This is a genomic window from Halorussus limi (genome assembly GCF_023238205.1).
GTDB lineage: Archaea > Halobacteriota > Halobacteria > Halobacteriales > Haladaptataceae > Halorussus > Halorussus limi.
Genome location: NZ_CP096659.1, coordinates 1,218,907 through 2,111,749, shown reverse-complemented (window position 1 = coordinate 2,111,749; position 892,843 = coordinate 1,218,907). Strand labels below are relative to the sequence as shown.

The 892,843-nt window shown below is 65.9% G+C and carries 896 protein-coding genes, 18 tRNA genes, 3 rRNA genes, 1 other RNA gene and 3 pseudogenes (2 of these 921 running past the window's edge); 463 read left to right on the top strand and 458 right to left on the bottom strand.

Going from position 1 to position 892,843, the window contains the following annotated elements; all coding sequences use genetic code 11:
* Positions 1-212, bottom strand: the beginning of a protein-coding gene (locus M0R89_RS10870; protein WP_248649110.1) for an extracellular solute-binding protein. The gene continues 1,261 nt to the left of window position 1, outside the view; 212 of the gene's 1,473 nt are visible here — the first part of the coding sequence; the start codon lies at positions 210-212; its stop codon lies off the left edge, out of view.
* A gap of 293 nt (positions 213-505) precedes the next feature.
* Here M0R89_RS10870 and M0R89_RS10865 point away from each other — a divergent pair, with 293 nt between their 5' ends.
* The gene (locus tag M0R89_RS10865) at positions 506-2,188 is read left to right on the top strand and encodes an acyl-CoA mutase large subunit family protein (protein WP_248649109.1); all 1,683 of its coding nucleotides are present in this window, start codon (positions 506-508) and stop codon (positions 2,186-2,188) included.
* A 21-nt stretch (positions 2,189-2,209) separates the two neighbouring features.
* On the opposite strand, the gene M0R89_RS10860 is transcribed toward M0R89_RS10865, so the two are convergent.
* The 4 genes from M0R89_RS10860 to M0R89_RS10845 form a co-directional block, all read right to left on the bottom strand.
* Complete coding sequence (locus M0R89_RS10860) at positions 2,210-3,115, bottom strand: halocarboxylic acid dehydrogenase DehI family protein (RefSeq protein WP_248649108.1); 906 nt, start codon at positions 3,113-3,115, stop codon at positions 2,210-2,212.
* An 89-nt stretch (positions 3,116-3,204) separates the two neighbouring features.
* A complete protein-coding gene (locus M0R89_RS10855) occupies positions 3,205-4,326 on the bottom strand; it encodes an aminotransferase class V-fold PLP-dependent enzyme (protein WP_248649107.1) in 1,122 nt (373 codons plus the stop codon).
* Between the two features lie 111 nt (positions 4,327-4,437).
* The gene (locus M0R89_RS10850; RefSeq protein WP_248649106.1) at positions 4,438-4,878 is read right to left on the bottom strand and encodes a hypothetical protein; all 441 of its coding nucleotides are present in this window, start codon (positions 4,876-4,878) and stop codon (positions 4,438-4,440) included.
* 108 nt (positions 4,879-4,986) lie between these two features.
* A complete protein-coding gene (locus M0R89_RS10845) occupies positions 4,987-6,141 on the bottom strand; it encodes an acyl-CoA dehydrogenase family protein (RefSeq protein ID WP_248649105.1) in 1,155 nt (384 codons plus the stop codon).
* 200 nt (positions 6,142-6,341) lie between these two features.
* Here M0R89_RS10845 and M0R89_RS10840 point away from each other — a divergent pair, with 200 nt between their 5' ends.
* Positions 6,342-7,100, top strand: a complete 759-nt coding sequence (locus tag M0R89_RS10840; protein WP_248649104.1) for a PHP-associated domain-containing protein — start codon at positions 6,342-6,344, stop codon at positions 7,098-7,100.
* Positions 7,101-7,127: 27 nt separating this feature from the next.
* Here M0R89_RS10840 and M0R89_RS10835 read toward each other — a convergent pair whose 3' ends face one another.
* Complete coding sequence (locus M0R89_RS10835) at positions 7,128-7,610, bottom strand: metal-dependent hydrolase (RefSeq protein WP_248649103.1); 483 nt, start codon at positions 7,608-7,610, stop codon at positions 7,128-7,130.
* Between the two features lie 144 nt (positions 7,611-7,754).
* Positions 7,755-8,276: a CinA family protein gene (locus M0R89_RS10830; protein ID WP_248649102.1), complete on the bottom strand. Its 522-nt coding sequence runs from the start codon at positions 8,274-8,276 to the stop codon at positions 7,755-7,757.
* 123 nt (positions 8,277-8,399) lie between these two features.
* Here M0R89_RS10830 and M0R89_RS10825 point away from each other — a divergent pair, with 123 nt between their 5' ends.
* On the top strand, positions 8,400-9,320 hold the full coding sequence (locus tag M0R89_RS10825; protein ID WP_248649101.1) for an aminotransferase class IV: 921 nt from the start codon (positions 8,400-8,402) through the stop codon (positions 9,318-9,320).
* 30 nt (positions 9,321-9,350) lie between these two features.
* Here the strand turns inward: M0R89_RS10825 and M0R89_RS10820 are convergent, their stop codons facing one another.
* The gene (locus M0R89_RS10820) at positions 9,351-10,739 is read right to left on the bottom strand and encodes a UDP-N-acetyl glucosamine 2-epimerase (protein WP_248649100.1); all 1,389 of its coding nucleotides are present in this window, start codon (positions 10,737-10,739) and stop codon (positions 9,351-9,353) included.
* A gap of 90 nt (positions 10,740-10,829) precedes the next feature.
* Between M0R89_RS10820 and M0R89_RS10815 the strand changes: the two genes are divergently transcribed.
* A complete protein-coding gene (locus M0R89_RS10815) occupies positions 10,830-11,243 on the top strand; it encodes a Rieske (2Fe-2S) protein (RefSeq protein ID WP_248649099.1) in 414 nt (137 codons plus the stop codon).
* Positions 11,244-11,503: 260 nt separating this feature from the next.
* Here the strand turns inward: M0R89_RS10815 and M0R89_RS10810 are convergent, their stop codons facing one another.
* The gene (locus M0R89_RS10810; protein ID WP_248649098.1) at positions 11,504-11,794 is read right to left on the bottom strand and encodes a transcriptional regulator; all 291 of its coding nucleotides are present in this window, start codon (positions 11,792-11,794) and stop codon (positions 11,504-11,506) included.
* Between the two features lie 89 nt (positions 11,795-11,883).
* Here M0R89_RS10810 and M0R89_RS10805 point away from each other — a divergent pair, with 89 nt between their 5' ends.
* From M0R89_RS10805 to M0R89_RS10795, 3 genes are all read left to right on the top strand, one after another.
* On the top strand, positions 11,884-13,512 hold the full coding sequence (locus tag M0R89_RS10805) for a bacterio-opsin activator domain-containing protein (protein WP_248649097.1): 1,629 nt from the start codon (positions 11,884-11,886) through the stop codon (positions 13,510-13,512).
* A 101-nt stretch (positions 13,513-13,613) separates the two neighbouring features.
* Positions 13,614-13,967, top strand: a complete 354-nt coding sequence (locus M0R89_RS10800) for a DUF7344 domain-containing protein (RefSeq protein ID WP_248649096.1) — start codon at positions 13,614-13,616, stop codon at positions 13,965-13,967.
* A 126-nt stretch (positions 13,968-14,093) separates the two neighbouring features.
* A complete protein-coding gene (locus M0R89_RS10795; protein ID WP_248649095.1) occupies positions 14,094-15,062 on the top strand; it encodes a nucleotidyltransferase family protein in 969 nt (322 codons plus the stop codon).
* A gap of 18 nt (positions 15,063-15,080) precedes the next feature.
* On the opposite strand, the gene M0R89_RS10790 is transcribed toward M0R89_RS10795, so the two are convergent.
* The 4 genes from M0R89_RS10790 to M0R89_RS10775 all read right to left on the bottom strand — a co-directional run bounded on the left by M0R89_RS10790 (position 15,081) and on the right by M0R89_RS10775 (position 18,680).
* Complete coding sequence (locus M0R89_RS10790) at positions 15,081-15,644, bottom strand: hypothetical protein (RefSeq protein WP_248649094.1); 564 nt, start codon at positions 15,642-15,644, stop codon at positions 15,081-15,083.
* A gap of 67 nt (positions 15,645-15,711) precedes the next feature.
* The gene (locus tag M0R89_RS10785) at positions 15,712-16,470 is read right to left on the bottom strand and encodes a diphthine--ammonia ligase (RefSeq protein WP_248649093.1); all 759 of its coding nucleotides are present in this window, start codon (positions 16,468-16,470) and stop codon (positions 15,712-15,714) included.
* Positions 16,471-16,605: 135 nt separating this feature from the next.
* On the bottom strand, positions 16,606-17,763 hold the full coding sequence (locus M0R89_RS10780; protein ID WP_248649092.1) for a DUF373 family protein: 1,158 nt from the start codon (positions 17,761-17,763) through the stop codon (positions 16,606-16,608).
* 197 nt (positions 17,764-17,960) lie between these two features.
* On the bottom strand, positions 17,961-18,680 hold the full coding sequence (locus M0R89_RS10775; RefSeq protein ID WP_248649091.1) for a PHP domain-containing protein: 720 nt from the start codon (positions 18,678-18,680) through the stop codon (positions 17,961-17,963).
* A 61-nt stretch (positions 18,681-18,741) separates the two neighbouring features.
* Here M0R89_RS10775 and M0R89_RS10770 point away from each other — a divergent pair, with 61 nt between their 5' ends.
* Complete coding sequence (locus M0R89_RS10770) at positions 18,742-19,143, top strand: hypothetical protein (protein ID WP_248649090.1); 402 nt, start codon at positions 18,742-18,744, stop codon at positions 19,141-19,143.
* Here the strand turns inward: M0R89_RS10770 and M0R89_RS10765 are convergent.
* The 3 genes from M0R89_RS10765 to M0R89_RS10755 all read right to left on the bottom strand — a co-directional run bounded on the left by M0R89_RS10765 (position 19,140) and on the right by M0R89_RS10755 (position 20,868).
* The gene (locus M0R89_RS10765) at positions 19,140-19,997 is read right to left on the bottom strand and encodes an endonuclease III domain-containing protein (protein WP_248649089.1); all 858 of its coding nucleotides are present in this window, start codon (positions 19,995-19,997) and stop codon (positions 19,140-19,142) included. The genes M0R89_RS10770 and M0R89_RS10765 overlap by 4 nt on opposite strands.
* A gap of 110 nt (positions 19,998-20,107) precedes the next feature.
* Entirely contained in the window at positions 20,108-20,530 is a 423-nt protein-coding gene (locus M0R89_RS10760) for a DUF371 domain-containing protein (RefSeq protein WP_248649088.1), read from the bottom strand.
* 185 nt (positions 20,531-20,715) lie between these two features.
* On the bottom strand, positions 20,716-20,868 hold the full coding sequence (locus M0R89_RS10755; RefSeq protein WP_248649087.1) for a hypothetical protein: 153 nt from the start codon (positions 20,866-20,868) through the stop codon (positions 20,716-20,718).
* A gap of 112 nt (positions 20,869-20,980) precedes the next feature.
* Between M0R89_RS10755 and M0R89_RS10750 the strand changes: the two genes are divergently transcribed.
* From M0R89_RS10750 to metG, 3 genes are all read left to right on the top strand, one after another.
* Positions 20,981-22,876 carry a glycoside hydrolase family 2 protein gene (locus tag M0R89_RS10750; RefSeq protein ID WP_248649086.1) on the top strand — a complete coding sequence of 632 codons (1,896 nt, stop codon included), beginning with the start codon at positions 20,981-20,983 and terminating at the stop codon, positions 22,874-22,876.
* A 396-nt stretch (positions 22,877-23,272) separates the two neighbouring features.
* Positions 23,273-24,136, top strand: a complete 864-nt coding sequence (locus M0R89_RS10745) for a coiled-coil protein (RefSeq protein ID WP_248649085.1) — start codon at positions 23,273-23,275, stop codon at positions 24,134-24,136.
* A gap of 467 nt (positions 24,137-24,603) precedes the next feature.
* Positions 24,604-26,742: a methionine--tRNA ligase gene (metG, locus tag M0R89_RS10740; RefSeq protein WP_248649084.1), complete on the top strand. Its 2,139-nt coding sequence runs from the start codon at positions 24,604-24,606 to the stop codon at positions 26,740-26,742.
* Between the two features lie 249 nt (positions 26,743-26,991).
* On the opposite strand, the gene M0R89_RS10735 is transcribed toward metG, so the two are convergent.
* The gene (locus tag M0R89_RS10735) at positions 26,992-27,276 is read right to left on the bottom strand and encodes a GYD domain-containing protein (RefSeq protein WP_248649083.1); all 285 of its coding nucleotides are present in this window, start codon (positions 27,274-27,276) and stop codon (positions 26,992-26,994) included.
* 200 nt (positions 27,277-27,476) lie between these two features.
* Here M0R89_RS10735 and pyk point away from each other — a divergent pair, with 200 nt between their 5' ends.
* The 6 genes from pyk to M0R89_RS10705 all read left to right on the top strand — a co-directional run bounded on the left by pyk (position 27,477) and on the right by M0R89_RS10705 (position 33,456).
* On the top strand, positions 27,477-29,240 hold the full coding sequence (gene pyk / locus M0R89_RS10730) for a pyruvate kinase (RefSeq protein WP_248649082.1): 1,764 nt from the start codon (positions 27,477-27,479) through the stop codon (positions 29,238-29,240).
* Positions 29,241-29,326: 86 nt separating this feature from the next.
* Complete coding sequence (locus tag M0R89_RS10725) at positions 29,327-29,509, top strand: DUF7312 domain-containing protein (RefSeq protein WP_248649081.1); 183 nt, start codon at positions 29,327-29,329, stop codon at positions 29,507-29,509.
* Positions 29,510-29,605: 96 nt separating this feature from the next.
* A complete protein-coding gene (locus M0R89_RS10720) occupies positions 29,606-30,157 on the top strand; it encodes an NfeD family protein (protein ID WP_248649080.1) in 552 nt (183 codons plus the stop codon).
* Positions 30,158-30,268: 111 nt separating this feature from the next.
* Positions 30,269-31,426, top strand: a complete 1,158-nt coding sequence (locus M0R89_RS10715; RefSeq protein WP_248649079.1) for an SPFH domain-containing protein — start codon at positions 30,269-30,271, stop codon at positions 31,424-31,426.
* Positions 31,427-31,940: 514 nt separating this feature from the next.
* Complete coding sequence (locus M0R89_RS10710) at positions 31,941-32,552, top strand: winged helix-turn-helix transcriptional regulator (RefSeq protein ID WP_248649078.1); 612 nt, start codon at positions 31,941-31,943, stop codon at positions 32,550-32,552.
* Positions 32,553-32,583: 31 nt separating this feature from the next.
* Positions 32,584-33,456, top strand: a complete 873-nt coding sequence (locus M0R89_RS10705; protein WP_248649077.1) for an NAD-dependent epimerase/dehydratase family protein — start codon at positions 32,584-32,586, stop codon at positions 33,454-33,456.
* Positions 33,457-33,573: 117 nt separating this feature from the next.
* Here M0R89_RS10705 and M0R89_RS10700 read toward each other — a convergent pair whose 3' ends face one another.
* Positions 33,574-33,816: a DUF7123 family protein gene (locus M0R89_RS10700; RefSeq protein WP_248649076.1), complete on the bottom strand. Its 243-nt coding sequence runs from the start codon at positions 33,814-33,816 to the stop codon at positions 33,574-33,576.
* A gap of 412 nt (positions 33,817-34,228) precedes the next feature.
* Here M0R89_RS10700 and M0R89_RS10695 point away from each other — a divergent pair, with 412 nt between their 5' ends.
* Positions 34,229-36,082, top strand: a complete 1,854-nt coding sequence (locus tag M0R89_RS10695) for a flippase-like domain-containing protein (RefSeq protein WP_248649075.1) — start codon at positions 34,229-34,231, stop codon at positions 36,080-36,082.
* Between the two features lie 18 nt (positions 36,083-36,100).
* On the opposite strand, the gene M0R89_RS10690 is transcribed toward M0R89_RS10695, so the two are convergent.
* Positions 36,101-36,313, bottom strand: a complete 213-nt coding sequence (locus M0R89_RS10690; RefSeq protein WP_248649074.1) for a hypothetical protein — start codon at positions 36,311-36,313, stop codon at positions 36,101-36,103.
* Complete coding sequence (gene yjjX / locus M0R89_RS10685) at positions 36,310-36,828, bottom strand: inosine/xanthosine triphosphatase (protein WP_256478312.1); 519 nt, start codon at positions 36,826-36,828, stop codon at positions 36,310-36,312. The genes M0R89_RS10690 and yjjX overlap by 4 nt, the downstream gene beginning before the upstream one ends.
* A gap of 96 nt (positions 36,829-36,924) precedes the next feature.
* On the opposite strand from yjjX, the gene M0R89_RS10680 reads away from it, so the two are divergent.
* On the top strand, positions 36,925-37,422 hold the full coding sequence (locus tag M0R89_RS10680; RefSeq protein ID WP_248649072.1) for a hypothetical protein: 498 nt from the start codon (positions 36,925-36,927) through the stop codon (positions 37,420-37,422).
* Between the two features lie 35 nt (positions 37,423-37,457).
* Here the strand turns inward: M0R89_RS10680 and M0R89_RS10675 are convergent, their stop codons facing one another.
* Complete coding sequence (locus tag M0R89_RS10675) at positions 37,458-38,261, bottom strand: cobalamin-binding protein (RefSeq protein ID WP_248649071.1); 804 nt, start codon at positions 38,259-38,261, stop codon at positions 37,458-37,460.
* A gap of 259 nt (positions 38,262-38,520) precedes the next feature.
* Between M0R89_RS10675 and M0R89_RS10670 the strand changes: the two genes are divergently transcribed.
* The 4 genes from M0R89_RS10670 to M0R89_RS10655 all read left to right on the top strand — a co-directional run bounded on the left by M0R89_RS10670 (position 38,521) and on the right by M0R89_RS10655 (position 41,907).
* The gene (locus M0R89_RS10670) at positions 38,521-39,489 is read left to right on the top strand and encodes a transcription initiation factor IIB (RefSeq protein WP_248649070.1); all 969 of its coding nucleotides are present in this window, start codon (positions 38,521-38,523) and stop codon (positions 39,487-39,489) included.
* A gap of 118 nt (positions 39,490-39,607) precedes the next feature.
* Positions 39,608-40,639, top strand: a complete 1,032-nt coding sequence (locus M0R89_RS10665) for a DNA-methyltransferase (RefSeq protein ID WP_248649069.1) — start codon at positions 39,608-39,610, stop codon at positions 40,637-40,639.
* Positions 40,640-40,712: 73 nt separating this feature from the next.
* Entirely contained in the window at positions 40,713-41,384 is a 672-nt protein-coding gene (locus tag M0R89_RS10660; RefSeq protein WP_248649068.1) for a type I 3-dehydroquinate dehydratase, read from the top strand.
* 73 nt (positions 41,385-41,457) lie between these two features.
* Positions 41,458-41,907, top strand: coding sequence for a zinc ribbon domain-containing protein (locus tag M0R89_RS10655; protein WP_248649067.1), 450 nt, complete (start codon positions 41,458-41,460; stop codon positions 41,905-41,907).
* Between the two features lie 34 nt (positions 41,908-41,941).
* Here the strand turns inward: M0R89_RS10655 and M0R89_RS10650 are convergent, their stop codons facing one another.
* The 3 genes from M0R89_RS10650 to ppsA all read right to left on the bottom strand — a co-directional run bounded on the left by M0R89_RS10650 (position 41,942) and on the right by ppsA (position 46,966).
* On the bottom strand, positions 41,942-43,108 hold the full coding sequence (locus M0R89_RS10650) for a 3-dehydroquinate synthase II (protein WP_248649066.1): 1,167 nt from the start codon (positions 43,106-43,108) through the stop codon (positions 41,942-41,944).
* Between the two features lie 188 nt (positions 43,109-43,296).
* Entirely contained in the window at positions 43,297-44,283 is a 987-nt protein-coding gene (locus M0R89_RS10645; RefSeq protein WP_248649065.1) for a hypothetical protein, read from the bottom strand.
* A 304-nt stretch (positions 44,284-44,587) separates the two neighbouring features.
* Positions 44,588-46,966, bottom strand: a complete 2,379-nt coding sequence (gene ppsA, locus M0R89_RS10640; RefSeq protein ID WP_248649064.1) for a phosphoenolpyruvate synthase — start codon at positions 46,964-46,966, stop codon at positions 44,588-44,590.
* Between the two features lie 338 nt (positions 46,967-47,304).
* Here ppsA and M0R89_RS10635 point away from each other — a divergent pair, with 338 nt between their 5' ends.
* Positions 47,305-47,736, top strand: coding sequence for a hypothetical protein (locus M0R89_RS10635; protein WP_248649063.1), 432 nt, complete (start codon positions 47,305-47,307; stop codon positions 47,734-47,736).
* A 230-nt stretch (positions 47,737-47,966) separates the two neighbouring features.
* Positions 47,967-49,244, top strand: a complete 1,278-nt coding sequence (locus M0R89_RS10630) for a phosphotransferase family protein (RefSeq protein ID WP_248649062.1) — start codon at positions 47,967-47,969, stop codon at positions 49,242-49,244.
* Positions 49,245-49,289: 45 nt separating this feature from the next.
* Here the strand turns inward: M0R89_RS10630 and M0R89_RS10625 are convergent, their stop codons facing one another.
* Positions 49,290-50,198, bottom strand: a complete 909-nt coding sequence (locus M0R89_RS10625; RefSeq protein WP_248649061.1) for a PhzF family phenazine biosynthesis protein — start codon at positions 50,196-50,198, stop codon at positions 49,290-49,292.
* A gap of 127 nt (positions 50,199-50,325) precedes the next feature.
* Here M0R89_RS10625 and M0R89_RS10620 point away from each other — a divergent pair, with 127 nt between their 5' ends.
* The 3 genes from M0R89_RS10620 to mtnP all read left to right on the top strand — a co-directional run bounded on the left by M0R89_RS10620 (position 50,326) and on the right by mtnP (position 52,435).
* Positions 50,326-51,039 (top strand): phosphoribosyltransferase, encoded by a 714-nt coding sequence (locus M0R89_RS10620; protein WP_248649060.1) that lies wholly within the window; start codon positions 50,326-50,328, stop codon positions 51,037-51,039.
* Positions 51,040-51,134: 95 nt separating this feature from the next.
* Positions 51,135-51,473 carry a DMT family transporter gene (locus M0R89_RS10615; protein ID WP_248649059.1) on the top strand — a complete coding sequence of 113 codons (339 nt, stop codon included), beginning with the start codon at positions 51,135-51,137 and terminating at the stop codon, positions 51,471-51,473.
* 107 nt (positions 51,474-51,580) lie between these two features.
* Positions 51,581-52,435 carry an S-methyl-5'-thioadenosine phosphorylase gene (mtnP, locus tag M0R89_RS10610; RefSeq protein WP_248649058.1) on the top strand — a complete coding sequence of 285 codons (855 nt, stop codon included), beginning with the start codon at positions 51,581-51,583 and terminating at the stop codon, positions 52,433-52,435.
* A 148-nt stretch (positions 52,436-52,583) separates the two neighbouring features.
* Here the strand turns inward: mtnP and M0R89_RS10605 are convergent, their stop codons facing one another.
* Genes M0R89_RS10605 through M0R89_RS10595 form a run of 3 tightly spaced genes read right to left on the bottom strand, consistent with a single transcriptional unit; the run spans position 52,584 to position 57,610 of the window.
* Entirely contained in the window at positions 52,584-53,729 is a 1,146-nt protein-coding gene (locus M0R89_RS10605) for a segregation and condensation protein A (RefSeq protein WP_248649057.1), read from the bottom strand.
* Positions 53,722-57,303 carry a chromosome segregation protein SMC gene (gene smc, locus M0R89_RS10600; protein ID WP_248649056.1) on the bottom strand — a complete coding sequence of 1,194 codons (3,582 nt, stop codon included), beginning with the start codon at positions 57,301-57,303 and terminating at the stop codon, positions 53,722-53,724. Before smc ends, M0R89_RS10605 begins: the two co-directional genes overlap by 8 nt.
* A gap of 25 nt (positions 57,304-57,328) precedes the next feature.
* Positions 57,329-57,610, bottom strand: coding sequence for a DUF7518 family protein (locus M0R89_RS10595; RefSeq protein WP_248649055.1), 282 nt, complete (start codon positions 57,608-57,610; stop codon positions 57,329-57,331).
* 149 nt (positions 57,611-57,759) lie between these two features.
* On the opposite strand from M0R89_RS10595, the gene M0R89_RS10590 reads away from it, so the two are divergent.
* On the top strand, positions 57,760-59,439 hold the full coding sequence (locus M0R89_RS10590) for a PGF-pre-PGF domain-containing protein (RefSeq protein ID WP_248649054.1): 1,680 nt from the start codon (positions 57,760-57,762) through the stop codon (positions 59,437-59,439).
* 32 nt (positions 59,440-59,471) lie between these two features.
* On the opposite strand, the gene M0R89_RS10585 is transcribed toward M0R89_RS10590, so the two are convergent.
* On the bottom strand, positions 59,472-61,115 hold the full coding sequence (locus M0R89_RS10585; protein WP_248649053.1) for a sensor histidine kinase: 1,644 nt from the start codon (positions 61,113-61,115) through the stop codon (positions 59,472-59,474).
* 79 nt (positions 61,116-61,194) lie between these two features.
* On the opposite strand from M0R89_RS10585, the gene gatB reads away from it, so the two are divergent.
* The gene (gatB, locus tag M0R89_RS10580; RefSeq protein WP_248649052.1) at positions 61,195-62,682 is read left to right on the top strand and encodes an Asp-tRNA(Asn)/Glu-tRNA(Gln) amidotransferase subunit GatB; all 1,488 of its coding nucleotides are present in this window, start codon (positions 61,195-61,197) and stop codon (positions 62,680-62,682) included.
* Between the two features lie 81 nt (positions 62,683-62,763).
* On the opposite strand, the gene M0R89_RS10575 is transcribed toward gatB, so the two are convergent.
* A complete protein-coding gene (locus tag M0R89_RS10575) occupies positions 62,764-63,336 on the bottom strand; it encodes a response regulator (protein WP_248649051.1) in 573 nt (190 codons plus the stop codon).
* Between the two features lie 684 nt (positions 63,337-64,020).
* Here M0R89_RS10575 and M0R89_RS10570 point away from each other — a divergent pair.
* The 4 genes from M0R89_RS10570 to M0R89_RS10555 all read left to right on the top strand — a co-directional run bounded on the left by M0R89_RS10570 (position 64,021) and on the right by M0R89_RS10555 (position 69,395).
* Positions 64,021-66,522, top strand: a complete 2,502-nt coding sequence (locus M0R89_RS10570) for a DNA topoisomerase I (protein ID WP_248649050.1) — start codon at positions 64,021-64,023, stop codon at positions 66,520-66,522.
* 278 nt (positions 66,523-66,800) lie between these two features.
* A complete protein-coding gene (locus M0R89_RS10565) occupies positions 66,801-67,523 on the top strand; it encodes a phosphoglycerol geranylgeranyltransferase (RefSeq protein ID WP_248649049.1) in 723 nt (240 codons plus the stop codon).
* Between the two features lie 134 nt (positions 67,524-67,657).
* On the top strand, positions 67,658-68,605 hold the full coding sequence (locus M0R89_RS10560) for an ABC transporter ATP-binding protein (protein ID WP_248649048.1): 948 nt from the start codon (positions 67,658-67,660) through the stop codon (positions 68,603-68,605).
* A complete protein-coding gene (locus M0R89_RS10555) occupies positions 68,598-69,395 on the top strand; it encodes an ABC transporter permease subunit (protein WP_248649047.1) in 798 nt (265 codons plus the stop codon). Before M0R89_RS10560 ends, M0R89_RS10555 begins: the two co-directional genes overlap by 8 nt.
* 176 nt (positions 69,396-69,571) lie before the next feature.
* Here the strand turns inward: M0R89_RS10555 and M0R89_RS10550 are convergent, their stop codons facing one another.
* Positions 69,572-70,423: a formate/nitrite transporter family protein gene (locus M0R89_RS10550; protein ID WP_248649046.1), complete on the bottom strand. Its 852-nt coding sequence runs from the start codon at positions 70,421-70,423 to the stop codon at positions 69,572-69,574.
* 98 nt (positions 70,424-70,521) lie between these two features.
* On the opposite strand from M0R89_RS10550, the gene M0R89_RS10545 reads away from it, so the two are divergent.
* From M0R89_RS10545 to M0R89_RS10535, 3 genes are read left to right on the top strand one after another with little or no spacing between them, the layout of a single operon-like run.
* Complete coding sequence (locus tag M0R89_RS10545) at positions 70,522-71,358, top strand: pantoate kinase (protein WP_248649045.1); 837 nt, start codon at positions 70,522-70,524, stop codon at positions 71,356-71,358.
* Between the two features lie 30 nt (positions 71,359-71,388).
* Positions 71,389-72,138, top strand: coding sequence for a 4-phosphopantoate--beta-alanine ligase (locus M0R89_RS10540; RefSeq protein WP_248649044.1), 750 nt, complete (start codon positions 71,389-71,391; stop codon positions 72,136-72,138).
* A gap of 54 nt (positions 72,139-72,192) precedes the next feature.
* Positions 72,193-72,438 carry a hypothetical protein gene (locus tag M0R89_RS10535; RefSeq protein WP_248649043.1) on the top strand — a complete coding sequence of 82 codons (246 nt, stop codon included), beginning with the start codon at positions 72,193-72,195 and terminating at the stop codon, positions 72,436-72,438.
* A 133-nt stretch (positions 72,439-72,571) separates the two neighbouring features.
* Here the strand turns inward: M0R89_RS10535 and M0R89_RS10530 are convergent, their stop codons facing one another.
* Positions 72,572-72,766 carry a cold-shock protein gene (locus M0R89_RS10530; RefSeq protein WP_135826496.1) on the bottom strand — a complete coding sequence of 65 codons (195 nt, stop codon included), beginning with the start codon at positions 72,764-72,766 and terminating at the stop codon, positions 72,572-72,574.
* A gap of 333 nt (positions 72,767-73,099) precedes the next feature.
* Here M0R89_RS10530 and M0R89_RS10525 point away from each other — a divergent pair, with 333 nt between their 5' ends.
* Positions 73,100-74,029 (top strand): sulfide-dependent adenosine diphosphate thiazole synthase, encoded by a 930-nt coding sequence (locus tag M0R89_RS10525; RefSeq protein ID WP_248649042.1) that lies wholly within the window; start codon positions 73,100-73,102, stop codon positions 74,027-74,029.
* Between the two features lie 153 nt (positions 74,030-74,182).
* On the opposite strand, the gene M0R89_RS10520 is transcribed toward M0R89_RS10525, so the two are convergent.
* The gene (locus M0R89_RS10520) at positions 74,183-75,226 is read right to left on the bottom strand and encodes a SagB/ThcOx family dehydrogenase (protein ID WP_248649041.1); all 1,044 of its coding nucleotides are present in this window, start codon (positions 75,224-75,226) and stop codon (positions 74,183-74,185) included.
* A gap of 18 nt (positions 75,227-75,244) precedes the next feature.
* Between M0R89_RS10520 and M0R89_RS10515 the strand changes: the two genes are divergently transcribed.
* The 5 genes from M0R89_RS10515 (at position 75,245) to M0R89_RS10495 (ending at position 81,003) form a co-directional block, all read left to right on the top strand.
* Positions 75,245-76,633 carry a tyrosine-type recombinase/integrase gene (locus M0R89_RS10515; protein WP_248649040.1) on the top strand — a complete coding sequence of 463 codons (1,389 nt, stop codon included), beginning with the start codon at positions 75,245-75,247 and terminating at the stop codon, positions 76,631-76,633.
* 276 nt (positions 76,634-76,909) lie between these two features.
* On the top strand, positions 76,910-77,242 hold the full coding sequence (locus M0R89_RS10510) for a hypothetical protein (protein ID WP_248649039.1): 333 nt from the start codon (positions 76,910-76,912) through the stop codon (positions 77,240-77,242).
* Positions 77,243-78,745: 1,503 nt separating this feature from the next.
* Positions 78,746-80,443 carry a hypothetical protein gene (locus tag M0R89_RS10505; RefSeq protein ID WP_248649038.1) on the top strand — a complete coding sequence of 566 codons (1,698 nt, stop codon included), beginning with the start codon at positions 78,746-78,748 and terminating at the stop codon, positions 80,441-80,443.
* The gene (locus M0R89_RS10500; RefSeq protein WP_248649037.1) at positions 80,440-80,742 is read left to right on the top strand and encodes a hypothetical protein; all 303 of its coding nucleotides are present in this window, start codon (positions 80,440-80,442) and stop codon (positions 80,740-80,742) included. Before M0R89_RS10505 ends, M0R89_RS10500 begins: the two co-directional genes overlap by 4 nt.
* Entirely contained in the window at positions 80,743-81,003 is a 261-nt protein-coding gene (locus M0R89_RS10495) for a hypothetical protein (protein ID WP_248649036.1), read from the top strand.
* Here M0R89_RS10495 and M0R89_RS10490 read toward each other — a convergent pair whose 3' ends face one another.
* The 4 genes and pseudogenes from M0R89_RS10490 to M0R89_RS10480 form a co-directional block, all read right to left on the bottom strand.
* The gene (locus M0R89_RS10490; protein WP_248649035.1) at positions 81,004-81,897 is read right to left on the bottom strand and encodes a CAP domain-containing protein; all 894 of its coding nucleotides are present in this window, start codon (positions 81,895-81,897) and stop codon (positions 81,004-81,006) included.
* Positions 81,898-81,999: 102 nt separating this feature from the next.
* Positions 82,000-82,104 (bottom strand): annotated as a pseudogene (locus M0R89_RS23435) (AN1-type zinc finger domain-containing protein); the annotation flags it as partial.
* A 190-nt stretch (positions 82,105-82,294) separates the two neighbouring features.
* Entirely contained in the window at positions 82,295-82,702 is a 408-nt protein-coding gene (locus M0R89_RS10485; protein ID WP_248649034.1) for a hypothetical protein, read from the bottom strand.
* A gap of 93 nt (positions 82,703-82,795) precedes the next feature.
* A complete protein-coding gene (locus M0R89_RS10480) occupies positions 82,796-83,296 on the bottom strand; it encodes a hypothetical protein (RefSeq protein ID WP_248649033.1) in 501 nt (166 codons plus the stop codon).
* Between M0R89_RS10480 and M0R89_RS10475 the strand changes: the two genes are divergently transcribed.
* Positions 83,286-83,984 carry a hypothetical protein gene (locus tag M0R89_RS10475; RefSeq protein WP_248649032.1) on the top strand — a complete coding sequence of 233 codons (699 nt, stop codon included), beginning with the start codon at positions 83,286-83,288 and terminating at the stop codon, positions 83,982-83,984. The two genes, M0R89_RS10480 and M0R89_RS10475, sit on opposite strands and share 11 nt — an antisense overlap.
* A 697-nt stretch (positions 83,985-84,681) precedes the next feature.
* Entirely contained in the window at positions 84,682-84,963 is a 282-nt protein-coding gene (locus M0R89_RS10470) for a hypothetical protein (RefSeq protein ID WP_248649031.1), read from the top strand.
* Here M0R89_RS10470 and M0R89_RS10465 read toward each other — a convergent pair.
* From M0R89_RS10465 to M0R89_RS10450, 4 genes are read right to left on the bottom strand one after another with little or no spacing between them, the layout of a single operon-like run.
* A complete protein-coding gene (locus tag M0R89_RS10465; protein ID WP_248649030.1) occupies positions 84,960-85,151 on the bottom strand; it encodes a hypothetical protein in 192 nt (63 codons plus the stop codon). The genes M0R89_RS10470 and M0R89_RS10465 overlap by 4 nt on opposite strands.
* Entirely contained in the window at positions 85,148-85,717 is a 570-nt protein-coding gene (locus M0R89_RS10460; protein ID WP_248649029.1) for a hypothetical protein, read from the bottom strand. Before M0R89_RS10460 ends, M0R89_RS10465 begins: the two co-directional genes overlap by 4 nt.
* 2 nt (positions 85,718-85,719) lie before the next feature.
* Positions 85,720-86,247, bottom strand: coding sequence for a hypothetical protein (locus M0R89_RS10455; protein WP_248649028.1), 528 nt, complete (start codon positions 86,245-86,247; stop codon positions 85,720-85,722).
* The gene (locus tag M0R89_RS10450; RefSeq protein ID WP_248649027.1) at positions 86,244-86,477 is read right to left on the bottom strand and encodes a hypothetical protein; all 234 of its coding nucleotides are present in this window, start codon (positions 86,475-86,477) and stop codon (positions 86,244-86,246) included. The genes M0R89_RS10455 and M0R89_RS10450 overlap by 4 nt, the downstream gene beginning before the upstream one ends.
* Before the next feature lie 504 nt (positions 86,478-86,981).
* On the opposite strand from M0R89_RS10450, the gene M0R89_RS10445 reads away from it, so the two are divergent.
* The 6 genes from M0R89_RS10445 to M0R89_RS10425 all read left to right on the top strand — a co-directional run bounded on the left by M0R89_RS10445 (position 86,982) and on the right by M0R89_RS10425 (position 92,545).
* A complete protein-coding gene (locus M0R89_RS10445) occupies positions 86,982-87,191 on the top strand; it encodes a hypothetical protein (protein ID WP_248649026.1) in 210 nt (69 codons plus the stop codon).
* Complete coding sequence (locus M0R89_RS10440) at positions 87,192-87,386, top strand: hypothetical protein (protein ID WP_248649025.1); 195 nt, start codon at positions 87,192-87,194, stop codon at positions 87,384-87,386.
* Positions 87,383-87,529 (top strand): DUF7563 family protein, encoded by a 147-nt coding sequence (locus M0R89_RS23555; protein WP_438267665.1) that lies wholly within the window; start codon positions 87,383-87,385, stop codon positions 87,527-87,529. The genes M0R89_RS10440 and M0R89_RS23555 overlap by 4 nt, the downstream gene beginning before the upstream one ends.
* A 316-nt stretch (positions 87,530-87,845) precedes the next feature.
* The gene (locus M0R89_RS10435; protein WP_248649024.1) at positions 87,846-88,964 is read left to right on the top strand and encodes a hypothetical protein; all 1,119 of its coding nucleotides are present in this window, start codon (positions 87,846-87,848) and stop codon (positions 88,962-88,964) included.
* Positions 88,965-90,827 carry a UvrD-helicase domain-containing protein gene (locus M0R89_RS10430; protein WP_248649023.1) on the top strand — a complete coding sequence of 621 codons (1,863 nt, stop codon included), beginning with the start codon at positions 88,965-88,967 and terminating at the stop codon, positions 90,825-90,827.
* Positions 90,824-92,545: a hypothetical protein gene (locus M0R89_RS10425; RefSeq protein ID WP_248649022.1), complete on the top strand. Its 1,722-nt coding sequence runs from the start codon at positions 90,824-90,826 to the stop codon at positions 92,543-92,545. Before M0R89_RS10430 ends, M0R89_RS10425 begins: the two co-directional genes overlap by 4 nt.
* Before the next feature lie 315 nt (positions 92,546-92,860).
* Here M0R89_RS10425 and M0R89_RS10420 read toward each other — a convergent pair whose 3' ends face one another.
* Positions 92,861-93,433, bottom strand: coding sequence for a nitroreductase family protein (locus M0R89_RS10420; protein WP_248649021.1), 573 nt, complete (start codon positions 93,431-93,433; stop codon positions 92,861-92,863).
* An 88-nt stretch (positions 93,434-93,521) separates the two neighbouring features.
* On the opposite strand from M0R89_RS10420, the gene M0R89_RS10415 reads away from it, so the two are divergent.
* Positions 93,522-94,277 (top strand): DUF7001 family protein, encoded by a 756-nt coding sequence (locus tag M0R89_RS10415; protein WP_248649020.1) that lies wholly within the window; start codon positions 93,522-93,524, stop codon positions 94,275-94,277.
* Between the two features lie 226 nt (positions 94,278-94,503).
* Here the strand turns inward: M0R89_RS10415 and M0R89_RS10410 are convergent, their stop codons facing one another.
* A complete protein-coding gene (locus M0R89_RS10410) occupies positions 94,504-95,181 on the bottom strand; it encodes a class I SAM-dependent methyltransferase (protein WP_248649019.1) in 678 nt (225 codons plus the stop codon).
* A gap of 110 nt (positions 95,182-95,291) precedes the next feature.
* Between M0R89_RS10410 and M0R89_RS10405 the strand changes: the two genes are divergently transcribed.
* Together M0R89_RS10405 and M0R89_RS10400 are read left to right on the top strand one after the other, a co-directional pair.
* Positions 95,292-95,534: a DUF8593 domain-containing protein gene (locus M0R89_RS10405; RefSeq protein WP_248649018.1), complete on the top strand. Its 243-nt coding sequence runs from the start codon at positions 95,292-95,294 to the stop codon at positions 95,532-95,534.
* Between the two features lie 280 nt (positions 95,535-95,814).
* Positions 95,815-96,063, top strand: coding sequence for a DUF8593 domain-containing protein (locus tag M0R89_RS10400; protein ID WP_248649017.1), 249 nt, complete (start codon positions 95,815-95,817; stop codon positions 96,061-96,063).
* A 16-nt stretch (positions 96,064-96,079) separates the two neighbouring features.
* Here the strand turns inward: M0R89_RS10400 and M0R89_RS10395 are convergent, their stop codons facing one another.
* From M0R89_RS10395 to M0R89_RS10385, 3 genes are all read right to left on the bottom strand, one after another.
* Complete coding sequence (locus tag M0R89_RS10395) at positions 96,080-96,979, bottom strand: thiamine-phosphate synthase family protein (protein WP_248649016.1); 900 nt, start codon at positions 96,977-96,979, stop codon at positions 96,080-96,082.
* Positions 96,979-97,614 (bottom strand): dCTP deaminase, encoded by a 636-nt coding sequence (gene dcd, locus M0R89_RS10390; protein ID WP_248649015.1) that lies wholly within the window; start codon positions 97,612-97,614, stop codon positions 96,979-96,981. The genes M0R89_RS10395 and dcd overlap by 1 nt, the downstream gene beginning before the upstream one ends.
* Positions 97,615-98,043: 429 nt before the next feature.
* Positions 98,044-98,325 carry a hypothetical protein gene (locus tag M0R89_RS10385; protein WP_248649014.1) on the bottom strand — a complete coding sequence of 94 codons (282 nt, stop codon included), beginning with the start codon at positions 98,323-98,325 and terminating at the stop codon, positions 98,044-98,046.
* A gap of 463 nt (positions 98,326-98,788) precedes the next feature.
* Here M0R89_RS10385 and pth2 point away from each other — a divergent pair, with 463 nt between their 5' ends.
* The 12 genes from pth2 (at position 98,789) to M0R89_RS10325 (ending at position 105,681) form a co-directional block, all read left to right on the top strand.
* The gene (pth2, locus tag M0R89_RS10380; protein ID WP_248649013.1) at positions 98,789-99,127 is read left to right on the top strand and encodes a peptidyl-tRNA hydrolase Pth2; all 339 of its coding nucleotides are present in this window, start codon (positions 98,789-98,791) and stop codon (positions 99,125-99,127) included.
* Positions 99,128-99,280: 153 nt separating this feature from the next.
* Positions 99,281-100,618, top strand: coding sequence for a tRNA pseudouridine(13) synthase TruD (gene truD / locus M0R89_RS10375; RefSeq protein WP_248649012.1), 1,338 nt, complete (start codon positions 99,281-99,283; stop codon positions 100,616-100,618).
* Positions 100,619-100,671: 53 nt separating this feature from the next.
* Positions 100,672-101,052, top strand: coding sequence for a zinc ribbon domain-containing protein (locus tag M0R89_RS10370; RefSeq protein WP_248649011.1), 381 nt, complete (start codon positions 100,672-100,674; stop codon positions 101,050-101,052).
* Between the two features lie 62 nt (positions 101,053-101,114).
* Positions 101,115-101,852, top strand: coding sequence for a DUF2103 domain-containing protein (locus M0R89_RS10365; protein ID WP_248649010.1), 738 nt, complete (start codon positions 101,115-101,117; stop codon positions 101,850-101,852).
* 252 nt (positions 101,853-102,104) lie between these two features.
* Entirely contained in the window at positions 102,105-102,272 is a 168-nt protein-coding gene (locus tag M0R89_RS10360) for a DUF8015 family protein (protein ID WP_248649009.1), read from the top strand.
* A gap of 163 nt (positions 102,273-102,435) precedes the next feature.
* On the top strand, positions 102,436-102,717 hold the full coding sequence (locus M0R89_RS10355) for a 50S ribosomal protein L37ae (RefSeq protein ID WP_248649008.1): 282 nt from the start codon (positions 102,436-102,438) through the stop codon (positions 102,715-102,717).
* Positions 102,714-102,848 carry a DNA-directed RNA polymerase subunit P gene (locus tag M0R89_RS10350; RefSeq protein WP_248649007.1) on the top strand — a complete coding sequence of 45 codons (135 nt, stop codon included), beginning with the start codon at positions 102,714-102,716 and terminating at the stop codon, positions 102,846-102,848. Before M0R89_RS10355 ends, M0R89_RS10350 begins: the two co-directional genes overlap by 4 nt.
* Before the next feature lie 13 nt (positions 102,849-102,861).
* Positions 102,862-103,131, top strand: a complete 270-nt coding sequence (locus tag M0R89_RS10345) for a KEOPS complex subunit Pcc1 (RefSeq protein WP_248649006.1) — start codon at positions 102,862-102,864, stop codon at positions 103,129-103,131.
* A gap of 146 nt (positions 103,132-103,277) precedes the next feature.
* The gene (locus M0R89_RS10340; RefSeq protein WP_248649005.1) at positions 103,278-103,679 is read left to right on the top strand and encodes a prefoldin subunit beta; all 402 of its coding nucleotides are present in this window, start codon (positions 103,278-103,280) and stop codon (positions 103,677-103,679) included.
* Positions 103,680-103,922, top strand: a complete 243-nt coding sequence (locus M0R89_RS10335) for a DUF3194 domain-containing protein (RefSeq protein WP_248649004.1) — start codon at positions 103,680-103,682, stop codon at positions 103,920-103,922.
* A gap of 403 nt (positions 103,923-104,325) precedes the next feature.
* Positions 104,326-104,973, top strand: coding sequence for a helix-turn-helix domain-containing protein (locus M0R89_RS10330; protein ID WP_248649003.1), 648 nt, complete (start codon positions 104,326-104,328; stop codon positions 104,971-104,973).
* 60 nt (positions 104,974-105,033) lie between these two features.
* The gene (locus M0R89_RS10325; RefSeq protein WP_248649002.1) at positions 105,034-105,681 is read left to right on the top strand and encodes a helix-turn-helix domain-containing protein; all 648 of its coding nucleotides are present in this window, start codon (positions 105,034-105,036) and stop codon (positions 105,679-105,681) included.
* A 286-nt stretch (positions 105,682-105,967) separates the two neighbouring features.
* Here M0R89_RS10325 and M0R89_RS10320 read toward each other — a convergent pair whose 3' ends face one another.
* Positions 105,968-107,731, bottom strand: a complete 1,764-nt coding sequence (locus M0R89_RS10320) for a transposase (RefSeq protein ID WP_248649001.1) — start codon at positions 107,729-107,731, stop codon at positions 105,968-105,970.
* Positions 107,732-108,431: 700 nt separating this feature from the next.
* On the opposite strand from M0R89_RS10320, the gene M0R89_RS10315 reads away from it, so the two are divergent.
* The 3 genes from M0R89_RS10315 to M0R89_RS10305 all read left to right on the top strand — a co-directional run bounded on the left by M0R89_RS10315 (position 108,432) and on the right by M0R89_RS10305 (position 113,995).
* On the top strand, positions 108,432-109,436 hold the full coding sequence (locus M0R89_RS10315; protein ID WP_248649000.1) for a Cdc6/Cdc18 family protein: 1,005 nt from the start codon (positions 108,432-108,434) through the stop codon (positions 109,434-109,436).
* Between the two features lie 64 nt (positions 109,437-109,500).
* Entirely contained in the window at positions 109,501-110,163 is a 663-nt protein-coding gene (locus tag M0R89_RS10310; RefSeq protein WP_248648999.1) for a rhomboid family intramembrane serine protease, read from the top strand.
* Between the two features lie 244 nt (positions 110,164-110,407).
* Positions 110,408-113,995 carry an Eco57I restriction-modification methylase domain-containing protein gene (locus tag M0R89_RS10305; protein WP_248648998.1) on the top strand — a complete coding sequence of 1,196 codons (3,588 nt, stop codon included), beginning with the start codon at positions 110,408-110,410 and terminating at the stop codon, positions 113,993-113,995.
* A 42-nt stretch (positions 113,996-114,037) separates the two neighbouring features.
* On the opposite strand, the gene M0R89_RS10300 is transcribed toward M0R89_RS10305, so the two are convergent.
* Positions 114,038-117,832, bottom strand: a complete 3,795-nt coding sequence (locus tag M0R89_RS10300) for a helicase-related protein (protein ID WP_248648997.1) — start codon at positions 117,830-117,832, stop codon at positions 114,038-114,040.
* Positions 117,833-118,051: 219 nt separating this feature from the next.
* Here M0R89_RS10300 and M0R89_RS10295 point away from each other — a divergent pair, with 219 nt between their 5' ends.
* Positions 118,052-118,786 carry a hypothetical protein gene (locus M0R89_RS10295; protein WP_248648996.1) on the top strand — a complete coding sequence of 245 codons (735 nt, stop codon included), beginning with the start codon at positions 118,052-118,054 and terminating at the stop codon, positions 118,784-118,786.
* A 103-nt stretch (positions 118,787-118,889) separates the two neighbouring features.
* Positions 118,890-119,507 carry a hypothetical protein gene (locus tag M0R89_RS10290; RefSeq protein ID WP_248648995.1) on the top strand — a complete coding sequence of 206 codons (618 nt, stop codon included), beginning with the start codon at positions 118,890-118,892 and terminating at the stop codon, positions 119,505-119,507.
* Positions 119,508-119,565: 58 nt separating this feature from the next.
* On the opposite strand, the gene M0R89_RS10285 is transcribed toward M0R89_RS10290, so the two are convergent.
* Positions 119,566-120,591 (bottom strand): hypothetical protein, encoded by a 1,026-nt coding sequence (locus tag M0R89_RS10285; protein WP_248648994.1) that lies wholly within the window; start codon positions 120,589-120,591, stop codon positions 119,566-119,568.
* A gap of 131 nt (positions 120,592-120,722) precedes the next feature.
* On the bottom strand, positions 120,723-121,418 hold the full coding sequence (locus tag M0R89_RS10280; RefSeq protein WP_248648993.1) for a hypothetical protein: 696 nt from the start codon (positions 121,416-121,418) through the stop codon (positions 120,723-120,725).
* Between the two features lie 295 nt (positions 121,419-121,713).
* On the opposite strand from M0R89_RS10280, the gene M0R89_RS10275 reads away from it, so the two are divergent.
* Positions 121,714-122,730, top strand: a complete 1,017-nt coding sequence (locus tag M0R89_RS10275; RefSeq protein ID WP_248648992.1) for a diacylglycerol/lipid kinase family protein — start codon at positions 121,714-121,716, stop codon at positions 122,728-122,730.
* 65 nt (positions 122,731-122,795) lie between these two features.
* On the opposite strand, the gene M0R89_RS10270 is transcribed toward M0R89_RS10275, so the two are convergent.
* The 7 genes from M0R89_RS10270 to M0R89_RS10240 form a co-directional block, all read right to left on the bottom strand.
* The gene (locus M0R89_RS10270; RefSeq protein WP_248648991.1) at positions 122,796-123,290 is read right to left on the bottom strand and encodes a hypothetical protein; all 495 of its coding nucleotides are present in this window, start codon (positions 123,288-123,290) and stop codon (positions 122,796-122,798) included.
* Between the two features lie 168 nt (positions 123,291-123,458).
* Complete coding sequence (locus tag M0R89_RS10265) at positions 123,459-125,423, bottom strand: DUF2070 family protein (protein WP_248648990.1); 1,965 nt, start codon at positions 125,421-125,423, stop codon at positions 123,459-123,461.
* A gap of 64 nt (positions 125,424-125,487) precedes the next feature.
* Positions 125,488-125,817 carry a putative quinol monooxygenase gene (locus tag M0R89_RS10260; protein ID WP_248648989.1) on the bottom strand — a complete coding sequence of 110 codons (330 nt, stop codon included), beginning with the start codon at positions 125,815-125,817 and terminating at the stop codon, positions 125,488-125,490.
* 76 nt (positions 125,818-125,893) lie between these two features.
* Positions 125,894-126,442, bottom strand: coding sequence for a GMP synthase subunit A (locus M0R89_RS10255; RefSeq protein WP_248648988.1), 549 nt, complete (start codon positions 126,440-126,442; stop codon positions 125,894-125,896).
* Between the two features lie 79 nt (positions 126,443-126,521).
* Positions 126,522-126,962, bottom strand: a complete 441-nt coding sequence (locus M0R89_RS10250; protein WP_248648987.1) for a VOC family protein — start codon at positions 126,960-126,962, stop codon at positions 126,522-126,524.
* Positions 126,963-127,043: 81 nt separating this feature from the next.
* Positions 127,044-127,634: a DUF7097 family protein gene (locus M0R89_RS10245; protein ID WP_248648986.1), complete on the bottom strand. Its 591-nt coding sequence runs from the start codon at positions 127,632-127,634 to the stop codon at positions 127,044-127,046.
* A gap of 87 nt (positions 127,635-127,721) precedes the next feature.
* On the bottom strand, positions 127,722-128,045 hold the full coding sequence (locus M0R89_RS10240) for a hypothetical protein (protein WP_248648985.1): 324 nt from the start codon (positions 128,043-128,045) through the stop codon (positions 127,722-127,724).
* Positions 128,046-128,431: 386 nt separating this feature from the next.
* Between M0R89_RS10240 and M0R89_RS10235 the strand changes: the two genes are divergently transcribed.
* On the top strand, positions 128,432-128,779 hold the full coding sequence (locus tag M0R89_RS10235; protein ID WP_248648984.1) for a DUF192 domain-containing protein: 348 nt from the start codon (positions 128,432-128,434) through the stop codon (positions 128,777-128,779).
* Between the two features lie 32 nt (positions 128,780-128,811).
* Here M0R89_RS10235 and M0R89_RS10230 read toward each other — a convergent pair whose 3' ends face one another.
* Positions 128,812-129,369, bottom strand: a complete 558-nt coding sequence (locus M0R89_RS10230; RefSeq protein WP_248648983.1) for a sugar O-acetyltransferase — start codon at positions 129,367-129,369, stop codon at positions 128,812-128,814.
* Positions 129,370-129,643: 274 nt separating this feature from the next.
* On the opposite strand from M0R89_RS10230, the gene M0R89_RS10225 reads away from it, so the two are divergent.
* The gene (locus M0R89_RS10225) at positions 129,644-131,152 is read left to right on the top strand and encodes a hydroxymethylglutaryl-CoA lyase-like TIM-barrel protein (protein WP_248652260.1); all 1,509 of its coding nucleotides are present in this window, start codon (positions 129,644-129,646) and stop codon (positions 131,150-131,152) included.
* A gap of 101 nt (positions 131,153-131,253) precedes the next feature.
* Here M0R89_RS10225 and M0R89_RS10220 read toward each other — a convergent pair whose 3' ends face one another.
* Positions 131,254-131,535, bottom strand: coding sequence for a hypothetical protein (locus M0R89_RS10220; RefSeq protein ID WP_248648982.1), 282 nt, complete (start codon positions 131,533-131,535; stop codon positions 131,254-131,256).
* Between the two features lie 118 nt (positions 131,536-131,653).
* Here M0R89_RS10220 and M0R89_RS10215 point away from each other — a divergent pair, with 118 nt between their 5' ends.
* Positions 131,654-132,160, top strand: a complete 507-nt coding sequence (locus M0R89_RS10215) for a TspO/MBR family protein (protein ID WP_248648981.1) — start codon at positions 131,654-131,656, stop codon at positions 132,158-132,160.
* 216 nt (positions 132,161-132,376) lie between these two features.
* A complete protein-coding gene (locus M0R89_RS10210; RefSeq protein ID WP_248648980.1) occupies positions 132,377-132,772 on the top strand; it encodes a hypothetical protein in 396 nt (131 codons plus the stop codon).
* A gap of 111 nt (positions 132,773-132,883) precedes the next feature.
* On the opposite strand, the gene M0R89_RS10205 is transcribed toward M0R89_RS10210, so the two are convergent.
* Positions 132,884-132,969 (bottom strand) — tRNA-Ser (locus M0R89_RS10205).
* 102 nt (positions 132,970-133,071) lie between these two features.
* Here M0R89_RS10205 and M0R89_RS10200 point away from each other — a divergent pair.
* The 3 genes from M0R89_RS10200 (at position 133,072) to M0R89_RS10190 (ending at position 134,712) form a co-directional block, all read left to right on the top strand.
* On the top strand, positions 133,072-134,022 hold the full coding sequence (locus M0R89_RS10200; protein ID WP_248648979.1) for an AAA family ATPase: 951 nt from the start codon (positions 133,072-133,074) through the stop codon (positions 134,020-134,022).
* Between the two features lie 8 nt (positions 134,023-134,030).
* A complete protein-coding gene (locus M0R89_RS10195) occupies positions 134,031-134,492 on the top strand; it encodes a hypothetical protein (RefSeq protein ID WP_248648978.1) in 462 nt (153 codons plus the stop codon).
* 61 nt (positions 134,493-134,553) lie between these two features.
* On the top strand, positions 134,554-134,712 hold the full coding sequence (locus M0R89_RS10190) for a hypothetical protein (protein ID WP_248648977.1): 159 nt from the start codon (positions 134,554-134,556) through the stop codon (positions 134,710-134,712).
* 137 nt (positions 134,713-134,849) lie between these two features.
* Here the strand turns inward: M0R89_RS10190 and M0R89_RS10185 are convergent, their stop codons facing one another.
* From M0R89_RS10185 to M0R89_RS10155, 7 genes are all read right to left on the bottom strand, one after another.
* The gene (locus M0R89_RS10185) at positions 134,850-135,350 is read right to left on the bottom strand and encodes a DUF7519 family protein (protein ID WP_248648976.1); all 501 of its coding nucleotides are present in this window, start codon (positions 135,348-135,350) and stop codon (positions 134,850-134,852) included.
* Positions 135,347-136,624: a DUF58 domain-containing protein gene (locus M0R89_RS10180; protein ID WP_248648975.1), complete on the bottom strand. Its 1,278-nt coding sequence runs from the start codon at positions 136,622-136,624 to the stop codon at positions 135,347-135,349. Before M0R89_RS10180 ends, M0R89_RS10185 begins: the two co-directional genes overlap by 4 nt.
* Complete coding sequence (locus M0R89_RS10175; protein ID WP_248648974.1) at positions 136,621-137,463, bottom strand: DUF7269 family protein; 843 nt, start codon at positions 137,461-137,463, stop codon at positions 136,621-136,623. Before M0R89_RS10175 ends, M0R89_RS10180 begins: the two co-directional genes overlap by 4 nt.
* The gene (locus tag M0R89_RS10170; protein WP_248648973.1) at positions 137,460-138,497 is read right to left on the bottom strand and encodes a DUF4129 domain-containing protein; all 1,038 of its coding nucleotides are present in this window, start codon (positions 138,495-138,497) and stop codon (positions 137,460-137,462) included. The genes M0R89_RS10175 and M0R89_RS10170 overlap by 4 nt, the downstream gene beginning before the upstream one ends.
* A gap of 219 nt (positions 138,498-138,716) precedes the next feature.
* A complete protein-coding gene (locus tag M0R89_RS10165; RefSeq protein ID WP_248648972.1) occupies positions 138,717-139,556 on the bottom strand; it encodes an ABC transporter permease subunit in 840 nt (279 codons plus the stop codon).
* On the bottom strand, positions 139,553-140,470 hold the full coding sequence (locus M0R89_RS10160; protein WP_248648971.1) for an ABC transporter ATP-binding protein: 918 nt from the start codon (positions 140,468-140,470) through the stop codon (positions 139,553-139,555). The genes M0R89_RS10165 and M0R89_RS10160 overlap by 4 nt, the downstream gene beginning before the upstream one ends.
* Before the next feature lie 135 nt (positions 140,471-140,605).
* Positions 140,606-140,854 (bottom strand): hypothetical protein, encoded by a 249-nt coding sequence (locus tag M0R89_RS10155; protein ID WP_248648970.1) that lies wholly within the window; start codon positions 140,852-140,854, stop codon positions 140,606-140,608.
* 149 nt (positions 140,855-141,003) lie between these two features.
* Between M0R89_RS10155 and M0R89_RS10150 the strand changes: the two genes are divergently transcribed.
* The 9 genes from M0R89_RS10150 (at position 141,004) to M0R89_RS10110 (ending at position 152,681) form a co-directional block, all read left to right on the top strand.
* Complete coding sequence (locus tag M0R89_RS10150; RefSeq protein ID WP_248648969.1) at positions 141,004-143,226, top strand: type II/IV secretion system ATPase subunit; 2,223 nt, start codon at positions 141,004-141,006, stop codon at positions 143,224-143,226.
* Between the two features lie 218 nt (positions 143,227-143,444).
* Positions 143,445-144,374 carry a glycoside hydrolase family 16 protein gene (locus tag M0R89_RS10145; protein ID WP_248648968.1) on the top strand — a complete coding sequence of 310 codons (930 nt, stop codon included), beginning with the start codon at positions 143,445-143,447 and terminating at the stop codon, positions 144,372-144,374.
* A 193-nt stretch (positions 144,375-144,567) separates the two neighbouring features.
* Complete coding sequence (locus M0R89_RS10140) at positions 144,568-147,564, top strand: glycosyl hydrolase (RefSeq protein ID WP_248648967.1); 2,997 nt, start codon at positions 144,568-144,570, stop codon at positions 147,562-147,564.
* 339 nt (positions 147,565-147,903) lie between these two features.
* Positions 147,904-149,799, top strand: a complete 1,896-nt coding sequence (locus tag M0R89_RS10135) for a type II secretion system F family protein (protein WP_368408869.1) — start codon at positions 147,904-147,906, stop codon at positions 149,797-149,799.
* A complete protein-coding gene (locus M0R89_RS10130) occupies positions 149,796-150,548 on the top strand; it encodes a DUF7289 family protein (RefSeq protein ID WP_248648965.1) in 753 nt (250 codons plus the stop codon). Before M0R89_RS10135 ends, M0R89_RS10130 begins: the two co-directional genes overlap by 4 nt.
* A complete protein-coding gene (locus tag M0R89_RS10125; RefSeq protein ID WP_248648964.1) occupies positions 150,541-151,029 on the top strand; it encodes a DUF7266 family protein in 489 nt (162 codons plus the stop codon). Before M0R89_RS10130 ends, M0R89_RS10125 begins: the two co-directional genes overlap by 8 nt.
* Positions 151,026-151,703 carry a DUF7263 family protein gene (locus tag M0R89_RS10120; RefSeq protein ID WP_248648963.1) on the top strand — a complete coding sequence of 226 codons (678 nt, stop codon included), beginning with the start codon at positions 151,026-151,028 and terminating at the stop codon, positions 151,701-151,703. Before M0R89_RS10125 ends, M0R89_RS10120 begins: the two co-directional genes overlap by 4 nt.
* On the top strand, positions 151,696-152,121 hold the full coding sequence (locus M0R89_RS10115; RefSeq protein WP_248648962.1) for a DUF7262 family protein: 426 nt from the start codon (positions 151,696-151,698) through the stop codon (positions 152,119-152,121). Before M0R89_RS10120 ends, M0R89_RS10115 begins: the two co-directional genes overlap by 8 nt.
* Positions 152,109-152,681, top strand: a complete 573-nt coding sequence (locus M0R89_RS10110; RefSeq protein WP_248648961.1) for a DUF7261 family protein — start codon at positions 152,109-152,111, stop codon at positions 152,679-152,681. The genes M0R89_RS10115 and M0R89_RS10110 overlap by 13 nt, the downstream gene beginning before the upstream one ends.
* A gap of 8 nt (positions 152,682-152,689) precedes the next feature.
* Here M0R89_RS10110 and M0R89_RS10105 read toward each other — a convergent pair whose 3' ends face one another.
* The 3 genes from M0R89_RS10105 to M0R89_RS10095 form a co-directional block, all read right to left on the bottom strand.
* The gene (locus tag M0R89_RS10105) at positions 152,690-153,760 is read right to left on the bottom strand and encodes a TrmB family transcriptional regulator (RefSeq protein WP_248648960.1); all 1,071 of its coding nucleotides are present in this window, start codon (positions 153,758-153,760) and stop codon (positions 152,690-152,692) included.
* A 195-nt stretch (positions 153,761-153,955) separates the two neighbouring features.
* Positions 153,956-154,621: a DUF8054 family protein gene (locus tag M0R89_RS10100; protein ID WP_248648959.1), complete on the bottom strand. Its 666-nt coding sequence runs from the start codon at positions 154,619-154,621 to the stop codon at positions 153,956-153,958.
* Complete coding sequence (locus tag M0R89_RS10095) at positions 154,618-155,391, bottom strand: nucleotide-binding protein (RefSeq protein ID WP_248648958.1); 774 nt, start codon at positions 155,389-155,391, stop codon at positions 154,618-154,620. Before M0R89_RS10095 ends, M0R89_RS10100 begins: the two co-directional genes overlap by 4 nt.
* A 293-nt stretch (positions 155,392-155,684) precedes the next feature.
* Here M0R89_RS10095 and M0R89_RS10090 point away from each other — a divergent pair, with 293 nt between their 5' ends.
* From M0R89_RS10090 to M0R89_RS10050, 9 genes are all read left to right on the top strand, one after another.
* Positions 155,685-156,953, top strand: coding sequence for an ABC transporter substrate-binding protein (locus M0R89_RS10090; protein ID WP_248648957.1), 1,269 nt, complete (start codon positions 155,685-155,687; stop codon positions 156,951-156,953).
* 24 nt (positions 156,954-156,977) lie between these two features.
* Positions 156,978-157,844: a branched-chain amino acid ABC transporter permease gene (locus M0R89_RS10085; RefSeq protein WP_248648956.1), complete on the top strand. Its 867-nt coding sequence runs from the start codon at positions 156,978-156,980 to the stop codon at positions 157,842-157,844.
* A gap of 2 nt (positions 157,845-157,846) precedes the next feature.
* Positions 157,847-159,103, top strand: coding sequence for a branched-chain amino acid ABC transporter permease (locus M0R89_RS10080; protein WP_248648955.1), 1,257 nt, complete (start codon positions 157,847-157,849; stop codon positions 159,101-159,103).
* Complete coding sequence (locus M0R89_RS10075) at positions 159,100-159,906, top strand: ABC transporter ATP-binding protein (RefSeq protein WP_248648954.1); 807 nt, start codon at positions 159,100-159,102, stop codon at positions 159,904-159,906. Before M0R89_RS10080 ends, M0R89_RS10075 begins: the two co-directional genes overlap by 4 nt.
* Positions 159,903-160,733: an ABC transporter ATP-binding protein gene (locus M0R89_RS10070; protein WP_248648953.1), complete on the top strand. Its 831-nt coding sequence runs from the start codon at positions 159,903-159,905 to the stop codon at positions 160,731-160,733. The genes M0R89_RS10075 and M0R89_RS10070 overlap by 4 nt, the downstream gene beginning before the upstream one ends.
* Before the next feature lie 131 nt (positions 160,734-160,864).
* Positions 160,865-162,466, top strand: a complete 1,602-nt coding sequence (locus tag M0R89_RS10065) for a long-chain-fatty-acid--CoA ligase (protein WP_248648952.1) — start codon at positions 160,865-160,867, stop codon at positions 162,464-162,466.
* Positions 162,463-163,257 (top strand): enoyl-CoA hydratase/isomerase family protein, encoded by a 795-nt coding sequence (locus M0R89_RS10060; RefSeq protein WP_248648951.1) that lies wholly within the window; start codon positions 162,463-162,465, stop codon positions 163,255-163,257. The genes M0R89_RS10065 and M0R89_RS10060 overlap by 4 nt, the downstream gene beginning before the upstream one ends.
* A gap of 1 nt (position 163,258) precedes the next feature.
* The gene (locus M0R89_RS10055; RefSeq protein ID WP_248648950.1) at positions 163,259-163,711 is read left to right on the top strand and encodes a thioesterase family protein; all 453 of its coding nucleotides are present in this window, start codon (positions 163,259-163,261) and stop codon (positions 163,709-163,711) included.
* A 181-nt stretch (positions 163,712-163,892) separates the two neighbouring features.
* Positions 163,893-164,072, top strand: coding sequence for a hypothetical protein (locus M0R89_RS10050; protein WP_248648949.1), 180 nt, complete (start codon positions 163,893-163,895; stop codon positions 164,070-164,072).
* 13 nt (positions 164,073-164,085) lie between these two features.
* Here the strand turns inward: M0R89_RS10050 and M0R89_RS10045 are convergent, their stop codons facing one another.
* Entirely contained in the window at positions 164,086-165,147 is a 1,062-nt protein-coding gene (locus M0R89_RS10045) for a zinc-dependent alcohol dehydrogenase family protein (RefSeq protein ID WP_248648948.1), read from the bottom strand.
* A gap of 125 nt (positions 165,148-165,272) precedes the next feature.
* Between M0R89_RS10045 and M0R89_RS10040 the strand changes: the two genes are divergently transcribed.
* The 4 genes from M0R89_RS10040 to M0R89_RS10025 all read left to right on the top strand — a co-directional run bounded on the left by M0R89_RS10040 (position 165,273) and on the right by M0R89_RS10025 (position 171,404).
* Entirely contained in the window at positions 165,273-166,412 is a 1,140-nt protein-coding gene (locus tag M0R89_RS10040; RefSeq protein WP_248648947.1) for an acyl-CoA dehydrogenase family protein, read from the top strand.
* Positions 166,412-167,320, top strand: a complete 909-nt coding sequence (locus tag M0R89_RS10035) for an alpha/beta fold hydrolase (RefSeq protein ID WP_248648946.1) — start codon at positions 166,412-166,414, stop codon at positions 167,318-167,320. Before M0R89_RS10040 ends, M0R89_RS10035 begins: the two co-directional genes overlap by 1 nt.
* Before the next feature lie 26 nt (positions 167,321-167,346).
* Positions 167,347-167,874, top strand: a complete 528-nt coding sequence (locus M0R89_RS10030) for an Lrp/AsnC family transcriptional regulator (protein ID WP_248648945.1) — start codon at positions 167,347-167,349, stop codon at positions 167,872-167,874.
* Between the two features lie 140 nt (positions 167,875-168,014).
* The gene (locus tag M0R89_RS10025) at positions 168,015-171,404 is read left to right on the top strand and encodes an MEDS domain-containing protein (protein ID WP_248648944.1); all 3,390 of its coding nucleotides are present in this window, start codon (positions 168,015-168,017) and stop codon (positions 171,402-171,404) included.
* Positions 171,405-171,477: 73 nt separating this feature from the next.
* Here M0R89_RS10025 and M0R89_RS10020 read toward each other — a convergent pair whose 3' ends face one another.
* From M0R89_RS10020 to M0R89_RS10005, 4 genes are all read right to left on the bottom strand, one after another.
* Positions 171,478-171,915, bottom strand: a complete 438-nt coding sequence (locus M0R89_RS10020) for a MaoC/PaaZ C-terminal domain-containing protein (RefSeq protein WP_248648943.1) — start codon at positions 171,913-171,915, stop codon at positions 171,478-171,480.
* Positions 171,912-172,391 (bottom strand): PaaI family thioesterase, encoded by a 480-nt coding sequence (locus M0R89_RS10015; protein ID WP_248648942.1) that lies wholly within the window; start codon positions 172,389-172,391, stop codon positions 171,912-171,914. The genes M0R89_RS10020 and M0R89_RS10015 overlap by 4 nt, the downstream gene beginning before the upstream one ends.
* 1 nt (position 172,392) lies before the next feature.
* Positions 172,393-174,357: a 3-hydroxyacyl-CoA dehydrogenase/enoyl-CoA hydratase family protein gene (locus tag M0R89_RS10010; RefSeq protein WP_248648941.1), complete on the bottom strand. Its 1,965-nt coding sequence runs from the start codon at positions 174,355-174,357 to the stop codon at positions 172,393-172,395.
* Positions 174,358-174,570: 213 nt separating this feature from the next.
* Positions 174,571-175,749, bottom strand: a complete 1,179-nt coding sequence (locus tag M0R89_RS10005) for a phosphotransferase family protein (protein ID WP_248648940.1) — start codon at positions 175,747-175,749, stop codon at positions 174,571-174,573.
* A 163-nt stretch (positions 175,750-175,912) separates the two neighbouring features.
* Between M0R89_RS10005 and M0R89_RS10000 the strand changes: the two genes are divergently transcribed.
* Complete coding sequence (locus M0R89_RS10000) at positions 175,913-177,130, top strand: acyl-CoA dehydrogenase family protein (RefSeq protein WP_248648939.1); 1,218 nt, start codon at positions 175,913-175,915, stop codon at positions 177,128-177,130.
* Positions 177,131-177,151: 21 nt separating this feature from the next.
* Here M0R89_RS10000 and M0R89_RS09995 read toward each other — a convergent pair whose 3' ends face one another.
* On the bottom strand, positions 177,152-177,862 hold the full coding sequence (locus tag M0R89_RS09995) for an HAD family hydrolase (RefSeq protein WP_248648938.1): 711 nt from the start codon (positions 177,860-177,862) through the stop codon (positions 177,152-177,154).
* Positions 177,863-177,864: 2 nt separating this feature from the next.
* On the bottom strand, positions 177,865-179,424 hold the full coding sequence (locus tag M0R89_RS09990) for a class I adenylate-forming enzyme family protein (protein WP_248648937.1): 1,560 nt from the start codon (positions 179,422-179,424) through the stop codon (positions 177,865-177,867).
* 140 nt (positions 179,425-179,564) lie between these two features.
* On the opposite strand from M0R89_RS09990, the gene M0R89_RS09985 reads away from it, so the two are divergent.
* Positions 179,565-180,341 (top strand): SDR family NAD(P)-dependent oxidoreductase, encoded by a 777-nt coding sequence (locus M0R89_RS09985; RefSeq protein ID WP_248648936.1) that lies wholly within the window; start codon positions 179,565-179,567, stop codon positions 180,339-180,341.
* A 212-nt stretch (positions 180,342-180,553) separates the two neighbouring features.
* Positions 180,554-183,082, top strand: a complete 2,529-nt coding sequence (locus M0R89_RS09980) for an MMPL family transporter (protein ID WP_248648935.1) — start codon at positions 180,554-180,556, stop codon at positions 183,080-183,082.
* A gap of 49 nt (positions 183,083-183,131) precedes the next feature.
* Here M0R89_RS09980 and M0R89_RS09975 read toward each other — a convergent pair whose 3' ends face one another.
* The 10 genes from M0R89_RS09975 to M0R89_RS09930 all read right to left on the bottom strand — a co-directional run bounded on the left by M0R89_RS09975 (position 183,132) and on the right by M0R89_RS09930 (position 191,889).
* A complete protein-coding gene (locus M0R89_RS09975; protein WP_248648934.1) occupies positions 183,132-184,016 on the bottom strand; it encodes a hypothetical protein in 885 nt (294 codons plus the stop codon).
* Positions 184,017-184,041: 25 nt separating this feature from the next.
* Positions 184,042-184,644, bottom strand: a complete 603-nt coding sequence (locus M0R89_RS09970) for a cob(I)yrinic acid a,c-diamide adenosyltransferase (protein WP_248648933.1) — start codon at positions 184,642-184,644, stop codon at positions 184,042-184,044.
* A gap of 35 nt (positions 184,645-184,679) precedes the next feature.
* Positions 184,680-185,498, bottom strand: coding sequence for an adenosylcobinamide amidohydrolase (locus M0R89_RS09965; protein WP_368408826.1), 819 nt, complete (start codon positions 185,496-185,498; stop codon positions 184,680-184,682).
* On the bottom strand, positions 185,491-186,501 hold the full coding sequence (locus M0R89_RS09960; protein WP_248648932.1) for an aminotransferase class I/II-fold pyridoxal phosphate-dependent enzyme: 1,011 nt from the start codon (positions 186,499-186,501) through the stop codon (positions 185,491-185,493). The genes M0R89_RS09965 and M0R89_RS09960 overlap by 8 nt, the downstream gene beginning before the upstream one ends.
* A complete protein-coding gene (cobT, locus tag M0R89_RS09955; protein WP_248648931.1) occupies positions 186,488-187,513 on the bottom strand; it encodes a nicotinate mononucleotide-dependent phosphoribosyltransferase CobT in 1,026 nt (341 codons plus the stop codon). Before cobT ends, M0R89_RS09960 begins: the two co-directional genes overlap by 14 nt.
* A complete protein-coding gene (locus M0R89_RS09950) occupies positions 187,510-188,088 on the bottom strand; it encodes an NTP transferase domain-containing protein (protein WP_248652258.1) in 579 nt (192 codons plus the stop codon). Before M0R89_RS09950 ends, cobT begins: the two co-directional genes overlap by 4 nt.
* Complete coding sequence (gene cobS / locus M0R89_RS09945; protein ID WP_248648930.1) at positions 188,088-188,909, bottom strand: adenosylcobinamide-GDP ribazoletransferase; 822 nt, start codon at positions 188,907-188,909, stop codon at positions 188,088-188,090. Before cobS ends, M0R89_RS09950 begins: the two co-directional genes overlap by 1 nt.
* The gene (gene cbiB / locus M0R89_RS09940; protein WP_248648929.1) at positions 188,900-189,862 is read right to left on the bottom strand and encodes an adenosylcobinamide-phosphate synthase CbiB; all 963 of its coding nucleotides are present in this window, start codon (positions 189,860-189,862) and stop codon (positions 188,900-188,902) included. Before cbiB ends, cobS begins: the two co-directional genes overlap by 10 nt.
* Positions 189,859-190,482 (bottom strand): HAD family hydrolase, encoded by a 624-nt coding sequence (locus M0R89_RS09935; RefSeq protein ID WP_248648928.1) that lies wholly within the window; start codon positions 190,480-190,482, stop codon positions 189,859-189,861. The genes cbiB and M0R89_RS09935 overlap by 4 nt, the downstream gene beginning before the upstream one ends.
* Positions 190,483-190,686: 204 nt before the next feature.
* Entirely contained in the window at positions 190,687-191,889 is a 1,203-nt protein-coding gene (locus tag M0R89_RS09930) for a M24 family metallopeptidase (protein ID WP_248648927.1), read from the bottom strand.
* A gap of 145 nt (positions 191,890-192,034) precedes the next feature.
* Between M0R89_RS09930 and M0R89_RS09925 the strand changes: the two genes are divergently transcribed.
* From M0R89_RS09925 to M0R89_RS09915, 3 genes are read left to right on the top strand one after another with little or no spacing between them, the layout of a single operon-like run.
* Positions 192,035-192,232, top strand: coding sequence for a hypothetical protein (locus M0R89_RS09925; RefSeq protein ID WP_248648926.1), 198 nt, complete (start codon positions 192,035-192,037; stop codon positions 192,230-192,232).
* Positions 192,229-193,110, top strand: coding sequence for a hypothetical protein (locus M0R89_RS09920; protein WP_248648925.1), 882 nt, complete (start codon positions 192,229-192,231; stop codon positions 193,108-193,110). Before M0R89_RS09925 ends, M0R89_RS09920 begins: the two co-directional genes overlap by 4 nt.
* The gene (locus M0R89_RS09915) at positions 193,107-194,267 is read left to right on the top strand and encodes an outer membrane protein assembly factor BamB family protein (protein ID WP_248648924.1); all 1,161 of its coding nucleotides are present in this window, start codon (positions 193,107-193,109) and stop codon (positions 194,265-194,267) included. Before M0R89_RS09920 ends, M0R89_RS09915 begins: the two co-directional genes overlap by 4 nt.
* 32 nt (positions 194,268-194,299) lie before the next feature.
* On the opposite strand, the gene M0R89_RS09910 is transcribed toward M0R89_RS09915, so the two are convergent.
* On the bottom strand, positions 194,300-194,641 hold the full coding sequence (locus tag M0R89_RS09910; protein ID WP_248648923.1) for a hypothetical protein: 342 nt from the start codon (positions 194,639-194,641) through the stop codon (positions 194,300-194,302).
* A 98-nt stretch (positions 194,642-194,739) separates the two neighbouring features.
* On the opposite strand from M0R89_RS09910, the gene M0R89_RS09905 reads away from it, so the two are divergent.
* Positions 194,740-195,273 carry a redoxin domain-containing protein gene (locus M0R89_RS09905; protein ID WP_248648922.1) on the top strand — a complete coding sequence of 178 codons (534 nt, stop codon included), beginning with the start codon at positions 194,740-194,742 and terminating at the stop codon, positions 195,271-195,273.
* A gap of 27 nt (positions 195,274-195,300) precedes the next feature.
* Here the strand turns inward: M0R89_RS09905 and M0R89_RS09900 are convergent, their stop codons facing one another.
* The 3 genes from M0R89_RS09900 to M0R89_RS09890 form a co-directional block, all read right to left on the bottom strand.
* Positions 195,301-195,531: a YgaP family membrane protein gene (locus M0R89_RS09900; RefSeq protein WP_248648921.1), complete on the bottom strand. Its 231-nt coding sequence runs from the start codon at positions 195,529-195,531 to the stop codon at positions 195,301-195,303.
* 324 nt (positions 195,532-195,855) lie between these two features.
* Positions 195,856-196,806: an alkaline phosphatase family protein gene (locus M0R89_RS09895; protein WP_248648920.1), complete on the bottom strand. Its 951-nt coding sequence runs from the start codon at positions 196,804-196,806 to the stop codon at positions 195,856-195,858.
* Between the two features lie 412 nt (positions 196,807-197,218).
* Positions 197,219-197,292, bottom strand: a tRNA-Tyr gene (locus M0R89_RS09890).
* Between the two features lie 304 nt (positions 197,293-197,596).
* On the opposite strand from M0R89_RS09890, the gene M0R89_RS09885 reads away from it, so the two are divergent.
* From M0R89_RS09885 to ftsZ, 3 genes are all read left to right on the top strand, one after another.
* Entirely contained in the window at positions 197,597-198,229 is a 633-nt protein-coding gene (locus M0R89_RS09885; protein WP_248648919.1) for a double zinc ribbon domain-containing protein, read from the top strand.
* 185 nt (positions 198,230-198,414) lie between these two features.
* Entirely contained in the window at positions 198,415-198,597 is a 183-nt protein-coding gene (gene cdrS, locus M0R89_RS09880) for a transcriptional regulator CdrS (RefSeq protein WP_248648918.1), read from the top strand.
* A 3-nt stretch (positions 198,598-198,600) separates the two neighbouring features.
* Complete coding sequence (gene ftsZ / locus M0R89_RS09875) at positions 198,601-199,836, top strand: cell division protein FtsZ (protein ID WP_248648917.1); 1,236 nt, start codon at positions 198,601-198,603, stop codon at positions 199,834-199,836.
* 191 nt (positions 199,837-200,027) lie between these two features.
* On the opposite strand, the gene ncsA is transcribed toward ftsZ, so the two are convergent.
* The gene (gene ncsA, locus M0R89_RS09870; protein ID WP_248648916.1) at positions 200,028-200,999 is read right to left on the bottom strand and encodes a tRNA 2-thiolation protein NcsA; all 972 of its coding nucleotides are present in this window, start codon (positions 200,997-200,999) and stop codon (positions 200,028-200,030) included.
* A gap of 250 nt (positions 201,000-201,249) precedes the next feature.
* Here ncsA and M0R89_RS09865 point away from each other — a divergent pair, with 250 nt between their 5' ends.
* A complete protein-coding gene (locus M0R89_RS09865; RefSeq protein ID WP_248648915.1) occupies positions 201,250-201,465 on the top strand; it encodes a DUF8027 family protein in 216 nt (71 codons plus the stop codon).
* Here M0R89_RS09865 and M0R89_RS09860 read toward each other — a convergent pair.
* Together M0R89_RS09860 and M0R89_RS09855 are read right to left on the bottom strand one after the other, a co-directional pair.
* The gene (locus M0R89_RS09860; RefSeq protein ID WP_248648914.1) at positions 201,462-202,541 is read right to left on the bottom strand and encodes a Brp/Blh family beta-carotene 15,15'-dioxygenase; all 1,080 of its coding nucleotides are present in this window, start codon (positions 202,539-202,541) and stop codon (positions 201,462-201,464) included. The two genes, M0R89_RS09865 and M0R89_RS09860, sit on opposite strands and share 4 nt — an antisense overlap.
* Entirely contained in the window at positions 202,532-203,380 is an 849-nt protein-coding gene (locus tag M0R89_RS09855) for a lycopene cyclase domain-containing protein (protein WP_248648913.1), read from the bottom strand. Before M0R89_RS09855 ends, M0R89_RS09860 begins: the two co-directional genes overlap by 10 nt.
* 179 nt (positions 203,381-203,559) lie before the next feature.
* Between M0R89_RS09855 and M0R89_RS09850 the strand changes: the two genes are divergently transcribed.
* The 6 genes from M0R89_RS09850 (at position 203,560) to M0R89_RS09825 (ending at position 208,086) form a co-directional block, all read left to right on the top strand.
* The gene (locus M0R89_RS09850; protein ID WP_248648912.1) at positions 203,560-204,156 is read left to right on the top strand and encodes a hypothetical protein; all 597 of its coding nucleotides are present in this window, start codon (positions 203,560-203,562) and stop codon (positions 204,154-204,156) included.
* A 111-nt stretch (positions 204,157-204,267) separates the two neighbouring features.
* A complete protein-coding gene (locus M0R89_RS09845) occupies positions 204,268-205,323 on the top strand; it encodes a zinc-dependent alcohol dehydrogenase (RefSeq protein WP_248648911.1) in 1,056 nt (351 codons plus the stop codon).
* Between the two features lie 48 nt (positions 205,324-205,371).
* Positions 205,372-205,557 carry a hypothetical protein gene (locus M0R89_RS09840; protein ID WP_248648910.1) on the top strand — a complete coding sequence of 62 codons (186 nt, stop codon included), beginning with the start codon at positions 205,372-205,374 and terminating at the stop codon, positions 205,555-205,557.
* A 189-nt stretch (positions 205,558-205,746) separates the two neighbouring features.
* Entirely contained in the window at positions 205,747-206,124 is a 378-nt protein-coding gene (locus M0R89_RS09835; protein WP_248648909.1) for a 6-pyruvoyl trahydropterin synthase family protein, read from the top strand.
* A gap of 1 nt (position 206,125) precedes the next feature.
* The gene (locus tag M0R89_RS09830; RefSeq protein WP_248648908.1) at positions 206,126-207,208 is read left to right on the top strand and encodes a glycosyltransferase family 4 protein; all 1,083 of its coding nucleotides are present in this window, start codon (positions 206,126-206,128) and stop codon (positions 207,206-207,208) included.
* Positions 207,205-208,086: a class I SAM-dependent methyltransferase gene (locus tag M0R89_RS09825; protein ID WP_248648907.1), complete on the top strand. Its 882-nt coding sequence runs from the start codon at positions 207,205-207,207 to the stop codon at positions 208,084-208,086. Before M0R89_RS09830 ends, M0R89_RS09825 begins: the two co-directional genes overlap by 4 nt.
* A gap of 181 nt (positions 208,087-208,267) precedes the next feature.
* Here M0R89_RS09825 and M0R89_RS09820 read toward each other — a convergent pair whose 3' ends face one another.
* From M0R89_RS09820 to M0R89_RS09805, 4 genes are all read right to left on the bottom strand, one after another.
* Positions 208,268-208,456 carry a hypothetical protein gene (locus tag M0R89_RS09820; protein ID WP_248648906.1) on the bottom strand — a complete coding sequence of 63 codons (189 nt, stop codon included), beginning with the start codon at positions 208,454-208,456 and terminating at the stop codon, positions 208,268-208,270.
* Complete coding sequence (locus tag M0R89_RS09815) at positions 208,405-208,554, bottom strand: rhodanese-like domain-containing protein (protein ID WP_248648905.1); 150 nt, start codon at positions 208,552-208,554, stop codon at positions 208,405-208,407. The genes M0R89_RS09820 and M0R89_RS09815 overlap by 52 nt, the downstream gene beginning before the upstream one ends.
* A gap of 111 nt (positions 208,555-208,665) precedes the next feature.
* The gene (locus M0R89_RS09810) at positions 208,666-209,250 is read right to left on the bottom strand and encodes a DsrE/DsrF/DrsH-like family protein (protein WP_248648904.1); all 585 of its coding nucleotides are present in this window, start codon (positions 209,248-209,250) and stop codon (positions 208,666-208,668) included.
* A gap of 1 nt (position 209,251) precedes the next feature.
* A complete protein-coding gene (locus M0R89_RS09805) occupies positions 209,252-209,509 on the bottom strand; it encodes a sulfurtransferase TusA family protein (protein WP_248648903.1) in 258 nt (85 codons plus the stop codon).
* A 271-nt stretch (positions 209,510-209,780) separates the two neighbouring features.
* Here M0R89_RS09805 and M0R89_RS09800 point away from each other — a divergent pair, with 271 nt between their 5' ends.
* The 7 genes from M0R89_RS09800 (at position 209,781) to M0R89_RS09770 (ending at position 214,501) form a co-directional block, all read left to right on the top strand.
* Positions 209,781-210,980, top strand: a complete 1,200-nt coding sequence (locus tag M0R89_RS09800; RefSeq protein WP_248648902.1) for an MBL fold metallo-hydrolase — start codon at positions 209,781-209,783, stop codon at positions 210,978-210,980.
* A gap of 9 nt (positions 210,981-210,989) precedes the next feature.
* A complete protein-coding gene (locus M0R89_RS09795; RefSeq protein ID WP_248648901.1) occupies positions 210,990-211,475 on the top strand; it encodes a YeeE/YedE family protein in 486 nt (161 codons plus the stop codon).
* Positions 211,472-211,954: a DUF6691 family protein gene (locus M0R89_RS09790; RefSeq protein WP_248648900.1), complete on the top strand. Its 483-nt coding sequence runs from the start codon at positions 211,472-211,474 to the stop codon at positions 211,952-211,954. The genes M0R89_RS09795 and M0R89_RS09790 overlap by 4 nt, the downstream gene beginning before the upstream one ends.
* A gap of 134 nt (positions 211,955-212,088) precedes the next feature.
* Positions 212,089-212,238: a DUF7512 family protein gene (locus tag M0R89_RS09785; protein ID WP_248648899.1), complete on the top strand. Its 150-nt coding sequence runs from the start codon at positions 212,089-212,091 to the stop codon at positions 212,236-212,238.
* Between the two features lie 2 nt (positions 212,239-212,240).
* Positions 212,241-213,209, top strand: coding sequence for a sulfite exporter TauE/SafE family protein (locus tag M0R89_RS09780; RefSeq protein WP_248648898.1), 969 nt, complete (start codon positions 212,241-212,243; stop codon positions 213,207-213,209).
* A gap of 95 nt (positions 213,210-213,304) precedes the next feature.
* Entirely contained in the window at positions 213,305-213,700 is a 396-nt protein-coding gene (locus M0R89_RS09775) for a helix-turn-helix domain-containing protein (RefSeq protein ID WP_248648897.1), read from the top strand.
* Positions 213,701-213,853: 153 nt separating this feature from the next.
* On the top strand, positions 213,854-214,501 hold the full coding sequence (locus tag M0R89_RS09770; protein WP_248648896.1) for a DUF7095 family protein: 648 nt from the start codon (positions 213,854-213,856) through the stop codon (positions 214,499-214,501).
* 352 nt (positions 214,502-214,853) lie between these two features.
* Here M0R89_RS09770 and M0R89_RS09765 read toward each other — a convergent pair whose 3' ends face one another.
* The 3 genes from M0R89_RS09765 to M0R89_RS09755 form a co-directional block, all read right to left on the bottom strand.
* Positions 214,854-215,954, bottom strand: coding sequence for an aminopeptidase (locus tag M0R89_RS09765; protein WP_248648895.1), 1,101 nt, complete (start codon positions 215,952-215,954; stop codon positions 214,854-214,856).
* A 116-nt stretch (positions 215,955-216,070) separates the two neighbouring features.
* Positions 216,071-216,934: a universal stress protein gene (locus M0R89_RS09760; RefSeq protein WP_248648894.1), complete on the bottom strand. Its 864-nt coding sequence runs from the start codon at positions 216,932-216,934 to the stop codon at positions 216,071-216,073.
* Between the two features lie 54 nt (positions 216,935-216,988).
* A complete protein-coding gene (locus tag M0R89_RS09755) occupies positions 216,989-217,789 on the bottom strand; it encodes a class I SAM-dependent methyltransferase (RefSeq protein ID WP_248648893.1) in 801 nt (266 codons plus the stop codon).
* A gap of 221 nt (positions 217,790-218,010) precedes the next feature.
* Here M0R89_RS09755 and M0R89_RS09750 point away from each other — a divergent pair, with 221 nt between their 5' ends.
* Positions 218,011-218,691, top strand: coding sequence for an AzlC family ABC transporter permease (locus M0R89_RS09750; protein WP_248648892.1), 681 nt, complete (start codon positions 218,011-218,013; stop codon positions 218,689-218,691).
* The gene (locus M0R89_RS09745) at positions 218,692-219,033 is read left to right on the top strand and encodes an AzlD domain-containing protein (protein ID WP_248648891.1); all 342 of its coding nucleotides are present in this window, start codon (positions 218,692-218,694) and stop codon (positions 219,031-219,033) included.
* 83 nt (positions 219,034-219,116) lie between these two features.
* Here M0R89_RS09745 and M0R89_RS09740 read toward each other — a convergent pair whose 3' ends face one another.
* Both M0R89_RS09740 and M0R89_RS09735 read right to left on the bottom strand, forming a co-directional pair.
* The gene (locus tag M0R89_RS09740; RefSeq protein WP_248648890.1) at positions 219,117-219,809 is read right to left on the bottom strand and encodes a CPBP family intramembrane glutamic endopeptidase; all 693 of its coding nucleotides are present in this window, start codon (positions 219,807-219,809) and stop codon (positions 219,117-219,119) included.
* Positions 219,810-220,069: 260 nt separating this feature from the next.
* A complete protein-coding gene (locus tag M0R89_RS09735) occupies positions 220,070-220,900 on the bottom strand; it encodes a deoxyribonuclease IV (protein WP_248648889.1) in 831 nt (276 codons plus the stop codon).
* A 137-nt stretch (positions 220,901-221,037) separates the two neighbouring features.
* Here M0R89_RS09735 and M0R89_RS09730 point away from each other — a divergent pair, with 137 nt between their 5' ends.
* A complete protein-coding gene (locus tag M0R89_RS09730; RefSeq protein ID WP_248648888.1) occupies positions 221,038-221,349 on the top strand; it encodes a hypothetical protein in 312 nt (103 codons plus the stop codon).
* 58 nt (positions 221,350-221,407) lie between these two features.
* Here the strand turns inward: M0R89_RS09730 and M0R89_RS09725 are convergent, their stop codons facing one another.
* Positions 221,408-222,229, bottom strand: coding sequence for a lipoate--protein ligase family protein (locus M0R89_RS09725; RefSeq protein ID WP_248648887.1), 822 nt, complete (start codon positions 222,227-222,229; stop codon positions 221,408-221,410).
* Between the two features lie 328 nt (positions 222,230-222,557).
* Positions 222,558-224,405: an ABC transporter substrate-binding protein gene (locus M0R89_RS09720; RefSeq protein ID WP_248648886.1), complete on the bottom strand. Its 1,848-nt coding sequence runs from the start codon at positions 224,403-224,405 to the stop codon at positions 222,558-222,560.
* Positions 224,406-224,737: 332 nt separating this feature from the next.
* On the opposite strand from M0R89_RS09720, the gene M0R89_RS09715 reads away from it, so the two are divergent.
* The gene (locus M0R89_RS09715; protein ID WP_248648885.1) at positions 224,738-225,655 is read left to right on the top strand and encodes a serine/threonine-protein kinase RIO2; all 918 of its coding nucleotides are present in this window, start codon (positions 224,738-224,740) and stop codon (positions 225,653-225,655) included.
* A gap of 19 nt (positions 225,656-225,674) precedes the next feature.
* On the opposite strand, the gene M0R89_RS09710 is transcribed toward M0R89_RS09715, so the two are convergent.
* The gene (locus M0R89_RS09710) at positions 225,675-225,821 is read right to left on the bottom strand and encodes a DUF1328 family protein (protein ID WP_368408868.1); all 147 of its coding nucleotides are present in this window, start codon (positions 225,819-225,821) and stop codon (positions 225,675-225,677) included.
* 273 nt (positions 225,822-226,094) lie between these two features.
* Here M0R89_RS09710 and M0R89_RS09705 point away from each other — a divergent pair, with 273 nt between their 5' ends.
* From M0R89_RS09705 to M0R89_RS09690, 4 genes are all read left to right on the top strand, one after another.
* A complete protein-coding gene (locus M0R89_RS09705; protein ID WP_248648883.1) occupies positions 226,095-227,642 on the top strand; it encodes an Hvo_1808 family surface protein in 1,548 nt (515 codons plus the stop codon).
* Between the two features lie 177 nt (positions 227,643-227,819).
* Positions 227,820-228,410 carry a 50S ribosomal protein L15e gene (locus tag M0R89_RS09700; protein ID WP_248648882.1) on the top strand — a complete coding sequence of 197 codons (591 nt, stop codon included), beginning with the start codon at positions 227,820-227,822 and terminating at the stop codon, positions 228,408-228,410.
* Positions 228,411-228,548: 138 nt separating this feature from the next.
* On the top strand, positions 228,549-229,364 hold the full coding sequence (gene ubaA, locus M0R89_RS09695) for an SAMP-activating enzyme E1 (RefSeq protein WP_248648881.1): 816 nt from the start codon (positions 228,549-228,551) through the stop codon (positions 229,362-229,364).
* A gap of 131 nt (positions 229,365-229,495) precedes the next feature.
* Positions 229,496-230,062 (top strand): DoxX family protein, encoded by a 567-nt coding sequence (locus M0R89_RS09690; RefSeq protein ID WP_248648880.1) that lies wholly within the window; start codon positions 229,496-229,498, stop codon positions 230,060-230,062.
* 69 nt (positions 230,063-230,131) lie between these two features.
* Here M0R89_RS09690 and M0R89_RS09685 read toward each other — a convergent pair whose 3' ends face one another.
* Positions 230,132-230,857, bottom strand: coding sequence for a class I SAM-dependent DNA methyltransferase (locus tag M0R89_RS09685; protein ID WP_248648879.1), 726 nt, complete (start codon positions 230,855-230,857; stop codon positions 230,132-230,134).
* A 163-nt stretch (positions 230,858-231,020) separates the two neighbouring features.
* Positions 231,021-232,106, bottom strand: coding sequence for a D-xylose 1-dehydrogenase Gfo6 (gene gfo6, locus M0R89_RS09680; protein WP_248648878.1), 1,086 nt, complete (start codon positions 232,104-232,106; stop codon positions 231,021-231,023).
* A 235-nt stretch (positions 232,107-232,341) separates the two neighbouring features.
* Here gfo6 and M0R89_RS09675 point away from each other — a divergent pair, with 235 nt between their 5' ends.
* The 3 genes from M0R89_RS09675 to M0R89_RS09665 all read left to right on the top strand — a co-directional run bounded on the left by M0R89_RS09675 (position 232,342) and on the right by M0R89_RS09665 (position 235,745).
* Positions 232,342-233,658 carry an alpha-amylase domain-containing protein gene (locus tag M0R89_RS09675; RefSeq protein WP_248648877.1) on the top strand — a complete coding sequence of 439 codons (1,317 nt, stop codon included), beginning with the start codon at positions 232,342-232,344 and terminating at the stop codon, positions 233,656-233,658.
* A 96-nt stretch (positions 233,659-233,754) separates the two neighbouring features.
* Entirely contained in the window at positions 233,755-234,516 is a 762-nt protein-coding gene (locus tag M0R89_RS09670) for an FAD-dependent oxidoreductase (RefSeq protein ID WP_248648876.1), read from the top strand.
* A gap of 113 nt (positions 234,517-234,629) precedes the next feature.
* Positions 234,630-235,745: a hypothetical protein gene (locus M0R89_RS09665; protein WP_248648875.1), complete on the top strand. Its 1,116-nt coding sequence runs from the start codon at positions 234,630-234,632 to the stop codon at positions 235,743-235,745.
* 37 nt (positions 235,746-235,782) lie between these two features.
* On the opposite strand, the pseudogene M0R89_RS09660 reads toward M0R89_RS09665, so the two are convergent.
* From M0R89_RS09660 to M0R89_RS23430, 3 genes and pseudogenes are all read right to left on the bottom strand, one after another.
* A pseudogene (locus M0R89_RS09660) lies at positions 235,783-236,361 on the bottom strand (DsbA family oxidoreductase); the annotation flags it as partial.
* Positions 236,362-236,498: 137 nt separating this feature from the next.
* The gene (locus M0R89_RS09655; RefSeq protein WP_248648873.1) at positions 236,499-236,822 is read right to left on the bottom strand and encodes a hypothetical protein; all 324 of its coding nucleotides are present in this window, start codon (positions 236,820-236,822) and stop codon (positions 236,499-236,501) included.
* Positions 236,823-237,200: 378 nt separating this feature from the next.
* Positions 237,201-237,344, bottom strand: a complete 144-nt coding sequence (locus tag M0R89_RS23430; protein ID WP_368408824.1) for a hypothetical protein — start codon at positions 237,342-237,344, stop codon at positions 237,201-237,203.
* Positions 237,345-237,616: 272 nt separating this feature from the next.
* Between M0R89_RS23430 and M0R89_RS09650 the strand changes: the two genes are divergently transcribed.
* Together M0R89_RS09650 and M0R89_RS09645 are read left to right on the top strand one after the other, a co-directional pair.
* Positions 237,617-238,006, top strand: a complete 390-nt coding sequence (locus M0R89_RS09650) for a DUF7344 domain-containing protein (protein ID WP_248648872.1) — start codon at positions 237,617-237,619, stop codon at positions 238,004-238,006.
* A gap of 177 nt (positions 238,007-238,183) precedes the next feature.
* Positions 238,184-238,546 carry a DUF7344 domain-containing protein gene (locus M0R89_RS09645; RefSeq protein ID WP_248648871.1) on the top strand — a complete coding sequence of 121 codons (363 nt, stop codon included), beginning with the start codon at positions 238,184-238,186 and terminating at the stop codon, positions 238,544-238,546.
* 424 nt (positions 238,547-238,970) lie between these two features.
* On the opposite strand, the gene M0R89_RS09640 is transcribed toward M0R89_RS09645, so the two are convergent.
* Positions 238,971-239,276 carry a hypothetical protein gene (locus M0R89_RS09640; protein WP_248648870.1) on the bottom strand — a complete coding sequence of 102 codons (306 nt, stop codon included), beginning with the start codon at positions 239,274-239,276 and terminating at the stop codon, positions 238,971-238,973.
* Between the two features lie 231 nt (positions 239,277-239,507).
* Positions 239,508-239,876: a thioredoxin family protein gene (locus M0R89_RS09635; protein WP_248648869.1), complete on the bottom strand. Its 369-nt coding sequence runs from the start codon at positions 239,874-239,876 to the stop codon at positions 239,508-239,510.
* A gap of 157 nt (positions 239,877-240,033) precedes the next feature.
* Between M0R89_RS09635 and mutS (M0R89_RS09630) the strand changes: the two genes are divergently transcribed.
* Positions 240,034-242,745 carry a DNA mismatch repair protein MutS gene (gene mutS / locus M0R89_RS09630; protein ID WP_248648868.1) on the top strand — a complete coding sequence of 904 codons (2,712 nt, stop codon included), beginning with the start codon at positions 240,034-240,036 and terminating at the stop codon, positions 242,743-242,745.
* Positions 242,746-242,778: 33 nt separating this feature from the next.
* Here the strand turns inward: mutS (M0R89_RS09630) and M0R89_RS09625 are convergent, their stop codons facing one another.
* A complete protein-coding gene (locus M0R89_RS09625) occupies positions 242,779-243,585 on the bottom strand; it encodes a DNA polymerase sliding clamp (protein ID WP_248648867.1) in 807 nt (268 codons plus the stop codon).
* Between the two features lie 120 nt (positions 243,586-243,705).
* Here M0R89_RS09625 and M0R89_RS09620 point away from each other — a divergent pair, with 120 nt between their 5' ends.
* On the top strand, positions 243,706-244,275 hold the full coding sequence (locus tag M0R89_RS09620; protein WP_248648866.1) for a DUF8102 family protein: 570 nt from the start codon (positions 243,706-243,708) through the stop codon (positions 244,273-244,275).
* A gap of 16 nt (positions 244,276-244,291) precedes the next feature.
* Here M0R89_RS09620 and nucS read toward each other — a convergent pair whose 3' ends face one another.
* The 6 genes from nucS to M0R89_RS09590 form a co-directional block, all read right to left on the bottom strand.
* Positions 244,292-245,035, bottom strand: coding sequence for an endonuclease NucS (gene nucS / locus M0R89_RS09615; RefSeq protein ID WP_256478304.1), 744 nt, complete (start codon positions 245,033-245,035; stop codon positions 244,292-244,294).
* 72 nt (positions 245,036-245,107) lie between these two features.
* On the bottom strand, positions 245,108-245,689 hold the full coding sequence (locus M0R89_RS09610) for a DUF6735 family protein (RefSeq protein WP_248648865.1): 582 nt from the start codon (positions 245,687-245,689) through the stop codon (positions 245,108-245,110).
* Between the two features lie 339 nt (positions 245,690-246,028).
* On the bottom strand, positions 246,029-246,403 hold the full coding sequence (locus M0R89_RS09605; protein WP_248648864.1) for a winged helix-turn-helix transcriptional regulator: 375 nt from the start codon (positions 246,401-246,403) through the stop codon (positions 246,029-246,031).
* 122 nt (positions 246,404-246,525) lie between these two features.
* On the bottom strand, positions 246,526-246,891 hold the full coding sequence (locus M0R89_RS09600; RefSeq protein ID WP_248648863.1) for a DUF5518 domain-containing protein: 366 nt from the start codon (positions 246,889-246,891) through the stop codon (positions 246,526-246,528).
* Between the two features lie 27 nt (positions 246,892-246,918).
* On the bottom strand, positions 246,919-247,323 hold the full coding sequence (locus M0R89_RS09595; RefSeq protein WP_248648862.1) for a DUF7994 family protein: 405 nt from the start codon (positions 247,321-247,323) through the stop codon (positions 246,919-246,921).
* Between the two features lie 52 nt (positions 247,324-247,375).
* Complete coding sequence (locus M0R89_RS09590; protein WP_248648861.1) at positions 247,376-248,395, bottom strand: AIR synthase family protein; 1,020 nt, start codon at positions 248,393-248,395, stop codon at positions 247,376-247,378.
* Between the two features lie 123 nt (positions 248,396-248,518).
* Here M0R89_RS09590 and M0R89_RS09585 point away from each other — a divergent pair, with 123 nt between their 5' ends.
* Entirely contained in the window at positions 248,519-248,836 is a 318-nt protein-coding gene (locus M0R89_RS09585; RefSeq protein WP_248648860.1) for an ASCH domain-containing protein, read from the top strand.
* A gap of 136 nt (positions 248,837-248,972) precedes the next feature.
* Here the strand turns inward: M0R89_RS09585 and hisE are convergent, their stop codons facing one another.
* The 5 genes from hisE to M0R89_RS09560 form a co-directional block, all read right to left on the bottom strand.
* Positions 248,973-249,302 carry a phosphoribosyl-ATP diphosphatase gene (gene hisE / locus M0R89_RS09580; RefSeq protein WP_248648859.1) on the bottom strand — a complete coding sequence of 110 codons (330 nt, stop codon included), beginning with the start codon at positions 249,300-249,302 and terminating at the stop codon, positions 248,973-248,975.
* Positions 249,299-249,751 (bottom strand): bifunctional nuclease family protein, encoded by a 453-nt coding sequence (locus tag M0R89_RS09575; RefSeq protein WP_248648858.1) that lies wholly within the window; start codon positions 249,749-249,751, stop codon positions 249,299-249,301. Before M0R89_RS09575 ends, hisE begins: the two co-directional genes overlap by 4 nt.
* 36 nt (positions 249,752-249,787) lie before the next feature.
* On the bottom strand, positions 249,788-250,411 hold the full coding sequence (gene pdxT, locus M0R89_RS09570) for a pyridoxal 5'-phosphate synthase glutaminase subunit PdxT (protein ID WP_248648857.1): 624 nt from the start codon (positions 250,409-250,411) through the stop codon (positions 249,788-249,790).
* Positions 250,412-250,513: 102 nt separating this feature from the next.
* Entirely contained in the window at positions 250,514-251,038 is a 525-nt protein-coding gene (locus tag M0R89_RS09565; protein ID WP_248648856.1) for a hypothetical protein, read from the bottom strand.
* A gap of 54 nt (positions 251,039-251,092) precedes the next feature.
* The gene (locus M0R89_RS09560) at positions 251,093-251,257 is read right to left on the bottom strand and encodes a preprotein translocase subunit Sec61beta (protein ID WP_248648855.1); all 165 of its coding nucleotides are present in this window, start codon (positions 251,255-251,257) and stop codon (positions 251,093-251,095) included.
* Positions 251,258-251,390: 133 nt separating this feature from the next.
* On the opposite strand from M0R89_RS09560, the gene trxA reads away from it, so the two are divergent.
* Entirely contained in the window at positions 251,391-251,660 is a 270-nt protein-coding gene (gene trxA, locus M0R89_RS09555; RefSeq protein WP_248648854.1) for a thioredoxin, read from the top strand.
* Between the two features lie 259 nt (positions 251,661-251,919).
* Here the strand turns inward: trxA and M0R89_RS09550 are convergent, their stop codons facing one another.
* Positions 251,920-253,401 carry a carboxypeptidase M32 gene (locus tag M0R89_RS09550; protein WP_248648853.1) on the bottom strand — a complete coding sequence of 494 codons (1,482 nt, stop codon included), beginning with the start codon at positions 253,399-253,401 and terminating at the stop codon, positions 251,920-251,922.
* A gap of 30 nt (positions 253,402-253,431) precedes the next feature.
* Between M0R89_RS09550 and M0R89_RS09545 the strand changes: the two genes are divergently transcribed.
* Positions 253,432-253,638 carry a hypothetical protein gene (locus tag M0R89_RS09545; RefSeq protein ID WP_248648852.1) on the top strand — a complete coding sequence of 69 codons (207 nt, stop codon included), beginning with the start codon at positions 253,432-253,434 and terminating at the stop codon, positions 253,636-253,638.
* Between the two features lie 6 nt (positions 253,639-253,644).
* Here M0R89_RS09545 and M0R89_RS09540 read toward each other — a convergent pair whose 3' ends face one another.
* The 3 genes from M0R89_RS09540 to M0R89_RS09530 form a co-directional block, all read right to left on the bottom strand.
* A complete protein-coding gene (locus M0R89_RS09540) occupies positions 253,645-255,177 on the bottom strand; it encodes a carboxypeptidase M32 (protein ID WP_248648851.1) in 1,533 nt (510 codons plus the stop codon).
* 85 nt (positions 255,178-255,262) lie between these two features.
* Positions 255,263-256,399, bottom strand: a complete 1,137-nt coding sequence (locus tag M0R89_RS09535) for a M20 family metallopeptidase (protein ID WP_248648850.1) — start codon at positions 256,397-256,399, stop codon at positions 255,263-255,265.
* A gap of 85 nt (positions 256,400-256,484) precedes the next feature.
* Positions 256,485-256,748, bottom strand: a complete 264-nt coding sequence (locus M0R89_RS09530; RefSeq protein ID WP_248648849.1) for a DUF7553 family protein — start codon at positions 256,746-256,748, stop codon at positions 256,485-256,487.
* A 197-nt stretch (positions 256,749-256,945) separates the two neighbouring features.
* Here M0R89_RS09530 and M0R89_RS09525 point away from each other — a divergent pair, with 197 nt between their 5' ends.
* Complete coding sequence (locus tag M0R89_RS09525; protein ID WP_248648848.1) at positions 256,946-258,148, top strand: pentapeptide repeat-containing protein; 1,203 nt, start codon at positions 256,946-256,948, stop codon at positions 258,146-258,148.
* Between the two features lie 138 nt (positions 258,149-258,286).
* Here the strand turns inward: M0R89_RS09525 and M0R89_RS09520 are convergent, their stop codons facing one another.
* The 3 genes from M0R89_RS09520 to M0R89_RS09510 form a co-directional block, all read right to left on the bottom strand.
* The gene (locus tag M0R89_RS09520; protein WP_248648847.1) at positions 258,287-258,664 is read right to left on the bottom strand and encodes a hypothetical protein; all 378 of its coding nucleotides are present in this window, start codon (positions 258,662-258,664) and stop codon (positions 258,287-258,289) included.
* Positions 258,665-258,754: 90 nt separating this feature from the next.
* Entirely contained in the window at positions 258,755-259,390 is a 636-nt protein-coding gene (locus tag M0R89_RS09515; protein ID WP_248648846.1) for a DUF2238 domain-containing protein, read from the bottom strand.
* Entirely contained in the window at positions 259,387-259,971 is a 585-nt protein-coding gene (locus M0R89_RS09510; RefSeq protein WP_248648845.1) for a hypothetical protein, read from the bottom strand. Before M0R89_RS09510 ends, M0R89_RS09515 begins: the two co-directional genes overlap by 4 nt.
* 254 nt (positions 259,972-260,225) lie before the next feature.
* Between M0R89_RS09510 and M0R89_RS09505 the strand changes: the two genes are divergently transcribed.
* A complete protein-coding gene (locus M0R89_RS09505; protein ID WP_248648844.1) occupies positions 260,226-262,097 on the top strand; it encodes a PINc/VapC family ATPase in 1,872 nt (623 codons plus the stop codon).
* A gap of 187 nt (positions 262,098-262,284) precedes the next feature.
* Here the strand turns inward: M0R89_RS09505 and M0R89_RS09500 are convergent, their stop codons facing one another.
* Positions 262,285-262,566, bottom strand: coding sequence for a winged helix-turn-helix transcriptional regulator (locus tag M0R89_RS09500; RefSeq protein ID WP_248648843.1), 282 nt, complete (start codon positions 262,564-262,566; stop codon positions 262,285-262,287).
* A gap of 147 nt (positions 262,567-262,713) precedes the next feature.
* Here M0R89_RS09500 and M0R89_RS09495 point away from each other — a divergent pair, with 147 nt between their 5' ends.
* The 3 genes from M0R89_RS09495 to M0R89_RS09485 all read left to right on the top strand — a co-directional run bounded on the left by M0R89_RS09495 (position 262,714) and on the right by M0R89_RS09485 (position 266,263).
* Positions 262,714-263,022 carry an EMC6-like membrane protein gene (locus M0R89_RS09495; protein ID WP_248648842.1) on the top strand — a complete coding sequence of 103 codons (309 nt, stop codon included), beginning with the start codon at positions 262,714-262,716 and terminating at the stop codon, positions 263,020-263,022.
* 2 nt (positions 263,023-263,024) lie between these two features.
* Positions 263,025-264,839, top strand: a complete 1,815-nt coding sequence (locus M0R89_RS09490; RefSeq protein WP_248648841.1) for a ribosome biogenesis/translation initiation ATPase RLI — start codon at positions 263,025-263,027, stop codon at positions 264,837-264,839.
* Positions 264,840-264,919: 80 nt separating this feature from the next.
* Complete coding sequence (locus M0R89_RS09485) at positions 264,920-266,263, top strand: hypothetical protein (protein WP_248648840.1); 1,344 nt, start codon at positions 264,920-264,922, stop codon at positions 266,261-266,263.
* A 99-nt stretch (positions 266,264-266,362) separates the two neighbouring features.
* Here the strand turns inward: M0R89_RS09485 and M0R89_RS09480 are convergent, their stop codons facing one another.
* Positions 266,363-266,884: an archaemetzincin family Zn-dependent metalloprotease gene (locus M0R89_RS09480; protein ID WP_248648839.1), complete on the bottom strand. Its 522-nt coding sequence runs from the start codon at positions 266,882-266,884 to the stop codon at positions 266,363-266,365.
* Between the two features lie 39 nt (positions 266,885-266,923).
* Between M0R89_RS09480 and M0R89_RS09475 the strand changes: the two genes are divergently transcribed.
* The 12 genes from M0R89_RS09475 to M0R89_RS09420 all read left to right on the top strand — a co-directional run bounded on the left by M0R89_RS09475 (position 266,924) and on the right by M0R89_RS09420 (position 277,212).
* Positions 266,924-267,313 carry a UPF0146 family protein gene (locus tag M0R89_RS09475; protein WP_248648838.1) on the top strand — a complete coding sequence of 130 codons (390 nt, stop codon included), beginning with the start codon at positions 266,924-266,926 and terminating at the stop codon, positions 267,311-267,313.
* Between the two features lie 134 nt (positions 267,314-267,447).
* A complete protein-coding gene (locus M0R89_RS09470) occupies positions 267,448-268,236 on the top strand; it encodes a formate/nitrite transporter family protein (protein ID WP_248648837.1) in 789 nt (262 codons plus the stop codon).
* Positions 268,237-268,333: 97 nt separating this feature from the next.
* Positions 268,334-269,224, top strand: coding sequence for a TIGR01548 family HAD-type hydrolase (locus M0R89_RS09465; protein WP_248648836.1), 891 nt, complete (start codon positions 268,334-268,336; stop codon positions 269,222-269,224).
* Positions 269,225-269,259: 35 nt separating this feature from the next.
* A complete protein-coding gene (locus tag M0R89_RS09460; protein ID WP_248648835.1) occupies positions 269,260-269,634 on the top strand; it encodes a DUF7534 family protein in 375 nt (124 codons plus the stop codon).
* Positions 269,631-269,774: a hypothetical protein gene (locus M0R89_RS09455; RefSeq protein WP_248648834.1), complete on the top strand. Its 144-nt coding sequence runs from the start codon at positions 269,631-269,633 to the stop codon at positions 269,772-269,774. Before M0R89_RS09460 ends, M0R89_RS09455 begins: the two co-directional genes overlap by 4 nt.
* A 62-nt stretch (positions 269,775-269,836) precedes the next feature.
* Positions 269,837-270,034: a hypothetical protein gene (locus M0R89_RS09450; protein ID WP_248648833.1), complete on the top strand. Its 198-nt coding sequence runs from the start codon at positions 269,837-269,839 to the stop codon at positions 270,032-270,034.
* A gap of 35 nt (positions 270,035-270,069) precedes the next feature.
* The gene (npdG, locus tag M0R89_RS09445; protein ID WP_248648832.1) at positions 270,070-270,738 is read left to right on the top strand and encodes an NADPH-dependent F420 reductase; all 669 of its coding nucleotides are present in this window, start codon (positions 270,070-270,072) and stop codon (positions 270,736-270,738) included.
* A gap of 180 nt (positions 270,739-270,918) precedes the next feature.
* Entirely contained in the window at positions 270,919-271,095 is a 177-nt protein-coding gene (locus tag M0R89_RS09440; RefSeq protein WP_248648831.1) for an HVO_0416 family zinc finger protein, read from the top strand.
* A gap of 117 nt (positions 271,096-271,212) precedes the next feature.
* Positions 271,213-271,341 (top strand): transporter, encoded by a 129-nt coding sequence (locus M0R89_RS09435; protein WP_248648830.1) that lies wholly within the window; start codon positions 271,213-271,215, stop codon positions 271,339-271,341.
* Between the two features lie 260 nt (positions 271,342-271,601).
* Positions 271,602-271,763 (top strand): DUF7563 family protein, encoded by a 162-nt coding sequence (locus tag M0R89_RS09430; protein WP_248648829.1) that lies wholly within the window; start codon positions 271,602-271,604, stop codon positions 271,761-271,763.
* Positions 271,764-271,871: 108 nt separating this feature from the next.
* Complete coding sequence (locus M0R89_RS09425; RefSeq protein WP_248648828.1) at positions 271,872-273,698, top strand: UvrD-helicase domain-containing protein; 1,827 nt, start codon at positions 271,872-271,874, stop codon at positions 273,696-273,698.
* Between the two features lie 304 nt (positions 273,699-274,002).
* Positions 274,003-277,212 carry a methyl-accepting chemotaxis protein gene (locus M0R89_RS09420; protein ID WP_248648827.1) on the top strand — a complete coding sequence of 1,070 codons (3,210 nt, stop codon included), beginning with the start codon at positions 274,003-274,005 and terminating at the stop codon, positions 277,210-277,212.
* Between the two features lie 122 nt (positions 277,213-277,334).
* On the opposite strand, the gene M0R89_RS09415 is transcribed toward M0R89_RS09420, so the two are convergent.
* Positions 277,335-277,580: a DUF7533 family protein gene (locus M0R89_RS09415; RefSeq protein WP_248648826.1), complete on the bottom strand. Its 246-nt coding sequence runs from the start codon at positions 277,578-277,580 to the stop codon at positions 277,335-277,337.
* Positions 277,581-277,855: 275 nt separating this feature from the next.
* Between M0R89_RS09415 and M0R89_RS09410 the strand changes: the two genes are divergently transcribed.
* Positions 277,856-278,539: a riboflavin synthase gene (locus M0R89_RS09410; protein ID WP_248648825.1), complete on the top strand. Its 684-nt coding sequence runs from the start codon at positions 277,856-277,858 to the stop codon at positions 278,537-278,539.
* Between the two features lie 172 nt (positions 278,540-278,711).
* Complete coding sequence (locus tag M0R89_RS09405) at positions 278,712-279,320, top strand: hypothetical protein (RefSeq protein ID WP_248648824.1); 609 nt, start codon at positions 278,712-278,714, stop codon at positions 279,318-279,320.
* Positions 279,321-279,345: 25 nt separating this feature from the next.
* Here the strand turns inward: M0R89_RS09405 and M0R89_RS09400 are convergent, their stop codons facing one another.
* The gene (locus M0R89_RS09400; RefSeq protein ID WP_248648823.1) at positions 279,346-280,503 is read right to left on the bottom strand and encodes a PrsW family intramembrane metalloprotease; all 1,158 of its coding nucleotides are present in this window, start codon (positions 280,501-280,503) and stop codon (positions 279,346-279,348) included.
* A 163-nt stretch (positions 280,504-280,666) separates the two neighbouring features.
* On the opposite strand from M0R89_RS09400, the gene M0R89_RS09395 reads away from it, so the two are divergent.
* From M0R89_RS09395 to M0R89_RS09385, 3 genes are all read left to right on the top strand, one after another.
* Complete coding sequence (locus M0R89_RS09395; protein ID WP_248648822.1) at positions 280,667-280,819, top strand: hypothetical protein; 153 nt, start codon at positions 280,667-280,669, stop codon at positions 280,817-280,819.
* A 202-nt stretch (positions 280,820-281,021) separates the two neighbouring features.
* On the top strand, positions 281,022-281,396 hold the full coding sequence (locus tag M0R89_RS09390) for a DUF7532 family protein (RefSeq protein ID WP_248648821.1): 375 nt from the start codon (positions 281,022-281,024) through the stop codon (positions 281,394-281,396).
* Positions 281,393-282,844 (top strand): ribonuclease FAU-1 family protein, encoded by a 1,452-nt coding sequence (locus tag M0R89_RS09385; RefSeq protein ID WP_248648820.1) that lies wholly within the window; start codon positions 281,393-281,395, stop codon positions 282,842-282,844. The genes M0R89_RS09390 and M0R89_RS09385 overlap by 4 nt, the downstream gene beginning before the upstream one ends.
* A 24-nt stretch (positions 282,845-282,868) precedes the next feature.
* On the opposite strand, the gene M0R89_RS09380 is transcribed toward M0R89_RS09385, so the two are convergent.
* Positions 282,869-283,225, bottom strand: a complete 357-nt coding sequence (locus tag M0R89_RS09380) for a cell division protein SepF (RefSeq protein ID WP_128477400.1) — start codon at positions 283,223-283,225, stop codon at positions 282,869-282,871.
* Between the two features lie 248 nt (positions 283,226-283,473).
* Between M0R89_RS09380 and M0R89_RS09375 the strand changes: the two genes are divergently transcribed.
* Entirely contained in the window at positions 283,474-284,259 is a 786-nt protein-coding gene (locus M0R89_RS09375; protein ID WP_248648819.1) for a DUF1028 domain-containing protein, read from the top strand.
* 4 nt (positions 284,260-284,263) lie between these two features.
* A complete protein-coding gene (locus M0R89_RS09370) occupies positions 284,264-284,866 on the top strand; it encodes a hypothetical protein (protein ID WP_248648818.1) in 603 nt (200 codons plus the stop codon).
* Here M0R89_RS09370 and M0R89_RS09365 read toward each other — a convergent pair.
* On the bottom strand, positions 284,856-285,335 hold the full coding sequence (locus M0R89_RS09365; RefSeq protein ID WP_248648817.1) for an RNA-binding protein: 480 nt from the start codon (positions 285,333-285,335) through the stop codon (positions 284,856-284,858). The genes M0R89_RS09370 and M0R89_RS09365 overlap by 11 nt on opposite strands.
* A 122-nt stretch (positions 285,336-285,457) precedes the next feature.
* Here M0R89_RS09365 and M0R89_RS09360 point away from each other — a divergent pair, with 122 nt between their 5' ends.
* Positions 285,458-285,757: a DUF6432 family protein gene (locus M0R89_RS09360; RefSeq protein WP_248648816.1), complete on the top strand. Its 300-nt coding sequence runs from the start codon at positions 285,458-285,460 to the stop codon at positions 285,755-285,757.
* Between the two features lie 120 nt (positions 285,758-285,877).
* Positions 285,878-286,993, top strand: coding sequence for a CAF17-like 4Fe-4S cluster assembly/insertion protein YgfZ (gene ygfZ / locus M0R89_RS09355; protein ID WP_248648815.1), 1,116 nt, complete (start codon positions 285,878-285,880; stop codon positions 286,991-286,993).
* Between the two features lie 96 nt (positions 286,994-287,089).
* Here ygfZ and M0R89_RS09350 read toward each other — a convergent pair whose 3' ends face one another.
* The 3 genes from M0R89_RS09350 to M0R89_RS09340 all read right to left on the bottom strand — a co-directional run bounded on the left by M0R89_RS09350 (position 287,090) and on the right by M0R89_RS09340 (position 289,663).
* The gene (locus M0R89_RS09350; protein ID WP_248648814.1) at positions 287,090-287,659 is read right to left on the bottom strand and encodes an LURP-one-related/scramblase family protein; all 570 of its coding nucleotides are present in this window, start codon (positions 287,657-287,659) and stop codon (positions 287,090-287,092) included.
* Between the two features lie 147 nt (positions 287,660-287,806).
* Positions 287,807-288,781 (bottom strand): AI-2E family transporter, encoded by a 975-nt coding sequence (locus M0R89_RS09345; protein WP_248648813.1) that lies wholly within the window; start codon positions 288,779-288,781, stop codon positions 287,807-287,809.
* An 87-nt stretch (positions 288,782-288,868) separates the two neighbouring features.
* A complete protein-coding gene (locus tag M0R89_RS09340; protein ID WP_248648812.1) occupies positions 288,869-289,663 on the bottom strand; it encodes an Lrp/AsnC family transcriptional regulator in 795 nt (264 codons plus the stop codon).
* Between the two features lie 240 nt (positions 289,664-289,903).
* Between M0R89_RS09340 and uvrA the strand changes: the two genes are divergently transcribed.
* The 3 genes from uvrA to M0R89_RS09325 all read left to right on the top strand — a co-directional run bounded on the left by uvrA (position 289,904) and on the right by M0R89_RS09325 (position 294,804).
* Positions 289,904-292,855 carry an excinuclease ABC subunit UvrA gene (uvrA, locus tag M0R89_RS09335; RefSeq protein WP_248648811.1) on the top strand — a complete coding sequence of 984 codons (2,952 nt, stop codon included), beginning with the start codon at positions 289,904-289,906 and terminating at the stop codon, positions 292,853-292,855.
* A 209-nt stretch (positions 292,856-293,064) separates the two neighbouring features.
* Positions 293,065-293,619 carry a DUF7344 domain-containing protein gene (locus tag M0R89_RS09330; protein ID WP_248648810.1) on the top strand — a complete coding sequence of 185 codons (555 nt, stop codon included), beginning with the start codon at positions 293,065-293,067 and terminating at the stop codon, positions 293,617-293,619.
* Between the two features lie 93 nt (positions 293,620-293,712).
* Positions 293,713-294,804: a geranylgeranyl reductase family protein gene (locus M0R89_RS09325; RefSeq protein ID WP_248648809.1), complete on the top strand. Its 1,092-nt coding sequence runs from the start codon at positions 293,713-293,715 to the stop codon at positions 294,802-294,804.
* 61 nt (positions 294,805-294,865) lie between these two features.
* Here the strand turns inward: M0R89_RS09325 and M0R89_RS09320 are convergent, their stop codons facing one another.
* Positions 294,866-295,468 (bottom strand): DUF7282 domain-containing protein, encoded by a 603-nt coding sequence (locus M0R89_RS09320; RefSeq protein ID WP_248648808.1) that lies wholly within the window; start codon positions 295,466-295,468, stop codon positions 294,866-294,868.
* Positions 295,469-295,625: 157 nt separating this feature from the next.
* Positions 295,626-296,366 (bottom strand): SDR family NAD(P)-dependent oxidoreductase, encoded by a 741-nt coding sequence (locus M0R89_RS09315; RefSeq protein WP_248648807.1) that lies wholly within the window; start codon positions 296,364-296,366, stop codon positions 295,626-295,628.
* Positions 296,367-296,527: 161 nt separating this feature from the next.
* Here M0R89_RS09315 and M0R89_RS09310 point away from each other — a divergent pair, with 161 nt between their 5' ends.
* From M0R89_RS09310 to M0R89_RS09295, 4 genes are all read left to right on the top strand, one after another.
* Positions 296,528-296,977, top strand: coding sequence for a universal stress protein (locus M0R89_RS09310; protein WP_248648806.1), 450 nt, complete (start codon positions 296,528-296,530; stop codon positions 296,975-296,977).
* A gap of 119 nt (positions 296,978-297,096) precedes the next feature.
* Entirely contained in the window at positions 297,097-298,074 is a 978-nt protein-coding gene (locus tag M0R89_RS09305) for an ROK family protein (protein WP_248648805.1), read from the top strand.
* A gap of 48 nt (positions 298,075-298,122) precedes the next feature.
* Positions 298,123-299,622 (top strand): LVIVD repeat-containing protein, encoded by a 1,500-nt coding sequence (locus tag M0R89_RS09300; protein WP_248648804.1) that lies wholly within the window; start codon positions 298,123-298,125, stop codon positions 299,620-299,622.
* A gap of 41 nt (positions 299,623-299,663) precedes the next feature.
* Positions 299,664-300,023: a NifU family protein gene (locus tag M0R89_RS09295; protein WP_248648803.1), complete on the top strand. Its 360-nt coding sequence runs from the start codon at positions 299,664-299,666 to the stop codon at positions 300,021-300,023.
* A gap of 33 nt (positions 300,024-300,056) precedes the next feature.
* On the opposite strand, the gene M0R89_RS09290 is transcribed toward M0R89_RS09295, so the two are convergent.
* The 3 genes from M0R89_RS09290 to M0R89_RS09280 all read right to left on the bottom strand — a co-directional run bounded on the left by M0R89_RS09290 (position 300,057) and on the right by M0R89_RS09280 (position 302,066).
* Positions 300,057-300,470 carry a GNAT family N-acetyltransferase gene (locus M0R89_RS09290; protein WP_248648802.1) on the bottom strand — a complete coding sequence of 138 codons (414 nt, stop codon included), beginning with the start codon at positions 300,468-300,470 and terminating at the stop codon, positions 300,057-300,059.
* Positions 300,471-300,542: 72 nt separating this feature from the next.
* The gene (locus M0R89_RS09285; RefSeq protein WP_248648801.1) at positions 300,543-300,938 is read right to left on the bottom strand and encodes a DUF5611 family protein; all 396 of its coding nucleotides are present in this window, start codon (positions 300,936-300,938) and stop codon (positions 300,543-300,545) included.
* Between the two features lie 90 nt (positions 300,939-301,028).
* Complete coding sequence (locus tag M0R89_RS09280; RefSeq protein ID WP_248648800.1) at positions 301,029-302,066, bottom strand: DUF7093 family protein; 1,038 nt, start codon at positions 302,064-302,066, stop codon at positions 301,029-301,031.
* 296 nt (positions 302,067-302,362) lie between these two features.
* On the opposite strand from M0R89_RS09280, the gene M0R89_RS09275 reads away from it, so the two are divergent.
* On the top strand, positions 302,363-304,822 hold the full coding sequence (locus M0R89_RS09275) for a glycoside hydrolase family 3 N-terminal domain-containing protein (protein WP_438267683.1): 2,460 nt from the start codon (positions 302,363-302,365) through the stop codon (positions 304,820-304,822).
* A gap of 52 nt (positions 304,823-304,874) precedes the next feature.
* Here M0R89_RS09275 and M0R89_RS09270 read toward each other — a convergent pair whose 3' ends face one another.
* On the bottom strand, positions 304,875-305,333 hold the full coding sequence (locus M0R89_RS09270; RefSeq protein ID WP_248648798.1) for a hypothetical protein: 459 nt from the start codon (positions 305,331-305,333) through the stop codon (positions 304,875-304,877).
* Between the two features lie 498 nt (positions 305,334-305,831).
* On the opposite strand from M0R89_RS09270, the gene M0R89_RS09265 reads away from it, so the two are divergent.
* The gene (locus M0R89_RS09265) at positions 305,832-306,833 is read left to right on the top strand and encodes a tyrosine-type recombinase/integrase (protein WP_248648797.1); all 1,002 of its coding nucleotides are present in this window, start codon (positions 305,832-305,834) and stop codon (positions 306,831-306,833) included.
* Between the two features lie 190 nt (positions 306,834-307,023).
* Here M0R89_RS09265 and M0R89_RS09260 read toward each other — a convergent pair whose 3' ends face one another.
* Both M0R89_RS09260 and M0R89_RS09255 read right to left on the bottom strand, forming a co-directional pair.
* Complete coding sequence (locus tag M0R89_RS09260) at positions 307,024-307,614, bottom strand: hypothetical protein (RefSeq protein ID WP_248648796.1); 591 nt, start codon at positions 307,612-307,614, stop codon at positions 307,024-307,026.
* A complete protein-coding gene (locus tag M0R89_RS09255) occupies positions 307,607-308,488 on the bottom strand; it encodes a hypothetical protein (RefSeq protein ID WP_248648795.1) in 882 nt (293 codons plus the stop codon). The genes M0R89_RS09260 and M0R89_RS09255 overlap by 8 nt, the downstream gene beginning before the upstream one ends.
* Positions 308,489-308,679: 191 nt before the next feature.
* Between M0R89_RS09255 and M0R89_RS09250 the strand changes: the two genes are divergently transcribed.
* On the top strand, positions 308,680-308,826 hold the full coding sequence (locus M0R89_RS09250) for a hypothetical protein (protein ID WP_248648794.1): 147 nt from the start codon (positions 308,680-308,682) through the stop codon (positions 308,824-308,826).
* A gap of 66 nt (positions 308,827-308,892) precedes the next feature.
* On the opposite strand, the gene M0R89_RS09245 is transcribed toward M0R89_RS09250, so the two are convergent.
* Complete coding sequence (locus tag M0R89_RS09245; RefSeq protein ID WP_248648793.1) at positions 308,893-309,273, bottom strand: hypothetical protein; 381 nt, start codon at positions 309,271-309,273, stop codon at positions 308,893-308,895.
* Between the two features lie 195 nt (positions 309,274-309,468).
* Here M0R89_RS09245 and M0R89_RS09240 point away from each other — a divergent pair, with 195 nt between their 5' ends.
* The 3 genes from M0R89_RS09240 (at position 309,469) to M0R89_RS09230 (ending at position 312,746) form a co-directional block, all read left to right on the top strand.
* A complete protein-coding gene (locus M0R89_RS09240) occupies positions 309,469-309,963 on the top strand; it encodes an LAGLIDADG family homing endonuclease (protein WP_248648792.1) in 495 nt (164 codons plus the stop codon).
* 489 nt (positions 309,964-310,452) lie between these two features.
* Positions 310,453-310,740, top strand: coding sequence for a hypothetical protein (locus M0R89_RS09235; protein WP_248648791.1), 288 nt, complete (start codon positions 310,453-310,455; stop codon positions 310,738-310,740).
* On the top strand, positions 310,740-312,746 hold the full coding sequence (locus tag M0R89_RS09230; protein WP_248648790.1) for a hypothetical protein: 2,007 nt from the start codon (positions 310,740-310,742) through the stop codon (positions 312,744-312,746). The genes M0R89_RS09235 and M0R89_RS09230 overlap by 1 nt, the downstream gene beginning before the upstream one ends.
* Positions 312,747-313,056: 310 nt before the next feature.
* Here the strand turns inward: M0R89_RS09230 and M0R89_RS09225 are convergent, their stop codons facing one another.
* Positions 313,057-314,553, bottom strand: a complete 1,497-nt coding sequence (locus tag M0R89_RS09225) for an AlbA family DNA-binding domain-containing protein (protein WP_248648789.1) — start codon at positions 314,551-314,553, stop codon at positions 313,057-313,059.
* A 169-nt stretch (positions 314,554-314,722) separates the two neighbouring features.
* On the opposite strand from M0R89_RS09225, the gene M0R89_RS09220 reads away from it, so the two are divergent.
* On the top strand, positions 314,723-315,007 hold the full coding sequence (locus tag M0R89_RS09220) for a hypothetical protein (protein ID WP_248648788.1): 285 nt from the start codon (positions 314,723-314,725) through the stop codon (positions 315,005-315,007).
* 1 nt (position 315,008) lies between these two features.
* Here M0R89_RS09220 and M0R89_RS23425 read toward each other — a convergent pair whose 3' ends face one another.
* Entirely contained in the window at positions 315,009-315,386 is a 378-nt protein-coding gene (locus tag M0R89_RS23425) for a group I intron-associated PD-(D/E)XK endonuclease (RefSeq protein WP_368408867.1), read from the bottom strand.
* Positions 315,387-315,549: 163 nt separating this feature from the next.
* Here M0R89_RS23425 and M0R89_RS09215 point away from each other — a divergent pair, with 163 nt between their 5' ends.
* Both M0R89_RS09215 and M0R89_RS09210 read left to right on the top strand, forming a co-directional pair.
* Positions 315,550-316,122, top strand: coding sequence for a DUF8593 domain-containing protein (locus M0R89_RS09215; protein ID WP_248648787.1), 573 nt, complete (start codon positions 315,550-315,552; stop codon positions 316,120-316,122).
* Positions 316,103-316,486 carry a hypothetical protein gene (locus M0R89_RS09210; RefSeq protein ID WP_248648786.1) on the top strand — a complete coding sequence of 128 codons (384 nt, stop codon included), beginning with the start codon at positions 316,103-316,105 and terminating at the stop codon, positions 316,484-316,486. Before M0R89_RS09215 ends, M0R89_RS09210 begins: the two co-directional genes overlap by 20 nt.
* Positions 316,487-316,528: 42 nt before the next feature.
* Here M0R89_RS09210 and M0R89_RS09205 read toward each other — a convergent pair whose 3' ends face one another.
* Positions 316,529-317,161: a M48 family metalloprotease gene (locus tag M0R89_RS09205; RefSeq protein ID WP_248648785.1), complete on the bottom strand. Its 633-nt coding sequence runs from the start codon at positions 317,159-317,161 to the stop codon at positions 316,529-316,531.
* 397 nt (positions 317,162-317,558) lie between these two features.
* On the opposite strand from M0R89_RS09205, the gene M0R89_RS09200 reads away from it, so the two are divergent.
* Together M0R89_RS09200 and M0R89_RS09195 are read left to right on the top strand one after the other, a co-directional pair.
* Positions 317,559-317,747 carry a hypothetical protein gene (locus tag M0R89_RS09200; RefSeq protein ID WP_248648784.1) on the top strand — a complete coding sequence of 63 codons (189 nt, stop codon included), beginning with the start codon at positions 317,559-317,561 and terminating at the stop codon, positions 317,745-317,747.
* A gap of 155 nt (positions 317,748-317,902) precedes the next feature.
* Positions 317,903-318,853, top strand: coding sequence for a DUF4268 domain-containing protein (locus M0R89_RS09195; RefSeq protein ID WP_248648783.1), 951 nt, complete (start codon positions 317,903-317,905; stop codon positions 318,851-318,853).
* A gap of 2 nt (positions 318,854-318,855) precedes the next feature.
* Here M0R89_RS09195 and M0R89_RS09190 read toward each other — a convergent pair whose 3' ends face one another.
* From M0R89_RS09190 to M0R89_RS09180, 3 genes are all read right to left on the bottom strand, one after another.
* Positions 318,856-319,920 carry an endonuclease NucS domain-containing protein gene (locus M0R89_RS09190; protein WP_248648782.1) on the bottom strand — a complete coding sequence of 355 codons (1,065 nt, stop codon included), beginning with the start codon at positions 319,918-319,920 and terminating at the stop codon, positions 318,856-318,858.
* A 336-nt stretch (positions 319,921-320,256) separates the two neighbouring features.
* A complete protein-coding gene (locus M0R89_RS09185; protein ID WP_248648781.1) occupies positions 320,257-321,099 on the bottom strand; it encodes a hypothetical protein in 843 nt (280 codons plus the stop codon).
* Between the two features lie 221 nt (positions 321,100-321,320).
* Positions 321,321-322,406, bottom strand: coding sequence for a DUF8606 domain-containing protein (locus tag M0R89_RS09180; protein WP_248652240.1), 1,086 nt, complete (start codon positions 322,404-322,406; stop codon positions 321,321-321,323).
* 281 nt (positions 322,407-322,687) lie between these two features.
* On the opposite strand from M0R89_RS09180, the gene M0R89_RS09170 reads away from it, so the two are divergent.
* From M0R89_RS09170 to M0R89_RS09155, 4 genes are read left to right on the top strand one after another with little or no spacing between them, the layout of a single operon-like run.
* A complete protein-coding gene (locus M0R89_RS09170; RefSeq protein WP_438267682.1) occupies positions 322,688-324,304 on the top strand; it encodes an N-6 DNA methylase in 1,617 nt (538 codons plus the stop codon).
* A complete protein-coding gene (locus tag M0R89_RS09165; protein ID WP_248652237.1) occupies positions 324,301-325,497 on the top strand; it encodes a restriction endonuclease subunit S in 1,197 nt (398 codons plus the stop codon). Before M0R89_RS09170 ends, M0R89_RS09165 begins: the two co-directional genes overlap by 4 nt.
* 2 nt (positions 325,498-325,499) lie before the next feature.
* A complete protein-coding gene (locus M0R89_RS09160) occupies positions 325,500-328,460 on the top strand; it encodes a type I restriction endonuclease subunit R (RefSeq protein ID WP_248652236.1) in 2,961 nt (986 codons plus the stop codon).
* Positions 328,457-329,200, top strand: coding sequence for a M48 family metallopeptidase (locus M0R89_RS09155; protein ID WP_256478554.1), 744 nt, complete (start codon positions 328,457-328,459; stop codon positions 329,198-329,200). The genes M0R89_RS09160 and M0R89_RS09155 overlap by 4 nt, the downstream gene beginning before the upstream one ends.
* 260 nt (positions 329,201-329,460) lie before the next feature.
* Here M0R89_RS09155 and M0R89_RS09150 read toward each other — a convergent pair whose 3' ends face one another.
* The 11 genes from M0R89_RS09150 to M0R89_RS09100 form a co-directional block, all read right to left on the bottom strand.
* On the bottom strand, positions 329,461-329,619 hold the full coding sequence (locus tag M0R89_RS09150; RefSeq protein WP_248652234.1) for a hypothetical protein: 159 nt from the start codon (positions 329,617-329,619) through the stop codon (positions 329,461-329,463).
* Positions 329,620-329,779: 160 nt separating this feature from the next.
* A complete protein-coding gene (locus tag M0R89_RS09145; protein WP_248652233.1) occupies positions 329,780-331,024 on the bottom strand; it encodes a hypothetical protein in 1,245 nt (414 codons plus the stop codon).
* Positions 331,008-331,820: a hypothetical protein gene (locus tag M0R89_RS09140; protein ID WP_248652232.1), complete on the bottom strand. Its 813-nt coding sequence runs from the start codon at positions 331,818-331,820 to the stop codon at positions 331,008-331,010. Before M0R89_RS09140 ends, M0R89_RS09145 begins: the two co-directional genes overlap by 17 nt.
* Positions 331,813-332,520, bottom strand: a complete 708-nt coding sequence (locus tag M0R89_RS09135) for a hypothetical protein (protein WP_248652231.1) — start codon at positions 332,518-332,520, stop codon at positions 331,813-331,815. The genes M0R89_RS09140 and M0R89_RS09135 overlap by 8 nt, the downstream gene beginning before the upstream one ends.
* Positions 332,517-332,912, bottom strand: coding sequence for a hypothetical protein (locus M0R89_RS09130; RefSeq protein WP_248652230.1), 396 nt, complete (start codon positions 332,910-332,912; stop codon positions 332,517-332,519). The genes M0R89_RS09135 and M0R89_RS09130 overlap by 4 nt, the downstream gene beginning before the upstream one ends.
* A 1,060-nt stretch (positions 332,913-333,972) precedes the next feature.
* Positions 333,973-334,044, bottom strand: a tRNA-Ala gene (locus tag M0R89_RS09125).
* A gap of 112 nt (positions 334,045-334,156) precedes the next feature.
* Complete coding sequence (locus tag M0R89_RS09120; RefSeq protein WP_248652229.1) at positions 334,157-334,783, bottom strand: rhomboid family intramembrane serine protease; 627 nt, start codon at positions 334,781-334,783, stop codon at positions 334,157-334,159.
* Positions 334,784-335,016: 233 nt separating this feature from the next.
* Positions 335,017-335,325, bottom strand: a complete 309-nt coding sequence (gene rpsJ / locus M0R89_RS09115) for a 30S ribosomal protein S10 (protein WP_115864703.1) — start codon at positions 335,323-335,325, stop codon at positions 335,017-335,019.
* Positions 335,326-335,328: 3 nt separating this feature from the next.
* Positions 335,329-336,597 carry a translation elongation factor EF-1 subunit alpha gene (tuf, locus tag M0R89_RS09110; protein ID WP_248652228.1) on the bottom strand — a complete coding sequence of 423 codons (1,269 nt, stop codon included), beginning with the start codon at positions 336,595-336,597 and terminating at the stop codon, positions 335,329-335,331.
* Positions 336,598-336,777: 180 nt separating this feature from the next.
* Entirely contained in the window at positions 336,778-337,722 is a 945-nt protein-coding gene (locus M0R89_RS09105) for a homoserine dehydrogenase (RefSeq protein WP_248652227.1), read from the bottom strand.
* Entirely contained in the window at positions 337,719-338,261 is a 543-nt protein-coding gene (locus M0R89_RS09100) for an amino acid-binding protein (RefSeq protein WP_248652226.1), read from the bottom strand. Before M0R89_RS09100 ends, M0R89_RS09105 begins: the two co-directional genes overlap by 4 nt.
* A gap of 153 nt (positions 338,262-338,414) precedes the next feature.
* Between M0R89_RS09100 and M0R89_RS09095 the strand changes: the two genes are divergently transcribed.
* The gene (locus tag M0R89_RS09095; RefSeq protein WP_248652225.1) at positions 338,415-338,573 is read left to right on the top strand and encodes a hypothetical protein; all 159 of its coding nucleotides are present in this window, start codon (positions 338,415-338,417) and stop codon (positions 338,571-338,573) included.
* Between the two features lie 161 nt (positions 338,574-338,734).
* On the opposite strand, the gene M0R89_RS09090 is transcribed toward M0R89_RS09095, so the two are convergent.
* Complete coding sequence (locus M0R89_RS09090) at positions 338,735-338,872, bottom strand: hypothetical protein (RefSeq protein WP_248652224.1); 138 nt, start codon at positions 338,870-338,872, stop codon at positions 338,735-338,737.
* A gap of 160 nt (positions 338,873-339,032) precedes the next feature.
* Positions 339,033-341,219 (bottom strand): elongation factor EF-2, encoded by a 2,187-nt coding sequence (locus tag M0R89_RS09085; protein ID WP_248652223.1) that lies wholly within the window; start codon positions 341,217-341,219, stop codon positions 339,033-339,035.
* Between the two features lie 200 nt (positions 341,220-341,419).
* On the opposite strand from M0R89_RS09085, the gene M0R89_RS09080 reads away from it, so the two are divergent.
* Both M0R89_RS09080 and M0R89_RS09075 read left to right on the top strand, forming a co-directional pair.
* Entirely contained in the window at positions 341,420-342,190 is a 771-nt protein-coding gene (locus M0R89_RS09080) for a DUF5781 family protein (RefSeq protein ID WP_248652222.1), read from the top strand.
* Between the two features lie 189 nt (positions 342,191-342,379).
* Positions 342,380-342,709, top strand: coding sequence for a cupin domain-containing protein (locus tag M0R89_RS09075; RefSeq protein ID WP_248652221.1), 330 nt, complete (start codon positions 342,380-342,382; stop codon positions 342,707-342,709).
* A 96-nt stretch (positions 342,710-342,805) separates the two neighbouring features.
* Here the strand turns inward: M0R89_RS09075 and M0R89_RS09070 are convergent, their stop codons facing one another.
* The 10 genes from M0R89_RS09070 to M0R89_RS09025 all read right to left on the bottom strand — a co-directional run bounded on the left by M0R89_RS09070 (position 342,806) and on the right by M0R89_RS09025 (position 355,161).
* Positions 342,806-343,423: a 30S ribosomal protein S7 gene (locus tag M0R89_RS09070; RefSeq protein ID WP_248652220.1), complete on the bottom strand. Its 618-nt coding sequence runs from the start codon at positions 343,421-343,423 to the stop codon at positions 342,806-342,808.
* A 2-nt stretch (positions 343,424-343,425) separates the two neighbouring features.
* The gene (locus tag M0R89_RS09065) at positions 343,426-343,854 is read right to left on the bottom strand and encodes a 30S ribosomal protein S12 (protein WP_115794757.1); all 429 of its coding nucleotides are present in this window, start codon (positions 343,852-343,854) and stop codon (positions 343,426-343,428) included.
* A gap of 184 nt (positions 343,855-344,038) precedes the next feature.
* The gene (locus tag M0R89_RS09060) at positions 344,039-345,742 is read right to left on the bottom strand and encodes a pyrroloquinoline quinone-dependent dehydrogenase (protein WP_248652219.1); all 1,704 of its coding nucleotides are present in this window, start codon (positions 345,740-345,742) and stop codon (positions 344,039-344,041) included.
* Positions 345,739-346,668: a hypothetical protein gene (locus M0R89_RS09055; protein ID WP_248652218.1), complete on the bottom strand. Its 930-nt coding sequence runs from the start codon at positions 346,666-346,668 to the stop codon at positions 345,739-345,741. The genes M0R89_RS09060 and M0R89_RS09055 overlap by 4 nt, the downstream gene beginning before the upstream one ends.
* Before the next feature lie 276 nt (positions 346,669-346,944).
* Positions 346,945-347,382, bottom strand: coding sequence for a NusA-like transcription termination signal-binding factor (locus M0R89_RS09050; protein WP_248652217.1), 438 nt, complete (start codon positions 347,380-347,382; stop codon positions 346,945-346,947).
* A 2-nt stretch (positions 347,383-347,384) separates the two neighbouring features.
* Positions 347,385-348,569, bottom strand: coding sequence for a DNA-directed RNA polymerase subunit A'' (gene rpoA2, locus M0R89_RS09045; protein WP_248652216.1), 1,185 nt, complete (start codon positions 348,567-348,569; stop codon positions 347,385-347,387).
* Positions 348,570-348,620: 51 nt separating this feature from the next.
* On the bottom strand, positions 348,621-351,536 hold the full coding sequence (locus tag M0R89_RS09040; protein WP_248652215.1) for a DNA-directed RNA polymerase subunit A': 2,916 nt from the start codon (positions 351,534-351,536) through the stop codon (positions 348,621-348,623).
* A 1-nt stretch (position 351,537) separates the two neighbouring features.
* The gene (gene rpoB / locus M0R89_RS09035) at positions 351,538-353,364 is read right to left on the bottom strand and encodes a DNA-directed RNA polymerase subunit B (protein WP_248652214.1); all 1,827 of its coding nucleotides are present in this window, start codon (positions 353,362-353,364) and stop codon (positions 351,538-351,540) included.
* A gap of 1 nt (position 353,365) precedes the next feature.
* Positions 353,366-354,931, bottom strand: a complete 1,566-nt coding sequence (locus M0R89_RS09030) for a DNA-directed RNA polymerase subunit B'' (protein ID WP_248652213.1) — start codon at positions 354,929-354,931, stop codon at positions 353,366-353,368.
* Between the two features lie 2 nt (positions 354,932-354,933).
* Positions 354,934-355,161: a DNA-directed RNA polymerase subunit H gene (locus M0R89_RS09025; RefSeq protein ID WP_248652212.1), complete on the bottom strand. Its 228-nt coding sequence runs from the start codon at positions 355,159-355,161 to the stop codon at positions 354,934-354,936.
* Between the two features lie 292 nt (positions 355,162-355,453).
* Here M0R89_RS09025 and M0R89_RS09020 point away from each other — a divergent pair.
* From M0R89_RS09020 to M0R89_RS09005, 4 genes are all read left to right on the top strand, one after another.
* A tRNA-Asp gene (locus M0R89_RS09020) sits at positions 355,454-355,526 on the top strand.
* 108 nt (positions 355,527-355,634) lie between these two features.
* The gene (locus M0R89_RS09015) at positions 355,635-356,054 is read left to right on the top strand and encodes a group I intron-associated PD-(D/E)XK endonuclease (RefSeq protein WP_248652211.1); all 420 of its coding nucleotides are present in this window, start codon (positions 355,635-355,637) and stop codon (positions 356,052-356,054) included.
* Between the two features lie 89 nt (positions 356,055-356,143).
* Positions 356,144-356,216 (top strand) — tRNA-Asp (locus M0R89_RS09010).
* Positions 356,217-356,331: 115 nt separating this feature from the next.
* Positions 356,332-356,511: a hypothetical protein gene (locus M0R89_RS09005; protein ID WP_248652210.1), complete on the top strand. Its 180-nt coding sequence runs from the start codon at positions 356,332-356,334 to the stop codon at positions 356,509-356,511.
* Between the two features lie 7 nt (positions 356,512-356,518).
* Here M0R89_RS09005 and M0R89_RS09000 read toward each other — a convergent pair whose 3' ends face one another.
* From M0R89_RS09000 to M0R89_RS08990, 3 genes are read right to left on the bottom strand one after another with little or no spacing between them, the layout of a single operon-like run.
* Entirely contained in the window at positions 356,519-356,866 is a 348-nt protein-coding gene (locus M0R89_RS09000; protein WP_248652209.1) for a fluoride efflux transporter FluC, read from the bottom strand.
* On the bottom strand, positions 356,863-357,321 hold the full coding sequence (locus M0R89_RS08995) for a fluoride efflux transporter FluC (protein WP_248652208.1): 459 nt from the start codon (positions 357,319-357,321) through the stop codon (positions 356,863-356,865). The genes M0R89_RS09000 and M0R89_RS08995 overlap by 4 nt, the downstream gene beginning before the upstream one ends.
* Positions 357,322-357,375: 54 nt before the next feature.
* Entirely contained in the window at positions 357,376-358,518 is a 1,143-nt protein-coding gene (locus M0R89_RS08990) for an ATP-binding protein (RefSeq protein ID WP_438267681.1), read from the bottom strand.
* Between the two features lie 174 nt (positions 358,519-358,692).
* Between M0R89_RS08990 and M0R89_RS08985 the strand changes: the two genes are divergently transcribed.
* Positions 358,693-359,106, top strand: a complete 414-nt coding sequence (locus tag M0R89_RS08985) for an Ig-like domain-containing protein (RefSeq protein WP_248652255.1) — start codon at positions 358,693-358,695, stop codon at positions 359,104-359,106.
* Positions 359,107-359,169: 63 nt separating this feature from the next.
* Here M0R89_RS08985 and M0R89_RS08980 read toward each other — a convergent pair whose 3' ends face one another.
* The 6 genes from M0R89_RS08980 to M0R89_RS08955 all read right to left on the bottom strand — a co-directional run bounded on the left by M0R89_RS08980 (position 359,170) and on the right by M0R89_RS08955 (position 364,082).
* Complete coding sequence (locus M0R89_RS08980; RefSeq protein WP_248652207.1) at positions 359,170-359,934, bottom strand: protein-L-isoaspartate O-methyltransferase family protein; 765 nt, start codon at positions 359,932-359,934, stop codon at positions 359,170-359,172.
* Positions 359,935-359,959: 25 nt separating this feature from the next.
* Entirely contained in the window at positions 359,960-360,925 is a 966-nt protein-coding gene (locus tag M0R89_RS08975; protein WP_248652206.1) for a class I SAM-dependent methyltransferase, read from the bottom strand.
* Positions 360,926-360,950: 25 nt separating this feature from the next.
* Complete coding sequence (locus M0R89_RS08970; RefSeq protein ID WP_248652205.1) at positions 360,951-361,625, bottom strand: protein-L-isoaspartate(D-aspartate) O-methyltransferase; 675 nt, start codon at positions 361,623-361,625, stop codon at positions 360,951-360,953.
* A gap of 22 nt (positions 361,626-361,647) precedes the next feature.
* Positions 361,648-362,301, bottom strand: coding sequence for an HVO_0476 family zinc finger protein (locus M0R89_RS08965; protein ID WP_248652204.1), 654 nt, complete (start codon positions 362,299-362,301; stop codon positions 361,648-361,650).
* A gap of 132 nt (positions 362,302-362,433) precedes the next feature.
* Positions 362,434-362,838 carry an Hsp20/alpha crystallin family protein gene (locus M0R89_RS08960; RefSeq protein ID WP_248652203.1) on the bottom strand — a complete coding sequence of 135 codons (405 nt, stop codon included), beginning with the start codon at positions 362,836-362,838 and terminating at the stop codon, positions 362,434-362,436.
* A gap of 230 nt (positions 362,839-363,068) precedes the next feature.
* Positions 363,069-364,082, bottom strand: a complete 1,014-nt coding sequence (locus M0R89_RS08955) for a type II glyceraldehyde-3-phosphate dehydrogenase (protein ID WP_248652202.1) — start codon at positions 364,080-364,082, stop codon at positions 363,069-363,071.
* 146 nt (positions 364,083-364,228) lie between these two features.
* Between M0R89_RS08955 and M0R89_RS08950 the strand changes: the two genes are divergently transcribed.
* The 4 genes from M0R89_RS08950 to M0R89_RS08935 all read left to right on the top strand — a co-directional run bounded on the left by M0R89_RS08950 (position 364,229) and on the right by M0R89_RS08935 (position 367,151).
* The gene (locus M0R89_RS08950; RefSeq protein ID WP_248652201.1) at positions 364,229-364,900 is read left to right on the top strand and encodes an ABC transporter ATP-binding protein; all 672 of its coding nucleotides are present in this window, start codon (positions 364,229-364,231) and stop codon (positions 364,898-364,900) included.
* Positions 364,897-365,727 (top strand): ABC transporter permease, encoded by an 831-nt coding sequence (locus M0R89_RS08945; RefSeq protein WP_248652200.1) that lies wholly within the window; start codon positions 364,897-364,899, stop codon positions 365,725-365,727. Before M0R89_RS08950 ends, M0R89_RS08945 begins: the two co-directional genes overlap by 4 nt.
* A 95-nt stretch (positions 365,728-365,822) precedes the next feature.
* On the top strand, positions 365,823-366,767 hold the full coding sequence (locus tag M0R89_RS08940) for an aminopeptidase (protein WP_248652199.1): 945 nt from the start codon (positions 365,823-365,825) through the stop codon (positions 366,765-366,767).
* Between the two features lie 45 nt (positions 366,768-366,812).
* Positions 366,813-367,151, top strand: a complete 339-nt coding sequence (locus M0R89_RS08935; protein ID WP_248652198.1) for a CHY zinc finger protein — start codon at positions 366,813-366,815, stop codon at positions 367,149-367,151.
* A 232-nt stretch (positions 367,152-367,383) separates the two neighbouring features.
* On the opposite strand, the gene M0R89_RS08930 is transcribed toward M0R89_RS08935, so the two are convergent.
* From M0R89_RS08930 to M0R89_RS08910, 5 genes are all read right to left on the bottom strand, one after another.
* Entirely contained in the window at positions 367,384-368,259 is an 876-nt protein-coding gene (locus M0R89_RS08930; RefSeq protein WP_248652197.1) for an ATP-grasp domain-containing protein, read from the bottom strand.
* Between the two features lie 53 nt (positions 368,260-368,312).
* Positions 368,313-368,651, bottom strand: a complete 339-nt coding sequence (locus M0R89_RS08925; RefSeq protein ID WP_248652196.1) for a VOC family protein — start codon at positions 368,649-368,651, stop codon at positions 368,313-368,315.
* Between the two features lie 186 nt (positions 368,652-368,837).
* Complete coding sequence (locus M0R89_RS08920) at positions 368,838-369,368, bottom strand: 50S ribosomal protein L16 (RefSeq protein WP_248652195.1); 531 nt, start codon at positions 369,366-369,368, stop codon at positions 368,838-368,840.
* A 119-nt stretch (positions 369,369-369,487) separates the two neighbouring features.
* Positions 369,488-370,078 (bottom strand): metal-dependent hydrolase, encoded by a 591-nt coding sequence (locus tag M0R89_RS08915; protein WP_248652194.1) that lies wholly within the window; start codon positions 370,076-370,078, stop codon positions 369,488-369,490.
* Between the two features lie 212 nt (positions 370,079-370,290).
* Positions 370,291-371,154, bottom strand: a complete 864-nt coding sequence (locus M0R89_RS08910) for a hypothetical protein (RefSeq protein ID WP_248652193.1) — start codon at positions 371,152-371,154, stop codon at positions 370,291-370,293.
* A 184-nt stretch (positions 371,155-371,338) separates the two neighbouring features.
* On the opposite strand from M0R89_RS08910, the gene M0R89_RS08905 reads away from it, so the two are divergent.
* The gene (locus M0R89_RS08905) at positions 371,339-372,187 is read left to right on the top strand and encodes an aldo/keto reductase (RefSeq protein WP_248652192.1); all 849 of its coding nucleotides are present in this window, start codon (positions 371,339-371,341) and stop codon (positions 372,185-372,187) included.
* A gap of 385 nt (positions 372,188-372,572) precedes the next feature.
* Here M0R89_RS08905 and M0R89_RS08900 read toward each other — a convergent pair whose 3' ends face one another.
* The 3 genes from M0R89_RS08900 to fer form a co-directional block, all read right to left on the bottom strand.
* Positions 372,573-372,767, bottom strand: a complete 195-nt coding sequence (locus tag M0R89_RS08900) for a cold-shock protein (RefSeq protein ID WP_128477337.1) — start codon at positions 372,765-372,767, stop codon at positions 372,573-372,575.
* Between the two features lie 129 nt (positions 372,768-372,896).
* Positions 372,897-373,565, bottom strand: a complete 669-nt coding sequence (locus M0R89_RS08895; RefSeq protein ID WP_248652191.1) for a hypothetical protein — start codon at positions 373,563-373,565, stop codon at positions 372,897-372,899.
* Between the two features lie 67 nt (positions 373,566-373,632).
* Entirely contained in the window at positions 373,633-374,337 is a 705-nt protein-coding gene (fer, locus tag M0R89_RS08890) for a ferredoxin Fer (RefSeq protein WP_248652190.1), read from the bottom strand.
* A 322-nt stretch (positions 374,338-374,659) separates the two neighbouring features.
* Here fer and M0R89_RS08885 point away from each other — a divergent pair, with 322 nt between their 5' ends.
* Positions 374,660-374,977: a DUF2892 domain-containing protein gene (locus M0R89_RS08885; protein WP_248652189.1), complete on the top strand. Its 318-nt coding sequence runs from the start codon at positions 374,660-374,662 to the stop codon at positions 374,975-374,977.
* 275 nt (positions 374,978-375,252) lie between these two features.
* On the opposite strand, the gene M0R89_RS08880 is transcribed toward M0R89_RS08885, so the two are convergent.
* A tRNA-Phe gene (locus tag M0R89_RS08880) sits at positions 375,253-375,326 on the bottom strand.
* A gap of 100 nt (positions 375,327-375,426) precedes the next feature.
* Between M0R89_RS08880 and M0R89_RS23385 the strand changes: the two genes are divergently transcribed.
* Positions 375,427-375,534: a zinc ribbon domain-containing protein gene (locus tag M0R89_RS23385; protein ID WP_303657514.1), complete on the top strand. Its 108-nt coding sequence runs from the start codon at positions 375,427-375,429 to the stop codon at positions 375,532-375,534.
* On the opposite strand, the gene M0R89_RS08875 is transcribed toward M0R89_RS23385, so the two are convergent.
* The gene (locus M0R89_RS08875; RefSeq protein WP_248652188.1) at positions 375,531-376,079 is read right to left on the bottom strand and encodes a hypothetical protein; all 549 of its coding nucleotides are present in this window, start codon (positions 376,077-376,079) and stop codon (positions 375,531-375,533) included. The genes M0R89_RS23385 and M0R89_RS08875 overlap by 4 nt on opposite strands.
* A 373-nt stretch (positions 376,080-376,452) precedes the next feature.
* Between M0R89_RS08875 and M0R89_RS08870 the strand changes: the two genes are divergently transcribed.
* A complete protein-coding gene (locus M0R89_RS08870) occupies positions 376,453-376,866 on the top strand; it encodes an ABC transporter permease subunit (protein ID WP_248652187.1) in 414 nt (137 codons plus the stop codon).
* A gap of 160 nt (positions 376,867-377,026) precedes the next feature.
* Here M0R89_RS08870 and M0R89_RS08865 read toward each other — a convergent pair whose 3' ends face one another.
* Positions 377,027-378,226: a Cdc6/Cdc18 family protein gene (locus tag M0R89_RS08865; protein WP_248652186.1), complete on the bottom strand. Its 1,200-nt coding sequence runs from the start codon at positions 378,224-378,226 to the stop codon at positions 377,027-377,029.
* An 840-nt stretch (positions 378,227-379,066) separates the two neighbouring features.
* Here M0R89_RS08865 and M0R89_RS08860 point away from each other — a divergent pair.
* On the top strand, positions 379,067-380,338 hold the full coding sequence (locus M0R89_RS08860; RefSeq protein ID WP_248652185.1) for an outer membrane protein assembly factor BamB family protein: 1,272 nt from the start codon (positions 379,067-379,069) through the stop codon (positions 380,336-380,338).
* A gap of 195 nt (positions 380,339-380,533) precedes the next feature.
* On the opposite strand, the gene M0R89_RS08855 is transcribed toward M0R89_RS08860, so the two are convergent.
* Positions 380,534-380,607 (bottom strand) — tRNA-Val (locus M0R89_RS08855).
* 92 nt (positions 380,608-380,699) lie between these two features.
* Here M0R89_RS08855 and M0R89_RS08850 point away from each other — a divergent pair.
* Both M0R89_RS08850 and M0R89_RS08845 read left to right on the top strand, forming a co-directional pair.
* Positions 380,700-380,969, top strand: a complete 270-nt coding sequence (locus M0R89_RS08850) for a DUF7538 family protein (RefSeq protein ID WP_248652184.1) — start codon at positions 380,700-380,702, stop codon at positions 380,967-380,969.
* Positions 380,970-381,174: 205 nt separating this feature from the next.
* Entirely contained in the window at positions 381,175-383,139 is a 1,965-nt protein-coding gene (locus tag M0R89_RS08845) for an ABC transporter ATP-binding protein (RefSeq protein WP_248652183.1), read from the top strand.
* Between the two features lie 102 nt (positions 383,140-383,241).
* Here the strand turns inward: M0R89_RS08845 and M0R89_RS08840 are convergent, their stop codons facing one another.
* From M0R89_RS08840 to M0R89_RS08825, 4 genes are all read right to left on the bottom strand, one after another.
* Entirely contained in the window at positions 383,242-383,973 is a 732-nt protein-coding gene (locus tag M0R89_RS08840) for a hypothetical protein (protein ID WP_248652182.1), read from the bottom strand.
* A 150-nt stretch (positions 383,974-384,123) separates the two neighbouring features.
* Positions 384,124-385,059: a trehalose-phosphatase gene (gene otsB, locus M0R89_RS08835; protein WP_248652181.1), complete on the bottom strand. Its 936-nt coding sequence runs from the start codon at positions 385,057-385,059 to the stop codon at positions 384,124-384,126.
* Positions 385,060-385,098: 39 nt separating this feature from the next.
* Entirely contained in the window at positions 385,099-386,643 is a 1,545-nt protein-coding gene (locus M0R89_RS08830) for an alpha,alpha-trehalose-phosphate synthase (UDP-forming) (protein WP_248652180.1), read from the bottom strand.
* A gap of 375 nt (positions 386,644-387,018) precedes the next feature.
* Positions 387,019-387,318, bottom strand: a complete 300-nt coding sequence (locus tag M0R89_RS08825) for a DUF5789 family protein (protein ID WP_248652179.1) — start codon at positions 387,316-387,318, stop codon at positions 387,019-387,021.
* A 327-nt stretch (positions 387,319-387,645) separates the two neighbouring features.
* Here M0R89_RS08825 and M0R89_RS08820 point away from each other — a divergent pair, with 327 nt between their 5' ends.
* Positions 387,646-388,863 carry an NAD(P)/FAD-dependent oxidoreductase gene (locus M0R89_RS08820; RefSeq protein WP_248652178.1) on the top strand — a complete coding sequence of 406 codons (1,218 nt, stop codon included), beginning with the start codon at positions 387,646-387,648 and terminating at the stop codon, positions 388,861-388,863.
* A gap of 7 nt (positions 388,864-388,870) precedes the next feature.
* Here the strand turns inward: M0R89_RS08820 and M0R89_RS08815 are convergent, their stop codons facing one another.
* Positions 388,871-389,263 (bottom strand): hypothetical protein, encoded by a 393-nt coding sequence (locus M0R89_RS08815; protein WP_248652177.1) that lies wholly within the window; start codon positions 389,261-389,263, stop codon positions 388,871-388,873.
* Positions 389,264-389,358: 95 nt separating this feature from the next.
* Here M0R89_RS08815 and trpB point away from each other — a divergent pair, with 95 nt between their 5' ends.
* Positions 389,359-390,531 carry a tryptophan synthase subunit beta gene (gene trpB, locus M0R89_RS08810; protein WP_248652176.1) on the top strand — a complete coding sequence of 391 codons (1,173 nt, stop codon included), beginning with the start codon at positions 389,359-389,361 and terminating at the stop codon, positions 390,529-390,531.
* A 156-nt stretch (positions 390,532-390,687) separates the two neighbouring features.
* Here the strand turns inward: trpB and M0R89_RS08805 are convergent, their stop codons facing one another.
* Together M0R89_RS08805 and M0R89_RS08800 are read right to left on the bottom strand one after the other, a co-directional pair.
* A complete protein-coding gene (locus tag M0R89_RS08805; RefSeq protein WP_248652175.1) occupies positions 390,688-392,448 on the bottom strand; it encodes a S8 family serine peptidase in 1,761 nt (586 codons plus the stop codon).
* Between the two features lie 183 nt (positions 392,449-392,631).
* Complete coding sequence (locus M0R89_RS08800; protein ID WP_248652174.1) at positions 392,632-393,126, bottom strand: deoxyuridine 5'-triphosphate nucleotidohydrolase; 495 nt, start codon at positions 393,124-393,126, stop codon at positions 392,632-392,634.
* Between the two features lie 167 nt (positions 393,127-393,293).
* Here M0R89_RS08800 and M0R89_RS08795 point away from each other — a divergent pair, with 167 nt between their 5' ends.
* The gene (locus M0R89_RS08795; protein WP_248652173.1) at positions 393,294-395,270 is read left to right on the top strand and encodes an aconitate hydratase; all 1,977 of its coding nucleotides are present in this window, start codon (positions 393,294-393,296) and stop codon (positions 395,268-395,270) included.
* 49 nt (positions 395,271-395,319) lie between these two features.
* Here the strand turns inward: M0R89_RS08795 and M0R89_RS23625 are convergent, their stop codons facing one another.
* Together M0R89_RS23625 and M0R89_RS08790 are read right to left on the bottom strand one after the other, a co-directional pair.
* Positions 395,320-395,532, bottom strand: coding sequence for a DUF6199 family natural product biosynthesis protein (locus M0R89_RS23625; RefSeq protein ID WP_497007466.1), 213 nt, complete (start codon positions 395,530-395,532; stop codon positions 395,320-395,322).
* Positions 395,533-395,587: 55 nt separating this feature from the next.
* Entirely contained in the window at positions 395,588-396,217 is a 630-nt protein-coding gene (locus M0R89_RS08790) for a hypothetical protein (RefSeq protein WP_248652172.1), read from the bottom strand.
* 682 nt (positions 396,218-396,899) lie between these two features.
* On the opposite strand from M0R89_RS08790, the gene rimI reads away from it, so the two are divergent.
* Positions 396,900-397,412, top strand: a complete 513-nt coding sequence (gene rimI, locus M0R89_RS08785; RefSeq protein ID WP_248652171.1) for a ribosomal protein S18-alanine N-acetyltransferase — start codon at positions 396,900-396,902, stop codon at positions 397,410-397,412.
* A 110-nt stretch (positions 397,413-397,522) separates the two neighbouring features.
* Positions 397,523-398,026, top strand: coding sequence for a DUF5810 domain-containing protein (locus tag M0R89_RS08780; RefSeq protein WP_248652170.1), 504 nt, complete (start codon positions 397,523-397,525; stop codon positions 398,024-398,026).
* 16 nt (positions 398,027-398,042) lie between these two features.
* On the opposite strand, the gene M0R89_RS08775 is transcribed toward M0R89_RS08780, so the two are convergent.
* Complete coding sequence (locus tag M0R89_RS08775; RefSeq protein WP_248652169.1) at positions 398,043-398,432, bottom strand: rhodanese-like domain-containing protein; 390 nt, start codon at positions 398,430-398,432, stop codon at positions 398,043-398,045.
* 214 nt (positions 398,433-398,646) lie between these two features.
* On the opposite strand from M0R89_RS08775, the gene M0R89_RS08770 reads away from it, so the two are divergent.
* Positions 398,647-398,946: a DUF7562 family protein gene (locus M0R89_RS08770; protein WP_248652168.1), complete on the top strand. Its 300-nt coding sequence runs from the start codon at positions 398,647-398,649 to the stop codon at positions 398,944-398,946.
* A 128-nt stretch (positions 398,947-399,074) separates the two neighbouring features.
* Complete coding sequence (locus M0R89_RS08765; RefSeq protein WP_248652167.1) at positions 399,075-400,382, top strand: RNB domain-containing ribonuclease; 1,308 nt, start codon at positions 399,075-399,077, stop codon at positions 400,380-400,382.
* Here M0R89_RS08765 and M0R89_RS08760 read toward each other — a convergent pair whose 3' ends face one another.
* Complete coding sequence (locus M0R89_RS08760) at positions 400,383-400,919, bottom strand: GNAT family N-acetyltransferase (protein ID WP_248652166.1); 537 nt, start codon at positions 400,917-400,919, stop codon at positions 400,383-400,385.
* 78 nt (positions 400,920-400,997) lie between these two features.
* Here M0R89_RS08760 and M0R89_RS08755 point away from each other — a divergent pair, with 78 nt between their 5' ends.
* Together M0R89_RS08755 and M0R89_RS08750 are read left to right on the top strand one after the other, a co-directional pair.
* Complete coding sequence (locus M0R89_RS08755) at positions 400,998-401,732, top strand: uracil-DNA glycosylase (RefSeq protein ID WP_248652165.1); 735 nt, start codon at positions 400,998-401,000, stop codon at positions 401,730-401,732.
* A 60-nt stretch (positions 401,733-401,792) separates the two neighbouring features.
* Complete coding sequence (locus M0R89_RS08750) at positions 401,793-402,440, top strand: helix-turn-helix domain-containing protein (RefSeq protein ID WP_248652164.1); 648 nt, start codon at positions 401,793-401,795, stop codon at positions 402,438-402,440.
* A 39-nt stretch (positions 402,441-402,479) separates the two neighbouring features.
* Here M0R89_RS08750 and M0R89_RS08745 read toward each other — a convergent pair whose 3' ends face one another.
* A complete protein-coding gene (locus tag M0R89_RS08745; protein WP_248652163.1) occupies positions 402,480-403,010 on the bottom strand; it encodes an NUDIX hydrolase in 531 nt (176 codons plus the stop codon).
* 184 nt (positions 403,011-403,194) lie between these two features.
* On the opposite strand from M0R89_RS08745, the gene M0R89_RS08740 reads away from it, so the two are divergent.
* A complete protein-coding gene (locus M0R89_RS08740; protein WP_248652162.1) occupies positions 403,195-403,680 on the top strand; it encodes a metal-dependent transcriptional regulator in 486 nt (161 codons plus the stop codon).
* A gap of 8 nt (positions 403,681-403,688) precedes the next feature.
* On the opposite strand, the gene M0R89_RS08735 is transcribed toward M0R89_RS08740, so the two are convergent.
* The 5 genes from M0R89_RS08735 to M0R89_RS08715 form a co-directional block, all read right to left on the bottom strand.
* Positions 403,689-404,099, bottom strand: a complete 411-nt coding sequence (locus tag M0R89_RS08735) for a DUF5809 family protein (RefSeq protein WP_248652161.1) — start codon at positions 404,097-404,099, stop codon at positions 403,689-403,691.
* A 228-nt stretch (positions 404,100-404,327) separates the two neighbouring features.
* Positions 404,328-404,621, bottom strand: coding sequence for a stress response translation initiation inhibitor YciH (gene yciH / locus M0R89_RS08730; protein WP_113276842.1), 294 nt, complete (start codon positions 404,619-404,621; stop codon positions 404,328-404,330).
* A 159-nt stretch (positions 404,622-404,780) separates the two neighbouring features.
* A complete protein-coding gene (locus M0R89_RS08725) occupies positions 404,781-407,051 on the bottom strand; it encodes a transglutaminase TgpA family protein (RefSeq protein ID WP_248652160.1) in 2,271 nt (756 codons plus the stop codon).
* Positions 407,048-408,160 (bottom strand): DUF58 domain-containing protein, encoded by a 1,113-nt coding sequence (locus M0R89_RS08720; protein ID WP_248652159.1) that lies wholly within the window; start codon positions 408,158-408,160, stop codon positions 407,048-407,050. The genes M0R89_RS08725 and M0R89_RS08720 overlap by 4 nt, the downstream gene beginning before the upstream one ends.
* 1 nt (position 408,161) lies before the next feature.
* Positions 408,162-409,136, bottom strand: coding sequence for an AAA family ATPase (locus M0R89_RS08715; RefSeq protein ID WP_248652158.1), 975 nt, complete (start codon positions 409,134-409,136; stop codon positions 408,162-408,164).
* Positions 409,137-409,498: 362 nt separating this feature from the next.
* Here M0R89_RS08715 and M0R89_RS08710 point away from each other — a divergent pair, with 362 nt between their 5' ends.
* Positions 409,499-410,107 carry a TetR/AcrR family transcriptional regulator gene (locus M0R89_RS08710; RefSeq protein ID WP_248652157.1) on the top strand — a complete coding sequence of 203 codons (609 nt, stop codon included), beginning with the start codon at positions 409,499-409,501 and terminating at the stop codon, positions 410,105-410,107.
* A gap of 30 nt (positions 410,108-410,137) precedes the next feature.
* Here the strand turns inward: M0R89_RS08710 and M0R89_RS08705 are convergent, their stop codons facing one another.
* Positions 410,138-410,539, bottom strand: coding sequence for a DUF7573 domain-containing protein (locus M0R89_RS08705; protein ID WP_248652156.1), 402 nt, complete (start codon positions 410,537-410,539; stop codon positions 410,138-410,140).
* Between the two features lie 121 nt (positions 410,540-410,660).
* Between M0R89_RS08705 and M0R89_RS08700 the strand changes: the two genes are divergently transcribed.
* The gene (locus M0R89_RS08700) at positions 410,661-410,867 is read left to right on the top strand and encodes a DUF8024 family protein (RefSeq protein ID WP_248652155.1); all 207 of its coding nucleotides are present in this window, start codon (positions 410,661-410,663) and stop codon (positions 410,865-410,867) included.
* A 10-nt stretch (positions 410,868-410,877) separates the two neighbouring features.
* Here M0R89_RS08700 and M0R89_RS08695 read toward each other — a convergent pair whose 3' ends face one another.
* From M0R89_RS08695 to M0R89_RS08685, 3 genes are all read right to left on the bottom strand, one after another.
* A complete protein-coding gene (locus M0R89_RS08695; RefSeq protein WP_248652154.1) occupies positions 410,878-411,867 on the bottom strand; it encodes a 5,10-methylenetetrahydromethanopterin reductase in 990 nt (329 codons plus the stop codon).
* Positions 411,854-412,621 carry a coenzyme F420-0:L-glutamate ligase gene (locus M0R89_RS08690; protein WP_248652153.1) on the bottom strand — a complete coding sequence of 256 codons (768 nt, stop codon included), beginning with the start codon at positions 412,619-412,621 and terminating at the stop codon, positions 411,854-411,856. The genes M0R89_RS08695 and M0R89_RS08690 overlap by 14 nt, the downstream gene beginning before the upstream one ends.
* Positions 412,622-412,705: 84 nt before the next feature.
* Positions 412,706-413,245, bottom strand: a complete 540-nt coding sequence (locus M0R89_RS08685) for a metallophosphoesterase family protein (RefSeq protein ID WP_248652152.1) — start codon at positions 413,243-413,245, stop codon at positions 412,706-412,708.
* A gap of 153 nt (positions 413,246-413,398) precedes the next feature.
* On the opposite strand from M0R89_RS08685, the gene M0R89_RS08680 reads away from it, so the two are divergent.
* The 3 genes from M0R89_RS08680 (at position 413,399) to ddh (ending at position 417,447) form a co-directional block, all read left to right on the top strand.
* The gene (locus M0R89_RS08680) at positions 413,399-414,979 is read left to right on the top strand and encodes an Hvo_1808 family surface protein (RefSeq protein ID WP_248652151.1); all 1,581 of its coding nucleotides are present in this window, start codon (positions 413,399-413,401) and stop codon (positions 414,977-414,979) included.
* Positions 414,980-415,024: 45 nt separating this feature from the next.
* Entirely contained in the window at positions 415,025-416,314 is a 1,290-nt protein-coding gene (locus M0R89_RS08675; RefSeq protein WP_248652150.1) for an eIF2B alpha/beta/delta subunit family protein, read from the top strand.
* Positions 416,315-416,517: 203 nt separating this feature from the next.
* A complete protein-coding gene (gene ddh, locus M0R89_RS08670) occupies positions 416,518-417,447 on the top strand; it encodes a D-2-hydroxyacid dehydrogenase (protein WP_248652149.1) in 930 nt (309 codons plus the stop codon).
* Between the two features lie 46 nt (positions 417,448-417,493).
* On the opposite strand, the gene M0R89_RS08665 is transcribed toward ddh, so the two are convergent.
* The 3 genes from M0R89_RS08665 to M0R89_RS08655 form a co-directional block, all read right to left on the bottom strand.
* Positions 417,494-418,744: a M20 family metallopeptidase gene (locus M0R89_RS08665; protein WP_248652148.1), complete on the bottom strand. Its 1,251-nt coding sequence runs from the start codon at positions 418,742-418,744 to the stop codon at positions 417,494-417,496.
* Positions 418,737-420,215: an APC family permease gene (locus tag M0R89_RS08660; protein WP_248652147.1), complete on the bottom strand. Its 1,479-nt coding sequence runs from the start codon at positions 420,213-420,215 to the stop codon at positions 418,737-418,739. The genes M0R89_RS08665 and M0R89_RS08660 overlap by 8 nt, the downstream gene beginning before the upstream one ends.
* Positions 420,216-420,396: 181 nt before the next feature.
* On the bottom strand, positions 420,397-421,092 hold the full coding sequence (locus tag M0R89_RS08655) for a helix-turn-helix domain-containing protein (RefSeq protein ID WP_248652146.1): 696 nt from the start codon (positions 421,090-421,092) through the stop codon (positions 420,397-420,399).
* 101 nt (positions 421,093-421,193) lie between these two features.
* Here M0R89_RS08655 and M0R89_RS08650 point away from each other — a divergent pair, with 101 nt between their 5' ends.
* Positions 421,194-422,243, top strand: coding sequence for an N-acetyltransferase DgcN family protein (locus M0R89_RS08650; RefSeq protein WP_248652145.1), 1,050 nt, complete (start codon positions 421,194-421,196; stop codon positions 422,241-422,243).
* 75 nt (positions 422,244-422,318) lie between these two features.
* On the opposite strand, the gene M0R89_RS08645 is transcribed toward M0R89_RS08650, so the two are convergent.
* From M0R89_RS08645 to engB, 3 genes are all read right to left on the bottom strand, one after another.
* Entirely contained in the window at positions 422,319-422,807 is a 489-nt protein-coding gene (locus M0R89_RS08645) for a hypothetical protein (protein ID WP_248652144.1), read from the bottom strand.
* Positions 422,808-422,853: 46 nt separating this feature from the next.
* Positions 422,854-424,089, bottom strand: coding sequence for an NAD(P)/FAD-dependent oxidoreductase (locus M0R89_RS08640; RefSeq protein ID WP_368408864.1), 1,236 nt, complete (start codon positions 424,087-424,089; stop codon positions 422,854-422,856).
* A gap of 164 nt (positions 424,090-424,253) precedes the next feature.
* Entirely contained in the window at positions 424,254-424,874 is a 621-nt protein-coding gene (gene engB, locus M0R89_RS08635; protein WP_248652143.1) for a GTP-binding protein EngB, read from the bottom strand.
* Positions 424,875-425,013: 139 nt separating this feature from the next.
* Here engB and M0R89_RS08630 point away from each other — a divergent pair, with 139 nt between their 5' ends.
* From M0R89_RS08630 to M0R89_RS08620, 3 genes are all read left to right on the top strand, one after another.
* Positions 425,014-426,351, top strand: coding sequence for a TIGR00341 family protein (locus tag M0R89_RS08630; RefSeq protein WP_248652142.1), 1,338 nt, complete (start codon positions 425,014-425,016; stop codon positions 426,349-426,351).
* A gap of 60 nt (positions 426,352-426,411) precedes the next feature.
* Positions 426,412-427,164, top strand: coding sequence for an SIMPL domain-containing protein (locus M0R89_RS08625; protein WP_248652141.1), 753 nt, complete (start codon positions 426,412-426,414; stop codon positions 427,162-427,164).
* A 64-nt stretch (positions 427,165-427,228) separates the two neighbouring features.
* Positions 427,229-428,635: a TIGR00341 family protein gene (locus M0R89_RS08620; RefSeq protein WP_248652140.1), complete on the top strand. Its 1,407-nt coding sequence runs from the start codon at positions 427,229-427,231 to the stop codon at positions 428,633-428,635.
* On the opposite strand, the gene M0R89_RS08615 is transcribed toward M0R89_RS08620, so the two are convergent.
* The gene (locus M0R89_RS08615; protein ID WP_248652139.1) at positions 428,599-429,564 is read right to left on the bottom strand and encodes an NOG1 family protein; all 966 of its coding nucleotides are present in this window, start codon (positions 429,562-429,564) and stop codon (positions 428,599-428,601) included. The genes M0R89_RS08620 and M0R89_RS08615 overlap by 37 nt on opposite strands.
* Before the next feature lie 191 nt (positions 429,565-429,755).
* On the opposite strand from M0R89_RS08615, the gene thiD reads away from it, so the two are divergent.
* Together thiD and M0R89_RS08605 are read left to right on the top strand one after the other, a co-directional pair.
* On the top strand, positions 429,756-431,189 hold the full coding sequence (thiD, locus tag M0R89_RS08610) for a bifunctional hydroxymethylpyrimidine kinase/phosphomethylpyrimidine kinase (RefSeq protein WP_248652138.1): 1,434 nt from the start codon (positions 429,756-429,758) through the stop codon (positions 431,187-431,189).
* Positions 431,190-431,245: 56 nt separating this feature from the next.
* The gene (locus M0R89_RS08605) at positions 431,246-431,539 is read left to right on the top strand and encodes a DUF8152 family protein (protein ID WP_248652137.1); all 294 of its coding nucleotides are present in this window, start codon (positions 431,246-431,248) and stop codon (positions 431,537-431,539) included.
* Here the strand turns inward: M0R89_RS08605 and M0R89_RS08600 are convergent.
* Both M0R89_RS08600 and M0R89_RS08595 read right to left on the bottom strand, forming a co-directional pair.
* Positions 431,536-431,886, bottom strand: a complete 351-nt coding sequence (locus M0R89_RS08600) for a four-helix bundle copper-binding protein (protein WP_248652136.1) — start codon at positions 431,884-431,886, stop codon at positions 431,536-431,538. The genes M0R89_RS08605 and M0R89_RS08600 overlap by 4 nt on opposite strands.
* Before the next feature lie 88 nt (positions 431,887-431,974).
* Positions 431,975-432,652, bottom strand: a complete 678-nt coding sequence (locus M0R89_RS08595; RefSeq protein WP_248652135.1) for a DUF4396 domain-containing protein — start codon at positions 432,650-432,652, stop codon at positions 431,975-431,977.
* 184 nt (positions 432,653-432,836) lie between these two features.
* On the opposite strand from M0R89_RS08595, the gene M0R89_RS08590 reads away from it, so the two are divergent.
* The 9 genes from M0R89_RS08590 (at position 432,837) to M0R89_RS08550 (ending at position 445,220) form a co-directional block, all read left to right on the top strand.
* Entirely contained in the window at positions 432,837-433,034 is a 198-nt protein-coding gene (locus M0R89_RS08590; RefSeq protein ID WP_248652134.1) for a heavy-metal-associated domain-containing protein, read from the top strand.
* 191 nt (positions 433,035-433,225) lie between these two features.
* Complete coding sequence (mutS, locus tag M0R89_RS08585; RefSeq protein WP_438267680.1) at positions 433,226-436,015, top strand: DNA mismatch repair protein MutS; 2,790 nt, start codon at positions 433,226-433,228, stop codon at positions 436,013-436,015.
* Between the two features lie 91 nt (positions 436,016-436,106).
* Entirely contained in the window at positions 436,107-438,053 is a 1,947-nt protein-coding gene (gene acs, locus M0R89_RS08580) for an acetate--CoA ligase (protein WP_248652132.1), read from the top strand.
* Positions 438,054-438,291: 238 nt separating this feature from the next.
* The gene (locus M0R89_RS08575) at positions 438,292-440,106 is read left to right on the top strand and encodes a bacterio-opsin activator domain-containing protein (protein WP_248652131.1); all 1,815 of its coding nucleotides are present in this window, start codon (positions 438,292-438,294) and stop codon (positions 440,104-440,106) included.
* A 161-nt stretch (positions 440,107-440,267) separates the two neighbouring features.
* Positions 440,268-442,259, top strand: coding sequence for an acetate--CoA ligase (gene acs / locus M0R89_RS08570; RefSeq protein WP_248652130.1), 1,992 nt, complete (start codon positions 440,268-440,270; stop codon positions 442,257-442,259).
* Positions 442,260-442,344: 85 nt separating this feature from the next.
* The gene (locus M0R89_RS08565; RefSeq protein WP_248652129.1) at positions 442,345-442,872 is read left to right on the top strand and encodes a DUF4212 domain-containing protein; all 528 of its coding nucleotides are present in this window, start codon (positions 442,345-442,347) and stop codon (positions 442,870-442,872) included.
* On the top strand, positions 442,869-444,512 hold the full coding sequence (locus M0R89_RS08560) for a VC_2705 family sodium/solute symporter (RefSeq protein ID WP_368408863.1): 1,644 nt from the start codon (positions 442,869-442,871) through the stop codon (positions 444,510-444,512). Before M0R89_RS08565 ends, M0R89_RS08560 begins: the two co-directional genes overlap by 4 nt.
* 1 nt (position 444,513) lies before the next feature.
* On the top strand, positions 444,514-444,978 hold the full coding sequence (locus M0R89_RS08555; protein WP_248652128.1) for a universal stress protein: 465 nt from the start codon (positions 444,514-444,516) through the stop codon (positions 444,976-444,978).
* Entirely contained in the window at positions 444,975-445,220 is a 246-nt protein-coding gene (locus M0R89_RS08550) for a DUF8119 family protein (protein ID WP_248652333.1), read from the top strand. The genes M0R89_RS08555 and M0R89_RS08550 overlap by 4 nt, the downstream gene beginning before the upstream one ends.
* Positions 445,221-445,384: 164 nt before the next feature.
* Here the strand turns inward: M0R89_RS08550 and M0R89_RS08545 are convergent, their stop codons facing one another.
* Positions 445,385-445,678, bottom strand: coding sequence for a hypothetical protein (locus M0R89_RS08545; protein ID WP_248652127.1), 294 nt, complete (start codon positions 445,676-445,678; stop codon positions 445,385-445,387).
* 203 nt (positions 445,679-445,881) lie between these two features.
* Positions 445,882-446,175 carry a hypothetical protein gene (locus M0R89_RS08540; RefSeq protein ID WP_248652126.1) on the bottom strand — a complete coding sequence of 98 codons (294 nt, stop codon included), beginning with the start codon at positions 446,173-446,175 and terminating at the stop codon, positions 445,882-445,884.
* Positions 446,176-446,363: 188 nt separating this feature from the next.
* Here M0R89_RS08540 and mutL point away from each other — a divergent pair, with 188 nt between their 5' ends.
* Positions 446,364-448,664 carry a DNA mismatch repair endonuclease MutL gene (gene mutL, locus M0R89_RS08535; protein WP_248652125.1) on the top strand — a complete coding sequence of 767 codons (2,301 nt, stop codon included), beginning with the start codon at positions 446,364-446,366 and terminating at the stop codon, positions 448,662-448,664.
* A 16-nt stretch (positions 448,665-448,680) separates the two neighbouring features.
* Here the strand turns inward: mutL and M0R89_RS08530 are convergent, their stop codons facing one another.
* From M0R89_RS08530 to M0R89_RS08520, 3 genes are all read right to left on the bottom strand, one after another.
* Entirely contained in the window at positions 448,681-449,973 is a 1,293-nt protein-coding gene (locus M0R89_RS08530; RefSeq protein ID WP_248652124.1) for an O-acetylhomoserine aminocarboxypropyltransferase/cysteine synthase family protein, read from the bottom strand.
* 115 nt (positions 449,974-450,088) lie between these two features.
* Entirely contained in the window at positions 450,089-450,838 is a 750-nt protein-coding gene (locus tag M0R89_RS08525) for an NAD-dependent deacylase (RefSeq protein WP_248652123.1), read from the bottom strand.
* Positions 450,839-450,895: 57 nt separating this feature from the next.
* Positions 450,896-451,870 carry an oxidoreductase gene (locus tag M0R89_RS08520; protein WP_248652122.1) on the bottom strand — a complete coding sequence of 325 codons (975 nt, stop codon included), beginning with the start codon at positions 451,868-451,870 and terminating at the stop codon, positions 450,896-450,898.
* 130 nt (positions 451,871-452,000) lie between these two features.
* On the opposite strand from M0R89_RS08520, the gene M0R89_RS08515 reads away from it, so the two are divergent.
* Positions 452,001-452,468, top strand: a complete 468-nt coding sequence (locus M0R89_RS08515; protein ID WP_368408862.1) for a hypothetical protein — start codon at positions 452,001-452,003, stop codon at positions 452,466-452,468.
* Here the strand turns inward: M0R89_RS08515 and M0R89_RS08510 are convergent, their stop codons facing one another.
* Positions 452,469-452,615, bottom strand: a complete 147-nt coding sequence (locus M0R89_RS08510; RefSeq protein WP_248652121.1) for a hypothetical protein — start codon at positions 452,613-452,615, stop codon at positions 452,469-452,471.
* Between the two features lie 135 nt (positions 452,616-452,750).
* On the opposite strand from M0R89_RS08510, the gene M0R89_RS08505 reads away from it, so the two are divergent.
* Complete coding sequence (locus M0R89_RS08505; RefSeq protein ID WP_248652120.1) at positions 452,751-453,485, top strand: DUF7119 family protein; 735 nt, start codon at positions 452,751-452,753, stop codon at positions 453,483-453,485.
* A 1-nt stretch (position 453,486) separates the two neighbouring features.
* Here the strand turns inward: M0R89_RS08505 and M0R89_RS08500 are convergent, their stop codons facing one another.
* Complete coding sequence (locus tag M0R89_RS08500; RefSeq protein WP_248652119.1) at positions 453,487-454,818, bottom strand: M20/M25/M40 family metallo-hydrolase; 1,332 nt, start codon at positions 454,816-454,818, stop codon at positions 453,487-453,489.
* Positions 454,819-454,901: 83 nt separating this feature from the next.
* Between M0R89_RS08500 and M0R89_RS08495 the strand changes: the two genes are divergently transcribed.
* Positions 454,902-455,014 (top strand) — tRNA-Lys (locus tag M0R89_RS08495).
* A 239-nt stretch (positions 455,015-455,253) separates the two neighbouring features.
* A complete protein-coding gene (locus tag M0R89_RS08490; RefSeq protein ID WP_248652118.1) occupies positions 455,254-455,697 on the top strand; it encodes a group I intron-associated PD-(D/E)XK endonuclease in 444 nt (147 codons plus the stop codon).
* A 356-nt stretch (positions 455,698-456,053) separates the two neighbouring features.
* Here the strand turns inward: M0R89_RS08490 and M0R89_RS08485 are convergent, their stop codons facing one another.
* Both M0R89_RS08485 and M0R89_RS08480 read right to left on the bottom strand, forming a co-directional pair.
* Entirely contained in the window at positions 456,054-456,641 is a 588-nt protein-coding gene (locus M0R89_RS08485; protein ID WP_248652117.1) for a DUF7090 family protein, read from the bottom strand.
* Positions 456,642-456,734: 93 nt separating this feature from the next.
* Positions 456,735-457,175 carry a DUF2391 family protein gene (locus tag M0R89_RS08480; protein ID WP_248652116.1) on the bottom strand — a complete coding sequence of 147 codons (441 nt, stop codon included), beginning with the start codon at positions 457,173-457,175 and terminating at the stop codon, positions 456,735-456,737.
* A 182-nt stretch (positions 457,176-457,357) separates the two neighbouring features.
* Between M0R89_RS08480 and M0R89_RS08475 the strand changes: the two genes are divergently transcribed.
* Positions 457,358-458,038 (top strand): class I SAM-dependent methyltransferase, encoded by a 681-nt coding sequence (locus M0R89_RS08475; protein ID WP_248652115.1) that lies wholly within the window; start codon positions 457,358-457,360, stop codon positions 458,036-458,038.
* Between the two features lie 99 nt (positions 458,039-458,137).
* Positions 458,138-459,220, top strand: a complete 1,083-nt coding sequence (locus tag M0R89_RS08470) for an ATP-binding protein (RefSeq protein WP_248652114.1) — start codon at positions 458,138-458,140, stop codon at positions 459,218-459,220.
* Between the two features lie 127 nt (positions 459,221-459,347).
* Here M0R89_RS08470 and M0R89_RS08465 read toward each other — a convergent pair whose 3' ends face one another.
* Positions 459,348-459,923, bottom strand: a complete 576-nt coding sequence (locus tag M0R89_RS08465) for a DUF1684 domain-containing protein (RefSeq protein ID WP_248652113.1) — start codon at positions 459,921-459,923, stop codon at positions 459,348-459,350.
* A gap of 148 nt (positions 459,924-460,071) precedes the next feature.
* Here M0R89_RS08465 and M0R89_RS08460 point away from each other — a divergent pair, with 148 nt between their 5' ends.
* From M0R89_RS08460 to M0R89_RS08450, 3 genes are all read left to right on the top strand, one after another.
* Positions 460,072-460,494 carry a DUF5807 family protein gene (locus tag M0R89_RS08460; RefSeq protein WP_248652112.1) on the top strand — a complete coding sequence of 141 codons (423 nt, stop codon included), beginning with the start codon at positions 460,072-460,074 and terminating at the stop codon, positions 460,492-460,494.
* Positions 460,495-460,600: 106 nt separating this feature from the next.
* Entirely contained in the window at positions 460,601-460,882 is a 282-nt protein-coding gene (locus tag M0R89_RS08455) for a hypothetical protein (protein ID WP_248652111.1), read from the top strand.
* 58 nt (positions 460,883-460,940) lie between these two features.
* A complete protein-coding gene (locus M0R89_RS08450) occupies positions 460,941-461,912 on the top strand; it encodes a carbohydrate kinase family protein (protein ID WP_248652110.1) in 972 nt (323 codons plus the stop codon).
* Between the two features lie 9 nt (positions 461,913-461,921).
* Here the strand turns inward: M0R89_RS08450 and M0R89_RS08445 are convergent, their stop codons facing one another.
* The 3 genes from M0R89_RS08445 to M0R89_RS08435 form a co-directional block, all read right to left on the bottom strand.
* The gene (locus M0R89_RS08445) at positions 461,922-462,737 is read right to left on the bottom strand and encodes a BtpA/SgcQ family protein (RefSeq protein ID WP_248652109.1); all 816 of its coding nucleotides are present in this window, start codon (positions 462,735-462,737) and stop codon (positions 461,922-461,924) included.
* The gene (locus M0R89_RS08440; RefSeq protein ID WP_248652108.1) at positions 462,734-463,882 is read right to left on the bottom strand and encodes a DHH family phosphoesterase; all 1,149 of its coding nucleotides are present in this window, start codon (positions 463,880-463,882) and stop codon (positions 462,734-462,736) included. The genes M0R89_RS08445 and M0R89_RS08440 overlap by 4 nt, the downstream gene beginning before the upstream one ends.
* Before the next feature lie 74 nt (positions 463,883-463,956).
* Positions 463,957-464,388, bottom strand: coding sequence for a universal stress protein (locus M0R89_RS08435; RefSeq protein ID WP_248652107.1), 432 nt, complete (start codon positions 464,386-464,388; stop codon positions 463,957-463,959).
* A 215-nt stretch (positions 464,389-464,603) separates the two neighbouring features.
* Between M0R89_RS08435 and M0R89_RS08430 the strand changes: the two genes are divergently transcribed.
* From M0R89_RS08430 to M0R89_RS08400, 7 genes are all read left to right on the top strand, one after another.
* Positions 464,604-467,105 carry an ABC transporter ATP-binding protein gene (locus M0R89_RS08430; protein ID WP_248652106.1) on the top strand — a complete coding sequence of 834 codons (2,502 nt, stop codon included), beginning with the start codon at positions 464,604-464,606 and terminating at the stop codon, positions 467,103-467,105.
* Between the two features lie 151 nt (positions 467,106-467,256).
* On the top strand, positions 467,257-468,924 hold the full coding sequence (locus M0R89_RS08425; protein ID WP_248652105.1) for an ABC transporter substrate-binding protein: 1,668 nt from the start codon (positions 467,257-467,259) through the stop codon (positions 468,922-468,924).
* Between the two features lie 114 nt (positions 468,925-469,038).
* Complete coding sequence (locus M0R89_RS08420; protein ID WP_248652104.1) at positions 469,039-470,739, top strand: ABC transporter substrate-binding protein; 1,701 nt, start codon at positions 469,039-469,041, stop codon at positions 470,737-470,739.
* 92 nt (positions 470,740-470,831) lie between these two features.
* On the top strand, positions 470,832-471,845 hold the full coding sequence (locus M0R89_RS08415) for an ABC transporter permease (protein WP_248652103.1): 1,014 nt from the start codon (positions 470,832-470,834) through the stop codon (positions 471,843-471,845).
* Positions 471,846-471,847: 2 nt separating this feature from the next.
* Positions 471,848-472,804, top strand: coding sequence for an ABC transporter permease (locus tag M0R89_RS08410; RefSeq protein WP_248652102.1), 957 nt, complete (start codon positions 471,848-471,850; stop codon positions 472,802-472,804).
* 3 nt (positions 472,805-472,807) lie between these two features.
* Positions 472,808-473,170 (top strand): DUF7268 family protein, encoded by a 363-nt coding sequence (locus M0R89_RS08405; RefSeq protein WP_248652101.1) that lies wholly within the window; start codon positions 472,808-472,810, stop codon positions 473,168-473,170.
* A gap of 48 nt (positions 473,171-473,218) precedes the next feature.
* The gene (locus M0R89_RS08400; protein ID WP_248652100.1) at positions 473,219-473,380 is read left to right on the top strand and encodes a hypothetical protein; all 162 of its coding nucleotides are present in this window, start codon (positions 473,219-473,221) and stop codon (positions 473,378-473,380) included.
* Positions 473,381-473,826: 446 nt separating this feature from the next.
* Here M0R89_RS08400 and M0R89_RS08395 read toward each other — a convergent pair whose 3' ends face one another.
* A complete protein-coding gene (locus M0R89_RS08395) occupies positions 473,827-475,137 on the bottom strand; it encodes a dihydroorotase (protein WP_248652099.1) in 1,311 nt (436 codons plus the stop codon).
* A gap of 101 nt (positions 475,138-475,238) precedes the next feature.
* Positions 475,239-475,943 carry a lipoate--protein ligase family protein gene (locus M0R89_RS08390; protein WP_248652098.1) on the bottom strand — a complete coding sequence of 235 codons (705 nt, stop codon included), beginning with the start codon at positions 475,941-475,943 and terminating at the stop codon, positions 475,239-475,241.
* 55 nt (positions 475,944-475,998) lie between these two features.
* Between M0R89_RS08390 and M0R89_RS08385 the strand changes: the two genes are divergently transcribed.
* Entirely contained in the window at positions 475,999-476,877 is an 879-nt protein-coding gene (locus M0R89_RS08385; protein WP_248652097.1) for a DUF8155 domain-containing protein, read from the top strand.
* Positions 476,878-477,053: 176 nt separating this feature from the next.
* The gene (locus M0R89_RS08380; RefSeq protein WP_248652096.1) at positions 477,054-477,557 is read left to right on the top strand and encodes a DUF7344 domain-containing protein; all 504 of its coding nucleotides are present in this window, start codon (positions 477,054-477,056) and stop codon (positions 477,555-477,557) included.
* Positions 477,558-477,624: 67 nt separating this feature from the next.
* On the opposite strand, the gene M0R89_RS08375 is transcribed toward M0R89_RS08380, so the two are convergent.
* Entirely contained in the window at positions 477,625-478,200 is a 576-nt protein-coding gene (locus M0R89_RS08375) for a cysteine hydrolase family protein (protein ID WP_248652095.1), read from the bottom strand.
* A 146-nt stretch (positions 478,201-478,346) separates the two neighbouring features.
* On the opposite strand from M0R89_RS08375, the gene M0R89_RS08370 reads away from it, so the two are divergent.
* Entirely contained in the window at positions 478,347-479,855 is a 1,509-nt protein-coding gene (locus tag M0R89_RS08370; RefSeq protein WP_248652094.1) for an Hvo_1808 family surface protein, read from the top strand.
* Between the two features lie 222 nt (positions 479,856-480,077).
* Positions 480,078-481,229, top strand: a complete 1,152-nt coding sequence (locus tag M0R89_RS08365; protein ID WP_248652093.1) for a nicotinate phosphoribosyltransferase — start codon at positions 480,078-480,080, stop codon at positions 481,227-481,229.
* 95 nt (positions 481,230-481,324) lie between these two features.
* Here M0R89_RS08365 and M0R89_RS08360 read toward each other — a convergent pair whose 3' ends face one another.
* Complete coding sequence (locus tag M0R89_RS08360; RefSeq protein ID WP_248652092.1) at positions 481,325-481,927, bottom strand: TIGR00296 family protein; 603 nt, start codon at positions 481,925-481,927, stop codon at positions 481,325-481,327.
* A gap of 186 nt (positions 481,928-482,113) precedes the next feature.
* On the opposite strand from M0R89_RS08360, the gene rnpB reads away from it, so the two are divergent.
* Both rnpB and M0R89_RS08350 read left to right on the top strand, forming a co-directional pair.
* An RNA gene (gene rnpB / locus M0R89_RS08355) (RNase P RNA component) lies at positions 482,114-482,520 on the top strand.
* 418 nt (positions 482,521-482,938) lie between these two features.
* Positions 482,939-485,494, top strand: a complete 2,556-nt coding sequence (locus M0R89_RS08350; RefSeq protein ID WP_248652091.1) for a heavy metal translocating P-type ATPase — start codon at positions 482,939-482,941, stop codon at positions 485,492-485,494.
* Between the two features lie 51 nt (positions 485,495-485,545).
* On the opposite strand, the gene M0R89_RS08345 is transcribed toward M0R89_RS08350, so the two are convergent.
* From M0R89_RS08345 to M0R89_RS08325, 4 genes are all read right to left on the bottom strand, one after another.
* Positions 485,546-486,565: a histone deacetylase family protein gene (locus M0R89_RS08345; protein WP_248652090.1), complete on the bottom strand. Its 1,020-nt coding sequence runs from the start codon at positions 486,563-486,565 to the stop codon at positions 485,546-485,548.
* Positions 486,566-486,725: 160 nt separating this feature from the next.
* Entirely contained in the window at positions 486,726-487,157 is a 432-nt protein-coding gene (locus M0R89_RS23380) for a histone family protein (protein WP_303657513.1), read from the bottom strand.
* Between the two features lie 262 nt (positions 487,158-487,419).
* Positions 487,420-488,862, bottom strand: coding sequence for a single-stranded DNA binding protein (locus tag M0R89_RS08330; protein WP_248652089.1), 1,443 nt, complete (start codon positions 488,860-488,862; stop codon positions 487,420-487,422).
* 199 nt (positions 488,863-489,061) lie between these two features.
* Positions 489,062-489,646 (bottom strand): hypothetical protein, encoded by a 585-nt coding sequence (locus tag M0R89_RS08325; RefSeq protein ID WP_248652088.1) that lies wholly within the window; start codon positions 489,644-489,646, stop codon positions 489,062-489,064.
* Positions 489,647-489,775: 129 nt separating this feature from the next.
* Between M0R89_RS08325 and M0R89_RS08320 the strand changes: the two genes are divergently transcribed.
* Together M0R89_RS08320 and M0R89_RS08315 are read left to right on the top strand one after the other, a co-directional pair.
* Positions 489,776-489,848, top strand: a tRNA-Arg gene (locus M0R89_RS08320).
* Positions 489,849-490,244: 396 nt separating this feature from the next.
* The gene (locus M0R89_RS08315) at positions 490,245-490,865 is read left to right on the top strand and encodes a DUF309 domain-containing protein (RefSeq protein ID WP_248652087.1); all 621 of its coding nucleotides are present in this window, start codon (positions 490,245-490,247) and stop codon (positions 490,863-490,865) included.
* A gap of 6 nt (positions 490,866-490,871) precedes the next feature.
* Here the strand turns inward: M0R89_RS08315 and azf are convergent, their stop codons facing one another.
* Together azf and M0R89_RS08305 are read right to left on the bottom strand one after the other, a co-directional pair.
* The gene (gene azf / locus M0R89_RS08310) at positions 490,872-491,627 is read right to left on the bottom strand and encodes an NAD-dependent glucose-6-phosphate dehydrogenase Azf (protein WP_248652086.1); all 756 of its coding nucleotides are present in this window, start codon (positions 491,625-491,627) and stop codon (positions 490,872-490,874) included.
* 83 nt (positions 491,628-491,710) lie between these two features.
* On the bottom strand, positions 491,711-491,944 hold the full coding sequence (locus tag M0R89_RS08305) for a DUF8151 family protein (protein WP_248652085.1): 234 nt from the start codon (positions 491,942-491,944) through the stop codon (positions 491,711-491,713).
* A 90-nt stretch (positions 491,945-492,034) separates the two neighbouring features.
* Here M0R89_RS08305 and M0R89_RS08300 point away from each other — a divergent pair, with 90 nt between their 5' ends.
* Positions 492,035-492,262: a DUF7860 family protein gene (locus M0R89_RS08300; protein ID WP_248652084.1), complete on the top strand. Its 228-nt coding sequence runs from the start codon at positions 492,035-492,037 to the stop codon at positions 492,260-492,262.
* Positions 492,263-492,337: 75 nt separating this feature from the next.
* On the opposite strand, the gene M0R89_RS08295 is transcribed toward M0R89_RS08300, so the two are convergent.
* Positions 492,338-492,946, bottom strand: a complete 609-nt coding sequence (locus tag M0R89_RS08295) for a translation initiation factor IF-2 subunit beta (protein ID WP_248652083.1) — start codon at positions 492,944-492,946, stop codon at positions 492,338-492,340.
* 94 nt (positions 492,947-493,040) lie between these two features.
* Here M0R89_RS08295 and M0R89_RS08290 point away from each other — a divergent pair, with 94 nt between their 5' ends.
* Positions 493,041-493,391, top strand: a complete 351-nt coding sequence (locus M0R89_RS08290; protein WP_248652082.1) for a dihydroneopterin aldolase family protein — start codon at positions 493,041-493,043, stop codon at positions 493,389-493,391.
* A 400-nt stretch (positions 493,392-493,791) separates the two neighbouring features.
* Here M0R89_RS08290 and M0R89_RS08285 read toward each other — a convergent pair whose 3' ends face one another.
* Positions 493,792-494,196, bottom strand: a complete 405-nt coding sequence (locus M0R89_RS08285; RefSeq protein WP_248652081.1) for a CBS domain-containing protein — start codon at positions 494,194-494,196, stop codon at positions 493,792-493,794.
* A 194-nt stretch (positions 494,197-494,390) separates the two neighbouring features.
* On the opposite strand from M0R89_RS08285, the gene M0R89_RS08280 reads away from it, so the two are divergent.
* Positions 494,391-494,909 (top strand): DUF5790 family protein, encoded by a 519-nt coding sequence (locus M0R89_RS08280; RefSeq protein WP_248652080.1) that lies wholly within the window; start codon positions 494,391-494,393, stop codon positions 494,907-494,909.
* 25 nt (positions 494,910-494,934) lie between these two features.
* Here M0R89_RS08280 and M0R89_RS08275 read toward each other — a convergent pair whose 3' ends face one another.
* Positions 494,935-495,672 (bottom strand): creatininase family protein, encoded by a 738-nt coding sequence (locus tag M0R89_RS08275; protein WP_248652079.1) that lies wholly within the window; start codon positions 495,670-495,672, stop codon positions 494,935-494,937.
* 179 nt (positions 495,673-495,851) lie between these two features.
* On the opposite strand from M0R89_RS08275, the gene M0R89_RS08270 reads away from it, so the two are divergent.
* Positions 495,852-496,169 carry a DUF5789 family protein gene (locus tag M0R89_RS08270; RefSeq protein WP_248652078.1) on the top strand — a complete coding sequence of 106 codons (318 nt, stop codon included), beginning with the start codon at positions 495,852-495,854 and terminating at the stop codon, positions 496,167-496,169.
* A 77-nt stretch (positions 496,170-496,246) separates the two neighbouring features.
* Complete coding sequence (locus M0R89_RS08265) at positions 496,247-497,221, top strand: ornithine cyclodeaminase family protein (protein ID WP_248652077.1); 975 nt, start codon at positions 496,247-496,249, stop codon at positions 497,219-497,221.
* A gap of 11 nt (positions 497,222-497,232) precedes the next feature.
* Here M0R89_RS08265 and M0R89_RS08260 read toward each other — a convergent pair whose 3' ends face one another.
* The 3 genes from M0R89_RS08260 to M0R89_RS08250 all read right to left on the bottom strand — a co-directional run bounded on the left by M0R89_RS08260 (position 497,233) and on the right by M0R89_RS08250 (position 500,931).
* Entirely contained in the window at positions 497,233-498,741 is a 1,509-nt protein-coding gene (locus M0R89_RS08260; protein WP_248652076.1) for an MATE family efflux transporter, read from the bottom strand.
* A 211-nt stretch (positions 498,742-498,952) separates the two neighbouring features.
* Positions 498,953-499,852, bottom strand: a complete 900-nt coding sequence (locus tag M0R89_RS08255; protein ID WP_248652075.1) for a serine hydrolase — start codon at positions 499,850-499,852, stop codon at positions 498,953-498,955.
* Positions 499,849-500,931 carry a M42 family metallopeptidase gene (locus tag M0R89_RS08250; RefSeq protein WP_248652074.1) on the bottom strand — a complete coding sequence of 361 codons (1,083 nt, stop codon included), beginning with the start codon at positions 500,929-500,931 and terminating at the stop codon, positions 499,849-499,851. The genes M0R89_RS08255 and M0R89_RS08250 overlap by 4 nt, the downstream gene beginning before the upstream one ends.
* Positions 500,932-501,059: 128 nt before the next feature.
* Here M0R89_RS08250 and lysA point away from each other — a divergent pair, with 128 nt between their 5' ends.
* The 8 genes from lysA (at position 501,060) to dacB (ending at position 510,537) form a co-directional block, all read left to right on the top strand.
* On the top strand, positions 501,060-502,355 hold the full coding sequence (lysA, locus tag M0R89_RS08245) for a diaminopimelate decarboxylase (RefSeq protein ID WP_248652073.1): 1,296 nt from the start codon (positions 501,060-501,062) through the stop codon (positions 502,353-502,355).
* 26 nt (positions 502,356-502,381) lie between these two features.
* Positions 502,382-502,858: a DUF7974 family protein gene (locus M0R89_RS08240; protein ID WP_248652072.1), complete on the top strand. Its 477-nt coding sequence runs from the start codon at positions 502,382-502,384 to the stop codon at positions 502,856-502,858.
* A 78-nt stretch (positions 502,859-502,936) separates the two neighbouring features.
* Entirely contained in the window at positions 502,937-504,661 is a 1,725-nt protein-coding gene (locus tag M0R89_RS08235; protein ID WP_248652071.1) for an ABC transporter substrate-binding protein, read from the top strand.
* A gap of 82 nt (positions 504,662-504,743) precedes the next feature.
* Positions 504,744-505,694 (top strand): ABC transporter permease, encoded by a 951-nt coding sequence (locus M0R89_RS08230; protein ID WP_248652070.1) that lies wholly within the window; start codon positions 504,744-504,746, stop codon positions 505,692-505,694.
* 1 nt (position 505,695) lies between these two features.
* Positions 505,696-506,745: an ABC transporter permease gene (locus tag M0R89_RS08225; RefSeq protein ID WP_248652069.1), complete on the top strand. Its 1,050-nt coding sequence runs from the start codon at positions 505,696-505,698 to the stop codon at positions 506,743-506,745.
* Positions 506,745-507,803: an ABC transporter ATP-binding protein gene (locus M0R89_RS08220; RefSeq protein ID WP_248652068.1), complete on the top strand. Its 1,059-nt coding sequence runs from the start codon at positions 506,745-506,747 to the stop codon at positions 507,801-507,803. The genes M0R89_RS08225 and M0R89_RS08220 overlap by 1 nt, the downstream gene beginning before the upstream one ends.
* Positions 507,800-509,185: an ABC transporter ATP-binding protein gene (locus tag M0R89_RS08215; RefSeq protein ID WP_248652067.1), complete on the top strand. Its 1,386-nt coding sequence runs from the start codon at positions 507,800-507,802 to the stop codon at positions 509,183-509,185. Before M0R89_RS08220 ends, M0R89_RS08215 begins: the two co-directional genes overlap by 4 nt.
* Entirely contained in the window at positions 509,182-510,537 is a 1,356-nt protein-coding gene (dacB, locus tag M0R89_RS08210) for a D-alanyl-D-alanine carboxypeptidase/D-alanyl-D-alanine endopeptidase (RefSeq protein WP_248652066.1), read from the top strand. The genes M0R89_RS08215 and dacB overlap by 4 nt, the downstream gene beginning before the upstream one ends.
* 236 nt (positions 510,538-510,773) lie before the next feature.
* Here the strand turns inward: dacB and M0R89_RS08205 are convergent, their stop codons facing one another.
* The 6 genes from M0R89_RS08205 to M0R89_RS08180 all read right to left on the bottom strand — a co-directional run bounded on the left by M0R89_RS08205 (position 510,774) and on the right by M0R89_RS08180 (position 517,944).
* On the bottom strand, positions 510,774-512,771 hold the full coding sequence (locus M0R89_RS08205) for a S9 family peptidase (protein WP_248652065.1): 1,998 nt from the start codon (positions 512,769-512,771) through the stop codon (positions 510,774-510,776).
* On the bottom strand, positions 512,768-513,502 hold the full coding sequence (locus tag M0R89_RS08200) for a helix-turn-helix domain-containing protein (protein WP_248652064.1): 735 nt from the start codon (positions 513,500-513,502) through the stop codon (positions 512,768-512,770). The genes M0R89_RS08205 and M0R89_RS08200 overlap by 4 nt, the downstream gene beginning before the upstream one ends.
* 54 nt (positions 513,503-513,556) lie before the next feature.
* On the bottom strand, positions 513,557-514,615 hold the full coding sequence (locus M0R89_RS08195) for a dipeptide epimerase (protein WP_368408866.1): 1,059 nt from the start codon (positions 514,613-514,615) through the stop codon (positions 513,557-513,559).
* Between the two features lie 17 nt (positions 514,616-514,632).
* Entirely contained in the window at positions 514,633-515,676 is a 1,044-nt protein-coding gene (locus M0R89_RS08190) for an N-acetyltransferase DgcN family protein (protein WP_248652062.1), read from the bottom strand.
* Positions 515,677-515,751: 75 nt separating this feature from the next.
* Positions 515,752-516,825: a C40 family peptidase gene (locus M0R89_RS08185; protein WP_248652061.1), complete on the bottom strand. Its 1,074-nt coding sequence runs from the start codon at positions 516,823-516,825 to the stop codon at positions 515,752-515,754.
* 243 nt (positions 516,826-517,068) lie between these two features.
* Positions 517,069-517,944: an ABC transporter ATP-binding protein gene (locus M0R89_RS08180; RefSeq protein WP_248652060.1), complete on the bottom strand. Its 876-nt coding sequence runs from the start codon at positions 517,942-517,944 to the stop codon at positions 517,069-517,071.
* Between the two features lie 372 nt (positions 517,945-518,316).
* Here M0R89_RS08180 and M0R89_RS08175 point away from each other — a divergent pair, with 372 nt between their 5' ends.
* The 3 genes from M0R89_RS08175 to M0R89_RS08165 are packed head-to-tail and all read left to right on the top strand — an operon-like array spanning position 518,317 to position 520,150.
* Positions 518,317-518,976, top strand: a complete 660-nt coding sequence (locus M0R89_RS08175) for a nucleotidyltransferase domain-containing protein (protein WP_248652059.1) — start codon at positions 518,317-518,319, stop codon at positions 518,974-518,976.
* Positions 518,973-519,455, top strand: a complete 483-nt coding sequence (locus M0R89_RS08170) for a DUF8154 family protein (protein ID WP_248652058.1) — start codon at positions 518,973-518,975, stop codon at positions 519,453-519,455. Before M0R89_RS08175 ends, M0R89_RS08170 begins: the two co-directional genes overlap by 4 nt.
* 47 nt (positions 519,456-519,502) lie before the next feature.
* Positions 519,503-520,150 (top strand): iron-sulfur binding domain-containing protein, encoded by a 648-nt coding sequence (locus tag M0R89_RS08165; RefSeq protein WP_248652057.1) that lies wholly within the window; start codon positions 519,503-519,505, stop codon positions 520,148-520,150.
* Positions 520,151-520,362: 212 nt separating this feature from the next.
* Here M0R89_RS08165 and M0R89_RS08160 read toward each other — a convergent pair.
* The 3 genes from M0R89_RS08160 to M0R89_RS08150 all read right to left on the bottom strand — a co-directional run bounded on the left by M0R89_RS08160 (position 520,363) and on the right by M0R89_RS08150 (position 522,638).
* Positions 520,363-520,435, bottom strand: a tRNA-Arg gene (locus M0R89_RS08160).
* 49 nt (positions 520,436-520,484) lie between these two features.
* Positions 520,485-521,945 (bottom strand): MATE family efflux transporter, encoded by a 1,461-nt coding sequence (locus tag M0R89_RS08155; RefSeq protein ID WP_248652056.1) that lies wholly within the window; start codon positions 521,943-521,945, stop codon positions 520,485-520,487.
* 117 nt (positions 521,946-522,062) lie between these two features.
* Positions 522,063-522,638, bottom strand: coding sequence for a 2Fe-2S iron-sulfur cluster-binding protein (locus tag M0R89_RS08150; RefSeq protein WP_248652055.1), 576 nt, complete (start codon positions 522,636-522,638; stop codon positions 522,063-522,065).
* Between the two features lie 132 nt (positions 522,639-522,770).
* Between M0R89_RS08150 and M0R89_RS08145 the strand changes: the two genes are divergently transcribed.
* Positions 522,771-523,388 carry a DJ-1/PfpI family protein gene (locus M0R89_RS08145; protein ID WP_248652054.1) on the top strand — a complete coding sequence of 206 codons (618 nt, stop codon included), beginning with the start codon at positions 522,771-522,773 and terminating at the stop codon, positions 523,386-523,388.
* Positions 523,389-523,391: 3 nt separating this feature from the next.
* Here M0R89_RS08145 and M0R89_RS08140 read toward each other — a convergent pair whose 3' ends face one another.
* Together M0R89_RS08140 and gnd are read right to left on the bottom strand one after the other, a co-directional pair.
* Positions 523,392-524,192, bottom strand: a complete 801-nt coding sequence (locus tag M0R89_RS08140) for a hypothetical protein (RefSeq protein WP_248652053.1) — start codon at positions 524,190-524,192, stop codon at positions 523,392-523,394.
* A 125-nt stretch (positions 524,193-524,317) separates the two neighbouring features.
* Entirely contained in the window at positions 524,318-525,220 is a 903-nt protein-coding gene (gene gnd / locus M0R89_RS08135; protein WP_248652052.1) for a phosphogluconate dehydrogenase (NAD(+)-dependent, decarboxylating), read from the bottom strand.
* Positions 525,221-525,455: 235 nt separating this feature from the next.
* Between gnd and M0R89_RS08130 the strand changes: the two genes are divergently transcribed.
* Together M0R89_RS08130 and M0R89_RS08125 are read left to right on the top strand one after the other, a co-directional pair.
* On the top strand, positions 525,456-528,086 hold the full coding sequence (locus tag M0R89_RS08130; RefSeq protein WP_248652051.1) for a valine--tRNA ligase: 2,631 nt from the start codon (positions 525,456-525,458) through the stop codon (positions 528,084-528,086).
* 72 nt (positions 528,087-528,158) lie between these two features.
* Positions 528,159-528,917 carry a proteasome assembly chaperone family protein gene (locus tag M0R89_RS08125; protein ID WP_248652050.1) on the top strand — a complete coding sequence of 253 codons (759 nt, stop codon included), beginning with the start codon at positions 528,159-528,161 and terminating at the stop codon, positions 528,915-528,917.
* Between the two features lie 21 nt (positions 528,918-528,938).
* On the opposite strand, the gene M0R89_RS08120 is transcribed toward M0R89_RS08125, so the two are convergent.
* On the bottom strand, positions 528,939-529,430 hold the full coding sequence (locus M0R89_RS08120; protein WP_248652049.1) for an Lrp/AsnC family transcriptional regulator: 492 nt from the start codon (positions 529,428-529,430) through the stop codon (positions 528,939-528,941).
* A 174-nt stretch (positions 529,431-529,604) separates the two neighbouring features.
* Between M0R89_RS08120 and M0R89_RS08115 the strand changes: the two genes are divergently transcribed.
* Complete coding sequence (locus M0R89_RS08115; RefSeq protein WP_248652250.1) at positions 529,605-530,687, top strand: CNNM domain-containing protein; 1,083 nt, start codon at positions 529,605-529,607, stop codon at positions 530,685-530,687.
* 77 nt (positions 530,688-530,764) lie between these two features.
* Complete coding sequence (locus M0R89_RS08110) at positions 530,765-531,862, top strand: aminopeptidase (RefSeq protein ID WP_248652048.1); 1,098 nt, start codon at positions 530,765-530,767, stop codon at positions 531,860-531,862.
* A gap of 138 nt (positions 531,863-532,000) precedes the next feature.
* On the opposite strand, the gene M0R89_RS08105 is transcribed toward M0R89_RS08110, so the two are convergent.
* Complete coding sequence (locus tag M0R89_RS08105; protein WP_248652047.1) at positions 532,001-532,180, bottom strand: hypothetical protein; 180 nt, start codon at positions 532,178-532,180, stop codon at positions 532,001-532,003.
* 69 nt (positions 532,181-532,249) lie between these two features.
* On the opposite strand from M0R89_RS08105, the gene M0R89_RS08100 reads away from it, so the two are divergent.
* Positions 532,250-532,705, top strand: coding sequence for a hypothetical protein (locus tag M0R89_RS08100; RefSeq protein ID WP_248652046.1), 456 nt, complete (start codon positions 532,250-532,252; stop codon positions 532,703-532,705).
* A gap of 13 nt (positions 532,706-532,718) precedes the next feature.
* Here M0R89_RS08100 and M0R89_RS08095 read toward each other — a convergent pair whose 3' ends face one another.
* Positions 532,719-533,738 carry a matrixin family metalloprotease gene (locus tag M0R89_RS08095; RefSeq protein ID WP_248652045.1) on the bottom strand — a complete coding sequence of 340 codons (1,020 nt, stop codon included), beginning with the start codon at positions 533,736-533,738 and terminating at the stop codon, positions 532,719-532,721.
* A gap of 202 nt (positions 533,739-533,940) precedes the next feature.
* On the opposite strand from M0R89_RS08095, the gene M0R89_RS08090 reads away from it, so the two are divergent.
* Entirely contained in the window at positions 533,941-534,384 is a 444-nt protein-coding gene (locus M0R89_RS08090) for a RidA family protein (RefSeq protein WP_248652044.1), read from the top strand.
* A 131-nt stretch (positions 534,385-534,515) separates the two neighbouring features.
* On the opposite strand, the gene cca is transcribed toward M0R89_RS08090, so the two are convergent.
* Complete coding sequence (cca, locus tag M0R89_RS08085; RefSeq protein ID WP_248652043.1) at positions 534,516-535,934, bottom strand: CCA tRNA nucleotidyltransferase; 1,419 nt, start codon at positions 535,932-535,934, stop codon at positions 534,516-534,518.
* 124 nt (positions 535,935-536,058) lie between these two features.
* On the opposite strand from cca, the gene M0R89_RS08080 reads away from it, so the two are divergent.
* A tRNA-Asn gene (locus M0R89_RS08080) sits at positions 536,059-536,131 on the top strand.
* Between the two features lie 143 nt (positions 536,132-536,274).
* A tRNA-Ile gene (locus tag M0R89_RS08075) sits at positions 536,275-536,349 on the top strand.
* Between the two features lie 176 nt (positions 536,350-536,525).
* Here the strand turns inward: M0R89_RS08075 and M0R89_RS08070 are convergent.
* The 3 genes from M0R89_RS08070 to M0R89_RS08060 form a co-directional block, all read right to left on the bottom strand.
* Entirely contained in the window at positions 536,526-539,726 is a 3,201-nt protein-coding gene (locus tag M0R89_RS08070; protein ID WP_248652042.1) for a PAS domain S-box protein, read from the bottom strand.
* Positions 539,727-539,856: 130 nt separating this feature from the next.
* Positions 539,857-540,336 carry a FlaD/FlaE family flagellar protein gene (locus M0R89_RS08065; RefSeq protein ID WP_248652041.1) on the bottom strand — a complete coding sequence of 160 codons (480 nt, stop codon included), beginning with the start codon at positions 540,334-540,336 and terminating at the stop codon, positions 539,857-539,859.
* Between the two features lie 312 nt (positions 540,337-540,648).
* Entirely contained in the window at positions 540,649-541,065 is a 417-nt protein-coding gene (locus M0R89_RS08060; protein ID WP_248652040.1) for a hypothetical protein, read from the bottom strand.
* A 217-nt stretch (positions 541,066-541,282) separates the two neighbouring features.
* Here M0R89_RS08060 and M0R89_RS08055 point away from each other — a divergent pair, with 217 nt between their 5' ends.
* Positions 541,283-541,456, top strand: a complete 174-nt coding sequence (locus tag M0R89_RS08055; protein WP_248652039.1) for a YHS domain-containing protein — start codon at positions 541,283-541,285, stop codon at positions 541,454-541,456.
* On the opposite strand, the gene M0R89_RS08050 is transcribed toward M0R89_RS08055, so the two are convergent.
* The 4 genes from M0R89_RS08050 to M0R89_RS08035 all read right to left on the bottom strand — a co-directional run bounded on the left by M0R89_RS08050 (position 541,453) and on the right by M0R89_RS08035 (position 546,384).
* The gene (locus M0R89_RS08050; protein WP_248652038.1) at positions 541,453-542,865 is read right to left on the bottom strand and encodes a dihydrolipoyl dehydrogenase family protein; all 1,413 of its coding nucleotides are present in this window, start codon (positions 542,863-542,865) and stop codon (positions 541,453-541,455) included. The genes M0R89_RS08055 and M0R89_RS08050 overlap by 4 nt on opposite strands.
* Before the next feature lie 107 nt (positions 542,866-542,972).
* Entirely contained in the window at positions 542,973-544,256 is a 1,284-nt protein-coding gene (locus tag M0R89_RS08045) for a PGF-CTERM sorting domain-containing protein (protein WP_248652037.1), read from the bottom strand.
* A 200-nt stretch (positions 544,257-544,456) separates the two neighbouring features.
* Entirely contained in the window at positions 544,457-545,410 is a 954-nt protein-coding gene (gene kdgK1 / locus M0R89_RS08040) for a bifunctional 2-dehydro-3-deoxygluconokinase/2-dehydro-3-deoxygalactonokinase (RefSeq protein WP_248652036.1), read from the bottom strand.
* Positions 545,411-545,796: 386 nt separating this feature from the next.
* On the bottom strand, positions 545,797-546,384 hold the full coding sequence (locus M0R89_RS08035) for a hypothetical protein (protein ID WP_248652035.1): 588 nt from the start codon (positions 546,382-546,384) through the stop codon (positions 545,797-545,799).
* 134 nt (positions 546,385-546,518) lie between these two features.
* Between M0R89_RS08035 and M0R89_RS08030 the strand changes: the two genes are divergently transcribed.
* The 4 genes from M0R89_RS08030 to M0R89_RS08015 all read left to right on the top strand — a co-directional run bounded on the left by M0R89_RS08030 (position 546,519) and on the right by M0R89_RS08015 (position 551,217).
* On the top strand, positions 546,519-547,820 hold the full coding sequence (locus tag M0R89_RS08030; RefSeq protein WP_248652034.1) for a 5'-deoxyadenosine deaminase: 1,302 nt from the start codon (positions 546,519-546,521) through the stop codon (positions 547,818-547,820).
* A 43-nt stretch (positions 547,821-547,863) separates the two neighbouring features.
* Positions 547,864-549,447, top strand: coding sequence for a pentapeptide repeat-containing protein (locus tag M0R89_RS08025; RefSeq protein WP_368408861.1), 1,584 nt, complete (start codon positions 547,864-547,866; stop codon positions 549,445-549,447).
* Between the two features lie 191 nt (positions 549,448-549,638).
* Positions 549,639-550,916 (top strand): ornithine cyclodeaminase, nickel-pincer nucleotide-dependent, encoded by a 1,278-nt coding sequence (locus M0R89_RS08020; protein ID WP_248652032.1) that lies wholly within the window; start codon positions 549,639-549,641, stop codon positions 550,914-550,916.
* Between the two features lie 76 nt (positions 550,917-550,992).
* Positions 550,993-551,217, top strand: coding sequence for a hypothetical protein (locus M0R89_RS08015; protein ID WP_248652031.1), 225 nt, complete (start codon positions 550,993-550,995; stop codon positions 551,215-551,217).
* Here M0R89_RS08015 and M0R89_RS08010 read toward each other — a convergent pair.
* Positions 551,214-552,458 carry an MBL fold metallo-hydrolase gene (locus M0R89_RS08010; protein WP_248652030.1) on the bottom strand — a complete coding sequence of 415 codons (1,245 nt, stop codon included), beginning with the start codon at positions 552,456-552,458 and terminating at the stop codon, positions 551,214-551,216. The two genes, M0R89_RS08015 and M0R89_RS08010, sit on opposite strands and share 4 nt — an antisense overlap.
* Positions 552,459-552,621: 163 nt before the next feature.
* On the opposite strand from M0R89_RS08010, the gene M0R89_RS08005 reads away from it, so the two are divergent.
* The 4 genes from M0R89_RS08005 to M0R89_RS07990 all read left to right on the top strand — a co-directional run bounded on the left by M0R89_RS08005 (position 552,622) and on the right by M0R89_RS07990 (position 556,522).
* The gene (locus M0R89_RS08005) at positions 552,622-553,533 is read left to right on the top strand and encodes an ABC transporter ATP-binding protein (RefSeq protein ID WP_248652029.1); all 912 of its coding nucleotides are present in this window, start codon (positions 552,622-552,624) and stop codon (positions 553,531-553,533) included.
* Entirely contained in the window at positions 553,530-554,507 is a 978-nt protein-coding gene (locus M0R89_RS08000) for an ABC transporter permease subunit (RefSeq protein ID WP_248652028.1), read from the top strand. The genes M0R89_RS08005 and M0R89_RS08000 overlap by 4 nt, the downstream gene beginning before the upstream one ends.
* A 190-nt stretch (positions 554,508-554,697) precedes the next feature.
* Positions 554,698-556,056 (top strand): GNAT family N-acetyltransferase, encoded by a 1,359-nt coding sequence (locus M0R89_RS07995; RefSeq protein ID WP_248652027.1) that lies wholly within the window; start codon positions 554,698-554,700, stop codon positions 556,054-556,056.
* A gap of 88 nt (positions 556,057-556,144) precedes the next feature.
* The gene (locus M0R89_RS07990) at positions 556,145-556,522 is read left to right on the top strand and encodes a hypothetical protein (protein WP_248652026.1); all 378 of its coding nucleotides are present in this window, start codon (positions 556,145-556,147) and stop codon (positions 556,520-556,522) included.
* A gap of 17 nt (positions 556,523-556,539) precedes the next feature.
* Here M0R89_RS07990 and M0R89_RS07985 read toward each other — a convergent pair whose 3' ends face one another.
* The 3 genes from M0R89_RS07985 to M0R89_RS07975 all read right to left on the bottom strand — a co-directional run bounded on the left by M0R89_RS07985 (position 556,540) and on the right by M0R89_RS07975 (position 559,344).
* The gene (locus M0R89_RS07985) at positions 556,540-557,382 is read right to left on the bottom strand and encodes an RNA ligase family protein (RefSeq protein ID WP_248652025.1); all 843 of its coding nucleotides are present in this window, start codon (positions 557,380-557,382) and stop codon (positions 556,540-556,542) included.
* 112 nt (positions 557,383-557,494) lie between these two features.
* Entirely contained in the window at positions 557,495-558,448 is a 954-nt protein-coding gene (locus M0R89_RS07980; protein ID WP_248652024.1) for a LolA family protein, read from the bottom strand.
* Between the two features lie 158 nt (positions 558,449-558,606).
* Positions 558,607-559,344, bottom strand: coding sequence for a sporulation protein (locus tag M0R89_RS07975; protein WP_248652023.1), 738 nt, complete (start codon positions 559,342-559,344; stop codon positions 558,607-558,609).
* A 199-nt stretch (positions 559,345-559,543) separates the two neighbouring features.
* Between M0R89_RS07975 and M0R89_RS07970 the strand changes: the two genes are divergently transcribed.
* The 3 genes from M0R89_RS07970 (at position 559,544) to M0R89_RS07960 (ending at position 562,435) form a co-directional block, all read left to right on the top strand.
* Positions 559,544-561,019, top strand: a complete 1,476-nt coding sequence (locus tag M0R89_RS07970) for an aldehyde dehydrogenase family protein (RefSeq protein ID WP_248652022.1) — start codon at positions 559,544-559,546, stop codon at positions 561,017-561,019.
* A gap of 347 nt (positions 561,020-561,366) precedes the next feature.
* Entirely contained in the window at positions 561,367-561,582 is a 216-nt protein-coding gene (locus M0R89_RS07965; RefSeq protein ID WP_248652021.1) for a hypothetical protein, read from the top strand.
* A gap of 115 nt (positions 561,583-561,697) precedes the next feature.
* Entirely contained in the window at positions 561,698-562,435 is a 738-nt protein-coding gene (locus M0R89_RS07960) for a DUF8081 domain-containing protein (RefSeq protein ID WP_248652020.1), read from the top strand.
* Positions 562,436-562,475: 40 nt separating this feature from the next.
* Here M0R89_RS07960 and M0R89_RS07955 read toward each other — a convergent pair whose 3' ends face one another.
* The gene (locus tag M0R89_RS07955) at positions 562,476-563,156 is read right to left on the bottom strand and encodes an SOUL family heme-binding protein (RefSeq protein WP_248652019.1); all 681 of its coding nucleotides are present in this window, start codon (positions 563,154-563,156) and stop codon (positions 562,476-562,478) included.
* Between the two features lie 131 nt (positions 563,157-563,287).
* On the opposite strand from M0R89_RS07955, the gene M0R89_RS07950 reads away from it, so the two are divergent.
* The 4 genes from M0R89_RS07950 (at position 563,288) to M0R89_RS07935 (ending at position 566,211) form a co-directional block, all read left to right on the top strand.
* Positions 563,288-563,695, top strand: coding sequence for a 30S ribosomal protein S6e (locus tag M0R89_RS07950; RefSeq protein WP_248652018.1), 408 nt, complete (start codon positions 563,288-563,290; stop codon positions 563,693-563,695).
* Between the two features lie 61 nt (positions 563,696-563,756).
* Positions 563,757-564,197, top strand: coding sequence for a DUF7112 family protein (locus M0R89_RS07945; protein WP_248652017.1), 441 nt, complete (start codon positions 563,757-563,759; stop codon positions 564,195-564,197).
* Positions 564,198-564,452: 255 nt separating this feature from the next.
* Positions 564,453-565,082 carry a DUF7529 family protein gene (locus M0R89_RS07940; RefSeq protein WP_248652016.1) on the top strand — a complete coding sequence of 210 codons (630 nt, stop codon included), beginning with the start codon at positions 564,453-564,455 and terminating at the stop codon, positions 565,080-565,082.
* Positions 565,083-565,164: 82 nt separating this feature from the next.
* Positions 565,165-566,211, top strand: coding sequence for a DUF7972 family membrane protein (locus M0R89_RS07935; protein WP_248652015.1), 1,047 nt, complete (start codon positions 565,165-565,167; stop codon positions 566,209-566,211).
* A gap of 22 nt (positions 566,212-566,233) precedes the next feature.
* Here the strand turns inward: M0R89_RS07935 and M0R89_RS07930 are convergent, their stop codons facing one another.
* Positions 566,234-567,136: a DUF5806 family protein gene (locus tag M0R89_RS07930; RefSeq protein WP_248652014.1), complete on the bottom strand. Its 903-nt coding sequence runs from the start codon at positions 567,134-567,136 to the stop codon at positions 566,234-566,236.
* Between the two features lie 149 nt (positions 567,137-567,285).
* Here M0R89_RS07930 and M0R89_RS07925 point away from each other — a divergent pair, with 149 nt between their 5' ends.
* Both M0R89_RS07925 and M0R89_RS07920 read left to right on the top strand, forming a co-directional pair.
* Complete coding sequence (locus tag M0R89_RS07925; RefSeq protein WP_248652013.1) at positions 567,286-567,654, top strand: universal stress protein; 369 nt, start codon at positions 567,286-567,288, stop codon at positions 567,652-567,654.
* Positions 567,651-568,172 carry a GNAT family N-acetyltransferase gene (locus M0R89_RS07920; protein ID WP_248652012.1) on the top strand — a complete coding sequence of 174 codons (522 nt, stop codon included), beginning with the start codon at positions 567,651-567,653 and terminating at the stop codon, positions 568,170-568,172. Before M0R89_RS07925 ends, M0R89_RS07920 begins: the two co-directional genes overlap by 4 nt.
* A gap of 51 nt (positions 568,173-568,223) precedes the next feature.
* Here the strand turns inward: M0R89_RS07920 and M0R89_RS07915 are convergent, their stop codons facing one another.
* Complete coding sequence (locus M0R89_RS07915) at positions 568,224-568,679, bottom strand: universal stress protein (protein ID WP_248652011.1); 456 nt, start codon at positions 568,677-568,679, stop codon at positions 568,224-568,226.
* A gap of 310 nt (positions 568,680-568,989) precedes the next feature.
* Here M0R89_RS07915 and M0R89_RS07910 point away from each other — a divergent pair, with 310 nt between their 5' ends.
* Positions 568,990-571,449, top strand: coding sequence for an ATP-dependent DNA helicase (locus tag M0R89_RS07910; protein WP_248652010.1), 2,460 nt, complete (start codon positions 568,990-568,992; stop codon positions 571,447-571,449).
* Positions 571,450-571,571: 122 nt separating this feature from the next.
* Here M0R89_RS07910 and M0R89_RS07905 read toward each other — a convergent pair whose 3' ends face one another.
* On the bottom strand, positions 571,572-571,805 hold the full coding sequence (locus M0R89_RS07905) for a hypothetical protein (protein WP_248652009.1): 234 nt from the start codon (positions 571,803-571,805) through the stop codon (positions 571,572-571,574).
* Positions 571,806-571,986: 181 nt separating this feature from the next.
* Here M0R89_RS07905 and M0R89_RS07900 point away from each other — a divergent pair, with 181 nt between their 5' ends.
* Together M0R89_RS07900 and M0R89_RS07895 are read left to right on the top strand one after the other, a co-directional pair.
* Positions 571,987-572,154: a hypothetical protein gene (locus tag M0R89_RS07900; protein ID WP_248652008.1), complete on the top strand. Its 168-nt coding sequence runs from the start codon at positions 571,987-571,989 to the stop codon at positions 572,152-572,154.
* On the top strand, positions 572,151-572,411 hold the full coding sequence (locus M0R89_RS07895) for a hypothetical protein (protein ID WP_248652007.1): 261 nt from the start codon (positions 572,151-572,153) through the stop codon (positions 572,409-572,411). Before M0R89_RS07900 ends, M0R89_RS07895 begins: the two co-directional genes overlap by 4 nt.
* A gap of 1 nt (position 572,412) precedes the next feature.
* Here the strand turns inward: M0R89_RS07895 and M0R89_RS07890 are convergent, their stop codons facing one another.
* From M0R89_RS07890 to M0R89_RS07880, 3 genes are read right to left on the bottom strand one after another with little or no spacing between them, the layout of a single operon-like run.
* Entirely contained in the window at positions 572,413-573,507 is a 1,095-nt protein-coding gene (locus tag M0R89_RS07890; RefSeq protein WP_248652006.1) for an ABC transporter ATP-binding protein, read from the bottom strand.
* Positions 573,504-575,330, bottom strand: a complete 1,827-nt coding sequence (locus tag M0R89_RS07885) for an ABC transporter permease (protein WP_438267679.1) — start codon at positions 575,328-575,330, stop codon at positions 573,504-573,506. Before M0R89_RS07885 ends, M0R89_RS07890 begins: the two co-directional genes overlap by 4 nt.
* 7 nt (positions 575,331-575,337) lie before the next feature.
* A complete protein-coding gene (locus M0R89_RS07880) occupies positions 575,338-576,492 on the bottom strand; it encodes a thiamine ABC transporter substrate-binding protein (RefSeq protein ID WP_248652005.1) in 1,155 nt (384 codons plus the stop codon).
* Between the two features lie 133 nt (positions 576,493-576,625).
* On the opposite strand from M0R89_RS07880, the gene M0R89_RS07875 reads away from it, so the two are divergent.
* Complete coding sequence (locus M0R89_RS07875; protein ID WP_248652004.1) at positions 576,626-577,615, top strand: AI-2E family transporter; 990 nt, start codon at positions 576,626-576,628, stop codon at positions 577,613-577,615.
* A gap of 189 nt (positions 577,616-577,804) precedes the next feature.
* A complete protein-coding gene (locus M0R89_RS07870; protein WP_248652003.1) occupies positions 577,805-578,467 on the top strand; it encodes a PepSY domain-containing protein in 663 nt (220 codons plus the stop codon).
* A 27-nt stretch (positions 578,468-578,494) separates the two neighbouring features.
* Here the strand turns inward: M0R89_RS07870 and M0R89_RS07865 are convergent, their stop codons facing one another.
* Together M0R89_RS07865 and M0R89_RS07860 are read right to left on the bottom strand one after the other, a co-directional pair.
* Positions 578,495-581,776: a right-handed parallel beta-helix repeat-containing protein gene (locus M0R89_RS07865; RefSeq protein WP_248652002.1), complete on the bottom strand. Its 3,282-nt coding sequence runs from the start codon at positions 581,774-581,776 to the stop codon at positions 578,495-578,497.
* Between the two features lie 89 nt (positions 581,777-581,865).
* Entirely contained in the window at positions 581,866-582,684 is an 819-nt protein-coding gene (locus M0R89_RS07860; RefSeq protein ID WP_248652001.1) for a sulfurtransferase, read from the bottom strand.
* Positions 582,685-582,918: 234 nt separating this feature from the next.
* Between M0R89_RS07860 and M0R89_RS07855 the strand changes: the two genes are divergently transcribed.
* The 3 genes from M0R89_RS07855 to M0R89_RS07845 all read left to right on the top strand — a co-directional run bounded on the left by M0R89_RS07855 (position 582,919) and on the right by M0R89_RS07845 (position 585,655).
* A complete protein-coding gene (locus M0R89_RS07855; RefSeq protein ID WP_248652000.1) occupies positions 582,919-583,785 on the top strand; it encodes a sulfurtransferase in 867 nt (288 codons plus the stop codon).
* 218 nt (positions 583,786-584,003) lie between these two features.
* Complete coding sequence (locus M0R89_RS07850; protein WP_248651999.1) at positions 584,004-584,819, top strand: DUF7537 family lipoprotein; 816 nt, start codon at positions 584,004-584,006, stop codon at positions 584,817-584,819.
* Between the two features lie 203 nt (positions 584,820-585,022).
* A complete protein-coding gene (locus M0R89_RS07845) occupies positions 585,023-585,655 on the top strand; it encodes a rubrerythrin family protein (protein ID WP_248651998.1) in 633 nt (210 codons plus the stop codon).
* A 5-nt stretch (positions 585,656-585,660) separates the two neighbouring features.
* Here M0R89_RS07845 and M0R89_RS07840 read toward each other — a convergent pair whose 3' ends face one another.
* The gene (locus M0R89_RS07840; RefSeq protein WP_248651997.1) at positions 585,661-586,425 is read right to left on the bottom strand and encodes a HEAT repeat domain-containing protein; all 765 of its coding nucleotides are present in this window, start codon (positions 586,423-586,425) and stop codon (positions 585,661-585,663) included.
* 140 nt (positions 586,426-586,565) lie between these two features.
* Here M0R89_RS07840 and uvrB point away from each other — a divergent pair, with 140 nt between their 5' ends.
* From uvrB to M0R89_RS07825, 3 genes are all read left to right on the top strand, one after another.
* Positions 586,566-588,629 carry an excinuclease ABC subunit UvrB gene (gene uvrB, locus M0R89_RS07835; protein ID WP_248651996.1) on the top strand — a complete coding sequence of 688 codons (2,064 nt, stop codon included), beginning with the start codon at positions 586,566-586,568 and terminating at the stop codon, positions 588,627-588,629.
* Positions 588,630-588,752: 123 nt separating this feature from the next.
* Positions 588,753-589,178, top strand: a complete 426-nt coding sequence (locus M0R89_RS07830; RefSeq protein WP_248651995.1) for a universal stress protein — start codon at positions 588,753-588,755, stop codon at positions 589,176-589,178.
* A 50-nt stretch (positions 589,179-589,228) separates the two neighbouring features.
* Positions 589,229-590,509, top strand: coding sequence for a chloride channel protein (locus M0R89_RS07825; RefSeq protein WP_248651994.1), 1,281 nt, complete (start codon positions 589,229-589,231; stop codon positions 590,507-590,509).
* Between the two features lie 80 nt (positions 590,510-590,589).
* On the opposite strand, the gene M0R89_RS07820 is transcribed toward M0R89_RS07825, so the two are convergent.
* Positions 590,590-591,645 (bottom strand): SPFH domain-containing protein, encoded by a 1,056-nt coding sequence (locus M0R89_RS07820; RefSeq protein ID WP_248652248.1) that lies wholly within the window; start codon positions 591,643-591,645, stop codon positions 590,590-590,592.
* 172 nt (positions 591,646-591,817) lie between these two features.
* Here M0R89_RS07820 and M0R89_RS07815 point away from each other — a divergent pair, with 172 nt between their 5' ends.
* On the top strand, positions 591,818-592,150 hold the full coding sequence (locus M0R89_RS07815; protein WP_248651993.1) for a hypothetical protein: 333 nt from the start codon (positions 591,818-591,820) through the stop codon (positions 592,148-592,150).
* A gap of 10 nt (positions 592,151-592,160) precedes the next feature.
* On the opposite strand, the gene M0R89_RS07810 is transcribed toward M0R89_RS07815, so the two are convergent.
* Positions 592,161-593,987 (bottom strand): excinuclease ABC subunit C, encoded by a 1,827-nt coding sequence (locus M0R89_RS07810; protein WP_248651992.1) that lies wholly within the window; start codon positions 593,985-593,987, stop codon positions 592,161-592,163.
* 9 nt (positions 593,988-593,996) lie between these two features.
* Positions 593,997-594,611 (bottom strand): hypothetical protein, encoded by a 615-nt coding sequence (locus tag M0R89_RS07805; protein ID WP_248651991.1) that lies wholly within the window; start codon positions 594,609-594,611, stop codon positions 593,997-593,999.
* A gap of 246 nt (positions 594,612-594,857) precedes the next feature.
* Between M0R89_RS07805 and M0R89_RS07800 the strand changes: the two genes are divergently transcribed.
* Positions 594,858-595,118 (top strand): DUF7967 family protein, encoded by a 261-nt coding sequence (locus M0R89_RS07800; RefSeq protein ID WP_248651990.1) that lies wholly within the window; start codon positions 594,858-594,860, stop codon positions 595,116-595,118.
* 56 nt (positions 595,119-595,174) lie between these two features.
* Here M0R89_RS07800 and M0R89_RS07795 read toward each other — a convergent pair whose 3' ends face one another.
* A complete protein-coding gene (locus M0R89_RS07795) occupies positions 595,175-596,095 on the bottom strand; it encodes a lamin tail domain-containing protein (protein ID WP_248651989.1) in 921 nt (306 codons plus the stop codon).
* 154 nt (positions 596,096-596,249) lie between these two features.
* Between M0R89_RS07795 and M0R89_RS07790 the strand changes: the two genes are divergently transcribed.
* Both M0R89_RS07790 and M0R89_RS07785 read left to right on the top strand, forming a co-directional pair.
* The gene (locus tag M0R89_RS07790) at positions 596,250-597,176 is read left to right on the top strand and encodes an ABC transporter ATP-binding protein (protein WP_248651988.1); all 927 of its coding nucleotides are present in this window, start codon (positions 596,250-596,252) and stop codon (positions 597,174-597,176) included.
* Complete coding sequence (locus M0R89_RS07785; RefSeq protein WP_248651987.1) at positions 597,173-598,057, top strand: ABC transporter permease subunit; 885 nt, start codon at positions 597,173-597,175, stop codon at positions 598,055-598,057. Before M0R89_RS07790 ends, M0R89_RS07785 begins: the two co-directional genes overlap by 4 nt.
* 22 nt (positions 598,058-598,079) lie before the next feature.
* Here the strand turns inward: M0R89_RS07785 and ligA are convergent, their stop codons facing one another.
* Complete coding sequence (ligA, locus tag M0R89_RS07780) at positions 598,080-600,152, bottom strand: NAD-dependent DNA ligase LigA (RefSeq protein ID WP_248651986.1); 2,073 nt, start codon at positions 600,150-600,152, stop codon at positions 598,080-598,082.
* A 190-nt stretch (positions 600,153-600,342) separates the two neighbouring features.
* Here ligA and M0R89_RS07775 point away from each other — a divergent pair, with 190 nt between their 5' ends.
* On the top strand, positions 600,343-601,191 hold the full coding sequence (locus tag M0R89_RS07775; protein WP_248651985.1) for a hypothetical protein: 849 nt from the start codon (positions 600,343-600,345) through the stop codon (positions 601,189-601,191).
* 50 nt (positions 601,192-601,241) lie between these two features.
* Here M0R89_RS07775 and M0R89_RS07770 read toward each other — a convergent pair whose 3' ends face one another.
* Positions 601,242-601,478, bottom strand: coding sequence for a DUF8593 domain-containing protein (locus M0R89_RS07770; RefSeq protein ID WP_248651984.1), 237 nt, complete (start codon positions 601,476-601,478; stop codon positions 601,242-601,244).
* Between the two features lie 190 nt (positions 601,479-601,668).
* Here M0R89_RS07770 and M0R89_RS07765 point away from each other — a divergent pair, with 190 nt between their 5' ends.
* The 3 genes from M0R89_RS07765 to M0R89_RS07760 all read left to right on the top strand — a co-directional run bounded on the left by M0R89_RS07765 (position 601,669) and on the right by M0R89_RS07760 (position 603,383).
* Positions 601,669-602,856: a pyridoxal-phosphate-dependent aminotransferase family protein gene (locus M0R89_RS07765; protein WP_248651983.1), complete on the top strand. Its 1,188-nt coding sequence runs from the start codon at positions 601,669-601,671 to the stop codon at positions 602,854-602,856.
* 126 nt (positions 602,857-602,982) lie between these two features.
* Positions 602,983-603,114, top strand: a complete 132-nt coding sequence (locus M0R89_RS23300) for a hypothetical protein (RefSeq protein WP_256478531.1) — start codon at positions 602,983-602,985, stop codon at positions 603,112-603,114.
* A gap of 77 nt (positions 603,115-603,191) precedes the next feature.
* Positions 603,192-603,383: a hypothetical protein gene (locus M0R89_RS07760; RefSeq protein ID WP_248651982.1), complete on the top strand. Its 192-nt coding sequence runs from the start codon at positions 603,192-603,194 to the stop codon at positions 603,381-603,383.
* A 25-nt stretch (positions 603,384-603,408) separates the two neighbouring features.
* On the opposite strand, the gene M0R89_RS07755 is transcribed toward M0R89_RS07760, so the two are convergent.
* The gene (locus M0R89_RS07755) at positions 603,409-604,611 is read right to left on the bottom strand and encodes an MFS transporter (RefSeq protein WP_248651981.1); all 1,203 of its coding nucleotides are present in this window, start codon (positions 604,609-604,611) and stop codon (positions 603,409-603,411) included.
* Positions 604,612-604,662: 51 nt separating this feature from the next.
* The gene (locus M0R89_RS07750; protein ID WP_248651980.1) at positions 604,663-605,727 is read right to left on the bottom strand and encodes a S66 family peptidase; all 1,065 of its coding nucleotides are present in this window, start codon (positions 605,725-605,727) and stop codon (positions 604,663-604,665) included.
* 103 nt (positions 605,728-605,830) lie between these two features.
* On the opposite strand from M0R89_RS07750, the gene M0R89_RS07745 reads away from it, so the two are divergent.
* Together M0R89_RS07745 and M0R89_RS07740 are read left to right on the top strand one after the other, a co-directional pair.
* The gene (locus M0R89_RS07745; protein ID WP_248651979.1) at positions 605,831-606,076 is read left to right on the top strand and encodes a hypothetical protein; all 246 of its coding nucleotides are present in this window, start codon (positions 605,831-605,833) and stop codon (positions 606,074-606,076) included.
* Positions 606,076-606,363 carry a hypothetical protein gene (locus M0R89_RS07740; RefSeq protein ID WP_248651978.1) on the top strand — a complete coding sequence of 96 codons (288 nt, stop codon included), beginning with the start codon at positions 606,076-606,078 and terminating at the stop codon, positions 606,361-606,363. Before M0R89_RS07745 ends, M0R89_RS07740 begins: the two co-directional genes overlap by 1 nt.
* Here the strand turns inward: M0R89_RS07740 and M0R89_RS07735 are convergent.
* Positions 606,347-607,444 (bottom strand): family 43 glycosylhydrolase, encoded by a 1,098-nt coding sequence (locus tag M0R89_RS07735; RefSeq protein ID WP_248651977.1) that lies wholly within the window; start codon positions 607,442-607,444, stop codon positions 606,347-606,349. The two genes, M0R89_RS07740 and M0R89_RS07735, sit on opposite strands and share 17 nt — an antisense overlap.
* Positions 607,445-607,567: 123 nt before the next feature.
* Between M0R89_RS07735 and M0R89_RS07730 the strand changes: the two genes are divergently transcribed.
* The 3 genes from M0R89_RS07730 to M0R89_RS07720 are packed head-to-tail and all read left to right on the top strand — an operon-like array spanning position 607,568 to position 611,507.
* The gene (locus M0R89_RS07730) at positions 607,568-608,947 is read left to right on the top strand and encodes an O-acetylhomoserine aminocarboxypropyltransferase/cysteine synthase family protein (protein ID WP_248651976.1); all 1,380 of its coding nucleotides are present in this window, start codon (positions 607,568-607,570) and stop codon (positions 608,945-608,947) included.
* On the top strand, positions 608,944-610,167 hold the full coding sequence (gene metX / locus M0R89_RS07725) for a homoserine O-acetyltransferase MetX (protein ID WP_248651975.1): 1,224 nt from the start codon (positions 608,944-608,946) through the stop codon (positions 610,165-610,167). Before M0R89_RS07730 ends, metX begins: the two co-directional genes overlap by 4 nt.
* Before the next feature lie 53 nt (positions 610,168-610,220).
* Positions 610,221-611,507 (top strand): S1C family serine protease, encoded by a 1,287-nt coding sequence (locus M0R89_RS07720; protein WP_248651974.1) that lies wholly within the window; start codon positions 610,221-610,223, stop codon positions 611,505-611,507.
* A gap of 5 nt (positions 611,508-611,512) precedes the next feature.
* Here the strand turns inward: M0R89_RS07720 and M0R89_RS07715 are convergent, their stop codons facing one another.
* Entirely contained in the window at positions 611,513-611,794 is a 282-nt protein-coding gene (locus tag M0R89_RS07715; RefSeq protein WP_248651973.1) for a DUF7964 domain-containing protein, read from the bottom strand.
* A 282-nt stretch (positions 611,795-612,076) separates the two neighbouring features.
* Here M0R89_RS07715 and M0R89_RS07710 point away from each other — a divergent pair, with 282 nt between their 5' ends.
* Positions 612,077-612,916: a DUF7530 family protein gene (locus M0R89_RS07710; RefSeq protein WP_248651972.1), complete on the top strand. Its 840-nt coding sequence runs from the start codon at positions 612,077-612,079 to the stop codon at positions 612,914-612,916.
* Here M0R89_RS07710 and M0R89_RS07705 read toward each other — a convergent pair.
* On the bottom strand, positions 612,913-613,956 hold the full coding sequence (locus M0R89_RS07705; RefSeq protein WP_248651971.1) for an NAD(P)/FAD-dependent oxidoreductase: 1,044 nt from the start codon (positions 613,954-613,956) through the stop codon (positions 612,913-612,915). The genes M0R89_RS07710 and M0R89_RS07705 overlap by 4 nt on opposite strands.
* A 244-nt stretch (positions 613,957-614,200) precedes the next feature.
* Here M0R89_RS07705 and M0R89_RS07700 point away from each other — a divergent pair, with 244 nt between their 5' ends.
* The gene (locus tag M0R89_RS07700; protein ID WP_248651970.1) at positions 614,201-614,470 is read left to right on the top strand and encodes a DUF7571 family protein; all 270 of its coding nucleotides are present in this window, start codon (positions 614,201-614,203) and stop codon (positions 614,468-614,470) included.
* 45 nt (positions 614,471-614,515) lie between these two features.
* Here the strand turns inward: M0R89_RS07700 and serB are convergent, their stop codons facing one another.
* The gene (gene serB / locus M0R89_RS07695) at positions 614,516-615,154 is read right to left on the bottom strand and encodes a phosphoserine phosphatase SerB (protein WP_248651969.1); all 639 of its coding nucleotides are present in this window, start codon (positions 615,152-615,154) and stop codon (positions 614,516-614,518) included.
* 87 nt (positions 615,155-615,241) lie between these two features.
* Entirely contained in the window at positions 615,242-615,649 is a 408-nt protein-coding gene (locus M0R89_RS07690; protein WP_248651968.1) for a DUF7994 family protein, read from the bottom strand.
* A 111-nt stretch (positions 615,650-615,760) separates the two neighbouring features.
* Between M0R89_RS07690 and hisA the strand changes: the two genes are divergently transcribed.
* On the top strand, positions 615,761-616,489 hold the full coding sequence (hisA, locus tag M0R89_RS07685; RefSeq protein WP_248651967.1) for a 1-(5-phosphoribosyl)-5-[(5-phosphoribosylamino)methylideneamino]imidazole-4-carboxamide isomerase: 729 nt from the start codon (positions 615,761-615,763) through the stop codon (positions 616,487-616,489).
* A 32-nt stretch (positions 616,490-616,521) separates the two neighbouring features.
* Here the strand turns inward: hisA and M0R89_RS07680 are convergent, their stop codons facing one another.
* A complete protein-coding gene (locus M0R89_RS07680) occupies positions 616,522-616,701 on the bottom strand; it encodes a hypothetical protein (protein ID WP_248651966.1) in 180 nt (59 codons plus the stop codon).
* 105 nt (positions 616,702-616,806) lie between these two features.
* On the opposite strand from M0R89_RS07680, the gene hisB reads away from it, so the two are divergent.
* Positions 616,807-617,394, top strand: coding sequence for an imidazoleglycerol-phosphate dehydratase HisB (gene hisB, locus M0R89_RS07675; RefSeq protein ID WP_248651965.1), 588 nt, complete (start codon positions 616,807-616,809; stop codon positions 617,392-617,394).
* Positions 617,395-617,431: 37 nt separating this feature from the next.
* Here hisB and M0R89_RS07670 read toward each other — a convergent pair whose 3' ends face one another.
* Together M0R89_RS07670 and M0R89_RS07665 are read right to left on the bottom strand one after the other, a co-directional pair.
* Positions 617,432-617,653 (bottom strand): hypothetical protein, encoded by a 222-nt coding sequence (locus M0R89_RS07670; protein ID WP_248651964.1) that lies wholly within the window; start codon positions 617,651-617,653, stop codon positions 617,432-617,434.
* Positions 617,654-617,761: 108 nt separating this feature from the next.
* Positions 617,762-619,084 carry a hypothetical protein gene (locus M0R89_RS07665; protein ID WP_248651963.1) on the bottom strand — a complete coding sequence of 441 codons (1,323 nt, stop codon included), beginning with the start codon at positions 619,082-619,084 and terminating at the stop codon, positions 617,762-617,764.
* 83 nt (positions 619,085-619,167) lie between these two features.
* On the opposite strand from M0R89_RS07665, the gene trpY reads away from it, so the two are divergent.
* The 4 genes from trpY (at position 619,168) to M0R89_RS07645 (ending at position 623,176) form a co-directional block, all read left to right on the top strand.
* Complete coding sequence (gene trpY / locus M0R89_RS07660; RefSeq protein WP_248651962.1) at positions 619,168-619,671, top strand: TrpY family transcription regulator; 504 nt, start codon at positions 619,168-619,170, stop codon at positions 619,669-619,671.
* 95 nt (positions 619,672-619,766) lie between these two features.
* Entirely contained in the window at positions 619,767-621,146 is a 1,380-nt protein-coding gene (locus M0R89_RS07655) for a PQQ-dependent sugar dehydrogenase (protein WP_248651961.1), read from the top strand.
* Between the two features lie 126 nt (positions 621,147-621,272).
* The gene (locus tag M0R89_RS07650) at positions 621,273-622,493 is read left to right on the top strand and encodes an AI-2E family transporter (protein WP_248651960.1); all 1,221 of its coding nucleotides are present in this window, start codon (positions 621,273-621,275) and stop codon (positions 622,491-622,493) included.
* Positions 622,490-623,176, top strand: a complete 687-nt coding sequence (locus M0R89_RS07645; RefSeq protein ID WP_248651959.1) for an IMPACT family protein — start codon at positions 622,490-622,492, stop codon at positions 623,174-623,176. The genes M0R89_RS07650 and M0R89_RS07645 overlap by 4 nt, the downstream gene beginning before the upstream one ends.
* Positions 623,177-623,211: 35 nt before the next feature.
* Here the strand turns inward: M0R89_RS07645 and M0R89_RS07640 are convergent, their stop codons facing one another.
* A complete protein-coding gene (locus M0R89_RS07640) occupies positions 623,212-624,495 on the bottom strand; it encodes a sodium:calcium antiporter (protein WP_248651958.1) in 1,284 nt (427 codons plus the stop codon).
* A 198-nt stretch (positions 624,496-624,693) separates the two neighbouring features.
* Between M0R89_RS07640 and hisI the strand changes: the two genes are divergently transcribed.
* The gene (gene hisI, locus M0R89_RS07635; protein ID WP_248651957.1) at positions 624,694-625,125 is read left to right on the top strand and encodes a phosphoribosyl-AMP cyclohydrolase; all 432 of its coding nucleotides are present in this window, start codon (positions 624,694-624,696) and stop codon (positions 625,123-625,125) included.
* Complete coding sequence (locus tag M0R89_RS07630) at positions 625,118-626,266, top strand: DUF7118 family protein (protein WP_248651956.1); 1,149 nt, start codon at positions 625,118-625,120, stop codon at positions 626,264-626,266. The genes hisI and M0R89_RS07630 overlap by 8 nt, the downstream gene beginning before the upstream one ends.
* 112 nt (positions 626,267-626,378) lie before the next feature.
* On the opposite strand, the gene glmM is transcribed toward M0R89_RS07630, so the two are convergent.
* Positions 626,379-627,743: a phosphoglucosamine mutase gene (glmM, locus tag M0R89_RS07625; RefSeq protein WP_248651955.1), complete on the bottom strand. Its 1,365-nt coding sequence runs from the start codon at positions 627,741-627,743 to the stop codon at positions 626,379-626,381.
* A gap of 400 nt (positions 627,744-628,143) precedes the next feature.
* Between glmM and M0R89_RS07620 the strand changes: the two genes are divergently transcribed.
* The 3 genes from M0R89_RS07620 (at position 628,144) to M0R89_RS07610 (ending at position 630,267) form a co-directional block, all read left to right on the top strand.
* Entirely contained in the window at positions 628,144-628,992 is an 849-nt protein-coding gene (locus M0R89_RS07620; RefSeq protein ID WP_248651954.1) for an HVO_0234 family beta-propeller protein, read from the top strand.
* Positions 628,993-629,151: 159 nt separating this feature from the next.
* A complete protein-coding gene (locus M0R89_RS07615; RefSeq protein ID WP_248651953.1) occupies positions 629,152-630,009 on the top strand; it encodes a ribose-phosphate diphosphokinase in 858 nt (285 codons plus the stop codon).
* Between the two features lie 108 nt (positions 630,010-630,117).
* Positions 630,118-630,267 (top strand): hypothetical protein, encoded by a 150-nt coding sequence (locus tag M0R89_RS07610; protein ID WP_248651952.1) that lies wholly within the window; start codon positions 630,118-630,120, stop codon positions 630,265-630,267.
* A gap of 203 nt (positions 630,268-630,470) precedes the next feature.
* Here the strand turns inward: M0R89_RS07610 and ileS are convergent, their stop codons facing one another.
* A complete protein-coding gene (gene ileS, locus M0R89_RS07605) occupies positions 630,471-633,713 on the bottom strand; it encodes an isoleucine--tRNA ligase (RefSeq protein WP_248651951.1) in 3,243 nt (1,080 codons plus the stop codon).
* A gap of 131 nt (positions 633,714-633,844) precedes the next feature.
* Here ileS and M0R89_RS07600 point away from each other — a divergent pair, with 131 nt between their 5' ends.
* Complete coding sequence (locus tag M0R89_RS07600; protein WP_248651950.1) at positions 633,845-634,267, top strand: SHOCT domain-containing protein; 423 nt, start codon at positions 633,845-633,847, stop codon at positions 634,265-634,267.
* A gap of 99 nt (positions 634,268-634,366) precedes the next feature.
* Here the strand turns inward: M0R89_RS07600 and M0R89_RS07595 are convergent, their stop codons facing one another.
* Positions 634,367-635,035, bottom strand: coding sequence for an HAD family hydrolase (locus tag M0R89_RS07595; RefSeq protein ID WP_248651949.1), 669 nt, complete (start codon positions 635,033-635,035; stop codon positions 634,367-634,369).
* A 131-nt stretch (positions 635,036-635,166) separates the two neighbouring features.
* Here M0R89_RS07595 and M0R89_RS07590 point away from each other — a divergent pair, with 131 nt between their 5' ends.
* The 5 genes from M0R89_RS07590 (at position 635,167) to M0R89_RS07570 (ending at position 638,819) form a co-directional block, all read left to right on the top strand.
* Entirely contained in the window at positions 635,167-635,949 is a 783-nt protein-coding gene (locus tag M0R89_RS07590; protein WP_248651948.1) for a helix-turn-helix transcriptional regulator, read from the top strand.
* A 112-nt stretch (positions 635,950-636,061) separates the two neighbouring features.
* Positions 636,062-636,493, top strand: a complete 432-nt coding sequence (locus M0R89_RS07585) for an HIT family protein (protein WP_248651947.1) — start codon at positions 636,062-636,064, stop codon at positions 636,491-636,493.
* Between the two features lie 67 nt (positions 636,494-636,560).
* The gene (locus M0R89_RS07580; RefSeq protein WP_248651946.1) at positions 636,561-637,331 is read left to right on the top strand and encodes an AAA family ATPase; all 771 of its coding nucleotides are present in this window, start codon (positions 636,561-636,563) and stop codon (positions 637,329-637,331) included.
* 177 nt (positions 637,332-637,508) lie between these two features.
* Entirely contained in the window at positions 637,509-638,309 is an 801-nt protein-coding gene (locus M0R89_RS07575; RefSeq protein ID WP_248651945.1) for a hypothetical protein, read from the top strand.
* 84 nt (positions 638,310-638,393) lie between these two features.
* Positions 638,394-638,819 (top strand): hypothetical protein, encoded by a 426-nt coding sequence (locus tag M0R89_RS07570; RefSeq protein WP_248651944.1) that lies wholly within the window; start codon positions 638,394-638,396, stop codon positions 638,817-638,819.
* A gap of 42 nt (positions 638,820-638,861) precedes the next feature.
* Here the strand turns inward: M0R89_RS07570 and M0R89_RS07565 are convergent, their stop codons facing one another.
* Complete coding sequence (locus M0R89_RS07565; protein ID WP_248651943.1) at positions 638,862-639,365, bottom strand: DUF7858 family protein; 504 nt, start codon at positions 639,363-639,365, stop codon at positions 638,862-638,864.
* A 172-nt stretch (positions 639,366-639,537) separates the two neighbouring features.
* Between M0R89_RS07565 and M0R89_RS07560 the strand changes: the two genes are divergently transcribed.
* Positions 639,538-640,413 (top strand): transcription initiation factor IIB, encoded by an 876-nt coding sequence (locus M0R89_RS07560; RefSeq protein ID WP_248651942.1) that lies wholly within the window; start codon positions 639,538-639,540, stop codon positions 640,411-640,413.
* A gap of 53 nt (positions 640,414-640,466) precedes the next feature.
* On the opposite strand, the gene M0R89_RS07555 is transcribed toward M0R89_RS07560, so the two are convergent.
* The 7 genes from M0R89_RS07555 to M0R89_RS07525 all read right to left on the bottom strand — a co-directional run bounded on the left by M0R89_RS07555 (position 640,467) and on the right by M0R89_RS07525 (position 646,223).
* On the bottom strand, positions 640,467-641,147 hold the full coding sequence (locus tag M0R89_RS07555; protein WP_248651941.1) for a nucleotide-binding protein: 681 nt from the start codon (positions 641,145-641,147) through the stop codon (positions 640,467-640,469).
* On the bottom strand, positions 641,144-641,806 hold the full coding sequence (locus M0R89_RS07550; RefSeq protein ID WP_248651940.1) for a DUF7857 domain-containing protein: 663 nt from the start codon (positions 641,804-641,806) through the stop codon (positions 641,144-641,146). Before M0R89_RS07550 ends, M0R89_RS07555 begins: the two co-directional genes overlap by 4 nt.
* Before the next feature lie 64 nt (positions 641,807-641,870).
* Complete coding sequence (locus M0R89_RS07545; RefSeq protein WP_248651939.1) at positions 641,871-642,716, bottom strand: DUF7856 family protein; 846 nt, start codon at positions 642,714-642,716, stop codon at positions 641,871-641,873.
* Positions 642,713-643,051: a DUF7855 family protein gene (locus M0R89_RS07540; RefSeq protein ID WP_248651938.1), complete on the bottom strand. Its 339-nt coding sequence runs from the start codon at positions 643,049-643,051 to the stop codon at positions 642,713-642,715. Before M0R89_RS07540 ends, M0R89_RS07545 begins: the two co-directional genes overlap by 4 nt.
* A 36-nt stretch (positions 643,052-643,087) precedes the next feature.
* Positions 643,088-643,732: a DUF7504 family protein gene (locus M0R89_RS07535; RefSeq protein ID WP_248651937.1), complete on the bottom strand. Its 645-nt coding sequence runs from the start codon at positions 643,730-643,732 to the stop codon at positions 643,088-643,090.
* A 114-nt stretch (positions 643,733-643,846) separates the two neighbouring features.
* Positions 643,847-644,125: a DUF7854 family protein gene (locus M0R89_RS07530; protein WP_248651936.1), complete on the bottom strand. Its 279-nt coding sequence runs from the start codon at positions 644,123-644,125 to the stop codon at positions 643,847-643,849.
* Between the two features lies 1 nt (position 644,126).
* The gene (locus tag M0R89_RS07525; RefSeq protein WP_248651935.1) at positions 644,127-646,223 is read right to left on the bottom strand and encodes a minichromosome maintenance protein MCM; all 2,097 of its coding nucleotides are present in this window, start codon (positions 646,221-646,223) and stop codon (positions 644,127-644,129) included.
* A gap of 174 nt (positions 646,224-646,397) precedes the next feature.
* Here M0R89_RS07525 and M0R89_RS07520 point away from each other — a divergent pair, with 174 nt between their 5' ends.
* The 6 genes and pseudogenes from M0R89_RS07520 to M0R89_RS07495 all read left to right on the top strand — a co-directional run bounded on the left by M0R89_RS07520 (position 646,398) and on the right by M0R89_RS07495 (position 654,826).
* Complete coding sequence (locus M0R89_RS07520) at positions 646,398-649,043, top strand: sensor histidine kinase (protein WP_248651934.1); 2,646 nt, start codon at positions 646,398-646,400, stop codon at positions 649,041-649,043.
* Positions 649,044-649,834: 791 nt separating this feature from the next.
* A complete protein-coding gene (locus tag M0R89_RS07515) occupies positions 649,835-650,992 on the top strand; it encodes a sugar ABC transporter substrate-binding protein (protein WP_248651933.1) in 1,158 nt (385 codons plus the stop codon).
* A 17-nt stretch (positions 650,993-651,009) separates the two neighbouring features.
* On the top strand, positions 651,010-652,029 hold the full coding sequence (locus M0R89_RS07510) for an ABC transporter permease (RefSeq protein ID WP_248651932.1): 1,020 nt from the start codon (positions 651,010-651,012) through the stop codon (positions 652,027-652,029).
* A complete protein-coding gene (locus M0R89_RS07505) occupies positions 652,019-652,864 on the top strand; it encodes an ATP-binding cassette domain-containing protein (protein ID WP_248651931.1) in 846 nt (281 codons plus the stop codon). Before M0R89_RS07510 ends, M0R89_RS07505 begins: the two co-directional genes overlap by 11 nt.
* Positions 652,865-652,950: 86 nt before the next feature.
* Positions 652,951-654,447, top strand: coding sequence for an aldehyde dehydrogenase family protein (locus tag M0R89_RS07500; protein ID WP_248651930.1), 1,497 nt, complete (start codon positions 652,951-652,953; stop codon positions 654,445-654,447).
* Positions 654,448-654,454: 7 nt separating this feature from the next.
* Positions 654,455-654,826 (top strand): annotated as a pseudogene (locus M0R89_RS07495) (Rid family detoxifying hydrolase).
* Here M0R89_RS07495 and M0R89_RS23550 read toward each other — a convergent pair.
* The 6 genes from M0R89_RS23550 to M0R89_RS07470 all read right to left on the bottom strand — a co-directional run bounded on the left by M0R89_RS23550 (position 654,776) and on the right by M0R89_RS07470 (position 658,238).
* Positions 654,776-654,973 (bottom strand): DUF7563 family protein, encoded by a 198-nt coding sequence (locus M0R89_RS23550; RefSeq protein WP_438267678.1) that lies wholly within the window; start codon positions 654,971-654,973, stop codon positions 654,776-654,778. The pseudogene M0R89_RS07495 and the gene M0R89_RS23550 overlap by 51 nt on opposite strands.
* A gap of 180 nt (positions 654,974-655,153) precedes the next feature.
* Positions 655,154-656,179, bottom strand: coding sequence for a tyrosine-type recombinase/integrase (locus M0R89_RS07490; protein ID WP_248651929.1), 1,026 nt, complete (start codon positions 656,177-656,179; stop codon positions 655,154-655,156).
* Positions 656,176-656,793 (bottom strand): DnaJ domain-containing protein, encoded by a 618-nt coding sequence (locus M0R89_RS07485; RefSeq protein ID WP_248651928.1) that lies wholly within the window; start codon positions 656,791-656,793, stop codon positions 656,176-656,178. The genes M0R89_RS07490 and M0R89_RS07485 overlap by 4 nt, the downstream gene beginning before the upstream one ends.
* On the bottom strand, positions 656,790-657,116 hold the full coding sequence (locus M0R89_RS07480) for a hypothetical protein (RefSeq protein ID WP_248651927.1): 327 nt from the start codon (positions 657,114-657,116) through the stop codon (positions 656,790-656,792). The genes M0R89_RS07485 and M0R89_RS07480 overlap by 4 nt, the downstream gene beginning before the upstream one ends.
* Positions 657,113-657,736 (bottom strand): hypothetical protein, encoded by a 624-nt coding sequence (locus M0R89_RS07475; RefSeq protein WP_248651926.1) that lies wholly within the window; start codon positions 657,734-657,736, stop codon positions 657,113-657,115. The genes M0R89_RS07480 and M0R89_RS07475 overlap by 4 nt, the downstream gene beginning before the upstream one ends.
* Positions 657,737-657,884: 148 nt before the next feature.
* Positions 657,885-658,238: a helix-turn-helix transcriptional regulator gene (locus M0R89_RS07470; protein ID WP_248651925.1), complete on the bottom strand. Its 354-nt coding sequence runs from the start codon at positions 658,236-658,238 to the stop codon at positions 657,885-657,887.
* A gap of 305 nt (positions 658,239-658,543) precedes the next feature.
* On the opposite strand from M0R89_RS07470, the gene M0R89_RS07465 reads away from it, so the two are divergent.
* The gene (locus M0R89_RS07465) at positions 658,544-658,825 is read left to right on the top strand and encodes a winged helix-turn-helix domain-containing protein (protein WP_248651924.1); all 282 of its coding nucleotides are present in this window, start codon (positions 658,544-658,546) and stop codon (positions 658,823-658,825) included.
* A gap of 207 nt (positions 658,826-659,032) precedes the next feature.
* Complete coding sequence (locus M0R89_RS07460) at positions 659,033-660,163, top strand: hypothetical protein (RefSeq protein WP_248651923.1); 1,131 nt, start codon at positions 659,033-659,035, stop codon at positions 660,161-660,163.
* Positions 660,164-660,166: 3 nt separating this feature from the next.
* On the opposite strand, the gene M0R89_RS07455 is transcribed toward M0R89_RS07460, so the two are convergent.
* On the bottom strand, positions 660,167-661,063 hold the full coding sequence (locus M0R89_RS07455) for a hypothetical protein (protein ID WP_248651922.1): 897 nt from the start codon (positions 661,061-661,063) through the stop codon (positions 660,167-660,169).
* Positions 661,064-661,913: 850 nt separating this feature from the next.
* Here M0R89_RS07455 and M0R89_RS07450 point away from each other — a divergent pair.
* From M0R89_RS07450 to M0R89_RS07420, 8 genes are all read left to right on the top strand, one after another.
* Complete coding sequence (locus tag M0R89_RS07450; protein WP_248651921.1) at positions 661,914-662,135, top strand: hypothetical protein; 222 nt, start codon at positions 661,914-661,916, stop codon at positions 662,133-662,135.
* The gene (locus M0R89_RS07445; RefSeq protein ID WP_248651920.1) at positions 662,122-662,535 is read left to right on the top strand and encodes an E2/UBC family protein; all 414 of its coding nucleotides are present in this window, start codon (positions 662,122-662,124) and stop codon (positions 662,533-662,535) included. The genes M0R89_RS07450 and M0R89_RS07445 overlap by 14 nt, the downstream gene beginning before the upstream one ends.
* Positions 662,535-663,959 (top strand): ThiF family adenylyltransferase, encoded by a 1,425-nt coding sequence (locus M0R89_RS07440; protein ID WP_248651919.1) that lies wholly within the window; start codon positions 662,535-662,537, stop codon positions 663,957-663,959. The genes M0R89_RS07445 and M0R89_RS07440 overlap by 1 nt, the downstream gene beginning before the upstream one ends.
* Positions 663,960-664,465: 506 nt before the next feature.
* Positions 664,466-665,167 carry a DUF3800 domain-containing protein gene (locus M0R89_RS23420; protein WP_368408860.1) on the top strand — a complete coding sequence of 234 codons (702 nt, stop codon included), beginning with the start codon at positions 664,466-664,468 and terminating at the stop codon, positions 665,165-665,167.
* Positions 665,168-665,665: 498 nt separating this feature from the next.
* Positions 665,666-665,926, top strand: a complete 261-nt coding sequence (locus tag M0R89_RS07435; protein WP_248651918.1) for a hypothetical protein — start codon at positions 665,666-665,668, stop codon at positions 665,924-665,926.
* A gap of 111 nt (positions 665,927-666,037) precedes the next feature.
* The gene (locus tag M0R89_RS07430; RefSeq protein WP_248651917.1) at positions 666,038-667,006 is read left to right on the top strand and encodes a hypothetical protein; all 969 of its coding nucleotides are present in this window, start codon (positions 666,038-666,040) and stop codon (positions 667,004-667,006) included.
* Between the two features lie 324 nt (positions 667,007-667,330).
* The gene (locus M0R89_RS07425) at positions 667,331-667,528 is read left to right on the top strand and encodes an AbrB/MazE/SpoVT family DNA-binding domain-containing protein (RefSeq protein WP_248651916.1); all 198 of its coding nucleotides are present in this window, start codon (positions 667,331-667,333) and stop codon (positions 667,526-667,528) included.
* The gene (locus M0R89_RS07420; RefSeq protein WP_248651915.1) at positions 667,521-668,075 is read left to right on the top strand and encodes a hypothetical protein; all 555 of its coding nucleotides are present in this window, start codon (positions 667,521-667,523) and stop codon (positions 668,073-668,075) included. The genes M0R89_RS07425 and M0R89_RS07420 overlap by 8 nt, the downstream gene beginning before the upstream one ends.
* Before the next feature lie 606 nt (positions 668,076-668,681).
* On the opposite strand, the gene M0R89_RS07415 is transcribed toward M0R89_RS07420, so the two are convergent.
* The 9 genes from M0R89_RS07415 to M0R89_RS07375 all read right to left on the bottom strand — a co-directional run bounded on the left by M0R89_RS07415 (position 668,682) and on the right by M0R89_RS07375 (position 676,588).
* Positions 668,682-670,343 (bottom strand): DUF7845 domain-containing protein, encoded by a 1,662-nt coding sequence (locus tag M0R89_RS07415; protein ID WP_248651914.1) that lies wholly within the window; start codon positions 670,341-670,343, stop codon positions 668,682-668,684.
* Complete coding sequence (locus tag M0R89_RS07410) at positions 670,340-670,576, bottom strand: hypothetical protein (RefSeq protein ID WP_248651913.1); 237 nt, start codon at positions 670,574-670,576, stop codon at positions 670,340-670,342. Before M0R89_RS07410 ends, M0R89_RS07415 begins: the two co-directional genes overlap by 4 nt.
* Positions 670,573-671,088: a DUF488 domain-containing protein gene (locus tag M0R89_RS07405; RefSeq protein WP_248651912.1), complete on the bottom strand. Its 516-nt coding sequence runs from the start codon at positions 671,086-671,088 to the stop codon at positions 670,573-670,575. The genes M0R89_RS07410 and M0R89_RS07405 overlap by 4 nt, the downstream gene beginning before the upstream one ends.
* Complete coding sequence (locus tag M0R89_RS07400; RefSeq protein ID WP_248651911.1) at positions 671,085-671,699, bottom strand: hypothetical protein; 615 nt, start codon at positions 671,697-671,699, stop codon at positions 671,085-671,087. The genes M0R89_RS07405 and M0R89_RS07400 overlap by 4 nt, the downstream gene beginning before the upstream one ends.
* Positions 671,696-671,962 (bottom strand): DUF7563 family protein, encoded by a 267-nt coding sequence (locus tag M0R89_RS07395; protein WP_248651910.1) that lies wholly within the window; start codon positions 671,960-671,962, stop codon positions 671,696-671,698. Before M0R89_RS07395 ends, M0R89_RS07400 begins: the two co-directional genes overlap by 4 nt.
* Positions 671,963-672,059: 97 nt before the next feature.
* Positions 672,060-672,132 (bottom strand) — tRNA-Pro (locus M0R89_RS07390).
* Positions 672,133-672,210: 78 nt separating this feature from the next.
* Positions 672,211-674,022 carry an SLC13 family permease gene (locus M0R89_RS07385; protein ID WP_248652246.1) on the bottom strand — a complete coding sequence of 604 codons (1,812 nt, stop codon included), beginning with the start codon at positions 674,020-674,022 and terminating at the stop codon, positions 672,211-672,213.
* Positions 674,023-674,128: 106 nt separating this feature from the next.
* Positions 674,129-674,380 (bottom strand): HalOD1 output domain-containing protein, encoded by a 252-nt coding sequence (locus M0R89_RS07380; RefSeq protein ID WP_248651909.1) that lies wholly within the window; start codon positions 674,378-674,380, stop codon positions 674,129-674,131.
* A 153-nt stretch (positions 674,381-674,533) separates the two neighbouring features.
* Complete coding sequence (locus M0R89_RS07375) at positions 674,534-676,588, bottom strand: DEAD/DEAH box helicase (RefSeq protein WP_248652245.1); 2,055 nt, start codon at positions 676,586-676,588, stop codon at positions 674,534-674,536.
* A 248-nt stretch (positions 676,589-676,836) separates the two neighbouring features.
* Here M0R89_RS07375 and M0R89_RS07370 point away from each other — a divergent pair, with 248 nt between their 5' ends.
* Complete coding sequence (locus M0R89_RS07370; RefSeq protein WP_248651908.1) at positions 676,837-677,013, top strand: hypothetical protein; 177 nt, start codon at positions 676,837-676,839, stop codon at positions 677,011-677,013.
* Between the two features lie 3 nt (positions 677,014-677,016).
* Here the strand turns inward: M0R89_RS07370 and M0R89_RS07365 are convergent, their stop codons facing one another.
* The gene (locus M0R89_RS07365) at positions 677,017-677,406 is read right to left on the bottom strand and encodes a cupin domain-containing protein (RefSeq protein ID WP_248651907.1); all 390 of its coding nucleotides are present in this window, start codon (positions 677,404-677,406) and stop codon (positions 677,017-677,019) included.
* Positions 677,407-677,466: 60 nt separating this feature from the next.
* Positions 677,467-678,678 carry an RNA-guided endonuclease InsQ/TnpB family protein gene (locus tag M0R89_RS07360; protein ID WP_438267677.1) on the bottom strand — a complete coding sequence of 404 codons (1,212 nt, stop codon included), beginning with the start codon at positions 678,676-678,678 and terminating at the stop codon, positions 677,467-677,469.
* 188 nt (positions 678,679-678,866) lie between these two features.
* Between M0R89_RS07360 and M0R89_RS07355 the strand changes: the two genes are divergently transcribed.
* The gene (locus M0R89_RS07355) at positions 678,867-680,051 is read left to right on the top strand and encodes a CBS domain-containing protein (RefSeq protein ID WP_248651905.1); all 1,185 of its coding nucleotides are present in this window, start codon (positions 678,867-678,869) and stop codon (positions 680,049-680,051) included.
* Between the two features lie 135 nt (positions 680,052-680,186).
* Positions 680,187-680,867: an SOS response-associated peptidase gene (locus tag M0R89_RS07350; protein WP_248651904.1), complete on the top strand. Its 681-nt coding sequence runs from the start codon at positions 680,187-680,189 to the stop codon at positions 680,865-680,867.
* Between the two features lie 531 nt (positions 680,868-681,398).
* Here the strand turns inward: M0R89_RS07350 and M0R89_RS07345 are convergent.
* Positions 681,399-681,471, bottom strand: a tRNA-His gene (locus tag M0R89_RS07345).
* A 141-nt stretch (positions 681,472-681,612) separates the two neighbouring features.
* Here M0R89_RS07345 and M0R89_RS07340 point away from each other — a divergent pair.
* Positions 681,613-682,068, top strand: a complete 456-nt coding sequence (locus M0R89_RS07340) for a DUF5814 domain-containing protein (protein WP_248651903.1) — start codon at positions 681,613-681,615, stop codon at positions 682,066-682,068.
* A gap of 33 nt (positions 682,069-682,101) precedes the next feature.
* Here the strand turns inward: M0R89_RS07340 and M0R89_RS07335 are convergent, their stop codons facing one another.
* On the bottom strand, positions 682,102-682,512 hold the full coding sequence (locus M0R89_RS07335) for a DUF8146 domain-containing protein (RefSeq protein WP_248651902.1): 411 nt from the start codon (positions 682,510-682,512) through the stop codon (positions 682,102-682,104).
* Between the two features lie 254 nt (positions 682,513-682,766).
* Here M0R89_RS07335 and M0R89_RS07330 point away from each other — a divergent pair, with 254 nt between their 5' ends.
* The 3 genes from M0R89_RS07330 to M0R89_RS07320 are packed head-to-tail and all read left to right on the top strand — an operon-like array spanning position 682,767 to position 686,121.
* Positions 682,767-684,212 carry a cytochrome ubiquinol oxidase subunit I gene (locus M0R89_RS07330; protein WP_248651901.1) on the top strand — a complete coding sequence of 482 codons (1,446 nt, stop codon included), beginning with the start codon at positions 682,767-682,769 and terminating at the stop codon, positions 684,210-684,212.
* Positions 684,205-685,260, top strand: coding sequence for a cytochrome d ubiquinol oxidase subunit II (locus M0R89_RS07325; protein WP_248651900.1), 1,056 nt, complete (start codon positions 684,205-684,207; stop codon positions 685,258-685,260). The genes M0R89_RS07330 and M0R89_RS07325 overlap by 8 nt, the downstream gene beginning before the upstream one ends.
* Positions 685,261-685,302: 42 nt before the next feature.
* Positions 685,303-686,121 (top strand): mechanosensitive ion channel family protein, encoded by an 819-nt coding sequence (locus M0R89_RS07320; protein WP_248651899.1) that lies wholly within the window; start codon positions 685,303-685,305, stop codon positions 686,119-686,121.
* Positions 686,122-686,163: 42 nt separating this feature from the next.
* On the opposite strand, the gene M0R89_RS07315 is transcribed toward M0R89_RS07320, so the two are convergent.
* Complete coding sequence (locus M0R89_RS07315; protein ID WP_248651898.1) at positions 686,164-686,808, bottom strand: helix-turn-helix domain-containing protein; 645 nt, start codon at positions 686,806-686,808, stop codon at positions 686,164-686,166.
* 88 nt (positions 686,809-686,896) lie between these two features.
* Here M0R89_RS07315 and hutU point away from each other — a divergent pair, with 88 nt between their 5' ends.
* The 4 genes from hutU to hutH are packed head-to-tail and all read left to right on the top strand — an operon-like array spanning position 686,897 to position 692,661.
* Entirely contained in the window at positions 686,897-688,699 is a 1,803-nt protein-coding gene (gene hutU / locus M0R89_RS07310) for a urocanate hydratase (RefSeq protein ID WP_248651897.1), read from the top strand.
* Positions 688,696-689,727 (top strand): formimidoylglutamase, encoded by a 1,032-nt coding sequence (hutG, locus tag M0R89_RS07305; RefSeq protein WP_248651896.1) that lies wholly within the window; start codon positions 688,696-688,698, stop codon positions 689,725-689,727. The genes hutU and hutG overlap by 4 nt, the downstream gene beginning before the upstream one ends.
* A complete protein-coding gene (gene hutI / locus M0R89_RS07300; RefSeq protein WP_248651895.1) occupies positions 689,724-691,025 on the top strand; it encodes an imidazolonepropionase in 1,302 nt (433 codons plus the stop codon). The genes hutG and hutI overlap by 4 nt, the downstream gene beginning before the upstream one ends.
* On the top strand, positions 691,018-692,661 hold the full coding sequence (gene hutH / locus M0R89_RS07295; RefSeq protein WP_256478528.1) for a histidine ammonia-lyase: 1,644 nt from the start codon (positions 691,018-691,020) through the stop codon (positions 692,659-692,661). The genes hutI and hutH overlap by 8 nt, the downstream gene beginning before the upstream one ends.
* A gap of 56 nt (positions 692,662-692,717) precedes the next feature.
* On the opposite strand, the gene M0R89_RS07290 is transcribed toward hutH, so the two are convergent.
* The 5 genes from M0R89_RS07290 to M0R89_RS07270 form a co-directional block, all read right to left on the bottom strand.
* Positions 692,718-693,029: a hypothetical protein gene (locus M0R89_RS07290; RefSeq protein ID WP_248651894.1), complete on the bottom strand. Its 312-nt coding sequence runs from the start codon at positions 693,027-693,029 to the stop codon at positions 692,718-692,720.
* Positions 693,022-693,348, bottom strand: a complete 327-nt coding sequence (locus M0R89_RS07285) for a DUF8118 domain-containing protein (RefSeq protein ID WP_248651893.1) — start codon at positions 693,346-693,348, stop codon at positions 693,022-693,024. Before M0R89_RS07285 ends, M0R89_RS07290 begins: the two co-directional genes overlap by 8 nt.
* Positions 693,349-693,534: 186 nt before the next feature.
* On the bottom strand, positions 693,535-694,251 hold the full coding sequence (locus M0R89_RS07280; RefSeq protein ID WP_248651892.1) for an RPA family protein: 717 nt from the start codon (positions 694,249-694,251) through the stop codon (positions 693,535-693,537).
* Between the two features lies 1 nt (position 694,252).
* Positions 694,253-695,188, bottom strand: coding sequence for a replication factor A (locus M0R89_RS07275; protein WP_248652243.1), 936 nt, complete (start codon positions 695,186-695,188; stop codon positions 694,253-694,255).
* 132 nt (positions 695,189-695,320) lie between these two features.
* Complete coding sequence (locus M0R89_RS07270; protein ID WP_248651891.1) at positions 695,321-696,007, bottom strand: LysE family translocator; 687 nt, start codon at positions 696,005-696,007, stop codon at positions 695,321-695,323.
* 211 nt (positions 696,008-696,218) lie between these two features.
* On the opposite strand from M0R89_RS07270, the gene M0R89_RS07265 reads away from it, so the two are divergent.
* The 3 genes from M0R89_RS07265 to M0R89_RS07255 are packed head-to-tail and all read left to right on the top strand — an operon-like array spanning position 696,219 to position 697,872.
* Positions 696,219-696,497, top strand: coding sequence for a DUF7091 family protein (locus tag M0R89_RS07265; RefSeq protein WP_248651890.1), 279 nt, complete (start codon positions 696,219-696,221; stop codon positions 696,495-696,497).
* A gap of 2 nt (positions 696,498-696,499) precedes the next feature.
* A complete protein-coding gene (locus M0R89_RS07260; protein WP_248651889.1) occupies positions 696,500-697,552 on the top strand; it encodes a mannose-1-phosphate guanylyltransferase in 1,053 nt (350 codons plus the stop codon).
* Positions 697,553-697,602: 50 nt separating this feature from the next.
* Complete coding sequence (locus M0R89_RS07255; protein ID WP_248651888.1) at positions 697,603-697,872, top strand: hypothetical protein; 270 nt, start codon at positions 697,603-697,605, stop codon at positions 697,870-697,872.
* 46 nt (positions 697,873-697,918) lie between these two features.
* On the opposite strand, the gene M0R89_RS07250 is transcribed toward M0R89_RS07255, so the two are convergent.
* The 17 genes from M0R89_RS07250 to ahaH all read right to left on the bottom strand — a co-directional run bounded on the left by M0R89_RS07250 (position 697,919) and on the right by ahaH (position 711,653).
* Positions 697,919-698,662 carry a Dph6-related ATP pyrophosphatase gene (locus tag M0R89_RS07250; RefSeq protein WP_248651887.1) on the bottom strand — a complete coding sequence of 248 codons (744 nt, stop codon included), beginning with the start codon at positions 698,660-698,662 and terminating at the stop codon, positions 697,919-697,921.
* Positions 698,663-698,665: 3 nt separating this feature from the next.
* On the bottom strand, positions 698,666-699,451 hold the full coding sequence (locus M0R89_RS07245) for an SDR family oxidoreductase (protein ID WP_248651886.1): 786 nt from the start codon (positions 699,449-699,451) through the stop codon (positions 698,666-698,668).
* Between the two features lie 169 nt (positions 699,452-699,620).
* The gene (locus tag M0R89_RS07240) at positions 699,621-700,160 is read right to left on the bottom strand and encodes a hypothetical protein (RefSeq protein WP_248651885.1); all 540 of its coding nucleotides are present in this window, start codon (positions 700,158-700,160) and stop codon (positions 699,621-699,623) included.
* Between the two features lie 146 nt (positions 700,161-700,306).
* Positions 700,307-700,789: a Tfx family DNA-binding protein gene (locus tag M0R89_RS07235; protein WP_248651884.1), complete on the bottom strand. Its 483-nt coding sequence runs from the start codon at positions 700,787-700,789 to the stop codon at positions 700,307-700,309.
* 213 nt (positions 700,790-701,002) lie between these two features.
* Complete coding sequence (locus M0R89_RS07230) at positions 701,003-701,473, bottom strand: TRAM domain-containing protein (RefSeq protein WP_248651883.1); 471 nt, start codon at positions 701,471-701,473, stop codon at positions 701,003-701,005.
* 90 nt (positions 701,474-701,563) lie between these two features.
* Complete coding sequence (locus tag M0R89_RS07225) at positions 701,564-701,743, bottom strand: hypothetical protein (RefSeq protein ID WP_248651882.1); 180 nt, start codon at positions 701,741-701,743, stop codon at positions 701,564-701,566.
* A 107-nt stretch (positions 701,744-701,850) separates the two neighbouring features.
* Complete coding sequence (locus M0R89_RS07220; RefSeq protein ID WP_248651881.1) at positions 701,851-702,060, bottom strand: DUF6684 family protein; 210 nt, start codon at positions 702,058-702,060, stop codon at positions 701,851-701,853.
* Between the two features lie 77 nt (positions 702,061-702,137).
* A complete protein-coding gene (locus M0R89_RS07215) occupies positions 702,138-702,533 on the bottom strand; it encodes a DUF6276 family protein (protein WP_248651880.1) in 396 nt (131 codons plus the stop codon).
* A gap of 73 nt (positions 702,534-702,606) precedes the next feature.
* Positions 702,607-703,305, bottom strand: coding sequence for a V-type ATP synthase subunit D (locus M0R89_RS07210; protein WP_248651879.1), 699 nt, complete (start codon positions 703,303-703,305; stop codon positions 702,607-702,609).
* A 199-nt stretch (positions 703,306-703,504) separates the two neighbouring features.
* Entirely contained in the window at positions 703,505-704,920 is a 1,416-nt protein-coding gene (locus M0R89_RS07205) for an ATP synthase subunit B (RefSeq protein WP_248651878.1), read from the bottom strand.
* A 4-nt stretch (positions 704,921-704,924) separates the two neighbouring features.
* Positions 704,925-706,691, bottom strand: coding sequence for an ATP synthase subunit A (locus M0R89_RS07200; protein WP_248651877.1), 1,767 nt, complete (start codon positions 706,689-706,691; stop codon positions 704,925-704,927).
* Positions 706,688-707,029 carry a V-type ATP synthase subunit F gene (locus M0R89_RS07195; RefSeq protein WP_248651876.1) on the bottom strand — a complete coding sequence of 114 codons (342 nt, stop codon included), beginning with the start codon at positions 707,027-707,029 and terminating at the stop codon, positions 706,688-706,690. The genes M0R89_RS07200 and M0R89_RS07195 overlap by 4 nt, the downstream gene beginning before the upstream one ends.
* Positions 707,026-708,087 (bottom strand): V-type ATP synthase subunit C, encoded by a 1,062-nt coding sequence (locus M0R89_RS07190; RefSeq protein ID WP_248651875.1) that lies wholly within the window; start codon positions 708,085-708,087, stop codon positions 707,026-707,028. Before M0R89_RS07190 ends, M0R89_RS07195 begins: the two co-directional genes overlap by 4 nt.
* Positions 708,084-708,665, bottom strand: a complete 582-nt coding sequence (locus M0R89_RS07185; RefSeq protein WP_248651874.1) for a V-type ATP synthase subunit E — start codon at positions 708,663-708,665, stop codon at positions 708,084-708,086. Before M0R89_RS07185 ends, M0R89_RS07190 begins: the two co-directional genes overlap by 4 nt.
* A gap of 23 nt (positions 708,666-708,688) precedes the next feature.
* Positions 708,689-708,964, bottom strand: coding sequence for an ATP synthase subunit C-like protein (locus tag M0R89_RS07180; RefSeq protein WP_248651873.1), 276 nt, complete (start codon positions 708,962-708,964; stop codon positions 708,689-708,691).
* 198 nt (positions 708,965-709,162) lie between these two features.
* Positions 709,163-711,334: a V-type ATP synthase subunit I gene (locus M0R89_RS07175; RefSeq protein WP_248651872.1), complete on the bottom strand. Its 2,172-nt coding sequence runs from the start codon at positions 711,332-711,334 to the stop codon at positions 709,163-709,165.
* Positions 711,321-711,653 carry an ATP synthase archaeal subunit H gene (gene ahaH / locus M0R89_RS07170; RefSeq protein ID WP_248651871.1) on the bottom strand — a complete coding sequence of 111 codons (333 nt, stop codon included), beginning with the start codon at positions 711,651-711,653 and terminating at the stop codon, positions 711,321-711,323. The genes M0R89_RS07175 and ahaH overlap by 14 nt, the downstream gene beginning before the upstream one ends.
* Positions 711,654-711,933: 280 nt before the next feature.
* Here ahaH and M0R89_RS07165 point away from each other — a divergent pair, with 280 nt between their 5' ends.
* Positions 711,934-712,560, top strand: a complete 627-nt coding sequence (locus M0R89_RS07165; RefSeq protein ID WP_248651870.1) for a methyltransferase domain-containing protein — start codon at positions 711,934-711,936, stop codon at positions 712,558-712,560.
* A gap of 38 nt (positions 712,561-712,598) precedes the next feature.
* Here M0R89_RS07165 and M0R89_RS07160 read toward each other — a convergent pair whose 3' ends face one another.
* Both M0R89_RS07160 and M0R89_RS07155 read right to left on the bottom strand, forming a co-directional pair.
* Positions 712,599-713,084: a type IV pilin domain-containing protein gene (locus M0R89_RS07160; RefSeq protein ID WP_248651869.1), complete on the bottom strand. Its 486-nt coding sequence runs from the start codon at positions 713,082-713,084 to the stop codon at positions 712,599-712,601.
* Between the two features lie 163 nt (positions 713,085-713,247).
* The gene (locus tag M0R89_RS07155) at positions 713,248-714,513 is read right to left on the bottom strand and encodes a DUF7094 domain-containing protein (protein WP_248651868.1); all 1,266 of its coding nucleotides are present in this window, start codon (positions 714,511-714,513) and stop codon (positions 713,248-713,250) included.
* Between the two features lie 154 nt (positions 714,514-714,667).
* On the opposite strand from M0R89_RS07155, the gene M0R89_RS07150 reads away from it, so the two are divergent.
* The 5 genes from M0R89_RS07150 to M0R89_RS07130 all read left to right on the top strand — a co-directional run bounded on the left by M0R89_RS07150 (position 714,668) and on the right by M0R89_RS07130 (position 719,797).
* Entirely contained in the window at positions 714,668-715,861 is a 1,194-nt protein-coding gene (locus M0R89_RS07150) for a helix-turn-helix transcriptional regulator (RefSeq protein ID WP_248651867.1), read from the top strand.
* A gap of 78 nt (positions 715,862-715,939) precedes the next feature.
* Positions 715,940-716,731, top strand: a complete 792-nt coding sequence (locus M0R89_RS07145; protein ID WP_248651866.1) for an electron transfer flavoprotein subunit beta/FixA family protein — start codon at positions 715,940-715,942, stop codon at positions 716,729-716,731.
* Positions 716,728-717,678 carry an electron transfer flavoprotein subunit alpha/FixB family protein gene (locus M0R89_RS07140; protein ID WP_248651865.1) on the top strand — a complete coding sequence of 317 codons (951 nt, stop codon included), beginning with the start codon at positions 716,728-716,730 and terminating at the stop codon, positions 717,676-717,678. The genes M0R89_RS07145 and M0R89_RS07140 overlap by 4 nt, the downstream gene beginning before the upstream one ends.
* A 146-nt stretch (positions 717,679-717,824) precedes the next feature.
* Positions 717,825-719,114 carry a S8 family serine peptidase gene (locus M0R89_RS07135; RefSeq protein ID WP_248651864.1) on the top strand — a complete coding sequence of 430 codons (1,290 nt, stop codon included), beginning with the start codon at positions 717,825-717,827 and terminating at the stop codon, positions 719,112-719,114.
* Positions 719,115-719,182: 68 nt separating this feature from the next.
* Positions 719,183-719,797 (top strand): ArsR/SmtB family transcription factor, encoded by a 615-nt coding sequence (locus M0R89_RS07130; protein WP_248651863.1) that lies wholly within the window; start codon positions 719,183-719,185, stop codon positions 719,795-719,797.
* Positions 719,798-719,870: 73 nt separating this feature from the next.
* Here the strand turns inward: M0R89_RS07130 and M0R89_RS07125 are convergent, their stop codons facing one another.
* A complete protein-coding gene (locus M0R89_RS07125) occupies positions 719,871-720,485 on the bottom strand; it encodes a BGTF surface domain-containing protein (RefSeq protein WP_248651862.1) in 615 nt (204 codons plus the stop codon).
* Positions 720,486-720,705: 220 nt separating this feature from the next.
* Between M0R89_RS07125 and M0R89_RS07120 the strand changes: the two genes are divergently transcribed.
* Together M0R89_RS07120 and M0R89_RS07115 are read left to right on the top strand one after the other, a co-directional pair.
* Positions 720,706-721,548: a polyprenyl synthetase family protein gene (locus tag M0R89_RS07120; RefSeq protein ID WP_248651861.1), complete on the top strand. Its 843-nt coding sequence runs from the start codon at positions 720,706-720,708 to the stop codon at positions 721,546-721,548.
* Positions 721,549-721,664: 116 nt separating this feature from the next.
* The gene (locus tag M0R89_RS07115; RefSeq protein ID WP_248651860.1) at positions 721,665-722,156 is read left to right on the top strand and encodes a hypothetical protein; all 492 of its coding nucleotides are present in this window, start codon (positions 721,665-721,667) and stop codon (positions 722,154-722,156) included.
* Here M0R89_RS07115 and M0R89_RS07110 read toward each other — a convergent pair.
* Positions 722,153-723,259, bottom strand: a complete 1,107-nt coding sequence (locus M0R89_RS07110) for a DUF373 family protein (protein ID WP_248651859.1) — start codon at positions 723,257-723,259, stop codon at positions 722,153-722,155. The two genes, M0R89_RS07115 and M0R89_RS07110, sit on opposite strands and share 4 nt — an antisense overlap.
* A gap of 127 nt (positions 723,260-723,386) precedes the next feature.
* Between M0R89_RS07110 and M0R89_RS07105 the strand changes: the two genes are divergently transcribed.
* From M0R89_RS07105 to M0R89_RS07090, 4 genes are all read left to right on the top strand, one after another.
* Positions 723,387-724,379: a radical SAM protein gene (locus M0R89_RS07105; RefSeq protein ID WP_248651858.1), complete on the top strand. Its 993-nt coding sequence runs from the start codon at positions 723,387-723,389 to the stop codon at positions 724,377-724,379.
* A gap of 157 nt (positions 724,380-724,536) precedes the next feature.
* The gene (locus M0R89_RS07100) at positions 724,537-725,064 is read left to right on the top strand and encodes an HVO_2922 family protein (RefSeq protein ID WP_248651857.1); all 528 of its coding nucleotides are present in this window, start codon (positions 724,537-724,539) and stop codon (positions 725,062-725,064) included.
* A 354-nt stretch (positions 725,065-725,418) separates the two neighbouring features.
* A complete protein-coding gene (locus M0R89_RS07095) occupies positions 725,419-725,976 on the top strand; it encodes a hypothetical protein (RefSeq protein ID WP_248651856.1) in 558 nt (185 codons plus the stop codon).
* 18 nt (positions 725,977-725,994) lie between these two features.
* The gene (locus tag M0R89_RS07090) at positions 725,995-726,579 is read left to right on the top strand and encodes an NUDIX domain-containing protein (protein WP_248651855.1); all 585 of its coding nucleotides are present in this window, start codon (positions 725,995-725,997) and stop codon (positions 726,577-726,579) included.
* Positions 726,580-726,602: 23 nt separating this feature from the next.
* Here the strand turns inward: M0R89_RS07090 and prf1 are convergent, their stop codons facing one another.
* Positions 726,603-727,844: a peptide chain release factor aRF-1 gene (prf1, locus tag M0R89_RS07085; RefSeq protein WP_248651854.1), complete on the bottom strand. Its 1,242-nt coding sequence runs from the start codon at positions 727,842-727,844 to the stop codon at positions 726,603-726,605.
* Between the two features lie 267 nt (positions 727,845-728,111).
* On the opposite strand from prf1, the gene minD reads away from it, so the two are divergent.
* Together minD and M0R89_RS07075 are read left to right on the top strand one after the other, a co-directional pair.
* Positions 728,112-729,791 (top strand): cell division ATPase MinD, encoded by a 1,680-nt coding sequence (minD, locus tag M0R89_RS07080; RefSeq protein ID WP_248651853.1) that lies wholly within the window; start codon positions 728,112-728,114, stop codon positions 729,789-729,791.
* A 42-nt stretch (positions 729,792-729,833) separates the two neighbouring features.
* Positions 729,834-729,971 (top strand): hypothetical protein, encoded by a 138-nt coding sequence (locus M0R89_RS07075; protein WP_248651852.1) that lies wholly within the window; start codon positions 729,834-729,836, stop codon positions 729,969-729,971.
* On the opposite strand, the gene argS is transcribed toward M0R89_RS07075, so the two are convergent.
* The 3 genes from argS to M0R89_RS07060 all read right to left on the bottom strand — a co-directional run bounded on the left by argS (position 729,972) and on the right by M0R89_RS07060 (position 735,738).
* Positions 729,972-731,747 (bottom strand): arginine--tRNA ligase, encoded by a 1,776-nt coding sequence (argS, locus tag M0R89_RS07070; RefSeq protein WP_248651851.1) that lies wholly within the window; start codon positions 731,745-731,747, stop codon positions 729,972-729,974. It abuts the gene before it with no gap.
* Positions 731,748-731,940: 193 nt separating this feature from the next.
* Positions 731,941-734,013: an outer membrane protein assembly factor BamB family protein gene (locus tag M0R89_RS07065; protein ID WP_248651850.1), complete on the bottom strand. Its 2,073-nt coding sequence runs from the start codon at positions 734,011-734,013 to the stop codon at positions 731,941-731,943.
* A 162-nt stretch (positions 734,014-734,175) separates the two neighbouring features.
* Entirely contained in the window at positions 734,176-735,738 is a 1,563-nt protein-coding gene (locus tag M0R89_RS07060) for a Na+/H+ antiporter NhaC family protein (protein WP_248651849.1), read from the bottom strand.
* A gap of 313 nt (positions 735,739-736,051) precedes the next feature.
* Here M0R89_RS07060 and M0R89_RS07055 point away from each other — a divergent pair, with 313 nt between their 5' ends.
* The 3 genes from M0R89_RS07055 to twy1 all read left to right on the top strand — a co-directional run bounded on the left by M0R89_RS07055 (position 736,052) and on the right by twy1 (position 740,728).
* Positions 736,052-736,195, top strand: a complete 144-nt coding sequence (locus M0R89_RS07055; protein ID WP_248651848.1) for a hypothetical protein — start codon at positions 736,052-736,054, stop codon at positions 736,193-736,195.
* A 366-nt stretch (positions 736,196-736,561) separates the two neighbouring features.
* Positions 736,562-739,696 carry a type 2 lanthipeptide synthetase LanM family protein gene (locus M0R89_RS07050; protein ID WP_248651847.1) on the top strand — a complete coding sequence of 1,045 codons (3,135 nt, stop codon included), beginning with the start codon at positions 736,562-736,564 and terminating at the stop codon, positions 739,694-739,696.
* Positions 739,697-739,750: 54 nt separating this feature from the next.
* Complete coding sequence (gene twy1, locus M0R89_RS07045; RefSeq protein ID WP_248651846.1) at positions 739,751-740,728, top strand: 4-demethylwyosine synthase TYW1; 978 nt, start codon at positions 739,751-739,753, stop codon at positions 740,726-740,728.
* A 3-nt stretch (positions 740,729-740,731) separates the two neighbouring features.
* On the opposite strand, the gene M0R89_RS07040 is transcribed toward twy1, so the two are convergent.
* Positions 740,732-741,103, bottom strand: coding sequence for a cupin domain-containing protein (locus tag M0R89_RS07040; protein ID WP_248651845.1), 372 nt, complete (start codon positions 741,101-741,103; stop codon positions 740,732-740,734).
* 67 nt (positions 741,104-741,170) lie between these two features.
* Complete coding sequence (locus M0R89_RS07035; RefSeq protein ID WP_248651844.1) at positions 741,171-741,614, bottom strand: ArsR family transcriptional regulator; 444 nt, start codon at positions 741,612-741,614, stop codon at positions 741,171-741,173.
* A gap of 131 nt (positions 741,615-741,745) precedes the next feature.
* Here M0R89_RS07035 and M0R89_RS07030 point away from each other — a divergent pair, with 131 nt between their 5' ends.
* The 4 genes from M0R89_RS07030 to M0R89_RS07015 all read left to right on the top strand — a co-directional run bounded on the left by M0R89_RS07030 (position 741,746) and on the right by M0R89_RS07015 (position 744,943).
* Positions 741,746-742,369, top strand: coding sequence for a DUF8170 family protein (locus M0R89_RS07030; RefSeq protein ID WP_248651843.1), 624 nt, complete (start codon positions 741,746-741,748; stop codon positions 742,367-742,369).
* Between the two features lie 100 nt (positions 742,370-742,469).
* Entirely contained in the window at positions 742,470-743,177 is a 708-nt protein-coding gene (locus M0R89_RS07025; protein WP_248651842.1) for a DUF120 domain-containing protein, read from the top strand.
* Positions 743,174-743,830, top strand: a complete 657-nt coding sequence (gene ribB / locus M0R89_RS07020) for a 3,4-dihydroxy-2-butanone-4-phosphate synthase (RefSeq protein WP_248651841.1) — start codon at positions 743,174-743,176, stop codon at positions 743,828-743,830. The genes M0R89_RS07025 and ribB overlap by 4 nt, the downstream gene beginning before the upstream one ends.
* A gap of 177 nt (positions 743,831-744,007) precedes the next feature.
* A complete protein-coding gene (locus M0R89_RS07015) occupies positions 744,008-744,943 on the top strand; it encodes a branched-chain amino acid transaminase (protein WP_248651840.1) in 936 nt (311 codons plus the stop codon).
* Between the two features lie 27 nt (positions 744,944-744,970).
* Here M0R89_RS07015 and M0R89_RS07010 read toward each other — a convergent pair whose 3' ends face one another.
* From M0R89_RS07010 to M0R89_RS06985, 6 genes are all read right to left on the bottom strand, one after another.
* Positions 744,971-745,579 carry a DUF502 domain-containing protein gene (locus M0R89_RS07010; RefSeq protein WP_248651839.1) on the bottom strand — a complete coding sequence of 203 codons (609 nt, stop codon included), beginning with the start codon at positions 745,577-745,579 and terminating at the stop codon, positions 744,971-744,973.
* A gap of 331 nt (positions 745,580-745,910) precedes the next feature.
* Positions 745,911-746,747: a proline dehydrogenase family protein gene (locus M0R89_RS07005; RefSeq protein ID WP_248651838.1), complete on the bottom strand. Its 837-nt coding sequence runs from the start codon at positions 746,745-746,747 to the stop codon at positions 745,911-745,913.
* 95 nt (positions 746,748-746,842) lie between these two features.
* Positions 746,843-747,436, bottom strand: a complete 594-nt coding sequence (locus M0R89_RS07000) for a hypothetical protein (protein WP_248651837.1) — start codon at positions 747,434-747,436, stop codon at positions 746,843-746,845.
* 100 nt (positions 747,437-747,536) lie between these two features.
* Positions 747,537-747,941, bottom strand: coding sequence for a hypothetical protein (locus tag M0R89_RS06995; protein WP_248651836.1), 405 nt, complete (start codon positions 747,939-747,941; stop codon positions 747,537-747,539).
* 147 nt (positions 747,942-748,088) lie between these two features.
* Complete coding sequence (locus M0R89_RS06990; protein WP_248651835.1) at positions 748,089-748,595, bottom strand: metal-dependent hydrolase; 507 nt, start codon at positions 748,593-748,595, stop codon at positions 748,089-748,091.
* Between the two features lie 56 nt (positions 748,596-748,651).
* Positions 748,652-748,855 (bottom strand): hypothetical protein, encoded by a 204-nt coding sequence (locus M0R89_RS06985; protein WP_248651834.1) that lies wholly within the window; start codon positions 748,853-748,855, stop codon positions 748,652-748,654.
* Between the two features lie 93 nt (positions 748,856-748,948).
* On the opposite strand from M0R89_RS06985, the gene M0R89_RS06980 reads away from it, so the two are divergent.
* The 9 genes from M0R89_RS06980 (at position 748,949) to M0R89_RS06940 (ending at position 757,115) form a co-directional block, all read left to right on the top strand.
* The gene (locus M0R89_RS06980; protein WP_248651833.1) at positions 748,949-749,494 is read left to right on the top strand and encodes a CDP-2,3-bis-(O-geranylgeranyl)-sn-glycerol synthase; all 546 of its coding nucleotides are present in this window, start codon (positions 748,949-748,951) and stop codon (positions 749,492-749,494) included.
* 502 nt (positions 749,495-749,996) lie between these two features.
* Positions 749,997-750,356: a winged helix-turn-helix transcriptional regulator gene (locus tag M0R89_RS06975; RefSeq protein WP_248651832.1), complete on the top strand. Its 360-nt coding sequence runs from the start codon at positions 749,997-749,999 to the stop codon at positions 750,354-750,356.
* 76 nt (positions 750,357-750,432) lie between these two features.
* On the top strand, positions 750,433-750,954 hold the full coding sequence (pyrE, locus tag M0R89_RS06970) for an orotate phosphoribosyltransferase (RefSeq protein ID WP_248651831.1): 522 nt from the start codon (positions 750,433-750,435) through the stop codon (positions 750,952-750,954).
* A gap of 154 nt (positions 750,955-751,108) precedes the next feature.
* The gene (locus M0R89_RS06965) at positions 751,109-751,825 is read left to right on the top strand and encodes a phosphoribosyltransferase family protein (protein ID WP_248651830.1); all 717 of its coding nucleotides are present in this window, start codon (positions 751,109-751,111) and stop codon (positions 751,823-751,825) included.
* Positions 751,826-751,913: 88 nt separating this feature from the next.
* Positions 751,914-753,326: an NCS2 family permease gene (locus M0R89_RS06960; protein ID WP_248651829.1), complete on the top strand. Its 1,413-nt coding sequence runs from the start codon at positions 751,914-751,916 to the stop codon at positions 753,324-753,326.
* Between the two features lie 129 nt (positions 753,327-753,455).
* On the top strand, positions 753,456-754,877 hold the full coding sequence (locus tag M0R89_RS06955; RefSeq protein WP_248651828.1) for an NCS2 family permease: 1,422 nt from the start codon (positions 753,456-753,458) through the stop codon (positions 754,875-754,877).
* Positions 754,878-754,973: 96 nt separating this feature from the next.
* Positions 754,974-755,267: a hypothetical protein gene (locus M0R89_RS06950; protein ID WP_248651827.1), complete on the top strand. Its 294-nt coding sequence runs from the start codon at positions 754,974-754,976 to the stop codon at positions 755,265-755,267.
* 41 nt (positions 755,268-755,308) lie between these two features.
* Positions 755,309-756,745: an arylsulfotransferase family protein gene (locus tag M0R89_RS06945; RefSeq protein ID WP_248651826.1), complete on the top strand. Its 1,437-nt coding sequence runs from the start codon at positions 755,309-755,311 to the stop codon at positions 756,743-756,745.
* A 112-nt stretch (positions 756,746-756,857) separates the two neighbouring features.
* Entirely contained in the window at positions 756,858-757,115 is a 258-nt protein-coding gene (locus M0R89_RS06940; protein ID WP_248651825.1) for a glutathione S-transferase N-terminal domain-containing protein, read from the top strand.
* Between the two features lie 60 nt (positions 757,116-757,175).
* Here the strand turns inward: M0R89_RS06940 and M0R89_RS06935 are convergent, their stop codons facing one another.
* Positions 757,176-758,135 (bottom strand): transcriptional regulator, encoded by a 960-nt coding sequence (locus tag M0R89_RS06935; RefSeq protein ID WP_248651824.1) that lies wholly within the window; start codon positions 758,133-758,135, stop codon positions 757,176-757,178.
* A 150-nt stretch (positions 758,136-758,285) separates the two neighbouring features.
* On the opposite strand from M0R89_RS06935, the gene M0R89_RS06930 reads away from it, so the two are divergent.
* A complete protein-coding gene (locus M0R89_RS06930; RefSeq protein WP_248651823.1) occupies positions 758,286-759,578 on the top strand; it encodes a tRNA(Ile)(2)-agmatinylcytidine synthase in 1,293 nt (430 codons plus the stop codon).
* Positions 759,579-759,705: 127 nt separating this feature from the next.
* On the opposite strand, the gene M0R89_RS06925 is transcribed toward M0R89_RS06930, so the two are convergent.
* The 3 genes from M0R89_RS06925 to M0R89_RS06915 are packed head-to-tail and all read right to left on the bottom strand — an operon-like array spanning position 759,706 to position 762,368.
* The gene (locus M0R89_RS06925; protein WP_248651822.1) at positions 759,706-760,230 is read right to left on the bottom strand and encodes an NUDIX hydrolase; all 525 of its coding nucleotides are present in this window, start codon (positions 760,228-760,230) and stop codon (positions 759,706-759,708) included.
* Between the two features lie 16 nt (positions 760,231-760,246).
* Complete coding sequence (locus M0R89_RS06920) at positions 760,247-761,410, bottom strand: threonine synthase (RefSeq protein WP_248651821.1); 1,164 nt, start codon at positions 761,408-761,410, stop codon at positions 760,247-760,249.
* A gap of 1 nt (position 761,411) precedes the next feature.
* On the bottom strand, positions 761,412-762,368 hold the full coding sequence (locus M0R89_RS06915; protein WP_248651820.1) for a succinylglutamate desuccinylase/aspartoacylase family protein: 957 nt from the start codon (positions 762,366-762,368) through the stop codon (positions 761,412-761,414).
* A gap of 173 nt (positions 762,369-762,541) precedes the next feature.
* Between M0R89_RS06915 and M0R89_RS06910 the strand changes: the two genes are divergently transcribed.
* A complete protein-coding gene (locus tag M0R89_RS06910; protein WP_248651819.1) occupies positions 762,542-763,870 on the top strand; it encodes an MFS transporter in 1,329 nt (442 codons plus the stop codon).
* Positions 763,871-763,893: 23 nt separating this feature from the next.
* Here the strand turns inward: M0R89_RS06910 and M0R89_RS06905 are convergent, their stop codons facing one another.
* The gene (locus M0R89_RS06905) at positions 763,894-764,934 is read right to left on the bottom strand and encodes an NAD(P)H-dependent flavin oxidoreductase (RefSeq protein WP_248651818.1); all 1,041 of its coding nucleotides are present in this window, start codon (positions 764,932-764,934) and stop codon (positions 763,894-763,896) included.
* Between M0R89_RS06905 and M0R89_RS06900 the strand changes: the two genes are divergently transcribed.
* Positions 764,933-766,363 carry an MFS transporter gene (locus M0R89_RS06900; RefSeq protein ID WP_248651817.1) on the top strand — a complete coding sequence of 477 codons (1,431 nt, stop codon included), beginning with the start codon at positions 764,933-764,935 and terminating at the stop codon, positions 766,361-766,363. The two genes, M0R89_RS06905 and M0R89_RS06900, sit on opposite strands and share 2 nt — an antisense overlap.
* On the opposite strand, the gene M0R89_RS06895 is transcribed toward M0R89_RS06900, so the two are convergent.
* The gene (locus M0R89_RS06895) at positions 766,336-766,572 is read right to left on the bottom strand and encodes a hypothetical protein (RefSeq protein WP_248651816.1); all 237 of its coding nucleotides are present in this window, start codon (positions 766,570-766,572) and stop codon (positions 766,336-766,338) included. The genes M0R89_RS06900 and M0R89_RS06895 overlap by 28 nt on opposite strands.
* A 128-nt stretch (positions 766,573-766,700) precedes the next feature.
* Between M0R89_RS06895 and M0R89_RS06890 the strand changes: the two genes are divergently transcribed.
* Entirely contained in the window at positions 766,701-766,967 is a 267-nt protein-coding gene (locus tag M0R89_RS06890) for a DUF7536 family protein (RefSeq protein ID WP_248651815.1), read from the top strand.
* 57 nt (positions 766,968-767,024) lie between these two features.
* Here M0R89_RS06890 and M0R89_RS06885 read toward each other — a convergent pair whose 3' ends face one another.
* Positions 767,025-768,242: a potassium channel family protein gene (locus M0R89_RS06885; protein ID WP_248651814.1), complete on the bottom strand. Its 1,218-nt coding sequence runs from the start codon at positions 768,240-768,242 to the stop codon at positions 767,025-767,027.
* 115 nt (positions 768,243-768,357) lie between these two features.
* Here M0R89_RS06885 and citZ point away from each other — a divergent pair, with 115 nt between their 5' ends.
* The gene (gene citZ / locus M0R89_RS06880) at positions 768,358-769,497 is read left to right on the top strand and encodes a citrate synthase (RefSeq protein WP_248651813.1); all 1,140 of its coding nucleotides are present in this window, start codon (positions 768,358-768,360) and stop codon (positions 769,495-769,497) included.
* A gap of 296 nt (positions 769,498-769,793) precedes the next feature.
* Here citZ and M0R89_RS06875 read toward each other — a convergent pair whose 3' ends face one another.
* A complete protein-coding gene (locus M0R89_RS06875; RefSeq protein WP_368408865.1) occupies positions 769,794-771,158 on the bottom strand; it encodes an MATE family efflux transporter in 1,365 nt (454 codons plus the stop codon).
* Between the two features lie 252 nt (positions 771,159-771,410).
* Here M0R89_RS06875 and M0R89_RS06870 point away from each other — a divergent pair, with 252 nt between their 5' ends.
* The 5 genes from M0R89_RS06870 (at position 771,411) to M0R89_RS06850 (ending at position 774,106) form a co-directional block, all read left to right on the top strand.
* Positions 771,411-771,818 carry a gamma-glutamylcyclotransferase family protein gene (locus tag M0R89_RS06870; protein ID WP_248651811.1) on the top strand — a complete coding sequence of 136 codons (408 nt, stop codon included), beginning with the start codon at positions 771,411-771,413 and terminating at the stop codon, positions 771,816-771,818.
* 287 nt (positions 771,819-772,105) lie between these two features.
* A complete protein-coding gene (ilvA, locus tag M0R89_RS06865) occupies positions 772,106-773,317 on the top strand; it encodes a threonine ammonia-lyase (protein WP_248651810.1) in 1,212 nt (403 codons plus the stop codon).
* A gap of 45 nt (positions 773,318-773,362) precedes the next feature.
* Positions 773,363-773,743 carry a Rid family detoxifying hydrolase gene (locus M0R89_RS06860; protein WP_248651809.1) on the top strand — a complete coding sequence of 127 codons (381 nt, stop codon included), beginning with the start codon at positions 773,363-773,365 and terminating at the stop codon, positions 773,741-773,743.
* 1 nt (position 773,744) lies between these two features.
* Complete coding sequence (locus M0R89_RS06855; RefSeq protein ID WP_248651808.1) at positions 773,745-773,957, top strand: DUF7981 family protein; 213 nt, start codon at positions 773,745-773,747, stop codon at positions 773,955-773,957.
* Positions 773,958-774,024: 67 nt separating this feature from the next.
* Positions 774,025-774,106, top strand: a tRNA-Ser gene (locus M0R89_RS06850).
* 52 nt (positions 774,107-774,158) lie between these two features.
* Here M0R89_RS06850 and M0R89_RS06845 read toward each other — a convergent pair.
* Positions 774,159-774,500, bottom strand: a complete 342-nt coding sequence (locus M0R89_RS06845) for a DUF8070 family membrane protein (RefSeq protein WP_248651807.1) — start codon at positions 774,498-774,500, stop codon at positions 774,159-774,161.
* 295 nt (positions 774,501-774,795) lie between these two features.
* Between M0R89_RS06845 and thsB the strand changes: the two genes are divergently transcribed.
* Entirely contained in the window at positions 774,796-776,451 is a 1,656-nt protein-coding gene (thsB, locus tag M0R89_RS06840) for a thermosome subunit beta (protein WP_368408859.1), read from the top strand.
* Between the two features lie 148 nt (positions 776,452-776,599).
* On the opposite strand, the gene M0R89_RS06835 is transcribed toward thsB, so the two are convergent.
* Complete coding sequence (locus M0R89_RS06835) at positions 776,600-777,364, bottom strand: hypothetical protein (protein ID WP_248651806.1); 765 nt, start codon at positions 777,362-777,364, stop codon at positions 776,600-776,602.
* 239 nt (positions 777,365-777,603) lie between these two features.
* Here M0R89_RS06835 and M0R89_RS06830 point away from each other — a divergent pair, with 239 nt between their 5' ends.
* Positions 777,604-778,599, top strand: a complete 996-nt coding sequence (locus tag M0R89_RS06830; RefSeq protein WP_248651805.1) for an ornithine cyclodeaminase family protein — start codon at positions 777,604-777,606, stop codon at positions 778,597-778,599.
* A 56-nt stretch (positions 778,600-778,655) separates the two neighbouring features.
* Here M0R89_RS06830 and M0R89_RS06825 read toward each other — a convergent pair whose 3' ends face one another.
* The 15 genes from M0R89_RS06825 to lipA all read right to left on the bottom strand — a co-directional run bounded on the left by M0R89_RS06825 (position 778,656) and on the right by lipA (position 792,553).
* Positions 778,656-778,907, bottom strand: coding sequence for a DUF7535 family protein (locus tag M0R89_RS06825; protein ID WP_248651804.1), 252 nt, complete (start codon positions 778,905-778,907; stop codon positions 778,656-778,658).
* 154 nt (positions 778,908-779,061) lie between these two features.
* On the bottom strand, positions 779,062-779,667 hold the full coding sequence (locus M0R89_RS06820; protein WP_248651803.1) for an OsmC family protein: 606 nt from the start codon (positions 779,665-779,667) through the stop codon (positions 779,062-779,064).
* 226 nt (positions 779,668-779,893) lie between these two features.
* Positions 779,894-780,397: a hypothetical protein gene (locus M0R89_RS06815; protein ID WP_248651802.1), complete on the bottom strand. Its 504-nt coding sequence runs from the start codon at positions 780,395-780,397 to the stop codon at positions 779,894-779,896.
* An 84-nt stretch (positions 780,398-780,481) separates the two neighbouring features.
* Positions 780,482-780,934 carry a peroxiredoxin gene (locus M0R89_RS06810; protein ID WP_248651801.1) on the bottom strand — a complete coding sequence of 151 codons (453 nt, stop codon included), beginning with the start codon at positions 780,932-780,934 and terminating at the stop codon, positions 780,482-780,484.
* Between the two features lie 63 nt (positions 780,935-780,997).
* Positions 780,998-781,441, bottom strand: a complete 444-nt coding sequence (locus M0R89_RS06805) for an Hsp20/alpha crystallin family protein (RefSeq protein WP_248651800.1) — start codon at positions 781,439-781,441, stop codon at positions 780,998-781,000.
* 334 nt (positions 781,442-781,775) lie between these two features.
* A complete protein-coding gene (pheA, locus tag M0R89_RS06800) occupies positions 781,776-782,588 on the bottom strand; it encodes a prephenate dehydratase (protein WP_248651799.1) in 813 nt (270 codons plus the stop codon).
* Between the two features lie 402 nt (positions 782,589-782,990).
* A complete protein-coding gene (locus tag M0R89_RS06795; protein WP_248651798.1) occupies positions 782,991-783,206 on the bottom strand; it encodes a hypothetical protein in 216 nt (71 codons plus the stop codon).
* Between the two features lie 99 nt (positions 783,207-783,305).
* On the bottom strand, positions 783,306-783,515 hold the full coding sequence (locus M0R89_RS06790; RefSeq protein ID WP_248651797.1) for an HVO_0649 family zinc finger protein: 210 nt from the start codon (positions 783,513-783,515) through the stop codon (positions 783,306-783,308).
* A 119-nt stretch (positions 783,516-783,634) separates the two neighbouring features.
* Positions 783,635-785,059, bottom strand: a complete 1,425-nt coding sequence (lpdA, locus tag M0R89_RS06785; RefSeq protein WP_248651796.1) for a dihydrolipoyl dehydrogenase — start codon at positions 785,057-785,059, stop codon at positions 783,635-783,637.
* A 70-nt stretch (positions 785,060-785,129) separates the two neighbouring features.
* Complete coding sequence (locus tag M0R89_RS06780; protein WP_248651795.1) at positions 785,130-786,266, bottom strand: acyl-CoA dehydrogenase family protein; 1,137 nt, start codon at positions 786,264-786,266, stop codon at positions 785,130-785,132.
* Positions 786,267-786,336: 70 nt separating this feature from the next.
* The gene (gene ilvA, locus M0R89_RS06775; RefSeq protein ID WP_248651794.1) at positions 786,337-787,554 is read right to left on the bottom strand and encodes a threonine ammonia-lyase; all 1,218 of its coding nucleotides are present in this window, start codon (positions 787,552-787,554) and stop codon (positions 786,337-786,339) included.
* An 86-nt stretch (positions 787,555-787,640) separates the two neighbouring features.
* Positions 787,641-789,215, bottom strand: coding sequence for a dihydrolipoamide acetyltransferase family protein (locus M0R89_RS06770; RefSeq protein ID WP_248651793.1), 1,575 nt, complete (start codon positions 789,213-789,215; stop codon positions 787,641-787,643).
* A gap of 3 nt (positions 789,216-789,218) precedes the next feature.
* Positions 789,219-790,220 (bottom strand): alpha-ketoacid dehydrogenase subunit beta, encoded by a 1,002-nt coding sequence (locus M0R89_RS06765; protein ID WP_256478522.1) that lies wholly within the window; start codon positions 790,218-790,220, stop codon positions 789,219-789,221.
* 3 nt (positions 790,221-790,223) lie between these two features.
* Positions 790,224-791,345, bottom strand: coding sequence for a pyruvate dehydrogenase (acetyl-transferring) E1 component subunit alpha (gene pdhA, locus M0R89_RS06760; RefSeq protein WP_438267676.1), 1,122 nt, complete (start codon positions 791,343-791,345; stop codon positions 790,224-790,226).
* Positions 791,346-791,605: 260 nt separating this feature from the next.
* Positions 791,606-792,553 carry a lipoyl synthase gene (gene lipA, locus M0R89_RS06755; RefSeq protein ID WP_248651791.1) on the bottom strand — a complete coding sequence of 316 codons (948 nt, stop codon included), beginning with the start codon at positions 792,551-792,553 and terminating at the stop codon, positions 791,606-791,608.
* Between the two features lie 333 nt (positions 792,554-792,886).
* Here lipA and M0R89_RS06750 point away from each other — a divergent pair, with 333 nt between their 5' ends.
* A complete protein-coding gene (locus M0R89_RS06750; protein WP_248651790.1) occupies positions 792,887-793,228 on the top strand; it encodes a DUF378 domain-containing protein in 342 nt (113 codons plus the stop codon).
* 91 nt (positions 793,229-793,319) lie between these two features.
* On the opposite strand, the gene M0R89_RS06745 is transcribed toward M0R89_RS06750, so the two are convergent.
* On the bottom strand, positions 793,320-793,955 hold the full coding sequence (locus tag M0R89_RS06745) for a ribulose-1-phosphate aldolase (RefSeq protein ID WP_248651789.1): 636 nt from the start codon (positions 793,953-793,955) through the stop codon (positions 793,320-793,322).
* 160 nt (positions 793,956-794,115) lie between these two features.
* On the opposite strand from M0R89_RS06745, the gene M0R89_RS06740 reads away from it, so the two are divergent.
* Entirely contained in the window at positions 794,116-795,513 is a 1,398-nt protein-coding gene (locus M0R89_RS06740; protein WP_248651788.1) for an MATE family efflux transporter, read from the top strand.
* A gap of 54 nt (positions 795,514-795,567) precedes the next feature.
* Here the strand turns inward: M0R89_RS06740 and M0R89_RS06735 are convergent, their stop codons facing one another.
* The 3 genes from M0R89_RS06735 to M0R89_RS06725 form a co-directional block, all read right to left on the bottom strand.
* Complete coding sequence (locus M0R89_RS06735) at positions 795,568-797,928, bottom strand: DEAD/DEAH box helicase (protein ID WP_248651787.1); 2,361 nt, start codon at positions 797,926-797,928, stop codon at positions 795,568-795,570.
* 62 nt (positions 797,929-797,990) lie between these two features.
* A complete protein-coding gene (locus M0R89_RS06730; protein WP_248651786.1) occupies positions 797,991-799,193 on the bottom strand; it encodes an iron-containing alcohol dehydrogenase family protein in 1,203 nt (400 codons plus the stop codon).
* 47 nt (positions 799,194-799,240) lie between these two features.
* On the bottom strand, positions 799,241-799,891 hold the full coding sequence (locus M0R89_RS06725) for an HAD family hydrolase (protein WP_248651785.1): 651 nt from the start codon (positions 799,889-799,891) through the stop codon (positions 799,241-799,243).
* A 133-nt stretch (positions 799,892-800,024) separates the two neighbouring features.
* Here M0R89_RS06725 and M0R89_RS06720 point away from each other — a divergent pair, with 133 nt between their 5' ends.
* The 4 genes from M0R89_RS06720 (at position 800,025) to M0R89_RS06705 (ending at position 803,911) form a co-directional block, all read left to right on the top strand.
* Positions 800,025-800,849, top strand: coding sequence for a topoisomerase DNA-binding C4 zinc finger domain-containing protein (locus M0R89_RS06720; RefSeq protein WP_248651784.1), 825 nt, complete (start codon positions 800,025-800,027; stop codon positions 800,847-800,849).
* A gap of 23 nt (positions 800,850-800,872) precedes the next feature.
* Positions 800,873-801,946, top strand: a complete 1,074-nt coding sequence (gene endA / locus M0R89_RS06715) for a tRNA-intron lyase (RefSeq protein ID WP_248651783.1) — start codon at positions 800,873-800,875, stop codon at positions 801,944-801,946.
* Between the two features lie 13 nt (positions 801,947-801,959).
* Positions 801,960-803,597, top strand: a complete 1,638-nt coding sequence (locus tag M0R89_RS06710) for a tryptophan--tRNA ligase (RefSeq protein WP_248651782.1) — start codon at positions 801,960-801,962, stop codon at positions 803,595-803,597.
* 113 nt (positions 803,598-803,710) lie between these two features.
* Positions 803,711-803,911 carry a DUF8123 family protein gene (locus tag M0R89_RS06705; RefSeq protein ID WP_248651781.1) on the top strand — a complete coding sequence of 67 codons (201 nt, stop codon included), beginning with the start codon at positions 803,711-803,713 and terminating at the stop codon, positions 803,909-803,911.
* 76 nt (positions 803,912-803,987) lie between these two features.
* On the opposite strand, the gene M0R89_RS06700 is transcribed toward M0R89_RS06705, so the two are convergent.
* Positions 803,988-804,818 carry a DUF8231 family protein gene (locus M0R89_RS06700; RefSeq protein ID WP_248651780.1) on the bottom strand — a complete coding sequence of 277 codons (831 nt, stop codon included), beginning with the start codon at positions 804,816-804,818 and terminating at the stop codon, positions 803,988-803,990.
* A gap of 257 nt (positions 804,819-805,075) precedes the next feature.
* Between M0R89_RS06700 and M0R89_RS06695 the strand changes: the two genes are divergently transcribed.
* The 3 genes from M0R89_RS06695 to M0R89_RS06685 are packed head-to-tail and all read left to right on the top strand — an operon-like array spanning position 805,076 to position 807,696.
* Positions 805,076-806,089 carry an ABC transporter ATP-binding protein gene (locus tag M0R89_RS06695; protein ID WP_248651779.1) on the top strand — a complete coding sequence of 338 codons (1,014 nt, stop codon included), beginning with the start codon at positions 805,076-805,078 and terminating at the stop codon, positions 806,087-806,089.
* Positions 806,086-806,943 (top strand): ABC transporter permease, encoded by an 858-nt coding sequence (locus tag M0R89_RS06690; protein WP_248651778.1) that lies wholly within the window; start codon positions 806,086-806,088, stop codon positions 806,941-806,943. The genes M0R89_RS06695 and M0R89_RS06690 overlap by 4 nt, the downstream gene beginning before the upstream one ends.
* A gap of 42 nt (positions 806,944-806,985) precedes the next feature.
* Complete coding sequence (locus M0R89_RS06685; RefSeq protein WP_248651777.1) at positions 806,986-807,696, top strand: 5-formyltetrahydrofolate cyclo-ligase; 711 nt, start codon at positions 806,986-806,988, stop codon at positions 807,694-807,696.
* Positions 807,697-807,884: 188 nt separating this feature from the next.
* On the opposite strand, the gene M0R89_RS06680 is transcribed toward M0R89_RS06685, so the two are convergent.
* The 6 genes from M0R89_RS06680 to M0R89_RS06655 form a co-directional block, all read right to left on the bottom strand.
* Positions 807,885-807,960 (bottom strand) — tRNA-Cys (locus M0R89_RS06680).
* 118 nt (positions 807,961-808,078) lie between these two features.
* Positions 808,079-808,200 (bottom strand): 5S ribosomal RNA (gene rrf / locus M0R89_RS06675).
* A 139-nt stretch (positions 808,201-808,339) separates the two neighbouring features.
* A 23S ribosomal RNA gene (locus M0R89_RS06670) occupies positions 808,340-811,260 on the bottom strand.
* Positions 811,261-811,488: 228 nt separating this feature from the next.
* Positions 811,489-811,560, bottom strand: a tRNA-Ala gene (locus M0R89_RS06665).
* A gap of 158 nt (positions 811,561-811,718) precedes the next feature.
* Positions 811,719-813,190 (bottom strand): 16S ribosomal RNA (locus M0R89_RS06660).
* The 16S, 23S and 5S rRNA genes sit together here with 2 tRNA genes alongside, the layout of an rRNA operon.
* A gap of 884 nt (positions 813,191-814,074) precedes the next feature.
* Complete coding sequence (locus tag M0R89_RS06655; RefSeq protein ID WP_248651776.1) at positions 814,075-814,383, bottom strand: non-histone chromosomal MC1 family protein; 309 nt, start codon at positions 814,381-814,383, stop codon at positions 814,075-814,077.
* 240 nt (positions 814,384-814,623) lie between these two features.
* Here M0R89_RS06655 and M0R89_RS06650 point away from each other — a divergent pair, with 240 nt between their 5' ends.
* Both M0R89_RS06650 and M0R89_RS06645 read left to right on the top strand, forming a co-directional pair.
* Positions 814,624-814,821 carry a hypothetical protein gene (locus M0R89_RS06650; RefSeq protein WP_115798291.1) on the top strand — a complete coding sequence of 66 codons (198 nt, stop codon included), beginning with the start codon at positions 814,624-814,626 and terminating at the stop codon, positions 814,819-814,821.
* 45 nt (positions 814,822-814,866) lie between these two features.
* The gene (locus M0R89_RS06645; protein WP_248651775.1) at positions 814,867-815,922 is read left to right on the top strand and encodes a quinone-dependent dihydroorotate dehydrogenase; all 1,056 of its coding nucleotides are present in this window, start codon (positions 814,867-814,869) and stop codon (positions 815,920-815,922) included.
* Between the two features lie 29 nt (positions 815,923-815,951).
* On the opposite strand, the gene pheT is transcribed toward M0R89_RS06645, so the two are convergent.
* The 4 genes from pheT to M0R89_RS06625 form a co-directional block, all read right to left on the bottom strand.
* On the bottom strand, positions 815,952-817,703 hold the full coding sequence (gene pheT / locus M0R89_RS06640) for a phenylalanine--tRNA ligase subunit beta (protein ID WP_248651774.1): 1,752 nt from the start codon (positions 817,701-817,703) through the stop codon (positions 815,952-815,954).
* Complete coding sequence (gene pheS / locus M0R89_RS06635; protein WP_248651773.1) at positions 817,703-819,211, bottom strand: phenylalanine--tRNA ligase subunit alpha; 1,509 nt, start codon at positions 819,209-819,211, stop codon at positions 817,703-817,705. Before pheS ends, pheT begins: the two co-directional genes overlap by 1 nt.
* Before the next feature lie 328 nt (positions 819,212-819,539).
* The gene (locus tag M0R89_RS06630; protein WP_248651772.1) at positions 819,540-820,724 is read right to left on the bottom strand and encodes an aspartate kinase; all 1,185 of its coding nucleotides are present in this window, start codon (positions 820,722-820,724) and stop codon (positions 819,540-819,542) included.
* Positions 820,725-820,844: 120 nt separating this feature from the next.
* Positions 820,845-821,945 (bottom strand): ATPase domain-containing protein, encoded by a 1,101-nt coding sequence (locus M0R89_RS06625; protein ID WP_248651771.1) that lies wholly within the window; start codon positions 821,943-821,945, stop codon positions 820,845-820,847.
* A gap of 159 nt (positions 821,946-822,104) precedes the next feature.
* On the opposite strand from M0R89_RS06625, the gene M0R89_RS06620 reads away from it, so the two are divergent.
* Positions 822,105-822,656 carry a hypothetical protein gene (locus tag M0R89_RS06620; protein WP_368408858.1) on the top strand — a complete coding sequence of 184 codons (552 nt, stop codon included), beginning with the start codon at positions 822,105-822,107 and terminating at the stop codon, positions 822,654-822,656.
* A 110-nt stretch (positions 822,657-822,766) separates the two neighbouring features.
* Here the strand turns inward: M0R89_RS06620 and M0R89_RS06615 are convergent, their stop codons facing one another.
* Positions 822,767-824,377 (bottom strand): DNA-directed DNA polymerase II small subunit, encoded by a 1,611-nt coding sequence (locus M0R89_RS06615; protein ID WP_248651770.1) that lies wholly within the window; start codon positions 824,375-824,377, stop codon positions 822,767-822,769.
* A gap of 245 nt (positions 824,378-824,622) precedes the next feature.
* Between M0R89_RS06615 and M0R89_RS06610 the strand changes: the two genes are divergently transcribed.
* Positions 824,623-825,414: a S24/S26 family peptidase gene (locus M0R89_RS06610; RefSeq protein WP_248651769.1), complete on the top strand. Its 792-nt coding sequence runs from the start codon at positions 824,623-824,625 to the stop codon at positions 825,412-825,414.
* Between the two features lie 51 nt (positions 825,415-825,465).
* Here M0R89_RS06610 and M0R89_RS06605 read toward each other — a convergent pair whose 3' ends face one another.
* Entirely contained in the window at positions 825,466-826,956 is a 1,491-nt protein-coding gene (locus M0R89_RS06605; RefSeq protein WP_248651768.1) for a Cdc6/Cdc18 family protein, read from the bottom strand.
* Between the two features lie 1,483 nt (positions 826,957-828,439).
* On the opposite strand from M0R89_RS06605, the gene M0R89_RS06600 reads away from it, so the two are divergent.
* The 5 genes from M0R89_RS06600 (at position 828,440) to M0R89_RS06580 (ending at position 832,866) form a co-directional block, all read left to right on the top strand.
* Complete coding sequence (locus M0R89_RS06600) at positions 828,440-829,081, top strand: Era-like GTP-binding protein (protein WP_248651767.1); 642 nt, start codon at positions 828,440-828,442, stop codon at positions 829,079-829,081.
* Positions 829,082-829,085: 4 nt separating this feature from the next.
* Entirely contained in the window at positions 829,086-829,475 is a 390-nt protein-coding gene (locus M0R89_RS06595) for a DUF2073 domain-containing protein (protein WP_248651766.1), read from the top strand.
* Positions 829,475-830,341 (top strand): Zn-ribbon domain-containing protein, encoded by an 867-nt coding sequence (locus M0R89_RS06590; protein WP_248651765.1) that lies wholly within the window; start codon positions 829,475-829,477, stop codon positions 830,339-830,341. Before M0R89_RS06595 ends, M0R89_RS06590 begins: the two co-directional genes overlap by 1 nt.
* A gap of 141 nt (positions 830,342-830,482) precedes the next feature.
* Positions 830,483-831,964 carry an MATE family efflux transporter gene (locus M0R89_RS06585; protein WP_248651764.1) on the top strand — a complete coding sequence of 494 codons (1,482 nt, stop codon included), beginning with the start codon at positions 830,483-830,485 and terminating at the stop codon, positions 831,962-831,964.
* 131 nt (positions 831,965-832,095) lie between these two features.
* Positions 832,096-832,866, top strand: a complete 771-nt coding sequence (locus M0R89_RS06580) for a DUF7089 family protein (protein ID WP_248651763.1) — start codon at positions 832,096-832,098, stop codon at positions 832,864-832,866.
* 433 nt (positions 832,867-833,299) lie between these two features.
* On the opposite strand, the gene M0R89_RS06575 is transcribed toward M0R89_RS06580, so the two are convergent.
* Complete coding sequence (locus M0R89_RS06575) at positions 833,300-833,545, bottom strand: ferredoxin (protein ID WP_248651762.1); 246 nt, start codon at positions 833,543-833,545, stop codon at positions 833,300-833,302.
* 223 nt (positions 833,546-833,768) lie between these two features.
* Between M0R89_RS06575 and M0R89_RS06570 the strand changes: the two genes are divergently transcribed.
* The 3 genes from M0R89_RS06570 to M0R89_RS06560 are packed head-to-tail and all read left to right on the top strand — an operon-like array spanning position 833,769 to position 836,998.
* Positions 833,769-836,015 carry an ATP-dependent DNA helicase gene (locus M0R89_RS06570; protein WP_248651761.1) on the top strand — a complete coding sequence of 749 codons (2,247 nt, stop codon included), beginning with the start codon at positions 833,769-833,771 and terminating at the stop codon, positions 836,013-836,015.
* 34 nt (positions 836,016-836,049) lie between these two features.
* Entirely contained in the window at positions 836,050-836,565 is a 516-nt protein-coding gene (gene cgi121 / locus M0R89_RS06565) for a KEOPS complex subunit Cgi121 (RefSeq protein WP_248651760.1), read from the top strand.
* Between the two features lie 55 nt (positions 836,566-836,620).
* Positions 836,621-836,998, top strand: a complete 378-nt coding sequence (locus tag M0R89_RS06560) for a DUF5789 family protein (protein WP_248651759.1) — start codon at positions 836,621-836,623, stop codon at positions 836,996-836,998.
* A 499-nt stretch (positions 836,999-837,497) separates the two neighbouring features.
* On the opposite strand, the gene M0R89_RS06555 is transcribed toward M0R89_RS06560, so the two are convergent.
* Together M0R89_RS06555 and M0R89_RS06550 are read right to left on the bottom strand one after the other, a co-directional pair.
* On the bottom strand, positions 837,498-838,613 hold the full coding sequence (locus M0R89_RS06555; protein WP_248651758.1) for an ATP-binding protein: 1,116 nt from the start codon (positions 838,611-838,613) through the stop codon (positions 837,498-837,500).
* An 87-nt stretch (positions 838,614-838,700) separates the two neighbouring features.
* A tRNA-Gln gene (locus M0R89_RS06550) sits at positions 838,701-838,773 on the bottom strand.
* Between the two features lie 171 nt (positions 838,774-838,944).
* On the opposite strand from M0R89_RS06550, the gene M0R89_RS06545 reads away from it, so the two are divergent.
* Together M0R89_RS06545 and M0R89_RS06540 are read left to right on the top strand one after the other, a co-directional pair.
* On the top strand, positions 838,945-839,523 hold the full coding sequence (locus M0R89_RS06545) for an IMP cyclohydrolase (RefSeq protein ID WP_248651757.1): 579 nt from the start codon (positions 838,945-838,947) through the stop codon (positions 839,521-839,523).
* A 51-nt stretch (positions 839,524-839,574) separates the two neighbouring features.
* Positions 839,575-840,234 (top strand): metallophosphoesterase family protein, encoded by a 660-nt coding sequence (locus M0R89_RS06540; RefSeq protein WP_248651756.1) that lies wholly within the window; start codon positions 839,575-839,577, stop codon positions 840,232-840,234.
* Positions 840,235-840,414: 180 nt separating this feature from the next.
* On the opposite strand, the gene mdh is transcribed toward M0R89_RS06540, so the two are convergent.
* Entirely contained in the window at positions 840,415-841,329 is a 915-nt protein-coding gene (gene mdh, locus M0R89_RS06535; protein WP_248651755.1) for a malate dehydrogenase, read from the bottom strand.
* A 190-nt stretch (positions 841,330-841,519) separates the two neighbouring features.
* Between mdh and M0R89_RS06530 the strand changes: the two genes are divergently transcribed.
* From M0R89_RS06530 to M0R89_RS06520, 3 genes are read left to right on the top strand one after another with little or no spacing between them, the layout of a single operon-like run.
* Entirely contained in the window at positions 841,520-843,484 is a 1,965-nt protein-coding gene (locus tag M0R89_RS06530) for a BGTF surface domain-containing protein (protein WP_248651754.1), read from the top strand.
* A 56-nt stretch (positions 843,485-843,540) separates the two neighbouring features.
* Positions 843,541-844,371 (top strand): Sjogren's syndrome/scleroderma autoantigen 1 family protein, encoded by an 831-nt coding sequence (locus tag M0R89_RS06525; protein ID WP_248651753.1) that lies wholly within the window; start codon positions 843,541-843,543, stop codon positions 844,369-844,371.
* Between the two features lie 26 nt (positions 844,372-844,397).
* A complete protein-coding gene (locus M0R89_RS06520; RefSeq protein WP_248651752.1) occupies positions 844,398-844,790 on the top strand; it encodes a universal stress protein in 393 nt (130 codons plus the stop codon).
* Here the strand turns inward: M0R89_RS06520 and M0R89_RS06515 are convergent.
* From M0R89_RS06515 to M0R89_RS06450, 14 genes are all read right to left on the bottom strand, one after another.
* A complete protein-coding gene (locus M0R89_RS06515) occupies positions 844,777-845,082 on the bottom strand; it encodes a hypothetical protein (RefSeq protein ID WP_248651751.1) in 306 nt (101 codons plus the stop codon). The genes M0R89_RS06520 and M0R89_RS06515 overlap by 14 nt on opposite strands.
* A 208-nt stretch (positions 845,083-845,290) precedes the next feature.
* Positions 845,291-847,735, bottom strand: coding sequence for a DEAD/DEAH box helicase (locus M0R89_RS06510; protein ID WP_248651750.1), 2,445 nt, complete (start codon positions 847,733-847,735; stop codon positions 845,291-845,293).
* Positions 847,736-847,798: 63 nt separating this feature from the next.
* Positions 847,799-848,863 (bottom strand): DUF7972 family membrane protein, encoded by a 1,065-nt coding sequence (locus M0R89_RS06505; RefSeq protein ID WP_248651749.1) that lies wholly within the window; start codon positions 848,861-848,863, stop codon positions 847,799-847,801.
* A gap of 93 nt (positions 848,864-848,956) precedes the next feature.
* Positions 848,957-849,541: a dolichol kinase gene (locus tag M0R89_RS06500; RefSeq protein ID WP_248651748.1), complete on the bottom strand. Its 585-nt coding sequence runs from the start codon at positions 849,539-849,541 to the stop codon at positions 848,957-848,959.
* A gap of 2 nt (positions 849,542-849,543) precedes the next feature.
* Positions 849,544-851,295, bottom strand: a complete 1,752-nt coding sequence (glyS, locus tag M0R89_RS06495) for a glycine--tRNA ligase (protein ID WP_248651747.1) — start codon at positions 851,293-851,295, stop codon at positions 849,544-849,546.
* Positions 851,292-852,140, bottom strand: a complete 849-nt coding sequence (locus M0R89_RS06490; protein WP_248651746.1) for a CBS domain-containing protein — start codon at positions 852,138-852,140, stop codon at positions 851,292-851,294. The genes glyS and M0R89_RS06490 overlap by 4 nt, the downstream gene beginning before the upstream one ends.
* Before the next feature lie 112 nt (positions 852,141-852,252).
* The gene (locus M0R89_RS06485; RefSeq protein WP_248651745.1) at positions 852,253-852,786 is read right to left on the bottom strand and encodes a GrpB family protein; all 534 of its coding nucleotides are present in this window, start codon (positions 852,784-852,786) and stop codon (positions 852,253-852,255) included.
* Positions 852,787-852,882: 96 nt separating this feature from the next.
* On the bottom strand, positions 852,883-853,470 hold the full coding sequence (locus tag M0R89_RS06480) for a DUF7529 family protein (protein ID WP_248651744.1): 588 nt from the start codon (positions 853,468-853,470) through the stop codon (positions 852,883-852,885).
* Positions 853,471-853,553: 83 nt separating this feature from the next.
* Positions 853,554-854,021: a DUF7555 family protein gene (locus M0R89_RS06475; protein WP_248651743.1), complete on the bottom strand. Its 468-nt coding sequence runs from the start codon at positions 854,019-854,021 to the stop codon at positions 853,554-853,556.
* On the bottom strand, positions 854,022-855,353 hold the full coding sequence (locus M0R89_RS06470; protein WP_248651742.1) for an ABC transporter ATP-binding protein: 1,332 nt from the start codon (positions 855,351-855,353) through the stop codon (positions 854,022-854,024).
* Complete coding sequence (locus M0R89_RS06465; RefSeq protein ID WP_248651741.1) at positions 855,350-856,432, bottom strand: ABC transporter ATP-binding protein; 1,083 nt, start codon at positions 856,430-856,432, stop codon at positions 855,350-855,352. Before M0R89_RS06465 ends, M0R89_RS06470 begins: the two co-directional genes overlap by 4 nt.
* Positions 856,432-857,826, bottom strand: coding sequence for an ABC transporter permease (locus tag M0R89_RS06460; protein ID WP_248651740.1), 1,395 nt, complete (start codon positions 857,824-857,826; stop codon positions 856,432-856,434). The genes M0R89_RS06465 and M0R89_RS06460 overlap by 1 nt, the downstream gene beginning before the upstream one ends.
* 1 nt (position 857,827) lies before the next feature.
* Entirely contained in the window at positions 857,828-858,844 is a 1,017-nt protein-coding gene (locus M0R89_RS06455) for an ABC transporter permease (protein WP_248651739.1), read from the bottom strand.
* A 217-nt stretch (positions 858,845-859,061) separates the two neighbouring features.
* Complete coding sequence (locus M0R89_RS06450) at positions 859,062-860,942, bottom strand: ABC transporter substrate-binding protein (RefSeq protein ID WP_248651738.1); 1,881 nt, start codon at positions 860,940-860,942, stop codon at positions 859,062-859,064.
* Between the two features lie 296 nt (positions 860,943-861,238).
* On the opposite strand from M0R89_RS06450, the gene M0R89_RS06445 reads away from it, so the two are divergent.
* The 6 genes from M0R89_RS06445 (at position 861,239) to M0R89_RS06420 (ending at position 868,036) form a co-directional block, all read left to right on the top strand.
* Positions 861,239-861,409 (top strand): DUF7556 family protein, encoded by a 171-nt coding sequence (locus M0R89_RS06445; RefSeq protein ID WP_248651737.1) that lies wholly within the window; start codon positions 861,239-861,241, stop codon positions 861,407-861,409.
* Between the two features lie 100 nt (positions 861,410-861,509).
* The gene (locus M0R89_RS06440; protein ID WP_248651736.1) at positions 861,510-861,929 is read left to right on the top strand and encodes a PPC domain-containing DNA-binding protein; all 420 of its coding nucleotides are present in this window, start codon (positions 861,510-861,512) and stop codon (positions 861,927-861,929) included.
* Between the two features lies 1 nt (position 861,930).
* Positions 861,931-865,467 (top strand): DNA polymerase II large subunit, encoded by a 3,537-nt coding sequence (locus tag M0R89_RS06435; RefSeq protein ID WP_248651735.1) that lies wholly within the window; start codon positions 861,931-861,933, stop codon positions 865,465-865,467.
* A 137-nt stretch (positions 865,468-865,604) separates the two neighbouring features.
* The gene (locus tag M0R89_RS06430) at positions 865,605-865,946 is read left to right on the top strand and encodes a DUF7130 family rubredoxin-like protein (RefSeq protein ID WP_248651734.1); all 342 of its coding nucleotides are present in this window, start codon (positions 865,605-865,607) and stop codon (positions 865,944-865,946) included.
* Between the two features lie 49 nt (positions 865,947-865,995).
* Positions 865,996-866,895 carry a ketopantoate reductase family protein gene (locus M0R89_RS06425; protein WP_248651733.1) on the top strand — a complete coding sequence of 300 codons (900 nt, stop codon included), beginning with the start codon at positions 865,996-865,998 and terminating at the stop codon, positions 866,893-866,895.
* 115 nt (positions 866,896-867,010) lie between these two features.
* Positions 867,011-868,036: a lysylphosphatidylglycerol synthase transmembrane domain-containing protein gene (locus M0R89_RS06420; RefSeq protein ID WP_248651732.1), complete on the top strand. Its 1,026-nt coding sequence runs from the start codon at positions 867,011-867,013 to the stop codon at positions 868,034-868,036.
* 72 nt (positions 868,037-868,108) lie between these two features.
* Here the strand turns inward: M0R89_RS06420 and M0R89_RS06415 are convergent, their stop codons facing one another.
* The 10 genes from M0R89_RS06415 to M0R89_RS06370 form a co-directional block, all read right to left on the bottom strand.
* On the bottom strand, positions 868,109-869,647 hold the full coding sequence (locus M0R89_RS06415) for a sulfatase (RefSeq protein ID WP_248651731.1): 1,539 nt from the start codon (positions 869,645-869,647) through the stop codon (positions 868,109-868,111).
* A 94-nt stretch (positions 869,648-869,741) separates the two neighbouring features.
* Positions 869,742-870,101: a NifU family protein gene (locus tag M0R89_RS06410; RefSeq protein WP_248651730.1), complete on the bottom strand. Its 360-nt coding sequence runs from the start codon at positions 870,099-870,101 to the stop codon at positions 869,742-869,744.
* Between the two features lie 116 nt (positions 870,102-870,217).
* Complete coding sequence (locus tag M0R89_RS06405; RefSeq protein ID WP_248651729.1) at positions 870,218-871,462, bottom strand: ABC transporter substrate-binding protein; 1,245 nt, start codon at positions 871,460-871,462, stop codon at positions 870,218-870,220.
* Positions 871,463-871,688: 226 nt separating this feature from the next.
* Complete coding sequence (locus M0R89_RS06400) at positions 871,689-872,021, bottom strand: DUF5783 family protein (RefSeq protein ID WP_248651728.1); 333 nt, start codon at positions 872,019-872,021, stop codon at positions 871,689-871,691.
* A 114-nt stretch (positions 872,022-872,135) separates the two neighbouring features.
* The gene (aspS, locus tag M0R89_RS06395; protein ID WP_248651727.1) at positions 872,136-873,446 is read right to left on the bottom strand and encodes an aspartate--tRNA(Asn) ligase; all 1,311 of its coding nucleotides are present in this window, start codon (positions 873,444-873,446) and stop codon (positions 872,136-872,138) included.
* 372 nt (positions 873,447-873,818) lie between these two features.
* Positions 873,819-875,282 (bottom strand): RecJ family nuclease, encoded by a 1,464-nt coding sequence (gene recJ / locus M0R89_RS06390; RefSeq protein WP_248651726.1) that lies wholly within the window; start codon positions 875,280-875,282, stop codon positions 873,819-873,821.
* A gap of 328 nt (positions 875,283-875,610) precedes the next feature.
* A complete protein-coding gene (locus tag M0R89_RS06385; protein ID WP_248651725.1) occupies positions 875,611-876,282 on the bottom strand; it encodes an RNA 2'-phosphotransferase in 672 nt (223 codons plus the stop codon).
* Positions 876,283-876,384: 102 nt separating this feature from the next.
* Positions 876,385-877,173: a uroporphyrinogen-III synthase gene (locus M0R89_RS06380; protein ID WP_248651724.1), complete on the bottom strand. Its 789-nt coding sequence runs from the start codon at positions 877,171-877,173 to the stop codon at positions 876,385-876,387.
* Positions 877,170-878,324 (bottom strand): hydroxymethylbilane synthase, encoded by a 1,155-nt coding sequence (hemC, locus tag M0R89_RS06375; RefSeq protein WP_248651723.1) that lies wholly within the window; start codon positions 878,322-878,324, stop codon positions 877,170-877,172. Before hemC ends, M0R89_RS06380 begins: the two co-directional genes overlap by 4 nt.
* 130 nt (positions 878,325-878,454) lie before the next feature.
* Positions 878,455-878,925 (bottom strand): hypothetical protein, encoded by a 471-nt coding sequence (locus M0R89_RS06370; RefSeq protein WP_248651722.1) that lies wholly within the window; start codon positions 878,923-878,925, stop codon positions 878,455-878,457.
* Positions 878,926-879,023: 98 nt separating this feature from the next.
* Between M0R89_RS06370 and M0R89_RS06365 the strand changes: the two genes are divergently transcribed.
* On the top strand, positions 879,024-879,221 hold the full coding sequence (locus M0R89_RS06365) for a hypothetical protein (RefSeq protein WP_248651721.1): 198 nt from the start codon (positions 879,024-879,026) through the stop codon (positions 879,219-879,221).
* A gap of 21 nt (positions 879,222-879,242) precedes the next feature.
* Here M0R89_RS06365 and hemL read toward each other — a convergent pair whose 3' ends face one another.
* Positions 879,243-880,583: a glutamate-1-semialdehyde 2,1-aminomutase gene (gene hemL / locus M0R89_RS06360; protein WP_248651720.1), complete on the bottom strand. Its 1,341-nt coding sequence runs from the start codon at positions 880,581-880,583 to the stop codon at positions 879,243-879,245.
* Positions 880,584-880,705: 122 nt separating this feature from the next.
* Between hemL and M0R89_RS06355 the strand changes: the two genes are divergently transcribed.
* Complete coding sequence (locus M0R89_RS06355) at positions 880,706-881,590, top strand: hypothetical protein (RefSeq protein ID WP_248651719.1); 885 nt, start codon at positions 880,706-880,708, stop codon at positions 881,588-881,590.
* Complete coding sequence (locus M0R89_RS06350) at positions 881,590-882,609, top strand: hypothetical protein (RefSeq protein ID WP_248651718.1); 1,020 nt, start codon at positions 881,590-881,592, stop codon at positions 882,607-882,609. The genes M0R89_RS06355 and M0R89_RS06350 overlap by 1 nt, the downstream gene beginning before the upstream one ends.
* A gap of 46 nt (positions 882,610-882,655) precedes the next feature.
* On the opposite strand, the gene M0R89_RS06345 is transcribed toward M0R89_RS06350, so the two are convergent.
* Both M0R89_RS06345 and M0R89_RS06340 read right to left on the bottom strand, forming a co-directional pair.
* Positions 882,656-883,072, bottom strand: a complete 417-nt coding sequence (locus M0R89_RS06345) for a DUF5518 domain-containing protein (RefSeq protein WP_248651717.1) — start codon at positions 883,070-883,072, stop codon at positions 882,656-882,658.
* A gap of 108 nt (positions 883,073-883,180) precedes the next feature.
* On the bottom strand, positions 883,181-884,860 hold the full coding sequence (locus M0R89_RS06340) for an ammonium transporter (RefSeq protein ID WP_248651716.1): 1,680 nt from the start codon (positions 884,858-884,860) through the stop codon (positions 883,181-883,183).
* 438 nt (positions 884,861-885,298) lie between these two features.
* On the opposite strand from M0R89_RS06340, the gene M0R89_RS06335 reads away from it, so the two are divergent.
* The 3 genes from M0R89_RS06335 to M0R89_RS06325 all read left to right on the top strand — a co-directional run bounded on the left by M0R89_RS06335 (position 885,299) and on the right by M0R89_RS06325 (position 887,358).
* On the top strand, positions 885,299-885,793 hold the full coding sequence (locus M0R89_RS06335; protein WP_248651715.1) for a cupin domain-containing protein: 495 nt from the start codon (positions 885,299-885,301) through the stop codon (positions 885,791-885,793).
* Positions 885,794-885,969: 176 nt separating this feature from the next.
* On the top strand, positions 885,970-886,767 hold the full coding sequence (locus M0R89_RS06330) for a TrmB family transcriptional regulator (protein ID WP_248651714.1): 798 nt from the start codon (positions 885,970-885,972) through the stop codon (positions 886,765-886,767).
* 108 nt (positions 886,768-886,875) lie between these two features.
* Positions 886,876-887,358: a hypothetical protein gene (locus M0R89_RS06325; protein WP_248651713.1), complete on the top strand. Its 483-nt coding sequence runs from the start codon at positions 886,876-886,878 to the stop codon at positions 887,356-887,358.
* Positions 887,359-887,372: 14 nt separating this feature from the next.
* Here M0R89_RS06325 and hemB read toward each other — a convergent pair whose 3' ends face one another.
* Positions 887,373-888,356 (bottom strand): porphobilinogen synthase, encoded by a 984-nt coding sequence (gene hemB, locus M0R89_RS06320; protein ID WP_248651712.1) that lies wholly within the window; start codon positions 888,354-888,356, stop codon positions 887,373-887,375.
* Between the two features lie 314 nt (positions 888,357-888,670).
* On the opposite strand from hemB, the gene M0R89_RS06315 reads away from it, so the two are divergent.
* Positions 888,671-889,213: a DedA family protein gene (locus M0R89_RS06315; protein WP_248652329.1), complete on the top strand. Its 543-nt coding sequence runs from the start codon at positions 888,671-888,673 to the stop codon at positions 889,211-889,213.
* Between the two features lie 373 nt (positions 889,214-889,586).
* On the opposite strand, the gene M0R89_RS06310 is transcribed toward M0R89_RS06315, so the two are convergent.
* On the bottom strand, positions 889,587-890,882 hold the full coding sequence (locus tag M0R89_RS06310; protein WP_248651711.1) for an MFS transporter: 1,296 nt from the start codon (positions 890,880-890,882) through the stop codon (positions 889,587-889,589).
* Positions 890,883-891,268: 386 nt separating this feature from the next.
* A protein-coding gene (locus M0R89_RS06305) for a heterodisulfide reductase-related iron-sulfur binding cluster (protein WP_248651710.1) crosses the window boundary here: on the bottom strand, positions 891,269-892,843 show its 3' portion. The gene runs 612 nt beyond the window's last position; the window shows 1,575 of its 2,187 coding nt (coding positions 613-2,187); its start codon lies off the right edge, out of view; it ends in the stop codon at positions 891,269-891,271.

Genomic DNA, 892,843 nt, shown 5'->3' with positions numbered 1-892,843 from the left:
GATTTGACCGCCTTCAGGTCGGCGTCGGTGGCTATCTGGACCGTCGTCTTGCCACCGCCGTCGCCCGACGAGGTAGTCGTCGCGGTCGAGTCGCCGCCGTTACCGCCCGTACAACCCGCGAGACTCAGGGCCGTACCGGTCGCTCCGGCCGCTTCGACGAAGCGTCGTCGTGAAACTGAACTAACTCGGCTGGTGGATTGGTCGTCCGCCATAGGTAGAGTTACACAAACACGGGGGATAAATAATTTTGGTCTCTTTACTACAAGTGTTGTAGCCGTACGTGGATGATAGTACGCATATTGTCACATGCAAAACTACTTTGACATATCAAAAGGGTTTCCTTTCATTCGAAACGAAATGCTTTGCCCCGCGTCCGCCGGAAACTGAGGCCGGTTTCGGTCTCGCGCGCGGTCCGATCGAGTCGCGCGCGGTCCGACGGACGCCCTCCCGCGCGACCGGGACAATCCGCCAATCGTTAAGACCGGGCCGCCCGTCAGTCTACACAATGTTCGACGCCGACGACCTCGAAGAGATACGCGAGGCGCGCGAGGAGTGGGAGGAGGAGACGGTCGGTCCCACGGTCGAGCGGTTCGGCGAGCGCAAGGAGGAGTTCACGACCGACACGGGCGGCCAAGAGGTAAAGCGCCTCTACACCCCGGACGACGTGGCCGACCTCGACTACGAGGAGGACCTGAGCTTCCCCGGCGAGGAACCCTACACCCGTGGACCGTACTCCACGATGCACCGCGGGCGACTCTGGACGATGCGTCAGTACGCCGGGTTCGGGACGCCCGAGGAGACCAACGAGCGATTCGAGTACCTCATCGAGAACGGGTCGTCGGGGCTCTCGATGGCGTTCGACCTGCCGACCCAGATGGGCTACGACTCCGACGCCGACATGGCCGCGGGCGAGGTCGGCAAGTCCGGCGTCGCCATCGACTCGCTCGACGACATGGAGACGGTCTTCGACGGTATCCCGCTCGACGAGGTGTCCACGTCGATGACCATCAACGCGCCGGCGTCGGTTCTACTGGCGATGTACATCGCGGTCGGCGACAAACAGGGCGTCGATAGGGCGGAGCTTCGGGGAACCATCCAGAACGACCTCCTCAAGGAGTACATCGCGCGGAACACCTACATCTACCCGCCCGAACCCTCGATGCGCATCATCACGGACATCTTCGAGTTCTGCGCCGAGGAGACCCCGAAGTTCAACACCATCTCCATCTCGGGCTACCACGTCCGGGAGGCGGGCGCGACGGCCGCACAGGAACTAGCGTTCACGCTCGGTAACGGCATCGAGTACGTCGAGGCCGCGATGGACGCCGGACTCGACGTGGACGACTTCGCGCCTCAGCTATCCTTCTTCTTCAACGCTCACAACAACATTTTGGAGGAGGTCGCCAAGTTCCGGGCGGCCCGCCGGATGTGGGCGAAGATTATGGAGGAACGGTTCGGCGCGGAGAACCCCAAGTCCAAGCAACTGAAGTTCCACACCCAGACCGCCGGGTCGACCCTGACCGCCCAGCAGGTGGACAACAACATCGTCCGCGTGGCGTATCAGGCGCTCGCGGCGGTCCTCGGCGGGACCCAGAGCCTCCACACCAACGGGAAGGACGAGGCGCTCGCGCTCCCCACCGAGGAGAGCGTCCGGACCGCCCTGCGGACCCAGCAGATTCTGGCCCACGAGTCGGGCGCGGCCGACACCATCGACCCGCTCGCGGGGAGTTACTACGTCGAGAGCCTGACCGACGGCGTCGAGGAGGACGCCTTCGACATCCTCGACACGGTGGACGAGAAGGGCGGCATGTTGCAGGCCATCGAGGACCAGTGGGTCCAGCGCCAGATTCAGGACGTGGCCTACGAGCGCCAGCGCGAAATCGAGGAGAAAGAGCGCGTCATCGTCGGCGTCAACGAGTTCGAGGTGGACGAGGACCCCGAGGTCGACATTCAGGAAGTGACCGAGGAGGACGAACAGCGCCAGATAGACCGCCTGAACGACGTGAAAGACGACCGCGACGACGAGGAGGTCGAGGCGAAACTCGACGCCCTCCGGGAGGCCGCCGAGGGCGACGGCAACGTGATGCCGTACATCGTGGACGCCGTGAAGGCCTACGCGACGGTCGGCGAAATCTGCGGCGTGATGCGCGACGTGTTCGGGGAGTACAAGCCCGGCGCGGCGGTGTGAGTCGGCCGCCACGACCGCTCGTCAGCCCATTTCTCGCCGACCCTCGACGTTCAGCATCGCCGCGTACATGTGTAGCGCCGGCAGCACCGTCCCTATCGGCCCGCGGTTGAACGTCTCGAACAGTTCCCGCAGTTCGCTCACCGCCTCGTCGTCCACACCCCACGAGCGCAGGTCGTCTGGCGAGAGTCGGGGCGCGTACGGAATCGAATCGACAAACGCGTCCGTCTCCTCGTCCGCGCGCTCGCAGGCCCGGTCGAACGCCGCCGACTCCAGCGTCGGTTCGAGGTCGTCCCACGCGGTCCGGAGGTACGGGGGCCACTGCGCGAGACACCGGTAGATGCTCGGCAGATTGTCGTCTAGTCCGTGGAACGTCCGGATTCGCTCGACGGTGTCGCCCAACTCGTCGGGAGGCGCGTCCACCATCGTTGGCGAGACCCCGCGGTCACGGTCGAGCCACGAGGGCAGAGGTTGGGTCGCCCCCGCGTCGTCGACCTCCGCCGAACCGACCGATTCGTCTTGCAACGACCGGTCTACCACCTCGAACAGCGCGGCGAGACGCGGGGCGACCACGTCGAAGGTCGCCACTTGTCCACGGAGTTCGCGGAACTCGGCGGGGCGCAGGTCGAGGTCGGCGCGGCGGTACGCCGGAAGTTCGGAGCCGTCCGAATCGTGTTCGTCTTCGGCTTCCGCTTTGACCGCCGAAAGAACCTCGTCGCGGTACGCGACCGAGTACCTGCCGAAGGCTCGCGTCTCGAACGTGGGCTTGACCTGCCCCCAGAGATACCGCGTGAAGTCCGGGTCGTTGGCCATCAGCGTCCGGAATATCCAGTTGACCACCGGCGCGCGTAGCGTCGCCTGGATATCGTCGTACACGCCGCGCTGTCGCCCGGTCGCGTCGCTCTCGTACAGTTGCCTGTCGGTGTCCATAGAGCGTGTGCGACGAGCAGGTTCATCAGGTTCCCGGCCTCGGCTTTCGGAGAGTCGCAGGCGACCGCTAGAACGACGAAACCCCCGATTCAGAGCCACTCGACCAACTCGTCCACGTCCGCTTCCGAATTGAAGACGTGAACCGACGCCCGGACCGCGTTCTCCGGAAAGGGGAGCGACCGAATCCGAACCCCGTCGTCGGCCAGTTCCTCCACGAACGCCTCGGGGTCGGGGTCGTCGATTGCGAACGTGACGAGACCCGACTCGTACTCGCGCGGACTCAGCAGGCGCGCAGTTTCGGAGTTCACGATACCCTCCTTGAGCCGGTCGGTTAGGTCTTCGACACGGCTCTGAATCGCCTGGTACCCCACGCTCTCGATGGTCTCGATGGCTTCCGACAGGCCCGCGTACGGCGCGGGCGAGACCGTCCCGACCTCCAGTCGGTGAGCGCCGGGTTCGTAGGCGTACTCTTCGGCGTTGGGGTCCTCGACGCTCCGGTAGCCGATGTGGGCCGGGTCGAGGTGCGTCTCCGCGCCCGGAGCGACGTGGACGAATCCCGCGCCGAAGGGACCGAGCAGCCACTTGTGGCCCGCGCCAGCCACGAAGTCAGCGCCCCACTCGCGCACGTCCACCGGCATCTGGCCGGGGCACTGGACGGCGTCCACGAGGACCAGCGCGCCCGCGTCGTGGGCCGTCTCGACTATCTCGCGGACGGGCAGGCGCGTGCCGTGACTCCACGTCAGCGAACTCAGACAGACGAGTTTCGCGTCGCGCACGGCGGACTTCGTCTCGTCCGTATCGAGGCGTCCCCCGTCGCTCTCGACCACCTCGACTTCGACGCCCCGGCGCTTCAGGCGCTTCCACGGCAGGATTCCGGAGGAGTGTTCGAGGTCGGTCCGAACCACGGTGTCGCCCCGCTCCCAGTCGAGGGCGGCGGCGATGCGATTGATGCCGTCGGTCGTGCTCTGGGTGAGCGCGATTTCGTCGCTGTCCACGTCGAAGTGGCTCGCTATCGTCTCGCGGGTCTCGTCGAACACGTCGAACGCGGCGGGGTACATCCCCTCCGCGGCGGGCGACTCGTACTCGTGGCACTCGACGCAGGACTCGACGGCCTCGACCACGTTCGTCGGACTCGGCCCCGCGGCCCCGGTGTTCAGATAAATCGTGCGGTCGAGCGCGGGCATCGCGGCCCGGAGTTCGGTGGGAGTCACGCCTGCTGCCACGACGGAGAGCGGGATAAATGTCACCGGCGAACGGCTATAGAACCGCTTCCCATAGATTGGAAACACCGCTACGGGCGGGGCGTTCCCATCGTTGCCCCCTCACGGCCGGTCGTCCAGACGCCGCCGGGCGTACATCAGCGGCACGCCCGCGATGCCTGAGACCGCGAGCAGGAACAGGACCAGCACTCCGGCCCACAGAAGCAGTCCCAACTCCCAGACGAACAGCGCCCAGAGAGCCCAGAGGAGAACCGTGAACGCCGCCGTCAGCAGTCCGACGGCCCCGCCGACGAGGTACGAACGGGCGTCCCGTCGCTCGACCACCGCCCACCAGACGACGACCCCGACGACCGGAATCGGCCCCGCGAGTACGAGCGCCGGGAAGTCGGTCGGCGCCGCCAGTACGCTCGCCACCGTGCGGGCGACGGGTCCGAGGAGCAACAGCAGGACGGTGCCACAGAGGAAGGCGTAGGCGCCCGCGTACATCGACCACTTCGCCGCGGGGGCGAGTCCGGACGCGGGCCGGGGACCGGCAGTATCCATGGTCGAGTTACCGAGGCGTTAGACATAATTTTTGGCGTCGCAGTCTGTGTCCGAACGGGGTGAGTACGCTCGGTCTACGGGAAACCCCCTCGGGGACCACCGTCGTCGCTACGACTGCCGGTAGATGAGATTGCGCTGAATCTCGTTGGCCCCTTCGTACACGACCGGGATGCGCACGTCGCGGTACACCCGCGCGATGCGGCGGTCGGTCAGAATCGAGCGCCCGCCGTGGAACTGCATCCCCTGTTCGGCGCAGTCGGTCGCGACCTCGGTCGCCTTCGTCTTGGCCATCGCGGCCCACAGGCCCGCGTTGTCCCCGTCGCGGACCTTCTCGGCGGCGCGGTAGGTCAGCGCGCGGGCCGACTCGAACTCCATGCGCATGTCGGCGAGGCCGTGCTGGACCGCCTGAAAGTCCGAAATCGTGCGCCCGAACCCCTCGCGGTCGTGGACGAACTCCCACGCCTCCTCGATGGCGGCCGCGGCGAGACCGAGACCGTGCCCGGCCACGACCGTCCGGCCGTGGTTGAAGAACTCCGCGAGGAGCATGAAGCCAGCGCCCTCGTAGCCCACCAGATTCTCGTCGGGAATCCGGCAGTCGTCGAAGACGATGTGGGCCTGCTTGCTCGCTCGCATCCCCATCTTCTCGGGGATGTGTTCGGCGTCGTACCCCTCGATGTCGGTCGGCACGATGAACAGCGAGTGGTTGCCGTAGCGGTTGTCCGGGTCGTCGCCGGTCCGGGCGTAGACGGTGAGCCAGTCGCCCTCGACGCCGTTCCCTATCCAGTACTTCTCGCCGTTCAGCACCCACTCGTCGGTCTCCTCGTCTCTCTCCGCCGTGGTCTGCATCCCCGACAGGTCGCTTCCCGTGTCGGGTTCCGAGACGGCGAGGCCGGTTATCTGGTCGCCCTCGGCGACCGGTCGGAGGTACTCCTCTTTCTGCTCTTCGGTCCCGTGTTCCTCTACGATTTCCGCGCCGAAACTGGCGAGTTGGAGCGTGAGCGCGATGCCGGCGTCGGCGCGGAACCACTCCTCGGCCAGCGCGAGCATCTGGACCACGTCGAGGCCGCGGCCGCCCCACTCCTCGCCGATGTCCTGAGCGACGAGTCCGGCGTCCTGACCGGCTTGGAGGATGTCCTCGGGATACTCGGCCTCGCGGAAGCACTCCTCGGCGTTAGGCGCGATGCGTTCCTCGGCGAACTCTCGCGCTTCGTGCTTGACTTCGCGGGCGTACTCCGGAACGATATCGTCTGCGAGGAGTTCCATACGGACGGAAAGGACTCCGAGAGGATATACTTCGGGGCTGACGCGAGGGGCGCGGATGGCCGCGTGCTGGGAGTCGGGGCAAAGCGGTCCCCCGGATTCGACGTCAGCGTTGCGCCACCTCGGTCGTCGTTCTGCTTTCCCAACCAACGTTCTAGAAATCAGAATCGTTAACCGCCGGGTGTAGCAATCGTCAGGTAGTCGTGACAGAGGGCGAGTCGTTCCGCGTCGACATGCACGCCAAAGTGCTCGACCAGCGAGTGGTCGAGCGAGCGAAGGCCAGAGGTCTGGACGCGCTGGTGTACGCGCCCCACTTCAAGCGCCTCCCGGACGTCCGTGAGGAGGCCGAGCAGTACTCGGACGAGGACCTGCTCGTGGTGCCCGCCCGCGAGGTATTCACCGGGAGTTGGCGCAATCGCAAGCACCTGCTCGTCCTCGGACTGGACGAACCGGTCCCGGACTTCGTCTCCTTCGACGACGCGATGGACGAGTTCGAGCGACAGGGCGCGGCGGTCCTCGCGCCCCACCCCGAGTTCCTCAACGTCAGCGTCTCGCGCGAGGACCTCGCCGCGTACGCCGACCGCATCGACGCCGTGGAGACGTACAACCCGAAACACTGGCCTCACCAGAACGAGCGCGCCCGGTCCATCGCCGCCGAGTTCGACCTGCCGTCGTTCACCTCCTCGTACGCCCACCTCCGGAGTACGGTCGGCGAGGCGTGGACCGAGTTCGACCGAGCGCTCGACTCGGCCGCCGAACTGGTCGCCGCGCTCAAGGAGGGCGCGCCGCGCAGAATCGTCCGCCGGTCGGGGTGGCGACACGAACTCCGGTGCGCCGCGGAGTTCGCCCACCTCGGGTGGGAGAACTCCTACGAGAAGATAGACCGCCTCTTTCTCTCGGGGACGGAACCGACTCACCCCGACCACATCGCCTACGACGACCGGTTCGACGGCGTGTACTAGAGTCGCGTCCGGCCCGTCGCCGAATCGCTACACGAGTCCCGCGACCGTAGTCGTGAGGTCCTGAACCGGGAGTTGGTAGTGGACGACCGCCGCGACGAGCGCGACCTCCGCAATCGAGATGAGGACCGTGACGAGGGTGGCGCGCTCGCTGGAGACTGTAACCCCGACCGGCAGGCCGTACTCCTTCGTGTAGGGGTAGAACAGCGCGATTCCCCGCTTGCTCCCCACCACGTCCAGCACGTAGTGAGTCGCCACGCCTATCCAGACGAAGTGGAGGTTGTTGAAGTAGACCGTGTAGGCGTAGACTATCGCCAGCACGGGCAAGTTGTGGAGCGTCTTGCGGTGCTTGCCGAACGCGGTGTCCACGTCGGGGAACAGCGCACCGAGGACGATGGGGACGAACATCTCTGCGATGGCCCGGAACGTCGGCACGTCGCCCGACGGGTGGAAGACGTACCCCAGACCGATACTCAGCAGCACGGCGTTCAGAACGTGGCCCTCCTTGTTCATGGCTCCTCGGTCACGTCCGACTCCTTATCCGGCCGCGACTCAAGCGTTTCCCTCCCGTGTCTGACGCGCGTCTTGCGATTTTCGACGCGGGGTCCGAAAACAGGCTCCCACTCGCCGACCCCAACCCGATTCCAAGTTCACCAACTACGACACAGATTCCGACTCCATCTCACTCAGAACGTCCAGCAGCGCCCGCCGAGCGATTTGAGCCTTTATCTCCCGTCTGTCGCCGTCGAACTCGTACCGGGAGACCGCGGCGTACGACTCTTGGGTTCCCCACTCGCCGGCGTACGCCACGCCGACGAACACCGTTCCGACCGGTTTCTCGTCGCTCCCGCCGGTCGGGCCGGCGATGCCCGTGGTCGCCACGCCCCACGTCGTCCCTGCCGCGTCGCGGACACCGCGGGCCATCTGGCGCGCGACGGGTTCGCTGACTGCGCCGTGTTCGTCCAACGCCTCGCGGGCGACGCCGAGGTCCTGCAACTTGGCGTCGTAGGAGTAAGTCACGAACCCGCGGTCGAAGTAGTCGCTCGACCCCGGCACGTCGGTCAGCATCGACCCGACGAGACCGCCCGTGCAGGACTCGGCGACCGCGACCGTCTCGTCGCGTTCGCGCAGGGCGTCTCCGATTCGCTCCTCGACCGGGGTGTCCTCGTCGTCGGCCATACTCGGACGCAGGAGGTGCAGGCGAAAGAAGGTAGGGGAAGACGCCGAGAGAGTCGCGGGGCGACCGCCGCCGAGAGAGGACGCCAGCGTAAAACCAAAGCCCTCGCCCCCGAATGCCGAACCATGCAGTACCACGTGGACGGCGACCTGGTGCCCGCCGACGAGGCCACCGTCAGCGTCCGGGACCGCGGGTTCATGTACGGCGACGCCGCCTTCGAGACCCTCCGGGCCTACGGCGGTCGGGTCTTCGAGTGGGAGGCCCACGCCGACCGCCTCCGGCGGACCTGTCGCGCCCTCTCGCTCGACCACGGCCTCTCGGACGAGGAGTTGCGAGGCCGAATCCGCGAGACGCTCGCGGCGAACGACCTCGACGACGCCTACGTCAAACTCTCGATTTCGCGGGGCGTTCAACCGGGCAAACTCTCGCCCGGTCCGGTCGAGGTCCCCACCGTGGTCGTCTACGTCGCGGACCTCCCGCGGGGCGGACGGCCCGACCGCGGCGGCGAACCGGTCTGGGACGGCCCGGCAACCGCCGCGGTGGTCGAGACCCGACGGATTCCCGACGCCGCCCTCCCGGCCGGCGCCAAGACCCACAACTACCTGAACGGGATTCTGGCGCGTCTCGAACTCCGCGACCGAAACGCTAGCGGGTCCGGCGGGGCCGAGCGGGCGGCCCCCGACGAGGCCATCGTGCGCGACGCCGACGGAAACCTCGCGGAGGGCGCGACCAGCAACCTGTTCTTCGTCAGCGACGGCGTCCTTCACACGCCGAGTCTCGACGGGCCGATTCTGCCGGGGGTCACGCGCCGAGTCGTCCTCGAACTCGCAGAGAGCGAGGATATTCCCGTGGAGGAGGGCACCTACGGTCCCGCCGACCTCCGGGACGCCGACGAGGCGTTCCTGACGAACTCGACGTGGGAGATTCGACCGCTCGCGGCGGTCGAGGGGCCGGACGGAGAGACCGCAAAGTTCGGCGCGGGTCCGATTACTGACCGACTTGCCGACGCCTTCGACGCCCGCGTTGAACGTGACCACTACGAGTGAGCGCGGGCCGGGGGACCCCGCGGGCGAACGTCACAGGTAGTCGAACTCGCGGTCGGCGTCGTCGGCGTACCCCTGTCGCTCGTGGGCCCACTCGAAGGGGTCCTCGTCGCGTCGCTCGGCGAGGAAGTCCACGATGCGCTCGCCCACGTCGCTCCCGTAGAGGTCCGGCCCCTCGGTCATCCGCTCGCGGGTCCGGTCGTCCTCGTAGACGTACTCGACCGTCTCGCGCACGAACTCGCCCGAGACGGGCGGGACGAGCAGGTTGGTGTTCGCCTCGAACACCGTCTCGGGCCGGTCGGTGTTGAACCGGGCGGTGAGACAGAGCGCCTCGTCGATGTGGTTGAGTTCCTCCTGCATGCTCCCGGAGTCGGTGAACTCGGCGAAACACTGGCCGGATTCGAGGAACTCGTAGACGTGGGCGTGCTTCTTCCAGAGGCCGGTGAACAGGAAGTTGTCGTTCTCGTCGGCCAGTCGGACGAGTTTCTCGCGGAGACCGTACTCCCGGAGGGCGACTTCGGTCGCGTTCAGTTCCACGAAGTTGACGTTGTGACCGTCCTCCACGAGGCCGACCACCCCGTCCACGATGCTCTCAAACCGCTCGGAAAGGAGGTTGGCGCGCCGGTGGATGTCCACCCGAATCCAGTCGTCGCGTTCCTCCAGCGCGGGATACACGTCGAAGACGCTCTCGTCTAGGTCGGCGTCCTTCTTCATCTCGATGGCGTCCACCACGGAGTTGCCGACGACCGGGATTCGCTCGCGGCCGCCGACCGCCTCCGGGTAGCCCTCGTCGCGGAGGTGCTGTCGATTGAGTTCGGTCGGGGCGAAGTGGTACAGCGACGCCGCCGACCCCACGAACGTGTCGTACTGCTCGGGGAACGGTTCGGCCCGGTTGCGCTCCCACTCGCCGTCCCACTGCCGGGCGACGACGGTCTCGGGGTCGGCGTCCGGGTCGAACGAGACCGGGGCCATCCCCCGGAGTCCCGCCTCGTTGTGCGCGACCAGTTGGTTCGTGGCGAACATCCACGCCTGCGGGACGACGCCCGCCGCCAGCGTGTCGCCGTGGACGATAGGGAGGACGGTCGTCTCCGGGTAGCGGTCCTCCAGCACCTCGGCGAACCGCTTTATCCGGGTCATCACCTGCGCGGTCTTCTCCGAGAGGTCGCGCCGAATCCCGAGGTCCACGGCGACCCGGTCCTCGATGCCGTACTCCGCGAGGCCGTGGCCCAGCAGGTCGTCGTAGTGCTGGCCCGTGTGGAGGACGAAGCAGGGCAGGTCACGCTGGTCGGCGGCGGGGACCAGCGGGGCCTGCTTGTAGAAGTCGGGTTTGGTAGCGGTCACGACCGCGAGGACGTAGTCGCCGCGTTCCATCTGGGCGGCGAGGCGGTCGTCGTGTATCTCCATCTCGGTCGGTTCGCTCATTCGTGGCCGGGCGTACAGCCGACACCGGTTAGTAGCTTCTCATCTTCGAACGGAAGCGTTCATACGCGACGACCGATTACGCCGGAGCAAATGGACGAGGACAGCCGCATCGCCGACGCCTCCGAGGTCCCCGCCGACTCGACGCTCCTGTTCACGGTCCGCGACGGCCTCGACGAGCGCGAGGCCATCCTGACCAAGAACGGCGACGACGAGGTGGCGGCGTTCGAGAACTACTGCCAGCACTGGACCGACGTGCGCCTCGACAAGGGCAGCGGCGCGACGAAGCGCGACGGCGAACTCGTCTGCGGCAAGCACGGCGCGCTCTTCGAGGCAGATTCCGGCTGTTGCACCTACGGCCCCTGCGAGGGCGCGGTCCTCGAAGACATCGGAGTGACTATCGAGGACGGTGCGGTCTACCTCACGGACGACGACTACGAGTTCGTGCAGGTCGGTTCCTCGATGGAGTACGACCTGTCGTCGAATCGGTCGCTGGGATTCGACTGAAACTTTTGCTGCGGTCGAAATCGCGGCGGAGCCGCGATTTCTCCCTGGAAAACTTCCATGAAAAAGCTGCGGTCGTCTCGCCGTTCGCGCCGCTCACTTTGGTCCTACCTTGGTCCACTCGCTCGGTCACTCCGTTCCCTCGCTCGCGGTCGGAACGCTGGTACTCACAACACCGCAAACCGCAAACCACGTTACCACCGCAAGCCACCACAAACCGCAAGCCACCACAAACCGCAAACCGCCACAAACCGCAACGCTTGCTACGCGATTCTGAACTCCGGGTCCTCCACCGACTCACTCTTGCACTCCGGGCACCGAGAGGGCCGGTTCGCAGGGTCGTCGAAGTCGCTGAAGCCGCAGTCGCGACACTCCGGCGGCGCGACGAGCAACTGCTCGTCGCTGGCGGACAGCGACTCGGCGACGTGACGGACGTGGTCGATGGCGGCGCCCGCGGTTACGTCGAACTCCACGGCCAGCGCGCTCGGCGAGGCGGCCGTCTCGCGGAGGTGGGCGGCGATTCGCTCGCGGGTCGTCTGGTCGGCCTCTCGCATGTCTCTCCGTCGCCGCCGGCGAGACATAACCCTTTCCCGCGGAGGTGGTTTTATGTGTCCGGGGTGAGTCACTCTCTCCGAATCGCCGGATGAGAGACACAGACACACAAACGACACGCCCGGAGTACACCCGGCAGTTAGAGGCCATCGTCGAGAGCAGTACCGACGCCATCCTCGTCAAGGACACCGAGGGTCGGTATCAGTTCGCCAACGAGGCCGCCGCGTCGTTCCTCGACCGCGAAGTCGACGATATGCTCGGCCGGACCGACCGCGAACTGTTCGGGGCGGAGGTCGCGCGAGAACTCCGGGACCGCGAGCGCCGCGTCCTCGACGACGAGACGACCGCGACGTTCGAGGAGGCGCTCCCGGTAGACGACGGCGAGCGCGTGTTCGAGACGACGTGTTCGCCGTACTACGATTCGTCGGGCGACCTCGCGGGGACCGTCTCCATCTGCCGGGACGTGACCGAGCGCGAGGTCCGCGAGCGCACGCTGAAGGACCAACGCGACGAGTTGGCGACCCTCGACCGCATCAACGAGGTCGCCCAAGAGGTCGTCAGGACGCTCATCGGCGAACCGAGTCGCGAGGAGATAGAGCGGGCGGTCTGCGACCGACTCGTGGAGACCGAACTCTACAAGACGGCGTGGGTCGGCGAACCCGACCCCGCCGACGAGAAGATGACCGAGCTCGTCGGCGCGGGGCTGAACGACGCGGTCCACTCGCTCGTCGAGATTATCGACGTGAGCGAGGAGAGCGCGGGACCCGCGGCCCGCGCCTACCACGGGGGAGAACCGCAGGTCATCGACGACGTGGGGAACGACGAGACGCTCCCGGCGGAGATGCAAGCGGGGCTGCTGGACCTCGGCTATAACTCCGGCATCGTCGTCCCGATTCGGTACGGCGACACGACCTACGGTCTGCTCGGCGTCGGGACCGAGCGACAGTCGGCGTTCAGCCAGCGCGAGGTGGACGCCTTCGACGTGTTGGGCGAGGTCATCGGGTTCGCCATCGGCGCGGTCAAACACCGGCGACTCGCGCTGTCGGACACGGTCGTCGAGTTGACCTTCCGACTCACCGACCGCGACTCGTTCTACGTCGCCGCCTCCGAGCAGTTAGACTGTACGGTCCGACTCGAAGGGATGACGGCGGGACCGGCGGGGCGCCTCCTGTTCTACGACGCGGTCTCCGGGACGGACCCCGACGCCATCTTCGAGTTCGCCGAGGACTGGGACGGAGTCGAGAACGTCCGCCTCGTCAGCGAGCACGGCGACGAGGCGCTGTTCGAGTTCACGATGTCGGGGTCGTCGCTCGTGCTGACCCTCTCGGAACACGGGGCCAAGACCAAGGCGGCGACCAGCGAGAACGGCGAGGGTACCGTCGTGGCGGAACTCCCCTCGGACGCCGACGTCCGGAGCGTGGTCGAACGCGTCCGCGCGAAGTACCCGGGCGTCGAACTCGCCGCCAAGCGCGAGACCGAGCGCGACCTCCAGACCGCCCGGGAGTTCCGGCGGGACTTGGACCAGCGACTCACCGACGCGCAGCGGACCGCGCTCCGGGCCTCCTACTTCGCGGGCTACTACGAGTGGCCGCGCGACAGCACCGCCGAGGAGGTGGCGGAAGCGCTCGGCATCTCGTCGCCGACGTTCCACCAGCACATCCGGAAGGCCCAGCAGGAACTTCTCGCCGCGTTCTTCGACCGCAACGGCGACCGACCCTAGCTGTTTAGGTCCACTGTTCTTTGTGGTTCGGTAGAAAGTGTTCGTCGGCGCGCCGCAACATGAGCAACGAACACGCACCGACGGGAGGAGAGGGGGCAACGATGGACGGTGACCCGTCCGTTTTCGACCAACAGACGGCGGAGGTAGATCTCGACGACCTCTTCGAGGTCCTCGCAGACGGGCAGCGTCGTCAACTGCTCGCCTATCTCGATAGCACCGACGACGACGTTGCGGCGTTTTCAGAACTGGTCGACCACGTCGCCGAGGAGTCAGGCGCGGTATCGAACGACGACGACGAGCGGGTCGCGGTGAACCTCCACCACAATCACCTGCCGAAACTCGAAGACGCGAACGTCGTGGAGTACGACCCGCGCAGCGAGACGGTCCGGTACCGTGGCGGTCCGGTCGTCAGCGACTGGGTCGAGATGGCCCGCACGTACGAATCCGACCACTAGTTGTAGTTCCGTTTCGACGCCGACCGTCGTTCTCGCTGTCGTCCTCACCGAGCGACTGCTCGACCGCCGTGGCGGGGTATCTCGAAAATGAAAAAGGACTTACCGCGCCGGGTCGACGCTCGTCGTATGAAAGCCGTCGTTCTTGCGGGCGGGTACGCGACTCGACTCTGGCCGATTACCAAGCACCGCCCCAAGATGTTCCTGCCGGTCGGTGACTCGACGGTCATCGACCAGATATTCGCGGAACTGGAAGCCGACGAGCGCATCGACGAGGTGTACGTCTCGACCAACGAGCGGTTCGCCGACGACTTCCGGACTCACCTCGCCGAGAGCGAGTTCGACAAGCCTCGCCTCACGGTCGAGGACACCACCGAGGAAGACGAGAAGTTCGGCGTCGTCGGGGCGCTGGCCCAACTGTTCGACCGGGAGAACATCACCGACGACACGCTCGTCATCGCCGGGGACAACCTCATCAGCTTCGGCGTCAGCGACTTCGTGGACTTCTTCCAAGCGAAGGACTCGCCGACGCTGGCGGCCTACGACGTGGGGTCCCGCGAGCGGGCGAAGTCCTACGGACTGGTCGAACTCGACGGCGACGAGGTCGTGGACTTCCAAGAGAAGCCCGAAGACCCCAAGAGCACGCTGGTGTCCATCGCCTGTTACGCCTTCACCGCCGAGACAATCCCGCTGCTGGACGAGTACCTCGAGAGCGGCAACAACCCCGACGAACCGGGCTGGTTCGTCCAGTGGCTCCAGCAGCGCGACTCGGTGTACGCCTACACCTTCGACGAGGCGTGGTTCGACATCGGCACGCCCGAGAGCTATCTGGAGGCGGTCGGCTGGAAACTCGACGGCGAGAACGAGATCGCCGACTCCGCCACGGTCGAGAACACCACGCTCGGCGACAACGTCCACGTCATGCCGGGCGCGGAGGTCATAAACTCCAGCGTCAACAACTCCATCGTCTTCCCGAACGCGACGATTCAGGACTGCGACATCCGCGACTCCATCATCGACGAGAAAACCCGCGTCGAGAACATGGACCTCTCGGGCGCGCTCATCGGGGCGCACACCCAGATTCTGAACGGCGAGTAGCGCGGCGTCCGGTTTACTCTATTCTCGCACGCCGAGATACGCCTCTTGGCCTTCGAACTCGCCGCCGCGCAGGAGGTGGAGGACGTGGGCCACCGCGCGGTGATTCCCGTCGGCGACGTACGCCGGGTCGTCGCCCTCCTCGACCACGACGAGGCGGCCCTGCGGTCCCTCCCGGTCGATGGCGTCGGCGAGTTCGACGACCTCCCGGAGGTCCTTGCCGGTCTCGGACCCCAGCGCGTCCACGTCGTCGGTCTCGTGGATGCGCTCGGCGATGCTCTCGATTCGGTCGTCGTCGGTCAGCGCGCGCCACCCCTGCTCGGGTTCGCCGACGACGACCCGGAGGTCACGGAGCGCGTCCTCCGAGAGGTCGGCGAGGTACCAGTCGGCCGGTTCGGGCGTGAACACGTGTTCGGCGATGGGCTTGCGCTCGAACAGTTCCTCCCGGAGCGCGGGTTCGGTGCCGATGGCGTCGGGGTTCGGGGCGCCGTCCTCGTCCTCGACTTCCTGACCGAGCCAGTAGCGCATCACCCGCTCCGGCGAGACCGGTTCGGGGTCGCCGCGGAGGCGGTCTTCGATGGTCATGGGGTTCGATTCGAAGGCGGCCCACGGTCAGAAGAGTTACGGCAATCGGTCGGCGCGCTCCTCGGACCTACTCGCCCAGCCACGCGTCCGTAATCTGCAGGGTCCCGCGCGTCCCGTCCCACTCGGTCTCGTACTCCAGTTCGATGGGCCGCTCCATGTGCGGGCCGTCGGTCACCAGCGTCTCGAACTCGCCGCCCTCGCCGAGGATGTGGACGCCGTGGCTCTCGTTCAGGTCCTCCAACTCGGCGATGGCTTCCCCGTCCAGCGTCCGCCCGAGCCACGACTCGTCGAGTCCGTAGGCCGCGACCCGGATGACGGTAATCTCGAAGCCCGCGTCGAGCATCGCATCGGCGAGTTCGCGTGGGTCTTCCTGCCAGAGCGGCGCGAACACCTCGGCGTCGAGTCGGTCGGCCATCGCCTCGATGCGGGAGGTCTGGTACTCGCTCTCGACGGCGCCCGCCGTGACGCCCGCGACGCCGTCGGGAAGTTCCGAGTCGAGTTCGCCCAGCGCGGCTTCGAGCGGTCGGAGTTCCGCGTCGCCCTGCGCGCCCGACTCCTCGGCGTCGGCGGCCTCGAAGTCGTCGGGTTCGACCTCCACGAGCGGAACGCCGACGCTCTCGGCCGCGAGCGAGGCGAGGCGCGTCGCCGGAACGTGGTACATGTAGGAGTCGCCCTCCGGGTGAACGGTGACGAGGCGAGACACGTCGAGTCCCTCCTCCAGCGCGCGGTAGAGCGCCCACGACGAGTCCTTGCCGCCCGAGAAGAGGCTGACCCACGACCCGTCGCTCGCGGCGGCGTCGTCGGCCGCGGCGGAATATTCGGTCATGGCGGTGAGTCGGAGAGCGGCGGATTTAGGTGCGGCGAATCGGCGCGTCCGCGTGACGGCGAACCGCCACCTGAGGCCACCTCGAAGGAACAGAATCCTCGAAGACTCTCGTTCGGAGAGTCGCGGCGAGCGCCGTCAGTCCACCAGTTCCTCGTCCTCGAACTCCTCGCCGAGCGACGACCCGGTGACGTACGTCGAGACGCGCACTCCGAGGAGACTCACCACGATGCCGGCGACGACGAACAGCGCCATCCGCGTCCCGGGGTCGAGTTCGATGCGCTCGACCGCGAGACTCCCCAGTTCCATGGCGGGGACGACCAGCGGTTCGACGTACGCCTCACGCTGGAGGAAGTACGCCGAGAAACCCCGGACGACCAGTCCGACCGCGAGGACGCCGAACGGGAGGTTGAGATAGGAGTTGCGCAGGTTGTCGTTGCGGATGACCTCGTCCAGCAGTCGGCCGGTCGAGGCCGCCAGCGCCGCCGCGGCCAACCACGGCACGCTGGCGAACGCGAACGCCATCGCGGGCATCAGGACGCCCTCTGTGGGCGCGGAGGGGTCCGAGACCCGGAGCGCTCCGGCGAAGACGCCGATGAGCGAGAGACCCGCCGCGACGACGTAGGTCACGATGGAGACGCGCCCGGAGTAGAGCGCGTCCTTGGCCTCGGCGGGCATGTCGGCCACGTAGTCGTCGACGCCCAGTCCCTTGTAGAGGACGAACAGGCCGATGACCGCGGTGATGGAGGCGACCGCCATCGCGGGACCGAACGCCATCAGCAGGATGGGAAAGGCCAGCATGGCGACCCCGACCGGGACGAGGACGGTCTGGCGCAACTCCTCGTCGGCGAGAAACTGCTTGAGCAGGTAGTAGGTCGACTCGATGTCGCGGGCCTGCCGGACGACCACGCGGTCCACCGCGTCGACCCGCACCCGACTCTCGATGATGGGGACCAGTCGCTCGTCCTGCGCGCTGTCGATGACGACCACCGCCGAGTCGGGGTCGTACTCGGCGATGAGCGAGTCCATCTGTTCGGCGACCGCTCGGTCGCGCCCGACCATCGTCTCGGCCGCGCCCGAGATGACCGCCACCGAGACCTCCTCGTCGCCGTCCCGCAGGTCGCGGGCCACGCGCAGGGATTCGAGCAGACAGTTGACGCTGGCGTCTTCGGGGTCCGCGAGACCGACCTCGGTCACGAGCGACCGGACCGCTTCCCACCCCGAGACGGGGGTGTCGAGGCCGGTCTTGGTCCCGATGTCGTCGTCGCGGTCGACGCACACTACCAGCGTACTCATGTCGCGTATCTGAATCCAGACGGTCGCGCGTTAAAAACCCTCCTGCTTACCGAAATCTGACCGGAGGCAGCGACGCGGCGCGCGAGAACGCCGCGACAACCCGTCGAAATCGGTCGCCGAGCGTCCCGACGATAGTAACGACGCGTTCCGCCGAGAACGATGCGTTCCGACGATGGCAACGACGACGCTCTCGGGGGTTACAGCCGAGCGAGATTCGCGACGTTCGCGGCGACGCCGTGGCCGACCTTCCGGCCGGCGCCCCGAGCGTAGTGTTGCACGCTCCGGTGGAACGGCTGGCGCCGACCGTGGACCTCGGCGTCGCCGTTCGCCAGCGCGCTCACGATGCGGTCGCGGTCGAGGTCGCGCTTCGAGGACGCCTCGACCGTGAGTTCGGTGTACGCGCGGCCGATGTACTTCGCGGAGTGAGCGTCGCTGGCCGCGACGCCGGGGTAGTCGTTGCGGGCCGCGAACTGCCGGGCCCGGCGGTTCCGGTAGCCGGTGAAAATCCACGCGTTGTACACCTCGATGGCGTCGCAGTCGGTGATGCGCCCCCGGCGGACGCCGTGGCGAGTCCGCTGGAACGGGTGGGGAACGATTGCGACGCCGCCCGCGTCACGGACCTCCGCGACCGTCTCGTCGAGCGGTCGGTGGGGTTCCGGGCGCTCCGTGACGCCGATAGCCAGCAGGTGGCCCGCGGCGGTCGAGACTTCGACACCCGGAATCCCGACCAGTCCGTACTCGGGCGCGAGTTCGGCCGCCCGGAGCGACTCGCGGATGGTGTCGTGGTCGGTCACGACGATGCCGTCGAGTCCGATGTCGCTGGCCTGCGCCAACAGCATCTCGACCGGTTCGTGACCGTCGTACGACCCCTCGGAGTGGACGTGGGGGTCTATCGTCACCGTTACCTCTGGGGCCATTTTCACCTTCTAGCGCCCGAAACGCCAAAAGTGCGGCCATCGAAGAGTTGACAGTACGACGATGGATGAGACGACGCGGGTGACGCTCGAGGCCGAGGAGTGGTACGTCCTGACGAACTGGCTCCGCGAGCGCGAGAACCGACTCCAGTACGCGCTCCGGTCGAAGTCCGACGAGTGGGCGTTCGTCCACGACCTCCGGCGGGAAATCGAGCGGCGGCGCGACGACGGGTCCGAGCGCACTGGCGAGGAAACCTCGGGCGACGCCGAAACCGCGGGCGTCACGGAGACCCTCGCGCTCACCGACCGGCAGGTGGCGTACCTCTCGTCGTTCCTCCGCAAGCGCGCGCGGAAACTCCGCCTCCTGCCGTGGCGCGACCGGGAGCGCCGGGACGTGTTGCACCTCCGAGACCACCTGCGCGCGGAGGTCGAGCGCGAGGCGAGCAGGAGGAACGGGGACCGCTAATCGGCGTCCGCGGGGTCCAAGACCGCACCCGTCTCGACATCGACGCCCACCCTATCGCAGATGTCTGACAGCGGGCACTCGTCCAGTCCGTCGAGACACGCCGGCTTTCGCGCGGAACAGAACTCCCGGCCGAACTGGATGCTCGCTGTGTGGCCGAACCCGCACTTCTCGGCGGGCACGTCGCGCTCCAGCACCGCCCGGACCGCCTCGTGGTCGGCGTCGGCGGGCGCGACGCCGAGTCGCCGGTAGATGCGGTGGACGTGGGTGTCGACCGGGAAGACGCCCGCCTGCCCGCCGGCGAACAGCAGGACGCAGTCGGCGGTCTTGGGACCGACTCCGTCCATGTCGAGGAGCGCGGACCGGACCTCGGCGGGGTCGCCCTCCCTGACGAAGTCGTCGAACGCGGCCGCGCTCCCGTACTCCTCCAGCACGCGGTCGGCGACCGCGACCAGTACCTCGGACTTCCGGTTGTAGAGGCCCGCGGGCCGAATCGCGTCCGCGAGTTCGTCGAGTCGAGCGTCTGCGAGCGCCGAAGCGAGGTCTGCACCGCCGTACCGTTCCATCAGCGCGTCGTGGGCGGGTTGGCTCGCCAGGTCGCTGGTGTTCTGGCTCAAGATAGTCCGGACCAGACACTCGAAGGCGTCCTGCCCGCCGTAGGTCTTCTGCCAGTACAGGTCGCCGAGGCGGTCCACGACGGCCTCTGCGCGCGTCCCGGCTTCGCCGGGGGAGAACTCCGCGACCGAACTCGCCTCGGCGTCGCCGCCGCTGATGTTCTCCGCGGGTTCGGCGCGTTCGGCGGGGGCGACGCTCTCGCCTCGCCCGGCGTCTCCGCTCGCGTCGGACTCCTCGGTCATGGTCGGAACTGGGGACGCGACCGGATTAAAACGGTCGGCTACTCGCTCGGGTCGCCCGCGATCGACCGCCACGCCCGCGACCCGTCGCTCGGCCGACCACGCACGAAGAATCAGTCCTCGCGCTCGACGGTCAACGTCACGGTCAGGTCGGCCCCGTTCGCCAGCGCATCGACCAACTCGCGGTCGAATCCCTCGGCCGCGAACTCGGCCCCGACGAGAATCGTCCGGTCGTCGACGTAGTCGCTGGTCCGACCCACGGCGCTCCGGTCGTTCTCGAACGCGAGGTCGGGGTGGCCGCGCCCGACCACGGTCTCGGCGTGGCCGTCGGTCTCGAACGTCGCGGTGATAGTGGCGTCGGCGTGCCGGCAGGCCGCGATGAACTCGGGGTCGAAGTCGGCCGGGGCGCGGTCGGCCTCGACCCCGAGGATGCAGTCGCCCGCAGGTGTGAGGTAGTCGTCGGTCGTGACCTCGAAGGTGCTGGCGTGGGCGGCCGAGACGTTCTCGTGGCCGCGCGCGTGGATGACTTCTTCCATGCGGGGCGATTTCGCCAGCAGGCACTTCAGGGTCGCCTTTCGGCACGACGGTCTCCGACGAGGCGGGGTGGCCGTCCTTGGCGAGGCGGAGTTTTCGTCTTCGTGGAGGCGCGGAGTGGCCGTTCTCGGTCGGCCGGAGCGACCGTCTCAGGGCGGGAGTGGCGGAGTCGGCGTTCCGGAGGGGGCTACCGCACCACCGTCACCGTGACCGCGCCGCAGGCGCACTCGTAGGCGCGGCGCTCGCCTGCGTCGGTCGTCATCCGGAGCATCAACTCGGTCTCGCTGAGGGTACGCTCGCAGTTCCGGCCGTCGCAGACGCACTGCAGGTCTTCGAGCATAACAGTCGGTGGTCCCGCCACCCTACTTAAATTGTGCCAAGGGCGGGGTGAAAGTGAAAGTGGTCGCCGACGGGACGTAAAACCTATCTGGTGTGGGTTTCGTTCCCCGAGTATGTCTCTGACCGACTGGACGGGCGCCGCGGTCGAACCGTCCGCGGGTGACGGGCCGCCCTCCCCCGACGAGTGGCACCCCGTGGACGTGCCCGGCCGCCCCGAGCGCTTCGCGGACGCCGACGCCGTCGCCTACCGGACCGAGTTCGGCGACCCCCGCGACGGCGACGAGCGCGCGACTCTCGAACTCCGCGGCCTGTTCGCACACGCCCGGATCTGGCTGAACGGTGACCTGCTGGACGAACACGATGCCCACTTCGTCCCCGCGAGATACGAACTGAACCTCGACTCGGACAACGAGTTAGTCGTCGAGTGTCGCGCCCCCGAGGCGTTCGGCGGCGTCTACGCGACCGACCGAGTCCCCGACGAGCGCGCGGTCCCCGGCATCTGGTGGGCCGCGGACCTCGAAACGCACCCCCGGACGTTCGTCGACCGACTCTCGCTGACGCCGCGTCGGACGGAGAACGGCGCGGTCATCGACGCCGAACTCGCCGTCGAGGCGGGCGAATCGCTGGACGACCGCGTCTCGCTGTCGGTTCGCCCGCAGGGGTTCCGAGGCGGCGGCGTGATGGAGCGCGCCCGAGTCGAGGCCGACGCCGGAGAGCGCGCGACGGTCGAGAAGACCCTCGAACTCCGGGACCCGGCCTACTGGTGGCCCAACGGGTTCGGTCCCCAGCACCAGTACGAGGTTCGGGCGAAACTGGGCGATTCGGAGCGCGTCGTCCAGACCGGTCTCTGTGAGGTCGAGACCGCTGGAGCGACGGACGGCGCGGGCGACGACGCGCTGGTCGTCAACGGCCAGCGAGTTCCGGCCCGCGGGTTCTCGCTGCTCCCCACCGGCGACCCGACGTGGGACGTGGAACGGGCCGCGAACGCCAACGCGAACCTCGTCCGGGCGTACGGTCACGTCCCGCCTATGGAGTTCTACGAGGCCGCGGCCGACGCCGGCCTGCTGGTCTGGCAGGACCTCCCGCTGGTCGGACGGGCCGAGGCCGACCCCGACGCCGCGAAATCGCTGGCCGAGACGGTCGCCGCCTCGGTCGAGCGCCACCCCTGCGTGGCCGCGTTCGGCGTCCGCTCCGACCCGACCGACCACCTCGCGGGCGTCGGTCCCTCACGGGTCGCGCGCTACAAGTTCCGGTGGCGGGCGTGGCGCGCGAGGTACGACGGTGACGCGGACCGAGAACTCGCCGACGCGCTCCCCGAAGGCGCTCCGGTCTTTCCCGTCTCGGGCGGGCCGGGCATCGGCGCCGACGCGACCCACCTCTATCCCGGTTGGGAGTTCGGCACGCCCGCCGACACCGAGTGGGCGCTGGACAAGTACGACTGCGGCGGCGCGGTCGGGGCGTTCGGTGCGGGGTCGCTCGTCGGCGAGGACGGCCACGACGCGGCCGGATTCGACGCCGGCGCCCACGCCGCGTACGTCGAGGCGGGCGTCGAGTCCGACGAGTCGGCGGTCGAAGCCTCTCAAGCGTATCAGGCCCGCGTCCTGAAGGACGTGACCGAGACGCTCCGGCGGCGGGGAAGCGGCCTGCTCGCGGCCGACGCGCTCCGAGACATCGACGAAGGCGCGGGCATGGGCGTGCTGTCGGCCGACGGGAGCGAGAAGGCGGGCTACGAGGCGATTGCGGCCTCGCTGGAACCCGTGCAGGTCGTCCTAGACGAGTACCCCGCGGCCGGAGAGACCAGAGAGCTCACGGTCGTCAACGACACGCCAGAGGCGGTCTCGGGCACCGTCTCGTGGACCGCGGGCGGCCAGACCGGCGAGAGCGACGCGGAGGTCGGTCCACTCGACCGCGAGCGGGCGGGCACGCTGACCGTGCCGTCAGACGCCGAGACAGTCGAACTGTCGTTCGGACGCGCCGACGGAGCGGTGCAGAACGTGTATCCGCTGTAAGTTCGGCGTCGTCCGCTCGGCGCTGGTCGGTTCGGTGAGACGTCGTCGGTCGCGCTCGATTCACCGGTCTCGCTCGTCGCGGTGCGACCGTGACGGCGGGCGATTTACTCGCGACCCTCGCGGCAGTTCTTTATATCCCCCCGCACAGTGTGGGAACGGCTTACACGGCCGTTAGCGGGCGTGTGAACCGTTTCCATTAGCCAACTATACGGAACATTTATATAGCCACAGCGAATATTTGTTGATACCAGAACGCCACGAGCGTTCGGCAAGCATCGTGCGACAAATGACATGGGACTATTGTCACCGGTCGATTGCCAGTTGCATACAGCGGTTGCTGTCGCTCACTGGACTGCCGAACGCCACGGCGGGCATGGAATCGAGGTTTAATTAAGCATGGTAAGTGTAACAGAAGAGGAACTTCAGAACAAGTCGAAAGGCGAACTAATCAAACTCGCAGGACAGCTCCGAGACCGACGAAACGAGCTGAACCAGAAGGCTAGCAAGCGAGCGTCCAAGCGCGACGACCTCAACGCCGAGACGCGCGAGAAGGTCGACGAGGCTCAGGAACACCGCGAGAAGCGCGACGAGCTCAACGAGCAGGTTCAGGAACACAAGGAACAGCGCAACGAGCTCAACGCCAAGGCCAACGAGCTGTTCGACGAAGTCGAGCAGAAGAAGTCCGACCTCGAACTCGACGAGGGCAAGGACATCGAGGAACTCGAATCCGAAATCGAAGACCTCGAGTTCAAGCAGCAGACCGAGGTTCTCTCGACCGAGGACGAGCGCGAACTCATCGAGAAGATCGAGGAGAAGCGCGAGAAGCTTCAAGAGCGAAAGGAGAAGCTCGACGACAGCGAGAACCTCGACGAACTCGTCGAGGAAGCCGAGGAGGTCCGCGCCGAAGCGAGCCGTCACCACGAGAAGGTCACGGAACTCGCCGACAAGGCCCAAGAGCATCACAACCAGATGATCGAGGCCTACCGCGAAGCCGACGAAATCCGCGACGAGGCCGACGAGATGCACGAGAGCTTCGTGGAGGCCCAGGAGGCCGCCGACCAGCACCACGAGGACTTCGTCCGCGTCCAGAAGCGCCTGCGCGAACTCGACAAGCAGGAAGAGGAAGAGCGCAAGTCCGAGAAGGAGAAGGAGCGCGAAGAGGCCAAGGAGGAGGCCGAGGAGATCTACCAGCAGTTCAAGGAAGGCGAGACCCTCGACACCGAGGACCTCATGAAGCTCCAGAAGACGGGTCTGCTGTAAGTTCGTAGTTCTGCGACTCTGTTTCTCAGTTCTTCGGTAGCGAGTAGCGGTAGCGTCGCGAGTCGTGAGCGTTCGGTGGGGCTATCGCGTCGAAGTCCAGTCGGAACGAGCTATCGCCAACGCTCGTCGCAGTCCGCCAGTTGACCGTAGAGACGCCGACTGCGTACCGGTGGCGAACCGGACCAACGTTTAAATACCGAGGCGCCAAACTCGGACTCGTGTCACTCGCGGTCCGAGACCTCACGCGGTCACAAGCACCTGCCCGCGCTATGCGTATGCGCACCCGAAGCAACGCGTAGCGTCGGGAGGACCCGCCCGGACCGCGGCCCGCGGACGGTTTTTGCGGTGGCGAAACCCGACCGGTCGGTCGAATCGCCAGCCAGTTACGTTCGGAAACCGCGCGACGATACCCATGCACGAACACGGAAATCGGCGGGTTTTACACCCGCCACGAAGGATTGGATAGTATGAGCCACGACGACTTCCCCACGGAGAAGCCAGCGGTGGTGACCTGCGGGTTGCCGTACGCCAACGGCGACCTGCACATCGGCCACCTCCGGACGTACGTCAGCGGCGACGCCTACGCTCGCTCGCTGGAGAAACTCGGCCAGCGCACCGCGTTCGTCTCCGGGTCCGACATGCACGGCACCCCGGTGGCGGTCAACGCCGAGGAGGCGGGCGTCTCCCCCGAGGAGTTCGCCCTCGAACACCACGAGAAGTACGCCGAGACGTTCCCCCGATTCAACGTCGAGTTCGACAACTACGGCCACACCCACGACGAGACCAACACCGAACTCACCCAGGAGTTCGTCCGGTCGTGGATTGACAACGACCACGTCTTCGAGAAGGAGATTCAGGTGGCGTGGGACCCCGAGGCCGACACGCCCCTGCCCGACCGCTACGTCGAGGGCACCTGCCCGTACTGCGGCGCGAAGGCCCGGGGCGACGAGTGCGACGAGGGATGTCAGCGCCACCTCGAACCCGGCGAAATCGAGGACCCGCGCTCGACCCTGACCGGCAACCCCGCGGAGTACCGCGCGCGCGAACACGAGTTCCTGCGACTCTCCGACTTTCAGGAGTACCTCGCTGGCTTCATCGACCGACTCGAAGGCACCTCCAACGCCCGCAACCAGCCCCGCGAGTGGATAGAGGGCGAACTGCAGGACCTCTGTATCACCCGGGACATGGACTGGGGAATCGACTACCCGGGCGAAGGGAAGGAGGACCTCGTCCTCTACGTCTGGGTGGACGCCCCCATCGAGTACGTCGCCTCGACCAAGCAGTACACCGAGCGCGTCGGCGAGGACGTGTTCGACTGGGAGGAAGTCTGGAAGGACGGCGCGCCCGAAGCGGGGAGCGAGGGCGATGCCGACGACGAGACGTGGGAGGCCGCCGACACCGGCGAAATCGTCCACGTCGTCGGTCGCGACATCATCCAGCACCACACCGTCTTCTGGCCGTCGATGCTCCGGGGCGCAGGCTACAACGAACCCCGCGCCGTCATGGCCAGCGGCTTCGTCAACCTCGACGGACAGGCGTTCTCGACCAGTCGCAACCGCGCGGTCTGGGCCGACGACTACCTCGACGAGGGGTTCCACCCGGACCTCGTGCGCTACTACCTGACCACGACCGGCGGCTTTCAGCAGGACGTGGACTTCTCGTGGGAGAAGTTCCAAGAGCGCGTCAACGGCGAGTTGGTCGGCACGCTCGGTAACTTCGCCTACCGGAGTCTGCTGTTCGCGGCCCGGAACTACGAGGGCACGCCCGAGGCCGACGCCTCCGACGAAGTGGCCGAGCGCATCGAGGAGGCCGTCGCGGACTTCGAGGCCGCGGTCAACGACTACTCGCTCAAAGAGGCGGGCGAGGCCGCGGTCTCGCTCGCCGGATTCGGCAACGAGTACATCCAGCGCAACGAACCGTGGAACCTGACCGACGACGACCCCGACCGGGCCGAACAGGTCATCTACGACTGCGTCCAGTTGGCGAAGGCGGTCGCGGTCCTCTCGGCGCCCATCCTCCCCGGCAAGGCCCAGCGACTCTGGGAGCAGTTGGGCGAGGAGGGGTCGGTCCACGACGCCGCGCTCGACGCCTGCCTCGAACCCCCGGCCGACGAGTTCGGCGAACCCGACGAACTGTTCGAGAAGATAGCGGACGAGCGCGTCGAGGAACTCAACGAGAAGTTGCAGGAGCGAGTCGAAGCGGCTACGGAGGACGGCGACGAAGGCACGGCCGAGACCGAGGAAGACGAATCCATGAGCGACGACACCGACATCGAACCCATCGACGAAGACCGCATCAGCTTCGAAGAATTCCAGGACCTCGACGTTCGCGTCGGCGAAATCGAGGTCGCCGAACCCATCGAGGGGGCCGACGACCTCGCGCGCCTCGAAGTGGACATCGGGGTCGAGACCCGCCAAATCGTCGCGGGCATCAAGCAACTCCACGACCTCGAGAAACTGCCGGGAACGAAGGTCGTCGTCGTGGCCAACCTCGAACAGGCCGAACTGTTCGGCGTCGAGAGCAACGGGATGGTCCTCGCGGCGGGCGAGGACGCCGACCTGCTGACGACCCACGGCGACAGCGGTCCGGGCACGAAAGTCAAGTGACGGCGGGGAGAGCGCAGTTCCCTCCCGCCGGAAGTAACTATCAAAAATTATTTGTTCGCCAACTCTAAATCGCCGTTGCGGTGGACGCAGCGGTCGTACCTCCGTCACGCGAATCGCCGGCACCGGAGAACCGCTCCGCCGTGGATTGCCGGGATGGCAGTTATCGCGTGAGTTATCCCTCACGCCATCTCGGGTTCCCCTGTCGATTTCCGTCGCAACGCCGAAACGTCGCGCAGTAGCGAGGCCGATTCAGAGGTCGTCCACGACCTGAGCGAGTTCCTCCGTCGGGATTATCTCCATCGTCTGGGCGTCTAGGCCGTGGCGCTCCAGTGCGACTCCGGCCTGATACGCCGCGTCCCGGTCGGGGGCCTCCATGACCACGAGGAAGTCGTACTCGCCGAGGATGGCGTAGGTGTGTTTCAGGTCGGCCTTCTGGTCTTCGAGGTCCGACCGGATGTCGCCCCACACCGACGTGAGTTCCTGCGCGTTCTGGAAGTCCGTGCGCACGTCCACGAGGGAGGCGTACTCTGGCATATCTATTCCATTCGAGTGCGATGCAATAAGGGATTGTGGCTACCGAAACGACGGGACGTCCGCGGGGCGAATCGGAACCGGCGAGGCGAATCGAGAGCGGATTGACGAGACGACTCGGGGCCGCCGGCGGTAACTCGTCGGCGAGTCAATCTTGGCGGAATCTCCGTGGGTTTTTAGCGCGGTCGAACCTACCCGAACGCATGAGAAACGCGAAAATCGTCTGCACGTTAGGTCCGGCCTCGGACTCTCGACGGACAATCCGGGAGTTGGCCGACGCCGGGATGTCCGTCGCACGACTCAACGCCAGTCACGGCACGCGGGAGGACCGCGCCGAACTCGTCGACCACGTCCGGCGCGTGGACGAGACCACCGAAGACCCCCTCGCGGTGATGGTCGACCTGCAGGGCCCCGAGATTCGGACCGCCGAGGTCGAGGAACCGGTCCACCTCGAAACCGACTCGACGGTCCGGTTCGTGAAGGGCGACACCGCCACCCCCGAGGAAGTCGGTCTGAGTTACTCCATCACCAACGTCGAACCCGGCGACACGGTGCTGTTGGACGACGGTCGCATCGAGACCGTGGTCGAGGAAGTCGAGGAAGACGGCGACGGCGAGGGCGTCGTCGTCGCTCACGTCGTGAGCGGCGGCGACCTGAGCAGTCGGAAGGGCGTCAACGTCCCCGGCGTGGACCTCGACCTCGACGTCGTGACCGAGAAGGACCGCCGGGACCTCGAACTCGCCGCGGAGAAGGGGGCCGACTTCGTGGCCGCGAGTTTCGTCCGGAGCGCAGAGGACGTGCTGGCGGTCAACGGGGTGCTGGAGAGTCTGGGGGCGGACATCCCCATCGTCGCCAAGATAGAGCGCCGCGGCGCGGTGGAGAACCTCGACGAAATCGTGGACGCCGCCTACGGCGTGATGGTCGCGCGCGGAGACCTCGGCGTCGAGTGCCCGCTCGAAGACGTGCCGATGATTCAAAAGCGCATCATCCGGAAGTGCCAGCAGACCGGCACGCCGGTCATCACCGCGACCGAGATGCTGGACTCGATGGTCCACGCCCGCAGGCCAACGCGCGCAGAGGCCTCCGACGTGGCGAACGCGGTCCTCGACGGCACCGACGCGGTGATGCTGTCTGGCGAGACTGCCATCGGTGACGACCCCGTCCGGGTCGTGGAGACGATGGACCGCATCGTCCGTCAGGTCGAGGCGAGCGGCGAGTACGACGAGTTCCGCGAACAGCGCGTCCCGTCGGCCGAGGACGCCCGGACCGACGCGCTGGCGCGGTCGGCCCGTTACCTCGCGCGAGACATCGGCGCGTCGGCCATCGTCGCGGCGAGCGAATCGGGGTACACCGCGCTCAAGGTCGCGAAGTTCCGGCCGCAGGTCCCGGTCGTCGCCACGACGCCCAACGACGAGGTGCGCCGCCAACTCGCGCTCTCGTGGGGCGTCAACGCTCAGTACACGCCGCTGTCCGAGGGCGTGGACAACGTCATCGAGGACGCCGTGCAGGCCGCGCTCGATGCCGACGTGGCCGAGAGCGGCGACACGGTGGTCGTCCTCTCCGGGATGATGTCCGAACTAGAGGGAACGTCCACGACGAACACGCTCAAGGTCCACGTCGCGGCCGAGACCATCGGCACGGGCCGGAGCGTCGTCCGCGGGCGCGTCGCCGGTCCCGTCGCGCGGACCACCGACGGCGACCTGTCGGACGTGTCCGAGGGGGCGATTCTGGCGCTCGAACCCGAGTTCGACGGCGAGTTCGACGGCGACGCCTCGAAGCTCCGTGGCATCGTTGACGCCCGGCCGGGCATGACGGGCTACCCCGCGATGGTAGCGCGCGAACTCGACATCCCGATGGTCAGCGGCGCGCCGCTGGACCCCACCGTCCGAGACGGCGACGTTATCACCCTCGACGCCGAGCGCGGCGTGGTCTACGACGGCGACGTGACCCACGAGGAGCGACCCTGAGCGGAATCTGACGCCGTCGGCCGCCGACTCTCCGACCGCCCGCGTCCGGAGCCAACCTTTTCCCGGTGGCACTCCTACGCTCGGCCATGTCGGACTGGAAGTACGACACCGACGAAGTCGGCGAAGACGGCTACGAACCCGAGGAACCCGACGACCTCGACCCGATAGAACCGGGGTCGCCGACGATGGAGAACGCCTTCTTCGTCGCGCTCGGGGTGGCCTCGATGCTGTTCGTCTTCGCTCGCGTGATTCTGCTGGCCGGCGGGTAGTCCGTCGGCGCGCCCGCGGGAGCGTCGACTCCGATAGCCGCCGATTCGTCTCCGAAACTGCAAAACGTTAACCGGTCCGAATCCCAAGACGTTGCTATGGCACCGCTGTTGGACTCGCTCCCGCTGTTGCTCCTCGTCGCTGGCATCGGTCTCGCCATCGCCGAGGCGCTGATACCGGGCGCGCACTTCGTCGTCCTCGGCGTCGCGCTCGTCCTCGCGGGACTCGTCGGCTTACTGCTCGGACCGGCCGCGTCGCCGCTGATACTGGCTGCGCTGGTGTTGGGGTTCGGCGCGGCGTCGCTGTACGCGTACCGCGAGCTGGACCTCTACGGCGGGAAGGGCGTCGCGCGCACCCGCGACTCCGACTCGCTGAAGGGCGAGACCGGCCGCGTGACCGAACGGGTCACGCCCGAGGAGGGCCAGATAAAACTCCACGAGGGCGGGTTCAACCCCTACTACGCCGCTCGGACCGTCCGGGGTGAGATTCCCGAGGGGACCGAAGTGATGGTAGTCGACCCCGGCGGCGGCAACGTCGTCAAGGTCGAGGCACTGGAGGCCATCGAGGACCCCATCGACCGCGAACTGGCGAAGGGACGGGACGGCGACGCGCCCGCCCGAGAGCGCGAGACCGACACCGAGGAGATTTGAGTCCGGAGCGTTCGACCGGACGCCGCGTCCCCGAGCGGTGACAAAATTTCGTCGCCGTCCCACCGACGGTGAGGGGAACGCTTAACATTCATTCTTGCTAACAGTCCGAGTATGTTGGTTCCACTACAGGCCGCCGCAGTAGGTGGCTTCACGATAGTCGCCCTGTTGGTCCTCGCGCTGGCAGTAATCACCATCTGGCAGTCGGTCGAAATCGTCGACGCGACCGAGAAGCGCGCGCTGACCGTCTTCGGTGAGTACCGGAAACTCCTCGAACCCGGTATCAACTTCGTGCCGCCGTTCGTGAGCGCGACCCACCGCTTCGACATGCGGACCCAGACGTTGGACGTGCCACGACAGGAAGCCATCACCCGCGACAACTCGCCGGTGACCGCCGACGCCGTGGTCTACATCAAGGTCATGGACGCCAAGAAGGCGTTCCTCGAAGTCGAGGACTACAAGCGCGCCGTCTCGAACCTCGCCCAGACCACCCTGCGGGCCGTGCTGGGCGACATGGAACTCGACGACACGCTCAACAAGCGCCAGGAGATAAACGCCAAAATCCGGCGCGAACTCGACGAACCCACCGACGAGTGGGGTATCCGCGTCGAGAGCGTCGAAGTTCGGGAGGTCAACCCGAGCAAGGACGTCCAGCAGGCGATGGAGCAACAGACCTCCGCGGAGCGCAAGCGCCGCGCCATGATTCTGGAGGCGCAGGGTGAGCGCCGGAGTGCCATCGAGACCGCAGAGGGTGACAAGCAGTCGAACATCATCCGCGCGCAGGGTGAGAAGCAGAGCCAGATTCTTGAGGCGCAGGGTGACGCAGTTTCGACCGTCCTCCGCGCGAAGTCCGCCGAGTCGATGGGCGAGCGCGCGGTCATCGACAAGGGGATGGAGACGCTCGAATCCATCGGTCAGGGAGAGTCCACGACCTTCGTCCTCCCGCAGGAACTCTCCTCGATGCTCGGCCGCTACGGCAAGCATCTGACCGGGAGCGACGTGAAGGAGGACAACGGCGAACTCGATAGCCTCGACTTCGACGAGGAGACCCGCGAACTCATCGGTCTCGACAACATCGAGGAGATTCTCGGCCAGATAGACGAGGAGGCCGAGATGGACGTCGAAGCGATGGAACAGGAGGCCCAGGCCATCAAGGAGGGCGAGGACCCCGCGAACATCAAGAGCGCCGACGAGGTCATCGAGGAGATGGACGAGGAGTCCCCCGACATCGAGGACGTGGAAGCCGAGATGGACGCCGAAGTCGAGAAGTAATCCCCGACGATTTACTCCACTTTTCCGACAATTCGCTCCGAATCCGACGTATTTCCTTGGATTCCTTCGGAAACGTATTAGTACGCGTGCGGAGAGTGTACAGTTGCGCGGCGGTACCGAGTTGCGCCGGTCCGTTACCGCCGCCACGCGTTCTGGCGTGCGGGTACATCCGAGAAATCGACCGTAGAGCGGCGCGGGGCGTCCGCAAGAAATTCCGAAATCTTCTGTCCCGAGAGCGTCGGGACCCACGTCCGGATTCGTTCGAGGCACCCACCCGGGACCGACCGAAGCGTAGCGTACACCCGTAGAGTGCGACGCTACGCCTCCGACGCGGACTGTCGGCGTCGGAGGCCGTTTCCGACCGAATCGTGGCTGGCGCTCGAAACGACGACCGGCCGGCCGTCCCCAGACCGCCGCCACAGTCGCTGTCAGGTCGTATTCCGACCTCTCAGCTGTGCGACCGACTCGCAAGCCGAAGACGTTTTAATCCTCCGCACCGACCCTACAGTTGTAGATGGTTGAGCGCTCCGAAGTGGATGAAAATAAGCGGGCGACCCTCCGCCGGTTCGCGGTCTTGGGGGCCGCGACGCCGCTCGCCAAGTTTCGCGACGACGGCGAGAGCGGCGAGAGCGAGGCCCGCGACGCGATTGCGGGCTACGTCGCCACCACGCCGGGCGCGCACTTCTCGAAGGTCCGTGACGACCTCAAACTGGGAACGGGAGAGGCTCAACACCACCTCCGACAGTTGCTCGAGGCGGGCGTGGTCGAGAGCCGACGGGACGGTGACTACCGCCGATTCTATCCGGCCGAGCAGTTCTCCTCGTTCGAGCAGGTCGCACTGGGCTACCTCCGCAGGGACACCCCGCGGGGGATGCTCGTCGAGTTACTGCGCGACCCGTCGGCGACCGGTAGCGACCTCGCCGACGCGCTGGACGTGTCGAGACCGACCGTGAGCAAGTACGCCGCCGACCTCGAAGACGCCGGTCTGTTGGACCGCGAGGACGGCTACGCGGTCCGGAACCCCGAGACGGTCATCACCCTGCTGGTCAGGTACGCCGACTCGTTCGGCGAGACCGCCGCGACGTTCGCGGCCGAGGCCGACGGGTTCATCTCGTTCGACCCGTAGTTTTTCGGTCGCCCGCAGTCCGTCTTTCTTCATGGACACCGTCGCAGTCACCGGCGGGAACGGCGAGTTAGGCACCGCGTTACTCTCGGCGCTCGCCGAGCGCGGCTATCGGACAGTCAACCTGAGCAGGGGCGACCGGCGCGAGCGAGTCGCCGACCGGTATCTCCGGACCGACCTGCTGGACCCCGGCGAGGTGTACGGGTCGCTCGCCAGCGCCGACCCCGACGCCGTCGCCCACTTCGGGACGATTCCGCGCCCGGACGAGACGCCCGGCCACGTCACCTTCCGGAGCAACGCCCAGACGCCGTACCACGTGCTGGAGGCCGCCGAGGCGCTCGGCATCGAGACGGTGGTATTCGCGTCTAGCCTCTCGGCGATGGGCGGGGGCTTCGAAGACGAGGTGCGCGTCGAGTACCTCCCGGTGGACGAGTCCCACCCGCTGACGCCCTCGAACGCCTACGGACTGGGCAAGCAGGTCGCCGAAGTCGTCGCCGACGGGTTCGGCCGCCGCGAGGGGAGGCCGACAACGCTCGCGTCGCTCCGGTTCCCGCTCGTCGTGACCGACGAGGAACTCCGGACCGTCTTCGCCGAGCGCGACCGGTCGCTGGACGGGATTCGAGACGCCGGGTTCTACGAGAAGGCGCGCAAGACGCTGTTCGGGTACCTTCACATCGCGGACGCCGCGGACCTCGCGGTCCGAGCGCTGGAGGCGGGCTTCGCGGGTCACGAGGTCTTCTTCGGGGCCGCCGAGGACACGACTGTCGACGCGCCGAGCGCGGAACTCGCGGACCTGTACGACGCGGAAGTCCGCGAGTCGCCGACTGGGTACGAACGGCTAATCGACGCGAGCAAGGCCGAGCGACTGCTCGACTGGTCGGCCGAACGGTCGTGGCGCAGGCGGTGACGGAAAAAGACGAAACGGGAACCGAGCGGACGGCGGAAAACCCACACTCCCCGAGCACGTGCCAGCAGCGTTCGCGTCTCGGGCGTCGTATCGAACGTCGCGTTCCGGACGTCCGCGTTACGTCGTAACCTTCCACGTGGTCGAAGAGGAGTATCCCCACTTCTCGACGTCCACGTCGAACTCGCCCTCTGCGATGGCAGTCATGTTCGCGCCGACCTCCTTGGCGGTCATTCCGAGTTCGTCGCCGATGAGTCGGGACTTGAAGTAGGTCTTCATCTGTCCCTTCTCGCGGAGGTACTGGAGGATGCGCTGTTGTTTGTCGGTCAGGGTGGTCGTGCCAGCAGTTGCGGTCGTGCTCATGCCTTACTCTCTCCTTGGACGGAAACCGCCTTAGGGGATTTGGTACGTGGAGTTAACACCGGGCCCTCGTGCGATTTCATCGCTATTTTCTTTGAACTAAACCACCCCCGAGGGGGGTGTTGGTACGGCTGGTTAATCTGGAGTTTCCAGAGAACGTTCCGCGGAGTCGCCCGCGACGACTCGGCGAGCGTCGGCACCGCGAGCGGCCTCCGGTGGCCCCCGACGGACGACCAGTTCGAATTTCAGGCCTCCGTAAGCGCGGATTACCGAGCGTAACGACGGCGCGACTCGGTTCCACGAGGGGTTTCGGCGTGAACGTACGTGAACGACGACGCAAGGCCCGGCTTAGGGGCGTGTACTGGATGGAACGGAGCAGAAGGTACTTACGCGGCGCGGCAGACTCTCTTCGATAATGAGCGGTCGTGGAGTCGAGGTGAGCGTCGTCCTTCCGGCCTACAACGAGGAGGCGACCATAGAGAACACGGTCGAGACGACACTCGCCACGTTAGACGAATTCCTCCCCGCAGGAACCTTCGAGGTCATCGTAGCCGAGGACGGGTGCGACGACCGAACGCCCGAAATCGCCGACAGGATGGCGGCCGAGGACGAACGGGTCCGCCACTACCACAGCGACGAGCGGTTGGGGCGGGGCGGAGCTTTGAATCGAGCCTTCGAGGCCGCGGACGGCGACACGCTGGTGTACTTCGACACCGATCTCGCCACCGACATGCGACACCTCGAAGAACTGGTCGAGAGCGTCCGGTCGGGCGAGTACGACTTCGCCACCGGGTCGCGCTGGATGCCGGGCGAGACGGCCGACCGACCCGCCAAGCGCGATGTCGCGAGTCGAGGGTTCAACGGGCTTACCCGGACCTTCCTCGGGTCGGAGATGCGCGACCACCAGTGCGGGTTCAAGGCGTTCGACAGGACCGCGCTCTTCGACGTGCTGAACGAGGTCGAGGACGAACACTGGTTCTGGGACACCGAAGTCCTCGTGCGCGCGCAGCGCCGGGGCTACGACGTCAAGGAGTTCGCGGTGGATTGGGAACCCAAGGGCGACTCGAAGGTCGACATCGTCCGGGACGTGTTCGGGATGGGAAGCCAGATAATGCGCTGTTGGTGGGAGTTCTCGGTCCAACCGCGCATCACCAAGCGCGTCTCCATCGCGGCGGGGGTCTTCCTGACCGTCGTCGCGGTGCTGTTGATGCGCGAGTACCTCCCGCTCGGCGAAGTCGTCGAGCAGATGAGTCAGGCCGACCCGATGCTGGTCGGTCTCGCGGCGCTCGTCTACATGATTTCGTGGCCCCTGCGCGGAGCGCGCTACCGCGACATCCTCGAAGAGTTGGGCTACACCGAGGACGCGAACTTCCTGACGGGGGCGATATTCGTCAGTCAGACCGGTAACCTCGTGTTCCCCGCGCGGGCGGGCGACGCGGTCCGGGCCTACGTCGTGAAGGCCCGGCGGTCGATTCCGTATCCGACGGGGTTCGCCTCGCTGGCGGTCGAGCGCGTCTTCGACCTGCTGACCATCACGATGCTCGCGGGCGTAGTCCTCATCGGTCTGGCGCTGACCGGCGCGACCGGCGGCCTCGAATCGACCCTGTTCGGGTCGACACCCTCGGGGGCCGAATCCGCCAGCGAGTACGGCGCGGCCGGACAGACCGCGCTCTACGTCGCCGGCGGGGTCGGTCTCGCGGCCATCCTCGCGGTCGGGGTCATCGTGTTGAGCGCCCGGTCGGACCGCAACCTCGTCCGCGGTGTCGTCTCCGGCCTCAGCAACGACTCCTACGCCGACTACGTGGCGGGCGTCATCGAGCGGTTCACGGGCGACGTCCAGACGGTCGCGGGCAATCGGAACGCCTTCCTCACGGTGGGCGCGAGCAGCCTCGCCATCTGGACGCTCGACGTGTTGACCGCCCTGCTCGTGCTGGCCGCGTTCCCGAGCGTCGCGCTCCCGATTCCGATGCTCGCGGCGGTGTGTTTCTTCGCGGTCAGCGTGGGCAACCTCGCGAAGGTCCTCCCGCTGTCGCCCGGCGGCGTCGGTCTCTACGAGGGCGCGTTCACCCTGCTCGTGGTCGGCCTGACTCCCGTCGGATGGAGCATCGCGCTCGGCGCGGCCATTCTCGACCACGCGGTGAAGAACATCGTCACGCTCGTCGGCGGCGTCGCCTCGATGTTCGTGCTGAACGTCTCGCTGACCACGGCCGTCGAGGAGAGCAAGGACGCGCGGGCCGCGGCCGACCCGGCCGAACCGACCGACGACTGACGATGGCCGACCTCGCTTCTACGCCGCCTCGACCAGTAGTCTGACCGCGTCGGCGACCAGTTCGAGCGTCCGCCCGACGACGGCGGGTCGGAGCGCGAACACGGCACCGAAGACGACCATCGGGACGCCCACGGGCGGAGACTGCGTAGAAACGAACGCACCGAACAGCGCGACGCCTATCCCGAACGGTCTGGCGAACGTGCTGAGCGCGCGCCGAACGGTCTCCTTCACTCGTACAGTTCGGTCACGAACGGACCGAGCGCGCCCGCCAGCGCCTGTTCCAAGGCGCCCTCGCGGTCGATGACGTGACCGGTCAGCGCGCCCGCCGCGCCCTGCTTTTTCGCCACGTTCTCCATATCGAGGACGTCGTCCATGACCGGGCCTAACTCCTCGCCGTCGCGGACCCGACCTGCGATGGACTCGGGCAGGCGGAGTCGGGGACCCGCGCCGCGGCCGACTCGCTCGCCGTCGGTCGCGGCCGCCCACATGACCAGAAAGAGTCCCTCGGCGCCCTCGACTTCGGCGACGCCGCCCTCCAGTCCGACGCCGAGGTCGTAGTCGCCGGCGTCGAGCGCGTTCCGGGCGCGATTCTCCGCGCCCGCGACGGTCTCTCGCTCGCCGACCGGTTGCTCGCTCACGCCCGACTCGACGGCGACCGACTCGACGGTCGCGCCGGGGAAGTCGGTCAGGGCGGACTCAGTCGCGTCACGCTTCACTGGGTTTGTGCTTCCGACGCCGACTCGCATGTGCGGGGGGAGACGCCCGGCCGACTTGGCAATTGCGCTCCGGTGGAAGAGCGCGCCGGACACCAACATTATTAGAAAACAGACACGTCGTCCGATATGGACAACGGAACCGTCTTCGCCGCCGGACTCACGGCGACGACCGGACTGGCCTTCGTCGCGGCCGCCCTCCACGCGTTGCGACCCGGGAGTCCCGTTCGGGGCTGGTTCGGTGTGGACCCCGCGGACGACGCGGCGGTCCGGTCGAACGCCGCCGTCGTCGGAGCGAGCGGCGTCGGACTGGTGGCGCTCGCGACGGCGGTCGGCGTCGGCGTCTCGGAGCGAGCCATCGGAACCGCGTCCGTCCTCGCCGGGGGCGGAGCGTGCGCGACGCTCGGGTGGTTGATTCGCTACCGCGACCGTCGGGACCTCCTGACGACGCCCGGCGCGAGTCGGAAGACGGCCCGGCGACTGGGCGCGGCGGCGATGCTCTGTGGTTTCCTCGTCCTCCCGCTCGCTCCGGCCATCTGGTTCGGCGCGAGCGCCGCCCTCGTCGTCGGTCTCGCGGTCGGCGGGGCGCTCGGCAGTCTCGTCGCCGTCGGAGTCGCGTACCGGTAGTCGGCCGGAGAACCGCGTGATTTTCCCGTAGTCGATTACGCGTCGAGCGCGTCGGGGTGAAGCAGGGCCGCGAGTCGTTCGACGCCCTCCACGAGTTTCGGACTCGGCTGATTCAGCAGCGAGTCGTCCACGACGTGTACGTCGTCGCGGGCTATCGCCGAGAGGTCCCAGTCGCGGTCGGTGACGGTCTCGGGGTCGGCGCAGGCTCCGTGACCGCAGACGTGGAGGACGACGTGGTCCGGGTCGGCGGCCTCGACCTCGGCGGTCGAGACCTCTCTGGAGCGTTCGCCGGGGTCGAGGAACGGGTAGCGCCCGCCCGCGACTTCGACCACCTCGGGCACCCAGTTGCCCGCGACCATCGGCGGTTCGGACCACTCCTCGCAGTAGACCACCGGCCGGGCGCTACCGTCACGGTCGTCGTTCTGGCGACCGCCCTCGCCGGGAACGAGTCGCCGGACCCTGTCGAGGCGACTCCGCGCGCGGCGGGCGAGCGCCTCGCCCTCGTCGGGGAGGCCCACCGCCGCCCCGAGGTCGGCGAACGACTCGACCACCTCGTCGAGCGTGTTCGGCGTGGCGTGGAACACGTCGTGGCCGCGCTCGCGGAGGTCGGCGGCCACGTCGGCCTGTAAATCGTCGGCGGTCAACACGAGGTCGGGGTCCCGGTCGGCGACGGCCTCGTAGTCGGGGTTGAGCCACCCTCCGACTGCCGGCGCCTCGGTCTCGCAGTGGTGGGTCGCGCCGACGAGGCGGTCGGTCGCACCGAGCGCCCGGAGAGTCTCGGTCGCGCTCGGTGCCAAGGAGACGACTCGGGCCGTAACGCGGTCGGTCTGGACTGCCATCGCCGGTGGTTTCGAAGCCCGGTGGGTTAAATCGTCCGACACCCGCGCTCGAACCGACGGGTCGTAACTTAAATTTTCCCGACGGCGAACCGAGTCCGGCGTCTCGGAGTGGTGTGGCACCCGTTCACGAGACTCGGTAAATCGAGTTCCGAAAATATTAAATAGCTTTCGGAAGAAGCCAACGTCAAGGAATTGAGGCCGGGTTTTTCAGGTTCTCCCTGCCCGGTAGCCCGCGCCATCTCCGCAACGAGGAGCCACAATGTCAGACGTAACTACGCGAGTCAAGCGAACGGAAGCAGAGGAAGAGGTCGAAGAAGAAACCGACGAGTCAACCGCCTGCCCCGAGTGCAACGGGAATCTCATCTCGGACACCGAACACGGCGAGACGGTCTGCGAGGAGTGCGGACTGGTCGTCGACGAGGACCAGGTCGACCGCGGGCCGGAGTGGCGCGCGTTCGACTCCAAGGAGAAGAACGAGAAGTCCCGCGTCGGCGCGCCGACGACGAACACGATGCACGACAAGGGCCTCTCGACCAACATCGACTGGCGGAACAAGGACGCCTACGGCAACTCGCTGGGGTCGCGCCAGCGCGAGAAGATGCAGCGGCTTCGCAAGTGGAACGAGCGGTTCCGCACCCGCGACAGCAAGGAGCGCAACCTCAAGCAGGCGCTCGGCGAAATCGACCGCATGGCCTCCGCGCTCGGCCTCCCGAACAACGTCCGTGAGACCGCGTCGGTCATCTACCGCCGCGCACTCGACGAGGACCTCCTGCCCGGCCGCTCCATCGAGGGCGTCTCGACGGCCTGCGTCTACGCCGCCGCGCGGCAGGCGGGCGTCCCGCGGAGTCTGGACGAAATCGCCGACGTGAGTCGAGTCGAGAAGAGCGAGGTCGCACGGACCTACCGCTACGTGGTACGGGAACTCAACCTCGAAGTCAAGCCCGCGGACCCCGAGAGCTACGTCCCGCGGTTCGCCTCCGGACTCGACCTCTCGGACGAGGCCGAACACCGCGCCCGCGAACTGCTCCAGACCGCCAAGGAGAAGGGCGTCCACAGCGGCAAGTCGCCGGTCGGACTCGCCGCCGCCGCGGTCTACGCCGCCGCCCTCCTGACCAACGAGAAGACCACGCAGGCAGAGGTCAGCGAGGTCGCCGACATCAGCGAAGTCACTATCCGAAACCGCTACCACGAACTGCTGGAGGCCGAAGAGGCCCCCGCGATGGCCTGAACCGGCGACGCCGCTCACCCGGTCGGCCCGACGCCGGGCGACGCCGCTCCTTTCTAGTTACATACGGTTTGAAACCGAAAGAGAATTGTACGGCCCCCAGAGACGGCTTACCGAGCGGATGGAGACCGAACACCGGATTCACGTCGGCGACGCCCGGGAGATGACCGCGCTGGGCGACGACTCCGTCGAACTCGTCGTGACCTCGCCGCCGTACCCCATGATAGCGATGTGGGACGACCTGTTCGCGGAGTTGGACCCCGAAATCGAGGCGTTGCTGGCGGAAGGCGACGCCGAGGCCGCCTTCGAGGCGATGCACGCCGCGCTGAACCCCGTCTGGGACGAACTCGCGCGGGTCCTCGTGGACGGCGGCGTCGCCGCGGTCAACGTCGGCGACGCCACCCGGAGCGTCGGCGACGGCTTCCAACTCTACCCGAACCACGCCGAACTCATCACCAGATTTCGCGAGCGGGGCTTCGACCTCCTGCCGGACGTGCTGTGGCGCAAGCCGGTCAACAGCCTCACCAAGTTCATGGGGTCGGGGATGGTGCCGCCCAACGCCTACGCGACCCTCGAACACGAATACGTCCTCCTCTTTCGGAACGGCGGCGAGCGCCGGTCGTTCGAGACCGGGGCCGAGCGCCGGTACGAGGCCGCCTACTTCTGGGAGGAGCGCAACGACTGGTTCTCGGACCTCTGGACCGACGTGCAGGGCGAGGGCCAGCGACTCGACCACGACGAACTCCGGACGCGCTCGGCCGCGTTCCCCTTCGAGGTCCCCTATCGACTCGTCAACATGTATTCGGTGTACGGCGACACGGTGCTGGACCCCTTCTGGGGCACGGGCACCACCAGTCTCGCGGCGATGGTCGCGGGGCGCAACTCGGCGGGCTACGAACTCAGCACGGAGTTCCGCGAGGTGTTCGACGACCGCCTCGCGGCCGTCGAGGAGTTCGCCGACGAGAAGAACCGCGAGCGACTCGACGCCCACCGCGAGTTCGCGGAGGGGAGGGACCTCGGCTACGACGCCGAGAACTACGACTTCGAGGTCAAGACCAAACAGGAACGCGAGTTGCAGTTGTACACGGTCGAGGATTACGAGCGCGACGGCGACCGCTACGTCGTTTCCCACCGGCCGTTCGACGGCGGATGACCGATACGTCGTCGACCGAGTCCCGGTCGGAGCAACGAGTACACTTTTCCACGCTCCCGACCGACACCCACGCATGAACTTCGAGGAGTTCGTCCTCGCGGCCAGCCTCGCCGACCTCGACGCCGAGGCCCGCGCTCGCCGACACGCCGACGCCGTGGAGTTCCGGATGGATCTCGCCAGCGACCCGCTCGCCGCGTTAGAATCGTACGACGGCGAACTGCCCGTCCTCGCCACCAATCGCGCGGCGTGGGAAGGAGGCGAGGCCGAGGACGACGAGACCCGCCTCGCCGAGTTGGCCGAAGCCGCGGAACTGGCCTGCGTCGGCGCGGTGGACGTGGAACTGGAGAGCCTCACCGCGGGCGAGGGCGAGCGAGTCGCCGAGCGCGCGCGCCGGGCCGGCACGACGGTGGTCGCCTCGGTTCACGACTTCGAGCGCACGCCGTCGAGACCCGACCTCCGCGACGCCCTCGAAACCGCGACCGAGCGTGCCGACGTGGGGAAACTCGCAGTCACGGCCGAGAGTCGGAGCGACGTGCTGGACCTGCTGGCGGTCACCCGCGAGTTCGACGCCGCGGGAGAGCGCGTGGCGACGATGGCGATGGGCGCGCCCGGCCGCCACTCTCGGGCGGTCGCGCCCCTTTACGGGTCCCGAATCGGGTACGCGCCGGTTGACCCCGCAGATGCAACCGCGCCTGGTCAGTACGACCTCGAAACGCTGGCCCGCCTCGTAGAAGACTTAAAATAGAGCGTCTGTATTGACGGATGCCGCCGGTCTCGTGGGACAGCATTTATTAGCGTCGGTCGGTTAGCGCCGGGTAGTGACTCGCACGAACTCCGAAAAGCGTCCGTGGCTGGGCGCACTGCTCTCGTTTTTCCTCCCCGGGCTCGGACACGTCTACCTCCGAGAGTGGCTTCGCTCGGCGATGTGGTTCGCGTTCGCGGTCAGCGCGGTGTTGCTGTTCGTCTCGCCGCCCGAGACCGTAGCGGCCTCGAGCAGCGTCTCGGCCGCGTTCGACGCCGCCATGGAGGCGACGCGGGGTCTCGGCTGGCAGGAACTGCTCCCGATTTGGGTCGTGCGCCTGTTCAGCGCCGTCGACGCCTACTGGCTGGCGCTCCAACACGAACCCGCCGAGGAGGCGGCTGAGCAGTGCCCCTACTGCGGCAAGCCCGTGGACGAGGACCTCGACTTCTGTCAGTGGTGTACGACGCCGCTTCCGGAGCGCGAGGGTCCCAACGGGCCGACCGAAGGAAACGCGGTTTCGCGGTAAACGAGCAGTTCTCAACGCGACCGGCCCGGACGGACTACTTCTCGATGATGCTCTCTTCGACCGCTTCGCCGAAGTGCCGAGCGCCGCCCTCGCGGAAGACCCGGAGTTCGTCGCCCGCTTCGAGGTCGGTGACCGCCTTCCGGCCCTCGGCGGTGGCGACCTTGATGGTCTCGGCGTTCTGGAGCAGCGTCTCGACCCGGTCGCCGTCGTCGAACTCGGCCACCACGCGGAACATCGGGCGCTTCTCTATCTTGACCCGGCCGACCGTCGCCTCGCGGGTGTGGCCGTCGGTGTCCACGACCTGCACCTCGTCGCCGGACTGCAACTCCGCGAGGTACTTCGTGCCGCCGTCGGGCGTCCGGACGTAGGCGTGGACCGCGCCCGCGTTCACTCGGAACGGCCGGGAGGCGACGTACGGCGACTCGGCGGTCTCGGCGTGGACGAAGAAGAGTCCGCGGGACATCGACCCGACGAGCATCCCCTCGTCGTGGTCCATCAGGCTCCCCGTATCGACGCAGACGCGGTCGGCGCTCCCGGTTCGCTCGATGGTCACGACCTCCGCCCAGTCTAGATCGAGGGTCTCGCGCTCGGCCTCGTCGCGGACCGCGACGGTCTCCCGAATCTCGTCGGGGTCGTCGGTGTCGAGCAGGACCGCGTCGCTCCCGATTTCGAGCGTCTCGAACGCGGTCTTGGCCTCTTCGGCGGTCGTGACGCCCGCGACGAGTTCGGTCTCCTCGCCGATGCGCGCGATGAGGTTCTCGAGCGGGATGATGGTCCAGTCCTCGCCGACGACGACGGTGTAGTCGGCCTCCGTCGCGGCCGCCTCGGCGAACGCCTCGTAGTCCTCGTCGAGGATGCGGACGTACGCGCCGTTCGCCCGGTCGTCGTCGCGCCGGAGCGTCGAGAGGTCCGCCGACCCGGAGAAGTCGTTGGGCAGGTCCACGGTCCCGTCGCCCTCGCCGTCCTTGCCGACGATGTACGCGTCGGCCTCCGCGCGCGATTCGGCCTCGTCGATTACCTGCGCGTCGCCGTGGGAGAACGCCGCGACGTTCACGTCGCCGAGTTCGCGAACGCGTTCCACGTCGGCGGCGTCGACCAGCACCCAGTCGACGCCCGCTTCGAGTCCCGCCGTGATTCGCTTCCGGCGGTCGTCCCAGTCGCCGACCGCGTCGTCGGCCTTGAGCCAGACAGAGCGTGTCATATTCCCACGCTTGCAGCGGGACGGCTTGAACGTGGCGGATGTGACGAATCGTGCGCGGTCCAGAGCGGACGTTCGCTGTGGCACTGCGTAGAAAGGCGAGAGGCGCGACGAGCGTCTATCGGTGGTCGGTCTCGGCGAGCGCGTTGTCGAGAGTCGGTCGGCGGGCGCGACGCCGGAGAGAGACGGTCTCAGCGGTCCGTAGTTGTGGTCGCGGTCTCCGCTTTCGCCGTGGTCGCGTTCCCCGCCGCCGTCGCGGTTTCGTTCTCCGTCGTGGTCGGGGGCGTCGCGGCCCCGACCCACGACGGTCGCTCGACCGACGCGTTGCCGACCTCGGTCAACTCGAAATCGTAGTGAATCCGGGTCTCGTTGTCGCCCTCGTAGGTCGCGGTCAGCGACAGCGAGTGGACCCGGCCCGCCGAGTCCACGCGGAGCGTCGACCGCAGGTCGGTGTAGTTCGCGGCGGCGACCGGGTCGGTCGCTCGGAGGACCGTCATCGTCCGATTGTCGGCGCGTTCGGTCCGGACGCGCTCGTACTCTCCGGCGGTCAGCGCGAGTTCGAGGAGCCACGACTGAGTGACCTGCGAGTCGAGGTCGGCCCGCGGCAGGTGCGCCCACGTCTCGTCGGCCAGATTGCCGCCCGACCGGTTGTAGCGTCGGAGTTCGGTCCTGTTCTCGCCGCGGTACCGGACGACCACGGCCGTCCCGTTCGCCCAGAGGTCGGTCGACACCGAGGAGGTGCCGTCTTCGAACCGGCGCACGCTGTTCGAGTGGACGACCAGCGGCGAGAGGCCCTCGCCGACGGTTCCGCGCTGGAGGGTCCACTGGCTGGCGGGACCGACCGAGACGTTCGCCCGGAACCGGAACGCGAAGCTGGTGTTGTTGAGCGCGCGCCGGTGAGCGCCGACCAGCGCCTCGGCGTCCTCGACGCCCGTGGCGTTGACCCCCGGCGGCAGCGAGGCGTTCGCCGACGAGTCGTTCGGGGTCGACGTACTCGTCGCGATACCGCTCGCGGTTGTCGCGGTTGTCGCGGTCGTCCCGGTCGTCTTCGAGTCGACTGTCGGCGCGTCCGTCGTGGGAGTCGCGGCCGTGGTCGTGGCTGGGCCGCCGTCGCTCCCGGCGCACCCGGCGAGGACGACGAGAAGCACGACGACGAGCGCGGCGCTGCGTGACGCCATTTGGTTCGACTCCGACGCCCGCGCCCATAAACTGAGGGTATCGTGCCGGGTCGTTTTCCGGATTAGCTACCACTTGTGCGGACTAATCGGGGCCTAATCGGCCGCCGTCCGCGAAAAATCGCCCGCAGCGAAACGCCCGGACAGCGCGTCAGCAGGCCGCCAGATGGCCTACTGGCGGGCCGCCAGTAGTGTATCGGGTTCGTCGGTGCGTCGGGACGGTCGGTGCGTCGGGACGGTCGGTGCGTCGGGACGGTCGGTGCGTCGGGACGGGTGGCGCACCGAATCGGTCCGCGTGCCGACCCGGTCAGCGCACCGAGTCGAGGATGAGGCTCTGCTCGACGCGCTTGACCTCGTGTTGCACGTCGCGAACCGCGTCGATGTTGGCCGAGATGGAACTGACGCCCTCGTCGACGAGGTGCTGGACCATCTTGGGCTTGGACCCCGCCTGCCCGCAGATGGAGGTGTCCACGTCGTGCTCGCGGCAGGTCTCGATGGTCTGGCTGATGAGTTGCAGGACCGAGGGGTGGAGTTCGTCGAACCGGTCGGCCACGTTCTCGTTGTTCCGGTCCACCGCGAGGGTGTACTGGGTAAGGTCGTTGGTGCCGAACGAGGCGAAGTCGATGCCCTGCTCGGCCATCTGCTCGACGCCGAGCGCCGAGGCCGGCGTCTCTATCATCACGCCCCACGTCCGCTTGTCGGGGTCGATGCCCGACTCCTCCATGAGGTTGCGCGCCCGAATCACGTCCTCGGCGTCGTTGACCAGCGGGAACATGATTTCGACGTTGTCGTAGCCCATCTCGTAGAGGCGGGCGAACGCTTCGAGTTCGTGCTTGAACACGTCCGGCCTGTCGAGGCTCCGCCGGATGCCCCGGTAGCCGAGCATCGGGTTGTGCTCGTCGGGTTCGTCCTCGCCGCCCTGCAGTTGGCGGAACTCGTCGGTGGGCGCGTCGAGCGTCCGGACCCGGACCGGTCGGGGGTAGAACTCGTCGGCGACGCCGCGGACGCCCTCCACGATTTCGTTGACGTAGGCGTCGACGCCGTGGTCGTCGATGTACTTGGCGGGCGTCTTGTTCGTGGAGAGTATCATGTGTTCCATCCGGAGCAGACCCACGCCGTCGGCGCCCGTGGCGGCGGCGCGCTCGGCGGCCTCCGGGATGGAGACGTTGACCTTCACCTCGGTCGCCGTCATCGGCTTGACCGGGGTCTTCGGGCGGGCCTCCTCGATGGGTTCGCGCTCCTCGGTCGTCTCCGTTCGGCCCTGCGTGACGGTTCCCTTGTCGCCGTCGATGGTGATGCGCTGGTCGTCGGTCAGCGTCGCGGTGGCGTCGGTCGAACCGACGACCGCCGGGACGCCGAGTTCCCGGGAGACGATGGCGGCGTGGCTGGTCATCCCGCCCTCGTCGGTGACGATGCCCGCCGCCCGCTTCATCGCGGGCACCATGTCGGGCGTGGTCATCTCGGTGACGATGATGTCGCCGTCGCTGACCTTGTCGAGTTGGTCGAGTTGGTCGACGATGCGGACCGCGCCCGAGGCCATGCCCGGACTCGCGCCGAGTCCGGAGACGAGCACGTCGCCGTTGGCGCCCGCGCCGGCGTCACCTGCGCCGCCCGCGGCCTCGACCGCACCGCTCCCGTCGGCGATGCCGTCGGCCCCCGCGGCGGTCGCGCTCGCGCCGTTGGCGTCCGCGCTCGCGCCGTTGGCGCTCGCCCCGTCGTCGGTCTCGATTTCGGTCTCGCCGTCGTCGATGGTCGTGATGGGACGCGACTGGAGCATGAAGACCTCGCCGTCGACGATGGCCCACTCCACGTCCTGAGGCGTCCCGTAGTGGTCCTCGACTCGTTCACCGAGTTCCACGAGGCGCTCGATGTCGCGCTCGTCCAGGACTTGGGCCTCGCGCAGGTCGTCGGGGACCTCGCGCTCGACCGTCTCGCCGGTCGCCTCGTCTTTCTCCATCATCGTCTTCTTGTCGGCGACGGTTACCTCTTCGACCGCGCCCGAGTCGCGGTCCACGACGTAGTTGTCGGGCGAGACCGACCCGGAGACGACCGCCTCCCCGAGTCCCCACGCGGCCTCGATGATGATGCGCGACGCGCCGGTCGAGGGGTGGCTCGTGAACATCACGCCGGACTTCTCGGCGTCGACCATGCGCTGGACGACGACCGCGATGTCGACTTTGTCGTGGGCGAAGCCCTTCTCTTGGCGGTAGTAGATGGCTCGCTGGGTGAACAGCGACGCCCAGCACCGCTTGACGCGGTCCACGAGGTCCTCACGGGTGACGTTGAGGAACGTCTCCTGCTGCCCGGCGAACGAGGCGTCGGGCAGGTCCTCGGCGGTCGCCGACGAGCGGACCGCGACGAAGTCGTCGCCGTCCCCCATCTCGTCGTAGGAGTCGTATATCTCCTGGCGAATCTCCTCGGGCATCTCGGTTTCGAGAACGAGTTCCTTGGCCCGAGACTGGGCCTCCGCGAGCGCCTTCGAGTCCTCCGTGTCCACGTCCACGGTCTCGAACAGTTCCTCGTCGATTCCCGTCTCCTCGATGAACGAGCGGTAGGTGCCGGCCGAAACCACGAACCCCGAGGGGACCGGCAGGCCGGCGCCGGTGAGTTCCCCCAGCGACGCGCCCTTCCCGCCGACCAGTTCGAGGTCGTCCGCGGTGATTTCGTCCAGCCAGAGTACAGCCATTGGTGCATGTGAGAGAACAAGAAGGCGAATAAAGAATGTTCCGACCGGTTAGCTCCCTGAATATTAACTCGAAACCGGATTTAGTTTTGGAACTCTCGACTCCCGGCGCGGTCGGTGACATTTCTTGCCGAAACGCGCTCGGCCCGGTGGGACGCTCGGCCCGGCGGGACGCCCGACGACGCGGACCGCCGTCGCGCTGGAGCGACTCGCGTCTCGCAGGTCTCGCTCCTCGGTTCACCGGACCTGGCCTCCGCACCTCTCGGCTTCCCGCCGCGACTCCTACATTCTCCGACACGAAAACGGATGAGTTTATACGTCTCCGTTCGTCTCACCCACGCATGGACGCGAGTCGTTCGCTTCGGTGGGCAGTCTACTACGTCGTCCTCGCCGGAATCGCCACCGCGGTCGGTGGCGCACTCGTCGGCGGCGGGGTCGTCTTGGGCATCGCAGACGGGTACGAACAGTTGGCCGAGGGCGCGGCGCTGACGACGGCGCTGACGACCGCCGCGCCCGGTCTCGTCCTCGCGTTCCTCGGCGTCGTCCTCTGGGCCGTCGGGAGCGTCACGGCGTTCGTGCGGGTGTTCACCGCCGCCGTCGAGGAGCAGATGCGCGAGCGCTTCGACAGCGAGAAGGTCAAGAGCGAGATCCTGTCGGTGCTCGACGAGCGCCTCTCGGAGGTCGAACACGACGTGTCGGAGACCCGCCGCCAGATGTCGGAACTCAAGCGCGAGGAGACCGCAGACGAGTTCCAGTTCGGCGAACAGCAGTAGTCGAGACCGAATCGGGTCCGCGTCGGTTGCAGGTGCAACGACGGGAACGGAGTTCGCGAACGGCGAAATGGGGCGGGAACAGCGAGGAGATTCACCGGGTGTGTTCTGAGAACGATTTATAATTCCGAAGAGCGCATTTTTATTTTCTAAAGCAAGGTCTACCTTCCTCGACCGCCAATCGTTGACACAGGAGGGCAACCTTTCTACGGCGCGCCCCCGAGACACCAGGCATGGACGACGCCGAGGTATCGAGCGCACACGACGCCGAGAGCGAGGACCGCGCGGACCCAGACCGCGACGGAAACGACGAACCCGCCGACGGAGACGGAGCGGACACCGACGACCTCGCGGCGGTCGTCGCCGACGCCGACCGCGAACTCTCCGCCGAGACCGTCGAGGCGATGGTCCGCGAGATTCGCCCGGCGTGGTCGGTCCGCGAGGCGACGCCCGCCGCGGAGGGGACCGACGTGGTCTACTTCGTCACCGCCGAGACGCCCGACGGTCCCCGCGAGTGCGTCCTGAAGGCCTGCGAGTTCCTCGACCCGCGCGCGTTCCGGCCCGAACCGTACCTGATGGCGGTCGTCGGCCGTCGGACCTCGATTCCCGTGCCGGACGTCGTCGGCGCGGTGGACGACCACCCGGACCTGCCCGCGCCGTTCTACCTGATGGAGCGCTGCGACGGCGAGGTCCGGGAGGACGAGGTCCGCGACCTGCCCGCCGACGCGACGGAGCGTCTCGCCCGCGACGCCGGGCGCTATCTGGCCGACCTCCACGCGCTCGGGGACTTCGAGGCGTTCGGCACCGTCGTCCTCGCGCGCGACGCCGACGCTCGCGGGGCGGGACCGACCGCGGACGACTCCGCCCTCGTCACCGACGCCGCCGTCCGCGTCACCGACCGAGCGGCCGCTCCGACCGCCGGCCGAACGGCCGCCCTGACCACCGACGAGGCGGCCACCGACTCGTGGCGCGCGCGAGTCGAGCGAACGGTCGCCGACAACTTGGGCGACTTCCACGACCGGTTCGCCGACCTCGAAGCCGACCTCTGGAAGTTCATAGACTCGCGCCTCGACGCCCTCCACGGCGACTTCGACCCAGTCTTCGGCGACGACGACTACCGACTCGGCAACCTGCTGGTCGACCCCGCGACCGGCGAGACGCGGGCGGTCCTCGACTGGGGGAACGCCTCCACGCTCGAACCGCAGTACAACCTCGTGGTGACCGAGCAACACCTCAGCGGGTGGGCGCGCCACGACGACCCGCTCCGCGAGCGGGTCCGCGCGGCGCTCCGCGAGGGGTACCGTGAGCGGAGCGAGCGCGGCGCGTCGAGCGCGCCCGACGACCTCGGATTCGGTCCCGACGCGGAGCGCCGTCGGGAACTGTATCTGGGGGTGACGCGCCTCCTCCCGCTGGTTTGGTTCTCGCTCTGGTACGACGGGCGGACCGACGCCGGGCGCGAGGCGGCCGCCGAGATGCACCGCCGAGCGGTCCGGGAACTGGTCGAACGATAGCCGGTCTACGCACCCGCTCGAAAGCCGAGAGTCGCCGCCGACCGCTCAGGCCTCGATGATGTCGTCGCCGTCGTCCAGTTCCGGAACTCGCAACTCGCCGTCGAGCGCCGTGGCGGCCTGCCCGCCGACCCGGACCTCCTCGCCGACGCGCACGCGGACGCGCCCCGGCCGGTCCACGAAGTGGCCCTGCTCGAACACCATCTCGTCCGGAACCCCCTCGCCGTCGAACGCCTCGACCTCGCGGAGGTAGGCGCCCGTCGCACCGCTCGCGGTTCCCGTCACGGGGTCCTCCGGGACGCCAGCGGCGGGCGCGAACATCCGGCCGTGGAGCGTCGAGTCGGCCCCGAGCGCGTCGAAACTGAAGGCGTAGACGCCGGTCGCATCGACCTCCTCGCTGATGGCATCGATTTCGCCGAAGTCGGGGTCCATCGCCGAGACGTGTTCGAGGAAGTTGACCGGCACGACGAGGAAGGGGAGACCGGTCGAGGCCACCGCCAGCGGGAGGTCCGCGCCCACGTCCTCCAGCGCGGCGTGGTCGATGCCGAGCGCGTCGCCGATGCGCTCGTAGTCGAGGTCCACCTCTCGGACCTCGGGGGCGTCCTGCGTCATCCAGACGGTGCCGTCCTCCGTGACCTCGATTTCGAGGACGCCGACGTTGGTTTCGAGGCTGTGAGTGCCGGGGGCGATGACGCCGTCTTCGAGCAGGTGGGCGTGGGAGGCGATGGTCGCGTGGCCACAGAGGTCCACCTCGGTCGTCGGCGTGAAGTAGCGGACCCGCCGGTCGGCCTCGTCGCTCTCCCGGAAGAAGGCGGTCTCGCTGACCGCGAGTTCGTTCGCGATGGCCTGCATCTGGCTCTCGGTGAGGTCGGCGGCGTCGGGGACCACTCCCGCCGCGTTTCCGGCGAACGGTTCGTCGGCGAAGGCGTCTACCTGTAGGGCGCGTCGCGTCTCCATGGTCGCATCCAGTGGCGGAGACCCCTTATGCGTTCGTGAGACGGAATCGACGGCCGACGCCGACGGGACCGCCGCGAGACGCGCCTGTAAACCGTTAAGTGTGCAGGAGTGCGAGTCCCGAGGTGGTATGAGCGAACTCCCCGACGAGTTCAAGTGCACGATTACGAACTGGGAGTACATCTACGGTCTCTGCCGCGACGTCAGCGACCAGGTGAAGCGGGACTCCTTCGAACCGGACGTGGTGGTCGCGCTGGCCCGCGGCGGGTGGTTCGCGGGGCGGTGTATCTGTGACTTCCTCGGAATGGACGACCTGACGAGTCTCAAGATGGAACACTACGTCGGGACCGCCGAGAAGGCCGACGAACCCGAGGTGCGCTATCCGATGCCGGAGGGGAGCGTCGAGGGCAAGGACGTACTCATCATCGACGACATCGCCGACACCGGCGGGTCCATCGAGCGCGCCGAGGAGTACGTCACGGACCGGGACGCCGGCGAGGTCCGGACCGCGACCCTCCAACTCCTCCAGACCAGCGAGTTCGAACCGGACTACATCGGGGAGCGACTCGACGAGTGGGCGTGGATAGTCTACCCGTGGAACTTCATCGAGGACATGATAGACATCACCAGCGGCGTGATGGACAAGGCCGACGGCGATAGCTTCACGACCGAGGAGATTCGCCACCTGCTCAGCGAGTTCCACGACGTCGAGCGCATCGAGATGGAAATCGCCCAACCCGACCGCATGGACGAGGTGTTGAACGAGATGGTTCGCCGGGACGTGCTGGCCGACGAGGGCGAGACGTGGCGTCTGGTCGAGAACGAGAACGGCGTGGGTGCCTGAGGCGACTCGCCGCGTTCGGACTCCGCTCTCCGTTCCGAGCGCCGATGCTATCGGATTTCTGAACTTTTAACGCGGTGGGCGAACGACGGGAGTACATGCGAGAATACCTCTACCTCGGCGGCGCCATCGCGGCCGAGGTGACCGGCACCGCGGCGCTCAAGTTCTCGGACGGGTTCGCGAACGTCGTTCCGTCGCTCGTTGTCGTCGCCGGCTACGTCGGGTCCTTCTACCTCCTGAGTCTCACCCTTCAGGAGCTACCGATAGGACTAGTGTACGCGACGTGGTCGGCGGTCGGAATCGTGGCCGCGGCGCTCCTCGGCGTCGTCGTATTCGACGAGTCGCTCGACGCCGCGGGCGTCGTCGGGATGGCGCTCATCGTCGGCGGCGTCGTCGTCCTGAACCTCTTCTCCGACGCGTACAGTCCCGCCCACTGACGGCCGACGCCCTCTGCGGGAAGTCGACGGTTTCGACCCGAGGGGGCGACCGTCGATCGTGACGCCGAAGGGTAGCCGTTTAGTACCCGCCGACGCGAGTCTACCCCATGACGATCGGCTTCATCGGCGGAAGTGGAATCTACGAGGCCCTGCCGCTGGAAGACACCCGCGAAGAAGAGATTTCGACCCCGTTCGGCGACCCGTCCGCGCCCGTCACCATCGGCGAGTTGGCCGGCGAGGAGGTCGCGTTCCTGCCGCGCCACGGCCCGGACCACCAACACACGCCGACCAACGCGCCGTACAAGGCCAACATCCACGCGCTGAAGCAGGTCGGCGTCGAGCGCGTGCTGTCGAGCAACGCGGTCGGGAGTCTGCGCGAGGACCTGCCGCCCCAGAGTCTCCTCGTGCCCGACCAGATTTTCGACCGGACCAAGCACCGGGACTCGACGTTCTTCGGCGACGGCATCGTGGTCCACATGCCGTTCGCGGACCCCTACTGCCCGCACATGGTCGAGCATCTGGCCGACTCGTGCGAGACCGCGACCGACGCCGAATCCGAGGAGGGCGGCACCTACGTCTGCATCGAGGGACCGCAGTACTCGACCCGGGCCGAGAGCGAGTTCTACCGCGACCAGGGCTGGGACGTCATCGGGATGACGACGATTCCGGAGGCGAAACTCGCCCGCGAGGCCGAGATGTGCTACGCCACGGTTACGGGCGTCACCGACTACGACGTGTGGAAGGAGGACAGCGAGGTCACGCTCCAAGAGGTGCTCGACAACGCCGCGGAGAACGAGGAGGCCATCAAGGAAGTCGTGGAACACGCGGTCCGGAACATGCCCGACGAGCGCGAGTGCGACTGCGGCCACGCGCTCGAAGGGACCATCAACACGCCGACCGAGGCGATTCCCGACGAGACCCGCGAGCGCGTCGAACCCTTCGTCGGCGAGTACCTGAACTGACCGACTGTCGGCCGTCGTTTCGAGCGTTTTTCTTTGGTAGTGTACGGGAGCAGGTGAAACGGCCGAGAAGCTAGCTCAGATTCGAGCCACGAAGCCACCGCTCGGAAGAAGTAGTGGCGAACGAACCGCGACCGGAAATCCGGGAGAACTAGTCCGCAATCGCGGGCGCTTCGGGTTCCTCGGCAGTTTCAGCGTCCTCGACCCACAGGTCGCCGAACATGTCGTCCTGCTCCAGCGTCACGGTCCCGCGGTGCGAGAGGAACAGGAGCGCGAGGAACGTCTGGATGCGCGACCCGCCGATGGAGTCGATTTCGGCGTACAGCACCTCCGACCGGCCCTTGTCGTAGTGGCTCCGCAACTCCTCGCGCACGTCGTCGATGACCGCCTCGATGTCCTCCTCGTGGGCCGTGCCCGTCACGTCGTCCGCGGAGGGTTCCTCGTCCACGCGCATGTCGTCGTCCATGCGGTAGTCGAGCGTCTGGGTCCCGCGCTGGAACCCGGAGGGCGAGTCGGTGGTGTCGTAGCTTCTGGACTCCTTCCACCACGACCCGCGCTCGCGCTCCCGGAGTTCGCGGACGAGTTCGTCCAGCGTCTCGGGCGACCCGCGCGCGCTCTTGCGTTCGAGTCGGCGGTCCATCTCGTCTTCCAACTGCTCGACCGGGTCGAAGTCGGGGAACTCGCCGTCGGCGTCGGGGTCCATCGGCGCGTCCGGGCCGGGTCCCCACTCGTCCCACGGGTCCTCGGGTTCGGTCTCCTCCTCGTCGTCGTCGGCCAGCATCGCGTCGCTCTTCATGCGCAGGAGGACGCTGGCGTAGAACAGCGCCCGGCCCGAGGTCCGGAGGTCGGCCCCGTCGAGTCGGTCGAGGAACTTGTCGGTGACCGTGACGATGTCGATGTCCCACGGCTCGATTTCGCCCTCCTCGGCGAGTTGGACGAGGAGTTCGACGGGTTCGGCCTCGTCGTCCTCGGGGTCCGGGTTCACGTCGAGTTCCTCGCTAATGATGCTCTCCGATTCGTCGCCGTCGGCGGACGCCTCCCCGGCGTCCGCTTCGGAGTCACTGTCACCGCCGAACGGGTCCGACGCCTCGGCTTGGCGCTCGCGCTTCTCTTCCTCGTGGCCCGCGATGTTGAGCGGAACGTCACCGCCGCCGTCCGCTCGCAGGTCGTCGCTTCGGTCCTCGCTGCTCGCGGGTCGCTCCGCTCCCCGCTCGTCTGTCCGATTCTCCTCCGGGGAATCGCTGTTCGCGGCTTCGCCGCTCACGTCTTTCGAGGAGCTTCGCTCCTCGCTAGTCATCCGCGGGCACCTCCTCGTCGCCGTCACCCAACTGGATTCCCGTCACGGTACTCACGTTGTCGCCCTGCATCGTGACGCCGATGGCGCGCTCGGAGCGCTCCATCATCGCCGAACGGTGCGAGACCACGACGAACTGGGCGTCGCCCGCGAGTTCGTCCACCATCTCGCCGACTCGCTCGGCGTTCGCTGCGTCGAGGAAGGCGTCGACCTCGTCCAGCGCGTAGAACGGCGCGGGGTTGTACCGCTGGATGGCGAAGATGAACGCCAGCGCGGTCAGACTCTTCTCGCCGCCCGACATCGCGTCGAGACGCTGGATGGGCTTGTCGCCCGGTTGGGCCTTCATCGTCAGACCGCCGTCGAAGGGGTCCTCGTCGTCTTCGAGGTGGAGCGTCCCGGTCCCGTTCGAGAGGCGCTCGAATATCTCCTCGAACTGGTCGTCGATGGCCTCGTAGGCGTCCATGAACGTCGCTCGCTTCTGGTCCTCGTAGGAGTCGATGCGCTCGCGGATTCCCTCACGCTCCTCGACGAGGACCGATTTGCGCTCCTCCAAATCGTCGAGGTCGGATTTCACGTCGTCGTACTCCTCGATGGCCAGCATGTTGACCGGTTCCAACTCCTCCATCTGGCGTTCGAGGCGCTCGATGTTCTGCTCGACCTCCTTCAGGTCGGGAATCTCGTCGGCGTCGTACTCGCCGACCTGCTCGCGGAGTTCCTCGATGTCCTCTTCCAGTCGGTCGGCGCTCCGGTGCAGACTCTCGAGGCGGTTCTCGACGGTCTCGACCTCGGACTTCTTGTCGTCGCGCTCCTGCTGGGCCTCTCGGAGGTCGGCCTTCACGTCCTTGCGCTCGTCTTTGAGGTCCGCGAGTTCGTCTTCGAGTTCCGCGACGGCCTCGCGCTTCTCCTCCAGCAGGGCCTCTTGGTCCTCGATTTTGCCCTCCAACTCCGCTATCGTCTCCTCCTGCTCGGCCTTCCGGTTCTGGGCCTGCTCGATGTCGTCGTGGAGGTCCTCGATGGCCTCCTCGGCGTACTGCTTTTCGAGTTGGAGTTCGTTGAGTTCGCCGTCCAACTCGTCCATCTGGTCCTCCAACTCGTCGATTTCGGCCTCGATGTCCTCGGCCTCCGCGGTGAGTTCCGGAATCCGGGAGTCTTCGAGTTCGGTTTCGAGGTCCGCGATGGCGTCCTCGACGTCGTCGATGGCCGCCTCGCGCTCGTCTATCTCGTCCTCTATCTCCTCCATCTGCTCGTTGACGGCCTCGCGCTCGGCCTCCATCGCGACGAGTTCGTCTTCGATGTCCTCGATGCGCGCTTTCACGGACTCCAGTTCGTCCTCGGTCGATTCGATGGTCGACTCGATGGACCGCACTTGGTCGGTGGCGTCGCTCTTGCGGTCGCGGGCGTCGTCGAGTCGGCCCTCCACGTCCCGGATGTCCTCGCGAATCGACTTGCGTTCGTCCTCCAACTCGTTGATTCGCTGGGCGACCCGCTCCAACTGGCCCTTGCCGGACTTCGAGAAGGAGTAGCGCGACCCCGACTTCGACCCGCCGGTCATCGCGCCGCTCTTCTCGACCAGTTCGCCCGAGAGGGTCACGAGTCGGTAGTCGCCCATCAGGTCGCGCGCGGTCTCCATGTCCTCGACCACCAGCGTGTCGCCGAGGACGTAGGCGAACACGCCCGCGTACTGCGAGTCGAAGTCCACGAGGTTGTACGCGAAGTCCACGACGCCCGGCGCGTTGGGCGCGCTCGGGAGGTTCCGCGTGTGCATCTCGGTCAGCGGCAGGAAGGTCGCGCGCCCGGCGTTCCGGGACTTCAGATACTCGATGCACGACTGGCCCACGCCGTCGTCGTCCACCACGACGTGCGCCATCCGACCGCCGGCCGCGGTCTCGCAGGCGGTCGCGTACTTCTGGTTCACGCCGCCCAACTGGCCGACCGTGCCGTGGACGCCCGGCTTTTCGGCGTTCAGGATGGTCGAGACCGCCCGCCCGTACGAGGAGTCGCCGCTCTGGCCGGCCTTGGCTTCGAGTTCGGCGTACTCCTGCTGTTTGGCCTGAATCTCGTCCTCGACCGAGTCGAGGTCGTCCTGTAGCTCTCGTTTCTCCTGCTTGAGGTCCTCGACCACGTCGTCTATCTGAGCGCGGTTGCGCTCGGCCTTGGCCAACTCGTCTTCCAAGTCGTCGAGTTTGGTCTCTAACTCGGGAATCTTCTCGCGGGCCTCGTCGAGTTCCTGTTCCTTCTCGCTCTCGGCGTTCGACCGGCGTCTCGACTCGTCGATGAGGCGGTCTTTCTCGCGCTGGAGGTCGTTTCGCTCGCTCTTGTGTTCCTCCAGCACCTCCTTCTTCTCGGCGAGTTCGGCCTTCACCTCGTCGTACTCGGTGTCGATGGCCTCGATTTCGGCCTCGACCTCCTCCAACTCGGCCTCCTTCTGCTGTACGTCGGCCTTCACGGAGGACTTCTCTATCTTGATGTCGCGGATGTCCGACTCGAACTCCTCGACGTTCTCCTGCTTGCGGTCGATTTCGACGAACGCCTGTCGTCGGGTGTTCTCGGCGTCCTGAATCTTCTCCTCGGCCGACTCGATGGCGTCTTCGAGGCGCGAAATCTCGCCTTTGACCTCCTCGATTTCGCTCTTGATGCGCAACTGCTCGTCTTCGCCCTTCCGCTCGATTTCGGCGTTGAGTTCCTCCAACTCGTCTTCGAGGCGGATGACCGCGCCCTGCTTCTCGTCGAGTTCGGCCTGCAGGTCGGCCAACTCCTCCTCGCGGTCCTCGATGTCCTCCCGGGTGTGCGCGAGGTCCTCGCGCTTCTCCTCCAACTCGGCGGCCTTGAGGTGGCCCTCGTACTCCTGCTTCTCGTCGCGCAGGCCCTGATACTCGAGGGCTGTCTCTCGCTCGTCGGCCAACTGGTCGAGTCGGTCCTGTTTCTCTCCGATGCGGAGTTCGGCCTCGCTGATGCGCTCTTTGACCGTCTCCAGTTCTTCGAGCGCGTCGGCCTTCTTGGCGTCGAACTCCGCGACCCCCGCGATTTCGTCGATAATCTGGCGACGCTCGTGGGGCGTCATGTTGATTATCTCGGTCACGTCACCCTGCATGACGACGTTGTACCCCTCGGGCGTCACCCCGGCCTGCGCCAGCAGGTCCTGAATGTCCGAGAGGTTGACCGACCGGCCGTTGAGGTAGTAGTAGGAGTAGTAGTTGTCCTCGGTCTCCTTGACCCGGCGCTTGATGGTTATCTCGTCCACGTCGCCGACGTTCTCCGACCCGGCGGCGTTGACGACCTGCGCCCGGTCCAAGGTGCCGTCGCCGTTGTCCAACACGACCTCCACGATGGCCTCCCGCGGGCCGCTCGACTCCTCGCTCCCGTCGGCGTGGCCGGGGTTGTAGATGAGGTCGGTCAGTTTCTCGGCGCGGATGCCCCGCGTCCGCGCCAGTCCGAGCGCGAACAGGACGCTGTCGATGATGTTACTCTTCCCGGAGCCGTTCGGACCGCTGACAGTGGTGAAATCCTCGTAGAACGGGATTTCGGTCCGCCGTCCGAAACTCTTGAAATTGTCCAAGACGAGCTTTTTGATGTGCATGGTTGCTCGTACGTGGGGACCCCCGTTACGCGACGATGATGTCGTCGCCTAACCCGGAATCTTCCCCCGTCTCGTCTTCTTTCTTGGACTCTTGGCTTTTAGCCTCGTCGCTTTCCTCGCTTTCGGTCTCGCCGACGTCGGACTCCGGCGTCGGACTCGGCGTCGTCGCCTCGGAGGCCCCGCTCTCTTCGAGCGTTTCCAGTCGGTCGTGAACCTCGACTAACTCCTCGGTGAGTCCCTGAATCGTCGCTTCGAGTCGCTCGACCTTCGATTCGAGTTCCTCGACGCGATCGCCTTGGTCGCTCATGTCCGTGTTGGCCCACGGCAGGACCATAAACGTACGTCAGACACGCGTCAGAAATCCGCCATCAAACCGAGCGAGAGTTCGACACGAACGCGCTTGTTCTATCGGAGCGTATAAGTATTCGCTGCCGAGAGGTTCGATAATCTGAACGGATGACCGGAGGTACCGATTCGAAGCCGCGGCGCTCGCCGTCGACCCCGAAGCAGACGCTTGTAGCGCTCGCCGTCGTCGGTCTCGTCGCGGCCGCTCTCGCCCCGGCCGTCGGCGTCGCGTTCGCCGACGGCGGTGAGTCCAGCGAGAGTCTCCTCCCGACGACCGGCGCGACGGTCTCGAACCCTCCGAGCGCGACCGGCGAGGAGACGACCGACTCGGCCGCCGAACTGCTTCCGACCCCGGGGACCGCGCACCCGGGTGGCGGAGTCGGCGACCCGCCCGCGAGCGGACCCCCGTCCGGGACGACGACCCGTGAATCTTCCGAGCGCGATACCACGACTCGGGACTCGTCGAGCGAGGCGCGGAATCCCGGTCGGGGACGGGGGAAGGACCCCGCCGCGTCCCCCGGCTCGGGGCGGCCCGCCGACGGGCCGGACGAGCCGAACGGTCCCGGCCGAGCGCCCGGTCGAACACCCGACCACGCGCCGCCTACCGGGAACGAAACGCAAGACGACGACCGAACGCCCGGCGCGGGTGGTCGGCCCGGCGCCGAGCATCCGCCCGGACTCGGCGGACCACCGAACGCGACCGGACCGCAGGAGCGTCGAAGCGGTCCGCCGGGAGACCGGGCCGGGCCGCCGACGAACCGGACCGGAACGCCGGGGAACGGAACCGCGTTCCCCGGTACCGGGGCGGTTTCCGGAAACCGAACGCTCCCGCCGAACGCGACCGAGCGCGGACGACCCGTTCGCGCCGCGGTCGCACCGACCGTCAACGTCACCGTCGAGAACGCCTCGGCGAACGAACCGGTGGCGGTGAACGTCTCGACGCCCGGCAACCGCAGTCGGAACGTCTCGTTCTCGACCGTCGAGGTGACGCCGGCGCGGGACTCGAGTTTCACGCTGAACGTCACCGCGAGCGACCGGCCCATCGCCGAGAAGACCCCCGAAGAGCGCCTCTCGAACGGGACGCAACCGCTGGCGTTCCTGAGCGTCGACCACTCCATCTCCGACCGGAACATCAGCAACGTCACTTTCACGTTCCGAGTCCGGAGAGACCGCGTGAACGCCTCCGAGCGCGGCGAAATCGCTCTCTACCGCTACCACGGCGAGTCGTGGAACGAACTCCCGACGACGCTGGTCGAGACCACCGAGAGCCACTACGTCTACCGGGTGCGCTCGCCCGGCCTCTCGGAGTTCGCGGCCGGGAAACAGCGCCCGCAGTTCGAGATTACCGACGCCACGGTCGAACTATCGACCATCTCGGTCGGCGACGCGCTCGAAGTGCAGGTCCGAATCGCGAACGAGGGCGACGCCGACGGCACCTTCACCGCGGAACTCGTCCTCGGCGACCAGTCGGTCGCGCGCCGCCAACTCACCATCGCGGCGGGCGGCATGCGACAGACCACCTTCGAGCGCACGGTGGCCGACCCCGGTATCTACGAGGTGTACGTCAACGAGTTCCGGGTCGGCAACGTGGTCGTGAACGGGACCGCGAGGCCGGCAACAGACGGTGTGACGAACGCGGAAGCGACCGGCGGTGCGGCCACCGACCGCGGGAACGGAGGGACCGACGCGCTGCCCGACGCCGAGACGACTGCTAACGCTCCGGGCCTCGGCGTCGGTGCCGGTGTCGTCTCCGTACTCGGCTTCCTGCTCGGGGCGCGCTGGCGGAGTTAACGCGCCTCGCCTGCCGGTTCCGGGACCCGTTCTCAGACGTCGTCCGCGGGCCGCAGGTCCATCCGGACGACCGACCCTGACGGGTCGTTCTCGGTGAACGACAGTCGGCCGCCCGACCGCTCGACGACCCAGTGAGTCAACCAGAGGCCGAGACCGCTCCCGTGGTCGAGGTCGGTCTCCTCGCCGTCGGTCAGGACGGCGCGCTCGTGGTCCGGAATGCCGGGGCCGTCGTCGGCGACCGCCACGCGAATCCACTCCCCGTCGTCGTCGGTCGTCGACTCGACCGAAACCGACACCGCGGGGTCGGCCGCGTCGTTGTGTTCGACCGCGTTCTCGCAGACGTTCTCGACCGCCGCGTCGAACGCGGGGACGGCCGCCGCCAACTGCCGGTCGGGAACGTCGACCGACACCTCGGCGTCCGGGTACTCCTCGCTGACCGCGGACGCGGCGTCGGCCGCGACCGCCGCCACGTCGATTTCGACCGGTTCGGTGCCCTCGCCCTCCATTCCGGCCCCGAGGCGGCGCGCCTTCTCGCTCAGGTCCACGAGGTCCCACCCGCGAGTCGCGATTTTCTCGGCCGCGCCCCGGACTTCTGGGTCGTCGGACTCCTCGGCGACGAACTCGGCGTAGTTGACCACGACGGTCATGTCGTTGCGGAGGTTGTGGCGCAGGACGCGGTTGAACACCTGAATCCGCTGCTCGCGCTCCCGGAGTTCGTTCTCTCGCGTGGCCAGCGAGTCGGCGAGGTCGGTAAAGCCCTCACGTATTTGGCTCCACTCCTCGCCCGAGGAGAGACCGGGCGTGTGGTCGTAGTCGCCGTCGCGGAGCGCGCGGAAGCCGTCGAGGAGTTTCTCCGCCTGACGGATGTTGGCGTTGTACTCCCAGACCGCCAAGCCGATGACGAGCGACAGGACGAGTGCGAGACTCCCCGCCTGTAGTATCGCCATCTCGCGGAGGCGGGCGTCCAGCGTCGCCCGGTTCCGACTGACCCGCACCGTCCACCCCGTCGAGGAGACTGTCGCGGTGCTGGAGACGCCGTCGGTGAACGACCGTCGGGACTCGTGAAGCGTCTGATTCCCCATCCCGACCGAGACCGTCCGCACGTCGGTCTCCAGCGGTTTGACCATCGTGAGGAACGTGAACTCGTTGACCGGGAACGCGGCCGCGAGGACGCCGGTTATCTCGCCGTCCTCGAAGATGGGCGCGCTGATTATCACGATGTGCTGGTCACTGTCCGCGACGCGTTCGGGGTCGGTGACGTGTATCTCGCCCGTCCGGGCCGGCCGCTCGAAGTACGTCCGATTCTCGATGCCGTCGCCGACGGTCTGTCGGCGCACCTCGGGAGCCACGTCGCCCTCGAAGGCGACGACGGTGCCGTTGGCAGCGACCACCTGTCCGGCGAACACGTACGGGTTGGTCAGGAACCCGCGGAGGAACTCGCCGGAGCGACTGAAGTTGCTGGCTCGCGGCCGCGACGCGTGGAACCCGACGTAGTCCTTCTGCTGGCGGATTTGGGCGTCTATCTGCTCGGCGGTCCGAATCGCGGTCTGGTCGACGTTCTCGCGCATCTGGGCGACCGACCGGTCCTTGGCCAGTTCGAGTTGGCCGTAGACCACTCCGCTCAGCGCGAGCGTGACGACCAGCATCAGCACCGCGAACTTCGTCCGGACCTTCATTTTTCCTCCACCTGCTCGCTCGGGGGTAATGAACCTTCGTTCGTTAGTCTTTAGCGGCCCGACCGCAAACTGGCGGGTAATGACTGCACAGGCTGTCCAGCGGGAGGACCTCGCGGTCGTCATCGGACTGGAGGTCCACGTTCAACTGGAGACGGACACGAAGATCTTCTGTGGCTGTTCGACCGACGTGGCCGACGCCGAACCGAACACCCACACCTGCCCGGTGTGTCTCGGCCTGCCGGGCGCGCTCCCGGTGCTGAACGAGGCCGCCGTGGAGTCGGCGGTCAAGGTGGGGAAGGCCATCGACGCCGACATCCCCGAGGAGACGACGTTCCACCGGAAGAACTACTTCTACCCCGACCTGCCGAAGGGGTTCCAGATAACCCAGTACGACGCGCCGGTCTGTCAGGATGGCGAACTCGACGTGGAGGTCGACGGCGAGCGACGCACGGTGGGCATCCAGCGCGCGCACCTCGAAGAGGACCCCGGGAGCCTCCAGCACGAGGGCGGGAGCATCGACCGCGCAGACTACACGCTCGTCAACTACAACCGCGCCGGAGTACCGCTGATGGAAATCGTGACCGACCCAGACTTCCGCGGCGCGGAGGAGGTCCGGGCCTTCCTCGCGAAACTGGAGGAGGTCCTCGAGTATCTCGGCGTGTTCGACAGCCAGCGCGACGGGAGCCTCCGCATCGACGCCAACCTCAGCGTGGTCCCTGCCGACGAAGTCGGCGAGAACGGCGAAATCAGCGAGGAGGCGCTCGAAGACGCCAATCGGACCGAGGTCAAGAACATCTCCAGCCACAGGGGCGCCGAGAAGGCGCTGTCCTACGAGGCGACCCGCCAGAAGAACGCGGTCAAGCGCGGCCGGGAAATCCAGCAGGAGACCCGCCACTGGGACGAGGGCCGGGGCGTCACCGTCTCGATGCGCTCGAAGGAGGAGGAGAAGGACTACCGCTACTTCCGGGAGGCCGACCTGCCGCCGCTGCAGGTCAGCGACTGGAAGCAGAAACTCGACATCCCGGAACTCCCCGACGCCCGCCGCGAGCGATTCCGCGACGAGTACGGCCTGAGCGAGGAGGCCGCGAGCAAACTCACCTCCACGAAACAGGTCGCGGACTTCTACGAGGACGTGGCCGGCGAGTACGCCCCCGACCTCGCGGCGACGTGGGTCGCCGACAACCTGCTCGGCGAACTCAACTACCGCGACATGGCGATTACGGACGTGGAAGGTCGTCTCGACGAGTTCATGCGCCTCATCGAGTTGGTGGCCGACGGCGAGATTACCACCAAGAACGCCGAAGAGGTCGTCCTCCGCGAGATGTTAGACGAGGGCGAGGACCCCGAGACGGTCATCGACCGCGAGGGTCTCGGCAAGGCCGACGAGGGCGCCGTCGAGGGCGCCGTCGAGGAGGCCATCGAGGAGAACCCCGACGCGGTCGAGGACTACCACGACGGCGAGGGCGGCGCGCTCAACTTCCTCGTCGGGCAGGTCATGCAGAAGACCGGCGGGAGCGCCGACCCCGGTTCGGTGAACCAACTGCTCCGCGAGCGACTGGACGAGTAGGCCGTCCGGCAGTGCGGGACTGATTTTCGCGGGTGTCGTTCGGCGAGGGGACGCTCCGCCTCGGACCTCGACCTCCGGCGATCAGGTCGCTCCGCGGGTCGCTTCGAGGAGGAGGCTCTGGAACTCCTCGTGGTCGTCGAACGTGGCCGACTCTGTCAGTTCGCGCTCGACCTCTCGGAGTTCGGCTTCGAGTTCGGCGAACGCCTCGCTCTCCCGCAGTCCCGCGGCTGATCGCTCGTCGGTCAGCGCGGCGTGCTTCGCGGCGAGCGTGTAGTATCGGTCGAGCACGTCGGCGTACTCGGCCCGTTCGAGCAGCGCCTCGACCGTCCCCCGAATCGTCTCGGCCGAGACCGGCTTGGTCACGTAGTCGTCGAACGGCATGCTCACGATGTCGTCGCTCGGAGCGACCGCAGTTATCATCGCGACCCGGCACTCGACGTTCCGCTCCTCGATGTCCGAGAGGACCTCGTCGCCGCTCCTGCCGGGCATCCGCCTGTCGAGGAGAGCGACGTCGATGTCGTCGCCGCGGCGGTCCAGTATCTCCGTGGCCTCCGAACCGCCGTGGGCGACGAGGCACTCGTACTCCGACAGCCACCGCTCGTACATGTTCGTGAGAGCCGGTTCGTCGTCGGCTATCAACACGGTCGTCGTCATTCGGCACCTCCGTCGACGCGGAGCCTCCCGGCGGAGCCGGCAGACCCGTTGCGGCCGCCGAACCCGGACGACGAACGACGCAAGACCGGCGCGCGCGGTGCGCGGCAGAGGAGGGTAGCTACCGCCAGAATCCGAAAGAGCCGTCTCGGTGACGCCTCGCCGTACCGTCCGCCGATACCGGCGAGGTGAGACCCCACTATCGGGGCGAGAGCTCCGAGGCCCGACACTGTCACGGTAACGATAAGGACACCGATAGAGTTCATTTAGTATTCGTCGGGAATCATAATCGGCGTGGTATAATCGTTTCCCCGGTTATCTGGTTTGATAACACAAAAATAGTAACTTATACGCGACCCGGTTAATTCAACCGTCGCGACCGAAATAGAGCGAACTGTCGGGCTTCACCCGGGGTCCCACTGCTCCGAACCGTCGCTCGCGGCCTTTCCCCCGCGGGACTCGCGACCCCTCCTCATAGACTCCTCACGGACCCGACTTCGGGCACCCACACGCACGACGCACGCGCCTTGTGCCACCGCCTTCCGGCGGTTTTGGCCGTCGAAAGCTTTACCAATTCACTTGTCCTAGCGGGGACACGATGGACGACGAGCGACTCCCGAGCGGCGGCGGACTTCCCCGAGAGCGACCCCGCCACGCCGGGCACTCCCCGGAAGTCGGAGGTGAGGTATGGAGCTGATAATCACCGAGAAGGACAACGCGGCCAGACGCATCGCCGACATACTGAGCGGCGAGTCCGCCGAGGCCGAGCGCAAGAACGGCGTCAACGTCTACAAGTGGGGCGGGCGACGGTGCATCGGCCTGTCGGGCCACGTGGTGGGCGTGGACTTCCCCGACGAGTACAACGACTGGCGCGACGTGGAACCGGTCGAACTCATCGACGCGCCCATCGAGAAGAAGGCCACGAAGGAGAACATCGTCTCTACCCTGCGAGTGCTGGCCCGGAAGGCAGACACCGTGACCATCGCGACGGACTACGACCGCGAGGGCGAACTCATCGGCAAGGAGGCGTGGGAACTCGTCCGCGACGTGAACGACGAGGTGCCGATTCGCCGGGTCCGGTTCTCCTCCATCACGGAGAACGAGGTCACCGACGCCTTCGAGAACCCCGACGACTTGGACTTCGACCTCGCGGCCGCGGGCGAAGCGCGCCAGGAGATAGACCTCATCTGGGGCGCGGCCCTGACGCGGTTCCTCTCGCTGTCCTCTCGCCAGTTGGGCGACGACTTCATCTCGGTCGGACGGGTGCAGTCGCCGACCCTCAAACTCATCGTGGACCGCGAGCGCGAAATCGAGGCGTTCGACCCCGAAGACTACTGGGAACTGTTCGCCGACCTGTTGAAGGAGACCGACGACGAGACGACCGAGTTCGAGTCCCAGTACTTCTACCGCGACGAGGACGACAACGAGGCCGAACGCGTCTGGGACGAGGAGACCGCCGAGGCCGTCTTCGAGGCGCTCGACTCGGCCGCGGCCGCGACCGTCGAACGCGTCAACCGGCGGACCCGGACCGACGACCCGCCCGCGCCGTTCAACACCACCCAGTTCATCCGGGCCGCCGGGAGTCTGGGCTACTCGGCCCAGCAGGCCATGAGCATCGCCGAGGACCTCTACACCGCCGGGTACATGACCTACCCCCGGACCGACAACACGGTCTACCCCGACGACTTGGACCCCGAGGAGTTGCTCGACGCGTTCTCGGGCGACTATCACTTCGGCGACGACGCCGACGACCTGCTCGACCTCGACGACCTCGAACCGACCGAGGGCGACGAGGAGACCACCGACCACCCGCCGATTCACCCGACCGAGGACATCCCGACCAAGGGCGAGTTGAGCGACGACGAGTGGGAGATATACGAACTCGTCGTCCGGCGCTTCTTCGCCACGGTGGCCGAGTCCGCGACGTGGGAACACCTCAAAGTCGTCGCGGGCGTGGACGAGCACAAACTCAAGTCCAACGGCAAGCGCCTCGTGAAAGAGGGCTACCACGCGGTCTACCCCTACTTCAACACCTCCGAGAACTACGTCCCCGACGTGACCGAGGGCGAGGAGTTGGCGGTCACGGAGGCCCGCATCGAGGACAAGCAGACCCAACCGCCCCGCCGGTACGGCCAGTCGCGACTCATCGAGACGATGGAGAAGATGGGCATCGGGACGAAGTCGACTCGCCACAACACCATCGAGAAACTCTACGACCGGGGCTACGTCGAGGGCGACCCGCCCCGACCCACGCAACTGGCCGACGCCGTGGTCACGGCCGCCGAGGAGTTCGCTGAACTCGTGGTCAGCGAGGAGATGACCCGGGAGTTGGAGGAAGACATGACCGCCATCGCGGAGGGCGAGGCCGACCTGAGCGAGGTGGCCGACGAGTCCCGCGAGTACCTCCAGCAGGTGTTCGACGAGTTGCGCGACTCCCGCGAAGAGGTCGCCGACCTGTTGCAGGAGTCGCTGAAGGCCGACAAGAAACTCGGCCCCTGCCCCGAGTCGGACCACGAACTGCTGGTCCGCCAGAGCCGAAACGGCTCGTACTTCGTCGGGTGTGACGGCTACCCCGACTGCGAGTACACCCTGCCGCTCCCGAACACGGGCAAGCCCCTGATTCTCGACGAGGAGTGCGAGGACCACGGTCTGCGCCACGTCAAGATGCTCGCCGGGCGCCAGACGTTCGTCCACGGCTGTCCGCTCTGCAAGGCCGAGGAGGCCGAGGAGCAGGAGGACGAAGTCATCGGCGTCTGTCCCGACTGCGGCGAGGAACACGGCGGAGAACTCGCCATCAAACACCTCCAGAACGGTTCGCGACTCGTCGGCTGTACCCGGTATCCCGACTGCGACTACTCGCTCCCGCTCCCGCGGCGGGGCGACATCGAAGTCACCGACGAGCGCTGCGAGGAACACGACCTGCCGGAACTCGTCGTCCACAACGGCGACGAACCGTGGGAACTGGGCTGTCCCATCTGTAACTACCGGGAGTTTCAGGCCCGCGAGAGCGAGTCGGGCAGCGACCTCGAATCGCTCGACGGCATCGGGTCGAAGACCGCCGAGAAGCTCTCTGAGGCGGGCATCGAGAGCATCGACGACCTGAAATCCGCGGAGGTCGAGACGGTGGCCTCCGAGGTACAGGGCGTCAGCGAGGACAGACTGAGAGGCTGGCAGGCGAAAGCCGACTAAACGGTCGGCGGATTCCCGGTCGCTCCACTTTTTCACGTCGCGCCGAGACCCTCACTCGCCACGCCGCGGGCCAGCGACGAGTACCGCGAGCGAACGGACGTGAGCGAGCGGACCAAGCGACGACGAACGCGGGCGGAAGCGAGCGACGGGAGGAGTGCCGCGTTTTTCGTCGACGTTTTACCAGCGAAGAACCGCGGCAGCGCCGCGGTTCTGGGCGCAGTAAAAGGTCGTGGTCGGTTCCGAAGGGGTTTTAGCGCACCCTAAGGTTTACACGAACAATGAGTACATCGTGGACCGAGTGGGACCACATCGTCAAGTTGGACCCGGACAAGACGCTCGCCGAGGGCGAGACCTTCGAGGACGTGTGCCGGACCGGCACCGACGCCCTCGAAATCGGCGGCACCCTCGACGTGACCACCGAGAAGATGCAGCGGGTCATCGACGCCTGTGCGAAGTACGACGTGCCGCTATATCAGGAACCGAGCAACCCCGCGGTCGTGGTCGACGACGACGACCTCGACGGCTACCTCGTGCCGGTCGTGCTGAACGCCGGAGCGGTGTCGTGGATTACCGGCGCGCACAAGGAGTGGGTCAGGATGGACGACGTGGACTGGGAACGCACGACGACCGAGGCGTACATCATCCTCAACCCCGACGCCAGCGTCGCCGAACTCACCGAGGCCGACTGCGACCAGTCGCCCGAGGAGGTGGCGGCCTACGCCGAGGTCGCCGAGGAGATGTTCGGGCAGGAAATCGTCTACGTCGAGTACTCGGGCACCTTCGGCGACCCCGACGTGGTCGAGGCGGCCGCTGACGCGCTGGACGAGGCGACCCTCTTCTACGGCGGCGGCATCCGCGACTACGATTCCGCGTACACGATGGCCCAACACGCCGACACCGTGGTCGTCGGCGACCTCGTCCACGACGAGGGCTGTGAGGCCGTCCGCGAGACCGTCGAGGGCGCGAAGGACGCCAAGAAGACGCCCGCAGAATCGGCCTGAACTCTCCTCCTCGCGATTCGGCTTCTCCGGACCGAGAGTGCGGCGTCTCCGGAGCGTAGCGTCCGACTCGGCGGTCGCGAGCGCGGGACCGAACTGTTCACCTGCTCACAGCACCAACTCCCCGACTATCGAGCATGAGCGCCATCGAGACCACCGGCCTGACGAAGTACTACGGCGACACTCGGGGCATCGACGACCTCTCGTTCTCGGTCGCGGAGGGCGAGGTGTTCGGCTTCCTCGGTCCGAACGGCGCGGGCAAGACCACGACCATCCGGACTCTGCTGGGGTTCGTCGCCCCGACCGGCGGGTCCGCGACCCTGCTCGGCCGAGACGTGACCGACGAGGCGGCGCTCGTCGAGGCCAAGCGTCACGTCGGCTACCTGCCGAGCAACCCGGGCTTGGACGAGGGCGTCACCGGGCGGCGACTGATTCGGTACCACGCCGCCCTGAAGGGCGACGAGCGGAGCGACGAACTGCTCGAACGCTTCGACCCGCCCGTCGAGCGAGAGGTCGGCGACTACTCGACCGGGAACAAGCAGAAACTCGCGCTCGTGCTGGCGTTCATGCACGACCCCGACCTCGTAATCATGGACGAACCTACCTCGGGGTTGGACCCGCTGATGCAGGAGCGCCTCTACGAGTTCATCGAGGACGAGCGGTCCCGCGGGACGACGTTCTTCTTCTCCAGCCACGTCCTGAGCGAGGTCCGGAAGGTCTGTGACCGCGTGGGCATCGTTCGGGACGGCCGACTCGTCGCGATGGAGGACGTCGAGGAACTGCTCGACCGGTCCGGCAAGCGCGTCCGCGTCGCCGTCGAGGAGGCGCTCGACCCCGCTGACTTCGAAATCGCGGGCGTCCACGACCTCGACGCGGGCGACGGCGACGCCTCGTTCATGTTCACCGGCGAGTACGACGCCCTGCTCGACCACCTCCGCGAGTACACGGTTCGGGACCTCGAAATCGAGGAAGCGCCGCTCGAAGACGTGTTCATGAAGTTCTACGACCACGCCCCGGCGGAGCGGCCAGCGAGTTCCCCGCCGACGGAGACGGCCGCGTCCGCTGGAGGCGAGACCGATGTTTGAGGTCGCCGCCTACGAGTCCGAGCGCCGGATTCGGGGTGCGCTCGTCTTGGCGGTCCTGCTCGCCCTGCTGTCCGCGCTCTTCGTCGCGCTGTTCCCGTCCATCGCCAGTTCGGGCGCGGACCTGGACGCCTACATGGAGAGCCTACCGCCCGCGATGCAGGCCGCGTTCGGCGCGACCGGCGCGTTCTCCATCGCCACCATCGAGGGCTTTCTCGCGGTCGAACTCTACCAGTTCTTCTGGGTGCTGCTGTTGGGAATCTACACGGCTTACGTCGCGGGCGGCCTCGTGGCGGGCGACGTCGAGCGCGGCCGGATGGACGTGTTGCTCGCCGCGCCCGTCACCCGGCGGCGCGTCGTGGTCGAGAAGTTCGCCTCCCTGATTCCGGTCGTGGTCGCGGTCAATCTCGTCGTCGGCGCGGCGGTGTACGCCGCCGTTCTCGCCGTCGGCGAGACGATTCCTGTCGCCGACCTCGTCGCGGTCCACCTGCTGTCGATTCCGTACCTGCTCGCGTGCGGCGGCATCGGCCTGCTGCTGTCGGTCGTCGTGGACGACTCGGACGTCGCCAAGCGCGGCGGTCTGGGGTCCATCTTCGGCCTGTTCCTGCTGGAGACTGTCAGCCAGTCGGCCGACGTGGGATGGTTGGGCGCAGTTAGCCCGACCCGCTACTACGACCCGACCGCGATACTGGTCGGCGGCGAGTACGACTGGGCGGGCGCGCTCGTCCTGCTGGCCGAGACCGCGGCGCTCGTCGCGGTCAGCGCGTGGTGGTTCCGGAGGCGAGACGTCTGATGAACGATTCCCCGCGGACGACCGCCTGATTCGAAGTTTCGACGACGAGCAGCGCGAGCGCCTCGTTACCGAGATGCTCGGAGTGGAAAACATCCGCGAGACAGTGCTGTTCCCGCGAGACCGACAGCGTCTGTCGCCGTAAGCGGACCTTTTTCGCAGTCGGACCGTGCGGGCCGTCACCCCGACTTCTGGTCGGCGGTTTCCTCTTCGACGTCCACGTCGATATCCTCGGGGTCGGTCCCGCCGCGGATGCCGTGGCCGTACTTGAGCAGGCCGACGAAGACGGACCCGCCGATTACGTTGCCCACAGTGGACCACAGCAGGAAGTGCGCGAAATCGAGGACGGTGATACCCTGCCGGGCGAACATGCCGAGCATGACCTCGACGCTCCCCGCGATGGAGTGGGGGAGGTGGGCCAACCCGATGACCGCCGCGACCAACCACACGAAGAACGCCTGACTGATGGTGTTCTGTCCGGCGGCGACCAGCCACGTCATCAGTCCCATCAGCCATCCGGCGAGGACGGCCGCCAGCACGGTGGTGGACCACGAGTACTTCACCAGTCCGTGGGCGATTTCGCCGAAGGCCGACATCTCGACGGTCGCTAACTCCGGTCCGACCTGAACCGCGAGGAGCGAGAACAGCGCCCCGCCGGCGAGGTTCGAGACGTAGATGATGCCCCACAGTCGGGCGAGTTCGGTCACGGACGCCTGTCCGTTGAGGACCGGCACGACCGCGAGCGACGTGTGTTCGGTGAACAGTTCCGACCGGCCGAGGACGACGAAGATGAAGCCGACGGCGTACGCGTTCGCCACCAGCAGTCCCGTCAGGGGGTCGGAGAACGCGCCGGAACTCATCGTGAAAACGACCGCCATCAGGAAGGGACCGAAGCCGATGTCCAATCCGGCCGAGAGTCCCGATAGCATCAGTCCGGTGTTCGAGCGCTGTAACTGGCTCAGCCCCTCCTCGATCTCGAGGCCCAGAATCTCCCGATAGGACGTCGGTGACGGGTCGCTGTCGCTACTCATTGGCTGATACGAACACGCTAGCCGAGGGCGCCGGAAGTCGCTGTCGGCACCCGACCGGGATTATAAAGATTATACGGCCCGACTCGCAAGACGAGCACATGACAGGCGACTCGTCGCGGGCGTTCGTGCCGGGCCACGTCACCGGCTTCTTCAGCGTCCACGAGGCCGACGACCCCGAGCAGGCAGGCTCCCGAGGCGCGGGCCTGACCCTCTCGGAGGGCGTGACCGTGGAGGTCGAACCCGCCGCCGAGACTTCGATGCAACTGAACGACGAACCGGCCGCAGTCGAGGCGGTGACGCGAGTGCTCTCGGACCTCGGCGTGGAGGCCCGCGTGACTGCCACGACCGACCTCCCCGTGGGCGCTGGCTTCGGCGTCTCCGGAGCGGCCGCACTCGGGACCGCGCTGGCCGCGAACCGGAGCTTCGAGTGCGGGCGCTCGGAGAACGAACTGGTCGCCATCGCCCACGCCGCGGAGGTCGAGGCCGGGACCGGTCTCGGCGACGTGGTCGCGCAGGCCCGCGGCGGCGTCCCGGTCCGACTCGACCCCGGCGCGCCCGAGTACGGCCGCATGGACGGCGTGCCCGCCCGGACCCGCGTCGAGTACCTGACGCTCGGCGAGCGCTCGACCTCGGAAGTCCTCGCCGGCAACACCGACCGACTCTCGGAGGTCGGCGTCGACAAACTCGTCCGCCTCGTGGAGGAACCGACACTGCCGACGCTGATGGCCGCCTCCCGGGAGTTCGCCCGCGAGGCCGACCTGCTCACGCCCGAGATAGCGGGCGTCCTGTCGGAGGTCGAGGAGGCGGGCGGCGAGGCCGCGATGGCGATGCTCGGCGAGACCGTCTTCGCGCTGGGCAACGGTCTCTCGCGGGCGGGCTACGACCCCGAGACCTGCGAGACCCACCCCTCGGGCGCGACGCTGAAGATGGACTGATTTTTCCCGACTCGACTCCGAGGCGGAGGTATGACCGAGATTCCCGACGACCACCCCCGCGCCGAGTCGCTCCGGACCCGCCACCGAATCGAGGAGGGCGTGGAGAAGGGCATCACGAGCAAGCAGGGTCTCATCGCGCAGGGCCGCGGCGAGGCCTACGACTACCTCCTGGGCGAGGAGACCATCCCGAGCGCCGACGAGGCGGCGCGCGCGGCCGCCGCCCGGTTGCTCCTCGCCGACCACCCCGTCCTCTCGGTGAACGGGAACGTCGCGGCGCTCGTCCCCGGCGAGATGGTCGAGTTGGCCGAGGCCGTGGACGCGGACCTCGAAGTCAACCTGTTCAATCGCACCGACGAGCGCATGGAAGCCATCGCCGACCACCTGCGCGACCACGGCGCGGAGGACGTGAAGGGTCTCGCGGCCGACGCCCGGATTCCCGGCCTCGACCACGAGCGCGCTAAGGTGGACGGAGACGGCATCTACTCCGCCGACGTGGTGGTGGTTCCGCTGGAGGACGGCGACCGGGCGGAGGCGCTGGCCGAGATGGGCAAAGTCGAGATAGTTATCGACTTGAACCCGATGTCTCGGTCGGCCCAGACCGCCGCGGTTCCAATAATCGACAACATCGTCCGTGCCGTGCCGAACGTGACGAAGCATGCGCGAGAGTTGCGAGAGCAGGGTGCGAGTCGCGAGGAACTGGAAGCCATCGTCGAGGGATTCGACCGCGAGGCGGCGCTGGCGGAGGCAGAACGCGCGATTCGCCGGGGAGAGTTGGACTGACCGACCGCCGCGGTTCCACTAACTTTTTGTCGTTCCGACGGAACTACGCGACGATTGCATGACATCTCCGAGTTCGCTCGCGCGCGGGACGACGCCGTGACCGAGTACGAAGTGCGGTACGTGGACCGGACGCTCCCCGGCCCCGACGCCGTCCGGGCCGCACTCCGGGACGACGGGACGGTCGACACCGACCGACTGCGCTCGGCGTTAGCCACCGTCGGCAAGAGCGTCGCCGACTGGAACGAACGGGGGCGCTACGCCGACAGCGAGTACGGGTCCGACCTCCGGACCGTCCGCTGACGGTCGCGGTGCGGCGGAACGTGTCTCGCCGTCGAGCGACGAGCGTCTCGCCGTCGGACGAGCGTTTCGCTGTCGAGCGTAGTTTCCGTAAAAATCGCAGTATAGCGTCGCGCTATGCGACGTGTCTTCCGACTTACGCGCGGACGACGTTCGTCGCGCGCGGGCCCTTGGGGGCGTCTTCGATGTCGAATTCGATGTCCGTTCCCTCTTCGAGGTCGGGGCCGCCAACGTCCTCCATGTGGAAGAACACGTCGTCGTCCGCGTCGTCGGTAGAGATGAAACCGTAGCCGCCAGTGTCGTTGAAGAAATCAACAGTTCCGTTTGCCATTGCAACTATAGAGAGACCCCCGCTACGGATAACGCTTCCGAGGGTCGCGGTATCACGGGTATCGGCGCTCTGAAGCCTGATTTTCGCTGGATACGCGTGACGCAGGACTCGCGTCGGTGGTTTCGCCGATTTCGCGGAAACGGGTCGAAAGTGACGAGAGGCGACCGAGTGCCGAGGCCGGAACGCCGCGGCGTTCCGACCTGTCGCCAGTTTTCGCCTGCGTAGGCGGACGCACCGCTGCTGCATGGTAACATCGCGCCGCCGGACCGGTCGAGAGTTCCGAAGACCGATTCCGCAACGCCTTTCAACAACCTTGTGGTATTACCGGGTTGTATGAGCGAATTCGAACAGTTCAGCGACGTCGGCGAAGCGGACGTGACCCGAGCTATCGGACAGGAGTGGACCGAGGAGTTCATGGACTTCAGCGACTCGGACGTCATCATCGTCGGGGGCGGTCCCTCCGGCCTGATGGCCGCGAAGGAACTCTCCGAGCGCGGAGTCAAGACGATGGTCGTCGAGAAGAACAACTATCTCGGCGGCGGATTCTGGCTCGGCGGGTTCCTGATGAACAAGGTGACGGTCCGAGACCCCGCACAGCGCGTGTTGGACGACCTCGACGTGGACTTCAAGCGGTCGCAGGACAGCGAGGGCCTCTACGTCGCCAACGGTCCCCACGCCTGCTCGGCGCTCATCAAGGCCGCCTGCGACGCGGGCGCGAAGATGCAGAACATGACCGAGTTCACCGACATCGTCATCCGGGAGGACCACCGGGTCGGCGGCATCGTGATGAACTGGACGCCGGTCCACGCCCTGCCCCGCGAGATAACCTGCGTCGACCCCATCGCGGTGGAGGCCGACCTCGTCATCGACGCGACCGGCCACGACGCGATGGCGGTCTCGAAACTCGACGAGCGAGGCGTCCTCGACGCGCCCGGAATCGGCGACGCGAAGGAGAACGCCACCGGCATGGACCAGACCGGCGACGACTCCTACGGCGCGCCCGGCCACGACTCGCCGGGTCACGACTCGATGTGGGTCGGCGAGAGCGAGGACGCCGTCGTCGAACACACCGGTCTCGTCCACGACGGTCTCGTCGCGACCGGCATGGCGACCGCGACGACCTACGGCCTCCCGCGCATGGGGCCGACGTTCGGCGCGATGCTCGTCTCGGGCAAGCGCGCGGCCCAAGTCGCCCTCGACGAACTCGGCGTCGACGCCGACCCGGTGGACATGACCACGCGGACCGCCTCGGCGGACGACTAGCCACTTTTTACTTCGTCGGGTGGGCTCGCTTCGCTCGCCCACCGCTCCTCGTAAAAACGTGGGGAAAAACCTCCCGGACGCTCGCTTCGCTCGCGTCCGGTGAACCGCGCGCCGTCGGCGCGCGGATGCTTCGACGGACCAGTTGGTCGATATCTACTCCGCGACGCCCATCGCGTACAGCGTCATCGGCGTCTGCTCTGCCGCGCGGGGCGAGAGGAAGTCGGTCACTTCGTCGTCGAAGAACGTCAGGCCCGTCCCGCCGAGCGGACGGTGGGCGTAGGTCGCCAGATACAGTCGCCCGAGCGTGACGCCCGCCTCCAGTTGGGCCAGACGGTATCCCCGGTCCCCCGCGTTCTCGACCACCGCACCGACGTCCGTCATGCAGTAGACGTTGACGTGGGCGTCGCCGGCCCACTCCTGTCCGAGCGCCAGTCGAGTCTGGTCGGCGCTGGTCGCGTCGCCGAGTCGCTCCAGCGCGGCCTCCTCGGGATGGAACTGGTAGCGCCCGTCCGGGACGCCCTCGACGTCGGTCGCCAGCACGTACACGTCGTTGAACTGCAATCCCGGCGCGGTCCCGCCGTTCCAGTCGCCCGGTACGCCGCGAGTGGCCCGGTCGAGGACGGTCCCGAGTTTGCGGCGACTCAGCGGTTCGTCGGCGAACGCCCGGCACGAGCGGCGACGCTCGGCGGCACTCCGGAGCGGCCGCGCCACCTCGGTCTCGTACCCGACGGGGTCCAGCGGGACGCGCTCGCCGTCGCCAGCGGGCGTCTTGCCGACCGGCGCGGCCTCGCGGACCCGCTCGCGCCACGCCGTCGCCGCCACGCCGCCGGAGAGTTCGCTGGTCGCCCACGCCTCGCGGGGCAGGTCGTGTTCGCGGTCGTGTTCCGGGTGCGGTTCGGTCGCAGGGTCGAGCGCGTCCGGCGGCGAGTCGCTCTCGGACGAATCACCGACCGGCGAACCCTCACCGACCGGGACGAGTTCGAGCGGAGCCTCGGTCTCGGGAGCCACCCCGAGCAGGTCGGCGACGGCGCGGTCGTCGAACCCGGCGACGACCGACGCGGGCAGGTCGAAGGCGTGGGCGGTCCCGAGCAGGTTGGCGAGGACGGTCCCGGAGTCCCAGAAGGCGTGGCGGTAGGTGCGCTCGCGGTACTTCCACGCGTTTCCCGTTAGGAGTGGTGGGGAAACTACAAGTACCATCGGATTATTTGTCGGAATATGGTAACGCGGACTCCCAAAGAAAAGTACGAGCGCGACATGGCCCGGCTACTCGGCGAGACGCCCCACTACAAATGCAAGAACAAGGACTGTGGGACCGGATTTGACACGGACCCGGACACCTGCCCCGAGTGTGGCACCGAGACGATGAAACACCGACGCGACGACGCGCTCTACGGCGAAGACCTGCGCGACGAAGACCAAGACCTAATCGAAGAGTTCGCCCGCGCACACAACCCGAACGATCCGACCGTCCCGACCGCCGACGGCAAATCCTACAACACGGTCGCTAGGTACATCACGAACCTGATTCGCGTCTCGAAACACACGGACCTGTCCACCGCCACCCACGACGAGATAAACCACGCTACCCACGAACTCGTCCAAGAGGGTCGGAAGAAATCGACTGTCCGGCAGGTGCAAATGACACTCCGGACCTTCTATCGGTATCACGACGACCTAGACGTTGACGCCGAGAAAATCAACACCTTCGAGCGTCCGGACACGCAAATTGACGACCGCGACATGCTCACGCGGGAGGAAATCGAAGAGCTAGAGGCGGCTATCGACCACCCGCGCGACCTGTGCATCTTCCACCTGTTCATCTACACGGGCCAACGCGCCGGGGCGATTCGGACGCTCCGCGTGAAAGACGTGGAACCCTCCGACGGCCCTACGGGACGGTACTGGTTGAACACCGACGCGGACGGACTCAAGAACGCCGACAAGAACGGTGGCGCGCGCCCGCTACTCGGCGCGAAGACGGCAGTCCGCGATTGGCTCAAGTACCACCCTGCGAGTGACGATCCCGACGCCTACCTCATTACTCCGAAGCCGAAATACAACAGCGTAGACCCGCACGAACCCGTCACGAACGAACTCTTCCGCAAGCTCTTCAAGAAACTCAAGAAGGAAACGGGCGTCTCGAAGCCGCTCCATCCCCACGCACTCCGGCACAACTTCGTGACTATCTGTAAGCGGGACTACGACATGGCGGACGAAGACGTGAAATACCTAATCGGCCACGCGCCGGACTCTCGCGTCATGGAAACGACGTATTCGCACTTGAGCGACCAAGACCATATCGACCGCGCGGAAGCGTCGGCAGGATACACCGAGAGGGAGAGTGAATCACCGCTCTCGCGGGAGCAATGCGACGTGTGTGGAAACCACCTGTCCAAGAACGCGCGGGCGTGTGACCGCTGTGGGGCCGTGTTCACGCCGGACGCCAAGAGCGCGCAGGACCAAATTCAGGACCAGATGAAGAAGTCGTACCGAGAAGCCGACCCCACCGACGCCGACAAGATGGAGATGATTGACGCCTTTGACGACCTTCTCGAAGACCCCGCGGTCAAACAGCGACTCATTGAGAAGTTGGCCGACGAGTAACCCCCTAACGTTCACCCCTTTTATTACAGCGGTCCCTATGCTCACTTGGATAATGGCGCACTATCAGCATCCGCCTGTGGCGCGAAGTCCGGCGTCTAGCGCCCAAGAGCGCCATTATCCCCATCCACAGGTTTGGGCGGGCATAGCCGCCGTGAACAGCCAAAGTCTTGCCAACTTCGGGGAGTCTGCCATCAATCGAGTTCCTGCGTTCGTCCGCCGCCTTCGTGGCACCGCCGACGTTCTATCTTAAACCTTCTCTCGCACGTTTTCGGCAATATGGCTTGTTCAGACAAAGACAAACTGTGGGAGTTTCTCGCGTCGTTCGACGGCAATCACCCCGTAGACGCCGTGACGTGTAGTTATACTTCGGATATGGGGGCAGGTATGGGTATGCCGATTTTTGCGCTACTCGTCTTTGCGGGAATCGGTTTGGCCTACGCCATTTACCATCAGTCGGTCGCACCGCTGTTCGTCGCGGCGATCTTCGCCGGGCCGGTCTTCATGTTCCTGATTCCGAGTGGTGCCGTCCGTATCGTCGTGTTCTTCGCCGTGTTGGCAATGACAGTTGCGGGCTACACCATCTACCAGCGGGCGCAAACGTCGCTCTAGACCGGGCGACGTTTCCCGCTTTTATGGGTATAGTGGGTATCTTCCCGTATGGCACGATTTGGCCCGCGACGACGCGCTACTCTCGGTGGCGGGGGTGGCGGGTCGTCCGGCAGTTCGTCCGACTCGTCTGACTCGGACGACGAAGACAACGACTCGAACAGCTCCGGTGGCGGTGGCGGTCGTAACCGCCGACGCCGCTACCTGCATGGGGGACTCGTCGGGCCGTCGGACAACACTTCCGGCGGTGGCGGTGCGCCCGATCCGACGGACATAGTTGACCCTGAACCTGAACCGTCCGGAGGTAGCGGCGGTTCCGGCGGTGGCGGGGGAAACTCGTCGTCTGGAGGCGGGTCTTCCGGCGGCAACTCCGGGGGTTCGACCGGAGGAAATCAGTCTTCTCGGGGTTCGTCTAGCGACAATTCCGGCGGTAGCGGTGGTTCATCAAGCGCGACGGACCTACCCGACGACATAACAAGTCCTTCGAGTCCGACGCCCGAACCGGCTAGCGGCGGTAGCCCGTCCGGTGGTAGCACGGGCGGCGGTGGTAGCCCCGACGACTCGGTTCCGTCGGACGTAGAAAGCGACATGAACGGGCCGACGCCGACGCAGGGCGGTTCGTCGGTAGATAACGGTGGTTCGTTGGGAAGCGACCCGTTCGACGGCACACAGACCGGGAGTGACGTTTACCGTCCGGGTAGCGGCGGTTCGTCCGGCGGTGGGAGTTCGTCGGGTGGAGGTAGTGACGGATCTAGTTCAGCGCTACCCGACGACGTGGCAGGGCCGAACAGTCCGACACCCGAACCCGTCTCGGGCGGCGGCAGTCCCGATGAACCGCTCTCCGACGACGTGGAGAACGCCAACGACCGGGGTGCGCTTGGTAGCCCTGTTGAAACCGGCGGTTCGTCCGGTGGCCGGACAGATACGCGGCAGAAATACCGGAACATCGAAGACGACCTTACCGGCGGGCCGGGTAGCGGTTCGTCCGGGTCCGGCGGTGGCGGTGGTTCCACGACGACCCCGACGACGCCGACCGAGGACTCGGGTTCGGACTCGTCTACACCGCCGACCGCCACAACGCCAACCGGCGACGGTTCAGATTCGTCCGAGAGCGACGGAAACGCCCCGCCGACAGCTACAACCCCGACCGGCGATACAAACCGCGACTCGGACAACTGGGACGGGTTTGTAGGGGAGATAGAGGAGGAGTATAATCAGACGGTAGAAGCGGGTGAATACGTTGCGAGCGGCACGGTGGACGCGGTGGAAGACGCAAACTCCGCGTTCATGGACCACCGAGAGCGCGTCTACGACACAAAGAGTACCGGGGCGCGTCTGTTCGGGACGCAACAGCGGGACAAAGCCTTCGAGGAGGCGGCGAAGGACGGCAATTTCTTCGCCAACCTTTACGTCACGGGCGAACAGGCCGAACTCGCAGGAACGGACGCGACGAAGTTCCTGAACAAGCACGTCCCGAACGCCGACCAACCTATCAAGGTCGAAGGGGTGAACCTGAACCCGCGAATCGGGATCGGCGGCGAACAGGGGAAGCCAGTAATTCAACAGCTACGGAACGCGGCGGTGGAAGCCCCGCAAGACGCGGGTTTCGTCGCAGGGTCGGCAGGGAAGGCTCTCGGAGACATAGGGATTCAGACCGAGGGACACCTACACGACACGGCAATCAACGAAGACAAAGCCTATCAGGACGCCGAGGAGGTTCAGAACGCCGCCGAGACGGGCGGCGAGACGCTAGCAACCGCCGTGAAAGAGGAACCTGTCGGGTTCGCGGCGGAAATCGTCGCTCCGGGCGCACCCGGTCGCGTGAAAGCCGGTGCGACGAAGGGCGCGTCGGCGGCGAAGGCCGCGCCCTCGAAGGCCGCCGAAGCGCCGGGACGGGTCAAATCCGGCGTTCAGCAAGGCGCGTCGAAAGCGTCCGATCTGCCTTCCGAGATAGAAGCCACAATCAACCGCGCCCGCTTCGAGGCGCGGCAACGCGGCGAGTCGGCAAAGTCTCGCGTGAAGAACGCGCCGGAAGAACTCCGCATCCGAAAAGACGTGGCGAAGTATAACGCCGAACAGCGGCTACGTCAGACGCGACAGGACGCGAGTCTTCGCTTCGAGCGGGCGAAGCGGGACGTGTCCGACCTACCGGCGGAAGCGAAGCTAAAGTCGAAGCAAAAGGCCGGAGAGATAGAGAACCGCGTGAACAGGGTGAAGCAAGAGGCAGACCTACGGTTCAAGCGGTTCCAACGGGACGTGTCCGATCTCCCTGCCGACCTAGCTCTCACGCGGGCGCGGCTCGAAGGTGAGATAGCGAACAAGTTGAAGTTCGGACGCGGCGACGGCGGCAACACCGGGTCTACGAGCGGTGTCCAAATCGACATAGAAGGCGACGGTCTAGACTTCGACTTCAACGACGGGAAGACTCGCACGGACGGCGATACAAAGAGCGACGGCAACACAGGATCGAAAGGCGACGGTGGCGGTAGCGACGTGGACGTGGACGTGCGGAACCGCAACGACGGCGGTGGGCAAGATACTATCGTCAAACAGCGGAAGAAGACTGGCGACTCGGGGAAGGGCGGTGAGACAGGGCCGAAGACCCGGACTCGTCCCGGCGAATCCGACGTGCCGACCCGTCCCGGTGAGAGCGACGTGCCGGGTCGCACGCCCGACGCCGACACTCGGACACCGGACGGACGCTTCCGAGACGCGGTTGGGCCGATACTCGGACCCGTGGAAACCGATCTTCCGGGTGCAGACCGTGGGGGTAGGACGGACATGGGGCCGGACATAGACGACTATCTCCGCCCCGACGACACCGTGGGGCGCGACTACGACGACGACCTCCGTAATCCGCCGATTGAACGGAACCCGCCGAACACGGACACGCCACCGGACCAACGAACGCCGACAGACATTGACCTGCGAACGCCGACCGACCTACGGCTAGACCAACCGCCGGAGCAGGACTACAAGATGGACACCCCCGGTCGCACGCCGCGTAAGCCCCGGACGCCGGATCTAGACTTAGAGTTCGACGGACGGGTGAACGAAGACGACGACCGCCGACGCCGCGACGGGACTTTCGCGTGGACCAACCCCGTCGCAAGTGCTGAAACGATCCTCTCCGGTGGGATTGAAGCCGAAGCGGATGTGGGGAACGTCGAAGCCGACATGGACCTGAATTTGGAGGGACTATGACGGACGCAGAAACTACCGGGAATGAGCCGCCGGGAGAGGTGCGCGCGGGACTCGCGTTCCGTATCATCGGGTTCTTCGGGGCTATCATCGTCGGCGCGATGTTCTTCGCTATCCTCTCGCCGGGGGTCGAAATGGTCTTAGACCACACTTCGAGCATGGTGGATTCGGGCGGCGCGGCGTCCGAGAGCGTCAGCAACACCCGCATGGTGTGGAGTAACATCTTGTTCTATGTGGCGTTCGTATCGCTACTCGGGCTTCTCGCCGGAGCGGTCTACGAGCGACAGGGAGGGCGATTATAGATGCCGATGTGGAAAACCGTCGTAACGGTCCTACTGTTCATCTTTACGATGGTCATGGTCCAAGCCGCCGCCGGACCCGCGCTCGAATCCACGGGTGAGAAGATAAAAAGTGCAAACGACCTAGACACCCGACATTGGGACGGTGAGAGCCTAATCGACGGCATGATATCGTCGTTCTTTGACGGTATCATGGTCGCTATCTTCGGTATTCTAATATGGGGTGTTGCGTATAGCGTGCGGAAGGAGAGATATCTAAAGTAATCAGCAGAAGTTTTGAGTGGCGTAGACCCGTGTCTTTCCGTCTATTTCGATAATATAGATGCCGATACCTTCGTTTTCCCAATACGGTTTCAGGATGTTTTTCCGGTGGCCGGTTGAGTTCATCCAGCCGTTGACGAGTCCTTGCGCGATTTCCTTCTCGGTTGTGTAGTACGCTGTCTCTCCATTCTCACGAGCGATGTTCTCGTAGGCGTAGGTGTAGGCGATGTTCTCCGCGCCCGTTGCGTACTGGTTCCCACTCGTATCTACGCGGCAGTCGTACCCGAACTTGTCGTAGCGGTCGGCCATTGTCTCACCGGACGGCGATTCGTGTGCGAAATACTGGTTCTCGCCCATGTCCTTGCTGTGGTAGCGAGCGATCTGCCGTAGCTCCTTGTCGAACTGGATTGGCCGCAGATCATGCGCGCGCCTTCGCTCGTTGATTTCTTTGTGAACCAGATACTCTATCTTCGTCCGGTTCAGTTCGTCGTCACTCAGAAATCCACCGTCGGAAGAGCCGTTTGTCGAATTAGCATCCGAGTCGGTAACGTTGGCGACTGCACCGCCTGCATCGTCTATCGCAGATTCTGCCGGGGATGTGTCCACTGGGAACCCCGGTACGCCGACGAGTCCGAGTTGCCCAACCGTCGCCACGCCGAGAATGAGAATCAATAACGCCCGAAGAGAGAAGAACCACCGGAAGAGAACTACGCCGATAGCGAAAGGATAGACGACGGCGTTGATAATGTGGTCGAAGATTGAGTTTTTCTGTTTCTCCCGAATTTCGTCTAGCTCGTCGTCTAGATCCTCGTCAGACTTCGTTTGGACAGGGGGACTCGAATCGAGGTTTTCGACCGCTTCTTCCGTCCCGTAGGTTCTAACCTTGCCGTTGTCCATCGGTTCGGGCGAGTTTGATTCGGAATCAGAATTGTCTACCGAATCGTCAAACGCGCTCTCGAAGTGCTTTCCTGCGTCATTTGCAGGGCGGGCAGACGGACAATTATGTTTCTCCGGAAGTGTGTGGGAAGAACAGACCTTACGACCGCAGTAGTTGCACGTCCGCGTTAGGCCGTCTGACTCCCCACAGATCGAACACTTACCCATTACCCAACCCCTCAAACTGTCCTAAGTTAATTATTTTGCTCCGATGTATCAGAGAGGGGAGTTGAACCGGGTTCTACGGGAGTGGGATCAATCAAGCACAAATAGCCTATATCGCTTTTCGCGGGCGTGTGAACGAGTCCGACGAACTTAGGAGTCTCTGAACACAGTCCTAGGTTCCACAGCTATGATGTTAGGAAAGGAGATTCCGAAGTCGGGTTAACACGCCCGGTGAAGAGGACTCAGGGACTCGACTTAGGCGGTCTTGGACTTTGGCTCTGATTTCTGGATGGGATTTGAGGTACTCATCTACTAGCCATTGAGAACCAGTCCCGCCATATTTGAACAGGCAATCTACCCCAAGCTCTTCGGCTACCTTTTTCCCGCGTGCGAGTGCATCAACTTGATTCGATTCCTTCCCACTTGCAAAATCAGCGGACGCCGGGGGAATAATGCGATATCCGTTGTTTGGGCCGAGTGATTCGATTACGACCCCGTTTTGTTGAACCTTCTCAAAATCGTCCAGACAGCCATCACAGTAATGATACTGGTCTTCGGCGGGGTTGTCGGTGAAATCCCCGCATCGGGCGCACTCGGGCATATCGCGGCTGTTGAAATCCTACATCTATAAAACTATGTCTGAAGAAATATCGGATAGATTTGGATGTAGCAAATTCTGGTTTCTATACCCGAGTTACACCGGCACAAAGATGGCCCATGCGACTCCATCAATCTGTTCCACCTCTTCATCCAACCTCTGTATCCACCCGGACACGATTTGAGCAGTCATGCCATCTGCGGCTTCCACGACGGGATAGTCCCGATATGGGAGTTCAGTAGTATATTCTCCGGGCGAGTGAACCGTGTAAAACGAGGATTTGAGTTCTGAGAACCGGTCACTCTCTTGTGCTTTGATGTATGATTTCCGTTCGAGCTTTTCCATCATTGAGCGAACTTCATCAGTACGCGAACCCATTAGCAGAATCCTCATACTGAAACCTGATAATTCATTCCCCCTCCGTTTACTTTCCTTGAAACTCAAACGTGTTTCTCCCGGCCTGCTCTTTAAATACCCACTACTGCGTTTCTCGGCACAGTCGAAGAGTATGTCATAACCTAGCATCGGCAAAGACTTTACTCCTTCATAACAAAACCTGCAAACAGGTTGATTAACATGACCAGTGATGAAGTTCAAGATCGAACTGACTGACGAGAAAGTCAAAATCATAGCCAACGAACGGTCGTTTGTCTTCGAGACGACAAGCGACGGTGTGACCGTCGGCCCCGATTTCACCGAATCGAACCGCCACGCTACAATCCTTCCCGGAGGAAAAAAGAACGGCAAGTGGGGCGACTATGGCATTCATGTCACAGAACCAAACGACGAAGGTGAGAACGAGTCAATTACCGATTCAACCTATTGGCGTGACGACTTAGAGACAGAAGCGTACTTGTTCACCCGGACACTCGGCACTGCGCGAAATGCAATGGAGTTTGACGGTGATTCCATAGCCTTGGTCAACTTCGAGAAGGTGTTTGATTGGGCGAGACATTGGGGGATTATCGCTACCGAAGGCGATGCCGAAGTAATCCGACTGAGCGAGGTATTAGCTGGGTTGATAGACGCGAGTGAGAAAGAGCGGAAATCCTTCGTTCAGGATACAACCTTCGAGGTAGATATCAAAGAGGCATACGCGCACGGCGCACAGTTCGCTTTCAACCGTTCTAACGGGAAACTCATGCTCCTACACGCGGATGGCATCGTAAACGAGCTAACGATAGACACCTTACTGAAAGGCAACCGAGAGCGAATGAGGAAACACGAACCCTTCCGCGAGTGGATCGACTTCCTCAACTGTCTATTTGAGGAAGACGAAGAGTAGCAGAATAGCGAAAACGAGGTTGTCTGCAACCGATCCACTTCTCGGACTTGTCCTCCCGCCCTCGAAGCCGGGGTATGGATGCCCGAAACACCCTCATAGGACGCTGAATCACGCGGAAACGCGAAGAAAACCGGAAGGCCACCGGAACCGATAGCGCGAGCGGCACGGAATCTTCATGGGATTAATATAGATATTGCATAGGGGGAGGGGTTGTGTGTGTCTGTGAGCGGCCTGCCTCTCCGAGCGCCGCCACGAAGCCCACAGGATAGGGGCGAAGGACCACGGCGAAGCCAACGGACTGACGACTGCCTACGGACGGCTCTCGCGCACGCATGGACAACGTGGCCCCTGTGCCGTCCCGTCCGGAGGGCGACGACCGGCTAGCTAGCGAGACGACCACTGTTCTTCGCACGGTACTGGTACGAACCCCCGACTCGGACGGGTCCGACCGCGCTTGAAATCCGGTAGTAAACCAACGAAAACAAACGACCGCTACATGCCCGTGTCACCAGCGGAGGGAGAAAATCTGTCTAAGCGCGTTAGCATATACAGTATAGGCGCGTCCCGTCTGTTTGTGGTGCGCCATTCCAGCGTTGTATGGCGATTTTCTATGCTCTCTCACCAACGCGATCCAACCGCGAAATGGGCATGTACCCTACGTACACCGTTTATACTCCCGTGTCTGCAACTATGAGACATGGCAGATGAAGACTACCGGCGGCTAGCCATCTACGCCGACACGGAAGAACGAGTGAACGAGATAATCCGCCGAAGTCATAACGTCCGAGAGGGACCGCTGTTTAGTGAGGACACGCTTTCGGACGTTGGTTTTGATAAGAGACTCGGCATGGCCCTAGACGCTCTCGAAGACGAGATAGAGCAACTGCAACAGGGACAGCACTCGGGGACCGCCGGAGCGGGACAACAGGCACAGACCGACGTTCAGATACCGGAGCTTCCCCGAGAGCTACGCCGCTAATCCCCACCGCCGATATAGCCGCCGAAGGCGACCAACACGGCGAACATGAACACGACGAACGGCAGACCGCCGCCCGTGTTCTCGAAGGCTTCACCTACGGTCATTATCCCGAGAACGAGAGTTGCCACGCCACCCGCCGCAACTCCGAATATTCCCGCCGTGCCGACGAGTTGCGCGACTGCCCTCATGAGAAGATACCCCGCATTAGGTCGTCATCGTCGTCTTCATCGGGGTTCCGGACTTCGGACACGGTGATGGATTCGACCATTTTCTCTTGCTGGAAGCCTTCTTTCGACCGACTCACGTAGACGGATATCCCGATTATCATTTGGGCGATAATCGTTTTCTGCTCGTCGGTGAGATACGTCCGATTTTGGTCGGCGTCGTCAAAGAAGAACGCCCGCACCGGCCCCTGCATTTGGGAGTTCTTCGGCGGGAAGAGCGCGCAGATACGCAGATACATCGTGTGCATCCGCCACTTTATCTCGTTGATTTCGGCGTCGTTGAGGTAGCCGAGTACGAACGTCCGATCCACCATGTTATCCAGCAGGTTGATGGAAGCGTCGGACATGTCCGTCTGCGCCAACCTCTCAAGCCACTCGGCCTTCTCCGCGGCTAGTCCGGCGGTCTGCATACCACGTTGGAAATTACCGCGGTGTTGCGACCACTCCCGTTCAGTCTCGCGGGCTTCCCTCTGTCGCTCTATCGCGTCTTTCTGCGCTTCTTTCGGTTGGTCGTCACGGGACAGGCTCATGGTTACAACCCTTCGAGGATGTCGTCTTCAACCGCGCCAAGGTCGGGTAACGTAGCCTCGATGTTCACTCCCGGTTGGCGGTCGGTCGTCCCCGTCTCGCGCTCGTATAGAGACGCTTCTACGAACCCGTGTAGCCGTGTATCGGCTTCGACCTGAACCGCCGGGTCGTCGTCTCGGACTTGCGCGGTCGCCGGGTCTACGTCGAACTCCGTTACCGGGTCACGTTCGCGTTCGGTGCGCGGGTCTAGCCCGTGTTCCGGGCCGGGTTCCCCGGCCCATCTGACGCGATCCGCCGGGTCAGGTCCGGCGAGTTCTTCGTCTACCTTCGCCATTTGGCCGATGAACACCGGGTCTGCTCCGAGAGGATCGGCCTGCTCTCGTCGCTCCGCTTCCGTGTAGCCGCCGGAGTGAGCGGTTTCGCGGGCCTTCTCGTATTGGTGGTGGCGGCGGGTTCGCTTCAATGCCCGCCGTCTCTCGCGGTCCCGCTTCGTGTTTCGCAGGTGTTCAGGTAGCGATATTTGGTTGGTCATGCTTTCGCTTTCTCGGGGTCCGTCGGTTCGGACTCGGTGTGACTTTCGGGCAGGTAGAACGCTGTTGCCTTGCCGATTTTGACGGTTTCAAGCTCTCCTGCCTCGGCCAACGCTAAACAGTAGTTCCGGATAGTCACATGGCTGGCAGGTAGCGCGTCGGTAAGGTGCGCGACCGACATGACGGGGCGGTCGCTTTCGGCGAGTGCCGTTTTGATATCGCTCTTTGTCATTTCCATATATCGTGTTTGGGCGGGTTGAGCCTTAGTTTATTCGGGATTTTCAAATACACATTCACAAGTATAGATATGTGTTACAAAGTAGTAAACACAAACCGTGAGGAAACACCACTCATACCTAAAAATTGTTAATACGGGTGCGGTTACTCGGTTAGGATAGAACGCGACGAACCTACGAACCACCCTCTCGCGGGGGTGGGTACACGGGACGTGCCTTCAACACGTCCCGTTGAAAACCGGTACGGATGCCGATGGCGTCTACCCAAATCCGTACAGTACCTTGTACGGCAAGGGCAGACTTCAAGCCTCTGGTTTGTGTCTGCCCGTTGTTACGTCGGCTCTGTACCGCGGTTTCGAGCGTTCATGGACAGAAACCATGACACGGAACCCGCGGAAATCCGAGAAGACGGAACAGGACCATAGCTACTGGCAGTCGGCGCGGAATATGTCCCCGTCCGAGTTTGACGAACTCATAGCTGAAAAGCGGGGGGAGGACCAATGACGGGGTGGGACGACGAGAACCACACTTGCCCGGAGTGCGACGGCCACCTGCGCGACGGCCCCGGCGAGAAGTACGTTTGCGGAGATTGCGACGAGGAAATTCCTGCGAAAATCGCGGAGAACGCCGACCTGCTCCGAGATTTGGCCGCTACCGACCTGCCGTGCGCCGAACTTGCGGCCCTTCTAGTCGGAGGAGGTGAGCGCTAGATGGCGCACGCCGACGAGAGCGCCGGATGGCGCGAAGTCTACCGCGCGATGGCGTGCGACCCCGATATGCACGAAGAGCCGCCGGAAGAGGCGCGCGCCGCGCTCGGCGTTCGACCTGCGGCTTTCGTCGTCGCCTTCGCTCTCATACTCGCACTCGCGGCGGTCGCCTTCGCTCTCGGGGGGATCGGCGCATGATGGAGTGCGACTACTGTGGGTCGCCCGTGACCGACGAGTTCCATCGGGTCTTCGAGGTTGACGGGCGGCTCTTAGCCTGTATCGAGTGTTGCACAGGGGGCAACGTCATGTACGCTATCCAGCAACGGAGGGATAGCCGATGATGGCGGTGCCAATCACCCGTGGCGTTCTGCCCTTCTATTATAGGGGGCCACTCGGGAGGGGTGCGATTTCAGTCCGTGATTTATATACCCCCCTCGAACAACCCCTTACGGACCAATCTACACACACAACAGCACAAGAGAACAACCACCGTGCCAACACCAACAAGACAAAACTAACGTTGGGATTACCGGACCAAAGTTGCTATCTAAAGCCGACCCCTTCGGTCCACCTCCCCGACGGGGGTTGCGTTGAACTCGCACCCCTCCCGAGTGACCCTCCCTGTATAGAGACGCGGCGAACGGGGGTGAGTGCCTGATGGCCGACGACCTTCGCGGGATGGTCGCCGACGCCCGAGACGAAGCGTTGGCGCAAATCGAATCGGTCGCCGACGCTAGCCCCGCCGAGAAGGGGGCGGGCGAAGAAGAAGCCGTCCACACGTTCGCAGATACCGTCGCCGACGCCCTGCTCGAAGGGTTCGGCGAATCGAGTACCGGCGTCCATGTCTCGGCGATAGCCGATACTGCCGATTACTTCAACAAGACGGATGTTCAGGGCGTGATTCAAGAGAAGGTCGAAGCGAAGAAACAGGCCGACCGCCGCCCGTTCAATGAAGTTCTAGAGACGGAGCTAGAGGAAGTCGTCACGGTGAAAACCACCGACCACAAACAAGACGCGACGTATCGGTGGGACTTCGGCACGGCGACCGTCGAAACGCAGTCCGGCAAAGACGGGCGCGGTCACTTTTCGTGGCCCGACTTCCGGGATATGTACCTCGAAGCGACCGGCAACGACGCCGCGAAGCCCGTAAAAGACCTGCGCTCCGGCGATACGTGGCGACAGTTCGTGGTCGAACAGATGGAGACGAAAGAGCGCGTGGTCGAAACGAAAGGCCCGCGCACCGCCGCCGTCGAAGAACTCCAGAACCACATCCGGAACGCCACGGGCTACCCGACTCTCGGGGACATGATAGACCGGAACGGGGTCTACGTGGACGTGAAACAGGCGGATACGCCCGAGTGGTGGGCGGCGTTCGGTAGCGACGACGGCGAAATTGAACCGACGACCGACAACGTGCGCCGGATCGGGATTCAAAGCCAACTCGCCCAACGGGTCGCCGAGAACAACGGCATATCTACCCGTGCCCTGCAACTAGAGTTGGATGGGCGCGACTACACGACGGGCTACGACGGGTCCGTTTCCGCACAGAAATACTACGGACAGACTGTTCACAGTTATTGGGAACTCTCGGCGGAACTCGCGCTACCCAACGAGTACGAACCGGCCCCCGAGACGGCGACCGAAGCGACCGAACGCGAGCTAGAGGAAATGACCACGGACACCGACGGCGAGACGCCGGAAGCCACCGCCGACGGTGGCGACGACGGCGACGATGGCGGCATGGGAACCGTCGGTGGACTCGGGGGTGAACTCTAGATGGTGGACCTAGAGTTAGACGACGTGAATCTGACAGGTATCGACGAGTACCCGCCGGACTCGTCGGTGAAACTGAACGGCCCGCCGGGGACCGGAAAGACCACCCAATCGGCGGGGCGCGTCGGGCGACTACTCCGAGACTACGACTACGAGATAGACGACGTGGCGTGGGTCACGTACCGCAAGAGCTTGGCGAAGGACACGTTGACCCGTCTCGCGGCATGGGGACTCGTTGATTCGTCGGAACTCGCCAACCCATCTGAGGGGCCGACGCGGTACATCGGGACGTTTCACGCGGTCGCCAACCGGGTCGCCGGGGGCGACGTGGACGTGGCGGGCTACTACGACCAGCAGGACTTCTGTAAGAAGTGGAATATCCGGTTCCAAAAGCGTAGCCCGTGGGACGAACCGCCGGGCGAACTCCTGTTTGACACGTTCTACTACTGCGCGAATAACCTGCTGAACCCGACGAAAACGAAAGACCTGAACAAAGCCCCCATGATTGACGACCTTCGGAACAAGTGGCAGGGCGACATAGCGAAAGTGTGGCAGGATTGGCAGGACTACAAAGAGACGAAGGGCCTGATAGACTACTACGAGATGCTGTTGCGGCCAATCACGAAGCAACAGACGCCGAACCGGGATATTCTCGTCGTAGACGAGTACCACGACGCCACGCCCCTTATGGCGAAACTCGCCGAGTATTGGGCCGACGACGCCGAAGTGGTGATCTTCGCGGGCGACCCGCACCAAGTCGTCAACTCCTACGCGGGCGCGGACCCCGACTTCTACGAGCGCGTGGACCTGCCGGAAGTGCTGTTGGACAAGACCTACCGCGTGCCCTACGAGCATTGGTCTGTCGCGGAGCGTGTGCTGAATCAGGCGCATGACCCGCCACAGGTCGAACGCACTACCACCGGGTCGTTCTCGGACGGTACGAGTCCGAGTTTCCGGTACTCCCGCGACAACGGGTGGGACGTGCCGGAACCGTCGGAAGAACGGTCGCCGGTCTGGTTTGTGGAAAAGGTCGGGAAGGACACCATGTTCCTTACCCGGACGCGCAAGCAGGCCGACGGCGTAGCGAAGGCCCTCGAAAAAGCGGGCGTGCTGTATCAGACACAGAACAGCATGAAGCGCGACGGGTGGCAGGCGGGCGACCGGGGCGAGATGAACACACGCACGGCGGTCTACAACGCCTTACAGAAAATTGAGGGGCTACGCCCCGGCGACTTCAACGGCCACGGACTCGGCGAATACACGGACACGTCGCGGTCCACGAACATCAAGTTGGACCCGCCGGAAGCGGCGGCGTTGCTCCGGCATACGCGGGTGGACAATCTCGCACAGTCGCGGGACGAAACCACGGAAATCGCGCAAGAAATCAGGGAACTAGAGGAAAAGACGACGGTTGGTGAACTCCGGCAGTACGTCGAAGACGAGTTTTGGACCACCTACACTACGGGTGCGCGGGCGGTGGGTGAGCTAGCGAAGAACCCGGCGGGGCGGTCGTCGTTGGACACCCGCGACCTAGAGGCGTTGAAGCCCGCGCTTCGACGGAACGACGGCCCTGTGGGACAGGTGGAAACACTCGTCTACACCGTCCACGCCTCGAAGGGGACGGAAGCCGCCAACGTAATCGTCTACGACGGTATCACGGGGCAGATACAAGACGAGATAAGCCGAGACGCCGACGCACGCGCCAACGAGTGTCGGACGTGGTACGTGGCTCTCACGCGGGCGTCAAAGCGTCTCGTCGTGCTACGCGACGGCTTCGAGTGGATGCACAGTTACCTGCCGAACAACCTGTTGGACATGGCCCGCGACGGCTACGAACAGGCGAAGAACGCGGGGGTGGCGGCATGACGGCGGCTACCACCGAGTCGGTCGGGAAAGACCGGATCGACCGCCACTACGAGAACGCGGCGGCGGTCTACCGCGAACTCGGGCGGATGGACGGTCTGTTCTGTCCGGCCACCGCCGACTTCCAGCGGTGGTACGCAACGAAGCCCGACGCGCCGGACGGGTACGCCGGACGCAAACGCCCGCACGCTCTTGGGGCCGACTACCAACAGATACGAGAGAAGCTAGAGCGCGTGCTGTATTCGACGGTCAACTACGCCGAACAGGACTTCTACATGGGCGCGTGGAAGCCCTTCAACTACGCCGACGACGGCGGCTTCGTGTGGCCGGACGGCGAGAGTCCGAATCCGGACTACGGCGACCTACGCGCCTACGCGCCGTTCGCAGACGTGGACCTAGCCGACGACGTGAAACACGACAGGCCGGACGGCGAGATACCGAAGGACGCGATAGAAGACGCCCTAGACCGCTACATCGGAGCGTTCGCGGAACTCGCGGGCGACAGGGACGCCGTGTTCGCTCTAGATTCGGTCGGCGGGGCCTACGTCATGGTTGCCCCGTCGGTGGCCGCTCCTATCGCCGACGAGTTCGACCGCGACGACCGGGCGCGTCTCATGCAGGAACTCCCGGCGCGGGTCAACGAGTGGCTAGAAAACGTGTCCGACCGCGTGACGGGCGAAGTCCCCGAGACGGAAGGGGTGTTTGAACCGGACCACGGCGTGAACCACAAGAACCGGGCCTACAAGGCTCCGTTGTCGTTGCACGCGAGTATGGACGGCGTGGTGACACCGATAGATACGGACACGCCCGCCTACGACTACACGCCGCTCTCGGCGGTCGGACAGGCCGAACGTGACGCCGCGAAGGAATGGGCGGCCCGATACACGTCTGACTACTCCGACCGCGTGGGCGCGCTCGTGGCGGCCCTGTGGCCCGACTACTCCGACAACGCCGAGACGTGGCGGGACGCCCTCGAAGCGTGGCTAGCTGATACCGAGTCCGACGACGCCAACGAGAGCGACCCTGCCGACGCCGACGTTGCCGAGAACGCGCCGAGCGGATCGGTCGGGAATTGGAACGAAGTCTACCGGGCGTTGGACTCGTTGGACGCTACGCGGGTCGCCGAGAAGACTATCGTTTCGTCGTGGAACGAGAACGCCACGTCCGGTAAGGGCAAGGGCTTCTATCCGACGTGGGGACCGAACAGCAACGGGACGGCGAACTACGTCACCGACGACATTTGGCACGACACCGGGAAAGACGGCGGCTACGGGACAGTCATAGAGATGGCCCTGATAGGTGCGAACAAGTTGAACCACGCGGGCGCAACGCCCGTGAACGGGAAAAAGTGGTTCGACGGCTACCGCGAACTCCTACGTCTCGGGTTCGACCTGCCGTTGCTCAAAACCGGGTGCGACGACGACATGAGCGACTACTACGCCTACGACCTGAAAGCCGTCGCGGTCGAACACGGTCTAGACGAGAGCGCGGTCTATTCCGACCCCGAGACGCTACTGAAAGCCTGTCTGTTGGCCCGCGACGAGTACGACACGGACCTATCGGACGCAAAGCCCCCGTACAAAGCACTCGTTGGCGTGGCGGAACAGGCCGGGTTGCGGATGGAAGACCCCGACGACGGGATTCTCGGTGAGAACACCCACAGTCTCGCCCAGTCGGTCTACGCCGATATGAACCCGTCCGACGTTGAGGTGGGACAATGACGGACACGCCCGACTACGACCGGGAGAATCAACGGCGCTACGCGGAAGAATTAGAGGATATGACGCCCGCGCAATTCGAGTGGCAGGTGGCCCGGCAGACAGGTGAATCGCCTGCCGATTGCCCGGAGTGCGGCGGTTCCCTCCGACCGACGGACCTTTCGGCGCTCTTCGAGTGTCGGGATTGCGGCGAACCCGCGACTCTCTCGCGGCTTCGGTCGTAGACCTGCGCGCTCTTTTTCGTGTTGTCTCAAGTCGTCGTTACCGGCGGGTATCGTGACAGTATAGTATCGCGTTGTTTGTTTCCCCGCGAGTCAATTAGGACTTCCACGCGTTGCGCCACCACTCGGAGGTGAGCGCGAGGGTGACCGGCGCGTCCGCGACGCCGGTGTCGTCGCCCGTGGCCGCCGCGAGGACGCCGCGGTGGTCGCCCTCTCGGAGGACGTCCAGCGAGAACGTCGCGGGGTCGAAGTGGTAGACGCCGGCGTCGAGACCGTCGAGGTCGGCGCAGACCGCGTAGACGTCGATGTGGTGGAGGTTGCCCGTGCAGGACGCCATCCGGTAGTACGTCGGGTGGCCGACCTCGCCGGCCGGGTGGTCGCGCTCGCCCTTGACGCCTGCGGCGTAGTAGCACAGCGAGGCGACCGTCTCGGCGTCGACGCGGTCGCGGGCCGTCTGGTCGGTGTCCGCGAGCGGGTCGGCCCCGGACTCGGCGACCGCGGAGAGCGCCGGTCGGACCGGTGCCGTCGCTGCGGAGAGGTCCACCGACGGGTGGTCGCGGTAGGTCTTGAACGGCCGCGGAAGCGTTTCGAAGTCGAGTTCGAAGTCGACGTTCTCGAAATCGCTCGGAGCGTGCTTCGTGCGTTCGTGGTACTCGGGAGCGCCCACCATCGGCAACCTGTTCGCTGAGACGACACTTATGGGTTGCCGTGGTGTGCCGAACCGCAACGTGTTTCTCCCAGTGGTACAACCCCATAATATGGCGGTAACGCTCTACCGCACCCCGACGACCGCCGCGGACGCCGACGAGATAGCCGACTGGCTCCGCGACCGAATCGACGAGTCGGTCGCGGTGCGCGACCGGTTTCTGGACGAACACCGCACCGACGAGTTGCCCGAGCGGTTCGCGGAGGCCCGCGTCCTCTCGCCGTTCGAGCGTGAGACCGGCAACGCGATGCTCGGCGTCGTCCGGTACGAGGAGCGGGCGCTCGACCACCCCGAGCGCGCTGGCGGCGTCCTCTACGACGGCGCGGCGCTCCAGCGCGCGCTCAACCCTGCGATTCCCGACGGCGAACGCGCGCTCGACCACCTCCACGTCGCCCTGCTGGACAGGGCCGTCGGGACGTGGGGCGACCACGACGGCCGGTGGCACAAGCGCGTGAACGTCCTCGGCCAACCCGCGCTCGTCTCGATTCCGGGCCTCTACGAAGCGCCCGCCAAGCCCGAGGCGTACTACGAGGCCAAGCGGAAGACGGCGTTGCTCTCGGGCGACGCGCCGCCCCGCGAGGTGCTGGAGAACGAAGTCGAGGGCGAGTTTCTGGTCGAAGGCGACCCCCGGACGACCGAGGCGCTGAAGGGCTACGTCCTGCAGACGGTCCACTGCTGGCGCACGGGCGAGGGGTTCTGCGACGAGTCGGGGTGTCGGCTCTCGAACCCGCACCGACAACCGGGCGTGGTCGCGGCCCAACTGCGCGACCCCGAGTTCTGCGAGCGACACGCCGAACTCTACGGGTAGCCCGGCCGCTCAGTCCGTCGGCCCTCCGCTCACGGCCCCAGTTCTCGATTCGGGCGCGGTCTGACAGACGCCGAGTGTCCGATGGGACCGGTTTATTCGCGTCGCGCACCCAACTCGAACCGGCGACACTGCGACTCTGGCCAGTCAGTACTGTCGTCCGGGGCTGGTATCCCCGACCACTACCCGACTGGACCCTTCTGGCGGCGAGACCCGATTGGAGGCCCGATTAGCTCACGCGCCCGGCCGTGATTCGGACCACTCCGAGCGCGTGTTCGCTGTGCGTCGTCTCGTCGGTACACTTTCGGAGCGCCCGCCGGGCCGCCGCGACCCGGCCGTCCAGCACCGTCCACGGCGGGGCGTCGTAGGCGTCCGTCCCGCTGGGCGACGAGGCGACGACGAGGCCGCGGAACGCCTGATTGACCGGCCAGCCGAACCACCGAGTCGTCTGGGCCGCGTCGAGCAGCGCGAGTCGGCCGCCGGGCGCGAGGCGGTCGGCCCACCGCTCGACCGCTCCGGCGGGGTCCGCGAGCATCCCGACGACGAAGGTGGCGAGGACGGCGTCCGGGGCTTCGCAGAACTCGACTTCGGTGGCGTCGGCCCGGACGCAGTGGACGTTCCGCCAGCCCTCTCGCTGGACCCGGTCGCGGGCGCGCGCGAGCATCTCCTGCGTGAAGTCCACGCCGACGACCCGGCCGGACGGTCCCACCCGCTCGCGGAGGTGCGGGAAGTTCGCGCCCGTGCCACACCCCATCTCGACCACGGTGTCGCCGGGGCCGAGCGCCAGCGCGTCGGCCGCCCGCGCCCGGAGGTCCCCGAGGCCGGGCGTCGAGCGGGCGAGGAGGTCGTAGAAGTCGGCCCACCGGCCGTAGAACTGCTGTGCCGCCGCGGTCGCGTCGCGTGACATGTCGGAGCGTACGACAGCAGGGGACTAAACCGATGGGGCGCTCGGTCTCTGCGGTCGCCGATAGCCCGCGGCCACCGACCTGAAGGACCGCGACGCCGTACTCCGTCACCATGACAGTCGCGCTCACCGAGGACGACGTGGACAAGACGGTCGTGGACGCCGAGGGAGAGGAGGTCGGCACCGTGGTCGACGTTCACCACGGCGCGGCCCACGTCAGCGCCGACGAGGAGACCGTAGAGGAGATGCAGACGCGACTCCCGCAGGGTGGCATCGACGAGCGAACGTACGCGGTCCACGACGAGAGCGTCGCCGACATCACCGACGACCGACTCGTTCTCGACGTGAAGTCGTAGCCGCCGCGGGTCGGCGGACTCCGTTCTCGCTGGTCGGAAGCACGATATAGAAGCCCCTGCCAAATAAATTTCTGTTTCAGAGAAATATATACGTTTCTTCCGAAGTACCGCCGACGGCTGCGACCGAACTCCGCGGCGGTCGGAACCCCGCCGCGAGAACTTCCGGGCGAATCTCCGCGGCGAAGGCTCCCGGTCGAATCTCCGCCACGTGCGGCCGGAGTCGCCCGGATTCGTCCGCGTGGCCGTAGCCGTCTTCCCCGAGGGCGTCGAACGCGGGGGTATGGAGTTCACCGAAGCAGACGAGGGCGCGTCCGTGTTCGACGCCGACCGGCAGAAAATCGGCGTCGTGACCGAGGTCCGGGACGGCGACGCGTACGTCGAACCCGACCCCAGTCTGGGCGAGGAACTGAAGGCCAAACTCGACTGGGGGAGCCACGAGGCCGACGACGACGCCTTCTCGCTCCAGTCGGAGTGGGTGGACGAGCGAGACGACGGCGAGATTCTCCTGCGGAATCGGCCGCTGGAGTAGTACGGCGAGCGCCGGATTAGAGGAGGTTGCGCGCCATCTCCGCGACCGCCTCGGCGTCGTCGCCGAGCAGGTAGACGATGGGTTCGACGCCGTAGCCGCCGGTGTGGTAGAGGACCGTGGCGTCGGGCGTCGCGTCGAGGGCCGCCGCGACCACCGCGCCGATGTCGTCGTACTCGGCCTCGAACTCGGCGGTGACGTGGCCCGCGTCTTCGAGCGCCGCCACGATGTCCGGGTCGTACCGGACGTTCAGCGCGGCGTTGGCGTCGCTCCCGTTCCGGCGCGCGGCCAGCAGGAGCGAGGCGACGTGTTCGCTCACGCCGAACTCGGGTTCGGAGGGGATGGTCGCCTGCCCCTTCACGTCGAAGATGCGGCCGGGGACGCCGGCCACGTCGTCGATGCCGTCGGCGTCGGGCGTACACTCACAGAGGTTCGACCCCACCGCGGGGATGAGCGACGCGAATCCGCTCGAACTCTCGACGATGGTCAGGCCCCGGCGGAGCGACGACCGGACGCGCTCGGTCGTCCGGAGGTCGCCCTCGGGGTCGTGAACGTCGAAGTCGCCGCCGTGGCCCGCGAGTTCCGGCATCTCGGCCTCGTGAATCTCGGCGATGAGGTCGCGGTTCTCGAGTCGCCGAATCAGAATCTCGATTTCGACCAGCGCCTCGACCCTGCTCGTCGTCCCCTCGGCCAGTCCCTCGCCGAGTCGGCCGACGAGGTTCACGACGCGCTCGTCGGCGAGGATGCGCTCGTTGCGCTCGACCTCCCCGTTGGCGTACTTCGACACCGCGCTCTGACTGATGCCCAGCAGGTCCGCCACCTCGCTCTGGGTCAGTCCCCGGTCGCGCAGGTCCTCGGCCAGCATCGACCGGACCGTCGGGAGGAACTCCTCGACCACTATCTCCTCGGCGAACCGCATCAGTTCTCACCCGACTCCCGTCGGTCGGCGGGGTCGGCCGCGCCCGACTTCTGGTCGCCGCCGAACTCGTGGTCGCTCTGGATGCGCGAGGCCTGCGGGCCGGACTGGCCCTGATACTTCGACCCGCGGTCCTCGCCGTACGGGCGGTCCGCCGGCGTCTTGAGTTCTGTGAACGTCAACTGGGACACGCGCATGCCGGGTTCGAGCGCGACCGGCGCGGTGCCCAGATTCGAGAGTTCGAGGGTTATCTGGCCCTCGTAGCCGGGGTCGCAGAGGCCGGCGGTGGCGTGGACGACGACGGCGAGGCGACCGAGCGACGACCGACCCTCGACGTGGGCGATGAGGTCTGCCGGAATCTCGACCCGTTCTTTGGTCGTCCCCAGCACGAAGTCGCCGGGGTGGAGGATGAAGTCGTCGCCCTCCTCGACGACGGTCTCGGTGACGTACTCCGAGACCTCCTGCTCGCTCGTCGGGTGGATGCAGGGGATGTTGGTGCGCTGGAACTCCAAGAACTCGCGACCGAGGCGGAGGTCCACGCTCGCCGGCTGAATCTGGAGTTCGGGGTCGTCGAGCGGTTCGACCACGAGGTCGCCTGCCGCCATCCGGTCGAGGATGTCGGCGTCCGAGAGTATCATACTCGTAGCAGAGGGTGGCGGGAGGTAAAGCGTGGCGGTCCGATTTCGGCGGCGGTGGCGAAACACTCAGTGTGTGATGGAATCGCGTCCTGAATACAGAGAATGTGTTTGTCACAGTCGGTGAGTGGGAGGTTAGCAATACGGAGCGTGTAGCAATTGGGGGAGGATTATTGGCGAGACGTCTGGTTACCGCCAGTCTGTTCGTCGTCAGTTAAGCGCCTGTTTGATCTGCGCCTGTAGCAGGTTAAGTTCCGGGCTCAAGACTTTGGCCTGCGGGGTGAATTGATACGCGTTGTCTTTTTGGAGCGACTGCTTCGAGAAGATCATCGCGAAAATCCCGCCTTGGCCAGCGCCGCCCTGCGTCTGTCCTTGGGAGGCGAACCGATACCTGACGACGTAGCCGTTGTAGGACCCGGGCTGTGGGATGGCCTAGATTCCTTGGTCCTGCACGCCGTCGAGTATGTCCTGCGTCAGTGGGCCGGGGAGCTGTCCCTCGACGGTGAACGTGGTCCCCGGGTAGTAGTTGTACGAGAAGACCAAGGCCTGAATGCCGCCCTGTGTCGATGTCGTCGTCGTCTCTTGCGCCGCGGCGGAGTCGATCGCGCTACCGCCGAGGGCCAGCGCCCCCGACGCGAGTGCGCCTTTCTTCAGGAAGGACCGCCGGGCTTCGTCTGTACGTTGCTCGTCTGTTTCTGTCTCTTCGTCGCTCATAGTTCGTCTCTCCGCCCGGTCGTCTCCGGGCCGGTAATCGCTCACTCCAGTTTTCAATAAACGACGAGGATTGTTCCGACGATTTCAATGGAAGTCACAAATTGACCCACTGCGCTCAAAATAACCGAGGGATGGTCATTGTTCCACGAATGTTACCTAACAAGACGCTGTTAACCGACTACTCTCCGTCGACCGTTCTCTCAGCGGTCGGGTCCACTCCTCGGCGTGGGCGAGCGTACGTCTGGTCATGGAAAACGTCGAATGAACAGCAGTACAGGACGATTGATTTGCACTACTAACTCGTCAGTCTGTTCGTAACCAATGGACAGATACACGTCCTGTATCCAGCACATCCGCCAAAACCCATCGTGTAGTGAGGGTTACGACGGAGCCACGACGAGGGAGAAAAAGCCCATTTCCGCGTATCACTACTTCTATACGCGTCCCACCCGGACTCGGTCGTATGAAACAGACCATCGTCGCCCGCGCCGACCTCGGCATGGGCCAAGGAAAGCTGGCCGCGCAGGTCGCCCACGCCTCGCTGTCGGCTTACGAGGACACCGGAACGAAGGCCCGAAAGGAGTGGAAGGGCGGAGGTCAGAAGAAGGTCGTCGTGAAGGGCAACGGCGAGAACGAACTCTTCGAACTCGCCGAGAAGGCCCGCGCCGAGGGGATTCCCCACGCCATCGTCCGCGACGCGGGCCACACTCAACTCGACCCGGGCACGGTCACGGCGCTGGCGGTCGGTCCGGCCGACGACGACATCGTGGACAAGGTGACGGGCCACCTCTCGCTGTACTGAATTTTCGTCGAAGCACGCCGATTAGTCCACCGAGTGGCGGGGACTTTCCGAGACCAAGTAGTCCTTCCGGCGAGGACAGTCCGGTTCGAGAATCTAATCCGTACCCGTCGCAGGAAGTCAGATACAAGCGCCCCGACCACCAAGCACGGTCGAATGCGCGAGGCGTACCCAGTCGAGCGGGCGGTCGGCATCGAATCCTTCGTCAGCGACGCGGACGGCGTCGGCGGTCGGCTCAGGGCCTCTCCCGAGGACTTCCGGGTCCGCGAAATCGAGCGGTTCGACGCCGAACCCGCCGACGCCGACCCCGGGTCGTACCCCCACCTCGTCGTCCGGGCGACCCTCCGGGAGTGGGACACCAACGACTTCGCAAAGCGACTCGCCGACGCGCTGGGAATCAGCCGCGAGCGCGTCTCGTGGGCCGGAACCAAGGACAAGTACGCCGTCACGACCCAGCTTTTCACCCTCCGGAAGGTCGACGAGTCGGACCTCGCGGACGTGTCCGTCTACGACGCCGATATCGAAGTGTTGGGCCGCGCGGGGCGCGGACTCCAGTTCGGTGACCTCGCGGGCAACGAGTTCGAGATTGCGGTCAGTGACCCCGAGCGTCCCGAGAACGCCGGGGAGATTCGCGAGGAGCTAGCGGAGTGGGCCGACGAGTCTCCGGGCGCGGTCGGCGTCCCCAACTTCTTCGGCCAGCAGCGGTTCGGGAGTCGCCGCCCCGTCACCCACGAGGTGGGTCTCCGCGTCGTCCGCGGCGAGTGGGAGGAGGCGGTCCGGGCCTACGTCGCCGACCCATACGAGACCGAACCCGAGGACAGCCAGCGCGCCCGGCGCGAGGCCGCCGCCGCCTTCGAGGAGCGCGACTGGCAGGCCGCGCTCGACGCTATCCCCGCGCGACTCGGCTTCGAGCGCGCGATGGCGAACCGGTTGGTCGAGTCGGGCGGCGACCGGCCCGAGGACTTCCGGGCGGCGCTCGAAGCCGTGCCCTCGAACCTCCAACGCCTGTTCGTCAACGCGGCCCAGTCGTACGCCTTCAACAGAATCCTGAGCGAGCGACTCTCTCGCGGGCTTCCGTTCCACCGCCCGGTGGCGGGCGACGTGGCCTGCTTCGCCGAGACGGTCGACGGCGTCGAACTCCCCGACCCCGACCGCGAGCAGCGCGTGACCGAGCGCCGGGTCGAGACGGTCGCACGCCACTGCGAGCGCGGCCGAGCGTTCGTGACCGCGCCGCTCGTGGGGACTGAGACCGAACTTGCGGAGGGCGAACCCGGAGAAATCGAGCGCGAGGTGCTGGAGGAGTTGGCCCTCGAATCGGACGACTTCGACCTGCCGGGCGAGTTCCACTCGACGGGCACCCGGCGTGCAGTTCTGGTCCGGACCGACCTCGGAATCGAGCGCGACCCCCTGACCTTCGAGTTCACGCTCCCGAAGGGGTCGTACGCCACGGTCGTCCTCCGGGAGTTCCTGAAGACCGACCCCGCCGAGGAGTGAGTCCGCGCCGGGGCCTCAAACGATATCCCCGAAGCCGTCGTATCCGGTCGGAGATGAGTTACGCCAACAGAAGCGAGAACCTCCAGCGCGAAATCGACGACGCCATCGCTCGCGGCTGGAAGATAGAGTCGGAGACGCCCGAGCGAGTCGTCCTCGTCAAACGCAACGTCGGGAACCTCGCCGTCCATCTGATTCTGGCCGTCCTCACGGGATGGTGGTCGTTCGGTCTCGTCAACCTCGTCTACGGCGGGTACAAGTACCTGAACGACGCCCAGCGCCGGGTCGTGCGCGAGGGCACCGCCTGTCCGGAGTGCGGGGCGTCGGTGTCGCCCGACGCGAGTTACTGCCAGAACTGCGGGACCGAACTCCCCGGCCCGCCGGTCGAGGCCGAGGCCGAGACCGGGACGGAGTCCGAGACCACGCGGGCGAGCTAACTCCTGTCGGTCGATGTGGGGAAAGCAAGGGAGTTAAATCCGCATCCGAGTTAGGTCCGGACATGGAGTGTCGGCAGTGCGCGTCTCGCCTCGAACGACCGGGCGACTACTGTCTGGTCTGTCGGACGCCCAACGCCGACGCCGTGGTGCTGGAACTCGACCGGGACCGCGCGACGCTGACGATGCTCGACGACGAGGAAGTGGTCGGCGAGACCCACGTCACGACCACGCCCGAGGACGGCGGCGAGGCGGGCGTCGTGGAACTCCGGAACTTCGCGGGCCGGGTCGCCGACGAGGTGCGGCGCAAGCGCCCCGACGAGGTGTACGCCGCGGGCGACCGCGACGTGCTTCGGGCGACCCGGAGCCAACTCCACCACTCGTTCTACCGCATCGGCGACGGCGGGGAGGGCGACGGCGCGGTCGAAACCGTCCTCGCGCGCCGGAACGACCGGGCGTTAGAGGTCGTGGAGGCGACTCCGGCCGAGAAACTGGGCGGGAGTCACTCCACGCTCATCGGCGACCGGGCGGGCCGGACCGCCATCCAGACCGTCGCGGGCCACCCCCACGTCAAGAAGATAATCCCCGGTCCCATCGACGCCGGCGGGTCCGGCAGTCGGACCGGAGTCCGGGCGAAGGCGACCCGGGCCGACGAGAACGGCAACGTCCGCATGCTCCTGCGCGACGGGTCGAGCGTGCAGGAGAACCGGGTCGTCACGACCGCGATGGACCGCGAGCGCGGCGAACAGGTCCGGGCGGACCTCAACGACGCGCTGGCCGAGGCGGGTCTTCAGTCGGGATAAACACTCCGAGGAGTCGAGTCTCCGGAGAACTTAGTCGAGAAGAACGGAGTCGCCGAGGAGCGGGCGCAGAGACGGGGAGACGACGCTGAGACGGGAAACCGACGGTAAGCCGGACGTGTTCCGCGGCACCATTTTCGAGTCCGAGTACGGCCCCTGTAGCTTTGGGGCCGGCGCGCGTAGGACTCCCGACGAAAACGGCCCGAATCGAAGGCCCCAACCTTCTTGTGGGTGGTAATTATATCTAATTACGCAATGGTCAGCCACTACGACGCGGTCCTCGCGGCTATCCCGTTGCTCTCGGGGGGAGGGTTTCTGGTCGGTCAGTTCACGGGGCTTCCGGGCGCGATTGCCGGGATGCTCGTCTCGCTCGCGGTCATCGGCCACGAACTGTTCAACCCGCCCGCCGACATCGGGGAGTGACCGCCACGTTCGAAAGTGGAGCGAACCGTCCCGTTCGGGGGTGAACCGACTGTTCGCTCGGGGTGGACCGACCGGCGGCGAGGCGCCAGCGACCACGACGGTCGCCCGACCGTCGTCTCGACTCAAAGGCTTTATCAGCGCGCCGGGACAAATCCGCAGTACTATGGCCGAAAACACGAAGAGCCGAACCGGTAGCGCCGGTCGCTTCGGTGCGCGATACGGCCGCGTCTCCCGCAAGCGCGTCGCCGACATCGAGAGCGACATGAACGCCGACCACACCTGTCCCGAGTGCGATGCCGACGACGTGGACCGTCAGGGCACCGGCATCTGGCAGTGCAGCAGTTGCGGCTACAAGTACGCGGGCGGCACCTACCGCCCCGAGACGCCCGCGGGCCGGACGGTCAAACGCTCCATCCGTGCCGCGCTCGGCGAAGACGAAGAATGAGCTACAAGTGTTCGCGGTGTAAGCGCGACGTGGAACTCGACGAGTACGGCGGCGTCCGCTGTCCGTACTGCGGACACCGCGTCCTCCTGAAGGAGCGGAGCCGCGACGTGAAGGAAGTCGAAGTCCAGTAACTCGCCTCTCTTCATGGGCGACTCTTCTGACGCGACCGTTCGACCGCACGACGCGACGCTTCGGTTCGAGTACGACTCATCCGCGCGCGCTCGCGCCGTCGCCTGCGCCGTCGCCCAAGAGGTCGGCGAAATCGACGGCGACCGCTCGGCCGCGACGGTCGACCGCGACGACGCCGCGGTGGTGGTCCGGGTCGTCGCCGACGACCTCGTGGCGCTCCGCGCGGGGTGTAACACGTGGGGGTCGCTGGTCGAGGTCGCGGAGCGAACCTCGGGACTCGCGTGACCGCTCGGTGTTCCGAACGGCCGAATCGCGAGCCACGTTCCGGGAGAACGCCCCGCCCGCTCCGGAACTGAGATGTTTCCGAACGCCCGACCGCGACGAAAAACCGAAAGCGGGGGTTTTTCTGTCCGGGTCGCATTTCCGTAGGTATGCAGGGTAACCTACCACCAGAAGCACAGGAGAAACTCGAAGAGCTGCAGGACCTACAGGAGACCGCACAGCAGGTCGCCATGCAGAAGAATCAGGCCGAGACCCAGCTCAACGAGGCCCAGACCGCCCTCGACGAACTCGACGACATCGACGAGGACACCACGATGTACCGCGAGGTCGGCGAACTGTTCGTCAAGACCGGCTACGACGAGGCCCAGGACGACCTCGAGGAGAAGGTCGACAGCCTCGAAATCCGCGTCGAGACCCTCGAAAAGCAGGAGGAGCGCGTGCAGGACCAGTTCGAGAGCCTCCAGTCCGAGCTTCAGAACATGCTCGGCGGCGGTGGCGGCCCCGGCGGCCCGCAAGGACCGGGCATGGGCGGCGGCGCTGGCGGCGCATAGATGCCGACCGACGACGAAGTCGTCCAGACGGCCGCAGAGGCGGCCGAGGGACTGATATTCTCTCGGCTGAAGAACTCCACGGTCAGGGACTTCGACGTGACCGTCGAGTTCGAGGACGGCGTTCTCGACGTGGACGTCTACCTCAACGCGCCCGAGGCCGACGACGAGGACGAAATCGCCGAAGACGCCGCGCTCGCGGCCCGTTCGGCGGTGGACGAGTTGTTCGACGAAGCCGAGGACTGACTTCGGACGCGCCGCTTTCGCGGTCATTTCTCGATGGCTACTACTTCGCGAGCGGCGTCGCCGCGCCCTCGACACCGCGACCCGTTCAAATACCACAAGACCTATTTATAACGCCCGAAATGCGGTGAACACCGCGGGTAGGGGTACCTTGCGGTGTTCTTTCGACGCCGATTCGGGAGTCGCGTCGCTCGGTTCGGCGACTCCGAGAGTCGCGATACGTTACTCGTGCGAGAATTCGCCCTCTCCTCGCGCGACAGTCCGTCGTCCTCGACGCCATAGTCCGGCACCTGTCGCCGCCCTCATTACTCCGCCACTGCCACTGCCGCGCCACCGTCGCGACGGAGCGCCACCGATGTTCAACGAAATCGAGTAATTAATACGTGGTGCGACGGAGATGGTAGCAGTGAGCGTGTTAGCTGCGTTTACCGTGACGAGCGACGATTTCCTGCTGGCGTGGACGCTCGAACGCGTACCCGAGATGCGGATCGAGATCGAACGAGTCGCGGTCGAGGACGAGAGCGTGACGCCCTACTTCTGGGCCTCGGGCGAAGACTTCGAGGGCTTCGAGGCCGCGCTGGACGACGACCCGACCATCGAAGGGAGCGTCACGCTGGAGGACCACGGCGACCAGCGCCTCTATCAGGTCACGTGGAAGCGCAACGCGAGGGGCATCGTCTACGCCGTCTCGGAGGTCGACGCGACGATTCTTCAGGCGACCAGCGACGGCACCGACTGGTCGGTCGAACTGCTCTTTCCCGACGACGGGGCGGTGTCGGCGTTTCAGGACTACGCCGCGACCCACGACCTCTCCTTCGAACTCCGGTGGCTCCACGACTCGGCCCACCCCGAAGCGTTCGGCCAGTACGAAGTGACCGACGAACAGCGCGAGGCGCTCGTGACCGCCTACCGACAGGGCTACTTCTCGGTGCCCGGCGAGGTGTCGCTCGGGGAACTCGCCGACGAACTCGATATCTCGAAGAACGCCGCCTCGGCCCGCCTCCACCGAGGGTACGCCAACCTCGTGGAGAACACGTTAATTCACGACGAGTGACGGGCGCGTCGCGAACGGGTACACTTACCGCTGGCGACCACGTACTCGATACCGAAACGAATGGGAATAATCACAGAGTTCGTGGTCTCCGCCGACGATTTCCTGCTGGCGCGGACGCTCGAGGCCGTACCGGGCGCCCACGCCGAAATCGAACGGGTCGCGGTCGAGGACGAGAGCGTGACGCCGTTCCTCTGGGTCAGCGGCGTCGACTTCGAGGCGTTCGAGGCCGCGCTGGACGACGACCCCTCCGTCGAGGACCCCTCCGTCATCGAGACCCACGACGACCAGCGCCTCTACTACGTCCGGTGGGAGTGCAACACCGGTGGCATCGTCTACGCCGTCTCGGACGCCGGCGCGACGGTGCTGAGAGCGACCAGTGACGGCACGGACTGGACCGTCGAGATACTGTTCCCGGACGCCGAGAACCTCTCGGCGTTTCAGGACTACGCCGCGGCCCACGGCCTGTCGTTCGACCTCAAGCGACTCGACAAGTCGGCCCACCCCGAGGCGCTCGGCAAGTACGGCGTCACGGACGAACAGTACGAGGCGCTCGTGACCGCCTACCGACAGGGGTACTTCTCGGTGCCGAGAGAGACCGACCTCGAAGGACTCGCCGACGAACTCGGCATCTCGAAGAACGCCGCCTCGGCCCGCCTCCACCGGGGATACGAGAACCTCGTTGGGAACACGCTGATTCACGACGAGTGACGGGCGCGTCGAATCGACCCACGAACGGCGGTGACTTCCCGACGGGTCGCCCGTCGATGTCGCCATCGGTCGTCGACGTCGCCGCCGGCCGATGTCGGGTTACGAATGCCCCCGAAAACGTTCAGGGGATTTCCTACTTTTCGCGTGTTCACTCCTCAGATTCGCCGGATCAGCACAGCCAAACCCATCAGTAAGGCGAACTTTATACCTCCTGTGCTGAACGGGCGCTGAAAATAGCAGAAATGCTGAGAGTTGTCACTCGCGGCGGGCACACCCAGAACGAGAATTAAACGAGCGTGACCAACTCCCTCTCTAACCAGCCTAAGAACCGCTGTAACGTGATCCGGGGCTTCTTCCGCGTGTCAATCACCCCAATGCGGTCCTGCGTGAGAAAATCCACCAGCAACCACATATTATATACAATACACCCAAATCCAAAATGAAACCACCGGACCTCGAACTCCTTCGACGTCGTCCACGCGGCCGCATCCTTAATCGACGAGTACGAGTTCTCGATTGCTCCCCGATCATTGTACTTCTCCATTTGCTCTGCCGCCCACCGCCGGTCCGCCGGAATCTCGTCGTCCACGTCCAAATTCGTCAAGAACGGCTGTGGCGACCCATCTTCGTGGGTGTCATCGTCCTCATCCGGTGGGAGGACCACGAGATTCGTGTACACTTTGGCGTTCGAGACGTCGTGCTTGACCGATCCATGCATCGGAAAGTCCGTCTTGACATGGAGCGGCGTGTCGTAGTCTACGTCATCGTACCCGCGCTTTAACTGATTGAACCGGGCACAAATCGGTCCGATTCGGTCTTTGTCTTTCCTTGCTGGAATGACATAGTTGAGGTCGTTGGATTCGAGCGTGTACACGACGTCCGCGGCGTGGAACTCGCGGTCGGCGTACACCATGCGGATGCTGACATATTGGTTCGCAATCGAGAGTAGTCGGCGAGCCACATCACCAACATAGTATGATCGGTCTTTGCCCGAATACGCGTGCGTGTCGGCGTATTCCGTACTCCCCAGCGGACACACGCCAATGATGAAATGCGTGTTCTCCCCGACGATAACGGCTGTGGCAAATTTATGACACCATGAGTAGCTTTTGTCATCAGGTGCGCCCTGCATCCATTCCATTTCATCTCTATCCCCATAGTAAGCAACATATGTGATATCAAGCGCAATTTTGGCCCGCGCCCCAAACCGCGACCCATTGTCGTTCTCAAGCTCTTGGAGGCGAGGCTTAGCGCGAGTATACGACTTCCGTAGGCCAAAGTTCATCACCTCCGCAATCTTGTCGACCGACATCTGTTTAATCGCCTCCACTAACGTCTCACCTGACGGACCATCTTCGTAGAACGGATCATCCAAATCCGGATCGGGATTCTTCTTGTCCCCCATTATCTCACCGCCCCCGTTTGCCCCTAGCTGTGCAATCGCCGCAATCGCCTCAAGCACCAGCAACTCGTCCTTGTCATACACCGGGTCGTCTGGCCGCGGTACCTCCATCGACGGGATAACAGCGGTCTTTAACTCGTTGAGGACTTCCTTACCCTTCTTCCGTAACAGGCGTTGGACCGTCCGGTTCGACGGTTCCGAGTCGTCGTCACCCGACTTGATAGTGCCAAGATCGTACCCGATGGGTGCGCCGCGCTCGGCTCCCAGATTCCGGATACGCTCAGCACTGATCTTGGCCGTTGATTGCAGGTCTTCGAACCGGTTGTTGAGCCGCACTGGTCTGCAGGTACTCTCCGAAGGTAGACTGTCCGGGTCAAACCCGAAGGCTACCGCCAGTTCGGGATTGTCTTCCAAGCGACCCGGGATACCTGTCAGTGATTCATCTTCGACGAGCGCCCACAAGTATGCTAGAAACATCGGGCGGAACGGCGTTCCATCATGCCACTCCGGGTGGGTATCCCGGTGCTGGTACCGACTGACGTCCAATTGCTCAGCGAGTTCCGTCCAGCCCGTCTCGTCATCGATGATGTCATCGGCTTGGTCTGCTAACGGCGTTGAAACCGAGTCTAATCGCTCCTCGTCCCTCACGACCCCATCACCCCCGGAGCGTCCCTCCGAACCTGTGGGGGGTTCATGGGTCGACAGGAACCGGAGATTTGCTGGGCCAGAGGAACGTAGCCCAGCGTCATCTCAGCGTAGTCTCGCCCCCGGCCGGTCTACAGACCGTCTAACGTCGATATTGACGGTGCTATCTTCTCTGACACCGTATACGATGATTCGGTGTCTCCACGAGTCGTGATCTGCGTCTTGTGCGACTGGAGGTTTTCTCACGTCGTTTCCACTCCCCCAATACGGGGTTCGGGTGGTGTCGATTGCGACAGTTACCGGATGGTGTGGTGGTTCGATAACCGGTTGGGTAGAGATATCACTCATGGTGGCTCAAACACCTCTATCTCGTGGGAGTAGCGTCTCTCCCCCAGTTGTTGGTGGTTATGTACCCTCATAAACATTTTAGATTTTTGGATATAATTATACAACCCAAATAATTGGAATCAACACCCACCAACTTAAAACTCGATGGTAGATTCTGTAGTGGTCTGGCGCACGTCCCCGCCGATCCCCCGAACCCTGCTTGCCGAGACAAGTGTTGAGCGACCATACCAGTATGATGGCGAAATACTGACAAAGGGCTCGGGGTGGACTTTCCAGAAGCTCCAGAGACCCTCTGGAAACCCCGGAAATTCCACACCTGCACTTTTCACGACAAGCGTCGCAGGGCCCGCAAACCATGATCACGGATGCCCGCGTGCTCGACCCGACGTTTGTGCCCGCCGAAACCCAGCACCGCGACGCCGAACTCAACACCCTATCAGCCGCACTCAACCCGATTACGCGAGGCGAACCCGCTGAAACCGCACTCTTGTTCGGGCCGTCGGGTGTGGGCAAGACGTGCATCGCCAAATTTGCAGTCGACCAACTCAATGACACCGTGGCCAACTTCAACCACGCCTACATCAATTGCTGGCAGAATTACTCTCGGTTTCAAACGCTCTATCGGGTGCTGGAGGGGATTGGCCAGTCACTCGATATTCACCGTGAGTCCACGCCGACCGACAAATTGCTCGACCGGCTGCGCGATTACGACGGCCCACCTTACGTCATCATCCTCGATGAGGTCGACCAGCATGAGGACACCAGCGTCCTCTACGACCTGTATCGTGTGCGCGAGGTGTCGATGGTGTTGATCGCCAATCGGGAAGTGGAGTTGTTCACCCAGCTCGATGACCGGGTGGCAAGTCGTCTTACTGCCGCGATGCGCATCCACTTCGATCGCTACGGGGTTGCGGAACTCGTCTCAATCCTCGAAGACCGAGTCCGGTGGGGCCTGCGTGAAGACGCTATCACGACCGACCAACTCGAACGGATTGCTGATGCAGCAGCAGGTGACGCTCGTGTCGCAATCAGCACCCTACGGACGGCCGCCCGCAACGCGGTCGAGCAAGGCCGGAACCAGATTACGGACGCACTCATCGAGGAAGCAGAGCCAAAAGCAATGGCTGAAATTCAGCAGAAAACTGTCCAGAAACTCACTGAGCACCAACGTCTTGTCTATGACATTATCAACGACTACGGTGAGATCGAACCGGGCGAACTCTACGCCGAGTACCGGGATCAGGCTGATAATCCCCGAACAGAGCGGACGATTCGGAACTACCTCCGGAAACTCTGCCATTACAATCTCGTGCAGGCCGAGGGTGAGGGACGGAGACGGGTATACAGAATAATTTCCTAATGCGGTCGATTCGCTGCTCGTCGCACCGTATATTTATACTATACTTGGGTTAATACGATGACAGATGCTTCGCAAAGCACGCGAATTCCTTAACCAGAACCCGCTGACGCCCAGTATCGCAGTCGCAGTAACGGTTCTGCTAGTCGTTCAAATCTACGTTGCTGCGGCCTCAACGTCTCTATTCGAGTTCCTCTTTGTGGCGCAAGCACAACTCACCCCGGGGCTCCTCTTAGCTCCGTATTCGCACGGGAGCGTCGCCCATCTCATCACCAACGTTGGGTTGTTGTTCCTGTTTGGTTGGTTGTGCGAGGCCGAAATGACCTCCCGTGAGTTCCTCGGCTTCGTGGTGGCAGTCGCGTACGCGTCAACGGTTGCGCAGGTGGTCATTGATGCTGTGCTGTCAGGGTCAGCAGGCACTCTTGGACTAAGTGGAGTAGCGTACGCCCTTCCACCTCTTTACGCTGTTATTCGACTGCCGGAAATCCGCGATAAGGGCACTAACGCTTCGTTCATAGAGATGTGGGGTAGTGCCGTCGTACTCTCGGTACTTATTCCGTTCATCATGGCAGGCATTGTCCCTCTGAATCTCAGTAGTTACATGGGGGCGGAACCGGCGAAGGTCACGCATTCATTCGGGTTTCTTGCTGGGCTGCTTTACGGGACAGTCAAAATCACGTCTCGACCGAGTCGACGTAGCGAATCGCGCCGATCTGCTGACGCGGATTAGTAACCGTCAGTTCCTCTGCGGTCGGTCATCTTGCCACTCTTGCTTTTAGTACCAGTACTGGGGTAGGAACACGAAACAATTATGTTGGTTTCGTGATTTGCCCCGCGTACCTCCAAATTATGGCTGTTCACCCGGTACACCAACGATTCAGTCACCCAACCAATAGCACAGGTCAAACTTGTTCAAATTCTTATCTGCAGAGCCAGAACAGTATGATAATTGACTGCTATTTGCAGGTTGAAGCATGACCCTCCAACAGATTACCGCCGACGATATCGCCAATTGGGACTCGCTACAGGACATCGCAACCACGTTCGAGAAACGAAATCTCAAACCCCGACCGGGCCTCGGTGATGAGAACACGCTCGTTCTCCAACTCTCCGACGATGAGTTCATCGAGGTCGTCAAGGCTGGTCCCGGCGAATCAGTCCAAGACTTCAAACCTGATAGCCGGAATCGGCACACGAATCTCGTTGCCACCCAAGATTTTGAGGAATTCACGTTCATTACACGGGTTCGGAGTGTCGATGGACAGCAACACGGACGAATCACTCACCAAAAACTCTCGTTCACCAAAAACCAGTTCCAACGAGATAGCGGGCAGAAGAACACCATCCTTCAGAAACTCAATTCAATCGAATACGGGTCCTCAGCGGCGATTTACAACGAACTCTACAGTACCCGGCAGGTCGTTGAGGACTTCTACGAGGACTTCGAAGATTTACGAACCGACCTTGTGCAAGAGGTAGTCGGCGTTCCTGATGACCGAGGCGACGCGAAACAGCGGTATGTACAGGTCATTCTCGACCGCCTTATTTTCCTGTATTTCATTCAAGAGAAACGGCTACTCGACCGGAAAAAAGACTACCTTCGCCGCCACCACGACCGAGTGATTCGTGAAGAGGGTGGAGACGTCTATGAGGACTTCTACGAACCGCTCTTCTTCGAAGCACTTGCAAAGGACAAACAGGTAGAGGATTTGAAAAGCCTCCCATACCTAAACGGCGGTCTCTTCAGCCAGAACCCAGTTGAGGAGGAGTTCCCGGACGCAAAACTAGGAGACTCATCGGAACGGACAAACGAACTTTTCGAGGAGATTCTGGACTTCCTCTCCGAGTGGAATTGGAACGTCGATGAACGTCTCGACGTGGTCGACCCGAAGAATCTCTCCCCGGCCATCCTCGGGCACATCTTCGAGCAGACAGTCAATCAAAAAGAGATGGGCGCATACTACACGCCCGAAGAGATCACCGGATTCATGGCCCGGCGGAGTATCCACCCCTACCTCCTCGACCAATTGAACGAGGCCATTGACACAGAATACGACGAAATCGACGATGTCTTCGGCTTCTCTCAAGCCGACGGTGGAAGTGGTGCAGAGGCGATTGCTGATGGAGGGATGGTAACGCCCCAGACACCGACTGACACTGTCGAAACAAAACACGTCGAGACACTTTACCACGACGTTCTCAAGGAAGCCCGCATTATTGACCCTGCCGTTGGTAGTGGGGCCTTCCTTCTCGCCGCACAGGATGTCCTGCTGGACATCTATATGCAGTGCATCGAGTTCTTCCAGCAACTCGATAAAGAAGGGCGAGGCTGGGAACTCGACAGCCGAACGCGAGACGAACTGGAGACGATAAACTCACGGAACGGAAGTGCATCACTCTACGCAAAACGGTTGATCATCCTCAACAACCTCTATGGGGTCGACATCGATCAAGGCGCGGTCGAAATCTGCAAACTTCGTCTCTGGTTGTCGATGGTCGCCGACATTGAGGATGAACCCAGAGAAGTAGAGCCACTCCCGAACATTGACTTCAATATCCGGCAGGGGAACTCGCTGGTGGGCTTTACACAGGCCCTCAATCCGAAAGAGTCCGGTGATACCGACCTCACCGATTGGAATGTCTACGAACGGTATCAGGACATCATCGAGGCGGTAGAGAACCACCAAGAGGCAACCGATGCTGCTGAAGCAACGAAATGGCGGAAAATCGCAGAAGAACGCATCGAAGAACATCGTCCGCAGTTTGATGAAGCCCTAGCTGAAGAGTTCGAAGATGCCGGGATTGACATTGAGACCTCAGAAGTCGTAGAGGATTATACACCACTCCATTGGCCTCTCGAATTCGCTCAAGTCTGGCGTGATGATGGGTTCGATATTGTCATTGGAAATCCTCCATGGGAGGTCCTCACGTCGGATCGTGAAGAATACTTCACGAACCACGACCCAGAGTTCAGAAAACGGTCTGATTCAGAAAAAGACGCGAAACAGGAGGAATTGTTGGAGGACGAGGAGATCGCTAAGGGCTGGGAACAGCATCAGGAGAGTCGACAAACACTCTCCCAATTCGTCACGGATAGTGTCTTCTTCCAGATGCAAAGTCCAGATATTGGGGGACAAGGTAAACATGATCTTTCAGCCCTTTTCTTGGAGCGCATCTTTGAGCTAGGCCATGACGATACCTACATCTCTCAGATTCTCCCTAACAAGATATTCGTAGGTACGAATGCACGTGACCTCCGTGATCACTTACTCTCTGAAACGGACATCCGGGACATAATCACATTCGAGAACAACGGAATCTTCGACATCCATGGCCAGCAGAAATTCGGCATCCTCACGTTCAAGAACTCTGGTGACACTGGAGACCTTCGTGGGAAGTTCCTTCAGGATGATACCGAGGTTCTACGGAATATCGATGAAACTGCGTTTAATATCCCTCAAGACACACTCAAGCAGTACTCGCCACGCGTGCGGATTTTCCCGCAAGTCCAGTCGGAGTACGAACTGGGCTTAATCGAGAAGATTACGCAGCACCAGAGCATGAGCCAAGAAGACGAAGAAGCGTGGTACATCGACATCTACAAGGAGGAACTCAATCGTTCGAGAGACTCCGACCGCTTCGTCGAGTCTGAGGAAGAAGGTGACTACCCCGTCTACGGAGGTGGGAATTTCTGGCAGTTTGAGCACAATAACTCTCTTCGAGAGGACCTGAGTAGCCCCTCGCTCTGGAGTGTTGATGAAGACAAAAACCCAGATAAGAGTGCGAAACGGCGGATTCGAGAGAAGGACAAAAAGCGACTCAAATCAGAGATTTACTACAGCTTCGACGGGTCTGGATCGCAGGTGCAGTTCGTTGACGAGCTCTTAGAGGAACATGGTCGAGGCCCACTCTCGCACGACGATGTTCTCCTTGACTGCTCACGCTACCGACTCGCATTCCGTGAAATCGCAAACACGACCAACGAACGTAGTTTCATCGCGTCAGTCCTCCCACCGGGAATCGTCTGCCATCACAAGGCCCCTGTCATCCGGCCTCACGAAATCGACCCTCAAGAAGACGACTTGGACGAAGAACCACTTCACAGCGTCTACAAACGGATTTTCACGGACAAGGAACTGTTCGTCGCGGTCGGACTCCTGAACAGTACTCCATTCGACTATCTCATCAGAACCAAACTCGATACGAGTATGTCGATGCACGTAATCGAGGAAGCACAACTCCCTCGACTCACCGACGGTGATGATTGGTTCGAGTACATCGCCTCCCGAGCGGCCCGACTGAATTGCTACGGCGAGGAATTCGCAGAGATGCGTGACCGACTCGGCGGAATCGAACCAGTCACCGATGACGATAAACGCCGTGAACTGCAGGCTGAAATCGACGCGGCGGCCTTCCACGCCTACGGTCTCGACCGAGAAGAAACCGAGTTCGTCCTCAACGACTTCTATCGTGTAACTGGTCCACGCATCATGACGGATGAGTACTTCGACCTCATCCTCGAAAAGTACGACCAGCTCAAACAGGAAGGCCCCCACCCGTAAGCACCGTACGCGCACGCTCAACGGGTGTCGACACCGGCTCAACTATCTCCCGATTACACCCCAGCAGACGAGTCGTGCCTGCACCTCACTCTCACCGACCAAGGTGTCCTGAAACTCTGTGGACGCTTCGATGTTCTCTTCGATGAATCCATCAAGTTCTTCGAGGAACTCTGCAGGTGGCCAGTCAGCGAACGAGTCGTACTGGTCGTTGTGCCGGAACGTCTCCCGGAGAATCCGGTCTTCATCGGTGTTTTCCAACTTGACGTTCTTCAACTCGTCACGCAGTACCTCGGCCCACTCACCAAGCGTGTCGTACTCGTCGACCGGAGCTGTCTCGTCACCATAGTTCGGTTTGATATGGTAGTCAATGCAGTCCAAGATCGTCTCCTGTTCCTTCGAGAAGTCTTCACCTTGCTGAAAGGCAGTCTTGACCTGTCCTTCTCGGATTCTTTCAAGGCGGTCGTCAAGGACGTCTTGGATGTCCTCCCGATTCGCTAGCACGTTCTCGGTGTTCCCGGTGATCGGTTCACCGTCGACGTCCGGCGTAATCCCAAGGGTCCGAACGGGCCGCTCCTTGACGTCATCAGTGAACGGTTTATAGTAGAACGCCCGGCGAACACGTCCTAAGGGGGCATCCTCACTGTCATCATCGAACCAGAGGTGAGCGAGACCGAACACGCCGGGGCGTGGCCCTGTTTCATGTCCAGTGGCGTTCGTGTAGAGCAGTTCCCGCTCCTCTGGTGGTGTCTCGAAGAAGTCCTCTGCAAACTCGAAGTCATCGGTACTCAGGCCGTACTCCTCGTTCAATTCTTGTTTGAGCAGATACCGTTCGAACGCGGCGTCCTCGTCACTTCCAGCGTTCCGCAAGAGCGGATTCTTACTGGTGTCGTCCAGCTCGTTGTAGTCGTCCACTTCACGGGATTTACGGAGTGATTCCTCGATTTCGTCCACTTCGAGCTCGCCAATCGTCTTGTCCGTCTCGACACCGGCTTTTTCGAGAATCTGGTCCTCGTTCGGGTCGAGGATGTTGTTCTCCTTCCCGACAATGAGGGCGATGTCGTTGATTTTCGCCTGCAATCGTTCAAGGAGCTTGATCGCGGCCTCGATGTCACCGTCCGGATAGAAGTTGTGGACGTACTTGTCGGCCGTACTTCCGATGCGGTCGATGCGACCCACGCGCTGGACGATTCGCATTGGGTTCCATGGGAGGTCGTAGTTCACGACCACGTGGATGTCCTGTAGGTTCACCCCCTCGCTCAGGGTGTCCGTGGCGACGACGTACTGAAGTTCGGTCTCATCGGATTCGGCGAGCGTCTCCTGATAATCGGACGCCTCTGGAGCGAACCGCTTGATGATGTCCTGCTTGTTATCATCTCCGCCCTTGACGACTGCACTGTTGGCCTCGGTCAAGGGCGACTTCGGGTTATCCCGTAATGCTCGGTGTACGTAATCTGCGGTAGCGCGGTACTGGGTGAAGATGAGGACCTTCTTATCGTACTCGTTGAGCACGTCAGCCAACCGGTCGATCTTGGGATCGCGGAACTCGCGGAGCGTGAATACGGATTCGTAGAAGTCACGCGTTGCCGAATCAGCGTCACTTAGATCGCGTCCCAGATACAGGATGGGATGCTCTTCTTCCTCTGGGACGTCCGGGAGGACACCGGCATCGTGGTCGTTGAGCCATTGCCGGACCTCGACCGAGTGGTCGTTAACGTCGCCAGCATTCCGGGCAACGTCGCTGATGAACTGGGTGAGGAAGTACGCGAGTAGCGTGAGGTCCTCTCGAATATAGGTGATGACATCACCAACGGTCGCATCGGCAATCTCATCACTGCCGTCCTCATCGTCAGCCCGCACGACCGTTGTATCGAACCCGAACTCTTCGAGCGTTTCTTCCAACTCGTCGACCGCATCTTCTCCCTCGACGAAATCCTCTAGCGATGTGGCACTCTCGGCATTCTGTGCCGACCGGAGTACACCGATTTCCTCGTCTTCAGGCATCTCTTCAAGCAGACCGAGGAGATTCCGCTCACTCTCGTGAAGCGTTTCGAGTGATTGGACGAAGGCGTAGGTCGAGGACTCCAATCGTTTCAGCAGATTGAGTTTGTACAGGGCCTTGAGTGTCCCACCCGCTTCTGGATTCTTGATGGTGATGTGGGGCAGGTGGAGGGCATCCATCACGTCAGGAAGCATTCGATAGATGGGTTGGTACGCCGGAGGCAACGAGTACTGTTCCTTGCTGAGTTCCGGCGGTTTGAAACTCATATCGAAGTCCTCGCTGTCCTGTATCTTCTCCTTGACGTGCTTCCGCGTCCGAAGTACCATCACCTCGTTCAGGATATCCGAGATTTCTCGGGAGTGGCGTTGGAGTTGTTCGGTAATCCGTTTCTCTTCGGCGTCGCTCACTTCCTCGTTGCCTGCCGCAATGTCTTTTCGTGTTTGCGCGAGTTCGATGTACTGGTCGAACGCGTTAAAGTTGAGACTCGCCTTATTCTGGAGTTCCTCGGCGCTGGTGAACAGGCTGATCAGGTTCTTCAAGTCGGTTGCACTGTTGTTGATCGGCGTCGCGGTCAGCATGATCATCGTCTTGCCACGCAACTGTCGGAGGTTGGCGTGGCGACGCGTCCCCTTGTAGTCATCCTCATCTTCGGGGGTTGGCCGCCACTTGCCATGATTCCGGAACCGGTGGGCCTCATCGATGAGCAGGACATCGAACTCGTCGCGGAGGTCCTGCACCTCTTCATAGGCGAGGTTTTGGAACTTGCTGATGCTCATCACATCGAGGTGGATCCCGTCGACCTCGAGCCCAAAATACAGATTCCCGTCTTCGTCGGTGTCCTCTTCGAGGAGTTTCTCCCATTGGTCGGTGAGGTTTGCGGGGACGATGAGCAGGCAACGGTCGCCGCGCTGGCGGTAGTCGTGGAGGAGTTCACCCCCGATGAAGGACTTGCCGAGGCCGACGGAGTCTGAGATGATACAGCCGTTATACTGTGAGAGTTTCTCTTTGGCGCTCTCGTACCCGAGTTTCTGGAAGTAGTAAAGCGGGCTATCACGAACACTGACGTTGCCACCCAGTTCGTCGTAGGCGAGGAGTTTGTAGAGCTCAAATGGTTCGAGGTACGTACCCAACTCTTCGTCGGGAGTGTCGTCCCCGGTCTCGCCGTCCTGTTTATCCTTCCACTCTTGATACCGGCCGCTGTTCTCGATGATTTGGACGATCTCGTCGCTGAATTCCTCAGCATTTGCCCAATGGTTGTCGTACCACTCTTCGAATGCCTCCGCTTTGTGCGGGTCGCGGGTCGTCAAATTCAGCTCGATATTGTTCCGGTGACCGCTTTCGGAGAAGTTCGACGAGCCAGCGACCGTCACGGAGGGGCGCTCGTCGGTTCCGTCCTCATCGATGTCGTCGATTGATCCGGCGCGGAAGCACGCTCCCTTGGCGTGGAAGTATCCGTTTTCAGGGTCGCGCACGCGGACTTCGACCTTGTTCTCCGCAATGAAGTCGCGGAGACGGTCGAGGCGCTCGATTTGGGCGTTGTTCAGGTCCTCAATATCATTTTTGAGGTTTTCGCGGAACTGGTTACGGAGGTTCTGGCCTTCGCCGATTTCGTCTGCCGTCTGTCGGTTTGTTTGTCGCCCCATCAGAATCCGGAGTGGAGCCCGGCCGAGGTCGTCAGGGTCGGCGAGGTTCGTGAGGTCCTCGCGGTAGAGGTTGAATCCCGAGAGGTAGAAGTAGCCCGTGGCGATCCGGGCCTCCGATACTTCGGGGAGGACATCCTTGTACACGTCTTCGAGGCTTTTCTCCGTGTTATCGACGAGCGGGGGTAGAGATAACATCTAATTATTGGGTCTTGTTGTTTCGGCAACTTATTTGCCTCGCTGTTCGAGCGATAAATGCTCTACTATGTGATAACGTGGTTTTCGTCATCACAGTAGAACAATACTATTGTAATAGTTGTGGTAGTCACTGGCCGTCATCGGATCGCGGAAACCGGAAATCCCACCCCCATCCCTTTCTTGGACTCCCATGTCGACTCGGACTGGGGAGACACGGGTATGATTGACCGCGACAACGACCGGAAGCAGATTTCGTGGGACTTGGAGACGACCGGGTTTGCATGGAACGCTAAAATCACCGTCTCAGGGTTCTGGTTTCCGAGTGAGAACGGGACTGTTGAACTCGTTCTGAACACCAGCGATACAGAAATCGATGTTGACCAGTACGAAACCCACCTCGAGAACATTAGTGGCGCGACGGTCACCGTCACCCCAGCCGACGGTGAAGCCGCCTTGCTGGAGGTGCTCCAACGTGTCGTGTTCGACCGATTCGACCGGGAGTATAACCGCCTAACGGCGTTTCACGGTGATTCGTGGAAGGGTGGGTTCGACTTGCCGTTCCTCCGAACCCGATGCATCGACCACGGGATCGACTGGGTGTTCGACAATGTGATGTACTGCGATGTGTGGGACCCGGTGAAAAAGCGGTTGAACACGACCGCTAAATACTGGGGCACGCACGACGATGTGAACTCGCTCGATGCAGCCCACGACATCCTCTTCGGCGACGACGTCCCGCCGGTACTGGCCGAGGCCGCTCCCGACCATCAGTGGTACGCCAACCGGGAGTATGATCCGTTTGCAAGCTCGAGGTCGGCGTCGTACTGTTACGAGCGCGGTGAACTCCTCCCTGTAGCCCAGCACAACCTCGCCGACCTCCACCGGACATGGGAGTTAGCAGAGCTCGTTCGAGCGTACATCCCGAATACGGATATTACCGAAAAGAAGCTCTAGGGGTGTAGAGAGGGTTCGTGCCCAATCGTAATCGAGAGGTCTGAGTCTTACACTTATGTTGGTAATCGGTATTATTTTGTTCGGTGATATGCTACTTTCGAACATGGTTTCGGAGTCGTTTGGAGAATTCTATAACACACTGAGTGGTGGATTAATCGTCGTTCTATTGGTTGTGTGTCTTGATGTCGTTCGGAACCACCTCACCGAATCTGGTGACCGTTATTTCAGGATACCCATCCTTGATGAGGGTTTTACTGGCAAACGCGAGCGTGCTCTCGTATATGTAGTATTCACACTCGTCAGTGCGTTTGGAGTCGGAATTATCAAAACCTCACTCGTTGGTGCGATTGCGTCTGATCCACGCCTCTTAGTATCCTGTTTCGGAGCATTGCTGTTCCTCGGTCCATTCGTAATAAACGACCGGAAGAACTGGAATATCAATGACGGCGGCCTCTATGGTACTGGCTTGCTCGTCATTGGGACCTTGATTGCACTTGGTCCGTGGCTCGGTCCTCCTTTGCTGGACTATCTGCTAAGAGTAGCTACTTCGATTATAAACGGAGTTACCAGCTATATTGTCGGCGGTGTAACGTCAACAGTGAACCGGGTTATAGAGAGTATTGTCGGCGGTATCACCGGGTTCATTGATTCACTCCCGAAAGAACAAATCGGGGTTGGAGTGATGCTCCTTGTGGTTCTTGTTCTGTTATTTCGTCAATAGAACGATATGCCTGTAGACCGGATTTCACGGCCGATTATCGAAGACCGATACTGAAGGTTTATCCGGGCACCCAAGGCCTATCGTCTTTCCCGTTCCCCCATTCTGACAGGCTCGGGAGGTCGAACAACTTGCCCCCATCGTCATCCAGAATGTCGTCTGATGAATCTTCGTCGTCGAACCGATCTCTTTCGTTGGTTTGGCGTTGCAACTGCTTTTTGTCTGTCTGGTCGTAGCCGACTTCAAGGAACTCTGATTCGTTGTAATCGATGTCGACACCTTCCAACGTCGTTTCGGTTTCATCGATCTCCTCGGCGATGAGGCTGGGTGAATTCTCCACTGTTCCGTGAACGAGCCAGTAGACGGTTTTCATGACGATGGAATACGCATCAAATCCGATTAGGCTGCGGATTCTCACCAACAGCGTGTTCGCAATTTTCCGTGTGCCCCGGAAAGCAATCTTGTAGGTGCCACCGGTGTAGATGAGGAGGAGATCAAGAAGTAGCATGACGGCGCAAATCAGGAAGTCCTCCTTTGCTTCTTCTGCTTTATCTTCTTTCTCCTGCTCGGCAAATCGGTCGTAGGCACACCCGTTCTCAACCATCCCGAAGAGGCTTCCCGCCACCGGGACGAGAGACGAGATGCTTCTGAGGGCGTTGTCGAAACTGCTGAGCGCGTCTTCAAGTGTTGAAGCAATGCTCGAGACTGGGTTATCCGCAATCCTGATACCTACGGTGTCTTCGAGTGGGGAGAGATCGAGACCGAGTGTGTCTTGGAGAACGTGGAGGACGTCCGCCGTAGTGCGGGCAACGTAGCGAAGTAGGGAGTTGTTCGAGCTGAGGGTTCGGAATTCGGTCTTTGCCTTTTCTGCGAAGCTACTGTACGAGGAACACATCTTGTCGATTGATTTCTTAACATCGACCTTCTCGAAGTCGGTGTTCTCTCGAATCGCGTCGACCGTGTTGATAATCGTCGCGGATACATCCGGCCCCAATTCCGACTGTGCTTGGACAAGTTGTGTCGTGTGACTACTCTGGAGGCCGAAAAGAGAGACGGCGCTGAAGCGGAGGAATTCTCGTCTTCGCATCTACACTAGTTTAGCACACCATGTCACTTAATAGTAAAGTATGGAAGGTCTGTTCTATGAAGAGATGGGTTAGTCATTGAATATGGTCGGAACAGTTATTGTTGCGCGTGGACGTGAGTTCGCGCCTAAGATCAGTTAGAAAGCCGTTCCATACCGAACTCGTCGTGAATCACGCTCATCACAGCGTCGAATTCGAAGGCAGAGAAGCCGTCCACGTCGATCTGGTTCCGAACTTTGTGCGGCCGATACGAGTCAATGGCCATATTGCGTGTTCTCACCATCTTGAGCGAGTCGCGTAGACTGGCCTTTGCATAGGGATTCTCCAGTTCCTCGATTGTGTGATTCCGTGGTCGAACCCAGAGCTCCCAGTCAAACCCGTCAGAAAGGATTGCGACCGCGTGAATATCCAAGTCACTGTCGAGGTACTCTTCCATGTCATCGTGTGCTCGCTCGATCTTCTTCGGCGGTTTCACCTCGCCGAAGAACCGAAGATCGTTCTGCATCGCCACGTCGACCGGAATCGAGGTGACGCAGAAATCTGGGATACCGCCGCTTTTCGGCCAGCGAGGCGCGTACTGCTTCGGTCGCGGGCGAAGCGAGTACCCGAGTGCCTGTTTGAGAATTGGGAAGACTAAGTAGTCCTCGATAAACCGCTCTGGTTCTTGGGTGAGGTGCTTGCCCTTGAGGTAGAAGTTTCCGTCCACGACCTTATCGAAGTGCCCGGTACATTCGCGGTCGCCGATTTCGTCGATGAAGTCCTGTAGTACGCGGAGAATATTATTGGCGAGAGGGTCGTGATCATCGATTGTTGTTGGTCGGTCAGACATTTCGCCTGATTTGGGGTATCACCCCGTTTCAGATAAAACCTCGTGAAAACTTCGATCCCCCGTCTACCTTACTAATTCCTGACCAATACTGGGTCCTAGGTTGCAACGAACCCGGATGCGAACACAACTCGTGAACGTTTTGTGTCGTTCGTAACTTGACGCCGATGTCGCCGCCGGCCACACGAGTCGGAAGCGAATCGCCGACCGACCGGAGTGTGGACCGGTCGCCGGACCTATCGCCTCCCGGGACGACTCCGGCCTCCGAGCATTTAGGGAACGCGAGCGTAGTCGACGTATGAACCGCGAGAGTGGCGCGGACGGTGCGAGCCACGGCGACGCCCGGGCTGACGACACGCCCGATGCCCGGACGGACGCCAACCGGGAGACCGACACCGCGCCCGACGGCGGGACCGACGCCCGCCGACTGATTCTGAACCCGACCAGCGGCGGCGGAACCCACGTCGAGCGCGTCCGTGACCTCGCCGACGACTACGGGTTCACCGTCGCGGAGACCGAGCACGCGGGCCACGGTACCGACCTCGCCGAACGGGCCGCCGCCGACGGCGTGGAGACGCTGGCGGTCTGCGGCGGCGACGGTACGCTCCACGAAGTCGTGCAGGGTCTCGTCCGGGCCGACGCACTCGACGCGGTGACGCTCTGCGTGGTGCCCGCGGGGACCGAGAACTTCTTCGCCCGCGGCCTCGGCGTCGAAACCCTCGCGGAGGGCTTCGAGGTCGCGGCGGACGGAGAGACCCGCGCCCTCGACCTCGGAGTCGCGGGCGACGAACCGTTCGTCCTCTCGGCCATCGCCGGCCTGCCCGCCGACGCGAGCGCCGCCGCGACCCACAATCGGAAGAACAGCCTCGGCCCGGTCGCGTTCGTGGTCGCGGGCATCGAGGAAGCGCTCGACTTCGACGGTCTCCAAGTGAGAATCGACGCCGTGGAGGACGACGGGACCGAGACCGAGTGGGCGGGCGAGGCCGAGGCCGTCCTCGTGGGCAACGTCCGGAAGTTCGCCGAGGAGGGCGGACAGGCCGACGCCGAAGACGGACTGCTGGAGGTCACCATCATCGAACGACTCGCGGCCCACGACGCGGTCGTGGAGTACCTCGAACAGCGGGTCCTCGAACGCGACACCCCGCACGTCACGGAACTCCACGCCAGACGACTCGACTTCGAGAGCCTCGACGGCGACTCGGTCACGTTCAGTCTCGACGGCGAGATTCGGGAGTTCGAGCGCGTGACAATCGACACGCGACCGGGCGCACTCCGGGTGAAAGTCGGGGACGACTACGAACCGAATCCGGAGTGAACGGGACTGGTGGCCCTCCCGAATCTCGGTCTGATTGAATCCGTAACGGGGCCGTCTCGGTAGCCCTACGTTCGTAACGACGGGGGCGTCGACTCGTCGCCTTCTTCGACGGGCGTTCGGAATTTCGACGTCGCGATACCAGCACCTACGAGCAATAGCCCGCCACCGGCGACCAGAAACGGCTCTGCACCGAGGACGAACACGACCGTCTCTCCCTCGAAGCCGGGTGCCCGAGGCGAGAACTCTCGATAGAGCGGTCGCCTCGATGACCGAAACCAAGAGAACACCGCTCGGAACGCGTAGAACACGACGATACCGCCCGTCGCGAATGGGACGGTCGCGAGCCGTTTCCGCCAAAGCGCGGCAACCGCACCACCGACGCCGACGGCACCCAACTGTACGAGCAGCACTTCCTCGTGACTCAGGTCTCCGTCCCACCCCGACACGATAGTCCCCTCGTAGCCCGGCGCGACGTGGACCAGTCCCTGATACACGCCGATTACGATGGCCACGCACCCCGCAACAGCCATCACCACCGGAACGAGCAGATTGTTTTCCATGTCTCGGATTCGTTTAACTAACCGTTAAATGTTACTCTCGATTTTATGAATATCGGCGTGCCGTTCCGGCTTACAGCACGGCGGTCTGTTCCTCGTATCGACGCCTCGAACCGCATCGGTTGTACCGACCGAGAAGGGGTCGACGAGCGGCCACAATCGAACCCCGACTCACGACGACGCGATGAAGAAGATGAGCAGACTCACGGCCATCGCGGCCATGACGACCGTCGCGGCCAGCGCCGCGCCCATCGAGATGACCGCGTTGGCGTGGCTGGCGAGCGTCTCGGTCCGGTCGTTGCCGAACACCGTCACCTCTGCGCGCTCGCTGGCCATGCCCGCCTCGACCGGTTCGAGGTCCTCGGTCGCCTCGCCGACGAGGCGCTCGACGACCGCGACGAGTTCGTCCTGGTCGATGGCCTCACCGACCTGATTCGAGGCCTCGACCTGATTCACGACGTGGGTGTCGGTGGTCATCACTTCGGCCTCGTCGACGACGGGAAGCGCCGCGCCGTCGGCCGCCACCGTCGCCGACTCCTCGGCGGCCTTCACGCCGGACGACTCGCCCGCGCTCGCCGCCCCGTCCTCGCCCGTCAGTCGCGCGACGATGCGGTCGCGCAGGCCGGGTTCCATGTTGTTGCCGTCCACGAGGACGTAGGCCGTGCGGTGGTCGCCGACCTCCAGAATCGAGACCCGGACCCCGAGCGGGCCGATGCCGTCGAGGGGTTCCCACTCGGTCTCGTCCCACGCCACGCCCATCCTGACGGGGGCCTGCTCGGCGTCGGCCAGTCTGTCGCCGGTCTCGCCCGCGGCCTGCATCATCTCGAACGAGCGCTCGCTGCCGGGGTATACGTGGCCGAGGTCGGGCCCCTGCAGTCCGTTGTTGCAGTTGTGGGCGTCCACGAGCATCACGTCCTCGACGCCCGCCGACCGGGCCTCCGCCGCGGCCGAGAGACCGACCGCGTACTCCACGTCGTCGGCGAACTCCGGCGAGTAGGTCGCCACCAGCAGGGCGTCGCCGCCGAACGCCTGACCGACCACCTTGGCGTCGCCCTCTTGGACGCGGACCGCGGGGGTCGCGGTGTCGTGGTACTCGATGTTCTCGAAGGCGTCGTTCGCCGTCTCGATGAGGGTCTCGACCTCGCGTTCGGTCACGAGGTTGAAGTCGTGGCCCGCGGTGGCGTGGGGCGGGAACGCGATGCCCTCGGCCGACTCGGCGACGCGTTCGGGGAGGTTGCCGCCGCCGATTTCGCCCATCGGTCCGGGGTGAATCATCGGCAGGACGAACCGGGCCTTCTCCGCGCCGTCGTCGGCGCTCCGGAACGCGAGAACCGTCACGGGCACCACGGCCTCCTCGCCGATGTCCTCGAAGAACCCCTCCAGTTCGTTGGTCCCCTCGGCGATGTGGCCGATGAATCCACGGATGAAGTCGAGGACGCTCACGCCGAGACTGCGCTTCCACGGCCGGTCGATGAACTGGACGAACGCCCAGACCGCAGAGCCGTAGATGAGACACATCACGCCCAGCAGCGCGAAATCGACGGGGACGATGACGCCGAGTTCCGGCGGCGCCTCGTCGGCCCGCATGAACACGACCTCGACCAGCGGACCGCCGCCGACGTAGAGGTACTTCATCGTCCCGCTGTAGATGAAAAACAGCAGGGCGGCCGCGGCGGTCTGGAGGCTCGCGGGAATCGCGGCGACGAGGACCGACCGACCCGAGACCGCCATCACGACCAGCAGGCGGAGCGCGAACACCGAGGCCAGACCGACGATGAGCGAGTCGAAGACGAACTGCTGGCCGAGGTGCGGGGTGAGCGCGGCTATCGCTCCCGCCGCGGCCATGATGGCGACGATGATGGCCTCGCAGGTCAGCGCCAGCAGCGACGACCGGTTGTAGGTCAACTGGCCGCCGAGCGAGCGGTCGACCGGCGTGGTCAGCAGGCTGGCGGCGACGGTCGGGACGCCGATGAAGAACACGCCCTGCCACGCGTCCTCCAGCACGAACTGCGAGTCGAACGCGCCGACGCCCGCGACCGCCGCGATGAGGAGCGCGAACGTCACGCTGGCGTACCACCGCGGCGCGCGGAAGATGTACCGCGACAGACTGGCGAGGTCGCCCTGCGTCGCTGTCATACACGGGTCTTTCGGCGGGGAAGGTTAAAAGGTGGTACTCCGGAGCGACCGACTGCGACCGGGGTTACTCGCGGTCGACGTCCGCGTTCGGGTCGAACGCCTCGTCCACGACGAACTGCGTCACGTCGAGGTCCTCGACGTCGCCGTCGAGTTGGTCGGGCAGCGCCTCGACCCACTCCCGGTAGTGGTCGGTCCGCTGGTGGGCGTCGAGCGCCTCCTCGTCCTCGTACCACTCGAAGAATCGCACCACGTTCGGGTCCGAGACGTCCGTCGTCGCCGCGTAGTCGAGGACGCCCTCCTCGGCCCGCGTCCGTTCCGCGAGGTCGCGAGCGCTGTCGAGCGCCTCCTCGCGCCGGTCCGGGTCGATGGGAACGCTGGCGTGAACGACTATCATCACCAAACACCTCACACACCGGACGCAAAAGTGTTGGGTCGGGAACAGGAGCGGCGGGGACCCGGTACGCCGCGAGTTACTCGCAGACGGCCCGGAAGTTCTCGAACACTTCCTCGCCCTCCTCGGTGTGGGCGACTTCGGGGTGCCACTGGACGCCGTAGAGGTCGCGGTCGGGGTCGGCCATCGCTTCGACGCCGCAGACGTCGCTCTTGGCGGTCCGCGCGAAGCCCTCGGGGACCTCCTTGACCTCGTCGGCGTGGCTCGCCCAGACGCGGGTCTCGGGCGCAAGCGACCCGACGAGCGGGTCGTCGTCGTCCAGAATCTCGACGGTCACGTCGGCGTAGCCGCCGTACTCGCCCTCGCCGACCCGGCCGCCCAGTTCGTCGGCGATGACCTGCATGCCCAGACAGATGCCCAGCACGGGCACGTCGAGGTCGAGGTAGTCGGCGCAGTTGCCGATGTCGTCGATGTCGGGACCCCCGGAGAGGACGAGTCCGTCGGCGTCGATTTCCTCCGCGGGCGTCGTGTTCTCGACGATTTCGGTCTCGACGCCCATGTCGCGGAGCGCGCGATGTTCGAGGTGCGTGAACTGCCCGTGGTTGTCAACCACGACGATACGAGTCATTGCCGAATCGTAGTTAACAGCCCTACTAAAGCCGTTCGATGACGGGGAGTCGCGCGCCGGTGCGACGACCGACTCGCGGTCACTCCCCGAGCGACTCCGGGTCGAACTGCGCGTTCTCGCCGCGCCACTCCGTGCGGTCGTTCCCCTCACGGGTGTCGAGGTACACCTCCAGACCGTTCCCGTCGGGGTCCTCGAAGTACAGCGCCTTGCTGATACCGTGGTCCACCGGAGAGACGGCGACCCCGCGCTCGCGGAGTCGTCGGTGCGTCTCGCGGAGCGCGTCGGCGCTCGGAACCTCGAACGCGGCGTGGTACAGTCCGACGCCGCGGCCGGGACCCTCGGCGTCCGGGCCGAGACCTTGGAGCGCGACGTCGTGGTGGCGCTCGCCGAACGAGAGGAAGGCGAAGTTACCGACTCGCTCGGTCACGTCGAGTCCCAGCACGTCGCGGTAGAACGCCACTGCTCGGTCCACGTCGCGGACCTTGAGGTGGACGTGCCCGAGTTCGGTCGCGTTGTCCATAACAGTGAAATCGGGCCCGAAGACGAAATAGCCGAGGAATCGCCGGCCCGGCAGTTCGGGGACGCGTAGAGACTCCGACCGCTACGTCTCGTCGTCCAAGTCGAACCGCTCGGCGGCCGACTCGAACCCGGCCTCGGACTGCTCGCGCGACCGCCTGCCCTCCTTCTCGGCGATGGCCTCGGGGTCGGGGTTCACGTCGTCGTCGATGCGCGCCCACGACTTGTGGACCTTGGCGTGGCACCAGCGACAGAGGAAGACCGTAATCTCGTGGCTCAGCGTCTCGCCCTCGCCCGCGTACGAGAGGTGATGCTCTTCGAGCAGGGGGCGCTCGTCGGAGTGGGCCATCCGGCGCTCTCCGAGGCCGCACCGGACGCACTCGCGGTTCCGGTTCCGACACCGGTAGTGGGGGCAGTCCTCCCAGTTCCAGTCCCCGTCTCGCGGGTCGCTTCGCTCTCCGCTCGACCGTTTCGAGGCGCATAGCGCCTCGCTGTCGGGGTCGACGGCGGGACACCGCAGGTCGTCGCGTCTGCGCTCGCGGGCGAACTCCGGGTCCTGCTCGGGGTTCTCGAAGGCGAACCGGCACTTGCCCTCGTCGGTGAGGTGGTCGCAGACGCCCGCGTGGTCGTAGGGGTCGTCCACGCCGACCGGGGTTCCGGTGGGCGTCTCCTTCATGCTCTCGTCACTGTCTCGAACGCCGTCGGATAAAAACGGTCGGACTCCGGCGGCCTCGCTGTCGAACGGGTTCGCGGAGAAACGGCGTCAGTCGGCGTGCGGGGCGGCGTTCGTCGTCGAGTTCGCCGAGTCGTTCGAAGAAGAGGCGGAGTCCGAACGCGTCGTGGAGTTGTAGGGATGGGGCGAGCGAAGCGCGGCGATGAGACTCCACATGACGCCCGTGAGGAGCGACCCGACGGCGGACATCGTCATGCCGAGAGTGAGAAACGCCGTCCCGTAGATGAACCCGATAGTCGCGGAGGGAAGGGCGGTTCCTAACGGGACGTTGGCCATCGAATCGCGGAGGGTCGGGACGAGGACGACGAGCGAGAAGACGCTTCCCGCGAGGAAGACGAAGTCCTGCCACATCATCGTTCACGCTCCGTTTCGGTGGGGGAGTGAGTCGGGGTTTCCGTCATCGACTCAATGTAGACGGTGGAATTTTAAAAGGTTTACTCACTTCCGAGTAAGCAATTCGTTACAGTTCGGAGTGGTATCACGACCCGCGGTTCAAGCACTCACGAACCTCCGCAACCGTTCCGCGTTCCGGGTGTATTCGAGCGTTATCGCCACCGAAACGGCCGGACAATCGAGTGGCCAAAACTCCGGATTCAGGGCCTGAAAGTCGAGTATTCCGTCCATTACCGCCCCGATTTCGCGCCGAGTTCGGACGGTTGCGACGCTCCCGGACCGTTCGACCGGTCGCCGCGAACGCGGCGACGGAAACGCTTTTCTCACCGGACCGAACACTCCCGTCCGTGCGACTGGTACGCGACGACGGCCGGACCGAGCAGGTCATCGCCACCGAGGTCGAGACCGCCGACTCGTTTCTTTCGCAGGCCCGGGGCCTGATGTTCCGGCGGTCGATTCCCGACGAATACGCGCTCGTCTTCCGGTTCGACGAGGCGGCGAGCAGAGACGTTCACATGGTGTTCGTCCCCTTCCCCCTGGACGTGCTGTGGCTTCGGGACGACGAGGTCCAGCGGAAAGAGCGCCTCTCGGCGTGGACCGGACTGGCGGAGGCCGAGGCCGACCGGTTAATCGAACTCCCGGCGGGGAGCGCGGACGCTGTGTCGGTCGGCGACGAGGTCCGCCTCGAACGCTAAGCCGGTCGTCCTGAAACGACGCTTCGGCGCCGTCAGTCGAGTTCCTTGACGACGGTCGCCGGGTTCCCCTGCACCACGACGCCGTCGGGAACGTCGTCCGTCACGACGGCCCCGGAACCGACGACGGCGTCGTCGCCGACCGTCACCCCCGGATTGAGAACGGCCCGTCCGCCTATCCAGACGTTGTCGCCCACCGTAACCGGTTTCCCGTACTCGGGGCCTTCGATTCGGTCCGCCGCCTTCAGCGGGTGGGTCGCCGTGTAGACGTGGACGCCCGGCCCGACTTGGCAGTTGTCTCCGAACTCCACTCGACGCACGTCCAGAACGACGCAGTCGAAGTTCGCGTAGAAGTTCTCGCCGACGTGGACGTTGTACCCGTAGTCGCACCGGAACGGCGGTTCTATCTCGCACTCGTCGCCGAGCGACCCCAGCAGTTCTTCGAGTATCTGCCGCCGCGTCTCCCGGTCGTCGGCCCCCGTCCGGTTGTAGCGCCGCGTGAGTTCCCGCGCGCGCTCTCGCTCGGCGCGGAGTTCGGGAGCGTCGGCGTCGTACAGTTCGCCGTTCAGCATCTTCTCCTTCTCGGAGCCCATGGCCGTCGTCACTTTTCCGACATTGAAAAACGTACGGTAGGGCGTCGGTCCGAGCGTCGCCGGTCTGGGTTCGTCGTCCGACCTCGATCGAGCGTGGCCGGGTCCGACAGACCGTCCTGTCACAAAGCCCCGCTTAACTGTACCCCGGTGAAAGGGACGGCGTGGTCAATCATGGCCAGTGAACGATTTATTCGGGGGTCCCCCGAATAACACACCTCCCTCAGACGGCGACGAACAGGACGACGAACGCGACCGACGGCTCTCGGACCGCGACGTGCGGCTTCTGGACACCACGCTCCGGGACGGCGAGCAGGCGCCGGGCGTCTCGCTGACTCCCGAGGAGAAAGCCGAGATAGCGACCGCGCTCGACCGCGCGGGCGTCTCGGTCGTGGAGGCCGGGAGCGCCTGCACCGGCGACGGCGAGCGCGAGACCATCGAGCGCGTGGCCGACCTCGGTCTGGACGCCCGCGTGACCAGTTTCGCGCGCGGCGTCCGCAACGATATCGACCTCGCGCTCGACTGCGGCGTGGACGGCGTGAACCTCGTCGTGCCCGCCAGCGACCGCCACGTCGAGGGGAAGGTCGGCACCTCGCGCGACGAGGTGGTCGAGACGACCGCCGACCTCGTGACCCACGCCCGCGACCACGGTCTCTGGGTCGAAGTCATCGGCGAGGACGGGTCGCGCGCCGACCTGGACTTCCTCGAACGCCTCGCCGCGGCCGCCCACGACGCCGGGGCCGACCGGTTCTGCTTCGCCGACACGGTGGGCCACACCGGTCCGGAGCGCGCCTACGAGGCGGTCTCCCGACTGACCGAACTCGGACCGACCAGCACCCACACCCACGACGACCTCGGTCTGGCGGTCACCAACGCGCTCGCCAGCGTGGCCGCGGGCGCGGACCTCGTCCACGCCACGGTCAACGGCGTCGGCGAGCGCGCAGGTAACGTCGCGCTCGAAGAGGTCGCCATCGCGCTCGACCACTGCTACGGGGTCGAGACGGTCGAGACGACCGAACTCTACGACCTCGCGCGAGTCGTGGCCGACGCGACCGACGTGGCGCTCGCGCCGAACAAGGCGGTCGTCGGCGAGAACGCCTTCGCCCACGAGTCGGGCATCCACACCGACGGCACGCTCAAGGACGAGCGCATGTACGAACCCTACCCGCCCGAGACGGTCGGCCGGGAGCGTCGCCTCGTCCTCGGCAAGCACACCGGTCGGGCGGGCGCGAAGGCCGCGCTCGCCGAACACGGCGTCGAGGTCAGCGACGACGAACTCGCGGAGGTCGTCGCGCGCGTCCAGCGACTCGCCGAGCAGAACAAGCGCGTGACCGATGCCGACCTGCTCGCCATCGCCGACGACGTGCGGGGCCGCGAGCGGGACCGGCGCATCGCGCTGCTGGAACTCACCGCGACCAGCGGCGGTCCCCGACCGACTGCGAGCGTCCGCCTCGACGTGGACGGCGAGGAGCAGGTCGCCAGCGGCACCGGCGACGGTCCGGTGGACGCCGCGGTCAGCGCGGTCCGCGAGGCCGTCTCCGGGTCGCGCGACTCGGCGGCGGTCGCGGCCGATGCCGCGCTCGAATCGTACCACGTGGACGCGATTACGGGCGGCACCGACGCGGTCGTGACGGTCGAGGTCGAGATGTCGCGGGGCGACCGCTCGGTGACGGTCCGGGCGAGCGACGGCGACATCACCCGCGCCAGCGTCACCGCGATGGTGGACGCGCTCGACCGCCTCCTCGTCGCGGACGGCGAGACCGACCCCGCGACCGCCGACGACTGAGCAACCTTCTCCGTCCTTTACGCACGGCAGAGGTTGCTATACCCGCCGACAGCGCACCGCTTCGGACTCACGCTCGACAGTCCTCTCGCGGCACTTCTGCATCACTCCTGGTCCCGAAGCGCCTCGGCGATGGCTTCGAGGTCCGCCTTCCGAAACGAACGCGGGGCGTCTTCGGGGTCGTCGTCGTCCAGTTCGCCGATTCTCCAGAGAATACCCGCGCGCATCTGCGATTTCGAGGGGAGGCGGTTCGCGTCGATGTCGTAGCCGACCGCCTCACAGATTGCCGCGAGCGCCTCTTTCGTGAACCCGGTCGATTCGACCCGTTCGTACCTGCCAACGGCAGTCCGAATCTCGTTCCGGAGGTCGTCTACGGTCGGTGACATACGAACGGGAACGGGGAGACCGGTTCTGAAAGTTGCGGTCGGCGCGTCGAGTTGCGGGTCGCCGACCGGCGTCCGCTCGACCCTCCACCTCTTTGCCCGTCGCCGACCTACGAGTCGTATGAACGTCACGGAGACGCTGGGAGGCGGCGACGGCGAGGGCGTCGACTGGCCGGTCCTGCTGGGGAGCGTCCTCCTCTGCGAACTCGCGGGCGTCGTCCCGTCGCTGCTGACCGCCAACGAGGTGGCGACGTGGTATCCGACGCTGGCCAAACCCGGGTTCACGCCGCCCAGTTGGCTGTTCGGCCCGGTCTGGACCGCGCTCTACCTGCTGATGGGCGTGGCGCTCTACCTGGTCTGGCGGAGCGACGGCGGGCGACTCCGGCGGGTGGCGCTCGCGGCCTTCGGCGTCCAACTCGTCCTGAACGCCGCGTGGACCTTGGTCTTCTTCGGCACGCAGGCCATCTTCGGCGGCCTCGTCGTCATCCTCGTCCTGCTGGCGGCCATCCTCGCGACGATTGGAGCGTTCGCCCGCATCGACCGCCGGGCGGCCGCGCTCCTCGTGCCCTACCTGCTGTGGGTCGGGTTCGCTACCGCGCTCAATCTCCAGATTTGGCGACTCAACTGAGTCGGCCGAGCGGTCCGCGCGGCGACTCGTCTACTCGTGCGCTGTGGCTCAACTGCCGGAGTGTAATATCTCGTCTGCTCGAACCGAGGAAAGCGGAGTATCGGGTCGTTACTGGCCGCTCCGTGCTGACAACCGCCGCCTGACGCTCCGTTGGTTCGCGATTACCCCGGGCGTTTGCGGTCTATAACAAAGGCCGACGGTGGCGTTGACGGTGTCGTGTCGAACAGTTCGACCTCGTACGCCGTCGGCGGCGGTCGCTTCGCGGTCGGCGCGGACCGACTCACCCTGCTCGCGGTGCTGGTCGTCGGGAAGATGCTCGATGCGGTCAGCACCGTGACCGTCCTCTCGCTCCGCGAGGACGTCTACGAGTCGATGTGGTTGACTCGCACGCTGATGAACGAGTTGGGCATGGTCGAGGGCGTCCTCGTCACGGTGGTCCTCGCCGTGGTCGGCGTGGCGCTCCTCGCCGAGAGCGGCGCGGTCGTCGCCCGACTGGTCCCCGACGGGTGGGCGCCCGACGAGTATCCGACCGCGTTCCGAGTCGTGACCTACTGCTCTGCGGGCGTCTGGTACGGGTTTCTGGGCGTCCACAACTTCTCGTTCCTGTTCTGACTGTCTCGTTCCTGTTCTGACTGGCGAGAAACGTCGTCGGTTCTTCGAGAGACCGCCGAATTAGCCGGACAAAGTCGAAACTAGTCGGGTGAACGTCGGAAAACGGTGGAGCGCCGAGGAGGCGATTTGAACGCCTGAGTCCGTGAAGGACAGTTGCTCTCGAAGCAACCGCCTTGGCCAGGCTAGGCTACCTCGGCTCGCTTCGTCCTACTGCCCTCTCCGACTTAGTGATTTCGATTCCCGACGCTTAGTTCAGCGGACCGTCACCTTGAAGCGGGCGGCCCGCCACCGGGTAGGGTATGGACGTAACCGAGGCCAACGAGCAGTGTGAAGCCGTCCTCGACACCATCGGAAACGCCGTCATCGCCGACCGGGAGTTCCTCGAAACCGTGCTCCTCGGCGCGATGGCGGGCGGACACGCCCTGCTGGAGGACGTGCCGGGGACGGGCAAGACGCTGACCGCGCGGAGTTTCGCGTCGGCGCTCGGCCTCTCGTTCTCGCGAGTCCAGTTCACGCCCGACCTCCTGCCCGCGGACGTGACCGGGACCCACGTGTTCAACGAGCAGGACCGCGAGTTCGAGTTCAACGAGGGTCCCATCTTCGCCAACGTGGTCCTCGCCGACGAGATAAATCGGGCACCGCCGAAGACGCAGGCCGCCCTGCTCGAAGCGATGGAGGAGGGACAGGTCACGGTGGACGGCGACACCCACGAGTTGCCGAAGCCGTTCTTCGTCATCGCCACGCAGAACCCCGTCGAGCAGGAGGGCACCTTCCCGCTGCCGGAGGCACAAGTCGACCGCTTCGCCGTCAAGTCCTCCATCGGCTACCCCGAAGTCGAGGGCGAGTACGAACTCCTCCGGCGGCGCGCCGGGCGCTCCGACCAGAGTCCGTCGGTCGGAACCGTGCTGGACGAGCGACTCGTGACGGAACTCCGCGAGGTGCCCGAGACGGTCCGGGTGGACGACGACCTGCTGGAGTACATGGCGAACGTCGCCCGCGAGACCCGCGAGGACCGCCGCGTGCAGGTCGGCGTCTCGCCCCGCGGGACTCAGCGTCTCTTCGAGGCGACCCGGGCCTACGCCGCGATGAAGGGCCGGGAGTTCGTCACCCCGGACGACGTGAAGCGCGTGGCCCAACCGGTGCTGGCCCACAGAGTCGTCCTGACGCCCGACGCGCAGGTCAACAACGTCTCGAAGTCCTCCATCGTGGACCGCGTGCTGGACGACGTGCCCGTGCCGACGGTCGAGTAGCCCGACCGATGCCCTCCAGACGCTCGGTGCTGGTGGCCGGAGCCGCCGGCCTGTTCGCCGCCGGTGCTGGATGTACCGGCGTCCTCGACCGGTCGACCGCCGAACCCGAGTTGCGGGCCATTGCGCTCCGCAACACCGACGACGAGGCTCACGCGCTCGCGCTCCGACTCTCTCACGAGGGAGAAACGATTCTCGACCGGACCTACGAACTCGGTCCGCGAACGTTCGACGGCGAGGACGCCGACACCGAAACCGGAGAGACCGACCACGTCGTCGCTATCGAAGACGCGTGGGACTCGCCCGCCGGCGAGTTCCGGGCCGCGGTCCGAGTGGACGGCGAGCGCCGGGCGAAGTTCCGGCTCGACGACGACGTTCGTCCGCCGACGCCCTACCGGTACGAAATCCGCGTCGAGCGGGACGGCGGCGTGTCCTCGTGGGTCACGAAACTGGAATCGACCGCGACGAAGTAGCCAGTTTCACTTTCACTCCGCTTGGCTCGCTTTTACGTCAGTTCCGCGACCAGCCCGAAGTATGGACGAAGACGCCGAGGGGGAGACGAGCGACGAGTCGGAGGCCGACGACGCGGCGGACGAGGAGACTGAACTCTCGGACCTCGACCCGAACGCCGAGAAGCAGGCCCGGCGCGTAGAGCGACAGTTGCGACGGCTTCGCCGCGAGATGCGCGGATAGGCGCTCGCGCTTCGGCGCCGTTTTCGGACTCGTTCGCACACGCCGGTGCAGAACACCGTCGATATCGGGAGTGTCATCGCCTCAGTCACCGGATAGGGGACGAAAATTGCCAGTCACCGAACCGCGGAGACCAATTTTCAGTTCCTGAGCGCCGACGTGAGCACGACCGCGGCCAGCAACAGGAACACGAGCGCGGGCACCGGCTGACCGCCGGAGGCGACCAGATAGATGCCGTAGCCGAGCGCGCCAGCGCCGACGCCGACCACCGTGCTGGCCGCGGCGTGGGTCACCTCCAGTTGCGTCGTGTCGGCCTCGCGACCCAACTGCTCGCCGACGTTGATGGCCTGCTCGGCGAAGTCCCACGCCAGCACTGTGGCGATGACGCCCGGCAGGAGGAAGTACGGCGCACCCGAGAACAGGCCGCCGACCAGCGCACCGACGAGCAGGACAGTCGCGCCGAGCGTGATGGCCCGCCGGGAGCCGCGAACCACGCCGAGAGCGACCACGGCGAACCCGGCGACGCCGAGCGCGAGTCCGGTGCTGGTCGTGAGTGCGCTGGTGCCCGCCGCGAGGGCGGCCGCGCTGACCGCGAGCGCCGACGAGAGGCGCGCGGGCGAGCGGTCGATTTCGCGGGTCACGCGACACCTCCTATCACTCGGGCCGTCCGAGCCAACGCGACGCCCAACTTCTCGTCGGTGTCCCAGTCAACGACGCGGACTCCGGCCTGCCGGAGCTTCGAGACCCGGTGCTTGCGCTGGGTCCGGGCGAACCGCTGGCCCGGGGTGTCGGTCGCGGTGGGGTCCGGGCTGACGACGGTCACGAGGTGCCCCTCGGCGTCGAGCCTTCGGGCGACCTCCGGACCGAAGTCGTCGCACAGCGGCGTGACGAACACGACCTGCGTCGAGGCGGGCAGGCGCTTGCGGAGCTGTTTGAGCCGCGTCGTCGGGTAGAACGTCTCCCCGGAGGGCGTCGGGGCGAACGCGGGGTGGGTCGCCAGTAGCTCCCGAGCGCGGGCCTGATGGTCGTGGCCGGCGCCGGGCGCGAGCCAGCAGGACTCCGGCCCGAGCGAGGCCAGTCCCACCCGGTCGCCCGCGTCGAGGAGCTTCGTGACGACTTTGCCCGCGGCGTCCACGCCGTACTGGACCGCGTTGCGCGACTCGTCGTCGCGGGCCAGATACGCCTTCTCGCGGGTGTCGACGAGGACGACCACGCTCGCGGCCCGCTCCTCGCGGAAGTCGATGGTTGTGACCTCGCCCGTGCGCGCGAGGCGGTTCCAGTCCACCCGCGAGAGCGGGTCGCCCGGCCGGTACTCGCGGGTCGCGTGGAACTCGACGCCCGACCCGCCTACGTCGGTCGTGACCCGGCCGGTGTACTGGGTGGTCTGGGCGCGCAGCGGCACGTCCACGGTGCTCCCGAGTTTCGGCACGCACCGGAGCGTCGTCTTGCTCTCGACCTCCTGCTCGACCTCTATCGCGCCGCTGAAGTCCCGGACGATGACCGTCGCGGGGTCGAACTCGTGGTCGCCGCGCTCGGCCTCCACCGAGTAGGTCAGCGTCGCCGACTTGCCGGGCCGGAGCGCGGTCCCGAGGCGGGCCGACCCCGAGACGACCGGCAGGGCGTCGGGCACGCCGTCCACGACCCGGAGGTCCGAGAGCATCGCGTCCCCGACGTTCTCGACGGTGAGTCGAACCCGCACCTCGTCGCCGGGCAGGGGTTCGTCGTCGCTGACGGTTCGGGTCACGTCGAGGTCGGGGTCGGGCGTGCCCGCGGTCCGAGCGTAGGCCGCGAACGCGACCCCGACGACGCCCGACAGCAGGACCAGCGGCCGACTGAACAGGACGCCCAGCGCGCCCGCGAGCAGGGCGACGCCGCTGATGCCGCGCCACCGGTTCGTGCGACGAATCGACTTCACGCTCCGGCCTCCGTTCGGTCGGACTCGTCGGCCCGTTCGCCGACGGCCTGCTCGGCGTCGTCGGTCGGGTCGGCGCTCGCGCGCTCGTCCGACGCGCCGCGGGCCGCGTCCCCGCCGGCCCGTCCGTTGGTCCCTGCGGCGTCGGTCGCTCCGGCGTCGGTTCCGCCGCCCGGTCTTCCGTCGGCTCTCGGCTCTCCGTCGTCCGGTTCGCTGCCGTTCGCGGCCGCTCCGGCGTCGTCGCCCGCGCCCCCGGACACGTCTCCGGGTTCGACGCCCGCCGTCCGGGCGACCGCGTCGGCGGTCCGTCGAATCCGGTACTGGAACGGCGACTCGGTGCTCGCCGCGATTTTCACGCGGTCGAACAGGGGCGGCGACGGGGCGTCGGCCCCGCCGAGGAACGCCGCGGCGTGGGGGTCGTCGGTCCACGCTCCCGTCTCGACGCGTTCGCGGGCCTGCTCGCGCGAGCAGTTCTCCCGGTCCGCGACGGCGGTCACCGCCGCGTTTTCGAGGGCGTCGCGGAGGTCGGCCCGCTCGCGGATGAGGACCCGGCGCGGTCCCGACCGCAACTCGGCGACCGTCCGGTCGAACTCGTCGCCGGGGGTCGGCATCGCTTCGACGGTCTCGACGTCGGCGGTCTCGGCGGCGCGCAACTCGGTCGCCATCCGGGCGCGACCGACGCGCAGCGCCTGCACCAGCGCGAGGAGACCGACGATAGTGACCGCGGCGTAGCCGGTACCGATGGCGGCCGCGAAACCGGGCACGAACATCATCAGCAGGCCGACCGCGACCGCGACGACGCCGACGACCGTCAGAATCGGATGGCCGCCGTCGTCGCTCATTCGGCGTCACCTCCGGACGCGTCCGACCGGTCGTCGTCGACTCCGTCGTCGGCCCGACCCCCGCGGTCGGCGGTGTCGTCGCGGAACATCTCCGCTCGTCCCGCGTACTCGCGTTCGATGCGCCGGAGGGCGTCGAGCGCCTGCTCTTCGCGTTGCTCGGTCGGCGACTCGCCGCCGTAGCGCACCTCCTCGAACAGCGTGGTGAGTCGGTCCACGTCCTCGCGGGCCATGCCCGCCTCCACCGCGGCGGCCGCGAACTCCGACGGCGTGCTGGAGCGGGGGTTGGCCACGTCGAGGTGGTCGGTCATCTCGCGCCACGCGCGGAACACCTCGTTGTCCACGTCGGTCGCGGTCTCGATGCGGTCGGCGGCCTCGCCCGCGGCCCGGCCGACCGCGCGCACGTCGGTCCCGTCGTCGGGTTGTGCGAACGACTCGTCGTCCTCCGGTTCGTCGCCGCTGGAGGAGACGAACAGGAGCGCGACGGCCGCGAGGAGCGCGACGCCGAGTCCGGCCATCAGGAGGACCGACGGGTCGGTGATGTTCGTCCCGGTCGAACCGCCGGGCGCGCCGCTCCCGCCCTCGGGGACGATGGAGACGTTACCCTTCTCGAAGAGCGAACTGCTCGCGTCCGCCGCGGGTTCGCTACAGACGGTCAGCATGGCGTGGGCGAACAATAGCGGGATACCCACCGGCCCGGCGTACGCGACGACGCCGAGACCGCCGAGTCGCCGGTAGGCGACGTACGCGCCGCCAGAGAATCCAGCGAGGATGAGTGCGATGGCCCACCACTCGTCGAGGAAGGGGTAACACGGGAGGTCGATGGGCGAGGCCACCGTGCCGCCGGAGGACTGGTTTCCTAACTCGAAACTGGGCTGACTGCCGTTCTGGGACCCCGCGTCGGAACTCGGCGGGCCGACGCCGAACCCGCCGGACCCGTCGGTGACGACGGCGGAGTTCAGCGTCGCGGCGGCGACCCCGATAGCGACGACCGCCAGCAGCGCGAGTACGACAGGGCGTACGGTATCACGGTCCACGGAGGTAGGTAGGCGTATTGATAACTTAGTGGTTCTGCCTTCTTTCCGGCAGTCGGGCGTTAGTTCGCACAGTTCGAGGACGGAACTGGGACATTTGAACGGCGATTCAGGCCGAACGAGACACTCTCGTCGGCGTGGATACCGCGAACCCCGTCGAGACAGACGAGAGGAGATTTAGATGACTTTAGCTATGTTTAAGAAAGGTGTAGTGGTGTCTGCTCACCCGATGTCCGCGCGCTCGAACCGCCAGTAGCCGAGCAGCACCGGAACGACCAGCCAGACGACCAGAATCACCAGTCCGAACCAGTTCTGGACGTAGAACGGCACCGACGACCCGGCCAGCGCCTCCGCGGGGACGATGGGTCCGGCGCCCGAGAACACGAGGTCGGCGGCCTGCGAGTAAGCGTTGTTGGGATTGAGCACCTGAACCAGATAGTACCACGCCGGAATCGCGCTCGTCGCGGTGGGCAGACCGCCCTCGACGAGGTAGTAGACGCCCAACGGGACGAGGTTCCAGAGCACTTGGAAGAGGAAGAACGCCCCGACGGCCAGCGCCATCGCGCGGGACCGAGTCGCCGCGAACGACGACGCACCGATGGCGATACCCACGTACGTGAGACCGAACAGGACGGTCACGAGCGTCAACAGCAGGAAGTCCACGACCGCGAGTTCGCCGAACAGCACGAACAGGGTGATTGCCGCCCCCGCGAACGCCACGAAGATGCCGGCCGTGACGACCAGCGTCCGGCCGACCAACTTGCCGAACACCACGTCGGCGCGGGTGTGGGGCAGACCGAGCAGAATCTTGATGCTCCCGGACTCACGCTCGCCAGCGATGGCGAGGTACGCCACCACCAGCGCCGTGAGCGGGATGACGAGGCTCGACGGTGAGGTCAGGAACTGCGTGGCGTCGGGAAGTCCCGGCGCGTCGCCGATAACCGCCTTCCGGACGTAGACCGCGCCGACGGTGAACAGCAGGAACACGGCGGTGATGGCCCAGAGCATGCGCGAGCGCACCGCGTCCTCGAAGTCCTTGCGCGCGACGACCGACCAACTCACGCCGTCACCCCCTCGGTGGTGTAGGCCGCGAACAGGTCCTCCAGCGAGGCCTGCTGGGTCGAGATGTCGGTGACCGTCGCGCCCTGCTCCTCGACGCGATTGATGATTCGGGACTTCGCGCTCGGGTCGCTGACCGTCACCCGAATGAGCGTCCCGCTGGCGGTCACGTCGCCGACCGCCTCGATGCCGTCGAGAGAGAGGTCGTCGGGCACGCGGTCCACCGCGAGTTCGAGCGTCGACCCCGACCCCACCGACTCGCGGAGTCCCTCGATGGTGTCCTCGGCGACGAGGCGACCGCCGCTCATGATGCCGACGCGGTCACAGACGGCCTCGACCTGCCCGAGGATGTGGCTGGAGAAGAAGACGGTCGTGCCACGACTGGCCTCCTCGCGGACCAACTCGCGCATCTGGCGCGCGCCGTTCGGGTCGAGACCGGACGACGGTTCGTCCAGAATCAGCAGGTCGGGGTCGCCGACCAGCGCCATTCCGAGCGCGAGGCGCTGGGCCATCCCGGTCGAGTAGCCGCCGGCCTTGCGGTCGGCCGCCTCCGGTTCGAGTCCCACCCGGTCGAGAATCTCGCCGGGGTCGTCGCCGGTCTCCTTCGAGTTCACCGCGAACTCGACGTGCTTGCGCCCGGTGAGGCGGTCGTAGAGGTCGAACCCCTCGGGCAGGATGCCGATGCGCTCGTGAATCTTCTGGGTCTCGTCCTGCGCGTCGTGGCCCAGCACCTCCGCGGACCCCTCGGTCGGCCGGATGTAGTCGAGCAGGACGTTGATGGTCGTGGACTTGCCCGCGCCGTTCGGGCCGAGGTAGCCGAACACCTCGCCCTCCTCGACGGTGAGGTCCAAGTCCTCGACCGCAGTCACGCCCTCACCGAACCGTTTGGTGAGGTTCCGGGTTCGTATCGCTGGCATAGTTCCATGCTCGACAGCCACCCGTTTAGTGTTTCCGTAGGAACAGGTTCGGGCGAGACGCAGCGTGCCCGGTCTCTCCTTCCTTTCCTCTCTCCTCGCTCTCTCTTCTCCTTCGATAGACGGCCGAGTCTTCTCTCACTCGTCGTTAGCTACGAGACCGAGGGCTCTGATGAGTTGGCCCTCTAAACGAAACTCCTCGGCGCTGTCGCAGTCCCGGAGCGTCTCCTTCGCGGTGTCCACCAACTGAATCGGCGGCGCTCCGCCAGCATCGGTCGTCGTGGGTTCGACCTCGGCGATGTATCGGCGTATGTCGCTGACCGCACGCCGATACTCGGATATCGTACTCGCTTCCCGGACCTGTTGCTGTAGGCTACGAGCGTCCATGACATCTCGACTTCGGATTCAGTCACGTAATCATCTTTCGTTCTTTCGATTCTGGCGGGAAGTAGCCACTGCACGACGACGGGACGTAGCTGAAAGCGACACCGAACGAGTCTGAAAATTTAAATACTGGTGGGGGTAGAACAAGGGGTATGACCGAGACCGCGCGGGCGAACGCCGGGGAGGCAGGCGGCGAGGCGAGCGAAGTCTCGCCGCAGATTCCGCCGCCGAAACCGCCCGACGACCCCGAAGCGTGGTACGCGCCGGAGGTACGCGACCAGTACGAACTCCACCCCGGCGTGGTCGCTACGATCGCCGAAACTGACGCAGGATTCGATTATCGCGTCCGAGAGCCGTCGCTCTCGCCCGCGGGCCTCGACGCGCTCGACGCCGTGGCTGACCACTTCGCCGACGCGAACCTCGCCCGGCCGCTGACCCGCGAGGGCGCCCGAGAGCGGATGGCCGCCGGGTTCGACCCGAAGTACCGGCGCATCGTGGACCGCCTGACCGACCTGCCGCCCGAGGCCCGGCGGCGCGTCGAGTACCGCGCGCTCAGGGACCTGCGGTGTCTCGGGGAACTCACCCCGCTGGCGCTGGACGAGGGCATCGAGGTGGCCGACACCGCGGGCGAGCGACTGGTCGTCCACACCGACGACTACGCGCCCGCCGACACCGACCGCCCGGCCGACGCCCGGTTTCTGGAGCGGTTCGCCAGCGAGCGAGTCGAGACTCACACCGTCGGGTTCCGGGAGTTTCAGGTCCCAGTCGTCGTCTACCGCGAACACCTGCTGGCCAACGACTCGTTCACGACGAAGTACGCCGTGCTGGAACCCGACCTCCTGCCGGGCGACGAGGAGTTGATTCGAGAGTGCAAGGACCGAATTTGGGAGACCAACGTCGACGGCGTGGTCGAGGACCGCGCGGGGTTCGTCCGCGAGCGCGCCCGAACCTTCCTCTCGCGGCGACTCACCGCGCGCAACACCAGAGCGTGGCTCGACGCCGCACGGTACCGGGTCCGGACCGCCTTGGCGGAGTACGACCTCGCGGTTCCGCCCGTCAACCACCGGTTTTCGACCGACAGGCTCTCCGATTTGGTCTACTACGTGATGCGGGACTTCGTGGGTCACGGCAAGTTGACCGTGCCGATTCGGGACGACCTGCTGGAAGACATCGAGGCGAACCGGGTCGGCGAGCGCATCAAAGTCGTGCCGCGGGGCCGCGAAATCGGCCACGGCGAGCGCGCCCCGACCAACCTCACCTTCGAGGACGAGGAGACGTTCGCGAACGTCGTCACGCAGATGGCCGCGTCCGACGGCACCGAACTCAACGCCTCGAACCCGAGCGCGAAGGTCAACCTCCAACCCGAGGGCGTCCCCGAGGAGGTCACGATACGGGCGGCGGTGGCGCTCGGAGTCATCAGCGAGGACGGCCCTCACATCTCCATCCGGAAGCAGGCGCCCGAGGCGATGACGCCCGTCGATTTGCTCGACTCCGACAGCCTCTCGACCGAAATCGTGACGCTGCTCTGGCAGGCCTACGAACACCAAGGCGTCGTCCTCTTTTCGGGGCCGACCGGCACGGGGAAGACGACGCTGATGAACTCTCACATGCCGTTCATCCCTTACCGCGACCGGCCCATCTCCATCGACGAGGGCTCTCGGGAGGTCCGCCTGCCCCACGAGACGGGCGTCTCGCTCACCACGCGGGACCACGAGAGCGACTACAAGCGCGTCTCGATGGCCGACCTGATGACCGAGTGCAATTACCTGAATCCGGACGTAGAGGTCATCGCGGAGATAAACACGCCCGCGAGTTTCCAGACGTTCGCGGAGAGTCTCAACACCGGCCACGGCATCATCGGCACCACGCACGCCGAGGACGTGGAGAAGTTGGTGAACCGCGTCATAGAGCAGGGACTCCCGCCCTACCTGCTCCGGGAACTCGACCTCGTGGTCTTCCCCCGACGCGTGGACGGCGAGCGCTACGTCGGCGAGGTGGTGGAACTGCTCACCGAGTCGGAGTTCGCGGACCTCGACACCCGCGGAGCGCGCTGCGGCGCGATAGAGAAAGAGGGGACCACGGTCTACTGGAATACGGTCGCGTGGCGCGACACCGACGGCGAGTTCCATCTGGCGGGCGACGCGATGTCGGGTGAGGACGGCGACGCGCGTCAGTTCCGATTCCTCGACAGACTGGCCGAGCGAACCGACCGGCCGGTCGAAGAAGTCGAGGCCGAGTTCCACCGCAAACATCGGTACGTCCAGTACATGGCCCGTGAGGGCATGGACGACTTCGAGGAGTTGTTCGCGTTCCTCGCGGACCTGCGCAACGACGAGGCCGCGACCGTCGAGCGGGTGAAACGGGAAGTGGCCTGAACCGTCCGGTTCGACCGACTGCCGGCCGACGAGACCCGGGCCGTCGCTCGCGCCATCGAGTTACGGCGACGCGAACATCCCACCAAATTAAACAATTACTTTCCTAGTAATTAATTTTATATCTCCAAAAAATAAAATAAACTGCGTCGGTCCGATTCGGCGTCTCTCCGAGTATCGTGCGGGAAGCGCCCGGCGACGACCGACGCGAGGTGACAACCATGACCGACGACAGTTCGCTCGAACGGACGGGAGACGAATCGACCGGCAAACGACTCCGCCGCAGAGGTTTCCTAAGCACCGCGGCGGCGACGCTCGGCGGCACGTTCGCCGCTTCGACTGCAAGCGCGGCGACAGACGGTGTGGACGCGGGTTCCCAACGAGTCCCCACCGCGGCGTTCGACGGCAACCAGTGGTCGCTGAGTTGGAGCGACGAGTTCGACTTAGGGTACATCGACGAGTCGGTCTGGAGTTTCGAGACCGGCAACGGCCACGCCCAGGGCATCCCCGGATGGGGCAACAACGAACTCCAGTACTACCAGCGCGAGAACGCGTGGGTCGAGAACAATCACCTCGTCATCGAGGCCCGCGAGGAGCAGGTTTCGGACCAGTACGGTTCCTACGACTACACCTCGGCCCGCATGAAGACCCAAGGCGGGTACGACAAGCAGTACGGCCGCGTCGACGTGCGCGCTCGCCTGCCGGAGGGTCAGGGACTCTGGCCCGCAATCTGGGCGCTCGGTTCCGACATCGACTCCGTCGGGTGGCCGGACTGCGGCGAGATAGACATCATGGAACTCACCGGCGACGACACCGACACCGTCCACGGCACCGTCCACGGTCCCGGCTACTCCGGCGGGAACAGCATCGGGGGAACCTACAACAACGGGTCGTTCGCCGACTCCTACCACACCTTCCAACTGACGTGGTACCCCGACGCGGTCAAGTTCTTCGTGGACGGCCAGCACTACTTCACCGTCACTCTCTACGAGGTGGAGGACGCCGGCAACGAGTGGGTCTTCGACGACGGACCGTTCTTCTTCCTCCTCAACGTCGCGGTCGGCGGCAACCTCCCCGGCAACCCCGACGCCAGTACGCAGTTCCCCCAGCGCATGGAGGTCGATTACGTCAGAGTCTACGACTGGGTGTAGCGGACCGCACGGGTCTCCTTGTGTACTGACTCCTTCGATAACGTCCGACCGGCGTCATCGGGGGACCGTCTCGCGTCTCGATGCTCCGTGTCTGTCCAACTGCCGAAGACGCACTCTGCCCGTAGAAAAATTCACTAAACCTAGAATAAATTTATTCTATTCCGTGTTCTAAATATTCCTGCAGTTCGTTACCATGAACGAAAGCCCAGAGGAAGCCGATAGCGACCGGCAGAGCGAGCGAGACGAATCGCACGAATCGAACGACGCGCTGTCGCTGTCGCGGCGTACCTACTTCGAGGCGCTCGGCGTCGCTGGCTTGGCGGGCCTCGCGTCGGTCCCGGAACCGACCTTGGCGTCGAGCGGCATCCACAGCGTCGGCAACGGGAGCTACACACACGAAAAGCCATCCGGCGAGGGCGAACCGCCGGCGACCCGATACACGACCGGGAACGTCGGCGCGCCGCTTCCGTCCAACGACTGGTGGTCGTCGGCGCTCGCGACCCAGTACTCGGAGAACCTCTTCTTCCACCCCGGGTTCGCGCTGGCCAACGACACCGGTCTGAAGGTCGGCCATCCGACGACGTGGAACTACCCCAACGAGGACGCGAAGATGAACGTCCAGCGCGACTTCACGCTGGGTCACACCGCGACCACGTTCTCGGATACGCGAGTCGATGGGCACAGCGACTGGTCGGTTACGCTGAAGTGGGGGAGCGGAACGGCGACGACCCTCACCGCGTCGCTGACGAAGGGGTCGCCCTACGTCTTCTGCGAGTTCGAGGGCGGCGGCGCCGAACTCGGATTCCGGACCGCGCCGACCGTCTGGGCGGACCGCGGGAACGTCCTCGGACTGACCCACGAGGGCAACCACTACGGACTGTTCGCGCCGTCGGGCGACGACTGGTCGGGCGTCGGTTCGGCCACGCTGACCAACGGTCTCTCCGGCGGATACCTGACGATTGCAATCCTCCCCGACGGTACGTCGTCCACGCTCGACACGTTCGAGCGGTACGCGTACAACTTCATCACCGACACCGGCGCGGGCGATGCGACTCGCGTCAGTCCGACCTACGACCGGGACGCCGGCGAGGTCCGCACCACCTACTCGTTCAACACGACCAACAAGCCCGAGAGTCAGGTCGGCGGCGACGCGACGATTACGGGGCTGTACCCCCACCAGCACAAGTACACCGACGAGTCCCTACTCGGGTACACCTACGAGTGTCCGCGGGGGACGATGGAGACGGTGAGCGGAGCGTCGTTCACGACGACCCATCCCTTCCGGGGCGTGCTTCCGTTCCTGCCCGACCGAGGGAGCTACGACGACTCGGAACTGGCGTCCTACGTCGGCGACGTGACGGCGGGGTACGACAACGGACAGGGGAGCGGCACCTACTGGACCGGCAAGGACTTCGGCCGAATGTCGGAGGCGGCACCCATCGCCGACCAGGTCGGGAACGCCGGGAAGCGCGACGCCCTGCACGACGCCATCCGGACGGAACTGGAGAACTGGCTGACCGCCGACGGCGGCGAGAGCCAGAACCTCTTCTACTACAACGACCAGTGGGGGACACTCATCGGCTACCCCGACTCGTACGGCGCGGCGGGCGACCTCAACGACCACCACTTCCACTACGGCTACTTCGTCCGGGCCGCCGCCGAACTCGCGCGCACCGACGAGTCGTGGGGCGACGACGGCAACTGGGGCGGGATGGTCGACCTGCTCGTCCGCGACTACGCGAACTGGGAGCGACCGAACAGGGCCAACGCACAGGAACCCGCCGACAGCCCCGCCGACTCGTTCCCCTTCCTGCGGAACTTCAGTCCGTACGGCGGCCACTCGTGGGCCGCCGGGACCGCGGAGTTCGCTGGAGGCAACAACCAAGAGTCGTCGTCTGAGGCCATCCACGCCTACGCGGCGATGCTCCAGTGGGCGGTCTTCACGGGGAACGACGAGATGCTGAACTGGGCGGCGTACCTCTATACTCACGAGGTGTGTTCGGCCATGGAGTACTGGTTCGACGTGGACGACCAGAACCATCCCGACGAGTGGGGCCACGACACCGCGGGCATCGTCTGGGGCATCAAGTACTCCTACTCGACGTGGTTCTCGGCGGACGCCGAGGCGATTCACGGCATCAACTACCTGCCGTTCGGCGGTCACTCGCTGTACCTCGGCTGGGACTCCCAACTGGCCGAACGCAACTACAGCGAAGCGGTAGCCAACGACGACAACGGCGGCGACTGGGACTACTGGCAGGACATCATGTGGAACTACCGGGCGTTCTCGGACGTGAGCGACGCCAAGAGCATGTTCCAGTCCGCGAAAGGAAGTTACACTCCGGAGGCCGGTGAGACGAAAGCCCACACCTACCACTGGATTTACAATATCGACGCGATGGGGAACCCCGACCCCTCGGTGACGGCGGACTACCCGCTCGCCTACGCCTTCGACGACGGCAGCGAGACGACCTACGTCGCCTACAACGGCGAGAACTCCTCGATTACGGTGACCTTCTCGGACGGAACCGCACTCAGCGTCCCGGCCAACTCGATGGAGTCGAGTACAGGCGGCGACGGTGGCGGGTCGTCCGACGAGACGCCGCCGACGGCGCCGTCGAACCTCCGGTCGCCGGGACACACCGACTCGTCGGTGGACCTCGCGTGGGACGCCGCGAGCGACAGCGGCGGGTCCGGAGTGGACCACTACGCCGTGTACGTGGACGAGACGCGGAGCCAACAGGTCCCGGCGGGCACCACCTCGACGACCGTCTCGGGCCTCGCCAGCGGGACGACGTACGAGTTCTCCGTGACGGCCGTGGACGGCGCGGGCAACGAATCGAGCGCGTCGAACGCGGTCGGCGTCACCACCGACGCGTCGGGCGGCGGCGACTTCAGCCAGCGCGTCACCCGAATCGACGGGTCCGACGGCGACACCGCCACCGACGAACTCTCGTTCGAGTTCGTCTCGAACGTCGGTTCGGACTGGGTGGACGTCCACTACACGGTCAACGGCGGCACGCAGTACAACTACCGGATGAACAACCCGAGCGGCGACACTCACACGCTCGAAACGAGTCCGGACTACGTCGTCGGCGACTTCTCCTCGGGCGACCGCATCGAGTACTACTTCACCTACCAGCACGACGGCACCGCGAGCGATACGGGGTGGTTCAGCCTCACCTACTAGGCCGCTCGCACCATCTCCGTCCGCAACGCGGCACCCACTGAATCACCACGTCCGAAAACATTACCGCTACTTCCGTCAGTACTGTCCACCCGTCCGACTCCCCGGCCGATGTCCCCGGACGACCCTTCCGCCCCGTCCTCGCCAGTGTGACCGTGTAGTTCCGGCGTTACCTTCCGCCGGAGTTCGTCCCGAGAATCAGATATTACTAGCTCTTAAATACCAGAAAGAATAGAGGAACGGGCATGAACGCGATTCGAGGAGGGCGACACGGTGAACGCGGCCGGTGAGGGAGGACACCCGACCGCCGACGAGAGCGAGCGAGTCGCAACTACCGACGGGGTGCAAACGACCGAAACGACCGGCATCCCAACGCTCTCGGTCCTCGACCGGGCGCTCTACGCGCTGTTCTCCCGGCACGCCGACCGGGCGCGCCACGACGCCGACCGCAAGCACTACCGCGCGACCGGCGTGACCGCGAGTTTCGACGTCTACCTCGCGCGGACCTACGGCCTGTCGTGGCTGGCCCTCGCGCTACTGACTGCGTGGACGTTCGTCGTCGTAGTCGCGCTCCCCGACGCCACGCTGGCGGCCGCCGCGGACTTCCTCCGACGGGGAGTCCCCGGTCTCGAAGCCGTCGGCGTCCCGGCCGTCTCGCGGACCGCCGCGGCGGTCGGGGCCGGACTCGGAGTCGGTCTCGCCGGCAAGCGCGCGACCGTCGCGCTCGGCGGGCGCTACCTCGAATGGACCGCGAGCGCCCGGCGGTCGAACATCGAACGCACGCTCCCCGGTGCGGTCCGGTACCTCCACGCGCTCTCGTCGGGCAACGAGGACGGCGCGGCGATGCTCCGGAAGGTCGCCGACCGCGAGGAAGCTTACGGCGAGACCGCGGTGGCGTTCCGGAAGGCGCTGAACAAGGCGACGCTGACCGGCAGTCTCGGCGAGGGTCTGCGCGTGGTGGCCCGAGACACGCCCTCCCGGGACGCGCTCGCTCCGTTTCTCGTGAAGTTCCGCGAACACGCGGAGCAGGGGCCGGACGCGCTCGCCCAGTACCTCCGGATGGAGAGTCGAATGTTGTCGAACCGACAGGACAGAAGTCGCGAGCAGGCCAGCGACTTCCTCGAACTCATCGCGGAGATGTTCGTCGTGCTGCTCGTGCTTCCGGCCCTGCTCATCATCGTCGTGACCGTGATGAGCGTCCTCGCGCCCGGACTGAGCGCCGAGACCGCGACCCCGTTCGGACGGGTCACGGTCCGCGCGCTCCTCGTCTACGGGAGCGCGGGGTTCATCCTCGTCGTCGGCGGCGTCGCCGCCGCGGTGGTCGCCGCGCTCCGCCCGCCCGACCAGTCGGGCCGGGACTACGAGCGTCCGGACGGCGCACTCCCCGTCCTCGCCAGCGCGCTCCGGAATCCCGCGAGCGCGCTGGTGGCGTTCACACCGCTCGCTGTCGGGGTCGCCGCCGCGCTTGGGACGCTCGGCTACTCGCCGGTCAACGTCGCGTTGCTCGGTTACGTCGCGGCCGCCCTCCCGGTGGGTCTGGTCGCGCTCAGGCGGGCGAATCTGGACGACGCGAAGGACCGCGAAATCAAGGACTTCGTCCACGCCGTCTCGGGCCACGTCAGCCTGGGTCGGCCGTTCTCGGAGGCGGTAGAGCGAGTCGCCCGCGACGTGGACCTCGGCGCGCTCGACGGCGACGTGTCCGACCTCGCGTTCAACGCGAACCTGACCACGCGCGGGGGCGACCTGCAGGCGGCCGCGCTCTCGCGGTTCGTGGACCGAGTCGGCACCCCGCTGGCCGACCAGACCATCGGACTCGTCACGGGCGCGCTCGACGCCGGCGGGGACGCCGAGGCGGTCTTCGAGACCCTGCAGGTCGAAATCGGGCGGTTGTACCACGAGCGCAAGGCGCTTCGCTCGAACATGCTCGTCTACGTCGCGGTCGGGTGGACCACGGCCCTGCTGGTCGTCGGCATCATGGTCGCGGTCAACGTCTACGTCCTCGATAGCTTCGCGCAACTCTCGTCCATCTCGACCGCCGACGCGGGCATCGCGCTCGACGCCGACGCCGTGCAACCGGCCCGCGACAGGCGGCGCTTCTACGTCGTGACGCAGGCGACGATGCTCGCCTGCGGGTGGTTCGCCGGGTACGCGAGTCGCGGGCGCTACGAGGCGTTGCTCCACTCGGGCGCGTTGGTCGGCGTCGCGTACTTCGTGTTCGCGGGGGTCGGGATGATATGAACGGACCGACACCGGTCTCCGACCGGGCGCAGTCCAACGTCGTCGGCGTCGCCGTGCTGCTCGGCGTGGTCGTCGTCGCGCTCGGGTCGCTGACCGCGGGCATCGGCGCTATCGTCGAGGAGAACGCCGCGGCGGCCGACTCGGCCCGCGTGGCCGCCGACTTCGACGCGGCGCTCGACCCGGTGGAAGCGACCGGCGTCCACCGCGGTCGAGTCTCGTTCACCGACGGCGAGTTGCGGATCGTCGAGCGCGACCTCCGCGTCTTGAACGAGTCGGGCGTGGTCCGGCGCGTCCGGACCGACGCGCTGGTGTTCACCGCGGGCGAGCGCCGAGTCGCGTTCCTCGCGGGGGCCGTCGTCCGCGGCCCGCCGAACAACGCCAACGTCCGGACGCCGCCGCCGATAACCGCGTCGCGGAACGGCGACGACGGAGACGGCCGCGGCGTCCTCGTCGTCGGCGCGCCCGCGCTGAACGGGTCGGTCGCGGTCTCGGGGTCCGGCGGTTCGTCGGTCGTGGTCCGAACGACGGTCTCTCACCGGCGGACCGCTCTCGGCAACGGCACCTACCGCGTCGCGGTCGAGACCGCGCCCCCAGGCGCGTGGCGGCGGCACTTCGAGCGCCGGAACGCCAGCGTCACGACCCGCGACTTCGACGGCGACGGCCCGCGGAGCGTCGTGGCCGCCTACCCCGGCGAGCGCGTGGCCTACCTCGTGGTCCACGAGATGGAACTGGAGGTCCGAAATGCCTGAAATCAGTGACGCTCGCGCCGCCTCGCCGGTCGTCGGCAAGGCGCTGGAGGCCGGTATCGTCGTCCTCTACGTCGGCCTCCTGTCGGCGACGCTCTACGGCGGCGTCGTCCCCGAGTACCGGACCGCGGCGGGAGCGGAGGTCGGCGAGCGCGTGCTGGCCCAGTCGGCCGAGCGCGTCCAGCAGGCGGTGCCGACCGACGCTCGCGCGGTCCGGGTCCGGGCCGCGGTGTCGCTCCCCCGGACCGTCCGCGGCCGGGCCTACGCGGTCCGGGCCGAGAACCGGACGCTGGTCCTCGACCACCCCGCCGACCGGGTCGGCGGCCGGGTCGCGCTCGCGCTCCCCGAGACGGTCGCGTCGGTGTCGGGCAACTGGTCGAGTCGCGACCCCGCCTTCGTCGTGGTCCGAAGCGGCGACGCGGGCGGACTCGCGGTCCGTCTCGAATCGGGCGACGGGCGAGGACGCGAGGGAGGCCGGGCATGAACCGCGGCCAGATGAACATGCCTGCACTGGCGGTCGCGCTCCTCGTCGTGACCTCGGTGACGGTCGTGAGTCTCGGGTTGGCCGACCGGGCGTATCTCAGCGCCGAACGCGACGCCGACCAGCGGCGGGTCGCGGTCGCGCTCTCGGAGCGACTCGTCGCGCCCGACTCGCCGGTCACGACGCGCACGAACGTCCTCGAAGACGACGCGCTGACGGGGCTGAACGCTACCCGCCTCCAGGAACAGTTCGCCGTGACCGACGGCTACGACGTGGAAGTCCGACTCGGCGACCGGACGCTCGCGGCCGCGGGCGACCCGACCGGCGGGACGACCGTCCGGCGAATCGTGCTGGTCGAGAACCGAACCGCGGCGTCGCTGACGCCGGACCTCTCGGCGAGCGACCCGACCGTGACGCTCCCTCGGCGTTCGCCGCGGGTCGAAATCGGACTGTCTCCGCCGGAAGGGAGCAAGGTAAAAGTTGTGAAAGCAAACGAGAATATCGTTCTCCGAAACGAGTCCGGTCTCGAAGGCCGGTTCGAGGTTCGACTCTCGCGGTTCGAAACCACCGCGCTGACCTTCGAGACCGACGGCCCGCTCCCCTCCGGGAGCGTCGAACTGACCTACTATCCCGCCGAGACGAGCAAGGCGATGCTGGCGGTGACCGTCGATGGCTGAGGAGAATCGCACGGCGGACAGAGGACAGCTCTCGCTGTCGGTAGTGGAGGCGGGCGTCGGGGTCGTGCTGATTCTCGCGGTGGCGATGGGGTTCGCGCTCGGCGTCTCCCCGCCGGACGACCGGGCCGCGCAACTCGACCTCTACGCCGAGGACGCCGCGACGGTCCTCGCCGGCGAACCGCCGCGACACGGCGGCGCGACCCGACTCTCGGAGGTCGTGCGCTCCTCGGAGGCCTTCGAGCGCGAACGCGCGGCGCTCAGGCGGCGGGTCGCGCGCATCCTCCCCGACAACCTCATGTTTCGCCTCCGGACGCCCCACGGCGCGGTCGGCTTCCGGAAACCGGCGGGCGTGGCGGTCGGGTCCGCGAGCGTGACGACCCAGTTCGGCGACGTGACGATTTGGGTGTGGTACGCGTGAGCGGGACCGACGCGGGGGCGGACGAACCGCCGACCCGAGAGCGCGCCCAACTCGTCCTCGCGGCGGCCGCGCTGGTCGCCGTGGCGCTCGCACCGGTCGTCGTCGCGTACCTCCAGTTGGGCTATCACGCCGACGTGACCGCCACCTCGGAGTACGACGCCCCCGACCGGAACGCCGAGCGCCTGCTCTCGCGAGCGGTCCACGACGCCGCGGCCGGCGCGACCGGCGAGTTCGCGTGGAGCGAGCGAACTGCGGCCGTGACCGCGGTTCGTTCGGCGCTACAGCCGAGGCTGGACGCGCTTCGTTCCTCGCGGGTCGAGGAGGGAACGGTGTATCAGGTCGGCTACAACCAGACTGCGGCCGAGGCGTGGCGACAGTCGAACTGCCCCGGCGGGCCGAACCGACGGTTCGGCAACTGTGAGGCCCATCGGGGCGTCGTCGTGCAAGAGCGGGCGGGCGAGACGCACGTGCTGGCGGTCGCGTTCGACGTGCGCGTGACGACCGACGAGTCGGAGATGAAGCTGACACTGGTCGTGCCCGCAGTCGAAGACGCGACGTGACGGCCCACTCACTCGATGTCGGTAATTACGACCCGCGTCGCCTCTACGTCCTCGATGATGGCGTCGAACCCGCCGACGGTGTAGGTCTCGTCGCCAGTGTCGATGGTGAGGCGCGCGTCGGTGAACATCTGGAGGGGCGTGGCCGACTCGCCCTCCTCGAAGCCCGGATAGTCGATGGTCAGAATCGTACCCGAAAGCTCACAGCGCCGACCGCTCTCGACCCACGTGCCCTCGATTTCGGCGGTGAGAGTTCGCCCGTCGCGCACGAGCGGTTCCACGACGTGCAGACAGTCACGGAGCGCGCCGAACCGGAGCGGCGGTTCGTAGGGCGTGGCGGTGTAGTGCTCCTCGGCCGCGAACCGGAGGTGCATCATGTAGTTCCACACCATGTTCTCGTGGGCGCTGTCGTCGATGTAGATGCCGTACTCGTCGTCGGTCGCGGGGTACCACGAGTAGCAGGCGCGCTCGCGGTCCACGAGTGCGCCGAAGGGGTCCGACCGGAGCGGCCGCCGGAGGACGCGGGCGTGGGTGCAGAGTTCCGAGAAGTCGTACTCCGCGAGCGACTCGCCGTCGGCCACGTCGTACAGCGTCACGTCCACGAACACGTCGCGCTCGTGGGCGGCCGTCAGCGTCGGCCGGAGCGATTCGAGGTGGTCGGTCTTGCAGACGAGTTGGGCGTGGTCGGCCGCCCGGTCGAGTTCGTCGCGGGCCTTCTCGAAGACGGTCCGACCGCGCTGGACCAGGCTCACGGTGTGTTCCTTGACCGCCGGCTGTTGCCACCGGTCGGTAATCTCCTCGGCGGCGGCTTCGAGTTCCGCGGCGCGCTCCCGGACGGTTTCGAGGGCCTCGTCGGGGTCCAACGCCTGCACGTAGAGTTTGTCCTGTTCGTAGGTCGTGACGAACCCTTCCGACTCCAAGTCTCGGAGGATGTCGTACACGCGCGGTTGCGGAACGGAACTGGCGTCGGCGACCTCTTGGGCGGCCATCGTCCCTCGCTCGACCACGGTGACGTACGCCGCCGCCTGATACGGCGAGAGACCGTACCGTTCCAGCGTCTCGACGAGTTCGGACGAGTCCATACGTTTGCTTCCGCTGGCGACCTCAATAACTTTCCCGCATGCCCGGTCCGGTCGTTAGACCGGACGAGAACCTCGGGACGCGACCGTGGAGCGATTCGCCGGCAGAACCAGACGGTAGGGCGGTCGCCCGTGGCACCACCCGCGACTCGGTCGGTGTCGCTACCGGGCCGACCCGGGAGTCGGCGCGGAAAGAAATTACTGCAGTTCGCCTTCCAGTCCCCACTCCTCGGCCCGCTCTCTGGCCTCCTCGCGGGCGCGGTCCCGAATCGCGTCTATCTTCTCCTCGTCGTCTAGAAACGCCTCGACCGCGCTCGGCGACCCGCTATCGCTCGCCGGCCCCCTGTCGCTCTCCGACCCACTGTCGCTCGCCGACCCTTTGTCCGACGTCTCGACTCCCGCGTCGTCGTCAGCGCCACCGGCGTCGTGCCACTCGGAGGGCGCGACCGCCCGCGTCCGCTCGGCGAGGTCCGGGTCGCCCGCGAGGCGGTCGGCGACCAGACCCGGCGACACGCGCAGGTCCCTCCGGTCGAGCGCTGCGACGGCCGCCAGCGCGTCGGGGGCCCTCCGGAGCGCAACGTCGTAGGGACCCGGCACCGCGAGGTCGGCCAGCGCCGCCGGACCGCCGCGGCCCGTGCCGGTGTGGTACGCGAAGCGGGGCACGCCCGCCTCGAAGGCGACCACGCCCGCGCCCTCGGCGTCCAGCAGGAGCGCGTCTTGCGGTTCGAGGACGGCGTAGCCCGTCAGTTCGCGGTCGAGCGCCGCGGCCAGCGGCGCGGTCAGGTCGGACTCGACCCGCGAGCGGACGAGAGTCCCGTTGGGCAAGTCCGGCAGGTCCGAGTCGAGAGAGCAGACGGGAGTCATGGCGAGTCCGGAATCACGGCGCTCCGGAAGCGGTCGGCCACGGCGTCCGACTCGCCCGCGCGCACGTCCAGTTTTCCGGCGGCCTCGCGGTAGGCGCGGGCCGCCTCGCTGTCCGGCGCGTGCGCCAGCAGCGGGACGCCGTCGCGCCGGGCCGCGCGGGCGGCGTCGGCGTCGGGGACGCTCGCCAGCGTCGGGCCGTCGAAGTAGCGCTCGGTCTTCTCGGCGACTCCCGCGGCCTCCTCGGGGTCGTGAACCTTGTTGAAGAGGACGCCCGCGGTGGCGGTCCCGTAGGAGTGGGCGTACTCCTGAACTTTCAGGCCGTCGCTGAGCGCCGGTATCGTGGGCTGGAGGACGACGACCACGCGGTCGGCGAGGACGACCGGCAGGACCGCGCTCTTGGACCCGAGCGCCGCGGGCGAGTCGAGCAGGAGAACGTCGGCGTCGGCGGCGAGTTCGGCGACCACCTCGCGGAGTCGGTCGGGGTCGGCGTCCTCGAACGCCGCGAGACTGGTTCCGCAGGGGACGACGGACATGCCGAACCGGTCGTAGACCGCCTCGGACACGTCTGCGTCGGCGTCCTCGACGAGGAGGTCGTGGAGCGTGGTGTCGGCGTCGGTCAGGCCGGTGTGAAAGAGGAGGTTGGCCATCCCGGTGTCGGCGTCCACGACGGTCACGTCGTACTCCTCGGCCAGCGCCATCCCGAGCGCCACCGTCGTCGTGGTCTTGCCGGTTCCGCCCTTCCCGCTCGCGACCGCGAACGCCTCGACCATTACGCCGGAATTACGCACGATGTGTTAAAAATCCACGCCTCTGAAACGAACCTCCTCGGACCGGCCTCGTCGGTATCGGCGCGTCGAGACCGACGCGGAGTTCGACCGCGGAGCGTCACCGGAGCGAGCGTCGAGGACTGTGTTATCACCCCACATGTTTATATGGATAGTTATGGAAACGGTACCACGGGACAATGGTTAACGATGGTAACGGATGTGAGGGTGAGAAGGCGAGTGGAAAGAGAGCGAGAGATACGCGAAACAATGATAAGAAATCGCCGGGCGGGTCGGTCGTGGACCGTCGTCGGTTCCTGCAGTTCGCCGGGACCGGCGTCGCGACGGCGTCGCTCGCCGGATGCATGGGCGGGAGCAAGTCGAAAGACGCGAACCAGCAGCTCGACGGGCCGATAAAGATCGGCGTGCTCGCGCCCGAACCGGGCAACAACCCGATCGGCGCGTCGATGGCCAACTCCGCGAAGCTCGCGGCCAAACAGCTCAACGACAACGGTGGCGTTCTCGGCTCGGACGTGAACGTTGTCGTGAAGGACACCAAGGAGGACCCCGCGACCGGGAAGCGGAAGTATCAGGAGTTGACCGTGGGCGAGCAGGTCGACCTCACGACCGGCGTGTTCACCAGCGAGGTCCAGCTGAACTTGATGTCCTCGATAGCCCAACAACAGACGCTCCACCTGAACACCGGGGCGGCCTCGCCCGAGACGACCCGGAAGGTCGCGGAGAACTACGACCGGTTCAAGTACTACTTCCGGACGGGTCCGGTCAACTCACACTACCTCGGCCAGAACATGGTCGACTTCGCCAAGGCCAACTTCGAGTCGATGGGGTGGAACTCGGTCGCCATCCTCGCCGAGGACTACACGTGGACCGAACCCATCTCCAAGGCGCTCAACGGGTCGCTCTCCGAGGCGGGCATCGACGTGCCGGTCAACAAGCGCTACGCCGGCGGGACGGAGAACTTCTCGCCAATCTACGACGACGTGGCGAACGCGGGCGTCGACGCGGCGTACGTCGTCATGGCCCACACCGGAACCTCGGCGGTGGTCCAGTGGGCGAAACAGCAGCGGCCGTTCGGCTTCGGCGGCATCCACGTGCCGATGCAACTGCCGTCGTACTACGGGTCGGTCAACGGCGCGTGCCGGTACGCCGTGACCCAGAACTCCGCGACGCCCCAGAGCGAGATAACCAGCAAGACGGTGCCGTACGCGAACGCCTACCAGAAGGCCAACGGGAAGTACCCCGTCTACACCGGTTACATCACCTTCGACGCGGTGAAGATGTACGCCGAGGCCGTCAAGCAGGCCGGGAGCAAGGAGTCGGGGAAGGTCATCCCCAAACTGGAGAACATGTCGTACACCGGCACCACGGCCGAGGCGGTGGAGTACTACGGCCGAGACCACCAGTACCCCCACGACGTGAAGTACGGGAAGAAGTACGCGTGGCCGGTCTGGCTACAGTGGCGCGAGACCGAGGGGAGCGGGAGTCAGGAGGTCATCTGGCCCGACAACCTCTCGACGACCAAGTATCAGTCCCCGCCGTGGGTCTGACCGCCGTTCACTCACTCCCCAATTATGGTAGACGTTCTCACTACGGTCGTCAACGCCGTCACGATTAGCGCACTGTACGCACTCGTCGCCATCGGATTCACGCTGATATTCGGCGTCGGCGGCGTGTTGAATCTCGCTCACGGCGCGATTCTCACTATCGGCGCGTTCACGGCGTACTACGCCACGAGCGCGCTCGGTCTCGGCATCTGGACCGGTGCGGCCGCCGCGCTGGTAGTCGCCGCGGTGTTCAGCGCGGTGCTGTACCTCGGGATGATTCGTTGGGTGCAGGACGAGCCGATACTGGTCATGATACTGACGCTCGTGACTTCCATCGCCATCGAGCAGTTCTTCGTCGTCACCGTCGGGACCCAGTCGAAGGCGGTCCCCTCCCTGCTACCGGGACAACTGACGCTCGCCGGAATCAGCGTCCAGACGAATCAGGCGCTGACGTTCGTCCTCTCGTGGGTGCTCATCGGCGGGTTGATAGTGGCGGTCAACTACACCCAGACCGGCAAGGCCATCCTCGCGACAAGCATGACCAAGAAGGGGGCCGCGCTCGTCGGCATCGAGAGCGACCGCATGTACCTCTACACGTGGTTGCTCGCGGGCGCGCTCGCCGGCGTCGCCGGCGTCTTCCTCGCGTCGTACCGGACCGCGAGTTACACGATGGGACGCGGACCGCTCATCCTCTCGTTCTCCATCGTGGTGCTGGGCGGCATCGGTTCCATCCGCGGGAGCGTCGTGGGCGCGTACCTCATCGGGTTCCTCGAAGTGTTCACGGTGTCGTACGTGGATTCGAGCCTGAGCGGCCTCGCGTCGCTGGTCGTCCTCGTCGTCGTGCTGCTGGTCAGACCCGAGGGACTGTTCGGCCGCGAACTCACGGAGGCCTGACCATGTCCGGGGAAACAACCAGCGACCCGGCGTCCTACCGCGACCTGCTCGACCCGTCGTCGCTGGCGCTCCGCCACCGACTGGGTCTGGTCGGACTGGTGGCGCTCGGCCTGCTCCCGTTCACGAACGACCTCGCCGGACTACTCGGTCTGGGCGCGCTCGGCGTGGACCGCCTGATGGTCCTGAAACTCACGGGCGCGCTCTACTTCGCGGTGTTCGCCATGAGTTGGGACGCCGTCTCGGGCTACACCGGCCAGATAAGCTTCGGCCACGGCCTGTTCTTCGCGGTCGGAGGCTACACGTCGGCGCTGCTCAACCTGAACTGGGGCGTCGACCCCGCCATCGCGATAGTCGTCGGGATGGTGTTCGCGGCGCTCGCCGGCGTCGTCGTCGGCGTGCCCGCGCTCCGGTTGGAGGGGCCGTACCTCTCGCTGGTGACGCTCGTCGCGCCGCTCATCCTGCTCCAGTTGTTCATCGTGTTCAGCGACACCTTCGGCGGCGAACTCGGCCTGTCGAGTCCCGAGAACCTGCTCGCGTTCGAGAGCTTCGAGACGGCCATCACGGCCAACTACTACCTCGCGTTCGGCCTGTTCGTCTTCGTGCTGGTGTTGTTGCTCGCGGTCACGCGCTCGGACGCCGGGTCGGTGTTCACCGCCATCCGCGAGGACGAGGACGCGGTCGCCGCGGCGGGCCTCGACCCGGCGAAGTTCAAGGTGTTCGCGTTCGTGCTGAGCGCCGCGGTCGGCGGTCTCGCCGGGGCGATGTTCGTCCACACGCCCGTCGGCAACCCCCAACCCAGCCAACTGCTCGTTCTCACCGTCAGCATCGAGGTGATAATCGCGAGCGTGCTGGGCGGCATGGGGACCATCGTCGGCCCGGCGGTCGGCGGCCTGTTCTACTACATGTTCCGGGACTACCTCAGCGGCGTCTCGTGGACCGTGCCGGTGGCCGACGTGCCGGTGTCGGAACTCGACCTGCTGTTGTTCTCGCTGATCACGCTCGCGCTCCTGTTCTTCCTCCCGGGCGGCATCGTCCGGTGGACGATTCGGAACGGGCGGCGGGCGCTGCGGCGCGGCGGCCGGAACGGCGGCGAGCGCGCCGTCCCGGACGGCGGGACCGACCCGTCCGACGGGGACGACACGAACGCCGGCGGCGAACCCGAAACCGGGACCAGTCCGCTCGAACGGACGCTGGCCGCGTACCGGGAGGCGTTCGACGACGAATCGACCGACGACCGAACCGACGGAGGACGACGATGAGTACCGACAGTTCCACGACCGACGACGCGACGACGACCGACGCGGCGACCGAATCGTACGGCCCGGACGACGGCGTTCTCGTGCTGGACGGCCTGACCAAGCGGTTCGGGGGTCTGACCGCGGTGGACGACCTCTCGTTCGCGGTCGAGGACGGCGAGATACTCGGGTTCATCGGGCCGAACGGCGCGGGCAAGTCCACGACGTTCAACTGCGTGACCGGCACCTACCCCCCGACCGAGGGGACGGTCTGGTACCGCGGCGAGGACGTGACCGGCGAACCCGCCCACGAAATGGTCAAGCGCGGGATGGCCCGGACGTTCCAGTCGTTCCGACCGCTGGAGGACCGGTCCATCGTCCGGAACGTCGCGCTCGCGCTGGTACCCGACAAAATCGCGTCGCTGTCGGGTCTCCGCGGGGAGACGCGCCGGCGCGCGACCGAAATCTGCGAGCGGGTCGGGTTGGGCGACCGACTCACCCAACTCCCGGACGAACTGCCCCACGCGGGGCTGTTACGGCTGGAACTCGGCCGCGCGCTCGCGACCGACCCCGACCTGCTGCTGGTGGACGAACCGTTCGCCGGACTCTCGAATCAGGAGGTCGCCGAAATCTCTGACCTGCTGGAGTCGCTGCGCGACGACGGCATCACGCTGGTCGTCGTGGACCACAACATGCGGGGCCTGCTCTCGCTCATCGACCGGGCGGTCGTCATCCAGTTCGGGTCGAAGATAGCCGAGGGGCGACCCGAGGAGATAAAGCGCGACCCCGCGGTGCAGGAGGCGTATCTGGGAGGTGACACGCTATGAGTACCGACTCCGGTTCCGGGAGCGACGAGGCCTCGACGCGAGACGACGCGGCATCGTCCCGGGACGATGCCGCGTTCTCCGGCGACGTGCCCGATTCGTCCGGAGACGCGACGCCCGACCGCGGCGAGGCGATACTGCGCGCCGAGGGCCTGCAGGTCTCGTACGGCGAGGTGGCCGCGCTCCGCGGACTCGACTTCCGGGTCGCCGACGGCGAAATCGTCGCCATCATCGGGCCGAACGGCGCGGGCAAGTCCACGCTCGCCGACGCGGTGTCGGGCCACGTCGCCTACGAGGGCAGCGTCACCTACCGCGGCCGAGAGGTCGCCGACGCGAGCGCGAGCGACCTCGTCTCGCAGGGCCTGATTCACTGCACCGAGACCCGCGACCTGTTCGGCTACATGACCGTGGCCGACAACCTCGACCTCGGGGCGTACCGCCACCGCGACGACGTGGACGAGCGCCGCGAGTTCGTCTACGACCTGTTCCCGACGCTCGAAGACCGGGCCGACCAGAACGCCCGGACCATGAGCGGCGGCGAACAGCAGATGCTCGCCATCGGCCGGGCGCTGATGAGCGACCCCGACCTGCTGTTGCTCGACGAACCGACGCTCGGTCTCGCGCCGGTGATTCTGGAAGACATCAGCGACGGCATCGAGGAAATTCGGGACGCCGGCGTGACCGTGGTGCTGTGCGAGCAGAACGTCACGTTCGCCATGGACCACGCCGACCGGGTGTACCTGCTGGAGAACGGCCGGTTCGAGCGGGAAGGCTCCCCCGAGACGCTCCGTGGCGACGAGTACATCCGCGAGGCCTACCTCGGCGGATAGCCCGCGCCCTTTTCCACCGTAAGGGTTGAGGGACAGTTGCCCTTCATCTGTTAGCACATCGAAGTTACTGGCTCAAAATTGGTTCCGGCCGGGGCAAATCTTTAGGGGGTGTGATACGATACCTATCCTGTATGGCAAATCTTGTCAGTGACGTGCGTGCCGTCGCGGAGGAGCATCCGGACGAGACCGCGCTCTCCTACCGGGGTCGAGACCAGACGTACGGCGAGTTCTGGGAGCGAACGGGGCGGTTCGCCGCCGAACTCGCCGACCGCGGCATCGGCGCGGACGACCGGGTGGCCGTCTACCTCCCCAACCTCCCGCAGTTCGTGACCGCGTTCCACGGCACGCTCCGGGCGGGCGGCGTCGTCGTACCGATGAACCCCCAGTACAAGTCGCGCGAGATTCGCCACCTGCTGGCCGACAGCGGCGCGCAGGCCGTGGTCACGCTCTCGGACCTCGTGCCGTTCGTCGAGGAAGTGCGCGAGGACACCGACGTGGAACACGTCGTCACCGTGGGCGAGGACGCCGACGCGGGCACCGACTTCGAGGCGTTCCTCGCCGACGACGACGACGCGCTCGCTGACCGCGCCGAGAACGCCGCGTTCGTCGACCGCGACGACGACCACGTGGCGGTCCAACCGTACACCAGCGGAACGACCGGCCAACCGAAGGGCGTGCAGTTGACCCACCGAAACCTCGCGTCGAACGCCCAGACCGCGGCGGGGTTGGTCCCGGACGGCATCCGGACCGACGACCGGCAGTTGGGCGTCCTCCCGCTGTTCCACATCTACGGCATGACCGTGGTGATGAACGCGACGCTGTTCAACGGCGGGGCCTACTACCCGCTGCCCGAGTGGGACGCCCAAGAGGCGGTCTCGCTCATCGAGGACGAGGACCTCACTCTGATGCACGGCGTTCCGGCGATGTACAACGACATCATCAACCAACCGAACGCCGAGGAGTTCGACTTCTCGTCGCTCCGGATGGCGGGCGTCGGCGGGTCGGGCATCCCGGTCGAGGTGCTCCGTCGGTTCGAGGAACTGTACGACGTGAAGATATACGAGGGGTACGGCCTGACCGAGACCAGTCCGGTGACTCACTTCAACAGTCCCGAGTCGGGCCGCCGGGTCGGGAGCATCGGCAAGTCGCTGCCCGGCGTCGACGCGAAAATCGTGGACGGCAACTTCGAGGAGCGACCCCGAGTCCCCGAGGGACCGGTCGACGAGGAGGAGACCGACCTCGACGAGATAACCGGCGAACTCGTCGTCGCCGGGCCGAACGTGATGAAGGGGTACGCCGGACTGCCCGACGCCAACGAGGGCGCGTTCACCGAACAGGACGGCAAGCGCTGGTTCCACACCGGCGACATCGGCTACTGGGACGAGGACGGGTTCTTCTACGTCGTCGACCGGAAGAAGCACATGATAAACACGGCGGGCTACAACGTCTACCCGCGCGAGGTCGAGGAGTTGCTCTTCGAACACGAGGACGTGGCCGACGTCGCGGTGGTCGGCGTCGAGGACGAGCGCCGAGGCGAGACGGTCAAGGCGTTCGTCGTACCGACGCCCGACGCCGAGGCGACGCCCGAGGACCTCAAACAGTTCTGTCTGGACAACCTCGCGGAGTACAAACACCCCCGCGAGGTCGAGTTCGTCGAGGAACTGCCCCGGACCACGACTGGCAAGGTCCAGAAGTTCGAACTCCGTGAGAAGGAGTCGGAGGCGGCCGAGTGACCGGGGAGTCGGTCACGCTCGACGTCGCCGACGGCGTGGCGACGGTCACCCTGAACGAACCGGACCGGCGCAACGCGCTCTCGACCGAGATGTCGGCGGGGGTGCGCGACGCGCTGGCCGACATCGCCGAGAGCGACGCCCGGTGCGTCGCCGTCGAGGGCGCGGGCGACGCGTTCTCGGCGGGCGGGGACATCGCCGCGATGCGCGAGCGGTTCGAGTCCGACGAATCTCTCGACGAGCAGGTCCGGCGACTCGAACGGACTACCAGCGAGACCGTCGCCCGCCTCGCCACCTTCCCGCTCCCGACGATTGCGAAGATAGACGGAGCGGCGTTCGGCGCGGGCGCGAACCTCGCCATCGCCTGCGACGTGCAACTCGCCAGCGACGACGCCTCGGTCGGGTTCGGCTTCCGGCAGGTCGGTCTCTCCATCGACGCCGGGACCTCCTACCTGCTCCCCCGAATCGTCGGCGAGAACGTCGCCAAGGAACTGGTGTTCACCGGCGAACTCGTCGGCGCCGAACGGGCGCTCGACCTCGGACTGGTCAACCACGTCTACCCGGCCGAGGAGTTCGACGAACGGGCCGACGAGTTCGTCGAGCGCGTCGCGACCGGTCCGACGGTGGCGCTCCGCCACGCCAAGCGCCTGCTCGGCGAGGGCCTCGACAAGTCGGTCCAGCGCGCGATGACCGACGAGGCGACCGCTCAGGGCATCGTCTTCGAGACCGACGACCACGAGGAGGGCGTACAGGCCTTCCTCGACGGCCGCGACCCGGAGTTCGAGGGGCAGTGACGTGACCGACGACAGCGACGACACCGACGACCCTCTCGCGGGGGTCGAACCGGGATTCGAGTACGAATCGACGCGAGAGGTCGGCGAGATAGAACCCCAGACGGTCGCCGACGGCGTCGAAGTCGCCGCCACGCCCGAGATAATCGGCGCGATGGAGCAGACCGTCTACGACGGGGTGGTGCCGAACCTCCCCGCGGGCCACCGCATCGTCGGCGTCCGCGTCGAGTGCGACCACCGCGCGCCCACGCCCGCCGGCGAGGAGATTCGCGTCCGAATCGAGGTCGAGGAGGTCGACGCCGAGCGCGGTCAGATAACCTCCAGCGCGACGGTCGAGGACGAGGACGGCGTGGCCGCCACCGGCCGAATGCGCCACGCGGTCGTGAACCGCGAGGCGTTCGCCGAGCGAGTCCGAGAGCGCGTCGACGGCGAGTTCGAGAACGCGAACGCGGAGTGACTGTCGCCGACCCGGACGTATTTTTGTTTCTCAAACACAGGAGTAGGAACTTGAGAAGACTGTATATGTTTCTCTCATCCGGATACGCAATCGGGCAGCGTTCTCCGGTCCGCCACCGGGAAACGACTCCTGCGTTCGGCGCCTCCAAACGGCTTATTGCGTTCGACGCCTTGGCACGACTATGACTGCCGACTGTACCTACTGCGGGAGCGACGTGAACGACCACGACCCCGTCTTCGTGGCCGAACGGCGCGGCGACGGGCGCGAATCGGCCGGGCGGTTCTGCAACTACGCCTGTCTGTCGGCGCACATCGACGAGGCGAACTTGGTCGACGGGGCGTGCTGTACCGTCGACCTCTGACTCGCGACGACGCTCAGAACTCGTCCACGACCGGGATGCCCATCGTCTCGAAGTCGCTCATCGCGGCGAGGCGGTCGGGCACGTCGTCGAGCGTCACCGTCTCGGAGACGACCGCGCTCGGGTCGAGCGTCCCCGCCTCGACCATGCGGAATATCTCGTCGTAGCGCGGGGGTTGCATCCCGAACGACCCGATGAACTCGGCCTCCTGCATCACCATCGCGTCGGTCGGGAGTTCGACGGTCCCCTGCTCCTCCTCGGAGGTCAACCCGATTTGGACGTGCTGGCCCCGGCGGCGGAGGCTCTGGACCGAGTTGCGACACGTCTCGGCGATGCCGAGCGCGTCCACCGAGACGTGCGCTCCGCCGTCGGTGACTCCCATCACGGCCCGCGGGACGTTGTCGCTCTCGGCGGCGTTGACCGTCGCGTCCGCGCCCAGTTCCTCGGCCTTCGCCAGTTTCTCGTCGGTGAGGTCCACCGCGACGACGTTCGCGCCGATAGCGTCGGCGATGTGGACCGCCGAGAGGCCGACCCCGCCGCACCCGTGGACCGCGACCCAGTCGCCCGCGTCCACGTCCGCCCGGTGGACCAGCGCGTGGAACGCGGTGACGAACCGACAGCCGAGTCCGGCCATCGCGACGGGCGAGACGCCGTCGGGGAGCGCCACCGCGTTCTGGTCGGCGACCGGGACGTGGACCTCCTCGGCGAACGCGCCCGGCGCGGCCTCGGAGAATCCCAGCGGCAGGACGTTCTCGCAGACGTTCGAGTGGCCGGTCTGGCACATCGGACAGGTGCCGTCGCTGAGGTTGAACGGGACGGCCACGTTGTCGCCCTCGCTGAGGCGGGTCACGTCCTCGCCGACCGAGATGACCGTGCCCGCGGGTTCGTGGCCCAGAATCTGGCCCTTCGGCGGTTTCGCGCCTATCCAGTCCCAGTCGCCCTGCCACGCGTGCCAGTCGCTCCGGCAGATGCCACAGGCCTCGGTCTCTATCACGACGCCGTCCGGGTCGGGCTCTGGTCGGTCAACGTCCTCGATTTCGAGGGGTTCGCCGTACTCACGTAACACTGCGGCGCGCATAGTCGGTAGCTTGCGTCACGGTACCACATAAAACTATGGCAGAGATGTAACCGACACCCGGGTGTTTGGTTAACAGTTTTCCAATCCCACCAAAAATACTTTTTATTGGAAGGTGAAGTGGGGATATGGCATTTCGATTGTCAGACGAACAGCGGGCTATCCGCGAGGCGGTCCGGACGTTCGGCGAGGAGGAGATACGGCCGGTCGCGAGAGAACACGACGAGGAGAAGAAGTACCCCGCCGACCTCGTCCGGAAGGCGGCGGAACTCGACTTCGTGGCCCCGTCCATCCCGGTGGAGTACGGCGGCGCGGGGATGGACACGCTGTCGGCCATCGTCGTCACCGAGGAACTCTGGCGGGCCGACCCCGGCATCGGAAGCGCCATCGGAAGCCGCGGGTTCGGGTCGAACATGATTCGCAAGTACGGCGACGAGTGGATGAAAGAGGAGTGGCTGACCCGCATCGCGTCGGGCGAATCGGCGTGCTGTAGCTGTATCTCCGAACCCGCCCACGGGTCGAACGTCGCGGGCATCGAGACGCGGGCGGAGAAGGACGGCGACGAGTACGTCATCAACGGCAACAAGATGTGGATTACCAACGGCACCGTCGCCGACGTGGCCGTGGTGATGACCAAGACGTCTCCCGACGAGGGCCACCGCGGCATCACCGCGTTCCTCGTCCCGACCGACGCGGAGGGGTTCCGGACCGAGAAGATAAACAACAAACTCGGCATCCGGGCCTCCGACCTCGCGGAGGTCATCCTCGACGACGTGCGGGTCCCCGAGGAGAACGTCATCGGCGAAGTCGACAAGGGGTTCTACCAACTGATGGACTTCTTCGCCAGCGGGCGAACCAGCGTCGCGGCCCAAGCGGTCGGCACCGCGCAGGCCGCCCTCGACGCCGCGCTCGACTACGCCGACGAGCGCGAGCAGTTCGGCCAGAAAATCGGCGACTTTCAGGCCATCGAGCACAAACTCGCGGAGATGGCGACCAACGTCGAGGCGGCCCGGTCGCTCACCTACCGGGCGGCGTCGTACGTCGAGGGCGGCGACGACCAGATGGCCACGCAGTTCGCCAGCATGGCCAAGCTATTCGCCAGCGAACACGCGGTGGACGTGGCAGACGAGGCGATTCAGGTCCACGGCGGCGCCGGTTTCGTCACCGACCACCCCGTCGAGCGCTACTACCGCGACGCCCGCATCACGAAGATATACGAGGGGACCAGCGAGATTCAGAAGAACATCATCTCGGACAACCTCCAGTAATGCCGGGACACGAGGAGTGGAGCGACCGACAGGAGTCCGCGACCGTGACCGTGGACGGTCACGAGTTGGAGGTGGCGTACTACGATAGCGAATCCGGCGGCGCCTCGGAGAACGCGAGCGGCGAACGCCGCGAAGACGCCGGTGAGTCGAACGACGGCAAACCGCCGGTCGTGTTCGTCCACGGCATCCCGACGTGGTCGTTCCTCTGGCGCGATATCGCTCCCGAAATCGCCGAGGACCGGCGCGTCATCGCGCCCGACCTGCTCGGCTACGGCAACTCCGCGATGGCCGACGGGTTCGACCGGTCGATACGCGCCCAAGAGGCGATGCTGGAGGACCTGTTCGACGAACTCGGCGTCGAGACATTCTCGCTGGTGGCCCACGACATCGGCGGCGGGGTCGCGCTCCGGTACGCGAGTCACAGTCCGGACGCGGTGGACCAGTTGGTGCTGTCGAACGCGGTCTGCTACGACTCGTGGCCCGTCGAGTTCGTCAGCGAACTCGGTCTCCCCTCGACCGCCGACCTCTCCGACGAGGAACTCGACGCGAAACTCGACTTCGCGTTCGCCGACGGCCTCTACGACGACGAGGGCCACGAGGAGTTCGTGGCGGGGATGAAAGCGCCGTGGCAGTCCGAGGCGGGGAAACTGTCGCTCTCGCGGAACGCGGTGGCGACCAACACCAACCACACCACGGAACTCGACTACGGAGCCATCACCGCCGAGACGCTGCTGCTGTGGGGCGGCGACGACGTGCTCCAACCGGTCTCGTACGCCGAACGCCTCGAAGACGACCTACAGGACGCGGACCTGTCGGTGCTGGACCGGGCCTACCACTGGGTCGTCGAGGACCGTCCGGAGGCGTACCGCGACCGACTCGCGTCCTTCCTGAGCGAAGGAGAACCCTGATAAAGCAGTCGCGGAAAGCCAAGACCATGACCGACGGAACGCAATCACCCAACTGGAACTTCAAGGACCGCGACGTCGCGATTCTGCGGGAGTTGACGCGGGACCCGCAACTGTCGTCGCGAGAACTCACCAGCATCCTCGCCGAGGAGTACGGCATCGAGGTGTCTCACGTTACGGTCAGCGAGTCCATCCGGGAGATGCGCAACGAGGGCGTGTTCCGGGAGGCCATCATCCCCAACGAGGAGTACTACATCTTCGGCCTGTTCGAGTTCAAGTTCAACCCCGAGAACTTCGAGGAGGGGTGGCGCGACGCGATGGAGTACATCCGCGACGACCCGCACACCCTGTTCTACTTCCTCTCGGACGGCGAGTACCAGTGGAAGACGGTGATGATGTTCCCCTCGCGACAGGACGAGTCGCGGTGGATACACGAGTGCTACAAGGAACACGGCGACGTCATCGCCAACATCCGCAATTCGGTCATCCACAACGTGCTGAAGTTCGGCACCGACCCCGAGATTTTCGACAGCCTGAACGGCGAACACGTCGAGTAGTCTCGTCGCCTTCTCGATGTTCCGTGATAACGAATCACTCGGGTCTGCAGTATCTTTTTCCCCGCTGAACCACTGTTCGTTCCTATGAGAACGACACTGTGGTCGGGGACGTTTCGCCAGACGGGGAGGGGGACGGCGACGTGAGCGAGCACGTATCTCCGAACGCCACAGCGGACCTCTCTCGGACCCTCGAAACCGAGTTCGACGCGTTTCAGTCGAGTCCAGCGCTCGACGGTCCCGTCGAGCGACTCGACGACCACGCCTGCAACGACCACTTCGCGCACATCTACGAGACGGACGACGAGCGGTTCGCCGCCGCCGTCCCGTTCGTCCGTCAGGGCCTCGAACGCGGCGAGCGCGTCATGTTCATCGTCGACGAAACCGACGAAGCCGAGGTCCGGGCGGCGGTGCGGGACGCCGGACTCGACGTCGATAACGCGCTCGATTCGGGAGCGCTCTCGTTCCACACGGTGCAGGAGACGTATCTCCGCGACGGGGCGTTCTCCCCGAACGAGATGCTGGAGTTCTACGCCGACACCGTCGCGGCCGCTACCGAGGAGTTCGAGGCGCTCCGTATCGTCGCCGGGACGACGTGGCTCCGGGACGACACCGCGACCGTCGAGCAGTTCATGGAGTACGAGTCGAAGGTCAACGACCTCTTCGCCGACGAGGCCTGCCTCGCGCTCTGCCAGTACGACCGCGGGAAGTTCGGGCCGGAGACCGTCCGGAACGTTATCCGGACTCATCCCCATCTCGTCTACGACGGGGAGGTCTGTCACAACTTCTACTACACGCCGCCCGAGGAGTTCTTCGGGCCGGACGCGCCCGTCAGCGAGAACGAACGGATGCTCCGGACGCTCCGGGACCGAACCGTGGCGGAGGCAACGCTCCGCCGGCGCGAGCGCGACCAACGAGAGTTCTACGAGATAACGTCCGACTCGACCCGGTCGTTCGAGGAGAAGATACGTCGTCTGCTCGAATTCGGGACCGAGCGGTTCGACCTCGAAATCGGCTACTTCACTCGCACCGACGGCGACGACACGTTCACCATCGTCGACGCCGTCGGCCCCAGCGAGCAGATTCGGCCGGGCGTCACGGACTCCATCTGCGACACGTACTGCGAGAAACTGCTCGCCTCGCCCGGTTCAATAGCCGTCCGAGACGCCGCGAACGTCGGGTGGAAGGACGACCCGGCCTACGAACGGTTCGGACTGGACGCCTACTTCGGGACCACCGTCCACGCCGGCGGCGAGGAGTACGGGACGCTGTGTTTCGCGTCCGAGACGCCCCGCGAGGAGCAGTACACCCGCGGAGAGCGGGCGTTCCTCGACCTGATAGGCCAGTGGATGGGCAACGAACTCGAGCGCCAACAGCGCGAGGCGTTCCTGCGCGAGAGCTACGAGATAACCTCCGACGGTAGTCGGTCGTTCGAGGCGAAACTCGACGCGCTGTGTGACCTCGGGTGCGAGCAGTTCGGTCTCGACCTCGGCGGACTGGCCAAGATAGACCCCGGCACGGACTTCTTCGAGATAGAGTTGGTCAGCGGCGACCACGACCACCTCGTCCCCGGAGCGCGCGCCAACCTCTCGGACACCTACTGCCGGGTGGTCGCCGAGGACGGCGCGGCGACCGCCGACGCCGAACCAGTCGCGGTCACCGACCCCGTGGCCGACGGCTTCGAGGGCGAACTGTGTTACGAGGAGTTCGGCGTGCGGACGTACTTCGGCACGTACCTCGAAATCGACGGGGACGTAGACCGGACGTTCTGGTTCGTCTCGAACGAACCGCGAGACGAACCGTTCACCGACACCGAGCGGACGTTCCTCGACCTCATCAGCCAGTGGGTGAAGTACGAACTCGAACGCCGCCAGCGCGAGGCGTTCCTGCGCGAGAGCTACGAGATAACCTCCGACCCCAACCTGTCGTTCGAGGAGAAACTCGAACGGCTGTTCGAGTTGGGACGCGAGCGGTTCGGTCTCGAGATGGCGGGACTGAACCACCTCCCGTCGTGGGACGGCGAGTTCCGGTTGGAGAAGGGGGTCGGTCTCGGCGTCGCCGACGACGAGGAACTCTGGTCGGACCCGGGGTACGGCTGTTTCTGTCGCCAGACCATCGAGAGCGAGGACCCGGTCAGCATGGCGGACGTGGCCGGCACTGACTGGGTCGAAGACCCGATTCATCAGGAGTTCGGACTGACGAGCTATCTCGGCACGAAGGTGTCGAGCGGAACCTCCCCGTACGGGACGCTCTGGTTCGGGAGCACGGAGGCGCGCGACCGCGAGTTCTCCGAGACCGAGCGCACCTTCGTCGAACTGATGGGCCAGTGGGTGAGCTACGAACTCGAACAGCGCGAACACGAGCAGTCCCAGCGAGAACTCTACGAGATTACGGCCGACAACGAGCTATCGACCGACGAGAAGTTCCAGCGACTGCTGGAGTTGGGGTGCGAACACCTCGACCTCCCCGTGGGGATGGTGACCCGCGAGCGGGAGGAGGCGTTCGAGATAAAGCAGATGCACGGCAGCCACCCCGACCTCGGAGAAGGGTCGCTCACGCCGCCGCTGACGGACAACTACTGCCGGAAGGTCGTCGATACGGGGAGTCCGGTCAGCGTCGCCGACGCCGAGGCCGCCGGGTGGGAGGGCGACGCCCTCTACCACGAGTTCGGCCTCGCGTGTTACGCCGGGGTGCAACTGACGGTGGGCGACGACGCCTACGGCACTATCTGTTTCACGGACCTCTCGCCGCGGGACGCGGCGTTCACCGACGCCGAACAGACGTTCCTCGAACTGATGGGCCAGTGCATGAGCTACGAACTCGAACGCACCCACCGCGAGGAGGAACTCGAACGGAAGAACGGTCGGCTCGAAAACTTCGCCAGCATGCTCGCCCACGAGCTCCGGAATCCGACCATGATCGGCCAGATTTACAGCCAACAACTACCCGACGAATCCGACTCCGAAGCGGTCGAGTACGTCACCGAAGCCTTCGACCGCATCGAGGACATGGTCGACGTGATGCTGGTGCTGACCCGGGGGCGCGAAGCGGTCGGCGAGCGCGCGCCGGTCGACCTCTCGGCCGTCGCCGAACGGGCGTGGGCGGACGTGGACGCGCCCGACGCCGAACTCGACTCCGAAATCGGCGACGTAATCGAAGCCGACGAGACGTACGTCGAACACCTGTTCCGGAATCTCCTCGAAAACGCCGTGGAGCACGGCGGGGCCGACGTGACGGTCACGGTCGGTCACCTCCCCGACGACTCCGCGAGCGAAGCGAGTGGAGCCTCGACGGACGAGTCCGTCGGTGGCTTCTACGTCGCCGACGACGGGGAGGGCATCCCGGCCGAGGACAGGGACGCGGTGTTCGAAGAGGGGTTCACGACGAGCGCGGACAGCGGCGGGAGCGGAATCGGGTTGGCGTTCGTCCGGAAACTCGCGGCGGTGTACGGGTGGGAGTACGCCGTCACCGAGAGCGAGGCCGGCGGCGCGCGATTCGAGTTCACGGGCGTCCAGTCCGCCTCTCAGGAGTGAGCGCGGGGAGAACAAGCCGGTGAGCGCCGCGCGGCCGTCTCGAACGGTCGTCCCGCGGCGCTTCCGCCGTCGCCTACTTCACCAGCGAGAGCAGTTCGCACGACAGCACCGTCTCGTCGCGCTGGTTCAGCACCTCGGCGTCGTACCGGACGACGCCGCTCGCGGTCGGATGGTCCTTCGGGTCCTTCTCGACCAGTTCCATCTCGACGCGAATCGTGTCGCCGAACTCGACCGGCGCGGTGAACCGGAGTCGGTCCACGCCGTAGAACGCCACCACGTCGGCGCGCCGGTCGCTGGCGCGGCGCGCCAGTCCGGTCATCATCGAGAACACGAGCGCGCCGTGGGCCACGCGCCCGCCGAAGTCGGACGCCTCGGCCTCGGTCCGACTCGTGTGGAGGGGGTTGAAGTCGCCGCTCACGCCCGCGAAGTTGGTCACGTCGGCCTCGGTGACGGTCCGGGACGGGGTGGTAATCCGGCGGCCCACGTCGAGTTCGTCGAACGACAGCGTCACGTCTCTCCCTCCCGGAACAGCCGATAGCTCGCGCGTCCGACCGCGACTTCGGTCGCCCCCTCGCCGTCGGGTCGCTCGCTCGTGACGGTGACTTCGGTCACGCCCATCGACCCGCCGGCCCGCACCACCTCGGCCTCGGCCCGCAGGTCGCCCGTCGCGGGTCGGAGGTACGAGACGTTCAGGTCGGTGGTCGTGAGCGCGGCCTCGGCCGGGTCCTCGAACGTGGTCCGCAGTGCGAACCCGCTGGCGGTGTCCACCAGCGTCGCGGCGATGCCGCCGTGGACGACGGGGGTGCCGTCGGGGTCGGGGTTGACCAACTTCTCGTCGTACGGGACCGACATGACGAGTCGGCCGCGCTCGACCGACTCGACCGTCACTCCGAGCCACGAGAGGTAGCCGTGGCGGTCCACGAACGCCTGCATCTCGGCCGTCGCGTCCGCGGGCGAGTCGCCGCCCGCGGCGAACTCCTCGCTCATCTCACTCCCCGGTGAACTCGGGGTCGCGGTCGTCGCGGAACGCCGCGGTCCCCTCGCGCACGTCGTCGGTGCTCATCAGCAGGCCGAAGCCCTGACTCTCCATGGCGAGCGCGGCGTCGAGGCTGGCGTCCGCGCCCTCGTTCATCACCTTCTTGGCGACCTTCAGGCCGACCGGCGGCCCCTCCAGCACGTCCTCGACGAACGCCGAGACGGTGTCCTCGAACTCCGATTCGGGGACGGCCCGGTTGACCAGTCCCCACTCCTCGGCGCGGTCGGCGTCGATGCGGTTGCCCCGGAACACGAGTTCCTTCGCCCGGGTCTCGCCGAGCAGTCGGAGCAGGCGCTGCGTGCCGCCGCCGCCAGGGATGAGGCCGAGACCGATCTCGGGCGACCCGAACTGGGAGTCCTCGGTCGCGATGCGGAGGTCGCAGGCCAGCGCGAGTTCCAACCCCGCGCCGAGGCAGTAGCCGTCCACCTTGGCGATTACCGGGCGCTCGAAGTCGTTGACCGTCTCGAACGCGGGGGTCACGTCCATCGCGTCGGTCGGGTCCATGTCCGCGAACCCGCCGATGTCGGCCCCGGCGCTGAACGCCCGGTCGCCCGCGCCCTCGAAGGTGACGCACCGCACCTCGTCGGTGTCGACCGACGAGAGTAGGTCGTCTATCTCGCCCAGCAAGTCGCCCGAGAGCGCGTTCATGCGCTCCGGGCGGTCGAGTTCGACTGCGAGCAGGCCGTCCTCCGATAGGTCGTAGTTCAGCAGACGGTAGTCGCCCGGTCCGTCGCCGCCCGAACCGCCGTACTCGTGGAAGCCAGCGCCCGCTTCCTCGCCGGTCCGGCCCTGTTCGACCAGTTCCACGAGGTAGTCGTCCGGGTCGAATCGGTCCTCGCCGGTCTCCTCGCGGAGGGTCCGGAGTTTGTCGAGGACCGCGTCGAGACCGATTTTGTCCGCGCGCCGGCAGATGCCCTCCGGGAAGCCGAGACCGAGTTTGACTCCGGTGTCTATCTCCTCGGGCGTCGCCACGTCGTCGCCGACGAGTCGCGCGGCCTCGTTTATCATCCGGGCCTCGACGCGCAGGGTGTCGAACTCCTCGCCGTCGCCGGGTTCGTAGTTCACGCCCTCCCCGTCCTCGTACTCGTAGAAGCCCCGGCCGGACTTCCGGCCGAGTTCGTCGTTCTCGACTTTCTCCTCGGTAATCGGCGGAATCGGTCGGCCCGCCTCCTTCCGGACGTGGTAGCCCACGTCGATGCCGGTGAGGTCCGCGAGTTCGAAGGGACCCATCGGGTAGCCCCGGCGGTGGACCATCGCGGCGTCGGCCTCCCGAATCGTCGCCTCGCCGTTCGAGACCATCCACGCCGACTCGTCGGTGAACGGCCCGAGGACCGTGTTGACCACGAAGCCGTTGACGTCCTTCCGGACGTAGATGGGCGTCTTGCCGAGCGACTCCACGAACTCGTAGGCGGTCTCGGCGGTGTCGTCGGCGGTCTCCTCGCCGTAGATGACCTCCACGAGGTCCATCTTCACCGGCGGGTTGAAGAAGTGCATCCCGACCACTCGCTCGGGCCGCGAGGTAGCGGTCGCCATCTCGGTGATGCTCAGACTCGACGTGTTCGACGCGAGTATCGCGTCGTCGGGCGCGAACTCGTCGAGGTCGCCGAAGATGTCCTTCTTGAGGTCCATGCGCTCGGGCGCGGCCTCGACCACGAGGTCGGTGTCGGCTACCGCCTCCTCCAAGTCGGTCGTCGTCTCGATGCGGTCGAGTACCGCCTCGGCGGACTCGTCGAGGCGGCCCTTCTCGGCCAACTTCTCCAGACTCCACCGGATGTCCTCGTAGCCGTCGGCCACGAGGTCGGCCTCGATGTCGCGCATCGTCACGTCGTACCCCGCCATCGCGGCGACCTCGGTGATTCCGTGTCCCATGTTCCCCGCTCCGAGAACGGTCACGCGCTGGATGTCAGGAACTGTCATACGATACTCCGTTTCGTGACATGCCGCCTTAACTCCACCGGGAGAAAGTTATCTCTGTAAACCCATATTTGGAAAAGTCGAACAACGGTGGGGATAGAGATTTTAGAGCAGTGTTTGTTAACTACTGGCGGCCCGGGAGTCGATTCGCCGGTCGGTCGGTTCGCCGGTCGGTCGGTTCGCCGGTTTGTCGGTTCGCCGGTTCGCGCGGCGAGGTCACAGCGGTTCGTCGCCGTCGATGATGCGCTCGGCGCGCCGGGCGAGGTCCGGCACCCGGTGTTCCATCTTCGGATACATCGGGTCGTCGCTGTTTCCTTCGAGGTAGCGCCGGTAGAACATCTCGCCGAGCGCGGCCAGTTTGTACACCGCGAGCGCCCGGTAGAACCGGTCGTTCTCGTACTCGATGCCGGTCGCCCGCTCGTAGCGCTCGACGAGTTCCCGCCGGGTCGGGTAGCCCTCGGCCGCCATGAACGTCGCGGTCAGTTCGGGCGTGGCCGGGTCGGGGTCGCCGGGGTCGCGCCAGTACGACAGCATCCACCCGAGGTCCGCCAGCGGGTCGCCGAGCGTCGCCATCTCCCAGTCGAACACCGCGGCCAGTTCCGGCGGCGCGCCCGGCGCGAACAGCACGTTGTCGAGTTTGTAGTCGCCGTGGACCAGCGTCCGCTCGTGGTCGGTCGGGCACTCCTCGGCGAGCCAATCCCCGACCTCCCGGAGTTTCGGCACCGTCCGCTCGTCGGCGGTCCGTTCGAACGCCCACTCCAGCTGCTTGGTCCAGCGTTCGACCTGCCGCCGGGTGTAGCCCTCCGGGCGGCCGAACTCGCCGAGACCCACCGCCTCGTAGTCGACGGCGTGGACGGCCGCGAGCGTGTCGACCAACTCCTCGCCGACCCGCTGGCGGGCCGCCGGCGTCCCGAAGCGGTCGGGTTCGGCGTGGCGGAGGACGTCGCCCTCGACGCGCTCCATCACGTAGAAGTCGCTGCCGACGACCGAGTGGTCCTCGCAGGCCAGCACGGTCCCGGGGAGCGGGACCGCGGTGTCCTGAAGCGCGTCCATCACCCGGTACTCCCGAAGCACGTCGTGGGCGGTGTCGGCCGTCTCGCCCGGCGGCGGCCGCCGGACGACGAGTTCGCGGTCGCCCCACGTCACGAACAGCGTCTCGTTGGAGTGGCCCTCCGCGTGGTGGCTGACGGCGAACTCGTCGGCGTCCCCGAGACGGTCGGCGAGGTAGTCCCGGAGCGCGGGCCGGTCCACGAGTCGCTCGAAGTAGTCGCGTTCGGCGTCGGTCGCGTGACCGTCGTCTGTCGCGGAGTCGTCGTCGGTCGCGTGACCGGTCCCGGTCGCAGAGTCGTCGCGTTCGTCCTCGGTCGTGGCGTCGTCGTATTCTTCACCTGTCATGAGTTCGTCCTTCGCGTTCGGTCGGTGGCGGTTCCGACGGACCGCGCGCCGTCGCATCGGTCCGGCGTTTTCACGACGATTGTACGCGCAACTCCGGTAAAGAACTTACGAGGGTAATAGAATCGGGGAAATACTTTTACATCGTTGCGGAGAGGTTGGGCACATGAAGTACGACGACCCCGAGCGAGGCCGAGAGGTCGCCGAGCGCGTCCGAGAGTTCGTCCGAGAGGAGGTCGTTCCGGTCGAGCGCGAGTACCTCGGCGACGGGCCGGTTCCCCGCGACGATGTCCGCCGACTCCGCGAGACGGCGCGGGAGTACGACGTGTACGGCCCACAGATTCCCGAGGAGTACGGCGGTCTGGGGATGGACTTCCGCGAGATGCTGCCGGTCTTCGAGGCGGCCGGGCGGAGCCTCCTCGGCGCGACGGCCGTCCGGGCGAACGCGCCCGACGAGGGCAACATGCACACCCTCGAACTGGTGGGCACCGACGACCAGAAGGAGGAGTGGCTCCGACCGCTGGCCGAGGGCGAGGCCCGGTCGGGGTTCTCGATGACTGAACCCATGCAGGGCGCGGGGTCGGACCCGAAGATGATTCGCACGAGTGCGGAGAAAGACGGCGACGAGTGGGTCATCGACGGCCACAAGTGGTGGACCACGCAGGGGAGCGAGGCCGACGTACTGTTGGTGATGGCCCGGACCGACGAGGACGCCCACCCGTATCAGGGCTGTTCCATCTTCCTCGTGCCCGCCGACACGCCGGGCGTCGAAATCGTGCGCGACATCCCGCACCTCGGCGGCGGCCTCACCGGCGCGAGTCACGCCGAGATTCGGTACGAGGACGTCCGCGTGCCCGAGGAGAACCTGCTCGGCGAGGAGAACGCCGGGTTCGCCATCGCCCAGCAGCGCCTCGGCCCGGCGCGCCTGACCCACTGCATGCGCTTCTCGGGGATGGCCGAGCGCGCCCTCGACGTGGCGAAGGCCTACGCCGAGGAGCGCCGCGCGTTCGACGGGACGCTCTCGGACAAGCAGGCGCTCCGGTTCGAAATCGCCGAGGCCGAGACCCGCCTCCACGCGGTCCGCTCGATGGTCCGCCACGCCGCCCGTCAGATAGCCGCCGGCAACGAGGCCCGCATCGAGGTGGCGATGAGCAAGACGTTCGCGGCGAACGTCACGCAGGACGCCATCGACACCGCGGTCCAGATTTGCGGCGGCAACGGCATCGGCAAGGACCTGCCGCTCGCGGACTTCTACGAGAACGTCCGCCAGTTCCGCATCATCGACGGCGCGGACGAGGTCCACAAGCGCGTCATCGCGCGAAACGCCTTCGAGGACACCGACCGGAGCGAGGTCGAACACCTGCTCCGGTTCGACGACGAGTAAGAGCGCGCTGAGACCGGTCCCTCACGTTTTCCGACTCGCGCCGACGATGTCCAGTACCTCGCGGAGGTCCTCCACGCGGTAATCGACCGCCGGGCCGTCGTCGGCCCCGTACGCGACCGTCGCGAGTCCGACCTCCTTCGCGCCCGCCACGTCGTGGTCGTACCGGTCGCCTATCATGACCGCCTCGGCCGGCGCGGCGTCGGCTTCCTGCAGGGCGGTCTCGAACATCCGGCGGTCGGGTTTCGTCCGGCCGACCATCTGGGAGGTGGTTATCGAGTCGAACCGGTCACGGACCCCGAACGTCTCCAGAATCCGGAGTCCCTCCGCGGTGTCCACGTCGCTGACGACGCCGACGTGCAACTCGCTGTCGGCCAGTCGCTCGACGGCCTCGACCGCGCCGGGTTCGGGCCGCAAAATCTCGGTGGTCACCGCCTCGAACAGCGGTCGCCACTCGGACTCCGGTATCGACTGCCCGGCTATCTCGGCGACGGCGCGGTCGTAGGCGGTCCGGGCCGACCGGAACTCGGTCCCGTCGCGCTCCCGGAAGTACGACCCGACCGCGCGACGCCACGTCTCTACCGCGTCCTCGGGCGAGCGTTCGGGGGCGTACTCCTCGACCAGTCTCCCGACGAACGCCTCGTGGGCCTCCCGGACCGAGTCCGGGTCGAGGACGACGCCGCCGATGTCCCAGAACACCGCCCGGTAGTCCGTCGCCGGTTCGTCGCCCGGCACGGTCAGCGCTCCTCGCCCTCGACCAGTTTGAACTTCTGGACCTTGCCGCTCGCGGTCCGGGGCAGTTCCTCGACGAACTCGACTTCGCGGGGGTGTTTGTACTCCGCGAGGTTGTCCAGACAGAACTGCTTGAGGTCCTCGGGCGTCGCCTCGGTGTCCGGGGCGGGAACGACGAACGCCTTGACCGTCTCGCCCCGGCGCTCGTCCGGGACACCGACCACGGCGGCGTCCGCGACGCCATCGTGTTCGAAGAGCAACTCCTCGACCTCGCTCGGGTAGACGTTGTACCCCGCGGTGTTTATCATGTGCTTCTTCCGGTCGATTATCTCGTAGTAGTTGTCCCCGTCGCGCCGCGCGACGTCGCCGGTCCGGAAGTACCCCGCCTCGGTGAACGCCGCGTCGTTCGCCTCGGGCAGGTCGTGGTACCCCTTCATCACCTGCGGGCCGCGGACCAGCAGTTCGCCCTCCTCGCCCGGCGGGACCTCCTCGCCGCTCTCGTCTACTATCTTGCAGTCGGTCATCCGGAGCGGTTGGCCGATGGTGCCCAGTCTGTGCCCGAACGTCGTCGCCGCGCCGGTGTGGGTCGCCGCCGTCGTCTCGGTGAGGCCGTACCCCTCCCACGTGTCAACGCCCGCGACAGACTCGAACTCCTGCTGGACCGCGACCGGCATCTTCGCGCCGCCCTGTCCGGTCTCGCGGAGACTCGACAGGTCGTACTCGCCGAACGCCTCGTGGTTGACGAGGTCCACGTACATCGCCGCGACGCCGATGAACCCCGTGATGCTCTCCTGCTCGATGGTCCGCATGGCGTCCTCGGCGTCCCACTCGGCGGGGTTTCGCACGTACACCGCGCCGCCCCGAATCAGCGTCTGCCACGTCGAGTGGACGAAACCGGTGATGTGGTACAGCGGTAGGACGGCGAGACTCCGGTCCTCGTCCGGTTCCACGTCGACCAACTCGAACCCCGAGAACGCCTGCGCTCGGAGGTTGCGGTGGGTGAGCAGGACGCCCTTCGGTTGGCCGGTCGTCCCGCTGGTGTACGGTTGGAGTGCGACGTCGTTGCTCTCGCGTTCGACGGTGGTCGGGTCGCCATCCACGTCCTCGAACGCCACGTCGCCGTCCGAGATATCGTCGGGGTCGCCGACCGTGACGACGGTCGGACTCCGGTCTGTCTCCCGGAGGGCCTCGGTCAGGTGGTCTCGGAGCGCGACGTGGGTGACGACGACCGACGCCCCGGTGTCGGCGAGTTGGTGACCGATTTCGCGGGCCTTGTACTGGGGGTTCATCGGCGACGCGACCGCACCGGCCTTGAGCGTCCCGAGCGCGGCGACGACGTACTCGGGGCAGTTCGGCAGGTAGAGGAGGACTCGGTCGCCCGCGTCGGCCCCGAGTTCGCCGAGTCCGCCCGCGAACCGGGCCGTGCGGTCCCGAAGTCGACCGTGAGTGATTTCAGCGCCGTGCATCTCCAGCGCTAGTTCGTCGGCGTGGCGCTCCGCCGTCTCGTCGTGGAGGCGCGCGACGTTGCCCGAACGTGCGTCCTCGCCGAACGCGGACTTGTCCATGAGAGCTAATGACTAGCAACCTAAATCAATATAACGATTGCAAAACCGCGCCCACATTTATTAACGGCGGGCGAGTATTCGCTGTCGTAGTTAACAATGGTAAGGAACGCTATTGGCCGACGGACCGCGGAGGGTCGCGAATGAGAGATCAGTTCGGCGTCGGCGACGCCACCGCGATCGTCACGGGCGCGAGTTCCGGCATCGGTCGGACCATCGCCGAGCGGTTCGCGGCCGACGGCGCGGACGTGGTGGTCTGCTCGCGCGAGCAGGAGAACGTCGAACCGGTCGCGGAGGGCATCGAGGACAGCGACCGCGAGGGGAGCGCGCTCGCGGTGGAGTGCGACGTGACCGACCGCGACGCCGTCGAGGCGCTGGTGGACGCGACCGTAGAGGAGTTCGGCGGCATCGACGTGCTGGTGAACAACGCGGGCGCGAGTTTCATGGCCCCGTTCGCCGACATCAGCGAGAACGGATGGGAGACCATCGTGGACATCAACCTCCACGGGACGTTCCACTGCACGCAGGTCGCGGGCGAACACATGCGCGAGGACGGCGGCGGCGCGGTCATCAACCTCGCCAGCGTCGCGGGCCAGAAGGGGTCGCCCCACATGAGCCACTACGGCGCGGCCAAGGCGGGCGTCATCAACCTCACCTCGACGCTCGCGTTCGAGTGGGCGGGCGACGACGTGCGGGTCAACTGCATCGCGCCCGGGTTCGTCGCCACGCCGGGCGTCGAGAGCCAGATGGGCGTCAGCGCCGACGACATCGACCGCGAGGAGGTCGAGCGGCGAATCGGCACGACCGAGGAGATAGCCGACCTCGCCCAGTTCCTCGCAAGTCCCGCCGCGTCGTACCTCGTCGGCGAGACCATCACCGCGGCGGGCGTCCCCCGCATCATGGAGACTCCCGACGTGTAACGCCGCACGGGCATCGCGGCGGCGCCTGCGTCGAGGTAGATAAATCTTTCCCGCAGTTGCGCCGTCGGCAGTTCTGGGTGTTTTTATACGGGAATCGGGGGCGTAGCCCGCAGTGTACCGATGAGTCACGACATACGACACGACACGGACCCGCCTCGCGCCGACGGAGCGAGGCGGCAGTACCGACGCGTAGCCGACGGCGGAGGTAGACCATGAAACGCCTCTTCGAGAGGCCGGCCCGATTCGTCACCGAACACAGCCTCGTCGTCGTCGTCCTGATGCTCCTGCTGACGGCCGGCGTGGGCGCCGGCGTCACGAAACTCCAACTCTCCAGCGAGGCGACGGGGAGCGACGCGTTCGGCGACACGGAGGTCGCACAGAAGCAACTCTACATTCAGGACAACTACGCCCAGCGAAACGACAGCGGCGGGTCGCCGACCCCCGTCTACGTCCGCGACACGGACGGAAACGTCCTCTCGAAGTCGTCGCTGCTCGACTCGCTCCGGTACCAGAAGGCGGTCCGGAGCAACGAGTCGGTCGCCGGGGCGCTCCCCGACCGGGGCGGCGTCGTCGGCGTCTCGAACCTCGTCGCCAAGCGACTGGCCGGGAGCCAGTCCGCGTCGCTGAGCGACCAAATCGCGGCGCTCGAATCGGCCGGCGAAGCCGAAGTCGAGAGGACCGTGAAACAGACGCTCTCGGAGGGGTCGCCCGCGCTCGAACTCCTGCCGAAGGACTACGAACCGGGCACCGCGAGCGCGACGAGTCGCCGGATGGTCTTCCGGTTCCGGACCGCGGGCGAGGACGGTCAGCGGGCGCAGGGGACGCCCGCGACTCGCGTTCTCTACGAGCAGGCCGACGAGGCGGACGGTCACTTCACCACGGGCCCCCACGCCCAGAGCGTCTACCGCAAGCAGACTCAGCAGGACACCTTCGAGTTGATACTCCCCGCCGCGCTCGCGGCCATCTTGGCCGTCCTCGCGTTCTCCTATCGGGACCTCGTGGACGTGGTCGTCGGCTTCGTGGGAGTCGTCCTGTCGGTCGTCTGGATGTTCGGCATCCTCGGCTGGCTTCAGATTCCGGCCGGGTTCACGCTCATCATCGGTCCGGTCCTCATCGTCGGACTCAGCGTCGACTACGGGCTTCACGTCTTCATGCGCTACCGCGAGGAGCGCGGCGAAGGCGACGACATCCGCGGGCCGATGAGTCGGTCGCTGTCGTCGGTCGCCGTCGCGGTCGGTCTCGTCACGGTGACGACCGCGGTCGGCTTCATGTCGAACGTCACCAACGAGTTCGACCTCATCAAGGACCTCTCGGTCGGCATCACCCTCGGCGTCGTCTCGGCGTTCGTCATCTTCGTGACCATCGTCCCGGCGCTGAAGGTGAGCGTCGACAGTCTGCTCGAGCGAGTCGGTCTCGACCGACGAAAGCGACCGCTCGGCAAGACCAGACTCCTCGAACCCCTGCTGGGAAGCGGCGCCGACCTCGCGCGGAGGGCCGCGCCGGCCGTCGTCGTCGTCGCGCTCGTGGCGGGCGCGGCGAGCGGTCTCGCGTGGACGGAACTCGACCGCAAGGCGTTCCAGCAGGGCGACGACGGCGTCGCCGAGTGGAAACAGGACCTCCCCGAACCGCTCGCGTGGGAGGTCACGGAGTACGAGAAGAACAGCGCGTTCGTGGACGAGCGCTACCGGTCGGCCGACGAGAGCGACCGCCGAATCTCCCAGATTCTCGTCGAGGGCGACGTGACAGACCCGAAGACGCTCGAACGCCTCCGCGAGGGCCGCCAGCGCGCCGCCGACAGCGAGGTCGTCTTCGAGCGGTCGGGGTCGGTGCCGTTCGTCTCGCCGCTGACCGTCATGGAGTCGGTGGCCGCCCGCGACGAGGCGTTCGCCGAGACGTTCCGCGAGGCCGACACCGACGGCGACAGCGTGCCCGACCGGAATCTCCGAAAAGTCTACGCCGCGCTCTACGACGCCGCCCCCGAGGAGGCAAGCCGCGTAATCGAGCGGACTGCGAGCGGCGAGTTCCGGTCGCTCAGGATGGTCGTACCCATCCAACCAGACGCGAAGTACGGGACGCAGGCCGACGAGATGCGCGCCGTCGCGGCCGCGGTCGACGACGACGGCGACGCGCTGACCGCGACCGCAGTCGGCGCGGCGACCGTCAGCGAGGCGGAGTCGTCCCAGACCGCCGACAGCATCCTGACCACGCTGGTAATCGCGCTCGCCGCGGTGTTCGTCATGCTGATGGTCGTCTACCGAATCGCCGAGGGGAGCGCCTCGCTCGGCGCGATTACGGTGGTCCCCATCGCGCTCGTCACCGCGCTCGTCGTCGGCGGCATGTACCTGCTGGACGTGCCGCTGACCCTGCTCACGTCGCTGCTGATGAGTCTGGTCATCGGCCTCGGCATCGACTACAACATCCACATCAGCGACCGGTTCGCGCAGGAACTCGACGCGGGCCGGGACGCTTACCGCGCGCTCCGCGAGGCCGTGACGGGCACGGGCGGCGCGCTGTTCGGCAGCACGCTGACCTCGACCGGCGCGTTCAGCGCGCTCCTGCTGTCGCCCTCGCCCCAACTCAGGAGCTTCGGGACGCTGGTCGTCCTCGCGCTGTCGCTGTCGTTCGTCGTGGCCATCTTCGTCCTCCCGAGTCTGCTGTTGCTCTGGACGCGCTACGTCCACGCGACTCCCGAAGCGGTCACGGAGTCGCCGTCCGGCACCCCGGCCGGACGGCAGGACTGAGCCGCTCTCTTCTCCGCTTTCGCGGCCTTCTCCGTTTTCGACCGACGGGCTACGACCGGTCTCCGTCCCGCGCGTTCCGACCAGTGTACCGAATCGTCAGGAACCGCCGCCCGAACGCCCACATCTCGTGAGTCGCCTCGACGCCGGCGGCGTCGGGCGCCTCCTCCCGAGGCCGGACTCGGAATCGCTGGTCGAGCGGCAGGGCGAGGTTGCCGAGCGGCGTCGCCAGAAACAGCCCTTCGTCGCCGTCGGTCTCGTCGGACGACCCGCCGAGCGTGGTCAGTTCGAGGCCGTCGGTTCCGTCGGCCAGATTCTCGGGGCGGAGGACCGTGCTCAGGTTCGCGCCGGGGAGCGGGACGGCGATGTTGACGTACCGGGTGCCGCCGCGCTCGTGGTGGGCGTATATCGCCACGAAGACGGCGGTCCCGTCCCCGCGGGTCCGGACCCAGGCCCGCGCACCCGACCGGGGGTCGACGTCCGGGTCCACGCGAGCGAATCGGCTGTCGAGTTCCCGGACGCCGGACTCGCCGGGACCGGGGAGGTTCAACTGCTCGACGCGACCCGTCAGTCCGGCGGCGAGCGCCGCGCCGAGTCGGAACGGGCGGTGCCAGCGCACCTCGTAGGCGAGTTCGTAGTCGGCGGTGCGCTCGTAGAAGTTCCGGACCGCGGGGTGGACCGCGCCGGGGTCGAAGTCGGGCCCGGCGAACTCCCGCAGGTCGTCCATCTCACCCCGCACCTCGCCGTCCGCGACGATGCCCCGGCGCTCGGGGTAGTCCGCGCCGACGCGCCGCCCGGCGGTGAGCGGACTCAGCGGGACGCCGCGGGCGCGCGCCGCCGCGCGGCGGAGCGCGAACGCGAGGGCGGCGAACAGCACAAGTGCGACGGCGAACGGCGCGAGGGCCGACCGACGGAGGAGCGAATCGCGGAGAGCCATACCGGACGTTCGACCCGGCGACGGGTCAGTACTCGGTTCCCTTCCGCGCGCCCTGTCCGTCCTCGATGGGGTGGCGCTCCTTCTCGACGCGGGTCACGAGGTCCGCGAGGTCGGTGACGTACTCGGGGCGGTCGTGACCCCCGGTCAGGACGAGTTCGAGGTCGTCGGGCTTCGATTCGACCAACTCGCGCACGTCGTCCGGTTCGACCAGTCCTCGGTTGGCGGCGTACAGCACCTCGTCGAGAATCAGCATGTGGTAGCCCTCGTCGGCGGCCTCGCGGGCGCGAGCGAGCGCCGCCCGCGCCCGAGCGGCGTGTTCGTCGTCGTCGCTCCCGTCCGAGAAGCCGTGCCACCCGTACTCGCCGGTCGTCTCGTAGGTGAACGTCGGCAGGGCCTCGATGGCGGCGTACTCGCCGCGCGAGTCCTCGACGCTGTCCGCGCCGCCCTTCATGAACTGGAGCAGGTGGACCCGGTAGCCGTGGCCCGCCGCCCGGAACCCCATGCCGAGCGCCGCCGTAGTCTTTCCCTTGCCGTCGCCCCACCAGACCTGTACGAGACCGAACTCGTCGGGGTCGGCCGGTTCGATGCTATCGCCGTCGTCGGAGTCGGTTTTCTCTGTCTCTGGCATGTGTATATGTTCGTTAAAGCATCAAATTTCAGTCTCTACGCGTCGTCTCGTTCGCGTTCCGCCGGACGGAACACCGCCGCACGTCGGTCGGTCGCGACGCCGTACTCCGCGTCGGCGACCGACTCGGGAACCGTCGCGCCGGTGCCCTCGCCGTACCGCGAGTCGAGGCTCGCGCGCACCGCCTCGCGGACGCAGGCCCGCGCGCAGGCCCCGACCTCGGTGGCGCTCCCCGAGAAGGCGACCCGCTCGCCCGCCGGGTCGCAGGCCGCGACGGCCGCGTCGCTTGTCGTGCCCGGAAAGCCGGTCTCCGCGAGCAGGGTCGCGGTCTTGGCCTCGACTGCGACCGCGAGCAGGTTCGCCAACGCGCCGTCGGCCAGCGACCGCTCGGTGCCGACGACGACGTTGACGGTGCCGACCTCGGGCGTCTCCGACCCGTCCGGACCGGCGGCGTCCGCCGACGCGTCGGCGGGACCGCACGACTGCTCGGCGCGCTCGCCCGACCGGTCGGCGCGCGCGTCCTCGGGGTCGGTCGGGAGCGCGGCCGGGTTCGAGACGCCGGCGGTCGCCACCGCCGCGACCGGCCCCAGTCGCGCGCCGCGGGCGTGGCGCAACTCGACGCCGGTGAGAAGCGCGGGTCCCGAACCCTCGAACCCCGCCGCCCGCCGGCGCTCGGCGATGTACGCGTCGAGGTCCGTGCGGTCGAACCCCTCCGGGACCGAGACGTTGTCGGCCGCGTCGGCGCGACACTCGCCGCCCGCCCACCCGGTCGAGAGCCACCGCGCGCCCTCCCGGCGGACCCGGAGGACGCCCTCGCTGACGGTGGTCTCGAACACGCCCGAGGAGTCCTCAGACATCGCCGAGGACCTCCAGCAGGCGGTCGTTCTCGCCGGGCGTCCGGACCGCGACCCGGACGTGGGAGTCGAGTCCCCGGAACGTCGTGGCGTCGCGGACCGCGACGCCACGTTCGCGGGCGCGCCGGACGATTTCCGCGGGGTCGCGCTCCCCTGCGTCGAGCAGGAGGAAGGGGGACTCGGATGGGTGGACCTCGAACTCCTCGCCGAGGGCGTCGGTCATCCGGGCGCGCTCCCGGCGGACGCGCTCGCGGGTCTCGGCCACGAACTCGTCCGCTCGGAGGCAGTGCGCGCCGACGCGGGCCGCCGGGGTCCCGCAACTCCACGCCCGCCGTGCGGTAGCGAGGTCCGCGCCGACCTCGCCGGTCGCAACCGCGAACCCGGCCCGGAGACCCGGGAGGCCGAAGAGTTTGGTCAGCGAGCGCGCGACGGCGACGCCCGGCGTGCCCGCGAGCGAGGGGCGGTCGGTGAACCCGAGGAACGCCTCGTCGGCGACGAGCAGGGCGTCGCTCTCTCGGCACTCGGCCGCGAACTCGCGGAGCGCGCCGGGGTCGTAGGCGTCGCCGGTCGGGTTGTTCGGGTTGCAGACCACGACCGCGGCGTGGTCCCGGGGGTCGGCGTCAAGCAGTTCGTCGTGGGGTACGAACTCCGGTCGCCCGCCCTGCAGGCGAATCTCGCGGGCGTACTCGCCGAAACTGGGAAACGGGACCAGCACCGAGTCGCCGGGCGAGACGCTCACGGCGAACGCGAGTCGGAGCGCCGCCAGACCGCCCGGCGTGGGGACGACCGCGTCGGGGTCGCAGTCCGCGAAGTCGGCGGCCGCCGCCCGGAACTCGGGGTAGTCGTCGTTCGGATACGACCGGGACGCGTCGAGGGCGTCGGCGTAGACCTCGCGGGTCCCGGGCGGCGTCCGCGGGTTGGTGTTCGCGCTGAAGTCGAGCAGGTCGGGGTCGTCGCTCCCGCCGTGGGGCACTCGGCCGACCTCCCGGACGCTATCGCGGTCCATCGTCGCGTCCCGCGGGGGCCGGTTCGCCCTCGACCAGTTCGTCGTACAGCGTCCGAATCCGGTCGCGGACGCGGGCCATCTCGATTCCCTCTCGCTCGGCGAGCGCCAAGGCCCCGCCCATCCCGACGCCTTCCTTGGCCTCTCCGGCGACGTATCTCGCCATCGCGGGGTGGTCCGACTCCTCGAACCCGGGGTCGGCGACGGTCAGGTCGAGGTCGAAGTCGGCGGCCGCGCCCCGGAGGTCGGCGGCGGGGTCGTCGGCGACGAACGTCGTCGTCGCGAGCGCGAGCGGTCGCTCGACCCCGGCGTGGCGCGCGAGGGCGGCGACGGCGAGCATCTGGGTGCCGCCGGCCAGCGTCACCGCGGTGCCGGTCCGGGCGGCCCCGACGACGAACCCCGCGGCGCTCGCCAGCACCGGGTCGCCCGCGCGCCGGACCGCCGACCGGGGGTCGCCCGCGGCGTCGCCCGACTCCAATCCGCTGGCGTCGAGCGCCTCCGCGACCACCTCGCGCTTTCGCTCGATGGGGTTGTCGGGGAGCGACGACGAGACGCCCCGCTCCTCGCCCAGCGCGGTCAGGACCCCGAGCGCGGTGGTCGTGCCGCCGGGAATCGTCTCGGCGACCGTGACCTCGTCGTCGGGAAACTGTCGGCCGAACTGCCGGGCGGCGGCGTAGGCACCCGGCGCGGTCGGCACGGGGTCGGACTCGCGCACGTCCTCGCCGGGGCGCGCGCCGACCGAGACGGTGGGCGCGGCGGTGGGTTCGGCGAGTCCGGCGTCCACTACGCCGGTCTCGAAGTCGGCGAGTTCTCGGACCGCGCGGGTCGCGAGCGCGGGCGTCGGACACCCCGTGGGACTGACCGGGACCTCGGGCGCGCGGACCGGTTCGCCGTACTCCAGAATCTCGGCGTCGGCGCTCGGCGTCCACACCATCGCCTCGGGGTCGGCCCCCGCGGCGCTTATCCCGTCGATTTCGGCGGTCCGGGTGGTCCCGGCGAACAGGAGCAGTCTCACAGCAGACCCTCCGCGAGGTCGGCGTCTGCGAGTCGGTTCACGTTCACGGCCAGTCGCGCGTCGTAAGTCTCGTACATGGTTTCTCTCTCCGTTTCGGCGACGACGTTCACTCCGGTCGGTGCGAGTTCCCGGCCGTCGCGCTCGAAGGCGGTGTCGAGGCTCGCGCCGAGAGCGCGCTTGAGTTGGGCCGGGACGCAGACCGTCGTGGAGGGCCGGCCGCCGTCGTCTCGACGGTCGGTCTCCGTGTCGGAGGCGTCGAGGACCGCGTTCACGGCGTCGGCGTCGAGCAGGGGCAGGTCGGCGGCGACGGTCAGGACCGGCGGTTCGACCGCCTCCAGCGCGACCTGTAGGTCGGCGACGTAGCCCTCGCCCGGCGTCTCGACGGTGGCGAGGTCGTCGCGGCCGTCCGCGAATTTCCGGGTCTCGGGCGCGTGAGGCGAGACGACCGCGCGGACGCTCTCGACTCGGCTCTCGGCGAGGGCGTCGGCGACGCGGGCGACCATCGGCCGCCCGCCGACCTCGAACAGCGGTTTCTCGGTCGGAGCGTCGAGGCGGGTGCCCCGGCCGCCGCACATCACGAGAGCGTCCACGCGACCACCCCCAGATGCAGGCCCGCGAGGCGGGCGAGTTCGTTGGCCGCGCCGAAGGCGTCGCCGTTGACCCCGCCGAGGTTGGTCCGCGACCACCGGAGGACGCCGAGCGCGGCCGCCAGCGCCCCGCCGAGCGCCGCGACCGCCGGGACGCCCAGCAGGGCGACCGGGGCCGCGACGACGACCGGCGCGACCAGCGCGGCCGGGGCGTTGTCGGTGAACGCCGACCCCAGTCCCTCGAAGGCGGGGTCGCCGAGGCAAGCCAGCGCGGCCATCCCGAGTTTCGCGCCGACCTCCGCGGCGACGGCGATAGCGACTGCGCCGGAGACGCCGACCGCGGCGGTCCGGGGCGCGGCCGCGGGCAGTCCCGCCAGCGCCAGCGCGGCCAGCGCGAGACCCGCGAGGACGAGCGAGAGCGCCAGCACCGCGCCGACGCCGACCTCTGTGTCCTTCAGGACCGCGCGGCGTCGCTCCGGGTCGCCGTGGACGACCGCGGCGTCGCCGAGGTCGGCGACGCCGTCGGCGTGGTTGATGCCGGTGACGGCGTAGAGCGCGAGCAGGTAGCCGAACGCGACGGTCGGGGCCGGGAGCGCCCGGAACTGCGCGGCGACCAACGGGGTCGCGGCCAGCGCGCCCGCGACCCACCCGGCCGCCGGGAAGGCGGCAGGGGTCTCGCTGAACGCGGTCCACGCCGCCTCGCTCCGGCCGGTCGGCAGGCGGGTGAGGAAGCCGAGCGCGCCCCGAACCGCCGTCAGACGCCGTCCGACGAGTTCCCGAGTGCGACTCGGGACCGCGGTCAGAGCCACGCGACCACCTCCGGCGCGAACGCGTATCCGACCCCCGCGAGGAGCGCCGCGAGCAGGAAGGCGAGGACGCCCGCGGCCCGGACGACCCGGACCCCGGCACGCGAGGTTTCGACCGAAGGGAGCGCGGCGTCGGGGTTCAGGACGTAGACGCCCGGCTTTTCGAGGCGTGCGTCGACGACCGCCGCGAGCGTCGCCATCGGCCATCCGGAGTTGGGCGAGGGCGGGGCCGCGGCCCACCGGCGGGCGGCCGACAGCGACGCGAGGCGGCGACGCGCGCCCGCGCCGGACAGGGGTACGAGCGCCGCGACCGCGAGCAGTCCCGCGCTCACGCGGGCGGGAATCCACATGACCGCGTCGTCGAGGCGGGCGCTCGCGGTGCCGTGTGCCTTGTCGGGGTAGCCCAACATCGAGTCGAGGGTGTTGACCGCCTTGACCCACACCGCGGCCGCGGCCCCGGCGGGCAGTGAGACCGGGGCCAACAGGGCGAACGCGAGCAGGGCCGCCACCGCGCCGTCGGCGAGGTTCTCGGCCGCGCTCTCGACCGCGGCGCTCCGGACCTCGGCGGCCGAGAGGTCGGCGGCGTCCCGGCCCGCCAACCACCGGAGGCGCTCGCGGGCGGCCGAGAGGTCGGTCTCGGTCGCGGCGACGACCTCGGTCGCCGTCTCCGTGAGCATGCGGAGACTGGTCGCGGCGAAGACGACGATTCCGGCCGCGAGCGCGCCCGCGACGGGGTGTAGCCGGACCGCCACTTCGACCGCGAGCGCGACCGTCGCGGCCGCCAGCAGGGGGAGCGCGGCGGCGACGGCGAGACCCGCAATTCGGGGCCGGGACCACTCGCGGTCGAAGACGGCGACCAGCGACCCGAACAGCGCCACGGGGTGGAGTCGGCGCGGGGGTTCCGCGATTGCGGCGTCGAGGGCGAGCGCGATTGCGACGGGGACCGCAGCGTTCATCGCCGACCCTCCAGCCACTCGGGAAACGCGGTGAGTGGAACGTCCGACAGGAGGACGGCCTCGCCGCCGCAGTCGTCGAGGCCGCCGTCGGTTCGGGGGTCGTCGCCGACGTGGATTAGCTCGGCGACCGAGACGCCGAGTCGGTCGGCGCAGGTCTCGAACGCCCGGCGGTCGGGCTTGCGCCACCCGGAGGCGACGCTGGTGACGACCGCGTCGAAGCTCTCGCGGTCGAGAGCCGAGCGAATCAGCGCTTTCCGCGCGAGTTGGGGCACCGCGCAGTTCGACAGCACCGCGACCGGGCCGCGCTCGCTCGCGGCCGCGACGGCGTCGAGCGCGCCCTCGCGGGTCTCGACCTCGGGGTCGAACGCGGCGACGACCGCCCGGCGCGCGGCGTTTCCCGGCGCTTCGACGCCTCGACTCGCCAGCGCCGCGCTGACGTGGGCCATCAGCGGAACCTCCGCGCCTTCGGGCGCGTCGACGTGGACCTCCCGGTAGGCCGCGGCCCAGTCGTCGGGGACCGCCACGCCCCGCGAGTCGAGTTCCGCGGCGACGGCGCTCGCGGGGTCGTCGGGTCGGTCGGCGTCCACGAGGGTTCCGAAGAGGTCGAACGAGACTGCCACTACGTCGGTGTTAGTGCAAATGAACTTGAATCGCTCGGAGTCGGGGAACCGTGCCAGCGCCCGGCGCTGGCGGAGCGAACCGCGTCCGCCGAACTCGCCTCGCGCAAGGACGGACGAAGTTCGAGCGAGCGGACGGACAGCGTTCCGAAAAATACCCAGAGACGAGAGAATCCGCCGCGAAACCGCCGCGAGACCGTCGACCGGCTACTCCGCGCGAATCGTGTTCGACTCCAGGTCCCGCGGGAAGTAAGTCAGCCAGTCCACGCCGTCCTCGGTGATGGCGATGGTGTCGGAGTGGCGGTAGCCGTACTCGTCGGTGTAGATGCCGGGTTCGATGGTGTAGATGTGGCCGGGTTCCATCTCGGCGTCGCGGTCCTCGCGGCCGTCCTGCTCGGCGCAGTGAGTCGTCCACCCGCGGTCGATGTACGGCGGTTCGTGCGCGCCGAGGCCGATGTTGTGGCCGACGTGGTGTCGCGCGAGGTCGGCGACGCCCTGTTCCTCGAAGAAGTCCCAGACCTGCTCGTCCACGTACGACAGTTCGACGCCCGGTCCGAGCGCGTCGATGGCGACGGTCTGGGCCTCCAGCATGAGTTCGAAGTAGTGGGCCTGCTCGTCGTCCGGTTCGCCGAGGAACATGGTCCGTTCGAGTTCCGAGCGGTAGCCGTCCACGTCGGCGCTCGCGCCCGTCACCAGCACGTCGCCCTCCTGCAGGCGGCGGTTCGCGGTGTGGCCGTGGGGCAGGGCGGTCTGCTCGCCCGTGATGAACCCCGCCATCGCCGGACCGTCGCCGCGCGTGCGCGGGACGTACTCGTCGCCCAGCGCGTCTAGCATCGCCCGCGAGGCCTCCAGCGAGGCGCGCTGGCTCACGGTCGCGGGGTGTTCGCCTACCTCGGTGAAGTCGGCGAGGTAGCGGTGTGCGAGGTTGCCCCACCGGGCCGACTCGCGGACCAGTTCGACCTCCGCGTCGGACTTGGCCCACCGCATCCGACTCACCCAGTTCTGGCTCTCGACCTCGACGAACGACGAGAGTTTCGGTCCCTCGTAGCCCATCACGCCCGGCGCGCCGTCGGCGTCGGCGGCGACCGACTCGACGCCCAACTCCGAGAGCATCCCGGCCGCGGTCTCGACGGGGTCGCCGCCGGGGTAGTCGAAGTAGTGATGGACCGCGTCGATGCGCGGGTTGGTCTCGACCCGTTCGACTTCGAGGCGGGGCACCGTGACCGCGACGCGGTCGTCGGTCACCGCGAGCACGACCGGGCGCTCGGTCTGGATGTGGTCGAAGCCGGTCAGATACTCGATGCTCGTCGCGCCGAACCAGACGCCGGCGTCGGCGCCCGCGTCGTCGATGCGGTCGCGGACGGCGGCGAGTCGGTCCTGAAACTCGCTGTCGGGAACTCGCGTCGGCATATAGACCGACTCACGCAACCCGGCGGGTTAAACGTTCACGTGGGGGCAACCCGGCGGTCGTCGGCGAGACCCCGGACCGCCGACGAAATCGCGGGACGGAGCGGAAATCGGGACGTATATACGGGACTGCTTTTACAGTGGCGGTATGCCGGAGTTTACGCTACAGTCTTCGCGTGCGGACGCCCGGGTCCCCGCGGAGGCCACCTTCGAGCGGACGGAGGAGGTCGAGATACGTTGCGAGACCGGGAGTCGAATCGCGGGCAAGACGGGCGGCGGACGGGTCGGCGACGGCGGGTCGGTGACGGCCGCGTTCGCCACCCCCGTACCGGTGGCGACGCCATGAACCTCAAGCGAACGCTGGGCGTCGGACTGGTCGGTCTCGGCGTCCTGCTGACGCTCGCCGGACTGGCGATGCCGGCCACCCGGACCGAGACGGCCCGGACGTGCTACGACTCGGTGGTTCAGTACGGACAGAACTGCGTGGAGACCAGCTATCAGGCCCCGACCGGAAAAGGGGCGGTTCTGGGCGGGGGCTTCGCCTCGCTACTCATCGGTGCCGTCCTCTGGCACGTCGGTCGCGACACCGCGACGGGTCGGGACTCCCGCCGGACGACCGGAGACCGGTCCGCGCCGACGGACGGCCAGAGCGGCGAGCGGCGGTCGCCTCGGTCGGACATGTCGCCCCGCAGCGAACTGACGCCCGACCGACGGGACGGTCGGGTCGACGCCGAGACGCTCGCCGAGCAGGTCGAACGACACGACTCCGGGGAGAGGCCGGCCGACGACACATCGTCACGGGCCGCCGAGTCTCGGCACCGGACTGACGAGTCCCCATCGCGGACTGACGAGTCCCCGTCGTGGACTGACGAGTCCCCGGGACGGGCCGCGACCGCCGCGGAGGCGGACGGGGCGACCCGGGAAGAACTGACCCCGAACTCGGCGGAGTCGAATCGGCCCGCGCCCGCCTCGCAGGACGGTCGGCAGAGCGAACCGTCCGGTTCGGACTCGACTCGGGCCACGCTCGCCGTCGCCGGGCAGTCGGCCGGCGTCGCGGTCGTCGGCGGACTGTCGGTGAACAGCGTCGTCGGCCTGCTCGTCGGCACCGCACCGGGCGGCGTCGCGTGGCTGGCGTACGTCGCGAGCGGACTCGGCGCCGTCGCCCTCTGGCGTCGCCGCACCGACGAATCGACTGCGAACGCTTCCCCGTCCAACGACCAATGACACGACGACGCACCATCCTTCAGTACGGCACCGGCGCTATCGCCAGCGGCATCGCGGGTCTCACGGGCCTGAACCCGCTCCTCGGTCGGTCCGACCCGTCTGACGACCGGCGGTCGCCGTCGGAGTCCCCGACGGAGACGCCCGCGCCGACCACGACGACGGAGACGCCGGAACCGACCCCGGTACGCTGGGAGACCCGAACCGGCGACCTGTCCGTCGGACCGGTCGGAACCGAGCGAGGCGTGCTGGTCGGACGCTACCGAAAGCTCACTCTCCTCGACGGCGAGACCGGCGACGCCGCGTGGAGCTACGAGACCGACGACGAACTTCGAGACAGTCTCGCCGTCGCCGACGGAACGGTGTTCGGGACGAGCGAGGCGGGCGACGCCTTCGCCGTGGGCCTCGACTCCGGCGACGAGCGGTGGGAGACTGAACTCGACGTCACGTACCCCCGGGACGTCGCCGTCCGGAACGGCTCCGCGTTCGTCGGCGGCTACGCCGTCTACCGGCTCGCGGTCGGCGACGGAGCGGTCCAACAGCACTGGAGCCTCGGCGGCGACGGACTCAGCGGTTCGATGGCGCTCGACTCCGAGCGGGCGTATCTCCCCCGGAGCAACGCGCCGCTGACCGCCGTCTCTATACGGACGGGCAAGACGGCGTGGCAGTTCGAGACCTCGGATACATACAGCGGCCCGGAGATGACGAGCGCCGCGACGGCGAACGGGCGGGTCTTCGCCGGGAGCAGGAACGGGACCGTGTACGCGCTCGACACCGCAACGGGCGAGAAGCAGTGGGAGGCGAACGTCGGGAACCGCGCCACCGTGTACGGCGTCGCCGGCGACCACTTGCTGGTCGAGTCCTACGACATGAGTCGCGAGGAGAGCGCGCTTTTCAGCCTCGCTCCCGCGTCCGGCGCTCGGAACTGGCGGCTGGAACGCGACGAACACGTGCTGGGAGCGCCGGTGGTCGACGGGGACACCGTGTTCGTGACCGACGACACCGGAACCGTCTACCGCCTCGCCATCGCGGACGCGACCGAGGAGCAGTCCCACCGAGTGGGGTCCGGGGGCGTCGGACTCGCCCTCGGCTCAGACCGGCTTTACTGTCTCGACGACGGCGTGGTATACGCGCTCACGAAGTCACTCACGCCGGCGTAGTCCATCGACCTCGCACACGTCGGCGTAGCTCCTCACCCCCGAGGCAGGCGGAACCCGACCCGGAGCAAAATCGCGTAGAGAGCGATCCCCAACCGGAAACAGAGGCCGAACGCGACCGCGAACAGCAGACCGAGACCGACCGCGGTCGCGGTCGCACCGGCGGGGTCGGAACGCAGCGGCGACACCTCCGCCGCGACCGTCGCCAGCGCCAACAGCGCCCCGACGCCGCCCGCGACGTAGGCCGCGAGCGACAGGCCGAGTCCGAGTCGGGGGTCGAGGAACTCGGCGGTCGCGCCGAGGTCGTGGGCGAGACCGGCGTAGAAGCCGGCCAGCGCCACGACCACGAGCGCGTCGGCGACGAGAGCGGAAATCACGGGCCGTCGTTGCTATTCCGACCTAATAAATGGGTCGGAACTCCCGGTTCGACGTACCCTGCCAAAATTTAAATCAGCCCGGAGAGATACCGAAAACGATGGTAGATTCGGGCGCTCCGACCGAGGGTTCGCAGGCGCCGGAGTTCACCGCGCCGCTGGCGACCCCCGACGGGTCGGTGTCGGAGGTGTCGCTGTCGTCGCTGCGCTCGGACGGGGCGGTGTTGCTGGTGTTTCAGCCGACCGACTTCGACGTCGGGTCGTTCGCCGAACGCCACGCGCTGGGCGAGTACGACTGGTTCACGGCCGACGACCGCCTCCGGGTGGTCGGCGTCAACCGCGCCCGACCGCGAACTAACCGGGAGTTCGCCGACTACCTCGAGGTGACCTACCCGTTCTGCTCGGACCGCGACCTCTCGATAGCCGACGCCTACGGCGTGACCTACCGGGCGTTCGGCGTCGCCCGGCGAGCGCGCCCGGCCTGCTTCTTCGTGGACCGCGAGGGAACGATTCGGTACCGATGGGTCGGCGACCGAAACCGAAGCGGTCGCGTCCGGCCTCGAATCAGCGACCTCTACGAGGTCGTGATGGACGTCCTCGGCCGGCCCGAGACCGAGAGTTTCGGGTTCGCCTGAGCCGTTCCGCCCTTCCCGCCGACTGTCCTACTGGCTCTCCGTCGATTCGTCCGCGGTCGTGTCGATACCGAGCAACGCGTTACCGCCGCAGTGTTGGGCTTGGGCGTTCCGGAGCAGTCCCGCGCCCGCGATGGCCGCGGTCGCGGCGGTCACGCGCTTCTCGTCGAGGAACGCGCTGATGGCGACTGCGATCAGCCAGGTGCCGAGAACGCCCCGAACGATTCGGTCGATGCCGCCGACGTTCTTCTGGTAGTCCATACGACACGATACGGGCAGGTTCGATAAATAGCTCTAGGTGGCGGCCGCTCCGACCCGTACTCAGCGAAGGGACTCCCCACGCTTCGTCTCAATTAAGCCGTGTAAGAAGAGTGAACCAACTTCGACCTCAGCATGGGACGCCCACATTACTGTGGGTCGTGTGCTAAATCACTCAGCCACTCGAACGGCGTCTCACGAACGGTCGGACCGAAAGACCGGCTGTTTTGACAGTATCTACCGACACCGACCGATTGTCTACGTGACGAAGAGCGCGGTCTGAAAGGCGGCACGTAATCGAAAGAGGCCACCGCCTCGGATCTACAACTACGTTCGATACCCTAACGCCCGGAGTTTTTCGTCAACATCCTCCGACGCCCTCGGTTCGGTTGTCGACACGTCAGGGTCGTGGGACCCAGTGTCGGTTGCGTCAGTCACTATCCACGGAACCTCCCGGAGAACGTTGAGCGGCATCCCGTCGGGGTGACTGTAGACGAACCGCTCGCCGAGTGCTTGACCGTGGTCAGCCGAGACGACGAACGTGTCGGCGGCGATGTTCTCCCGCAACAGGGCTACGTCCTCCAAAACGTATTCGAGGTTCTGGACGTGCGCTTCCCACGCTTCCCGGCGTGAGATGTGGCCCATCCGGAGCGCCTTGCCGAACGTGACGCCGTCCCGTTCAACGTCCGGCGGGGTCATCCCGCCACCCGCGATGGTGTCGTCGTAACCGACGAATGGGGCGTGCGGTTGCATGTAGTGGACGATGAGTCGGTCGAACTCCCTGTTTCGGCCGACGGAGATTGCTCTGTCTGTCACCGTGCGCGGGAGGACAGTGCGCTCTCGTCCGTCCCAGCCGTATCGCCACACCTCTTTGATGTCTTTCAGCCAGTCCTGGTTCTTGATTTCCGGGGAGTGCGAATTGGCAGTGACGTATATAGTCTCGGCCATCTCTTCTTCGTACTCATCGACGAATGTGTTCGCTATCCATTCAGAAGACGAGCTACCAACAGACGTGAGTGTGTTCGAGTCGTCGAGGAAGTCGTAATCGCCGGAGATGTCCGCGAATAAGTCCGGGCGTGCACAATCGAGGAGAACTAGAACGTCCCAGTCCTTCTCGAAGACGTTCGTCCCGTCCGGACCGGGGACCGACCGTAGGGTTCGTCGAACGACGCGACGGCGTCCCTCGACGTAGAACTCCCGGGCCGACATCTTAACGCCGTCCCATCCGTTGCGCCGAATCCGTTCCGAACTTTCCCCTATCCACTCCTGAAGGCTCATTGGCTCCCAGTTTCGGATGAGCAGGTGAAAAGCCCTACCATTTGTATCACAGTCCGAATAGGTTTGAGAGTCGAAGCGACGAAACGTTTGTGCTGGCTGATCGTCGTTTGTAAATTTCCTACTGGGAGCGGTTGAGGAGTCCTTCGATGTGAACGAGTGTCAATACTCCGTACGTCCAACAAGGTGTCTGAATCACCTCCAACAGCGCTTTTCTTCAAGATATGAGTTCGTTCTGTTCGTTGTTTTCGGGTCCGAGTAGTCTGCCCTTCCTGATTCGAACTCGCCGAGACGGGCCGGGCGTGCGGCGCGAAGCGCCGTTCCGGGCCTTCGACTCGTCTATTCAAATCGTCACGGTTCGCCTCTCAACGTTCACGGCGCTCGCTCCACTCGCGGGTTGCGAACGGCGAAGAAGTCCGCCCTCCCCGATTTGAACGGGGGGCAAGTCGATCTACAGTCGACTGCTCTACCAGTCTGAGCTAAGGGCGGGCACGCAGTTTCACGTAGGAGCCCTACCGGACTTAAGGGTTATTATTCGGCGAGACCGTGCCACGGGCCAGCGAACTGCGCTCCGAGCGACAACGAAGGGAGACGGACGAGTCGAAACTCCTGTCGTTTTTCAGTACTTTCCTCGCCGACCGGTTCCTGTCCGACGCGAGACGGCGCCGCACCGAAGGTGAGACCGACGACAGAGCCGCTGTAGCTCCCAGTCTCGACACCCCTCCATACGGTGTCAGACGTGTGTCCGAAGATTAAAATACGATGGGTGTGACAGTTGGAGTCGAACCGGCACATGAGCAAGATAACCTTCCGCGCGGACGAGGAACTGGTCGAGCGCATCGAGGCCCGCGACGCCTCCAAGAGCGAGATCATGCGCGAAGCGCTCCGCGAGTACCTCGACGCGAGCGACCGGCGCGCCGACCGCGGCCGCAACCCGGAGCGCGCGACGCCGTCAGACACCGGCCGCGAAGACGCTCACCGCGAATCCGGGAGCGCCGCCAGCCTCGACGCCGTCCTCGCCGAGCGCGTGGACGAACTCGTGACCGAGCGACTCGCCGCGTGGGAGGCGCGCAACCGTGCCACCGAGCGTCCGCAGGACGTGAACGTCAACGTGACGCTCGAACGCGACGCGCGCGTGCAGGACGACGCAGATGCCGGTCGTCCCGCGCGCACGTCCGACAGCGCGTCAGACGAAACCGCCACCGACTCAGACCGGCGGGCGGACGAGCGTGCCGACGACCGCGAAACCGCCTGTGGGCAGTGTGGCGAGACGCTGTCGGACGACCACGTGTACTGTCCTAACTGCGGAGAGAAGGCGTCTCGACGGGTCTTTTGCGAGTGCGGCGACGAAGTGCGTTCAGACTGGGGGTTCTGCCCCGGCTGTGGCCGCCGAACGCCCGCTGCAGACGTTCTCGACCGGTCGTAAGACGTTGTTTTACAATCGCCGTTAACTATTTAAGTTTTGACTTTGTGGGTATGGCCGCGTAAGACGGTCGTCTTACACCGGGCCGGTGAACGGGCTTCTCGCCCGCGTTAACCGGTTACACGGTGTAAGACAGGACGTGCAAGAAACTGCGCGCCGTCTTACTCTACCACAGGGGAATACAAAACATGGAGCGTGTGACACTTCGCATTCCGAAGCAGCAGATCGAGGAAGTCGAACAGATGGTCGAGACCGGCGAGTTTCCGAACCGCAGCGAAGCGATTCGGGCCGCGGTTCGAGACATGTTGAACGAACACGAAGACGAAACGACCGAACAGACCACGAACAAGCGGTCGTGGGCCAAGGTGTAGACAATGCAGGATATCGTTCAGGACGCGCTGGAGAACGCCGAAGAAGAGAGCCGCGAGATGGACGCCACCACGAACGGTGACGAGTTCGGCGACCCCCGAATCGTCATCGTCGGCTGTGGCGGCGCCGGAAACAACACCGTCAACCGACTCTACAACATCGGCGTCGAAGGCGCGGACACCGTCGCAATCAACACCGACAAGCAGCACCTCAAGATGATCGAGGCCGACACGAAGATTCTGGTCGGCAAGTCCCTGACCAACGGACTCGGCGCGGGCGGCGACCCCTCGATGGGCGAGCGCGCCACCGAGATGGCTCAGGGCACCATCAAGGAGGTACTGGGAGACGCAGACCTCGTGTTCGTCACAGCGGGCATGGGCGGCGGCACGGGCACCGGCGCGGCCCCGGTCGTCTCGAAAATCGCCAAAGAGCAGGGCGCTATCGTCGTCGGGATGGTCTCGACACCGTTCAACGTCGAGCGCGCCCGCACGGTGAAGGCAGAGGAAGGTCTCGAAAAACTCCGCAACGAGGCCGACTCCATCATCGTGCTCGACAACAACCGACTGCTCGACTACGTCCCGAACCTGCCCATCGGTAAGGCGTTCTCGGTGATGGACCAGATTATCGCCGAGACCGTGAAGGGCATCTCCGAGACCATCACCCAGCCCTCGCTCATCAACCTCGACTACGCCGACATGACTTCCATCATGAATCAGGGCGGGGTCGCGGTCATGCTGGTCGGCGAGACGCAGGACAAGAACAAGACCGAGGAGGTCGTCCGCGACGCGATGAATCACCCGCTGCTCGACGTGGACTACCGCGGCGCGTCGGGCGGACTGGTCCACATCACGGGCGGCCCGGACCTCACGCTCAAGGAGGCCGAATCCATCGCGAGCAACATCACCGAGCGCCTCGAAGCCAGCGCGAACGTCATCTGGGGCGCGCGGATTCAGGACAACTACAAGGGGAAGGTCCGGGTCATGGCCATTATGACCGGCGTCCAGAGCGCGCAGGTCCTCGGCCCGAGCACCCAGAAGCAGGCCGACAAGTCCCGCCAGGAGATGCGCGACGTGGACGCCCAGTCGTTCGACGCCAGCCAGAACGTCGAAGGCATCGACGGCCTCGGCGATTCCGGCGGTACCCGGGAGACGACCGGCAAATCGTCCGACTCGTGGAGCGCCCAGAGCGACGGCGGACAGGACCCGGTCGAGAAGAGCAACGGTCTCGACGTCATTCGCTGACGACGCCTCGATTTTCCCGTTCGTCGCCGTCGGGTTTTCGCGGTTTCCGATCGTTTTCGGTACGACTGTTGTGATTTCCGGCAGTCTCTACTGTCGCTCTCCGAGTCGGAGACCGAGTCGAGCGTCGCCTTCGAGACCTACCGCCCGACCCCGGTCGGCGGCCTCAGTCAGAGCCGAGAGAAGTCGCCGGGTCAGACAGCGTGGATGGATTCTAACAGCGAACACTTCCGGCAGATGTCACGCGTCGTCGACGCGCCGCACTGCTCGCACTCGCCGAGTTCGGTGTCGCCGCCGTCGCGCGCGCCGAACTCCTCGGCGGCCAACGCGGCCAGTTCCTCGTACCCCGACATGATAGAGTGGCGCGTTCCGGGGTGGTTCTCTTCGAGTTGGTAGAGCAGTTTCTGAATCTCGCCGCGATACGCTTCCTCGGCGTGGGGGCACTCCGTGATGTGTGCCGGGAGGTCCTTAACGTGGGCATAGAGCGCGACTTCCTTCTCGGGCACGTCGCGGAGCGGTTTCGCCCGCGGCACGAAGTCGTCCTGCTCGCCGCGCTCCTCGAAGTTGCCGAGGCTGGCGTCGAAGTGCTTGGCGATTTGGGCCACGTCGCCCTCCAGAAAGTTCATCAGCGCGGTCTCGGCCTCGTCGTCCAGATTGTGTCCGGTGAGGAGTTTGTCGGCGTCGAACCGCTCGGCGTACTTCGAGAGCAGGTCCCGGCGGAACACCCCGCAGTAGGCGCAGGCGGCCATCCCCTCGGGGTCCTTCTCGACCACGTCGTCCATGCGCACGTCGAACTCGTCCTCGTAGGTCACGAGTTCGTGGCGGATTCCCAACTCGTCGGTCAACTCCTCGCAGGCGTCCACGCTCTCGTCGCGGTAGCCCTCGATGCCCTCGTGAATCGTAAGCGCGACGAGTTCGATGCGAGGGTCCTTCTCGAAGGTCCGGTGGAGGATGTCGGTCAGCACGACGCTGTCCTTCCCGCCCGAGAGACCGACGACCCACGTCTGGGGGTTCTCCGGGGTGGCGTCGCTCGGCACGAGGTCGTCCTCCCGGATGCGACGCCGGACTCGCTTGTCCACGGAGGCGACGAAGTGGTCTTCGCAGAGGTGCAACCCCGAGTACGCGGCGTGCATGACCGACTCGCGGCCGCATTTGTCGCAGTCCATCGCTCGTGAGGTGGGGTTCCGGGCGTTTGTCGGTTTCGCCTCGGACTGATAAACTTATTCTCGGTATATCAAATTCGGGTTACGGCGGAAATCGGGGACTGCTTTTCTCGGTACGAGAAAGCACGTGTCGTAGTAAGAAAGCCATCCTGAGAGCCTAAAACGGCCGAATGAACGGCCGAGCGCGACTCTCGACGGCGTATCCGGTGACTGTCCCCGAACAGCCAAGGGAGTTCGTCCCGTCTACGGACCCATGCCTGTGGGTGGGTACGACCCCGAGGACCTCGACGACGCGCTCGAACGCCGGATGGAAGCCAAACACCGCGACCCGTCGAACTGGCTGACCGACGAGGAGATAGCCGAGTGGGAGGACGGCGGGAGTCTGGTGGACCTCTTGAGCGAGGAGGACATCCACGAACTGCTCCGGAAAGACGAGGAGGGAGCGAGCGACGAGGACGCCGCGAGCTAACTCGCCGACTCCGATTCGACCGACCAGACGCCCTCGCGCCAGTCCATCCACGTGACGACCGCGGCGTGGGGGAGCGTCAGCACCGCCAACAGCACCAGATACAGCGCGAGCAGCGACAGGAACCCGCCCTCGGGAGGTGCGAGGACCGCGAGTCCGCCGAGTACGACGAGCGCGCCGACCGTATTGGGAAGCGCGTCCCGCGCGAACCCGGCCAGTCCGACCCCGAGACGACCCGGCGCAAGCGACCTACCGCCGTCCTCGACCGCGAGGAGTCTGACGACGTGGCGCACCGAGTGCCAGAGACAGAAGTAGAGACCGACCGCCAGTATCGGCGGGACTAGAAGGAAGTACGCCCACAGCAGGCCGGTTTCGAGCGCGTCGACTCGCCAGCCGCGACTGGCCAAACCGCCGCGGACGCCCCCGAGCACCAGCGCCGCCAGCGATAGCGCGGCTAGTCCGCCCCCGACCGCGACGCGGACCGCGGGCCCGAACGCGACGTCGAGAGCGGTGACGGTGACGCCGCCGGAGTCGAACAGTCGAACCGTCGCGGCGGCGACCGACCGGTAGACCTCCGGAAACGCGACCAGCGGGACGACCATGGGAATCCCGCCCCGGACCGCGAGCGCGAGCAGGCGCTGCCCCCGCGTCCGGAGGTGGTCGCCGACCGCGAGCAGGACGTAGAGGTCGCCCTGTCCCCAGTGGTACCACGTGAGCAGGACGAACGAGACGAAGCCGAGCGCGGGCGCGGCCAGCCACGCGGCGAGGAACAGCGCGCCCCCGACGAGGTAGGCCGCGCCGACTGCGACCAGCGGGCGACGCCCGCCGAGTCGCTCGACTGCGAGGTGGTCGGCCGCGCCGTGGGGGAGTCCGAAGACGACGAGGCTGGCGAGAAACGGGAGGTAGCGCACGACAGTCGGCAGGTCGGCACCGACGCCGAGCGCCGCCGTGACCGCGACCGCCGTGAGGGCGAGCCACGCCGGGACGACCGCGATTCGGAACAGTTCCCCGCCGAAGCCGGCGGGCGGGCCACCGCCGCCACCGGCCCCGTCCGAATCGCGCTCGCCGCTCACTGCCATCGGCGGCGCACCTCCGCGACGCCCGGAACGCGGGCCGAGAGCGACCCGGCCAGCGACGCGACCGACGGCGGCACCAGACCCGCGACCGCGTGGGCCGTACCGCGCTCGGCGGCCCGGGCGGTCACCCAGTCGAACAGCAAGAGCCCCTGCACGACGAGGAGGTTCGTCAGGGCGAAGAAAATCGCCTCCTCGACCGGCAGTCCCGCGACGTGGAGGCCGGTCGAGTAGTCGGGCGATATCGTCCAGAGGCCCGTCCCGATGGCGAACCGGTCGGCGGCCCAGAGGTACGCCGACGGGACCGCGACCGCGGCCGCGACGAGTCGGCGGTAGCGCCAGACGACCGGGCCGCCGACCGCCCAGAGGAACGCGACGACCGGCCCGGCCCAGACGAGTATCATCCCGAGGTAGTAGGTCCGGGTCGCGGTCGCGGTGAGAACCGCCCCGACCGCCGCGAGCGCCAGCCACGCGACGGCGCCGACGGTCCGGGCGTCGCTTCTGCCGGGGGCGTCCCGGCCGGGAACTCCGGGGTCCACCCGGGGCGCGAGCAGGTGATACCAGAGTCCGGTCGTGACGGTCTGGAGGACGAAGAACAGCCACTCGCCGAGGGGGACGCGAGCGAATCGGGCCGCGACCACGCCCTCGCCGTAGGTCCAGACGCCGCGACCGACGAGATAGCTGTCCCACGGCGCGGTGTAGGTCACCGCGATGCAGACCAGCGCGGCCACGCCCGCGAGGACGCGCCGGTGGTCGTCGGTCTTCCGAGCGACCGCGACTGCCAGCGCCGCGACCGGCACTCCGAGGAAGGCGAGCAGGAACTCGACGTAGGTGAGCGTGGACACGAGTGCTGTCCCTCGATTCGTGCGCGTTCGCGGGAGTTTGAAGTCGGCCTTGAAAACCGGTTCGGTGCCGGCAGACGCGTCTCGGTTCGTCCCTGCCGCGAGCCGGTCGGGGGAACGACACCCCGGGCCGCACGAGTCGGGGAACGGAATTGAGTGACTTCGGCGCGTAGGACCGACGAATGCGCCGCGTAGCCCAAATCGAAGTCCTCCGGGAGTGGCTCAGGGTGGAGCGAAGCCACCCCGAGGTGGACTGGTTCCCCGTGGAATCGCTGGACGAGCGAGCGGCGCTGGACGAACTGCTCGACCGCAAACCCGGCGCGGCCGCGTTCGTCTGGCGGGACGCCCCCGTACGGTGGTACGAGACGACCCTCGTCCGCGAGGACTTCGCGGACCTCCGGGTGGTGGAGGGACCGCGGAATCTCCGGTGGCGCAAACTCTCGCCCGACGGGACGATTCGCGGCGCGGCCGACAGAATCGCCAGCGGCGACCCCGAAGAACTGACCGACGAGACGGGCGTGGACGTGGGGACCGTCCTCGACTTCGTGGACGAGATGCCGGCGGGACCGCTGGTCCTCTCGACGCGGGAGGGGTGCGTTCCGCGATACGTGGCCGACGGCAACCACCGCGCGGTGGCGCTGGCGCTCCGGATGCGCTCGGGGGAGTTCTCCCCCCAGCGCGCCTACGTCGGCGTCGGCGCGAACCGCGTAGTTCGACCCCTGCGACAGCGCATCTGCGGGGCGGTCGAGGATGCGCTCGACGGCTACTTCGGGAGATAGTTCCCCGAACAGTTTCCGGGTGCTGGAACGTTCTCGCGTCGGTTCGGGGCCAAAGAGGCATAAGTCGGCCTGTCGTAAGCCCGTCGGACGGCCGAGCGCCGTCGGGGGAGCATGCCAGCACGGTCACTCTACTTCACGGGGGACGGAGCGGTGGAGGTGCGCGAGCGAGAGGTCCCTGACCCGGACGAGGGGGAAGTCCGGGTCCGGACCGAGCGGTCGGCGGTCAGTCCCGGCACGGAGCTACTGGTCTACCGCGGCGAGGTGCCGACCGGGATGGCCGCCGACGCGACCATCGACGCGCTCGCGGGCACCTTCGAGTTCCCGCTCCGGTACGGCTACGCCGCCGTCGGCCGGGTCGAGGCGGTCGGGCCGGGCGTCGATTCGTCGTGGCTCGACCGCCGCGTGTTCGGGTTCAACCCCCACGAGAGCCACTTCTGTGCGCCCGTCGGGGACGTGCTGGCGGTCCCCGACGGCTGTTCGGCGACCGAGGCCACGTTCTTGCCGAACGTCGAGACCGCAGTCAACCTCGTGCAGGACGGCGCGCCCCGACTCGGCGAGCGCGCGGTCGTCTTCGGACAGGGCGTGGTCGGCCTGCTCACGGCGGCGCTCCTCGGGCGATTCCCGCTCGCGGACCTCGTGACGCTCGACCGCTACCCCGCGCGGCGCGAGCGGTCGCTCGAACTGGGGGCCGACGCGGCGCTCGCGCCCGACGGCGACGTCGGTGAGCGCGTCCGGGACCAATTAGAAGATGGCGAGGGTGACGGGGAAGACGGCGACGGCGACGCCGTCGACACCGCGGGCGCGGACCTGACCTACGAACTCTCGGGGTGTCCGGACGCGCTCGACTCGGCCATCTCGGCGACGGGGTACGACGGCCGGGTCGTGGTCGGGTCGTGGTACGGGACGAAACCCGCGGAGTTGGACCTCAGCGGGCGGTTCCACCGGAGTCGCGTCAGCGTCGAGAGCAGTCAGGTCAGCACCATCGCCCCCGAACTCCGGGGCCGGTGGTCGAAGGACCGCCGGTTGGACGTGGCGTGGGACCGCCTCCGCGAGGTGAGTCCCGAGCGGTTCGTGACCCACGAGTTCGACGTTTCGGACGCCGCCGAGGCGTACGAACTGCTGGACGAGAATCCGGGCGAGGCGCTCGGGGTCGTCTTCGAGTACTGAGTTCGTTTCGCCCGTAGCTTTATCGACCAGCCGTCGGTGGACTTGCGCATGGGAACGTTCGAGGAAATCGCGGTTCTCGACCTGAAGTTCCGGGCCGTCATCGTCGCGGCGGTGATGACGTTCGTCGGCGTCTCGATGCCGATACTCGTCGTCTTTCGCTCGGAACTCGGTCTGGTGTTCGGCGCAATCGCGGCGGTCGTCGCGGGGTATCTCACCGCGAAGCGTGTCTCTTGACGGCTCTCGGGTCGCTCGATTACGCGACGGACGAGAGACCTTCACCGCCGAGAACGTCGAGAGGAAGCGACCGACTGTTGGCGGCCGAGGATACGCTCCGGTTCGTGAATCCACGTCGGTCTCCGAGGGGCCGTTTCCTTCGCCGTCAGCCCCGACTTTCATACCGGTCGGCGTCGTGTCACTGGTGGCATGTACACGGTCACGGTCCGGCGCGACTTCGTGGCGCAGCACTTCCTGACGGTCCCCGACCCCGGACCCGAGGGCGAGCGCCACTCCCACCACTACACCGCGACGGTCGAACTCGCGGGCGAGGAGTTGAACCGGTACGGCTACCTCGCGGACATCGACGCGCTGAACGAGCGAATCGACGCCGCGGTGGCCCGCTACCGGGACGCGACGCTGAACGACCTGCCCGCGTTCGAGGGACTCAATCCGAGTCTCGAACACTTCGCGCGCATCTTCGGCGAGCGATTCTGTCGGGACCTCGACGCCCCCGAAGTCGACGCCGTGACCGTGACGCTGCGGGAGGACGACGTGGCGTGGGCCTCCCACCGCCGCGAGGTCTGAGATGCGCGTCGGACTCGTGGCGTACGGCGACCTCGAAACCACGACCGGCGGGTTCCTCTACGACCGGAGACTCGCGGGCGCGCTCCGCGAGGCGGGCCACCGGGTCGGCGTCGTCTCGCTCCCGTGGCGCGACTACCCGCGGGCGCTCGCCGACTCGCTCGACCCCCGAGTCCGACGCCGACTCCGGGGATTCGACCTGCTGGTCGAGGACGAACTCTGCCACCCCTCGCTGGTCGGACACAACCGCGCCGTCGAGGTCCCCGTCGTGGCCGTCGTCCACCACCTCCGAGTCAGCGAGCGGTGGCCCGCGTGGCAGGAGCCCGTCTACCGCGCCGTAGAACGCCGCTACCTCCGGTCCGTCGACGCCGCCATCTACGCCAGCGAGGCGACTCGCCGGGCGGCCGAGCGACTCGCCGGGCCCCGGCGCTCGGTCGTCGCTCGACCCGCGGGCGACCGGTTCGACCCCGAACTCGGCCCGACCGAAATCGCGGCGCGCGCCGAACGCGACCCGCTCGAAGTCGTCTTCGTCGGGAACCTCGTCCCGCGGAAGGGTCTGCACGTCCTGCTCGACGGACTGGCCCGGGTCGCGGGCGACTGGCGACTCTCGGTCGTCGGGAGCGCGACCGACGAGGAGTACGCCCGGAGCGTCCGGAGGCGGGCCGTGGACCTCGAAATAGCCGACAGAGTCCAGTTCGAGGGTCGGCTGTCGGACGCCGCGCTCGCCGACCGCCTCGCCGGGAGTCACCTGCTCGCGGTCCCCTCGCTGTTCGAGGGCTACGGCATCGTCTACTTGGAGGGGATGGGGTTCGGCCTGCCCGCGGTCGCGACCAGCGCGGGGGGCGCGACCGAACTCGTGACCCACGGCGAAGACGGGTTCCTCGTCCCGTCCGGCGACGACGCCGCGGTCGCCGAGGCCGTGGAGACCCTGCTCTCGGACCGCGAGCGCCTGCGGGAGATGAGTCTCGCCGCCCGCCGACGCTTCGAGCGCCACCCCGGATGGGACGAGTCGATGGCAACTGCCCGACGCTTCCTCGAAGCCGTCGCCGAAGCGCCGACCGCCCCGCGACGGGAGGCGGTCACGTGAACTTCCAGCGCTACCTCTCGGCCAAGCGGAGCGTGGACGACCGCGCGCTCGACCGGCGAGTCGAGGGCAGACTCGCCGAGGAAATCGAGGAGCGGTTCGACACCGCCGGCGACCCCCTGCGCGTACTGGAGGTCGGCGCGGGAATCGGTTCGACCGTCGCGCGACTGCTCGGCCGACCGTGGTTTCCCGACCGGGTGGACTACACCGCGCTCGACATCGAACCCGAGAACGTCGCGGCCGCGCGCGAGCGCCTGCCCGCGTGGGCCGCCCCGCGAGGGTTCGCGGTCCGGCGCGCGGGCGACCGGTTCGTCCTCACACGAGGCCGGACCCGCGCCGAAGTCCGGTTCCGGGCCGCCGACGCCTTCGACGTTCTCGCCGACGCCGACCGCGAGTTCGACCTCGTGGTCGCCCACGCCTTCGTGGACCTCGCGGACCCCGCCGACGCGCTCGCCGCTTTCCGACGCAACCTCGCGCCCGACGGTCTCGCGTACTGCCCAATCACGTTCGACGGCGGGACGGGCTTCGAACCCACGACCGACCCCGACTTCGAGCAGCGACTCGTCGACGCCTTCCACCGCCATCTGGACGAGTCGGGCGACAGCAGGGCCGGGCGACACCTGCTCGCGGAGGCCAGCGCGACCGGCGAGGTCCTCGCGGCGGCCGGGTCGGACTGGGTCGTCCATCCGCGGGACGGCGGCTACCCCGCCGACGAGGCGTACTTCCTCGACTGCATCGTAGAGATGGTCGCCGGGGCGGTGCGAAAGGAGGGCGGAATCGAGGAGCGGCGAATCGCGGCGTGGGCCGCGCGCCGCCGCGACCAGATAGCGGACGCGCAACTCGTCTACTGCGCACACCAACTCGACCTCTTGGTTCGGTGAGGCCCGTCTACGGCCGGTTTTCGGACGATTCGGGACCGCTTCGAGGTCGCCGCGCGAGCCGACGAATCGCGGGCGGAGCAGTATTCTGTATCGCTTTATCTGATTTATGGCCGTCGCGAGAGGGAGAGTAGTGTGACTACGCCAGAGCGGAGAACGGAGCGGGCGGCCTTCTACCGCGGCCTCAGGCCGAACAGCGGTTCGGTCCCGTCTCCAGTTCGGTCGCCCCCTCCGCCTCGACGGACTCGGTACCGCGATTGACGGCGACGATTCGCTCCGCTCCGTCGAGGAGGCCGTCGAGTTCCGACTTCCGGTCGTCGGTCAGGTCCTCGTCGGCGTGAAGGGGAACTGCGTCGCGCCCCGGACGTGCCACGACTCGTAGCTCTCGTCGCCGCGCGTGTCGAGGAGGGCGAAGTCCTCGCCCGAGTCGAGCATGTCCGCCAACCGCCGCGGAGTCACTTTCGCTGGCATGGTCCCACCGGAAATCCGGTCGCAGGCGGCTTAATCCTGGTTGCCAGTGTAAATACAGTGCAAGACTAGTTCGGGTCGGCGGCGACGCGAACGGAAAATCGAGTCGGGAAGTTAGACGAGCAACTGGATGTCGGCGTCGGCCATGTGTTCGAGCGCAGTGGCCGCGCCCACGCCGGTCGTCACGTCGTCGTAAAACGCGTCCTCGTCGTAGTCCATCAGTTCCATCGTCATCTGGCAGGCCTGCAACTCCACGCCGGTGTCGAGCGACAACTCGACCAGTTCGCCGATGGTCGCGGTGCCCTGCTCGTCGATTCTCCGCTCCATCAGCTTGGTCGCCACCGAATCCATGAACGGCAGGGCGGCGACGGCGTTGGGCATCGACACGTTCGGGTTGCCGACCGCGCTAAGTTTGAGGTTCTCGGACTTCTCCTCGTGGAGGATGTCCAGCCCCCAGAACGTGTGGAAGACCACCACGTCCCAGCCGAAAGCGGCCGCAGTGCTGGCGAGGATGAGCGGCGGGTACGCCATGTCGAAAGTACCCTTCGTGGCGACGATGGTCATCTTCTTCGGAGCGTCGCCGCCCGCCGACTCGACCGCCGATAGCTCCTCCTCCAACTCCTCGACGCGGGCGCGCAGGTCCGCCACGTCCTCCGCACTCGCCGCGGCGTCCGTGGCCTGTTGAGTGTTCGCGCTCATCTCACTCGGTCTTGCGCACGTAGTGCTTGTAGACCGATTCGCCGCCCTCCTCGGTCTCCCGCTGGTCGAGGAGTTCGACGCCGTCGGTCGTGTTCGCCCACCCCTCGATGTCGCTCACGCTCCCGAAGTCGGTCGCGGTCACTTCCAGCACCTCGCCGGCGTCGAGTCCGTCGGTCGCCTGCTTGGACTTGACGACGGGCATCGGGCAGGACTGTCCCTTCACGTCTAGCGTCTCGGTAACGTCGTATGCTTCACTCATGATTACACCAGTGGTTTATCTTGTGTGTACCGAGCAATATTCCGTTCGAGGGTAAAGGTTTGTTGGTTCTTGGGAAGAGTAGGAATTTCTGCCCGCTTCGTTCGCTGGCATAGAGCGGTCTGCGTGATACAGATTCACAATTCAAGGTCTGACGGCACAGTTTCCACCCCATTGCGGTCTGAGAGCCGGGGAACCGCCGATAAGGTATTGTTGGTATTGCGCAATTCTTTGCAAACCCTTATGAAGGAGCGCCCGATTAGGATAACTCGTAATGAGCGAACCAGAGTTTCCGACGCCGGACGCCGACGTCGAACGCATCGACCCCGAAGCGCTGAGAGACCGCATCGAGGGCGGCGAGGAGGTGTTCGTCCTCGACACGCGCGCCCCCGACGACGCAGAGGAGTGGGCCATCGACGGCGAGAACGTCGAGAGCCTCAACGTCCCGTACTTCGAATTCCTCGCCGGCGACCCCGACGAAGCGGTCTTCGAGCGGTTGCCCGACGGCCGCGAGATTACCGTCGTCTGCGCGAAGGGCCACGCCAGCGAGTACGTCGCCGGCGAGCTAATCGAACGAGGCTACGACGCTCGCACCCTCGCGGACGGGATGCAGGGCTGGGCGCGCATCTTCGAGTACACGGAAATCGACGCGGCCACCGACGCCACCGTGGCGCAGTACCAGCGTCCCTCCAGCGGCTGTATGAGCTACCTCGTCGTCTCCGGCGACGAGGCCGCGGTCGTCGACCCCCTGCGGGCGTTCACCGACACCTACCGGCGTGACGCCCGCTCGCTCGGTGCCGACCTGAAGTACGCAATCGACACGCACGTCCACGCCGACCACGTCTCGGGCGTCCGGGCGCTCGCCGACGAGGCCGGTGCCGAGGGCGTCCTCCCGGCGGCCGCCATCGACCGCGGCGTCACCTACGGCGACGAGGTCACGCGGGCCGAGGACGGCGACGCGTTCCGAGTCGGCGACGCGGAAATCGAGGCGGTGTTCACGCCCGGTCACACCTCGGGCATGACCTCCTACCTCGTGGACGACGCCGTCCTCCTGACGGGCGACGGCCTGTTCGCCGAGAGCGTCGCCCGGCCGGACTTGGAGGACGGCGACGAGGGCGCTCCCGACGCGGCCCGCCAACTCTACGAGTCCCTGCAGGAGCGCGTCCTCGCGCTCAACGACGACGTGGTCGTGGGCGGCGCGCACTTCAGCGACGCGGCCGACACCCGCGAGGACGGCACCTACACCGACACTATCGGTAATCTGACGGAGAAGATGGACGCGCTCACGATGGACGAAGACGAGTTCGTCGAACTCGTCCTGTCGGACATGCCTCCGCGCCCCGCCAACTACGAGGAGGTCATCGCGACCAACCTCGGGCGGGAGGAACGGACCGACGAAGAGGCGTTCGAGCTGGAACTCGGGCCGAACAACTGCGCGGCCAGTTCGGACGCGATGACCAGCGACCAAAGATAAGCGAGACACATGGAACCACTCGTAACGTTCGGGGAACTGTTCCCCTACGGAATCTGGCGGTACGCGGTCGGCGGGGCGCTCATCGGACTGGGCACCGCCGCCATCTACCTCGGCACCGCCGTCCCGGCGGGGGCGAGCACGTTCTTCGAGTCCACGCTGTCGTACGTGTCGGACCTGCCGCGGTTCAACCGCGCGAAGTACGTCGCGTCCCGCGACTGGCGGGTCGCGTTCACGCTGAGCATCGTCGCCGGGGCGGCCGTCTACGCCGTCGGCTTCGGCGACTTCGGCTGGACCACTCGGGTCTCTTGGTGGCGGCTCCTCGGCGGGGGCTTCCTCGTCGGCGTCGGCACCCGAATCGGGAAGGGATGCACCTCCGGTCACGGCATCTGCGGCGTCGGATCGGTGGCACCGACCTCGCTGGTCAACGTCGCCACCTTCCTCGGCGTCGCTATCGTGACCGCCCAGATACTGCAATCGCTGGGGGTGTCGCCGTGAGCCGGAACGCGGAGCCCGAGCGGGACCGCCATCCCCTGTTCGTGCCCCTCGTCGTGGCGGGCGGGCTGCTGTTCGGCTTCGGCCTCGGCCTTAGCCGCATGGCCCGGCCGGAGGTCGTGCTGGACTTCCTCCAGTTCGAGGACTTCGGCCTGCTGTTCGTGCTGGGCACCGGCTCGCTCGTCGCGGGGGTCGCGTTCGCGATCGGGGTCAACTTCCTCGACAGCGCGCCCCTGACCGGCCGGAGCTACGCCAGACGCCTCAAATCGTTCGACCGGAACGTCCTCGCGGGCGGGGTCGTCTTCGGCGTCGGCTGGGGTATCTCGGGCATCTGTCCGGGCGCGGCCTACGCCAGCCTCGGTATCGGGAACTACCCGATTCTGCTCGCCATCGCAGGGATGTTCCTCGGCGCGTACGCCCAAGGCATCTGGCGGACGTATCGAAGCGAAAACGACGCCACGGCGGCGGTAAACGCCGACTAACCTCCTCGATGTACTTCACACGTCACGAACTGAAGCTGCTGGAAATAGTATTGTATGATATACCCAATTAAGAGAATAACCATGACGCACGCACAGTCGACCGAACGAACTCGCGGACCCGAAGGGACGTAACCGTGTTCGGGATCGAAACCCTCTCCGGAAACGCGCAGGCCGCGGCCATCGTGGGGGCCGTCATCGGCGAGGCGCTCACACTAAACGCGGTGTACACGGCGCTCGAACGAATCGCCGGCCCGGCGTTGACCGAGGCGGTGACGGGGGCCTGAGCATGGACCCGTTCGGAATCACCGTCTTCGTCGGGTTCGGCCTGCTCATCGGAGTCCTATTCGGATTCTTCGGGATGGGCGGGTCGTTCCTCGTGACGCCCGCGCTGCTGGTGATGGGCTACAGTTCCCAGACGGCGGTCGGGTCCGGCCTCGCGTTCGTCTTCGGGACCTCGTTCATCGCGGCGCTCAAGCACCGCGACCACGGGCAGGTCGATTACAAGCTCGGCGGTATCATGATACTGGGAATGACCGCCGGCATCGAGGTCGGTAAGACCTTCGTGGACGCCCTGAGCGAACTCGGCTTCGCCGACACGGTCGTCAGCGCCGCCTACGTCCTCATGCTCGGTACGGTCGGAATCTTCGTCCTCCGCGACGCGCGCACCGAGGACATCGACGAACGCCACCCGGTCGCCCGGAGGGTTCGGAACTTCGACGCGCCGCCCCGCATCTCGCTGACGGACGGCGGCGACGTGTCGCTGTGGCTGACGATGGCCATCGCGCTGTTCGTCGGCGTGCTGTCGGGCTTCCTCGGAGTCGGCGGAGGGTTCCTGCTGATGCCCGCGATGATGTACGGCCTCGGCGTGCCCGCGGCGGTGGCGGTCGGAACCGACGTGTTTCAGATCACCGTCTCGGGCGGGTTCGGTGCCTTCCGGTACGCCCAAGCCGGTAACGTCGCGCTCCCGGTCGTGGCCTCGCTCCTCGCGGGGAGCACGCTCGGCGCTCGCGTCGGGTCGGCCGCGACCAACGTCGTCGAGGAGGGCGACATCAAGGGCTACTTCGCCGCGATGCTCCTCGGCGGGAGCGTCGCAGTCGCCGCGAAGGAAGTGGGAAGCGCCTACGGTATCGAGGCGCTGAACACGGTGAGTATCGTGCTCGTCTTCGGGTCGGCGCTGCTGGTAGCGGGGGCCGTCGTCTACACGACGGTTTCGGAACTCCGCCGCGAGAGGGCCATCGCCGCGGCGGGCGACTGACGCCCGCCGCCGCCGAGTCAAGAGCCGTAACCCGTAGTCGTGTGCAAATCATGCAAATCCTTTTACGGGCGTAGTTCTTACCGACCACTAAGAAAATGGCAGACTCGATGGCCGAATACCTGCAGAAGGACATGGAATGTGAGGGACTACTCGAGTGCATCCACGGCCTGAAGGAACTCGACCGGGACTGCTTTCAGGTGCTGGTGGAGACCGAAGAGCCGTTGACCATCGACGAAGTGGCCGAACGAGTCGACCGCGAGCGCTCGACCGCCTACCGGGCCATCCAGCGCCTCCTCCAGTCCGGGTTCGTCCAGAAGGAGCAGGTCAACTACGAGCAGGGCGGCTACTACCACGTCTACCGGCCGACCGACCCCGACGAGGTGGCCGACGACATGCAGCGGATGCTCAACGACTGGTACGCCAAGATGGGCCAGTTGCTCCAAGAGTTCCGCGACAAGTACGACCAACAGCCGGTCGCGGCCGAGAACTGACCCGAGACGCGACCGAGTTTCGGTTTCTATTCGACGACTTCGAGGCGTCGCCATCGGTCCGTGCGTAGTGGCCCGACGCTCGGTGGACGCGCTGACCCTATTTCGAATCCCGACACGCCACCGTTAACCCGCCCGGCCACCAACACGCGAGCAATGAACCGAGACGAGGCCATCGAGCGGGTCGAAGCCATCCTCGACACCGTCGAGAACGAGACGATGCCCGTGCCGGTCCGCGAGTTGTGGGTCTACGGCGACGCGGCGCTCGGACTCGACCCGGTCGAGCGACTGGACGTGTACGTCACCAAGGACATCCTCCTGCGGGGCGACGACGGCGACGCCGCCGAGGAGTTCCGGAAGTCCCACGGCGTCGAGGGCGTCGGCAAGACCGTCCGGGCCGAGTGGGCCGAGCAGTTCCCCGAGCACATCCGCGCCAACGACAGCGGTCACGTCGCGCCGGAGAAGTGTCTGGCCGCCCACCTCCTGCCCGACGACGAACCGGTCCACCTCGAAGTCTGCAACTCCAGTTTCGAGGACAACGTGACCCAGCGTCTGCAGGGGGCCATCCAGCGCGAGTCCTACGAGCAGATTCTGGACCCGCGAGGCGTCTGCCTCTGGGCGGAGGGCCAGCGGAGCGACGACGCCCTGCGCAAACTCCGGGAGAGCGAACTCGCCTTCCCGACGCTTCCCGACGCGCTGGAGATGCTCGGCATGGACGAGGAGAAGACCGACGAGGCCGCAGAAGCGGTCGAGTCCTACCGGAAGCGCCAAGAGGGCGCGACGGTCCGCGGCGACGTGGTGTGAGTTCGCTCTCGGTTGAGCGGACGCCGTAGCGCGGCTTGCGAATAGGCTGTGTTAGTGTTCGCGCGGGAGTCCACAGCGCAACCGCCTCGACCGCCCGCGCGGCAGTTCTCAGGTCACGGATGGGGTTGGTCCGGGCCTCACAGTTAAAATCTCGCGACGCGACCCGCGGGTCGCGCCGCGAAGCGTAGCGTGACGCCCGAAGAATATTCTTGAGTTCCTAAGAACGAAGAAGTCGTCTCTTAGAATTATATTTCGTTCTCTACGGTCGAGTCCGGACCAGTCGCCTCACTCCTCGAAGCCGTCCTCTACGGGTCGTCACGCTCCCCGCTTCGGTTCGAGGCCTTCGCTCCGCTCAGGCCTCGCTCTCCTCGAAGCCGTCTTCAAATCTAAACGTGCCGTCGCGCTGGACGATTTCGCCGTCCACTTCGATGTAGGAGTCCTCGCTCATGTCCACTATCATGTCGGTGTGGACCGCGCTCTCGTTGCGCGGTTGGCCCTCGGGCACCGTCTCCGCGATGGCCTTTCCGACGGCCATGTGAACCGTGTCGCCCATCTTCTCGTCGAAGAGCATGTTGTAGGTGAACCGGTCGATGTCGCGGTTCATCCCGATGCCGAGTTCGCCGAGGCGGCGCGCGCCCTCGTCGGTGTCGAGGATGCTGGCGAGCAGGCCGGCGTTCTTCGAGGCGTCGTGGTCCACGACTTCGCCGTCCTCGAATCGGAGGTACGCGTCGTGTATCTCCCGACCGTGGCGCAAGAGCGGTTTGTCGAACAGGACCTCGCCCTCCACCGAGTCGGGGACCGGCGCGGTGAACACCTCGCCGCCGGGGAGGTTCTTCTCGCCGTAGTCGTTGACCGTCTTCATGCCCTCGACGCTCATGCGGAGGTCGGTCGTGTCGCCCGAGACGATGCGGACCTCGTCGGCGGGGTCGAGAATCTCGACCATCTGGCGCTGGTGTTCGCGCTGGGCGTCCCAGTCCTTGTCGACCGCGTCGTAGACGAACTCCTCGTACGCCGCGGTACTCATCTCTGCCTTCTGGGCGTTGCCCGGCGCGGGGAACTGCGTGCCGACCCAGCGTTTGCCCATGCGGGCCTCCTGCAGCGGTTGGAGCGCCCGGCGGAAGGCCGCGAGCGTCTCGGAGGGGACGTCGCTCATCTCGGCGGTGTTCCGGTCGCCTTTGATGAGGACGAACGCGTCGGCCGCCTCCATCATCGCCAGTCGATGCTCGGGCGTCTCGAAGTCGTCGGGGTCGCTGGCCCGGAGGTACGCCTGCGTCGCGCGCTCGCTCTGTAGCGAAATCGAGGGATTTGCGCCCACCTCGCCGACTCGCTCGGCGACGGCGACCGCGAGGTCCTCGGCGACGGGCGGGGCCTGAACGACCACGTCGTCGCTCGGGTCGAGGTCGGTGCAGTGGTCGACGAGAATGTCGGCGTGATTTCGGATTCGCGGGTCCATACGAACACCGACGCCGACCGGACCGATATGTCTTTTCGAGTCGCTCACCCGCCGCCTCGCGGTCTCGCTACCGACGAAACGGCAAGACAGTCTACCGACGAAATAGCAGGACGGACTTACCGACGCACCGTCAGCACGGGCACCGGCGACGTGCGGACGAGTCGCTCGGTGACGCTCCCGAGGAGGATTCGGTCGGTGCCGCCCCTGCCGCGGGTTCCCGCGACGATTAGGTCCACGTCCTCGTCGTCGGCGTAGTCGAGAATCGCTCGATGGACGCGCCCCCGGAGGAGTTCCTCCCGGACGCGCTCGACGCCCGCCTCGTCGGCGGTGGCGGCCACGTCGGCTATCGCGTCCTCGGCGGTCGCCCGGAGTTCGTCGGTGGCGGCCGCCGAGCGCACGTCGAATCCGAGCGACGCGTCGTCCACGACCGAGACGGCGTGGAGGGTGGCGTCTAGGGCCGCCGCGAGGGACGCCGCGCGGTCGGCGGCCGCGTTCGCGGCCTCGCTCCCGTCGGTCGCCGCCAAGACGTTCTCGTAGGGGAACGACGTGCGGGCCTCCTCGTGGGTCCGAATCGTGACGACCGGCACGTCCGAGAGGCGGACGACCTTCTCGGTCACGCTCCCCAGCAGGTACCGCGAGAGACCCGTCCGGCCGTGGGTCGCCATCGCCACGAGGTCCATCTCCCGCGAGTCGGCGTAGTCGGCGATGGCCGTGGCGGGGTCGCCCTGCACGACCTCCGACTCGCACGCGACGCCGCGCTCTCGGAGGTCCTCGGCCGCGGCGTCTACGATGTCGCCGCCTTCGCGCTCCAAGGCGTCCACTACGTCACTCCCGACCACGGTCACGCTGTCGCGGTTCGTGCTGGCGACGAACAGGACGTGAACGGTCGCCTCGAACCGTTCGGCGACGTCGGCGGCGTGTCCGACCGCGGCGTCGGCCCCGTCGCTCCCGTCGACAGGAACCAGAATGTCCTCGAACATGGCGTTCGAACGTCGGCGAGAGAGACCAAAGAGGTTGGCACGGCGGACCGACCTTCAGACCGACCCGACGGTCACGTAGAAGGGGACGACCTCGGCCCGGCGGTACTCGCCCGCGCTCATCTGCTCGACGACGGCCCGGCCCATCTCGCGCCAGTCGGTCCGGAGGTCGTCGTACTCGGCGGCCGAGAGGTCGCCCGCCAGCAGGGTCGCCCGGTCGTCGGCCAGTCCCTCGCCGCTGGCCTTCCGGCGGGCCGCGCGCAGGTCGCGTTCGGCGTAGGGCGGTTCGACCGTCCGGGCGTGGACGTGGCGGCGAGTCGCGGCGTCCGAGAGTCCGGCCGCGGCGAACGCCTCGCGGGTGCCCGACCCGCCCAGCGTCACGTCGGTCTCGACGCCGTCGAGGTAGGCCCGGCGCGCGCGGGCCGCGAGGTCGCTCTCGGTCTCGACGGTGGACTCGACCGCCACCGCGGCGTTGTCGGGTTCGACCGCGGCCACGAGGTCCGAGGAGACCCGTCGGAACTCCCGGACCGCGGCGGCAGGGTCGGGGAGGTTGATGAGCAGGGCCTGACAGACCACGAGGTCGAAGCAGTCGTCGGGGAAGGGCAGGCGGAGGGCGTCGCCGGCGACCGTCTCGACGCCGGCCTGCTCGCGCGCCACCGCGAGGAGGTCGGGGTCGGCGTCCGCCCCGATTACCTCGCCCGGCGTCTCCTCGGCGAGGACGCGGGAGAGTTCGCCCGTGCCGCATCCCGCGTCGAGGACGCGCTCTCTGGAGTCGAGTCGCAGGTCGGCCAGCGCCTCGCGGTCGTCCCACATCCCGCGGCGCGTATCTCGGAGGTAGTCGGCGGAGAACTGTCGCACGGCTGATTCTGGTCGGGTTTGGAGGCGGTCGGTGAAAAGCGGGGCGGTCCCGGCGAGCGAGTCGCCGGGCGAGTCCGCCGGGGGCATTCGGTCTGCGCTTCGCCGGGCGTTCGGTCTACGCTTCGCCGGGCGTTCGGTCTGCGCTTCGCCGGGGAGGTTCGGTCCGAACGCCTCGCCGGAAAAACAAGGATGATACCCCTCGGTGCGCCTACGAACGGACAGTGACATCTCCACGTGCAGATTTCCGTTCGGGCGTTCGCGTCGCCCTCCCGATTCTCCTCGGTATCGTTCCGTTCGGAATGGTGGCGGGCGTGGCCGCGGTCAACGCGGGCATCCCAGCGGTCGAGGCTGTCGCGATGTCGGTCGTCATCTTCGCCGGGGCCTCGCAACTCGCGGCGGCCGAACTCGTCGGCCGGAACGCGCCGGCCGTCGTGGTCGTGTTCACCGTCCTCGTCATCAACCTCCGGATGATGATGTACAGCGCCTCCATCGCGCCGTACTTCCAGCGCGAGTCGGCCCGGTGGAAGGGCGCGCTGGCGTACCTGCTCACCGACCAAGCCTACGCGGTGTCGCTGTTGCGGTTCGAGAACGACGAGGACGTCTCCCGGCGGTGGTACTACCTCGGCGTCGCGAGCGCGCTCTGGGTGACGTGGCAACTCGCCACGGTCGTCGGCATCGTCCTCGGCGCGAGCGTCCCCGACAGTTGGCGACTGGAGTTCGCGGTCCCGCTGGTGTTCCTCGCGGTGCTGGTCCCGGCGGTCACCGACCGCGCGACCGGTATCGCCGCGCTCGTCGGGGGGTCGGTCGGGGTCGCCGCCAACGGACTCCCGTTCAATCTGGGACTGATAACCGCCGCCGTCGTCGGCATCGCGGCCGGACTACTGGCCGAGGAGGTGGCGTAGATGGCGACCGACTACGGGTCGGTGACGCTGTGGCTGGTCATCCTCGCGGCGGGCGTCGGGACCTTCCTCATCCGGTTCTCGTTCATCGGTCTGTTCGGCCTCCTCGACGACGTGCCGGCGGTGGTCGAGCGCGCGCTCCGATTCGTCCCCGCGGCGGTGCTGGCGGCGCTGGTCGCGCCCCAACTTGTCGTCGTAGACGGGTCGGTCGCGCTCTCGTCCGCGAACCCGCGACTGCTGGCGGGCGCGCTCGCGGCGCTGGTGGCGTGGCGGACCGAGGACGTTCTGGCGACGCTCGTCGCCGGGATGGCGAGCCTGTGGCTCCTGACGTTCTTCTTCAGGTAGCGGAGCGACGAGCGCCCTCGCCGGTTCACCGCACGCGTTAACCCCTTCCCGAAGGCTACGCTCCTCGTTCGAGGAGGACGCCCTCACCACGAGACGCCCGCGGCGATGACGTCGAACTCGATCAGGAGGTACGCCGATGCGAAAATAGAGGCGTTGTAGAGGCCGTGAACGGCCATCGCGACGGGGAGCGAATCGGTGGACGCGTACAGCCATCCGAAGGCGAGACCGACGAGGAGGATGACGAAGAGGGTAACCGCGATACCGAGTGCGGACGGCACGACCACCAGCGTCGGCAGATGAATCGCGGCGAAGAGGACGCCCGCGCCGAAGACCGCACCGCGGACAGAGAACGCCCCGGCGAGGTATCGCTGGACGACGCCTCGGAACAACAACTCCTCGGAGGGACCGATTACGAGGACGGAGAGCGGAATCATCGCCAACAGGAGCGACTGCGTATCGACCGACGATTGCAGGATGCTCGGGGGAGCGAGGGGGACGCCCGCCAGTGACGCCACCCCGACGACAGCCGACCGTAGCGCGAACAACGCCGCGGTCGCGCCGAGGACGTACTTCGCGAGCGTTCGGGAATCGGGAACGGAGAGGTCGAGGAAGTCCAGTCCCCGCCCGGTCAACGTCAGAAATCCCGCACCGACGACGGCGAACGCCACCTCGCCGAGAACCGTCACTCCGAGGGTCCGCTCGATACCGGTCAACCAGAAGAGTGCGGGCAGCGTGAAGATGCCGTTCACCACGACGGCGACTACCGTCAGGCCCACGGCAACTAGTCCACGTTTCCATCGCGCTCCGCTCGGAGACTTGGGGTCCGCTGCGACTGCGTCGCTTTGCTCGTGATCCGACAGTTCCATACCTATGACAGGTATGATAAATTACTTAGTAGTTGTCATTCAGCGGCTGGTCTCGTGAGCTGTAACGCTCGAAAACAGGGCGTAGTGGCCTCGTATCCGTACATACTGACATCGCAGTTCCTCGAAGAAACCGCGTTCCGACCGACCGGCGTACGAGGCCGAGCGACCGTTCAGTCCTCGCGCAGTTCCTTCACGCGCTCGATGTTCCACGCGAAGCCCTTGCCGTCCTCGTGGGGCGTTTCGAGGACGAGAGGCACGTCTTCGAGGTCCGGGTGGTTGATGAACGCGCGCATGCCCTCCTCGCCGATGAGTCCCTCGCCGATGTGGGCGTGTTCGTCCTTGTTCGTGCCGCACTCGTGTTTCGAGTCGTTGAGGTGGACGCACTTTAGATGCTCCAGTCCGACCACGTCGTCGAACTCGGCGATGGTGTCGTGGACACCCTCCTCGGTCGAAAGGTCGTAGCCCGCGGCGAAGGCGTGGGCGGTGTCGACGCACACGTCGAGGTCCTGCTCGGAGCGGTCCAGCACCTCGGCGAGATGCTCGAAGTCGCCGCCCAACTTCGTGCCCGACCCGGCGTCGCTCTCGATGAGGACGGTGACGCCCTCCGGAATGTCCAACTCGTCCAGCGCGGACGCGGCGTTGTCGAGGCCGCCGTCGACGCCGGCCCCGGTGTGCGCGCCGAGGTGGACGTTGACGTACGGAATGTCGAGTTTGGCCGCCGCGTCGACCTCCTTCTGCATCGAGTCGACGGACTTCGCGCGGAGGTCCGCCTTCGGCGTGCAGAGGTTCACGAGGTACGACGAGTGAATGACCCACGGTCCCACGTCGTTCTCGGCCGACAGCGTGCGGAACTGCTCGGCCTCGTCGTCGCCGATGTTCGGGTCCTGCCACACCTGCGGGGAGTGAGTGAATATCTGTCCGCAGTTACCGCCGTCCTCTATCTGTTCGTCTACGGCGTTGTAGACGCCGCCAGCGATGGATTCGTGCGCGCCAACTCTCATGTATCCGGGCAGGGATGGAGGGGTGAAAGGCGCTTCGGAACCGACGGCGGAGTTCCGGGGAGTCGGCGATTCGGGGCCCGACCGCGCGGCGTTCTCTCGGGCCACACCCTTATTGGAATCCGGGGCCTACGCCGGGTGTGCCTATCAGCATCGACGCCTTCGAGGAAGGGAGCGAGCGCTACTCCATCGAGGAGCGAATCGTCCAGTTCCTGCACGAACACGACAAGCAGGCGTACAACGTTCGGGAGGTAACCGAGGCAGTGATGGAGACGGGGTGGTCGGAGGCCAACGTGGCCCACGCCGAGGACGGCGACCTCATCGGCTGTATCATCGACGTGGCGACCGTGAGTTCGATTCTGGACCGACTCGTGGACCACGGTGCGCTGGAGCGCAGGATCATCGACACCGGGGACGGCGAGCGGAGTTACTACCGGACGAGAGCGACGTAGCGTCGAGAAATCCCGTTCCGGTGACGCCCGGCGGTGTGGGAGTCCGAGCGGTTGCGACTCACTCCGTCGGGTCTTCGCGGTCCCGAACCCACGCCTCGCTCTCGAACTTCGCTTCCGCGCGCTCCTCGGCGCGCGCCAGTTCGTCGTCGGTCCAACTCCCTTCGTCGGCGTCGGCCCACTCGCGGAGGGCCTCCTCGACTGCTTCGACCGCCTCCTCGCGGGTCAGTCTCGCCTGCCCCGTCTGCTCCGCCATCGTCGTCACGCGCTCGCGGAACTCCTCGGGCGTGGTGTCGGGGTCGGCGAACGTCGAGAGGTGGCGGTCGGCGTCGACGTCGAACTTCAGCGACCCGTGCTGGATGACCGCGTCCTTCCGGCGGTACTGGGCGTTGCCGCTGATTTTCCGACCGTCGCCCGCGACCACGTCGTGGGCCGGGTGGAGTTCTCGGAGATAGCAGGCCGGTTGGTGGATTTCGGGGAGTTTCTCGTCGGTGAACCGCGCGTCGACGCCGAGTCGCTCGAAGGCGTCGAAGACGGGTTCGCAGAGCAGTTCGTAGGTCTCCATCAGGTCGCCCGGCAGTTCGTCGGCGGGCGCGACGATGGAGTAGGAGATGTCGCCGTGGCGGTCGTGGTAGATACCGCCGCCGCCGGTGGGTCTGCGGGTGACGGTGATGCCCTCGCGGTCGCAGTAGTCCCACGCCACGGTGTCGGAGTCCTGCCGGTAGCCCAGCGAGAGCGTGCTGGGGTCCCACTGGTAGACCCGGACGGTCCGAACTCCCTCCTCGGCCGCGGTCGCCGCGGCTATCTCGTCCAAGGCCATGTTGAGGGGGCCGCGTCGGGACTCCTCGCGAATCACTCGCCACTCCCGGTCGGACAGCGCCATGCCCGAGCGTTCGCGCGAGGGCACCAAGTGGATTGCGAACCGGCGTTCGGGTCCCAAGCGGAACCGGGGAACCGAGCAGAAGGGTTAAGTGGTTTAGGGTGGCCTAAACTAGATATGGACCTGACCCGACTCGGCAACAAGCGGTCGAAGCGGACCGAAGCGTGGGCGGCGGTGTGCGCCGGACTGTTCGGCGGCCCGTCCGGCGACGAACGCGACGACGCGCGGTAGCGAGGCGACTCCTCGCGGGGTCGTCACTGCTTCTGGTCCGAGAGTCGAACCGACTCGTCCGGGTCGAGCGGACCCGACCGAGTCGAACGTCGACCGAACCTCAGTTCGACCCGCCGCCACCGCCGCCGTTCGGTTCGTTCAGCGTCACTCCGTTGAACATCTGACGGCTGGTTCCGGCCGCGCCGAACTTCGGAATCTGGGCGTAGTCGTACCAGAACCGCTGGTCGGTCTCGTGGTAGACGTTGAGGAAGACGTTGTCCTGCCAGTTGGCCTCCTCCATCTCGATGTACGCCTGATTCCGGAGTCGCTCGGCCTTGTCGGTCGGCGCGGGGTTGTTCTGGATAGTGGTCCACGCCTGCCTCGCCCGCTGGGACGCCTCGGTTCCCGACCAGTTGACGTACGAGATGGGCGCGCTCTGGGAGGTGTCGGTCAGCGGCGGGTTGAGCAGTTGCAGGAAGTTGTCGGGCGCGGGCCAGTCCATGACCCACCCGAGCGAGTACGCCTGCAGGTTCCCCTCGCGGCCCCGCTGGAGCAGGGTCGAGAACGGCGCTGTCTCGATGGTCATGTCGATGTGCGCGCTGGAGAGTTTGTCCCGCAGGAGTTGGCCCACCTGCGGCCACGTGTTCGACCGCTGGTAGACCGTGAACGTGAAGCTGTACCGGTTGTTCGGGCCGTATCCTGCCTCCTCCATCACCTGCCGGGCCTGCGCGATGTCGGTCTGGCGGTAGCTGTAGGGGTACTCCTCCTGGGCGTGCTTCTGATAGGCGTCGTTACCGCCGGGGTAGATGGCCGGCGGCGTGAAGTGGTAGGCCGGTCTGCCGCGGCCCTTGAACACCTGTTCGACCAGTTGTTCCTTGTTCATCACGTACGCCGCGGCCTTCCTGGCGGCCGTCTCGACCTGATTCGTGTTGAACCCGATGTAGAACGTGTTGATGGTCGGAACCGCGAGGAAGTTCAGCGTCTCGCCGTTCCGAACCGGCCCGTAGGTCCCCACCTTCCGTCCCCGGTTGTCGGTCGTCGTCACGGTGACGTCGTTGGGGTTGTAGAACTGGGTCGGGATGGAGAACGCGTCGGCGTTCTTGTTCATCGCGTAGGTGAACCGAGCGTTCGCGTCGGACATTATCCGCCAGTGAACCCGGTCCACCTCGGCCTTCTTCCCGTAGTAGTTGTCGAACCGCGTTACCGCCGCCTCGGTGTTCGACTCCCACGTCTCGAACTCGAAGGGACCGCACCCGACGGGCGCGCTCGTGGAGAACTCCTGATAGCTGAGTTCGCCGTCGTACCCGTTGATGTCGCCGACGATGCCTTCGGGCACGGCGGCGAACGAGGTGTACGCCAGCATTTCGAGCGTGGCGTGGAACGGTTCCTCCAGTTGTATCCGGAGCGTGCGGTCGTTCTGGGCCGTGACCCCCAGCGTGTCCGGTTGGTAGTTCCCGTCCGCGTCGGTCGAGTGCTTGACGCCGATGGACTGGAGGATGAAGTACGACCGTCGGGAGTTGTCCGACTGCGCGAGTCGCTCGAACGAGTAGACGAAGTCCTGCGCCGTGACCTGGGACCCGTCGTGGAACGTTGCGCCCTCCCGAATCGTGAAGGTGTACGTCGTGAAGTCGTCGGAGACCTCGTAGCTCTTCGCCAGGAGGGGTTGGACCTCGATGTTCCCGTTCGGGTAATTCATCAGAGCGTCGAAGACCTGCTGGATGACCTCACCGGAGGCGGTGTCGGTCGCCTTGATGGGGTCCAGCGTACTCATCGTCGAGTTGATGAGATTGAGCGTTCCGCCGCTCCGCTGGCCCTGCCCTTGCCCGGTCTGCGTCCCCTGTTCACCCCCTTCGGTCGTCGTCTCTTGTGCAGCGCTGGCCCCCACGAATCCGCTCCCGAGTGCGACTGCCGACGCCGCACCTCCGGTCGCTCTCAAGAAGGAGCGACGAGTCGTGTCTTGTTCAGACATAGCACTCTAGTTCAATACGTTCGGCTCTATTTATGTACGTGTCTGTGAGTGTATACGACAGCGTTAGTAAAACCGCCGCTAGGAACGTATTTCGAGTCCGGTTCGGCGAAAATGGCAGTTTCGTCGCCACCGCGATTTAGTATATCAGTACTTAGTTTATTATCTTCGAGACGGGGAGCTAGCGAGTCGCTACGTCATCTGGGACGCGCCGGCCCAGTTCTCGTCTGATACCCGGAGATGGCGTAGGGGTGAGGTCCGATTTCGGTTCCCACTTCGAGAATCATCTCTCGCTTGCGCGGGGCTTTTATCCGCCGGGCGACTACGTGACCGTGATGGTTCAGAACGTCGCGGGCATGCTGACGGAGTTGGAACCCGAGGACTTCCACCTGCTGTCGGGCATCGAGCAGGGGATGCGGTTCTCGGAGTGGGTCGCCCGCGAGAAGATTCCCGAGTTCTCGCGGCTGACCGCCGAGGAGGTCGACTACCGACTCGACCGGTGTCTCGACCGCGAACTCGTCGAGCGCCAGACGATACAGTACGAGGGCTACCGGCTCAAGTTCGAGGGGTACGACGCGCTGGCGCTCCACACCTTCGCGGAGCGCGACAGCGTGGAGGGGTTCGGGTCGCCCCTCGGCGTCGGCAAGGAGAGCGACGTCTACGAGGTCCAGTCGTACAAACCGCTCGCGCTGAAGTACCACCGCGAGGGGTACACCAACTTCCGAGAGGTGATGAAAGAGCGCGATTACACGTCCGACCGCGAACACGTCTCGTGGCTCTACACCGCCCGGAAAGCCGCCGAGCGCGAGTACGAGGCCCTCGAAGCGCTCTACCCCGACGTGACGGTTCCCCGACCGGTGGACCACAACCGTCACGCCATCGTGATGGAGAAGATAGACGGCGTGGAACTCTCCCGGACGAAACTCGAAGACGAGCAGGTGGTCCCGATTCTCGACCTCGTCCTCTCGGAGATGGCCGACGCCTACGCCGAGGGCTACGTCCACGCCGACATGAGCGAGTACAACGTCTTCGTCAACACCGAGGGCATCACCATCTTCGACTGGCCCCAAGCGACGCCGACAGACCACGAGAACGCCGAGGAGTTCCTCCGACGCGACGTGGACAACGTGGTCGGCTACTTCCGACGGAAGTACCCCCAACTCGTCCCCGACGACGTCGACACCGACGCGCTGGCGGACGCTATCGCCGACGGCGACTTCGAGTCGGTGCGCGACTACGCGCCCGACGAGTGACCCCGATTGCCGACCGGGGTCAGATGACCAACGAGACGACGGCCAGCACGAGGAAGGCGATGACCAGCCACTTGGCGATGTCCATCGAGAGTCCCGCGACGCCGCCCGCACCGAGCGCCCCCGCGATTATCGCGAGAACCGCGAAAGCGATGGCGAGTTCGAGAATCGCCATGTTATCGACCACCCGGGACGACGGTCTGTGAATCGGTCGCGCTCGCCTCTTGGATTGCTCCGAACATGGTCGTTCATCGGGCCTCCGGGCGCTTAGTTATCAGGTGGCTAATTTCTCCGGGCGAATCGCGGGTCGAACGGGCGACGTGAAACGGTCTGCAACGGTAGCGATAATCCGAGGTTTCCCCGTCTCAGCGGCCCGAAGCGGTTTCTGGCCCGCGAACGGCCCGAAGTCACTTCCGCCTCACGAAGGTACGGATGCGTAGTCATGCGAAAGGAGCTAACGCTCGCACTCCTCGTGGTGGCGGCGGGGGTCACGACCTTCGCCGCGGTTCCGGCGGCTGCCGCAGGTGCTGACGGCGTCGCGGACGCCGACGGTGCCGCGCGCGCCGACGCGCCGAGAGACCGAGGCGGTGTGTCGTCCGCGCAAGACGGTGCGCCACCGGACCCCGAGACCGACGTACTGGGGTGGGAGAACGGCTACTGGTACAACGAATCGCTCTCCGTGTCTCAGCAAAATGGTCTGAACAAGTCCGAGCGACGGAAGACGGTGTCGCTGGCGATGGCTCGCGTCGAGCGCATCCGGCAGTTGGAGTTCCGGAAGCGCGTGCCGGTCAGCGTGATATCGAGAGAGCGGTTCAGGCAGTCGAGCGGTGGCGGAACCGTCTCGGCCGCGAGCAGGACGTTCGACAACGCGAAGTACGAGGCGATGTTCCTCATCAACGAGTCCGCCGACTCGATCGCCGTGCAGGAGCGCAACTCCGGCAGTTCGATCGGCGGCTTCTACACGCCGACCGAGGACCGAATCGTGGTCATCTCGGACGCGGCGGGGGCGCCGCGGATAGACGAACTCACGCTGGCCCACGAACTCGTTCACGCGCTACAGGACCAGCACTTCGACCTCTCGGAGTTCGAGCGCCCGACGCGAGAACAGCACAACGCCATCGACGGACTGGTCGAGGGCGACGCGAACTACGTCCAGTACCGCTACCAGCAACGGTGCGGCGATAACTGGACCTGTTACGGGACCGAGCAGGGTCGCCCCGGCGGCGGGAGCGGAAGCCTCGCCAACGTGGGCGCGTACCTGCTGAAGTACCAACCGTACAGCGACGGCCCGCCGTTCGTCGCCTCGGTGCGGAACGCGTCGGGATGGGAGGGCGTGAACGCGCTGTACGAGGACCCGCCCGAGAGCACCGAGCAGATAATCCACCCCGAACTGTACGGGGAGGACCGACCGTCCCGGGTCACCGTCCGCGACCGGAGCAACGACGAGTGGGAGAAACTCACCGTGAAGGGGAGCGTCGACTACGCCGAACTCGGCGAGGCGGGGTTGTTCACGACGCTCGTCTACCCCGGAATCGCCTCACAAGGTAACCAGTCGGTGATTCCGCCCGAATCGTTCTTCGGGAGCGCCGCCGAGTCGAACGCGACGACCCTCGACGGCTACAACTACAGTCACCCGTACACCGCGGGGTGGGACGGCGACAAACTCGTCGTCTACACCAACGAGGCGACGCCCGACGGCGAGACGGGGTACGTCTGGAAGTCGGCGTGGGACTCGTCGGCGGACGCTAAAGAGTTCGTTCGAGCCTACCGGGACCTGCTCCGGATTCACGGCGCTGACCGGGTCGAAGGCCGGAACAACGCGTGGGTCATCCCCGAGGGCCGCGAGTTCTCCGACGCCTTCTACGTCGAACGCCGCGGGGACAAGGTCGTAATCGCGAACGCGCCGACGGTCGAACAGCTTTCGGGCGTGTACGGGCCCGCGGCCAACGAATCGTCGTCGTCCGCGCTCGGGCCAATCCGAAGTTCTTAAACCCCGACGACGAGAATTCCCGCGTAACTCGCTGGGAGACGGGCACCAGCGGGCACCTGTGGGCCGGCGGCGATGTCCGTGGCTTCGCGCCGCGCATCGCCCGGCCGCGGGACGGAATGTGGCCTGCGAATCGTCGGGATTCGTTGGCTGAACCACGCAACGCCCGTGGTGATAACCATGGCAAAGAGCTTCTACTCACACATCAAGGACGCGTGGAAGGACCCCGGCGACGGCGATCTCGCCGAGCTCCAGTGGCAGCGAAAGCAGGAATGGCGCGACCAAGGCGCTATCGAGCGCATCGAGCGCCCGACCCGCCTCGACAAGGCCCGCGAACTGGGCTACAAGGCGAAGCAGGGCGTCGTCGTCGCTCGCGTCAGCGTGCGCAAGGGGTCGGCCCGCAAGGAGCGGTTCAAGGCCGGCCGACGCTCGAAGCGGCAGGGTGTCAACCGCATCTACCGACGCAAGAACCTCCAGCGCATCGGCGAGGAGCGCGCCAGTCGGAAGTTCAAGAACCTGCGCGTGCTCAACTCCTACTGGGTCGGCGAAGACGGCAGCCAGAAGTGGTTCGAAGTGATTCTGCTGGACCCCGAGCATCCGGCCATCGAGAACGACGACGACCTCAACTGGATCTGCGACGACTCCCACAAGGGTCGGGCCTTCCGCGGCCTCACCAGCGCGGGCCAGAGCAACCGCGGTCTCCAGCAGCGCGGTAAGGGCACCGAGCACAACCGCCCGAGCAACAACGGCGGTCAGGGTCGCGCGAAGTAGCGCGGATTTTCCGCGAAGTAGCGCGGATACGTCGCACGCTTCGCACCCGCGAAAACGTCACTTTTTATCCGAGGAACCGACCGCACAGCGGAGTCGTTCGACCGCGGATTTAAGCACGCGACCGCCCAACTCCCGGCCATGAGCCTCTCGCTCGACTCGACCCAACTCGACCGCTACTCGCGGCACATCATCATGGACGAGGTGGGTCCCGACGGACAGCAGGCCCTGCTCGACGCCGCCGTGCTGGTAATCGGCGCGGGCGGACTCGGCGCACCGGCCATCCAGTACCTCGCCGCCGCGGGCGTGGGCACCCTCGGCGTCGCCGACGACGACGAGGTGGAGTTGAGCAACCTCCAGCGCCAGATAATCCACGGTAACGACGACGTCGGCCGGCCGAAAGTCGAGTCGGCGGCCGACTTCGTGGCCGACCTGAACCCCGACGTGGACGTTCGAACCCACGAGGTCCGGGTCGAACCCGAGAACGCCGAGGACCTCGTCGCGGACTACGACTTCGTGGTGGACGCGACCGACAACTTCCGGACGCGCTACCTCGTCAACGACGCCTGCACGCTCTCGGGGACGCCGTTCTCCCACGGTGCCATCTACAAGTTCGAGGGGCAGGTCACGACGTTCACCACGGAGGGGCCGTGCTACCGGTGTCTGTTCCCCGAAGCTCCGCCGGAGGGGATGGTCGCCGACTGCGCGAGCACCGGCGTCCTCGGCGTGCTTCCCGGCACGCTCGGCTGTATTCAGGCGACCGAGACGGTGAAGTACCTCCTCGGCGCGGGCGAGGTCCTCGACGGTCGGATGGTGTTCTACGACGCGATGGACATGACCTTCGAGGAGGTCGAGTTCCGAGAGAACCCCGAGTGTCCGGTCTGTGGCGACGACCCCATCGACTCGCTGTCGCGGGTCGAGTACGCCGACGAGTCGTGCCCCGTGAACGCCGACTGACGGCGCGCAGCGACGAGAGCGCCGTCCGGACAGAACGCGTTCGTCGTCGGACTCTTATTCCCGGAACGTGAGAACCACTACCCGCTTATATGCCTTCTCCGGCCGTCTATTCGAGTGTAAGGTGAACGACGATGACCACTAACGACATCAACACCCGAGCGAACGAGTTCGAGAGCACGATCGGCGGCGTCACGGTCCACGGACGGGCACACAGCCTGAGCGCGTGGTTCGTCGTCGCGCTTCGCCTGATGATGGGCTACGCCTTCCTCTACTCGGGGTGGGACAAGCTCACGGCGGCCGAACCGTTCAGCGCCGCGGGCTACCTCACCCACGTCACGGCGGCTAGCCCGCTCTCGGGCCTGTTCCACTGGATGGGCCAGACCCCGTGGTTCGTGGAGTTCGTCAACCTCGCGGTCCCGTGGGGCGAATTCCTCATCGGTCTCGGCCTGCTGGTGGGCGCGCTGACCCGCCTCGCGGCGTTCTTCGGCGCGTTCATGATGCTGATGTTCTACTTCGGCAACTGGGAGGTCGCCCACGGGTTCATCAACGGTGACTTCGCGTACATGCTCGTGTTCCTCGCGGTGGCGGCGTTCGGCGCGGGCCGCATCCTCGGACTCGACGCAGTCATCGAACAGTACGAAATCGACGGCGAGGCGCTGGTCGAGCGCTACCCCAAACTCGGCTACGTCCTCGGCTGAACGCTCTTTTATCGTCGGCCCGGCGCGACCGACGCCCCGTCCGACCGGCGAGAGAGACGAGCGCCGCGCTCACCCGACGTACTCGGCGACGAATATCGAAATCTGTTCCTGCGTCTCGGTCGCCTCGCCGTAGTCCGTCCGATACGTGAACTCGAACCCGTGACTGTCGAGGACGTCGCCGACGTACTCGTCGTCGTACAGCGCGAGGGTCACGTTGTCCACGAAGAAACCCGAGGGCGCGGCCTCCGAGAAGACTATCGAGTTCCATCGGGCCCGGTTTTCGCCCGCGGGTCGCATCTGGACGAGACGCGCGTGGTCGCCCTCGCCGGCGGTCTCCGACTGGAGATACATCGTCCCCTCGTCGGGGACCGTCGCGGTGTCGAAGACGAGGACGCCGCCGTGCGCTATCGCGTCCTCGACCGTCGCTATCGTCGGTTCGAGGTCGCCGTACTCCAGGTAGTTGACGATGTTGAACGGCAGGAGGACGAGGTCGTAGGCGTCGGAGGCGAGTTCGACGTCGGGGAGTTCGCCGACGCGAAACTCCGCGTCGGACCGGGTCCGCGCGGTCTCGACCATCGGTTCGCTCCTGTCGATTCCGGTCACGTCGAACCCGCGCTCCGAGAGGTGCTTCGCGTGACGGCCCGTGCCGCATCCCAGAATCAGGCAGTTCTCGCCCGTCGCTGACCCTCGCTCGGCGAACGTCTCGGCGAAGAACTGGCTCTCGCCGCGGTAATCCTTCGTGCCGTACAGCGCGTCGTACACCTCCGGGTACGATTCGAACAACTGGCTTCCCATCCTTACACAACATCCTCTTCGTTTTGTAATAAATATTGGCTGTGTCGGCCCTCAGGCGCCGGCGGTCCGCGTTTCGGTCGTGTCTCCGAAGCCAGCGGACCGCATTTCGGTCGCGTTGGGCGACGAGTCGGACTCCTATGGAGAAGTCAATCCCCGGAGGAAGTCAGTCCTCGGCGAGGACGGTCACCGCCGACCCGCTCTCGGCGCTCTCGTAGATGGCGTGCAGGGCCTCGATGTCCACGAGACCGTGGCGGCCGTCGGCGTGGAAGTCGCCGCCGGTCCGGACCTGATGGGCGAAGTAGTCGAACTCTTCGAGCATCTGGTCGACCTGTTCGTAATCGACGTTCGCGCGGGTGCCGTCGACTTCGAGCGCGAACTGCCGGTCTTGGCGGTCGAAGAACGCGGGTTCGATGCTGACCTCACCCTCGGTGCCGACGACCCTGAGGTGACTCGACCGGACGGCGTGTTGACTGGCCGAGCAGGCCGCGAGCGTGCCGTCGTCGAACCGGACCTCGAAGGTGGCGGCCTCGTCGGGCACGTCGGAGAACGCCTCGCCCTCCGAGCGAGCGAACGCCGAGACCTCGACGGGGTCGGCGCCGAGGACGAACCGCGCGGTGTTCAGCGGGTAGATGCCCAAGTCCATCACCGACGCGCCGGGGCCCGAGAGGTCGGGGTCGAGTCGCCACTGGTCCGGGTTCGAGAATATCTCCAGCAGGTCTTGGGACATGCTTCCGTGGACGAGTACGGGGTCGCCGATGGCCCCGTCGGCGACGAGTTCGCGCGCCCGGCGGACGACGGGTTCGGTGTGCATGCGGTAGGCGACCATCAGCGGCACCTCGCCCTCGCAGCGCTCGACCATCTGGCGGGCGCGTTCGGGGGTCGCCTCCATCGGTTTCTCGCAGAGGACGGCCTTGCCGAACTCGGCGGCCGACTCCGCGAATTCGAGGTGCTTGGCGTTCGGCGTGGCGACGTAGACGGCGTCGTACTCGTCGGTCGCCTCGCCGTCGTGGAACTCGTCGTAGGTCAGCGCGACATCCGCGTTCGCGGACGCCTCGGCAACGTCCTCGGCCTTGTCGCGGTCGCCGCTGACGACCACGGTAGTCTCGCATCGGTCGCTCTCCTCGGTCGCGGGGATGGCCTCCTCGCGGGTCCACCATCCCAGTCCTATCATGGCGAACCGGACGGGGTCGTGGTCGGTTTCGGTCTCCCAGTCGCGGCGAGCGAACTCCGAGAGGGCGTTCAGGTCCATAGCGGACGGTCGTGGTCCACTCTGACGTAGCTTTCGACACGGGCAAACCGCCGCCGGTAGTCGTCCCGCCCGAACGAGAACCGATTCGCTCGGAGAGCGACCGTCTCCACGCCCGAAAGTAGTTCTCGCCGGGCACTCCGCCGGGAGGCGGTAGGTAATATAAATATATCCCAGAGTGGAAATTTAAGCGAGCCTGAGAAAATGTTATACTATTTCGTCACACGTTCACAGACGGATGCCAAGAATAACCAAGGGAGACGGTGACAGTATCCCCCGGAGGAACGTGCTGAAAGGAATCGGTGCGCTCGGTGCGGCCGCCGCGGGCGCGAAGTTCGCCACGGGCGACGCGGCCGCGGTCGGGTCGGGCGCGGCGTACCAGTACTACCACACCGACTGGGCGACCATCGAGAGCGACCTCTCGACGATTGCCGGTCAGGGCTACGACGCGATACAGGTCCCGCCCGCCCAGTTCAGTCGGGTCTACAAGCACGAACGGGAGTACACGGGCGAGAAGTACGACCCGCCGCTGGGCTACCAGCCAATCGACCTCCTGAACTTCGACAGCGAGTTCGGCACCGAGTCGGAGTACCGGTCGATGGTCGACGAGGCCCACAATCAGGGACTGGACGTCATCGCCGACGCCGTCGTCAACCACATGGCCGCGGGCGGCGACACCTTCGAGCGGAAGGTGACGCTCGACGATATCCCGCAGTTCGGCAGCGACGACTTCCACCCGAAGTGCGACATCGACTACTCCAGCGACTACTCGGTCGAGGGGTGCTGGCTCGTCGGCCTGCGCGACCTGAAACACGAGTCGTCGTACGTCCGGGGCGAGTTGAAGAAGTACGTGGACAAGTACCGCGACGTCGGCGTGGACGGTATCCGTTGGGACGCCGCCAAACACGTCCCCGAGTCGTTCTTCGCCGACTACGCCAACCACTGGGCGAGCGACGTCTACACCGTCGGCGAGGTCATCCCCGAATCGTACGACGGCAAGTCGAAACTGGACTACCTGCAGGGGTACGCCGACACCGGAATGTCCGTCACCGACTACAAACTCTACCACGTGATGAAAAACGAGGTGTTCTACGGACCCGGCGGCGACATGAGCAAGTTGGCCGGGGCCGGGTTCGTCAACCGCGACCCGTACAGCGCGCTGACCTTCGCGGGCAACCACGACAGTCCCGACCCGGCCCAGTCGCTGCTGGCGCACGCGTTCATTCTCACCTACGAGGGGTATCCCCGCGTCTACAGCGAGGACTACGGCGTCGGCGACGACGCCATCGGGAACCTGCTCTGGATTCGGAACAACCTCGCCGGCGGCGCGGCCTACGACCGCGTCACCGACTCGAACGTGTACGTCTTCGAGCGGTACAACAACGTCCTCGTCGGCATCAACAACTCGACGAGTTGGCAGACGCGCTCGGCCTACACCAGTTGGCGGAACAGGGACCTCAACGACTACACCGGTGACCAGAACAGTCGCGCCGACGGGAACGGCTACGCCGAAGTCTCAATCCCGCCGGAGGGCTACGTTGCGCTCGCACCGTAGTCGGACGTCGTGGTCGAACGCCACCGGCGTCCTCCGGAGAGCGACCCTCTATCGAATACGCTATTGGCCTCCCGCGCCGAGGCGACTCCGAGAACCATGCCAGACAACACGTACGACGTGGTCGTCGTGGGCGGCGGTGTCGCCGGCCGGTCGGCGGGCATCTACACGGCGCGGAACGGCCTCGAAACGCTAATTCTCGACGCTGGCGGCTCCATCCTCCGGCGGAACGCTCGACTGGAGAACTACCCGGGGTTCCCGGCGGGAGTGGACGCCCGCCTCCTGCTCGACGCGATGGCCGACCAGGCCGAGCGCGCCGGGTGCGAGTTCCGGGAAGCCGAGGTGACGCGCGTGAGCAGGGCCGACGACGGTGGAACGGCCGCGAGCGACGATCGCTTCCGAATCGAGACCGGAGACGGCGACGAGTATCGGTCGCGGTACGTCGTCGCGGCGACGAAGAACGCGACCGACTACCTCGACTCGCTCGACGCGCTGGAACTGGTCGAGCGGGGCAAGACGTTCGTCTCGACCGACGAGCGCGGCCGGAGCAGCGTCGAAGGGCTGTACGCCGCCGGGCGACTCGCGGGCAAGCCCCATCAGGCAATCGTGGCCGCCGGCCACGGGGCCGAAGTCGGGGTGACGCTCCTCGAAGACGACGACCGGCCGTTCTACCACGATTGGGTCGCTCCCGAGCGGTACTTCACCGGCCGCGGCCGGGACGTGCCGCCGGGGTGCGAGGAGATAGGCGACGACGAGCGCGAGCGCCGCGAGGCCGAGTCGTTGGACGCGATGGGCGAGTACTTCGACGAACCGCGCGACGACGAACCGGAGATGCACCCGAGCGTGGCCGACGACGAGTAACGGCCGAATCGGCACGGTTCGGAGCAGACGGCTCCCGTCCGGGACCGCGAGCGAGACGGGGCGGTCCGGGCGGATGCAACGCATACATACCGTCCCGAAACCGACGATGGAGTATGCACACTCGTTCGACAGCGCGCGGCGCGACGGTGGTCGCCGCGCTCGCGGCGGTCCCGGTCGCGTCTGCTCACGGCGGCGAGGCGGCCCCGCCGATGCCCCAGTGGCTCGCGCTGGCGGTCCTCCTCGTCGGCGTCGCGGCGGCGGTCGGGAGCGCCTACGCCCGGCGCCGGACCTCGGCGACCGTCGCGCTCGGCGGCGCGTTCGCCGGACTGGCGGTGGCCGCGACCGGCGCGGTCGGATTGGTCCAACTCTCGCCGGTCGAGACGCTGGCGGCGAGCCAACCCGCCATCTCGCGGGCGTGGTTCGGACCGCTGACGCTCGGCATCGGCCTCGCAATCGTGGTCGGGAGCCTCGTCGTCGGTCGGATGCGGTGGCCCGACAGACCGCGGTACGCCGCGCTCGGGATGCTGCTGGGCCTGTGGGTCGCGTACCCCGTCATCGTGCCGGGGTCGCTGACGAACCCGGTCGGCTACCTGCTGGCCGCGGCGGTGCTTGCGACCGTCGGCTACGTCGTCTGGCGCGACGCGAGCGGCCTGCTCGGTCGCGCGCTGGCCGACCGCCCGAGCAGGTGGTTCGGCGCCGGTACGGGCACCATTGCGGGCCTGTTCTTCGCGTTCTCGATGGGGATGTTGACCTTCGTGCCCGAACCCGGCGGTGGCGTTGACCTGAGCGAGGACTTCGTCACGACCGCGCGGGTCGCCAACCCGCTGGTCTACTGGCCCGGCGTCGAGTTCCACTTCCACGACTTCCTCGGGACGACGCCGCTGAGCGGCGTCCTCTCGGTCGGGATGGTCGGGATGGTCGGCACCGTCGCGGTGCTGGTCGGCCTGAACGCCGCGCTGTTGGCGTACCAGTGGCGCGCGAACGACGCGACCGGGAGCGCGGAAGTCACCACGGGTACCGCGGCGGTGGCCGCGCCGAACGCCTGCTGTTGCTGTGGTCCGGTCGTCGCGGAACTGGCGGTCGTCTCGGTCGGTCCGGCCGCGGCCGCGCCGCTCTACTGGCTGTTCGTGGACCTCGCGTCGCCGGTCGGCGCGCTGTTCTTCGTGACCAGCGTGGCTCTGCTGGCCGGAAATCTAGCGCGGGCGGGACGGCGGAGTCTGCACTCGTAGCGGACGGCGAGGAGAACGAGAACCGGAATCAGCGCGACTACGCTCCGCCTTTGACCAGTCGCTCGAACTGTTCGGGCGGAATCGCGCCTCTGGCGGCGTGGCCCTCGTAGACGAAGGTCGGGATGCCCGACACGCCGGCCTGCTGGGCCTGTTTGAACCGCTCGCGGAGTTCGGCTTCGAGCGTCTCGTCCTCTGTCGCGTCCCGAATTTCGCCCCCGGCGAGACCCACGTCCTCGGCGATTTCGGCCAGCACCTCCGGGTCGCCGATGTCCCGACCGTCCTGCCAGAGCGCCTCGAAGACCGCCTCGTGGAACGTCAGGAAGGTCTCCTCGCCCTCGGTCTGTCGGACGTAGAGCGCGGCCTGCTGGGCGTTCCACGAGTCCACGTCCTTCGAGAAGTCGAGGTCCATCTCCACGTCGTACCGGTCTTTCAGGCGCTCGACGTTCTCCCGGACCTGCGCGAAGTAGTCGTCGTCCTTGCCGTCGTCGACGTCGTGGTTGATGCTCCCGTCGGGCGCGCGCTTGTACCCCCGGAGGTCGTAGAATCGCCACTCTACCGCCGGAGCGTCGTCGTTCTGTTCGATGTACTCTTCCATCGCGGCCTTCCCGAGGTAGCAGGGAAGTAGGAATCCTCTAGTACGTCAGGACTAGTGGAAGCCCGGGAATGTGATTACGGCCCTTTTGAAACTTTCTGGACTTGATAGTAACTGAAATCATCAATGTGTGGTGCGTACTATTCAGTGAACCCCTCCGGTCAGTCCCCACTGTCTCGAAGACGGCGTTGTTCCGCTCCCGTTTGCAAACCGATAAGACTGACTCCGATGAGCATACTGAATATCCCAAGGAGGGCGAACCCCAATGCCACCGTCGCGGTAGTCGTTGCGGTGGCAAACATGAGTTCTACGACAACGATAGCACCGCCAATGAGAAACAGTCCCATCCCGGCGGTCGTTATCGGTACTGCCCAGTACGTATACGGCATCTCGGATTCGACCATTATCTGCAGGAGAATGGCGAATGCAGGAAGCGAGAGCGCCACTAACTGTAGGAAGGTGAATACGAGTTGCCTCTCAACCATACCCGCATTATCAGCGCAACGGAAATCGGTCTATCGGTCAATTCACGCTCTGAATTGCTCATCACCTACTCACTCTCAGTAGCGGAAGGTTTCAACAGAGCCGTCTGAGGCAATGTTTCAATCTTGTTGCAATCTGTTCGTATTTAGGCTTCCACGTCCATTAGAGCGTCCTGCACACGTTCGTCCTCTGTCTTACCCTCAATGTACCATTCCCGCCGATTGTCGTCTTGATAGATTTTCGCAAGCGTCTGCCGGGTAATGTTGGTGGGGTTGAGGCCGTCTTGTTGTACGACTCCCCAGCTTCAACACGCTCTAATGCATCTACCACGTCGAAAAACCCGGTCTCTCCATTATCGTAGTTCGGGGTTAGATTCGGCTTCAGATACCCAGAGTCCGAACGAATCCTATCGGGACCTGCCCCAGCCACTTCCCTTCTTCTCGGGCGCGTCTCTGTCCCGATTCTGTCCGACGAATAAGCTGACGCCGCTCCTCGGCGGCAACGCTCGCAATGATGTCTGCCACTAGACGGCCAGTTCCGTCGATCTTTCGAACGGAACCGTTCGTCACATGAATCGTCAGTCGCTTACAACCAACCGTCTAGACAAGGTGGGTTCCTGTCGAGGCTTCCCTTCCGTTCACTCAGGGTACTGAGACATGACCGGAGTTCCGATGAGAAGTTCGTGGTATGAGTTTCGGATTGCGGCTACGACCGCCCGTGTTGTAGCCAGCATTAAAAGTGAGGTATGGCACCACCCCACACATTTTAGGTCATAGTCCTCTAACTTCCTAGAAGGATGTCTGACGATGAGTTCAACCAAGGGAGACAACAAGAAACCCCGGTCGTCAGCGACGGTGGCACATCGCTCCCGACTCGAATCTTTGGAGCGCTTGCCCACCAACGACGGCGGTGCGTCCTCTACTATTTACGTGACCACGAACAGGCCTCTATCGATGACCTCGCCAGTCACCTCACCGTGTTCGAGCAGGACATCCCACGAAACGAGATGACGCCGGAGGCCATTAAACAGGTCAAGACAACCCTCGTCCAGATTCATCTCCCGAAACTCGATGACTACGGCCTCATTGACTATGACCGACGAAGTGAGACCGTCTGTTGTACCTATGCACCGGACCTCCTTGATGACGCCCTCGACATCGCGGCGACTATCGATAACTACCCATAACAGTAGTTGGTAATACGGTTTCTTTATTCAGTAGATAGTCCGTAACTGGCTTGCCGGTTCCGCTCAATTGGTGGTGTGTATTGGCCGGTCAACGGTGTTGGTTCACCCACTTAATCAAAAAGGAAAGAAGAGTGAAAACCTTGTGACTATTTCTATCTAAAGAGCCAAGTGTAGAGTATGTCTAATACTGATTCTGACGCCGAGATGTATGAATGGAACGGTGGGCCAAACCTCGGTACGATGAACGACTCCACGTTGAATCAAGCGTTCGACCTACTCAGGAATCAACGGCGGCGCTACGTTCTCAAAACGCTTCACACGGAACCTGAAACAGTGTTCTCGGTCGATAAGATTGCCGACAATGTACTCACGCACGACCCCGAGGCTGGCGACCGTGACTCCGTACTGGTCGACCTTCACCACAAGATACTGCCGCGATTAGCAGACGAGAGTATCATCGACTTTGACGCACGAACCGGCACCGTTCGGTATCGCGGCGGCGAACTCGTTGACGACCTCTTGGTCACGCTCACCGAGTAACCCGTCTTCACGAAATGACGTGGCAATGCAGGAGTGTTGAGGGAGTCCCAACGAGACCAGTCATTACTGCTGGCTGGTCTCACTCCCTCACATTGATGATGGAGGCGACTAACAGATAACTCTATTGTGGGGGATACGTGCGAGTTCATCACCCTTTATATCGCTCAACCCACGCTCTAAATCGCGTGGCGATTACACAGACGGTTCTGAATAAAGAAACCGTGCTACCAACTACTGGTAAACAAAGGGAGACCCTACTTCGCTGCCAAGCAAGGGGAGCTACTCTTCTAGAAGATTCCTACTTCCGTAGCAGAACGGGCAGACGTAATCGGAGTAGACGACCAACTCGTCGGCTGATTGCTGGCTCATACCGCGTGTTGGCGTCGAAGCCTCAAAAGTCACCCACCGACGGCCGGGATTTCCGCTATCGGTCCCGGCGGCGGTAGGCGTACGCCGCCCCAAGCGCGAGGACGAGGACGACCAGCGGGACGTGCCACTCGTCGGTGACTATCGGCGGCGCGAGCACCGAGAGACCGAGCGAGACGACGATGCCCACCACGGCCGCGGTCCGAAACGGACGCAGGTCCACGTCGCCGTCGTAGAGGACCGCGAAGGCGACGGCTATCAGCCCGATTCCCAGCGCAATCCACTCGTCGCGCGACGACAGGATGCCGTGGGGCACGCCGAAGATACCTTCGTTCGAGGCGAGCGCGAGCAGTGCGTCATTCATCGCGGGTCGGTCTCCAGAGACGGCACCCCTGAAGGTTCACGCCACGGCGTCAAAAGCCCATCTGCGGCACCGGCCAGCGAAGTTTCAACACCGGCGTCCGACGAGTAGCTATGGCCCAACGTTCCGGACGGAGGTGGACGTTCGCGCTGCTCGTGCTCGCTGGCGTCGCCGCGCTCGCGGTCCGCTAAGCGGTCGAAGAGACCGGGGAGACACCGAAGCCGAACTGCAAGACTACTCGTCCGACTGCTCGGTCGTCCGCCCGCGCGACTCCACGAACTCCACGACCGACTCGGTCCCCTGAAACCCCTCGGCCATCCTGCCCACTAGTTCGCCGTCCTCGAACAGCAGGAGCGTCGGCACGCTCCGCACGTCGTGGGCCTCGACGAGCGAGAGGTCGTCGCGGGGGTTGAGCATCCCCACCGCGGCGTCGGTCGCGCGGGCGACGTTGCCCACCACGGGTTCGATGGCCTGACAGAGCGAACAGCCCTTCGTGTAGAAGTCGACCAGCGCGAGGTCGTGTTCGGCGACGAAGGCGTCCAACTCCGCTTCGTCGGCGAGGTGAACCGGCTTCTCGCGGGTGATTGCGTCGGTGTCGGTCACGCCGAGTCCTACTCGCTTGCGAAGGTTAGCCCTTCCGCCACCGGCGCGTTCGCGGGGTATCCGGTCGGTCGCGAGCGGACCGACGAGACACGTTGCGGGCCCGTGCCGTCGCTCGGTTCCGAGGGGTATTTCGGTCCGCAGTCCGTGTACTCTACCCATGGACGCGGCGTTGGGGCCACCCGAGAAGATGGCCGAAAACGAGGACGAGCTGACGCCGATGATGAGTCAGTACTTCGAGCTCTGTCGGCAGTACGACGACTCGCTCGTGCTGTTTCAGGTCGGAGATTTCTACGAAACATTTTGTGAGGCCGCCGAGCGGACCGCCCGACTGCTCGAAATCGCGCTGACCCAGCGCGAGGACTCGACCGGCACCTACCCGATGGCGGGCATCCCAATCGACAGCGCCGAGTCGTACATCGAGACCCTGCTCGACGCGGGCTACCGGGTCGCGGTCGCCGACCAAGTGCAGGACCCCGAGGAGACCACGAGCGTCGTGGACCGCGCGGTGACTCGCATCGTGACGCCGGGCACGCTGACCGAGGACGAACTGCTCGACACCGACGACAACAACTTCGTGGCCTGCCTGACCGAGGACTACGAGCGCTACGGGCTCGCCCTGCTCGACGTCTCGACCGGCGACTTCTACGCGACCAGCGCCCGCCGGGAGGAGGCCATCGCCGACGAGGTGAGTCGGTTCGCGCCGGCGGAGGCCATCGTGGAACCGACCGCCGAGGCCACCGCGGACCTCTTCGACGCCGACTGCATGGTCTCGCCCTACGATTCGGCCGCCTTCGACTCTGAGGCGGCCCGCGAGCGCGTCTCGGAGTACTTCGGGTCCCCCGACACGCTGCTCGCGCACGACGCAGAAGTGCGGGCCTGCGGTGCCCTGTTGGCCTACGCCGAGTACACCCGCGGGGGCGTGGAAGGTAGCGAGGACAGGGTCGGAAATGAGGACAGTGACGGAAGCGAGGGCGGCAAAGGAAAAGAAGACTGCGACGAGGGAAGCGAGACCGGCCCGGCCGAGCGGGGCCGCCTCGACTACCTCAACCACCTGACTCGCTACGAACCGCGCGAGTACATGCTTCTAGACCGGGTGGCGCTCTCCAGTCTCGAACTGTTCGAGCGCCGGACGGTCCACGGCGACGCCGACGTGACCCTGCTCGGCGTGTTGGACGAGACCGCCTGCGCGCTCGGGAGTCGGAAACTCAAAGACTGGCTCCGGCGGCCCCTGTTGGACGCCGACCGCATCGAGGCGAGACTCGACGCGGTCGAGGAGTGGACTCACGACGTGCAGGCCCGCGAGGAGGCCCGCGAGCAGTTGCGGGACGTGTACGACATCGAGCGCCTCATCGCTCGCATCTCGCGGGGCCGGGCCAACGCCCGGGACCTGCGGTCGCTGAAAGCCACCTTGGACGTGGTTCCCGACCTGAAGGCCGCGATGGCCGACTTCGAGTCCGAGCGACTGGTCGAACTCCGCGAGGACTTGGACGAACTCGCGGACGTGCGGGACCTGATAGACCGCGCGATTCGCGAGGACCCGCCGAGAGAAATCACGGAGGGCGAGGTGATTCGCCGGGGGTACGACGACGAACTCGACGAACTGCGCGACACCGAGCGCGAGGGCAAGGCGTGGATAGACGACCTCGAAGCCAGAGAGCGCGAGCGGACCGGCATCGACTCGCTGAAAGTCGGGCACAACTCGGTCCACGGCTACTACATCGAGGTGACGAACCCGAACCTCGACGCGGTGCCCGACGACTACAACCGCAGACAGACCCTGAAGAACTCCGAGCGGTTCTACACGCCGGAACTCAAGGAGCGCGAGGACGAGATTCTGCGGGCCGAGAACCGGGCCGACGACCTCGAACACGAGTTGTTCCGGGAGGTCCGGGCGACGGTCGCCGCCGAGTCCGAGCGAGTGCAGGCCGTCGCCGACGCGCTCGCCCGCCTCGACGTGTTGGCCGCGCTGGCGGAGGTGGCCGCCACCCGCGACTACGCCCGACCCGAAATCGGCGGCGACGGGATTCACATCGAGGGCGGTCGCCACCCCGTCGTCGAGCGTACCCAGCAGTCGTTCGTGCCCAACGACGCCCACCTCGATTCCGACGAGTCGTTCGCGGTCATCACCGGCCCGAACATGTCGGGCAAATCGACGTACATGCGGCAGGTCGCGCTCGTCACGGTCCTCGCCCAGACCGGGAGTTTCGTCCCGGCGGCGAGCGCCCGCATCGCGCCGGTGGACCGCGTGTTCACCCGCGTCGGCGCGAGCGACGACATCGCCGGGGGTCGCTCGACGTTCATGGTCGAGATGACCGAACTCGCCGCGATTCTGGAGGGCGCGACCGACGAGTCGCTGGTCCTGCTGGACGAGGTGGGTAGAGGCACCAGCACGACCGACGGTTTGGCCATCGCCCGCGCCGTGACCGAACACGTCCACGACGAGGTGGGCGCGCTGACCCTCTTCGCGACCCACCACCACGAACTCACCGAGACCGCGGCCGACCTGCCGCGGGCGTTCAACCTCCACTTCGCGGCCGAGGGGACCGACGAGGAGGTGGTCTTCGACCACGACGTGCGCCGGGGCGCGGCCACCGCCTCGTACGGCGTGCAGGTCGCCCGCGAGGCCGGGGTGCCCGACGAGGTGGTCGGGCGGGCGCGGGAACTGCTCGCGGAGGCGGAGGCGGCAGACGTGGACGTCGAGGACGGGACCGAGGAGTCCGAAGGAGAAGCCCCCGAACCAGCACCGAAGGCCATCGCCGACGGCGCGACCGACGAACTCGCCGAGCGACTCCGAGACGTGGACGTGGCGACGATGACGCCGCTGGAGGCGATGAACGAACTGGCGGAACTGAAACGCGAAGTGGAGTAACCGCCACCGGAAAGCGGACGGTCCGTCGGAGAGTCAGTGCGAGGAGATTCGCGGCGCGACGACGTACTCGACCGACCCCGCGCCGTCGGCGAACTCGTACGCGATAGTGGCCGGTTGCTCGATTCCGAGGCGGAGCCGAATTTCTGCGTCCGTGGGCATCGCGCGGTCGATGGCAGTCAGATAGTCGAGCGAGAACAGCGAGTGGGCCTCGCCCGTGGTCAGGTCCGCGAGGTCTTCGGCGGGGAGCGCCAGCGACACGTCGTCGGTGTCGCCCGTCGCCTCGACGTAAAAGGCGTCCTCGTCGTCGTCGATGCCGAGCGCGAGGTGGTTCGAGACCATGTCCGCGGCCCGGACGGCCCGGTCGAAGTCGTCGGCGTCCGCGACCACCTCTCCGGCGAAGTCGAATCCGCCGCTCGGACTATCGGGCGGCCGTCGAATCGTCTCCGGGTCGAGCAGCGCGAGCGTGTACTCTAGGCCGTCGATGTGGATTTCGAGCGTGCGCGTCTCTGACGCGAGGTCGAACTCCACGAGTTGACCGCTGTCGGCCATCTGAACCACGTCCCCGAGGCGAGAGAGGTCCACACCGGTGTGGACGCCGGTAGTCTCGTACGACTCGAACGCGGCGCGTCCGAGGGTGAGTTCGACCGAAGCGACCGTCGCCGGGTCGACGCCAGCCATTCTGAGGCCCTCCGCTTCCAAACGGAGGTGACACTCGTCGAACAGCGCGTCGACCAACTCGACGGCCATCTGTATCGCGTCGGCGTCCACGATAGCACGGAACGGTCGCGTCGGTGCGTCGGCCGCGTCGCTGGAATTCGTGTCCGGAGCTGATTCGCTCATGATTGGGCGTCGGTAGAGTCAGAGAGCAGACATATAAGCATTAGGTGTATAAACAGATACATAATCAGAAACCAGTTATATTTTTATCCCTATAATCGAGGCTATAACCCAATACGGAGTATGAGTGGAGATGAGCGAGACCGCGGTATCTTGAGTAAGGCCGACCGAGCGTACCTACGCGGCGAGACGGAGTTCGCAAGCGTCCAATCCGAGCGGAATGCACGGGCGAGAATTCGCGAACGTATTCACGACGCGATTCTCGACTTCGAGGTGCTCGTAGAGTGTCTCTCGGAGCGAGACCGGCGACTCGTCGTAGAGAATCAGTTCGAGAGCGCGGACGGTACCGAAGCGTTCGACGCGCTGGTGTCCGCCGTCGCCTTCCTCTACCGAGTAACCAAGGACACCGACCTCGAGTTCGAGACGGTCCTTAGCGAGGCGGTCAACCTCGCGGAGGCGAGTGACGACCGGGCCGCGACGGTGCGACTCGACCTGACGTTCCAGTCGCTCACCGCCGAACAGTTGCGACACAAGCTAGAGCGGGGAGAGAGCCTGTCACTCACCGAAATAGCGTTCCTCCACGAGAGCGACGAAGTGCGGATGGACGAGTTGGCCCGGTACTTCCGAGACGCCGACGACTCCACGCCGGAGGTCGACGACGGGCGGATTCAGTCGAAGGTGACCAACTTCTGAGCGTCGGGTCGGAGGCTCACTCCGGCGGCCCCAACGACACGAACTCCAACCCCTTCTCGCCGAGTAGCGTCCTCGCGCGTTCCGTCACCGAGGGCGAGACGAGAATCCCGCGAATCTCGGCGTCGGCGTGCAGGTCCCGCTCCAGCGCCTCGACGTACCGGTCGAGTTGGCCCACCGCGTCCGGGCCGACGCGCTTGCGCTTGAGTTCCACGACGACCGTCGCGCCCTCGCGGTCCTTGCCGTAGATGTCGACCGCTCCGGCGGGCGTCTCGCGCTCGGTGGCGAGGGGTTCGAATCCCTCCTCGACGAGGCCCGGGTCGTCCAGAATCCGCTGGCGGAGGTCCTCCTCGGTGCCCGACAGCGAGAGGTCGCGCTCGTCGGTCACGTCGAACGTCGAGACCTGCTCGACCCGCTCGAAGGCGACCGTCAGTTCCTCCTCCGGGCCGGTCCGGCGGCTCTCGATTCGGACCTCGCCGTCGGCGAGGCGGACCTCGTGGGCGCACCCCGGCGGTTGCCAGTTGACCGGCTTTTGGCCCTCGTCGGTGTGGACCAGCGCGGTGCCGTCGGGTTTGAGGACGACCAGTCTGTCGCCCGGCCCGAGGTGGCTGGCGGCCCGGCCCTCGTACTCGACCGTACAGCGTCCGAAGACGGTTATCATGTCGGCGCGGTCGATGGCGGTCGCGATGCGCTGGCGGGCCGTCTCGGGGTCGGGCCGGTGGAGCGCGTCGGCCGCCGCGGGGTCGCCGTCTGCGAGTGTCACTGGCAGTAGGTAGGCGGCGAGCGCACTAAAGCGGCGCGTGTCGGTCGGGTGGCAGGACCGTCCGAGCGCGGATTAGCCGGGGAGAATCACCTCCCGGTCGTCGGTCCACGAGCGAACGCGGTCGGCGAGGTAATCGGCGGCCGCGCCGCGGCCGAGCGCCCCGCGGTCCACCATCTCCCCGACGACCGCCTTCGTCCCCCGGACCCACCCGCGGAAGTAGTTCGCGTCTTCGGGGACCGCTTCGACCAGCGCGCCGTGTCCGACCGTCTCACTCCGCTCGACGGTATCGCTGTCGACTTCCAGACCGAACCAGACCGGGTGGAACGCGGTGGGCCGGTAGTCCGCGGAGACGCGGTAGAACGCCTCGTGGTGGAGGAAATCGAGGTGGTTCGCCGCAGCGTCGGCCAGCGAGCGAGCGGTCGCTATCGGCTCGGGGTCCACCGCGAATCGCGTGTCGGCGGCGTAAGGCGCGTCGGCCGAGATGCGGTCGAGGAGTGCGAACTCAGCGCCGCCCCAGTGCGAGCGGTGGAGGTCGTAGGCGGCGTCGGGAGGGTCGGCGGAGTCGCCGCGTTCGGCCGCGGAATCGCCTGCGTCGTCAGTCGAGCGGTCGGTCGCGTCGTCGCGTCGATAGGCGAGGAGTGCGCGGTGTCCCATCGAGCGAGGTTCGTCACTTTCTCCGGTTTAAACGTACGCGAGGTCGGGGACCGCGGAGTCGGCGTCCTCTCGACTTCGCGCCCGGCACCGTCTCCCCCTCGACCCGGCGCGCGAACCCGCGATAAATCATTTGTTGCGATATGAAATCAGGTATTTCCGGCGAGAAGGGGCGACTCAGAGGCGGTTGCTCGTCGCGTTGGCCGGATTCGTCGCTCGTCGAACCATCAGACTCCTCACCTCTGTTTCGGACAGAAAACTAGCAACCGCTCTCGGACCGTAAATCGGCAGTTTCCCCGAGTGTCGGTTCGGCGAAGGAGTTCGACCGCTATCGCGTCGAAGTCACGAGATGGCGCCGTCCTTCTCGTCGGCCGGAGTGAGGTGTTCGGCACCCCAGTCGTGCATCTCCTCGATGAGCGATTCGAGCGACTCGCCGCGCTCGGTCAGCGAGTATTGCACTCGAACCGGTTTCTCGCTCACGATTTCGCGGTTTACCAGTCGCTTCTCTTCGAGGTCGTCGAGGCTGTCCGAGAGGACCTTGCTGGAGATGCCGTCCACGTCGTCTTTGAGTTCGTTGAACCCCATCGGGCCGCCCTGAAGGAGTCGGTGGACGACCACGGGGTGCCACTTCTTCCCGATCAACGTCGCGGTCGAGGTGATGGGACACCAGTCCTTTCCGGCGCACCACACCGAGAGTCGCTCGTCGGCGTCGCTCATGGGCGCAGGTACTCGGCCCGCCGTCTAAAAGTTACCCGTACCAATCTAGTTACCGAGGGTAACTGCTCGCGGAAAATCTGGGCGTCGCCGGTCCCCCGATTCCTCGGCCCCTTTCCGGTGACTCACTCCTCGGCTATCCACCCGCCGAGCGCCCCGGCGAGCGCGCTCTCCAGTCCCATCACGAGCGCGACGAGAAGGACGACGAGGAACGCCCCGCCGCCGAGGAGCGACCCGAAGGGACCGAACCCGGCCACGCCGGCGGCGGTGACCGCGACGCCGAGGACGGCCGCGACGAAGATTCCCCCGAGCGACCCCGCGAGCAGGCCGTGCCACGCCCCGCGTCCGGCCCCGCCCGCGGCCACGTACCCGGCGACGAACCCGCCGACCAGTCCCGCGGTGAGTTGGCCGAGTCCCGGGACGGCGAGACCGACTATGCCGACCACGCTCATGACGACGAATCCGACGCCGACCGCGTACCAGTTCGTCATACCGGTCCGCATACGTTCTCCGCGCGGTTAAGCGTTGGTCGGCGACTCCTCGAACGCCGAGAGGTCGAAGTGGCGACCGCCGCGGAACCAGTCGAGACCGATGTACGCCAGCGTCAGGCCGCCCACTCCCCCGGCGAGCGCGGCGAGTAGAGGTTCGAAGTCGCCGGACACTCCGGCCAGTTCGGAGGGCACCCGCACGACCATCTGGAGGCCGAGACAGACGTTCCCGAGACCGACAGACTGGTACCACCGGAGGTCCCCGACCGGGGCGTCGAGACCGCCGAGGACGTACAGCGCCGACGCGCCGAACCAGAGCGCGAGCGTCGCCAGCGCGGTCGGGTCCGCCAGCGATTCGACGCCGAACGCTGCGAGGAACCCGACGCCGAAGAGGGCGAAAAAGACGCCGACGACCGCGAACCAGACGCGTTTCACGTCCGCGAGTACGTCGATGTCCCCGATAAATCCCGGTGCCCACCGACCGCGCTCACTCCAAGCCGACTTTCTCTGCGTACTCCTCGAAGACCGCCCACGAGGGGTCGGACTCGGGTTTCCGGGCGCGCTCGCCGTCCACGAAGACGCCCTCTCCCTCCCGGACCTCGCCGATTTCGGCCGCCGGGATACCCTCGGATTCGAGGGCGTCCAGCACGTCCGCCGCGCCGCCGGACTCGACCGTCAGCAGGAGCGTCCCCTCGCTCGTCGCGGCCCACGGGTCGATGCCGAAGAAGTCGCACGACTCCGCGACGCCCGGCAAGACGGGTACCGCCGACGAGTTCACGTCGAGGCGGACGCCGCCCGCCTCGGCGAGTTCGACCAGCGCGCCCCGGAGGCCGCCCTCGGTCGCGTCGTGCATCGCGGTGACGGGACCGGCGGCCGCGGCGGTCAGCGCGTCCCGGACCGGGCTCATGTCCCAGAACCGCTCCTTGGCCGCCTCGACGGTCGAATCGGGGAGGTCCACCGCGTCCTCGAACAGCGTGACCAGAAAACCAGCGACTTCGACCGCGGGACCCTTCGTCACGAGGAGGCGGTCGCCCGGCGTCGCGCCGTCGGGCCGGACCACCTCCTCGGGGTCGCCGACCGCCAGCGTGGTCGCGCCGCCGACCCACGGGTACCGACACCCGCCGTAGCGGGCGGTGTGGCCCGTCACGACGCTGACCCCGAGTTCGCTGGCCTCGCGGTCGAACGCCTCCCAGACCGCGCCGAACTCCTCGTCGGTCATCTCGGGCGGGAGCGTGAACGTGACCGAGAGGTGCGAGGGCGGGATTCCGGAGACCGCGGCGTCCGAGAGCGCGACGTGGACCGCGAACCACCCGGCCTTCTCGAACCCCAGCGCCGGGACGAGCGAGAGGGGGTCGCTCGCGAGGACGACCGCCCGTCCGCCGACCTCCACGACGCCGAAGTCCACGCCGTGTTGCGGTCCGAGCGCCACGTCGTCGCGGTCGGCCCCGAGGTTGGGGTAGATGTACCGGTCGAAGAACGCGCGGTCTACCTTGCCGAGGTCGGTCATTGGCGGGGGTTGTGTCGGCGCGGACTAATCGGTGCTGGTTCCGAAGCGCGCGAGTCCGAGCGAGCGGGCCGGGCGACTCGAACGGACCGAACCACTTTCCCGGTCCGGTCCGAACGCACGACCATGGCCGAAATCGAAGCCGACACACTGCTCCCGAACGACCGAATGCGAAGCGGCGCGAGAGACGGCGAGATAACACAGATTCACCGCGGACGCCAGTACGCCGAGGAGGGCGACCGGTTCGAGGCGGACGGCGAGGCCTTCGAGGTCGTGGAAGTCCGCGAGCGGACGCTCGGCGACCTGACCGACGAAGACGCCCGGAAGGAGGGCATGCGGGACTTGGAGCAGTACCGCGAGATACTGAACCGGGCGCACGACGATTTCCAGTGGGACGACGACAGCGACGTCGTGTTGCACCGGTTCGAGAAGGTGGAGTCGTAGATTTCGGAGTCGTTCTCGTTCGGCGTGATTGCCAATTCTGGCGGAGTACGAGCGAGTCACCGACCACTGGCGAACGGTAGGAAAGTCGAAACGCGAGAAACCGAACGCCAGAGAATCGAGTCGAAACCCGACCGCGTTACCGACGCTCGCGCAGTTCCGCGCGCAGGTCGGCGAGGTCCATCTCCTTCATCGACAGCAGGACGAGCAGGTGATACACGATGTCGGCGCTCTCGTGGGCTATCTCCTCGCGGTCGTCGTCCTTCGCGGCCAGCAGGAGTTCGGTGGTCTCCTCGCCCAGTTTCTCCAGCACCGCGTTCTCGCCCTTCTCGTGGGTGAACAGCGAGGCGGTGTACGACTCGTCGGGCAGGGTCTCCTTGCGGTCCTCCACGACCGCGAACAGTTCGTCGAGGACGGCCGCGGTGTCCTCGGCGTCGTCGGCCGACTCGCCGGTCGGTCCGCCGGTCATGGTCCCAACTCCGCCACGTCTTGGATGTCCTGTAACTCGTCGAACTCCGCGGGGTCGCGCCGTCCGGACTCGAACACGTCGTCGGCGACCTCGATGGGCGCGTTGGTCCGGGCCGCGAGCGCCAGCGAGTCGCTCGGCCGGGCGTCGATTTCGGCCTCGCCGCGCGGCGTGTCGATGTGGAGGTCGGCGATGTAGGTGTTGTCCTCCAGCGCCGAGACCACGACCCGGGTGACCCGCCCGCCGAGTTCCTCCACGAGGTCGAGGGTGAGGTCGTGGGTCAGCGGTCGGCCGATGTCCTCGGCCTCCACGCCGCGAGCGATGCTGACGGCCTCCTCGAACCCGATGAAGATGGGAAGTACGCCGCCGTCGTCGTCCGGCGCGAGGACGACGACCGGTACCGGCCCCTCGTCGGTCATCGCGACTCGCACTGCGTCGATGTCGACGTCCATGCGCCTACCGACGGGTGCCAGAAAGAAAAGTCTGCCCTACTGGTCGGGGGTCGGTCGCTCGGGGAGGGTCACGCCGTCGTTCTCGAAGAACGCCAGTCCGTGAATCCGCGAGTCGGGTGTGAGTTCGGGGTGGAACGAGGTGGCGACCACCGGACCGTCCCGAATCGCGACCGGGCGGCCGTCCCACTCGGCCAGTACCTCGACGCCCTCGCCCACCGCGTCGATGAGCGGTGCGCGGATGAAGACGGCGGGGAACGGTTCGTCCAGTCCCTCGACCGCCAGCGGAGCCTCGAAACTGTCCTTCTGGCGGCCGAAGGCGTTGCGCTCGACGGTCGCGTCCACGAGGTCGAGGGTCCGAACGCGGTCGTCGCCCGCGTCGGTGGCGGCGACGATGAGGCCGGCGCAGGTCGCCAACACCGGCTTGCCCGCCTCGACGTGGGCGACTATCTCCGCGGCGATGCCCTCGTCGCGGAGCAGGCGCGAGATGGTGGTCGATTCCCCGCCGGGCAGAACGAGCAGGTCGCACTCGGGCGCGAGGCCGCTGTCGCGAATCTCCACGACTTCGGTCTCGCGGCCGTGGGCCTCGCCCGCGCGCCGGACGGCCTCGGCGTGTTCGCTCACGTCGCCCTGCACTCCGACGACGCCCGCTTTGAGAGTCATGTCGGCGAGTACGGAGTCGGTCTTCAAAAGTTGCGCGTCTCGGCAATCGGCTACGTGCGGTCGCTTGACCGCGACCTTACTTACGGTCACTCGACCGTGACCCTACTCCCCATCGCTCGACCGCGACCCCACCCACGTCCCGAGCGTCAGACCGTAGACGACGTGGCCGACGTGGAACACCAGCGACTCGTCGGGGTCGGGGTCCATGCCGAGCAGTCGCCGGAGGACGACTCGCTCGCCGAACATCGAGAGCGCGAGGGCGTAGCCGACGCCCGCGAGCAGACCGACCTCCTCGCGGCGGGCCTCCGTGTCGGGGTCGTCCGACGGCGTCACGTCGAGGAGCGCGCCCATCGCGCCGAACGCCGCGCCGCCGATAGTGCCGTAGAGCAGGTGGAGGACGAGCGCCTGCACCGGGTAGTCGTCCTCGTCGCCGCCGCCGACGTAGGTCGCCCAGAAGCGCGCGGTCGGCGGGAGCGACCGCGAAATCGGAAGCCGATACGCGGTCATGACGAGCGTCGCGACGAACCCGCCGACCGCTCCCTCGCGGACTCGTTCCAAGCGCGGCGAGGCCGACGAGGAGTCAGACGGGCGGTCGCGCTCGGTGTCGGTTTCTGGAAGGAGACGCATCTCACGCCGACTACGAGAACGGTACCGATAGAACTGGCGGCCCCGGAGGTACCGTTACAGTCCGAGGATGTTCACGACTTCGATGAGGACGCCGAAGAGGACGCCGAAAGCGACGACGGTCTTGGGGTCGATGCGGACGGCGTTGCGGTCCTCGGCGTCGAAGTATCGGACGAGTCCGGCGCTGGACATCAGTCCGCCGGAGTTCTGGCCACTGCTCATGTACGGTCGTCCGGTCGCCCCTCGCGTAAACCTTTCGGAGCGTCGTCCGGGGCGGCGACGAATCGAACGCGGCAAAGCGACGCGGGTGGGAAACCCTTATGCGCGAGGCGAAGATAGTTCCGCCAGAACACCGATGACTGTCACGCTGAAGGACTTTTACGCGGACTGGTGTGGACCCTGCAAGACCCAAGACCCCATCCTCGAAGAGATGGAGGAAGACTGGGACGAGAGCGTCGAGTTCGAGAAAATCGACGTGGACGAGCATCAGGACGTGGCCAACGAGTATCAGGTTCGCTCGATTCCGACCATCGTGGTCGAGAACGACGACGGCGTCGTCGAGCGGTTCGTCGGCGTCACCCAGCGCGAGGAACTCGAAGACGCGCTTCAGGAAGCGGGCGCGTAGGCGACTCGTCACCACCGAACCGGTTTTTTCTTCGAGCGGAACGACGCACACCGACGGGTAGCGCTGGTTGACGCAGTCTGTTGGCTACCGTATTCTGCTGGCGGTCGCGCCAGCGGCGGGACTTCCAGCGCGCTCGTGCCGTCTCAGTAAGACCGCTATAGTTATCCCTGAAACTCCTATAGACAAGTGAAAGGTTGAAACTTATGTCTAAAAGAAAGAAAGTTGTTTCTCTTTGCGTGGCGCGTCGGCCGCCGACACGCTACAGTCCGTAGATTTCGCCGAACTTCTCCTCGGCGTAGTCGAGGAAGTAGTCGGCGGTCAGGTCCTCGCCGGTCGCCTCCCGAATCAGTTCGTCGGTGGTGTACCGCGAGCCGTGACGGTGGACGTTCTCGGTCAGCCAATCGCGGATGGGCCCGAAGTCGCCCGCCGCAATCAGACCGCGGGGGTCGTCGAGTTCCTCCTCGATGGTCGCCCAGAGTTGGGCCGCGAGGACGCTCCCGACCGTGTAGTTCTGGAAACTGGCGAACCCGCCGGTCCAGTGGATGTCCTGCAGGCAGCCCTCCGAATCGGAGTCGGGCCGAACGCCCAGATACCGCTCCATCTTGTCGTCCCACGCGGCCGGAATCTCGCTCACCGCGAGGTCGCCCGAGACGAACTCGCGCTCTATCTCCGACCGGAGGATGATGTGCATGTGGTAGGTGAGTTCGTCGGCCTCGGTCCGAATCAGGCTGCCCGACTCGATTCGGTTGGCGGTCCGGTAGGCCTCCTCGGGCGTCACGTCCGAGACCTGCGGGAACCGGTCTTTCACGGTCGGCAGGACGAGTTCCCAGAACTCCCGGGTCCGCCCGACGTGGTTCTCCCAGAAGCGCGACTGGGACTCGTGGACGCCGCTGGAGCGCGGTTGGCCGAGCGGCGACCCGTAGGCGTCGTCGCGGAGGCCGAGCGCGTAGGTCGCGTGGCCGAACTCGTGGACGGTCGAACTGACCGCCCCGAGGAGGTCTGTCTCGTCGAACCGGGTCGTGATGCGGGCGTCGAACTGGTTGCCCGACATGAACGGGTGAGCCGAGGTGTCGAGGCGGCCCCGGTCCCAGTCGTAGTCCAGCAGGTCCAGCACGTCGCGCGAGAGAGACTCCTGAGCGTCCACGTCGAAGGTCCCGTCGAAGGCGTCGGGTATCTCCTCGCTGGCCCGAATATCATCGATAAGCGGGACGAGACCGTCCTTCAACTCCTCGAAGATTCGCTCGACGGTGTCGAGTTCGAGGTAGGGTTCGCGGTCCTCGAACATCACCTCGTAGGGGTCCCGGTCGGGGTCGATGTGCTCGGCACGCTCGACCCGGAGGTCGAGCAGGTCCGAGAGAATCGGCTCGAACGCCGAGAAGTCGTCGTCGGCCTTCGCCTCGCGCCAGTCGTCCTGCGCCTCGGACTGGAGGCGACTGTGCTCTTCGACCAGTCGCTCGGGCACCTGCGTCGCCCGGTCGTACTCGCGGCGGAGTTCCCGGACGACCGCCGCCTGCTCGTCGGTCAGGTCCTCGTCCTCGGCGGCGTCGAGGAGTCGCTCGGTCTCGTCGGCGGTCAGTTGCTCGTGGGTGACCGCCGAGAGCGCCGACAGTTGCTCCGAGCGGGCGGGCGTCCCGCCCTCGGGCATCATCACTTGCTGGTCCCAGTAGAGAACTCCGCTCCCGTCCTGAAGCGCGTTGATTCGCTCGTATCGGTCGAGTAAGTCGTCGTACGCGTCGGCCATACCCTCGCGTCGCTTGCCCGACGTATCAAGATGAGGGTGGCGGCGAAAGCGTGGGGTTCGTCACCACACCTCCGGCGTCGCCGAACGTTCTTCGAGACCGAGATGCGCTGCGAGGCGGACCTCGAACCGGGCTTGGCTCACAGTATCGAGTCAGGCGAGTGGAGCCGCGAGTTCCCGTTTCGAGTGCGCGAACGCGGGACGGCCAGAGAAGCGAAGAAGGCGCTCGAACGGGGCTGAGGCGCGCTACTGGTAGTCGTCGAGTTCGTACAACTCGCCGTACTTCGACTTCACGTAGTCGAGGAAGTAGTCGGCGGTGTACTCCTCGCCGGTCGCCTCCCGAATCAGGTCGTCGGTGGTGTAGCGACTCCCGTGGCGGTGAATCTCCTCGGTCAGCCAGTCGTGGAGCGGTTCGAAGTCGCCCTCCGCGACCTTCTCGTCCAGATTCTCGATGTCGTCCTCCGCGGCGTCGAACAGTTGGGCCGCGAGGACGCTCCCGAGCGAGTAGGTCGGGAAGTAGCCGAAGTCGCCGTGGCTCCAGTGGATGTCCTGCAGACAGCCCTCGGCGTCGGAGTCGGGCCGGATGCCCAGATACTCCTCGTACTTGTCGTTCCAGACCTCGGGCACGTCCTCCACGTCGAGGTCGCCCCGAATCAGGTCGCGCTCGATTTCGAACCGGACCACGATGTGCATGTGGTAGGTGAGTTCGTCGGCCTCGACCCGGATGAGGTTGTCCTCGTAGACCTCGTTGGCGGCCTCGTACACGTCGTCGACGCTCGCGTCGTCGAGTTTGTCGGGGAAGCGCTCTTTCACCTTCGGCAGGAAGCGCTCCCAGAAGGCGCGCGACCGGCCGACGTGGTTCTCCCAGAGCCGCGACTGGGACTCGTGGACGGTCATGTCGCGCGAGTCGCCCAACGGCGTGCCGTAGTCCTCTCGGGGGAGTCCGAGCGTGTAGGTCGCGTGGCCGAACTCGTGGACCGTCGCCATCAGCGCGCCGAGCGGTTCGTCGGGACTGAACCGGGTCGTGACGCGGGCGTCGAACTGGTTGCCCGACGAGAACGGGTGCGGGGCGGTGTCGAGGCGGCCGTGGTCCCAGTCGTAGCCGAGCGTGTCCAGCACGTCGCGGGCCAGTTCCTCCTGCGTGTCGGTGTCGAACTCGCCGGAGAACGTCTCGGTGGCGAGGTCGGCGTCGGACTCCCGAATCGCGTCGATGAGCGGGACGAGTTCCTCGCGGAGTCGGTCGAGGACGCGCTCGGCGGTCTCGACGCCGAGGTAGGGTTCGTAGTCCTCGAACAGCACCTCGTAGGGGTCCCGGTCGGGGTCGATGTGTTCGGCCTGCTCGCGCTTGAGTTCGACCAGTCGTTCGAGCGTCGGCGCGAACGTCGAGAAGTCGTCCTCCTCGCGGGCCTCCTTCCAGACGGGCATCGCTTCGGAGGAGACCTGCGAAATCTCCTCCACGAGGTCCTGTGGCACTCGGGCGGCCCGGTCGTGCTTGCGCCGGACCTCGCGGACGACCGCCTCCTGCTCGTCGGTCAGGTCCTCGTCCTCCAGTTCGTCGAGCAACTCGGCCATCTCGTCGGACGTGAGAATCTCGTGGGTCACCGTCGAGAGCGCCGAGCGCTGCTTCGACCGGGCGGGCGTCCCGCCTTCGGGCATCATCACCTCTTGGTCCCAACCGAGGACGCCCCCGGCGTGCCCGAGGTTCGTCAGTCGCTCTACCTTGTCGATGAACTCCGAGTAGGTGTCGGACGCCTCGTCGGCGGCGGCTTCGCTTGCCATCGGACGGTCGTAAGGTGGCACGCGTTATCAAAAGTCGGGTTTCGACTCGAAACGGTCTCGGCGCGACGCACCGACGCCGGCCGCTTCAGAACGACTCCGCGACCCCGCGGTAAATCTCGTAACAGCGCTCCAGCACTTCGACGCTCGCGCTCTCGGTGTCGGTGTGGGCCTCGCCGGGTTCGGCCGCGCCGCAGACCACGCAGGTCGTCCCGGTCTCGGCCAGCCATCCCGCGTCGGTCGCGTGGGGTTTCGAGACGAGTTCCGGCGCGCGGTCCCGTCCTTCCTGCGCCTCACGCGCGGACGTCAGCACCGTCTCGGCGAAGTCCGCATCGTCGCACCGCATCGGCGGGAGGTCTTGGTCGACGGTCCACTCGACGCCCTCGATTTCCTCGACGCGCTCCAGCGGCGCGCGCTCGCCGGGGACGGTGCGCTCGTCAACCGTCACCTCGCACTCCTCGGGAACGACGTTCCACGCGCTCCCGCCGTCGATTCCCGTGACGGCGACGCTTCCGCGGACCGCCTCGCCGAGGACTTCGACCGCGGGAAATTCGAGGTCCCGAATCGCGTCCACCGCGTCGCAGGCCCGGTAGACCGCGTTCTCGCCCGACTCGGGTTCGCTGGCGTGGGCCGCCGCGCCGCGGGCGGTGACGGTGCTTCCCCGGCGGCCCTTGTGCGCGACCGCCACGTCGGTGACGCCCGGCGCGGAGTACCCGGTCGAGCCTTCGCCGACGACGGCGTAGTCGGGCGTGAAGCCATCCTCGATGGCCGCCCGCGCGCCGATACCGCCCTGCTCCTCGCCGACGAAACTGGCGAAAACGAGTTCCGGAGCGGATTCGTCGGCGGGGTCGTCGTCGGACTGCGTCCGACCGCTCACGGTGTCGCCCACCGCGGCGTCTCGGAACGCCAGCATGGCGGCCGCCACCGAACCCTTCATGTCGGCGGTCCCGCGGCCGTAGAGGCGGCCGTCGCGCTCCTCGACTGTGTACGCACCGTCGGCGGTGGTCTGAGAGTCGGCCGGCGGCACCACGTCGTGGTGGCCGACCAGCGCGAGCGATTCGCCGCCGGAACCGCGTCGGGCGAGGACGTTCCCGGTCGGGTCTCGCGTCACGTCGGCGTCGGTCTCTTCGCGGAGCCAGTTCTCGACGAAGTCGCCCGCCTCGGTCTCGTCCTCGTGGGACGGAATCGAGACGAGTTCGCGGGTCAACTCGGTGAGTTCGCTCATGGCAGTGGTGTGGTCCGCTAGCCGCTTGAAATCGCGGGTCGCGGAACGTCGACGCGCGGACGCCGGACCGACGCACCGACGCGGACTACAGTTGCTCGCGCTCGTACTCCCGGACTTGCTCCTGCAGGCGGTCGAGTTCGGCGGCGACTTCGGGGTCGGCGTCGTCGCTCAGGCGGTCGATTTCCGCCCGAAGCTCCTTGATGCGGTCGGGATACGGCGGGTCCTCGCCCGACTCCATCGCTCCCAGCGACTCCTCGATGGAGTCGAGCGTCAGGCGCACGCCGCGGTCGGCGTCGGTGTCCTCGCGGATGCGCCGGATTTCCTCGTGAATCGCGTCGAGTTCGGCCATGTCCGACTCGACGTGCCCCGCGAGAAAAGGCGTGATGGCTCTCTCGGAGCCAGTAGCGTGACACAGCATCTCTGCCCGTCTTCCGAACGTAGCGCCGGCCAGAAGGTGCGAAATCGGCGCATTGCCGGTCGTCCTCGGTCGAGAGTGCTTGACAAATCGGGCACAAGCCGAAAAAGGGTGGCTCTGTTACATCGTCCATGTCTGGGGAGATGCGGTCTACGACGGACGAATCCGGAGATGACGCCGAGGGACCGCCGGCGAACATCTCCGACGAGCAGGCCGAGGGCGTCACGACCGAGCGACCGACGACTGCGGAGGGGCGGTGTGGCTACACACACGAAGCGAGCGCCGTCACCAATCTCGGCGGCGTCTGTTGCTGGCGGCCGGTCTGGGGCGAGACCGACCGGTGTATCTGGCACGCCGACGTGGCCCAGAAGCCCTCGCGCGAGTTGGAGAACGCCGCGCCGACCGTCGGCGACCGCCTCGACGGGGCTATCTTCCGCGACGTGGAGCTTTCGGGGAGCGATTGGCTCGCTGACCGGACCATCACCGACGCGCGCTTCGTCAACTGCAACCTCGAAGATACCGACGTGAGCGGGTCCGACCTCCGGTACTCCCACTTCGAGGGCGTGGACGCCCAGTCGGTGAACCTCCGGGGAGCGAACCTCGAACACACCGAGTTCCACCGGACCGACCTCCGGGGGGCCGACCTCTGCGGCGCGCGCCTCCACTACGCCGTCTTCGACAACGCCCGCGTCGACGAGTCCACGAACTTCGGCGACAACGTCGTCTACGAGGACGAACTGCTCGACGCCGAGGACGACGGTATCACGTCGCTGCGCATCCGACGCCAGCACGACGGCGACGGAAGCCGCATGACCCGCTACGAGGCGGCCCACTGGACGTACAAGGAACTCCAGCGACTCACCGAGGAGAACGGGCTGACCGCGGCCTCGCGGAACTACTACATCCAGCAGAAGGACGTTCGCAGGCGCGAGGCGTGGGAGTACGGCTCCTACCCCCGCGCGCTGGGCAAGGAGACGTGGCGCTGGACGACCGGTTACGGGTCGAACCCGTGGCGAGTCATCGCCACGGCCGCCGTCGTCATCGTCGTCTGTGCGATTCTGTTCCCGCTGGTCGGCCAGATACACGACGGGACGCCGAGCGGCGTGCCGGTCAAGTACTACTTCGACCCCGGCAGCGGCCTCTACTACAACGTCGTCGTGTTCTTCCAGAGCCTCTACTTCAGCGTCGTCACGTTCGCCACGCTCGGCTACGGCGACATGCAACCGGTGTTCATCTGGGCGCGAGCGGTCGCCGCCGCGGAGGCGCTCTTCGGCCAACTGCTGATGGCCCTGCTCGTGTTCGTCCTGACGCGAAACGTGACGTGGTCGGAGTGAAGCGAGTCGCGGGGAACCGATTCGAGGGGCGGCGATTCTGCTGGCTTTCGCTCGACGTGGATTCTCCCGGCTTTCGCCCGACGTAGACCGGTCGGCGACGGCGGGCCGACCGGTGTCGCCGCGGTACCGCCGAGCGTGTCAGATACCGCAGTCGTCCACGTACTCGAATCCCTCGTCGTAGTCGTCGTCCGCGTCGTCGGACTCGGCGCGGTCGAAGGTGGCGTCGCCGGCGTCCGAGCGGTCGGGACCGCCGCGGCCGAAGTGAGAACGGTCGGAGTCGTCGCGGTCACTGTCGGAGTCGCCGCCGGACTCGCCCGCCCCGGATTCGGCGGTCGCGGCCGCGTCTCCGAACGCGGCCTCGGCGTCGGACGCCGGGGTCTCGGCGCGCTCGTCGTCTAACTTCCGCTCGATGGCGTCGGCGACCCACGCCTCCAGCGACTCGCCGCCGTCGAGTCGGTCGTCGATGCGCGACTTCGTCTCGGCCTCGACCGTGACTACGAGGTGTTCGTGACGCATGGACCGCGATTACGAGACTCGCGCGGATAAGTTAGTCGTCCGTTCGGGTGGTCCGTCCGCCGGTGCGAGTCGAAGGCACGGCCGGGTCGGTCAGTCGTCAACCGCCTCGGCGGCCTCCTCTGCCGCGCCGTTCGGGCGGGCCATATCGAACGCGGCGACGGCGAGCGCGCCGACCTGATTGAACACGAGGTCGTTGACGATGTCGTCGACGCCGTACTGGACCAGCGGCGCCTTCCCGCCGAGGAGCGAGGCCAGTTTCTCGGTTCCGAACTCCAGAATCTCCCAGAAGACGCCGAACGCCATGACGAAGACGAGGATGAACGCGAACTGGAGTTCGCTCGGGAGCGTCGTCCGGTCGGACTCGCGGTCGATGGCCTTGACGGTGGCGTAGCCAGCGCCCGCGACGATGGACGCGGAGAGGGCGTGGGCGACCGAGTCGTACCACGGCACGTTCCGGTAGGGCCCGAGGAACCCGGCCGCGTGGACGAACACCGCGGTCGAAATCCAGAGGACGTAGCTCACGTCCAGCGAGATGCCCGCGTCCCGGCGCAGGACCGCCGGGACGAACGTGACCCCCAGCGAGACGCCGGCGTTGACCGCGACCCCGGTTTTGCCGCGGGCGAGGCCGTAGAAGACGAGACCGGCCAGTCCCGCCTGTAGCAGGCGGACCAGCCAGCGTTCGCGCTCCTCGTTCAGCAGGTCAGAGTCGGCCGGTCGGCCGGTCATCCGCGCTCGCCCCCCGAGAGGTCCGACGCCCGCCGGTCGGTCGGGTCGAGATACGCGAAGTGGACCTCGAAGACGAGCGCCGCGGCGACCCCGGCGACGGTCGCACGGACGAACTCCCACATTACGGCGTCTATCGTCGGCAGGAGGTCGGTTCCGAGCCATAAGTCGGAGTAGAACTGGAGGACCACCCAGACGCCGATGGCGGCCATCGTCGCCATGACCACCGTCGCGTCGGCGAACCACGGGGCCATCTCGGCGTCGGTGAACACCGCCAGTTCGACCACGACCGCCAGCGCCACCGCGGCGACCCCGACGTAGACCGCGTAGTCGGTCAGCCACGGGAGGTCGAACGCCCGCGTCGCCGCGGGCAGGGCCGCCAGCGCGGTCACGGACGGCGGCAGGACGGTTCCCAAGTCCTCGGTGAGGAGCGGCGGCAGGACCAGAATCACGAGCGTCAGATCGAGGAACGCGGCCCACACGAGGTCGTGGCTCGCGACGCTCTCGACTATCGCCACGACGAGAAGTCCCACGAAGAGCCAACTGAGGCGGTCGGCCCGCTCCCCCGACAGCGAATCGAGCATGGTTCCGTCGGAAACAGGTCGTCCACGTGATTGAAGCTTGTTGCCCTCGCGTCGCCTGCACCGCTCCGCCCTCGCACGCCGCGCCCGCACCGCCCGCGTCCGACCAGACTTGCTTCCGACCGGACTCGCTCTCACCGGACTCACGCCCGACCGAAGTTGCGCCCGCCCGTGACCGCGGCGTCGAAGCGAAGTTCCCGACGTTCCGGGGGTGTCGAAGCATACCCCTTATGGGCGCGCCGACCCAAGACGGGTACATGAACGTTCTACCGGACACGAGCGTCGTTATCGACGGGCGAATCTCCGAGCGCGTCGAGAGCGGCGAGTTCGCCGACGCGACGGTGCTGATTCCGGAGGCAGTCGTCGCCGAACTCGAAGCGCAGGCCAACCGCGGCCAAGAGAGCGGATGGGACGGCCTCTCGGAACTCCAGCGACTCGCGGACCTCGCCGACGACGGCGACATCGAGGTCGAGTACGTCGGCGAGCGCCCGGACCCCGAGGCCGCGGGTCGCGCCTACGAGGGCGAAATCGACGCCCACATTCGGGAGTTGGCCGCCGACCACGACGCCACGTTCGTCACCAGCGACAGCGTGCAGGCCGAGGTGGCGAAGGCGAAGGGCCTCGACGTGGAGTACATCGCGCCCAAGACCGACGACACGGAAATCGACCGCCTCGCCATCGAGGAGTTCTTCGACGACCAGACGATGAGCCTCCACCTCCGGGCCGGGGTCGCGCCGATGGCCAAGCGGGGCGAAATCGGCGAGATGCACTACCAGCAGATTCGCGACGACGTCTCGACAGAGGAGCAACTCAAGGAGTACGCCAACGAGATAATCGACAGCGCCAAGCGGTCCAACGAGGGCTTCATCGAACTCTCCGAAGAGGGGATGACCATCGTCCAGTTCCGCGACTACCGAATCGCGGTCGCGGAACCGCCGTTCGCCGACGCGTGGGAGATTACCGCGGTCCGACCCATCGTCAAGACCGACATGGAGGACTACGAGTTCGCCGACGAACTCAAAGACCGCCTGCTCGAACACCAGCGCGGCGTCCTCATCTCGGGGTCGCCCGGCGCGGGGAAGTCCACGTTCGCGCAGGCGGTCGGCGAGTTCCTCGCGGACAACGACTTCGCGGTCAAGACGATGGAGAAGCCCCGCGACCTGCAGGTCGGCCCGGAAATCACCCAGTACACCGAACTGAGCGGCGAGATGGAGAAGACCGCCGACTCGCTGCTGATGGTCCGGCCCGACTACACCATCTACGACGAGGTCCGCAAGACCGACGACTTCGAGGTGTTCGCCGACATGCGACTCGCGGGCGTCGGGATGATAGGCGTCGTCCACGCGACCCGGGCCATCGACGCGCTCCAGCGCCTCGTCGGCCGGGTCGAACTCGGCATGATTCCCCAAATCGTGGACACCGTCGTCTACATCGAGGCCGGGAAGGTCGAGAAGGTCTACGACGTGACCACGCAGGTCAAGGTGCCCGAGGGCCTGATGGAGGAGGACCTCGCCCGCCCGGTCATCATGATTCAGGACTTCGAGACCGGCCGCCCCGAGTACGAAATCTACACGTTCAACCGGCAGGTCGTCACCGTGCCGCTGAACGAGGGCGAACGCGAGGAGAGCGGCGTCTCGAAACTGGCCAAGCAGGAAATCGAGCGGGAGATTCAGTCGGTCGCCCGCGGCGCGGTGGACGTGGAGGTGCAGGGCCAGAACCGCGCCACCGTCTACGTCACCGAGGACGACATCTCCTACGTCATCGGGAAGGGCGGCGGCCGCATCGAGGACATCGAGAACCGCCTCGGCATCGACATCGACGTGCGGACCCACGACGAGAAACCGCAGTCGGTGTCAGGTGCGAGTAGCGCTGGCGGCGCGGGCGGCGCGGCCGACGCCGGCGGCGCGCGCGGCGAAGTCGTGACCCCCGAAATCACCTCCCGGCACATCGTCCTTCCGACCGACGGTCACGCGGGCGAGACGGTCGAGGTGGAGGCCGACGGCGAGTACCTGTTCACCGCGACGGTGGGCCGCGGCGGCGACATTCAGGTCTCGCGAGGCAGTGCGATCGCGGAGGAACTGGAGCGGGCAATCGACCGCGAGCAGGCGATTACGGTCGTCGGGGCGTAAGTCGGAGTCCGATCCGCCTCGACGCACCCCGACTCGCAGTCGGTCTCGAACGCGCTCGGCGTGACTGTTTCTGTTTCGACTACTTCGACGGTAACGTTCGAGAGCGGCGCGTGAAGGTCGGCCCCAGTACTCCCGGCGCGGACGCGGAAAAACGGTCTCGCTCTCGCCCACGGCGGCGGTCGGACGCTCAGTCGGCGCAGTTCTTCGCGTCGGCGGAGTCGGCCGACGTGTCGCACGAGACGTCGATTTCGTAGAGGTTCTGGCGCGCGTCGGCGAAGTACACGTCCTCCTCGACTACCTCCAACTCCTCGAGTCGTTCGAGGGCGTACCGGACGGTCCGGGCCGACAGCATCGACTCCTCGACTATCTCTTTTTGGGTCAGCGCACCCTTGTATTCGAGTACCTTGAAGACTAACTTCGCACTCGGCGGTAGGTCGTCGATGTCCTCTAACTCGGACTGAGTTGCCATCGTTACGAATCGAAACACGCGACCAGTATAAAAGTATTGAGAACGTCTGGCACTGTCCCGCGGCGGGGACCCGGTCGGGAAACGCGAGGCGTCGAGTCTCCCGCACGTAACAAAAAGGCCTTCAACTCGGGTCCCCCAACGTCTCGCATGGCGACCGAACAGGTATCCGAGCGGCGGTCCTCCCACGTCCGGGGCGTGACGGTGACGGCAGTTGCCACGCTCGCGGGCATCGCGGCGGCGTTCGTCTCCGCCGCGTTTCTCGGGACCGCGGCCAAAGACCAACTAGGACTGGCCATCGTGGCCGGATTCGTCTTCGTCCAGTTGCCGGTCCTGCAAGTGATGGGCATCGACGTGGAGGACTTCTCCACGAAAGACCACCTCTACGTGCTGTTCATGACGTTCTCGATGTGGTTCGTGACGTGGACCATTCTGCTGACGAACGGAGTCACCTTCTAACGATGGCAGACGACAGTATCGCAGTCGTGGACCTCGAACGGTGTCAACCCGACCGGTGCAACTACGAGTGTAAGAACTACTGTCCGCCGAACCGCACCGGCAAGGAGTGCATCACACTCCGGGGCGACGACGCCGACGAGGGCGAACCCGACCAAGTACACATCAGCGAAGAGATCTGCCTCGGGGAGACCTGCGGCATCTGCGTCGAGAAGTGTCCGTTCGACGCGATAGAGATAATCAACCTCCCCCAGGAGTTGGAGGACGACCCGGTCCACCGGTACGGCGAGAACGCCTTCTCGCTGTACGGCCTGCCGGTCCCGCTGGAAGGGCAGGTCACCGGCATCCTCGGCCCGAACGGTATCGGGAAGACCACGGCGGTCAAGGCGCTGGCCGGCGAACTCGCGCCCAACCTCGGCCGGCACGCCGACCCGCCGGGGTGGGACGCGGTGCTGGACGCCTACCGGGGGACCGAACTCCAAGACTACCTCGCCGACGTGCGAGACGGCGAGGTCAGCGTCGCGCGCAAGCCCCAGTACGTGGACAAGATTCCCGACCAGTTCGACGGGTCGACCGAGCAACTGCTGGAGAACGTGGACGAGCGAGGCGTGCTGGACGACCTGCTCGAACGCCTCGACATCGAACACGTCCGCGAGCAGGACATCGACAGCCTGTCGGGCGGCGAACTCCAGCGGGTCGCGCTGGTGGCGTGTCTGGCCCGCGACGTGGACTTCTACTTCATCGACGAGATTACGCCGTACCTCGACATCAGCCAGCGCGTGAAGGCCGCGCGCCTGATTCAGGAGATGGCCGAGGAACACGGCAAGTCGATGCTCGTGGTCGAACACGACCTCGCCATCCTCGACCTCGTGGCCGACAACCTCCACGTGGCGTACGGTGAACCCGGCGCGTACGGCGTCATTACCTCGCCGAAGTCGGTCCGGAACGGCATCAACGAGTACCTCAAGGGGTATCTCGACAACGAGAACATGCGCATCCGGCCGAACGCCATCGAGTTCGAGGAACACGCGCCGCGGCAGGTGTCGCGAGCCGACACGCTGGTCGAGTACCCCGACATCTCCAAATCCTACGGCGAGGGCGAGTTCTCCCTTGACGTGGAGGGCGGGACGATTCGGGAGAACGAGGTGCTGGGCATCGTCGGGCCGAACGGCATCGGGAAGTCCACCTTCGCGCAACTGCTGGCGGGTCGCCTCGAACCCGACGAGGGCGAGGCCGACTTCGACCTCGACATCGCGTACAAGCCCCAGTACATCGAAATCGACCAGCCGATGCGGACCGACAGTTTCCTGCGCTCTATCACCGACCGCGTGGGGTCGTCGTACTGGAACACCGAAATCGCCCAACCGCTCCAGTTGGACCGCATCATGGAGCAACAGCTCACCGACCTCTCGGGCGGCGAGCGCCAGCGGGTCGCCATCGCGGCCTGCCTCTCGGAGACCGCCGACCTCTACCTACTGGACGAACCGTCGGCGTATCTCGACGTCGAACAGCGGGTCCGCGCGACCAACGCCATCCGCCGGTTCGCCGAACAGCAGGACGCCACCGTGATGGTCATCGACCACGACATCTACATGATAGACCTGCTGGCCGACCGCCTGATGGTGTTCGACGGCGAACCCGCGGTCCACGGCCGCGCCAGCGAACCCAAGGGGATGCGCGACGGCATGAACGACTTCCTCGCCAACCTCGACATCACCTTCCGGCGCGACGAGAACGTCGGCCGCCCCCGCATCAACAAGCCGGGGAGCCAACTCGACAAGGAACAGAAGAAGCAAGGCGAGTACTACTACTCGCTCTGAGGGCCGACCGCTCGCGGACGCGATTTCTTTTCGGACGGAGAACCGAACGGTTTTCGTCAATCGACGCATAGCCCCACTCAGTGACACGTCTCCCCGACTGGCTCGGAACCGGTTGCGAGCGCCGCGCCAAACTGTTCGCGTGTCTCGCGGTTCTCAGCCTTGCGGTCGCGACGGTCGGCGTGCTGGCCGCCCCCGACCAACCGCGCGTGACCGTCGCCGAGGAATCGCCCGAGAACAACACCCTCGTCGCGCTACAGGGCTACAAACACGAGGGGAAGGCGGTCGAACTCGACCCCGAGGGCGAGGTCGTCTGGGAGTACGCCGCCCCCGACGACGTGTTCGACGTGGAGGCGCTCGGACCCGACCGCGTGCAGGTGTCGTCCGCCGACGAGATTCCGGACTCGAAGTGTCCGGACCGCTACCGCAACGACGGGTTCAAGGACTGCGTGCGCAACGCCCTCCGCATCGTCGAGCAGTCGAGCAACGAAGTCGTCTGGGAGTACGCGTGGTACGACGCGGAACTCCACGAACACGAACTCCACGACGCCGACCACTACACCGTTCGGGCTAACGGAAGCGGGGCCGACGGCCGCGCCGACCGGTGGGTCATGGTGGACATGGGCAACGACCGCGTGTTCGCCGTGAACCGCCAGCAGGAGGTCGTCTGGCAGTGGAACGCCACCGACACCTACGACCGGCCCGACCGCATGGGACCGGAGAGCGACTGGACCCACATGAACGACGTGGACCGCCTGCGTCCGGGCGTGTTTCAGGTCAGCCTCCGGAACTTCGACACCGTCGTCGAACTCCGCGTCGAGAACGGGACCGGTCCGGGCGAGCGGAACGTCAGCGTCTCCCCCGTCGTCGGGCCGAACCAGTTCGCGGGCAAGGGCGGCGTGCTGTACGAGCAACACAACCCCGACCGCCTCGCAGACGACCACCTGCTGGTCGCCGACAGCGAACACGACCGCGTGGTCGAACTGAACCGGTCGGGCGAAATCGTCTGGTCGTTCGGCGGGAGCGCGACCCTCGACTGGCCCCGCGACGCCGACCGCCAGCCAAACGGTCACACGCTGGTCGCCGACTCGTACAACGACCGCGTCGTGGAGGTCAGCGAGGACGGCGAAATCGTCTGGGCGGTCGAGACCGGCGCGCTCCCCTACGAGGCCGACCGACTTCCGGCCGAGTGGAGCGACGGCGCGCGCGCCGAGGGGTCCAGCGACCGCCCGACCGCGCCCGAGGCGAACTTGGCCGACGGCGGCCGGGAGTCGATGGTCGAGCGGTACCTCGGCTACGTCGTCGCCATCTCGAAGTACGTCCTGCCCACGTGGGTCGGCAGACAGGTCCTCTGGCTAGTCGTCGCCGCCGTCTCGCTGGCCGGTGCGACGATAGAGGGCGTCCGGTGGCGCGGGATTCGAGGATAGGCGGTCGAGTCCGAATCGCGACCGGACAGCGAACGCGGTTACGCCGTCAGACTCCCAATATCGGCGCGGACCACCCGGAGAAGAAAGAGGCGTCGGAAACTACAGTACGTTTCGCTGGCACGACCCGCAGAGGTTCTCCTCCTTCACGTCCACCTCGCGGACGGTCGGCGAGAAGTTCATGACGCAGCGCTTGTTGTCGCAGTGTTCCAGTCCGAGCGTGTGGCCGATTTCGTGGACGACCTCCTTGCGGACTCGGTCCGAGAAGATTTCGCCGGCGCTACGGTTCGAGAAGCCCCCGTCGCTGGAAGTCTGGAGTCGGTAGGTCGAGATGACGCTCCCGTTGCCGTCGAGGTAGGCGAGACCGAAGACGTAGTTCCGGCGGCGGTAGAAGAGGTCCTTGGGCGTGATGGCGATGTTCTTCTCGCCGGAGCCGACTCGGCCGGCGAGTTCGATGAACTCCTCGGCGCGGTACTGGTCGCGCTTGTCGTCGTGTGCCCCGTTCGGGACCGGCTGAGAGTCGTGGATAGTAACGTCGCAGTCGTAGACGGAACGCAGGGCGGTCGAAGCCTGCCGCTTGACTTTTGCAGAGAGGTCCCCGACCGGAACAACGTCAACGAGCATGGGAAACACTATGGGGGACCGACCCATAAACTTCCCGCCGTGCGTCCCCCAACCCGTCGTGCCATCGTCGGCCGATTATCCGGCTTCGAGCGGGTCGTAGAGGTCGGTATCGGCAACCGGACCGACGTGGCCGCCGCGCTGGCCGACGCCGGAGTCGCCGTGACCGCGACCGACGTGCGTCCCCGGGAGGTGCCCGCCGGGGTCGCGTTCGCGGAGGACGACGTTCTCGACCCCGACCCAGCGCGCTACCGGGACGCCGACGCCGTCTACGCGCTGAACCTCCCGCCGGAACTCCACCGGCCGACGCTCGAGGTGGCCCGCCGCCACGACGCCGCGTTCCTGTTCACGACGCTGGGCGGCGACCCGCCCGCGGTTCCGGTCGAACGCGAGACCGTGCCGGGCGAGACGATTTTCGTCGCGCGCGAATGACCGCGGCGGGGCGAAAGAGTCCCCCGTAGTCGGACGGAGACGTTCGCCGCAGCGGGTCGAAAACGTTCGATTGCGGCGGTTAGGGACCGACTACTGCCGAGACGCTTAACATCGCATCGAACGACGACCGAGGCGTGGCCGTCGCACCCGACCCGTCAGAGATTTTCGACCGAGCGGTCGAGGAGGGCGAGCGCCGCCTCGACCAGTCGATGCTCGAACTGGTCTCGACCAGTTTCATCGCGGGGTTCACCGTCGTCTTCGGGATGATCGCGCTCGGCATCGTCGAAGGCGCGTTCGAGCCGCGATTCCCCGAACTCGCCAAGATAGCGGGAGCCATCGCGTTCGGTCCCGCGCTCGTGTTCCTCGTCGTCGGACGGACCGAACTGTTCAACGAGAACTTCTTCGACCCGGTCGCGAAGGCGGTCGACGCGGACGACTCGTGGATGGTCGGGCCGCTGGTCCGCCTCTGGGTCGTGACCTTCGTCCTCAACCTCGTCGGCGGCGGTCTCTTCATCACCCTGCTGTCCGTGGAGGGAGCGCTGACGCCGGGCGCGGTCCACGTGCTGACGCGGACCGCAGAGGAGATAATCCACCGGCGGGTCGCCGCCGAGCTCGTCAAGGCCGTCACGGGCGGGGCGCTCGTCGCCCTGCTCTCGTTCCTGCTGGAGGCCGTCGACAGCGTCGGGAGTCGCATCCCGCTGGCGTACGTCGTCGGCGTCCTGCTGACGCTCGGCCCCTTCGACCACGTCATCGTCACGATACTCCACGTCTTCTTCGGCATGCTCCTCGGCGCGAAAATCGGTCTCTCCGAGTTGGCGGTCACGACCGCCGTCGTCACGGCGGGGAACCTCGGCGGCGGTCTCGGACTGGTCACGCTGAGCCACGTCGCGCAGGTGAAGGGCGCGGAGGAGTCCGAGGGGTGAGTCGCCCGGCGAACGTGTCGCTGGCCGGGTTCCGACGGGCGTCTCGGACCGGACTCGCGTCGCAAGCCCCTTGAACGCCGGTTCACTACCCCCTCGCATGCAAGCAGACGCGGTCGTGCTGGACATCGACGGGGTAGTCGTGGACGTGGCCGACTCCTACCGACGCGCCATCGTGGAGTCGATAGAGCGCGTCCACGGCGACACCATCGAGAAGGACGCCATTCAGTCGTTCAAGGACGCCGGCGGGTTCAACAACGACTGGGAACTGACCTACGCCGCGGCCCTGTTCGTCCTCGCGCGCCGAGAGGGGATGGAACTCGACGTGGAGACCTTCACCGACCGAATCGCGGCGCACCGAGCGGAGTCGGACGACGCCGAATCGGCCGACGGCCTCGACGCCGCCGAGGCGGTGGTGGACGACGCACTCGGCGAGGCGGCCCGCGAGAGCGCCCGGGCCGAGTGGGACCCCGAGCGCCTCCGCGAGGTGTTCCAGCAGCTCTACCTCGGCGCGGACCTGTACGCCGACATCGAGGGCGCGGACCCGGACCTCGACGCACCCGGCTTCATCCACGACGAGCCGATTCTGCTCGAATCCGCGACCCTCGACGCGCTGGGCGACCGTTCGCTCGGAATCGTCACCGGCCGCCCGGCAGACGAGGCCGACATCGCCCAGCGCCGGGCGGGTCTCGACGTGCCCGAGGACCGGCGGTTCACGATGGACGACTGGGAGGAGGGCAAGCCTCACCCGCACGCACTCGTCACGCTCGCGGAGCGATTCGACGCCCGTTCGGTCGTCTTCGTCGGCGACACGCTGGACGACGTGCGGACCGCGCGCAACGCCGCCGACGAGGACCCCGGCCGCGAGTACTTCGGCGTCGGCGTGCTGACCGGCGGTCTGACCGGCGAAGAAGGCCGCCGGAAGTACGAGGAGGCCGGCGCGGACGCCGTCATCGACTCGGTGAACGACCTGCCGGACTTGTTGGAGTAGGGGGACTTTTGGGGTTCGGGTCCGGCGAGTCCGACATGGACTGGTCCCGACTCGGAAGTGCGGTGCCCGACGCCCTCGTGATTTCGTTCGCGCTCGGCGCTCTTCTCACTCCGCCGGACCCCTTCACGCAGTTGCTGTACGCTGTCCCGGCGTTTCTCGTGGCACTCTCGACGCTCTGGCTCTACGGTGACCCGTCGGTCACGCCGTGGTGGCGTCGCTACCTCCTGTTCGTCGGCGTAATCGTCGTCGTCGGACTCGCGTGGCAAGCGACGGCGTTCGCGGTCGGTCTCGAATCCGCCTCCGGCGTCCGCTCCGCGTTCACGCTGGCGGGTGTCGTTTTCGCCGCGTGGATGGCGTACTTCGGCGGACTCGAACGACTCCGCGACCGCGAGGCGGTGAGCGAGTCGTGAGGCTTCGCACCGTCGAGCGCGCGGCGTGGACGCTCGGCATCGGCGGCTTTCTGAGTTACCTGCTCGGCGCGCTCCTCGCGCCGAACCCCACCCGGATACTCCCCGCCGTCGTCGGCGCGTCGGTCCTCGGGTTCCGATAGCCTACTGGTACGTCGGGCAGCAACTCGGCGACTTTCCGAGCGAGAGCGCCGGGCGACTGACGATGTTCTTCTGCACGCTGTTCGTCGTCTCGTACTTCGGAATGGAGGCGACGGAGGTCGTGGCCGCGCCCGATTCGACCGCCGAGACGGTCGGGCAGGCCGCCGCGGTGCTGGTCGGTCTCTCGGCGGGCCGTCGAGTCGCGAACCGGGGTCACGACCGGATTCGGGGCGCACTCGGCGGCGAACGCCCGCCGGAGTGAGAATCTTTAATCCGGGCCCGGCCCCACTGTGGGGTATGCGAATCGCACTCCTCGGCGGAACCGGCGACATCGGACAGGCCCTCGCGCTCCGGTGGGCGCGAGACACCGACCACGAGATTCTCGTCGGGTCCCGGGACCCCGAGAGGGCACGCGGGAAGGCCGACGAGTACGAGACCGAACTCGACAGCGTCGGCGTCGAGCGCGAAGTCAAGGGGTTCGCCAACGAGATGGCGGCCGACCGGGCCGACGTGGTGGTGCTGGCAGTGCCCGCGTTCCACGTCCGGGACCTCGTGGAATCGATCGCCGACCGCATCGAGGACGCCGACGTGTTGGTCTCCCCCGCGGTCGGGATGGACCGCGACGACGAGGGGTTCCACTACAAGCCCCCGAAGGCCGGGAGCGTCACGAAACTCGTCGCCGACGCCGCGCCCGAAGGCGTGCCGGTAGTCGGCGCCTTCCACAACCTCTCGGCCGACCGCCTCGCGAACCTCGACGTGGAACTCGACCTCGACACGCTAGTCGTCGGCGACGACGAGGACGCGGTCGGAACGGTGGTCCAGTTGGCCGACCAAATCGACGGTCTCCGGGCACTGAAGGCGGGCGGCGTCGCCAACGCGGCCGAAGTCGAGAGCCTGACGCCCCTGCTAATCAACATCGCCGTCGAGAACGAGGGGATGCACGACGTGGGCGTGACCTTCGAGTAGCGGTCGGCGACGCGGCGCGGTCGAACCTCCTTCTGGCGGTCGATTCTCCCTCTCGGCGTTAAGCCCATCTTACCCGGTTCGACAGGCAGAGCCACGCGAGAAATCAGCGGTTTCGTTACCTCGATACGCCGCCTGTTACACCAACACGGTTATATAGTGGTGTGTATTAGCATACCATGTATGGCGACCGCACCGACCGGCGACGACGACGTTTTCGACGAATTCCTGTCCGAGCGTGGCCACGAGACGGAGACAGTCGGCTGGCAAGAGGACCACAACAAGAAACAGTGTCCGGAGTGTAGCGGGCTTCACGATACGTCGGCCAGCGAGTGCTCGGTATGCGGTTGGCGACCGTAGACTCGGCCGGCCCCTCCTCGGTGCAGCGTACCGCTTCAGACGACCGACGCTTTTTTCGGCGCGCGACCGCGCGCAGACCGTGACAACCGATTTCCGACTCGGAGTCGTACGGCGCGTATGGTCCGATTCTCGACGCTCGTCATCCTCGCGGGAGTCGTCCTGCTGTTCGTCCCGATTCCGCCGGTCGCCACGATTCTCGGCGTCCTCACCATCGGGGTAGGCATCGTGATGCGGTTGCTCGGGTGACGCTCGGGCGACCACCTCGTGCGACCGGTCGCCGCGCGACGGCCGTTCGGAGGACGCAGAGCGCCGGCAGTCGTGCTACATCAACCGGTCCCACGTCTGGGGTGAACCCGGACTAGTCCGGAAACAGTAATTACAGTATTTTCATCCAGTCTCGCGGAAACCGCCGCGAGGGGGCAAGAGGCGCTTAATCGCGGTAACGAGACGTTGCGTTCGGTGTCGATAGAAATATAGTGTAAGATTTCCGTAGTGGAACAAGAGAAATGCCTGAGTGCCAGAACTGCGGTTCGTTCGTGACCGAAGCGTACGCGCGAGTGTTCACGCCGCGAGAGGTCGACAATCCGCGAGTCTGCCCCGAATGCGAGGACAAGATTCGAGACGGTAGCGAAGTGCGCGAGGCCCGGTCGCCGCGCAACACCTCCTAGCGGGTTTTCGGCCGCGCGACCCCCGCCGAGCGGCCGCGCCGTAGTCGATTTCGACCGCCGGTTCGATTCACATCGTTTTATGAGTACGGGGCTCTTGGGATTGTGGTAATGAGCCAAGATACGGAAGAACGAGTGACCCGTCTGTTCGGTGGCCCCGGTAGCGGGAAGACCACCGAACTGCTCGACAGGGTCGAAGGTCTGCTCGACCAAGAGGGCGTCGGCGTCAACGACATTCTGCTGGTCTCGTACACTCGCGCGGCCGCCAACGAGGTTCGGGAGCGCCTCGCCGAGCGCCGCGACTTGAACCCCCGGTCGCTGCAGGGGTCGGTCTGCACGATGCACGCGAAGGCCTACGAACTGCTGGACCTCTCTCGGAACGACGTGGTCGGCGAGTCCGACAAGAAGGAGTTCTGCGAGGACTTCGGCATCGAGTTCGAGGACGAGTACAGCGGCGCGGGCCGCCGGACCGCGCGTTCGACCACGCTCGGCAACAAGATTATCGCCACGAGCCAGTGGCTCCAGCGGACCCGCCGCGACGTGGCCGACTGGTACGACGTGCCCTTCCAGTGGAACGACGAGGAGGTCCGCCTGCCGCCGGACATCGACCCGAACTCCCAAGAGGGGAACAAGTACACCCCGACGTGGCCCAGCGACGACGACCGACTCGACGTGCCCGAGGCCATCCGTGGGTGGCGAAACTACAAGGGCGAGAACGACCTCGTCGGCTTCGCGGACATGCTCCAGCGCGTGCGCCAGCGGTCGCTCCTCCCGAACGTCGACTACCTCGTCATCGACGAGTTTCAGGACATCACCAGCCTCCAGTACGACGTGTACGAGGAGTGGAAGCCCCACATGGAGAAGGTCCTCATCGCGGGCGACGACGACCAGGTCGTCTACGCGTGGCAGGGCGCGGACCCGGGCCTGCTGCTCGAAGAGGGCGGCGACGACGTGATTTTGGACACCTCCCACCGACTCCCCTCCGAGATTCTGCGGGTCGTCCAGCAGGAGGTCCACCACATCGAGAAACGCCAAGAGAAGAACCTCTCGCCGCGCAAGCAGGGCGGCACCGTCGAACAGGTCGATAGCCCCTCGATGCTCGAACTCGTCCGGAACGTCCGGTACACCATCGAAGAACACGACGGCACCCTGATGTTGCTGTTCCGGGCGCGCTACCAGATGTTCCGGTTCATCGACGAGTTCATCGACGAGGGCATCCCGTTCAAGTGCCTGACCGACCAGCGCATGTGGACCGACCGCCTCCAGCAGTACGTCGACGCGGTCGAGAAGATAGACGACGAGGAGCCGATTACCGGCCTTCAGGCCCGGCGACTCGCCGACATGCTTCAGGACTCGGCGTTCGGCACCAGCGAGCGAGACGACCTCTTCGACGCCATCGACGAGCGAAAGGAGGAGGCAGACACCGACGACCTCGCCGAAATCGAGGTCGACCCCGACTTCGTGACCGACTTCGCCCCGTTCATGCCCGGTCCGGCCTCGGCCGCCGACATGGTTCGAAAGGTCACGAGTTTCCAGAAGAACTCGATGCGGGCCTACTTCGGCGGCGACTACGAGGGAATGGAGGCCGACCGCGTCCGCATCGGCACCATCCACTCCGCGAAGGGTCGCGAGGCCGACCACGTCTTCGTCGCCACGGACCTGACCGAGAAGGTGGTCGAGCAGATGGCCGCCACGGTGGACGGTCCGGTGGACGGCGAGGAGTTCAACTCCACGACCGACCCCGTGCCGGTCCTGACCGACAACGAGCGCCGCGTGTTCTACGTCGGCATGTCCCGCGCCCGCGAGCGCCTCGTCGTCATGGAGAATCTGGTCGGCGGCGCGCCGACCCTGCCCATCGACGTGCTGCTCTACAACGAGCGCAACGGAAAGGGCGTCGCGGACGTGCTGGAAGAAGTCTCGGAACCGCCCGCCCAGTAAGTCGGTCGCCGGTTCCGGTCGTCGCTGTTTCTCGAATTTCGACGAGCCGACCCCGACGACGTGAGCCGGGGGCGATGTCTAATATATTATAATTATGCTATACAATAAGTTGGGTAATTAAATCTGAGGTTATCGCACCTAAAAATCTGAGGCCAACGTTTAAATGAACGGTTTTTGCTGGTACTCCTATGGGAACGTTTAGTGAGACACACGTTGACAAAATCCGGGGCCGGGGCGGTCTGCCCATCGGTCGACAGAACCACCGCGTCGAGAGACCTGACCCGTCTCGGACGGAGGGGAGACGATGAAGATACGGACGAAACTCATCGTGCTGTTGCTGGTCATCTCGCTCGTCCCGGTTTCGGTGGTCGGGATGGCCGGACTCCAGAACATGCAGGACATCGGGTCGTACGCGCAGGACCAGAGTTCGAAGCACCTCGAAGACCAGATAACGAAGGACCTGAACGGCACCGTCGAAGCCAGAACCGAGGAGTTCGAGAACCTGCTCAACGTGCGGCGGGTGGACGCGCGCTCGCTGGCGGAGTCCACCTCGGTGCAGAACTACGAGGCCGCGAGCGCGGGTGAGATGGAACTCATCCAGCGACAGAGTCAGAGGCAGGTCGGGTACACCGCGCTCCAGATGCACGACACCATCGAGACGACGAAGCAGACGGTTCTCGAAGAGGAGTACGGCGGCCGTAACTGGGAGGACCTCTCGTCGGCCGAACAGCAACAGGTAGAGAACAGGGTCGAGACTATACTCGTGGGAACGACCGCGAGCGGAACTCGTCCGAGCGGCACGCTGTCCGAGATGTTCCAACCGGGGTACATCGGCGACACCGGCTACGCGTACGTGACCGACCTCGATTCGAACATCGTCGCCCACCACAGCCTCGAAGACGGGTTCAACCTCAAGAACGACGCCTCGTTGACCGTCTTCGACGACATCCGGTCGAACGTCGAGTCGAGCCCCGCTATCCGGAACGGGACGAAGTGGGGCATCGCCGAGTACGACTGGGAGGACACCACCCAGAAGGGGAACCCGAAGGAGCGCAAGTTCATCGCCTACACCTACCACGAGGACTTCGACTGGGTGCTCGCGCCCAGCGTCTACTACTACGAACTCCAGACCGCCGCCGTGCAGAACGCGCGTGACGGAATCAACGAGTCGTTCCGGAGTTATCTCAACACCAGAACCGTCTCGGTCGGCGGCGAGTCGGTGCGGGCCTACGACGAGATTATCCTGACCGACGAGGAGGGGCAGGGCGTCCTCCGAGCGCAAACCAGCGGGGACGAGGTCACGACCGAGTCGGTCGCCGGTACCTCGTACGCCGACACCGCCTGGTTCAATCGGACGAAGTCCCTGGAGAAAGGGGCAGTCCACTTCGGCGACGTCCGGTCGGTCGGCGGCAAGCAAGTGGCGTACATTACGACGCCGGTGTATCACGACGGCGAGTTCGCGGGAACCGTCGCACTCAGGTTCAACTACAGCATCCTCACCGCGATGACGAACCACGTCACGGTCGGCGAAACCGGCCACCTGACTGTCGTGAACGACGAGGGTCGGGTGCTGAGCCACCCCGACCAGTCGGTGATCGATTCGGGCGCGAACATCGACGACGAGTCCTACGCGGGGTCGCTGGCCACGCTGGCCGACGAGCGAATACTGGCGGGCGAGACCGGACTGAACACGTACACGCGAACCGAGGGCGGTACCGAGAGTCGGTACTACGTGTCCTACACTCCGCTCCAGTTCGGGGACAGACAGTTCGCGCTACTGGGAACGGTTCCCGAGAGCGACGTGAAAGCGCCGGCCGCCGCGCTGAGAGAGGACCTTCGCGACCGGACGACCTCCGCCCGGAACTTCGTCCTCCTGCTCGTCGCCGGTCTCATCGTGGCCGTCGTCGGACTGGGGTACAAGGCGGCGGAGTACTTCTCGACGCCGATAGAGCAGATTCGGGACCGAGCGACCGCGCTCGCCCAAGGGCGCTTCGACGAGGAGACCGACATCGACGCGTCCGACGACGAAATCGGGGAACTCGTCGAGGCGTTCGACGAGATGCAGGGGAACCTCCGAACGCAGGTCGCGGAACTGCAGGCCGTCAGCGAGAACCTCGGCGAGGGGACGCTAGACCAGGAGGTCGACACCGACCTCCCCGGCGAGTACGGCGCGATAATGACCGACATCGACGAGGGCATCGAGAAGCTACAGGTCGGGTTCGACGAGATTCGCCGGACCAGCCAGCAGATACGGGAGGGTCGCCTCGACCAGACCGTCGATACCGACCTCCCCGGCGAGTACGGTGCGGTCCTCGCGGACCTCGAAACCGGCGTCGAACAACTCGGGGCGAGTTTCGACCGGATTCAGGACGCCAGCGAGCAGTTGCGCGAGGGAACGCTCGACCAGGACGTGGACGCGGAACTGCCGGGCCAGTACGGCGAGGTGATGGCGGATCTGGACGCCGGACTCACCGAAATCGAGAGCAGTCTGGCCGAGGTCAAGGACTTCGCCGACCGCTTCGCACGCGTGAGCGACGAGACAGCGACCAGCGCCCAGCAGATAGAGGCCGCGAGTCAGGAGACCGCCGAGTCCGTCGAGGAAATCGCGTTCGGGGCCGAACAGCAGACCGAACAGCTACAGGCCGCGGCGAGCGAGATGAACGACCTGTCGGCCACCATCGAGGAGGTCGCCTCGTCGGCCGACGGCGTGGTCGAGACCGCCAACGAGGCGGCGGAACTCGCCGACCGGGGCCGCGAACACGCCGCCGACGCGACCGCGGAGATTTCGGCCATCGAATCGGAGGCCGACACCGCCGTCGAGCAGGTCGAGAGCCTGGAGAGCCAGATAGAGGAGATAAACGACATCGTCCAGTTGATCACGGACATCGCCGAGCAGACCAACCTCCTCGCGCTCAACGCCTCCATCGAGGCCGCACGGGCGGGCGAGGCCGGCGAGGGGTTCGCGGTCGTGGCCAACGAGATCAAATCGCTGGCGAGCGAGGCCGGCGACGCGACCGAAGAGGTCGAGAGCCTCATCGACGAGATTCAGGCCCACACCGACGACACCGTCGGCGACATGCGCTCGATGCAGGAGCGAGTCGAGACCGGTTCCGAGACCATCGGAGACGCCATCGAGATGTTCGACGACATCGCCGGGGCGGTACAGGAAGCCGAACACGGCGTCGAGGAGATTTCCGAGGCCGCCGAAGACCAGGCGGTCTCCACGGAGGAAGTCGTGGCGATGGTGGACGAGGTGTCCAGCGTGAGCCAACAGACCGCCGCCGAAGCGAGTTCCGTCTCGTCGGCGACGCAGGAGCAGACTGCGGCAATCAACGACGTCTCGCGGAACGTCGAGACGGTCTCGGACTCCGCGGACGCCCTCAAGGAACTGGTCGACGAGTTCGACGTGGACGACGACGCGGGCTCGACCGACCGGCAGTTCGGCGCGGAATCGGAGTTCCAGTCGAAGCCCACGGTCACCGACGGCGGTGATAGCGAGCCGACTGACACGTAGTCGTCACGTCACCGCTTCTCGCCGCCGTCGAACCGACCGTTGGCCGCCTTCCGTCGCACTACATCGTCTCGACTGCGTTACGTCGTACCCCGTCACCCCGCACGAGAGGACGCTCCGCTCCGTCACTCCTCGTCGTCGGGCGTCTTGGCGACTTTCCCGACCGTCTTCTCGGCCACTGCGCCCGGGACGTCGGTCGGCGTCGTCAGATACTCCTCCAGCACGACCATCAGGACCGCCACGGCGACGAATCCGCCGCCGAGCAGGACCTCGCCGTTCGCGAGGAACTGGACGCCGAGAAGACCGACGGGGAGCGCGAACACGAGCGTCGCCGCGAGTTGAAGCGTACCGAGGATGCCCCGTTTACTCATCACCCGGTGGTTCCGGGCGGGCCGTCAAAAATCCCGCGGGCGCGGGCCGACGACCGGCCACGACGGATGAGGTATCTCTACCAATTATAGATATTTGTTTAGAACAGATAAATACGTCCGGGTGGTAGTACGTTGGTGGTTGCGATTACGCAACGCGAGCGACGACGGACGCACGCCACTGACGTACCCCCGCGGAGTGCGTCTCCGACGAGTCTGCGGGCCGAACTACCCCAACTCCGGAACGCTTTTCACCCGACCGGCGCCACAAATCTGGTATGTTTACCGGAATCGTTGAGGAGGCCGGCGAGGTTCGCGACGTGACCGTGACCGAGGAGGGCCGACGCCTCCGCATCGCGGGCGAGGACGTGACTCGAAACCTCGACCGCGGCCAGAGCATCAGCGTCAGCGGGGTCTGTCTCACCGTCGAGGAGTTCGAAGACGACTGGTTCGAGGTGTTCCTCGCCAGCGAGACCGTGGACAAGACCTATCTCGGCGAGGTCGAGGCGGGCGACGCGGTGAACCTCGAACGCGCGATGCCCGCCGACGGACGCTTCGACGGCCACATCGTGCAGGGCCACGTCGACGCGACCGCCGAAATCACCGACATCGAGGAGGTCGGCGAGGACTGGACGTACGAGTTCGCCGTCCCCGAGGGCTTCGGTAAGTACGTGGTGGACAAGGGGTCGGTCACGGTGGACGGCATCAGCCTCACCGTCGCCGAGCGAAAGCCCGCAAGCGGAAACTCCGCAGGGTCCGACGACGCCGAGAGCGGCGGAGACCGCTTCTCGGTCGCCGTCATCCCGGAGACGCGAAAGATTACCAACCTCTCGACGAAGTCGGTCGGCGACCCGGTCCACCTCGAAGTCGACGTTATCGCGAAGTACGCCGAGCGCCTGCTGGAGGACGCGGGCGTCGAGACAAACGGTGAGAAGAGCGTTCTCGACGCGATAGAGCAGTAGGAGCCTCGACCGGGCCGGTATCGCGGTCCAGCGGTCGAGACCGGTCGGGAGCGGTTCGGCGACCGAGCCTCGATGTCGAACGATAGCCCACCCGCCGCTTCGGACTACGTTTCTACATTCCGAGGCGCGTCTGACGTAGCTTTTTCATCTCCGAGCGGAGAATCGGGACCGAATGCGAAGCGTCGGACTCCTCCTCGGACTGGTCGTCGCGGGTGCGGCCGCGGCGGGCGCGTCGGCGCTCGCGCCCGGCCCGGACCCGACGCTCGTGACCGCCGGTGCGGGGCTTCTCGGGAGCGGCATCGTCGGACTGGCCGTCCTCGGCATCGACCGCGCGGTCGAGCGCCGCCGAATCGCCGCGCCGTTCGGTCGCGGGCGCGCGGACGGCCTCTCGAACGCCGACCGACTCGCGGTCGCGCTGGGGTCGGCCGCGGTGTTCGTCCGCGTGGGCCTGCTCCACGTCGTCGCCGACCCGCTCCGAATCGACGGCGCGGTCCTGACCGCGCTCGCCGTCTCGACCATCGGCGTCGCGTTGGGCTACCGGACCGCGAGCAGTCGCCTCGACGGACTCCGCCACGGCGCGCTGGCCTGCGGACTCGGCGGCGCGCTCTGCGTCTCGCTGGCGGCCTACGACGCCGAGAAGGTCGGGAGCGGCGCGTTCGACGCGCTGGTCGCCGGGAGCGGCGTCGTCCTCCCGGTGTCGTTCGGTCTGTTCGGCGGTCTCTCGGGGGTCGCCGGGTGGTGGCTGGCCGACTGGCTCTCGGGCGCGGACCCGCTGGCGTAGCAGTCGACCGACGCTCGGGCGAGGGTTACAGCGAGTCGCGGTCGGACGAACGCGAGTCGGCGGCGTCGCCGTCGGCGCGCTGGCTCTCGGTGCGCCGGTCCTCGGCGCGCCGGTTCTCGGCGAACTCCTCGGAGGTCTCGAAGTCGCCCGCGCCGTCGGCCGACTCCTCGAAGTCGGCGCGGTCGCGGGCCACCTCCTCGTCCTCGAAGCTGACGCTCGTGCCCATGTTGACCTGCCGGTAGGCGCTCCGGTAGCGCGAAATCTTCCGGTAGAGCAGGTAGCCGAACACGCCGTCGTAGACGAAGACGAAGCCGAGGAACGCGACGCCCGGCGCGACTGCGAGGCCTGCGAACGCGAGAATGTCGCTCAGGTACGTCACCAGAGAGTTGTAGGTCGCGTGGATGAACGCCGCGATGAGCAGGCCCTTGACCACGATGGGGCCCGCGTTCTCGCGGTTGAACTTCGCCAGTCCGAGGTAGTAGCCCGCGAACGCCGAGTAGATGACGTGGCCCGGCCCCGCCAGCAGGCGGACCGCGGCGGTCTGGCCCGCCGAGGTGATTTGCTGGGAACCGATGGTGGAGACTTCGCTGATGCCCTGCGTGATGTAGATGGCGTTCTCGATGGTGGCGAATCCGAGTCCCGCCATCGCGCCGTACACCGCGCCGTCGATGACCGCGTCGAAGCGGTCGCTCCGGAAGGCGTAGAGTCGGATGGCGAGCCACTTCACCGTCTCCTCGACCGGCGCGACGACCAGATAGAAGAACAGGACCATGCCGACGACCGGGACCAGCGTAATCGCGCCGGCCAGCGTGTTGATGATGGCGGCGAAACCGGCGAACAGCACGCCGAGAAGGAAGGTCCCGACCAACAGCGAGAGCGGTTCGGAGGTCGTCACGTCGGCGTACCAGATGTAGGCCGCCAGTCCGAACGCCGGGACGACAGACATCAGGACGAACGCGCCGATGACGGGGTCGCTGACCGCCGCCAGTCCGGTCAGCGCGAACTGGGCGCCGAGGATGGCCAGCGCGAGGACCACGACGATGACCCGGCCGAGTCGCCGAATCCCGCCGTAGACCCCGCCCGATAGCCTGTCCAGCCAACTCCTCGGCTCCCACGTCGCGATGTCGTAGAGATCTGCCGAATCGGTCGCACCTTCCTCTATCGGGTCGCGTGGAGCGTCCATCGTCGGGGCGTAAGGACCCCAGTACCAATTATCTGGCTCCGGCCGGCCCTTCCATACCTTAAATGTGATTATACACCGTTAAGACTCGCAGGGGAACCCTTATCAATCAGAGTCGACCTCAACTTTCGACAAGATGACGTACCGAAGCGCGAGCCGAGGAATCATGTACACAGCCCCGCCGAGCGGGGACGACGAACAGAGCGAGGAGACACCGGAGACCGAAACCGCCGACGCGGACCGCGAGATGCAGGACCTCGAATCCGCGTCCGCGACGACCGACGCCAACTGGACCGGCACCGTCCCGGCCGACGACTGAGAACGCGGTCGTCGAATCGCACGTCCGGCACCGATTGCCGCCCGACCCACCGACCGCGCCGCGCGGTCCCCGCGAATCGGCCGGCCGCCGCCGAACTGCGTTTCGACCGTCGGACTGCTTTTCGACCGCCGCCCGCCGAACCCGCGGCCCGGCGTTCGCTCGAATCGCTACACCGAAGGCACCGCCGCCCGAGGCTTACGGTATGAGCTTCGACACTCGCATCCGCCGGGCGCTCCGCGAAGCGGGCGTCTCCGAGGAGACGCTCCGGGAGGCGTCGGACGCCGCGGCGTCCGACGCCGAGCGCACGGCCGAACAGGTCGAGTCGTTCTTCGAGGACCGCGAGGTCGTCTACTCGGACATGGACCTGACTCACAGCACTGCCCAGTTTCCCGAACACGCCGTCGAGTACGCCGACTGTTTCACGCACAGCGACGACGTGCGCGGGTGGCTCAGGTTCGACTCGTGGGGCGTCTACGTCGAGGGCGCTCGGGTGCTGAGCGACGAAGTCGTCGAGTTGACGCTCGGTCCGACGGTCCACGAACGAGTCCGGTTCGCCACCGCCCGCGAGGAGTTATGAGTCGGGTCAGGATTCGCGGTATCTACACCACCGCGCTGACCGAGCGCTTCCGCGAGGACCTGTCGGTCGTGCAGGCCTCGCCGCCCATCCGACGGCGCTTCGACGCGGAGTTCCCCGTCGAGGAGTACGACGCCAGCGTCGAGACCACCGACGACCGGCAGGGCGCGGGGGTCGTCGGCGACTCCGAGACCGTCGAGCGAGTCGCCGACGACCTCGCCTCGCTGGGCGTGGACGCCTTCCGGTGGACCGACCCGGCCCCGCGCGGTGCCGTCTTCGACGCCGCCGTGACCGACACGCTCGGCGGCGGCGCAGTCGTGGACCTCGGCGACCGGGAGGGCTACCTCTCGTTCGGGAGAGTGGACCGCCGAATCGACGAGGGCGACCGCGTCCGGGTGCAGGTCCACGACCCCGCACCGCCGTGGGCCGACCACCGGCCGGTCCTCGGCACCGAGTTGCGGGCGTTCGGCGGGATTGCAAGCCTCTCGACCGGCGTCGACAAGGTGGTCGCCTCCGGCGACGACGCGACCCGGACCGAACTCGCCCGGACGACCGAGATGCTCCCGACCGAGGTGCCCGACGACTGGGGCGTCCGCTGGGAGTACGCCGCCGAGGACGCGGGGATGGACGCGATGGACGACGCGCTCGGCCGGGCCGTGGGACTGGCCGAGGCAATCGACGCCGGACTCGCAGACGCGCCCGACTCCCCGGCAGACGCCGACCGAGGCGACATGCCCCGGCGACTCGCCGCGCCCGAGGCGACCGAGTGGTGCTGGTTCGGCCGCGAGTCCCGGTTCGCGCTCGACGCCGAGCGCCGCGCGGTGACGACCACGATGCCGGGCCACCACCGCGTCAAGGCCGCCCGCGAGTCGGCCAGCGCCGCGGTGGACTTCGTGGAGGACCTCTGGACCGAGACCGACGCGCTCGGCGGCGGAGACGGCGCGGGCGAGTTCCCGACGGGCGCGGCTCTCCGGCAGTTCGGCCCCGCGGCGGGCGACCGCCTCGAAATCAGGCACGGCAAGCCCGACGGCCGGTGCTTCTCGCTCGGCCGCGGCGAGGTCACGGAGTGCGCGCCCGACGAGGGGAAGGTGACGGTCCGCCGGGAGATGTCCGGGCGAGGAACCTACGACGCGCTGGGCACGCCCCGCGAGTCGGGCGACGCTGCCGTCACGAAGTTCCGGGAGGGCCGATGGTGGTACCCCACGGTCTACCGGGGCGACGACGGCGAGTCGAAGGGCACCTACGTCAACGTCTGTACGCCCGTCGAACTGTTCCCCGACGCCGCCCGGTACGTGGACCTCCACGTGGACGTGGTGAAGTACCCGGACGGCGAAGTCGAGCGCGTGGACGACGACGAACTCGACGCCGCGGTGGAGTCGGGGAACGTCTCGGAACCGCTCGCCGAGAAGGCCCGGAGCGTCGCGAGTAGCGTCGAACGCGCGTTGAAGTAGAAGACGAGACCGGCAGTCGAGTCGTCAGCGCGTGAGTTTCTCCCGACTGACCTTCACGCCTGTCGGGGTCACGAGAATCTGGTCGTCGCCCTTCTGGACGATGTCGCCGTCGACCTCGCGGGCGACCTGCTGGAGTTCGTTGGTGATGCGCTCTACGGTGGTGTCCTCGGTCCGGAGACGGGTGATGTCCGCGACCACGAGGTCGCCGTCGTAGATGGCGTCCTTGATGGCGATGACGTCCTGCTGGCCCTGTATCTCGGCGATGTGGACCTGCATCGCGGCGTCGCCCGACGCCGTGTCGAAGTCGTCGAGGTTGAGTTCCACGTAGTCCTCGGCGGTGTGCGCGTCCCTGTCACCGAGAATTTTGCTCATGAAGCCCATAGGGACATGGGCCGAGCGAAACGGTATAGTTCTTACGTCAGACGGAGGGCGACTCCGACGGCCGAATCCGGTGAAAACGGCGGTCACGAACGTTATTTCGCTTACATGAATCGCTGAATTACCCCCTCGGTACCGCGTACGAGATAGCTGATTCCGACGACGATGGCTCGCGGCGTGGCCTCCAAGCCGGCGCGTTCTGGCCTTCCGCAAAACAGACCTTTTTGCTCGCCGCCTCCGTTGGTCGGTCCGTGACTTTCAGTATCTGTGTTCGCGAGGAGTACGAGGACGACGACGGCGACGACCAGACCAGATTCGGCGTCGCGGTGACGACCCGACTGCCCGCGGTCGGGACGCTCTGCCCGTTCGCCAGCGAGAACGGCGCGGTCGCGACCCAGAGCCTCGTCAACGTGGAACTCGGCCGGAAGGGCGTCGAGTACCTCGACGACGGTCTGGCGGTCGAAGACGCCCTGCAGGCCCTGCTCAACGCCGACGAGGGCGCGCCCCAGCGCCAACTCCACGGCGTCGATTCGGAGGGGACGTTCGCCTTCTCCGGCGAGGAGTGCAAGGGCTGGTACGGCCACGTCGAGGGCGACGGCTACACCGTCGCCGGGAACCTGCTGACCGGCGAGTCCGTCGTCGAGGAAACCGCGAGCGCGTACGAAGAGAACCGGGACGACAGCGACGCACCGCTCGCCGAGCGACTGGTCGATGCGCTCTCCGCGGGCCACGCCGAGGGCGGCGACAAGCGCGAGGACCTCCGCGTCCAGAGCGCGGCCCTGCTCGTGGAGACCACCGAGGACCGCGAGATGGAACCGTACTACGACGACCTGCGCGTCGACGCGACCGAGACCCCGATAGCCGACCTGCGCGAGACCTACGAACTGGCGAAGGAGGGGTTCGAGGCGGCGGTCGAACGCTACGAGGAGGCGTACGAGGACGACGAACTGGAGGCGTCCGACGACCAGACAGAAGCGTCAGACGGCGAGACCGACCCGGAGGAGTCGGCGGACCCGACGGTCGAGTCCCCGGAGTAGGCCCGTGTCTCGGTTCGGGTCTCACGCCGGCCTGCGCGCCGCGGGACTCGCGGGGGTCGCGGGCGGCCTCGGGTGGGCGCTACTCTCGGTGGGGGCGTTCGCGGCGGGTCGGGGAGTCTCGCCGCTGGGCTACGGTTTCCTCGACGCGCTCACGCCGGTCGCGCTCGCGCTGGCGACTGCAGGTGTCGCGGGGTATCGCGCCCGGTCGGCGAGCGAGTGGGGCGCGCTGGGAAGGCTCGGCTACGTCGCCGTCCTCGCGGGACTGGTCGGCGCGTGCGTCGGGTCGGCAGTGTACGTCGTGTTCGGTCGACTCGACGGGTGGACGGTGTCGGTGTGGGCGTACCTGCTCGCGGTGGTCGGCGCGCCGGTCCTCGGCGTCGGTCTGCTCCGGGCTGGGGCCGCGCCGCGCGCGGGCGGCGCTCTGCTCGCCGGGACGCCGGCGGGAGTCGCGGCGTCGTTCGGTCTCGCGGCGCTGGTCGGCGACGAGACGCTGGTGTCGGTCGGACTCGCGGTCTGGTTGGGCGGCGCAATCGCGACGCTCGGCGGGTGGGTCTGGAGCGAAACGAAAGCAGAGGCGACCGATTCGGGGTCCGGTCTCAGACGGTGAACTCGTAGAGTTCGTCGCCGACGTGGTGGACCGACGAAACGACCTTCCCCTCGTCGCCGACCATGTCGTCGCCGTCGGTCTTCGCGCGGCCGACCGCCAGCACCTTGCCGTGGGACTCCTCGGCGATGGCCACGAGGTCGCCCGCCGCGATGTCGTCGTCGGCCTCGGTGATGCCGGGACGCATCACGTCCGCGCCGTCGCTGACGAACGACACCGCCCCCGCGTCCACGGTGACGACCCGAGTCTGGGGTTCGTACTGGTTGGCCCCCCGGACGGTCAGGAACGGTTCCTCCTCGAAGTAGAGAACGGCGGGGTCGCCGTCGACGAGAACGAGGTCGAACTCCGAGTCCTCCAGTTCCACGAGTTCGTAGCTGTCGGCGTCCAACTCGACGCCGAGTCGGTCGGCGAGTCGCTGCTCTATCTCACGCACCTCGTCGCTCCGGAGGTGGTGGCGAGACTTGACTTCCATACACACACCTGTGTCGCTTCGGGGCTTAATACTCTCGCCTTCCGCCGAACGGCGGACGACTCGAACGAACCCCGAGCGGCTCTTCAGATAAAGGTAAGAACCCGCCGGTCATACTGTCACGTATGAAGGCAAAGCGTGAGTACCGGAACCGCGAAGAGGTCGAGGTTGCGGTACTCGACGCACTCGTCGACCGGAACGACGACGGGATGACGGTCTTCGAAATCCGGTCGCGCGTCGACGCCGACATCGACGACCTCGAAACCGCGCTCGCCAACCTCAAGGAGGACGGTCTCATCTCTGCCAACGAGGGCGACCACCGGACGCTCATCACGCCCGACGACCGCGTGATTCCCGACCCCGAGGACGACGAAGTCGAGGAACCGTCGTTCGTGGACCGGATTATCGAACGCTTACCGCTGTAGGGCTGTTTTCGGAGCGGTTCGAGAGTCGCCAGCGCACGGTCGATAATCCGGAGCGGCGGGCGCTCCGGGAGGCCGGATTCCGACCTTTTAACCGCGTTCCAACCCGACTCCGACGTAGAGATGACTGTCATCGAGGACCAGCAGGCCGACCTCGGAGCGGAGTGGACCGTAGTCGGCGACCGAGAGGTTCCCGCCGACTACGGCCGACCCGACCGCGCGCACGTCGCGGTCCGGAACGTCGTCGGCGTCACCGAGATGCCCTACGGCGTGGTCACGGTCGGCGGCGACGACCGGGTGGAGTACGTGGACAACGTGGTGTCGAACGACGTGCCGACCGCGGACGGCGAGGGGGCGTACGCGCTCCTGCTCGACCCGCAGGGCGGCGTCGAGTTGGACATGTACGTCTACAACGCCGGCGAGCAACTGCTGCTGTTCGTCCCGCCGGGCGAGGCCGCCGCGCTGGCCGACGAGTGGCGTGAGAAGGTGTTCATTCAGGACGTGGAGATTTCTGTCGCGACCGACGACTTCGCGGTGTTCGGCGTCCACGGCCCGAAGGCGACCGAGAAGATAGCCAGCGTCCTCAACGGCGCGTCCTCGCCCGCCGAACACCTCTCGTTCGTTCGCGGGCGAATCGCCTCGGTCGGCGTCACCGTGATTCGGACCGACGCGCTGACCGGCGAGGAGGGGTTCGAGGTGGTCTGTACCACCGGCACGACCGTCAACGAGACCGGAAACGAGCGCGAGAACGCCGAGTTGGTCTTCGACACGCTCCTGAATCAGGGGCTGAACGCCGCGCCGTTCGGCAGGACGACGTGGGAGTCGCTGACGCTCGAAGCCGGGACGCCGCTGTTCGAGTCGGAGCTACGAGGTCGGATTCCGAACGTCGTCGGTCTCCGGAACGCGGTGGACTTCGAGAAGGGGTGTTTCGTCGGCCAAGAGGTCGTCTCGCGCGTCGAGAACCGCGGTCAGCCGAGTCAGCGACTCGTCGGACTTCGACCCGAGGCGGTGCCCGACTCCGGCGCGGCGGTGTTCAGCGGCGACGAGGCGGTCGGCGAGGTGACGCGAGCGGTCGAGAGTCCCACCGAGGGCGACCCCGTCGCCTTCGCCGTGGTGGACTTCGAGATGGACGAATCTGAGTTGAGCGTCCGCGTCGGCGGCGAGGAGGTCTCCGCCGAAGTCGGGACGCTCCCGTTCGTGGAGGGGAGCGACCGCTCGGCCCGAATTCCGCAGTACTAGTCCGCGCCTCGCCGTCGAGGGATTCGAGCGTGTGCTAATATCGGCGGAAGAGTGTTCAGAATTCTTCGCGTTCTGTCGTCGTCACTCCATCGACCGTCAGTTCCCCTCGATAGCGTCGACCACCATCGCGGCCGCGACGATGGCCTCCTTGGGCACGTCGCTGGCGTCGTCGATGGTCACGTCGTACGTGTCCTTGAGCGAGAACTTGCCGTCGATGGTGCCGACGTGGTCGCCGTCCGCGTCGCTGATTTCGTAGGCGTGGGGAATGAGTCCGGCGACCCCGATGAAGTGCCGGAGGACCGAAATCAGCGTGCTCTTCGACTCGATGGTGGCGATGAGCGCCTCGGTGTCGGGGTCCCGAATCTTCCACGTGTCGGTGAACAGCGAGTAGTTCTGGTCGAGGACGACGACCGCCTCGTCGGTCTCGTCGTCTATCAGCGTGTAGTCGCCCGCGATGTCGAGGATACCGCCCGCCTTGACCGTGAACGCGGCGTTCCCGTCGGCGTCGGTGAACGGGAACTCCTCTTTCATCTTGAGCATCTTCTGCTTGCCCCGGAGGACGACGTTCCCGTCGGCGTCGGTCGCTTTGTACTTGTTACGAATCAGCGACTGGACGACCGTGTACTCGTCGTCGGTCAGGTCGAGAGCGGCGATGTCGTTGACCATGGCCCGGAGTTGTCGGCTATCGTTTAAATAACTACGTGAACGCGCAACTAAAACGCGGTGACGAGGTCTCGAAATCTGACCATCAGGGGGCACCCGGCGACTCGGACCGCGAGGAGGCCCGCACGGCGACGCGCCCTCGGCGGTAACTCAGGCGTACTCGTCGGCGACCACCGCGACGATGGTCTTCGTGAACCCGAGGACGATGGGACCGACGAAGATGCCTGTGAACCCGAAGACCACCAGACCGCCGAAGATGCCGACGACGAGGATAGCGGGGTTCAGGTTGGCGCTCCGGCCGCCGATTACCGGTCGGAGGTAGTTGTCGGTGAGGTTGATGACGCCGAACCCGTAGACGAGCAGGGCCGCCCCGCGGAACGGACGCCCCGTCCCGATCAACAGGAGCGCGGCCGGAATCCAGATGAACATCGACCCGACGAACGGGAGCAGACCCAGAACGACCGCGAACACCGTCCAGAAGAGGACGTTCGAGAACCCGAGCGCGAACAGGCCGAGACCTGTCAAGACCGCCTGCACGACCGCGATGACGCCCTGTGTGATGAGGACCGCGTAGGTCAGGCGGTCGAGTTCCGCGAGGAGGCGGTCCTGCACGTCGGCCGGGAGCGGCGTCATCTCCCGGAACCACGCCACCGCGTCGTCGCCCGCGACCAGCAGGTAGTAGAGCAGAAAGCCCAGAATCGTCATGCCGACCGCGACCGTCGAGGCCCCGCCGACCACGCTGACCGACTCCTCCAGCACCCGGCCCGCGCCCGACTGGGCCGCGTCGAGGACGTCTCGCCAGAGGTCGCTGGCCAGAAACTCCTCCAGCAGTTCCACGTCGATTTCGCCGGACTGGACCCGCTCGACCACCGAGAGCGCCTGCTGGAGGACGACCTGAAACATCAGGACGAACGGGAGGACGAACAGGACCGTGGCCGCGACCATGAGGACGACAGCGGCCTTCCGCGGGCCGATTCGGGGCGCGAGGCGGCGCTGGAGGGGAAAGAGCGCGTAGGCCAGAAACACCGCGAGCGCGACGTAGGTGAAGAAGGGCCAGACGACCAACAGCGACGCGTAGAGCGCGACCGCCAGCAGGGCGAGCGCGAACGCCTTCTCCTCGTCCATGACGACGTGTACGACGACCGAGAGGAAAAGGTCCGTGGCGGTCGGACCGCTCGTACGTCGGAATCGGAGTTTCCTCGGACCGACTGCTCACTCGTCTGAATCGGCCGTTCGACCGCCGGAGTCGGCCGCCCGTCCCCCGGATTGGGTCTCGAACGCCTCGACGGTGTCGTCCGGAACCGACTCGGGGGCGAACAGCGTGACCACGTCGCCCGCCTCGACGGCGGTGTCCCCGCGCGGCGTCAGCACCGCGTCGCCGCGTTCGATGCTGATGACGAGCGAGTCGCCGTCGATGATGCCCGACTCGTTGGCCGCTTCGAGGGTCTCGCCGGTGATGGCGGCGTCCTCGGGGACGGTGAACTCGATGACTTCGGCACCGCCGGTCAGGTTCTGCACGTCGGCGAACGACTGACTGGGCGAGTCGTCGTCCGCGCCGAAGGGGTGGTAGGGGTGGAACAGTTCGTCCTGCACGATGTCCTCGCGTTCGAGTTCGAGACCGAGGTTCGACAGTTCCCGGGCGATGCGGGTCACGTCGTCGGTTCCGGTGCCGACCGCGGTCACGACGAGGTTCTCGCGCCCGGCCATCAGTTTCCGGACGTTCACGACGCCCGAGACCTTCAGCGCCGCCTGCGCGAGTCGGTGGCGGTCCGCGACCGGCGCGGTGCAGGTGAACTGGTTGACGATGCGGCCGTCGGTCCGCTCGTAGTCGATGTCGGCGTGGTATCCCTCGACGATGCCCTCTTCCTCCATCTGACGGATGCGGTGGCGAATCGTGGCCGGGGTCACGTCCACCTCCTCGGCGATGGTCGGGGCCGACGTGTTCCGGGCGTCGGCCGCGAGATGGTAGAGGATGCGTTTGTCTATCTCGTCGATGCGATAGCTCATACCCCCGTCTACTGCCGGACTCGGTAAAAGCCCGGTCTTTCGACACGGTTCGGCCAATCTCGGACGCTGACCGTGCGAGCGAACCGGCGCGTCGGCGACGGTGACTGTCTGGGGGCGCGGTGAGTCCGTCGGCTGAGACTTTCCGATTACAGTCCCGTTAAGTGGCCTGAATCCCTGTTATCTCTTGATGAACGAGACGGCACAGCGAACGGAGACACATTCTCTCGGGACGCGAAAACGATGAGCAAGGACTACATCGACGTGAAGGGCGCGGAGGAACACAACCTCAAGGACCTCGACGTCTCCATCCCGCGCGAGAAGTTCAACGTGGTGACGGGACTGTCGGGGTCGGGGAAGTCGTCGCTCGCGTTCGAGACGGTGTACGCCGAGGGCCAGCGCCGGTACATCGAGAGCCTGTCGGCGTACGCCCGCAACTTCCTCGGGCAGATGGACAAGCCGCAGGTCGAGAACGTCGAGGGCCTCTCGCCCGCCATCTCCATCGACCAGAAGAACGCCGCCAACAACCCCCGCTCGACGGTCGGGACCGTCACGGAACTCCACGACTACTTCCGCCTGCTGTACGCCCGCATCGGGACTCCCCACTGTCCGGAGTGCGGACGCGAGGTTGGCGAGCAGAGCGCCCAGAACATGGTCCGGCGCGTCCTCGAACTCCCGGAGGGAACCCGCGCGAAAATCGCGGCCCCCGTGGTCCGCGACCAGAAGGGAGCCTTCGAGGACCTCTTCGACGACCTCGTCTCGGACGGCTACAGTCGCGTCGAGGTCGACGGCGAGGAGTTCGACCTCACGACGAACCGGCCGGACCTCGACAAGAACTACGACCACGACGTGGACGTAATCGTGGACCGGGTGAAGGTCTCCCCGGAGGCCCGAAGCCGAATCACCGACAGCGTCGAGACCGCACTGGAGGAGGCCGACGGCGCGCTGAAGGTCGTCCTGCCCGACCCGCCCGAGGAGGCCGGCGACGACATCGGCGGCGCGACGGCGCGCTCGACCGGCGACCTCGCGGGCGAAGACGACGACCGGCTCGTCGTGGAGTTCTCCGAGGACTTGGCCTGCACCCACTGCGGCATCGACTTCCGGGAGATAGAGACACGGAGCTTCTCGTTCAACAGTCCCCACGGCGCGTGTCCGGAGTGTGAGGGCATCGGCGAGACCAAGGAGGTCGACGAGGACCTCGTGGTGCAGGACACCTCCAAGCCGCTGAAGAACGTCTTCGAGCCGTGGAGCTACAACCGGACCTACTACCGGCGACAGCTAGACAACGTGGCCGACCACTTCGGCGTGAGCGTGAACACGCCGTTCGAGGACCTTCCCGAGGACGTGCAGGAGGCGTTCGTCTGGGGGACCGACGAGAAAGTCCACTTCGAGTGGACGACCAAGAACGGCACCCGCGAGAAGGACGAGCGATTCGAGGGCGTCATCCCGAACCTCGAACGCCGGTACGTCGAGACCGACTCCGACAGCACCCGCGACCACATCGAGGAGTACATGGCGGTCACGGAGTGCCCGGTCTGCGACGGCACTCGTCTCAACGACCAGAGCCGGTCGGTGTACGTCGACGGCACCTCCATCACGGAGGTCAACGAGATGTCCATCGGGGACGCCTTGGAGCACTTCGAGGGCCTCGAAGCGAAACTCGACGAGCGCGAGACCAAAATCGCCGAGGAGATTCTGAAGGAGATTCGCGCCCGTCTGGGCTTCATGGAGGAGGTCGGACTGGAGTACCTGACGCTGGACCGCGAGGCGGCGACCCTCTCGGGCGGCGAGAGCCAGCGCATCCGACTCGCCACCCAAATCGGGTCGGGTCTCGTGGGCGTCCTCTACGTGCTGGACGAACCGTCCATCGGTCTCCACCAGCGCGACAACGACCGCCTGCTCAACACGCTCAAGGAACTCCGCGACCTCGGGAACACGCTCCTCGTCGTCGAACACGACGAGGAGACGATGCGGCAGGCCGACAACGTCATCGACATGGGTCCCGGTCCGGGCAAGCGCGGCGGCGAAGTCGTCGCGCAGGGCACCACCGAGGAAATCGAGCAGTGCGAGGAGTCGCTCACGGGCGACTACCTCGCCGGGCGCAAGGAGATTCCGGTGCCCGACGAGCGCCGCGACAGCGACGAAGCGCTGACCGTCGTGGGCGCGCGCCAGCACAACCTCAAGGACCTCGACGTGGACCTCCCGGTCGGCCAGTTCACCGCGATTACCGGGGTCTCCGGTTCCGGCAAGTCCACCCTGATGCACGACATCCTCTACAAGGGACTGGCCCGCGAGATGAACGACAACACCAGCGTGGACCCCGGCGAACACGACGACATCGAGGGCGTCGACAACGTCGAGAAGGTCCGACTCATCGACCAGTCGCCCATCGGGCGGACCCCGCGGTCGAACCCCGCGACCTACACCGGCGTCTTCGACTACATCCGCGAACTGTTCGCCGAGACGAAACTCGCCAAACAGCGCGGCTACGAGAAGGGCCGGTTCTCGTTCAACGTGAAGGGCGGGCGCTGTGAGGAGTGTGGCGGACAGGGCACCGTCAAAATCGAGATGAACTTCCTCTCGGACGTGTACGTCCCCTGCGAGGAGTGCGACGGCGCGCGCTACAACGACGAGACGCTCGACGTGACCTACAAGGGCGCGACCATCGCGGACGTGCTGGACATGTCGGTCGAGGAGGCGTACGAGTTCTTCGAGCACGACCAGCGCATCGCGCGCAGACTCGGCCTACTGAAGGACGTGGGACTGGATTACATGAACCTCGGCCAACCCTCCACGACGCTGTCGGGCGGCGAGGCCCAGCGGGTGAAACTCGCCGAGGAACTCGGCAAGAAGGACACCGGCGACACGCTCTACCTGCTCGACGAACCGACCACGGGCCTCCACAAGGCCGACGAGCGGAAACTCATCGAGGTCCTCCAGCGACTCACCGACAAGGGCAACACCGTCGTCGTCATCGAACACGAACTCGACCTCGTGAAGAACGCCGACCACGTCCTCGACCTCGGCCCCGAGGGCGGCGAGAACGGCGGTGAAGTCGTCGCCGCGGGAACGCCCGAAGAAGTGGCCCGCGCCGAGGATTCCCACACCGGACGCTACCTCCGCGACCTGCTCCCCGCGGTGGACCTCGACGGCCCGCGGACCGACCGCCGCGCGGCCCCGGCGACAGACGACTGACGATTCGTCGCCCTTCCCGCGTTTCTGGCCACGTATCGTCACGTTAACTCGGGGAATCCCCGTATTACCTCCGCTTCCTGTAGGATTTTTTACAAAGTCTCGACGCTAAGTACTGGATAACAAAGTGTGGTCCGGGTGAAACTGGCGTACCGTGATGGGATGGGTGGCGGTGGCACCGGCGCAACAAGCGATTGAGCGACTTCGGTAGCATGAGCTCGGCTGACAACTCACCGGAACAGGAGACACTGTCCGAAGACCTTATCTTCGACGTGTTGAAGAACCGGCGACGGCGATACACGCTGCATTACCTCAAGCAGCAGGAGCGTCCGGTCGAGCTGAGCGAACTCGCCGAGCAGGTCGCGGCGTGGGAGAACGACACGACCGTGGAGGGACTGTCGGCCAACGAACGCAAGTCGGTCTACACGTCTCTCTACCAGACGCATCTCCCGAAACTCGCGGACGCTGGTATCGTCGATTACAACCAGAACCGCGGGGTCGTCGAACTGTCGGGGAACGCGGCCCAGTTGGAGGGGTATCTCCGGCCGCAGGACGACTTTCCGTGGATTCGGTACTACCTCGCGCTCGCGGCGGTGAGCGCGATTCTCGTACTCGGCGACCTGCTGGGCGTCCCGCCGTTCGAAGCGATTCCCGACGAGATTTGGGGCGTCCTCATCGTCGCGGCGTTCGCGCTCTCCGCGGCGACCCACTACGTTCGGCGACAGCGGCTCGCTCAGGAGGAGACACCGCCGAACGTGGAGCGATAGCCGACGAGCGGTCGGCTGAGCGCCGAGTGCCACGGAACGAAACGGGAGCATAGAGCGGTGAATACTTGGGCCGCAGGGTAGTACGCCCGACCGATGTACGACTTCGTAGTCGTCGGGGCGGGCCCGGCCGGGTCCCGGTTCTCCCGACGGGCGGCCGAACGGGGGTACGACGTGCTGGCGCTCGAACGAGGAGCGGTCGGCAAACCGCTGGCCTGTTCGGGACACGTCAGTACCGACATCTGGGAGTTCACGCCAGACGGCGCGCGCGAGGACCTCCTCCAGAACGAGGTGTACGGCGCGCGCTTCCACGTCGGCGGTCCGGGAAGCGACGACTACCCCTTCTACAAGCGCGAGGTCGTCTCGAACGTCATCGACCGCGTGGGCTTGGACGAACGCCTCGCCGAGGCCGCCCGCGAGGCGGGCGCCGACCTCCGGGAGAACCACAGCGTCTCGTCCGTCGAGGAGTACGACGACCGCGTGGAGGTCACCGCCAGCACGCCGGACGGCACCGAGACGTTCGAGGCCCGCATGGTCGCGGGTTGCGACGGGCCGGTCTCGCGCGTGCGGTCGGAACTCGGCCTGCCGGAACCCGGCGAGAAGCTACAGGGCGTCCTCACGTTCTCCGAGGAGGACGACCCCGGCGACTACGTGGACGTCCACCTGACCGCGCCGCGGTTCTTCGCGTGGCGCATCCCGCGCGGCGAGTCGGGCGTCGAGTACGGCCTCGCGGCCCCGCCGGGGTCGGAGCCCTCGGCCAACGACCTGTTCTCGGCGTTCACCGACGAGTACGACGTGGAGACGAGTCACTTCTGTGCGGGCATGATTCCGGTCGGGCCCGCCGACTCGGTGACGAGTCGCCGCGGATTCCTCATCGGCGACGCGGCCGCCCAGACCAAGCCGTTCACCGGCGGCGGGATTCTCTACGGCATGACCGCCGCGAGTCACGCCGCGAAGGTCATCGACCCCGAGCGGCCGGCGACGCTGCAGGACTACGAGGAGGCGTGGCGCGAGGACCTGAGTACCGAGATAGAACTGGGCCACTGGATTCGGAAGTGCTACTCGCTGCCCGAACCGGTCCAGCACGCGGGGCTGTCGGCGTTCTCGGGCGAAATCGGCGTCCACATGGACAAGCCGACCTCGTTCTTCTCGACGGAACACCTGAAAAAATTACTCTCCGGGTCGTAGCTGAGTCCGCGGACGGCCGCAGTTCCGCACCGCGGCCGGTCTCGCCGTCGCCGAAGCGCGTCTACTCGGTCGTGGTCTCTTCGGCGGTGGTGGTTTCGCCGCCCATCGTCGTTTGGCTCTGTACGACGGCGTACGCGAGACCCACCACGGGCGCGCCCGCTCTGGTGTACGGGCCGTCGGCTTCGCCCTGCGACGAGACGAAGTCGTAGGACTCGTTGCCGTTCGTGTTCTGGTGGGGCATCGCGATCAGCGGCTGGGTCTCCTGCAGCGCCGACTGGTCGAACTGGGCCCCCGGCACGCCCTCGAACAGCGTGACCTCGATGTTCTGGTGTTCGCCGGCGTCCAGCAGTTCCGAGACGCCGATGACGCTCCCGAGGACCTCGCCCTCGAGGAGCGTCGCGTCGTGGATAGCGACGAACCCGCCCTCCGGAACGGCCGCCGAGGCCACCATCACCGTCGAACCGTCCGTCTCCTGATTCTGGAACGTCACCGCGGCTCCTTCCGTCTGAGTGCCGTCCCCGGCGGCGACGGTACCGGCCCCGAGCGCGGACAGCGCGAGCGCGCTCCCGCCGAGTTTGGCGGTCGTGTCCATGAATTCGCGGCGAGACGTCCCCTCGCCCAGCAGTTTCGATGCGATGTTCGAACTGTCGTCGTTTTCGTGCATTGGTCTCTCTCCGTCGGGTCGGTCCCGACGAGATACCGTAGCGGACGGGCACGAAAAGTTATTAGTCGGTTGGAGAGGCGGCAGTAACTCGGATTGAGGATTTTCGGCGCGAAACGCCCGTTACGCCGGATTAGGGCGCGACTACGTGACGCCGCCACTACACGGTCTCCGGCAGCCAACCCCCGTCAACCTCGACGTTCTCGCCGCTGATGTAGTCGCTGTCCTCCTCCAAGAAGAACAGCACCGCCTGTTCCACGTCCTCGAAGTCGGCGGGTCGTCCGCGCGGCAGGTCCTCGGGGAACTCGTCGGAGTTCTCGACAACGTAGGGAGACACCGCGTTTACCGTGATACCGTTGTTCTGGGTGTCGTTGGCGAGCATCCGGGTGAACATCAGCACGCCCTGCTTGGCGATGAAGTAAGGCGCGTTCTTCGGGTTGACCATCCCCTTCTCGGAACTCGCGTAGCCGACGTTCACGATGCGGCCCCACGACTGGTCGCGCATCGCGGGCAGCGCGCGCTTACAGCAGAGGTAGGTGCCGTTGACGTTGGCCTGTAAGACGGTGTTCCACTGCTCGTAGGAGATGTCCTCCCAGTGGTCGGGCGCGAACGGGCCGACGTTGTTCACCAGCACGTCCACCGTATCGAGGTCGTCGGCCGCGGCGTCGAACATCGCGTCCACGTCGTCGGGGTCGGTCACGTCTCCCTGCACGGTGGTCGCCGCCGGGGCGCCGCGCTCTCGCGCGGCCTCGGCGACTTCCGCGGCGGCCTCCCCGCTCGAGCGGTAGTGGACCGCCACCGACGCGCCGCAGTCGGCCAGCGCGAGCAGTAACTCTCGGCCGACGCCCGTCGCGCTCCCGGTCACGAGCGCGGTCCGTCCGGTCAGGTCGGGTCGAATCACGGGTCGAGATTCGGGGGCGTCGTATTTCCGTGTTGAGGATTCGGCGAGCGTTTCGAGGGTCCGCGGTCCCAGGAGTCGCGAGCGACCGCACCGGGGACCGGGACGGCGCGAATACGGCCACGGCCACATATCATTAATATCAGGAAGGTAGACGTGTCGGTATGGCACTACAGACTATCCTGCTGGCGGTCGGCCCGGGCGACGCCGACCGCACCGAGGAGTTGGCCAGTGCAGTCAGCGACGTGGCCGGACCGACCGGTGCGCGAGTCGTGTTGGCCCACGTGTTCACCGACGAGGAGTTCGACGGCGTGGTCAGCCAACTCGACTACGACCCGAACGGCGAAATCGACCCCGACGAGGTGGCCGCGCGCCACGCCACCGTCCGCCAACTGACCGACGCCTTCGACGAGGCGGGCGTCGAGTACAACGTCCGCGGCCGAGTGGGCGCGCACGGCGAGACCATCGTGGACTTGGCCAACGAGGTCAACGCCGACCGCGTGGTCGTCGGCGGGCGCAAGCGCTCGCCCACCGGCAAGGCCGTCTTCGGGAGTACGGCCCAAGAGGTGATGCTCAACGCGCCCTGCCCGGTGACGTTCGTCCGCGGGGACTGAGTTTCGTCGGAGTCGAATTTTTTCCCGTCGCGACCCCGACCGCCGCGCTACGGTCTGGCATACTCGTCGGCGAGTAAATGCTTGTAGTTAAGTGAGACCGGACCGTCCTACCGGGGTGAATGGCGCACTACGCGGGCGTTGACCTCGGCGCGACGAACGTCAGGGCGGCAGTCGCCGACGACGAGGGGGACGTGGTGAGCGTCCACCGCGCGGACACCCCCAACGGTCCCACGGGCATCGCGGTCACGGAGGCCGTCTTGGAGTGCCTCCGGGAGGCCAGCGAGGCCGCCGGTATCGAACCGGAGGAGATTCTGGCCGCGGGCATCGGTTCCATCGGACCGCTGGACCTCGCGGAGGGCGCGGTCGAGAACCCGGCGAACCTCCCGGACACCATCGACCGCATCCCGCTGACCGGTCCCGTCGGACAACTCATCGACAGCGACGCGGTCTACCTCCACAACGACACCATCGCGGGCGTCATCGGCGAGCGGTACTACAGCGACCGCAACCCCGACGACATGGTGTATCTGACCATCTCGTCGGGCATCGGCGCGGGCGTCTGCGTGGACGGCGAAGTCCTCTCGGGGTGGGACGGCAACGCGGGCGAGGTGGGCCACATGGTCGTGGACCCGCAGGGCCGACGCACCTGCGGGTGCGGCCGGGAGGGCCACTGGGAGGCGTACTGCTCGGGCAACAACATCCCCGAGTACGCCAAACTGCTCGCGGAGGACGCCGGAAGCCTCGACACCGACCTGCCGCTCGCGGACCCCGACTTCTCGGCGGTGGACGTGTTCGACGCCGCCGGCGAGGACGACTTCGCCGACCACGTCATCGACCAAGTGGCCCACTGGAACGCGCTCGGCGTGACCAACATCGCGCAGGCGTACGCTCCGCTGGTCGTCTACGTCGGCGGCGCGGTGGCGCTGAAAAACGAGTCGCTGGTCGTCGACCCCATCCGGGAGCGAGTCGGCGAACTCGTGTTCAACAACGTCCCCGACGTGCAGTTGACGAACCTCGGCGACGACGTGGTGCTGAAGGGCGCTATCGCGAGCGCCCTGACAGGTGGGACGGGCGACAGGACGAATACGGTCGCGTAGTCCGAGTCCGCCCACCCTTTTATCCTTCTGTAGACCTTTCGTCCGTCCATGCATCGGCGCGAGTTTCTGCGGGGGGTTTCGGGGTCGGTCGCGCTCGCTTCCGCCGGAGTCGGAGCGGGGATGGCGGCGGAGACGACGACGGCGCATCCGGGACCGTACCGGCCGCTGGGGAGCGTCTCGATAGCGAACGCGAAGGAGGCGGTTCCCGACCGGAGCGGAAAGTTCGCCTACGTCGCCACGATGGACGGGTTCGCGGTCGTGGACGTGCAGATTCCGAGCGACCCCACGGTGGTCGCCGAACGCGCTGGCCTGTTGGCCGACCGCGAGACCGGGCCGCTCCGCATGATTCAGGACGTGAAGGTCGAGGGCGACCGTCTGGTCGCCGCGGGGCCCGCGAATCCGATGCAGGGCGACGTGTTGCAGGGGTTCGCGCTCTTCGACGTGAGCGACCCGGCGAACCCGACGCAGGTCGCGTTCCACGAGACGCAGTTCCCGATTCACAACTGCTTCGTTCGGGACGGAATCGTCTACCTGACCGGGAATCAGGGCGAGACGAACGCGCTCGTGATGGTGGACGTGAGCGGGGACAGTCCCGAGGAGGTCGGTCGGTGGTCGCCCGCCGACCGGCGGCCGGGGTGGAACGAGGTGCCGACGAGCGTCTGGACGATTCACGACGTGTGGGTCCAGAAGGGCCGGGCGTACCTCTCTCACTGGGACGCCGGAACCTACCTCGTGGACGTGAGCGACCCCGCGAGTCCGAGTTTCGTGGCGCGAATCGGCGGCAGACCGCTCGACGAACTCCAGTCGATTCCGAGCGACAGCGTCCGGACCGAGGTCCTCCGCCTGCCGGGCAACGCCCACTACGCGATGGCCAGCGACGACGGGAATCTCCTCGGCGTCAACAAGGAGGCGTGGCAGGCCAGCGAGCGGGGCGGACCCGGCGGTCTGGAACTCTGGGACATCTCGGACGAGACGCGTCCGACCAAACTCGCCACCATCGACGCCCCGGCGTCGCCCGACCCCTCCATCGGCGGGACGTGGACCACCTCGCACAACTTCGACATCGTGGGCGACCGCCTGTTCACGTCGTGGTATCAGGGCGGCGTGAAGATTCACGACATCTCCGACCCCGCCAACCCCGAGCAGTTGGCGTGGTGGCGCATGCCCGACGAGACCTCGTTCTGGACCGCCAAGCGCGCGACCGACGGGTTCTTCGTCGCCAGTAGCATGGGTCGGCGCTCGAACGGGAAGGGCGGTCTCTACACCTTCCCGATAGAGGACGCCACCAACAGCCCACAGAAGGACCCGCCGTCGCTGACGACGACCGGCGAAACGGCGACCGAAACGACGACCGGTGGAACGGCAACCGAAACGACGACCGGCGAAGCGACGACCGAAACGACGAGCGCGACCACCGGAGAGGCCGCCCTCGACGACGCGACCACCGAGTCCGACGACTCGGCCTCCGGCGAAGTGCCCGGTTTCGGCGTCCCCGCCGGAATCGCGGCGCTCCTCGGGGCCGGCGCGTGGCGACGGGTCCGGAAATAAACCCAAAGTCCTACGACCCCTCCGGACCCTACATCTACACCATGACCGACGACGACTCGCTGAAGGACCGCGTCGAGCGGTGGTTGACGGGGCAGATGCCCATCATCAGCATGCACGGCGGCGAGAGCGCCGTCCAGACGGCCGACCCCGACAGCGGCGAGGTCGTCGTCGAGTTGGGCGGCGCCTGCTCGGGGTGTGCCATCAGCCCCCGGACGGCCCAGAACATCAAACTCGACCTCGCCAAGGACTTCGAGGAGGTCGAGGACGTGACCGTCCGGGTCGCCGAGGACGGCACCAGCGGGTGGGACATCGACCAACCCGAGAGCGTGATGGGCATCGACCGCAACGAGGGCGGCCGCGGCGGCCGCGGCGAGGGGTCGCCGAACAGCGACCACTTCTGAGCGCGTCCTCCGCGTCCGTTCCGGTCTCTCTCGCTACAGGTCTCCGACCGACAGCGCCATGCCCTTCGATTCGGGGGCCGTCGCCTCGAACCCGAATCGGTCGTAGAAGTCGTCCACGTCGGCTATCAGGCTCACGTACGCCGAGTCGAGCGCGTTCTCCCGGAGGTAGTCGAGGAGGTTCGACACCACTCTCGTTTCGAGACCGACGCCCTGATGGTCCGGATGGACCGCAACGTCGACTATCTGATAGAAGCACCCGCCGTCGCCGACGAGGCGGCCCATGCCGACGACTCGGTCGGTCGCCGACGCGACGGCCGTGACGGCGTGGAGGCTGTTCGGCAAGCCGCGCCGGGCGGCCGCTTCGGACCGCTGTCCCATGCCGGCCGCCTCGCGGAGAGCGACGTACTCGTCGGGCGAGGGCGTCGCTTCGCGGAGTTCGTAGTTCATCGGTCGAGATAGCGTTCGCCGCGAGGTAACGCTATCGAAGAGAAGGAAGTAGTGACATCCCCGACCGGCCGGTTACGAGACGCCGTCGGGTTTCTCGGCGTCGTCCTCGACCTGCCGCTTCATCGACTCGCGGCGGGCCTTGGCGTCGCGGCCCGTGGCTTCGAGCAGGAAGTCGTTCTTCTTGTCCACGGCGTCGGCGGCGGCGTCGGCGTGGCCCTCGGCGATGACCTCCTCGGCGTCGCGCTCCTCGAAGTGGACGGCGAGTTTGTCCTTCTTGCCGCTGTACTCGGCGACGCCCGCGAGGATGCGGTCGAAGACCGGGTTGTCGGGGTCCTCGACGACGTAGAGGTCGTGGCCGTTGTGCTCCTCGGTTCCGGTGACTTCGCCGAAGTACTCCTCGACTTTCGCCTCCATGTCCGGGATGCGGTCCTCCAGATGTTCGCCGCGTCGCATCTTGTATTCCTTCATGGTAATCTCCCTTTGGACAGGGTGTGGTAAACCCTTTTCGCGTCGTTCTTCCTCTTGAATCCGACGCTTCGTCCCGTTTAATCCGTCTCCCTACTCCTGTGCGAGGTAGCCCCTCGCGCACTCGGGGCAGATGTCGCCCGCCCGGAGCGACGACCCGGCCACGTCCTGTCTGTAGTCGCACTCGGGGCAGACGAACTCGGCGTCCACGTCGGGGTCGTCGGCCGGCCCCGACAGCGAGGGCGCGTCCGCGCCGGCCGAGATGCCCGACGAGAGTTGGCCGCCGTTCTCGCCGGCGTCTTTCGACTGGAGCGCGTCGCCCTCGGCGTTGACGAACTCGACTTCCTCGGTCTCGCCGTCGTCCACCCCGGGCGCGGACTCGGGGGTCAGTCCGCCGCCGAACTCCACGTCCGCGCTCCCGGAACCGTCGGGGTCGGCGTCGTACCCCTCGTCTTCGTCCTCGCGGCCGACCGCGGGCCACTCGCCGGGACCCTCGTCGGTCTCGGCCGGATGGGTCGTCTCGGCCTCGGGCCACTCACCGGGCGTGCGACTCTCGGCGTCGCTCTCGGCGTCGTCGTCCAAGATGACGCCGTCGTCGTCCGCGGCCGACGGGGCCTGCTCGAAGTCGCCCTCGGCGGTGGCCGCCTCGCCCCCGGTCTCGGCGGTGTCGCTCGACGCGGACCCGGTCGACGCGTCCGCCGCGGACGCCCCGCCGGACGCCGACCCGCCCGACGACGAGGCGGACGCGCCCCCGGAGTCGGTCGAGTCGGTCATGATTTCGGCGTCGTCCTCGCCCGCCGCGGTGACTTCGGCGTCGGTTGCCCCACCGGTCTCGACGCCCACGGTCGCGTCGGTCGTCGCGCCCGCGCTCGGTCCGGTCGCGCCGGTCGCCCCCGACTCGCCGGACCGGGACCCCATCCCGGAGTCGGACTCGGCGGATTCGAGGTCGGGCGCTGGCGACTGGAGCGCGGTGACCTCCTTGTTCTCGGTCACTATCTTGCGCTCGCCGCACCGTTCGCACTCCTCGAACTCCCTGACCGTGACCACGACTTCGCTTCCCTGCTCCTCGCGTTCCCGTTCGATTTCTGCGTCCCCGTAGCTGTGGCCGAGGAGCGAACACCTGATACTCATTGTGCTGTTCCTTACGTTCATCCGTGGTAAACCCTGTGTTTCGGCGTATGACGCTCGTCTGACGCCGTCCAGACCCGCCAGTCATCGCGCTCGCGACCGGGGGAGCGGTTCGGGCGAGGTTCGCTCCGCGACCGTTTCGTATCACATTTAGTTACAAAATATTAATTCGTGTTCGAGTGTTTATTGATTAATACTGTATGTCCGAGTATTCCGACGACACCGAAAGTGAACAGAACGACTCTCGACGCTCGGCGAGTGAGGACGCGCCGCCGACGAAGGCATCCCGACGGACGTTCATGAAGGCCGCGGGGGCCGCCGCGGGGAGCGCGGCGATGGGTGCGAGCGCGGAGCAGGTCGCCGCTCGCACCGGCGTGAACGTCGAGAAGTACCTCCGGGACCTCACGCTCGAGCAGAAGGTCGCCCAGATGACGCAGGTGGCGGTCAGTTCGTTCGACCCCGAACCCGACGAACCGAACGTTCCGGACAGTTTCGGCGTCGACACGGTCGGCGCGTACTTCAGCGAACTCGGCGTCGGGAGCATCCTCTCGGGCGGCGCGAAACCGCCGTCGTTCGACGGGGACGCGGTCGTGAAGGGCATCAACGCGCTTCAGGAGTACAACCTGGAGAACGCGCCCCACGATATCCCGTTCCTCTGGGGCGTCGACGCCACCCACGGCAACGGACTGCTCGAAGGGGCGACGTCGCTCCCCCAGCGGTTGAACATGGGCGCGGCCCGGGATGTCGACCTGGTGAAGGAAGCCGAGAAACACACCGCCGAGTCCACGGCGGCGATGGGCGCCCACTGGACGTTCGCACCGACGACCGACCTCCAGCGCGACCCCCGCTGGGGCCGGTTCTACGAGGGAATCAGCGAGGACCCGCTCATCGAGGGCGAGGTGTCCCGCGCCCGCGTGGAGGCCTTGGAGAGCGCCGACCGCCTGACCTCCACGGTCAAGCACTTCGCCGGGTACTCGATTCCCAACAACGGCAACGACAGGGCGCCCGCCGACACGTCGCTTCGCGACCTCCGGACGAACGTCCTGCCGCCGTACCGCAGCGCGCTCGACGCCGGTCCGGGGACGGTGATGGTCAACAGCGGTGCCGTCAACGGGAAACCGGCCCACGCGTCGAGTTGGTTGCTGACGCGGGTGCTGCGCGAGGCCTACGGGTTCGAGGGCGTCATCATCTCCGACTACGACGACATCCACCGCCTGATGACCAACCACGACTACGCGCCCGACTTCCGGGAGGCGACCAAGGAGGTCATCAACGCCGGCGTCGACATGTACATGATCGGAAACGGCGGCGACGCGCCCGGCCCGGTCGAGTTCATCGAAACCGTCGTCGACCTCGTTCGAGGCGGCGAAATCAAGCGCAAGCGCATCGACGACGCCGTCAGACGAATTCTCGCGCTCAAGGCCGACCTCGGACTGTTCGACCGACCCACCGTCGACGAGTCGCGGCTGTCGGAGACGCTCGGCGGGGCACGAGAGACCTCCGAGCGACTCGCCAAGGAGTCGCTCGTCCTGCTCAAGAACGAGGGCGACGTACTCCCGCTGTCGGGGAGCGAGGACGTCCTGCTGACCGGACCCGGGGTCGACGGGAACGGCAACAACACCCGGCCGCTGATGCAACACGGCGGGTGGACGCTCGGCTGGCAGGGGCCGAGCGGCGGCGGGCCGTTCCCGCGCCAGACCCTCGTCGCCGACGAACTCCGCGACCGGTTCTCGAGCGTCACGCACGTCCCGACGTCGTTCGACAACGAACGCTGGTGGTCGGGCGACCAGACCGACGCGAACGGGAACTTCGACTTCACCGACGAGCAGGAGCGGAACGTGCGGTCGGCGGCGCCCGACTCCGACGCGGTCGTGGTCGTCCTCGGCGAGGGGCCCCACAACGAGGGGTTCGGCGACCGAGACGACCTCGAACTCGACGACGCCCAGCGGGAACTTCTGAGCGTCGTGAACGAGGAGACCGGAGACGACACGCCCGTGGTCGGCGTCATGCTGGCCGGAAGCCCGTTAGGGTCGCCCGAGACCCACGACGCTCTCGACGCGCTCCTGTTCGCGGGCCAGCCCGGTAGCGACGGCGGGGTCGCCATCGCCGACACGCTCGTCGGAGCGTACAACCCGTCGGGCAAACTCGCGTTCAGTTGGCCTCGGAACGTCGGGACCGTGCCGGTCCAGTACGACCGCGCGCCGCCGACGAGCACGGGCGGGAGCGACAACACGGCGCTGTACGAGTTCGGCCACGGCCTCTCGTACGCCGACTTCGAGTACGGAAACGCGTCGGTGTCGCCGGGGAGCGTCTCGGACCCGTCGAAGCAGTCGAGCGCCACGGTTCGCGTGGACGTTACCAACGCGGGCAACGTCGCGGGAGACCACGTCGTCGAGGTGTACAACACCCAGTCGTACGGGTCGGTCCTCCAGCCCAAGCGCCGACTGCTGGGCTTCGAGCGCGTGTCGCTCGACGCCGGGGAGACGAAACGCGTCGAAGTCGACCTCTACCTCTCGGCGCTCGAAGTCGTCCCCGACGACGTGCTGGCGCTCCGACCGAAAGTCGTCGAGGCGGGCGACTACGAACTCACCGTCGGGCGGGACGGTCCGAAGGCGACGCTGTCGGTCGAGCGGACCGGGAGCGTCACCGACTCCCCGCTCACGCCGGGGCGGTCCCGAGTGGGCAACGGCCGCGGAAGCGGAACGAAGGGTCTGGGGAACGTGTTCACGCGCTTTAGAACCGGCCTGAACTCGGAGTGACGCGATAGCCCGACCCGCCGACGGACACCCCACGGCGTGATGTATTTCGCAATTAGTCGTCGTTCGCCAGTTTCCAGCCGTTTTCGATACCGTCCATCCGCTCGAACTGCTCCCTGCTTTCGAGTTCGGGAAGCAGGAACTCGTTCCACCAGTTGCTCTCGGACTCGTACCCGACCGGGTGTTTAGGGTAAATCGTGTTCTGAAATCCTGTCTTCGTGACGACGCCGTGGTTACGGAGGTGTTCCTCGACGACGAGAAACAGGGCTTCCTGATTGCGGACTCGTTGCTCGAAGTCGCGAGCTGTCGGGCCACTGTCGGGGATGTGTTCGGTGGATTCGTTTGGCGACCCGCTGGTAATCGCCAGCAGGTAGAACACGACGCCAAAGATGCCTGTGAGAAACACGATAACGAACCAGAGCAGTCCGCTCCGGTCGTGACCCGTTGCGTGGAACGCTACTGCGACCGCGAGGATGAACCACAGGAGTGCGACGAAGGCAAGGAAGTCGCTCATATCGCTGTACGGAGATGCGAGGAAAAAGAAGGTTTGTGATAAGTCAGTGCCCGGTTGGCAACAGTCGCCGTCCTCGTCGAGGAAGAACACGGTCGGCCAAACGAGGAGGCGCGGTCAGTAGTCGGAAATCCGCAATTCTCTCTAACCGCAAGACAGTGAGCGGATAACTGCGAGAAATCGCGAACACTCGTCGTTGCGTCGCGAAAATCTCGTGGACTCGCTAGAATCAAGCGAATACGGTCCGTTCGCGAAGGTCAGCGAGTCCGTCGACTGGAGCGAACGAAGTGAGCCGAAAGAAGTGGACTCGCTGGGATTTGAACCCAGGGCCTCTTCGCTTGCTCGGAAGGTTCGCTCGGCCTTCGGCCTCGCTCACTTTCAGCAACCGCGAGCACCCCGGCGTTCAGCATCCACGGGCGAAGCCCTCAGCGTCGTCCACACCTCGGCCTCCGGCCTCGGAATCCCGTACAGCCCCACCCACAGAGCGTTGCGGAGACAACCATGCTCGAACCAACGTCACCGCGAGAAGCGGTCAACGAATACCTAGCTGAAGTGCAGCAAGAACTCGCCGCGGCAACCGCTCAGAACCACAAGTACCGACTCGACAAATTCCTCACCTGGACCGACGAGGTCGGACTCGACGACATGAACGAAATCACCGGAAGCCTACTCCAAGAGTTCAAACAATGGCTAATGGGCGACGTAGCAAAAGTGACCGTCAAGAACCACCTGAGTACTGTTCGTCAGTTCGTCGAGTTCTGCGAAGACATCAACGTCGCCCCAAAAGGCGTCGGCCGAAAAATCCGGCTCCCAACGATACAACTGGGTGAAGACGTGAGTGACGTGCACATCCTCCAGAAAGAAGCGGAGATGATTCTCGAATACTGCGAAGACTACGAGTACGCGACGCTTCGTCACACCGCTTTCTACATCCTCTGGCACACGGGGATGCGAGCAAGTGCCCTAACGGGTCTAGACATCGGCGACTACGACAATCGGGCGAACGTACTCTCGCTGCGACACAGACCAGATGAAGAAACACCGCTCAAGAATAAAGAGCGGAGCGAGCGCGACGTGTACATCAACGACGACGTTGCCTCGGTCCTTGACGCCTTCCTCGATATGCATCACCCATACGTCGAGGACGAGTACGGACGGATGCCGTTACTTGGTGGGACGCAAGGTCGCCTCCACTACACGACAATCCAGCGGAATATCTACACAGTTACGCGTCCATGCCACTACACGAACGAGTGTCCACACGATCGGGATCTCCAGGAGTGTGAAGCGACGAGTTACAACACCGCCAGCAAGTGTCCGTCGAGCGTTGCACCCCACGCGCTCCGTAAAGGTGCAGCGACAGCACTTCGGAAGCAGGATGTTCCGAAAGAGGTCGCATCTGAACGGCTGGATATGAGCGGCAACGTACTCGACAAACACTACGACAAACGGACTAAACGAGAGAAAATGGAGCTACGGAGAGAATATCTCAACGGCATCTGACTGGTAGCCACCGACCGCGACGTCGGGGTGAACCCATGCCGACCAGAGGTCTTGGAGTACGTTACACGCTGATTGGGCTCAACGCCCTTCGGCATTCTAGTGTTACTGTTGGCATGCGCGCGCGTCGGAGGTCGGCTCTCGCACCGGCTCAACCCCAGTAACCTCCCGAGGCTCAAACCGAGCTACGGAACTACGATGACGGGGTTTGTTCGCTAATCAAGGGTGCGTACTCCTTCGAAAAGTGCCTCCTAAGCGTCTGGAGAGCGTCAACGAACTCTTGGCCACTTTCGACCGGGAGGTACACGATACCGGGCGCGTGTTTCGAGTAATGATACCACTGGTCCTCTCCAAATCGGAGCTGGTCCCATCTGTCTTGGGACTCTGTGCATTCTCTCACCGTCTCGAACCGAGCTTCAGATCCGTGTTGTATTTTGTACATTGCGTAGCAGAGTGAGCCGCCGTGTAATCCAGCTTCTTCGTTTTGTTGTCCTGGTTCGACCCATTCCAGAGCAATGTTCAGCTTTGGGTTGTCACCGTCTTCATTTTCGAAGTTCATCGCGAACTCGGTTCGGTTCGTCGCCAACGTTTGGCTGGCATCTGCGCCCAGCACTTTCTCTTCGAGATCCACGTCTTCGTCGAAGAGCTCGGAATGAACATCGATAATCTCCCGACACACCTGATTTATCGTCTCTGTCACCTCCGACTCAAAGCTGTGAACCAGTTTCGTTGCCTTCAGATACCGATCCGATTCCAGACCGTTCGTGATGAAATCTTCATCCATGGTTAATCTCCTCCAAGAGGGCGTCAAGATACTGAATTTGGTCGTCTGGGTTGATCGATTGAAGCCGTTCAATGTCGGAAATACTGATCGACGCGGTACGGTAGTCTTCCAGCGAGGGAAGCGCGTAAAGCTGAAGAATCTGCTCTTCGATTAGCGTGGTGAACAGGTAGGCGCTCGCGGCCCAGTGCGTACTGTGTTCGATGTCGGCGAGAAGCGTTCTGCGGAGGGCTTGTGCAACCTCGGACCAGTAGATGACAGTTATTTCCCGTTCTTCCGGCACCGTGGCGGTAATTGTTGGCTCACGATTTTCGTCGTCAGTCAGTCGTTCGCTAAAAGCGTCTTGTAGCGCATCTTCTCTTGAGTCTGGGAGAAGCAGATAGTGTGTCCAGTCCAGATTTCGTTGGTGGTGCTTCTCCGTCAGGTACGCCGTCTGTGGCGTCTTCTCGTAGTGCTCGTCCCCTATTTTGACCTCAATCGTCACGCCTTGGCTCCCGAACTCCGCGAGTATGTCTACCCGTCGATCGTGGAGCTCTTCATCGTGGTAGGCGCGCTCGCAACGAACGTGAGTGGGAGCGGTGTCGAAGTGGGAGTCAAGTAACTTGGCGGAGAATTCCCCCGTTGAGTCCCGAAGAAGATGAGCCAGCCACTGCGACCAGTTTTCCTCTTGGTTTGTCCGCAGTGGACCAGCTTGCGGACTCGTCTCTGACCAATCGCCTATCAGTGGATCTTCGTCGAACTTGCTTCCGCTCTGTTTCCACGTCTGATTGAGCTCTTCCAGCAACTCTCGAAGCTCAATCAGACCTCTCTCTTGTTCTTGTACGTAATCGTCCCACCAAGGGCCGATGGCGTCCCATTGGGCACCGATTTCAGCCATCGTATTTCACCATCTTTCCGTCTTGTCGACCAAAGGCATCGAAGGTCTGTCGTGTTTCTTCACGGTCGATTATGTTAAGTGTTCACGTAGACGTCTCTGGAAGATGCTACGTGGTACACGGACGGAAATATGACCAACTCCGGTCGCAGAACGATGTCATGTAATCACGACGTCGGTTACCGCTTCACGTCGTGATTCGACTAGAACATTGTCCACACGACACCATCACCGCGCTCCACGAGAACACCAACGGCGACATGGTCGCGCTCTACACTCGGTACGGCGAGGAGGAGTTTTGTGAAGAATACGAGGCCACGACTCCCTCCCTTGGTCTCTAACCCCACGTTGGTCAAGACGCCGTTGCTGGTGGCACGTGGGCGTGTGGTGGCTTGCTCCGAGAACGATTATGTCCGGTCGTCTTCTTGATTCTCAATCCGAATCTCGGTAAATCGGAGTTGGTGAAACTGGTTGACTATGTACGTTTCACCCTCTTGCTCTGATCGGTCCTTTATCCAATCGAGTAGTGTTCGTGCGGTGATGTCTGCACAAACCAGTTCCATCGTGTCGACAAGGGTCTGAGAGATGATGTCCTCAGCGAGGTAAATCGGTGATTCGTCGTCGATGTAGTAATCATAATCCTCTGCGAGTTCATCTGCAAGCCGTTCTTTGAACTCGGCGACCCCTTGTCCGGTCGACTCGTCTGTGTCGACGTCGATCACGACGGCTGTGTTGCAGTCTGATTGAGCCATTACATCACCACAGTTCGGCGACTGGAACTTCCTCATTCGCCAAAGTGCCAGGGCATGAGAAGTGCTTATACGGCTTTTACAGACAGATAAAACCTCGTCCAAAAACCAGGGTTTTAGGTGGGATTTCTTATAGCAGTAAATCTCCCCAGAATTTATCAGCGGTTAGTGATTCCACCGAGGCTAAAACTTACGTCGGTTGACGTTCCATACACTCCGTCCGGAGACCCTGTGATGACGGCGTTAGACAATCAGTCATTGGCGTTCACCCTCGGATTCATTGCCGGGGAGGGAAGTTTCTACCTAACGACTACTGTCGACGACCGGTACGCGTACAACCTCGACATCGGCCCGCGTTTCTCACTTACCATGGGTGTGTATGAAGAAGACCTCCTCAATCAATTTCGTTCTCGGTTCGCGTTGGGTTCGGTGACGAGCGACAGCAAAGGATACCGATGGGTGTTGTCGAGCCGAGACGAACGTCACACGTTGCGTGAGCTGATTGAGGAGCACGTCGCCAGCGGTTCCCTCTTCACCACCTCCAAGAAACACGAGGCGTTCGAGACTTGGTCGGAGGCCCTTGACATCCTTGAACCGGGCTACTCCCTCTCAAAGTCCGACTTGGAGGAACTCGTCCAGCTGAAGGACGACATCAACTACATGTCGGCGCCGTCGTCCCTGTCGGCGGACGAGCTCATCGCGGTAATCGAGGATGCAGACCAACCCTGACGGAGCGATCCGCCGTTGCTGGTGGCATGTCTGCTCTGGTGGAATACCCCGGAGCCCTCGAAGCGTGAACGTACCGGGGTAAATCGAAGCGCGTTCGTGCTGGAGGTGGGTCGGGCCGCCGCCCGGAGTAATGTCAGGGAAATAAATACAGTTTCCGGTCTGCTACCCCTGGGGTGAGCGGCTTCAAAACATCTCTGCAAACAGTTAAAATCACCTGTATCCATTGTCTAATCACCTAGTATGGTGGTATACCAGAATAATTATAATTTCTAGGTGTCAATATCCATATGGGGAAATAGTCCCCAGGACCAGAATCCGCCGGCTGGGTAGCAATCAATCCTCTGGGGAGGTAAACGGTGGATTCTGTCCTTTAATCCATCCGGGAATACATGTAACTACTGAAGTAGAATACCACTCTACCAACCAAACATGATATGATATATAAAATAATTATAAGTAATACAATAAACTACGTATGAACACAGACACATGGTTCGGAAATCTGTTACGATACGTGAGGACCAAGCGGCTTTCGTCGAAGATACGCACCTCAACTTCAGCTCGTGGGCCAGGGATAAAATCAAAACGTGGTATGAGGAGGGGGAGGAGTTTCCATCAAGCCGCAAAAAACGCCAGGCCCCTATGGAGCGTAAGGCGATTCGCATAGGTGAGAATCTCGATGAGTTCCTGTACGAAGAGCGGGTCAATCTCAGCCATTTCCTCCAAGACCGTCTTGACGAGCGGATGGAGCTCGAACGCAAACTCGGGGGAGAATAATGTCGCTGGCGACCGGGCTAGATGTACTTTCTAACGACTCCGGTTGGCCAACCACCGAAGAGCTCCAGTCGAAGCTCACGAGAAAGATCCGTGAATACATGTCGAATGGGGCGTTCACGGTGATGGTCGCACCTACCTCAACCGGGAAAACGTACAACGGTGCGACGACCAACTGGACGGAGCTCCCCCACGCCACTGGCGACGAGCCCGTCGTCCACCTCCACTACAGTACCGACGCACGGGACAAAGCGGTCAGGAAGAGCAACGCTCACGACATCGACTACCACCGTCTCCTGGGCCGCGGCGAAGCGTGCAACACCTACAGTGGCGACTACGACGGCGTCGTGAACACTCCGACTGGTGAGCCGGCAAGCGAGTGGATGCACAAGCAGATGGAGGAGTCGGGGAACACGCTCAGCAAGACTCACCAGTACCTCGAAGACTACAACGACGGCGACCTTCCGTGCTGTCCGTGCCCCTCCATCGAACAGTGGTCGGACATTCCTCGCGACGACGACGGAGACCCGGCCGTGGACGTCGTCCACGCCCAGCACAACTTCGCCTACGTCCCGAGCCTGGTCCAGGACGTGAACATGATCTGGGACGAGCTCCCCAGCTTCAAGCGGAGTATCGGAGACCGGAACAACGACGACATGACACGGGCGAAGTTCCAGGACATCGTCACGGCGTGGCTCAAGAAGATCGACGCCCCCGTGAAGACGTGGGAAATGTTCGTCACGATGGCCGACGATGGGCTCGAATCGCTCTACGAGGTGCTCGACGACCCACCCCAGATCGACCCCGACTGGTTCATCGAGAACGACTCCGCCCACACACTGGCGCCTGCACTCACCAAGGCCATGTACCGGGCACTCAACGACGAGCCCGGGTCGCACGGCCGGCGGTCTGGATATGCGGTCAACGAACTCTCCCGATTCGACGCGAACGACGACGATGACTTCCGCTACAGTCGCAACCGAATCACGGTCGTCGTCGACAACGAGAACCGGCCGCAAGCGTACTGGGACATCCCCGAGATGGGTAACGCTCGGAGCATCATCTGTCTCGACGCCTGGCCGTCGATCCACGAGTGGCGGATGAACATCGGCGACGGCATCAAGTTCGACACGTTCATCGACGACGAGGCGTTCACCCAGTGGCGGGTCAACGAGCGAGGGCTGGAAGTCGTCCAGATCGGCACCGGGGCCAAACCCGCCTCCTCGGACTACGCCGTGACCCACAACGTCGACGAGACGGCCGAGAAAATCACGCTCGAGATGCTCCGTTACAAGTACGGTGACGACTTCGAATCCGTCATCTCCACGAACGCGATGGAGCCGATGGTCGAACAGCTCGTCGACGGCGAAGAGGTCATGCCCCGTGGGAGTACGAAAAGCAACGGCGCGTTCTCCCACCACAAGTTCGGCTACGTCACCCACTCCATCGACCCGGGCGACGACTACGTCCTCGACCTGCTGGCGGCCCGTGGTCTCGACGCCGCACCGTTGACGCTGTGCGGCCCTGACTGCGGCGGCGACGAATGCCCCGTCTGTGAAGGCAACCCCGAGCGAGTCGGCCGTGCGTTCGAAGGTCCCGACGCCGACAAAGCCAAGAAAATCCTTGACGCAGTCCGGAAGAACAGTACCGCTCAGGCGATCGGTCGGTACGCACGTGAAGACGACTCTCCTCGGGCACTCGTGTTCGTCCGCACGTCGATGATTCCTGACGGGATGGTGGACACCACGATCAGCACCCCGACGAAGTACACCGAGAAGCAGAAGGCCGTCGTTAACTACCTCCGTGAGAACCCGGCGTCGTCCGCGACCGAGATCGTCAGCGTATCCGGCACGCACGACAGCCCACAGGGCGTCCGACAGTTCCTCTCCACCCTGATGGATGTCGGGCTGGTGAACCGGGGTCCGAGCCCGCAGAAGAGCAACGAGTACCTCTACATGCTCGACGGCGACATCCCGGAGGATGGCTACCTCGACCTGACCGGGATATAGACCCTTACTTAAATAAAACAGCCAGAATCGACCGCACTCTGGCGATTTTCCAAACAGGCCGCGAAAGAAACCGTATATTAGAATACTAATACACGATCTCTTTCCCCGCCATCGACACAACCCACCGCCTTCCTGTGATTACACTCTTTCCTTTAAATGGGGTGCCGTAACCCCGAGAGGACGCACATGCCACCAGCAGCGGTGGGTAGCGGCGTCGGTGACTGTGACTCGACCAGAGGTGTCAATTTCAGAAAAGTGGGAAATCGGCGGAGAGTATCAGTACAGAGGCCGTTCTCGATACTGAATTCAGCTATTCATCGGAACGCTCGTCTGCATCGTCTGAGCCAAGCGAGTCGAGCCAGTCCGGGGTTGGAGGATCTTCAGAGGGAGGTACTACGTGAGGATCAGACATTGGCCAGACAAAGTATGCAGGTACAACAGCGTGAATATAGCTCATTTGAATCTCGCCGACAGAGTGATATATGTCCTTACTGGAGTAGCCCCCGCGCACATCGAAGGGTAATCTATCGACAGCACAGATTGCATTTATAAAGGGTTCAAGAGCGTCATTATCTATGGATTCCAGTATTGCTTCCTTATTTTGGAAGTACGGATTATCTGCGATTATCTCTGTCCGGCCTGCACCACTGGATTCATCTAAAAGAACCTCTCTTGGGTTTGATAATGATACCTCATCGCCACGCAGTCGTAGCTGAACGCTTCTCAGGGAATTGTGTTGCTCATACCACTCGTTGCCGAATACGGAACTAAGTGGGCTGTTATTTATTGGAATATCACTCATCATCAGTCCGCATTTGATTCTTGAGAGACTACCAGTATGATATTGAGCCTGAAACCAAATGAATCCGAAATCACATCGTGTTCCCGCGATAGCAATGGGTCGAGGGTCGCTGTTGTCCTCCCAGCCTAACAACTCAAGTGTTTTCTCAAGGTTTTGGATATCCTGAATATAGTTATCGGAATTTCTTCCGATAAGCTCCTTTGTTCCGTATTTAATCGCGTATCCAAAGTCAAATCCGAGATCGGCATTCAATTCCTCCTCGGCTTCCCTCAGTAATCCCTTCAAACCCGAAAGACCTCTTTTCTCAGCGCGCTTTTCCACATGAAAAGTCAAAGACTTGTGGAATGAATTATCAATATATGCCTTTGCTGGTACAACCAAACCGTGTTGATCTATATTTAGGATTGCCCGATGGTCAGGCGATTTTCTTGGGTCTGAGTCATTGAATAGCTGAATATCAGATGTCCTGACGGTGATTGACTCCTCAAGATCAACCTCCCCACTTGCTCCCGGCTGTGAATGCCTTTTCGTGAATTCTACAATGTCACTAGTAGCCATCTCGCGAGTCGTATCTTCAACACGGTGATATGGGACATATTCGTCGGAATCTCGATTATAGAACTCAATCGGATATGTATTAGAAGGCTGAATATCAATCCTTAGCAGTCGAGCACCCATCGACAACGTCTCTATATTTATCTCTGTTAGTCGGTCTAAGGGCGGTTTTGTGTTATCTCGGAATACGCTCGCAAGATCACGCTTGATTTCAGATCGAGCATCGAACGACTGAATAATATCTTCACGACTACCTTCACCCACTCCAACGACAATTGTCCCTCCGTTTGTGTTGGCGATTGCAGACGCTTTCTTCGCAAGATCGCGCTTACCTTCGGTGGACTCAACTATTTCCTTAGCTTTGAAATCTAATTGTTCTGACTCGGCCGACCCCGGGTTTGCCATAAACTGCTCCACTAATTCATCCAGAGTCCGATCCCGAGAATTCATGTACACCTCTAAAGAACCCTCGTGGTTAGTAAGTACTGGTTTTCTATATCCCGAGTCACATTTGCACCTGCTACTTACATGCCACCAACAACGGTGACTGAGCTCCACCATCTCTGGAGAACGCGGTTCGGGACTAACTTTTTATGGTGGCTCTTTGAAACGTCAGGTCATGGGGAAGAAACGTCGTTCCGACAAGCACCACGATATTGGCGATTCGAAACCCAGTACCGTCGGCGACAAGCGGCCATCACGTGACTCCGGCAACACACCGATGCAACGGATTCACAACCGTCGGCACGGTGAACTCTCCGTCCCCGAACCCTCTAACGAACACCACTCCACCCACGAGAGCGACCAAGAAGATAAGGAGGACGAGCGAGACCCCCACTACCAGAACAAGGAGCACCTCGCAGAGTTGCCTGAGAAGGCTCTCCGGGCGATGGAGAAATACTGAGTTATAGGAGACGGTCAACCACACTCTCGAACGTGTGGTCGTCGGCCAAATGGGCCAGTTCTGCGTTGTGGTCGGAGAGGGAGTATCGTGGTGTGAACGTCACCGAGCAGTACGAACCAGCCTCTTCGTACGGGAAGTAGAACTCCGTGTCTTTCTCCGAGATGTAGCCCGCGAATAAGTCGACATCATCTCCGTCGTATCCCTTCGTTCGAATCTGGTATGCTTGGGTCTGATTGGGCTTCTTCTTCGCCGTCTTTACTTGTATCTTGAAGAGTTCTCCGTCGTGGTCTCCAATGAGATCGTACGGGTACTGTCCGGGGGTATAACAGACACGACAATTGTTCTCGATTAAGTCCTGAGCTACTTTGAACTCTGACAGCTCTCCGCTTACGTGACCTGGGTTTCATACCATGTGATTACTAGAATCCATTCATTCCTCTATCTTAATCGTGGCTGAAATCGTAATATCGGACCTCTAACTATCCCTAACACACCTGTCATTTTCCGCAAATACAATATCCCCACCTATGGTATCGGATAACATGGCTGTACAGATTTCAGAAAGTGATGTCGGCAAACCCGTGTTGGATGCAGATGGTAATCGTGTTGGAACGGTCGCGGATGTCGAGGACGACATAGCGTATGTCGACCCAGACACCACTCTTACAGACCGTATAAAATCAAAACTGGATTTAGAAGAGTCCAGGAGAAAAACAGGGTACCCTGTATCAGAAGCAAGAATTGCCAGTGTGTCAGACGATGAAATCCGGCTTAAACGTGTAACCGTTACCAGCGGATCTTCAGTCGCTTCGTCAGATTCGGTAGATGATTCGAGTAGTTGGCGTCAACGTCTAAAGGAACACACCCAATTTCTCAGGTTCCTCGGCACAACATTATCTCTTTTCAAGAAATCTGAGGATACAGATGCATTTGCCGAGGCTCTATCAGAGGGAGATATCGAGAGAGCTCTTGAACAAACGGACATGACTGAAGAAGAGCTCGCTAAGCGCGTTGAAAACGTTGAGGATGAAGGTAAAAAAGCGTTAGAAGATTCCGAGGTTCGTGATGCAGTTCTTCAATATAAGGAGAAGGACAATGACAGACATTCCGATTGATTTTCCAGACCTTCCAGTACCGAACGACCCGGTCGGATTTGGCGTTTGTGCACTCGGGTGTGTCAATCAATTCCGTTCTGACTCCACGACAAGAGCTGATGGGGGCGAAGAGTCCAAGGAAGCAAGCACTTCTTCTGATGAGTCGTCTGTAGAAGCAGAACCGTCGTCTGAAGGTCAGACTGGAGATTCAGAGGTAGTACCTGAAAACCCTTCAAAGGACGAAGAACCCTCTAAAAATCCAACCGCCCAGAACCCAGTTTCTATTCCGGATGAAATTGAAGATCAGCTCGATAGCGGACGTCTTACTCCAGATCAAAAACAGCTATTGGTGTGTATCGGGGGTTGTTGGATTAGTGCACAATAATTCCGATTCAACCGACATGGTAGGTGGGGGTGAGATAATCACTTACGACGGAGCAAACCGCTGACGCAATCGGTAGATGCGGACAGTATCCTCAGGGTGGGTGTAAAGTAGCTTTCCCATAATCTGATTCCGGAGAGAATTATCACTCATGAGTGCGATTTCCTCGTATGCGTCGATGAACCCTTCTTCGCCCAGCTCGCAGAGCGCATGGTAGTCTGCGATGGTCTCTTCGATCCGGAAGAGGACCAGAAACGTCCCCATCATAGTGAAGGCAACGGCTGTCGGTTGCATCAGGTTGTGCAAAGATGCCCCGAGAAGGAGGGCTAATACAGCCTTGAGGAGTAGCAGACACCCGGCGGCAAACGACACGGCCATCCCAAGGAACACTCCCTTGTAGATTGGGTTTCGGTCTCTGTGGCTACACTCATGATGGAGCACAAGTCGTTTGGCCTTCTTCGACAGTTTCTCTGTCCGGGTTTTGTTCCAGATGATCGTGTCGAACGGAGTTGCTTGGCCAAAAAGAGCCCTGTCACTCCGAAACGGATAGACGGTGGTCGGTTCGTCCAGTAGTGAAAGCTCTTCTTTTTCCTCCGGTTTTGACCGTTTGAAGAGTCGGATGAACGATTGTGTAAGGAACGCTTGGATCCAGGCTATTATTTTCTCTGAATTAGGCACACTAATCATATAGATACTTACACTAAAGAGCTTTTTCCCGGTGCGACTGGGTGACCTAAGGGTCCGTCGAACACTCAGTCGACACCGAACTATTTGACGACGAATGCGAGCTCATCGACGCTGCGTAGTCTCTTCTATTCGTCGCGTATCCCTCGCCACGGAGCAGAAAACAGGCAACCATCTAAACCCCTGTACGTACGTACGGCCATGCGTGTACGTACAGACGCACTCTTCAACCCCCTCATTGAACCGTCTCCTCAAAGGCCGGTTTTTCGGTCCAGCGAGTGCTTAGGCCACTTTGACGCACACACTGATATAGCAAACCGGATAAGCCTCAGATGCTCTCTGGGTCAATAAGAAGGGCATGTTCAAATTGGACAAGTTTCAGGATATCAAGATGGTCGAGGTAAAGTATGAGCGAGAAGAGGATCGAGGGAAGAAGGTTTACCAAATTACCGAGAACGGCCAGTTATTGCTCAAGCTGCTCGATGAAGTGGAGATGGTCTCTATTCTGATTCGTACTGCTGACATTCCCATAGAAGCATTGGATGGCGTTTTCACCCAGAATTTCCAGTGCGAATGTTGAATTTCCATCTATGTCTCAAGGTTATCTGCGAGTAGAGTTGTTCTCAAACTCATGGTTTGAGTCAAGAGTACCGTCAGCTCTCGTCTTCTAACGGCTAAGATACTCCCAATCAAAAACGAACCTAGCTTTTTGTCACTACGTGCTGTTACTGGTGTATGTCCAGTTTCGCGTCACTTACCTCTCAAGACGTACGAGATTACTGGGAACATGAGGAACGCGAATTCACTCCTTGGCTAGCTGAGGAGATAGTAGCTGAAGACTCTTCTGAACTGGAGAATGTACTTGGCTTAGATTTAGAAGTGATTGAGCGCGAGAAGAGTGTCGGAAAGTACAACGTTGACATTTTTGCACGAGTTATTGATGATGGGCGGAACGTAGTTATCGAGAATCAGTTGAATGACTCTGACCATGACCACCTCGGTAAAGCGATAGCGTACGCTGCTGGGGTTGACGCTGACATCATCGTCTGGGTCGCCCCCAGATTCAACGACGAGCATCGAGATGCCGTCCAATGGGTTAACGAGAATAGTCGAGAAGGTGTAGACCTATTTGCGATTCGTCTCGAGGTATGGCGCATCGAAGACTCTCCACCCGCTGTCCGTCTGAATCCAGTTGAAAAGCCGAGTGAATGGAAGGAGAAAGCGAAACGGAGGGAGGGTGAACTGAGCGAAACGAAACAGCTTCAAGAGGAGTTCTGGACCGAGTTTCGGAATCGTATTCAAGCCTCATCATCTCCTCTTCGAGCACGAAAGCCAAAACCACGTCACTATTATAGCAATCCAATCGGGAAAAGCGGGTACCACATCTCATTCGGCATCTATTGGAAAGAACAGGACCTCAGACTTGAACTCATTATCAAGGACAATGAAGAGGCATTCCAAGGGCTGAAATCCGAGAAAGAGGCAATCGAAAGCGAATTGAGGACGGATGTTGAGTGGGTTGAACCCCGGGAGACACGTGGGGGTAATATGCGGAGTAATATTCGCGTGGCTCGTGAAGCTGACATCGAAAATCGAGAGCAGTGGGATGAGTATTTCGACTGGATGTTAGAATACGGCAAACGGTTTCATGACGTTTTCCCGGAACGGCTTCGCCAGATAGATTGAGTCTACATCGGCTCTTCTCGGTCAGGGGCGGTGACTTTGCTATTGCGGAGATTACTAAGCGTCCGGTCGTCGAACTCCGGATGGCACCAGTACGTGTACCCGTTAAGCGTCTTATCTCGGTCGCGATTCACAAGTTGGTGGAGAAGCTCTTTCGTGAGACCAGTGAAGGAGTAGGTGTTACCGTCATGTAACCATTCTACGTTGTCCTGCTGGCCCGTTTCACCCGTGATTCGCGCCCGCCAAAACTCATCTTCTGGGTTCCACTCCCGCTTGACTCCCTCAGGCACTTGTTCTTCGTCAAAGACAACGATATCACCAGGAACTAGAACGCCGCGATCAAGGAGGACGGGAAGCGCCCACTTACGGCGACTGGTTGACTCCTGTTTCTCTTGTTTCTCTCGTCGCTTGGTCATGTACTCCTCTGCTTCGGATACGGGGATGACCTGCTGGCTGTTCAGGAGGATTCGGTCTTGGTGTTCGTAGGCTTCAATACGGGTACAGGTAATCTCCATCCCGTACTCCTCAATGAGCCACATCACAGGCGAGGTAATTTCGGTTCCGAAGCTCCCCGCAGCCAACAAGATTCTAGGCTTATCGTCGAGCTCGAAATTCGCCCATCCATTGTCCGTCAGGGGGACCTCTCCAGTGACGCTGTCGTCTAAGAAATCTGCGAACGTTTGACCGACTTCCTCAGGTCCGATGGAGTCGTCGTTCCGGTCATTCCAGAACTCCCGATGGTCTTTCTGGATGTCCTCGGCCGTGAGGGTCGCGCAGTAGCTAGCATACTTGATAGCTTGGAGATCCGTAGTTCGATCCGCACGGTCCCGTTTCAGTTCTACAATGACTAGCTTACCCTGTGAATCTAAGGCGAGGATGTCTAATCGGTCGCGTGTATCCTCGAAATTAGCGTACTCGGAAGTGATGATGAGGAGATCCTCTCCGAGGATTCGTGGTTCTTCGATAGCCCACTTTTGGAGATCCTGGCGCTCAAGGAAACCTAAATCCGCGAGATCTTTCTCCTCTATATCCTCGAGAGTACCCTCATCTCCGCTGACACTGAATATCACAGCATTGACTAACAGTCAATTTTATTTCAAAGTGTGCCTTCGGCTCTCTTTCTTACGGCTGCGATAGGAGGATTCACAGGAATTATCTCAAATCGTCGATGGTATCCTAATCAGCACTCTGCACTCAAAAAGCGGACTCCGCAATAAAGGTGATAGAGCTACTCAGATTCAGATGAGTAACTACCTACGAGTCGGCTCCAAAACGACGGAGTATTCTCTCCTCGACGAGGCCCCTTAGAGACACGCTGACCCTCGAAGGCCGACTTGTTCTTATCCATCTTACCTACACGTATGGCACCTTGCTTGTTATACCTTTGGATTAGGCTGAGTTAGTCCTCAATAGTCCATGTTGTATATCCAATAATTTGACATTGCGAGCACTATGGCGATCAGCATCCATAATAGAGTATCAGTGATGAATCTGCTGTGCCGTGATACAATAGATAGCGATTGGATTAATAGCAACTGAAGTTGCTGAATGTAGAGTATTCCACCTAGTACAATACCCGTTAAGAGTACTATCCCTCCTGTATACCAAATTATACTAGTGGAAGGGAATACGGATAATTTGATTGCTAATAAGGAGAGTGGTAATATAACTACTAATATTAGACGAATCGACAGTAGATGAAGTTCTTGCATATGGACTGCAGCGAGGAACACTCCAGAGGAAAGGAAAGCGAGAGCGTCTACTGAAAGTAAAATTGTGTATGTAATCAATTCTCCGTTCTTCTCAATAACAGCATCATTAGAGTCAATCCACTTTCCGTACCCTTTCGACAACCTAAGTAGAAGGTCCTTCTTATTGTAGTCTTCACGTAATGTGTCGGCAATAGCGCTTTTTTGTATGCCGATTAGGAGGTCCGACGAAGTATATGTCACACCAGCGGAGGCAATCGAAATTAGCAACAGTAGAATACCGCTTCCAGTGTTGAGACTAACGAAATAACTCAAATCGGGGATGCTGTTTTTAACTGCAATTGAGAGAGCTCCGATTACCACACTCAAGAGTAGTATATTTGCCCGATAGATGCGTAGAGCCTTATCATCGATATCAGTGATTGTATCGATTTGGTAGGTAAGTGTTTCCTCCGCTTCTTCAGTTAATTCTTGGAGAGCGGGGACTGTTGCATCACTATCCTGGACGGCAATCTCATAGTCTGATTCGTTACCGTCCATTTCGTGTGTATCTAACGGAGTAAAGAGTATAACAAAATTGCGAAAAAGAGAGATGTAGAATGTTCGTTTACATACAACAAAAAGAGAGCAAAACCTAGCGGACTTCGCCCACTAAGAGATTATTGAGGAAGACAGAGGCGGTTCTGCTACTCTCCAAGAAGAGATGAACGGCCCAATAAGAGAATTCAGTAATTAAGGCGATCCCCTTCGCAAAGTGCTAGCTACTCTTCGACATCGAAGTGCTGATTGAGTCGTTCGAGGGTGAATTGATTTCTTAGCTTCGTCACGGTGTTCTGGTTTGCGTACATCCCCGTCTCCCAGTACGCTTCGTGAATTGGTCGGGTATCCATCCACTCAACGCCGACCAGATACTCGCGGAGAGCTTCATCCTCCGCGTTCTCGTCCATCGCAGGCGCATCTAACTCGGCATTAAGGATACTCTTTGTCCCTTCCTCAGTTTCGACCTCAAACTTGGCAACAGGCGTCTTTTCTTGCGTTACCGTCCCAACACCAACGTATCCTTCTGTAGGGATATGGACGAAAACTCGGTCTCCTAGTGAGAGTTGACCTAGAGTTCGACTATACCACTCTCCTTGGCCTCCAGAAACAAATCCGTATTTTCGTGCATCTTTCCACGAACGGTTTTTCCCTTGCCCGAAGGAGACGTAATAGTCGCGACCGTTCCATGCTTCACGCTTACTCGGTGGTTCTGGCGTCTCCTGTGGATCAATGAGCCACGTTCGTCCGATATACTCTCGTCCATCGTCTTCATAGTAATTGAAGCGAACAGCGTTGACTGGGACGCTGTACTCCTCTGCGAGATATTCCACAATTCGCTCTGTCGCGGCATCAAGCTCTGAAGCAACAATCGTGAGGCTGTGAGTCTGGTTGATGTCCTCCGGAACACCGGATTCACCCTCTGGTCGTGTAGAGCTGAACTTCTCGCTGAACGCCTTTTCGAATTCACGCTCATCGTCGAAGTCCTCAAAAATCTCGGTGATGTCGTCGTATGTTAGTCCCCGGACCCACGACGCATAGTCGAGGGCCTGAGCGACGACGTCTCTGGGAGTCCGATCTCGCTTGAGCTCAATGAGATGGAGGTCACCCTCAGCGTCTATCCCGAGCAAGTCAAGTCGATTTCCGCTGGCTGTCCGGACCTGCTGGCCAATGATAAGGATATCGCGTCCCAGCATGTTCGGATCTTCTGTGAGGAGTTCTTCGAGGCGGGATTCGTCGTCCAATTTGCCTGCAGATAGACGTTGGAAGTCACCTTCGTCCATCCGCCAAAGACCGAACTCAATTGGCATATTTTATCGTCGCAAGTGAGTGGTATAATACCAACGATAGTATAGTTACAAATAGTCGTCAGAATGAATCAGTCACGTGCTGTCTGCTTCGAGCGTTGTTGCATGTTTCTTGTTTTCTGGGTCATGCTCAGATACCAGCAATCAGAAGGCTCGAGTGTGGGTCGACTCCCGAAGATGGGTTCGTCTTGATTCGAGTTCGTCTCGTCATCTCCGTACAGTTCGCGAGCAACGAAATCCCCTGTATTGGTTGGTATTTGACAATATCGTCGAGTGGGTCCTATATGTCTATCATTGTGACGCTGCTATTATTAGGGACGGAGGTAATGCTTGAGCTATGGCTGAAAACGACCAGGCGACGTTACCTGGTACGGAACCTGATCTACTCACGCTCGATATTCTCGAAAAACATCTGTGGGCGGCCGCGGACAAACTCCGTGGAAGCATCGATTCGGCCGACTATAAGAACTACATTTTCGGGTTGCTATTCCTCAAGCGGGCTAACGACCGATTCGAGGAGGAGACTGAGGAGGTCGCCGAGGAGTTCGGAATCCCGGTCGAGACCGCCAGAGACGACCGAGACCTCCACGAGGAGTTCTGGATACCCGAACGCGCCCGGTGGGAGCAACATCAAGGCCCAAGAGACCGACGTCGGCGCGGCGCTAAACAAGGCTCTCGCGGCGGTCGAAGATGAAAACGACCCCATTGCCGACCGTGTGCTCACCACGGTCGATTTCAACGACAAAGAGCGGTTGCCCGACTCACTGCTCTCCGATCTCGTCTCACACTTCTCGAAGCACCGCTATCGGAACGAGGACCTCAAAGACCCCGACATCTTCGGGCGAGCCTACGAGTACCTCATTCGCGAGTTCGCCGACGACGCTGGCAAGAAAGGCGGAGAGTTCTACACGCCCCGCGAGGTCGTCCGCCTCATTGTTAAGTGCGTGAATCCGGAGCCGGGCCACCGAGTCTACGACCCCTGTTGTGGCTCCGGCGGGATGCTCATCTACTCCGCCGAGCACATCCGTAAGTCGGGCGGCGATATGACGGACATATCGCTGTACGGCCAGGAGAAGAATCTGAACACATGGGCCATCGGTCAGATGAACGTCCTGCTCCACGAACTCTACGACGCCAAGATCGAGAAGGGCGACACCATCACGGAGCCCAAGCGCGTCACGAAACACGACGAACTGGAGGTGTTCGATCGGGTCATCGCGAACCCGATGTGGAACCAGAAAGAGTGGAACAAAGATTGGGTAGAGGACAACGAGCCGTACAATCGATTCCCGTACGGGCTCCCTCCGTCGAATCGCGGCGACTGGGCGTGGATTCAGCTCATGATCGCCTCACTGAACGAGACCGGTAAGGCGGGCGTCGTGATGGACAACGGCGTGCTGTTCCGCTCGCGTTCGGAGAAGAAGATCCGCAAGCCCGTGCTGGAAGACGACCTCGTTGAGGCCGTGATCGCGCTACCGGAGAACCTGTTCTACAACACCTCATCGCCGGGCTGTATCCTCATTCTGAACAAGGACAAGTCCGAGGAGCGCGAGGGCAAGGTTCAGTTCATCTACGCCGAGGACCAGACACTCAGGGAATCGGACGTGCAAGTGTTCAAGGAGCTTTCGAATCAGAATCAACTGACCGACGAGGGCGTTGAATACCTCGCCGAGACATTCCGGACGGGACGTGAAGAGGACCACCATAGTCGGCTTGTCGACCTTGAGGAAATTGAGGAGAACGACTGGAACCTGAACGTGCCGCGATACGTCGATACGACCGAACCCGAGGAGCCAATCGACGTGAGTGAGAAGCTACGGGAGTTGGATCGACTGGCCGAGGAGCGTCAGAAAACCGACGAGGAACTGGAGCAGTACATGAAGGAGTTGGAGTACCGATGAGTAAAGGCGAGTACAAAGACGTTCAAATTGGTCCGAAGACGACCAGTATACCAGAAAGCTGGGAGGTTAAGCCCCTCGAAGAAATATTCGATCTATATGCTGGGGGGGACATCGAAGATAGTCAATACTCCGAAACAAAAGACGAGGCTCATCCATATCCTATTTATGCAAATTCGACAGAAGATAGTGGGTTGTATGGATATTGCTCCGATTTCCAATACCCAGAAGGATCTGTAACAATCACTGGACGTGGAGATTTGGGTCATGCCGTCTATAGGAACAACAAATTTAATGCCGCCGTACGGTTGGTTGTTCTATCACCTTCCGAAGATCTCGATGGTCGATTCTTTGCATATTATATAAATGGTAATGTGTATTTCCCGCCAGAAAGCACTGGTGTTCCTCAATTGACGAGACCGCAAGTAGCAAAAACCAAGGTTTGCTTTCCACCACTCCCGGAACAGCGTCGCATCGCCGACATCCTATCGACGGTAGACGAGCAAATCCAGCAGACAGACAAGATTATTAAGGAGACAAAGGAGTTGAAACGTGGACTCATTCAGGACATATTTGATCTGGAGACGACTGGTGAGTCTTCGCGTAATACATCAGGAATCTCTCTTGAAGAAGTTCCAGAAAAGTCCCTAAGCAATCACGTTTCAGTAATTTCGGGTGTTCACGTAAAGTCCGACAAAGTTTCAGATGATTCTACAAAGACCCCATATCTTACTGGACCTGATGACTTTGATGAATTTGGATTTTCTGTGACTAAGTTCACAGACGACCCACCCAAGTTCTGTGAGCCTGGTGATACTCTTGTAACAGTGAAAGGATCTGGATGTGGGAAAACGACATTTGCAAACAAGCGCGCTTCAATCAGCCGTCAATTAAAGGCATTAAGAGCAGACGGGTCTCTTGAGGACTACTATCTCTACTACTGGATGCAGACGAAACAAGAATTACTGTCGATACTGGCACAAGGAACGTCGATTCCTGGTTTATCCACGTCAGACTTGACTACCCTTCGTATTCCTGTCCCTTCGATGGAGACACAAGCGCAAATAGGGAATCTCTTATCGAATGTGGATGAAAAAATACGACAGGAAACACGTCACAAGGAGGGACTCCAAGAGCTCAAACACGGCCTTATGCAGGACCTCCTCACTGGGAAAGTCCGCGTCAACATCGACTAACCATGCCTAATGAGTACGTCGAGTCTGAACGGCCAGCTCTCAACGCGCTCCAGCAACTCGGCTGGGAGATCATCGACCAGCAGCAGTCCACTTGGAGCGATCCCCGCCAGACGGAGTCCTCGGCTGTACTCGAACCGCGCCTTCGAGATGCGATCAAGCGCCTGAACCCCTGGCTCAACGAGAACAATCTGAACAAGGCTGTCCGCGAGATCACGCAGGTCGCCGGGACGAGCACGATGGACGAGAACGAGCAGATCCACGAGAAGCTCGTCCGCCACATCTCCGTCGAACAGGACCGCGGCCACGGCAAGCAGCACCAGACGGTCCAGTACGTCGACTATGAGAACCCCGAGAACAACGACTTCTTCGCGCTCAACCAGTTCCGTGTTGAGGGGCCGGTGGAGGTCGTCAAGCCCGACATCGTGCTGTTCGTCAACGGCATCCCACTCGGCGTCGTCGAGTGTAAGAGCCCACAGATCCCGGAGCCACGCTCGGAGGCACTCGACCAGCTCACCCGCTACCAGAACGAACGCGACGGTGAGGCGGAGGGTGCCGAAGAGCTATTCCGGTACAATCAGTTCTCAGTCGCTATCTGGATGGAGGGCGCGGTTATGGGCACGTACGGAACCCCGAAGGACCAGTACAAGCCTTGGCGGGACGCCTACCCGCTGGAAGACGACGAACTGATCGAGCTGTTCGACCTCGACGGCTACCTCCCGGACCAGTACCGGATGTTGTACGCGCTGTTCGAGCCCTCGCGCTTGCTCGACCAGTTACGTCACTTCACGGTGTTCGAGAACCGACAGAGCGGCGCAATCAAGATGGTCGCCCGCTACCAGCAGTATCGGGCGGTCCGAAAGGCGCTTGAACGGATCGACAAGCGCGGACGGCGCGAGGCACAGGGCGGTGTTGTCTGGCACACCCAGGGCTCTGGTAAGTCACTCACGATGCTCTTTCTCGCGCTGAAGCTGCGCCGGAACGAAGATGATCCGACACTTCTGCTGGTTACGGATCGCCGGGCGCTCAACGACCAGATTCACGCGACGTTCGAACGCTGTGGCTTCCCGAATCCGAAGAAAGCTGAGAGCATCGAAGACCTCCGTGACCGACTCTCGTACGATGCCGGCGAGACGATCACGACGCTGATCCACAAGTTCCAGACCACTGACGACGAGGAGGACTTTCCGGTGCTCTCTCACAACGAGAATATCTACGTGATGGCCGACGAGGCTCACCGGACGCAGGACAAGGAGCTCGCGAACAATATGCGGACCGCGCTTCCGAACGCGTTCTACGTTGGGTTCACCGGTACCCCCATAGAGAAGGACGAGCGCAACACGCGCCGGACGTTCGGAAACTACATCGACACGTACACGATCGATCAATCACTGGAGGACGGCGCGACGGTCGAGATCCTGTATCAGGGTCGTCTTGCAGATATCCATCTCGAAGGTGAGACGCTCGATCGCCTGTTCGATCGCATCTTCTCGGACAAGACGGACGAAGAAAAGGCGGAGATCCAGAAGCGATACGCTCGCACGCAGGACCTCGCCGAGGCCCAGCCTCGCATAGACCGAGTCGCATTGGATATCATCGAACACTTCGAGAACGAGGTGCCGCCGCCGTTCAAGGGGATGGTCGTCACCACAAGCAAGGAGGCCGCAATCCGGTACAAAGAGACCCTCGACAGCTTGAACGGCCCAGAGTCGCGGGTCATCGTCTCCGAGGGACACAACGACCCTGAGCACATCAAGAAGTGGACGCCAAGCGATTCCGAAAAAAGCCAGTACAAGGAGTCATTCGTCGACCCGAACGGCGAGGTCGACCTGCTCATCGTCTGCGACATGCTCCTGACCGGGTTCGACGCACCGGTGGCCCAAGTGATGTACCTCGACAAGCCGCTGCGAGAGCACAGCCTACTGCAGGCAATCGCTCGAGTGAACCGACCGTTCGAGGAGAAGACCCATGGTCTCATCATCGACTACTACGGCGTCTCGGACGAGTTGAAAGAGGCGCTCGCGATGTTCAGCTCCAAAGACGTTGAGCGAGCGATGGTGCCGGTCGAGGACAAACAGCCCGATCTTGAGGCGGCCCACAGTAAGGCGGTCTCGTTCTTCGACGATCTCGACGACGTCGAGCAGTGCGTGCAGTCGCTCGAGCCAGACGACCGCCGGATTGAGTTCAAGAACGCGTTCAAGCGGTTCTCCCAACTGATGGACGTCGTTCTTCCGGATCCCATGGCGAACCCCTACCGGGAGGACCTTGAGCGGCTCAGCACGATCTACGGGAAAGCGAAGGAACGCTACCGCGATGAGACAATGAACCTCGAAGGGGCGGGAGCAAAGGTCCGCGAGTTGATTCAGGACCACATTACGTCACGAGGTATCGAGGTTCTGAACGACGAACCCGTCTCGATTATGGAGGAGGTCGAGTTTGACGCGAAACTTGAAGCCTTAGAAAGCGACGAAGCTCGTGCGAGTGAGATGCAGAATGCGATCAAACACGAGATTAACGTCCGGTTCGACGAAGACCCGGTGCAGTACGGCTCTCTCAGGGACCGACTCGAAGAGCTCATCGAGAAGTACCGAGAAGGGCGATACAACGAGCGCGAGACTATCGAGGAGCTTCGGGCACTGATGGACGAGATCCGTTCCCGCGACAAGCAGGCGCGGAACAAAGGGCTCCGTGACGAAACCGATCTCTCGTTCTATCATGCCATTGAAGACGTACTGGATGAGCACGATGCTGGCGAGGAAGATCTCATTTCGCTCACCGCTGATTTGGTTGGAACCGTTGAGGGGTTTGTGACGAAGGTTGAATGGAAGGAGCGGACGCACCTGCAGAATCAGATGCGGAAGGAAGTGACAGGGGAATTGTATCGGTCTGAGATCGACATCTCGGGTGATGAGCGCCGGGAGCTAACCAACCGCGTCATCGAACTTGCGCGAAATCATTACCAATGAGTGAACGCTTACAACGTCGGTATCATATTGGTCAGACGGTCGTTCCATACACGATTGATTGGTCCGAAAAGCGGGAGACGATGGAACTATCGATCGACAAGTCCATGGAGCTGACCGTTACGGCCCCGATGACTGCGACGGTCGCGGATGTGGAGGAGGTACTTGAGTCTCGCCAGGAGTGGCTGCTTCAGAAACTCTACGGGCTAAAAGAGCAAGAAGGGCCGCCGTATCCGAAGGAGTACATGAGTGGGGAGAAACTCCAGTACCGGGGACGACAGTATCCGTTGGAAGTCGTTGAGGCGGATGTTCCCGAGCCGACGTTGTCGTTCGATGAGCAGACGTTCACCCTTCGCGTCCACCACTTTGACGGAGACGTGGACGACGTGAGCGTTCGTCGAAAGCACCAAGCGGTCGTCGACTGGTTTATCCAGCGTGCTGAGGAAGAACTCCCGGACCGAGCGTCACGTTTTGAATCGCGATTGGGGCTTGACGATGTGCCAGTATGGGTCGGGGAAATCGACGGTCGGTGGGGTGAGTACGACAACGAAACCGTTCGTCTCAATTGGCGGTTGATCTTCGCACCTGTTCGGATCCAAGATTACGTTCTCGTTCACGAATTGGCCCACTCAGTGCATGATGAACACTCAGGTGCGTTCTGGAATACGGTTGGTGCTCTTATTCCCGACTACGAGGATCGCCGTGAATGGCTCAGGGTGAACGGGAACTCTCTGGCAATCTGATCTGTTCAGTTCTGTCTGGGACACGCGACGCCGTTTAGTATCAATTGTCGTGCTCGTGTATGTACGTACGGCCGTGCGTGTACGTATAGATGCAAGTCCCTTTCCCTGAAAGGCGTGGAACGGAGTGTTCTCGACCGTGGAGAACGGTCGAGCAATGAAGTTGCTGAGCCTACCAGCAACTCCGCCACAATCGTACCACGCTCCCAACCATAGCCTTTGGGCATACCCAGACGAGCCATATGCCACCAGCAACGTCTGATTCAGCCGCTTCTGGTGGCACGGGCGGGGTCAAGTCGATCGGGGCACACCCAGTAGCCTTGCCGATGGTCGACCATGCCGAACCCTTCCATGTACGTGAGGGTGTCGTCGAGATTGTCGAGCGGGATGCCGGTGTAGTCGCCGAGCTCGTAGACGGACATTGGTTCTTGGTCGAGGAGTCGTAGGATGACGGCGACTCGAGGCATGGAGATAGGTCACGGTAGAAGCGATTGTAAAGGCGAGCCAAGGAGAGTGGAAGTGAATCAGAAATATCGGCTCCTGCAATAGTCGTATTGCGAGACGGGAAAACAACCAAAACGTCTATTCTATCCCAAAACTATGGTGTCGAAGGAATTTGAATCGGCTCTTCGAGGAGCCGATAGGGTACATCTTCCAGCTAAATGCTTTCTCTCGAATATATGGCGAGAAAAGCATGACTACCAGAACGATGCTCAATATAGTATTAGTACCGAGCAGCAGGATACTAATGACACTACTATACTGGCCGATCTCGATATAATCTTGAACAAGAGAGGTGATTTCTCCGAAATTAACGACTGCTAATAGTGTTGTAATGACAACTACTAACCCCGCAATACTTCGCATATATTGTGAAGAGGTGCTCAATTGTTTAGAAATCCGTTTATAGTACCTGATTTTCTCATCGAGTTGTTGGGATAGATCCTCGAATATCTCTTCCTCTTCTACTGAGGATAAATTGCCGTCAACAAATCTCTGAATGTACCAACCACTATCACGCTCTTCTCCATGCGTGATTAGGATTTTTTCGTCTAATCCTGTTTTCGGGAGACAGACATAATCTGCATACTCTGCTTTAATCCCGTACTGCTCGATCTCAGGACATTTATCAGCTACTTCAGTATACGGTTCGTAGCCTGACCTTTCAAAGTAGTCTCGAATAGCCGTTTTTATCTCGGTTCGATGATTGCTAACGAACTCCTCGTCATACTCAGCGAAGACCGCAGTTGTCTTATTTTTGATTGCGGACACCTGGCCGAGTAACTTCCCGCGGAACTCCTCTGAGAGTAGTTCTCGCCAGATGAATTGATGTTCCGAGTACTTATCGACTGCAAAGTCTCGTATGAGCACTGGAAACTCCAAATCAAATGGGTCAAGATTACTATCCAAGTAGTTCTGGCGCTCACAGAAAAATTCGAAAACTACTCGCCGCTCGCCAAAATCTATCTTAACCCGGTATACCCCGTCTATGGGTGCTTTCTCTTCTACGTTTTCAAGAGGCCCCCCACGACGCGCTGAATCAATGGTCTCTGAAGCAATTGCTTTCGGATTTAACGTATGTACAGTCTTCTTGACTCGCTTTGCATCGTCATGGTTACAGATACCGAATGATTCACCGCAGTCCGAGCACCAAGACGTCTCTTTCGTATGAAGATATGTCTTAAACGAATTAAAGTCGAACCGCTCAGAGTCGGGGGCGTAAGCTTGAATCTCTTCTTTTGTGAAGTACTGCTTCTTTAGTTGGACCTCTACCGAGACCTCCGATATGCAGTTATCCAGTACATCAGCTTCAACTCTGGAGATCATACTTCTCAATGAAGGTTTGGAGTAGTCCCATAGCACCGTTCAGTGTTTCGGAGTCATCCTTCTCGACCCATTCATCTATTATTTGCTTTAGTTTAGAAGCCATAAACATATACTCCCTTTCCCCGACTTCGGGAATATTATACTGTGCATACAGAGTGAAGAACTCCTTCACTTTATCAGGCCAAAAGTACGGCACCGAGTCATCATCAAAGACAAGATCTTCTTGTTCTCTTGCAATTTCGTAGAGGTGGATTCCAATATTCGCGAATATCATTTTATGCATGTGGCTTTCTATGACAGCATCATTAGAGATATCGAGTTCAGACGACAACAGTTCGTCAAAAGCATGATTTACTCTCTTTTTATGCTTCTTTCTCTGGGCATCTAGCTCGAGTTCATGAATGTAATCTTTGAGAAGGTCATTTAGTGAATTTAGGTAGGGTGAATATGATTTTGCAATTGAAATTGCATTTACGATTTCGTCAAATTCGCTAGGCCTTACTTCACTTGTAGACGTTACGTGACCATCTTCAAAGAAGTTGAGCTGTATTGCACGGGTTCGCTTTGGCGAATCCTCATGCGTAACATAGAACTTTACCTTTCGCAGATTACCTGCTTCTTCGGCCTCTTGCACTAGTCTGGTATCCAACATTTGCTCGTCGCGAGACCCAGAAAAGTCTGCTTTATCTAACCCTACGAGTTCGAATTTATAGCCATACGCAGAGTTCTTGCCATCGAGCAAATACTGTATGGCTAGCAATTCCATCCCTTTTAGATTCAAGGACATATTAGTCATCGTCCACCTCCTCCGAATCTTTAATTTCCGGACTATCATTAATCACCGCTAGAATAATATTGAAAATCTCTGTTTGAAGTCGGGAAGGTACCTCTGAGTTAGAGACGGAAATGATTCTCTCGTTTTTGTAAATCCTTGCCTCTACCCGACGTTTGGTCGGGATACTCACTTTCTGATCTTCCGGGATTTTTTGAACTAGATTTCCGTCTTCGTCCATGACGGTAATTGGGATTTCCTCATCAGACTCATATTCCTCAATGTGTGTTGCAGTATTGAATCTCAAATCGATAGTGTTCTCTTTTATATCAATTTCATTCAAGTAGAGTGGTTGAGTCAAAATGAAGTCAAAGGGCTTCTCAAGTGGCCCATCGGTGAACTTGCTCAAACTATCCCCGAGACCATCTAAATCGGCACTTGGCGGGATAAAGAATAATTGCTGATTAAATCGGTCACCATCTCTTCCATAATCTTCAAACATCTTATCGATAAACTCATCGTACCGTTCCTTGGAAATATCTTCTCGGATAATATTAAGAAACTCCTCACGGCCCATATCGTGGACGTCATCAGGAGTGAGTCTCGTCCCGCTGAGAATATTCAGTACTGGTGGGTTATCAACGGTGAACTCTTCAGCCCGAATTCGATTCTCTTTCTCTTGTTGAGTGTATTCCTCCCGAAGGAAGAATTTATTTTTTGTCATTCTTCACCAATATCTGTGGAAAACGGGGAGTCTCCGGCAACTTCCTCCAGCCGCCATTGGATTTCGTCTACTTGAGAAATAGCTTGATGTAATAGATTATGTGGCTTTAGAAGTTGCTGGTAGGCATCTTCTACATCTCTTGCTTTGACAGTTTCTCGGTTATCTCTTTTCGCAACATCAACAGAGCTAGCCCACATTTGGATGATTAGTTGATTGAGTTTCAAAATCATCTCATCTCGTGCATCTTCCCCAACCTGAAGCTCAGATTCCTCGCGAAGCATATCCCGAAGAGTTGTCGTTTCGATTGGTTGAAAACTCTCGTCTTCCTCATCGGAATCTTGATCCTCTGGGTCAGATTCCACCTCTCCTTCTCCAGTCTCTACTTGACTCATTATTCGTCACTGTCGCTCTTGATATAAATAATGTATGATTAGCAGTCTGTCGAGATTCCGATGTAGCTAACTTACAGACTGCTCCTTCAACTGATCGTGATCTCTGGCGGTAGGTCGATATGGAGGAGGAGTGTCTGTATTCCTGTCAAACCCGATTTAGAGGTATTATATATAATTGAGAAATGTTCCGGGCGACATCGGTCCCGTTCGGACAAACGTCTGTAGTCATACAATGCTGATGTAAGAGACGGTTCAGACGTGCTATTGATCTTGCTTAAGGGTACAGCGTCAATGCAATTCTTTATGAGGGGATAACTGCGAATCGGAGAACCGAATCCTAAACTACTTCAGACAAAGGAGATACTCACTTCCAACTGTCTAAGCGGCGTGTTTGCAACTTGCGGCGTAGCGTCTCCGGCCATCTTGGCGCTCATCGCTTATGTCAGCCTCACGCTGAAGGACGTGATTGACAATCTTCCATCCGCAACGGGCGGAGAAATGTTACTTTCATTTCAAGTACTCAATTACTAGTAGATAAATCATCGGAAGTCCAGAAGTGAGGCAAGAGTTTCGTTTCCGGCACTACGGGGCCCCCATGCCACCAGAGCCGTTGACCTTAGTCGCGACTGACTTGAGAGGCGTCTCTCACGGTTTTAGCCTTCGCCCGCCTTCCCTTGATATGGCTTTCAGCGTGGGCTGGTACAGCTCCAAAACGAGCTTACGAGCTTGCGTACTGGGACAGAATTCAGGAATGACCACATGCCACTTCGGTGTCAACCATAACTGGAATTAGACAGTGAGGCGGCCTAACTTCCTCCTGCAAGAACCCGTTGGTAGTGAAAGACATCGGCAAAAAAGATGCGCAACGTGAAACCTTTTGGTTTCGGCGAAACACCTCACTATTCGCAACCTCTGTAGGGGAGGCTGGTACAGATGCGACGGATTCACTACGAGACGGCGAATGGTGCCGACACACGGCTTCAAATCGGGTGCTCAGCACCAAGGGATGGTATAAATGACCCCACGCCGTCTGGTCATTCGGAAAAGGTCGGCCTCGGGATGGACTCGCTGGGATTTGAACCCAGGGCCTCTTCCTTGCGAAGGAAGCGATCTACCGCTGATCTACGAGCCCTCGAACGCAGTAATTCGTAGCGCGCCCACTTATTAGAACCTTATGTTTCGGACCGGGCGTGGCGGTGGGTGTCCCGCCACGCCTTCACGGGCAGGTCGAGACAGCCGACGCGTCACGCGCCGAGCAGTCGTGCGCGCCCGGACAATGCGCCGAGCGCGAACCCGGCGAAGTGGGCCACCAGCGCCACGCCGGGAGACGCCGTGAACAGGGTCACGACGCCGGCCAACGCGAGCAGGAGCGCGGCGCGCGACCGACCGCTCAGAGGGAGGCGACCGAGGACCGCGTCGGTGACCGGGTTCCCGGCGAGCAGGTAACCCAGCAGTCCGAACACGGCGCCGCTCGCGCCGAGGACCACGCTCGCGCGGCCGACGAGACCCGAGACGGCGACCTGCGCCAGTCCGGCGGCCATTCCGACCGACGCGAAGAACAGGTGGAACCGCCACGCGGTCGTCACGCGCTCGACCGCGAGTCCGACCAGAACGAGGACGACCGCGTTCGAGACGAGGTGGCCGACGCCCGCGTGGGCGTAGACGCTCACGAGGAGCGTCCACGGCTTGGCAGAGACCGAGGGACCGAGCGCGAACAGACCGATAGCGAGGCGCCGTGAGACCAGTCCCACGACCGACTGGACCGCGAAGACCAGGAGGAAGACGACGAGCGTCTGGAGCGTCGGGCTCCGGACGAGCCACCCCGACGACTCGCGCTCGGCCGACGCGGGGTCGCCGTACTCGTAGCTCACGACCGACCGCCTCCGCGGAGGCGAGACCGGCCACTGTTCGGTACTGCGACACCGTTCGAGTCCGCTTGCGTCCGCCGTCGCACGCACGTCCGTACGTCCGACGCGGTCAAAAAGACCGGGGAGCGTCGCGCGTGCGCGGCTATGCGTAGCGAAGAAATGGAGAAGTTTCCGCCGGTCGAGCGGCGGGGTCGAGTGCGAACCCTCGAACTGACAGGACCGGAACGGCCCGACCCTCAGTCCTCGAGGACGATCTCGATGCTCACGTCGTTCGGAACCTGAATCCGCATGAGCTGCCGGAGCGCGCGTTCGTCGGCGTCGATGTCGATGAGACGCTTGTGGACGCGCATCTCCCAGTGTTCCCACGTCGCGGTCCCCTCACCGTCGGGGGACTTGCGGGTGGGTACTTCCAGCGTCTTGGTCGGAAGCGGGATGGGTCCCGACAGCGAGACACCCGTCTTGTTCGCGATTTCGCGAACGTCGTCACAGATGTCGTCGAGGTCTTCGGGACTGGTTCCCGCCAGTCGGACGCGTGCTTGCTGCATGCGTTATGGCTCGTTGACGCTGAGGACCTTGCCAGCCGCGATGGTCTGACCCATGTCGCGGATGGCGAAGCTGCCGAGTTCCGGAATCTCGGACGACGGCTCGATGCTGAGCGGCTTCTGCGGTCGGACCGTGACGACCGCGGCGTCGCCGGACTGGATGAAGTCGGGGTTCTCCTCGGCGACCTCGCCCGACGAGGGGTCCATCTTCTTGTCGATGGATTCGATGGTACACGCGACCTGTGCCGTGTGGGCGTGGAAGACCGGCGTGTAACCGTCCGTGATGACGCTCGGGTGCTGCATCACGACGATCTGGGCCTGGAACGTCTCGGCGACCGACGGCGGGTCGTCGGCGGGACCACAGACGTCGCCACGGCGGATGTCGTCCTTACCGATGCCGCGGACGTTGAATCCGACGTTGTCACCGGGTTCGGCCTGCGGGACCTCCTCGTGGTGCATCTCGATGGTCTTGACCTCGCCGCCCACGTCGCTGGGCTGGAAGGAGACGTTGTCTCCGGTGTTGAGGATACCCGTCTCGATACGTCCGACCGGGACGGTACCGATTCCGGAAATCGTGTAGACGTCCTGAATCGGGAGGCGCAGGTCGGCGTTCGTCGGCGGCTCGGGCTCTTCGAGGCCGTTGAGGGCCTCGAGGAGAATCTCGCCGTCGTACCAGTCGGTGTTGTCGGACTCCTCGGCGATGTTGTCGCCCTCGAAGGCCGAAATCGGGATGAAGCTCGCGTCCTCGGTGCCGAACTGGACCTGGTTCAGCAGGTCCTCGACCTCGGAGACGACCTCCTTGTAGGTGGACTCCTGGTAGTCGACGACGTCCATCTTGTTGACGCCGACGATGAGTTCGTTGATACCGAGGGTGCGGGCCAGGAACACGTGCTCCTGGGTCTGGGGCGCGACACCGTCGTCGGCGGCGACGACGAGGACGGCGTTGTCCGCCTGGGACGCGCCCGTAATCATGTTCTTGACGAAGTCGCGGTGGCCCGGACAGTCGACGATAGTGAAGTAGTACTCGTCGGTGTCGAACTCCTGGTGGGCGATGTCGATGGTGACACCGCGTTCGCGCTCTTCGGCGAGGTTGTCCATGACGTAGGCGAACTCGAAGCCGCCCTTGCCCTTCTCCTCGGCCTCTTCTTTGTGCTGTTCGATGACGTGCTCGGGTACGCTCCCCGTCTCGTAGAGGAGTCGCCCGACCAACGTACTCTTCCCGTGGTCAACGTGGCCGATGATGGCCAAGTTCTGGTGCGGTTTGTCTTCGCTCATTTGTATCTCACGCGCAGACGCGCTCTGTCGGTATCTTTTGGCAGAAGCAGTTAAAACCATTTCGATACGGTACGCTGTCCACCCCGCCGCCGTCCCGCGGTTATTGGTAGACCATCACACGATTTTCCGCTGACGCCGGAGAAACGAACGGGACAGAACGCGTAGTCTCGGCCGGTCGTCTCAGTGCTCGAGTCGGTTCACGTCCGCGAGAACCGCGGTCGCGGTTTCCGGACCGCCCGCGCCGCGTCCGCTCAGGTTGAGTCGGCCCGCGTGTTCGGTCTCCAGTTGCACGATGTTGCGCGTGCCCGAGACCGCGAGCGTGCCGTTCTCGGGGACGAGTCGCGGGCCGACTCGGACGCCGTCGGGCGTCGCCTCGCCGATGAGTCGGACCGTTCGGCCGTCTTCGGCCGCGAGTTCGAGCGCGTTGCCCGGCAGTTCCGCGATGCCCTCGACCTCGGCGTCGTCGAGCGAGTACTCCCGGTCGCCGAGGACGTTCGCCAGAATCACGCACTTGAGCGCCGCGTCGGTCCCGTTCACGTCGAACGAGGGGTCGGCCTCGGCGACGCCGAGGTCTTGGGCCTCGGCGAGGACGTGTTCGTAACCCAGTCCCTCGGCCGCCATTCGCGAGAGGACGAAGTTCGCGGTCCCGTTGAGGACCCCGCGCGCGGCCGAGATGGTGTCGGGGCCGTAGCTCTCGACGGTCGAGAGGACCGGAATCGCGCCCCCGACCGTCGCCTCGAACTTGACCGACCCTTCGCTCTCGCGCTCCAGTTCCCGGAGGTCGGTGTAGCGCTCGGCGACCGGTCCCTTGTTCGCCAGCACGACGTGGCGGTCGGCTTCGAGCGCCGCGCGGACGTGTCCGAATCCGGGTTCGGCGTCGCCGAGCGTCGTCGGAGTCGCCTCGACCAGCGCGTCGTACTCGGCGTCGAGCGCGTCCGCGGGCGCGGCCGACCCGACGCGACCGGTCTCGTCCTTCTCCGCGAGCGCGTCCGCCACGTCGATTCCCCCCGGGTCCACTGCAGCACTGGTCGAGTCGGCCAGCGCCGTGACCTCGTGGCCGTACTCGCCCGCGAGTTCCGCGACCGACCGGCCGACCGCGCCCGCGCCGAGAATAGCCAGTTTCACGCCGACCCCTCCAGTTCCGCCAGGGGTTCGACCACGCGCAACTCCTTCCGTTCTGCGACCTCCCGGACCGCGCCGACCACCGCGCCGGTCGAACCGGTCTCGGCCGCGAGGCGGAGTCGTGCGCTCGACACGTCGCTCGTGCCGCCCGGCGCGGACAGCGACACGTCCGAGATGGAGGCGTCCGCCTTCGACTCGATGGACGAGAGGGTGTCGGAGAGGTCGCTCTCGATGACGTCGCCGACGAGCAGGACCGTCACCTCCTCGCCGTAGCGCTCCGCGCCCGCCTGAATCACGTTGACTCCCGCCTCGCGGAGACCGGAGACGACGGCGTCGAAGCGGTCGGGCGGGCACTCGAGGTCGACTTCGACCGGGATGTGACCCCGCGGCGTGAGCGACCCCCGCTCGTGGAACACCGAGAGCAGGTTGCCGCCGTTGGCCGCGATGGGTTCGAGCGCGCCCAACAGCTCGCCGGGTTCGTCGACTAGTTCGAGTCGGACCGTGTAGGCCCGCGGGTCGGTAGCGCTCGTGTCGTCACTCATCGTTACTCGTTGTCTCACTCGCGGGCGAGCATAAGGCTTCAGTCGTTCCCAAATAGTGCGGAGCGGCCGGCGGGCGAAACGGAAACGTAGCGCGCCGAAGTAACGTGCTAACGTCTAGCTAGCGACTGTATAACAATCCCGGGTCGAAGCGTCGTGCGTGACGGACCGATGACCGCCATCCGCTCGACCGACGACGAACCGACCGACACCGACCGACACGTCTGCGCGTTCTGCAGTTCGCCGTTCGACGCGAGCGAGCGAACCACCTGTCCGGTCTGCGACGCGGAGGTCGTCCTCCGCGGCCAGCGATAGCCGCGCCGACCGGACCGCATCCGCCGGAGCGCGTGCAAGCGCGGCCGAGTCGCAGCGGAACTACCAATTACGGACGGACTGAGAGAATAGAGACGAGTGGGAAAACAGAGACGAGTAGGAAGAGCGAACGGCGTCGCTACCTGCGGGCGACTCCCGACGACTCAGTCGTTGGTCGGCGTCTGTGGGACCTCCTGTGGGTACTCGCTGCCGGCGGACACGAGCGCCCAGATGGCCGCGACGAGACCGACCCACAGGAGCGCGACGACCCCGACCCAGAACAGGGTGACGAGAGAGACCATGGTTGGACGAGTAGACGTGTGGTAACGAATGACTTTATTATACACCGCCTACGCCGGATTCAGGCGACAGCAGAAGTCTCTCAGGGTCGGCCTGTGTTGCGAACCGAAAGAAGACCGCGAAAGCGAGAGGAGAAGAAACGGAGAGAGGAGACCGCGACGCTTAGATGTAGTCGATGGCCTCGGGGAGTTCGAGCTTCATGCCCTTGCGCTCTCGAATCTCCATGATGGTCTCGCGCTGGAGGTTGTCGGCCATGACCTCGAAGCCGGCGTTCTCGGTGTTCCACGACGCGCGGCCCTCGGTGGCGCTCCGGATGTCCGAGGAGAAGCCGATCATCTCGTCGACCGGCGCGATGCCCTCGACGACCATGAGGTCGCCTTCCTGGTACATGTCGTCGACGCGGCCACGGCGACCCTGAATCTCGCCGGAGGCGGCGCCCATGTACTCGTTGGGCACGTCGATGCGCACGTCCTGCATCGGCTCTAGCATCCGGACCTCACCCTGCACGAGGGCGTTGTGGACGGCGTTACGGACCGCAGGGATGACCTGCGCCGGGCCGCGGTGGATGGTGTCCTCGTGAAGCTTCGCGTCCTCCAGACGGAGGAGCGTCCCCTCAACGGGTTCGGCCGCCAGCGGGCCGTCGTCGAGCGCCTCTTCGAGACCCTCGATGACGAGTTCCATCGTCTCGTTGAGGTGCTGGATACCCTTCGTGTCGTCGATGAGGATGTTGGTCCCGTGGATGTGCTCGACGTTCTGGGACATGTCCTTGCCCATGCCCGCTTCCTGAAGCGCCTCACGGCGCTCCTGCTCGGGCATGTCCATCGACACGTCGCCGCGCTTGATCTTCTCGATAATCTCTTCGGTGAGCGGCTGGGCCTGGATGTAGAACCGGTTGTGGCGGTTCGGCGAGATGCCCTCGATGACGTCGGTGGTCTCCTGGATGGCCTCGCGGAAGACGACGATGGGTTCGCCGGTGTTGACCGGGATGCCCTGGTTGCGCTCGATGCGCTGAGTGATGACTTCGAGGTGAAGCTCACCCTGTCCGGAGATGAGGTGCTCGCCGGTGTCCTCGTTAATCGTGACCTGAATGGTCGGGTCTTCCTTGGAGACCTGTCGGAGCGTCTCGATGAGCTTCGGCAGGTCGTCCATGTTCTTCGCCTCGACGGACTTCGTGATGACCGGCTCCGAGATGTGTTCGATGGACTCGAACGGCGTCATCTCGACGCTGGACACGGTGGAACCCGCGATGGCGTCCTTGAGACCGGTGACCGCCGCGATGTTCCCGGCGGGCACGCGGTCGACTTCCTCGCGCTCGCCGCCCATGTAGATGCCGACGCTCTGGACGCGGTTCTTTCCGGCCGTTCCGGAGACGTAGAGGTCTTGGCCCTTCTCCAGCGTGCCGGAGAAGACGCGACCCGCGGCGATTTCGCCGGCGTGGGGGTCGACGCCGATGTCGGTGACCATCAGCACGACTTCGCCTTCCTCGTCGACGAGGCGCATCCCCTCGGCGAGGTCCGAGGAGTCGTCGCCGCGCCAGACGCGCGGGATACGACGGGGCTGGGCGTCGATGGGGTTCGGGAAGTGCTCACAGACCATGTCGAGCACGACGTCCGACAGCGGTGTGCGCTCGTGGAGTTCCTGGCGCTTGTCGGCGCGCTCCAACTCCATGATGTCGCCGAAGTCCATCCCGGTGCGCTGCATCGAGGGCATCGAGACGCCCCACTTGTAGAGCGCGGACCCGAAGCCGACGGTGCCCTCCTCGACGGAGACCGTCCAGTCTTCGATGTCGTCCATCTCCTCGGTCATGCCGCGAATAAGCTCGTTCACGTCGTCGATGACGCTGAGCAGGCGGCGCTGCATCTCCTCGGGACCCTCTTGGAGTTCCGAGATGAGGCGGTCGACCTTGTTGATGAACAGGGTGGGCTTGACGCCCTCGCGGAGCGCCTGTCGGAGGACGGTCTCGGTCTGGGGCATCGCGCCCTCGACCGCGTCCACCACCACGAGCGCGCCGTCGACGGCGCGCATCGCTCGGGTCACGTCGCCACCGAAGTCGACGTGGCCCGGCGTGTCGATGAGGTTGATGAGGTGGTCGGTGTCGTCGTACTCGTGAGTCATGGACACGTTCGCGGCGTCGATGGTGATACCGCGTTCCTGCTCGTCCTCTTCGGTGTCCATCATCAGCTGCGTCGCTTCGCCCTGGTCGGCGATCATGCCGGCGCCAGCGAGAAGGTTGTCCGTCAGCGTGGTCTTACCGTGGTCGACGTGTGCGGCGATAGCGATGTTCCGGATGTTCTCCGGTTCGTCCATCAGTCGCTCGCACTGTTCGACGATCTTCTTTCGTCTTCCCATTATGGGTCTTCTACCCGAAGGAAGTTGAAAAGCGTAGTGTTTCGCCACGAGCGACCGTGTGAGGGAGTGGCGTAGGCGCGTAGGCCGAACGACGTCGGACGTTGGCACGGCCTGAATTCCGAGTCGAGCGCGACAGGCACCGGCAACTCGTCGCAACCAACGCAAGAGTCATACCGGTCGAAGCCTTGCCACAGATACGCATGGAGGTTCACGTCCACGGTCCGGGTCCGGCCGCGCCCTTCCTCCGCGCCCGCGACATCTTCGAGACCGAACACGACCTCGACTCGCCAGTCCACGTCCACGTCCGGGAGAACCCCGACGAGCGGACGTGGACTTCCCACCCCGACGACCACGTCCTGAACATCTCCCGGCAGGCAGCGACCAGCGCGATGGCCCCGGAACTCGCGCTTCACGAGTTCGCCCACATGGCCCGCCACGAGCAGGCCCACCCGTCTCACACCCAATCGACCGAGGAAGTACTGTTCCTCGCGCTCTCGGGGAAGTCGGTCGAGCGCAGGCGGGTGGCCCACTGCTACCAGATAGCCAACCACATGAAGGACATCTACGCCGACGACATCACGCTCCGGGTCGGCCCGACCGACAAACTCGTCTCGTTCCTCGAATCCGAACTCGCCGCGGCGGTCGCAGACCGACCCGCGAGAGCGCAGGACGGCCCGACTCGCGGCCGGGACGGACTCCGCATCACCAGTACGGCCGACCCCGAGATAACCGCGGTCAACGCCGCGTTCGCGCTCGCACTGGTCGAGCGCCACGACCTCGTGGATTCGGACCACCGACTGTACGACTTCGCACACGCGGCCGCGAACGACGCGCCCGAGGTCAGTCTCTCGGCGTTCAAACACCGGTTCAAGTCGCTCGGACCCGACCCCGACGAGAGCGAGTACCGCCGCTCGCTGGTCGAGGCGACCCGCGAGTACGCGGTCGGCGGCGGCGAGAAAGCGGCGGACTAACCGACTACGCCAACTCGGCCAGCGCGAGCAGGACGCTCGGCGCGACCAGCAGGACGAGACCGGCGACGACGAGCAGGGCCGTCACGAACCGGCGCTACATCTCGAACTGACTCGACACCGCGGTTTCGACCGGGGCCGCGTACTGCCGGCGTCGCCAAGCTAAACACGCTATCGGTCGTACGTCCGCCGATGTCGTACACCAAAGTCGATTCCCACGACGTCGAACCGGTAGGCGAGGGACTGCGCTTCCTCCGAGACCCCCTCGACTGCGAGAAGTTGGGCGTGTCCGTCCTCGACGCCGACCCGGGATGGACCGGCAAGGAACACGACCACGCCGAGGACGGCCAAGAGGAAGTCTACCTCCTGCTCGACGGGGAGGCCACCGTCACCGTCGAGGGCGAGGACGTGGAACTGGAGTCGGGCGAAGCCCTCCGGATTCCGGCCGAGGCGACTCGCCAGATTCACAACGGCGACACCGAGAGCAGGTTCGTGCTCGTCGGCGCGTCGGGCGAGGCGTAGGCCGAGGTGGACGCTTCCGTTCGCCGACAACCCCCGTAGACGTGGCCGCCGACAGTCGCGACTACCGAGAAGCGAAACCGAGAGAGAAGAACCGAGTTAGCGGGCCGCGGCCGCGACGCGCTCCGTCTCTTCTTTCTGGTTGATAGCGTAGGTCTGAACGTCGTAGTCGGCCGCGCCGACGAGCTGGTCGGCCAGCGCCTCGGCGGCGTCGGTCGAGGTCTTGAACGACGAGCCGTGGACGCCTTCGGCGATGTACTTCAGGGCCTGGTCGACGCGGCGCTGGGGCGCCACGTCCACGGCCTTCGGGACCGAGATGCCACCGTACTTCAGGCGGACGGTCTCCTCGCGCGGGGCGGCGTTCTCGACGGCGGTGACGAGAACTTGCACCGGGTTCTCCTCGGTGCGGTCGTGAATCTTCTGGAACGCCTCGCGGGTGATCTGCATCGTCTTCTGCTTCTTGCCGGTGTTCTCCTCGGTCTGCATCAGTCGGTTGATGAGACGCTCGACGACCGAGACCTCGCTCTTCTGGAACTGCTTGGAGGCGTGGCGACCCATCGTGTGGGCGACCGGCGTCACCGTGATGTAGCGCTCGGTCGAGGGGTCGTCGTACTCGATGTTGGTGATGTCCCACTCGCCGAACAGTTTCGCGACGGCCGTTCCCTCTTCGTCCGTGCCCGCGGGTTTGTCGGGTTCGGGCTGGTCTTCTGCTGCCATGATTAGCGCACCGGCTTCTCAGCGTTTCCGCGAACCAGTTCTTCGAGGCTCACGCCGTTGACTTTCTCTACCTTGTAGTTGACGCCCGAGAGGTCGCCCATCGCGCGACCCTTCGCGCCGCCGATGCCCGCGATGGTGACCTCGTCGTGTTCGTCGATGAACGAGATGGCACCGTCGCCGGGACAGAAGGCAGTCACCTGCTTGCCGTTCTTGATGAGCTGGACCCGGACGCACTTCCGGATGGCGGAGTTGGGCTGCTTGGCCTCGATGCCAACTTTTTCGAGAACGATACCTCGGCCCTGCGGCGCGCCTTCGAGGGGGTCGGACTTCTCCCCGAGGCCGCGCTCGCGTCGAGCGTAATCGGAGTCGGACCACCGGTGGTTCTGGCGGTCCTTCCTCAGCTTGCGAGCTGCGTACTTGCCATTCGCCATATGCTGTGGGCTACCTGTCCGAGCTACTTAAGCCTCCCTCTTTGGAACGGGCGAGACGGTCGCACATCGCTGTAACGGGGTCGATTACGGAATCTGAGAGCGTTTCAGCGAAACGTTTTGCGCGCCGCTTAGGTTCGGTTCGGTCAGGAGATTCACTCGCAGGCCGAAAGAGAGGCCCGCGAGGCTACTGCTCTAGCGAGAACACGGCGACGGTGTTTCCGTCGTTGGCCGACCGGAGTCCGCCTCCGCCCGCCTGCACCGCGACGTACTGCTTGCCGACGCCGGGGTCGTACCAACTCATCGGCGAGGCGTTGACCGAAGCGTTGAGCTGGTGCTGCCAGAGGCGTTCGCCGTCCTCGGAGTCGTACGCGATGAACTCGCCCGACCCGTTACCAACGAAGGTCAGGCCGGTCGTCGTGCTCATCGACCCGCCCATCGAGAACTCCTCCCACCGCTTCTGCCAGACCACGTCGCCGCTGACCGGGTCCACCGCCGAGAAGATGGCCTTCTGGCCGTTCCACTCGTCGGGTGCCGGACCGGGGTCGCTCATCGCCGGGTAGACGGTGAAGGTTCCGCCGAGGTACGTCGAGGGGTACTCCCACCCGTCGACCGGGTCCCACTGGAACTTGCTCGGGTAGTTCATCGCCTTGACGTGGACGTTCCCGGTCTGGCGGCTGTAGGACATCGGGTTCCACTCGGACCCGCCGTCGGCCGACGGCATGACCCACGGCGTGTCTTCGAGGTTGTCCTGCGGGAGGTGCCACATGTTGAGGTGCTGGCAGAACTCCCGACTCCGCTCGTAGAGCTTGCCGTCCTCGGCCCCGAGGAGGTAGTTCCACCCGGTCTTGCCGGGGTGGCTGACGACCTTTCGGTTCTCGCCGTCCACCTCGGTCTCGAACAGCACCGGCGGCGTGGAGGCGTCCCAGTCCCACCAGTCGTGTTGGACCTCTTGGAAGTACCACTGGACGTCGCCCGACTGGGTGTCGAGCGCGACGACCGCGTCGGAGTAGGGGTTCGGTCCCGGCCGGACGATGCCGTTCACGTCCGGGCCGGGGTTGCCGACGTTGGCGTACAGCGTGTCGGTGTCGGGGTCGACGGTGATGGTCATCCAGTTGGTCGCCGCTCCGTTCTGCCACGCGTCTCCTATCCACTGCTCCTCGGGGAGCATCGACGTTCGCCACTCCCGCTCGCCGGTGCGGGCGTTTATCGACTCGATGAAGCCCTGCACGCCGTACTCGCCGCCTGCACTTCCGTTGAGGATGCTTCCCTTGTAGACGACCGGTGCCCACGTCGCGGAGTAACCCTGTCCGGTCGGCGCGGAGTCGTACAGCCACTGCTGTTCGCCCGTGTACCGGTTGATGGCGACGACGTTCGCGTCGAGCGTCGTCATGAAGAGCAGTTTCCCGCGGACCGCGACCCCGCGGTTGTTCGACCCGCAACAGAGGAGCGCGGCCGCTTTGTCGGGACCCTGTTCGGCCGGCGCGTACCGGTAGGTCCAGATGACCTCGCCCGAGCGGGCGTTGACCGCCCGCAGCACGTCCGGGCCGTTCGTCTGGTACATGATGGGCGGGTCCGACGGCACCACTATCGGCGTCCCCTCCAACTTGCCGGTCTCGTCGGTCAGGATGGTGTACTCCAAGTTCAGTTGGCCGACGTTCTCGGGCGTGATGACGTCGGCCGTGGTGAACCGCTGTTGGTTGTACCCGCCGCCGTACATCAGCCAGCTCTCGGGGTCGTCGCCCGAGTCGCGCAGCATCTGCTGGGTGACGTTCAGTCGCGGAATCTGCTGTGAACTCTGGCGGACCGTGGTCGGCCCATCCGCGAGATACTCGATGCGCAGTCCGTCGTCGGCCGAGTGGACTCTGACGTGCGATTCGTCGGTACTCATGCGGTGTCACCTCCGCGGGGCGCGCGCTCGGCGTCGGTTATCCGGAACAGGTCCCGTTCGATGGCCTCCTGACCGCGTATCGCGACGGCCGACCCGCCCGCGAGCGCGGCCGCGAGTTGGCTGTCGTCCAACTCGCTCGGCCCGGCGAGGTCGCGGGCCGCCGAGACGAACAGGTGGGTCCCAGCGAGGATACGCTTGACGTCCCACACTCCCGCGTCGAGCAGGTCCTCGGTCAGCACGACCTCGCGCTGCCAGAGCTGCTGGTCGAGTTCGTCCACCCAGAGCAGGCCTCCACCGAGCGCGCGCTGGTGGAGCGGGGCCACGTTCGCCGGGTCGTACCCCTCCGGGTCTGCGGGCAGACTCGCGGTCGAGACCCAGTGGGCGAGTCGCTCGTTCTCGTTGACCGCGTCCACGACGACCGCTGTGCGCTCGCGCTCGTCGAGTCCGGCGTCGGCCAGCGCCGCGGTAAGGGGTTCGGCCCGGACCAGTTCCGCGGCGGTCGCGCGCACGTGGTCGGGCGTGAACTCCGGCAGGTGGCGCTCGGCCGCCGCGAAGAGTCCGACCTCTGCGAGGTGGTCGTAGGCGTCCCACGCGGGTTCGGCGACCTCCTGATACGCGGTGCCCGGTTGGTCGGGGAAGCCGGCGGCCCGGAGTTCGGGCAGTTGCGCGATTCCCGCTTCGATGCCGGAGAGCGCGCCCGCCAGCAGGCCGCCGTCGAGACCGCCAGCGAGGTCGGCCCTGATGCGCTCGCCGTAGGTCGCCAGTTCCTCGGCCGACCCCTCGCCGACCGCCCCGCGCAGGTCCGACAGCGAGAGTTCCGAGGCCGCCCCGACGCTCCCCGTCACGCCGAGGACCTTGAGGAAGTTCCGCCGGTCGCGCTCGTCTACGTCCGGTACGTCGTCCGCGAGTGTGCGATTATCTGTCATACTCAGCGTACGGACGGGCTACGGCGAACAATGAAGGGTTTCCCCTCGGGAACGGCGGCGCTACGCCTAAAATTTCGGCGCGTAGCTCTCAACGAGAGGACGCGAGCGCGCCGCCATCGCGCCCCGCGGCCGCCGTATCGGCGAGTCAGACGCGAAGCGACGCGAGACGACAGGCGCGAGTCCAGACAATGCGCTGATACGATTCGCTCCGCGTCGAGAAGTCGTGTTCGAACGAAGGTCCGCGAAAGAGGAAAATCAGCTCTCGGCGAGAGTGGGCTACGCCAACTGGATGTCGTCGATGTCGTAGTGGCGCTTGGCCAACTTCTCGGCCGCGAGGATGTTCCGTCCGCCCTCGCCGATGGCGACGCCGGTATCCTCGGAGTCCACTTCGGCGTAGGCGATAGTCTCGTCGCCCTCGCTGACGGTGACGTTGTACACCGCCGCGGGCGCGAGCGCGTTGGCCACGAACGCCTCGGGCGTGTCGGCGTCCTCGACCAGCACGATTTCGCGGTCCAACTGGGACTCGACCGCCCGGACCGTCTCGCCGCCCGACCCGATTGCTCTGCCCATGTCGCCGGGCTTGACGAGGAAGACGACGCGCTCCTCGCCGTCGTCGCCGTCCTCGAAGACGACGCAGTCGCGGGCGGTCGCGCCCGTCTCGTCCTCGAAGAGGGCGATGAACTGCCGGGCCGTGTCCGAGAGCGTGACGACCATGCTCAGTCCGAGGCTTCGGGTTCGGCGCTCGACGACCCCATGCGGAGGTCCACGTCGCCGGTCCCGAGCTTGATGGGCTTGCCGACGATGACGTTCTCGGTGACGCCGTTGAGGTCGTCCACTTCGCCGTGGATGGCGGCGTCGAGCAGGTGATTGACCGTGACCTCGAACGCCGCACGCGCGAGGACCGACTCCTTGCTCCCGGAGATGCCGTGGCGACCGATGGACTCGATTTCGCCGCGGTTGGTCATGATGTCGGCGACCAGCATCAGGTGGCGGATGTTCACGTCGTCGAGGCCCTGCTCTTCGAGCGTGTTCATCGTCTCCTCGATGATGGACTCGCGGGCCGCCTCGATGCCGAGGTTCTTGTGAATCTCGTGGATGTTGTTCGTGGTGGTCCGGGAGGCGTCGACGCCCTCGATTTCGATGACGTCGCCGAACGCCGACCCCTCGGTGTAGAGGACGAACTGCTCGCCCTCGTCGAGTTGCTCCTTCCGGATGACGACGCGGGTGATGTCCTCGATGCCCTTGAAGACGATGTCGCGGAGCTGTTCGACCAGTTGGAGCAGGTCGCGGTAGCTCGGCTGTTCGGGGCCGAACTCGATGACGGTGCCCTGCTGGGTGGTCTCGACGCCGAGTTCGTCCTGGATGATGCCCGAGATTTCGTCGGGGGTTATCATGCGCTCTTCGAGGGTGTCCTCGTTGAGGTCGATGGAGACGACCATGTCGGCGACGTTGGTCGAGATGTCACCGAGCGCCAGAATCCGGGTCGACTCTATCTGCCAGACGACCTCGTGGGCCTTCTCGCGGTCGGTGGCGTACTCGTCCTCCAGATGTACCGTCATCATCGGCGTGTCGGGGGTCTTCCGGGCGTCCACCAGTTCGATGAGTCGGGGAAGCCCCTGCGTCACGTCGATTTCCGCCACGCCCGCGTAGTGGAACGTGTTCATCGTCATCTGGGTTCCCGGCTCACCGATGGACTGGGCCGAAACCGTCCCGACGGGGTCGAGCGGGTCGACGCGGGTGTCGAGATACCGGTTCTCGACTGCGCGGGCTATCTGGTCGGCCTGCTCGGCGGTGGCGTCGCGGGCTTCCACGGTGCTGTACACCTCGTCTTTGAGCCGTCGCGGGAGGTCAGTGTCCTCGACGACGGCCTCGATGTCCTCGGATACGTCGTATTCTGTCATGTGTGGCGTGGGCGCGGATTGGTTGGTCGTGTTGGTCGGAAAGCGGTGGCGTCAGTCGTCGCTCTGGGCCTGCCGAGCGTCGACGTGTTCCGAGAGGTTCGTCGGCGGGTTCTTCTCGCCGAGGAACTCCTGTCTGCGCTCGTCGCTGCCGAACTCCTCTTCGAGGATGCGGTCTGCGATCTGGTCCACGTCGATGTCGGTGTCCTCGTTCGAGGAGACCTTCACCGGACTGGTGCCGTCCTCGCCGAACTCGAACTGGACGATGGTGTCGGAGGTGTCCCGAACCGTGCCGTCGTACTGGGTTTCGAGTTCGGAGAGCGCGTTGATGAGCCGTCGCTGAAGGTAGCCGGACTTGGAGGTACGGACTGCGGTGTCCACGAGGCCCTCGCGGCCACCCATCGCGTGGAAGAAGAACTCCCGCGGGTCGAGTCCGCCCGTGTAGGAGTGCTCCACGAAGCCGTGGGCCTCCGCCGAGAGGTCGTTTGGCTTGTAGTGACTGAGGGTGCGGTCTTCGTAACCGCGGTTGATGCGCTCGCCCCGAACCGCCTGTTGGCCGACACAGCCGGCCATCTGAGTCAGGTTGAGCATCGACCCACGCGCGCCGGACTCGGCCATGACCACGGCCGGGTTGTCGTCGGCGAAGTGTTCCTCGGCGATGTCACCGGCGGAGTCACGCGCCTTGCCGAGCGTCTGCATGACCTTCATCTCCAGCGTCTCGTCGACGGTCCGGCCGGGGAGCGATTCGAGGTCGCCGTTCTGGTAGGTCTCGATGAGTTCCTCGACCCGGTCGTAGGCGTTGTCCATGGCCTCGTCGATTCGGTTCTGGGCCTCCTCCGGAATCGACTCGTCGTCGATACCGATGGAGAACCCGAAGTGCATGATGGAACGCATCGCCAGCGCCGCGACCTCGTTGATGAAGATGCGCGAGCGGGTGTTGCCGTAGACCTTCGTGATGGTGTCTACGATCTTCCCGCCGAACTCGCCCACCTCGTCCTCGGCGATGGTGCCTTCCACGAGTTGGCCGTCCTCGATGATGACGTCGTCGCCGACGGTGCCCGTGAACTCGATGTTGAGGTCGCTCGGGAGCAGTTCCGAGAAGATGTCCCGTCCGGTCCAGTAGGGTTCGCCGTCCTCGTCGGTGCCCGACGCCTCCGGGAGTTCGTCGATTCGGGTCGCCCGCAGGAGGTCGAGCGCCTGCGTCTCGTTGAAGTGGGGGTTCTCGTTGGTCAGGAGGTACATCCCGGAGATGTGGTCCTGAATCGCCCCGATGATGTTCTCGCCGAAGCGCGGCGAGAGGATCTGTTCCTGCACGCGCATGAGGACGCGGGCCTCCGCGCGGGCCTCCTCGTTCTGGAGCGCGTGCATGTTCATCTCGTCGCCGTCGAAGTCGGCGTTGTACGGCGGACAGACGACGGTGTTGAGCCGGAACGTCTTGTACGGCATCACGACCACTTCGTGGGCCATGATGGACATGCGGTGGAGCGACGGCTGGCGGTTGAAGATGACGATGTCGCCGTCGACCATGTGGCGGTTGACCTCCCATCCGGCCTCGACCTTGGTCGCCAGTTCCTCGCAGTTCTTCTCGGTCACCTTGAGGCGGCGGCCGTCGGGCCGCTTGACGTAGTTCGCGCCGGGGTGACCCTCCGGGCCGTTGGCGACGTAGCGGCGGGCCTCCTCCTTGTTGCGCTCGGTGACGTTCATCGTCTGGGTCATCTCGCGGGCCACGCGCTCGGGGACGCCGACCTCGTTCAGCGAGAGGGTCGGGTCGGGCGAGATGACGGTACGCGCCGAGAAGTTGACGCGCTTGCCGGACAGGCTACCGCGGAAGCGGCCTTCCTTGCCCTTCAGACGCTGGCTGAGGGTCTTGAGCGGTCGCCCCGAGCGGTGTCGGGCGGGCGGCGTGCCCGAAATCTCGTTGTCCATGAACGTCGTGACGTGGTACTGGAGCAGTTCCCAGAGGTCCTCGATGATGAGTTGGGGCGCACCCGCCTCGCGGTTCTCCATGAACCGCTGGTTGATGCGGATGATGTCGACCAGCTTGTGAGTCAGGTCGTCCTCGGAGCGCTGGCCGTTGTCGAGCGTGATGGACGGACGGGCCGTCACCGGCGGGACCGGCAGGACCGTCAGAATCATCCACTCGGGGCGCGAGCGCTCGGAGTTGATGCCGAGCGTCTCGACGTCCTCGTCCGGGATGTCCTCGAACCAGTCCCGGATGTCGCTGGGCATCAGTTTGTTCATGTCCTCCTCGGTGAGGTCGATGTCGAGCGCCTTCTCGATGGCCTTCCGGTCGTCCTCGCGGGGCCGGAACTCGCCCGACATGATGTCGTTGATGCGCGAGAGGTCGATGTCGGTCAGGTCGGCGAGTTCTTGGGGAGCGACCGGTTCGCGGTCCTCCTCCTCGTCGCCCTGCATCGCGGACGCGATCTGCTCGGAGTACTCGCTGGTCAGGACCTGCTGGACCTCGTAGTAGGTCGTGGGCTTCTCGTGGTTGATGTCGTACTGGACCTCGCCGCAGTAGGGACAGCGGTCCTTCTTGCGGGCCTCTCGGATGGCGGCCTTCGTCACGTCGGTGAGGTCGTTGCCGAGTTCCCGGGTCCGGGTCAGTTTGGACTCGTACTTCTCCTTCTCCTCGTCGGTCAGCAGGAGTCGCGAGCAGTTCCGACACGTCCCGCGCAGCAGGCGTCGGATGAGCTTCGTGAACCCGACGTGGATGACGGGCGCGGCGAGTTCGATGTGACCGAAGTGGCCGTTACACGACCCCGAGTGCTTGCCGCAGGTCTTGCACTCCAGTCCGGGGTCGATGACGCCCAGTCGCGGGTCCATCAGCCCCATGTCGATGGGGAAGCCGTCGTCGTCGTAGGTGTCGGCGGTGATTATCTTCGTCGCCGACATCTCTCGGTACTCCTCGGGGTCCATCAGCCCGAAGCTGATCTCGCCGATCTCCTTGGGTGTTTGTCCTGTTGACATGTTAGACTGCGTCCTCCAGTTCTAGTCGCGGTGCGATGCCGAGCGCCTTCATCTCGTCCAGCAGGAGCTTGAACGCGTACGACATCTCGATTTCGTGGATGTCCGTCTCCTCGTCGCAGTTCGGGCAGTAGACGCGGTTCTGCTCGACGTTCTCGACCGCGCTCATGCCACAGTTGGCACAGACGTATATCCACTCGCGGTCGGACTCGTCGAGCAGACGTTCCTTCAGGGTCAGGGCGGCACCGTGCCCGATGAGCACGTCCCGCTCCATCTCCCCGACGCGGAGACCACCCTCGCGGGCCCGACCCTCGGTGGGTTGGCGCGTGAGCACCTGCACCGGGCCGCGCGAGCGGGCGTGGAGCTTGTTCGACACCATGTGGTAGAGCTTCTGGTAGAAAATGGTGCCAATGAAGATCTCCGCCTCGATCTTCTCCCCGGTGATGCCGGAGTACATGATCTCCTTCCCGGAGGACTTGAAGCCCTGCTCTTCGAGTCCGCCGCGGAGTTCCTCCTCGTCCTCGCCCGTGAACGGCGTCCCGTCCACGCGTCGCCCTTCGAGGGCACCGACTTTGCCGCCGATCATCTCCAGCACGTGGCCGACCGTCATCCGGGACGGCAGGGCGTGGGGGTTGATGATGAGGTCGGGCACGACGCCCTGCTCGGTGAACGGCATGTCCTCCTGGGGCGCGATGTGGCCGACGACGCCCTTCTGGCCGTGCCGGGACGCGAACTTGTCGCCGAGTTCCGGAATCCGCTCGTCGCGCACCGAGACCTTCGAGAGCTTCGACCCGTCCTCGCCCTCCATCAGCGTGACCGTGTCCACGACGCCGGACTCGCCCGAGCGCATGGTGACGGAGGTCTCCCGGCGCTTCTGCGGGGAGAGACCGCCCATGTCGTCGGGTTCTTCGAGGAACCGGGGTGGACTGGTCTTGCCGAGCAGGACGCTGTTCTCGTCCACGCGCGTCTCGGGGTTGACCAGACCGTCGTCGTCGAGGTGGGTGTACGCGTCTTCACCGCGCGCGCCGCGCACGTCGTCGCTCGGAATCTCGAAGCGGTCCTCCTGTCCGCCGGGGTAGCGCCGTTCCTCGCCCTCGTACGTCCGGAAGAAGTGCGAGCGGGCCAGCGCGCGGTCCACGGAGCCACCGTTGAGGACGAGCGCGTCCTCGATGTTGAAGCCCTCGTAGGACATGACGGCGACCGTGAAGTTCTGGGCCGCCGGGCGGTCGTCGTACCCGATCTGCTCGGTCGTCTGGGTCTTGACCATCGAGAGCTGCGGGTAGTGCAGGAGGTGCTGGCGCGTGTCGGGCCGGATGCGGTAGTTGGCCGCCGGCAGCCCGAGCGACTGCTTGATCATCCCCGACCCCATCGTAATCCGGGGCGAGGCGTTGTGTTCGGGGTACGGGACCATGCCCGCACCGATACCGAAGATGAGTTGCGGGTCGACTTCGAGGTGGGTGTGGTCCTCGGTGAGGTCGTCCTCGTCCACCGCGACGTAGATGTCCTCTTCCTCCTCGGCGTCGATGAACTCGACCTTGCCGCGCTCCACGAGGTCGTCGAAGTCGAGGTCGCCGTTCTCGACCGCCGCAATCTCCTCCTCGGTGACGAGGGGTTCGCCGTCCTCGATGACCAGCAGGGGTCGCCGGGCGCGCCCGGCGTCGGCGTTGATGATGACCTCGCGTGTCCGCTCTTTGACCGAGACGTTGACCATCTCGCTCACGTCGCCGCGGCGACGCGCGTGGCGGACCTGTTCTGCGAGCTGTTCGGGGTCGGGGTGCGTTCCGACCAGACTACCGTTCACGTATACTTTCGCTTCTCGTCCCTGACTCATGTTAGTCGTCTGCGCTTGCAGTTGGTTCGACGCCTTCGATTCCGGGGATGCCTTCGACACCCATCGACGCCAGTTCTCGTTTCAGTCCCTGTTCGTTCTCGATGTTCTGGGAGAGCTCCATCGCCTGCGCGAAGTTCTTCACCAGTCCACAGTTCGGCCCCTCCGGGGTCTCGGAGGGACAGATGCGACCCCACTGGGTCGCGTGGAGGTCACGCGCCTCGAAGTGAGGCTGGCTCCGCGAGAGCGGCGAGCGGAGCCGTCGGAGGTGCGAGAGGACCCCCATGAAGTCCGTGCGGTCGACCAGTTGGGAGACGCCCGAGCGGCCGCCGACCCAGTTCCCCGTCGCGATGGGGTGTTCGAGGCGCTCGGTCAGTACGTCCGACCGGACCACGGTGTTGACCGACAGTTGGCGGTTCCGCATGTTCGCCCGCTCCAACTGGTACTTCACGTCCCGGGCCAGCTTGTTCAGCGCGGTCCGGAACAGGTCCTTCATCAGGTCGCCCGAGACCTTCAGGCGCTTGTTGGCGTAGTGGTCCTTGTCGTCGGGTTCGCGCCGGTCGAGCGCCAACTCGAAGCAGGCCTCGGCCATCCGACAGAGGTAGTACGCCTTGTTGATGCGCACGTCCTCCTCCTCGACGCCCTCCTCGTGGAGGTGGGGAAGGAGGTAGCGGTCGATGACGTAGTTGGCGCGCTTGAGCTGGTAGTTCTTGCCCTGTCCGGAGGCGACTCGCTTCCCGAGAGACTCGATGGCCTCCTCCTCGGTCTGGACCTCCGCCTCTTCGAGGTTCTCCAGCATGAACTTCACCACCTCGGGGTCGTCGGAGACCCGGTGGACGATCTCCTCGTCGGACTCCAGTCCGAGCGCCCGGACCAGCGTCACGAAGTTGACGCTCCCCGAGACCGAGGGGAACGACACTTCGAGCAGACCGTCGCGGGTCCGCTCGACCAGCACCAGCGCGCGGTAGCCCCGGCGCTGGCTGAACGTCTTGGCGACCTGAATCTCGTCGCCGTACTTGGTGTCGTACTCCGCGAGAATCTTGTTGGGCGCGAGGTCCTCGCTCGTCATCAGGACGCGCTCGGAGCCGTTGACGATGAAGTAGCCGCCGGGGTCGGCGGGGTCCTCGCCGATTTCGATGAGTTCCTCGTCGGAGAATCCGGCGATGTTACACTTCTCGGAGCCGACCATGATGGGCATCCGGCCCACCTTGGTCTCGGTCGCGTCCACGACGCGCTCGTCCTCGCCCTCGCCCTTGACGATGGACATCTCCATGAAGACGGGCGCGGCGTAGGTGATGTTGCGGAGGCGGGCCTCTTGGGGGTAGAGGAGTTCCTCGCTCCCGTCCGCCTCACGCACGCGTGGCGTGACGATACGAACGTCACCCAGTTCGACGTGGACCGGTTCCTCGTCTTCCTTGTCGCCGATGTCGGTGTCGACGGTCCCCTTCTCGTCGACGACCTGCTGCATGCCGCGATTGAGGAAGCTGTTGAACGAGCGGTAGTGGTGTTCTGCGAGTCGTTCCTTCGAGAAGTACTCTCGGGAAATCTCGCGTCGGTCTTCTCTGTTCATTATTATTCTACGACGAGTCGGTATATTGTCGCACTGTCTGTCGTTCGGGAATCGCGCACGATCTTGATCACGTCACCGACCTCCGCGTCGTCGGGGAGCGCGGGGTCGGTGCGTTTGATTTTCGGTAAGTCGGTCGTTTTGATGTCGTACTCCTCCAGTACGCCGTCTAACTCCTCGTCGTCGACGACGCTGTGGTCCGGAACCATGTCGTGTTGGCTTACGTCTACCATGTGTGGCGATGGGTTGTCTGCGCAGAGGGAGAAATGGCTATCACGAGATACTACAGGGCTTTACACAGTGAGTTCATTTAAGACTTGCTAAGTAGTTCTCGCACCGCTAGCTGTTCGACCCCACCCCAATCGAGGGGAGTGCCTACGATTCCCACCCACTTCGCGGAGATATAAATTGTTTGCGGCGACGCGGGGTCGGACCGAATCCGGCGACACCGGGAGGGAGTCCCGCACCGAAACCGTTTGAGAAGCCTTAAGTCTAACCGGGGACAACGGAGGAATGCACTCGGAAGCCCGGGTGGTGTAGTGGCCCATCATACGACCCTGTCACGGTCGTGACGCGGGTTCAAATCCCGCCTCGGGCGCTTTCTCTGACGAACAAAACTGTGAGCAACTTCTTCGCACCTAGGGGTTAGTGCCAGCGGATAGCAGTCGAGATTCAAGTAGGATGACGGCACATCTCGTGCCGAACGATGAACCCATCGCGAAAGGGTGACGAGACGGAAGCGACGATTCTTGGCAGACTGATGCAAGCCGGCGTCTCGGTTTCGGTCCCGTTCGGAGACAGCGACCGCTACGACCTCGTCGTGGACGACAGGACGAGACGCTATCGCGTCCAGTGCAAGACGGGTAGTTGGGTCGATGGTACGGTTAGATTCAACCTCTACAGTTCGACCACGGACTCGGAAGGCCGAGTCGACGCGGACTACACTCCCGACGAGATAGACGCCTATGCAGTGTACTCACCCGATACGGATTCCGTGTACTGGGTCCCCATCGAGGCGACTGGGAGCGGCGAGATGCGGTTACGTGTCGAGGATCACCATCCGAAGGTCCCTAAGTCGAGAATCAACTGGGCGAGCGAATACGCGCTGTCGAATCGGTTCGAGTGACGCCCTCTGCGTACGGCAGATTCTACCAATGGACGTCGAAACCGACACCCATTAATAAGCCCGGCCGGAAAGAGAGAATGCACTCGGAAGCCCGGGTGGTGTAGTGGCCCATCATACGACCCTGTCACGGTCGTGACGCGGGTTCAAATCCCGCCTCGGGCGCTTTCTCCGACGAACGAAACTTCGAGAGACGTCTGTACGACTCCGTTCTCACCAGCGACCGATATTTCGACGGACTGCCCGAAATCGTAACTTCGAGCGCCTCGTGGGTCGAGGGGTGTCCGAAGTCGACAAGTCAACCGAAGAGAGTGACAGTTTCCTGCACGAAGAGCTGATACCGGTACTCGTCGTCCTCGGAGTACTCCTCGTCTTCATCCCCGACCCCATCACTACGACGCTCGGTATACTTCTCGTCGGTCTCGGCGTCGGACTGTGGATCTGGGACCTCGTCGAGTAGACCCGAGTCACAGCGCAGTCGCCAGCCAACCGCCGAGTCCGACCGCGAGGAGCGCCCCGACCAGATTCGCCGCCGCGTTCGCGACCGCCTCACGTCGCGCGCCGGTCTCGAACAGTTCGACGGTCTCGACCGCGAAACTCGAAAACGTCGTGAACGCGCCGCAGAATCCGGTCCCGAACAGAGTCAACAGCGTGGCGTCGGCGGCGAGGACAGCGGTCAGCGCGCCCAATGCGAAGCTCCCGAGGAGGTTCACTGCGAGCGTATCCCGGATGCCGTCGGCGACCAGCGACCCGACAGCGAACCGCGAGAGCGCGCCGAGGACGCCGCCGGTCCCGACCAGCAGGACGGAGTTCATCCGGTCACCCCCGGCGCGGCGAGCGAGCGGACGGCAATCCGGCCGGCCACCGCCGCGAGGAAGCCGAGCGCGTAGTTCGCGCCGACGTTGACGACCGCCCAACCCGGCGACAGGGCGGCGGTCTGGAGCGCGAAGGTGCTGTAGGTCGTGAACGACGAGAGGAAACCCGTGCCGAGGACGAGGCGAGTCTCCGCACCGAGTCGGCCCGCCACCTTCGCCTCGAAGAGGAGGACGCCGAGCGCGAAACTCCCCGCGACGTTGACCGCGAGCGTGCCCCACAGAAAGCCGCCGGGGAGCGCTCCCGCGACCGCGTGGCGGAGAGTCGCACCGGCGAACCCGCCGACCGCGACGAGCAGGAGGGGTTTCACCCGTCCGAGCGCGCGGACGCGACTGGTCGCCGTCGCGCCGTCGCCGCTCTCGTCGTCGGCCGACGAGCGACCCTCTGTCTCCGACATTCGGTTCTCGTCCGAGACGAATGCGCCGACCGGGAAACTGCTTTCGGAGCGCACTCATCGGCCTGTCGCGCTCGGACTTCCGCCACCGTGTGCCGTCTCGCGCTCCCTGATGCGGACGGCGTGGACGCTCTCGGTCGCGTCGTCCACGAGCAGAACCTCGCCCGGGTCGGCGGGCAGGCGCTCCTCGAACGAACCGAGGTAAGTCGGGCGGGCCGCGGCCAGCGCGTCGAGGTCGGCCCGCGAGGTGAGTCGGTGAGCCAGCAGGAGGTCGGCCTGCGAGACGGCGACGGCCGGGAGCGCGCTCGGTCGCTGGGTCGCTCCGACGAAACTCAGACCCGGTTGCCGACCGCGGGTGAGGACGGTCCGGAGCGCGGATGCCGCAACGTTCCGGGACGCCGTCGCGGAGCCAGTCGGGCTTTTTCCGGCCTCGGACGCGAAGAAGGCGTGCGCTTCGTCCACCAGAAGCCACGGGAGGCGGGTCGGCCGTCCGCGAACGCAGTGGTCGTAGAGACCGCCGGCGACCGCTCGCAGGACCGCGTTCGCGGGCGCCGAGTCGAGTCCCGAGAGGTCCAGTACGGTTCCGGCCGCGGGTTCGATCAGGTCGCTCGGGGTCAGGCCGTCGGGGGCGAAGACGCCCCACGACTCGGCGAGCGCGAGGTGGTTGTCGGCCGCCCGTCGGGTCGCGCGGTCGGCCTTGGTGTCGGCGTCGGCGACGAACGTCCGCATTCCGTCGACCGACGACCGGGCCGCCGCGGCCTGCCAGACCAGCGCACCCTCGGGGGCCGCCGGTTCGAGACCGAGGAGGTCGCACCACGCTCGCGGTGCGAGCGCGTCGGCGGCGACTGCGGGGTCAGCGACGACTTCGGTGCCGAAGTCGGCGAGCGACGAGAAGATTCCCATCGGGTCGGCGACGACCGGGGCGACTCCCTCGGCCCGGGCGAGTTCCTCGGCGAGGACGCCGAGCGTGTAGGACTTGCCGTAGCCGCGCTTGCCGACGACGAGTCCGGCGTGCGGGCCGTCGAGGTCGATTCGGACCGCCGCGCCGCGGCTACCGTCGCGGGCGCGGTAGGCCCCGAGGCGGCCGGAGATAGCAGTTTTTCGGGAAGTGTCGCCGTCAACGCTGGTCGCGGAGTCACCGCCGTCGGAATCGGTGGTCGCGGCGTCGTCGCCCGAGCGGCGGCCGAGGACGTGAGTCACGGGACCGGTTGGTCGCGCTCTCGGCCTTGAACCTTCGGGGGCCGACGAGCGCCCGAGGGTTTAAATCCGAGACCGGGACGAACCCCACCCGTGACAACGCTACTCGGCTACTACGGCTACTTCGCGGACGCTAGCTCCGACCGTTTCCGCCGGTTCCGCGGCGACGACCGCGCCATCGAGGGCCTGCCGATTCGCCTCGTCGTCGCGCTCGTGGTCGGCGTCGCCAGCCTCGGCGTGATGATGAACATGCTCTCGGGCCTCGGCGGCCTGACCGTCACGGAACTCGACGCCAAGCCCGCACCGGACGTAATCGGCCCCGAGGAAACCAACGTCGACGTGACGGTCGTGGACCCCGAGGGCAAACCTGTCAGCGGCGCGACGGTGGTCGTCACGGGCGGCACGGCCACGCTCGACGGCGCTGCGACCGCGACCACCGGAGAAAGCGGCGAGGCTACCCTCTCGGTGGACCCGACTCTCGGGTCGAATCAGCAGGAGGGCACACTCGACGTGCGAATCAAGCCGCCCGCCGGGAGCGACTACGCCGACGAGCGCGAGAACACTGCGATACTGGTGTTAGCAGACGGATGAGGAACGCGACGAGAACACCGAAGAGCGCCAACGGCGACTAGTCGGCGCACACCTCGAAAAACCTCACTCGGGGAGACTGCCGTCGCCGTCCCAGTCTATCCACTCGTGCTCCCATCCGGTTCGGCGCTCGCGAGCGCGCTCAGCGCGCTCGCGGTCCTCGCGGACGGTCCGGTTGCGCTCGATGGACCCGGCCTGTTCGCCCTCCACGAGCAGCGGCTGGAACGCCACCGTACCGAGCGGTTGGGTCTCGGGGTCCGACGGGTCGTCGCCCCGGACCACGGTCAGCGACTGTTCGCCGATGCCGACCGGGATGACGAGTCGGCCGTCGAGGGCGAGTTGTCGGACCAGGGTGCGCGGCGGGTCGGCCGCAGCAGCCTCCACGAGGATGCAGTCGAAGGGCGCGTACTCCGGTAGGCCGTCCGCGCCGTTCCGGCAGTCCACGAAGACGCCCTCGTAGCCCGCCGACGCGAGGTTGCTCCGGGCGTCCCACACCACGTTCCGGGTGATATCGACCGCGTGGACGTTGCGCTCGCCGACGATTTCCGCGAGTACGGCCGCGGTGTAGCCCACGCCGGCGCCGACGACGAGGACAGAATCGCCCTCTTCGGGGGCGAGCGCCTCCAGCAGGCGGGCCGCGGTACTCGGCGCGAGGACGCGTGTCCCCCGATGCTCGAACGACCGGTCGGCGTAGGCGAGTCGGTCGTCGTCGACGAACTCGTGGCGCGGGACTGCGCGCATCGCGGCGCTGACGCTCTCGCTGGAGACGACTCCCTTCGAGTCGTGTTCGAGGCTGTCGACCATGTCGTCTCGCAGCACCGCGAGTTCCATACGCTCCCTCGGTGACGAGAGAACTTCAATCGCCCGGCCGCCGTCCGGCGATGACCTGCCCGTCGAGGCCGGGTACGTCCCGGACCTCCACGTCTTCGAATCCGGCGTCGCGGAGCCACGTTCGGAACTGGGACTCGGTGTAGGTGTCGCCCGCCTCGGTCTGGGCGAGCATGTGCGCGCCGAACAGCGCAGCGTCGTCGGTCCGCCCCCGAACTCGGTCGGTCAGGACGACGGCGCCGCCGGGGTCGAGCGCGTCGAAGGCGTTGGCCAGAAATCGGCGGTTCTCGTCTGGCGAGAGACCGTGAGCCACCCGCGAGCAGAACACGAGGCCGAACCCGCCCGACGGAAGGTCCTCGGTGATGTCTCCCGCGACCAGCTCGACGGGTTCGCGTTCGAGGAACCGCCGGTCGACGTCGATTACCTCGGGGCGGTCGACCAGCGTCACGTCGAATCCTCGCCGGACGAACTCCTTGGCGAAGACCCCCGGCCCGCCCCCGGCGTCCAGCACGCGCCCGGCGTCGGGATTCCGGTGGACAGCGGCGGTGACGCTCGCCCGGACAGCGGCGTCGTCGGTACTCGCCATCGCGCCCGCGAAGTTGGACGTCCAGTCCTCCGAGGCCGTCTCGGGCGCGGGCGGGTCGCCGGTTCGCATCGTCTCGGGCAGTCGAATCCAGCGGTCCACGCAGTCGAGCGCGTGCGGGACCGGGCCGATGGAGCGCACGTCCGTCTTGGCGACGAACCCGAGCGCGCGGTTCGTGATTTCGTATCGCGTCTCGGTCGGGTCCGCCTCTCCGTCTGCGCCGCTGGCGGCGTCGCCGACCGCTTCCAGATACCCCAACTCGGCCATCGCTTCGACGACGATGCGGGCGGCGCGCTCGGTGACGCCGGTCTCGGCCGCGACTTCGGCGGGCGTCTCGGCGTCGGTCGTGACGGCTTCGAGGACCCCCGTCTCGCGGGCGGCCCAGAGAAGCAGGGCTTCGCGGTAGTCCATGTCAGGAGCGTGTAGCGGCGTCGGCTTAGTCTCCCTGCATCGGCACGAACCGAACCCGACCGTGGCTCTCGCGGTCGAGACCGCCGTCGGCGCGACGGCGCGCGAAGACGAGGTGCTGGCCGGGCGACCGACCGGTCGAGGCGTCGAGCGGGCCGAGCAGTCGGCCCCCGGGTCGGACCTGCTCGACCACCGCGCTCGGGAACTCCGGCGCGGCGCAGGTCAGATACGCGGCGTCGTAGGGCGCGTGGACCGGCCAGCCCTCGCGGCCGTCGCCGACGCGGACAGAGATATCTCCGTAGCCCAGTCGGCCGAGTCGCTCTCGGGTCTCCTCGGCCAGCGACTCGTGGTACTCGACGCTGTGGACGTTCGACGCGCCGACGAGTTCGGCCGTGACCGCGGCGTGATAGCCGCACCCGGTGCCGATTTCGAGGACCGACTCGCCGGCGTCCAAATCGAGCAGGTCCGCCATCGCCACGACCATGTGGGGCGCGCTGATGGTCTGGTCGCTCCCGATGGGAAGCGGTCGATCCTCGTAGGCGCGGTCCCGGCGGGCCGGTGGCACGAACTCGTGGCGCGGAACCGCCCGCATCGCGGCGAGCGTCGAGTCGGCGAAGCTCTCGCGGTCGGCGAGTCGCTCGACCATGCGCTCGCGGGCCCGTTCGTAGTCACCCGTCGTGTCGTCGTCCCCTCCCCCGAACATTGTCAGTGGATGCGTTCCGATTTCACCACGCCGACCACGCCGACGAGGTCTGGTCGTCGCCGTAGACGCGCTTGATGTCCTTCGCGACGGCGGTGTCGCCCTCCTCGCCGAGCGGATTGAAGTCGTAGCCCGTCGCGTCGTCGCGGACCGCGATGGACTTGACCTCGAACTCCTCGTCGCCGAACTCCTCGACTTCGCCGACCGTGAACTCGTGGTCGCCCGGCACGTCGATTTTGAGGCCGCGCGAGTCGTCGCGGCGTCCGTCGTTCGGGTTGACGGTGACGTTGACCCGGACGTTGTCCACGGCGCGGGTCCAGAACGTCTCGACGTCCTCGACGTTCGCCTCGTCGGTTCGCTTCTCGTCGCCCAACTGGAGGTCGGTGATGCGCACGACCATTATGGCCTCGGGCGTTTCGAGGACGAACTCCTCGCCGACCGCGACGGTCTCCTTCGGGGGCGCGTCCACGGTGGCCGTGAACGACTCGCCGTCTTGGGAGACCACCACGTCGCGCTCGACTTCCTCCTCGGTCTCTATCGTCGTCTTGTGGACGTGACTGCACTCCGTACAGCGCACGGTGAACTGCCCGCTCCCGTCCTTGAGCACCTCGTGGACCGTCTCCACGTCGGGCGAACAGGAGGGACACGTCACCGCGACGCGTTCCGCAGTTTCGCTCATACTATGGTCGGCTACGTCGTCCGCGCGTAAAAGCACGTGGAGTTTCGCGGCGGAGAAGTCGTTCGAGAAGACCGGGCCTGCGAACCTCGAAAAAGAGACAGAACTTCCGCGAGCGAAGCCGTCGGGGACCGATTACTGCACGTCGATGTCGGCCGAGTCCTCGGCCTTCTCCAACTGGACTTCGAGGACGCCGTTGTTGTAGGTCGCCGACGCGGAGTGTTCGTCGACCTGCGCGGGCAGACTGACGCGCTCGTCGTACTGGCGGTGGTCGCTCCCGGCGCTGATGGTCAGCACCTCGCCGTCGCACTTGAGGTCGATGTCCTCCTTCTCGACGCCGGGGAGGTCCGCGATGACGCGCACCGTGTCGTCGCTCTCGTGGATGTCGACGTGGGTCTCGGTCCCGAACCCGGTCTGGCCGCCAGCACCGCCGCCGCGCTCGACGTGCATGTCGAAGTCTTCGCCCATCATCTCGTTCATCATGCGCTCTATCTCGCGGAAGAGGTCGTCGAAGGGGTCGTCGCGGTCGTCTCTTCGCATGGTCGCGAATAAGGCGCATGCAAGCAAAAGCCTTTGGCACCAGGGTTCGTCGCTGACTTTCGACTGTGGCGGTTCGGAGAAAACATATATGTGAAGCCGTGCAAATTACTGGCGGAGGCATCACGATGCCAATCACGCAGTGACGCAGTTCGGTCCCCGTATCGCCCCCGCTAACCAACCCTCTCCGTTTTCGAAACGGCAGGACGGCGTCGCGACGCCCGGCGCGTCCGTCAGATGCCCATGCCGAGCGCTTCGTTGGTCTTCCGGATGCTCTCCTCGGCGTCGGCCGAATTCGTGACCGCGCGGACGGCGTCCACGTTCTCGGGCACCACGTCGCTCTCCTGATGGATGGCCTGGAAGAGGTAGAGGTCGTCGCCCTCGGTCGTCACGGACTCGCCCCAGACGCAGTTCTCCCAGATGTCGCCGCGCGGGCGGCCAACGTCTTGGGCGTACTCCTTCAACTTGCCCGCGCCGTCGATGTCGAAGTGGTCGGGGATGACGAACAGTCGCGACTCGCCTTCGAGCAGGTCGCGAACCTCGTCGGCGTCGGGTTCGGATTCGAGCGTGACGTTGACGCTGTGCATGTGCATCAGCGTCGCGGGCACCTTTAGACCGAGAGTGTCGATGTCGAGGTCCGGGAAGATAGTGTTCACGTCCGGTCCGTGGTGGGACGGGAGCGTGACCGGGTTCGGCACGATGTCGTTGATGGGACCGCGGCCGGTCTGGGCGGGGTCGCCGCCGCGACGGACCAGCGTAGTCCGGACTTTCTCGACGCCGTACTCCTCGCGGAGCGGTGCGACGAGACGCGAGAGGCCCGTGGTGTTACACGAGACCACGCGGACGTGGTCGGCGCCGCTGGCGTCCGAGAAGTTCGACCGGGCGTTGAAACTGGCGTCCACGAAGTCGGCCGACTCGCCGCCCTGATACAGCGCGGGCGTGTCGTACTCGGCGTACATCTCGGCGTTCTGCTCGCCGATGCCGGAGGGACAGGCGTCGACGATGACGTCGCTGTCGGCGACCAGTTCCTCGACCATCCCGGCGAGTTCGATGCCCGCCTCGTCGAACAACTCCACGCGGTCCTCGACCGCGGCGTAGAGCGGGAAGCCCTTCTCGACGGCCTGCTCGGCCTCGAAGTTGGGCCGCGTCTTGGCGACGCCGACGACTTCCATGTCCGGTTGGGCGCGGACCGCGTCCGCGACTCGCTTGCCGATGGTCCCGTATCCGTTGACTCCGACCCGTAGCATGTACTCGCAGTTCCAACGCCGACGCGCATAATGGTTTCGAGCCGCCTTCGGAGAAATTAACTCCGTTCCGAGTAATCCCCTGATATCGGGACGCTACGCTATCAGAGGGAGGGGAATACAAACGGTCTCGGCGACAATCTACACCCATGACCCCTGTAATCGAAACCGAGCGCCTCACGCGCGAGGTCGGCGGCGACCGAATCGTCGATTCGGTCTCGCTGTCGGTAGACGAGGGCGACGTCCTCGGAGTGCTCGGTCCCTCGGGGGCCGGGAAGTCGTCGTTCCTCCGTCTGCTCAACCGACTGGACGAACCGACCGCGGGCACGGTCTACCTCGACGGGACGGATTATCGGGACGTTCCGCCCCAAGAACTTCGCCACCGCGTCGGCTACGTCCCCCAACGTCCCGCGCTCCGTAACGGCACCGTCCGCGAGAACGTCACCGTCGGTCCGCGATTGCGGGGGGAGTCCGTGGACGACGGGCGGGTCGAGAGCCTCCTCGACCGGGTGGACCTCTCAGGGTACGGACCGCGGAAGGTGGACGACCTCTCCGGCGGCGAAGCACAGCGGGTCGCCATCGCCAGAAGCGTCCTGAATCGGCCGGAGGTGCTGTTGCTCGACGAACCGACGTCGAGTCTGGACGCGGCCTCCGAGACGCGAGTCGAGGAGTTGCTCGGCGACCTCCGGGACGAGTTCGGGTTGACGTACGTGCTGGTGACCCACGACCGCGAGCAGGCGAGGCGACTCGCCGACCGGGTCGCCGTCTTCGAGGACGGGCGCGTGACCGCGGAGGGTCCGGTCCGGGAGGTCGTCGCGTGAGCCTCATCGAACAACTTCGGGACCCGGTCGTCCTGCGGGGACTCGCGCAGGTCGGGGTCGCGTCCGCGCTGGCCGCGCTCGTACTCGGCGTCTCGTACCTCCGGAATCTCGACCTCGAATCCGAACTCGGCCGGGCGTTCGTCAGGGGGTTCGTGCAGGTCGTCGCGATGGGCGCGTTCATCGGCGTCCTGTTCGCCGTGCCGTTCGTCTGGAGCGGCGTCGTCGTCCTCGCCATGATAGCGATAGCGGCGTGGATATCGAAGGACCGGGGCGAGGGCGTGCCGGGAGTGTTCCGAGTCTCCCTCGTCAGTATCCTCTTCGGCGCGGGCGTCGTCATCACGACGATGCTCGCGGCGGGCGCGATAGAACCGACGGTACGGAACCTCATTCCGGTCGGCGGGATGATAATCGCCAACGCGATGAAGACCAACTCGCTGGCTCTCGACCGGTTCAGAGGCGAAATCCAGTCGAACCGCGAGGAGATCGAGGCGGTCCTCTCGCTCGGCGTCCCGCCGGGAAAGGTCGTCTCCGACTACGCGACGACGAGCGTCCGGGCCTCGCTCATCCCCATGGTGGACTCGCTGAAGAGTCTCGGACTCGTCTACATCCCGGGAATGATGTCCGGTATGATTCTCGCGGGCGCGAACCCCATCTACGCCGCGGAGTACCAGTTCGTGATAATGGCGATGCTGTTCGCGGCGGGCGGATTGACGAGCATGACGAGTACGTTGCTCGTCGGCCAGTACGCCTTCACCGAGGCCGAGCAGTTGAAACCGTTCGAGGCGACGGACGCCGGCGAGGACGAGACGGGCGCGTCCGGCGGGTGAGTCGCGTTCGACCGTCGGAGACGAGTTCCGTCGAGCCTTCGTTCGCTTCACTCGAAGAGACAAGACCTAACCTCTCGCCGACCGACCTGCCGAGCATGAGCCTCCGAGACGCGGCCGAGACCGCCATCATGCAGTGTCTCGCCCTCGAAGCGACCGAGTCGTGTTGCATCGTCACCGACGACAAGCGCGAACCCATCGGCGAGGCGCTCTACGACGTGGCCAGCGAGGTCACCGACGACGCGACCATCGTCCGGTTCCCGCCGGGCGCGTCCCACGGGGCGGAACCGCCGGAACCGGTCTCCGCGGCGATGGCCGGAAGCGACGTGTTCCTCGCGCCGACGACAAAGAGCCTGAGCCACACCCGCGCCCGCGGCGAGGCCAACGAGGCCGGAGCGCGCGGTGCCACCCTCCCCGGCATCACCGAGGAGGTCTTCACCACGGGACTGGAGGCCGACTACGAGACCATCGCGGCCCACTGCGACGACGTGCTGGCGCAGGTCGAGGACGCCGACGAGATTCGAGTCACCTCCCCGCAGGGCACCGACATCACCTTCGAACCGGGAAGCCGGGAGTGGCACGACGACACCGGCATCGTCCACGAGGCGGGCGGGTTCTCGAACCTCCCGGCGGGCGAGGTGTTCGTCAGCCCCGAGGACGCCGACGGCACCTACGTCGTGGACGGGACGATGATGCCCCACGGCCTGCTGGACGAGGGCCAGACCCTCGAATTCGACGTGGAGGGCGGGCAGGTCACGCGCATCTCCGACGACGAGATTCGCGGGCAGGTCGAGGACGCGGCCGAGGAGGTCGGCGACGCGGCCTACAACCTCGCGGAACTCGGCATCGGGACGAACGTCGCGGTCACGGAACTGGTCGGGTCGGTCCTGCTCGACGAGAAGGCGGCGGGCACGGTCCACATCGCCATCGGCGACGACGCGGGCATCGGCGGCGACACCGAGGCCCCGATTCACTTCGACGGTATCCTCCGCGAACCGACGGTGTACGTCGACGGCGAGGAAATCGACCTGCCACAGCCCTGAGACGCGGACTGAACCGCGATGAAGCGCGAAGATTGCGAAACGACGATGGAACGGGAAATCCACGGCCGGGCGGTCCGGGGCGTCGAAGTCGGGCCGGAGACCCGGTGCGCCCACTACGACACCGACCGCGACGTGGTGGCCCTGCGGTTCGCCTGCTGTGAGGCGTTCTACCCCTGCTTCCGGTGTCACGACGCCGCGGCGGACCACGAGGCCGAGCGCCTGTCGGTCGAGAGTGACGAGGCGGCGGCGCTGTGCGGCGTCTGCGGCGCGGGGCTGACGCCCCGCGAGTTCGTAGACGGCGAGCATCGGTGTCCGGACTGCGGCGCGGCGTTCAATCCGGGGTGTGAGGACCACTACGACCTGTATTTCGAGTTCGGAGAGTAACTGAGAAAATTCGGTGGGGGGCCGGTGGCGACGAGACTCGACAGAAGGAGAGACGAGTCGGCGAGACACGGCACGAAATTCGACGAGAGGAAGCTAGCTACTGTCGACTCCGAAGATTTTACGCGACCGCCCGCACCGCGACCACCCACACGCCAAAGAGAAATACAGAGTGGCCTTTGAGGAACATCTATCGTTCTTTTCTCACCATAGATAATGCTAACACGGCGGGAAATCAGTCGGTGCCGTTCTCGGCCGTCCGCCGAATCAGGTCGGCGAGTCGGTCGTAGAACCCGGCGTCGTACTTCGTCTCGGCGTCGATGGTCGGCCGGGCGTTGGTCTCGTTGACCACCGCGCGCTCGTCGGTCACGAGGAGGTCCACGCCGAGGAAGTCGATACCGAGCGCGTCGGCCGTCCGCTCGGCGAGGTCCCGGAGGTCTGCAGGGAGGTCCACGCCGGTCGCCACCGCGCCGCGGTGGACGTTGTGCTTCCAGCGGTCGGCGTCGGCGTCGTCCGGAATCTGTCGCTCGACGCCACCGACGCACTCGCCGTCCACGACCATCGCGCGGTAGTCGGTCGCGCCGGGGACGTACTCTTGGACGAGGAACGACTTGTCGCCCGTCGCGCGGTAGTCGTGGACCAAGTCGAGGTAGTCGGTGACGCCGAGATACGAGTCGGCGTCGCCGACCTTCGCCACGCCGACCCCGCGGGTCGTGGAGTTGGGCTTGACGACCACCGGCGGGTCGAACCGCTCGAAGGCTGAGAGGAGCGCCGACTCGTCGGCGGGGTTCGAGACGAGGACGGTCTCCGGCACCGGGACGCCGGCCTGCTCCAGTTCCGCGACGACGCCCGCCTTGTTCCGCGAGGTGAGGACGGCCTCGCGGTCGTTGACCCACGGTACGTCGAGCAAGGCGTCCACGACGCCGCCCTCCATCGCCCGCGAGGGGTAGACGAACCCCGCGTCGAACTCGTCGCGACTCCACGGCGGGTCGGCCAGCGGGATGGTCCGGCCGTCGCTCGGGACGTGGTGAACCGCGACGTCGCGCTCGGCCAGCGGGTCGCGCATGCGCTCGAACGTCTCCTCTCGGTAAGCGACCGCGAGGTCCAGCATACGCGCTTGGTGGGAGTCGGCGGGTAAAAAGGTGCAGTTTCGGACGGACGCGCCTACTCCGAGGTGATTTCCACGAGTCGCCCGTCGTCGTCTCTGAAGTACGCCGACCGGCCCCAGTCGTAGTCGGCCGGTTCGCGGTAGACGCTGAGGTCCTGCTGGGAGAGGCGGGCGAACGCATCGTCTACGTCTCCGACGGCGAACGTGTAGTGGTCCTCGCACGGGAGGTCGCCCGCCGCCGGTTCGTACGTCTCGTGGACGAGGACGTCGACGCCCTCCACGTCGAACAGCGCCATCGACTCCTCGGCGACCACCGGTTCGCCGACGACGCGTTCGTAAAACTTCGCCGTCGTCCGCACGTCGTCGGTGAAGATGGCGACCTCGCGTAGTTCCATACGTCGTTCCTACCACAAATAGATAAGTTACTTTCGGTGGCAGCGAGCGACGGACGTTTGTCTCCAGAAGTTGTCAGCGCGACGGGCGGTTCCGGGAACGTCCCACTGGTCGATGCGTCGTACCCACTCTCGGTCGGACGAGGTACTGGCGGTCGGTATCGAAGACGGAAAAGAGCGCGCGTCGGCTTACGCGACGAGAAGCTTCTCGCCCTTCTCGACCTTGACGCGGCACGGCGGCGAAATCTTGTTGTAGGCGCGGCGGAGCGCGTCCTTCACGACGGGCGCCTGCTCGGGTTCGCACCACGCGGTGAAGATGCGGTCGTTGCGTGGGATTCGGGCGGCGGTCCCGACGACCTTCCCGAAGGCCTGTCGCATCCCGTCGGAGACGCGGTCCGCACCCGCGCCGGTCGCCTGCTTGTTCTCCCGGATGACGTGGTGGGGGAACTTGCGGAGCATCATCTTGTAGTTGCCCTCGCCGAGTTCCTTCAGGAGGTGGCGATTGGCCGACAGGCGCGACGCTTCGAGCGCGCCGTGGCGAATCTGGCACTCCTCCTCGGTGACGAGGCTGATCTGGATGGGATAGTCGTCCTGGTCGGCTTCGAGGTCGCCCATCTGGTGCTGTGCAATCTTCGAACCGGGGATGCCGGTGATGTACTCGCGTCGGGTGTACGGCGGCTTGCTGATCTCCCGGTACATCGAGGCGGGTTTGTCCGACATGGTTATTACTGGAGTCTGAGGGTCACGCGGCGGATAAACCCTTCGATGCACGGTAGGGCGATTCGGCGTCGTTCGGGGCCCAAACCCTCGTGAACGCCTCGCACGGCCGCGCCGGAAGTTCAGTCGATTGGCACGTACGCGGCGAGTCCGGTCGGGAGTCGGTCGGCGAGGAGTTCGCCGAGGTCCACGAGGCGCTTCCGGACGAGAGCGTAGACCATCGAGACGCCCAGAAGCAACAGAACGACCCGCTGGAGCGGTTCGGCGTACAGCACGCCCGGAAGCGCGAAGGCGGCCGCCGCCAGCAGGTCCTCGGGCGCGCCGTCGTAGCGAATCCAGCGCCGGGGCGCGACCCACCGGCCGTGGAAGTGGTCGTAGACGGCTTCCTCGGAGGTCGCCTCCCACGGCCGGAGTTCGAGTCCCCCGCCGAGGGCGTCCCCGGCGGCGTGGAGCGCCGCGGACGCGAGGAAGACCCCCGCCGCGACGGTGGTTGCGGAGGGTGCGAGAACCGCCAGCGCGAGCGCCGGAGCCGCCGCGAACGAGTAGTACACCGGGAAGTGGAGGTCCTTGCGGTGGTCACCCGCGAGGTCGAGGTCGGGGAACAGGCCGCCGACCCCGCCCGCCGCGATTGCGACCGCGGCGTACTCGGGCGCGACGAACAGCGCGACCGCTCCGAGCGCCATCCCGAACAGGGCGTGCGTGGTCGCCATCATCGTACCCGGAGTAGGCGTCGCGCGTACTCAAACCTGTTGCTCGCCCGAGGACGAAATTTCAGACGCGGCGGGTGAAGAGAGTACGGCGGTGAGGAGGGTGCGGCGTATGAGGAGAATGCAGTGGATGAGAGTGTAGTGGATGAGAAAGTGCAGTGGATAAGGGGAGTAAGGCGAGTGCGGCGGACGAGACAGGTCCGACGAGCGTCGTCGCTTCAGGGCCGGACCGAGACCAGCGTCAGCGCCGCCAGCAGACCGCCCTCGACGAACCCCGCGCCGTGGGCGAAGATGTTCGTGAACGTGCCGTCCGCGGTCGGGTCGGCCGGGAAGAGGCCGTAGACGAGCCAGACGAGCAGCGCGAACACCAGCGCGACGTACAGCAGGTCGAGGCCGACCTGCCGGAAGTAGGCGTCGCCGTAGGTCCGGCCGTGCGCCCGCGAGACGATGCCCGAGACGGCGAGCGCGAGACCGAGCGCTACCGCTCCGCCTTCGAGGAGACTCACCCGCCCGGCGTAAATCCAGAGCAGTTCCCCGAGCAGGAGCAGGACCGCGAACTGGCCGACGAAGAACACGGTCTCGCGGGAGTAGCTCCGCCGGAGGTGGACCGCCACGGCGGCCAACAGGAAGCCGCCGAATCCGGCGACCACGCCCGAGAACCCGCGCGAGACGGGTGACGCGCCGGGGAACCGAGTTTCGAGGATGACGTAGCTGGTGAGGTTGACCGCGACGGGGAGTAACAGGAGGAAGACGGGGAACGTCCGTCGGAACCACGCCCGGCGGTCGGCCTGCAGACAGACGAGATAGGTCACGAGCGAGAGCGAGACGTACCCGCCGAGGTTGTTCAGCAGGTGCCCGAAGTCGGCGTGGACGTACGCCGCGGTCAGCAGGGTGTGTGGGTCGAGCGCGGCGTGGTCGAACGCGAGTCGGGCGTGGACCGCCGGGGGAAGCAGGACCTCGACGCCCACGAGGACGAGTGCGACCGCCGCGATGGCCGCGAGGTCGGCCGCGACCGCCGACCGGGAGTAGCCGAACGCCTCGGCGTCTGCCGACGGGTCGAGTCGCGCGGAAGCGTCGCTCATTCGGGACTCTATTCGAGCGCGACCGACAAAAGGCTCCGGCACGGGAGACCCGAACTCGAAGCTCCGGGGTCAGAGTGCGGGACCGGGAGTCCCCGACCGCGGAACGGACACGGAAGTCCCCCGCGGAACCGGCAACGAAGTGGCCCGCCAGAACCACTATTGACGCACCCGGCGCAGAAACGGTATGGTCGAAGTCAGCGAGAACCAGAGCGACACGTTCGACATCGGCGGCGAACTGACGGTCCACCGCCTCGGGTACGGTGCGATGCGACTCACCGGCGAAGACATCATCGGTCGGCCGGACGACGAGGACGAGGCCCACGACGTCCTCCGGCGCGCGGTCGATATGAACGTCGACTTCGTGGACACCGCAGACTCCTACGGGCCGGGGGTCAGCGAGCGACTCGTCGGCGAGGCGCTCGACCCCGACGACGCCGTCGTCGGGACCAAGGCCGGACTGCTGCGCAACCGCTCGGGCGACTGGATTCCTCACGGCGGTCCCGACTACTTCCGGAACCAAGTCCTCACCAGCATCGACAGACTGGGCGTCGAGAGCATCGACCTCTATCAGTTGCACACCCCCGACGTGGACTGCTCGTTCGAGGACGCGGTGAACGCGTTCGCCGAGTTGAAGGACGACGGACTCGTGGACCACGTCGGCCTGAGCAACGTCTCGGTCGAGCAGTTGGACGAGGCCCGCGACGTGGTCGATGTCGCGACGGTCCAGAACGAGTACAACGTCGGCAACCGCGACCACGAGGACGTGCTGGAGGCCTGCGAGGAGGCCGGAATCGGCTTCATCTCGTACTTCCCCATCGGCGGCGGCGAGTTGGACGAAAAGAAGTCCGTGCTGGAGGACGTCGCGGAGAATCACGACGCGACCCCACGACAGGTGGCGCTGGCGTGGCTTCTCCAGCGCTCGCCCGTGACCATCCCGATTCCGGGCACTTCCAGCGTGGACCATCTGGAGCAGAACGTCGCGGCGAGCGCGGTCGAACTCTCGGACGACGAGATGAACCGGCTGAGTGAGTAACGAGTCGACTCAGTCGAGAACGTCTATCTCGAAGCGACTTCGCCACCGGTACCGGCGACTGCCCTACTCGAACGCCAGCCAGACCCGAACACCGCGAAGAGCAGTTCGAGGGCGACGAAGGAATCTCGTCGCTGGCGAAGACCGGAACCGCGGAGGCCGCGCCGTACTCGTCGGCGAGGCGCTTCGTCGTCGCCAACTGTCGAAAGACGAGACTGCGAGTCCGAAGGCGGACGCACTACGTGGGAACGCTCGTTTTCACACGCCCACGCGCTACCCCGTAGATATCGCTCGTAAGTGTCGCTCGTAACCGATTATCCGGCGCAATCGCTATCGAATCGTACTGCGCTCGAAAAATGAAGTAATCGTATTCGAAAGTCCGACCGAATTACAGTCGCTGGACGTTGGTCGCTCGCGGACCCTTGTCAGCCTGCTCGATGTCGAACTCGATTTCCGTTCCCTCTTCGAGGTCCGGGCCGCCAACGTCCTCCATGTGGAAGAAAACGTCCTCGTCCTCGTCCTCAGTGTCAATAAAGCCGTAACCGCCCGTGTCGTTGAAGAAATCAACCGTTCCTTTCGCCATTGCAACTGTAGAGAGAGCCGTCTAAGGGATAAGGCTTCCGAGAGAGAGGATAGCACGACCACGGGAATCTGATTCGGCGGACGCACTCGCGCTCGGCCGCCGGTCACGAAGTTCACGCGGCGACGGAACTCACTCGGCGTGGGGCACGACTGCATCGCGGAGGTACTGCAGGAACTCGGCCGTCTCGAACTCCGACGGTCGGTACACCTCGACGTAGCCGCTCTCGGCCGCGGTCATCTTGAGCGACCGGTCGTCGTACGTACAGTCGAGGCCCAACTGGTTGAACGCGGCGCCGTCCAGCAGGTCCTCGAGTCGTTCGTCGCTCAGTAGGTCGCTCCCGTGGAGGACGCCGTTCTCACACGCGCCGTCCACCTCGCGGAAGCCCGCTTTCCACGGTTCGGCGTCGCGCTGAGCATCGAGGAGCGCGCTCAAATCGAGAGTGGCGCGCTCGATGTCCGCGCCCGTATCCCGACTTACGAGGTCGAACGCGAAGGTTCCCCTGCCGCTCCCGGCGACGACGAACTCGCCGGGCACGCCGACTACTTCCGTCACACGCGTCTCGGTCCGAGGCGTCTCCTCGACTCTGACCTCGCCGTAGTCGAGTTCGGTCGTCGTCCGGTTCACGACGCGCTCGACGGCGGCGCGACCCTCGAACGCGACGTCTCCGCCGGGGAGCGAGAACACCCGGCGCACGTCGAGGACGTGCTCTAACTCTCTGTCGTTACGCTCGACGGTTTCGGAAAACGAATCTACGACCTCGAAGTCGTCCCGGACGATGCCGAGTACGCCTGCTCTCATACGCGAGGGGTACTCAGAGCCGGTAGTTAATGGTTCGGCAGGCCGGCTTCCGTTTCCCGCGAAGACCTCACCGGTCGGGATACGCGTTCTCGAACGGCTGTGGCGGCAACAGCAGGTCGTCGAGTTCTGGCATGTGCTTGACGTTGTAGACGACCTTCAACTCGTCCGTGATGGGCATGCCGTTGCAGGAGAGCCGAAACCCTCGCTCCATCAACTCCTCGGGGAGGACGTGGCTGGCCGGCATCGACAGTTCGCCGTCGAGGAGCAGAACCGCGCAGTTGGCGCAGGCTCCGCCGCGGCACGCGAACGGCCACGCGAAACCGCGGTCCTCGGCGGCTTCGAGCAGCGACTCGCCGGGGTGGACTTCGAACGCCCCGTAGTCCACCTCGTCCAAGTCCGCGGCGGCCGCCTTCCCGAAGAGGTCGTCGTCCCCCGGTTCCCACCCGAAGTCGCTCAGCACGTCGTAGTTGAGATACTCGACCTCAGAGTACGCGCGTTCGGGTTCCGGCTCCGGATTGCTCCGGCCGTCTGCCGCCCCGAAGTCCGACGTCTCGACGTCCGCTCCCGCCGCGGTCCCGTTCGCCTCGGCCGCGCTTCCGTTTGCCTCGTAGCCCGCCTGAATCCGCTCGTAGGCCCGCCGGACCGCCTGGAACTCCTCGACCGACCCGCCTTGGTCCGGGTGGGCCTCCTTCACCCGTCGCCTGTACGCCTGCTCTATCTCCTCGTCGTCGGCGTCGTCGTCGACGAGTAACACGTCGAACGGGGACTCCATCACGTTTGCCTAGCGAAATCCGAAGTATAAACCTTGGCTCGGTGCAGAGCCGTGTAATCGGGACCCACGTCAGACTCTGTCACTGCTCGAAGCGGACGGGCCCGAGATTACGTGGGGTGCGGCCGCCGTCCGAAATCTCCTCCGAATCGTGGACGCGCTCCCATCTTCTACCCCGTCGGCATCGTCACGTCGGTCGTGAGCGACGACAACCAGCGCCTCGGGGCCTCGCCGGCAGCACGGTCGTCGTCCACACGTAGCTCCGAACCGGTCCGGGGCCAGCGTCGGCGATGAACTACAAGGGCGCAGAGCCCGATGGCTACGTATGGAGTTACCTAAGAACGTCGGCGACCGCAGCCGACTCGGCCGTGCGGTACTCGCCCTCGCACTGACCGTCGTCGCGATTAGTTCGCTTCGAAAAGGAAAGCGGTTGAGCGGAACGCTCGCCGGTATCGGCGCACTCGCGCTCGGATACGACGCCACCGCGGGGTCCGGCGAGTTGACGGGGACGTTCGGCGAGAGCGAGGCGGACGCGACGCTCCGCTGTGCGGTCTGTGGCGAACCCATCCGTCCGGGACAGCGTCGGACGCCGAACGAGAACGGTGAGACCGTCCACGAGGCCTGTCTGGAACCGGCCCGGTAACGATGAATTCGCTCTAAAAGAGCCCTGAGCGACGCGACCTATCGGTCCTTCTTCCTTCTACTCGGGGATTTAGTTTGTAGATCGTCAGCCGCCTTGGGATTTATCTGGGGACAGTCTGGAAGTTTTAGAGCTTTCAGAACCACGGATATTGGCGTATCAAAGTCTGCAGGTGCCGTGTACAAGGGATGAGTAATTGCACAGCTCAGGGCGGGTTTCAAAAGATAATCGCCGGAAAGCGTTGCTATCTGGCGAACGAGGAACGAGTAAATTTCGGATGCCGCCTCCCGGATTTGAACCGGGGACAGCTCGATCTTCAGTCGAGTGCTCTCCCAGTCTGAGCTAAGGCGGCGCACTCGGTACGAGGCACATGAAAGAGAAAAGCGTTTCGAAACACCACGAGGGCAGCGGGACAAACTCTTTGTCCCTCGGCATCGAATCGCACGAACGACATGGGCGACCCCGCCTGCTACCTCGACTTCTGCCCCGAGTGCGACGCACAGGTCACTATCGCCGACGACGAGTGCCCGGACTGCGGGACCGCGCTCGAAGAGCGCTAAGCGACCTTCCGGCGCTCGGCGAAGCGCGTCGTGCCGCTCTCGGAGCGGACCACGGTGACGATGGTCACGTAGCCGTCGTTGGCGCTGATCTGCATCCCGCCGGCGAAGCCCACGTCTACGCGCTCGGTGGAGACGTGCGACTCGCCGGGTTCGAGGATGCCGACCGACTCGTTGCCCGACCACAGCACCTCGCCGTCGGCGAGCATCGCAGTCGTGACACGGACGTTCTCGCGCGTCTCGCCGCCGGAGTTGGTCAGTCGCGCCGTCACGTCCCGGCAGGTGCTTCCACACTTCTCGATGTTCTCGATGGTGAACGCGTACTCGGAACTCGTCATGCTCGTCGTCGCTGTCTCGCCATTTGTGTCGCCCGATTCACCCGCGGTGTCGGCCACAGGTGTCGTCGTACTCGCTGTCGCGTCGGTCGCCGTCGCGTCGCCCGCGCCGGTGTCGGGCTCGCCGCCGAGGTCGGTCCCCCCGGCGAACAGGACCCCGGCACCGAGGACGCCGACCAGCGCGACCACTGCGACCAGCGCGCGCCGACTCACCGGACCACCCCGTCGCGGGGACCAACCCGAAGGCTGGCGTGCCAGTACATCGGCGTGGGCTTACGAGTAGGGTGATATAGGTTTGATGGCTCGTAGGCGATTCGACAATAGCGCGAGACGCAGTCCGTCGGGGTCGTCGTCACTCTTCGCAGGCGCGGCCGACTCGAGGAAGCTATACCGTTCGCTTCTCTCGTCGGAGACATGGAGGACGTGTTCCGCATCGGCGAGGAGTACCGGGACAAGGGAAACCCGAACGTCCCCGACGACGAGTTCCTGCGCCCGATTCGCGGGTCGCTCGACGCCGGCATCGAGAACACGGGCGGGATTCGAGACTTGAGTTCCGACGTGACCGACCACCCGGCCGCGACTCGACGTGGTTGCGGCGTTCGGTGGGCTGACGCTCCTGTTCGCGGGGTCGTACGTGGGCGTCGGCGTCGCCGTCTCCGCCGTGAGCGACAGTCGAAGCCGAGCGATGACGAACACGGTCGTGATGTACTTCGTGTTCACGCTCTTCTGGTCGCGAATATCGCCCATCACCGTCCCCCAGGTCATCGCCGGTGCGGCGGACCTGCTACTCGGGGTCCAGTTCTCCGGCGGACTCTGGCAGGTCTTCACCACGCTGAGCCCCACCGAGGCGTACTTTCGGTCGCTCCGACTCATCCCCGGCGGCGCGTTCGAGACGAGCGGGTCGGTCAGCGGCGTCACCGTGGTCGTCGTACTGCTCGCGTGGATGGTCGTCCCGCCCGCACTCGGCTACCTCTCGTTCGCCCGCGCCGACATCGACTGATTCCGTAGTTCGTCGGGGAGCGTTGACAGTCTTCGGCCCTTCCACTCGCTGACGGTCTTCGGCCCTCCGACAGCCTGACCTCTTCGGCCCTCCGAACGTGTTCCGTTTTCCGGCGCGCCCGGTTCCGAGCGCCCCTTTGACCGTCGCAAGAACGGGGTCGCTACACCGCCTCTTCTTCGTCCAGTTCGTCGCAGACCTCGAAGACGACGTCGGGGTCCATGTCGAGGTCGTACTCGTGGTACGACCCGCCTTTCCGGCCCTCGTTCTCCTCGCGGCGGAGCAGGAACCCGAGCATGTAGAGGTCGCTGAGGTGGTTCTGGATGCTCTTCAGGGTCGTCAGCGGCTCCTCGGCGCGCTTGGCGGCCACGCGGCGGTACATCTTCATTATCTCCTTCGAGCGGGCGGGCGTCTCGCCGACGTGGTCGAGTCGGGCGACCGCTTCGAGGACGAGGCGGGCGTGGAGCGACTGGTCCTCGATTTTGTCCTGTAGGCGGCCGCGCTTGACGGCCTCGCGGGCGAGTCCGATGTGGTCGTCCTCGACCATCGGTTCGTCGTTCTGCTCGGCGATTTCCGCACCCTTTCGGAGGAGGTCGATGGCCTGCCGGGCGCTCCCCGTGTCGCGTCCCGCGACCGCGGCGGCCTTGGCGATGGCGCTGTCGGAGTAGCTGTCGTCCGAGAGCGCCTTCTCCGCGCGGTCGTGGAGAATCGCGCGGAGTTCGTTGGCGTCGTACGTGCTGAACGAGATTTCCTCCTCCTTCAGCGCGTCTTGGACCTTCGCCGAGAGGCGCTGTCTGAAGGTGTAGTTGTTGCTGATGCCGATGACGCCGATTCTCGCCTCGGCGATGTAGTCGTTCGCGCGGGCCCGAGGGAGTTCGTAGAGCAGTTCGTTGGCGTCCTGCAGGTGGTCGATTTCGTCCAAGACCACCAAGTGGGTCCCGCCGAGGCGGTCGAGTTGGCTGTAGAACTCCTCGAGCGCGTCCGCCGTCGAGAGCCCCTTCTTCGGGAACGACGCGCTCCCGGACGGGAGGAGTCCGTTCACGAGCGTCCGGACGGCACTGAACATCGTGTCGCCGTTGCAGTTGTGGCGGTGGACGTAGAGGTCGTCGGCCGCCTCGCGCTGGTCGGTCTCGGTCTGGAGTTCCTCCAGCACGTAGCGCGTGACCGCGGTCTTCCCCACGCCGGCCTTCCCGTAGAGCATGACGTTCGACGGGTTCCTGCCGAACAGGACGTCCTTGAACGCGGCCTTGTACTCGTCTATCTCCTCCTCGCGTTCGAGGATTTCGTCCGGCTGATACTCCTCTTCGAGGACTTCCTTGTCGAGGAAGATGGTGTCCGTGACGTCGCTGAACAGCCCGCCCATTGTTCTCGGTCGAACCTCCGAGAGAAAATATATAAAGCCACCGTTCTCCTGTTTCGTTTGTTTCTCGCTCTTTAAGTCCGTGAGGGAGAGTACGTTTCGTGAGAAATACGGGAGAGAAAGGACGGGAGAGCGCCCGAGTTCGGGTTTGCCGCTACACGAAGATATAAACTATCAGTTTTGGTCGAGTCCTCAGGAGTACCCGAATCGGACAGATAGTTCCGCACGCGAGAACAGACGAAACGTACTCTCCGTCTGTTCTGGACTCGTTCCTGTCTTCCGTCTGCCCCGTGGACATCGCTCCCTTCAGCATTTGGCTCACGTGTTCCGCCGACACCTCTCGGCGTTCATCGACAGTTCAGCATTCGCCGGTCCCCCAATAAAGCAGACGAAATCCACTCACGCCCCGGCGTCCCCGCGGCCGACCCCGCTTGCGAGAACAGACGAAACGTACTCTCACTCTGTGGCTCGATTACCTCCGAATCACGTCCTCCGAGACACTCTCCAACTACTCTCGGACCACTTCCCTCGACACTCCCAGAGATTCTCCAATCGCTCCCCCGGACGCTCCTCTGACACGTGAACGAGTACCAAGAACAGACGAAACGTACTCTCCGACCGCCGAACGAGTCGGCGCGGGGAGACCCGGAACAGACGAAATCTACTCTCACTCCCCCGTTCCGACGAACCCGGGAGACACGCTCGGCAGCGATAACAGACGAAAGCCACTCTCCCGTCCGATTCGTTCGAGAATCTGACCACGGGCGACTCCGACTGCTGGCAATTTCGACGTGGGAACCGTACTCGGGGAACGTTTATCCGAGTCGGATGACACGAGAGCGTATGAATCGCAGACAGGTCCTCGCTACCCTCGGAAGCGCGTGCCTCGCCGGCTGTGCTTCCAGTCTCCCCTCCCTCCGCCCCTCGAAGACCGACTCGTCTCCGACCGAACCCCTCTCCGGCGAAGACGCCGAAGCGTGGGCGCAGTTCGGGCGGACCGCCGCCCACACCGGCCGGAACGCCGGCGTCAGCATCGACGCCCCGCAGGTGCGCTGGCAGGCGACGCTCCCCGCCGGCGTGACGGCTCCCGCCGTCGTCGGCGAGACGGTGTTCGTCGGCGGCGGTATCTTCGACGAGCACAACGAGGAGTACGCCGCCGGGGGCGTGTACGCGTTCGACCGCCAGACGGGCGACCGACGGTGGAAGACGAGACTGCCCGCGCTCGGCGGCGGGTTCGCCGGTTGCCCGCCGACGGTACACCGCGGTTCGATTTACGTCGGAGACGCCGGGAGACACCACTTCCACGCGCTCGACGCTCGGACCGGGGAGAAGCGGTGGCACCTCGACCTCGACGGGTCGGTGAACGAGGCAGTCGCGGCGGCGGGCGACCGGGTCTGTTTCGTCCAACAGGAGGCCGTCGTCGCCGCCGACCTGCGGGGCGAGGAGCGCTGGCGCTACTCGAAGGACGGCCACGTCTTCCTCGCGGAACCGGCCGTCGCCGACGGAACCGCGTACGTCGGGTCCGTCTACGACGAGGGGGACCGACCCGAAAGCGAGGACGACGCGTCGTCGCTGCTCGCGGCAATCGACGTCGGAACGGGCGACGAACTGTGGGCCGACCGGCAGGGCGAGAACTTCCACAGTCTCGCGGTGGACGGCGACACCCTGTTCGCCTGCGATACGCGCGCTGTCTACGCCGTCGAGGCCGCGACGGGGACCCAGCAGTGGCGACACGCGATGGAGGACTTCGGGCTCGGCGAACTCGCCGTGAGCGACGAGACGGTGTTCGTCGCCGACGGACGGAAACTCCGCGCGCTCTCGTGGGCGGACGGGAGCGAACGGTGGCAGTTCGAAATCGAAGACGGGTATCTGCGAACGACGCCGGTCGTCGTCGACGGTGCGGTCGTGGTGACGACCGAACACCCGCAGCGACCGTCGACAGACGCGACGACCTACGCGCTCGACTCGGCGACAGGCGACCCCCGCTGGACGCACCGGTTGCCGGGTAACGTGGGGCTCCCCGCGGCGGCCGTGGGCGACGCACTCTACCTCCCGGTGTATGGGAGCAGCGGGGAGACGGGGGCGACGCTGACCGTCTTGGAGTCCAGCGAGTGACCGATTCTCGACTCGTCGAGTCGTCCGGCGGAACCGAGTGCGAAATGGAGAACGAGAAAAACCGATTCCGCGTTCGTTTCGAGTGGGTCCGGGCGGATTCGAACCAGAGAAAGACTCGCTCCGCTCGACTTTCAGGGCTCGAATCGCCCTTCTGTGATAGATTCGACTGCTCACTTCGTTCGCAGCTAGAATCGATGGGTCCGGGCGGATTCGAACCACCGGCCTCAGCCTTGTAAAGGCCGCGTCATAACCAACTAGACCACGGACCCCGGTATCGGAAGCAACTCGCTCGCCGGAAATAACTGTTACCTTCTCGGTCGGCTTTCGTAACCACTACCAAGCCGCCCGACTACCTCCGAGTATGGACGAACGAGTCGAGGCGCTCGCCGAGCGAGACGGCTGGCAGGCCGAGGGGTTCGCGGCCCGTGTCCACTATCAAGGCGGGAGCGACTACTACAGCATCGAGTTCTACGCACCGAGCGAGTGCGTCCTCTACTGGAAGGTGAAGGGCGACGGCGAGACGGCGGTGCCGGTCGGTCGCAGTACCGTCCCCGACCCCCTGCGAGAGCGCATCCGGCAGGACTTGGCCGAGGCGGGCGTGGACCCCGAAGTCGAGTCCCAGTCGCTGTAGGACGTTAGCCATCCGCTCCGTCTCCCTCCGCTCTGTCCACCTCCGCTCCGGAAACCCCGTCTTCGCCACTCGTTCACACACTATCGATATTCCTAAGTTCAGCCTCTGCATCACTTCGAAGTCCGATGAAGAAGTTCTGCGCAACGACGCCGGTGTTTCGATTCGAAGGAAAGTTTTTCAACGCGCGAACCTTTTCCCGATGATAATGAGTCTCACAGACGAAGAAGACGACCCGTTCGAGGAACAACGGGAGCAGGCCGAGAATCCGATGAAACGGCTGTTCCTCGAATACGGGTCCGACAACGCGTTCGCGTTCGTCACGGGCGTCGTGGCGAGCATCTTCGCGCGGGTGCTGAACCTGCTCCCGCCGGTAATCCTCGGCGTCGCCATCGACTCGTTGTTCGGCGAACAGTCGAACCAGATACCGTACGCGGACGCGCTGGCGGGTCAGTTGCCGTTCGTATCGAGCGGGTTGATAGCATCTATCACGCCACCGGGACGGACCGGCCAGTTCTGGTTCTCGGTCGGCGTCGTCGCGGCCGCGTTCGGCGTCGGCGCGGCGTTCCACTGGGCGCGAAACTGGGGCTGGAACTCCTTCGCCCAGAACATCCAGCACAACATCCGGACCGACACGTACGACAAGATGCAGCGGCTGAACATGGACTTCTTCGCCGACAAGCAGACCGGCGAGATGATGTCTATCCTGTCGAACGACGTGAACCGACTCGAACGGTTCCTCAACGACGGAATGAACTCGGCGTTCCGACTCGGCGTGATGGTACTCGCCATCGCGGCCTTCCTCTTCGCTATCAACTGGCAACTGGCACTCGTGGCGATGGTGCCGGTGCCGCTCATTGCTATCTTCACCTACAAGTTCATCCAGATTATTCAGCCGAAGTACGCCGACGTTCGGTCGGCGGTCGGCAACGTCAACTCCCGACTGGAGAACAACCTCGGCGGGATTCAGGTCATCAAGACGAGCAACACCGAGAGCTACGAGTCCGACCGGGTAGAGGACGTGTCGAACGACTACTTCGACTCGAACTGGGGCGCCATCGTCACCCGTATCAAGTTCTTCCCCTCGCTCCAGATTCTCTCCGGACTCGGATTCGCACTCACCTTCATCGTCGGCGGTCTCTGGGTGTTCAACGGCGAGGGGCCGTGGTTCTTCACCGGAACGCTCAGACCCGGCGAGTTCGTCACGTTCATCCTGTTCACCCAGCGGTTCATCTGGCCGATGGCGCAGTTCGGCTCCATCATTAATATGTACCAACGCGCGTACGCGTCGAGTTCCCGAATCTTCGGGCTGATGGACGAACCGAGTCGGATTCGGGAGGAACCCGACGCCGACGACCTCGTCGTCGAGGACGGCGAAGTCGTCTACGAGGACGTGACCTTCGGCTACGACGACGACGAGACCATCGTCGACGACGTGAGTTTCGACGTGGCGGGCGGCGACACGCTCGCGCTCGTCGGGCCGACCGGCGCGGGCAAGTCCACGGTCCTGAAACTCCTGCTCCGGATGTACGACGTGGACGAGGGCGCCATCCGCATCGACGGCACCGACCTCCGGGACGTGAGTCTACCGAGTCTCCGGCAGGCCATCGGCTACGTCAGCCAGGACACGTTCATGTTCTACGGCACGGTCAAGGAGAACATCGCCTACGGCACCTTCGACGTGGACGACGAGGACATCGTGGAGGCCGCGAAGGCCGCCGAGGCCCACGAGTTCATCCAGAACCTGCCCGAGGGCTACGACACCGAGGTCGGCGAGCGCGGCGTGAAACTCTCGGGCGGCCAGCGCCAGCGCATCTCCATCGCCCGCGCGGTCCTGAAAGACCCCGAAATCCTCGTGCTGGACGAGGCGACCAGCGACGTGGACACCGAGACCGAGATGCTCATCCAGCGGAGTCTGGACGACCTCACCGAGGACCGGACCACGTTCGCCATCGCTCACCGACTCTCGACCATCAAGGACGCCGACAAAATCGTCGTCCTCGAAGACGGCAAAATCGTGGAGCGCGGGAGCCACGCGGAACTCCTCGACGAGGACGGACTCTACGCCCACCTCTGGGGCGTGCAGGCCGGAGAGATAGACGAACTCCCCGAGGAGTTCATCGAGCGCGCGGCCCGCCGGACCGCCAGCGTCGAGACCGACGCCGACGACTGATTCGGACGAGTCCGACTCGACGGCCGCCGCGACCGACCATGGTCGCGCTATTTTCGCCGGTATTTCCCGCTGCTCGTCTTTCCACGGCGGTTTCCCCGGCGTCTATCGACGCCGGTATTTCCCGCCGCTCTTGTCACGCTGGAAGTCGCGTTGACGGTCTTGCTGGCGGTCGAACTGCCGCTCGTACTCGCGCCGGGTCTGCTCGCGTTCCGGTTCTCGACCGCTACGCTCGCGTCCCCAACTCCGGTCCCAGAGACCGCCGTACTTGGGCACCCCGCCCTCGTCGGTTTCGGTGTCGCCCTCGGCGCGGTCGGGTGCAGTGCGCTCGTCGCCCGCCGCCGGTCGCTCCGAGGGCTCCCGAAGCGGTTGCGTTCGCTTCGGCGGCGTCTCGCCCGGAGGACGAGTCGGCGTCTCGGACTCCCGGTTCGACCCGGCTTGACCGCGATTCGGTCGTTCGGCGGACGAGTCGGCCTGCGGTCGAGCGTCTTTCCCCGGTTGCCCACCGCCTCGCGCTGGCGCTCGTCCGCTCGGCGGTCGAGCGCCGTATCGACGGTCTCCGGGCGCGTCCTTCCCCTGCGAACCGTACCGACGGTTCTCCGGCGGTCGGGCGTCGTCGGTCCCCGTTCGCTCGGAGTTCCGGGCGCTCGGCTCCCGTCCCCCGTTGGCGTAGGTGTCGTCGGTCCCGGTCGGGTCTGGCGCGCCCGGTCGGTCCTCCGGTCCGGCGCGATTCTCGTCCGGTCCCGCGTGATTCTCGTTCGACCTCGTGCGGTCCTCGTCCGGTCCGACGCGATTCTCGCGGTGGTCCTCGTCGGTGTCGCCGTCGTCGGTTGCCATGAGTCGTGCGAGAGTTGACCGATTCGGCGAATAAACGGGGCCGACCGTTCACATCGTTCGCGGCGCGCACCGTCGGATTCAACGGCACGTTACGGAGAAGACGAGGCGACTACGGGCCCGAACGCGCTCGAATCGGGAACGGCGGCGTCCTCACGCGGTGCCGACCGGAACGCCGTGGTGGTCGGTCCCGAGGAACTCGACGCCGTAGTCGCTCAACCACGCGAGTATCGCCCGGACCGCGTCGGGGTCGGCCACGCGGTACGGGGCCTCGGTACCGGGGTCGTCGCCGACCTTGACGCCGAGGCCGCGGTCGCCGAGCAGGCTGAACGCCGCCTCGTCGGTGGTGTCGTCGCCGACGTAGACGGGGAGCCACTCCTCGTCGTCGGGGACGAGTTGGTCGTAGAGTTCCCGGACCGCCTCGCCCTTGTCCCACTCGACCGCGGGCCGGAGTTCCAGCACGTCCTTGCCGGTGGTCAGGCGCACGTCGTCGCGGGTGGCCACGAGCGACTCGACCGCGTTCTCGACCACGGGGACCTCCTCGTCGTCCACGAGTCGGTGGTGAACCGTCGCGGTCACGCCCTTGTTCTCGACGATGACGCCGTCTATCTCGGCGAGTTCGTCGGTCAGCAACTCGCAGAGGCTGGCGATGTCCTCCTCGGCGTCGCGGGCGGTCGGGTGGACCTCGTACTCTCCGGCGTGGATTTCGAGGCCGTGGTTCCCGGCGTAGGAGATGTCGGGCAGGCCGACTCGCTCGCGCACGTCGGCGAGTTCCCGGCCGCTGACGACCGCGACTTCGACGTTCGGATGGTCGGCCAGCGCCGCGACCGCCTCGCGGGTCCGGTCGGGAATCGCGGCCTCCTCGGGGCGGTGTTCGATGGCGGCCAAGGTGCCGTCGAAGTCGAGCGCCACCAGCAGACCGTCGTGGTCCACCAGTTCCTCGACCACGACGTAGAGGTTCTCGCGGAGCAGAGCGGGAATCTCGTGGGCCGGGTCGGTGGCGTCCGGGGTGGTTTCGGCGTCGGTGCTGGCGTCGGAGTCGTCGTCACCGGCGTCGTCGTCCGGTTCCGATTCGGTAGGGTGAACCATGATGTGTCGGTGGTCGTCGGTCGCCAGTCCGGTCTGGCGTCAGTCGTCGGTCGGTCGCGGTCCGGTCGTCCGGACCGAGCGACGGCCGCGCTCGATGGCGGCCGCCGTCTCGAAGGTCGATTCCAGCCAGTCGTACACGTCTTCGGCGTGGACCGCGCGCTGGAGGTCGGCGGTACGCTGGCGGCGCTCGGCCCGCGACAGCGAGAGCGCCTCGCCGATGGCGTCGGCGAAACCGGCGGTGTCGTAGGGGTGGACGAGGACGGACTCCTCGCCCAACTGCTCGGTCGCGCCCGCGAGTTCGCTCAGCACGAGGACGCCGGGGTCGCGGGTCTGGGCCGCGGCGAACTCCTTGGCGACGAGGTTCATCCCGTCCCGGACCGGCGTCACGAGGCCGAGGTCGGCCTCGCGGTAGAGCGCCGCGATACCCGCCTCGGGCAGGTGGTCGGTCGTGTAGACGACCGGCGTCCACTCGTCGGTGCCGAAGCGGTCGTTGATGCGCTCGACGGCGTCGGCCACCCGGTCCTGTAGCGCGTCGTAGGCCGCGATGCCCGACCTGCTCTCGGTCCCCTTCTGGACGTACGTGAGGTCGCCGCGCCACTCGGGGTTCTCCTCCCAGAAGCGTTCGAGCGCCGCGAGGCGCTCGGGAATGCCCTTGGTGTAGTCGAGACGCTCGACGCCGACAGCGACGGTCTCGCTCGGGTCGATGCCGCGTGCTTCGCGGAACTGCGCCCACCACTCGTCGGCGGCATCGCTCTCGGCGAGGTCGGCCTGCCGGGCGGCGTCGATGCCCAGCGGGAACGACCGGACGAAGGTGCGGTGGCCCCGGTAAGAGACGCTCCCGCTCGACCGGTCCACGCGGGCGTCGGTCCCGGCGTCCGCGCAGTCGAGGAAGTTCCGGCAGTACTCCTCGGTGTGAAAGCCCACGAGGTCGTTGGCGAGCAGACCGTCGAGCAGGGCCTCGTACTGGGGACACGCCCGGAACACGTCCCACGACGGCCACGGGATGTGCCAGAAGTGCGCGAGGAAGGCGTCCGGACGCGCCTCGCGGACCGTCCGCGGGGCCAGCGAGAGGTGGTAGTCCTGAAACCAGACCACGGGGTCGCCGTCCGCGCCGTCGGTCGAGTCCAGAATCGCGTCGGCGAAGTCGGCGTTGGTCTCGCGGTACTCCCGCCAGAACTCCTCGCGCGGAGTCATCTTCGCGATATCGAGGTGACACACCGGCCAGAGGACCCGATTGCTGTAACCCCGGTAGTAGCCCTCGACCTGCTCGTCGGTCAACCAGACGCGCCTGAGGTCGTAGGAAGGGTCCTCGGGCGGCACCGCCACGGCGTCGTCCGGCCCGACGACCTCCCGGTCGGCGTCGCCGTCGCCCCACGCGACCCACGTGCCTTCGGCGGCCTGCATCACGGGGTCGAGCGCGGCGGTGAGGCCGCCCGCCGGTCGGTCAACGGTGAGTTCCCCGTCCTCGCGGGCGTGACTGTACGGTTCGCGGTTCGATGCCACGACGAGCTCGCGGTCGTCGCAGAGTCGGGCGACTGTCTCGGCGGCCGATTCGGCCGTCGCCCCTGTCGTGTTCGAGTTCATCCTGAGCGTATCTCTCCCGTCTCCCGGCGGACCGGCCGTCGTCCGACGGCCCGACCGTCCGCCCTCGGTGAGTCTTCTGTGAGACGATTGCCGATACGTCGGGATAATGTAGTCGTCCGTTCAGGTTCGTTCACGAGCGTTCGGCGGTCGGAAACGAGCGGGAAGGCGGTTCAGGTCAGGGTTACGACCGGTTAATCCGGGATTACCGCGGCCGAGCGGGCCAGCGACGGGGGATTTCGTCCGTTCCGTCGCGTCTCCGAGGAGTCCGCGAGTGGTCGCCGCGCCGAGTCGCCCCGCGACTCGCGTCGGGCGCGACCTGCCCCCTCACCACCGAATCGCCGGTTCGAAACCGTCGTCCGAAAGCGATGCTCGCGCTCAGAACGACACGTCGTCCGTCGCCGGAGCGAACCCGCCGCGGTCGGTGTACCCCTTCCGGCCGACCGCGCCCTGTCCGACCGCGTTCAGGACGGCCTGCCGGACCTCGCTGGCCGACTCGTAGGTGTCGTCGAACGGCGCGAGCATGGTCCGGAGGCTCTCGGAACCGCCGGAGTACTCGACGACGTAGTCCCCGTACGCGTCGGTCAGTTCCCGCATCGTCGCCGGATACTCGTGGCCGTCGAGGTGCGCGGCGAGGTCGCCGAACTCGACGCCCAGTTCGCGGTGTGAATCTGTCATCGTCGTTGATTCGGGACTCGCGGGGAAAGGTTCAGTGGCCATTTTAAGACGTGCCTACAAGGTCTTGAAGTGATTCTATATCGTTTAAGGAACGGTAGAGTTAGGTCTGGGAGTTCGTTTCGGGTTCGAGCGACGCCGCGGTCGGTCGTGTCTACCGCATAGCACCGCATCCGAAGCCACCGGCGGGCGCGTTCGCACGCGCCGAGTCGGGAGAGAGTGTCGGGACCGACGATTTAGCCACGGCGGGTAGACCGCCGCGCCTGCGACTGTCTCGTCGCCTCCGTCGCGCGGGGCAACGATTAACCGCCGCGCCACCGACGAGGAGATATGAACGTCGCTATCGTGGGGGGCGGTATCGTGGGCCTCGCCAGCGCCCACTACCTCGCCGAGCGGGGTGCCGACGTGACCGTCTACGAGAAGGGGTCGCTCGGGAACGGGAGCACCGAGCGGTCGGTCGGCGGCATCCGCGCGCAGTTCTCGACGCCCGTCAACGTCGAACTGTCGGTGGCGAGCATGGCGGTCTGGGAGGAGTTCGAGGCCGAGTTCGGCACCGACATCGCGTACCGGCGGCCGGGCTACCTCTTCGCGGCCCGCGAGGAGGCGACCGCTCGTGCGTTCGAAGAGCAGGTCGCCCTGCAGAACGACCGCGGCGTGCCGAGCGTTCTTCTCGACCCCGAGGAGGCGACCGAACACTGCCCCGGACTGCGCGCCGAGGAGTTCGTCGCGGCGACCTACTCGCCGACCGACGGGTTCGCCGACCCGCACCTCGCGCTGCAGGGGTTCGCCGAGGCGGCCCGCGAGTCGGGCGCGGAGATTCGGACTCGGACCGCCGTCACCGAGATTCACCGCGACGGCGAGGGCGTGACCGGCCTGACCGCCGCGGGGAAGACGACCGAACGCCGCGACGCCGACTTCGTGGTCAACGCCGCGGGACCGTGGGCGCGGCGGGTCGCCGCGACGGCGGGCGTCGAGATTCCGGTCGCGCCCAAGCGCAGACAGATACTCGTCGCGGACCCCGAGACGCCCGTCCCCGAGGACGTGCCGCTCACCGTCGACCTCGACACCGGGTCACACTTCCGGCCAGAGCGCGAGGGGAAGGCGCTCGTCGGCGGGCACTTTCGGGGCGAGGAGCGGCGTTCCTCGGAGAGCGCGAGCGACGAAATCGCGAGCGGCGGCACCTCCGACGCGGACCCCGACTGCGACCCCGACGGCTTCGACCGGAAGATGGACCTCGACTGGGCGGCCGAGGCCGTCGAGCGCGCCGGCGACTGCGCGACCTACTTCGGGCCGGACTCCGAGATTCGCCGGGGGTGGGCCGGACTCTACGCCGTGACCCCCGACCACCACCCCGTCGTGGAGGAGAGCGTGCCGGGGTTCGTGCAGGCGGTCGGCTTCTCGGGCCACGGCTTCCAGCACGCGCCCGCCACCGGGAAACTCGTGGCGGAACTCGTCTTCGACGGCGAGGCCTCGCTGGTCGATATCTCGGCGCTGGGGAGCGACCGGTTCGAGCGCGGAGCGTTGCTCGAAGAGCGGAACGTGGCGTGACCGCGAGTCACTGCAGGACGACGAACTGGACGTTGACGACGGTGTCTCCGCGGCGGACGTAGATTCCCCATCGGTGTTCGGACGAACTGGACGCGTTCAGCCCGTATCCCGGCAACGCGGCCACGTCGTCTTTCGTTCGCGCAACGTCCGCCTCGGGGACCCTGACGACCGACTCGGAGTCGTTCGCGGCGGCGCGTCGCACCGCCCGCCGGAGATACTGGTTTCGCGCCACGCGCTCGTCGGCGTACGCCACGACGGTCGCGTTCGCCGGGGGTTCGGTGACTGCGACCGCGTGGAACTGTCCTTGACCGGTGGGAGACGAACTCCGGAGCGTTTCCGCGCATCCGGCAGTGACGAGCAGGAGCGCGAGGGCCAGCGGCGAGAGTCGGTCGGGAACCATGCGGTCGGTTTCTCTCGCGTCCGTAATCCGTCTTTTCCGTTCGTCCTCCTGTGCGGAATCGCACATTTATATACACCGACGCGCAACGATGGTGCATGCCAACGGAAGACACGAACTCCGGCGACTTCGAGGGATTCGGCGGCCGTCACGTCCCGGAACCGATGGAGGAACCGCTCGACCGACTCGCCGCGGCCTTCGACGAGATTCACGACACCGACCGCTTCCGCGAGCGGTTCCGTGGCTACCTCGAAGACTTCGCGGGACGACCGACGCCCGTCTTCCACGCCGAGCGACTCTCCGAGGAGTTCGGCGCGCAAATCTATCTCAAGCGCGAGGACCTGCTCCACGGCGGCGCCCACAAGATAAACAACTGCCTCGGGCAGGCCATCCTCGCCGAGGAGGCGGGCAAGACCCGACTCATCGCCGAGACCGGCGCGGGCCAGCACGGGGTCGCCACCGCGATGGTTGGCGCGCTGTTGGGCATCGACACCGAGATTTACATGGGCGAGAAGGACGCCAAACGTCAGCGGATGAACGTCTTCCGGATGCGCCTGATGGGCGCGGAAGTCACCGAGGTCACGCGGGGCGGGGCCGGCCTCGCCGACGCGGTGGACGTGGCGCTCGAAGACTTCGCGGAGAACATGGAGGACACCCACTATCTGGTGGGTTCCGCAGTCGGTCCCGACCCCTTCCCGCGGATGGTCAGGGAGTTCCAGTCGGTCATCGGCCGCGAGGCCCGCGACCAGATTCAGCAGAAGGCGGGACAACTCCCCGACGCGGCGGTGGCCTGCGTCGGCGGCGGGTCGAACGCCATCGGTCTGTTCCACGCCTTCCGGAACGACGACGTGGAGTTCTACGGCGCGGAGGGCGGCGGAGAGGGCGAAGGCTCGGGGCGGCACGCCGCACCGCTCGCGGAGGGCGAGGAGGGCGTGAAACACGGCATGAAGACCCGGACGCTGGACGAGGACACCGAGGTCCACTCGGTCTCGGCGGGGTTGGACTACCCCGCCGTCGGGCCCGAACACGCCATGTTCGAGGCTGTCGGCCGGTGCGACTACCGGGCGGTCGAGGACGACGACGCGCTCGACGCCTTCCGGAAACTCTCGGAACTGGAGGGCATCATCCCCGCGCTCGAATCCAGCCACGCAATCGCGCTCGCCGAGGAACTCGCCGCCGACATGGACGACGAGGACGTGATTCTGGTGAACCTGAGCGGCCGGGGCGACAAGGACATGGAGCAGGCCGCCGAGATGTTCGACCTCGGATAACGGAGTCGAGTGGGATAGAGCGGAGTCGTCGCCATTAGTTCGCCATCACCGGAACTCGACTCTCGCACGGTTGTCGGATTCAGCCCGGGGTCTGTTCCGGTTCGTGACGAGCCCCTCCGGAAAAATTCGAGAAGTCGGGTGATTACTGGCGACTCGCTAGTCGTCTACGAGTTTCACCTCACCGAAGGAGGCCCAGTCGCCGGACTCGGCCCGCCGGACCGCGTCGTAGGCGTCCACGAAGCCAGCGCCCATGCTCTCGACGGTGTAGCTGTCGTGGTAGTCCTTCGCCGTCGCCTCGACGGTGTTCAGCACGTCGATGGGGTCGGGGTACTCCTCGTGGTTCTGGTAGTAGGCGTCCACGAGGAGGGTGGCGGCACCCGCGGTGACGGGACACGACATGCTGGTCCCGCTGATGCGGCCGTAGTAGTCCTCGGTGTCCACGTCGTCGGCGTCACCGTCGGTCGCGGCGTAGCTCTGGAGCGGGTCGCTGGGCGCGAGCGTGCTCATCACCAGCTTGCCCGTCGCGCCGACGCCGTTGCGGTAGACGCCCAGCGGCGTCACGTCGCGGGTGATGCCCTCGTAGGCGGTGAACTCGACGGCGTAGTCGGCGGCCACGCTGGCGAAGGGCCGGACCTCGAAGTAGTAGGTCTTCCCGCCCTCTATCTGTCCGGCGAGTTCCTCGGGGTTGTTCAGCGACGCGCTGCTGGCGACGACCGGTCCGTCTCTGCTCCCTTCGTGGAGGTAGAAGTCGATGTCTTCGGCGCTGGGCGTCCACGACAGCGTGGCCTCGACGTAACCGGCCTTGCTCGGGGCGTCCCACTCGTGGTACGCGCTCGCCGTCGCGTCCACGGTACCGGAGTAGCTCCCGGAATCGACCTGCGTCTCGGTCTTGTCCGCGGCGTGGTACTCGTAGAGATTGTCGAGAGCCTTCTTGCGCTTGTAGTTGGTCGGCCCGTCGTAACTCGGCGACCGGCCGCGCGAGGAGAAGTCGGTGACCTTCTTCTGGTCGTCGGTGGCGGCCACGCCGAGGACGTGGGGCGCTGTGGCGTAGGGGTTGAGCGTGTTCGTGCCCGGCCCGGAGTTGCCCGCCGAGAACAGCGGCAGGATGCCCTCGTTGAACGCGTGCCACGTCGCCACGTTCATCGCGTCGTCGGGATTGAAGTCGGGGCCGCCCGACGCGCCGTAGGAGTTGGAGACGACCTGTACGTCGATTTCGCCGGCGCGGACGCGCGAGAGCAGGTGGTCGTACGCCGCGACGGGTTTGACGATGAGCAGGGTCAGGCCCGCCGAGTAGACGGTGAGGTCGGCGTCGGGTGCCAGTCCCTTGTACTGCCCGTCGCTCTTCTCGCCGGACCCGGTAATCGAACCGGAGCAGTGGGTGCCGTGGCCGTTGTCGTCGGTGTCCAGCGACCCGACCTCCTCCCACATCGTGTCCTCGGTGCTGGAGAGGGGGTTGACGTAGCGCCAGTTGCCCACGAGGTCGTCCTTCAGGTCGGGGTGGTCGCCGTCGACGCCCGAGTCGATGACGACCGAGTGGGCGCCCGACCCGGTGTAACCGAGATCGGCGTGGACCGCGTCGGCGTCCGTGGTCGAGCGCGCGTCGTCGTTGTGGTACTCCAGTTCGACGTTCTTCTGAACGTAGCGGACTTCGGCCCAGTCGGCCACGGTCCGAATCTGGTCGGTCGTCAGTTCGGTGTAGCCGATGGGGAGCACCTCGAACCGGTGATAGCCGCTTTCGAGGTCGAGATGGCGCAGGCGGTCCACCTGCTCGTTCGACTCGAAGACGACGAGGGCCTCCTTGAGGCCGGTCGTCGAGAGGTCGAAGGAGTCGTCGATGGCGTCGTCGGTGCTCGCGGCGCTACCGGTACCGCTGAACGGGAGCGCGGCGGAGACCCCCGCGGCACCGGTCGTCTTCACGAACGTTCTACGGTCAAACTTCGCTCTGTCGGACATGCGAATTTGGCTTCCCTGACTCGGTAATTAAAACGTTATTTCCGTTTCACCGGGCCGAAACGAATTCGATGTAAACTTAAAAAGTGAAACGATTAGGAGGCTGAAATTAGGAAACGATTCGAGGAGTACCGGAGTCGCGTTCGAGGCTCAGAACTCGTCGAGGCCGACGTTCTCGCCCTGATACGACCCGTCGTAGGTGCCGTCGTGGTCGGCCTCCGCGAGGACGAGTTGGGCGATGCGCGCGCCGCGCTCGATTTCGATGTCGTGGTGAACTTCGAGCAGGCCCTCGCCCTTGCCCTCGTAACCGGCGTCCCAGACCGCGGTGTTCAGCATGCAAGAGTTGCGCAGGAGCGACGACCGGGGATAGATGTAGCCGACGTGGTTCTCGGGAATCTCGACCGTCTCGGCGTACTGGACGACGTAGCCGCCGGAGGTGAGATAGTACGCCTCGGGCGCGTCGTCGGCCACCTGCTCGGTTTCGAGTTCTCGGCGCTCCCCGACTTCCTTCCCGTCTCGACCGATGCGTCCGGGTTCGCGCTGTTCGTACACCGCCTCCAGCGTGAGGTCCACGCCGTTGGGCTGAATCTGGTCGGCGGCGGCGTCGGAAACGTGTTCGGCGACGAAGCGACCGCTTTCGAACATGTGCGTTCGGTTCCACCGGGGAACCATAGCGTTGACGGAACCGAATCGGTCGTGGGACCAGCGACCGGTTCGTACAATTTTTGCCGCACGGCGTCGGGATTTACAACCGCCGTCAGGAACGGAAACACGCGGGATTTATACGCTTGGAGGGTCGATATTCGGTCGATATGGGACAGACGTTAACGGAAAAAATTCTGGAGGACCACCTCGTCGAGGGCGACCTCGAAACCGGTGAGGAGATCGGCATCGAGATCGATCAGGTCCTGACACAGGACACGACAGGGACGCTCGTCTGGCTTCAGTTCGAGGCGCTGGGACTCGACGAAGTGCAGACGGAACTGGCCGCGCAGTACTGCGACCACCAGACCTACCAGTTCGACTTCAAGAACACCGACGACCACCGCTTCCTCCGGTCGGCCGCGGGCACCTACGGCGCGCACTTCTCCCGACCCGGGAACGGTATCTGTCACAACGTTCACAAGGAGAACTTCGCCGCGCCCGGCAAGACGATGCTGGGTTCGGACTCCCACACGCCGACCCCCGGCGGACTGGGCGAACTCGCCATCGGTTCCGGCGGTCTCGACGTGACGGTCGCCATGGGCGGCGGCGCGTACTACATCGAGATGCCGGAAGTCGTGAACGTGCGACTCGAAGGCGAACTCCCCGAGTGGGCCACCGCGAAGGACGTCATCCTCGAGATGCTCCGACGCCTCAGCGTGAAGGGCGGCGTCGGCAAAATCTTCGAGTACACCGGTCCGGGCGTCGAGAGCCTCTCGGTCCCCGAGCGGACGACCATCACCAACATGGGTACCGAACTCGGCGCGACCTCCTCGATCTTCCCGACCGACGAGAACACGAAGGACTACCTCGAACGCCTCGGCCGCGGCGACGAGTACGTCGAGATCGGTCCCGACGAGGACGCCGACTACGCCGACCAGATCACCATCGACCTCGGCGACCTCGAACCGCTCATCGCCAAGCCGTCGATGCCCGACAACGTCGTGCCCGTCCGCGAAGTCGAGGGCACGGAAGTCGACCAGGTCATGATTGGGTCCTGCACCAACGGCGCCTACGAGGACATCCTCCCGGCCGCCAAGATGCTCGAGGGCCGCGAGACGAACAAGACGACCGAGATGATCGTCGCGCCCGGTTCCAAGCAGGCCTCCGAGATGCTCGCGAAGGAGGGCTGGGTCTCCGAGATGATGGCCGCGGGGGTCAACTTCTCCGAGGCGACCTGCGGTGCCTGTATCGGCATCGGTCACGTCCCGGCCAGCGACTCCGTCTCGCTCCGGACGTTCAACCGCAACTTCGAGGGTCGCTCGGGCATCGAGGACGACAACGTCTACCTCTGTTCGCCCGAAGTCGCCACCGCGGCGGCCATCAAGGGCGAAATCATCGACCCGCGCGACCTCGCCGACGAACTCGGCGACCTCGAGGACCCCGGCTTCGAGATGCCCGAGAAGTACACGGGCAGCAAGGCCGACCTCATCGCGCCCGACGAGGCGCCAGACGACGAACTCATCAAGGGGCCGAACATCGGCGACGTGCCGCTGAAAGACGAGATGGGCTCGGACCTGCAGGGACCGAACCTCCTGAAGATGGAGGACAACATCACGACCGACCACATCATTCCGGCGACCAGCGACATCCTGAAGTTCCGGTCGAACATCCCGAAGCTCTCGGAGTTCACCCTCTCGCGCGTGGACGACCAGTTCGCCGACCGCGCCAAGCAGTCCGACGGCGGCTTCCTCGTGGCCGGTGAGAACTACGGTCAGGGTAGCTCGCGCGAACACGCGGCGCTCTGCCCGATGTACCTCGGCGTCGAGGGCGTCCTCGCCCAGAGCTTCGCCCGCATCCACAAGGCGAACCTCTTCAACTTCGGTCTCATCCCGCTGACCATCGACGAGGAGACCTACGAGAAGATCGACCAGGGCGACGACATCGAAATCGTGGACGACGTGGCCGAAGCGGTCCGCTCCGGGAAGGAAGAGTTCACGGTTCGGGTCAACGACAACTGGGAGGCGACGGCCCACCTCGACGCCTCCGACCGCGAGCGCCAGATTCTCGCCGACGGTGGCAAGCTCTCGCACACGAAGAAGCAGGCCGAAGGCGGTAGCTCCGGCGCGACCCCCGCGGACGACTAAAGGGCAGAACTATTGCTTTTTATTAGTAGCGATTAATCTACTTGTAGCCTCAGATGTAATATTCGAAGAGTATTCCGATATATCCCATAATTATAATAAGGATGCCAAAGATTCGATAGAACAAGACGCCCGTTTCAGTTATCTCCCTCTGGTCTGCCATCCCCGGAGTATTCCTGATTTGAAATACTTTATTAGGGAACAATATCCAGGGACTCCCTACAAGAATGATGATTAGACCAATGACGATCGGCTCAAGCTGCATCTAAATCAACAAAGGGAAGTTTTTCTTTTGCCTCTTCTCCTTTATTTCGCTAGTTTCACTTCAGGGAAACGGAAATAGGGAGATTAGTTGCTATGTATTTTGGTTGTTCACCTGAAACATCGTGAGTACTTATTTCAGTGTTTTCAGTTACCTCTTTTATCCCATACTTTTCTTTTGCTGATTTACTCATACGTTCAGGGTGAAGATCAACTTTTTCCCCGTTTTGGGTAGATGTTGACTGAACGGACGGTTCATCATCTTCGAAGAAGCTGACTGAATACTCAACTTCAGTTGCAGTATTCCCCAAACTACCTTGGCTACAGCCTGTTTTGATGTTTAGATGTTCTGCACCAGCGATCATACCTTCAGGACCTGCAACGAAAAATCGCTGGAAATGAGAGGCGTCCGACCAACGGTCTTCCCATGAAGCAGGATGGTGAGTCAGTTCCCATCCATCCGAGGTCTGGTTGACACCGTTATTGTCTTCCAAAGCGGCAGCGAAGTCGTCAAGTGCTAATGCGAAGGCAATCCCTGGATGAAGAGCGCCTAAACCGACATCAATTGGAATTTCAACCTTGTCCGGTGGAGTATTATCATTGTTAATATTATTGGGATATACACCAAAGTAATCTCGGTTGTCATGGGTGGTGATTGTCCAATCACTATCAGGGCGGCCAAGAGTCATGTCATAATACTGCCCCCAATATTGTTGCTAGGCTGAAGGCTTCCATCTGTATAGCGCCATCGGGCAGCGATGTTTGTCGAGAGCGCCATGTCATGTAGCCATCCCCTTGAGGGGTACCATTCGCCATGATACCATGCAAGGGAAGACCCCTGAGAAATTGCACCGTCACTTGTGTCAAATTGACTCCACTTGTCAGAACACTTCCATTGCGTCTGGGGGCAATCAGTGCCTGTATAGTGTTGACAATCAAAGTTAGTTGTCCGACCACAGTTGCTATCCATTGCCTCCACATTACCACTTGCCACTATCGAAGGGCCAGTGATTGCTAATCCGCCTGTAGCAGCCATCTTCTTCAATATATTCCTTCTATTCATTTTTTCCAACAGGGGATTTTCCCCTACTACATGGATGAAATAGTTAGAATAAAAAAAAATTTCTGAACACATATTATATAATTTAATCACAAAATTACCCGGATTCGCAGGCCTAGCCAATATATGTGTAGTCGCACCCAAATTTCGTGGGAACTATATCCAAAAGGTGGGGGTGGGTGGGGGAGATTTCGGGAGCTTGCACCTCCGGCCGGAGAGTGCGTTTCGTTCTTATGGGTAATACTACTAAAGAATTACGGGCCGAGTATCGGGCATGACACTCTTAAGCGTCGGGCGAGAAACCGCGGTCAGTGACAACGGCTCCCGCGGAGGACGGCGACGACGTGCGGATTCGGCGGGCGGTGCAGGCCGATCTGCTGGCCGTGCTACGCATCGAGCGGGCCTCGTTCGACCAGCCGTGGCCCTTCTCCGCGTTCGAGCGGTATCTGGGCGACCCCGGCTTTCTGGTCGCGGTGACGAACGAGGAGTCCGCGGGCTACTTCGACGGCGACGGCGACGAGAGCGTCGTCGGATACGTCGTCGCCAACCTCGTGCCGAACCACGGCCGCGCGTTCGGCCACGTCAAGGACATCGCGGTCCACCCGGACTACCGCGGCGAGGGCATCGGCGCGGGACTGCTCGACCGCGCGCTCACCGTCCTCGGAACCCGCGGCGCCCAGAGCGTGAAGTTGGAGGTCCGAGCGAGCAACGACCGCGCGGTGTCGCTGTATCGGGACTTCGACTTCGAGTACCTCCGGACCATTCCGCGGTACTACGACGACGGCGAGGACGCGCTGATTCTGGTCGTGGACTTGGACGAATAGGGGTTCGGGTCGGTTTCCGTCCTCCCCGACCTCCGCACTCCCTCCGTCGGTGGTCGTCCCTCGCGGCGTCGAGCGTGGCGCTTTTCGGCGCGGGCGACCTACCCCGGCACATGGGATACGCCTGTCCGGTCTGCGAGACGCCCCAGTCCGACGCCGAACACCTCGCCAACCACCTCGCGTTCACGGCGATGCTCGGCGACGACGACCACGAGGCGTGGCTGGACGACCACGCGCCGGGGTGGAACGAGGACGGCGAGGACGAACTGGCGGCGCGCGTCGAGGAGTACGCCAAGGAGGTCGGCTTCCCGCAGGTGTTCGAGGACACCACGGGCCACGACCACTCCGGCGACGAACCCCGCGGCGGCGACCTGTTCGAAGACGAGTTAGAGCGCGCCAACTCGCAGGGCCGCGGGTCGATGGCCGGCGGCGGGGCCGGCGCGGGCGCGAGTGCCGCGGGCGCGGGGTCGCTCGACGGCGAGGCCCAATCGATTCTACAGGAGGCCCAAGAGATGACCGAGCAGATGCTGGACGAGGACGACGGCGAGGAGAGTACCGACGGCGAACCCGGTCCGGACGGCGGCGAACGCGCTAACGACGAAGACTCCGAAGAATAACGGCGCGTCGCGGCGGTCAGAACGGCGCGTCCGGCCCCTCGTCGGCCCGCGCCTCCGAGTCGTCGCCCGAAGACTCGCCGGTGTCGTCGCCGGTCTCCAGTTCGTACTCCCACTCCGAGAGACCGCCCTCCATGCTCTCGACTCGGGCGTCGTCGGCCACGCCCTCGTAGGAGGCGACGAGTCGCGCGGCCTGCACGCTGGCTTTGCCGTGCGGGCAGACGGTGACGACCCGTTCCGCGCCGTCGAGTCGCTCGATTTCGTCGGCGAGCGCGTGGAACGGGACGTTCTCGCTGCCGGGTATGTGCCCGCGCTCGAACTCCGCCGCTGACCGGATGTCCACGATTCGAATCTCGTCGTCGGCGTCGAGGAGTTCCCGAACCTCGTCGGGGGCGATTTCGGCGTCCATCGACTCGACGTTGGCGGTCCGGGCGAATAAGCCCCGCGGTAGTCCGGTCGGTAGCCTCGACGCGGGTCGAACCGGCGCACCGCGTCTCGATAGATTCCGTCCGGGGTCGGTCCGAAACGGGCGGTAAGCCGTGATTACTTGCGCACCGAATCCGGGCGTATCTACCGGGTCTCTGACCAAAAACCGCAAGTAAGCCCGACCCGTGGATACGAGTATGTGGGGTTCCCGGAGTAACCGGGGAAACGACTCGGTCGATTGCATCGCCTGCGGTGAGACCATCCGCCGCTCGGACGCCCGCGAGTACGACAAGGAGGGCGACCGCTGGGACCGGAAGGGAAAGCAGTTCGAGTACCTCTGCAAAGGGTGTCACACCGACCTCTGTCACCAGCCACGGGACGAACTCGAAGGCCTGCTGGTGGACATCGACGCCGGGGGACTGACCGAAGTGGAGTTTCTGGACCGGTACTGCGAGGCCGTCGAGGAGCGGTACGGTCCGCTCGACCACGAGCGGTAAGCGCCCGCTAACCGGACGGCGTCCTCGTCCCGTAGCGGGCCGTCCGCCGGTGGCGCCGCGGGACCGCCCGGCGTGGTCGTCCGTACCGCTCCGACACGACTAACTACTCGACTCCGTTATTCCTCTGTATGACGAGTGACACGCAGGCCGAGGCCGGAACCCCGGAGGGACAAGGCCCGGTCGAGATTTCGCCGGAACTCGCCGACAAACTCGAGGAGAAGCGCGAGGACCTCTTCGAGAAGTTCGAAATCCGCGACGAGTTCCCCCCGGAAGTGCTGACCGAGGCGGAGAAGCGCACCGAGGACATCCAACAGGAGATTCAAGACGAGGTCGACGAGCGCGAGGACCTCCGGGACATGACGACGTGGACCACCGACCCGGTGGACGCTCAGGACTTCGACGACGCCCTCTCCATCGAGGAGCGAGACGACGAGTACGTCCTCTGGGTCCACATCGCCGACGTGACCCACTACGTCAACCCCGAGACCAACATGTGGGAGGAGGCCGTCGAGCGCGCCAACACGGTCTACCTGCCCGCCTACACGATGCACATGCTCCCGCCGGTGCTGGCCGAGACGGTTTGCTCGCTGGTGCCCAACGAGGACCGACTGGCTCACACCGTCGAGATGCACCTCGACAAGGAGAATCTGGGCTTCGAGACCATCGACATCTACAAGTCGGTCATCAACAGCGACGCCCGCCTGACCTACACCGAGGCCGAGCGTCTGCTCGACGACCCCGAGACCGCCGACGACCTCCTCGAGGACCCGGAGGTGGACCTCGCGGAGAAGACCGAACTGGTCTGGGAACTGGCCGACAAGATGCACCAACAGCGCAAGGAGGAGGGGAGTCTCGTCCTCAACCCGCGCCGGGACCGCGCCCACACCATCATCGAGGAGTGCATGCTGAAGGCCAACAAGGCAGTCACGCACACGCTCATGTGGGACCGCGGCGTCGAGGCGATGTACCGGGTCCATCCCCAACCGAGTCCCGACGAGTGGAGCGAGGCCCTCCAAGAGATTCAGGACTTGGACGGCGTTTCGATTCCGGGGTCGAAGTGGGACGACCCCCGGCAGGCGGTCAACGCCACGCTGGAGGACGCCCCCGAGCGCCAACTCGACAAGATTCAGTGGGCCGTGATGAAGGTCATGCCCCGAGCGCGGTACATGAACGACCCGTTCGGCGGCCACCACGCCCTGAACTTCGAGATTTACGGCCACTTCACGAGTCCCATCCGACGCCTCTCGGACCTCATCAACCACTGGATAGTCTACACCAACGACGTGCCCGAGGACCTCGTCGCGCTCTGTGACCGCGCCAGCGACAAGCAGGCCGACGCCGAGGCCTGCGAGCGCGAGTACAAGAAGTTCCTCGAAGAGGTCGGACTCGACGCCGCGGCGGTCAACAACCGCGGCATCGAAGTCGTCGAAGAGTAACTACAACTCCTTCTCTCGGACGTAGTCGGTGACGGTCTCCCCCTCGAACTCCGACTCGCGGGAACCGACCGTCCGGTAGCCCCGCGACTCGTAGAAGGCGTTGCCGATTTCGTTGTCGGCAAGCACGACGAGGCGGAGTCGCTCGGCCCCGCGGTCGGCGGCCCAGGACTCGATGCGCTCGGCGAGGGCGGAACCGACCCCTTCGCCCCAGTAGTCGGGGTGGACGTAGAGGCGGGGCAGTTCGGCCGCGTCGTCGTTCCGGCTTTCCCCGTCGCCGACGAGACCCTGCCCGAAGCCGATTAGCTCCGTCGCGTTCCCGTCGTCTTTGGCGTCCGCCTCCCGCTCCGCGACCAGAAAGACGCCGTCCTCGCGCTCGACGGACTGGCGCAGGCGGTAGAGGTCGTACCACTCGTCGACGACCGACTCGACGGCCTCGGCCCCGAGCAGGTCGTCGTAGGTCGCGTGCCACGACTCGCGGGCGACGCGGCGCACGTCCGCCACGTCGCTCGCCGTCGCCGGGCGAACGTTCGCGTCCATGTGGGTTGGGTGTGCGACCGGCGACAAATAGCTTCCGCGAGCGAGGGATTCAGTACCGCGGGCCGCCAACTCCACTTCGTGACCGAGTACCCCGACCCCGACTCGCGGAACGTCCTCGAACCGGGGTGTGCGCGGTGTCCCGCGCTGGTCGAGTCCCGCGAGCGCATCTCGTGGGGCAACGGGTCGCTCGACACCGACGTGGTGGTCGTCGGGGAAGCGCCCGCGCTCGGCGTCGAACCACGTTCGACGGAAACGAGGAGCGGCGACGAGCCACGAGTCGGCGACCCGGGCGCCGACCGCTGGCGGGGCGGCAATCGGACCGGAATGGCCTACACCTCCCGGCACTCGGGCCGAGCGATTCGAGACCTGTTCGCCGACGCCGAACTCGCGCCCGAGGACCTCTACTTCACGAACGCGGTGAAGTGCTTCCCGGCGGACTCGACCGGGGACTCGAACCGCGAACCCACCGCCGACGAGCGCGCGAACTGCCGGGGGCACCTCCGGACCGAAATCGAGTCGGTGGACCCCGCGGTGGTGGCGACCACCGGCAAGCACGCCACGCTGTCGGTGCTGGAGTGCGAGACTCGACCGGAGTCTCGGGAAGGCGAGCGGCGAAGCCGCGAGTCCGAGACGTTACCGGACGGATTCCTCGACGCCGTCCTCGACCCGGTCGAATCGACCGAGTTCGGGACGACCGTCCTGCCGCTGTTGCACCCCTCGTACCAGAACGTCTGGTTGCCCCGCATCGGTCGCTCGCGCGAGGAGTACGTCGCCGAAATCGCCGCAGTCGTGCGGGACCGACGGGAGGAGTAGTCGCTTTCGTGGTACCCGTTGCCACTTCTATTTTAGTGGTGCGTACCGACGTACGAGAGGATGAGCATCATCGCGGAGTTCACGACGCCAGCCGAGGAGTTCGCGCTGGGCGACGCGCTCGCGTCCCACCCCGACGTGCGCGTCGAACTGGAGAAGGTCGTGCCGACCCGCAAGGAGATACTGCCGTTCTTCTGGGCGTGGGGACGGGACTTGGAGGCGTTCGCCGAGACGGTCCGCGAGCAACCGGTGGTGGAGTCGCTGGACCGGGTAGACGGCGTGGAGGACCAGATTCTCTACCGGGTGGCGTGGTCCGACGTGATGACCGACCTCGGGAGCATCCTCCGGAACGCCGAGGCCACCGTGCTGGAGGCCAGCGGACAGGACGACACGTGGCGGTTCGAACTCCGGTTCACGGACCAAGACGGCGTCCGGTCGTTTCAGTCCGAGTGCGTCGACCACGACATCTCGCTCGAACTCCGGCGACTCCACTCGCTGACCGAGGTGGACACCGAGGGGAGCTACGACCTGACGACCGAACAGCGCGAGACGCTGTTGACCGCGCTCGAACGCGGCTACTTCGAGGAACCGCGGGACATCACGCTCGAAGAACTCGCCGACGAACTCGGCCTGTCGCCGACCGCGGTGTCCGGCCGGATGCGCCGGGCCGAGTCGAAACTCATCGCCCGAACGCTGGTCACGGAGACCTGACTCGGCGACGCGGCCCCCGACCGAACGCCGAGGCGCGACTCAGAGCAGTCCCTCCCGCTCGGCCAGCAGGAGCGCCTCGATGGTGGCGTCGTTGGCCGGGTCCTCTCGGGCGGCGTCGAGCGCGTCCTCGACGGGTAGCGTGCGGACCGAGAGGAACTCGTTTGCGTCCAGGTCTCGCTCGACCGGCGTGAGTCCCTCGGCGAAGACGATGCCGCGCTCGTGGCGCAGGACGCCGGTCGAGCAGTAGAAGTCCTCCAGTAGGCTGACGCCCGCGGGGTCGAAGCCGGTCTCCTCGCGGAGTTCGCGCGCCCCGGCCCGGGTGTAGGACTCGCCGTCCTCCACGATGCCCGCGGGGCATTCGAGACACTCCTCGCCGATGACTGGGCGGTACTGTTCGACGAAGACGACCTGCCCGTCGGTCACGGCCAAGACGACCACCGCGGGCGGGAGTTCGGCCCAGTAGTACTTCTTGGTCGACCCGTCGGGTTGCTCCACGAGGTCGTAGCCGCCGGTGTACCACCCGGTTTCGTACTCCTCGACCGACTCGATGACGCGCCAGTCGTCGCTCATGGAAACCGGGTCGGTGCCCGAGGGCTAAAGCGTGACCCCTCGGCGTTCGAAACCCGTCCCGCCCGACGACGCTCCGCGCTGCGGTCGGCGCGTGCCGGCGTCTGCGAGACCGAGACGCCGGGTCGAGAGTCCCCGCAGGTGTCCGGGAACAAAACTATACTCGTGGGAGACCACGCTACGTAGCATGACCGAGGTTTCGGAGAGCGTCGGGCGCTACCTCAGGGCCGTCCACCTGCTCACCGCCGAGACCGACCGGCGGGCGAAGACCGGCGAACTCGCCGCGGTGCTGGACGTGAGCGACGCGAGCGTCACCAACATGGTCGAGACGCTGGCCGACCGGGGACTCGCCGACCACCGGAAGTACGAGGGCGTGACGCTGACCGACGCGGGCGAGTCGGCCGCCCGCGAGTTCGCGTGGCGCCGGTGCGTGGCCGAGAACTTCCTCGAAGACGACCTCGGCGTGGACGTGGCGGCGCTCCGCGACGCCGACCGCGACGGCGCGGACGACCCCCGTGCGCTCGGGCAGGTCCTCTCCGAGGAGGCGGTCCACCGCCTCAAGGACATCGTGGACCACCCCTGCGACGGGGCGTGTCGCGCACCCCACGACGAGTACAGCGAGTGTAGCGACGAGGTTCGGACGACCGCCGAACGCGTCGAGTCGGACCCGTAACCGAGCGACTACAGCAGGTCTCGATAGACGCGCCCGAACGCCTGCCGCCGTAGCGTCGCCACCGCCGCCCGCTCCTCGCTCTGGTAGGTCGCGGCCACCACGGTCTCGCCGAGGGCGTCGTGCCACGCGACGTTGTCCACGTTCTCCGACCCTCGCTCGACCGCGTCGCGGTCGCGGTCGGCCAACCACTCCTCGTACTCCTCGCGCGTGCCGGTTCGAACCGCCAACAGCGACGCGAACAGCGCGTCGCGGGCGGTCTCGACGACCTCGCCGGTCACGCGCTCGTCGTACTCGTCGGGGGCGAACTCCATCGCCTTCGCGGTCTCCTTGACGACCGTCTGGGCCGCCGGGCCGACCGCCTCGTAGCGGTCGCGGGCCTCGGACTCGGTCGCGGGCGAGAGAAAGCCGTGCGTTTCCATGGCCGGGCGTTCGAAGGCCGGGGACTACTCGGTTTCGTCCTCGGTTCGCCTTCGCCCCTCGATTCGACTCCGGACCCGCAGGTCGGGGACTGACGTCGCTATCGCACGTGAAGAACGGAGAGAGTGCCGAGCGGGGGCGACGCCCGGAGGCGGAGCGCCGCGACCGCCCGACTCGAAACGCAGTAGTTACTCGTTGACCCTGTAACACAGCGCAAAACCGACGCGAGGTTAGGCTACGTTGAACCCTTTGTCACGTAGGAAATCCTCGACGCGCCCGGTGTGATTGCCCTGAAGCTCTATCTGGCCCTCCTCGACCGTGCCGCCGCACGCGAACTTGGACTTGAGGTCAGAGGACAAACTGTCCAGATCGACGTCCTTGGGGTCGAAGCCTTCGATAATCGTTACCTCTTTACCGTAGCGTCGCTCGTCGATGCGGATGTTAATCTGCTGGGACTCTTTGGCCACGTCCTCGCAGACGCAGAGCTCTTGAGGCAGCCCGCACGTCGAGCACACTTCCGACATTACAATTCGGGAATTGGTCGTAGGGGTACAAAACTGTGTCGCTAGTTACCCGAGCAGAGCCCCGAGAAAAACGGAACGAGGGCGCCTGCGCTCCGCCTGAGCGGGGCCGCCGGACCACTCCGGCGGTCCCGCTGGCGTCCGGGCGATTCCCGCCCGGTCTCACCGCCCGAGGAGACTCCGGCGGTCGCGGACCAGTTCGTCGACCAGCGAGACCGCCTCCTCGGCCAGACCGTCCTCGACCGCCCCGGCGTAGCGGACTCGCTCGTAGATGGCCCCGACGCGTTCGGCCCGGTCGTCCACGTCGTAGCGGGCCTCCAGCGCCGCGAGGTACTGGCGGGGCGTCTCGCCCGACTCCCGAGCGCGGTACTCCCGAGCGAGCAGGTGTTCCAGTCGGTCGAACGCCCTGCTCACGTCGGTCTCGGGGTCCCGGCGGGGTTGCCAGCGGAGCCAGACCGCACGCCGAAGGCGGCCGAGCAGGCCGGTCCGGCGCGCTGCCGCGAGCAGGCCCGCGACCACGAGCGCGCCCAGCGCCGCCTGCTCGCGCGAGGGCATCGAAATCGGGATTCCGCCGCCACCGTCGCCGCCTCCGCCGTCCACCCCGCTCGCGCCGGTGGTCGTAAACTCGCCGTCTGTGCCGTTGAGTCCGCTTCCGGGGTCGATGGGTTGCCGGTCGGGCAGGCCGGACCCCGTCGTGACGGGGCTGCTCGTCGCGTTTCCGACGGCGACGGTGGTCTCGGACCCGCCGGAGACGGTCGTGGTCTCGGTCGGCGTCCACGTTCCCGCCTTGCTCTCGTTGGTGTCCACGCCCGAGACGTTGCTCTGACGGGCGCGCTCGACGCGGGAGTCCTCGACCTGCTGGCGCGGACCGCCGGGCGTGGGGTCGTACTTCACCCATCCGATTCGGGGGAAGTAGACCTCGACCCACGCGTGGGAGTCGAGGCCGCGGACGACCCACTCGTCCTCGGCGACGCGCTGGCCCGAGGTGTAGCCCACGACGAACCGGGCCGGAATGTCCTGCGACCGAAGCATCGCAGTCATCGCGGTGGCGTAGTAGGTGCAGTAGCCCCGCTCCATGTCGAAGATGAAGCTCTCGGCGACGTTACCGTCGGGGCGGGAGACATCCTTCGAGTAGGCCTTGTTCGCCTCCAGCCACCGCTCGACGGCCTCGGCCTTCTCGTAGGGCGTCGTCGCGTTCGCCGCCTCGGTTATCCGGTCGGTCCGCTGGCGGATGCGGTCGGCCGAACTCCCCGGAAGTTGGAGGTAGCGGCTCTCGATGTGTTCGGGGTAATCGGTGCCAGCCGACCGGAGCTGCCGGGTCGTCGGGTCGGGGACGCGGCTGACGACCGTGTAGGACTCGCCCTGCCGGAGCGACCCCACGGGGTCGAACGCCCCGAGCGAACTGACGCGGGTGTTGTCGCGGTCGCCCGAGGTCAGTCGGGTCGGCTTCCACGCCGCGGGCATCGCGGCCACGCGCTCGGCCTCGACCGTGACGGTCTGTTCGACGGTCCGGGTCGGGCCGGGCGGCGCGGGCTGAGACCGATACCCCGTGCCGTCGCCGGTCCGAATCCAGCCGTTGCCGTCGTAGCGGTCGTAGGCCGCGACCCGCCAGTACGCCTTCTCGTTCGATTCGACCGAGAACCGGACCTTCGGCGAGAGCCGAATCGACCCCTTGATGGTCACTCGCTCCTGGTTGGTGACGAACGCCTGCTCGACGGTCGGGGCGCTCGCTCCGCCGCCCGGCAGGATGGGACTCGCCGCGCCGCCGGGCACGACGCTGACCGTCGAGGCCAGCACCACCATTGCCACAAGCACGACCGCCAGCGTGTCGACCTGCGCGGCCGTGCCGCCCCGGCGCGCCAAGGTGCCGAACCCGAGCGTGGCAATCGCGCCGAGCGTGCCGACGAGCGTGGCGAAGTTGCCGAGGTCGCCGGTCAGCACGAAGAACCCGAGCGCGGTCCCGGCCGCGCCGACCGCCAGCGCGTAGCGCCGCCGGAGGACGAGATACCACGGCGCGAACACCATCGCCGGGGCGACGCCGAGCGCCCACGCGCCGACCTCGGTCATCCGGAGGACCGAGAGACCGGTCAGCAGCGCGACGTTGTCGGCCGCGACCTTCCCGAGCGAGAGCGCCACCAGATACGCGCTCGGCACCGCGAGGTAGTACCCGACGAGGCCGAGCGCAAGCAGGACGCCCGCCAGCGCGGCGGCCCGAAGCGGTCGGAGTCGCCGGGCGGTCGCCGCCCCCGCGAGGAGGGTTCCGGCGACCAGCGCGGCCAGCGTCGGGGCCCCGCCCACGATGTCGGTGATGTGAAAGAGGACGCTCAGGTAAGCCGCCATCGTGACGCCGAGCGACCCGACCGCGAGCCAGTGATACGACACCCTCGCGTCGCCCAGTTCGAGCGCGCGGCCGACCGCGCCGTCGGCGCTCATCGGGAGTCACCTCCCGAGAAACCTGACCCGCCGTCGGCGAACGCGGTCCGGTCGGCGGCGTCCGCCGCCGCCGACCGACCGCCGGACCCGTCCTCTCCGGCGTATCCGGCGCTCGCGCCGGCGGTCCCGCTTCCGTCGCGCCCGCCCGACAACTGACTGAAAGCGACGGTCCGGTCGCCGACCGTGACCCGAACGTCGTCCGCCTCGGCCTCCGACCGAACCAGCACGTCGGCCCGGTCGCGCCGGGAGTCGCCGACCGTGCCGGGGTGCGTCCGGGCCAGCAGGGTCAGCAGGTCGGTCCGGTGGTCGGGGCCGGTTCCGGGTTCGACCCGGTCGCCGGGGACCGTCAGGCCGACCGCGAGTCCGGCGTCGAGCAGGTACGTCAGGACGCTGGCGGCCGCCTCGGCCACCTCGTCCATCCGGCCACCCTCGGCCTCCGCGAGGAGTTCGACCTGTTCGCGCTCCTCCTCGGCCTCGAACTCCATCACCACGAGGTCCTCCGTCGGGCGCTTGGCGCTGGCCTTCCAGTGGACGTCCCGGAGCGGGTCGCCGCGCTCGTACTCCCGCAACTGGTCGAACCGGTCGCGGCCGCCGAGTCCGAACTGCCGGTGCAGCGCCGCGAGGTCCCCGGCGTCGCGCAGGCGGTGAATCTCGGGGAACACGACTATCTCCCTGCTGACGGGGTAGGTGTAGGTCCGGGACCAGACGCCCAGCACGTCCTCTACCGCGACCTCGACCGGACCGACCGACCGGAACCCGCGGTCCCGGAGCGTCACGTCGAACGACAGCGACTCGTCGGCGACGGTCGTCTCCACCGCGGCGTCGTCCACGGCGAGGCCCTCGTCGGCGTCGAGGCGGACCGTCGCGGCCATCGGCGTCGCGGTCTCGAAGTCGAGCGAGACCGAGACAGTCTCTCCGGCGAAGCCGTACTCGGGCGTCTCGGTCCGGAGTTCGGGTTGGCCGACGCGCTGGACCTGCACGTACCCCGCTGCGAGGGCGACGGCGAGGGGACCGACCACCGCGTTCAACGAGCGGGCGCTGAACCACGCGGCCAGCACGAAGCCAGCGACCGCGACGGCCGCGAGCGCCCATCCGCGTCGCGTCAGCATCTCACTCCACCGGGACCGAATCGACGGCGTCGGCTATCAGCTCTCGACCCGACGTGCCGCCCGGCGCGCCGGTCCGGACTCGATGGGCGAGGACGCTCTCGGCCTCGGACTGCACGTCGTCGGGAATCACGTAGTCGCGGCCCTCCAAGACGGCGCGGGCCTGCGCCGACCGGAGGAGCGCGATGGACCCGCGCGGACTCACCCCGAGGTCGGCGTGGTCGCGGGTGTAGTTGGCCAGTCGGGTGACGTACGCCCGAACGGCCTCCTCGGCGGTGACGCTCTCGACCGTCTCGCGGGCGGCCAGCACGTCCTCGGCGGTCGCCACGGGTTCGAGTTCGTCGATTGGGTGGCCGCCGGTCACGCGCCGGAGGACCTCGGACTCGTCCTCCGGAGAGGGATAGCCCAGCGTCAGGCGCTTGGTGAACCGGTCGACCTCGGCGATGGGGAGTTCGTAGGTGCGGTCGGCCTCCACGTCGTTCTGGGTGGCGATGACGGTGAACGGTTGGTCGAGGTCGTAGGTCTGGCCGTCCACGGTGACCTGCGCCTCCTCCATCGCCTCCAGCAGGGCGGACTGGGTCTTGGGCGGGGCGCGATTTATCTCGTCGGCGAGGACCACGTTGCCGAAGACGGGACCGGGCCGGAACTCGAACTCCCGGGTCCGCTCGTCGAAGACGTTCACGCCGGTCACGTCGGTCGGCATCAGGTCGGGCGTGAACTGGACCCGCGAGAAGTCGCAGTCGATGGAGCGGGCGAGCGACCGGGCGAGCATCGTCTTGCCGACGCCGGGCACGTCGTCCAGCAGGAGGTGGCCCCGCGCGAGGATGGCGGTGACGATGTGTTCGGTCACGTCGTGGTGGCCCACGATGACACGCTCGACGTTCTCGACCACTCGCTCGGCGATGTCGGCCGCCTCGTCTACCGGCAGCGGGTCGGGTGACGCGTCGGTTCGGCGCTGAGGGGGATTGGCTTCCGTCATGGATGAGTGGGTCTGCACGCAGAGGGCGGAGGTTCGCGACCGGACCGTCGGCCGCGAGAGCGTGCGGATACTACCCGTACGTTTCGGGTCCACCTTTGAAACTTTTGTCCCGCCGAGAACGTGTTCGGAAACTGTGAACGGCGCGACGCGACGACGGACGGTTGAGAGAGTCTAAGGGACGAATTCGGGGACACTCGATGCGGGCGGTCGTTCCGGGTCGGCAGCGAACGCCTCACTCGAAACGCCTCGGACGAGGCGTTTCGCTCGATATTTGTCCTGATTTTTAACGTCCGAGTAGTAGATTATCCTAAGCGAGGCCCGAGGGTTAAAGGTTCCCTCCGCCTACGTATTCACTCAACCACATGCCGCCCGACGGTCTCTTCGACGACTCGGCCGACGACACTCGCACGGCAATCATGGAAGCCACCTATCAGGCGCTGGTGGAGTACGGTTACGCCGACCTGACGATTCAGCGCATCGCCGACGAGTTCGGCAAGAGCAAGTCGCTGCTCTATCACCACCACGACGGGAAGGACGACCTGTTGGTCGATTTCCTCGAATTCATCCTCGACCACCTCGAGGAGGGAATGACGCTGTGCGAGGGAACCCGCGCCGACGAGCGACTCCGGTCGTTCGTCGGCGCGCTCGCCGTCCCGGAAGACCCAGAGAGCGAGGAGTTCGCGGGCATCGTCGTGGAACTCCGCGCGCAGGCGGTCAACGACCCCGACTACCGGGACCACTTCACTCGGAGCAATCGGTTCTTCCGCGACTACATCGCCGACATCGTCAGGGACGGCATCGAGGAAGGCACCTTCCGAGAGGTGGACCCCGACCGGACCGCCTCGTTCCTGCTGACCGTCGCCAACGGCGCGATGGGCGAGTACGTGGCGACCGACCGCCCGGACGCCGCGCGCGCCGTCCTCGACGAACTGGACACGTACATCGAGGGGCGCCTGCTAAAAGAGGAGTAGCGACGAGTAGGCCGACCGCCCCGCAGAGACTCACCAGTCCTTGCAGTCGGCACAGACCAGCGCGCCGCCGCGTTCGCCGTCGGCCCGCCAGCGGCGCTCGGTCGCCTCACCGCAGTCGGCGCACTCGCCGTCCTCCGGCGACCACCGGTAGGTCGAGACGGCGGGGTCGGCGTCCTCGACGGTCGGAGGAGAGTCGTCCGACGATTCCGCAACCGCCGAATCGTCGGACGGGGCTTCCGAATCGCCTGTCTCGGACCCATCGGTCCCGGAGTCAGCGGTATCGGAGTCGGTGGTTTCGAGGCCGTCAGAATCGGAGTTAGCGTTTTCAGAGTCGGCAGTTTCGGATTCGGCGGCCTCGGACTCGACGGCGGCCGGTTGCGCGGCGTCCTCGTCGGTCGAAGCGAAGGCGTCGAGCGAAGCGTCCTCTGGCACGCCCTCGACTACGGAGGCCCCCGTCGTAAGGGTAGCGGAGCGTCGGCGGGGTCGTCGTCGCCCCTGTCGCTTCCGACGCGCATACGGAGCAAACAAGTATCCCGACTCCAGACGTGTAGACATGGCGAGCATCATCCAAAACGTCGTGGACATGATCGGCTACTTCACCGACGCCGCGCTGGCGTTCCCCACCTCCATCATCCTGCTGGCGGTCGGGTTCGTCTTCGTCGCGGGGTCGTCGCTCGTGCTGGCGTACCTCGCAGCAGGCGCGGCCATCGAATTCATCGTGCCCGACTCCGCCGGGAAGCCGCCCGCACAGCGCCAGTAACGCTCTCGTTCTACTCGGCCTCGTCCAGCGCCGTCGCGACGAGACCGACCGCCGCCGTCGGGTCCGGGCCGAGCGGCGACCCGGCGACGAAGCTATCGGCGTACTCCAGCACGCCGGAAATCTTCTCCGCGGCCGACTCGGGCGTCCCGGCGATGCAGAAGGCGTCCACCATCGCGGGCGTCACTCGCTCGAAGGCCGCCGAGAAGTCGCCGGACTCGATGGCCTCGCCGATTTCCTCCGCGCGTTCGCGGTCGATGCCGTGCCTGTCGAGGACCGGCGGGGCCGCCCCGGCCGCGATGAACGCGACCGGCGGGCGCGCGGCCTCGCGGGCCGCGTCGGCGTCCTCGGCCACGCTGACGCTGGCGTAGGCCGCGAAGTCGAAGTCGTCTCGACCGCCCCGCGAGGCGGGTCGCTCGTCCACTCCTTCCTCGACCCGCTCGTCGGCCCACGCGAAGTCGTCGGGGTGGGAGGCGTTGACCAGCACGCCGTCGGCGTGCTTCGCCGCCATCCGAATCATGTGAGGACCCTGCGCGCCGACGTAGACCGGAACGTCGCTCACGGCCTCCGGGTAGTTGAGACCCGCGTCGGTCGCCCGAAAGGTGCCGTCGTGGTCCACGCGCTCGCCCGCCCAGAGCTTCTGAGAGACCTTCATCGCCTCCAGCACGCGCCGGAGCGGCCTGTCGCGCTCGAAGCCGAGATTCCGGAGCGTCGAGCGGTCGCCCGCCCCGAGACCGCAGACCGCCCGGCCGTCGCTGACTTCGTCGAGCGTGGCGACGCGCGAGGCCAGCGAGACCGGGTGCGTCTCGTAGGGGTTGGCGACGCCCGGTCCGAGTCGGAGGTCGTCGGTCGCGGCCGCGACCCTGTCGAGGACGACGAAGGGGTCGCGGTTGTTGTAGTGGCAACTCGCGAACAGGGTGTCGAACCCCGACTCCTCGGCCCGCTGGCCGGTTTCCACGAGGTCCGGAATCGGGTGTTCGGGCGTGAGTTCAATCCCGCGCAAACTCCCACCCCCTGAGCGCCTGCCGGACGAAGTCGCCGTCCACGTCGCGGTAGAGGTTGTCGCTCCCCTCGTGGTTTCCGAACTCCCAGTCGCGCACGACCGCGACCGGCAGGCCGTCGTCGCCCTCGCCGGTCACGAGGTTCGCGGCCGCGGCGAGTTCGTCCACCACCGCCTCGACAGTGACTTCGAGTTCGTGGCCGTCGCGGTCGGTCTCGCCCCGCCAGTCGCGCGACGCCGGGATGCCCGACCACCCGATGGCGACTCCGCGCTGGCCGTGGCGGAAGGGTCGCCCGGAGGTGTCGGTCACGACGACCGCGGGGTCGGATTCGAGGTTCTCCCGAATCCGGTCGGCGCTCTCGCTCGGACGTTCGGGGAGCAACAGTAAATCCGCGCCGCCATCGCCCACGTTCGACCGGTCGATGCCCGCGTTGACCCCGACGTGGCCGAACTTCGTGGCGGTCAGCAGGAACGGTGCCTCCATGATTATCTCGGTGCTCTCCTCCAGCACGGCCTGCGCGAACCGCGGGTCCTTCTGCTCGCCCGAAATCGCTTCGAGGCGCTCGGCGAGTTCCTTCGCTCTCGGTCCCGCCGGGAACTCCTCCAGGTCGGCGCGGCGGCCCTCGGCCTTCGAGACGACGGTGCTGGCGACCAGCAGTACGTCGTCGTCTCGGAGGTCGGCCCGCGCCTCTACGAGGGCCGCGAGGTCGTCGCCCGGCCGGACCTCGGGGAGTCCCGGCACCGCGAACACGTTCATGCGGTGGAGTTGGCGCGTTGTCGGTAAAAACCCGTCCGAAACGGGCAAACGAGACGACGAACGAGCGAGGGTATCGACCCCGACCTATCGCTCGGGATACTCGTCGGGGTCCGCGACTCGCTCGTCCTCCACGTACGCACGGACGTTCACCTCGCCCTCCAGAATCTCGACGGTCAGCATCGTCGCCACGTTGGCGGGGTCGGCGCCGGTCGCGCTCCCCGGGTTCAGGAACCGGATGCCCTCGATGTCGTCGTCCACGACCGCGTGGGTGTGGCCCGCCACCGCGATGCCCGGCCCGGTCAGTTCCTCGCTGACCGCCTCGGCGATGGTCTCCTCGTACTCCTCCTCCGTGGCGGCGGTGCCGTGGGTCACGACGAAGGTCGTGCCCGAAACCTCGACCGTGGCGACCGCCGGCAGGTCGAGCGAACGGGGGTCCATGTTCCCCGCGACAGCGGTGAAGTTCTCCCCCGCGAGGTCCGCGACGGTCTCGTAGGCCTCGGGACTGTCGAAGTCGCCCGCGTGGATGGTGTGGTCGGCCTCCCGAATCCGGTCGGCGACCCACTCGGGAATTCGGTCCGCGCGCGACGGGACGTGGGTGTCACTGACGATGGCGATTTCGACCATGCGGACCTGTTGAACCCCGGCGGGGAAAAGCGTGGAGGCGGTTCGGGACCGCATCGCACGCTCGACCGCGCATCGGGGCGTCCGACTCGCTCGCGCCGACGCCGACCTTTATCCCCGGCGCGGCCGTGACTGCCCACGGGGGAAAAGTGGGTAATGTTATCACAGGGGAGCAAGCTGACAGCGGTACTACTGGTAATCGCGATGCTCGGGTCGGGAGTCGCCGGCGCGACGCTCGGCGGGTCGCCCGCCGACGCGAAACCGCCGACCGCGGCGGCGACGACGCCGAGCGCGAGCGCACAGGACGGAAGCGGCGGCGAGCAGGTCGAGACGAGTTGCGGAGCGACCCCGCCGGAGAACGGGTCGGACCCCGACTCCGACGTCAAAGGCTGGGAGAACGGCATCTGGTACGACGAGTCCATCGACGTGAATCAGGGCGACGGGGTCCAGCAGGGCGAGCGCGAGCGAATCGTCTCGCGGACGATGGCCCGCGTCGAGGCGGTGCGGTGCATCGAGTTCAACCAGAGCGTGCCAGTCTCGGTCATCAGTCGAGAGGAGTTCCGCAACCGAGAGGCGAACCGGAACGCCTCCGAGGGACTCCGGAAGTTCGACAACGGGAAGTTCGAGGCGCTGTTCCTCGTCGGCGAGGACGAGGACTCCCTCGCGGTCCAGAGCGAGAACCGCGGGACCGGCGTCCTCGGGTACTACAGTCCGCAGCGCGACGAAATCGTGGTCATCGCCGAAAGCGCGGAGGACCTGCGCATCGACGAGTTGACTCTCGCACACGAATTGATGCACGCGTGGCAGGACGAGCAGTTCAACCTCTCGGGCGACGAGTTGCAGGGCGACTTTCGCGACGAGGTCAACGCGATAAGCGGTGTGGTCGAGGGCGACGCGAGTTACACCGAGACGCTCTACGAGCGCCAGTGCGGCGCGAACTGGCAGTGTCTCGACGCGCCCGAGCGAGGGGCGGGCGGCCAACTCGCCAACATCGGAGTCTACCTCCTGAAGTTCCAACCGTACAGCGACGGTCCCGCGTTCGTCCGCATGGTCCGGAACGTCGGCGGTTGGGACGCCGTCAACGCGCTGTACGAGGACTTGCCGGCGAGTACCGAGCAGGTCATCCACCCGCTCCGGTACCGGAGCGACCCGCCGACGAACGTGACGCTGAACGACACCGCGACCGGAAACTGGTCGCGCGTGCGAGCGCCCGACCGGCCCGGTTACGCCCGACTCGGCGAGGCCGCGGTGATGATGACGTTCGTCTACCCCTACTACCACAGTCAGGGCCAGACTCAGATCATCCCGGCGAACGAGTGGTTCGACTACAACCAGTCGGGCAACGTCAGCACGTTCGACCCGCTGAACTACGAGTCGAACTACTCGACCGGGTGGGACGGGGACCGACTCCACGTCTACGAGAACCGGAACGGGTCGTTCGGCTACGTCTGGAAACTCGCGTGGGACTCGCCCCAGAACGCCCAGCAGTTCGTGGAAGGCTACGAACGGGTGCTGAAGTACTGGGGCGCCCGGCAGGTCGGCCCGAACACGTGGCGCATCGCCGACGGGAAGTTCGCCGACGCGTTCTACGTGGACACCGACGGCCGGAACGTGACAATCGTGAACGCGCCGACCGTCGAGGGACTCTCGGAGGTCCGGCCCGAGGTCGGACCGGTCACGGTGACGAACGCGACGACGGAATCCGGCGACGCGAACGCGACGACGACCGAGGCCTGACTCGCCGCCGCCCTCTTTTTTGGCGCTCGGGACCGACGCGCCGGTATGGACGAGACGCACGTCGTGACCTGCTTCCTCCGGAATCGAGGCGAGGTGCTGCTCCTGCGTCGCTCCGAGGAAGTCGGCTCCTACCCCGGGAAGTGGGCCGGCGTCGCGGGCCACGCCGAGGGCGACCCGGACGCCGCGGCGCGCGCGGAAATCGCGGAGGAGACCGGCCTGCTCGACGCCTGCGCGCTCGCTCGGGAGGGCGTCACCTTCGAGTTCGAGGACGAAGCCCTCGGGACGCGGTGGGTCGTCCACCCCTACCTCTTCGACTGCGACCGCCGAGACGCCGAGACCGACTGGGAGAGCGCCGAGTCGGAGTGGGTCCACCCGACCGAAATCCGCCGGCGCGACACCGTCCCGAACCTCTGGGCGTCCTACTCGCGGGTCGCCCCGACCGTCCAACAGGTCGCCGACGACGCGGACCACGGGTCGGCGTATCTCTCGGTCCGGGCGCTCGAAGTCCTCCGCGACCGGGCGAGGTCGTTCGCAGAGCGCGCGTCGCGACGCGGCGCGAGCGACGACTGGCCCCGACTCGCGGCCGTCGCCGAGCGCTTGCTCGACGTCCGACCGAGCATGGCCGCGGTCGGCAACCGGGTGAACCGCGCGATGGCCGAGGCGGAGGGCGACCGGAGCGCGGCGGCCGTCGAACGGGCGGCCCGCGAGGGAATCGAGCGCGCCTATCGCGCGGACGAAGGGGCCGCCGAGAACGCCGCCGACGAAATTCGAGGCGACCGCGTCCTGACGCTCTCGCGGTCCGGCACCGTGCTGGACGCCCTGCCCGCTGCCCGGCGGGTGTTCGTCGCCGAGTCGCGTCCGGCACGTGAGGGCGTCGGCGTCGCCGAAGAACTGGCCGCGAACGGCGGGAACTCCGAGGGCTCCGGTCCCCGCGTGACGCTCCACACCGACGCCGCGATTTCGCACGTGCTGGCGACCGAGGACGTGGACGCCCTCGTCGTCGGTGCGGACGCGGTACTGCCTGACGGGCGCGTGGTGAACAAGACCGGGACGCGGGGCGCGGCGCTCGCGGCGAATCGAGAGGGCGTTCCGGTCTACGCCGTGGCCGCGAGCGACAAGGTCCGGACCGACGACGCGGTGCATCTGGAGGACGGCGACCCCGAAGCGGTCTACGACGGCGACGCCGGAATCGAGGCGCTGAACCCGACCTTCGACGTGACGCCCGCGAGCGCGGTTTCGGAGGTCATCACGGAGCGCGGCGCGTTGGACGAGCAGGGAGTCTCGGCCGTCGCGACCGAACTCCGGGAGCTTTCGGCGTGGCGCGACGGCGAGTGAGGCGTCCGTCGTCGTCCGACCGAATCCGCGGCGCGACGACGGTTCGATGCCCACTGCGTGAGCCTTTTTACGCCGCCCCGTCTACTCTCGCTCGGCGGCAGTGACGAGGGTTACCCCCACTGAGCCCCTTGTGACGAGGCCTTTCATCCGAGCCGCCTTCTGCGACCCGAAGATTCAACGGCTGAGGCGACCGACAGTGAGCCATGCAGGTACGACGCCTCGGCATTCACGAATCCGTCAGTGCGGTCTTTCCGCCCGAACGACTCCGCGACGCGCTCTCGGACGCGGACCCCGCAGTGCCGGTCGTCGGCGACGACGAACTCGGCGACTGCGACGCGGTCGTGACCTTCGCGTACTCCGACGCGTTCCTCGACGCCGACCTCCGGTGGATTCACTCGATTCAGGCCGGGTACGACCGGTTCCCGCTCGACACCTTCGAGGAGCGGGGCGTCGCGCTGACCAACAGCACGGGCATCCACGACACCAGCGTCGGCGAGTTCGCGGTCGGACTGATGCTCTCGTTCGCGCGCCGCCTCCACACCTACGTCCGGAACCAACAGTCCCGGGAGTGGAGCCTCCCCGCGTGGGACGAACCGTTCACGCTCGACGGCGAGCGCCTTTGCGTCGTCGGTCTGGGCACGCTCGGGCAGGGAATCGCCGAACGCGCCGACGCGCTCGGCATGGAGGTCGTCGGCGTCCGGCGCTCGGGCGACCCGACCCCGCACACTCAAGCGGTCTACACGCCGGACGACCTCCGCGAGGCCGTCTCTGACGCCCGGTTCGTCGCGCTCGCGGTCCCGCTGACCGACGAGACCGAGGGACTGGTCGGTGCCGAGGAGTTCGACGCGATGCGCGAGGACGCCTACCTCGTCAACGTCGCCCGCGGGCCGGTCGTCGCGGAGGACGAACTGGTCGCCGCGCTCCGGGACGACGAGATTGCGGGCGCGGGTCTCGACGTGTTCGAGGAGGAACCGCTCCCCGACGACTCGCCGCTCTGGGACTTCGAGGAGGTACTCGTGACGCCCCACCGCGCCGCGGCCGAGCGGGACTACTACCGCCACATCGCCGGGTTAGTTCGGGAGAACGTCGAGCGCGTGACGGAGGGCGAGGAGATGACGAATCGCGTGGTGTGAGACGCGGAATCCGAACGGAAGTCGAGACGAGGGGTCCCGGCCGAGTTCACCCGCAGAACTCGACCGCCGCCTGCGTCACGATGTCGGCCACCTCGACCACCTCGTCGGTGTAGACGAATTCGCCCGCGCCGTGGATGTTCTCGCCGTCCGGGCCGACGATGACCGTCGGCAGACCCGCCCGGTCGCCCAGATAGTTGAAGTCGCCGACGCTGGCGAAGTAGCCGAGTGCGGGGTCCGCGCCGGTGACGCTCCGGGTCGCGCCCTGTAAGGCCCCGACGAGTTCGTGGTTCTCGTCGGTGACGTAAGGACCGTACTTGATGCCGGGGTCCGGGGCCTCGCGGAAACTGATTTCGACCTCGCTTTCGAGGTCCAAGTCCGCGACCGCCCGTTCGGCGTCGGCGCGCACGTCCGCCTCGCTCTCGCCGATGACGACGTGGCGGTCCACCATCAGGTGGGCGCGCTCGGGCACCGAGAGGGTCTGGCTCCCGGAGTTCAGCATGAGCGGGCAGACCGACCCCTCGCCCAACTTCTCGTGGCTCCCGACCTCGATTTCGGTCAGGCGCTCGGCGAGTCGGCCGGCGTCCACCAGCGCGCTGACGCCCTTGTGGGGTTGCGAACCGTGGGCCGCCTTCCCCTTGACCGTGATGTCGTAGAGGTAGCGCCCGCGCGCCCCGAGCAGGAGCGCGGGGTTGTCGAGGTCCTCTTGGGCGAGGATGGGACCCGGTTCGGTCACGATGGCGGCGTCGCATTCGTCGGTGATGCCGTCCCGGATGAGTCGGTCGGTGCCGAGGCCGTAGGGCCCTTCCTCGTCCACGACCGCAGTGAGGAGGACATCGCCGCGCAACTCGCCGTTCGCCTCGACTTCCGCGAGCGCCTCGAAGGCTTTCATCACCGCCGCGAGACCGCCCTTCATGTCGCAGGCGCCCTGCCCGTAGAGTTTGCCGTCCTCGATGCGGCCCGAGCAGGGGTCCTCCTCCCAGTCCTCGACCAGTTTCACGGTGTCCATGTGGGCGTTCAGCAGGAGCGTCGGCGCGTCGGGGTCGGAGCCTTCGAGCCGCGCGATTACGTTGTCGCCCTCGTACTCCGTAATCTCGGGTTCGCTGACGCGGTGGTACTCGGGGTCGAGGTCCCGGTCGTCCAGCCACTCGTAGACGAACTCCGCGAGGTCGTGTTCCTCGAAGTAGGGACTCGGAATCCGGACCATCTGCTGGAGCAGGTCGACGGTCTCGTCGGGGTCCACCGCGAGTTCGGGGCCGGCTTTCGCGTCGGCGTCGGCGCTCGTTCCGGTCTCAGTCATCGCTCGCACCTCCGACGTTCTCGTCGCCCACGCCGACGCTCTCGTCGGCGGCGCGCCCGACGTTCGGGTCGTACTCGTCCGAGGCGACGCCCGGCAGGGTGTCGAGGATGGCCTGCACGTCGGTTCCCTTGCGCTCGCCGCGGTACCAGTAGACGCTGAAGATGACGATTCCGACCGCCAGCCACGGCAGGTAGACCGCGAGCGTCGAGAGCGCCGCGAAGTCGAGCGCGACGAGCGCGCTCCAGTTGGCCGCCTGCGTCAGCAGGCCGACGGAACCCAGTCCCCCGACGGCGACCGGGAGGTAGAGCCACTTGCCGGGATTGAAACCGGCCGTCGCGGCCTTCTCGGGGTCGGTCGCGTAGAGATAGCCCGCGGCGACGGCGACGGAGGCGTACGCGATGAGGTAGCTGAACGTCGCGATGGCGAGCGCCTGATTCAGGCCCGCGCTCCAGAAGGTCAGACTCGCCGCGACGACGTACAGCGTCAGCAGCGACCAGTGGGGCGTGCCGAATCGGTCGCTGACCGCCGAGAACTTCGCGGGGAACACCTCGTCCCACGACCACGAGTAGGGCATCTTGATGCCCGCGGCCATCACCGCGTGGACCGACGAGGCGGTGGCGAGCAGGCCGCCGAAGGCGACGACGGCGGTGCCCGCGTCGCCGAGGAACGCCTCGGCGGCGGTAGCCAGCGGACGCGCAGAGTTCGCGAGCGTCGTGTAGTCGCCGACGACGCCGTAGATGACCGCCGCGGTCCAGACGTACAGCACGATGAGCACGAGCGTCCCGCCCGCCATCGCCAGCGGGAGGTTCCGCGAGGGGTTCTTGACCTCCGCGCCCATCTGCCCGGCGACGGCGATGCCGATGTAGGCGTAGAACAGCGGGACGGCGGCGGCGACGAACCCGTCGAAGCCGCCGGTGAAGAACGGCTGGTAGTTCGCCATATCGACGTTCGCCGTCCCCGGAATCACCAGCACCAGAATCGACAGCATCAGCACGCCGAAGATGACGTTCTGCGAGACGCTGTACCCCTTCGTCCCGACGAGGTTCACGAGGAAGAGGACGGTCAGCAGGGCGAACCCGGCGAGCGCGGGGTCCACCGAGGGGTAGAACACCTGCAGGTAGCTCCCGAATCCGATAGCGAGGACGGCGTCGGCGGCCATGTAGCCGAGCCACTTCGACCACGTCACGAGGAAGCCCGGAAGCCGACTTCCGAACGTCCGGGAGACGTAGGCGTACGACCCCGCGGCCGCCGGGAAGATGGTGGCCATCCAACTGTAGTTGATGGCGATGCTCATGGCGAGCAGACCCGAGAGGACGACCACGAGGATGACGCTCGGTCCGGTGGTCGCGCTCGCGGTGCCCAGCGTGACGAACAGTCCCGCGCCGAGGGTGCCCGCCACGACGGTACTCATCGCGGCCAGCGGTCCCATGTCGCGCGAGAGGCTCCTGTCGTCTCTCGATTGTGATGTCATACCCTATCATAGTCCGATAGGCCGGGAAAGCCCCCGTGCCTAGAATGGAAGGGTCCCGGAGAAGAGCCGATAGCGCTGACATTTCGGAGTCAGAGACGGGAGTACGGTCGTTTAGAACCTCGCCCGCTCGCGGTCCGCGTCACCGAGTGCGAGTCGGGAGAAATCGGAGAGAACGGGGCCGTCAGTCCTCGCCGAGGAGTTTCACTTCGGCCTTCCGGAGGTGTTCGAGCAGGGTCGCCTTCGAGATGTCGAGGTCGGCGGCGAGTTCGGTCGCCGAGACTTCGCGGGGCCACGTGTAGTAGCCCCGCTGGCGGGCGAGTTCGAAGACTTCGCGCTGGCGGGCCGAGAGCGCGTCGGTCCGGAACATCCCGCTCCCGGAGCGGGGAGCGGTGATGAGTTCGACCGCCACGTCGGCGTCCATCTCCTCGCGGACCGCGTCGATGCGCTCGTGGACCGCGTTCCGACTCCCGTCCACGATGACGGTCCAGTACTCCCGGCCGTCGTACATCCGGACCGGTTCGTCCGGAATGAACCCCCGCGAGACCAGCGCGTCGTTGATGCTGTTGTCCATGTCGTACCGGACCACGATGCCCCGACTCGCCGTGCCGGGTACCTGCGTGTCGGCGTCGGCGTGGGGGTCGGCGGTCTCCCAGACCGAGTCGGTCAACTCAGAGGCCCGTATCTCGGCGAGCAACTCGTCCACCTCGTCGGTCGAGTCGCCGTAGGCCGTGAATCGCCCGTTGGCCTTCCCGTCGATGCGGTGGACGCCGTGGCCGAGTAGACCGCCCGCGGCCCGGTCGGTCACCTCCAGCGTCCAGCAGTCGGGGTGCCAGATGTCGAGCGTGAGTCGCAGTCCACCCGTGTTATCCTGTACCATCCCTCAGTGGAGCGGACGAAATCCCCGCGTAAATAGCTGTCTTTCAGCCCCTCTCATAGACGGGGGTGAGCCTTTGGGCGAGTCGTCCGTGCCAAACCGTCATGGACCTCTACGACGCCTTCGACGCGCCGGTTCCCGCGGTCGTCCTCGCGGAGGGCGAGTTCGGAACCACCGAGGGCAAGACCGCGAACGGCGTAGTGATGCACGGCGAACTGTTCGAGGCGAAGGCGGTCGTGGATTCGACGCGGGCCGGGCGGACCGCCGCCGAGGTGCTCGGCCGCGAAGGCGTCCCGGACGTTCCCGTCGTCGCCTCGACCGAGGAAGCCCTCGACGCGGCCCCCGACGCCGAGGCGCTGGTAATCGGCGTCGCGCCCGCGGGCGGCGAACTCCCCGACGAGTGGGTCGCGGACATCAAACGAGCGATGCGGGCGGGATGCGACGTGGTCTCGGGTCTCCACACCTTCCTCTCGGAGGACTGCCAGTGGCGCGACATCGCCGACGAGTTCGGGGTCCGCCTGTTCGACGTGCGGAAACCGCCCGCCGAGGACGAGTTGCGAGTCGGCGACGGCCGGGTGGACGACCTCGACGCGACGGTCGTGCTGACGGTGGGCACCGACTGCGCGGTCGGCAAGCGCACGACCACCTTCGAACTCTACCGGGCGGCCAAAGCGGCCGGACTCGACGCGGGATGGGTCGCGACGGGCCAGACCGGCATCATGGTCGGCGCCCACCGCGGCGTCGTCGTCGACCGCGTGCCCGCCGACTTCACAGCGGGCGTTGTCGAGGATTTGGTCTGTTCGGTCGCCGAGGACTACGACGTCGTGTTCGTCGAGGGGCAGGCCGCGCTGACCCACCGCGCCTACTCGGGCGTCACGCTCTCGCTCCTCCACGGCGCGAACCCCGACGCCGTCGTGCTGGTGGACGACCCCCAACGCGAGGGCCGGGCCGACTTCGAGCGGTTCTCGGTCGCGGGCGTCGAGCGCGAGGCGGCCGCCGTCGAAGCGCTGGCGGACGGCGAGACCGAGGTCGCGGCGCTCTCGACGTGGGGCGACGCCGACGAACAGTCGGCCGCGTGGGGGCTTCCCGCCGGGAACGTCTACGACGAGGGCGGTCCGGAGCGACTCCTCGACGCCGTGTTGGACGCGGTCTGAGTCGTCTGATTCTGTCTCTCAGTTCGAAGCGGACAGTACTGCTCGCGTCGTCCGAATCAGAGCCGAGTAACGTGGCTACTCGACGTCGCTGTCCGAGATACTCACGTCGCCGGCGTCGATGTCGAACGCGAAGTACGACCTCGCTCGCTGGAGATACGCCGTCGCGAGATAGCCCGGTGGTCGCGTCGTGTGTCGGGCGTGGTACTCGTCCATTTGCCGGCGTACGCGGTTTCGCGCGAGCGTGACGAACGAGTCCGTCGTCTCGGGGACGGGGTCACAGACCGCGTACCGGCCGGAGTCGCGCACCCGGTCGACGATTCGCTGGTGGGGCGCGTCGAGGTCGCTGTAGACGAGCGGATACAGGTGCGAGGCTCGGTTCTCGGAGAGTGTTACGGGTTCGAAGTCGATAGTCGTCCTCTCGGTTCCGCGACACTCGGAGGACGGAGACGACGGTGACGACTCCGACGGTATCGGGGACTGTACTCCCGTGGTACAGCCGGTAAACGCGGTAGCGAGACCTGCCACCCCGACGCGGAGGAGTTCACGACGAGACGCATCACTCACGATATCCGACACGTGCGGCCGGGCCGTAATATGCCTTCCGTCCCCGCTATCTCTCCTTCTCGGGCGCCATCCCGGCGTGGTCGTCGGCTTCCCGGACGCGCCACATCCGCGCCCGGAGGTCGTCGGGCATCGCGGGCACGTCGAGGTCGGGGACGCGGTCGAGTTCGTCGGCCGGGACCGGGAACTGCCTGAGGTCCTTGTGGAGCGCGATACCGGCGTACGCGCCGTCGCCGAGCGAGACGGGCGTCTGGTTCTGGCCGTGGGTCACGTCGCCGACCGCGTAGACCCCCGCGACGCTGGTCTCGCGGTCGTCGTCCACCGCGATGGCCCCGTCCTCCCGGAGGTCACACCCGAGGTCGGCGGCGAGTTCGTTGTTGTACTCCTTGCCGTAGACCGCGAACCCGCCGCCGTACTCGCGGGTGTGGCCGTCGGCGAACTCCAGTCCGCCGAGCCACGGGTCGTCGTCGCTCCCTCGTCGTTCGTCGCCGCTCCCGCGGTCGGGGTTCTCCTCGGCGAACGCGTGGTCCACGCGGTCTTCGACCACTTCGACGGGGTGGGCCTCGACCTGCGCGGCCGCGTCGTCTCCCCACGTCGGGTCGGCGTCGTTCAGCAGGAGGTCCACGTCGTCGGTGAAGTTCAGGAGCATCATCGCCATCCCGGCCGCGTGGTCGTCGTGACCGAGGACGAACACGGGTTCGTCGCCGAGCGTGTAGGCGTCGCAGTGCAGACAGTAGTGGAGGCCCCTGCCGGTGAACTCCCGCAGACCTCGGACGTTGGGGGGCGTGTCGGTGAACCCGGTGGCGAACACGACGCGGTCGGCCCGGAGCGCCACGCTCTCGCCGGTCACGCGGAACCGGGTGTCGTCGCTCTCGTTCTCGAAGTCGGTTTCGGCGTCGTCGCCCTCGGCTCGCGCCACGTCGCGCACGTCGTCCCGGTAGTAGTCCGCGCCGTACTCCTCGAGTTGGTCGATGGCGAGTTCCGTAATCTCGCCGCCCGACGCGTCCTCGGAGACGCCCAGCAGGTTGTGGACCGACGCGACCGACTCGTAGCGGCCGCCCTCGCGGTCGACCATCGCGGTCCGGTGGCCCAGTCGGGTCGCGTAGAGCGCGGTGGTGAGTCCCGCCGGCCCGCCGCCGACGACGACCACCTCGTAGGCCGGAGTCTGAGTCATTGTCCGCAGTACGGGCGTGGGCGTGTTCCGACTTGGGGCCGCGCCGCGCGGCGGTCCGCCAGTCTCGGCGGCCGAACTCTGCGGGTCGGCTATCAGGTCGTCGTCGGACACGAAAATGTTTCTTTAAGGCCCCTATATATGTGTCTCGGACAGATATTTCTTTCCCGAGGCGGGCGCTCGCTTCGACGACCGGCCCGGCACGCGCCAGCGACGCATCCGACCCAGCACACGCCGGCGACGCCTCCGAACCGGCGCGTGCGGGAACGGCCTCGGGTCTACGAGAAGAACTTCAGCAGGTCGTCGCGCTTGGCCTCGTGGAGGTGGTCCTTGACCGCCTCGTTGAGCGCGTCCACGTTCCCGCGCTTCGCGCTAATCGGCGCGATGGTGTCCTGCCACTGCTTCCACGGCGGGTGCAGTCCCAACCGGTCGCAGAGTTCGTCCAGGCGCTCGTCCTGGTCGTCGACCTTGTCCATCTTGTTGACCGCGACGACGGTCGGGATGCCCACGTCCCGGAGGAAGTAGAACATCTCCACGTCGTAGGGCACCTCGTCCTCGCCCGAGTGACGGTCGATGATGTCCACCGCGCTCTTGCCGTCCACGACGAGGACCCCGACCAGAATCTTGTCGGCGTTCTCCTCGATGTAGCGCACGATGTTCGTCTTTATCTGCTCGCGCTGTTCCTCGGGCACGCCGGACATGAAGCCGAACCCCGGCAGGTCGGTCAGCACGAAGTCCTCGCTGGTCCAGTCGTAGTGGTTGGGCGACCGCGTGACGCCGGGTTTGCTCCCCGTGTCGAAGGTGTGGCCGGTAATCTCGCGCATCAGCGTGGACTTGCCGACGTTCGACCGGCCGACGAAGACGACTTCGGCGTCGCGGCCCGGGCGACTCTCGAACATAGGTTTTGTTGCCGGTCACGGGGTTTAACGGGCGTGGTTCCCGCGGCCCCGAGTCCGGCGACCCGCGGCCGACGCGCGAAACCCGGTCTCCGTCCGTGTGCCGCGGCTTATTTACACTCACCGTACCATCTCCGAACACATGCGGCTCGTGCAGGTTTCGATTCCGGCGGGCAAGCGAGAGTTGGTCTCGAACGTCCTCGAAGAGGAGGGCGTCGACTACATGCTGACCGACGAGACCAGCGGCCGGGAGTACACCGCCATCGCGTACTTCCCGCTGCCGACCAGCGCCGTCCAGCCGATTCTCGACAAGTTGCAGGACGCCGGACTCGGCGAGGACCCTCACGCGGTCATCATCGACGCCGAGACCGACACCTCCCGCCAGTATCAGGAACTCGAACAGCGATTCGCCGAGGAGAACGACAACCCCTCGACCATCGCCCGCGAGGAGATTCGGACCGAGGCCCGCGAGATGACCCCGGAGTTCCCGACGTTCGTGGCGATGACCGTCATCAGTTCGGTAGTCGCCACCGCGGGGATGCTGCTCGACTCCCCGGCGGTCGTCGTCGGGTCGATGGTCATCGCGCCGCTCATCGGCCCGGCGATGGGCGCGAGCGTCGGCACCGTCCTCGGCGACCGCCAACTGTTCCGCCGAGGGGTCAAGTACCAGTTCATCGGCGGTTTCGCGGCCATCGCGGCCGCGGCCGTCTTCGCGGTTATCGTGCGCTACGGCCTGTTGATTCCGCCGGGAACAGACGTTCTCGACATCTCGCAGGTAAGCGGGCGACTCACGCCCGACTTCCTCTCGCTCGCGGTCGCCATCGGCGCGGGCGCGGCGGGCGTCCTGAGCCTCGCCTCCGGCGTCTCGGTCGCCATCGTCGGCGTGATGATCGCCGCGGCGCTCGTCCCGCCCGCCGCCGCGGTCGGCATCGCCATCGCGTGGCAACAGCCGCTCGCGGCGGTCAGTTCGCTGGTCCTCGTCCTCGTCAACATCCTCTCCATCAACCTCGCCGGACTGGTCGTCCTCTGGTATCTGGGCTACCGGCCGAAAAACTGGTTCACTCGGAACGAGACCCGGACGGCGCTGTTCAAGCGCATCGGCGTCCTCGTCCTCCTCATCGGCCTGCTGTCGCTGTTCCTCGGCGGCGTCACCTTCACCAGCATCCAGAACGCCACCTTCCAGAATCAGGCCCAAGAAGAGGTAGAGAGCGTCATCGGCGAGACGGGGTCGCCCTACGAGGACGCCCGACTCTTCGGCACGGAGTTCAAGGCGGGCAGTAGCCTCCCGTTCGACCGGTCGCGCCGGGTGGTCGTCACCGTCGGCAAACCGCCGGGCGAACGGTATCCCGGCCTCGCGGAACTGTTGAGCGAGCGCATCAACCGCAACACCGGTCACGAGATAGACGTGCAAGTTCGGTACGTCGAGTACGACGACGACGACCCCGACACGCGGTCTGGGGAACGAGCGCCCGAGGGATAGGTCAAACCGTCGTTTCACTCATACAGAGCTTTTTGCCGACCGGCGGCGTACCGAGTGTCGATGTCGCGGAAACTACTCGCAACGGTGGGGGTCGCGCTCCTGCTGGTGACGGCCGGATGCGCCGGCAGTCTCGACCCGGCGGCGAGCGCGAACGCACAGACGGACCAGACCAACCAGACCGACAGCAGCGGCGAGACCATCGCCGTCTCGGCGTCCGGACAGGCCGAGGCCGAACCCGACCAAGCGGTGCTACAGGTCGCGGTCCTCGCCAGCGGCGACGACGCGAACGCGGTCCGGGAGCGACTCGCCCAGAACGCGACGCGGATGCAGCGAGCGCTCCGGAACGCCGGCGTCGCCGAGGACCAGATTCGGACGGTGCAGTACGGCATCGACCAGCAGTACCGCGAGGAAGACGGTGAACGGCGACCCGTCGGATTCCAAGGCGTCCACGCCTTCGAGATTACCCTCTCGAACGTGAGTCGCGCCGGGCCCGTCATCGACGCGGCGGTGTCGAACGGGGCCGACCGAGTCGACAGCGTCCAACTCACGCTCTCGGAGGAGCGCCGCCGAGAGGTCCGGGCCGACGCGCTCCGGAACGCGATGGAGAACGCTCGCGCCGACGCCGGCGTCCTCGCCGAGAGCGCGAACCTGACCGTCACGGGCGTCCACACCGTCTCGACCGGCGACGTCGGCTTCAGTCCCGTCAGGGCCGAAGCGCTGACCGCCCAGTCGGCGGACGCCGGAACGCAGATCGAGTCCGGTCCCGTCACCGTCACCGCGCAGGTGTCGGTGACGTACAACGCGACCGGGTAGCCCGGTTCGCTCTGTCGCGCGTCGCGGCCTGAATCCTTTTCCTCCGGAATACCGTGGCTTCTCTGTGCGCCTCATCCACGTTCTGATTCCGGCCGAGCGGCGGGGCCCGATTCTGGGCGCGCTCGACTCGAAGGAGATAGACTACGCCGTCCTCGAAACCGACGACCGGACGAGCGAGGAGGTGATGGTCGAGTTTCCGCTCCCGAGCGACGGCGTCGGCGACGTGATGGACGCGCTCGAAGACGCGGGACTCGAAGAGGACGAGTACACCGTCATGGCCACGGCCGAGACCGCCTCGACGCCGAACATGGAGCGGTTGCAGAACCGATACGCCGACGACTTCGACCCGCTGACCCGGAAGGAACTCCGGTCGAAGGTGCGAGACATGGCCCACGACCGGAACTCGTTCGTCTGGATGATATTCCTGAGCGCCATCATCGCCACCGCGGGGCTACTGCTCGACTCCCCGGCCATCGTCGTGGGGTCGATGGTCATCGCGCCGATGGTCGGACCGGTCCTGACCGCGAGCACGGGAGCGGTCACGGGCGACCGGCGCATGCTCGTGGACAGCATCAAGATGCAGGCGCTCGGGTTGGTCGTCGCCACCGTCAGTTCGCTGGCGTTCGGCTACCTCCTCAAGTCCTTCTCGTTCGTGCCGCAGTTGCAGATTACGGCGCTCGCTCAAATCAGTTCGCGCGTCGCGCCGAGTCTGCTCACGGTCGCGGTCGGCCTCGCCGCGGGGAGCGCCTCGGCGTTCGGCGTGACGACGAAGGGACCGACCTCGCTCATCGGCGTGATGATAGCCGCGGCGCTGATTCCCGCGGCCGCGACGACCGGCGTCGCCGTCATCTGGGGGTTCCCGGTCGTCGCGGCCGGGTCGCTGGTCCTGCTGCTCGTCTCGCTGGTCGGCATCAACGTCGCCGCGTTCGCCACGCTCTGGTATCTGGGCTACCGGCCGAACGGCTTCGACCGGAAGCTCTGGGCGGCCGAGAGTCGCAGGGAGGCCGCGATTCTCGCGGTCTCGGTGCTGGCGATTCTCCTCGTCGTCGTCGGGGCGAGTTACGGCACCTACCAGCAGATTACCTACCAGCGGACCATCAATCAGGAGGTGAGTTCGGTCCTCGACAACTCGGCGTACAACAACCTCACCTACGTCTCGACCAACACCGAGTACGCGTTCACCGCCGGGCAGTTGGAGACCGAGTCCGTGACGGTCACGGTCAGTCGCACGTCCGACCGCGAGTACCCGCAACTGGCGACCCGGCTTCAGCGGCGCATCGACGCCGCGACCGCTCAGAACCCCTCGGTCCGGGTCCACTTCGTGGACTACGAGGTCGCCAACTCGTCGCAGGCGTCGCTTTCGGGGCCGCGTTCGGAGACGCTACCGTCCCGAGACTCGACGCTCAGACGTTCTATCGGAGGACTCGGTGCGTCCTACTCGCCGTCCTCGAAGGGGAGTTCCGGTTCGTAGCCGGTCGCGTCGACCGCGGCATCCAACACCTCGTCGACGTTCTCACCGCTCTCGACGCTCATGTACGCGTCGGCCTCCACGTCGGTCGAGAGGTCCGACTTGTTGCAGACCGTCAGCACGTCCACGTCGCCGAATCGCTCGGCGAGGGCGTCCCGGAGTTCGAGTTGCGCGTCGAGGGGGTAGCCGCAGTAACCGCTCGCGTCGACGACGAAGACGATGGCGTCCGCGAGGTGAGTCAGCGCGGAGACCGCCTGATTCTCGATGTCGTTGCGCTCGTCCTCCGGGCGGTCAAGCAGGCCCGGCGTGTCCACGATTTGGTACCGGATGTGGTCCTTCTCGAAGTGACCGACGCGGACGCCCTTGGTCGTGAAGGGGTACTCCGCGATTTCGTTCCGGGCGTTCGTGACCGAGTTGACGAACGACGACTTGCCGACGTTGGGGTAGCCCGCGACCACGATGGTCGGTTCGTCGGGGTCGATTTCGGGGAGTCGCCGGAGGTCCTGGTGGGCCTGTCCGACCCGGAGGAGGTCGTCCTCGACCTCCTCGACGATGTCCGCGAGGCGGGCGAACCCCTGCTTGCGAATCTTGCGGTCGGCGTCGGCGTCGCCCGTGAGTTTGCCCTGATACTCCCGGCCGATGTTGTGGGTCTTGCGACTGGCCCACTGGATTTCCGACAGGCTCTGGCGCAGTTCGTCCACGTCCACGATGGCGTCGGCGAGTTCGTAGTAGAACGGGTGGACCTCGTCGAAGTCGGGCCACTCCGCGGCGACGTTCTGGAGGTTGTCGCTCAGGATGTTGGAGGCGGTCTGGAGCATCGACTGCTGGGCCTCCGCGCCGCTCTTGGCCCGTCCGGCCCGCGCGGCCCGCGAAAACGCCTTGTCGATGAGTTCCTCCGACGTGGGTGTCGTCGGTAGGCTCTCGAAAATCATAGAGATAGATAGGGTCTCGTGGGCTTAAAAGGGCGTCCATACGAGCGTGTGCGAACTACCGAAATCCGGCGTTCCGGCCGCGCGACAGAACGAGCGAGACGTACTCCCACCGCTGTCCGGCAGTGGAATGCGGTGAGCACTCTCCGTTCGACCACCCACGTTGAAGTACCATCTTGTTTTACAACTCGATAATGAATGGCGGAGAAGACTCTACTCGGACCGACACTCGAACTCCGGCCCCGGTCGAGAAACCGGTCGCGCTGACCGTCGCGGGGAGCGATTCGGGCGGCGGCGCCGGCGTACAGGCCGACCTGAAGACCATCGAGGCCCACGACGCCTTCGGAACGAGCGCCGTCACTGCGGTCACGGCCCAGCACACGCGCGGCGTCGAGTCCACCCACGTCCTGCCCGCCGCGGAAGTCGCGGCCCAACTCGACGCCGTGACCGACGACTTCGACGTGCGGGCCGCAAAGACCGGGATGCTCGCCACCGCGGAAATAGTGGAACTCGTCGCCGACCGCGCGGCCGCGGCCGACTTCCCGGTCGTCGTGGACCCCGTGATGGTCGCCACGTCCGGCGACCGACTGCTCGACGCCGCGGCCGAGGACGCCTACGCGGACCTCGTGAGCGAGGCCACGCTCGTGACGCCCAACGCCGACGAGGCCGCCGTGCTGACCGGCGTGGAAGTCGGTGGCCGAGAATGCGCCGTCGAGGTGGGCGAGCGCCTGCTCGCGACAGGTGCGGATGCCGCGCTCGTGACGGGCGGGCACGTCCCCGACCCCTCCGAAGGGCCAGGTGAGACGGTCCGGGACATGCTGGTGACGCCCGACGGGACCCGGACCTTCGAGCGCCCCCGAATCGACACCGACGCGACCCACGGGTCGGGGTGCGCGCTCTCGGCCGCGATTGCGGCCCGACTGGCGCGCGGCGAGTCGGTTCCGGAGGCGGTCGAAGCGAGCGCGGCGTTCGCGGCGCGCGCAGTCCGGTACCACCTCGACGTGGGCGAGGGGCCGGGCGCGGTGCACCACGCTGTCGAGGTGCGAAACCGCGCCGCGCGGGAGGCGACCGCCGAGGCGGTCCGCGGGGTCGTCCGGGAGTTCGTGGAGGCCGACGTGTCGGCGCTCGTCCCCGAGGTCGGAACGAACGTCGTCGGCGCGACGCCCTACGCCGAGTCGGTCGGCGAGACGGCGGCCGTGGAGGGCCGAATCACCCGAACGTTCTCCGGCGTGAAACCCAACCGCGACGTGCGCTTCGGCGCGTCGAGCCACGTCGCGCGCTTCCTGCTCGCCTGCCGGGAGTTCGACCCCGACCTGCGATTCGCCGCGAACTGCCGGTTCGATTCAGACGTGGCGGCCGCGCTGGAGCGTCTGAACTGGCCGGTCGCGGAGTACGACCGGGGGTCGGAACCGGAGGGCGTGAAAGAGCGGGAGGGGTCCACGATGCAGTGGGGCGCGCGGCGGGCGTTCGAGGCGGCGAGGTCGGCGGACGGCGAGTCGTCGGGCGACGGAACCCCCGTCGCGGTCGTGGACCGAGGCGAGGTCGGGAAGGAGGCGATGACCAAGGTCGTCGCGCGGGACGGCGAGGAACTGGCCGAGCGAGTGCTGGCGCTGTCGGAGGCGCTCTGAGCGTCGGGGGTCGCACCGACCGCATCACTGTTAGGAACGGACGCCCAACTCCGAACGTGACCGACGCTGACGCGGACTCGGAACTCCGGTCGCTCGTCGCCGACCTGCACGTCCACCTCGAAGCGACCGCGGAGTTGCCCGTCGAGACGCGAGCGAGCCAGTGGCTCGGCGAGGCCGAGGCGGTCTGCGAGGACGCCGTGGGACCGGACGTTCCGGAGGCGGTCGTCGAGAAGCGCGTCGAGCAGGTCGGGATGCTCCTCTCGAACGTCGAGCGAACGGGAAGCGAGGCCGCCGACGAGCGAGTCGCGGCGGCCCGCGAACTGGTCGAAGAAATCGAGTCGCGACTCTAGGCCGCCTGCTGCATCATCTGGCGGCAGGACTCGGCGCAGTCGTCCAGCACGTCGGCGCAGACCTGACAGTGGTCGTGGTCGTGGCGGCGACACTCCTCGGCGCACTCCTCGCAGGCCCCGGCGCAGGCCTCCGCGAGTTCGTCGCTGTAGTTGGAGTTGCGCGCCATGAACCGCGCGTGTTCGCTGGCGAGGTCGGCCACGTCCCGACAGAGTCGGATGCACTTGGCCATGTCCATGTCCTCGTCGAGACACTCGTCGGCGCACCACTCGCAGGCCTGCATCGCTTCGAGGCAGTTGTCCATGCACTCTTCTTCGGCGTCGCTCAGGTTGAGTTCTGCTAGTGCCATCGCATCGAAACGACACGGTAGCGACCGCCTTACGCTCGGTGGCTAAAAATCTGAGGCTGCGTTCGCTGGTCTCGCACCGGGTCGGCGCTCACGCTCCCATCTCGGACCCCATCTCCGCGGGGTTCATCATCCCCTCCTTGACGCCGAAGTGGATGAGGAGGAGGTTGACGGGGTAGGCCGCGAGCAGCCCCATCGTGAGCGAGAAGACCAGACTGGTCCAGAACAGCACGTCGCCGAGTCCGGCCTCGCCCGCGAGCCAGATGTCGGTGCTGATGGCGACGATTTCCATCACGGTGATGCTCGCGGTCTCCGAGTAGAAAGCGTCCCAGAGCGCCTCGCGCAGACCGATGCCCTCCTGCATCAGCGGCCCGACCGTCAGCAGGTAGCCGAAGAGGTACGCCAGCGCGAAGGTGAGGACGACGGTCCCGGTCGTCTTGAACGCCAAGAGACCGACGGCCACGGAGACGCCCAGCACCTCGCCGGTGCCACACCCCGAGTAGCAGTGACTGACCGACCGGAACCCCTTGCGCCAGAACGAGTCGTGGTCGATTTGGGTCCGGCCCGAGTACCAGTAGCCCACGAGACCGAGCGGTCCGGAGTACAGCACCGTGAAGCCCCAGACGAACTTCATGAGGCTCTTGAGTTCCGAGTTGTTCTTCCAGAGGTCCCAGACGAGGACGCCCAACGAAACCGCGACCAGCGCGCCCCACGCCGTGAGATACGTCGGGTTCGTCAGCACGTTCTGTAGCGCCTGTTGGATTCCCATGTCCGAAGGGACGGGCTTCAGGCTTTACGGGATTGTGGCTAAAACGCAATTCCGTCGCGGCGTCGGTGGGCCATCGATTTCCGAGGTTCACCCACTCATCGGTCTTGGTTTCGAAACTCGATGCCGAAACGAATCCACAATCGAAGGGGAAAGTCCGAAAAGGGACGACCCGCTAGAGGAGACTATGACGAAACAGATAACCGTCGAAGGCATGAGCTGTGGCGGCTGCGAGGAGACCGTCGAGAACGCGCTCCGCGACGTACCGGGCGTCGAAGACGCCGAGGCGGACAACGAGTCCGACAGCGTCACCGTCGAGGGCGAGGCGTCGGACGAGGACCTCGCGGCGGCCGTCGAGGACGCGGGCTACACGGCGAAGGTCTGAGATTCGGCGCCGATTTCGACCTTCCGCGACCCAACCGTAGGTGCGACCGACGACTAGTTTTTGTTCGCCGACGCGACGCTTCGGAAGCGACGGCTGCGGTCCGCTCGTCGACCGCCCGAACCCGCACCGTTTTAGTCGCCGACGCCCCTCCAACTCGACTATGACTCTACCCGCACGGACCCTCCGGGGAGGTGGCCGCCGTGTCCCGACCTGACGGCGAGGTCGGGGGCATCGTCGGCGAGTTCTTCTCGCTCAAGGACGAGACCGACGCCGACTATCTCGTGATGCAGGTCGGGGACTTCTACGAGTTCTTCGGCGACGACGCCGAGGAGGTCTCGGACCTGCTCGACCTGAAGGTCTCCCAGAAGTCCTCTCACGGGTCGAACTACCCGATGGCCGGCGTCCCGGTGGACAAACTCACGCCCCACCTCAAGCAGTTGGTCGAGCGGGGCTACCGGGTCGCGGTGGCCGACCAGCACGAGACCGCCGACGGTCACGCTCGCGAAATCACCCGCGTCGTGACCCCCGGCACCCTGCTGGAGACGACCGACGCCGACGCCCAGTACCTCGCCGGGGTCGTCCGGGCGGACGACGAGCGCTACGGACTGGCGTTCGCCGACGTGACCACGGGCCGGTTCTCGGTCACGGCAGTCGAGGAGTCGGACCCCGACGCGGCGAGCGACCGCGCGTTCACCGAACTCTACCGGTTCGACCCCGTCGAAATCCTGCCCGGCCCGGAGGTCCGCAACGACGACGCCTTCCTCGACCGGGTGCGCGAGCGCACCGACGCGACGCTCACGCTCCACCGCGCCGACGCCTTCGCCCCCGGACGGGCGACCCACGAGACGAAAGAGCAGTTCGGCGACGAGACGCTGGCGAGCATCGGCTTGGCCGACGGCGGGACGGGCGCGAGCGGTCGCGGCGACAGACCCCAGATTCAGGCGGCGGGCGCGCTCCTCTCGTACGTCGCCGAGACCGGCACGGGCGTGAAATCCTCGATGACCCGACTCCAGAGCTACGAGGGCGACGACCACGTCTCGCTCGACGCGACGACCCAGCGCAACCTCGAACTCACCGAGACGATGCAGGGCGACCGGGACGGGTCGCTGTTCGCGACCATCGACCACACCGCGACGAGTCCGGGCAAGCGACTCCTGAAGGAGTGGCTCCAGCGGCCCCGGCGGGACGTGCCGACGCTCCGTCAACGCGCCGACGGCGTGGCCGCATTCGCGAACTCGGCGCTCGCCCGCGAGACGGTGCGCGAGACGCTGGAGGGTGCCTACGACCTCGAACGACTGGCGAGCAAGGCGGCCCACGGGAGCGCGGACGCCCGCGACCTCCTGCGGGTGCGCGAGACGCTGGCGCTCCTGCCCGAAGTCGCCGACGCCGTGGCGAGCGACCCGACGCTGGCCGACTCGCCGCTCGCGGAGGTCGCGTCTCGCCCCGATCGCGAGGCGGCCGCCGACCTCTGCGAGGAGTTAGACGCGATCGTGGAGGACCCGCCGGGAACCGTCACCGAGGGCGGTCTCTTCCGGCGCGGCCACGACGAGGAGTTGGACGACCTCATCGAGCGCCACGAGGAGGCCGAGGAGTGGATAGCGACCCTCGACGACCGCGAGAAGCGCGAGACCGGAATCACCCACCTGCAGGTTGACCGCAACAAGACCGACGGCTACTACATCCAAGTCGGCAACTCCGAGACCGGGAAGGTGCCCGACCGCTACGACCGACTCAAGAGCCTGAAGAACTCCGAGCGCTACACCACCGACGAATTGAACGAGCGCGAGCGACAGATTCTCCGTCTCGAAGAGCGGCGGGGAGAGTTGGAGTACGAACTGTTTGCCGAGTTGCGCGGGCGAGTCGCGGAAGCGGCCGACCTCCTCCAGTCGGTCGGTCGCGCTCTCGCGGAACTCGACGCGCTGGCCTCGCTGGCGGTCCACGCCGTCGAGAACGACTGGGTCCGTCCGACCCTGCGCGAGACGGGGGACCTCGACATCGAGGCGGGGCGCCATCCCGTCGTGGAGCGAACGACCGAGTTCGTCCCCAACGATTTGCGGATGAGCGAGGACAGGCAGTTCTTGGTCGTCACGGGGCCGAACATGTCGGGGAAGTCGACCTACATGCGACAGGTCGCGCTGATAACCCTGCTCGCCCAAATCGGAAGCTTCGTCCCTGCGGCGGCCGCCGAAATCGGCGTCGTGGACGGTATCTACACCCGGGTCGGCGCGCTGGACGAACTCGCGCAGGGCCGGTCCACCTTCATGGTCGAGATGCAGGAGTTGAGCAACATCCTCCACTCAGCGACCGACGAGTCGCTGGTGATTCTGGACGAGGTCGGCCGGGGAACCGCGACGTACGACGGCATCTCCATCGCGTGGGCCGCGACGGAGTACCTCCACAACGAGATTCGCGCCAAGACGCTCTTTGCCACCCACTACCACGAACTCACGACGCTCGCGGACCACCTCGACCGCGTGGAGAACGTCCACGTCGCCGCGGACGAGTCGGACGGCGACGTGACCTTCCTCCGGACCGTCGAAGACGGGCCGACCGACCGCTCGTACGGCATCCACGTCGCGGACCTCGCGGGCGTGCCCGACCCGGTGGTCGAGCGCTCGCAGGGCGTGTTGGAGAAACTCCGGGCCGACGAGGCCATCGAGACCAAGGGCGGGAGTTCCGGCGGGACGAAACAGGTCGTCTTCGACGTTGGAAGCGGCGAGTTGAAGTCCGGAGGACCCGAGGAGCGCGGAACTGGCGAGCGCCAGACCGGCGAACGGGGAAGCGACGGATTCGGGTCCGAGCAGCGCGGAACCGGCGGATGTCCCGAGGCGGGGGCCAACGCCGACGCCGTCCGCGAGAAGTTCGGCGAGGACGCCGAGGACGTGTTGGCGGAAATCGCCGACCTCTCGGTCAGCGACACCGCGCCGGTGGAACTCCTGAACCGAGCGCAGGAGTGGCAGGAGCGACTGGACGGCGAGTGAGCGCCGCGGCGGACGCGAGCGTCACCGGATTGACCTGCGGCGTCTGGCGAGGCGAACCATTTTTCCCCTGTTTCCGCGAAACTCGAATCGAATGGCAGACGGCAGTCCGGACGAGACGACCCCCGAACGCGAGTGGGTGGACCCGCCCGAGTCGTTCGTCGCGAACGCGAACGTGACGGCGGCCGACCGCGACGCGTTCCGGGAGGCGGGGTGGCCCGAGTGCTGGCGACGGCCCGCGGACCTGCTGGACTGGGACCGCGGATTCGACGCGGTGCTGGACGACTCCGAGGAGGGGCCGACCCGCTGGTTCCCCGGCGGGCGACTCAACGCGGCGCACAACTGCGTGGACCGGCACGTCGCGGCCGGGCGCGGCGACGAGACGGCGGTCGCGTGGGAGGGGAAACTCGGCGAGAGTCGGACGTACACCTACGGCGAACTCGCCGACGAGGTGAACGCCTTCGCGGCGGCGCTGCGCGAGTTGGGCGTCGAAGCGGGCGACGTGGTGACGCTCTACCTGCCGATGATTCCCGAGTTGCCCGTCGCGATGCTCGCCTGCGCTCGCATCGGCGCACCCCACTCGGTCGTGTTCGCGGGCTTCTCGGCCGACGCGCTGGCGACTCGGCTCTCCGGGGCCGACTCGCAGTTTCTGGTGACGTGCGACGGCTACTACCGGCGCGGGGCCGCGCTCGACCTGAAGCGGCGGGCCGACAACGCCTGCGTCTCGGTCGACCACGCGGTCGAACAGGTCGTGGTCAACCGCCTCGACGACGAGCGCGCGGCCGGCGACCACCACGTCTACGCCGACCTCGTCGCCGACCACGAGGGCGCGACGGTCGAACCGGTCGCCCGCGAGGCCGACGACCTGCTCTTTCTCATCTACACCTCCGGAACGACCGGCGAACCGACGCTGGTCCGCCACACCACCGGCGGCTACCTCACTCACGTCGCGTGGACCGGCCACGCGGTCCTCGACTTGGGTCCCGACGACACCCACTGGTGTTCGGCCGACGTGGGGTGGATTACCGGCCACTCCTACGCGGTGTACGGGCCGCTCGCGCTCGGGGCGACGACCGTGCTGTACGAGGGGACGCCGGACCACCCCGAGACCGACCGCCTCTGGGAGATAATCGAGCGCAACGGCGTCGACGTGTTCTACACCGCGCCCACCTCCATCCGGGCGTTCATGAAGTGGGGCGAGGAGCATCCCGAGCGTCACGACCTCTCGTCGCTGCGCCTGCTGGGCACGGTCGGCGAACCCATCGACGCGACGGCGTGGCACTGGTACCGCGACCACGTCGGCGACGGCGAGTGCCCGGTCGTGGACACGTGGTGGCAGACCGAGACCGGCGGCATCGTCCTCTCGACGCTCCCCGGCGTGGACCGGATGCGCCCCGGCGCGGTGGGCAAGAGCCTCCCCGGTATCGAGACCGCGGTGGTGGACGAGACGGGCCGCCGGGTCGCCGCCGGAGAGGCGGGCCAACTCGTCGTCACGCGCCCGTGGCCGGGGATGGCCCGGTCGCTCTGCGAGGGGAGCGGGTGGGGCGCGCGCCGGACCCGAACGGTCGAGGGCGAGTGGCAGTACGCCACCGGCGACAACGCGGTCCGCGACGAGGACGGCTACCTCCACCTGCTCGGCCGGGCCGACGACGTGCTGAAGGTCTCCGACCGGCGACTCAGCACCGCCGAGATAGAGCGCGCCATCGTCGGCGTCGACGGCGTCGCGGAGGCGGCGGTGGTCGTCGGCGCGGACGACGACGCCGCCCACCGCTCGGAGATTCACGCCTTCGTCAGCCCCGAGTCGAACGTCGCGGGCGACGACGCGCTTCGCGAGAGCGTCGGGGCGGCCGTCGAGGAGGCCATCGGCCCCATCGCGGTCCCCGACGCGGTGACGTTCGCGCCGTCGCTCCCGAAGACCCGGTCGGGGAAGGTGGTCCGGCGGTATCTGGCGGCCATCGCGAACGGCGAGGACCTCGGCGACACCAGCGCGCTCCGGAACCCGGAGGTCGTCGGCGAACTGGAGTCGCTGTTGGACAGGTAGCTTCCGGCGGTGTTTCGCTGTTCTGTGGAAATACGAAACGAGATGCTGGTGGGAGTATTAGAACGATAGAGCCACTCATGACATTCCTATACCCACCTTGGGGAAACAATATTATTTCTAGCCAGCCGATTGTGCGGTGACGCCGATTCGGAGCGACCGGACGAGAGACGCCGACGGTTGCTCTCGGAGACCAATTTACCGAAGTTTTATTCGTACTCCTTCGAAAAGACGAAACAGAATGGCCGCCGAGTCGCGCGACGAGTACCTGACGACCGCGGAGTTCGAGCGCCTCCGGCGGCGGGCTGAGACGTACCGCGAGGACCTCGTGGTGGCGCTCGCCGGGCGCGTCGGTCTCCGTCCCTCCGAGATGACCCGAGTCCGTCCGGCGGACCTGCGCGAGTTCGAGCGCGGAAGCGAGGTCCACCACCTGCTCGCGGTGCCCGAGGGCGACGGCGAGACCCGCGACGTGTACGTTCCACGAGCGGTCGCCCGCGACCTCCGGAAGTTCGCCAACGCCAACGACGTCGCCCGGCACGACCCGCTCGTTGGCGTGTCGGCCCGGCGCGTCCAGATGCTCGTCGGCGACGTGGCCGACCGGACCGCCGACCTTCGGGACGTGACCTGCCGGGACCTCCGCCAGCACTTCGCGTGGCGACTGCTCGCCGAGGAGGGCGTCGCGCCGCGCGTGGTCCAAGCCGTCGGCGGGTGGCAGAGCCTCCAGAGCCTCGCGCCGTACCTCGACGACCCGACCGCCGCGGAGGTCGTGGACGCCTTCGCCGACGACTCGCGAAGTGCGGCGCCCCGGAACGGCTTCCCGCGCCGGCCCGACGCGCGAACTGCCGACTCGCGGAGCGACGACCTCCTCGCCTGCGCCGGGTCGCTCGGCGAGGCGCTCGCGGACGCGTCCACGACCGAGGACGCCGAGCGCGTGGCCTGCGAGCGGCTCGCCGACGCCTACCGCGCGGTCTGGGTCTGCGACGAGGGCGGCGCGGTCCGGACCGGCGCCGCGCCGGAGGGTACCGACGGCGTACCCGCCGACGCGCTGGACGCGGCGGACCGCGACGGCGAAGGCATCGCCGACGTGACCGTAGTCGAGGCCGCGACGGGCGGCGGTCCGCTGGCGGAGTGTTCGGTCGCCGTCGCGCCGCTCCGGTCGAGCGAGACCGTCCACGGCCTGCTCTGCGTCGCCAGCGACTCGTTCTCGTCGGCCGACCGGACGTTCCTCGCGGACGCCGGACGGCGGGTCGGTCGGACCGTCACGGCCATCGCGCGCAAGCAGTTGCTGTTGGCCGACACGGGCGTCGAACTCTCGCTCCGGACGACCGACCGGGGCGTCTTCCTCGTGGCCGCCTCGGCCGACCTCGGGTGCCGGTTCGAACTCGAAGGCGTCGTCCCGGTCGAGGACCACTCGCTGCTGTACTTCGTGACCGCGAGCGGTGCCGCGGTCGGCGACGTGCTGGAACGAGTCACGGACGCGGACGCCGTGGACGACGCGCGACTCATCCGAGATTACGGCGACGGCGCGCTCTTCGAGTTCGGTGTCTCCGGCGAGTCGCTCGCGCCGATGCTGGTCGAGCGCGGCGGCACCGTCCGAGAGCTTTCGGTCGAGAGCGGGGTCGCCGACGCGTCCGGCGTCTTCTCCCGGCACGTGGACGTGCGCCGCGTCGTGGAGGCCGTCGAGGCGGCGTTCCCCGAGACCGACCTGCGCTCGAAGCGCGAGGTCGAGGAACCGGTCCGGAGCGCGGCCACGGTCCGCCAGACGGTCCGCGACCGCGTCACCGAGCGCCAGCGGACCGTCCTCCGGGCGGCCTACCTCGCGGGCTACTTCGAGTGGCCCCGCGGCAGCACCGCCGAGGAACTCGCGGCCTCGATGGGCGTCTCGTCGCCGACCCTCCACAACCACCTCCGGAAGGCCCAGCAGAAGGTTCTGGACGCCGTCTTCGACGACCCCGACCCGCACACGGCCGACGAGTTCGACGCGAGTGCGATGGGTCGACTCGGTGACGGCCGAGCGACCGGCGACAGCGACGCGACCACCGAGGACCGACACTAACTATTTAACCTCACTCGGGAACGCGGTTCAGTAAACACGTGAACTTCGAGACATTATATGTCCTAAAACCCACTTATGAAAGCCATACGGAGCGAAATTAGCGGGTTGAGATAGTTAGTTCCAGTACTTATGTATCTATCATGGTGTTGTGAACACGGCCCATGCCGGAAGAACAAGACGTCGAACTCGAAGCCCGACTCGAAGACCAAGAGCGATTCGCACCGCCCGAATCGTTCGTCTCGCAGGCGAACGTCTCCGACCCGTCCGTCTACGAGACGTTCGAGGAGGAGTGGCCCGAGTGCTGGGAGCAGGCGGCCGACCTGCTCGATTGGAACGAATCGTACGACGAGGTGCTGGACGACTCGAACCCGCCGTTCTACGAGTGGTTCACGGGCGGAGAGCTGAACGCCTCGGCGAACTGTCTCGACCGGCATCTGGACGAGCGCGGCGACGAGGCCGCCATCGAGTGGGTCGGCGAACCCACCGACGAGGAGAACCGGACCTACACCTACGAGGAGTTGCACCGCGAGGTCAACGAGTTCGCGGCCGCACTCCGCGAAATGGGCGTCGGCGAGGACGACATCGTGACGCTCTACATGCCGATGGTACCGGAGCTACCCATCGCGATGCTGGCGTGCGCCCGCATCGGCGCGCCCCACAGCGTCGTGTTCGCCGGTTTCTCGGCCGACGCGCTCGCCACGCGGATGAACGCGGCCGACTCGGAGTATCTGGTGACGTGCGACGGCTACTACCGGCGCGGCGACCCCCTCGAACACAAGGCCAAGGCCGACGAGGGACTGGCGGGCGTCGAACACGAGGTCAGCGACGTGGTGGTGGTGGACCGACTCGGCGACGACTACGACCACCCGATGGGCGAGAACCACACCGCCTACGCCGACCTCGTGGAAGAGCAGGCAGGCGCGGAGGTCGACCCGGTGTCGCGGGACGCCGAGGACATGCTGTTCCTGATGTACACCTCGGGCACGACTGGCGAACCCAAGGGCGTCAAGCACACCACCGGGGGCTACCTCTCGTGGAGCGCGTGGACTTCGCGAGCAGTCCTCGACATCAAGCCCGATGACACGTACTTCTGTTCCGCGGACATCGGCTGGATTACCGGCCACTCCTACATCGTCTACGGTCCGCTCGCGCTGGGGACCACTACGATGATGTACGAAGGCACGCCGGACTACCCGGAGAAAGACCGGCTCTGGGAGATAGTCGAGGAGTACGAGGCGACCCAACTCTACACCGCGCCGACCGCAATCCGGGCGTTCATGAAGTGGGGTTCGGAGTACCCCGACCAGCACGACCTGTCGAGTCTGCGCCTGCTGGGTACGGTCGGCGAACCAATCAACCCGAAGGCGTGGAAGTGGTACTACAAGCACATCGGCGACGAGTCCTGCCCCATCATCGACACGTGGTGGCAGACCGAGACCGGCGGGATGATGGTCACGACGCTGCCCGGCGTGAAAGACATGAAACCGGGGAGCGCGGGCCCGCCCCTCCCGGGCGTGGACGCCCAAATCGTGAACGCGCAGGGCGACGAGGTCGAACCGGGCGAAGCGGGCTACCTGACTGTCCAGAAACCGTGGCCGGGGATGCTCCGGACGCTGTACAACAACGACGAGCGGTACATCGACGAGTACTGGGCGGAGTACTCCGACACCGATTCGGACGACCCGGACGACTGGGTCTACTTCCCCGAGGACGGCGCGAAGATAGACGAGGACGGCTACATCACCGTGTTGGGTCGCGTGGACGACGTGCTGAACGTCTCGGGCCACCGCCTCGGCACGATGGAAATCGAGAGCGCAATCGTCGGCGTCGAAGGCGTCGCCGAGGCCGCCGTCGTCGGCGGCGACCACGAGATGAAGGGCGAGGCGGTGTACGCCTACGTCATCACCGAAGACGGCTACGGCGAGGACGAGGAGATGCGCGACCGAATCGTCGAAGGCGTCGAGGACGCCATCGGTCCCATCGCGCGTCCCGAACAGGTCGTGTTCACTCCCGAACTCCCCAAGACTCGCTCGGGCAAAATCATGCGTCGACTGCTGGAGGACGTCGCCAACGGTGAGGACCTCGGCGACACTTCGACGCTCCGCAACCCCGAAGTCGTCCGCGAGATAGAGACGAAGGTCGCCGACGACTGAGAGCGACCCCATCCTTCGACGTTCGAAACCGAACACGGACGAACGCGCGACGAACTGTATGCCAGACAAACTCACACGACGAACTATGTCAGATAATAACTCACGGAAGTCAGAGAATCCCTCGCGGGAGTCCGACGACGCCTCGCGGGGAGACGAATCGAACACCGCGGTCGAGACCGGCGGCGGCGAGTCCGAACCGGGCGAACCCCGTCGGGGAGCGAAGCGGACCGACGGCGGCGTCGCGACCGGGGGCCGAACCGCCGACACCGACTACCTCGACGCGCGGGTCAACATCTTCAAACCCTCGACACCGTTCATGCGCGACCACCTCAGAATCGTCTGGACGATGTTCGCCGCGTGGGCGGTGTTCGTCTTCGGCCCCGTGACGGCGACCTACCTCGCCACCGACTTCATGACGAGCACCACGGTGGGCGGGTTCCCGCTCCACTACCTGCTGACCTCGATGGGGGCGCCGCTGGGCGCGCTCGTGCTGTCGTTCGTCTACGCTCGCAAGCGCGACGCGCTGGACGAGAAGTACGGCATCGACCACTCGTCCGGGGCGACGAGTGCTGACGCCGAACCCGCCGCGGCCGACGGAGGGACCGAACGATGATGCTGACGCCGCTGGACCTCCTGCCGGACGCGCTCAACGCCTCGTTCAAGCTGATTCCGGCCATCATGGTCTCCGCGATGCTGCTGCTGTTCCTCGGCATCGGCTACGCCTTCCGCGTGGCCGACACCGAGGACCTCTGGGTCGCCGGGCGCTCCATCGGGAACGTCGAGAACGGGATGGCCATCGGGGCCAACTGGATGTCGGCCGCGTCCTATCTGGGGATGGCCGCGCTCATCGCGCTGTCGGGCTACTACGGGCTGGCGTTCGTCGTCGGCTGGTCGACGGGCTACTTCATCCTGCTCATCTTCCTCGCGGCCCAGATGCGCCGGTTCGGGAAGTACACCGCGCCCGACTTCGTGGGCGACCGGTTCGACTCCGACACCGCGCGAGCCATCGCCGCGCTGACGACCATCCTCATCGGGTTCGTCTACTCGGTCGGACAGGCCCGCGGGATGGGACTGGTCGGCATCTACGTCTTCGGCGGCGACTACACCACCATGGTCGTCCTGATGATGGGCATCACGGTCGGCTACCTCGCGCTGTCGGGGATGCTGGGCGCGACCAAGAACATGGCCGTCCAGTACGTCATCCTCATCGTGGCGTTCCTCGCGGGACTGTACGCGGTCGGTTGGACGCAGGGCTACTCGACGTTCCTGCCGCAGGTCGAGTACGGCGCGCTCCTGAGCCAACTCAACACCGAGTTCACCCAGCCGTTCACGAACGGCGGCTTCTACCTCTGGGTCGCCACGGCGTTCTCGCTCATCGTCGGCACCTGCGGGCTTCCCCACGTGCTGGTCCGGTTCTACACGGTCGAGAGCGAGCGGACCGCGCGCTGGTCCACCGTCTGGGGCCTGTTCTTCATCTGCCTGCTCTACCTGAGCGCCCCGGCGTTCGCGGCGTTCGGTACCGACCTCTACGCGAAGAAGGTCGGCGACGTGTACGGCGCGAGCGGCATGAGCGGCGCGGAAGGCGACGTCATCGTCGTGCTGGCCTCGCAACTGGCGAACCTCCCGACGTGGTTCGTCGGCCTCGTCGCGGCGGGCGGCATCGCCGCGGCCATCGCCACGACTGCGGGCCTGTTCATCGCCGCGTCGTCGGCGGCCGCCCACGACATCTACACGAACATCATCAACTCCGACGCGACCCAGCGCCAGCAACTCCTCATCGGTCGCGCGACCATCGTCGTGCTGGGCGCTATCGTGACGCTCACCGCGCTCAACCCGCCCGCGCTGGTCGGCGAACTGGTCGCGCTCGCGTTCTCGCTGGCGGGCCTCGTGCTGTTCCCGATGTTCTTCCTCGGTCTCTGGTGGGAGAACGCCAACCGTCCGGGCGCGCTCGCCGGGATGACCACGGGACTGCTCATCTGGACCGCCGCGGTGTTCAACGAACTCATCCTCGCCACCGACGCCGGGCCGGTCGTGCCGATTTACGCCGACATCTTCCCCGCGGTCGGGGCCGCGCTCGCCGGGACGCCCATCGTCTTCGCCGTGACCATCGGGGTCTCGCTGGCGACCGACGAACCGCCCGAGCGCATCAAGCGCATCGTCCGGCAGTGTCACAGTCCGGAACCGATGGGCCAACAGCAGAGCGCCGAGGACGTCGTCTCGAACGACGGCGGCCCGGTTTCGGGGGACGACTGAGATGTACGAGCGCGTTCTCGTCCCCACGGACGGCAGCGACGCCGCGGAACTGGCGGTCGAAGAGGCGCTGGACGTCGCCGAGAAGTTCGACGCCGAAGTCCACACCCTCTACGTCGTGGACACCGACGCCGTCGAGATGAGCCTCGGCACCGAGCAGGTCGACCGCATCCGGTCGGGGCGCTTCGGCGAGATGGACGAACTGGAGGCCCGCGCCCGCGAGGCGACCGGGTACGTCACCGAACGCGGCCGCGACCGGGGCGTCGCCGTCGAGGAACACTTCCGAGGCGGCCGCCCGCACGCGGTCATCGCCGACTTCGCGGAGGACTACGACGTCGACCTGATAGCGATGGGAAGCCACGGCCGGACGGGCATCCGGCGGATGTTGCTGGGGAGCGTCACCGAGCGCGTCCTGCGCTCGACCCACCGGTCGGTGCTGGTCGTGGACGAACGGGAGGTCGAGTCGTGACGGCGAGTCGAGTCGGGACCGTCGCGGCGACGGTACGCGAGAACGTCCGAAACCACGTCCGCGAGCATCGCTCGGGCATGGTCGCCGACCTGATGTTCGCCGTCGTCTGGGTCGCCGCCGTGTCGATGCTGTTCGACGTGTTGCAGGGGCCGCGGTGGGCCTACCACCTGACGCTGGCCTGCGGCGTGCTCGCCTACTTCGGCTTCTTCGCCTCGCTGGAACTGGCGAAGGAGACGGCGTGAGCGGAGTCCCGGACGAGTAGAGGGAATTATTTTCCGTTCTTTCGCGTGCATCCTTGTTTCTATTAGGCGAGTCTATATTGTCACAGGGAGAGCGCCGCCCTCGCAGGCCCTGCACCTCGCGCTACCGCCAGCCGTCGATGTGCGGCCGACCGGGGAGAGGAGCGTCAGACCAGTCCGCGCTTCCGGAGCGGTCCGCGGAGGAACCGGGCGTAGAACGCGACGTACGGAACCAGTAACGCCGTCGAGACGAGGATTATTAGCAGCAGTTGGCCGCCTCCCTCGCCGATTTCACCCGCTTGATACGGCACGGTAATCGGTTCGAGACCTATCGAGGCGAGCGACTCGTCGAACACGAATCGGAAGGACGCCCAGACGAGGCCGATGAGGACGAATCCAGGAGCGAACAGGACGACTAGCAACTCGTTCATAATCGCGCCGGGGTCGTCGGCGTCGAACATACCGTTCGTTGCTCGACCGAGGAGTTTCAATTTTTCTTCGGTCGCGCCGATTGCGGCAGGCGAGACAGTACGAAGCAGATGGTCTTCGACATTGATACGGTGAAGATAGCGGAGAAAGGAGTTTGAAGTCGAAAATCAGAGCAGCGACACCAGTGTACACAATTCGGTCTCGGCCGAGGAACTCCGCGAGCGGTTGGGCCGCCTCAGACCAGTCCGCGCTTCCGGAGCGGTCCGCGGAGGAACCGAGCGTACACGGCGAAGTAGGGCGCTAGCAGGACCGCCGTGACCGCGACCAGTAACAGGAATCGACCGAAGCCTCCGGCGAAGGTACGCGCGCCGTAGGCCGGTGTAATCGGGTCGAGACCGACGGAGAGCAGCAGGTCGTTGAAAACGAGTCGGAAGGACGCCCACACTGCCACGAGCAGGGTGATGCCGGGGACGAAAATGCTCACGAGGAACTCGTTGATTATCGTTCCGGGGTCGTCGGCGTCGAACATACCGTTCGCTGCTCGCGCCGTCGGTTTCAATGTTGCCTCGGTCCCCCGATACCGGCGGGCGAGCAACGGCCGGCGTTTGCGGAGGGTCCCCAGCCGTCAACTACGGATGCTTTTTACGAACCGCTGTGACAGTTACGAGCAGTGACGATGCAGACGAAATGGCAGTCGCCGCCGGGAGGGGAAAGAGCGTGAGCGACCGAATCACCCAGTTGGACGACGCCACCATCCGCCAGATAGCCGCGGGCGAAGTCGTCGAGCGACCCGCCTCGGTCGTCAAGGAACTCGTCGAGAACAGTCTCGACGCCGACGCCGACCGCATCGACGTGACTGTCGAGGAGGGCGGCACGGATCGAATCGCGGTCAGCGACGACGGCATCGGCATGAGCGAGGCCGACCTCCGGGCCGCGGTCCGAGAACACACCACGAGCAAAATCGAGGACGCCGACGACCTCGAAGCGGGCGTGACGACGCTCGGCTTCCGGGGTGAGGCGCTCCACACCATCGGCGCAGTCTCGCGGGTGACCATCACCTCGAAACCGCGAGGCGGCGAGCGAGGCACCGAACTCCGACTGGAGGACGGCGAGGTCGAGTCGGTCGGTCCCGCGGGGTGCCCCGAGGGGACCACCGTCGAAGTCGCGGACCTGTTCTACAACACCCCCGCGCGCCGGAAGTACCTCAAGACGACGACCACCGAGTTCTCGCACGTCAACACGGTCGTCACGCGCTACGCGCTGGCCAACCCCGACGTGGCGGTGTCGCTGACCCACGACGGCCGCGAGGTGTTCGCCACGACCGGCCGGGGCGACCTCCAGTCGGCGCTCCTCTCGGTCTACGGCCGGGAGGTCGCCACGTCGATGATAGCGGTCGACGGGACCGACGCCGACCGCGGCGTCGAGATTTCGGGCTACGTCAGCGACCCCGAGACCACCCGAAGCACCCGCGAGTACGTGTCCACCTACGTCAACGGCCGGTACGTGAGTTCGCCGGTCGTCCGCGAGGCGGTCCTCTCGGCCTACGGCGGCCAACTCTCGGCCGAGCGCTACCCCTTCGCAGTCCTGTTCCTCGACGTGGCTCCTGACGAAGTAGACGTCAACGTCCACCCCAGAAAGATGGAGGTCAGGTGGGGCGACGAGAGCGCCGTGAAGGAGACGGTCGAGACCGCGGTCGAGGACGCTCTGCTCGACCACGGACTCGTCCGCTCGTCTGCCCCCCGAGGCCGGAGCGCGCCCGACGAGGCCCGCGTCGAACCCGAGCGTGACGACGGCGGCGCGACCGAGCGCCGGACCGGCCCCGAGACGGGGAGCGACCGAGAGAACAACACCGGAGTCGAGCAGGCCGAACTGACCCCGGAGGCCGACGATGGAGAGCGCGAACAATCGACGCTCGACGCCTCCGACGCCGCGGGGGCCACGTCCGAAACCGCCGAGGCGGACCCGGAGACCGCCGGAACCGACGCGGGGTCGCCGGAGACCGGAGAACGCAGTTCGACCGCCAGCGAGCGGACGAGTTCGACCCCGAGCGAGCGCGAGAGCGGGGAGGCGAAACCACGGGCGAGCGACGCGAGCGACGGGGCGACAGTCGGACGTGACACGAGTTCGTCCGCACCCGAACGCGAGTCTCGGGAGACGAAGGCGGCGCCCGAGAGTTCGCTGTCCGCCGACTCGGGGGCCACGCGCAAGTTCTCGGCCCCCACGGAGTCCGAGACGCTCTCGGGCGAGACGACCGACGCCCCCGAGTTCGAGACCCTGCCCCGGATGCGGGTTCTGGGCCAACTCCACGACACCTACGTGGTGGCCGAGACGCCCGAGGGACTGGTGCTGGTGGACCAGCACGCCGCCGACGAGCGAGTCAACTACGAGCGACTGCAGGCGGAGTTCGCCGACGACGCGACCACCCAGATGCTCGCCCAACCCGTCGAGTTAGAACTCACCGCGGGCGAGGCCGCAGTGTTCGAGGAGTACCGCGAGGCGCTTTCGCGACTCGGCTTCCGGGCAGAGCGCTCGGAGCAACGCTCCGCGGACGGAACGAGTAGCGAGGGACGGAGTCCCTCGAACCATTCGAGCGGGCAGAGCCCGCGAGAAGACGGTGAAACCGCGAGTCGCGCGGAGAGCGGCGACGAGTCCGACGGCGGAGGCCGGCGCACCGTCGTCGTCCGGACAGCGCCGACCGTGTTAGACGAGACGCTGGACCCCTCGCTCCTCCGAGACGCGCTCGGCGAGTTCGTCTCGACCGACCCCGACGACCGGGGCGACACGGTGGAGTCGGTCGCAGACGACCTGCTGGCGGACCTCGCGTGCTACCCCTCGATTACGGGCAACACGTCGCTCCGTGAGGGGTCGGTCGTGGAACTCCTCTCGGCGCTGGACGACTGCCAGAACCCCTACGCCTGCCCGCACGGTCGCCCGGTGATTATCGAGTTCGGCGAGGAGGAGATAGAGGACCGGTTCGAGCGCGACTACCCCGGTCACGCCGGGCGACGCGGGGAGTAGCGGGACGGTTCGCCGACTAACTCACGGTCTCGATGGCCTGCTCCAAGTCGGCGAGAATATCGTCTACGTCCTCGATGCCCACCGAGAGCCGAACCAAGTCCGGCGTCGTCCCGCTGGCCAACTGCTCTTCTTCGGTGAGTTGCTGGTGGGTCGTGCTGGCCGGGTGGATGATGAGCGTCTTGGCGTCGCCGACGTTGGCGAGCAGACTGGCGAGTTCGGTCTCCTCGGTGACGGCGCGCCCGGCCTCGTAACCGCCTTCCAGTCCGAACGTTATCATCCCGCCGTAGCCGCCGTCGAGGTACTCGCTGGCGTTCTCGTGGGTCTCGTGGCTCTCCAGTCCGGGGTAGTTGACCCACGCCACGTCGTCGTGGTCGTCGAGGTACTCGGCGACTTCCAGCGCGTTCTCGGAGTGGCGCTCGACCCGGAGCGGCATCGACTCCAACTTCTGGAGCGTGACCCACGCGTCGAAGGGCGACTGCTGGTTGCCGAGGTCCCGGAGGCCCCGGGCGCGGGCGGCGTAGGCGAAGGCGGCGTCGCCGAACCGCTCGCGGAAGTTGACGCCGTGGTAGGCCGGGTTCTCCGCGGTGATTTCGGGGTAGTCGCCCTCCTCCCACGGGAACGTGCCCCCGTCGACGAGTACGCCGCCGACGGTCGAACCGCTCCCGTGAATCCACTTGGTCGTGGAGTGCCAGACGAGGTCCGCGCCGTGGTCGATGGGGTTGCAGAGGTAGGGCGTGGCGAACGTGTTGTCCACGAACAGCGGCACGTCGTGGTCGTGGGCGATGTCGGCGATGCGCTCGATGTCGGGCGTGACCAGCGCGGGGTTGCCGACCGTTTCGAGGTGGACGTACGCGGTGTCCTCGTCGATGGCCTCGTCGTAGGCCTCGTAGTCGAGCGTGTCCACGAACGTCGCTTCGACGCCGCGCCGCGGCGCGGTGTGGGTGAAGTAGGTGTAGGTGCCGCCGTACAGCGAGGAGGCGGTGACGACGTTGTCGCCCTCGTCGGCCAGCACGAAGGTCGCGAGGTCGAGCGCCGCCATCCCGCTGGCGGTGGCGAGTCCCGCGACGCCGCCTTCGAGCGTGGCGAGTCGCTCTTCGAGCGTGGCGTTCGTCGGGTTGGTCAGTCTGCTGTAGATGTTGCCCGGTTCTTCGAGCGCGAACAGCGAGGCGGCGTGTTCGGCGTCGTCGAAGACGTAGGAGGTGGTCTGGTAAATCGGCGGTGCGCGCGACCCGGTCGCGGAGTCGGGCGTCTGGCCCGCGTGGACGCTGTCGGTGTGGACGCCGCGGTCGGGGGTGTCGTCGTCTGTCATGGTCGTCCCCACCGACGGAGGCCAACGGCTTATGTCGGCGGGTGGTCGCAAGTTCTGCGCAGGCGACGCGACGCAGGCAATTTCTACCCGCCGACCGATTCGCGCGGCGCGAGGGTCACTCGCCGACCGCCTCGCGGAGCGCAGGTAGCACCTCGGTCACGTCCCCGCGGAAGACGTAGTCGGCCCGCGCGTCCAGCGGCGTCTCGTCCAGATTGACGACAATCAGGGTCGCCCCCGACTCCGCCGCCCTCGCGGGCAGCGACGCGGCGGGTTCGACCGTGAGCGACGACCCGGCGACGAGAAACGCCTCGCTGTCGGCGGCGAGTTCCCGCGCGCGGACCAGCGCGTCTCGGGGCAGTTGCTCGCCGAACAGCACCGCGTCGGGTTTGAGCGCGCCGTCGCAGGCGTCGCACCGCGGCGGCAGGTCGCCCGACTCCGCCCGCGCGACGGCGTCGTCCGCCGAGGTGGTCCACCCGCAGTTCCGGCAGACGGCGCGCCGAGCGTTGCCGTGGAGTTCGACGACCTCCTCGGACCCCGCGTCCCGGTGCAGACCGTCGATGTTCTGGGTGACGAGGGCGTCGAGGCGGCCCGCGGCCGAGAGGTCGGCGAGCGCCTCGTGGGCGGGGTTCGGTTCGGGGTCGGCGTCGAGCAGGTCCGCGCGGAGGTCCAACCAGTCGGCCCAGAACGCGCCCGGTTCCCTGCGGAAGCGCCACACGTCGAGGGCGTCGGGGTCGTACTCGTTCCAGATTCCGTCCTCGCCGCGGAACGGCGGGACGCCGGAGGGCGCGCTCACGCCCGCGCCGGTCAGCGCGACCGCGGCGTCGGCGTCCCGGAGGTCGCGGGCGGCGGCCCGGATTCGGTCCATGACCGAGGGTTACGGTCGGGCGGGGAAAAACTGCCCGACGGCGCGTTCGGGACTCGGTCAGTCCGCGGTCGCCGGGCGTTCGAGGTCGTAGGTCACGCCGGTCGACTCCTCGGAGACCGCCCAGAGTCGCTCGGCGCGGTGGCGGTCGTAGGAGACCTCGCTCGACCGCTGAATCTCGGGCGGGCCGCGCATGTCGAGCAGGCCGCCGGGACCGACGTACTCCCCGCCCTCGATTCCGGGCGCGGTCGCGGCGTAGAGCATCGGGAGCGCGCCCTGCTCGGCCGACTGGGCGAGGACGGCGTTCATGGCCTTCATCGCCCAGAGTCGGGCGGTCGACCCGCGCATCTCGGGCCCGCGGCGCTGGAGGTTCGTGGCGGCGTATCCGGGGTGACAGGCGACGCTCGCCACGTCGGCGTCCGCGTCGTCGAGTCGGCGCTGGAGTTCGTAGGCGAACAGCACGTTCGCGAGTTTGCTCTGGGCGTAGGCGTCCCACTCGTCGTAGGACTCCTCGTGGTGGAGGTCCTCGAAGTCGATGTCCCCGCGCTCGTGGACGCCGCTGCTCTGGGTCACGACCCGCGTCTCGCCGGGCGTGTCGAGCAGGGCGTCGAGCAGGTGGCCGGTCAGCGCGAAGTGACCGAGGTGGTTCACGCCGAACTGCATCTCGAAGCCGTCCTCGGTCTCGTCGCGGGGAATCGCCATCACGCCCGCGTTGTTGCAGAGGACGTGGAGTTCGTCGTGGGCCTCGCGGAACCCGTCGGCGAACGACCGGACCGAGTCGAGGTTCGCGAGGTCGAGCGACGCCACCTCCAGCGACCCGCGTGCGGTTCCCTCGGCGTCCTCGGTGCGGATACGGCGCTTGGCCGCCTCGCCGCGCTCCTCGCTCCGGCAAGCCATGACGACGTGCGCGCCCTTCCGGGCGAACGCGCGGGTCGCCTCGTAGCCGAGGCCGCTGTTCGCGCCCGTGACGACCACGACGCGCTCGTCCATCTCGGGCATCCGGGCCGTCGACCATCCGCCGCGGTTCTGTGCCATGCACCAGCGTACGGTGGGGAGTCACTGAAAGGCATCGCCGCTCGGGCAGGTCAGGGGGACGGCGAGGCAATCGCCGCCCGTCGCCACCGCGGCAAGAACGCCTTTGACGATGCAGTCCCCCGAATCACGCATGTCGGACGACGACTTCGAGGCGAGCGAACGCGACGCGGCGGACGACGGTTCGACCGACACCGATTCGACCGACCCGGACCTCACGGACGCCGAACGCGACGCCCTCCACGAGATGCAGGTCGGCATCGAGCACGTCCGTCGGGGGTACGGCCGCCTGCTCGACTGCCACCATCAGGTCGGCCGGGGGATGGACCGGTTCGACGCCGCGAGGGAGAAACTCCGGGAGGCCGGTCACGACGATTTGGCCGACGAACTCCGGGACCGCCACCTCCCCGCGGGTGCGGTCGGCGACCGCTGGACCTACGAACTGGTCGAGGCGTTCGAGCGGGACTTCCTCTCGCCCATCGCCGAGTTCGAGGCGTCGGCCCGCGAGCGATTGGCCGACGGGGAGAAACACGTTACCGAGCGGGAGTGCCAGCGAGAGTGGCGCGACCGGACCGACGGCGAAGCGTGGCGCGAGGACTGACTACTTCCGGCGCTCCACGACGAACCCGCGACACTTCGGGCAGACGACCACCGCGCGCTCCTCGAACGTGGCCCCGCAGAGCGTGCAGACGTACCGTCCCCCGTTGCCCTTCCGACGTCGCTCTGCGAGTCGGCGAAAGATTCCCATCCCGTAACTGACGCGCCCAACGGGAAAAGCGGTTTTCGGCGGTCGTTGACCTGTCCGTCCGCTGGCGGGTCGAGTCTCAGGCGACCATTGTCCCGAACCGCGGACTTTTGCCCGCCGAGTCCCACCGTTCGTCCGATGAGCGAAGACGGAGGAAGCGACGCCGGGCGCACGCCCGACCGCGAGTCGCCGACCGGCGACCGCGAATCCTCGCCGGGCGACCGCGAACCGCCGCCGACCGACCGCGAGTCGCCGGTCGGCCAACCGGTCGTCCGGGGCGACGCGGCCGTCACCGGACAGAGCGCCGCGCAGGCCAAGGCGTTCGACCCGACGGACCCCGAGAGCGTCGCGGAGGCGGCCGAGACGGTCGCGCGCTTCGCCGAGAACACCGCCGGGGCCGAGGACAACGTGTTCATGCTCCGGGGCGCGGCCGCCTGCGCCGCGCTGGTTCGCGGCGAGGGGTCGTACAAGGCGGCGGCCGAGCGCGCGGGCGACGGCGTGACGGTCGCGTTCATCCGGAAGTGGGCGCGGGTCCACGACCTGCCCCAGTCCATCCGGCGGTACGTCGCGATGGGTCACGTCGCGCCGACCGCGGCCAAGCACATCGCCCGGGTGGGCGGCGAGGACCGATTCCAACTCGCGTGGGCCGTCCTCGACGGCGATCTGACGGTCCGAGAGGTCCGGTCGGTCGCCAGCGCGGTCAACGCCGGGACCCCGGTCGAAGACGCCCTCGCGGACCACGGCGTGCGACCCGGCCGCCTCACCCTCTCGCTCCCGACCGAGACCTACCGGGAACTCCGCCGCACAGCGGCGATGGAGGGCAAGCCCCCGGAGGAAGTCGTCGCCGAGGCGCTCGACGAGAAGTTCTCCTGACTCAATCGAGGAACGATTCCGCCGCGTCCGCCAGCACCCCGCCAGCGGTCAGCACGTCCGCCCACCGAATCGTCTCGTCGGGGAAGTGGGCCTGCTCGATGTTCCCCGGTCCGAACATCACGGTCGGGACTCCGGCCTCGATGTACCAGCGGGCGTCCGCGCCGTAGGTCGCGCCCCGGGGGTCGGTGTCGTCGAGACCGCGGCCCTCCATCGCGCGCTGGACCGCGCCGACGACCGGTTCGTCGGCGTCGATTTCCGACGGTTCGAACTGGACCGAGAACCGCTCGAATCGGGGCGGATGCTCGGCCAACCACTCGTCGTCGGCGACCAACTCGGCGAGGCGGCGGTCGAAAACGTCCTCTACCTCCGCGACTGTCTCGCCCGGCGCGACGCCGATGCGTAGCTCTGCGGTCAGTTCGGCGGGGACCGACGAGGCCCAGTCGCCCGCCTCGACGCGACCCACGACCACGGGCCACGGCACCGGGAAGCGGTCGTAGAGCGGGTGGGTCACCGACTCGCCGCGCTCGGTTTCGAGGTCCCGGAACGCCCGGCGAATCTCCTCGAAGTAGGGGAGCACGTCCACGCCGCGCCACCGCGTCGCGGCGTGGGCCGACCGCCCTTCGAGGCGGAGGCGCTTCATCAGGCTTCCCTCGGAGGCCGTGACGGGGCGGAGGTCGGTCGGTTCGGCGATGATCGCGGCGTCGCGCTCGAAGGGGTAAGGGTTCGAGAGCGCGGCCGCGGCCGCGCCGATGCCGCCCTCCTCCTCGCCGACGACGCTCTCGACCACGACTCGACCGTCGAGGGAGGCGGTGGCCGAGTCGCCCGTGGCGCGCTCGTGGAGGTGCTTCGCCGCGAAGACGCAGGTCGCGAGACCGCACTTCATGTCGGCCGCGCCGCGGGCGGTCAGGGTCCGGGCGTCGGTTTCGGTCCCGTCTCCGACGTCGCCCTCGTCGCTTCCCGACGCTCCCCCGCCCTGGCGCCACGTCGGGTCGAAGGGGTCGCTCGACCACGAGTCGCGGGCGACCGGTACCACGTCGACGTGCCCGTTCAGGACGAGCGTCCGGCCCGCCTCCGGGTCGCCGAACTCGAGGACGCCGCCGACGCTCGGCCGTCCTTCGACCGGAATCTCGTCGGGGTCGTCCGGGAACGAGTCGTGACCGGCCAACTGCTCGGCGTCCGCGGTCCACTCGTAGGTCTCGAATCCGAGGGCGTCGAGACGCTCGCGGACGAACGCTTGGGCGGGCGCCTCGTGGCCGTCGGTCGTGTCGAATCGGAGTAACTCCTCGGCGAACTCCCGGAGGTCCGTGTCCCACTCGCGGGCGAAATCGTTCATGCGCGTTTCGACCGACGACGAGGTGGTAAAGCTTCCGGGAAATTGTAAACGTTTAACTTCGCCCGGTGCAATCGACCAAGTGAGGGCTGGTAGCTCAGTTAGGCAGAGCGTCTGGCTTTTAGCACGACGCACCCGGGTCTTCCGGATGGTCGTGGAAGACACCAGACGGCCAGGGGTTCAAATCCCTTCCAGCCCGCTTCTGCGACGAACGAAGTGAAGAGCGAAGCCGTTAGAAAAGATTCGAGGGTAGACGAGTCGCACGCCCGCGCAACGCAGTGAGCAGGAACCTCTCGGCGTGGTTCAATCCCTTCTAGCCCGGTCTGACTGTGGTGAGCAAAATTGTAATCATGAATCAGTCTCTTCTCAGCGACCTGCTTGCTCTTCCACCTAAGACGGAAGGGCTACATTTTAGTCAATATCGACTAAATAGCGAGTATGAGTGAGATAGTGCACCCTAAAGAACGCGGCCAGCAGACCGAGGCGGCAATTATTTTCGAATTTATCCGGAATGGTCTGACTGCCTTAGAACCCTTTGGCGATAACGAGAGATACGATGTCGTAGTGGAAGAATCTGGACATTTTTATCGAGTTCAGATTAAAACAGGACGAATAGAAAACGGACGCGTTCAGTTCGAAACCAGAAGCTCAGGAACACTGACCAGAAAAGTCGAGAAGGAAGGATATGAAGGAGAAATCGATGTCTTCGCGGTTTATTCACCAGAAATCGAGCGGTCGTTCGTCGTACCGATAGCAGACGCACCGAAGACTTCGATGGGAATACGAGTAGAAGAATCCGAGAAAACGTCTCCGAATGTCAATTGGGCAGCGGATTACGCCCTAGAAAACTGGGTGAACGCTATTCGGTCAGAATCGGAGTAGTGCTGATACTTCTCTCAAGGTATACTTGTTCGCGGTAAGTGGAATAAGAGACTCACTGCCTTCGTAGTCCAGTGGAAGTCAGAGAAATAGTTATATATTCTGTCATTAATTAGACCACAACAGCACTCCTGGCCGCTCACTGTTCAGCGCTTGTCGGTCGTTCCTCCCTTCGATGCTCGTCGACCGGAGAACAGCGTCCTCCGAGCAGTCGTCCGCCCTACTCGAAACGACCGCGCGGAACGGGGCGACCACTGGAGGTCGTGCCAGCACGCATCAGTCCAGAAAGAGCCAGTACGAAACGTAAGTCGAGACGAGCGTCTCGCAGTCGCCTACGAAAATCCGACCGAACAGAAACTTCAGACGTTCTCGAAGTCGCTGTTGACCTCGCCGTCGCGGTCGAGGTCGATGATGGCGTCGAACAGACCCATGAACTTCTCGACGTGTTCCTCGTCGTGGACGCCCTTCGAGAGGTGGAACAGGCCGACCGCGTCGTGTTCGCGCAGGAGGCCCAGAATCTGGCGAATCACGTCGCGGACCCGCGACTCGTCGGCGTAGTAGGCCATCTCGGTGATGGAGTCGAGGCTGATGCGGCGCTTGCCGTCGGTCTCTTCGAGGAACCGCCGGGTGATGTCGAGGACGCCTTCGAGGTCGTCGGGCGAGGAGACGTAGTGGACGTTTTCCGTACTTCGCCGCGAGTAGCCGCGTTCGATGCTCAGAGTGTCGAGAATCTCGGCCTTGCTCTCGTCTACGTCGTAGTGGTCGAGTTTCTGCTTGACCTCGCGGGCGGTGGTTCGCGTCGAGATGACGAGGAAGTGGTCGGTGTCGGTCTTCAGGAAGTCGGTGTCGATGCGGTCCGTTTCGCCAGTGCTCGGATGGAGGAGGAGGACGCCAGTGCCACCGGGTATCGTCTCGGGGGTGTTTTCGATGGCGAGTTGATAATCCATATCCACGGATAATACGTGCAGGCGACTTAAGAATGCGGGTGAACTGTCGATTCGGCAATCGGCCCGCGGGGTGAAACGCCGGCCGGAGTGCCGTCAGAACACGCTGTCGGCGGTGGCCGCGCCGACCACGCTGAACACCGCGCCGACGCTGACGGCCCGGAGCGTGATTTTGACCGTCTCCATCGACGGACGACCGTCCGTGAACGTGTCGCTGAGGAACGTGTCGGGGGCGCCGAACGCCACCGAGAGGATGGCGACCGACCCGAACGAGACGAGCATCAGCGAGACGAACCGCGTCGGAATCCCCGCGACCTCCGACTCGCGGTCGGGGTCGCGGTCGTCGTCGGCCTTGTAGAGCGCGCCGTACCCGATCAGGAAGACGATGAGAACGGTGAGCAGCGCTTCCGGGGTCGTCATGTCACGTGCCAGCACCCACACTTCCTCGGTCACGACGAACGGTCCGGCCAGCAGGAACCCGCCGACTATCTGCTGGGCGGAGTCGGCCAGCGCGTACCGCTTCTTTCGTCCGACCATACGCGACGTGATACACCGAGGGGGTAAAAGCACCGTGCCCGCGAGTCGGACGCCTCGGCCGCGTCCGCGGAGCGAAAGCGACCGGCCTGAGGCCGGTTCGACTGTTCCGGACCGACTCCACCGTGCTGAATCCGCTCGACCGTTCCGAATCGGTTTTGTCGCTGGCACCGCTCGCTCTCACCATGAGCGTCCGCGAGGAGTTCGACGACTGGGCGGCCGACGGCCGCGACAAGGGGATGGAGGACCGCCACTGGAACACCGCGAAGTACGCGCTGGCCCGCATGCCGGTCGAGGAGGGCGACACCGTGCTGGACTTGGGCACCGGGAGCGGGTACGCGGTCCGCGCGCTCCGGGACACCAAGGGCGCGGGCCGGGCCTACGGACTCGACGGGTCGCCGGAGATGGCGCGCAACGCCACCGAGTACACCGACGACCCGCGGGTCGGCTTTCTGGTCGGCGACTTCGACCACCTCCCGTTCGCCGACGACAGCGTGGACCACGTCTTCACGATGGAGGCGTTCTACTACGCCAACGACCCCCACGAGACGCTCCGGGAGATAGCCCGCGTCCTCCGGCCCGGCGGCACGTTCTTCTGTGCCGTGAACTACTACGAGGAGAACGTCCACTCCCACTCGTGGCAGGAGAACATCGACGTGGAGATGACCCGGTGGTCCGCCCGGGAGTACCGCGAGGCGTTCCGCGACGCGGGCCTCCACGTCGCCGAACAGGACAACGTGCCCGACCGCGAGACCGAGATTCCCGACGCGAGCGAGTTCCCGACCGACGACTGGAACTCGCGGGCCGACATGGTGGAACGCTACCGGGAGTTCGGGACGCTGCTGACCGTCGGCGTCGCGCCGTAGCCGACCGGGACGAGTCCGCGCAGTCCGGTGGCGCTATCGCGACTGTCAACCGTTAAGCAGGCGAAATGCCTATCTTGCCATATCGACAGACGGTCAGTAATGGGTCACTGGTCGCGTTTCGTCTCCACGGTCGGTGGCGGACGCATTGTCGCCGGTCTGGGTGGACTGTACGTCGCGGTCGCCGTCGCTCGCGCGGGGTTCGTCGTCGCCACGGGAAGACCGATTCTCGCCGCCGTCGTCGATTTCGTTCTCGTCGGTGCTCCGGGAGCCGTGCTGTTGTACGGCGGGGTTCGACTCCCCCGAACCGACCTCGACACCGACACGTATCCGCGCGTCGTGACGTGGTGTCTCGCCGGATTCGTCGTCACGCTCGGGGTCATCGAACTCCTCAACCTCGAACCCGGCGTCACTATCGCCTACCCGCGCTGGTCGTTCACGCTCGGGGCGGCCATCGGGACCGCCGCCGGTTTCGGCATCGGCGTGAACGACGCCCGCGCCGTCACCCAGAGGCGGGAAGCAGAGCGACACAACCGGGAACTCCAGCGCCAGAACGGCCAGTTGGAGAACTTCGCCCGAATGGTCGCTCACGAACTCAAGAACCCGCTGACCATCGCGAAGATTTACCTCGGACCGGCCACGGACGGCGACGCGCAGGCGGTCGAGGAGGTCGAGACCGCGCTCGACCGCATCGAGGAGATGATAGAGGTCGTTCTGGTCACCGCACGCGGGGAGGACGCGACAATCCACGCCGAACCCGTCTCGCTCTCCGACGTCGCCGCGGAGACGTGGGATAGTCTCGACCTCCAGCACGCAAAACTCGTCGTCGAGACCGACCGGACGGTGATGGCCGACCCGATTCACCTCCGGCACCTGCTCGAAAACATGTTCGAGAACGCGGTCGAACACACCGGGTCGGCGGTGGAGATAACCGTCGGCCCGCTTCCCGACGGCTTCTACGTCGCGGACGACGGACCGGGCATCCCCGCCGAGGAGCGCGAGGCGGTGTTCGAGGCGGGCCACACCACGGACGCCGACGGCATCGGTCTCGGATTGACGTTCATCTCGCAACTGGTCGAGACGTACGGGTGGGACTGTACCCTCACCGAGAGCGACGCGGGTGGCGCGCGCTTCGAGTTCACGAACGTAGACTTCGTCACGACCGAGAAGCGGAACGTCCACTGACTCGGCGTAACCCCCGCCGAACCCTCCACAGAATCTGCCCGCCTCTCGGTCGCTCGTCGCGCTCTCGCCCGTCCGTCGCGCTCCGTTTCGTTCTCGGGTCGTCTCCGCGCCGCCCGTCGGGCCGTCGCTACGCCTTCTCGCCGGCGCGAATCTCCGCGTCGAGCCAGTTCTCCTCGGGCGGGAGCGGGCAGGCGAACGTCTCGCTGTAGGCGCAGAACGGCGAGTACGCGAGGTTGAAGTCCAGCACTATCTCGCTCCCGTCTTCGAGACCGCCCTCGGTCTCGAACTCCATGTACCGGCCGTCTCGGTAGGTCTGCTGGCCGGTCGTCTTGTCGCGGAACGGGACGAACAGGCCGTCGTCGTCTTCCTGCTGGCGGTAGCCCGCGAGTTCGTAGGAGTCGGCGTCGCTCCCGTCGCCGAGTTCGAAGCGGAGCGTAGCGACACGGAGGTATCGCTGGGCCGGGCCCGCGCTGACCTCCATCTCGACGGGGTCGGGGCGCTCGTGGACCTCGACGGTGGCGGTGACGCGGTAGTCGGGGTCGGGGTCGAAGTAGTCGAGGCTCTCGAAGTCGTCGCGCTCCTCGGGCGGAATCGGCGACTGGGGGTGGTCGGCGAAGAACTCGTCCTTCTCGGCGCGGTGAGACCGGAGTTGCTCGCGCCACTCCTCGGCGTCGAAGTCGTCTTCGGGCGTTGTCTCGGTCATGGCCGGGCGTAGTCGTTCGCGCCGGGTAACGCTTCTCATCGCCGGTGGTCGAGGTCGGTGGCCGGGTCGGAAGCGAGTCGGTCGGAGCGGCGGCCTCGCCGTCCGCCGAGAACGCGGGCCTTTTCCCGTCCTGTTCCCTACCAGCGGTATGAGCAAACGCGAGCAGTTCCTCGCCGGCGAGCGACCCGAGGACGTGGCGCTGTTCCTCTCGGACTCGTTCGTGGAGGGCGAGGGCGACGGACTGGCTAAGCACGGCGAACAGGTCGAGAGCGGCGTGATACTGGTGGTCGAGGGCGACCAGGGCCGGAGCGTGTTCAAGACCGCGACCGGCATGGACGCGATGGGGTTCGCCAAGCGGGCGATGGGCACCGAGGGCCGCATCGCGCGGGACCTCTCGGGCGGCGAGTGCCCCGAGTGCGACGGCGACGCGGAGTTCGTCTTCGCCTTCGCCGAGGAGCAAAACGAGGAGGTCGGCGGCGTCTACGGCGAGGGCGACGTGATTCACGCCTACTCGTACTGCGACTGCGGGACGGCGTACTCCGACAAGTGGGTCGCCGGCGAGGCCGAGTAGACGCAGACTGCTCTTCTGGCCGGCGTTCGGTTTCGAGGCCGAGGGGAACCAGTCGGGGGCGTTCGCCGGCCCAAGCCGTTTTGCCGCTCAGTATCGCAGGCCCGCCATGGACGACTACGAGCGCGTCCCCGTCGGGGACTGGTCCGACGTCACCGAACACCTCCGCGAACTCGCGGGGGACGGCGAGGCGTCCGAGAGCGACGAGGGCATCGAAATCACGGTGGGGAACGCGACCTTCCTCGTCACGAGGGACGGCCGCGTCTCGGCGGAGATGCCGCTCCACGACTTCGAGGACGGAGAGGTCGAGGTGCTCTACTTCGACCACGACCGCGGGGCCGTGCGCGTCGAGGACGGCGACCGCTCCTACGAGTTCCGAGCGCCGGCGTAACAGCGCCGCGGGACCCGCGTCGCAAGCGGTTTCACCCCGCAGTACCTCGGTCACGGCGATGAGTGACTTCGACGCCCGAGCGGACTCGGCGCGCCTCGACGCGGTGGCGGTCGGGAGCGCGGTCGAAGACCGAATCTACGGTCTGACCAACCTGCCGGAACCCGACGGCGGTGCGTTCGTCCGCGACGAGGCGACCGCGACGGGCGGGGTCGCGGCGAACGTCGCGGCCGCGCTCGCCGAACTGGGCCGGGAGACCGGCGTCGTCTCGCGCGTCGGCGACGACGAGGCGGCCGACCGGATTCTGGCCGACCTCCGCGAACGGGGCATCGACGCCCGGCGCGTCCGGCGGGGCGACCCCGGCGAGCGCACCACCTACTCGATGATTCTACGCGACCCCGACGGCGAGCGCATGATAGTCAACGGGGGCGAGGCCGTTCCGAACCTCCGCCTCTCCGCGGACGACCGCGACTACGTTCGGCGGGCCGGTCTCGCGTTCACCAGCGCGTACGCGCCCGACCCGGTGGTCTCAGACCTCGTGAACGCGAAGAAGCGCGGCGAGCGTTTCCCGCCGCTGGTCTTCGACCTCTCGGGCCCTCTCTCGGAACTGGAAGACCGGGCCACCCGGCCCGAGACGCTCGACGCGCTCCTGCCGGTCTGCGACTGCTTCGTCGCCAACGCGGTCTCCGCGCGGTCGTACCTCGGCGAAGGCCCCCGCGGCGCAATCGAGACGCTCCGCGAGCGAAGCGTCCGCCGGGCCGCGGTCACCCGCGGGACCGAGGGCGCGCTCCTGCTGACCGAGGACGACGAAATCCTCGAAATACCCGCGTTCGCCGTCGAGACCGCCGACACGACCGGCGCGGGCGACGCCTTTACCGCGGGCTTGCTCCACGAGTGGCTGCTCGGCGAGCGACCGCCGCGCGAGGCCGGGCGCTTCGCGGCGGCGGCCGCGGCGCTCAACTGCACCGCCGAGACCGCGAGGGGCGGCCTTCCGACCGAGTCGGAGGTCCGAGCCTTCCTCGACTCGCGGTAGCGAACCGGGCTACCGGACGCGCTCGACGGCCTCGACGACCGCCTCGACGCGTTCGACGGAGACCGGGTTCGTCGTCTCGCCGCCCTCCTTGAGCGCGGTGCCGACGATGGCTCCGTCCGCGACTTCGAGTATCTCGGCGGCGTTCTCGGCTGTCACGCCGCTCCCGACGAAGACGGGCGCGTCGAGTCCGGCCTCGTCGCGGGCCGACGCGACCGCCCGGAGGTGGTCGCCGCCGACCTCGTGGCCGGTTCCGGCGCCCGAGACGACGATTCCCTCGGCGAGGCCGCGCTCGACCGGTTCGGCGACCGCCTCGGCGTCGACCGGACGCTCGGCGAGCGCCGCGGAGTGTTTCACGTCCAAATCGGCGAGGACGGCGGCGTCCGAATCGAGGCGCTCGCGCAGGCGGACCGTCTCGTGTGCCCGACCCTCGATGACGCCTTGGTCGGTCACCCGCGCCCCGACGTGGACGTTCACGCGGACGAACGCCGCTCCGACCGCGGCCGCGACCGAGAGCGCGGCCTCGGCGTCGTTCCGGAGGACGTTGATTCCCATCGGGAGGTCGACCTCGTCTCGAATCTCGGCCGCGACCCGGGTCATCGACGCGACGACGTGCTTGGGCACGTCCTCGGGGTAGAACGGCGCGTCGCCGAAGTTTTCGAGCATCAGCGCGTCCACGCCCCCGGCTTCGAGCCGTCTGGCGTCCCGCAGGGCGGTCTCGCGGACCCGGTCGAAGTCCCCGGAGAACTTCGGCGCGCCCGGAAGCGCCGGGAGGTGGACCATGCCGACGAGCGGTTTCTCGGCGTCGGGGAGTCCCGCGGTCGTCATTCGTCGCTCTCGGACGGTTCGGTCTCGTCCGGTTCGGTCTCCTCGGGTTCGCCTTCGGCCGCCGCCGTCTCCGCCTCCACGTCACGGGCGACGTGCCAGAACGCCTCCAGAATCACCTGCTTGGCGACCGCGCCGCGGGTCGTCCAGTGGTGGGCGTAGTCGAGCATGTCGTCGTAGATACGGGGCTTGCATCCCGCGGCCTTCGGGTGGCCGCCGCCGTTGACCTGCCGGGCGACCTCGTGGGCGCGCTCGAAGTCGTCGGTGCCGCGAATCGAGGCGCTCCCCGAGGGCTTGACGACCACCGCGGCGTCGGTGCCCTGCTGGCGCAACTGCTCGGCGACCTCGTTCTGCGAACACCGGCCGTAGGTCACGCCGACGGTCCACGGGCCGACCTCCTCGATGTCGGCGCGGGCGACCGCCTTCTCGATGAGGGCGTCCTTCTCGACGCGCATCTCGGCGAGGAACTCCCGCACGTCCTCGGGGAGGTCCGCGCCGTGTTCGGCGACCGCCTCGATGTACTCCTCGGGGTCGGCCCAGTAGGAGAAGTCCGCGAGGTCGTCGCTGCGCTCGTCGTCGCGAATCCAGAGGTCGTGGTCGCGCGTGACCGCCGCGAGTTCCACGAGGTAGTCCGGGAAGTCGTAGTCGAGCGACCGGACAGCCACGTCGGCGGTACACTCCTCGTCGCTGTCGCCGACGACGAGTTCGACGCCCGCGTCGCGGACCGCCTCGGCCACGGGGTCGGTCCACTGGTGGTGGTCGAACCAGCGGACCTCGCCGGCCTGCTCGACCAGCGCCTCCAGCGACTCGCCGACCTCGTCGTAGCTGTCGGGACAGAGGTCACAGACGAAGATTTGCGCGCCGGGTTCGCTGTAGTCGGCGACTCGCTCCAGCGCCTCCTCCAAGTCGTGGGGTCCGGCGTCGATGAGCGCGGCCTCGCCGTAGACCTCACGAACGAGCGCGGTGCAGGCCAGACCGTCGGCGTCGGGGTCGGCCACGACCGCCACCTCCGCGCCGGTCAGGGCCGCCTCGGCCTCGGCCTCCTCCTTGGCCTCCTCGACCGAATCCGGGACGAAAAAGCCCTCGCCGGGCAGAATAGATTTTCGCTCTACGGAGAGATTGTCGTCGTCGATGACCCAGTCTTTCATACACTCCCGTCGGGGCGCGCCGGGGAAGAATCCTCGGTTGTCACGCGAGGGCGGAGAGAGCGAGCGTCGCCGGGTTACTCACCGTTCTCCAGTTGTCGGACGGTCAGCACGGGGACGGGACACGACCGGACGACGCGTTCGGCCACGCTCCCGATGAGAAAGCGGTTCTCGCCGTGGCGGCCCCGCGTGCCCGTCGCCACCACGTCGGCGTCTCGCTCGCGGGCGTACTCGGTAATCTCGGCGGCCGGGCGACCCTCGCGGACCGCGGTCGTCAACTCCCTGTCGGCGTGTTCGCGCACGGCCTCGAGCGCGTCCGACCCCTGCGACTCCAGCGCCTCGCGGAGTTCGTCGCGCAACTCCTCGGGCGAGGACTCGACTTCGCCGGTGTCCACGACGTAGAGCGCGTGGACCGAGGCGTCGAACCGCTCGGCGAGGTCGAGCGCGACCCGAACCGCGCGGGTGACGCTCTCGGACCCGTCCGTGGCGACGACGACGGTGTCTATCATGGCGAGACCTACTGTCGGACGCCTCTTAAACTTCGGTGGGTCGATTCCCGATACCGCGGGCGTCGCGCCAGCGCGCCCCCGGAGCAAGGGATGAGGATGGCTGTTACGGCCATTTTTGCGAGACACGAGTTAGGGCCCGTACGGCGTTCCGGGCCGAGTTTCGGGTGGAAAAGTGGAAAGGTATTTGCCCGCGGACGCACCACTTTCGCGTAATTGTGAGTGACTTACTGTCAATCTCGAATCTGCGGACGCAGTTCAACACCGAACGAGGTGTGGTCGAGGCGGTGGACGACTTCGACCTCACGATTCGGGAGGGCGAGACGGTCGGTCTCGTGGGCGAGTCGGGGTCCGGAAAGAGCGTCAGCGCGCTCTCGCTGATGCAACTCGTGGACGACCCCGGCCGAATCGTGGACGGCGAGGCGGCGTTCCGCCACGAGGAACTGACCGCAGACTTCGCCGAGCGATACCCGTCGGGCGTCGGCGAGTTCGTCTTCCCCGACGAGGGGTACGTGGACCTGCTGGCCGCGCCCGAGGACGCGATGCGCGAGATTCGGGGCGGGGAGATGAGCATGATTTTCCAAGACCCGATGACCTCGCTCAACCCCGCGCTGACCGTGGGCGAGCAGGTCGCCGAGAGCCTTCGCCTCCACCAGTACGGCGGCCGCCGGAAGGACTCGTGGTGGAACGCGGTCCGGGAAATCGCGCCGAGTCTCGGCGGGAAGGACATTGACGAGGAGATTCTACAGGACACCATCCACATGCTCGAAGAGGTCGGCATCCCCGAACCCACAGAGCGCGTCGAGGAGTACCCCCACGAGTTCTCGGGCGGGATGCGCCAGCGCGTCCTCATCGCCATCGCGCTGGCGTGTCAGCCGAAACTGCTGGTCGCCGACGAGCCGACCACCGCGCTCGACGTGACGATTCAGGCCCAGATTCTCGACCTCATCAACGACCTGCAGGACGAACTCGGCATGTCGGTCCTGTTCATCACCCACGACCTCGGCGTCGTCGCCGAGACTTGCGACCGCGTGGCCGTGATGTACGCGGGCGACATCGTGGAGGTCGGCCCCGTGGACGAAATCTTCCACAATCCGAGCCACCCCTACACCTACGCGCTGCTCGAATCCATCCCGCGGGAGGACAAACAGCGACTCACGCCCATCGAGGGCAACGTCCCCGACCTCATCGACATGCCCACTGGGTGCCACTTCGCCGACCGGTGCCCGTGGGAGCAACCCGAGTGCACCGAGGGCGAGATTCCGAACCTCCAGCACGGTCCCGAGGACGTTGACCACCGCGCGAAGTGCGTCCTCGAAGAGTTCGACAAGAGCCAGTACGGCGAGGAGTTCGAGAGCATCACGACCGGCGACCACGACGTGGGCGAGCGACTCCTCGAAGTCGACGGGATGAAGAAGCACTTCTCGCGGGCCGACGGCATGCTCGACGAGTGGCTCTCCGACGAGGTAGAGAGCGTCAAAGCCGTCGACGGCGTGAGCTTCGACATCTACGAGGGCGAGACGGTCGGCCTCGTCGGCGAGTCGGGGTGCGGGAAGTCGACCGCGGGCCGGACCCTACTCCACCTCGAAGACCCGACAGACGGCCGCATCGTCTTCCAAGGCACCGACCTCTCGGAACTGGACCGCGAGGAGTTGCGCGACAAGCGCAAGGACATGCAGATGATATTCCAGGACCCGCTGTCCAGCCTCGACCCCCGCATGACGGTGGGCCAGATAATCGCCGAACCCCTCAAAATCCACAGTCTGCCCGAGGAGAACCCCGAGGGTGACATGTCCAAGAAGCAACAGCGCCGTGACCGGGTCGCCGAACTGATGGAGGCGGTCGGTCTCGAACCGGGCCAGTACGACCGCTACCCCCACGAGATTTCGGGCGGCCAGCGCCAGCGGGTGGGCATCGCCCGCGCGCTGGCGGTCGACCCCGACTTCATCGTGGCCGACGAACCGGTGTCGGCGCTCGACGTGTCGGTGCAGGCCCAGATTCTCAACCTGCTGGAGGACTTGCAGGACGAGTTCGGTCTCACGTACCTCTTCATCGCCCACGACCTGAGCGTGGTCCGGCACATCGCCGACCGCATCGCGGTGATGTATCTGGGCGAAATCGTGGAGGTCGCCGACACCGACGAACTGTTCAGCGACCCGAAACACCCCTACACGCAGGCGCTGCTGTCGGCGATTCCGGAACCCGACCCGCGGGTCGACACCGACGACCGCGTCATCCTCGAAGGCGACGTGCCCTCGCCCATCGACCCGCCGTCGGGGTGTCACTTCCGGACGCGATGCCCCCAAATCATCCCGCCGGAGGGACTCGACGTCGAACAGGACGCCTACCGCCAGATAATGAACTACCGCGAGCGCGTCGAGAGTCGCGCCATCGACCTCGACGCGACGTGGGAGGAGGCCGCGGGCGGCGACGCCGCGCAGACCGAGACCGCCACGGCCGCGGACGGAGGACGCCCCGACGCCTCGCACGCGGCGTTCAAGGCGGTCCTCTGGGACCGCCTCTTCGACGCCGAACCCTCGGGGCGACCTCGGGAAATCGTCGCGGAGTCGTTCGACCACCTCGCGTCGGGCGACTGGGCGGCCGCCGAGTCGCTCCTCCGCGACCACTTCGAGAGCGTCTGCGAGCGCAAGGACCCGGTCTTACAGGACGAGGCCCACCCGGCGGCCTGCCACCTCTACGACCAACCCGACTCGACGTAGACCTCGCCGTCCGCTCTCCGGTTCTCCGTCGCCCGCCGATTTCGCCGCGCGAATCGATGCTTCCGGACTACTACGAGATTTGAACTAACTAAACCGACCGTCAATCCCCTCCCGTACGCTTTTATCCAAAATGATTGATTGATAGCGTTGGATGACTTCAAACGACACATCCGTTTCGAGGCGGAACTTGTTGAAGGCGGCCGGTGGGGCGGCGGCGTCGGCCTCGGTCGCGGGCTACGTCGACACCGGGAGCGCCGAGGACGCACAGCAACAGGGTGGTGGGACGCTCACGTACGCGCGCGGGAACGACTCGGGGACGCTCGACCCGCAGAACACGACCAGCGGCGAGGACGTGAAGGTCACGAACCAGATTTACGACCGACTCATCGAGTTCAAACCCGGCGAGTCCTCGCTGGTCGCGGGACTGGCGACCGAGTGGAACCTCCAAGGCCAGAAGGCCACCGTCACCATGCGGGAGGGCGTCACGTTCCACAACGGCAACGAGTGTACCGTCGACGACTTCATCGCCACCTATCGGCGGTTCACCGACTCTAACTACGAGTACTATCCGGGCGACGAGTACGTCTCGTCGTACGGGCCGTTCACGCTCGGCAACTGGATTAGCGGCATCCAGAAGAACGGCGATTACGAGATGACCATCCAGTTGGAGCAGCGATACGCGCCGTTTCTCCGGAACCTCGCGATGTTCGCCTCCAGCGTGCTGTCCGAGCAGGCAATACAGGAGCGGGGAACTGACCTCAGCACGAACCCGATGGGAACCGGTCCGTTCGTGTTCGAGAACTGGGACCAGGGCAACCAGCGCATCCGACTCTCGGCCAACCAGAACTACTGGGGGGAGGGACCGAACGTGAGCGAAGTCGTGTTCACCGCCATCGGGAGGAACACCACCCGCGCTCAGACGCTGGTGTCGGGCGGCGCGGACATCATCGACGGTCTCGGCGCGCAGTCGGCCCAAATCGTCGACCAATCACAGAACGCCGAGTTGCTGGAGAAACAGGGCATCAACATCGGCTATCTGGCGTTCAACATGGCGCGGGTCGAGGCGTTCCGGGACAAGCGGGTCCGACAGGCCATCAGCTACGCCATCAACACCGAGGCCATCGTCAACACCATCTTCCGGGGCATCGCGGTGCCGGCGAGTCAGCCTATCCCGTCGAACGTCTTCGGCTACAACGAGGAGTTGGACCCCTACCCGCACGACCCGCAGCGGGCCCAGCAGTTGCTGAACGAGGCGGGGTACGGCGACGGTTTCACGTTCGAGTTGGCGACGTTCCAGAACCCGCGGGCGTACAACCCGTCGCCGATTCAGGCGGCCCAGACCGTCAAGTCGAACCTCAACGAAGTCGGCATCACGGTCAACATCAACCAACAGCCGTTCAACCCCTTCCTGAACTACACCAGTTCCGGGAAGCACGACGCCTGTTTCCTCGGGTGGATGACCGACAACGCCGACCCGGACAACTTCTACTACGCGCTGTTGCACCCCGGCGTCTCGCAGGACAAAGTGCCGAACGGACAGGACTGGGTCAGTTGGGACACCGAGGGGTTCAACACGCTCGACGTAGCGGCGTGGGCGAACACCGAGTTCATGGACCTCACCGAACGGGCCCAGAAGACGTACAACCAGCAGGAGCGGGCCAACCTGTACAAGCAGGCGGCCCAGATAGCCCACGACGAGGCCCCGTGGGTGTTCATCGACCACGCGAAGGAACTCCGAGGCGTCGGCACGAACGTCCAGAACTTCGTGGTCGCGCCCATCGGCGGGCCGTTCCTCAAGCAGGTCAGCCTGTCGAACTGACCGACCTTCTTTTCGTTCGGCCGACGAAAAATGGACTCACCCCCGAGTAGTCGTTTTATTTTCACTTCATACAGGTTCGGCATATTTATGTGGGCGGTGTGAGCATGGTGGTGCATGGCGACAGATGACAGTCTCAAGCGGCGTAGTTTCCTGAAGGCGGCAGGCGGTGCGACGGCGGCGGCGACCCTCGCCGGGTGTACCGGCAACACCGGTGACGGTAACGGCACCACCACCGACACGACCGAGACGACCGAGGAGTCCGGTAGTTCGGGTACGACCCTCACCTACGCGCGGGGCGCCGACTCCAAGTCGCTCGACTTCCAGAACACCAAGAGCGGCGAGGACGCCAAGGTCACGAACCAGATTTACGACAGTCTCATCGAGTTCAAGCCGGGTAAGACCTCGCTCAAGGCCGGACTGGCGACCGACTGGAGCGTCGACGGCAAGTCGGTCAGTCTCACGCTCCGGAAGGGAGTCACGTTCCACAACGGCGACAAGTTCACCGCCGAGGACTTCGTGGCGACCTATCGTCGCTTCGTCGACAAGGAGTACGAACACTACCCCGGACAGGACTACGTCTCGTCGTACGGTCCCTACGCGCTCGGTGGCTGGATCGACAGCGTCGAGAAGACGGGCAAGCACGCGGTGGACATCACCCTCAAACAGCCGTACGCCCCGATTCTGAAGAATCTCGCGATGTTCTGCTCGAAGGTCCACTCGCTGAAGGCCATCAAGGAACACGGGACGGACCTCGCCAGTAAACCGGTCGGGACCGGTCCGTTCGAGTTCGACAACTGGGACACGAGCAACCAGCGCATCCGCCTCAAGAAGAACGACGACTACTGGGGCGACCAGAAGGCGCAGGTCGACGAAGTCGTGTTCACGGCGGTCACTTCGAACACCTCTCGTGCCCAGACGCTGCTCTCGGGCGGCGCGGACATCGTCGACGGTCTCGGCGCCCAGTCCTCGAAGCTCATCGACAACTCGGACAAGGCCGACCTCGCCTCCATTCCCGGCATCAACGTCGGCTACATGGCGTTCAACATGTGGCGAAAGGAGGCGTTCCGCAAGAAGAAGGTCCGGCAGGCCATCAGCTACGCCATCAACACCGAGGACCTCGTCAACACCATCTTCAAGGGCATCGCGTCGCAGGCCAGCCAACCCATCCCCGAGAGCGTGATGGGGTACAACCCCAACCTCGACCCGTACGGCCACAAGCCGGAGAAGGCCAAGAAGCTACTCGAAGAGGCGGGCGAGACCGGCCTCGAATTCGAACTCGCCATCATGAAGAACCCGCGGCCGTACATCCCGTCGCCGCGGCAGGCGGCCACGCTCGTCCAGTCGAACCTCGAGGAGATCGGCGTCACGGTCAACATCACGACGAAGCCGTGGAAGTCGTTCCTCTCGTACACCGACTCCTTCAAGCACGACGCCTGTTTCCTCGGATGGATGACCGACAACGGCGACCCGGACAACTTCTACTACGCGCTCCTTCACCCCCAGATCGACCGGAGCGAAGTCCCCGACGGACAGGACTGGGTCAACCCGAACGACTTCGACAACTTCAGCACGCTCGACACCGCCGCGTGGGCGAACACCGAGTTCATGAAGCTGACCGAAGAAGCCCAGCAGACCTACGAGACGAGCAAGCGCAAGTCCAAGTACCAGAAGGCCGGGAAAATCTTCCACGAGGAACAGCCGTGGGTCGCGCTCGACCACGCCAAGACGATGCGCGGCCTCCGCAAGGAAGTCGAGGGCTTCACCATCGCGCCCATCGGCGGCCCGTTCCTCAACCGAGTCTCGCTGAAGCAGTAGTCGCGGTCCGCCCCGCCGCCGTCCCTCGACACTCCCCGACGGCGCGGCGGTAGCGAGTCTTTTTTCACCCCCGCGGTCGATTCTGCGAGTGAATGATTTCCAAGCGGTTCGTTATCAAACGACTCCTGCTGCTGGTCCCGGTGTTGTTCGGGGTGGCGACGTTCGTGTTCGCCATCCTGCACCTCGCTCCGGGCGACCCCGCGAGAGTCATCGCGGGCCAGCGGGCGTCCGAGCAGTTCGTCCAGCAGGTCCGTGCGGAACTCGGACTCAACGACCCCATCTGGGTACAGTACGGCCGGTTCCTGGTCGACGCGGTCCAGTTGGACTTCGGCAACTCCTACCAGATTCAGAAGGGCACGCCGGTCAAGCAGATTCTGCGGTACAAGCTCCCGGTCACGCTGGAGATGGCGCTGTTCGGCCAGTTTCTCGGCATCTTGTTCGGTATCCCCATCGGTCTGCTCGGGGCGATAAAACAGGACGCTCTGAGCGACCACGTGACGCGAATCGGCGCGCTGAGCGGAATCAGCGTCCCGATTTACTGGAGCGGTCCGCTCCTCATCCTGCTGTTCGCCCAGATTCTGAACTGGTTCCCCGCGAGCGGTCGCGTCGCCTCCGAGTTCGACATCAACCCCATCACGGGAATCATCACGCTCGACACGCTCGTCCGCGGGAACTTCGCGGCGTTCCAGTCGGCCGCGATGCACCTGTTCCTGCCCTCGGTCGTCATCGGCATCTACTCGATGGCGCTCATCTCCCGCATGATGCGGTCGTCGATGCTGGAGGTCATCCGGCAGGACTACATGCGGACCGCCCGCGCGAAGGGCCAAGGCTCGAAGATCACGGTTATGAAACACGGCTTCCAGAACGCGCTCATCCCGGTGGTGACCGTCATCGGCATCCAGTTCGGCACTCTGCTGGGCGGCGCGGTCCTGACCGAGACCATCTTCGGCATCGCGGGCATCGGCACCCTGCTGGTGAGCGCGATTCAGGTCGGTGACTACCCGGTCGTGCAGGGTACCGTCCTGATGTTCGCGTTCCTGTTCACGCTGGTGAACCTGCTCGTGGACGTGACCTACTCCTACCTCGACCCGCGGATCGAACAATAAGAATGAGCACGGAAACCCAACGCGAGGACGTGGGCAAGCGCGGCGTCGTCGAGCGACTCCGCGCGTCCCCGTTCCTCTCCGAACTGCTGTCGAACCGCCTCGCCGTCGCGGGTCTCACCATCATCTTCGCGATGGTGGCCATCGCGCTCTACGCGCGACTCTTCATCGACCTCGCGTCGGTAACCCAGAGCCAAATCGGGACCAACCCCAACCTCGCGCCGCCGAGTTGGCTGAGCAAGAAGACCGCCATCGTCGGCGAGTACGGCGCGTTCGCGTACCCGTTCGGCACCGACATCCAGTCGCGCGACATCTTCCGTCGCGTGCTGTACGGCGCGTGGCTTGCGATGAAGTACGGCACCATCACGGTCGGGGCCTCGACGGTGCTGGGCGTCGGTCTCGGCATCCTCGCGGCCTACTACGGCGACATTACCGACAACGTCATCATGCGGACGATGGACGTGCTGCTCGCGTTCCCGAGTCTCCTGCTCGCGCTGGCGCTGGTCGCCATCTTCGGCGCGGGCCTCTGGAAGGTGGTCATCGCCCTGACGCTGGTGTACACTCCGCGGTTCGCCCGCGTCGTCCGCGGCGCCGCCCTGAAGGTGCTGGAAGACGAGTACATCGAGGCGACGGAGGCGCTCGGGGCGAGAGATGCTCGGGTCATCGTCCGCCACATCATGCCCAACTGCCTCGCGCCCATCACGGTCCAGTCCACGCTCAACTTCGGACTCGCCATCATCGACATCGCGGCGCTGTCGTTCCTCGGGTTCGGCGCCGAGGCCGGGACGCCGTCGTGGGGACTGATGCTGTCGAACGGCGTGAATCAGGGACTGCTGACCGGCGACTGGTGGTGGTCGTTCTTCCCCGGTCTGTTCCTCGCCATCACCGTCCTCGGGTTCAACCTGCTCGGCGACGGGATGCGCGACGCGCTCGACCCACGGATGCGCGAGACCGTGGACTGACCGATGAGTTCGGACGTCGAACCGACGCTCCGCGAACGCGTCCGGCGCCTCGGACGCGCACTCGCGCTCGGCGCGGCGCTGGCGGCCGTCGCGGTACCCGTTCTCGTCCTCTCGGGCGAGTCGGTCGGGTTCGCCAGCGAGAAAATCTTCGCGGTCGGCGCGCTCGTGTTCGGGTTCTCGATTCTGGGCTGGTCGGGGTCGGTGTTCGCGGGACGTGGCATCGAGAACTTCCAGCGACACCTCGGCGGTCGGTCCGACTGGTCGGAGGCCGACTCCCGGCAGGCGATGGCGGTCCTCGGGAGCGTCGGTCTCGGCGGGATGGTCGGCACGGTGCTGGCGACGTGGGTCGTCGCGGGCGTGACGTGACACCCGGAGAGTGAGACGTTTTAAGTCGTGGGATTCGTACCTCTGGGTATGAACGAAACCACGCGCCTCGCCGCCGCAATCGGACTCGGACTCGTGTTCGTCGTCTGGCAGGCCAGACAGGAACCCGGTCGGCTGTTCGCCGCGATACTGGCCGTCGTCGCCGTCGGCTACGCGTTCGCGCCGGTGATTCGCGACGGCATCGCTAGCTGAATCGGACCGGTCGAACTCGTCGAATCCGGTTGCGTTCAATCTCCCCGCGGCGCTCGGCGAACGTCGATAGCACTCACGACGCACCTCGTGCCGGGTGGTCCTCGTATCGCTAGCCGGTGGCAGTCAAAAGGAAACGACGGGGCGGTCCGAGCAGGCACCCCGTCGAAGGTTCCGTCGGCGGACGAGTACCCTTCTGGTTGGCAGTTGGTTGACAGTGCATCAGTCGGCGGGAGCGCGCCGACGATGGCTGATACGGTGGATTTACACATAACTGCGCTCTTTTGCGCAACTCTTTCAACTCACCACGTAAGAAGCGGACGTGCGTTTTGTGAGTTCGTTAAATTCCAGCCAAACGTATCGAAACTGCCGACGGGAGTACGCGTCAGATTGAGATTTGTCGAGTTCCGGTCTCCGGGCGGAGCCTCGGCGACTCCTCGACCGAACCGTTACTTCCGAACGTTCCGTCCGACCGCCTCGCCGAACTCGCCGTCGGCGTCGATGCTCTCGAACTCGGCCGACTCGCTCCGATACACCACGTTCCCCCGGACCATCGTCAGTTCGGGGAACACGCCGGCCATCCCCTCGAACGGCGTCCAGTCGCACTTCGAGTGGAGGTCATCGCCGCGAATCTCGCGGGACTCGTCGGGGTCGACCAGCACGAGGTCGGCCATCAGACCCTGTTCGACCGTCCCTCGCCGGGTCAGACCGAACACGTCGGCGGGGTTGGCCGCGGTCAGGTCCCGGACGCGCTCGTAGGTCAGGTTGTCCTTCCGGGCCTCTTCGAGCAGGAGCGGCAGGGCGGTTTCGACTCCCGGCACGCCGCTCGGGGCGTCCCAGATGCTCGCGTCCTTCTCCTCGCGGGTGTGAGGCGCGTGGTCGGTGGCGACCATGTCGACCGTGCCGTCGGCGACGCGTTCGAACAGCGCCTCCCGGCGGTCCTCGCTCCGGAGCGGCGGGTTCATGCGACCGAACGTGCCCAACTCGTCGTAGTCCCCGCGAGAGAGGAAGAGGTGGTGGGGCGTGACCTCGCAGGTCGCGCCGCCCGCTGTGGCAGCGTCCACGCCCTCTGGCGTGCTGGTGTGGGCGATGTGGACCTGTGCGTCGGCCTCCGCGCCGATTTCGACCGCACGCTCGACCGCGGCGGCCTCGGCCTCCGCGGTCCGGTAGGCGCTCCACGCGTCGTAGTCGTCGCCGTCGCGCTCGCGGGCCTCCGCCGAGAACAGGTCGGCGTCCTCGGCGTGGACCGTGACGACCCGGTACTCGTCGGTCGCGCGCTCGACGGCCTCCCGGAACAGGTCCTCCTCGATGCCCATCTCGCCGGTCGAGTCCGCGAGGAACACCTCGCCGAGCGCCAGCACCGGCCGGTCGAACAGTTCGTCGGGGTTCCAGTCGGGCGTCACGCCGCCGTTGATACCGTAATCGACGTAGGAGTCGGCCGCGAGGTCGGCCTTCCGGTCGAAGGCGTCGCCGTCCACGGTCGGCGGGTCGGTGTTCGGTTGGTCCACTACGGTGGTCACGCCGCCCGCCGCGGCCGACCTGCTCCCCGTCTCCCACGTCTCCTTGTGGTCGAACCCGGGTTGGCGGAAGTGGACGTGTGCGTCTATCATCCCCGGCAGGAGGAGTTTCCCGGTGGCGTCGATGGAGTCGCCGGACTCGGTCAGCGTCGACCCGACGCCCGCGATGCGGCCCGCGGACGTGTCGATGCGCACGTCCACCTGTCGGCCGTCCGCGAGCGTCGCGTTCCGAATAGTGAGCATTGGTCGTCGGGCAGTTCGGGGGTGGGCGTCCTAAGCGTCCCGATTGCGAGTCCACGGAGCGGGTCGGAGAATCGCGCGGAGAACTGCGCCGGGGAACCGCGTCAGTCGGCGGTTCCGGCGTCCGCGGCGTCGTCGAGCGTCTCGACCGTGGTCTCCTCGTCGCCAACCAGCAACTCCTCGACGGTCCGGGCGACTTTCTCGGGGTCGCTCGCCCCGCCGGCCGCCGCGATGCTCCCGACCGAATCCCGGTCGAACGGCAGGTCCAGCGCGACGTAGACGGGGTCGAGGACCGCCGCGATTTCCTCGTGGTCGCGGACCACGACGACACCAGAGACCAGCGCGGCGTTCTTCCGGACGCGCTGGGCGATTCCGACGAGTTTCCCGCCGCTCCGGAGCGAGTAGTCGCCGGGGCAGAAACTCGCCTCGGGTTCGCCCCGGGAGGCGGGCACGCCGAGTCGCCAGAGGGCCCGCTGGACCGCCCGCGTCGTCGCCTCGTATCGCTCGTCCATGCCGACCCGCATGTCCTCCAGCGGAACCACCTTGGCGAACGCGACGGTGTTGCCGGTGTAGGCGACCGCCCGGCCGCCGACCGACCGCTCGACCGGCGTGAACCCGGAGGCGTCGGCGACCCGCTTGGCCACTTCGTAGTCGTCGGCCCGGGCGTCGCGCCGCCCGAAGGCGAGTTGGCGGTGGGGTCGCCACGCCCGGACCGACGCCTCGCCGGTCTCGGCCGCCCGTTCGAGCATCGCCGAGACGACCTCGCGGTCGGCGTCCCGACCCGCCGCCCGGCCGCGGAGTACGCGCATGCCGGGGGCTTGGCATTCGGAGTACCTAAACCCTCGCGTCTCCGAGGTGGGGTCGATGGTCACGGTCGGACCGGAGTTACTGGAGGACTTTCCGCGATTCTCGCTGTACAACTCGCCGTACGCCGCCCACGACGAGGGGTGCGCGATAGACCTGTACCCCCACGAGGGAGACTGGCGCGAGGGGAGCGAAGGGAGGGAGGCGAACGAGGGACGCGAGACCGCCGCGCCGAGTCCCGTCGCGGGCGAAGTAGTCGCCGCCCGGACGGTGTCCGCGCCGCCGAAACCCTACGCCGCGGACCACGACCACCTCGTCGTGGTGGACACCGGCGACCGCCTCGCTCGGATACTCCACGTCGACCCCGCGGTCGAACCCGGCGACGTGGTCGCACGCGGCGATTCGCTCGGCGAGATGGTGCGCTCGGGGTTCTTCGCGCCGTGGGTGGACAACCACGTCCACCTCGGCTTCCGCGACGGCGACGCGAACCCCTTCCGGGCCTCGGGGTCGCTCCCCCTCGAACTCGACCCCGGCGTCGAACTCGCGGCCGTGCCGTGGGACGGCCGCGGCGAGGTCGTTGCGACGGGCGACACCTACGCGATTCTCGACGCGCCCGACCACCCCGCGCCGGGCGAGCGATTCGCGGGCATCGCCGCCGACGGGACCGCTCGGCCGTTGGACGGGGGACTCCCGCACTACGAGGGCGGCGGGATTCTGGGCACGGACGAGACAACCGGGCCGGTCTCGCTCGCGGGTCGCCGGGTCGGGACCGCCGATACTCGGACCGTCGCGTGGGACGACGTGACAGTGGTCGCGAACGGGACGCCCGTCACGGGCCTCTCGTTTGTCCTCGCGCGCGAGACGCTCGGCGCGAAACTCGTCTGCCCAGATGCCGACTTCGAGGTCGGCGAGTCGGTCGAAGTCCGGCCGACCCGCTGACGACTCCACCCGTGACCGGTTTTCCGTCGACGGAAACGACGCGCCCGGCCGCGACCGACCGCCGGGACGCGGGCCGTGCGGACGGTGACACCGGTTTCGCTTCGGTGACGTATCACCGGCTAGAACCTGCGTTTCGAGGGCGAAAGCTCATCCGGTGACTGTTCGTCTACTCGGGCATGGAAGGAGAAGGTTCCGCCCACGTACTGAGCGGTGAGGGGGAGGACGGAGGACCGACGACGGAGAACCCGGTGAGCGAGTCGGGACTCGACCGCATCTTCACCGCGCTGTCCGACCCCCGACGCAGGGTCGTCGTGCAGTACTTTCTGAACACCTCCGACGACGTCGCGACGGTCACTGACCTCGCTCGCTACGTGAGCGACAGGGTCGAGGACGGCTTCGAGTCGGTCGTGGTCGCCCTCCACCACAAGGACGTGTCGAAACTGGCCGAGGCGGGCATCGTCGAGTACGACCTGCGAACCGAGACCGTCGAGTACGTCGGTCCGCCGTTCGTCGCGGAACTGCTCGACCGGGCGGAGAGAGACCGCGGTCGGGGTCCGACGACCGCCGGTCCCGGCGCGCTCGACCACCTCTCGGACGCGCTCGCGACCGACGACCCCGCAGAGAAGGACTACCGCATCCGGCAGGCGCTCCAGTACGTCCACTTCGAGAGCCACGAGTAGCGCACGCCCGTTTCGCCTCCTGTTCGTGTTCTATTCGCCGCACAGCTCTTACATTCGGCGTCGCCGGTCAGGACTCGAACTCGATTTCGGCTTTCGTCGTCACCTCGCCGAACAGGAAGTCCGAGTGGTCCACGGCGTACTCCTTGTGGTCCTCTTCGATGTAACCGAGGGCGTCCTCGACCAGTACGGGCCGGTAGTCTCGCAACCCCGCGCTCCCGGCGGTGTGGAGGACGCAGACGTTCGCCAGCGTCCCGCAGAGCAGCAGGTCGTCTATCTTGTGGGCGTCGAGATACCCCTCCAAGTCGGTCCGGTAGAACGCGTCGTAGGTGTGCTTGTCCACCACGTGGTCGGTCTCGCGCACGTCGAGGTCGTCGTGGAGTCGGGCCTCCCACGACCCTTCGAGGACGTGTTCGCCCCACCGCTCGAACTCGTCGTAGTAGTGGTTGCCCTCGAACTGCTCGGGCGGGTGCACGTCGCGGGTGTAGACGACCGACGCGCCCGCATCTCGGGCGGCCGCGACGACCTCCGACACGTCGGCGAGAGCGTCCTCGCTGGCGGGCGCGTAGAGGCTTCCGTCAGGGTGACAGAATCCGTTCTGCATGTCCACGACGACGACCGCGGTCGAATCGGGGTCGAAGCTCATGGTCGAACGTAGTCGCTCGCCGCCGAAAACGTTTTCCGAGGCTGCGGCCCGACACCGTTCGAGCCGAGTCGAAACGTCGTTCGGATTTTTTCAGCCACCAGTCAGGAGGTTTTTGCCTGTGTAGCCCGACCACTGGAGTACAGGAAATGCGTACGAAAATCGCAATCGCGGTTGTTCTCATGCTCGTGGTCGCGGGCTGCTCGCAGGCCCCCGGCGCGGGGACGACGACAGATACGACGGGGGCACCGACGACCCAGCCCGGTTCCGACACGCAGACCGTTCGACAGGACGCGGTCGTCAAGCCGGACGACCCCGAGTCCGACGTTCTCGGGTGGGAGGCGGGGCTCTGGTACAACGAAACCGTCGACGTGACCCCCGACGACGGGTTGAACGAGACCGAACTCAATAAGACGGTCGCCCGCTCGATGGCTCGCGTCGAACGCATCCGTCAACTCGAGTTCGACCAACAGGTTCCCGTCGAAATCATGACTCGCGAGGAGTTCCGCTCGAATCAATCCAACGGGGCGACCCCCGCGGACCGTCGGGTGTTCGACAACGCGAAGTACGAATCGCTGTTCATGATAAACGAGTCGGCCGACTCCATCGCGGTCCAGAACCGCAACTCCGGGTCGTCCGTCGGTGGCTACTACAGTCCCTCGAAGGACTCCATCGTGGTCATCGCCGACAGTGGAAGCACCGACGCGCCGAAGCTTCCCGAACTGACGCTCGCTCACGAGTTGACCCACGCGCTACAGGACCAGCAGTTCGGTCTGGGCGGTCTGAACCAGTCTACCCGCGAACTCCACAACGCCAAAGACGGCCTCATCGAGGGGAGCGCGAACTACGTCCAGCACCGCTACTCCCAGCGCTGTAAGTCGACGTGGAACGGCACCTGTCTCACCCCGAGTTCCTCGTCGGGGTCGGGCGGCGGCATCGCCAACATGGGGGCGTACCTCATCAAGTTCCAGCCCTACAGCGACGGTCCGGCGTTCGTCCGGGGAGTCAAGAAGAAGGGCGGCTGGGAGGCGGTCAACGACCTCTACAATAACACGCCCGAGAGCACCGAGCAGATAATCCACCCCGAAAAGTACGGCACCGACTCGCCCGCCGAGTTCTCCATCGAGAACCGGACCAGCGGTGGCTGGGAGCGGGTGACGTTGGAGAACCGACCGAGTTACGGGAGCGTCGGCGAAGCGGGCATCTTCTCGATGTTCATGTACCCGTTCTACGACAGCAACCAGCAGACCCAGATAATCCCCGCACGGGACTTCTTCAACCGGAAGAAGGGGTCGAGCCAACTGCGCGCCGTCGACCCGTTGAACTACAACAGCACCTACTCTGCCGGATGGGACGGTGACAAACTCGCGGTCTTCACCAACGACCGCGCGAAGGCCAACGAGACCGGCTACGTCTGGAAGTCCGTCTGGGACTCCGAGCAGGACGCCTCGGAGTTCCTCACGGGCTACCGGAAGGTCCTGAAGTACAACGGCGCGAAGAAGGTCGACGGCCGCGCGAACACGTGGCGCATCCCCGACGGGAACGGGTTCTCCGACGCCTTCTACGTCAAGCGCACCGGCGACACCGTCGTCGTCGTGAACGCCCCGTCCGTCTCGGAACTCTCGAACGTCCGGAAGGGCGCGGCACCTGCGGCGTAACCGAGTCGCTCCGTTTCTCTCTTTTCTCTCCGTCTCTTTCTTCTCCTCCTCTTTTCGCTCCTCTCTCACTGTCTTCCGCCTCCCCTACCTCTCACCGTCTCCGGACCCTCTCGTCGTCCCTCCGTCTTCCCTGTCGCTCCGCCTCCAGCGACGGCGGGTAAGCGGGACCTTTTTCGCTCCGGCGAAGGTACGTGCCAGCATGAATCTCCCGAGGTGGCGGCGATGAGCGACGGGTTCGACGTGGTGTCCGAGGCGGCCATCGGCGACGGGACGGCGACCGACGCCTACTTCCTCCGGACCGAGGAGACGCTGGCGGCGGCCGACCGCAACCCCCGCGTCGTGGCAGAGGTCACGCAGGACCAGTTCCCGACCGGTGAGTTCGACCTGCTGGCGGGCATGAAGGACGCCGCCCGCCTGCTCGAAGGACTTCCGGTCGACGTGGACGCGATGCGCGAAGGACAACTGTTCGACGGCGGCCCTGTGATGCGAATCGAGGGCGACTACCTCGACTTCGCGCGGTACGAGACCTCGCTGTTGGGCTTTCTCTCTCACCAGAGCGGCGTCGCCACCGCGGCGCTGGAGGCCCGGCGGGCCGCGCCCGACTCGTCGGTGCTGAGTTTCGGCGCGCGCCACGTCCACCCCGCCATCGCGCCGATGATAGAGCGGGGCGCGCTCGTCGCGGGGTTCGACGGTTTCTCGCACGTCGCGGCGGGCGAGGTTCTCGGCCGCGAGGCCAGCGGCACGATGCCCCACGCGCTGGTCATCGCCTTCGGCGACCAGGAGACGGCGTGGGAGGCCTTCGACGAGACGGTCGACGCCGAAGTCCCGCGCATCGCCATCTGCGACACGTACTGCGACGAGAAAGACGAGAGTATCCGCGCCGCCGAGGCGCTGGGCGACGCCTTGGACGGCGTGCGCCTCGACACGACGAGTTCCCGACGCGGCGACTTCCGGCACATCGTCCGGGAGGTCCGGTGGGAACTCGACGCCCGCGGTCACGACGACGTGGAAATCTTCGTCAGCGGCGGACTCGGCCCCGCGGACCTCCGGAACCTCCGGGACGTCGCAGACGGGTTCGGCGTCGGCGGTCACGTCAGCAACGCCGACCCGCTGGACTTCGCGCTCGACATCGTGGAACTCGACGGCGAACTGGTCGCCAAGCGCGGCAAACTCTCCGGGAAGAAGGAGGCGTTCCGGACGCCGGACGGCGGCCACCACGTCGGTCTCGCCGACCGCGCGGACCCCGAGGGCGGCGAGGCGCTGCTCGAACCGCTGATTCGGGACGGCGAAATCGTCCGGGAGTTCGACGTGGACGCCGCGGCCGAGCGCGCACTGGCCGACGCCGAAGCGGTCGGGTTCCGCGAGGGCGAGTGAGGAGTTGACGCTGCGCTTTTCGTCGACGTGTTACCAGCGAGAGAGCGTCTGAATCTCCGAGTCAGACGCGAACAAGTACAGTAAACGGTCGAGTGTTAGAGTTCTTCGACGGTTCCTTCGGGTTCGCGCTCGCTGAACACCTGTCCGTCGAACAGGGTCACCATCACGTCGTCGTCCTCCCACGCGCCCTTGGGGAGTCCGGCCTTCCGGCAGGTCCGGTCGAGATACTCGAAGACGCTCCACTCGTTCTCGATGGGGAGCGTCGGGTACATCCACGCCTGCTTGCCTCGTCCCTCGATGGCGACGCCGTGGGTTCCGAGTTCGATGTCCTCCACCGCGTCCTCCGTGAACTGGGTGTCGCGGACGACGCAGACCGATATCTTCAGGTTCGGAAGCTCCGCTTCCTCGACTTCAGAGCCGCACGAGGTGTCGCTCGCCGCGCTGATGGCCGAGTCCACGATGAGGTGGCCGAGTTGGTCGGTGCCTTCGTAGGCCCCGTCGCATCCCCGGAGTCGACCGCGTCCTCGCGTGGAGGCGAGCCGGACGAACACGCCGGTTCGGGCGTAGAACGCTTCGCGCATGCTACCGGGCTGTTCGCGCTGCCCGTTGATGACGTAGGATTCGACCGATTCCCGTGCGAGTTCGACGGCCCGCGTGCCGTCCTCGTAGGAGAGAGTTACTGCCTGAGCCTGTGCCATACAGAAACCGATAGGGCAGGTAGCACCTTCAAGTCTTCCCTTCAATACTAAACGCAGAAATCTCCCGCTACGTTTCATGTGGGCACCGTTATCACGGGGTAACACCGGCCTACTGGCCCGGTAACGCCGTGTTTCGCCGGAGTTCGCACCGAACTGCTTAAACCCGGCGAGGCGCTACTCTCGACCGGCAGAGGGAGCCGAGTTCCCGCGAGGGCGCGGCCTCGCCGCGCCCCCGTGAGGAAAGTCCCCCCACCGTTCGGGCAGGCGACCGGACGCAAGTCCGGAGCGGGAGACCGCTGGCTCTGGAACAGAAACGAGACCCCTCTCCCCGACCGATGAGGTGCGCGAATCCCGACCCGAGACGGCTCACGCCGAGGAAAGGAACGGAGAGTTGACCCACCGAGGGACAGCGTCCCGGCATTGCCGGCACGCGGACGGGAGAGAACGGATGGAACGGCGAATCCTCGCCGGTGCAAGTCCACGCCGCGATGCGCGGCGTTTCGACGCCGTGCATCGTCAAGGTAGCCCGGACGACGGCGCGGACGCTCAGCCGAATACTCGGACGAACAGAAGGGGGCTTACTCCCCTCAGCCGTTTTCGTACGACTCGGAGCGTGCCGTCCCCGGAGGCTGTTCTCCCTACCTACCCGAAGGCGACCACCAGTAGCGCGAGCGCTGCGACGATCTCGGCCGCGAGTACCGTGACCGCGGCCCCGATTTTCAGGGCGTTCGTGCCTAGTCCCGATTCGGTGGCGCTCATCGACCTGTATTTGTGGACGATTCACAATAAGGTGGACACACGGTTGGGAATTGTTCGCGGTTACGACCGGTCCGTAACGCAATGAACGCTCGTGAACGGTTCCCTCCCGGGCGAAACGTGAGCTTACGGTGAGAAGAGTCGGAGCCTACTGGAGAGATAATAAATCAAGCCGGTCGAGTTGTTAAGGACACCCATCTGAGGCCGGCTCTTTGACAGAGCAATTAATAACTCCTCGGCGACTACTCTCGACCAATGACTACCGACGAGCGCGAACGGACGGTCCGTCTCTCTGTCCCCGAGATGGACTGCCCGTCCTGCGCCGGCAAGGTGACCGCGAGCGTCGAGCGACTCGACGGGGTGCGCGAGACCGACCCGGCACCGACGACGGGGACGCTCCGAGTTGCCTACGACGCGGACGCGACCGATCCCGAGGACATCCGCGAGCGGGTCGAGTCCGCCGGATACGCGGTCGAAGGCGACGACGGAGCGGCGGACGGCCGACTCCGCCTCTCGGTCCCCGAGATGGACTGTCCGTCGTGCGCGGGCAAGGTCGAGAACGCGCTCGACGGCGTGGCCGGCGTCGAGACGTACGAGACGCGACCGGCGACCGGCGAGGTCCTCGTGACCGGCGACGCCGACCGCGAGCGCGTCGTCTCGGCGATAGCGGGCGCGGGCTACGAGGTCGAGAACGCGACGAGCGACGGCGGCGGCCCCGACGTGGCCGCGTCGAGCGACGTGTGGACGAGTCCGCGCGCTCTCAAGACGTGGGCCGGGGCCGCCCTCATGGTCGCCGGTCTCGTCCTCGAATTCCTGCTCACGGGCCTCGACGGTCTGCTGTTCTCCGCCGTCGGCCGCGAGTTCCACCTCTCCTCGGTCCTCCTCCTGCTCGCGGCCGGGGTCGCGGGCCAAGAGATTCTCCGGAACGGTTACTACTCCGCGAAGACCCTGAGCCTCGACATCGACCTCCTGATGGGGGTCGGCGTCCTCGCCGCGGTCGGAGTCGGTCTCTACTTCGAGGCCGCGACCCTCGCCGTGCTGTACAGCGTCGCGGAACTGCTCGAACGGTTCTCGATGGACCGGGCGCGCAACTCGGTTCGGGAACTGATGGACCTCTCGCCCGACACCGCGACGGTCAAGCGCGGCGCGAACGGGGAGCGAGAGGAGACTGTGCCCGTCGAGGAAGTGGCGGTCGGCGAGATAGTCGCGGTCCGGCCCGGCGAGAAGATTCCTGTGGACGGCGAGGTAGTCGAGGGCGCGAGCGCGGTGAATCAGGCCCCCATCACGGGCGAGAGCGTCCCCGTGGACAAGTCGCCCGGCGCGGAGGTGTACGCCGGGACGGTCAACGAGGAGGGCTACCTCGAAGTCGAGGCCACCGCCGAGGCCGACGAGACCACCCTCTCGCAGGTCATCGAGTTGGTCGGCGACGCTCAGCGCGACCGGACCGACCGCGAGCAGTTCATCGAGCGGTTCGCGGCCTACTACACTCCGCTCATCGTGGTCGGGGCGCTCCTGACCGCCTTCGGCCCGCCGCTCCTGCTCGGCGGTCCCTTCCGCGAGTGGTTCGTCCGCGGTCTGACCCTGCTGGTGGTCGCCTGCCCGTGCGCGTTCGTCATCTCGACGCCGGTCTCGGTCGTCTCGGGCGTCACCAGCGCGGCCCGGAACGGCGTCCTCGTGAAGGGCGGCCCGCACCTCGAATCGATGGGGGCGGTCGAGGCCGTCGCCTTCGACAAGACCGGGACGCTGACCGAGGGGAACCTCGCGGTCACTGACGTGGTTCCGCTCGACGGTACCGACGAGACCGACCTCCTGCGGTGCGCCCACGACCTCGAACGCCGGAGCGAACACCCCATCGCGGAGGCCATCGTGGAACACGCCCACGCCGCCGGAGACCCTCACGACGAGTCGGGCGGGGACCGGCCCGTCGAGAACTTCGAGAGTCTGACGGGCAAGGGCGTCCGCGCCGACCTCGGCGGCGTGACCCACTACGCGGGAAAGCCCGCGCTCTTCGAGGAACTCGGATTCGATTTGGGGCACGTCCACCTCAGCACCGACGGCGGTGAGCGAACCACCGGTTTGCGAGCCTCGTCGGACTCCCGGTCCGACGGCGGTGAAGTAATCACGAAGGACCCCGACAGCAAGTGCGAGGACCGCGACGACTGCCTCGACCTGCTCGCCGACGTGGTGCCCCGGTTCCAGCGCGAGGGCAAGACGGTCGTCCTCGTCGGCACGGAAGACGAGTTGGAGGGCGTCCTCGCCGTCGCCGACGAGGTTCGCCCGGCGGCCAAGGAGACGGTCGCGCGCTTGCAGGCGTTCGGCATCGAGACGGTCATGCTCACGGGCGACAACGAGGGGACCGCCCGCGCGGTGGCCGAGGAGGTCGGCGTCGACGAGTTCCGGGCCGAACTCCTGCCCGAGGGGAAGGTCGAAGCCGTCGAGGAACTGACCGACCGGTACGAGTCGGTGGCGATGGTCGGCGACGGCGTCAACGACGCGCCCGCGCTGGCCGCCGCGACGGTCGGCGTGGCGATGGGCGCGGCCGGGACCGACACCGCCATCGAGACGGCCGACATCGCCCTGCTGGGCGACGACCTGCGGAAGGTGCCGTACCTCTACCGCCTCTCGCGGAAGGCCAACGCCGTCATCCGCCAGAACATCTGGGCCAGTCTCGCGGTCAAGGCCGTGCTGGCCGTGGGCGCACCGCTCGGACTGGTCTCGGTGGCGGTGGCGATAGTCGTCGGCGACATGGGGATGAGTCTGGGCGTGACGGGTAACGCGATGCGACTGGCGCGGGTCGACCCCGACGAGTAAGGAGAACTTTCGCAGTAGGGTCGTCCCCGACCTAGCGAGCGGTCGGTTACGTCACTCCTCGAACGCCGGATGAGAGTCCCGAATATCCGCGATCAACGCCCGCACGTCGTCGTTTACCTCCTCGTCGGGCGTCAGGGGTCGCTTCCCGTCGAAGGTCTCGTGGACCTCGGCCACGCTGTCCGAGAGGGTGTCGAGACCGTAGCCGCCTTCGAGGACGAACGCGAGCGCCGCGCCCGCCTCGTCGGTGAGGTCCCGGACGCGGCCGGTCAGCATGCCGTACCCCTCGGTCGAGACTCGCATGCGAGAGATGGGGTCGTGGCGGTGGGCGTCGAACCCCGCGCTCACGACGAGCAGGTCCGGGTCGAAGTCGCGGATGGCGGGCGCGACGAGGTCGTCGAACGCGTCGCGGTACTCCGGGTCGCCAGCGCCCGCGGGGAGCGGGACGTTGAGCGTCGTGCCCGCGCCCGCGCCCCCGCCGGTCTCGTCGATTTCGCCCGTGCCGGGGTAGAGACCCTCCTCGTGGAGCGAGGCGTAGAACACGTCGCCCGCGTCGTAGAAGATGTCTTGGGTCCCGTTGCCGTGGTGGACGTCCCAGTCGAAGACGGCGACCCGCGAGGCGTCCGTCCCCTCGGCGTCGATGACGTGGCGGGCCGCGACCGCGGCGTTGTTGAAGAAGCAAAAGCCCATGGCGTCGTCTTCGACCGCGTGGTGGCCCGGCGGCCGCCCGAGCGAGAAGGGCGTGTCACGGCCATTGCTGCCGTCGAGGGCGGTCTCGGCCGACCAGCAGGCCAACCCGGCCGACTGGAGCGCGGCGTCCCACGTCGCCTCGACCGCCACGGTGTCGGGGTCCCAGTTGCCGCCGCCCGACTCGCAGAACTCCCGGAACTCCGCGACGTAGTCGGCGTCGTGGACCGCCTCGATGCGGTCGCTGGTCGCGGGAGTCGAATCGACGTACTCGACGCCGTGTTTCCGGGTCAGTCGCTCCTTGATGGCGCGGAGTCGGTCGGGGGTCTCGGGGTGGCGCTCGCCCGTGTCGTGGGCCAGACACTCCTCGCTGTAGCCGAAGTTCATGAGTCTATAGGTCGGTCGCTCCTACCAGCGCACGGCACTCGGTAGTTGGTAGCACGTGTTCCAATCGAACGCTCCGGAATTTAACCGCTTCGCTCCCGGCGGCGATTTCGACCGCGCTCGAAGGGGGAAGCGAGCGATTTCGCGGTCGCGTGCGGGACGGTCACTCGAACAACTCGAAGTAGGTGTCGATGTCCTCGGCCTTGACGGTGCGCCGGTCGGCGTGGCGCGCGAGGACGGCGGCGGCCTTGGCGACGTTGTCGGCGTAGTCTTCGAGGATGTCCGCCAGCGCGATGCGGGCGTCCATGGCGACCCGATAGCTGTCGTCGATTTCGAGGCGCGCGATGCGGTCGACGGGCGCGACCGGGAGTTCGAGGTCCTCCTTGTCCACGACCTGCTCGACGCCGAAGTCGTCGCTCATCAGGGTCTTCCGGCCGTCGGCGGTCGCCTCCTCGGCGGCGCCGATGGCGAGTTCGGCTCCGTGAATCTGAATCCGACGCGCCAACTCCTCGGCGGCGTCCGCGCTGACGCGGAGGTCGCCAGCGTTCCGTCTGATAATCGTGTCCACCGGTGCGAACGGCAACTCGACGCTCATGTCCAAATCCGGGCATCTCGCTCCCTTAGTTCTTTCCAAAGCGTATTTCGAGGGACCTGCGGGCGTTTCACTTTCGACCGCGACGGTCGGTGGAGTAGTCCGCCGCGCTCGGCGTCTCAGCGCCGGTCCCCCGGCGCGGCGTGAGTAGCGAGCGGTGACGCTGCGGCGTCGGTAGTCCCTCTCCTTTCTCACTCTCTTCCCAGATTAAGACCGCGTAATAGTTCGAAGCAGATACGGCGATGGAGGGCCGTCTCTCCGGCGTTCAGAACACGTCCTCGGCGTCGAGCGTGCCGTCGCGCAGTTCCCCGCGCGCGGTCACTTTCTCGCCGAGGGTCACGTCGGCGCTGCTCGACTCGACGCTGACCGTCTCCTCGCCGTCGTCCAGAATTATCGGGTCGCCCGCCTGTACGACGGTCCCGGTGAACTCCACGAACTCGCCGTCGCTTCCCGCGTCGTCGCTCGCCGCGTCCGCCGACCCCGAATCGGAACCGGATGCACTCGCGCCGTCGTCGCCGCTGAAGGCGTCGAGACCCGTACCGTCGCTCTCAGGCTCGTCGCCACCGCCGCTTCCGGCCGACCCCGCACCGGGGTCGGCCTCGCCGAGGACGGTGACGGTGGACTGCCACCCGGCCGAACCTTCGATGTCGTCCTGCCACCCGTCCTGAATCTCCACGTCGGCGAGTTGGATTTCGTCGCCCGGTGCCACGTCCACGTCGGCTTTCTCACCCCAGAGCGCCACCCGGAGGTCGCCCGTCTCGTCCTGTACGCGGACGTTCCGGACCTGTCCTTCGGAACCGTCGTCGCGGTCGAAGGTCCGCTTCTCTTGGGTCTCGCGCACGACGCCGCCGATGTCGGCCTCGTCGCCGATTTCGAGGTCGGCGATGTCGGCGGTTTCGGGTTCGTAGGCCACGTCCTCGTCTATCTCCTCGACCGCGCCGCGGTTGCCGACGTGGAGTTCCAGACTCCCGTCGCGCTCCCGGACGTAGCCGTCCACGACCTCGACCGAGACGCCGGGGTCGAGTCGCTCGGCGGCCTCGGTGCGCTCGTCCCAGAGCGTCACCCGGATGCGGCCGGTCGAGTCGCCGAGTTTGAGGTTGGCGACCTTCCCCTCCGACCCGTCGTCGCGGTCGAAGGTGCGGACCTCGTCGGTGTCCAGCACTTTCCCGCGGAGGTTTACGTCCGAGAGGCCGAGCGAGAGGTCCTCGACGCGGTAGGTGTCCTGAACTTGCACGTCGATGTCGGTCTCGTCGTCGGGTTCTGCGTCGTTGACGTTGACCTCGACGCCGTTGTACCCCTCCTTGGGTCGGCCGGCGATGCGGAGGGTGTCGCCGACTTCGAGTTCCTCCTCGCCAGCGTCGGCCTGCTTGTCCCAGAATGTGATGCGTATCGACCCGGTCTCGTCGGCGACTTCGACGTTCAGGACCCGGCCGTCCTCACGGTCCTCGTCGTCGCGTTCGAAGGTGCGCACGTCGCCGACGCCGACGACCTTGGCGACGAACTTCACTTCCTCCATGCCCGGTTCGATGTCGGCGACGGTCTCGACCTCCCCGCCCTCCTCGTCCAACTCGTGGGCGATGAGCATCGCGGCCGTCTCCTCGTCGGCGAGACCGCCCATCTGCTCGACCTTCTCCTCGACCGCCTCGCGGAACTCCTCCAGAGATACGTCGGCGTCGAGGTCGGCGTAAACGTCCTCTATCGCGCCCATAATCGTATTCCACGGAAGGGGTGGCCCGCGCTTAAGTATTGTCTTTGCAGAGAGCGCGAGAACGCACCGGTTCCGTCGGGCGGTTTTCGCGCGTTCATCGGTCCGGCGTCTCCTCGCGACGGTCGGTGAGTCACGGACCGAACTGGTCCCGTTCCCGGTTATAAACTTTCGCCCGGCCGACGCCCGCGACCGACCGGCCTCACGGCGACTCGGCGGTGGCGACGGTCTTCGACTCGCCCATCGCCGCGTGAGTCACCGTCACGCTCGCCGGGCCGCCGTCTGCGAACGAGAGAGTGGCCTCGTACTCGATTTCGACGATGCACTGGGCGCACATCTCGGCCCCCTCCTTCGCCATCGAGGCGACGGTCAGGTCGAGCGCGCGCGTCGCGGGGTCGTAGCTTACGTCCGCCAGTCGGGCGATGTAGCAGTCGTTCGACCCCGGAATCGTGCCGCTGACGACGACCGACGACCCGCCGTCGCGGAACGACACGCTGGCCTCGCCCCGCGGCGCGCCACACCCCACGTCGAGAAGCTCGAACGTCTTCCCGGTCAGCGCCCCCTGCTGGCCCGCCTCGGTCGTCTGCGCGCCGTCGGTCGTCGTCGCTTCGCCCGTCGTCTCGTCGGGCGGCGTTCGGGTGTCCTCGGTCGTCACCGCGTCGGTCGGTCGGTCGCTGGTCGTGTCCCCGACCTCCCCCGCGACGTCCTCGTACCGGCCGAGACAACCCCCGAGCGACCCGGCAGCGAGCGAACCGCCGACCGCCGCGAGCATCTCCCGTCGTTTCATACCGAGTGCCACGGCACGGTCTTTCATATGCTTCACGGATGGAAAAATAACTCTTTGAGCGTGCGTGGCCGTGCCACTCCGCCGACAGACCGTAACCCCTATTAGTAGAACCGGCCTACGTAGAGATGAGTCCTGATAGGGTAGTGGACTATCCTCTTGGCTTGCGGAGCCAGGGACCGGAGTTCAAATCTCCGTCAGGACGTTTCTGCCGCGACGCAACGACGACGAGCGAAGCGAGTCGTCCGCGTCGCGGAAACTCCAACCACGGAGATTTGAGCAGACGAGTCGCACGCCCGGAACGGCCGAAGGCCGCACGCCCGGACCGTCTCGGCGAGTTCAAATCTCCGTCAGGACGTTCACTTTGTTCACGACCTGACGTGCTTCACGCTCGTTTCACTCGCGTGAAACTCCGTCAGGATGTTTTTGCCGCGACGCAACGACGACGAGCGAAGCGAGTCGTCCGCGTCGCGGAAACTCCAACTACGGTGACTCGAGCAGACGAGTCGCACGCCCGGAACCGCCGCAGGTCGCTATCGCGGGACCGAAATACACCTTTCGAGTCCGAACGCACTTGCTCGCCGACGCCCAAGCGAGTCGCATGGACGACCATCTGCGTGCAGGCATCGCCATCTACAACGACGGCGAGTTCCACGCGGCCCACGACGCGTGGGAGGACCGCTGGCTTAACCTCGACGCGAGCACCGACGACGAGCGGTTCCTCCACGGACTCATCCAGTTCACCGCGGCGGTCCACCACGCCCACGGCGCGAACTGGTCGGGCGTCCGGGGCCTCGCCGAGAGCGGCGCGGAGTACCTCGCCGACCTGCCGGCGGACTACCGGGACGTGAACGTCGGCGAGGTCCGGGAGTACCTGCGGGCGGCCGCCAGCGACCCGGAACACGTCGAGCGCGTCGCGCTCCCCGAACTGACCCACGAGAGCGTCGCGCTCCGGCCCGAGGACCTGCGTTTCGAGGCCAGCGCGGTCGTCACGGACGTGCTGGCCGAGGAGTACGGCTACGACGAGGACGTGGTCGAGAACGCCGTTCGGTACGCCCGCGACGACCTCGACGGCGGAAAAGCGACCAGTCAGTTCGTGACGTTCGTGATGGACTTCGCACGTGACGCCGCGAACCGGGGAATCATCTTCCAGCGCATGGAGGGCGCGGTGGGCAAGCGGAAACACAAAGAAGAGGACGTGGACGGACTGTTCGACGCCTGAACCGGACTAACACTCGGCGTTGGCGAACTCGGCGGAGTTGTCCTGCGGGTCGTAGCCCAGCACCTCGCGGGCGCGCTCGATGGAGTAGTACTTCCGGTCGTTGTCCGAGATGCCGTAGACGATTTCGTAGCCGTAATCCGCCCGGATGCACCGGTCGAAGAGGTGAGCGCAGTCCCGGTGGGAGAGCCACATCGCCTGTCCGCGTTCGTAGTCCTTCGGCGGGTGGTTCTCGGTCAGGTTGCCGATGCGGACGCAGACCACGCTGAGACCGTGTTCGTCGTGGTAGTACCGACCCAGTACCTCGCCGGTCGCCTTGCTGACCCCGTAGAGGTTGCTCGGACGCGGGAGTTCCGTGCCGTCGAGTTGGTAGTCGTCGTGAGGACGGTAGAGGTCGGGGGTGCGCTCGTCGGTCTCGTAGGCGCCGACGGCGTGGTTCGACGATGCGAACACCACCTTCTCGACGCCCTCGGAGACGGCGGCCTCCAGCACGTTCCGAGTGCCGTCGATGTTGTTGTTCAGCACGCTGTTCCACGGCGCTTCGGGCCGCGGGTCGCCCGCGAGGTGGATGACGGCACCGACGCCCTCGACGGCCTCGCGAACGGCCTCCTCGTCGGTGATGTCTGCGACGACGAACTCGTGGTCGGTGTCGTGCGTCGGCGGGTCGCGGTCGAGGAGTCGCCACTCGTACTCCTCGCCGAGGTCCGAGAGGATGGCCTGCCCGACGCGGCCTTCCGCGCCCGTTAGCAGGACTGGGTCGTCCATTCAGGTGGAGAGAAGGAATCGGACGATAAGTAAGGTGCGATTCGGTGTGGTCGGTATCGATACGATCGATACCGGTGCGGGCGTTAGCTGTCGGCGGCGATACGCGGCAGTAGTCGCCGACGGCCGAGTTGTACCGCAAACGCGAACGCGACGACGCCCATGACCGCGAACCAACCGGCGAGCAGGGCGTCGCCGCCGCCGTGCTGGAGGCTGTTGTACTCCGCGACGAGTCCGAGAAGTGACAGCGCGAGCGTCCCAACAGCGTACGCGACGACCGCGAGCGCCTCGGTCCCGAGTTCCATCAGAAGTTCGTACATTACCACGACGGACGAACTCGATATATAAATGTGTTTTGTGAACCAGTCAAGAACGGGAACGTTTTTCTCGGTCGGGATGGATTTTCGGGCATGAGCCGATACGGAGACGTCGATTATCGGCGGTGGGCCAAGACCGGGTTCCTGTTCAGTCTCGCGCTGTTCGCGGTCGGTGCGGGAGGCGAAATCGCGGCGGCCGCGATGCATCTCTCGCTCCCGGCGTGGGAGAACGCGCTGTTCGTGGACATGGAGATACTCGGCACGCTCGGGGCGTTGCTCTCCCCGCTGGTGTTCGGTGTCATCATGCCGCTGACCGAGTAGAACGAGTAACGCAGACGGACGAGACGAGTAGAGTAGGAACGGCAGTAGAAAACAGCGGTAGAGTCGCGGGAAGCGTCAGGCCAGTCGCGCGAACGCCAGATTGCCGCTGATGTTCTTGATGTAAATCTGGACCACGTCGCCCTCCTGAGCGCCGGGCACGAAGATGGTGTACTTGCCCTTCTCGGCGACGCCGTCGCCCTTGCGGCCGGTTCCGGTAATCTTGACCTCGTAGGTGCTTCCCTCTTCGACCGCGTCGCGGTTCTGGTTCTGGGTCGAAGTCGAGCGCTTGGTGACGGGTCGGAACGCACCACAGGCGTCACAGCGAAGCATCAGGTTGCGGTTCTCGCGGACGAGGCGGGTGTCCGGCAGGCCACACTCCGAGCAGAGGACGAACTCCTGCACGTAGCTTTCGAGGGCGGCGTCGAAGTCCGACCCCGAGAAGGTCCCGTTGTAGCGCGCGCGGCCGTCTTCGAGTTTCCCGTTAGTCCCCAGTTCGCGCTGGAGCGCGCTGTGGATGTGCTCGACGTCACGGCTGAGCGCGTCGGCGATGTCGCTCAGGTTCGTGAGTCGGGTGAACGCGCCGTCCTTCTGCGCGTCGGCGTCGGGGTAACTGAATCGCTCGCTCTGGCCCTCGAAGTCGGGCGTCGCGTCCATCGCGCGGTCGAGGTTAGATGCGTAGTCCATGGGTACGGGAGGTGTCGGACACAGATAGGTATTCTGTGTTGGGCCGGCGCACGGACCAATCGACCTTTCCCGCCGGACTCCGTCACCCCCGAGCGTGACCCGAAACGATTCGGACCCGACCGACGGCGAGGCGGCCTGCTTCGAGGCGGGCATCAAGTTCGGCGCGCTCTACCACCAGTTCGCCGGGACGCCGGTGAGTCCAGACTCCGCACCGAGCCTCGAAACCGCCATCGAGGAGTCAATCGAGAACCAGCCGTTTTGCGAGTCCGTGACCGTCGACATCCTGACCGAGAAGTTGGCCGCGGAGATGGACCACGAGTACACGGAACTGACGGGGCGGTTCATGGAGGTCGAAATCGTCGTGGACCGAGAGGGATGCGAGGTCGTCACCCGAATGGAGATGGAAGACGGCTACCCGCTGATGAAAGTCGAATCAGTTAGATAGGTTTGTGTTGCCTTCAGAATTGTGTAGCCACTTTTCAACCGTATTTTGGTTTCTTACCGTCGAATCGCGCCGGACTCGCAACCGTCCAGCACTACGAGCGCGGCCGTTCGGCATTGCAACCACGACCGCTTAGCACCACAATCGCGGACGCACAACGACCTATCGCCGACTCCAGTCAGACCGCACGGCACCGCAGACCGCGCCCCGACCCTCCCCGCCTGCGCGCTCGGCCGCGCAGAACCGCGAGCGCGGCCGAGCGCGCGGCGCATCCCTGTGGTCGGTGAAGATTCGAGGAACGGCGTAGTCAGTGTCGATTCGCGGCCCAGAGCGAAAATTCGCGCGACGCAGTGGCTGGCCAGCGGTCTCGAAAAAGAAACGCCGAGACTGCAAACTCGCCCGCTTACGCCGGACTCGGCGTCTGGACGTTGGACATGTAGGCCGTGATGTCGGTGGTCGTGATGATGCCGACGACGCCCTCCGACTCGTCCACGACCGGGACGTGGTGGAACCCTTCGGTTATCATCAGGTCCGCGATGTCTCGGACCTCCGCGTTCGCGTCGGTCGTCGTCACGTCGGTCGTCATGTACGTCTCGACCGTCGCGTCGGTGGCCCACCGCTGTTCGGCCGCGACGTGGACGAAGTCGGTGGCGGTGAGGATGCCCCGCAACTGGCCGTCGTCGCCGGTGACGATGACCGACCCGATGCCCTCGTCGAGCATCGTCTCGGCGGCGACGTGAGCGGGGGTGTCCGGCGAGACGGTTTCGACCGGCGACGACATGAGTCGTCCGACGAAAATATCTTCCATACGGTTACATTTCTTCCGACCGCTGATAAATATTCGGTCGGCGGGGGTCGAGAGAACCATCGACGGTCGGACCGACCCGACCGACGTTTCGGGTCGTCGCTTTCGGTTCGGCGCGGGGGACCCCCGGGGAGTAGCGGGATTTCACTTTCGGTTTCGGGCGTGGTTTTAAAAGGAATCGCGGCGAATGGTAACGTATGAGCCAATCGACACTCGACGAGGACGAGTTGTTCGGCGAGGCGGCCAACGAGGTCCGCGAGGACGTGGAGGCCAGTCTCGAACAGGCGGGCGACGCGCTCCCCGACACCGACGAAATCTGGAACGTCGAGGCCGACAACACGCTTGGCGCGCTCAACGCGCTCCGGTCGGCGCTCGACACCGGCGACGCCGCCGACCATCTCCGAGACGCCAAGAAGTGGTACACCATGGGCGAACGCGCCGACGCCTTCGAGGACGCCGACGACCTCGAAGCCGAAATCGAGCGCGTCGGTGAGGCCATCGAGGACATCGAGGACGCCAAAGCGCAGGTCGGCGACCTCACAAGCACGATTCCCGGCCTGAAGAACACTCTCGAGAGCCTCCAGACCGCCGACGAAGACGCCGAGGAGGAGGAGGAGACGGCCGACGACGAATCCGACGAGACGGACGCCGAAGAGGAGTCCGAGGCGGCGGAAGCGGACGACGAAGACGCCGAGGAAGTCGAGGCCGCGGACTGACCGCGTTCCCGCCTCGTCCGCCCGCCTACTTGTGCGGCGGTAGCGTCACGTTCCTCGACTCGACCGCTTCCAACAGCGACACCAGCGCCTCGCCCGCCAGTTCCAGCAGTTCCTCGCCGCGCGCTTCCGGTCCCGCAGCGGGGTCGCCGACGACGCCGTTCTCCGTGAACTCCGCCGAATCGACCGCCAGATTCGCGTAGCTGACCCACTCGCCCCAGCCGTCGCTGGCCCCCTCGCGGGCTTGCTCGACGCGCTCTTCGCGCACGAGGTCTGGCGCGACGTGTCGGAGCATCGCGGTCTCCAGCGGCCCGCCGTGACCCATCTCGTCGGCGTGGTCGCCGACCGCCTCGAACCACGTGAACGGGACCGCGTAGGCCGAGTCGTGGCGGACGATGGTCGCGGCGACCTCTCGGAGCGCACCCACGTTGCCGCCGTGGCCGTTCACGAGTACCACCCGGTCCCAGCCGTGGTGCGCGAGGCTGGCGACGGTCTCGCGGACGTAGCTCCGGAAGGTGTCCTCGCTGACCCACAGCGTGCCGGTGAACTGGCGGTGTTCCTCGGCGACGCCGACCGGAATCGCGGGCGCGACGACCACCTCGCCGTCGTAGGCCGCCGCGCCCGCCTCCGCGACCGCCTCCGCGGTCAGCACGTCGGTTCCGAGCGGCGCGTGGGGACCGTGCTGTTCGACGCTCCCGACCGGCAGGAGCGCGAGGTCGGTCGCGGCCGAATCGGCGTCGGTCCACGTCGAGTCGAAGAGGTCCATGTCGGTGGGTCGGCGCGTGTGGTCTTGTAGCCGGGGGATTCCGGCCCGTGCGGTCCGGGGGATTCGGGATGACCGTGGGACGGTTGGGAGGCCTGTGGAACGGCGAGGACGCCCGTGGGACGGCGGCGACCCGCCGGCAGGGCCGTACGCCTTATTCGAGTTCGTAGCGTAGCCCCGCCATGAGCGAATCTGGCGACGACAGCCGCGAGATGGGTCTCGAACTCGGCGACCTGAAAGACGACCTTCGGGACGCCGACTACCCGATGGACGCCGACGAACTGATGGAGCAGTTCGGCGACTACGAAATCGGCCTCTCGGACGGCGAGGAGAGCTTTCGGGAGGTCATGGTCACCGGCGGCGACGAGACATTCGAGTCGGCCGACGAGGTCGAACAGGCCATCCTCAACCGGGTCAGCGCCGACGCGGTGGGCCGGCAGGGCTACTCCGACCGGGGCGCCGGTAACACCGAGGGCGAGAACACCGACGAATCGTTCTGAGCGAGCGTCGGTCTCCTCGCGCGTCGACCGCTCCGGCGGGGAGAACGCCTAACGCCTCGGACGCCGAACCGCCGGGTATGGTCAGAGTTCTCTCCGACGCCGAAACCGCCGACTGCCTCGGCCTCACCGGCCTCCTGCCGGTCGTCCGCGAGGCCTTCCGAAAGCAGGGCCGCGGGGAGGTAGAGCGCCCCGACCGCCCGCACTTTCCGGTCGGCGCGGGCCTCGACGGTCCCGACCCCGCCGGAACCGGCCTCGTCATGCCGGCGTACCTCCACGGCGCGCGCTTCTACGCGACCAAACTCGTCGGCGTCCACGAGGGCAACGCCGAGCGGGGTCTCCCGACCGTCAACGCTCAAATCGCGCTGACCGAGGCCGACACCGGGCGTCCGACCGGATACCTCGCGGGGAACGGAATCACCAACGCCCGCACGGGGTGCATCGGCGGTCTCGCGGCGGACGAACTCGCAATCGGCCCGGTCACGCTCGCGCTGGTCGGCGCGGGCACGCAGGCGCGCTGGCAGGCCCGAGCGGTCGCGGCCGCGACCGACCTCGAATCGGTGCGCGTCTACTCGCCGAGCGACTCGAAGGAGGAGTGCGCCGCGGACCTCCGCGAGGAACTCGACGTGCCGGCGGAAGCGGCCGACTCGCCCGCGGACGCGGTCGCCGGCGCGAACGTGGTCGTCACGGCCACGACAGCGACCGAACCGGTGTTCCCGGCCGACGCGCTCGACCCCGGCGCGCTGGTGGTCGCGGTCGGAGCCTACACCGCCGAGACGCAGGAACTGGCCCCCGCGGTGTTCGAGCGCGCGGCCCGAGTCTTCGCCGACGTGCCCGAGGAGGTCGCCGAAATCGGCGATGCGCTGGAGGCGAACCTCGCGGAGGACGACCTGATTCCGCTCTCGGAGGTCTTCGAGAAACGCGCCGGGCGGGAGACCGAGGACGAGATTCTGGTGGTCGAGAGCGTCGGGTCCGCGGTGTTAGACGCGGCGGCGGCCGAACACGTCTTCGAGGAGTCCGAGCGGCAGGGAATCGGGACCGAAGTTCCGCTGTAAGCCGCGGTCGGCTACTTGCCCTCGGACGGGCCCGAGGCCTCCGACAGGTCGGGTGACTCCGCGGCCGGTGCGCCGGGCGTCTCCGGCGTTTCTGGGCGCTCGGCGGTCTCCTCGCCGTCCGCGACCGCCTCGTCCTCGTCGATGACCGTCTCCTTCCACGTCCCCCGGGTGAACCAGAGCGTGGCCGCGATAGCGCCGAGGATGCTCCCGAGCGCCATCCCGACCCAGATGCCGGTCGCGCCGATGCCCGCGACGAACGCGAGGTAGTACACCGTCGGCACGCGGCCGACCCAGAGCGCGACCATCGAGAACGCCATCGCGGTCTTGGTGTTGCCAGCGCCGCGGTAGGCCCCGAGCATGACCTGCAGGACCGCCATGAAGACGAACTCGACCGAGCGAATCCGGAGGTAGGTCGACCCGTGGCGGACCGTGGCGCGGGCGGCCTCGCTCCCGGTCGCGAGGAACACCGAAACGATGGGTTCCGGGACGAGCGCCGCGACGACCGCGACCACGAACATCACGGCCGCGCCCGCCTTGGCGGCTATCCAGACCGCGCGCTCGGCCCGGTCGGCCTTGCCCGCGCCGAGGTTCTGGCCGACCATCGTGTTGGTCGCCCGGCCCAGTCCCATCGCGGGCAGGAAGACCAGCGACGCGAGTCGGTTGCCCAGACCGTAGGCCGAGACCACGGGCGGCGCGAACTGGACGACCATCGCGGTCAGGGTTATCATCGCCAGCGCGCTCATCGACTGTTCGACGGTCGAGGGGACGCCGATGCGCACGATGTCCCAGATGTATCCGAGGTCGGGAACGAGGTCGGCGACCTCCACGTCCGGCCCGGCCTTCGCGACGAAGAGGACGTAGAAGCCGAGCACGCTGGCGACGCCCCGCGAGAGGATGGTCGCGAGCGCCGCGCCCTCTATCTCCATCGCGGGAAACGGACCGTAGCCGAAGATGAGCAGCGGGTCCAACACGACGTTGAGCGCGACCGAGACGAACATCACGCGCATCGGCGTCCGCGTGTCGCCGTACCCGCGCATCAGCGACGTGAACACGAAGAAGCCGAACAGGAAGGGGAGACCGAGGAAGAACACCTCCATGTACTGTCTGGCCAACGGGACGATCTGGTCGGTCGTCTGGGCCTGACTCGGGAGCGCCCCGAGCATCGGTTCGGTGGCGAAGTAGCCGAGGACGCTCAGCGCGAGCGCCAACAGGGTGACGAACGAGACGATTTGGCCCGCCACCTCGCCGGCCGACCCCTCGCTGTCGGCACCGGTGTACTGGGCGACGAGAATCGACCCCGCGGTGGTGAACCCGCCGGCGATGGAGATGAGCAGGAAGATGAGGGGGAACGCGAGGCTCAGCGCGCCCACCGCGTCCGCCGACAGCCGTCCGAGCCAGAACGTGTCGGCGATGTTGTACGTCACCTGCAACAGCTGGATGACGACGATGGGCCACGCGAGCTTGAACATCGGGCCGAGGAGGCCTCCCTCGGTGATACTGTCGTCGACTGCGCGGTCCATGGTGTTTCGAAACGAAGGGGGTGTTTTTGTAGGTTGCGGGTCGGTTGTCGGTTCGTCCCGCGCTCGGTCCGTCGCGGGAGAGGCCGTCGTACGCTTCCTACTCGCGGCTTCTTACAAGTGAGTTACCGATAAACGGTAACGATACGCACAGTGTAACGACGCGGACTGTGTAACGACACGTACCGTGCGGCGTGTTCGAAGACGCGAGACCTCACGCCGAGCGACTCGACAGCCACGAGAACGCCGCGTCCCCAATTTCTGCGATGGCGTCGGCCCCGTCGGTCCCGGTGTCGAGTCCGTCGGCGAACACCGCGAAGACGAGCGGCGGGTCGTCGGGGTCGGGAAGGGCCGAATCCGACGCGTCGGATTCGGTCGGCGGTTCGACGTACCCGGCGTCGAGCGCGGCGGTCGGGAGTCGGCCGGTCTTGTGCGTCAGAGAGACGTCCATCGGGAGGTAGCGCGGGAACAGCATCGTGTGCTTCTGCTCGCGGAGCGGAACCAGCAACCGGTCGTAGGCCGCCGCCGAGAGGGTCGCCCGGTGGACCACGTCGGCGAAGAAGCGCGCGCAGTCGGCCGGCGAGGTGGCGTTCGCGGGTTCGTCCGCCGGCCAGTCGCGGGTCGGTTCGAGGTCGTTGTCGCCGAGCGTCGCCATCATCTTCCGGCGCAGGCGGGTCCGCTCCATCCCGAGGTCGGCCGCCGCGGCCTCGATTCGGTCAGTCCCGAGGAGGTTGATGAGTTCGTTCGTCGCGGCGTTGTCGCTGACCGCTATCATCGCGCGAGCGAGGTCCTCGACCGACGGGTCGGTCGCCGAGAGCAGGTGGTAGAGACCGCTCCCCGCGACCCGGTTCTCGGATGCGATTTCGCGGGTCCGGTCGAGGTCGTCGAGGCGGCCGTCGTACTCGTCGTAGAGCGCGTAGAGGACGGGGAGTTTGACGGTGCTCGCCGCGGCGAACGCGGTCTCGGCGTTCCGCCGAACCACCGCGTCGAACTCGTCCGGGCCGCGGGGGAACCCGAGGAAGACGCCGAGTCGGCCGTCGAGGCGGTCGGCGTAGGACTCGACGTACTCGGCGAGTTCGGCGCGCGTCTCGACGGCGGGCGGGTCTGGCCTCATCCCCACCGGACCTCGTCGCGGGACGGGAACGGCGTTTCGAGGGCCTCGGAGAGGACGGCGACCGTCTCGTGGGCGTCCGCGAGCGACACCGTCTCGACCGGCGAGTGCGTGTAGCGACACGGGACCGCGATGGCCCCCGCGTGTCGCCCGCCCCGGACCTGCTGGAACTCGGTGGCGTCGGTGGTTCCCCCGACCATCACGGCGTGCTGGAGCGACGCGTCGGCCGACTCTCCGGCGGTTTCGAGCCACGAGCGGGTCTGTCGGTCGACCAGCACGCCGCCGAACATGTACTCGGAGGTGCCGTCGCCGAACTCCACCACGGGGCCCTCGCCGAGCGCGACCCCCGGTCCGTCGTCGCCGCCCGCGGGGTAGTCGTCGGCCGGGAATATCTCGACCGCGACCGCCACGTCGGGGTCTATCGAGAACCCGGTCGCCCGCGCGCCCCGGAGACCGACCTCCTCCTGCACCGTGGCGACGTAGTGGACCGTGGCGTCGGTGTCGGCGGCGCGCGCCGCGCCCAGAAGCACCGCGAGCGCGAGGCGGTCGTCGAGCGCCCGGCCCGTGACGCGGTCTCCGGCGAGTTCGGCCACCTCGCGGTCCCACGTCGCGTGGTCGCCGGGTTCGACGTTCAGCGCCTCGACCTCGGCGCGACTGCTCGCGCCCACGTCCACGACGAGGTCCTCGGCCAGCGACTCCTTCTCGTCGCCGGACATGTAGTGTCGGGACTTCGGGCCGACGACGCCGAGGACGCCGTCCGGACCGACCCGGACGCGCTGGCCGGGGAAGTTCCCCTTGTAGTGGCCCCCGAGCATCCGGTACTCCAGAAAGCCGTCGTCGGTCACGTCGTCGACGAGAACGGCGAGTTCGTCGGTGTGGGCCGCGAGCGCGATTTCGGGCGCGTCGGGGTCCGACCCCTCGCTCGTTGCGATTACGTTGCCCATCTCGTCGTGGGTCACCGAGTCGACGTGCGGTTCGACCAGTTCGGCGAAGGCGTCCGCGACGGGGTACTCGCCCCCCGGCGGGCCGCGCGCCGCGACGAGTGTTTCGAGGTCCTCGAAGCGGACGGAGCGTTCGACCATGCGCAGAGTTCTCACAGTCCGGCCTGATAACTTCTCGGTCCCCCGGCGAACCGCCTCCGGGTTCGCCTCGATTTCCACCCCCGCATGCTAGGTCGATAGCTTTTGTCGTCGTTTTCCCTCCACCGTGTATGGACTTAGCGGCACGCAAAGCCCGACTGCTCGACCACCGGGACGCGCTGTTCGAGGCGTTCGACACCCCGGTGTACGCCTTCTTCGAGGAAGACCTGCGGCGCAACTACCGAGCGGTCCGGGCGGCGCTCAACGACCACTACCCCGACTCCACCATTCACTTCGCGGTCAAGGCCAACTACAACCTCGGCGTGCTGTCGGTCCTGCGCGACGAAGGCTGTCACGCCGAGGCCTACGCCCGGTGCGAACTCTCGGCCACGCAGGCCGCCGGATTCGACGCCGAGGACGTGCTGTTGACCGGGATGAACCGACCCGTCGAGGACGTGGAACGCGCGCTCGACCTCGGCGTCGAGCGGTTCCTCGTGGACAACGAACAGGAACTGGCGAAGATTCGGGAGGCGACCGCCCGGACCGACACCGAGGCCGAGGTGCTGATTCGCGGGAACCCGGCGATGGAGGTGCCGACCCACCCCGAGGTGGCGACCGCCACCCGCGAGAGCAAGTTCGGTCTCGACATCGAGTCGGGCCGGGCGCTGTCGGTCGCCGAGGAGGCGGTCGCGGCCGACGGCGTCGAACTCGTCGGGGTCCAGTTGCACGTCGGGAGCCAGATTCGGGGCGTCGAACCCTACGAGGTCGCGGCCCGCGAGATGCTCTCGTTCGCGGCCGACGTGCGCGACGCGACCGGCGTCGAAATCGAGGTGCTGGACCTCGGCGGCGGGTTCCCGGTCCCCTACGACGAGGAGGTGCCCGACACCGAGACCATCGTGGCGAGCATGGCCGACGCCGTGCGGAGCGCGGCGGCCGACCGCGACCTCTCGGAACCGACCCTCTGCGTCGAACCCGGCCGCCGTCTCGTGGGTAACGCCGGCACCCTGCTGGCCGAGGTCGGCGTCGTGAAGGAGACGCCCCACGCCTCGTTCGCGGTGCTGGACGCCGGGACGAACGCGGTCTCTTCGTACTGGCCCTACCCGATTTACGCGCTCTCGGAGGCCAATGCGTCCCAGAAGTACCACGTCGCGGGGCCGCTCTGCTACACCGGCGACGTGATTCAGGAGGACGTGAACCTCCCGGAACTCGACCGCGGCGACGTGCTGGCGGTGGACCGCATCGGAGCCTACTCGCTCGGGAGCGCGAGTCACACCAACGCCGAACCGAAACCCCCGGTCGCGCTGGTCCGGGAGTCGGGCGACGTCGAGACGATTCGAGCGCGCGAGACCTGCGAGGACGTGCTGGGCAACGACCGCATCCCCGGCGACCTGACCGACGAGGAGGCGTCGGCGGGGCGAACAAATTAGTCGGCCCGGTCCGACCCTCCGGACGAATGCGGCAGTTTTCAGTCTCCGACGACGGCGACGGCGGTAGCACCGGGCGGTTCGCCGGACTCGTCCCCCAGTCGCTCGCGGTTCGCGCGCTCTCGGTCGCGGTCCGCGGACCCGACACCGTGACGGTCGGCGAACCGGCGCGGTTCGTGGTCGCGGTCAAAAATCGACTCCCGGTGGCGGTTCGGGTCACGCACCCGACCAGTCGGGTCTGGGGCTGGCGGGTCGACGACGTGCCGGAGGCCGACGAGCGCGGCCTCGAACCCCCCGAGGCGACCCGGGCGACCGTCTTGAGCGGCGGCGAGCGACGGACGTTCGAGGCGACGTGGGACGGTCGGATTCGACGCCGGGGCGACGACGGCGACCGGTGGGTCGCGTACCCCGGAAGAGTCGATTTCACGGGCTATCTCGCCGTTCCGGACTGGCGGGCGCGGGGAGCGTACGACGAACTTTCGGTGGAAGTATCGGCTGAGCACTAGTATAATAGGGCTCACTTATTTACTCCCGTTCGACTTGCTATTCGTTATCACGGTTCGAGCCGACCGTACTTAATAATCATGACCGACGAACACACGAAATTCGACCGGCGTCGCTTCCTGGCGACTTCGGGTCTGTTGGGTGGTAGCATGCTCGCCGGCTGTGCCGGCGGCAACAACGACGGCCAAGGCACGACCACCGGCGGCGGTGGCACGACCACGGAGTCGATGGGCGGCGGCGAAACGACCGAGGAACAGCAACAGAACGTGCAGGGCGGCGGCACGTTCATCGGGACGACGGCCGAGGACGCCACCACGCTCGACCCGCGGATGAACGAACTCGCGTGGGTGAACAGCTTCCTCCACTACATCTTCGACACGCTCTACCTCCCGAGTCCCGACGGGAAGAAGTTCGTTCCCCACCTCGCCAGCGAGCAGCCGAAACAGCAGGACGAGACGACGTTCGTCATCCCGCTCAAGGAGGGCGTCAAGTTCCACAACGGCGACGAACTCACGGCCGAGGACGTGGCCTACTCGATCAACTGGACGCTCGACCCCGAGAACAAGTCGCCGAACAGGGCGAACCTCAACTTCGTGGACAGCGTCGAGGCGTCGGGCAAGTACGAGGCGACGTTCAACCTGAAGTACCCGTTCGCGCTGTTCCAACTCGTGCTGTCGGGGATGAACGCGGGCATCGTCCCCAAGAGCGTCGCCGAGAAGCAGGGCCCGAAGAAGTTCGGCCAGAAGCCGGTCGGCACCGGGCCGTTCGCGTTCGAGAAGCACGTCTCGTCGTCGCACATCGACCTGACGCGCAACGCCGACTACTTCCTGAAGAAGCCGAACCTCGGGAAGATAAAGAAGCGAGTCATCCCCAAGCCGCAGGTCCAGTTCGTGGAACTGGCCTCCGGCGGCGTTCACCAGGCCACCGTGCCCAAGAACCTCATCGGGAAGGCCAAGTCGGAGTCGAGCATCAACATGAAGCGCATCTCGCAGTTCGACTACAACGGCCTAATCTTCAACTCGATGCGCAAGCCGTTCGACGACGTGAAAGTCCGGGAGGCGATGCAGTACCTCGTCGACTACGACAAGATGCTGAAGTCCACGAAGGGCCAACTCGGCAAGCGCGCGTACGGGTTCATGCCCACCGAGGTCAACAAGTCGTGGGAGTTCCCGTGGCAGGAGTGGAAGGAGAAGTACTACCCGGCCAAGGACCACCAGAAGGCCAAACAGCTCCTGAAGGAGGCGGGCTACGGCGGCGGGATGGACAAGACGCTCAAAATCTCGTCGCTGGCCAGTTCGAAGTTCAAGAACATGGCCATCATCCTCCAGAACGAGTTGAAGAAGGTCGGCATCAAGTCGGAGGTCCGCGAGGTCACCATCGGCCAGTGGCTCAACGAACTCGACTCCGGCGAGTTCGACGTGAACATCTACGGCTGGTCGGGCGGACAGGACCCCGACGGGTTCTACTACTACCTGTTCCGCGACATGCGCAACGACGAGGGCGGCCTGAGCGACGGCGTGGTCGGCAACGCCTCGGCCGGGTACCTCTACAAGTCCCAGGACAGCGACCAACTCAAACAGGTGGACAAGAAGATTCGGGACGCCCGGCGGACGACCGACAGGGCCGAGCGCAAGAAACTCTACATCGACGCCGCCGAGACGTGGCAGTCGCTGTACCCCCACATCCCGGTGTTCTCGGAGCAGGCCGTCACCGGGTGGAGCAAGGACGTGAAGGACTACGAACCGAGCGCGTTCGCCCAGCAGCCGCTCTGTAACGAGTGGTCGAACGCCTACCTCCAGAAGTAGCGGTCCCCTCCCGGTTCCGCATCCAGTACGATTATAGTTACCAAATGACAATGAGTCGCTCACGTCGGACGCTACGCCAAAGATGAGCCTATACAGATACACGATTCGACGGATACTCCAGATAATCCCGGTCCTGCTGGGCGTGTTCACCCTCACGTTCGTGATGGTCCACGCCCTGCCGGGCAACCCCGTTCGGATATACCTCGGCCTGAATCCGAGTCAGGCCCTCGCGGACGAACTGATACGGCGGTACGGCTTCGACCAACCGCTCTGGAAGCAGTACCTCGATTACCTCTGGCGACTCCTCCACTTCGACCTCGGCGAGTCGTTCATGCGAAAGCGGCCCGTGACCGGCCTCATGCTCGAGCGAATGGGACCGACGGTCATACTGATGGGCCTGTCGTACGTCATCGCGCTCCCGACGGCCCTGCTGTTGGGCGTCTACTCGGCCGCCAAGCACAACCAGATGGGCGACCACGTCTCGCGGTTCGTCGGCCTCGCGGGCCTCTCGACGCCGAACTTCTGGCTCGGCCTGATGCTCATCTTCGTGTTCGCCCTCGAGTTCAAGATGCTCCCGGCGTCCGGGTACGTCTCGCCCTTCGAGGACCCGATAGCCGCGGCCAAGCACCTCGTGCTACCCATCATCACGCTCGCCACGGCCCAGACCGCGACCCTGATGCGGATGACACGGTCCAGCATGGTCGAGGAACTGTCGAAGGACTACGTCGAGACGGCGCGGGCCTACGGGTTGCCCGAGCGGACCATCCTGCTCCGGCACGCTTTCCGGAACGCGCTGTTGCCCCTCGTCACCATCATCGGCCTCCAACTGTCGTTCCTGCTCGACGGGAGCGTCATCGTGGAGTCCATCTTCGCCATCCCCGGCATGGGGCGACTCGGTTACAACGCCCTGCTGAATCAGGACTATGGCGTCATCATCGGACTGAACATCTTCTTCGCCATCCTGTTCCTGACCGGCGTGCTGTTGACCGACCTCGCGTACGCCTACATCGACCCCCGAATCAGGTACGATTAACATGAGTTCGTCAAGTACCACCGTCTCCAGTGCGGACTTCGAGACCGAGAGCGGCGTCGTATCGACACTCAAGGAACTCCGGCACAGTCCGACCGCGCTCGCGGGCGGTTTCATCGTCGGGACGCTCGTCGTGCTGGCGATACTCTCGACCGTCGACAAGCTCCTGCTCGACAAGGCGCTCATCACGACGCTGGTCGCCGACCCCCACGCGATGGACCAGATAAACGCCTACGCGCCGCCGTCGCTCGAACACCCGATGGGCACCGACCAGTTCGGCCGCGACGTGCTGGCCCGCATCATCTACGGGAGCCGCATCGCGCTCGCCATCGGCGTCGTCGCGGTCGGCATCTCGTTCGTCGGCGGCGTTCTCGTCGGGTCGTTCGCGGCCTACAGCGGGGGCTACACCGACGACGTGCTGATGCGCCTCGTGGAAGTGCTGTACTCGATTCCGGGCCTCGTGCTGGCGATGACCTTCATGGCCATCTTCGGCGCGAGCATCTACAATCTGTTTCTGGCCTACGGCATCATCGGCATCCCGGCGTACGCCCGGGTGATGCGCTCGGAGGTGCTGTCGATACGCGAGGAGGAGTACGTCGACGCGGCCCGCGCGGCGGGCCTGCCGACCCACAAGATTCTGCTCCGGGAAATCGTGCCGAACGGCTTCGCCGCGGTGCTGGTGCAGGCGACCCTCTCGATGGGCAGCGTCATCATCGGCGCGGCCGCGCTGTCGTTCCTCGGGTTCGGCGTCCAACCGCCGACCGCGTCGTGGGGCCGAATGCTGAACGACGCACAGCAGGCCATGATAATCGCGCCGTGGGTCGCCGTCTTCCCCGGCCTGATGATATTCCTGACCGTGATGGGGTTCAACATGCTCGGCGACGGCCTGCGCGACGCGATGGACCCCAAGACGACGCTCCGCCAGCCTTACGACGAGGACGACCTGCCGATGCCGGGGACCACCGAACCCGACGCCCCGGCCCACCCGACTCCGAACGGCGACCCGACCGACGCCGGTCCGGGTCCCGACCCGCAGGGCGGAGGTGACGACTGATGGCGCTGCTCGAAGTCGAGGACCTGACGACGTACTTCTACACCGAGGAGGGCATCGTGCAGGCGGTCGACGGCATCAGCTTCGAAATCGAGCGGGGCGAGACGCTCGGACTGGTCGGCGAGAGCGGCGCGGGCAAGTCGGTCGCCGTCCAGAGTCTGCTCGGCCTCGTCCGGCCGCCCGGCCACATCGTGGACGGGTCGATTCGGTTCAAGGGCGAAGAACTGCTCGACTACTCGGAGACCGAACTCCGCAATCAGGTCCGGGGCGAGGAGATTTCGTTCATCTTCCAGGACCCCATGTCGGCGCTCAACCCCGTCTTCACCGTCGGGAGCCAGATTTCGGAAATCATCGAACACCACCGCGACGTGACCGAGGCGGAGGCGTGGGACCGAACCGTCGAACTGCTCGACGACGTGGGCATCCCCGACCCGGCCGAACGGGCCGACCAGTACCCCCACGAGTTCTCGGGCGGGATGCAACAGCGCGCCATCATCGCGATGGCGCTGTCGTGCGAACCCGACCTCATCATCGCCGACGAACCCACGACGGCGCTCGACGTGACGATTCAGGCCCAGATTCTCGACCTGTTCAACGACATCCAGACGGAGTACGACACGAGCATGATATACGTGACCCACGACCTCGGGGTCGTCCGCGAGGTGTGCGACCGGGTGTCCGTGATGTACCTCGGCGAAGTCGCCGAGAACGCGCCCTACGAGGAGTTGTACCGCAACCCCAAGCATCCCTACACGCAGGCGCTGCTCCGCTCGACGGTGACGGCCGACCGGCGGACCGAGGAGTTAGACCCCATCGAGGGGTCGATGCCGAGCGCCATCGACCCGCCGTCGGGGTGTCGCTACCGGACCCGGTGTCCGGCCGCGTTCGAGGACTGCGCCGAGGTCGAACCCGGGAGCTACGAGGTCGGCCCGGACCACGAGGTGTCGTGTCTGCTCTACGGCGAGGGCGGCGACGGCGACCCGAGGCTCCACGAGACGGGCGGGACCGGCGGAGCGGGCAGACGAGGACGGACCGACGGCGGACTCGGAGGTGAACGATGAGTTCGACCGTCGAGCGCCGCCGGAAGGACGCCGACCAACCGCTCCTGAGCGTCGAGGGACTGAAGACTCACTTCCCGGTCAACTCGGGGTTCCTCGACTCCATCAAACTCGACCGCGATGGGGAAGTTTTCCGCCAGTTCCGCGAGCAGGAGACGCTCCGTCAGTTCAGCGGTTCCCCGCGGGATGCGTTCGTCAACCTGTTCAGGTCCGACCGCGGCGGCCTCCCGTTCGGGTTCGACGATTCGAGCGTGAAGGCCGTCGACGGCGTGGACTTCGAACTCTACCCCGGCGAGACGCTGGGCGTCGTCGGCGAGTCGGGATGCGGCAAGTCCACGCTCGCCCGGACCGTCGTCGGCCTCGAAGAACCGACCGACGGGACCATCCGGTTCGACGGCCGGGACGTGACGAACTTCGACAGCGAGGACGAGCGGTGGTTCCGCGAGAACGTCCAGATGGTGTTTCAGGACCCGATGAGCAGTCTGAACCCGCGCCGGAAGGTCGGCGAAATCATCGCCGACCCGCTGGAGGCCGCGGGGTGGTCGAAGGCCGACCGGAAGGACCGCGCGGTCGAACTGCTCGAACAGGTCGGACTGGAGGGCGACTACTACGGTCGCTACCCCCACGAGTTCTCGGGCGGCCAGCGCCAGCGCGTCAACCTCGCGCGGGCGCTCAGCATCAACCCCGACCTCGTCATCGCCGACGAACCGGTCAGCGGACTCGACATGTCCGTGCAGGCCCAGATTCTCAGCCTGATGGACGACCTGCAGGAGAAGTTCGGCCTGACCTACCTGTTCATCACCCACGACCTCGGGGTCATCCGGAACATGGCCGACCGCGTGTCGGTGATGTACGTCGGCGACTTCGTGGAGACCGGCCCGACCGAGCGACTGTTCACCGAACCCCACCACCCGTACACCCGTTCGCTGCTCGACGCGGTGCCGAACCCCGACCCCGACTCGTCGGGGGTCGTCGCCGAACTGGCGGGCGACGTGCCGAGTCCGACGAACCCGCCCTCCGGGTGTAAGTTCCACACGCGCTGTCCGGCGTTCATAGTCCCCGAAGGGTTCACCGACGAGGGGTACGCCGAGTTCGCGGCGTTCCGCGACGACGTGGAGGCGCGGGACCTCGACCCCGGCCGCTCGCCCGACGACCTCGTCGCGGCGTACTTCGACCGCCTCAGCGAGATTCCGCCCGACGCCGAGCGCGCAGTTCGGGACGCCGCCGACGCCGTCGCCCGCCGCGAGTGGGACGACGCGCTCGGTGCGCTCGCGCCCCACGAGTCGGTCTGCGAGTCGCAGGTGCCGCCGCTCGAATCCGTCGGCGAGAACCACCGGTCGGCCTGCCACCTCGACGCCGAGGCCAGCGAGGCGTTCGAGTGGTGAGCGACCCGACCGCGCCGCTCGCCGGAATCGACGGCGCGAGCGTCGGGGTGCTGGCCGCGGCGCGAGACGGTGGCGAGGTCGTCACTGCGGACGGCGACGACCCCGCGAGCGGAGACATCCGCGGCGAAGTCCTCGCGAGCGCAGACCCCGACCGGGCGCTCACCCCGGCGTCGAACACCAAACTCGTCACCGCGGCGCTGGCGCTCGACGAGTTGGGACCGGCGTACACCTTCGAGACGCGCGTCGCGGGCCGGGGAAGCGTCCGCGACGACCGACTCGACGGCGACCTCGTCCTCCGCGGGTCGGGCGCGCCCGACCTCACTCGCGAGGACCTGACCGACCTCGCCGAAGCGGTCGCCGAGGAAGCGAGTGCGGTCGCCGGTGACCTCCTGCTCGACGGGAGTCGGTTCGCGGGCGGGCGCTACGCACCGGGGTGGACGGTCGGCGACCGGCGGCACGCCTACGGCGCGCCGAGTTCGGCGCTCGCGCTCTCGGGCAACACCGTCGAGGTCCGGGCCTCCGACCCCGACGAGTCCGGCGAGTTCCGGGTCTCGGTCGCGCCCGACTCGCCGGAAATCGCTGTCGAGACCGACCTCGGCGCGGCCGAGGGCGACGACGCCGCGTTCGAGGTCTTCACCGACCCCGACACCGGCGCGGTTCGCGTCGAGGGGTCGCTCCCCGCCGGGGCCGACCGGACCGAGCGCGCGCCGGTCGTCCGGCCCGAGCGACACTGCGGACTCGTCTTTCGGGACGCGCTCGAAGCGGCGGGCGTGACAGTCGAGGGCGAGGTTCGCGCCGCGGAGTCGGGCGAAACTCCGGCGCGCGAGGCGTTCTCCCGCGCGGTCGAGTCCGCGCCGGTCGCCGACCTGCTCCGGGCGATGAACGTCCCCTCGGACAACTTCGTCGCCGAGCAACTCGCCCGAACCGTCGCCGCCGAACGCGACGGCGAGGGGTCGTGGGAGCGGTGGGAGTCGCTCGCGACCGACTTCCTCGGAGACTGCGGCGCGGTCGCCTGCCGACTCCGCGACGGGTCTGGGCTGTCGCGCTACAACCTCGTCACCGCGCGGGGGATGGTCGGCCTTCTGGCGCGGGCCGACGACGCGCCGTGGGCCGACGCCTTCTTCGACTCGCTCCCCGCGCCGGGCGAGGGAACCCTCTCGTCGCGCTTGGACGGCGTGGACGGCCTGCGCGCCAAGACCGGGACCGTGACGGGGACGAGCGCGCTCTCGGGCGTGGTTCGTCGGGAGGAAGAGTCGGACGTGTTCTTCTCGGCCGTCTACGGCGGCCTGACGGTCGAAGCGGACGAGGCGCGGCGACGGCAGGACGAGTTCGTCCGTGGACTTCTGAAGTGAGTCGAGATTCGTAGCGTTCGAGTGGGTTTTTCTGGAGGCTATCACGGAAGACGCAGTGAAGGACGCCTCCGAAGGCCCGCGAGCGGGCGGCCCCTTCATCCACTCACGGCGGGTTCTCTGTCGAGCGTTCGCGGGGTGAGTCGGCCGTCGCGTTACGAAAAAGGCGCTACGTATTTCTTTGACAATGGTGAAGGTGTCTTAGAAACGCCCGTATATTTGTAGTCTCCGACGACCGGTCACTTCAGATGCTCGTCGAAGGCCGACTCGATTTTGTCGAAGGTGCGCTCCCACGTCGCACGCTCGGCGAAGACGTGGTTCTCGCCGGGGTAGTACTCGGCCTCGTACTCGTTGCCGTGTTCGAGCATCCCCTCGATAACCACGTCCAACTGCTCGAAGTTGACGTAGGAGTCGCCCGTGCCGTGGAAGTTGTAGAGCGGTGCCTCGTAGTTCCCGAAGTGGGTCTTCGGACTCGCGGCGGCCCACTCGTCGTCGGCCTCCCACGGGTTCCCGCCGAACGTGAGCGCCTGCGAGGACTCGACGGCGGGAAACTTCGTCTCGATGGCCCACTCCTCGTAGAGTTCGAGGTCGGCCAGTCCAGCGAGGTTGACGCCCACGTCGAACGCCGTCGGGTGTGTGCCGAGAATCTGGAGCGCGGCGTACCCGCCGTACGAGAGGCCCCAGACGCCGACGGCGTCCGACGCGGAGGGCCTGTCCCGGAGGAACTCCCCGCCCGCGACCACGTCGGCCATCTCGTCGCGGCCGTAGCCCTCGGTCAGCGACTGGCGGAACTCCCGGCCGTACCCGATGCCGCCCCGGTAGTTGACCAGCAGGCCGACGTACCCTCGCCGGGCGAGGTACTGGTGGAACGCGTAGGCCAGTCCGTACGACCGCGAGGGGTGCCACCCGTCGCGCATCTGGCGCATCGGCCCGCCGTGGACCCAGACCACGCCCGGCAGGTCCGTCGCGTCGTCGGCCACCGCGTCGGTCTCGCGCGGGTCGAACAGGTAGCCCCGAATCTCCCGCCCGTCGGCGCTCTCGAAACTGACCGCCTCGGGCGCGAGCGGGTCCGTCGGCCAGTCCTCGACGGCGGAACGGGTGACTCGCACCGGGTCGCTCGCCTCGTCGCCGAGCGACCGCACCCGAACTTCGGGCGAGACGCCGGCGTCGGCGTGGACGTACGCGACTCGGTCGCCCGCGGGCGAGGGCCGGGGGTAGACGTTCGTACCCTGAGACTCGACCAGCGGACGGACCGCCTCGGTCCCGGTATCGACCGCGAAAATCTGGCGCTCGCCGAGGTCCCGGCGGTTCGACGCGAACGCCAGCGTCTCGTCGTCCACCCACTGAGGCGACGACCCGGCGAGTCCCTTGTCCTCGAACGCGCCGGCGGTCAACTGGCGGCGCTCGCCGGTCGCGCAGTCCACGACGTGGACGTGTTCCCACCCGTCGAGCGGGAGCGCCATCGCGAGTCGAGCGCCGTCGGGCGAGACGGTCGGCGCGCCCGACGAGACGGTGCCGCGCTCGTCCTCCTCGCGGACCAACTCGGACCGGTCGCCCGACTCGGGGTCGGCGGCCACCACCGACCGGACGGTCCGCTCGTCCGCGATGCGCTCGAAGACGACCCGGCCGTCCGCGAGCCACGCCGGGTTCGCGCTCGACGCGGGCGCGTCGGTCCGCCACCGGAGGTCACCCGATTCGACCGCCGCGACCCCGACCTGTCGCGACTCGCGGTCGGTGAACGAGAACGCGAGGCGGTCGCCCGCTCCGTCCCACACTATCGGACGCTCGCTCGGGAGGAACGCGTCGCGTCCGGGCACGTCGAGGCGTCGCTCTACCGCCGAATCAGCGTCCCGGACCCAGAGGCGTCCGTCGCGGTAGAACGCCACCCGGTCGCCGTCGGGCGACCACTCGTGGTGAGACTCGCCCTCTGGCGACCGGGCGACGAGGCTGAGCGACCGGTCGGCGGCGTCGCCGCGGAACGTCTCGCCCGCGTCGGTGGTCGCGACGAACTCGGTCGGTCGGGCCTCGGGCGCCCACTCGAACCCCGCGACGTGGCCCTCGCCGGGCGAGACGCGCCACGCCTCGCGCGGCGCGTCGGCGTCGGCGATTCGGAGGGCGTTTCCGTCGTCCTCGTAGACCAGCGTCGCGAGGAAGTCGCCGTCGGCCGACCACTCGGGCGCGCTCGGGTAGTTCACGTCGAGAACGTCGGCGACCGAGAGCCTCGACCCCTCCGTCATCGCTTGCGGCCCTTCCGGCGTTCGAGTTCGTCGATACAGAGGTTCAGCACCTTCTGTTCGCCCTTCCGGAGGTGTTCGAGGACGGTCGGCTTGCTCACGTCGAGACAGTCGGCCACGGCGTCGGCCGACACGTCGCGGGGCCAGTTGTAGTAGCCGATGCGCCGGGCGCTGAGCAGACTCTCGGTCTGGCGCTCCGAGAGGCGGTCCTCGACTTGGTCCACGAAGTCGGCGAACTCGACGCTCTCCCTCGGGTCGGCCTCCCGAATCGAGTTCACGTCCACGTCGTACTCGGCCTGCATCGCTTCGACCACGTCGCCGAGTCGGTCGGCCCGGACCAGAACGGTCCAGTGTTCGGTGCCGCCGGTGATGTGGACCGGTTCCACCGGCATGAACTCGGAGTTCACGATGTCGGGGACGATGCTGTTGGCCCGGTCGTAGTTGACCACGACCCGGGCGCGCTCGCCCGACTGCTTGAGGACCGCCACCTCGTCGACGACCGGGTGGTCGTCGATGGCCTCGACGAACGTTTCGATGTCGGTCTCGCCCTCGGAGACGAGGAGGAAGTCGCCCTTGATTTGGTCGTCGGCGGGGTAGAGCGACTTCTCGATGAGGTGGGTGTTCGGGAAGTCGTCGGTCACCTCCAGCGTCCAGCAGTTGGGGTGCCAGAGGTCGAGTTCGACCTGCTTGTAGGAGACGCCGCCGTCGGCGTCGGGAATGCGTGTCACACTCACGGGTTATGATGACACAGTACAATCGTAATTAGTGTTGCGTTCGTGTCGGGGAATTCACCTGTCTCGCTCGGGGACGACGCCGTGGCCCGGTCCGGCGATTTCGATATCGGGACCCGCCTCGGACGCCGCCACGTCCTCGGCGAGCAGTCGGTTGCCGTCGAGGTCCACGTAGTCGAACGACCCGAGACCGGCGACGACGTGGGCGCTCGCGCGGATGCCGAGCGCGCTCTCGAGCATGCACCCGACCATGAGGTCGAGGTTCGCGGCGTCCGCGACGGCCGCGATTTCGCCCGCCGCGACCGGTCCCGACTTGCCCAACTTCACGTTTATCACGTCGGCGGCGTCGGCCCGGACGACCGCCAGCGCGTCCTCGGGCGAGAACACCGCCTCGTCGGCCGCGACCGGCGCCCTCGCGCGGTCCCGGACCCGGGCCAGTCCCGCGAGGTCGTCGCGGTGTACCGGCTGTTCCAGCAGCGCGAGTTCCACCCCGCGCTCCCGCAGTCTCCGGAGGAATCGGAGCGTCTCCTTCGACGACCAGCCCTGATTCGCGTCCACCTTGAGCGCCGCCTCGGGAGCGCCCTCACGGGCGGCGGCGACGCGCTCGACCGCGGCCGACACCCCGTCGCCCGCCTTGATTTTGAGGTGCGAGAAGCCCGCTCCCGCGGCGCTCGCGGCGCGCTCGCGGGCCTCGTCGCTCCCGACGATGGGAATCGTGAGGTCGGTCTCGACGGTCTCGGGCGGCCCGCCGAACAGTTCCGAGAGCGCCAGTCCGCGACTCCTCGCGTAGGCGTCCAGCACCGCGGTTTCGAGCGCGAACAGCGCCGAGTTCGCGCCCGGGAACGCCGCCCGGAGGTCGGCGCAGACGGCCCGATACTCCGCGAGGTCCCGGCCTACGAGCAGGTCCGCGGCCTCGCGCGCGACCGCGACCGCGGCGTCCTGCGTCTCGCCGGTCACGGGCGGGAGCGGCGACCCCTCGCCGTAACCGACGACGCCGTCCTCGGTCTCGACTTCCACCAGCACGTTCCGGGCCTCGCGGCGCGTGCCGAGCGCGATTTCGAAGGGCGCTTCCAGCGCGAGCGTCAGCGGTTCGACACGGAGTTCGGCGACCGGGATTTCGGACGCCTCCCCGGTCACGAGTCGGTCGCCTCCCGGACCGCGTCCAAGAGTCGCGCCGGGCCGCCCTCGTGATAGACGTTCGCCGCGGGTCGGCCGAAGTCGTCGTCGGCCGGGTCGCCCCACGTCGAGACCGCCGCGACCTCCGCGTCCGAGAGCGACTCTATCAGGTCGATTTCGGCCTCGGGGAGGCCGACCGAGAACCGCTCGAAGTGGGTCCGGCGCTCGCGGTCCGGGTCGTGAGCCAGCACCACCGCGTCGGGCCACGCGCCGTGGAGGAGCGAGAGCGTGACGCCCGAGTACGCGCGGTGGGAGAGCGCGGCCTGCCCCTCGACGAAGACGATGTCGTGGTCCTCGGCGACTCCGCAGACGGAGTCCTCGACCGCGCCAGCGGTGAAGTCGGCGGGTACGCGGTCGACGACGACGCCGCGGTGAGCGCCGACCATGATGCCGGTCTGGCCCGTCGCGACCCACCCCGCGTCGAGTCCCGCCTCTCGGGCCGCCCGATAGAGTTCGAAGGTAGTCGTGCGCTTGCCGACCGCGCAATCGGTGCCGAGCGTGAGGACCACCGTCGCGTCGAGGTCGTCCACCCGGCCGTCGCCGACCCGCAACTCGTCTTCGGCGGGCGGTTTCCGCACGTCGAACAACCGGACGCCCGCCTCGTCGGCCAGTCCCCGCCACTCGTCTTGCTCGCCGAGGAAGACGTGGAGGCCCGACACCACGTCGCACCCCGCCCGGATGGCGTCCCGGATGTCGGCCTTCCACTCCTCCGGGAGTTCGCCGCCCGCGGGCGCGACGCCGACGACCAGCGCCTCGGCCTCGGGTGCGACCGTCAGGGCCTCCTCGACCGACGCGACGACGGGCACGTCCGAGCGTCCGGGGTGGTCGAGAACCTCGTCCACGTCGCGGCCCGCGTGGGTCGAGTCCACGACCGCCCGGGCCTCGAACAGTTCGCTGTGGCTGACGACGCCGTTCGCGGTCTTGCCGCCCGGTCGGCCGAACTCGCCCTCCGCGAGGACGATGGTGGGAACCGGCGGGTCGAACGCACTCCGTAAATCCATGCGTTGCTGTGACGTACGGAACGGTAAAATTGGACCCCCACGCATGTATGGGTCGCCGCTCCCCTCTGACAGTTTTCAGAGCAGTCGCGTCGCTAACTCGAAGTCCTCGTCGAGCGCCGCGTTGTAGTTCTCGGCGTCCGGGTCGAGACTGTCCACGACGACTTCGTCGGCGTCGCCGTAAGCGTGGACGAACTCAGCCCCGCCGAGACTCAGCGCGACGTGGCCGGGGAAAAAGAGCAGGTCGGCCGGCGCGAGTTCGTTGGGCGCGACCGTCTCGCGGGCGACCGCCTCGCCCATCCGACGCTGGAGGTCGGCGTCTCGGGGGAGCGAGACGCCGTTCTGGTGGTAGGCCATCCGCGTCAGTCCCGAGCAGTCGATGCCCTCGACGGTCGTCCCGCCCCAGACGTACTCGGTTCCGAGATAGCGCCGCGCCGCCGCGACCACGCCCTCGCGGGTGGGTTCGTCCGGAGTCCGGGCCACCGCGTCGGCGGGCAGGGTTCGCTCCGCGCCGGTCGGGAACCGGACCCGGACTCGCGCGTCGGAATCCGCAGACGAGGAATCCGACTTCCCGGACCCGGGGTCGTGAGCGTCCGAACCTCCGGTCGCGCCGTCGCCGAGGAGTTCGCACTCGGTGCCCGCGTACACCGGTTCGGGGCCGCCGGCGCGGTCCCCGACGCCCTCGCCGCGAACGGCCCCGACCGACACCACCGCGTCGGCGTCGAACGCCTCGACGGCCGGGCCGAGCGCGTCGTCTTCGACCCACGCGACGTAGCCGTCCGGGGTTCGCACCCGCCGCCACTCGCCGTCGGCGTCGAACGCCTCGACGGCCGCGCCGTAGAGGACCTGCGTCACCTGCTCGGCGTCCTCGTTCGGTTCCCCGCGGACCGGCGCGACCGGCGCGGTGGCGGTTCGCTGGCGGGCCTCGTCGGCGAGGACGGTCACGTCGGTCGCCGCGACCGGAGCGTCGGCGACCGACTCGACGGCCTCGACCGCTCGCGCTCGGAGGTCGGCGGTCAGGACGGTTCCCGAGAGCAGGACCGCACCGGCGGTTTCCTCGGGAGTCACGTCGAAGACCGTCGTGCGGGGGTCGGGTGCCCGCTCGGTCTCGCACTTGTCGAGCGCGCGGCGGAGTCGAACTGTCGCGGTCATCTGTTAGACTGTCTCAGGCGGACGAGTAAGAAGTATCGCCTCCGGAAATCGGCGAGACGCCGAACCGAGCGTCCCGTTCGGGGCGCTCACCGGTTAGTTCGGGAGAACGCACGGGACGAGAAGGGGAGAAACGTGCGGGGCGAAGGAAGAGACGAGAGGGAATGAACGAGATGCGACGAAGCGGAGACGAGATGGAAGACCGAACGAGACGGGGACAGCGGGACGAAGCGGAGAGAGACGGACCTACAGCGACCGCTTAGGGACGATTTCGGGGTCGGGCGTGTACGTGACCGCGGCGTCGACCTCGAACACGTCGGCCAGCAGTTGCTCGGTGACGACTTCGCGGGGCGGTCCCCAGTCGTACGGTTCGCCGTCCTGAAGCGCGACGAGGTAGTCGGCGAAGCGCGCGGCCTGCGCGATGTCGTGGAGGACGACCGCGACCGTGACGTCCTCCTCCTCGTTGAGCGTCCGGACGACCTCCATCACGCGGAGTTGGTGGTGGAGGTCGAGGAAAGTCGTCGGTTCGTCCAGCAGGAGGACGTCGGTGTCTTGGGCGAGGACCATCGCTATCCACGCGAGTTGCTTCTGGCCGCCGCTGAGGTTGCCGACCGTCTCGTCGCGGAGGTCCCCGACGCCCGCGAGTTCGATGGCGCGCTCGACCGCCTCGCGGTCCTCGTCGCTCACGGAGTCGAAGAATCCGCGGTGGGGGTACCGGCCGTGGTAGACGAGGTCCTCGACCGTGATGCTCCCCGGCGCGTCGTTCTCCTGCGAGAGCAGGCCGAGTTCGCGGGCCAGTTCCTTGTCGCCGTACTGGTGAATCTCCCGACCGTCGAGGACCACCGACCCCCGCTCCGGTTCGAGGTGGTTCGAGAGCACCTTCAACAGCGTACTCTTACCCGACCCGTTCGGGCCGACGAGCGCCGTAATTTCGCCTTCGGGCACGTCGATGCGGTCGCACTCGACGACCGGTTCGTCGGTTCCGGGGTAGCCGAGCGCGAGTCCTTCGGCGTGGAGGACGCTCGCCGGGTCCGACTCGCCGGGCGACGCCCCACCGTCGAACACCTGCCCCTCCGTCCGCTCGTCGGCCGCGTCCTCCTCCGAATCAGTGTCCGCGGACATCAGGTATCACCGCGTTTGGTCCCGTCGGTCATCAGTGGGCGTGATTTTAGGTCGTCCTAAACATAAGATTTTGCATTCGCGAGGGCGACGGCCTGTCCGAACGCCTCGTGATTGCGACGAAGGCGTCCGGAGAGAGGGAGAATCGAACGGGCGGCATGGGCGCTCGTTCGTCCATCGAACGAATCGTCCTTTCGGGCGTGTGACAGCCAAATCATCGGAGCCGAAAGTGGCGATTTCAGTCGGAGTACGTGAAATGTATTCGCGTTTTCGCACAGAACGAGAACCGTTTGATTGCGCGGCTTCGATGTTCTCCGGCTCGGTAGAACGCCGAATGTTTATATACAACGTAAACTCTTACATCAGGTGTAACAAATGCGCGTGGAGATACAGCTTCCGCTCCCGGACGACCGAATCTTCAGGTACGAAGCGATGGACGACATTCTCGAAATCACCGCACGGAATCCCACCGAAGAGTTCTCGAACAGCGAGCTACAAGAACTCAGCGGATTCGGCGGACCGAGCGTCTCGAAATCGCTCTCGCTACTCGAAGCGTTGGGTTTGGTCGTCCGGCGAGACAGCGGTCGAAAGACCCTCTACCGAATCGAGGAGACGCGACTCCGTGAGGCCGACGATCCGTTTCTGGAGATACCGCAAGCGGAGTTCCGGAGACCGCTTCGGGCGTTCGTAGACCGAGTCACCGACGAAGTACCGTCGGTCGCGGGGATCGTCTGCTTCGGAAGCGTGGCGCGCGGCGAAGCCGACCGCGTGAGCGACATCGACGTGTTCGTGCTAGTCGAGAACGACGACGAGCTGGTGACTGCCCGTCGAACCGTCTCGGACGTGAAGCGCGACCTCGAAGCGGAACCCATCGACGGACAGCGTTACGAGTTCGAGGTGTTCGTCGAGTCGGGGGAAAGTGCTCGCAATCGGGGCGAAGACCTCCGACCGGTTCTGAAAGAGGGCATCGCCTTGCACGAAACCGAGACGTTCGACCGAGCGAAGCGTGACGTGTTCGGAGGAGACGACGAATGACCTCGAACGAGTTGGAAGAAGCGCTCGGCGATGCGGAGGACGCTTTCCAGCGCAGGCCCGAGAATCCGGAGGTCGGACTGGAGTACGTCTCCGATTCGTCGATCCTCCAGTTGCGGAAGGCGTGCCGACTCCTCGACGCCGCGGGATTCCTGCTTGACCGCAACGGCCACTTCACGGTAATCATCGAGGCGTCGTTCGTCGCCATCGAACGGTCGATTCAGTTCTACGTCGAGGAGAAGGGATACGACGTCGCCGGTCAGCGACACACCGAAGTCTACGACGAGGGCGTCCGTGCAGGACTGTTCTCGCAGGACGTCGCCGACCGACTCGAAAAGCTCTGGATCGAGAACCGGTCGGAGTCGTACTATCGGACGGGCATCGCTGGCGAGTATCGCGCCGAGACGGTCTTCGCGCTCGCCGTGGCGCTTCACGAGGAGGTCGTCGCGCTGACGCGGACGCAAGACTGTCTCTGTGAGTAGATACTGCCCCCATAATTTCAAAAGTGAAAGGATAACTAGAGCTGACCATGTCCTCGCACCCGAACTGCGACGCGTTTGTCGATAAGTTACTTACTTGGTACGACGATAACGGAAGGCATCACCTCCCTTGGCGCAAGAACGATGCGTCGCCATTCGAGGTGCTCGTCGCCGAGCTCATGCTCCAGCAGACGTCCGTCGAACAGGTGCAGGAGGTGTTCGAGGAGTTCGTCGAGAAGTTTCCTAATCCCGACTCGGTAGTCGCGGTCTCCGAGGAAGAAATCAGCGAGGAGATAGAGCCTCTCGGCTTACAGAAGCGAACGAAGTATTTCCGGAAGGCATCGCACCGTATCATCGAACAGCACGGCGGACATGTACCGGACGAGCGATCCGAATTACTCGACTTGCACGGCGCCGGCGAGTATACTGCGGCCTCGGTACTCGCTCACGCTCACGGGAAAGACGCCGTCGCCGTGGATACTAACGTGGCGCGAGTTCTGTCGCGGGTGTTCGGACTCGACGCGGCCGACGATCCGAACGCGGCCGAAAACTGGGACCTTGCCGAACGGTCCTCTCCGACAGGGAGATGTAGCGATTATCTGCACGCGCTCATCGATTTTGGCAGTACAGTCTGCACGGCGTCGAATCCGAAATGTTCAGACTGTCCGGTTGCCGATTTATGCGACTACGCTGAATAGGAGCATAGTCGATCTCTCCTTCCGATTCTGAAATCAGCGGGGTGAGAGTATCGAACGAGCAGGAAGCCGAACATCTTCCGGCGAGTTGGATAAATTTGACTGCCCGACGAAGGTCCTTTCGTTCGACTATCGAACGAAGAGGAGAAAGGGCTAAAATGAGATCTAGTGGATGAAAGGCCTGAAACCACAGAAATCGCGGGATAAGGGTGCGACGGGCGGCATGGGATTTGAACCCATGACCTCTTGGTCCGGAACCAAGCGTTCTGTCCGCTGAACTAGCCGCCCTCACACGGGTTTACTCCGGTCGCGGGCTTAACGATTGTGATAGCCGCAATCAGTCCTCCGAGACAGCGGGGTCGGCCGCGGTCTCGGGCGCCTCGCTGTCGATGACGGCCGACTTCCACGTCCCGCGAGTGAACCAGACGGCCGCGCCGATAGCGCCGACGACGTGGCCGAGCGCGACGCCGATCCAGATGCCGGTCGCGCCGAGCGTCGTCTCGAACGCGAGGAGGTACACCGCGGGCACGCGGACGAGCCACAGCGTAATCAGCGAGAACGCCATCGCGGTCTTGGTGTTGCCCGCGCCGCGGTAGGCCCCGACCAGCACCTGAAAGACGCCGATGAAGGCGAACTCGACCGTGCGAATCCGGAGGTACTCCGAGGCGTGTTCGATGGTCTTGGCGGCCTCGGCGGTGCCGGTCGCCATGAACACCTCGACGATGGGTTCGGGGAACGCCGCGGCGAGAACCGCCAGCGAGACCATCACGCCGGCGCCGACGCTCGCCGCGAGTCGGACCGCGCGCTCGGCCCGGTCGGCCTTGCCCGCGCCGAGGTTCTGGCCGACCACCGTGTTGGTCGCCTTGCCGAGGCCGACCGCGGGCAGGAAGACCAGCGAGATGAGTCGATTGCCGAGTCCGTAGGCCGCGATGACCGACGGCTCGAAGGTGACTATCATCACCGTCAGCATCACCATCGCGAGCGCGCCCGCCGACTGCTCCAGCGCCGACGGAATCCCGATGCGCACGATGTCCTCGACGTACTCTAGGTCGGGTACGAGATGACTGAGGTCGACGTCAGGGCCGGTGTCGGTGAAGAACAGGACGTAGACGCCCACGACACCGCCGACCGCGCGAGCGACGAGCGTAGCGACGGCCGCGCCCCTGATGCCCATCTCGGGGACGAGCGCGGTCTCGATACCCAGCGCCGGGACCGGGCCGACGCCGAAGACTAACACCGGGTCCAAAACGAGGTTGAGGACGACCGTGACCGCCATGACCCGCATCGGCGTCCGGGTGTTGCCGTACCCCCGGAGGAGCGCCGAGAACGCCAGAAAGCCGAACATGAACGGCAGGCCGAGGAAGAATATCTCCATGTACCGGGCGGCCAGCGGGACCACCTCGTCGGCGGTGGCGGCGTCGCTCGGGAACAGCGCCAGCATCGGTCCGGAGCCGAAGTGACCGACGACGCTCAGAATCGCGCCGATGGCGACGACGAATCCGAGCGTCTGGCCCGCGACTTTGCCGGCCGACCCGTCGCTGTCCGCGCCCGTGTACTGGGCGACAAGCGTGCTTCCCGCGACGTTGAACCCGCCACCGAACGCGATGAAGAAGAAGATGAGCGGGAACGCGAGGCTGATTGCGCCGACCGCGCTGGCGGAGTAGCGCCCCAGCCAGAAGGCGTCGCCCACGTTGTAGGCGACCTGCAGTAACTGGGTGACCACGATAGGCCACGCCAGATGAAAGAGGGGGCGCGCCAGGCCGCCCTCCGTGATATCGTCAGCGTGCGTCGATGCCACTGTCAGTCTCCAAGACTCCTTGGGATTGTAATGTTTCCGGTTGAAATTGTACTCCGGCGCCGGTAAAAGAGACCGGACGGCGGTCCGAGACGCCTCGTGAAGCCGTTCGCGGAACCGTCAGGGTGTCTCGTTCGTTTCGAGCGCGAAGTCGTCGGTCGGATACGCGGTACACGTCAGGACGTACCCCTTCTCTACCTCGTCGTCACCGAGCGTCTCGTTGTTGCTGTGCTGGACGTAGTCGTGGGCGTCGCCGTCCTGCACCTTACCGCCACACGAGAGACACTGTCCCTGCCGACACGCGTAGGGCAGGTCCCAGTCTTGCTCCTCGCCCGCTTCGAGCAGGGTTTCGTTGTTCGCGACTTCGATGGTCTCGCCCTCGTTGACGTACTCCACGTCGAAGTACTCGACCTCGTCGTCGGAGATAGAGGCGGGGTCGAAGCCCTCCTCTTCCTCGCCCTCTCCTTCGAGTTCACCTTCGGCACCGCCGCCGACCGCGACCGCGCCGCCACCGCCGCCGATGGACCGGTTCATCGGTTCGGGGAAGTCGGTCTCCGGCACGGTCTCGGCCCGACGTTCGAGTACCTCCTGAGAGATGTCGTCGGGGGTTCGCCACTCGGTGCCCTCCGAGTAGTGAAGGGCCACCACGATGAGGACGAGCGTCAGCCCGAGTCCCAGACCCAGTGCGTCTACCATGCGCGGGACTACGGAAGGGTGGTTTAACAGCATTGTGATTATCGCGCGACCTGACGGCGACGAGTCGGGAGAGGAGACCGTCGGCGGACGCGGGACCGACGCTTTTTGCCGGCACCCGCCGAGAGTGGTGGTATGACAACCGAAATCGCAGTGGTCGTCTACGAGGGCTTCGACGAACTAGACGCTGTCGGACCGTACGAGGTGTTCTCGACTGCGGCCGACCGTGGCTGTGACCTCGACGTCAGTCTCCGGTCGCTCGACGCCGCGGAGTTCGTGACCGCCAGTCACGGCCTCCGAATCGAAGTCGACGGGCGCCTCGCCGATTCCGACCCGGACCTCGTGGTGGTTCCCGGCGGCGGATGGAACGACCGCGCGGACGCGAGCGCGTGGGCCGAAGCCCAGAAGGGCGACCTGCCCCGCGCTCTCGCGGACCTCCACGAGCGCGGCGTCGAACTCGCGGCGGTCTGCACCGGCGGGATGCTGCTGGCCGAGGCCGGGGTGCTGGACGGTCGGCCCGCGGTCACGCACGCGAGCGCCCGCGACGACCTCGAAGCGACCGACGCGGAAGTCGTGGACGCCCGCGTGGTGGACGACGGCGACGTGCTGACCGCGGGCGGCGTGACTTCCGGGTTGGACTTAGCGTTGCATCTCGTCGGTCGGCTCTGCGGAGAAGAAGTGGCCGAGAGCGTGGCGACGACAATCGAGTACGAACCGCAGGGGAAGATTCACCGGGGCGGCGGGGAGCGCTGACCGTCACCACCAGCGGTCGCGCTCCTCGTCGGCCGACTCGGGCCGGACGCCCCACAGCGCGGCGGAGTGGAGTTCGGTCGGGCCGAACGGTTCGAAGTCGCCCTGACCGCACATGTCCCACCACCGTTCCTCCAGCCGGTTCCAGTAGACTCCGTTGAAGTTGAACTCGGTGCAGTACCAGTCGCCGCGGGCGTCCACGACGAAATCGACGCCCCACGTCGCCTCGTCGAACTCCGCGGCGATTCGCTCGGCGTACCTTCGAGGCGTCTCGAACGACGCGTCCTCCAGAATCGGCTCGACGTACTCGTATCGTCCGTCGCAGACCATCTCGGAAGCCTCCGGTTCGACCGGCGTCCGTCCGATGACCTCGCCGTCGCTCACGAAGAAGCGGACCGAAGGGTGACACGAGTGGCTCGGAAACCGACAGAAATCGAGGTCCAACCACTCACGGACGACGAGACTTCCGCCGTGGGGCCAGCCCTGCTCGTCGTTCTGGTTCAGGAGCGACTCGACGGTCCGGTCCACGGCGTCGGCGTCCGGCCGCGGGACGAACGACCCCTCGCGCAGTCGGACCGTAGCGGCCTTGAACTGCGTCCGGACGAACGCCCGGTGGCGGTCCGCCTCGTCCATGAACGCCAGAATCTCGTCGGTTTCCCACCGGTAGCCGTCGTCGGTGGCGTCGAGCGCCACGAACGTCGTGTCGGGGACCGGCACGTCGAGCGACCGGAGGCGCGACCAGTAGTAATCGACTCGCCCGCGTTCGTCCGCGAAGTCGCTGAAGTAGAGGGAGACGGGCGATGCCATAGCGCGTCGTTCGCGTCGGACGGCTATCAAGTTGGCGCGAGTGTGGGTTCCGGTACCATCCCGGAGGCTATGGCCGCCTCGTATAACGGAAAATGTTTCTCAGAGCAACGAAATTCTGTCTATCGCTACTCGCGGCGGGCGACCTCGTGGCGGCCGAACCCGTAGCGGAGTCGATTGGCAAGCCGCCGGGAGAACCGCCCGTCCTCGCGCGCCCGAGAGCCGAACCGCTCGCCGAGCGCCTGATAGATGAGCGGCACCGGAACCTCCTGCTCCAGCGCCTCTCGGACGGTCCACGTCCCGGTCGAGCCACCGGCCACGTAGTCGTCCACGTCGCCGAGGTCGGTGCCCTCCTCGCGGAACGCCTCCTCGCAGAGTTCCAGCAGCCACGACCGGATGACCGCGCCGTTGTTCCACGTCCGCGCGACCGCTTCGAGGTCGAGGTCGTACCGGCCCTCCGCGAGCAACTCGAAGCCCTCGCCGTAGGCCTGCATCAGCGCGTACTCGACGCCGTTGTGGACCATCTTGACGTAGTGGCCCGACCCCGCGGGACCCATCCGGTCGTGGCCCGCCGGCCCGGTCGCCACCGCGTCGAACACCGGCGTCAGTTCCTCGTAAGCCCACTCCGGGCCGCCGACCATCAGCGAGAAGCCCAGTTCCGCGCCCGCGGGACCGCCGGATGTCCCGCAGTCGAGGTACGCCGCCGGGGTCTCGTCGGCCCGGCGCGTCGAGTCCTCGAAGTGGGAGTTGCCGCCGTCCACGACCACGTCGTCGCCGTCGAGGTGCGGTTCGAGGTCGGCGAGCGCGGCGTCCACCGCCTCGCCGGCCGGGACCATCAGCCAGATGCGCTTCTCGTCATCCAACCGCTCGGCGAGGTCCACCACGGAGTCGGCGGGGGTCGCGCCCGCCTCGGCGGCCGACGCGACCGCTTCCTCGTCCAAGTCGAAGGCCACTACGTCGTGGCCAGCGTCGAGTACTCGGTCCACGACGATGCGGCCCATCCGGCCCAGTCCGATGACGCCCAGTTGCATGCGAGTTGGTGGTTCGGGGGCGAAGGTAGGGGTTGCGGTTCCGCTCGGCGGACGCGGGACGGCAGGCCGACTGTGACGCGCGGAAACGTCCGCACAGACGAGAACCTTTATCATCACCCGTCCACTCCGTTTTCGTATGAGGCTGACTGCGTCGGTAGTACGTTGAACTGTCCAGCGCAGCGGCGCGTCTTTCTGATTGGACTACTCCCCCGACAGAGTCAGCTATACTCACACCATGACCGACGTTCCCGACAGTTACGACCCCGAGCGAGTCGAACCGAAGTGGCAGGAAGAGTGGCGCGGTTCCGAAGTCTACCACCACGAGGGCGAACCCGACTACGTCATCGACACGCCGCCGCCGTACCCGACCGGCCAGTTGCACCTCGGCCACGCGCTGGGTTGGAGTTACATGGACTTCGCCGCGCGGTTCCACCGACTGCTGGGCGACGACGTGCTGTTCCCGCAGGGCTGGGACTGCCACGGCCTGCCGACCGAAGTGAAGGTCGAGGAGGAAGAGGACATCCACCGGACCGACGTGCCCCGCGAGGAGTTCCGGGACCTCTGCGTCGAGTACACCGAGCGACGCATCGACGGGATGAAGGAGACGATGCAGTCGCTCGGCTTCTCGCAGGACTGGTCGGCCGAGTACCGGACGATGGACGAGGACTACTGGGAGAAGACCCAGCGGTCGTTCGTGGAGATGGCGCAGGGCGACGAAGAGGAGAGCTACGTCTACCGCGACGAACACCCGGTCAACTGGTGTCCGCGGTGTGAGACCGCCATCGCCGACGCCGAAGTCGAGAACATCGACCGCGAGGGGACGCTCCACTACGTCACCTTCCCCGGCGTGGACAACGAGGACATCCAGATTGCGACCACCCGGCCCGAACTGCTGGCGGCCTGCGTCGGCATGGCCGTTGACCCCGACGACGAGCGGTACGCCGACCGCATCGGCGACACCTTCGAGGTCCCGCTGTTCGGCCAAGAGGTCGAACTCATCGCCGACGACGACGTCGACGGCGACTTCGGGACCGGCGCGGTCATGATATGCACGTTCGGCGACAAGCAGGACGTCGACTGGTGGGCCGAACACGACCTCGACCTCCGGCCGGTCTTCACCGAGGACGGTCGCCTCAACGAACTCGCCGGCGAGTACGAGGGCATGACCATCGCGGACGCGAAGGAGACCATCGCCGACGACTTGGACGAGGCCGGCTACCTCGAAGACACCGAACCCACCGACCAGTCGGTCGGCGCGTGCTGGCGGTGTGACACCCCCATCGAAATCCTCTCGAAGGAGCAGTGGTTCGTGGAGGTCCGGCAGGACGAGATTCTCGAGAAGGCCGAGAAGGTCGAGTGGATTCCCGACCACATGTACGACCGACTCGAAGACTGGACCGAGGGGATGGAGTGGGACTGGGTCATCTCCCGCCAGCGCGTGTTCGCCACGCCCATCCCCGCGTGGTTCTGCGGGAACGACGAGTGCGACCACGTCCACGTCGCCGGCATCGAGGAACTCCCCGTCGAACCCACCGAGACCGACCCCGAAATCGACGCCTGTCCCGAGTGCGGCGCGAGCGAGTGGGAGGGCGAGACCGACGTGATGGACACGTGGATGGACTCCTCCATCTCGCCGATGCACGTTCAGGGCTGGCCCGACGCGGAGTTCACCCCAACCACGCTCCGCGAGCAGGGCCACGACATCATCCGGACGTGGGCGTTCTACACCCTCTTGCGGGTCACGGCGCTCGAAGACGAGATTCCGTGGGAGGAGTCGCTCGTCAACGGCATGGTGTTCGGCGAAGACGGCAACAAGATGAGCAAGTCGCGGGGCAACGCGGTCGGACCGGAGGAGGCCATCGAGGAGTACAGCGCCGACTCCGTCCGCCAAGCCCTCGCGCTCGGCGGCCAACCCGGCAGCGACATCCAGTTCCAGTGGAAGGAGGTCAAGTCGGCCTCCCGGTTCCTCACCAAGTTCTGGAACATCTTCCAGTTCTCGGCGGAACATCTTGACGACGAGACGCCCGACATCGGCGCGCCGGCGTACCGCGACGCCGACAAGTGGATTCTGACGAAGCTATCCCGGACCGTCGAGGCGGTCGAGGCCGACATGGAGAACTACCGCTTCGACGCCGCGCTCCGCAAACTCCGGGAGTTCGTCTGGAACGACCTCGCCGACGACTACCTCGAACTCGTGAAGGGGCGACTCTACGAGGGTCGGCCCGGCGAGCGCGACGCCGCCCGCAAGGCGCTGTACACCGCGGTGTCGGCGTCGGTCCGCATGCTGTCGCCGTTCTCGCCCCACTTCGCCGAGGAACTGTACGACCACCTCCCCGGCACCGAGGGGAGCGTCCACGCCGCCTCGTGGCCCGAGGTCGAGTTCGAGGACCCCGAGGCCGAGGAGCGGGGCGACCTCATCGCGGAGGTCGCCAGCGAGATTCGGGCGTGGAAGTCCGACGCCGGCATGGCGCTCAACGCCGAACTCGACCGCATCGAGGTCTACTCCGACCTCGGCCGCGGGTGGGACACCTACGACCTCAGCGAGGCGGTGAACGCGCCGGTCTACCTCGAAGCGGGCGAACCCAGCGTCGAACTCGTCCCGGTCGGCGTCGACCCCGACCACAGCACCATCGGCCCGCAGTTCCGCGACAAGGCCGGACAGGTCGTCGCCGCGCTGGAGTCGGCCGACCTGACCCAACTCAAGAACCAGAAGGAGATAGAGGGCGAAATCACCCTGACCGTCGACGGCGAGGAAGTCACCATTGAGGGCGACGCCGTGGACATCAAGGAGGAGTACCGCGCCGAGAGCGGCGAGGAGGTCGAAGTGCTGGAGACCGACCACGCGACCGCGCTGGTCTTCCCCTGAAACGTCCTCTCCTTCGATTCTTTCGCCTCCCGTACCTAGAGTTACGGTTCAGCGCGTGGTACCGGACTCGGAATGCCGAGAACACAAGCTAACGCCCGATTCGAGCGACGCGGCGAAATCACCGCAGAGTCGCCGACGCTCATCGTCGGCATGCCGGAGAACGGGGTCGTCGGGAGTATCGCGGTGAATCAGATCACCGAACAGTTGGACCTACACCACGAGGGGAACATCGTCTCGGAGAGTTTTCCGCCGGTGGCGACGTTCGGCGACGGGTGGGTCCGCGACCTCGTCCGCGTGTACGCAGGCAACGACCCGAACGTGGTGATACCCCACTGCGACATCGCGCTCCCGCCGACCGCGACCGCCGACCTCGCCGCCTGCATCGTCAACGACCTCGCGGCGGACTTCGAGCGGGCCATCGTCCTCGCCGCCGTCCCCGCCCAGACCGAGGAGCAGGTCGGCGAGGTCACGGGGGTCGTCACCTCGGAGTCGGCCGCGGACGAACTCCGAGAGGTCGGCGTTCCGATGGAGTCGAGCGTCGGGTTCGTCGGCGGAGCCAGTGGGGCCGTCCTCAACGACTGCTACCACGCGAGCATCCCCACGACGGCGCTCATCGTGAAGGCCCACCCGTACCTGCCGGACCCCAAGGCGGCGAAGGCGGTCATCGAGAAGGCGCTGGAACCGCTGGTCGAGTTCGACATCGACACGACGGCGCTGGAAGAGCAGAGCGAGGAGATTCGCCAGCAGATGGAGCAGATCGCACAGCACTACGAGCAACTGATGGAGGGCGGCGAACCGATCGCGGTCGACGACTCTTCGATGTATCAGTAGCGACCGTCGGCCTCGCGTCGGTCACTGCCCGGCATCGTTTTCGCGGTCCTCGCCGTTCTCGAACCGGTGGTACGGGTGGCGGTGGGTGTTCCGGATGATATCTTCGTCTGACACCTTGAGGCCGAGTTCGTCCAGTTCCTCACCGATGCGGCTCAGGTCGTCACCGTCGCTCCCGACTGCGCGCACGAGGACGTTGGCTTCGCCGGTCATCACCTCCTGGACCTCGACCACGCCGGGAATCTCGACCGCGCGCTCGGCCAACTCCTCGCGGTCGGGAATCGGTGCCGTGCAGACGATGAGCGTGAACAGTTGGAACCCGGCGCGTTCGTAGTCCACGTCGGCGTAGTAGCCCCGAATCACCCCGTCGGCTTCGAGTTGCTGAATCCGACTCCTGACGGTACTCGGCGACACGTCGAGTTGCTCGGCGATGTCACTCGATGAGGTGTGTCGCGCCGCTGCTTGGAGCGCGTAGACGATGTGTTTGTCCAGTTCGTCGAGGTCACGGATGCGCATTCGACCGAGGAGTTGTCTCCGGAGCGTAATAACGGTGGTTCTCCACGGGGTCATCCCGGTTCGATACGAGAACGCGATTTCGGTGTCAGAACGTGATTTTCCTATTTAAATGCCACGTCGAAGCCACAGCTTTCTAACCTGTGGCGTCCGAACGTCGACGCGATGGCACCGTCGATAGGCACAGCTCAGATCGGTCTCAGGTTAATCGCGGGACTGTTGCTCATTCTGGCGAACGGTTTCTTCGTCGCTATCGAGTTCGCGCTGACGCGCGCCCGCCAGTTCACCGAAGCGGAGTTCGTCGACGGCGACTCCCAACTCGAACGGGCGTGGGAGATGACACAGAACCTCGAACTGTACCTGACGACCTGCCAAGTCGGCATCACGGCGTCGAGCATCGCGGTCGGCATCGTCGCCGAGCCGGCGCTGGCGGCGTTGTTCGAGCCGCTGTTCGCTGGCACGACGCTCGCGACGATTGGAGCGGGAGCGATTATCGCGTACGGGATTATCAACCTCATCCACCTCACTCACGGTGAGCAGACTCCGACCTACCTCGGAGTCGAGCGCTCGCGGATGGTCTGTCGGTACGGTGCGACACCGCTCTACTGGTTCTACAAGATTATCTCCCCGGTCATCACGCTCGGCGACTGGGTCGCGAAGTGGACGCTTCGTCTGTTCGGTATCGAGATGACCGGCGCGTGGCTCGAAACCGAGGAGGAGGCCATCGAATCCCGCGCACAGCTACACAGTCGGCTCAACTCCGTGCTGAAGCGCGGCGAACTCTCTCAGGAACGCCACGAGGAGGTCCTGAACGCGCTGGCGGCAGGGGACAAGGCCGTCGAGTCGGTGATGGTCGACTCCGAGGAGATGGTCGCCCTCTCGACCGAGGATTCGACAGAAGAGAATCTCCATCGCATGTCGTCGTCGCCCCACACCCGTTATCCGCTCTTCGGGAGCGACGACGAGGACTTCCTCGGCATCGTCTACGTGCCCGCGGTACTCGACCGAATCGACGAGTTGCGCGCCGAGGAAGCCCGTCTCGAAGACGTGGCGGCACCGCCGATGACCGTCTCGGCAGACACGACCGTCAGCGACGCCATCGACCAGTTTCAGGCCGAGAGTCAAGAACTCGCGCTCGTCCTCTCGGAGGGCGACGTCGTCGGTCTCCTGACGGCGACAGACGCGCTCGAAGTCGTGATGGGCGAAATCGAGGACCCGCTCGACAACGGCCAGTCCCGGCCCGGCGCGGTGCCGAGTTGACTCGCCTCTCGTCCGGCGTTCCGACGCCGACGCCCGGAACCGTCGGCGTTTTCATCCCGACACCCCTCCACGGAGGCATGGACCAGCGAATCTACGACCACGCCGAAGTGTTGGTCGACTGGAGCGCCCGCGTCGAGGCGGGCGACGACGTCGTCGTCCGCGTCGACGAGGGCGCACACGACCTCGCGGTCGCGGTCGCCGAGAAATTGGGCGAACGGGGCGCGAACTACCTCGCGACCTACATCTCCGACGAGGTCGAGTCGGCGTTCGTCAGGTCTCACGACGGCGACTTCGACCCGAACCCCGACTTCGAGGTCGCGATGCTCGAACGCGCGGACGTGGTGCTGTCGCTCCGGAGCAAGCGAAACACCGCCGCGAAGGGAGCGGTGCCGGGCGAGAAGCGCGCGGCGTACAAGAAGTCCCGGACCGAAATCAAGGCCCGGCGGATGGACACCGACTGGGTCTCGACCATGCACCCGACCCGCGCCCACGCCCAGAACGCGGGGATGGGCTACGAGGAGTACAAGGACTTCGTCTACGACGCCGTCCTCCGGGACTGGGAGAGCCTCGCCGACGAGATGGCGAACATGAAGGACCTGCTGGACGAGGGGAGCGAGGTCCGACTCGTCAAGGAGGACACCGACCTCACGATGTCCATCGAGGGCCGGACCGCGGTCAACAGCGCCGCGTCGGTCGCCTACGACTCGCACAATCTCCCCAGCGGCGAGGTGTTCACCGCGCCCGAGGACCCCGAGGGCGAGGTCTACTTCGACGTGCCGATGACCCACGACGGGGCGCGCATCCGGGACGTACACCTCACCTTCGAGGACGGCGAAGTCACCGACTGGTCGGCCGAGGTCGGCGAACGCGCGCTCGACGACATCTTCGCCACCGACGAGGGCGCGAAGCGACTCGGCGAACTCGGCATCGGGATGAACCGGGGCATCGACCGCTTCACCGACAGCATCCTCTTCGACGAGAAGATGGGCGACACGGTCCACCTCGCGGTCGGCCGGGCCTACTCCTCGTGTCTGCCCGAGGGCGAGGAAGGCAACCAGAGCGCGGTCCACATCGACATGATTACCGACGTGAGCGAGGACTCGCGGATGGAAATCGACGACGAAGTCGTCCAGCGAAACGGCACCTTCCGGTGGGAAGACGGCTTCGAGGGCTAACCGTTCACTTTTTGGTCCAGCTTTTGCGAGCGACGCGAGGCGCTCTGCGCCTCGCGGGAGCGAGACAGAAGGTGGGTGTAGGTCGTCCGGCGAAACGGCACCTTCCGGTGGGAGGGCAGCTTCGAGGAGTGACTCCCTCTACTCCCCGCGAACCGTGAAGTACACCGCGGCCGCCACGCCGACCAACGCGAGACCGACCGCGACAGGACTCGACTCCCCGCCGAACCGCCATCCGAGGCCGACGTAGCCCACGACCGCGACGACCGCGAAGAGGACGCCGAGTAGTAGCGCCGGTTTGGACTGGTTCTCGGGATTCACGCCCGAGCGTTCGGTTCGGAGTCCGAAAAAAGTGCGCACGTTTTACTCGTTGTGCGCCCAAGCCCCGGCGTGAACTGGAGAGCCGTCCTCGTCGGTGGACTCGCCGACGCCGGATTCGCGTGCTTCGCGGCCATCGTCGCGCTCCCGGAGGGCGCTCGCTGGCCCGCCTTCGCCGGGGTCCTCGCGGGTGGACTCGTCGGCGGCTACCTCGCCGGGCGTCGGTCGGGGTCGTGGCGCGAGCGAATGCGCCACGGCCTGCTCGCGGGTCTCCTCGGCGGCGGGGCGCTCGCCGTCGCGGTCTGGTGGTCGCTCCGACCCAGTGCGCCGAACGGGGCGCTCTGGTCGGTCAACTACCTGCTGGCGACCGGCGCGCGGTGGCTCCCGCCGGGCGCGGCCGCACGTTACGACACGCTGTTGGGCGTCGGGGCCGCGCTCGCGTGCGGGGCCGTATACGCAGTCGAAGGTGCGCTCGCGGCCGGGGCCGCGCCCGGCGGCGAGTCGGAAGTCGTCGGGGTCCGGGAGTAGCCCCGAGTCGGAACTACCTCCACCACGCGTTCCTGCGGTCCTCGTAGGTCGCGTTCCGGAACGGCGCGGGCCAGTCGGCGTCCTCCTCGAAGCCGAACCCGTAACCGAGCCAGTAGCCGACGTGCCAGCCGACCGCCTCGGTGTCGATGTCGCTGAGCGTGACCCGGAGGTGGTCGTAGCGTTCGAGCGCGCCGTCGCCGTCGGGGTCGTTGCCGCGGACCCGACCGCAGGAGCCGCTGTCGCCGGTCCGGCAGGGCAGGTTCTCGGTGAACTCCACGACCACGTCCGCCGCGGAGCGATTCTGCGTGAACGCGAACGAGACGTTCTCGGGGACGGTCCCGTTCGCGCCCTCGGCGTAGTAGTCGAGCGCGTGCCGGACCTGCTCGCGGGTCGCCTCGGCGTCGTCGGTCCGGTTCGCGTCGAGGTACACCGTGAAGTCGGCGTCGGCCCACGGTAGCCGGCGCTCGGTGGCGTTCGGTCGCGGCAGCGTCCGCAGTTGCGAGGTCGGAGCCATCACCGACTGCGGGCCCGCGCTGTGGTTCAGCCCGAGGGTGTGGCCGAGTTCGTGCTTCAGGATGAGCCGCGTCGAGGCGTTCGAGTAGGAACCGACCACCTCGATGGAGATGGGACGAGAGACCTGCCCGCCGCGGGTGACGTAGGGCGCACACCCCGCGGGTTCGGAGACGTTGGCGCACGACTCGATGGCGTCGACGAACTTCACCACCACGTCGGGGTTCGAGGCGTTGGGTTCGAGTTCGTAGTCGATGGAGAACCCGGCGAAGCGCGTGCTGTTGTTCGACCAGAAGTCGAGCGCGTCGGACACCAGCGGCCGGAAGTTCCGCGATTCGTTCGCAGTGTTGTTGATAGCGACCGTCAGCTCCCCTTCCCCCCACGGATTCGGACGGGTCGGCGCGTCCTCGGACGTGAGCGCCCGGTGGGTCGCCGACCCGTCCGCGTCCGCCCCGGTGTCGGGCGCCTGAGTGGCGCACCCCGACAGCACGAGGAGGGCAGCGACGAACAGTGTTCGCCACATCGTCTTCGGGGACTACGTTGTTACGTATCAAGGTTGGCGTCGGTTTCGTCCCGGCCGACGGCGACCCCGCCGGCGTAGGATTCGGATAAGCGAGTAAGCTCGCGTGGCCCCCGTCGAACGACCGGCTTAACTCGGTCCGTCGGGGGCCGAGCGTCGCGTTCGCCGTCCGGTTTTAAGCCGCGCGGACGAGTCGTTTCGGAGCATGCAGAAGACCGTCATCCTGCCGGAGTGGCGCACCGTCGCGTCCGACGACCTCGACGAACCGAAATCGTCGTACGCGACCGTGACCCGCCACGCCGACCACCGGCGGGTCGTCTTCTCCGGCGCGCTCTCGCCCGAAGGCGGTCTCGCCGAACAGGTTCGGACGGTGCTGAGCCACCGAGAACGCGCGCTCGAAGACCTCGGCGGGAGCATGGACGACGTGGTCGAGATGCAGTTGTTCGTCCGCGAGGACGCGCTCTCGCGGGAGACCCAGGCGACGATTCACGAGGTCCGCGACGAGTTCTTCGAGCGGCCGCACTACCCGGCGAGCACGATGGTCGGCGTCGCCGCCCTGCTCGACCCCGACGCCCTCGTGGAGATAGCAATCGAGGCCGAGATTCCGGACGACGAGTGGGAGACCGAGGTGGTGACCGGCGAGGAGTGACGGGGGCGTTAGAGAAATCGAGAGAGGGCTGACAGCAATAAAGACACACCTAATAGCAATGAAAATGCGGATGATAGGAATGAAAATGCGTCTCAAACACCACTGAGGCGGTTCGTAAACTGCCGCCCCGCCTACGGCTCGGGGTCGAAGTAGTCGGCCAGTTGCGCGCCGAACTCGTCGGCGAGTTGCGCGACCGCCTCGCCGACCAGCACGTCGTAGCCGTCGGCCAGCGCCGACTCGACGTGGACCCCGAGCGCCACGTCGAACAGCGCGTCGCTCTCCAGAAACGCCGCGGCGGTCTCGAACTCGCGGCGGCGCTCGACGACGTAGCGGTCGCCGTCGATGAAGGGTCCGTAGGCCTCGGGGTCGTCGGCGTACTTCTCGAAGAACCCCTCGGCGTGCTGGCGGACGTGGACCGGCGGCCCCTCGTGGCGCTCGACCGCCGGGCGCTCGGCGACCGCCAGTTCCGCGAGCAGGACCGCCGACTCGTCGGCGAACGTCGCGTCGCGGAGCGCGTCGAATCCCCGGCGGTCGAGTTCGTCGCGGACGCCCGCCAGCGACTTTCGGAGTTGGGGGTAGAGTTGGTCTTCGACCACGTCGGGCGCGTCGAAGCGCACCGCGACCGGCGTCGTCGCGCGGTCCGCGACGCGGTCGCGGACCGCCTCGGGCGAGAGCGGGTCGGTCGGGTCGGGGAAGAACAGTTCCTCGCGGGGGTCCGCGAGCAGTTCGCGGGCGTAGTGCTGGAGGCGCGCGACGTTCTCGGCGGCGCAGACCGCCGCCACGTTGCGCTCGGGGTCGGTCGGGTCGACGACGACCAGCGGGTCGTCGAACGGGAGGTCGGCGTCGCCGACCTCCTCGTTCCGAGACGGCTTCGCCGTCTCGCGCGCCCGCCCGTGGTCCTCGGGGTCGAACCGAACCGGCGGGTGCCACTCGTCGGCGGCCGCCTCGACCACCGCGCGGAAACTGCCGTACTCGACCACGAGCAGTTCGGTCAGGTAGCCCGAGAACCCCCGCGTTCGGAGGTCGCTCCCGTACGCGCCGATTCCCTTGAGGAACTGCTTGAACAGGCGCACCTCCCCGGCGAGGTCGGCGTCGATGCGCGCGTTCAGATACTCGTTGTGGAACGGGGTCCGGTCCACCGCCGACTGAATCTCGGTCGCGGCGTCGAGGCGGTAACACGGCACGAGGTCCACGTCGAAGCCGTCGAACTCGCCGGTCACGTAGGGGTGTTCGGCGTACTCCTCGCGGCCCTCCGGCAGGACGGCGTGGCCGACCTCCAGTCCGTAGGACTCCAGCGCCTCGCGGTCCACGTCGGCGGGAAATCGCACGAACAGGTCGATGTCGCGGTCGCCGCTTATCCACGTCCCGCGGGCGGTGCTTCCGACCTGCATCGCGTCGCCCGCCACGGGCAGGTCGGCGATGGCCTCCTCCGCACGCTGGGTCAGCGCGGCCACCGCCTCGCGCATCCGCTCGCGCTCGCGCTCGTCGGGGTCGATTCGCTCACCGACCGCCGCGACCACCGCCTCAAAGCTCTCGTCCTCGCCGGTCATTGGCGGTAGATTCTCGACGCTCGGCCGAAAACGTGTCGTCTCGCCACGTCAACGACTCTCTCCCTTCGGGCGAAAACGAAAGCCATATCAAACGACTCGCGCATATGCACGAATGCAGGAGGAAGCCGCCGTAGCTCAGTTGGTAGAGCACCTGGTTGTTACCCAGGTTGTCCCAGGTTCGAGCCCTGGCGGCGGCGCTACATTCTCGCGAACATCGTTCAGGCAGTCTCGTCTGAGCCGACTTTCCGACCGCAAAACGGACCTACTCTCGGACACCGGTAGTTTCCGTATTACCCGAAGCGATAGGCTAAAAGGGTCCGATGGAAAAGGTGTATCCGACGGGCCCTTAGCTCAGTCTGGTTAGAGCGCTCGGCTCATAACCGAGTGGTCGATGGTTCGAATCCGTCAGGGCCCATCCGACACCCGTTCTCGAACGAGTCTCTCGGCAAGTCCGTGACGACCTTCTGCCGGAATCAATTTCCAGTAGCGACGGTTCCGTTTCCGAATCCGGTCACTTCCTCGCTCACCGGCGTCGAAGTCGTCCCGTCGTGGCGGTCGTACTGCCGCCGTAGTCCACTGCCGACCGGGGTCTCACTCCTCGGGCGTCTCGACGTTCGTGAACTCGAAGCGCGCGCCGCCGGACTCGCTCTCGGTGATTTCGCAGTTCCAGTCGTGGGCCTCGACCAACTGCTCGACCACCGCGAGACCGAAGCCGATGCCGACGTTGCTGGTCGAGTAGCCGGGGTCGAACACCTCCTCGCGGACCTCCTGCGGGATGCCCGGGCCGTCGTCCGCGACGTAGAAGCCGCCCGGCAGGTCCCCGACACGGACCGTCACGTCCGGTCCGGCGTGTTCGTCGGCGTTGCGATAGAGGTTCTCCAGCAGTTGCCGGAGTCGCGAGGGGTCGGCCAGAATCTCGCGGTCGGTCTCGACCGCGAGCGTACCGCGGGGGTCCAACTCGTCCCACCACTCGCGGGCCACGTCGCCGAGGTTCACCGGTTCGGTCGTGTCCACCGGCCCGTCGCGCCGGGTGACGACCAGCAGCGTATCTATCATCTCCTCGATGCGGTCGAGCGCGCGTTCGACCTCCGAGAACGACGAGGCGTCCTCGTCGTCGCCGACCGTCGACTCGACGCCCATGTCGAGGTATATCTGGGCGATTTCGAGTGGGTTGCGGAGTTCGTGGGCGAGCATGCTGGCGAAGGCGTCGAGGCGCTCGTTCTGGGCCTCCAGTTCCCGCTCGTGCTGGCGTCGCTCGCGTTCGCGCTCGACGCGGTCGAGCGCGGCCTCCGCGGTGGCCGCAAGCAGGTCGGCGAGCGTTCGGTCGTCGGCGTCGAACGCGCCGACTTCCGTGGAGACCACCGCGAGGACGCCGTGGTCGCCGAGCGGAATCCAGAGGCCGCTCCGGAGCGGCGTGTCGTCGCGGTACGCGAGGTCGGTGTTCGCCACGTCGTCGAGCGCGATGGTCGTCTCGTCGGCGAACGCCCGCCACGTGAGCGCCTCGTCGCCCGGCCCGAACGTCGGCAGGTCGCCGAAGATGTCCGCCACGTAGTCCGAGACCGCCGCCGGGGCGAGTTCCTCGCGCTCGGCGTCGTAGAGATAGATTCCGGCACCCCGGATTCCCAACACGTCGGTCGTGGTCTGGAGGACCGACTCGGCGACCGCGTCGGCGGTCTCGCGTTGCAGGAGTTCGCGACTCGACTCGTGGAGCGCGGTCAGCGTCTGCTCGAAGCGCTTGCGCTCGGTGATGTCGCGGGTCACGCCCACGCGCTCGTGGTCGCCGCCTTCGGTCCGCCGGAGGACGAACGTGGTCTCGGCCGGGAAACTCCCGCCGTCGGCGGTGAACAGCGGATGCTCGATGGTCGCGGAGGTCCGCTCGCCGTCGAGTATCTCGCGTTGGAGTCGCTCGACGGCACTCACTGTCTCCTCGTCGTAGAGCGCCGAGGGGCACGTTCCGATGAGGTCCTCGCGGTCGTAGCCGAGCGGTTCGGCGAACGACGAGTTCACCATCGAGAACGTCCCGTCCGGGCCGACGATGTAGATACCGTCGTCGACGGTCTCCACGATGGTCTCGTAGCGTTCGAGTTGCTGTTCGCGCTCGCGGCGGCGGATGGCGGTCGTGAGGATGTGGGCGATGCTCTGGACGAACTGCACGTCGTGGTCGGCGTAGTCGCGCTCCTCGGCGTCGTGGGTGCCCAGGATTCCCCACGGGTCGTCGGCCGACCCGATGACGGTGCTGACTCCGCTAGTTACGTCGTTGGAGGTCAGTAGGTCGGAACCGGCGAACCGCTCGTCGGTTTCGAGGTTCGCCACGACCACCGGTTGCTCGGAGGCCAGCGTGTAACCGGCCTGTGACCCGCGGTCGGCCGCGACCGTCGCCGACCCGACGGCACCCTCCGGCCAGCCAACGCCGTTCCGGAGCAGGAGTTCGTCCCCGTCGGGGTCGAGTTCCAGCACCTTGCAGTAGTCGTGGTCGAGCGTCTCGCAGACGAGTTCGACCGCCTCGTCGAACAGGTCGTCGAGCGGCCGGTCTTCGAGCGCGGCCTGCGAGAACTCCGCGACGGCGCGCTGTTGCTTGACGTGGTTCTGTAACTCGCCCTTCCGCTCGACGCGTGCGGTCACGTCCCGGAAGTACACCGAGAGACCGGTCTCGGAGGGGTACGCCTTCACCTCGAACCACGTCGCGAGCGGCGGGTAGTACTCCACGAACGAGACGGGTTCTTGGGTCTCCATCGCACGCTCGTACTCGTGCTGGAACGTCGTCCCGACCGCCGCCGAGAACGCGTCCCAGATGTTCTCGCCCACGAGTTCGCGCTCAGACTGGTTCAGCAGGTTCTCGGCCTCGTCGTTGACGTAGGTGAACCGCCACTCGTCGTCCAGCGCGAAGAAGGCGTCCGCGATTCGGCTGAACACCTCCGAGAGTTCGGTCTCCAGTTCCTCGTGGCGGCGTTCGAGTTCGAACTGGGTCTCTTTGAGTTCGGTGATGTCCTCGGCCGCGCTGACCACCCGCCGAATCTCGTCGTCCTCCCGGACCGGGGCCACGCTGACCGAGAGGTGGACGCGCCGTCCGCTCGGTTGCTCTACGACGACTTCCTCGTTGTAGACGGGGTCGCCGGTCTCCAGAACCCGAGCGACGGGGTACTCGTCCTCCGCCAGCGGTTCTCCGTCGGCGTCGTAGACGGTCCACGCCCGCTCGACCCCGTCTTCGGCGGGGATTTCCCCGGAGCCGATTCCGACCAGTTCGGCCGCCCGCTCGTTGGCCCGCAGGAGTTCGCCGTCGGCGTCCCGCACCGCGAACGCTACCGGACTCGTCTCGAATATCTCCTCGATGAGCGCCTCCTCCTCCCGGAGGCGTTCGGCCGAAGCGTCGGTGTCGTCGGCCTCCCGGAGGAACCCGGTGACCAGCGTCCCGCCGTCGCTCTCGTGGGTGAACCCCGAGACGGAGAGCCGAATCTCCTCGCCGTCGGCGGTCAGCCACGTCACCTCGAAGGTCGCGTCGTCGAGCGGCGTGCCGCCGTCGCCGTCGGTGTAGCGGTCGAACCACCTGTCGTAGCGGCCCCGGAGGCGCTCCGGGACGAACTCGACGAACTGCCTGCCTCGGACCTCCGAAGGCGCGTAGCCGAACAGTTCCTCGACCGCCTCGTTCGCGTAGACGAGGGTCCCGTCCGCGTCGGCCGTGACCACGGCGTCGTTGGCCGCCGCCACCATGCGCTCGAAGAAGTCGTCGCCAAAGTCGGGAGCGCTCGGTGATTCCCCGCCGCCTTCGGTCGGTCGTTCGCTGTGGCCGCTCATGCTGTAGAAATCTCTTGTGCCCGCTACACACCGAGGCCACAATAGTCCCACGCCTGAGCGAGGCGTTCTGGAACCGAAAACCACCGTACGAGAATCGACGCTCACCCCGACGCCGCGCTCGTCGCCGCTCTCAGACCGACGCCAGTCGCGCGATGTACACCAGACTCAGCACGTGGTCGTCCACGTCGAGATCGGCCGGACCGGGCTTGTCGGGGTCGAAGCTCTCGACTTCGGAGAACCCGCGCATGTACTCCCGGAGGCTCTCGCGCACCGATTGCGTTATCCAGTCGACCTCCTCGTAGTACTCCAGCGCGTTGCCGGTGTTCTCGAACCCGGCCTTGTTGATGAGGAAATCGAGCCACTCGAACACCACGACCTCCGTGCTGTACTGGTCGGGCAGGGCGTCGAGATACGGTTTCTCGGGGAGCACGCCCGCCGCAGAGAACTGGCTCTGAAGCTGGACGAGTTCGTTTCGCTCGCTGTGGCGCAGTACCTCGTCTGGCGGCGCTGGCAGTCCCTCGCCGTCCCGTAACTCCTCGGGGCTCTCCCGGTTCGGGTCCGCGAGGCGACGCAGTTCGCGCAGGTCGTAATCTCCGGGCGTCGGCGGCATGGTACTCGGGTACGTTCGGCTATCTCGGACGGTCCATTTAAACTTTCTTGCTATTTCCGTGATGGCGCAAAGACGGCGTTCCGCTTCGACCCGCGTTGGCCACCGCCGGCGCACGCATTTCTCCGCTCTCGGCCCGGCACGCGCGGATTTGTGTGCGGAAGGAATCGTGGCGTCGCCAGTAACTATTCATCCTCTACCCGACACTCCTATTCAGACGAGTTGATAAGAAACCTCGAAGTCGTCCGTGGCGACTATCACAGTAAACCTCGACGAAAGGACGCTACGGCAACGGAAAGGAGACTCTCGGGCGGTTCAGTTACGGCGCTTCTGCACCGCGGCCACGAGGCCGACGACGGCGACCGCGAGACCGAGGACGCTGGCGGCTTTGCGCTTGCCGCCGCCGCTCTCGTCGGTGCCGGAGTTGTGGCCGGTTCCCGACTCCGCTTCGGTCTCGAACTCGTCGAAGTCGGTCTGTTCGCTCCCGCCGCGACTCTTGAGTTTCCAGACCAACAGGCCGACCCCGACCGCCACCGCAAGCAGGCCGAGCAGTTTGCCCTTGAGACCGCCCGACGACTTCGACTCGCCGGTCTCGGACTCGCCGGACCCCGACTTTCCGGAACCGGACGCTCCTGCCTCGGACCGCCCGGCGGTTCCACCGGACGATTCGTTCGGGAACTGGTACTCCTCGACGAGGGCGGGCTTCTCCAGATTTATCTCTAAGATTGCCATACAGGTTAGTTCGCCGCTCAGATACGAATAGGTTGCGGCTACTCGACTGACACGACTCGGAACTGACGTTCGATTGCCGGACGTGAGCCACTGAGGCTTCCGAACCGCACTGTACGGGCCTCACACTACCGCAATCGCCCGCGGTTCTCACTCCATCGCTCGCGACGCCCCGCCGCACGGCCCGAATCCTTTCCGCGATAGCCGTCGCAGGGCCGACATGGCCCAGTGCGCCGTCTGCGGTGCCGACGTGGAGAAGACCAGTCCCGAGGAGACCGACTACCGCGACGAGGAGTTCGCGGTCGCGCAGGTCGAGTACGAGGGTGTAACCTACGAGTTCTGCAGCGAGGAACACCGCCGGGCGTTCGAGGAGACCCCCGAGGAGTACGCTTAGTCCACCTGCTCGCTGGCCTCCCGAATCAGGCCGTCGAGAATCTCGGGAGTCGTGGGGTGGTACGCCCGGTCGGGAATCTCGCGCACGTCCATCCCGGTCTCGACCGCGACCTGCATCGTCTTGGCCATCGCGTCGGCGTGGTAGTGGAGGCCCTGATACCCCAGCACCGTGCCGTCGTCGGCGTCCGCGACGAGTTTCGCCAGTCCGCGCGGGACCGCCTTGGTCGCGAACACGCCGTCGTCGCTGGCCTCGCGGGTGACGGCCACGTAGTCGCGGTCCTCGGTCGCCAGCGCCTCCTCGGAGGCCCCGACCCGCGCGAAGGGGTAGACGCCGAGTCCCGAGAAGATGACGTGGTGGTGGACGTTTCGGTAGGGTTCCAGCGACTCGCCCGCGCGGTGCCGGAGGATGTTCTCGGCGGTCAGGAACCCCTGTTCCTTGGCGACGTGGAGGATGGGTTCGTGACCGTTGGCGTCGCCGGGAACGAAGACTCGCTCGTCGTCGCGGGCCTGCATCGTGTCGGCGACCCACCCGGTGCCGGGGTCGAGCGGCGTGTTCTCCAGTCCGAGGTCCGACACCGCCGGACGGCGGCCCGTGAACAGGAACAACTCGTCGGCTTCGACGGTCTCGCGCCGCCCGTCGGTCGGCCCGCCGCGCCTGACGCGCAGTCGAACCCCGCCGTCCGCGGACTCCTCGACCGACTGCTCGTAGGTGTTCGTCAACACGTCCACGTCGAACTCCTCGCGGTAGAGGTCGAGCATCGTCGCCCGGAACGCCTCGTCGGCCTCGTCCAGCGGATAGTCGTCGTGTTCGATTACCGTGACGTCCATCTCGGCGGCCTCCACGAGGTAGGGAACTAGCTCCAGTCCGACGTAGCCGAACCCCATCACCACGCCCGAGTCGGGGAACTCGGTCGCGTCCAGCACGTCCGCGCTGGTCGCGTAGTCCACCTCGTCGAGGCCGTTCAGGTCCGGCACGTTGACTGTCGACCCCGTCGCCACGACGACGTAGTCGGCCTCGATTTCGCGGTCGCCGACCGAGAGGGTGCGGTCGTCGACGAACCGGGCGGTACGATGGAGGAACTCGACGTTCTCGCGGTCGGCCAGTGTTCGGACCGCCGCGCGCCGGTGTTCCGCCCAGTTGCCGACGTGGTCGTCCTTGGTCGCCACGACCGATTCGAGGTCCACCTCGGGGACGCCCTCGATTCGGTCGTCGTGGCGCGCCTGAAACCGGTGTTCACCCGCCGAGAGAATCTCCTTCGAGGGCATACACCCCTTCAGAATGCAGAGTCCGCCGCCGGGTTCGCCGTCGTCCACGAGCGTCAGTCGAACGTCCTCCTCGTCAGCCAACTCCTGTGCGGCCGCGACCCCGGCGCTCCCGTACGCGCCGACGACGACGACGTGCGTTGTCATACCGAAACTGACGACGCCCGACGGATTTAGAAGTTCGGCCCGCGGCACGCCCGGCGGGCGAACGCGGAAAGGGCGACAGCGGAAAAATAGCCGCGGAAGCAGACGGGTCAGCGGCGTCGGGCCAGCATCGCCGCGCCGGCCAGCGCGACGATAGCGGCCGCCCCGGTGAATCCGGGGACGCTCGCGCCGTTGTCGGTCTCGTCGTCCACGACCGTTGTGGTGTTCGTCTCCACACCGGGGCTCTCGCCGTCTTCGGTCGTCTCACCGTCGGCGGCGGTCGTCTGGTCGCCAGTAGTCGTCTGGCCGTCGTCGGTGGTCGTCTCGCCGTCGCTCGTCGTCTCCGAGGTCGAATCGGCCGACTGCATCGAGACCGTCCGCTCGGAGAAGTGGTTGACCGCGACCAGCACGTCCGCGCTGGCGTCGGCCGACGCGCCGCCCGCGCTCTCGACCACGTAGCGCGACTGGTCGCTTCCGATAGCGCTCTTCAGTTGGGTGTAGGTCCGGGCCTCCGCGGCGGCCTCGCCGTCCACCGTGACTTCGAGGCCGTCGGAGGCGTTCAGCGCCTTCTCCGAGACGCTGGTCAGCAGGACGGTCCCCTCGTGGGTCGTCCGGTTGACGGTGAACGAGACCTCGCCCTCGGCCGTCTCGGCCGCCTCGACCGTGGTGTTCGCGCCGTAACTCACGGTATCCACGACGGTTTCTCCGCCGTCGGCCATCACGTAGGCCTCGGCCTTGGCCTCGCCGTTGGCGATGAGTCGCTCCTGCCGGTCGTCGCCGTCGTCCTTGCCGTCGGGGTAGGACCGGAAGACGAGGCGGCCGTCCTCGCCGAGAGTGGCGGTCACGTCGCCCTCGTCGTTGACGGTGACGTTACCTTCGCCGACGACGAGGAAGGTCCCGTTCGTGCCGCTCTCGGTCGTGACCTCGACCTGCGAGTCGCTCTCGGCCGAGGCGTCCGCGCCGGACGAGAGGTTCGCCACCACGTAGTCGGACTGGTCGCCCGACTCGACCACGAGGACGCCGCGGCCGTTGTCGTGGACGGTGAGGTTCGCGCCGTTCTCGGCCCGCACGCTGGCCTCGGTCGTCGTCTTCGCGCCGACGCTGAGGCCCGCGCCCTCGATTCGGGTCACGGCCGACAGCGAGGCCCCGAGGTCCACGAGGCCGCCGTCTTCGACGTTACTCTGGGACTGGACTCGCACGGAATCCAGCAGGGTCTCGTTGTCGACGGCGTAGTCGGTCACGGCGCTGTTCGAGACCTCGAACGAGACGTGGGTTCCGGAGTACGCCTCGCCGGAGGTCTGTCGGGTCTCGGCGGGTGCCGCGACGGCGGTCGCGGCGGGTACGACGCTCGCGGTCACTACGAGCAGTACCAGTGCGCTTGCGAGTCGTTTCATAGCGGTCGGCGGTGACCCAGCACGCCCTCATACGCTTTTTGGCCTCGTGGAACGCGGATGATGGAACAACTGTCCCGAAAAGAACGAATATGTGCATCGTACGCCACATCAGAACATTGCGGTGGCGTGGCACGTCGGCCCCAGAACTGAAGTGAATCGACGGACTCGACCGGGGTTCGCCGTGGCCGCGCGACCCCGGCCTACCGCGAAATCTCGTCGCCTTCTTCGGCCAGCACGCTCTCGACCTCCTCGCGGGTGACGACCGCCACGTCGCCCGGAATCGTGCGCTTGAGCGCGGCGGTCGCCGACCCGTATTCGAGCGCGGTCGGCACGCTGTCGCCCGCGATGCGCCGCGAGAGGAAGGCCCCGAGGAAGGCGTCGCCGGTCCCGATGGGGTCCAGCGTCTCGGTCTCGATGGCGGGTTGCTCGTAGGTCTCGCCGTCGTGGAGCGCCAGCGCGCCCTCTTCGCCGCGGGTGACGACGACCGTCTCGAAGTCGAACTCGTCGGCGAGGCCCGCCGCGATTTCCTCGGGGTCGCCCTCGCGGCCCAGCACCTCGCGGGCGTCGCGTTCGGCGACCAGCAGGAGGTCCACGTCGGGGAACAGCGATTCGAGGGTGTCGCGGGCCGACTCGGGACTCCAGAGCTTCGAGCGGTAGTTCACGTCGAAGGAGGTGGTCGTCCCGGCCTCGCTGGCCGCCGCGAGCAGGTCGGCGGTCGTCTCCTCCAGCGTCTCCGAGAGCGCGGGCGTGATGCCGGTGGTGTGGAAACGGTCGGCCTCGCGGACGCGCTCGACCGGCAACTCGTCGGTCTCGGCGGTCGTGACCGCCGCGCCCGCCCGGTCGTAGATGACGTTCGACCCGCGGGGCTTGCCGCCGTGTTCGAGGTAGTAGGTGCCCTGTCGGCCCTCGTCGCTCCACACCACGTCGGTCTCGACGCCGTGCCGTCGGAGGCCCGAGACCACGCGCCGTCCGAGCGGCGAGTCGGGGAGTTTCGAGGTCCACGCCGCGTCCGCGCCGAGTCGCGCGGCCGCGACCGCGACGTTGCTCTCCGCGCCCGCCGCGCGGAACTCGAGTTCGTCGGTGGTCTCCAGTCGCTCGCCGTCGGGCGGCGAGAGTCGCACCATCGTCTCGCCGAAGGTCACGAGGTCGGTCATACGTCGGTCCTCTCCCCGCCGAGCAATAATTTACTCGGTTCCGGAGACGTTTCCGCCGGGTCCGACGGACCGGTACCCCGAATCGCGGCCCGGTTCCGACGGACGACCGACGCGACCGACTCCGACCCCGTCGGCGGTCCGGTGAGCGACTGTGCGGACCGCGACGCGGTCCGTTCGGTCGCCGACCGACACGGAGTGAGAGCGGCATTTAGAAATGTGTAGCCACTCCTGAAAAATCTCTGTCCAAGTCTCACAGCGGTAAATATTTCTCCCGCGCCGCGACCGCGCGACGCCGCGTCGGGGTCGCCCCCGACGCGTCACGCCGGAACTCGTCCCGTTCGTCCGCGTCGGCCTCGGTGGAAACGCCCGTCGGTAACGCGGCGTCGTCACTCGTCTCCGTGCATTCTGCGGTAGTGCAACGGGACGAAGTTGTCGTCGCCGGAACGGAGGAAGCCGTCGAACTCGTCGTGGCGGGCCGGCGTGATTGCCCTGCCCGCGCCGAGTCGCTCGGCGATTTTCGCGCCCTGAGCGCCTTCTTCGCCGAGGTACACGGTTCGGTCACCGCCGTGGTTCTCGGCGTCGAGGTCCGCGTCGACGTCGACGTACTCGCCGGTCGCGTCGTCCCAGCGCCAGAGTTCGCCGTAGCCCTGAAGCGGGGTCTCGTGCCACCAGACCAGCGCGAGCGTCCCGTCGCCGATGCCGAGTTCCCGAATCCAGTACCGCCACGCCCACCAGTTCGAGGACCGGTGCGTTCGCCCGCCGAGATAGACTTGGCCCCGCTCCGGGTCGGCCTCGACGTCGAGTCGGTCGCGCTCGAAGTAGTCCTTCGGGTCGCTGTACGGAGCGACGTCGTCGGGCAGGTCCGGGAGGTCCTCGAACGGTCGCTCGACGAACCGTTCGAGGGCGGCCGTCACCTCGTCGGCCGACCGCGACTCCGGGCGAAACGTGAAACAGCAGTCCTCGTACGTTCCCATCTCTGTCTCGACCGTCGAATCGGCAGATGTTATATCTTGGTTCGTCGGTCCGGCCTACGTCGGACCGCACGTCGCCGAGTCCGCTCCTCGGAATCAACAGCTATTTCCCGAATTCGGCCCCTATTCGTTTCGGGATGCTACTACAGGGAACGGTCGTCGCCGACGCCGAGACGGTGGTCGAGGACGGCGCGGTGGTCGTGGAGGGCGACGAGATAGTCGCCGTCGGCGACCGGGAGGAACTGGTCGAGACCTACCCCGAACACGAGCGCGCGGAGTACGACCTGCTCGCGCCGGGCGTGGTCGGCGGACACGTCCACTCCGTCCAGTCGCTGGGCCGGGGTATCGCCGACGACACGTCCCTGTTGGACTGGCTGTTCGACTACGTGCTGCCGATGGAGTCGGCGCTCGACGCCGAGGGGATGCGCATCGCCGCCGAGTTAGGTTACCTCGAACTGCTCGAATCCGGCGTCACGACCGCCATCGACCACCTGTCGGTCCGCCACGCCGACGAGGCGTTCGAGGCCGCGGGCGAGTTGGGCATCCGCGCCCGGATGGGCAAGGTGCTGATGGACACCGAATCGCCCGACGGCCTGCTGGAGGACACCCGAGAGGGACTGGACGAGACCGAGCGCCTGATTCGGAAGTACCACGATACGCGCGACGGGCGCATCCAGTACGCCGTGACGCCGCGCTTCGCGGTGAGTTGCACCGAGGAGTGCCTGCGCGGGTCGCGCGAACTCGCCGACGAGTACGAGGGCGTGCGCATCCACACCCACGCCAGCGAGAACCGCGACGAGGTCCAGACCGTCGAGGACCGGACCGGCCGCCGGAACATCCACTGGCTCGACGAGGTGGGCCTGACCGGCGAGGACGTGGTGCTGGCCCACTGCATCTGGACCGACGAGTCCGAGCGCGAGGTGCTGGCCGAGACCGGCACGCACGTCACCTACTGCCCCTCCTCGAACATGAAACTCGCGTCGGGCATCGCGCCCGTCGTGGACTACGCGGACCGCGGCATCAACGTCGCGCTGGGCAACGACGGCCCGCCGTGCAACAACACGCTCGACCCGTTCACCGAGATGCGGCAGGCCAGCCTCCTCCAGAAGGTCGAACACCTCGACCCGACCACGACGCCCGCCGAACTCGTCTTCGAGATGGCGACCGAGAACGGCGCGAAGGCCGCGGGCTTCGAGAACGTCGGCCGACTCCGGCCGGGGTGGAAGGCCGATATCGTCGGCCTGACGACCGACATCACGCGCGCCACGCCGCTCCACGACGTGTTCTCGCACCTCGTCTTCGCCGCGCGCGGCGACGACGTGGCGTTCACGATGGTGAACGGCGACGTGGTGTACGAGGACGGCGAGTTGCGGACCGGCGACGCCGACGCGATTCGGCGGCGGGCGCGCGAGTACGACCTGCCGGTCGGGCCGGAGTAGGAGAGCGTGTCTTCTCCCGGACGAGAAACCCGAGAATCCGGCGGTGAACTCGCTTCCCGTCCCGTCGATCGGTTCGCCGGTCTGCTTCCGGGTGCGTCGAAGTAGCGATGTCGAAAAAGAAAGATTTCTACCGTCTTCTCGGTACGAACCATCAGTGAACGATACTTCGGACGGAGTTTGCGGGTACACCGTCGAACTCGACCGGTACGACCTTGGAAGCTACTGTTGCAACCGGGAGGTCTGGAAGGACGAGAGGTGCATCTGGCACGCCGAGGAGAGCGACAAACCGACCGACGAACTCCTAAACCGGTACTACAGTCGCGAAAAGCGGTACGCCGGACCGAACTTCGACCCGACGACTGCTCCGGCGGCCGCGTCGAGAGTACGACTCGACGGAGCGAAACTCGTCGATACCGAACTGCCGCCCGTTACCTTCTCGAACTGTACGTTCGTCAACGCCGACCTCAAGCGGTCGGACCTGACCGAAGCGCAGTTTTCGAGGTGTCTCTTCTGGGGAGCGGACCTCACGAGCGCTGACCTTTCGGGGTTGACCTTGCAGTCGGTCGATTTCTACGACGCGACCCTGCGACGTGCCGACTTAGATAGGATTACGAGTTTCGCGTTCGGGAAGGGCGTCGTTCCCGGGGGTCTCGCTCCGCTCTTGCACCTCGGGCCTGTGATGTGGCGAAACCCACCGAAAATCGGTCTCCAACACCCCGACGTAGACATCTTCGACAGGGGGAGTGTCAACTTCGCAGAAGCAGACCTCGGCGAGGCGACGCTCCAAAACGCCGACCTGAGAGACGCGGTGTTTTACCGTGCAGACTTGGAGCGAGCGAAACTAGACGACTCGGACCTCGGTGGCGCGTCGCTGACCGAGGCAGCAATCTACAAGGCGAGTTTCGGCAACGTGACCGTCGATATCGACACGAGGTTCGGGAAATCGTCCAAGTACGAGACCGACGCCGAGGAGTACGACGACTGGTTCATTCGGGCGACGTGGAGTTACAAGAGGTTACGGGAGGTAGCCGACAGGAACTCGCTCTCGGAGAGACGTGTCGACCTGTACATCGCGGACAAGAACCTCCGCCGAAGGACCAAATGGAAGCGAGCGATGACCGGAAAGCCGGTAGTCGGGTACGACACGTCTCGGAAGGAGGACCTCGCGAAAGAGATACTGACGGACGACCGGAACTCGGTACCCCTCGAAAACGCCCTCATCGAGTCGACCGACCGAAACCTGAAGACGTCCACTCGCGTATCGTCGTTGATAAGTGCCGTCGCCTCCGGCGTGTCTCGATGGACGACGGCGTACGCGACGAACCCGTACCGGGTACTCGGCTCCTCGATCGTATTTTCGGTCCTCTTGGCGGCGGTCTACCCGATTTTCGGCCTCAGGGACACCGCGACAGGAGAGACGCTTCGATACACGTCCTCGGTCTCCGTCGATAGTTTACTGCTGTTCGGACGGGCCGTTTACTTCAGCGTAGTCACGTTCACGACGGTCGGATACGGGGACGTTCAACCGATGGGATTCGGGCGGGCGGTCGCTATGTTCGAGGCCTTCGTCGGTTCTGCGATGATGGCGCTGCTCGTCTTTGTACTGGGGAGATACATCACGCGATAGCGTCGGTCGGACTCCGCTCGTACGTTCGCGGTAGATATCGTCCGAATATGCCGCCAACGCGTCGGAATTGACGCGCTTCGACACCCGTCTCCGACCTCACGGCCCCCGACCGTCGAGAGACTGCGAGCGGTCGTTCTAGAAAGTCTCACCGCCAGCGCAACGTTGATTGCTCGGCCTTCCGTCGTCAGAGTATGACAGTCGCACGCACGGTCGAACTCGAAGGCCACATCATCGACTCGGGGATGATGCAGCAGTGCTTCGGCGTCGTGATGGACCTCGGGGGCAATTTCGACGTGGAGGTCTTCGAGGTGGGCGAACACAAGGACGCCGAGTCGTACTGCCGGATGACCGTCACGGCCGACGACGAGGAGTCGCTCCGAGAGATTCTCCACGAACTCCACCAGCACGGCGCGCACCTCTCGGACCCACCGAACGCGACGCTGAAGCCGGCGCCCGGCGACAGAGTGGTCCCCCACGGCTTCTACTCCACGACGAACCACCCGACGAAGGTGCGCTACGACGACGAGTGGCTTCCCGTCGAGAACATCGAAATGGACTGCGCCGTCGTCGTCGAACCGGGCGCAGACGGCGACCCGGGCGACGAGCGAGACGCGGAGAACGGTCGCGACGGCGGTCCGCGCGCCTACACCAAGGTCCTGAACGCCATCGAGGAGGGCGACCTCGTGGTGACCGACGAGGCCGGCGTCCGGGTGGACCCGCCCGAGCGACCCCGCGGGTCGAAGGGTCCCTTCGGGTTCATGCAGGGCGGGGTCTCGGCCGAGCGCCCGTCGGAGTCGCTCATCCGCGAAATCGCCGAGTCCGTCGCGGAGACGAAGGCCGAGGGCGGGTCGGTGTTGGCGGTCGCCGGCCCCGCCGTCATCCACTCGGGCGCGGGCGACGCGCTGGCCCGCCTCGTCCGAGAGGGCTACGTGGACATGCTCTCGGCGGGCAACGGCTTCGCGGTCCACGACCTCGAACGCGGCCAGTACGGCACCTCGCTCGGCATGGACGTCGAGACCCTCGAAAGCCCGCGGAAGGGACACAAACACCACATCTACACCATCAGCGAAATCATCCGCGCGGGCGGCATCGAGCAGGCCGTCGAGCAGGGACTCGTCGAGGAGGGCGTGATGTACGAGTGCGTCGTCAACGACGCGCCGTACGTCCTCGCGGGGTCGATTCGGGACGACGGCCCGCTGCCCGACACCATCACCGACGCGGTGGAGGCCCAGAACGCCATCCGCGAACAGGCCCGCGAGGCCGACCTCGTCGTGATGCTCTCGACGCTCCTGCACTCGGTCGCGGTCGGCAACTGCCTGCCCTCGACCACGAAGGTCGTCTGCGTGGACATCAACCCAGCGACCGTGACCCAACTGCTCGACCGCGGGAGCGCGCAGGCCATCGGGATGGTGACCGACGTGGGCACCTTCGTCCCGAAACTCGCCGAGGTGCTGGTGGACGACGCGTAAGTCGGCACTCGGGCGCGAAGCGTCGAGACCGCGACCACGCGGTACTGTTATCACGCTGTCAGGCGAAGCCGACCGCATGGTATTCTCCACGGAACCGGTCTGGAGCGAGGTCGCCGCCGACTTCACCAAGGAGTGCGAGAGCGCGGTCGTCTACGCCGACTTCGAGCAGGAGACCGTCCTCCACGAAGGCCCGCTCCGCGTCCTCGGCAACGGGTGGGTCGAACTCCCCTCGGGTCGCCTGCTGTCGCCCGACGCGATTCACCACATCGACGCGGAGGTGCCCGAGAGCGAGACCCGCTAGCTTCCGGCCGAGACGACGCGGCTATCGCCGAGTTCCGGCGCGTTCGCGTCGAACCCCTCTTCGCGCAGTTCCCCGGCGAACTGCTCGCACCGGTCGCCGTGGTTGACCAGAATCTCGGCGTCGCGGTAGTCGTCCAGAAAGTCCAGCAGGCCGTCGCGGTCGGCGTGCGCCGAGAAGTCGTGAGCCTCGACCTGCGCGCTCACGGGCATCACGCGCCCGTCGATTTCGGCCCGGCCCGAGTCCAGCAGTTCCCGGCCCGGCGTCCCCTCGACCTGATAGCCCGTGAACGCGATTTTGTTCGTCGGGTTCGCCCGGATTTCCGGGACGTACGTCATCGCGGGACCGCCCGAGAGCATCCCCGAAGTCGTCACGATGACGGTGTTCTTGTCGGCGATGCGCCTGCGCTGACCGTCTCGTCCCGTCACGAACCGCGCGCTCGACTTCGCGCGGCCGAGCGCGTCGGCGTCCCGGACGAACTCGGGGTACTGGCGGGCAATCCGGGTCACTTTCTGGCCCATCCCGTCCACGTAGCAGTCCACGTCGTGGGCCTCGCAGACCATCAGCATCTCCTGCGTGCGCCCGATGGCGAAGGCCGGAACCACCACGGTGCCGCCCTCCCAGACGGTCGTCCGGACGCTCTCGGCGAACGACTCCTCGACCTGCTTTCGCGGGTCGTGGTCCACGTCGGAGTAGGTCGATTCCGTAATCACGAGGTCGGCGTCCGGCCGCGCGGTCGTTCCGGAGAGCAGTTGCGTGTCTTCGGTGTGGAAGTCGCCGGTGTAGAGCAGGCGGGTCTCGCCGTCGTCAACCAGCACGTGCGCGCTCCCCGGTATGTGGCCCGCATCGTAGAACGTGACCTCGTAGCCTGCGGCCTCGAAGGTCTCGCCGTAACCGTGCGTCTCCGAGACCTGACTCATGCGCTTGACCTCGGTGTGGGTGAACGGGCAGTCGTAGCTCCCGCCGTGCAACTTGAGCGTGTCCTCGGCCAGCACGCGGGTCAGGTCGCGGGTCGGCGGCGTCCAGTGGACGGGCGGCCGGGCGTCGCCCGACAGCAGCGAGGGCACCGCGCCGACGTGGTCGAGGTGGCCGTGGCTGACCACCACGGCGTCGGGGTCGGGGTCCCCGACCGGAAACGAGGGCGGGTTGCCCGTCGCCATCCCGTAGTCGAGCAGAAGCGAGTCGTCCACGAGAATCGCGCTCCGCCCGATTTCGCGGGCCCCGCCGAGAAATTCGACGTTCATTGGCGGAGTCTACTCGTCTCGGCCGTTTTCACCTGTCGGTTGTCGGGTGCGGGAGCGCAGACGTGGCCCCCGATTGGAAACGGTAGCCTCGAAGGCCCTCGGCCCGTCCCGGAGGGTGAGAAGACTTATTCCGCGTCGCTGAGCCAACGATACCAAGGTCCCCATGTCAGTCATCGAGATAGACGAGTTGACGAAACAGTTCGGCGGCGTGACGGCCGTGGACGGCCTCTCGCTGTCGGTCGAGGAGGGCGAGGTGTTCGGCTTCCTCGGCCCGAACGGCGCGGGCAAGTCCACGACCATCAACGCGATGCTCGACTTCACGAAACCGTCGAGCGGCGAGATTCGGGTGTTCGGCAGGGACGCCAACCGCGAGTCGGTCGCGGTCCGCGAGCGCGCCGGCCTCCTGCTCGAAGGCTACGGCGCGTACCCGCGGCTCACGGGCCGCGAACACGTCGAACACGCCATCGACACGAAGGACGCCGACGACGATCCCGACGCCCTCCTCGACCGGGTCGGCCTGCGGGAGGCGGCCGACCGCCGCGCCGGCGGCTACTCGAAGGGGATGCGCCAGCGGATGGCGCTCGCCGTCGCGCTGGTCGGCGACCCCGACCTGCTGGTCCTCGACGAACCCTCGACCGGACTCGACCCGAACGGCGCGCGCACCCTCCGGGAAGTCGTGACCGAGGAGGCGAATCGGGGCGCGACCGTCTTCTTCTCCAGCCACATCCTCGAACAGGTCGACGCGGTGGCCGACCGCATCGGAATCCTGCTCGACGGGTCGCTCGCGGCGGTCGGCGAGGTCGGCGAACTCCAGCGGGAACTCGGCGCGGGCGCGACGCTCTCGGTGTGGGTGTCGGCGGTCTCCGACGAACTCCTCGCCGGCCTCCGGGAGATAGCGGGCGTCAGCGAGGTGCGCGAGCGCCACGGCCGCATCGAAATCGCCTGCGACGGCGGCGGCGAGACGAAACTCCGGGCGCTCAACGCGATCGCCGACGCGGGCGTGTTCGAGGACTTCGAGGTCCGTGACGCGTCCCTGTCGGACGTGTTCTCGAAGTACACGGAGGGGCCGGCGTGAGCCGAGCGGACGTGTTCCGGCGCGACCTGACCAGCGTCTACCGGTCGCGGACCGGCACCGCGGTGACGGCCATCATCGCGCTCGTCACCGTGGTCGCCGCGGGCCTGTTCGCGCTGGCGAGCGACGTGTCCGCGCTCGCGGGCGTCGGCGGCCTCTTCGCCGTCGCGTCCATCCTCGCGCTGGTGTTCCTCGGGAACCCCAAGCAGATAGCGGGCGTCGTCGTCGGGTTCGCCGGCCTCGCGGTGGTCGGGACGCTCGCGCTCTCTGACCCCCACGCCGGCGTGCGACCGGACATGTCGCTGGCCGTCGTGGCGGTCGGGTCGGGGCTGTCGGTCCTGCTCCCGCTGGTCTGTCTGGTCGGCAGTTACGCCGCGCTGGTCGGCGAACGCGAGACGGGGAGCGTCCGCTTCCTGCTCGGTCTGCCGAACTCCCGCGACGAGGCGTACGTCGGCAAGTACCTCTCGCGGTCGTCGGTCGTCGCGGTCCCGCTGGTCGCGTGTCTGGCGCTCACGGGCGTCATCGTCGCGGCCACGTTCAAGAACGGCTCGCTGCTCGGGATGGCGGGTCTCACGCTGGTCTCGATTCCCTACGCGCTCCTGTTCGTCGGCATCGGCCTCACCGCGTCCGCCTACGCCGACACCTCGAACCGGGCCGTCGCGGTGGTCATCGCGGTGTTCACGGTCCTCCGGGCCGGGTGGCCCGCGCTCCAGTTCGTGCTGATGCAGGGCGTCGAGAACCCGTATCCCCGACCGGAGTGGTACTTCTGGGTCGGCCGACTCAACCCCATCAACGCCTACGTGAAACTCACGACGCTGTTCGCCGACGTGGAGTACCACCCGATAATCACGACGCCAGCCGACACGGTTTCGACGGTGGCGATTGGCTACCCGTTCGCGGCCGCGGTCCTGCTCTGTTGGACGGTCGTCGCGCCGGTCGCCGGTCTCGTCTACTTCCGGAATCGGGACCTGCTCTGAGAGACGTGAGGTCCCGGCGACGCTCCCGACAGCGTCGAGGCGACGGGGCCTCGTAACGACGACGCGGAACTGCGCCAGCAGTAACGAGCGGACTAACGCTCCGAAGGGAAGGGCTGTTCGTCCGGAACGGCCGGTTAAGCGGCGCGTAGTATAGTGCGAGGAGCGTCGAGACTTCGCCGATGCTCGCTGTGTGCGACGGCGGTCCGACGGAGCGGTCGCGGTACCGGAGCGAGTCGAGCGCGCGGACGCAGGGGGGAGCGCCGTGAGCGGAGCGACCGGCGGCGAACGCGGCGGGAGCGAAGCGGCCGCGGACGACGCGACCGGCGGTCAGCAGTTCGGTCGGTCCGGCGACGACCAATCCTCCGGAGACGACCGACACCCCGACGACGACCGGTACACCGTCCGGCCCTTCGAACCGGCCGACGAGCGCGCGTTCCGCTCGCTGTTCGAGGCGGTCCTCGGCGAACCGGCCAGCGAGGAGTGGTTCGAGTGGAAGTACCGGGCGAACCCCTACGTCGACCACGTGCCGATTTTCCTCGCCGAGACCGACGGCGAAGTCGTCGGCGCGCGGGCGTTCTTCTCGCTCGAACTCCGGGCCGACGGGTCGGAGTACGTCGCGTTCCAGCCCTGCGACACGATGGTCCACCCCGACCACCGGCGGCGGGGCCTGTTCACCCGGATGACCGAGGCCGCCATCGACCGCTACGCCGACGACGTGGACTGCTTCTTCAACTTCCCGAACGAGTACTCGCTGGCGGGCAACCTGAAACTCGGGTGGGAGGTCGTCGGCGAGCGGGAGACCTACTACCGGGTCCAGAACCCGGCGACGTGGCTCTCGGACGCGCTCCCCGGAGACTCCTCGGCGGTCGGCGCAACGGTCGGGTCCGCAGCGTGGTTCGCGGGGCGGGCCGCGGCGCGGTCGTACCTGTCGGTCCGGGACCGACTCGCGCCCGACGCGTCCGGAGTCGCGCCCCGGTGGCACGACGGGGTGCCCGCCGAACTCCTCGCGTCGCTCGCCGGCAAGCGAACGCCTCGCGAGTTCCGCGTCCCCCGCGACGAGCGGTTCTACCGCTGGCGGTTCGAGAACCCGAAGTGGGAGTACGAGACCGTCGTGGCGCGGGACGGTGCGACGCCCGACCGTGGGAACCGCGACGAGACTCCGGCCGGAAAACGCGGCGACCCGACCGCCGCAATCGTCGTCGGAACGCGGACCTACCCCGACGGAACGTCGGTCGCGCAGTTCGCCGACGTGGTTCCGCTCGTCGGGGGCGCAGACAGAGAGCGCGCGTTGTCGGCGCTCGTCGCCGCGGCGGTCCGGCGACACGCCGACGCCGACCTCCTGCTCGCGCCCGGCGAGACGGTCCCGGAGTCGCTCCTGTCGGCCTACGGCTTCCACGGCGACGGGCGGCCGCCGCTCTCGTGGGTCGCCTCGCCGACGGTGCAGGTCGCCCGACCGGTCGCCGACGACGGCGAATGGACGCTCGCGGACCGGTCGCTGGCCGAGGCGGAGAACTGGCGACTCGCGCTCTGCGAACAGGACAGCGGTTAGCGTAGCGAACCCTTCCGATTACTTCCGGGGAGTCCGGTGACTCCGAACCGAACGCCCAAAAGCCTCCGAACCGTAGTTCGCCCGTTAAATGGCCCAGACGCTCGAACTTCCGAACGGCGAGACCGTCACGCCCGACGACGTGTTCCTCTACAACGACTACCCCTACCGGGTTGAGTTCCCGGGCGAGGAGGCAGTGAGCGAGGACGCCGAGACGGAGTTCTGGCTCTCGCCGCTCTACTGGGGCGGCGGCGAGATGGACATCCCGTTCCGGGAGCGCGAGGCGCTGGTCGAGCAGTGGGGTCCCGAGTCGCGGGGCACGCTGACCGACGAGGAGTGGGAGGAGTGGGTCCGCGAGGCCCGCGACGACGACCGGTTCGACGACGAGGAACTCGACGCGCTCCTCCGGGAGTTGCCGACCTCCGGAGGCGGACTGATGACGCGGCTTCGCCGCGCGCTCGGACTCTGAGACGGGACCGCGTGCGGTCACTCCCGGTCGTTCAGCAGTTCCTGCGTCCGCGCGGCGGCCGCCGAGCGGAACGCCCGCAGGTCCACGGCGGCGCGCTCGTGGAACAGACGGTGGTACTCCTCGCGGGCAATGGCTTCGATCAGGCGCTCGAAGACGGCGTCGAACCCGGCCGCCCGCCCGTCGGCGTCGAGTTCCTCGGCGACGCGTTCGACGCGCCGGCGGGTGACGTACCGCTCGGCGAGTTCGTCGGCGGGCGCGGTCGCCGGGTCCGACTCCTCGCGCCACGCCCGGTACTCCGGGTGGAGAATCGCCGCGCGCCCGCCGGTCTTGTTCCGGACGACGACGCCCGCGGCGGGGCCGTCGTACCACGCCGAGTTGGGAATCTCGTAGCTCGCGGGGTCGAAGTCGACGGCGCGGACCTCCTTTTGGAAGGCGTCGACCGCCCGGAGTCCGAGGCGGTCGAAGATTCGCTCGACCGAGTCGGGCGGCAGGAACCGCTCGTCCGCGGCGTCCCACACGTCGAAGCCGAGGAACGCGGGCGTCCGCGCCCAGTCGTAGTCCACGGCGCGCCGGACCGTCGCCTCGCCGAAGAACACGACCGACGACACGTCGGCGACGGTGTTCCGGAGGGCCTCGCGGTCGAACGACTCGCGGACGTGTCGGACCGCGCGGCGATAGGGCAGGGGCGTTTCGTCGGCGTCGAGGGTTCGAGTCCGGTCGCCGAACTGGAGGAGTCCCGACTCCCGGAGGCGAAACCGGAGGTGTGCGCCGTCTATCTGCTCCTGCAACCAGAGGTGGCCCGACTCGAAGAGTTCGGGCGGCGCCTCGTCGGCGCGCGGGACGCCGGGGTACTGCTTCATGCCGGAGGCGTTGTCCGCGGGCGGAGGTAAGCGTTTGGCAGCGAACGCCGCCGGAACCGGACCGTCGGCTACCAGCGAGCGAGGACAAAGAAGTCCGGCAGGCGGTGAAGTGCTACTCGTCGTCTTCCGGTTCGTCGTCCTCGGGCGCGCCAACCGGCTGGGCGTCCTCGGGCGGGGCGAACTCGAAGGTCCCCGACTCGAACTCGGGGTTCACCGTCAGGTTCGAGAGCTGCGTCGTCCGCACCTTGTGTTCGAGGTAGACCGCGTCGTCGCCGTTATCGTCGCGGAATCCGCCGGTGTCGTTGCGGGGGTCTCGGTACTCCGACATCGCCTGATTGAACCGCCGGACCGGCTTGTGGGCGACGTGCTTCAACAGGATGCCGGTCTCGGTGTCGAACCAGTAGGTCTGCTCGGCGAAGTACGCCGTGGCGGTCGATTCGGGCCCGTTCGGGTGTTCCTTGGCCTCGAACGTGACGACGTACGCCTCGCGACCGTTCACCGTCTCGGTGCCCTCGTAACTCGCGTGGTTCTCGCGCATGAGGGCTTCGGGGTCGCCCGCCCAGTCCACTTCGTCGAGCGAGTAGTGCTGCCCGAACTGGTCCTCGCCCGACCGCTCGGTGTACCGGTACCGCTCGCCGGTCACGTTGTAGGAGACGAACTGGTCGGCGTTCGCCACTTCCACCCGGCGTCGGTCGCCGTCGGAGAGCGAGACCCGGCGGTAGAACGACGGCGCGCTGTCGTTCCCGTATCTCACGGCGAGTCGCTCGCTGTGCTGGCGCGAGAGCGAACTCCCGTTCGTCAGGGAGATGTTCGTCCCGTAGGAGAGCGTCGCGCTGTAGCCCTCGACCGACCGCTGTTTCTCCTGCACGCGCTGGAGGATTTCGGCGGCCGTGGGAGTACCCGCCGAGTCAGTGGTCGAAGTCGTGTCGGTCGTCGGAACCGTGGAGTCGGGCGCGTCGGTCGTCGTCCCGGTCTTACCCGAGAGGCCGCCCACGCACCCGGCCGCGACGAGCAAGAGCGCGAGGGCGGCGCTCGCCGCGACCGAGCGCAACCGACGTTCAGTCATCCCGACCACCTCGCCGGCGGTCGATTCGTTCGCGGCGTCGATACTCGCTGCTCCGTCTCGGAGGGGACCAACGGGGCATATTTCGAACGTATCTTCGGTTACGTATTAACTTTTCACGTCGAAAATGTGACTGTTCGGAGGCGAGCCGCTCGGGCGACTCAGGCGTGCTGTTCCAACACGCGCTCTAAGTCGTCGCGGACCGTCGCTACGTCGGCGTCCCGAACCGTGAGTGTCGTCTTCGACTCGTCGGTCTCGGCCATCTCGCTCAGGAGGCCGCCCCGGCGGTCTATCTCAACGAACAGCGTGAGTTCGTCGGCGGACTCGCGCACGACGAGTTCCACCTCGTCCAAGTCGCCGCGGAACGGTCCGGCCTGCGGCGTGAACTCGAACTCCTGGACGAACCGCTGGCCCGACCCGTAGCGGTCGTAGGGGTCGGCCTCGCACTCGGCGGTCCGGAACGAGAATCCCAATTCGTCCATCGCGTCGAAGACCGCCTGCAAGCGCGGGGTCGGCCGCACGTCGAGGTAGTCCTTGTCTTCGGGGTCGACCGCCCAGTCGATGTCGAGTTCGGTCTCGACCCACACGTCCACGTTGCCGAGGGTGACGGGCGTCCCGTAGGGAATCTCGATGTCGACCGACCGGGTCTCCTCCTGACCGGGTTCGATGGTCAGGTCGTCGGTCAGGGTGAACCGGTCCACGTCGGTCTCCTCGTACCCCTCTTCGGTGGCGTACCGCGTCTCGATTTCGAAGCGAATCGCGCCGATTTCCTGCTCGGCGGACCCGCCGTCGACGCGAACTTCCGCGTCGACGGTTTCGCCGGGCGTGACGGTCGTGGAGGACAGAACGGTGTCGACGGTCGCGTTGCCGACTCCGATGCTAGCGAGAACTTTCTTCATGGCTTCGGGTACTATCTCACGCTCCGGGATAGTGTATCTTTGGGACCGAGTGCGGATAGATGAAACACCTATCTTGACAGTACGATACGATTTATCACGTGAGATTTTTCATATAAGGCGGCTCGCGGACGAGGGAGCGGTCGGAGTCGAATCGCCCGCTTCCGACCGTGTTTTCTGGCTCGAACCCCAAACGGGGAACGTGACTGACCGAAACTTCACTATCGACGGTGATTGGAACGCACTGTACGTCGACGGCGAGTGGGTCGACGCGGCCGACGGCGAGACCATCGCGGTCGAGAACCCCGCGACCCGCGAGCAGGTGACGGAGGTCCCGGCCGCGACCGTGGAGGACGTGGACCGCGCCTACGAGGCGGCCGCCGAGGCCCAAGACGCGTGGAGCGAGCGGTCAGTAGACGAGCGCGTCTCGGTAATCGAGGACGCCATCGAGACTCTGGACGACCGGCGCGACGACATCTTGGAGGCGCTGGCGGTCGAGTCCGGCAGCGCCAACGCGAAGGCGTTCGCCGAGTGGCAGACCGCACAGGGGATGTGCCACCACGCGAAGAGTCTGGCCGGGAAGATGGACGAGGTCGAAACCTCCGACTCGATGATTCCCGGCAAGGAAAACGAGGTCCGGCGGGTCCCCGAGGGCGTCGTGGGCGTCATCTCGCCGTGGAACTTCCCGTTCAACCTCTCGGTGCGGGCGGTCGCGCCCGCGCTGGCCACGGGCAACGCGGTGGTCCTCAAGCCCGCCTCCTCGACGCCGGTCACGGGCGGCCTGCTCATCGCGCGCATCTTCGAGGAGGCCGGCCTCCCCGACGGCGTGCTGAACGTCGTGACGGGCCACGGGTCGGACATCGGCGACCGCGTCGCGGGCCACCCCGAACTCGACGTGATGGCGTTCACCGGGTCGACCGAGGTCGGCCGGAACGTCGCGGCGCAGGCCGCCGAGAACCTCGCCATCCCGGCGATGGAACTCGGGGGCAACAACCCGTTCGTCGTGACCGAGGACGCCGACGTGGACGCCGCGGTCGATTCGGCGGTCTTCGGGTCGTTCCTCCATCAGGGCCAGATCTGCATCTCCATCAACCGCCACCTCGTTCACGAATCGCTCTACGACGAGTACGTCGAGCAGTTGGCCGAACGCGCCGAAAGCCTGCCCATCGGCGACCCGCGCGAGCGCGAGAACGTCGTCGGTCCCGTCATCGACGAGAGTCAGCGCGACCAGATTCTCGAATACGTCGAACAGACCGTCGAGCAGGGCGCGACCCTCGAAGCGGGCGGCGACCACGACGACCTCTACGTCGAACCGACGGTCCTCTCGGGCGCGACCAACGACATGGCCGCGGCCTGCAACGAACACTTCGGTCCCGTGGCACCCGTGATTCCCTTCTCGGACGAGGAGGAAGCCGTCGAACTCGCCAACGACACCGAACACGGTCTGGCGGCCGCGGTCCACGGCGGCGACCTCGACCGCGCGAAGGAAATCGCCGAGTCCATCGAGGCGGGCATGGTCCACATCAACGACCAACCGGTCAACGAGGAGCCGAACATCCCGTTCGGCGGCATGAAGGCCTCGGGCATCGGCCGGTACGACGGCGAGGAGATTCTCCACGAACTCACCCAGACGAAGTGGATTTCGACCCAGACCGAGAAGCGCGACTACCCGTTCTGAAGCGACCTTTTTATTGCGAACGGGGTCGCCGTCGGCGACCCGTTCGATAAAAAGCTCGACCAAAAGCACTGCGTCACCCCCTCAGCCTCCCCTCGCTTCGCTCGGCGAGGCCTCGAGGGATTCCTTGGCCCGCTCGCTCACGTCCGTTCGCTCGCGGTCAATGACTGATGCGAACCGCGACCGTACTGCCACTGCAACCAGTGATAGTTGAGTCGAGCAACCGAACTCTCGTCGTTGAGTCATGCATGTCGACAGTCCGACTCGGCGCGTTTCCGTGTCGGTCCACCGCGCGAGAGAGATGTATCTTCAGTGGAAATACAGTTGTGTCGGTCGTGTCAACGTGAAATATGAGCAAAACGAGTCAGTTGTACCGTCGCCTCGACGAGTGGACGCGGAACCTATCCCGAGTCGAGTACGCTTCTCTCGCTGGCCTCACGTCCACTGTGGCCGTGTTTATCGTTGGCGCGCTGTTCGGCGGTGAATTAGTGACAGTTCAGGCAGTCACGATGGGTCTTACGATGGCCGTCGTCTATTATCTCTTCAACCCCAACGAGCAGGAGTGACCAACGGATTCAGGACAGCGTTCGTCCGCTGTATTCGGACCGGGGCGATACGTCTCTTCGACGCGGTCGGTCGGCATCTTCAGATACAAATACCGCGCCCGAGACCACCCGCGTAATGACCTTCGACGCCGAACCGTTCACCGTCGCGGTCAAGGAGAGCGCGCGGGAGGCAAACGAACCCGCCCGCAGGCTGGCGACCATCGAGGGCGACCGCGTGGCGTTCGCCTCCGAGGCCGAGGCCCACCGCCGGGCCAGAGAACTCTCCGCCGAGGGCGAGTCGGCCGTCAAGGTCCAGCGCGCCGCTCCGCAGGACCCCGACGACGTGGACGGCTACCTCGTCGGGTGGCCCCAGCGCCGCCACCAGACGCCCGACGGGTCGCCGACCGAGGGGCTGACGTTCGACACCGAGGCCAACCAGTACGGCGCGCTGGGCGAGGCCGTCGTCTGCACGCCCGAGGTGAACCCGCCGCTGCTCACGCACTTCGCGCGAGTGGACGCCGACCTCGACGCGGACAGCGAGGTGCGCGTCGAACTCGACACCGACCCCGACCCGGTGGCGGTCCGGTCCGACCGGCGGTGGGAACCCGACTGCCGCGCGGTGGTTCGACTCGGCCCGGACCGCCCGGTCCTGACCGAGTACTTCTGCGAGGTCAAGTCCGGCGACGGGTCGTTCGAGCGGAGTCAGCGCGAGGCCATGCGGGCGAAGGCCCGGGAGGCGACCGTCCTCAAGATTCGCGTCGAGTTAGAGGAGTTGCCAGATAGCTACACCGCGTGGGTCCGGAAAGTCGCGCCCGAGGACGGCGATTCCGGCGAGCGAGCGTATCGGGTCAACGCGAGTCTCGACAGTTTCTGAGCGAAGGTCGGTCTGCCGTCGGTCCACCGTCTACCGGAGTTCACTCGACGCGGCGGACCGCCTCGTGGTCCACCTCGACAGCAACCTCGTTCCGGCGCATGAACGGCGGCGTCCACGGGTCGTCGTACTGGAGCAGGGTCGGACGCGTCCGGGGTTCGATGCCGCGAGCGTCGAGCGCATCGAGCAGCGACTCCCGGTGTTTCCGGACGCGGCCGTCGCTCGCGTACCACGAGAACCGCGTGACCGCGATCGTCCGGGGCGGTTCGACGGCCAGTCGGACCGCGGGGTTCGTCGGAATCGGCGCGTCGCCGGGGTCGTAGTCGGCCGGGAGGTAGAACGCCATCGTCACCTCGCCCTCGTCGCGGGTCGTGCGAACCGGCGCTGTCATCGAGATTGCCTCGCCGGCGGGGCGGTCGGACGGGGTCGCTGTCGAAATCGTCGTCCCCTTCGTCGCCACGGGCGCGGTCATCGAGACCTCCTCGCCGGTCTCGTTCTCGCCGGAGATGTACCGGAAGAGTCGGTCGAACGCGGCGTCCTCGTCGGGAGCGGTCGTCTCGGCGAGGACGAGTCGCGGGTAGCGCCGGAGTTCCACGCCGTCGAACTCCGCGACGGTGTCCGAGGGCACGCGCTCGGTCGTCCGGTCGACGTACGCTCCCCACCCGGCCCACGCCGCGAGGAGTCCGCCCGCGCCGGCGAGTAGTGCCTTGGTTCGAGTTCGCATAACGGGAGTAGGCCGCGCGGACTCAAAAGGTCACTCGCCGGCGTCGAACGGTCGCGGGCCTCGGACCCGCCGTCGGCCTCGCCCCGTGGCACTTCGACGTATTTTTAGGGAACGTCCTCTTTCTCACCCGTATGGCTGACTTTCAGGTCGTCGTCGCGGACCCCGACTCCGGGGCGACCTACCAGCGCGACGTGGACGGACAGGACGCGAACCGATTCCTCGGCAAATCCATCGGCGAGGAGGTCGACGGCGGCGCGGTCGGTCTCGACGGCTACACGGTCGAGATTACCGGCGGCTCCGACGACGCGGGGCGACCGATGCGCGGCGACGTCTCTGGCCCGAACCTCAAGGAGGTCCTCCTCGACGGCGGCGTCGGCTACAAGCCCTCGCGCGACGGCGAGCGCAAGCGCGTGACCGTCCGCGGCGGCGAAGTCAGCGAGGCCACCGCCCAACTCAACGTCAAGGTCAGCGAGTACGGCGAGGAGTCCGTCGAGGACCTCTTCGGCGAGGGCGGCGAGGAAGACGAAGACGACGAGTAACGACGGTCGCCGACCAGCACCGTTTTTGCGTTCACGCTCGAAACGCCACTCAGCACTCGCTATGGCCGACCGCATCTCCAGCGACCACTCCTCGCTCACGACCGTCCGCGCGACGCTCGTCCGGAGCGGCGGACTGGACCGCCCGAAAGTCGAGATTCCCGCCGACGCCGCCGACTCGTTCCCCGACGGCGAACTCGTCCGAATCGTCGCCGACGACACCGAGTACCGCGCCCGCATCGAGTCTCCGCTGACCGGCGACGGCCGCGAGATTCGGGGCCTCTACGAGTCGCCGACGCTCGCGCGCAACCCGGAGGACGGCGAGAACCACCTCTCGGCGTGGGTGGCGGACGCGAACGTCGAGTTCGACCAGTCGGTCCTCGTGGACGTCATCGAACCGGGGTTCAAGTACGGCCTGCGCGAACCCGGCGAACGCGCCTTCTACGAGGCCACCGAGTCGCCCGACGAGAGTCTGGCCGACATCGCGCAGGGACTGGACGAGTAGGCCGCCGCGCTCGACCGAACCTCCGCAGGCGAATCCTCTCAGTTGACCCCTTCCGGTCGTATATTTCCACGTGCGCAGACGGGAGTCTCCACATTCCACGGCACAGACGCGAGTCTCGCTGTCTTTCCCCGTGACAGTCAGCGCTCCGGTCGTCTCGGTGTTCGTCTCACGGAGCGCCGAAGTCGGGGCGCATCACCGCTCGCGTCACGTCTCGGAGTACCAAGATTTTTACCGCGTACCGTCGCGTTCGAAACCATGAGCGACGACGACGAGGAACACGACGAGTTGCGGGACGACGCCGGAGTACCCGCGGACGGCGAAGCGGACCTCGAAGCACTCGCCGAAGAGGACCCGGCCGCGGCGTTCGAGCAGGTGGGCGAACTCCCCGGCACCCACCTCCGGGCCGCGGAGTTCTGGGACGACATCGTCGGCGACATGGAGGCGACCGCCGACGAGTACGAGACCGAGGGCTGGGAGACGCTCCAACTCCACCCCGGCGACGTGACCGCGCTCGTTCCGGAAGAGGACGACGACCGGTTCGGCATCGACGTGTTGGTGCCCGACGACGAGTTCGCCGAACTCGAATCGCTGCTGGAGGGCGAGGTCTCGTTCGACAGTTACGAGGCGTTCCGAGCGATGGCCGACGGACTCGTGCTGTTCGTGGTCGCCATGGAGGACCCCGACGCCGAAGTCGCGGTCCTCTACCCCGCGTACTACGACGCCGAGAACGCTCGGGGGATGCTCGCGGCCGCCGAGCAGGCGGGCGAGATGCGGACCTACGTCCGGACGCTGACCAACGAGCAGGTCGAGTTCACCCACGAGGACCCCGAGAACTTCGCGCCCCAGGTCGACGGCGAGACCGACGAAGCGGCCGAGTCGAACTGAGAGCGCCGACGCCGGAACCGAGGCCAGAGCCGATTTCCGGCCGACGGAACAATACGGCCGGACGCCCCATTTTGGCGTCCGGATGACTGGCGCGGACATCGACTCGCCGACCGAGATTACCGATACCATCGAGCAACCCGACCGCGGACCTATCAGGAAGGCGTTCTTGAACTTCAAACGCTGGTTTCTCCTCGATGCGAACCGCTGGTTCGTCGTTGGCGTCCTCGCGGCCGGAACCTTCGGTTCGACCGTCCTCGTCGGGACGTTCGGCCCGGTGTCCGTCCGGCAGTTCCTCGCCGAGGGCGTCTCGCCCGCGACCGCGCTGGTGGAACTGCTCAAGACCATCGTCTCGGTCACGACCATCGTCCTCTCCATCAACCAACTCGCCCTGTCGCCCGGACTCGGCCCCGTGAGCGACCAGCGAGAGCGACTGGAGGACACGATGGAACTTCGCCAGCGGAGCGAGGGCCTGCTCGAAGCCACCGTGAGTCCGCTCTCGCCGGGGCAGTTTCTGGACGACCTCGTGTCCGCACTCCACGACCGCGCCCAGACGCTGGAGACGGACGTGACCGGCGGTCCCGAACTGGAGTCCGACGTGACCGACGTCGCCCGGCGACTCGTCGCGGACACCGAGGGCGTGAACGCGGAACTGCGCGGCACCAAGTTCGGCGACTTCGAGGCGGTCGCCGCGGTCATGGACTTCGACACGTCGGACAAGATACGGCAACTGCGTCGGATTCGCAAGGAGTACGGCGAGCAACTGGACGACGACGAGACCGAGTCGCTCGAGGAGATGGTCGACGCGCTCGAACTGTTCGTCACCGCCCGGGGCTACCTCAAGACGACCTACATCCGCACGGAGTTCATCAACTTCTCGCGGGCGCTGCTGTTCATCGGTCTGCCGTCGCTTCTGATAGCCTTCTGGGCCTCGCAGATGTACGACCCCAACGTCTTCCCCGGCCAGACGCTCGGCGTCGAGAACCGGCTCTGGTTCGTCAGTATCGCCGCGACGACCGCGCTCGTCCCGTTTCTGACGCTCATCTCGTACATCTCGCGGCTGGCGACCGTCTCCCAATCGACGCTGTTCATCGGTCCCTTCGTCGCCGGGAGCGAACAGCACGAGGAGTAGTACGGGGACGGTGGGGTTCGGTTCAGTCGTCGCCTTCCGCGGTGTCGACCGTGTCGGCCTCCGAGGCCTCCATCTCGTGGCCGCAGTGGGGACACTCCAGTTCGTCGTGGCGCAACTCCTCGCTGGCCGACCGGACCTCGCGCATGACGCCCGAGATGCGGTCTTCGGCCTCCAACTCCTCCTCGACCGCGAGGTCGACGCCCTCGACTTCGAGCAGGAACTTGGCGACCTCAGTCACCTCGTACATCATGTCGTCTAACTCCTCGGCGGTGAAGAACCCCGACATCGCGCCGTAGAGGAACGTCGCGCCCGCCTGCCGGACCTTCCCCTCGAACGACGACCGGGCCTGATTGACCGCCTGCGGGGTGTAGGTGTCGGTCATGAACGGGACGAGTTCGGGGAGGTTCTCGCCGATTTTGGTCATCTCGACCCCGGTCTCGGTCCGGAAGTCGGCGCAGAGTCGGGCGATGGCCCACTCGCGGGCCGTGATGTAGGTCCGGTCGCGCAGGAACTCGTTGACTCGGTCGTACTGCGCGCCGTCCACCTTCTTGAATCGCTCGTACTTGCGCACGTCCGACGGAACGTCGGCGTCTTCGCCGGGGTTTTCGTCGGTCGGAGCGCCCGCTTCGCTCTCGGGGTCTTCCCCGGTGGCGTCGTCTTCCTCAGTCGTAGCGTCTGCGTCGGCGATATCTCCGTCGTCGGTGGCGTCGCCTTCCTCAGTCGTAGCGTCTATCTCGGCAGCGTCGCGTTCGTCGGTGGCGTCGTCGGCCTCGGTCGCGCCGTCTGACTCGGCGACATCTTCGTTCGTCTCGGCGACTGCATCGCCGACCGGTTCGGTCTCCTCGCGGGCGTCGGTCGGCGAGTCGGCGGACTGGTCGGCGTCCTGCTTGTCGTTCTCGGACGGACGCAGTGGGTCGTCTGCCATGAATCTGGGTAGCGGTGGGAGGTGGAAAAGCGTATCGTCTGGCGGGATTGGCGCGCTCCGCGAGGGGCGAGCGTCCTCCCGACGGCGGACTCGCTCGCGTCTCGGGGCCACCAGTAACTGTTTTGACGCAGGGGGCGATTGGGAGAGGTATGAACGTTCTGCTCGGAATCGGCGGAAGCGACGATTCGCTTCGTGCGCTCGAAGAGACCGTAGGCCGCGCGCAGGCCGCCGGTGACGACCTCACCGTAGCCATCCTCGAAAACCCCGAGAGCGACCGCGAGACCGGGGACATCGAGACGCGAGTGTTCGAGACGCTGGAGACGGCGGAGTTCGCGGCCGAGGTCCGGCACGTCTCGGGCGACCCCGGGAGCCAACTCGTGGACCTCGCCGAGCGCGAGGGGTTCGACCAGATAGTCCTCGGGGGCGGCCAGCGCAGTCCGATGGGGAAGATAAAACTGGGCCACATCGCGGAGTTCGTCCTCCTGAACTCCCCGGTCAGCGTCAAGCTGGTACGATGAGTCCGGGCGAGCGAGACTATCCCGACGGCGAGGCCGAGTCGTTCCCCGAACCGCCGGTGTCGTTGGAGGACAAGGAGGGCAGACCAATCGAGATTCGGCCCTACGAGGACGGCGACTTCGACGCGGTCGTGGAGATGTACGCCGACTTCGACCCCGCCGACCGCGCACAGGGCATCCCGCCCGCCACCGAGTCGCGGGTCCGCGACTGGTTGGAGAACCTGCTCGACGGCCTGAACGTCGTCGCGTGGCACGACGACCGGGCGGTCGGCCACGCCACGCTCGTGCCCGACGAGGACGCCTCTGAACTCGCCATCTTCGTCCATCAGGACTACCAGCGCGCCGGCATCGGGTCGACGCTCATCCGGGCGCTGCTCGGCTACGGACAGGCCGAAGGCGTCGAGAAGGTCTGGCTGACGGTAGAGCGCTGGAACCACGCCGCGGTGAACCTCTACGAGTCGGTCGGCTTCGAGACCAACGGCACCGAGAGCTTCGAGATAGAGATGGTCTTGCGACTGTGAGACGACCGTTTGCTTCGCTCGCGGCATGAACGCCGCTCGCGGTAGAAGACCTCAGACCGACAGCACGGGCTGGCTCGCGTACAGCAGCACGTACTCCGCGGCCTTCTCCAGCACCTCGCCGGGTTCGCCGCTCAGAGGTTCGCGCGGAATCACGATGAAGTCGGCGTCGATGTCCTCGGCGGTGTCGAGGACCGCGCTTCCGGGGTGCTGAGTCTTTCTGGTGGTCGAGAAGCCGTAGGCGTTCGAAGTCGAGAGGTCGACGTCGTACTCCGCGGCGAGGTCCCGGACTTGGTCCATGAACGTCTCGGTGTCCGAGAGAACCTCCTCCTCGTCGACGGCCCCGCGTTCGATGCCCCGGACGAGTTCCTCGCCGATGACGTACATCGCGTGGACTGAGGCGTCGTACTGCTCGGCGACGGCGGCGGCGTACTCGACGGCCTCGACCGACTCGTCGCTTCCGTCGACGGGGACGAGGACGGTCTCGACTTCGAGCGGCGGCTCGGTCATGTCTCTACGTGGACGGGCATCGGGCAAAAATCCTCGCTTCGAGCGCTCGGCGTCGCGACCGACTCGTCGGTGCTTCGGTCCGCTCGGCACGACCTCTCGCGGTGGGCGCGTCGCCCACGACGTGCCCGCACGTGCCGACCGAAGGAAACAAATTCATTGCTATACGGAATATGTTCTGTCTCGTAACACTCCTATATATTGTTCTCCAGTCGATTTGTCGACGGTCGCCGGTGCACCGGTCCGCGGTCACGCTCGCGCCGGATTCGGCGATTCCAAACGTTCAAACCCGACGCCGACCAACCCCGGGCCAGTGACCGCAAGCGATTCGTGGCGCGAGGTGTTCGGCCACGCCGACCCGTACGACGAGCAGGTCGACGGCATCGAGACCGCCATCGACACCGCCGAGGAGGGCGGGTTCGCGGTGGTCGAGGGTGCCTGCGGGACCGGCAAGACCATGCTGGCGCTGACCGCGGGCATCGACCTCGTCCGCGACCCCCAGAGCGACTACGAGCGCGTGGTCGTCCTCACCAGCGTCAAACAACAGCTCCGCCAGTTCGAGGAGGACCTCCGGACAATCAACGCGAACCTGCCGACCGACTGGGACCCGGTGACGACTCTGACCCTCGTCGGGAAGGCCGACGTCTGCCCGTACAACCGCGAGAACGCGGGCGGCATCGACGACGGGAACGTCTACGAGCGGTGCGAGTCGCTCCGGGAAGACACCCGCGCGATTACCGGCGAGGGCGGCGCGACCACCGCGGGGAACCTCGTCTCGCGCGCCCGGAGCCAGCAGACCGGACTGGCCGACTCGGGAGCGCAGGGCCGGGCCGCGGCGAGCTATCTGGAGACCGCCGGCGAACCGACGCCCTACCCGCCGGAGATGCCCGAGTACGACGACGTGGAGTACTGTCCGTTCTACGCCCGGTTCCTCGAAGACGTGCCCGAGGACGGCGACGCCGTGGAGGCGGTCCCCTTCGACTTCGACGGCATGGGACTCATCGACCCCGAGGAGTTGGTCTCGCTGTCGGTCCAGCACGGCACCTGTCCCCACTCGATGATGGGCGCGATACTGCCCCACGCGGAGGTCGTCGTCGGGAACTACTACCACGCGTTCGACCCCGTGACGACCGGCGGATTCACGGGCGCCCTGCTCGATTCGTCCACCTTCGTCGTCTGCGACGAGGCCCACATGCTCGAACCCCGCGTCAGGGACCTCGTGAGCGACGCGGTGGGCGACAAGACCCTCCGGGACGCCGAGTCGGAACTCACGCGGGTCATCCAGCCCCTCAAATTCGACGGCGACAAGGAGACTCACACCGCCGCCGACGCCGACCTCGTCCGCGGCGAACTCGAAGACAGCGACGTGAGCCTCTCGGACCTCGAAGCGACCCGCGACTTCTTCCGAGAGTTGCGCGAGGAGTTGGACCGCCGGGTCACGGCCCACCTCGAACGCGAACACCGCGGCTGGAAGTCGAACCTCCACGACCTGCCCGACGACGAGATTCCGCTCCGGGACCCCACCGAACCACAGCAGGACGAGATTTCCGCGTGGGCCGAGTCGGAGGGATACCACGACGGTATCTGGGTCAAGGCCGAGGCGGTCGGCGCAGTCGTCGCACGCATCCTGAACGAGGCCGAAGACGACGAGAAGGAGCGGGCGGCCCCGGCCGCGGGTCGGGTCCTCGGCGAGTGGTACCGCAACGACCACGAGCGCTACTTCCGGGAAATCGAACTCGAACGCACGTGGAACGAGAAGGAACCCGACACCTCGTGGCGGCGCGCGTACAACGCCAGCCTCGCCATGCAGAACTGCGTGCCCAGCGACGCCATCGGCGAGCGACTCGCGGAGTTCGGCGGCGGCGTCCTGATGAGCGCGACCCTCGAACCCATCGACGTGTTCGAGGAGGTGACGGGGCTGAACCACATAGCAGGCGAGGCGCAAAGCGCCTCGAAGAACGCGAGTAGCGCGGAGCGAAGCTCCGCGGACAGTCGAGCGGCAACGCCGCGAGACGACGGTGACGAACCGCGAGCGGCCGAGGAGGGCCGCCCGGTCGAGGAGCGGACCTACGGCCTCAACTTCCCGGCGGAGAACCGCGAGAGCTTCGCGGTGGACGTTCCGAAGTTCACCTACGACAATCGGGGTGCGCCGGGCGAGGAGACCCAAGCCCGGCGGATGTACGCCGACGCGCTCCGCGACGTGGCGCGCGAGACGCCCGGAAACGTCCTCGTCGGGATGCCCAACTACGCCGAGGCGGAGTGGGCCGCCGAGACCCTCCGCGAGAATCCGCGGGTCGAGAAGCCGGTCCTGCTGGACGAGAGCAGCGCCGACGACGCGACGGAGGACCTGAAAGCCGAGTTCTTCGGGGGCGAGTCGAAGGTCCTCGTGACCAGCCTCCGGGGCACCCTCACCGAGGGCGTCGATTACGAGGGCGACAAACTCAGCGCCGCGGTTGTCTGTGGCGTCCCCATCATCAACACCGCCAGCCCCCGGACGAAAGCGGTCCAGACAGCCTACGACCGCGCGTTCGGCGACGGCTTCGAGTACGCGCTGACCGTCCCCGCGGTGCGGAAGGCCCGCCAAGCCCTCGGCCGCGTGATTCGCGGTCCGGAGGAGGTCGGCGTCCGCGTCCTCGTGGACTCCCGGTACGCCCGCGACTCGTGGGACAGCGTCCGGACGTACTTCCCGGAAACCGAGCGCAAGGAGTTCCAACCGGTGAGTCCGGACATGCTGTCGCTCGGCCTGGAGCGGTTCTGGCGCGGGCACGAGTAGGGAAGTGCGGTCTTCTTTCACTCCGGCGTTCGGGGTGAACGTGCAAGTTCGCCCCCGCGGACCCTCCGGATTCAGTAGCAGTCGGGACGACGAGTTGAAGTGCAAACCGAGCAGTACGACCATTAGCTCTCCGAGAGCCCCTTCGAATAGTGCCGAGAAAACCAGAAGTAGAGGCCCGAGAGTATCCAGCCGATACCGACCCAAACGAAGGCGTCAGCTCCGAAGTACACGTCTGTCTGCGGGCCAGTTAGGCCCTGATACAGCGATAAAACTCCCAACCCGAGGAACGCGAGTGCGCCGAACCTATCGAGGAAGGCGGAGACTCGTTCCGGAGTGAGCCAGTCGAGCGGAGCCATTCCCACACCTACGGACAGTTCTTTGACGGATAAGTCTACGCTCCGCATCGAGCAATCGGTGGGGAGGTCGCTCGCCGAGCGGAGTTCGACCCGTCCAGTTTCACTTTCACCGCGCCCATGGCTCGCGTTTAACCCTCCGAGACGCCTATTCTCCCATCCGACCCTACGGGAGGCACCCCAGATGAACACACGAGCCACCCCCACCGACGAAACCCGCGACCGAATCGAGACCTACGCGCGGACCGACAGCGACGGCGAGTCGGAACTCGTCTTCTACAACCCCGACGCGCCCCACGAGTGGATAAACGCCGCGCGGTCGAACACCGTCGAACTGGAGGACTGGCGATGAGCGCGGGACCCGCCACCGGCGAAGACGGCGAGCGAACGCCTTCGGAGGGCGGCGAGCGCACCGCTCCCGAGAACAGCGAGGAGCGGTATCTCGTCAGTCCGACCGCGACGGGGAAGAAGCGCCACCGGCCCGACGAGACCGGCGACGAACCCGCGTGCCGGGCGTTCCTCCAGCGAGACGACGCCGAGTGGCGGAGACTCTCTGCCCGCCAGACCGTCTTCTACGACGACTGCACGAACTGCTTCCCGCGCGAGTAGGTCATCGCTCCCGCTCCTCGAGGACCTCTCGCTCTCGGCCGTCCCCCGAAACCACGTGGGCGTCCTCCGGGGCGAACCCGACCCGCAGGCGCTCGTCGGTCGGCCGCTCGGCGGTCCGCAGGGTCACGTCCCTCCCCTCCCAGTCGAGGTGCGCGCGGAACGACTCGCCGAGGAACTCGACGGTCTCGACGGTCGCCTCGAACCCGTTCTCGCTCGGCCCGCGGACCAGTTTCTCCGGGCGGACGCAGAAGACGACTTCGCTCCCCGCGGGCGCGTCGACCGGGAGGTGGAACGTCGCGGGGCCGACGCGGACCGCACCGGTCGGGGCGTCTCCCCCGCGCCCCGCCGCCCCGTCGGCGACCGCCTCCCCCGCGAAGACGTTGTTCTCCCCGAGGAACTCCGCGACGAAGCGGGTGTCGGGTTCGCGGTAGACCGCCTCGGGCGCGCCGACCTGTTCGACCCGACCGTCGTTCATGACGGCCACCCTGTCGCTCACCGCGAGCGCCTCCTCCTGGTCGTGGGTGACGTAGACCGTCGTGATTCCGAGTTCGGACTGAATTCGCTTGACCTGCGTCCGGAGGTCCTGCCGGAGTCGCGCGTCGAGCGCGCTCATCGGTTCGTCGAGCAGGAGAACGTCCGGACCGGGCGCGAGAGCCCGCGCCAACGCGACGCGCTGGCGCTGGCCGCCCGACAACTCGTCGGGGTCGCGCTCTTCGAACCCCGGTAAATCGACGAGTTCGAGCAGTTCAGCGACGCGCTCGTCGTTCGACCGACCGCCGGGCGCGTCCCGGAATCGAAGCCCGTAGGCGACGTTCTCGCCGACCGTCATGTGCGGAAACAGCGCGTAGTTCTGGAAGACGATGCCCGCGTCGCGGTCCTCCGGGGGCACGCCCGCCATCTCGCGGTCGCCGAACCGGACCGACCCCGAGTCGGGCGACTCGAACCCGGCGATGGCTCGCAGAGTCGTGGTCTTACCGCATCCCGAGGGGCCGACCAGCGTGAAGAACTCGCCGTCCGCCACGTCGAGGGTCACGTCGCGGAGCGCGTCCACGCCGTCGAAGGACTTCGAGAGGTGTTCGAGATGCAACTCGGTCATGCCTCCCATCGACCCCCGAGCCTATCGACCACGACGAAGCTCAGACTCGTCACGACGAGCAGGACGGTCCCCATCGCTGTCGCGGGACCGAGCGTCCGGTTGCCGATGTAGCGCTCGACGGCGACTGGCATCGTGTAACTACTGCTTCCGGTCGCCAAAATCACCGTCGAATCGAACTCGCCGATGCTGATGGCGAACGCGAACGCGGCCCCGGCCGCGACGCCCGAGGCCACCAGCGGGAGTTCCACGTCGAGCAGCGCCCGGACGCGAGTCGCGCCGAGCGCGCGGGCCGACTCCACGACCGAGCGGTCCACGCCGCCGAGCAGGGGCGCGACGTTCCGGACCACGAAGGGGTAGGCCGCGACGCCGTGGGCCGCGACGATGGCGACCGGTCCCGTCACCTGCAGGCGGTGGCCCCAGAGTTCGACCCCGAAGACGAGGCCCCGGAGCATCCCGAGACCGACGACGACGCCGCTGACCGCGAGGGGTGCCATCGCGGCCACGTCGGCGAGTCGGCCCGCCCTGCCGCCGCGCGAGGTGAGCACCGAGACGGTCACGCCCATCGGGAGCGCGACGAGCAGGGTGGCGACTCCGAACAGCAGGGAGTTGCGGACCGCGACCCCCGGCTTGGTCTGGAACGAGGCGCCCTCGACCTGCCGCTGGACCAGAAACTCGTAGTACCGGAGCGTGAACCCGGAGGGGCCGGTCACGCTCTCGGCGACCATGGTGGCGATGGGACCGACGAAGACCACCGCGACCATGGCGGCGTACGCGAAGACCCCGACGCGTTCGAACGCGGCGAGCGGCGACGGGGAGTCGGGGAGCAGGCGTTTTCTGGGCGGCGGGTTCGCGGCCCGACCGCCGCCGGATTGTCGGGCCTCGTACCGGAGGTAGGCGTAGGTCAGCGCGAGCGAGACGGCGGTCTCGGCGACCGCGAGCGTGGCGGCTTCCGCGTACTCCAACTCCTGCACCAGCGAGTAGACCCACACCTCGACCGTGGCGAGTTGGAACCCGCCGAGCGCGAGGACGATGGGGAACGACATGAACGTGAAGACGAACGTCAGGAGCGCGCCGGTCAGAACCGCGGGCAGGAGTTGCGGCGCCAGCACGTCCCTGAACGCGCGCCACGGGTTCGCGCCGAGCGACCGGGCGGTCTCGACCATCCGAGCGTCCACGCTCTCCCACGCCGCGGTCGTGACGCGGGCGACCAGCGGCGCGTTGTAGAAGGCGTGGGCGACCACGATGGCTTCGAGGGTGAAAAGCAGGTTCACGGGCCCGAGACCGAAGAGCGCGAGCAGGTCGTTCAGCGGGCCGTTCGTCCCGAAGAAGGCGACGAAGCCGATGGCGACCATGATGGAGGGCATCACGAACGGGAGGATGGTCAGCGACCGGAGCGTCCGCCTGCCGGGGAACTCGTAGCGCGAGAGGACGTAGGCGCCCGGCAGGCCGAGCAGGACGCTCGCGACCGTCGAGAGCAGCGCCTGAAACGCCGTGAAGCCGAACAGGCCCAGCGGCGACTCCGCGGCGACTTCCGCGACCGCGCCGAAGTCGCCGCCGAGAATCGGGGCGAGGACGCCGAAGTAGAAGGGGTCGGTGAGGACGCCGCGGACGACCGCGCCGGTCCACTCGCCGCCGACCCGGACCGCGTCGGCGAAGACCGTGAGGACCGGGTAGTAGAAGACGACCGCGAGGACGATTGCAGTCGCGACTCCGAGGATGGAGATGGCGTGGCGTTCGACCCACCGGGCGGGCGCGGGGCGGTCGGTGCGGGCGTCGCGTCGGGCCGCGTCGCCCTCGCCGCCGACCTCCTCGCCTCGGGTCACGGGTCGGTTACTGACCGCCCGCTATCTCGCGCGCCCACGAGTCGACCCACGAGTCGAGGTTGCCCTGTAGTTCCTCGTAGGTGAACGTGACCGGGTTCTTCGGCGTCTTGGCGTACTTCTGGAACTCCTCGCTGAGGGGCGCCCAGTCGGTCGCCGGGAACTGGACGTTGAGTTGGGCGATCTTCTTCTGGGCGCGCTTCGACAGCAGGAAGTCCATGAACGCCGCGGCGAGTTCGGGGTTGTCGGTGTCGGCGAACTTCGCCATCCCCTCGGGGTTGGCGTACCCTTGGTCGTTGAGGAAGCCGACCTGATGCTTCGTCAGGTCCTTGTTCTGGCGGTTGGCGTACACCTGGTCGGTCGAGTAGGAGACGACCATCGGGGCCTCGCCGTTCTCGTAGGCGGTGTAGGCGTCGCTCCACGACCCCAGAATCTTGACCCCGTTGTTCTTCAACTTCGTCCAGTAGTCGAGGTACCGGTCCTCGCCGACGGTGTTGACCGTCCACAGCAGGAAGGCCCGGCCCGTGGCGGCGGTCTTGGCGTTCTGGACGATGAGGTCGCCCGCGTACCGGTCCTTCAGTAGGTCTCGGAACGTCTCGGGGGGCTTCTCGACGCCGCTCTCGTCGTAGACGAGGCTGATGTACCCGGTGTCGTAGGGAATCGCGCGCTGTTGGGGGTCGAACTTGAGACCGTCCTTGACGTGGCCGTAGTGGGAGAGTCGGTCGGCCATCGGCGCGAACAGCGACCGGTCGCCGAGTTTCTCGTCGATGCGGATGAGGTGGTCCACGTTCAGGCCGACGTACACGTCGGTCGAGATGTCCACGCCCTGCGCGGCCCGTTGGATGTAGTAGTTGAGTTCGTTCTCGGGCGTCTCGTACTTCACCGTCACGTCGGGGTGGCGCTTCTCGAACTCGTTTTTGAGCCACGCGCCCGGCGACGAACTCGGCGCGTCCACGAACGAACTGTACGTGGCGACCTTGAGCGTGCCGCTGAGACCCGTCTCGGTGGTCGTCTCGGTCTCCTCGGTGGTCTCGGTCGCAGTCGCCTCGGTCGTCGTGGTCTCGTCGGTAGTCGTCTCCTGTCCGCCGTTCCCGCCGCCCGTACAACCGGCGAGACCGACGACAGTGGCGGTTCCGCCGTGTTTCAGCAGCGTCCGTCGTTTCATTACCGAGTGGTTACATCCGGTGATACTTAACTGGCCGGATGTGGAACCGTCGCGGTTCGTCGGCCGACCTCCCGGAGAGCGCCGCCGGGGCGACAGCCGAAACGTTTTCGTACGCGGGTTCGATGTGGCGGGTATGTCTACGTCGCGCGAGTGGGTGCTGGCGAGCGTGCTGGCGCTGTTGGGCCTGCTCGCGGCCGCGGTGCTGTTCGACGTACTGAGCACCGTCTTCTTCGCCATCACGGTCGCCTACGTCCTCGTGCCCCTCCACGAGCGGTTCGTCCGGCGCGGGGTGCCGTCGTGGTGGGCCAGCGCGGCCGCGACCGCCGTCGCGTTCGTGAGCGTCCTCCTCTTCTTCCTGTCGTTCGGCTTCCTCCTCTACCGGCGGCGCGGCGAGTTGGTCCGGTTCCTGCTCGACCTCCCCGAGAGCGTCACCTTCGAACTGCTCGGGGCGGCGTACACCGTGGACGCCGGCGTCGTGATAGAGGTCACGCGCGAGTACCTCGGCGTCGTGGCGCTCGGTCTCGCCCGCCTCGCGCCGGTCCTCGCGCTCAAGGGCACGCTGTTCGCGCTGCTGGTGTTTGCCCTGCTGGTCAACCGCGGGCAGGCACGCCGCGCGCTCCTCGCACCGGTTCCGCCGGCCTACCGCGACGTCGCCGCCGCGTTCCACGAGCGCACGCGGGACACGCTCTACGCCATCTACGTCCTGCAAGCCGCGACGGCCGTAGCGACCTTCCTCGTCGCGCTCCCTGTCTTCTACGCCCTCGACTACCAGTTCGTCTTCACGCTCGCGCTCGTCGCCGGATTCCTCCAGTTTCTCCCAATCGTCGGTCCGTCGTTTCTGGTCGCCCTGCTGGCCGCCTACCGCCTGACCGCGAACGAGGTGGTCGCCGCGGTGCTCGTCTTCGTAGTGGGCGGCGTGGTCGTCGGTTGGTTGCCCGACGCGGTCATCCGGACGCGACTCGCCCGAGAGACGGCCGACCTGCCGGGGAGCCTCTACTTCATCGGGTTCACGGGCGGCCTGCTCAGTCTCGGTCCCATCGGGTTCATCGCCGGACCGCTAGTCGTCGCGCTCCTCGCGGAGGCCAGCGAGTTGCTGGCCGCCGAGGTCAACGGCCACGGGTGAGGCGGTCGGCGGTGTGACGTTCCAGCGGTGAGGTGTTCCGACGGTCAGTCTGTCCAACGGTGAGGCGGTCCTGCGGTGGGTCGTCGTCGAACGGCGGCGACCGGACATCCGGTCGCGTTTCGGGCTTTCACGGGGTCGGCCAGCACGCTCTTGAAACAGTTTCTCGAATGACGAGACGGATTTTCGAAGATGAACTACAACAGACTCGTATCGGTCGGTCTCGTGCTCTGTCTGCTCGGAGGGGGACTGGCCGGAGTGACCGGTGCGGACTCGCTTTCGGCGGAGTCCCAGACGACGGGAGCGACCGAGCGACCGACGGAGAGCGCCGTCGCACCGCAGGCGGACGGCGTGACGAACGCGCTCCAACAGGGCGGACAGGTGAACGTGAGCGGACTCAACGTCTCGGCGGTCGAGGCGGTCGAAACCGCTCAGAACAGGACCGACGGGAAGGCGGTCGTCGTGGGACTCGCGACGCAGAACGGCACGCCCGTGTTCAACGTGTCGGTCCTCGCGGAGAACCGGAGCGTCTCGCAGGTCACGGTCGACGCGACCGACCGGAGCGTCCTCGGTGTTCGTCGCAACATCACGGTCGTCGACCGGCAGTTCCTCGGCGGCGAGGCGTTCGACTACGCCGAGTTGCGGACCGTGGACGAGGCAATTCGGCTAGTCCGGAACGAGACGAACGGCACGGTGGTCAACGCAGGAATCAGGCGGGGCGAACTCGTCTACGGAGTCGGGCTACGGACCCCCGACGGGAGACAGACGCAGGCGCTCGTGGCGGCGACGAACGGGACGCTGCTCGGACTCCAGACGAGAAACGCGACCACCACGACCACGCAGTCCGGCGCCTGACCTCGCTCGGGGTCCCGGCGACGACGCTCAGTCGTAGATGAATCGGGTCAGCGCCCACAGCAGGACGACGAGCGCGACCCACAGCACGCCACTGCCGACGCCGACCGCGAGCAGTCCGTCGGTGCCCAACAGGCCGGCGGCGACCCAGACGGCCATCCCGGCGACCGCGAGGCCGTTGATGGTCTTCCCGCCGACCGGGACGCCCGCCCGCCGGACGGTCTGGACCGCGCCGACCGCGCCGAGGGCCAGCGCCCCGCCGTAGAGGACGAGACCGAGGAGACCACCGAGCGTCGCGAGGACCGACAACTGCGAGACGAGACCGCCCTCGCCGTTCGCCGAGAGCGTGGTGGTCGGGTTCGCGGACCGCTCGGCGGCCGTCGTCGCGGCCGGGTCGGTCATCGCGGCTTCAGCAGTTGTGGGGGTCGCGCTCCGATTCCGAACGGCGACCGTCGCGGTGGCGGGGTCGGCGCTCTCTACGCCCAGTTCGTTTGCCACGACCAGCGAGACGGTGTAGTTGCCAGTCTCGCCGAAGGAGGCGGTCGCGGTCGGGGACGACGGCGTCTCCGCGGTCGGTCCCGTGACGTTCTGCCTCGGGGCAACTGCGAAGCGGTAGGTCTCGACCCGACCGTCGCCGTCGCTCGATTCGCGGCCCGAAAGGACGACGCGCTCGCCGACCGCCGCGGGGTTCGGCGAGGCGGTGACGTTCGCCACCGGCCGATGGTACCGAGGTCCGTGGGGCGAGGCGGCAGAGGGGACGAAATCGACCCACCCGCGCCGGGTCACGACTCGGTCGCCGGTGCCCTCGGGGTGAATCGAGGCGTGGGTCGGCCCGGACTCGGCGCCCCAGTAGTTGCGCTCGGCGACCACCGTCCGGGTCGCGTTGACGAACAGTCTCGCGGTCGTGTTGGCGTCCACCAGCGTGCTGACGTTCACGGTCATCCCGCGGTCGTGGCCGTACACGTCGTTGCCCCGGACGACGACCCGCTGGCGGCTCTCGTCGCTCTTCCGAAGCACGACGCCCGTGGGGATGTCCGCCGAGAGCGCCCGAACCGTGAGCGCGGCGTCGCCGCCCTCCCAGACGTGGGCCGCCTCGTTCGGCCGGAGGACCACGGTGTAGGTGTCGGGCGAGCGGCGGTCGAGCATTCGCCCGACCTGACGGTCGTCGACGAGTTCTCGGAGCGGTTCGGTGACCTCGCCGGTCCGGAAGATGGCGCCCGCCTCGCCCTCCTCGACCACGATTCCGGTCCCCGGCCGATAGCCGTCCGTCCGGACCGGCGCGCCGAGACCGTAGGTGTTGTAGACGACCGTGTTGTTCAGGATTCGGGCGCCGAACGCGCCGGCGACCCGGATGCCGTAGGCGTTCGCAGCCACGAGGTTCCGGGACAACTCGACCGCTCCGGCGTGGGTCAGACTGTTGTTCACGTTCAGGCCGACGCCCGCGTTGTCGAGGACGCGGTTGTCCGTGACCGACACGTCGTGGACGACCAGTTCCGTCCGAACGGAGAGGCCGTCGCCGCGGTTCCGGGCGACGGTGTTGTTCCGGACCGCCGAGCGGACGAACCGGCCGGCGAGCAAGCGCGCCCCGGCGGCGTCGTTGTCCTCGATTACGTTGTCCCGGACCGCGGTTCCGGTGAGGACGTTCGCCTCGACGGAGAGGCCGGCGTTCCCGTTCCCCGAAATCTCGTTCCCGCGAACGGTGACTCCTTCGAGTCGCGTCGACGGTGCGACCACCGAGAGACCCCGGCCCGCGTTGTCCGCGAGTTCGTTGTCGGCGAGCGTCATCGAGAGGTGCTGAGAGTAGTGTTCCGCGCGGTGGCGGACGCGCACTCCGGTCGTACTGTCGGTGACGACGTTCGAGACGACCCGAATCCGGTCGGCGTTCTCGTTGCGGGCGTAGAGGCCGACGCCCGCGTCCGCGCCGGCGATTCGGTTCCGGCGAACCGTCAGGTCCGAAAGCCGCCGCCCGGCGATTCGGACGCCGTCGGCCTCGCGGCCGATTTCCGCGAGGCGGTTCCCGCGGACGGTGACCGAATCGACCCGCCGCCCGCGGAGCGCGATTCCCGACCCGCGGGTGTCCGAGAACGAGTTGCCGGTGATTCGAAACTCACGGGCGACGTCGGCCGCGACGAACACGCCCTGTTCGCCCGTGGAGTCGAACGTCGACCCCGTGACGGAGAAGTCGCTCGCGCGACTCGGCGGCGAGTCGAGCGCCGACTGCTCGCCGGACGACCGGAGGTCGAAGGAGAGGACGGTGGTCGCGGTCTGGGCGACGCCGTTCGTCCGGAGGTCGACTTCGACCGGATACGTCCCGTAGGTCCGCGGGTTCTCCACGCCCTCGTACGCGACGCGGACCGTCGCGTCGGCGGGAACCGTGACCGTCCGACGGAGTCGTATCTCGTAGCTGTTCGACCGGTCGACGACGGTCTTCACGAGGGGCAACAGGTTCCAGTCCACGCTGCCGTTGCCGTCGAGGTCGAGTCCGAACTTGCGAATCGAACTCCGGTCGACCTCGCCGACGCCGCCGTGGCCGCGGTAGGCGACCCGGAAGGCGTCCATCGTCGTGTCGGCACCGAGCGCGAGCGCGAGTTGGTGTTCGGTCCGGTTGCCGGGAGAACTCGAGTTCGACGTGACGCGCGACTCGCCGACCGCGCCGACGCCGGGCGTGACGGCGATACCCCGCTCGCCGATGTCGGTGAACGTCGAGTCCTCGACGGTCAGTTTCGGCGTCCCGGTCCCGTTCACCACCCGGATTCCGTCCCGACTGGCGTTTCTGACGGTGACGCCGGTAACGTCGATTCGGCCGGCCGAACTGCCGACCGTGAGCGCGTTCGTCGCGTTTTCGAGCGTCGCGTGTGCGAGCGAGAGGTGCGAGCGCGGCCCGCCCTCGTACCGAATCGAGGCCCAGCGAACGGCGTCGGGTGCCTGCGGCGCGGTCGCGACGGTAATCGGGTCGCTCTCGGTTCCCTCGGCGGTGAGGTTGCCCTCGACCGTAATCCGGATGCCCGCCGCGGGTTGGACGGTGGTTCCGGGTTCCACCGTGAGCGTCGCGCCCGCCTCGACGGTCACGTCCGCCGCGATTCGGTAGGGGCCGTCGGCGGCGTTCCACGTCGTGTCCTCGGTGATGTCGCTCTCGACGTAGGTCAGGTCGGCGGCACCGGCCGACGCGTCACTGGTCGATGCGTCACCGACCGACGCGTCGCCGGCCGATGCCGCGTCCGCCGCGAGTCCGGCCGTCGCGGGGGCTACAGCCGAGAGCGCCAGAACAGAGACCAACAGCAGGGCGAGCGTCCGAGGTGGCGCGCGGTTCACACCGACAGTTCAGAGATGAAACCCATAAATCATACCGTTCGTGACCTGTTGGTCCGAGCGGATGTGTGGCGCGTCGGAGACGCGAGCGGTTACGACTCCGTCTCTATGGGGCCGCCGACCGACTCCCAGTCGGTCAGACTGCCCTCGTAGAAGGCGACGTTCTCGTAGCCGAGCGACGAGAGGACGACGTAGGTGTGGCTGATTCGCCGGGCCGTGTTGCAGTAGAGGACCACGCGCTTGTCGGGCGTGATGTCGTGAGCGTCCAAAATCGACTCCAACTCGTCGCGGGGTTTCAGCCCGCGGGTCTCGTCGTCGACGAGTTCGCGCCAGTCGAGGTTGACCGCGCCGGGGAGGTGGCCCTCCTCGAACTCCCAGTCGTCGCGGGTGTCCACGAGGACGCTGTCGGGGTCGTCTATCGCCGCTTCGACCTCCTCGCGGCCCACGAACGGAGAGTGTTCCGGGTCGCGGACCTCGTACGTCGTCGGGTCCGGGTCGGGCGCGTCGCCGGACGTCTCGTGTTCGCGCATCCACGAACTGTAGTCGCCGTCGAGCAGGTGGAGGTCGGTGTGGCCGTAGGCTTCGGCGGTCACGAGGAACCGCGCGGCGAAGACGCCGTGGGTGTCGTCGTAGGCGACCACGGTGTCGTCGGCCGAGACGCCCGCCTCGCCCATCAGGTCGGCCCACGTCTCCGCGCCCGGAAGGGTCCCGGCGTCTCGCGGGTCCGAGCCACTCCGTTCCGCGCTTTCGCTCTCGCCCTCCTCGTCGCGGAACGAATCGAAGGGGACGTTGACCGCGCCGGGAACGTGGCCGATGCCGTCGTACTCCCACGACTCGCGCACGTCCACGACCGTCACCTCGTCGAGGCGCTCGGCGAGCCAGTCGGCGCTGACTACGACGTTCTCGTTCATCGGGCGGGGGTAGAACGGCCGCCGCTAAATGTCTCGGGTTCCGGCCGGCGATTCGCCCGGTCTCACAGCTACCGGCGAGATAATCCGCTTCTCGGGAAGCGAGACATGTCGGCCCCGACCGGTCAGGGACCAGCGAGGCGGCTATCGGCAATACTCTCCGGAACGGGGGACAGATGGCGTTACCTACCGTAAGTAAAGAGGATATAACGCGAGGTCGTGTAGACCTAGATGGTTATGAGCGATTCAGAGTACGCGAACGACGTCCTCGTCACGGCCGACTGGGTGGCCGACCACCTCGACGAGTTCCAGAGCGACGACCCCGAGTACCGACTCGTGGAGGTAGACGTGGACACCGAGGCCTACGACGAGGCCCACGCGCCGGGCGCAATCGGCTTCAACTGGGAGACCCAGTTGCAGGACCAGACCCAGCGCGACATCCTCGAGAAGGGCGACTTCGAGGACCTGCTGGGCTCTCACGGCATCACCGAGGACTCCACCGTGGTCCTCTACGGCGACAACTCCAACTGGTTCGCGGCCTACGCCTACTGGCAGTTCAAGTACTACGGCCACGACGACGTGCGCCTGCTCGACGGCGGCCGCGAGTACTGGGTCGAGAACGACTACGAGACCACCGACGAGACGCCCGACTTCTCCGAACAGAGCTACGACGCCGCGGGTCCCCGCGAGTCCATCCGGGCCTACCGCGACGACGTGGAGAAGGCCATCGACCGCGGCGTTCCCCTCGTGGACGTCCGGTCGCCCGAGGAGTACAGCGGCGAGGTCCTCGCCCCGCCGGGACTCCAGGAGACCGCCCAGCGCGGCGGCCACATCCCGGGCGCGAAGAATATCTCGTGGGCGGCCGTCACTAACGAGGACGGCACGTTCAAGACCCGCGACGAACTCGAAGACCTCTACGCCGAGGAAGGCATCGACGGCGAGGGCACCACGGTCGCGTACTGCCGCATCGGCGAGCGCTCGTCGGTCGCGTGGTTCGCGCTCCACGAACTGCTCGGCTACGACGACACCGTCAACTACGACGGGTCGTGGACCGAGTGGGGCAACCTCGTGGACGCGCCCATCGAGACCGGCAGTGGAGAATAGCGGCCGAGCGTGCCGGCAGGCCGCGAGGCAACGTATTCACCACTGACGCTAGCAGTGGAGAATAGCGGCCCTATCCCGGAGTAAGACGACGCGCCGCTAACCGCTTATTTCTTCCAAATTTCAACTATTCAGTCTCGTGACCTCGGTGTAAACCTACGCACGTCCAATCACCGGTATTATGAATATTTATCAATAGAAGAGGAATCTGATACAATACGATGCGGAAAACACTACTGACAGTCAGTCTGTTCGCCCTTCTCGTTCTGTCGGGGTGTGCCGGTTCGCTGACCGGAACTACCGATTCGAGAGCGTCAGTCCCCCTCGAAGAGGTGACTTTCCCGGAAGGGACGAACGAATCCGGAATCGAAAATCGGCAGACAGTCGTCAACAATCACGATGACTTTCTCGCTGACAAGAACTACGAGGCAACGTTCGAGATTCGAAGGGACCGAGGCGAAAACACTACCGTCATTCGTTCGGTCACGGAGAGCAATCTCGATACGAGACAGCTCAGAGTTCGTATGGAACGAGGAGATGGGACCACGCCCGCACTCTTTGTCAACGAAACGACCGTGTTTCGGAAACAAGACATGAGCGGGACATCCTCGTTGTACCTCGTCAAACCTCGGAAGGAAGTCGGTTTCAACGACACGCGCCACCGAGAGTGGCACCGGGAAAACACGTGGTCCAACGACACCGCTTCCATCTTGCCGACTTCCGCGACAGAACTCTTTCGGACGGTGAACTACACGGAAACAGAAGCCTACCGCCGAGACGGCCGAACGTTCATCGAGTATCGATTCCACCAAGATAACTACACTTGGTTCCCGGTAGACGCGACGAACTTCACCAGTATCGCGGTAATCGACGAGCGAGGCCTCATTCATCGAATCACCCACCGATACACCCTGTCGAAAGGGAACAAGACGGTGAGAGTTCGCCGAGAGTACCGAGTCAAAGTGGGTAGCAATGTGACGGTGGAACGGCCGGACTGGCTCGGGGAAGCATACGAGCAGTCGAAGGGCAGGTCGTAGAGAAGGCGTCCGCAAGTCCTCCTTCCGCCTCTTAGAGCAGTCCGAGTCGCCGACGACGGGCGGGGCATCTCGGACGACGAGGTAGCGGTACCGACCGGCGACCGCAGTCTACGCAACTCGACCACGGCAGCGGGTTCGGTCGGCCGATTCGATTTCTCGCCGCAGACGCTACTTACAAGCGACTGGTTTCCGTATGCCCGAGCATGAACCCGGAGGAATTCCTCGACACCGTCCGCGACGACAACGAGACCGCGCTCTCGCGACTCGGGTCCTCGAAGTCGCTCTACGCCGAGACCGAGGGCGAGATGGAACCCGAGACCGTGTTTCGCGCCGCCGCGGAGGCCGAGTACGCCGCCAGCGAGACGTTCCAGCAGTGGGCCGACGACGGGAACGCCGCCGAGGCGGTCCGCGAGACGTTCGCCGACTTCGCCGAGCAGGAACGCGACCACTACGAGCAGGTCGTCGGCAAGTTGGACGGCGACCACGAACCGAGCGAGGTGCCCGCCATCCACGAATACCTGCGCGGCCTCGACGGCGACGCCGCCCGCGTCGGCGGGTTCTTGGGTCGGACGCTCGCCAGCGAGAAGTCCAAGGAGCAGATGGTCGGCTTCTTCGTCGGGCAGGCCGACCCGCAGACCGCCCAACTGTTTCGGGACTTGGGCGACGACCTGGACGGACAACTGGAGCGCGGAAGAGAGCTTCTGGAGTCGGTCTGCGAGAGCGACGAGGACTGGGACGCCGCGCTGGAGGCCGCCGCCGGCGCGATTCAGGCGGCTTACGAGGAGTACACCGAGACGCTGGAAGGGATGGGCGTGAATCCGAAACCGGTCTGTTAACCGGATCACTTCAGAACGAGCGCTGACGCAGCATCGTAGTCCTCGAAGGCCTCCTCGGCGTCTCGAACCGCCTCACGCACCGCTTCGGCTTCGTCTTCGCGCACTCGCTCCAGCGACCGCCGGATTCGCGGGGCGGCGTCCTCGCTGGAAGTGGAGGTGGCCGCACCGATAACGCCGAGCGCCTGCGTAGCGGCGGCGCGTACCTCGGGGACCGGGTCGTCCTCCGCCGTCGAAATCAGTGCGTCGAGACACCGCGTCGACCCCCGCTCGGCCAGATACTTCGCCGCTTCCGCCCGCACATCCGGGTCGTCGTCGCGTAAGCGTTCGAGGAAGTACTCGTACCGTTCTTCGTAGTTGCGACGACCCGCCACGTCGGAGAGGTACTTGGCGCACGCGGCCCGCAACTCCACGAAGTCGCCCTCCTCGGTACCGTCCGGCAAGTCCTCGACGTCGATTTTGACCGTGCCCGGACCCACGTCGAGCAGTTCTCGTTCGAGGTCATTGACCGCCCCGCGCACGGTGAACCCGTGCTCGCCCGGTTCGAGGCCGCGTCGTTCGTCGGCGAGTCCGATGGTCGCCTCGTAACCCCAGACGTGCAAGTCGATATTTCGCGTCGTCCCGACCATAACGGGGGTCACGACGGCGTTCTTGTCGAACACCCTGAAATCGGACCCGTCTGCGCGGACCACCACGTCCTGGTCGTACACCGTCCCGCGGTACACCGCGGAGGGTTCGCGCTCGACTATTTCGACCGGAAGCCGGGCGTCCATAGTCCGACATCTCGGAGGAGCGACAAAGTGCTTGCGCAGGACGGTGTTTCCGTCGGGACCGGTCGTCGAACCGTGACGGACGGAGCGAACACCGCCGCGACGAGAGGGTAAAGTAGCTTCAATCCCTACCTCGCGTTACAATGAGTGACGCCGATAGCGGGCCGCTTTCGCCCGACAGACCCGAGGCCGAGAGCGACTTCCGGGTCGAGGCGCCCTTCGACCCCGCGGGCGACCAACCCGACGCCATCCAACAGTTGGCCGCGGGGTTCGAGTCGGGCATGGACAAGCAGACGCTACTGGGAGTGACGGGGTCCGGGAAGACCAACACCGTCTCGTGGGTGGTCGAGGAGATTCAGAAACCCACGCTGGTCATCGCGCACAACAAGACGCTGGCGGCGCAGTTGTACGAGGAGTTCCGCAACCTCTTCCCGGACAACGCCGTCGAGTACTTCGTCTCCTACTACGACTACTACCAACCCGAGGCCTACGTCGAGCAGACCGACAAGTACATCGAGAAGGACGCCTCCATCAACGAGGAGATAGACCGCCTGCGCCACTCCGCGACCCGGTCGCTGCTGACCCGCGACGACGTCATCGTGGTGGCCTCGGTGTCGGCCATCTACGGACTGGGCGACCCGCGCAACTACGAGGAGATGAGCCTCCGCCTCGAAGTGGGCGACGAAATCGGCCGCGACGAACTGCTCGCCCGTCTCGTGGACCTGAACTACGAGCGCAACGACGTGGACTTCACGCAGGGTACGTTCCGAGTGCGGGGCGATACCATCGAAATCTTCCCGATGTACGGCCGGTACGCCGTGCGCGTCGAGTTGTGGGGCGACGAGATAGACCGCATGCTGAAAGTGGACCCGCTGGAGGGAGAGGTCCAGTCGGAGGAGTCGGCGGTCCTCGTCCACCCCGGCGAACACTACTCCATCCCCGAGCAGACGATGGCCGACGCCGTCGCCGAAATCGAGGACGACTTGGACGACCGCATCCGGTACTTCGAGCGGAACAACGACCTCGTCGCGGCCCAGCGCATCGAGGAGCGCACGACCTTCGATTTGGAGATGATGAAGGAGGCGGGCTACTGTTCGGGCATCGAGAACTACTCGGTCTACCTCTCGGACCGCGAACCGGGCGACGCGCCCTACACCCTGCTCGACTACTTCCCCGACGACTTCCTCACCGTCATCGACGAGTCCCACCAGACCGTCCCCCAGATAAAGGGCCAGTTCGCGGGCGACAAGTCCCGGAAGGACTCGCTGGTCGAGAACGGGTTCCGCCTGCCGACCGCCTACGACAACCGGCCGCTCACGTTCGAGGAGTTCGAGGAGAAGACCGACAAGACCCTCTACGTCTCGGCGACTCCCGCCGACTACGAACGCGAGCAGAGCGACCAGATAGTCGAGCAAATCGTCCGACCGACCCACCTCGTGGACCCCAAGGTGGAGGTCTCGGACGCCGAGGGCCAGATAGACGACCTGATGGACCGCATCGAGAAGCGGACCGACAACGACGAGCGCGTCCTCGTGACCACCCTGACCAAGCGCATGGCCGAGGACCTGACGGAGTATCTAGAGGAGGCGGGCGTGGCGGTCGAGTACATGCACGACGAGACCGACACGCTCGAACGCCACGAACTCGTCAGGGGCCTCCGACTCGGCGAGTTCGACGTGCTGGTCGGCATCAACCTGCTGCGCGAGGGCCTCGACATCCCGGAGGTCTCGCTCGTCGCCATCCTCGACGCCGACCAGCAGGGGTTCCTGCGCTCGGAGACCTCGCTCGTCCAGACGATGGGCCGGGCCGCCCGGAACGTCAACGGCGAGGTGGTCCTCTACGCCGACGAGGTCACGGACGCGATGGACGCCGCAATCGGCGAGACCCAGCGCCGCCGCCGCATCCAGCAGGAGTACAACGAGGAACACGGCTTCGAGGCGACGACCATCGAGAAGGAGGTCTCGGACGCCAACCTGCCGGGGAGCAAGACCGACACCTCCGGCGTCACCGACGGCGAACCCGAGACCGACGAGGAGGCCGAGCGCCGCATCGAGGAGTTGGAGGAGCGCATGAACGACGCCGCGAGCAACCTCGAATTCGAACTCGCCGCGGACATCCGCGACCGCATCCGAGAACTCCGCGAGGAGTTCGAGGTCGACGTGGACGTGGAGGGCGACGGGGTACCGGAGCCGACCGAAGGGTTCTGAGCGTCCCCGACGGCGAGACGAGTCCGACCGCTTTTCCGACGAAATGCCGGGGCGCGACGCGCCTTCGGAGAGCGCGAGTCAGTCGTTACCAAACTTAAGGCGAAACGCGCCGAACCGTCGGACGTGTACGACAGGATACTGCTTCCGACCGACGGGAGTCGGGCCGCCGAATCGGCCGTGTCCCACGCCGTCAGTCACGCCGAGCGATACGACGCCGAACTGTACGTGCTTCACGTCGTCGACGAGACGGAGACCACGTCCATCGTCGGTCACGGCGACGAGCGCCAGCAGGCCGTCGAAGCGCGAGTGGAAGACTCGATGTCGTCCATCGTGACGGAGGCCAGCCAGCGGGGAGTGTCAGTGACCGACGACGTCGAAGTCGGGACTCCACACCGTACCATCCTCTCGTACGCCGACGAGCGCGACATCGACCTCGTCGTCATGAGTACGCACGGCCGGTCGGGCGTCGACAGGGTCGTCATGGGCAGCGTCACGGAGCGAGTCATCCGCACGGGCGACGTGCCGGTCGTGGCGGTCCAGCGCGAGTAGGCGGCGCGAAACGTAAGCCACGACTGTCTCGAAGAGCGAGGGAGACGTAGATGACGAGACGCGTAGCGGCGGACGGGTTACACGGCGTGCTCCGGTGGGCCGACGAGCGCAACTTCCACCACCACCTGTTGGTGGCCGCGATACTCGGCGTCGCCGTGGGACTCGTGGCGACGGCGTTCCGCGTCGTGTGGCTGTTTCTCAAGCACCACCTCTGGTCCGCGCTCCCCCAACTGTACTGGCGAGTCGCGGTCAGCACCGCCGCGGGACTGCTCATCGGGGGTATCCTCTACCGTACCTTCTACCCGGGCGCGCTCTCCGCGCTCGTCCAGCAGTTTCACCGCGAGGGACACGTCCCTATCGAGGAGAACGTCCCGGTCGTTCCGGTGGGACTCGTCGGACTCGTCGCCGGACAGAACGCCGGCCCCGAAGGCGTGATGAGCGTCGTCGGCGGGTCGTTCGGAACGAAGATAGCGGAATTGTTCGGGTTCGAGAGTTCCACGAAGTTGCTGACGCTCGCGGGGATGGGCGCGGGGTTCGGCGCGATTCTGGGGGCGCCCATCGGCGGGGCGCTCCTCTGGTTGGAACTCCCGCACAAGCGGGGTCTCGAATACTACGAGGCCGTCGTGCCGACGTTCGTGGCCAGTTTCGCGGGGTATCTCACCGAGGTGCTGTTGGGCGGGATGGAACTGTTCCCCGCGTGGCGCGCGAGCACCCTCGTTCCGGTCGAACCGTGGCAGTTGGTCGCGGCAATCGGCGTCGGGTGCGTCTGCGTCCCCTTCGGGTTCGCGTACACCCAGACGTTCGCGTTCGTGGGGCGACTCTTCAACAGGTGGTCGCCGGCGGTGTACGTCCGGACGACGCTGGCGGGTCTCGGTATCGGCGTCCTCGGATACGCGCTCCCGCTGACGTACTTCTACGGCGGGTCGAAGATGAACGTCCTGCTGTCGGAGACGCTCTCGCTGGAGGTGCTGTTGCTCACGCTCGCGGGCACGATGGTCGCGGCGGCGCTCACGATTCACGGGAACTGGCTCGGCGGTCTCATCATCCCGCACATGTTCATGGGCGCGCTCGTCGGGCAGGCCGCCGCGCTCGTCGTCCCGAGTCTCCCGCCGACGTTCGCCATGCTCGCCGGGATGGCGGCGTTCAACTCGGTCGTGACGGCGACGCCGCTCTCGTCGGCGCTCATCGCGATTGCGCTGACCGACGGCGCGAGCATCACGCCGATATTCTTGGCAAGTCTAATCGCCTTCGTCGGGAGTCCCGGACTCCAGTTCCTCGAAGCGGCCGCGCCCCGGAACGAGTCGCCGAACTTCCACGTCGGTGACGACTGACCGACGGAGCGGACTCGAAGGAACGGCGGAGAACGAGCGGAGAGCAGGCAGAGAACTGACGGTGAGCGTCGGAGCGTCGCTTATTCCGACGTCGAGTACTCGGGGGCGCGCTCCGTGGTTTCGTCGGCCTCGTCGAAGTCCGTCTCGTCGAAGTTCACCCCGTCGCCCTCGCCGTCCTCCGGCGACAGCATCTCCTCCACGTCATCCAGTCCGAGCAGTTCCTCGGTCTCGGCGTCGAAGTCGAGGCTGTCGAGCGATCGGCCGTCTCCGGCCACGTCGCTCCCCGTGAGGTGCTTGCCGTACCGGCCGACCATCGAGGTGAGTTCCTGCGGGAGGACGAAACTGGTCGAGTCGCCCTGTCCGATGGCGTCGAGCGTCTCCAGTCCCTTGTCGATGACCGCGCGTTCGCCCATCGACTCGGCGGACTTCGCGCCGAGGACGGTCGAAATCGAGTCGCCCTGCGCCTCCAGAATCTGGCTCTGCTTCTCGCCCTGCGCTCGGATGACGTTCGCGGCCTTCTCGCCTCGGGCCGTCTCGATGGCGCTCCGGCGCTCGCCCTGCGCCTCCAGAATCATCGCGCGTCGCCGCCGCTCGGCCGCGGTCTGTTGCTCCATCGCGCTCACGACAGTCGGGGTCGGCATCACCGACTGGACCTCGACGGCTTCGACCCGGACGCCCCAGTCGTCGGTCGGCCGGTCGAGTTCCCGGTGGATGCGCGAGTTTATCTCCTTTTGCTGTCGGAGCGTCTCGTCGAGTTCCATGTCGCCCACCACCGCCCGGAGCGTGGTCTGGGCGAGGTCCGAGACCGCCTTCTCGTAGTTCTCGACCTGCAGATACGCCTTCTCGGCGTCCATCACTCGGATGTAGATGACCGCGTCGGCGGTCACGGGCGAGTTGTCCTCCGTGATGGCCTCCTGTTCGGGCACGTCGAGCGTCTGGGTCCGCATGTCGAAGGTGTGAGTCCTGCTCACGAGCGGCGGAATCAGGTTCAGGCCGGGACCAAGCAGTCCCCGGTACTCGCCGAACACCGTCAGCGCGCGCTTCTCGTAGGGACCGACGATTTCGACCGCGCTGGCGAGAACCGCGACGACGAGTCCCAGCGCCAGCAGACCGACGACCGTCAGGGTGTCCAGCATGGGGAGGAGAAAGAGGAGCGCGAGGACCGCGACGACGCCCGCCAGCAGGCGCGAGACGTTCCGGCCGGCGGTGAGTCGCCCCAACTCGTAGAACGGATTGTTCATGTCGCTCAATCGAGGCTAAGGCGGCTTAACGTTTGACGTTTATGTCGCTGGCCGGACAAAGGGAAGTATGGCCAACACGCGCGTCGCTCTGGCGAAAGGGTTCTCGGTCGGTGTGGTCGTCATCCTCCTACTGAGCGGTGGGGCCGTCCTGTTCGAGGGCGGATTCGGTGGTGTGGACTTCCTACTGGCGTATCTGCTCGCTCTCCTGTTCTCGACGGCGGCCGCGGCGGGCATCTGGACCGGGCGTTACAGGCTCGCGGCCGTCGGCGGGGTCGGGATGCTCGCAGAGGTGGTGTTACAGCGGTTCAACCCGTTCTTCGTCGGCCTGACGACGTTGCTGCTGGTCGCAGTCGTCGTCGGATACTCGGGCCGGACGCGCGAACACTTGAGCGAGGGTTGAGCGATAGGCGTCACAACTGCCGCTCGATGGTCTCCGCGGTCTTCTCGCCGACGCCCTCGACTTCCCGCAACTCCGCGACCGACGCGGCCCGAATCCCCTCGACGCTCCCGAACCGCCGGAGGAGTTTCCGGCGGGTCTCCGGGCCGATGCCGGGCACGTTGTCGAGTTCGGTCGACACGTCGTCCCGGAGCGTCTGGTGGTACCGAACCGCGAAGCGGTGGGCCTCGTCGCGGACGCGCTGGAGGACGTGGAGGTGGTCGGCGTCGCTCGGCCAGTCATACGTTCCGTCGGGCGTAATCACGACCTCCTCGTCCTTGGCGAGCGCTATCGCGGGCACGTCCCACTCGGCGTCCGCGAGCGCATCGCGGGCCGCGCCGAGTTGGCCCTCGCCGCCGTCGATGAGCAGGAGGTCGGGGTCCGGCCGGTCGTCGCGGCCCTCGACGGCGCGAGACGCCCGCCACCGGACGAGGTCGTACATGTTGGCGTAGTCGTCGTTCCGGTCGTCGAGTTTCTTCCGGCGGTAGCCCGACTTGTCGGCCGAACCGTCCTCGAACACCACGTCGCTGCCGACCGCGTGCTTTCCTTGGGCGTGGCTCACGTCGAAGCCCTCGATGCGCCGGGGCACCCTGTCGAGGTCCAGCGCGTCCCGGAGGGCGGCCAGTGCGTCGGGTTCGCTCGCGCCCCGCCGGGCGTTCTTGAGCGCGAGGTCCACCAGCGTCGCCTCCCGGCCGGCGCCCGGCACCCGGGCCGCGACGCCCTCGCCCTCCAACCAGTCGAGGACCTCCTCGTCGTCGGGCCGGTCGGAGAACAGCAGGGCGTCGGGCAGGTCGCGCTCGGTGTAGAACTGGGTGACGAACGCCGAGAGGACCGCGCCGGCCCGGGTGTCGGCGTCGGGCGCGTCGGTCTCGGCGTCGCCCTCGGGAATCGTCACGGCGTGGCGCTCGCGGTCCACGAGTTGGCCCGACTCGCTGTGGAGGCGCGCGACGGTCGCCGAGTCGCCTTCGAGCGCGACGCCCAGCACGTCCACGGTGCGCTCGTCGCTTTCGCTGGCGACCGCCTCGCCGGCGCCGCCGTGGAACCCCTCGACCGCGTCGAGTTTGTCCCGGAGGTTGGCCGCGCGCTCGAACTCCCGGTTCGCGGCGGCGTCCTCCATCTGCCTGCGGAGCGGGTCGGCGAGGACGCCGGTCTCGCCCTCGAAGAAGCGGACCACCGACTCCACGTCGGCGACGTACGACTCGCGGTCGATTTCGTCGGTGCAGGGCGCGGTGCAGAGACCGATGTCGTAGTCGAGGCAGGGCCGGTCGCGGTTGCTGTACTTGTGGTCCGAACACCCACGGACGCCGTAGGTCTCCCGGAGCGCCTTCACGACCGTCTCGACCTGCGTCTTCCGCGTAAAGGGCCCGAACACGCGCGGGCCGGAGACGGCGGGACCGCCGCCTGACGCGCCGACCCCGCCGCCGTCGCGTCGGGCGCGGGCTTCGGGGTCCGGGTCGCGGGTAATCTCGATGCGGGGGAACTCGTGGTCGGTGAGTTGGACCAGCGGGTAGGACTTGTCGTCCTTCAGTCGGACGTTGTACCGCGGCTGGAACCGCTTGATGAGGTTGGCCTCCAACAGGAGGGCCTGCGTCTCGGTGTCCGTGACCGAGTAGTCGATGCTGTCGGCGCGTTCGACCATCCGACGGATACGCTCGCCCCGCGGGTCGGCGTACGACCGCACGCGGTCCCGGAGGTCCACGGCCTTGCCGACGTAGACCACCGTCTCGCCGTCCTCGAACTGGTAGACCCCCGGTTGGCGAGGCAACTCCCCGGCGCGCTCGCGTACCGCATCCCCGTCCATCGAGCGCAGCTAGTCGCTACGCGGCTTTGAACCTGTTCCTACCGCGGCCCGGAGCCGTCGGGCGACGTCCTCGGCGTCGTCGTCGCTGACCGGCACCCGCATCGGGTCCCGGCCCGCGCGCTCGATGACGAGTTCGCGCTCGCGAGAACTGAAGTAGAGAGCGACGAGCGCGAGCGCACCGACGACCAGCAGGCCGCCGCCGACCAGCAGAACGGTGGTGAGCATGCCGAGGGCCTTCGGGAGGACGGAGACGAGTTGCGCGATGCCGGCGCCCGGCGCGTCCTCGGGCGGGGTGACGCCGCTGAGACTGTCGAGAATGCCGCTGGTTTGGAGGAGGACGCCGCCGCCGAACAGCACCGCGCCGTAGACTCCCGACCGGACGCCCCACCCGACGTAGGAGTCGCTTCCGGTGGTCTCGACGGTGGCGTCGAGGACGTTGGGCCGGTCGGCGTGGTCGAACCGCCGTCCGTCGCCGTCGGGCGTGAACACGAGGACGCGGTGGGTCGTGACCGCGACGCGGGCCCCCTCGACGGTGAACTCCTCCTCGACCTCCTCGCCCTGAAACAGCATCTGGGAGAGGCGGTCGTCCGTCGCCTGCGACAGCGGGGACTGGGTCGTCGTCATCGGGTCGCCGGGAGCGGGCCGAAACGGTTGCGGCCAGTACCTCGTCGTCCGCGACCCCAGCAGTCGTGCCACCCGTGGTCCATCATTTGTATCTCGGTACGCCGCTTTCCATCTTAACCCTACTGGCATCGTCGGTGTGAGTAACGTTGGCGTCCGCCGGTGTGAGCGACGTTGACGCCAATCGGTGCGAGCGACGTCGGCGTCCGACCCGGAGGTTTCAACTCGCTCCCGGGACAGGTTCGGGGCATGGACGACGCGAAACTCTGGCTGGTCGAGCGGACGTACACCGACAAGGGACTCGTCTCGCTGGTGTACGCGACCACCGACGGCGAGCGGTACATCCAGAAGCAGCGGTCGATGAACATGCTCAACCACGTGGACGTGACCGCGGCCGTGGACGCCGACCCCGAGTCGCTGGACGCTGTGGACGACGAGGAGACCCGCGAGCGGTACGCCAGCGAGGCGACGCGCATGGCCGAGCAACACGACCCGGACGACGCGGTCTGACCGCTCTCGTCGTAGGTCGCTCGCTTCGGAAAAAAGGCCGCGGACGGGAATCGGCGTCAGTACGAGCGCCGGTCGACTTCGTCGCCGTTCTCGTCGTAGAGGTACGCCGTGTCGCCGCCGTCGTTCCAGATTTCGTGGCCGAAGGCGGCGTAGAGGTCGTCCGAGTCGTCGGTACCGCTCCCGGAGTGGACCCAGACCGAGTCGCCCGAAGCGAGCGTGAAGCCGCTCGGGAAGGTGTAGGTGTGTCCGGCCGCGTCTTCGAGCGTGTAGCCCGACAGGTCGAGTTCGCCGCTTCCGGTGTTCTTGACCTGGACGCGTTCGTCGTTCGGATTGCTCGCCTCGGCGTATACCCACTCGACGGAGGCCGTGCCGCTATCGCCGCTACCGCCGTCGCCGCCGTCGTCGATAGTCCGACAGTGCCAGAGGCCGCGCAGGTTGGCCTGCGACTCGTTCTCGGCGCTGTAGAACGTTTCGCGCTGACTGAACGTGCTGTCGTAGACGCGGGCGTGGCCCTTCTCGATGAGGTCGAGGTTGAAGTTCTCGCCGTTCAGGTAGACGTACGCCAGCAGGCGGCCGTAGTCGCCGCGCCGGTCGGACTGGCTGTCGAACTTCAGCGTGACCGTCTTACCGACGAGAGTGTCCTTGGTGAACTGGCTCGCGTTCTTCCCCGCGCTCCGGAGACAGTCCTTGCCCGCTTGGGTGTTGGGGACGCCCTCGAACTCGCCGGGCGTGTTCTCGACGTTGACCTCCGGCGTGTCGACGCCGAGGAGTCGGACCGTGTCGGTCGACCCGTTGGAGTACCTGACGTCGACCGTGTCGCCGTCGGCCGCGCTCGTGACCGTGACGGTCACGCTGTCGCTGATGCTACTCGTGGACGCGTCGTGGGTCGTCGGGAGGACCGCCGCGCTTCCGGCCACCGTCAGACTTCCCACGAGCGCTACCGCCGTGATTATCGAAAGGAGCTGTTTTCGTCGCACGCCTATCCGATATAGTTTTTAGTTTAAATCTTCTTCTAATAAATATCGTCTCGGTACGTTTGGTTACGTTTCGCACGGGAGCGCGGCGCGAGTATCCAGTTCGGCCGACACGATAAGACAAGGGTTTACGTAGGAGAGCGCAAAAGGCGCGACCATGGCCGCCATCGAAATAGACGGAGTAACGAAGCGGTACGGCGACGTGGTCGCCGTCCGCGACCTCTCCTTCGAAGTCGAAGAAGGCGAGGTGTTCGGCTTCCTCGGCCCCAACGGCGCGGGCAAGTCCACCACCATCAACATGCTGCTGGACTTCGTTCGCCCGACCGAGGGAGACATCCGGGTCCTCGGCCGCGACGTTCACGACGAGAGCGTCGCGGTTCGCGACCACCTCGGCGTCCTCCCCGAGGGGTTCTCGGTGTACGACCGACTGACCGGGAGACAGCACCTCGAGTTCGCCATCGAGTCGAAGGAAGCGGACGACGACCCCGACGCCATCCTCGAACGCGTCGGCCTCTCCGGCGACGGCGACCGGAAGGCCGGCGGTTACTCGAAGGGGATGGCCCAGCGCCTCGTCCTCGGGATGGCGCTGGTCGGCGACCCCGACCTGCTGGTGCTGGACGAACCCTCGACCGGACTCGACCCGCAGGGCGCCCGCCAGATGCGCGACATCGTGCGCGAGGAGGCCGACCGCGGCGCGACGGTCTTCTTCTCCAGCCACATCCTCGGGCAGGTCGAGTCGGTCTGTGACCGCGTGGGCATCCTCCGCGACGGCCAGTTGGTCGCCGAGGACTCCATCGAGGGCCTGCGCGAGGCGACCAGCGCCGACACCGTCCTCCGGGTCACGGTCGGCGACGTTTCCGAGGCGGCGCTCGACGACGTGCGCGACCTCGACGGCGTCTCCGAGGTCGAACTCGACGAGGGCGGCGGTCTCCTGACCGTCTCCTGCCAGAGCGACGCGAAGACGACCGTCCTCTCGACGCTGGAGGAGACCGGCGTGGACGTGGTGGACTTCGAGACCGACGAGGCCTCGCTCGAAGAACTGTTCATGGACTACACCACCGACAAACAGGAGGTCGAAGCATGACGTGGCAGGCCATCGCCCGGAAGGACTTCCGGGACGCGGTGCGCTCGAAGTGGCTGTGGGCGCTGTCGGCCATCTTCTTCGGCCTGTTCGTCGGAAGCGCCTACCTCATCGGGTCGAACGTCCAGTCGAGCGGGAACGGGTCGCTGACCGGCGAGGTGTTCGTCCCGACGCTCGGGAACCGCGTCGTCGCGCTCATCGTCCCGCTGGTCGCCATCGTCGTCGCCTACAGTTCCATCATCGGCGAACGCGAGTCGGGGTCGCTGAAGTTGCTCCTCTCGCTGCCCCACTCCCGACAGGACGTGGTCGCGGGGAAGGCCACCGGCCGGAGCAGCGTCCTCGCGCTCCCGATACTCGTGGCGATGCTCCTCGCGGCGATTCTCCTCGCCATCTACGGCGTCGACGTGGGACCGCTGAAGTATCTCGCGTTCGTCGGCCTGACGCTCCTGCTCGGGGTCGTGTTCGTCAACCTCGCGGTCGGCGTCTCCGCCGCGGCGTCCACGAACCGGCGGGCGATGCTCGGCACGGTCGGACTCTACGTCGTCCTCACGATGCTCTGGACGCAGGTCCGGCGCGTCCTGCTCGTGTTCAACGACAAACTCGGTCTCGGTTGGGAACAGATGACGCTCCTGAAGTACGGACTGTTCATCAAGTTCTTCAACCCGATTCGGGCCTACGAGAGCCTCGTGACCCGACTCTACACCGACAGCGTCCTCAGCGCGCGACTCTACAGCGTCGGCAGGATGCAACGGCAGGTCATCACCCAGCAGTTCGGCGACCTGCCGTTCTACCTGTCGGACTGGGTCGTGCTGGCCCAGTTCCTGCTCTGGTTGCTCGTCCCGGTCGCGCTCGGCTATCTGGTGTTCGAGAAGTCGGACCTCTAATCCGGTCCGCCGCTCCGACCCGCTACGCCTCGATTCCCCGCTCTTCTAAGAACGCCTCGAAATCGCCTTCGTCCAGCACCGGCACGTCGTTGTCGTCCGCCGCGTCGAGTTTCGTCTGACCCGGACTGCCGCCCGCGACGAGGTAATCCGTGTTGCCCGAGACGCTACCGGTCGCGTTCGCGCCGCGGTCCTCGACCAACTCTCGGGCGTCGCTCCGGGTGTAGTCGTCCAGCGACCCCGTGAACACGAACGTCAGGCCCGCCAGTTCGTCGCCGGTCTCGGTCTCGTCCGGGGTCTCGAGCGGGCCGACGGCGTCGAGGAGGTCGTCGATGACGCGCTCGTTCTGGGGCGAGTCGAAGAACTCCGCGATCTGGTCGGCGACCTTGGGGCCGACGCCCTCGATGGCCTCCAGTTCCTCGCGGGTCGCGGTCCGAATCGCGTCGAGGTCGCCGAACTCGCGGGCGAGGTCGGTCGCGGTCGCCGGGCCGACCTTCGGGATGCCGATGGCCGAGAGGAACTCCCGCAGGCGTGGGTGTTTCGACGCGTCGAGTTCCGCGAGCAGGTTCCGGGCGCTGGTCTCGCCCCACCCTTCGAGGGCGACGAGGTCGTCCTCCTCGATGCGGTAGAGGTCGGCCAGACTGTCCTCTATCAGTCCGGCGTCGACGAGTTGCTCGACGCGTTCGCCGCCAAGCCCCTCGATGTCGAGTCCGTCGTCGCTGGCGTAGTACTCGACCGCGCGCCGGAGTTGCGCGACGCAGGCCAGTCCGCCGGTGCAGTAGGCCATCGGGCCGTCGAACTCCACCGCGCTGTCACAGACCGGGCAGTGGTCGGGGAACACGTAGTGGCCTTCGGCGTGCTTCTCGACCACCTCGGCGACGTAGGGAATCACGTCGCCCGCCCGCTCCACGTCCACCTCGTCGCCGACGTTGACGTTCATCTCGGCGATTTCCTCGGGGTTGTGGAGGCTGGCGCGCGAGACGGTGACGCCGCCGACGTCCACCGGTTCGAGCAGGGCCACCGGCGTCAGGCGGCCGGTCCGGCCCACCTGCACCGTCACGTCCGTGATGGTCGTGACCTCCGAGCGCGCGGGGAACTTGTAGGCGAAAGCCCACCGGTAGTGACGCTCGGTGGTCCCCAACTCGGCGCAGGTGGCGAGGTCGTCCAGTTTGATGACCACGCCGTCGATTTCGTAGCCGAGGTCCGGCCGGTCGGCCATCAGACGGTCGCGGTAGTCGACGGCGTCTTCGATGTCGTCGGTCCGCTCCGAGCGGTCGTTGACCTTCAGGCCCCACTCGGGCAGGGTCTCGTGTTGCTCCCAGTGGGACTCGAAGTCGTAGGACGAGTCGAGCACGTCGAAGAAAAAGCAGTCCAGCGGCCGCCCGGCGGTCACGGAGGGGTCCAGTTGGCGGAGGGTGCCCGCCGCGGCGTTCCGGGGGTTGGCGAAGGGGTCCTCGCCGCGTTCGACGCGCTCGCGGTTGAGTTTCCGGAAGGCTTCTTGGGGGATGTGAACCTCGCCGCGGAGGACCAGACGGTCGGGGTAGTCGCCCCGGAGTCGGTGGGGCACGCTCGCGATGGTCCGGACGTTCTCGGTCACGTCCTCGCCGGTGTAGCCGTCGCCCCGCGTGGCGGCCCGGACGTACTCGCCGTCCTCGTAGACGACTTCGACCGAGAGGCCGTCGAACTTGGGTTCGCAGACGTAGCGCACGTCGTCGCCGACCTCGCGGCGAATCCGCTCGTCGAACTCCCGAACGTCCTCGACCTCGCCGCTCGAATCGATGGAGAGCATCGGCGCGACGTGTTCGACCGTGCCGAGTTCGTCCAGCGGTTCGCCGCCGACCCGGCGGGTCGGACTGTCGGCGGTCTGGAGGTCGAAGGCGTCTTCGAGGTCCTGCAGTCGGGTGAAGAGGGCGTCGTACGTCCGGTCGGCGATAGTCGGGTCGTTCTCGACGTAGTAGCGGTAGTCGTGGAGGCGGATGGCCTCCCGGAGCAGTCGGGCCTGCTCGTCGGCCTCGGCCTCGCTCAACTCCTCGACCGGCCGGAAGTCGGTCGTCGGCTCCTCGACGTAGGGGTTCTCGTCCGCGCTCGCACTCGCCATTATCGGGTGTTGTCGCCTCTCCGGTAAAAATCCGGTCCCATCGGCGGCCGGGACCGAGGACCAGTTGGGCCGCCCGCCTCCTAAACTTCGAGGAGAGGCGGGGAATAATCTAAACTTTCGTACCAAAACACCATCGCGCCCGGAAATCCGAAAGACTATGAGGGGATAGTGATACCGCCTCTCAAGGTCGATGCCCTCCCCGAACGACTCCCCCGAATCGGACCGCGACCATCCCAGAGAATCGAGCGCCGAACGCGCCAGCGAGTCGGACGCTGACCGCCCCCGCGACTCGGACGGCGAGCGTCCCTCCGAACCGAAGAACGAACCCGCCGCGGACGACCCCCGGATGAACGACGAGTACGTCCGGAGACTCCCTGACGAGGGCGTGACCGTCGTCGGGGTCGTCCACGACCACCCCGCGAGCGTCCACCGCGCACGCGCGGTCGTCCGGGAACGCGACCCCGCGGTCGTCGCGCTCGAAGCGCCGCCGCTGGCGGTGCCCCTCTACGAGACCTACGCCCGCGAGAGTCGGACTCCGCCGACGTTCGGCGGCGAGATGAGCGCCGCGGCGCAGGCCGCCGGCGAGACCGACGCCGAGGTCGTCGGCATCGACGCGCCGACGGCGGGGTTCTTCGCGCGACTCGTCCGGAACTGCCGGTCGGCGGGCGCGTCGCTCGGCACGCTCCGGCGAGTGGCGTCGGGCGTCGCGTCCGTGACCCGCCACGCGCTGACCTGCCGGGTCGCGGCCGCAGTCGCCGACCGGACCTCGCTCCGGGTCGAGGTAGACGACCCCGTGGACCACGACTGCGACCGGACCGACCCGCCCGCGGTACAGGCCCGCGACGAGGTTTCGCAGGCCCGGCGCTCCCAGTCGCTCCTCCGGGCGTTCGACCCGCCGCGGCCGGTCCGCCTCCGCGACGAGACCCGCGAGGAGTGCATGGCCGAGAGGCTGTCGGCGCTCCGCGAACGGGGCGAGACGGTCGCAATCGTCGGTCTCGACCACCTCGACAGCGTCGCCGAACAGGTCGAAGCCGACTGAACGGGCCGGAAAACGAAAGAAGAGCGTCTGCGGTCGAACGCGAGTCGCCGTTACAGGTCGCTCCGGAGTCGAATCTCGTCGTCGGTGACGGCGTCTACGTTACTCCCGTCGAGCGGGTAGGTGTCCTCGTCGGTGTCGCCCCAGTCGAGCGACGCCTTGATCTTGTCCGTGATGCCGGCGTCCGGGTTGACGTAGGCGGTGTCGCCGCGGACCTCCTGCACCATTCCCACCTTGTCGTCGCCCATCATGACGGGTTTGCCCTCGTCGCTGTCACTGAACTGTGCCATAGCAACGGACGTACCACAGGGTCCCTGATGGGTACTGTGGCCTTCGACTGTCAGGTCGGTTTCGACCGGGCGGTCCTCCGGTCTCACCGGGGTCGGGGACGAGGCGACCGGAATCAATCGCTCTTTGTAGAGATGGCGGGTATTGCGAAGACCCCGCGTACTTAAGCCGAATCCGTACGAGGGTGGACACATGCGCGAGGACTTCCTCCTGCTGAATCCCGGGCCGGTTCCCGTGACCCGCGAGGTACGACAGGCGATGAGCGAACCCATGGTCTCGCACCGCTCCGCCGAGTTCGAGGCCGTCTACGAGCGAGCGCAGGACGCGCTCGACCACGTGTTTACCCAATCGACGCTCGACGGCGAGACGACCGCGAGCGACGGCACCAGTCTCGTCTTCAACGGCACGGCGACGATGGCGATGGAGGCCGCCGTGGCGAACCTCGTCGGTACGCTCAGCGGACGCGGCGACGACGGCAAGGTCGTCCCGCTGGTCAACGGCAAGTTCGGCCGACGCTTCGAGCGAATCGCCGACCGGTACGCCTCGGTCGACCCCGTGAAGGCGACGTGGGGCCACTCGCTCGACCTCGACGCGGTCGCCGAGACCGTGGACGACGACACCGACGTGGTGACGATGGTCCACAACGAGACCTCCACGGGCCTGCTGAACCCGGTCGAGGCGGTCGGCGAAATCGCGGCGGAACACGACGCCCACTTCGTCGTGGACGGCGTGACCTCCATCGGCGGCGACGAGTTCCGCATCGACGACTGGAACGTGGACGTGGCCGTCACCGACGCCCAGAAGTGTCTGGCGGCACCGCCGGGGACCTCCGCGATGTACGCCACCGAGGCCGCACAGAAGGCGTTCGACGGCGACGCCGCGCCGTTCTACGAGGACCTCGACTGGCACCTCCGGAAGGCCGACTCCCACCAGACGCCGTTCACGAGCGCCGTCCCGCTGTTCCGCGGTCTCGCGGTCGCAGTCGAGGACATCGTCGAGGAGGGAATGGGCGAGCGAATCGAGCGCCACCGCGAGCAGTCGCGGGCGTTCCGCGAGGCGTTCACCGCGATGGGACTCGACCTCTTCGCCGAGCGCAACGACGCGACCGAGTACTCCAACACCCTGACTGCGGTGTCGCTCCCGGCCCACACCCGCGAGAACCCCGAGGCCTTCTTCGACGCCGTCGAGGACCGCGGCGTCTCCATCTCGGGCGGGCAGGCCCACCTCGGCGGCGAAATCTTCCGCGTGAGCAACATGGGCGGTCTCTCCTCGGAGCAGATTCTGCGTGGCGTCCGTACCATCGGCGAGGCCTTCGAGGAGACCGGCGAGGACGTGGACGCCGAGGCGGGCGTCGAGGCGGCGCGCGAGATTCTGCGGTAGGCGTTTCGAGCGGTCCTCGAACTCACTACAGGTTTCTCAAAGCATTATATTCCTTTCTACCCCATCCGATTGAAGCGATACCGTCGCCCCGGGTTTTACGAGCGAGTACTGACCACGTCGGACGTGATGTCAGAAGATATTGACGAAGACCTGCAAGGACTGCTACGGGCCATCATCGTTCTCGTCGCAGTGTTCGGTGCGTTCGCCCTCCTCTCGTCTCTCTTCGGTGCAACGCCAGCGTACGAACTGCTCTCGTAGCGACAAGCGAGCGTCGGCCTCGTTCGGTAAGAGGACGAAACCCGACATTTTTCAAATCGGTCTCCGAATTCCCGTACATGTCCGCTCACGACTCCCCCTCACCCTCCGACCTGAACGCCCTCGCCGCGAAACTCGACCGCATCACCTACCTCCTGTTCGGCGTGGTCGTCCTGCAAGCGACTGACCTGCTCGGCCTCGGGTGGGGCGGACTCGTCCTCTTTCTCGTCTTCGGCCTGCTCCTCGGCGTGGTGTACAACGCGAACGGGTGACGACCGCCTCGGCAGACGCGGAAACCTACCCGCCGAACGCGCTCGCGCTCTCGGGGTCGATGCGGAGGAACGTCGGAATCGAGACCACGGCGATGGCGATTTCGAGGGCACCCGCGGTCAGGAACGCCGCGAGGAAGCCGAACTCGTCGGCGACCGTCCCGCCGACGAGGATGCCCGCGAGAAAGCCCATGCTCCCGAAGGCGTTGAACCCCGCCATCGCGGTCCCGCGCCCGGCGTCCGACGACAAGTCGGTGACCAGCGCCATCGTCGCCGGGGCCATCAACGCCCCGATGACGCCCACGACGACCATCCCCACCGCGGCGGTCGGAACGGTCGGCGCGAGTCCGACCCCGACCACGGCGAACCCGTACAGCGCCGACCCGGCGACGATGGGACCGGTCCGGCCGATGCGGTCCGAGAGGACGCCGAACGGGTACTGGAGGAGCGCGAACGGCGCGAAGAACAGGCCGAGCAGCAGGCCGGTCGCGGCGGCGTCGAGTCCGAACGCCTCGCGGAAGTAGACCGTCCCGACCAGCGCGAAGAACCCGGCGGTGAACCGGTCCACGAACCCGAAGACGTAGGGCAGTCCCAGCACGGGGCGCTCGGTCAGGGTGGCGACGGCACGGCGAAATCGGGCGCTCTCCCCGCCGCCGGAGGGCGGCGCGCGGTCGGGTATCGAGGCGGCCACCGCTCCGGCGACGACCAGCAGACCCCCGGCGGCGTAGAGCGGAACCAGCGGCCCCACGCCGTAGAGTCGCCCGCCGAGCGGTGCGCCTACCGCGGTCCCGAGACCGATGGCGATGCCCGCCGCGCCCATGTTCTTGCCGTGGCCGCCCTCCAAGTCCATCAGCATCGTCATCGCCAGCGAGAACGCGCCGATGGTGGTCGCGCCCTGCGCCGCCCGGAGCGCCAGCACCGCGCCGAACGACAGCGAAAGCGCGCCGGGCAGGAGCGCCAGCGCGAAGTAGCCGACCGACCCGCCGAGCGCACCGGCCACGACCAGCGGCGTCCGGCGACCGAACCGGTCGCTGACCGCGCCCCAGACCCCCGCGAAGGCGACGAACGCCGCGAACTCGGCGGCGAGGAACCACATGCTCGCGTCGAGCGCCGTGGTCGCGCCGACCGCCGCCACGAGGTCGGGGACGCCGGGGTAGAGGAGGACCTGCGCGAGCAGAACGGCGAACACCACGGTCGCGAGTCGGAGTCTGTCGCGTCGAACGGAGGTCACGGGAACGTTCGACACTGGGGAGCGAGGCGTCTTGTAACCCGTGATTCCGGGTCAGTCGCCGACCGAAATCGCCTCGCTCGCGGGGTCGATTTCCACGCGTCCGCCGACCGGCATCGGCACGACCGGTGCGGTGTGACCGAAGTCCACGTCGAAGACGACCGGCGCGTCCGGGTTGTACTCCGCCACCACGTCCGCGACGGTCTCTCGCTGGTCCTCGCGGTACTCGGCGCGGGCCTCCGGGCCGGGGTCCTCGAAGAGGTTGCGGGCCTTGGCGCGACCGACGAGGACGCCCGCGAACCGCTCCAGCAGACCGCGCTCGCCCATCCCGATGAGGACTTCGCGGACCGCCAGCGCGGAGGGCAGTTCCTCGGACGTTTCGAGTAGGAGGATTCGCCCGTCGAGGTCCTCGGGCGCGGGGAGGTATCGGCCGGTCCGCAACTGCATGTCGAGCGTGCTAAGACAGCCACCCCACGTCCGGCCGGAGACCGCGGTCTCCGCACCGCGGAAGCTCCACCCCGGATTCGGCTCCGTCTCGCGGTGCTGGTCCAACTTCTCGGGGTCCTCCCAGTCCAAGTCCTCGTCGGTGAACTCCTCGGCGGGCCGGAGGTCGCCGAAGGCGTCGAGGTCGTCGGCGAAGAACGCCGTCTCCAGATACTCGACGGTGTAGTCGTGCATCGACCCCTGCATGGCGAGGTCGGTCATCACCGTCCCGCCGTAGAACGAGACGACGCCGAGGTTCCAGAGGTAACTCGCGAGATTGGTGTTGTCGCTGATGCCGTAGAATCGGGTCGGGTTCTCCCGGAGGGTAGCGGGGTCGAGGTGCTTCAGGATTCGAATCTGGTCGAAGCCGCCGATGACGGTCACGACGCCCGAAATCTCGGGGTCCGCGAAGGCGTCCATCACGTCCCGGGCGCGCTCCTCGGGGTGGTCGTAGAGGTAGTCGCTGGACTTCGTCGCGGTGGGGAACTCGACCGGTTCGAGGTCGAAGACCTCCCGGAGGCGTTCGAGTCCCAATTCGTAGACGTGCGGGTAGTCGGTCGCTCGGTTGGACCCGGGCGCGACGACGGCCACTCTGTCGCCGCGGTCCAGCGCCGGCGGGACGACGAATTCGCTCATAGCCACCGGTTCGGTGTCGGGTTTCCTATGGTTTTCGGAGGCGCGACAGCGAGTCCCACGGCGAACCCACACCTTGATGGCAGTCCCCTGCCAGCAATCGCGCATGGCCGACCCCGAACTGCTCGCCCCACTCACGGTTTCACCGTTCGCGTTTCGAGACGCTTCGCGTCTCGCCCGCCTCGACAGAATCGCCCTCCTGCTGGTCGCCCTCCTCGCGGTCGAACTGCTCGAACTGCTGCGGGTCGACGCGCTCTATCTCCTGCTCGCCGGCGTCGCGGTCTTCGTCTTCGGATTCGCGTACCTCTGGGGCCGGTCGGTCGTCGGACTGCTCTCCGGGGAGGGAGTCTGATGACCGACGACCGCGCGGCCGAGGACGCCGCCGACCGAACCGCGGAACTCGACCGCCTCGAAGCGAAACTCGACGGTCTCGGCGACGACGCGGACCGACTCGCCGACCGGTTCGGCCGTCTCGAATCCCGACTCGACCGACTGGCGCTTCTACTCGCCGTGCTGGTGTTGGTCGAACTCGTCCACGTCGGCGGCGACCTGATACTGAAACTGGGCCTCGCCGCGGTCGGTCTCGGATTCCTCGGTCTCGTCGCGGTCTTCCTGTTCGCGCTCAAGGAGGGACTGTGAGTCGGGGACGGAGTCGGTTCCCGACCGGCGGAATCCGTCCCGTCAGACTCGGCGTCCCGTTCTCGCCGACCACCGGCCACCCGTCTCGCCACCGAACCCGGTCGAGCATGAGGACTCGGCGCGGCGTGTCCTGAATCCACGGTTTACCGGCCTCGTAGGCGTGGTAGAGCATCCACCACCCGCCGTTCTCGTCCCGGACCACCGCGCAGTGGCCCGGCGCGAGGAACCGCTCGCCGCCTTCCAGAATCGTCGTTCCGGTCGCGTCGGCGACGGTGAGGCGTTCCCCGGCGCGGTTGCGGTACGGTCCCCGAAGTTTCTCGGCCCGCCCGACGACGAGGTAGTAAGTACTCTTCGCGCCCGCACAGCAGGTGCCCCGAGAGCCGAAGAAGTAGAAGTAGCCGTCGCGCTCGACGACGTAGGGCGCTTCGACCCCGCGGCCCGCGATTCGGAACTTCTCGCCCGCTGTCGAGAGACCGTCGGCGGCGAGTCGAATCCCGTAGATGCCCCGGTGGCTCCCCCAGAACAGGTACGGCGTGCCGTCGCGGACGAACAGCATCGGGTCGATGGAGTTGGGGACGCCGATGCCCTCGCTCCGGAACAGGCCGCCCCGCGGCCGAAACGGTCCCGCGGGGTCGGGCGCGGTGGCGACGCCGATGCCGGGATTGTCGGCGCCGAACTCCGAGTCCGAGTAGTAGAGCAGAACCCGACCGTCGAGTCGTCCGACGCCGGGCGCCCACAGGCCTCTGTACTGCGACCACTCGGGGTCCCCGGCGAACGCCGGACCGACCGGTTCCCAGTTCACGAGGTCGGGCGACCGCAGGACGGGAACCAGTTGGCGCTCGGGACCGACGCCGGGTTTCCACGGGTGGTAAGTGCCGTAGGCGTAGTAGGTACTCCCGACCCGGAGCACGTCGGGGTCCGGAAAGACGCGGTCGTAGACCGGGTTCCGGTAGGTGTCCGGCGACTGGGGTCGAGAGGAGTCCGGCGAGTTCTCGCGGACGCTTCCGGACATAGTTGCCTCGGAGTGACCAGTCCCGAAGCAGGCGACCCCTGCGGCGGTGAGAAGTTCGCGCCGATTCACGCAGGTCGTATGCCAACGAGCCCCAAAAGCGTTCCGTCCGGTCGAGTCGAGCGCCCGTTCGCCGCCTGCAATCCTTGCCGTAACTGGCGGTTATAACTTCGCGTAGAAATATGCGTGTAGTACATGACCGACTCCGAGGACGCCGACGAGCCGCGCTCGTCGAGCAATCGAGCGTGGCACGACGAGGCGGACGACCGGCCCCGCTTCGACACCCGGAGCCTCCACGCGGGCCACGGCGCCGACCCCGCCACCGGGGCGCGCGCGCCGCCGCTCTACCAGACCACCTCCTACGAGTTCGAGGACGCCGACCACGCCGCGGACCTCTACGCACTCGACGCCGACGACGACATCTACTCGCGCATCTCGAACCCGACGACGCGCTCGCTCGAAGACCGCCTCGCCTCGCTCGAAGGCGGGGCGGACGCGGTGGCGACCGCCAGCGGGATGGCCGCGTTCGACTCGCTGGTCCTCGTGCTGGCCGACGGGGGCGACAACGTGGTCTGCTCGACCGACACCTACGGCGGGACGACCGCCCACCTCAGCCACACCGCGAGCAAGCGCGGGGTCGAACCCCGGTTCGTCGACACGCTCGACTACGCGGCCTACGAGGAGGCGGTCGATTCGGACACCGCGTTCGTCCACGTCGAGACCGTCGGCAACCCCTCGCTGGTGACGCCCGACTTCGAGCGAGTCGCGGACATCGCCCACGACGCCGGGGCACCCCTCGTCGTGGACAACACGTTCGCCACGCCGTACCTCTGCAATCCCCTCGACCACGGCGCGGACGCCGTCTGGGAGTCCACGACCAAGTGGCTCCACGGGAGCGGTACGACCGTCGGCGGCGTGCTGGTGGACGGCGGGAGCTTCGACTGGCGGGCCCACGCCGACAGCTACCCCGAACTCGCCGGCGACAACGCGGCCTACCACGACACCGACTTCTCGCGGGACTTCCCCGACGCGCCGCTGGCCGCGGCGGCGCGCTGGCGGGCGCTCCGGAGTCTGGGCAACCAGCAGTCGCCGTTCGACGCGTGGCAGACCCTCCAAGGGTTGGAGACCCTGCCGCTCCGGATGGAGCGCCACTGCGAGAACGCCGCCATCGTGGCCGAGTACCTCGCGGACCACGACGACGTGGCGTGGGTCGCGTATCCGGGCTTGGAGAGCCACGAGACCCACGAGAACGCCAGCGAGTATCTGGACGGAGGGTACGGCGGGATGATAGCGTTCGGACTTGAGGACGGCTTTGAGGCCGGGAAGGCGTTCTGCGAGAACGTCGAGTTGGCGAGCTTTCTTGCCAACGTCGGCGACGCGAAGACGCTGGTCATCCACCCCGCCAGCACGACTCACGCCCAACTCTCGCCCGAGGAACAGCGGTCGGCGGGAGTCTCGCCCGACCTGATTCGGCTCTCGGTCGGCATCGAGGACCCCGCCGACCTGCTGGCCGACATCGACCGAGCCATCGAGGAGTCCGTCGAACGCCGAGGAGGAGCGACGGACCCGACATGAACCGGACCCGCGACACCGCCGACCTCGGTCGCTTCGAGTTCGAGTGCGGCCGGTCGGTCCCCCTCGAAGTCGCCTACGAGACCTACGGCGAGTACGACGGCGACAACGCGGTGCTGGTCTGTCACGCGCTGACCGGGAGCGCGCACGTGACCGGGCCGAAGCGGGCGCGCGACGGAGACGACGGCGACGGCGCGGCGACCGACGGACAGGCCGCAGCGTGGTGGAGCGACGTGGTGGGACCGGGGAAGGCAATCGACACCCGGCGCTACTACGTCGTCTGCGCGAACGTGCCGGGGTCGTGCTACGGCACGACCGGCCCGGCCAGTATCGACCCCGAGACCGGCGAGGCGTACGGCACCGACTTCCCGGCCGTGACGGTCGGCGACTGGACCCGGGCGCAGGCCCGACTCCTCGACCACCTCGGGGTCGGCCCGCTCCACGCCGTCGTCGGCGGGAGCGTCGGCGGGATGAACGTCTTGGAGTGGGCCAAGCGGTATCCCGAGCGCGTAGACCGGGTGGTGCCGGTCGCCACGGCGGCCCGCCTCGACCCCCAGATGCTCGCCATCGACGCCATCGCGCGCCGGGCCATCACGACCGACCCGAACTGGAACGACGGGGACTACCACGGCGAGGACCGCGAGCGACCCACCGACGGCCTCGCCGTCGCCCGCCAGTTGGGCCACGTCGGCTACCTCTCGAAGGAGTCGATGGACCGGAAGTTCGGCCGCCGGTCGGCGGGCCGGGCCGCGATGGCCGACGCCTTCGCGCCCGACGACCCCGCGGGCGAGTACTTCCCCTACCGGGAGGTCGAGTCGTACCTCGACTATCAGGCCGAGAAGTTCGTCGAGCGCTTCGACGCCACCAGCTACCTCTACCTGACGCGGGCGATGGACCACTACGACCTCTCGTCGGGTTACGACTCGGACGCCGACGCGCTCGCCGGGTTCTCCGGCGAGGCGCTGGTGATTAGCTTCACCGGCGACTGGCACTTCACCGTCGAGCAGGCCGAGCGTCTCGCCGACGCCTTCGAGACCGTCGGCGTCGACGCGGCCCACCACGTCGTGGAGAGCGACCACGGCCACGACGCCTTCCTCGTGGAACCCGAGGAGGTCGGGCCGCCGCTCCGGGACTTCCTCGACGCGGGCGTCGAGGGCCGGGCGGTCAGTGACGCCGACGAACGGGAGTTCGCCCCGGTCCACGCGAGTCTGTTCGGGAAGTGACCCTCGGGCCACCCGTACTTTCATTGCCGGCCCCGTCGGGTCGGTAGTCGGGAATGGGGAACAGAGTACTGGCGGGGGTTCTCGTCCTCGCACTGGTGAGCGCAGGGGGTGTCGGCGTAGGGACTGTCGGCGGGGCGACGGACCGGAGCGGCGAACACGCACGAACGGCCGAATCCGGGAGCGACGCCGGCAGAGCGGCCGAACCGATTGCCGGAAACCTCGGGAGACAGGGAACGGACTGCAACTACACGACCACCTTCGGGGCCGCGGAGCGTTCGGTCGTCTCGGTGAGCGCCGAGAACGAGAGCTACGGGTGGGGCGGGAGCGGATGGGTCTACAGCGTCGAGAACGGAACGGCGTACGTCGTCACGAACTGGCACGTCACGCACAACGCCACCGACGTGGACGTCCAGTTCGGCGAGCAGGGCTGGCGCAACGCGACGGTGGTCGGGTCGGACCTCTGGACCGACCTCGCGGTCGTCGCCGTCGAGAACCCGCCCTCGACGGCGCGGGCGCTCCCCGTCGTCGAGAGTTCGCCCCGGCGGGGCCAGTCCGTCGCGCTGGTCGGCACGCCGTTCCGGAACGACTGGGAGGCGTCGATAACCCGGGGCATCGTCAGCGGCGAGGACCGACTGGTCACCGTGGAGGCGTTGCCCGGACTCAACGTCACGTGGGCCGACATGATTCAGACGGACGCCGCCGCCAACCCCGGGAACAGCGGCGGTCCGCTCCTGAACTGCGAGGGAGCGGTCCTCGGCGTCCTGAACAGCGGTTGGGGCTTCACCAACGCGGGCGTCAACTTCGCCATCTCGGCGCGGGTCGTCCGCGAAGTCGTCCCGGCCCTCGTCGCGAACGGAAGCTACCCCCACTCGTCGCTCGGCGCCGACGTGGCGAACGTCGGACCGGACATCGCCGAGGCCAACGACCTCCCCGTCTCGACGGGCGTCATGGTGACCGCGGTCGAACCCGGCGGCCCGTCCGACGGGAAGTTGCGCGAAGCGCCCGCCTTCCACCTGACGGAGTACGTGCCGTACGACGGCGACGTCGTCCTCGCCGTCGACGGGACCCGTATATCGGACAGAGAGGACCTGCTCTCGTATCTCCTGCTGGAGACTCGCCCGAACGAGACGGTGTCTCTCACCGTGCTACGGAACGGCGAGAACCGGACGGTGGAGGTGACGCTCGGCGAGCGACCCGCGATACCGCCCCGTCCGACGGAGAACGCGACCGTGACGAACCAGACGACCACGCCGGATAGGACGACCGCGCCGAACGGAACGACCGCGCCGAGCGAGACCACGACCGTACGGGAGCGCGAGCGAACCGCTACGCCGAGTTAGCCGACTCAGAAGTCCAGAATCTCGTCGCCGCGCTCGCGCTTCTCGTCCGGGGACAGTCCCTCGGCGTCGAACGACCCCTGCGGCATCCACCCCTGAATCTCGTACAGCAGGACGTGGGCGGTCCCGTCGGTTTCGAGAATCCACGCGTTCACCATGTTGCGGCGCTCGCTGACGCCGCTCCGAAGCGGTTCGACCCAGTCGATGGACTCGCTCTCGGCGAGACCGTCGAGTTCGGACCGCTTCATCGCTCGGTCCGGGAGCGACTCCAAGGCGTTCAGTTCGGACATGACCGTCGCTTGACGCGGCGAGCCAAAAAATCCCCGCGTCGCGGCCCCCGACGAGTCTCCGCGTCGCCGCGCGACGGCGTGCGGACGCGGACCGGAGTCGAGTCGGGCGAGCGACCGCCGACAGTTATGGTCGCCCGGTCCCAAGCCCCGGAAAATGTGTGCGTTGGCGATTGAAACGACGAGACCCACCGGCGGGGTACTGCCGGTCGAACCGACGCCCGCCGAGAACGTCGAACCGGCGTTCCCGGGGAAATCCGTCGAGCGCGCGCCGGCGGACGACGGATGAGCGGCGAGCGCCCGAGTCCCGGCGGTCTCGACCCCGACGACGCCGGTCTCGCCGACCCGAAGCCTACCAACTCCGACCCCGCTGGCTTCGGGCCTGCCGATTCCGACTCCGCTGACTCTCGCCCCGCCGACTCCGACCCGACCACTCGGTACGGCGAGGCGTGGGTCTACGAGAGCATCGTCGGCGCGATTCCCGGCCTGTCGCCGTCCCGGCCGGTCGCAGTCGGCGTCCAGTTCGCGGTGTTCGAGGGACTGGTGCTGGCGCTCGCGGCCGTCTACGACCTCTGGAGCGCGGTTCCCGCGGGGACCGCCGCGGTCGGGGTCGCCGCCGCGGGGAGTTACCTGATGCTCGCGCTCGGCGAGGAGATTCGAGGGGTCGGGACGCCGGCGGCGTACCGGCGAGCGCTCTTCTCGTCCAACGTCGAGGTGGTACTGGGCGTGGTGTCGTTCGTCGCGCTCCTGACCTACCTGTTCGCGGCGGGCGCCCGGAGCGGGCAGGTCCCCCTGTTCGCGTCGCTCCTCGGCGAGACGCCGCCGGTGGCGGCGGTCGCGCTGGCGCTGCTGGTGGCGTGGGACCTCTGTTACCGCATCGGTACGGCGTGGTGGGCCAGCGTCACCGGACTCGCGCGGACGGTGCGGTACCGAGACCGGTTCGACGCGCGGGCCCGGGCGCGACTCCGGCGCGCCGACCTGTTGACGGTCGCGTTCGCGCTCCTCCACCTCCCGCTGGCGGCGTTCGTCCGGAGCCAGAGCCTGCTCGTCTGGGCCGTCGTCGGCCACGTCGCGGCGGTGACGCTGGTCTCGGGCGCGTCGGCGTCGCTGCTCCGACGCTCTTAGAATCTCTCGGCGACGCGCTCGCCGGTCTCCAAGCCGCTCGCGAGCGCGGCGTGGACGCGGCCCTCGCCCGCCACCCAGTCGCCGGCGAAGAAGAGGTCGGAGCGCTCGCCGCGGCCGAGGAGTCGGGCGTCGGCCCCGCCGTCCGGGAGCGCGTCGCGCCACCGGACCACGTCGGCCCAGTCGAACTGATACCGGTCCGGGTCGTCGAGCAGTTCGGCGGTCAGGTCGGCGGCCTGCACCGCGATTTCGTCGTCGGCGTCGTCGTACCGGTGGCGCGACCACCCGGGAGACGGCTGGACGACCAACAGGCTCTCGCCGTCGGGGACGTGGCCGGGCTTGCACTCCTCGCGGGAGACCCAGCCGAGTTCGTGGTCCTTGTCGGCGTTCACGAGACCGTAGTAGGGCAGGTCGGTGCGCTCGGGGTAGTGGAGCGCGACCGAGAGCAGCGTCCGGTAGGGCACGTCGGCCGCCGCCTCCACGAGGTCCTCGCGCAGGGGGTCGTCCCAGTCGGCCCGGTCGAGCAGATAGGCGGTCGCCGGCGCGGGCGGCGTGAGGACGAGGGCGTCCGCGCGGGCGTCACCGGCCGCCAGCGCGTCGTCCGCCGACTCGTACTCGACGCGCCACTCGTCGTCCTCGCGGGCGAGGCCCGTGACCTCGGTTCCGGTCCGGACCGTCGCGCCGCCGGCGTCGCGGAGTCGCTCGCCGAGCGACGCCAGTCCCTCGCGGTAGGTCCACTTGCGCGCGTCGTCGCCCCGGCCCTTCGAGATCTCGCCGTCCGCGTCGAAGGTCCAGACCGGCCCCTCGGCCTCCACGAGACCGTCGGCGAGTTCCTCGGAGACGAGGCGGGAGACGCGCTCGTCGTCGTCCTTGCAGTAGTTAGCGCCCACGTCGTAGACGCAATCGTCGCGCCGGCGAGTCGCCGCCCGGCCGCCGACCGACTCGCGGCGCTCGAACACCGTCACCTCGGCGTCTGTCTCGCGGAGCGCGTACGCGGCCCCGAGTCCGGCAGCGCCCGCGCCCACGACGGCGATTCGGGTCATGGTCGAACCGACGGAGTCGCGCGGCAAAAGGGTTGTCCGACCGCGGAAACGCGACCTGTCCGTCGTTCCGCGCTCGCGGTCTCACCCTCGCGTTCGCACGCCCGGGACTTTCGCGGCCCGCGTGACGCCGAAGGGCCGCGACAGGCAGAGCGTAATCGGCGGTAGGCGACGGATAACCGACGGTAAGATTTCACACGGGCGGTAGGTCTTTGTGTTGGGGTCGCATGGTACCGAGCGCATCGCTATGAAACCGTGCCAAAACTGTCAGGCGGTCATCGACGAGTACATCTTGGACAAACAACTCGAACCCCTGCGCGAACTCACGGTCGACGACTTCAACGTCTGCGTCGACTGCGCGACTGTCGTCCCCGACGCCTGCGTGGAGTGCGGCGGTGCGGTCTACGTCCCCCGAAGTCTGACTGCCACCCCCGACTACTGTCCGGCGTGTCGCTCCGACCGCATCGAGCGGACGGGCCACGACCCGGGTTGGCACCTCGATACCGCGTCCCCCTGAACGGCACGAGACCGCCCTCGGGCCGTCGCTTTCTCGCGGTTCTCGTCAGTCCAGCAGTCCCTCCTCGTCGAACACCTCTCGGAGCCGCTCCATCGTTGCTACCACGACGTCGCACGCGGGTCGGACCGCCGGTTTCGGGGCGAACCCGACCGAGAGTCCGGCGACTTCCAGCATCGGGAGGTCGTTCGCGCCGTCGCCGACCGCGACGGTGTCGCTCATGGCGATTTCGCGCTCGCCCGCGAGTCGTTCGAGGGCGTCGTCCTTCGTGCCCTCGATGAGCGGTCCCTCGACCTCGCCGGTGAGTTCGCCGTCTGCAACGGGGAGGCGGTTGGCGACGATGGTATCGACCGAGACGCCCTCGCGCTCCAGCGCGACTTCGACGCCGCGCTCGAACCCGCCGGTCAGGACCGCGGTTGTCACGCCCGCCTCGTTGAGTTCCCGAATCACGGTCGCGGTGTCCGGCCGGAGGTACACCCCGTCGAAGGCCTCCTCGGCCTTGTCGTCGGAGAGACCCTCCAGCAGAGCGGCCCGGTCCCGGAGGCTCTCGGCGTAGCTAATCTCGTCGTTCATCGCTCGCTCGGTAATCGTCGCCATCTCGTCGGCCACTCCCATCTGCTCGCCGAGGAGGACCGTCATCTCGGAGTCCGAGAGCGTGCCGTCGAAGTCGAACGCGACCAGCGTCATGGCCGGTGGTTCGTCTGCCGGGGGCTTGAAACGAACGGAAGGCGCGGTTAGTGCGAGGGCGGCCGCGGAAACGGGACGGCGGGCGCGCTACCGGCCGACGACCGTCTCCACGTCGGGTTCGACATCGAAGTTGCCGCCGCCGCGGGCCACGTCGTAGCCGTAGAACAGCAGCGAGAGCGCGCCCACCGAGGTGACGGCGAACAGCGCGAGTTCTGCCCGACTCGCGGTCCCCTCGAGGGCGCCGGGGGGGTAACTGCCGGGCAGTATCAGGCCGAAGAGTCCGTACGTGAGCGCGACGAAGTGCCGCCACGAGAGCGCGACCGGTCCGAGCGACACCTCCGCGACGCTTCCGGCGACGAGGGCCGAGACGCCGGCGAGCGCCATGGCCGAGACGACGACGCTCGCCGCGAGCGCCCGGACGCCGAAAGCGGCGACGAACGCCGCGACGAGCAGCAGGTCGAACGCGCCCAGATACCGGAACGACGACTGCTTCATACCGGACCTCTCCGTCGCAGACATATTAAAACCCTAACCACTCCGAAGTCCGGCCCTCCCGACGGCCGCCGAAGGGTGAGCCTTTAACCGCCGCTCGACCTACCGACTCCCATGACGCAGTTCCCCGAGTTCGAGGTGGTGCCCGCGGTGGACATGCAGGACGGCGAAGTCGTCCAGTTGGTCGCGGGCGAACGCGGCACCGAGAAGACCTACGGCGACCCGGTGGAGGCCGCCGAACAGTGGGTCGAACGCGGCGCGGAGACCCTCCACCTCGTGGACCTCGACGGCGCGTTCGAGGGCGAACGCGAGAACGCCGCGGCGGTCGAGGCCGTCATCGACGCGGTCGGCGACGACGCGGACGTGCAGTTGGGCGGCGGCATCAGGACCGTCGCGGACGCCACGGACCTGCTCTCGCGGGGCGTGGACCGCGTGATTCTGGGCACCGCGGCGGTCGAGAACCCGGAGATAGTCGAGGAAATCTCGGCGGAGTACCCCGGTTCCGTGACCGTCAGTCTCGACGCCAAGGACGGCGAAGTCGTCGTCTCGGGGTGGACCGAGGCCACGGGACTCGACCCCGCCGAGGCCGCGGCGCGCTACGAGGAGTTGGGCGCGGGCGCGATTCTGTTCACCGACGTGGACGTGGAGGGGCAACTCGCGGGCGTCCAGACCGACCGCGTGCGCGAGGTGGTCGAGGCGGTCGATATCCCGGTCGTGGCGTCGGGCGGCGTCGCCACGCTCGACGACGTGCGCGCGCTCCGCGAGGCCGGGGCCGCGGCCGTCGTCGTCGGGACCGCACTCTACGAGGGCGAGTTCACGCTCGAAGAAGCGAAATCAGTTTAGACCGCGGATTCGATTCGGCCCGACCGCGGGAGCTATCTCGCGAACGCGGTCACCGCGGCGGACAGGCGTCTTCCGGTCGGTCGCGCTCGCGGTTTGGCCAGCAGGTACGCGCTGGCGGCGAGCAGCGGTACGCCGAGGACCGCGCCGTCGCCGAGCGACATGAGTCCGCCCACGAACAGGCCGAGCAGCGTCAGAACGTCTATTTTACGCATTTTCCGATTGGACGTACGGTCAGCCGGCTAATATAACTTTGTCAGACGCTCGTCATCTAATGTCGCGAGGGCAACGACCTTGTGCCTCGGGACGAACTGTCGGGTATGAGCGACCGAACCGCCGCGGTGACGCGCGAGACCGCGGAGACGGACATCGACGTGACCCTCGACCTGGACGGCGACGGCGACGCCACGGTCGAGACCGGCGTGGGGTTCTTCGACCACATGCTCGAAAGCTTCGCCAAGCACGGCCTGTTCGACGTGACGGTGCGGTGCGACGGCGACCTCGAAATCGACGACCACCACACCGTAGAGGACGTGGCTATCACCCTCGGCGACGCCTTCGCGGAGGCGCTGGGCGACAAGCGCGCCATCGAGCGGTTCGCCGACCGGAAGGTCCCGCTGGACGAGGCGGTCGCGGGCGTCGTCGTGGACGTGAGCGGGCGACCCCTCTTCGAGTTCGACGGCGAGTTCTCCCAGTCGAGCGTCGGCGACATGACCAGCCACATGGCCAAGCACTTCGCGCGCTCGCTGGCGATGAACGCGGGCCTGACGCTCCACGTCGAGGTTTCCGGCGAGAACGCGCACCACGAAATCGAGGCGCTGTTCAAGTCGCTGGCGCGGGCGCTGGACGACGCGACCCGAATCGACGAGCGCCGCGGCGACGTGGCGAGTACGAAGGGACAGTTGTAGGTCGGGGTCCGGCCGCCGTCGCGGCCTCGGCAGGGGTTCAGTCGTCGGGCGCGTCCGGTCGGACCGACCCGAACCAGAATCCGACCGCACCGCCGGCGAGGGCGGCGAGCGCCCCGCCCGCGAGCGCGACGTGGACGGGGACCGCTCCGCCGAGGAGTCGAGTCGTCAGGCCGCCGAGTTCGAGGCCGGCGACGCCGAGCGCGGCGGCCGCGATGCCGGCGACGGGTACACTGACTCCGAGTTCGGACAGGTCGGACATGGTCGGAGCTATCGCAGAAGCGGTACATAGTTCCTCGCCACGACGCGGCGTCTCGCGGTCGGCCGCGGTCCGCGATGGTGGGTGATGAGGGACCCGCGACGAACCGAGTCACTCGTCGGCCGCCGTCGCGACGCGATACGTGGCTCCGTCGTACTCGACAAACAGGGATTCGCGGACGCCGAACGGCGGGCGAGTCGAATCGTACGCTTCTATCGTCACCTCCGCGGCGTCGTACTCGCGGAGGAGTCCGAGCGCGTCGCGCAGTTGCTCGCGGCGCAGTACCTGCTCCGCGACGAACCGCGGGGGTTCTGCGTCTGCGGGAGGCGAATCGACTCGGGCGAGCGTGTACCTCGCTCGGCGACTCCACTCGTCGTCGGGGTCTCCGTACGTCGCCGTCGCACTCAGCGAGTCGCCGTCGCGCTCGACGCTCGAAATCGCGTCGCTCGGGGTCACTTCTACCGGGTCTCCGAGCAGGTCGAACGCGACAGCGTGGGTCGCGCGGTCGTCCATCCCGACGGTGAAGGCGTACCGACCCCCGCCAAGATGCCCCACGTCGTGGCCGTCGTCGCAGGGAACCGGTTCGCCGTGGAAGACGCGCAGGGCGTCCGTTCGGGTGTTTCCGGGGTAGAGGCGCCTCGACGGGAGCGGCGTCACGGCCGGTGCGACGTGGAGCCACTCCCCGTCCGAGAGTTTGTAGAGGTGCCACTCCAGCGGATTCCCTTCCACGATTTCGTGCGAGCGGTTGACGAACTCGAAGTCGAGTCGGCCCGGAACGACGGCCTCCTCCGCGCTCGGTTCAAGATACACCTCGGTCGTCGCGTCGGCCTCGTGGTACCACGCCATCGCGTCGGCGTCCGGAAACGGCGGCAGGTCGGTTCCCGCCAGCGCCGAGTCGCCGTCGGGTCCCGGCGCGTCGGTGTCCCAGACCGAAATCGCGAAGCCGTCCGGCGGGTTGCCGAATCGGTACCGACCCGGCGCGATGTCGTCGGCGTCGGAACCGCCGAGCAGGTAGTACTCGCCGACGACCGACTCGTCGGGGTCGAGCCAGAGCGAGTCGGGTTGTTCCGGCGGGACCTCGGTCGCGTGCCAGTGACCGCCATCTCGTCGCTCGTACTCCGGCGGTTCGTCCACGAGCGGGTGGTCCTCGGTCGGCGCGAGATTGAGAGTTCCATCGTCGGAGCGGTCCGACCCGCGTAGACGTGAGAAACTGACGCGGTCGAACGGCGGGACCGAACTCGTCCGGAACTTAGCTCGGAACTCGTTCCGGTTGGTGACCGTCGCCCGGAGGACGGCGGGGGAGTTGCTCGTGGCCGTCGCGACCCACTCCAACGCGACGCCGGCCCCCGTCTCGGTACTGTATCCCGTCGAGACGAGCGAAGCGGTACGAGGCCCCGTCTGGAAGCCCACGACATCCGGTTGGCGGTGCGACATTTTACGGTCGGTACGCACCGGTGGCACATCAAAGTAGTAGGCCGACCGGGAGACCCTTAAGAACCGCTTCCGAAATTGCGTCCATGTTCGACGAGATTATGCAGAAGTTCGAGGGAAGCCCCTCCCAGCAGGCGGTCATCCGACTGCTCCTCGAACGCGGCTTCTCGGTCAACGACGAGGGTCGGGTCGTCTCCGGCAGCATCGAGATTCCGAACACGCAAATCGCTCGGGAAATCGACGTGGACCGGCGCGTCGTGGACTCGACGACCGACGCCATCCTCGCCGACGAACAGCTCCGGCGCATCTTCCAGAACATCTCCTCGATTCCGAGCCTGATGGACCTCGCGCCCGTCCTCGACCTGCACGTCCTGACCGTCGAAGTCTCCGACGCCGACCGGCCCGGCATCGTGGCGAAGGTGACGACCCTGCTCGCGGACAGCGACATCTCCATCCGCCAGACCATCAGCGAGGACCCGGAGTTCACCGACGAACCGCGACTCTACGTCGTGACCGACGCGGAGGTCCCCGGCGACCTGCTGAACGAGTTGAAGAACCTCGACTTCGTGCGGAAAATCGAACTGCAATAGCGGCCCGATGCGGTTTTCCGGGAGAGTGCGCGGACCGGCTTTCGACGCGAGCGACCCCGCTCAGTTATTTCTGTTTCCGTCCCTAGAAGACTGTCGTGACCTTCGACTCGACGCGACGGCGGTTTCTCGCGCTCGCGGCCACGAGCGGGGCGGTCGGCCTCGCCGGTTGCTCGGGAGGCGCGCCGTCGGCCGACCAGAGCACGACCACCGAGACGACCGATTCGGGCGGGACGGCGACCACCGAAACCCCGGCAGGGAGCGACTCCCTCCCCGACGCGGTCGGACTGGAGACGCTGGCGACCGGCTTCGAGGTTCCACTCGCCGTGGCGTTCGCACCCGACGCCGACCGGCGCTACGTCGCCGACCAGCAGGGTCGCATCTTCGTCCACGGTCCCGACGGCCTGCGCGAGGAACCCTTCCTCGACCTGCGCGACGCCGTCACGGTCGGGAGCGAGACCGGCCTGCTCGGCCTCGCGCTCCACCCGAACTTCGCCGAGAACCGCCGCGTCTTCGTCCGGTACAGCGCCCCGCCCCGCGACGGCACGCCCGACGGGTACAGCCACACGTTCGTCCTCTCGGAGTTCGAGGCGACCGCGAACGGCAGGCGGGCGAAGCGCGACTCCGAGCGGACCGTCCTCGAAATCCCGGAACCGCAGGGCAACCACAACGCCGGGTCCGTCCTCTTCGGGCCGGACGGCTACCTCTACGTCGGCGTCGGCGACGGCGGGTCGGGCGGCGACCAGGGCACCGGCCACGTCTCCGACTGGTACGACGCGGTCGCGGGCGGCAACGGGCAGGACGTGACCGAGAACCTGCTCGGGAGCGTCCTCCGCATCGACAACGACAACGAGCAAGGAGGGAAGCCCTACGCCATTCCCGACGACAACCCCTTCGCCGGCGACGACGGCGACGGCGGCGCGGGCCTCCCCGAACACTTCGCGTGGGGCTTCCGGAACCCGTGGCGGATGGCGTTCGACCGGGGAGACCTCTTCGTCGCTGACGTTGGCCAGAGCGCCTACGAGGAGGTGAGTCTGGTCGAGAAGGGCGGCAACTACGGCTGGAACGTCAAGGAGGGCGCCCACTGCTACTCCGCGGACGACTGCCCCGACCGAACGCCGGACGGCGTTCGCGGCGGCGAACCGCTCCGCGACCCGGTCGTCGAGTACCCCCACTCCGGCGAGGGCGTCACCGGCGTCTCGGTCATCGGCGGACAGGTCTACCGCGGGTCGGCGATTCCCGAACTCTCGGGGACCTACCTCTTCGCGGACCTCGCGGCCAGCGGGCGACTGTTCGCCGCGATTCCGTCGCGCGACTCCGACGGCGGCCTCTGGCCGACGCAGGTCGTGGACGTGGCCGACGGCGACGCCGGGAAGGCGAGTCGGGTCTACTCGTTCGGCCGAGACGCCGACGGCGAGGTGTACGTCCTGTCGAGCGGCGACGACGGCGGCGGCCTCCACCGGGTCGTCCCGGCGTGATAGCCGAACTCGTCTCGGCGTAGCGTCGAGGTCGTCTCGGCGTGGCGTCCGACTCCCCCGGCGAGCGCGCCGTCTCGGTTTCGCGCGGCCCGCGAAACTTTACCGTCTCGGTGACAAGATGAGGGCATGGTCGGACTCCCCGAGGAACGCGAGCGTCTCGCGTGGTGGGTTCTCACGCTGGCCGTCGCGGGCATCTTCGCGTTCGTCCTCTGGTCGTTCGTCGGGACCATCGTGCTGGGCGTGTTCCTCTACTACGGCGCGCGCCCGCTCTACCGGCGACTCCGGACGGAGTTCTCCTCGGACCACGCCGCCGACCTCACCCTGCTCATCGTCCTCGTGCCCGTACTGGCGCTGGTCGGCTACACGGTCCTCGTGGGTCTCGACCAGTTGAGCCAGTTGACCGGGGCCTCGCTCGAATCGTACGCCCGGTTCGTGCCGGGTTCGACCGAGCAGGCGACCGCACTGGTCGAGAACGCGCGGGGACTCCTCGGTCCCGGCCCGATGCAGGGCCAGATGCAGGAGGTGCTCTCGACGGCGGTGTCGGCGTTCACCGCGCTGACCGCGGGACTGGCCCACCTCGTCCTCTCGTTCCTGCTGGCGTTCACGCTCCTGCGCGAGGACGCCCGAATCGCGGCGTGGTTCCGCGACCAGTTCGCCCCCGAGGGGTCGGCGGCCTACGCCTACGGCGAGGCGGTGGACGAGGACCTCCACACGGTCTACGTCGGCAACGTCCTGACGGTGTTCGCGGTCATCGTGCTGGGACTGGTCGTCTACAACGGACTGAACTTCCTCTCGCCCGAGACCATCGGCGTCCCGGTGCCGACCCTGCTGGCGCTGCTGACCGGGTTGGCGACGCTCGTTCCGCTGGTCGTCGGGAAGATAGTCTACGTTCCGGTGGGTCTCTACCTCGGCTATCAGGCCGCGACCGGGCCGGGGCCGCTCTGGTTCCCTGCGGTGTTCTTCGTCGCCTGCTTCCTGCTGCTCGACCTCCTGCCGGTCGCGGTCCTCCGGCCGTACATCGCGGGCCGCAACATCCACGGCGGTCTCATGATATTCGCCTACATCGGCGGGACGATGCTGTTCGGCTGGTACGGCCTGTTCCTCGGTCCCCTGCTGGTCGTCGTGGGCGTCCACCTCGCCAGAATCGTCCTGCCGGGTCTCGTCCACGGCGACAGCGTCACGGGGGAGGTGCTGACCGCCCAGTCGCTCGGGGCCGACCCCGAGACGGTCGTCGAGAGTCCCGCGACCGACGGGAGCGACGGCGCGGTGCCCGACAGCGGCGACGAGACGACGACCGACGGAGGGAAGACCGCGGAGACCGAACCCGCCTCCGAACGCGAGGAATGACCGACGACACCTATCTGACGCTGGCGGGCCGCGGCCGAGCGACCTTCGAGATTCGGGGCTCGGAGTTCGTCGGTCACGCCGCGCCCGCCGCGGACCGCGAGGAGGCCGAGGCGTTCGTCGCCGAGGTTCGAGGCGAGTACGACGACGCGACCCACAACGTCCCGGCCTACCGAGTCCGGGAGTCGAGCGGCGACGCCGAGCGAGCGGCCGCCAGCGGGATGCTCCGGGAGTACGGCGACGACGACGGCGAACCCTCCGGGTCGGCGGGCAAGCCCGCCCTGAACGTCCTCCAGCAGGAGGGCGTCGAAAACGCCGTCGCGGTCGTGACCCGGTACTACGGCGGGACGAACCTCGGCGTCGGCGGGTTGGCGCGGGCCTACTCGCGGGGCGTCAAGGACGCCATCGAGGACGCCGGCATCGTCGAGGAGCGCCCCCGCGAGCGGTTCTCGGTCGCCGTCGAGTACGACGACTCGGGGACCGTGCGCGGGATTTTGGAGAGCGCGGGGCGCGAAGCGCCCCGCGAGGAGCGAGCGGCGGAGCCGCGAGGAGGCGTCGAGTTCGACGCCGACTACGCCGAGCGCGTGACGTTCGCGGTCCGAGTGCCAGTCGAGGAGGGCGCGCAACTGCGCGACCGCATCCGAAGCGCGACGAGCGGTCGGGCCGAAATCGACGGCGGCGAGTGAGCAGAGGGGGAGCGGAGGCGATTCCCGCGTCCGACTCACCCGCCGACGGGAACCCCGCCGAACGCCGCGAGCGCGAGCACCCAGTAGGCGACGTAACAGCCTCCGAGCAGGTAGCCGTGCCACCGCTTCAGGCGGCCCTGCTGGAGGAAGTAGGCCGCGAGCGCCGTGACGACGACGACCGCCGGGAGGTGGAAGGTCAGCACCGACCGCGAGATGGTGAGGTCGCTCAGGAGCACGACGACGCCGACGTTGCCCGTGACCGAGAAGAGGACGCTCCCGACGACGTTGCCGACGCCGATTTCGGGAACGCCGCGCCGGACCGGTTCGAGCGTGAGCATCACGTCCTCGAATGTCAGGATGGCTGTCAGGACGGTCGCGCCGAAGAGGGTCCCGTCGATTCCCGTCGCCTTCACGACGACCTCCGACCCGGTCTCCAGCAGCATCGACGCGAGGACGATGCCCGCCAGCGCTAGTACCGCGAGCGACACCCAGAGCCACCCGGCCCCGGTCCGGCCCGCGACCACGCGGTCCTCCGGAATCTCGGCGACCGAGGCGGGCAGGGCGACGCCGCCGCCGTCGGTCCGCTCCGCACCCCGACGAGGGTCGCGCTCGCCTCGCTCGTACTCGCCGCCGTCCGAGCGGACCGACGCCCCGAGTTCGGTGTTCCGGAACACCGGCGTGTCGCGCTGGTACTCCCGGACGAAGACGTAGCCGAACGTCAGGACGAACGCGCCGACCAGCAGGAGACCGTGGACGAAGGTCAGCGTGCCCGCCAGTGCGAACGGCACCAGCAGGACCGGTCCGAGCGCGAACAGCACGACGTAGTCGGTCGGCAAGTCTACCGAGAAAGGCCGCACGATGGCCGCGACCGCGAGCGTGACGCCGACGATGGCGAGACCGGTACCGAGCGCCGTGCCGAGCGCCGCGCCTTCGAGACCGCCGCCAGAGAGGACGAGCGCGAGAACCGTGTCGTCGAACTCGAACCCCGTGAAGAGGACGGCGAGCGCGAACAGCGACACCCGGAGTCCGAACGCCGCGCGGGTTAGGTAGCTGATTAGCTTCTCGACGCAGGCCGTCAGCAGGAGTCCGCCCGCCGCGAGGACGAGTATCGCGCCGGCCAGCCCCTTCCCCGCGGCGAAGTTCTCGATCGCCCCCTCGATGCCGCCCGCGCCGCCGTCGCCCCCGCCGCTCGCTCCGCCGTTCTGCGCGAGCGCAGGCGCGACCGGAACCGCGAGGACTGCGACGAGCAACGCGACTGCTACTACCCCGACGGCGACCCCCCGACGTGACATGTCCATCTCCACGGCGCGGAACCTCATGTAACCTCCACTCCGCGTAGACGAGTGCATTGAAAAATTATACACGCAGTCCGTCGGACCGGACGCCCTTCGCCGGGCGGCGCGGTCACGGGTCGCTCTACCGGCGAACTCCCGACGCCGCGCGAGAGCGCCGGGAACCGCCGACCTCGACGGAGCAACACACAAAACATATCGCTCGGAAAGCCGAACTACCTCGTCATGACCGACGCCCACAGCGCCGACGCGGACGGCGAGGGAGACGCCGAGGCCGAGGCGGACGCCGACTTCGGAGCCGTCGAACTCGACTTCGGCGAGACCGGTCGCATCCCCGCAATCGCACAGGACGCCGACACGGGCGACGTGCTGATGCTCGCTTACGTCACCCCCGAGGCCGTCGAGCGGACCCGCGAGACCGGTCTCGCCCACTACTACTCGCGGAGTCGCGAGGAGTTGTGGCAGAAGGGTTCGACCAGCGGGCACGTCCAGCACGTCCGAGAGGTCCGGGCCGACTGCGACGGCGACGCCCTCCTCTACCTCGTCGAACAGGAGGGCGGCGCGTGCCACACCGGCTACGAGTCGTGCTTCTACCGGACGCTCGACGGCGAGGTCGTCGGCGAGAAAGCCTTCGACCCGGACGACGTGTATGAGTAGCACCACCGAACCCGCGGCCGCCGGCGACCCGTCCGCGGCGCTGGCCGACGCCGACGCGGCCTACCGCGACGTCGAAGAGCGCATCGCGGACTACGGCGAGGAGACCGTCGAGACGGTCGCCGAGGCCTACGACCGCGCGACAGACCTCCTCGACCGCTACGAGGGCCAAGCGACCGGCACCGGCCGCGAGAACTTCAAGAACTTCATCCAGTTTCAGGAGCAGTTCGCCTCGCTGGTCGAGGAGTTGCCCGACGACTTGCCCGAACGCGACGCGTTCGAGGCCGCCAACGACCGGTTCGACAAGCGCCGACTCAGCGAGTCGGACTTCGCGGCCGCCCGCGACCGACTCGACGCCGCGGGCGACATCGCCGGCCTGCTCGACGAGCGCCGGGAGGCGCTGGCCGAGTACCGCGAGGCCCGCCGGGAAGTCGGCCGGGCGCTCGCGGACGTGCGAGAGGAAATCGCCGAGCGCGAGCGACTGGTGGAACTGGGCGACGCGGACCTCGACGCGCCGGTCGAGGAGATTCGCGACCCCGTCGAGAGCTACAACGAGGCGGTCGGCGAGGCGTTCGCCGAGTTCAAATCGGCCGCCAGCGCCCGCGAGGTGCTGTCGTTCGTGGCCGCGACCGAGGACTACTCGCTGGTCGGGTTCCGCGACCCGCCCGAGACCCTCCGGGAGTACGTCGAGACGAAGGAGGTCGGCACCGAACCCATCGCGGACCTGCTGGAGTACGCCCGCTACTCGAACTCGAAACTCGACCACTACGTCGAGGAACCGACCGCGCTCAAGCGCGCGGTGGCGACCAACGAGACCTACCTCGAACGACTCGACGCCGACCCCCTGCGACTAGACTGGCCGCCGCGGTCGGCGGCCGACCTCCGGTGGCGAATCGAGGACCTGATTTCGGTCGTCGCCCGATTCGCCGACGACGAGGTGGTCGCCGACCTCCGGACGGTCCAGTCGCTCGTGCGCGACGGAGACCGGTTCGAGCGCCTGCGGACCGCCGCGGAGGCGAAGACGGAACTCTCCGACGACGAGCGCGAGAAGGTGGCGAGCGGCGCGGTGGAGGACGAATTGGCGGAGTTGCGCGCGGAGAAAGAGCGGTTGGAAGACGCGCGAGAGGAGTATCCCGAGCGGTAGAGTTCTGAGCGATAGCGTTCCGGATTAGGAGTCCGAGCAGTAGTGTTCCGAGAAGTAGCGTTCGTCTTCGGCGAGGTGCCTTTTCCGGCGAGACGTCGGGGTCGGCGGAGTCTCAGACCTCGGCCTTCGCGGCCCGGAGTTGTCCCTCCATCTCCTCGGCCAACTCCTCGGCGCGGGCCGTGTCGTGGGCCTCGGCGTAGATGCGGACCATCGGTTCGGTACCGCTGGGTCGGGCCAGCACCCACGCGTCGCCGTAGTCGATGCGGTAGCCGTCGAGCGTCGTCGTGTCGGCGTCCGACTCCTCCGCTTGGCGCTCGGCGGCGCCGAGCAGGGCGTCGCGCTCGGCGTCGGTGTCGTACTCGATGTTGATGCGGACGTTGTGATAGCCGTCGTAGGGCGCGACGACTTCGCTCGCCGGGCGCTCGGCGAGGAGTTCGAGGAACTTGGCGGCGGTGTAGGCCCCGTCGCGAGCGAGTCGGAAGTCGGGGAAGAAGATACCGCCGTTGCCCTCGCCCGCGACCGGGACCGACTTGCCCCGGTTCCGGAGTTCCCGGATGCGGGTGATGAGGTTGGTCGAACCGATTGGCGTGAGTTCGAGGTAAGCGTCCTGTTCGTCGGCCACGTCCACGAGGCGCTGGGAGACGTTGACCGCCGAGACGACCGAGTCGCCCGGGTCGAGTTCGGCGGCCGCCAGCGCCGCCAGCGTGGCGTCGCCCTCGACGTACTCGCCGTTCTCGTCGTAGAAGATGGCGCGGTCGGCGTCGCCGTCGTGGGCGATTCCCACGTCGGCGTCGGTCGCCTCCACGAGTCGCCCGAGGTCGCCCAAGTTCTCGGGGACGGGTTCGGGGTTCCGACCGGGGAAGTGGCCGTCGGCCTGACTGTTGGCGGTGACGACCCGACAGCCGAGTTTCCGGAAGAACTCAGGGCTGGTGAGCGACCCGGCGCCGTGTCCGGGGTCCAGCGCGACGGTGAGGTCGGCGTCCGCGATGGCCTCGCGGTCCACGGCGTCGAGCAGTTCCTCGACGTACTCGCGGCGCGCGCCCTCGACGCGGCGGCTATCGCCGGTCTCGCTCCAGCGGGCCGAGTCGAACTTCTCGGCGAGGAACTTCTGTTCGATGCGCTCTAACTCCTCGACGGCGAGTTCCACGCCGTCGACGCCGACGAGTTTGACGCCGTTGTACTCCGGCGGGTTGTGCGACGCGGTTATCATCACGGTCGGAGTCTCCTCGCGCTCGGCGTAAGCCTGCGCGCCCGGCGTCGGGATGATTCCGAGTCTGTCCACGTCCGCGCCGACGCTGGCGAGACCGCTGGCGGCCGCGTCGGCCAGCATCCCGCCGGTCGCGCGGGTGTCGCGTGCGACCGCCACTCGCTCGGTCCGCCACACCGTCCCCGCGGCCTTGGCGACCTTGAGTACGAACTCGGGGGACAACTCCTCGTTGGCGACCCCGCGAGTACCACTGGACCCGAACACTTTCATGTGGGACGCTCAGGACCCGCGGGCAAAAGTTATTCCGGAGCGAACGCACCGAGGGAGTCGTTCACTCCCTTAGACGGTTGACGAGTCGGCGGCGCGTAGGCGGGCAGTCGTTGGAACGGCGAAGCGGGAGATTCTCGACGCGGCGCGTCGATGGAACTCATAGCTCGGCGCGTGCGGCGCGGCCTCCGTGCCGCGCCCGTTCGTGCGAGGGACGAGCATCGGAGCGTAGCGAGAAGCGCAGGAGGTTGGGGAGGAGCGAGGTGTCGTGCGGTTGCGGTGTCTCCTCGGAGTCGGCAGTAGCTAGCTTCTCGTCGACACCGTTCAGTTCGTTCCAGAGCCAGTGGTACGAACAGCGCGTAGAACCCGAACGTTTTCACGCCTCTCGGTCCCTTCGTCCACTATGGGCATCAGCATCGACGAGAAGCGGGTGTACGACGCCAGCGAGGGGCCGACCCCGGTGTACGTCGCCGGCGAGTTCGGGGTGGCCCGCGTGGACACCTCCGACGACCTCGTGGGCGAGTTCGGACTCGCCCACCGGTGTACGGCCCGCGACGCGGCGGGGCGGGACGGCCGACTCGCGGTGGCGACCGACGAGGACGTGCTGGTCGGCGTCTTCGGCGACGAGAGCGCGAGCGACGACGCGGACACCGACGACCACACGGAGGCCGACTTCCGCGCGCTCGGCGTCGGTCCCGCCGTCGCGGTCGGGTTCGCCGACGACGGACTCGTGGCGGCCCGCGAGGACGGGACGGTCGTCCGCGAGGCGGGCGGCGACTGGACCGACCTCGGCGAACTGGCCGACGTGCGGGCCATCGACGGCGACCTCGTGGCGGCCGCGTCGGGCGTCTACCGAGTCGAGGGCGAGGACCTCCGGCACGCCGGTCTCGACGGCGTCCGCGACGTGGCCGCCGCCGGAGCGCCGCTGGCGGCGACCGACGAGGGACTGTTCAGACTGGGTAACGGCTGGATGGCGGCGCTGGATGGGGTGTTCCGGGCAGTCAGCGCCGCTGACGGCGATATTGAGGACTCCGACCGGGCGCACGCCGTAGGCGCGGACGGCCTGTTCGCCCGCGAAGACGGCGAGTGGCGCGAAGTCGAGTTGCCCGTCGCCGGCGAGGTGGTGGCGCTCGACCACGGCGAGGGCACGTACGCGGTCACGGCCGAGGGCACGTTCCTGCTCTCGGTCGGCGACGGCTGGCACCACCAGATTCTGGGCCTGCGGGGCGTCGAGGCCGTCGCCGCGCCGTAGCGGGCGAAGAAATATCTATATGTTTCAGAGTATCCTGTAGATTGTTTTGGGACATAGATATATGTCTTCGCTCGCGCTGCAACTCCGAACACGTCGGCGACGGCGAGCGCGGAGCCCCGATTGAAAACCGATTTACCCGCCGACGTACACCCCTCGCACATGATTATCAGCGGGTCAGCTTCGCAGGCCCTCGCGGCCGAACTCGCGGCCGCACTGGACGAACCCCTCGCGAGCGTCGAGTACGAGCGATTCCCCGACGGCGAACTGCTGGCGGCCGCGCCCGGATTCGCCGAGGCCGACGCCGACCGTGCGGTGGTCGTCGCCTCGACCGTCTCCTCGGACGCTCACGTCGAACTTCTCCAGTTGCAGGACGCCGCCCGCGAGTGGGGCGCCTCGGAGGTCGTGACCGTCCTGCCGTACATGGGCTACGCCCGGCAGGACGCGGCGTTCGAGGCGGGCCACCCGGTCTCGGCCCGGGCGGTCGCCCGCGCCGTCTCGTCGGGGACCGACCGCGTGCTGACGGTCAATCCCCACGAGGAGGCGGTCTGTGACTTCTTCGAGGTGCCCGCCGAACCGGTCGACGCCGCCGGACGACTCGCCGACCCGCTTCCCGACGACTTGGCCGACCCCGTCTTCCTCTCGCCCGACGAGGGCGCGCTTGACATCGCCGCGACGGTCCGCGACGCCTACGGCGCGGGCGAGACCGACTACTTCGAGAAGGTCCGCCACTCCGGGACCGAGGTCGAACTGACCCCGAGCGACACCGACGTGTCGGGCCGCGACGTGGTCGTGACCGACGACATCATCGCCACCGGGTCCACGATGTCCGGCGCGGTCGAGATTCTCGACGAGAAGGGCGCGTCGCGCGTGTTCGTCACCTGCGTCCACCCGATGCTGGCCGCCGACGCCTACACGAAACTCTCGAAGGCCGGCGTCGCGGGACTCTACGGCACGGACACCATCGAGCGACCGGTCAGCGAGGTGTCGGTCGCGCCCGCAATCGCGGAGAAGTTGTAGGCACAGAGCGATTCGATTGCAGTTCTGCTGATACTCGGCAATCGTCGAGAGAACTGTCGAGAAGTGCGGGGTCAACAACTCCTTGTTCGTGTACCGAATAACGGGACTATGGGCATCTCGGACAACCTGGAGGAAGTGGAACCGACGATACTCATCGGAATCGGATTCGTCCTCTTTCTGATTCCCGAGCCTGCGACCTCTACGCTCGGTATCGGCCTGATGTTGCTCGGTATCGTCTGGTGGGTTCAGTGGGCATAATCGAGGAAACAGCCGTTGTCGAATACGCACCTGAAACTCGTCGATTGCTGAACGACCGCTCTGAATCGCGCAACGCGTGGTGCTAATCTCTCACTCTTACTGGCTTGAGTTCGGGCCCGAAGAGAACGACGACGGCGAGTACGAGTCCAAACAGAATCGAGAGCCGCCGGAGCCGAAACAGCCGGACTCCGTCGGCTTCTTCCCTACGCCTCGGCTTCCGCCAACGCTGCCACCGCAATCTCCATCTCGACGCCTTCCACGTCCCACGTCTTCCGATAGCCGTCCTCCACGTCGCCTACCTCGTCGGCGCGGACCTCCTCTTTCACGAGGTCCATGCGCTCGGCCACGAGGTCGGCCACTCGGTCGTCGGCCACGTCGAGTTCGAGGCGGACGCGTTCCTCGATGTCGAGGTCCATCTCCTTGCGCATCTCCTGCACCCGGCGGATGACCTCGCGGGCGTACCCCTCGCTCTCGATGTCCTCGGTGAGTTCGGTGTCCACGTAGACGACGCCGCGCTGGTCGCCGTCGGTGTCGAAGCCGACGCCGGTGACGCCCTCGGGCGTCTCGGTGACGAACTCGACCATCTCGTCGGTGAGTTCGACGTCCTCGCCGAGGTCGTCAGCGACCGCGGCTTCGAGCGCCGAGAGGGTCGGTTCGGCCACGCGGGCGTCGTTGAGCGCCTGCATGACCCGGCCAGCGTCGTCGCCGAACTCCGGCCCGAGGACGCTCATGTCGGCCTCGGCGCTGTAGTGGAGTTCGCCCCAGTCCGCGTCGGGAGCGACGATTTGGATTTCGCGGGCGTTGAGTCGGTCGGCCAGCAGGTCGCGGTGGCGCTCGACGGCCTCCACCGTGCGCTCGCCGTCGGCAGTGACCACGATGCGCGTGACGGGCCAGCGAAGCTTTCGCTCGGCCTGCTGGCGGGCGTTCGACCCCGCCTCCTCGATGGCGCGCAGGAGCGTCACGTCGGTCTCCAGTTGGGCGTCCTGCCAGTACTCGTCGACCTCGGGCCAGTCGAGCATGTGGACCGTGTCGTACCCCTCCTCGCCGGTGAGCGTGCCGTAGATGGTCTCGGTGACGAACGGCGCGTAGGGCGCGAGCAGGGCGACGACGGTGGTCAGCACCTCGTAGAACGTGGCGTACGCCGCCAGTTTCGAGTCGCTGTCCTCTTCCTCCCACATGCGCTCGCGGACGACCTGAATGTAGAACCGCGAGACGTCCTCGACGACGAAGTTCAGGAGTTCGTCCAGCGCCTTGTCCTGGCGGTACTCCTCCCAGTGGTCGGTCATCTCGGCGACGACCGACTGGAGGCGCGCGAGCACCCACTCGTCGACCAGTTCGAGGTGGTCGTCCACGTCGTCCAAGGTGGTCTCGTCCGGGTCGAAGTCGTCCAGTCGCATGTACGGCAGCGGGAACCGGAACACGTTCCAGAGGATGTTGAGGTCCCGCTGCATCTCCGCGGTCTCGTCGTACGAGAAGCGCATGTCCTCGCCCTGCGGGTTCGACGAGAGCAGGAACATCCGCATCGGGTCCGTGCCGTACTCCTCGATGACCTCGTGGGGGTCCACGAGGATGCCCTTGGACTTGGACATGCCGCGGCCGTCGGGCATGTTGGCGTAGCCGTGCATCAGCACCTCGTCGTAGGGAATCTCGCCGACGGCGGCGGTTCCCATGCCGAGTTGCGACCAGAACCACCCGCGGGTCTGGTCGTGGGCCTCCATGATGAGGTCGGCGGGCCACAGTTCCTCGAACCGGTCCTCGTTCTCGGGGTAGTCGAGCGTCCCCCACGAGGCGACCGAGGAGTCGAGCCACACGTCGAACACGTCCGGGACGCGGGTGTAGGTGGTGCCGTCCTCGGTGATGGTGAGGTCGTCCACCGTCCCCTTGTGGAGGTCCACGTCTTCGGGGTCGATATCTTGGTCTACCTTCTCGGCCAACTCCTCGCGGGTGCCGACGACGACGACGTCCTCCATATCGCCGGACCAGTCCTCGGGGGTCCAGATGGGAATCGGGATGCCCCAGTAGCGCTGCCGGGAGACGTTCCAGTCGGGCGCGTCCTCCACGAAGTCCCGGAAGCGGTTGTCCCGGGCCCACTCGGGGTGCCACTCGCTGTCCTCGATGTTGTCCAGCAACTGGTCCTTCACGTCGGTGATTGTGATGAACCACTGGTCGGTGACTATCTGGAGGATACCGGTGCCACAGCGCCAGCAGTGTCCGTAGCTGTGGGTGGTCGTCCCCGACGAGAGCATCAGGCCCGCGTCTTCGAGGTCGGCGATTATCTCCTCGTCGGCGTCCTTGACGTACTGCCCGGCGTACTTGCCCGCCGAGTCGTCGTACACGCCGTCGCCGTCGACCGGACAGAAGATGTCGAGACCGAGTTCGGTGCCGCGCTCGAAGTCCTCCTCACCGTGGCCGGGCGCGGAGTGGACCAGTCCGGTGCGGTCGACTTCCACGTAGTCGGCGGTGTAGACCTGTAGCGCGTCCTCGCCGTCGGCGTGGTCGGGGACCTCCTCGGCGAGCGGGTGGTCGTACTTCCAACCGACCATCTCCTCGCCCGTGACCTCGCCTTCGATTTCGTAGTTCGAGTAGCGACCTTTCTTCAGGACCTCCTCGACGCAACCGTCCGCGAGGTAGAGGACTTCCTCCTCGCCGTCTTTCTCGGCGCGGACCCGCTGGTAGGTCACGTCGCCGTCCACCGCGACGAAGGTGTTGGCGGGGATGGTCCACGGCGTCGTGGTCCAGATGACCAGATACTCGTCGCTCGCGGCTTCTTCTCGCGGGCTTCGTCCGCTCGCACGGTCCGAGGACTCGCGAAGGGGGAACTTGACGTAGATGGAGGGGTCCTCCACGTCCTCGTACTCGACCTCGTTGTTGGCGATGGCGGTCTCGCACCGCGGGCACTGAGAGATAGAGCGCTGGCCCTGTTCGACGAGACCCTTCTGGTGGGCCTGCTCGAAGCCCCACCACGCCGCCTCCATGTACTCGGGGTTGACCGTCTTGTAGGGGTCGTCCCAGTCCATCCAGACGCCGAACGACTTGAAGTCCTCCTGCAGACCGTGGAGTTGGTCCTCGGCGAACTCCTTGCACTCCTGGATGAAGTTCTCCTCGCCGAACTCCTCGATGTCCTTCTTGTTCTCGAAGCCCAGTTGCTCCTCGACTTTCGTCTCGATGGGCAGGCCGTGCATGTCGTAGCCCGGCCGGTCGGTCACGTCGTAGCCCTGCATCCGGAGGTAGCGGATGTAGGCGTCCTTCAGCGTCTTGTTCCACGTGGTGCCCATGTGGGCGGCCCCGGAGGTGTACGGCGGCCCGTCGACGAAGAAGAACGTCTCGGCGTCCGCGCGATGCTCCGTCGCCTTCTCGTAGGCGTCTACCTCGTCCCAGTAGTCGAACACCCGGTCTTCGACCGCGTCGGGGTCGTACTGGTCGTCTACCTCGCCGAACCTGCTCATACCGTTGTGTTCTCCTGCGAAGTTAAATCGGGTTCGGTTACGCAGTTGCGTCTGTACCGTCCGTGGCGAGGGGAGCCGATTCGCGAACCGCGACCTCATTGTTTTTTAATGTCACCTTCGTAGTCGGCGGCATGACTGGGACGCTACGACAGCGCCTCCGCGAGAAGGCGACCGAAGTGGCGAGCACGGTCGTGACCGGGGTCTGGCTGGCCGCGATGTTCACCGGTCAGGACTGGTGGCTCGCCGCGCTCCTGTTCGGCTACATCGTCGTCGTTCCAGTGGTCGAACTCCTGTTCGGCGACGAGGACGAAGCGGAAGAGCAGTGGGACGACGCGGGCGAGGATTACGCGGCGGGCGACGACGAACCCGTCCGGACCGACGACGCGGACCGCGACGCACTCGAAACGCTCCGGAACCGGTACGCCCGCGGAGAGCTCACCGACGAGCAGTTCGAGCGGAAACTGGAGCGACTCCTCGACACCGAGACGCTGGAGGACGTGGAGGACCGCGCTCGCGCCCGCGACGAGCAGGCGGAGTTCGAACGCTCGTCGTGACCCACGTCGTCCCTGCCGGTCGTCAAGTCCATCTCGTCCTCGTAATCAGAACACCTCGTCCTCGTCGTCAGAAGGCCTCGGGGTCGGTCCGGCGGGAGACTACGCTTCGGTCTCGGTTCGGAGAACGTCGTCGAGTTCCCACAGCGTGGAGACTTCGAACGTCGGAGAGACCCCCGTCTCACTCGCGAACCGGCCGGTCCGCTGCAGGAGCGCGGAGTCGATACCGGCGTTGTCGGCCGCCTCGACGTCGACCGAGCGGTCGCCGACGTACAGCGCCGTCTCCGCGCCGAGGTCCTCCATCGCGGCTTCGATGTTGTGTGGGTCGGGCTTCCGACGTTCGAGTCCCGACGGCGTGAACAGACAGCCGTGAACGGTCTCGAAGCGGTCGCGCAAGTCGAACCGCCGCAGGAGAAACGAGAGCACGCGCGGGTGGTTGTCGCTGACGACGCCCAGCGGCCGTTCTAGCTCTCGGATTGCTGCCACGTCGTCGTACAGCGAGCGAAGCCCCGACCGAATCTCGGAGAACTGCGCCCGGATCGCCTCTCTGGCCGCCTCCGCGCAGAAGGTGTCGCGTTCGATTCCGGCCGCCCGACAGCGCTCGGTGATAGACGAGAGGTTGCCCCGGAAGAAGTCGGCGACGACGTTCTCCGGCGGGGCCGAGAGTTCGAACCGCTCGTGCGTGCGCCGCATCGCCTCGACCATGGTCTCCCGGTCGGGCATCTCGGCGAGGACGCCGTCGCAGTCGAACAGTACTGCATCGTAGGTCATCGTTACTCGAACGCTGGCGCGTGTGACACAAAACTCTATCTGCCGGAACGTGTTCAGGGGGTGAACGCTACCCACGGGTCGAACGAATCAGGACCGAAATGCGGAAGTTTCACTCCGCTGTCGTCTCGGGCATGGATAGCTCTGCGAAGGCCGCGCTGGAGCGACTCGAGTTCCTGACCACGTCCCCGAATCGGTCCCGACTGTTGGAGTCGCTCTCGGAGAGCGCGGCCTCGCCGGACGCGCTCGGCGAGGAGTTGGAACTACCGCGGTCGACGCTCCGTCGAAACCTCACCGCCCTCGAAAAACAGGGATACGTCTCCTGTGCCGCCACGGAGAACCGATACGAAATCACCGTCGCAGGAGAACTCGCGTACGAGGCGGTCGAAAACGCGCTCTCGACGATAGAGCTCGCGGCGTCGGTCGGTCCCTTTTTCGAGCGGTTCCCGACCGAACTCCCCGTCGACACGGACGCTTTGACCGCGTGCGACATAACGGTCTCGACGACCGAAACGCCGTTCGAGCCGTTGTACCACGTCCGACGGAACGTTATCAACGCAACCAGCGTTACGGGGTTCGTCCCGACGATCAATCCGCTTTATCTCGAGACGCTCCGCGAGTGCGTCTCTGAGGATTTAACGCTCGAAATCGTCGCACCGCCGACCGGGTACGAATCTGCACGTTCCGAGTTCGACGAAACGCTCGCAACGCTCGAAGCGGCCGACAGTATCGGACTCTACGAATCGAGTGCGGTACCCGAGTACGCGCTCGGAATCGTCGACGGAACGGTACTCCTCGGAGCGTTCGACGAGCGAATGCGGACGCACTCTGTTCTGGAAGCGCCGTCGCAGTCGGAACTCCTGGCTTGGGCGGAAGAACAGTACGACGAAGTCAGGGCCACCGCGACACCGCGCTAACTCGACTGCCCCGATACTTGCTCTCTTAGTCCTCTCGCGCCGCCTCGGACCGCCCAGAAGGGCGGAAGCCTCAAACTTCATACGCCATGCGGTCGAACACGCGACCAGAGCCATGAGCCGAGACGACTGCATCTTCTGTCAAATCGTCGACGGTGACATTCCGAGTCGCAAAGTCTTCGAGGACGACATCGCGATGGCGTTCCTCGACGCGAATCCCCTCGCCCCGGGCCACACGCTCGTCATCCCGAAGGCCCATCACGAGACCTTGGAGGACACTCCCGAGGACGTCGCGGCCCACGTCTTCGGCGCGCTCCACCGCCTGAACACCGCAGTCGAACACGCCGTGGACGCGGACGGGACCAACGTCGCGTTCAACAACGGCGAGGCCGCCGGCCAGGAGGTTCCGCACCTCCACGGCCACATCATTCCGCGGTTCGACGGCGACGGCGGCAACCCCATCCACGCCGTCGCGGGCGAGCGACCGAATCTCACCGACGAGGAACTGGACGAAATCGCCGACGAGATTCACAGTCAGCGCGACTGAGCGGCGGAACCGTCTCCGCGTGAACCAAGCGTACTCTTTTATACCAGACAGGAACAAGCCGATAGTAATGACGCGTTCGACTGCCGCGCTCGTCGGTGCGACCGGCGGCGCTGGCACGACTCGACTCGCCGTCGAACTCGGCGCGACGCTCGCACGCGACGGCCGCGAAGTCGCCGTCCTCGACGCCGACTTCGCCACCGAAGGACTGGCCCGCCACCTCTCGGGCCGCATCGACCCCGACGTGACGACCCTGCTCACCGAGGACGGAACGCTCGCCGACGGACTGCGGGAGCATCCCGCGACCGCCGACCTCGCGGGCAGACTCGAACTCTGTCCGGCGCGCGGACCGTTCGAGCGGCTGGCCCGCGCGAAGACCGCCGACGCCGCCCGGCGATTCGAGCAACTGGTCGCCGAGGCCGCGAACCGGTTCGACCACGTGCTAGTGGACGCGCCGCCGGTCGCCGCGAATCAGGCGGTCGCGGCGGTGACGAGTGCAGAGCGGGTCGCGGTGGTCGCGCCCGCGAGTGAGCGCGGCGTGGACGCGGTCCAGCGCACTCGCGGGCGCGTGACGGACGTGGGCGCGAACGTGGACGCCGTGGTCGCTACTCGCGCCAGCCCCGACCATCCGCTCCGTAGTGCCGACGCCGCAGTGCCCGCGAGCGACGCGACGACCGTCGCGGACGTGCCCGCGAGTGCGCCCGACCCCGAATCCGACTTCGCGCCCGCCGTTGCCCACGCCGCAGCGGTCGTCTTCGACGCCGAGTTGGGACTCGAATTCGAGGAGGCCGGACTGTTCGACTTTGAGGTCGGCGAGTTCGTCCCCGACGCGCTCTCCTGAGCGCTCGAACCGAGTGGCGCGTTACACCACTTCCATTGTCAAACGTTGTCGTACATGCCGAGGTTTTTATTTTGTTCTGTAAATAATAAAAATATAATGACTTAATGCAGATTTGTTCATTCATCCGTATGCAGCATGAATAGAAGTGACGAATCCGACCGGAGCACCGGCCGAACGATGAACCGACGGACCGCCCTCAAGACGCTCGGCGCGGCGGGAGCGGCCTTCGGTGGAACCAGCGTCCTCGGTACAGTGTCGGCGGCAAGCCCGAACGAGCAGTACTTCGCCATCCAGAACGCCGCCAACGAGATTCGAGAGAACAAGGGCCAAGAGGCGATGCTCCAGTTCCTCGACAAACGGGGAATCGACTACGTTCGCGTCGAGAAGCCGATGGTCGTTGAGGAGAAGGGCGACCAAGTCTCCACGAACGACTTCTCTAACGTAGATGGTGGAACCCACTGTGACATCTGCCTCGACTTCGTGTTGTACACGAACTCCAACAGCACCATCTACACCATCGACATGTCGTGGGACTACAAGCTGGAGAGCGGCGACTACGGGCAACAACCCAACGACGGGGCCGCCCTCTACTACAGTCAGGGCAAGTGGGACTACTACTCGCGCTCCCTGAGCGAGAGCACCTACTCTAGTCAGTACGTTACGGTCGGCGATGGGAACAATCAGGACGGCGCGGCCTTCTCCGTAGACGACGTCTCCTCGGGCGACGGAGATTCGCTTTACGCCGGACTGAACATCCAGCCCATCGGGGACTACAGCTACTCCGAGCGGAAGGTTTTCGGCGAGTACATGCACACGTGGACGACCGTCGACGTGAACGCGTCCTACGGCGTCTCGTTCCCGGCCGGAGTCTCGGTGAGCTACTCGGTCGATACCAACGTGAACGAGGAAGTGACCGGCACCGAAGGGGACGGCGACACCCTGATGGAACTCGACCAGTCGCAGGCGACCCTCGACTAAGCCGAGGCAACGTCGTACCGATTTTTTGTGCTATCGAACCAGTACACAAAAGGAACACTAACACGACGATACGTACGCGAGAGCATGAAACGCCGCCACCTACTCGAAACCGCAGTCGTCGCCAGTATCACGAGCGCAGGCTGCACGAGCAGTCTGACCGGCGCCTCGAAAACCCCCGCTCACACCGTTTCGGTGTATCACGAAGACGAGGAAGTGACGCGCGACGTGACCGTCGCCGTTCGAAACGACGCCGGCGAGACCCTCTTCGAGCGGTCCTACACGATGTCCGAGTCGAACGAAGCGGACGAGGACGCCACGTTTCCCGAATCGAGCGACCCGGCGACCGTACTCGTCACCGTGGACGGAACGAAGTTCGAGAAGCAGTGGCCCAACCCGGACTGCTCCGGCAACAACTGGGCGGGCGTCGAGGTCTGGATAAGCGGCACGTCGGAGTCGGCCCTCGACGTCAGGATAGAGGGAAACTGCCAGCACAAGTACGTCGAGTCGTAACTGTCGGACGCCGAATCACGCCCTCCCTTCTTTCGGAACCGGTCACAGCAGGTCGCCGACGGCGCTTCGCGCTTCTTCGAGCGCGTCCTCTGTGCCACCGTACGCCGAGCGGTAGCCGTCCACGACTTCTCGCGCACCGTCGAGCGGTTCGTGGGTCTCGACGAACGTCGCGAGCGCGAACTCGGTCTCGTTCGCGCCCGCGAGTTCGCGGGCCTCGGTCCGCGAGAGGTCGGCCGAGAGCCAGCCTTGCAGAATCTCGTGAGCGCGCGGCGTCAGCGGTGAGACGCCCTCGCACCCGAGCAGGTGGAGCGTCTTCGCCGCCGTAATCGGAGCGACGCCCGCCGCGTGCGCGCCGTCGCCGACCGACTCGCCAGCGGTGTGAGATTCGACGATTTCGGCCGCGGAGGTAGCGTCGCAGGGCAGGTCGTCGGCGAACTCCCCGAGGCGCTCCCGGAGGGAGTCCTCCGTGGCGTCCACCGACGCGACGCCGCGGTCGCGCTGCTCGGTGGTGACTTCCAGTCCGTCGGCGATGTCCGAGAGCGTCACGTCCGGAGGTTGTCCCGTCACCGACTTAAATATCGGTGACAGGTATCGAATCTGATAGCGTTCGGTGCGCCAGAGCCTACCGATTACCGGTACGCTCTCGGCGTCCGGATCGCCCGTTTCCCGGGCAAGCGGCCTTTCTTTAAATAGGGTTTCGGGCGAAGTTTCGACTGTGATGAGCAAAGCACACGCACCGAGCAGAACGTGCCCGGAATGCGACGGCCGACTGACCCCCGACGGCGGCGAGACCATTTGCGACGACTGCGGTCTCGTGGTCTCGGAGGACCGCATCGACCGCGGTCCCGAGTGGCGAACGTTCGCGGACGACGACACTCAGAAAGAGCGGACCGGCGCGCCCCTGACCCGGTCGCGCCACGACCGAGGCCTCACGACCGAAATCGGCCACGACAGCGACCTGCGGTTGACCGGGCGCAAGCGTCGGCGCGTGGCCCGGATGCGCAAGCACCACGAACGGGCCCGCATCGGGTCGAAGTCCGAGCGGAATCAGGTGTACGCATTCACCGAGATTCGACGGCTGGTGAGTTCGCTCGACCTCTCGAAGAACGTCCGTGACCGCGCCTGCGTGCTGTTCGAGTCGGCCCAGTCCGAGGACCTGATTCGCGGGCGGTCGCTGGAGGGGTTCACCGCCGCGGCGGTGTACGCGACCTGCCGGACCGCCTCGGTCTCGCGTACGCTCGACGAGGTGCTGGGCGTGGCCCGGTCGACCCGGAGCGAACTCAAGACAGCCTACGACGCGATGAACACCGAACTCGGCCTGCCGACGGGTCCCATCGACCCCGCGGAGTACCTGCCGCGGTTCGCCAGCAGACTCGACCTCCCCACGGAAATCGAGCGCGAGGCGGCCGAGTTGGTCGAGCGAGGGCGCGACGAGAATCTGATTTCGGGGCGGAACCCCGGCGGGTTCGCCGCGGCGTGCCTGTACGTCGCCGCGCGGGGGACCCGCCACCGGACGACCCAGAAGGAGGCCGCCGAGGTAGCGGACGTGACCGCCGTGACGCTTCGGTCGTCGTACAAGGATTTACGGGAGTGACGTACGCGGACTGACGACGCCTTCGGACCGACCGCGCCATCCGACCGACGACGCTACCGAACTGACGACCGCGATTCGACGGCACGACGCGTCTCTTCTGCGAGTTCCCCGAACCGCTCTGCCGGTCGGCTTCCGGGTGCGAGTTCCGCCACCGGCGAACCGTGACGCCGTGCCCGCTCGACGCGCTCGTCGTCGGGGATGGCGACGACCGGTGCGCCGAGCGCCCGGCGGACCTGCTCTGTCGGAGGATTCCCGCCGGTTCGGTTCAGCGCGACCGCGGCCAGTCCCGCGTCGAGTTCGCGGGCGAGCGCGCGAGTCCGGAGCGCGTCGGCCAGCGCGAACTCGCGGGGCGCGGTGACGAGGACGGCGGCCTCGGCCGCCAGCAGCGGCATCCCCGCGTCGGCCGCCATCCCCGCGGGGCAGTCGACGACCACGGAATCGTAGGCGTCCTCGACCGCCTCGACGGTCGCGGCGAGGCGAGTCACGTCGCCGGCCCGCGCGCCGGCGAGCGTGCGTCCGCACGGGAGCAGGCGGACCGGACCGTCCTCGCGGACCGCTTCGAGCGGGTCGGCCCGGCCGGCCAGCACGTCGTGAAGGTCCGGGCCGCGCCCGGCCGCGAGGTCGGCCATCGCGAGGTCGGCGTCCACGACCACGGCGTCGAACTGCGCGCCGAGTTCGAGCGCGACGGTGGACTTACCGACGCCGCCCTTCCCGCCGGCGACGGCCAGAATCACGGCGACCTCCCGGCGTCGTTGCTCTCGCGTCGCTCGCTCGGGTCGCCGTTCCGGAGCGCCTCGATTCGGCCCGCGACGCTCCCGAGCGCGGCCCGGTCGGCGGGCGTCGGGGCGGACGGGTCTGAGCCGTCGGCCGCGCGCTCCTCGACTGCCGAGAGCCACGACTCGACTGGGCCCGGGACCGACGTGTCGGTCTCGGCGGGCGCGTTCGGCGCGGGAATCGCGTCGGCGGGCGGCCGCGGGTCGCCGAGCGCCCGGACGACGCCCTCGGGGGTCGCTTCGTCGGCGAACGCGTCGGGCGCGGTCTCGGACGCCGACTCGCCGGCGCGCTCGCTCCAGACGAGTTCCGCCGGGGGTTCCGCGGCAGAGTCGGGCGATTCGACGGCGCGGTCGGACCCCGACTCGGCGGCGCGGTCGGCGGGCGCTCCGAGGGGACTCGCGTACCCGAGCGCCCGTCGGTCGCGGGCCGCGACCACGCCCTCGAAACCGCCGCCGTCCCACCCGGCCGTGGGGACGCCCTCGCGGCGCGGCGGCCAGACCGGCCCCGAGAGGCGGTTCCCGACCCGGACCCGGCGGGCCGCGTCGGTCGGATTCCGGACGGTCAGTTTCACGAGCGCGATTCCCGCGCGCCGTTCGACGCGCCAATCGAGTTCGGGCATGGCCGAGGTTCGTCGCGTCCTCGGTGATAAAGTTGGACACCGGCGAGACTGCGCTCGCGGCCGGTCAGACTCGAATCACGGGCGCGTCCAGCCACTCCGAGGTCGCATCTGCGCTCCCGAACGGGTCTACCTCCCGAGCGACTGCGACCGGCGCGGCGAGGTCGGCCACGCGAGCGACCGCCAGCGCGCTCTCGACCGGCGGTCGTCGGTTCTCGGCCTCCGGAATCTCCGCGCGAGCGTCCTCGAACGCGTCCCGGACAACGTCCGCCAGTCGCTCCCGGGCGCGCCGCCGGAGGTTCGCGGCGCGGTCCTCCAGTCGGAGGCGCTCTCGGCGGCGTTCACGGTCGGCCCGCGCCCGCTCGCGAGCGCGGGACAGCGCCTGTTCGGCCGCGATGCGCTCGGTCTCGGCCTCCGACAGGCGACGAGTCGCGTCGGCGAGGTCGGACTCGGCCGGGCCGGGGTCGGCGTCCGCCTCTCGGAGCGCTCGGACCCGGCCCCGAACCGCGGCGACGCGCTCGCGCAGTTCCTCGGCGGCGTCGCTGGTCTCGGCCACGCGTCGGCGCGCCTCCCGGAGGTCCACCTCCGACACGTCGAGCGAGTCGAGGCGGTCCCGGATTGCGGCGAGTTCGTCGTCCTGCGGCGCGGTGTGACCCTGCGAGCGCGCGGCAGCGGCGAGCGCGGGGCGGAGCGAGAAGTCCGTCTCGGCGCGAATCGCGCCGACGTGAGCGTGGACCGGACCGGGCGTCGGGCACTCGACGACCACGGCGTCGTCACCGTCTCCGCCGGATTCGGCCTCTCGACGGCGAATCGAATCGGCTACCAGCGGAACCGACACGTCGTCGAGACGGTCGAACGTTCCGAGGTCGACGGCCCGGCCCGTTCGGGTCTCCCCGACCGCGCGCACCTTCATAGCTCTGCGTCGCGCATCGCGTCGGCCTCGGGGTGGTCGGTCCCGACCGCGAACTTGGCGTACGGCGTATTCGAGTTGTCGCGGTCCTCGTAGGCCGCGGCGGCGTCTCGGACCGATTCGGGCGCGTCCTCGAACTCGTTGAACGGCGCGGTGCGCTCGACTTGCACGTCACCGGCGTGCTTCTCGCGGAGGCGAAGTGCGAGGAACGCGCCGAGTTCGGTCGCCTCCAGCAGGGCGGCCCGGCCGAACCGCTGGACGACCGTCTCCTCGTGTCCGTTACAGACGTTCCGGAGCGTCTGGCGCGCGGCCCGCGAGTACGTCACGACCAGTAGCACAGACGCTGCTTTCAATCCGGTAGCGTTTAAAATTAGTTATCGGCTCCGAACGACCCACTCGTCGTCCTCGCGCTCGACCACCGTGTCGAACAGCGAGGTGAGCGTGCTGACCGTCTGCTGGTCGCAGGCGTCCGGGTCGAGGTGGAAGTGCGCGGTCACGTCGGCGGTGTCGAACCGGCCCGTCAGGACGTGGAGGAACTTGTAGACGGTCTGGAGGTCGGCGTACTGGAGCAGGGCCGTCAGCGAGTCGAAGCAGGCGACGGTCTCGTTGTCGTTCTCGCCCCACTCCTTGAGAATCTCGCTGAGTTTGATACCGAGACCCGTCAGGTCGCTCGGGTTCGACAGCGTCTCGACGACCTCGTTGGTCGAGGACGGTCCGCCGCCGTCCGCTGAAGTCGAGACCGAGGACGAGGCCGAACGCGTCGTCTCGCCGACGCTGACGATGCGCGCGTTCCCCGGTCGCTCGCCCGCGTGGGACGACCAGTCCCGAATGCAGGTGTCGGGCGAGCGAGTGTACGTGACCCACAGGACGTTCTCCTCGTCGGGGTCTGCGGGCGTGAGGAGGTCGTGACACGCTTCGTCCGTCGCCTCGTGAATCGACGGCGTCAGTAGCAGAACGCAGGCCCCCTGCTCTACGTCCCCGTGGAGTATCTCGCCCTCGTCGTGGCCCTTACTTCGCATCTGTGATGTCCCGTAGCGTACTGGTTCGACTAATCGGTGATACGTCCGAACGAATACTCCTACGGGAACCTCGCTTATTTATTTTCCCTTCTGAACTGTCTAACCCGTTACCTGTCAGCTCAGTTCGCGTAGCTCGAACGCCGAGTCGTCGGAATCGAGTCGCTCGGCCACGCGCTCGCGGGCCTGCGACTCCGACTCGGCGGCGACCACGACGCCCTCTGCCGGTTCGGTGCCCTCGGCGCGGTAGACGGACAGGTCCTCGTCCTCGAACTCGGTCGCGTAGGTCCGGAGCACGTTCACGACGCGTCGCTCGGTCGCGCGGAGGTCGGCCTCCCCCGACTCGAAGTCGGCCAGCGCGTCCTCGACGTTCCGGAGCGCGGAGATGCGGTCCATCTCAGGTCGTCCGCAGGTGGTCGGTCGAGGGTTCGTACACCTCGCCCTTCTGTTTCAGTTTGTCTATCTCGTGCTCGGCCTTCGAGTGGTCCATCCCGATTTCCTCGGCGCGGTCCAAAACCACGTCTACCGGCGCACCGTCGTCGTACTCCTCCTCGATGTCGGCGATTAGCTGTTTGATGTTCTTGATGCGGTCGCGCTGGGACTTCGAGGTGCCCGTCTCGACCACGTCGGCGTCGAACTGACCGGTCTCGGGGTCCACGCCGATGTCCTGTAGACACGAGCGGGTAATCTCGACCGCGCGCTCGGCGTCCTCGATTTCGACCTCGTCGGAGAGGCGGACGCGCGCGCTGGCCTCCGCGAGACGGACCATCGCCTCCAGTTTCCGGGCCGTGACCGGCACGGGCGCGTCCTCGTCGGCCCCCTTCGTCCGGAGGTCCACGTAGAAGTCCTCGATGGTCCGCTTTGCCTCCTCGGTCATCGTCGGGAAGCAGTTGCGCTTGGCGTAGGCGATGTACTTGCGCAGGAGGTCGGCCTCGATGGCCGGCGCGACCTCCTCGGTCTGGCTGTTGACCTCTTCCTCGGTGATGTTCGGCGCGCTCATCTCCGTCCGCTGGGTGTTCAACTGCCCCGCGTAGTTGGTCTGGATGATGTGTTCGGCGAGTCGCTTGTCGTGTTCCTCGTCGGGTTGGTCGGTGACGGTGAAGATGAGGTCGAACCGGGAGATGAGCGCGGGTTCGAGGTCTATCTGCTCGCCGATGGGTTCGTACTGGTCGAAGCGGCCGTACTTGGGGTTGGCCGCGCCGAGCAGCGAACACCGGGACTTGAGCGTGGCGTTGATGCCCGCCTTCGAGACCGAAATCTTCTGCTGTTCGAGTCCCTCGTGCATCGCAGAGCGGTCCGAGGGGTCCATCTTGTCCAGTTCGTCCACCGCCGCGATGCCCTTGTCGGCGAGGACGAGCGCACCGGCCTCCAGCGTCCACTGCTGGCCGTCGCCGAAGTCGTCGCGGACCGCCGCGGCCGTGAGACCGGCGGACGAGGAACCCTTGCCGGAGGTGTAGACCGAGCGGGGCGCGATGTTCTGGACGTACGAAATCATCTGGGACTTACCCGTACCGGGGTCCCCGATGAGGAGCATGTGTAGGTCGCCGCGAATCCGGGATTCGTCGGGGAGATGCTTCGTCACGCCCGAGAACAGTTGGAGAATCATCGCCAGCTTCTCCTCCTCGTAGCCGTAGATTGCCGGCGCCATCGAGGAGACCATCTGGTCGTAGATGTCTTCCTCTTGGGAGAGTTCGACGATTTCGCGCTTGTCCTCGTCGGTGATGTCCATGTCCTCGAACTCCTCGTCCTCGATGGTCACCGAGATGCCGTCCATGTACACGTCGAAGACGGCGGACTTGTCCTGTCCGCTCCCCTGCTGTTCGAGGTGGAGGATGCCCGTGACCGTGACGTGGTCGCCCGGCGTCACCTCGCCGGTGATGTCGTCCTCGATGTGAACGTCGAGGCTCTGGGGCGTCTCGCCGCCCCGGAGACCCTCCGGACTCTCCTGTACGCGTATCTTCTGGGAGTCGACGAACTCCGACTGGTCGAAGTTTATCTGGAACGGTCCCTGTCGCTCACAGCCCTGACACTCGTGGGGTTCTTGGAAGTCGCCGCCGCTCTGGGGGATGTAGGTCAGCGTTCCGCAGCGCTGGCACTCGAAGGCGGCCTCCTGAATCTTCGGTCGGACGTTGGTCGCCTTCCGGACGATGCCCTGGACGCTGACCATCGTGTTGACGTGCCGGGCGCGAATCTCCCGGATGTCGGTTATCTGGTCCAGATTCTCGACGCGGACGTGGGCCTGCCCGAGACTCACGTCGACGGGGAGGTCGTAGAGGCGCAGGGCTTCCTCGGCGTACTCGCGTAGCTGTTCGGGTTGCGAGAGGAAGTCGTCCGCGAGGTCCGAGTCGTAGCGATAGAGGTCGGTCCAGTCGATGTGCAGCGACCGCTGTTCGTTCGGGTAGTTCTGCGCGAGTCGGCCGATCTCGTCGCTGTAGTACCGCCGGTAGAACTGCTCGAAGTTGTCGATAAGCTCCGTATTCTCCGCGCGAGCCATTCAACCACTCTTCGTTCCTCACCCTGTAAGAAGTTTCGTAAACGGACTGAAAGTGAAAGTGGACGAGCGCGGGCGACTCGGAGAGCCTACTCTGGTAGCGCGCTCGATGGACGGCGGTCCTCCAAGAATGCCGACCATATGAAGACTTATCCTACGTACCACACTACTGCGCGTATGAATGAACGAGCGGAGACCTCGGAGACGGTGTTCTGGGGAGACACCGACGACACCGAGGCCCTCCGGCGTTATCGGACGCTCGTGAATGCTATCGACGGCGGAATCTACCAACTGGACGCCGAGGGCCGATTCGTCGCGGTCAACGACGGTATCGTCGAGTTAACGGGGTACGGACGCGAGGAGTTGCTCGGCGAACACGTCTCGCTACTTCTCGGCGACGGCAGTTCGGCTACGGAACGAGTTCTCACTACCCCCACCGACGACAGCGAACGACTCGAACTTCCCGTCCGGACCGCGGAGGGAGACCGAGTTCGCTGTGAAGTGCGAATGACGCCGCTCGAAGCGGACGGGACGGTGCAGGGAGCCGTCGGCGTCGTTCACGAGACCACCGACCGCAGACGAACGGGCGAGCGACTCGGCGAATCGGACCGGCGTCCCAATCGCACGCAGTCGAGCGAATCAGAGCGGGAATCTCGCCGGACGGAGTCCCGACCCGAAGTTGCCGCGTCCATCGGGTCGGTCGGCACGTGGACGTGGGACGTTCGAGAAAACGTCGTGACTGCGGACGAACGTCTCCCCGAACTGCACGGCATGGACCCGGCGGAGGCCGAGACGGGCGTCCCGATAGAGGAGTTCTTCGACTCGATTCACGAGGGAGACCGAAAACGAGTGCGGAAACGACTCGACGAAGCGGTCGAGGAGACGGGCGAGTTCGAGACCGAGTACCGCGTCACCGACGCGGACGGCGACGCGCGGTGGGTGACGTCCCGCGGAGCGGTCGAACGCGGTGACGGCGAAACACTCCGGGTGAACGGCGCTACTGGCGACATCACCGAACGCAAGGAAGCGGAGGCAGAGCTGAAGAGAGTGACCGCCGAGGCCGAACAGCAAGAGCGACTCTACGAGACCATCATCTCCAGCACGCCCGACCTCATCTACGCCTTCGACCTCGACTACCGCTTCACGTTCGCCAACGACGCAGTACTGGAGATGTGGGGCCAGACCCGCGAGGAGTCCATCGGGAAGACGCTGCGAGAAATCGGCTACGAGCCGTGGCACGCGGAGATGCACGAGCGCGAAATCGACGAGGTCATCGAGACGAAAGAGCCCGTTCGCGGCGAGGTCACGTTCCCGCACGCCGAACACGGTCGCCGCGTCTACGACTACATCTTCGCACCAGTGCTCGACGACGACGGCGAAGTCGAAGCCATCGCCGGGACGACACGCGACGTCACGGAACGCAAGCGGGCGGAAGAAGCGCACAAGGAGAGCGAAAGGCGATTCCGCGCGCTGGTCACCGCGAGTTCGGACGTGGTGTATCGCATGAGCCCCGATTGGAGCGAGATGCACGAACTCGAAGGCAAGGAGTTTCTCACTGACACGGACGAATCGACCAGCGACTGGGTCGAGAAGTACATTCATCCGGACGATCGGCCGCGGGTCGCGGAGGCCATCGACGAAGCGATTCGGACCAAGAGCATCTTCGAGTTGGAACACAGGGTGGAGCGGGACGACGGAGGCGTCGGCTGGACGTTCTCGCGAGCGGTACCGATGCTGAACGAGGACGGTGAAATCGACGAGTGGATCGGAATGGCGAGCGACATCACCGAACGTAAACAGCGCGAACGAGCCCTCGAGGAGTCGGAGCGACGATATCGGACGCTCGCCGAGAACTTCCCGAACGGTGCGGTCGGGGTGTACGACCGCAGTCTTCGGCTCACCCTGACCGAGGGAAGCGTCTTGGGCGATACGCTACCGACCGCCGAGCGTCTAGAGGGCAATCGGATACCCGAAGTCTTCCCGACGGAGACGGCCGGGGAACTCGAACCGATGTTTCGGGCCGCCGTCGAGGAGGGCGAAACCGGCAAGACGACGACCGAGTTCGCCGGTCGCAACTGGCAGGTGTGGGCGGCGCCGCTTCGCGACGCGGACGGGGAGGTTTTCGCCGGACTGAGTTTCGTCCAAGACATCACCGAGCAGGTCGAACGCGAACGCGAACTCGAAGAGCGGACCGAGCGTCTCGACAAGTTCGCGAGCATGCTCGCCCACGAGTTGCGCAACCCCGTCACCATCGGCCAGATATACAGCCAGCAGTTACCCGACGACGCGGACGCCGAGGCGGTCGAGTACGTCACCGAGGCGTTCGACCGCATCGAGTCCATGATAGACGTGATGCTGGTGCTGACGCGAGGCAGCGACGCGGTGGGCGAGCGAACCCCGGTCGAACTCGCGGACGCGGCCCGCGAGGCGTGGGACGACGTGGACGCACCCGAGGCGACGCTCGAAATCGGGGTCGACCGGACGATACAGGCCGACGAGACGTACGTCCAGCACCTGTTCCGCAACCTCCTCGAAAACGCGGTCAAACACGGCGGCCGGGACGTAACCATCACCGTCGGCGATATCCCGACCGGCGACGGGTTCTACGTGGCGGACGACGGTCCGGGCGTTCCGGCCGAGGACCGAGACACGGTGTTCCAAGCGGGGTACACGACGGCCGAGCAAGAGGGGACCGGGTTAGGGCTGGCGTTCGTTCGCGAACTCGCCGAGGTGTACGACTGGACGTGTTCGGTGACCGAGAGCGAGGCCGGCGGGGCCCGGTTCGAGTTCACGAGCACCGACCGAGACCCGCAACGGACCTGAAGAATTCGCGCGCTACATCGCCGGAAGACTCGTCCCTATCACCGACGGAGAGTTCGACGAGGTTAGCTGACTGTTCTCGGCGCGGTCGGTTCGGGTAGCACGACTGTCGATTACGAAACGGTGTGGCCCGAAACGCCGGCCGCGGCTAATCTGCGTATCGGAGGTGTTTTGTGTCGATGACGGGAATGGATACGTAGGCGGCACGGTCAGCGGGTTACCTTTCAGCCCGCGTGGTTTCCACGCGCGGTTTCGCCGGTTGACCTACCCCGTCTGTTCTACAACCAAGAGCGGTGGCTATCGCGGTCCCGAACTGCCAGCGTCGACTACGTGTTCTCAATAGTCGCTAGTAGAACGCCCACCGTCGAGTACCGAGCGGTGTATCAGGCCGGTTCGGAGGCTGAAGAATTCAGAAAGAGCAGAACGTGTGAATTTGCAGGCAGAATGGGACTGCTCGGGGAGTATCCAGAACAGCGGGGGTGTCAGCTAGCTGTTGATTGGTGGCTAAACCGCTGAAGCGTAGCGTCCCGACACGTGTTCGTGGAACGAGAGTCCCTCAGGATAGCTGCCGTGAACTAGGGATTCTAGCCTAAAACAGCCTCTAATCCAGTTATTCAGCCTAACAAATCGTAGACGGTTCAACGTTCTCGTCAGGTTGAATTACGGTCTCCTTCTTGCGTCTCTGAGAATTAACTATAAAATATGAAGAGTAGTATCCGTGGTTCATGGTTCCAAATGACACACGGGGTGGGACGGTAGGACGGCGATCGTACCTCCGAGCGCTCGGCGGTTCGATGGCACTCGGTGCGCTCGGCACGACCGGATACCTCCGCCAGGAGGATTCACTCCAGTTCGGTCTTTCGACACACTTCACGTCGGGAGCATGGGTGACCGCGCTGGTCGAAGGCGGTCAGTTCTACGCACAGGATCAGGGCTACGACTTCAATCTCTTCCCCACCGGTGGCGAGTCCCAGAAGCAGATTAGCGACATCCGCCAAATGGTGAACCAAGGGTACGACGGAATCGTCCTCATCCCGTTCAACTCGGAGGCAATCGCCTCGGTCGTCGAAGAGGCCGCGAACGCGGGCGTTCCGGTAATCACGTGTGACATTGACGCCGCGACGCCAGCAGACCTGATGCACATCTCCTGGAACGACGAACGGGCGACGCAACGGGCCACCGAGATGCTGATTAGCAACTTGCGCGAGCAGAAGCCCGATCAGGATCAGTACACCCTTCTCGAAGTGCGTGCTCCGCCGGGACGGGACATCGCCCGGCTACGCCACGAACCGTTCGTCAATACGATAGAACAAACTGAGGGATTCGAAGTCGCGGGCACGGTCGTTGGCGACTGGGTTCGCTCGACTGCCAAGCAGCGCGTTCAGGAGTGGGTCAACGCCAACGAGGTGCCGGACGGCGTCTACTCGGCGAACTTCGGAATGAGTTTAGGTGCGCTCTCGGCACTCCGAGAGATGGGTGCCACGGCCCCGCGCGGAGAAGACGGGCACGTCGTGATGACGCAACTCGACGGGTCGAAAAATACCCACGAGGCGATCAAGAACGGGTTCATCGACGGTGCGGTCGATCAACCGAACTACTTCTACGCGCCGTTGGCGTTCGCGTGGCTCGAACGAGTCGTCAACCAGGGCGAAGACGTTCTGCCGGACGTGGGGTCGACGGTCGTCTCGGGAAAGGGTGCCGACAGGGAGACGACAACCGCGAACGCGACGACGACCGCCGCAACCCAACAACAAGCGTCGATTACCATCGACCCGGCCATGCACAAAGGCGTGGAGCTATGGCAGGAACCGATCTGGTCGCCCGCAACCGTCGGCGAAGCCCTCGGCCACCGCCAGTTCGTCACCGACCACGTCGTGATAACCGAAGAGAACGCCGACGCACCGTACCTCTGGGGGAACATCTGGAGTCCGGGCGAGTCGGTGGAGAACTGAACCCCTCCAATCCGCTCATGGCGACTGCTGATTACGTCCCTGAGTCAGTCGAGGTCGACGACCTCTTGCTGAGCCTGTTGGACAACATGATCTGGCCGATTCTGTTGCTGATGACACTCGCCGTCTGGGTGGTGGTACCACAGACGTTCACGAACCTCCGGTCTATCCAGTTCATCCTGCACGGTTCGGTAGGACTGGGGTTCGTCGCGCTCGCGGAGGCGGTCTGTCTCGTCTCGGGTAACTTCGACCTCTCCGTCGGGTCGATTGCGGGATTCTCGGCGATGCTCGCGGGACTGGTCGTCTCCGCCAACCAGTGGAATCTCGTCTCGAATCCCTTGCTCGGCGTAGCCGTCATCCTCTCGATTGGTCTCGTCATCGGGGTGACGAACGGGGTGATGATAAGCAAAGTCGGCATCAACCCCTTCCTCCAGACCCTCGCGTTCCTTATCATCCTGCAGGGAGCGAAGCTCACGCTCAGTACCATCACTGTCACCGGACTGCCCGACGGGTACACCAACATCGGTAACTCACCGCGAATATCGGTCGGCCTGCTCTTCTTGACGTTCGTACTCGTCGGCTTCGTGATGAAGTACACTCCCTTCGGACAGGCGGTGTACGCGGTCGGAAGCGACGACGAGTCGGCCCGCGCCGTCGGTATCGACACCGACAGGGTCGTCATCGCGGTGTACGCGATTAGCGGGGTGTTGTCCGCGGCGGGAGGGCTGATGCTGACGGGATTCATCAACGTCGTCCCGCCGACGATAGGCGACGAACTCGTCTTCCCGGCATTCGCGGCCGCGGTCATCGGTGGCGTTAGCCTGTACGGCGGCCGAGGCAAGGTCACGGGCGCGCTCGGTGGCGTGCTCCTTCTGGGCCTGATACAGGCCGCGCTGAACATCAGCGGGACGCCACCCGAGCAGGTGACGCTGGTCAACGGACTGGTCCTGCTGGCGGCGATACTGGTGTACAGTTCCCGACGACGCCTCCGCGAGCGCATCCTCTCCAGACAGGTGGAAGCAAGTGACTATGGACGGTGAACAACCAGACACCCCGTCGACCGACTCCGCGAACGTACCGTCGGGGGACTCCGCGACCGATGCCGTCGCGACCGACGAAATCGACGAAGAGTCCGCCGAAATGATTCGACTGGAGAGCGTCACCAAGCAGTTCGGGCGGGTCGTCGCCGTCGAGGACGTGACGCTCTCGGTGTACGAAGAAGAGATTTTAGCGCTCGTCGGCGATAACGGCGCTGGGAAGTCCACGCTGACTGGCATGATCTCGGGCGTCCATCGGCCGACCGAAGGCCGCGTCGTCTACGACGGCGAACCGGTCCGGTTCTCGAATCCGAGTGAGGCCCGCGAACGCGGCATCGAGACGGTGTATCAGGACCTCGCGCTGATGAACGACCTCGACATCGCGACCAACATCCACGTCGGGAAGTTCCCGAAACGGGTCTCGGTCGGTCCGTTCGGTGTCATCGACTGGGAGCGAACCTACGAGAACACGCGGGAGATACTCGACTTCCTGAATCAGGACATCCGACCCGATACCGAGGTCGTGTTCCTCTCGGGCGGCCAGCGCCAACTCGTCGCAATCGGGCGGGCGCTCTCGTTCGACCCTGACGTCTTCGTCTTGGACGAACCGACGAGTGCCCTGTCAGTCGCGGGCACGGAACTCGTCCACGAGACGATGCGCCAGTTACAGGCCGAGGGCCACACCCAAGTCGTCGTCAGTCACAGCCTCGAAGACGTGTTCGACCTCGCCGACCGTATCGCGGTGATGTATCGGGGACGACTCGTCGACGTGGTGGACCCCGACGAGACGGACAGAGAGACCGTGACCGAACTCATCACGACCGGCAGTCGTGCGTAACTCGTTCCGAGTCGACGACCGGGTCCGGGTCTTTCGACTGCGTCGTCACCCGGAGTCTTATACTGTTGTAAGTGTCAACAACCACCATGGCTACGGGAGAGAAATCGTCAACGGAGGCGTTCTCGATGTTCGTCGGTGGCGAACCGACCAACAGCGTCGGAGGGGAGACGTTCGACGCGACGAATCCTGCAACTGGAGAGTCGCTCGGTGAGGTGCCGAAGGGAACGAGGGAAAACGCCCAACGTGCTATCGACGCCGCCCGTGAAGTGCAACCCGAGTTAGAAGCGATGACCGACTTCGAGCGCGCCGAACTGTGTCACGAAATGGCCGACGCAATCGAGGCGAATCACGACCACCTCGCCGAGTGGCTGACCGCCGACCAAGGGAAACCACTACAGGAGGCGCGTACGGAGGTCGAACTCTGCGCGAAGGAATTCCGGAACGCCGCCGAGGACGTCAAGCGCGCCGAAACCGAAGTCATCCCTTCGGAGGACCCGAACAAGCGTATCTACACGATTCGGAAGCCTCACGGCGTGCTGGGAGTCATCACGCCGTGGAACTACCCGCTGAACATCCCGGCGGAGTACCTCGCGCCAGGACTGGCGGTCGGTAACGCCGTGGTCTGGGTGCCAGCACCGAGCACCTCCGTGGTGGCGGTGAAACTTCTGGAGGCCTTCGCGGACGCGGACGTCAGTCTGCCTGACGGTGCGCTCAACCTCGTCACCGGGGAGGGACCGGTCGTCGGCGACGAGGTAGTCATCAACGACGGTACCGACGCCATCGGCTTCACGGGGAGTCCCGAGACGGGTGAGGAGATTGCGAGCAAGGCGGGAACCAAACCGACCCTGCTCGAACTCGGCGGAAACGGACCCGTAATTGTACTCGACGATGCCGATATCGACGCCGCAGTCGAGGCCACCTCGTTCGGTTGCTTCAGCAACGCAGGGCAGATTTGTTCGGCGAGCGAGCGGGTACTGGTCCACGAGGACGTGCGGGAGGAGTTCACCGAACGGATGGCCGAACGGGCCCGAGAGTTCCGACTCGGTGACCCCACCGAGTCGGAGACTGATATCGGCCCGCTGAACAACGAGGGCGTCGCGGAGAAGATGGACCGCCATATCGACGAGGCGCGTGAGAACGGCGCGGCGGTTCTCACGGGAGGCGGTCGTGCGGACGACCTTCCCACCGACCTGTACTACGAACCGACTGTACTGTCGGGTGTGACGACGGAGATGGCCGTCAACTGGGAAGAGTCGTTCGGACCCATCGCGCCAATCATCGGTTTCGACACGTACGATGAAGCAGTCGAAATCGCCAACGAAATAGAACTAGGCCTCACGTCCAGCGTGTTCACCAGCAACCTCGAACTCGCCGAGTACTTCGCCGACAACGTAGAGACCGGTATCGTCAACATCAACGACAACAGCGCTTACTGGGAGATTCATACCCCGTTCGGTGGGTACACCGGCAAGCGAAGCGGTCGCGGTCGTATCGGCGGAAAACACTCCATCGAGGAACTCTCCCAGTTGAAGACTATCACAGTCGACCACGGCAACGCTCGGTCGCCGCTGGATACGGAGTGATTCGACCGTGCGAGAAATCACTACTGTGGACGCTCCGGACGCCATCGACCCTACTCGCAGGCCATTGCGGACGGCGAGCGAATCTCCGTCTCCGGTTAGGACCACTGGACCCTGACACAGACATGTAGTTGGCGACGACGCTGGCGAACAGACTGCACATACGCTCGACAATATCGAGAGGATTCTGCAGGCCGCGAACCCCGAACTTTCGGACGTCGAGAAGACGGTGTTTCTGACCCACGCGGAAGGTTACGAGGTGGTCAACGAGATTTACGCCGAGTACATGTCGGAACCGTATCCCGCCCGGAGCGCCGTCGAACTCGCGGACCTACCGGTGGAGATTAGGCTCGAACTCGAAGTCGTGGCGTCCCTGAGGTAGCGACTTGCCAGCCGTGTTCGAGGCATGGCCGCAAATCGCACGCCGGTCTTCGGTCCCGTAGGTCCGTCGGAAGTGGGCCGTGACGTGTGCTTCGCAGTAGTCGCAAGTAGTGCGGTCGCTGTCCGAGTCGGGTAACTGGACAGCCATCAGAACCAGTACCTCCCGGCACCGAGAGCGATGCAACTCAGACCGATTCTGAGGCGCTTAGAAGGGTGAAAATGACCGCTTCACTTTTATATGTAATGGGACCGCCCGGGTAGGGACCGGCCGGAGATTCGCGGCTCTGTTCGACGAACGTCTCGTTGGTGAAAGTCTCGGTCATGGTAGTTACTCGATTTCCAGTTTGTCGAGGTGAGGGCGACGCCGGAGCTGCATCCGCTCCATCTTCGTCGCCTTGTCGTAGAACTCGTCAATCACGTCCTGCGATGCGTTGACCCGCTCGGCGGTGACCTCTCGCGGGAAGCCGCAGTCGCGGTGCCACGTAATCGACCCCGTCCGGATGTGGTGGGGCGACCGCGACGAGGGGCACTTGCTCGCGTGCGTGTGGTTTCGGAACTCGCAGGTATCCGGGTCGTAGCCGTGCGGACACCCGCCCGTAACGCACGGCATCGTCGCGCGATACGACCACGTCCGGAACGTGCCCTTCTGGGGACGATTTCGCTGAATCGTCGTGAACAGCGGTTGCCGCCCGTGGTCGTCGTGCGCGTCCTTCCGCTCGTTGCGGATGTACGCGTCGACCACGTTGCAGACCTCTCGACGGAGGCTGACGACGCGCTCGCCGTGCGTCTTGTTCTTCAGCGGAGTGTCCGACTGCGGTCGGTGAACGAACTCCACGTACTGCTCGCCCGAGTCGTAGTCGCGGAGGTCGAGGCCGCGAAGCGCGCCTAATCGGGCGCCGGTGTGCCACGCGAGTTCGAGGACGACGTGGAAGTTGGTCCCGTAGTCGCTCTCGCTGTTCCGGTAGTGGCGAATCAGTTGAGTCGCGTCGTCGGTGTCGAGTTTCGTCTCTCGCGACCGCTCGTCTTGCGGAACGTCCGGGACGTTGATTTTCTCGCTGAGACCGTCGTCGACCGCCTCGATGCGCTCCAGGTACGCGACATGGTCTTTCAACGTCTCCATTTCGTTGTGGAGCGTGTTCGGAGCGAGGTCCTTCCCCGCCCGCATCGACTCGTACTGGTCGAACGTCCAACCGGAGAGTTCGCTGACCGTCTCAATGCCCTGCCGCTCGCACCATTCGCACCAGAGCTTCAGCCGGTAGTTGTAGGTCGAAATCGACCCTTGGGTGAGTTCGGTGCGACGGCGGTCGATGTACCGCTGCCACGCTTCGCGCGGCGAGAGTTTCTCCGGATTCATCGCTCACCCCGCCCGTCGAGCATGGCGTTCTCGGCGTCTACGACGCGTTTGAACCGCTCCTCGTCGCCGCCCGCATCCGGGTGGTACTTCTTCTTCAGTTGGCGGGCCGCACCGCGAACGACTTCGGGAGCGGCGTCTCGAGCGACGCCCAACACCTCGTGGGGCGGTTCGTGTGCGACCACCGCGTCGGCGTTCTCGTTGCCGGACGGGAGTCGTGCGTTGGCGAACTCGCTCTCGCCGGTCTCGACAGGTCGCTCCTCCATCTTGCGCTTCTCGCGGACGTAGAGGCCGACGGTCCGGACGTTGTCTCGAAGCCGCGAGTAGCGGTCGCAGGCCACCGCGTAGTCGTTGCCGTCCATCGTCCACTGCAGGACGAAGCCGGGGTCGTCGGGGTTCGCTCGCGCGTAGGGTCGCTGGTCGGTCTGGCGCTGGGGCGCGTCGAAGCTGTACCGGTAGCCGGGTGCGCCGTCGGTACCGTCCTTGACACCGAGACGGTCCAATTCGGTTTCGAGTTCGTCGAACGCCTTCGAGAGCGAAATCTCGAAGCGGTCGTTCGTGGTCTGGCGGACTGCGTCGGTCCGGTCGAAGCCAGCGGGCCAGTCGAGGTCGGTCACAACTGGTCACCTCCGAGAACGTCGAGGACTTGGCGAAGCGTCTCGGCATCGGCGCGTTCGGCGCGGGCCGCGACCTCGCGGCGGAGGTCACCGCGCTCAGTCTCGTCGCGAGGCCACGGCACGTTGTGGACCTCGGTCCAGAGCGCGTACATCGCATCTTCGTCAAGGCGAACTGCGACGCGCTCGCCGGAGTCGGCGGTGAACCGGAGCGCCCACTCTTCGCGACCGCTCGCCGCCGGGCCGTAGGCCACCGTCCGCTCCGGACCGACCCGGAACGTCCGGGTTTCGAGGCCACGGCCGGCGCGAGTTCGGTCGGCGCTCATGCCGAATCGACCTCCTCGGGCGCGTCGAGGCAGTTGACTTCGACGGGAGGCCCGTTGTGCATCGCGTCGGTCATCGCCTCCCGAATCTCTTCGAGTTCTTGCTTGGTTCGCTCGCCGACCGCGCGGACGCCTTCGAGTTGGCGCTCGAAGTCAGAGAGTTGCATCCGGTACGAGCTTCGATTGTCCACGATCACGTCAAGGAGGTCCTGTTGGTCGTGGGCGCTCCAGTCGTAGTCGGCGAGGTCGGGGTGATGGCGGTGGTCGTCAAGCCACTCGATGGCTTCCTCTCGCGACATCGTGTACGGGAAGCTGACCACGGTCACCGGTTCGTAGTAGCGACGGGCGCGAACTGGCGCGCAGTCGTGGACTTCCGGGACGCTGAGCTTCGTAGCGTCGTCGTAGCGTCCGAGGAGAATCGTCTCGGTGTCGGCGTTGTTCGCCTTGAATCGCGTGGCTGCCCCGTACTGTTCTTCGCCGCCGTCGGTCACGAGGCCGCGGCCGCGGTCGAGGGCGGCGATGTCGTGGACGGGCACCGAACAGCCGCAGGGGTCGAAGACGTGCGTGTTGGGGCCGCGGGTTGCGACACCGAGAATCGCCGTACCGCACTCGGGGCACTGCATCAGGCACGCACCTCCTGCGAGGCGACAGTTTCGTCGTGGGAGATTTGTTTCCGAATCATCCGAGACGGAATGATGGACTCGTGTGTAAAAAGTTGAGTTCTATAGTTGAGTGAAAGTGAAACTAAAGGCAGGCGCGGGGGTGAGCCAATCATTCCAAATCACCACCATTTTCCGCGGTCGAGTCGCGCAGGTCGAGACCGAGTTGGTCGGCGCGGCGCTTCGCGCGGCGTTCGAGCAGGAGTCGCCCGGAGTCGGTGGTGATGTACTCGTTCGTACGGTCGTCCTTCGCGCCCTTCCGGAGGAGGCCGCGCTCAACTAGCGCGTCGAGATTTTGGTAGAGTCGCGAGTGGTTGATTTCCTCGTCGTACTCGGCTTCGAGGTAGGACTTGATGGCGAGGCCGTGGGGCGCGTCGCCGTCGCGTTCGAGTGCGCAGACTGCGAACAGGAGGTCGCGCTCGAAGGCGTGGAACTCGGGGAAGCCGACCGCCGCGGTTTCGCTCATGCCGCGGTCACCTCGGGTTGGGTCGGCGTTCGGTTGACGTGCGATTCCGTCGGTCGTTCGGGGCTTTCAAGACCCCGCGTAGCGATTGCGAACATGGCTTCCGTGCCTACTCCACGGGAGCTATCGCGGACCCGGTGTCCCAAGCACCGGCCCGCTTCGTTTTCGAGATGGACCCATCGGGGAGTGACGGGTCCGCGTGTAGCTTCCGTAATAGAGTCCGATATGTTGATAGGCATTATATCTTTTGCATATGCAAAGTTCTGGATTTGCGTACGCACAGTTTCTGATTTAGTTGTAGGGGTACTATGGTCCTGATATTCGCTTTCTGTACCATGCGTGAGCGTGCGGACTGGATGGTGCCCGTCGATGACGCTATCTTGGAGTACGTCCGAGACGCCGGAGAGGTCCCACCGGCCGTAATCGGGAGAAATATCGATACTCACCGGAATTACGCCGGAGAGCGTTGCCGCGTACTTACCGAACAGGGACTGCTTGAAGGAGTCGGCGACGGGTACTACTCGCTCACAGAACTCGGACGCCGATATCTCGACGAAGAGCTTTCTTCCGGAGAGTTGGACGGAAAGTAGACCGATGTCCAACTGAGAAATAAAGAGCCAGTCTAGCTTGATATCTTGTTACAGACGGAATTGAGCGAGACAGAAGTATCCCTGCTCTAAGTTGATGATTTATACCCCTTCCATTGCTCAAGTTAGAGTGTTTTGGCTCTCTGGCATACTCTGTAAAATCACAAGACTAATCCCAATCAGACAAAATTACTATCTTAGGTTTATCACATGAAATTGAAGTCGGATGGTGACTGGGACTTTCTTTATGAAGAAGTTAAACGGCGTGTAGACTATCAAATTGAGGCACACAGAAGATTTGAAAACCAGGCAAGTCGGCTACTTCGCATTGTCTTGACTGCAATTAGTGTTACAATCGGAGTTATTTCGGCACTAGCATCAACTAGTGGAGGAGTTTCTCTCCCGAACAATATTTTACAAATAAATCGGCTCAGTAATCAGATTCATTCTGCTATCGGGTTCATCGGTGAATCCCAAGCCACGTTGATTGCCATCCTACTCTCTATTTCTGTTTTTCTTCTGGTTTCTTTCTCAATATCTAACCTGTTTGTTGGTGTTCCTGTTTTTGCCTATAAGGTGATGAATCCCTCTACTCTTCAGCCGAGTATTGAAGGGAGGAACGTCCTCTCAAAACATTCTGACCCGGACACTGATTCTGAAGAGCGACGACAAGTACTCAGGGAGTATAAAACCATCATCGAGAATAATGAAGATATACTCTCTGAGGCGAAAGAAAATTGGGAGAAGTGCTATAATTCCCTAAGGAATGGGGTAGTTACATTTACGGCTTCAGCACTCATTTTCGTGTTTTCTTTCATCTATTACCATGCTCAATTAGCAAGTCTAAGTCTATTAGGATTGACAATGTGGCTGGGTTTCTACCTACAGAGGAATTACACCTTTGCGGATGTTTATCCATATATTACCGCAGACTTCCGGATTGAGGTCGGAGTTCTGTTTTTAACTCTTTATGCTGTCGCTAACTACCCACCAATCCTCAAGACACTAAGGAACGGCCCCATTGAAGCGAGACTACTCACGTTCTTCTTGATTCTCTCGCTTTTCTCCTTTACTTGGAGGGCCTATTCAATAGAAATGGAAAAGCTCCAGAACCTGATAGTGCGGTCGATTTTTATCGCATTAAGTTCGGCAACTCTCGTTTTAATTTTCACAATTGGATTTCCGAATATGGTAACAGGATACACAGGAGAGTTATTAGTAGCAGGACTTCTCTGGGGAATGGTCTACTTCATAGGTTCTTTCTTTATGCTTGTAATCGTTCTGCTTAGAAAGTCAGAAGAAAAGTTATCTTACAGAACTAGCGTTTCAAATGGGGAATAAAAATTAAACAAGCGGTCTAGAGAATATCATTAGAGAGATTCCGCTAAGGATACCCACAAAGTGCGACAACGTATTCGTCCCACCCTCGAACCACGGAAACGCCAATAGCCCTTGCGTCCCCCAGACCGTGGCGAAGAACCCGACCCCGAGCAGACCAACCGTCACGGGCCGCCCGCGTAGCCAGCCACCTGCTTGCATCCCGTCCACGATATTGTACTGCCCCTCGACCTTCTTGACGAGCCAGACTGCGTATGCCGTCGGAAGAAGGACCAGCAACACGGTCAGCAGACTCACCAGATACTGGAACACACCCCAGAACGCGACCGCTATCCCGTACCAGAACATCAGCCCGATGACCGGCCAAAGCGACCCCTCGCGGTCGGCAATATCCCGGAAGAGGTCGGCCACCGCGACCATTAGCATCCCGACGAACGCGCCAGCGAGTGCGGAGAAGCCACGACTGGAGCGGACGTTCGGGTCGAAGCCGAAGATCGTCTGGATGACGAGGTCGAGACCGAGCAGACTAACAAGAGAGATGATCGGTGGGAGGACGAAGAGGATAGCGAGGAACCCAAGGCGAAACTCACGGTGGCGGCCAGCTCTGAGTGAGATGAGGTAGGTAAGGGGTACGACCACGAGGTAGCTTATGAGGTTCCCGCGGAGGTGCGCTGCCGATTCGTGGACAAAGTGTGTCGTGTAGAAGGCGTGGGGTGCCGGATTGTCGTAGAAAAGGACAAGTTGGTTCTGGAACGACGTGTGGGTTTTTGTTACGAGGAAGAGGAGGACCGCGACTGCGGAGATGGCGAAGATATCGAATACCTGTCTTTCAAAGGAGAAGAGAGAAGAGGCCTTTTGACGCATGGATTCATTTTGGACGTAAGCTTCTTCAAGTCGCTCCATTACAATGCTATTATAAATAGAATATCAAGTAATTTTCCAAGAAGGTGAAAAGGATACTGATATGGGGAATCTCTATAAATAGATAGATAGATAGACAGTGGGTCTATAGGAAAGAAAGACCATTTCCCCTATCTTTATAACCAATGCCATTGAGGGTCCAGTTGGACCTAGCCCGGTGGGACTGATTGTTCCTACCGGCAATTCAGCCTTCTTAGACATATCGCTATCATCAGCCAATCTACTTGAAGTGAAGTGAAAGTGAATCAGCCTCTTTTATACTTTAAGTGCATATCTGCTGTTTTTGGCTTACCTTAACCAGTTTTTGCATATAAAGGGGTTTGGAGACCGGAGTGAAAGTGTAATCCGACGCGTTAGTAAAGCGTGAACATTAGGGCCATTAGCTACCCAAACCAAGTATAGCATATAGAGGGCGCGTGAACTATTACCACGGAACGAAACTCTTATTACCCTTTCGGATAAACTTTGAGTCAACGCGGGTCTGAAACGATTCGCGCCCACCGGGCTAGGTCCACCCCGGCATTAAGCCGGGATTTCCCGGGGCAAAGTGAATCTACGTACCTGAAGCCTGAACCAGCGGAGGTTAGGGTGAGTGGCGACTACGGTCCGCTTCCGAGATCTGGATGTGTATCCAGGTAGGAATTTGTGGATATGGATACGGTCGTCAGGGCATTGGGTGCGCCCCCGCACTACGGGAGATAGTGCGTGCATTACTATGAATGCAGGAAACCACGCGAACGTTAGCACAGACGATCAGACGAGTAAGCAACTGCGGACTGACGGCGGTCAAAATCGGTCCAAAGCAGGAGAGCGGCCGCTCGCGCAGATCAAGATGAACCGGCGGCGGGTCGACATCGAGAAAACGAAGCCGACGGTGAAGGAGATCGTCGCGGCGACAGGGCGTACCCCCAGTAGCTTCGACGTCTTCCAGTTGGAGAACGAGGGCGACACGGAGGGAACCGATGTCTCCCTCAATAAGGTCATCGACCGGACCGCCACCGAGAGAACGCTGTTCTTCCGAGCCGTCGAGAAGGACCGCAATGCCGGGCGATAACGACCTCCCCGACGTACTCGTCGCCGACATCGAGACGCTGGAAGCCGACGGTTTCGACATTGACATCAAGCAGTCCTCGACCACGGCCCACGTTATCTTCAGAGACTTCGAGCTTCCCGAGCAGTTCGACCCGGAGATCACCGACCTTCTGGTCAATATCCACGGTCCACGGCATTATCCGCGCACGGCTCTCGACATGTTCTGGACCGAAACCGAAGTAACGCTCCAGAACGGTGAGCTTCCCGAGAAAGCGGACTGCACGAAGAGGTTTGCAGGACGAGAATGGCGGCGGTTCTCGTGGCACCGTGGCGATAGCAGCGACCCCGATTGGGACCCGGCCTATAATGATCTCGTCGATCACGTGGCGTTCATCGAACAACGACTCTGGGAGCTCAGTTGATGATTCGAGTCACTATTCTGGGAGACGTCTGGGACTCACTACGAGACCGTTGTAACCAGTCTGCTCCACTGGAAGATGGTGGGTTCGTACTCACCCGCCCTGTCGAAACGGCGTCTGGAGTCCGACTGGTCGTAGACCAAGAAGTAGCCCCACCGAACTACGAGAACCGTTGGAACATCCAAGAGCAGCGGCGTCTCCGCCCGACGACGAGATACAAGTCGAAGGTGATGGGTGAGTCTTTCCAGACCGACAGAGTTCCGTTCTTTGTACACAGTCATCCCGATGGCCCGCCGGGATTCTCGTATGCCGACGAACTGATGCACGAGGCTTGGCTTCGAGACTTCGTTGAGTCCTCAGCCCAAGGCGCATTTGGGAGCCTCGTCATCCACGGAAACGATGTCACAGGAAAGCTCTGGACCGGTATAGACTATGCGGACGACCAACACGAGGTTGATGTGGTGAATTGCTGTGGATCACGGCCAATTCGGTCCGTTCGAAATCTCGACGACGCTGTTCCACGAGACCTCACTGGCGACGTTGGCGATGGAATGGGCGAAACGTCGACTACTAACGAGGTCGACCCGTTGGAGATTGCCGACCGGCAATTGCAGCTCATCGACCGTCTCGGACAAGCACGTCTCACCTCGGCAAAAGTCGGTATCGTCGGACTCGGGGGAACTGGCAGTGCAACAGCCATTCAGTGTGCGCGAGCTGGAATTGGGTCGCTACTGTTAGCCGATCCAGATACGGCAGAAATCTCAAATGCAAACAGGCTCTATAGCCTAACACTCGAACAAGCGCGGGAAGGAACAGCGAAAACGAAGGTCCTAGAAGACCATCTCGGTCGGACGGCGACTGCGGAGGTCGAAACGATTCAGGACGACGTGACGACTGGTAGCTACGACGAGGAGTTGCTTGACTGCGACGTCATCTTCGGTTGTACTGACCGACACACCCCTCGGGACTACCTGAACAAACTCTCGGTACTCTACGGTATTCCGTACATCGACGTAGGAACGCGTCCGACCGCGAATGACGGTCTGGTGCTAGACCTTTTCGCGGACGCCCGGCACGTTGTAAATGGTGGTCCTTGCCTGTGGTGCCTTGATGTGCTCGACCCCGGCAAAATCCGTGAAGAGAATATGCCAAAAGAGTTGGTTGACCGCGAAGTAAAGGATGGCTACCGTCGAGACGAGGGGCCAGAGCCGAGTAACGTCTTTATGACGACCATGGCAGCTACTATGGGGGCTGTGCAAGCGGTCGCCTACCTCCTGAATCAGGAGAATATCTGGGATGAAATGGTGGTCTTCAACCTCTGGGCGTGTGATCTCCAGCGGTATGCGACCGATCGAGCTGACGACTGCGTTTGTCAAAAAGGGCAGTGGTCACCATCTGTTCACCAACTTTCTTTGTTATCGTTTTGATTCCACGTTTCAGTTACTGTCTGACAAAGGAGATTGAATTTTCACTACTACCCTTCTAGCCACGCGGTCCAGTGATTACACGCGAACGTGAGCGCTCGTCCAGAATTGTACATGTCACGCGCTGCTCACCGCCGCCGATAGAAAACACAGTCGTTCACTTCGCCGGAATTCGTTCTCCAACCTACCCTCTATCTCCTGCACAGCTTCGTAGTCCGCTTCGGTCAGAACATACGACTCTCGTAACCCTTGTGACCTCCAGACCGCAGCCACCAACCTGACCACCAGCAACCCTACTGCCACTGACTACCCACGTAGCCACCCACCATCCTGCAGTCCCTCCGAAACGGTCTATCCGCCCTCATGCGCGCGCGAACGGGTGCTTTTTTATCCCAACTGACTCTCACTCTAAGTTAGAGCATGGATGTGGTCGGTGACAAATCAAGTGATTCGAGATTGGAGTCAACTACGCCGACGAAGGACCCTGTATCAGAGTGTAAATAATTTGCATGTCTTATCTCTACATCTTTGTTGATGAGAGCGGGGAGCCGCAGACAGATCGCTGTTACGCGGTAGCTGGATGTTGGGTAGTCTCCGCACGACCAAATCCAAATGAGGTTCTAATGCCGACAAAAGACCGCCTCATGTCCACCATTGAAGGGAGTGAGCTCGGTAAGGATTCGATTGGGGAATTGAAGGGAGCGTCGACACCGCCACCAGTATTGGACACGCTCTTCGCGTATCTCCGCAGCGGCATCCACGATGATTCGTCGATTCAACAAACAAACTACCCTTGGCAAGTGAGCAAACCGATGCGGTATACACTCCATGAGGTGAACTCGGATGCGGGTACGGACGCTATCGAAGACTTAGTTGGCCCTCAGCAGACAGGAGAAACACTGAAAACTATCTCTTTGGCGTCTATCCTTTCGCCACTACGTCAAGAAGATCGATTAGAAACGGGTGACTTTGATCAAGTCCGCGTCTATCTAGATGCGGAGGTTTGGCAGAACCCTGCTCAGCGTCTTCGAGAAGTTTCTAACCTCGCGTCGGACGAACTACCGCCTGTTTCGTTTGAAACTCGAGACAGCCGAGGAACACCCGGAATCCAGCTTTCAGACCTTGCGGCGTACTCGTGGAGACGGAATTTACTGAAAACAGACTGTGAAACGGCAGCGAGTACACTCAACGACTTTCGCTTCTTCAGGTAGAACTTCAGAGTAGCAACGGGAGGCTCATACCCCTTCAGTGAGGGATCATTGTCTCCCGCGCCACTTCACACCTACACGTACACGCTAATAAGTTATTAACGTACCGGTTGTACGAACAGTGTGTTTCCCCGTTTATCCCCCGTGCGATAACGGGGCACCAAGGTTTGACCGGCGGTTTCTTCTACCGTATCCATATTCAACCTGTTACAAATAGAGGTGGGGAATATGTAGGATAGATTTCTAAGGAAGGGTTCCTCAGAAACTATACCGCCTCTCTTTGTTGACCCCCCATGGTCACACGCCCAGAGAAATCGACGCCGAAAATTGCACACGCCGGGCGCTCACGATGTGTGCAAAACGCCTCGAGATCGACCGCGACCGCGCTCGCTCACCCGGCCAGATCACGCCTTACCTGCGTTCGTTTAAATACTGAAACCGGTTTAGTGACCGAAGAAAACTACCGTTCGGGGGTGCGTGTGCAATTTCATGCGTCTCAGAATGACCGATTCGCGCGAGCGTCGTCTGGAGAACCTCCTCGAAGCCACCGGCCAGAACACCAAGAGCAAAGCCATCGACCAAGCCGCCGACTACTACCTCAAAATGGCCGGCGATACGACCGCCGTCCCAACCGGCGCGGTCGAGGAGTTGATGGAGCGCGCCGTCAAACAGGGCAACGTCACGCCCGAGGAGATCGCTGATATCCTGGACACCGACGAACTCTCGGTCAAGGCCGAAACCAGTTGGTCAGTTGGTCCGTGAGTAAATCCACTGCTGTGTCACTAACTCTGTTGACACTCTTCGGTTCGTACGGTGAGGTTCGGTTGCTGGCCCATCAGAGGATACAAGTTACATACGAAGTCCCATTCGCATATGCCATACGTGAAAGATTCTCAGTCCCAGCCAGGGTACCACGTAACGGCGAAACCTGGTTCCGGACATCCGATTAATCTCAAGACCCGCCCCGTCATGGATAGGATATTCCAGAAGATGGGGTTCGGAACAAAGACCGCAATAAGTCACGACCTCTGCTGGGCGCTTTACGATGTAGGGCTACTGTATACCGAGAACTCGACAGAAACCGACGATGAGAGAGAGAAGATATCTTATAAACTTACAGACCTCTCCCTTTCGGCAGAACAACGTGACCAACTGGCGCGACTCTTACAGAAGTACAGCAATGACGACCGTATTGACTCAATCAAATCACTTCTTGCGGATACTGAAGACTTCCAAGAACGGTTTCGCCACACATCGCCTGACGAGATTGAGGAGGATACTCTCGACAACCAGTTCACGGACATCGTCGATGAATTGTACGACGACTCAAACACACCATTTGATGATCCAGAAGTTACAGAAACACTGGACGAATGGGGGCTGTCTATTCAAGACGTGAACGGAGACCCACTATCTCGAACTGATCTTTCTGAACGCCAGGCCAAGGCTATTGAGCAGAGCATCAAGCATCCTCGAAAGGTTGATCTTGGTTGGGACAGCCTCCGCGTTACCGATAACTACGTGGAATACACGGCTACTGGCCTCCATAGCGAAGTCGGCTACTATCTGGCAGACGACACCTATATATTCAAACTCCGAGACTACAGCACCTCTCTGGACGAGCAGAGCAGTATTAGTATAGAGACCGTGGTAAGTTGGAACCCCCCGTCGTTGGATGAAAGGGTGAAGATGATTCGCACATATAGTGAGTCGGGATTCGTCTTTGAGAAAGCGTTCGAGCCTCACTGGTCGGATCTTATCACAGCCGGAATCGGAAAGGCTGGGCTCGAGGAATATCGCGTAGTTTGGACCGATATCGCTGACCGTATCGTCGAAGAATAGGCACGCCTACTGAACGGTGATCTAGTGGCTGGCGTGTCCTGTCGGCAAAGGAAGGGTTAGTTTTCGCGCCAGTAGTAACTTTTTTACTAACCACGGTTTCTCGACAGGATGGCAATGGAGAACTACCAACTTGACACCGAGATACCAGCAACGACCTACAAGACCGACGGTGACCGCTCATGAGTTCGCGCGCACCCGCCGGACGAAACCGCGAGTGTGAGTGCCCGTCCTGTACCCGCTCGAACGGCGGCCTCGAATTCTGCCCGACCTGCCGATTCAACGATTGCGAGGCCGATCGAGCCTGCTGCGGCCAGGAGGCCAGCAATGAGTAACGATAGCGTCACCGTGTTCGCCGACACTCGCAAGGCGATTCACGGCTCGGGTTGTACGCAGGTCACTATCCCGCAGGACCTCACCGAGACCCTCGACATCGAAATCGGCGACCAGCTCCTGTTCACCTACGACCAAGGTGACGACGCGATCACCATCCGTCCCGCCGACGGCTTGAGTCCGTATGAGTAGCGACGCTGTCTTCGGCGACGGCTTGCTGAGTCAGTTCTCGAACGTCCGTGTCGCGCTTCAGGACCGCGTCGTCGCCAAACCCGGCCGCTCGGTCTTCCATCGTATCGACCCGACCGCCGACCCCGACGAGCCCACGGCCACATGTCGAGCCGGGTCGGCCGACACCGACTGGCAGGCCGCCGACCTCGAGACGGTCCGCCGAAGTGGCCTTGAGCCCTGCCGGTCGTGCTACGAATCGATTCTCGAGTTCCTCGCCCAACAGCCAGAGAGTCCCGTCGAATTTCGCACGAATTCAGCGACAGACCCCTGTGAAATCGGCCCGACCGAACCGTCCGTGTTCGACCCTGTCGTCAAGCCGACCGTGCCCGCACTCGGGTCGCTCACGAGCGAGGTCCTCGTCCAGCATTCGTCGACCGACGTGATGCACGCGCCGACTCCTGACGGTCCGCTATGCGACCAGTCCGGCGACTTCCGCCGTGTCGAGCGCAAGACTATCGAGACCCACTACCGCCCGTGCCGGGACTGCTTCGACCTCGATACCACCTGACTCGGGGGACTCCTACTCCAACAGGTGACGAAGACTGTTTTGACTGAGTTCAAGTCGAGCGACAGTCCCACGTGGACTGGTTCGAGGTGGTCGGTCGGCGGCCGCATCCGGCCGAAGTGAAAATTTCCTATCACCAGACGCACGCGCGTGTTACGATTCGAGTAGTACAACCCCCCACGGGCGGGGGCACACCATTGGAACGCGCCCGGCGAGCGCGGCCTACCGCGTCCGCGCGCGACTGCACGATTGGTCCTTCCAACTCGACACACTCTGTTTTCCTTCTCCTCGCTCCACCTCGATTTCCGCTGTTCCGCTGAATTTGCGGAGCTGGTGGGTACTTTTTTCGATGGGTGCCCTTAGGCACACCCTCTAAGGGGATGTTCCCGCTCGCCGGGAACAAACGCCGTCTCGCGCGGCTCGCGACCTCGTGCTATCACGGCAGAATATGCCGAACCTATCGATCATCGCCGGTTTCGACCGCGCGCCAGACCGGTTCGATGAACCCACCAATTCGCCTAATTTCCCAGTTGTAAGCGACTGAGGCTTGAGGAAACGAGTTCCGGGGAGAATCAGCGAACGATAGAGATGTCTCTATCCAGTCGCGCGCTACCGGGTCGCGCTACTCTCCATCAGCGACTGGTGTTTCTTCGAGCCGTACCGGAACCGCTCGTAGCCGTTGCCCGTGTTGTATTCGATGACTGCGCCGTGTAGCGAGGCGTCGAACCCGGCTTTCGACCACACGATTTCGAGATACTCCAAGACCTTCGCGATGTACTCGCCCGACCCCGAGCGGAACCGCGAGAGGACCGACGTGATCTTGATGTGGACTCTGCTTCGAGGCTCGGTACCGTCGTCGAGGACTTCGGCACCGTAGCGGTTCAGCCACGCTTGGAAGGCCGAGCCTTTCTCCTTCAACTGCTGTGGGTCCATCCCGAGCAGTCGCGCGGCCTGGTCGGCCGCGGCCTCGACGGTCTCCTCGACGCGCTCGAACACCGCGGCGACTTCCTGCCGGATCTTCTTCGAGCGCCACTTCACCACGCCGTTGTCGGACTTGAGGAGTGCATCGCAACGCTTGAGTGTGCGGTAAAGCGTCGAGACTGAGGTGTCGGCCTCTTCGATGACCGCGTCGTAGTGACGCTGACCACCGTCGGTCATCGCCCGCAGGTGTTCCATGTCCGCGTCGGTGAGTTCTCGGAGTTGGCGAACGAGCATCGCCTCCTGACTGGCCTCGAGGTCAGGCGTCGGATCGTCGAACAACCGAACTGTGGAGTTCTCGTCCTCCTCATACGCGGTTGCCGCAAAGTGGTCGTCGGGCACGAACGTCGTATGGTCGGGGTCGGTCGGCACACCGCTCCAGTACAGCAAGTTGACGATGCTCTCGTGGAGTTCCCGAGTCAGAGCGTCGACCTCGCTCCATCGAATCGTGTTCTCGCCGTTTAGCGACTTCTTGAACAGAACGCCGAACTTCGGGTGATAGGTCGGGTCGGTGTCGTCGACGGAGTCGGGGTTCTTCAGCAAGTAGCTCTTGAGTTGCTTACCGCGAGAGCCAAGCGGGACCTCGCGAATCGCCGACCGGTCCAGCGGCATCTTGTGCATCTTCCCGACCACGTCCTCGTTGTCCACGTCGATGGAGTACTTGACGCCTTCCTGGTCGAGCAGGAGGAAGTGGAGTTTCTGCAGGATACCGCTGGTACCGATGACCTTCTGATTCATCGAGCGCCGGAGTCGAACGTACCGCTCGTACTCGTCGACGTTCGAGGAGGCGTGCAGGTTGCCCGACGTGAAGTAGTCCGGGTTAATTCGCTGACTGACCTCGGCACCTAATCGCTGCACGATTGCTGGAAGCAGTTTAGTGTACTCGTGTGGTTCCAGATTACTTCCCTGTACCCGAACGTTATAACCCTCGTTGGGGAGCGAATCGCGGTCGAACGGTGAACTGATTCGCGAGCCCTCGGGAGTTGTCATTCCCTCGTACCGCGGTCGGATGTGGAAGTCGGCCTTCCGCTCTCCGTCGCCGCGGACGTTGATTTTCGGCTCGTAGAGCGTTTCACCACCGACATCATCCTGTAGGCGTGGCGCGATACCGCCGGACTGATAGGCGAACTCTACGTCCCACGTCTCGCCGCCGATTTCGAACTGAAGGTCCGAGGCGTATCCGTCGTACTCGCGAATCAGGAGATTCGAGACGGCCCAGTACGGCGAGAGTCCGTACTCAGTGTAATTGAGGTTGGCCTTGAGTTCGTGCGGCGCGCTTGCAACGTGGGTCATCGCGACCCGCCCTCCTCGACTGCTCGGAGTGCGTCTTCCACGAGGCCCGCGACGCGGTCGCGGCGAGCACGGTCGAGCGCGACGCCGAGGTGGTCGACGGCGTCGTCGTCCCGTTCGTCGCGAAGAGCGGTTCGGGCGAGCGCCAGTCGTGCCCGAACCGTCACCGAACTCTGTCTAACAGTCGCGTGGTCGACCGCGGCATCGATGGACTCAAGAACCTGGTCGGAGGTCACGCAGTCCCACCTCCAGAGAACTCGGTGAGTCGAGCGATATCCGGACCGTCTTGGGCATCGCTGAACTCTTCGAGGTCCGCCGGGGCGGGATGATGGACGACTCGGTCGTCACACTCCTCCAGGAGGACCTCGGCCAGCACGCGGCGGTGACAGTACCGCGGGTCCTTCTCCCAGCAGACGAACCAGACATCGCGATGGGCGACGCGGTCGCGCAGTTCGGTGAGAACCTGCCGAGGACCGGAACCGTCGAGATGAGATCGATACCGATCCTCGAAGTCGACGGTCCGCCAGGCCGCCCCGCTCGGATTCGTGACACCGTCGCGGTCGGCAGCCTCCTTGACGGTCTTGAATGCGTCGAGCAGGTCGTCGGGCGGTGCGACCGCCGGAACGTTCCGGTCGGTGACGCGATGGACGAACTCCTTCGGATACCGAACGACGCCGAGAACGAGCGCGTCGTCTGCGGGCGAGACGGTGGCGTTGAGTCCGCCGAAGTAAGTCGTGTGGACTGTCACACCGAGTCACCCCCTGCGAACGCGCTCAGGCCGGTCTGGGCGCTCGCGTCGGGGCGGTCGCTCTCCTCGAACGGCCGCCACTCGACGCTTCCGTTGAGCGGATTGCGGTCGCTCGTGAGAATCGGCCGACGGGACTCGTCGTCGGTCCAGTGACGCGGCGTGCCGAAGACGAACCCCTCGAAGACCGTCCCGTCGGTCGCGCTTCCGTGCTGACCGTACTGGTACCCGCGGTCACTCGCCCACGAGACGGTGACCCCGACGTGGCCCATCGCGAGCGGCCGGGTGCGGACCGCGAGCACGTCGAGCGTCGTCTCGTGCTGGACGTAGCGCGCGACCTGGAGCAGATCCTCAACGAGCGCCCGCCGAATCGGCGGCTCCGTCCAGACCTCGCTATTGCGGTACTGTTCGGTATCGCGAAGATACACCGCACGTGGCCGGGGTTCGTCGTCGTCCTGATGGGGCCAGTGATCGTCGGGGACGAACTGCTCGAAAACGACGGTGAGCGTCCCGAGGCGCTCGTCGAAGTCAGCGAACGCCGGGCCTTTCTCGGGCCAGTACGCGGAGAGGTTCGCGCTCTCGTCGGGCCACAGTGGTTCCGCGAGAGCGCTCACAGTCCGTCACCTCCGTCGGCCACGCACTTCCGGCGGAGTTCCTTCCCGCCGGTTCGAGCGTTGTACTCCTGCGGGTCGGGATGGTCGACGGCCTCACCGCGGGCAGACCCGTGTTCGATTCGCGGCCACGAATCGCACACTGGGCACCGCTTCGCACGCCGGTCCTCAGTTCCGTAGGTCCGCCGGAAATGGGCCGTGACGTGTGCTTCGCAGTAGTCGCAGGTAGTGCGGTCGCTGTCCGAGTCGGGTAACCGGACAGCCATCAGAACCAGCACCTCCCGGCACCGAAAGCGGTGCAACTCAGACCGATTCTGAGGCGCTTAGAAGCGGCAAAAATGGCCGCTTTACTTTTATACAGTATGGGACCGCCCGGATTCGAACCGGGGTTATCGGCACCCAAGGCCGAAAGGATACCAAGCTACCCCACGGTCCCGCGTATTTTTACTAGCGCGGCAGTCCCTGTAAAGCGTTTCGTTTAGGCGCACGCGGAACGCGAGGTCGGAACGCGGCGTCAGACGCCCCATATCGCCGCGATACCGGCGGTCGTGACGACGGCGAACAGCATCTGGAGCGGGGTGCCGACCCGGACGTAGTCGGTGAACTTGTAGCCGCCGGGGCCGTAGACGAAGAGGTTCGTCTGGTAACCCACCGGCGTCATGAACGCCGTCGAGGCCGCGAAGGTGACCGCGAGGACGAACGCGAAGGCGTTGGCGTCGAGTTGGGCGGCGGCCTCGGCCGCGACCGGAATCATCAACACCACGCTGGCGTTGTTGCTGACGATGTTGGTCAGCATCGCGGTCACGATGTAGAACAGGCCCAGCACCGCGATTGGCGGCATGAAGTCGGCCGACAGCACCAGCAAGTCGGCTATCAGGTCGGCCGCGCCGGTCTGCTGCATCGCGATTCCCAGCGGGATGACGCCCGCCAGCAGGAAGATGACGTCCCACTCCACGGCGTCGTAGACCTCCGGGGGCTTGAGGACGCCGGTCAGGACCATCACCAGCGCACCCGTGAGCGCCGAGACCATGATGGGAAGCACGTCGAGGGCGGCGACAGCGACCACGGCCCCGACGATGCCGATGGCGAGCGGAATCTTCGACTCGCGGTAGTCGGGGCGCTCTATCTCCTGAGCCACGATGAAGTCGCGGTTGACGTTCAGGCGCGAGATGCTGTCGGGGGTCGCCTGCACGAGCAGCGTGTCGCCGACCTGCAACTCGGCGTGGTCCATGCGCTTGCGGATGTACTCGGGACCGCGCCGGAGGGCCAGCACCGTTGCGTCGTAGCGGTCCCGGAAGTTGGCGGAGGCGAGCGTCTCGCCGACCAGCGACGAGCGCGGCGCGATGACGACTTCCACGAGGCTCTGGTCGGCGTTACCGCTCTCCAGTTCGTCCTCGTCCACGCTCACGTCGGGCAGGAGTCGGAGTCCCTCGGCGTCGATGAGACCGACGAGCGTCTCGCGGTCGGTCCGGAGCGCGAAGATGTCGCCCGCCTGAATCTCCTTCGGGCCGAGCGGTTCCACGAACGTCTGGCCCTCCCGGATGAGTTGCACGAGGTCCACGTCGAACTCGGTGTCGTCGAGCGCGTCGGCGACGGTCCGGCCGACCAGCGGCGAATCGGCGGTGACGGTCGCCTCGGTCAGATACTCCTCCAGTCCGAACTCCTCGGTGAGGTCCTCGCGAACGGGGATTCGCGCGGGGGTGAGCCACCGGCCGACCGTCATGAGGTACGCCGCGCCGACGACGGAGACGATGACGCCGAGTTTGGTGAACTCGAACATCGAGAACGCGTGGAGGCCGGGGAACGCCTCGGGGTTCTGGGCGCCGAGTTGCGCCGCGAGGTCGCTAGCGAGGATGTTGGTCGAGGTGCCGATGAGCGTGAGCGTGCCGCCGAACATCGAGGCGTACGAGAGCGGGAGCAGGAGTTTCGACGGCGAGGTCTTACCTTCGTGGGCGAGGTCGGTCACCATCGGCATCAGGATGGCGACCGCCGCAGTGTTGTTGATAAACCCGGAGATAGAGCCGACGACGCCGATGGTCGCGCCGAGTTGCCGGTTCTCGTCGTCCTTGGTGAACGCCGCTATCTTCCGGCCGAGAATCTGGACCGCGCCGGTCCGCTGGACGCCGTAGCTCAGGATGAACATCGCCAGCACCGTGACGGTCGCGGAACTGGCGAATCCGGAGACGCCCTCGGCAGGAGAGACCCGGGTCCACGGTTCCAGCACCATCAGCGCGACCATGATGCCGATGGCGGTGATGTCGATGGGGACCGGTTCTGTCGCGAACAGCACCAACGCCGCGAGGATGACCGCGAACACGACGACGATGCTCGGCGTCAGCGAGAGTGCCACGTCCAACACGACTCACGGCGGAAATAAAAATGGTGTTGACTTCGCGAGGCGGCCGGTCTCGGCGCCGTAACGGCCGGCGGCGTCACCGTTCCCAGACCGAGACGTTGCCGTCGCCGGTCACGACCACCAGATAGTCGTCGACGGAGAACTCGAACTGCCAGTGGCCGTCGGACGAGCGGCGGTCGAAGAGCGCGTCGAGAGCTTCGAGGTCGACCGCCTCGTAGAGTTGCAGGTCGCGGTCGGTCGGGTCTACGCCCTCGGCAGCGGCGACCGCCTCGATGATAGTCTCGCTAATCGAGACGGCGTCGCCGTCGTGACGCGTCTCGTGAACCACGGAGCCACCCGGACACGGCCGTTTACCGTTAGCTGTGGCCATTGGATTGAGGTTCGGGGTTACGGTTTATTAAAACCAGTCAGACGAACGTCAGACGCGAGGGCGAATCGTCCCGTTCCGGTCGCTCCGCACGAAGTGGAGACGGGAGGAGCGTCACTCTTCCTCGCCGTGGAGTTCGAGTTCGGCGACGATTTCGAAGGGGTGGTTGTCCTTCCGGACCCCGTCGAGAATCTTGAACGCCTCGTCGGGAGCGAGGAAGTGACTCGTGACGACTCGGCCGAGGTCGGTGGGTTCGAGTCCGTCGATGAAGCCGTACTCGAGCAGTTTTCCGAGCGCGTGCTTGGTCGGAATCTCGCCTATCATCCGGTCGCCGAGGCGCTTCGCCTCTGCTCCGGCGACCGTGATGTTGGCCAGCGTCTCCTCGACCGCGGAGCTCTCGTCGTAGAGCGTCTGGACGTTCTCCATCTCGCCCTTGAGGAGTTTGAACGCCACCTCGTCTTCGGTCATCTCCATGCTGTTGTGGTAGGCCGTGTCGGGTTCCACGAGGACGTACACCTTCCCGCGGTCGTGGTAGTCCGGGCGACCCGCCCGCCCGAGCATCTGGTGGAACTCCTGTACCGAGAGCCACTCGATGCCCATCGCGAGCGTGTCGAAGATGACCTGCGAGGCCGGGAAGTCCACCCCGGCCGCGAGCGCGGCCGTGGTCACGACCGCCGCGAGGTCCTGGTCGGCGAACATGCGCTCGACCTTCTTCCGGCGGCCGTAGTCGAGTCCGGCGTGGTAGGGCGCGGAACTGTACTCCAACTGGCGGGAAATTTCGTGACACCGACGCCGGGAGTTGGTGAAGATGATGGTCTGGCCCCGGTAGCCCTGCGAGGACTTGGTGTCGTACTCGCGCCGGACGAGTTTGTTCTCGATGTCGGGCTTCTCCTTGCCGTCGGCGAACGTGACGTGGCGTTCGAGCGGAACGGGCCGCTCCTCGAACTCCACGAGGTTGGCCTCCAGCGACTCGGCCAGCGAACCGGGGTTGCCGACCGTCGCCGAGAGGTAGACCCACTGCGCGCCGCCGTAGTCGTTGCGCTGGCTGGCGCGGGTCTCGCAGTAGTGCTTGAGACGCGCGATGAGACCGTCGAGGCGGTGTCCCCGCTCTTGCTCCTTGAGGGTGTGGACCTCGTCGATGACGACGGTCCCGATGTCGCCGAGGTCGCGACCGGTCCGGAGCGCGTGGTCGACGCCCTCGTAGGTGCCGACGATGACGTCGGCGCTCGGGTCGAAGGCGTGGCCGTCGTCTCGCACCCTGCTCGCGCCCACCCGGATGGTCACGTCCACGAGGTCGCCGTACTCGTCCTCGAAGTCCTCGTGTTTCTGGTTGGCGAGGGCGACAAGCGGAACGAGAAAGAGCATCTTGCCCTTTCCGTTCAGCACGCGGTCGATGCCGGTCATCTCGCCGACCAGCGTCTTCCCGGTCGCGGTGGCGCTCACGACGAGTTGGTCCTCGCCGTCGAGCAGGCCGTTCTGGACCGCGAGGCTCTGGACCGGGAGCAGTTCCTCGAAGCGCGACTCCAGCAGGTTCTGGATGCCCGGGTGGAGGTCGAGCGAATCGACCCGGATGTTGTCCACGTCCTCGACGTTCGCGCTTATCTCGTCGAACTTCGTGAGGTCGGGGTCGAGTTGCCCCTTCAGCAGGTTGGTGATGCGTTCGAGGTCCTGCACTTCGAGCAGGAGGTCCTCGAGTCGGTCCTGGGCCTCGCGGGTCATGTCGCCCTGGAAGGAGAGTTCGCGCTCCAACTCCTCTTTCGCGCAGTCGGGGCAGATGTACTCGTCGCCGGTATCGACCGCGGTGTCGCTCGTGATGGGCGAGTAGTGGCCGCTCGACGCGCAGAACCGGCAGGTGCGGACCGCCTTGGCGTCGAGTTGGTAGGCGTCGAGCATCTCCTGTAATTCCGCGCGGGCCTCGGCAGAGGTCTGCTGGGAGATGCGGATGCGGTCGGCTCTGCGCGCTATCTCCACGAACTGGTCGGGACTGCGCGGCTCCTCGCTGGTGCCGCGCTTGACGCGGAACTTGCCGGGGCGCGGACCGGCGCTCGTCTCCTTCAGTTCGAGTTTGGCTCGGAAGACGCGCTCGTCGTCCCGATTCACGACCGCGACGTAGTCGCCGGACGACTCGTGGAGGAACAGCGCGTCTACCTGCGGGACCTGCTTCGACACGTTCACGGGTAATAGCTCGCGGTATTTGAGCGATTCGGAACCGAGGATTCGAGGGCCCGAGGTCGCAGGGTCGCCGGCGTCAGGCGACCGGCAGACAGAGATGGACCGGCGGAAACGCCGCCATACCGCGAGGTAAGCCGGCAATAACTGACGTGGCACGGCGTTACTCCGACACTACCGACTCGGCAACCGGCAAATAACAAAGACCGTCTCGTGGTAAGCGCCGAGTGCGCACAGACCGACCAACTATGAGGGGGAAACACAACAAGCGGTTACCCGAGCGGTTTGACGAACAAGTGACGCTTGAAATAGAGGAGGACGACGCGGGCGGAAAGCCGACGGTCCGAATGCAGGACCGGTCGGACACCGACGCGTGGATTTCCGCTGACATTCAGGCCCTCGTCTCGCTTCCGGAATACGAATAGCTTCTACGACTTCTGCCCTTCTTCTACCAGTTCTATCTCGTCGTCGCCGTTGGGCACGGCGCAGAGGAACGCGCCCGGTTCCTCGCTCTCGTTTCTGTACCAGTGGACGACGCCCGCCGGAATGAGGAGCGAATCGCCTTCGCTCACGGTGTGTTCTTCGTCGTCGATGCCGACCGTGTACTCACCGGACAGAACGTACTGCTCGTGTTCGACCTCGTTTGTGTGTTCGGGCACCGACGCGCCGGGGTCGAGTTCGAACCGGCGGATGGCGAAGTTCGGCGCGCCGCGACTCTCGTCCACGAGGACGCCCTTTCGCATCCCCTCGGCCGCGCCCACGTCCTCGTACTCGATGTCTCCGCTCCGTCGAATCAGTGGCTTCGGTTGCTGGCTCATGCTCGGACCTACGCGCGTGAGTGGTAAAAAGTTGCGTCGGAGGCGAGACCGGTTCCCCACTCAGTCCGACCGCGGAGCCTCGGACAACTCCGCGTACGGCGTGAATCCGTCGTCGGGCGTCACGACTCCCGACTGCAACGCGCACGCCGCGGCACCGAGACCCCGGGAGGAGAGCGGTCCCCGGCGGACGCACCGGAACGCGATGTTCTTGGCGGCGTTGTAGTCGTCGTGGGCCGACGCCTCGCACTTCAGGCACTCGAACTGGTTCGCGTCCAGATTCCGGTTCTGCGGGTGGGTGAAGCCACACTCCATGCACCGCTGGCTGGTGTACTCCGGATTCACTTCGACGACCGCGATGCCGCGCTCGGCCGCGCGGTACTCCACGAACGAGAGGAGACGCTGGAACAGCCATTCGTGGTACGGGTCGGCCTCGGGGAGCAGGTCGACGGCCTCGGTCAGTTCCCCGAAGGCTATCAACTCGCAGTCGTACTCCTCGGCCTCGGCGACGATGCCGTTGGCAACTTCGTGGAGGCGCTGGCGGACGTAGCGGTCGACGCGGTTGCCCGCCTGTCGGAGGGTCCGGGCCGCGCTCCGGGTGCCGGTGGCTTCGAGCGATGCCTGTACCCGCTCGAACTCCTCGCGGCGGTGGTTCAGTTCGCCTGCGTCGAAGAAGCGCGCGGTGCTGGTGACGGCGAGGTTCTCGACGCCCAAATCGACGCCGAGGACCGTCGCGCCCTCGGTCGGCGGGTCGATGGCGGGCCGGGGCGTCCGGAAGCCGAGGTGGAAGGTGAACTCGCCGTCGCGGTAGTGGAGGGTGCTCTTGGCGGGTTCCCAGTCCTCGTCGTCGAGGTAGCGCGACTGGTAGCCGTCGCCGGCGGGGAGTTTCAAGTCGCACCGGACGCGCTCGCCGGTCGTCGTGAGGCTGACGGTCCGGTCGTCGAACACCGTCATCGTCCGGGTGTCGAACGCGACGGTCGGACTCGTGAACTCCGGCTTGTCGGTATCGCGCTGGCGGGCGCGCTTGATGGCCTCGGCCGCCCGGTGGGTCGCCAACACCGCGTGCTGACTGCCGAGCGACGTCTCCTCGCGCAGGCGGTCGTACGCGAGCTGTTGGACTTCGCTTCTCGTGTGACAGACACCCCACGCCTCGTTGACCGCGAGTTGGCACCCGCGCTTCCACGCGTCGACCAACTCGCGAAGCCGTGCGGCGTCCGTCGGAGACACGGAAAGTCCGGTGACTGCGGTCCGTCTGCAATATTCGGTGTCTGCCACGTTGTACGTCAGTGTCTCAGGGGGCCTCTTGAATACTTTGGCTTGGCCGCAAGTAATAAGTTCGTTCGCCGAAGCGTTCGGTCGAATCGGGCGAGGGAACCGCGAGGAATCGTCGGCGAGACGCGGTCGTCGGCCGGAGAGTCCGGCGCGACCCCACTGTTAATACCCTGCCACGGTTACGCATAGGTATGAGAAGTTTCACTGTCGGGCGGGCGTTCGGGATTCCGATAAAACTCGACCTGACGTTCCTACTCGTCTTGCCGGTGTTCGCGTGGCTCATCGGCACGCAGGTGGGGTCGCTGGTCGAGAGTCTCAATCTGCTCTTCGGAACCGAACTCGACAGCGCGACGCTCACGACTGGTAATCTGGAACTGGTACTCGGCGCCGTCGCGGCGATCGGACTGTTCGTCGGGGTCGTCCTCCACGAACTCGGCCACTCGCTGGTGGCGATGCGCTTTGGCTTCCCCATCGACTCCATCACGCTGTGGATTTTCGGCGGCATCGCGCGCCTGACCGAGACCCCCGAGGAGTGGAAACAGGAACTGCTCATCGCCGTCGCCGGTCCCGCGGTCAGCGTCGCGCTCGGGGCCCTCTCCTACGGCGTCGTCCTCGTCACCGGGGGGCTACCGGCGGTCCAGTTCCTGTTCGGCTACCTCGCGCTGATAAACATCACGCTGGCGATATTCAACCTCCTGCCCGGCTTCCCGATGGACGGCGGGCGCGTCCTTCGGGCGCTGCTGGCCCGCAACCGGTCGTTCGCCGACGCGACCCAGACCGCCGCCGAGGTCGGCAAGATCTTCGCCATCGTCCTCGGCCTGTTCGGCCTGTTCAGCGGGAACTGGCTCCTCATCGGCATCGCGTTCTTCATCTACATCGGCGCGACCAGCGAGGCCCAACAGACCGTCATGAACGCCGCGTTCCGCGACGTGCGCGTCCGAGACGTGATGACGACTGCAGACGACCTCGAAACCGTCTCGCCCGACGACTCCGTCGCCGAACTGATGGAGGCGATGTTCCGCCAGCGCCACACCGGCTACCCCGTCGTGGAGAACGGCGAACTCGTGGGGATGGTCACGCTCGACGACGCCCGGCAGGTCTCGGAGGTAGAGCGCGACGCCTACACGGTCGGCGACGTGATGTCCCGCGACCTGAAGACGATTCCGGCCTCCGACGACGCGATGAGCGCGTTCGAGCAGATACAGCAACACGGCATCGGTCGCCTGCTGGTCATCGACGCCGACGGAGAACTCGCGGGACTGGTCTCCCGGACGGACCTGATGACCGCTTTCGACATCATCCAGAAGAGCGGCCGGGCCGACCGCATCACGCCGGCCGAACAGCCGGTTCGCGAGACCGAACAGCCGTCGCGGTAACGCGCCGGGGGCGCCCGGGTTCCGACTTCGAGACGAATTATACCGCTGACTGTTCGCGGTGCGGGTCCGGAACTGACTGGCGGAGTGCGCCGAAAGCCGGAGCGTTTTATTCGTACGCCCGCCGGAGTTCCCGGTATGTGCGGCAGAACTTCGCTGTTCGCTCCGCCCGAGGAGGTCCGCGAGCGGTTCGACGCCGAACCGGTCCGACCGCTCGAACCCCGGTACAACGTCTCGCCGGGCCAGAGCCACCCCGTGGTCCGGAGCGACGACCCCGACGCCGTCAGGTTCCCGACGTGGGGCTTGGTTCCCCGGTGGAGCGACGACACGCCCTCGTCGGGCCACGTCAACGCCCGGGCTGAGACGCTGGCCGAGAAACCGAGTTTCCGCGAGGCGTTCGCCGAGCGCCGGTGTCTCGTCCTCGCGGACGGCTTCTACGAGTGGAAGCAGACGCCCACCGGCACCCAACCGTACCGAATCGAGCGCGAGGACCGCGCGCCCTTCGCGTTCGCGGGCCTCTGGGAACCCGGGACCGAAGGCCGAGACGCGACGTTCACCGTCGTCACCACCGAACCGAACGCGGTGGTCGAGGCGGTCCACCACCGGATGCCGGCGATGCTCTCTCCGGGGGAGGAACGGCGGTGGCTGGAAGCCGATTCGGAGGACGGCCTCGCCGACCTGCTCGACCCCTACCCCGCCGCGGAGATGCGCGCCTACCCGGTCTCGTCGGCGGTCGACGACCCCAGAAACGACGGCCCCGAACTCGTCGAGGAAGTCCCTGCCGAGGAGGACGTACAGACGGGACTGGACGAGTTCTGAGACTACATCCCCATCGTTTCGCGTGGAATCCGAGAGAACAACGCCGGGAGCCGAATCGGAGAATCGAGTCGGAGAGTAGAGAACCGAGAACCGCGTCGCAGAGTCGCATCGCAGCGTCGCGTCCGCGTCGCAGAGTCCCACCGGAAGACACCGGTCGAACCGAAAGGAGAGGTTGCAGAGTTCGCGGCCGCCGGAACGAGAACTTTCGCGGGAGGGTTGGTGACACGACGGCGGGAGGCCAGCCCACCACCAGAGCCTCCGGCATCGCCGGAAACGGCCGTCTGCTTGCACGTTCCGCGCCCGAGCCGTCGGGCGCATTTGCTTCCAAAGGCCGGTTCGGACTTTGTTATGGGCCGGGTTCTCCGCCGAAGGAGGTGGCTGTGGGCCGCTCAGAGCGAGTCTGAAGTCGTTTCGCAACGATTGAAACGGTGGGTTCGGGGCGTCGGACGGTGGTTCCCTCTGGAGAACATCTCCGCTCGCACGTAGCGAGCACACGCTACGCGATGCTCGCCGTTTTGCTCGCGGAAGAAGGTCCAGGTGCGAGAATCGAACCCGCGTCTCAGCCTCCACAAGGCTGAAGGATGGTCCACTACCCCAACCCGGACACGCACCTGAGCGTAGACGCCTGCGATTAAAATACGTTACGACTCTCTACGATACTGTCAGGCGGTGGCAGACTCCAGTCGAAACGGTGGGCGTGGCGACGACACGCTTTTCAGCGCCAGCGCCCAACTGACGGGCAAGCGTGGCCGTCACCGACAAAATCTACGTCAAGAACCACCGCCAAATCGGGTCTCAACTGGAGACCAACATCCCGAAGGGCGCGTTCAAGGGCGCGACGCTCGACATGCTGTTTCAGGGCGACAACCTCGCGCAGTTGGACGACACGACCCAAGAGCGGGTGCTGGACTTCGCCGAGGACTTCCTCGACTGCGACTGCCAGAGCAACCCGTACTGCGGGTGTCCCGAGCGCAAGTTCATGCGCTATCTCCTCCGCCTGCGCGAGCAAGGGATGGGACCGGAGGCCATCGTGGACGTGATGACCGACGACTACATGGTGTACGCCTACCCCGGCGACATCCTCTCGTTCCTCGACAACTCGGTCCGGACGCTCGAAGCGGTCGAAGAACTGGCCGGCGTCGAGGGCGACGGCGAGATGGAGTCGAAGGCGCGCCGGAAGAAAGAGAGCCTGTCCGGATAGACCGAACGGGCGCGAGCGCCGATAGAGAGACGGCTACCCCAGTCGGTACGTCTCGTCGGTGTCGAGTTCCTCGTCGAGTTCTTCGAGGTGAACGACCTCCTCCACGTCGTCGTTCGCCTCGACCTCCTCCTGAAGCCTGTTGGCGTACTGCTTGTACTCCTGTAACTGCTCGCGGAGGTGTTCGGCCTCCAGTTCGAGTCGCTCGTGTTCGCGGATGAAACTCTTCGGCACCTCGACCTTCGGCGGGAACTCGTTGCCCCCGGTCTCCTCGCCGAGTTCGGTCTCGGGCACGACCTGCACCCGGCCGTCGTGGGCGACGAGCGTGTCCACGTAGTCGCGGAACACCGCCGACAGCGAGATGTCCCGCTCCTCGGCTATCTCCCGGAGGGTCTCGAAGGAGTCCTCGTTGACCCGGAACGAGATAGTCTTGTTCTTGTTACCCATCTTGGTGATAGGTCGCACGCGGTGCCACTTAAGCATTGGTCAGACTGCCGGGAAGAAACGGCGGGAACGAGACGGCCGGGCGAACCTAGAGAGTTGGAAGTCAACTCACTTGAATCCGACCCCGATTCCGTTCGGCCGAGAACCGGGCGGCACCACTTGGCCACCGAAATCGTACCGGCGAACACGATGACCCGAGAGCGCCATGTTCGTCCGGACGACTCGGCCGAAGACCGCCGGAATCCGGAGGTGGGAGGGTGGTAGACCCCGCGACGGCGAGCCGACTCCAGTTCGCGGTCACGACTATCGTCCACATCGTCTTCCCGGTGATGAGCATGGGTCTCGCGCCGTTCCTCGTCTACTTCACGTGGAAGGAGGTTCGGACCGGCGAGTCCCTCTACGAGCGACTCCGGCGGTTCTGGACCAAGATTTTCGCGGTGAGTTTCGCGGTCGGAACCGTCACCGGTCTCGTCCTCGAATTCGAGTTCGGGACCAACTTCGCGGCGTTCTCCGCGGCGGCCGGGGAACTGTTCGGCGGTCCGCTGGCGGTCGAGGGGATGATGGCGTTCTTCCTCGAAGCGACCTTCCTCGGAGTGTTCGTCTTCGGCCGCGAACGCGTGAGCGATAGGCTCTACTTCGTGTCGTCGCTCATGGTCGGCCTCGGCACGTGGCTGTCGGCGGTCTGGATTCTGGTCGCCAACTCGTGGATGCAGACCCCGCGCGGGTTCGAGGTCGCCCGACAGAGCGGCGAGATGACGATTCTGCTGACCGACCCCATCGCGGCCTACGCCAACCCGCGGTTCCCGTGGATGTTCGTCCACATGCAGAACGCCGCGGTCCTCTCGGTCGCGCTGTTCATGGCGGGCGTCGGGGCCTACCACGTCTACCGGCGTCGGCACCTCGGCGTCGTTGACGGGGGAAATCTCGACGCCGAGTTCTGGCGCGCGACGCTCAAAGTCGCGCTGGTGGCGCTGATTATCACCGCACCCCTGCAGGTGATTCACGGCGACGCCTACGGGCGACACGTCGCCGAGACACAGCCCCAGAAGTTCGCCGCAATGGAGGCGGTCTGGGAGACCGACAGCTACGTCCCCGAGTACATCGTCGCGTTCCCGACCAGCGTCGACGACCTGCTGAACCCGCGGGCGAAGGACATCTTCGGCATCGGGATACCGGGCGGGGCATCGTGGCTCGCCTCGGGCGGGAACCCGCAGGCCGAGATTACCGGCCTCGAGGAGTTCGAGGGGTCGCCCCCGGTCGCGGTCGTCTTCTGGTCGTTCCGGGCGATGGTCGCGCTCGGGTTCTGGTTCGTCCTGCTCGCGTTCTGGGCAGGCTATCGCTGGTGGACCGGCGAACTGTTCGAGGACCGCCTGCTCCAGAAGGCGCTGATGGCGTCGTCGGTGCTGGGCATCTTCGGCGTCGAACTCGGCTGGATAGTCACCGAAGTCGGTCGCCAGCCGTGGGTGATTCAGGGCGTGATGAAGACCACCGAGGGCGTCTCGCCCGGCCTCACGGCCACCGAAGCGACCCTGACGCTGGCGGGATTCGTCGGGGGCTACGCCGTCCTGCTCTCGCTGTACACCTACGTCGTCGGGCGACTGATTCGGCGAGGGCCGAAGGTCGAGGACGGGGAGAGCCTCCCCGACCCCGTGCGCGACCGAGCGCCAGCGCCGACCCCGACGGAGGTTAGCGAGGATGACTGACCCGCTCTCGACCGGAGCGGTCGGTCCGCTCGCCTCCCAGACGGTCTGGTTCGGGGTCGCGCTCTCGGACCTCTGGTTCGGCGTGGTGTTCGCGTTCCTCGCGATATTCCTGTTCCTCGACGGGTGGGACTTCGGCGTCGGAGCCATCTTCGCCCTGCGGGGCCGAACGGCGCGAAACGCCACCGAGAGCGAGCGCCGACGCTGCGAACGCGAGCGCGAGCAGTGTCTCGCGGCCATCGGCCCGTTCTGGGACGGCAACGAGGTCTGGCTAGTCGTCTTCGGCGGCGGCCTGTTCGCGGCCTTCCCGGCGGTGTACGCCGCGCTGTTCAGTCGCCACTACCTCCTGCTGTTCGGCGTGCTCGCCGCGCTCGTTCTGCGAGGGATGGCTCCGGAGTTCTACGAACAGCGCGAGGACCGGCGGTGGCGGACGTGGTGGGGCCGAGCCTTCGCCGCCGGGAGCGTCGGCGCGCCCTTTCTGCTCGGGGTCTTCGCCGGGAACTGGTTGCTCGGCGTCTCCGGCGTCGCGCCCGCCTCGCTGGGAATCGGTCTCGCCGTCGTCGCGCTCAACGTCGCCGCGGGCGCGGCGTTCCTCCGTTTGAAGACCACCGGTCCGCTCGCCGAGGCGATGCCCGACTACGGCGTCCGAGCGACGGCGGCGTACCTCGCGCTGGTCTCGGTCGCGCTGGTCCTGCTGGCGCTCCGGCCTGCGATGCGCGACGCGCTCCTGTCACCGGCCCCAATCGCGCTCGTCGCCGGGTCGGTCCTGCTCGCGGGCGGTTACGTCGTCGCGGCCCGGCGGGGCTACCCCTACGTCACGCTCGGGGCGGCGGGCGGTCTGACCGGGGCGCTGGTCTCGCTGGTCGCGGTCCTGCTGTACCCCGTCGTGGAACCGGGGACCGGCCTGACGGTCGAGGAGGCCATCATCGGCGCGCCCGCCGTCGAGTTGCTGACCGCCGGGGCCGCGCTCCTGATTCCGCTGGTGTTGACCTACTTCGGCGTCCTCTACTCGGCGTTCAGCGGCCCCATCGACCCCGAGGAGTCGTACTGACCGGCCGGAACGTTCAGGGCCGTTCCGGCCGTCGCTCCGGGAGTGACTGGGCTGGGTCTGCAGGTAGGGATTCCAGACGTACCGGAGACCGGCTATCTCGGCGTCGCGTGGAGCGTTCTGGAATTTCTGGTCACGTTCGGGGCGGCGTACGCGGTCGGCAGGTGGGTCGTCGAACCCGGACTCGACCAGGCGCTCGACGGCGGAAACGTCCCGCGGACCGCCGCGAACGCGCTGCTGAAGATACTCCACGTCGCCGTCATCGTCGTCGCGCTCCGACTGGCGCTCGACGTTGCCGACTACGGCTACCTGCTCTCGGTCCCGCCGACGGTGGTCGCGGCGCTGACGGTCGCAATCGGGTTCGCCAGTCGGGACATCGCGGCCAACCTCGTGGGCGGCGTCTTCATCGTCACCGACCCGAAGTTCAACATCGGCGACTGGATACGCTGGCAGGACAAGGAGGGCATCATCGAGGATATCAGTTTCCGCGTCACGCGCGTCCGGACCTTCGACAACGAACTGCTGACCGTGCCGAACTCCGAACTCGCCACCAGCGCCGTGGTCAACGCCGTCGCCAAGTCGCCCCGGCGGGTCTCTCACACTTTCCACGTCGGCGACGACGAGGACCTCGGGAAGGTCGCCACCCACCTCGTGGAGGAGGCCCGCGCCCACGACGACGTGCTGGACCGCCCGTCGCCGACGGTCAGGGTGGTCTCGCTCGACAACGGCCGAGCGGGCGTGCAGGCCCGCTACTGGATAGACAAACCCTCCCGCGAGGCGTTCGTGACCATCCGGTCGGAGTACCTCCGGCGCGTCGGTCGCCGGTTCGAGCGGGCGGGCATCGAACTGCCCCAAGACTGGTAACCGGCGGTCTGGCCGGTCTCGACTGTATCGACTGCCTCGACCTCAGAGGTACTGCGCCAGTCCGGCGACCGCCTTGTTCTCGGCCCGCCGAAGGTGTTCCTCGACGGTGCGGCGCTCGACGCCCAACTCGTCGGCGATTTCGGCGGTGGTGGCGTCGCGCGGAATCCGGTAGTACCCCATCTCGACCGCGGTCACGAGGGCCTCGCGCTGGCGCGGCGAGAGGTCCGGAAGCGCCGAGTCGAGCGTGAGCAGCGGTCGGTCGGCCCGGACCGACGCCACCTCGCGCTTCGACTCGACGACGACCGGGAACTCGGCGGCCACGTCGCGGTAGAACGCGGTCAGGTTGGCCGAATCGAGCGCCAGCACGCGACACCACTTCCGGCCCTCGGCGTACCGGAGCGGCGGGACGAGCAGGCAGTCGTGGGCCGCCAGCGTCGCCTCGATGGGGTCGTCCTCCCGGGCCTTCAGACACTCGTCGGTGATGAGCAGGCGCTCGTCGCCCTCCGCGATTCGCTCGCGCACGCCCACGGCGTCCTCGACGTGCGCGACGACCGCCGCGCCGCCCTCGCCGCCGACGTGCAGGAGGTCGCAGTGGTCGTTGCACCAGAGTTCGACCGTCGTGTCGGTGCCCGCGGTGGCCGCCGCGTACGCGCCGGGGTGTTCGATTCCGAGGACCGCTTCGTGCATCTACCGGAGATGGGGGCGCGCCGGTACTTAAAACACCCTCCCTTAGGCGGTGTTCAGCTATTTGCGTCTCGCGCCCGAACGATACACCATGAGCGAAGGCCAACCGGAACCGACCGACGAAGAACGCGGCGACGCCGAGGCCGCCACCGAGGAGGCGGCCGAGGGCGCCGAGTGGAGCGTCGGCGAACCCAGCGACCAGTGGAAGGAGTACCGGGGCGCACCGACCGGCACCGACATCGAGTGCGAGGGGTGGCGCCAAGAGGCCGCGCTCCGCATGCTGAACAACAACCTCGACCCGGAGGTCGCCGAGAAACCCGAGGAACTGGTGGTCTACGGCGGCACCGGCCGGGCCGCGCGGTCGTGGGACGCCTACGACGCGATTCTGGCCGAGTTGCGCGAGTTGGGCGACGCCGAGACCCTGCTGGTCCAGTCCGGGAAACCGGTGGGTCGGTTCGAGACCCACGAGCGGGCGCCCCGCGTCCTCATCGCCAACTCCAACCTCGTCGGCAAGTGGGACAACTGGGACCACTTCCACGAGTTGGAGGCCGAGGGCCTCATCATGTACGGGCAGATGACCGCGGGGTCGTGGGCCTACATCGGCACGCAGGGCATCATTCAGGGGACCTACGAGACCCTCGCCGAACTCGCCGAACAGCACTACCCCGAGAACGACGGTCTCGAAGGCAAAATCGTCGTCACGGGCGGACTCGGCGGGATGGGCGGCGCCCAACCGCTCGCGGTCACGATGAACCACGGCGTCTGCATCGCGGCCGAGGTGGACGAGGAGCGCATCGACCGCCGCATCGAGACGGGGTACTGTCAGGAGAAGACCGACGACTTGGACGAGGCCATCGAGAAGGCCCGAGAGGCCGCGGAGGCCGGAGAGGCTTACTCGGTGGGCGTCCACGTGAACGCCGCCGACATGCTCGAAGGGATGCTGGAGCGAGGCTTCGTGCCCGACGTAGTGACCGACCAGACCAGCGCCCACGACGAGTTGGAGGGCTACTACCCCTCGGGCTACACCGTCGCGGAGGCCGACGAACTCCGCGAGGAGGACCCCGAGACCTACGTCGAGGAGAGTCTGGACACGATGGAGCGCCACGTACAGGGAATCCTCGACATGCAGGAGGAGGGCGCGGTCGCCTTCGAGTACGGGAACAACATCCGCGGACAGGTCGAGGACCACCGCGAGATGGAGGAGGCGTTCGACTACCCCGGGTTCGTCCCGGCGTACATCCGGCCGCTGTTCTGCCGCGGGAAGGGTCCGTTCCGGTGGGCCGCGCTCTCGGGCGACCCCGAAGACATCCGCCGAACCGACGAGGCGGTCAAGGAACTGTTCCCCGAGAAGGACCACCTCCACCGCTGGATAGACCTCGCGCAGGAGCGGGTCGAGTTTCAGGGCCTCCCGTCGCGGGTTTGCTGGCTGGGATACCAGTCCGGAGACGACCCAGATGGCCTCACCGAACGCGCCCGGTTCGCCCTCCGAATCAACGAACTCGTCGCCGAGGGCGAACTCTCGGCCCCGGTGGTCGTCACCCGCGACCACTTGGACGCCGGGAGCGTCGCCAGCCCCAATCGCGAGACCGAGGCGATGAGAGACGGAAGCGACGCGATTGCGGACTGGCCGATTCTGAACGCCCTCCTGAACTGCGCGGCCGGGGCCGACATCGTGTCGGTCCACGACGGCGGCGGGGTCGGCATCGGTAACGCGCTCCACGCGAACAACCACGTCGTGCTGGACGGGTCGGACCTCGCGGCCGAGAAGGCCCGGCGGGTGTTCACCACCGACCCCGGCACGGGCGTGATTCGCCACGCCGACGCCGGGTACGACGAGGCGCTCGCGGAGGCCGACGAATCGAACGTCGCCGTACCGATGCGGGACCGAGAATGACCGACTGCAGACACACCTTCGACTGGATGGGACCCTCAAACGACCACCACGACGAACAGTTCGGCCACGTGGTCGAACTCGCGAGTATCGACGACGCCGACCGCTTCGACGCCGTACTGGTCGGCGAACCGTTCGACCGGGCGGTCATCGGCCGGAAGGGCGCGAGCGAGGGACCGGCGGCCCTCCGCCAGCACCTCGCCGGCACCAAGACCCACCACTTCGATGCCGGGCCGGTCGGGTCGCTCGCCGACCTCGGCGACGTGACGCTGGGCGACACTGACCCGGACGAGCAGTCGGTCACCGACCTGCAATCGCGGGTCCGGACCATCGCGGAGCGCGTCCACGACACCGACGCCTTCCCCGTCTTCCTCGGCGGCGACAACTCGATGACCTACCCGAACGCCGCGCCCCTGCTGGAATCGGGCACGCTCGGCGTCGTCAACTTCGACGCCCACCTCGACGTGCGGGAGGTCCGGGAGGGCCGCGGACCGACCAGCGGGACGCCCTACCGGCAACTCTACGAGGACGGTCTCGACGCCTACGCCTGCGTCGGCGCGCGCCACTTCGAGACCTCCACCGACTACGCCGAGTACGTCCGCGAGCAGGGCGGCGAGGTAGTCACTGCAGAGGAGGTCGGAGACGACGAGGTGGCGGCGGCCGACCGCGCGCTCGACGCGATGGGCGACGTGGACCGCATCTACGTCAGCGTGGACTTGGACGTGCTCGACGCCTCGGCCGCGCCCGGCGTGAGCGCGCCCACGCCCGGCGGCATCACGACCCGGGAACTGTTCCGGACCCTGCGACTGCTCGGCAGCGAGGACCGCCTCGCCGGGTTCGAGGTCGTGGAGTGCGCGCCGGGACTCGAATCCGGCACCGCGAACCTGACCGCGACCGCCGGGGCGCGGGCCATCGCGCACCTGCTGAGCGCCCGGCCGAAGCGCGGGCGGAGCGACGGAGGCCGCGAGCGCGACGGAGACGGCGAAATAGGCGGGCGCGACGGGCGCACTTCGACGGGAGGGCGACGATGACGCTGACCGCGGTCGTCTACGACGCCGCCGAAATCGTCACGCTCGAAACGAGCGACGACGGGGCCGAGCGAGACGACGGAACGGCGAGCGGCGGCGACGGGAAGTTCGGCGGCGCCGAACGAGACGACGAGACCGCTGACCTCGGCATCTACGAGGACGCCGCCGTCGCCATCGAGGACGGCGAAGTCGCGCGGGTCGGTCCCTCCGGACCCGTGACCCGCGAGTTCCCGCCGGAGAACGCGGCCTACGCGGTCGACGCGACCGGGAAGTCCGTGATTCCGGGGTTCGTGGACCCCCACACCCACGCGCTGTTCGCGGGCGACCGGTCAGACGAGTTCGAGGCGAAGTTGCGCGGCAAGACCTACCAAGACATCATGGAGGAGGGCGGCGGCATCCTCCGGACCGTCCGGGCGACCCGCGAAACGGGGGACGAGCAACTGCTCGACGACCTGCTCGGCCACCTCGACACGATGCTGGCCCACGGGACGACGACCGTCGAGATAAAGTCGGGGTACGGTCTCGACGCCGAGACCGAACTCCGCATGCTGGAGGTCATCGACCGGGCCGACGACCGCCACGCGGTGGACGTGGTACCGACGTTCATGGGCGCTCACGCAGTCCCCGAAGGTCGAGAGACCGACGATTACGTCGCGGAGGTAGTGAACGACCAGATTCCGAAGGTCGAGTCACAGGGTATCGCGGAGTTCTGCGACGTGTTCTGCGAGGAGGGCGTCTTCGACGTCGAGCAGTCTCGCAGAGTCTTGGAGGCCGGGAAGGACGCCGGCCTGACGCCGAAGGTCCACGCCGAGGAGTTGGCACACATCGGCGGGACGCAGTTGGCCGCAGACGTCGGTGCCGCGAGCGCCGACCACCTGCTCCACTCCACGGAGGAGGACATCGAAGCGCTCGTGGAGAGCGACGTGGTGCCGGTCCTGCTGCCCGGCACGGCCTTCGGCCTCGGCGCGGCGTACGCCGACGCGCGGGCCTTCTTCGATGCGGGCGCGGACGTGGCGATAGCGACCGACTTCAACCCGAACTGCTACAGTCAGAGCATGGGATTCGCGGCCGCGCTGTCGTGCGTCGAGATGGGGATGACCCCCGCCGAGGCCCTCCGGGCCGCGACCACCAACGCGGCCGCCGCGCTCGACCTGCCCGAGTCGGTCGGGACCCTGCGCGAGGGGTCGCCCGGCGATTTGGCGATTTTGGACGCGCCGAGTTACGTCCACGTGCCGTACAACTTCGGCGTGAACGCGGTCGACACCGTCCTGAAGGGCGGGGAGGTGGTCCACCGTGGCTGAGTCGGGCGACGGCGCGGGGCCGGACGGCGGTTCGGACGACGGAGCGGTCGCGGCCGACGGCGAGAGCCTCGCGCCCGAGGACGTCGCGCGGGTGGCCCGCGAGGACGCGCCCGTGGTCGTGCCGGAGTCGGCCCGCGAACAAGTCCGGACCGCCCGCGAACGCGTCGAGGAAGTGGTCGAGAGCGGAGAGGCCGTCTACGGCGTGAACACCGGCTTCGGCGAACTCGTGGACGAGCGCATCCCGCGCGAGGACATCGAGCAGTTGCAGTTGAACCTGGTCAGGAGCCACGCCTCGGGCGCGGGCCGGGAGTTGGACCGCGAGGAGGTCCGGGCGCTCCTGCTCGGGCGACTCAACGCACTCGTGAAGGGCTACTCGGGCGTCCGAGAGGTCGTCGTGGACCACCTCGTGACGATGCTCGAGGAGGGCGTCCACCCCGTCGTGAAGTCACGGGGGAGCCTCGGCGCGAGCGGCGACCTCGCGCCGCTGGCGCACCTCGCGCTCGTGCTGGTCGGGGAGGGCGAAGCCGACGTGGAAATCGGGACCGACGACGGCGAACCGAGGACCGAGCGACTGCCGGGCGACGAGGCCCTCGCCGCGGCCGACCTCGAACCCCTGACGCTGCGAGCGAAGGAGGGTATCGCGCTCATCAACGGGACGCAGTTGACCGTCGGACTGGCGTCCTTGGCGGTCGTGGACGCCGAGCGCGCGGTCCGGGCCGCCGACGTCGCGGGCGCGCTCACGACCGAGGTGACGATGGGCACCACGGCGTCGGCCGACGACTCCATCGCTCGCGTCCGGCCCCATCAGGGCCACGCCGAGAGCGCCCGGAACGTCAAGTGCCTGACCGAGGACTCCGAAATCGTAGAGTCCCACCGCAACTGCGACCGAGTGCAGGACGCCTACTCGATTCGGTGTCTGCCGCAGGTCCACGGCGCGGTCCGGGACGCGATTCGACATCTCCGAGAGGCCGTCGAGGTCGAACTGAACAGCGCCACCGACAACCCGCTCATCTTCGACGCGGCCGACGCCGACGAGCGCGCGTCGGGCACCGAGAACGCCGCGGTCCTCTCGGGCGGCAACTTCCACGGCGACCCGCTGGCGCTCCCGCTCGACTACCTGACGAACGCGGTGACGGAGTTGGCGGCCATCTGCGAACGGCGGGTCGACAGGATGCTCAACCCGAACGTGCAGGAGCCACATCTGCCGCCGTTCCTGACCGAGGGGAGCGGTCTGCGCTCGGGGTACATGATAGCCCAGTACACCGCGGCGGCGCTCGTCAACGAGAATCGCGCGACCGGGCGACCCTCGATGGACAACACGCCGGTCAGCGGGAATCAGGAGGACCACGTCAGCATGAGCGCCCAGTCGGCGTTCGACGCCCGCGCGGCGGTGAAGAACGCGATTACCGTGGTCGGTATCGAACTGCTCTGCGGTGCGCAGGCCGCGGAGTTCGTTCGAGAAGACCTCGACCACGGCGTCGGCACCGGCGCGGCCTACGAGGCGGTCCGCGAGGTCGTGCCGCCGCTGGTCGAAGACCGGCCGCTCCACGAGGACATAGAGCGGGCCGACGCGCTCGTCGCGTCGGGATTACTGGCAAAACGAGTCGAAGCGGCGCTCGGCGAGTCGCTCGACTGAACCCGGAGCGAGTGTCCGAGCGTTCGCCGACCGCGCTCGCACCGGTCGACGGTCGCTCAGACCGGCCCGGCCGACCACTTCGTTCGGGTCGTCGTCTCCTCGGAGTCGTCGGCGTCCCGCGAGTCGCGCCCGCCGGACGCCGGGTCGTTTCGGTCTGAATCGCTCGCGGACGTTTCGCTCGCGTCGTCTTCCGCTGACGCCCGGAAGAGACCGTGTTCCTCGCAGTCGTACACGTCTCGGGCGACGTTCTCGCAGGTCCGAGCACACTCGGGGCACGAGCGGGTCGCCTCCTCGATTCCGGTGTCGGCGTCCATCTCGCGGTAGACCTCGCGCCACCCGGCGCTCGGCGACTCGCGCTCGTCAACCATCCTCCCACGCTCCGTCGGCGAGTCGGCGGTCGCCGACCCGCCCGTGACTCCTGCGCTCGCTGTTCTCCTCGGTCCCTGCTCTCTCGGCACTCTCGGTTTCCTCGTCGCTCGCCGTTTCTCCGTCGCTCGCTGCGTCCTCGTCGCCGGTCCGTCCGTCGCAACGGAAACACCCCTCGCGGAGTCGCGGGTCGGTGGTTTCGAGGCCGCACCGCTCGCACCGCCAGTAGCGGTGGTCGAGTTCGCCGTCGCTGTTCCTGCCGTCGTGCGGTCCGGTGACGCTCCCGGTACTTTCTTGTAACCGCGGCGTATTCGTAGCCATTGGGCTGCTCGTATTTGGGGCACGCCCAGCGTTCGGGTGCTGGTCCCACCCGGCGCGTTTCGAAGCGCGGTCGCTGGGCTACTCGTAGCGCTGTTCTCCTGTCGTTCGGTCGTCCCTTCTCTCCCACTCACCCCCGTAAGTCGGTTGTACGTCGATTCGCTCACGTCGAGCGGCCCGAGTCGCAGGCTACGCCTGCGGTTCGGGTTCGGTCTCGGCCTCGTCCGCCGAGTCAGCGTCGGCGGCGTCTGCCGAATCGGCTTCGGCGTCCGTCGAGTCGCCGGTAGCGGCGGAGTCGTCGTCGGCTTCACCGTCTGCGGAGTTACCGGCGCTCGGTTCGTCTTGGAGACTTTCGAGCGCCGAGATGACGGATTCGCGATAGCGGTCGAGCGGAATATCGTACTCCGACTCGGCCATCCGGGCGTACTCGTTCGTGTCGTCGTCGAACGCCTCGATGCGGTCGAGGGTCTGTTCGGCCGTCTCGACCACCCAGCGGTCGCGGGTGTCGGCGTCGACCCGCGTGATGGACTCGGGTCGCACGGAGACGTTGACGGTGCCGTCGTCGGTCTCGAACGTCCGCGGCTTGCCGGTGATGGCGACGTACGCGGGCGGTTCGAGTTCGCGGAGCATGCTCGCGGCCTCGGGTTGGTACTGGCCGGCGTAGACGAAGAACGGGTCGCCGTTCGGGTCCACGACGCGGCCCTGCCAGTACTCGCTGTCCTCGCCCACGTCTTCGGTCTCGGTCAGCGTACCGACGATGAAGATGCGGTTCGCTCGTGCGCCGGTCGGCAGCAGGACGTACACCGGGGCGCGCTCTTCGTCCGATTCCTTGAACGTGTGGGTCGCGTCGTTGAACTCGTCGGCGAACACGCGCCGGGCGACCTCTCGGGTGGGTATTCCGCTCATATCAGATCGACCTCGCTCGGATGAGAACGTCCTCGGTGTCTGTCGGCCCGGCGAGTTCCTCCATCTCGTTGACGAGGAGGTACCGGCCCATCGTCGGTCCGGCCACGCGGTAGTACAGTCCGAGGGTCTTCTCGCGCATCTCTTCGGCGACGACGGTCGTGTCGAGCGCGTCCATCGCCATGTCCTGTGCCTCCTGCAGACCGATTCCGGTCAGGTTCTCGGTCGCCTCCTTGTCGAAGATGACCTCGTGAACGTCCGTCCCGTCGTCGAGGACGCCCTTGATTCGGAGGTCGAACTCGCCCTCGACCTCGCCGTGTTCGGAACACCGCCCGTTCTGGAGGACGCGGGTACAGCCCTCCTCGGGGCAGCGTTTGATGAGCCCGGACCCGCTCTGGATGTCCACCAGCGCGCCGACGACCTCGGCGGTGTCGTCGCCGACCTCGATGTCCTCGTCGGCCTCCTCGACGGTCGTCGTGCGGTTGAGTTTCACCGAGTAGTCGCCCTGATACTCGTCGGAGACGAGGTTCCCGAGGTGGTAGACCGCTCCCTCCTCCAGTTCGGGGAGGTCGGAGTCGGCCCACTTGGTGAACTTGATGGTCCCCGTCTCGTCGCCGAGCAGGCCGACCTGCCCGACGGCGTCGCTCCGGGGGTCCCAGAGGTCTACGACCTTCGCGGTGAGGCTGAGCCACTGCTCGTCCTCGTTCACGTCTTCGACGTTCACCTTCTCGGAGCCACCGCCGCCGCTGCGGATGTCGTCGCGTTCGAGTCCCGCTTCGTCGAGGTAGTGGCTGACGACGCTCCGACGCGCCTCTTCGAGGGGCACGCGGTACTCGTTGACGAGGTTGTCGAGGCGGTCCTCGACCTCGTCGGCTGTCAGGTCTAAGTGTTCGGAGAACTGTTCGCGTATCTCTTCGGCGTGCTGGCGCACATCGCTCATGGTTGTATCCGTCTCCGCGTCGTTTTCTTCGGGAGACATGCGACAGGTTAGTGCGCTACAGTATAAAAACCTCGGTGTCCCCGGAGTGAAAGTGAAACTAGAGCCGTCGGCGCCTATCACGGCGGTTGTCGGCTATCGAGATTCGAGCGCCAGCGCGGCCCCGAGACCGACCAAAACCGACCCCGAGACCCACCGCAGACCGTCGGTGAGGCGGGGGCGAGTGCGGAACGCCGACCGGACCCCGCCCGAGAGCAGGCCGACCGCCACGAGATAGCACGCGGTCAGTGCGGCGTAGGTGCCACCGAGCGCCAGCATTTCGACGGTCGGGGTGGCCCCGGAACCCGCGCCCGACCCGACGAACTGCGGGAGGAAGGCGAGGAAGAACAGGGCAACCTTCGGGTTGAGGACGTTGACGGTCACGCCCCGGAGGTAGCCACCGCGGAGGTCCGAGTCGGTGGTGTCGCCGCTCGACTCACGGGCGTCGGCGTCGTCGCCGGACCCCGCGGAGGCGAGGTCGAGGTCGTTCCCTCGCCAGAGCGTCGTCGCGCCGAGATACAGGAGGTAAGCCGCCCCGGCGTACTTGACCGCCGCGTAGGCGAGCGCGGACGCCCGCAGGAGCGCCGCGAGGCCGAGCGCGGCCGCGGCCGTGTGGACGAGGACGCCCGTGCTGACCCCGAGCGCGGCGGCCACGCCCTCTCGCTTGCCCGCCGAGACGCCCTGCGTGAGGACGAACACGGTGTCGGGACCCGGCGTGAGGACCAGCGCCACCGCGGCCGTGACGAAGAGGAGGTAGCTCTGGAGGTCGATGGTCGGGAGCATTCGCGTAGTTCGGGCATCGAGCGTGGCGAGAATAAGCGTGGCGTTCCCGACACCGGGCGGCGAGAGCGCGATGCCGGCGCGACGCTTCCACTCGTCAGTACCCTCGCTGGTGCGGGAGTTGACTTCGGCAGACGGTCGTCGCGGCGTATCGACCGCGACCCGGTGGAACGACGAACAGACCTATTTCGTCCGGTCCCCAATACGCACCCAAATGGACGACCGCCTCGAAAGCTTCCTCCGGTCGAAAGTCCGGTCCGCCGGGCGGCAGGTCGCCGACGCCAAGCGGGCCTACGCCAACGCCCGACGGGCCGCCTTGGCCGACCTGCCCCAAGACGACGAGGGCAAGGCCAGAATCGTCTGTCGGCGGTACGCCGAGCGCCGGGCCGTCGAGTTGGACGCGGAGGGACGCCCGGCCTGCTTCGACCCCGACCACCCCGACTGCGAGGGGTGCGTGCGTGACCTGCGCGACGGCCGCATCGAAACGTGGTAGCGATGTCGGGTCCCGACTCCGAGGGCGGACTCGCCGAACCTCTCGACCGACCGCTCGTGGCACTCGTGATGGCCGGCGGCACCGGAACGCGCCTCTACCCCGCCAGCAGGTCCGACCGACCGAAGCAGTTCCTGTCGCTGGGCGACGTGACCGGCGGCGAGTCGCTGCTCTCCCGGACCGTCTCGCGCGTCGGTTTCGCCGACGAAATCTACGTCTCGACCGGTGAAGACCACGCCGAGAAGGTGCGCGAGACGGTCCCGGAGGCGGGCGTCCTCGTGGAACCCGAGGCCAAGGACACCGGTCCGGCGCTGGTGTACGCGGCCCACCGCGTGCGGGAGCAGGTCGGCGAGTGCGTCCTGTTGTGCGTGCCGAGCGACCACCTCGTCGCGGGCGAGTTCGCGTCGAGCGCCGAACGAGCGGCCCGGACCGCAGTCGAAACAGAGGGGCTGGTCGCGTTCGGCGTCGAACCGACGCGGCCCGCCACGGGATACGGCTACATCGAGCCGAGCGATTCGGAGGCCGAGAGAGCCGAAATCGAGCGGTTCAGAGAGAAGCCTGACCGCGAGACCGCCGAGCGATTCGTGGAGGAGGGTTTCTACTGGAACGCCGGACTGTTCGCGTGGACGCCCGAAAGCCTGCTTCGGGAGACACGCGACTCGCCGCTCGGACCGCTCGTCGCGGCGCTCGACGAGGGCGACCCCGAGCGCGGATTCGCCGAAATCGAGGGCGTCAGCATCGACTACGCCGTCATGGAGCGCACCGACGACGCCTACGTCGTGCCCGCCGACTTCGAGTGGGACGACGTGGGCGCGTGGGACGCGATAGAGCGCGTGGTCGGGACCGACGACGACGGGAACGCGATTCTGGGCGACGGCCTGACCGTCGACGCCGCGGACAACGTCGTCGCGGCCGACGACGAGACTCACGTCAGTTTGGTAGGCGTCGAGGGCTTGGTCGTCGCGGCCTACGGCGACCGGGTGCTGGTCGCGCCGAAAGACGAGGCCCAGCGCGTGCGAGAGGTCGTGGCAGAACTGCGCGAGCAGGGCCGGTTCTGAGTCGAGACGGCCGTCCGAACTTTTGTCGTGAGCGTCGTAGGTTCGTCGTCATGGCCGATACGCCAGACGGCGACATCGTGGAAGAGACCGACGACTACGTCCACGTCCGGTTCCGCGACCCCGACGAGTTCGACACGATTCGGACGCCCGACTGGGCCGAGAACGCCGCCGGCGACGTGGCCGAGGGCGCGGAGGTCCGGACCGGGAAACTGAAAGACGAGGACGACTGGCTGGTCGAGAGCGTCCTGATTCCGGCCGGGACCGACGAGGACGAAGCGAGAGAGGAGGCCGAGCGAATAGTCGAGAAAATCGAGTCGTGAACGCGGGCCTCGCGGGGACGGTTCACCCGCCGTCTGGGTGCGCCGACTACCGCTCTGGGTCGGCCGCGAGGACGTCGCAGTAGTGGACGGTCGTATCGCCGTGCCCGAACTTCTTGGTGACTCGCTCGCCGGTTCTGACCGAGAGGGCGCGGTCGAAAATCGGTCCGTCGTGGACGAAGGTGTGGAACTCGCCGTTCTCGCCGCAGGGGTCCACGTCGTCGGGCAGGTCGGCGAGGAAGTCGGCGTCGAACCGGCGGCCGGCGAAGGAGGCGTCGAGCGCCTCGTCGTCGACCGCCACCACGGTGGCCGCGAAGGCGTCGGCGAACTCGCGGGCGACCTCCTCGGTGTCCCGGCCCCAGATAGGCCAGTAGCCCTCGATTTCGGCGTCGGCCAGTCGCCGCTCGCGGTACGCCCGCACGTCTTCCAGATAGAGGTCGGCGAAGGCGATGCGTTCGACGCCCCGGCGCTCGTAGTCGGCCGTGGTCTCTTCCATTACCCGCTCGTACTCGTCGTTCGAGGCGTCCTCCGGAAGTCGGACGAAGCGTATCGGGAGTCCGAGCGCGGCGGCCTGTCGCTCGTAGAGGTCGCGTCGAACGCCGTGCATGCTGGTGCGGCCGGTCGCGTCCGAGACGGTGGTCAGGAGTTCGACCACCTCGGCGCGCGGGTCGGCGTCGCTCGACCCGCCCTCGTTCTCGCTCGACTCGGACGCTCCCATCTTCCAGAGCGCGTAGCTGGCGTCCTTGCCACCGCTCCACGACAGGACCGTGACCGGGGCGTCTGCGGTCGCCACGGTTCAGCTTCGGAGTCGGCCGCCGTCCACGGGCACGGCCGCGCCGTTGACGAAACTCGCGCGTTCGCTGGAGAGGAAGGCCACGGTGTCCCCGAGTTCGCGGGGTTGGCCCACGCGGTCCAGCGGGATGTCGTCGGCCCACGAGGCCAGCCCCTCGTCGTAGGTGTCGTACTCGCCGCGTTCGACCGCGGCCTCCACGAGTTCCTGAATCCGCGGGGTCTCGTGAGCGCCGGGGAGGACCGCGTTCACCCGAATCTCGGGCGCGAACTCGCGGGCCTGGGTCTTCATCAGGCCGATGACGCCGCGACGGACCGCGTTCGAGAGGACGAGACCGTCGATGGCCTCCCGGACGCTGGTGGAGGTGACGTTGACCACGGTGCCCGCGTCGCTCTCCGCGAGGTGCGGGTGGGCGGCCTTCGTCAACCAGACGGCACTCATCACGAGCAGGTCGTAGGCCTCGTACCAGTCGCGCTCGGTCGTGTCGAGGAACGGCCCGCTCGGGGGACCGCCCGCCGAGGTGACGACGTGGTCGAGACCGCCGAACTCCTCGACGGTGGCGTCGACCAGCGCCTCGATTTCGTCGGGGTCGGTGATGTCGGTCGGGACCGCGACCACGTCGCCGTCGCCCGCCGCGTCTATCTCCGCTCTGGCGTCCTCCAACTGCTCCTCGCCGCGGGCACAGAGCGCGACGTTCGCGCCTTCGGCCGCGAGCGCCTTCGCGGAGGCCCGACCGAGACCGCTCGAACTCGCCGTTACCAGTGCCGAGTTACCGTCTAATCCGAGGTCCATGTCCGGTGGTTCGGAGGCCGCGGTAAAAGGTCTCGGGGTGGCGGCTATCTGCGCCGCGCCGCGCTTCCGTCCTCGGGAACGTCCCGTCTCGCGTCACCGCCGTAACGTGACGAGAACAACCTCCGTAACCGTCGAGAGTGCTGTCGTTACGGGTCGAGAACGGCCGTCGTTACGCGTCGACGCGGTCGGTCGTCTCGCCGCGGGGACGGCCGTATCGGGCCGCGAGTTCGTCCAGTTCGGCGGCGTAGCGCGCGTCGAGACGCTCGACCTCGCGGCGGCCCTCGTCGGTGAGGACCCAGTCGGTCACGCGGGCGTCGTCCGACGTTCGGGCGTAGGCCGCCGGGACCTCTGCCGCGCCGTCGGCGTCGAGCGGTCCCAAGTCGAATCGGGAGTCGCGCAGTTCCGACGCCGCGAGGTCCTCTACGCGCCGGACGAGACCTTTCTCCGCGAGTTGCGAGAAGGTCCGTCGTATCGTCGACTTCCTGACGGTCGCGCCGGCGGCCCCTTTCGGGCCGATGTTGGCGTAGTCTCCGCGTTCGATGACCGCCGCCACGTCGTCCAGCACGCCGCTGACGGTCGTCGGCGCGGAGCGCTCGGGGTCCTCGCCCGTCATGTGGTGGAGGATGGTGCGCTCGACGTGACCGCTCGTCCGCAACGCCTCGTCGCCGGGCGGTTCCGCTGCACCGGGAGTTTCCGTATCGTTTTCCATGCCAGATGTTACGTAGTTGCGTTACATTAGGCGTTGGGGACGTTACGTAACCAATCACACGGTGAACGGCAGGCGAGAAGTAGACCGGCGGGGCCGACCGCTGGAAGGGTATGGAACAGCGCTACAGGCGCAGAACTGACCGCTGATCACGCCTCTCGGCTGACTTCCCGCGATTTCCGGACCGTCACCGCGCCGTCGGTCGTGACGCCGATAAGCAGGTCCTCGTGGACCTCGCGGCCCGACACGGCGTCTCCGGCCTCGTCGCTCACGCGCTTCATCAGTTCGGGCGCGGCGTGGTTGACCTTCACGCCCGCCTCGTCGCAGGCGTCGTAGACGCGCGAGGGAACGTCGTAGAGGTCGGTTCCCGTCTCGACCACGACCCGGACCGGAGCGCGGAGCGCCTCGGCGAACGCGACCGTCTCGCGCGACTTCCGGACGTTCTCGCGGGCGCTGGCTTCGACGCTGGAGACGTTGGCGCGCGAGGTGCCGAGTCGGTCGGCGATGGTCGCCTGCGCGACCCCGCGCTCGCGCAGCGCCAGCACTTCGGCCTGTCTGCGAGTCAAGACGCTGGTCTCGGCGTCGAACCCCGCGCGGTCGAGAATCTCGTCCACGTCGTACTCCTCGCTCACGGGGTATCACCCGCTGGCGGCGGACCGATTTCCGAGTGGCGTGCGCTCATGGTCGTGGGTACGCGCTCGGCAGGAAAAAACCCGCGGCGACGACCGCTCGGAACTCGCCGCGACGAGTGCCCGGCAATCGGAGAAACGACCGGCCGCCGAACCGCAGCGGAGACGCGTTGTTGGGACTGTCCACCCCGCCGCTGCTGGCCGCCGACCCCGCAGTTAGCTCCCCCAGAAGTTGTCGCGGCTTCCGAGTTCCGGCCGCGTCGGCCCGTCGTCGGTGCCGCCGTCGTCGTCGTCGTCGGAGCCGTCGGCCGACTCGGCGTCAGTCTCGATCTCGTCGGTTTCGACGTCGTCGTCCATCGGCAGGCGTTCGACTTCCTCGCCCTCCGCGTGGTTGCCGTGGACGTTCGTGACGCGGACCTTCGCGCGGGCCTCGGGCAGGACGCCGTCGACCATGACGATGAACCCGTCGTCGGTGCGACCCACGCCGGCGCCGCTCTCGTGGATGTCCTCCACGTCCACGACGACTTCCTCGCCCGGTTGGACGGGCGCGGTCTTGAGTTCCGAAATCGGTTGGCTGTAGTGTTGACACCACTCGGCCCCGCCGCGGTCGCCGTAGTGTTGACAACCCATTCCTTCGATACGTTCCTGAAAACTCGGGCACTCTTCGGCGAGTGGACAGTCCGGCATGGATGTGGGTACTGGCCGGTCTACCTAAACCTTTACGTACCGGCCCAACCTCCCCTTTCAACCGTTTGCTTCACTCCGTCGGGCCGGAAGTCACTCGCCGGCGACGAGGAACGTCTTGCCGCCCTTGCGTTCGAGGTGAACGTCGGCCACGTCCGGGAACCACTCGCCGACGTACTCGTTCACGCGGTCGGTCTCGACGCCCGAGACGTCGAGTACCGTCCTGTCGGTGTCGTCGGCCGTCCGTTCTCCGCGGGCGAACTGGGCTATCATATCAGGGAGTTGTCCGCCGACAGGTATGAATGTGAGCCGTCCGGAGCGAAAGTGAAACTGACGGCAAGCGCCGCGGTGAGGATTCTCTCCCCGACTCGCCCGAAGCCTCAGATGTAGTAGGCCGCGAAATACGTCAGGAGGGCGAGGAGGACGAACGGGATGACGTGCAGTCCGAGCGCGATGGTCTGGAGGAACAGGTTGTCCGGCCACGGCGAGAAGAACAGGAGGAACACCGTGAAGAACAACAGGATGAACAGCGGGATGATGTTCACCGAGATGTCCAGCAGCGTCTCGCGGTTGAACACGGGATGGGGCATGTCGTCGGAGACACGGCCCGGACGAGTATAACGGCGTTGGCCGCCTCGCGGTCGGCTACCGTCGTCGCGACGGCGGGTCAGTCGTACAACAGTTGCTCGACCTGCGTCTCCCGGCGGGCCACGTCGAAGTGAGGGTCGAGTCGCGCGTCCGCGCCGAGTCGGTTCAACACGAGTAGCGGGTCCGCGCCGCCGCGTTCGACACGCTCCAGCAGGGCCGCGATTTCGCTCCGGTAGAGCGCCAGCGAGTCGAGGAGACCGACCGCGAGCGCCATCGCGACGCCGGCGTCGCCGTCGGGGAAGGCGTCGCTGATAGCCGAGAAATCGGGCGAGTCCGGGGCCTCGTCGTCGGTCGGTTCGAGCGCCAGACAGCGCGTACAGACGGCGACGCGCTCGCTCGCGTCGGGCAGATACTCGCGGAGGTCGGCCGGAACGGCGAACCGTAACTGCTCGCTCCCGCACGCGGAACAGGTCATACCGGAGGGTAGACGCGAGCGGTCAAAAGCGTAGGTGGAGCGAAACGAGCGTCGGAAACGGAAAGAGAACCGGTCAGTCGTCGGCGGTGACAGTTTCGGCGGCTTCCTCGGCCTCGGCCGCGGCGGCCTCGCGCTCTTCTTTCTCCTCTTGCTCTTTCTTGGCCTTGATCTTCTTGAGCCGGAATATCTCCTCGCGCTCCTGCTCTTCGAGTTTCTGCTCGATGTACTCCTGGTTCTCCTTGAGTTCGGGTAGAAGCTTGAACTCCAGCGCGTTGACGCGGCGCTTGGTGGTCTCGATTTCGGTCAGCATCTTCTTCATCGCGGTCTCGACCTCCGCGGCGAGGATGATGCTCTCGAGCAGTTCCTCGTAGGCCTCGGCGGCCTCGTCGATGCGCGCACTGGTCCCGAGGACGCCGTATCCTCGCTCGTCCAGACCCTTCCGGACCTTCGAGGACTCGATCTGAGGGACGACGACGCCCATGATGTTCTTCGACTCGGTGGTGATTTCGGGGTGCTCCTTGAGCGCGGCCGCCGCGCCGCGGACGGCCACGTCGCCCTCCATCGCGCGAGCCATGTTGATCTTCTGCTGGGCGAGTTCGTAGTCATCTTCGAGGCCCGAGCGCACGTCCTGCGCCTGGTCGAGGATGTCCATGAACTCCATGATGAGACCGTCACGCTTCTTCTCCAGCGTGTCGTGACCCCGCTCGGAGAGCTGGATGCGATCTTCGATCTGCATCAAGTTCTTCCGAGTGGGTTTGACGTCCTTGGCCATCTTAGGGGGAGTTTGTGGCTCGAAGGGGTTAACCTTTTACAGTCTGGGTCGGTCGAGCGGACGCTAACTACCGAAACGCCGGTCGTATGCCGAGGTTATCGTCTCATCTTCCAAACAATAGGGCGACCGGCGCGTCGAGCGTCGCCACTCTGCGTTCGGAGGCGCCGTCGGAAAAAGAAAATCCGAAACCCGAGCGTCGTCAGTCCGCCGCGACTTCTTCGGCTTCTTCGGCGTGGTAGTACTTCTCGATGAGCTCCTCGTCGATACGGTTGAGCGCCTCCTTCGGCAGCATGCTCAGGAGGTCCCAGCCGATGTCGAGGGTCTCGTCGATGTCGCGGTTCGTGTCGAAGCCCTGGTCGACGAAGTCCGTCTCGAATCGGTCGGCGAAGTCGAGGTACTTGTTGTCGCGCTCGCTCAGGGCCTCGCGGCCGACGATGTTCACGAGGTCGCGCAGGTCCTTCCCCTCCGCGTACGCGGCGAACAGCTGGTCGGCGACGTCGCCGTGGTCCTCGCGGGTGAACCCTTCGCCGATACCGTCGTCCATCAGCCGCGACAGGCTCGGCGAGACGTTGATCGGCGGCTGAATGCCCTGACTGTTGAGGCCGCGGTCGATGTAGATCTGTCCCTCGGTGATGTAACCGGTCAGGTCCGGAATCGGGTGGGTGTCGTCGTCGCCCGGCATCGTGAGGATGGGAATCTGGGTGACGGAGCCGGCCCGGCCCTCGATACGACCTGCGCGCTCGTAGAGTTGCGCGAGGTCGGTGTACATGTACCCGGGGTATCCGCGTCGGCCCGGCACCTCTTCGCGGGCCGCACCGATTTCGCGCAGGGCCTCACAGTAGTTGGTCATGTCCGTGAGGATGACCAGAACGTGGTAGCCCTTGTCGAACGCGAGGTACTCCGCGGTGGTCAGCGCGAGGCGCGGCGTGACCGTCCGCTCGACGGCGGGGTCGTCCGCGAGGTTCATGAAGACGACCGAGCGCTCGAGCGCGCCCGTCCGCTCGAAGTCCTCCATGAACTCGTTGGCCTCCTCGGCCGTGATGCCCATCGCCCCGAAGACCACTGCGAACTCGGAGCCGTCGTCGTCCTCGCTCGCCTCGTCTTCCTCCGGCACGGTCGCCTGTCGCGCGATCTGGAGCGCGAGTTCGTTGTGCGGAAGCCCGGACCCGGAGAAGATGGGGAGCTTCTGACCGCGGACCAGCGTGTTCATGCCGTCGATGGCGGAGACGCCGGTCTGGATGAACTCCTCGGGGTACTCGCGGGCGGTCGGGTTGATGGCCGCGCCGACGATGTCGTCACGCCGGTCCGGGACGATTTCCGGGCCGCCGTCGATGGGGTTGCCGGAACCGTCGAGGACGCGACCGAGGAGGTCCTCGGTGACGGGCATCTTCATCGTCTCGCCCAGGAACCGGACCGAACTCTTGGTGTCGATACCTTCGGTCCCCTCGAACACCTGAATCGAGACGAGTCCGTCGCTCGATTCGAGGACCTGTCCTCGCTTGGTGTCGCCGTTCGGCGTCTCGATTTCGACGATCTCGTCGTATCCGATAGGTTCGTCTACCTCGGCGAACACCAGCGGACCGCTGATTTCCGTGATGGTTTGGTACTCTTTCATCGTTCTAGTAGAGCTCTCGGAGCTGTTCTTTGATGTCGTCTTCGAGGTCGGCGACGAACTCGTCGGCTTCGTCGTCGGGAGTCGTCGCGATGCGGTTCAGCCGAGGCGCGGCGTCGATGTCGGTGATCTCTTCGACCGGAACGCCAGCGTCGAGGGCCTCGAACGCCTCGTCGTTGTACGTCCGAATCGCGCCCATGATGAGGTAGGACTTCTCGGGCGGACAGTTGGTGTCCACGTCGTGAAGCGCGTTCTGCTGGAGGAACGCCTCGCGGATGTACCGCGCGACTTCGAGCGTGAGCTGCTGGTCCTCCGGCAGCGCGTCCTTGCCGACGAGCTGGACGATTTCCTGCAGTTCGTCCTCCTCGTCGAGCACGTCGACCGCCCACTGGCGCTGTTCGGGCCAGTCCTCGGCGACGTTCTCTTCGAACCACGGGTCGAGCTGTTCCTTGTACAGCGAGTACGACTCGTTCCAGTTGATCGACGGGAAGTGACGACGCTCGGCGAGGTCCGCGTCGAGCGCCCAGAAGGTCTTGACGATACGCAGGGTGTTCTGGGTGACGGGTTCCGAGAAGTCACCGCCCGGCGGCGAGACTGCGCCGACCACAGTCACCGAACCCTCGGTGTCGTTGATGTTGTCGAAGTAACCGGCGCGCTCGTAGAACTCCGAGAGGCGCGCGGCGAGGTAGGCGGGGTAGCCCTCTTCGCCGGGCATCTCTTCGAGGCGCGAGGAAATCTCGCGCATGGCCTCGGCCCACCGCGAGGTGGAGTCGGCCATCAGTGCGACGTCGTACCCCATGTCGCGGTAGAACTCCGCGATGGTGATGCCCGTGTACACGCAGGATTCGCGCGCCGCGACCGGCATGTTCGACGTGTTGGCGATGAGGCAGGTCCGGGACATCAGCGGCTTCCCGGTGACCGGGTCCTCCAGTTGCGGGAAGTCGTCGATGACCTCGGTCATCTCGTTACCGCGCTCGCCGCAACCGATGTAGACGACGATGTCGGCGTCGGCCCACTTCGCGAGTTGCTGCTGGGTCACGGTCTTGCCGGAACCGAACGGTCCCGGAATCGCCGCGGTTCCGCCCTTCGCCAGCGGGAACAGGCCGTCCTGCACGCGCTGGCCCGTCACGAGCGGCGTACGGGGCGTCTTCTTGTCTGCGGAGGGCCGGGCCTCGCGGACCGGCCACTCCTGGCGCATCGAAATCTCTTCGCCGTTGTCGAGTTCGACGATGGTCTCCTCGACGTTGTGGTCGCCGCTCTTGACGTTGACGACTTCGCCGCCCTCGGAGTCGGGCGGGACCATCACTTTGTGGTCGATGCTCTCGGTCTCGGGCACGATGCCGAGGATGTCGCCGGGTTCGACGTGGTCGCCGGGTTCGACCTCGGGCGTGAACTCCCACATCTTCTCGAGGTCGATACCGGGTGCGTCCACACCGCGGTCGAGGAACGCGCCCATCTTGTCCTCGAGGACCGTCAGGGGGCGCTGGACGCCGTCGTAGATGGAGTCCAGCATGCCGGGACCCAGGTCGACGGACAGGGGTTCGCCCGTGTTCTCGACCGGTTCGCCCGGCGCGACGTTCGAGGTCTCCTCGTAGACCTGAATCGTCGTCAGGTTCCCTTCGATCTCGATGACCTCGCCCATCAGCCCTTCTTCGCCGACGTACACCACGTCGTTCATCCGGGCGTCGAGGTCAGTGGCGGTCACGACCGGTCCACTTACGCTCTCGATGACGCCGTCCTCTCGAACGGTGTCGGTTTCAGTTGCTTGGCTCATTCGTTGTCACCTTGTTCGTCTTCGTCCATAAGGTCGATACCGATTGCACGCTTTATCTTGTCGCGCAGTCCGCCGCTCCCCGCGCCGCCGCCGATGGAGACCATCGTCGGTTCGACGCTCGTCTCGACCTCCTGTCGGACCTTCCGGGACAGGTAGTCGAGGTCCTCGTCGTGCATCACGACGATGCCGACCTCGTCGTCGTCGAGAACGCGGGAGACCGCGTCGTCGAGTTCCGTCTCCTTCTCGTCTTCCGGGACGTTCTCGAACTTCCGGACGCCGGCGAGGCGGAACCCGGTGGTGAACTCCGGACTGCCGACGACGGCGATTTCCTGGCTCATAGAATCACCAGTTCGTTCTCGATTTCGTCCTCGCTCAGTCCGGCCTCGCGGCCGCGAGCGATGGCGCGGATGTTGTCGACTTCCCGCTCCTTGGCCAGCACGTAGGCCAGCACCGGACAGATCGACAGCGGGAAGACGTGCGAGAGGTGGTCGGAGTACTCCAGCAGTGCAGCGTCTAGAGCGTGCTCGAAGCCGATGAGGCTGTCGGCCCGCTCCAGTTCGTCGAGCGCCGCCGAGAGGTCCTCGCCGTACGTGCTGTCGCGGATGAACGTGACGAGTTCGTCCACGCCCGAGGAGAGTTGCGATAGCTCCGACGCGCGGAACAGTTCGCCGCCTTCGATGAAGTAGTCCGCGGGGTCGAGGTCCGCACCGCTGCGCGCGATGCGGAGCGCGTTGCGCGCGTTCCGGAAGTCGATTTCGGCCTGCAGGAACTCGACGTACAACTGGGTCGCGCGGTTGTCCGTCTCCGTGACCCCGCTCATGAGGCCCTCGTAGTACGTGCGGTCGACCGCGTTCTCCAGCGGAATCAGCACGCCGGTCGCGTCGTAGTCCTCGTACGCCTCGGCGAGCGCATCGCCGTAGCGCGTGTTGTCGAGCATCTCGACTGCGTCTTCGATGGACGCCGCTTCGACCAGTCGTTCGAGGAACTGCCGGTCGAACTCACCGGCGTAGATGAGGTCCTCCTCAACGGCCTCGCTGTCTGCGTCCGAGTAGATTCCCCGAACGACCGTCTTGATGTTCCACGCGTCGAACTTCCGGAGGTATCGTGCGACGAACTCGTACAACTCCCCGTCGGCCCACCGGAGCAGGTCGTTGAAGTGCTTGGCGAGATTTCGGTTGAGGGCGTGTTCGATGAGGTCCACGCCGTCGTATCGGGAGCCGAGCGCGTTGACTTCGCTCTCGTACTCGGTCTCCTCCATGTAGCGGGCGATCTCGCCGGGACCCATCCGAATGAGCTTTCGGTAATCCTCGTCGTCGAACAGCGCCGCTCGCCGGGCCTGTACCCGAGCGGTGACGTATTCGTAGTTCGAGGTTCCTTCCGTCTTTGGTACGCTCATTGCTCGAAGAGGCGTTTACTGATGTCCTGAAGGTTGTCCTCCCAGACCTCCTCCAGCACGGAGTCGAACGTGTTGTTCACGCGAAGCCGAGACTGCTCGCTCTCGACCACGACGCCGCCGAGACAGTCGTACTCTCCGGCGTACTCGTAGCCGTCGTAGTCGGCCACGATGTCGGTCAACAACTCGTCGTCCTCGGGCTTGCCGTAGACGTGGACGGTGTCGCCGTCGTCGAACTCTTCGCTGGCGGCGTCGAGGAGTTCGCGGGTCAACTCCTCGCGCTGGTCGCCTTCGAGTTCGGCGATGCGCTCCTCGACGGACGACCGAACGTCCTGTAGCACGTCTCGGCGCGCTTCGAGGCGCTTCTGCTTGGCTTCCAACTTCGCGCTGGAGAGCTTCTGCTCGCGCTCTTGGGCGATTGTCTGTTCGGTTTCGCGTTCTTGCTCCGCGAGAATCTCCTCGACGTCGCTCTCGGCCTCGGAGATAATTTCCTCTGCGCGCTCGTCGCCCTCGGAACGAATTTCCTTCGCGCGCTCGCGGGCCTCGTTTCGAATATCCTCAACTACCGTGTCCAGACTCATTGATGAAGAGGGAAAGGGTGCGTTTAACCGACGATGAACACGACGACCAGCGCCAGGATGACGAGCGTCTCGGGCAGGACCGTCATGATGAGGCCCGTACCGAAGAGCGACTCGTCCTCCGCGATGGCACCGATAGCCGCGCTACCGATACCGCGCTCGGCGTAGCCCGCACCGAGGGCCGCGAGACCGACTGCGAGGGCGGCGGCGGCGGATGCCGGGATGGCGGGTTCGGCTGCGGCAGCGCCTTCTTGAGCGAGCGGTACGACGGCGTTCACAAACGCAAAGAGCATTTCGTACATGGTTTCGGATTTTCCGTGGCTCTCGTAACCGGACAGTCGTATTTCCCGCTACTGTGGTCATAAAGCTTCCCAAAAGAGTTGGAGAGCAGGCCGACTCAGACCAACCAGATCGGAGTTTGTGCTACCAAATGCCAAACGAAACGGAGCAAATCGGAGACGCTCTCAGCCGAGTCGGATCGGTGAGAAGAGGGTCGGCGCTTAGTCCTGCGTGGTGTACGACCGGTCGTGACCGAACGGTTCGTACTCCTCGCCGCCGCCCTCGTAGAACTTGCCGAAGAACTCGACGTACTCGAGACGGACCGCCTGCAGACCGGCGCTCGTGATACCGAGCGCCAGTACGAGCAGGTGGCCGATGACGAGGACGAGGAGCCCACCGACGAGTCCGGCGATGCCCGAGTGAGCGAGGCCGGGGAACATGATGCTCGTGACCTCGTGACCGTGGGACATGTCTCCGACGTGGGGCATGTGGCCGAGTCCGAAGTGCCACGCGGCGTGTTCGCCCTCACCGGTGACGTACACGCCGAAGAACAGGAGGTTGACCACGAAGGCCATTCCCGCCTTGGCGAGCAGCACCGCGGCGATCCGGGTGTAGGAGAGGGCGTCCGAGAGGACGCTCAGACTCTCCAGTACGCCGATGACGAGACCGGGACCGCCGAGGTGCTTGACCTCGCTCGCGACGTAGAGCAGGAGGCCGACTCCGCCGATTGCGAGACCGAGGGTCCCGATTTCGGGCGAGAAGCCGCTGAAGCCGAGCGCGAACGGCTCACCGTCGAACGCGGTGAACAGGAAGTCCGGCTTCTTACTGCTGGCCTGCGTGCTGAAGATCCACGTCCAGATGCCCGCGAACAGCAGGACCCACGATCCGCTTTCGAGAACCGCGTCGACGGGGTCGTGTGCGAGGTTCTCCACGAAGTCGAAGACGTATCCGACCGTCATGTGGAGCAGGCCGGCGAGGATGGAGATTACCATCCACGACAGCGCGTACTCGGCTTCGATCGGCTGGAGACCCTTGTGAATCGGCGGGTGGCCGCCCCACAGGTACTCGCCGACGAGGTGTAAGCCGAAGATCTCGCCGTACAGGATACCGAACAGCGCCGTGAAGCCGCCCGCCCACAGCGCGATGCCGCCCAGACTCTTGAGCGCCGGATTGTCGAAGGAACTGTAGAGCCAGTAGCCGATGCCCAGATACAGGAGTCCGTACCCGAGGTCACCGATCATGAACCCGAAGAACGCCGGGAACGTCAGGAACAGGACTACCGTCGGGTCGAACTCGAAGTACTTCGGCCGGTTGATGGTCTCGACCAGCAGTTCGAAGGGCTTGACCGCGCCGGGGTTGTCCTGCACGACCGGCGGCTGGTCGCCGTCCATCGTGGTGCCGCCGTCGGCGGCGACCTCGTTCGCGTCGGGGTCCTCGGGACCGTGAGCCTCGTGAGCGTCGTACGAGGCGCGTTCGAGTTCGTCGACCTCGACGCGGTCGCCGACCGATTCGCCGAGCGCGGTGGTGAGTTCGGTGTAGCGCTCGGTCGGAATCCAGCCCTCGGCGACGAAGGCGTTCTCGGTCGTCGCGAAGTTGAGCGGCGCTTCGGCCTTCTGGACGTCGATGGTCAGCTTCTCCTCGGCCGCCAGCAGGAAGCCGGCGGTGTCGAGTTTGACGTTCTCGATCTCGTTCTCGACGCTGTCGAGTTCGGATTCGAGTTTCTGGCGCTCGTGTTCGAGTTCCTCGACGTACTCTTGGGGGCTCCCCTCGGCGTCGGGAACGTCCAGCGAGGCGAAGTCGACGCCGACGAGCAGTTCGTCGAGCGCGTCTTCGTCGGCGCTGTCCGCGGGGTACGCGAAGACTGCGACCGTGTTCTCGCCCGAGAACGTGCCGAACTCCCGGATGGTGTCGGCGTCGGCGAGTGCGTCGCGGACCGCCGCTTCGTCGGCCTCACCGACCGCGACCTGCAGGGTCTCGTAGCCCGAGAGCAGGTCGAGGTCGATGCCGAGGTCCGCGAACGGTTTCACGGAATCGAGTCGCTCTTCGACGCTGCGGAGGTCGTCTTCCAGTTCGCTCCGGCGGTCGTCGAGTTCGTTGACGTCCTCGCGGACCGACTGGAGTTCGTCTTCGAGCGCCTCGTCGGTGACGATGCGACTCGGTCCGGCGTCGTCCTCGTCGATGTCGAGGATGCTTTCGAGCGACCGGACGGTGACGAGCTTCTCGGAGGCGTCGTCGGCCCCCTCGATGGGGTCGCCCTGCTCGAAGCCCTCCCACGAGCCGTCGTACCCGGAGAGGTGAACCAGATTCAGCTCGTGGACGGTCTCGATGACGTCGTCCATGACGGCGCGCGACCCCGTCACGGACACCTTGCTCATTCGTTCAGGTCTGAGCATGCACCGCCTCCTCGAACAGGTCTACCACGTAGTCGGTTACTTCCTCCTCGTTCTCTCGCGCCCGCGATTCGAGTTTCTCACGCTCGTCCTCGCCCTCGGCGAGGACCTCTTCGCGCTCGGCCTCGATTTCCTCGCGGGCCTCGGCGAGACGCTCCTCGTGAACGGTGGAGGCCTCCTCCTCGGCTTCGCGGCGGAGTTGCTCCGCCTCTTCCCGAGCGTCGGAGATGCGCTGTTCGCGCTCCTCCTCGGCCTCGGCGACGATGTCGTCGGCCTCTTGTTCGGCCTCCTTGATTCGTTCGAGAACCTCTGGCCTCGGCATACTAATCACGCGAAAGTTGCAGAAGCGCGTATATACTACTTGCGGAACGACCTTTTCCGCCGACCGCACCGCGAGCGGCGCGGCCCCGCGAAAGCTCCACCAGAACGCGGGAGTCGTCACGCCGCCCACTGCACCGGTTTTGGTCCACTCTCGGTTTTCGTACGTCACTGCGTTCCTCGTTCGCGATACGATTCGGATACCTCTCTCACGGTGATAGGTTCCGTTACGCGACCAACTCGAATAGCAGGATTATTTGGCCGGCGGTACGAACTGTCGGGCAATGGGTATCCTCGAAGACAAGAGCCGGGCCCGGCTCTTCTACAAGTACCTCTCGAAGGTGTACGACACCGTCAACCCGTTCATCTGGAACGAGGAGATGCGAGACGAGGCGCTGGCGATGCTCGACGTAGCGGAGGGCGACCGAGTGCTTGACGTGGGGTGTGGTACCGGGTTCGCTACCGAAGGACTCCTCGAACACACCCAGAACGTCCACGGCCTCGACCAGAGCGTTCACCAACTGGAGAAGGCGTGGGACAAACTCGGCAAGCACGACCCCGTCAGCTTCTACCGCGGGGACGCCGAGCGCCTGCCGTTCGAGGACGACAGCTTCGACGTCGTGTGGTCCTCCGGGTCCATCGAGTACTGGCCGAACCCGGTCGTCGCCCTGCGAGACATGCGCCGCGTCGTCAAGCCCGGCGGGCAAGTTCTCGTCGTCGGCCCGAACTATCCCAAGTCGTCGGTGATGCAGAAAGTCGCCGACGCAATCATGCTGTTCTACGACCGAGAGGAGGCCGACCGCATGTTCCGCGAGGCGGGCTACACCGACATCCGCCACCGGGAGATGGGTCCGAACTACGACCCGGACATCGCTATCACGACCGTCGCACGCGACCCAGTGGACGAGTAAACAGACGCTACTCTTCTCAGTTCACTCAGTTTGTCGATTCACGCCGTCCCCTCCATCTCCGCGACGACCGTTCCATCGACAGAAACCATCACTTCCACCGTCACACCCGACGAAAGGACCGGGTCGTTGGTCTCCGCCAGCGCGAAACTGGCCGTCTCGCCCGCGGTCCACTGCTGGTCGGCCGCGCTGTTGAACGGTCCGGTCGGTCCCGACCGGAACCCGTCCGTCGAGAAGAACGGCACCGGCGGCTGAGCGTCGAGCGCGGTCCCGTCGACGCGTACCCGTATCGACAACGCGTTCACGTCGAGTGCGGCCCCGCCGCGGTGGACCAGCGTGACGCGGTTCGCGTCGGCGTCGAGTCGCAGGTCGATGGCCGCGCGGGGCGAGTCGGACGGCATCGGCGTTCCGAGCGCGATGCTCCCGACGGCCCCTGCGAATATTGCGGTTACGACGAGGAGAAGCACGACGCCGAGGACCGGCGATGTCCCGCGGTCAGACGCGGTGAAAGCTTCGTCGGTGGGCACGGACGGCGTTCGTCCCGTCTTCGCCCTTCAACCTTCGGTCGATTCAGTGACCGGAGTCGACGATGAGCGACAAACGCAAATACAGAGAAGTTTCTAGGCAATGAAAAGCGTTCTCTCTAGATGGTAGAGTCAACTACGGTGAAACGAAAAACCGGCGGTCGGGCTACGACTCGACCGTCGTCGCGGTCACGTTGACCGTCCGGAAGTCGTGAGACGCGCCGACCTGGAACGTCCCGGCGGGCGAGAGCGTCCAGAGGACGCCCTCTGCGTTCGTCCGGCCGACGAATTCGCCGGCGACCGTAATTTCGCCTCGGACCGGCGCGCCGGTGGCGTTCGTGAGTTTGACTCGAAGCGGACCGCCGGCGTAGGTGCGGTTGACCGCGACCGTGAGATTCTCCGAGGAGTTGGTGACGCTCGGTCCCGTCGGGAGCGGAGTGTCGCCGGTCAGTTGCTTGTGCTGAATCTCCCGGAAGACCGACTTCGTGCCACCGTCGTAGTACGCGATGAGTTTACCTTGTTCGTGTTCGAATCGGACTTGGTAGATTTTCGTGTTGCCGTAGAACGCGTCTACTCCGGAGGCCTTGCTGTGGTTGAACGCCCACGGATACTGATTGATGACTTCTTGGCGTGCTTCTATCTTCGAGGAGTCGCGAGATGCCGCCGGATTGCGATGGTCTTTGCGGACGACTTCGCGGATGTACTCTCCGTTTATGATTGTCGAGAGAACGACTCCGGACTTCCCGGTCGCCACGTACACTCTCGTCGGCGATCGTTCGCCGCGTAGGGTCTTGGCAATGTGGTCTCGAATCGGACCCTCTACGAGGACGAGTTTCCCCTTCAACGTGTTCGCTTCAGTTTCCATCTGAAACCGCGGAACCGTGCTGGCGCGTTTTTCCATTGCGGTCGTCAATTTCTGAATATCGGCGGCCGCAGCGTCGATACGCCCCAACGTTCTCAGGTATTCGCTCTCCGAGAGGGTCCCGTTCGAGAACGCTTGGGTCGCCTGTTGTTCTCTGGCCTTTAGCGAGATAATGCGGTTCTCGATACGGTACCGATACCGATTCAAAATACGTTTCTTCTTTTCGACGGTCTCCGCCGCTTCCAACTGTTGGTCGAGCGACTCCACGCTAAGTCGTGTCTCGAACCCGCCCCGGTCTATCACGAGAGAACTGCCGAGTGAGACCGACGGCGTACCGAACGCCGTCCGTGCGGGAGCAGACTTGAGCGTCATAATTTCGGAGGTGTTTCCGTCGGCCGACGAACTGGCGGTGTCGCCGTCTGTCTGGGCGAGCGAAATGTCGCTCGCGGCCGGTGAGAACGAGGCGGTGTTCGGGGCGGACGCCGGCGAGGTCGGTGCAGACGCCTGCACCGCGACTGCTCCGGGGGAGAGGGCGAGCAGTAATGCCAGCATAACGGGGGTGAGTCGCATGCGTACGCCTACTCGGAGGGCCATCATTAAAATATTCCCGGAACCATGAAACGGCAGAAGAACCGTGGAGAACAGCCGAGACGTTTTACGGAGCGTTGTGACGTTTTATCTGTGGATAGAAAGTATTTTCTTGTCGGCGCATTCACGCGATGGTATGCGGTTACTCGCCGCCCTCCTCGTCGTCCTCCTCTTCGTCTGCCCCGCCGCCGGTGCCGGGGTGAGCCACTCGGCCGCCGACCGAGCGGACGCTCCGCGCGTCTCGGACGCGCAGACAATCCTCGCCACGGCAACCGAGACGGTATCTAACGCGACGGACCCCCCGGAGTCGGACGCGACGATACGAGAGAATACGGTACTACGCGTCTCTATCCGCGAGAACGGAAACGCCCGGTGGAACGTCACGGCGCGGTATCTTCTCGGCGACGACAACGAGACCGAAGCCTTCCGCAAACTCGCGGCGGAGTACGAGGACGGACGCGCCGACTACGGACTCACCTCCGCGACGTTCGAGCGCATCGTCGAACGCGTGAACGGCGTCACCGAGCGCCCGATGGAACTCCGAGAGGTCGGTCGGTCGGCACAACTCCGTAACAACGGCACCGTGGGCGTCCTCTCGCTGTCGTTCACGTGGACGAACTTCACGCGGGTCGACGACAACCAGATAGTCCTCGGCGACGCGTTCTGGGTCGGGTCGGACACGTGGCTCCCGACGCTGAACGACGACCAGACGCTGGTGATAACGGTTCCCGGCAACTACTACCTCTCGAGCGGGAGTCCGTCGGGCGGCAAAATCGTGAACGGGAGCGTCCTGCGCTACGACGGCCCGCAGCAGTTCGAGCGCGGCGACTTCGAGATGACGTTCTCCCCGAAGAGCACCGATATTCCCGGCACGTCCCAGAAGGGAATCTTGCCCTCGGGGTCGAGCCTGTGGGGACTGGTCGTCGTCTTCCTCCTCCTGACGGGGAGTTTCGGAGCGTACGCGTTGGCGCAGCGACGCGGCGTGGACCCCGCGCCCGCCCCAGAGCCGTCACCGACCGACTCCCCAGACGACGCCGCGCCGTCGCCGACGATGTCGGGGGCGAGCGGCGGTGACGAAGACGAGACCGAGGACGGGGACGACGAACCCGCGCCGGAACTGCTGAGCGACGAGGAGCGCGTCCTCCGCCTGCTTCGGGACAACGACGGTCGGATGAAGCAGGGCCAAATAGTCAAGGAGACCAACTGGTCGAACGCCAAGGTCTCGCAACTGCTCTCGAAGATGCACGACAACGACGACGTGGACAAACTCCGCATCGGCCGGGAGAATCTCATCACGCTTCCCGACGAGGACGTGACGGAGATGGATTAGAAACCGCCACCAACCCGTCAATCGTTTCGGGTCGCTCGTTCCGAAAACGTTTACCCCCAAGGCGGCGATTTATCGTTCATGAAGGTCCTGGTGACTGTGAAGGAGGTCGCCGAAGTCGCCGACGACTTCGAGATAGCGGGGACCGAGGTAGACGAGCGCTACCTCGAATACGACCTGAACGAGTGGGACGATTACGCCGTCGAGGAGGCCGTCCAGTTGAAGGAGGACGGCCCGGCCGAGGAGGTCGTGACCGTTACCGTCGGTCCCGAGCGGTCCGAAGAGACCATCCGGATGGCGCTGGCGAAAGGGGCCGACCGAGCGGTCCGCGTCTGGGACGACGCGCTGGAGGACGCGGGTCTGCTCGACGTGGAGACCAAGACGAACCTCCTCGAAGCGGTCGTCGAGGAGGAGGACCCCGACCTCGTGCTGACCGGCGTGCAGGCGGGCGACGACGCCTTCGGTGCCACCGGCGTCTCGCTGGCCGACGAACTCGGCTTCCAGTGGGGCGCGGTCGTCAACGCGCTCGACTACGACGCCGACGAGAACGTCGCGCACGTCCACCGCGAACTGGAGGGCGGCGTCGAGGAACTCACCGACATCGACCTCCCCGCGGTTCTCACCATCCAGACGGGTATCAACGAACCGCGGTACGCCAGCCTCCGGGGCATCCGACAGGCCCAGAGCAAGGAAATCGCGCCGAAGAGCCTCGACGACCTCGGTCTCGACGCCGGGGCCATCGAGAGCGACCTCGAGGTGACTTCGATGTACGAACCCGAGAGCGAGAGCGACGCCGAAATCTTCGAGGGTGACGCCAGCGAGACCGCCGGGGAACTTGCGGAGGTCCTCCGCGAGAAGGGGGTGGCAGAATGAGCGACGTTCTGGCCGTCGCCGAACACCGCCGCGGCGACCTCCGCGACGTGAGTTTCGAACTGCTCACCGCGGGCCGTCAACTCGCCGACGCGACCGGCGGCGACCTCCACGTCGCCGTCGTGAGCGGCGACACCGAGTCGTTCGCCGACGACCTGAACCGCGAGGGCGTGGACGCCATCCACACCGTCTCGGAGGGCGAGGAGTTCAACCACGACGTGTACACGCAGGCGGTCGAAGCCCTCCACGCCGAACTCGACCCCGAAATCCTCGTGATGCCCAACAGCGTCAACGGTCTCGACTACGCGCCCGCGGTCGCAAACCGCCTCGACCTCCCGCTAGTAACCGACGCGGTGGACTTCGACTACGACGGCGGCCTGACCGTCACCCGCGAGATGTACGGGTCGAAGGTCGAGACGACCGTCGACGTCGCGGGCGACCAGCAGGCCGTCACTATCCGCGGCGCGGAGTGGCCCGCCGCGGAGGGCGTCGGTGACGCCGACATCGCGGAGTTCGACGTCGACATCGACGCCGACGCCGGTTCGACCGTCACCGGGTTCGAGGAGGTCGGCGGCGGGGACGTCGACATCAGCGAGGCCGACTTCATCGTCTCCATCGGTCGGGGTATCGAGGAAGAGGACAACCTCCCGCTCATCGAGGACCTCGTGGAGGCGACCGGTGCGACGCTGGCCTCCTCGCGGCCCATCGTGGACAACGGCTGGCTTCCGAAGAATCGGCAGGTCGGCCAGTCCGGGAAGGTCGTGACCCCGGACGTCTACCTCGCCATCGGCATCTCGGGCGCAGTCCAGCACGTCGCCGGGATGAAGGGCGCCGACACCATCATCGCGGTCAACACCGACCCGAACGCGCCCATCTTCGACATCGCCGACTACGGCATCGTCGGCGACCTGTTCGAGGTCGTCCCCGAACTCATCGAGCAGTTCGAGTAATCGCGCGGTCCGTTCCGCATCTCGCTTTTTTCGCCGGCGGCGGAACGCGAGGACGCTCGTAACGCGGCGCGGTTCGACCGAGAGAGCGAAGCGTAGCGCGGCCCGTTCCATCACGTATTTGTCCTGTCGAGACCGAACAGCGACCGATGGACTCCCCCGCGTCCCGGCGAGCGCTGGCGGTCGTCGTCCTGGGCGTCGCCGTCCTCGCCGGAGGTCTCGGTCTCCTCGCGGTTTCGCTGTCCGCGGACGGCGGCCAGTCGGCGACTCCGACCGAAGTCCGCGACGTCGGTCCGACCGTCTCGGCGCTCCACGACGCGGGCGTGACCGGCGAGAACGTGACTGTCGGCGTCGTGGACGTGACCGGGTTCAGTACCGGCGCGAGGGCGCTCCGCGGGCGGGTCGTCGACGCCCGGGCGTTCGGTTCCGACACGTCGGTCTACGGCGACGGCGGGACACACGGGACCGCGGCGGCCGAGACGGTCGCGCGCATCGCACCCGACGCCGACCTCTATCTGGCGACGGTCGACTCGCCGAAGAGTTACCGACGCGCGGTCGGATGGCTCGTCGCGCGGAACGTGGACGTCGTCGTCGCGCCGGTCTCGTTCTACGGGATGCCCGGTGACGGAACGTCGGCCGTCGCCGAGGTCGCTCAGAGCGCGACCGAGAGGGGAACCGTCTTCGTCTCACCGGCGGGCAATCTGGCGCGGAGTCACTGGTCGGGACAGTACAGACCCGCAAAGGGCGGCACGCTCGCGTTCGGAAACGGGACGCGAAACTACCTCCGCGGCGGGGGCCGGGACGTGACGGTCTGGCTGTCGTGGGACGACGCTCACCGCGAGCAGGACTACACCGCGGACCTCTACTGGACGGACGGGAACGAGCGCCGGTTGGTCGCTCGCTCGGTTCCGTACCCCGGCGACGGAGTGCCGAACGAGCGCATCGTCGCTCGCGTCCAGTCGGGGACGTACTACGTCGAGGTTCGCGGGCCGCCGAACGCCACCGACGCCCGCCTCGAACTGTCGTCGCCCACTCACCAGTTCCGGTACGCTCGCGCCGCCGGGAGCGTCGTCGCGCCCGCGAGCGCGACGAAAGTCGTCTCTGTCGGGGCGTACGACGCTCGCGCCGGGCGCGTCGAACCGTACAGTTCCCGCGGGCCGACCCCGGACGACCGGAACGGCGTGGACCTCGTCGCGCCGAGCCACCCCGACGTGACCGACGTGGAGGGGTTCGACGGCTCGTCGGCGGCCGCGGCGTACGCCGGCGGAATCGCCGCGCTCGTTCGCGACGCCAATCCCGGTCTAGCTCCGCCACAGGTGGAGCGACGGCTGAAGGAGACCGCAGTCGACGTCGGCGACCGAGGTCCGGAGCCCGTCACGGGGCACGGGCGACTGCGACCCCTCGGGGCCGTCGGCGTCGAGCGCAACGGGACGGCTTAAATCCGGATTGAAGCAATGGACAGGGTTTAGTGGTCGCTTTCCCGAGCTATTCACGACGGAGAGCTATCATGTCGGGACTCATCGAACGGCTCCAAGACCGGACTGCGAGCGGAGACGAGCAGTTGCGCGTCCTCGACGTCGACGGCGCGGAGACCGACGACGTACTCGACGCGCTGGGCCCCGACACCCGCCGGGAGGTATACCGGGCCTTGTTCGAGTCACCCGGAACGACCTCGGAAATCGCCGAGCGGGTCGACACCTCGGTCCAGAACCTCCATTATCACCTCTCGACCCTGGAGGAGGCCGGACTGATAGCGCCGGTAGACACGCGGTACTCCGAGAAGGGTAACGAGATGACGGTGTACGCGCCCGCCACCGACCCGCTCGTCCTCGTCGGCGACCGCGACATCCGCCCGCAGGTCGAGCGTTCGTTGACCGACGTGGTCGGCGGACTCGGCATCCTCGCGGTCGCCAGTCTCCTCGTTCAGTGGGGCACCGAACGACTCGCCAGTCCCGCCATCGGACGGGGAAACGTCGTCGGACCGGCGAGTCCGTCCGGCGGCCCGTCGACGATTCGAGAAGCGCTCGCGTGGTTCGCGTTCGACCTCGCGGAACCCGGCGTCGTCTTCTTCTGTGGTTGTCTGGTCGTCGTCACCGTCGCCGCGCTTGCGATGGACCGATAGAAGCTCAGCCGAGAGACGAGTCGGAAGTCGAACGGAGGGGCCGGTGGAAGACCGAGACGGGTCGAAGCGACGGTCAGTTCCGGAAGAGACCGAGCAGGACGCCGATACCGGCGACGGCCAGCACCCCGCCGACCGCTATCATGCCGACGCCGCCGGTGAACTGACCGAGGAGACTGTCGCTCTCGGAAACGGTCGTCGTCTGCTCCCAACTGCCGGTCGTCGCTTCGGTCGTCTCGCACTTACCGGCACACGACACGCGACCCTCCGCGGCGGCGAGTTGCGCGTCGCCACGGTGGACCTCGATGTGCAGGTCCTGACCGTACGCAGAGCTGAGGTCGAGGGTCACACTGAACGTACCCTCGTCGGTGACTGTGGCGACGTCCGTCCTGATGAACTGCTCGCCCTGAATCTGAACGGTGAGGTTCGTTCCGGGTTCGGCGGTCGTCTCGCCGCGAATCGTTTGGTTCGGTTTCGGTTGCAGGACTAACGTCTCACCGTCGGTGATAATCGTCGCGTCCGCTTGGGTCGTGGCTGTCGTAGTCGCGTTCGCCGTCTGGTTCGCGTCGCTCGGGACTGCGGTCACGTCGCCGGCGGTTCCGGGCACCTGAGCCGCCGCCCCGAGGACGGCAGTACTCGCTAGGAGCGCCGCGAAGAGGGCGACCGTCACGCCAGCGCGCGAGGCCGTCATCGACTCACCTCCGCGTACCGTCGTCTGCCGCTTTCGGAGGGGTTCGATACGTCGCGTATCCGAACAGTCGGGGACATACGCGCCGATAGACGAAGGGGTGAGAAAAAGCTGTCACGATAGCTTAATCCGGAATTTAACCTACGGCGCGACGGAGTGGCACACCGGCCGGAGACACCGCGTATCGTCACGTACTTGTTTTATCGGTCCTGAGTCCCGGCCAATGGATTATCCCGAGTCCCGGAGGGCCATGGTCGAGGAGCGACTCGAAACCGTCCTCGACCGGGTCGAACCGACGGAACTCGCCGAGGAGGTCCGGCACGTCGCGCTGTCGGGGGGCAAGCGCGTCAGGCCGACCGTCACCGTTCTCTCGTGCGAATCTGCCGGGGGAGAGGCGGACGACGCGGTCGACTTCGCTGTCGGGGTCGAACTCGTCCACGACGCGTCGCTCGTCGTCGACGATATCATCGACCGGTCGGACACCCGTCGCGGGAGCGCGAGCGCGTGGGCCGAGTACGGCTACTCGCCCGCCATCGTCGCCAGCGACGGACTCATCGGCGAGGCCTTCGAGTTGTTCTCGCCGGACCCGCGAGCGATGGAGGCGGTGGCGGACGCGATGGTCGAACTCGGTGAGGGCGAGGCGACCGAACTCGTCGCCCGGCCGACGAACCGCGAGGAGTACATGGAACTGGCCCGCCGGAAGACCGGTGCACTGTTCCGGGCCGCCGCGGAGTTGGGCGCGATAGCGGCCGACGCCGACCCCGCCACCGTCGAAGCGTTCGGCGAGTACGCCGAGAAGGTCGGCGTCGCGTTCCAGATTCGAGACGACGTGCTCGACGCGACCGCCGACGAGAGCGACCTCGGGAAGCCGACGGGCCACGACGCCGAGATGGGCCGACCGTCGGTGGTCCGCGTGACGGAGATGGACGCCGACGAAGCCGACGCCCTCGCCCACGAGAAGAGCGAGGCCGCACTGGCCGCGCTCGACCGGGCCGAGACGCCCGACCTGACCGCGACCGACTACCTCCGTGACCTCGCGGCCTTCGTCGTGACCCGCGAACACTAGCGAGAGCGTTCCGCGTGGTAAGGACGAGTTGTGAGCGAGCGGTCTGTGGAACTCGTCGGAACGAGTTAGACATTTTATACGTCGGCGCGTTCTGATTGCTCCGGGGTTGAGAACTAATGACACAGAGAGCGAACGACGGTGGCGACTCGTCGCGACGAACGTTCTTGAAGGGGACTCTCGCGGGCGGACTCGCACTCGGGGGTATGGCCGGGGGCGCGTTCGCCCAGGACGGCGGCCAAGCGGAGACGAAGCGGTTCGAGGCGCTGATTTTCGCCGGGAGCTTCCATCCCGGTGCGCGATTCGAAGTGACCTCGGACGTGCTGAACTACACGCCCGTCGTACCGGAGGGAGCGCGGACGTTCGGCGATTACAACTCGCGGGTCATCAAGTACCTGAACACCGACGAGCGCGTGCTGTTCTTCCCGTCGAACGACGCCGAGGTCCGGAAAGGGGCGGTGTACGAGATGAGCGAGAGTCTCGAACCGGTGAACCAGCGCAACGCGCCGGTGTGGCGGGTGACGTTCGGGCCGGTCTCGGACGCGGCGACGACCACGGCCGGGCAGACGACGACCGGACAGGACAACGAAACGACCACCGACGGAGGCTAACTGACCTGTTCCGCCCGCCGCGACCGGCGGGATTCCGCGATGGCGAACGCGAGCGTGCTGGTCAGTCCGAGGAGGGTCCCGACGGTGAGCATGACCGCGAGGTAGGTGAGTCGCGGGAGTTCGAGGGGGACGCGGTGGAGGAAGTACGCGCTGATGGCGTGGAGCACGAGCGCGATGGAGAGGACGTAGAACGGGGCGTTGAGGTAGCGCCACTGGAAGCGGTCGGCCAGATACTCGTCGGTAATCTGGCCGAGACTGGTGGTGACGCCCGCCGCGGTGAACCACGTCACTGCACCGTACACCAGCGCGGCGAGTACTTTGAGCGGACCGACGGAACCGCTCGCTGCGGTCTCGACCGACTCCAAGGTCTCGGCACCGCGGACCCCGCCGACGACCAGCAGGGCGGCCGCGACGACGTACGTGATGAGCGTCACCCGACCGGCGTAGAGGCTGTTTCTGGCCTTCTCGGCCGCGCGGTCGAGCAGGCGCTCGACGCCCAGTCCCCGGCCGAGGACGTAGAGACCGAGCAGACCGGAGGTGACGCCGAAGACCGCCGCGCCCGGGAGACCGAGCGAGTCGGAGATGATGGCCAGCGGGTAGATGAGAAGCAGGATACCCAGCGGAACGAGGATGGTCCCGCGCGTCTCGGGGTCGTCCAGCACCTGCTTGATGGTGTAGTACATCGATTCGAGGTCCTGGGCCTGCCGGACGACGACCCGGCGCACGCCGTCGATGGGCACCCGCGAGCGGATGACCGGAATCACGCTCTCGTCCTGCGCGCCGTCGGTGACGATGACCGCCTGCACCTCCTCGCGGGTCGAGAGACTGGCGAGGACCTCGTCGACCTCGTCGCCGACCGCGCGGTTCGCGGCCACGTCGCCGGACTCGGTACCGGTGACGACCGCGACTTCGACGGTCTCGTCCTCGATGCGGTCCGCGAGATGGACGCCCTCGAACATGACGTTCACGTCGCTGTCCTCGGGGTCAGCGGTCGCTAACGAGACCGCCGCGGCTTCGACGTTGTCGCGACCGATGACTGGGGTATCGAAGTCGGTCTTACGGCCGAGGTCGTCGTCGAGGTCCACGCACAGGACCAACAGCATTACTCGGGGCTATGCGTCCGGGGTTTAACTTCTTTCGGGGATTGCGCTCACGCGACACGGGACGGAGTAGCCGAAACCGTGATTCGCACGCTTTTTCAGCGTCGGACGAATAAACCACTATCAACGAATGATATCGAAGGGTTGCGAACAGTGCGCCAAAGGGGGCAAGATGGTACTCTTCGTCTACGGCTACTGCGACCAGCGGGACTGCTTCTACTGCCCCCTCGGCGAGAACCGCAAAAACGTGACCGACGTGTACGCCAACGAGCGGAAGGTCGAGTCCGACGACGACGTGATTCGGGAGGCCAAGCGCATGGACGCGCTGGGCACCTCCATCACCGGCGGAGAGCCACAGGAGGCGATGAACAAGACCTGTCGGTACCTCTCGCTGCTGAAAGACGAGTTCGGCGAGGACCACCACACCCACCTCTACACCGGCATCACGGGCGGCCGGGAGAACATGCGCCGCCTCTCGGAGGCCGGACTGGACGAGATTCGGTTCCACCCGCCGCTGGACCTCTGGGGCGACATGCACGGCACCGAGTGGGAGGAGATTCTCTACATCGCCCGCGAAGAGGGCCTGACTCCCGCCTTCGAGATTCCGGGCATCCGCGCCGAAGAGGAGTTCCTCGAGTTCCTGGACGAGGGCGCGGCCGAGTTCTGCAACGTCAACGAGTTCGAGATGAGCGACGGGAACTTCCGCCGGATGCAGGAGGAAGGGTACGAGTTACAGGACGGCCACATGAGCGCCGTCGAGGGCTCGAAGGAGATTCTCGACGCGATGGGCGACCACGAGCGCGTCTACTTCTGCACCTCCGTCTTCAAGGACGCCGCCCAGCACCGCAACCGGATGAAGCGCATGGCCGAGAACATCCGCCGGGAGTTCGACGACGTGACCGACGACGGGACGCTGGTCTACGGCAAGACGTGGGAACCCGAGCGCCGCCTCGAAGAACTCGGCGTGCCCGAGGAGTTCTACACCGTCAAGTCCGACCACATCGAGTTGGCGTGGTGGCTACTGGAGGAGATGGTCGAAGAGGGCGACGTGGAGGAGGGCGAAATCGTCGAGCAGTACCCGACCGTGGACGGCCAAGTGGTCGAGCGAACGCCGCTGGCGTGAATTTTCTGCGAAGGAGGCGCTGTCGGACCCCTCGTCGCTGATAGAGGTCTGGGCAGGCCCAGGCGCATGTATCTCAGCGCGTTTCGACTTGATTCCTCCGCTGGGAACTGGGATACTTTTGCGACGCTTTACCACGGATGTCGGCGTAGTCGTCGATATGTCCGGAGACGACGAATACGAGACCGAGATGACGGCCAGCCGTGACGACGTAGCGACAGTGCTGAGCGGAGTGATAGATGGGGTTACCGCGGGGTCAATCCGCTTAGGCGACGGAGCCGACGCTGTCAGCGTCGAGGTGCCCGAAGATATCACGCTCGAAATCGAACTCGAAGCCGAGGACGACGAACTGAGTCTGGAACTCGAACTGGAGTGGCCCCGCCCGGAAGTCGAAGAGTCCGCCGACTCTCCGACCGAGCGCTCGTCCGGGGAACGCATCGAGGACACCTCCGGAGAGGACGAACCACCTGCACCCGTGGGAGCCGCCGACGCATCCCAGACGCTCGCCCGGTTCGAAGTCTTCCGTGACCGGGGCGACGAGTGGCGATGGCGGCTCCGCCACCGCAACGGGAACGTCATCGCTACCAGCGGCGAGGGGTACACGCGAAAACACAACGCCCAGAAGGGACTCCGGAGCGTCGTCCAAAACGCGCCGGAAGCGGAGGTCGTCGAAGATTCCGAGCACTGATAGCCCTCGTTAAAAGGCCAGTAGAGTGATGAGCGTTGGTAACGAGTCTATACTTCCGAAGAGGGCCACGAGCCCACAATCGACCGCGGGGTTTCCACACTATGAGTCAACAACCACCGGAAGACGAGTATCCACGGCAGTCCAAACGACGCGGTCGGGGTGCCGACCCGGAACCACGGGATCGCCGTCACTCCCCGGAGTTCAGCCAGATGCAACGGGAGAAGGCCCAACACCAGCGGCGAGACCCCCGAACGGGACGGTTCACCTCGGAAAGCCAGCAGACTCCCGACGCCTCCGCTCGGGACTCCACGCCGCACGAAGCTCCACCGAGTCAGAGCCAGTCTCAGCAAACGGGTGGACAGCAAAGTCACCCACAGCAGCCTCGACAAGGTAGCCAGCAAGGCCATCAGCAGACGGAGCCACAGCAGGGCAGACGGCAACAATCACAGCCCCACCAGCAGAGCCGGCAGAGTCAGCAGAGCCGGCAAACCCAACAGCCCCGGCAAAGTCAGCAGGGTGGGAAACACCAATCACCGCAACAGGGTCTCCAACAGCGCCCCCGACAGACCGACCAGCAGCCCCAACAGGGTTCCCGACAGCCTCGCCGACAGAGTCAGCAACCCCGACAGGGCAGTCAGCAACAGCCCCAGAAAGGCCAACAGCAGGGAGGATCACAGCCGAGCAGACGGCGGCAACCTCGAGAGCAATCCCAGCGGTCCCCACAACAGCAAGACCGACAGCAGGGGCAACAGGACACCCAACAACAGCCTCAACAGCAGTCTCGACGATACTACGTTCGATATCGGCGATATTACCGAGGTAACTGAGCTTCCGCTGTCCGGATTCCAGAACTTCTTCGACGACGCTCGGGCGAGCTACGAAAAGGACCCTGCGTCGGGAATTATACGTTAGCGGTCACGAACGTTACGTATGAACAGCAATCGCCGCGCCGAAATCCGCGACGAGGTCGAGAAGCGCGCCGAGGAAGTCCTCTCCGGCGTCAAGTCGCGCTGGGGCGACGTGCCCCGACTCGACCCCCTGACCGTCGAACCGCTCCCGCACCACGAGACAGCGTTTCCCGAGAGCGCCGCGGCGTTCTTCGACCGGTTCTACCCCTACGCCGCCGGGGCGGCAGTCACCGACGACGAGGGCCGTCTGCTCTGCGTCTACAGTCCGGCCCGCGACGAGTGGGAGACACCCGGCGGTGCGGGAGAGTCCGGCGAGGAACCGGCGGAGACCGCCCGGCGGGAGACCCGCGAGGAGACCGGAATCGAGTGCGAACTCACCGGCGTGCTTCAGACTCGAACGATGGAACTCGACCTCGGGGAACCCGAGCGACTGCCGATTCCGGTCGTGGAGTTCACCGGTCGCGTCGTCGGCGGGGCGGAACTGACCGCCGACGAAATCGAGGACCACGGCGAGATTTCGGACCTCGACTGGTTCGGTCCCGACGAACTACCGAGTCACGTCCGGGAATACGAGCAGAAAGTCGCGCATCTCCGGTCACTGGACTGACGCAGGAAGTGAAGACAGGGAGTTTACACGCCGGTCGAGTAGCGCAGAATCCCGGCGACGCCGCCGAACGCCGACTGCAACTGCTCGCCCTTCTCGAAGTCGGTGGAGATGAACTTCGTCTCGGTGCCCCGCTGGTCGGCGATGTTCATCAGGAACTCGATGGCGTCCTCGCGCTCCTCGACCTCGGCCTGCGAACCGTCCTCGCAGGTGTGTTCGGGCGTGTCTGCTCGCTGGTCGACGAACTCGTACTCCTCTTTCTCGCCGCAGTCGTAGACCACCACGTCCTTCCGGAGGTCCTCGCTGAGGAGGAGGCGGTCGACCGACCCCATGACGAGGTTCCGGCGGGTCGGCTCGAACCCGTAGGTCGCCTTGTCGCCGTCGTGAAGCTGTTTGAAGAACTCCTCCATCTCGTTCTTGTCCTTCATCACCTCGGCGTCGGCCAAGGCGTCCTCCGCGTTGTCCACGAGGTCGTAGAGTCCCGACTCGTCGGTGTAGGCGACGTCGAACTTCCCGAGGACTTGGTCCTGAAGCTCGTGGTGGAGGTAGTCGCCGTCGAGGAACTCGTCTTTGGTCGGGGAGGGACCGCCGACGAGGATGCCGTCCAAGTTGCCCCGCTCGGGGACGAACAGGTCGTTGGCCATCTCGGCGACCTCCTGATAGAAGTTGTCGATGGCTTCGAGGCGGAGTCGAGCGAAACGCTGGGCGGACTGACCGCCTTTGCGCTGTTTGCCCGGCACCAGCGACGACGCGGACTTGACGGGTTCGACGCGCTTGCCCTTCAACCACCCGACGTTGGCCTCGCGCCGGTCGAGGACGATGAGCCCGTACAGGCCCTTGTCGGCCAGCATTCCCTCCAGCGGTTCGGTGAGGAACGCCGAGTCGCAGTGGTAGCGGAACGACTGGATGGGGTCCGGCGGGTCTTCGAGGACCTTCGTCACCATCTCGGTCCGACCGCCGCCGCTGTCGATAGCGCCGCTGAAGATGACGATGCCGTTGTCCGGCGGGTACACGTCGTAGTAGCGCAGGCGGTCCTTGATGGACGTGAGCGCGTCTTGGACGTTCGTCCGGGTCTGCTTTGACTTGATGTTGCTCGCTTCGCTGTGCTCTTGGGTGACGTGGGCGACCACGTCGCTGATTTGCTTGTCCGGCGGAATGTAGATGGTGACGAGCTGAGTCCCGGAGCCCTCGTAGTCTTTGAGGTCCTCGATGACCTTCTGGAACTCGTACTTTTTCCTGTCGGACTGCTCGCCTTCCTGCTCGCTCATTACGTCGTTCTAGGCTAGCCAGCGGGTAAGTAACCTTTGCATACGACCGTTGTGTACGATGTGGGCTTACGCGCACTCGCGCGGAGGCGATTCGGACACGTGCACTCGCCGGGCGATTGTCCTCCGCTCGTCACTTCCGTCCGTACTGTCACCTCAAGCGCAGGCCGGTCGAACGCTTCGGACAATCGACGCGAACACCCCCGAAGTGTCGCCTCCGACGGACTAACTTTATATGCGTGTCATGGTTCGATTGGGACAACGAGTATCATGTCCGACACGGTATACGCGATAGCGAGCGGCAAAGGAGGTGTCGGGAAGACGACGACCGCCATCAACCTCGGGGCGATGCTGGCCGACCGAGGACACTCGGTCGTCGTCGTGGACACCGACCTCGGGATGGCGAACCTCGCGGACTTCCTCGACTTCGAAATCCAGACGCCGACGCTCCACGAGGTGTTGGCGGGCGAGGCCGACTTCGAGGCGGCCGTCGACCGCGCGCCCGGCGACATCGACGTGCTTCCGAGCGCGACCGACATCGAAGCGTTCGTCAAGTCCGACCCCGCGAACCTGCAGGGCGTCGTGGAGTCGCTCCGCGAGGCGTACGACTTCGTTCTGCTCGACACGGGCGCGGGCGTCAGTTACGACACCCTCGTTCCGCTGGCGCTGGCCGACGGCGTCCTGCTGGTGGCGACGCCCGACGTTGCCTCCGTCCGAGACACCGCCAAGACCGGCGAACTCGCCGAGCGCGTCGAGACCGAGGTCCGGGGAGCGGTCCTGACCCAGCGCAGCAGCGACATCTTGAACGCCGACGACGTGGAGGAGACCCTCGGCACGGAGGTCCTCGGCGTCGTCCCGCAGGACGAGGCGGTCCCGATGGGCATCGACGCCGGGCGACCGCTCGCCGCGTTCGCGCCCAACGCGCCCGCCGGGCAGGCGTACCGCGACCTCGCCGCGGTCCTGACCGGCGAGGCCGACCCCGACCCCGAACTCGAAGCGGTCGAGGACGAGGACGCCGACGAAGACGCCGACTCGGCACGCGAAGACGCTGACCTCGCCGACGGGAGCGACGACGGCGACATCGGTTCGGCGGAGAGCGAGTCGTTCGACATGTCGTCGGCAGACGCCGCGGACTCGGCCGAGGCGACGGACGCGGACGCAGACGCAGACGACCCACTCAGCGCCGACGCGGCCCAAAACGTCCGGAACGCGCTCGGCGGGGCGGCGGACGGCGACACCGACGCGCTGTTCGGCGACCAGTCGGCGGGCGCGGCCGCGGAGGCGGCCCCCGACGACGAACGCGAGAGCGTCGCCGACGAGTCGCCGGACGACGACGCGACCGACGACCAACCGGACGCCAGCGAGGCCCGGAGCGTGGACGACCTCATCAACGAACACATCAGCGACGAGCGTCTCGGCGGGAGTTCCGGAGACGACCCGCTTGCCGCGGCCGACGGCTTCGCGTCCGGGAGTTCCGAGGACCCCCTCGCCGGAGCGGACGACGGCGGCGACGCGCCCGAAGACGACGAATCGCTCGGTGGAGGTGACGGAGATACGCTCGACGACGAGGACTCAATCGACGCGAACGCCGACTCGTCCGACGTCGACTCGCTCGGTGATGAAGAAGACGACCGACTCGATGACGAAGGAAGCGACCTACTGGATGCGGGCGAGGAGAGGGACCCGCTTGCCGCGGACGAGGAGAGCGACCCGCTCGCCGTGGGCGACGCAGCGAACGAGGCGAGCGAGTGGGACGACGACTCGGGCGCGGTCCCGTTCGAGGAACGCGGCCGTGAGGCCGCGGACGCCGCTCGAAGCGAAAGCACGGGCGACGGTACGCTGGCCGACGCCGAGTCGGATGGCGATGGCTTCGAAGCCGACGAGTCCGACGACGAGGAGCCCGGGGAGAACGGCGGCATGCTGGGCCGCATCGGGTCGCTGTTCAAGTGACGGCGCGAACGAATAAGGGGCTTCGCGGCGGAACGTATCAGCATGGCAGACGATAGCTCGGTGCCGTTCTGGTGGGTACTGATCTTCGTGATACTGACGCTCGGGGTCGCCGCGGGGGCGGTTCTGTTCGTCGGCGGACAGTTACTGTCGGCGGGAATCGGCGTCGCGCTCCCGGTGTGACTACATCGACCGGGGCGCGGCGACGCCGAGGACCTGCAGGGCGTTGCCGACCGCGTGTTTCGACGCCGCGACCAGCGCGAGGCGGGCGTCGCGCAGGTCGTCGTCCACGTCGTCCGCGAGAACGGGACACTCCCGGTAGAAGGTGTTGAACGTCTCGGCGATGTCGCGGGTGTAGGTCGCGACCACGTGGGGTTCGAGGTCCTCGGCGGCCTCCTCGATGACGGCGGGGAAGCGCGCGACGACCTCCAGCAGTTCTCGCTCGGCCTCGGTTTCGAGCAGCGAGGCGTCGAACTCCTCGGCGACGTCGGCCGACCCCTCCGGTTCGATGCCCGCCTCTTCGAGGATGCCGCAGCACCGCGCGTGGACGTACTGGACGTAGGGCGCGCTCTGGGCCTCGAAGTCGAGCGCGCGGTCCCACTCGAAGGTGATGGCCTTCGTCGGTTGCTTCGAGACGATGTCGTAGCGGACCGCGCCGATGCCGACCTGCTCGGCGATGCGCTCTACGTCCTCGTCGGTCAGGTCGTCGTCGCGGATGCGGTCGTCGAGGCGGGTCTCGACCTCCTCGCGGGCGCGGTCGATGGCCTCGTCGAGCAGGTCGTCCAAATCGATGCCGGTGCCCGCCCGGGTGGACATCTTGCCCTCGGGGAGATTGACGTAGGAGTAGATGACCTGCCGCAACTGGTCGGTGTCGTTGCCCAGCAGGTCGAGCGTCGCGTTCATCTGGCGGGCCTGTAGCTTGTGGTCCTCGCCGAGGACGGTCACGGCGCGGTCGTAGTTCTCGAACTTCCACTCGTGGTGGGCGAGGTCCCGGGTCGCGTAGAGCGTGGTGCCGTCCGACCGCAGGAACACGAAGTTCTTCTCGACGTCGAACGCCTCCAGGTCGAGTTGCCACGCCTCCTCCTCGTAGACGGCCTCGTCCAGTTCCTTCAGGCGCGAGACCACGTCGTCGGCCGACCCGTCGCGGAGGAACCGGGTCTCCTTGACGAACTCGTCGAACTCCGCGGGCAGGCGGTCGAGCGTCTCACGCATCCCGCCGAGGACGGTGTCCACGACCGTCTGGACGCGCTCGTAGGTCTCCTCGTCGCCCGCTTCGAGGCCCTGCATGATGGTCTGAATCTCGGCCTCGGCTTCCTCGACCGCGTCGGGGTCGCCCGACTCGAGGAAGTCGTTGCCCTTCCGGTAGTAGCGCACGAGGTCGTAGTCGTCCTTGTCGCGTTCGGGGTCGGCGTCGAGGTCGGACTCGTCGAAGGTTTCGTAGGCCCACGTGAAGACGGCCATCTGGCGACCCGCGTCGTTGACGTAGTAGTGGCGGTCCACGTCGTGGCCCGCGAACGACAGAACTCGCGCCACGGCGTCGCCCACGATGGGGTTGCGCGCCCGGCCGACGTGGACCGGACCGGTCGGGTTCGCGGAGGTGTGTTCGACCACGACCTCCTCGCCGGTCGGTTCGAGGTGGCCGAAGTCGGCGCGCTGGGCCTCCTCGACCGTGCCCTCGTAGTAGGCGTCGCTCGGCGCGAAGTTGACGTAGGGGCCCTGCGCCGAGGCGTCAGCGACGAGGTCGTACTCGCTCACGTCGATTTCGTCGGCGATTTGCCCCGCGACCTGCGGCGGGGGCGCGCCGACCTCGCCGGCGAGGCGGAACGCCGCGCTACTGGCCAGCACGGCCTCGACGCCCTCGGGCGGGTCCTCGACGCCGAGGTCGTCGGTCGGGAGGTCGAGCGCTTCGAGCGCGGAGACGAGCGCGTCCTCCACGTCGTCCCGGAACTGGAGATACATGTTACCCGTTGGTTTTCGACCGGCGGGTAAATGGGTTTCTGAACCGCGTTAGTCCGTCCCCGCGGTCCCGACCGGTCGGCCCCGAATCCGGTTCGCCACCCGACCGCCTGTCGGACTACCCGACCGCCTGTCGGACTACCCGACCGCTCGCCGGACTACCGGACCACCCGCCAGACTACGGACCCCCACCGGACTACCTGACCGCCCACCGGAGCGCGTCGGCGAACCGGAGCGCCGAACCGTAGCGGTCGGCGGGGTCGGCCGCGAGCGCCCGCGAGAGTACGCCGTCGAGTTCGTCGGGTCGGTCGGGGTCGGTTGCGGACTCGCCGAGCAGGTCGTCGGCCGCCGCCGCGAGTCGGTAGGTGTCGGCGGTCTCCGGGTCGGCGTCCGATTCCGGCGGCCGGACGCTCGACTGGCCTCGGCGCGCCGCGGCGAGGCCCCAACCGCCGACTCGGACCCCGCCGTCGGCGAACCAGAGGTTCTCGGGACCGAGAGCGCCGTGGACGACGCCCTCGCGGTGGGCGCGGTGGAGCGTCTCGGCCGCGTCGGCGAGAGCGCGGGCGAGGTCGGCAGTCGAGAGGTCAACGACCGACGAGTCGGCGGGGTCGGCGAGCGATGCGTCCACCGGGTCGGTGGCGACCCACGGCACCGGGTCGGTTCCCCGCCGGCGAACCGCGAGGACGCCCGGCGCGTCGAGGGCGGCCCACGTCTCGACCGCGGACTCGAAGGCGTCGTCGGCGATTGCGTCCGGGTCGAAGCGTTTCAGCGCGACGCGCTCGCCCGCCGGGGTCCGGGCGTCGCGGACCTCGGCGTCGGCGCTCCGGGCGAGAACGTCCCGGAGTTCGAAGTCGGCGACCCGGGTCGGTTCAGTCGGTTCGGCCGGTTCGTCGGGGGTGTCCCCGTCGCGACTTCGGCGGCGGTAGGCGCCGGCGAGAGTCGCCGCGCCGAGGAGACCGCCGACCGCGAGGCCCGCCGGCGAGGTGAGAGTCCGAGCGGCGTCGTAGAGCGGCGTCGAACCGGGCGACGAGAGGGCGTAGAGGGTGCCCGACTCGGTGGCGAAGTAGACCCTGTCGTCGTCGACCTGCGGCAACCACCGCGCGTGGCCGGGGGAGTCGAACCGCCACCGGAGGTGGCCGCGGTCCGCGTCCAGTCCGTAGAGGGCGTCGGTCCTGCCGTGCGCGACGACCGTCCCGTCGGCGACGCCGGCGACGTACGCTCGGTCCGTCCCCGTGGAGAACTGCCACCGGCCGGTTCCGTCGTCGGTCGAAACCGCGTGGACGCTGCCGCTCGCGCCGAAGTACGCGGTCCGGCCGTCGAACTGGGGCCAACCGACGACCGGCCTCCCCGCGTCGTATCGCCAGCGTTCGGTCCCGTCGGCGGGCGAAATCGCGCGGACCAGCGAACCGTCGCCGAGGTACACCGCCTCGTCCCGAACCGCCCCGGGAAACCCGCTCTCGTTTACCTCGGCGTCGAATCGCCACCGGAGCGCCCCGTCGTCGCGGTCGAAGGCGTACAGTTCCCCGGCATCGTAGTTCCACGCGAACACGGCGTCGTCGGTCACGCCGGCGACCGAGAACCGCGGGGCACCGTCCGCAGAGCGGTCGACGTGCCAGCGGACGCTCCCGTCGGCGGTCGAGAGGGCGTAGAGGTGGCCGCTGGTCGTCCCGACGTAGAGGTCGTCACCGTCGATGCGCGAGGGGAACCAGAGCGACTCGTCCGGTCGGAATCGCCACCGCTCGCGGCCGTCAGACGCCGCGACCGCCGCGATGCCGTCGTCTCTCAGGAAGACCGTCTCCGAAGTCACCAGCGAGACGTCCACGTATCTCTCGGCGGTCCCGCTCTCGCCGGGGTACCGCCAGCGGGTGTGACCGTCTTCGGCGTCGAGAGCGCGGAGTTGCGCCTTCCCTTCGGCGTAGACCGCGCCGGTTCCGGGATGTATCTCGACCGGGCGGTCGGCGTCGGCCCTCGGAATCCGGCGGCGCCACCGCTCGGTGCCGTCGGTCGAGAACCCCCGAACGCCGGTCTCGGTCCCGAGGTAGACCGCGTCGCCGGTCTCCGACCGCCGAAGTAGCGGCTTCTCGGTGTCGGTATCGACTGACCACTCGACCTCGGGCGTCGGCGCGAGCGGATGGTCCGGCACGGCGTCGGACGCGTTCCCGAGTGAGACGTTCCCGAGACTCGCCGGGCGGTCGGCGACGACCGACGACGCGACACTGCCCGGACCGGCGACGCCGAGGAACTCACGTCTGGTCGGCGACCACTTCATCGTCCAGTTCGTCTCAACGGCTCCACATGTATCTTTCTCCGCGAACCGCCCGCCGACCGCCAGATAGCACGCCTCGGCGGGGTCCGCCGAACTGTGACGCGAGAGCGGGTTCGAGAAAAAGCGTCGGTCGAAAGCGTCAGTCGAAGTCGTCTGCCGGAGTCGTCAGTCGGCGTCCGAACTGAAGACCCTCGGCATCGTGACCGTCGTGTACTCCGAGAGGCCGTACGCGGCCGCGATGAGCGCGAAGACGCCCGCGGCGAGGAGCGGCGGCGGCGAGACGCCGTACCCGCTCGCGAGGAACAGTCCCGTCGCGACCACGCCGCAGAGGACCGCGTACGGAATCTGGGTGTTCACGTGGTCGACGTGGTCGGCCCCGGCGAACATCGACGACAGCACCGTCGTGTCGCTGATGGGCGAGCAGTGGTCGCCGAACAGCGACCCGGTGAGGATTGCGCCGATAGCGCCCGGAAGCGGTGCGCCGAGGTTGAACGCGAGGGGCACGGCCACGGGGAACATGATGCCCATCGTCCCCCACGAGGTACCGATGCTGAACGAGATGATGGCCGCGGCGAGGAAGACGACCGCGGGGAGCAGTTCGGCGGTGATGACGCCCTCCGCCACGGAGACGACGTAGGGGCCGACGCCGAGCGCCTCGCTGACCGACCCGATGGTCCACGCCAGCGAGAGGACCGCGACCGGGAACATCACCATCTTGAACCCCTCGAAGATAGAGTCGCTGATGTCTTCGAGTTCGACGCGAGCGTGGCCGACGAGGATGGCCAACAGGAGGGCGCAGGCCGAGAAGACGCCCCAGAGGATGGCGTCGGCCGTCGCGGCGTCCTTCAGCGCTTCGACCGGCGCGACGCCCGGCCATCCGCCGGAGGTGAGGAGTCCGAGACCCGTGACGACCACGAGCGCGACGATGGGCGCCGCGAAGTACCACCAGCGCGAATCGACGTGGTCTGGCGTGACGATGTCCTCCTCGCGGGTCTCCAGCAGCGGGTCGGCGTCGTCCCGGAGGACCTTCCCCGTCTCCTTCGCGCGCTTCTCCGCGCGCTTCATCGGGCCGAAGTTCCACCCGGTGATGACGACGATGAACACGAGCGCTACCGCGAGCAGACTGTAGAACCGGAACGGGATGCTCTGGAGGAACACCACGAACGCGCTCCGTTCGATGCCGAGCGCCGAGAACTGCTCTTTGATGAGACCGACCTCGAAGCCAACCCACGTCGAGACGACGGCGACGCTGACGACCGGCGAGGTGGTCGAGTCGAGCAGGTACGCGAGTTTCTCCCGACTGATGTCGAACTTGTCGGTAATCGGCCGCATCACCGACCCGGTAATCATCGTACTCGCGTACGAATCGACGAAGATGAGCATTCCGAGGATGCTCGTCCCGAGTTCCGCCTGACGGCGGGTTCGAATACGCGAGATGATGCGGTCTGCGAGGGCCTTCATGCCCCCGGAGAGGAATATCATCCCGAGCATCGCGCCCGAGAGGAACGTGAACAACAGGAGTTTGCTGTTGAACGATGCGGTGATGTTGTCGATGACCAACTGGAGGGAGTGGGCCGCCCCGACGACCGGATTCCAACCCACCAAGATGGTCGCACCTATCCAGATGCCCGCGAACAGCGATAGTAACACCTGCCTGCTGACCAGCGTCAACACGATGGCGAGGAGTGCCGGAAGCAGACTGATGATACCGTACGTTTCAGATGCCATTACACGCCGCTGATTTCATAGCGCGGGAGTTAAACTTGTCCAATTATACTGCGGTTCGTCGGTAGTATCGTCCAGCAATCCCACTCATTCTAAAATATGGTAGCAAATTAACCATTCTAATCCGAACATCATCGATACGTGCGATGGAGCTGAGATATAGACGCCAGTCAGTTCGGAGGCGTTAGTCACGAGTCGGCAGCCGAAATAGGCCACCTCAGGGCCGGAGCATCTACAGTTCTCAACCTTTTCATACACAAATTATTACTTTCTAGTGGAAATTTTTAATAGGTAAGACTTCATGTATATGGATGCAATGTCAGTTGCAATCAACTCCAACGACGAATCGCTCCGTAACGAAGTCGAAGCCGAGTACCAGCACGAGGACCACGACGTGCCGGACGAGACCGAAGCGGGCCTGCCCTCGGTTTCGATGTACAGCTTCGAACACTGCTGTTGACGACGCAGGGGAGCGGTCCCCTGCGACCGACTGCGGACCTTCGGTCGGGGGCGTCAGAGACGGCGCGACGACCGCCGACTCCCACCGGTCCCCGACCCGGTCGGCCGAACCCGCGACCCGCCGGACGGTCGATGCTCGCCCGTTATTTCCACGATACGACGACTGATTGCCGATGGTACCTCCTTTCGATATGTTACGAGACGACTGCGTCCGAGGTCAGCGGGACCGACGACGACGAATCGCTACGGACCGACTTCGAACGCCGGCGGTGACCCCGCCCGTCCGCACTGCGGGCAGTCGGGGCCCGCCGGGGACGGTCCGCCGACGGAACCCGGTCGGCTCGCGACGGTCAGCGGGGGCGTCGCCGTGAGCGACGGGACGCTCGCGCCCGACCGGAAGCGGCGTATCGCCGGCCGCGCGCGGACCCTCCGAGAGCGACTGGACGCCCCCGCCGAGGGCGGTCCGGCGGTCGAGGACCCCGAGGAGTGGCTGGCGGAGTGGCGCGACCGGGTTGCCGACGGGGACCCCGCGGCGTTCCGTCGCCGCCTCGACCACCTCGGCGTCTCCGAGAGCGAGGCGCGGGCCGCGGTGTCGAACCACGGTTGGCCGGAGGGCGAGCAGTTGCCCGGGTGGGTCGACGAACTGGAGTCCGTGGCGGCCGACGTGACCGCCGCCGACCGCGGGGAAGCGTCCGCCGCCGCGCCGGAGAACGTTCCGTTCGTCGACCTGCTGGCTCCCGTCGTCTCCTACGCGCGAGAACAAATCGACCCGTCGGTGGCTCCCGCGGAAGTGCCGCCGGTCGCCGACGCGATGGAACCGTGGCTCTACAAGCGACTGGCGCGACTGTCGGCTCATCCGCTGTTCGTGGAGTTCAAGACCTACGTCGCCCACCACGACCGCGAGTTGGCGCTGGCCGAGGACCCCGACCCGCCGGAGGACGACCGTCGCCACTACCGCGGGTTCGTCGACGCGATGCTGGGCGACGGGTTCGTCCGGTTCGTCGAGGAGTACGCGCTGCTGGCGCGGTTGCTGGTGACGACGGTCCGCCAGTGGGTCTCCGCGGTCGAGGAGTTCTCGGCGCGACTGGCGGCCGACCGGGAGAGCCTCCGCGAGTGGTTGGGCGACGGCGACCTCGGCGCGGTCGAGGCCGTGGAGGCCACGGGCGACCGCCACGAGGACGGGCGGGCGGTGCTCGCGGTCACGTTCGAGTCGGGCGCTCGGGTCGCCTACAAGCCCCGGCCGCTCGACGTCGAAGGCGCGTTCTACGACCTGCTGGACTGGCTCGCCGAGCGGACGGACCTGCCCGCCATCGACCGGCCCGCGGTGCTGGCCCGCGAGGAGTACGGCTGGCTGGAGTGGGTCGAACCGGACCAGTGTTCGGACCGCGCCGCCGCCGAGCGGTACTACCGCCGGGCGGGAGTCCTCCTCGGCGTGCTGTACGCGCTCCGGTTCACCGACGGCCATCTGGAGAACCTCGTCGCGGCGGGCGAACACCCGGTCGTCGTGGACGTCGAGACCCTCGCCCACCCGGAGTTGCCCGACGACCGACTTCCCCACGACGCCACGCCGGCACTCCGGGAGTCGGTGCTGCGGACCAGTCTGTTACCCGTCCACCGGCCCGACTCGGACCGGGCCGACCTCAGCGGCTTCGGGTCGGACGAACTGCCCGCGGAGGGCGAACAGCGGGAGTTCACCGCGGTCAACACCGACCTGATGGACATGGAGTCCGTCGAGGGCGACGCCGAGACGTTCGAGAACCTTCCCCGGGTCGACGGCGAGACGGTCGCCGCCGACGAGTGCTTCGAGTCGCTGCGCGCGGGCCTCCGGGCGGCCCACGACGCACTGGAGTCCAACCGCGAGGCCCTACTCGCCGAGGGCGGCCCGCTGGCCGCGTTCGAGGACTCCGAGGTCCGGGTCATCTACCGGGCGACCCGGACCTACGGGACCGTCCTCTCGTCGCTGACGACCCCCGAGTACCTCCGGACGGGCCTGAAAGTCGGCTGTAAGCTGGAGGCGCTCGCCCGCCCGCAGGCGACGGAGGCCGTCGACGCCCCGTGGAGCGTCCACGACCACGAGCGGGCGGCGCTGGAGCGACTCGACGTGCCGCGACTCACCATGTCGACGACCGGGACGACGCTCCGGGGTCCCGCGGACCCGGTCGCCGAGTTCGCCACGCTGTCGCCCCGGGCGGCGGTCGAGCAGCGACTCCGCGCGCTCGACGCGACCGACCGCCGCGAGCAGTGTCGGTACGTCGACTTGGCGTTCGGCGAGTTGAGCGGCGGTGGCGCCGACCACGCCGACGTGACCGGCGGCCGACCGGTCGGGGACCCGACCCCGCTGTCTGACGCCGATGCCCGGCGCGCCGCCCGGCGTGCGTTCGACCGCGTGTCGGCCGCGGCGGTCGACGACGGCGGCGCGCCGGCGTGGTGCGTGCCGTCCGCCCACAGGGACGGCGGCGTCCTAATCGAGTGGATGGACGAGAGCCTCTACGGGGGGCGTCTCGGCGTCGCCGTGTTCGCGGCCGGAGTCGCCGCAACGGCCGACGGGTCGGTCGCCGACGACGCCGCCGCGCTGGCGGCCGACGCGGCGGCGGAGGTCCGGAACTCCGTGGCCGACGACGACGCTCACGAATCGCTCGGCATCACCGGCGTCGGCGGACTCGTCTACGGATTCGGCGTCCTCGACGACCTGCTCGACGGCGATTACCTCACCGACGCCCGTCGAGCGGCCGCGGCCGTCACCGACGAACGCGTCGCCAGCGACGACCACTACGGCGTCACGGACGGTGCCGCGGGCGCGGCGCTGGCCCTCGTTGCGCTCCACGACCGGACGGGCGACGGCGACGCCCTTGACCGTGCTGTGGCCTGCGGTGAACATCTGCTGGCCGACCGGTCCGGAGGCCGCTGGCCGCTCGGCACGGACGACCGGCCCCTGACCGGGTTCGGCCACGGGGCCGGGGGCGTCGGGTACGCCCTCGCGCGACTCGCCGAGGCGACCGGCGAGGACCGCTTCCGGGAGGGCGCGCTGGACGCCGTCGCGTTCGAGGACGGCCACTACGACGCCGGGGCGGGCGAGTGGGCCGACCTCCGGGCGCACGCCGGAAAGACGGTCGACGGCTGGTGCAACGGCCGGACCGGCATCGGACTGGTGCGACTGGGAACGCTGACGGCGCTCCCGGCCGGTCCCGTCCGCCGGGACGTCGAGCGCGCGCTGTCGGAGGCACCGACCGACCGGATGCCGCCGTACGACCACGCCTGCTGTGGCACGGCGTCGTGGATAGAACTGTTCCTGCGCGCGGGGCGACAACTCGACGCCCCGCGCTACGAGCGCCGGGCCAGACGGTTGGCCGGGGCCGTCGTCTCCGGGGGCGACGAGTGGGCGCTGCGGTCGGGAACGCGGACCCGACCGGACCCGACGCTGTTCCGGGGCCTCGGCGGAATCGGATACGCGCTCCTGCGCGTCTCGAACCCGGACCTCCCGTCGACGCTCCTGTTCGAGTAGCGGGCGGATAACAGAGGGAAGAACGTTTTAGCCTCGGCCCCAATCCATGCCACAATGAGCGACTCCGACGGGCCGAAACAGGTAGACAGTCCAGACTACCACAGCGAGAATCACACCGCCGCGCAGACGTGCGGGTGGACGGCCAACGCTCTCAGGGGCGAGGGACGCTGTTACAAGTACGCGTTCTACGGAATCGAGTCCCACCGCTGTATCCAGATGACGCCCGTCGTCAAGTGCAACGAGCGGTGCGTCTTCTGCTGGAGAGATCACGCCGGTCACGCGTACGAACTCGGGGACGTCGAATGGGACGACCCGGAGGCGGTCGTGGACGCCAGCATCGAACTCCAGAAGAAGCTCCTCTCGGGGTTCGGCGGCAACGACGAGGTTCCCCGCGAGCGGTTCGAGGAGAGCATGGAACCGCGCCACGTCGCCATCAGCCTCGACGGCGAACCGACGCTCTACCCCTACCTGCCGGAACTCATCGACGCCTTCCACGACCGCGACATCACGACCTTCCTCGTGAGCAACGGCACCCGGCCCGACGTCCTCCGGAAGTGCGACCCGACGCAACTCTACGTCAGCGTGGACGCCCCCGAGCGCCACACCTTCGACGAGGTGGTGAAGGCGATGGAGGACGACGCGTGGGAGAAACTGGTCGAGACGATGGACGTGCTGGCCGCGAAAGACGAGACCCGGACCGTCCTCCGGACCACGCTGGTCGGCGGGGAGAACGTCCACCACCCCGAGTGGTACGCCGGGTTCTACCAGCGCGCCGACCCCGACTTCGTGGAACTCAAGTCCTACATGCACGTCGGCGAGTCCCGTGACCGAGTCGCCCGCGAGTCGATGCTCGACCACGAGGACGTCGTGGCGTTCGCCGAGGAGATTCAGGAACACATGCCGGACCACGAGTATCTGAACGACGTGCCGGTTTCGCGGGTCGCGCTCCTGTCGAAGACCGACGACACGTGGGTTCCGAAGTTGAAGAAGGGCAGCGAGTTCTGGGCGCGGGACGCCGTGACCGGAGACTGACGCTCAGACCCGCTCTAACTCCTCCTCGGTCTCCTCGCTCTCGACGTTCCCCGTGTTCTTCGTCTCGGTCGGTTCGAACAGCAGGACCTCGGTCTCGCCCTCGTCGACGACCGGCCGGTGTTCGACGCCCGCCGGGACGACCAGCATCTCGCCCTCGTCCAAGGTCACGTCCTCGCGGTCCTCGAACTCGATGCGGAGTCGCCCGTCCCGGACGAGGAACAACTCGTCGGCGTCGTCGTGGCGGTGCCAGACGAACTCGCCCTCCAGTTTGGCGAGTTTGACGGCCTGCCCGTTGAGTTCCGCGGCGAGGCGGGGCGACCACTGCTCGTCGAAGGAGTCGAACGCGGAGTCGAGGTTCACCTTCCGTTCGTCCATACGTGTTCGTGGCCCTCGCCGGAGAAAGGTGTAATCGTTGCGGAGACGGAGCGCGCCCGTGGCGGTGCTACGGACGCGGAACCGCTTGGGCGGCCCGCACGTCGTCGGGTTTCTCGACGCGGGCGTACACCGGTCGCCACACCCCCGGGTCGAACATGCCGACTTCGTCGAAGAGGTCTCGGGCGCGGTCGGTGAATCGGTAGAACGTCCGGACGTTCGAGTCGGCGTCCTCCGGCTGCTCGCCGGGTTCGTAGGTCAGTTTTTCGAGTACTCCGACGTCCACGAGGTCGTCCAAGCGCCGGCCGACGGTCCGCCGGGAGACGTCGGGGTTGGTCCAGTTCAGTTCCTTCTCGCTCGGTGCGCCTTCGGGATGTCCCGCGACGTCGATGAGCAACTGGTGGGCCACGTCCTCCGTGGCGACGTGGAGGAGCTGACGGCGCGTCTCCGTCGCGTCGCGGGCGTCGGCGTCCACTGCGTCGGCCCCGCCCGCGGTGGTGGTCGAGTCGGCCATCTGTCTTCTTGGTTCGGTGTACGCGCTTCGGGTACAAATAACCTTATGCAGTTTCTGCACATGGACAGATTCTCGGTGAAATCGGGAGGAGGAACCCGAATATTTACCCCGGCGTGCGACTGAAACCGAGTATGGCCGACGAGGAGTCGAGCGACCGACAGAGCGCCGCCACGGCGGAACAACTCGGTGCGTTGCTCGACGAGTACGAGTCGTTTACCGGACAGTCAATCGACCGCGACGAGTACGCCGCGCTCAAACGCGCAGTCGAGACCGACGTGGTCCCCGTCACGGAGGCCGACCGGTCTTTCTTCGTCCTCGGAAGCTACGACGACGAGGACCGACTCCGACTCGTCGCCGACCGCCTCGAATCGGTCGGCAAACCGTTCTTGCTGAAGGACTTGGAGGCGTTCGACTCGGTGTTGCGCTGGACGACGCAGTTCAAGGTCATGGCGAACCGCGCGACCCACATCGTCGCGCTCTACGAACACTCCGAGGGCGGCCACGAGTGGGAGGCCGGATGGCTCGACCACCGGCCGTACCGCGAAAAGTTCACCGTTCTCAAGCGCGACTACCCCGACCTCGACCCCCGAGAGGAACCGTTCGACGGAATGTTCGCCCACTTCGTGGAGACCGTCGCGGCGCTCGACCGGGTTCACCGGTTCGAGGCCCCGACCGACGCGTCGCCCGCCGAAGTCGAACGGGGCGTGGAGACCTGCGTCAGCGCCTACAAGGCCGAGTTGCTCGACGAGAGGTGAGCCACCGAATCGGGAACTCGACCGGGAGAGACTGCGTTCCATTTCTGATAACCGTACCGCATCCGTTATCCTTAAACCGAGCGCGGCCGGAGTGTCGGGTATGTCAGCGACACGGCCGCGCGCAGTCGGGTACGACGAACTCGCGGCACTCAAACTCCTCGCGCTCGACGGCGGGTTAGAGGGCGAGGTGAAGGTCTCCTGTTCCGGCCTCGCGGAGCGACTCGACGCCTCCAACCAGACCGCCTCGCGGCGACTCCAGCGACTCGACGACGCCGGACTCGTCGAGCGCGAGATGGTCAGCGACGGCCAGTGGGTCTCCATCACCGAGGACGGCGAGTGGTCCCTAAAACGCGAGTACGAGGACTACCGTCGCATCTTCGAGACGCCCGCGGGCGTCGATTTGACCGGCACCGTCACCAGCGGGATGGGCGAGGGCCGCCACTACATCTCGCTGCCGGGCTACATGAAGCAGTTCGAGGACCGACTGGGCTACGAACCGTTCCTCGGCACGCTGAACGTCGAGTTGACCGACGAGAGCCTGCGCGCTCGGTCGGCGATGGAGGCGCTCGACCCCGTGCCGATAGACGGGTGGGAGGACGACGACCGGACCTACGGTCCCGCGGTCTGCTACCCCGCGGTGGTCGAGACGCAGGACGGCGAGGTGTACGAGGAGTGTCACACCATCGCGCCCGAGCGCACCCACCACGACGAGGACCAGTTGGAGGTCATCGCGCCCATCAAACTCCGAGAGGAACTCGGACTGGAGGACGGCGACCACGTGACCGTCCACGTCGAGGAGCGAGCATGAGTCAGGCCGCCGCAGGCGTCGAGGCCGCCGTCGAGGCGTTCCGCGAGGGGTCGCCGGTCCTCGTCCACGACGCCGCCGACCGCGAGGGCGAGACCGACCTGATTTACCCGGCGGGCGCGGTCACGCCCGAAGACGTCTCCCGGATGCGAAACGACGCCGGGGGACTGATCTGCGTGGCGCTCTCCGACGAGGTGGCCGACGCCTTCGACCTGCCGTTCTTGGAGGAGACGCTCGACCACCCCGCGAGCGCGGCCCACGACCTCGGCTACGACGAGCGCTCGTCGTTCTCGCTCCCGGTGAACCACCGCGACACCTACACCGGCATCACCGACGAGGACCGCGCGACGACGATTACGGAGTTGGCCGCGGCCGCCGAAAATCCGGCCGAGACCGACTTCGCCGAAGAGTTCCGCGCGCCGGGTCACGTCCACGTCCTCCGGGCCGCCCCGGACCTGCTCGCGGACCGCGAGGGCCACACCGAACTGGGCATCGCGCTGGCCGCGGCCGCCGACCGGGAACCCGCGGTGGTCGTCTGCGAGATGCTCGACGACGAGACCGGCGAAGCCCTCTCCCCCGAGGACGCGCAGGCCTACGCCGAGCGCCACGGCTTCCCGTACGTCGAGGGGTCGGCCGTCATCGACCGACTCGGGTAGTCCGTCACTCCCGGACTCCGAGGCGGTTCCGGGACCCGTTTTGTCGAGGTCGAACTCGTCGGCGTACGGGGTCGCCGTTTTCGCGGCAAACCGCGCCGAGAGTCACCGGGCGACCCGTGTAATCGTCCGTGACGAACCGTGAACACTCTTAAAGGAGGCTTCCGTTCGTTCGCACGTATGAGCTTCGACGAGATGGACGTGGACACGATCTGGATGGACGGCGAGTTCGTCGACTGGGACGAGGCGCAGATCCACGTCCTCACGCACGGCCTGCACTACGGGAGCGGCGTGTTCGAGGGCGTCCGGTGTTACGACACCGAGAACGGGCCAGCGATATTCCGCTGGGAGGAGCACCTGGAGCGACTGTACAACTCCTGCAAGCCCTACGACCTCGAAATCGACCACGACCCGGAGGAACTGACCGAAGCCACGAAGCGACTCATCCGCGAGCAGGACCTCGCGTCCTGTTACATCCGACCCATCGCGTTCTACGGCTACGAGAGCCTCGGCGTGAGTCCCGGCGACTGTCCGACCCGGACCGCCATCGCGGCGTGGCCGTGGGGCGCGTATCTGGGCGACGAGGCGCTGGAGAACGGCGTCGAGGTCATGGTGTCGTCGTGGCGCAAGCACGCCTCCAGCCAGATTCCGACCAACGCCAAGACCACCGGCCTCTACGTCAACAGCATGCTCGCGGGCGAGGAGGCCCGCCGAAACGGCTTCGCGGAGGCCATCGTCCTGAACAAGGAGGGCAACGTCGCCGAGGGTCCCGGCGAGAACCTGTTCATGGTCAAGGACGGCGAACTCTTCACGCCCGGCCTCGCCGAGAGCATCCTCGACGGCATCACCCGCGACTCGGTCATCACGCTGGCCGAGGAACTGGGCTACGAGGTCCACGACCAAGCGACCATCTCGCGGGGCGAACTCAACACCGCGGACGAACTGTTCTTCACCGGGTCGGCCGCGGAGGTCACGCCCATCCGGCAGGTCGACAACGTGGAAATCGGCGACGGCGGTCGGGGTCCCGTCACAGAGGAGATTCAGTCGCGGTTCTTCGACGTGGTCAACCGCCGAACCGACGACCACGAAGAGTGGTTCGACTACGTCGAACAGTAGCGGCCTGAGGAGTTTTCCGTGGAATCGCTACTGGGACGGCGGTGACTGTTTCTCTTTCTCGTCTTCCACGTCGATGGGGATACCCGACTCGCTGGTCTCGCCGAACCCGGCGCTCAGGATGCGAGTCAGCGCGTCCTCGACGCTCTCGTCGGTCTCCTCGAACTCGCTCGGCTTCATCTCGACGACGAATCCGGTGGTGATGTTCGGTGCGGTCGGGAGAAAGAGGAGTTCGCGGCCGTCCTCGGTCGTCTTGCCCGTCTTGAACGCGGTCATTCGCATCCCCTGCCACGCTTCGACCTTGACGGGGGCCTGCAGGTCGGTCGTGTCCGAGAGCGCCGTCTCGGCCGCCATCTTCGAGGCGTTGTAGACGACGCGGAGGCCCGGAACCTGATTCATCACGCCGTCGATGGCGTTCTCCACGAGCGACCCGACCGCGGTCCGCATCATGTACCCGACGCTGAGGACCAGCATCGAGAAGACGACGAGGACGGTCAGGACGCGGAGGGGTTGACTGATGTCCTGAAGGACCGGAATCCCCGCGATAGCGAGGTACAGGTACGCGATGATGTAAGCCGAGACGAGGATGGGCAGGATGACGATGAGGCCGCTTGCGATGTCGCGCTTCCACGAGGACATTTGTCGGAGGTATCCGAGCGCAGGTCCATAAACTAGGTGTTCTCGTCCGGTCGAACGAACCGCAAAAGTCGCGTCGCGGGCCCCGCGACGTGGTTGGATGCCGATTCGCGTCGACGAGTCGTCTACGCGCAGACGACTTGCTGGGAGCCGTAGTGGTAACCGCAACCGAAGAACGTGATGCTGATCATGGGTTCACCTCCAGTAGAGTGTTAACAACCACCACGGAGATATATTTTTCTGCTAGTTTTACTAAAATTCATTGTTTTCCCCGCTATCTATATCAGTGCTGTCGGCGCTGACGGGTCCGAACGAGAACCGAGACGCGTCCGGCTTACCGGCCGAGGACCGCACGGACCGCGAACAGGAGATTCTCCTTGCGCTCCATCGCGCGCCGGTAGAAGTACGAGAGCCACTTGTCGCCGTAGGGGACGTACTGCCAGACCTCGTACTCCGCTGCGAGGTCGTACTGGGCGTCCTCGCGCACGCCCATCAGCATCTGAATCTCGAAGTCGGTGCCGTACTCCTCGTGGAACTCCTCGGCGCGGTCTATCATCCGGGGGTCGTGGCTCCCGACCGCGATACCGCCGTCGAAGTGCTCGAACATGTATTCGAGTTGGCGCTCGTACGCGGCGTTGACCGCCGACTTCTCCTTGAGCGCGACTTCGGCGGGCGGGTCGTAGGCGCCCTTCACGAGTCGGACCTTGCCGGGGAGGTCCGCGAGGCGTTCGAGGTCGTCGTCGGTCCGCTTGAGGTTCGCCTGCACGCAGACGCCGACGCCGCCCTCGTGTTTCCGAGAGAGTTTCTCGAAGATGTCGAGGGTCGCGTCGGTCGTGTCGTGGTCCTCCATGTCTATCCAGACGAACACGTCGCGGTCGGCGGCGTAGTCGACGATGCGCTCGACGTTCTCGTGGAACACCTCGGTCCCAACGTCGAGACCGACCTGCGAGGGCTTGACCGAGACGCAGGCGTCGGCCTCGCTGGTCTCGATGTCGTCCACCAGTCGGAGGTACGCCTCCGCGTCCTCGTCGGCGGGAGCGCGCTCGTGGTAGTGTTCGCCGAGCAGGTTGAGGATGGACTTCACGTTCCGGTCGTTCAGGTCGCGGGTGTGTTCGAGCGCCTCAGCCGGCGACTCCCCGGCGACGAACTTGCTCGCGATGGGCGGTATCATGGGCGGGTGTTTGCACCCTCCCGTCTTATAAAGTGGGCATCCGCGTCACCGTCGGTAAAAAAGAGTCAGTCCGCTCCGAGATAGCGAGACGGCAGTCAGTTGCCGCCGCTCTGCGTCGTAGTGTCTTGACCGCCACCGCCGTCGCCCTGCGTCGTGGTGCCTTGACCGCCGCCGCTGACGGGGGAGAACTGGATGGTGATGAGTCCGAGTTCGTTCGCACCTTCGTCGAGGTACTGGTTCTCGTCCGCGCCCACGAACGCCTCGTCTTGGACGCCCGTGTCGATGCCGTAATCCCCGAAGTCCTCGGGTCCGAACGTGCCGAACACGGGACTGGTCCGGTACGTCTGGCCCTGCTGGACGTTCACGGAGTTCGGAATGAACAGGAAGCCCCAGTCTTGCCCGGCGAACTGCCACTCGATGACGTGGGCGTTGATGTTCTGGAAGACCCCCGGATTCTGGAACAGCAGACTCCGGTTCTCCTCGTTGAGGAAGTCCTCCTCGTTCTGGTTGTAGACCGGTGCCCACGGGAGCGGTTTCGACCGGACCGTGAACTGCGACTGCGGGAAGAAGTTAGTCTGGAACATCAGCCCCCGCTTCCAGTCTCCGCCGCCGTCCTGTTGAGCGGCGACGGTTCCTGCGCCGGACGCCCCCAGCGCGAGTCCGCCCGACGCGAGCGCACTGGACTTCATGAACGTTCTGCGCGACGATTCGCCCGTAAGCTTCTCGATGAGAGTGTCGTCTTCCGTCATTGTTTGTCTCTGATAGTGTTAGCTGGCGTACTGTACGGCATCAGAAGTCTTCCGGCGTTCCGACCTGCTGGAACGTCACGTTGATCAGGTTCGACCGCGGCGTCTCGCCGCCGCCGTCGCCGCCCCCGTTCTGGTTGATGTCCGACCAGTCGCCGCCGAGGCGGTAGAGGACGCCCTGTTCGACCTCGGCGTCTTGGTACGGGAAGAAGTACGCGAAGGTGTTCTTCGCGTTCGTGTACTGGATGATGCGCGTGTTGAAGCTACTCAGCAGGCCGCCCTCGCCGACGCCCGCCGGGTTCGGAACGTTCTCCAGTTCGCCGGAGACGACGTGGAACTCCCCCTCCCGGAAGAACTGGTTCTGGAACATGTACGCCTCCATCTGTTCGCCTTCCTCTTGCAACGCCGCCTCGTCCGCCGTGATATCGCTGTTTTCGTTCCCCATCATTGTCTTAGAGAGTAGTACTGTCCCCGCTCGGGACATTCCTACCAACCCCGCCCACGCGGTTAATGCCGTTGGCCAATTGCTGATATAAGCCCGTTTTAGCCCATCTAAACCCCGTTTTACTCGATAGTTCATTCGAACAAGGGAGCGTTACTCGTACCGGTAGACGGCGGTCTGGGCGACGAATCCCAACACTAGAAGCGAGACGTTCCGAACCGGGGCCCCCAACGGAATGACCTCGACGGTGAGTTTCCGCTCGAACACCGGCCAGAACGGACTGACCGGTTGCGTGCCGGGGAGCAGGACGAGGATGTCGGCGACGACGTGGCCGGACACCCCGATGAACACGCCGGCGGTGGCCCACACGAAGACGCGCTCGGGCGACAGGTTCGGCCACCGTGAGGCCGCCGAGACGGCGAGGTACGCCCGGTACACCGCGGCACCGAGTGCTCCGATGACGACGCCGGCGACGGCCGCGAACAGGAAGGTGTGCGTCACTCCGTGGTGGGTCACGTACGGGAGATGCCTGTCGAGGTCCGGTAGCACCGCGACCAAGATGACGAACATGGAGAACACCGTCCCTGACCGTCGGCCGAGAAACGATGCGACTGGCGCGGCCGCCAACAGCGCGACGCCGTAGTGACCGGTCGGATACATGATGCGGTGGGACTCCGGCCTACACCGCCGACGAAGGTAACGGTTGTCGCCGACGGTCAGGGCGGACTCAGAACGCCGAGTCGACGGAGACCCCACGCCATCAGTCCGAGTCCCGTCGCGACGCCGATTCCGAGAGCGACGACGGGGAGCACTCCTCCCGGAATCGGTCCGCGGAGCGGGTCGAAGACCAACTGCCAGAGGCAGTACGAGAAGAGCGTCGTGCCGAAGAGAACGGCTATCGGTTCGAGTTCGCGGGCCACGGGCGGACGTACGACGCTCGGGCACGTAAACCCACCACCGGCGCGAGGCGGAATCTCCGGTTCTTAAGGGTCCGGGTGTCCGCGTATCGAAACATGGGTGTCTTCGAGATAGTCGCAGTCGCGCTGTGGGCGATGTTGCCCGCGTACGTTCCGAACAACGCCGCGGTGCTGGCGGGCGGCGGCCGTCCCATCGACGGCGGGCGGACGTGGAACGGACGCCGAGTCCTCGGCGACGGCAAGACGTGGCGGGGAACCGCGACGGGAATCCTCGCCGGTGCGGCGCTCGGACTGGTTCTCAACGCGGCCGAACCGAGCGTCTCGGACCTGCTCGGGGTCTCGCTGCCGGCGTTCCCGGTCGGAGTTCTGTTCGCGCTCCCGGCGGGCGCGATGCTCGGCGACATCGCGGCGTCGTTCCTCAAGCGCCGGACCGGCCGCCAGCGCGGCGCGGCGTTCCCCGGCGTGGACCAACTCGACTTCGTGGTGTTCGCGCTGTTGTTCGCGTTTCTGGCCGCGCCGGACTGGTTCGGCGACGTGTTCACCCTGCCGGTGGTGGCCGTCGTCGTCGTGGTGACGCCGCTCCTGCATCTGGTGACGAACGGCATCGCCTACGGACTCGGTCTGAAGGACGAGCCATACTGAACGACCGTTTTATTGCGAGCGCAGTCGCCGACGGCACGGCGTACCGCTCCGCCACCGCAGTAGCACTGCTCTGCCAGCTTGGAACGCTCTGCAATTGTCTTACAAATATTCTTATTTCTAAAACATAGTTATATCTTTTCGAGAGGCGAGGTTAAAACCCTCAGACGCCGAGAGCGACGGACAGGCCGCCAGCGACGACCAGCACACTCGGCCCGTACACCGAGAGTCGGATACCGGCGCACCGTTAGCCCCGGCGTAACCGCGCCATCTGGTCGGCCTACCCGAAGCGGTCGAAACCCCCGAACGCGAGAACCGACCGGCGAGGAACGCGACCGAACTGACGGGGTCGGCCGCATCAGGCGCTCACTCCCGTTGAAGTCGGAGCGACGGCGTTCGGCGCGAACCGGTGCTTGCGAAATTACACCTGGTTTCGTTACGTTACCTACTTCGGAACGGAACCTATTTGTGCGCTTGTCGATAATACGGGTAGTAACTCACACCTATGTCGTCCATCCACTCCCAGACCGACGCGACCGAGACCAAGAACGCCGAGGCGTGTCCCGTCGTAGAGGCCATCGAGCAAATCGGCTCCCAGTGGCGACTCGTCGTCCTCCACGACCTCCACGGCGACGGCGAGAAGCGGTTCAACGAACTCCAGCGCTCGACCGACGCGAGTTCCCGGACGCTCTCGCGGGTCCTCGACGACTTGGAGGAGGTCGGTCTCGTGAACCGCCGGGTCGAGGACAAGCCCATCGCCACGTACTACAGTCTAACCGAGAAGAGCCGACAGCTCTGCCCCGTCTTCGCCGAACTGGAAGGCTGGGCCGACGAGTGGGTGGACGCGTGCGCGACCGAGAAGTAGGCTGTACACTGCCGGAACGGAGGCGTCTCGCGGAAAACGAAACTGCTTATCACTCCCGCCGCCCCGAGTCCTCAACATGGCGAACGAGGAACTCATCGCGGCGCTCCGAGAGGCTGACGCGGTCAAGTACGGCGAATTCGAACTCTCGCACGGCGGGACCAGCGACTACTACGTAGACAAGTATCTCTTCGAGACCGACCCCCGCTGTCTCGAACTGATAGCCGGAGCGTTCGCCGAGCGAGTCGGCGAGAAGAAGCTCGCGGGCGTGGCGCTCGGGGGCGTTCCGCTCGTGGCCGTCACGAGCGTCGAGACCGGGAATCCCTACGTCATCGCCCGGAAACAGCAGAAGGACTACGGCACGGCCAACCTCGTGGAGGGCCGACTCGACGAGGGCGAGGAGGTCGTCGTCCTCGAAGACATCGCCACGACCGGCCAGAGCGCGGCCGACGCCGTCGAGGCCCTGCGCGACGCCGGAGCGACGGTGAACCGCGTCCTCGTGGTCGTGGACCGCGAGGAGGGCGCGGCCGAGAATCTGGCCGACTACGACGTGGAACTCGAATCGCTCCTGACCGCGAGCGAGTTGCTCGACGCGGAGTAATCGCGGTTGCGCGGCGAAACGGTTGCGCGGCGAAACGGTCACGCGGCGAAGCGTGCTTTCGTGACAACGCGGAACCACAGTTACGCAGTTCTGCCAATATCCTCGCGCTCTCCTATCGGTCTATTCAAGTTCGTGGAATACGACCACGCAGAACATGAACCGCGCAGAGAAGGCGACCCTGCAGTTGCAGGCGGTCGCCGTCCTCCGGATGCTGAAGGAGACTCGAACGTACGACGAACTCGCCGAGGTGACGGGTCTCCCTGCGGGCGACCTGAACCGCTACGTCAACGGCCACGTCCTGCCGAGCGTGGACCGAGCGGAGGATATCGTCGGCGGCGTGGGCCGGGACGAACTCGCCGCCGAACTGGAGGCCCGAATTCGGGTGGACGACGAGGGGTACGTCGACAACTCGGAGGTCGTCTTCGACCAGTCGTTCCTCGACCTCGTGGCCCCCGTCGCGGCCGAGTCGCTCGGGTTCGACCGACCCGACGTGGTGCTGACCGCGGCTACCGACGGCATCACTCTCGGGTCCGCGATGGCCCGGAACTTCGACGCGCGAGTCGCCTACGCCAAGAAGTCCAAGGAGACCGCCGTCGAGGAGTTCATCGAGTCGCGCCAGCGCCTCCAGTCGGGCATCGAACTCACGTACTACCTGCCGGCCTCGGCCATCGACGCGGGCGAGACCGTGCTGGTCGTCGACGACCTCATCCGGTCGGGCGAGACCCAAGAACTGCTGTTGGACATCGTGGACCGCGCGGACGCCCGCGTCGGCGGCGTGTTCGCGCTCATCGCCGCCGGGGACGAGGGACTCGACCGCGCGAAGGGCCGGACCGACGCCCCCGTGGGCGCGCTGACGACGTTCGAAGACTAGCCGAACGGCGCGTCTCGTCGGCGGTTTGAAACCTACTGGGTGGATTCGACACGGTTAAATTCGCGATACAACTGGGCGATTGGTGGTAATGGGAGTCTTCGAGTCCGCCGCCGAGTACTTCGAGTTCGAGCGCTGGAACACCGACGTTCGCACGGAGGTGACGGCGGGACTGACCACGTTTCTGACGATGAGCTACATCGTCGTGGTCAACCCCGCCGTGCTGGCGGACAACCCGCAGAGCGCCGTGCAGGACGGCATCAGCATCGCGGGGCACTCCACCGGAGAGGTGCGTGCGATGCTCGCGGTCGTCACGATTATTGCGGCCGCGACCGGGACGCTCGTCATGGCCCTCTACGCGAACCGACCGTTCGCGCAGGCGCCGGGGATGGGGCTGAACGCCTTCTTCGCGTTCACCGTCGTCGGGGCGATGGGCGTCCCGTGGCGGACCGCGCTCGCCGCGGTGTTCGTCGAGGGGATACTGTTCGCCGCGCTGACCCTCGTCGGCGCGCGGACGTTTATCATGCGACTGTTCCCGAAACCGGTCAAGTTCTCGGTCGGGACCGGAATCGGACTGTTTCTGGCGCTCATCGGTCTGAAGGAGATGCGCGTCGTGGTCGCCGACCCCGCGACGCTCGTGACGCTCGGGGGCGTCGCCTCCGACCCGGTCGCGATGGTCTCGGTCGTCGGCCTGCTGGGGACGTTCGGCCTCTATGCCCGCGACGTGCCGGGGTCGGTCGTCTTGGGCATCGTCGGGACGACGCTGCTCGGATGGCTGGTCACCGCGGTCGGACTCGTCCCCGAGAGCGCGGGCCTCGTCGCGGGGAGCGTCTCGCCGACGTACGACATCTCGCCGCTGGCCGGGTCGTTCGTCGCCGGGTTCGAGACGGTGGACCTGCCCGCGTTCGCGCTGGTCGTGTTCATGCTGTTCTTCGTGGACTTCTTCAACACCGCGGGCGCGCTGACCGGCGTCTCGCAAATCGCGGGCTTCCTCGACGAGGACGGCAACCTCCCGGACGCCGAGAGACCGCTCATGGCCGACGCCGTCGCGACGACGGTCGGCGGCGCGCTGGGAACGTCGACCGTCACGACCTACATCGAGTCGGCGACCGGTATCGAGGAGGGCGGCCGGACCGGCATGACCGCGCTGGTCGTCGGCCTCCTCTTCGTGGCCGCCCTCGCGGTGGTGCCGCTAGCGGCCGCGATTCCGCTCTACGCCTCCCACATCGCGGTGGTCGTCATCGGCGTCGTCATGCTGCAGAACGTCGTGGACATCGACTGGGACGACATCACGCACGTCGTTCCCGCGGGACTGACCGTCCTGTTGATGCCGTTCACCTACTCCATCGCCTACGGCATCGCGGCCGGAATCGTCTCCTATCCGCTGATAAAGCTCGCGGCCGGCGAACGGCGCGACGTCTCGGCGGGCCAGTGGCTTCTCGCGGCCGCGTTCGTCCTGTACTTCTTCGTCCGGACGGGCGACGTGCTGTCGGCGGCGACGTAGGCACGTCCGTGCAGGGTTCCCGATTTTCTCACGGATTTATGCGGCGTATTGATGCACGATTACGCATATTTGGTTCGATTCGATGGGAATGCTTAAGTACGCTTTCGAGACTATGCCCACTCGTGCAACATGGGGATCGAAGAAACAACTGACTCCCGCTCCGACTCGGGTGCGACCGGCGCGCTCGCGGAGTACTTCGGCTTCGAAGAACACGGCACAGACCTTCGGACGGAGATTCTCGCGGGCGTGACCACGTTCCTGACGATGAGCTACATCGTCGTGGTCAACCCGTCCATCCTCGCGCAGGCCATCGACTTGCAGGGCTACAACGCGAGCCAGACCCAATCGATGCTCGCCGTCGTCACCATCATCGCGGCGGCGGTGGCGACGCTGACGATGGCGTTCTACGCGAACCGACCGTTCGCGCAGGCGCCGGGTCTCGGACTGAACGCCTTCTTCGCGTTCACCGTCGTCGGGGCGCTCGGAATCCCGTGGCAGACCGCCCTCGCGGCGGTCGTGGTCGAAGGAATCGTCTTCATCGCGCTCACCGCGGTCGGCGCGCGCGAGTACATCATCAAACTCTTCCCCGAACCCGTGAAGTTGGCTGTCGGAACGGGAATCGGACTCTTCCTCGCTATCATCGGACTCGAAGCGATGGGCATCATCACCGGCGAGGCCGGAACCATCGTCGCGCTGGCCCAGATCGGTCAGAGTCCGGTCGCGATCGTCTCCATCGTCGGTCTCTTCGTCACCTTCGCGCTCTACGCCCGCGGCATTCCGGGTTCCATCGTCGTGGGTATCCTCTTCACTACCGGACTGGGCTACGGGGCCGAGTGGCTCGGTCTCGTCTCCGGGGGAGCGCTGACTCCCGGTTCGACGCAGGCGACGTACAACATCGCGCCGGTCGCCGGAGCCTTCCTCAGCGGTCTCGGAAACGTGGAGGCGTTCTCGTTCGCGCTGGTCGTCTTCACCTTCTTCTTCGTGGACTTCTTCGACACCGCGGGCACCCTCACCGGCGTCTCGCAGATGGCGGGCTTCCTCGACGAGAACGGGAACCTCCCCGACATCGACCGGCCGCTGATGGCCGACGCCGTCGGCACCACGGTCGGCGGGATGCTCGGCACCTCGACGGTCACGACCTACATCGAGTCGGCGTCGGGCGTCGAAGAGGGCGGTCGGACCGGGATGACCGCGCTGACCGTCGCGGTCCTCTTCCTGCTCGCGCTGGCGTTCATCCCCATCGCCGCGGCGATTCCGATGTACGCCTCCCACATCGCGCTGGTCGTCATCGGCGTCGTGATGTTCCAGAACGTGGTCGACATCGACTGGAACGACATCACGAACGTCGTCCCGGCCGGCATGACCATCCTGATGATGCCGTTCGCGTTCTCCATCGCCTACGGCATCGCCGCGGGCATCGTCTCGTACCCCGTCGTCAAACTCGCCGCGGGCGAACTCGACGACACCCGGCCGGGCCACTGGGCGCTAGCGGCCGCGTTCGTCCTGTACTTCTTCGTCCGGACGAGCGGCGTCCTGCAGGGCAACGTCTGAACCGCCGACTCCGCTTTCCTCTCGTCGAACCGCTCCGAGCCGTCCTCTCGCCGCGGAAACACTTATCTCGTTAGCTGTCGATTTATCAGTTCGACGATGGACGAACCAGATATCACCGGACCGGGGGAGGACCCGATAGCGAGCATCTACTACGCCGACGAGGAGGCGACCAAGGTCGACGCCGCGTTTCTCATCGAGGACTGGGACTGGGTCGTCGGCTTCGACCAAGTCGCGACCGGCGAGTACGACTACGTCTCGATTCCCGTCGACCGCGTCATCGGCGTGATGTCCTCGGAGTACACCACCTTCACGCGCAACGGCCGCCGAGTGACGGGTTACGGCGTGGACGACGACGGCGTCGAGGCGTTCGCCGACCGACTGCCCGTCTGAGTACCCCACCGTTTAATTCCGTCGGCTTCGTTCACGGTGATATGAACCTGCCCTCTCGCCCGGACTCCGTCCGCGATGTCTCGCGGCAGTGGTTGGTCCGCGGTGTGATTGCGCTCCTCGTCCTCTCGCTGGCCGCGCCCGCAGTCATCTCGGGTGCGACCCACTTCGCCACGACCGAGAACCCGACGAACCTCCGCGCGTCGGTGGACGAACCCGCGAACGGCACGACGGTCATCTCGATTCAGGGCTTTCACTTCAAGGGGATGGCCAACGAGGACAAGCCCGCGCGTCTCGTCGCGGTCGGTCCCCGCGGAGACGTGAAGTGGGTCCACGACGGGTCCGGGTTCGACGCCCGCTGGTTCTACGACGTGGACCCGCTCGACAATCGGAACCTGCTCGTGACCGCGACGACGCCGAACGCCACGCTGGTCTACGAGTTGAACCCCGAGACCCAAGAGCGAGTCTGGACCGAGCGCCTGCCCATCCACGATACACACGACGTGGACCTCATCAACGGCGACCAACTGCTGGTCGCCAACATGCGCGCGCCCGACAGGAACGACCGCATCTTCGTCCACAACATGACGACCGACGAGACCGTCTGGGAGTGGAAGTTCGAGGAACACGGCTACGAGGCCTCCGGTGGCGGCGGCAAGAACGACTGGACCCACGTCAACGACGTGGACAAAATCGGCGCGGGCGAGTATCTGGTCTCGCCGCGGAACTTCGACCAAGTAATCGTCGTGAATCGCTCGACCGACAGCGTGACGATGCGACTCGGGAGCGACGACGACCACGACACCCTCTACGAACAGCACAACCCGCAGTATCTCGAAAGCGAGAACGGCACGCCGACGATGCTGGTCGCCGACAGCGAGAACGACCGCATCGTGGAGTACGCCAAGACCGACGCCGACGCGCCGGTCGGAAGCGGGTGGACGAAGACGTGGAGCGTCGGCACGCGCGGTCTCAACTGGCCCCGCGACGCCGACCGCCTTCCCAACGGGAACACGCTGGTCGTGGACACGATGCACCACCGCGTCTTCGAGACGACGCCGACCGGCAAGGTCGTCTGGGAGTTCCACGCGCCGTGGGCGCCCTACGACGCCGAGCGCATCACCTACGGCGACGAGGCGGGCGGTCCGACGATGCGCGATCTCGGGAAGTCGGGGAGCTACGACCTCAGCGGAAGCGGTCTGAAGGTCTCGGGACAGGGCACGAAGACCGTCTCGTTCTGGCTGGTCGAGACGTTCGAGGGGACGCCCTTCGCCGCGCAGGCCGAGGAGTTCGCCCGGACGTGGGCCCACGTCACGCCCTGGATTCGCCCGGTCTGGATGACGAGTTGGGAGTTCCTCGGGGTTATTCTGGCCGGGGGCGTCGCGCTGGCGTGGGGACTGGGCGAAGCGGTCTACCAGCGGCGCCGGATTCGGCGCGGGGTTTCGGGGCTGGTCGGTCGGGTCCGGCGAGCGACCGAGTGACGCGTCGGGCTACTTCGCGAGTCGGTCTCGCCGCCAGGAATCGGCTATTCTGTTCGCGTCACGCGCTACCGCGACCACCACGCTCTTCCCGATAAAGTCCCTATTGACGAACATGGCGAATCTCGAACTGTACGAACTCGAAGGCTGCCCGTACTGCGCGAAAGTCGTAGACAAACTCGACGAACTCGGACTCGACTACGAGTCCCACATGGTCGCCAGTTCCAAGTCCGAACGCGACGAGGTCGAAGAGGTCAGCGGCCAGCGCGGCGTGCCGGTGCTGGTCGACGAGGAGAACGGCGTCGAAGGGATGCCCGAGAGCGACGACATCGTGGAGTACCTCGACGAAGAGTACGGCAGCGGCGCGGCCTAACGGCTCGTTCGGTTCGTTTTTTCGCGCAGAGTAACGGTCGAGGAGTCGGTCCGAAAGCCGTCAGGCCGGTTTCTCGCCGCGCTCTCGAATCAGGTCGCGCAGTTCGTCGGGGTCGTCGATGTCCTCCAGTTCCTCGCGCTCGACCAGACCGGTACCGTCGACGCTCTCGCGCTTGGCCTCGTCCACGAAGTAGACCGAGCGCGTCCGGGCGACTTCGCCGATGGACGACATGATGCGGGCGCGCTTCTCGGCGGCCTTGGTGAACGCAGAGTGGCCCGTCAGGACGTTCTCCTCGCTGGAGTTGTCCTCGCTGACGGTCTTGAACGGCGCGCGAATCGTCGGATGGACCTCGAAGCCAGCGCGGGTGAGGACGGTGACGATGCGCTCGTCGTCGTCCTCGGGTTCGGGGTCCTCGGGCGTGGGTTCGCCCTCGCGGACCTCGTCGGCCCCGTCGAGCACGTCAACGGGACTGGTGAGGTCGCCCTCGAACATGTCTTCGAGTTCGAGCGCCACCTCCACGCTGGCGTTCATGCCGTCCTCGTACTTCGAGACGGTGCGCCGGGAGACGCCGAGTTCCTTGGCGAGGCGGCCCAGACTCCACCCGCGCTCCTCGCGTTCGTCGCGCAGCACATCACCGTCGATGTTGACGTAGAGACCGCCGGGCGCGGCGTAGATGAGCGGCGACATTCCCTCTACGAACAGTTCCATCGCGGTGTCGGGACTCAGCACCGGGACGCCGTGCCGGAAGTAGACGACGCCGGGTTCCAGTTCCTCGTCGCGGGTCCGGAGTCCGACGACGACCGGCGTGGCGTTGAGGTAGTCGCCGAGTCGTCGCATCTCCAGACCGGTCGCTCCGTCGAACGCGTCCACGTTCGCGAGAATCTTTAGCAGGAGCAAGTCGCGCCCGCGCCGCGCGGCCACGTCGAAGCTCTTGGGTCGAATTGCGCACCGGTCACTTACGAGAAATCCCGCATCCTCCAGCATTGCGGTCACGTTCCCGACCAGTGCAGACCGGGACATATCCCCATGTAAGTGATTCCCCTATATATGCGTTGTGCTGGCTCTATCTCGGAGTCTGCTTGCGATTGGCCGGGTGGCGAGCGATAGCTTGATAACGATAGACGGGGGCGCTCCGAAACTCGTTAATCCGACACGGGCCAACTGAAGACCGTGACAGTCATCGGCGTCGACGACACTGACTCCCGCGAACTGGGGATGTGTACGACCTACCTCGCGGCCGAAATCGCCGAGCGCGTCGGGGAGTTCGCCGCGGTGGAGCGAACGCTACTGGTGCGACTCAACCCCGCGGTCGAACACAAGACCCGCGGGAACGCCGCGCTCGCGGTCCACACCGACGCCGACCCCGAGGAGGCCTTCGAAATCGCTCGCGAGGAAGTCGCCCGAATTGCCGAGACGGGCGACCCGCGGACCAACCCCGGACTCGTCGTCGCGCCGGGCGACCCCGAGGACGTACCGGACGCAGTCGCGTCGTTCGCCCGCGACGCGGTCCGGGACCGTCTCACCGTCGAAGACGCCGAGGAGGCCATCGAGGCCGCGGACTACCGGAGCGCGGGGTGGAAGGTGGGCCGCGGGAGAATCGGGGCGCTCGCGGCGGTCGGCGCGTGGGCGGCGTTCGAGGGCGGAGACTGGACCTACGAGTGCATCTCCTACCGCGACCCCGAGCGCGTCGGGACGCCCCGCGAGGTGGACGCCGAGTCGGTCTTCGACGCCGCGAACGCGGCCTACCCCGCGGCGTGGGACACCGTGGACCGCGAGACCGGCGAACTCGTCTGCGTCCCGCACACGCCCGGTCCCATTCTCCACGGCATCCGGGGCGACGACCCCGAGGTCGTCCGGGAAGTCGCCGAAGCCATCGAGAGCGAACCCGTCTCGCGCCGCGCGCTGTTCGTGACGAATCAGGGCACCGACGCCCACCTCCGAGACGCCGACGGCCTCGCGACGGTCGAGGACGGCCGCGCCTACCGAGTCGAAGGAAGGGTCGCCCGAGCGCCCGAGACCCGGCGCGGCGGCCACGTCTTCCTCTCACTCGAAGGCGACGAGGCGGACGACGACGCCCGCGAGACCCTGCAGTGCGCTGCCTTCGAACCCACCAAACGCTTCCGCGACCGGGTGCGCGCCCTCCGGCCCGGCGACCGCATCGCGGCCTGCGGGGAGGTCTCGGACGGGACCCTGAAACTGGAGAAGTTCGCCGTCCGCGACCTCAACGCCACCGAACTCGTCACGCCGGACTGCCCGGACTGCGGCCTGTCGATGGAGAGCGCCGGGGCCGGACAGGGCTACCGGTGTCGTGACTGCAAGACCACGGCCGACGGGAAAGTCGAGCGCGAGGTGGACCGCGACCTCGAACTCGGGTGGTACGAGGTGCCCCCGGAAGCGCGGCGGCACATCGCCAAGCCGCTAGTTCGGGGCGGGTTCGACGCGCCGATTCATCCCGAGAAGTGACGCAGGAAACGTGGTGTCCCGGACGACCGCGGTGCGGTTTTCCATCGACGTTTTGCAAGTGAGCGCATTCGGGGCGCTCGCGCAGCAAAAGGTCGGGGTTCGACGCGCCGATTCACCCGGGAAGTAGCTACCCGAGTCGGTCCCACGCGTTCCGGAACCGCTCGCCGTGCGGCGGGTGGAACCGCTCGCCGCCGTCGCCGAACGACTCCGGCGTGAACCAGCCAACGGCCGTCGCTTCGGGACCGGCGTCCGGCGTTCCGGTAGTGTCCTCGTCCCGGACCGCGAACCCGACCGAGACTACGTGTTTGTCCTCGAACGGCGTGGCAGTGAAGGTATCGAGCAGTAGCAGGTCGTCGGGGTCCGCCCGCACGCCGGCCTCCTCGCGGAGTTCGCGGACCGCGGCCTCTAGCGGGGTCTCCTCCGCTTCGAGGTGACCGCCGGGAACCGCCCACTCGCCGACGCCCGGTTCGACCGCGCGCTCGGTCAGGAGGACGCCGTTCGGCCCCACGACCGCGACTCCGGCGGTCGGAACCGGATTTCGCCAGACAACGCGCTCGCAGTCCGGGCAGAACCGGCGCTCGCGCCCCTCAACGTCGCGTCGAGTCAGTTCCGCGCCGCACTGCGGACAGAAGTTCGTGGGGTAGGTCGTCATATTTCGCACTCCCCCGTCACGACTTCAGTCCGCTCCCCGTCAGCGGAACGACTACCTCGTCCCCGTCGTCCAGCATCCCGCGCTCGCGGAACGCCGAGAGCGCGGCCGGAGCGACGGCGGAGGTCGGTTCGACGTAGAACCCGCCGCGGTGGAGGCGGTCGAGGGCGTCCGCCACCGGGTCGGAATCGAGCGCGATGGCGTCGCCGTCGGTCTCCTCGACGGCGTCGAGAATCTGGTCCTTCCGGGCGGGGTCGAGAATCTGGATGCCGTCGGCGACCGAGTTGTCGCCCGCGGCGGCCTCGTCTCCGTGTAGCGCCTCGGCGACGGGCGCGTACCCGGCGGCCTGCGCGCCGAGCAGACGGGGCATCCGGTCGGTCCACCCCGCCTCCTTCAGCGCGCGGAAGCCGCGATAGGTACCGAGGAAGAGCGTGCCGTGACCGAGCGGCGTGACCACGGCGTCGGGGACCTGCCAGTCGCGCTGGGCCGCGACTTCGAAGGCGAACGTCGCGGTGCCCGCGAAGAAGGTCGGATTCCACGCGTGGCTGGCGTACCAGCCGTCTCCACGCTGTCGCGGGTCGCTTCGCTTCCCGCGGCCCTCCGTGGCGGTTCGCGCCACGCGCTCGATACAGGCGTCGGTCACGTCCTGCCGGGTGCCTTCGACGCGGACCGGGTTCGCGCCGACGCGCTCTATCGCCGCGAGTTTCGAGGCTTTGGCGTCGGCCGGGACGTAGATGTCGGCGTCGATGCCGGCGCGCGCGGCGTACTGGGCGACGGCCGCGCCCGCGTTGCCCGACGAGTCCTCGACGACCTTCTCGACGCCCAACTCGGCCGCTCGCGAGAGCGTCGCGGTCGCGCCGCGGTCCTTGAAACTCCCCGAGGGGAAGACGTACTCCAGTTTGAACTCGACGTTCTCGCCCCAGTCCGGCGCGCGCTGCAAGGGCGTGAACCCCTCGCCGAGCGTGACTCGGGGCGAGACCGGCAGAAACTCCTCGAAGGTCCAGAGTCCGTCGCGGGTGTCCAATTCGGCGAAGTCGGGCGCGGGAGCCTCGGGGAGCGGTCGGTCGGCGAATTCGAGCGGGTGGCCACACTCGCAGCGCCACGGTTCGTCGGGGCCGGCGTCGTACGTCCGGCCGCAGTCGGGGCAGGTGAGGTCGGCCGGAGCGGAGCGCGCCGTCGACATCTCAGAACTCGCCCACGTCGGTGCCGACCGAACAGACGTACTCGCCGGTCGCCACCTGCGGCAGTCGGCGCGAGCGCCAGAAGACGCCGGCGTCGTCGGCGGTGACTTCGGCTTTCAACTGGCCGAACGGGTCGGTAATCTCGAAGAGAACGTCGCCGACCTCGACCGCCTCGCCCAACTCCTTCCGGAACCGGACGAGACCGCCCGAGGGCGACCCGTAGCGGTCGAAGCCGGTCGCCCGAGTCTGGGGTTCGAGGTTCACGTCGCCGTCGAGGAAGCCGTAGTAGCGCAGGACGTTGAACACGCCCTCGACGCCGTACCGGATGCTCTCCTCGTCCCACCCGACGCAGCCACCGAGTTCCGGGTCGATGGTCGGGATGCCCTCGTCCGGCCCGGCGCGGGCGAGTTGACCGTCCGGTCCCTTCTGGTCGAGGACGTGCCCGCACCCGAACACCTTGGCGAGTTCGAGACACTCCTCGTGGAGTCGGTGCCGCTGGCCGCACCGGACCCGGACCTCGTTGAGCATGCGACTCGTCGACCCTTGGTGGAGGTCGAGAATCAGGTCGGCCCGCGAGGCGGCCTCGAAGGTGGCGGCCGCGATGCGCTCGCTGGAGGTCCCCGACTCGTCGCCGGGGTAGGTGCGATTCATCTTGGTGTCGTCGATGGGGTTGCGGTGTTCGGCCACCTGAAAGGCGTGGTAGTTGACGATGCCGACGACGAGGACGGTGCCCGAGAGGTCCGCGGGCGGAATCTGGGGGATGGCCCGCTGGAGGACGCCGAGACCGTTCAGTTCGTCGCCGTCGCTGACCGCCTGCACGTACAGCGTCGGGCCGTCTTCCGCGCCGTTGATGACCGCGACGGGGAGACCGAACTCGCCGCCGTCGCGCGTTTCGCCCACCTGCAACCGCCCGGTGTCCATCTCTCCGGGGGCCGCACTCGCCGTTCCGAGCGTCTTCATTACCCATAACCGACGCCTACACGCCCTTTAGCGGTTCGGTCTCGGCGAACTCGTCGGGCAGTTCGGTCGGCCGGCGTTCTCGGGGGCGTGAGCGCTGGACCTCCCGTGCGGTACGGTGACGAACGTAGCTTCGGTCCCCGAACGTTTTGACGACCGACTCCCATCACGCCCACATGGCGACCGACCGGGAGCGAGCGGACCCCTTCGCGGCGTTCCGGCAGTTCCTCGCGCTGGAGCGGGACGTGCTGGTCCTCTCGCTGGCGATGTTCGCGTTCAGTCTCGGCTTCCAGATGACGGGGCGCTACATGGGCCGCTATCTGGAGGTCCTCGGCGCGGGGAGCCTCGTCATCGGTCTCTACGGGAGTCTGGGTAACCTCATCGGTGCGGTCTATCCCTATCCCGGCGGAGCCATCTCGGACCGAATCGGCTCCCGGACCGCGCTGACCGCGTTCGGTCTCGCCTCGACGCTGGGCTTTCTGCTGTGGTTTCTCGCGCCCGAGTTCTCGCTCCTGCCGATTCCGGGGTGGGCGTGGATTTTCGTCGGCCTCCTGCTGGCGCAGGCGTGGAAGTCGTTCGGACTGGGCGCGACGTTCGCCATCGTCAAGCAGAGCGTCCCGCCGGAGGAACTGGCGACCGGGTTCGCCAGCACCGAGACGTTCCGTCGGACCGCGTTCCTGCTCGGTCCGCTCCTCGCGGCGGGCCTGCTCTCGGTCTACGAGTTCGAGGTGGGCTTCCGATACGTACTGGCGGTCGCGGCCGGGTTCGGCCTGCTGGCGACGGTGGTCCAACACGTGCTGTACGACGCCAGCGAGGACACCTTCGGTAAGTCCTTCGAGGGCGTCGAGCAGGTGGTCTCGGACCTCCGGGAGATGCCCGACACGCTCCGACCGCTACTGGTCGGCGACACGCTCGTCCGGTTCGCGAACGGGATGGTCTACGTCTTCGTGGTCCTCGTGGTCACGAACGTGTTGGAGGTCAGCGCGACCCTCCCGGTCGTCGGGTTCCTCGGTCCCGACGCCTTCTTCGGCGTCCTGCTCGTCGTCGAGATGGCCGTCGCGCTGGTCGTGATGATTCCCGTCTCGAAGGCGGCCCGGCGGTTCGGTCTCAAGTCGGTCGTCGCGCTCGGCTTCGTCGTCTACGCGGTGTTCCCTGCCCTGCTGGTCAACGCGCCCGAGGGCGGCCTGACCGTGGCCGGAATCGCCGTCTCGGAGACCGCACTGGTCACGCTCCTGTTCGCCCTGTCGGGACTTCGATTCGCCGGGCTTCCGGCCCACAAGGCGCTCATCGTCGGCCCGGCCGAGGAGAACGCCGGGGGTCGGGTCGTGGGGTCGTACTACCTCGCGCGGAACGCGGTGGTCGTCCCGAGCGCGGCCGTCGGCGGGTGGCTGTACGGCCTCTCGCCGGGCGGTCCCCAGTTGGCGTTCGGACTGGCGACCGCGGTAGGACTGGTCGGGACGGGCTACTTCCTCGTCTTCGGGAAGGAGTTGCCCGCGTACCGGTGAGCGAACGACCGCGCCGGGAGACGCTATTCGTCAGGTTCGGTCTCGCCCGCTTCGAGCGTCGCGGTCGCCCGTGAGAGCGCCTCTCGCGTCTCGTCGGCGAGGCGCTCGGTCAGCGTCTCGGCCGACGGTGCCGACGCCGCGAGACCTGCGCTCTGCCCGGCGTAGAGCGGAATCGCCTCTACCTCGCCGGTCGTCCCCGGAACCGCCAGTGCGTCTTCGTATCTCTCGACCGGTTCGCCGTCCGGAGTTTCGGCGACCGCAACTCCCTCGCCGGGGCGTTGGCCCCGCGGCGGTTCCCCCTCGTCTCGCCAGCGTTCGACCGTGCTGTTCCGGAGGACGCGGTGGGGCACGCCCGGCCACCCCTCGTCGAAGAGCGTCCCGAAGTATGTGTCCGTCTCGTCGGCTTCGAGGACGCGTTCGCGGTACAGGTCGTGTACTCGGGCCTCCTCCGTCGCCAGAAACCGGGTGCCGAGCCACGCCGCGTCCGCGCCGAGCGTGAGCGCCGCCGCGACTCCGCGACCGTCCGCGATGCCGCCCGCGGCGACGACCGGAACGTCGACGGCGTCGGCGACCCGGGGCACCAGCGGCATGGTCGCCACCTCGCTCTGGACGTGTCCACCCGCTTCCCAACCCTGCGCGACGACCGCGTCGACGCCGGATTCGGCCGCGGTGCGAGCCTCGCCGGCGCTTCCGACCGACTGGAGAACGACCCCGCCTTCGTCGTGGACTCGTCCGACGTGAGCGTCCGCATCGCCGAACGAGAAGGAGACGACTTCGACGCCCTCGTCGAAGCAGACAGCGAGGTGGTCTTCCGTCGGAACGTCCTTCGCGTCGTCGTCGGCCACGATGTTCACGCCGAACTGGCCGTCGGTCCGTCGCCGCGTTTCGCGGAGCAGTTCGCGCGTCCGGTCTGGACTCCGCCACGTGACCGCGAGCATGCCGAGACCACCGGCATCAGCCACGCTGGCCGCGAGTTCGGGACACGTCGCACTCCCGACGGGAGCCTGCACTATCGGTACGTCGAGGTCGAACCGGTCGGTGAACGGCGTCTCGAGCAGAGCCATGTCTCTCCGTGGAGTCACTACCGGGAAACGAGACAAAAACGCAGCGCCAGCGGTCGGAGCGGTTCGCCGTACCGGCAGGCCGGCCCCGCTTCCCGAACCCCTTTCACTCGGCCGAGAATACCGACGAGCGGATGTCGTTTCGCGCCTCCCTGTCCGACCTCCGGGGGTTCGACCGCGCGGTCTTCGTCGTGGCGGCGGCGCGGTTCGTCAACGTCCTCGGGTCGGGCATCGTCTACGCATCGTCTACCCGTTCGCCACCCTCTACTTCTACGGCGAGGTCGGCATCGCGTTCACGCTGGTCGGGACCGGTCTGTTCGCCAACAGCGTGGCGACCGCTGGCGGGACCCTCGTCGGGGGCTACCTGTCGGACCAGTACGGCCGCAAGCCCGTGATGGTCGCGAGCATGGCGCTGTCGGCCCCGACGCTCGCGGCCTACGCGCTCGTGACGACTGCGCCGGGGTTCATCACGGTCGCCGCCGCGGCGGGTCTCGCGGCCGGACTGTTCGCGCCGGCGAGTCAGGCGATGATAGCCGACTTGACGCCCGACGCCGACCGCGAACAGGCCTACGGCCTGCTGAAGGTCGCCAGCAACGCCGGGTTCGGGTCCGGGTTCGTCGTCGGCGGGGTCCTCTACGGGTTCGCCCACACCGCCGTCTTCGTCGCCGACGGCCTGACCAGCGGCGTGGTCGCGATTCTGCTGGCGGTCGCGCTCCCGCGAGTCGCGGACGACGAGCGGGCCGAGACCGGTGACTCGGCTTCGAATCCCGGCGCCTCGCTCGGCGCGACCCTGAGGGAGTGGAGTCGCGCGGTCACGCAACCGACGATTCTGGCGCTCGCGGTGCTGAACGTCGGCTTTGCGGTCGCCTACGCCCAGATGCAGAGCACGGTCCCGGTGTTCGCCGAGCAGGCGTTCGGCCTGACCAGCGAGCAGTTGGGCACCCTCTACGTGCTGAATCCGCTGGTAATCGTCCTGTTTCAGCTTCCGGTCGTGTCGTGGATACAGTCGTGGCGGCGGACGCGGGGGCTGGCGCTCTCGGCGTGCTTCTGGGCCGCGAGTTTCGTCGCAATCGTGCTCGCCCACGGGGCACCGTTCCTGCTGGGCGTCGGCCTCGTCGGGGCCTTTCTCGTCCTCCGGACCGTCGGCGAGATTCTGCACGCGCCGCTGATTACGGCGCTGGCGAGCGACGTGGGCACCGTCGAGGAGCGCGGGTCACAGCTCTCGGTGCTGGAAGTCGCCAAGCGACTCGGGTTCGGAATCGGTCCGGTCGTCGGCGGGGCGTTCTTCGACTACGGCGTCGAGGCCCTGCTCTGGCCCGCGCTGGTCGGGATGAGCCTCTTGCTCGGCGTCGGCGTGCTGTCGCTGGAGCGGCGAGTCTCCCCTGTGGCCAACGGGCGGGGCGACTACGCCGAGAGCGAGCGACCGCAGTAGTCGCACGATTCTCCGTCCACGACCGCACCGCAGTCCGGACAGTTCCGGGTCGGCGTCTCGTCGTTCGCCTCCTCGGCCCCCGACAGTGCGATACTGAGGACCAGCAGGAATCCGCCGACGAAGGCCATTCCGAGCGGACCGGCCGCGAGGAGACCGAACGCGGCGAGGACGACGGCCCCGCCGCACGTCGCCAGCACGTCTTCGTCCATGCGGTTCGATAGTTAGCCAGCGGACAAAAAGGTGAGCGGTGTCGGCGGTCAGTAGTTTCGCGCGTTCTGTCCGGTCCAGTCGACCGACAACCGACGCGCCTTTCATCCGGCCGTCCCAACGTTCGGTCGTGTCCGAAAGCGTCCCCGAGCGGCCGCGAGCGAACTTCGTGGCCGCGCTGAACGTCCGGCGCAACGCCGTCCGAGGGTTCGGATTCAGTCTGCTGTTCACCGCGACGGTGCTGGCGGTGTTCGTCGTGCTGCCGGGGACGCGACAACCGATGCCGTACTACCTGGCGCTGGCGTTCGTCCTCGTCACGTCGCTCGGGGCGCTGGCGACGACCGTATTGACGCTGGTTTCGGCGTACCGTCTGGCGCGCGAGACCGACCTCGATTGAGTCGGGACTTCGAGGGGACGAATCAGTTCCGTAGTTTTCGTGGCGTGAGCGTCGATTTCACTCCGAGGAGTACTCCGACCCGGTCAACTCCGCCAGTCGCTCCGCGCCCGACCGGGTGCCCTTGGCGATGAACACGTCGCCGGCCCGGAGTTCCGTCTCCGGACCGGGCTGAATCACCCAGTCTCGCTCGCCGCCTCTCGAACGCCGGACCGCGATGACCCGCATCCCGGTCTCGGTCTTGACCTCGCGGTCGCCCAGCGTCACGCCGTCGAACTCGCTTCCCGGTGCAACGGTCAGGCGGACGATGACCTCGTCGCTCTCTTGGACCGCCTGCTCGACGACCGGGTGGGTGCCGAGTCCCCGGAGGACGCCCTCGCTGATTTCGACCGCGGCGTCGCTGATGACCTCCGTCGCGTTGGCGAGGTGGACCAGACCCCGGAGCGAGACGGGGTCGTCCACGCGGGCGGCAGCGCGGAGCGTCCACGCCTCGAACCGCGACTGGAGGGCGTCGACCTCGGCTTCGAGTTCGACCACCTCCTCGGCCACGTCCTTGCTGTCGAAGAGGACGCTCCCGTAGGCCAAGTCCACCGCGAGTTCGCTGATGTTCTTCATCAGGACGATGGAGTCCACGGCGCGTTCGAGGTCCTCGATGCCGGGTTCGGGCGGCGCTGGCGGTTCGTAGGCGTCGCCGGTCGCGCGCCGGTAGACGTCGGCGATACCCTCGTCCGGACCCCGGAGCAGGACGGTGTCGCCGCCTTCGAGGGCGGTGTCGCGGTCCGGGTTCGTAATCCAGTCGTCGCCGCGCCGGATGGCGATTATTCGGACGCCGGTCTCGGTCTCGACGTTCAGGATGCCCAAGGTCTGACCCGCGAGCGCGGAGTCGTCCGCGACTTCCGCGCGGACGAGCGTCTCGACCGCCTCGGGGAGCGCGGCCCGCATCGCGTCCGGCAGGCCGATGTCCTCCAAGACGACCTTGGCCACGTCGCCCGCGGCGTCGCTTATCTTCTCGGCCGCGCCGACCACGCCCAGCACGGGGGCCAACTGCTCTGCGTCGTCGGTGGTTCTGGCGGCCATCAGGAGGCTCATCCGGGCGCGCATCTGCAGCACGTCCATCCGGGCTTCGAGGTCCAGCACCTCGGCGGCGACGTCGTCGCTCCCGTTGAGGACGGCCGAAAACGAGAGGTCGATGAGGAGTTCGGCGGTGTCTTTCATCTCCGACAGCACCTGCTTGACGCTGACGGGTTCGTACTCGACCTCGCCGCCGGACGGTTCCATGCTGGAACCTTGTACGTCTCCCGATAAAAACGTTGGTCGGTACGCGTTGGATGGGAACGGTCCGAAAGAGAAAGGAAAGATAATGCTTTTCCGGTCATGCCGAGAAGTTCAACGCATGTCAGAAGAGGTCAAGAAAGGGTTAGAGGGCGTCGTCGTCGCAGAGTCAGGACTTAGCTTCATCAACGGCGACGAAGGTCGCCTCATCTACCGCGGGTACGAAATCGAGGACCTCGCGCAGAACGCGAGCTACGAGGAGGTCCTCTACCTGCTCTGGCACGGCGAACTCCCGACACGGGACGAACTCGACGAGTTCTCGGCCTCGATGGCCGCCGAGCGAGAACTCGACGAGGACGTGCTGGACACGGTGCGAAAGCTCGCCGAGGCCGACGAGGAACCGATGGCCGCGCTCCGGACCGCGGTGTCGATGCTCTCGGCCAACGACCCCGACGACTCCGATGCCGACCCGACCGACCGCGAGGTCAACCTCCGGAAGGGACGGCGCATCACGGCGAAGATTCCGACCGTCGTCGCGGCGTTCAAGCGCATCCGCGACGGCGACGACCCGGTCGGACCCCGCGAGGACCTCGGCCACGCCGAGAACTTCCTCTACATGCTCAACGACGAGGAACCCGACGAGGTGCTGGCCGAGACGTTCGACATGGCGCTGGTCCTCCACGCAGACCACGGCCTGAACGCCTCGACGTTCTCCTCGATGGTCACGTCCTCGACGCTCTCGGACCTCCACAGCGCCATCACGAGCGCGGTCGGCACCCTCGCCGGACCGCTCCACGGCGGCGCGAACGCGAACGTCATGAAGATGCTGAAGGAACTGGACGAGAGCGGCAAGGACGCCAAGACGTGGGTCGACGACGCCCTCGACCGCGGCGAGCGCATCATGGGCTTCGGCCACCGCGTCTACAACGTCAAGGACCCCCGCGCGAAGATTCTCGGCGAGAAGAGCGAGGAGTTGGGCGAGGCCGCGGGCGACACCAAGTGGTACGAGATGTCGGTCGCCATCGAGGAGTACATGCAGAACGAGAAGGGTCTCGCGCCGAACGTGGACTTCTACTCGGCCTCGACCTACTACCAGATGGGCATCCCCATCGACCTCTACACTCCCATCTTCGCCATGTCGCGCGTCGGTGGCTGGATCGGCCACGTGTTGGAGCAGTACGAGGACAACCGCTTGATTCGGCCCCGAGCGAAGTACACCGGGTCGAAGCAGGAAGAGTGGGTTCCCATCGACGAGCGGTAAACCTCGGGTAATCGTACTGCGAGCGAACGACGTGAGCGAGCAGGCCGAGGGAGGACCACCGGGACGACCGACGGCTTTTGATCAACCTTTTGCCAGCGAAGGAGCGAGCGAAGCGAGTGACGAGCGTAGCAAAAGGTTGCGGACGACCGCCTGATTCGGCCCCGAGCGAAGTACACCGGGTCGAAGCAGGAAGAGTGGGTTCCCATCGACGAGCGGTAGAGTCGTAACGGTCGCTTCCTTTTCTTTCGGGTTTCGAGTCGTCTAACCCCGGTATTCCAGAGCGAATCAGGTGTTCTTCACGACGCTTCTTCGACGCTCCCCCGCTCCTCCATCATCGCGGCCGCCTTCCCGGCCCACCCGCCCCAGCGGAACCCGGCCGCGACCACGAGAAGCGCCCAGACGAAGTACAGGAAGATGCCCGCGTAGACCCCCTCGACGCCGAACCCGAGGTAGACGCCGAACAGCCACGAGAAGCCGACCATGAAGCCGAACATTCCCGTGGTGCGGGCGACGAAGGGCGTCCGGGTGTCGCTCCCGCCCTGCAAGGCCCCCGAGAGGACGACGTAGAGGACGAGGAACGGCGAGACGAGACCGTAGACGCGGGCGAAGTCCGCGGCGTATTCGAGGGTCGCGGGGTCGTCGGTGAACAGGCGGACGAACCACTCTGCACCGAAGAACAGCAGGATGCCGATAGTTCCGACCGTCACGAGACCGAGCGCCGAACTCGCCCACCCTTCGAACCGGGCGCGGTCCGGGTGGCCTTCGCCGAGCGACTGCCCGACAATGACGCTGGCGGCGACATGGTAGCCCCGCGAGAGAGGACTCGTGACCTGTTGGTGCATCCGCCTGCCGATCTGGTAGGCGGCGTTGACCTCGGTGCCGAACGCGAGCAGGATGGCGTTGAAGGGGAACTCCGCGACGGTGGCCGCGAGGCCCTCCGCGATTCTGGGCGCGCTGACCTCCAGCAGTTGCTTGGCGATGGTGGGGTCGGTGGGCCGGGCGAACGAGGCGGCGGCCCACGGACCGCGGATGGCCGCGAGGAGTGCGACCGCGGTGAGCAGGTTTCCGAACGCGGTGGCGATGCCGACGCCGAGGATTTCGAGTCGCGGGACCGGACCGACTCCGAGGCCGAGCGCGACGGTCCCGAGGATGTTGAACAGGTTGGAGACGACGTTGACGTACATCGGCGTCCGGGTGTCGCCGGTCCCCTGTAGCGAACGCGCGGCGATGAGCGCGACGTGGCGGGCGGGTGCGGTGACGAAGATGACCGCGAGGTAGGTACCGCCCATCTCGGCGACGTCCGGCGGCGCCCCGAGCGCGGCGATGGCCGCCTCGCCCGCGAACAGGCCGAAGAGAACGAAGGGAACTCCGGCCAGAATTCCGATGACGATAGCCTGCGTGATGGCCTCGTTGCGATTCGCGGTAGCGTCGCTCTCCGCGTCTCCGACGCCCTCGTCGTCTGAGACTCGGCGCGTCTTCGATGCGCCGGTGTCCTGACTCGACAGCGCGATGGCTCCGCTTCCGAGACCGAGACCGATTCTGAGCGGGAGTCTGGCGAACAGGTCGGCGAGTCCGATCGCCGCGACCGCGGCGGGCGAGAACAGGCCCGTCACCACGATGTCGGTCGTCCGCATCAGCGTCCGGAGCGTCTGCTCGGCCATGATGGGCCACGAGAGCGAGAGGACGCGCCGCCAGACCGCCAACACGCGAGCGCGGACGGACTCGGCCATGCGTTTTTCGTCCGCCGGTGGCGGTTTGAGTGTATCGGAAGAGCGAGGGGGTCGCCACAGGTCCTCCGGCCGACTGCGAGCGAACGCACTGAGCGAGCGGGCCAAGCGACGACCGGAGCGAAGCGGAGGGAGGAGAGCAGGCTTTTCATCAACGTTTTGCAAACGAGGGAACGAGTAACGCGAGTGACCGAGTGCAGCAAACAGTTGTTCGTCTATGGGACGCTGACCGACCCGGAGCGAGTCGCCAGCGTCGTCTCGACGTACGAGTTTCTCGGCGAGGCGACCCTCCACGGTCTCCACCGCGTCGATGGGAGGTACCCTACGCTCGCGCCGGGCGGAACGGTGTCCGGGCGCGTCCTCCGCACGGAGGAAATCGAAGCGATAGACGCGTACGAAGGGGTCGAGAGCGGACTGTACGTCCGAGTATCAGTTCCGCGAGACGCTTCAGAGAGCGACCCGGAGGTCGACGTCTACGTCGGCGACCCGGTGGCTCTCGGTGCCGACGCGGAGTGGCCCGGAACCGGGTCGTTTCCCGAGCGAGTTCGACGCTTCGTCCGCGAGAACGAGGTCGTCGTTCGCTCCCGCGAGTGAGCAAACGGCCGTCAGCTTTACGTCTGACAATTGCGTGTGCCGCCCGTCAGACGTTCGGGGTAAACCGTTGCCATCTTGCGTTTTTCACTTTCACTCCGTCCACCGGGGCTTTAAGTGTGTGCCGTGACACGAATCAACTGCGCGTCACACGCTTCGCGCCCATTTCCCCCTTTCCCCCTGTTCCCACCCCGGTAGTCGTGACTGTCGGCAGTTTCGGCGTATTCGGTCCCGTCGGGTCGAAATCGTAGTGAAAAAGCGTTAAAGAGACGCCGAGAGTAGATTACGCCATGATAGACCTCTCGGACGTTCTCGACGCGCGGGTCCGGGTCGAAGAGACCGCCCGGCGGACGCCGCTCGACTACTCTCACACGTTCTCGGACATGACCGGCGCGGAGGTCCACCTGAAACTGGAGACGTTCCAGCGCACCGGGTCGTTCAAAATCCGGGGCGCGACCAACCGCATCGAGACGCTCACCGACGAGGAGAAGGCCGCAGGTGTCGTCACCGCCAGCGCGGGCAACCACGCGCAGGGCGTCGCGCTGGCCGCGACCAAGACCGGCGTGGACTCGACCATCGTGATGCCCGAGAACGCGCCCATCTCGAAGATAAAGGCGACTCGCGACTACGGCGCGACGGTCGTCCTCCACGGCGACGACTACGACGAGGCGTCCGAGAGGGCCCACGAGATAGAACGAGAGCAGGGCCGGACCTACGTCCACGCCTTCGACGACGAGATGGTGATGGCCGGACAGGGAACCATCGGTCTCGAAATCGTCGAAGACCTCCCGGAACTGGACACCGTGGTCGTCCCCATCGGCGGCGGCGGGCTAATCGCGGGCATCGCGACTGCCATCAAAGAGCAGAAACCCGAGGCCAGAGTCGTCGGCGTGCAGGCCGAGGGCGCGTCGAGTGCGGCCCAGTCGCTCCGGAAAGGCGAGGTCCACACGCTCTCCTCGGTGGACACCATCGCGGACGGCATCGCCACCCGGAGCGTCGGCGGGAAGACGTTCGAGGTCATCGACGAACGCGTGGACGAGGTCGTCACGGTCTCGGACTCCGAAATCGCCGTGGCGGTCACGCACCTGCTCGAACGCGCGAAGACGCTCGTGGAGGGCGCTGGCGCGGTGGCGCTGGCGGCGCTGCTGTCGGGTGCCATCGAGTACGACGAGGACGAGATCGTCGTCCCCGTCCTCTCTGGCGGTAACATCGACATGAATACCCTCACGACGGTCGTTATGCGCGGACTGGTCGAGACCGGACGGTACGTCAAAGTCCGGACGGTCCTGAAGGACCGACCGGGTGCGCTCGACGACCTCATCGACGTCATCTCCGAGCGACAGGCGAACATCTACGGCATCCAGCACGACCGGACCTCCCGCGACATCGCGATGAACGCCGCGGAGGTCGAACTGGACCTCGAAACCCGCGGCCCGGACCACGTCGAGTCCCTGCTCTCGGCGCTCCGCGAGGAGGGGTTCGACGTGGAGGTGCTGGCGTAGGACTCGCTTGCCTAAGTTTAAGTTGCAGGGCGCGAAGAAACCGGTATGAAGCGAATCATCAGCACGCAGGACGCGCCCGAGGCGGTCGGCGCGTACAGTCAAGCGACGACCAACGGCGACATGGTGTTCACCGCGGGCCAGATTCCGATGACGCCCGACGGCGACCTGCTGGACGACGAGGAGATTGCAGTCCAGACCCGCCAGAGTCTCGAGAACGTCAAGGCCATCCTCGAAGAGGAGGGCCTGACGATGCAGGACGTGCTGAAAGTCACGGTGTTCCTCGACGACATCGAGGACTTCGACGAGATGAACGACGCCTACAAGGAGTACTTCCAGGACAATCCGCCCGCCCGGAGTGCGGTCGAGGCGGGCAACCTCCCGAAGGGCGTCGGCGTGGAAATCGAGGCCATCGCCACCAGCGAGTAGCGTGACGCTGGAGTTGGGCCCGGTTCGGCCCCGGGTGAAGGCGAGTCTCCTCTGGGGGGTCGTCGGTCTGCTGGCCTTTCTGGTCGCCGTGCAGGGGTACGAACTCGTCACGGGGTATCGCTACTCGCTGGCGGTCAAAGGGAGCGTGGCGCTTGCCGTCGGCGTCGGCGCGGCCGGCCTGTCGTATCTGGCCGAGGGAAGACTGTTCGGATAGGCCGCTCGGCCGCCCAATCGACGCAAAGGGAAGGCTTTAAACGCGGGACGGGACAACTTTCACACGAGCCAGGATGGCCGAACGGTAAGGCGCACGCCTGGAAAGCGTGTTCCCTTACGGGATTCAGGGTTCAAATCCCTGTCCTGGCGTTTTCTCCTACGAACGATGCCGCGAGCGTCGCGTGTACTCGGACGGTCAGTCTCAGAGGAGAGTCGAGAGCGCCGCGATACCGAATCCGACCAGTCCGATGGCGTAGAACAGCGGCGCGACACCGAGCGGGTCGTCGGACTCGCGCGGTGCGAAAATCCCGTCGCTGCCCTCGCTCAGGGCGTGGGCTGACCCGGCCGGGCTCCCGCCGGACATCGGCGCGCCGCCGCCCCCGTCGAGGGCGGCCCTGCCGATGAGGAGCATCCCGACGGCGATAGCTCCGATGAGCGCGTAGGGACCGAACGGCCGCGGGAGGAGATAGGCGACCGTGACCGTCCCGCCGCCGGCCAGTACCGTGTACTTGCCACCGTAGTGTGCGAGGAACTCCCAGTCCATACCCGGAAGATGTCCATCAACTGTATAGATTTTCCCCTACTCTCCGTCACGTCCTACTTCGTATGGGGCCACCGAACACCGAAACATAACGCCCAACGCAGGCGTTTGCATATAAATCCCGCCCTTGAACTCGCCCCGAACGGCGGCGTTTCCGTGCGAAGAATTCCCAGAGTATCGCGCGGTACCGAGTTTCTTCCGAGCGATTTCCTGCCCCGGAACAGGCCAGTTCGTCACGTTACCAAATAACAGGGAAGAAAAGATTTATATAGAATCACAATCAATCAATGGGTGTACTATGAGTCAGCGAGGACAGCGAATGCAAGGCCAGCCGATGATCGTAATGTCCGACGAGTCCCAGCGCGTCAAGGACAAGGACGCGCAGGAACACAACATCTCCGCCGCCCGCGCCGTGGCGGACGCGGTCCGCTCGACACTCGGACCCAAAGGGATGGACAAGATGCTCGTCGACTCGATGGGCGACGTGACCATCACGAACGACGGCGTGACCATCCTCAAGGAGATGGACATCGACAACCCGACGGCCGAGATGATCATCGAGGTCGCCGAAACCCAAGAGGACGAAGCGGGTGACGGCACCACGACCGCCGTCGCGGTGACGGGCGAACTCCTCAAGAACGCCGAGGAACTCCTCGAACAGGACATTCACCCGACTGCAATCATCAAAGGCTTCCACCTCGCCAGCGAGAAGGCCCGCGAGGAGATCAACAACGTCGCCGAGAGCGTCGACCCCGGCGACGAGGACCTCCTCCGCAAGGTCGCCGAGACCTCCATGACCGGCAAGGGCGCGGAACTCAACAAGGAGGCGCTCTCCCAGATTATCGTCGACGCGGTCCAGCAGGTCACCGTCGACGGCACGGTCGACCTCGAATACGTCAAGACCGAGACCCAGACCGGCCGCTCGGCCGGCGAGTCCGAGCTCCTCAAGGGCGCGGTCATCAGCAAGGACCCCGTCCACGACAACATGCCCAAGAGCGCCGAGAACGCCGACGTTCTCCTGCTCAACGAGGCGGTCGAAATCGAGGAGACCGACGTCGACACCAGCGTCAACATCGAGGACCCCGACCAGCTCCAGAGCTTCCTCGACCAGGAAGAGGAACAGCTCAAGCAGAAGGTCGACAAGATCGTCGAGACCGGCGCTGACGTCGTCTTCTGTCAGAAGGGCATCGACGACATGGCCCAGCACTACCTCGCGAAGGAAGGCATCCTCGCTGTCCGCCGCGTCAAGAAGAGCGACATCGGCTTCCTCAAGGAAGTCCTCGGCGCGAGCGTCGTCTCGGACCTCGACAGCGCAACCGCCGACGACCTCGGCAAGGGCGACGTGACCCGCGACGAGGGCGACGAACTGTTCTACGTCGAAGGAGAGGACAGTCACGGCGTCACCCTCCTGCTCCGCGGTTCGACCGACCACGTGGTCGACGAACTGGAGCGCGGCGTCACCGACGCTCTCGACGTCGTCGCCCAGACCGTCTCGGACGGTCGCGTCGTCGCCGGCGGCGGCGCCATCGAAGTCGAAATCGCCAGCCGCCTCCGCGACTACGCCGACTCCGTCTCCGGCCGCGAGCAGTTGGCCGTCGAGGCGTTCGCCGACTCGCTGGAACTCGTCCCGCGCGTCCTCGCCGAGAACGCCGGACTGGACTCCATCGACACGCTCGTCGACCTGCGCTCGGCCCACGAGTCCGACGACGAGCGCGCCGGCCTGAACGTCCACAGCGGCGACGTGGTCGACACGCTCGACGCGGGCGTCGTCGAACCCGCTCACGCCAAGGAGCAGGCTGTCTCCAGTGCCACCGAGGCCGCGAACCTCGTGCTCAAAATCGACGACATCATCTCCGCCGGCGACCTCTCCACCGACAAGGGTGACGACGAGGCCGGCGGACCCGGCGGCGCTGGCGGCATGGGCGGCATGGGCGGCATGGGCGGCGCAATGTAAACACAGGCGCACGCACTATCGCCTGACGCCTACCGATTCGCCCGCCGACGCAGCGGCGTAACTCCCGACCCCGTACGTCGGTCGAACTGCTTTCATCTAACCTCTTTTCGCGCGTGCCGGTCAGTATCACCGACCAGCGGAGACCGCGTTACAACAACCCGCCTTCGGTGAGTTCGACGCGTCCCGACGCGCGTCCGACGTCGGGCACGACCAGTTCGTGACTGTACGTGCCCGGCGAGAGGTCGTGGCCGAGCGTCGTCTCGATGTCGTCGACGGACGGTCCGAACCCCACCCGCGTCTCGCCGTTCGGTTCGATTCGGACGCCGTTCCGGGAGAACACCAGTTTCCCCTCGAACCGGTATTCGACCCGCTGGATAGCGGCCTGCGAAGCGGCGTTCGACACCGTCGTCGCTACGGTGAACTTCTCGTCGAGCGGAACGCTCGTAGGCGCCTCCAGTGACCCCACTGAGAGCTTCTCGGGGAAGATGTCGCTACTCTTTACGCTGACACTCGCGGTTTCACGACCGCCGTTCGACAGCCGAATGCCGTGAGTGTACGTGCCCACGTCGATGTCACTGCCGTACGACGTTTCCACGATGACGGGACTGATAGCGTACGACGTGGTTTTGCTCCCGCCCGCCGGTACTCTCACGTCGCTGAAGAGCGTCTTCTGCCCTTCGAACTGGTACGTGACCGTCACCATTCTGGCCGCGTCGGCCGTGTTCCGGAGGGTGGTTCTCGCGGTGTACTCCCTTCCGGGCCTCATCGTGTCCGGGAGGCTGACCGACGTGATAGTCACGTCTGGCCCAGTAGCTGTCTCGGTCCTCGTTTCCGTCACCTCCCCGCCGGAGAGACGCAAACAGCCGGACGTGACTGCAGTCGCTCCGAGCGCGAGCAATCGTCGTCGCTCCATCGCCTGACTGTTATTCATCTCTTCGATAATTCTTTCGGTGAATCACCTCGGGGTGAAGTGGTTCTCACCATCAAGGAAGACCGAAGGTCGTCCGAACGACCCGGGGCACTTGGCCTGCCCCTACTGGCGATTCGGACGGCGGAAAATATTCGGCCCGGAAGCCGACGTCGAACCCCTCCTCGGTCCCCGTTCGGCCGTTTCAGAATGAACTAAGTGCCGGCGCTCGGAATCTTGCGAGTATGGAAACACTCTTATTGAATCGGGACGCCGTAGACGCGAACACTCAGATGGCGGAGGTCATCCGGGCAGTCGAGGACGCGTTCGCCGCGTACGCCCGCGGCGACGCCCAGATGCCCGCCAAGTCCTACATCGACCTGCCGCAGTACAACGGGGACTTCCGGTCGATGCCCGCCTATCTGGAGGCCGACGACTGGGACGCGGCCGGAATCAAGTGGGTCAACGTCCACCCGGACAACCCCGAGAGCTTCGACCTGCCGACCGTGATGGGCACGATGGTCTACTCGAACCCCGAGAACGCCTTCCCGCTCGCCATCATGGACGGGACCGAACTGACCATGAAGCGGACGGGCGCGGCCGCCGCGGTCGCTACCGACCACCTCGCGGTCGAGGACGCGACGACGATGGGCGTCATCGGTGCCGGCGTCCAGTCGTACACGCAACTGGAGGCCATCTCGGAGGTCCGACCCATCGAAGAGGTCGTCGTCAGCGACTTGGACGAGGAGCGAGTCGCCGACTTCATCGAGTACTTCGAGGACGACTTCGAGGTCCGGGCCGGGTCCATCGCCGAGGCCGCCCAGTGCGACGTGCTCTCGACGGTGACACCGGTCGAGGACCCCATCGTCTCCCGCGAGGACATCGGCGACCACACCCACGTCAACGCGATGGGCGCGGACGCCGAGGGCAAGCACGAACTCGCCGACGAGATTCTGCTCGACGCCAAACTGGTCATCGACGACCACGCCCAGACCACCCACTCGGGCGAAATCAACGTCCCGTACCACGAGGGCGTCCTGACAGACGACGACATCTACGGCGAAGTCGGCGACATCGTCGTCGGCGACTTGGAGGGCCGGACCTCCGAGGACGGCATCACGGTGTTCGACTCCACCGGTCTCGCCATTCAGGACGTGGCCGCGGCCCACGTCGTCTACGAACACGCCGACGACAACGACAACGGCTACCCCTTCGACCTCATCGGCACCGGAACGCAGTAAGCAGGTATCGCGGCGGTCCGAGCGGACCCTCCCCGACGGACCGGATCCGTCGCCGGTCAGCGAACCCGGTCCGTCGGCGCTTTTCGGGCGAGAAAGCCCGTGATTTTCGAGACCACCCAGACGACCACGATGAACGGCAGGAGCGGAATCAGTAGGACGACCAGTCCCAGACCGTACGCGATTCCGATGGTCGTCATCTCGGTGTCGGGTCGCCCGCGGTAGGACGGCGTGACCGTCCGCACGACCTTCCGGACCGGCGCCGGCACCACTCCTTCGTCTTCGGTTTCGTCGGAACCCCCAGAACTCATACAGTGACCTATCGACGCCCGGAGCGATAAGCGTTTGTGGCGGCCCGGCCGACCGCCGTCACAGCAGGTCGTCGGCTTCGCTGGCCGACGGTAGAACTATTGGATATTCAGGATTTCGGGGTTAGACCGCGGAAAATGGGACCGCTCGGCCACACTACGCCGGTCGCGCGTCCTTGAGGTGTACCTCGGGCGTCATCTCGTGGGACCCCGACAGCAGGTTGAACACCGGGGAGCGACGCGCGCCCTCTCGGAGCGTCTCGGCGTCCTCGTCGGTGAGTCCGGGACCGCTGACTTCGATGTCGATGGTGAAGTCGTCGTAGGTCTCGTCCGACCGCTCGACGCCGCGAACGCCGAACAGGACCCGCGGGTCGAGGTCGAGGCCGACCGTCGTTTCGAGGCCGTCGAGGTCGATGTCGTTCTCCATCGCCACGATACCGACGGTGGCGTTGATACAGCCAGTGAGGCCGGCCAGCGCGACCTCAACGGGTTCCGGCCGGTCGGTGGGGTCCACGAACCCCGCGTCGGCTTCCACTTCCTTGTGCGCGCCGAGTGGGAAGGTGTACTCGCGGGTCTCGCGCCGAATCTCCTCGCCTCCGAAACTGTACGCGTCGAGTTTCGCCAGCGTGTGCATCGCACGTCCCTCCGCGACGCCGCTCGCGCCGAGTCGGAGCATCGCGTCTTCGGGGTTCTCGGTCATGTTCTCGACGAACGCGCCGTACTCTTCCAGATTTACGCCGTGCTTGATGGTCTCTGAGGCCATGCGAGAGGCTACGCCGGGCGAGTTATTAATGATTTTTAATTATGTTCTAGAACGTCGCCGAGTAACGCTCTCGCTCCCGCGTCGCGAACGATGACACGATTTCGGCCGCCTCCCTCTCGCCGGGCAGTCGGCGAGCGACAGGCCCCGGACGTGTTAGTTGTCTCGAAGGTCGAGCCGCGAACAACACGTCGGCCCGCCGGAGTCGCGTCGCTGCTCCGACCCCGAGTCACTCCCGGAACTCCGACCGCTCGGACCGGTGCGGGCCGAGGAAGAACCTGAATCCGAGACCGTACACGAGTCCGTACGAGAGCGTGAGCGTCAGCGCGTAGGCCACCCCGAACCCGGCGAGCGGAACGCCGAGTTCGATCCCGAGCAGGTCGAAGAGTCGGGGCACTCCGAACGGGAGCAGGAATCCCAGAACCAGCAGCGTGACGACGACTTCGATTCGCCGGTCGTGCGCGGCGGGCGCGGACGGCCGGGACCGGACCCACAGGTAGCCCGCGGCGAACGCCGCGGCGGCGGAGACGGCGAACGCCCGCGAGAGGTCGAGCGAGACCGGGGTTCGGGTGGCGTGGAGGTACCAGCCGGTCGCCAAAACGCCGAGGAAGAAGACGTACGCTCCGGTTATCGCCCACTGGAACCCGCCGACCAGTTTGGCGGCGAGCGTCGGTTCGGTCGGCGGCGCGGCGAGCGACTCGGCGGACTCCGGAGGCCCCGGCGAATCGACCATACGGGTTGCTCGTCGGCCCGGCGAAAAACGGTGTCGGCGAGCGCGACCCGCTCGCCGCCGCGTTCGGTCGCGGTTGTGCTTCGGCTACTCCAGCGCGACTAACTCGTCGTCGAGCATGTCGCTCAGAACGTCGCGGGCGTGCCCGTCGGGGTCCACGCCCTCGTAGACCGCCTTCACCTCGCCGTCGGCGAGGACGAAGGTCGTGCGGGGAGCGGACCCGCGCGAGGCGTCCACGCCGAAGGCGTCGGCGATTTCGGCCTCGGGGTCGGCCAGTAGGTCGAATCGGAGGTCGTACTTCTCGGCGAACTCCTCGTGGCTCTCGACGTCGTCGGTCGAGACGCCGAAGACCGAGACGCCGGCGTCGTGGTAGCTCTCCAGTTCGGCGTCGAACTGCTCGGCCTCGGTGGTACACCCCGGCGTGTCGTCGCGGGGGTAGAAGTACAGCACCGTCGGTTCAGAGAAGTCGAGTTCGATGGTCTCGCCGCGCTGGTTCGTCGCTTCGACCGTCGGCGCGTCCGCGCCCGTTTCGAGCGTCATGGACCCAGATTACGGGCGCGACGGCAAGGTGTTTGCGCTTGGTAGCGACCGAGAGAGTCGGGCCTACTCGATGTCGATGCTGTGGGAGTCCCCGTCGCCCGCGGTCAGCTTCTGGAGCGTCACCGTCAGCACGCCGTTCCGGTACTGGGCGGAGACGTTCTCCTCGTCCACCTCTTCGGGGAACGTCACCGAGCGGTTCACCGACCGGTGGCGTCGCTCCTTCCGGATGTACTGGCCGTCCTCGTCGTCGCTGTCCTCGGTCTCCTGTTGGGTCTCGGCCCGAATCTGGAGGTGGTCGCCCCGGAGCGTCACGTCGATGTCCTCCTTCTGATAGCCGGGCAAGTCGGCGGTGACGACGAACTCGTCGCCGTGGTCGGCCACGTCGACGGACGCGCCGCTGCCGCTCAACTGCTCCATCGCGCCGCCGCCCATCGACTGCTCGAACTGGCGGCTCATGCGTTCTATCATCTCTTCTAAGTCCTCGAACGGATTCTTTCGTCCTGCCATAGTTTCCCCCGGGCGCCGGTCGCCCGTTGGGTGTCCGACGCGTTGGGTCTTAAAAATTCAGACCGGGAGGCCGGTCCGAGGGTGGTCGGCGGGTGGTCGGTCGGTGGGAGGTCGGTGGGAGGTCGGTGGGAGGTCGGTGGGAGGTCGGTGGGAGGTCGGTGGGAGGTCGGTGGGAGGTCGGTGGGAGGTCGGTGGGAGGTCGGTGGGAGGTCGGTGGGAGGTCGGTGGGAGGTCGGTGGGAGGTCGGTGGGAGGTCGGTGGGAGGTCGGTGGGAGGTCGGTGGGAGGTCGGCGAATAGTCGGCGAGCGGTCGGTCGGCGGGAGTCGGGTCCACCTCAGTAGACCACGTGTTCGGTGTCGTACGACCCGAGTCGCCGGACCCACCCGTTCTCCGCGATGTCCTCCACGTCCGCGATGGCCTCCTGTGCGCGCTCCTCGTAGAGACCGGCCGCGAAGTCGATGTGGAACACGTAGTCGCCCAGTCGCTCGCCGCTCGGGCGCGACTCGACCCGCGTGAGGTTGACGTCCCGGTCGGCGAAGGGTTCGAGCAGTTCGAGCAGCAGACCCGGGTAGTTGGCGTTCGGGTAGACCACCAGCGAGGACTTGCCGCCCGCCTCCGACTGTTCGGCGACCGGCGCGATGACGAAAAAGCGGGTCGCGTTCGAGTTGCGGTCCTGAATCCCCTCCGCGACGACCCGGAGGTCGTCGTCGCCGCTCGCGTTGTCCGGGTGGCCGATGCCCGCCACGTCGGGGTTCTCGCGGGCGTGTTCGACGCCGCGGGCGGTGCTGGCGACCGCTTCGAGGTCGGCGTCGGGGTACTCGGCTTCGAGGTAGCTTCGGCACTGCGCCAGCGCTTGGGAGTGGCTGGCGACGACCGAGAAGTCGTCGCGCTGGGCGAGGAGCGCGTGGCGAATCGGAGTGACAATTTCCCGGACCGCGGCGACTTCGCGGTCGGTCAGCGCGTCGAGCGTCTCGGTGACGCTCCCCTCGATGCTGTTCTCGATGGGGACGACTCCGCGCTCGAACTCGCCGTCCGCGACGGCCTCTACGATGGCGGTGACGGACTCGCGGAACTCCACCTCGTCGGCGACTGCGCTGGCGGCGCGGTGCGAGTAGGTCCCCTCGGGACCGAGCGTGACTGCTTGCATATGCCACTCGTTTCGCGGTAGCGACTAAAAGGGCGTCGGGTGTGACAGATTTTCTCGATGGACGGAGTGAACGCAACTTAGCATAGATTTTTGTTTGCTAGAGACGTGTGTAGAGGTCCTTTAGGATTCTCTATCGTTCTTCGAAGAAGCCACACGTCACTTTCCACGGCGGTCGGCGCGTGCGGACGCGGCGCCGGTGCGCCGCGGCCACCGCGCGCGAGACGAGCAACGCGGGCCGAAGGCCGAAGAGCGGAACCGGTCGGGCAGGACGTGGTCTGCCGTCGCCGTTCGGGACGATAGACTCCTTTATACCGGCAGTAGCACGCTTCTCTCTACAGAATCCTCACTTCCGCAAATGGAGCTGGTGACGAGAGAGATAAGCCGAACGACGGTTCACGCCCGCTACTCCTCGCCTAGCGCCGTCTCATCCAGCGGAACCGCCGTCAGCCCGCCCTTCTGTGCGCCCGTGAAGTAGTACAACACCACCTCGGCCTCGGTGTCTACCCACCGGTAGATGGTGTTCTTCGCGGTGTGCTCCGGTTCGTCCACCGCGATGTTCTCGACGACTTCCCAACCGTGTTCGTTCTCGGGCGGCGCTTCGGAGCCGGACGGTCCCATGTCACCGAGAGCCCGCTCCCACCGGATAAAGCTACTCAGTTGCGAATCTGAAATAGCGGCGTCGCTCGCCGCTCGGACGCCTACTGCACCGGGTCGAGGTCACTCCCCGCCGAGTTCGAACGTCCGCCGTCGGACGTGGCCGCAACTGGGACAGAGGTGGCGGTACCGAATCCGATTACCGCCGGTCGCAGCGAGCCACCGCCCGTCCTCGTCGTCGTACCCGCACTTCGGGCAGACGAGGTCCTGTTGTTCGAAGCGCGCCCGGAGTCGCTCGAAGGGGGACAGCCCGCCGGTTCTTCCGTGGGACATACTGTGGTGTTCGTTACCAATCAACATAATTGTTCGCTACGCTCCGGTCGCCGTCGCTCTCGCGGACTCACTCCGAGAAAGTGGAAAAAGGACTCGCTACCCGTTCGGCGCGCGTCGAGTTACCGGTTCAACGTGTGAATCGCGTGCCCCAGCGCGTTCTCGGCGGCCTCCATCACGGCCTCGCTGAGCGTCGGGTGGGTGTGAATCGTCGCGGCCACGTCCTCCAGCGTCGCGCCCATCTCGATGGCCAGACCCATCTCGGCGATGAGTTCGGAGGCCTCCGGCCCGACGATTTGGGCACCCAACAGGAAGCCGCTGGGTTCGTCGGCGACGATGCGGACGAAGCCCTCGGCGTGGCCCGTCGTGAGCGCGCGACCCGAGGCGTTGAACGGGAATTCGCCGACGGCCGGTTCGAAGCCCTGCTCCTCGGCCTCCGCCTCGGTCATGCCGACCGTGCCGATTTCGGGGTCGGTGAACACCGCCGCGGGGACCGCCTGATAGTCGAGCGCCGAGGGTTCGCCCGCGATGACCTCCGCGGCGACCTGCCCCTCCTTGCTGGCCACGTGGGCGAGCATGGGTTCGCCCGTCACGTCGCCGATGGCGTGGATGTGCTCCACGTTCGTCCGCGCGCGGTCGTCGGTCGGGATGAACCCGTCCTCGTCGGTCTCGACGCCCGCGTTGTCGAGTTCGAGCGTGTCGGTGACGGGTTCGCGGCCGACCGCGACCAGCACCTTCTCCGCGCCGAACTCAGAGACTTCGCCGTCCTCGTTCTCGGTCCTGACGGTGATGCCGCCGCCCGACTCCTCCCACCCGCTGGCGGCCTCGCCGAAGTGGAAGTCGATGCCCAGTTCCTCGGCCTTCTTCTTGACGGGGCGCGCGAGGTCGTCCTCGTAGCCCGGCAGGACCGAGTCGAGCATCTCGACCACGGTCACGTCGGTACCCAACTTGGCGAAGACGCCCGCGAGTTCCATCCCGATGTAGCCCGCGCCGACGATGACGAGGCTCTCGGGCACCTCGTCCAGCGCGAGCGCCTGCCGGGAGTCCAGCACCGGGTCGTCGCCGAAGTCGAAGCCCGGCACCTCGATGGGACGACTTCCGGTCGAAACGATGGCGTGTTCGAACTCGACAGTCTCGGAGCCTTGGCCCTCGCCGCCGTGGACGATGCGGGCCTTGTCCTCGCCGGCGAACTCCGCGCGGCCCTCCATCAGTTCGACGCCGTTGGCCTTGGCGAGTTTCTCGACGCCCCCGGTCAGTTGGTCCACGACGCCGTCCTTCCAGCCGACCATCTCGTCCATCTCCACCTCGGGGTCGGCGTAGATGCCCATCTCCTCGGCGTGGCCCGCCTCGTGGGCGAGGTCCGAGGCCGTAATCATCGCCTTCGAGGGGATACAGCCGTAGTTCAGGCAGGTCCCGCCGTAGGCGTCTTTCTCCACGAGGGTCACGTCCAAGTCCAGTTGCCCCGCGCGAATCGCGGCGACGTAGCCGCCCGGTCCCGCACCGATTACCAACACGTCCGTTCCCGTCGAGATGTCTCCGACGACCATATGTCCGGTAAGTCGGGCTTGGTGGTGAAAAATCAGGTGGATTTTGCGGCGAGATCGGGTTGGTAACGTTTCACTCGAAGTCCGTGTACACCGCGTCGGCCAGCGAATTGCGGTGGAGTTCGTTCGGTCCTCCGGCGACGGTCAAGAGTCGGGCGTCCCGGAGGTAGCGCTCGACGTGGTGGTCGGTCGTGTACCCCTTCCCTCCGTGGAGTTGCATCGCGTCGTTCGCGTTCTCGACGGCGGCCTCCGTCGCGCGGACCTTCGCCGCGGCGAACTCCCGACGTACGTTTTCGCCGCGGTCGGCGCGGTCGGCGGCCCGGAGCGTCAGCAGGCGGGCCGCGTCGGCGCGCTGGGCCATCTCCGCCACGTTCCACCGGACGCCCTGAAACTCCCCGATGGACCGGTCGAACTGCTCGCGCTCGGCGGTGTAAGCTGTCGCGTCTTCGAGCGCGGCCCGAGCGATGCCGACCCCGCGGGCCGGGACGTTCACGCCGGTGTGGACCTCGCCGCGCTGGACGTACGCCTCGCCCTCCTCACCGACGAGGTTTTCGGCGGGTACGCGCACGTCCGACAACCGAACTCGGGGCGACTTCACGTTACGCGCGCCGAGGGTCTCCCACACCGCCTCGACCTCGAACTCCTCGGTCGGGACGAGGAACGCGCTGATGTTGTGGGGCGCGTCGGCGTCGGGACCAGTCTTCGCGTAGGTGAGGACGACGTCGGCGTGCTGGAAGTTGGTGACCCACTGCTTGTGCCCGTCGATGACCCACTCGTCGCCGTCTTTCTCGGCCGTCGTCTCCATCGCCAGTTTGTCAGACCCGGCGTTCGCCTCGCTGAGGCCCAGCGCGCCCACCGTGTCGAAGGTCGCCATCTCGGGTAGGTACTCCTCGCGCTGGGCGTCGGTCCCGAACCGTTCGATTACTGTCGCGACGCCCAGATTGAGCGCCAGCGCGCTGGCGACGGTCATCATTGCCGCCGCAAGTTCCTCGGTGAGAACGACTAGTTCGACCAGTCCCTCGCCGCGGCCGCCGTACTCCGCTGGGAGCGTGATGCCCGCGTACCCCCGGTCGCCGAGTTCGGCCAAGATGTCGCCGGGGTACTCCTCGTTTCGGTCGAGTTCGATGGCGCGCGGACGAATCTCGGACTCGGCGAACTCGCGGACCTCCTCGCGGAGCGCTCGCTGGTCCTCGGTCAGTCGAAACGGCATGCGCAGGCCTACGACGCGGAGGGAGTAATAGGTTCGCCGACAGGATTCGTCGACGCTTCGGCGAGGTCGGTCACGCCACTCGTTCGACCTCGTAGCCGGCGTCCCTGACCTCCTCGATTATCTTCTCGGCGTGGCCCGTCCCGCTCGTGACGACCTGAAAGACCAGATACGCCTCGCCCACGCGCAGGTCGTCCACCGCGCGGTCGTGGCGGACCGTCCGGATGTTCGCGCCGGTGTCGGCGATGATGCCCGAGAGTTGGGTCATCTCGCCGGGTTCGTCCTCGATGCGAACCCGGAGGCGCATCAGTTGGCTCCGCTCGGTCAGCGCCTGCGTGAGGACGGTCTGGAGCATCGAGATGTCGATGTTGCCGCCCGAGAGGACGGGAACGACCGTCTCGCCCGACACGTCGAGGTCCTCGGAGAGGACCGCGGCGACGGAGGAAGCGCCCGCCGCCTCGACCAGTTGCTTGGCGCGTTCGAGCAGGATGAGTTCCGCGCGAGCGATTTCGTCGTCCGTGACGGTGACGACCTCGTCCACGTGTTCCTCGATGAGACCGAGCGTCAACTCCGAGATGCCGCCCGTGGCGATACCGTCCGCGATGGTCGACGGGGAGTCGATGGAGGTCGGGATGCCCTTGTCGAGGCTCTCGGGAACCGTCGCGGCCTGTTCGGCCTGCACGCCGACGACGCGGACGCTCGGGTCGAGTTCCGCCAGCGCGGCGCTGACGCCGCCGACGAGACCCCCGCCGCCGATGGGAACGACCACGGTGTCCGCGTCGGGCATTTGCTCGTGGATTTCGATGCCGATGGTTCCCTGTCCCGCGACGATGGCCGGGTCGTCGTAGGCGTGGACGAACTCGGTGTCGTCGGCCTCGGTCAGCGATTGGGCGTACTCCATCGCGGCCCGGAAGTCCTCGCCGCGCAACTCCACGTCCGCGCCGTACCCGCGGGTGGCCTCGACCTTCGCCTGCGGCGCGTTCTCGGGCATCACGATGGTCGAGTCCACGCCGGTCTCGGTCGCGGCCAGCGCGACGCCCTGCGCGTGGTTGCCCGCGCTGGCGGCGACGACGCGTTCGGTACCGCCGCGCGATGCGACCTGCTGGAGTTTGTTGTACGCGCCCCGCGTCTTGAACGACCCGGTGCGCTGGAGGTGTTCCATCTTGAGGTGGACCGCCGCGCCGGTCATCTCGCTCAGCGACCGACTCCGCTCGATTTCGGTGCGCTGGACGACGGACTCGTCGAACCGCTCGCGCGCGGCCTCCACGTCGCGCAGGGTGACTTCGGTCATATTTGCCAGTATGCGAGGAGATGTATATCAGTTTCTCAGTTCGAGCGAGAGCGAAGAGAGCGGGGACGAAGACGAGCGTCGAGACCCTACTCCAGCAGCAGGAGTTCGGGGTTCTCGACGTACTCGATGAACGTGTTGGCGAACGCCGCCGCGTCGGCACCGTCCACGATGCGGTGGTCGATGGACAGCGAGATGGGCAGGGTGTGCTTGGCCACGACCTCGCCCTCCTCGACGACCGGGCGCTGTTTCAGTTCGCCGATGCCGAGGATGGCCGCCTCGGGGTAGTTGAGGATGGGCGTCGCGTACTCGCCGCCGATGGCGCCGAAGTTGGTGACGCTGAACGTCGAACCCTGCAACTCGTCCCGGGAGATGGAGCGGTCGCGGGCCTTCTGGACCACTTCGTTGACCTCGCTGGATATCTGGAGCAGGCCCTTGCCGTCCACGTCGTCGACGACCGGCACCATCAGTCCGGCGTCGGTCGCGGTCGCCACGCCGACGTTGTAGTAGTTCTTCCGGAGGATTTCGCCGGCCTCCTCGTCGAGTTCGGCGTTCAGTTTGGGATGCTGCTTGAGCGCGGCGACTACGGCCTTCATCACGAACGGCATGTAGGTCAGCCGGATTCCCTGTTCTTCGGCCTTCGGCTTGAGTCGCTCGCGGGTGTTCACGAGTTCCTCGACGACGGCGGTGTCGTGGTGCGTGACGTGGGGCGCGGTGTACTTCGACTGCGACATCGCGTCGCCGATGGTCTTGCGAACGCCCTTGTACTGGATGCGCTCGACTCGCTCGCCCTCGGGCGTCGCGGCCGCGGTTTCGGCCTGCGCCTGCTGGGCCTGTCGCTGGGCCTCGGCGTACTGCATCACGGCCTCGCTGGTGACGAACGCCTCGCCGTCGCGCTGTTCGGTCGCCGGGACCGCGTTCAGGTCTACGCCCTGCTCGTCGGCGATTCGCCGGGTCGCGGGCGCGGCGAGCGTCCGCTCGCGGTCGGCCGCCTCCGGGGCGGGACCGCCGGTCGCGCCAGCGGTCGCGGTCGTCGGCTGAGCGTCCTGCTCGCGGGTCGCTCCGACCTCGCCGGTCGGCGCCTCGGCCTCGGCGGGCGCCTCGTCGGTCGCATCGCCGGACGCTTCGCCGCCGGACTCTGCAGCCTGCCGCACGTCCTGCTCGGTCACGCGACCGCTCGGTCCGGTGCCCTCGACGGCGGCGATGTCCACGCCGAGTTCGCGGGCGACGCGGCGGGCGCTCGGCGCGGCGAACACGCGTCCCTCGCCGGTCGAAACCTCCTCGGCGACCGTCTCCTCGGTCGCGTCGCCCTGCGTCGTCGCCTGCTCGGCTTCGCCCGACGCCTCGGACTCTGGGGCGGTCCCGGCGTCGGACTCCGCGGCCCTCCGGGCTTCGCCCTCGGTCTGGCCCTCTTCGACCGGTTCGCCCTCCACGTCGAAGGTGATGATGACCGACCCGACCTCGACGACTTCGCCCTCCTCGGGGATGATTTCCCGGACCGTGCCGTTCACCGGCGACGGGACCTCCACGATAGCCTTGTCGGTCTCGACCTCGGCGACCGCTTGGTCCTCGGTGACGGTGTCGCCCTCCTCGACCAGCCAACTGACGATTTCGCCCTCTGCGACGCCCTCGCCCACGTCGGGGAGTTTGAATTCTCGTACCATGATTCAGAAGTTCACGGCGTCCCGGATGCCTTCCTTGATGCGGGCGGGTTCGGGGAGGTAGTAGTCTTCGAGCGCGTACAGCGGGAACGGCGTGTCGAACCCGGTGATGCGCTCGACCGGTGCCTCCTGATACAGTAGTGCCTCCTCTTGGATGATGGAGGAGATTTCCGCGCCGAGACCGCCGGTCTTCGGCGCTTCGTGGACGACCGCCGCCCGGCCCGTCTTCTTGAACGACTCCACGATGGTCTCCTCGTCGAGCGGCGAGACGGTTCGGAGGTCCACGACCTCCACGTCGATTTCGCCCTCCAACTGCTGGGCGGCCTCGACGGTCGGTCGGGTCATCGCGCCCCACGTGAACACCGAGATGTCCGACCCTTCCTCGCGGACGGCGGCCTCGCCGATGGGCACCTCGTAGGACTCGGTCGGCACGTCGCCGCGGAACGCCCGGTAGATGAGCTTCGGTTCGAGGAACATCACCGGGTCGGGGTCGCGGATGGCCGACGTGAGCAGGCCCTTGGTGTCGTAGGGCGTGCTGGGGATGACGACCTTGAGTCCGGGCTGGTGGGCGAAGAACGCCTCCGTGGACTCGGAGTGGTGTTCCGGCGCGCGGATGCCGCCGCCGTAGGGCGCGCGGATGACCATCGGACAGGTGAACCGGCCGCGGCTACGGGTTCGCAGTCGCGCGGCGTGGCTCACTATCTGGTCGAAACCGGGGTAGATGAACCCCATGAACTGGATTTCGGGGACGGGCTTCAGTCCGTAGGCCGCCATGCCGATGGCGGTGCCGATGATGCCGGACTCGGCCAGCGGCGTGTCGATGACGCGGTCCCCGCCGAACTCGTCGTAGAGGCCCTCGGTCGCGCGGAACACGCCGCCGTTCTTGCCGACGTCTTCGCCCATGACGAGCACGTCGTCGTCCTGCTGCATCTCGGTGTACAGTCCGTCTCGAACCGCCTGCACCAGCGTGAGGTTCTCGGTCTCTTGCTGTTGTGCTTGTTGACTCATTTGTTAGTCCTCCAGAAGTGCGTCGTCGCCGTACTGTTCCCGAATCTCCTCGAACCCGGCGTACTGTTCGCGGAGGTGCTTGGGCATGTCGGCGTAGACGTGCGCGAATATCTCCTCGGGGTCGGGGCGCTCGACGGACTCGGCGGCGTCGATGGCGTCCGCGACCTCGTCTTTGACCTCCTGTTCGATGGCTTCGACCTTCTCGTCGTCGAGAACGCCGCGGTCCCGGAGGAACGCCTCCAGTCGCGGAATCGGGTCCTTCCGTTTCCACTCCTCGACCTCCTCGTCCTCGCGGTAGACCGAGGGGTCGTCGGCCGTCGTGTGGGCGCCGTAGCGGTACTGGACCGCCTCGATGAGCGTGGGCCGGAGGTCGTCCTCGTCGGGGTTCTTGGCCTTCTCGACGGCGTCCTTCGTCACCTTGTAGACCGCGAGCGGGTCCATCCCGTCGACCTGCACGCCCTCGAAGCCGTAGGCCTGTGCCTTCTGGGCGATGGTCGCGGAGGCGGTCTGGCGCTCGCGCGGGACCGAGATGGCCCACTGGTTGTTGTTACAGAAGAAGACGGTGGGCGTGTCGAAGACGCCCGCGAAGTTGAGACCCTCGTGGAAGTCGCCCTCGCTGGTCGCGCCGTCGCCGAAGTAACAGACGAAGGCCTTCTCCTCGCCCTTCAGCTTCGAGGCCCACGACGCGCCGGTCGCGTGGGGAATCTGGGTCGCGATGGGCACCGCGACGGTGAAGATGTTGGTGTCGTCGGGGATGGCGTTGCCCTGCTCGTGGCCCATCCAGTACAGCAGGGTCTGCTCCAGCGACAGGCCGCGGACCAGCGCCGAACCGTGCTCCCGATAGCTCGGGAACAGCCAGTCGTCGTCGGCCAGCGCGTGGGCGCTCCCGATTTGGGCACCCTCCTGGCCCGAGAGCGGCGGATAGGTTCCCATCCGCCCCTGCCGGTTGAGCGAGACCGCTCGCTCGTCGAAGTGGCGGGTCAGCTTCATCTCGCGGTACATATCCACCATCTCCTCGTCGGAGATGTCGGGCACGTCCGCGCCTTCTACCACGTTACCGTCCTCGTCGAGGACCTGAACGCGGTCCTGCGGGTCTTGGTGTACGATGCTCACGGTCGAACCCATCCTGACATATCGAAAGGGTCACCCGCTGGCGTAATAGGGTTTTCGTAACTAACTTTCCGGAGGTACGATTCTCACGGGAGTTCCTCGCGCGAACAGTCATTTTCGGCCGGAGAATTCGGCAATTTCTAAAATTTCGTTCAGAAAAATAGACGTTCGTCTGACGTAGAGTGGCTCACAGGGGGCTCCGGTGAACGAACGGCAATTATTGCGGCAAAATAAACGGAACTGCACCGGTGCGTCCGTTCGGGGTGACGGTCCGGTCAGTCAGAGGCGGCGACGCTCTCTCTCGCTTCCCGACGGGCCTGTTCGACGGTCTTGCCGTCGCGGACGACCGCGTCCACGAACAGTTCGCCCGCTTTGTACGACGACCGGACCATCGGACCGCTGGCGCAGTAGAGGAAGTCGAGTTCCTCCTCGGCGACCCGGCGCCACGTGTCGAACTTCGCCGGGTGGACGTAGGTCTCCACGTCGAGGTGAGTGCGCGAGGGTTGGAGGTACTGGCCGAGGGTCACGACGTCCACGTCGGCCTCTCGGAGGTCCGAGAGAGTCTGGTAGACCTCGTGGTCGTACTCGCCGACGCCGAGCATGATGGAGGTCTTGGTGTAGATGTCGGACTCGCGCTCGACCTGTTCGAGGACCGCGAGGCTCTGTTCGTACCCGGCGCGGGGGTCGCGGACGGGTTGCTGGAGGCGCTCTACCGTCTCGACGTTGTGGGCGATGACGTCCGGTTCGGCGTCGATAATCTTCCGAATCAGGTCCTCCTCACCCCGGAAGTCGGGGATGAGGACTTCCACGAGAATCGAGGGGTCGCGCTCCTTTATCTCCCGAATCGTCTGCGCGAAGTGGGCCGCGCCCTGCCCCTCTAAGTCGTCGCGGTCCACCGACGTGAGGACGACGTAGTCGAGTCCGATTTCGGCGACGGCGCTCGCCACGTTCGCGGGTTCGTCGGGGTCGAGCGGTTGACCGCCGCCGGTGTCCACGTCGCAGAACCCGCAGTTCCGGGTGCACTGGTCGCCCATCAGCATGAACGTCGCGGTTCCCCCGGACTCGGAGTTATTGCCACTCCAGCACTCGCCGAGGTTCGGGCAGTTGGCCTCCTCGCAGACGGTGTGGAGGTCGTGGTCTCGGAGCGTCTGCTTGATGCCCGTGAACTCACGGCCGGACGGCGGTTGCATCTTGAGCCAATCGGGTTTCCGGCGGCGACTCATTGCTCGGGTGTTGGATTCGGGTAGTGAAAAGGGTAGGGTATTCCCGTTTGAGGTGGGCGTTTAGTCGCTTTTGGCGTCGAGAGATGAATTTCTACGACGGCGTCTGTGTCAGTAGATGTAGCGAAAGTCTCCCGGAAGTCTAACAGCTCACCGCGTCGACGAGTACCGACTCCCTCGATAGTTGGATCTCCGATACGACGGCGGAGGGTACGGGACTGATTCTCGCCCTCGCGGACCTCTGACGTACCGACGCCGAACCGAAACCCGAGTACGACGGCCTTCCGCACTTCTAAGGCCACAATAACAAAACGTCTCAAACGCCTACGCTGGTTTATGAAGACAAATGCTTTCGACTGGCTCGCCATCCTGCTCGTCGCCATCGGCGCAGTGACGTGGGGCATCCTCGGCGTCACCGGACTGACCGGCGAACCGCTGAACGTCGTCAACATGGCGCTGGAGCCCATCTTCCAACCGGGACCGGCAGAGACGGTCGAGTACCTTATCTACGTTCTCGTCGGCGTCGCGGGCGTCTACCTGCTCTACACCGCCTACAAGATGGGCCGGGCGAGTCGGCGGGCTACCCGCGAGCGCCGACGCCGGGACGCGACGACCCGGACCGAGACGACGGCCGACTACACCGACACCGACACGGACAACACGAACACGGAATCCTGATTCTTCGCGGTGACTGTCGACTCCGTTTTCCGAGTTTCCGGGTCGTTGACGGGGGTCGAGAAACGGAACGTCGGGGAAGAAAACCGGCGGTCTACTCCACGTCCTGTCCGTAGCCTTCGAACTTCTCGGCGACGGCGGCCATCTCCTCGTGGCCCAGTTCCACCGGGTCGCCGAACGCCTTCGCCTGACAGTAGATTCTAGCTGTGTACTCGACGTTGACCGCCGTTTCGAGCGCCGAGTCGGCGTCGTCACCGGTCGCGAGCAGGCCGTGGTTGGCCAGCAGGCAGGCCTCGGCGTCGGCGTCCTCCATCGCCGCGACCGCGTTCTCGGCGAGTTCGGCCGTGCCGTAGGTGGCGTAGTCCGCGACCGGGACCGTGGTTCCGGCGAGCGCGAGCATGTAGTGAACCGGGGGAATCGGTTCGTGGAGAATCGCCAGCGTCGAGGCCCACGGCGAGTGGGTGTGGACGATAGCGCCCGCGTCGAACTCCCGGTAGACCGCGCTGTGCATCGGCGTCTCGCTCGACGGTGCGGTGTCGCCCGCGACCTGCTCGCCGTCGAGCGAAACCACCGGCACGTCGGCGGCGGCGATGCGGTCGTAGGCGACGCCGGTCGGCGTGACGGCGAACCGGTCGTCTCGCCGGACGCTCAGGTTGCCGGTCCGGCCGGGCGTGAGAGCTGCGAGGTCGGGCGCGCGGGTGGCGACCGCGCGGCGTTCCGCTCCGAGCATGTTTCGTTGGTAACGTAGAGAAGTGGCTATATATTCTCACGGGATGGAGTTCAGCGAAGCAAATCAAGAGTTGATATGGCAGGCCGAATCGGAATCTCCCACACATCGGAAAACTTATCAGTAGGAGCGATATTTTATTACTGTCAACTAAGGCAAAACGATGGTGAACGTATCGCGGGAAGAAATCACGGATGGCGCTCTCGTCCGCTCTCTGCTCCTCTTAGCGGCTCCGTTGGTCGCACAGAATCTCGTGCAAGTAGCCCAACAGGTAATCGACACGTTCTGGGTCGGCCGCCTCGGAGAGAACGCCGTCGCGGCCGTCGGCGTGAACTTTCCGGTCATCGCGTTCATCTACAGCGCGACCGTCGTCGTGAACACCGGGACCCAGGTCGTCGTCTCCCAGCGCGTCGGCGGCGACGACGCCGCGGGCGGCCGCCGGACGGCGTTCCACGGCGCGACGCTCGCGCTCTTCGGCGCAATCGCCTGCGCTATCCTCGTCTCCGTCGGCGCGGAGACTCTCGTCGAACTGCTCGTGGACGACGACGCCGTGGCCGCGCTCGCGACCACGTACCTCGTGACGTACATGTTCGGGTTCCCGTTCTCGATGACGAGCGACGCGCTCGAATTCTCGTTCATCGGATGGGGCGACTCGCGGGCCGCTCTCTACATCAACCTCACCGCAATCGGCGTCAACGTCGCTCTCGACCCCTTCCTCATCCTCGGGTGGGGACCGTTCGCCGAGATGGGCGTCCGGGGCGCGGCGTTGGCGACCGTAATCGGCTACGCCGCCGGCCTCCTGCTCGCGCTCGGGATGATTCTGCGCGGACGAGACGGACTCACCTTCACCGAGAACGCTGTCGGCTTCGACGTAGAGGAGTACCGCGAAGTCCTCGAAGTGGGCCTGCCGACCGGCGCACAGCGCGCGGTGAGCCAACTCGTCCGCGTCCTCATCATCGCCCTCGTCTCGGCGGTCGGCGGCGCGGCGGGTCTCGCGGCCTACACGGTCGGGGCGCGAATCGCCAGCGTGGCGTTCATCCCGGCGCAGGGCCTCTCGGGCGCGGCCCAGAGCGTCGTCGGTCAGAACCTCGGCGCGGACAACCCCGGCCGCGCGCGCCGGGCGACGTGGGTTAGCGCGGGTATCGCGGCGGTCGGGCTCACGCTCGCGGGCGTCGTCCAGTGGGTCGCACCCGAACTGCTGGTCAACTTCTTCGTCGCGGACATAAGCCAGCGGGCCTTGGGACTGTCCGTCGATTACCTCAAAATCCTCGTCCTCGGGTACTGGGCCATCGGCGCGACCTACGCCTTCAACGCCGGGTTCAACGGCGCGCGCCGGACCAAGGTCAGCATGGTCGTCGGGCTCCTGAAGTACTGGGCGGTCCGACTTCCCATCGCCGCGGTCGGCGCCTTCTGGTTCGACTTCGACGTCCACGCGGTGTTCTGGGCGGTCACTATCTCGAACGTCGCGGGCGCGGTCGGCGCGGGACTGTACTACTACTACACGACGAACAACGGGATGCTCGAACGCGCCGCCGAGAAAGCGACCGCGGCCGCCGACTGAGCGACCGTCGACGGCCGACGACCGGACCTCGCGAAAATCAGCCTCCCAACCGGCCTACTCCACGCGGACGGTCCGCGAATCGGTGACTGGGAGCAGGGGGAGTTCCGGGAACGAGACCTCCACGACGTACTCCATCTCGTCGTCGGTCCCGCCGAAGACGCCGACCGGGATGGTCTCCTCGCTCCCGAGGTAGGTCGTCGTCTCGGTCATCTCGACGCCGTTGACCGTCACGCGAATCCCGACTTGGGTCCCGTCGCCGGCGTTTCGGACCGTCACCTCGCGCATGTCGTTCTCGCCGCGGGGGACCGAGTCGGGGAACGACCCCCACTCGACCGCGACCTGCGGGAGGTTCCCGGCGCTTTCGAGGACCGCCTCGGCGACGCCCGCCGAGAGGCCCGCGTCCACGAGTCCGTCTTCGCCCGCCTCGCGCACGTCCGCCGGGGCGGCGATTCCCTCCTTCGCCAGTTTGCTCGCGCGGCCCGACCCGACGCCGTCGAGGGCGGTCAGGCCGACCGCGTCGGAGCTCACGCCGTGTTCGATGCGGGCCTCGACCCGGCGCGCGAGGTTGGCGGCGCGGGGTCGGTCGAAGCGTTCGAGGAACGCCCGGAGCGCCGCGAGCAGGCGGAGCGCGTTCTGGGTGATGACCCACGCGTCGCTCCGGAGTTCGCCGGGCGTCGTCCCCGTCATCGTGGAGCGCAGAATCGCCAGCACCTTGCGCGCGCCGGGTTCCAAGTCGCCCGCACTCTGGCCCACGAGGACCGAGTCCACGGCCTCGCGCTCGGACTGGCGGGCGCTCACGCTGTCGAACTCCGCGGCGTCCGCGACGGTCTGGAGGATGTCGTCGGTCCCGACGTCGTCGCGTTCGGAGAGGTCGCGGAACTCGCCCGCGGTGTCGAGTCGGAGGTAGAACTTCGAGGCGAGGCGGCCCAGCGGCGTGGCCGAGACGCCCAAGTCGTCGCCGATGTCCACGAAGCCCCGGCCGTCGAGTCGTTCGAGCGCGTCCCGGACTCGACTCCGGAGGTCGGCCTGCAGGTCGTCGAGTCCGTAGGCGTCGGGGTTCGATTTGGCGCGGACGTAGTAGAAGGTGGTTTCGAGCCAGTCGATGACGTCGCCGAGGTCCCGGATGGTCCCCATGGCGATTTCGGCGTTGAGGTGGGCGTCCAAGTCCTCGGCCAGTCGGGACTCGATTTCCTTGCCTTCCCGGAGGAGCCTCCGGTACTTGTCGGCCTCCGAGTGGTCGCAGACGACCCAGCCGTACCCCACGTCGTCGTACTCGGGTCGCCCCGCGCGGCCGAGCATCTGGAGGATGTCGAGCGGACTCATATCCACTTCGCCTTCGAGGGGGTCGTGGAGCTTCGTGTCCCGCAACACGACGCATCTGGCGGGCAGGTTGACGCCCCACGCCAGCGTCGAAGTCGAGAACAGGAGCTGAACCTTGCCCTGCTTGAACCACTCCTCGACGCGGTCCTTGTCCCCCTTCGAGAGCCCCGCGTGGTGGAACGCCACGCCGTCCAGCACCGACTTCCGGAGCGTGTCGTTCTGAAGCTCCTTGGCCTCGTTGTGGAAGTCGTAGTCGCCGCGCGCGCCCATCGGAATGTCGCGCTCGCCGATCTCGTCGCGGGCCTTCTTGGCGGCCTGCACGGTGTCTTGGCGCGAGGAGACGAACACGAGCGCCTGTCCGTCGTCGCGGATGTGGGGTTCCGCGAGGTCGAGAGCGCGGTAGAGTCGCCGGTACTTGTCCGCGAAGGAGTTGTCGCCGTGAGTGTAGGTCTTGACCCCGGAATTGAGGTCGACCGGCCGGTAGTCGTCGCCGAACTCGAAGGTGGTCTCGGGCGGGGCGTCGAGCCAATCGGCCACGTCGCCGACGTTGGGCATCGTCGCCGAGAGCGCGACGACGCGCGGGTCGGTGAGGCGCCGGAGTCGCGACACCGTGACTTCGAGGACGCTGCCGCGCTTCTCGGAGTCGAGCAGGTGGACCTCGTCGATGACGCAGCAGTCGACCTCGCGGATGAACGCGTAGCGCCGCGAGTCGTGCTTCCGAGTCGCCGAGTCGGTCTTCTCGGGAGTCATCACGAGGATGTCGGCGCGCTCGGCCCGCCGGGGGTTGAGGTCGCGCTCGCCCGTGACGACGTACACTGAGTAGCCCAGTTCTTCGAACCGCTCCCACTCGCTCTCCTTCTCGTTGGTCAGCGCGCGCATCGGCGCGATGAAGAGAGCGGTGCCTCCGGCCTCCAAGGTCCGACAGATGGCGAGTTCCGCCAGCGCGGTCTTGCCGCTGGCGGTCGGTGCGCTCGCCACCACGTTCTCGTCGGTTTCGAGGAGCGCGTCGACGACCTCCCGCTGCATGTCGTTGAACTCCTCGAACGGGAACACCTCGGCGAACTCCGGGTCGGGGACGGCCTCGGCGACTTCCATCGTACGACTCACAGGGGCCGGGTGGCAAAGGCGTTTCTCTATCGGAACGAACAGGCCGGGGGTCACCACGCCTCCCGAAGCACGCCCTCAATCTCCGCCACGCTCGCGTCCAGCCCCGACGGCGCGCGCTCCATCGGGTGGTCGTCGGCGATGAACTCCGCGATAGCCGGTAAATCCTCCTCGCGCGTCTCCGGGAGGTCCCGGAGGCGCGACGGCGCGCCGAGCGAATCCCGCAGCGCCACGACCGCATCGACGACCGCCTCGGCCACTTCGTCGTCAGAGCGACCGGACGAGTCGATACTGAACCCCTCGGCCAGCAGGTCGCGGCCCGCGTCCACCGCCGAGAAGAGGTACCGGAGGATGTGAGGTACGACGGCCGCGTGGACCGCGCCCTGCTGAACGTCGTACCGGCGGGCGAATCCGTGGCCGAACGCGTGGACGACCGAGACCTTGCGGTCGAGTTGGACGAGCAGCGAACCGACCACCGCCCGGTCCATCGCCGCGGCGTCGGTGGCGCCATCGTCGCCCGCAACTTCCGGGAGCGCGTCGCTCAGCAGGCGGAGGCCGTGAACCGCGGTCGCGTCGCTGACGGGGTTGGCGTCGCGGGCGTAGGGCGTCTCGATGCCCTTGTCGACGCCGTTCATCGCCGACCCGGCCAGCGCGCCCGCCGGCGTGGTTTCGAACAGGTCGGGGTCGGCGAAGTCCGCAATCGGCATCGCGGACCCGGAGACGATAATCGGCTGGTCTGTCGGCGACTCTGCCGCCGAGAGGACTTCGAGCGACCCGCCCGCGGACACGTCCGCGCCGGCGAGCGTCGTGGGAACGACGACCACCGGCGGTCGGTCGGTGTCCGCGTCGGGCGGACCGACCGCCCCGTCTCGGGCCTCCTCGCGGAGGTCCGCAAGCGACCGCCCGTCAGACGCGAAGACGCTGGCCTGTCGGGCCACGTCGAGGCTACTGCCGCCGCCGACGCCGACGAGAACGTCCGCGTCGGCCTCGCGCATCGCGTCGATGGTCTCGAACGCCGCCTCGGCCTGCTTCTCGGGCGTCGTGCCGTCGAAGACGCCCGCGAGACGGTCGCCGAGGCCGCCTCTCACGGGGTCCATCAGGTCGTCGTTGGCCGCGACGTTCGACCCGCAGACGACCAGCGCGCGGTCGAGGCCGCAGTCGGCGAGATAGTCGCCCAGTCGGTCCACGCACCCGCGACCGTACAGCAGGTCGCACCCGCGGTACTCGTGTTCGAACGCGTCGGCTATCGGGAGCATTCCCCGGAGATTGGACCGCGTCCGAAATGAAGGTAGAGGCCGAACCGCTACGCGTCGGCCAGCAGTATCTCGCGGAGTTCCGCGGGCGACTCAGCGACCGCGTCGGCCTCCGAGAGGTCCAACTCCTCGTCGGACTGGTTGCGGTATCCCACGGCTTTCATCCCGGCCGCCTTCGCCGATTTCACCCCGTTCGTGGAGTCCTCGACAGCGATGCACTCGGCCGGTTCGACCCCGACCTGCTCGGCGGCGTACTCGTACACGTCGGGTTCGGGCTTGCTCTTGCCGTCGATTTCCTCGGCGCTGATTATCTGGTCGAACTCCTCGCGGAGATCGAACCGGTCGAGCATCCGGTCTATCCAGTCGTGGGGCGACGACGAGACCAGCGCGACGGTCCGGCCGTCCTCCCGGAGGGCCGCGAGCAGGTCGGCGAAACCCTCCTGCAACTCGACTTTCTCGCCGTAGATGTCGCGGGCCGCGTCCTCGTAGCGGGCGACGAACTCGTCTTTGCTCTCGGTCATCTCGTTGCGTTCCTCGAGGTAGTCGTATATCTCCCGGAAGTTCATCCCGGTCGTCTCGCTGGTGTCGGGCGACCCGTCGACCGCCGCGGGGAGTATCTCCTCCTCCTCTCGCTCGACCCAGTAGCGCTCGGAGTTAACGATGACGCCGTCCATGTCGAACAGCACAGCCTTCGATTGCACGGGCGAACCGACGGGCCGAGCGGAAATAGTAGCTCCGGCGTGCGGGAACAGTAGTCGCCCCATCTTTCACAGCGAACACGTTCGGCGGCGGTCGCGCGAGGGTTTAAGTCCGGGAAGGGGACGAACCCTCCCCGTGACCGAACCCGTTCGCGTCTACGCCGGAGACTGTACGACGACGTACCGCGCCGAGACCCAGCGCAGCGAGATGCCGCGGGCCTCGAAACCGAGCGACGAAGCCGTATCGAGCGACCCGCGCCGCCAGCGCGGCCGGGTCGTCGTGGTTCACAAGCCCGACGGCACCGTCCTCGTCCACGACGCCGAGGGGTACCAGCCAGTCGCGTGGCTGACCCGGGCGGACGCGGTCCACCGCGAGACCGACGGCGAGGGCGGGTTCGCCCTCGTCGCGGTCAAAGACGACTCGCGCCTCCGGGTCGAGAGCCACGGGGGCGCCGACCGCGAGCGCCACGGCGCGACCCCCGCGGGGCCCGAGACCGGCACCTGTCCCGACTGCGACGGTACCCTCGTCCGCGCTCGCGGGGCAGTCACCTGCCTCGACTGCTCGGCCGAGTACGGCCTGCCCAGAGACGCCACGACGCTCGACTCGACCTGCGAGTGTGGCCTGCCTCGAATGACGGTCGAGCGCGGCGCGCGTTTCGAACTCTGCGTGGACCGCGAGTGCGAGCAACTCGACGAGGCGGTCCGCGAGCGGTTCGACCGGGAGTGGTCGTGTCCCGAGTGCGGCGGCGATTTGCGAGTTCTGCGCGAGCGCACCCTCTTCCTCGGGTGCGGGAACTACCCAGAGTGCGAGGCGACGTTCGCGCTCCCCGAACGGAAGGTGGTCGGGTCCTGCGAGTGCGGACTGCCGCGGGTTCGGGGCGACGACTCGGACGACTCGGCGCGCGCGGACGACTCGCGCTGTCTCGACCCCGACTGCACCGAGACACCGGAAACCGTTTGACGCCGCGAACCGGAACCACGAGCATGGACGGACGCCTGCGAGACGACGAGGTGGTAGTCGGGGGTGACGCCCGCCAGCGCTACTACGACTCCAGCGGGTACGGCCGCCCCTTGGAGGAGAACCGGGTCGCGCTCTCGCGCGTCGAAGCGGCCTATCTGCTGTTCAAAGGCGACATGGACAGCGTCGTGCGAGACACCCCGGGGAGTCGGCCGGAGGCCGACGAGACGCGCATGGGCTTCCGGGAGTTTCTCGCCGACGCGGGCGACGAGATAGCGACGCGGTTTCTGGTCTACGCCGACCTGCGCGACCGGGGATTCTACCTCTCGCCCGCCCGCGAGGGGTGGGTAGACGCCCCGCGGTCGAACGCCGACTTCGTGGTCTACCCCCGCGGCAAGGGACCGTGGGACGACGCGGTCCTCTACCGCGTCCGAGTCGTCGGCGAGCGTGCGGACGTGCCCGCCGACGAGTTGGGCGACGTGGTACTGGCGGTCGTGGACGAGGAGAGCGAAATCACCTACCTCGAAACCGACCGGGCCGACCTCCGGGGGAGTTCGGCGACCGACCTCCCCGCGGGCGTGCCCGCCGACCTGCTGGACGACCGCGTGCTGGTCTGGGACCCGCCCGAGGTGCTTCACCACCGCGGATTCTACGGCCAACCGCTGGACGACCGCGACGGGGACCGCGACAGCGCCCTCCAGTTGTCGCTGGTCGAGGCGGCGTACCTCGCCGACGACGGCGTCCTCTCGCTCGGCGGCGGCGCCGAAACAGTCCGCGAGCGGGGCCGGGCGGTCGAGGGCGAGCGGTTCGACCGCCGACTCCGAGTCTACCGGGCGCTCCGCGAGCGCGGGGTCGTCCCCAAGACCGGGTTCAAGTTCGGATCCGACTTCCGGACCTACGCAGACGTGGAGTCGGTCGAGGAGTTGGGCCACTCGGAGTGTCTCGTTCGAGTGCTTCCGGCCGACCGGGTCTTCTCGCCGCGGGACCTCGCGCTCGACGTGCGACTCGCTCACGGGGTCCGAAAGCGGATGATTTTTGCGCTCGTAGGCCCGAACGAACGGATAACCGATTGGATCTCCGTGGGTCGACTGACACCATGACGGAACTGACACCATGACACGAGACACAGACAGCGGTCGCGGAGACGAGCGAGACAGCACAGCGCCGGAAACACTGCCCGACGACGCGTCCGACTCGACCGGTTCGGAGGCCCGGCAGGCGCTGCCCGACGGCGGGACCGCCGCGAGCGGCGAGGACGAGACGACGCTCGACCCGTGGGGGTCGGCGACGGTCGCCGACTACCGGAAACTGTTCGAGGAATTCGGCATCGAGGAGTTCGACGAGGTGCTTCCCGAGGTGCCCGACCCCCACTACCTGATGCGCCGCGGGGTCATCTTCGGCCACCGCGACTACCGCCGGGTCGCCGACGCGATGGTGAACGACGAACCGTTCGCCGCGCTCTCGGGGTTCATGCCGACCGGCGACCCCCACATCGGACACAAACTCGTGTTCGACGAGATCATCTGGCACCAACAGCAGGGCGGCGACGCCTACGCGCTCATCGCGGACCTCGAAGCCCACAGCGCCCGCGGGATGACGTGGGACGAGATAGACGAGCACGCTCGGGACTACCTCCTGAGCCTGCTGGCGCTCGGGTTCGACCCCGAAGAGGGCGAACTGTACCGCCAGTCGGGCGACCGGGACGTGCAGGACTTGGCCTTCGAGTTGGGTTCGGAGGCCAACTTCTCGGAACTGGAGAACATCTACGGCTTCTCGGGCGAGACCAGCGTCTCGCACATGCAGAGCGTCGTGACCCAGATGGCCGACATCCTCTATCCCCAACTCGACGAACCCAAGCCGACGGTCATCCCGGTGGGTCCCGACCAAGACCCCCACGTCCGCCTCGCGCGTGACCTCGCGGCCCGGATGGGCTACTTCGGGGTGACGAAGGCGTACGCGAGTTTCGAGGCCGACCCCGAGGAGCGCGAACTGCTGGCGGCGGCCTACGCCGCGCTCTCGGAGGAGACCGACGAGGACGAAGTCGTCCGCTGTGAGGACGCGGCCGACTGGATAGTCGACGAGGTGGCCCCCGACGACGCTCGCGACAGCGTGACCGCGAAACTCCGGGAGGCGGGCAAGGAACCGCTCCGACCGCGCGTCCGCTTCCTCGACCGGAACGCGACCGAGGAGGCCTTCGGCGCGCTCATCGACGCCGTGGAGGGCGAGAAACGCGTCTTCGACGAACACGTCGACGCCTTCGACCTCTCGCGGGCGGACGCCGAGGAGTTGGCCCGCGAGGTCGAACTCGACCACGGCGGCTACGGGTTCGTCGCACCCTCCTCGCTCTACCACCGGTTCATGACCGGACTGACCGGCGGGAAGATGTCCTCGTCGGTTCCGGCGAGTCACATCAGTCTGCTGGACGACCCCGAGGACGGCTACGACAAGGTGAAGGCTGCGACCACGGGCGGCCGTGAAACCGCCGAAAAGCAGCGCGAACTCGGCGGCCGGGCCGACGAATGTCCGGTGTACGAACTCTACGCCTACCTGCTCGCGGGCGACGACGACGAGTTCGCCAAGGAGGTGTACGACGAGTGCGTCGGCGGCGAGCGCCTCTGTGGCGACTGCAAGGAGCAGGCCGCCCGACTGATGCGGGAGTTCCTCGCGGAGCACCAAGAGAAGCGCGAGGAGGTAGAGGACCTGCTGGAGCAGGCCGACATCGAACTCGACAGTCCGCGCAAGCGCGAGTGAATCTCTGTCCTCGCCGACAAAACTGTTCGACGTTTCTGTTCCCCCGACCGCGTCGTGGTCCGCGTCCGATTGTTTCAGCAACTGTTAACCCGGCGCGCCCGGACAGACGAAACATGGCTACAGCGAACGCGGACAAACTCGAACCGCTCGGAATCGGTTTCGGCGTCCTGCTCGTCCTCGTCGGTCTCGCGACCATCGTCGGCACGCCGTGGGCCCACAAGTCCGGCGGTGCGCTCCTGATGGTCGGACAGGCGTTCGGCGCGGTGGCCGCTATCGCAATCGGCGCGGGACTGGCGTGGCTGGCGCGGGAGTAATCGCAGCGGTTCCGCGACATCCGACGCTCGGCGCTATTTTACGGAGTGTACGCACGACGAAAAGGTGGACCGAGAGCTACTTGTTCGGCAGGAAGGCCAGTCCGAACAGCAGGACGACCGTCAGCGAACTGAGGATGGTGACTCCCCAGAGACCCGCCATGCGCTCGTTGAAGTGGTCGATTTCGCTGACCTGAGACTGGTACTCGCCGGGGTTCGGCGAGAGTTGGACGACCGTCGTCTGCTCGCCGTCGACCGTCTCGTTCGTGAAGTGAGCGACGAACTGCTGGCCGCCGTCTGCGGGGCCGAGCGTGACGTTACCGCCCTCTTCGAGCGAGGTCGACTCGGTTCTCGGAGCGGTCCACGTCAGGGTCGCCTGGTCCGCGGTGATGTTGGAGACGGTAGTCCGGTTGCCCCCGAGTTGGAAGGTCTGGCCCTCCGAGTACTGGCGGGTGTCGGGTTGGCCGAACTGCTGGCGCTTGTACTGGTCGACGGGCACCAGCGACCGGTTACCGCCGCTCTCGTTGACGACGACGTACTCCGTGCCGCCCTGCGTGACCGTGGAGGTGTTCTCGCTCAGGTTGAACTGCTCGCGGAGGGTGAACTGACCGGGGTCCGTCTGGTTGGGGATGAGAACCCGGTAGGTGGTGTTGTCCACTTGCGTGGTCGTGTTGTTCGCCCACGTCGCGGTGTAGCGCGCCGACTCGTTGACCCGTTCCAGCGTTCCCTCGCCGTCGCCGACCGATGCCACCGTGTACTGGTATCCGTCGACGGTCAGCGTGTCGTTCTCGGCGTACGTCTCCCCTTGCAGTTCGATGCCCGGCTCCTTGGCAACGCCGATGAGCGAGTAGGACCCAGCGGCGATTACGAGGAAGAGGACGGCGTACACCGTCGCGGCTCGTCGTTGCATGTTCGAAGCGTTTCGACGCGCGCCGTTTAATGATTGCTTTTCTTGGTTTCGATAGCGCGGTCTTGCGATAACTATCGTGAAAGTTTGGGTCTTAGCGCGGTCAAGTTCGGCCTCGGCTGAGTCGACTGTTCGTGCCTTGGCCCGGACGTTGCCTTCGACTGTCGAGGGCAGTTGCGGTTTCCGACTCCCACGTATATCCTCCTCGCGTTCGTAGCAGACGACGAGTGGTGCGGCGACACGCCGCGCCGAGGGAAATCATGGACACGGACACAACCGATTCGAGGAACGCGATAGCCGCGAGCGACGTCTCGCTGACGTACAGCGACGGGACCGAGGCCGTGACTGACGTGGACCTCACGGTTCCCGAGGGCGAGTTCTTCGGGTTCCTCGGGCCGAACGGCGCGGGCAAGACGACGACTATCAAGATGCTGGCGACGCTACTGAAGCCGACCGGCGGTGAGATTCGGGTCAACGGGTTCGACGTGCGCGAGCAGGCCCAGTCGGTACGGGAGTCCATCGGCTATATGGCCCAAGAGACCAGTATCGACCCGGAACTCACCGCCCGCGAGAACGTCCGGTTCGCGTGCGAGGCCTACGGCGTCCCCCGGAGCGAACGAGGCGAGCGCATCGAGGAACTGCTCGAACTCGCCGACCTCGCCGACGTGGCCGACAAGCGCGCCGACGACTTCTCGGGCGGGATGAAAAAGCGCCTCGACGCGGCGACAGCACTGGTTCACCAGCCACCGCTGGTCTTTCTGGACGAACCGACCACCGGACTGGACCCGAAAGCGCGGAATCGGCTCTGGGAGTACTTCCGGCGCATCAACGAGCGGGGGACGACCATCTTCCTCACGACCCAGTATCTCGAAGAGGCCGACCAGCTCTGTGAGCGCATCGCGGTCATCCTCGACGGGGAAATCGTCGCCACCGGGTCGCCCGCCGAACTCAAACGGCGGGTCGGCGGCGAACTGCTCGACATCGAAATCGACGGCGGTGAGACGGCCCGCGAGCGCGCGGCCGAGGTGGCCAGCGAGTCGGGCGTCTTCGAGGAGGCTAGCGTCGAAGTCACCGACGCGGGACTGACCGTCACGGCGCGCAACGCCCGGACGAACGGCACCGACCTGCTGGTGGCGCTCCGCGACGAAGGCCTGACCGTGACCGGATTCAACGTGCGCGCGCCGACGCTCGACGACGTGTTCCTCGCCATCACGGGCGAGGAGTTGGAGGAACCGGCCGACGAGGCCGCGGCGGACGCCGGGGCGGTGCGATGAGTACCGAGACCGACGAAGCGACCGCCGGTCCGACCATCGCGCCGGGCGAGACCGGCGGCGGCGAACGCGGGTTCCGAACCGACGTGTGGGTCAACTTCAAGCGGTGGAACCTGAAAGCGGTGCGCAACCCCTTCGTGCTGACCGCGTCGCTCGTCCAACCGATAGTCTTCCTCGTCCTCTTCACGCAGGTCTTCGGACAGGTCGCCAGCGGTGCAATCAGTCGCGGCGGGCCGGCCGTCACGTACGAGAGTTTCCTGCTGCCCGCCATCGTGATTCAGGTGTCGCTGGTCGCCGCGGCGACGTCCGGCATCGGACTGGTCAACGACATCGAAGAGGGGATGTTCGAGAAGGTGTTGGTGAGTCCGATGAACCGGGCCGCGGTGTTCCTCGGGAAGACGCTCGCCGAGATGCTCCGCATCACGGTCCAGATACTCATCATCCTCGGGTTGGGCGTCCTGCTCGGCGCGAACATCGAAACCGGCGTCGCGGGCGCGCTGGCCATCGTCGTCATCGGCATCGTGTTCGCCGGGTGGTTCACCGCGTTCTCGAACGTCGTCGCGCTGGTGACCCGCGACCAAGAGTCGACCATCATCGGCGCGAACATCCTCCAGTTCCCCCTGCTGTTCGTCTCCTCGGCGTTCCTCCCGGTCGAACTCCTCCCCGAGTGGATTCAGCTAATCAGCGACTTCAACCCCGTGACCTACGGCGTGGACGCGGCCCGAACGCTGGTCATCGACGGATGGATCTGGGAGACGATTCTTCCGAACGTCGGCGTGCTAGTCGGACTCGACCTCGTTCTCGGCGCGTTCGCGGTGTACATGCTCAACCGGGCGTCGAGTTCGGAAGTGGAGTAGGAAGGAGCCACCTTTTCGTCCTCGGCCGCTCGTACTCTGGCCATGTCCAAACAAGACCTCCGCGAGCGAATCTGGGACCACCTCGAAGAAGCGGGCGTCGCCCGGTTCCCCTTCCCGCCCCACGACCGGATTCCGAACTTCGCAGGAGCGGACGACGCCGCCGACCGACTCGCGGAAACCGAGGCGTGGCGGGACGCCGACGCCGTCAAGGCCAACCCCGACGCGCCGCAGCTACCAGTCCGGCGGCGCGCGCTCCGCGAGGGCAAGACCGTCTACATGGCGGTGCCTCGACTCCGGGACGAGAAGCCGTTCTACGAACTCGACCCCGCGGAGATTCCGTCCGCGGAGTACGACAGCGCGCCCACCATCTCGCACGTCGAGTCCTACGCGCGGCAGGTCGCGCCCGAGGACGTGGCGACCATCGACCTCGTGGTATCGGGGAGCGTCGCGGTCACTGCGTCCGGCGCGCGAGTCGGGAAGGGAGAGGGATACAGCGACCTCGAGTACGCCGTCCTCCGCGAGTTGAGACTCGTCGACGGAGGGACGCCCGTCGCGACTACCGTCCACGACTCGCAAGTCGTGACCGACGAGGTGGCGGTCGAGGCCCACGACGTGCCGATGGACCTCCTGGTGACGCCGACGGAGACCATTCGGACCGACACCGAGTACGAAACGCCTTCGGGCGTGTTCTGGGACGAACTGTCCGAGGAACGCATCGCCGAGATTCCGGTGTTGGAAGGACGGCGACCGTAGTTCACCGGTGGATGGCGAGCCGACAGTTCGCACAGTAGCGTACGGCGCGGAGCGCCGTTTCGCCGTGAGCGAAGGAGCGAAGCGACTGAGCGAACGGGGATTTCGGTACAGATTTTCACGAGGAACGGTGTCCGCAGGCCGAACTGAGGTTGTGGGTGCGAGGACACTCGACGAAGTAAAACGGTGCAAGCCAAGGGCCGGATTTGAACCGGCGGTAGGCGGCTCTGCAGGCCGCTGCGTTCGGCCGGACTCTGCCACCTTGGCGCTGTCTTCTGCTATTCGCTGGTCGCGCTTAAATATAGCGGTCCCCGGCGGCGCTCGCCGAGGTTCGAAATGAAGCGACCCCGTTCGGCGCGGTGCCGAACGGGGTCGGAGTATGAGTGGGAGGCGGCGAATCGGATTTCCCAGAGGCTCGCGCACTCCAGTACTCGCCGAAACGCAGGCGGGCTTAACTTCCGTGTTCGGGATGGGTACGGGTGTCGCCCCGCCGCTGTGGCCGCCTTAACGCCGACTCGCGGAATCGAACCGCGATACTGGTCCACCGTCGGTGATTCGATGGTCGTTGTGACCGTATGTAGTGTGTGCAATCCAGTTTGCGCCTGGACCCGATGAGTGTGTGTCAATCGGGCGCAGTGCGGTGATGAGTGTGTGGCTCGACCTGTTAGTACTCGCGGACTGAACGCCTCGTTGCCTCGGCGCGTACATCCCGAGCCTATCGAACTCGTCTTCTACGAGTGGTCTCGGATGGTATCTCTTTTCCAGGTGGGTTTCGAGCTTAGATGCGTTCAGCTCTTACCCCGTGATGCGTGGCTGCCCGGCACGCGCTCTCTCGAACGACCGGTACACCAGTGGCATCCAATCGTAGTTCCTCTCGTACTATACGATTGTTCCTGTCAGATACCGTAACACCCCCAATAGATAGCAGCCGACCTGTCTCACGACGGTCTAAACCCAGCTCACGACCTCCTTTAATAGGCGAACAACCTCACCCTTGCCCGCTTCTGCACGGGCAGGATGGAGGGAACCGACATCGAGGTAGCAAGCCACTCGGTCGATATGTGCTCTTGCGAGTGACGACTCTGTTATCCCTAAGGTAGCTTTTCTGTCATCTATCGCCCGCATCAAGCAGGCTGATAGGTTCGCTAGACCACGCTTTCGCGTCAGCGTCCCTCGTTGTGGAGGACACTGTCAGACTTCCTTTTGCTCTTGCGCTCTGTTCCGCGTTTCTGACGCGGATGAGGAAATCTTGGGGCACGCTCGATATCTTTTCGAGCGTGTACCGCCCCAGTCAAACTGCCCGGCTACCGGTGTCTTCCTCCCGGAGTGAGGGTCACAGTCACTGACGGGTAGTATTTCAATGCTGACTCGGTGGCCCGCTAGCGCGGGTACCTGTGTAACGTCTCCTACCTATGCTGCACATCAGCGACCGTGTCCCAGCGACAGCCTGCAGTAAAGCTCTATAGGGTCTTCGCTTCCCCTTGGGGGTCTCCAGACTCCGCACTGGAACGTACAGTTCACCGGGCCCAACGTTGGGACAGTGACGCTCTCGTTGATCCATTCATGCAAGCCGCTACTGAAGCGGCAAGGTACTACGCTACCTTAAGAGGGTCATAGTTACCCCCGCCGTTAACAGGTCCTTCGCCCCGTTGTACCGGGTGTTCAGATACCTGCACTGGGCAGGATTCAGTGACCGTACGAGTCCTTGCGGATTTGCGGTCACCTATGTTGTTACTAGACAGTCGGAGCGTCCGAGTCACTGCGACCTGCTCCTATCCGGAGCAGGCATCCCTTATCGCGAACTTACGGGACTAACTTGCCGAATTCCCTAACGTCGGTTGCTCCCGACAGGCCTTGGCTTTCGCCGCCAGAGTACCTGTGTCGGATCTCGGTACGGACATCATGCTTCCTTTTCACGGGCCCTAGGTAACATCGACTTGCGCTATCTTCAGCTTCGTTCGCTTCGTGCCGTTACGGCTTCCACGAAGTTCCTGAATTCGACCGGGCGAAAGCCCGGCTCGATGGTTCCCAAGGCGTCGGTTTCACTGCATGATGGCACGGGAATATTAACCCGTTTCCCTGTTGTCTCATTCGAATTGCGGTGAGACTTAGGACCGGCTAACCCTCGGCTGTTCAGCATTGCCGAGGAACCCTTACTCGTAAGGCCGTCGGGGTTCTAACCCGACTAACGCTGCTACTATGACCAAGATTTTCGTCCCTATTCGGTCCACGCGAGCTCTCGCCCGAGCTTCCATCCGAACAGAGTGCCAACCTACTCAGTTGCGGTGTGATCCGCATGGCCAGGTCTCGGTGGTAGACTTGAGCCCCGATCATTTTGGGCGCCTCAAACCTCGGCCGGTAAGCTGTTACGCTTTTCTTAGAGGGTAGCTGCTTCTAAGCTCACCTCCCGGCTGTTTAGGGCTTGAGACCACCTTCAGATTGCACTTAGTCTACACTTTGGGACCTTAACCCGGCTCTGGGTTGTTCCCCTCCTGGTGCACAGGCTTACCCCGCACACCGGATTCCCTGCGTCGACGGCGTTCGTAGGTTTGGAGTTTGACAAGGGGGCCGACTTCTCTCGAAGTCGGCGCCCCTAATCGGTTGCTCTACCCCACGAACTACCTCGGCAGAGGTCATGCTTCGACATGTTTCGGTTGGAACCAGCTGTTGCCAGATTCGATGGGCCTTTCACCCCTACACGTAGGTCACGGGAGGGTATTGTAGGACACCATCCCTAGCAGGCCTCCACGTGCCTTTCGGCACGCTTCACCTTGCCCACGCGTAGATCATCTGGTTTCGGGTCGTGTCCGGTTGACTCCCCGCCCTTGAAGACGGCGGCCCTGGCCCGTGAGGGCTGCGGCCATGTTGGTTTCCCTATGCCTGCCCGGATGAACCGGTTAGGCTTGCCAATCAGACACACTCCTTGGTTCGTTTTTCAAAACGTACGACAGAACACCGGCTCCCTGCAAGTCCTACTGCGAGTTTGCACTCGTGTCGTTTGTTGCAGGGCCTTTTGAGCTCTGTCGCTCTATCGCCAACTGATTTCAGGCTCTATTGCACCTCCCTTTGTGGGGTGCTTTTCAGTGTTCGCTCACGCTACTTGTTCGCTATCGGTCTCGAGTCGTGTTTAGTCTTCGCGGTCGATGCCCGCGATATTCACAAGGAATTTCCAATCCCTGTTACTCTGGAGCTGACGCACACCGTACTGGAACAGAATACGGGGCTTTCACCCTGTATCGCGCTCCGTTCCAGAAGACTTCTTCTGTTCGGTCGGGTGCTGGGTGTCAGTCCGGAACACCACATTGCCCGTGAGGGCTTCGGTTTGGACTGTGTCGGTTTCACTCGCGGTTACTCACGACATCTCTTGCGATTTCTTTTCCTGTCGATACTAAGATGTTTCAATTCTCGACGTTCCCCATTGCGCAAGGCAATTGTTGTAGGGATTCCCATTCGGAGATCCTAGGTTCTTCGCCTCCGTGCGGCTTCCCTAGGCTTATCGCAGCTTGGCACGTCCGTCGTCGGCGCTCGAGCCGAGCCATCCACCAGCTGGCACAGTAGCCACGCTGTTGGTATACATCGCACTGTGACCCGGATTGACTGCTACGCATCGGATCCAGTGGACGCCTGGATTGCACGTACATACGGTCGTCATTGCCACGTCCTACAGGTGGTGTAGGAGCGTGCATCGAACCCTTCCTACACGCGCTTTCACGGTGTAGTGCATCGGTTAGTTCGGACTCGAACGTTGCTCCGTCTCCCACTTAAGGGACACGGTTCACGTTCCAGCCCGAGACATGGACCCACTGGGATTTGAACCCAGGGCATCCTCCTTGCAAAGGAGGCACTCTACCACTGAGCTATGGGCCCACCTCCCCGGACGGGGAGGGGCGAATGTTAACCCTGGCAGTTCGAAGGTGCCCGACCACCGAAGCGGTCGAGGTCGTCGAGGAACCCTCGCGTGTGTTCGTCGTATGGTGGTGACGAACGGGTGTGTGAGCCAGGTCGTCGACCTGGTCTCGTGCGTTAGGAGGTGATCCAGCCGCAGATTCCCCTACGGCTACCTTGTTACGACTTAAGCCCCCTTGCGAAGCCCAGATTCGACCCGGGAACCGGGCCTCATCCGGACCTCACTCGGGTGCTTTGACGGGCGGTGTGTGCAAGGAGCAGGGACGTATTCACCGCGCTCTTCTGAAGCGCGATTACTACCGAATCCAGCTTCATGAGGGCGAGTTTCAGCCCTCAATCCGAACTACGACCAGGTTTAAGAGATTACCGTCCTCTTTCGGGGTTGGAACCCGTTGTCCTGGCCATTGTAGCCCGCGTGTAGCCCAGCTCATTCGGGGCATGCTGACCTACCGTTGCCCGTTCCTTCCTCCACGTTAGCCGTGGCGGTCTCCCTAATGTACCCAACTACCTCGAGGGTATTGCTGGCAATTAGAGATGCGGGTCTCGCTCGTTGCCTGACTTAACAGGATGCCTCACGGTACGAGCTGACGGCGGCCATGCACCTCCTCTCTGCAGCGTCAGGTAAGCTCATCACACTGACCTTCATTACTGCAGTCGGAGCTGGTGAGATGTCCGGCGTTGAGTCCAATTAAACCGCAGGCTCCTCCGGTTGTAGTGCTCCCCCGCCAATTCCTTTAAGTTTCATCCTTGCGGACGTACTTCCCAGGCGGCTCGCTTCTCGGCTTCCCTACGGCACAGCGCTGGCTCGTAGCCAACGCCACACCTAGCGAGCATCGTTTACAGCTAGGACTACCCGGGTATCTAATCCGGTTCGTGACCCTAGCTTTCGTCCCTCACCGTCGGGTCCGTCTTCCTGAGGCGCTTTCGCCACCGGTGGTCCGTCCAGGATTACAGGATTTCACTCCTACCCCGGACGTACCCCTCAGGTCTTCCGGCCCCAAGCCAGCTGGTTTCCGCCGGACGCCCACTCGTTGAGCGAGTGGATTTCCCGACGGACCTGTCTGGCTGGCTACGGACGCTTTAGGCCCAATAATAGCGGCCATCACTCGGGCTGCCGGTATTACCGCGGCGGCTGGCACCGGTCTTGCCCAGCCCTTATTCCTGAACCACCTTACGGTTCAGAAAAGCGAGGACTATATGCCCTCGCACTCGGAGTCCCCTTATCGCACTGTCGTGCAGTGTAAAGTTTTCGCGCCTGCTGCGCCCCGTAGGGCCCGGAATCTTGCCTCAGATTCCGTCTCCGGGCTCTTGCTCTCACAACCCGTACCGATTATCGGCACGGTGGGCCGTTACCCCACCGTCTACCTAATCGGCCGCAGCCACATCCTATGGCGCCGGAGCGTTTCCAGTTTCCCTCACTCCAGAGTGGAAACCTTATTCGAGATTAGCCTCAGTTTCCCGAGGTTATCTCGATCCATAGGACAGTTTGGCCACGTGTTACTGAGCTATCTGCCACGGGTCTAAACCCGTGCGACTAGCATGGCTAAATCGGACTCCGATAGCAATGGCCTCCGGCAGGATCAACCGGAATGGTTGCCGAGCGCGTAATGGCTCGGTGGGTTTCTGGCGGAGACACATGTATCGTGTCTATCTTCTAGGTCCGTCAGTTCGACGACCCCAAACCATATCGTTGGTCGGGTGTCACCGAACTGCCAGGGCTAACATCAGATTCCATCGTGTACGGCGGACCGCAGGGGTGGAATCCTCATTTCCTTCGGACCTGAACGTTTGCGTCGATTGGGCTTAAACCCATCGAAGCGTGTTCGTGGTCCGAGATTGCGAGACGGGTTGAACGTCTCGCGAATCACGTCGCGTCTTTCTCTGCATTACGGTTCAATGCGCCCCTATCATTTAAGGGCACCGAACCGCGGTCGTCCTTCGGTGGGAAGACCCCCGAAGGCTCGTCACATCCAATCCGAGTACCCTGTTACACTTAAGGGCATCGGATCGAGCGTGGTGCGGTCGTCCTAAATCGCAGGACAGCGCGCCTACTCAATCCATGTCCCCCAGTACACTAAAGGGCTACGGATTGGGATTAATTTCGAGAAGCGGCGTAGGCACCTTAAAAAGGCGCCGATTTTCGCCGTTTCCCGGAGGCCCGAACCACCGGACCTCGTTCGCATTCAAACGAATGGCCGGGTTGCACTTAAGGCCGTCGAACCGAGAGCTCTTCGAGGTGCGATGACGTGCCACCCTCGTCGGGCGATTAGATACGACAGCGACTACTGGGAGCGCCAGCTCGTCGAGGTAACAGAGACGGTAAGAGCAGACCGGTCATCCTACGTGTCACTCACGTCGTCAGTCAGTAGTTAGCGCACGTGGCGTACGAACAATGGTTCTCAGCCCCTGCACGCGCATGAGGACGTGCAACTGCTCGAAAACTGAGAAAACAGGTGAAAGTTGTTCCCGACCGCGCTACTCATCGAGGTGCTTGATGCCCTGCTTCGAGACGTTGGCTTCGGTGATCTCGTTCGGCATCCAGTCGGGTTTGTCGTCGGGGGCCGACTCGTGCCACGCCCATCCTTCGTAGATGTGGACTTTGTCGGTGCCTTTCTCTCGAAGTCGTATCTCGGTGTGGTCGGCCGCGTCTTCGGACGACGCTGGTTCGAGACGGCGGGCCGCTTTCAACGCGGCCTGCCGTGGAGTGTTTCCTGAGAAAACACTACTCTCGTCACCGTCGGTTTCTCGAAGCGCGAAATTTCGTTTACCGTCTTCACGTACCATGGTTTTCTCCTCCATGACAACCCAGCACAGGACCCACTATAAATATATCGCCGATATGAGCCATTCTCGTCGTAAGCCTTATATATTATGTTTGCTCCGTCAGGCGTTTTTCCGGCCCGTCTGCGCGTATCGAATAGCGAGAGTGTAAGTCGAGTGAAACCGACGTGGGTGTGAGTGCAGGTCGGTCGGTAGAAAACACTTAAGTATAATCTGGGGCGAACGTACGCCTACGATACCGCGATGGTACGGAAAAAGAAGCTCAGCCCGAGTGGCGCGAAAGGCGAGGACGGCGAGTATCACAACGTCCACATCAACCTGCACGAGGACGAACTCGCCGTCGCTGGCATGGACATCGGCGACGAGGTGTTCGTGCGCGTCAGGGAAGACAAAATCATCATCCAGAAGGCCGACAAAGACGAGGTCGAACACGAATTCTGAGTTGGAACGAGGGGTTTTTGCCACCGGAGTCTGGGTAAAGGTACAATGAACGCCTACCAATTGGTGAAACCACTTCTCTTCGGTCTCCCTCCGGAGACGGCCCACAGTGCGGTCCACGCGGGGATGCGCGCCGCGCAGGGAACGTCGCTCGCCGACACGCTTCGAGCGCGATACCGCGTCGACGACGACCGACTCCGAGTCGAGGCGTTCGACCGGACGTTTCCGAACCCGGTCGGCGTCGCGGCCGGATTCGACAAAAACGCGGAGGTACCCTCTGCGCTGGCGAGTCTCGGCTTCGGGTCCGTCGAAGTCGGCGGCGTCACGGCCGACCCCCAATCGGGAAACGCCCGGCCGCGGATGTTCCGCCTGCGCGAGGACGAGGGCATCGTCAACCGAATGGGCCTGAACAACCGAGGCGCTGACGCGGTCGGCGAGCGTCTCTCCGGCGCGGACGTGGACGTTCCGGTCGGAGTCAACCTCGCGAAGACCGAACACGTCGCCGTCGACGACGCTCCCGAGGACTACCGCTACACCTACGAGCGCGTCGCCGAAGGCGGGGATTTCTTCGTCGTCAACGTCTCCTGTCCCAACTCGGAGGGGTTCCGCGACCTCCAGAACCGCGACTCGATGGAGGCTATCCTCACGACCCTGCTAGACGCTGGCGCGAGTCCGCTCCTCGTCAAACTCTCGCCCGACCTCCCGGACCCCGCCGTCGAGGACGCGCTGGACCTCGTGAACGAACTCGGTCTCGACGGCGTCATCGCGACGAACACCACGACCGACAGACCGGACACGCTCCGGAGCCACAACCGCGCCGAGGAGGGCGGCCTGTCGGGCAAGCCCATCGAGTCGCGGGCCACGGAGATGGTCCGGTTCGTCGCCGAACGCGTGGACGTGCCGGTCGTCGGCGTGGGCGGAGTGTTCACCGCCGAAGACGCCTACGAGAAGATTCGCGCGGGCGCGCACGTAGTGCAACTCTACACCGGCCTGGTCTACCGCGGCCCGTCCATCGCCCGCGACATCAACGAGGGCCTGCTCGACCTGCTGGACCGCGACGGCTTCGACTCGGTGGAAGAGGCGGTCGGCGCGGACTTAGACTGACGCGGTCGGAGAAATTAGAACGACGGAATCTATTCTAACGCGTCGAGTCGGAACTCGAACGCGGCGACCGGCAGTTCGAGGTCGTGTTCGACCAGCACCTCCGGGTGGAGTTCGCCGATGACCCCGACTGTCTCGCCGTCGATAACGACCGAGGCCGTGCGCCCGTCGATGAACGTCGGGTGGTCGGTCGGGGGCGTCTCGAGTTCGACGTCGAAGTTGCGTGCGATAGCTTGGAGTCGGGCCTTCGCGTCCTCGTAGGAGGCGTCGTGGCGCGCGAGTACCCCGGCGACCGTCCGGCGCTCGGCGACTCCGGTGTTCTCGCTCTCGTCCACGCGCGCCGCGAGACCGATTTCCGCGAGGTCCTGCGGGTAGCCCCGGTGAGTGTTGTTCTCCAAGACCATCAGCAGCGAGGGGAGCGCCCACGTCCGGAGCATGGTGTAGTCCTCGCTGTAGGGTTCGAGGATGGTCGCGGGGGCGTCTGCACCGAGAACGTCCGCGTCCGGCGCGTCGCCGTCTTCGCCCGGCCGCGGGAGTCCCATCCGGTCGAAGTTCTCCGTCTCGCTTATCATGTGGAAGTTGAGCAGGTCCTCGAAGCCGAGACCGACCAACAGTTCGCGGGCGGCGTCTTCGAGTTTCGACCGGTCGTGGCGGCCGCCGACCGTCCCCACGTCGGGGTAGCGCGGTTCGAGGTCGTTGAAGCCGTAGGCCCGGCCCACGTCGTCCACGATGTCGAGCGGATGCAACACGTCGACCCGGTAGGGCGGGACTTCGACCTCGTAGGCCAACTCGTCGTCGCCGACCTCCTCGGTCCGGGCGTCCAACCCAGACCGCTCCAGCAGGTCCAACACGCGCTCGGCGCTCAGGTCGACGCCGAGCAGACTCTCGATGCGCTCGTGGGTGACGGTCTTCTCGCGGACCTCGAAGTCGGGTCGCAGGAGGTCGCGGTCGGGATAACTGACCTCGACTTCCTCGACCTTCGCGCCGCGGGCGTCGAGCGCGTAGCAGATGATGTTGCACATGTGGTCGATGGTCCACTGGTCGGTGCCCGTCAGTTCCACGAACAGGTCCCGCGAGTCGGTCGAGACCTCCGTCCGGCGGCCGTTGATGACCGGCGGGAACGAGAACAGACCGATGTCGTCGTAGATGGCGGGGTACCGGTCGTACTTGGCGACGAGGTCGGCGTACGTCTCGCCGGTCGGATGCGAGCGCAGGACCTCTTCGGGCGTCATCTCGGCGTCGGAGTCGAGAGGGACGAACCGGTCGCCGTCGGGGTCGATGCCCCGGTAGACGATGGAGTTGCCCGCCTCGGTCTGGCCCTCGGCGGTGGCGGCCTGCCCCTTCAGCATCGTCAGGTCGTGGATGCCGATGGCTCCCTTCGCGCGCTTGCGGCCCATCGTCGCGTGGAGTTTCTCCTGCAACTGGATGAGCGAATCGAGCGCCTCGTCGTCCAGGTCCACGTCCCGAATCACCGCGCCGGTGACGTAGGGTCGCACCTCGGGCACCGACTCGTCGACTTCGATGGTCCAGTCGGCGTCGTTGGTGCCCGGCACGTAGACGCCGCGGTCATCGCCGTACTGGTAACGCAGCGACCGCGCGACGCCCTCGACCGAGAGGCGGTCGAGTCGGTCGGGCGCGAACTCCAGTTGGAGGTCGCCCTCCTCGGTCCGGCCCTCGAACTCCAGTCCGAGGGCGAACATGTCGTCGATGAGTTCGTCGTCGCTCTTCTCGTCGTGGCCGGTCAGTTCCCGAAGTTCGTCGGGATTCACGTCTACGACTGGCATCAGTGTAGCACCTCCGTCTCGCGGAGCAGTTCGAGGTCGGCGAGCGTCCCGTGAACGTCGCGGATGTCCTCGAAGCCGTACATCAGCATCAGCAGGCGTTCCAGCGCGAGGCCCCACGCCATCACGTCGCACTCGACGCCGAGCGGAGAGAGGACTTCCTCGCGGAACATGCCCGAGTTGCCGATTTCGACCATCTCGCCGGTCGTCGGGTGGGTTCCGAACAGTTCGAAACTCGGCTCCGTGTAGGGATTGTAGTGGGGCTTGAACTCGATGTCCGTGATGCCGAACTGGGCGTAGAACTCCTCGAAGGTCCCCATCAGGTCCCGTACCGAGAGGTCCTCGGCCATCACCCAGCCCTCTATCTGGTAGAACTCCAGGAGGTGGGTCGGGTCGAGAGTGTCGTTGCGGTACACCTTCTCGACGCTGAAGAACCGCTGTGGCGGTTCCAATTCACCGACCTCGTGACCCGAGAGGTACCGCATCGACAGCGAGGTGGTGTGGCCCCGCAGGTCGATTCCCTGCGCGACCTCCTCGGTCCACGGCGAGTGGTAGCCCTCGCCGTCATCGCCGACGCCGTTCCGGTGGGCGTCTTCGACGCGGGCCACGAGGTCCTCGGGCAACTCGTCGATTTCCCGTGGGTTCTCCAGCGCGAACTGGTCCCAGTGGGTTCGCGCGGGGTGGTCTTGAGGCATGAACAGGCAGTCGTTTATCCAGAACTCCGCGTCGGCGTGGGGCCCTTCCATCTCCTCGAAGCCCATCCCGACCAGCGTGTCCTTGACCCTGTTTGCGGTCTGGCGCAGGATGTGGGTCTTGCCCCCGTCGATGCGCTCGGCGTCGGCCTTGACGTTGTACTCCGCGAACTCCACGTCGCGCCACTCGCCGGAGGTCAGCATCTCGGGCGTCAACTGGCCGACCGTCTCTGCCGTCTCGACGCCCTCCATCATCGCGGTCACGCCCTCGTCGGTCAGCGTCACCGAGCGAACCGTGGACTCGGAGAGTTCGACGAGTCCGCGCCGCTCTAACTGCTCCAACACGCTCTCGTCGTCTGCCGACTCGCCAGCGTCGAGTGCGGCGAGCGCGCTGGCTTCGGCGTCGCTCTCGGGGTCGGCGTCGGGGTCGGCCGTAATCTCGCCGCTCTCGATGGTGCCGTACCCCTTCCGGGCGTAGTTCGAGAGTGCGATGTCGACCTGCGGACCTTCGAGTCCGGACTGGCCGATGACCCGGCCCATCTCGACCGGTTCCTCGTCGGCCCCCGCGTCCGTCGCGGCCTCGTAGAGTCGGACCTCGGGGAGGCCGTCTTCGAGGTACTCGCGGGCCTCGTCGGTCAGCGTCACGGTCTCGTCGGTCGATTCCGCGACCGTCACGAGACCCTCGTCCTCCAACTCGAAGGCCGCGCCCGTGACCGTCTCGGGCTTGCGGTCGGTCTCGTCGGCCAGTTGGTCGATGGTCTGTGCGTCGTTCGCGCTCGCGGCTCGTAACACCGCGACCTGTGATTCGGGTAGTTTCATCGTGTCTCTGGGTCGCTCGTTGTCCGTACGTGTCCGTGCGCCCGCTTATCGTTTCTGAAGCGCGGTCGCGTCGCTGGCCGACGACCGCGCACGAGCGGTTTCGTTCCCGCCGAGGTCCTCGCCCGGCCGGGAAGTCCGCCGCTCGGTCAGGACGCGAAGAAGAAGCCGAACCCCGCGCGCTGGTGGCGTGGCTGGCGAGCGCTCCCACCGAGTGGGGGTTCGGATGGCATGCTCGGCAGTTGTTCGCAATCGCTAAAAAACGTTCCGGGGCGGCCCCCGGCGAAGCGCGGACGGGCCGAAGCGCCGGGGACCGGTACCCGCCGGACGGTCAGTTGTTGAACTCCGCCTGAATGATGTCCAGCGTCTCCTCGCGGTCCGACCAGTCCACGAAGACGGCGACGCTGGTCGCACTGGTGATGAGGTCGTGGATGTTGATGTGGGCGTCCGCGATAGGGACGACGAGGTTCCGGATGACGCCCGGTTGGTTCGGGAGTTCGCCGCCCATCACGCGGACGACCGCCACGTCGTCGTCGACCGTGACGCTCGACAGCGACTCCTCGTCGATGACCTCGCGGTGGAGGATGTTCTCGGCGCGTTCGGCGACCGTCTCGTCCACGTAGAACGTCACCGAGTCCATCCCGCTGGCGACCGCGTCGACGTTGATGTCGCTGTCGCCGAGCGCTGTCGAGAGGTCCTGTAGGATGCCCGGCCGGTTCCGGATGGCCCGGCCCGCGACCGTGAGACAGGCCAGCGGTTCCTCGCGCATGTCGATGAGGCTCTCGAACTCGCCGATGATGTCGGTACCACCGGCCAGCAGGTCGCCGTGCTGGTAGTGGACGACGCGGACGCTCAGGTTCTCGTTCTTGTACGAGAGCGCGCTGGGCGCGACGACCTCGGCTCCGCGGAACGAGAGGTTCCGGAGTTCGTCCACCGATATTTCGCCGACGTTCCGCGCGCCCTCCACCACGTGAGGGTCGCCGGTCATGACGCCTTCCACGTCGGTCACGATGACGACTTCGTCGGCGTCCATGTAGTTGCCGAGCATGACGGCGGTGGTGTCCGAACCGCCTCGACCGAGCGTCGTCACGTTGCCCTCGGGGTCCTCCGCGAGGAACCCGGTGACGACCGGGACCACGCCGTCGAGTTCCGCGGCGAGTTTCGCGGCGGCCTCCTTGGTTCGCTCGGCGTCGAGTTCGCCGTTCTCGTCGGTGAAGACCGGCCACCGCTCGCTGCCGGGTTCCACGAAGACGGCTTCGACCCCGCGGGCCGCGAGGGCGGCCTTCAGCATGCGGACGCTGGTTCGCTCGCCCATGCTGACGATTTCGGCCCGGTCGGCCTCCTCGGTCTCGAACGCTATCTCGTCTAGGAGTTCGTCGGTCGTGTTGCCCATCGCGCTGGCGACCACCGCGATTTCGTGGCCCTGCGCCACGGCGTCGGCGACCGAGTCGGCCGCGCGGTTGATTCGGTCGCCGCTTCCGAGACTCGTCCCGCCGAACTTCGCTACTACTCGCATACGATCACCTGTGAGTCAGCGGACCCCCACGTGCGACACTGATGCATGGGAGGGGCTAACTTTGGCATCCAGATAACTGCTTTCATGTCTGAGAAGCTTGCCACCGACGGTTCTGTCGGCTCACTGGTCGGTCTGGACGTGAGATTCCTCGCGGTCCCCGTCCTCGCCGCTGTCGGCGTTCTCGCTGCTGGCCTCGCGCCGGGCGCTCTCGTCACTCTCGCCGTCCTCGTCGCTCTCGCGCTCGCCGCCTTCGTAGGTGTCGCTCATCTCGGCTATCGGGTCGAACGTGACCAGTCCCTTCCCCGCGGTGAACTCGTAGGCGACCCATTCGGGAATCGCCAGCACGCCGTTCATCTTCCGGATGCGGATGCGCTTGATGAGCGTGTCCTCGACGATGTTGCCGTTCACCTGCATATCCACGATGCCGTCCACCGCGTAACCGAGGTCGTGGGGGAAATCACCCTCCTCGGCCGTGAGCGTCGCGCCCGCGAAGATGGGGACGAACCGACCCTTGCAGACGTCGGCCCGGATGTCCTTGACGAAGTTGTACGCCTGCACCGGTTGGACGAGCGTGCCGAACTCGGTCAGTGAATCGACTACGACGACGCCGCAGTCGCTCATCGACAGCGCTTCGAGGCAGTTGTCGAGTTTGTTGTGGAGTTCGCTCACGTCGCTGGGGTCCCGGACGGTCTGGGTCACCGACTTCGTGATGTCGTAGATGTGGCGGTTCCACTCGTCCATGCGCTCGAACATGCGCTCGCGGTCCCGGTCGTCCATCCGATACGTGAAGCAGTCCACGATGTGAAGTTGACCGGATTCGAGGTACGGCAGGACGTTCCAATCGAGCGAGAGGAACCCCTCGACGACCGAGATGGGCGGTTCCGTGAACGTGACGACGGCCGCGGGTTCGTCGCGCTCCAAGGCCCGCCAGACGAGTTCGGCCCGGAGGGCGTCGTCGCGCGCGCCCTCGTCGTTGGCCAGCAGGACGAACGAGTTGCGGGGAAACCCCTGCGGGAGAAACGAGTCCAGCCCCGAGACGCCGGTTCGGATGCGCCGAAAGCCGTGGTACTCGGTGAACGCGCGGTCGCTCTCCACCATCGCGTCCCGGCAGGCCTCGGTGCAGAACTCGTAGACCGTCGAGTCCCGTCCCATCGTAATCGGGTCGTCCGGAATCGGGAGACGACAGAAGTCACAGAGTTCGGAGTCGCCCGAGCTATCCATGCACGCGAGTAAGTACGCGAGCGAAAAAGACCTACGCGTTCGTGCGTCGGTTGACAGTTCCGGTCGCTCTCCGCCGGTCACCGGGGAACCGCCCGACGCGTTCCGGCCGGGCGGAACTCCCCAGGGGCTTTAACTTCGTAGACGGAAGATACGTGAACAATGCGCGTGCGAGATGCAGTCGAAGAGGACGGGGAGGTCCTCGGCGAACTGGCCGACGCCCCCGCCGAGGTGATGCGCAACGTGATTCACGACCGGACGGTCCGCGTGGCCGAACGACCCTCCGACGACTCGGACGGCGGAGCGGACCCGGACGGAGACGACCCGGATGGTGCAGACTCCCAGAATGAAGTCTCCGAAAACGCGGACGGTGACGGTGCAGACGCCGACGGGGCAGACACCGACGCGGCGGACACCGACGGAGCGGAAGTCGTGGGGTTCGTCGGGTTCGACGCGATGCCCGGCACTGTCCGCGTGACCTACCTCCGCGGGACGCCGGAGGCCCGCGGGCGACTGCTGGAGGAACCGGTTCGGTTCGCCCGCAAGGAGGAGATGGCCGTCGAGGCGCTGGTCCCCGAAGACGAGAGCGAGACAAAGGAGGTGGTCGAAGCCGCGGGGTTCGAACGCGCGGGGACCGGCCCGCGGTTCGAGGGAGGCCAGACGTTCGAGTACCGACTCGAACCGTCCGGTCGCGCGGGGTCTGCGCGTCGTTGAGTCGGCACCTCAGTAAGTCCGCGCGGCGGACCGGACCCGGCGACCACTAGTCGTGTAGACCCCTTCGTTTCAAGTGGAGTGCGAAACAGGAACCGGCGTGAGAGCGGTAGTTAACTGAACTGCCTGACGGTCATGTCGAGCGTGTCGAGGTCGAGGATGGGCGCGAACCCGGCGTCCGGGTCGATGTTGACCGACTTCTGGAACGCGGTCTGTTCCTGCCAGCACCCGGAGTTGACCGCGAGGACGTTGTGGTACTTCCCCCACCCGAGTTTGTGGACGTGGCCGGTGTGGAACACGTCCGGCACCGAGTCCATCACGAGGTAGTCCTTCTCCTCGGGCGCGAGTCGGGTCTTCCCGCCGAACTGGGGCGCGACGTGGCGCTTCTTCAGGAGTTGGTACATCGCCTTGTGGGGGTCGTCGTAACTCGCTTTCTCGTCGGGGAGTTCCGCGATGACCTCGTCCAGCGAGACGCCGTGGTACATCAGGATGTCCACGCCCTCGACCGTGACCGTCGAGGGATTGCCCGAGATGCGGGCGTCGTGGACCGACATGATGTCGCGCAACTCCTCGTCGAATCCGGGTTGGGGTTCGGCGAGGCGGACCGCGTCGTGGTTACCCGGAATCATCAGGATTTCGAGGTCGCCGGGAACTTCCTTGAGATACTCCGAGAACTGCTCGTACTGGTCGTAGATGTCGACGATGTCGAGTTCCTCGTCCTGATTCGGGTAGACGCCGACGCCCTCCACCATGTCGCCCGCGACGAGCAGGTACTCTACGTGTTCGGCCTCCTCGGTGTGAAGCCAGTCGGCGAAGCGCGACCACGCGTCGGCCATGAACTCTTGGCTGCCGACGTGTACGTCGCTGATGAGCGCGGCCTGCACGTGGCGGTCGGCGGTCGAGGGCTTGTAGGTCCGAGGCACGTCCGGGAAGTACAGCGAGTCCACGAACAGGATACCGTCCCCGTCGTCGTTGTCGTCCGAGAGCGTCCCCTCGACCGCGATAACTTCGTCGTGGAGGAGTTCGTCCACCGCGTCGGCGAACTCCCGGTCCTTCATGACGAGACAGGGGTAGGTCCCACTCGTGTCCTCCAACTCGATGAGCCAGTGCCCGCTGGCGGTCGAGCGGATGTCACTTACCATGCCGACGATGGCGGTGTCGCCGCCGCCGGGCATCTTCCGGACCGCGGAAGTTGGCCGCGCGTTCACCCGCGACCGGAGTTGCTTCGAGAGGCGCTTGAACCGGTCGCGGAACACCGACACGAAGTCCTCGTACTCGCCCGTGCCAGTGCTCTCGCCGGTCACGTCGCCGTCAATTTCGAGCGACCGCGCGTCGAAGTCGGGGTCCCGGACCGACTCGTCGGGCCGAGAAACGTCGGTGACGCTCTCGCCGACGTCGCCGTCGGTGTCGCGATTTCGACCGTTTTCCTCGCTTCGGGGAACCCCCTTCGTTTCTTCTGGAGAGCCAGTCTCCGTCACCGATTCGTTTCCGCTTTCGTTTCCACTCGAAGTGGGGGTATCGTCGGCCCGCTCGAACTCCGCGAGAACCGCCTCGACGTGGTCGGACGAGAGCTTCAACACGTCGTCGGACGCGCGTTCGACGGCGGCGTCCAGCGCGGCGTCGGGGTCGTCGGCCCCCGCGAGGAGCGTCACCGCCTCGCGGTCGGCGTTGTAGCCGCGACTGGTGAGTTCGCTGACGATACGAGCGGGCGTCTCCAGCGGCACGTTCACTCAATTTCGGGGGTTCGTCAAAAGGATAGCGGAGCGCGTCCCGGTACGAGAACCGGCGCCACGGTCCGCCCTCTCGAATCCGCGCTGTGCCCAATCGTTTTTCGACGCGCGTTGGACCCGTTACAATCGAGTCGCGACGCGCCCGGCCGCTCACTCTCGCCCCCGACGGTCCAGATTACTCGCGTAAACTCGTGCCGCACCCGGAAAATTGACAACCTCGGAACGGTAAGGTGGGTCCGATGAGTTCTTCCCGAGACGACCACTCTTCCGGCGAGGACGGGCAGGCCGACGGTCCGCCCACCTCGTCCGGCGAGCGGTCCGACGACGCGGCCGCGGACAGGGCCGACCGCTCGCGCGTCGAGCGCGAGGCCCGGTCCGACGGCGGCGAGCGCGAGAAGGGCACCGGTCCGCTCGCGCTCGTCCGCCGGTTCCGCGCCAGCGACAACGAAGTCGTCGTGTTCGTCCGCGAGGTGTTGAGTAGCGCCGGAATCGTGCTGGCCATCGGTCTCCTACTGTTCGCCGTGAGCGGCGTCTGGCCGCCGATGGTGGCCATCGAGAGCGGGAGCATGCAGCCGAACATGGAGAAGGGCGACCTCGTGTTCATCATGGAGGAGGGTCGACTCGCGCCCGCGGCCGCACACCAAGGAACCGGAGTCGTCACGTATCAGGCCGGGAAGGAAGCCGGATACAAGAAGTTCAACCGCTACGGAGACGTGGTAGTGTATCAACCGTACGGGAGTTCGCAGGAGACGCCGATAATCCACCGCGCCAGATTCTGGGTCGAAGACGGAGAGAACTGGTACGACGAAGCGAAAAAGAAGTACCTTCCGGAGGGCGTCGACAACTGTCGCGAACTGTCGAACTGTCCGGCGTCCCACGCGGGGTTCATCACGAAGGGTGACCACAACGGGTTCTACGACCAGTCTCGCGGAATATCGAACGTCGTCAAGCCCGACTGGATTCGCGGTACCGCCGAGGTCCGAATCCCGTACCTCGGATACGTGAGGCTGAAGTTCTCCGGAAAAGTCTAGAACGCCGATTGACCGCCGATTATCCGACGAGTCCGTCGCAGAGAAAAGAGGTCAGTTGTCGAACCGCGCCTGCACGAACGGTTGGACGCTCTCTATGTCGCCGAGTCGGGAGTCGGACATCAGCACCGCCTCGGTCTCGTCGATGGGTACCGAGAGGCTGATCTCCTTGGTGCGCCCGTACCGACCCTTGCTGACGACCACCGCGTTGACGATGCCGAGCATGTCGAGTTCGCTGATGAGGTCGGTGACCCGGCGCTGGGTCAGCACGTCGGCGTCGATTTCCTCGCAGAGGCGCTTGTAGATGTTGTACACCTCGCCGGTGTTGACGTTGTGGACGCCGTTCTTCTCCAGCGAGATGATGGAGAAGAGGACGAGTTTCGACTGCGTGGGCAGGGTGCGGACGACTTCGACCACGCGGTCGAGTTCTATCTTCTCCTGGGCCTTCCGGACGTGCTTCTCGTTGACGCCCTCGGCCTGGTCGCGTTCGGCGAGTTCGCCCGCGGTCCGGAGGAGGTCGAGCGCGCGCCGGGCGTCGCCGTGTTCCTGTGCGGCGAACGCGGCGCAGAGCGGAATCACGTCGTCGCTCAGCGCGTCGGCCTTGAACGCGACCTCCGCGCGGTGCTGGAGGATGTCTCGGAGCTGGTTGGCGTCGTACGGCGGGAAGACGATTTCCTCCTCGCCGAGCGAGGACTTGACGCGGGGGTCGAGGAAGTCGGTGAACTTGAGGTCGTTGGAGATGCCGATGATGGAGACCCGCGAGTTTTCGAGTTCGGAGTTCATCCGCGAGAGGTTGTAGAGCGTGTCGTCGCCCGACTTCTCGACCAGTTTGTCGATCTCGTCCAGCATGATGACGACCACTCGTTCCTCGTAGTCCACGGCCTCGAAGAACGTGTTGTACACGCGGTCGGTCGGCCATCCGGTCATGGGTACCGACTCCATCTCCTCGCGGTCGTCCTCCAGTTCCTCGATGCGCGCGTCCACGGCCTCGGGCGAGTCGAACTCGGTGTCGTCGAGTCGCGCGGGGTCGGCGGTCGCCTCCTCGCGGAGCGCGTCGAGTTCGGCGACGCGGTCGGAGACGAACTCCTGATTGTTCTCGATGAACTTGTTGGCGAGTTGCGCGAGGACGCGGTACTGGGTGTCGGTCACCTCGCAGTTGATGTACTCGACGTTGCACGGAACGTCGTACTTCTGGGAGGTGCTCTCCAGTTCCTTGCTGACGAACTTCGCGCTGGCCGTCTTGCCAGTCCCGGTTTTGCCGTATATCAGGATGTTCGAGGGCGTCTCCCCACGGAGCGCGGCGACGAGAATCGTCGCCATGTTGTTGATTTGGTCCTTCCGGTGGGGAAGTTCGTGCGGCGTGTACGACGGCCGGAGGACCTCCTTGTTCTCGAATATCGGTTCGCCGGACAACAGGTCGTCGAAGAGCCCCTGTTCGTCGTCCTCGTCGTCGAAGACCACGTCGTCTAAATCGACGTTGTCGAAGCTACGGTCGGGGCTGACGTCGACCGCGTCGTCCGTCGGTTGGCTGTTTTCGTCTGACATACGTTCGTGCCGACCCCATCGTTTCAGGTGGAAGACGCGCGACGCGTGAGCTGATTTCGGCGAAACCGACCGAAAGCGCCGGGATGCCGAGGTCGAGAAGTTGCGAGCGCGTCCAGTTGATGCAGGAGAACTAAAGGTCCAGCAGGGTATTAAACTCTTTCTTCTTTCGTTTCAGTTCAGAGATACGGGCGCGAGAGGCAACAGAACGCCCGAAGACAGCAGTTAAAACGCAGCCTAAATCAGGGTTCAGGGTGTGATTTCCGGGCGTCGAACCCCCTCGTTTCGTGTGTAGCGGCGGTCGAACGCGGTCCGACAGAGTAGACGAACCGGATGTGAAGAAAATAGAAGAAAAGGAGGAGGCAAGAGCGGAGAGGAGGAAGGAGAGAAAGGGATGAAGTGCCAGTACCCGACGAGATTGCACCCCCTACCCCTTCGTTTCGCGTAGAGCCCGGAAACGGTGGCGGGGTCGATCAGTAGACGACTGTTCTCCAAACCGAATTTCGTGACTCGTTCACATCTCTCGTTTCGTGTTCGGGGAATCCACGTTCGGGTATCCTCCGTTGCACGTTTTCGTTGCTTCGAGTAATCACCCTCGAATCGAGACCCCTCTTCTTCGAGTCGAACCGTGGTCGGTGAACAGAGCTGTCCCCTCCCCCACCCCTTCATTTCAGGTGGAGCGCGTGAGACGGTGGGGAGGGGAGGGGTGTCTATAGACTAGCAACCTTTATTATAGTAGAAGAAAAACAATATCCGCAAACTAGTCCAACCTAGTATTTTCCCTTCTGTTCTCTGGCTTTACCCTGTAACCAACCGCGCATCTCCCTTCGCCCCACCGCCTCGTCCGGTTCCACTCGAAACGAAGGGGTGGGGGTGGGGCTGACCAATACGCTATGAACTCAGTAGCAGTCCACCCGCCTCGATCTGCGTGTCCGGCCGTCTGCTCGACGGTGTCGTTCCCAATAGAAAGTAACCGTCTCTCCTCGGCGTCATCGGTGCTACACTTTCAACTCACCGACCCATCTCTGATACCGACTCACTTCTACTGCCGAGTGGCTTCTACTGAAACTCCACCGCTAAACGGCGATTTACCGCTAACGCTGACTCTCGTGGCGTCTCTCTACGACGTTCGCCCGATACGCTCTTTGGCTCTCGTTGCCACGACCCCTCCGTTTCAACTGGAACCTAACCCTTCGTCGAGCCGAAACAGTATCCCATCGTCAATTCTCGCAGTGGAGCTTCGGCCTCCTTACTTGACTCTTCGGTCTGTCGTAGCAGCGCGTTTAATCGTGTCTTCTTCCCTCTTCGTCTCTCTCACCCAGCGTCGGGCGGCTTCGAAACGCCCGACGCGTTCGTTGCGAACCCCCGAATCAGTCATTTTCCCCGAGCGGTGTCTGACATAGGTTTAAGTAGGTGGGATATAGTTGTTCGCGCAACAGCCCCCGTGACGGTTTCGTACGCCGATAGTGGGGTCTGGGAGGAAAGGATGGGATTGTTTACGGACCTGAAAGACAGCATTTCCCGCGTTACGGATAAGCTCTTCTCGGCGCAGGAGCCGAAGCGTATCGGTATCTACGGCCCGCCGAACGCCGGAAAAACGACCCTCGCGAATCGTATCGCCCGTGATTGGACCGGTGACGCAGTCGGTCCCGAGAGCCACATTCCACACGAGACTCGACGCGCACGCCGCAAGGAGAACGTCGAAATCGAGCGCGACGGCAAGACGGTGTCCATCGACATCGTCGACACGCCGGGCGTGACGACCAAGGTGGACTACGAGGAGTTTCTCGATCACGACATGGAGAAAGAGGACGCCGTGCGGCGCTCCCGCGAGGCCACCGAAGGCGTCGCGGAGGCGATGCACTGGCTCCGCGAGGACGTTGACGGGGTCATCTACGTGTTGGACAGCACGACCGACCCCTTCACGCAGGTCAACACGATGCTCATCGGCATCATCGAGAGTCAGGACCTTCCGGTCCTCATCCTCGCCAACAAGACCGACCTCGAAGATTCGAGCGTCCAGCGCATCCGCAACGCGTTCCCCCAGCACGAGACGATTCCGCTCTCGGCGCTCGAAGGTGACAACATGGACGAAGTGTACGGGAAGATCGCGGAGTACTTCGGGTGATACCATGCCGGAAGTGACAGAGGACGACCCGAACGACGGCGTTCAGATCGACCTCATCGGCGCCGACCGGATGGCCGAGATGGCCTCGATGGAGAAGATTCGGATGATCCTCGACGGGGTCCGCGACGGCAACATCGTCATCCTCGAGACCGGCCTCTCGCCCGACGAAGAGAGCAAACTCATCGAGGTGACGATGACCGAGATCAGCCCCGACGAGTTCAACGGAATCGAAATCGAGACGTACCCCCGCTCGGAGACCGCCGACCAGAGCTTCCTCGACCGCCTGATGGGCAAGGAGTCGACTCACAAGCTCACGGTCATCGGCCCGGCGAACCAAATCGAGACGCTTCACAAAGACGAGAACCTCATCAGCGCGCTCGTCTCCCGCAAATAATGCCTCACCAGTGTACCAACTGCGGTCGGTCGTTCGCGGACGGCTCGAAGGAGATGCTGTCGGGCTGTCCCGACTGCGGCGGGAACAAGTTCCAGTTCCAGCCCGCGAGCGCCGCAGATGGGAACGCTGGCGACGGCGCCGGAGCGAGAGCCGCTACTCGCGCCACCGAACCGAAGAAGACGCCGGAGAACGCCCGGTCGTCCGGTCGCGACGCACCCGAAACGGGGGGCGCTCGCGGTCAGAGCGGCGGCGTCCGGAGCGAGGCCCGACCCGACGCCGAGGACGCCCGAGGTGACACCGACGACGCCAGTTCGGGCGCGGTCAACCGCGCGGCCGCGACCGTGCGCGACTGGGTGCGCACGCGAGACGACTCGGAGGAGTCCGCCGAGCGCGGGCGCTCCGAGGGAGCGGTCGGCGGCGACCGCTCGGGTCCCGCTCGAAACGAACGGGCCGGCGAGGCGGAGTCGTCACGGACCGATTCGCCCGCGACTCCGAACTCGCCCGCGACTCCCGACGCCGCACCCAGCGCCGAGGACTCGGCGCAAGCGAGCGCCCGCTCGGACGTCGTCAACGAGTCGGAACTCCCCGACGACCCGCCGGAGAGCGCCGCGAAGGCCGGTCCCGCTCGGGCAGGCGCTGACGACGACGCGAACGTCGTCAGCGCGCCCGACGACGAGAACCCCGGCCTGAAGGAACTCCGGGAGGAACTCAACAGCCAGTTCGAGAGCATCCGAATCGTCAACCCGGGCCAGTACGAACTCAACCTGATGGAACTGTACGAGCGCGAGGAGTACATCATCTCCCTGCAGGAGGACGGCAAGTACGTCATCGAGGTTCCGGACGCGTGGGACGAGGTCGAGCGCTGACCGGCGAACGAAGCGCTGGCCGACCGACGAGACGCCTCCCGACCATCGTTTCCTCTCGGTAGGTTTCTCCACGACGTTTTTGTCGAGCTACGAGACCTTCGCAAAACTGTTTACCGTGCGCTCCGCAACACTCGGTATCGGATGTTGGACGACGCCAAGCGCCGAGCACAGAGCGTTGCCCTCCTCTTTCCGGCCGCGCTCGCCCGACTCGGTCTACTCGACCGGGAGAAGGGCGAGGAAGCGTTCGACCTCGCGGTGCCCGTGATGGTCACGGGCGGGATGCGGACCCTGCTCCGGGTCGCGGACTTCTTCATGGTCGGGCGGGCGTCGCTCGGCGCGGAGGCGGTCGCCGCGCTCGAACTCGGCTTCCAGTACTTCTTCATCCCCTTCGGTCTCTCGCTGGCGCTGACCAGCGGGACCATCAGCGTCGTCTCGCGGTTCGAGGGCGCGGACGAACACGAGAAGGCCAACTTCGCCATCAAGCAGTCGCTCTGGCTGGCGCTCCTGTTCGCGGTGCCCATCACCGCGGCGACGTGGGCCTACGCCGAACCGATGATAGACGTGTTGACCGACGACCCCGAGACCATCCGACTCGGCGCTATCTACCTCAAAATCATCATGCTCTCGGTCTCGTTCCGGTTCTGGAGCATGATAGCCGCCCGCGCGCTGGCCGGAGTCGGCGACACCCGGACGCCGATGTACGTCCGCCTGCTCACGCTCCCGACCAACATCCTCCTCAACGCGGTCCTCATCTTCGGGTTCGGACCGTTCCCCAAACTGGGCGTCGCGGGCGCGGCGTGGGGCACCGCCATCGCCAACGTCCTCGCGGCGACGCTGTTCACCGGTGCGCTCCTCTCCGGCCGGTACTCGGTCCGTCTCCCCCTCGGCGGCAAGCAGTGGGACTGGTCCATCGCCGGCGAAATCGTCCGGGTCGGCGCACCGCTCGCGGGCACTCGACTCTCGCGGACGCTCGGTCGGTTCCCCTTCCTCATCGTCCTCACGACGCTCGGCACGCCGGTCGTCGCGGCCTACGCCATCGGCAGGCGCGTGATGCTTCTCGCGCTGATGCCCGCGTGGGGGTACTCGACCGCCTCCTCGACGCTGGTCGGCCAGTCCATCGGTGCGGGCGAGGACGACGAGGCCACCGAGTACGGGTGGCAGACGCTCCGCATCGCGCTGGTCACGCAACTGCTCATCGGCGCGGCGCTGTTCGCGGCGGCCCGCCCTCTCTCGGTCGCGTTCGGCACCGAACACGTGGACCTGACCGTCACGTTCGTCCGCGTGTTCGGACTCGGCGTCGCGGCCTTCAGCGTCTCCAGAACCATGCGCGGCGGACTCCGCGGGGCAGGGGACACGCGCTGGCCCTTCTACGGCGCGTTCGTCGGCACCTACTTCTTCAAGCTCCCCGTCGCCTTCCTCGCGGTCGCGCCCGGCGTCGTCCTCTTCGAGGTCGCGGGCGTGCAGTTCGCGCCGGGGATGGGCTTGGGCCTGCTGGCGGTGTACGTCTCCATTCTCGGGGACATGTACCTCCGCGCGGGAGTCAACGTCTTCCGGTTCTGGTCCGGCGAGTGGAAGCGCGTCGCCCGCGAGTCCGACGTGGGTGCCGGGACCGGCGCGGATTAAACCTGCCAATTTTAAACGCTCGCGCCCGAACGACCGACCATGAGCAAGGCAACCAAAATCACGGTCGGAACCATCGGCATCGTGACGATACTGTCGGTCGCACTGCTGGCGAACCTCTGGCTCGCGGCCTGATGTTCGAAGAACGGTCGCTCTCGGGGGAAGTCGAGGCGGTCCGGGAGGCCCACGCGCCCGACGCGCTGGTCCTCGACTCGGGGTCGGACTTCGAGACGCTCGACCCCGCGCGCGCCGAGGACCTCGGCCTTCTGGTGGACGCGCTCGACCCCCTCGCTTACCCCGCCGAGTGGCTTCCCGAGGACGCGCCCGAACTCCTCGCCCGGTTCGCCTCGTCGGACTTCACGGTCGGGATGCCCGGCGACGGGAGCGTCGCGTGGACGCGCCAGACCGACCCGCCGGTCGCGTTCGTCAAGCCCCGCGTGCAGGGGTCGCCCGACGAGTTCGTGGACTTCCTCGTCGCGGAGGCGCTCGTCGAAATCGGCACCGGACTTCCGGAACACTTCCTCGGGTTCTTCGAGGACCGGTACCGGGACCTCGACGCCGCACTCCCGTTCGACGCGGGGAGCGTCTACCAAGTCGCGGCGGCGCTGTACGACGCCTACCTCGGACTCCACACCCGCGAGGTCTTCGCCGAGTGGGGCGAGAACCACCCGCGACTCTTCGCGGCGTGGCAGGACGCGGGCGAGCGCATCGAACCGCGACTTGAGAGCCTGCCCTCCTCGATGGCCCGCGACGAGACCGACTTCGCCGACGCCGCGGAGTTCGCCTGCGCGGCGGTGAAGCACGGACTCGAACTCCCCGCGCCGTTCGCGGCGCTCGACACCACGGCCTATCGAGACCACGGCGCGGACTACGCGGTCAAGTGGGCCGAGAAGACCTTCGAGTGACGAGACCTCGGACGCGACCGCAGTACCAGACACCCGAATGAGACGCTCTATCACGCGAATTTTGCCGCCCCGAAACGATTTTCACTCTCCGTAGCTAGCCCTGTAACGGTTAGCTATGGGAAATCACTGGGACGTGCGCAGTGGCGCACACGGCTGGGAGGAACAGCTTTATCCCGACGATGTCGACGAAGACGACAACGTCGAGGGACTGACGACCGAGTGAGACAGCGGGGCGAGCACACGATTGCGGCCGGACTTAATTTTCGCGTACGCGATTCGCCGACCGAGCGACCGCACCGGACACGAGAACGCGTCACGCTACCCCACCTTTTCGTCTGGAGATTCTGATACACGGTCGGCGGTGCCAGCATCGGGAGCATCGGCGATGCAAGAGGCGGAAAACTAGCGAACGGCCGGGAGCGACCGAACGCAGTCAAGGAATCAGTTGCTCGCCGTCGTCGTCGTAGACCCGGATGGCGTCCACCGGGCAGACGCGCGCCGCCATCTTCGCGTCGAACTCGGCGTCGTCCGGAACTTCGCGGACGAAAGTGTCCTCGTCCTCCTCCTCGGAGTCGCGGAGGTCTGCCTTTCCGTCGTCGCGGTTCTCCTCGAACGCGTCCCACTCGGCGGTACACTGGAACATCCCGGTGCAGGTGTCGCGGTCGAACTCGACTCTCATGGCTCGGGGTTGGGCGGCGAAGTCCTAATCGTTGCCGGAGTTCCCGAGTTCGCCGTCTCTCCGCTCGCGGTTCCGACGAGCGAGTTACTTCCGAAAGTCCGAATCAATCCTCCGCCCGACCGGAAAGACACCCCGACCGACCGCCCGACCCGACAGTTTAAACCAGAAGACGCGCCAAAGACGGGGTAATGACTACTTTCGTCTCCCCGCGGAGGTGGGCGGCGTGACCGTCGAAATCTCCGACATCCCCGACCTACCGGACGGCGTCCCCGAACACTTCCGCGAGCAGGGCATCGAGGAGTTGTACCCGCCCCAAGGCGAGGCCGTCGAGGCCGGCGTCGCCGAGGGCGAGAGCGTGGTCGCCAGCGTCCCGACCGCCAGCGGGAAGACGCTCGTCGCCGAGTTGGCGATGCTGACCAGCGTCGCCCGCGGCGGAAAGGCGCTCTACATCGTCCCGCTCCGGGCCTTGGCCAGCGAGAAGAAGGCCGAGTTCGAGGAGTTCGAGCAGTACGGCATCGACGTAGGCGTCTCGACCGGCAACTACGACAGCGACGGCGATTGGCTGGCCCAGAAGGACATCATCGTCGCCACCAGCGAGAAGGTGGACTCGCTCGTCCGGAACGGCGCCCAGTGGGTCGACGACCTGACCTGCGTCGTCGCCGACGAGGTCCACCTCGTGGACTCGAAGAACCGCGGCCCGACGCTCGAAGTCACCCTCGCCAAACTCCGGAAACTCAACGAGGACCTCCAGACCGTCGCGCTCTCGGCCACGGTCGGCAACGCCGACGAGATAGCCGACTGGCTCGACGCGACGCTCGTGGACTCGTCGTGGCGGCCCATCGACCTCCAGAAGGGCGTCCTCTACGGGCAGGCGCTCCACCTGGACGACGGGTCGAAGAAGCAGATTTCCAGAGGGAACGAGAAGGCGACCGCCGCACTGGTCGAGGACACCCTGACCGACGAAGGCTCGTCGCTCGTGTTCGTCAACTCCCGGCGGAACGCCGAGGCCGCCGCGAGGCGACTCGGCGACGTGACCCGCGACTACCTCACGACGGAGGAGCGCGCCGAGTTGCGCGACATCGCCGCGGACATCCGCGACGCCAGCGACACCCAGACCAGCGACGACCTCGCCGACGCCGTCGAGAAGGGGTCGGCGTTCCACCACGCGGGCCTCTCCAGCGAGAGCCGCGAACTCGTCGAGGACGCCTTCCGTGACCGACTCATCAAGGTCATCTCCGCAACCCCGACGCTCGCCGCGGGGGTCAACACGCCCTCTCGGCGGGTCATCGTCCGGGACTGGCGGCGGTACGACGGCGACGTGGGCGGCATGCAACCGCTCGACGTGCTGGAGGTCCACCAGATGTTCGGCCGGGCCGGACGGCCCGGACTCGACCCCTACGGCGAGGCGGTCCTCATCGCCGACAGCCACGACGAACTGAACGAACTGTTCGACCGCTACGTCTGGGCCGACCCCGAACCGGTTCGGTCGAAACTCGCGGCCGAACCCGCCCTGCGGACCCACATCCTCGCCACGGTCGCCTCCGGGTTCGCAGACACCGAGGACGAACTGGTCTCGTTCCTCGAACGCACCCTCTACGCGACCCAGACCGACGAGACCGGCCGCCTCGAAACCGTCACCCAGAACGTCCTGCGCTATCTCGAACGCAACGAGTTCCTCGAACGCGAGGACGGTGGCCTCCGGGCGACCGGACTCGGCCACCGCGTCTCGCAACTCTACATCGACCCCATGAGCGCGGCCGAAATCATCGACGGCATCCGGTCGGCCGACGACCGACCGACCGCGATGGGTCTCTACCACCTCGTCTCGCGCACCCCCGACATGTACGAACTCTACCTCCGGTCGGGCGACCGCGAGGAATACACCGAACTCGCCTACGAGCGCGAGTCGGAGTTCCTCGGGTCGATGCCCTCGGAGTTCGAGGACGGCGCCTTCGAGGACTGGCTCTCGGCGCTCAAGACCGCCCGCCTGCTCGAAGACTGGGCCTCCGAGATGGACGAGGACGACATGGCCGAGCAGTACGGCGTCGGTCCGGGCGACATCCGCGGGAAGGTCGAGACTGCCGAGTGGCTGCTCAACGCGGCCGAGCGACTCGCGGGCGAACTCGGTCTCGACTCCGGCCCGGCCATCCGCGAGGCGAAAAAGCGCGTCGAGTACGGCGTCCGCGATGAACTGCTCGACCTCGCCGGAGTCCGGAACGTCGGCCGCAAGCGCGCCCGGCGACTCTACGAGGCGGGCATCGAGTCCCGCGCCGACCTCCGCGACGCCGACAAGTCGGTCGTCCTCGGCGCGCTTCGAGGCCGCCGGAAGACCGCCGAGACCATCCTCGAGAACGTCGGTCGGAAGGACCCCGACCTCGAGGGCGTCGAACCCGAGGGCGAGGTCAGCGCCGGGGACGCGACCGGAACCGGAGACGACGGCGGCCAGCAGAGCCTCGGTGACTTCGAATGACTCGCCACGAGCGACTCCGCGCGGAGGGCAACGAATGAGACTCGTCGACGGTCGCGCCGAAATCGAGGACCTCGACGCCTTCCTCGGGGACCTCGGCGAAGTCGGCGACGAGTTCGACTGCGCGGTGCAGGCGTTCGACCCGGACTACGTCCTCGGCGAGGCACACCTCCGAACCGCCGTCGAGCGCGCCGACCGCGCCTTCGAGCGAGACCAGAACGTCGCCCGCGAGCGCGCCGTCGAAATCCTGCTGTACGCCGCGGGCCGACGGCAAATCAACCGCGCGCTCCGCATGGGCGTCGGCGAGGGCGAGACCGACGTCGTGGTCGTCGTCCACTCGCCGGCGGATGACGCCGAGAGCGAGCGCGCCGCCGCCCAAGCGGTCGGCGACCTGCTCGCGCCTGCGTCCGGGGACGCGCTCGCGGCCGACCGCATCGACGCCGGCGCCGTCCGCGAGTTCTTCGACGTGAGCGAGGCGGAACTCGACGCGACCGGCGCGACGCTCGCGGACCTCGTCTGCGAGCGCGTGGCTCTGCTAGACGTGGAAAAGTAGGCGTCGCGCTCCGACAGCCAGCAAGGTTACGGACGTCACGACACTACTCGGCAACATGGCCGACGAACCAGACCCCGAGCGCGAACAGCGCCACGCCCGCGAGCGCCAGCGCGAGCGAACTGAAAGCGTCGAGAGCATTCTCGGCGAGGCGGGCCAGATGCTCGGCGAGCACAAGTACCCCGCGACCAGCGAGGAACTGGCGACCGAGTACGGCGACCAACCCCTCGACCTCCAGAACGAGACCGAGTCGCTCGGGAGCGTCTTCGACCGCCTCGTGGACGAGCGATTCGAGTCCGCCGACGAGGCCCGCGAAGCGGTTTACGACGAGATAACCGGCGAAGCCGCCGGACCCGAGGAGTACAACGACGAGCGCGACCTCGGCGAACTCGACGCGGACGTGACCGACGACGAGTCGAACGTCAACTCGAACTGACGTCCCTCCGCGTCCGGCGCTCCAGTTGAAACGAAGGGGTTAAATGCGGCGACGGCACCACGCTCGACGAGCGAGTTTAAAACGCGGCGGTTCGCACGACCACGCGCTCGGTCGTATCTTACCGAAGGACTTCGTTCTTCCGGTCGCGCATTGCCGGCGGTTGCGGTTCTCGGTATCGCTCCACTCGCTCTTATTTCGACGTTCACCGCCAGAACGAGGGTCGAACTGCCGTGAAACAGTTGCAACCGTCTCGGGGGTTTACTGGCCGGAGTGTCTCCACAGAGGCGTGGTGGTCTATCAGTTGGAATGTGCTGATTGCGGAGAGTTGCGCGTCGGCAGGGAAACCGACGAGGGCATCCGACCCGTCAGGGACGAGTGTCCGAAGTGCGGTACCTCCGAGTACGAAGTCTCAGCGTACGATTCCGAGGACTGACCTGCCGCGAACTGACACGTCTCACCACATTCTTTCGTTTCGCAACGTTGGCGGACCGGAGTATCGTCACTGTTGGCACTCCGCCGCCGTGTCGAGTTCGACGTCCGTGAACTCGAACCGCGACCCGCCGTCACTTCCGGTAGCGACCGTGTAGTTCCAGCCGTACGCGTCCGCGAGTTCGGCGACGAACAGCAACCCGAAACCGGTTCCGTCGGTGGTGTATCCGGCTTCGAAGACCTGCTCGCGCTCCTCGGCGGGAATTCCCGGTCCGTCGTCTTCGACGTAAAAGCCGGACGAGAGGCCGCCGATGCGAATCGAGACGCGCTCGTCGGTGTGTTCGACCGCGTTCTCGAACAGGTTTTCCAACAGATGCCGGAGGTGAATCGGGTCGGCCAGCAGCGTCCGGTCGGTTTCGACGACCAACTCCGCACGGGAACCGTCGAGGTCGGCCCAGACGTCCCTCGCGACCGCCGCGAGTTCCACCGCCTCTTGGTCGAGTTCCTCGCTCTGATCTCGGGCGATGAAGAGGATGACTTCCACCATCTCCTCGATGCGGTCGAGCGCCGCTTCGACCTCCTCGGCGGCGTCCGAATCGCCGTTCGCGGCCCGTCGGTGGTATATCTGGGCGATACTCAGCGGGTTTCGAAGTTCGTGAGCGAGGAGGCTCGCGAAACTGTCCAAGCGCTGGTTCTGGCGCTGAAGCCGCTGGCGCTGTCGTTCGAGTTTCTGTCGCTGTTCGCGGAGCCGTCGGTGTTGCTCGCGCAGTTGCTCGGCCTGCGTGGCGGCGCGAGCGTCGTAGATACCGACGACAAGCCCACCGGCGGCACCGATCGCCGTAGAGAACGTCGCCGACCAGACGGAGATTCGAAACGAGTTCAGCGGTTCGAGGTGGAGCAGAAACAGAAAGGCGAGGAGGAGTGCGACGCCGCCGAGACACCACGCGACGACGCGGGAGTACGCGTCCGGGTCGACGTCGCTCCGGTGCAGTCGGTACGCGCCGGAGAGGAGTACGAGACCGGGACCGCCGACGATGACGAGGTCGATGAGGCCACCGAGGTCCGCCTCCTTGTTGACCGCGACGAGGACGGCGAGTCCGACGGCCAACGCGACGTAGGTCGTACCGGCGAAGGCGATGAGCCAGTGGCCACTCCTCGCCAAGACGCGTCTCGCTCTCCGTTTCACGAACGAACCGACGTACCAGTGTTATTTAGTTTTGATTGAGAGAAGACGGACTCCGATTTGTATCGAGAAACGCGAAGAATCGGGAAGTAGTCCCACCAAGATTCGAACTTGGGTCGAAGCCCCCAGAAGGCTTCAGGATTGGCCACTACCCCATGGGACTGCGCACCCTATCCTATTCGCCGGGGGAATGTAAGCGTTGCGCGTTCGTCCGAATTTGCTAACCGTTCGCACTCCTCTCGGCCGATTCCACCGCTCCGACCGACTCGTCCGCTGAGCCGATGGCCGTGCATAAACCAACACGTACTTGCCCCGCAAGTGCGCACGTTCGTGTATGTACGTCGGACGCTTCGTCGTCGTCGGCCCGGAGGTCGCGGCCTACCGCGTCTCCTCGCGGTCGTTCCCGAATCGGAAGATAGCCCAGCGCGACGCCGCGTTGACCGTCGCGCCCACCGAGGACGCGCCCGAGACGGACAATCCCTACATCTCGTACAACTGTGCGCGGGCGACCGGCGAGGGGTCGGCGGTCGTCGGGAACGGGTCGCACGTCGACCCCGTCACCGAGAAACTCGAACTGGGCTACCCCGCCCGCGACGCGCTGGCCGAGAGTCTGCTGGCGCTCGACTACGAGAAGGACGACTACGACACCCCGCGAATCGCCGGCGTCCTGACCGACGGGTCGGCGTTCGTCGGCACCGTCCGGAAGGACGCGGTACTCGTCCGCGAAGTGACCGAACCGACCCTCGTGGCGACCTACGAGAAGGACGCGCCCGAGGCGTTCGACTTCGCGGCCGACACCGCCGCGGCGGCCGCGAGCGAGGCCTACGACCTCGACTTCGAACACGCGGTCTGTGCGGCCGGAGTCGCGCGCACCGACGACGGGTTCAAGCTCGCCGTCGAGAACGGCGACTGAACGCCGCGGCCGAGACCCGGAACTAAGTCGCGCGCGCCCGAACGGTCTGCCATGCGAATCGGCGTTCTCTCCGACGTTCACTCCAATCGGGTCGCGTTCGAGGCAGTTCTCGACGACGTGCCGGACGTGGACGCGTTCGTCTGCGCCGGCGACGTGGTGGGCTACAACCCGTGGCCCGGCGAGTGCGTCGAGATGATACGCGAGGGGGAGGTTCCGACCGTGATGGGAAACCACGACCGAGCGGTCGCCTCTGGCACCGCCTTTCGGTTCAATGCGATGGCTAAGGCAGGGGTCGAACACGCCCGCGAGCGACTCACCGACGAGCAGTTAAGTTGGCTCGAAAGTCTGCCCAACGAGCGCCGCCTCTTCGACGACCGGGTGAAGGTCGTCCACGGCCACCCCGACGACCCCGACCACTACACGATGCCCGACGAGTTCTCGCCCGACCTCCTCGGCGACGAGGACGTGTTGGTCATGGGCCACACGCACGTCCAGCATCACGAGCGGTACGGCGAGGGCGTCGTGATGAACCCCGGGAGTGTGGGTCAACCGCGCGACGGCGACCCCCGGGCCGCCTACGCGGTCCTCGACTTGGACGACTTGAGCGTGACCGAACACCGCGTGGAGTACGACGTGGCGGCGGTCCGGCGAGCGGTCGAAGACGCGGGTCTCCCGAGTCGAATCGGCGAGCGACTGGAGTCCGGGAAGTAGCTATCGCGTTCGGGGACCGAGTCGTACCGCTGTAGCCATACAGAGTTATCTAAAAACACCCTCTAGGTTGTTCTACTGCGAAGACTGCCTCTCTGCTCTACTGTCACTCCGTTCTACCGCCTCTCCGTACTCCCGCGAGCGGCGAAAAGAGACTCCGAAAGAATCGGTGTCGCGGTCAGTTCAGGCGATTTCGTCGTACTGTTCGGAGAGTTTGTCCGCGGCCTCGCCCAACTGCTCGCGCTCGAACTCGGTCAGGTCCCACTCGACGACTTCCTGCACGCCGTCCTCGCCGAGTTTCACCGGGACGCCGAGCGCCACGTCGTCGTGGCCGTACTCGCCTTCGAGTTTGACCGAACCGGGCAGCACCTCGCCGGTGTCGCGGACGACGGCCTCGACCATGTGGCCGACGCCGGTGGCCGGACCCCACTGGGTCGCGCCCTTCTTCTCGATGACGTTCATCGCGCTCTGCTTGAGCTCCTCCAGAATCTCCTCCTTCTCCTCGTCGCTGAACTCGGGGTCCTTGCCGTTGGCCCGGACCTTCGAGAAGACCGGGACCTGCGCGTCGCCGTGTTCGCCCAGAATCGTCGCCTCGACGTTCTGGACCGGTTCGTCGAAGCGCTGACTGAGGACGTAGCGGAACCGCGCGGAGTCGAGTCGGCCGCCGAAGCCGATGACCTTCTCGCGCGACCGCTCGCCGGTCTCGTAGAGGTGACGGTTGAGGAGGTCCACCGGGTTCGAGGTCGTGATGGTCACGAAGTCGTCGTTGTACTCCGCGACGGAGGAGCCGATGTCCTCCATGATGGGCGCGTTGTCGCCCGCGAGGTCGATGCGAGTCTGGCCGGGTTGGCGCGGAATCCCGGCCGTGATGACGACCACGTCCGACCCTTCGGTCGCCTCGTAACCGCCCTGTCGGACCGTGGTGTTCGAGTCGTAGGCGGCCCCGTGATTCACGTCGGCGGCCTGCCCGACGGTGTCCTCCTCCTTGTCCGGGATGTCTACGAGTACCAGTTCGTCCGCGATATCCCGAAGCGCGATGTTGTACGCCGCCGCGGCCCCGACGGTTCCGGCCGCGCCGACCACGCTGATTTTCGTCATACCACGTAAAACGCCGCCCGGAAATCCGTTAAGTGCTTCGGAACGACCGAAAAACCGCCCGCGTGGTCGTCGTACGACGTTTGATGGGTTCGACGAACGACGTGACATCTTGGTCCCGCTAGCTCGTCGTCGGTTCGTTACGGGGACGACCCCGGAAAACTGATACGCCCGGCGATACGTCGTTCGGCTGATGCCCTCTCTCCCGTCACCAGACGGTTCCACCTCCAGAGCGGCCGTCGCCATCGCAGTCTTGGCAGTCCTCGCCGCGTCGTTCCCGGCGGCCGCCGTCACCGGCGTCGAATCTGCGACCACGTCCGGCGGCACCGCCGACCGGAAGATCTGTCCGCAATCACTCGAACCGACCGGCGCAAGAGGACTTCCCGAGAACGCCACGTCGCCTCCGACGCCGAACGAGTCCGCGGACCTCTCCGTCGCCCTGGGCGATATCGCGACCGTTCCCCTGTCGGTCCCGGCGGGCGCGAACGTCACCGTCAGGGTCGGGTCCGACGACGGGTACAGCGCCAGACTCAGCGTCCGCGACGATGGTGACGGGCGAGTCCGACTCCTCGTTAACACCTACCTCGCGGGGAACCGGACCACCGTCGCACCCGGCACGTACCGGGCCGCAGGTGACGACGCCGTGACCGTCACCGGCGGAACCCCGGCCCCGCCGCTGGAACCCGGCACTTACCCCATGACGGTTCACCGGAACGGGACCGTCGTCGGGGAGCGCGAGTTGACCGTGACCGGGCCTTCGTTCGAGTCCATCACCGCCCGTCGCGCTGTCCCTCGACTGTTCGACGCGCCGAATGCCAGCGCGATTCGAGCGGCGAACCGAAGCGAGTTGACCGCCTCGCTCCAGTCGGGGGAGCACGAACCTGAAGTCGTCGAGGGCGAGACGCTTCTGCTCCGCATCGACGCGCCGAGCCTCCTCGGTGCAATCGCCGCCCAGTCCAGAAACACGACGACCGAGCGGTTCCTCGCGCTTCACGAGGAAACGGAACCGGAGACCGACGAGACGTTCGAAATCAGTGGTCCGTGCGGTGGCATCCTGTTCCACGAGACCGTCACCGAGGGGGGCGCTCGCATCTTACTCGACTACCGCGCTGGCGCGGCGTACATCTTGCTCGATACAACAAATCTCGAAGGGACGGAAGCCGGAGGACAGACCGTCTACGTCGAGGTCTCTCCGGAGAGTCGTCTCGGAGATGCCGGGCGGGAACTGACCACCTCGTTCCGAATCGCTGCCCGTCAGACCGCGATTCGACCGGCCGGAACCGATACCGTTCGACTGACCGCCGACGACCGAGCGACGATTTCCGGCGAAACGAACCTTCTCGCCGATTCGCGCGTCCCCGTCCGGGTGGAGTCGCGGGTCGATTCGACGTTCGAGCGACGGACGACCGCAACGGTCACCGACAACGGCACGTTCACCGCGACGGTAGACCTATCGACCGCCTCGGCTCCGGAACTGTTTGCGGTCCACGTCGGCCCCCACCAGTTTCCCGGGGAAATCGGTGAGCCGCCGGCCATCTACTGGAAGCTGTCCGAATACGGACACCGCCAGCGAGTCACCGACCTGAACATCGGGCAACTCACGCTCCCCGAGGGTGGTTTCCTCGTCGCCTACGAGTACGACTCCTCGACCGACCGGTTCCGACCGGTCGGCTCGACGACCCCGAGCGACGACGACCTCGTGGTGGACTCCCGAACCGAGCCGGGTTACCTCCTCGTCGTCGCACACCGAGACGCCAACGGGAACCGAGCGTTCGACGGCCCGGCGACTGACTCGCCGTACCGGGTCGGCGACCGAGTAGTGAGCGATTGGGTCGGCGTCACCGTCGACGGGGTCGAACCGACCGGGGACGAACCGTGGGCGACGTTCGACGCCGACCGAGCGGTGACGCCGCCGACGGAAACACCGACCGACGACCCCGACACCGCGCCGACCGACCCCGATACGGCCGATTTCACCGTCGGGTCCACTGCAACCACCGGAACCGCTGAGTCCACTGGAACGACCCCGACCACGCCCGACGCTAGCTCCACTACACCCTCCGACGGGACGGATGTGGGGATACCGGGCTTCGGCCCGCTCGTCGCCGCCGTGGCGCTCCTCGGCGCGACGGCGTTGCGTCTGGGAACACGTCGGTGACCTGTGACCCGGCGGGTTGCGAAAACCGGAAAACGCTGGCGTTCCTCTTGACGTACATGAGCAGCGACGACTCGGAGTTCGACAAGGAGGCCGAGCGCGAGAAACTCCGGGAGAAGTACGGTGACGAGGACGAGGACCGCGAGAACACCCGCCGGATGAGCGAACTGCTCCTGCAGGGCGCGACCATGACGGGCAAGCACTGCGACAACTGCGGCGACCCCATCTTCCGATACGACGGTCAGGAGTTCTGTCCGACCTGCCAGCACGAGGCCCAGCAGGCCCAGCAGGCGGACGCCGACGCGGGTCGACCCGGCGGGGCGACCGGCGCCGCGGACACCGCCGACGCGACCCGAACTGCCGACACCGCCGACACCGCGGAAACCACCGACTCCGGCGACCGAGCGGCGTCGGACGCCGACGCCGCGAGCGCCGACGCCGGCGACGAGAGGCGGACGGCCGACCAGCAGGCCGACGGCGAACCCCGCGTCGAAATCAACGACGTTCGGGTCTCCGACCGCCACGCCGACCCGTCGAAGGTGCGCCGACCGCCGTCCCAGACACAGAACCGCGACCGAGCAGAGACGGGGAATCGCGACCGTGCGCGGAACCGCACGTCTTCGCGAGAAAGCGAGCGAGCGCACGACCACCGGCACGCGCGCGGCGCGACCGACCGCGACGCGTCCGCCCGAGGCGACACTCCCGTCCGAACACCTACCTCCGAGGACGCCCGCGACCTCACGCCCGCCCGCGAGGCGCTGGTCCGCAAGCTTTCGGACCTCGCTCGCCGCGCCGAGGAGACCGATGACGTGACCCGGGCCCGCGAACTCCTCGCGGCGACCCGCGAGGCCGCCGAGGCGCTCGCCGCGCTCGACCGGGCAAACCGTTAACCCGCTTCCGCCCGTCGTTCTCGGGCATGGAAGTCCTCGTTCCCATCGACGGTTCCGAGTGCAGTTTCCGTGCGCTCGACTTCGCCATCGAGTTCGTCCGCCGGTTCGAGGCGACGCTCCACGTCGTCCACGTCAGCGACACCGAGACCGACGCGACCGAAGACATCCTGAATCGCGCCAGAGAGCGACTCGACGAGGCGGGCATTCGAGACGAACCCGAAGTTTCGACCGACGTGGACTTGGCGTTCCGTCCGGCCGAACGCATCGGCGAAGACATCCTCTCGCTGGTCGCGGAGCGGGGCTACGACCACGTCGTTATGGGTCATCACGGCAGCGGCACTCTCGACCGGGCGATTCTCGGGAGCGCGGCGCACACCGTCGTCGAAGAAGAGGCAGTCGCGGTAACTATTGTTCCGTAGTCGCAGGTGAGGAGTCGGACCGTCCGGACAGCACGGTCGGTCCCTCGGGGGCCTCCGCTCGCATTCGGGCGAACAGGAGGTCGAGGTCCGGAAGCTCGCGGTCTTCGTCGCGGGTCTCGTGCTGGGGTTCGCCGTAGAGCGTCTGCTCGTCGTACTCCGAACCGGTCTCGTGACACGGTTCGCCGTAGAGTTTCCGCTCGTCGGGCGTGTCGGCGGTCTCGTAGCTCGATTCACCGTAGAGCGAATCGACGCTTCCCGTGTCGTCGTCCGTGGAAGGCCGTTCGTATCTCATTTACTCAGTATCTAATGAACAGTCCGAGTAGGCTTAAGTCGGCGAGGCCGTTTTACTCAGTTTCAGCGGAAAATTACCGGTTACACGCGGCGTACTGCCGAGTAAGCTACGGTTTCCCACACGGGAGCGTCGGAACCGAGCGGAACAACGTCGGCTTTTGGCGAATCGTTCACGACGGTTCACAACCGAGTGGTACCACCACAGACGGCTACCGATCGTATTCGCTTCCGACCACTTCGCGGATTCGCTCGGCGGTGACTTCACCGACGCCTTGAACCTCTAGCAAGTCGTCCTCTCTGGCCGTCATGACCGCCTCGACGGTCTTGAACTCTTCCAGCAGCGAACGCGCGGTCACAGGGCCGATGTCCGCGATGGAGGAGACGACGTACTCCTGTTGTTCGGCCAGCGTCTTGCTCGCCTTCTCGCCGTGGACCGACACCTCCCGGTCGTCGGCCTCCTGCTCGCGGGCCGCGATGACCTCCAGCAGGTCGGCGGTGTCGTCCTCGTCCTCGGTTCGGAGGACGCTCGCGCCGAAGTCCACCGCCAGCGACGAGAGCGCGCCCCGAATCGCGTTCGGGTGGACGTTGCGCTCCTCGTAGAGGCCCTCGCCTTCCAGAATCACGACCGGTCGAGCGTAGTGGCGGGTCGCGTCGCCCACCTGTTCGAACATCGAGCGGTCGCCGCCGGTCAGGGTGTCGAGGAAGTCGGCGACCGACTTGCGCTCTACCACCACGCGGTCGCTCAGCACGTAGTCGCCCACCGAGAGGGTTTCGAGTCGGGTCTCGATTCCCTCGCGGGTCGAGAGGTCCCGCGCGATGGTCGAGTCGAGTTCGCGCTGGTCGGCCACGATTTCGACCGTCTCGTCGTCGGGTTCCGCGGTGGCGACGACGCCCTCTTCGTCGTCCGCGATTTCCGTCGCGTCTGCGGTTCCGTCCCCGCTCTCGGCTTTCTGGTCGGTTGCCTCGTCACCCTCTCCGTCGCTCGCGTCGAACGTCTGCAGTCCGGGTTCCACGTCGCTCCGCGAGTCGCCGTCTCCGTCGCCCGACCCGCCGGAGCCGCCGGCGTCGAAGTCCCCGAGTTGGCGCTGGGAGTCGTCTAACTCCTCTTCGACCTCGTCGGCGACGCCCTTCAGTTTCCGCATCTCTTCTTCCATCTCGTCCTCGCGGCGCTTGGAAATCCAGAAGTAGGCCTCGTCGCGGGTGTCCTCGGCGAGCAGGACCGCGACCCGGCCCTCGGCCTGTCGGCCGGTTCGGCCCTTGCGCTGGATAGACCGGATGGCCGTCGGAACCGGTTCGTAGAACAGCACGAGGTCGACCTCGGGCACGTCGAGCCCCTCCTCGGCAACCGACGTCGAGACCAGCACCTCGAAGTCGCCGCCGCGGAACCGGTCTAAGACCTCCTGTTGCTGTTTCTGGGTCATCCCGTCGCTGCCCTCCTTGTCGCCCTGTCCGACGAACCGCTGGGTGTCGAAGTGTTGCCCGAGGAACTCGGTCAGCGCCTCGGCGGTGTCGCGCGATTCGGTGAACACGATGACGCGCTCGCCGTCCTGTATGCCGAGCGTCTCGGCGATGCGCATCCTCGCACGGGAGTATTTCGGGTGGAGGTCGTCGTACTTCTCGGCCCTGCGCATCGCCTCCTTGACTTTGGGTTCGGAGACGAACCGCTGGCTGGCCTTCGATGCGCCCGAGGACTTGGCGGCGTTGCGCTGGCGCTCGAAGTACCGCCGGAGCGCCTCGACGCTCTGGGTCTCGACGTAGGTCACTGCGGTCCGGAGTTTCCGAATCTCGGCGAGCGCCGACATCCCCTGATACCCCTCCGACTGGTCGTTGTCGATGAGTTGCTGAAGTTCCGCTCGCATCTTCTTGATGTCGGTCTCCGAGAGGTCCGCGCTGGTCTTCTTGGTGATGCCCAGTTCCTTCAGCTTCGCCAGTCGGTCCTCGACGACCTCGTTCAGGGTGTCGCGAATCTCCAGCACCTCGTCGGGCAACTCGACGCGCTCCCACTCCACGTCGGTGTCGTGGGTGTACTCCTCCACGTCGGAGTCCTCCTCGGTCATCACTTCCACGTTGTCGATGCCGAGATTCTCACAGACCTCCAGAATCTCCTCCTCGTCGCCGCCCGGCGACGCGCTCATCCCCGTGACAAGCGGGTCCTCGGCGTCCTGATGGTAGCGCTCGGCGATGTAGTTGTAGGCGTAGTCGCCGGTCGCGCGGTGGCACTCGTCGAAGGTGACGTGGGTCACGTCGCGCAGGTCGATGCGGCTTCCCACGAGGTCGTTCTCCACGACCTGCGGGGTCGCGATGACGACCGAGGCGCTCTGCCAGAGTTCCGTGCGCTCGTCGGGTCGGACCTCCCCGGTGAAGACCACGATGTCGTCGTCGGGAACCCGGAGGGCTTCCCGGTAGAAGTCGGCGTGCTGGTTGACGAGCGGTTTAGTCGGCGCGAGCAGGAGGCTCTTGCCCCCGACGTCGGCCAGTCGCTCGGCGGTCACCAGCAGACTCACGGTCGTCTTCCCGAGACCGGTCGGCAGACAGACCAGCGTGTTGCGGTCCTTCGCCGACCCCGCGAGTTGCAACTGATACATCCGGCGCTCGATGAACTCCGGGACGAGGAGTTCGTGGTCCACGTACTGCTGGTCCCCGGTCGTCGCCATTCGTGGCAGGGTTAGTCGCCCTCCGGTTAAAGCGTTCGCGTTGCGTGGTGAAAGTGAAACGGCTCAGTCGTCGGTGTCCTCGGTTATCGCCTCGAACGGCGTCGCCTCCTGGGTCGGCGTCGTGAACGGCGTGATGGCCGCCGTGCGTTCGGAGACGACCGAGAGTCGCAGGACGTACGCGAACAGCACCGCAAGCGGGGCCGCGCTGGCGGTCACGAACACCAGGGTCAGGGCCGACAGCTGACTCGCAGAGAGGACCGGGTGCGGCGTACTGATGAACATCTCCAGCAGACCCATCGCGGTGAAAATCACGGGGAGGCCGATGTACATCAGGTTTCGGGACAGTCGCGGGAGTTCCGCCTGAATGTAGACCGTCTTCAGGTACTGGCGCGCGACGTCTATCTGTTCGAGGCCGGTGACCAGTCGTTCGAGGCAGTCCTCGACGTCCGACGTCAGTTCGTCCCCGTACTCCGTCTGCAAGCGCGAAATGTGATAGATGTCGTTGGAGTAGTTGGTGTTCAGGCTGACGACCAGCGCCTCGAAGGTGGTCGTATCCTCCGCTTCGAGTTTCAGTTTCGAGCGGCGAATCTGTTCTTTGAGCGGGTCGAGAACCTCGTCGATAGCGTCGGCGGCGTCGCTGTCGACGTCCGAACGATGTGCTTCGAGGTCGCGAATCGAGTCCCGAACGCCGCCCAGAAGCACGCTGAGGAACATCGCCGGGGTCGGCGGTAGAACCCTCTCCTCGACTAACTCGGACGAGGCCTCGCGGTAGGCGATAGTGTCCTCGATCTGCGTTCGCAACTCGCCGGGCGCACTCAACTGCCGCGAGATCACGAGTTGATTGATGGAGATGACGATAGTGAGCAGGGTGAAGTTGCCGCCGATGATGCCGCTCAGTACGTAGTACAACGGAACGAGTCGCTGACTGGTCACGCCGGCGTACAGTTCGAGGGCGGCGACCACGCCGAAGAACGGGACGAGGAGAACGCCCGCCAGAAGCAGTCGATTCCCGGACAGAAAGACCAGTTCGTGTATCCGAGACAGTCGCTGCCGGTAGCCGTGACGGCCGGGGTTCACGTCGGGTCCGGCCACTTCTCCGTCCGCTGCTCCGTCCGCCTTCCCCTCCATGTCGAAACCTACGGGCACTCGTTCGGAAATCGGCCGTGCGAGTTCCGGCCGTTCAGACAGCGGCCCGGAGTCCGGCCGTCTCGGACGGCGCTCTCACACCGTCGCCGTCGGCAGGTACCGCAACGCGAGATACATCACGACCGCCGACACGACCGGAATCGTGATGTTGTCGTCGATGACGTACCCCGCGATGATGGGCTTCATGCCGTCGGCCAGCGTCGCGGCCAGCGCGCCCAGCACCGCCGCCGCCACGGGGAGCCCCGACAGACTCGTGATGAGCAGACAGACGCCGAACGTGAGCAGGAGCGTGTGGGTCGCCTTCACGCCCAGCTCGCCCGATCCCGCGAGGCCGCTGATGGGGTCGGCGATGGTCAGCATCAGCATCGCGGGGATGGCGACGCGAGCCTCGAAGGCGAGCGCGGCCACGGTCATCCCGAAGATGTAGAGGGCGTAGCCGGCGAGGTTCTCCTGCTCGTACTCGCGGGTCAACTCGTCGAAGACCCGCCAGTCGAGGCCGACGAACAGCCGAACCACCTCCAGCACGAGCGTGGCGACCGAACTCGCCACGAGCAGGAGCCGTAGCTGTTCGTAGCTCGCGAGGCCCAGCAGGTACAGCGCCGGATACCCCGTCCCCGAGACGTGGACGAGGCGGCGCTTGACCTCGCTGTGTAGCGACACGGTTACTGTTCTGCTTTGGGGGCGTCCAGTTCCGCGAAGGTGGTCTCGCCCTCGCGGAGGGCCGCGAGCAGGTCCGGAAGCTCCGATATCGGTACCCGAACCTGATCGGTCGAGTCGCGCTCGCGGAGGGTGACGGTGTCTTCCTCCAAGGCCTCGTAGTCGACCGTCACGCAGAACGGGGTGCCGACCTCGTCCTGTCGCCGGTAGCGCCGACCGATGTTCCCCGAGTCGTCGTAGGTCACGTCGAAGCCCTCCGAGCGGAGGTCCTCCGTGATTTCGCGGGCGGTCTCGCCCATGCCGTCTTTCTCCATCAGCGGGAAGACGCCGACGAAGGTGGGCGCGACCGCGGGTTCGAGCGAGAGGCGCTTGCGGGTCTCGCCCTCGATTTCGTCCTCGCCGTAGGCGTGGGCGAGGACCGTATAGACGACGCGGTCGATGCCGATGGACGGTTCCACGACGTGGGGCATGACGTGTTCGCCCGTCTCCTTGACCTCCTCGACGGAGAAGCCGGTCTTCTCGGTCGGGATAGCGTACTCCTCGCCGCCGACCTCGACGGTCACTTCCTCGTCGTCGAAGGCCGCGCGGTCGCGCTCGGCCAGCAGTTCGAGTTCCTCGGCGACTTCCGCGGCCTCACCGCCGAACTCCGGACCGAGGTAGCTCATGTCGGGGTCCACCGTGGCGCGCTCGACCACCTTCGGTTCGTCGTACTGCTTGAAGATGGTGAAGTCGTCGTCGGAGTACTCGTGGTGTTTGCTCAGGTCGTAGTCGCTCCGGTAGGCGAAGCCGGTAATCTCTATCCAGTCGCCGTCTACCTCCGACTCGGCGTCCCAGCAGTCGGCGGCGTAGTGGGCGAGTTCGCCGCCGAGGTGCTGGCGGAACCGGAACCGGTCCATGTCCACGCCGATGGACTCGTACCACTGCTTGCCGACGCCCAGATAGTAGGCGACCCACTCGTGGACGATGCCCTCTTCGACCGCCTCCTCGACGGTCTTGTAGACGTAGCCGCCGTCCTCTTTCTCCTGCTCCTCGGCCGGGTAGAGTTTGAGTTCCACGTCGGCCACCCGGTCGAGGTCGGGTTCGTCCTCCGTGGGGTCGATGAAGTGCTCCAACTCGGCCTGCGTGAACTCCCGGACCCGGACGATGGACTTCCGGGGGCTGATTTCGTTGCGGTAGGCCTTGCCGATCTGGGTGATGCCGAACGGAAGCTGGTTGCGGGCGTACTCGGCGAGTTGCGGGAACTCCACGAAGATGCCCTGTGCGGTCTCTGGCCGGAGATAGCCCGGCGAGGAGTTACCCGGACCGATGTTGGTCTCGAACATCAAGTTGAAGTCGTCCACCGGAACGCCGCCGAGTTGCGCGCCGCAGTTGGGACACTGCAACTCGTGTTCGGCGATGAGGTCCTCGATGTCCGGAATCGAGATGCTCTCGGCCTCCTCGATGTCGGTGTTGTCCTCCACGAGGTGGTCTGCCCGGTGGCTCTCGCCGCACTCGGGACACTCCACGAGCATGTCGTCGAAGGTGTCGAGGTGGCCCGACGCCTCGAAGACGGGTTCGGGCATCACGGTCGGCGCGTCGATTTCGCGGTGGCCCTCTCGAATCTGGAACCGCTCGCGCCACGTGTTCTCGACGTTCTGCTTGAGCGTCGCGCCCTGCGGGCCGTAGGTGTAGAAGCCCGAGACGCCGCCGTACGCGCCCGCCGACTGGAAGAAGTAGCCCCGGCGCTTTGCCAGTTCCACGAGGTCGTTTCGGGTCACTGTATCGCCTCCAGCAGGTTCACGTCGCGGACGATACCGGTGAGTCGGTCGCCGTTCACCAGCGGAATCTGCTCGACGTCGTGGCGGAGCATCATCTGGGCCGCCTCCTTGGCGGTCTTCTCGCCCGAGACGGTCACCACGTCGTCGGTCATGAACTCCCGGACCGGCGCGGCCGGAATCTCGACGTTCCGGGTCGGCAGGTAGCGCTTGCCGACCGCCTTGATGGACTCCCACTTCCAGTCGTCGTCCTCGTCGGCCAGCGAGTCGCCGGTGTCGTCTTCGCCCTCGACCACGCGGGCGACTTCGATGATGTCCACCTCGGTCAGCACGCCGTCCATCTCGCCTTCCTCGTCGAGCACCACGGCGTAGGGCAGGTTCGCGTAGTAGAGTTCGCGCTCGGCGACGGTCAGCGGCACCTCGGCGTAGGTGGTGTTCACGTCGGTCGAGGCGATGTCGCCGACCTCGGCGTCCCCGACGACTTCGCCGTCGGCGATCGCCCGGACCACGTCGGTCACGGTGACGATGCCCTCCAACTCGCCGTCGACGACCGGCACGCGGCGCGCGCCCTCCTCGACCATCAGGGCGGCGACCTCCTCGATGGTGGTGTCCTGCGTGGTCGTCGGAACGTCGCGCATCAGCATCGCGAGTTGGTCTTCGTCGGGGTTCTCGATGAGGCCGTCGCGCGAGACGAGACCGCGGAACTCCTCGGTTCCGTCGCTGTTCTTGACCACGGGAACGGACGAGAACGACCGTTCCTGCAGGTACTCTAGCACGTCGTCGCGAGTGCCCGGAAGCTCCACGGTGACGACCTCCGAGCGTGGCGTCATGGCTTCGCCGACTTTCATACTCGCGCGATACGGGTCGGGGCGCCTTGTAGTCTACGAACCGAGGGTTCCGTTTCGGTCGCTTTCGCTCGTCTCCCTCGGGACCTTCCGGCAGATGGCTTCGCCTACGCCTTCACTCGTCGGGTACCGTTACCGACTCGTCGGACTTAGCCCGCGACAGCACGGACCGACAGAACTCGTCTTTCGCGGCGTTGTACGCGGTGATGTCGCTCGGGTGAGACTCCGCGGCCTCCCGCTTGACGGCCTCGTACTCGTCACGGACATCGGGGTTCGCCCGTAGGTACTCCCTGAACAGCAAATCGTCTCGCCACTGGTCGTCGGACTCCTGAATCAGGTGGAGGTTGTACAGTTGTCCCGAGTCGTCGGTGCGTTGTAGGAACAGCCAATCGCCGGGAATGTGACTCAGTTCGTACCCGTAGAACGTAGCGAGGTTGTCGAGGTCGCCCCAAGCGCCCGGCAGATCGGTCACGACCGCCAATACGTCGATAACCGGTTTCGCACCGAGTCCCTCGACGGCCGTACTCCCGACGTGTTCGATTCTGGACGTGCGTGATTCGAGGAACGTTTCCAGTCGCTCCCGCTCGGCCTCGAAGGTCTCTGCCCACGTCGGGTCGTACTCGCGAATCGTTATCGGAGTCTCGTCCATCGGCGAGACGGTTCGCTACCCGACACGAAATGAGTTGGGGGAGCGCCGACGGAGCGACCGGACGCGACGACGCCTCTCCGAGGGAAATTTGCGCGTTTACTCTTCGTCTCCCGCGTCCTCGTCGTCCAGCACGTCGTCGAACGGCACGTCGTAGCCGGCGTACTTCTCCGGGTTGGGGAAGAACTTCTCCAAGTCGTCGTGGCGGAACGACCCGAGGTGGGTCTCGTCCAGTGTCTGGACGTGGGTGTACATCTCGTCTTCCTCCAGTGCGGTCTTGACCAGTCCGGGGGCGTGGCGCATCTCGAAGTTACCCACGATGAGGATGGCCGTCTCCGAGTCGGGGTCGAGGAGTTGGGTCAGCATGAAGATGCGGCCCTGCACCTCGTTGCGGAACACCCGATACTGCGGGAACTTCCCGGTCTCGATGGCGTCCTCGAACTCCTCGGCCTGATTGTCGGGGATGACGTGGACGAACCCCCAGCGGTCGGTCTCGCCGACGTCCGGGTTCGTCGGCGCGGTGTGGCCCGCGCCGATGGCGACGACGTCCCACCCGTCGTCTTCGAGTTCCGCTTCCATCGCCCGCATGTCGTCGATGGTGCGCTGCCACGCGCCCTTGTGGACCTCCGCGCTCGCGGCGATCTGCTCGGCGTAGTCGGGGTTTTCCCCGTCCCCAGTCTCTGGCATGTGTGCGTCTGACGCCCTTCCGAGGGTAAAACCTGTTGTTTGTGAACCAACGACCGCGCGAAAATCGCGAAACCGACCCCGGCCTACGCCGCGACGCCGAACACCGCTTCCAGCACGAACGACCACACCAGCGTCGCCAGACTCGCGAGGAACATCTTGAACGCTATCGAGAACCGCTCGCTCGGCGGGAGCGAGTACCACGGGAGCGGCGGAATCCGCTGGACCGCGGCCTGAAACCGCGTCTCGTCGCGCGCGTTGACGACCCGACCGTCCGGTTCGTTCCTCGTCACCTTGAGTTCGCCGTCCTCGGTCTCCGTGGTGTCCCACGGCGGGTCCGGCCGGAGTTGGAACGTCGCGTAACCGAACAGCAGGATGCCGAGGACGAACATCACGTACTTCGCTGTGACGAGACCGCCGCCGACCAGCAGGCCGACCAACGCGCCGAGACCGAACACCACACCGGCGACCGCGACGGCGTAGACGACGGCGTCGACGGTCTGTCGAGCGCGCCGGGCAGCCGTGGACGGCGGTTCGGAAGGCGTCGGCGACATCTACCGCTCGGTGTAGGGCACGAACTCGTCGGGTTCGGTGTACTCGGACTTGTGGCGGTGACAGTGGCTCACGCGTCCGGTGTCGCTGACCACGTAGTCGTCGGGTTTCTCGTAGTCGCAGATGCTCCCGAACTCCTCGCGGAGGACTCGCCGCGCCTCCGCCTCGTCGTTGTTCTCGACGTGGTCGGCCGCCTCGTCGACGTACCGCTCTACTTCGCCCGAAATGTCCAAGTCGCCGAACAACTCGTGTTTGATTTCGCCGATGTCGGAGAATCGAGTCTCCATCCCGAGCAGTTCCTTGGCCTGCTCTGTCAGCGACTTGTCGGCGCGCGACCGCTCGCGCAGCACCTCGCGGAACACCTCGATGGCGACCCACACGTCCGAGTCCATGTCCTGATACTTCTCGGGCCGAATCTTCATCGGACACCGGGTCGTGAACGGACACCCCTTCGGCGGGTCGCGGGGACTCGGCGGCGTCCCGCGGAGCGTGATGCGCTCCTTGTTGGCCTTGGGGTCGGGTTCCGGAATCGCCGACAGCAGCGAGTGGGTGTAGGGGTTCTTCGGGTTCTCGAACAGTTCCTCGGTGTCGCCCAGTTCCATGATGTTACCGAGGTACATCACGGCCACGCGGTCGCAGATGTGCCGGACCACGCTCAGGTCGTGGGCGATGAACAGGTAGGTGAGGCCGAACTCGTCCTGCAAGTCCTCCAGCAGGTTGAGAATCTGGGCCTGCACCGACACGTCGAGCGCCGACACCGGTTCGTCCAACACGACGAACTCGGGTTCGAGCGCCAAGGCCCGCGCGATGCCGATGCGCTGGCGCTGACCGCCCGAGAACTGGTGGGGATACCGGTAGTAGTGCTGGGGCTGAAGTCCCACCACGTCGAGGAGTTCGCGCACGCGCTCTCGGCGCTCTTGGGGAGTGTTCCAGTCGTGAACGTCCAGCGGTTCGCGGACGATTTCGCCGATGGTCATCCGATCGTTGAGGCTGGACTCGGGGTCCTGAAACACCATCTGGCTGTTGCGCCGCCAGTCTTTCAGTTCCTTCCCCGAGAGTTCGGTCACGTCGGTCCCGTCGAACAGGACTTCGCCGGAGGTCGAGTCCTCCAGTTGGATGAGCGTCCGGCCGAGCGTCGTCTTGCCGCAACCGGACTCGCCGACGAGACCGAGCGTCTCGCCGCGCTTTATCTCGAAGTCGACGCCGTCGACCGCTTTCACCGGGTTGGAATCGACGATGCCGCCCTCGTCGTAGTAGGTCTTCAGATCGTTGACCTCCACGAGCGTCTCACCCGTGGCGACGCTGACCGACTCCTGTTGGACTTGCTCGCTCATCGTTCGCTCACCTCGCGCTGGCTCTCACGCTGTTCGTGCAATTCGACGGCCTCCTCCTGGGACACGTCCTCGGGATACAGCAGGCAGGCCGCGGTGTGGTCCTCCGATTCCGCGTTCACTTCGACCGACGCGGGGTGGACCTTCGTACACTCCTCGAACGCCTTGGGACACCGCGGTTCGAACCGACAGTAGCTAGCGGGTTCGTTCGGCGTCGGTACGTCGCCCTCGATGGTCGAGAGGCGTTCCGCGCCGGGTTGGTTGCCCGGAATCGACTGGAGAAGCCCCTCGGTGTAGGGGTGTCGGGGGTTCTCGTACAGGTCTTCGACCGGCGCGCTCTCGATGATTTCGCCCGCGTACATCACGTTCACGCGGTCGGACGTCTCCGCGATGACGCCCATGTCGTGGGTGATGAACATGATGGCGAGATTCCGCTCCTCTTGGAGTTCCTCGAGGAGTTCGAGAATCTGGGCCTGAATCGTCACGTCGAGCGCGGTGGTCGGTTCGTCGCAGATGAGGAGTTCGGGGTCGCAGGCGAGCGCCATCGCGATGACCGCGCGCTGGCGCATCCCGCCCGAGAACTCGTGGGGGTACTCTCTGACCCGTCGGGCGGCGTCCGGAATACCGACCGCTTCGAGGAGTTCGATGGCCTCCTCGGTCGCGGCCGACCCGCGGAGGTTTTGGTGGAGGCGAAGCGCCTCCTTGATCTGGTTGCCGACGGTGTAGACCGGGTTGAGCGAGGTCAGCGGGTCTTGGAACACCATCGCGATGTCGCTCCCCCGGAGGTTCCGGTACTGCTTCTCGGTCTTCTCGGTCAGTTCCTCGCCGTCGAACCTGATGCTGCTGCCCTCCAGCACGCGACCGGGCGAGTCAACGAGTCCCATGATCGAGCGGGCGGTGACGCTCTTGCCCGACCCGGACTCGCCGACGATGCCGACGGTCTCGCCCCGGTGGATGTCGAAGCTCACGCCGTCGACGGCCCGGATGACCTCCTTGTCCGTGAAGAAGGCCGTCTGGAGGTTGTCGACCGACAGCAGGGGTTCCTCCTCGCGGCGGGCCGCGGAGGTCTCTCGCTGTGCCATCAGGCACCACCTCCTCCGGCCGCGGCGACTTCAGCGCCGTCGCCTTCGCCGCCTTCGCTTTGCGGGTCGATGGCGTCGCGGATGCCGTCACCCAGCGCGTTGAACGCGGTCACGACCAGCACGATCATCACGCCGGGGATGAACGAGATGTGCCACGACATCGTGGTGACGTACGACTGGCCGATGTCGACCGCGCGGCCCCACTCGGGCGTCGGCGGATTGATGCCGAGTCCGAGGAACGATAGCCCCGCGACGGCGATGATGACGCCGCCGAGGGTCATCGACGAGTACACCAGCAGATAACCGAGGATGTACGGTGCCATGTGCTTGCGCATCGTGACACTCGGTCGCTGACCGAAGCTCTTGGCGGCGTCGATCCACTCCTGTTCGGACACTTGCATCGCGGGTCCGCGTACGGACCGCCACAGGAACGGCCACCCGGTCCCGGCGAAGATGAGCGCCAAGATGAGCGCGCCGCTGTATATCTCGGCTATCCACGTGTTGCCCAACACCACCGACAGTAACATGACGAACAGGAGTCTGGGTAAGGACATTATCGAGTCACCGACGATGACCACCGCGAGGTCGACCAGTCCCTTGTAGTAGGCGGTCAACAGCGCGAACGACGTCGCGATGAGTCCGCTCGCGCCGATGGATATCAGCCCGATGAACAGCGATATCCGCGCTCCCGCGGCCATGAACGTGAACATGTCTTTTCCGGACGGTAACGTCCCGAAGGGGTGCCACCGACCGTACTGGTCGTACTCCATCGGACCGACGTTACGGTCGGCCGTCCCCTGCGAGCGCGACCCGAGGTTGGCCGCCCCGACCGTGATGTTCTCGAGTTGTCCCTCGTCGTTGTAGTACTCGATGTAGTGCGAGTAGGGGTTCGAGATGGTCCGCTCGACCGTCGTCGGGCCGAGTGCGGGCGCGAACATCGCCATCACGACGAACGCGAAGACGATTACCGCGCCGAACTGACCCCATCGGTGTCCCCGGAGGCGGTCAACCATGTCGTCGCGCGGCGTCCAGTCGGCGTAGCGGTAGTTCTCTCGGAAGACGACGTAGCCGCGCCAGAGCCAGACCAACCACAGGAAGGCGTAGGCGTAGATGAGGACGACGCGGAGCGCCCACGCGTAGGCGGCGGGGAGGCCGAGGAAGGTGTCCTCCCAGACACCCTGCGGCGTCACGTATCCGTTGTTCGGGATGATGTCCCGGCTCAGCAGCGTCGGCAGTTCGACGCCCGAACCGAAGAAACCGGTCACGAAGTGGACGACCGCTCCGGCCTCCAGCGCGAACAGGAGTAGCGCACCGACGAGCCAGCCGACCGCCGGGCCGGGGTTCTCCTTGATTCGTTCCAGGAGGGAAGCGTCCGCCTCTCTGTCTACGCTCATATCAGGCACCTCCGTCGTACCCCACGCGGGGGTCGATAATCGTGTACAGGAAGTCTTGCATGATGTTGATGAGGACGACGAGCAGGATGAAGATGAACATCAGCGACCCGACGAGCGGCATGTCCCCGTTCTTGATCGCTTGGAAGAACAGGAAGCCGATACCGCTGATGTCGAACACCGTCTCGACCAGCACCGACCCGCCGATGAGGATGAACGCCTCACCCGTGATAATCGGCACGAGCGGGATGAGCGCGTTCCGGAAGATGTGCTTCCAGACCAGCGAGCGGGGCCGGACGCCCTTCGCTTTCGCGGTCTCGATGAAATTGGAGTTGACGGTCTCCAGCACTGCGGTCCGTCCGATACGCATCTCGTTACCCATCGACGCCGACCCGAGGACGATGGCGGCCGGCGCGATCTTCTTCAGCGCCTTCGTGAACCCTTCGACGGAAGCGAGGTTGCCGAGCGGCGGCGGCCCGGTGACGTTCGTCGAGTAGAGGAACGTCTCCCAGTCGAAGCCGAACATGAACTTCTCGGACTGCGAGAGGACGCTCATCAGGATGACGGCCAGCCAGAAGTTCGGCATGGCTCGCCAGACGATGCCCCCGAACGACGCCACGTAGTCGCTGAACGTGTTGGGGTTCAGTCCCGCGTAGAACCCGAGCGGGATGCCGATGAAGATGGCGATGAGCACCGACCAGAAGCCCAGCCAGATGGTCCGGGGCGCGTAGCTCAGCACCAGCGAGTAGACGCTGGTGTCGGGCTGCAGCACCCACGACTCACCCAAGTCGAAGGTGAACATGTTGATCATGTAGTCGATGTACTGCTGCCAGAGCGGCTGGTTGAGTCCGAGTTGACGCCGGATGGTGTTGTACGCCTGCGGGTCTCCCTGTGGTCCCAAAATCGCGGACACCGGGTCGAGCGGCCCGGCACGAATCACGAGGAAGGTGATCGAAGCCCCGAACAGCAACACCGGGACCGAAAGCAGTACCCGTTTCGCGAAGTATTGCCACCTGCTCACGACGAACCACCGCCGCGACTGCGGCTACTCCCGTCGAATCGTACGTACCCAAACTGGACCGCGCACATGCGTGATAAATTTGAGGGTCCTCTCATTATGTCTTGCGCTTTCGTGTACCACCCCGCTAACGAACGAGAGATGGCTTCTCGACCCGATTCGACGCACTTGAGCGACGGCTATCGGGCGTGCAGTCGAAGAAAAGAAAAACGGCGCGTCGTTACTTGCGCTGGCCGATTTTGACGTTGTTGTACATCTGGCGACTGTAGTCGGCCGCACCGAAGCGGGGTGCGTCGACCCAGTCGTACGTGAAGCGCTCGCTGAAGTCGTGGTAGGCCGGCAGAAGCACCACGTCCTCCCAGTTGGCCTCTTCCATGGCGACGTAGGCCTCGCCGCGCTTCTTCTTGGCCGCGTCGGTCGGCTTGGGGTTGTTCTGGATCTTCTTCCAGGCCTGCTTGGCCTTCTTCGCGGCCTCCGTGCCGGACCAGTTGAAGTACGAGAGCTCGTTGTCCGCCGACGTGTCAGTCTTCGGCGGGTGGAGGAGCTGAAGGAAGTTGTCCGGTGCCGGGTAGTCCATGATCCACCCGAGCGAGTAGGCTTCGAGGTTGCCCTTGCGGCCGCGCTTGAGGAGCGTCGAGAACGGCGCGGTGTTGATGCTCATGTCGATGTAGGCGCTGGCGAGCTTGTCGCGCAGGAGCTTGCCGAGTTCGGGCCACGTGCTCGACGATTCGTAGACCGTGAACTCGAAGCTGAACTTGTTGTCGGGACCGTAGCCCGCCTCCTTCATGACCTTCCGGGCCTGCTTGAGGTCCGTCTTGTTGTAGCCGTAGGGGTAGTTCTCCTTCGCGTGCTTGTCGTACGCGTCGGGACCACCCGGATAGATGGACGGCGGCGTGAAGTGATACGAACTCTCGCCGCGGCCCTTGAACACTTTGTCGACTGCCTGCCCTTGGTTCAGCGCGTAGGCGGCGGCCTGACGGACTGGCTTCGGAACCGCTTCCGCGTTGAAGCCGATGTAGTAAGAGCCGATGGTCGCGACGCCGGTGTAGTTCATCGTCGCGCCGCTCGTCGTCTTGCCGTAGGTACCGATTTTCCGACCGAGTTTGTCGGTCTTCTTGACGTTGACCTTGTCGGCGTTGTACTGACTAGTGGGGAACTGGCCGGCGTGAATCATGTCCGCGTTCTGGTTGACCGTCCCGTAGGTGTACATCGCCTGCGGGTCGGACATGATGTTCCAGTGGATACCGTCCACGTCGGCGGCGCTGCCGTGGTAGTTCTCGAACTTCGAGACCTTGGCCTCGGTGTTGGTGCTCCACTCGTCGAACTTGAAGGCACCTGCGCCGATGGGGTTCTGCGTCGCGAACTTCTTGTGGCTCATCTTGCCCTCGTACCCCTCGATGTCGCCGAGGATGCCCTTCGGCAGGGCGGCGAACGAGGTGTACGCGAGCATCTCGGGCACCGCGTGGAACGGCTCGGAGAGTTCCATCTTGAGCGTGTAGTCGTCCACGGCGGTAACGGCCATGGAACCGGGCTTGTAGACCTCGGTCTCCTTGCCGTCTTTCTTGACAGTCTTCGTCTCGTGCTTGACGCCGATGGAGTCGAGGATGAAGTACCCCCGACGAGAGTTGTCCGAGGCGGCGAGGCGCTCGAACGAGTAGACGAAGTCCTGCGCCGTGACTTCCTTCCCGTTGTGGAACTTCGCACCCTGCTTCAGGTTGAAGGTGTACGTTTTGAAGTCGTCGGAGACCTTGTGGCCCTTGGCGAGTTGGCCCTTGACCTCGATCTCCGCGTTGGGGTAGTTCATCAGGGCGTCGAAGACCTGCTGGATGACCGTCCCGGAGGCGGTGTCGGTCGCCTTGATGGGGTCCAGCGTGGTCATCGTGGAGTTGATGAGTCGGAGGACGTTGGCGTCGTCGCTCGGAGTCTCCGCCTCCTCGGTCGTCGTCTCCTCGCCAGCCGTGGTCGTCTCACCGCTGGTCGTCGTAGTATCTTGGGAGCTATCGTCGTTGCCGCCAGTACAGCCAGCGAGAGCCACAGCCGATGCCGCACCGCCGGTCGCCTGCAGGAAGCGACGGCGACTGAGGTTGTCAGTATCTGTCATCCAACCACCCATTGTAAAGCAGACCGGATAAACTTACCGTTTGTTACTTAGAGAAAGCCCGTCCTAACGCCCGTATTACTTTGACTCTAGACGAATGACGGCCGTTATTTTCTTCTTTTCGGGGTTCGCACCCCAAAGTAGGACGCGGATAAGTCGTGTGGCCGTGGCCCGCGCTCGTGAAAGGTGCCTGATGGTATTGTCGTGTGATAACGATTCCCATCACTTGAACCCTTCGATACCTACCACCGGTCTGCCGTTTCGGAGCGTTTATTAACCCATGATACCATGTCTCACATATGGCCCCGAACACGGCCACTCCGTCGGATTCGGTCGCACAGAGCGAGGTTATGGCCTCGTTAGACGACGATGGTCGCACGGAGCGACTCATCATCGCGGACACGACCGCCGACAAAGCGTGGCTTTCCGTCCCCGTCTCCGGAAGCGTAGCCCTCCAAGACTGGCAGTAGCACCTCTCGGCCTGCCACTCTCGCTTTCTGCGGTGGCGACTCGACTCGGGTAACGAGCCAATACTCAACCTTTTTGCCGCCGGTTCCCGTTCCACGGAACATGAACTACCGGGAGGTCTCAGGAGACCGCGAGTTCGTCGCCAGACTCGGCCACGGCGAGGACTGGCGCGAGGAAATCGAGTCGCTCGCCGCCGACGAGGACGTGGACGCCGCGTGGTTCGTCGCCATGGGCGCGGTACAGGACGCGACCGTCTGGTACTACGACCAGTCGGAGCTAGAGTACCGCGAAGTCGAGTTCGACGAACCGCTCGAAGTCGCCTCCTGCGTCGGGAACGTCTCGTGGTTGGACGGCGACCGATTCGCCCACACCCACGCCGTCCTCTCGCGCAAGAGCGGTCAGACGCTCGCGGGCCACCTCGACGCTGCGACCGTGTTCGCCGGGGAACTGTACATGCGGACCTTCGAGGAGGAACTGAAGCGCGACCACGACGAACCCACCGACCTCGACCTCTGGCTCTAACATGCGGGCCGAGGACGAGCGATACTTCGAGGACCTGGAAGACGACTTAGACGAGGCGTTCGAGGTCGCCCGCGAGGCACGCGCGAACAGCGGCGACCCGAAACCCGAGGTCGAGATACCGGTCGCCAAGGACATGGCCGACCGCGTCGAGAACATTCTCGGCATCGACGGAGTGGCCGAGCGCGTCCGCGAACTCGAGGGCGAGATGAGTCGAGAGGAGGCCGCCCTCGAACTCGCCGAAGACTTCGCGGAGGGTCGCGTCGGCGACTACGAGAGCAAGGCCGGGAAAGTCGAGGGTGCGGTCCGGACCGCGGTCGCGCTCCTCACCGAAGGCGTGGTCGCCGCCCCCATCGAGGGCATCGACAAGGTCGAAATCCTCGAAAACGACGACGGCACCGAGTTCGTCAACGTCTACTACGCCGGACCGATTCGCTCCGCCGGCGGGACCGCCCAAGCCCTGTCGGTCCTCGTGGCCGACTACACCCGCGCGCTGGTCGGCATGTCGGAGTACGAGGCCAGAAACGAGGAAATCGAGCGCTACGCCGAGGAGATAAACCTCTACGACAAGGAGACCGGGCTTCAGTACTCGCCGAAGGACAAGGAGACGAAGTTCATCGCCGAACACATGCCCATCATGCTCGACGGGGAGTCGACCGGCGACGAGGAGGTTTCGGGCTTCCGGGACCTCGAACGGGTCGACACCAACAACGCCCGCGGCGGCATGTGTCTCGTCCTCGCGGAGGGTATCGCGCTCAAGGCACCCAAGATTCAGCGCTACACCCGGAACCTGGACGAAATCGACTGGCCGTGGTTGCAGGACCTCATCGACGGCACCATCGGAAAGGACGACGGCGAGGAAGACGAGGGCGACGACGAAGGCGACGAGGAGAGCGAGGCCGACGCGACGGAGGACGAGGCCGACGACGCCGCGGAGGAAGCGACTGGCCCGCCCCGAGTCGACCCCGCGAAGAAGTTCCTCCGGGACCTCATCGCCGGACGCCCCGTCTTCGGCCACCCGAGCGAGTCCGGGGGCTTCCGCCTGCGCTACGGTCGGGCGCGCAACCACGGGTTCGCCACGGCCGGCGTCCACCCCGCCACGATGCACCTCGTGGACGACTTCCTCGCCACCGGAACGCAAATCAAGACCGAGCGCCCGGGCAAGGCCGCGGGCGTGGTGCCCGTGGACTCCATCGAGGGGCCGACGGTCCGCCTCGCCAACGGCGACGTGCGGCGCATCGACGACCCCGACGAGGCGCTCGAACTCCGGAACGGCGTCGAGAAGATTCTCGACCTCGGGGAGTATCTGGTCAACTACGGCGAGTTCGTGGAGAACAACCACCCGCTCGCGCCCGCCTCCTACACCGTCGAGTGGTGGGTGCAGGACTTCGAGGCGGCCGGCGCGGACGTGCAGGCGCTCCGGGACTCCCCGAGCGTCGACCTCTCGGACCCGACCCCCGACGAGGCGCTGACGTGGGCCACCGAGTACGATTGCCCGCTCCACCCGAAGTACACCTACCTCTGGCACGACCTCACCGTCGACCAGTTCGAGGCGCTGGCCGAGGCGGTCGCGGACGGCGACGTGGTCGGCGGCGAGTTACACGTCGAGTTCACCGAGACGGTCCGGACCGCGCTCGAATGTATTCTGGTGCCCCACCAGCAGGAGGAGACGGAGATTCGCGTCCCCGAGTGGCGACCGCTCGCGCGGTCGCTGGGGGTCGACGACGACCTCGAAAAGACGTGGGACGACCTCTCGCCGGAAGCCCGCGACTGGGGAGAGGCCGAGGACGGCGACAACGCGGTCCGAGCGGTCAACGAAGTCGCGCCCTTCGAGGTTCGCGAGCGAGCGCCGACCCGCATCGGTAACCGCATGGGTCGCCCCGAGAAGTCCGAGAGCCGCGATCTCTCGCCCGCGGTCCACACGCTCTTCCCCATCGGCGAGGCGGGCGGCAGTCAGCGAGACGTGGCGGCCGCCGCCAAGCACGCCCCCGACATGGAGAGCACGCCCGGACTGGTCGACGCGCAGGTCGGCCGCCGGGAGTGCGAGGACTGCGGCGAACACACCTTCGAGTGTAAGTGTCCCGAGTGCGGCGGCAACACCTTCGCTCACTTCACCTGCCCCGAGTGCGGTTCGGTGGTCGAGTTGGACGAGTCCGGGCGTGCGGTCTGCGACAACTGCGAAGTGGAGGCCACGCCGGTCGAGCGTCGAACCATCGACGTCAACGACGAGTTCAGGTCGGCGCTGGAGTCGGTCGGCGAACGCGAGAACGCCTTCGACACGCTCAAAGGCGTCAAAGGGCTGTCGTCGTCGTACAAGACGCCCGAACCCATCGAGAAGGGCGTCCTCCGCGCGAAACACGACGTGTCGGCGTTCAAGGACGGGACGGTCCGGTACGACATGACCGACCTCCCCGTCACGAGCGTCCGCCCCTCGGAACTCGACGTGACGGCCGACCACTTCCGGTCGCTGGGCTACGAGGAGGACATCCACGGCGACCCGCTCCGCCACGACGACCAACTGGTCGAACTCAAGGTGCAGGACATCGTCCTCTCGGACGGCGCGGCCGAACACCTCCTCCAGACCGCCGACTTCGTGGACGACCTGCTGGAGCAGTACTACGGTCTCGACCCGTTCTACGAGTTGGACGAGCGCGACGAACTCGTCGGGGAACTCGTCTTCGGGATGGCTCCCCACACCTCCGCGGCGGTCGTGGGCCGCATCGTCGGGTTCACCTCGGCGGCCGTCGGGTACGCACATCCGTACTTTCACGCCGCGAAACGACGCAATTGCGACGGCGACGAGGACTGCGTGATGCTCCTGATGGACGGCCTGCTCAACTTCAGCAAGGAGTTCCTGCCCGACAAGCGCGGGGGCCAGATGGACGCGCCTCTCGTGATGTCCTCGCGCATCGACCCCTCCGAAATCGACGACGAGGCCCACAACATGGACATCGTGCGGGAGTACCCCCGGGAGTTCTACGAGGCGACCCGCGAGATGGTTGACCCCGGCGAGGTCGAGGACGTGATGACCATCGCCGAGGAGAATCTGGGCACCGACCGCGAGTACACCGACTTCCACCACAGTCACGACACCTCGAACATCGCGCTAGGCCCGGACCTCTCGGCGTACAAGACCCTCGGGTCGATGATGGACAAGATGGATGCCCAGTTGGAACTCGCCCGGAAACTCCGCTCGGTGGACGAGACCGACGTGGCCGAACGCGTCATCGAGTACCACTTCCTGCCCGACCTCATCGGCAACCTCCGGGCGTTCTCCCGGCAGGAGACCCGGTGTCTCGACTGCGGCGCGAAGTACCGCCGGATGCCCCTGACCAAGGAGTGCCGGGACTGCGGCGGACAGGTCAACCTCACGGTTCACCAAGGGTCGGTGAACAAGTACATGGAGACCGCGATTCAGGTGGCCGAGAAGTACGATTGTCGGGAGTACACGAAACAGCGCCTCGAAATCATGGACCGCAGACTGGAGTCCATCTTCGAGAACGACAAGAACAAGCAGGGAAGCATCGCCGACTTCATGTAGTCGCGCCTGCCGTACTCGGCGATTCGTCTCGGGGTAATCATCTCGGCCGCGAACGGGGGTAACGAAATCACCGCTCCGTCGTGTTCCCGCTCGAATCGGCGACGACGTTTATCAGGAATGACGGCGTACACGAATCTATGAGTGGACACGGGGAGCAACCCGCGGAGGACGACGGGGACGTGGAAGCGGTCGAGGAAGCGCTCGAAGTGAGTTTCGGCCAGACCGTCTACGACGAGGACGGCAACGAACTCGGCAACGTCCGCGGACTGGAGGAGGGCGGCTTCTTCGTCTCGACCAGAGAGGGCGTCGAGAGCATGAGCATCGAACACGCCCGGTCGGGCCACGACTTCGGCGAGGCCGAACTGATGTGGCGCTGCACCAACTGCGGCGAGATGGGCGAGATAGACGAGGGGCTTCCCGACGAGTGCCCGAACTGCGGCGAACCCAAGGAAGCGCTGATGTACTGGACCGAGGACTGACGCGCGCGAGACGCACCGATTTTTCTACTCGCAGTCCCGACGACCAGACATGGATATCGTCGTGTTCGGCGCGGGAAGCCTCGGAAGCCTCGTCGGGGGCCTGCTCGCCCGCGAACACGCGGTCACGCTGGTCGGACGCGACCCTCACGTCGCGGCGGTCCGAGAGTCCGGTCTGCGAGTCGGGGGCCAGTTCGACTTCACAGTCCGCCCGGACGCGACCACCGACGGGACCGGTCTCGCGGCCGACCTCGCGGTGGTGACGGTCAAGGCGTTCGACACCGCGGCGGCCGCCGAGGCGCTCGCCACCGGTCGGTTCGACGCCGCAATCTCGCTCCAGAACGGGATGGGAAGCGAGGAGACGCTGGCCGCCAGCCTCGACTGCCCGGTCCTCGCGGGCACCGCGACCTACGGCGCGGTCCGCCGAGAACCGGGCGCGGTGGACTGCACCGGCCGGGGCGAGGTCGTCCTCGGCCCGCGCGAAGGCGGGACCTCCGAGGCGGCCGACCGGGCGGGCCGCGCCTTCTCTACGGCGGGCGTCGAGACCACCGTCGCCGACGACATGCCTCGCCGCCTCTGGGAGAAACTGGCGGTCAACGCGGGCATAAACGCGACTACGGCGCTGGCGCGGGTCGAGAACGGCGCGCTCCTCGACGGCCCGGCCAGCGAAGTCGCCGGGGACGCCGCCCGAGAGACGGCCCGCGTCGCGCGGGCCGAAGGCGTCGAACTAGGAGACGACGAGGCGGTCGAGGCGGTCGAGCGCGTCGCCCGCGCCACCGCCGCGAACACGTCCTCGATGCAGCAGGACGTGCTGGCGGGCAGACGGACCGAAATCGAGTCGATAAACGGACACGTCTGCGCGCGCGCCCGCGAGCGAGGCAAGTCGGTGCCGGTCAACCGGACCTTAACGAATCTGCTCCGAGCGCGGGAGCGAGACCGCCCACAGGATTGAATTGCCCCGACGACGCTGTTAGCACAGTAGACATGCCGATGCGCTCACCGTCCCACCCTCCGGCTTCGAGTGGAGATTCCGACATACTGATTAGTGCAGACGGCAAGCACTGCCCATGAACGGCGCGCAGTTGCGAACTACCATTATCGGGTTTCTCGGGACGTTTGCCATTCTCGGCCTACTGCTGTATCTGGTCGGCGTCGAGGGGTTCGTTCAGGAACTCCGGCACGCCGACACCGAGGCGGTGGCGCTCATCGTCGTGGTCACAATCGGGTGGCTCGCCGCGTGGGGCTTCGGCCTCCGGACCGTCCTCGACGTCCTCGGCGTCGACGTGTCGTTCGTCAAGTCCTTCTTCATCCTGAACGGCGCGATGTTCTCGAACAACATCACGCCCTTCGGGCAGGCGGGCGGCGAACCGGTGACGGCGCTCCTCATCTCGAAGGTGGCCGACACCGAGTACGAGCGCGGACTGGCGGCCATCGCGAGCGTCGACTCGCTCAACTTCGTCCCGTCCATCGTCCTCGCGCTGGGCGGCGCGGCGTTCTACGCGACCCAGACCTCGTTCGGCCGCCGGCTCCGACTCGCGACGGCGGCCATCGTCGTTCTCTCGATCGCCGTCCCCTTCGCCGGCTTCTTCGGCTGGCGCAACCGGAACGCGCTTCGGCGCGCCATCGCGCGGGTCCTCGCGCCGATACTCCGACTCGTGACTCGGGTCGCGCCCGTCGACGTGTCGCTCAGTCGCGAGACCCTCGAAACGCGGGTCGGCGAGTTCTTCGACTCGATAGAGCGCGTGGCCACGAACCGGCGCGGACTGGCCCTCGCGCTCGTCGCCTCGACGGCGGGGTGGGTCTGCCAGATGGTCGCGCTGTGGCTGGCGTTCGCGGCTATCGGTTCACCGGTCCCGTTCGCCGTCCTCCTGTTCGTCGTCCCGGTGGGCGCAATCGCCGGTATCACGCCGCTCCCCGGCGGTGCGGGCGGCATCGAGGCGGTGCTCGTCGGACTCCTCTCCAGTCTCCCCGGCGCAGGGGTCAGTACGGGAACCGCCTTCGCCGCCGTGATTATCTTCCGGGGCGCTATCTACTGGGTGCCCGTCACCATCGGCGGCGGCGTCGTGAGCGTGGTCGGCGTCGATTCGGTGTGAGAAACAGACCGTCGTTCTCCGCTCGACTCTTCGTTCTCGACGAACCGCGACGATTCGCCGCGAACCGCTTCGTCAGTCGATGTACCCGAGGTCCTGTAGCCGGTCTTTCGCGTCGTCGCTCATGTCGTCCAGCACGTCGTCGTCCTCGACTTCCTTCCACTCGCCGCCGACGCTCTGCTCGAACTCCGAGAGCGCGCCTTCGAGTTCGACCTCCTCGTCGCTCCCCTCGCCGCGCAAATTGTCGGTCTCGCCGGGGTCCTCGTCGAGGTGGTAGAACTCGTCGCTGATACGCTCGTTGCGGATGTACTTGGCGTCGGGGCGGCGTGCGGCCCGCATCCGGGAGTAGAACCGCGAGTCGCGGTCCAACTCGATGCCCGCGTCGCTGGCCTTCTCCTCCAACTGCTTCAGTTCCACGACCGGCCGGTAGTACTCCACGAAGGCGTAGTCGCCGTCGCCCGGGTGGCTCCCGGGCGTCTTCCCCGAGGCGCTCCGCGCCTCGCTCTCCGCGAAGTCGCGATAGTCCGCGTCGAGGAGCGACCGCGTCCTGTCGAGCGGAACCGTCGAGTCGGTCGCCTCGACGCCGGTGTGGTCCAGCACGGTGTGGTAGAGGTCCACGAGTTCGACCTGCTGGTCCTCGCGGCGTCCCGACTCCATCTCGGGGTGCTTGACCATCAGCGGCACGTTCACGAGCGGGTCGTAGATACAGAACTCGTGGCCGTAGAGGTCGTGTTCGCCGTGGAGTTCGCCGTGGTCGGCGCAGATGACGACCATGGTGTCCTCCCACTCGTCGTTCTCCTGCATCCACGAGAACAGTCGACTGAGTTGGGCGTCGATGTGCCGAATCTCGGCGTCGTAGAGCCCCTCGATGGCATCCCACTCGTCGTCCGAGATATCGCGGGCACCGCAGTTGTACTCCTTCGAGTTCTGGCAGACTTTCGTGGAGTCCACGCCGGGCGCGAACTCCTCTTTGTACTCCTCGGGCGGGTGGTACGGCAGGTGAGCGTCCATCAGGTTGATGAACGCGAAGTAGTCGTCGTCGGCGTCGTCGATGAACTCCATCGTCCGGTCGATGACCTGCGGCGTCTTCGAGTCGGCGCCCTCGCCGGAGGCCGTGTACTCGTGAATCTTGTTCCCGACCGACACCAACCAGTCGGCGGCCTTCCGGAGGGTCTCGTTGTCGTTCATCGTCTTCCACGCCTTCGCCAGCGGACCCGACAGGAACTCGCCGGGCATCACCTCGAAGAAGTTGTCTTGGTCGTCGAACCCGTCGGTGAGGTGAGTGTAGGGCGTAATCCACGCGTTCGAGGAGTAGCACGCGGTGTCGTAGCCCGCGCCCGAGAGGGTCTCGGCGAGTGTCGTCGCGCCCTCCAGATACGGGTTCTCCTGACTCGCGCCGTGTTCGCTCGGGTACATTCCCGTGAACAGCGAGGCGTGTACTGGGAGGGTCCACGGCGCGGGGGAGACCGCTTGCTCGAAGACGGCCGCCTCGTCGGCGAACCGCTCTAAGCCCGGCGTCGTCGGTCGGTCGTAGCCATAGACGGAGAGGTGGCTCTTGCGAACCGTGTCCATGACCACGAACACGACGTTCCCCGCAGCGTCGTCGTTGGTCATATCAGTACCGTGCAATCCCCGACGGGATAAATATCCTGATGTTAGCCGCGTTCTACGGGAAGAATTGAAACGTTTCGCGTGCGGAAATCCGTGCTTAGAAGGGGGCCTGCGGTCCCTCGTCGTCGTCGCCGTCGTCACTCGTCTCGCCAGGGAACGAGGGACTCATGCCACCGCCGTGTCCGCCGTCGCCGCCCATGCCGGTCTCGGCGTTGACCTTCTCGATTTCGGGAATCTCCTTGACCATTCGGCTCTTGATGGCCTGAATCGTCATCGGCGAGATGCCACAGCCACTGCACGCGCCGCCCAACTGGATGTGGACCGACCCGGTCTCGCGGTCGATGTTCTGGATGGCCGCGCTTCCGCCGTGCATCTGAATCTGGGGGAAGTTGCGTCGCAGGAAGTTGCTGACGCGCTCCTCGAGGTCGTCCCCGTCGTCCTGAGTCTCGGTGCTCATACTGAAGCGATAGGGAGCGTGCGGTCTTAGGCCTTTGGTTCACTCTCGTTCACCGCGTCGGGATACCGACGGCTGTCCGCCGATACTTCGCCGCTCCGACGGCCGTGGATGCGGCGCTACTGGCCGTCGCCGGTGATGATGTCGGCCACGCGGTTGCGGTCGAACAGCCACTCGTCCTCGGGAATTTCCGGGTAGGGGTCGCCGTCCTCGTAGCGGGGCCACTCGCCGAACAGGTCGGGGTAGAGCTGTTTGGCTCCCATCTCTATCTGGAACAGGTTCATTATCGGTCCCTGATACCGCATCCCCGCGGCGTACACGCGGTCGTTCTCGACCGCGGTCAGTTGACTTCCGCTGGTGTGGTTCTCGAGTTTCGAGCGCGTGTCGGCCATGCTGTAACTCGGCGTGATTCCCCACAGGTGGAGGATGACGTCCGGGTCGGCTTCGAGCATCGTCTCGTAATCGACGGTGCCCCAGAGGCTCTGCCAGTCCTCGTCGGCGAACGCGTCGTTCGCCCCGAGCGGTCGGGTGTCAGCCAACCAGTAGCCCGGTTTGTTGAGGTGGTACGTGTAGAACGACTGGCCGTCCTGTGCGAGCGTGACCCGGACGGCGCTCGGTCGCTCCTCCTTCGGCGGAAGCTTCTCCCGAATCGAGGAGACGAGGTTCGCGTGTACCTCCGCGAGCGCCTCGTACCGCTCGCGCTCGCGGAACACGTCCGCGACCTTCCCGAACAACTTCCACAGGTCGTAGTACTCGTAGTTGCCGTACCCGTCCGGAGGCTGAGCGTGGGTGCCGCTGTAGAAGTTCCCGAACCACGGCGCGACGTTCGACTTGATCTCCTCCACGTCCGACTTGTCCCAGTTGCTCTGAGTCGACGCCCACGCGGGGTCGGTCAGGTGAACGTCACTATCGAGTTCGTACAGCAGTTCCTTGGAGAAGCCGTTACTCAACGGGTCCCGTAGCCCGTCCCACTCGAACGAGACGCCGTCGAGGCGGTGGCCGTAGTGGTTCAGCGTCGTGCCGGTCATCTTCGGCACGTACACCGAGTTCACCGCGTCGCCGTGTCCGAGCGCCACCGCCATGTCCGCGTACTGGGGAAACACCGTGAAGACGTTCCGGGGGACGGCGTCGAACTCGACGGTTCCCACCGGCGACATCGTCACCGAGTGCCCGTCGCTGCTCTCCGTCGTGGTGGACTCGGCCGCGGTCGTTCCAGTCGTCTCCGACTCTCCCGTCCCGCTCGTCTGGGTTCCGTCGCCCGCTCCGTCTCCCGTACAGCCGGCGAGGAGCGCGCCAGTGCTGGCCGCGCCCGCGCCCTTCAGCAAACTTCGCCGCGTCAGTTTCGTAGCCGGTGTTTCTCGCATGTCTTAGGGTAGCCTAAACTCTGCCTTAGATATTCTGGTCTACCTAAACCGCTATCCGCGACGAGTCACGTTCCGTCTCGCTTCGTAGGACACATTCGGAGATTCGGTATAGCGATAACTGATTTATGGACAACAAACGACGGTTTGCACCGCTCTCAGAGCAACCGCTGGACGAAGCGTCGAAGTCGCCGGAAAACTGCCGAACTCGCTCGAGTCGGGGCGGACGTCAGGATTCGCTCTCAGATTCGAAGCCGAACACGCGCCGCAGTTCCGTCTCTATCTCCTCGACGTAAATCTCTAGCATCTCCTCTACCTTCTCGTCCTTGACGACGATGCCCTGCACGCGCTCGACCGGATTTTCGGGCAACTCGACCCGGAACTCGCCGTCGCCCTCGTAGAAGGGTTCGCTCTCGTTCAGAATCTGCTGGTCGATGGCGTGGATGAGTTCCGAGTCGTACCGCTCGTTGAGTCGGTTGAACGCGTTCTTGTACGCCTTCTGCAACTCGTTGAAGTAGTTCGCGTACTTGTCCTCGAACTTCTCGGGGTCGAAGTCGGCCATGCCCGGACGTAACGGTCAGGGGAAACAAAAGTGAGCCGATTGGTCGATACGCGCCGTGAAAACGCAGACCGTCGATGTAGGCCTCGAACTGCCGAGCGAGCCGAATATCGCTCGCTACGGCGTCACGCGGTCGGGGTCGCGCGGGAACAGGATGGCTTCCTTGATGTTTTCGAGGTCGGCGACCTTCTGGACGAGGCGGTCGATACCGAGTCCGTAGCCGCCGTGAGGCGGGATGCCGAACCGGAACGCTTCGAGGTAAAAGTGGAAGTTCTCGGGGTCGGCGCCCTGCTCGTCCATCAACTGCTCCATCGTCTCGATGTCGTGTTCGCGCTGGCCGCCCGAGGAGAGTTCCTGGCCCTTGTAGACGAGGTCGAACTTCCGGGAGGCGATGTCGTCGCCGGGCACGTTCTGCCGGTAGTAGAACTTCTCGTTGGGGTAGCCGACGACGAAGAACGCGGGGTGACCCTGCTCCTCGAAGTGCTCGCCGAGCAACTTCTCGCCCTTCGTGTCGAGGTCGTCGCTGTCGTCCGGAACGTGGTCGTACTCGGTGGCGAGGATGTCGCGGGCCTCATCGAAGGTGATACGCGGGAACGGCTCGGTCGGAACGTCGAGGTCCACGTCGAGAACCTCCAACTCGTCTCGGGCGTTCTCGGCGACCTGCTCCAGCGCGTAGCGCAGGGACTCCTCTTGGACGTCCATCACGTCGTGGTGGTCCTCGATGTAGGCCAGTTCCACGTCGAACATCGCGATTTCGGAGACGTGCCGGGAGGTGGCGAACGCTTCGGCGCGGAACGCGGTGCCGGTCTCGTAGATTTTGTCGAAGCCGGCGGCCATCAGCATCTGCTTGTACAACTGGGGGCTCTGGGAGAGGAAGACCTCGTCACCGTAGTAGACGACGGGGAACAGTTCGGCGCCGCCCTCGGCACCCTCTTGGGAGATGAGCGGCGTGTCCACGTCGACGTAGCCTTCGTCGTCGAACCACTCCTCCATCGCGGACATCAGCTTCGAGCGCAGCGAGAAGACGGCGTAGGTCTCGGGCTTCCGGAGGTCGATGGCCCGGTTGTCGAGTCGCGTCGAGAGGTCCGACTCGATGTCCTTGGCGACTTCCATCGGCAGGGGCGTGTCGGACTCGCTGATGACTTCCATCCCGGTCGGGGCGAGTTCGACGCCGCCGGGGGCCTGGTCGCTGGCCTTCACGCGCCCGGAAATTTGGACCACGTCCTCCTTGTGGAGGTCTTGGGCGGCCTCGAAGAGGTCCTCGTCGTTCTCTTCCTTGAACACGACCTGCGTCTTCCCCTCGCGGTCGCGGACGATGACAAAGGTCAGTCCGCCCAAGTCTCGAATCTCGTGGACGTGTCCGGCGATGGAGACAGTCTCGCCGTCCTGTTCGGCAGTAATCTCGTCGGAGTACGTTCTGTCTATCATGGCTCGGGGTTGCTACAGTATTTGACTCGTCTCTTCCACACGTATTTATTCTCTCCGACTACAGGACGGCCGGAGGACCCCGATACGGGCGGTCTCTCCGCCCGTTCGTCCGAACCGTTCGCCCCGAATCCGCGGCCCTCGCGACTCGATGACGCTTCGGCCGACGGGCGGCCGAGGATTCAGATTAAACCAAATTCAGATATACAAAATCCCTCTCGTCGTGGATTTAGCCGTCGCTTGCAAATCCCGTGAAAATCGCCGTCTCGATTACTAGCGAGCGAGGTTCACCCAGAAAAAGCGGTCCGCTATCGAACGATGCTCCCGCACGAAGAATCAATGCCCGTCCGAAGAACGCTAGTCGCGGAAACGTACTCACCCGAGCTGTTCGCCGACCAACTCGTCGGCGAGCGCGACGAACTCGTCTTCGGTTCCCTTCGGAACCGTCGCGCCCGCGGCGACGTTGTGGCCGCCGCCGTCGCCGCCGACCGCCTGCGACGCCTCGCGCATCACGACCGAGAGGTCCAGTCCGCGTCGGGTGAGTGCGGGCGTCCCGCGCGCCGAGACTTTCACCTCTGTCACCTCGTCGCCTTCCTCGCCGTCTTCAGTCTTCTCGGCGAAGGCGACGATTGGCGTCCCGCGGTCGATGCCCTCGGACCCGACTGCCATCCCGGCGACGATGCCGACGATGGTCTCGCGGATGCGGTCCTCGGCGTGGAACCACTGGACGTTCTCCTCCTTCGTGACGCCCTCGCGCTTGACGAGTTGGAGGCCCTCCGAGAGGTTCCGGCGGTGGTTGCGGAGCAGTTCCCTCGCGCAGTCGAGCGCGTCGTCGCGGCCGTCCAGCGACGTTACGTTGCCCAGACAGACCGCCAGTCCCACGTCGGCCCGCTCGTAACGCGCCGTCGCGTTCAGGAGCGTGGAGAACTCGCTCACGTCGCGGAGTTCGGTCCCTTCGGGTTCTTCGGTCAAGGTGTAGGCCGTGCCGACCAGTCGGTCGATGCGGTCGGGGCTGACGCCCTTCGAGAGCGCGCGCTGGATGAGCGCGTTCGAGACCGTACTCCGCTCGTCCTCGGTCAGGTCGACCCAACAGCGCCACTCGCCGTCGTCGTCCTTGAGTTCGATGTCGAGTCCGTCGAGGAATCGGAGGACGCCGTTCTCGTTGTTCGTGATGCCGGGGATGCGCGTGTCGCTGGCGTACTCCAGCATCTTGGGGAGCGGTCGGGTCTGCTTGCCGTACATCGACAGGTCGGTCCGGGCTTCCACGACGCCCGCGGCTTTCCCCTCCTCCACGATGGACCGGTTCGCGCCGACCAACTCGCCGTCGGTGGTCTGCATGTCGCCGACCGCGCCGACGACCGCGAGTCCGGCCAAGTCGCGGTTGTCGGTCCCGGCGGACTCCAACGCGCGTGCGAGGACGTAGGCAGCGCCTGCGCCGGAGAGTTCCGACGACCCGTCGAGGTCGAACAGCAACGGATTCAGGTGGAACTCGGTGTCCGGGTCGGCGGGTTGGTGGTGGTCGGCGATGACCGGCGTGAAATCGCCCGCCGCCTCGTGGTCGGCGATGATGTCTAACTGGCCGCTCCCGAAGTCGGTGAACAGCACCGTCTCGTAGTCGGTCGCCGCGATGGCCGCGACCTCCTCGGCGTCCAACTGCTTGCTGAAGACGGCCTCGAACGGGATGCCCGCGCGTTCGAGCGCCGCCGACGCGACTGCGGCGCTCGTCAGGCCGTCGGCGTCGATGTGGGACGCGAGGAGCACCTCGTCGGCGTCCCGCAGTCGGTCGGCGCACGCGGCGGCGCGGTCTGCGAGGGCGGGAACGGGACCAGCGGAAGCCATTCGAGAGGAGGTAAGTCGCTATCGCTTATAAACCTCCGCGTCTCCGTTCTCTACCTCTCAATGCAGATTCTCCCTCGTCCTCCGGTTAGAGGAGGACCGCAATCCAAAAGACGAGGAGGAAAAGGAGGACAACGACTCCGATAATTTTCCAAACGAGATGGGTTTTCACCGAGGAGGAGTCCAATCTGACGAGGTTCTCGAACATACGTTCCTCCCTCCCGTTCGAGGTTAAGGTTCTTGTGGTGACCGGGAATCATTTTTACAGCGCTCAACCAACGTCGTCTATTTAGCGCCGGTTGCACGGCCAGTCCTACGCGAAGAAATTGCGCTACTGACTGCGGTCGTCCGAAGCGGCCAGATACTCCGGCGGCACCGCGTCCGCGGTGTACGTCTCCTCGCCGCGCCGGTCGACCCGCAGGCCGTCCGCGACCATCTCGGCGGCGTCGATTTCGAGGACGACCGGCGTCGAGGCGTGACGCCGCCCGACCTCGCGGGCCGCCGCGCGACTCCCCGAGAGATGTACCTCTTGGCGGCCCATCGGCCGAAGTCCCTCGGCGAGAATCGAGTCCAGATTCGCGGGGTCGGTGCCGTGGTAGAGTCGGTCCGGCACTTCGCCGCCTTCCCCCTCCGCGGTTGCGCCCAGCGTCACGTCCACCGAGTGGCCGTAGGACGCCCTGACTCGACCGTTCTCTTCCTCGAACCGACCTTTCGGGTCGGTCGCCGCCACCGCCGCGAGGTGGTCGGGGTCGGCCCAGTCGTACTTCCGGACCACCGCGTCCGCGAGGTCGTCGTAGTCGGTCCACCCCTGCTCGTCGAGATCGAGGCCGGCGTCGTCGGGAAAGTGTCGGAGCGCACCACTGACGAACTTCGAGAGGCGTCGCCTGCGCTCGCCCGAGAGGATGCGCTCGACGCTCCGGTCGCACTCGGGGCACGCCGGGGTCTCGCCTTCGGGCCCGGTCACGAACCCGTGGTCGGGACAGCGGTAGATGGAGTCGGTCACTGTCCGTCGGTTCGGGGTCGTCGCTGAAATCTCTCTCGGCGACCCGACTTTTCCCTCGATTTCGCGAAAAATCGGACGAACGACGGTCTTTACGCCGAATCGCTACTCGTGATACGTCGGCGCGACTTCCTCGACGACCTCGCAGGCCAACTTCTCGAAGTCGGCGACCTCCGGCACAACGTCTACCGCGATGCCCTCGCTCTCTGCCGCCTCGCGGGTCGGGTCGCCGATAGCACCGACGACCGCATCGTTCAGGCCCTCGACCGCCGCGTCGCGGACTCCGCGCTCCGCCGCGGCGTCCAGAAAGTGGGCCACCGTCAGCGACGAGGTGAAGACGGCGGCGTCTAAGTCGCCGTCCGCGGCGAGGGCGGCGGACTCGCCGGAGCCCGCCGGCCGGACCAATTCATATAGCGTAGTTTCGTTTACGCCTGCACCGGCGTCGCGGAGTCCGTCGGTCAGGACCTCGCTCCCGTGGTCGCTCCGGGCGACTTCGACGCGTGCGCCCTCGACTTCGCCTTCGAGGGTTTCGACCAGCCCCGACGACGAGTACTCCTCGGGCACGATGTCTACCTCGTATCCCGCCTCGCGGAGCGCGTCGGCCGTGCTCTCGCCGATTGCACAGACGGTGGCGTCCCCGGGCTCCCACCCGGCCTCGGCCGCCAACTCGACGCCGGTCTTGCTCGTCAGAATCACGTACTCGCCGTCGGCGGGCGCGTCGCCGGTCGGCCGGACTTCGAGCATCGGGTCCGCGACGGCGTCGGCACCGAGCGAGTCCAGCAGTTCGACCGCGCCGGCGAGGCGCTCGTCGTCCGGTCGGAAGACCGCGACGCGCACGTCGCGGTTTGCGCTCCCGGTCGCGCCGGCGTCCCGACTCGCGGTCTCTCGGGTCATTCTTCGTGTATCTCCTCGCCTTCGCGCTTGGCTTCCCGCGGTTCGTCGGCCTTGGCGGCCGCGATGAGGTCGTCGGCCCCGCGCGCGGCGAGGTCGGCGGCCAGTTCCTTGGCGGCCGAGACGTGGTTCTCGACCGGCACGTCGCGACTCGCCTCCACGATTTCTGTCCCGTCCTGCGAGAACACCTGCACGTCCACGTGGACGCTCTCGCCCTGAATCAGGCCGTGGACGCCGATGGGCGCGACGCATCCGCCGCCCAACTCCGCGAGGACGGTGCGCTCGACGGTGGTCTCGACCCGCGTTCTGGGATGGTCCAGCACCGTGTTCAGGTCGCCCGCGAGGTCGCCGTCGAGCGCCGTCACCGCGAGCGCGCCCTGCCCCGGCGCGGGCACGAACTCGCTCTTGGGCAGTTCGACGTATTCGAGGTGGTGGGCGAGTCCGCTCCGCTCCAGTCCGGCCTGCGCGAGGACGATGGCGTCGAATTCGGTCTCGACCTCCCGCTCCAGCGCCCGGCGCTCGACCTCCGCGAGGTCGTTGAACCACTCCTCGACGGTTCGGTCGAACTCACCCTCGTACTCCTTCTTGTGGCCCTTCTGGGCCATCGCCTTGTCCGATTGCTTCTCCTTCTCGGCCTCGGTCCGTCGCTCGTGTTCGCGCTGGAGCGCGGGCGCGAGCAACTTCTCGGCGCGGGTGTCCACGTTCCCCCGGAGCGGTTCGACGTTCAGGTCGGGCCGGTGGTGGAGCAACTGGGCCTGCCGCCGGAGGCTGGAGGTCCCCACCGTCGCGCCCTCCGGGAGGTCCTCCAGTTCCTTCCCGTCGGGCGTCACCAGCGCGTCGTTGGCGCTGGCGCGCTCGGGAATGGCCGCGACGACCAACTCGTCGGGGCTCTCGGTCGGCATGTCCTTCATCGAGTGAATCGCGCCGTCGAGTTCTCCCGACAGCACCTTCTCGTCCAGACTCCGGACGAAGGCACCGGTCTTGCCGAGTCGGTGGATGAGTTCGTCCTGAATCTCGTCGCCGGTGGTCTCGACTTCGACCAACTCGACCGAAAACCGTCGGTCCTCCAGCGCGGCCTTCACTTCGCCCGCCTGCCGGAGCGCGAGGTCCGACCCCCGCGTCGCGAGGCGTATCTCGGTCCCGTGTTTGCTCATGTGTGAGCGTCGGCGTCCGAGGTTGAAACCACCTTCGCAATCCCGGTTAGACGCCGGACAACCCCGTCACGATATACGCTCGCGGCGGGGAGACGCCACCCCGACGAGGAGTCTGTCGCCGCCGCGGTAGCTACCACGGCACGTCCGGCGTCCCGACGCGCTCGCGCCGCCGGTAGAGGTAGTAGGTCGCGAACGGCACGTCGATCACGAACCCGGCGACGATGGGCACCGTCGGCGGAATCCCGAAGAACAGCGACGGAACCCCGACGAGGACGAGGACGACCAGTCCGGGCGCGGCCGCGAGCGCCTGCCGCATCGGGTTCGGCGCCCACTTGCCGCTGGTGCGATTCACGTAGTCGGCGTCCCGGTACACCGCCAGCGGGAAGTACGCCGTCAGGAAGGCGAACGGGATTCCGAGCGCGATTAACGAGAGTTCGACCACGTTCGTCCCGAACCCGAACGCCTCCCACGAGGACGCGAGCGCCAGCCAGGCGAGAGTCGCCAACCAGAGGAGGAACGCCGCCGGGATGGCGGCCACCCAGTACCAGTGGTGCGACTGGCGGCGTTTCACCCGGCCGCGACTCGCTCGTTCGCTGCTCATGGTCGGAGTTGGGGGCGCGGCCACTAAACGCGTGTCGTCTCCGGTCGTCCGGGGTTTCGCCACCGGAGCTATTGAACTCGAGCGTCCACGTGGAACGTATGGCGAGAATCACCTACGACGACCCCGAGGGAGTCGAAACGGTCGAGGTGGACGCCGAGAAGATATCCGACTCCGGGCGGGTTCACGGCATCCGGATTCGACTGGACGACGACGGCTACCTCCACCTCCCGTACTCGCGACTCTACTCGATAGAGACGAGCGAGGAGGAGGGGAAGGTCGACTACTCCGGACCGTAGGTCGGGAAACGTCCGGCCGCGCTACAGCGCCGACTTGTAGGCTTCCAGCGTCCGCTCGATGTCCTCCTCGGTGTGGGCGTAGCTGAGGAACTGCGACTCGTACTGGTTCGCGGTCAGGAAGACGCCCTCGTCGCGCATCGCGGGCCAGAAGAGTCGCTCCCACCGCTCGGTCTCCGCGGCGTCCACGTCGGCCTTGTTCTTGGGGCAGTACTCGTACCGGGGGCACTCGGGGTCCTGTCGGCACCCCGCCTCGCACTGGCCCGACGGGTCGCGCGGGCCGTCGCGCGTGAAGACGACCTTGAACATGCTGTCGTAGCCCGTGACGGTGTACTCGGGCGCTCGGTCTTCGAGGATGTCGGTGAGGCCCGAGCGCAACCGGTCGCCGAGGTCGCTGAGGCGGTCGTACACGTCGTTGTCCGCGGCGTATCGGAGCATCTCCAGTCCCGCGGTGAGCGAGAGTGGGTGGCCCGAGTAGGTCCCCGCTTGGAACACGTCGCCGGTCGGCGTGAACGACTCCATGATTTCGGCTGGACCGCCGACCGCACCGACCGGGAAGCCGCCGCCGATGACCTTCGCGAACGTCGTCAGGTCGGGCGTGACGCCGAACTTGCCCTGCGCGCACTGGAGGCCGCCGACGCGGAACCCGGTCATCACCTCGTCGAAAATCAGGAGCGCGCCGTGGTCCTTCGTCACTTCGCGCAGGGCGTCGAGGTAGCCCTCGACCGGTCCCACGGAGGCGCAGTTGCCCAGAACCGGTTCGGCGAGGACCGCCGCGATTTCGTCGCCTCGCTCCTCGAACACCTCGCGGACCGCTCGCTCGTCGTTGAACGGCACGGTGATGGTCTCCGCGGCGAACGCCTCGGGGATGCCGTCGGAACTGGGCGACCCGACGCCGCCGGACTTCCCCTCTACGAGCGTCGACTCCTGTGCGCCGTGGTAGCCGCCCTGCATGACGACTATCTTGTCCCGTCCGGTGTAGCCGCGGGCCAACCTGACCGCGGAGGTGGTCGCCTCGGTGCCGGAGTTGACGAACCGGAGCATCTCGACGCTCTGGACGTGACGCGCGATGAACTCCGCGAGTTGGACCTCGACTTCCGCGGGCGCGCCGTACATCGGCCCGTCCGAGAGTTGTGACTGAATCTGGGACTCGACCTCCTGCGGCAGGTCGTGGCCCAGAAGCAGGGGACCGTACCCCATCACGTAGTCGACGTACTTGTTGCCGTCCGCGTCAACGACGTGCGCGCCGTCGCCCTTCTCCACGAAGAACGGGTACGGTCGGGTCGCCCGAACCGGCGAGTTGACGCCGCCGGGCAGGACCGAGAGCGCCCGGTCGTACAGGTCGCGGGAGCGTTCGTGGTTCATACGCGGGGATTCGGACTCCTGCGTGAAGTCCATTTCTGTCTGGCCGACCGCGTGAAACGGTCACCGTTCCGACTGAAACGGTGAGAAGATTAATTCGACACCCCTGCGCACGGAAAATCGAAATGACATCAGAGCTTTCGAGCGGCCGTGCGTCGAGGCGGCGAGTCCTCTCGTCGCTCGCGGCCGTCGGCGTCTCGCCCCTGCTCGCGTCGGTCGCGTCGACCTCCGCCGACGCCGAATCGACCGACTCCGGATTGACTGACGCCCTCTCGCTCGGCACGTTCGAGTCGGGTCTGGACGAGTGGGAGACCGACGGTGAGGTTCGACTGTCGCGGACCGCCCGGACCGACCGCCCGGTGGCCGTCACCGAAGGCGAGTACGGCCTCGAAGCGTCGGTAGACGGCGAGTCGGTCCCGGCGATTTCCCGGCCGGTCGGGGCCTTCGACCTCGTCGCCTCCCCGTACTTCGTCGCGGACGTCGCGCCCGGCCGAGTCGATGGGACGGACGCTCGCGTCGCGTTCCGATTCCGCCTCTACCGTCCGGCAGACTCGCTCGACGGGGACCTCGAACCGGTCGCCGAGTCCGACCCGGTCGCGGTCCGGCAGGCGACGTCGGGTCGGGTCTTCTGGGACGCCAGCGACGTGGATTGGAGTCTCCTCGACTCGGTCTCGCGGTTGGAACTGGAGTGGTATCCGGCCGACCGCGACCCCGATTCCGGGGACGACTTCGCGTACCGCGGCGGGGTCGTCCTCGACGCGATTCGGGCGACCGACTCGGCGAACGCCGTCGGGCGCGCGCGCCTCGCCGCGACGTTCCGGGACCTCCAGTTCGACCACGGCGTCTACGAGCGGACCGAAGTGAGCGCTTCGTCCGACACCGGAGAGGAGGGCGAGTTCGTCTTCGCCGACGGCGCGACCGAGTCCTACCGGTTCGAAAAGTCGGGCGACGACCGGTTCCGACTCGCGTTCGCCGGGACCGAAGTGAAACTCGGAGGCGGGTGGTCCTGATGGTCGAACGCGCCGCTTCGGCGACGACCGTCACCCTGCTTCCGGGCCACAGCGAGGACAGCGCGAACGGCGGCGACGCCCTCGACAGCGCGATGCCCGACTACGGCGGCAAGTGCCTCGACGCGTGGTTCGTCGCCGACCAAGTGACCGACCTCCCCGACGACTTGCGGGAGGTCGAGGAGATGCGCAAGCACCTCCCGGAGTACGACGAGGGACTGCGACAGTACCGGCTGAAGAACCGAATCGAACTCTCCTTTTCGAGCGAGGACGGCCGGACCGTCGTGGATTCGAGCGTGACCCTCGGGACGAACGCGAACGAGAAGCCGCCGTACGTCGCCGTCGAAGGCCAGCGCGGCGAGCAGAACCTCGTCCGGGAGATAATCGAGCGCGACGACCTCGACTGGTTCGGCGGGAAGTCAAAGCTTCGGGCGGACGTCGAGGGCAAGCGCTTCGAGAGCGGCGCGGTCCGCGAGGAGGTCGACGGCGTCGAGGGCGTGCGCGCCTCGGTCCTGCTCGGCGGGAGCGACACGTACATCGAAATCATGCGCGAGAAGTTCTACGAACTCGGCCCGGTCGAGTTCCTCGAAACCACCGGCATGGACGTGGAGACGGTGCCCGCGTTCGTCGTCCAACCGCCGAACATGTACACGTTCCTCGAACTCGCGGCGATGGCCGACGGGACGACGCTCGCCCGGGTCTGGGACGCCAGCCGATACCCGAAACACTACCTCTACGCCGACGAGCGCAAGCGCGACGAGACCGAGTTCGAGGAGGGAAGTCGGCTCTCGGGCGGCGAGTGGCGGCCGAACGAGAACGCGAACGAGCGGTTCGGCCAGTGGGCCCTCGAAGAGCAGGACCTTCGGTCGCCGTTCTCCCCGCACACGAAGTCGGGGTACGAGCAGTTCGTCGACCACGCCACCTCGTTCGGCCCGTACCCGGCCATGACCCACGCCGAGGACGGCGAGGAACTCACCGCTTCGGAGGTGTCACACGCCCTCCCGCCGCTGTTCCCGTGGTGAGCGGTCGAAGCGTCCGCACTGACAGGTCCGGACGTCTTGCGAGAGGTCACAGTTCGTTGCGGAGGTACGCCCCGAGCGCGCCGCCGAGCGCCCCGGCACCGACGAGGTAGCCCGCGACCAGCACGAAGAGGAAGGCCGCGAAGAGGCTCGTCAGCGCGAGGAACGGGTCCATCCCGATGAACAGAAACCCGGCGACGGCCCACGCGAGGACGAACGCCGGAACCGTCGCTATCGCGCCCGAGACGGCTCCGACCTTCGCACCTTCTCGGAGGTCGGTCCCCTGCAAGTAGCCCGCGACTCCGCCGCCGCCGATGGCGGCGAACGGGAGGAGCGGAGCGCCGACGACGCTGACGACCGCTCCGACGACCGCGTTCGTGAGGGTGTTCGGGTCGTCGTCGGGCGGGCGCTCGTCGGCGACGGGAGGGCGGTCTGTGGTTCGGGCGGTGGTCTCTCGTTCGACCATACCGAGTCTTGACACTCCGAGAGGATATACGTTGGCCGTCGCCAGCGCGTGCATCGAACGGGAAGAACGAAGGAAGGGACCGAATGTCGAATCAGCGGGGCGAGCGCGCTACACCGCTTCGGTGCCGCGAACGCCGGTCCGGACCTGACAGGCGTCCTCGACCGGGATGACGAAGATTTTGCCGTCGCCGGGTTCGCCGGTGTCCGCGGCCTCGCGGACAGCCTCGACCACCTCGTCGGCGGGCACGTCCGCGACCACGCACTCGACTTTCACCTTCTGGTGGAGGTCCACGGTGTACTCCTCGCCGCGCCACTGGCCGGTCTTCGCGGGTTGGCTCCCGCGACCAGAGACGTTCGTGACCGTGAGGCTCGGCGCGCCGACCTGCGCCAAGGCGGTCTTCACGTTACTGAGACGGTCGGGCCGAACGACGGCCGTGACCATCTTTATCTGGCCGGCGTTGGGGAGGCTCTCGCCGCCGTCGGCGCGGAGCCAACCCGCTCCGTCGGTCCGGACGGCGCTGCTGCCACCTTCCGTCACGTCCGGGCGACCGAACTCAGGGTAGGTGTCCACGCCGTGTTCCGCGATGTCGAGGCCCTCGCGCTCGTGTTCCGCGCTGACCCGGGCCTGCCCGAGCAGTTTCAGGACCCCGAAGACGAGGCCGGTCGCGCTGACGGTCCACAGCGCGATGACGCCGACGCCGACGGCCTGCGCGACGAAGCTGACCTCGTAGCCCGGGACGGCGAAGAAGGGGAACAGGAGCGCCCCGAGGATGCCCGCCGAGCCGTGAACCGGGAAGACCGCACAGACGTCGTCGATTTTGAGCTTCCGCTCCACGAACTCGAAGACGACCGGAAGCTGACCGCCGGCGAGGAGTCCGACGACCAGCGCGCCGACCCACGTGATGCCGTTGGTGTTGCTGGTGATGCCCACCAGTCCGGCGAGCATCCCGTTGGCGACGTAGAGCGTGTCCACCTTCTCGGTCTTGACCAGCGAGACGGTGCTGGCTCCGATGGCTCCCGCGGCCATGCCGAGCGTGGTGGTCAGCGCGACCCGGCCCACCGTGTCGGCGAACGCGCCGAGCGCGAGCGTGCCGTTCTCGACGACGAAGACGCTCGCGGCCGTGCCGACGTTGAAGCCGTACCAGCCGAAACAGAGGATGAGCGTCCCCAGCACCGCGAACGTCACCGAGTGTCCGGGGATGACGTTGACCGAGCCGTCGTCGTTGTACCGGTCCATCCGCGGACCGAGAATCCACGCCGCGGTCAGGCCCGCGATGCCGCCCATCCCGTGGACGACCATCCCGCCCGCGAAGTCCTGAAAGCCCGGACCGATGTCGGTGAGGAAGCCGCCCGCCCACGTGAAACCCACGACGACGGGGTAGATGACCGCCGACAGCAGGACGGTGTAGGTCACGTACGCCCGGAGCTTCGCCCGACCTGCGACCGCGCCGGAGACGATGGTCGCGGCGGTCATGGCGAACACCGCGCCGAACAGCCACCCTATCCACGAGTCCGAACCGCCGTCGACGTAGGCGAAGGGGTCGGCCGCCCCGCCGACGACGGACGAGAGGCCCGCGCCGACGAGGAAGTAGACCAGCACGCCGACGCTCCACGTCAGCATGTTCTTGGTCAACTGGTTGGCGACGTTCTTCGACCGGACCTGCCCCGCCTCCAGCATGGCGAAGCCCGCGTGCATGAAGAAGATGAGGAAGGTCACGGTCAGCACCCAGACGTTGTTGACCCCGCTGGCTATCGAACTGGGGTCCACCTGCAGGGGAGCCTCTAACATTCCTCGCCCTCCGTCGGAACTTCCACCAAATCGTCTGGACGACTGTTCAGGAAAATCTCGAATTCCTTTTGGTTCGTGTGTTGGCTCACGATATACTGTGACGGCAAAGCAGTACATAAGCGTAAGCGTTGAACATTTACAGAATATCTCCTCTGTGGTAGACGCTCGTCCGGTTTAAAATCGGATAATACGGATATAAGGTTGTATTCCGTCCAGAAAGCGGACGTTCGCGCGGTCGATTCCCGGACGTTCGTGGGAGGGGTCGAAGCGTGCGACCTCGTCCCGCGAGTCGGCAGTGCGCGCGAGGGAAACCGGGTTAGAAGCGCGTCGGGCGCCCGAGAACGGCTACGCCACCGCTCTGAGAGGTGCGTCCGCCGTGTCACCTCGTCGACGAGACCGAGGCGCGGCCTTTTCGGAGTCGGCGTCGTATCTCGACGCATGACCGACACCGAGTTCCGAAAAGTCGCGGTCGAGGACCTCCCAGACGCTCCTAATCCGACTCGGCACAAGAAGGAAGTCGACGAGGCCGTCGGCGCTACCGAGTTCGGTTTCAACGTCTACGTCGCCGACCCCGGCCAGCAGTTACCGTGGGGCGAACACCGTCATCCGAACCACGAGGAACTGCTGTACGTCGTCGAGGGGACGATTCGCGTCGAGACGCCCGACGGCGACTACGACGTGGGGACGGGCGAGGCGTTCTTCGTGCCGCCCGAGGCCAGACAGCGCACAGTTGCGACTGGCGAAGGGACCGCACGGGTAATCGCGGTCGGCGCACCGAAGGCCGACGACGGCGCGGTCATCGAGGAGCGATGTCCGGAGTGCGGCGACGAGACCGACCGCGACTACGAACAACGGGACGGCGGTGACACGTACGTCCTCTACTGCGCGGACTGCGGGGCCGAGGTCAGACGAATGGTCGCAGGCCCGGAGTAACAGTAGTTCGAAGCACGGCTTCTTCGTTCAGTTCCGCTCCGAAAACGGGACGATAGAGTCGGTACCGCGTGGTGTGTATCGTTCAGCGTGAGATACCCGTTACGGCACAGAGCCCCCGAAACCACCGGAAGTGGACTGCCACTTTCCTTTTCCGGGACTGCCGCCTATGTGGTAGAATGGCGGGGAAGTCGACCGAACAGCTCGAATACGAGTGTGCCAATTTGCTCAAAGAGTTCGGCTTCAGTGAGTACGAGGCCTACACGTTCGTCTATCTCCTTCGACTCGGGACCGGCACCGCAAAGGACGTCGCAGAGGTCGGCGACGTGCCCCGCACCCGCGTCTACGACGCGGTCGACGCCCTCCACGAGGCCGGACTGGTCGATATCCAACACACGTCGCCCAAGAAATTCACGCCGGTGTCACGAGAGAGCGCCCTCCGAAAGCTCGACCTCCAACGCGAGAACACCATCACGGAGTTGAGCGAGTTGTTAGAGGACCTCGAACCCGCTACCCAGCAGCCCGAGGAGTTCGGGGTGTGGACGGTCACGAATCACGAGGCGGTCACCAGTCGACTCCTCGAATTCATCGACGACGCCGAAGACGAACTCATCTACATGACCGTCGACGAACTCCTCACCGACGACCACCTCGACCACCTGAAGGCGGCCGAGGAGCGCGGCGTCGACATCTATGTCGCGGGCCTTTCCGACCCCGTTCGGGCCCAGATTCAGGAGCAAGTTCCCTCGGCTGAACTCTTCGAGACGCTGTGGGCGTGGTCCGAGGAAGGTGCCGGAAGCCTGCTCGTCACCGACAAGCGAACCGCTCTCGTGAGTGTTCTCGTCGACGAAGACGCGCCGGACGGCATCCACGAGACCGGCATCTGGGGGACGGGTGAGAACAACAGTCTCGTCGTGGTGCTGCGGGCCATCTTCACTTGGCGACTCGACGCCCTCACCTCCGAATCCAGTGAATAGCCCCTTGAGATGCGCAGTTTGCGGTGTAGTTATTCCGGGAACCTCCGTCATCATTCCTCTCACCGAGAAATTCACAAAACACTTGTTGCATTTCTGCAACTCCTGCGTATGGATCGCCGTGCCCTCCTTACGTCGCTCAGCACAGTCGGTGTGACAGGTCTTACTGGATGTTCCGATATCCTGAACGACGATATCCCCGCCGGGAGTCTCCAGTTCGAGAACCGGGACGACCTGCCGCACGTAATCGGGGTTTCGGTCGTAGACGTCGGTGCCGAACCACGGTCAGAGCCGGATAGATACGGCGTCGCTGGTGACGTATCAGCCCCACCTCAGCAACGAGAACTGACGGCCTCGTCGTCAGTCGCACCCGGGGAAACTCAGACGTTTAAGAACATCTTCACCGAACCGGTGTACTACTTGGTCGAATTCACGGTTGACGGTACGGTTCCCGAGACCGGTGGGCGAATCCCCTTCAATCCGTCACCCTCCGGCAGAGAGTACGACAACGTCCTCATGGGAGTCGTATATGCGTCCGGTGAGTTTTCGTATGGTATTAGCTCGACGGGCAACGCTGGTCGATTCGACCGATAGGGAACTGAGCCCTCTCAGAGGCTCTCGGCCACGTCCTCGGCGAAGTACGTCAGAATCAGGTCCGCCCCGGCGCGCTTCATCGACACGAGCGACTCCATCGCCACCTCCTCCAGACTCAGCCACCCCTTCTCGCTGGCGGCGTGGAGCATCGCGTACTCGCCCGAGACGTTGTACGCCGCGACGGGGTGGTCGAACTCCTCGCGGAGGTCACGCACGATGTCGAGGTAGGGCAGCGCGGGCTTGACCATCAGCACGTCCGCGCCCTGTTCCACGTCGAGGCGGACCTCGCGCAGGGCCTCCCGTCGGTTGGCGGGGTCCATCTGGTAGTGTCGCCGGTCGCCGAACGCTGGCGCGCCGTCGGCGGCGTCTCGGAAGGGACCGTAGAACGCCGACTCGTACTTAGCGGCGTAACTCATAATCGGCACGTCCGAAAAGCCCTCGTCGTCGAGCGACTCCCGGATGGCTCCGACCATCCCGTCCATCATTCCGGAGGGCGCGACCATGTCGGCCCCGGCCTCGGCGTGAGAGGTGGCTATCTTCCCGAGCAGGTCGAGCGTCTCGTCGTTCCGCACGGTCAGGCGCTCGTCGCCCTCGGCCGCGCCGTCTTCCAGTACTCCGCAGTGGCCGTGACTCGTGTACTCACAGAGACACACGTCGGTAATCACGTAGGCGTCGGTCTCCGCTGTCACGCGCCGGGTCGCCTCCTGCACCACGCCGTCTTCGGCCCACGCGCGGGTGCCCCGTTCGTCCTTCGACTCGGGAATCCCGAACAGCATCACGGCCTCGACGCCGGTTTCGAGTACTTCCTCAACGCGCGTGACGGCGTCTTCGACCGGGACGCGCTCGTGGCCCGGCATCGTCTCGATGGGTACTCGCTCGTCGGTCGTCGCGTCCACGAAGACGGGCGCGATGAGGTCGCTCGCGTCCACGTCGGTCTCGCTGACCATCCCGCGGATTCCGTCCCGCCGGAGGCGACGGGGCCGGTCTGTGAGGTCCATGTCGCTACTTGCTGCGCGGGTCCCAAAACCGCGTCGCTCGCGGCGACCCGCGCTCGCCGGGTCGGACCGTTCGGCCCTCCGGCGCGACTTCGACCCGGTCGGGGTCACAACGCATTTAGTACCGCCTGTCGATACGACAGTCACGAATGCTGTCCCCGCTCGCTCTCGTCGCCGCCGACGCGCCAGTAGCGCTCGGCGTCGCGGTCGTCTTCGCTGGCGTGTTGCTGTCGAACGCGACCGAACCCGGCACGGTTCGGAAGTTCTTCGCCGACAACGGCCTGTTGTTGCTGACGGTCGGCATCGTCCTCGCGGCGGTGGTCGGCGTCGGCCTGTTCTTCATCGGGAACCAAGAACTCGCGGAGGCGTGGCTCAACCAGTACGGCCTGCTCGCGCTGTTCTTCATCATGATTCTGGAGGGCGCGATGCTGCTGTACTTCGCGCCGAGTGAGACCGTCGTGCCGGTAGCGGTCGCCGCGTTGGCCGACTCTCCGAGCGATTACGCGACCATCGCGGTCATCGTGGCGGTTTCGGTCGTCGGCGCTACTATCGGGCAGTACGCCCTGTTCCTGCTGGCGAAGCGCGGCGGCAGGGAGTACCTGCTCGAAAAGCGGTGGTTCCGCATCGACGAGAGCCAACTCGACCGCTTCGACGGGTGGTTCGACCGTTGGGGACCCGTCGCCGTCCCCGTGAGCAACGCGCTGCTGTTCACCCGCGGCATGCTGACGGTCCCCGCCGGGTTCGCCGAGATGGACGACCGCAAGTTCGTCGTGCTGTCGGCCCTCGGCACGCTCGTCTTCGAGACGGCGCTCGCGCTGGTCGGTCCCCGCATCTTCCGGGCCGCGTTAGAACTCCTATAGCGGTTCGTTGCCGCCGTACTCGCATCGACAGGTAGGGTTCCACTCCGGGTCCGCTCGAACCGGTTCCGTCCTCGCGGGCACCGACAAACTCGACTCGCTACTCGCTCGCGTTTTGCTAGAAAACGATAGGCGTCAGACCTAACAAGCCCCAGTTCGTAGGTCGGGTTGCGCTCGCGTGCCGACTTCATCGCGTGCCATGCCATGAACTCCACGCGAGCGCACCTCTGCCGCGATGGGTGCGGCAGGCGTCGTTTTTCGTACCGGCAGTCGGTAAGCGGAGTCCCCTGTTCGACGCTGAGTCCGAACTGCGTCGCTCGGTTTCGGCGTCGAAGTGCAAACACCCCAGAGAAGGGCCGAGACCGGAGTCGCCCCGCTACTCCGCCGGCCGGTCGGTCTCCACCTCCACGTCGAAGTCGTCCGGTTCGGCCGCGGTGACGGCGGGAAGCCGTCGGAGTCGCGGGCGCAGCAGGACGTAGACGGCCGTGAAGCCGAACCCGCTGGCGGCCAACGCCATCGTCGTCGTCGTTCCCAGCCATTCGGCGACGACACCGCCGACGAGCGACCCCAGCGGGAGCGTCATCCCCGAGATGGTGCCCTTCGTCGCGGAGACCCGGCCGAGCAGGTCGGCCGGGAACACGCGCTGGTTCAGGGTCGCCGTGAGCACGTCCGAGGCACCGGCGGGAACCCACGCGAGACCGAACAGCGCGACCGTGAGCGCCGGCGACGGCGCGACCACCGCGGCGACCCAACAACTCGCGCCGATTCCCTGCGAGACGAGTACCATCCCGTAGGGAACGCCCTCGACGTACGGGCCGACGAGCGAACCGACGAGTCGGCCGACGCCGAGGGCTCCGAGCAGCAGGCCGTAGACTGCGGGTCCGCCGAGGCCGTCACCGAACGCCGGCAGAATCGCCAGCGTGACCCCGGTCGCGAAGTTCGCGACCGCAGTCGTCATCATCAGTTCGACGAAGGTGGTCCCGCGGAGGATGTCGACACCCGTCCGCAGGTCCGAAACGTACGACCGGAGTACGGATTCGCCGTGCGGTTCGGACTCGTCAGTCTCTCCGGTCTCCGCTGGATTCACGGCAGTCCCCACCGTGACGCCGGCGAACAACAGCGTCGCGACCCCGAAGGTGAGCGAGTCGGCGAGGAACAGCGTCGTCGCCCCGAAGACGGCGATGAAGCCACCTCCGACCGCGTCGAACACCATGTCCAGTCCGAGCGTTACGGTTGCCAGCGCGGAGTTCGCGCCGGAGAGCCGCTCTTCGTCGACGATTCGAGGCAGGAGTGCGCTCTCCATCGGTGACATCACCAGCGTCGCGAGCATCAGAACCGTCGCGGCGGCGAACAGCACGCCGATGCTTAGATGCCCGGTTACCGCCGCGAGCGGCAGGACGAGCACGACCACGCCCTGGACGACTTGTGACCCGACGAGGACGGTCCTGAGCGGGAGGCGGTCGACGAGCGGCCCGGCGAACACCTGTAGCAGCCACGGGAGCAGCAGTATCGCGTTCAGAGCGCCGGTGACGAGAGTCGAGCCGCTCAGTTCGAAGGCGAGCCAGAGAACGGCGACCGTGTAGAGGCTGTCCCCGGCGTTCGTGACGAACTGGCCGGCGAAGAAGCGCCGGAAGTCCCGGTTCCGCCACAGCGAGCGCTCGGCGACGGTCATCGAGGACCGCCTCCGCGGGGCCTCGGCGCGGTTCCGAGCGGTTCGGGCGAGCAGTTCGATTCCTGTTCGGACGTCAGTCTGCGGTCGTACGAGCCCCGGCGGTAGACCGGTGGCTCAGCGTGTGTCGGCATGTGCGTGTGTGTTCGAGGGGAGAGTGCAGCTACCGACGAGGTAGCGAAACGAACCCGAGTGCTGCAGCTATCGGGCCCGTCGCGCGGCGGGGGGCGAGAGGGGGTCGAACACCGGACGCACCGCAGACCGGCGGGTCATAGGACGAGTCGTCCGAAACGGGCACGCGGTCTGTAAAAAATGTAATGGTTCCCTGCGGACGGGACGGCTTCGCCTCGGTTCGAGACGAAGTGAGAATCCGAAGACGTACCGAGCGCTCAGTCCGCGGCGACTTCCACGCGCTCTTTCTGACCGATGGCCTCCACGAGCAGTTCCGACACGTCCACGATTTCGATGTCGTCCTCGTAGCCGCCGGTCTTGCGGCCGTCCTCGTACATCGTCATGCACATCGGGCAGGCGACGACGAACTTCTCGACGCGCTGGCCGGCGTCGGTGTCGTTCAGCGCCTCGCGCAGACGTTCCTCGCTCGGCTTGGGGTCCTCGTCGAAGTCCATCCAGAGGCCGCCGCCGCCCCCGCCACAACAGAAGGAGTTGTCGCGGTTACGGGGCATCTCGTCGAGTTCGCATCCGGTCGCTTTCACGATTTCGCGGGGGGCCTCGTACTCGTCGTTGTACCGCCCGAGGTGACAGGGGTCGTGGTAGGTGACGGTGTAGTCGAGTTCGGTGCCCGAGAGACCGAGTTCGGTGAACAGGTCCTCGACCACCTGCGTGTAGTGGAACACGTCGTCTTCGGTCCACTCGCAGGCGTCGAACTCCGGATACTCGTTCTTGAACGTGTTGTAACTGTGGGGGTCCGTGCAGACGATTTTGTCGTAGTCGCAGTTCTGAATCGCCTCGGCGTTGTCCTCGACCAGCATCTCGTAGAGGCCCTCCTCGCCGACCCGGCGCACGTCGTTGCCGTCGGCCTGCTCGTCGTCGTAGAGGATGCCGTACTCGACGCCGGACTCTTCGAGGATGGTGGCCAGCGACCGGGCGACCTTCCGGTTGCGCTCGTCGAAACTCGGGTAGTCACCGACGTACCAGAGGTACTCGACCGACTGTTCGCGGGCGTCGGGAATCTCGAAGTCCAACTCGTCGGCCCAGTCGGGGCGCTTGCGCTGGGGTTCGCCGAACGTGTTGCCGTTCTGGAACACGTTCATCATCGTGTCCTGCACGTTCGGGTCCATCTGGCCCGACTCGGTCAGGCGGCGGTTCATCTGGGTGAACTGCTCGACGTGTTCGATTTCGACCGGACAGGCGTCCATGCAGGCCATGCAGGACATGCAGGCCTCCATCGTCTCGCTCGCGACGACCGAGTCTGCGGTCGCGGCACCGCCGTCGGTCACCGCCTCGGTCGCGCCCTCCGGCGAGTAGGTCTCCTCGACGGTGGTGTCGGTGATGATGGGGATGTCCTCGACCCGGTCGGCGTCGCGGTCCTCGCGGTACCGCTTCAGGTCGAGAATCACGTCGCGGGGGTCGAGCGGTCGGCCCGACGCCTTCGCGGGGCAGACCGACGAACACCGGCCGCACTTGGTGCAGGCGTCGTGGTCGAGCAGTTCCTTCCACGAGAAGTCCTCGATGGACCCGTGCCCGATTTCCTCCGGACTCGCGTCGTCGGGCACGCCCGGCAGGCGCTTGCCCGCCTTCTCGTCGCGGGTGACGACGTTCGCGAAACTGGAAATCATGTGGAACGGCTTGGCGTACGGAACCGACGCGACGAACGCCAACGCGAGCAGGGCGTGGGACCACCAGATTACGGGGTAGGCCGCCGTCGCCGTCTCCGGCGTGACGCCCGCGACCTGCAACACGTCGTAGACGAACCAGCCGACGAAGCTGACCGTCTCGAAGGAGAC

Coding starts and splice junctions, on each gene's coding strand:
- M0R89_RS07955 (WP_248652019.1), bottom strand. CDS start 563,156: ATGCGAACTCGAACCAAGGCACTACTCGCCGGCGCGGGCGGACTCCTC.
- M0R89_RS09815 (WP_248648905.1), bottom strand. CDS start 208,554: ATGCCAGCGAAAGTGACTCCGCGGCGGTTGGCGGACATGCTCGACTCG.
- hisB (WP_248651965.1), top strand. CDS start 616,807: ATGAGCGACCGAACCGCCGCGGTGACGCGCGAGACCGCGGAGACGGAC.
- M0R89_RS07165 (WP_248651870.1), top strand. CDS start 711,934: ATGGGTATCCTCGAAGACAAGAGCCGGGCCCGGCTCTTCTACAAGTAC.
- M0R89_RS08400 (WP_248652100.1), top strand. CDS start 473,219: ATGAACGAAACCACGCGCCTCGCCGCCGCAATCGGACTCGGACTCGTG.
- M0R89_RS10300 (WP_248648997.1), bottom strand. CDS start 117,832: ATGTTATCTCTACCCCCGCTCGTCGATAACACGGAGAAAAGCCTCGAA.
- M0R89_RS10465 (WP_248649030.1), bottom strand. CDS start 85,151: ATGAGGGCAGTCGCGCAACTCGTCGGCACGGCGGGAATATTCGGAGTT.
- M0R89_RS08590 (WP_248652134.1), top strand. CDS start 432,837: ATGACGAAACAGATAACCGTCGAAGGCATGAGCTGTGGCGGCTGCGAG.
- M0R89_RS07025 (WP_248651842.1), top strand. CDS start 742,470: ATGTCAGCGACACGGCCGCGCGCAGTCGGGTACGACGAACTCGCGGCA.
- M0R89_RS08850 (WP_248652184.1), top strand. CDS start 380,700: ATGGACGAACGAGTCGAGGCGCTCGCCGAGCGAGACGGCTGGCAGGCC.
- M0R89_RS09530 (WP_248648849.1), bottom strand. CDS start 256,748: ATGGCCGAACTCGACGCGATTCACGAGGAAATCCGGCGCATCCGCGAG.
- M0R89_RS10370 (WP_248649011.1), top strand. CDS start 100,672: ATGAGTTACGCCAACAGAAGCGAGAACCTCCAGCGCGAAATCGACGAC.
- M0R89_RS08345 (WP_248652090.1), bottom strand. CDS start 486,565: ATGAACTTCGGCTACAGCGAGGAGTGTCTGGCCCACGACACGGGCGAG.
- M0R89_RS07520 (WP_248651934.1), top strand. CDS start 646,398: ATGAATGAACGAGCGGAGACCTCGGAGACGGTGTTCTGGGGAGACACC.
- M0R89_RS07480 (WP_248651927.1), bottom strand. CDS start 657,116: ATGAGCGCCGACCGAACTCGCGCCGGCCGTGGCCTCGAAACCCGGACG.
- M0R89_RS10515 (WP_248649040.1), top strand. CDS start 75,245: ATGGTAACGCGGACTCCCAAAGAAAAGTACGAGCGCGACATGGCCCGG.
- M0R89_RS06515 (WP_248651751.1), bottom strand. CDS start 845,082: ATGAGATACGAACGGCCTTCCACGGACGACGACACGGGAAGCGTCGAT.
- M0R89_RS06325 (WP_248651713.1), top strand. CDS start 886,876: ATGGATCGCCGTGCCCTCCTTACGTCGCTCAGCACAGTCGGTGTGACA.
- M0R89_RS07720 (WP_248651974.1), top strand. CDS start 610,221: ATGGGGAACAGAGTACTGGCGGGGGTTCTCGTCCTCGCACTGGTGAGC.
- M0R89_RS10125 (WP_248648964.1), top strand. CDS start 150,541: ATGCCTGAAATCAGTGACGCTCGCGCCGCCTCGCCGGTCGTCGGCAAG.
- M0R89_RS10510 (WP_248649039.1), top strand. CDS start 76,910: ATGGCTTGTTCAGACAAAGACAAACTGTGGGAGTTTCTCGCGTCGTTC.
- M0R89_RS23380 (WP_303657513.1), bottom strand. CDS start 487,157: ATGAGCGTCGAGTTGCCGTTCGCACCGGTGGACACGATTATCAGACGG.
- M0R89_RS07570 (WP_248651944.1), top strand. CDS start 638,394: ATGAAACGCCGCCACCTACTCGAAACCGCAGTCGTCGCCAGTATCACG.
- recJ (WP_248651726.1), bottom strand. CDS start 875,282: ATGGCTTCCGCTGGTCCCGTTCCCGCCCTCGCAGACCGCGCCGCCGCG.
- M0R89_RS09585 (WP_248648860.1), top strand. CDS start 248,519: ATGGCCGAAATCGAAGCCGACACACTGCTCCCGAACGACCGAATGCGA.
- M0R89_RS07450 (WP_248651921.1), top strand. CDS start 661,914: ATGAACCGGCGGCGGGTCGACATCGAGAAAACGAAGCCGACGGTGAAG.
- M0R89_RS08675 (WP_248652150.1), top strand. CDS start 415,025: ATGGACGAGACGCACGTCGTGACCTGCTTCCTCCGGAATCGAGGCGAG.
- M0R89_RS07705 (WP_248651971.1), bottom strand. CDS start 613,956: ATGACCCGAATCGCCGTCGTGGGCGCGGGCGCTGCCGGACTCGGGGCC.
- M0R89_RS07190 (WP_248651875.1), bottom strand. CDS start 708,087: ATGAGCGTACCAAAGACGGAAGGAACCTCGAACTACGAATACGTCACC.
- M0R89_RS07510 (WP_248651932.1), top strand. CDS start 651,010: ATGGCGACTGCTGATTACGTCCCTGAGTCAGTCGAGGTCGACGACCTC.
- M0R89_RS08760 (WP_248652166.1), bottom strand. CDS start 400,919: ATGGACGCGAACGTTCGCCCGGCGACGGCGAGCGACGTGGCGGACGTG.
- metX (WP_248651975.1), top strand. CDS start 608,944: ATGAACCGGACCCGCGACACCGCCGACCTCGGTCGCTTCGAGTTCGAG.
- hisE (WP_248648859.1), bottom strand. CDS start 249,302: ATGACCGGCGGACCGACCGGCGAGTCGGCCGACGACGCCGAGGACACC.
- M0R89_RS08745 (WP_248652163.1), bottom strand. CDS start 403,010: ATGAGCGACGACTGGCGCGTCATCGAGTCGGTCGAGGAGTACGAAACC.
- M0R89_RS09140 (WP_248652232.1), bottom strand. CDS start 331,820: ATGACTAATATGTCCTTGAATCTAAAAGGGATGGAATTGCTAGCCATA.
- M0R89_RS06400 (WP_248651728.1), bottom strand. CDS start 872,021: ATGGCCGACTTCGACCCCGAGAAGTTCGAGGACAAGTACGCGAACTAC.
- M0R89_RS08825 (WP_248652179.1), bottom strand. CDS start 387,318: ATGACAGATTCACACCGCGAACTGGGCGTCGAGTTCGGCGACCTCGCC.
- truD (WP_248649012.1), top strand. CDS start 99,281: ATGCGCGAGGCGTACCCAGTCGAGCGGGCGGTCGGCATCGAATCCTTC.
- M0R89_RS10325 (WP_248649002.1), top strand. CDS start 105,034: ATGGGAATAATCACAGAGTTCGTGGTCTCCGCCGACGATTTCCTGCTG.
- M0R89_RS06730 (WP_248651786.1), bottom strand. CDS start 799,193: ATGCTCCCGATAGCCGACGCGTTCGAACACGAGTACCGCGGGTGCGAC.
- M0R89_RS06370 (WP_248651722.1), bottom strand. CDS start 878,925: ATGAGCAGCGAACGAGCGAGTCGCGGCCGGGTGAAACGCCGCCAGTCG.
- M0R89_RS23300 (WP_256478531.1), top strand. CDS start 602,983: ATGTCAGAAGATATTGACGAAGACCTGCAAGGACTGCTACGGGCCATC.
- M0R89_RS10435 (WP_248649024.1), top strand. CDS start 87,846: ATGGCCGACGACCTTCGCGGGATGGTCGCCGACGCCCGAGACGAAGCG.
- M0R89_RS10605 (WP_248649057.1), bottom strand. CDS start 53,729: ATGACTAGCGAGGAGCGAAGCTCCTCGAAAGACGTGAGCGGCGAAGCC.
- M0R89_RS07135 (WP_248651864.1), top strand. CDS start 717,825: ATGGACTCCCCCGCGTCCCGGCGAGCGCTGGCGGTCGTCGTCCTGGGC.
- M0R89_RS07040 (WP_248651845.1), bottom strand. CDS start 741,103: ATGGACGAACGGAAGGTGAACCTCGACTCCGCGTTCGACTCCTTCGAC.
- M0R89_RS09735 (WP_248648889.1), bottom strand. CDS start 220,900: ATGAGAGTTGGCGCGCACGAATCCATCGCTGGCGGCGTCTACAACGCC.
- M0R89_RS09290 (WP_248648802.1), bottom strand. CDS start 300,470: ATGAACTACGAACTCCGCGAAGCGACGCCCTCGCCCGACGAGTACGTC.
- M0R89_RS07115 (WP_248651860.1), top strand. CDS start 721,665: ATGACACAGAGAGCGAACGACGGTGGCGACTCGTCGCGACGAACGTTC.
- M0R89_RS10470 (WP_248649031.1), top strand. CDS start 84,682: ATGGCAGATGAAGACTACCGGCGGCTAGCCATCTACGCCGACACGGAA.
- M0R89_RS08900 (WP_128477337.1), bottom strand. CDS start 372,767: ATGGCGAAAGGAACGGTTGATTTCTTCAACGACACGGGCGGTTACGGC.
- M0R89_RS10040 (WP_248648947.1), top strand. CDS start 165,273: ATGGCATTTCGATTGTCAGACGAACAGCGGGCTATCCGCGAGGCGGTC.
- M0R89_RS06950 (WP_248651827.1), top strand. CDS start 754,974: ATGGACGAACCAGATATCACCGGACCGGGGGAGGACCCGATAGCGAGC.
- M0R89_RS06895 (WP_248651816.1), bottom strand. CDS start 766,572: ATGGACGAAGACGTGCTGGCGACGTGCGGCGGGGCCGTCGTCCTCGCC.
- M0R89_RS06735 (WP_248651787.1), bottom strand. CDS start 797,928: ATGGAAGTCGCCGAGGCCGTCCCCGACCCGGAGTTCGCCGAGGTGTTC.
- M0R89_RS06380 (WP_248651724.1), bottom strand. CDS start 877,173: ATGACCCGAGAGACCGCGAGTCGGGACGCCGGCGCGACCGGGAGCGCA.
- M0R89_RS07805 (WP_248651991.1), bottom strand. CDS start 594,611: ATGACGACGACCCAGTCCCCGCTGTCGCAGGCGACGGACGACCGCCTC.
- M0R89_RS09050 (WP_248652217.1), bottom strand. CDS start 347,382: ATGGTCGTCACGCTCTCGGACACGGCCCGGCAGTTCATCGCCCTCTTC.
- M0R89_RS07130 (WP_248651863.1), top strand. CDS start 719,183: ATGTCGGGACTCATCGAACGGCTCCAAGACCGGACTGCGAGCGGAGAC.
- M0R89_RS10145 (WP_248648968.1), top strand. CDS start 143,445: ATGACCGACGACAGTTCGCTCGAACGGACGGGAGACGAATCGACCGGC.
- M0R89_RS10620 (WP_248649060.1), top strand. CDS start 50,326: ATGAGCGAACTCCCCGACGAGTTCAAGTGCACGATTACGAACTGGGAG.
- M0R89_RS08840 (WP_248652182.1), bottom strand. CDS start 383,973: ATGGCAACCGACGACGGCGACACCGACGAGGACCACCGCGAGAATCGC.
- M0R89_RS10835 (WP_248649103.1), bottom strand. CDS start 7,610: ATGAACAAGGAGGGCCACGTTCTGAACGCCGTGCTGCTGAGTATCGGT.
- M0R89_RS07075 (WP_248651852.1), top strand. CDS start 729,834: ATGGCAGACGATAGCTCGGTGCCGTTCTGGTGGGTACTGATCTTCGTG.
- M0R89_RS09960 (WP_248648932.1), bottom strand. CDS start 186,501: ATGGACCGCGATAGCGTCCGGGAGGTCGGCCGAGTGCCCCACGGCGGG.
- M0R89_RS06575 (WP_248651762.1), bottom strand. CDS start 833,545: ATGAGAGTCGAGTTCGACCGCGACACCTGCACCGGGATGTTCCAGTGT.
- ilvA (WP_248651794.1), bottom strand. CDS start 787,554: ATGACCGAAGTCACCCTGCGCGACGTGGAGGCCGCGCGCGAGCGGTTC.
- M0R89_RS10645 (WP_248649065.1), bottom strand. CDS start 44,283: ATGGCGTCACGCAGCGCCGCGCTCGTCGTCGTGCTTCTCGTCGTCCTC.
- M0R89_RS06625 (WP_248651771.1), bottom strand. CDS start 821,945: ATGGATAGCTCGGGCGACTCCGAACTCTGTGACTTCTGTCGTCTCCCG.
- M0R89_RS10340 (WP_248649005.1), top strand. CDS start 103,278: ATGCAGGGTAACCTACCACCAGAAGCACAGGAGAAACTCGAAGAGCTG.
- M0R89_RS09540 (WP_248648851.1), bottom strand. CDS start 255,177: ATGGCAAGCGAAGCCGCCGCCGACGAGGCGTCCGACACCTACTCGGAG.
- M0R89_RS08260 (WP_248652076.1), bottom strand. CDS start 498,741: ATGGACCGCGCAGTCGACGACAGTATCACCGAGGGAGGCCTCCTCGGC.
- M0R89_RS06920 (WP_248651821.1), bottom strand. CDS start 761,410: ATGTCGACGGCGCGCTCCGCTCCGGCCGACCTCACCTGCCCCGACTGC.
- M0R89_RS07580 (WP_248651946.1), top strand. CDS start 636,561: ATGACGCGTTCGACTGCCGCGCTCGTCGGTGCGACCGGCGGCGCTGGC.
- M0R89_RS08480 (WP_248652116.1), bottom strand. CDS start 457,175: ATGGTCGGACGAAAGAAGCGGTACGCGCTGGCCGACTCCGCCCAGCAG.
- M0R89_RS10200 (WP_248648979.1), top strand. CDS start 133,072: ATGGACGTAACCGAGGCCAACGAGCAGTGTGAAGCCGTCCTCGACACC.
- M0R89_RS10625 (WP_248649061.1), bottom strand. CDS start 50,198: ATGGAGACGCGACGCGCCCTACAGGTAGACGCCTTCGCCGACGAACCG.
- M0R89_RS07335 (WP_248651902.1), bottom strand. CDS start 682,512: ATGGGTAACAAGAACAAGACTATCTCGTTCCGGGTCAACGAGGACTCC.
- M0R89_RS10765 (WP_248649089.1), bottom strand. CDS start 19,997: ATGACCGAGGAGTCCGACGCGAGCGGAGACGCCGGGCGAGGCGAGAGC.
- M0R89_RS10530 (WP_135826496.1), bottom strand. CDS start 72,766: ATGGCAAACGGAACTGTTGATTTCTTCAACGACACTGGCGGCTACGGT.
- M0R89_RS08685 (WP_248652152.1), bottom strand. CDS start 413,245: ATGGTCGAAATCGCCATCGTCAGTGACACCCACGTCCCGTCGCGCGCG.
- M0R89_RS06365 (WP_248651721.1), top strand. CDS start 879,024: ATGGCGAGAATCACCTACGACGACCCCGAGGGAGTCGAAACGGTCGAG.
- M0R89_RS09065 (WP_115794757.1), bottom strand. CDS start 343,854: ATGGCGAATGGCAAGTACGCAGCTCGCAAGCTGAGGAAGGACCGCCAG.
- M0R89_RS07615 (WP_248651953.1), top strand. CDS start 629,152: ATGATTATCAGCGGGTCAGCTTCGCAGGCCCTCGCGGCCGAACTCGCG.
- M0R89_RS06600 (WP_248651767.1), top strand. CDS start 828,440: ATGGGATTGTTTACGGACCTGAAAGACAGCATTTCCCGCGTTACGGAT.
- M0R89_RS08710 (WP_248652157.1), top strand. CDS start 409,499: ATGCCGCCCGACGGTCTCTTCGACGACTCGGCCGACGACACTCGCACG.
- pheT (WP_248651774.1), bottom strand. CDS start 817,703: ATGCCAGTCGTAGACGTGAATCCCGACGAACTTCGGGAACTGACCGGC.
- M0R89_RS09180 (WP_248652240.1), bottom strand. CDS start 322,406: ATGCCAATTGAGTTCGGTCTTTGGCGGATGGACGAAGGTGACTTCCAA.
- M0R89_RS07430 (WP_248651917.1), top strand. CDS start 666,038: ATGCCATACGTGAAAGATTCTCAGTCCCAGCCAGGGTACCACGTAACG.
- M0R89_RS10100 (WP_248648959.1), bottom strand. CDS start 154,621: ATGACTCCCGTCTGCTCTCTCGACTCGGACCTGCCGGACTTGCCCAAC.
- M0R89_RS10115 (WP_248648962.1), top strand. CDS start 151,696: ATGGCTGAGGAGAATCGCACGGCGGACAGAGGACAGCTCTCGCTGTCG.
- trpY (WP_248651962.1), top strand. CDS start 619,168: ATGTTCGACGAGATTATGCAGAAGTTCGAGGGAAGCCCCTCCCAGCAG.
- M0R89_RS09605 (WP_248648864.1), bottom strand. CDS start 246,403: ATGAGCGACGCCGACGAGCGACTCTCGGTGTGGTGCGCCGGAAAGGAC.
- M0R89_RS06440 (WP_248651736.1), top strand. CDS start 861,510: ATGAACTACCGGGAGGTCTCAGGAGACCGCGAGTTCGTCGCCAGACTC.
- M0R89_RS09415 (WP_248648826.1), bottom strand. CDS start 277,580: ATGAGTAAACGGGGCATCCTCGGTACGCTTCAACTCGCGGCGACGCTC.
- M0R89_RS06830 (WP_248651805.1), top strand. CDS start 777,604: ATGGAAACACTCTTATTGAATCGGGACGCCGTAGACGCGAACACTCAG.
- M0R89_RS09420 (WP_248648827.1), top strand. CDS start 274,003: ATGAAGATACGGACGAAACTCATCGTGCTGTTGCTGGTCATCTCGCTC.
- M0R89_RS08275 (WP_248652079.1), bottom strand. CDS start 495,672: ATGGACCTCTTCGACTCGACGTGGACCGACGCCGATTCGGCCGCGACC.
- M0R89_RS06780 (WP_248651795.1), bottom strand. CDS start 786,266: ATGCCGTTTCGACTGACCGAGGACCAGCGAGCGCTCCGCGAGGAGGTC.
- M0R89_RS08540 (WP_248652126.1), bottom strand. CDS start 446,175: ATGTTCGACGCCGACGACCCCGGAACGATAATCAACGAGTTCCTCGTG.
- M0R89_RS08885 (WP_248652189.1), top strand. CDS start 374,660: ATGGAGTTACCTAAGAACGTCGGCGACCGCAGCCGACTCGGCCGTGCG.
- M0R89_RS07210 (WP_248651879.1), bottom strand. CDS start 703,305: ATGGCCAAGGACGTCAAACCCACTCGGAAGAACTTGATGCAGATCGAA.
- M0R89_RS09220 (WP_248648788.1), top strand. CDS start 314,723: ATGGGGAAGAAACGTCGTTCCGACAAGCACCACGATATTGGCGATTCG.
- M0R89_RS10015 (WP_248648942.1), bottom strand. CDS start 172,391: ATGAGCGAGGAGTTCGCCGCGGGCGGCGACTCGCCCGCGGACGCGACG.
- M0R89_RS08765 (WP_248652167.1), top strand. CDS start 399,075: ATGACGAGTGACACGCAGGCCGAGGCCGGAACCCCGGAGGGACAAGGC.
- M0R89_RS07535 (WP_248651937.1), bottom strand. CDS start 643,732: ATGCGAAGTAAGGGCCACGACGAGGGCGAGATACTCCACGGGGACGTA.
- M0R89_RS08930 (WP_248652197.1), bottom strand. CDS start 368,259: ATGCTGGACCTCGCGGTCGCTTACCGAGAGGAGACGTTCGAGCGCATG.
- M0R89_RS08725 (WP_248652160.1), bottom strand. CDS start 407,051: ATGAGCGCCGACGGCGCGGTCGGCCGCGCGCTCGAACTGGGCGACGCG.
- M0R89_RS08555 (WP_248652128.1), top strand. CDS start 444,514: ATGTACGAGCGCGTTCTCGTCCCCACGGACGGCAGCGACGCCGCGGAA.
- M0R89_RS09545 (WP_248648852.1), top strand. CDS start 253,432: ATGAGGGTGGCGGCGAAAGCGTGGGGTTCGTCACCACACCTCCGGCGT.
- M0R89_RS09765 (WP_248648895.1), bottom strand. CDS start 215,954: ATGGACCCGCGAATCCGAAATCACGCCGACATTCTCGTCGACCACTGC.
- M0R89_RS09185 (WP_248648781.1), bottom strand. CDS start 321,099: ATGGACGGTAACGAATCAGACTATGAGATTGCCGTCCAGGATAGTGAT.
- M0R89_RS09620 (WP_248648866.1), top strand. CDS start 243,706: ATGAGTGGAGATGAGCGAGACCGCGGTATCTTGAGTAAGGCCGACCGA.
- M0R89_RS10560 (WP_248649048.1), top strand. CDS start 67,658: ATGAGCGCCATCGAGACCACCGGCCTGACGAAGTACTACGGCGACACT.
- M0R89_RS07105 (WP_248651858.1), top strand. CDS start 723,387: ATGATATCGAAGGGTTGCGAACAGTGCGCCAAAGGGGGCAAGATGGTA.
- M0R89_RS10760 (WP_248649088.1), bottom strand. CDS start 20,530: ATGGAAGAAGTCATCCACGCGCGCGGCCACGAGAACGTCTCGGCCGCC.
- M0R89_RS07260 (WP_248651889.1), top strand. CDS start 696,500: ATGTCGGGTCCCGACTCCGAGGGCGGACTCGCCGAACCTCTCGACCGA.
- M0R89_RS06425 (WP_248651733.1), top strand. CDS start 865,996: ATGGATATCGTCGTGTTCGGCGCGGGAAGCCTCGGAAGCCTCGTCGGG.
- M0R89_RS06530 (WP_248651754.1), top strand. CDS start 841,520: ATGCCCTCTCTCCCGTCACCAGACGGTTCCACCTCCAGAGCGGCCGTC.
- M0R89_RS10080 (WP_248648955.1), top strand. CDS start 157,847: ATGTCCGGGGAAACAACCAGCGACCCGGCGTCCTACCGCGACCTGCTC.
- M0R89_RS08690 (WP_248652153.1), bottom strand. CDS start 412,621: ATGAACGTGTTCGCGGTGCCGGGACTCCCCGAGGTCCGGCCGGGCGAC.
- argS (WP_248651851.1), bottom strand. CDS start 731,747: ATGTATCTCCAGTTCCGGGACGACGTGGAGGACGCGCTCGTCTCCGCG.
- M0R89_RS08090 (WP_248652044.1), top strand. CDS start 533,941: ATGCAGAAGACCGTCATCCTGCCGGAGTGGCGCACCGTCGCGTCCGAC.
- M0R89_RS08110 (WP_248652048.1), top strand. CDS start 530,765: ATGGACCAGCGAATCTACGACCACGCCGAAGTGTTGGTCGACTGGAGC.
- thiD (WP_248652138.1), top strand. CDS start 429,756: ATGAATGGCGGAGAAGACTCTACTCGGACCGACACTCGAACTCCGGCC.
- M0R89_RS09775 (WP_248648897.1), top strand. CDS start 213,305: ATGGCAGACTCGATGGCCGAATACCTGCAGAAGGACATGGAATGTGAG.
- M0R89_RS08665 (WP_248652148.1), bottom strand. CDS start 418,744: ATGACTGAGACCGGAACGAGCGCCGACGCCGACGCGAAAGCCGGCCCC.
- M0R89_RS07240 (WP_248651885.1), bottom strand. CDS start 700,160: ATGGAAAACGATACGGAAACTCCCGGTGCAGCGGAACCGCCCGGCGAC.
- M0R89_RS07950 (WP_248652018.1), top strand. CDS start 563,288: ATGGCTGACTTTCAGGTCGTCGTCGCGGACCCCGACTCCGGGGCGACC.
- M0R89_RS08515 (WP_368408862.1), top strand. CDS start 452,001: ATGTCGGACGACGACTTCGAGGCGAGCGAACGCGACGCGGCGGACGAC.
- M0R89_RS08180 (WP_248652060.1), bottom strand. CDS start 517,944: ATGTCCGCGGACACTGATTCGGAGGAGGACGCGGCCGACGAGCGGACG.
- M0R89_RS07595 (WP_248651949.1), bottom strand. CDS start 635,035: ATGACCTACGATGCAGTACTGTTCGACTGCGACGGCGTCCTCGCCGAG.
- M0R89_RS10800 (WP_248649096.1), top strand. CDS start 13,614: ATGGACGGTGACCCGTCCGTTTTCGACCAACAGACGGCGGAGGTAGAT.
- M0R89_RS08940 (WP_248652199.1), top strand. CDS start 365,823: ATGAGCCTCCGAGACGCGGCCGAGACCGCCATCATGCAGTGTCTCGCC.
- M0R89_RS08445 (WP_248652109.1), bottom strand. CDS start 462,737: ATGACGACCGCGGGACTCCCCGACGCCGAGAAACCGCTCGTCGGCATG.
- M0R89_RS09340 (WP_248648812.1), bottom strand. CDS start 289,663: ATGAGCTATCGCATCGACGAGATAGACAAACGCATCCTCTACCATCTC.
- pth2 (WP_248649013.1), top strand. CDS start 98,789: ATGAAACAGACCATCGTCGCCCGCGCCGACCTCGGCATGGGCCAAGGA.
- M0R89_RS07285 (WP_248651893.1), bottom strand. CDS start 693,348: ATGGCTACGAATACGCCGCGGTTACAAGAAAGTACCGGGAGCGTCACC.
- M0R89_RS07005 (WP_248651838.1), bottom strand. CDS start 746,747: ATGATACCGCCCATCGCGAGCAAGTTCGTCGCCGGGGAGTCGCCGGCT.
- M0R89_RS10540 (WP_248649044.1), top strand. CDS start 71,389: ATGACCGAGATTCCCGACGACCACCCCCGCGCCGAGTCGCTCCGGACC.
- M0R89_RS09380 (WP_128477400.1), bottom strand. CDS start 283,225: ATGGGCTTCATGAGCAAAATTCTCGGTGACAGGGACGCGCACACCGCC.
- M0R89_RS06475 (WP_248651743.1), bottom strand. CDS start 854,021: ATGTCGCCGACGCCTTCCGAACCGCCGTCCACGGCTGCCCGGCGCGCT.
- M0R89_RS08735 (WP_248652161.1), bottom strand. CDS start 404,099: ATGGAAACGCACGGCTTTCTCTCGCCCGCGACCGAGTCCGAGGCCCGC.
- tuf (WP_248652228.1), bottom strand. CDS start 336,597: ATGAGCGAAGACAAACCGCACCAGAACTTGGCCATCATCGGCCACGTT.
- M0R89_RS07645 (WP_248651959.1), top strand. CDS start 622,490: ATGACCGACGACACCTATCTGACGCTGGCGGGCCGCGGCCGAGCGACC.
- hutI (WP_248651895.1), top strand. CDS start 689,724: ATGACGCTGACCGCGGTCGTCTACGACGCCGCCGAAATCGTCACGCTC.
- M0R89_RS06815 (WP_248651802.1), bottom strand. CDS start 780,397: ATGGTCGATTCGCCGGGGCCTCCGGAGTCCGCCGAGTCGCTCGCCGCG.
- M0R89_RS09040 (WP_248652215.1), bottom strand. CDS start 351,536: ATGTCAACAGGACAAACACCCAAGGAGATCGGCGAGATCAGCTTCGGG.
- M0R89_RS07895 (WP_248652007.1), top strand. CDS start 572,151: ATGAGCGCGGGACCCGCCACCGGCGAAGACGGCGAGCGAACGCCTTCG.
- cgi121 (WP_248651760.1), top strand. CDS start 836,050: ATGAGACTCGTCGACGGTCGCGCCGAAATCGAGGACCTCGACGCCTTC.
- uvrA (WP_248648811.1), top strand. CDS start 289,904: ATGAGCAAGGACTACATCGACGTGAAGGGCGCGGAGGAACACAACCTC.
- M0R89_RS10865 (WP_248649109.1), top strand. CDS start 506: ATGTTCGACGCCGACGACCTCGAAGAGATACGCGAGGCGCGCGAGGAG.
- M0R89_RS07880 (WP_248652005.1), bottom strand. CDS start 576,492: ATGAAACGACGGACGCTGCTGAAACACGGCGGAACCGCCACTGTCGTC.
- uvrB (WP_248651996.1), top strand. CDS start 586,566: ATGAGTGACGCCGATAGCGGGCCGCTTTCGCCCGACAGACCCGAGGCC.
- M0R89_RS09075 (WP_248652221.1), top strand. CDS start 342,380: ATGTCGTACACCAAAGTCGATTCCCACGACGTCGAACCGGTAGGCGAG.
- M0R89_RS09405 (WP_248648824.1), top strand. CDS start 278,712: ATGCGAAGCGTCGGACTCCTCCTCGGACTGGTCGTCGCGGGTGCGGCC.
- M0R89_RS09230 (WP_248648790.1), top strand. CDS start 310,740: ATGTCGCTGGCGACCGGGCTAGATGTACTTTCTAACGACTCCGGTTGG.
- M0R89_RS06350 (WP_248651718.1), top strand. CDS start 881,590: ATGGTCGAACGCGCCGCTTCGGCGACGACCGTCACCCTGCTTCCGGGC.
- M0R89_RS09535 (WP_248648850.1), bottom strand. CDS start 256,399: ATGAGCGAACTCACCGAGTTGACCCGCGAACTCGTCTCGATTCCGTCC.
- M0R89_RS09575 (WP_248648858.1), bottom strand. CDS start 249,751: ATGGACGTCGACATCGACGCAGTGCGAGTCGCGATGACCGACGAGGGG.
- M0R89_RS06955 (WP_248651828.1), top strand. CDS start 753,456: ATGGGGATCGAAGAAACAACTGACTCCCGCTCCGACTCGGGTGCGACC.
- M0R89_RS06560 (WP_248651759.1), top strand. CDS start 836,621: ATGGCCGACGAACCAGACCCCGAGCGCGAACAGCGCCACGCCCGCGAG.
- M0R89_RS10315 (WP_248649000.1), top strand. CDS start 108,432: ATGATCACGGATGCCCGCGTGCTCGACCCGACGTTTGTGCCCGCCGAA.
- M0R89_RS08435 (WP_248652107.1), bottom strand. CDS start 464,388: ATGATAGACACCGTCGTCGTCGCCACGGACGGGTCCGAGAGCGTCACC.
- M0R89_RS08995 (WP_248652208.1), bottom strand. CDS start 357,321: ATGTCGGAGACAGAGGGTCGCTCGTCGGCCGACGACGAGAGCGGCGAC.
- M0R89_RS09170 (WP_438267682.1), top strand. CDS start 322,688: ATGTCTATCATTGTGACGCTGCTATTATTAGGGACGGAGGTAATGCTT.
- M0R89_RS08305 (WP_248652085.1), bottom strand. CDS start 491,944: ATGTACGAACTTCTGATGGAACTCGGGACCGAGGCGCTCGCGGTCGTC.
- M0R89_RS10400 (WP_248649017.1), top strand. CDS start 95,815: ATGGAGTTCACCGAAGCAGACGAGGGCGCGTCCGTGTTCGACGCCGAC.
- M0R89_RS10290 (WP_248648995.1), top strand. CDS start 118,890: ATGGTTTCGGAGTCGTTTGGAGAATTCTATAACACACTGAGTGGTGGA.
- M0R89_RS07900 (WP_248652008.1), top strand. CDS start 571,987: ATGAACACACGAGCCACCCCCACCGACGAAACCCGCGACCGAATCGAG.
- M0R89_RS08975 (WP_248652206.1), bottom strand. CDS start 360,925: ATGGACTACCGCGAAGCCCTGCTTCTCTGGGCCGCCCGCGAGACGGGG.
- M0R89_RS07985 (WP_248652025.1), bottom strand. CDS start 557,382: ATGAAGCAGTACCCCGGCGTCCCGCGCGCCGACGAGGCGCCGCCCGAA.
- M0R89_RS10750 (WP_248649086.1), top strand. CDS start 20,981: ATGTCTCTGACCGACTGGACGGGCGCCGCGGTCGAACCGTCCGCGGGT.
- M0R89_RS08650 (WP_248652145.1), top strand. CDS start 421,194: ATGGACCTCTACGACGCCTTCGACGCGCCGGTTCCCGCGGTCGTCCTC.
- M0R89_RS06450 (WP_248651738.1), bottom strand. CDS start 860,942: ATGACAGATACTGACAACCTCAGTCGCCGTCGCTTCCTGCAGGCGACC.
- M0R89_RS08190 (WP_248652062.1), bottom strand. CDS start 515,676: ATGGATTTACGGAGTGCGTTCGACCCGCCGGTTCCCACCATCGTCCTC.
- M0R89_RS06960 (WP_248651829.1), top strand. CDS start 751,914: ATGGGAGTCTTCGAGTCCGCCGCCGAGTACTTCGAGTTCGAGCGCTGG.
- M0R89_RS09745 (WP_248648891.1), top strand. CDS start 218,692: ATGGCGACCGACTACGGGTCGGTGACGCTGTGGCTGGTCATCCTCGCG.
- M0R89_RS10255 (WP_248648988.1), bottom strand. CDS start 126,442: ATGACTCGTATCGTCGTGGTTGACAACCACGGGCAGTTCACGCACCTC.
- M0R89_RS08625 (WP_248652141.1), top strand. CDS start 426,412: ATGTCGCGGAAACTACTCGCAACGGTGGGGGTCGCGCTCCTGCTGGTG.
- M0R89_RS08205 (WP_248652065.1), bottom strand. CDS start 512,771: ATGACGGAGGGGTCGAGGCTCTCGGTCGCCGACGTTCTCGACGTGAAC.
- M0R89_RS07650 (WP_248651960.1), top strand. CDS start 621,273: ATGGTCGGACTCCCCGAGGAACGCGAGCGTCTCGCGTGGTGGGTTCTC.
- M0R89_RS08845 (WP_248652183.1), top strand. CDS start 381,175: ATGAGTCTCACAGACGAAGAAGACGACCCGTTCGAGGAACAACGGGAG.
- M0R89_RS09675 (WP_248648877.1), top strand. CDS start 232,342: ATGCCAAGAATAACCAAGGGAGACGGTGACAGTATCCCCCGGAGGAAC.
- M0R89_RS10035 (WP_248648946.1), top strand. CDS start 166,412: ATGCCGGGACACGAGGAGTGGAGCGACCGACAGGAGTCCGCGACCGTG.
- M0R89_RS10850 (WP_248649106.1), bottom strand. CDS start 4,878: ATGGATACTGCCGGTCCCCGGCCCGCGTCCGGACTCGCCCCCGCGGCG.
- M0R89_RS07710 (WP_248651972.1), top strand. CDS start 612,077: ATGAGCGGCGAGCGCCCGAGTCCCGGCGGTCTCGACCCCGACGACGCC.
- M0R89_RS10275 (WP_248648992.1), top strand. CDS start 121,714: ATGAACCGCGAGAGTGGCGCGGACGGTGCGAGCCACGGCGACGCCCGG.
- yciH (WP_113276842.1), bottom strand. CDS start 404,621: ATGTCGGAAGTGTGCTCGACGTGCGGGCTGCCTCAAGAGCTCTGCGTC.
- M0R89_RS09810 (WP_248648904.1), bottom strand. CDS start 209,250: ATGAGCGCGAACACTCAACAGGCCACGGACGCCGCGGCGAGTGCGGAG.
- M0R89_RS10415 (WP_248649020.1), top strand. CDS start 93,522: ATGGCGGTAACGCTCTACCGCACCCCGACGACCGCCGCGGACGCCGAC.
- rpoB (WP_248652214.1), bottom strand. CDS start 353,364: ATGAGTCAGGGACGAGAAGCGAAAGTATACGTGAACGGTAGTCTGGTC.
- M0R89_RS09425 (WP_248648828.1), top strand. CDS start 271,872: ATGAGCCAAGATACGGAAGAACGAGTGACCCGTCTGTTCGGTGGCCCC.
- M0R89_RS07455 (WP_248651922.1), bottom strand. CDS start 661,063: ATGGAGCGACTTGAAGAAGCTTACGTCCAAAATGAATCCATGCGTCAA.
- M0R89_RS08070 (WP_248652042.1), bottom strand. CDS start 539,726: ATGAGCGGCCACAGCGAACGACCGACCGAAGGCGGCGGGGAATCACCG.
- M0R89_RS10420 (WP_248649021.1), bottom strand. CDS start 93,433: ATGGTGGGCGCTCCCGAGTACCACGAACGCACGAAGCACGCTCCGAGC.
- M0R89_RS09150 (WP_248652234.1), bottom strand. CDS start 329,619: ATGTCCGTCTACGAGCTCGGCGACTACACCGGCATCCCGCTCGACAAT.
- M0R89_RS09265 (WP_248648797.1), top strand. CDS start 305,832: ATGCTCGAACCAACGTCACCGCGAGAAGCGGTCAACGAATACCTAGCT.
- M0R89_RS07530 (WP_248651936.1), bottom strand. CDS start 644,125: ATGGACCGCATCTCCGCGCTCCGGAACGTCGAGGACGCGCTGGCCGAC.
- M0R89_RS09300 (WP_248648804.1), top strand. CDS start 298,123: ATGCATCGGCGCGAGTTTCTGCGGGGGGTTTCGGGGTCGGTCGCGCTC.
- M0R89_RS06410 (WP_248651730.1), bottom strand. CDS start 870,101: ATGAGCACCGAGACTCAGGACGACGGGGACGACCTCGAGGAGCGCGTC.
- M0R89_RS07845 (WP_248651998.1), top strand. CDS start 585,023: ATGAACCCGGAGGAATTCCTCGACACCGTCCGCGACGACAACGAGACC.
- serB (WP_248651969.1), bottom strand. CDS start 615,154: ATGACGCTGGTCGCGTTCGACTTCGACGGCACGCTCTCGGACTCCGAG.
- M0R89_RS06940 (WP_248651825.1), top strand. CDS start 756,858: ATGGCGAATCTCGAACTGTACGAACTCGAAGGCTGCCCGTACTGCGCG.
- M0R89_RS07960 (WP_248652020.1), top strand. CDS start 561,698: ATGACCTTCGACGCCGAACCGTTCACCGTCGCGGTCAAGGAGAGCGCG.
- M0R89_RS07470 (WP_248651925.1), bottom strand. CDS start 658,238: ATGAGCGAAACCGCGGCGGTCGGCTTCCCCGAGTTCCACGCCTTCGAG.
- M0R89_RS09200 (WP_248648784.1), top strand. CDS start 317,559: ATGGTCGAGGTAAAGTATGAGCGAGAAGAGGATCGAGGGAAGAAGGTT.
- M0R89_RS10485 (WP_248649034.1), bottom strand. CDS start 82,702: ATGCCCGAGTGCGCCCGATGCGGGGATTTCACCGACAACCCCGCCGAA.
- M0R89_RS08380 (WP_248652096.1), top strand. CDS start 477,054: ATGGAAGGAGAAGGTTCCGCCCACGTACTGAGCGGTGAGGGGGAGGAC.
- M0R89_RS08215 (WP_248652067.1), top strand. CDS start 507,800: ATGAGTTCGACCGTCGAGCGCCGCCGGAAGGACGCCGACCAACCGCTC.
- M0R89_RS06505 (WP_248651749.1), bottom strand. CDS start 848,863: ATGGAGGGGAAGGCGGACGGAGCAGCGGACGGAGAAGTGGCCGGACCC.
- M0R89_RS09255 (WP_248648795.1), bottom strand. CDS start 308,488: ATGGCTGAAATCGGTGCCCAATGGGACGCCATCGGCCCTTGGTGGGAC.
- M0R89_RS09055 (WP_248652218.1), bottom strand. CDS start 346,668: ATGACAGATAATCGCACACTCGCGGACGACGTACCGGACGTAGACGAG.
- M0R89_RS08935 (WP_248652198.1), top strand. CDS start 366,813: ATGGAACGGGAAATCCACGGCCGGGCGGTCCGGGGCGTCGAAGTCGGG.
- M0R89_RS10445 (WP_248649026.1), top strand. CDS start 86,982: ATGACGGGGTGGGACGACGAGAACCACACTTGCCCGGAGTGCGACGGC.
- M0R89_RS06655 (WP_248651776.1), bottom strand. CDS start 814,383: ATGGTACGTGAAGACGGTAAACGAAATTTCGCGCTTCGAGAAACCGAC.
- M0R89_RS10280 (WP_248648993.1), bottom strand. CDS start 121,418: ATGTCTGACCGACCAACAACAATCGATGATCACGACCCTCTCGCCAAT.
- M0R89_RS06685 (WP_248651777.1), top strand. CDS start 806,986: ATGTCCAAACAAGACCTCCGCGAGCGAATCTGGGACCACCTCGAAGAA.
- M0R89_RS08315 (WP_248652087.1), top strand. CDS start 490,245: ATGGACGACCATCTGCGTGCAGGCATCGCCATCTACAACGACGGCGAG.
- M0R89_RS08420 (WP_248652104.1), top strand. CDS start 469,039: ATGGCGACAGATGACAGTCTCAAGCGGCGTAGTTTCCTGAAGGCGGCA.
- acs (WP_248652130.1), top strand. CDS start 440,268: ATGCCGGAAGAACAAGACGTCGAACTCGAAGCCCGACTCGAAGACCAA.
- trxA (WP_248648854.1), top strand. CDS start 251,391: ATGACTGTCACGCTGAAGGACTTTTACGCGGACTGGTGTGGACCCTGC.
- M0R89_RS08265 (WP_248652077.1), top strand. CDS start 496,247: ATGGTCAGAGTTCTCTCCGACGCCGAAACCGCCGACTGCCTCGGCCTC.
- M0R89_RS09610 (WP_248648865.1), bottom strand. CDS start 245,689: ATGGGACACCGCGCACTCCTCGCCTATCGACGCGACGACGCGACCGAC.
- ribB (WP_248651841.1), top strand. CDS start 743,174: ATGAGTCAGGCCGCCGCAGGCGTCGAGGCCGCCGTCGAGGCGTTCCGC.
- M0R89_RS07100 (WP_248651857.1), top strand. CDS start 724,537: ATGTCCGGAGACGACGAATACGAGACCGAGATGACGGCCAGCCGTGAC.
- hutU (WP_248651897.1), top strand. CDS start 686,897: ATGAGCGAAGGCCAACCGGAACCGACCGACGAAGAACGCGGCGACGCC.
- M0R89_RS10430 (WP_248649023.1), top strand. CDS start 88,965: ATGGTGGACCTAGAGTTAGACGACGTGAATCTGACAGGTATCGACGAG.
- M0R89_RS07585 (WP_248651947.1), top strand. CDS start 636,062: ATGAGCCGAGACGACTGCATCTTCTGTCAAATCGTCGACGGTGACATT.
- M0R89_RS09395 (WP_248648822.1), top strand. CDS start 280,667: ATGTACACAGCCCCGCCGAGCGGGGACGACGAACAGAGCGAGGAGACA.
- M0R89_RS09165 (WP_248652237.1), top strand. CDS start 324,301: ATGAGTAAAGGCGAGTACAAAGACGTTCAAATTGGTCCGAAGACGACC.
- dcd (WP_248649015.1), bottom strand. CDS start 97,614: ATGATACTCTCGGACGCCGACATCCTCGACCGGATGGCGGCAGGCGAC.
- lysA (WP_248652073.1), top strand. CDS start 501,060: ATGGACTTAGCGGCACGCAAAGCCCGACTGCTCGACCACCGGGACGCG.
- M0R89_RS09085 (WP_248652223.1), bottom strand. CDS start 341,219: ATGGGAAGACGAAAGAAGATCGTCGAACAGTGCGAGCGACTGATGGAC.
- hisI (WP_248651957.1), top strand. CDS start 624,694: ATGACCGACGCCCACAGCGCCGACGCGGACGGCGAGGGAGACGCCGAG.
- M0R89_RS09210 (WP_248648786.1), top strand. CDS start 316,103: ATGACAGACATTCCGATTGATTTTCCAGACCTTCCAGTACCGAACGAC.
- M0R89_RS10460 (WP_248649029.1), bottom strand. CDS start 85,717: ATGAGCCTGTCCCGTGACGACCAACCGAAAGAAGCGCAGAAAGACGCG.
- M0R89_RS06860 (WP_248651809.1), top strand. CDS start 773,363: ATGAAGCGAATCATCAGCACGCAGGACGCGCCCGAGGCGGTCGGCGCG.
- M0R89_RS07185 (WP_248651874.1), bottom strand. CDS start 708,665: ATGAGTCTGGACACGGTAGTTGAGGATATTCGAAACGAGGCCCGCGAG.
- ftsZ (WP_248648917.1), top strand. CDS start 198,601: ATGCAGGATATCGTTCAGGACGCGCTGGAGAACGCCGAAGAAGAGAGC.
- M0R89_RS07110 (WP_248651859.1), bottom strand. CDS start 723,259: ATGCTGTTGGTCCTGTGCGTGGACCTCGACGACGACCTCGGCCGTAAG.
- M0R89_RS09690 (WP_248648880.1), top strand. CDS start 229,496: ATGACCACTAACGACATCAACACCCGAGCGAACGAGTTCGAGAGCACG.
- ddh (WP_248652149.1), top strand. CDS start 416,518: ATGCAGGTACGACGCCTCGGCATTCACGAATCCGTCAGTGCGGTCTTT.
- M0R89_RS10065 (WP_248648952.1), top strand. CDS start 160,865: ATGGCAAATCTTGTCAGTGACGTGCGTGCCGTCGCGGAGGAGCATCCG.
- M0R89_RS08830 (WP_248652180.1), bottom strand. CDS start 386,643: ATGAACTCGAACACGACAGGGGCGACGGCCGAATCGGCCGCCGAGACA.
- M0R89_RS08360 (WP_248652092.1), bottom strand. CDS start 481,927: ATGGCACAGGCTCAGGCAGTAACTCTCTCCTACGAGGACGGCACGCGG.
- M0R89_RS08470 (WP_248652114.1), top strand. CDS start 458,138: ATGGGTCACTGGTCGCGTTTCGTCTCCACGGTCGGTGGCGGACGCATT.
- M0R89_RS10770 (WP_248649090.1), top strand. CDS start 18,742: ATGGATGAGACGACGCGGGTGACGCTCGAGGCCGAGGAGTGGTACGTC.
- M0R89_RS09895 (WP_248648920.1), bottom strand. CDS start 196,806: ATGAGCCTTCAGGAGTGGATAGGGGAAAGTTCGGAACGGATTCGGCGC.
- M0R89_RS09495 (WP_248648842.1), top strand. CDS start 262,714: ATGGCGACCGAACAGGTATCCGAGCGGCGGTCCTCCCACGTCCGGGGC.
- M0R89_RS08395 (WP_248652099.1), bottom strand. CDS start 475,137: ATGCTCACTATTCGGAACGCGACGCTCGCGGACGGCCGACAGGTGGAC.
- M0R89_RS10820 (WP_248649100.1), bottom strand. CDS start 10,739: ATGAGCGAACCGACCGAGATGGAGATACACGACGACCGCCTCGCCGCC.
- M0R89_RS10355 (WP_248649008.1), top strand. CDS start 102,436: ATGGCCGAAAACACGAAGAGCCGAACCGGTAGCGCCGGTCGCTTCGGT.
- M0R89_RS10070 (WP_248648953.1), top strand. CDS start 159,903: ATGAGTACCGACTCCGGTTCCGGGAGCGACGAGGCCTCGACGCGAGAC.
- M0R89_RS06585 (WP_248651764.1), top strand. CDS start 830,483: ATGTTGGACGACGCCAAGCGCCGAGCACAGAGCGTTGCCCTCCTCTTT.
- M0R89_RS06795 (WP_248651798.1), bottom strand. CDS start 783,206: ATGGGACCGTCCGGCTCCGAAGCGCCGCCCGAGAACGAACACGGTTGG.
- M0R89_RS09260 (WP_248648796.1), bottom strand. CDS start 307,614: ATGGATGAAGATTTCATCACGAACGGTCTGGAATCGGATCGGTATCTG.
- M0R89_RS06835 (WP_248651806.1), bottom strand. CDS start 777,364: ATGGAGCGACGACGATTGCTCGCGCTCGGAGCGACTGCAGTCACGTCC.
- endA (WP_248651783.1), top strand. CDS start 800,873: ATGGACGGACGCCTGCGAGACGACGAGGTGGTAGTCGGGGGTGACGCC.
- M0R89_RS09100 (WP_248652226.1), bottom strand. CDS start 338,261: ATGAGTGACGACACGAGCGCTACCGACCCGCGGGCCTACACGGTCCGA.
- M0R89_RS06885 (WP_248651814.1), bottom strand. CDS start 768,242: ATGGAACCGTCCGGCGGCGAGGTCGAGTACGAACCCGTCAGCGTCAAG.
- M0R89_RS07610 (WP_248651952.1), top strand. CDS start 630,118: ATGGGCATCTCGGACAACCTGGAGGAAGTGGAACCGACGATACTCATC.
- M0R89_RS09310 (WP_248648806.1), top strand. CDS start 296,528: ATGGCACTACAGACTATCCTGCTGGCGGTCGGCCCGGGCGACGCCGAC.
- M0R89_RS09360 (WP_248648816.1), top strand. CDS start 285,458: ATGAAGGCAAAGCGTGAGTACCGGAACCGCGAAGAGGTCGAGGTTGCG.
- M0R89_RS06310 (WP_248651711.1), bottom strand. CDS start 890,882: ATGACCGTCGCCGAGCGCTCGCTGTGGCGGAACCGGGACTTCCGGCGC.
- M0R89_RS09700 (WP_248648882.1), top strand. CDS start 227,820: ATGGCAAAGAGCTTCTACTCACACATCAAGGACGCGTGGAAGGACCCC.
- M0R89_RS23625 (WP_497007466.1), bottom strand. CDS start 395,532: ATGCAGCTTGAGCCGATCGTCATTGGTCTAATCATCATTCTTGTAGGG.
- M0R89_RS07700 (WP_248651970.1), top strand. CDS start 614,201: ATGAAACCGTGCCAAAACTGTCAGGCGGTCATCGACGAGTACATCTTG.
- M0R89_RS07680 (WP_248651966.1), bottom strand. CDS start 616,701: ATGCGTAAAATAGACGTTCTGACGCTGCTCGGCCTGTTCGTGGGCGGA.
- M0R89_RS08475 (WP_248652115.1), top strand. CDS start 457,358: ATGAGCGTCCGCGAGGAGTTCGACGACTGGGCGGCCGACGGCCGCGAC.
- M0R89_RS07840 (WP_248651997.1), bottom strand. CDS start 586,425: ATGGACGCCCGGCTTCCGGTCGAAATAGTCGAGCGCGAACCCTCCGCG.
- M0R89_RS09670 (WP_248648876.1), top strand. CDS start 233,755: ATGCCAGACAACACGTACGACGTGGTCGTCGTGGGCGGCGGTGTCGCC.
- M0R89_RS08280 (WP_248652080.1), top strand. CDS start 494,391: ATGAGCCAATCGACACTCGACGAGGACGAGTTGTTCGGCGAGGCGGCC.
- M0R89_RS09195 (WP_248648783.1), top strand. CDS start 317,903: ATGTCCAGTTTCGCGTCACTTACCTCTCAAGACGTACGAGATTACTGG.
- M0R89_RS07090 (WP_248651855.1), top strand. CDS start 725,995: ATGAACAGCAATCGCCGCGCCGAAATCCGCGACGAGGTCGAGAAGCGC.
- M0R89_RS10105 (WP_248648960.1), bottom strand. CDS start 153,760: ATGGACTCGTCCGAACTCGTCGAGACGCTGGAACGGTACGGTCTCTCG.
- M0R89_RS08925 (WP_248652196.1), bottom strand. CDS start 368,651: ATGGAACTACGCGAGGTCGCCATCTTCACCGACGACGTGCGGACGACG.
- M0R89_RS08795 (WP_248652173.1), top strand. CDS start 393,294: ATGGGACAGACGTTAACGGAAAAAATTCTGGAGGACCACCTCGTCGAG.
- M0R89_RS07915 (WP_248652011.1), bottom strand. CDS start 568,679: ATGACCGAGCCGCCGCTCGAAGTCGAGACCGTCCTCGTCCCCGTCGAC.
- M0R89_RS08575 (WP_248652131.1), top strand. CDS start 438,292: ATGGCCGCCGAGTCGCGCGACGAGTACCTGACGACCGCGGAGTTCGAG.
- M0R89_RS10545 (WP_248649045.1), top strand. CDS start 70,522: ATGACAGGCGACTCGTCGCGGGCGTTCGTGCCGGGCCACGTCACCGGC.
- M0R89_RS09795 (WP_248648901.1), top strand. CDS start 210,990: ATGGAACCACTCGTAACGTTCGGGGAACTGTTCCCCTACGGAATCTGG.
- ygfZ (WP_248648815.1), top strand. CDS start 285,878: ATGACTGTCATCGAGGACCAGCAGGCCGACCTCGGAGCGGAGTGGACC.
- M0R89_RS07425 (WP_248651916.1), top strand. CDS start 667,331: ATGAGTAACGATAGCGTCACCGTGTTCGCCGACACTCGCAAGGCGATT.
- M0R89_RS09920 (WP_248648925.1), top strand. CDS start 192,229: ATGAACCTCAAGCGAACGCTGGGCGTCGGACTGGTCGGTCTCGGCGTC.
- M0R89_RS06905 (WP_248651818.1), bottom strand. CDS start 764,934: ATGGCTCTGCTCGAGACGCCGTTCACCGACCGGTTCGACCTCGACGTA.
- M0R89_RS07255 (WP_248651888.1), top strand. CDS start 697,603: ATGGCCGATACGCCAGACGGCGACATCGTGGAAGAGACCGACGACTAC.
- M0R89_RS06405 (WP_248651729.1), bottom strand. CDS start 871,462: ATGCGAGAAACACCGGCTACGAAACTGACGCGGCGAAGTTTGCTGAAG.
- M0R89_RS10590 (WP_248649054.1), top strand. CDS start 57,760: ATGACCGGAGGTACCGATTCGAAGCCGCGGCGCTCGCCGTCGACCCCG.
- M0R89_RS06525 (WP_248651753.1), top strand. CDS start 843,541: ATGAGCAGCGACGACTCGGAGTTCGACAAGGAGGCCGAGCGCGAGAAA.
- M0R89_RS10455 (WP_248649028.1), bottom strand. CDS start 86,247: ATGACCAACCAAATATCGCTACCTGAACACCTGCGAAACACGAAGCGG.
- M0R89_RS10860 (WP_248649108.1), bottom strand. CDS start 3,115: ATGGACACCGACAGGCAACTGTACGAGAGCGACGCGACCGGGCGACAG.
- M0R89_RS06805 (WP_248651800.1), bottom strand. CDS start 781,441: ATGGCAGGACGAAAGAATCCGTTCGAGGACTTAGAAGAGATGATAGAA.
- M0R89_RS10715 (WP_248649079.1), top strand. CDS start 30,269: ATGTTGGTTCCACTACAGGCCGCCGCAGTAGGTGGCTTCACGATAGTC.
- M0R89_RS09645 (WP_248648871.1), top strand. CDS start 238,184: ATGTCTAATACTGATTCTGACGCCGAGATGTATGAATGGAACGGTGGG.
- M0R89_RS07550 (WP_248651940.1), bottom strand. CDS start 641,806: ATGCCCGAACTCGATTGGCGCGTCGAACGGCGCGCGGGAATCGCGCTC.
- M0R89_RS07205 (WP_248651878.1), bottom strand. CDS start 704,920: ATGAAAGAGTACCAAACCATCACGGAAATCAGCGGTCCGCTGGTGTTC.
- M0R89_RS06745 (WP_248651789.1), bottom strand. CDS start 793,955: ATGCTCGGAGCGGAACGCCGCGCGGTCGCCACCCGCGCGCCCGACCTC.
- M0R89_RS06595 (WP_248651766.1), top strand. CDS start 829,086: ATGCCGGAAGTGACAGAGGACGACCCGAACGACGGCGTTCAGATCGAC.
- M0R89_RS10310 (WP_248648999.1), top strand. CDS start 109,501: ATGCTTCGCAAAGCACGCGAATTCCTTAACCAGAACCCGCTGACGCCC.
- ahaH (WP_248651871.1), bottom strand. CDS start 711,653: ATGCCGAGGCCAGAGGTTCTCGAACGAATCAAGGAGGCCGAACAAGAG.
- M0R89_RS09975 (WP_248648934.1), bottom strand. CDS start 184,016: ATGGCTCTCCGCGATTCGCTCCTCCGTCGGTCGGCCCTCGCGCCGTTC.
- M0R89_RS06445 (WP_248651737.1), top strand. CDS start 861,239: ATGGCCCCGAACACGGCCACTCCGTCGGATTCGGTCGCACAGAGCGAG.
- M0R89_RS06845 (WP_248651807.1), bottom strand. CDS start 774,500: ATGGACTGGGAGTTCCTCGCACACTACGGTGGCAAGTACACGGTACTG.
- M0R89_RS06460 (WP_248651740.1), bottom strand. CDS start 857,826: ATGAGCGTAGACAGAGAGGCGGACGCTTCCCTCCTGGAACGAATCAAG.
- M0R89_RS09565 (WP_248648856.1), bottom strand. CDS start 251,038: ATGCGTCTCCTTCCAGAAACCGACACCGAGCGCGACCGCCCGTCTGAC.
- M0R89_RS08065 (WP_248652041.1), bottom strand. CDS start 540,336: ATGCCGCCGACGCCCGGAGATTACGACCTGCGCGAACTGCGTCGCCTC.
- M0R89_RS09480 (WP_248648839.1), bottom strand. CDS start 266,884: ATGCTCGTTGACGTTGTTCCGGTCGGGGACCTCTCTGCAAAAGTCAAG.
- M0R89_RS09000 (WP_248652209.1), bottom strand. CDS start 356,866: ATGAACTCCGTCCTGCTGGTCGGGACCGGCGGCGTCCTCGGCGCGCTC.
- M0R89_RS09845 (WP_248648911.1), top strand. CDS start 204,268: ATGCCAGCACGGTCACTCTACTTCACGGGGGACGGAGCGGTGGAGGTG.
- M0R89_RS08020 (WP_248652032.1), top strand. CDS start 549,639: ATGACAGTCGCACGCACGGTCGAACTCGAAGGCCACATCATCGACTCG.
- hemL (WP_248651720.1), bottom strand. CDS start 880,583: ATGAACCACGAACGCTCCCGCGACCTGTACGACCGGGCGCTCTCGGTC.
- M0R89_RS07825 (WP_248651994.1), top strand. CDS start 589,229: ATGACGAGACGCGTAGCGGCGGACGGGTTACACGGCGTGCTCCGGTGG.
- M0R89_RS07785 (WP_248651987.1), top strand. CDS start 597,173: ATGACGTGGCAGGCCATCGCCCGGAAGGACTTCCGGGACGCGGTGCGC.
- M0R89_RS08095 (WP_248652045.1), bottom strand. CDS start 533,738: ATGTGGCGAACACTGTTCGTCGCTGCCCTCCTCGTGCTGTCGGGGTGC.
- pheS (WP_248651773.1), bottom strand. CDS start 819,211: ATGAAACTACCCGAATCACAGGTCGCGGTGTTACGAGCCGCGAGCGCG.
- M0R89_RS07490 (WP_248651929.1), bottom strand. CDS start 656,179: ATGAATCCGGAGAAACTCTCGCCGCGCGAAGCGTGGCAGCGGTACATC.
- hutG (WP_248651896.1), top strand. CDS start 688,696: ATGACCGACTGCAGACACACCTTCGACTGGATGGGACCCTCAAACGAC.
- M0R89_RS08165 (WP_248652057.1), top strand. CDS start 519,503: ATGTCCTCGCACCCGAACTGCGACGCGTTTGTCGATAAGTTACTTACT.
- M0R89_RS07275 (WP_248652243.1), bottom strand. CDS start 695,188: ATGAGCGATGTGCGCCAGCACGCCGAAGAGATACGCGAACAGTTCTCC.
- M0R89_RS06540 (WP_248651756.1), top strand. CDS start 839,575: ATGCGAATCGGCGTTCTCTCCGACGTTCACTCCAATCGGGTCGCGTTC.
- M0R89_RS07225 (WP_248651882.1), bottom strand. CDS start 701,743: ATGATAGCCCAGTTCGCCCGCGGAGAACGGACGGCCGACGACACCGAC.
- M0R89_RS07665 (WP_248651963.1), bottom strand. CDS start 619,084: ATGTCGCACCGCCAACCGGATGTCGTGGGCTTCCAGACGGGGCCTCGT.
- M0R89_RS06590 (WP_248651765.1), top strand. CDS start 829,475: ATGCCTCACCAGTGTACCAACTGCGGTCGGTCGTTCGCGGACGGCTCG.
- glmM (WP_248651955.1), bottom strand. CDS start 627,743: ATGAAAGTGTTCGGGTCCAGTGGTACTCGCGGGGTCGCCAACGAGGAG.
- M0R89_RS08300 (WP_248652084.1), top strand. CDS start 492,035: ATGAGCCGATACGGAGACGTCGATTATCGGCGGTGGGCCAAGACCGGG.
- M0R89_RS08630 (WP_248652142.1), top strand. CDS start 425,014: ATGCGGCTCGTGCAGGTTTCGATTCCGGCGGGCAAGCGAGAGTTGGTC.
- M0R89_RS09155 (WP_256478554.1), top strand. CDS start 328,457: ATGAGTGAACGCTTACAACGTCGGTATCATATTGGTCAGACGGTCGTT.
- M0R89_RS08740 (WP_248652162.1), top strand. CDS start 403,195: ATGACCGAGGTTTCGGAGAGCGTCGGGCGCTACCTCAGGGCCGTCCAC.
- M0R89_RS07035 (WP_248651844.1), bottom strand. CDS start 741,614: ATGGCCGACTCGACCACCACCGCGGGCGGGGCCGACGCAGTGGACGCC.
- M0R89_RS07055 (WP_248651848.1), top strand. CDS start 736,052: ATGTCAGTTGCAATCAACTCCAACGACGAATCGCTCCGTAACGAAGTC.
- M0R89_RS06650 (WP_115798291.1), top strand. CDS start 814,624: ATGGTACGGAAAAAGAAGCTCAGCCCGAGTGGCGCGAAAGGCGAGGAC.
- M0R89_RS07590 (WP_248651948.1), top strand. CDS start 635,167: ATGGATAGCTCTGCGAAGGCCGCGCTGGAGCGACTCGAGTTCCTGACC.
- M0R89_RS08595 (WP_248652135.1), bottom strand. CDS start 432,652: ATGGGAATCCAACAGGCGCTACAGAACGTGCTGACGAACCCGACGTAT.
- M0R89_RS08225 (WP_248652069.1), top strand. CDS start 505,696: ATGAGTTCGTCAAGTACCACCGTCTCCAGTGCGGACTTCGAGACCGAG.
- M0R89_RS10825 (WP_248649101.1), top strand. CDS start 8,400: ATGCAGTACCACGTGGACGGCGACCTGGTGCCCGCCGACGAGGCCACC.
- M0R89_RS06965 (WP_248651830.1), top strand. CDS start 751,109: ATGAACCGCGCAGAGAAGGCGACCCTGCAGTTGCAGGCGGTCGCCGTC.
- M0R89_RS08720 (WP_248652159.1), bottom strand. CDS start 408,160: ATGCTGACGCGACGCGGATGGGCGCTCGCGGCCGTCGCGGTCGCTGGC.
- M0R89_RS10555 (WP_248649047.1), top strand. CDS start 68,598: ATGTTTGAGGTCGCCGCCTACGAGTCCGAGCGCCGGATTCGGGGTGCG.
- M0R89_RS10635 (WP_248649063.1), top strand. CDS start 47,305: ATGGACGCGAGTCGTTCGCTTCGGTGGGCAGTCTACTACGTCGTCCTC.
- M0R89_RS09385 (WP_248648820.1), top strand. CDS start 281,393: ATGAGTCGGGTCAGGATTCGCGGTATCTACACCACCGCGCTGACCGAG.
- M0R89_RS07280 (WP_248651892.1), bottom strand. CDS start 694,251: ATGAGCGGAATACCCACCCGAGAGGTCGCCCGGCGCGTGTTCGCCGAC.
- minD (WP_248651853.1), top strand. CDS start 728,112: ATGTCCGACACGGTATACGCGATAGCGAGCGGCAAAGGAGGTGTCGGG.
- M0R89_RS10365 (WP_248649010.1), top strand. CDS start 101,115: ATGGAGTGTCGGCAGTGCGCGTCTCGCCTCGAACGACCGGGCGACTAC.
- M0R89_RS10285 (WP_248648994.1), bottom strand. CDS start 120,591: ATGCGAAGACGAGAATTCCTCCGCTTCAGCGCCGTCTCTCTTTTCGGC.
- azf (WP_248652086.1), bottom strand. CDS start 491,627: ATGGACGACCCAGTCCTGCTAACGGGCGCGGAAGGCCGCGTCGGGCAG.
- M0R89_RS09275 (WP_438267683.1), top strand. CDS start 302,363: ATGAAGGCCGCGGGGGCCGCCGCGGGGAGCGCGGCGATGGGTGCGAGC.
- M0R89_RS08250 (WP_248652074.1), bottom strand. CDS start 500,931: ATGGTCGAACGCTCCGTCCGCTTCGAGGACCTCGAAACACTCGTCGCG.
- M0R89_RS07355 (WP_248651905.1), top strand. CDS start 678,867: ATGAGAAGTTTCACTGTCGGGCGGGCGTTCGGGATTCCGATAAAACTC.
- M0R89_RS06825 (WP_248651804.1), bottom strand. CDS start 778,907: ATGAGTTCTGGGGGTTCCGACGAAACCGAAGACGAAGGAGTGGTGCCG.
- M0R89_RS10425 (WP_248649022.1), top strand. CDS start 90,824: ATGACGGCGGCTACCACCGAGTCGGTCGGGAAAGACCGGATCGACCGC.
- M0R89_RS10500 (WP_248649037.1), top strand. CDS start 80,440: ATGACGGACGCAGAAACTACCGGGAATGAGCCGCCGGGAGAGGTGCGC.
- M0R89_RS07890 (WP_248652006.1), bottom strand. CDS start 573,507: ATGACCGAGTTGCATCTCGAACACCTCTCGAAGTCCTTCGACGGCGTG.
- M0R89_RS06740 (WP_248651788.1), top strand. CDS start 794,116: ATGGTGAACGTATCGCGGGAAGAAATCACGGATGGCGCTCTCGTCCGC.
- M0R89_RS08410 (WP_248652102.1), top strand. CDS start 471,848: ATGAGCACGGAAACCCAACGCGAGGACGTGGGCAAGCGCGGCGTCGTC.
- M0R89_RS10245 (WP_248648986.1), bottom strand. CDS start 127,634: ATGAAGGAGACGCCCACCGGAACCCCGGTCGGCGTGGACGACCCCTAC.
- M0R89_RS07030 (WP_248651843.1), top strand. CDS start 741,746: ATGGCCGACGAGGAGTCGAGCGACCGACAGAGCGCCGCCACGGCGGAA.
- M0R89_RS09025 (WP_248652212.1), bottom strand. CDS start 355,161: ATGGTAGACGTAAGCCAACACGACATGGTTCCGGACCACAGCGTCGTC.
- M0R89_RS07930 (WP_248652014.1), bottom strand. CDS start 567,136: ATGGCAGACGACCCACTGCGTCCGTCCGAGAACGACAAGCAGGACGCC.
- M0R89_RS09500 (WP_248648843.1), bottom strand. CDS start 262,566: ATGGCAACTCAGTCCGAGTTAGAGGACATCGACGACCTACCGCCGAGT.
- M0R89_RS06485 (WP_248651745.1), bottom strand. CDS start 852,786: ATGGACGAGACTCCGATAACGATTCGCGAGTACGACCCGACGTGGGCA.
- M0R89_RS06915 (WP_248651820.1), bottom strand. CDS start 762,368: ATGAAGACGCTCGGAACGGCGAGTGCGGCCCCCGGAGAGATGGACACC.
- M0R89_RS08170 (WP_248652058.1), top strand. CDS start 518,973: ATGACCTCGAACGAGTTGGAAGAAGCGCTCGGCGATGCGGAGGACGCT.
- M0R89_RS08125 (WP_248652050.1), top strand. CDS start 528,159: ATGCCGAGAACACAAGCTAACGCCCGATTCGAGCGACGCGGCGAAATC.
- M0R89_RS08520 (WP_248652122.1), bottom strand. CDS start 451,870: ATGGCACAGAACCGCGGCGGATGGTCGACGGCCCGGATGCCCGAGATG.
- M0R89_RS23555 (WP_438267665.1), top strand. CDS start 87,383: ATGATGGAGTGCGACTACTGTGGGTCGCCCGTGACCGACGAGTTCCAT.
- M0R89_RS10570 (WP_248649050.1), top strand. CDS start 64,021: ATGGAGCTGATAATCACCGAGAAGGACAACGCGGCCAGACGCATCGCC.
- yjjX (WP_256478312.1), bottom strand. CDS start 36,828: ATGCGAGTCGGCGTCGGAAGCACAAACCCAGTGAAGCGTGACGCGACT.
- M0R89_RS08230 (WP_248652070.1), top strand. CDS start 504,744: ATGAGCCTATACAGATACACGATTCGACGGATACTCCAGATAATCCCG.
- M0R89_RS06705 (WP_248651781.1), top strand. CDS start 803,711: ATGGCTACAGCGAACGCGGACAAACTCGAACCGCTCGGAATCGGTTTC.
- thsB (WP_368408859.1), top strand. CDS start 774,796: ATGAGTCAGCGAGGACAGCGAATGCAAGGCCAGCCGATGATCGTAATG.
- M0R89_RS10780 (WP_248649092.1), bottom strand. CDS start 17,763: ATGAGTACGCTGGTAGTGTGCGTCGACCGCGACGACGACATCGGGACC.
- M0R89_RS10630 (WP_248649062.1), top strand. CDS start 47,967: ATGGACGACGCCGAGGTATCGAGCGCACACGACGCCGAGAGCGAGGAC.
- M0R89_RS08950 (WP_248652201.1), top strand. CDS start 364,229: ATGACCCCTGTAATCGAAACCGAGCGCCTCACGCGCGAGGTCGGCGGC.
- M0R89_RS10575 (WP_248649051.1), bottom strand. CDS start 63,336: ATGACGACGACCGTGTTGATAGCCGACGACGAACCGGCTCTCACGAAC.
- M0R89_RS08405 (WP_248652101.1), top strand. CDS start 472,808: ATGAGTTCGGACGTCGAACCGACGCTCCGCGAACGCGTCCGGCGCCTC.
- M0R89_RS08770 (WP_248652168.1), top strand. CDS start 398,647: ATGTGGGGTTCCCGGAGTAACCGGGGAAACGACTCGGTCGATTGCATC.
- M0R89_RS06750 (WP_248651790.1), top strand. CDS start 792,887: ATGAAGACAAATGCTTTCGACTGGCTCGCCATCCTGCTCGTCGCCATC.
- M0R89_RS07745 (WP_248651979.1), top strand. CDS start 605,831: ATGGCCGACCCCGAACTGCTCGCCCCACTCACGGTTTCACCGTTCGCG.
- M0R89_RS07465 (WP_248651924.1), top strand. CDS start 658,544: ATGGTCCTGATATTCGCTTTCTGTACCATGCGTGAGCGTGCGGACTGG.
- M0R89_RS08055 (WP_248652039.1), top strand. CDS start 541,283: ATGGCCCAGTGCGCCGTCTGCGGTGCCGACGTGGAGAAGACCAGTCCC.
- M0R89_RS10595 (WP_248649055.1), bottom strand. CDS start 57,610: ATGAGCGACCAAGGCGATCGCGTCGAGGAACTCGAATCGAAGGTCGAG.
- M0R89_RS09985 (WP_248648936.1), top strand. CDS start 179,565: ATGAGAGATCAGTTCGGCGTCGGCGACGCCACCGCGATCGTCACGGGC.
- M0R89_RS08010 (WP_248652030.1), bottom strand. CDS start 552,458: ATGAACGTCGAATTTCTCGGCGGGGCCCGCGAAATCGGGCGGAGCGCG.
- M0R89_RS08465 (WP_248652113.1), bottom strand. CDS start 459,923: ATGACCGAGACAACGCCCGAAGACGACTTCGACGCCGAGGAGTGGCGC.
- M0R89_RS08915 (WP_248652194.1), bottom strand. CDS start 370,078: ATGATGGCGACCACGCACGCCCTGTTCGGGATGGCGCTCGGAGCGGTC.
- M0R89_RS07850 (WP_248651999.1), top strand. CDS start 584,004: ATGCGGAAAACACTACTGACAGTCAGTCTGTTCGCCCTTCTCGTTCTG.
- M0R89_RS10805 (WP_248649097.1), top strand. CDS start 11,884: ATGAGAGACACAGACACACAAACGACACGCCCGGAGTACACCCGGCAG.
- M0R89_RS07690 (WP_248651968.1), bottom strand. CDS start 615,649: ATGAAGCAGTCGTCGTTCCGGTATCTGGGCGCGTTCGACCTGCTGCTC.
- M0R89_RS10120 (WP_248648963.1), top strand. CDS start 151,026: ATGAACCGCGGCCAGATGAACATGCCTGCACTGGCGGTCGCGCTCCTC.
- M0R89_RS10440 (WP_248649025.1), top strand. CDS start 87,192: ATGGCGCACGCCGACGAGAGCGCCGGATGGCGCGAAGTCTACCGCGCG.
- M0R89_RS08145 (WP_248652054.1), top strand. CDS start 522,771: ATGACAACCGAAATCGCAGTGGTCGTCTACGAGGGCTTCGACGAACTA.
- M0R89_RS08800 (WP_248652174.1), bottom strand. CDS start 393,126: ATGTTCGAAAGCGGTCGCTTCGTCGCCGAACACGTTTCCGACGCCGCC.
- M0R89_RS09715 (WP_248648885.1), top strand. CDS start 224,738: ATGGTTCAGAACGTCGCGGGCATGCTGACGGAGTTGGAACCCGAGGAC.
- M0R89_RS10490 (WP_248649035.1), bottom strand. CDS start 81,897: ATGGACAACGGCAAGGTTAGAACCTACGGGACGGAAGAAGCGGTCGAA.
- M0R89_RS09450 (WP_248648833.1), top strand. CDS start 269,837: ATGTTCTTCTGCACGCTGTTCGTCGTCTCGTACTTCGGAATGGAGGCG.
- M0R89_RS07150 (WP_248651867.1), top strand. CDS start 714,668: ATGCGGTTACTCGCCGCCCTCCTCGTCGTCCTCCTCTTCGTCTGCCCC.
- M0R89_RS07775 (WP_248651985.1), top strand. CDS start 600,343: ATGCCCTCCCCGAACGACTCCCCCGAATCGGACCGCGACCATCCCAGA.
- M0R89_RS10495 (WP_248649036.1), top strand. CDS start 80,743: ATGCCGATGTGGAAAACCGTCGTAACGGTCCTACTGTTCATCTTTACG.
- M0R89_RS07975 (WP_248652023.1), bottom strand. CDS start 559,344: ATGAAGAAAGTTCTCGCTAGCATCGGAGTCGGCAACGCGACCGTCGAC.
- M0R89_RS10755 (WP_248649087.1), bottom strand. CDS start 20,868: ATGCTCGAAGACCTGCAGTGCGTCTGCGACGGCCGGAACTGCGAGCGT.
- M0R89_RS08715 (WP_248652158.1), bottom strand. CDS start 409,136: ATGACGGAAGCCAATCCCCCTCAGCGCCGAACCGACGCGTCACCCGAC.
- rpsJ (WP_115864703.1), bottom strand. CDS start 335,325: ATGCAGCAAGCACGCGTCCGACTGGCGGGAACCAGTCCCGAAGACCTC.
- M0R89_RS08415 (WP_248652103.1), top strand. CDS start 470,832: ATGATTTCCAAGCGGTTCGTTATCAAACGACTCCTGCTGCTGGTCCCG.
- M0R89_RS07420 (WP_248651915.1), top strand. CDS start 667,521: ATGAGTAGCGACGCTGTCTTCGGCGACGGCTTGCTGAGTCAGTTCTCG.
- M0R89_RS08120 (WP_248652049.1), bottom strand. CDS start 529,430: ATGCGCATCCGTGACCTCGACGAACTGGACAAACACATCGTCTACGCG.
- M0R89_RS09550 (WP_248648853.1), bottom strand. CDS start 253,401: ATGGCCGACGCGTACGACGACTTACTCGACCGATACGAGCGAATCAAC.
- M0R89_RS10335 (WP_248649004.1), top strand. CDS start 103,680: ATGCCGACCGACGACGAAGTCGTCCAGACGGCCGCAGAGGCGGCCGAG.
- M0R89_RS07740 (WP_248651978.1), top strand. CDS start 606,076: ATGACCGACGACCGCGCGGCCGAGGACGCCGCCGACCGAACCGCGGAA.
- M0R89_RS07010 (WP_248651839.1), bottom strand. CDS start 745,579: ATGTCCTCGTGGAAGCGCGACATCGCAAGCGGCCTCATCGTCATCCTG.
- M0R89_RS08455 (WP_248652111.1), top strand. CDS start 460,601: ATGGACGACTACGAGCGCGTCCCCGTCGGGGACTGGTCCGACGTCACC.
- M0R89_RS08235 (WP_248652071.1), top strand. CDS start 502,937: ATGACCGACGAACACACGAAATTCGACCGGCGTCGCTTCCTGGCGACT.
- M0R89_RS10155 (WP_248648970.1), bottom strand. CDS start 140,854: ATGGACGCTCGTAGCCTACAGCAACAGGTCCGGGAAGCGAGTACGATA.
- M0R89_RS10385 (WP_248649014.1), bottom strand. CDS start 98,325: ATGAGCGACGAAGAGACAGAAACAGACGAGCAACGTACAGACGAAGCC.
- M0R89_RS08790 (WP_248652172.1), bottom strand. CDS start 396,217: ATGACTCTTGGCCGCCCTGATAGTGATTGGACAATCACCACCCATGAC.
- M0R89_RS07365 (WP_248651907.1), bottom strand. CDS start 677,406: ATGAGCCAGCAACCGAAGCCACTGATTCGACGGAGCGGAGACATCGAG.
- M0R89_RS08600 (WP_248652136.1), bottom strand. CDS start 431,886: ATGGCACTAGCAGAACTCAACCTGAGCGACGCCGAAGAAGAGTGCATG.
- M0R89_RS10775 (WP_248649091.1), bottom strand. CDS start 18,680: ATGGCCCCAGAGGTAACGGTGACGATAGACCCCCACGTCCACTCCGAG.
- M0R89_RS09780 (WP_248648898.1), top strand. CDS start 212,241: ATGGACCCGTTCGGAATCACCGTCTTCGTCGGGTTCGGCCTGCTCATC.
- M0R89_RS09860 (WP_248648914.1), bottom strand. CDS start 202,541: ATGGCAGTGAGCGGCGAGCGCGATTCGGACGGGGCCGGTGGCGGCGGT.
- M0R89_RS08150 (WP_248652055.1), bottom strand. CDS start 522,638: ATGGTAGACGCACTGGGTCTGGGACTCGGGCTGACGCTCGTCCTCATC.
- M0R89_RS10675 (WP_248649071.1), bottom strand. CDS start 38,261: ATGGCAGTCCAGACCGACCGCGTTACGGCCCGAGTCGTCTCCTTGGCA.
- M0R89_RS09080 (WP_248652222.1), top strand. CDS start 341,420: ATGGAGGTTCACGTCCACGGTCCGGGTCCGGCCGCGCCCTTCCTCCGC.
- M0R89_RS07195 (WP_248651876.1), bottom strand. CDS start 707,029: ATGAGCCAGGAAATCGCCGTCGTCGGCAGTCCGGAGTTCACCACCGGG.
- lipA (WP_248651791.1), bottom strand. CDS start 792,553: ATGAGTCGCCGCCGGAAACCCGATTGGCTCAAGATGCAACCGCCGTCC.
- M0R89_RS06605 (WP_248651768.1), bottom strand. CDS start 826,956: ATGTCAGACGAAAACAGCCAACCGACGGACGACGCGGTCGACGTCAGC.
- M0R89_RS08450 (WP_248652110.1), top strand. CDS start 460,941: ATGAGTGACTTCGACGCCCGAGCGGACTCGGCGCGCCTCGACGCGGTG.
- M0R89_RS09925 (WP_248648926.1), top strand. CDS start 192,035: ATGCCGGAGTTTACGCTACAGTCTTCGCGTGCGGACGCCCGGGTCCCC.
- M0R89_RS10150 (WP_248648969.1), top strand. CDS start 141,004: ATGACCGAGACCGCGCGGGCGAACGCCGGGGAGGCAGGCGGCGAGGCG.
- M0R89_RS06345 (WP_248651717.1), bottom strand. CDS start 883,072: ATGGTCGAACGAGAGACCACCGCCCGAACCACAGACCGCCCTCCCGTC.
- M0R89_RS09915 (WP_248648924.1), top strand. CDS start 193,107: ATGACACGACGACGCACCATCCTTCAGTACGGCACCGGCGCTATCGCC.
- M0R89_RS07620 (WP_248651954.1), top strand. CDS start 628,144: ATGGGCATCAGCATCGACGAGAAGCGGGTGTACGACGCCAGCGAGGGG.
- M0R89_RS10005 (WP_248648940.1), bottom strand. CDS start 175,749: ATGACAGGTGAAGAATACGACGACGCCACGACCGAGGACGAACGCGAC.
- M0R89_RS09835 (WP_248648909.1), top strand. CDS start 205,747: ATGTACACGGTCACGGTCCGGCGCGACTTCGTGGCGCAGCACTTCCTG.
- M0R89_RS06415 (WP_248651731.1), bottom strand. CDS start 869,647: ATGACCAACGACGACGCTGCGGGGAACGTCGTGTTCGTGGTCATGGAC.
- M0R89_RS09505 (WP_248648844.1), top strand. CDS start 260,226: ATGAACGTTCTACCGGACACGAGCGTCGTTATCGACGGGCGAATCTCC.
- M0R89_RS10295 (WP_248648996.1), top strand. CDS start 118,052: ATGATTGACCGCGACAACGACCGGAAGCAGATTTCGTGGGACTTGGAG.
- M0R89_RS08185 (WP_248652061.1), bottom strand. CDS start 516,825: ATGACCGCGACAGTTCGACTCCGCCGCGCGCTCGACAAGTGCGAGACC.
- M0R89_RS09865 (WP_248648915.1), top strand. CDS start 201,250: ATGCCTGTGGGTGGGTACGACCCCGAGGACCTCGACGACGCGCTCGAA.
- hemC (WP_248651723.1), bottom strand. CDS start 878,324: ATGAGCAAACACGGGACCGAGATACGCCTCGCGACGCGGGGGTCGGAC.
- M0R89_RS09465 (WP_248648836.1), top strand. CDS start 268,334: ATGCAAGCAGACGCGGTCGTGCTGGACATCGACGGGGTAGTCGTGGAC.
- M0R89_RS10710 (WP_248649078.1), top strand. CDS start 31,941: ATGGTTGAGCGCTCCGAAGTGGATGAAAATAAGCGGGCGACCCTCCGC.
- M0R89_RS09015 (WP_248652211.1), top strand. CDS start 355,635: ATGAACCCATCGCGAAAGGGTGACGAGACGGAAGCGACGATTCTTGGC.
- M0R89_RS08655 (WP_248652146.1), bottom strand. CDS start 421,092: ATGGTACAGGATAACACGGGTGGACTGCGACTCACGCTCGACATCTGG.
- M0R89_RS09070 (WP_248652220.1), bottom strand. CDS start 343,423: ATGGCAGCAGAAGACCAGCCCGAACCCGACAAACCCGCGGGCACGGAC.
- M0R89_RS07790 (WP_248651988.1), top strand. CDS start 596,250: ATGGCCGCCATCGAAATAGACGGAGTAACGAAGCGGTACGGCGACGTG.
- M0R89_RS09885 (WP_248648919.1), top strand. CDS start 197,597: ATGAGCAAGATAACCTTCCGCGCGGACGAGGAACTGGTCGAGCGCATC.
- M0R89_RS23385 (WP_303657514.1), top strand. CDS start 375,427: ATGGGCGACCCCGCCTGCTACCTCGACTTCTGCCCCGAGTGCGACGCA.
- M0R89_RS08815 (WP_248652177.1), bottom strand. CDS start 389,263: ATGGTTCCCGACCGACTCTCGCCGCTGGCCCTCGCGCTCCTGCTCGTC.
- M0R89_RS08615 (WP_248652139.1), bottom strand. CDS start 429,564: ATGATTTTCGAGAGCCTACCGACGACACCCACGTCGGAGGAACTCATC.
- M0R89_RS08035 (WP_248652035.1), bottom strand. CDS start 546,384: ATGGGAACGTACGAGGACTGCTGTTTCACGTTTCGCCCGGAGTCGCGG.
- mdh (WP_248651755.1), bottom strand. CDS start 841,329: ATGACGAAAATCAGCGTGGTCGGCGCGGCCGGAACCGTCGGGGCCGCG.
- M0R89_RS09030 (WP_248652213.1), bottom strand. CDS start 354,931: ATGAACAGAGAAGACCGACGCGAGATTTCCCGAGAGTACTTCTCGAAG.
- M0R89_RS08680 (WP_248652151.1), top strand. CDS start 413,399: ATGTTATCACAGGGGAGCAAGCTGACAGCGGTACTACTGGTAATCGCG.
- M0R89_RS10050 (WP_248648949.1), top strand. CDS start 163,893: ATGACTGCCGACTGTACCTACTGCGGGAGCGACGTGAACGACCACGAC.
- M0R89_RS07525 (WP_248651935.1), bottom strand. CDS start 646,223: ATGGCTCGCGCGGAGAATACGGAGCTTATCGACAACTTCGAGCAGTTC.
- M0R89_RS08490 (WP_248652118.1), top strand. CDS start 455,254: ATGAGTGAGATAGTGCACCCTAAAGAACGCGGCCAGCAGACCGAGGCG.
- M0R89_RS10010 (WP_248648941.1), bottom strand. CDS start 174,357: ATGACAGTTCCTGACATCCAGCGCGTGACCGTTCTCGGAGCGGGGAAC.
- M0R89_RS10240 (WP_248648985.1), bottom strand. CDS start 128,045: ATGATGTGGCAGGACTTCGTCTTCCTCGCGGGAAGCGTCTTCTCGCTC.
- M0R89_RS08390 (WP_248652098.1), bottom strand. CDS start 475,943: ATGCGCGTACTCCGCGGCCGGGCGGCGGGTCGGGACGCCGACCGCGAG.
- M0R89_RS10030 (WP_248648945.1), top strand. CDS start 167,347: ATGACCGACGGAACGCAATCACCCAACTGGAACTTCAAGGACCGCGAC.
- M0R89_RS06770 (WP_248651793.1), bottom strand. CDS start 789,215: ATGGTACGAGAATTCAAACTCCCCGACGTGGGCGAGGGCGTCGCAGAG.
- M0R89_RS10745 (WP_248649085.1), top strand. CDS start 23,273: ATGGTAAGTGTAACAGAAGAGGAACTTCAGAACAAGTCGAAAGGCGAA.
- M0R89_RS10140 (WP_248648967.1), top strand. CDS start 144,568: ATGAACGAAAGCCCAGAGGAAGCCGATAGCGACCGGCAGAGCGAGCGA.
- M0R89_RS09285 (WP_248648801.1), bottom strand. CDS start 300,938: ATGAAGGAATACAAGATGCGACGCGGCGAACATCTGGAGGACCGCATC.
- M0R89_RS23420 (WP_368408860.1), top strand. CDS start 664,466: ATGTCTTATCTCTACATCTTTGTTGATGAGAGCGGGGAGCCGCAGACA.
- M0R89_RS09805 (WP_248648903.1), bottom strand. CDS start 209,509: ATGAGTGAAGCATACGACGTTACCGAGACGCTAGACGTGAAGGGACAG.
- M0R89_RS06695 (WP_248651779.1), top strand. CDS start 805,076: ATGGACACGGACACAACCGATTCGAGGAACGCGATAGCCGCGAGCGAC.
- M0R89_RS08375 (WP_248652095.1), bottom strand. CDS start 478,200: ATGAGCTTCGACCCCGATTCGACCGCGGTCGTCGTCGTGGACATGCAG.
- M0R89_RS08425 (WP_248652105.1), top strand. CDS start 467,257: ATGACTTCAAACGACACATCCGTTTCGAGGCGGAACTTGTTGAAGGCG.
- rpoA2 (WP_248652216.1), bottom strand. CDS start 348,569: ATGACAGAATACGACGTATCCGAGGACATCGAGGCCGTCGTCGAGGAC.
- M0R89_RS09130 (WP_248652230.1), bottom strand. CDS start 332,912: ATGAGTCAAGTAGAGACTGGAGAAGGAGAGGTGGAATCTGACCCAGAG.
- M0R89_RS10405 (WP_248649018.1), top strand. CDS start 95,292: ATGACAGTCGCGCTCACCGAGGACGACGTGGACAAGACGGTCGTGGAC.
- M0R89_RS10045 (WP_248648948.1), bottom strand. CDS start 165,147: ATGCGCGCCGCAGTGTTACGTGAGTACGGCGAACCCCTCGAAATCGAG.
- M0R89_RS09215 (WP_248648787.1), top strand. CDS start 315,550: ATGGCTGTACAGATTTCAGAAAGTGATGTCGGCAAACCCGTGTTGGAT.
- M0R89_RS09930 (WP_248648927.1), bottom strand. CDS start 191,889: ATGCCGACGCGAGTTCCCGACAGCGAGTTTCAGGACCGACTCGCCGCC.
- M0R89_RS08140 (WP_248652053.1), bottom strand. CDS start 524,192: ATGGCATCGCCCGTCTCCCTCTACTTCAGCGACTTCGCGGACGAACGC.
- M0R89_RS09685 (WP_248648879.1), bottom strand. CDS start 230,857: ATGGGAAGCCAGTTGTTCGAATCGTACCCGGAGGTGTACGACGCGCTG.
- M0R89_RS06620 (WP_368408858.1), top strand. CDS start 822,105: ATGCGCGTGCGAGATGCAGTCGAAGAGGACGGGGAGGTCCTCGGCGAA.
- M0R89_RS07125 (WP_248651862.1), bottom strand. CDS start 720,485: ATGACGGCCTCGCGCGCTGGCGTGACGGTCGCCCTCTTCGCGGCGCTC.
- M0R89_RS10660 (WP_248649068.1), top strand. CDS start 40,713: ATGAACTTCGAGGAGTTCGTCCTCGCGGCCAGCCTCGCCGACCTCGAC.
- M0R89_RS07575 (WP_248651945.1), top strand. CDS start 637,509: ATGAACCGACGGACCGCCCTCAAGACGCTCGGCGCGGCGGGAGCGGCC.
- M0R89_RS07120 (WP_248651861.1), top strand. CDS start 720,706: ATGGATTATCCCGAGTCCCGGAGGGCCATGGTCGAGGAGCGACTCGAA.
- M0R89_RS10525 (WP_248649042.1), top strand. CDS start 73,100: ATGAGCGAATTCGAACAGTTCAGCGACGTCGGCGAAGCGGACGTGACC.
- M0R89_RS09430 (WP_248648829.1), top strand. CDS start 271,602: ATGCCTGAGTGCCAGAACTGCGGTTCGTTCGTGACCGAAGCGTACGCG.
- M0R89_RS10095 (WP_248648958.1), bottom strand. CDS start 155,391: ATGGTCGAGGCGTTCGCGGTCGCGAGCGGGAAGGGCGGAACCGGCAAG.
- M0R89_RS07870 (WP_248652003.1), top strand. CDS start 577,805: ATGAACTACAACAGACTCGTATCGGTCGGTCTCGTGCTCTGTCTGCTC.
- M0R89_RS09525 (WP_248648848.1), top strand. CDS start 256,946: ATGTCTGGGGAGATGCGGTCTACGACGGACGAATCCGGAGATGACGCC.
- M0R89_RS10130 (WP_248648965.1), top strand. CDS start 149,796: ATGAACGGACCGACACCGGTCTCCGACCGGGCGCAGTCCAACGTCGTC.
- M0R89_RS10785 (WP_248649093.1), bottom strand. CDS start 16,470: ATGACCGAATATTCCGCCGCGGCCGACGACGCCGCCGCGAGCGACGGG.
- npdG (WP_248648832.1), top strand. CDS start 270,070: ATGCGAATCGCACTCCTCGGCGGAACCGGCGACATCGGACAGGCCCTC.
- M0R89_RS10260 (WP_248648989.1), bottom strand. CDS start 125,817: ATGATAGTCGTTCACGCCAGCGTTCCCATCGACCCGGACCGGCGCGAG.
- kdgK1 (WP_248652036.1), bottom strand. CDS start 545,410: ATGACCGACCTCGTGACCTTCGGCGAGACGATGGTGCGACTCTCGCCG.
- M0R89_RS07460 (WP_248651923.1), top strand. CDS start 659,033: ATGAAATTGAAGTCGGATGGTGACTGGGACTTTCTTTATGAAGAAGTT.
- M0R89_RS10615 (WP_248649059.1), top strand. CDS start 51,135: ATGCGAGAATACCTCTACCTCGGCGGCGCCATCGCGGCCGAGGTGACC.
- M0R89_RS10350 (WP_248649007.1), top strand. CDS start 102,714: ATGAGCTACAAGTGTTCGCGGTGTAAGCGCGACGTGGAACTCGACGAG.
- M0R89_RS08270 (WP_248652078.1), top strand. CDS start 495,852: ATGAGCGAATCTGGCGACGACAGCCGCGAGATGGGTCTCGAACTCGGC.
- M0R89_RS10175 (WP_248648974.1), bottom strand. CDS start 137,463: ATGAGCGACGACGGCGGCCATCCGATTCTGACGGTCGTCGGCGTCGTC.
- M0R89_RS10475 (WP_248649032.1), top strand. CDS start 83,286: ATGAAGTTCAAGATCGAACTGACTGACGAGAAAGTCAAAATCATAGCC.
- M0R89_RS08440 (WP_248652108.1), bottom strand. CDS start 463,882: ATGAAAGACTGGGTCATCGACGACGACAATCTCTCCGTAGAGCGAAAA.
- M0R89_RS09365 (WP_248648817.1), bottom strand. CDS start 285,335: ATGGAAGTCAAGTCTCGCCACCACCTCCGGAGCGACGAGGTGCGTGAG.
- M0R89_RS09400 (WP_248648823.1), bottom strand. CDS start 280,503: ATGGACGCTCCACGCGACCCGATAGAGGAAGGTGCGACCGATTCGGCA.
- M0R89_RS07630 (WP_248651956.1), top strand. CDS start 625,118: ATGAGTAGCACCACCGAACCCGCGGCCGCCGGCGACCCGTCCGCGGCG.
- mtnP (WP_248649058.1), top strand. CDS start 51,581: ATGACGATCGGCTTCATCGGCGGAAGTGGAATCTACGAGGCCCTGCCG.
- M0R89_RS10720 (WP_248649080.1), top strand. CDS start 29,606: ATGGCACCGCTGTTGGACTCGCTCCCGCTGTTGCTCCTCGTCGCTGGC.
- M0R89_RS06420 (WP_248651732.1), top strand. CDS start 867,011: ATGAACGGCGCGCAGTTGCGAACTACCATTATCGGGTTTCTCGGGACG.
- M0R89_RS08285 (WP_248652081.1), bottom strand. CDS start 494,196: ATGGAAGATATTTTCGTCGGACGACTCATGTCGTCGCCGGTCGAAACC.
- M0R89_RS07820 (WP_248652248.1), bottom strand. CDS start 591,645: ATGCTGGACACCCTGACGGTCGTCGGTCTGCTGGCGCTGGGACTCGTC.
- M0R89_RS10410 (WP_248649019.1), bottom strand. CDS start 95,181: ATGTCACGCGACGCGACCGCGGCGGCACAGCAGTTCTACGGCCGGTGG.
- M0R89_RS06980 (WP_248651833.1), top strand. CDS start 748,949: ATGGGTGTCTTCGAGATAGTCGCAGTCGCGCTGTGGGCGATGTTGCCC.
- hemB (WP_248651712.1), bottom strand. CDS start 888,356: ATGGACCTCACAGACCGGCCCCGTCGCCTCCGGCGGGACGGAATCCGC.
- M0R89_RS07640 (WP_248651958.1), bottom strand. CDS start 624,495: ATGAGGTTCCGCGCCGTGGAGATGGACATGTCACGTCGGGGGGTCGCC.
- M0R89_RS07760 (WP_248651982.1), top strand. CDS start 603,192: ATGTCCGCTCACGACTCCCCCTCACCCTCCGACCTGAACGCCCTCGCC.
- M0R89_RS06790 (WP_248651797.1), bottom strand. CDS start 783,515: ATGTCCCACGGAAGAACCGGCGGGCTGTCCCCCTTCGAGCGACTCCGG.
- M0R89_RS06945 (WP_248651826.1), top strand. CDS start 755,309: ATGAACCTGCCCTCTCGCCCGGACTCCGTCCGCGATGTCTCGCGGCAG.
- M0R89_RS08530 (WP_248652124.1), bottom strand. CDS start 449,973: ATGACAGACGACGACACCCCCGACCGCGGCGTCCACACCGACAGCGTC.
- M0R89_RS07800 (WP_248651990.1), top strand. CDS start 594,858: ATGGACGACGCGAAACTCTGGCTGGTCGAGCGGACGTACACCGACAAG.
- M0R89_RS09705 (WP_248648883.1), top strand. CDS start 226,095: ATGCGAAAGGAGCTAACGCTCGCACTCCTCGTGGTGGCGGCGGGGGTC.
- M0R89_RS08965 (WP_248652204.1), bottom strand. CDS start 362,301: ATGAGCGAAACTGCGGAACGCGTCGCGGTGACGTGTCCCTCCTGTTCG.
- M0R89_RS08485 (WP_248652117.1), bottom strand. CDS start 456,641: ATGGATTATCAACTCGCCATCGAAAACACCCCCGAGACGATACCCGGT.
- acs (WP_248652132.1), top strand. CDS start 436,107: ATGGCAGACGGCAGTCCGGACGAGACGACCCCCGAACGCGAGTGGGTG.
- M0R89_RS09240 (WP_248648792.1), top strand. CDS start 309,469: ATGACGGCGTTAGACAATCAGTCATTGGCGTTCACCCTCGGATTCATT.
- M0R89_RS08780 (WP_248652170.1), top strand. CDS start 397,523: ATGGGATACGCCTGTCCGGTCTGCGAGACGCCCCAGTCCGACGCCGAA.
- gatB (WP_248649052.1), top strand. CDS start 61,195: ATGACTGCACAGGCTGTCCAGCGGGAGGACCTCGCGGTCGTCATCGGA.
- M0R89_RS08220 (WP_248652068.1), top strand. CDS start 506,745: ATGGCGCTGCTCGAAGTCGAGGACCTGACGACGTACTTCTACACCGAG.
- otsB (WP_248652181.1), bottom strand. CDS start 385,059: ATGGTTCACCCTACCGAATCGGAACCGGACGACGACGCCGGTGACGAC.
- M0R89_RS08045 (WP_248652037.1), bottom strand. CDS start 544,256: ATGAAACGACTCGCAAGCGCACTGGTACTGCTCGTAGTGACCGCGAGC.
- M0R89_RS08980 (WP_248652207.1), bottom strand. CDS start 359,934: ATGGAACTCGCGGTGCTGCGAGACGACATGGTCGACAGCCTCGAACAC.
- M0R89_RS10705 (WP_248649077.1), top strand. CDS start 32,584: ATGGACACCGTCGCAGTCACCGGCGGGAACGGCGAGTTAGGCACCGCG.
- M0R89_RS07505 (WP_248651931.1), top strand. CDS start 652,019: ATGGACGGTGAACAACCAGACACCCCGTCGACCGACTCCGCGAACGTA.
- M0R89_RS09655 (WP_248648873.1), bottom strand. CDS start 236,822: ATGGTTGAGAGGCAACTCGTATTCACCTTCCTACAGTTAGTGGCGCTC.
- M0R89_RS10345 (WP_248649006.1), top strand. CDS start 102,862: ATGGGCGACTCTTCTGACGCGACCGTTCGACCGCACGACGCGACGCTT.
- M0R89_RS08130 (WP_248652051.1), top strand. CDS start 525,456: ATGACCGACGTTCCCGACAGTTACGACCCCGAGCGAGTCGAACCGAAG.
- M0R89_RS07220 (WP_248651881.1), bottom strand. CDS start 702,060: ATGCCCCATCCCGTGTTCAACCGCGAGACGCTGCTGGACATCTCGGTG.
- M0R89_RS09390 (WP_248648821.1), top strand. CDS start 281,022: ATGAGCTTCGACACTCGCATCCGCCGGGCGCTCCGCGAAGCGGGCGTC.
- M0R89_RS07215 (WP_248651880.1), bottom strand. CDS start 702,533: ATGACCTGTTCCGCGTGCGGGAGCGAGCAGTTACGGTTCGCCGTTCCG.
- M0R89_RS10695 (WP_248649075.1), top strand. CDS start 34,229: ATGAGCGGTCGTGGAGTCGAGGTGAGCGTCGTCCTTCCGGCCTACAAC.
- M0R89_RS07315 (WP_248651898.1), bottom strand. CDS start 686,808: ATGCACGAAGCGGTCCTCGGAATCGAACACCCCGGCGCGTACGCGGCG.
- M0R89_RS06710 (WP_248651782.1), top strand. CDS start 801,960: ATGACACGAGACACAGACAGCGGTCGCGGAGACGAGCGAGACAGCACA.
- M0R89_RS08700 (WP_248652155.1), top strand. CDS start 410,661: ATGGCGAGCATCATCCAAAACGTCGTGGACATGATCGGCTACTTCACC.
- M0R89_RS06900 (WP_248651817.1), top strand. CDS start 764,933: ATGTCTCTCCGTGGAGTCACTACCGGGAAACGAGACAAAAACGCAGCG.
- hisA (WP_248651967.1), top strand. CDS start 615,761: ATGACGCAGTTCCCCGAGTTCGAGGTGGTGCCCGCGGTGGACATGCAG.
- M0R89_RS09515 (WP_248648846.1), bottom strand. CDS start 259,390: ATGACCGGCCGACCGGCCGACTCTGACCTGCTGAACGAGGAGCGCGAA.
- M0R89_RS08370 (WP_248652094.1), top strand. CDS start 478,347: ATGCGTACGAAAATCGCAATCGCGGTTGTTCTCATGCTCGTGGTCGCG.
- engB (WP_248652143.1), bottom strand. CDS start 424,874: ATGTTCGAGAGTCGCCCGGGCCGCGACGCCGAAGTCGTCTTCGTCGGC.
- fer (WP_248652190.1), bottom strand. CDS start 374,337: ATGGAGTCCCCGTTCGACGTGTTACTCGTCGACGACGACGCCGACGAC.
- trpB (WP_248652176.1), top strand. CDS start 389,359: ATGCCAACGGAAGACACGAACTCCGGCGACTTCGAGGGATTCGGCGGC.
- M0R89_RS07730 (WP_248651976.1), top strand. CDS start 607,568: ATGACCGACTCCGAGGACGCCGACGAGCCGCGCTCGTCGAGCAATCGA.
- M0R89_RS07060 (WP_248651849.1), bottom strand. CDS start 735,738: ATGGCATCTGAAACGTACGGTATCATCAGTCTGCTTCCGGCACTCCTC.
- M0R89_RS10810 (WP_248649098.1), bottom strand. CDS start 11,794: ATGCGAGAGGCCGACCAGACGACCCGCGAGCGAATCGCCGCCCACCTC.
- M0R89_RS09435 (WP_248648830.1), top strand. CDS start 271,213: ATGGTCCGATTCTCGACGCTCGTCATCCTCGCGGGAGTCGTCCTGCTG.
- M0R89_RS07920 (WP_248652012.1), top strand. CDS start 567,651: ATGAGTCCGGGCGAGCGAGACTATCCCGACGGCGAGGCCGAGTCGTTC.
- pdxT (WP_248648857.1), bottom strand. CDS start 250,411: ATGACTCTCAAAGCGGGCGTCGTCGGAGTGCAGGGCGACGTGAGCGAA.
- M0R89_RS07065 (WP_248651850.1), bottom strand. CDS start 734,013: ATGAAGTGGTCGCCGACCAGACGTGAGTTCCTCGGCGTCGCCGGTCCG.
- M0R89_RS09060 (WP_248652219.1), bottom strand. CDS start 345,742: ATGAGTACCGACGAATCGCACGTCAGAGTCCACTCGGCCGACGACGGA.
- M0R89_RS09160 (WP_248652236.1), top strand. CDS start 325,500: ATGCCTAATGAGTACGTCGAGTCTGAACGGCCAGCTCTCAACGCGCTC.
- M0R89_RS06875 (WP_368408865.1), bottom strand. CDS start 771,158: ATGGCCGAGCAGACGCTCCGGACGCTGATGCGGACGACCGACATCGTG.
- M0R89_RS07440 (WP_248651919.1), top strand. CDS start 662,535: ATGATTCGAGTCACTATTCTGGGAGACGTCTGGGACTCACTACGAGAC.
- M0R89_RS06700 (WP_248651780.1), bottom strand. CDS start 804,818: ATGCAACGACGAGCCGCGACGGTGTACGCCGTCCTCTTCCTCGTAATC.
- M0R89_RS10250 (WP_248648987.1), bottom strand. CDS start 126,962: ATGGACAACGCGACCGAACTCGGGCACGTCCACCTCAAGGTCCGCGAC.
- ubaA (WP_248648881.1), top strand. CDS start 228,549: ATGAGCCTCTCGCTCGACTCGACCCAACTCGACCGCTACTCGCGGCAC.
- M0R89_RS06520 (WP_248651752.1), top strand. CDS start 844,398: ATGGAAGTCCTCGTTCCCATCGACGGTTCCGAGTGCAGTTTCCGTGCG.
- M0R89_RS10265 (WP_248648990.1), bottom strand. CDS start 125,423: ATGACAGCGACGCAGGGCGACCTCGCCAGTCTGTCGCGGTACATCTTC.
- M0R89_RS07875 (WP_248652004.1), top strand. CDS start 576,626: ATGTCTACGTCGCGCGAGTGGGTGCTGGCGAGCGTGCTGGCGCTGTTG.
- prf1 (WP_248651854.1), bottom strand. CDS start 727,844: ATGAGCGAGCAGGAAGGCGAGCAGTCCGACAGGAAAAAGTACGAGTTC.
- M0R89_RS09980 (WP_248648935.1), top strand. CDS start 180,554: ATGAAACGCCTCTTCGAGAGGCCGGCCCGATTCGTCACCGAACACAGC.
- twy1 (WP_248651846.1), top strand. CDS start 739,751: ATGAGCGACTCCGACGGGCCGAAACAGGTAGACAGTCCAGACTACCAC.
- lpdA (WP_248651796.1), bottom strand. CDS start 785,059: ATGGTCGTCGGAGACATCTCGACGGGAACGGACGTGTTGGTAATCGGT.
- M0R89_RS09245 (WP_248648793.1), bottom strand. CDS start 309,273: ATGAGGAAGTTCCAGTCGCCGAACTGTGGTGATGTAATGGCTCAATCA.
- M0R89_RS09295 (WP_248648803.1), top strand. CDS start 299,664: ATGACCGACGACGACTCGCTGAAGGACCGCGTCGAGCGGTGGTTGACG.
- M0R89_RS07600 (WP_248651950.1), top strand. CDS start 633,845: ATGACTGGGACGCTACGACAGCGCCTCCGCGAGAAGGCGACCGAAGTG.
- M0R89_RS07925 (WP_248652013.1), top strand. CDS start 567,286: ATGAACGTTCTGCTCGGAATCGGCGGAAGCGACGATTCGCTTCGTGCG.
- M0R89_RS07935 (WP_248652015.1), top strand. CDS start 565,165: ATGACTGGCGCGGACATCGACTCGCCGACCGAGATTACCGATACCATC.
- M0R89_RS08960 (WP_248652203.1), bottom strand. CDS start 362,838: ATGCGAAGAGACGACCGCGACGACCCCTTCGACGACCTCTTCCGCGAG.
- M0R89_RS06765 (WP_256478522.1), bottom strand. CDS start 790,220: ATGAGTCAACAAGCACAACAGCAAGAGACCGAGAACCTCACGCTGGTG.
- M0R89_RS08175 (WP_248652059.1), top strand. CDS start 518,317: ATGCGCGTGGAGATACAGCTTCCGCTCCCGGACGACCGAATCTTCAGG.
- M0R89_RS07200 (WP_248651877.1), bottom strand. CDS start 706,691: ATGAGCCAAGCAACTGAAACCGACACCGTTCGAGAGGACGGCGTCATC.
- M0R89_RS07140 (WP_248651865.1), top strand. CDS start 716,728: ATGAGCGACGTTCTGGCCGTCGCCGAACACCGCCGCGGCGACCTCCGC.
- M0R89_RS09345 (WP_248648813.1), bottom strand. CDS start 288,781: ATGGACGAGGAGAAGGCGTTCGCGCTCGCCCTGCTGGCGGTCGCGCTC.
- M0R89_RS07230 (WP_248651883.1), bottom strand. CDS start 701,473: ATGCCGGACTGTCCACTCGCCGAAGAGTGCCCGAGTTTTCAGGAACGT.
- M0R89_RS07475 (WP_248651926.1), bottom strand. CDS start 657,736: ATGCAGTGCCCCGAGTGCGGTACGGCGATTCTCGGTGTCGCAACCCGC.
- M0R89_RS08565 (WP_248652129.1), top strand. CDS start 442,345: ATGTCAGATAATAACTCACGGAAGTCAGAGAATCCCTCGCGGGAGTCC.
- M0R89_RS08030 (WP_248652034.1), top strand. CDS start 546,519: ATGCTACTACAGGGAACGGTCGTCGCCGACGCCGAGACGGTGGTCGAG.
- M0R89_RS08910 (WP_248652193.1), bottom strand. CDS start 371,154: ATGAGCGACGCTTCCGCGCGACTCGACCCGTCGGCAGACGCCGAGGCG.
- smc (WP_248649056.1), bottom strand. CDS start 57,303: ATGCACATCAAAAAGCTCGTCTTGGACAATTTCAAGAGTTTCGGACGG.
- M0R89_RS07175 (WP_248651872.1), bottom strand. CDS start 711,334: ATGCTCAGACCTGAACGAATGAGCAAGGTGTCCGTGACGGGGTCGCGC.
- M0R89_RS07560 (WP_248651942.1), top strand. CDS start 639,538: ATGAGCAAAGCACACGCACCGAGCAGAACGTGCCCGGAATGCGACGGC.
- M0R89_RS06355 (WP_248651719.1), top strand. CDS start 880,706: ATGACATCAGAGCTTTCGAGCGGCCGTGCGTCGAGGCGGCGAGTCCTC.
- M0R89_RS06335 (WP_248651715.1), top strand. CDS start 885,299: ATGACCGACACCGAGTTCCGAAAAGTCGCGGTCGAGGACCTCCCAGAC.
- M0R89_RS10215 (WP_248648981.1), top strand. CDS start 131,654: ATGAACGTCACGGAGACGCTGGGAGGCGGCGACGGCGAGGGCGTCGAC.
- M0R89_RS07940 (WP_248652016.1), top strand. CDS start 564,453: ATGAGCGACGACGACGAGGAACACGACGAGTTGCGGGACGACGCCGGA.
- M0R89_RS07965 (WP_248652021.1), top strand. CDS start 561,367: ATGAGCAAAACGAGTCAGTTGTACCGTCGCCTCGACGAGTGGACGCGG.
- M0R89_RS09900 (WP_248648921.1), bottom strand. CDS start 195,531: ATGGACTACCAGAAGAACGTCGGCGGCATCGACCGAATCGTTCGGGGC.
- M0R89_RS06935 (WP_248651824.1), bottom strand. CDS start 758,135: ATGTCCCGGTCTGCACTGGTCGGGAACGTGACCGCAATGCTGGAGGAT.
- M0R89_RS10550 (WP_248649046.1), bottom strand. CDS start 70,423: ATGAGTAGCGACAGCGACCCGTCACCGACGTCCTATCGGGAGATTCTG.
- M0R89_RS08905 (WP_248652192.1), top strand. CDS start 371,339: ATGGTCGAAGTCAGCGAGAACCAGAGCGACACGTTCGACATCGGCGGC.
- M0R89_RS08865 (WP_248652186.1), bottom strand. CDS start 378,226: ATGGGCGGGCTGTTCAGCGACGTCACGGACACCATCTTCCTCGACAAG.
- M0R89_RS06340 (WP_248651716.1), bottom strand. CDS start 884,860: ATGTTAGAGGCTCCCCTGCAGGTGGACCCCAGTTCGATAGCCAGCGGG.
- M0R89_RS08255 (WP_248652075.1), bottom strand. CDS start 499,852: ATGAGGCCAGACCCGCCCGCCGTCGAGACGCGCGCCGAACTCGCCGAG.
- M0R89_RS06990 (WP_248651835.1), bottom strand. CDS start 748,595: ATGTATCCGACCGGTCACTACGGCGTCGCGCTGTTGGCGGCCGCGCCA.
- M0R89_RS09590 (WP_248648861.1), bottom strand. CDS start 248,395: ATGACCGACCTCGGCAAGGTAGACCGCGCGTTCTTCGACCGGTACATC.
- M0R89_RS09850 (WP_248648912.1), top strand. CDS start 203,560: ATGCGCCGCGTAGCCCAAATCGAAGTCCTCCGGGAGTGGCTCAGGGTG.
- M0R89_RS06910 (WP_248651819.1), top strand. CDS start 762,542: ATGGCGACCGACCGGGAGCGAGCGGACCCCTTCGCGGCGTTCCGGCAG.
- M0R89_RS06510 (WP_248651750.1), bottom strand. CDS start 847,735: ATGGCGACGACCGGGGACCAGCAGTACGTGGACCACGAACTCCTCGTC.
- M0R89_RS08060 (WP_248652040.1), bottom strand. CDS start 541,065: ATGGCAATCTTAGAGATAAATCTGGAGAAGCCCGCCCTCGTCGAGGAG.
- M0R89_RS09830 (WP_248648908.1), top strand. CDS start 206,126: ATGCGCGTCGGACTCGTGGCGTACGGCGACCTCGAAACCACGACCGGC.
- M0R89_RS09725 (WP_248648887.1), bottom strand. CDS start 222,229: ATGGCGCTGTCCGACCGGGAGTGGCGAGTGATTCGCGAGGAGTCCCGA.
- M0R89_RS10520 (WP_248649041.1), bottom strand. CDS start 75,226: ATGGTACTTGTAGTTTCCCCACCACTCCTAACGGGAAACGCGTGGAAG.
- ppsA (WP_248649064.1), bottom strand. CDS start 46,966: ATGGCTGTACTCTGGCTGGACGAAATCACCGCGGACGACCTCGAACTG.
- M0R89_RS09800 (WP_248648902.1), top strand. CDS start 209,781: ATGAGCGAACCAGAGTTTCCGACGCCGGACGCCGACGTCGAACGCATC.
- M0R89_RS10830 (WP_248649102.1), bottom strand. CDS start 8,276: ATGGCCGACGACGAGGACACCCCGGTCGAGGAGCGAATCGGAGACGCC.
- M0R89_RS09970 (WP_248648933.1), bottom strand. CDS start 184,644: ATGCCAGAGACAGAGAAAACCGACTCCGACGACGGCGATAGCATCGAA.
- M0R89_RS06630 (WP_248651772.1), bottom strand. CDS start 820,724: ATGCGAGTAGTAGCGAAGTTCGGCGGGACGAGTCTCGGAAGCGGCGAC.
- M0R89_RS10565 (WP_248649049.1), top strand. CDS start 66,801: ATGAGTACATCGTGGACCGAGTGGGACCACATCGTCAAGTTGGACCCG.
- M0R89_RS07515 (WP_248651933.1), top strand. CDS start 649,835: ATGGCACTCGGTGCGCTCGGCACGACCGGATACCTCCGCCAGGAGGAT.
- M0R89_RS07715 (WP_248651973.1), bottom strand. CDS start 611,794: ATGTCCGAACTGAACGCCTTGGAGTCGCTCCCGGACCGAGCGATGAAG.
- M0R89_RS10700 (WP_248649076.1), bottom strand. CDS start 33,816: ATGAGCACGACCGCAACTGCTGGCACGACCACCCTGACCGACAAACAA.
- M0R89_RS09720 (WP_248648886.1), bottom strand. CDS start 224,405: ATGTCTGAACAAGACACGACTCGTCGCTCCTTCTTGAGAGCGACCGGA.
- M0R89_RS10585 (WP_248649053.1), bottom strand. CDS start 61,115: ATGAAGGTCCGGACGAAGTTCGCGGTGCTGATGCTGGTCGTCACGCTC.
- M0R89_RS09410 (WP_248648825.1), top strand. CDS start 277,856: ATGTTTACCGGAATCGTTGAGGAGGCCGGCGAGGTTCGCGACGTGACC.
- M0R89_RS06490 (WP_248651746.1), bottom strand. CDS start 852,140: ATGAAAGTCGGCGAAGCCATGACGCCACGCTCGGAGGTCGTCACCGTG.
- M0R89_RS10845 (WP_248649105.1), bottom strand. CDS start 6,141: ATGGAACTCCTCGCAGACGATATCGTTCCGGAGTACGCCCGCGAAGTC.
- M0R89_RS09770 (WP_248648896.1), top strand. CDS start 213,854: ATGAACCGAGACGAGGCCATCGAGCGGGTCGAAGCCATCCTCGACACC.
- M0R89_RS08920 (WP_248652195.1), bottom strand. CDS start 369,368: ATGTCGGACAAACCCGCCTCGATGTACCGGGAGATCAGCAAGCCGCCG.
- M0R89_RS10160 (WP_248648971.1), bottom strand. CDS start 140,470: ATGCCAGCGATACGAACCCGGAACCTCACCAAACGGTTCGGTGAGGGC.
- M0R89_RS07765 (WP_248651983.1), top strand. CDS start 601,669: ATGCGCGAGGACTTCCTCCTGCTGAATCCCGGGCCGGTTCCCGTGACC.
- M0R89_RS08545 (WP_248652127.1), bottom strand. CDS start 445,678: ATGTTCGACGCCGACGACCCCGGCGCGATTATGAACGAGTTGCTAGTC.
- M0R89_RS08385 (WP_248652097.1), top strand. CDS start 475,999: ATGGTCACGGTCGGACCGGAGTTACTGGAGGACTTTCCGCGATTCTCG.
- M0R89_RS10680 (WP_248649072.1), top strand. CDS start 36,925: ATGGACAACGGAACCGTCTTCGCCGCCGGACTCACGGCGACGACCGGA.
- M0R89_RS09650 (WP_248648872.1), top strand. CDS start 237,617: ATGTCTGACGATGAGTTCAACCAAGGGAGACAACAAGAAACCCCGGTC.
- M0R89_RS09990 (WP_248648937.1), bottom strand. CDS start 179,424: ATGGACAAGTCCGCGTTCGGCGAGGACGCACGTTCGGGCAACGTCGCG.
- M0R89_RS07855 (WP_248652000.1), top strand. CDS start 582,919: ATGAGCGATTCAGAGTACGCGAACGACGTCCTCGTCACGGCCGACTGG.
- M0R89_RS09760 (WP_248648894.1), bottom strand. CDS start 216,934: ATGTTCGAGGACATTCTGGTTCCTGTCGACGGGAGCGACGGGGCCGAC.
- M0R89_RS09225 (WP_248648789.1), bottom strand. CDS start 314,553: ATGAATTCTCGGGATCGGACTCTGGATGAATTAGTGGAGCAGTTTATG.
- M0R89_RS07245 (WP_248651886.1), bottom strand. CDS start 699,451: ATGGACCTCGGATTAGACGGTAACTCGGCACTGGTAACGGCGAGTTCG.
- M0R89_RS06330 (WP_248651714.1), top strand. CDS start 885,970: ATGGCGGGGAAGTCGACCGAACAGCTCGAATACGAGTGTGCCAATTTG.
- M0R89_RS10075 (WP_248648954.1), top strand. CDS start 159,100: ATGAGTACCGACAGTTCCACGACCGACGACGCGACGACGACCGACGCG.
- M0R89_RS09280 (WP_248648800.1), bottom strand. CDS start 302,066: ATGAGTATCAGGTGTTCGCTCCTCGGCCACAGCTACGGGGACGCAGAA.
- M0R89_RS09235 (WP_248648791.1), top strand. CDS start 310,453: ATGGTTCGGAAATCTGTTACGATACGTGAGGACCAAGCGGCTTTCGTC.
- cdrS (WP_248648918.1), top strand. CDS start 198,415: ATGGAGCGTGTGACACTTCGCATTCCGAAGCAGCAGATCGAGGAAGTC.
- M0R89_RS07180 (WP_248651873.1), bottom strand. CDS start 708,964: ATGTACGAAATGCTCTTTGCGTTTGTGAACGCCGTCGTACCGCTCGCT.
- M0R89_RS07750 (WP_248651980.1), bottom strand. CDS start 605,727: ATGAGCGAATTCGTCGTCCCGCCGGCGCTGGACCGCGGCGACAGAGTG.
- M0R89_RS08325 (WP_248652088.1), bottom strand. CDS start 489,646: ATGAAACGACGGGAGATGCTCGCGGCGGTCGGCGGTTCGCTCGCTGCC.
- M0R89_RS10815 (WP_248649099.1), top strand. CDS start 10,830: ATGGACGAGGACAGCCGCATCGCCGACGCCTCCGAGGTCCCCGCCGAC.
- M0R89_RS07265 (WP_248651890.1), top strand. CDS start 696,219: ATGGACGACCGCCTCGAAAGCTTCCTCCGGTCGAAAGTCCGGTCCGCC.
- M0R89_RS10230 (WP_248648983.1), bottom strand. CDS start 129,369: ATGGGCTCCGAGAAGGAGAAGATGCTGAACGGCGAACTGTACGACGCC.
- M0R89_RS07290 (WP_248651894.1), bottom strand. CDS start 693,029: ATGGTTGACGAGCGCGAGTCGCCGAGCGCCGGGTGGCGCGAGGTCTAC.
- M0R89_RS06430 (WP_248651734.1), top strand. CDS start 865,605: ATGAGTGGACACGGGGAGCAACCCGCGGAGGACGACGGGGACGTGGAA.
- M0R89_RS09490 (WP_248648841.1), top strand. CDS start 263,025: ATGGCAGACGACAGTATCGCAGTCGTGGACCTCGAACGGTGTCAACCC.
- M0R89_RS07945 (WP_248652017.1), top strand. CDS start 563,757: ATGGCCGACCGCATCTCCAGCGACCACTCCTCGCTCACGACCGTCCGC.
- M0R89_RS08820 (WP_248652178.1), top strand. CDS start 387,646: ATGAACGTCGCTATCGTGGGGGGCGGTATCGTGGGCCTCGCCAGCGCC.
- M0R89_RS08510 (WP_248652121.1), bottom strand. CDS start 452,615: ATGGGAATCTTTCGCCGACTCGCAGAGCGACGTCGGAAGGGCAACGGG.
- M0R89_RS08525 (WP_248652123.1), bottom strand. CDS start 450,838: ATGGACCGAATCCGGGCCGCCGCCCGCGACCTCCGGGACGCCGACGCC.
- aspS (WP_248651727.1), bottom strand. CDS start 873,446: ATGATAGACAGAACGTACTCCGACGAGATTACTGCCGAACAGGACGGC.
- M0R89_RS07990 (WP_248652026.1), top strand. CDS start 556,145: ATGGCCCAGACGCTCGAACTTCCGAACGGCGAGACCGTCACGCCCGAC.
- M0R89_RS09350 (WP_248648814.1), bottom strand. CDS start 287,659: ATGGTCAACGACATCGCCGCTCTCGACCTGACCGACGACGAGTACACG.
- M0R89_RS08295 (WP_248652083.1), bottom strand. CDS start 492,946: ATGGACTACGCATCTAACCTCGACCGCGCGATGGACGCGACGCCCGAC.
- M0R89_RS09600 (WP_248648863.1), bottom strand. CDS start 246,891: ATGACGAACTGGTACGCGGTCGGCGTCGGATTCGTCGTCATGAGCGTG.
- M0R89_RS10085 (WP_248648956.1), top strand. CDS start 156,978: ATGGTAGACGTTCTCACTACGGTCGTCAACGCCGTCACGATTAGCGCA.
- ilvA (WP_248651810.1), top strand. CDS start 772,106: ATGATAGACCTCTCGGACGTTCTCGACGCGCGGGTCCGGGTCGAAGAG.
- M0R89_RS10000 (WP_248648939.1), top strand. CDS start 175,913: ATGAAGTACGACGACCCCGAGCGAGGCCGAGAGGTCGCCGAGCGCGTC.
- M0R89_RS08005 (WP_248652029.1), top strand. CDS start 552,622: ATGTCAGTCATCGAGATAGACGAGTTGACGAAACAGTTCGGCGGCGTG.
- M0R89_RS06645 (WP_248651775.1), top strand. CDS start 814,867: ATGAACGCCTACCAATTGGTGAAACCACTTCTCTTCGGTCTCCCTCCG.
- M0R89_RS07350 (WP_248651904.1), top strand. CDS start 680,187: ATGTGCGGCAGAACTTCGCTGTTCGCTCCGCCCGAGGAGGTCCGCGAG.
- citZ (WP_248651813.1), top strand. CDS start 768,358: ATGTCAGAAGAGGTCAAGAAAGGGTTAGAGGGCGTCGTCGTCGCAGAG.
- M0R89_RS10735 (WP_248649083.1), bottom strand. CDS start 27,276: ATGCCAGAGTACGCCTCCCTCGTGGACGTGCGCACGGACTTCCAGAAC.
- M0R89_RS06580 (WP_248651763.1), top strand. CDS start 832,096: ATGTTCGAAGAACGGTCGCTCTCGGGGGAAGTCGAGGCGGTCCGGGAG.
- M0R89_RS07810 (WP_248651992.1), bottom strand. CDS start 593,987: ATGGACGGGGATGCGGTACGCGAGCGCGCCGGGGAGTTGCCTCGCCAA.
- M0R89_RS10220 (WP_248648982.1), bottom strand. CDS start 131,535: ATGTCACCGACCGTAGACGACCTCCGGAACGAGATTCGGACTGCCGTT.
- M0R89_RS08500 (WP_248652119.1), bottom strand. CDS start 454,818: ATGAACGATTTCGCCCGCGAGTGGGACACGGACCTCCGGGAGTTCGCC.
- M0R89_RS08460 (WP_248652112.1), top strand. CDS start 460,072: ATGAGCAAACGCGAGCAGTTCCTCGCCGGCGAGCGACCCGAGGACGTG.
- M0R89_RS09270 (WP_248648798.1), bottom strand. CDS start 305,333: ATGAGCGACTTCCTTGCCTTCGTCGCACTCCTGTGGTTCATCCTCGCG.
- M0R89_RS09145 (WP_248652233.1), bottom strand. CDS start 331,024: ATGATCTCCAGAGTTGAAGCTGATGTACTGGATAACTGCATATCGGAG.
- ncsA (WP_248648916.1), bottom strand. CDS start 200,999: ATGGACTGCGACAAATGCGGCCGCGAGTCGGTCATGCACGCCGCGTAC.
- M0R89_RS07905 (WP_248652009.1), bottom strand. CDS start 571,805: ATGGCTCCGCTCGACTGGCTCACTCCGGAACGAGTCTCCGCCTTCCTC.
- M0R89_RS08660 (WP_248652147.1), bottom strand. CDS start 420,215: ATGACATCACAATCGAGAGACGACAGGAGCCTCTCGCGCGACATGGGA.
- M0R89_RS10665 (WP_248649069.1), top strand. CDS start 39,608: ATGGAGACCGAACACCGGATTCACGTCGGCGACGCCCGGGAGATGACC.
- M0R89_RS08775 (WP_248652169.1), bottom strand. CDS start 398,432: ATGGACGCCGAAATCGCCCCCGACGAGGTTCGGGAACTCCTCGACGCC.
- M0R89_RS09090 (WP_248652224.1), bottom strand. CDS start 338,872: ATGGTCTCTCTCGTCACCCTGTTCTGGGTCGGGGTCGTCGCGCTCCTG.
- M0R89_RS09665 (WP_248648875.1), top strand. CDS start 234,630: ATGCACACTCGTTCGACAGCGCGCGGCGCGACGGTGGTCGCCGCGCTC.
- M0R89_RS09330 (WP_248648810.1), top strand. CDS start 293,065: ATGAGCTCGGCTGACAACTCACCGGAACAGGAGACACTGTCCGAAGAC.
- M0R89_RS10305 (WP_248648998.1), top strand. CDS start 110,408: ATGACCCTCCAACAGATTACCGCCGACGATATCGCCAATTGGGACTCG.
- M0R89_RS09325 (WP_248648809.1), top strand. CDS start 293,713: ATGTACGACTTCGTAGTCGTCGGGGCGGGCCCGGCCGGGTCCCGGTTC.
- M0R89_RS08330 (WP_248652089.1), bottom strand. CDS start 488,862: ATGGGCGCGATAGAGGACGTTTACGCCGACCTCGACGCCGACGTATCT.
- M0R89_RS06465 (WP_248651741.1), bottom strand. CDS start 856,432: ATGGCACAGCGAGAGACCTCCGCGGCCCGCCGCGAGGAGGAACCCCTG.
- M0R89_RS06975 (WP_248651832.1), top strand. CDS start 749,997: ATGTCGTCCATCCACTCCCAGACCGACGCGACCGAGACCAAGAACGCC.
- M0R89_RS06480 (WP_248651744.1), bottom strand. CDS start 853,470: ATGCCAGAGACTGGGGACGGGGAAAACCCCGACTACGCCGAGCAGATC.
- ileS (WP_248651951.1), bottom strand. CDS start 633,713: ATGAGCAGGTTCGGCGAGGTAGACGACCAGTACGACCCCGACGCGGTC.
- M0R89_RS07270 (WP_248651891.1), bottom strand. CDS start 696,007: ATGCTCCCGACCATCGACCTCCAGAGCTACCTCCTCTTCGTCACGGCC.
- M0R89_RS07770 (WP_248651984.1), bottom strand. CDS start 601,478: ATGGCACAGTTCAGTGACAGCGACGAGGGCAAACCCGTCATGATGGGC.
- M0R89_RS08750 (WP_248652164.1), top strand. CDS start 401,793: ATGAGCATCATCGCGGAGTTCACGACGCCAGCCGAGGAGTTCGCGCTG.
- mutS (WP_248648868.1), top strand. CDS start 240,034: ATGGACGCGGCGTTGGGGCCACCCGAGAAGATGGCCGAAAACGAGGAC.
- M0R89_RS08015 (WP_248652031.1), top strand. CDS start 550,993: ATGGTATTCTCCACGGAACCGGTCTGGAGCGAGGTCGCCGCCGACTTC.
- M0R89_RS10270 (WP_248648991.1), bottom strand. CDS start 123,290: ATGGAAAACAATCTGCTCGTTCCGGTGGTGATGGCTGTTGCGGGGTGC.
- pdhA (WP_438267676.1), bottom strand. CDS start 791,345: ATGGGTTCGACCGTGAGCATCGTACACCAAGACCCGCAGGACCGCGTT.
- M0R89_RS07370 (WP_248651908.1), top strand. CDS start 676,837: ATGAGGGGGAAACACAACAAGCGGTTACCCGAGCGGTTTGACGAACAA.
- M0R89_RS09560 (WP_248648855.1), bottom strand. CDS start 251,257: ATGAGCAGTGGCCAGAACTCCGGCGGACTGATGTCCAGCGCCGGACTC.
- M0R89_RS07860 (WP_248652001.1), bottom strand. CDS start 582,684: ATGAACGAGAACGTCGTAGTCAGCGCCGACTGGCTCGCCGAGCGCCTC.
- M0R89_RS06820 (WP_248651803.1), bottom strand. CDS start 779,667: ATGGCCTCAGAGACCATCAAGCACGGCGTAAATCTGGAAGAGTACGGC.
- M0R89_RS10395 (WP_248649016.1), bottom strand. CDS start 96,979: ATGCGGTTCGCCGAGGAGATAGTGGTCGAGGAGTTCCTCCCGACGGTC.
- cbiB (WP_248648929.1), bottom strand. CDS start 189,862: ATGAACGCTGCGGTCCCCGTCGCAATCGCGCTCGCCCTCGACGCCGCA.
- M0R89_RS09135 (WP_248652231.1), bottom strand. CDS start 332,520: ATGACAAAAAATAAATTCTTCCTTCGGGAGGAATACACTCAACAAGAG.
- M0R89_RS09460 (WP_248648835.1), top strand. CDS start 269,260: ATGGACTGGTCCCGACTCGGAAGTGCGGTGCCCGACGCCCTCGTGATT.
- gnd (WP_248652052.1), bottom strand. CDS start 525,220: ATGCAACTGGGCGTCATCGGACTGGGCCGGATGGGCCGCATCGTCGTG.
- M0R89_RS07670 (WP_248651964.1), bottom strand. CDS start 617,653: ATGTCCGACCTGTCCGAACTCGGAGTCAGTGTACCCGTCGCCGGCATC.
- M0R89_RS09510 (WP_248648845.1), bottom strand. CDS start 259,971: ATGCTCGATTCGCTGTCGGGGGAGCGGGCCGACCGCCTCAGTTGGCTC.
- pyk (WP_248649082.1), top strand. CDS start 27,477: ATGAGAAACGCGAAAATCGTCTGCACGTTAGGTCCGGCCTCGGACTCT.
- M0R89_RS06690 (WP_248651778.1), top strand. CDS start 806,086: ATGAGTACCGAGACCGACGAAGCGACCGCCGGTCCGACCATCGCGCCG.
- M0R89_RS07500 (WP_248651930.1), top strand. CDS start 652,951: ATGGCTACGGGAGAGAAATCGTCAACGGAGGCGTTCTCGATGTTCGTC.
- M0R89_RS07155 (WP_248651868.1), bottom strand. CDS start 714,513: ATGCGACTCACCCCCGTTATGCTGGCATTACTGCTCGCCCTCTCCCCC.
- M0R89_RS07435 (WP_248651918.1), top strand. CDS start 665,666: ATGACCGATTCGCGCGAGCGTCGTCTGGAGAACCTCCTCGAAGCCACC.
- M0R89_RS09520 (WP_248648847.1), bottom strand. CDS start 258,664: ATGCGTCACGAACACCTCGTAGTCACGGTCGAGGCCGAGACGAAGTCG.
- M0R89_RS09305 (WP_248648805.1), top strand. CDS start 297,097: ATGGCGCACTACGCGGGCGTTGACCTCGGCGCGACGAACGTCAGGGCG.
- M0R89_RS09950 (WP_248652258.1), bottom strand. CDS start 188,088: ATGTGCGGCGGCCGGGGCACCCGCCTCGACGCTCCGACCGAGAAACCG.
- M0R89_RS10725 (WP_248649081.1), top strand. CDS start 29,327: ATGTCGGACTGGAAGTACGACACCGACGAAGTCGGCGAAGACGGCTAC.
- pyrE (WP_248651831.1), top strand. CDS start 750,433: ATGGCGAACGAGGAACTCATCGCGGCGCTCCGAGAGGCTGACGCGGTC.
- M0R89_RS09965 (WP_368408826.1), bottom strand. CDS start 185,498: ATGTCTGAGGACTCCTCGGGCGTGTTCGAGACCACCGTCAGCGAGGGC.
- M0R89_RS06810 (WP_248651801.1), bottom strand. CDS start 780,934: ATGACGCTCGAAACGGGCGCGGACGCGCCGACGGTCGAAGCGACGAAC.
- M0R89_RS08505 (WP_248652120.1), top strand. CDS start 452,751: ATGAGCGAAGACGGAGGAAGCGACGCCGGGCGCACGCCCGACCGCGAG.
- M0R89_RS08240 (WP_248652072.1), top strand. CDS start 502,382: ATGCGGCAGTTTTCAGTCTCCGACGACGGCGACGGCGGTAGCACCGGG.
- M0R89_RS06925 (WP_248651822.1), bottom strand. CDS start 760,230: ATGACGACCTACCCCACGAACTTCTGTCCGCAGTGCGGCGCGGAACTG.
- M0R89_RS07395 (WP_248651910.1), bottom strand. CDS start 671,962: ATGGCTGTCCGGTTACCCGACTCGGACAGCGACCGCACTACCTGCGAC.
- M0R89_RS07815 (WP_248651993.1), top strand. CDS start 591,818: ATGGCCAACACGCGCGTCGCTCTGGCGAAAGGGTTCTCGGTCGGTGTG.
- M0R89_RS07325 (WP_248651900.1), top strand. CDS start 684,205: ATGACTGACCCGCTCTCGACCGGAGCGGTCGGTCCGCTCGCCTCCCAG.
- M0R89_RS10670 (WP_248649070.1), top strand. CDS start 38,521: ATGTCAGACGTAACTACGCGAGTCAAGCGAACGGAAGCAGAGGAAGAG.
- metG (WP_248649084.1), top strand. CDS start 24,604: ATGAGCCACGACGACTTCCCCACGGAGAAGCCAGCGGTGGTGACCTGC.
- M0R89_RS07445 (WP_248651920.1), top strand. CDS start 662,122: ATGCCGGGCGATAACGACCTCCCCGACGTACTCGTCGCCGACATCGAG.
- M0R89_RS07145 (WP_248651866.1), top strand. CDS start 715,940: ATGAAGGTCCTGGTGACTGTGAAGGAGGTCGCCGAAGTCGCCGACGAC.
- M0R89_RS10190 (WP_248648977.1), top strand. CDS start 134,554: ATGGACGAAGACGCCGAGGGGGAGACGAGCGACGAGTCGGAGGCCGAC.
- M0R89_RS06610 (WP_248651769.1), top strand. CDS start 824,623: ATGAGTTCTTCCCGAGACGACCACTCTTCCGGCGAGGACGGGCAGGCC.
- M0R89_RS06435 (WP_248651735.1), top strand. CDS start 861,931: ATGCGGGCCGAGGACGAGCGATACTTCGAGGACCTGGAAGACGACTTA.
- M0R89_RS09320 (WP_248648808.1), bottom strand. CDS start 295,468: ATGCACGAAAACGACGACAGTTCGAACATCGCATCGAAACTGCTGGGC.
- M0R89_RS08860 (WP_248652185.1), top strand. CDS start 379,067: ATGAATCGCAGACAGGTCCTCGCTACCCTCGGAAGCGCGTGCCTCGCC.
- M0R89_RS07545 (WP_248651939.1), bottom strand. CDS start 642,716: ATGAAGGTGCGCGCGGTCGGGGAGACCCGAACGGGCCGGGCCGTCGAC.
- M0R89_RS06995 (WP_248651836.1), bottom strand. CDS start 747,941: ATGATGGGGAACGAAAACAGCGATATCACGGCGGACGAGGCGGCGTTG.
- M0R89_RS10450 (WP_248649027.1), bottom strand. CDS start 86,477: ATGACAAAGAGCGATATCAAAACGGCACTCGCCGAAAGCGACCGCCCC.
- ligA (WP_248651986.1), bottom strand. CDS start 600,152: ATGGCGAGTGCGAGCGCGGACGAGAACCCCTACGTCGAGGAGCCGACG.
- M0R89_RS09640 (WP_248648870.1), bottom strand. CDS start 239,276: ATGAATGACGCACTGCTCGCGCTCGCCTCGAACGAAGGTATCTTCGGC.
- M0R89_RS10790 (WP_248649094.1), bottom strand. CDS start 15,644: ATGACCATCGAAGACCGCCTCCGCGGCGACCCCGAACCGGTCTCGCCG.
- M0R89_RS08050 (WP_248652038.1), bottom strand. CDS start 542,865: ATGACAACGCACGTCGTCGTCGTCGGCGCGTACGGGAGCGCCGGGGTC.
- pheA (WP_248651799.1), bottom strand. CDS start 782,588: ATGCAAGCAGTCACGCTCGGTCCCGAGGGGACCTACTCGCACCGCGCC.
- M0R89_RS08970 (WP_248652205.1), bottom strand. CDS start 361,625: ATGTTCGGGGGAGGGGACGACGACACGACGGGTGACTACGAACGGGCC.
- M0R89_RS07015 (WP_248651840.1), top strand. CDS start 744,008: ATGAGCTTCGACGAGATGGACGTGGACACGATCTGGATGGACGGCGAG.
- M0R89_RS10195 (WP_248648978.1), top strand. CDS start 134,031: ATGCCCTCCAGACGCTCGGTGCTGGTGGCCGGAGCCGCCGGCCTGTTC.
- M0R89_RS06470 (WP_248651742.1), bottom strand. CDS start 855,353: ATGAGCGAGCAAGTCCAACAGGAGTCGGTCAGCGTCGCCACGGGTGAG.
- M0R89_RS10795 (WP_248649095.1), top strand. CDS start 14,094: ATGAAAGCCGTCGTTCTTGCGGGCGGGTACGCGACTCGACTCTGGCCG.
- M0R89_RS08560 (WP_368408863.1), top strand. CDS start 442,869: ATGATGCTGACGCCGCTGGACCTCCTGCCGGACGCGCTCAACGCCTCG.
- M0R89_RS09440 (WP_248648831.1), top strand. CDS start 270,919: ATGGCGACCGCACCGACCGGCGACGACGACGTTTTCGACGAATTCCTG.
- M0R89_RS08365 (WP_248652093.1), top strand. CDS start 480,078: ATGAGCGACGGGTTCGACGTGGTGTCCGAGGCGGCCATCGGCGACGGG.
- M0R89_RS07415 (WP_248651914.1), bottom strand. CDS start 670,343: ATGACCCACGTTGCAAGCGCGCCGCACGAACTCAAGGCCAACCTCAAT.
- M0R89_RS06545 (WP_248651757.1), top strand. CDS start 838,945: ATGTACGTCGGACGCTTCGTCGTCGTCGGCCCGGAGGTCGCGGCCTAC.
- M0R89_RS07980 (WP_248652024.1), bottom strand. CDS start 558,448: ATGACTGAACGTCGGTTGCGCTCGGTCGCGGCGAGCGCCGCCCTCGCG.
- M0R89_RS07000 (WP_248651837.1), bottom strand. CDS start 747,436: ATGAAGTCCAGTGCGCTCGCGTCGGGCGGACTCGCGCTGGGGGCGTCC.
- M0R89_RS10360 (WP_248649009.1), top strand. CDS start 102,105: ATGGTCAGCCACTACGACGCGGTCCTCGCGGCTATCCCGTTGCTCTCG.
- M0R89_RS08955 (WP_248652202.1), bottom strand. CDS start 364,082: ATGCTACGGGTCGGAGTCAACGGATACGGGACCATCGGCAAGCGAGTC.
- M0R89_RS09840 (WP_248648910.1), top strand. CDS start 205,372: ATGGGAACGTTCGAGGAAATCGCGGTTCTCGACCTGAAGTTCCGGGCC.
- cca (WP_248652043.1), bottom strand. CDS start 535,934: ATGACCGGCGAGGACGAGAGCTTTGAGGCGGTGGTCGCGGCGGTCGGT.
- M0R89_RS08895 (WP_248652191.1), bottom strand. CDS start 373,565: ATGAGAGCAGGCGTACTCGGCATCGTCCGGGACGACTTCGAGGTCGTA.
- M0R89_RS08350 (WP_248652091.1), top strand. CDS start 482,939: ATGACTACCGACGAGCGCGAACGGACGGTCCGTCTCTCTGTCCCCGAG.
- M0R89_RS10650 (WP_248649066.1), bottom strand. CDS start 43,108: ATGACACGCTCTGTCTGGCTCAAGGCCGACGACGCGGTCGGCGACTGG.
- M0R89_RS23550 (WP_438267678.1), bottom strand. CDS start 654,973: ATGGCTGTCCAGTTACCCGACTCGGACAGCGACCGCACTACTTGCGAC.
- M0R89_RS09905 (WP_248648922.1), top strand. CDS start 194,740: ATGGTAGATTCGGGCGCTCCGACCGAGGGTTCGCAGGCGCCGGAGTTC.
- gfo6 (WP_248648878.1), bottom strand. CDS start 232,106: ATGGACCTGAACGCCCTCTCGGAGTTCGCTCGCCGCGACTGGGAGACC.
- M0R89_RS09625 (WP_248648867.1), bottom strand. CDS start 243,585: ATGAGCGAATCAGCTCCGGACACGAATTCCAGCGACGCGGCCGACGCA.